The organism is Ekhidna sp., assembly GCF_039940915.1.
Lineage (GTDB): Bacteria > Bacteroidota > Bacteroidia > Cytophagales > Cyclobacteriaceae > Ekhidna.
In genome coordinates, this window is record NZ_JBDVFO010000001.1 from 57,672 (window position 1) to 980,417 (window position 922,746).

Genomic DNA, 922,746 nt, shown 5'->3' on the forward strand with positions numbered 1-922,746 from the left:
GATCCTTCTGAATACACAGACCGATTTAAAGCAAAGCCCGTAGAAGTTGGATTCAACTATAATTCTGGCACAAATGAAGAATTTCTTAACGCTAATGAATTACGAAAACTTATCATTGAACATGTTGATCAAACCTTAGTATTACCCGAATGAAGCAGATACCTTATGGTCGGCACCATATTTCGGAAGAAGACATAAAAAGTGTCAACGAAGTTCTTCGATCAGATTTCTTAACCCAAGGAGAAAAAGTAAATGAGTTTGAGAAAGAGTTTGCTAATTATGTAGGAAGCAAATATTCTGTTTCAGTTGCCAATGGAACTGCTGCCTTACATTTATGTGCGCTTGCCATGGATGTAGATAACAACTCCAGAGTAATCACATCACCAATTTCATTTGTCGCCACCGCCAATTGCGTTAGATACTGTGGCGGCGAAGTATTCTTTTCAGATATCAAATCCAATGATTATACTTTGGATGAAGAAAAAGTAGCTGAATTACTGTCCAAACATCCAAAAAGATACTTTCAAGGAATAATACCAATAGATTTTGCAGGAAGGCCAGCTAATATGCCAGCATTAAGGAAACTGGCTGAAGAATACGATTGCTGGATAATCGAAGATGCATGTCATGCTCCAGGTGGTTCTGGTGAATTTAATGGACAGACATGGAAATGTGGTGATGGACAATACGCTGAATTAGCTATTTTTTCTTTTCATCCAGTCAAACATATTGCATGTGGTGAAGGGGGTATGATTACAACCAATGATTCAGCATTGTACAAAAAGCTTTTAATGCTTCGATCGCATGGAATTACAAAAGATCCTAATAGTATCTGTTCTGATGATGGATGGTACTATGAAATGCAATTGCTAGGATACAATTACAGACTATCGGACATTCACGCAAGTTTGGGCCTGTCACAGCTTCGCAATGCGGATTGGGGATTGAGTAGACGAATTGAAATTGCCAGGATGTATGACAGAGCATTCAACTCAAACAAAAAAATAGTCAGTCATTCAGGTTATTATCCAGGACATGCTTATCACTTATATATCATTGAAATTGAAAATAGAAAGGGGTTATATGACTATCTAAGAGAAAACAATGTGTATGCCCAGATTCATTACATCCCTATTCACCTTCAGCCATACTACAGGCAGTTTGGCTGGCAAAAAAATGATTTCCCGGTATCTGAACAATATTATAAGCGTTGTTTAAGCATACCAATGTTTCCATCCCTCACGGATAAAGAAGTAAATTATATTATTGATCTAGTAGAGCACTTTTTAGAGAATGAAGTTTAAAGAATTGGAGATTCTTATGGAGGATCTCAAAAAACAAAACGTATTATATAGGCCTTCGAGCTTTTGGCATGAAGCATCTGAAAATATCAAATCAAGTTTAGAATTAAATGGCATTGAAAACTTCAGATCAATACAAGAAGCACTTTATTTTTTTGTGCCTACATACGGAAGTCCCGGCAATTCTTTCTCAAAGGAATTATCCCAAGAATTAATTGATTATTTATCTAAGAATTACTCAGAAAATATAAAAGCCAACCTTTCAGTAAATCAGTTTTTGAATGGGTACATGTCTGCTCATGCAGACTATCGTGTGCTTTGTGCAAGTAACGACCCCAATGTAAAGCCGAATCTTTCGAGGTTTAGTGAAAGTCAATTTGGTAACCCTGTTGAACAATTTGAATTTGATGGGAAACTATTTAGTAGGTCTTCTTTAAATTATTTGTTGGGTTTAAGTTTTTTAAAAAGAAATCTGGAAGGAGAGTTTCCTAAATGTACTTTAGAAGTTGGTGGGGGGTTTGGTACCCTAGGTGAAATCATAACTAAAACAGTAGAAGATTCAAAGTATATTAACATTGACATTCCACCAACCATTTTTATTGCCCATCAATACCTAAAATCCATATTCGGAAATGATGACATATTTTCCTATGAGGAAACAAGAAATCATGAAGAGATTGAGATTGATTTATTGCCTAAAATCTCTTGCTTACCATCTTGGCAAATTGAAAGGTTAACCGGTAAGGTAGATTTATTTGTCAATTTCATTTCATTTCAGGAAATGGAACCTAAAATAGTAAATAACTATATAAATCAGATTAAAAGGTTGGAAGCGAAGTGGGTTCTTCTACGGAATATGAAAGAAGGGAAACAGAAAAAAACTGAGGAAAATAAAATAGGCGTGGTGAATCCGATTTTGTCAGAAGATTATTTGTCAATGTTTGAAGGGTACCAGCTGGTGGATCGAAATATTCTTCCATTCGGCTTTAAGACTGTGGATAATTTTCATTCAGAGCTATTACTGCTAAAACTCGAACAATAAAGAGAAATGAAAATTGCAATAATACCAGCGAGAAGTGGCAGCAAAAGGATCCCAAACAAGAACATCAAAACATTTTGCGGAAAACCAATTATCGCTTACTCTATACATGCAGCAATTTCGACTGGTCTTTTCGATGAAGTAATTGTCTCTACTGATCATAGTGATATTGCAAATATTGCTGTACAATATGGTGCCAGCGTTCCATTTTTAAGAAGCAACGAAAATTCAAATGATCATGCTACCATATTAGATGTTATGCATGAGGTTGTAAGCTGGTATGATTCAAAAGGAATGAGTCTCGAAATTTGTTGTGGTATTTATGCTACAGCACCATTTATTCGCTCTGAAGATTTGGTGAAGTCATATCAAAAATTGGTTGATGAAAAAAGAGATTCTGTTTTAGCAATAGGTAAATTTCCCGTTCCAATTCAAAAGGCATTCAAAATGAATGACGGCAAGATTTCATGGTTTTTTGACAATTTTGATTTAGATCGAACTCAGGATCTCTCTTCTTCTTATCAAGATGCTGCACAATTTTTCTGGTTCAATACTGCAAAATTCAAAAGATCCGGCCTTATAATAGGTACTAATACAGGGGGTTATGAAATAGACCAGCTAGCTGTTCAGGATATCGACACTCAAGAAGATTGGGAGATGGCAGAGTTTAAATACCAATTTCTTAAGAGCAGAAATGAAAGAGGGAACTAAACTTCTGGTTATCAGGGCAGATGCTAACCGAGAAATTGGCATGGGACATTTAGTGCGTTCGGTGAGTATACAAAAAATTGCAACCAAAAATAAAATTCAATCAAAGCTCGTATTAGACAAATTGGATTCACATGCAAAATCTTGGTTGAGTAAAAAAAACATTCAGTATGAAGATTTAGGTGATTCCAGTGCGCTAAAAAGTGATGTAGAAAATTATTCAGAGTTGATGCTTCTCTACGACATTGATCACAAATTTTCCACTCAAAAAAACTACGAATTGCTAAAAGAGGAAGGTATCAAAAAGAATCTTACTACATATGCATTCGCTGATCTTGCCAGAAAGTGGAATAAAACTAATATCGACTATATCATCTATCCCTACATAGGGTATGAAAAGGGATTACACCTTAATAGTCAAAGAGCTATTTATGGTCCGGAATATTTCATATTGCGTGAAGAGATTAAATTATTAAACCCAGTTCAAACTATTAAGAAGTCTGTCGAAAAGATTACAGTATCTATGGGAGGATCAAACCCAAATAATACAATTGAAAATGCGCTAAGAGTTATTCTTGGCAGCCATTTCAGTGGTGAAATAAACATTTTGATGGGTCCCATAGCTTCTATCGATCTTCGTTTGGTGGATAGATACATACGCGAAAGCTCGTGTCATGTAACCTTGCATTGGAACGTCAAAAATTTTGAACTAAAATTGAAAGAATCAGACATTGTTATTACAAATGATGGCTTAACCAAGTACGAATCACTGTACTTAGGAATACCAACCATAATGATTACTTCTTTTGAAGAAAATACTCTCCTTATGCATAATTTTAGTTTGGCGACAGGTGCCGTAAGTCTTGGACAAGTAACGGAGGAAAACCTTCACGACCAATCAACTTGCCTTGATGCGGTATTAGATTCACTAGAAAGAAGGGAAACAATGTCTACCTCAGGGAAAAGAATTATCGATGGAAATGGGACTGATCGCTTAATTAAAATGTTGTTTCGATGAATAAAAAGTTAATCCTTTTTGGGACTGGAGAAATCGCCGAACTGGCGGATTATTATTTCACCGAGGATAGTGAATATGAGGTGGTCGCCTTCACATGTGATGAAGAATTTCGTAAGTCTGATACTTTCAGAAACAAGCCATTAGTAAGTTTTGAAAATATTGAAGACCAGTACCCTTCATCAGAATTTGAGATGCATGTAGCCTTGAGTTACGCTAAGCTCAATCAAATAAGAGAACAAAAATATTACGAAGCAAAGAAGAAGGGATTCAAACTGGCTAGCTACGTATGTAGTAAGAGCGTTTTTTGGGATGATTTGAATATCGGCGATAACTGCTTTATCCTAGAAAACCAAACGATACAGCCAACAGTTAAGATTGGTAATAATGTGATGATATGGAGTGGCAACCACTTAGGACATGGATGTGAAATAAAGGACCATGCATACTTGAGTAGCCACATTTGCATTAGTGGTCATACAACTATTGGAGAACGTTGCTTTATTGGTGTCAATTCTTGTTTCAAAGACTTTATCAAAATAGGAGATAGGGTTTTTGTAGCTATGGGAGCAGATGTGACCAAGGATGTAGAGTCAGATAGTGTTGTGCTTGGAAGCAAAACAACAGTTCTCGAAATAGAAAACGAAATGGCTCGTAAAATACGGAAAAACTATTTTGGGATTGAATAATATCGAGAATGATTGAATGGCAAAAAAAAGGTCTGCTAATTGAGCCTCAAAAGCATCTTTGGTGGATGCAAACTCATGCAATGCTTCCGACTGTTATACCATTATCAGGAAATGAATTTAGGGTATATTTTTCAGGTAGAGATGAATCCCAAAGGTCACAAATTGGATACGCTGACATTGAGGTATCTAATGGTCAGATTAGTGTACTAAACTATAGCAAGGACCCCGTGCTATCCCCAGGAGAAAGGGGCTGTTTCGATGATAATGGAGTAACTCCATCATGGGTGGTACAAACAGAAGATACGCTTAGGTTGTATTATATTGGTTGGAATTCTGGCACAACCACCACTCGAATGAGTCTCATTGCTGGTCTGGCTAATAGTGCCGACGGAAAATCATTTAAGAGATATTCAAGAGCACCTTTACTAGATCGAACTAACGCAGAACCATTTGGCATACTAACAGCACCATGTGTCTTGTTGGATTTAGATAATAAGCTGTGGGAAATGTGGTACGTTTCTGGTGAAGGTTGGAGAAATAAGGATTTACCTATTTATAATATTAAATACGCCCATTCTTCCGATGGAATAAATTGGATTCGAGAAGGTACCGTTTGTATTGATTTTAATTCAGCAAGAGAAACAGCACTTGCAAGACCCTGTGTACTCAAAAGTGAAGACGGCTATCGTATGTGGTTTTCTTATAAAGATCCGGCAATTGGCTATCGAATTGGTTTTGCAGCATCTAAAAATGGTAAAGACTGGAAAAGGCAAGATGCTCTTGGAGGACTTGATGTGGGGTCCAAAGGTGACTGGGATTCTGAAATGATCCAGTATTCCTATATTTTTTTTCATGAAGGTATTTATTACCTACTCTATAATGGAAATGGTTATGGCTTGACAGGAATAGGTTATGGTGTCTCTCATGAAATCCCTAGCATATGATAGCAGCAATTATGCAACCAACTTTCAACCCCTGGTTAGGATATTTTGACCTGATCGATCAAGTAGATTGTTTTGTTTTTTACGATGATGTACAGTTGGTAAAACGAAGTTGGCAAGTTCGAAACAAAATAAAAGTGCAGGGAAATGCGCATTTTTTATCAATTCCAATTGAAAAAACTTCCTCACGATCTCAAACGCTAATATCAAATGCGGTTATTTCAAATGCCATTGACTGGAAATCGAAACATTTAAAAACATTACAGAACACCTACAAAAAGTATCCCTATTTCGAGTTAATCTTTGAGTTTATTTCAAAACTATACTCTGCTGAGTACCAATTCCTTTCTGATTTTAATATTTCGATTATATCATCTATTTGTGAAGAGATAGGTATAAAAACACCACTTGTGAAATCCTCAAACTTGAAAAATATTTCTGGGTCAAAAGATTCCAGACTTGTAAGTGTTTGTAAAGAAATTCAGGCTGATAGTTATATCTCAGTACAGGGTTCTGCTGACTACATCGAAAGTCAAAATCCTGGAGGAGAGATTATCAAGAATGATATTAAATTGCATTATCAGGTTTATGAGCATCCGCTCTATGATCAGAGGAGCGATGAATTTGTACCTTATTTAGGGGTTTTTGATCTATTATTCAATCATGGCTTTTTGAATTCAAGAAGTATCATTATTTCTGGAAGAAGAAACAATTTAACGCATTTGGAATACAGAAAATCAAACGACTATGATCTTTAAAATAGGCGATAAATTGATCGGTGATAGCCACCCTGCCCTACTCGTAGCTGAGTTGTCAGCTAATCATAACGGAAGTTTGGAAACTGCCATAAAAACTATTCAGGCAGCAAAATTTGCTGGAGCAGATGCCATTAAATTACAAACCTACACTCCGGATACTATTACTATTGATGTCGACAATGACTACTTTAAGATAAACTACGGCACCATTTGGGATGGCAACAACTTATATGAGCTTTACAAGGAAACCTATACTCCGTGGGAATGGCATGAAAAGTTATTTGAGGTGGCCAGGGATGAAGGCCTTCTCTGTTTTTCTTCTCCATTTGACAACAGCTCTATAGACTTTCTCGAAACCCTGGATTGCCCAGCTTACAAAATAGCATCACCTGAAGTTGTTGATACAAACTTGATCACCTATGCGGCCAGCAAGGGAAAGCCGATGATCATTTCAACCGGAATTGCGGATAAAAATGATATATGTGAAGCTATTAATTCTTGTAAGAAAGCAGGTAACGATCAAATAGCATTGTTAAAATGTACAGCTCAATATCCAGCAAAGATTGAAGATGCAAATTTGAGTATGATACCTGAATACAAGAAGGAATTTAACGTTATCCCTGGATTATCAGATCATACGTTAGGGGATATTGTCCCCGTTTCCTCTACAATATTGGGAGCAAAGATCATTGAAAAGCATTTTATTCTTGACAAAAGTATAGGTGGAGCTGACGCTGCTTTTTCACTTGATACCGTCGGATTTAGTGAAATGGTAAAAAAAGTACGATCGGCTGAATCCTCTTTAGGCAAAATCGACTACTCACTTAGCAAAAAGACAAGAAAAGATAGAGAGTTTTCATCCAGATCATTATTCATCGTAGAAGATATAGAAAGAGGTGAAGTTCTTACTACAAAACATGTAAGATCAATCCGACCGGGATATGGGCTACACCCCAAATTTTTGAATAGTGTTATGGGAAAGGTGATGGTAGAATCTGTCAAAAAGGGCCAACCTCTTAAGTGGGAAATGCTGGATTAATATGCAAAGAATTCTTTTTGTTGGAATTAACCCAAACAGGGATGATCACTTGGCTATTATCGCTAAAATAATTGGCAAGGTCGAGGTTTACGTTATTAACGGTATTGGGAATAATTCAAAAAAAATAATAAATACACAAGTATTCTCTTGGAACGAGTTTATAAGTGTAAATCATATTGTAAAAAAGCTAAAACCACACAGCATTGTTTTTTTTGATATAGAATCTTATAACGAGGTTCTTCTTAATATTTATGCCAAAAATCAAAACATAAGCACATATATTCTGGATCATGGAGTTAGAAGCTTTAGGAATGCACTAGAGAGAGAAGAAAAGGAGACACCAAATATTCTACCTGGCAGTAAGGTTCCTCTACTTGAGAAAGTAAAGAATAGACTGTTTATCTTAATATCTCTCAAATTTATTTCAAAAGATGATCGTCTTTTTTTTAGAAAGTATATTTTCCTAAGAAAAAATCACTCTTCTTTTGGGGCAAGAAGAAGGCTTAAAGACTTAAGACGTCTTCCCTCCGAGTATATTGTATTTTCGCCCAGTAATCTAGCTTATTGGCAGGAATTAGATCAGTTCGATAAAGATCAACATAAAGTTTCAGTTATTGGGTTTCCAGCATTTGACAAAATATTCAAAAGTCAATCCACTATCTCAAAGAGAGTTAGCGCTTTATATGTAGATTCTCCGTTTCATGAATTCAATCTATTTGGCTGGACTTATGAGAGTAAAAAGGAGTTTGTTACGCAAATTATACTTCTATTTGAAGAACTTAATATTCCTCTCTGTATCAAATTGCATCCGAAAAGCGATGAAAAACTATATACTGAACTCAAAGAAGACCACACCTTTCAATTAGTAAATGGATCTTCCACTGAGTATCTATACTTGGCTGAGATCATAGTTGGTTTTGATTCTTCGCTACTTTATCCAATTATTTCTTTTTCAGGAACTATTTCTTTTTCAATAAATTTTCATCCCAAAGTGTTGAATCGAAATCTTAGCCAAGACTTCCTCGACCAGGGAGTAAGTATAGCAGTAAATAGTTTTGACGAGTTAAAACAGGGATTGCACAATAAAAATAGTATTTTGAAAAGTCAGGAAGAGAATAAAAAGGCATTTATTAAGAAATACCTTTATAAAGCTGATGGAAATTCCTCAAATAGATTAGTTGAAGTTTTAATTAAGTAGCTAGTGCAAATAGGTAGTTTATTAAAATCTTTTTCCTTATACACATTCTCAAATATTTTTGGAGCGGCCGCTGGTTTTTTACTACTACCTATTCTGACAGCATACCTAACTCCTGAAGAATACGGCACTCTCGGACTGTTTAATACGTATGCTCAGCTTCTACTACCATTAATTGGTTTGGCGGCTTCAGGCCTCATCTCCATTGAATACTTCAATTCTGATCTTAACAAAAGACAGTATAAATCTCTCTTTTCCTCTATTTCATTCATTCCATTCATTCCGTTCACTTTTTTCCTCCTTACCTCCTTGTTCTTTTCAGATAACCTTGAAAAGATATTGATAATTCCAAGTGAGGTTATTTGGGTTATTCCGTTTTTCACCGTTATCAACCTTTATTACCAACAATTCCTTGAGTACTTAATCATTCGAAAAGAAGCGAAATACTACGTTTTTCTAAACTTATCTAAAATTGTCATGGAATATGGCCTAGCTATTTTATTCGTAGTTATACTAGGTTATGGATGGATAGGCCGCATCAGTTCAACATTTGTCGTACTTTTTGGTGCTTTTCTAATATCTATATTCTTTTATAAGAAATGGGATTTAATTACGCTCGATATAAAGAGAATATATGTTAAACAAGGCGTTGTATATGGTCTTCCACTCATTGGTCATGTCATTGGAAAGTATGTGATTAACCAGTCCGACAAATTATTCATAGCCAATATGGTGTCTAAAAGTGAGCTTGGAATCTATAATTCGGGTTATATGGTTGGAACGACAATGCTAATTCTCTCGGGTGCATTTATAAAAGTGTACACTCCTTATGTATATGAAAGATTTCAAGCTTCGACTGAAAAAGGTAAAATCGAAATTGTCAGGCTTTCCTATGCTTTTTTTGGAATAATTTTCATCTTCTTAATCTTTCTCGGGCTAATTTCTAAGTTTCTATTTGCCGAAATTATAGACCCAAATTATTTTCAGGGTTACAAATTCGTGTTTTGGACTGGCTTGAGTTATGCTTTTTGGGGAGGATATCTGATTTTCTCATCTTCACTCCATTTCTTTAAAGAAACCAGAATTCTTTTTTATCTATCAATAGTAAACATATTGCTTAATTTGGTTTTGAATTATTTTCTGATAACCAAGTTTCACACCATAGGTGCATCTTATGCAACATGCATTTCTTTTTTAGTTTTGTTAGCCCTTGTGGCTATCATAGCGAACAAAAAGTATCCACTGCCATGGTTTTCTTTCAAAGATATTTTTCTTAAGCAGTGAAAATAAGGAGTCCAATACCATAATGGGAAGAGTCATCGCCAAATCAATTAGCCAAAAAAATCATTTAATCAATCATAAAACAAAGTAATTGACTAAAAAAATCCTTCACATAATTGACTCGCTTGAGACAGGTGGTGCAGAGATATTGTTGATTGGCTTAGTCAATGGAATGAAACAATATGATCATTTCATTTTGACTCTGACCCCAAAAAATGATTTTAATATTCAAATAAATGCTAAAATAGAATGTGTCAATTACAGAGGAAAAATTGACACTCTTAAGGCCATTTCCCATATTAATTCAATTATTAAATCCAATGGAATTGACCTTGTTCACACCCACCTCCTTACTTCCACTTTTTTAGGACGATTAGGCAAGCCCTCTAAGACAAAGCTTGTTTTTTCTGTTCATAACATTCTTTCAGAAAGCGCATTTAAAGTAAGTAAACTAAGTTGGTTACTTGAGAAAATAACCTATAGAGGTATTCATCATGTGATTTTCGTTTCTCAAGAAGCCAAGAAAGACTATGATAAATCAATTGGATTGAAAGGAAATTCCTCCGTTATCTATAATTATGTAGAAGATAATTTCTTTGACAATAATTTAGAAACGGGTGTAAGGCCAGGTTCTGATTCTCCTTTGAAGCTAGTTGCAGTAGGATCTTTAAAAAGCCAGAAAAACTATCACTTTCTTATTTCATCTTTGGTAGATTATGAAGGTGATGTCCAATTAGACATTTATGGTGACGGGCCGCTAAGAAAATCACTTCACGAGTACATTCATCTATTAGGAATACACCAAAAGGTAAGGTTGATGGGAAAGCATAAAAAAATTTCTACAATCCTTCCTGCCTATGATCTTTACGTGATGGCTTCTACATACGAAGGTTTTGGTATCGCTCCTTTGGAAGCCCTTGCCTCGTCCATTCCAGCTTTGCTATCTGAAATTCCCGTTTTTAAAGAGGTGATTGGTGATAACGCAATTTTTTTTGACCCGAAAAGTAAGGAAGATTTTAATTCAAAGCTTCTTCAATTGCAATCAAAACCTACGCTAAGACATAAATTATCAAAAACAGGAAGGGAAAGAGCTGAGGAAATCGGAAAAAAAGTAGATTATATTCGCAAAATTGATCAATTATATAACAGATACATTTGAGCCTTTTAAGCAAATTCAAAACCCTTTTTTGGTACCTATCAAAACCAAGTCTTTATTCACAACTAGTACGGCTGATTGGCCTTAAAATTAGACCTAACCGTAAAGAGCAAACTAGAGAAGCCGCAATGGAATGGTGTAATTCTGACTACATGGAAGTCATTGACTTCCTTACTCACTTAGGCCTAAGTGGTATTAGATCTGTTGACGAAATCTATGAGGCAGAATTTAAGAGAGGAAACAAAATAGTTAATGAATTACCTGTAACCATGGGAGGAGCTGGAGCTATAACACTACTTTATCACTCATGCGAATACTTAAAGGCCAATACAGTCGTTGAAACCGGAGTAGCGAATGGGTGGTCTTCTTTGGCTATACTTTTATCTTTAAGCAAACGTGACGGGCAATTAACAAGTACCGACATGCCATACGCTAAAATGGGCAATGAAGATTATGTTGGCTGTGTAGTTCCTGAGAATTTAAGAAAGAACTGGGAACTGATTAGAAATCCAGATATAAAAGCACTCCCGGTTGTTCTTAAATCACATGCAACTTATGATATGTGTCACTATGATAGTGATAAAACATATGCAGGAAGGATGTGGGCCTATCCCAAATTATGGAAAAACCTCCGATCAAAAGGTATTTTCGTTTCAGATGACATTGGAGATAACCTAGCATTTAAAGAGTTTTCAGAGTCTTTGAATGAAAAACCACACATCATCAAGTTCAATAACCAGTTTGTAGGTGTCCTAATTAAAGATTGATTGATGGCACGTATCCTATACATTACGTATGATGGTCTTACCGACCCGTTAGGTCAATCACAGATCATCCCTTATTTGCAAGGGCTAGCCAAGCTTGGGGATCAAATCACCATTCTAAGCACAGAGAAGAAAGAGAGATATAGACGCAAACATAAAATTATAAACTCCATACTCGCAGAAGCTCAAATCCAGTGGGAGCATATATTTTATCACAAGAAACCTCCAGTAATTTCTACGCTTCTAGATGTTAGAAAACTAAGTAATAAAGCATCAGTTTTGTCTAGAAAAAACCATTACGATATCGTCCATTGTAGAAGTTATTTAAGCTCTTTGATCGGTCTTCGGTTAAAGCGAAAAATTGGAATAAAATTCATCTTTGATATGCGTGGATTTTGGGCTGATGAGCGAGTAGATGGGAAATTATGGAATCTTAAAAATCCTATATTCAGAAGTATATACAACTATTTTAAAAGAAAAGAAAAGGCTTTCTTATTTGAGTCAGATGCCATCATAAGCTTAACAGAAGCAGGGAAAACTGAAATTGAAAGGTGGCAGGATAGTGACCGCTATAAAAATAAGATTAACGTTATTCCTTGCTGTGTTGATACAGTATTTTTTGATCCTGGCTCTATAAATGATTCTACTCAAAAAGAGAAATGGACTCAACTTGAATTAAGGGGCAATGAATTCATATTAACCTACCTTGGATCAATTGGAACATGGTATATGCTGGATGAGATGCTTGAGTTTTTTATCTCCTTGAAGAAGGTGAGAAAGAATGCTAAAATGCTATTCATTACCCCCGAAACGGATCATGAAAGAATATTTACAGGCACCAACCAACACAACTTATCAAAAGGAGATATCCGAATTATTGAAGCCGACAGAAAAGATGTTCCGGTCTATTTATCCATTTCGGATTTCTCTATATTCTTCATCAAGCCCAGCTATTCTAAAATTAGCTCCTCTCCCACAAAACAAGGAGAAATAATGGCATTAGGAATCCCTGTCATTTGCAACGAAGGAGTTGGAGATACCTCTGAAATAATCACCAGATATAAATCAGGCATATCCATCAAAGAGCTAGATACTTACCACTTTTCGAAAGCAATTAAACAAATGGGTTCAACATCCTTTGATAAGAAAGCCTTGAGGAAAGGAGCGATTGATTATTATTCACTTGACAAAGGAGTTGCGGAGTATTATCAAATTTACCAGACCTTAACTAGCTGATCGTGAAATTTATACCATATCAAATTCCAGGCAAAAACATCAATACTCCATGGGGAGATATTGCATCTTTTCTTACAGGTGACGAACAAAATCTAGATAAGTCTACCGTAGAATCTTTTGGTTCTGAGTGGTCAAAATTTGATTTTTTTTCAGAACAGGAAATCCAACATGTGGGAGACACATACTTCGATATTGTAACAGATAAACATTTGCAGAAAGAAACTACGCGAGCGCTGGATGTCGGTTGTGGATCTGGCAGGTGGAGTTATTACCTAGCAGATAAAGTGCATACACTCGACTGCATAGATCCTAGTGATGCAGTTTTTGTGGCTAAAAAAAATCTTTCCAAATTTAAGAATACTCGAGTAGCAAAAACCTCAGTAGAAGCTATGCCATTTCCGAATGGTTCTTTTGACTTTGTATTTAGCCTTGGGGTCCTACATCATATACCGGACACTCAGGCAGCCATGAAAAACTGTGTTAACAAGCTCAAAAAAGGTGGCTTTTTTCTGATATATCTCTATTACAACCTTGATAATAGAGGTTGGATGTTCAAATTGATGCTCAAGATTGTTACTATGGCTCGCCTCACCATATCAAAGCTTCCTGAAAAAATTAAACACATTGTCTGCGATCTGCTAGCCATTACCATCTACATGCCCTTCATTAGTTTGGCGAGATTGATAAAACTTGTATCTAAAAGAAGTACTGCCCATCAGAAGATACCTCTCTCCTATTATATCGATAAAAGTTTTAACGTGATAAGGAATGACGCTCTGGACAGGTTCGGAACTCCGTTAGAACAACGTTTCTCCAAAAAAGAGATTAAAAAGATGCTTGAAGAAGCCGGAATTTATAACATAACCTTTTCAAAATCAGAACCATATTGGCATGCGATCGGGGAAAAAAAGTAAAGCTAAGATTCTGTTTGTGTGCCCTCATCCTGAGAATACCGCTCCAGGCCAACGACTTAAGTATGAGCAATATTTTACATATTTCAGAGCCAATGGAGTAGATTTAACCATCGCTCCGTTCATGACGTTTCCTTTTTGGAAAATTGTATATAAGAAAGGTTTCTTGGTTCAAAAAGTCTACTGGACCATGTACGGTTACTTGAAAAGGATTCTTCTACTTTTTTCGCTTAAAAAATATGATTGTGTTTATGTATTTCTATGGGTTACACCATTTGGTAGCACTTTGTTTGAATGGCTCACAATTAAACTAAGTAAAAAGTTGATCTATGATATCGATGATCTGGTTTACCTAAAGCCAGCTAGTAAAGTCAACCCTTTCTTAAAACTGATTAAATCCGGAAGAAAGCCTATTATTCTGATGAAGCATGCTCATCATGTTATTACGTGCACTCCTCATTTGGATGCTTTTGTCAAAAAATACACCCCCAACACGACTGACATCTCATCGACTATTAATACAGATACTTATCAGCCGGCCAATGACTACTCTAACGAGCGTAAATTAACCCTCGGTTGGAGTGGGAGTTTTTCTACATCAAAGTACTTAAAACTACTCCAAAATGTACTCTTGAAGTTAAAGTCAAATTACGATTTCGACTTACTTGTTATAGGTGACGCCAGTTTTTCAATCAAAGGATTGTCAGTAGAAGCAATACCCTGGAGCGCTGAAACAGAGGTTAAGACACTCCAAAGAATTGACATTGGATTGTATCCACTACCAAATGAAGAGTGGGTAATGGGAAAAAGTGGTTTAAAAGCATTGCAGTATATGGCTCTTGGAATACCCACAGTAGCGACTAAAATTGGCGCGAATCATCGTGTAATCAAAGACGGCGAATCTGGCTTTCTCGTTGAATCTGATGAAGAATGGCTTGCTAAAATATCTCTATTGCTGAATAATGCGGATTTGAGAAAAAAGATCGGTGAGAAGGCAAGAAAAAGAGTTGATGAACACTATTCCATAAATGCGAATAAGAACACTTATCTTCAAATAATTAACCAAACTATCAATAATTAAAGATCGCCTGACATACAAAGATTTTGAAATTCTTGATTCCATTCGTGGAATAGCGTCGGCGTATGTGATGATTGCACACTGTAGAGGAATTCTCTGGATAGGTGGAAGTAAATTTCTTGAAGAAAACCCTGTAGAATCTTGGTCATTAACAGACTATCTCATCTTTTCTACGAGTCTGTCAACCAGACTAGCAGTTGAATTTGTCATTCTTTTCTTCGTTCTTTCGGGTTTCTCTATTGCTTACAGCTTAAAAAGGAACAGTCATTCAATTTCCTTTTATAAGAAAAGGCTTATTCGCATTTATCCTCCTTACTTACTTGCTCTGGTATGGGCTGGCATTGTATTTATTATTACGCAATCAATGCACCCAGACTTTTATTCAGGTACATACGCTACTCCCACATTCGAGCGATACAGGCAAATGCTCTCGTTTTTTGAACTGGAAACAATTTTAGGCAATCTTTTGTACCTACCCTCAAGTGGTTTCATTGTTCAGTTTTGGTCATTAAGCCATGAGGTAATTTTCTATGCCCTTGCACCTTTGCTTATACTTAACAAGTATTGGTATTATAGAGTCTCTCTCTTCCTATTTCTGCTTTACATAACATTTAAAAACGCAATTCCATTTGAAGACTCCATTCTTACTCAATTCATAGGAGTGTACAATTTCTATTTCTGTATTGGAATGTTATTATTTGATAATTTTTCCAAAGGATCAGATTTGATACGGAGAATAAGGAAAATCCCCGCACTTCTATTAACCGGGCTTGTTCTTTTGTGTACTTATGGAATAAACTTCATGATGGAGTCTGAAACTCTGTGGTCTTTCATACCAGCTGGAATAACGGGCTGTTTACTAATACTCATTTTCCTCACCTTCAAAATAAAAATCAAATGGCTGATAAATCTTGGTCGTCATAGCTATTCGCTTTACATCACACATTTTGCAAGTATCATCTTATTCCATTCAATCTATTATTCGATCGTACCAAAAGAAAGTTTACCTTATATAGACAGATTCTATGTTTTTTTCTTAGCAATCCCTTTTTGTCTAGTAGTATCTTATCTTTTTTATCATTTAATTGAGAAAAAAACTAAAGACCTGCTTTCAAAAATCCGTTTGAAGACTTAATTCTTGAAGATCTATTCGAGTATAGTATCAGTATCAGTGCTATAACGTAAAAAGGAATAATTGGTATTTTGTATCTGGTTAAGGTTCCAAAATTGCTTGAGGTAATACCAATTGCGAATGCAAAAGAGAAGCAATAAACAAGCATCGAGAATATAATCGGTGACCGAATGGTATTTGAAAAAAAATTAACTAGACCAACCTTATAGATGACATACAGTGTGAAAAAGAAAATCAATAAACTTTCTAATGCTGCTGCAAGCATTAAAGGATTTCTTACTTCCCAAAAATATGGGCGAAACAACGTTACATTTATTGCCGCAGGCATTTTACTAGCTAAGTTGGGAATTGTGAAGCTCTCTATTCCCAAGTTGTAAGAAGACCCGTCAGATTTTTCAGAAACATACCCTAGATATGAGGAAACAATTTCCGCCCTTTCAAGGATTTGATCCATAGAATAAATCCCTCTCTTGCTATTATCGCCAATATATTTGAATGAGAAGAAAAATCCTAAGACACCTAAGGTGATAAGCGCTGGAGCTGCTAATGTTTTTAACGCCACATTCCTGACCTTTTTAAGATTGCCAGCAATGAAGTAGCATGAAAATCCTAAAAGAAGTGTCATTAGAATATAAATTTTAATCACAAACAATAAGTAGATTAAAATTATAAATTTAACGAGAGTGAATGTATGCCCCGTTCTCTTGAGTTCAATAATAGAAATTAGAATAAAGTATATAAGTGCTAAGGATATGGTATCCTTAAAAATCCCTGAACCCCAAACATGAACTCCAGGAATAAAGAAAAATGGAATCGTAAGTATCTTAGCAAGATGCGGATAAAAGCGACAGGCAATTAGATAAAATTTCCAACTGGCATAAAATGACAAAAAACCAAAAAGCAATGCCGTCGGTAGTATTAGATTGAACGAAAAGAACTGGAGCACAAAACATATCTTTACTACCATAAATGTATCTGGTGAGGCTACAAAACGAAAAGAGTTATATATATATGGGTGATTTACTAGTAACGTTTTAGAGCTGCTAAAAAAGATATCCAAAGCTGTGACTGGATTGTTCCAAAAAACTTTATGAAGTAATCTAGCATCATTAAAGTAGGCGGTTGTATCTCCTCCTTTATAGTAATAGGAATAAATAAGTGTAATGAAAATTGAACCTAAACAGTGAAGTAGGAAGGCACTTAGAAAAACACTCGATCTTGCCCCATAAACTCCCTTCGATTTTTTCCGAATAGAATTAAAAATAACAAAACCTAAAATTAGAAACAGTATTAAAACAGGAAAGTCCCATAGCGTGATGAAACTTCTTCTAAAGTTAAAGTCCATGGATTCAAAACTCGGATAATCCATAAGTCTACCTTACTAGCTCTAAAGTGTTATTGTTATCAAGCTCTTCATGCAACTTATCTCCTGGCCTTAGTCCAATAAATTCAATCTTGCAATCTGGCGCTATCTTTCTTGCTAAATCTAAGATTCGGAAAATTTTCATTTCTGGCGTAAATAGCAATGGAGCATCTTTACTTGTCATTTCTAAAATGACTTTAACTGCTCTCTTTTGTGATATGAAATATCGGGTAGCCTCAGGATGAGTTACTTTTATAGTACCTGTTTTCTTTTGCTTCTCAAAGACTTCAAAAACTGAACCACGCGCATCTTCAATATTTCCAAACCTTACTGTTCTAAAGTTTAACTCAGAATTTTTATTGGCTGACTTCCATAGTTCTTCAGCTTCCAACTTCGACTTTCCATATACACCATAAGGATTTGTAGCTTTATCAGTTGAGATAAATATAGAAGTATCTACCTGATTTTTAAGGCAAGCCTCAATTACATTTTTAGTACCTTGAACATTAGTTTTCCAGCATTCTCTCGGATTCTTCTCGGCCATTACCACGTGTTTAATAGCTGCTGCATGGATCACAATATCTAAACCACTCAGCACTTCCGATAGGCGGTCAACATCTCTTACATCTCCTAATACATAATCTAGAAATGGATAATCTTTTGAAGGAAAATCATCCATCATTTCTAACTGTTTTATTTCGTCTCTTGAGAAAACTAAAACCTTGTCTACATCCGGGTAAGTCTTTGAAATTTCTTTCGTTAGAGCCTTTCCAAGTGTACCTGTACCACCTAAAATCGCAATTTTTTTTCCTTGTAAATGAGACATTTTGTCAAAGTATAAAAGCAAATAAACAAATAGATGTTAACATAGCATTTAAAATTCGATAGATTAATCAAATGTGTGGTATCACAGGATATAAAATACGTAAGCCATCTGTGAACGGATTAGAGAATCCACTCAAAGCAGCAATTCACACATTATCCAAAAGAGGACCCGATGCACACGGAACTTTCATTCACAATACCGTTGGGCTTGGTCAAACTCGTCTATCAATCTTAGATACATCCAAAGAAGCAAATCAGCCAATGATGGACGTTTCTGGTAGGTACATAATGGTATTCAATGGAGAAATTTACAATTATGAAGATTTAAAAAAGTCGATTAATCAGACTGAATTTAAATCTTCTGGAGATACTGAAGTACTTCTGTATTTGTTGATTGAACAAGGAATCAATTGCTTATCCAAACTCAATGGCTTTTTTTCTATAGCCTTTTATGACAAAGCTGAGGAATCTCTCCTAATCGCCCGTGATAGATACGGCATCAAACCTTTACATTATTATCAGGATGATGAACAACTGATATTTGGTTCAGAAATGAAAGCGGTATTGTCTTATCCTATTAAGAAAGAAATTGACAAAAATGCTTTGTACTGGTACTTAAAACTCAATTATCTCCCCGGAAATCTTAGCATGATTGACAATGTTCAAAAATTAGAGCCGGGACATTACCTGCAAGTAGAAAAAAAGAAGGTTACAAAAAAGTGTTATTTATCTTCAGCGCAAGAAAAAGTCAATTCTTCCTACAAAGACAGCAAAAAAGAGCTTGTTTCAATTCTTGATAAATCTGTTAGAAGTCGACTCATTTCTGATGTCCCCTTAGGATCATTTCTAAGCGGAGGAACTGATTCGTCAGCAATTGTTGCATTAGCTTCTAAGTATACATCCAATTTGCAGACCTTTTCAATAGGATATAGAGATCATCCATACTTTGATGAAACATCATATGCAGAGAGTGTCGCAAAAAAGTTCAATACCAATCACACAACTTTTAAACTTACAAATGATGATCTGTTGAGTGATCTAAATGCAATCATAGAATACATTGATGAGCCATTCGCTGATTCCTCAGCTATTCCAACATATATACTTTCTAAACACACCAGAAAACACGTAACTGTAGCCCTATCAGGTGACGGTGCGGATGAACTTTTTGGCGGTTATTATAAACACCTGGCGTTATCCAAGTCTTTGGAAAATTCATTTAGCAACCTTGCTATGAAGGTAGCACATCCGATTTTTAAATCCTTGCCCAAATCAAGGTCTGGCAAGCTTTCTAACATCTTTCGGCGACTTGACAGATACAGCATGATGTTAAAGCAAGATAAGAAGGAACGCTACTGGTTTCTTGCCTCTTTGACCAATAATCCTACTCATTTACTGAAAGAAGAGAGTGGTGAATCCATTTCTGAATTTAAAGCCAAGTACATTAGTCAAATACATGACGTTAATGATTATCTGATAGTTGATCAAGAAATCGTGTTACCTGGAGATATGTTGACTAAAGTTGATTTAATGTCCATGGCCAATAGCCTGGAAGTAAGAGTACCATTCTTGGACCGGGAGGTGGTTGAGTTTGCAAGATCTCTCCCCAGCCAATACAAAATTAAAGGCAATCATCGTAAGCGCATCTTGCAAGATGCATTCAAAGATATTCTTCCTAAAGATATCTTCAACCGTCCTAAAAAAGGATTTGAAGTACCGTTATTGGATTGGATGAAAAATGAATTGCTGGTTGACTTGGACAGTACTCTTTTTAACATTCCATTTTTAGAGAGTCAACACATTTTTCAGACTTCTGAAGTGATGTCTTTGAGAAAAAAAATGTTTTCTAAAAACCCGGAAGATGTTCATGGCATCATTTGGGCATTGTTCATATTTCAGAAATGGTATTCCAAATATTTCTAAATCTTCTTCAATCTTTTCCTTGCTGAAACACTTGCGGGATGCTTCCGCTTTGCCCCTTTTTTCACTCTTTTATAATATTCCTCCGCTAACTCCAGATCCTCTTCCTTTTCTGCAATCTGTCCCAGATGCAACAAGGAGTAAAAGTAATATCCCATCTTAGTGGCTCCAGCTTCTTCCGCATACACCAATCCTCTTTTGTAAAAATCCTTAGCAGGCACATATTTTTTTCGGATTTCATTGACATGTCCCAAAAAGAAGCAAGCGTATCTACCGCTGTTAGCCTCATACCCGATCTGCGCGCTATCAATTCTATTCAATATTTCCAATGAGACTTTCTCCACTTGAGCATATCTACCTGACTGATACAGCAAGCGTGCATGATACCTATGGAAATAGGCGTTATTGGGGAATTGACTGTTCAAGTATTGACCTACCTGCAAAGCTCCTACTATGTCATTTTCCTCTGTTGCCAGTATCCGCATTAAATAATACTGAGCTTCCGTTCTTGAATAGAATGCATTTCGCGCAACTTCCTTTAGCTGCTCAATACCTTTTTTCTTATCCCCGTTAGGAAAGAAAATCATGATTGGACGGAGCAGAGGATACTCTTCCCTAATCCACTCTGCGTAATAATTGAAAAGTGCATCCCCAAATAACAGCTCTGGACTATATGTTTCATGCCCCTGACATTCTCCCAAATATTTCAATGATTTACTTCCTGAGATAGCAGCCTTCCGATACTCTCTCCTTTCAGAATAGAGTCGACCTTCAAACGCATATGCAGCTGCAAGAAAAAATGATCCTTCGATCTCGTTATAATTTTCCTGAATATTTCTGGCTAAAAATTTGGTCGTATCCATGTAAGCCAAAAATTCTTCGTCCCATTCCTGATTATTATAGTTTGGTACAATTCTCCACCAATAATTCAATCCCTTTAGCAAGTATGGAAGGGGGTGCCAGGGATATTGCTTTTGCAGGTAGTTAAAATGGCTATGGGCTTTTTCAAATTCAAAATTGTACATGGAGTTGATAGCCTCTGTTGATTCTATTTGGATGAAAGGATTGATAAGTAAGCTATACTTCGTGCTATCACCATCCGACAAACTATCCTGCCGCTGAGCAGAAGCGTTTACCGAGAATAGGATAAGGATCCATATGGTAATATTTTTAACGTTCAAATTCACTTGTACTGCACTATTTCATTTATTCAATCGCAAATCTAAATGACCAATCGTTTAGCCAAGTATAGAAAACAATTTCTTGAAGACTGGTTCAGTTTTAACGGAGTTGGAATGTTCTTCATTATATGCCTCACATACATTGCCCTACTCTTCGTTAAACGAATCTTCATTATTGATTCAATCGCAGCCTTTGAAATTTTAAACGAACGCGGGGACATTTGGGTATTTGACATCTTATACGGTATTCAATATTTAAGCGTACCTATTTTTTTATTATGGAAATGGACCTGGACTACACTCACGTTGTGGATAGGCTGCTTCATGTTTGGTTACCGGCTACACTATAATCAACTGTGGAAAATGGTCATGCTAGCAGAAATTTTCTTTTTCCTTCCCGAAATAGTTAAAGTGATTTGGTACACCATGTTTTACAATGATCCCAACTACAATGACTACATGGCCTTCTATCCATTTTCTTTAATAAATCTTGTTGATTATACACAAATAGCTCAAAAGTGGCATTACCCCCTCAAGTCAATCAATATTTTCGAAATCTTGTACTGGCCCATTTTAGTTTTGGGAGTCTATTTCCTCAGTGGAAAACGATTCAAAACCTCAACGTATATTGTAGCAAGCACATATGTACTTTTCTTTTTTGTCTGGCTATTCTTTTATGTGGCTGTTTATTAAATGATGTTAAAAAAGCCATCTGAATAAGACAAAGGACGTTTAACCAACGTATTTAGTCAAAAACATTATTCAATACCTTGCAAACCAACGAGTTATTCTAAATCTAGTGACTGCATGACCGGTTATCTTCTGGTTAATTACTAATTTCGCCTCCACATAATTTCAACTATGGGATACCAAAAAATCAATATAATCACAGGCTGGGTAGCCTTTTTAATAGCATTAGTAACCTATTGCCTGACGGTAGAGCCAACAGCAAGTTTCTGGGATGCTGGCGAATTTATTGCCTGCTCTTACAAACTAGAAGTTCCGCACCCTCCCGGAGCACCTTTTTTCTTGCTTACCGGACGCATGTTTTCAATGCTTGCTGGAGATGATGTGACACAAGTGGCTTATTGGGTAAACATGCTCAGCGTGATGAGTAGTGCATTCTTCGTTCTGTTTATTTTTTGGTCAATCACACACCTTGCTAAGCGTGTGTTAAAACTTAAAAGTGGTGAAGAAACTAGCGCTGATACCATTGTGATTATGGGGACGGGACTTGTCGGTGCATTGGCTTGTACATTTTCTGATTCTTTTTGGTTCTCGGCTGTTGAAGCAGAGGTCTATGGCATGTCTGCCTTTTTTACCTCTTTTGTTTTTTGGGCCATCCTCAAATGGGAAAACATGTCTAAGGAGCAAGATCGAGCCAGGTGGCTCATTCTCATCGCATACATGATGGGGCTATCTATTGGTGTCCACCTGCTAAATTTGGTCGCCATCCCAGTGCTTGGACTGATCGTCTACTTTAAATATTACGAAAAGGTCACTCGAAAAGGCATTATTTACACCATGGCAATTTCAGCTGCCATCGTTCTTATTGTATTGGAAGGTGTAATTCCAGGACTACCATCCATCGCCGGGAAAATTGAAATTTTCTTTGTCAATAGTTTAGGTCTGCCATTTGGGTCAGGGGTTATCTTTTTTGGTGTCTTGGTTCTAAGCGGGCTTGTTTATGGTATTCACTACTCCATCAAGCATAATAAATATGTTCTCAATACTTCGCTACTAGCCTTGGCCTTCATTTTAATTGGATACTCCTCTTATGCTATCGCCGTAATCAGAAGTAATTACAATCCGCCAATTGATGAGAACAATCCAGAAGAAATTATCTCTTTTGTTTCCTATTTGAAGAGAGAGCAATACGGAAGTAGGCCATTATTTAAAGGGCCGTACTATACTGCCCAACTAATAGAAAATAAGCAAGCTGCTCCAGTATATATGCGAGGAGATGATGAGTATGTCATTAAAGATTATAAGGTCACTCAGGTCTATGATCCGCAGCATACAACTATTCTTCCGAGAATGTATAGCTCTTCTCCAAGTCACGTCCGTAAATACAGACAGGTGACTGGTTTAAGAGAGGGAGAAAAACCAAGCTGGGGAGATAATTTTTATTACCTAATAGTTCATCAACTTGGGCATCAATATTTCAGATATTTCATGTGGAATTTCTCTGGCCGTGAGCATGATATTCAGGGAGCAGGCTGGGTTGGAATTACCGATGCTTTTGATAAGCTACCAGACGTGCTTTCAAACAATAAAGGAAGGAATATCTATTTCGGACTGCCACTTCTTTTTGGACTCTTTGGCATGTTTGTGCAGTATAAAAAAGATGTGAAGCTATTTTCCGCTACAGCATTGCTTTTCTTCATGACGGGTATTGCGATAGTACTCTATCTCAACACACCACCTATTGAGCCTAGAGAGCGAGATTATATTTATGCAGGATCTTTTTACATTTTCACGATTTGGATAGGATTCGGTGTGCTAGCACTCTATGATCTCCTTAAGAATATTTCCAAGGAAAAGAAAGTAGCTGCAGCGCTTGCCAGCATTATTGGACTTACCATTCCGGTTTTAATGGCTAGTGAAAATTGGGATGATCACGATAGATCAGACAGATACTTTTCTGTGGATGCGGCAAAGAACTACTTATCATCGGTCGCTCCAAATGGGATCATCTATACAGGTGGAGACAATGATACATTCCCGCTGTGGTATGTTCAAGAGGTTGAAGGTTTCAGAACAGATACAAGAGTGCTTGTACTGAGCTACTACAATACGGATTGGTATATACAACAGTCTGCCCGTCAGGCTTATGAATCCGCCCCGTTACCTTATGGCTTGGATATCAAGCTTTATCAACAAGGAGGAATGAATGACTACCTGCCGGTATTTGAAAGAGATGAATTGAAAGGGAATGCAATCAATGCCGAGATTTTGATGAAATTTATTTCAGAGGAAAATCCTGGACTTCAGATTCAAGCCAATAGTTACACTACTTATAATTCTGTGCCTGCCTCAACACTCTTTCTGGATATCGACAAAGAAAAAGTGAGAGGCATAGTGCCTGAGGACATGCAAGATCGAATTGTTGATCGCATGATCTTAAGAATTAAAGGACGTGGACTTGAAAAGAAAGATTTAGCATTTCTAGACCTCTTAATCAACTCGAATTGGGAAAGACCGATCTATCTTAACAATACCTCAATCGCGCAAATGAATATTGACCTCAGTCAATATGTTGTGCAAGAAGGCATGGCCTATCGAGTGGTCCCAGTTAAAAATGAAAACGCTAGAGCGGGATCTTATCCTGTTAATACAGAGGTGATGTATGACAATGTGATGAATAAGTTCACATGGACAAACCTGAATGATCCAAGCGTTTATTATACAGAAGACTATAAAGGCTTTGTATTAAACTCGCGATCCACGTTTAACACACTTGCGGAAAACCTGATAGAAGAAGGTGATTATGCTCGAGCTGCAGAGGTACTGAAGAAGTGTCTTGAAGTAATGCCGAATGAGGCTGTTCCATATGATATTTTCAGTATGCAACAGGTAGATATGCTCTTGAAAGTCGGAGAACCTGAGCTTGCTGACCATATCGCACAGACAACCTCGAATTCCGCATCTCAATGGCTAGACTATTATTTTACGATAGATGGTGTAGATCCCAATGAGTTGCAGAGACAACTCCTATCACTAAATGAGGTTGCTCGCGCATACCGAGCTAGTGATGATAGGGAAAAAGCTGCATACTACGAAGAGCTATTCAATAGGTACTACTCTCAGCTGCAGGACAGGTAGCACTAACAAAGAACTCAATAACTAAGAAAACCTTCAACACATGTTGGAGGTTTTATATTTTATCAATTTGAAAGGGTTATAGAAAAGGAGATTAACGCTTTAAAAACTTATAGGCTTTCTTAAATCGCTTTGCTTCATTCTTCACTATTAAGAAATAATAGCCGGTGGCTAAATCTTTCACCTGGATTTTATACTTACCGTTCCCCACCTCTTCGGGCTTGATCTGAAGTTTGTTTCCGATCATTGAATTAAGCTCAAACTCCGTATTGTCAAAATCACCTTCAATCTGAATCATGATGAATTCAACTGCTGGGTTTGGATAAATGCTTATCCGAGCTTCTTGCGCTGTATTACCACCCTCTTGGGCGAGACCTGCTAGACTAAGAGCAAGAGCGAACGTCAGTATGGTAAGTTTATTGCGCATTGTTGTTATACAAATTACGCATTTTTTTTCTTATTGTTCGGAGTGACCTTGAAATATTAATCGTTAATTAACGTTAAGGAGGCTTGTTCGCATAGGATTTTTCATAGAAATAATTGATTTAACCCAATTCAGGGCAAATTTCAAAATTGATCGATTTTTTCTTACAATTGATCTAATAATAAAAATCCCGTCACATTTACGCTCAAAGCATAAGAATTTATTTCAGATAATAGTATCATTGAATACTCAATTAAAAGTAACCACCAATGAAACTCTCACTTGCCGCTTTCACCATTCTGATCTCTTTCCATATCTCATTCAGCCAAACAAAAATCCAATTTGGGGAAATTGATGAGAAATTTTTCTCGATGACGCATTGTCCTTTTGATTCTTCTGCAGGCGCATTTGTCATTGAAGATTATGGTTTTTCCAGTCTTAACGCTGCATACAACCTTGATTTTCAATATCACGGAGTAATAAAAATCCTTAGCAAGGATGAACTTGATCGGGCAAGTATCAAAATAAGACATTCCAATGACAGCCGTATTACAAAATTTAAGGCATCCACTTATAATTATGAAGATGGAAAAGTCGTAGAGTCAAGCATCAAAAAAAGTGATGCCATCATCGAAAAAATCAATGACAACACAAATAGCTTCAATTTCAACCTTCCAAATGTGAGAGAAGGTTCAATCATAGAATATACATATAGTGTAACAAGCGGAAGTTTAACAAGCCTCAAAACGTGGTATTTCCAATCTTCTATCCCGGCAATTAAAAGCCAGTATGAAGTGATGGTGCCCAACTATTTTCAATACGAAAGAATGCTGCAGGGATATCATCCACTCGCTAAGGGTGAAGTCACCCAAAAATACAGTGCCATAAATGGTCAGAGAGTTCCATTTCAGCATCACAATTACATAGCACTAAATGTTCCTGCGTTTAAAACAGAGCCTTACATAACTACTACATCAGATTATATTTCTAAAATAGATTTTGAGCTTAAAAAGTACCAGTTTCCGAATGAAACTGAAAAAGTGTATTTACCAAAAGACTATGCAGCACTTGCCAAAAAGATGTACGAATCAGAATACTGGCATGGGAATATTACAAAATCAAAATTCACTAAAGATGCCGTTGAAGTCCTCAAGGTCACATCTAATTCCAAAGCGGCCTTAGCTGAGAGCATATTTTACTATGTGAGAGATAATTTCACAGAGAATTATGATAATAAATACCCCTCGCTCAAAAAGGTATTTTCAGAAAAAAAAGGCACCGGCGGTGACATCAATATGGTCTTGGCAGCTATGCTCAATGAAGCTGGATTTGATGTAAACCTGGTAAGAATAAGTACAAGGAGTCATGGAAAAATCAATCCACATGTTCCAATTGCTCGTCAATTTAACTTTACAATCGTCAAAGTAATCGTCGACGAATCCGAACGACTTCTGGATGCTTCTGACAAGAATACTCCTTATGAAGCTTTGCCTAAATATTGCCTTAACGGAAAGGGACTAGTTATAGCCCCGACTGAACAATGGGTGGCATTAAAACCCTTCGCATCCAATGGCACTACTTACAGTGGGAATTTTGAAGTTACCGAAGAAGGTATTTTGAATGGCAATGTGACTATCAGAAGAATGGGGTATAGAGCATGGAGATTTAAGGATGATGTTGAAGATGATGGAATAGAAGATTATAAGAATTCTTTCTACTCCAATAATGAAACCTGGAACATCAATAATCATGAATTGGGCGAACTCAAGGAAGGCTATCAACTTGATGAAAAAATAGAAGCTGAAATAGAAGATAAAGTTGATGATCTAGGAGATGTCATGTATTTGAATCCAATCATTGTTGGACAAATAACTGATAACCCATTTAAGACAGAAAAAAGAAAATATCCAGTTGATTATGGAGCTCCCTTCACCAATACATACATTATGAAATTCAGATTAGCAAAGGGACTCGAAGTAGATGAACTTCCACAACCAAAAAGCATTAAACTTCCAAACAACTCCGGCAAACTGCTTTATAGTGCCTCCTTCATGAACGGGGAAATAACGATAACAAATCGAATTCAAATTAGTAAAAGTGAATTCTCCTCTTCTGAATATGCTTTCCTGAGAGAATTCTACGCACTGATTGTTGAAAAACATGGGGAACAAATTGTACTTAGAAGACCATGAAATTATTCATCATACCGCTTCTCTTGATATCTTTTTCTGTAAAGTCGCAGGATTACTCAATAAGTAAAATCCCAGAAGAACTTACCAAAAATGCTGATGCAGTCGTTCGTTTCAGTGAAGGTGAATTCGAGATACTTTCAATCGACAAGGCGAAGTATCGGACAAGAGCAGTTATTACAATCTTGAATAAGGATGGCAATCACAATGCATTAATCTCTGAAAACTATGACAAGCTTATTTCATTAAAAGATTTTCAAGTTTCCAAGTATGATGCAAACGGCAAAAAAGTATATAAAGCCAAAAATTCTGATTTCGTTGATCAAGCGATTACTTCTGAGGTAAATTCATATGATGATAGTAGGATCAGAGGAATTGATCTCCGCCAGGAGACTTTTCCGTACACCATTGAATATGAATATGAATTAATATTTAAGTACTTGTATTTCATTCCTAGATGGTATTTCCATTCAAGCAAGCGTGAGACTGTCGAGTATTCGAAATATAGAATCATTAGCCCCCCAGAATTAGAACCAAGGTACCTAAGCAAAAACACTTCAGAACCTGTTGAATCTAAGGAGGGAGAGAAAGTGGTCTGGACATGGGAGAGAAAGAATCTAGCATCAGTAAATCCTGAGCTATATGGACCCTCTTTCTATGATATTGCCCCACACATCATTGCCTCACCTTCAAAATTTGAATTTGATGGTTATCGAGGAGATCTTTCAACTTGGGATGGTTTCGCTAAATGGCAAAATGTATTAAATCAAGGTCGTGGTGAATTGCCCATTGAGACGATCAATCATATTAAAGAACTCACCGAAGGGTTGGGTGATCGTGAGAAAATCAAAACCGTGTATGAATACCTGCAATCAAAAACCAGGTATGTCAGTATTCAGCTGGGCATCGGTGGGTTTCAACCTTTCCCTGCAAAATTTGTAGATGAAGTAGGCTATGGAGACTGTAAGGCCTTAAGCTTTTATACCAAATCTTTATTGGAAGAAGTAGGAGTAACGTCTAATTACACCATTGTCTATGGTGGAAATAATCCCCCTAAAATCAATAAAGATTTCCCGAGTCCTTCTTATTTCAACCACGTGATCTTGAGTGTTCCAATGCAGGAAGATACCATTTGGCTAGAATGTACCAGTCAAACAAAACCATTTGGTTATCTGGGCACCTTCACAAGTGACCGTGATGTTTTTGTTGTAACCGATGAAGGAGGCAGCATAGTCCGCACACCGAAGTATGAGCTTGAGAGCAATAAGCGGATATCAAAGGTGCATGTAAAAATAGATGATGTAGGGAATGGCCTTGTGTCAATTGACAACAGGTATGAAGGTTTGGAGTATGAATACGGTAATCTGAATTTTTATGTCAACTCTAGCACAGACCGACAGAAAAAGTGGGTTGAAAACTCCATCGATATTCCTTCTTTTTCCATTGAATCTTTTGAGTTTGCTAACAACAAAGACTTGCTTCCGAGCATTGATTTCTCCGCTTCTTTGATTGTAAATAAGCTCGTAAGCAAATCAGGAACTCGCTTTTTTTTACAGCCCAACATTATCAATAAAAATAGATGGATCCCGAATAAAGATGAGAACCGTACGCAATCCATCTATGAAGATCATGGATATTGGGAAATTGACACTATCACTTATGAACTGCCCGAACAGCACGTAGTTGAGGCTTTTTTCGAACCCATTGAAATAATCTCTGAATTTGGTGAGTATACTGCTGCTATTAAAGCAACTGAGGATGGGGATATTTCCTACATCAGAACTTTTAAGCAATTTGATGGGATATTCCCTAATACCTCCTATCAGGACTATATTGACTTTCATAAGAAAATTGTTCGAGCAGATAAGAAAAGGATCTCCTTTAAAAAGAAGACCTAGCTACTTGTAAGCGATCTAGCCGCGTGCGGTATAAAGTCAATGATATCGGAGGCTTGTATCCATTGCGTTTGTAACACGCGAATTGCTTCATCTCCTGCTAAACCATGTAGGTATACGGCCAGCCTAAGTGCATCAAATGGTGCTAGCCCTTGAGCCAACATAGCTCCTACCATTCCTGTGAGTACATCACCACTGCCCGCAGTAGCCAGTCCAGGATTGCCTGTTGGATTGAAATGAATTTCACCTGCACTATTGCACATCGCTGAGTATGCCCCTTTTAAAACAACGTTAAAACCACGGTTTGAACAAAAAATTTTGAGTTTATCCAGTTTTTCAAAATCATGCCTCCACTCTCCGACCAACCGCTTGAACTCCCCTGGGTGCGGAGTTAGAATTGACTCCTTAGGCAGAGATTGAATTAAGTCATTATGCTGAGAAAGCATATTTATCCCATCCGCATCAATCACTACCGGTCTCTCATAGCTAGTTAAAAAATTCTTGATGGCAATGACAGTTTCCCTCTTCGTCTCCAACCCTGGGCCTATTGCTATTGAATCGGTCGTTTGAGGAAGGGAATGAACATAATTCTCACCCTTATCGGCGGAGACCATTGCTTCAGGGATGCTTACCTGTAAAATATCGACACCACATGCCGGGGCATGTACATTGACTAACCCAGCTCCTGCTTTAAACGCAGCTCTGGCACATAGAACAGCCGCTCCCATTTTTCCTTTACTCCCCGCGACTATCATTAACCTACCAACTTGACTTTTATGTGTAAAAGTTGATCTTTCGGGAACCAATGCGCGCATATGGCGACCCTCAGATACATGGAAAACAGTCGTCTGATTTTGAATGAAGTTCTGATCTAGTCCTATATCAACAACACGCCATCTACCAATGTATTTTTCACAGTCTGGCAGGAAAAAGCTCAGTTTTGGCGTCTGGAAAGAAATGGTAAAATCTGCCTCAAAAGCTAAAGCCTCCTCTGGCAACGGAGCATCCGCAAAAAGCCCTGAAGAAATATCAATAGCTATTCGTTGAGCATTTTGTTGGTTTAGAAACTCTATCAGTTCACTATGAATGCCATCCACTGGTCGAGAAAGTCCTGAACCAAAAAGTCCATCAATTATAATTGAACTGTCAGAAATTACAGGAAAATCTTCAGCATCATTGATCTTCTCAAAAAAAGACAACCTCCCTAAGTTGGTTTTAAAATCTGAACTCCCGTTTTCCGTATCGCCAATCACAAAAACAGCAACTTCCCAACTTTTTTCAATAAGAAGTCGAGCGATAGCTAGTCCATCGCCACCATTATTACCTGTTCCGCAAAAAATAGAAACCTTATTTTTCTCCGGATGTAGACTCAGGAATTTTGTTACAAAAGCCTGACAAGCACGTTCCATCAAATCAATGGATGTGATTGGCTCATGTTTAATTGTGAATTGATCTGCGTCTCGAATCTGTTTTGAGCTAAGTATTTTCATATCGGCTAGCGATCTACTTCTCCCATGTTAATATCCATGGAACCTAAAATGGCAAATAAATCTGCCAACATACAACCTTTGCTTATCTCAGCAATTACTGAAAGGTTACTCAAACTGGGAGACCTTGCCTTGCATCTCAATGGTTGATCTGCTCTGCCATCAGTTCTAAAAAAGAAACCCAGCTCTCCTTTTGGATTTTCGGCTCTCACATAGTAATCCTGTTCCTTAGGTCTTATTTTTTTGGGCACCATGGCTCTTGGATCGAATTCTTTAGTGCGCTTGTGTTCACCCAACAGTTTTTCCACACATTGTTCAATGATTTTCATAGACTCCCAGCACTCTTGATACCGTACCCAATTTCGATCCCAGCAATCTCCAACTGTGCCTACTTGACCGGTGCCTACGGGAATGTCAAAATCAATCTCTGGATAGACACTATATCCATCTACTTTCCTTAGGTCAAACTTTAGTCCAGAACCCCTTAGCATTGGCCCATTGATGCCGTAGTTGATTGCCAGATCAGCGGGAAGCACACCAATGTTTGCTGTACGTTCTATGAAAATTTTATTGTTGACAAGGAGTGTTTCTGTGTCTTTCAATTTTGGTTTGAGATAGTCCACAAATTCTTTGGCTCGTTCTTCGAAACCAACTGGCAAGTCATAATACAAGCCACCTACCCATATATAGTTATACAGCATCCGTGCTCCGCTTGCCCATTCCAACATGCGGAGGATATGCTCTCGATCACGCATCATCCACAAAAAAGGTGTAAACGCTCCGATATCCATGCCATATGTGCCAATAGCGATGAAGTGGGAAGCAATCCTATTCAACTCCGCAACCAGTACCCGAACATATTCCACGCGCTTAGGGATTTCTTTTTCAATCCCAAGCATTCGTTCAACACCCATCACAAATGCCCATTCATTGTTCATGGCTGCCACATAATCCATCCGATCGGTATAGGGGATCGTTTGATTAAAAGCCAAAGACTCAGCATGTTTTTCAAAGCATCTGTGCAAGTAACCCATGTGTGGAATCACATCTACCACTATCTCACCATTCGTCACCACTTCCAATCGCAGCACTCCATGAGTAGAAGGATGTTGCGGCCCCAAGTTGATGATCATTTCCTCGGTCTTGAGGTCTGCTTCTTTGTACTTGAGCGGTTCTGATCTCTGCAACGGAGAATCACCAATGTCCAATTGAGAGCTCATATCAATGGAAAATTGAAAGTGGATAATTTATAATACTGACCGTCATACTTTTCTCGATTTTGAACTCTTGATTATTGAAATAAGTAATCGCTTTCAATTCCTCTGATTTGGATATCAAGTCACCAACTTCATCAGAAATATTGGAATCCTGCATCAACCTTAGCCAATAATGCGTTTCATGAGCTTCTTTATTTGCAATGGAAAGTTTATGGATGAAATCAGCTTTTGATTCAGCTTGCTGAGCTTCCTCCGATAAAGCGCCAATTGCAGTCCCACTTCTCAAGACTTGCTTTGATAGAATAAATTCTTTTTGCTCAGATTGAATTTTTCTTGAAAACTTCACAATCAACAAAGCAAATTCATAGCTCTTATCTAGAAGAGGGTTGTGCTTTTTGCCTTCAATCAATTCCCCCATTATTCATTTTCACTTTTCCATTTAACAACTACATCATGATACTTTTCCTGCGCTACATAGTCTTTCCTTAATGGGTAACCTTCCCAATCGCTGGGCAGCAGAATTCTTCTAAGATCAGGGTGATTATTGAAATGAATCCCCAATAGGTCGTATGTCTCGCGTTCAAGCCAATCTGCCGTCTTCCAAATATCAGAAACAGAATCAATCTTAGGATTTTTTCTAGGCAACTCAACCTTCAGCATCAGGTGAAGATCAAAAGGAATGCTGTACAAACTATAGATAATCTCCATTGAGTCTTTTTCTTCCCCATTGTCCAGTCCGGTCAAGCAAGAAAGAGAATCAAAGTAGGTTGTATCATGCGTGTGCAGAAAGTCACAAACCTTGTGAATTGAATCCAAACCAATCATCAATGCCTTTGGAGTAGATGTCTCATCCTCTCCCATGACAGATCCAGGCAGGTTTTGTTCTATCAAAGATTTAATTTCTTCAAACTGCATTTTTCTTCATGATTTTTTCCAGGGCCTTTGGCCTCAAAACAGACTCAGTTCGTATCTTCTCTTGAAGCTTTAGAAAACCTCCAATTAGCGCTTCTGGTCTTGGTGGACAGCCTGGTACGTACACATCTACCGGAATCACCCGATCCACTCCTTTCACCACATGGTAGCCATGTTCCCAATAAGGCCCCCCACAATTGGAGCATGAACCCATGGAAATTACGTATCTCGGCTCAGCCATCTGTTCATAAAGTCTTTTTATGCGATCCGCCATTTTGAAGGTCACCGTTCCAGAAACGATCATCACATCTGCCTGTCTGGGGGAGTTTCTTGGAATCACCCCAAAGCGATCCAAATCATAGGCTGAAGATGCCGTGGACATAAATTCAATGGCACAACACGCCAAACCAAAACCAACCGGCCATAGACTACTCAGTCGTGCCCAGTTTAATAAATCATCAAGTTTTGAAACAATGACTCCTCCTTCACCTGTTTTTAACCCTGCTATTGTTTGTTCTTTTGAGCTCATCTATATCTACTGTATGCGCTGGATGGAATTCGTGATTTATAATCCGGTGCTTTTGGCTTTGGTCGTACCCACTCCAACATGCCTTTGGCCCACACATATGCCAGTCCAACCAATAAAATGCCAATGAAGATAAAGACCTCTATCATTGAAAATTTGCTCCACAGCCCATCAGTTTGTGCCACTAAGTTTTCATCGCCAAAAACGCTTGCCCACGGAAATAAGAATATGAGTTCCGCTTCGAAAAGTAAAAAGATTAATGCGACAATGTAAAACCGAACATTGAATTGTCCCCATGCTGAACCTGCTGGCTCCTCGCCAGATTCGTAGGTGGTTTGCTTCTCTGGAGTGGGATCATTAGGTCTAAGGATTCTCCCTATCAGAAGAGTCACTAATAAAAAGCTAATTCCTCCAATAAAAAAAAGCAGAACTGTTCCAAATCCACTAATTTCTAACATGATGGGAAATTACACGGAATCTGTGAGATATCTAACTTCGAGAGTTGAATTCAGCAATCAAAATTTCAGTGGATCAAGGTGCTTGAAGTGACCATTCTGCTTAATTCGCTCTTGTGCATTTTGTGCCCGCTCCAGAGCGGGAAGTAAATGTTCTAAGTGTTTGATTGAATAATCTAATCGCTCATTCTCTTCTGACATTTTTAATAATGCATACTCTTCTTCAGGTTTTAGTCCAATCTTATGCCCAATATCAAACACCGAAGAAATCGTGGAAATATCTGGAGCATCTGTTTCTCCAAGCCAAACGAACAATTTTGCCACCATTTCTTTAAACTCATAGAGCTTATTTAAATCTGTAGATTCATCACTCACTGGCAGATATTCGACCTTCCCCCCTGCGTAATCAAAATCACCCCACGGATTCCAGAATTCATCAACATTGAAAATACTCAACGCTTTAGTTTTAATATCCATTCGACCATCTTCGTAGGTCTTGGTCACCTCAACGATCTCTACCTCAGTGCCCAACTCGATCTTATTGAGAATGAAAGCTGGTATTCCAAAGGTAGACTTGCTGGATAGACAATCATTGATAAGCGATTTGTACCGCGGCTCAAAAATGTGAAGGTTCACCGCCTCGCCAGGAAACGCGACAATACTCAACGGAAAAAGAGCTAATTCTCTCATAATTGAAAAAAACTCTGATCTACGAAAATAGTTTGGTACTTTCGATCATTCATGAAGATCATTCGAATAAGCAAAGGTAAAGCAGTGAATCTACCGATTCGATTTTTGGGTGCACTTCTCATGGTAGTCATTACAGTAAAACTTGTAGACTGGCTCCCTGAGCCCTGGTCAATTGTCAGTGCAATCGCAATCGCTACTTTCCTACCCGCACTATGGTTTGCCACCAATGTTATCATCATCGATGCGGAAAAAAAAACCATTTATGATGGCATTTGGACAATGGGGCGCAAACTCAGCAAACCAGTAAAATACGAGGCGATTGAAAAGATTTTCATCAATAAAGTCAAAACCAAACAGACCATGTATTCGCTTTCCAACAAGCAGAACATAATCGCTAATCACGAGTATCGGGCTTATTTAAAACTGGTGAGTGGTGAGAAGTTTTTTTTACTTAGTCATCCGCTAGAAGAGCGCATTGAAGAAAAAGTGACAAAAATCAAGAAGAAGCTTGATATAAATTGAATAAAAAAATTCCTTTCGATGGTTAGCTTTGCTGCACCCAAAAATTCAACATGGCAAAATTTCATACCCTAAGCGTAAAAGAACTTACAAGACCAACGGAGGAATCTGTGGCAGTCACCTTCGAAATTCCGGAAGAACTCAGAGAAGAATTTTCTTTCATCCAAGGTCAGCACTTGACATTGAAAAAAGATATCAATGGTGAGGACACCAGACGCTCCTATTCTATTTGCTCATGTCCCATCGATGAAACTTTGACTGTGGCTATTAAGAAATTGGAAGGCGGCACTTTTTCAACTTATGCAAATGATGAAATGAAAGTAGGTGATGAGCTTGAAGTAATGCCTCCTCACGGCCACTTCTATGTCCCACTGGATCCTGCAAATGCCGAGTCTTATGTAGCTTTTGCTAGTGGAAGTGGGATTACTCCCATCCTTTCGATCATAGAAACCACATTAAGAACGGAACCAGAAAGTGAATTCAAGCTCTTTTATGGAAATAGTCGAGCCAGCACAATCATCTTCCAGGAAAAGTTAGAAGCACTAAAGAATAGATACATGGATCGATTTAGCTTGTATCACATCTTAAGCAAGGAGCGACAGGAATCAGATTTGTTCAATGGACGAATAGAAGCAGAAAAAATTCGGTCTTATGCCAAGTTATTCTTCGATCCGGAAAGTGTGGATCATTATTTCACTTGTGGGCCGGAAGAAATGATGCTGGCAGTACAAAATGAGCTCAAAAACCTAGGCGTACCAGAAGATCGAATTCACTTAGAACTTTTCACTTCGCCAGTGGGCAAGTTAGGAGGCAAAGCCAAAGAAGTAAAACATGTAAAAGCCACTGCTGAAATCACGGTAGTTTTAGACGGCAACAGCATGACCTTTCCGTACGACTCTGATAAGTCAATTTTGGATGTTGCCTTTGATAATGGTGCTGATCTTCCGTATGCATGCAAAGGAGGCGTTTGCAGTACGTGTGTGTGTAAGGTAGAAGAAGGTGAGGTAACAATGGATGTGAACTATGCGCTTGAACCAGACGAACTGGAAAGAGGTTTAGTACTTAGCTGTCAATCCTATCCGAAGACGGAAAAAGTGAAATTGAGTTTTGACGTTTGATTAAAAGAAAAAAGTGAATAGTTATAACGAAGTAATTCAAATCAATTCTACTAAATAACTGGTTTAGTAATCAACTAATTAACTTTAACCCATGGACATTAAGAGTTTAGAAGATCGATTTAATAGCAAGATAGATGAAGACATTCGCATCGAGCCGAAAGACTGGATGCCTGAAAACTATCGAAAGACATTGATTCGTCAGATTTCACAACACGCACACTCTGAAATAGTGGGCATGTTGCCTGAAGCAAATTGGATTACACGCGCCCCTTCTCTTAGAAGAAAAGCTGCACTTTTAGCCAAAGTTCAGGATGAAGCTGGACATGGTCTGTACCTTTATAGTGCTTGTGAGACTTTAGGTGTGGAACGAGACCAACTATTGCGGGATCTCCACTCTGGAAAAGCCAAATATTCATCCATTTTCAACTATCCAACCATTACCTGGGCAGACATGGGTGCAATAGGATGGCTAGTAGATGGCGCTGCTATCATGAATCAAGTCCCACTTTGCCGAGCTTCTTATGGGCCCTATGCGCGTGCTATGGTGAGGGTATGCAAAGAAGAATCATTTCACCAACGACAGGGGTTTGAAATACTGTTGACGCTATGCCGAGGCTCTGAAGAACAAAAGAAAATGGCACAAGATGCACTCAATAGATGGTGGTGGCCTTCACTAATGATGTTTGGCCCAACGGATGAAGCATCTACTCACACGGAGCAATCCATGCGATGGGGAATCAAGCGATTCACGAATGACGAATTGCGTCAAAAGTTTGTTGACGCCACAAAGCCACAAGCTGACCTTTTAGGAATTACCATACCGGATAAAGATCTCAAATGGAATGAAGAAAGAGGTCACCATGATTTTGGCGCGATCAATTGGGAAGAGTTTTTCAATGTGATCAAAGGAAACGGACCATGCAACAAAGAGCGATTAGATGCACGAAGAAATGCCTATGATAATGGTGCGTGGGTAAGAGAAGCAGCCGCTGCACATGCTGAGAAAAAATCGAAGCGTCAAGAAGCAGCATAAATTAAAGACAACACTAAATCTAAACTCATGAAAAATTGGCCACTATGGGAAATCTTCATTCGAAGCAAAGCGGGGTTGAACCACAAACATGTGGGGAGTCTGCATGCCTCTGATGAAGAGATGGCAATCCAAAACGCAAGGGACGTTTATACTCGAAGGAATGAAGGTGTCAGCATCTGGGTAGTGAAATCAGAACACATTGCTGCTTCTGATCCTGACGATTCCGATCCACTATATGAACCCGCAAAAGATAAAGTGTATCGTCACCCCACTTTTTACGATTTGCCAGACGAAGTAAAGCATATGTGATTAAAGTGATCAGTTGATTAGTAATACGTGATCAGGACTGATTGCGCAAGCTAGTTAACTTATCAAAACTGATTACGAATTAACGAATGACTGATTTAAATAAATACAACTATGTTCTGCAACATGCAGACAACTGTCTAATTCTAGGTCAACGCTTAGGTGAGTGGTGTGGTCACGGCCCTATTTTGGAGCAAGATATTGCAATGACCAACATCAGTCTCGACTTGATTGGACAGGCAAGGATGTGGTACCAATATGCTGCTGAGATTCAAGGCGAGGGCAAATCTGAAGACGACATTGCCTACTTGAGAGATGCGTGGGGATATCGCAACGCATTGCTGGTTGAACAACCAAACGGTGATTTCGCAAAAACAATTTTCCGTCAATTTCTATACGATACATACAGCTGCTTCTTCTACGAAGCGTTAATGAGTAGCTCGGATGAGCACTTGGCTGCTATAGCGGCAAAATCTCACAAAGAGGCTTTGTATCACATTAAGTGGAGTGGTGATTGGGTAATTAGGCTCGGAGATGGCATAGAAGAAAGTCACAATCGTATGAAGACAGCAATAGAAGAGTTGTGGTCTTATGCCGGTGAGCTAACCAAGCCCAACGAAACAGAAGCTAAGGCGCTTGAAGAAGGATATGGTGTCGATTTGATGGCATTGAAAGAGAAGCGAGACGCCAAGATCAAAGAAGTGCTGAACGAGGCTACTCTTGAATTTCCTGAAAGCACGTATGCACACGAAGGAGGGAAAGATGGACGTCATTCAGAACACCTGGGCTATATCCTGGCAGATCTTCAATTTTTGCAACGTACTTATCCAGGTTTAGAGTGGTAGCTTTTAGTTGATTAGTGAGTTAACGGTAAAATGCTATTTCACTAATTAACTATTTAACCAATCACTAAAAACGTGAAAGCCGAAATATCAAATAACTTTCTCCTGCACGCCACGAGAGTTCCATCCCTTCATCATGAGATGAAAACACTTGATTTGGGGCATCTTACCTATGTAGATAGCGGCCTATCCTGCGATACCTTCAACATCGTTTATATCAATCATCCAGACTTAAAAAAGGAGGAGTTGACCCAAGTGCTGAATCACTTCCAATCACATGACCTGAAATACTGCATTTGGATAAACAAAGAAAACCTGAGTTCAAACATTCAGATGCTGTTCAATGAACTCAACATTGAACAACAAGCGAGTGAAGTAGGCATGGCTATGCAGTTTGAACACTATCAATACGTAGAAAATATAAATCATCTAAACATCAGACAGGTCAATGATCGGGAATCCCTGGCAATCTACTCTCGTGTCATAGCAGAGAATTGGTCGCCTGCAGATCAGAATGTAGTTAACTACTACAACCGGACAGCAAAGTACTACCTTGATCCTAACAATAACATCGAGCTGTACATATACTATCACGAAGACAAGCCTGTCTCATGTGTGGAGTTGTTTCCAACCAATTCTGACACAGTCGGGTTTTATGGATTTGCTACACTGGAAGCTTACAGAGGAATGGGTATTGGAACTACACTGCTCACTTTCGCATTAAATAAGGCAAAGGAAATAGGATATAAAAACGGAATCCTACAGGGAACAGCAGACGGACTGAATATTTACAAAAAGTTCGGATTTAAGGACTATTCCACATATTATGAATTTGTGTGATGACAATAGATAAAGACCATATTCTCGAATTGCTACAAAACGTGACAGATCCTGAAATACCTGTGATTTCAGTGATGGACTTAGGAATCGTGCGTGATGTCATCGTTGAAGGGGATGCATTAGAGATAGTCATCACTCCTACTTATTCTGGTTGTCCCGCAATGATGGAAATTGAAAAAGAAATCAACAACGCATTGAAAAAAGATGGGATCACATCGTTCAAAATAACCACAGTGTTATCCCCGGCATGGACTACAGAATGGATGACGGATGAAGGTAAGCGCAAGCTGAAAGAATACGGTATCGCTCCTCCCAACCCGACTAATCCCGAGGATATTGAATGTCCACAATGTGGTTCTAAAAACACACAACTGGTAAGTGAATTTGGATCCACCGCTTGCAAATCACTCTTCAAATGCAATGACTGTCTGGAGCCCTTCGATTACTTCAAGTGCCATTGAGGAGTAGTTAATTAGTGATCAGTTAATTAGTAATTTTTGATTACCGCCAATCACTTACTAACTAGACATCCAACTATGACACTAACTGATCTCGAGATCTGGAAAAAGTCCAGAATCTTTCGGAATGAAATATCTACGCTATCAAAAAAAATTCCCAGCTCATGAAAAGTATAAACTTGTTGATCAAATAATTAGGTCATCGAGATCCGTAACCGCTAATATTGCAGAAGGTCATGGTAGGTTTCATTATCAAGAAAATATTCAGTTTTGCAGAATTGCCAGAGGAAGTCTTCTTGAAACATTTGATCATCTAACAGTCGCGCTTGATGAAAACTACATTCAACAAGATATCTTTGAGGAACTTGTTTCCAAGAATGAAGAGTTAAGTAAAATGATGAACGGATACATCAATTATTTAAAGAATCGAAAAAAAGAAAACTAAATCCTCATATCACTAATCAACTGATTAACTCAATGTCACTAATAACAACCAAAAAAGACAATCTCGGCATCCTCACCTTCAACCGTCCGGATGTCTTCAATAGCTTCAATAAGGAACTAGCATTGGCGGTTCAAGAAGCCCTTGATGCTTACGCAAACGACCCAGAGGTGAGAGCAATCATGCTTACCGGAAATGGCAAAGCATTTTGTGCAGGACAAGATTTGCAGGAAGCCATCGCTGATAATGGGCTGGAAATCGAGCAAATTGTTGATGAGCACTACAACCCAATTATTAAACAGCTTAGAAGTATTGAGAAACCGATAATCGCCGCAGTAAATGGCGTTGCAGCTGGAGCAGGTGCCAATATTGCCTTAGCGTGTGATGTGGTAGTAGCCACAGAATCAGCATCTTTCATCCAAGCATTCAGCAAAATAGGATTGGTTCCGGACAGTGGTGGCACTTTTACTCTTCCGCGTATCATCGGGTTTGGTAAAGCTTCAGCACTAATGATGTTAGGAGACAAGGTTTCGGCAACCGAAGCAGAGCGAATTGGCATGATCTACAAAGTAGTTAGTGATGAAGCTTTCATTAATGAGGCCGAAGGAATCGCCCAAAAACTGGCGAAAATGCCAACCAAAGGACTTGCTTATACCAAGCACTTGTTAAATCAGTCTTTTATTTCTAACCTGGATCAGCAACTGGAACTAGAGAAAGAATGGCAATTCAAAGCCACGGAAACACATGATTACAAGGAGGGTGTAAATGCTTTTATTGAAAAAAGAAAACCAGAATTTAAAGGAGAGTAATGCCAAAATTAAGTGTGATAGGAGCCGGTACCATGGGTACCGGAATAGCCCAAGTAGCTGCGACGGCAGGCTGGGAAGTAGTCATCAGCGATACCAACAGTGAGATTCTAGAGAAATCCTCTACAAGTCTTGTCAAAGTGATGATCCGCCTGGTTGAGAAAGGTAAAATCGATCAGGATACTGCAGATAAAATTCTTGGACGAATTGATTTCACCGGAGATCAGCAATATTTCGAAAATTCCGACTTGGTGATTGAAGCAATTGTCGAAAATCTGGATATCAAACAAAAAGTTTTCGCTACGGTTGAAAAAATTGTACGTGAAGATACCATCATCGCGTCCAATACAAGCTCGCTTTCACTCGCATCAATCGGAGCTTCTTTAGAAAACCCTTCACGTTTTGTTGGTATTCATTTTTTCAACCCTGCACCGTTGATGCCACTGGTTGAAATTATCCCAGCTGTGCAAACCGCAGTAGAAACTACCAAGCAAGCAAAAGACTGGGTGGATAGCTGGAAAAAATTGACTGTTTTGGCTAAAGACACTCCTGGATTTATTGTGAATCGAGTGGCTCGTCCATTCTACAGCGAATCTTTGCGGATGTATGAAGAAGGGATTGCTGACTTTGCTACCATCGATTGGGCCATGAAAGAGCTAGGTGGGTTCCGCATGGGACCGTTCGAATTGATGGACTTCATTGGCAATGACATTAACTATACGGTAACTGAGACGGTATTTCAATCCTTCTTTTATGATCCTAGGTATAAGCCTTCTTTCACCCAGAAACGAATGTCAGAAGCGGGTTTTCTTGGACGAAAATCAGGCAAGGGTTATTATGACTATGCTGAGGGGGCCATTAAGCCTGAGCCAATCAAAGATGAAAAACTAGGTAATGAAATATTGGATCGTGCGTTAGTCATGCTAATCAATGAAGCTGCAGATGCTTTATTCCTGAATATCGCTAGTAGAGAGGATATTGATACCGCCATGACTAAAGGAGTAAACTACCCGAAAGGTTTGTTGAAATGGGCTGATGAAAAAGGGATCGACTGGTGTGTGAAAAAACTTAATGCGCTGTACGAAGAATATGGAGAAGACAGATATAGATGCAGTCCACTGTTGAGAAGGATGAAAAAGGAAAATCAAAGATTTTATTGATGATTAGTAGCTTAGTTAAACAGTTGGTTGATTGGTGTAAGTCTCACAAACAAGCCTCAATTAACCAACGACTAGATGCTTCCTTCGTCAGCATGACAATCCAGAATTATATTTAGCATGTCATTCTGAGCCTGTCTGCTGACAAAGGCAGGCACGGCGAAGAATTTCATAAAAAAAGAAAATGGAATCAACCGCAAAAAAAATAGTATCTGAGATGATGGCCAAAGACACCTTTAGCCGATGGCTCGGTGTAGAGGTTTTGGAAGTAAAAGAAGGGTTTGCACAGATCAAAATGACAGTACGCAATGAAATGTTAAATGGTCACCTTGTGGCACACGGAGGGATCTCATTTTCGTTAGCAGATTCTGCTTTTGCTTTTGCTTCTAATTCTCACGGTCAAAAAGCAGTCTCCATTGAGACATCCATCAATCACATCAAACCCATTTTTGAAGGAGACGAACTCATCGCTACAGCGGAAAAAGAAAACATATCCAGAAGTCTCGGTCAATACATTGTGAGAGTTACGCGAAACAATGAATTGGTAGGATTGTTTAAAGGAGTGGTTTTTAGAAAAGAAGAGAATTGGGATATTATTTAAATAGAAAACAGTCAATTAGTGAACTAGTAAATCAGTAATAAAAAAACCAATCAACTGAATAACTAGTTACCAATTTACCAATCACTAAACATGAACATAAAGATACCTGATCACATTGCTGCAATCCGGAGTTACCAACCAGGAAAAACCATCCCTCAGCTAAAGGAAGAATACGGCTGGGAGAAGGTGGCCATCCTGTGGAACAATGAAAATACGCTTGGCTACTCACCTAAGTCCAGGCAAGCTGTGATTGAAGCTTACGAATCCATCAACTATTACCCTGATCCAGTAAGCAGAGATTTAAAAGAAATCCTGGCCAAAAAGTATGGTAAAAAGCCAGAAGAGATATTTGTAGGAAATGGGTCAGAGTCTGTACTGATGCAGACCATACGTGCAGTATGTGCCGGAGAAGACGAATTTCTTACTTCCGAAGGCGGCTTTGTTATCATTTACAACTGGGCACGCATCAACAATGTGCGCTGCGTAGCTATGCCGATGACCTCCACGTATGAATTCGATCTTGAAGCCATTAAAAGTAGGATCAATAGAAACACCAAGGTGATCTACCTCGCCAATGTGAACAATCCAACAGGCACGATGGTCTCACAGGCAGAGCTTGACAACTTTATGCAACATGTGCCCGATCATATTCTGGTGATTGTGGATGAAGCATACTTCGAATATTCAGAAGCCCTGCATCCGGACTTTCCGAACTCACTCAAGATGGATTACCCCAACATTCTGACGCTACGTACATTCAGCAAGGCCTATGGCATTGCAGGTGTGAGGCTAGGCTTTGGCATTGGACACGAGAAAATCATCGATGCCTTGAATAAAGTGAAGCTCACTTTTGAGCCTACGGCGATGGCGCAGGCAGCGGGCATTGGCGCGCTCAATGACACCGACTTTCTCAAAAAAACCATAGACAACAATACTAAGCAGTTAAAATACTACTACAAGGAGTTTGATCGCCTGGATGTCAAGTATGTTCGCTCATATGCCAACTTCATCATGACAGTCTGGAAAGACAAAGAAGAAGTGATGAAGGTGTTCGAAGCACTCATGCAACGAGGTGTCCTTGTCCGACCACTCTACGATCCCATCAGTCACTGCATACGCATCTCTGTAGGTAAGCCTGATGAGAATCAGCATTGTATCGAGGCTTTGGAAGAGATACTTTGATTCTGTCATACCGCACTTGATGCAGTATCTTTTTAAACTCTGGAGAGAAAACCCCTTTTCCACATCCACAGATATCCGCGCCTGCCTACCGCAGGCAGGCTGTACGCTTACTTCATGCCGCTCCCTTCTCGTCCTAAGTCGCAAAGTGATTCGCCTTGATTCCATTTGTGTTGTCATGCTGAGGAACGAAGCATCTCGCCAAATGAAGTAGATTCTTCACTGCACTCAGAATGTTTACAAATCTTATTACAGCTCTCCTCTGAAACTATTTTTTTTAGATTCCATCATTAGTTAAACAAAAGTTTATCATATTCGTATGTTAAACAAAAGTTAATGAAATGAATCTACAACTCGGTGTACTTGAAGAAATCATCCTCCTCATACTGTTGGCACAGGAAAATACCTATGCCGTAGAAGTAGCGAAAGCCTACGAAGAGCAGTTTGAACAGACCATCTCCCTGCCCGCCATCCATGTGGTCTTGAAGCGACTGGAAAAGAAGAAGTTAGTGAAATCCGAAATGGGCGAACCTACTGCTGAGCGCGGTGGAAGACGAAAGCGACTTTATAAAGCCACTCGGGAAGGATTCAGAATCGCACATGAACTAAAGGAAAAACGGAGCAATCTGTGGCAGGCTATTCCTGGATTTAATTTTCAAAGTATCTGATGACTCATGGCACATGATCCACCAAAATGGGCAGACAAGCTGCTCCGACGAATTTGCCGTGAAGACCTCCTTGAAGAGATTCAGGGAGATCTACACGAATCGTTTTACTGGCGCATGGACACCAAAGGGAAGCGATTTGCCAAGCGTCAATTCATTAAGGAAACACTTCTAAGTTTCAAAATCTCAAACCTCAAACCTTACGATAAAATGGACAGATTACTCACACTTTCAAAGAGTCACATTAAGACCGGCTGGCGATTTCTATGGAAAACCAAAGCTTACTCTTCCATCAATATACTTGGCCTCAGCATTGGCATAGTATTCAGTTGGTTTGCATACCTATACGCCTCTGACCAATTGGCGTACAATACCCACATTCCTGATTCTGAAAACATCTACAGAATGACCACTCAGGTGAGCCTTTTTGATAATTTGATCAACCTCCCTGGATGCTCACATGTTACCACGCAGCAGATTTTGGATGAGCTACCTGAGGTAGAGCAAGTCGCACGATTCACCGAAGACAATGCAGCAATGAAACTTCCCGAAGGCACCATCGATCAAGATTATTTGATCGCTGAAAAATCACTCATGGATTTTCTAGACCTGGATTTTCTAGAAGGAGATCCAGGAGCTTTCAATGCCCCTAATAAGGTAGTAATCTCGGAAAAATTGGCATTTAAGCTGGACATCAGAGGTGAGGCAGTCAATGCAAAAATACAACTACTTGATTCCGCTTCATACGTCACCTATCTGGTTGCAGGCGTATATAGGGATATTTCTAAAAATACCTCCATTCGGGCGGACCTCATCCTGCCCTATGTTCATTACTTAAATCAGTCACCAACAAATGCTACAAAATCAAGCAACTTTGACCTCAGCGTCTTGATGAAGGTGAATGCAGCTGCTGACATTGAGCAGCTAAAAGCGAATATCAAAGACTTGATTAACCCCAAGAAAACAGAAAATGAGTACCTCCCCAAGCTCACTTCACTAGCCTCACTTCATCTCTCTGATGAATATTTTGCTTCTAAAGGCTTTTTGCCTGGCGGTAATAGTGAGCTGATTTGGTTCATTGTTATCGCAGGCCTGATGTGCCTACTAATTTCCATCATCAACTATGCCAATTTCAGTATCTCCCTTTACATCAATCGAGCACGAGAAGTAGCAGTACGCAAGATCATTGGCTCAGCAAATTCAGGAGTATTTCAGCAGCTGATGACCGAATCTCTTCTTACCACACTGCTAGCTACAGTCTTAGCCATAGCTCTCTATGCACTCCTTGCGCCACAGTTCTCTCTTTTAGTAGAAAAGCAGTTTGATCTCAGTGACCTTCTCAGTCTTAAGAATTTAGTAGGACTATCTCTGATTATTATATCCATCGCCATCCTTAGTGGATTTTACCCTTCCATGCTTTTATCCAAATTGAAAATCCTTAAGTCTTTAAAAGGAGAGCAAAGAGTTGGAAAAAGTGTCTTAGTAACGAAAACATTACTGATTGTCCAGTTTTCGATCTCCATCATTATGATTGCATCTATGCTTGTATTCAAAGGACAGCTGAACTACTTGGTGAATTTTGATAGGGGATACAATGTCGAAAACGTTATCAAAATCAATGTTCCGACAGAATTGATTGGGAGTGGGAAAGAGAACGTATTGACAAATCACCTGGGCACTATTCCGGAAATTCAATCCCTAACATCTTCTGGCGGATATGGAATGACCGCATATGATGATGGAGAAAATCAATTCAGTCTCACCTTTAAAAACATAGACACCGCATACCTAGAGGTAATGGGCATCCAGCTATTGGAAGGGCAAACACTTCATGCTGCCAAGAAGAGCGGTATCGCAAACGGAGTACTTGTGAATCAATCCTTTGTTGAAAAAGCAGGGATTGGTGAAAATCCAATCGGTGAGCCTATTGATTTTTTTGATAACTCGGTAATCGTAGGTGTGATTAAAGACTACTATGCTTTTGGGCCGGTCTCTGAACTACGCCCAATGCTTTTTTTCGACTATGCGGAGGAGAGACAAGGTTTTCAGATTCTAGTCAAGTCAACAGCACCGCGAGCAGTTCTTAGCGAGAAAATGACAGCCGCCTGGAGTAAGGTGTTTGATCCAATCCCGCTCAATTATGACTACATGGAAACACTTTACCGAGATAAGTTTGAGCAAGAGGGTAAAATCTCTAAGATTGCGGGTTTGGGAAGCATCATAGCTATTTTCATTTCAGCTTTTGGCCTCTTAGGACTTGTAGGTCTGACCATACAAAGAAAGCTGAAAGAATTGAGTATCAGGCGCGTGATGGGTGCTGAAAATCGCCAGATTATCTGGATGATGATTAAAAAATTCATTGCCCCAATCATAACAAGTCTGGCCGTAGGAATTTCCTTAAGTTACTACCTGACTGAGCAATGGCTTGCGGATTACCATAACCGTATCAATTTTGGCTGGAAGCAAGGTACAGTTGCTGCTATGTCCGTAATAGTTGTACTTGTGCTGATCATAGTTGTGCAAACGCTGAAAGTCACGCGCACAAATCCTGTAGTGCATTTGAAGGATGAGTGAAAGGAGCTATAGGAAGATGCCGTCTCGAAGGACGGCATGACACTGCACCCCACTCTGTCATACCGCACTTGATGCGGTATCTTCAGCATGAGAAAATTGAAAATATAGCTAGTCATCCGTACATATCGATTTTGTGTTGTCATGCTGAGGAACGAAGCATCTCATCAAATGAAGTAGATCCTTCACTGCGCCTGCCTACCGCAGGCAGGTTCAGGATGACAAACTACAATTACTTACTTTCCTTTCGCCGCACGCCTCTCACCGCCTCAGCAGTCCAAGGATCCTCCGGCCAATGGTGCTTAGGGTAACGACCTTTGAGGTCTTTGCGCACTTCGAAGTAGGTTTCATTCCAGAAGTTTTTCAAGTCAGATGTCACCTGCACAGGCTTGTAGCCGGGAGATAGCAAATGAATGAGCATTGGAATTTTACCATCGTTTACCGTAGGCGTTTCCGCCATCCCAAATAGCTCCTGAATACGCGCTGCTAAGACGGGTGCTTCCCCATTATCACGGTACATGATTTTGATACTGGAACCACTAGGCACGTCCATTTTAGCTGGCGCCAGTCGATGCAGTTCCTGCTGCTTATCATATTCCATTGTATGGAGTAGAACCTCACCCAAGTTGATTTTCTTCAAGTCTCTCGGATTTTTGACATCTGTCAGATATGGTGAAAGCCACTCTTCATTCGTCATAAGCAAAGTATCGGTACTTAAATCCATCCAACTTTGAGTCGGTTGCCATTTTCTTAGGCTGGCTACTCTATTCTGTAGTTGCTCTACTTCCTCATTCCAGTCCAAAAGTGTGCGTCCCTCTTTCTTGATCGCCTGAACTATGGCATCTTTCAAATGAGAAGGATCGGGGTCCGGCAAAGGAACAGACTTCAATACGATACTGCCTATTCGTAGGTCTTTACTAGCATTGAGCCCACCATCTTCGGTATCCCACTCAACCACCTCTACTTCCTTTACTCGGGTAGCCAAATCCTTTGGGTTGAGGGGGGAAGCCATAAATATCTTACCCATACCATCACGTGCATCCAGATTTGCAATGGCCAGCCACGACTCGTGTGCCAGGTCATCTTTGTGTCCAGCCATGGCAATTCGTCCATTGGCCAGTTTAAACTGAGCATTGTTTCCCGGTCTCGCAAAGGCTATCCTTTCGGGAAATGCATGTGTGAGCAGTAAGCCCGTCTCATAGGGATCGAATGGCTCATTGTCTACCTCTGCATCAAATAATTGGCGATAGGATCCAGCGATCTTTTCGATCCGATCGAAGCGACCTCCTTTTCGACCCTCTCTTCGATGGGTACGTAACGCTTCGATTCTGCTGTTGATATCGATGCCTGCCTCCCTTCCCAGTGGATCGCGTTCTTCTAGCAAGGAAGCAACATCCGCTGCAAGGCTTTCCTGCCCTTCCTCTTCGGCCATCAGCATCATGTGTGCTAATCGCGGATGACAAGGCAATCGATGGACTTCTTTGCCATGCTCAGTGATACGACCATTTTCGAGTGCCTCTACTTCATGGAGTGTCCGTACGGCTGCTCGCCAGGCTCCTCTGGGCGGAGGCGCTAGCCATGTCAGACTCAAGGGATCGCTAATGCCCCAACTGGCCAAATCCAATGCAAGAGAAGCGAGATCAGATTCCAATATTTCAGGTGTGCGATGTTCTTGCAATCGACTATCGGTTGCTTTTGACCACATGCGATAGCAAACTCCGGCACTCAATCTACCCGCACGCCCAGCACGCTGATCTGCAGAATCCTTCGATATTTGGACAGTCTCCAGGCGTGAAAGTCCCGATTTTGGGTCCCATTTCATTGTTCGACCAAAGCCTGTATCCACAACTACCTTAACGCCTTCTATCGTCAAACTCGTCTCAGCAATGTTAGTTGACAACACCACTTTTCTTCGCCCTTCCCTGTCTGGAAGGATCGCTGCCTTCTGCTTATTATAGGGTAACTGACCATAGAGTGGATGGATAGAGAAGCCACGCAACTTAGATTTAAGAATGTCTGCGCATTTGGTGATCTCCCCTTGCCCAGGCATAAACACCAAAACATCTCCTTCATGCACCCTGGAAGCTTTGATCACCGTATTTGCAGTCATCTCTGGAATCATGAATTGATCCTGATCTCCAACATATTCGATATCCACCGGGTATTGTCGCCCTTCGCTTTCTACTACAGGAGCTTTCAGCGACTGAGTAAGTTGCGGCATATTCAATGTGGCAGACATCACCATGATCTTTAAATCTGGCCTCAGAACTTGTTGTGACTCTCGACAAAGTGCAAGCGCCACATCTGCATGGATGCTCCGCTCATGAAACTCATCAAAAATAACAAGACCAACACCCTCGAGCGTATTATCTCCGTGAAGCATGCGTGTAAGTATTCCCTCTGTGACCACTTCAATTTTGGTGGCTTCACTAACTCTGGTTTCAAATCGAATGCGGTAGCCTACGGTCTCTCCTACTTTTTCATCCAGCAGTTCTGACAGACGCATAGCAATGGATCGTGCAGCCAGTCTGCGTGGTTCCAGCATGATGATCTTTTGTCCTTTGAGCCAAGCTTCCTCAAAGAGCGCTATGGGGAGGAGCGTGCTTTTCCCAGCTCCAGGTGGTGCGTGCACAATGAGGGTATTTTCTTGCTGAAGTTGTGCTTTTACTTCATCAAGGATTTCAACTATGGGAAGGTCTATGGATTTCGGATCGAAGGACATATGGCGAAGTTAGTGTGACTCTTTTTGTCATACCTTACTTAGAACAGTATCTTCAATTAAGATTTTCAATACTCCAATCCCAAATGGATTGATTTATTGAAAGATCGGTTTGAATAAAACCTTTGCGTTGGAAGATGCCGTGTCTTACAAGGCATGACCCAAACGTAAACTCATATTCAGTAGTCATACCTGACTTGATCAGGTATCTTCAGCATCAAAATCATAGCATTGATGATAATGTCGGGGCAAGCTCGGCATGACTTAGAGATTCTAATTCTCTTCTGCACGGTGATGGAAGATGCCGTTTCGGAGAACGGCATGACTGAGTAATCCGATACTACATCCTTCAGGTTATACTTACTTGGTCAGGCATCTTCAGATAGTGAATTACACAAGGTAATTGGAGAGTAAGATGCCGTGTCTTACAAAGCATGACCCAAACGTAAAATCATACTCATAGTCATACCTGACTTGATCAGGTATCTTCCTCCTTGGACAATTTTTTCATCAAGCAAGCCACAGCAAAATCAGGTCGCCCCATTTTAGTCATATCAAGCTATCATGGCACTTATTCTTCTCTAATTTGGGGGCTTAAGGGGATCTGTTTTATACCCACATGCAACTCTTGCAGCTAAATCACAATCAGTAGGTATATGACCAAATCATTCACCTATGAAACCCACCTCGCATAAAGTCTCCATTTTTCTATTTCTCATCACACTATTCGTTGCTACTCAGTCAGTTCAATGTCAGAACAGAAATCCATATAACATTGAGCTAGTCACAGCTGATATTGACAATTTTTGGGTCGCGTATGACAAGTCTTTACCTGATTACGATCCAAACGCTTTTAAGGATCTTTATATAAAAAAAGGAACCAAAGGACTGAAGGGATTCATGAATGGACGAATAAAAAATGCTGAAAATCTGGTCTACTTCATAAAAAAGAGGCCCAAGTACTATGCATCATTACGAGAGATCACCCCAAAAATTTCTGAGCAAGAAGAAAAGATTAAATCTTATTTATCGAAGATGCAAGAATTGTATCCAGATGCCATTTTCCCAAATGTCTATTTTGTAATTGGTGCAATGAACTCTGGGGGTACTGCATCTAAGCATGGATTAATAATAGGTGCAGATATGTACGGCCTCACCCCAACTATGCCTAAAGATGAATTGAGCAAGTGGCATTTGAGTGTATTGAAAAAAGTAGATGAAATTCCACACATCGTGGTTCATGAGCTGGTTCATTTTCAGCAGAAATACGATGGAGGTAGTTTATTGAAAGCGTCCATAAAAGAAGGTTCTGCAGACTTCATAGCTGAGCTTGCTTCCGGCAAACACATCAATGATCAGGTACATGAATTTGCCAATCAAAGAGAGGAAGAATTATGGAATGAATTTAAAGGAAGGATGATGGAGAAAAACTACGATGGCTGGTTGTACAGTTCGCAAAAAGGGCGACCGAATGATCTTGGCTACTGGATGGGGTACAAAATTGTCAAATCTTATTATGACAATGCTGAAGACAAGAAACATGCAATTGCTGACATTATCAAGATCAAAGATTTTGAAGCGTTTCTTGAAGCAAGTAGGTATCCTGAAAAGTTCAATTAAAGTAACAAGCCTAATTTACCAAAGTGATAGAAACGATAGGGATGACTGTCTTGCACTTTTATATTTCAAAATACCTTGGGTCGTTACTCGCTCCTTAACGTTTCCACAGGATTTGTACTTGCTTTGCTTCTGGCACGGATTACAATTACTAACAAAACCAAAAAAGTTCCTCCAAGTCCCGCAATGAGGAAAGGAACGAGTCCTATATCAACTCGATAAGCAAACGAATTCAACCATTTGGAGGTGATGTACCACGACAGAGGAGCGCCAATCAAGAAAGAAATGATTACTAAACGACTGAATTCTAATGAGAACATCCCAAGGATTTGTCGGACGGATGCACCTAGCACCTTACGGATGCCAATTTCTTTTATTCTTCTATCTAACTGGAAGCTAATCAGGCCTGCAAAACCAAGAAAGGCAATAAAGACAGAAAGTGAGGTAAATATGCTTATGATCTGACTCAACGTCTTCTCCGATTCAAAGAGCTTATTGAACCTTTGATCAAAAAAGTAATAGTCGAATGGTTCTGTAGTAAAATCGCTCCAGACGTTTTCAATATCAGCTATTGCTTGATTGTTTGCAGTCGAGATTCTGATGCTGAGCTGATTCCCATTCGCACGAAAGAAAAAAGCAGCGGGCTCTATTTCCTTACTCATATCTTGGAAATGGAAATTTTTAACCACTCCAATTACCTCAATACTTTTTCCCAGATGTCCACTATTGAAGACTTTCCCAATCACATCTCCTCCTATCTCTTCTTTCATGCGTTCATTGATGACAATGGTATTTATATCCCCTTCTAAGTCCACATTAAAATTTCTACCTTCCAACATCTCGAAACCCATCGTTGGAATGAAACGATCATCAACAAATTTGTAATGAGTTCGTAGGTACTGTTCCTCATCCTCCTTATTTTGAAGTCCAATAAGTGCCAATCTATCGACCATACTATATCGACTAAAAGAGGCATTATCCACTACCGATAAACTCAATAATTTATCTCGGAATGCTTCTTCACTTTCTCCCAACTGATTTTTAGAATTATCCAAAATCAAGACCTGCTCCTTTTGAAAACCAAGGTCCTTATCAATTCCATAGTTTAGCTGTTGGTAAACGAAAATGGAAAAGATTGTGAGTGTCAGAGAGACGGTAAACTGGAAAATCACCAAAATATTACGTGATAGACTTTTACTCTTTTCGCTACTATAATTTCCTTTCAGAACTAGAGCAGGAGCAAATCTCGATAAGTAAAAAGCAGGGTACAAGCCAGCACCAATTCCGGTAAAAATACTAATGCCCGTTATTACCATTAGGATTTGTTTGAAATCGAAAATGCTGACCTCAAAGGCGGTGAAGCCTAGAGAAGACATAGCTTCTAGAAGTAGTGAGGCAATAAAAACACCAACAATGAGGCTAAACATAGACAGCACCAGAGATTCTGCAAGAAAGCCGAATATTAAGTGAGAACGAATTGATCCTAAAACCTTTCTTAGGCCAATTTCCTTAGCTCTCTTGGAAGCTTGTGCCGTAGCTAGGTTCACGTAGTTAATTGCTGCCAAAATGATGATAAAAAAAGCAATGCCCATAAAAATCAGCAGGTAAAGCGGCTTTCCTGCAGGGGAGGCTTCAAAAAGAAGACTCTTACTCAAGTGAACATCGGCAATGTTTAAAATTCTGGGTCTGCTACTTTTCGTCCTCTCATGGTAGTCTTGAAAGCTTTGCTCACCATTTGACATTTCATAGCTTCTCCTTGAGAATATTTTGTCTGACTCCTCTTGCAACAGTGGTAGAGCTAGAGGCACTTCCGTTCTAAAAAAGCAATGCGCAACTGTATTTGAGAAATTTGTAGGGTTCAATTCCCATTCAGTCTTGACTCTTGCCAGAATATTGTATTTCAAATATGAATTTAATGGCGGGTCTTTCATTACCCCCGTGATAGTGTAAGTCTCTGGTGAACTTTGCGAAGACAATTCGACTTGCAGTCCAACTGGATTTTCGGAACCAAATATTTTTCTTGCAACCGACTCAGTAATCACTAGAGAAGACGGGTTTTCAAATGCGCTTCTAGAATTTCCGAAAATCAATTCTTGGGGAAATACCTTAAAGTAATCTTCGCTAACATAAAATGTGTTTTCTTCTATAAAACCATCCTCATAAACTGTGAGTGTCCCGCTTGGAGTTGGCATCACCGTAACGAACGACTCTATGCCTGAAACACTTTGTTCTAAATATTCCAAATGCGCATGAGAAGAGAATGCAAAATTCGGCGCACTTAGTCGGTAGATCTTTTCATATCCTGCGTGATGCCTGTCGTAGTTATATTCTTGAAAGACGTAAATGGAGATTAGCAGGGCGGCAGCAAAGCCTACTGCAAGTCCTAAAATATTGATTGAGGCATAGCTTGTATTTCTCCTCAAATTTCTAATGAATGAGAGTAGGTGATTTTTGACCATTATTTTTGAGTTTTAACCTCTATCAAATTAGAGATATCTAACCTCTTTAACAAATCAGCTCTTAACCCGACTTACCTCCCACAAAAAAAGGGCACAAGTCATGCTATCTTGTACCCTCTATCATGACATGATTGTCATTTCTTCTTGTCAACCATCAGTCTCCTTTAGACTCTAGATTCCGTGTGATAAAAAATCCCACTACCAAGCCTAATCCGCCAAAGACAAAAAGCATGGATGGAATAGCTACTTCTTCTTTCATATTAAGCGAATCAGAGAGTAGATCACCAATAAAAATTCCTGCGCCAATACCCATGAAGAGAAGTGCGAGATTGAGAATGAATTTGGCAATGGAAAACTTAGATCCTTTGCTATTGAACAGAGATGCTTCTACTCCTTTTTCAATAAGTGAAAGACGCTCTTTGTTTCTGGTAGTTAAAAAGACGTAGGCTATGCCGAAAATGGTTCCGAAGAGTGCTAGAAATACTATTAATGGTTCCATGTATATAATTTAAATTGTTACTGTTTTGCCTCTTTGACTACCGTTTGTGAAATGAGGTTACAAAAAACGAAAATATTTCGTAACCTATAGTAGGCTTTGGTAGTCAAAGCTGAAAATGAACATGAAAACCGAAACTGAACTTATCGATCGTATCCTCAAGGGCGAATGGCGAAACTTTGCCATTCTGGTAGATAAGTATGAAGCCAAAGTTTTTAATTATGTCAATTATTTGATGAATAACCGCGAGGATGCAGAGGAAATGGTGCAGGATACCTTCATCAAAGCATATCGTTCATTGAGTCAATTTCGAGGCGAAGCGTCGTTCTCTACCTGGCTCATTCGTATAGCACATCGGAACTGTCTGACGCATTTTAGAAAAAAAGTGCCCATGAAAGTTTCATTGGACAGTGTCACCGATGAAAAGGCTGGAAGCAATGCAAGCTTACCGTCTAAGCATTTGGATGTCAATGATCGGCAGCAAGTATTAAGTCGAGCTTTAGTTAAATTGAAACCAGACGAGCGATCCGCTGTTACATTGTTTTATTATCAGGAGCTATCGCTTCAAGAGATTTGTGATGTGACAGACTTAACTCTTTCGAATGTGAAGATACTTTTGCATCGAAGTAGGAAGAAACTGCTTGATATTTTAAAGGAAATGGGCGTTAAACAATCAACACTATGAAGGAAATGAATACAGAAGATGAATTGTTAAAAAGATTGTTTGTAGAAGGGGAGGTTGAGCCCAGCTCTAATCTCACTGAAAAGGTGATGCATCGCATAGATGCAGATCAGAAGGCATTTGAATACGAGCCTGTGATTAGTAAAAAGGCGTGGGTTTTCATGGGCAGTATATTCTCTATGGTTATGATCTATTTGATGCTAAACTCAGGCGGTCATTCATTTCAAATACCCGAATTCGCACAAGTGCTCAAAGACAATCTGAATGGATTGCGATTCGATTTCTCATTTAAATACAATGGCCTGAGCCTTCCAAATATTCCATCCAGTCTTCTTACATCCTTGGCTGCAATAAACGTCATAGGCATTTACCTCATTGTCATTTATCGCTGGCGAAGATGGATGTTTAGATAAACAAAAAAAGCCACCTACTTTAAGTGGATGACTTTTCCATGCGTAGTAGAGTTGACTAATTTTCAAACTTGAATACACGTGTGGTAGCGTAGCTATCATATTTCGGGAAATAGTCATTGAAGATTTTCTTGTACTTGGGATACTTATCTCCAAGCACTTCTTTGCCGTTCAGTAAGTCTGAATATTGAAACATCAATCTCACTCGCTTGTTTTCTGCGCTTAGCAAGCCATCTCGCACAAGTTCTTTTTTGATGTGCTTCATCATTGTCTCACCTTTGTCAAGATTTTCTCCACTAATTATAGGAACCACTTTGCCATCAAGCATTATGACTGTTGATGCAATTTGCTCCTTACTTAAATTCTTGATTTTAAGCTTGAGGTCATTCTTGCTCTCGGCTCGAATGGTGTCTTGTTGAATTTCATTAGTTCTAAGTTGTTTTACTTTCTCAACTGGCTCAGCTTTGCTTACAAAAGCGCTCCCCATGATTGAAACTGCAAAAAACAAGCATATGATAAGTCCTGGTATCAATGTGCTCCTTCCGTTTGAATTGTCCGTGTTGTTCATCATTTTATTTATCCTTTTTATAAATTCTGAGTTATTCCCTTTGGCCGCCAGCCCCAGGGAGTTTGAAAGTCTTAGTTCCTGAAGTTTTAACAGCGCATACATGTAGGTCGTCTTGTTGTTGTGTCTAATCACACGATCATCACAGGCATATTCCATGTCGTTTCGCAACTCTTTGATGATCATCAATATGAATGGATTGAAGAAAAAAACAGTCTCCATACTAGCCAAAATCAAGTTGACCAGGTAATCCTGACGTTTAATGTGTACCATCTCATGAAACAGAATGGTGTCTATCTCAGAGGCTGAAAAGCCGGTAGTTAATCCAACAGGTAAATAGATGATGGGTTTGAGCCATCCGGTTGTTAGCGGTGAATTGACAAACGAAGTGACCCTGACCTCTACTTGAGATCGCAAGTTTAACTTCTGACTGATTTTTGAGATGGCTTCTATGATTTCATTCTCTGCACATGCATGTGAGAATTTTTTAGCCCTCCGCATTTGATTGAAGCCAAGATAGTATCGAGCAAAGCTCAAAATCAGCCCCAAGCACCAGACGAAGCTTATCAATTGGCTGTTTGACGATATCCATATTTCGAGTCTCTCAATCCACGAAAGAGCATCCGTTTGAAAAAATTGACCATCTGGCAGAAGCATCACAAATTCCTGCACTCGCTCACCGTCAAGGTCCACTTTCAAAACAAAAACAACCGCAGTAACAATGATGAAGATCAATAGCGATATCAATCTAATGCCACTTTTCTGATGAGACTTCTTCGTTAATGATGTACCAATTTTGGACAAGAGCAGTAGCGCTCCTGCGATCCAAATGGAATGAATCAATGTCCAAGTAAGTAAATGTGAAATCGAATTATGCATCTCCATCCTTCTCTAATTTGTCCAGCATTGCCCGAATCTCTTCCAACTCCGCTTGAGAGGGTTTTTGATTACCCAGTGTTTGCAAAATCAGATTCTTAGCTGAGCCATTGAATAGCTTATTTACAAAGCCACCCAGCATCACCTGCTGTATATCAGACTGCTTCACTGCTGGAAAGTACAGGTGCGTTTGCCCATGTGGCTCTCTAGAAAGCATCCCTTTTTCATGCATGTTCTGAATGGTCTTCAGCGTCGAGGTATAACCTATCGACTTATTTTGAGAGACTATGTCGTGAACTTCTCTGGTGGTAGCACTTCCCCGATCCCACAGTACGGTGAGAATTTCGAGTTCACTATTCGTTGGTTGATCCTTTTTCATATGACCTACGATTTTTTTCGTAACCAAATAAAAGAGGATAATTTTAAACAAGCAAGAAAACCTACGATTTTTTTCGTAGGTATATAAATTAATGATGTGGAGACGTAAAAAAACCATCTACCGAATTGATAGATGGTCCATATTTAACGGGTGCTAACTTAAATCTGGCTCAGTCCTCCATCCACTTCTAGTTCAACCCCATTGACATATGAAGCATCGTCAGAAGCTAAGAACAACACCGCCTTTGCCAGTTCGTCCGAAGATCCAAATCTGCCCAAGGGTACTTGTGCAGCAAATCCTTGCCCCATTTGGTTAACCTCCTCCTCAGACATGCCAATCTTACCATAAATCGGTGTCTCTATTGGGCCTGGCGCCACACTTACGGTTCGTATTTTTCGCTCCCTCAATTCACTCGCCAATACCCTGGATAGTGATCGGAAGGCCGCTTTCGTAGCGGAGTATACACTTGTTCCATCGAATCCTTTTTGACCTACAATGGATGTGTTCCCTATAATTACTGCTCCGTCATTTAACTGTGGTATCGCTTCCTTAATTAAAAAGAAGGGGCCTTTCACATTTGTATTGAATTGTGAATCAAAAAATTCTTCAGTGATTTCCGTATGAGGAGAAAAATAAGCAACTCCTGCATTCACAAACAGTACATCAATTTTTCCAAACGCATCAACTGTTTGCTGAATTACCTCTTTGGTCTTTGATATATCTGCTGCGTCTGCAAGAATGGTTTTCACATCGCCTCCTATTTCTTTCGCTGCTTGCTCCAGTGCTTCTTCTCTTCTTCCTGTGATTACCACTTTAGCTCCCTCGCTTATAAAAGTTTTCGCTGTTGCCAAGCCTATTCCGCTATTTCCGCCTGTAATCAAGGCAACTTTTCCATCTAGTTTTCCCATGTTTATTTTAAATTTTAGGTTTATTTGAAATGATCAGTCCAAATAACGAACATATTGAAACGAACGTTTCAAAAAAGATGAAAAAAATTATAAAACCCCAAGGATTTCCTCTGTAACCGCTTCTAGATTAGGCTCAATCATGGAAGTAAGTCGCAATCCTTGCAAACTGGAAAAAAGGAAAAGAGCGACTGTTCCGGCATCTTTTCGTGCATCAATCTCTCCTTGCTCCTGGGCTTTTCGAATAAGCATGGCAAATGATTCTACGACTTTATCTTTATTCTCAACCAAAAAATCACGCACCTGGGCGTTCTCCGCTCCAAGCTCTGCTGTGCAGCTGGTAAACATGCATCCCTTCTGGTTTCCAGAGCTGATATCGTCACTTATTCCTTTAAAAAGAGAGATTATCGCTTGTTTTGGAGTCTTTGCATGAGTAAACGACTCTTGCAATAATTCATTTTGCTGCTTTTGATAAGCCTTAAGTGCTTCTTCAAAGAGCGAGAACTTATCTCCAAACGAATTGTAGAAGCTGGAACGATTGAGACCAGTGACGTCAACCAAATCTTGCATAGAAGTACCGTTGTATCCTTTCCTCCAGAAAAGATTCATGACATTTTCCATGACGCTATCGCGATCAAATGTGACTGACTTTGGCATGAGCTTCGCTCAACTAATTACTGAGTATTTTTCATCAATTTTTGATAAAAAGTACCAAATAGCCGGTTGATTTGTTATTCATTGAAACAAACGTTTCAAACGCAAAGATAGTTTTCTGAAAGATTATCCCAAATGGTCGTCCAGACGATCCAGTGCATTGCCCCAGAACTTATCATAGAAGCCTAACCAATCATACACCATTTTGAGTGGCTTTGGATCGGCTAAGCAGTAACGTTCCCGTCCTTGTGTACTGATCGCTATGAGGCCTGCATCTTCCAAGGTCTTGATGTGCTTAGTCACTCCTTGCCTGCTAATATCAAATTGCTCGGCTATTTGTGTAATTGGCATAGCAACGCTCGCCACCACAAGGGCATGAAAGATTTCACGCCTCGTGGGGTCCGCTACTGCTTTGAAAATCTTACTAATGTGCTGGCTTGTTAATTTCATTGGTCAAGTATTCTGTAAGTCCTGATATGCACATGTCCCATCCTTTGTCGAAGTGACCCAGCATCTCAGTGGCTGCTTCTTCCGGAAAGTTAGAAATTCCAGAATGCTCCAACATTAGCTTGGTGCCATCAGCAGATTCTTCCAATTGCCAGGAAACTATCGTGTCAATCTCTGTATCGCCTACACGCCAAGAATATTCCAAAGTGTAGGGAGTAGCTGACAATACCTTGCCTTTAATTATTGTCCCACCGTGCTCTTCTGCTGCGGTAAATGTGTATTCGTATCCAACTTCTGCTTTGAAGTCAGCCTGAATGAACCACTTAGATATTTCCTCTCCTTCTGTTATAGCTTTCCATACTTTGTCAATGGAGTGGGCAAATGTCTTCTCTTTCGTCAGTGCGTCTTTCATGTTAAATTATTTTAATAATGCAATCATTTAGTTGCAAAACTACAACAATTATTATTTCATGCAACTATTTAGTTGCTCTTATTGCTGCTTTACTCAAGGTCCTTCTTAAGTGCCTTGATTAACTCATCTTTCAGCTCACTGTTTTTATTGGCCAAACGTTCAAAGAGTACCATCGCCTCGTCGATCAATTTGTTGCGCTTTTCTTCATTTTCTGCATCCTTTGCTTTTTGAAGCAGCTTGATCGCCCCGGCCTTACCGTACGCTTCTTCTGGTTCATTGGCGATTGTGGCCCCCACAGAATTAAAAAATGTCTCGAAGTTTAAATCGTTCATCTCTCGTGTTAAAAATTTACCTACGTTAAGATTGAATTGCTCCGAAAGCTTTTGGTGGAAGGCTGGTTTAGCCTGTGTTTCATAGAAATATCCTGCAACTTTTCCTCGTTTACTGCCAATGAGATCAGCAAGCCTCTGCTGACTTAATCCCATTTTTTTGCACATAAATCTCAGATTGTCGTTGAATATACTCAATTTGTAGTTAATTAGTAGACTATTCAATTAATTGTAGTTAAAAACTACATTTTGTATTAAAATCTTAGACAAATATGTCAAAATCAATTGTAAATGACCTTGTAGAATCAGATTTCAGAAAAATTCAACAATTGCTCCATGAAAAGAATGGAACGGAGTATACATTGGATTATATCAGAAAAGTCTGTAAGGGCAAACGGAACAATACTGACATAAAAGAAATGGCCACCAAATACGCTCAGCTAATTCTAGAAATGAAAACTAAAATTGATAAACTATCTAAATAGCATGAGCCCATTAGACCAATTTGAATCGGATCAGAAAATACTGAATGAACTAAAAGACATGTTTGAATTTGCTTCACCAGCAAGAATTCGAAGAAACCTGGAAGATTTGTTTTTTGCACACATCACCTCTCGAGATTCCAGTCTTCCATGCGAAAAGGAAGTGGCCAAAAGTGTGTACTATCTCGTCAACTTCTTCAATGAGATAGAATCTCAAAACAGGTTTTGACTACCCACTTTTATTCACTTTTAATGGCGTCCACGGGATTTGCTGCTGCTGCTTTCCAGGTTGTTCTACTTACGGTGATACTTGCAACCAGTAAAATCGCCAATGCGGTCATTAAATAAATCCAGATCGGTTGATCTATCCTGTAAGCAAAGTCTTTGAGCCATTTACCCATCAGGAAAAATGTAATGGGTGATGCAATAACAAAGGCCAGACATAACATACGGATGAAATTGCTATTTATCAACGCAATGATTTGCCATGCGCTTGCCCCTAGCACCTTGCGTAAGCCAATTTCTTTGGATTTACGCTCCGTTGTAAAAAGGACGAACCCAAATAAGCCGAGCCCTCCCAGCATAATCGACACCATACTGAAACTCGTAAAAAGCTTCATTTCGTTATCTTCTTTTTCATACATCGCAACGGCTTGCTGATCGAGGTAATTGAAAAAGAGAGGCACCCCTTCTCCAAATACTTTAATCCAAACCTCTTCCAGGTGGTTGATATTCTCTTGGAATTTTTCGGTAGCTAATCTCGCAGAGATATAGTCTAACCGGTCCCAGTTTACATACATCACAAAAGGTGATATTTCATGGTGAAGTGACCTGAAATGAAAATCTTTCACTACTCCAACCACCTTCCCTGTTTTCTCAAGGCTAAGATCTGTAATGGTTTTTCCAACGACTTCATCCGGTGAAAGACCCAATGCGCTTACGGCTCTCTCGTTTAGAATAAATGCAGTAGAGTCTGTTTGAATTTTACTGTCAAACCCTCTACCTGCCACTATTTCCAGGTCAAACGTGGCAATGTAGTTTTGCTCAACCGTATAGCGCTCCCACAACTGGCTCTCCTCAATACCATCTACTTCAAAGTCTGTGATATACGTATAGTCTGTCAGCATCTCGTGAGAGGCGGCTGTGACGTTGCTAATTCCTGAGAAAGAAGCTAGTTCATTTCTGAATGTATTTATTTTGGGGATCACCGCTTCATCATGATGAATAGGCATATTCACAATGACACTGTGGTCAAAGCCCAGCTTTTTGTCCTTGAGATACTGAAGCTGCAAATACACAACTCCTGTACTGATGATTAAGGAAGTAGAGATCACGAATTGAGCCGTTACCAATACATTTCTTAATCCTCCTCCGCCATCTGCTGAGGTTTTTTTCATCAACTGAATGGATTGAATCCGACTGATGTAAAGTGCAGGATAAGCCCCTGCCAAGACAATCACCGCTAACAAAATGAGTAGGAATGGAACGTAAAACGCCGGTACTGTGAGATCAGCAAGCTGATAAGTGTGGGAGGTAAGAGCTCCCAGTTTCGGTAGAAGCAGGTACACACACATTATCGCTAACACCCCAGCTGAAACTACAAAACTCATGGTTTCAAAAAAGGTCTGCTGGGCTATGTTTCTTTTGTGGCTTCCCAGCACCTTCCTTACTCCTACTTCCTTCGTTCTCTGACCGGCTTGCGCAGTGATCATGTTGGTGAAGTTGAAGCAGCCCAAGCAGAGGATGATTATCCCTATTACCCCCATCAAAAGAAGCGTCTCCGAATCATTGTGACTGCTCAACTCTCCAATATCCATGGCTTCACCCAAATGAATCTCCCTCAGTGGCTGGATGGACGATATCCAAGTAGAACTTGACTCAGGGTCAAAATACGTCGTAGTTGCATTTTGAACGATCTCCGCTGCATCCTTCTCATAACCTGGCTTTACCTGGATATATGCGCTCACAAACATGTTGCCCCATTCATTGAGGTGATTGGACGACCACATAATCCTTGCACACGTCTCCAAATTAGAAATCAAATCGAGTTGAAAGCTGGTATTCGAGGGGAAATCATTAAACACCCCTACTACTTCCAGTTTCGTGATGTCCGCTGACCCAAAGCCAATTATTTGTCCTATTGGATCCTTTGTTCCAAAATATTTCATCGCCAGGCTCTCACTAATAGCTACTGTATTGGGTCGTTCAAGAATCCCTTTGGCATTTCCTTTGACCACCGGAATGTTAAATAATTCAAAGAAATTTGGATCTGCCCAACCAAAGCGAGGCTCATTGAACGAGCGATTGGAAAATTCAACCGTAACCGGCGATGCTCGTCGATATTTAAATATCCGCACTCCATCCTCAATCGCATGCGAATGATCAATTAGATGTGGAGTCATAGCTAAAGGAGCGTAGGCATACGTCCTACCAGAAGTCTCACTTTTGTGATTTATCCGATACAATTGATCCGCTTGCGTATACATGCGATCGTAGCTGGTCTCCTTTTGCAGGTATAGGTAAATAAGACTGGCACAGGTAATCCCCAACATGAGACTGGTCAATGAGATGAGCGTATAGACCTTGTGTTTTCTAGCTGTCCTTAGCAACACCCTGGCGTACTGTTTCAGCATGCTCAATTTTCCTGCTAAAAATAGGTTCTGATACTTTTCCATGATTCCAATATTTCTAAACTTGAATGATTGCAAAACCTCTTTCCATAATTTAAATCTTGCAGATTTTGGACTAGAAGCAAACCTTTCACGATACGCTTCTATCAGATCTCCTTCTATTTCATCAATCACTTCTTTTTTGCAAAACCACCGCAAAAAATTGATGGGAGATTTGGGTAAATTATTCGCAGTGCTCATATAGACATCTTGGGAATTACTGACCATAGCTCTTCACGCTGATGGCGAAGTTCAGCCACCAACGAGTACCCTGAAGTGGTGATTTGGTACAGCCGCTTTTTTCTTCCTCCTCGTTCAGCGGTTGGTGCCGATTCGTAAGACCTCAGGAATCCTTTGGTCTCCAGTCGCTTCAGAACCGTGTGAATTGCCGGTATTGAAATTTCCTGATTTGTTCTGAGTGTATATTCTCTCGCAATAGAAACCGCATAGGCCTCTTCCTTGGCTGCAGCAGCAATCAAAATAACCATTTCTTCTAATGCTCCCATTTTTACATCTATTTATTAAACATTTGTATAAGTCATACGGAAGAAAAATTCAGAAGTTTTCCACATCAGTATTTTTTAATTCACTGCCTCTTCTATTTTTGGCATCCATTTGACTATTAAGATGAGACACGAAGAAAGAATTGCTCAAGAACTAAACGTTGGTACAAAACAAGTAATAGCTACAGTAGCGTTGTTGGATGAAGGTGCAACCGTGCCCTTTATTTCGAGGTATCGAAAAGAGGTTACCGGTAGTTTAGATGACCTTCAGGTGGCTGGAATTAGAGATCGAATCGATCAGCTTAGAGACTTGGACGCACGTAGAGAGGCGATTCTTAAGTCCATCAAAGAGCAGGAAAAACTTACTCCTGAGTTGGAAAAGAAGATCAATGCCGCGCTAACCATGACCGCATTGGAAGATCTTTACCTGCCATACAAGCCAAAACGTAAAACCAAAGCCAGTGTCGCAAAGGAAAAGGGGTTAGAGTCTCTTGCCATCAAAGTTTTAGATCAAGGAAATTTCGATCCACAGACAGAAGCTGGGCAGTATATCGATTCAGAGAAAGGTGTTGAATCAGCAGAAGAAGCATTGCAAGGTGCCAGAGACATCATAGCTGAAACGATCAATGAAGACGCAGAGACGAGGCAAAAGATCAGAGAGCTCTTCATGAAGAAAGGCATTATTTCTTCGAAAGTTTTAAAGAGTAAAGAAAAGGATGCTGATGCTCAGAAATACAAAGACTATTTCGAATGGGATGAGCCGGTAAACAAGATCCCATCCCACAGGCTTCTGGCCATTCGACGAGGAGAAAAGGAAGGCTTTCTATCGATGAACATGTCTCCAGATCAAGAAGAAGCTGTCGACATACTCGAAAGGCAATTTGTGAAGGGAAACAACGATGCAAGCGCGCATGTAAAAACTGCCATTAAGGATTGCTATAAGCGCCTGATGAGTGTAAGTATTGAGACAGAGGTAAGAATGGAAAGCAAAAAGAAGGCAGATGAAGAAGCTATTGTTGTTTTTGCTGAAAATTTGAAACAGCTTTTGATGGCTGCTCCGCTAGGACAAAAGGCTGTAATGGCGGTTGATCCTGGCTTTCGAACAGGCTGTAAAGTGGTGTGCTTAGATAAGCAAGGGAAGTTGCTTGAGTTTACAGCTATCTATCCTAACGAACCTCAAAAAGACATGGTAAAGGCAGGCGAAACCATCAAGCACCTGGTAGAAAAACATCAAATAGAGGCGATAGCTATTGGAAACGGTACGGCTAGTCGCGAAACTGAGTCTTTCGTGAAAAAGCTGGGATTCCCGGCCAGTATCATCGTGGCGATGGTCAATGAAAATGGAGCCTCGATCTACTCTGCCTCTGAAGTTGCAAGAGATGAGTTTCCCAATGAGGATGTAACAGTTCGAGGATCTGTATCCATTGGCAGAAGAATGATGGATCCCTTAGCCGAGCTGGTAAAACTTGACGCCAAATCCATCGGTGTAGGGCAATACCAACATGATGTTGATCAGATTGCGCTAAAAAAGTCGCTAGATGATGTCGTAATGGCCTGCGTGAACAACGTAGGCGTGGAATTGAATACGGCAAGTAAGCAATTGCTCACGTATGTATCCGGACTTGGTCCACAAATAGCGGACAACATCGTGAAGTATCGGAACGAAAATGGTCCTTTCGCCTCCCGAGAGGCTCTAAAAAAGGTGCCAAGACTTGGAGATAAAGCTTTTGAGCAAGCTGCGGGATTCCTTCGAATAGCCGAAGCAAAAAACCCGCTGGACAAAAGTGCCGTGCATCCGGAACGATACAAAACCGTGGAACAAATGGCAAAGGACGCTCAAGCTTCTGTGCGTGACCTGATGACGAAAGCTGAACTCCGGAAGCAGATCAATCTGAACCAGTATGTAAGTGAAGAAGTAGGGCTGCCAACACTCAAAGACATTATGGACGAGCTGGATCGGCCAGGGCGTGATCCCAGAGATCAATTTGAAGCTGTCCAGTTTCAGGAAGGGGTCAATGAAATTACAGACCTAAAAGAAGGCATGAGTCTTCCGGGAGTAGTGACAAACATCACAAAGTTTGGAGCTTTCGTCGATGTGGGAGTTCATCAGGATGGACTGGTTCATATCAGCCATCTTTCGAATTCATTTGTTTCTGACCCTACTCAGGTGGTCAAACTTGGTCAAAAAGTCTCCGTGAAAGTGCTGGAGGTGGATGTCCCTCGAAAACGCATTTCTTTATCCATGAAAAGTGATGCCCCACAAGTCAAGCGAAGTGAGAAAAAAACACATCCTAGGAGGCAGCAAGAGCACAAACCCAGGGAGGAAAAAGCACCAGATGGAGATCTTCAAGCCAAGCTAGCCATGCTCAAAGGAAAGTTTGGACAGTAGGGTATGAATTAATTCTACTACCTTTGTACTGTGCGAAAGGAGGTATGTTCAGAGGCGAGGGCTGATCGTACGGCAAAACCAGTCATCATAAATGACTCTTCGTTGCACTTGTGACCATTAATAAATAGGTCTGAAACGAAACTTTAAAAAAGAATAACCATGCCTTCATATCCTGTCAATCATAGCCTTTACGTACTTCTTTGGAATAAGTACAAACCAGTACTTGTCAAACTCATGAGAGACGCTTCTGAAGCTCCTCAAGAGTATCAATTCATTGCGCACGAATTTCGTGATCTCAATCCAAAAGAGCGTGGTGGTCATTCATTTACTCTTGAAGCATACAAGCGAAGAGCTCAGAACAACATCAAAATGTCTGTGGTAGCTCAGGATCTTTTAGAAATACTTCTAAAATCAAATACCGCTTATGAACTAATGGAAGAGGCGATGTTCGAGTTTAAGATGGACAAGCAGTTTAAACTAACCGTCACCCGACACCCAATTGAGGTTGAGGTTGTTGAAGAAGAAACTTCCGAAGAAGCTGTGGTTGAAAACCAAGCGGAAGAAGTTGAAACGAAAGAAGAAGAGAAAGAAAACGCTTAATCTCCTATCATTTCTTCCTTAGCTAGTGCTATCGGTATATTTCCAATGGCATTCAACGCATCAAAGAATTCAAGCAGGACAAACGAATTGTTCTGCTTTTCTTTTTTATGGGCATAGGCCATCATCGCATCTTCCAACAAATACTTGCCAGTGATGTAGCTGGTGCCATATCCTGGCTGCCTCAGATATAGGTGTTGCTCGAAAATGAGCAACTCTTTCTCCGTTTTCATCCATCCCCTTGGGGTATACTCAGAGTGAATCTGTCCGGCTTCCTCCATCGTCATCTCATTGGCATGTGCATACAAGGAGCCCAGACCTCTAGCTGCTCGTTGGGCGATCATGATGTAGACAATCTCGCGAACACGCGGGTTGCCATCGTACAGTCCGGCATCCATAAACATTTCCTCTACTGCAGTAGCCGTTCCTTCATTTCTGCTATCAAAAATATTGTAAAGCAGAGGACCTTTTCGTATCGGGCTGCTATTCGGTTCAATATCCATGCGTGCCAACTCAAACCAATGATAGAAGTGCGAAAACAACGGTCTCGGATCATGATGAGCTGTAATGGCAAAGAAGTTTCGTGTTTCCTTAGGCACGAATGACCCTAAGTGCTCGCGCAATGCCGGCTCGAAGTAGTCCTTCACTGTGACAATTTCCTGCTGATCAAGAAATTGAACCAAGCTGGAAGCCGCCTGATCAGCCAATGCGTCATAGGCCTCTACTGACTCTACAGATTCGAGTTGAGGTAAAGCCCTATTTCTGTGCTCTTCTAGCTTTAGTGCCGACCATGCACGCGCCAGCTCTCGCTTCAAAATCATCACTTCGTCTTCCCAAGTAAGCGGCACCAAATGTACATGCTGCAAGTACCAACTATAATTTTCTTTCCCAATTCCAGAGGGGCCGTTTTTGGAACCGACCTGCGCTTCCAGCCAACCTACGAATTCATCTGTAGAGGTTTTGGCTGATTCTATTGCTTCAATCAACTCTTGATCACCTCCAATTTCATCAGCATTTTTCAGCGCCTCCAAAGCCTCGCTTTGAAAGCTAATTGTTCGAATTCCGGTTATCCATAAGTCCCTGGCATTGCCGGTCAGGTTTGTTTTCGCTTGTTCATTCAACACCGGAATAATGGCTAAATCAGCTAGTAACTTATCCTTTGACGCTTCATCCAGAGGGAAGTCGTATTGCCAGATTTCTGTCGTGCCATGATGTGTCGGTCCTTCATGCGCTGGCACATCGCTTCGATAGGTCCAAAAAGATTTATAAAATGCCGGGTCGCGTTCCCACGGTTTCAGTATTCGTAGATTGAAATCATATCCATTCATCTCTGCCCATACAATTTTCCAGTCTATTTGCTGTGGAACTGTCCAGTCGGTAGTGTCCATGGTCAAAAGCCGCTTCTGAAGTGATTCGAATGCTGGCTGCCGTGATTCAAATGTTCCTTTGGTATAGTCAGGAGCACCATTCAACAGCGGCGGATTCTCAAATGCACGCCACTCTGAGAAAAGCGAGACAAGGTCTTCATATGAAGCAGCTACTTTTTCAATGGGATCTGTTTTGGAGTCAAGGTTGGAATTGCCTGAGGTACAAGCTGAGCAAAGGATGGAAATAGTCAGGAGGCTGTAGAGAACTCTCTTCATGGGTCAATCGTTAGGTTTTCCCTAAAGTTAGCACATGAGTTTTATTTGTAGCCCTCCCACCACTGGTCAAGGTTGCTGCTATCGGACAAAGAAATCATTTGTCCTACCTCCGGGGTGAATAGCGAAATGTTTTCTTCTGAAGCTTTACTGGCTAAGCGTCTAACAGACTCTTTCCAGGGATGTAAACTCAAGTCGAATTTCCCCCAGTGAATCGGCATCAAGAGTTTTCCTTTTACATCTAAATGAGCTTGTGCCGTTTCTTCCGGAAACATGTGAATCTCACTCCAGCCTTCGTTGTAGGCTCCGCATTCCATAAAAGTCAGGTCGAATGGTCCGTACTTTTCTCCGATCTCCGTAAATCCGGGAAAATATCCACTGTCGCCACTGAAATAAAGACGTTTATTGGTGCCAATGATCGCCCAAGAACCCCAAAGGGTACTGAATCGATCTCCAAATCCTCGGCCGGAAAAATGACGTGTCGGTGTAAATGCAAGCGTTAAATCTTTTAATTGGACTTCTTCCCACCAATTGAGTTCGGTTATGTGCTCTGTCGGAACTCCCCATGCCTCAAAGTGTGCTCCGACACCCAACGGCAAGAAAAAGCGATCAACCTTCTCATTCAACGCCTTAATGGTGGGATAATCCAGGTGGTCATAATGATCATGCGAAAGGATCACAGCATCTATTTCCGGAAGGTCATCAACACTCATCTGCTTTGAATATTCGAAACGCTTAGGTCCCAAGAATGAAAACATGGAAGCACGCGCTCCTTCAATGACCGGGTCGGCAAGAATGGTTACCCCATTGATACGCATGAGTATCGTAGAATGTCCAAACCAGGTGAAGGCAATGCTATCATCCGGAATGTGTGCAAAAGCTATCGCATCGAAAGGTTTAACTTGAATAGTTTCTTGTGGGTTCTTTTGCGTTTTGTCAGCAAAAAGGTAATGTGACAGGGTCTTACGAAGGGATTCTCCCGTCATTTCCATTTTTGTCTCCACTGTATTTTGAAATTTTCCTTCTGAAAAATTAGGAGCTTCCTGCATGCGAGCTAATCGTTGACCAGACGCCTTACCTCCAATTTGGGGAGCGGTTCTGAAAAACACAATGACGGATACAACGATCAAAAGGATAATGGTGAATACTACTAGCATAAATCGCTTGAAAATTTTCATAGTGCTTCGCAATTTAAAATATTAATCATCGCACTACTACTGACCTCAATGATATACTCACCCTAAGTCAGAAGTGATTCAGCCGTATGATTAACGCATTACTCCGACCTCAATTTTTTAATGGGATTAGCCAGGGCTGCTTTCACAGATTCCAGACTGATGGTTCCCAATGCAATAACAATTGCCATCGCTCCTGATACGGCGAAAGTGGTCCATGATAGTTCTATTCTATTCACCATGTCTTCCAGAAAAATATCCATTAAATACCAGGATATTGGAACAGCGATGGCAATAGAAATGATCACCAGCTTGACAAAATCAAAAGTTAGCAGCGTAAAAACTCTTCCCATACTCGCACCTAAAACTTTGCGAACGCTCATCTCCTTGCCTCTCTGATCAATCATGTAAATGGACAGGGCAAAGAGTCCTAGACATGCAACTAAAACAGACAAAACAGCGAATATGATGAAAATCATTTTTGCTCGATTCATGTCATCATACATTCTCTCAAACCGTTGGTCCATGAAAGAAAAACGCAAGGCTTGATGTTCATTGAAACTTTCCCAAACGGCACCAATTTCTTCCATCGCCGAGCTCATATCGTCCGCATTAATTCGTGCAGAAAGTGTTGAAACACCCTCCCCTTTCACCATCACCAAAGGTTCGATTACGTCTAAAATCGACTCAAAGTAAAAGTCTTTGACCACTCCAACTACGGTGTATGTTTCATCGAACATATCCACCATGACTGTCCCCAAAGGCTCCTCCAAGCCGAGCAGCTCTGCCATTTGCTCATTGATAATGATGGATTCAGCATCGATTGTCCCTTGACGAAACCCCCTTCCTTGGGTTATCTCCATCTCCATTGTCTGAAGGTAATCTTCGTCCACTACCCACCTTGCTGCCTCAAGGCCATTGTCTAGTTGCCTGCGACTTGCTATCCAATAGCCCCGATTTTGAATGGCACCTCCTTGTACAGGCAAATAATCGGACAAGGTCGCGTTTTCCACGACTGAGAGCTGCTTGAGTTCTTGCTTAAAGGACGCTCTTTCACTTTTGCTCATTGCTTCCAGCCCCATTACATTGATTACCTGATCTTTGCTGTATCCCAGCGATTTATTCATGATCAATTGAAATTGTTGATGGGTAACCAAAGCCCCTACTATCAGAATGACCGTAGCGGTAAATTGGAATACGACCATTGCACTGCGCAGGAAAGAAGCTCTGCTTCCTTTTACGGTCTGTCCTTTCAAAACCTCCACCGGCTTGAATTTTGAAAGATAGAATGCCGGATAAATGCCCGAAAGTATCCCGATCATCAACGCCATCAGGAGCAACAATGGAATAAACCAACTACTCAGCCAAGGCAGATTTGCGGAAATTCCTGCTAACTGGTTGAAAAAAGGCAAAGCAATCCATGCGAGCCCCAAACCCACAACTATGGCCATCAGGCAATAGACACAGGACTCGGCGAGGTATTGATAAATCAAGTTTGACCGAAAGGATCCTACTACCTTTCTAAGTCCAATTTCTTTGGCTCGTTTAGTGGATTTAGCCGTAGCAAGGTTTACAAAATTGATGCAACCGAGGAGCAAAATGATGCCGGCAATGCATCCAAAAATCCATACCAGATCTTGCGAGCCATGTGATAAATCATCATACACTTCTTCCGGATTGAGATAAATGTCTTCAACGGATTGTAAGTAATACGATTGATATTTAGCCATCTCCTCGATGCCTGATTCTCCTTGCTCCCTGAGTTGATCCAACACATAGGTGTTTCTGAGAGCAGCTGTTTTACTTTCCACTTCTTCCTTATTCACATGAGGCAGTAATCTTGTGTACATGTTGTAATTCGTACAGCACCAGCCACTTGTTCCCGGACCCGTTTTTCGTCCTTCCAGTGTTAAAATGAAATCTCCCTGAAGGTGTGAATTTGAAGAAAAATCTTCCATGACACCTCCAATCACATACGTGCTCTCCGGATTGTCATTGAGTACCATTAAACGTCCAACTGGATCTTCATTTGGATAGAACACGTCAGCTTTGCTTTTTGAGATGACCATGCTGTTTGGTTCAGAAAGTGCGGTTTCTCTTCTCCCATAGATCAGCGATATTTCCAGAATTTCCAATAGCTCAGGGTCTGCATAAAAGAATCCCTCTTCATAGTGATTGTATGGAGCTTCTGATTTTCGAATATTATTTGCTCCGCCATCTCCCCAACCCCAAAGGACTGTCCGTGCCACCAGTTCCATCTCTGGAATATTATCTTCCAACACCTCTTTCAAAGGACCATGCACGTTGCTCCAGCGTCCCACCTCACCTTCATCAGACCATTGATTCACCAGTCGATAAATTCTATCCTTATTTGTATAGTGCTTATCATATCCAACTTGATCGCTGACATACAGCGAAATCAGTATGCATGCTGCTATCCCCACAGCAAACCCACCAATTTCTATTGCCGAAAATGCCTTATTTCTTACGATTGTTCTCCACGATATTTTGATGTAATGTTTGAGCATGGTCAGTTGATTTAATCGCATCGCCTTTTTTAATGCGAATGGCCTGAGGTAATTGAATGTTTGATACCAATATGTTCGACGTGCTGCCCAATGGGATTTTTCATCAAGCACTCTGAAGAAATCTTCTTTCAGATCACCGAGTACCTCTTCTTTGAAAGAGGATCTTAAAAGCCTCCTCAAAAGCTTTTCAGCGAGCTTGGGTGGATTGTGTTTCTTCTTATTCAAAACTCAACTGATCTAAGGAAAGATTGGGAAGCTGGTTCCAAAGGGATATTCTGAAATCACGAGAGGTCTGCAGTGCTTGCTGGCCTTCAGCGGTAATGGAATAAATCCTCTTTCGTCGGCCTCCTCTTTCTGTGGTGGGTTCTCCCATTTCAGAAGAAAGAAATTTCTTTTCTACTAAACGTTCCAAAGTAGAGTGCACCGATCCTATGGATGACTTCCGGCCGGATTGGGCTTTAAATTCTTCCGTAATTCGGTACGCGTAGGCTTCTGTTTTTAGTATCCCTACTATGAGTAAGATTACTTCTTCAAACTCACCAAGCTTCGTTTCTATCATATTAGTTCCTAAATTTCAGAACTAATATACGGCGGAATTAAATATATGTTCTGGTATTTAGTAACTAATACTTTTTTATAAGCAAATGCTGATGATCAATGATCGACGAGCTTTCTTGTAACTATGCCCATTAGCAAAACTGATTTATGCATAAATTGGGAGTATGTATGTAAACAAAAATTTCGGTCTAACCAGCATCATAAGATTCTCTGGTAGCCACATTATCTGGCTTACAGTCTGGAGCATGGTCATGACGCTCATTTATGAATACACGCCTTTTTCCTGGTCTATCCCCTGGCTGCCCCTTTCAGTGATAGGCACTGCGGTAGCTTTCTATGTTGGATTTAAAAACAACAGTGCGTACGATCGGCTCTGGGAAGCTAGAAAAATCTGGGGCGCCATCGTAAACAGTAGCCGCTCCTGGGGTACCAATGTGCGTGGATACATCTCTGACGTATTTAAGGATGCACCAGAAACTGAGATTAAAAAATGGAGAGAAAAACTCATTTATCGTCACATTGCCTGGTTGTATACCTTACGAAATCAACTACTCATACCCACACAGTGGGAACATGTGAATGTTGGCAAACACGTAAGTAGAACCGCCAAGCAACGCATGAAACGTTGGGGCATTGGTCTTCACGAAGATGGAGGAATCACCCAAAAGGAGCTGGAGAAATACTTGCCAAAAGATGAATATGATCGTCTCATTCAGTTTCAGAATACAGCAACTCAAATCATTGATGAGCAAAGTCAAGACTTGCTCGAACTTCGCAAAAAAGATTTAATAGATGATTTCAGACACATGGAGCTGCAGCAAGTACTCAACAGCTTTTATGATCATCAAGGGAAATGTGAGCGTATCAAGAAATTTCCGCTCCCACGTCAGTATGGAAGTATGAGTTTAATTTTTGTTGGCATTTTCATTTTTCTATTGCCTTTTGGGATGGTTTCTGAATTTGCCAAATTGGGAGAATTTGGTGCCTGGCTGTCGGTGCCATTTACTGTTTTGATCGGCTGGGTATACTTGATGATGGAACTCGTGGGTGACTACTCCGAAAACCCATTTGAAGGGCTGGGAAACGACATACCCATGCTATCGCTTTGTCGAACGATTGAAATTGACTTATTGGAGATGATCGGAGAAAAAGAAATACCTAAGCCGATAGAAGTGAAGAATGGGGTGTTGATGTGAGCTTATTCTAAGGATGTCCCTAATCACTGACCAAATAATTGTCAAATCCTTTAATTTTCCATTTAAACATCATGCCGTGCTCAGAAATAAAGATTTGCACGGGTTTGTAGTGTTTGTATAGATAGTTAGATGTAATGAACTTCATGATCGAAACACTTGAGTGAATGGCAGTAGAGGAATATTTTTTGGCGTTTGAATCCATTCTTTACGGACTGATCATTAGTAGAATTTTGATCAAGTGGTCCGAAATGGCAAATATCAAAACCACTGCCATTTATTGGGAGTATATCATAGTAACAATAAATGTGTTCTTACTCATAGTAAATGTGTACTGGGCAAACAGACACTCAGAGCATTATGAAGATGTTACAAACCCTTTAATGTTTCTTTTGGTTGTTGTAGTTCCTCCTTCGCTGTTTACTTTCATGACCTACCAAATGTTCCCCAATGAACATAACAGAAAAAATCTGAAAGAATACCTAATTGAACATAGGAAAAAAATATTCATTCCCTGGACTGTGTTTATGGTTTATGAAATATCTGTCTTATCCGATGTAAAGATGAGTCCATATACTATTGGAGCATTTGTTCTGCTGATTAACACTTTGTTAATTATCAAGTCTCCTAAAATGATTTGGATTCATCTCTTTCTAATAATTCATTCTGCTTTGATTACGCTTGGATATTTACGAACCTATATGTTCTAGGATAACCAGAACTTCTTAAAATACATCTAACAGACGATATAATATAGTGCAAGCCTCTAAGGAGTTACTTGAAAGTGCAGTGCAAATCCGCTAGCTTAGAAGATATAAACAAAGTCCGGAGGCACACATTAAACTAAATTTTAGCTTCCCACACTACATATCCCACCTTATAGTTTAATATATTTACACATATCATTATTCGAAGAAATTATATGAATTTTAAAATATCATCACTACTACTTCCAATCGCCATTCTTTTTCTTGCCTCATGCTCAGCAGATGACTCAGCCTCTAATACAAACGGAGTTGCGTTCAGTTTGCAGTCTATTGCAAGCAGGTCGTCTGGAAGAATATCTCAAAATACGCTTGAAAATGCTGAAGCCATCCTTGTAACCATTGAAAACCTAGATGGAACACCAACAGATTACACCTTAGAAAAACTTGAGCTCTACAATGTAAATGATGAGTTTATAAGTGAAAAAATAACGATGAACCTAGGGGAATATCAAGTGGCGGAGTTCTTCGTGTTGGATGATGATGATAACATCACACACATTGCGCCTCTAGAAGGATCTGAACAAGCTCAAAATGTTACCCATCCACTACCCATCCAGTTTACGGTTGTCGCAAACGAAATCACGGCCATATCTGTAGAAGTGATTTCCAGTGAGTTTTTATCCCTGGAAGATTTCGGATTGGCGGGATTTATTTTATCGGAAGTGAACCTGTTTCAGTTTTTACTTGCTGTTTCAGAACAAGGGGATTTACAAAAATTGCTTAGCGGGGCTTTGACAGTAACAGCGGATGATTACAGTTTCACTAAAGAAATTTCAGCCATAGCAAATAATTCTATAGTCATCAAAGATGGCTATACTGATTATCAAATAACAATTGAAAGTGACGGATATAACACATTTAACTACCTGTTTAGTCGTGACAGTTTATCTCATTACAAATCAATTCCTATGAATATTGAATTGACGCCCAGTGATGGAAATGTATTGGTTGACGCAAGAGATGGCCAATCATACCAAATCGTTCAGATCGGCACTCAAACCTGGATGGCAGAGAACCTCCGAGCCACTAAATATCAAAATGGTGATGAGATTGGGACAACAGACCCAATTGACCTTGATATTTCAATGGAAGACTCACCTCAATATCAGTGGTCTTATAATGGAGACGACAATAGCGTTGCGACTTATGGTAAGTTATACACCCATTATGTAGCCTTGGATGAGCGAAATATATGCCCGAAAGGATGGCATGTTCCAAGTATGAATGAATTTGCTACTCTAATATCATACTTAATTGAAAATGGGCATAATTATGATGGAAGTACAAGTGGGAATAAGCTCGGTAAAGCAATTGCTTCAAAGTCCTACTGGGATTCTTATCCACACATAGAAGGAGTTCCAGGAAATGACCCAGAAACGAATAACTCAAGTGGATTCAATGGCTTAGGTAGTGGGATAAGAACGATCACAGAACCATACTTCGATTTCAAAAAAGTAACTACTTTTTGGTGGTCGTCTGATACAACTGATACAGGTCTTAGCCGGACGTTCAGAATACAAAACTTCATGGTAGAAGCTGATCTAGGTACACAAGGCAACTTAAATCTTGGAGCACCATGCAGGTGCATAAAGGATTAACCTCCCCAAATAGCGCAAGCATCCGCTTGTGCTTTGTGAAAAACTCAGCACTCACTTTTTCTTCACAAAACTTTCAGGGCATCTGGCATTGAATGTCGGCTTTTCTTATTTCGTCATCCGTATATTAGTATATGGCTTCACAGGCATATCATGTAGGGGAATGGTTGGTCGAACCTTCGCTCAATCGAATATCTAAAAAAGATGAGGTGAAAAAGGTTGAACCTCAACTCATGGAAGTGCTCAATCTACTGGCGAAGAAATCGGGCGAAATTGTTACTAAAAAAGAACTGAAAGATGCGATATGGTCAGATGTTGTGGTGACCGAAAATGTCTTTACCCGTGCCATATCGTCCTTGCGGAAAGTGCTTGCAGATGACCCTTCTAACCCCACTTACATTGAGACCATAAGTAAAACCGGTTATCGGTTACTCACCCCAACAAAAAGAGTATCCAAGCAGACGCCCATTGCATTTTTTACGCTCCAACTACCTCGAAAGCCCACTGTTTTGATTTTGGGGATTTTGCTCATTTTCAGTTTTGGCGCCTTTGTTTTGCTTGAAGCATTTAGCCCCGAGCCACCGCTGCTTACTTACGAGCCAGTACCTATTGCCAACTCCAACGCAACAGAATACTGGCCATCCATTTCCCCTGATGGAAGACTCGTAGCTTTTTCATCCAATAGAGAAGAGGGCAACTGGGACATTTACATACAGCCCATTGGCTCTCAGACAGCATTGAGAATGACTCAGAGCACAGCCGCCGAACTAAGGCCCGTGTGGTCGAAAGATGGAAACTTCCTGTATTTCATTCGCTATGAAGAAGGTGGCGCCAGTATTTATAAACAAGCGATCGTCGGTGGGAATGAGGTTCGAATAGCAAGTGCCCCTGTGCATAGTCGCGGGGACTTTGACATTTCGGATGATGGAGAATGGATGCTATTCAATCAAAGAGATGACAAACACCTCGCTTTGAGTATCAGCAGAGTTTCCCTGAAAACCGGAGCTATGGAAATGCTATCAGCATGTGAAACAGGCTATACCGGTGACCTCAATCCGCGATTCTCGCCAGACAACAAGCAGATCGCTTTTATCAGAGAAAAGAATCCTTCAAGCATGTACTTGTACCTAAAAGATTTAGCAACAGGCATGCTTACACAACTCACCACAACCCCTCAATCAATCAATGGATTTGACTGGTCTAAGGATGGCACTCATCTTGTCTATGGAAGTGATCAGTCTGGATTGTATAAGTTGTGGAATGTAAACGTCACTACCCAAAAATCGACTGTCATACGTGCCGGTGACTATCAGATGGTCATGCCAAGAGTTGCCAAGACGGGACGGCACATTTATGCGAAAATGAAAGACAATGTCAATATTTGGCAATTTGACATCAGTAGTCAGACCGCCAGTATGTGGTACGGCAGCAGTGAGCTCAACCTCAACCCCGTCTTTTCACCGGATGGATCAAAGGTGTGCTTTACGATGAAAAAAGGGACAACTTATGAAGTTTGGGTAGCCAATGCTGATGGTAATAATCAGGTTCCAATCACTCAATTTATTGGCTCCTACCTGACCTCACCATCCTGGTCTAGCGATGGTAAATCCATTTTTTTTCAAGGATTTATCGATGGACAAAGCGATGTTTTCATGGTGAATTCAAAAGGAGGTATTCCGGTCAACCTCACATCCTCTGCTATCGATGAGCATACGCCTTTCGCAAGTGAAAATGGCGCAGTTTATTTTAGCTCGAATGATGACCGCCAGTGGAAAATCGAACAATTAAATCTTGATACCAAACGCAGAAGTACAATTATTGAATCTGGTTATGCTCCGCAGTATCATCGGAAGAAAATCTATTATGTAAAAAAAGAAGAGCAGGGACTTTGGCAATTTGACCTTGCCGATTCTACTGAAAAACTACTGATAGCATCTTTTCACCCAATGCATTGGGGAGCTTATGCTGTTGCAGATGCTGGTGTTTATTACCTAAACTCAAACACCAAAAGATTCGAAATCCATGATTTTACTTCTGGTAAGTCCGCTGTTGTCTATCAGCCACTCAAGAGAATTCCGCGCATGGGAATTACATTGAGCCTATCGCCTGATCAACAACACCTGCTCTTCGCTCAAATTGATGTTCACGATGCAGACATCATGTTGCTGGAGGAGCAGGTGAATTGATGCTAGTCATTTTCTCGCATCCACAGCCAGGCCATCTTACCCATATCTTGTCCGAGCTGCTGCTGTTTGAGTGCCAGATCGGAACCTACTCGCCAGTTGAAGGTGGTCACAAGCACCATCTTTACATCTGGAGCAACGATGATGGTTTGCCCGCCATATCCACTTGCCATGAAAATGCGGTCGTCACCTATGCTGGCGGTCCACCAGCCATATCCATATCCAGCTTTGGTTCCCACAGTATCTTCAAAGACCGTATGCACACCTGTGAGTAAGTCCTGCATCTCTAAGGAATGAACTTGCTGACCATTGTATTCCCCTTGATCTGCCATGAGTTTTCCAAGTTTCAATAAATCTCTTGGTTTCATCTGTAGTCTGGAACCGCCAGAATAATAGCCGTCTCCAAATTTTTGCCACTCCCAATTCGTTATTGCTAACGGATCAAACAAATTTTTCTTAGCAAAAGTCTCTGTACTCATACCTGTCGCTTCCGTGAGAATCGCTGACAATAAATGAATGTCCCCTGTACTGTAATTCCATTGAACTCCGGGCTCATTCGTCATCGGCAGGTCCATCATAAACTGGAAAGGATTGCCAGATTTTACCATTCTGTTGTTATCGTTGTAGCCAGCACCTTCGTCCCATCTAAAACCACTCGTCATCCCCAGCAGGTGCTTAATTAGTACCCCTTTTTTATCTGCTGGCACTTGGATGTAGTCTGCAATGGGATCATCCACACTTCCAATGAATTGCTGATCGATAGCAATTCCAATCAGGTTTGCCATCACACTTTTGGTGGCCGACCGGAGGTGGTCGAGACTGTCTCGTTTATACGAAGCGTAATATTTTTCTTTCAATATTTCACCTTCTCTCATGAGGATAAAGCTGCGAATATTGTCTGCTTCATCCGCGATTTCAAATACCTCCTCCAGGCTGGATGGAGCGGTCAATTCTGACCGCTCCTGCCCACATCCCTGAAAAAAACCAAGTCCAATAACTAGCAAAAAAACCACTTTGGTATTTTGCGCTCCATGCATCCGCTTGATCTCCATCGTTGGACACTTATTTCATGTCTTTTAATTGAAAATCGTCTCCCAGCACCATAATCATGTGGGGAATGTGCGTGAATTTACCGCGCTCAGGAAGCGACCTTTCTTTCTTGAAATGCGCCAGGGCTTTTTCGTATTCACCGGCTATTGTATATGCATCGCCCAGCCTTAAGAGAGAAACCATATGCTTCGGATCATACTCCAATGCCTTTTCATAAAAAGGTAAAGCTTCCTTGCCATAGCCATCTACCATCAAAATCCATCCGATATTGGCCAGGTGACTCAACCAATTGTCCTGCTTGTATTCCTTTTGCTTAGTTAGAGATTCCATGAGCTTCATGCCTTTTTTCACTCCATTTTCTTTTACCTCATTGTAAACCAGTCCTACTGGGTTTTCTCGTCCTTCAAATACCCCAACGTAGCTTGCTTGTAAGTAATCGATGGTGTAGCTAAATCCGGTAAAGGTGAATTCAATCTGGATCTCATCTCCAAACATTGGGTTGGCTGCAAATGGCCCGGTGGTGCCCAGCTCAAAATCTTTCCGGCTAAGGCTGAGGCTGCCTTTTACAATCATGAGATCAAGGTTATTCATCGCTTTTCTCATAATTGTTGGCTTCTCAAGGTGTACGGTAACCGGCTTTACTACCTCCTTGATAATAACATTTCCACTGAGGTCAAATCCATTTTCAGTAAGTGCAACCTCCGATCCTTGAAACCAAATGGCTGGAAAATTCGCTGCATCAAGAAAGGCCTCACCAGCTAGAAACTCATCTCTTTTATCGTGAGCAGTGGCAAACCCATCTGATGCTATGCGAATCGTGGCGGATGAATTCATGACGTTTTCAGGATCGTAATACATGGTAGCCTGATACGATTTTGCACTTCCTCGAATCACCGGATGCCCAGCTATGGTCGCGCTGAAATTCAAATAGGAAAAGTCCTTGTTGATCTGAAATTGGTTAGACAGGTCGATTTCCTGTGCTTGATTTCCACCAATAAAAAACAGGAATAACACCAGGGTTAGTCCCAATGAGAAATTGTTTGCTTTCTTTTTCATAAGTCAAATTCATTTTTTAGTTTCCTGAATTGACGAAAAAGACTACTTGATAACTGAGGATTGTCTACATGCTTTTGTGAAGCTTTTCTGAATTTCGCATTCAGGCAAAACAGGCGTTTGTTGGAAACACAATGTTAAAATGGTAATTCTTTTTAGAATCCAACAAAAACGAAATAGATATTTCTTGCTTAGAGGATGGGATATACATAATAAAGGCCATTGTGAATAATGAAGAGCTATTATCATTAAGAGTCATACGATAGAAAACAGTGCACAACAAACACTAAAATGAATATGCGTACTGAGCCTTTTTGATAGGAAAATACTATCCCTATATTTCAATGCTTCCAGGAACTGGGGCGCATACTCATTTTAGCTGGTTAGTTACAATCCGAACAGAATGAAATACCCCTTTCTCATTGTATTCCTATCCTTTTGGGTTGCTCTAGCTTAACGTATATTTTCAGCTCATATCGTATCAAACTTATCATATCATTATCGTATATTTACGAATCATATCGTATCATTTCCAAATGAGAGTATACAATTTTGAATTAGATTTTGACTGGGGGTTAGTCAACAACATTAGCAAACTTGATCGATTTGATGCTTCATGGAATTCAATAGAAAAAAAGGAAGGACAAAGTCTCAAACAGCTAAAGTCTATAGCGACAGTCAGAAGTGTCGGCGCATCCACCCGTATTGAAGGATCCAAGATGAGTGATGAAGAAGTTGATATTTTATTACGCAACCTTTCAATAGATAAATTGACCGAAAGAGATAAGCAGGAGGTAGCCGGATATTTTGATGCTTTAGATATTATTTCAGAATCTTACAACGATATAAGAATAACCGAAAATCAAATAAAGAACCTTCACAATATTCTATTAAAATACAGCGAAAAAGATCAATGGCATAAAGGTGATTACAAACAGCAAAGTAATAATGTAGAAGCAACTTTACCTGACGGAACCAAACAATTGATTTTTGAGACAACTCCTCCCGGTTTTGAAACAAATGATGCTATGAGATCTCTATTTGAATGGTACAACGAAGATACTCACACACACCAACTTGTCAAAAGCGCACTGTTCTCTTACGAATTTGTTTCCATTCACCCTTTCCAAGATGGTAATGGAAGACTGAGTAGATTACTCGTGAGTCTACTCCTTCTAAAAGGTGGGTATAAATGGATTCAATATGTCAGCCTCGAACACGAAATTGAAAGTCGAAAACCCGAATATTACCGAGAGCTAAGAAGCTGTCAAGCACAAAGACCAAATGAGAATATAACAACATGGATTAATTTCTTCTTCAGCGCTTTAATGAATATTCAAGAACAGTTAATAGCTAAACTGGAACAAACTGGAACAACTTCAAAATTGTCACCTCGAGAAAAGTCGATATTGGCATTTGTATCAGGCCATGCGGGATGCAAATCGGGAGATATTGCCAAAAATCTTGGCATACCCAATCCAACTGTTAAACGCGCCCTCAGTGAGTTAGTAAGTTTGAATTTAATCGAACGTCATGGAACAGGCCCTGGAACGAATTATTCTATACTGTAAAACGATATGTAACAAACGATATCGCACCTGCTTCTAAGTAGTCACTTGAAAGTACAATGCAAATCCACTAGCTTAGAAGCGCTGTAAACAAAACCCAGAGGCACGCGCCGTATCTGGGGTGTTAGCTTTACTCACCACGAAAATGAAAGCAACCTCGGAAAATATTTTTTTCTCAGCAAGCGCCATTTGGTTTCTTCTTATCGTCTTTGCAGGGTTTGCTCCTTCTTTTTATTTATTGAATCTCTACGAAGATCCTGAACCCGTTCCGACTCACCTGGTCATACACGGAGTTGTATATTCGATTTGGGTACTTTTATATGCCGTTCAAGTATTTCTTATCCGATGTAAAAACTATCGATTACATAAAATATTAGGCGTCTTTGGCTTGTTAGTTATGATTTTAATGGTTCCCACAGGTATGTTCCCAGTGGTATTCAAAGCATACAGCGGTGGCACCACCATTGATGCGGCAGGTCATAATGTATCCCGATTTCTCTTTTGCTATCTATTTTTTGCAATTGCATTCTACCAACGAAAACAGCCATTTCTCCACAAAAGATACATGTTGGCATGCATGAATATGCTTATGGGAGCAGCAATTTTCAGGGTTTCCATGGATCTTGGATTAGTAGAAAGTCAGCTATTTAATAAGGGGCTTCAGGTATTACCGGCAGTTGCACTTTTTGTTTTTGATCTCATCAAATACAAAAAGGTTGTTCTTGTTGATCTTACTTCAGTAGCGGCAATACTTTCAATTTTTTTATGGCAGATTATTTCTGGCTATCTCCTACCGGCGAAGTATTTATGAATTTGTTGATTTCCATTTTTGTGCATCCCTTCCTTTAAAAACGTTAAAGGCTAAACCTAATTTCCACTAAACTTCGCAATCATCTTTTCGAATTGCTTGTTTAACATTTTCGGAAACCACTTCTTGAAAAAGAATGCGCGTCGAGCTTCCTTTGGGTGGATGATATGAAATTTGCCTTTAGCGGATGCTGTTAGCACCACTTGTGCCATTTCTTCGGCGTTCGTGGTTGAATACTTCATCTGCTTTTGAGCGAAATGGACGAACTTTTCAGAGCCACTTGCATCACTCATGATGTTCGTTTGAAAGAACGTAGGCGTCACCACACTTACATGTACACCTTTTGACTTCAGCTCGTGATGCAAGGTCTCCGCTAGTGAATAGACACCTGCCTTTGCCACATTATAGGCAGACATTCCGGGAGCATTCATGAAACCAGCCGCACTGCCTACATTGACAATCATGCCTCTTTGTCGTTCAATGAGTGGGAGGAAGTAATGCGATCCATAGTAAGTACCTAAAAGGTTAATTCGAATCATGCGTTCCCATTGATCAAGTTTATAATCCTGAAACAGCTCAGCATCTCCAATTCCGGCATTATTTATCAGCAAGTCAAGTTTGGAAGTATTCTTTCCTAGTTCTTCCACGACCTTTTCATACGCCAGCTTATTGCCCACGTCCAGTTGGTATAAAAAAATTGCTGACTCCCCAGTCAACTTTGACTTGACTTCTTCAAGCGAATCAAAATTGATATCAGAAAGGTGTAGCGTCCATCCATTTTTGGCTAACAAGGTTGCGAAAGCTGCACCAAGACCTGAGCCTGCACCAGTTATGAATGCCGTCTTATTTGGATATTTTGAATTTAATTCTTTCATCAACGATAGGTTATGAAATTAGGGTTGTGATCTAAGTGGCCGTAATCATTGTAGGAGCTTAGCGACAATCTATTCTTACCAACCAGTATTTTAGTAATGCTACTATTGACTAAACGAGCTTGTAAGTCAACAAACTGCTCATCTTTCAAAGCCAACAGTTCAATCAACGCTACCGAAATAGGTCCTCCAGATGTAAACACCCAGGCAGATTGCCCTTTGTCAAGCTTAGAAGCTACGTCGTTTAGGGCATCAAGCACTCCTTTTTTAAAATCTTCCCAGCTTGTATGATAATCATACGCACCTTTGATCCAGTCACCAATTGATTTATTCAAGACTTGCTGCAATGCTTTCATGGGGTTTTCCTGATTCATTAAGTACTCACCAATCGCTGCATAATCAGTAAACGCAGGATTGTGTTTTGATAACAGTTCCATGTGATCATATTCATTCCAACGATCATCTTCAGATACATCTTTATCTATTCCAAATGCATTCAGGCAATGCCTAGCTGTTTGCTCATGTCGATTCAATGAACCTCTAGAAATAAATGAAGCCTCCTGATTTCGATCCTTCAATGCGTTGCCCAAGACTTCAGATTGCTGTTGACCCAACTCAGACAGCTGATCATAATCGCTTTTCAAGAAGCTGGCCTGGCCGTGTCGTATGAGGTAAATCATCGCCATATCCTAGTTCTTTTGTTTCATGACATTTTCGCAAGTCTTTACGAGATAGATGGAGATCATCCAAAAATTCTTAAAGGACTTGTTCTTGGTGAATCCTTTTGAGTATCGATAGTAGATCTGTTGAGCAATGCCTGCCAACCGAAACAATCCATACACCCGATAGAATCTGAAATCTTCAATTGCTCTACCTGTTCTTTGCGCATAGTAATCAATGACCTCTTGCCTTTTCATCATCCCTATCGCATTACTGGGTTGCCTCCGCATCGATTTGATGAAGAAGTTGTCATCCTCGTGTACCCAATAAGCCAGACTACTTCCCAAGTCCATCAGAGGATCACCAACCGCTGCAAGTTCCCAATCCAGCACCCCAATGATATGAGTGGGATCATTTGGATCAAGTACGACATTGTCCAGCCTAAAGTCATTGTGGATGATGCACAATTTTTCTTCGTTGGGCATGTTTCCTTCCAGCCATTTCATCACTTTTTTACCACCGGGTACATTCCAGGTTTTCGCATCCGAATATCGTTTGTTCCACCCCGCGATTTGACGCTCAACATAGCCTTCCCCTTTGCCCAGGGTATCCAACCCTTGTTTTTGATAGTCTACCTGATGCAGCTCTATCATCTTGTCCCAAAAAGAGCGGCAGAGAGAATCCGTTAACTCGTTGTTCCAAGATACCTCCCGGGGAAGGTTCTTCCTTGGGATCATGCCTTCCAATCGATCCATGAGATAAAAGGTAGAGCCCAACACCTCTTCATCCTCACAAACTGCAATCATCTCCGGAACATATGCATAGTGAGGTTTCAATTTTTCCTGAAGGTGAAATTCCCTCGGCATATTATGCGCCCCTCCTGCTTTTTTTCCTAAGGGCGCACGGCGTAAAATGACATCTCTATTTTCAAACTTCAATCGATACGTCCAATTGGAAGCTCCACCCGAAAACTGGGTAATGGTCGGGTTGCCTTTCAGGTCAAGTCGTTGTGATTCAATCCAGGGAAGAAGTTTGGCTACATCAAGCTCTTCTCCTTCTCGTTGTTGCTTCTCTAGATCTTTAATTTCGACTTTTCCCATACTCAGGTCAGGTACTTTTTGAATTCCAACCTGGAGATCATGCGCAGGTGTACTTCGTCCGGACCATCTGCCAACCTCAGTGCTCTGGCCTGTATGAAGAAAGCTGTCAGCGGGAAGTCATCAGAAAGACCTCCACCACCGTGGATTTGCATGGCCATATCTGTCACATCTTGGAGTACCCGAGGAGCTACTACTTTTATGGCTGATATCTCTGTCATACTTTCACGCACTCCAACTTGATCTATTTTCCATGCTGCATAGTGGGTGAGCAGCCTTGCCTGGTCAATGTCAATTCTTGCTTTCGCAAAACGCTCAGAATTTCCTCCAAGCTGTGCCAATAGTTTACCAAATGCTTGCCTTGTCCCACTTCGAATAATGGCCAATTCCAGTGCACGCTCTGCTGCGCCTACGCATCGCATGCAATGATGGATTCTCCCTGGGCCGAGGCGGCCTTGAGCTATCGCGAACCCTGACCCAAAATCCATGATGAGGTTTTCTTTAGGCACACGTACATTATTGAAATGTACTTCCCCGTGACCCGATGGGGGATCATATGCACCAAACGTATTCAGCATCCGCTTAACTTCAACACCTGGAGTATCCAGGGGAACAAGTACCATACTGTGTTGTTCGTGCCTTCCTTTTCCTTCATCTTTCGTTTGCCCCATCACGACCGCAATCTTGGCATCTGGATGTCCCAATCCTGTGGACCACCATTTCTTCCCGTTGATGACAATTTCGTCTCCATCTGCTGCAATGGAAGTTTGAATGTTCGTTGCATCTGAACTTGCCACATCCGGCTCGGTCATGCAAAAAACAGATTTCATCTCTCCCGCCAACAATGGCTTCAACCACCGCTCTTTTTGCTGATCATTTCCAAAATGGTAGAGCACCTCCATGTTTCCTGTATCAGGTGCATTGCAATTAAATATCTCAGCAGAATTATAAACTCTGCCCATTTCCTCTGCTAGCGGTGCATATTCTAACACACTTAGACCTTCTCCAAGATTCTCGTTGGGTAGAAATAAATTCCAGAGACCCTCCTGCCTGGCCTTTGCCTTAAGCTCTTCCAACTTGGGGTGTTCGGTCCAGTTTTGCCAGTTGCCGTCTGCGTTGTGTTTTTTGTGATACTCGATGTAGTCTCGCTCAAAAGGAAAGACATACTCTTGCATGAAAGACTTAAGCTTATTAAGGTATTCTTCGGAGCGCTTGGAAGGTTCAAAATTCATAGTAGTATCAAAATTTTCTAAGCATTTTAGCTGTCATAAATGGCATCAGCAACTTGATGAAATACCATGGCCAGAATGGTACATATGCGTTCGCTTTTTCTTTGTTTATTGCTTTTGCCAACAGTTTAGACCCCTTATCAAGTGAGATCATAAAAGGAGGTGGTTTGCCAATGGAATCAGTCATTTCTGATTGGATGTATCCCGGGAAAATTGAGGAGACCATGATTGGCTTTTTCAGGACGTCAATCCTCAGGCCTTCGGTGAGGCTTTTCAATCCAGCTTTAGTTGCAGCATAAACAGTCATTGCAAATGGATATCCTCTAAATGCAGACATTGATGAGATAGCCACCAAATGCCCGTGATTTTGCTCTCGAAAAATTTCCATGGCAGCTTCCATCTGGCTGATAGCACCACAGAAGTTAGTCACCGCCGTTTGCATGTTTGCACCTGCATGACCTTTGCCCAAAGAAGCTCCTTTGCCCATTCCCGCATTCACCACCACCCTGTCTAGCTGCTCTCCAATGTCTTGAAAGTCCCGATTGAAGGCCTTAAATACTTCAAAAACCTGATCGTTGCTGGTTACATCTAAGGATCGGAGGAAAATTTTACTCTCTGGATTGATCTCATGAAGCTGTTTTTTTAGCTCTTGCAGATTCTCGACTCTGCGTGCGCAAAGTGCCAGGTTGCACCCTTGCTTCACAAATTCAATGGCCATGCCTTTTCCCAGACCGGAACTGGCACCTGTAATCAATATATTTTTTCTCTTCACTAGTTACATTTTAGTCTCTAGCGTAAGATAATGATGTTAGTGAAATGCTGGACTTACCGTCTACTTAGCAGAAGTCTCTTCTTCGATTGCACGAATGAGCTCATCAACGCCCATGGAACCGGCGTAATCAACAGCCACACGAAGTGCGCGTAATCCATGCACTCCTTGTAAATCTTCCAGGGCCACATCTTCGATCTTGTGCTTGAGGTGCCCTTTAGAAGCAAGGAACTGCAAATAGGTTCGGTATTCGTTGGCATCCTGCTCCTGAGAATATACAATGACTATATGTCCGGGCTGGGTAATGCGCTCTTTGGTGCCTTTGATATGCGCTTTATCCACCCGCTTTTTGATGATCTCATAGCGCGCATTGTAAGCGCCTTCTACATCAAACTTTTTCTCATCCATTCGGAAATGAACAGACAGAGGAGTGCTATAAACCAAAATCAAAGAGGCGATCTCAACGGGAGCAGTCAGTTCTTTGCGCAAAGAATGGAATTCATTTTCCATCTCACACATCACCAGCAGTTGCCACAATCGAAGATTGCGAAGGAAGATCTCATTGAAGACCTTTCCATTGGTGATCGACTGTCCGATGTACATGTTGAATTCGACACCATCGGTCTTGTATCGTTCAAAATAATGCGGGAACATCTCCTGAGCTTCGATCTGCTTTTTGTCTATATAAGAAGCCAGTCGTTGATTGATCAAGTTGACACTGGTATCGTATTTTTTTCGCTCCTCATAAACGGTATGAAGCTCTGGATCTAACAAATCCTCATACCCTTCTACGAGTGCTTTTAACTCTTCGCTTTCGCTCTTCAAGTGCTCAAATACTGGATAAACATCGTCTCTCAAAAAAGACAAAATTCTATGCTCGCTGCCTGCTGCCAAGTTCTTCTTCAACTCGTCAGTGAAGCTATTGAGGCGATACAGTAGCTCATCCAATACCGGCAATTGCTTTTGCTTATTTGCCGCCTTGATAATTTTAGTAACTGCGTTTAGCTGCTTAATCAAATCTTTGCTCACAGCTTTGTTTCTTCTTTCAGATGAGCCTTTGATGTCCAACTGTCCATAAAGTGGGTAGAGGTGATCAAAAACAATGTCTGTAAACATGGCTTCCTCGCCTTCCTCTTGCTTCTGGATAAACTTCAATGCTTCTTCTTCAAACCTCCATTTTACTGAAGAATGAATGGTAGTGCACTCTTGCTGGATCACTGCTTCTACCAAATTTTGCGATTCTGTCTGGAAGCGCTTCTTAGCCATTGAAAGAATGGGGAGTATCTGATCAAGCATCGCCAATGAGCCCTTATTTAGCTCATACTTCCTTTTAGATGCCAATTCCATGAACCCAAGCAATTCGCCTTCATGTACGAGAGGTGCAATGATGTAGCTTTTATATCCTGAATCTTTCAGCTTTTGTGCCATACCTGTTCCAGATGCCTCATGAAAGTAATCCGAATCTGTAACGACAAAAGGTTGTTTGTTTACAAATAACTCCTGACAGCTAAATGGGCATAGGTCTTTATCGCAGCTTAACCAATCTCCTTCTTGCAAAAGGATACTATTCACATCTTTATGATCTATCGGCACAAGCATGTCGTTCTCGTAACTGACAATACCAATGGATAGGTCCTTATTATTGAGCATTCTTCGAACGCTCTGCTGGATATTGGTGAATGCATTGTCTGACTTAACCAGCAGATTCGAAGTAATATTTCCGATGGACTGATCTGCTGTGACATCTACTAAATTGACAATGTTGATACCACGCATGATCCAACTATTCGGTGGGAATTTCTTTTTCCATAGTTGGATGTCATCGAAATTATCGACCAACTCTTCAAAGTCTTTCTCAGTAAGCTTCACCGCCTTATCTGTAGGAATAAATTCGGATAAATCCGCATTGATGAGCAACTTGTAAACTCTTTTGAAGCCTTGCGCTTTGTTCTCTATCTCTAAGAATTGAGGTGTGGATCCTCCAACTGGATAACCGAAGTAGCTGCCAAGAATGAAATAGCAGCAATATTTATAGAAAAGATCCTCATCTACATCTTTCATTCGAAATTCGAATGGCTCACCTGATGCTTTGACAATATTATCAAAACGTGCTGAGGTATAAATCGGCTCGAAATAAAATGGAGGAGTTAATATTTTGATTTCATTGGTTGAAAGAATGGATGGAAAAAGTGGCTTACTGAGCTTATCAAAGGATTTTTGGTACTTCTTCAGCTTTGTAACGTCTGAAATGCCTTCACGTAGCTCCGGGTACTTCTCAACCTCTTTCAGCAAATCTTTTGCATAGCTGGACTGCCCAGCATCCTTGCTTTTTTCCATTTCTTCCAGCTGCTCTATGAGTTTGAAAAAACTCACATGCATGATTGCGGGAAATTCTACCTCTTTACCATTGTAAACCATAACTTCTGTATTTTGCTCAAAATCACGCGCTAAAGATACCTTATGTACCGCTAGAGGCTGATAAACGTAAAAAAATCCATTAAGATTCCATGAGCCCCGATGTTTATGGAAGTCTCAGCAGGATGACTTCAAAATGATCTACCCAGTCTTGTGGAAGGCTCGGTGAATCAATGGCTTTTCTCAATAGTTCTTTATCTGATTTTCTGGTGGTATAAAGCTGAATAACTTCCTTGACACTGAGTTGGTGACCATCTTGCTTAATTTTTCTAATCTCATCTCCAGCTTCGATGGTCCCTTCTTGCAAGACTTTGAAGTAAAATCCATTTTTCTCGGCTTTCATAAAATCTTTAACAAATCTGGAATCTCCCATGCGGATCCCAAGCTTGAAGCATGGCATCCGCGGGCTAGTCACCTGAAGGATAATTGAACCCATCTCAAAAACATCACCTATAAAAGTGTTGGTTTCATCAAGACCATAAGTAGCAAGGTTTTCTCCAAAATAGCCTAGCTCAAAGTGCAGGTCTGTTCGTTCACTTTCCCAGAACTTGTAATGCTCTGCCGGGTACGCATACACCGCTTTGTCTACACCACCATGGACCGTTAGATCTGCTTGCTTATCTCCCTCGATATTGATAGAAGTAACTTTCACTGGCCCATCCACTTTTTTTTTGAAGATACCTGTAGAAATTTTATTTCCATTGTAATCTGCCTTTACCGGCTTGCCAACGAATATCGATGCTAACTGCATGTGCTTATATTTTTATTCCATACCCATGAAAGAGCAACAACCGCAACCCTACATATAAAACCAACGCGGCGGTTAATAGCCCAATCAAACGAGTGTTGAACTTGCGATTCGATAAGTATGAACCAATCATTCCACCTATAAACACCGCTACGACTAAACGAATGGTCAGCTGACCGTCAAATGTGAATGTATTCACCGCCAGCAAGCCTAGCAATCCTGACAGAGAGTTGGCAAGGATGAATACCGAAGCTAGTGATGCGATTTTCCGTGAATCTTTCCAATTGACCATGTTGAGAACAGGTGACAGGTAAATACCTCCTCCAATGCCAGATAAACCTGCAAAAAAGCCCACAATCCCTCCCAATCCCAGTCGTTTCCATAGCCCAAACTCACGTGAAGAAGTGTTATTCTTCAAAAACTTAGAAAGCATCGAAAAAGAAGATAAAATCAACAAACCTCCTAAGATTAAAAAGAACGTTTGTTCAGATAAACGCATTTGAGCTCCGAGGTAGGCCAATGGAATGCTGGGCAAAAGAAAGGGCCAAAACAGCTTCCAATCGAATACTCTGTTGCGAACATACATGATGGTTCCGATAGTAACTACGATGATATTTAGGAGTAAAGCTGTGGACCTAATTTCGTAGAAATCAGTGAGGAATATACTCATGATGGCCAGGTAGCTGGAGCCGCCACCAAACCCCACTGAAGAATAAAACAGCGCAATAAATAGAAAAATCAATGGAAGGAGTATCTCAATCTCCATACGATCAAATTAATAAACATTCAATCGGATCCCCTTCAGTTATTTGAATGGGTCCTTTCACAAAGGCCAATGCATTGCCTTGTGCCATCGAATGGATCATGGATGAGCCCTGACCATCCAAAATGGAAACTTTCTTTTCTTCTATTTGGGCTTTCAAGAATACCGGGCGATCAAACTTAATCTCATAATCATGAGCCATTGGAAGATTAACTCGCATCAGCCCGTTACCTGCACCTCCTGACAGCTTCTGCAACAAAGGCAGCACATACACATAGAAGCATGTCAAAGAAGAAGCTGGATTCCCCGGAAGTGCGAAAACAAATTGATTTTCTCTTCTTCCAAAATAGAGTGGCTTTCCTGGCTTTTGAAAGACCTTATAAAAAATCTCTTCTACGTCATTTTCTTCAAGCGCCTCCTTCACATAATCATAGTCTCCGACTGAAATACCTCCGGTAATCAAGAGCACGTCGCATTGTTCCAGGTTTTCGTCAATTCCTTCTGCAATGACATCCAGGTCATCTGCTATCTTTTGCCTTGATCCACAATAAAAGCCTTGATCTTGGAGTGCTGTTGCTAGCGTCTGGCTATTAGATTCATAAATCTGACCACTCTCCTTTTCTTCTCCCGGCTCTACCAATTCATTCCCTGTGGCAATTACATGGATGACCGGCTGCTGATATGCAGTTACTGAACCAAAACCAAGTGAGCTCAACACCCCAACTGTCGCAGGAGTCACACGATGGCCTTCTTCGAAAACGACTTGTCCTTCCGCTATTTCTGTCCCTCTTTTCCTGACATTCTTTCCTTCAACCACTTTTTCTTCCAAAATCAATGCAGTGCCTTCCACCCTGACTTTTTCCTGCATGATCACAGCGGTCGTATTTTCCGGCACCTTGCCACCTGTGAAAATTCGCATGGCCTGACCTTCAGAGAGTTCATTTTTCGAGGTATTCCCTGCGGCTACTTCTCCGACTATTTCAAATTGACTTGTTAATCCACATACAGCATAACCGTCCATTGCAGAGTTATCAAAAGAGGGTAGGTCGAAAGGAGATTGAATTTGTTTGGATAAGCAACAACCTAATGACTGGGCTAGTGGAAGTTCGTCAGGAGTACCCTTTACTTCTTGTTGATTTACGAGTGCTAATGCTTCTTCTATTGATACCATCAGCCTCCGATTGAAATCATTGAACGATTGTTTTCATACTGATCAGCGTCCATTTTCAAATCCATCCCATCTCGCGAATGTTTCTTATGTCGGATCGTATCCATGATCAATTGGTCGATTGACTCCCCTTTACGGTGGGGACTGAGTATGTCTGTTTCAGAATTGGCAAACAGGCAGTTTTTCATCTTCCCATCTGCAGTCAATCGAATGCGGTTGCAATCCGAACAGAACGGATTTGTAATGGTGCTGATGATGCCGAAACTGCCTTGATGTCCTTCCACCTGAAAGTTATTTGAAGTGCTGTGCTTTGGATTAGGCAAAGCCTCAACCTGACCAAATGCAGAACGAGCAATTTTCAATATTTCTTCTTCACTCACACCTTTACTCCAATCCCATTTATTTCCTTTGAACGGCATGAACTCAATGAACTTCACATCCACATGCTGATCTTTCGTCAAAGCGATAAAATCGTTGATTTCCTTATCATTTACCCCTTTAATCAGCACCACATTGAGTTTAATATGAAATCCTCGTGATATCCCATCCTGGATATTTTTCATGATGCGATCGTAGTAATCGCGCTTGGTTACGAAGGCATTCTTTGCCTTGTCAAGTGTATCAAGGCTCACATTGATTTTCATCAAACCAATTTCTTCGAAGAGGTCGAAGTATTTGTCCAGAAGAATGCCATTGGTTGTGAGTTTCAATGTAATGCTTAGCTTGGAGAGTTCACGAACCAGGTATTCGAAATTTTTTCTTACCAATGGCTCCCCTCCTGTCAATCGGATAGTATCTACGCCCAAATTGACATAGGTTTTCGATATCTCAATGATCTCTTCCAACGTCATGATGCTGGGCTTCTCCATCAGCTCTATGCCTTCTTCCGGCATGCAATAAAAACAGCGGAGATTGCATCTATCTGTCAGTGAAATACGCAGATAGGTATGTGGTCTTCCAAACGTATCGATGATCTTCGGTTCCATCAGTGCCCTCCTCCTTTCAAGACATGAAACACATGGAATAAATGCGGAAAAATTGCATTTATGCAATCAGAAACTCCTCCCGTAGAGCCCGGTACTCCTAAAATTACCTTGCCGTTTTTAATCCCTGCTACTGATCGTGAGAGCATCGCATATGGCATGCGCTCTTGCCCATATCGCCGCATCTCTTCTTCTACACCTTGCAGTGTGGTATCCAGCAGTGGCCTTACCGTATCAGGAGTGATATCGTGCGGTCCTACTCCCGTTCCTCCCGTAAAAATCAATAAGTCGGCAAGTTGGCTTTCCACTTGTTTTTGAATGAGATCTGCCTGATCAGGAATAACTTCATAAGAAGTTTCCAAACCAAATTCTTCCATTGCAAACAACAAAAGTTTTCCTCCTCGATCTTCTTTATCTCCGCTGGATACAGAGTCTGAGCAGACCACTACTTTACAGCTTAAGCCCTTCGAAGGTTTGTGATAGGTAGACTTTCCTCCAGTCTTTTTCAATAATTTAATTGTGCTGATTTCTACCTGTTTATCTACCGGCTTCAACATGTCATACATATTCAATGCAACAATGCTTGCTCCATGCATGGCTTCCACCTCAACTCCAGTTTTATAGATGGTTTTCACCGTCATCAAAATGGTGATTTCCAATCCGTCAATTTGATATTCTACTCCTGTATATTCAATGGGTAGCGGATGACAATCAGGCAATAGATCTGGCGTCTTCTTCACACCCAATAACCCGGCAGCTCTGGACATTTCAAAAACATCTCCCTTCGGAACCTTCCCATCATTGATCAGGTCAATGGTTTGTTCGCTCCCTACTTTCACAATTGCTTGTGCAGTAGCTTCTCTGAGTGTATTCGATTTGTTTGTGATATCTACCATATCTCGGTAATCAGTATATACGTTGTAAGTAATCAGTTTCTTTTCCCACAGAAACTAGTATACTTATTTATCATAGAACCAATCATTTTACCCAATTGAGTATACTTTTCTATTAAGGTCACAGCATCTTCATCCGCAAGATAACTACAATCACGTGCTGTTTCAATCCAGTGCTGAGTTTCTTGCTGTTCACCATCTGCATCTGTCAATTTGCTTATGAAGTGCTTTTCGTATCTTCTTTTCCCCCAAGCTTCAGCGATTTGTGCGCCAACAGATCTGGAAGATCTCCTCACCTGATCTGTAAGTGAATAAGTCTCCTCTTTCGGAAATCTCTTTGTCAACTCAAAAATATTAGCGGAAAGTGTTTTGGCTAGTTTATAGACATCCAAGTCTCTATAACTCTGAACGTACCCCATCTCTGAATACTAATTACCGATTACAAAAAAATTCTGATCACTGATTCACTTTCCACTGATGGGTTTCATCTTCAAATATCTCTTTACCAAAGACCGGGACTTTGGCTTTGATCTCTTCCACTAGATAATTGCAGGCTTCGATGGCAATTTTCCTGTGTGCTGAGGAAGTAAAAACAAACAGACACAATTCTCCAGCCTTCACGGCTCCCAAACTGTGATAAATGTGGCAGCAGGTCATATCAAATTGATCGAAAGCGGATTCTCTGATATCATGAAATGTCTTTTCCGCCATTTCTTCATAGGCTGTATACTCAATGGCCTGAACAATCTTCCCATCAATTTCATCCGCTCGCACTTGACCTAAGAAAATGCTATGAGCCCCAATGTTCGTCTTCGACTGGTGATTCGCTATTGATTTTGCAATTTTCTCCGGAGGAATCGCACCCTCCATAAATACTTTTTTTGGCTTCTTTTCGCTCATTATATTATTTCTTCTATTCCTCCTGCGTCTACCAAGTTATTAAAACCAAATTCTTTCTCAAGGAGTGCTTTGGCTTTTTTGCTTCGAATGCCAGACTGACAAAAGACGTGCACCTCATCACCCCGAGGAATCTCTTCATGCCGATCTTTCAGTTGATTGAGTGGAATCACAAGCAAATTTTTGTTAGATGGTCTGGGTTGCTCAAATGGCTCTCTGACATCCAGGTAAAGATGATTTTGATCCGAAATAGAGCAGATGGCTTCTTCCAGGCTTAATGGTTCTTTTTTAATGCGATCAATCTCTTGATCGTTTCGCAGAAATTTGATCAGTTGATCTTGCATGGTTAGTGTATCAACAATCTTTAGCTGACCAGAAAGTGGAGTACCAATTTCCAGAATGATTTTCAAAGCCTCGGTGGCTTGCATCGTACCCATGATGCCGGGCAAAACCCCCAGTACTCCCGTTTCTTCACAATTGCTGTTGTCCTTGTAATGATGGGTTGGATACAAGCAACGATAACTGGGTCCTTCGTGATAATTGAAAACCGAAAGTTGTCCCTGATACTTATAAATAGATGCGCCAACAAATGGTTTATCTGCCTTCATGCACGCATCATTGATCAGGTATTTTGTCTGAAAGTTATCGGTACCATCGAGAATAAGATCATAGTCAGCAACAAGACTTGAGGCATTTTGAATATCAAAGGGCTTTGAATAGGCTTTTATGGCTATGGAAGAGTTTCGTTTCTGCAATGCAGATTTTGCAGCCTCCGCTTTGTTTCGACCAATATCTTCTTCCGTAAACAGTATTTGTCGATGGAGATTGGTTGCATCCACGATATCATGATCGACTAGCCCAAGGGTACCTACTCCAGCAGCCGCCAGATACATTGCTGACGGGCATCCCAATCCACCTGCTCCAACAATGAGTACACGAGCTTTTTGAATCTTTTTTTGGCCTGCCTCACCAATCTCAGGAAGCTTGATTTGACGATCATATCGTGAAAAATCCGTCATCAGCCTCCAGCAAATGGTGGTAAAAAGGCAACTTCGTCTCCTTCGCTCAATGAATCTGAAGTAAACAAGGACTGATTGACTGCCAACTGAAATGACAGATCTCCAATTGATTCATACTTGGAAAGGCAGTTGGATTTTAGAATCTCCAAACTGTTTTTAACCTCACTCAATTCAACTTTCTCTTCTGTGACACCTGTTACTTCAGCAATCGCCCCAAAATATTTAATCGTTACTGGCATGTCCGTTTTCTAATGCGTTTAATCTCTTCAAATCCTCAGGAGTATCAATATCAAAACTACCCTGATCAAACGTGATGGTCTTCACATGATCTAGATGATTCTTAATTATTTTCTTTGCCCCTTGATCACCTTCAAGTGCAAGAATCTCATTGAAATACTCATTTCCCAGCAATGCAGGCACTCCGTTTACACCTTCATACTGACAAATCACAATGCACGATTCTGAGGTATGTAATTTGATCATCTCATTCAAAAGATCGGTTCTCACAAACGGTTGGTCTGAAACTAAAATCATGAGCGCTTTTAGATTCGGGTTTAATTCCAGAGACTTTTCAAGTCCTAGCTTTAAGCTCCCTGCCATTCCTTCTTTCCACCGTTCATTGATACAAACATCGAAAGATCCGCAATTAGTTTCACTCAAGATCTCATCTGCATTGGCTCCTACCACCAAAACCTTAGATTGGAACTTATCCTCACCTCCACAATCCATTGTTCGCTGAAGTAGCGTTTTCCCTTCAAAAGTCACCAGTTGTTTCGGTCGACCTAGTCGTATTGAGGTTCCAGCGGCGAGCACCACCAATCCGATATTTACCTGCTCACTCAATGATTACCTGTTTGAATTCATTGTTCTTCTTTCGATGAATTGGACCATCTTTTTCCTTGAGGCGGCCCCCTTCCGTGTCGGTCAAAACAGATTGGATTTCTGAAAGAATAGACAATCCAATTTCTGCTGGAGTTTCCGCTCCGATTTCCAATCCGACCGGAGCATGAATGGTGGCTAGTTGCTCATCTGTCAAAGCGATCCCTTTTTCTTTCATATCGTTGAGCATACGCTCATACTTCTTCTTTGGACCCAAAATTCCGATGTATGGGATCTCTTTTTTTTCTATCAAAACCTTGAGTACAGCCAGGTCATATCGATAGTTGTGCGTCATGAGTACAAAAACTGTACGATTTGTCACTTGTACCTCATCAAGAATTTCTTCGGGTTTTGAAACGATGACTTGGCAAGAGCTGGCAAAACGACTACCATTTGCATGCGTTGGTCGACCATCGCTGACTACAATACTCCATCCCAAGACCTGCGCCATTTGTGCTAACAATTGAGCATCATTTCCTGCTCCAACAAGCACCAAAGTTGGAGGCGGGGTAAATACTTCCAGAAAAAGGTATTGCTTTTGATCCTTGAAGAGGTACTCTCTAAAAAGCGAGGTTTGATCATTGAAAGCTGTTTGACAATCATCCAATACATGGTTGTGAAAATCAAACCCCTTTCCTCGTCCGCTTATATTCAAAGACTGATCAATCAGAAACGTTGTACCTCCCTGTTCTTTGGTTTTATCCAAATGAAAATAGGTTCCGATCACCATCGATTCATTTTCGGTATTGGCTTTCTTCAAAAGCTCGATGGGATTGTCATTTTGCTGGAAATCAATGGGCTCAAAGAGTACCTGAATTACTCCATTACATCCAAGTTGTGCACCGATAGCTGCGTCACTTTCGTCGCTCGTATCATACGTCACCAGTTTGTTTTTATGCTGATGCAACGCATGCAAAGCCTTTCGCAAGGCGTCTCCTTCCAGGCACCCACCACTTATTGCCCCAGTCATCAAACCGTCTTCATCGACCAGCATGCGTGCTCCAGCTCTCCGATAAGATGAGCCTTCCACATGAACAACTGTTGCCAATACACAGCCTAAATTCTCTGCCCTGGCTTTTTCATACGCTGTTATGATAGCTTCTACTTCTCTCATAGCAGTTGCATCCTTTGCTGCTCAATTACTGAACGTATGGTTTGAACCGCCTTCCGAACATCTTCCTCTGTCGAATATCTACCCAATGAAATGCGGAGTGATGCGTAAGCCAATCGATCACTGAGTCCCATTGCTTTCAGTACGTGTGAAGGCTCAATAACCGCAGAATTGCATGCCGAACCTTGAGATACAGCCAGACCTTTGAGTGATCGCATCAGGCGACTGCCATCAATATCTTCAAATGAGATGTTCGAAACGTGAGGAAGACGATTGGCTTTTTCTCCATTGACAATAAGGTCACCTAATTGTAAGAGTTCCGATTCAATGTAATCTCTCAACTTTGCTAAACGATCACCTTCAGCATCCATCTGGTCAGAAGCAACTTCACAGGCGTGACCAAACCCTACAATCCCTGGAACATTCAATGTGCCCGACCTGAGACCTTTTTCATGACCACCTCCAAAAATTTGTGGAGCAATAAGCTTCATATCCCTCACATAAAGAGCTCCCACTCCCTTTGGTCCATAAAGTTTATGAGATGATAAGGCAGCAAAATCTGCATTTAAATCGTGGAGATTGGTGGCAATTTTTCCCGCTGACTGTGTGATATCTGATAAGAAATGAACGCCCTTTTCCTGACATAGATTTCCAACTTCCTGAAGGTCTTGCAAAACACCTGTTTCATTGTTGGCTGACATCACACATACCATGAGCGTACTTTCTTTGATCGCATCTAAAATATCCGTGATACTTATCCTTCCATCAGTGTCAACATTTAACAAGGAGACTTCACCCCCTTTAGATTTCAGGTGTTCACAAGTATCGAGCACCGCTTTATGCTCCGTGCTGCAAGTAATGATGTGGTTTTTCTTTCCACTTAAATCGAAAGTCCCTTGAATCGCTAAATTGATTGCCTCAGTTGCACTGGATGTAAAAACAATGTTTTGTCCTTTTACGCCAAGCAAACTAGCTATTTGATCCCTTGAGGTACTTACCGCCTCTTCAGCATCCCATCCGAATGAATGTTGTATACTCGCCGCGTTCCCAAACTTCTGCGTGAAGTAGGGCAGCATAGCCTCAAGTACGCGTTCATCAACCGGTGTTGTCGCATTGTAGTCCAGATAGATCGGTTGGTTACTCATCAGCCATCAACTTTACCTCATCTTCAATCCTGATTTCCCCTCCTCTAATAACATGAGCAGTGATTCCTCCATGTCCTCGCATGGCATTGTATCCGCCTGGCCCCAGATTTTCTTCCATTCTGGAACAAGGGTGGCAATATCCTGTGCCTTCCAGAATAACTTCTCCAATGCTAAACTTTTGATCACGCAGTGCAAACAGGTTGATTCCTTTAATCACCAAATTTCTTCTGATCAAACCAGGATCAAATTTCTTGATGCCCATCATCGAGCATACCCCTTCCAAATGCTCCTGCTGTATCAGTGTTACTTGCCGCTTTTTACTGAATTTTCCCGCAAAGTGATCACCTTCCAGCCCTCCTTCTTTTGTTACATTCACATAGCTTATATTCTCTAATGGCAACTTTCTCTTCGGACGAACGCCAATCCACACTAATCTACCTACTTGCGGCAAGGTGCTTATTAGCGATTTAATTGGTGAATCAACTTCTGCTTTCATTCCTGGTTCAATCTCAAATGAACCATGAATTTATCAATATTAGTGGGTTAGTTTCCCTACCGTTTGCATAAAATCTTTGTATTTGATCAGATATGTCAAACGATTGTCTATTGATTTTAGTAATTTGATAGGACTAACTCAATCAACAATCTTATGGCAGCATATACAATCAAGGTGAACGGGAAAAAACATCAGCTAGATGTTGATTCAGACACGCCTATTCTCTGGGTTCTCAGGGATCACTTGAAATTAGTTGGAACCAAATATGGATGCGGCATTGCGATGTGCGGAGCCTGTACCATCCATCTTGATGGAAACTCCATTCGATCCTGTTCTCTGCCTATCTCAGCAGTGGGTGATAAAGAAGTAACAACTATAGAAGGCCTTTCCAAGGATGGAGATCATCCAGTGCAAAAAGCCTGGATTGAGCATGATGTTCCGCAATGTGGCTACTGCCAAGCAGGACAAATAATGAATGCAGCAGCATTTTTAGATAAAAATCCAAGTCCATCCAGTGAGGAAATTGCTACAGCTATGAATGGAAATATCTGTCGATGCGGAACGTATACACGAATCAATAAGGCCATCCAGACGGCTGCCAAAAACGCATAACCTAACTATTATGACAGTTGTAAAAACAGAAATTAACCGAAGGTCTTTTTTAAAAGTATCTGCTGCTGGTAGTGCCGGAATCATGATTGGTTTCAACTGGCTTGCTTCATGCACATCACCAGGTGAGACCTTAAGTATCCCTGAGGAGTGGTTTAACATCAACGCCTTCATCACCATTGCTGACAATGGCGAAGTGACTATCCTATCACCAAATCCGGAGATTGGCCAAAATGTGAAAACATCCATGCCGATGATCATTGCCGAAGAGCTCGATGTGGATTGGGACATGGTGAAAGTAGAGCAAGCAGGCCTGGATACAGATAACTTCAGGAGACAACTAGCCGGAGGCAGTCAATCCATCCGACAGGGTTGGCAAAGTCTGCGAATGGCAGGTGCGGCTGCCAGAAGATTGCTTATGGAGGCCGCTGCTAAGAAGTGGCAAGTATCTATTGCGGACCTTTCTACTGACAAAGGTCAAATAAAGAATAACAAAACTGGAGACACTATTGGGTATGGTGAGATTGCTACAGAAGCCGTTTCCATACCTGTTCCTGAAGAGATTGAGTTAAAAGATCCGAAAGATTTTAAGCTGATTGGTCAAAGCGTAAAAAACGTAGATGCTCCAAAAATCATCACCGGACAGCCATTGTTTGGATTGGATTACATGGAAGAAGGTGCAACCATCGCTATGATTGAACACCCTCCAGCTTTTGGGATGAAGCTAAAATCACTAAATGCGGAAGAGGCTAAGGCAATGCCCGGCATCAAAGATGTTTTCACAATCGATACCACGGTAGGCGAGCCTCAATGGTCGGATGTAAATGCTTTTAAGGAATTGGTAGTAATCACTGGGGAGAGCACGTGGCAAGTAATGAAAGCTAAGAAGGTACTCAAGGTAGAATGGGAACAAGACTCTCCTGCTGAAAGCAGCGCCGATCATGCGAAAAAGCTTGTGGACGCAATGACTCAAAAAGGAGAAATCGCTCGGGAAGATGGCAATCCTGCTAAAGCCTCGCAGTCTGCTGCTCAAGTAGTGGATCGCACATTCAGCGCCCCGTTTCTTGCCCACAACACACTGGAGCCGATGAATTTCTTTGCCAATGTTACCGCTGATAAAGCAGTACTTGTTGGCCCAATTCAAACCCCCGAATATTTGCGGAAGTCAGTCTCTTCTTTGCTAGGCATGCCTGAAGAGAACATAAGCATCGACATGACTCGCATGGGTGGTGGATTCGGTAGACGACTATATGGCCATTTTGGCGTTGAGGCGGTGGCTATTTCTAAGAAAATAGGCGGCCCTGTGAAATTGATATACAAAAGAGAAGATGATCTCACACAAGGAACGTATCGTCCAGCCTATCGTGTAAACTATAAAGCAGCATTGGATGATAGCGGTAAGCTTATCGCCTTCCAGGCAAAGGGAGCAGGCATACCCGGAAGTCCTTTGTTTCAAGATCGCTTCCCAGCCGGAACGGTTGATAATTATAAAGTAGAAAACATCAACATTGATACTAATATCTCCACAGGCGCTTGGCGAGCTCCTCGGTCTAACTTTGTTGCTGGAGCTGAGCAAGCCTTTCTTGATGAAGTGGCAGAAGCGGCCGGAAAAGATCCCATAGATTTTAGACTCGAGCTTTTTGATCGTGCCATTAACGATCCGGTTGGAGATCGAAACGATTATGATCCATCTCGTTATGCTGGCGTATTAAAATTGGTTCGTGAAAAGGCTGGATGGGACAACAAATCTGCAGGTGTCTATCGAGGCGTTTCAGTTTACTATTGTCACAATTCTTATGTCGCGCAAGTGGTGGATGTCGTCAAGAATGGAAATGATTTGAAACTGCAAAAGGTCTGGTGTGCTGTAGATTGTGGGATTGTTGTGAACAAGGAAGGTGCGATTAATCAAATTGAAGGAGGCATCATAGATGGTATTGGACATACGATGTATAGTCAAGTCAACTTTGACAAGGGCGCTCCTTTACAGAACAATTTTGATCAATATCGACTGATCAGACACACTGAGGCTCCACCTGAGATTGAAGTATTCTTTGTTGAAAATGGAATTGCCCCTACAGGACTGGGCGAACCATCGCTACCTCCGATTGCCGCAGCTGTTGCCAATGCTATGTATCAGGCTACAGGTAAGCGTTGGTATCACCAACCTTTCATGATCGCAGAGCAGGAAGAGTCGATCGAACTCGGATGATATAGTTAACCCAAAGCAAAGGAAGTCGGCGCAAGCTGGCTTCCTTTCATTAACCAAAGACTTCTTAATACAGTTATTGGATAAAACTTAGAAAGAAATGAAGCAGCTAATATCAACACTCATACTCTTTAGTACTATCATATGCTATGGACAAGGAAACACGAACTCGTCTTTCCTTACTAGAAATCAGCCAGTCAATTTATTGCACTCTTTCAAAGCAATGGAAGGGACAGAAAAAGCCTTTGAATTGCAATTACCTTCATTTGACCTTACCGTTAAACCCTACCAGTCAGATTTTCAAAATTTCATGTCCAATGATGTACGCCTTCTCAACTATCCTTCCGGGGATTTAAGCGATGCGAATGAGGTCATTTTCGGAAACTATATGAATACATCTTTCAATCTTGGCAGTGGTACTTTAAATACCTTTTACGTTTTTGATCATACTGGAAGACTGACAGATACCACGACAAGTTTTTCTTTCGGGAAAAAGAAATAAATCGGAAGTGGCAACTAAACCACTAAGAGGTCAGCCAGTTTTTCGCCTCCATTCTATTATCGAATAGCTTCACATTTTTAATGCGCGTTATCACCATTGTTCCATTAACCACAACGCGTTTCAGGGGACTATCAATTCCTAGAATAGCGACTTTTACTGCGACACCTCCTTGATGAAATTCCTTACCATACCCTTTCAATAGCTTATTAAACTCAGGGCATCGAGGTGTGCTGCTGAAGTCCGTAAGGATATTTAAATTATCACCTACGGTTTTACCAAGCTCTACAGCTTTTCTTAATAGCTGAATCATTTCTCGCTCGCCAGACTTACTGTAATCGCACCATAGAATTTTCTTATCATTATAATCAATGAAATAGAGGCGCTCTTCTTTGGTCAGAGTTATGTTAACCATTCTCCTAAATTATCAAATGATAATTTATTATGGAGATTTATTTCGACAATATGTACAATATATCGGTTAGATGATTAATATATTATCATATGATAACAGATTGAAATCATTCGGTTAAGCATGTCAAGAAAAAAGAATAATGCTACTCTATCGAATCAATGATTTGGTTCAATGTAGCACTCGCTCTCATTGCCTCGGTAGCCTTGCTTTCATCTGGCTGATAGTAGCCGCCAATATTCACGGCTGCTCCTTGTGCTCCGATCAACTCGTCGTTAATTTTTGATTCGTTGGCTGCCAGTTCTTTCGCCACAGTCTCAAACGTAGATTTCAATTCAGCGTCCTCATCCTGATTTGCCAACATCTCAGCCCAATACATCGCCAGGTAGAAGTGACTACCGCGGTTATCTATCTCATTCACTTTTCTTGAAGGAGATTTATTTTCTTCAAGCAATCTGGAGGTAGCATTATCCAAAGCTTCTCCCAAAACTTTGGCTTGTGGGTTGTCATATTTTTCTCCAAGATGTTCAAGCGATACAGCTAATGCAAGAAACTCACCCAAGGAATCCCAACGCAAGTGACCTTCCTCAACAAACTGTTGAACATGCTTTGGAGCTGACCCTCCTGCTCCCGTCTCAAACAATCCTCCACCATTCATCAGCGGAACAATTGAAAGCATTTTAGCACTTGTCCCCACTTCTAGAATCGGGAACAAATCCGTCAGGTAATCTCTAAGTACATTTCCTGTAACAGAGATGGTATCTTCTCCTTTTCGAATTCTATCAACAGAGAATTGCGTTGCTTCTACTGGAGACATGATGTGGATTTCCAATCCTGAAGTATCATGATCTTTCAGGTATTTTTCTACTTTTTTGATCAATTCAGTATCATGCGCCCTGTTTTTATCTAGCCAAAACACTGCGGGAACTCCGGTTGCCTTGGCGCGATTCACAGCAAGTTTCACCCAATCTTGAACCGGTGCATCCTTCACTTGGCACATTCTAAAAATGTCCCCCTTATCAACCTCTTGTTCGAGTAGAACATTTCCGTCAGCAGCAACCACTTGGACTCTTCCTGCTTCCTCAAATTGGAATGTTTTATCATGAGATCCGTACTCTTCTGCCTTCTGAGCCATCAAACCTACATTAGGAACACTTCCCATGGTTGTTGGATCATAAGCGCCATTCTTCTTACAGTCTTCAATTACTGTTTGGTATACTCCCGAATAAGATCTGTCGGGAATCACCGCTTTTGTATCCTCTGTTTTGTTGTCTTTGTTCCACATTTGCCCGGAAGTCCGGATCATTGCTGGCATGGAGGCATCGATGATCACATCGCTAGGAACATGCAGATTGGTAATCCCTTTGTCTGAATTTACCATCGCCAGCGATGGACGTGAGTCATAAACCTTCTCAATATCGGCCTCTACCTCGCTTCGTTTTGCCTCATCCAACGCTTGTATTTTACTATACACATCTCCTATTCCACTCGTAGCATCTACTCCTATTTCATTGAATAGGTCCCTGTGTTTTTCAAAAACATCCTTGTAGTAAACCTCAACCGCTGCTCCAAAGATGATAGGATCTGAAACCTTCATCATAGTTGCTTTCATGTGTAAGGAGAAAAGCACATTATTTGCTTTTGCATCCGCTATCTCCGCCGCTATAAAAGACTTAAGCTGCCCCATGCTCATAACAGATGCGTCGATAACTTCTGCTGCTTGAATCGGGAAGCTATCCTTCAGCATCTTTTGGCCTCCATCAGCTCCTACGAAATTAATTTTCACCTCTGTTGCAGATTCAAGCGTAACAGACTTCTCACCGCCATAAAAATCACCTCCATTCATGCTTGCCACATGTGTTTTAGAGTCTGCTGACCACTTGCCCATGCTATGTGGGAATTTTCTCGCAAAGTTTTTCACCGCTCTTGGTGCTCTTCGATCCGAGTTACCTTCTCTCAAAACAGGATTTACAGCACTTCCCTTTACCTTATCATACCTGGCTTTAATGTCTTTTTCCTTGTCATCCTTCGGGTCAACCGGATAATCTGGTAATGCATATCCTTGAGACTGAAGTTCTTTGATGGCATCCATCAACTGAGGAATCGATGCACTGATATTCGGCAACTTGATGATGTTTGCATCTGGTGTCTTAGCAATACCCCCCAACTCTGAAAGCGCATCGGCAATGCGCTGGTTTTCTGAAAGAAATTCAGGAAATAGGGCAATAATCCTTCCCGCAAGCGATATATCCCTTGTTTCTACATTTACCCCTGCTTTCCCTGCAAAGGCTTTTACGATTGGGAGGAGTGATTTGGTTGCTAAAGCAGGTGCTTCATCTGTATGTGTATAAATGATCTTCGCCATTGATTTTTCTTCTCTCTTTTAAGGATTAGTAACTTTCTTTTTCGTTGGGGAATTTTTGGGATTTAATGTCTGAAACGTAGTTTTCGAACGCCTCTTTCATGATTTTATTCAAATCAGCATATTGACGTAGAAAACGGGGTTTAAAATCTTGTGTGATGCCTAGCATGTCATGGACTACCAGCACCTGGCCATCAGTATCTGGTCCTGCGCCAATGCCTATCGTTGGAATTGCAATCGCCTCGGACACTCTTTTTGCAAGCTGCGAAGGAATCTTCTCAAGAACGATCCCAAAACACCCAAGCTCCTCTAAAAGCTTAGCATCCTCGATCAGCTTTTGAGCTTCCGCCTCTTCTTTAGCTCGCACGGTATAGGTTCCAAACTTATAAATAGACTGAGGGGTTAACCCGAGATGACCCATTACAGGAATTCCGGCAGATAACACACGAGAAACACTTTCTTTTATTTCCAGTCCGCCTTCCATCTTCACCGCATGACCTCCTGATTCTTTCATGATTCTTATGCATGACCTCAGTGCTTCAGACGAGCTCCCTTGATAGCTTCCAAAAGGAACATCTACCACTACCAGCGCACGATTTACCGCTTTTACCACAGATGTAGCATGCCAAATCATGTGATCCAATGTGATGGGTAATGTCGTTTCATTTCCGGCCATGACATTCGAGGCACTATCCCCAACCAGAATGACATCTACCCCTGCCTGATCGATGATCTTTGCCATCGAATAGTCATAGGCAGTAAGCATGGAGATTTTCTGGCCCTTAGACTTCATTTCCTGAAGCTGATGGGTGGTTACGATTTTAATATTTCCTTGTATACTCATGGCAAAAATGGATGCGCAATTTACATAATTGAAGCCTGACGATAAAATGAGCCGCGATAGCTTCTTGTATTTGATATGATCGTAAATTGACGAACTAATTGTTTGTAAGATATGAAACTGATTTCGCTATCATCTGTACTAATCTCTAACCTAGTTGCTAACCGCAAAGAGGAAGTACAAAGTTCAGATTTTAACAAAATTGAATATGGAACGGGCTTTAGCTAAGCTGCATTTGAGTATATCTCAAGAATTAGTTTGTATCATTGTCAGATCACAATTTTTTTCAAAAAGCATATGAAAGCTTCATTTATTTCGGACTTATCCTTACCTGCAGTTGCAGCACCAATGTTTCTCATCTCAGGGCCAAAAATGGTCATTGAATGCTGTAAAAATGGAATAGTGGGAACATTCCCAGCCCTGAATAACAGATCTACGGAAGGTTTCGAAGAATGGGTGATAGAGATTAAAGAAACGCTGGCAAAATGGGAACAAGAAACTGGAAAAAAAGCTGCTCCTTTTGGCGTCAACCTCATTGTTCACAAAACAAATCCTCGTTTGGAAGCAGATTTGGAAATTGTAGTGAAGCATAAAGTTCCACTAATAATCACCTCTCTAGGTGCTGTTTCGCAATTAGTAGATGCTGTGCACAGCTACGGTGGTTTGGTATTTCATGATGTAATTATGAAGCGGCATGCAGAAAAGGCTGCAGAAGCTGGTGTGGATGGTCTGATACTGGTGTGTGCAGGAGCTGGCGGACATGCCGGAACTCTGAACCCTATGCCATTTGTAGGAGAGGTACGTAAGTTTTTCAACAAGACCGTTCTATTGTCAGGTTGCATATCAACAGGCCGGGATATCGCTTCAGCTATGCAAATGGGTGCTGATCTGGCCTATATGGGCACACGATTCATCAATGCAAAAGAAAGCGAGGCACCAGAAGAATACCGCAAGATGATCATTGATGCGGGAGCTTCAGACATTGTCTATACGGCAGCAGTCTCCGGCGTACATGCCAACTTCCTAAAACCTAGCCTTGAGGCCATGGGAATAACAGAAGAAATGTGGAAACAATCTGCAAAAGTCGACTTTGGAGAAGAGCTGTCTGCAAATGATGAAGCAAAAGCATGGAAGACCATATGGTCTGCAGGGCAAGGTGTTACAAAAATTGAAGATACTCCCTCTGTCAATGAATTGATTGACAGACTAAAAGGAGAATTCAAGGGCGCTATACAAGAACAAGCCGACCTGCTAAAAAAGTACTAATTTTTCCACTTAATGCTACAGCCGATGCTCGGCTTTTGATCTGCAGCCTGCGGTTCATCTTCAAGATGCGTTTCTAGTGCATTGATCAGATCATCTCCGGTAACTGGCTCTGGGTTCCCGGGGGTACTGGCATCAAACCTTCCACGATAGATGCATTTTAAATCTTCGTCGAATAGAAAGAAATCCGGGGTACATGCTGCCTGATAGGCCTTTGCTACTTCTTGAGATTCATCAAATAGGTAAGGAAAGTTAAACTCAAATTCTTCTGCCTGCTCTTTTAACCCTTCCGGTGCATCTTCCGGGTAATCACCTGGATCATTTGAGCTGATAGCTACAAATCCAATTTTCTGTTCTGTGTATTGTCTTGCTACCACTGCAATCTCCTCCTCAATGTTTTTAACAAAAGGGCAATGAGCGCATATAAACATCACGACAACACCGTATTCTAATCGTACGTCCTCTAATGTTTTGTTTTCTCCCGATATAACATCTGGCAAATTGAAGTCAGGAGCTGTCGTACCAAGGGGCATCATGTTAGATTCTATTGCTGCCATACTGTTGAATTGACTATTTTTAAATCTGAGCTAAAAGTTAATACATCGCAAACCATGAAAAAATTCCTGTCCGCTCTTTTCTCTCTTTTAATTTTACATGTTTCAATAGCACAAATAGATCCCGCACCCTCAAGAACTGCAGGTGAAGGCCCTTATGATATGACAATCATACGAGGAGCCACGCTCATCAATGGAAACGGAGCCCCACCCATCGGACCTGTTGATATTGTTATTGAAAAAAATAAGATTACGAAAGTTCAGGTGGTAGGTTATCCTGGAGTAGAAATAAATCCGGATAGACGTCCAAAGCTTGTAGGCAATGGGATGGAAATAGCTGCCGAAGGCATGTATGTGCTACCAGGTTTTGTAGATATGCATGGTCACATTGGCGGCACAAGCCAGGGTACTTCTGCAGAATACGTATTCAAGCTTTGGCTAGCTCATGGAATCACTACGATTAGGGATCCTTCCGCTGGAAACGGCCTGGATTGGGTGCTTAGGCATAAAAATAGAAGTGCAAACAACGAAATAACCGCTCCCCGAATCCTCGCTTATACCTCGTTTGGTCAAAACCTGGAAGATGTCAAGGTGGTAAGGAATCTGCCTGGTGAACGGTCGGTGTCAGGTGAAATTCTCAAAGGTCCGATTACGAATGCTGAAGAAGCTATTTCATGGGTAAGAGCCAATTATCGTCGAGGTGCTGACGGTATCAAATTTTTTGGAGCCTCACCTGAAGTTATGGATGCTGCGCTAAAAGAAAATAAGCGATTGGGCTTACGATCGGCCTGCCATCATGCCCAGTTGAATGTGGGCTGGTGGAACGTGCTCAACTCAGCTGAAGCTGGGCTTACCTCCATGGAGCATTGGTATGGATTGCCGGAGGCGATGTTTGATGATCGAGTAGTACAGGACTATCCTGTAAATTATAATTATCAGAATGAGCAAGATCGCTTTGGAGAAGCTGGGAGACTTTGGCAACAGGCGGCAAAGCCATACTCAAAAAAATGGAATGAAGTCATGAACCGATTGCTGGAATTAGATTTCACACTCGACCCAACCTTCAATATCTATGAAGCTAGCAGAGATTTGATGCGCTCCCGAAACGCCGATTGGCATCAAGATTATACACTTCCTTCTTTATGGAAATTTTATCAACCAAGTAAAGTTTCTCATGGATCATACTGGCACTTTTGGGGAACAGAGGAAGAAGTAGCCTGGAAAGAGAATTATAAGCTTTGGATGACATTTGTCAATGAATACAAAAATCGAGGTGGACGAGTGACTACCGGTTCTGACTCAGGCTTCATCTTCCAGCTATACGGGTTCGCATATATTCGAGAGCTGGAGCTTTTAAGAGAAGCTGGATTTCATCCCCTGGAAGTAATAAGGTCTGCGACCCTTATGGGAGCGCAGGCGCTAGGCATGGAAAAAGAAATCGGCACGATAGAGGTAGGGAAAATGGCTGATTTGGTCGTTGTAGAAGAGAATCCATTGGCCAATTTGAAGGTCTTGTACGGCACTGGTGCCATCAAGCTTACAGCGGATAACGAGATCACTCGAGTAGGCGGAGTGAGGTATACAATCAAAGATGGCGTGATTTATGATGCAAAGGAACTTTTAAAAGAAGTGCGACGCATGGTGAACGAAGCGAAGAACGGTGAAGAACTGAAGCAGCCAGGCTATCCGAATTGGAAAGAATAAAATTCATGAAAAAAATCACCCCGCTAATTATACTTTCTTTGACCTTCAGCCAATGCCAGCAAGGAGGTAGCTCAGCGAGCGTTGAATCAGGCACTACTTCTACACTCCCTGAAAAAGATCCGCTCAAAATCTACAACCTGATGGGTGAGGAGCTTCCGCCTAAGAGCTTGACACCTGAGGCAAAACTGAAATTGGAAGCGAACCTACAAGTGGCGAAGAGCAATCTGGAAGCAAATCCTGATAGTTTAGAGTTGATCATATGGCACGGTAGGCGTCTGGCGTACTTAGGTAGGTACCTGGACGCTATTGAAGTCTATTCCGCGGGCTTGGAAAAGTTCCCAACTTCATTCAAACTGAGAAGACATAGGGGTCATCGTTATATTTCTACACGTCAGCTCAACAAAGCCATTGAGGATTTTGAAATGGCCGCTTTTTATAGTGTTAACGCGCCAAATAAAATAGAACCAGATGGTATTCCAAACAAACTTGATCAGCCTTTAGGTAATGATAAGTTTAATATCTGGTACCACTATGGACTGGCGCATTATCTAAGTGGACGATATGATAAAGCCATTTCTGCTTATAAAAAATGCATGGAGTATAGCAACAATGATGACTTACTTGCTGCCACTTCTTATTGGTTGTATATGACGTACAAAAAAATCGGAAACTTAGAACTGGCCGAATCAGTTCTTGAACCCATCAGCAAAAGGATGGCAATGGTTGAAAACGATGCTTATCTCGATTTGCTTCTCCTGTTTAAAGGCGAAAAAAATGCTCTGGAGTTAGCAGAAAAAGCATTCCCTGTGGACAGTGAAATTGATCCAACCCGGGGGTATGGCTTGGGCAATTGGTATCAGCAGCAAGGCAATACCGAAAAAGCCAATGAGACCTTTCTAAAGGTACTGGAGAGCCCAAGCTGGGATGCGTTCGGATATATTTCTGCAGAAGCAGAGCTTACTGCTGCTTTTCCTGTCCCAATCTCATGATTTCGTTACGTAGCTGAATAGCGACATTGGGGAAATCAGTAATGATTCCATCCACACCTGCATTCAGCATCTTCACCATATCATCACGTGTATTAATCGGGTATGCATGCACTTCGTAGCCTTTGGCATGCATTTGAAAAACTCTTCTTGGCGATAAGGTTTCCCATTGTGGATTGATCGCCTTCATTCGATTGCTTTCTTTAGCGCGTCCCATATGAATTCTGGTTTCAACATAGAAAGCAATTAATGGTGCCGAATCTTCTCCAATGATCAAGGCTTTGGTTTGAATAAGCGGATCAAGTTCATGCACTTCATCCAGGTACTTTGGCTCGTACGACTGAAGAATGATCCAATCTTCTCCATTTTCCTCACTTAACACAACTTCTACTAGCTTCTCAGCAAAATCATGATAGTGCGGATGATCCATATGCTTGATCTCAATAAGCACAGTCACTCTTCCATCGATGAAATCCAACACTTCCTGAAGCGTCGGGATCTTCTCATTTATGAATTGAGAGTCAAACCATGAGCCTACTTCAAATTGTTTAATCTCCTCTAATGTGTAATCATGGACATCACCAGTCACTTGGTTTCCCAATGAATCACGTGTAACCCGATCTAGTCTCTGGTCATGAAAGACAATGATTTCTTCATCTTTCGTATGTCTTACATCAAGCTCGATTTGATCAACCCCAAGCTCTAGCGCTTTCTTAAATGAGGCCATCGTATTCTCAGGCGCAAGTCCTGAAGCGCCCTTGTGGGCTATGACTTGAAACTCCTTTCCTGCCAATCTATCGATATCTGTACTTGCAAACAGGTGTCTATACAGATACGGCTCAAATAGGGACAATGCTCCGAACAATACAAAAAACGGGGCAGAGTAAAGTAAAAACTTCTTAGTCATTCGGGTGATTTTAGACCTGAAAAGTTAGTGAAAAAGTACCAAAAACTACGATTTTGTTGGCTCTACTAGTTTTATACCTAGCTCATCGAGCTGTTCATTCGAAATGTTTGAGGGTGAATCGATCATCACATCTCTTCCTGCATTGTTCTTAGGGAAAGCAATGAAATCTCGAATGCTTTGCTCTCCTGCCATTATCGCACACAAACGATCAAAGCCAAAAGCCACGCCTCCATGCGGGGGTGCTCCATATTCAAACGCTCCCATCAGAAAACCAAACTGTGCTTCTGCTTCCTCTTTACTGAATCCTAATACTTCAAACATTCTGGCCTGCATCTCACGATCATGGATACGGATGGAGCCTCCTCCTGCTTCTACGCCATTTATTACCATGTCATAAGCGTTGGCTCGAACTGCTCCCGGATCGGAGGCTAGCTTTTCAACATCCTCAGGTTTTGGCGCAGTGAACGGGTGGTGCATTGCATGGTACCTTTCCGTTTCCTCATCCCATTCCAGCAGCGGGAAATCAAGCACCCAGGCAGCTGCCACTTTATCTTTATCTCTCAGCCCTAACCGTTCACCCATCTCTAACCGAAGTTCGTTGAGCGCTTTTCTTGTTTGATTTTGTTCCCCTGCCAGAATCAGCAATAAATCCCCCGGCTTGGCTCCACACTTATCTGCCCAAACTTTAAGCGCATCCTGATCAAAAAACTTATCTACTGATGACTTGAACGTGCCGTCTTCATTGCACTTCACATACACCAATCCTTTGGCTCCAATTTGTGGTTTTTTCACAAAATCTGTCAATCCGTCCAATTGTTTTCTAGTGTATTCAGCACATCCTGAAGCATTGATTCCTACCACTAATTCAGCGCTATCGAATACCACAAAACCCTTGCCTTGAGCCAAATCATTCAGTTCGCAAAATTCCATACCAAATCGTAAGTCAGGCTTATCAGAGCCATACTTAGCCATCGCTTCATCATAGCTGATTCGTTGGAAGTCTTGCAATTCAATTCCTTTGATCTCCTTGTATAAAAACTTAGTCATCCCTTCGAATGTCCTTAGTACATCTTCTTGCTCAACAAAGGTCATCTCACAATCTATCTGCGTAAATTCCGGCTGACGATCTGCTCGCAAATCTTCATCGCGAAAGCATTTTACGATCTGAAAATACCGATCCATTCCAGCTACCATCAACAGTTGCTTGAATGTCTGAGGAGATTGAGGAAGCGCGTAAAACTGATTTTCATTCATTCGCGAAGGCACTACAAAATCACGCGCACCTTCTGGAGTTGACTTGATTAAATAGGGCGTTTCTACTTCAAAGAATGATTCGCCATCCAAGTACTCCCGAACCTTCTGCATCATTGTATGACGAAGCTGCAACTTTTCTCTAACCGGATTTCTTCTAATATCAAGGTATCGATACTTCATTCGAAGATCTTCTCCGCCATCTGTTTCATCTTCGATGGTAAATGGCGGCACTTTGGATGCATTCAACAATTCCAGTCTATTGACCCGAATCTCTACGTCCCCTGTCGGCATTTTATCATTTTTCGAGTAGCGCTCCACTACTTCACCGGTAGCTTTCACCACAAATTCTCTCCCTGTCTTCTTTGCCTGATCAATAATAGCCTGCTCAGTGATACCCTCCTCAAAAATCAACTGCGTGACCCCATACCGGTCTCGAAGATCTATCCACACAACACCCCCTTTATCTCTTTGCTTCTGTACCCATCCGCATAATGTTACCGTTTCCCCGGCATGGTTCGAACGTAATTCCCCACAAGTGTGTGTGCGTAGCATATCTATTTAATTGATGAAATTGAAAATAAAAGCGCAAAGGTAGGATCATCACCTGAAAATACCTTTCAAGTTTTTAGCTTTGAGCTATGAAAAAATTCGCAGTGCTCTTCATTTGCCTTTTGCCACTCATTTCGAAGGCTCAAGAAAAGATGGTCAAACATAAGATTAATGAAGAAATCTCCTACTTGGTACCATCATCATTTACATTGATGAGTACCAATGATCGCCTTCAAAAATTCGTTTCCGCACGCGAGCCCCTTGCAATGCATTCAACGCTCGATAGAGAGGTGGATTTGGGTATCAACTGGAATCCAATGCGTTGGACTTCCGATGACAATGAAACCGTGTATGGCTTTTATAAAGCAAGTATTCAATCCCTTTTTGATAATGTTGAATTTATACAGGATGGAATAAAAGAAATAAACGGGAAAAAATTCGTCGTTTTTGAGTTTGTCTCAGCTCTCAAAAGTGACAATGCTTTCTCTGGATCAAAATCCTCGAGATACTATACATATATCCAGTACACCTCTTACAACAACCAAGTGCTGCTTTTCAATTTTGGCTGCAAAGCCAGACTGATGAAGACCTACCAGTCTGTTGCAAAAGACATTATGAGCAGTGTAATAATTGACGAAAAGTAATGGCTCTCAGCATACACAGCGATGAGCACTTCATGAAACAAGCACTCAATGAGGCGCAAGTTGCTTTTGAAGAAGGCGAAATACCCATTGGTGCAGTGGTGGTGTGCGAGCAAAAAATCATTGCTAAGGATCATAACAGAGTAGAACGGCTCAATGATGCTACCGCTCATGCGGAGATGCTTGCCATTACTGCCGCTCAAAATCATTTAGCATCCAAATACCTCAATGAGTGTACGCTTTATGTTACGCTCGAACCTTGCAGCATGTGCGCTGGCGGTCTTTTTTGGACACAAATAGGAAAAGTAGTTGTGGGTGCGCTTGACAAAGAACGTGGCTTTTCAAAGTACAGTAGTGACATACTTCATCCAAAGACGGATCTAAAATTGGGCGTGATGGCAAACGACTGTGAAGTTTTGATTAAAGATTTTTTTAAAAAACTTCGAGGCAACTAAACATACCTAACTCTTGTTATCTTCACAAATCATTTATTAGGAACTATTAAAATCACATAATTATGGCTTTTGAATTACCGAACCTACCCTATGCACACGACGCATTGGAACCACATATAGATGCTAAAACCATGGAAATTCATCATGGCAAGCATCATGCTGCATATGTTTCCAAAGTCAATGCAGCAATAGATGGTACGGACATGGATGGAAAATCCATAGAAGATCTTTGCAAGAATCATTCTGATAATGGTGCAGTACGAAATAATGGCGGTGGTCACTTCAATCACACACTGTTTTGGTCAGTGATGAGTCCAAATGGTGGTGGGGAGCCATCAGGTGCTCTTGCTGATGCAATCAATAGCGCTTTTGGTTCTTTCGAGAAGTTCAAAGAAGAATTTAGCAACGCTGCGGCAACTCGGTTTGGCAGTGGATGGGCTTGGCTCTGCAAGAATAGCGACGGATCTGTTTCCGTATGCTCTACACCAAACCAGGATAATCCATTGATGCCTGAAGCAGGATGCTCAGGAACACCCATTCTAGGACTGGATGTGTGGGAACACGCATACTATTTGAATTACCAAAACAGAAGACCTGATTACATCAATGCATTTTTTAATGTAGTGGACTGGAATGCTGTGAGCGAAAAATACGCTGGATAATGTCAATTAAATTTTCGGTATATATTTGCAACCAGAAATGAGAACAAGTACACTACATCATCATATACATCATTACAACTTCACTCGGAAGAGGTAGGAAGATGATGCTGTAGTATATCAAAATATACCAAGGCCTGTCGGATTACCGACAGGCCTTTTTTTTGTCACTACGTGACAAGAAATTATTGAGCAGAGTTAGCATTTTAAAAATGAACGAGAAGCCAAAACAAATTAATCAAAACAACCTCCACTTGGGGAGGTTAGTGAAAAGCAAAAAACGATCAAATAAATGGGTCAAGTAATAAAAATAGCTGTACAGAAAAGCGGACGCCTGAATGAAAAAAGTATGGGCTTGCTGAAGGAGTGCGGTATCAAAATAAATAACGGCGGCAAACTCATGTCTACCGCTTCAAATTTTCCATTGGAAGTCTTCTACCTGCGGGATGATGATATCCCTCAATATGTAGCGGAAGGAGTTGCCGATATCGGGATTGTTGGTGAAAACGAATACCTGGAAAAACAACAAGCAGTAGAAGTAATCAATCGTACCGGGTTTTCAAAATGTCGTCTATCGCTTGCAATAAAACGAGAAGAAGACTATGCAGGGTTGGAATGGTTTTCTGGTAAGCGCATAGCCACTAGCTACCCAGTAATCCTGAAGAACTTTCTGGAAGCCAATTCTATTGACGCTACAGTGGAAGTAATCAGTGGTAGTGTAGAAATAGCACCAGGAATTGGTCTCGCAGAGGCCGTCTTCGACATTGTGAGTACGGGAAGTACCTTATTAGCTAACGGATTGAAAGAGGTGGAAGTCGCACTCAAAAGTGAAGCTTTATTGGTAGCCAATACGATGCTATCTTCAGAAAAGAAACAGATTCTGGACAAGCTACTTTTTAGGATAGAGGCGGCAAAAGCTGCTAAGCAGAATAAGTATATTTTGCTAAATGCTCCCAATAAAAATCTCAGCTCTATCATCGAACTTTTACCTGGGATGAGAAGTCCCACTGTTCTTCCGCTTGCGGATGAAGGATGGAGCAGTGTTCATAGCGTGATTAAAGAAGATGATTTCTGGGAAGTCATTGATCAACTAAAGGAGAAAGGTGCAGAAGGAATCCTCGTATGTCCAATTGAAAAAATGATTGTTTAGTTGTGAAAAATTATAAGTATCCCAGCAAATTAGATTGGCCGGAATTGTGTCAACGACCGACCTTCGATCTTTCAGAAATGGAGGAACGGGTTGAACCTATAATGGATAGCGTAAGAGCTAAAGGGGACAAAGCACTGCTTCGATACAACAAGCAATTCGATGGTGTCGAAATGGATGATTTGGTTGCTGATTTATCTAATCAGAAATATGAGATTGATCCATCACTTGCAGAAGCCATTATCATTGCTAAATCCAACATTGAAGACTTTCATTTTGCTCAAAAGGAAGAAAAGCACATCATCGAGACCATGCCTGGGGTGAATTGCTGGCGGAAGAGTGTGGGTATACAAAAAGTAGGGCTATACATACCGGGAGGCTCTGCTCCGCTTTTTTCAACTCTTCTAATGTTGGCAATTCCTGCAAAAATTGCTGGCTGCAAAGAGATCGTTGTGTGCACCCCTCCTACCAAATCAGGTGAGTTGAACAAGGTGATTGGATGGACTTGTAAGTTGTTGGGAATAGATAAAATCTTTCTGACCGGAGGTGCGCAAGCCATAGCAGCCATGACTTTTGGAACTGAATCCATCCCAAAAGTGGATAAGATTTTTGGACCTGGAAACCAGTACGTTACCGCTGCGAAGCAAATGGCCCAAAACTTTGGAGTAGCCATTGACATGCCAGCAGGGCCAAGTGAGGTATTGGTTATTGCCGATGATACTGCTTATCCGGCATTTGTCGCAGCAGATTTGCTCTCTCAAGCAGAACATGGAGGAGACAGTCAGGTAATATTAGTAAGCAACTCTGAAAAGCTTATTTCTGAGGTAGCAGTTGAGGTGAAGAACCAAGTGGAGAAATTACCAAGAGTAAAAATTGCTAAGAAGGCTTTGATCAACAGCCAATCAATTCTGGTAAGCAGCCTTGATGATGCAGTCAACTTCAGCAACGAGTATGCGCCTGAGCACCTGATTATCGCTACTGAAGATGCAGAGATTTTGGCTGAAAAAGTTACGATTGCTGGAAGTGTATTTCTTGGCAACTGGAGTTGTGAAAGTGCAGGAGATTATGCTAGTGGCACCAACCATACGCTACCAACCAATGGCTATGCACGGAACTATAGCGGCGTTTCTTTGGACAGTTTTGTGAAAAAAATCACCTTCCAAAAACTAACGAAAAATGGCATTCAGCAGCTTGGCCCTCACATAGAAAAAATGGCTGAAGCTGAGCAATTGCAAGGTCATAAAAATGCAGTGAGTTTAAGGTTAGAAAAGATTAATTCTAACCTCCCCCAGCCCCCCTCGAAGAGGGGAAATAATACGCCTTCAACTCCCCCTTTGGAGGGGGAAGCAACCCTCTGGAAATACGTTTTAAGAGCTAGCGGACTAGGGTACCCGTTTAAAAGACAAAGGCCAATTGATAATTACATTGTGGACTTTGTATCCCTTCCACTGAAGTTAATTATTGAAGTAGACGGAATAACGCATTCTTATGAAGATGTTGCCACGAAAGATGAAATACGCCAAAAGGCATTAGAAAACTTGGGTTTTACAATTATTAGAATTCCTGATGATGCAATACTTAGCAATATTGACAGAGTCAAAAATTATCTTTTAGAAGAAATTAAAAACCTCCCCCCAACCCCCTCCAAAGGGGGAAGTAAAGACGAAAAAAATGTTTGATATTAATAAAATAACAAGACCAAATGTATTGGCGATGAAGCCCTATAGTAGCGCCAGAAATGAATTTGATGGCTTAGCTGAAGTCTCGCTGGACGCCAATGAAAACCCATTTGGATTTGGCCTCAACCGTTATCCAGATGCTTCGCTTTCGGAATTGAAAAAGGCTTTTTCCTCTTTCAGAGGTGTCGGTACAGATCAATTGATTTTTGGAAATGGCAGTGACGAACTTATTGACCTACTGATTCGTGCATTTTGCGAACCCGGAGAAGATAAGATCCTCACATTCACTCCCTCCTTTAGCATGTATGCTGTATGTGCCCAAATTAACAATGTAGAGGAGATACAGAGGCCGCTCAATCAGGATTTTCAAATTGATCCATCTACCATAAAAAATGACCTGGCAGACCCAAATTTGAAATTGATTTTCATTTGCTCCCCAAACAACCCCACAGGAAATAAAATTGACAAGCAGGCGGTTCTTTCCATTGCTGAAAACTTCAACGGATTAGTGGTAGTGGATGAAGCTTATGTTGATTTCAGTGATGAAACATTCGTTGGCAAAAACGTTCCCAACCTATTCATCCTTCAAACCTTTAGCAAAGCGATTGGACTAGCAGGCGTGCGATTGGGTGCTGGGATTGGCAATAGGGACGTAATAGACATTTTGAATAAGATTAAACCACCATATAATGTAAACTCACTCACACAGAAGCAGGGAATTGATGCCTTGCAACGACCCGAAGAGATTAAGAAGCAAGTAGAGATTCTTAACAACGAACGAACAAAGTTAATTTCCTCACTAGAAGCGATTTCTACGGTACAAAAGGTCTATCCTTCAGATGCCAATTTCCTGCTGGTTGAATTTGATGAACCACAAAAAGTCTATCAAAATCTTTTATCTAAAGGTATTGTCGTTCGTGATCGATCCAAATTAGTGGAAGGATGCCTTCGCATTACTGTTGGCACCCCCGAAGAAAACACAAAGTTACTTACGGCATTGGGAGACCAGGTTTATCAGCCCACAGGAAGAATCGGGCAATGCATCCGATCAACCTCTGAGACGAAGATCAAAATAGTTGTAAACCTGGACGATCCAAAAAACAGCTCTATTTCTACAGGGGTAGCATTCTTTGACCACATGCTGGATCAAATCGCCAGGCATGGATCTATTGGGTTGAATATTCAGGTGAAGGGGGATCTTAACATCGATGCCCATCACACCATTGAAGATACCGCTCTGGCTTTGGGAGCAGCGTTTAATGATGCTCTCAAAGAGCGCAAAGGAATCGAACGTTATGGATTTTTGCTGCCCATGGACGACTGTCTTGCACAAGTAGCCATTGATTTTGGTGGTCGCCCTTGGTTGGAGTGGGATGCTGACTTTAAAGCCACACATCTGGGTGAACTCCCCACGGAAATGGTTTCTCACTTTTTCAAATCCTTTTCAGACACAGCAAGATGTAATCTGAACATAAAAGCAGAAGGTGAGAATGATCACCACAAGGTAGAATCCATTTTTAAGGCCTTTGCAAGAGCAGTGAAGATGGCAGTGAGGAAGGATAACAGTGGCGTGTTACCATCAACTAAAGGAGTCTTATAAATTAAGAATTAAGAATTTAGAATTGGGAATTAATAATTGAAAAATTGATCGCAATAGTAAAATACAATGCTGGCAACATCCGCTCCTTGAAAAATGCACTGGATCGAATTGGTGTAGAATCAAAGCTCACAGATGATCCTGATGAATTAGCAGCCGCTGAAAAAGTGATTTTTCCGGGTGTAGGCGAAGCTAAGTCTGCCATGAATTATTTGAGAGAGCGAAAACTTGATGAGGTGCTCATTTCACTTAAGCAACCTTTTCTCGGGATTTGCCTTGGCATGCAATTAATGTGTTCATATTCTGAAGAGCGAGGCACCGATTGTCTTGGAATTTTCGATGAGAAAGTGAAAAAATTTCCACCCAAAGGGCTGGTCCCACACATGGGATGGAATGACTTTATTTCTGTGAAAGGGCCCTTGTTTAAGGGGATTGAGTCTTCAGAAAACATGTACTTCGTGCATAGCTATTATGTAGAAGTGGGTGAAGATACGGTGGGCGAAACTCAGTATTTGGTGCCATTTACTTCTGCCATGAACAAGGACAACTTTTATGGAGTACAGTTTCATCCAGAAAAATCAGCAAGTGGTGGAAGGAAATTGATTGAAAACTTTTTAAATCTTTAAGAAGACAGAATTTAGAATAATTGAATCTAGAATGGGAAAGAGTAAAACGTTTACAGAATTGATTGTTTGGCAAAAAGCTCATGCGCTAACGCTTGATGTATACAGAATAACACAAAATTTTCCTAAAAAGGAGGTTTATGGTATTACTTCGCAAATTAGGAGAGCTTCGGTTTCTGTAGCTGCAAATATTGCTGAAGGATTCAAGCGAAGATCCCCTAATGATAAAGCTAGATTTTTTAATATCTCTGAAGGCACCCTAGATGAAACCAAATACTTTCTAATTCTAGTCAAAGACTTGAATTTTATCAAGGCCAATGATTCTCTTATGGAACAAGTAGATGAGGTTTCCAAACTACTTTATTCTTATAAGAAAGCCATTCTAAATTCTAACTCCTAAATTCTGATCTTATGAGAATAATACCTGCCATTGACATCATAGAAGGAAAGTGTGTCCGACTTTCCAAAGGGGATTATAACACCAAAAAAATATACAATGAAGACCCTCTAGAAGTAGCTAAATCCTTTGAAGATGCCGGTTTGCAATATTTGCATCTGGTCGATCTGGATGGTGCCAAAGAGAAGCACATCGTTAATTGGAAGGTTTTGGAAAAACTAGCAAACAAGACCGGATTGAAAATTGATTTTGGTGGTGGAGTAAAATCCGACGAGGATTTACGCATTGCCTTCGATAGTGGTGCAAGTCAAATTACAGGCGGTAGTATAGCTGTAAAAGAACCTATTCTTTTTACATCATGGATTACTGCATACGGGTCAGAAAAGATCATTCTTGGTGCAGATGCTTTAGATGGAAAAATCGCGGTTTCGGGATGGCAGGAAGGTACCGATCAAGAGATAGACACTTTCATATCAGCATATGCTGAAAAAGGAATTGAGTATGTAATCTCAACTGACATCTCGAAAGATGGAATGCTGGAGGGGCCTTCATTTGATCTCTATGATTCAATACTCAAGAAACTTCCCGAGGTGAAGCTGATAGCAAGTGGCGGGGTTAGCTCAATGGACGATCTTATCAAATTAAAAGAGAATGGGTTAGAGGGAGCAATTGTTGGTAAAGCCATCTATGAGAATAGAATTACACTGAAGGAGCTATCTGAAGTCAATGCTTAAAAAAAGAATTATACCATGTTTGGACATCAAGGATGGGCAAACTGTCAAGGGGGTCAACTTTGTCGATATTCGAAACGCGGGTGATCCGATTGAGCTTGCGAAGAGATATGTAAAGGAAGGAGCCGATGAGCTAGTCTTCCTAGACATCACCGCCACAGTGGATGGGCGAAAAACCTTTGCCGCCCTCGTGGAGCAGATTGCTCATGAAATCAATATCCCTTTCACCGTGGGTGGCGGGATTTCTTCCATTGAGGATGTGAATATTTTGCTCAATGCAGGTGCTGATAAAGTCAGCATCAACTCTGCAGCCGTAAGAACCCCATCCTTGGTAAAAGAGATAGCCGATGAATTTGGGAGTCAGTTCGTTGTAGTCGCTATCGATGCTGGATTGGTTGACAATGAGTGGAAAGTATTTATCAAAGGAGGACGAGAAGCCACTGAATTGGACGTATTTGAATGGGCCAAAAAAGTGGAAGAATTGGGAGCTGGAGAAATCCTATTGACCTCCATGCAAAATGATGGAACCAAAGCCGGATTTGCCATTGATTTGACAAACAAATTATCTGCTGACTTGCGCATCCCTGTTATCGCTTCCGGAGGAGCAGGATCAAGTGAACACTTCAAAGAGGTGTTTGAACAAACGGAAGCTACCGGTGCTTTAGCAGCAAGTGTTTTCCACTTCGGGGAAATTCCTATACCAAAACTCAAAGCATTTCTTAGCAATCAGAATATTGACATTAGGCTTTAAATTATGACCAACTCGAAACTTGAATCTCAGAACCTGGAACTAATACCCGCCATCATTCAACACGCTCAAACTAACCAGGTTTTGATGCTAGGCTATATGAATGATGAATCACTTGCCAAAACCCAAGCTGAGGGCAAGGTAACTTTCTATAGTCGCAGCAAGCAACGACTTTGGACAAAGGGTGAAACTTCGGGCAACTTTCTGAATGTCATTGATATCGAAGAAGACTGTGACAATGACACGTACCTCATCAAGGTTTTACCAGAAGGGGAAACTTGTCACAAGGGAACCTACACCTGTTTTGGAGAAAAAGAATCATTGGGCTTTTTACACGAGCTTCAAGGTGTGATTCAATCCCGAAAAAACAATCCTTCTGAGAAGTCCTACACGACTGAGCTTCTCAATAAAGGCACAAAAAAGATTGCCCAAAAAGTAGGTGAAGAAGCAACAGAGGTAATTCTGGAAGCAATGGATGGAAAAAAAGATTTGCTAATCGAAGAATCTTCAGATCTGCTTTATCACTTCCTTGTGCTGTTGGCAGATCAAGATTTAAAACTGGAGGATGTTGAGCTTAAGTTGATGGAGAGGCATTTGAAGAATGGTTAGCAGTATTGGTGAATCCAATAAGGTTTGCCCTCCATAAATGTTAATACACCAATGATTATTAAGCCATCCTCTTCTTTCATCAGAAAAATTCCATCGTTCTGCATCACTATTGATCTTACTTCTAAATCACCATTAGAGTTTAAAATGCCTTCCTCTGTCTTTTGTTTTGGGAAAATGCCCCAATAATCAACCCATTCGAGTTGACTAGGGAACTCAAAATACGTCTTACTCCCACACCCAAAAAGGTACTCTGAATCTCCTTGTATCATAATTTGAGCACATTCTCCCTTAGTAAAGGATATGTTTTCATCGCTACCATCACCATTAACATCTATACTGATACTAGTGCTCAAATCTATTTTTTCATAGGTCTGACTTGAAGCCATAAGAAATGAAGAGAGTAATGATATGAATATAAATAACCTCATTGTTAATCTATAGGATAAGGCACGAATACAAAATTGGTGAACTGCTCATCTATCACGAATAAACAGCAAAACTCATCAGGATCTTTGTAATTATCTTTGAAGATTTTCTCATCTGCAATCAACCCACGCTGTGTAAACTCCTCTATGAAAGAGGCATAATAATGCCAATTATTCTCAGTTTGAAACGCCTCAACAAGTACCTGACCTATTGGCTGATTGATCTGACACATAGGGAATATGGGATACTTGGAAAATTCCTGCTTCCGAATAGCATAGGAAGCTTCTTTGAGAGGCTCAGCTACTTTCACAAAATCCGAGGAGACTCTGCCCAACTGTTTTGGATCTAATTCGGGATCATTTTGCATAATGCAAAAAGAAGGTCTATTTATCATTTTTTCTAATTTTTCAATGAATAGATCATAATACTTCCTCGATTTTTTTAAGTAAAACCACTACAGGTGGATTTTTTGCTTGTCAGAGGATGTCAGCAAGAAGCAGAATTTTCATAGTTAAAACACTTCTTTTAAAAGACATTATTTGCTTTCCGGGCAATTGAAAGGTATATTTAGAGTAGACCTAGACCAACTTATGACCGCCAAAGAACTAACCACTCTTGCTCATAAAAATCAATTTGAGGAGATTTTCGAGCATTCTCCCTATGCGATTTTCATTCATGATTATGAACGGATACTAGATGTCAATGTCGCTTTTCTTGAACTCTATGGATATGAAAGCAAAGATGAAATTATAGGTAAGGCTCCAATCAGCACCTTGGTTGCACCGGAAGATATTGAGTCGTTTAAAAACGCCACGGAAACGGCTCATTCAACAAGTGCAACCTTGATTCCAAGCGTACGGCTAAAGAAGAAAAATCAGGATTTTTTTTCTGCTGAAGCTCATATTTCAGCCATTTCATCCGATGACGGGGCATTATTCCAAGTGTATTCGGTCGATGTAACTAAATCGATCGAAGCGCAAAAGGAGACACTGGAGAAAGGCAGGGAATATCGAAGGCTATTTAACAATTCGCTGGATGGAATCTATAAAAGTACACCGGCAGGAAGATTTGTAGATGTAAACTCTGCACTTGTACAGATGCTTGGATACGATTCTGAAGAAGAATTGCTAGCCATAGACATCAAAACAGAGCTCTATTTTAAGATCGAAGATCGCAGAATAATGGCAGCTCATGAAGAAGATCAGTATCCGCTGAAAAGAAAAGATGGCTCTGCGATTTGGGTCGAGGATCATAGCTATTACGAACGTGATGAAAAAGGTAACATCCTTTTTCATCACGGCATATTGCGGGACGTGACCAGCAAATTAGAAAAGAAGAATGAACTTGAAGAGCTGCTTTCAGTAATGGAAAGTCAAAATAAAAAACTTCAGAATTTTGCGCACATAATTTCTCATAACATAAGGTCTCATAGCTCCAATCTAACTGCACTTGTCCAATTCATGGAAGACGAAGCTAGTCCTGATGCCAAAGAACGATTCTTTGACATGATCAAGACAAGCACCATGAAATTGGAAGAAACCATTCGAAACCTGAACGAAATCATCACGATACAAAACTCGAATAAGCCAAAGGAGCTTAGAAACTTAAGGGAAGAAGTAGACAATACATTTAAGATATTGAGCGGAAATATCATAGCGAGTAAAATTGCTGTAAAAATTGATATTCCTAAGGATCTTCAAGTAAAAGTCATACCTGCCTATCTGGACAGTATTCTTCTGAACATTGTTAGTAACTCGATCAAATACCGATCCAATGAACGGGATTCTTTCATCGAGATTCGAGCCAGAATCGATGAAGAATGCACCCTAATTACGGTATCCGACAATGGCATAGGCATTGATCTATGCAAGCACAGAAAGAAGCTATTCGGAATGTATGAGACCTTTCACACGAATGACGATTCCAGGGGATTTGGGCTGTACATCACAAAAAATCAAATCGAGTCCATGGGCGGTAAGATCGAAGTGGAGAGCACCTTGGATGTAGGCACGTCAGTCAGCATTTACCTGAAAAACTAAACGCTACAACCACAATGTTTTAAGTTAAGAAGCAACTAACTAATTCTTCAATTCCAACAAAATCACGCATTCCACATGATATGTTTGTATGGTCAAAAACCAATCAAAGATGGAAAATTGAGCTGCCTCACAAAATCAGGATTATTGTTTATACACATCTCTCTGCACAGTTTTGGTTTTGAATATCTCTGAAATATTATAATAGTCATTAAAAAATTGAAAAGTTCGTGAACTTTTATCTTCTTTACACCGTACTATACGAACGTTCTAATTTATGAAAGAAGAAAATATACACCGAGTCCTTGAAATTGGAATAAAGACCATCTGCAGGAAGGGGTATCATAACCTTGGACTGAGAGAACTACTGGAGAGTGCCGACATTCCCAGTGGATCATTTTATTATTATTTTAAAAGTAAGGAAGATTTTGCCTTGAAAGCAGCTGAATATTATGCGGACATGGTGGAAGAATTTTTCAGGACCAGACTACTCCATAGTGATCTTCCATACGCTGAGCGTTTGGAGTTTATTTTCGATGACGAGATGGAACGTGTGAAAGCAAATGATTTCAAAGAAGGCTGTATACTAGGTGACTTAAGTAGCGAAGTGGCTGGGGAAATGGAAGAAATTAGGGTATTAGTAGAGTCTAAACTGAAAGCATGGCAGGACGTGATCGAGCGTTATCTAATTGAAGGACAAAATGCAGGTTACTTCAAAAAAGAAGTTGATCCTTTGCATATGGCTATTTTCTTTTTGAGCAGTAGACAAGGGACGCTAGCTCGCGTTAAATCCATGAGAAGTATTAAACCATATCAGGTATTTAAGGCTTCCATGATGATGGCAATAGTGAAATAAAATTTTTATTAAATTAATATACGAACGTTCTAATATAACAAAAACTATGATAACTCAAACAACAGAAGCAGAAAGCTTCAGCGATTACCAGGAAGTACTAAAAGCGCTGGCACCTTATATAAATGGTGCACGAAAAGGGGATGGAAAACTAAGTAGAACTGCATTTTTTGATCATGCACACATTGTAGGCTCTATAGCCGGCGAATTTGAAAACAATACAGCTGATGAATTTAGTGATGCAGTTACTTCTTTAGGCGAAGCGCCAAACATTCAACATCATGTTGCCTGGATAGACATTTCGGGACCGGCAGCAGCGGCAAAAGTAGAATTTCTTGATTGGAAAGGATTTCGATTCACTGACTTCTTTGTGCTGTATAAAAAGGATGGGCAATGGAAAATCAGTGGAAAAACCTATGATTCTCATTCACAGAACTGAAATAAAATTTAAAAACAAAAAAACAAAAGACACATGAAATTTATTTACACAATCCTAGCACTGGCATTAGCCCTTAGTGCTTCTGCACAGCAGGCTAAGACAAAACAGGACGAAACTCAAAGCTTTAGCGAATATCAGCAAGTGGCGGCCGCTCTGAAACCGTATATAGAAAGCGCAAAAAGCGGAGATGGAAAACTGAGTAGGACAGCTTTTTATGATCATGCTGATATTGTAGGATCCATAGGTGGACAATTTTCAGCTTTAACAGCAGATGAATTTGCCGCTGAAATCAACAAAACGGGAAAATCAGAAAACATCCAACATCATATCGCGTGGATCGATATCTCCGGGCCTGCTGCTGCCGCTAAGGTAGAGTTTATCGATTGGGCTGGACTGAGATTTACTGACTTCTTCGTGCTATACAAGAAGGATGGGCAATGGAAGATCAGTGGCAAGACATATGATTCTCATTCAAACAATTAAGATATCAAATGAAAATATTAGTAATAGGGTCAACTGGAAGAGTTGGCCTTTTTTTGACTCAAAAACTACTTCAAGAGAATCATACGGTGGTGGGGACTTCAAGACATGGAGACAGATTATTTGAATCCTCAAACTACAGCCAAATCAATTTGGATCTCTTAAGAAGTCTGGAAGAAATCAAGAATGAAATTCCAAATGATATTGAGGCTATTTATTTTGTGTCTGGTTCTCGCGGTAAAAATCTTCTTCAAGTAGATCTTGATGGAGCTATTAAAACGATGAGAGTTGCTGAAGAGCTAGGAATCAAACGATACATCATGCTAAGTACCATTTTTTCCCTTGCACCCGAAAAGTGGAACGAAATTCCGAATTTGAGAGACTATTACCTTGCCAAATTCTATGCTGATCAGTGGCTAATGGAAAATACCGAATTGGACTACACAATCTTGCAACCTGGGCATTTGAAAGAAGTGAAAGCCACAGGCAAGATCAGTGTAAATGTGAGTGATCTCGGTGATAATGCTATTGAAGATGTAGCCGAAACGCTAATGGAATTGCTGGATAAAGAATCAACATTTCAAAAAGTGATTCCAATCCACGACGGAGAAACACCAATCAAAGAGGCCATTTCATTTTTATAAAAAATCCGGTTTTCCTCCAGTTATTTCAACATCCCTCTGATTGCTATAAATCTGATATCATTTGATCTCAGCATTAATTGTCTTTACTTGATGTTTAAAAAGCATTAAGTTAGACAGGCCAAAAAAACTATTAGGTCAGGGAATAATATGTTGGGATTATTGGAATTTTTTGTTCTTATGCATTAGTGTTACTTACAAGAGTACAAACAAGCCGATGGATAAATACAAAGGAATACTGGATAACATAGCCAGATATGTTAAGCTATCAGATGATGAAATAGAACAGTTTATTTCAAAATTAAAAACCACTAGAATAAAAAAAAGGCAATTTGTTATTCAACCAGGGTTTATATCTGACTATCGAAACTATATTGTGGAGGGTGCAGTCAGGGTTTTTTATTTAGATGAGCTTGGAAAAGAGCATACAGTAAGTATTGGAATCGAAGATTGGTACTTCACAGATTTTTACAGTTATTTAAATAGATCTCCTGCTGAATATTTTGCTGAAGCTCTTGAGGACTCCCTAATCCTACAAATGAGATACGATGATGTTGAAGAGCTTTGTGCTCGCATACATCCCTTATGTCAATATTTTAGGTTGTACTCAGAACGAGCTTTGTCCTATTCACTTAAAAGAACCATTTCCAACATCAGTAAAACCTCAGAAGAGCGATATTGGGAGTACGTTAATAAATATCCTCAAATCGCAAATAGAGTGCCGCAGTATGTCCTCGCATCCTATTTAGGAATTTCCCCAGAATCACTGAGCAGAATCCGTTCACGACCATAAGTAAAAATTGATTTAGATCAATTTTTCCCCTTGATAGAGGTCAAGCTCTTTTCTTAACACACGTCATTTTAATCCCCTCATATACTACTCAATTTTGTAATGTCAATATTGATACATTTTAAAATTTAAAGTATATGAAAGCAGTTGTTTATAAGGAACGATCAAAAATTGAGGTTGTGGACATACCAAAGCCACAACTATTAAAAGATGATGATGTAATTGTCCGTATCACCCTTGCAGGTGTTTGCGGAGCGGATCTAGAATTTACCCAAAACGGACCTGAAATGGGTTTGTTCGAAGGGATGCGAATAGGTCATGAATTTGTTGGTGTCGTAGACCAAGTAGGCAAAGACATTCATTCATTAAAAGTCGGAGACCGTGTCGTAGCTTCAGCTATGTTCGTTGACGGAGAATGTTACTATTGTAAACGTGATTTACCTTCAGCATGTGAACATGGAGGTTTATTTGGAACACCCCTTTTTGCGGAGCATGGAGGTGATGATATCCAGGGAGGACAGGCAGAGTTTATACGTGTTCCTTATGGTAATACTTCACTATTTAAGCTTCCAGAAGGTTTGACCGGAGATGAGCACGACACAAAAGTTCTTCCATTGGGAGATAATTTCGCAACCGGTTATCACGGAGCATTAAATGCCAATATCAAGACAGGAGAAACTGTAGCGGTTATTGGTGATGGCGCAGTAGGTCTGAGCGCTGTAATGGCCGCAACATTGTTTGGTCCATCTACTATTATTCTTGTTGGACGTCACGATAGTCGATTAGAATTAGCAAAAACTATTGGCGCAACGCATGTAGTGAATTCAAAAAACGAAGATCCAGTAGAATTTGTAAAGTCGCTTACAGAGGGACGAGGTGCAAATTCTGTTATTGATTCTGTTGGTAATAAAGCAGCGATTGATCAAGGTATGGGAATGACTCAGGCTGGTGCTTCGATAAGTGTGCTTGGGTTTGGTCACCTTTATGAACCTGTTGATCAGCCTTATTCATCCGCGTTGTTTAGAAATATAACTATTCATACGGGTGTAGTAAATGTGGCCGCTTATATGAAAAAATTATTGCCGATCGTAGAAAGAGGTGTTATAGATCCTAGTGTGATTTTCACTGATATTTTACCACTATCAGAAGCAGAAAAAGGGTATGATTTGATGCGCGATCGTACATCAGGAACGCTAAAAGTGGCATTGCGTCCTTAATACTTTTCCCAGAGTTTTAAAATCGATGTGTCGAAAAAGGGGTATCAGAACCTTTTTTTGACACATTTCCTATCTCATAAAATCAATACTTCTGACAAGAATACTTAAAAAGATAGAACAAAACAGTTGTTTAGGGTAAACGCATAAGCTCTTCTTTGATTACTAAATAATATCATATGATTAAATACTTACTCCCCGTTATTGCCATTGTTGGCGGTGTTACCATTGCCTTTTTCACTAAAAATCAAAAATCTATTGGTACTAAACTTCTATTATCATTTAGTGGAGCCTTTCTATTGGCGTTGGCTCTTTTTGATTTATTACCAGAAGTGTATCATCATTTAGATGCCAAGCAAACCGGTCTTTTTATCATGTGCGGCATCTTGTTACAAGTTGTTTTAGAACTTTTCTCTAAGGGTGTAGAGCATGGCCATGACCATATACCTAAAGAAGGTAAAGCGTTTCAATGGACATTATTTATAAGTCTATGTATACATAGCTTTTTAGAAGGGTTTCCTATTCACCAACACAATGATATGGTGTATGGTGTATTGATTCATAAAATTCCAATTGCAGCTTTAATAACTACATTTCTATTTCAATCCAGCTATAGTAAAATTCAAATCATTGGTTTCCTAGTAGTATTCGCCGCAATGACCCCTTTAGGCACTTACATCTCTAACAATACGGCCCTAGCTACTGAATATATAGACATTGTAAATGCTATAGTGATTGGTATCTTTTTGCATATTGCTACTACCATTCTATTTGAAACTGGTGAAGGTCATACCTTTAATTTATCCAAGCTGATAATGATATGTTTAGGTATTTCAATGGCTCATTTTATCTGATTTTTTCAAAAGGAAAGAAAACATAAGGAGGATTATCTAAAGCGAGATTTTCGATTTTATGTGGAACATGTCTCATCTACTTCTTCAACTCCAGTAAAATCACATTTTCCACGTGCTGGGTCTGTGGGAACATATCAACGGGTTGGATCTTTTTCACCTCATAGACCTGACCCAAGATTTCCAGATCACGCGCTTGAGTTGCTGGATTACAACTTACATAAACCATGCGTTCCGCTTTGAGATCTGCTAACATTTGTGTCACTCTTGGGTGCATACCTGCGCGTGGTGGGTCAGTGATAATTACATCAGGTTTTCCATGCTCATTGATGAATTCATTGCCCAACAAATCCTTCATATCGCCCGCATAAAAATCGGTGTTATCAATGCCATTGAGCTCACTGTTGACTTTAGCATCGGCAATGGCCTCTTCCACATATTCAATGCCGATAACTTTCTTTGCTGATCGCGCCACAAAATTGGCAATAGTTCCCGTTCCAGTGTATAAATCATACACCAACTCCTCCCCCTTGAGTCCGGCAAAATCAGCCGCCACTTTGTATAATTCATGTGCCTGCTCAGAGTTTGTTTGGTAGAAAGACTTAGGACCAATCTTAAACTTCAAGTCGTCCATTTGCTCCATGATGTGATCTTTGCCAGCAAACAATTCCACTTCAAGGTCACCAAAAGAATCGTTTCCTTTTTCATTTACTACAAACATCAGTGAGGTGATTGCCGGGAATTCTTTTTGGATGAAGTTCATGACCAAATCAAGCATTTCCTGATCTCGATAATGGACCTGAAGGATCACCATTACATCGCCCGTCGAAGCTGTGCGAATTACCAGATTTCTTAAAAACCCTTCCTGATTTTTTACATCGTAAAATGAAACATCATGTTTATCCGCAAAGTCTTTCACCTTTAATCGAATCTCATTCGAAGGGTCTGCCTGGAGATGACATTTATTTACATTGATGATTTTATTGTACTGTTTGGGGATATGAAAGCCCAAACCCGTCCTTACATACTCTTCATCAGAGTTGATTTCTTCTCTTGTGAGCCATCTGAAATTGGAAAAAGTGAATTCAAGTTTATTTCGATAGAAACTCGTTTTACTTGATCCCAATATTGGATTTATTTCGGGTAATTTCAGTCCGCTTAGCTTTCGGAGGTTTTCTTCCACATGCCCTTGCTTGTACTTAAGTTGTGCATCGTATTCCATGTGCTGCCATTTACATCCCCCGCACAATCCAAAGTGCTCACAAAATGGTGCGGTTCTTTCGCTAGATCTGGAAAGAATTTCTTCGGCATAAGCCTCCAAAAATTTCTTCTTTTTTCCCACCACTCTGGCTTTCACAATATCACCAGGCACTGTTTCTTTCACAAAAACCACTTTTCCATCTACTCTTCCTACGCCTTTACCTTCTGAGGAAATTCCAGTTATTTCCAGCGAATCAATCGTTGCTCCTTTTTTCATCGCGGCAAAATTACTACTCACTCCTTTGGTTTACAGGGTTTTTAGTACTTTCATTGTTGTAGTATTTAGCCAGATGAAGAAGTTTTTAATCACCTGTTGTCTCATCCTTACCATTGGGATATCCAATGCTTTCCATATTGTGGGGGGTGAAATTGAATTTATCTACGTGAGAGACGGGGTTTATCGCATCAACCTGGTGCAATATTTTGACCAGGCACAAAACCAAAATCCAGGCCCTGATCCTTTTGTTACCGTCTCTATTTTTAGAAATGGAGACAATGTGCTAATGTCATCACATACGCTACAATTAGGACTGCAAGAAATTGTGGAGTACACCAACATTGAGTGTGCAATAGACGAGCTACGTACATTGCGCGTACAGTATACTGCAGAGATTAATTTAAGTCCTGAATTTTATGCGAGCGAAGAGGGCTACTACATTCAATGGGAACGCTGCTGCAGAAATGCTGCAATTGACAATATTGTAAATCCGGCGGGGACAGGCATGAATTACGTGCTGGAAATTCCTCCGCTGATGAAAGATGGAAAGGTATTTGTCAACTCTTCACCTATTCTTTTCAAACCACTGAGCGACTATGCTTGCGTGAATCAACTGTACTATGTTGAATTTACCGGTGTAGATCCAGATGGAGATTCGCTTGTGTATTCGTTAACTACACCTTTGAATAGTTCTTCTGCTGTGGCATTGCCCATACCACAGGCCAAACCACACTTTGGAGTCAATTTTCTCAATGGGTTTTCAGAGGCTAATATGGTTGGAGGGTCATCTCCTCTAAAAATCAGTAACCAAGGATTATTAACCGTCAATCCTGACCAGACCGGATTATTTGTATTCGCTGTTAAAGTAGAAGAATACCGCGATGGTGAAAAAATTGGCGAGGTGCGAAGAGATTTCCAAATATTGGTTGTAGATGGATGTGCTCCGCCCGCTCCTCCGGTGGTAGATATTGCCATCCCCGGCAATCCCACATTCAACCCTGACACAGATGTACTCACCTATACCGCAAGTGACACTGAAAAGTGTTTTGATTTCCTCGTATCCAATGTGACCGTCGGGGAAAACATAACACTGCGTGCAAAGGGCGTTAATTTCAATGAAGAGCTCAATGAAATTTTCACTTTAAACCGAATCCCAGTGGGAGATGGCACGAGTGAACTTCAAATAGAAGTTTGCATTCCCGAATGCCCACCGATTCTTGACGCACCCTTCATCTTAGATCTCATAGCGGCAGATGACGCCTGTCCGCTTCCTCAGCTAGATACACTTAGGCTGACCATCCAGGTGGAGCCGCCTCCGAATGCGAAACCAATCGCCTCCAGCAGTCCCAACACCATTACGCTTGCCGAAGATAGCCCTCCTTATTCGCAGGTGATTAATGGGATAGATGCCGATGGGGATGAACTAGAAATGTCTTTATTCATAGAAGGTATCGAAGACCCGGCATCTGCAGGTTTCGAATTGATTGATGTCAGTGGAGCTCCTGGAAACATCCAAGGCACAGTGGTCTGGAATACAGACTGTGAAACATTTGATTTTTCTGAAATTCAAAACTTCAACATAGGAATCATTGTCAATGACGGAGACATTTGTGATGTCCCGGGAGACACATTATACATCGATGCAACCGTCGTTCTTCCGTCAAACACCAATCCCGTTGTAGCTCTTAGCTCCAACATACCTTCACAAATTGAGTTAGGATCAACCATTGATGTCGATGTTTTGGTCACAGATGCTGATGGAGATGATCTTTCGCTCTCTTTTGTAGCTGGCAATTTTGATGCTGATTTCTATGGTGCATCTTTTTCACCAGCCTCCGGCAGTTCTTCTATAAGTTCTAATTTCAGTTGGAATCTGGCCTGCGATGAAAGCCGTTTTGCAGATGGTCAGGAATTTGAACTTCTTTTTATCGCGGATGATGATGACAAGTGTAAGGTGAAGAATTTCGATACACTTCGGCACGTAATACAAGTAAATTACCCAGTAAACAGCAGCCCTCAGTTTGATGCGATTGATCGAGTACAGTCTTTGAGAGTAAATGAATATGTCGAGCTGGCGGTTGGTGCATTTGATGTTAACCCTGGTGATGAAATCACCATTCAATTTGCTCAAGGCGTTCGACAACCGCCTTCAGCTTCCTTGGATTTTACTCCTGTTACCGGAAGAGGCAGAGTACAGTCAACTTTGAAATGGCAGCCTGAATGCAATTTGCTTCGCTTTGGCGAGACTTCTTCTTTCCAGGATGTGGTCATTCAGGTCTCAGACAATGCATGCCCTGTTGCCAAGGTGGATACAATTAAACTTACGTTCCAGATATTCGATGATGGTGAGCGTCAAAAAGAGTTTTCGCCACCGAATATTTTCACTCCCAATGGAGACGGCAAAAATGACACCTTCAGCCTTTCCGGAAATCCTGATCGAAATCAAAACTTGCCTCCTGATAACTGCGACAACACCTTTGAATTCATTGTCATTTCAAACCGGGCAGGCGCTCCTGTATTTAAATCAGAATCCAGGGATTTCGTTTGGACAGGAGGTCAGTTTCCCAGCGGGATATACTATTATGTCATCAAGTATACTAACACCGAATTTAAGGGGTACGTCCACTTGATGAAGTAGGTTAAAGCTTCAACTGCAACCCGCAGGAAACACCGAGTCTTTTATAGAAGGGATGTCTGAACCCATTACGTATTGGACCATCTAAAAATGAATAGCTCACTCGTGAGTTAAAAAATAGCTTGCCGATTAGTTTTTGATTGGACTCAATAAATGGATCAAGTACATAGATGCTCAAGTCATCTTTTTGATAGGATCGATCCGTAACTGTGTTATCCAAAGTTCTGATGTAGGAATACTTACTGAATTGCGTGTTCCTGACTCGAAAACCGAAACTCAATTTTGTGTCTTCATTTTTTGAATCAAGGTTATAATTAGCTTGAAAACTACGCGTTCGATAGCGTGCATCTATCTCGAAAGTTTCTGCATTAAAAAGGGAGTGATTCACAAAAGAAATATCCCCATTGACTTGACCTTCTCCCGCACTAAGTAGAAATTCAATCGTGGCACCATTTGAAAGCGGTCGATAGTAAATCAAGGAGCCACTATAAAAATACAATTCGTCATGCGACATGTCATCCAACCTCAAATGGCCAGAGTACTCGATCGCTAAGCCAAAATGTTGAACAGGCGACCATGCCATTCCTAACTGAAAATTCTTATCTCGTGCGCGAGCATCCGATCCAACATTGGCATTCAGTAGTACATCCCCTTTTTCTTCTAAACCGGATGATCTTGGGATGTTGTTTACATAGGAAACCGGCACAGCACAAGAGGTGAATGCTATAAGGATGATCAGGGCGGCACTTTTCATTGAGTTAGGGTTCAAACCTTGGTTTACTCTATGGAAATATTGAACCTGCAGACCCCTAAAAATGATCACAATGTTAAGCCGGCCGTTTTTGCGGCCTAAGACCCTTCAGACTAAAATCCTACGCCAACTCTGAAGCCGCTGGCCACAAAATCACTATTTTGGAACGCCCAATAGTAGTCTACCCGCATAAACTTAAAAATATGCTCAATGCCTGCTCCAATCTCCACATAATTACCTACTGTCTCGGTTGTCAGGTAGTTGGCTGAGGCTACAGCTTGAAGGTTCAGCTTTTTTACAAGTGGGATTTTGTTGAAGATGAATTCGTTGAAATGATGTTCATAATGTGCTTCTAAGTACGGCTTAGTTGTACTGAATTGATAAAATGGCAGCAATTCAAATTTGAAAGATTTGCCTACTTGACTCAATGAAGTCTGATTACCGGCAAAGTGTTTGAAATCCACGAATGTGAGTGCATCATCATTCAGAAATGCACCTGCTCCTATTGCATAATTACTTGTTCCTACCAACCCAAGCTTCATGGCATCTGTTACTCTGACTTGAACAAAATCGAAATTCACATCGCTACCCAATCCTTTTATTCCTTTTTTATACGTCAGGAAAATTTCCGGATACTTTGAACTATAGATGAATTTTCGGTCTGGGCGGGTAGCGTAGGTCTGTTTAAACCTGAACCTAAAAGTGGCTTGAAAAATCAATGCCTGATGCGACGGGAAGCCGGTTTCTGCTAACTCCAAACTTGTCGGTTGATTGCTTGTGAAATCTGTACCATCACTGGCATCCCAGGTAAAATCTGTCGTGTTGGTAAGTGTATCTCTGGAGGCATACTCAAGCCTTGTATTCATCAAAATTCCGTTCTTTACTTCTTGTTGAAACCTGACGTATCCGAATGATTTCTGAAAAATCTTCATGTAGTTTTCTCCATTTACTAACGTTACGTAGCTGTTAATGAATGGGGTAATGGCTTCATTTTCATCAAATTGAGATACATATCTACCTCCTCCTGCATAAAATCGAGTGAATTTATTGTCCAGCTTGCGGTAGCTTCCTTCTATTTTCGCATTAAATTTTTCATTGGAAAAACCATAGCGAAGCGAAGGTCGAATCCAATACTTTGTCCGCTCATCTATTTGTTTCCAAAACGTAGGTTGAATCTCTGGCACAAAACCTTCCACAGTATTGAATTGAAAAATACTGATCACTGCTGGCAATGTCCAATACCTTTCTTCCACGCTATTCGAATGGGAATACCCGCTTAAGAATATATTTCCGAGAGTGAGCTTATTTGTTTCATTGTCAACGGAGTCCTTATATGGCACACTCTCCTTTACCAGGCGAATGCTATCCTTCACATGATAGTCAGTTACTTCAATTCCGGTGAGCGGAACAGGACGAATATTTTTCCAGTAGGTAGAATCTCGCTCATTAGAACCCTCTTCTACCACGAGCACTTCAGCGGTAAAATCTTCTTCCTGAAAAAGGTCTGCCTCCTCTTTGGTACCAAATTTAGCTTCGTACAGATTTGCTGTTCTGTATGCTTCATAATTTGGCTCAACGGTGTAATTAGAATACACACCAATGTAATATCCGCTTCCTTTAAAGCCGAACGCTCCAAACCTGAAAGAATATTTCTGAGAAATCGGCATCCAAATATCAAATTCTGCTGGTGCAAAAACCTGATTGATTTTTAATGAATCGATAAACTCTAACCCTCTGGCTTTGGTAACAAGTAAGTCGATGGTATGAAATCGCCATTCGTCTTCAACAATGTAGACGATTCCTTCAAAAACAGGATCCGTCTGTCTTTTGGGGATAACTTTTACTTTATTGATAAGCTTTCCTCCTTCTTCGAAAAAACCTAACCACTCAAAATCATAGAATAAAAATGCCTGAGGTGATATAGGAGAAACATATTCTCTCTCCATATCCAAATCGATGAACTTACTGTAAGCATTAATATTGAAATCGGAGGCTTTATTAAAACTAAACCCCTGCTCATTCCCACTGACCTTGGAACTAATCATTCGCTCAGAAACTTTATCAGGTAGCTCAAAAGAAAATTCTGATACGGACTCTGATAGGTAAAGTATTCCCGTATCAATGGTTATTTTCTGTCCCAGGATCTTATCTGGTCGATCATCCAGTCTGAATAAGCCTTTTAAATATGCATCCGTTTTAAAGGCGCTCACTTCATTTTCATAAAATTTCCTTCGCTTTATTGCCTCACGAATGACTCTATCGGCCGGATCTTCATCGCCTGCAGTTACGACTACTTCCTGCAACCTCAACGCCTGCTCTTGCAGCTCAAAGTCAAATCGTACAGACTGTCCCTCTGCAATCGTAATTTGCTTCTCAAGCACTTTGTATCCTACATACTGAGCAACGATGGTATGCGTTCCTGCCGGTGTTTTTAGAAAAAAGGATCCTTCACTGTTGGAAGTGGTTCCGTTGGTCGTCCCCTTAATGTAAACTGTTGAGAACGGGAGTATTTCGCCTGAGGTACTTTTCGTGATTCCTCGGATTCCAGTTTGACTGAACGCTGAAAAAAATATCAGGAAGTTGAGTGTGAAGGTGATTATTCTCATTAGTAAACGATAGGTTTTAAGGTTAATGCTTGAACGAATGATTAGGTTGCATGCATTCATTTTTTATCAAAAGTTTTTTAATGTGAACTATCTTGGCAAAGATTATACCACAGGGTTCAAATGAGTATACAAAAAGTCGCAATAATAACAGGGGGTTCATCCGGAATAGGCAAATCTTTGGTACTAAAATACGCCAATGAGGGGTATGCTGTAGTCTTTACCGGGCGAAATGAAAATCGCATGGCTCAAGTGGTGTCAGAGCTTGGTGAACGGCCTCATTTATCACTAGAGCTCAACGCTGGTGACAAGGATGACAATAAAAAAATGGTTGACGAGACCATCAAAAAATTCGGCCGTATCGATGTTCTGGTCTGCAATGCCGGAATATCTATGCGGGCTTTGTTCGAAGAAGTGGAACTTGACGTATTCAAACAATTGATGGACATCAATTTCTATGGCGCCATTTATGCCACCAAGTTTGCACTGCCTCACCTACTCGAATCAAAAGGAACAATCATTGCGATTTCTTCAATAAATGGATGGAGATCTACGCCCGCTCGTACAGCCTATTCTTCTTCAAAATTTGCCATGCAAGGTTTTTTTGAGGCTTTGCGCACAGAGGTCATGACGCGAGATGTCAATGTGCTGGTGGTTTGTCCAGGATTCACCAGTTCCAATATCAGAAATGCGGCACTTAATGCCGATGGGCAGGCACAAGGTGAATCGCCAAGAGATGAGAAAAAAATGATGACCCCAGATGAGGTTGCTCAGCGCACCTACACTGCGGCCAAGAAAAAGAAACGTGACCTAATTCTCACCTTCGAGGGTAAAATGGCGGTCATGCTCAACAAGATTATTCCTTCCCGATTAGATAAGATGATCTATAAAATGATGAAGAAGGAGCCTGACAATCCGCTTAAATAACCCGCAAATTTCCGTTTCGGATGTAAACTTCGCGTCCATCCCACACAATCAACGTCCAGATTTCATTTTGAGAAAGGATTTTCACTTTATGCCCTTTGTTCAAAAAATCAATAGGCTCTGCACCGGCCGAAGGGCCAGACCTGAGAAGAGCATCGTTTACAGAAACAATGCCCATGGAGGAAGTTTTGAAATTGATTACTCCAAAAAGGCATGCAATTACAACCATTTGTATGATACTGGCCGCTATGGGTTTCTCGCCTTTTGATGATTTTTTAAAAGTATAGGCAAGGAGCATAAGCATTATGCTCCCTAACAAAAACGTAATATGCGTCTGATATTTACTAAGGAGAGCTCCGAAGTAATCTATGTCATCGTACCGATATCCATCCAAATCATTTGACTGGGCCAATTCTTCAATTTTACCAATGACAGTTCTGTCTGCTGAACTTTGATAATACTTATTCAGGTAAAACAGCGCATCAGCATAATTGCCAAGTCCATCCTGAATAAAGGCCATCTTTAGTAACATGGCTGAAGAAGCCTTACCATCGTCAAACAAAAGAGTATATTCTTCAAATGCTTCTGTATATTTCTGATTGGCAAACAATGAATCTCCCTTCTCAAGGTGTCCATTTTGAGCCATTAGCATGCTAAAAAAGCAGCTGAATAAAATTCCTAGAAATAATCTCACCTTTATTCTGTCAATCATGTGGTAAAATTGATTAAGATTTCTATTTTTGCCTCCGCAATTTAAGACAGAGGTCTTGAATTGCACTTCTTTTTATACGAAAGGAAAATTTAAATGACTGGCTAGCTCAGTTGGTAGAGCAACGCCCTTTTAAGGCGTGGGTCCTGGGTTCGAGCCCCAGGCCAGTCACTTTCAAGCCACAGTAAAAATTGTGGCTTTTTTATTGGATCAAATTCAGGCGAGAAACTTACCCCCAACTTGACTGAGAAAATCCTAAAGTCTCATTCAAAAAATTTTCAAAACCTAGGCATGAGGCTTTCTATATAGTACTCCTACTGAATGCTTGTTGATTTGAACAATACTCTTTAGAAAGGAGAGAACGTTATCAGTAGAGGATAGTGTCTATTGTTTTAGCGCATTCAGGCATTTATGAATGGCATTGACCAATTGATCTGAATTTCTCAATGGCTTTTGGATAAAAGCTACATACTCAACCTCATAATTCTCCATGACTTCTTCCGGGTGACTGGAAATCATGACTGTTTTTGGCTTGTGATCGCTTAGTTCCAAAACTTCGGGTCCTTCCAGACCTGAGATGTTTATATCTAACAATAAAACGTCGGGCTTGTCAAGGTCAATACGTTTAGCAGCGTCCAGGGTATTGTCGCATGTTCCTAAAAGCTCTACTTCTGCAACTTTACTCACTACAACTTTCAGAATTTCTACGAAAGCAGGATCATCTTCAATGATTAAACAGCTAAACTTTTTACTACTCAAATTGTCAGGTTTTTTTTGATGTAATAGGAGAGTTAAAAATAGGGCTTTTTATGTCATGAAAAAATTCCATAGAAACTTAAAAACAGTTTTATCAAAATGAGACATTCATTTACAGGAGTCTGGCAATCCAGATAATTGTCATTCAATCTCAACCAGTGATTTTGAAATATTAAGCATAAAAAAACCTCTCATAGTAGAGAGGTTTTTTGTACCTGAGGCCGGAATCGAACCGGCACTCCTTGCGGAACACGAGTTTGAGTCGTGCGCGTCTACCAGTTCCGCCACTCAGGCAGTCGTTTTAGCAAACGGTGGGCAAAAGTATCCAAACAATTATAAGATTCCAATACGCATTCAGTTGTTTCAGGATTTAAAAGGCATAAAAAAAGCCTTCGGTCACGGAGGCTTTAATAATCTAATGATCGGAAATTATTTCACCGGATAATAAACCTCCGTCACCCACTTAGTTGTATCCATTTCTTTGCTCGGATCTGAAACATATATCTCCCATGGATATCCTGTGATCTCATACCCATAGTAAGAAGCATACTCACTGATTTGATTGTGAGTCTCTTCAAGTAGTGCATAGTCTCCAAAATGTATCGCTCTCACAGCAGTCCCCTCAGGAGATTTCATCACACGTACTTCGCCATTTTCAATGTTTGATTCATCCGCCACCGGAATACCGCAAATCATGGAAATACTTGTTTCATCATAACTGGTGGTAACAGCGAGTGGGTAGCCCTCATCCATAGATACGTCATTCTGAGTCATTGCAAGCATAACAGCTCCATAGGCAGCACTCATCTTTTCAGACATATCTTCTACACTGTTGGCTGCAGTGATCTCAATGCCTGCAAAGGTTATTGCCTCCGCTTCTTCAACCGAAATCATGGCCGTTAAATTGGGTCTTGATTCTACTCTGGACTTGAGCTTCTCAAGTGTACGCTCGTACATGGGGGATAACATACCTTCGGTGCCCAAAGCAAACAATTTCCATATACCAGAAATATTTTCTTGATCGTATGTGTAGGTAACGTTTGTTTTTCCATCCACCTCATCCAAAAGCCAAGAAGCGGTTGGCTCTCCCGGAAATCCTTCGAAGCTCATTTTCGACTTCACTTTCATGTTTCTATCCACTTCAATTATTTCTATTGTCCCTTTTCCGAGATCAGGATTTTCGCTATCCCAACTATAGCTGGCTCCAACCCCTGTTGCAGGGCCATTGAAGATGATTTCAGCGGTTGTATCTATCTCAGACCAGGCTGAAAACTTATCAAAGCTTCTAAAGCCTTGAATTTCCGCAAAAACCATATCTGCTGGGGCATCAATTGTAGCCTGCCGCTCCATGTGGACTTCTGTAGGTCCAAATACGATCGCTCCGGCACCTAGAAGAATGATCACCAAAATGATGATTCCAATGATTTTAAGAATTTTCATAATAGTTGTTGATTTTTGTGATTCAATAAAGTTAAGGGATTGATTAAGATAAATAATAAGTATGCCGGATTCTGGCCTAGGCTATTGGCCCATAACATTGATCTGCTACCGATATTGATGCTGTACTATCTCGCATCTTTTATCATTCCCAAATCTGATTATGACTATGTATTCATTATCGGTATTTACTTCTTGTACCACATTCTATTTGAGGTGAGCCCTATGCAGGGTACCCCTGGTAAAAAATGGACAAAAATAAAGGTGACCAATAGTGAAGAAGATCGGATAACGCTAATACAAGCTATTGTTCGAAACGTGACGAAAGTATTTTCACTTCTCCTGCTATTTGGGGGTTTTGTGGCTATTCTTTTCAATTCGAAGAGAAGAGCGCTACATGACTATATAGGTGGTACTTTGGTATTATTTGATGAAGATTAGCTTAATTTCGATTTTTAGAAAGATTACCTTTGAATAATCTTTTATATTTCCGTAAAATTTTAACTGGTTAGGACGACATGGATAACAACAATTCACTAATGAACCGATTTGAAAGCTTTTTCGAAGGTTTTATATTTTGGAGTAGGTGGGTACAAGCTCCTCTTTACACAGGTCTGATCGTCGCTTCATTCCTTTATCTATATAAGTTTTTTCAGGAACTTCTATATATGGTGAAGTACATAAGCATTTGGGATGAGACAGAAGTGATGATTAAGGTGCTAGGTCTCGTAGATGTTTCCATGGTAATGAACCTTGTGGTTATGGTGACTATTGGTGGATATTCCATTTTCACCAGTAGAATTGATGTTGACATGCACGATGATAAGCCATTGTGGCTCGAGGGTCTCGATGCAGGACAGCTAAAAATCAAACTAGCTACCTCCCTTGCTTCAATCTCTGGGGTTTACCTGCTTAAAACATTCATGAACTACAGAAACGAGGTTCAAAAAACAAGTACTGAAGGTGTGATCATTGAAATTGTCATCCACATGGTATTTATCGTTTCAGCTCTATTACTCTCTCAGACAGAGAAAATCACACATAGTTATCATCACACAAGTCACGCCAGTGATGAAGATGAAGATGCCAACAATGAGCACTAACTAGCAAAGACATTAAAATTAAAAGCCGAAGGATCATCTTTCGGCTTTTTTATTGCAAGGCGATCAACTCTTGTTCTGAAATATTAATTGTGAATTGGTCTGGAAAAACTATTTTTGCAGCTCACCTCGCATGTGGTGTTTTCCATTAATAGGTAAGCTTCAAATGCAATTAGCCCAGGTGCTGAAACTGGTAGACAGGCATGGTTGAGGGCCATGTGTTCGTATGGACGTGCGGGTTCGACTCCCGCTCTGGGCACTCCTAAAATATTCTCAACATCAAACTTCTTGTGGTGGCTTAAGACGCTACTTACTATTCATACCTACTTCTTTGCTAAGAGGTATCTAATATCATCCATCATTCGCCTCATCTCGAGCTTTAAGGTACCGTTGTAAATTCCCCTTATCCTTCTTTTCTGATCGATTAGCACCATGTTTTCCGTGTGCAGAAAATCATCCAGATTGGTAACTCCTTTTCCAAAACCTTCGTCTACAAAATAAGCCAACCTCCCCATCCTATATAGATCCTCTTGCTTTCCTGTAACTAAATGCCACTGATCGGAATTGATGTCATTTTGTAGCGCATACTCTTTCAGTCGCTCTACACTGTCAGCCCATGGCATGACGGTATGAGATAAAATTTTGACTTGATCATTGTCTTTAAATTCGTCCTGCACCAAAGAGAGGTTCGCTTCCATTTTTGGACAAACTGTAGGACATAGCGTAAAGAAAAAGTTTGCTACATACACCTTTCCATCAAAAGTTTCATTGGTAATTGCTTGCCCATCTTGATCGACAAACTGAAAATCCGCAATGGTATGGATCTTCTCATAGTTTTCATTATCCTCTTCGATCCATTCAGCAGTAAATGTTTCCTCATTATAAAAGGGCAGTTCAATTTTTTCAGTTTGTTTCTCCGATTTACAACCGATCAAAAGAGCGACGAATAGCGTCCAAAATATTTTTTTCATGATTCCTTTCCTTTATACGGATCAACAGTTTGCGTGACCCCATCCAACTTTGTGCACCGTTTGATTCCTTGCAATCCATACATACGTCCATTTTCTCTTACGATGTAGTTTGATCTTAGCTTTCCATCTGGCCTCCAAGCCTGCTGCTTCCCAAATTCTTTCCCATTGGCATAGTTCATATCAGCAGATTTTTGACCATCCTTATACCAGGTCAAGTGATTGCCCTCACTGAAACCGTATTCGAAGTAATACTTAAATTTTTTATTGCCATCGGGATAATACCCAAGATGCACTCCATGTTTTTCTCCAGCTAAATAAGGTCTCTCATACTTAACCAATCCATTTGGATAGTACGCGGTTGTAATGCCCTGTTGTTTACCATTCACATAGCCCTTTTTCAAACTGATGGAGTCATTGCGATGCCTTGAAATAATGTATCCGGAAAATAGACTTTCATTCAAGTAGACATCCCCATTCGGCTTTACGGAGATTTCCTCAGCTCTTGATTCAAGATAGACCTCAGGAACTTCAACTGTCTGCTGATGATCTTGGCTAGACATCTGAGCCACATCACAGCTGAAAACAGTCAGACACACCAGCAATATGATTTGAATTTTTTTCATGATTGAAAAGTCAGCTCCTTTTGGAGCTGACTTTAAATGATACTTTTTATTGTGTTAGCGTACCTGCTTCGCCATAGAATCCATCGCCGTTAATCCACGGAAGATCCGCAGTAATGTGGTAATGGTAAATTCCGTCAGGAAACTCTGCTGTAGCAGAAGTATGCCCATGATAATCGTCTAAATCATCATTTGTTAACGTTTGACCATTTTCCACGGGCCCGTATACGGGAAATCCGTCCAACAGCAATCCCATGAAGGCATCTGATCCTTGAGTCTCTGTCAGCCATACAGGTTCAATGTGGTAATGGTAAGCATCTCCGGCAGGGTGACCTTCATACTGATCGAAGGTATTAAGCTCCTCCAATATATCATCGCCAGGAGCTGCCTCTTGATTAAAGAAGACAACGCTATTAATTGATACACCCATTGGTCCCATTGGAGTAGATTCCTTATTGGCAGCTTCTGTTGGGTATCTGGGTATTTTAAACACGTAGCTTTGAGCGCCTATCTCCCCAGGATTCTTTTTGAAATCCGGGTTGTTGGGTTCCTCATACGCTTCGTATAATTGATTGTCTATTGAATAATACATGCTTTTGTGGTCAGGTAAATCTGACGAGGTAATGGTTACCCATGTATCATCAAAAGTGAAAGTAACAGCGTTAGTGTTATAAAACTTAGACGCTAATACGCTAATGTCCACCTTATCTGAGCCGGTCGAGCCGTCATCCATTTCGGTGGTGTCGTCATCACCACAAGCTGTAAATGCCATCATGCAAATTCCTAGCATGGTTAATTTCCAAATTGATTTCATCATTGTTTTTTTTAATTACCCCTATGACGAGGTATTTCAAAAAAACCCTACGATGATCAACCTATTTTTTAACCCATAGTAAATCTGCAAACCATCTTTCGGTATCATGAAATGCATCTATCGAAGAAAAACCTGATTTATCAGCTAGCTCAGCTAGCTGCACTTCATCGTACTTCTTTGATATTTCCATAAAAATGGCTTCCCATGCCCTGAAATGAATATTCTCTCCACCAACTACTACGTCTTGCTCAGACGTACTTATTAAGTAACTTCTACATTCACCGGTATGTGGATTGTAGTAGGGATAGTGCTGAAATTCTTCTCTGTCAAAGTCCGCTCCCAGCTCAGCATTAATGCGATCAAGCAAGTTGATATTAAACTCTCGTGTAACGCCCTGCGAATCGTTATAAGCATTTAAAATGATTGCCGGATCTTTCTTTAGGTCTACGCCCATGAATAGGAGATCTCCGGGTTTTAGAAAATTCTGGAGCTTGGTCAAAAACCCTTCAGCTTCCCCCTGAGAAAAATTACCTATTGTAGAACCCAGAAAGAACACTATGTCTTTTTCAGGGCTTTCAGATATCTCAGCAAGTGCATCAAAATAATCACCTACGTAAGACTCAATTCTCAGCCCAGGCATTTCAGCTTGCAGATTCTGTTCCAGAATCTCAAGCACATTGCCTGAGATATCCACTGGTGTATAGGTGAATTCTACGCCTTTCTCCAAAAAATACTTGAGCAGTACTGTTGTTTTCAGTCCATCTCCTGCTCCCAATTCAATTATTCTAAATGCTTCTCCGTCATCGATCGCATGCAGTATTGCATCTTTATGCGTATTGAAAATTTCAAGTTCTTTTCTCGTCAGGTAGTACTCATCCAAATGCATGATCTGCTGGAAAAGCTCATCTCCTCGCGCATCATAAAAGTATTTAGACGACAGAAATTTATTTCTGGCTTTTAGTCCATTCAAGATATCTTCTTCGAAAATCGTGGTTGCTTCTGCTTGTGTCATCAAATTTTAAATATGCTTTGCCAGACGAATTCCCGAAAACATCCATCTTAAATGTGGGTGAAAAAAATTGCGATAGGTCGTACGTATATGATTTCGAGGAGTTGCAAATGAGCCCCCTCTTAAGACCATCTGGTTCACCATAAACTTTCCGTTGTATTCTCCCAACGCTCCTGCTGGAGGATTATAATAGGGATACGAAACGTAAGGGCTTGAAGTCCATTCCCATACGTTTCCTAAAAAATCGTAATCTTCTGTCCGCACCGTCCTGAAATTTCTTTCTTCCACAAAATTCATCTCTTTAGATCGCGGGGATGAAAAAGTGTTACAAGCTATTTCCCATTCTTGTTCTGTGGGCAATCGGCACCCTTTCCATCTGGCGAAAGCCTCAGCCTCATAATAAGAAATGTGACACAAAGGATCATTCATGTTCACTTTTTCAAAACCATGAAGGGTATAATTCCACCAATCACCTCCATCTGCTTGACTCCAATAGCGAGGTGCATTGATATTGTTTTCATTGACCCAATCCCACGCTTCGGCAAGCCATAGCATATGATTGGCATATCCCCCATCTCTCATGAATTCAAGGTATTCTCCATTTGTAACTAACCCGGAAGCTATTTGATATGCATGTAAGAAAACCTTATGTCTCCCCTCTTCATTATCAAAATGAAATCCTTCCCCCTCAAATCCCACATCGTAGGTGCCCTCCTGAACCTCTAACCATTCTGTTTGAATGACTTTATTTTCAGAGGCCTTGCCGTCTTTACGGTAGACCGGATGCAAAGGATTATCACCAAGTATGCGTTTGATATCGTAGAGAAACAGCTCTTGATGCTGTTGTTCATGATTCAGTCCAAGCACAACCACATTTTCAACCTCATCTGACACATCCTGCTGTAGAAATGCTTCCATTTGTTGATTTACGTAGCTGCGATACTCGAATACCTCCTTCACTGTAGGTCGTGTAAGCTGGCCTCTATTTTCTCTGGTCCACCGGTCACCAGCTGAGATGTAATAGCTATTGAAAAGCAAAGGATATTTTGGATTGAACTCTTTATAATTATCCACATTGGGCTTGAGCACAAATGTTTCAAAAAACCAGGTGGTATGTCCCAAGTGCCATTTTAGCGGACTCACATCCACTACAGGCTGTACTACAAAATCTTCGATTTCCAAAGGATCGCAAAGAAATTGGGTTTGCGCCCTAACACTCCTATAATTTTCCAGTAGACTAACCTGTGTAATTGCCGATTCCAAAACGAATGTTGGTTTTTTTCCAATTTATAAATCTTGACGACAGAATCCACAAAAAATGGACGTTTAATTGAAAAAATAAACCCCATCCGCCAGCTGGCGGACAGGGCTCTCAACTAACCAAAAAGACTAGAACAATTGCTGTCCTAAGCTATGTTATTAGCTAAATCAAAATCCCTGCCAGTTAGTTATACGTATTGTTAAAAGATTTAAAAAAGTAGATTATGCAAACACTCCTGCCGCTGGATGGTGGGCCCATTTACGCCGAAACCGACCTTACCGCCTTTATTTCAGAACCTTGGAATGCCTTCTCTTCGCTTGCCATTGCTTTGCCTTCAATCTATTGGGCATTCAAACTCAAGTGGGATGTGAAGAACTTCTCATTTCTCTATTTTCTAATGCCTCTCCTTTTTCTGGGCGGTGTAGGCAGCCTGCTCTACCATGCATTTAGAACCTCCCGTTTTCTTCTTTGGATGGATGTGCTCCCCACAGCAATCGTCACCTTATCGGTGAGTGTTTATTTCTGGGACAGAATTCTACCGCGTAGATGGCAAGTAGCCAGTGTTATCCTTCCTTTTGCCTTCATTCGTTATGCTATTTTCGATAGCTACAGTGGACAGCTTGCGCTGAATCTCAACTATCTCGCTACTGGGTTTCTGATTTTCTTTCCCATCTTTTTCTATCTTCTAAAGACCCGATTAAAATATTATAAAGTGATCCTGTTTTCGATGATCTATTTATCGCTGAGTCTGGTATTCCGCAGAATAGATTTTACAGCAGCCGAGTTTTTGCCGATGGGCTCACATTTTTTGTGGCACATTATTAGTGGTTTTGGGGCGTTCTATTTAGCGAAATATCTTTACCTTATTCGCAAAGACGAATTGACACACAATCTCTAAACACCCAATCTCTTATCCATGAAAATTGCCATTTATTTTTTGAGTCTGATCTGGCTGATGCCAATCGCATCAGACACTCAAACATCGCTTAGCGATGAGGAAATCAAAGTTATTTTGGAACGACACAACTACTGGCGAGCTGACGTAGGTGTCACAGAAAAACTCGAGTGGTCTGAAGAGATGGCAGAACTCGCCGCAGATTGGGCGCTACAGCTCAAACAAAAAAATTGTGGTTGGGAACATCGACCCGACAATAAGTTTGGAGAAAACCTCTTCAAGGGTACTGCAGGTGCTTTTGATGCTGCATATGTAGTGGATGCATGGGCCAGCGAAAAGGCCGACTACAACTATAACAGAAACAAGTGTAAGCCTGGTAAAATGTGCGGCCACTACACTCAGATGGTCTGGAAAACCACCAAGAAGGTAGGCTGTGCCAAAATCGAATGCGATGGCATGGACATCTGGGTGTGCAACTATGACCCGCCAGGCAATTGGGTGGGTGAGAAACCTTATTGAGGGGGAAAATTCAAGGTTGACTGATTACTGATTTATTAGATGCTAGATGCATGCAGATGCTTAGCATGCCTAAGATCGCTTCAAAGTACACGAATTGTATACTCGTATCTTTTGCCAATCAAAGGGGTGAGTGACACTTTTGAAGTAATGACATACATGAGCAAGCGAAAGCCAGCTCACCTGTGAGCAGGCCCCATTCCGAACGTATCAAATGGGGCTTTTTAGTTTTTACCCTCCCACATAAAAAACAGTAATTCTTCTTCATCCGAAGCATCCTTAGCCGGAAGACTTTTCATAAAAAATGGTGCATATGCAACCTTCTACAGACTATATTGTCTCTAATAAAAAAACACGCAAAGAAATGAAGACTTTTATAACCTTACTACTCTCAGTTGCTTTGTCTCTTCCGGTACTCAGCCAGAAAAGAACAGTGGATGTTGGAAGCTTTTCTGAATTGTCGCTAGGCATCTCAGGTACTGTATACCTAAGACAAGGATCCAGCGATAAAGTAGAGATTGAATGTGACGATGACATATTCGATGAAATTGAATTTGAAAAAAGAGGCGACAGACTTGTGATCAAGAAAGAAGGCAACTGGAGCTGGGGCAATGGATGGAGACGATCTGAAGTGGACATCTACGTGACCATGCAAAACATAGAAGGGCTTTCAGTGAGCGGAAGTGGGCTGATCGAAGGCAAAGGACAACTGCAAACCGAAGATATTGAGCTTTCTGTGAGCGGATCAGGGAGCATGGAATTGGACGTAGCAAGTGATGAAATGGAATTGCGCATATCAGGGTCGGGAAGTATCCGACTGAATGGTACCGCCGAAGAAGCTGAAGCCAGAATAAGCGGATCAGGTAGAGTAAAAGCTGAAGATTTAACGGTGAAAGTATTCTCTGCAAGAATCAGCGGATCTGGCAGCTGCTACATTACTGCCACAGAAGAGGTAGACGCTAGCATCTCTGGTAGCGGCAGTGTATACTACGCTGGCAATCCTAATAGAATAAATAGCAATTCTTCCGGGAGTGGCAAAATAAGAAAGCTGTGATTTAAAATAAGAAACAAAACTTTCAAACGCTGAATGTTAGAATTAAGCCCGAGAAATCGGGCTTTTTTTTATTTCAAGTCCCGATTGATTCTATCTGAAACAATGAGGCTAAGGCATACGAACGCAAAGAACATGAAGAACCCCGTATTTAATTCGGATCTATTAGTGGTCAATATCTGCAAAGAATCCGAGATTTTTTCAAGTTGGTTCAATTGCTCTGATAGTATGCTTGAAAACCCGATGTAAGCCATGAAGATCGCAACGACTAAGACATCTGCCATGGACCATTTTCCAGACTTGAATACAAAAAATCGTATGACCCTGGAATGATTTTCACGCTTATTTATCAGAAAACTAAAGCACGCAATGATCTTGGCCATTGGGAACAACACGCTGAAAGACAGGACTAAAAAACCTACCGCTACAACATCAATCTGTCCTTGAGAAAGCATCAAACCAACAACTTCCAGTATGCTCTTACTTTTGAAGTAAAGTATCTGATTTTGAAACCCAATATGCTCATCTAACACAACCAAATCAAACTCGGTTATTCGAGCGTCGATATCTATCATGGGTAGAAATAACCCCAAAGACAATAAAGCAACACAAGCGATCAAGGCAGTCATCAGCTCCGCTTTTAAGCGCTCTCCTTTGCTAACTAAGATGATCAGCATCAGGCTCAATACACTGATGTATATGCCGACCTTATATGCCCACGCACTCTCTGAGGAGGTCTGCAACTGTACCGATAGTTGCTCTGCGGCTTCTGTGACTGAGTTTTGTTCGTATTTGAGTAATATTCGATTACGTTCAGTGTAGTCTACCTGCGCAAAAGTTTCATCAGCATATTGATCTATTTTAAGTTTGATGAACGCTTTTATTTTAGCTCTCGTCTCGGGCTTCTCTAGATCATTGACAATACTTTTCGCAAGCGCAGGTACATTCCCTCTGATATCATCAAAGACATTGAGGCCGGATGCAAAAGCATTTTTGAAAAAACCACGGACGGAAGAATACTGTTGACTTTTAATGGTTATCTCCAGGTAATCCACTCCCTGGTACAAAAAGGATTCAATCTTTTCAATCAGCTCCTTCTTATTCTTTGGATCAAACTGAAACTCATCAATCTTATTGGCTACTATCTCAGCTATTTTTTCTTTCCAAACATCTATATTGAAAATGCCATACTTCGCTTTAGAAACTTCAATAAAATCTGCTTTGAGAACACGCCTGGATTGCTCGCTTCGAACCAGAAATACAGAAGCAGTCAATATGGCCAGTGTAAAAAAAATGGATAAGACTTTTGACTTCATGACAATGTGCGGGTTCCTTCAAAAGTATTTATTGGAACGGTATAATAAAAAAGCCAGACCTAGGCCTGGCTCATCATACATAATTAATTATGCTTATTTCTTATAAATCTTTCCTTCTTTCATCACAAATCGCACATCCCTCATCACTTCTATGTCGTTCAGAGGATTACCAGCGACTCATTTCTTTCAATCGATTTCAAACGCATAAAGCAGTAGACAAAACGTGCACACTGTAGAATCTGTCGTATCACGCCAATGATATTATCATGCGTTCAATGATACATTTGGACATTATCAAATGATAATACCCAAATAGCTCCATCATATTTCCATTCCGCTTTTAATAAAGGTGCGGCAATTAGGCTAGCATCAAATAACTGAAATATGATACAGAAGATTCTATTCATCATTTACTCCGCCGCTGCGTTCTTAATAAACGCCCAAACCCCCTTAAAGATCGAATACGAGACCTTAACCATTGAGGAGGAGTCTAGATTAAACTTTTTGCCCTATGAAGATGGAGCTTTTACCATGCCAATGCATGCCAAAGTATTGGAAATACCTGGCTACCGTTCCGTTGAATCATCATTCAGAGGTGGTGACTTTATCAACACTAATTTCGGGGCGCGAATTAAGAGTTCTGGCCGCAACGATAATCATGGAGGGGTAGACATCAACTCAACTCAGGTGGTAGTACAAGATGATGGGAGTCTGGTGCACCACGGGAGAGGTGGTGACGATGGTTCGCTTCCCAACCTTTACTGCATGTGCGATGGCACTGTAGAGTTCGTAGATAATGATACTGGTGCCAGTAATGGTTTAAAAAAAGTATTGATCAAATGTGATCGAACATTTCAGGGTCAAGGTGAGGGATGGGGAAATATATATATTGAATATCTGCACATTTCTTCAACGCCATGGGCCAATGAAGGTGATGAAGATGATATCGAAGAAACTATTTCAGAAGGCGATCTTGTGGCCGTCATGGGAAGCACTGGAGCTGGCAGCTATGTTCACTTGCATCTGGATGTTGCCTACTGCCCTGAAGATAAAGATTGCAGCGCTGGTTCTAACCTCATTGAAGTGCATCCCATGCGCCTGTTTAGTCCTGAAATGGCTCCACACGTCATCACCCACCTTCAGCAAGGAGGTGTCTTTGTGGAAAGGCTTGATTTTTCTACCACTGCCGGTACCGCACTTTTCCGTGTATCTACTTTGCCCAATCAAACAGGCATACTGGCCTTCAAAGCAAACTACAACGGTTCGCAGCACGCGACACATGATTTTGAAGAGACAGTCAATTTAGATGAAGGTGTAGGGGCTGGCGAAAGAGATAATCCGTGCGCTGTAGACAATATATGCGTTTGGTCAAATCCTTACAATCTATATAAAAGTGCCTATTTAAGATTCATAGAGGATTTTGAAGAAGATATGTATGATGATGGTAATTATCATGATCACGCAAAATTTCCAATCTTTGATTATTCAATGGAAGATGACTTCCCCTACAATCTACCAGTCAGATCTTTTGATGTAGAGGTTTCAGGACTGCTTTCTGGCTTTGATATCAATTTATTGGAACTGGAAATACATGACGTTTATGGTCATGTTGCAAAAGTAAATGCTGGAGGTGCAATAATAGAATCGATCAGCAATGGTAACTGGTCATCGGGAAGCAATTGGTCTGGTGGCTCTGTTCCGGAAGCGAGTGATCATGTCATCATTAATCATGAGATTGAATTAACTGGATCTGTAAATGCAGAGTCACTAACAGTTTCCTCTGGCTTAAATACAGATGCTACTCTTGCAATCAACGGTTCTGGAAACTCTCTTAACGTTGATTATCTGACTTTGATTGGTGAAAATGATGGTCAAAGTTCAATAGTTACAGTTTCGAATGGAGGAACAATTTCAGTAGCAAAAGATCTTACGATTAAAAGATTTAAAGAACCTACCTTGGTTTCCCTTGATGTTCAAGGCAATGAAAGTGTGTTGAATGTAACTGAGGATTTGATCTTTGAGGGTGACATTTACACAGGCATTGAAGGAGGCGGCTCTTCTGAATCCTTTATCAATATTGGTACTTCTATGGGTGGGGGTAATGCAGCAGTCACTATTGGCGGAGACCTCATTTTGAATAGAGGTGCGATGGCTTCAAGTGCAATGGGATTAAAAATGGGCATACCCTCTGGATCAAATGCTCCATCATTAAATATTGGCGGAAATTTAGAGATGACCTCAAATCGAAGAATATCTAACAGTTCCCTTCTCCTTGAAATGTATGCGAATAGTACGCTATCTATAGAAAACAAGCTAGTCCTAAACTTTGACCCAAGCATAGCCTCGGACAATCATGATGTACGCGTAGAATTACATGATTATGCCGAAATGACGGTAACCGATGAAACCAAATTATATTCAAGATTAGCTCCTGCTACCCACACATCAGGAACCGGAGATAATGAAATCCGCATATTTGATAAAAGTAAAGCAACGCTTGAAGGTGAAGTTTCGATTGAAATTCAAGATGCTTCCCTAGCAAAAAATATTATCAGTGTGCAGGATGAAAGTTGCCTCGAATTCAAAAATTCAATTGCATCATCAGGTGGGAATATTTCAAATACTTCTTTCTATGCCGGAGATGATCCAGATGACCAAACGATTGTGAAGTTTACGGGTAATGCGCCACAAATTATACCTGCACTCACGAACCCCTCCCCCGATGTTACAAGTGATTATGATGTATTAGAGATTAACAACACGAGCGGAGAAGAAATTTCTTTAATGAGTTCGATAGCTGTAAAAAACAAATTGCAAATTACAGATGGTGTTTTAGTAAACAATGCTATTACCATTGGCCCATCTGGTACGATAGATATTTCTGAAGAAAACTACATAGGTTCTTCAGTTGCAAAAGACATAAGCTTAAGTCATGATCCCTTCGTCTTGCCAATTGGAGCCGATGGAGTAAGAGCAGCAATTACTATAGATCCGTCCACCACTGGAAATTACCCAGTTCAAGCGAGCTACATAAGGGGCGTGCCAGCATCAGAAAAAGAAGAACCAATTGTAAATCTTGGATTTGGTTATTGGGTATTACTCAATTTTAATTCAGCTTCATTGCAGGCAAATTTTCATTGGGAATCTGCGTGTGAAGAGAACATTGAAGACCTGACTGAAGGTATAGGTCAAACGTTATTTATGACCAAACTAAGTAATCCTCCAAACCCGACTTGGCAACAGATAGCGGAAACTGAAATCGTGGATGGAAGCGAAGCTTGCAATGAAGAGGATATGGATACAGAGCAAGGGAGTCTTCGATTGACTATGCCCGCATCTGAGTATGGAGGGAGTTATAGTTTTGGCACAACCGATATAAATGCTAATCCTTTACCAGTCACACTTACCTATTTAAATGCGTCTAAGACAAAGAGGGGTGTACTCATATCCTGGGAAACGTTGAATGAACTTAATAGTTATTCTTTCATTATTCAACGTTCAACTAACGGACTTGACTATCAGTTAGTGGCAGAAATTCCTGCTGCCGGGAGGTCGAGTTCTCCCATATCTTATCTACATCTGGATAAGGAACCTAAAATAGGAGTATCCTTTTACCGACTGATGCAAATAGATGTGAATGGAGTATCAGAAATATATGGACCAAGGAGGGTTGAATTTGACAGAAAAGCTGATTTCACAAAAGTCTTTCCAACGGTGATATTTGCAAACGATCCATTGAGAATTACGCTTCAAGAATCTCCAAAAGAAAACATCCACATCAATATTCTTAATATCAATGGACAATTGGTCTATGAAAGATCATTCCTCATTGAAGAAGATGCTTCATTCCATGAAATAGAGGTGAGACCATCATTGAATGAAAAAGGAATATACATTGTCCAGATCAGGTTCAACCATCAAGAAATTTCAAAAAAAATTATTGTGAAGTAACTTCCAAATGAGGAGAAAGATCAACTCAACTCCAGAACGTTTTCTACTATTAGCTCTCCAACAATCGGAATATCAATTCTTATAAATCTTTCCTTCTTTCATCACAAATCGCACATCCTTCATTACTTCTATGTCGTCTAGAGGATTTCCCGGAACCGCTACAATATCCGCTAAAAAGCCTGCTTTTAAAGTACCCACTTCTTCACCTATGCCCAGCAAAGCAGCATTGTTTGAAGTAGCACATATGATGGTTTCTATAGCAGGCATACCTCCTTCTACCATGTAGGTAAACTCACGGGCGTTTTCGCCATGCTTAAATACACCAGCATCAGTACCAAAAGCAATTGGCACACCTTTTTTGTACGCTCTCGAAAAAGTTCCCTGAATTTTCGGGCCAATTACTCGTGCTTTCTCAGCAACTACTTTCGGGTAATAACCTGGCTTCTTAGCATTTTCAGCCACTTCCATTCCTGCGGTGATCGTTGGTACCAGGTAGGAATTTTTTTGAATCATGAGTTCCATCGTTGCATCACTCATGTAAGTCCCATGCTCAATGGTTTTCACACCATTGGCTACAGCACGTTGCATACCTTCATCTCCATGAGCATGTGCCGCCACATGAAACCCCAGGTCAGCAGCCGTTTCCACGATGGCTTTAATTTCATCTTCCTGAAAGTGTGCGCCTTTGCCGTCTTTCGCTACACTAAGCACTCCTCCTGTAGCAGTGATTTTTATTAAATCCGCTCCATTTTTATAGCGCTGACGCACCGCCTTCCTGGCATCATCAACTCCATTTACAACCCCATCCATTGGGCCAGGGTTGCCCATCAGGTCGCCCCGATATCCGTTGGTAGGGTCTGCATGACCTCCAGTAATGGCGAGACTCTTTTCTGCAGTAAAAATGCGTGGACCATCGATTATTCCTTTGGCAATGGCATCACGTAGTGAAACGTTTACACCACTTCCTCCTACATCTCTTACGGTAGTGAAACCAGCCATCAATGTACGCTTAGCAATATCAACAGAAGCGAATGCTTTGTCTGCTGGGTTGTCAGTAAATACTCGTATGTATCGGTCGGGGCTTGTTTCTCCTTCCATGTGCACATGCATATCTATCCAGCCAGGCATCACTGTATGACTTTTTAAATTCACGACTACATCACCCTCTTTGGGAGAAGTATATCCATTCTCTATAGAAGAGATTTGCTTTCCTTCTACGATGATCGACTGCTCTTTCTTCACCTTTTTAGATACTCCATCTATCAAAGTTCCTGCATGAATGATTGTTCGTTGTGCACAAAGTGACGTTACAACTGCCAGAGCAAATAAGGTTAGGGTTAGTTTTTTCATATTAATAGTAGCTTTTAGGTTATCACATGGAATTCATATGAGGGAGATTTACATTAATTTTTTGTATTTGATTCGCTTAGGCTCTTCATCACCCAGACGTTTCTTCCTATTTTCTTCATAGTCACTGAAGTTTCCTTCAAACCAGTAGGCTTGGGAGTCTCCTTCGAAAGCTAGTATATGGGTAGATATACGGTCAAGAAACCAACGATCGTGACTGATGACTACAGCACATCCCCCAAAGTTGTCGAGAGCCTCCTCAAGTGCTCGTAGCGTGTTTACATCCAAATCATTCGTGGGCTCATCGAGAAGAATAAGGTTTGCACCTCGTTTAAGTGTAAGCGCTAAATGCACACGGTTTCTTTCACCTCCAGAGAGCGCTCCTACTTTCTTCCCCTGGTCGTTTCCTGAGAAATTAAATTTACTCACGTAGGCGCGAGCGTTCATCTCACGTCCTCCCAAATCTATTATTTCATTGCCCTCAGAAATAACTTCGAACACTGTCTTGTCTGGGTCTAACTGGTCATGTTCCTGATCTACGTAGCTCATCACTACAGTCTCTCCCACTTCAAAACTTCCCTTATCAGGAGTCTCATTTCCCGTTATCATTTTAAAAAGTGTAGACTTACCCGCACCATTTGGGCCTATCACTCCGACAATCCCTCCTTGCGGTAAACTAAAGGACAAATCTTCATACAATAACTTATCTCCGTACCCTTTAGCCACGCCTGAAACCTCGATGACTTTAGCTCCCAATCGTGGGCCAGGAGGAATGTATAATTCAAGTTGTGTTTCTTTCTCTTTTGCCTCTTCACCAAGAAGTTTGTCATAAGCACTTAGACGAGCCTTGGCTTTGGCCTGTCGCCCCTTAGGACTCATGCGCACCCATTCCAGCTCTCTTTGCAAGGTCTTTTGTCTTTTCGATTCCTGCTTATCTTCTTTAGCCAACCTTTTTTCCTTCTGCTCCAACCAGCTACTGTAATTGCCCTTCCATGGGATCCCTTCTCCCCGGTCAAGCTCCAAAATCCAACCAGCAACATTGTCAAGGAAGTACCTGTCGTGAGTTACTGCTATCACCGTGCCCTCATATTGCTGTAAGTGTTGCTCCAGCCACAGCACCGACTCAGCATCCAGGTGGTTAGTAGGCTCATCCAATAGCAACACATCAGGCTGCTCCAATAGCAACCGGCACAGTGCAACTCTTCTTTTCTCCCCTCCTGATAGGTTTTTTATCAATGCATCTTCCGGAGGGGTACGCAACGCATCCATCGCTCGTTCAAGCTTATGATCAATTTCCCAAGCACCTGTAGCATCTAGCCTTTCCTGAATTTCCCCTTGCTTTTCAATGAGCTTGTTCATCTTATCAGGGTCTTCTAGTATCTCCGGTTCTGTGAATTTGGCATTCACTTCTTCGTACTCCTTAAGCAGGTCATTAATTTCCTTCACTCCTTCCCTCACAATTTCTATGACTGTCTTTTCAGGATCGAGTTCCGGCTCTTGCTCCAGCATTCCCACAGAAAATCCGGGGGAAAACACAACCTCACCCTGATAATCTGTATCTTTTCCTGCGATTATGCGAAGTAAAGAGGACTTACCAGCCCCATTGAGGCCCAATACTCCTATTTTTGCACCATAGAAAAATGATAAATAAATATTCTTAAGTACTTGTTTTTGCGGTGGGTGAATCTTGTTGACCCCCGACATGGAGAAGATGATCTTTTCGTCTGACATGCTTAAGTTTGATTAAGAAATCGAAGATACTACGCATTTAAGAATTACACTCACCTTGGATAGTATACAGGTACCATTTGGATTTATAAAAGACGGAAAGGTTTTTCAAAGCGGCTGGGGAGAATGCCCAGATAGAGAGATTGGAGAAGTCCGTGATGATAACGCAGAAAAGTCAGCTCTTTTTTTTCAAGAACGCTTTTCGGATATGGAAAAGAAAATCAATGAAGTCATTGAAAAGATCGATTCCACAGAAAACAAAGGATCATTTCTAATGAAGCTGGTGCATCTTAGAGAACACCTCCCTCAGCATGACGGATTGGGTGATTATCAAGAACTCCACGATAAGATCATGAAGTATGAATCTCTGGTGAGAGATATCATTCAAAAGAACAGGGTTCGCAATACGGAAATAAAAAATGCGCTATTAGAAGAAGCAAATGAAGCCGTTGAAATTATCAACTGGAAAGAAGCAACAGAAAAAGTAAATGACATTAAAGGTCGTTGGATTAAAACTGGAAGTGCCGAGGAAGACAAAAACACATCTCTGGAAGAAACTTTCTGGGAAAAAATTCAAGGTTTTTTTGACCGAAAGAAGCAATTCTTTGAAGATAAAGTAAAGCTAACAGAGCATCGAAAGCGCCAATACGATGAATTGGTAGAGGAAGCAAAAAAGCTAGCAGACATTCATGGTAAGGAACGGTTCACAAAAGTGAAAGAGCTGAAAGAGCAATGGAAGGAAATTGGGGGAATTCCAGCAGAATTGTATCTACCTTTAAATAGTGAGTTTAATCAACTGCTCAAGGGGAAAAAATTTGATCCTCAGGTAGACTATTCAGAGACAATTGGTGTCCTAGAGGCAATCAAAGGGGGTAAAGAGCCCTACAATAAAGAAGAGCTCACCAAGACCAAAAAAGAAATTTTCCGTGATCGAACAAAAAATCCGGATAAGTTTAAGTGCTTGGAACTCATCCAATTGTTAAATGAAAGAGAATTCGTCATTAAACTCTCTCATAAGAGGTTTCCGGACTTTGCAAAGTTAACCGGTGACAAAAAGAAAAGTATTCGAATTGGAATCATCCGAGATTTAGTATCCAGAGATGAGGAAGATTTAAAGACATACGAAGAGAATTCAGCTAATTTTTCTTCCAACGATGGAAAAATGAACAAGCTGGTTGAAAGTAAAATTAAAAGTCAAAAAAGGAAGATTGATGTGAAGCTCAAACTACTGGAATGGGTTGATTCTGGAGAATTTTGAAATTTATAGAAACTTTTTCTTGCGTTTTGGTGTAAGAAAATTACCTTTCGATGATTGAAAAAAATTGACTATGCGTGCATAAAGTATAATAATATATATTTGCGCGCATTATTAAAACAGGACTTATAAACTGAGGCTAGAATATGTATTGGACACTAGAACTTGCATCTTATTTAGAAGACGCCCCTTGGCCTGCCACCAAAGATGAATTGATAGATTTTTCTATCCGATCAGGAGCTCCGTTGGAAGTTGTAGAAAACTTGCAGGAACTTGAGGATGATGGACAGCCATTTGAAAATATTGAAGAAATTTGGCCAGATTACCCCACCAAAGAAGACTTCTTCTTTAATGAAGACGAATACTAGGTAATTTGACTTTAACACAAAGCATTGAAGCTTCAACCGAAAGGTTGAAGCTTTTTTTATGCTCAAGATTTAAGTCAAAGTTTATCTTTTGATAAAATACCCCGAAGAAGGTATTGCAACAATTTCTCCCAATCATTATGTTAGAAAATGATTTTCACTAGTCAATTAACCAAACTTAATAATGAAGAGATTTTACTTAACTATTCTTTTTGCACTTATCCTATCAACCATTGGTTTTGCCCAACAGATACCTTTCCAAGGTCGCCTATTGGATAATGATCGGCCTTTTAACGGAACCGCAACCATAGACTTTAGCATTGCAAGCCCCGTGTGGTCAGAAACAAAAAGTAATGTACCAGTTGTTGATGGCTACTACTCAGTTGTTTTAGGATCCACCACCCCCCTTCCCGACACCTTATTTGGAGACAGCAGAGAAATCCTTTTGAACATTACAGTAAATGGAGAGGATTTAGGATCGGTGATACTACACTCACCGCTCTTGCCTTACACTTCAGATGGTCCGATTGGTATTGACAGCATTGAAACCCAAAGCATCTCAATGAATAATACGCTTGGATTCGAAGCAGTATCTCTCATTGGAAGGGCACAAGGTGGATATTTTCAACTTACAGATCCCGATCCAACGAATAACTTCCTAAGATCATTTGTAGCAACAGGTACATCCGCAAATGTTGGCACTTCATTCCTGACCCTTGGTGGGTTTAATGCTGCCGAAGATGACGTCACTGCTATGGTCAACCTGTACATCACCGGAACAGATGTATTTGGGAATCCATTTTCCGATAGCTTCAGAAGAGGTGGAATTGATCTTTCCGACAATGATGGGAGGCTCCTTTCTGCCCTCGGGATAAACAGGGATGAATCTGGTGGTGATCCAACTGGAAAAAGTGGTCTTATGCTTATCAATGGACCTACAACCAGAAATGTATATGTTTCAGGTCAATGGTGGGCAAACAGTGAGTTAGGTATTGTTCAAGTGTTTGGACAAAATGATAATGGAGCCGGAGATTTTAGTTCTAACGTTGAAATTGTTGCTGATGACCAAGCTGGAGAAACCTCGGGACGCATTTCCATCATGAACACCGCAAATGGAGGCACTGTCAATGAAACCATTCTTATATCTTCCAATAGTGGATCAGGTGGTGGATTCATAGACATTAGAGATAATGGCGGAGCTAACACGATTGGCTTAGATGGGCAAAATGGTAACATCTCCGTAACCGGCGATGTGGCAGGAAATACGCTGACCTCCTCAGACGGCATGGTTCAAACCTCCGATAGAAGATTAAAGAAAAACATCATAAATCTTGAAGATCCGCTGCAAAAAACCCTCAAAATGAGAGGCGTGTCATACCAATGGAAAGATGAAGCTAAATCTCAGAGGAACCAGATTGGTGTGATCGCGCAAGAGGTGGAAGAAATATATCCCGAATTTGTAATCACCAATAGCGAAGGAATGAAAGCGGTGAATTATGCACAAATGACTGCCGTACTGATTGAGGCGGTCAAGGTGCTAAATGCCAAGGTGGAGCAATTGGAATCCGAAAACGCTGATCTAAGAGCTTCATTGGAAGAAGTAAAAACACTTAAATCTCAGGTGGACAACCTCATGAAAGTGTTGGGGAGCAGCAAAGCATCAGGCAAATGAAATTTTCAGCAACAATGAAATCCTTCTTACTTGTTACACTTCTGCTGTGTAATCTTACAATGCAGGCGCAGCTAAGTAGTCAGGGGCATACTACGAATTATGCAGGAGGAACCTTGTCCAGCACCAACTACTCGACAGAATTTGCAACAGGTCAGACTTCTGGTATACCGGCGAGCGAAAACTTTAGCATTTACCTTGATCTTGCTGCATTTAACATGGAAAGCGCGACTGTTTCAGTTAATACGGTTTCTGGAGGAAGTACGCTTACCGAAGAAACTCAAGCGCTTTTACTAAGGATCAGAGATTCTGGCAACTACGATACACTTGATAATACTACCAATAGTGGCGGAAGTTTTGATTTCAATCCAGTATTTGTGGGGAGCTATCTTATAAATGTGGATTCAGATCCTGACCAATATGTAGCTACCTATTATGGAAATGCATTTCTATGGGAAGAAGCAGATGTTTTGGAATTGAGTAGCGATACACTTACCGAAATCATCATTGAGGCGGTACCTCCTACTTTGACTGAAGCAGATGGGGATGGAAATGTATCAGGAGTGGTGGAAGAAAATTTTGAAGATTCTAACGGGCGCATCAACGCGCGTCGAAGGGCTGCAAAAAGGAAATGTGGACTTAGAAGAAAAAGAACAGGCGGGCGCACAGGTCAGGCGAGTGATGAATTTGAGTTAATCGCATATGGAGAAACCAACGAGAATGGAGAATTTGAATATGGATTCTTGCCCCAAGGAACCTATCGTTTCTTTGTAGAATATCCGGGAATTCCGATCGATGAATCATCATTCGTTCAGTTTGAGGTTGGTGAAGCAGGCGTAACTGATAATTCACTGGTGCTCGCCGCTGTGGTAACTGAAACTGGCATCAGCATTGAGTTAATCTTGGGTTTGACCAGCGAATTTTTCACCGACTTCAGTATATATCCAAACCCAGCCGCTCATGTTGTCAATGTATCCTATGACAAGATGAACGCTGAAAGCATAAGCATGCAACTCATAGATATGCATGGGAAGGTTTTGTTGACTCGTGAAATGCCTAAAAGTAAGGGAGGTCAGACTCAAGTAGATCTACAACCATTTGTAAAAGGTCAATACTTACTGAAATTCATTGATAATGAGAAAAAGAAAACTGCTCTGACATTCAGGATTATAAAGAACTAGATTCCTCATACGCTAGCCTAGTAGAGAGTCCATCCTTTAATTAGGGTGGACTTTTTCATTATTTCAAGATTCCATCTCAACCTTTTTAGGCTTAGAAAGCTCTAAGCATCAAAATACCTCAAACAGGGTATTGCGATTAGTGGATAGTATCCATAATTTGACAATCTATACTACCCAGCATGAAAACTACCAGCAAGATTCTCTTTCTTGTCCTTCTAATATCTATTGGTGATCGCGTATACTCACAAACGACTGATATTGTTTGGATGGACAATGACACACGGTCTATTAATATTTTCGATATCAACAGACTCACAAACATACAGCTACTTCAAGGATCCATTTCAAACCCCAGACACATTGAAGTTGACAAAAAAAATCAAAAAGTTTACTGGGCAGACCCTTCACTGAAGAAAATCTCACGCTCCAATCTCGATGGTAGTGTGCTCGAAGATGTTATCACATTTAGTGGAAATACTCAATTCGAGGGACTGGCAATAGATACGTTGAATAATAAGATTTATTGGAGAACATTCAATAATGGTATCGAACGAGCTGATCTCGATGGACTCAATCAAGAGCCTGTTATTGGAATTGTAGGCAATGGAGATATAGCCATAGACCCTGTAAACAACTCTGTTTTTTGGACCAGTCAAATTGAATTAAAAAAAGCAGATCTCGATGGAGCAAATGAGACGCTTTTAGCCACCCTAGAAAACGACTTTAGGTCAGATTTAGAAATTGATATAACAAACCAAGATTTATACTTTGGGGATAACAATGGAAATGCCATATTCAGGATTAATACAGACGGCACTGGACTGGAAACGGTGTTTTCTCAGCAAGGATTTATTCCAAAGGGGATCGCGTTGGATGTTCCTAATAATGTACTTTATTCCTTTAATAATTTAACCAATTCTATTTTAAGAATAAATTTTGATGGTTCTAATGCCACTGTTGTTTCAAATGAATTAAGCGAGGTTTCCTTAATTGATTCAGATGTAGAATTCTACAATGATCTTTTATACACCTCTCGACCTACCCAACTATTGAGCGTTGATCCGGCTACCACCAACGAGGTGGTATTGATATCCAGCGAGATTGGAGCTCCTAGAGAGGTTGCCATGAACTTAAATCAAATCCTAATTACAGATTTTGACGGTGGTAGTATTTTGAGTCACGATCTATCATCAGGGGAGACTAGTACATTAATCCCAACGCTAAATACCCCAATCAATATTGTCACCACAGAAGACCACATCTACTGGACAGGGTCTGGTGGGACCGCTCCTGGAATAATATTTCAATCAGCCATCGATGGGACGAATCAAGTTCAAATTTTCAGTGATGGCAACAATCAGCGATTCAATGACATTGATGTAGATGAAACTAATGGCTACATCTATTTTTCAGTAGGAAACTGGATTGCCAATATTGGACAAATCAGGAGAGTACCCATCGAAGGAGGTGCAGACGAGCTGGTGGTGAATTCTTCTGCCGCAGATCAGATTGCCATCAATCATGTCACTCAAGAAATCTTCTGGAATGAGAATAGTCAGCTATTCAAGGCGGGTCTGGACGGATCCAATGTCCAGGAAATAATTGTCCCTGACTTTTTCCCAAATGACATAAAGATTGATCAAGACAGCCAGCGACTATACTGGTCAGATGGATTCTTCCGAAGAGTAAATGTGGATGGCTCTAACCCAGAGGTTGTTGGAAGCAGCAGCGGTGACATTCAAGCTTTTGTACTTTACGACTCCATACAAACAGCATATATTCTTCAACCCACACTTGAAGCAGACTCGCTGGCACTGGTTGATTTCTACAATGCTACGGACGGACCCACCTGGGCTAGTGACACAGATTGGCTTCAGGAAGGCAGGAATGTGACCAGATGGCAAGGCGTCTCAGTAGAAAATGGTCGTATCGTATCATTGAATTTCCAATCAATTTCAAATCTCATAAGAGGTGAGATTCCACCTTCAATTGGAGACCTGACTGAGTTGACCACACTCAATCTCTCTGGACACAGGCTTTCTGGAACAATTCCCGCCGAAATAGTAAATCTAACGAAGCTTAGGAATCTCAACCTAAATGTCAACTTTGAGCTAATTGGGGCATTCCCATCATTAAATGGGCTTGATTCTCTCATTACCCTTGACATTTCAGCTTGCTCATTTGAGGATTTACCTGATTTATCCGGCCTGGCATCACTTGCTGAGGTATACGCTGCTTCTAACCTCTTGGAGTTTGACGACATAGAACCCAATATATCCATTCCAATCTTTGATTATCAGCAACAGCGAACATTCAGCAGTGACACAGTCATTTATGATCTTTCTCTTCCCTACAACATTACCCCTTCTACTCCTGGGACATCCAACATATATCAATGGTTTCTGAACGGTGACACTATTCCCGGTCAAACTACGAATGTATTAACTGTGAATCCTGGAGAAAATGGTGACTATAAATTACTAATAGAAAACACGCTAGTTCCAAATCTCACTCTTAATTCCGGCGCACATAGATTCACTGACACTCCCCCATTTATTGTAAATTCAGATGTTGAAATATTCACCCATCAGATCAAAACCGGTGTCGACCAATCCTTAAAAAACACAGTAGAAGTCATAGATGCTAACGGGGATGGAATAATTGACCTAGCCATAGGGTTGAGTCAAACAATGAACTATTACAATGGAGGAAATAGAATATCATCTATCCCAACGGTGACCTACCAAATAACCGATCCATTAAGAATCACAAACATTGCGTCAGGTCAGTTTACAGAAGACAGCTTTCATGACGTGGCAATATCTGTACATGATCCGAATGATTATGATGGTGCCAACTCAATAGTTCTAATGGAAGGTGGCTCCAGTCTTTCTGAAAGCACAGTTCAGTATCAGGAAATTTCACTATCAGGATTGGGTGCAGATTTTAACTTAGGTTCTTTCACGGGGCCAATTAATATTGCCTCATTGGGAGATATCAACAATGATGGTTTTGAAGATCTCGGGCTATCGACGGCAGGTAACGCCTCTGCCATTCAAATCTACTTTGGTGGACAATCTGTATTTGGAAACCTCACTGATAAAGTAGAGATCAGTGCAGCTTCCTTTGCCCATCGCCTTTTCAAGTTAGAAGATATCAATAATGACGGAATTGATGATTTCGGCGTGTCAAACCCAAATAGCAGTGAATACTTCATTTATTTTGGGGGCAATGGCAAAACAGATTATGTTGACCCGGACTTAACGATATCACTGAGTGGGTCAGCCTTTGAAAACAATCAACAATTCTTCGGTTGGACTACCACAATTTCGGATGTTAACAATAACTCCCAACCCGACATTCTTATTCGCCCGGTCTTTGCCAGGGATCCAGTAATCAGTTCAATAGGGACTAATTCCGTTTTTGTTTTATATGGAGGATCTGAATTGGACAACATCATTGATGATGCAATCCGTTTACCTTCTAGTTCGTCAGATCCTACTTTTGTTTCCTCTAATGGTTTGCATGATTTTCAAAACCTAGGAGACTATGATGAAGATGGCGTAGACGATATTCTGGTAAGCCAATACGGTGAAAGTTTTGATGCTTACATCTTTCCAGCACAAAACATTTCAGAAGCTTCAATTCCAGCAAGTACACTCAAAGCTCCCGTTCAAGATTTTTTAGGTAGCAGAAACAACTTCCTCAATTATCAAGCAAGCAATGCCGTAGGAGATTTTAATGACAATGGGCTCCTTGAGGTGGTGCTCGGACAAAGTACAGAAGATGGATACAACCTCTACTTTTTTGAAAACTTTGAGCCTCCGGGTGACAGATATTACGATTCGTTGGCGTTGGTAAATCTTTACCAAACTACTAATGGTGAAATTTGGTCGTCATCTGAAAACTGGCTCGAAACTGACATGGATACCTGGGAGGGTGTATCTCTCAATTCAGGTCGAGTTATTGAAATAAATCTCCCAAACAGAAACTTAACAGGGACCATTCCTGATCAAATTGGCAATCTCCTATTTCTGGAAAACATTGACATGTCTGGTAATCAGTTAGAAGGGGCTCTTACCGAAACATTAGTCAATCTTACATCACTTGAAGGACTCGATCTTAGCAACAATGAATTTTCAGAAGTTCCAGATTTAAACCTACTTAGCTCCAACCCAATCACTTCCTTGGATCTATCCGCCAATCGCCTGGATTTTGAAGATTTAGAGCCGGTCTTTTCTTTGGGATTTTTAAACTACGCAGATCAAAAAAATATTTCACTGTATCAACCAGATACCGTTCTGGTTCCGGTTACCAAGGATACCACCATAAGTGTTGCAATCGAAGGCAGCAGTCTTTCCTATCAATGGAAATATGATGGAGGCAATTTAGCAGGAGCCACGGACTCTACATACTCCATAAATTCAATTGATCGTTTAAACATGGGCTCCTACTCTGTTGAGGTTGAAAGTGGGTTAATCACTGATCTAACGCTTACTTCTGATCCTATTGATGTGTTGGCCACAGCAATTGTCAGTGTCAACGTTACAGACTTTGACTCGGAAATGATTGACGAAAATGTTTCTGGAGCAATAATGGAAACGATCAGGAAAGAAAGAGGATATGACACCTTGGGAAGAAAGAATGCAGTGACTTCATCCTTTTCCTTCGACCCTATCATATTGAAAGACTTTCTTATTGGAATTAATTCAGACCCTGAGAAATACGTCGACACCTATTATCAAGATGTCTTTTTATGGGAAGAAGCTGAAGTACTATCCTTACTCGGTGACACCACTATACAGATTAAAATCACAGCCATTCCTGCAGAACTAACTATAGATGATGGAGAGGGATTGGTGAGTGGAAGTATAGAAGAAGACTTTACGGAAGAAGGCGGACGGATAAATGCAAGAAGAAGAGCTGCACGTAGAAAATGTGGCTTGCGTAGAAAAAGATCAGGTGGACGCCTGGGACAGAGTAATGATGAATTTGAGCTTATCGCCTATGGTGAAACAGATGACAATGGTGAATTCCAATTCGGCTTCCTTCCGGAAGGAACGTATCGATTCTTTGTGGAATATCCGGGAATCCCTATTGACGAATCTTCCTTTGTCCAATTTGATGTGGGCGAAGCAGGGGTTACTGATGACTCGTTCGTTCTTGCTGCGGTCGTAACCGAAGAAGGGATATCTGTTGAGTTGGTACTTGGAGTTACTAAAAACTTTTTTACAGATTTCAGCATATATCCTAATCCCACCATAGATATCATTCACATTGATTACAACAAGATTTTATCAGAAAAAATAACGATGGAGCTTATTGATATGAAAGGAAAAGTTCTGATAACCAGAGACCTAAAAAAAGGAACAGAAGGAAACCTTGAAATGAATCTCAAAGGCTATCGAAAAGGACAATACCTATTGAGGTTTTTTGACACGCAAAAAGATCGAACTGCATTAACCTTCCGAATTATCAAACAATAGACCCGTTATTCATGGCATAATTTGAACCGTATTACTAGTGATAAATATTCAGGATTTTTTAACTTGTAGTGTTTGACTACCACGTATATGACGCCAGCTCCTCCATTTAGCTATACCTATACACCTAACATTCCCGAGTTATTGCAAGGGTTAAACTGCTCCATTGCGATAAGTACCTATCAAACAGGTAAAGTGGTGATTTTCTCAGCCAAGGATGCAAACCAGTTGATTCAACTGCCGCGAACTTTTGCTAAGCCAATGGGAATGGCCAAGCAAGGTGACAAGTGGGCAATTGCAACCAATGACTCTGTGGTAGTCACTGGAAATGCGCCAGGACTAGCTGCCAATTACGCTCCAAATCCCAACGTCTACGACAGTCTATACATCCCAAGAGCAAGCTATTACACAGGTCCGCTTGACATGCACGACATCCATTTTACAAACGAGGGGCTTGTGGGCGTTAATACGGCTTTTTCAACACTTTGCAAGATTGATGAAGACTTTAGTTTCAAACCCATTTGGACACCAAAATTCATTTCAGCCCTCAAACCCGAGGACAGATGTCATCTCAATGGGCTGGCTTTAGAGACTGAATCAAATAAACCCAAATATATCTCTGCACTTGGTCAAGGCGACTCACATAGATCCTGGAAAGAAGGAATGCTCGATGGTGGTGTTTTGATCGATATAGAGACGGATGAAATCATCCTATCCAGACTACCTGTGCCGCACACACCTAGAATTTATGGTAAGGAGCTCTATATGCTTTTGTCAGCCACAGGTGAGCTTGTGAAAGTTAACGTCCAGGCTGGAACCTATGACATCATCACTAAGATCAATGGTTTTGCAAGAGGCATGGATCGAATAGGTGACTATTTATTCATTGCTACATCAAAACTTCGGCCGAATAGCTCCCTATTCAAGGAAGCGCCGGTGGCCAAACGATCAGTAAACTGTGGGATCACAGTTGTCTACATCCCCACTGGTCAACCTTGTGGGTATATAAATTATCAAACCAGTGTTGAAGAGTTGTATGACCTCATCCTACTGGAAGGGAATACCAGACCCAACATTCTTAACCTGGAAAAGGGAATGCACAGAACATCCGTTGTTACATCGGATGAAGTATTCTGGCATAATCCTGAACCAGAAACTCAACCAGAAACTACCACTACTGCTATATGAAAAATTCACTATACGCGTCGCTGCTCAGTCGACTCAAAAACAAACATGCAAAACTTGCATCAAGGTTTCACAAAAGTGTGAAAGAAGGAGAATTCCAAAAGCAGCGCTTTAGAAAACAAAGAGATGCAGTAGAAAGACTCAAAAACATTGAGAAGCGAATCGCAGTTTTAGGAGCACAAACAGGATTTAACTATCGACTCAACTATAAACACTGGGCAGTAGCATTGGCTATGGGTGTTGTGGTATCAGCAAGCGCTCAACAAAAACCAAAAGAAGATTTTAAAACTCGATTGAAACAACATGCCAATCAGGTAATAAACGATATACAACCTCTTGCACAGAGTGTGTTTTTCGAGCCTAAAGTTGGTTTGGGGGTGCCGCTCTTCAATCAATTTCATACAGGTGATCTGGATGGCGATGGGGACTTGGATGCTTTGTATGTCCCCTATTTAGAGAGCCCTTTGATTCTAACGAATGAGGGATCGTTCAATTTTAGTATCTCAGCATTAACAAATACACCTTTAGAAATAGTAGAGCAAACCATTCTTGCAGATTTTGATGGAGATGGTGATTTGGATTTATTTATGCGAAATGGAACCTACGGTGCAATTGGAGTACAAATGTGGGTCAATGATGGTGCTGGGAGTTTTACTTCACAAGCAGTCACTTTCCCAAATGTGAATTTTGACGATGATCGTTTGACTGTTGCCGATATTGATGGTGATGGTGATCTAGATTTTGTAGGAGAAACTCGCCAAGACTCTCCATCATATGATTTTGTAACAGTTTTCAATAACGTAAGTTTTGATTTCAGTGATACTACGGCCTACAAAGGTTCGTATATGTTCTCTCAAAGCTCACATCTAATATCTCCAATGGATGTTGATGGAGACTTAGATATTGACATTGTTTACCATTCCTATTTGCCTTCATTCAGCAGCTATGGTGTTCAAATCCTGGAAAATGATGGCTCAGGGAATTTCTCTCAAGCCAACTCTAGCTTAGCTCCCACCAATAATTTTAACGATGGATCCGTACCTATTGATTTTGACAATGATGGTGATCTTGATTTCCTCACTTTCCCTTCTGGCATATCCGGTGTCAGGGTAAGGCCATTCACTAGCAATGGCACTATCCCTACAGACGGCTCCAGTCCATTCACGGAAGGAACTGACGTTGTACTTTCTGCATCGGTAAATGATAATGGAGAAGATATTTTTCCAATGCGCGTAGATACGGATGCCTTTGAGGATTTTGTCGCAAATACCGAAGATTCGACGTTCGTTTTCATCAGCAATGGGGCCGGTTTGTTCTCTGAACAAATCAGACTGGCTGGCCAGTCTAAACCAGGAGATCTTGATGCGGATGGTGACGCTGATTTGTTCTTTTTCGATGGTAATTTATCGATTAGGGACAATCAAGGAGCAGGGGCATTTGCGCAAAGAGCAGATATACTTACAATCTCCTCTACCTATGATACCAAATTGGTGGATCTTGATGGGGATGGGGATTTAGATTTAGCACAAGGAGGTGGTTCAGTTTCAAGAAGCTGGATTAATGACGGTAGCGGCAACTTCACCATTGGCCAGGAATTTCCCGGAAACGCCTATCAGCTAGCGTTTGGTGACCTTGACGGTGATAGTGACATGGATATGGTGGTTGCCCTTGAAGGCGACAGTCAATACCCTGGCTTTATCATCTACACCAATGATGGAGCAGGGAATCTTACCTACAATTCAAACTTAGGAACCGGCTATGAAACAGATCAAGTATTCCTTGCTGACATGGACGAAGATGGTGATATGGATATAGTGGCTAGGCAAGATGGTGTCAGTAATGATTACATCAGAATATATGACAATCAAGGTTCATTGACTTTTTCACTTTCATCTTCCATTGCCAATGCAGGCAACTCCAAAATGAATGTTGAAAATATAGATGGAGATTCAGATAAGGACATTGTGCTCGCCGCAGAAGAACTAGGAATAACAACAATTATTAATAATACCGGGACCCTCGCTGCAGGTTCCACATTTACACCTTTAGGATCCAATTTTAGCATTTCCGATGTTGATCTTGCCGATTTAGACGGGGATGGTGACATGGACATTTTCGCTTCGAATGGTTACGATTCTCCTACAGCAGAAAGCTATGTTTTCATAAACAATGGCAGTGGAACCTTTACTGATAATGGTCAAAATGTAGCCACTGGAAGCAATTATGCGAGTTTCCTTGGAGATATTGATAGTGATGGCGATGTGGATGTCGTTTCCGGAGGATATATCTCATATCCTAAACTGTGGGTCAACGATGGATCAGCAAATTTTGCCTTCGACCATGACATCCCGACAATTGCAACAGAATACAGCAGTGTCAATATAGGAGATTTAGATGGGGATGGTGATCAAGACATTGTCATTGGCGATTATTATGGAGGCACAAACATCTTCTTCAACAGCTCCTTGATACCAAACCCATTGGAGCCAGATTCGCTTGCATTAGTTGATATTTTCGATACAATGGATGGAGCAAACTGGACGGATGCTACCAACTGGAAATCCGGAGATGTGAGTACTTGGTTTGGTGTAACATTAAACACGGATGGAGATCGGGTAGAAAGATTGGAACTCCCTAATAATGGTCTAAGCGGGACGCTACCTGCAGCGGTTGATCAATTGGCTGCATTAGAAATATTGGATGTATCGGACAATGACATTGATGCTCTTGGAGCACGGTTTAGCACCTTAACAAGTGCTTTGGACATCAATTTAAATGGAAATCGATTAGACTTTGGTGATCTTGAAGCAGTAGGCGGAGTTGCCGTCCTAAGCTACACAAACCAACAAGAGCTGGTAGAAGGCATCATTGAAAATGGCCCAATAGAAATCCCTGTAGGGTCAACGCAAGCATTAACCTCTAATGTAAATGGGTCTGCCAATACCTATCAATGGACGTATGATGGGGATGATATTCTTGGTGCTACAACAGCAAATTATAGCATAACGAACATTGATCGATCCAATATGGGGCTTTACGGGTTGGACATAAATAATTCCATCGCTACGGGTCTTACATTATCTTCTACCCCCATTGAAGTACTCGCTACTTCTATAATTACCGTCAATGTCACTGATGATAGCGATGTACTGCTTACCGAAAATGTAAATGGATATCTGCTTGAGATAGAAGAAGGCGAGGTTGGATTTGACACCCTGAGCATAGCCACTCAAGAAAATGTATCCAGCAGTTTTTCATTCCCAGCTGTCGTGCTTGGAGATTTTTTAGTTAATGTGAGTTCAGATGAAGCGCTTTATGTTCCCACCTATTATTCAGATGCATTTCTATGGGACGAAGCAGATACATTGAAGCTGAACAGTGACTCGATTATTCAAGTGACGATAACTGAGGTGCCTCCAGTTTTGACTCCTGCAGATGGAGAAGGACTTGTAAATGGCTCCATAGAAGAAGATTTTGAAGATGATGCAAGCAGGATAGATGCAAGAAGACGCGCCGCTAAAAGAAAATGTGGGCTAAGAAGGAAAAGAAGCGGAGGACGTACCGGACAAAGTACAGATGAATTCGAATTGATTGCATACGGCGAGACCAATGATAATGGAGAATTTGAATACGGGTTCCTGCCGGAGGGCACCTACAGGTTCTTTGTCGAATATCCTGGAGTTCCATTGGACGAATCCGCATTTGTTCAATTTGATGTTGGTGAAGCTGGCGTAGGAGACAACAGCTTTAGGCTTGCAGTATTTGCTTCCGAGGATGGCATCTTCATTGAATTAGTACTTGGGTTAACCTCGCCTCATTTTTCAGATTTTAAAATATTCCCTAACCCAACTGCTGACTTAATCAACATTGATTATACCAAAACGGGATCAGCAAATCTTTCGCTCGAAGTTTACGACCTCAATGGCAGAGAGATGCTTAGAAAGTCGTTAAAAGGAGATCAAAAAAATGTAACGATCGATATTTCCAATTTCGAAAAAGGTCAATACATCTTCCGTGTGATCGATGAAAATCGAAAAGATCTTGTGGTGTACAAAATCATCAAAAATTAATGTCAATCGCCTGAGGGTTACTTCAAATCCTCGGGCGTTGTAATCTTGATGTTATCGTAACTTCCTTCTATAAGTTGAACATTATTTCCAGCAGCCTCGAAGACACTGGCATCATCTGTAAAATGCTTTGAACCTATTTTTTTGTATGCCTCCTTCAGCTTTGTCACATTGAAAGTTTGAGGCGTCTGCACCAAAACATAGTTGGATCGATCCTTAGCATTGGATTGAGTCCCAGTAATTTCGCGAATAGAATCTTTGAGATTCACTACTGCCACGCCAGAACCATCTTTCTCAGCAGACTCAAAAGAAGCTGTAATGGTTTCTTTTGTCACATAAGGACGGACAGCATCGTGAATTGCCACCAAGCCTCCCTCCTCAATCAAGTCTAGTCCTGATAAAACTGAGGCCGTACGAGTAGCTCCACCTACGGCTAGCTTAAAATCATCGTCTGGGAAGTGCTGTGACTTCATGCTCTCCCATTGCAGCATATGAGCCTTAGGTAGCACGACAACTATTGAGATGCTTTTGTCGCTCTCAAGAAATTTTTTAATCGATTGGACAATGATCGGCACACCATCTAGTAGAAGAAACTGCTTTGGCACATCGCTTTTCATACGTGTGCCAATGCCGCCTGCAACTATTATGGCGCTTTTTTTCAAGCCTGATCAGGTTAGATTATTAGCATCGCATCTCCATAGCTGAAGAATCGATACTTCTCTTTTATGGCCAGCTGATAAGCTTCTTGCATCAACTCATATCCTCCAAAAGCAGAAGCCATCATTAATAAGGTAGATTCTGGTAGATGGAAGTTTGTAATGAGCGCATCACAAATCTTGAATTCGTAAGGAGGAAAAATGAATTTATCAGTCCAGCCAGAATTGTCTTTCAACAAACCATTTGCAGATACTGACGACTCCAATGTCTTCATTGCAGTAGTCCCTACTGCACATATTTTAGACTTGTCAGCCAGTGCTTTGTTCACTCGGTCAGCTGTGGGCTTTTCTACCCAGTAGTTTTCAGAGTCCATTTTATGCTTGGTCAAATCCTCAACATCCACTGGACGGAAGGTTCCAAGACCCACATGCAATGTAATAGGCGCTATATCAATGCCGATAAGTTCCATTCGCTTGATCAGCTGTGGAGTAAAGTGCATACCTGCTGTCGGTGCAGCTACCGCTCCAATATTTTTGGCAAAAATGGTTTGAAAACGCTCTCTGTCTTCAGGCTCTGCTGATCGTTTGATTTCTTTTGGAAGTGGTGTTTCGCCCAAAGCATCAATCATCTTATAGAATTGCTCTTGATCTCCGTCAAACAGGAAACGAATAGTTCTACCTCTGCTTGTGGTGTTGTCAATCACTTCAGCAACCAACTCACCTTCTCCGAAGTAGAGCTTGTTCCCTACTCGAATCTTACGCGCTGGATCAACAAGGACATCCCACAACTTCATTTCAGTGTTTAATTCTCTAAGTAAGAACACTTCAATCTTAGCACCAGTCTTCTCTTTATTACCATACAGTCTTGCAGGAAATACGCGTGTATCATTCGTAACAAACACATCATTTTCTCCAAAATAGGAGACGACATCTTTGAAAACTTTATGTTCAATTTCACCTGTGTCTTTGTGAATGACCATCAGACGAGAGTCATCACGGTTTTCAGCTGGATGTAAGGCGATAAGGCTTGATGGTAGTTCGAATTTGAATTCGGATAATTTCATTCCCATAGGAAAAAGGATCTATTTTAATGATCAAAGGACCGCAAAATTAGCAAATATGTTTCACGTTTGTAACGTATACAACTTTAAACTCGTCAACTAATGGAAATTACCGTTTGAAAACAACATAGACCGATCCCTATTTTATTGAAAAACGTGCAATCTGTTTAGCTACATTTGTTTTATTAAAAATCACTAGTGAAGGTATTTAAGTTAATTATCGAAAGTTTTCGTTTCGCGTGGAGTGCCTTGCGGACAAATTTGCTCCGCACGACTTTGTCGCTACTCGGTGTAACAGTTGGAATTTTTTCCATTATCGCTGTATTTACGGCCGTAGATTCCCTCGAAAGAAGCATAAAGGATAGCCTTAACTTTTTAGGAACAAACAATATCAATGTTGAGAAATGGCCCTACGGCTTTGGAGGTCCATACCCCTGGTGGACGTACCTCAGAAGGCCGTATGTGACATTTGACGAGTATAGATTCATCAAAGAAAACGTTGACAATGCTAAGGCAGTGGCAATTTTCACTGTTCGCGGAGGCATCATTGCTAAATATGAAAGCAGTAGTGCGGCAGACCTATCGTTACTTGGCGTGGTTTATGATCACAAGGATGTTTATGAAATTCCTATTGAGGAGGGCAGATACTTTACAAGAGAAGAAGCCAACGGAGGCTCCAATGTTGCCATAATTGGATATCGTACCGCCAAAGAGCTGTTTCCTAATGACACCCCGATAGGCAAGAAAATAAAGATTAAAGGATTGAAATATTATGTCATTGGGCTAATTAAAGAAGAAGGTGACAGCTTCTTAGGAGCGCCCAGTAATGACGATAATGTTTATTTGCCTTATAAATCCTTTCAAAAAATATACTATTCCGGCAGGCGCAGAGGTGTAGAACCCAGGATTACAGTCAAGGGATTGACAGAAGATGTAGGTCTGGTAGAATTAGAAGCTGAGCTCAGAGGACTCATGCGCAAGAAACGATCATTAAAACCAAAGGAAGGGGATAATTTCGCATTAAATAGACCGGAAGCAATTACCAATTTCATCGGATCAACTTTCGATGCAATAAGCGTTGCTGGCGCGATTATAGGAGGGTTTGCCATACTCGTTGGTGGGTTCGGCATTGCCAACATCATGTTCGTCTCAGTAAGAGAGCGCACGAATATTATAGGCATTCAAAAATCCCTTGGCGCCAAAAATTACTTTATCCTTTTCCAATTCTTATTTGAAGCAGTTTTCTTAAGCTTGATTGGAGGTGGAGTTGGTGTATTACTTGTATATCTCATATCATTCGCCAGCTTAGGAAGTTTGGATTTAGTTCTCACCTCTGGCAATGTGATATTGGGTCTTGGAGTATCGGCAATCATTGGTGTCCTTTCAGGGATTGTACCCGCTCTGATGGCAGCACGCTTAGATCCTGTAATCGCTATTCGAACGACTGGGTAATTAACCATTAAATAGACCTGATTGTGAAAGTATTTAAGCTAGTTATCGAAAGTTTCCGCTTTGCATGGAGCGCATTACGCATGAACCTTCTTCGCACAACCCTTTCGCTATTGGGTGTCACGATTGGAATCTTTGCGATTATTGCGGTTTTCACATTAGTCGACTCTCTTGAGAGGAGCATAAAAAGTAGTTTAAGCTTTCTCGATGCGAACAACCTCGATATCAGAAGATTCCCGTATGAATTTGGTCCCAACATTCCTTGGTGGGAATACATCAAACGTCCATATACAAACTATGAGGAATATGAATTCCTTAAGAAGAACCTTAAGAACGCAGAAGGGATTACCATTTTTGCAGTGACAGGGGTAAATGCTGTGAAGCATGAAAGCAATAGCTACAGTGGAATCTCCCTTTTTGGCATTTCACATACACATCAGGATGTATATGACATGGCTAGCGATGTGGAAAAAGGCAGGTATTTCACCGCCTCAGAATCCTATACCGGCAAGAACGTTGCAATGATTGGGCACCTCATTGCGAAAAAACTTTTCCCCAGAGGTGAGCCAATAGGAAAAGAAATAAAAATTAAAGGCCTCAAATACACAGTAATTGCGCTTTTCAAAGAGGAAGGAGAAGGTATTTTCGGAGACACCGGCAATGATGAAAGTATCATGATCCCGTATCAGTCTTTCAAAAAGATTTTTTACTCCGGACGGAATAGAGGTGTGGAGACACTCGTGAGTGTAAAAGGCAGAACTGATGATATTGGACTTGTAGAGTTACAAGCAGAAATTACCGGACTTCTAAGAAGCAAAAGGGGCTTGCGTCCAAAAGAGAAAAACAACTTCTCTGTCAATCGACAAGATGCCATCATGAATATCATTGGCTCTACGTTTGATGTCATAGGAGTTGCTGGATGGGCCATTGGAGGGTTCTCCATTTTGGTTGGAGGTTTTGGAATAGCCAACATCATGTTTGTTTCAGTACGTGAGCGAACCAATATTATCGGTATTCAAAAGTCTCTTGGTGCCAAAAACTTCTTTATTCTTTTTCAATTCCTATTCGAAGCGATCTTCTTAAGCTTGATTGGAGGTGGAGTAGGACTATTCCTCGTATGGCTGCTTTCCCTCGCAAGTCTTGGCAACCTGGATTTAGTGCTTACATTCAGCAACATTGTACTAGGGTTGGGCGTAGCGGGAATCATCGGAGTGATCTCAGGAATTGTACCTGCACTGATGGCTGCACGATTAGATCCTGTGATAGCAATCCGAACAACAGGGTAGGTTTTCTATCTTAAAATACTCTCATTGGTCGAATCGTAATGAATCAAAACATCCATTATGCTTCTCAGCGGTAACCTATGGCTGTAATTTTCAATGTATGCAGGGTTAAAAAAAGCACCAAACTGTGTGAATTTTTGATAATCTGAGAAGTAGTTTGCTACTTCTCCTTCCATTTCGCTAAATATCAAATAATGCCTCTCGCCTTCTACATGATTTAATAAATTGTTGACCGACCCACACAGCGGTGACTTAATCGACAATCTTCCCAGATTCCCAATAGGATTAAAATCCCTATCTGCCAAAATTGCATTGAACGAACCAGTTCCAAAACTAAACCCGACAATTTGGTAGTCATCACCAAGCGATCCTTTCAAAAAGGTACCCATTCGCCCCTGATTAAATGGCGTACCGTCTAAAACGTGATTATTATGTGCCCAAATGGCAACCTTATCATTGAGTATCCTATGCCACCATTCCGAATATTCAGCCATCAATTCATCGCGTCTTTCTCCAAAATCAGACGTGCGATAAATTGACTCGCGCTCCTTTACCACATGTGCCGCCATTAGCGTCACTTCATAGTCATAACTTGTACTGCTCAATAGCAACTCTTCTTTATGGTCTACCAATAGATCATGGGCCATTTGAACACCTGCTATATTGTTTTGATGAAATTCAGTTTGAGTCGAATAATTGAAGAGGTCAGACTGTGGTAGTTGAGAGTAGTATGAAGTCACATCAGAAACCGCACTCGGCATATGAGTATTCAAATAATCTAATATGATATCGGTTTCTTCTTTAAATGAATTGCCTTGTGGATCGCAACCGACAAAATGAATTTTTTCGGATTCAACCAAGCCAAGGTTATAGTCACGCATCCACTGAACCAATTCCCTGACTTCTTCCGTGTCATAGGTCCAATAATAACTTTGATCAACTACCTGATCTGCAGTTCCGATACCTTTAGTCACAAAGTCATCTATTACCAACGCATTCCCCCACGGTATCTCGAAGACAATGGCTTTGAAAGCCAAATTCTCAACTAACTTTCGAAATAAGTAATTCTTGAAATCATAAAATTCAGCCGTCCCATGTGTGCCTTCTCCCAGCCCAACTATTTGGCTATTCGAAAGGTAATCAAGCAGTGATTCTATTTCCGGATATTCACCTTCCAAAGAAATTTCGCCAAAAGGTTTGGCATACTTCATATCCAATTCGGAAATGAGCACGTCCTCCGCTTCTGTTAGAATGCAATCTTCGACGTGCAGATCTTTTTTAGAACATCCGGAAATTATCGAAAGGAATATCAGGAAGAATAAATAAAACTTACTGCGAACCATACCTATAAAGGTAAATGATCTAAAGTGTTTAAGAGCCGTTCAATTTCTCCTTAATTCTCTTCTCCAATTCCTCCATCAATTCAGGATTATCCTCAATCAGTGCTTTCACAGCATCTCTACCTTGACCTAGCTTATTCCCGTCGTAAGAAAACCATGAACCCGACTTCTGAACAACGTCAAGCTCCACTCCTATGTCGACGATCTCACCACTCTTGCTGATTCCACGGCCATACATGATATCAAACTCCACTACCTTAAATGGAGGAGCTACTTTATTCTTCACCACCTTCACTCGAGTTCTGTTACCCATTACATTATCTGCAGACTCTTTGATCTGACCAATCCTTCGGATATCCAATCGAATGGAAGCATAAAATTTCAATGCATTACCGCCCGTGGTTGTTTCTGGGTTTCCAAACATCACACCGATCTTCTCACGAAGCTGGTTGATAAAAATGCATGAGCACCCTGTCTTATTGATGGTACCTGTCAACTTTCGCAATGCCTGAGACATCAATCGAGCCTGAAGCCCCATCTTGCTATCTCCCATCTCTCCTTCCAGCTCACCTCTAGGCACAAGTGCCGCCACAGAGTCAATCACAATGATATCTAGCGCACCCGAACGAATCAGATGTTCAGCAATTTCCAAAGCCTGTTCCCCATTATCCGGCTGTGAGATCAAAAGATTTTCTGTATCAATGCCAAGTTTCTCTGCATATGACTTGTCAAATGCATGCTCAGCATCAATAATGGCCGCCATACCTCCGGCTTTTTGTGCTTCTGCAATGCAATGCATTGCAAGGGTGGTTTTACCTGAAGACTCCGGACCGTATACTTCAATAACTCTCCCTCGTGGAATTCCCCCAACTCCCAGAGCAATATCCAGGCTTAGGGATCCAGTAGAAATGGTAGGTACATCCATCACTTTCTCATCGCTGAGTTTCATGACGGCTCCCTTGCCATAGGTTTTTTCCAGTTTATCGATGGTAATCTGGAGGGCTTTCATTTTATCTTCCGTATCGGCCATATTTCTTTTAGTCTTATTTTTAAAATCAGACAAAAATAGTTCTTTCAATCCTAAGAAAAATGAATTTAGCTAAAAATATTAGTAAAATATCTTCGCTATATTGTACACCTCCAATCTCAACCAACTAAACAGATGGAAAACTCAGGATACGAACAAGTTTATCAGCAACTCAGGCACATGAAAACGGTCATCGCTTTTAAAAAAGCAATGACCAAATCAAATCTCAATGTCGTTTATCTAGGCAATGTGACACAATCAACAGTGGAGAGTATCACAGATATGATCTCAGAAGATTTGAATACACGTCACGAAAATCGACGCGTGACTAAGCGTGTGTACCATGTAATGATGGAGTCGCTGCAAAACATTTGCAAGCATGCAGATAGTCAGTCCGAAGAAGAGTCAAACTCTCTTGAACAGGGCCTGGTAAAACAAGGCATATTTCTAATTGGGCATGATGAAAAAGAATACTTCATTACCACGGGTAATAACATTGACATGAAAAGTGCAATGGCACTTCGTGATGTCTTAGATAAGATCAATGCATTGGACTCGGATGGTATTAAGCAGATGTACAGGGAAGCTATGGAAACTTCAGAAATTGGCGATACCGGTGGTGCCGGGCTTGGCTTTATAGATATGGCAAAAAAAACAGGAACTCAATATGAATATTACTTCGAGCCTGATAGCGAAAAATCCTGTTTTTTTATTCTTACTATGCGTGTGCCAAAAGAAGTCGAGGCAAAGCCTTAGATGGCGAGATAGCCAGCATAAGCCAATCCAAAGACTCCCAAAGGGAGTGACTTCTAACTATTATTCAACCCCGTTTACCACCTCCTCTTCCTTAGGAACGTAATGGATAGCATAAATCATGTATCCACCAAGTACGGTTCCAATCGGAAATTTGAAAAGTAAAATTACTGCAGGAACGATCGCAAACTTCTTTCCCCAGTCTTTCATCGCGGCTAGTCCATATCCAGAAACCAGGAAAATCAATGAGGACACCGTCTGAATAACCGGAAGTGCATAAAGTAAACCCCTCGGAGGACGAATCTCTAAAAACAGAATATCAAAATCTTTAACATCCATCCAAAATTCGCTGTGACTAACCATATCTGCAAAAAAGAAGGTGGAAATAGAAATTGGCACCAAAATGAGCCCAATGACAATAAATATTTTACCAATAATCCGGAGGTTATTATCGTGATCTTTCAAATCCATAAGTGAAAAAGGTTGATTTTATTACTATGCATTACAAGGTATCTTACGATAAACTATAAATAAAGTTGTAGCATGATTAAAAAAGCAGCCTGGCTCATTCTTTCACTTATTCTTGTCCTGATTATCATTAATTGGGATGTGATGATCTATGGATTGAAGCAGGCAAAAGGTCAATTGAGTATTACATTCAACACGCGTCCTGTTGAGTTAATACTCGAAGACAGCCTAATAGCTGATAGTCTGAAACAAAAAATACAGCTGGTTCACGAGGCTCGGGAATTTGCTTTTAATGAGTTGGGCTTAAAGCAATCCGACAACTACACCACATTTTATGATCAAAAAGGAGAAGTAGCATTGTGGAATCTTTCCGCCTCTAAACAATTTGCACTTGAACCCAAGCTTTGGTCGTTCCCACTGCTGGGTTCATTTCCATATAAAGGATTTTTTGATCTGGCAAACGCAAAAGAAGAGATGCAGGATTTAAAGCTAGCTGGATACGATGCCCGTATTCGCTCTGTCGGAGGATGGTCTACGCTTGGGTGGACCACCGATCCTATTCTCTCCAATATGCTGGATCGACAAGAGGGCGCCCTGGCGGAATTGATTATTCATGAGCTGACACACTCCACTCTTTTTGTTAAAGACAATATTGAGTTTAATGAAAACCTGGCCTCCTTCATTGGAGAAGAAGGAACAATCATGTTTCTTAACGAGAAATATGGTAAAAACTCCTATCCCTATTTTGACTATGTGCTGGCCGAAGAAGACAGTCGCACTTTCAGAAATCAAATGTTAAGTGCCACGCTAAAGTTAGATTCACTCTATGCATCAATTCTTGAGTTTCCCGATTCAATAAAGACCATTCAAAAGCATATCATGATTGATGAGATCGTAAGTTCAATTGATACACTTCACTTCCACGATGCTCGGTATTCAAACATTTTCAGATCTGGTCGTCCCAATAATGCCTACTTCATGTCATATCTAAGATATTACTCTGCGAAAGATTCATTGCAAAGTCTATTGAAAAATGAATACCAGAACAACCTTGCACTATTCATTCGCGGAATGAAAGAATTTCACAATTAGGCCTCCTTCCATTCGCTTTACCAAATTGTTACCTTTTTAACATACAGTTGATTTCTGAGTAATTTTGAATAACGTTGATACCGATCAACAAAAACGCGATTATCGGCAGATAAAATCGCAGGAAGTTTATCAAATTGTAAAGAACGATTTAAGAGAAAGTTATTCAAAACAACCACCCGGGCATGGCTAAACAAAATCAAAAAATTCTAGTCGTTGATGACGAAGCAGATATTCTCGAATTGCTTAAGTACAATTTAACCAAAGAAGGTTATGATGTAAAGACCGCAAATGATGGTATTAAGGGCGTCGAAGTAGCAAAATCATTTCTTCCGGATCTTATTCTTCTTGATATCATGATGCCGAAACAAGATGGAGTCGAGACGTGTAGACAAATCCGAGAAATTCCTGAGATGGTGAATGCCTTTGTTATTTTCCTAACCGCACGTTCGGAAGAATACTCTGAAGTAGCCGCATTTGACATGGGCGCTGATGATTACATCACAAAACCCATTAAGCCACGCGCCCTGGTAAGTCGCATCAATGCCCTGTTTCGCAGAGAATCTAAAAAGAAAAAAGAGTCCAATACTATTACCATTGGTGATTTGGTAGTGGACAGAACCAGTTACACAGTAAAAAATGGTGAAGAAAGGATTTCACTCCCTAAAAAAGAATTTGAGCTGCTTTACTTCTTAGCGCAAAATCCAGGCAAGGTATTTAGCAGAGACGAGCTTCTTCAAAACATCTGGGGTACCGATGTTTATGTGCTCGCTCGAACGGTCGACGTACATATCAGAAAAGTTCGTGAGAAGATAGGAACCGATCATATTACCACCGTAAAAGGTGTAGGATATAAGTTTGACGCTAATTAAATTAATATTAGCTCCTCATGCAGTTTAATTCACGGGCGATAGCACTCCTTTTGGCACTATGTGTTGCAGCAATCACAACGGCATTTTTATACTTGGTGCCCAACATTACAGCCACTGCAATTGTCATTGCGTTCCTCCTTGCCTTTTCATCTTCTTACATTCTTGTCAGACTTGTCCTCGAGTTTCTGTTCTTTAGGCAAATAGAGAATATCTATGACTCGCTTAAAAAAATAAAAGACAGTGAACTTGCACTTAGAGGTCGAGCTTCTTCGGTCAACCCTTTGAAACGAATCGATCGAGAAATTTCCTCTTTTGCCAAGAGCAAGGAAAAAGAAATTGAGGAATTAAAGGAGAGGGAAAATTTCAGAAGAGAATTTATTGCAGATGTATCACACGAACTAAAGACTCCAATCTTTGCCGCCCAGGGATTCGTTCATACGTTATTGGACGGAGCAATCTACGATAAGGAAGTAAGAAAAAAATTCCTCAAAAAGGCAGCTAAAAGCTTAGATGCGCTCGATCTATTGGTGCAAGACATTCTCACTATCTCTCAGATTGAGTCTGGAGAAATCAAAATGCATTTCGAAAACTTTGATATGCGTAGCATGTGTCGTGAGATTCTGGAACAACTTGATGGGAAAGCTGAAAAGAAGGGCGTTGAGTTAAAAATGTCGAAGAAATACAAGGAGCCAATCATCGTCAGAGGCGATTACCGCCGGATTTATCAGGTCATGCTCAACCTAACTTCGAACGCCATCAAATACACCAAAAACGGTGGGCTTGCTAAAATTAAGTTTGATGAAGTCTCAAATGGTAAGATTAGAATTTCAGTAAATGACAATGGTCGAGGCATTCCCGAATCCGATATTTCGCGTATTTTCGAGCGATTTTACCGAGTCGATAAAAGTCGATCTCGTGAAAAAGGTGGTACAGGTTTAGGCCTTTCTATTGTGAAACACATCCTTGAGAGTCATGATTCTGAAATTTTTGTAGAGAGTGAATTTAGAGTTGGCTCTACTTTCTACTTTGACTTGAATAAGGCTAGCTATATCGATAAGGTAGAAGAAGGGTGGGAAGAGGAAGAAGATTATGCATAAAAACATTAAAAATATTTCGTTTGGAGATCTCATCATCTCTGAAAACAACAACTACACATTAGTAAACAAGCCTCCATTCATCGCAAGTCTTGATGATCGGGCCGACTCCAAAAATCTATTAAGTTTGGCCAAAGAAGTAAATGAAGAGTACCAGATCTGCCATCGACTTGATAAAGAAACTTCAGGAATCGTTGTTTTCGCTAAAAATGCAGACGCATACAGAAACTTTGCCATTCAGCTAGAAAATCGTGAAGTAAAGAAGATATATCATGCAGTAATCCATGGTCTGCATAAGTTTGAAGACTTTGAGGCAGATGAACCACTACTTACCACATCTACTAAGTCGAGAGTAGACTTCAGAGCGGGCAAACCATCATTTACGCTGATAGGCACCTTAGCGCATTTCAAAAAGCACACCCTTGTAAAATGTTTTCCAGTAACTGGACGGATGCATCAAATTCGAGCTCACCTTGCGCATCATGAAGCCCCATTGGTAAATGACCCTGGATATGGAGGGAAACCATCATTTCTTTCGGAGTTAAAAAGAAATTACAATCATAAAAAGTGGGAAGAAGAAAATCCCATGATAAATCGAGTAGCTTTGCATTCCTCTCAGGTAGCTTTTAAAGACCTTGATGGGAAGGTCATCGAAGGGGAAGCCGAGTATCCAAAAGATTTCTCGGTGTTACTCAAGCTCTTAAGGAAATTTAATTAGCAGCTTGCTGTTTGATTTCTCAAATGAAAATTCTATTTTTGTGTCCCTTTTTCAACGGGATAGATTTTGACATTATAAAATCAATATAAAATTGGATACTAACAGCTTTAAAACTGTATCATTAAACAGCGCAACTGCAGAGAAGAATTGGGTCATAGTAGACGCTGATTCTCAGGTACTTGGAAGAATGGCAAGTGAGGTTGCTAAAATGATACGTGGCAAACACAAGCCAGGATATACACCACACATGGATTGTGGTGATAACGTAATTGTGATCAATTGTGATAAAATCAGATTGACAGGGAGTAAGTGGACCGACAAGCAATATGTGAGACACACGGGGCATCCTGGTGGTCAGCGTTTTGAAACGCCAAACAGCATTAAAGCTAAGTCTTCTACTATTCTAATCGAAAAAGCAGTAAGAGGTATGCTTCCGATCAATAGGTTGGGAAGACAGCTCTTCAAAAATTTACATGTATATGAGGGTGCTGAGCATCCACATGCAGCTCAAAAACCAAAAGAAGTAAAACTATAAACCTGAATGGACAGAATTAATACCATAGGAAGGAGAAAGACCTCAGTAGCTCGTATTTACGTTACGAGTGGGAAAGGTGTAATAACCGTAAACGATAAAGAACTTAACGTTTACTTCCCATCCGAAATTCTTCAAACCATCGTAAAGCAACCGCTAGTAAAAGTGGAGCAAGATGGAAATTTCGACATTAGTGTGAATGTAACTGGCGGCGGACCTGCTGGACAAGCTGAAGCAACAAGATTGGCAATTTCTCGTGCGCTCACGGAAGTAGACGCAGAGTTTAGAGGCCCACTTAAATCAGAAGGTTTCTTAACAAGAGATCCAAGAATGGTGGAACGCAAGAAGCCAGGTCGAAGAAAAGCAAGAAGAAGATTCCAGTTCAGTAAACGATAATATTGAGATGCAAAAATTAGAACATAAAGATCTATTGGATGCAGGTGTGCACTTCGGACACCTAACCAGAAAATGGAATCCAGCGATGGCTCCATACATTTTCATGGAGAAGAATGGCATCCACATTATCGACCTCCACAAAACACTTACGTGTCTTGAAGATGCTACTGAAGCTATGAAAGCTGTAGTGAGGTCAGGAAGAAAGGTAATGTTTGTAGCTACTAAAAAGCAAGCCAAAGAAGTTGTGGAGCAAGAAGCTCAGCGACTAAACATGCCATACGTAACCGAAAGATGGCAAGGTGGTATGCTTACCAACTTTGCAACTATCCGAAAGTCATTGAAGAAGATGTCTGGTATGGAAAAGTTGATGAAAGAAGAAGCATATCTAAACTTAGCAAAGAGAGAGCGATTGATGATCAGTCGTGCGAAAGATAAGTTAGAGAAAGTTTTAGGCGGTATTTCTGACCTAAACAGACTTCCTGCTGCCTTATTCGTAGTAGATATCAAACGTGAGCACATTGCTATTGCAGAAGCTCAGAAGTTGAACATACCAGTATTCGGTATCGTTGACACAAACTCTGACCCTTCTAAAATTGATTATCCAATTCCTGGAAATGATGACGCATTCAAGTCAATCAAGTTAATCACTAGCTTCATTGGTAAGGCGCTAGAAGATGGATTGGCTGAGCGTAAGAAGGATAAAGAAGAGCAATCTCAGGCTGAAGAGCACGCAGCGAAAAAAGCAGCTGACGAAAAGCCAGAAGTAGCAGAATAAATCAAAAGACCATAAAATCTTAACATAAGATTGAACATTGATGTATTTCGGTGTTCAATTTTTGTTTGTAGAATATTAAATCAAGAACTAAAATGGCTATAACAGCACAAGACGTAAACAAACTAAGGCAAATGACTGGTGCCGGCATGATGGATTGCAAAAAGGCGCTAACCGAAGCAGAAGGCGATTTCGATAAAGCAGTAGAGCTTTTGAGAAAGAAAGGCCAGAAAGTATCTGCATCCAGAGCGGACAGAGAAACTTCTGAAGGTGTAGTTTTTGCTAAAACAAATGATTCTAACACAGAGGGTGCATTGATTGCATTTACTTGTGAGACTGACTTTGTTGCCAAAAATGACGAATTCATGCAGCTAGGAAATCAAATCGCCGAGCTTGCATTTGCAGAGAAGCCTGCTAACATTGAAGCTTTGTATGGAATGAGCCTTGGTGATCTTACTGTAGGAGATAAAATCATCGAACTCACAGGAAAGATTGGTGAAAAGTTGGAAGTAAAAGCCTTCGAAGTAGTAACTGGCGAAGCTGTTTTACCATACATCCACTCAAATGGAAAACTTGGCGTGATGGTGTCACTATCCAATACAAATGGAGCTGATGTAGAAGATGCTGGTAAAGACGTTGCTATGCAGATTGCAGCAATGAACCCAGTAGCTGTAGATAAAGATGGGGTGGATCCTGCTGTTGTTGAAAAAGAAATCGAGATTGGAAAAGATCAGGCACGTGCTGAAGGCAAACCAGAAAACATTATCGAGAAAATCGCAATGGGTAAGCTTAACAAATTCTACAAGGAGAACACGTTACTCAGTCAGTCTTTCGTTAAAGACAGCTCTCAGTCAATTTCTCAATACCTTGATTCAGTCTCAAAAGGGATGACTGTAGCAGAATTTAAGCGAGTTTCTATCGGTTAAAATCACAGACCAAAAAATAGACTAAGCCATTCATTGATAAGATGAATGGCTTTTTTTATGTTCTTTTTTTTAAAAAAATATAAGCATAATGACTACAAACATCTAAGAGAATCTCCGAAACCAAATAAATGCTGGATATTCTGATTTTTACAATAAAAAAGATGGAAAAACGAGCAAACTATATCGATTCAGCAATCCTTACTAGAAGATTTGTTAAAACCGGAACAATGGTAAGAATCGCGTCATTAGCACTTGCTTACCTTGCCATCTTTGCTATGTCATAAAATCAAGGGTCTTTTCAACCAGCAAGACCTGACAAAGCCGAGGATTTAATGCCTTGGCTTTTTTTATGCCCCTTTGCTAACCTTTTTATTCCTGATGACTTCCTCCACCGGCTTGTCGTAGATTTTGCTTTCCAACCATGACACAATATCAAGATAAAGCATGGGGCGTCTTTCAAATTTGTCTTTGATCACTTTTACCAATTCTTCATGCAACTCCTTAAAATAAGGTATCAGTGATTTTCGATCCATATAAATCGACTTTCGTAAAAATTTAAATATCGCTGCATGCACTTGCTGAAAGTCTTTCAACTTAAGCATGAAGCGATAGGTCGACTTAATCTGAAAATAAATTAAATCATCATTTCCAAGCTCATAGTGTACAATTAAGCTTAGAAAACGAGCATACGACTGAATGTCTTCTTTTAAAGTAGTGATTGGATTATTTACAATGATGTTAAGGTGCTTGAGCGATTCATGAAAATCACCACTTCCAAATTTCAAACTCGCCATCTTATACTGAAAAACCATTTTTCTATGAATATCAATTCTTGATTCATATATCTGGAGCTTTTCCTCAAAAACCCTACAATACTTGGCTCCTTCTGTAAATTTTCCTTCTAAAAAATAAAGGTTGAGCTTGCCCGTCTCTAAATAAGTAAACGCTTGAATGCGTTGATTTTCATTGAAGGAATACTGCCTGGAATCCACAAAAGCCTCCAGCTTATTTAATTCCTCACGAAACCGAATTACATCATCACAAAAGAATAGTGAAGAAAGCACATTATGATACCCTCTTATATACATCTCTGGCTCCTCCTCTATCATCACACTATTCTGATCAAACAGCTCACACCAAAGCTTGGCGTACTTGTAGCACAGTGGAAAGTTCTGAATAATGTGATAGTACCAGACATGACTCTGGCAATAAAAAATTGTATCTGCCCCCAAAGCATTTTCGTGCTGCTGCGGTGCATTGCGATTGAAAAAAGTAGTCACTTGATCTAGCTGCTCTTTTCCTTTTACAGGACCGAATTTCAAATAGTAATCGTATAACTGAAGCGCCAAATCAGACCATGATCCATTGAAATAAAATTGACGTCTAAGTTCCTGTGATTCCTTTGTTAATTCAAGCGCACGATCTGGGGTACTCCCTGTGACATATCTGGTTTCAATCTTTTTTTCCAGTTCAATAATTTCCAGCTTCAGGATATCCATCTGATTCTTACTAGCAAGCTGCTTCGCCCTTAGAAGCTGTGTCAAACTTTGTTCATACAAACCTTTATTGTGCAACACGTCTGCATAACTGATGAGCTCCTTTATCCGGATGCGTGGATCATCATTATTTAACAATCGAATGCTCGATAAAAGCTGCTCATATAGGTGTGCACGATGATTGGAAAGAGTACTTGATTTTAACTGCGAAAAAAAACTATTTATTTTCTCTTCATCCAGCTCATTTTGCCTGTCAAAAACATCAAACATTTTCACAATTATGGGTTCTTTCTCAGAACTATTTCGTTTGACATAAAGCTTAAAGTGTCTCTTCTCCGCTTTAGTTAACCTCTTAATGAGGTGATGAAGTTGATATGAAAGCTGTTTGGACAAGTGTTTTTAATTATTTTTAATGTACTGATAATCAAATACTTAAAGCTTAAAAGGTGGAATTGAACAGATGAACAAAAAAAAATATTGATTTCGAGCTCTTACATCTGCCCTTCACCTTTGTCAAGACACAAATAAAAATGTGATTGACGAATATGGACAAACTTTTTGTATTTGATACTACACTGAGAGATGGAGAACAGGTCCCAGGATGTCAATTAAAAAGTGAAGAAAAACTTGAAATTGCATTCGGGCTGGAGAGCCTTGGAGTAGATATAATTGAGGGAGGTTTTCCGGTTTCAAGCCCCGAAGATTTCAAGTCTGTATCGTTGATTTCCGAGCAAATTAGGAATACCACAATCTGTGGTTTAACCAGAGCTGTTGAAGAAGATATTGATGTGGCTGCCGAAGCACTCAAACATGCGGCGAATGGAAGAATACATACAGGTATTGGCACGTCAGACTCCCACATCAAATTCAAACTAAAATCAACACAGGAGGAAATCCTTGCACGTGCCACGCATGCAGTTAAATATGCACGAAATAAGGTTGCGGAAGTAGAATTCTACGCAGAAGATGCTGGGAGGACAGGTAATGAATTTCTTGCACGGATAGTGGAAGCTGCAATTGCAGCTGGAGCTAAAATTATTAATATCCCTGATACAACCGGATATTGCCTCCCTGAGCAATTCGGAGAAAAAATAAGTTACCTGGTAAATAATGTACCAAACATAGACCAGGCAATACTATCTACTCATTGCCACAATGATCTAGGCTTAGCTACTGCTAATTCGATTGCAGGTGTGCTGGCTGGGGCTCGGCAAGTGGAATGTACGATCAATGGTATAGGAGAGCGCGCGGGCAATACTTCATTGGAAGAGGTGGTGATGATTATCAATCAGCACTCACAAATCCCTGTATCTCATAACATCAATACAAAGAAAATCATACCAATGAGCGCTACAGTGTCAGAAATGATGCACATGCCCGTTCAACCAAATAAAGCAATAGTAGGCTCGAACGCTTTTGCTCATTCATCTGGAATTCATCAGGATGGAGTGATAAAAAATCGAGAAACTTATGAAATAATTGATCCTGAAGAAGTTGGAGCAACAGGGTCAGAGATTATTCTGACAGCTAGAAGTGGAAAGGCAGCCCTTAACTTCCATGCAAAAAAACTTGGATACACACTGGATCAGGATGCCTTGAAAGCAGCATACAAAGATTTCCTTAAAGTGGCTGATAATGTCCGATGCATAGAGCCATCGCACTTGCATGATATTTTCAAAAACATAAAAGTATACGCCTGATGGGAAAGACGTTGTTTGATAAAGTATGGGGCAGTCATGCCGTCAAAAATATTTCTCAAGGATTAGATGTACTCTTCATTGATCAGCACTATCTGCATGAAGTGACCAGTCCACAAGCATTTGATGGATTGAGAAATCGGGGGGTAAATGTGCTAATGCCTCATCGATGTGTCGCTACCGCAGATCATAACGTACCCACCATAAATCAATCTCAGCCGATAAAAGATCCTCTTTCTGCAACACAGGTAGCTTCTTTGAAGACAAACTGTGACGAGTTTGGGATAGAACTCTTTGGAATCGGCCATGAAAATCAAGGCATTGTTCACATCATCGGGCCAGATTTGGGTATTACACAACCAGGAATGACCATCGTGTGTGGCGACAGTCATACGTCAACGCACGGAGCTTTTGGAACCATTGCTTTCGGAATAGGTACATCTCAGGTAGAGCAGGTTTTAGCTTCACAAAGTCTCGTACTAGGCAAGCCAAAAACAATGAAGGTAGAAGTGAATGGTACGCTTCCATTTGGCGCTACTTCCAAAGATGTAATCCTCTACATCATTTCAATACTTGGAACGGAGGGGGCAACAGGGCATTTTGTGGAATACTGCGGTGATGTTTTTGAAAGCATGTCGATGGAAGAACGCATGACTGTATGCAACATGAGCATAGAAATGGGTGCACGAGGCGGGCTTATCGGCATTGACCAGACCACCATTGATTACGTCACCAAACGAAAAGAAATAAGCCAGGAAAAAATAGCGTGGTGGAAGTCATTGAATACAGATTCTGATGCAGTATTTGATAAATCTGTGACCTACAACGCGGAAGATATATATCCGATGGTGACTACAGGAACGGCCCCCGATACGGGTATTAGGTTAAACGCACGAATTGGGGCCGCTCCTCACCTGTCGGAAAAATCACTTAAATACATGCAATTCAACTCGGATGACAATGTATCCGATCAGGAAGTTGACTATGTATTTATCGGTAGCTGCACGAATGGAAGGATTGAAGACCTAAGGGCTGTCGCTAACCTTATCAGAGGTAAGAAAAAAGCGACTACCGTAAATGCGTGGGTAGTTCCTGGGTCCATGAAGGTACGCGCCCAAGCTATTGAAGAAAACCTCGATCAAATCTTTAGAGACAGTGGATTCGAGTTTCGTGAACCTGGGTGCTCAGCTTGCTTGGCCATGAATGATGATAAAATTCCTTCAGGTTCGCTTTGCGTTTCAACCTCAAACAGAAACTTTGAAGGGAGGCAAGGGGACGGTGCACGCACAGTCTTAGCAAGTCCGCTTACGGCAGCAGCTTCCGCATTAACTGGAAAGATCACAGACCCAACTTTATTCCTCGATGCAAATTAACGCAACAGCAATACCGCTACCGATCGATAATATCGATACTGATCAGATTATTCCAGCCAAGTTTCTGAAGCAAGTAGACAAATTGGGCTATGGGAAAAACCTTTTCTACAGCTGGAGATATTTAGCCAATGGAGATGCTAATCCCGACTTTGTACTTAATCAGCCGGAAAGATCCTCGGCTGAAATTTTAATCGCTGGCAACAATTTTGGTTGCGGATCAAGTCGGGAGCATGCTGCATGGGCTGTGGCAGATTACGGTATTAAGGCTATCATATCAACTCAGTTTGCCGATATTTTTAAAGGAAATGCATATAACAATGGCATTCTTCCAATCGAGTTAGATAAAACACATGTAGATCAGCTCATTCAAAAGTCATTGGATACTGCTGGCTTAGTAATAGACATTGATCTCAAAAGTCAAACGATTTCATGCGATGTATTAGGCATGAAAGAAAACTTTGATATTCATCCATTCAAAAAACAATGCTTGATGCAAGGAATGGATGAAACTGAATTCTTATTAAATCTAAGGTCAGAAATACAGGCCTACGAAACCCAACGAAGCATTCCTATTTGAAGGCTATGAAGAAGAGAATAACCATATTACCTGGAGACGGCATAGGTCCTGAAGTAGTAGATCAGGGACTAAAAATCATTGACGCAATCAATCAATTGTTTGACCATGAATTCGAATTAAAGAAAGCAGATTTTGGTGCCGTAAGTATTGATAAACATGGAACTCCTTTGACAGACGAGACTTTGGACGGATGTCTTGCCAGTGATGCCATATTTCTTGGAGCGATTGGAGACCCGAAATACGACAACAATCCCAACCTTCCCGTGAGGCCAGAACAAGGATTGCTCAAACTAAGAAAATCATTGGAGTTGTTCTCGAACATCCGCCCAATAAGCACTTACGATCTTCTCTTCGATGTATCTCCCTTAAAAAACACTTTACTGAAGGGTGTGGATTTTGTCATATACCGAGAGCTTACCGGAGGGATATATTTCGGAGAAAAGAAGCTTTCAGATGATAAAACACTCGCATCAGACCTTTGCGAATATACAGATAAAGAAATCACGAGAATCGCATATCAGGCTTTCGAAGCAGCTTCTGCAAGACGGAAAAAACTCACACTTGTTGACAAAGCAAACGTGCTTGAAACTTCGAGGCTTTGGAGAAGAGTTGTCCAGGAGATTAGTTTGGAATACCCTGATGTTGAAGTTGACTACCTGTTTGTAGACAATGCGGCAATGCAAATTGTACTAAATCCCGGCCAGTTTGATGTCATCCTTACTGAAAATATGTTTGGGGATATCATTTCAGATTTAGCAAGCGTAATCACCGGATCGCTGGGAATGTTACCATCTGCTTCCGTAGGAAAGAAGGTAGCCCTGTTTGAACCTATTCATGGTTCATACCCACAGGCTCAAGGTTTGGACATAGCAAATCCAATGGCTGCCATTCTTTCTGTCGCCATGATGTACGAGCACTTTGGTCTTTTTCAGGAAGCCGAAATGATAAAAAATGGTGTGAAGTGGGCGTTGGATAATGATATCATCACCCAGGATTTAAGCGGAAAAAAAGAAGCAAGCGCATGTTCAAAAATTGGAGATGTGGTGGCTTGGTTCATTGAAGAAGAAGGAGAATTGAAGATTAAGAGTGATCCCACAAAAATCTCATTAAATTGCATCATCTAAATCAAAATAAACGCAAGCCACATGGCACAAACTATATTCAATATTGTCTTCATTAATGTCATTATCATTCAGATATGAGTTGAGAAGCGTATTGATATATCAAAAAATCAGAACCCTTCTCAACTAAGAGAAGGGTTTTTTTATGCTTATACTTTTATGCAAGAACTAAATAAATACAGCAAAGTAGTAACACAAAACCCCTCACAACCGGCAGCACAAGCGATGTTGCATGCGATTGGCTTGTCTAAAGAAGATCTTAAGAAGCCATTGGTTGGTATTGGAAGTACTGGATTTGAAGGAAATCCATGCAACATGCATTTGAATGATCTTGCGCTGCATGTCAAGGAAGGTGTGAATGCATATGGAGGAAATGGCCTGATCTTCAATACCATAGGTGTTAGTGATGGCATTTCTATGGGCACTCCTGGCATGCGCTACTCTCTTCCCTCTCGCGATCTGATCGCTGATTCCATGGAAACAGTGATGAGAGGTATGAGCTACGATGGGCTTATCACCGTAGTGGGATGCGATAAAAACATGCCTGGCGCCCTCATGGCGATGCTAAGACTGGATCGCCCTTCCATTTTAGTTTATGGAGGAACGATTGCCTCCGGTTGCATCAATGACAAGAAACTGGATGTAGTTTCTGCTTTTGAAGCATGGGGAGAGAAAGTCTCAGGAAAGATTGAAGAAGACGAATATCAGCAAGTAATAGAAAATGCTTGTCCCGGTGCAGGCGCTTGCGGAGGTATGTATACGGCAAACACGATGGCCTCCGCAATAGAAGCGCTTGGCATGGCCTTACCATATAATTCTTCCAACCCGGCAATAGGCCAAGAAAAGGTAGCTGAAAGTAAAATGGCGGGAGAATGCCTCATGACTCTTCTGGAGAAAGATTTAAAACCTTCCGATATAGTAACAAAGACCTCCATTGAAAATGCGGTGACTTTGCTCACCGTGCTCGGTGGTTCCACCAACGCAGTATTGCATTTTCTTGCCATAGCTGATGCTGCAGGAGTCGATTTCAGTCTTGCTGATTTTCAAAGAATCAGCAATCAAACCCCATTTCTCGCAGACCTTAAGCCAAGCGGTAAGCATTTGATGGAAGACATTCATCACATGGGCGGAATGCCTGTCATCCTAAAATACTTGATCAAACTAGGCATGATCGACGGTGATTGCATGACCGTCACAGGCAAAACACTTAAAGAAAATGTATCGACTGCACCTGACCTTACTACCCATCAGCAGATTATTCATCCAGCAGACAAACCCATAAAGCCCTCAGGACACATCCAAATTCTTTACGGAAATCTCGCTGAAGAAGGAGCTGTTGCCAAAATCACCGGAAAAGAAGGTTTGAAATTCAGTGGAAAAGCTAAGGTATACGATGGAGAGTATGCTGCGAATGAGGGCATACAGAATGGAGAAATAGAAAAAGGCGATGTAATTGTCATTCGATACGAAGGTCCAAAAGGCGGGCCGGGAATGCCCGAAATGCTGAAGCCAACTGCAGCAATCATGGGCGCAGGATTGGGCAAAGAAGTAGCCCTCATTACCGATGGTAGATTTTCGGGAGGCACACATGGATTCGTCGTAGGACACATATCACCAGAAGCTCAAGAGGGAGGAACTCTTGCATTGGTGAAAACCGGAGATTTAATCACAATAGATGCGGAAAAAAACAGCATTCTGCTAGAAATAAATGCACATGAACTCGCCCAACGAAAAGCAAATTGGACAGCTCCTCCACTAAAAGTTAGACGAGGCTCATTGTACAAATACGCCAAAATGGTTTCATCTGCATCCCAAGGATGCATAACTGATAATTGAAATGGAAGTACTGGTAAAAAATCCTGAAAAAAAGATACAAACTGAAAGACTCACTGGCTCTGAAGCCATTTTGAAATGTTTAATCAGTGAGGGAGTTGAAACTATTTTTGGTTATCCAGGAGGAGCAATCATGCCTGTCTATGATGCCTTGTACGACTATGAAGATAAACTCCGCCATATCCTAGCAAGACACGAGCAAGGTGCCATCCATGCGGCTCAGGGTTTTGCCAGGTGCTCTGGAAAAGTGGGGGTTTGCTTTGCAACCTCCGGGCCTGGCGCCACAAATCTCATCACAGGCATCACTGATGCGCAGATTGACTCCACACCTATTGTTTGCATCACGGGTCAGGTAACAAGTCATCTGCTAGGCAGTGATGCATTTCAAGAGACTGACATCATTGGTATTTCCATGCCCGTAACCAAGTGGAACTTTCAGGTAACAAGGCCTGAGGAAATCCCGATGGCGTTGGCAAAAGCTTTCTACATTGCTCAATCTGGTCGTCCAGGACCGGTTCTTATAGACATCACCAAAGATGCACAGCAGCAATCGTTCGATTTTGCTTATGAGCCTTGCGAAAGAATTCGGAGCTATCAACCTTATCCAGAGCTTAAAGAAAAACCACTGCGGATGGCCGCTGAGCTAATAAATCAAGCAAAAAAACCCTACTTGCTTTTTGGTCAGGGAGTTGCTCTATCTGGTGCGGAAAAGGAGCTTGAAGCATTCATAGAAAAAACCGGAATCCCGACTGCTTCTACCCTACTCGGACTCTCTTCCTTTTCGACCAAGCATCCGCTATACGTTGGCTATACGGGCATGCATGGAAATTACGGCCCTAATGTGAAAACCAATGAATGTGATGTCTTCATTGCCATTGGTATGCGATTTGACGATAGAGTTACGGGCGATGTAGCTACTTATGCCAAACAAGCCAAGGTGATACACATTGAATTGGATCCTGCCGAAATCAACAAGAATATTCAGACAGAGGTAGCTATCAATGGGGATGCCAAACAAGCACTCAAAGCCTTGCTGCAGCTAGTGAATGAAAATAGTCACAGCGAATGGCTTCAGGAATTTCATGCATGCGCTGAAATAGAAATGGAAAAAGCCATTAAAAAATCCATTCAGCCAAACACTGAACTGATGACTATGGCAGAGGTCGTTCGTAAGCTATCAGATAAAACACAAGGCAAGTCTGTGATTGTGACTGATGTGGGGCAACATCAGATGATGGCTGGAAGGTACTATCAGTTTGATCAAATAAAGAGTCATATCACCTCTGGAGGATTGGGAACAATGGGGTTTGGCCTACCTGCAGCTATCGGAGCAAAGCTTGGTGAACCCAATCGTGAAGTGATCGCCATCATTGGAGATGGCGGATTCCAAATGACCATTCAAGAGCTGGGTGTGATCATGCAATATCAAATAGGAGTCAAAATTTTAATCTTAAATAACAACTTCCTTGGCATGGTAAGGCAGTGGCAACAACTCTTTTTTGACAAGAGATATTCATTTACTGAGCTGGACAATCCTGACTTTATCAAAATAGCAGAAGGATATCGCATTCCTGCACAACGAGTGGAGGCAAGAGCAGATTTAGAGGCTGCCTTGGACCAATGGCTTAATGGCAATGGATCAAGCCTTCTTGAGGTTGTGGTAGAAAAAGAAGAAAATGTATTTCCTATGGTGCCATCCGGAAGCTGTGTTTCCAAAATAAGACTTGAGTGATGGAGGAGAAAGAATATACAATATCAGTCCTTACAGAGGACAAACCTGGTCTTTTAAATAAGCTCACAATTATTATGAGCCGAAGAAAGATCAACATCAACAGCCTCAATGTCTCTACCACCGAGGTAGACGGTGTGAGTCGCTACTCGATTGTAGCTACTGCAACCAAACAAGACTTAGAAAAGGTTGTGAAGCAGATTCGAAAGCTTGTTGATGTACTTGGATCTTTTCTGTATGATGAAAATGAAATCTACTATCAAGAAATAGCGCTTTACAAGCTCTCACTTGAAGTATTTCAGAGAAACGGACTTCTGGAGAAGCTCATCAGGCATCATGGAGCTAAAATAATGGCGATTGAAGATAATCAAATCGTGATCGAAAAGACTGGCACCAAGCAAGAGACTCATGAATTGTATGAAGCACTTGGGCCTTACGATATTTTAGAATTTGCGCGCTCTGGAAGGGTGGCGATTTCTAAGTCTAACAGACGCACAGAGGCTTTCATTCGAGAGTTGGAAACCTCACAATCAAACACTTTAAGTATCAAAGAATTTTAAAAACGAACAAACACAGAAATGGCAAAAATTGATTTTGGTGGGACTTTAGAAGAAGTGGTCACCCGGGAAGAATTTCCTTTAGAAAAAGCAAGAGAAGTATTGAAAGATGAAACCATCGCTATCATTGGTTACGGCGTGCAGGGTCCAGGTCAAGCACTCAACCTTAAAGACAATGGCTTCAATGTCATCATCGGCCAACGCAAAGGAGGCCAGTCGTGGGAAAAAGCGAAACGTGATGGTTTCCAGGAAGGTGTAGATCTTTTTGAGATTGAAGAAGCGTGTGAAAAAGGCAGCATACTTCAATACTTACTCTCAGATGCTGGACAAATCGCGCAATGGGAGACCGTGAAAAAACACCTGACACCGGGAAAAGCACTTTACTTCTCGCACGGGTTTGGTATCACCTATAAAGATCAGACAGGTATTATCCCTCCTGAGGATGTAGATGTTATCCTAGTAGCTCCGAAAGGATCGGGGACTTCTCTCAGAAGGCTTTTCGTAGCTGGGAAGGGGTTAAACTCTTCATTTGCTATCCACCAAGATGCTACAGGAAAAGCCAGAGATCGAGTAATCGCATTAGGGATTGGGGTTGGATCCGGATACTTGTTTGAGACCGATTTCAAACGAGAGGTTTACAGCGACTTGACTGGAGAAAGAGGTAGCCTCATGGGAGCTATCCAGGGATTGTTTGCCGCTCAATATGACCTGTTAAGAAAAAAGGGACATTCCCCGTCTGAGGCTTTCAATGAAACTGTAGAAGAAGCGACACAATCTCTTTATCCTTTGATCGCAGAGAATGGCATGGACTGGATGTATGCCAATTGCTCCACCACCGCCCAAAGAGGTGCGCTTGATTGGTGGAAAAAGTTTCGTGATGCGGTATATCCTGTTTTTGATGACTTATATGAAAGTGTTTCCAGTGCCAATGAAGCGAGAATCACCATCCAAGCAAATGAAAAAACTGATTATCGAACAGGACTGGAGAAAGAGTTGAAAGAACTGAGCGAATCAGAAATGTGGATGGCTGGAGCTGCAGTACGCAAGCTCAGGCCCGAGAATAAATAATTGTGAACACACTCAATCAAAATATTCCTCTGAGTAGTATACAAAGGGCGGCTGGCTATGTTAAAGAAGTAGCCAGCCTTAGCCCTTTGTTACCCAACCTCAACTACTCGGAAAAGTACGAGGCTAACATTTTACTGAAGCGTGAGGATTTACAACCTGTAAGGTCTTACAAGATTAGAGGCGCATATAACAAAATGCGCTCTTTGTCATCAAAAGAAGTAACCAATGGAGTGGTCTGTGCAAGTGCTGGAAACCATGCACAGGGAGTTGCGTTATCCTGTCAAAAACTTGGGATAAAGGGAGTCATATTTATGCCTTCTACCACTCCTATGCAAAAGGTGCAGCAAGTACGAATGTTTGGAAAAGAGTTTGTTGAAATCCAACTTGAGGGCGACACCTTTGATCAATCCAAAGAGTGTGCGCTCCTCTTTTGTCAGTCAAAGAATTCGACATTTATTCACCCATTTGATGATGAAAAAGTAATTGAAGGCCAGGGCACCATTGGCCTGGAATTGATGGAGCAGTCGAGGGAGCCAATTGACTATTTGATACTTCCTGTAGGCGGTGGAGGATTAGCAGCTGGCGTGGGTACGGTCATTAAAACGTTATCCCCAGCCACAAAAATTATTGGCGTAGAGCCATTGGGAGCCCCATCAATGAAAACTTCCATTGAGCGCGGTGAAAATACAGCCTTGGATCACATCGAAAAGTTTGTAGATGGAGCAGCTGTACAACAGGTAGGAAATCTGACATTTGAAATTTGCAAGGAGGTGATTGATGAAATGCTCACCGTGCATGAAGGCAAAATCTGTGAAACAATGCTGGAATTATACAACAGAGATGCAATAGTAGTAGAGCCTGCGGGTGCGCTTACACTATCAGCATTGGATCAACTTTCTCATGAAATTAAGGGAAAGAATGTCGTATGCCTGATTAGTGGTAGTAATAATGACATCACGCGAATGGAAGAGATCAAAGAAAGAGCTCTTCTGTACAAAGAGTTGAAACATTACTTTGTTGTTCGATTTCCTCAGCGCGCGGGCGCACTGAAAGAATTTGTGGTTGAAATTCTCGGACCCACCGATGACATCACCTATTTCGAGTATACCAAAAAGAATTCAAGAGAAACAGGAGCTGCTGTCGTTGGTATTGAGATAAAAAACAGAAAAGACCTTTCTCCATTAGTCGAGCGAATGAAGCGGAGGAGTTTTTTTGGAGAGTATCTCAATGATCAACCTGACTTACTGAATTTGATTGTTTGATCAGTTATTTCCAATCCCTGACTCGTGATTTCGGACTTTCACCTTCGTGTCTACGACAAAAGTCGAGTCTTGAATTTCGGCATCAATCAGTAATTCACCAAGATCGGGCTGGCCTGCTTTTACCCAGCAGCTAAACCAAAAGTCACCGATCATCTTTACAGAAGCACGCATACGTCGCTCAACCATCCCATTGAGCTTGCGATGATAGTCGCTTGAAAAATCATAAGTATAGGTTCTAATCGTAGAATTTCCACGTTCCTCGTATCCATATTTTTTTGACTCAGGGTACTTCTTGGTTATTTGCTTTTCGAATAGCAATACAGAATCAAGCGCTGCGTGTGCATTTACAACGGCACTCCAGGCGTACAGCTGAAGGTTTTCAACGTATTCAGCTTTTCCACTTAAGAGGTCATAATTATCTGAGAAAAGTTCAGGTAGCCGCGACTCCCAAAACCCATGAATACCATATTGACCAGACAGCTGCCCGTTGTAATTTTCTGTGGTATGCAGCGGAACATTTGCATCCGCGATGTAATGCCCCATATCGGATGAAAGGCGTAATATCTGCTCTGCATTCTTGTCTTGAAATGCCTTGATCAACCAAAAAGACATGCGATTGATGTGATAAGGCACAATACCATAAGCCTGCAAAGTATCTTCCGTATATTTCTCTACAGCATCTTTCCAATAGCGAGGCATTTTATACACTGCCGAATCACCATAAATATCAACATCTATGTAGTGTCTTGCCGCCTCAGCTTTTACCGCATACCTTCTCATATCCGGCTTTATGGCATTCTCAGTGATGTATTGGATATTCTGCTTGTAAAACACCATCATCTCAGGTGGTAGCGTAAAAACCGCCAGTCTATTGATCTTCTGATGCGCGAAGAACCCCCAGCTTTGGGATAAAACCGGACTGATCAATATCAAACATAGAATAAGAAAACGCATAGGTGTTAAGATTTAACTTCTACAAGTTACTGGATCAATGGATTAAAGTATCCAGCATTTAATAGTTTTATAGGTACAACCGGCCTCCTGTCAGGGATGCATTATTTTAGTGACTATGCTCAATGAAAGATTTCATTTTCTAAACTCTACAATTGGTAGAAAAATCAAATTCAGCTTCATATTTATCATAACAATCAACGTCATTTATGGAGCCTATACATTTATTACACTTTCGAACAGTATAGATGTACTAGATAAAGTGACTAATGACATCAATCGATCTATAGAAAGTATCAATGAATTTAGAAATGCCGTTGAAAATTCACGGTCATATGCTACCAATTGGGTCTACGTTTCCAAATACAAGAAAGACAAAGAAAAACTGGAAGATATACATTCAAATATTTATCCGCTTCTTAAGAAGGATTTGATATCACACATAGCTTCACCGACAGAAATAGGTTCCAGCGATCAAATAATTACCAGTGCTATCGAATCATTTGACAGCATACTAGTGAGTCAAAAGACAATTGTGGAAATCCTTCATTCAGAAAATGAATATGAGGATATCATTAACGTACTAATCTGTGAGGAGCTTTTGGAAAGGAATGTCATACCAAAATCCGGCGTGCTTGTAGAGAAGGTTGATCAGGTGTTGGCTGAAAAAAAACAAGAGCTATCAAGTCTCACTATGGATATGGAAAATTCTTTCAGTTCCCTAAATTCGATGATTCTAATCCTGAGTGTAATTGGAACCATCATTGCGATCATCATTGCAAACTGGCTTTCTAGCAATATCACTAATCCCTTGAATGCCCTCCAAGAAAAGATTTCGCTAATGAGTCAGGGGGTAATTGCAGAACCCATTTCAATAAAAAGTAACGACGAAATTGGGAAAATGAGCCAGGGTATAAACTCATTAATAGAAAGCTTCAAACTCTTGTCAACATTCGCAAGCGAGATAGGAAAAGGAAATCTTGAGACGGATTTCAACACGAGAAGTGCTCAAGATGTTTTAGGAAATTCATTGATTTTAATGCGCAACAACCTAAAAAGAGTAATCGATGACACAAAAGAGGTGGTTCGAATCGCCGGCGAGGAAGGGATGTTGAGTGCTAAGATTGAATCTTCTGACAAGCGAGGGGCCTGGAGGGAGCTAAGTATCGCAATAAATGACCTGTTGGTATCAATCTCAAGTCCAATGCTTATGCTGAACAACATCACACTTGCCATGTCGAAAGGGGATTTGACTAAAAAATACGATCGTCCAGAAAAAGGCGAAATTTTCAATCTGACTGATTCATTAAATAAAGCTATTATTGGATTGAATGAGCTATTGAATAAGATCTCTGAAAATTCAGACATTGTCGATCAATCCTCTGATGAAATGCTCACTGTGAGTGAGGAAATGAATTCCAATACAAAAGAGATCGCATCTGCGATCTCAGAAATTAGCACTGGAGCTCAAAATCAAGTGACACAAGTAGACGAAGTATCATCATTAATTGAGGGGATTCTTAATTCATCCAACGACATGAAAGAGCGTGCCGCTGCTATAAATACTGCGGCTAAGATCGGATTTGAAAGTGGTGAGAAAGGCCGCATAATGATTGAGAATCTTTTAAATAGCATGAATCAAATAGCCTCTTTTTCGCAAAAAACGAATACATCTATGGATGTATTAACCAATAGATCGAAGGAAATAACACGTGTAATTGACGTTATATCAGAGATAGCCAGTCAGACCAACTTATTGGCACTTAATGCGGCCATAGAAGCTGCACAGGCAGGAGATGCAGGTAGAGGTTTTGCGGTGGTCGCAGAGGAAATACGCAAGCTTGCGGAAGACTCAAAAAAGTCGGCTTCCCAAATTGAGCAGCTTATTCTTGATGTGCAAAAAGATACGGAAGAAGCTTCAAACACAATTGAAGCTATGAATAAAACAGTGGCGAACGGGAAGAAAACCTCAGAGGATGCAGCCATGGTGTTCAACGAAATAGAGCAATCAAGTACTCGAACTCTTAGTCATTCTGAGGATATTCTTAAAGCCACTACAACACAAAAAGAAAATGTTACTAAGGTGGTTTCTATTTCAGAGTCTGTAGTAGTAATAGCCGAGGAGACGGCCGCTGGAACTGAAGAAACTGCATCTGCCGTAACTCAACTTTCCTCCGGAATGAAAAGCTTTTTTGAGAAAGCTCAGCAAATGGGAGGAGTGGCCTCATCACTCAAAGAGGAGATTGAAAAATTGAATTTAATAAAAAAATAGCCTCGCTAACTTGAAAGCAGTGGTTAGTCTTTTTGAGCTAGTGCATCCGTAAGTCTAAGAATCTTTTCTCCTAGATTATCTTTCAAAGATTTGCGATATCGATCACTCAGTGTATATCCTCCATTTGATTGAAAGAAGGATCGCATAACGCCAGACCAGTCACTATTTTTGGGCATAAGAATTCCGAATTTTTCGCCAGCATCGTCACCCTCGCCATGCCGTTTAATATTTACACCATCCAAAATACTTTCAAGATAATTGGGAAAATCTATGTACGTGAAGTAACGAGAAGAAGATAAAACCGTGGTGATTTTTTCAGCAGAATTATCCACATAAGTAATATCGAACCCTCCGTATAACTTTTGAAGTTTCTGAACCCTTTTATCATGAGATGAACCTCGTTGCACAACTGCTGTCATGCCAGAAAACTCAGAGGAAATATGCTCAATCGAGGAAAGACTTGACACGTCTTTATTAGTAACCAGTATTGCAACATTCGCAAGATACGGTGGACTAAATTTGTATTGCAATTGTCTATCCTCTGTAATAGAAACATCTCCAAGCCCAAAAACACCTCCCGAACTTGATCTAACCGACTCCATGAAAGCCCCCCAATTGGTGGGGTCGTTGATAGATCTATTCTGGATATTTACTTGAATGCCATAAGTAGATTCTACAAATTCCTTAAAATGATCCATGATCTCAAAACAAATCCCTGATGGTTGACCATCGATCATTTCTGAATACTTCGGAACTTCAGCGTATGTAACCACAATATCGGCTTTGCCTGATTTTCTGGCATTTTCCCATGTATCGCCATTAAAACTTTGGGTGTATAGTTGAAAACTAAGGGATAACAAAAAGAAAACAACCAAATTCCTCTTCATGGCTGATAAGATTTAGGTAAAAAATAGGACTACTAAGTTAGGTATTGGGAATGGATTTAGGAACCTCTCTTATATTAAAAACTCAACCAATATGGCCAGCAAAGCACCGGCTAGACTTATCAATATTTTGTTTAATCCGAAGTGATGTTCTGGGCTCGCTTCAACAAAAATGGTCGTTGAGATGTGAAGAAAACTACCACAGACCACTGCAAAAACAATCAGTACAGAATCCTCTGAGAGAAGGATAAAATCACCTAAAATCAATCCCATTGGAGAGGCCAGGCTAAAAAGGATCAGTAGGTAAATAGCTCTTTTGCCGAGCCCTTGCATGGTCGCCATCAGAGCGAAAGCAGCTGGCATTTTATGCAGGACAATACCCAAAAGCAATGAGTAGGACTCATGTTTTTCGTGAAATGGAGAATCATGCGTCAGCAATGTTCCTTCAAGCAAACTGTGAATCATCAAAGCCGCTATTATGGAAAACCTACCATTAAATGATACCGCTTTGTTTGTATGAACATGCCCATGCTCTACTCCGGAAGAGAAGTATTCTAAAAATTGCTGGAGGAAGAAACCGATGAGTACGTAAAGACCCACTTTTGATGGGTTAGGGCTTACGGAGAAGAGTTCCGGAATGATATGAATAATCGTAATCGCAAAGAGGTAAGAACCTGCAAAAATCAAGGATAACCTCATGTTTTGCTTCATCCCTGGTATCAGCTTGAGACTAAGCCCACCAACAATGGTACATGCAATAAGTATGAAAATAGTCAGGATCATTCTAAAGGTAAGTTGTCAGTGATTTCGATTAAGAAATATAAACCATACATGCGGTTATTTAATTCCCTCCAGCATTATTCATTTCTAAAAATGGGCGTATTCCAGCCGTCACAAAACTCTCGATCTCGCCATCTTCAGACTGATATATGAGTATTGCATCTAAATCAAATGCAAAAATGAGCTCCATGGAATATTCAAATCCAATGACCATAAAAGCGGTAGCATACGCATCTGCAGTCATGCAATCACTCGCAAAAACTGAAGCGCTGAGCAAATTATGTTTAGCCGTGTATCCTGTACGTGGATCTATGATGTGCGCAAATAACTTCCCATCTTTTTCGTAATAATTACGGTAATTTCCAGAGGTGGCTAACGAGCGATCCTTTAATCTCACAATGGCCATCAATGCTCGCTCTCCTTGCGAAACGGTTGGGTCTTCAATACCCAATGACCAGGCTTTGTCTTCATTGTTTACACCTCTGCATCTGACTTCTCCTCCTATTTCTACCAAATAATTAGCTATCCCCCTCGACTCCAAAACTTCGCTCACCACATCCACGGCATAGCCTTTAGCTATTGCGCTAAAATCGATCTGAAAATTAGGAGGCATTGAAACAATTTCATTGTCGAATTGGACTTTATCAAAACCTACAATCGACATTAATGAATCCACCATGGAGCTATCCACTTCAGGTAAACTTTTATTTGGGCCAAAACCCCAAGCCTGAACGAGTGGGCCTATACTGGGGTCAAATGTGCCGTTCGTATTTTTATATATTTCACGGCTTTTTTCTAGAACCGGAAGAAAGAAATCAGATTGAAACTTAAAGCTTCCTGTCCTATTGAGGGTCGAGATTTCTGAGGAAGGAATATAGGTTGATAGCGACTGATTGAAAGCCACGAGGTTATCAGAAATCTCCTTATCGAGTCCTTCAATCTCCTGACCAACAAACTTGACATTATAGACAATAGTGCCCATTGTTTGCCCTGTGATATGAATCAACCGAGGAGCATCACTTCTAAAATAAGAAACTAAGGCAAAGGCAGTGGCGAGTCCAATTCCGAAGATGATCAGTCGTTTTTTATTCATGGCATAAATGTGCGGGTAAAAGTAAATCAATCAGGCTTCAATTGCTTTGTGAGTTATATTTGAGGCAATGAGAGAAGACTACCTGCAAGCAGATGGTGAGGACATGGAATCCTCAGAGAAAGAAATTGAAAAAGCGCTCCGGCCACTTTCATTTTCGGACTTTACGGGACAGCAAAAGGTGGTGGACAATCTCAAAATATTTGTGGAGGCCGCTAAGCAGCGTACCGAGCCACTTGATCACGTTTTACTTCACGGTCCTCCAGGATTGGGCAAGACCACCTTATCTTTCATAATAGCCAACGAATTAGAGTCAAGCATCAAGGTAACTTCAGGGCCAGTATTAGACAAAGCAAGTGAGCTTGCAGGACTACTTACCAACCTGGAACCACACGATGTACTCTTCATTGATGAAATCCATCGCCTCAATCCTGTAGTAGAGGAATATCTCTACTCCGCAATGGAAGACTATAGAATAGATATCATGCTGGATTCGGGACCCAATGCAAGATCGGTCCAAATAGAATTGAATCCATTTACGCTCATAGGCGCTACTACGCGATCTGGGTTGTTGACTTCCCCACTTCGTGCCCGATTTGGTATCAATGCCAGACTGGAATACTATGATTCTAAGTTGCTGACAACAATTGTTGGTCGATCTGCCGATATTCTTAACTCCATCATCGATCAAGAAGCTGCATTCGAAATTGCACGTAGAAGTAGAGGCACCCCGCGTATCGCCAATAATCTACTTAGAAGAACAAGGGATTTTGCACAGATTAAAGGCGATGGATCCATTACACTGGATATCTCAAAGATGGCCTTAAAGGCACTGGATGTTGATGACCATGGTCTGGATGAAATGGACAATCGCATCTTGTCTACCATCATTAATAAGTTTAAAGGTGGACCGGTAGGACTTGGAACAATCGCCACCGCTTGCAGTGAAGAATCTGAGACCATTGAAGAGGTTTACGAACCGTTTCTCATTCAAGAAGGTTATATAAAACGTACTTCCAGGGGAAGAGAAGCTACAGAACTGGCTTATAAGCATTTGGGCATTCTTCCTCCATCACAATCGGGCACACTGTTTTAGTGGTTTGATTTTTGCATATTGTTTTAACAAAAAACGCACATGAGAGCACTGACATTACTTCTGATCATTCCTCTTTTCATCAGCTGCGGTGATGACAAAGCGCCTGGACCAAAAACTTTTGCGACAGCAGACATCTATTTGGTGAGCTCTTCAGATGGTGAAACTTTTGAACAAGGAACATGGATTGGCAATGCCGCTTTTATATACCAAGATGGCGTTACCAGCCTGAAAGTCAGCCTGGCAGGATTGGAACCAAACAGCCAACATGCCATGCATCTCCACCAAGGCACACTGGAAAATCCGGGGCGACACTGGAATCAGAACAGGCTTGATAGAGGTTTTTGTAACATTAGAAGTTTAGGTGAAGTTTGGGCTAAAACTTTTGCTGGAGATATTGGAAACATCGATATTGATGGTGAGGGCAACGGAACATTTGCACTTAAAACAGATTTGTGGGCTCTTGGAACCGATGATGAAAAAGATGTCGCTGGAACAGTTCTCTTTGTACACGAGAATTTTGAAGATTTTGCCAATGAATGTGATCCGGGTCACGGCCATCAGCACGGACATACCAATGCAAAAATTGCAGGAGGCACGGTCGTTTTAGATGCGCAATTGCTTCAGTAAGTTTTTAATCTTTTCTTTGGGAGAAGAATGAAATCCCACACAGCCTCCCACGCTCAACAAATAAAACAGATCGCCACTAATCTGGGGTTTTCTTTCTGCGGTATTTCTAAGGCAGAATTTCTCGAAGAAGAAGCCCCACGCATCGAAGCATGGCTCAATCGAGGTTATCAAGGAAAAATGGGTTACCTGGAAAATCACTTTGATAAGCGGCTAGACCCTACCCTGTTAGTGCCTGGAGCAAAATCAGTCGTTTCGCTCATTTACAATTATTATCCAGAGAAAAGTCATTCCGGCCACACTCCTAAAATTGCGAAGTATGCATATGGTCAGGACTATCACTTCATCGTAAAAGAAAAGTTGAAGGAGTTCTTAAGCTTAATTCAAGAAAAAATCGGTGACGTGGACGGGCGTGTTTTTGTAGATTCAGCCCCTGTGCATGAGCGTGCCTGGGCCGCCAAAAGCGGACTAGGATGGATTGGTAAAAATTCGCTTTTATTGAACAGAGACATGGGCAGTTTTTTCTTTCTAGCTGAGCTCATTATCGATCTTGATCTAGCGCCCGATGGTCCCATGAAAGACTATTGCGGTACATGTACCGCGTGTCAGGATGCCTGCCCCACAGATGCTATTCCTGCTCCATATGTGGTAGATGGTAGCCGATGTATTTCGTATCTCACCATTGAGCTGAAGGATGAAATCCCCAATGAATTCCAAAGCAAAATGGAAGGCTGGGCGTTCGGCTGTGACATCTGTCAGGATGTATGTCCCTGGAATCGTTTTTCAAAACCACATCAAGAATCAAATTTCAACCCACAAGGGTGGGAAAAATTCGATGAGCAGGATTGGAAAGAACTTACCAAAGAGGTCTTTCAGAAGGTGTTCAAAAAATCCGCAGTAAAACGAACAAAGTATGAAGGACTGAAAAGGAATTTGCAATTTATTGAGACTGGCTCGTCTGACTCTTAAGGTATTCTCTAGGGTTCATCCCTAGCTTATTTTTGAAAAATTTATAAAAAGTAGTCTTCGATTTAAACCCTGCACGCTGTGCAATTGCTTCCAAAGTCAATGTACTGCTTAGCCCCTGGTTTAATAATAGTTTAGCTTCTCTCACACGCATCTCATTGACCAATTCATAAAATGTGGTATCCAATTGATTCCCGATAATATTGGATATTTTCACATCAGACAGCTGAAGTCTATCCCCCAAATGCTTCCTACTAAACTCGGGATTTAAGTAAAGCTTCTCATCCTCCAATACGGCAATCAATTCCTGAGCTTCCTGCGACATGTCAGAATTCTTCTCAATTGGAATCTGTGAAACGTACTTCGCTGGAGCAACCAAACTCCGATAGCCAAGAAAAAGGAAAAACAAGAGATCCACTGACCAAAAAGTAAATTGCAATTCAAAAGTCAGAATGGCAGGATTGAAATAATCTATGAGGTACATAATCATCCACCTGATCAATACGAACAGTAAAAAGAAAAAAGCATAACGATAGAATTTGAATGCATCGTTTCTCTTTAGCGATGCTTTTTTGATCAGACGAGTAATCTTATAAATACAGAAGCTGGCGAACAACAAACCGATGCCTTCGTAAATGAAAAACTCTGTACGATCATCCATCGGGAAATAGTACCCTTCATGATTCTGCAAATACCAAACCCACTTGCCCAGCTGGAAAACACTGTCTAATATTCCCGGTACAAGAAAAAAAATATCCGACCTTATAAATGGGCTTGAACTCGTAATGGATTTGCTAAAAAGGTAGGTTAAGCCGGGTAAAAAAAAGAGGGAGGGAATCCACAATGGCGTAACGTGATAATGGTAGCCCAGCGAAGCAAAAATTGTCCAATTAGATACATACGCGGTGTATCCTAGAATAAACCATCCTAAAATTTTGGCAGGTCTTTTAAACTTTTTCGGCAGAGAACTCAACGAAAACAACAAGATCAAGCCATTGACAAGTCCCAGGATGATGATCAGCTGAAAGGCATTAAATTCAGGCATTCACAAATTTGTTCATTTGAATTTAGATAAACGATTTCTTCAAGAAAATCTCAGTCCATTGGTCGACATTCGAGTTTAAATACATCAAAAGATCTAAACATGAATATCAAAATATTCTCAATTAACATCCTCATGCTAGCTGGCTTCTTTCAGCTTCACGGTCAAAAGGTGCTGACATCTGAAATGATGGAAGCTTCTGCAATGAGATTTTCTCTTTCGGAAGGACATGGGATAAATGGGAACGCAAGGGAGCAATGGTTGAAGTGGATCGATGAAAATCAATTTGTGGGAATAGCCGAAGTACACAATTCGGCTCAACTGTCTTTTTTCACCACAGGAATCCTAGGGGTTTTAAAGGAAAAAGGATTTAAGAATATGGCATTGGAACTTGGCCCGCATTCTGCGTCAGTGCTTCAAGAAATCACATTTGATCCCAGCGATACCCGAGAAAACATAAAAGCATACAGTAGAAAATATGCAAAACCTCGAAAACCGCTTTTCGTCTTTGCTTCAAAAATAGAAGATGCCATTTTTATGGAAGAAGCATCACGGCTTGGTTTTACCTTTTGGGGTTTAGATCAGGAGTATCTCTTCTCCTATGAAATGCACTTAGATAACATCCATAAACTTGCCAAGCAACCTACTCCTGAACTTCAGGCTGCATACGAGAAAGCAAAAACGCTCATTCACAAAAATATCCTTAAGAGTAAGGTCAGCGGACAAAGTGTCTACTGCTGGTATCTGTCTAATGAAATCATCAACGACTACTTGAAAATGATGGAAAACGACGATGAGGCAAAAGCCATAATTGATGACATGCGCAAAAGCTGGGATATCTATTGTCGCTACGATTCAGGACGAGGCAGCAACCAGCAGCGAGCGGACTATATGAAAAGCAATTTTGCAAAGTACTACGTAAACTCTGATGAGGAGAGTCCAAAAGTCTTTCTAAAATTGGGTGGCGTTCATCTTACTCACGGCCTATCTCAATTTAAAGTAGACGATATGGGGAAGTTTCTTACAGAAAAAACAGCCTCAGATCAGTCGGGATTCTTGTCCATCCGTCATTTAATTGCCTATCGTAATGGAAAGAGTAATGTTGGAAAACGTGGATGGAAGTCAACATCCTTATTTCTTGAACTTGGCAGAAAAGATCAATGGACAGCACTTGACCTTAGGCCTTTTAGAAAGATGATGGAAAACGATGAAATAGAAGTTTCGAAAGGTATTGCATTTGAGCTTCGCAGTTATGATATCCTACTCTTGTCCCCGGATGATCAATACCCTAAACCAAACTACTAGACTAAGTAGATCTTATCTCAGCATTGAGATAAGATCTGTCAACTCTCCTACTTATTCCAGAATGTCTTTTAACTCCACAATCTCCCAGTTCGGGTTATAGGAGATCAAATTAGCAATTACAGCAATGTGACCTGCTCCCAACAAAATCATGAGCTTATCATCCTCAGCCTCCACATATTTTTGAATAATCCCATACATGTAAACATTTCTACTGATCCATTCGGAAGCGAGATACGAACCAATATTGTTGTCAAGGTCGCCAGCCACGTTGGCTCCATCCAGATACCACCCAAAGTTTTCTCTTCTTGATTCCGGCGAGTTCTCTATGGTGAAAATTTCTTTCAAAGAGGCTCCGCTAGAAACGATATCGCGACTCTCCTTCTCCATATTCATCTGTATTTTCCTAAACTGATCCATCATTTCAAACTGCTCTGCCGCTACCATGGCCTGAACGAGGCTATCGAAAGGGAAATCGGTACCTAAGAAGTCCACACCAAAGACTTGCTCATGGTTCATTTTATCTGCAACTCTAAATCCTAATTGAAAAATCTCATTGCGCCTCTGCTCTCCCCAATCAGTAGATCGATACACTTTGTACAATGAGTCGAGTTTGGGTTGATAGTCTACCGGACGTTCCACAAAAATCTTGTTGGGACCAAATTGGGTAATTTTTTTTGCGATTTGTTTAAGCTCTTTCTGATACTCGTCCTTTAGAATATCTATGACAGAAGATTGTGTAACGTCAGTACCCTCGCGTCCATAGTCCGCCCAATGGGACGTTCCGATGAGAAGCGCTTTTACTTTTTTGTCTTGCGCTTCAGAAACCAGCCCAACAAAAAGAAGTGAACAATAAAGCAGATATTTCATATATAATTACATTGTTAAAATCCAATGCAAATTATTTTTCATATCGTTAAAAAGATTGGATAAAACAGACACACATGAAGTTAATTGAACTTTCGCCCATACAAGAAGAGGTAAAACACTACATAGAAAGATATCAGCTTTATGTTATCGATGAGCCCTCATTCTTCAAGACCATTCCAAATTTTAGATTGGAATGTTGGCTACTGATAGATGGTGGTTTTCAGATTTTGGATACTGAAAACAACACCTTCATTGAGGCCAAAAAACTGGGAGGATATCCGGCCACAAATCACTCTTTGCTCTTTAGAATGAATTCTATGAAAGCATTGAATATAAAATTCAAACCCAGTGTTCTTGCGTATGATGCATTCGGCAAGCTATACCCCCCACGCATAGATTTTGATCTTGCAGAGCTTCTTCCCCAGAAGGTATTAGAAACATTTAAAAGCTTGAGTTTTGATAACGAAAAGCTGGATGTAGGCAAACTAGATCAATGGATTTATCCGCTATTTCAGATCTTAAAAAAAAACGATGAAGTTGAGACTTTTCTAGATGCCATCATGCGAAGCGGCGCTAATATTTATGAAGTAACCGAGCAACTGGGTATCTCCTCAAAGACATTGGAAAGGAGAATCAAAAAGCATTTTGGTTTAACACCTAAGAAGCTCCTGAATATTATCCGCTTCAATGATTCCACAGCGCATATGAAGAGTAAATCGACCAACAAATTGATGGACGTACTTGCTTTTGGATACTATGACCAATCACATTTTATTCGGGAATGCAAGCGAATTACAGGGCTAACACCGACTCAGTTATTTAATAAATTGGAGTTTTCCACAAACGATTTGATTGTTTTTAATGAGGAGAATCAAGTTTAGACGCTCAAAAAATGTCCACCTCAAGCAGATAGTAGTGAAAACTTGTCTTTGATTTTGTTTAGCCGCTCTCTACTCATCACAAATTCTTTAGTTGAATCTTTGATGCGTACGATGTACTTATCATTTTCCCAAAAGGAGTAGTTGAGGATAAATTCCAGGTTTACGATCGTACTTCTGTTGATTCGGATAAATGAATTGGGATCGAGCTTTTCTTCGAGTTCCGTAATGTTTTCTTTCAAGCGGTACTTCTCAGTATCTGCATATGCATAGGTCTTGCGGCTTTCACGTTCTACCCATTGCACTTTGTTCGTATCCAAAAACAGCTCTCCAAAAGCATCTGATGCCCAGAGGCGATTCTTTACTTTCACTTTCCTGGCTTCCCTGAGATCAAGCTTAGTCTCCCCCAATTGAAGGTTGTACTGATAGATAAGGTTAACATTGATAATGATATATCCAATCAATAAAACAGGTGTGAGGTAATTGAAATATAGCGTGGTACTGTAGAAGTAGTCATTGAAGTAGACATCCCAATCAATAGCTGAACTATGGTGATATAAAAACCGAATCGTAAGCGTAAAAGGCGCAAACACAAAAAATGAGGTCAAGAGAATGGGCAAAAACCTGAGCTCATACAGGAAGATTTCACGAATATTCAATTTCAAATCGACAAGCCTAAGCCTTTCTCCATACAGTCGTATGAGTTGGAAAATAATCGCAACAGAAACGCATTCGATTAAAAACTGATCAATAAAAATAAATCTCAGCATGTTGCCAAGCGAAAAGTCATCGCTTCCAACCCAATCCAGATTTTCCGGATGGAGGTAGATGATTGCCTGATATACCAGCTCAATGATAAGCGTGGTAATAATGATAGGTTTCCACCTTTTCAATAAATCATAATTCAGTGACAGCCACATTTTCTTATCAGATTTCAGACATCAATATAGGAATTCAGACAATGATCCGGCAACTATTGATTTCAAAATACCCTGATTTCAGACATTCAAATCAAGAGTAGAGACATCATTTGCATAAATGATTCTTTTCATGTGTGTGCTTTGAAGAAAACAAATCGAACACATCATGAAAACAATTATCACAATTAGCCTCCTTGCCATCAGTGCACTCTGCTATAGTCAGGGGAGATTAGATATCACGATTATAGGCACCACACACTATTTCGATGACGATCACAAATCACTTCAAGACTTCCAAGCTGTTCAAGACTTCATTATAAGTCTAAATCCCGACATGATTTGCATTGAAGCCATTCCTGTAAATGACACCTTGAGTCTAAGTGAAATCTGGCCCAATACCATGAAGCGTGCAGACCGGCTAAGAGATTCATTGAAATACCACAATGCTTTTCCGGTCGATTCTGCATTGAGCGTCAGCTCCATCAAAAAAGGTGATCCTTTCTGGGGAAAATACCGCAATAAGCGCGCGCTACTCGAAGGAGCAAACCATTATGCCTCCTATGATCTATGGAATGCTTACTACCAATGGTTTCAAATACAGCAAGCTGGGGATTCATTGTACTACTTCTCCAAATTCCAGAGGAAACTGAACAACTCTGAATACGGCTTGATGGTTTTTCCTGCCGCCCAAAAACTCGGGGTAAAAAAATTACATGGAATTGACTATCGGTACGGCGAGGATTCCTTTTTACAGAACAACAAAAAAGTGTTGAAGAAGCTATTCTTCAGCTTGAAATGGAAACCCCTCAAAGTCTACCTTAAAACTCAAAAAAAATACCGCAAAGCCAATAAAGAAGGCAAGCTCATGGAGTTCATCAATGGTCCGGAATTTCAAAATTCTTTTTCTGAGCTAATCGATGAGTTGCCTAAAAAACTTCCCAAATCAACAGAAGCCAAAGCTATCAAAACCTACTGGCTCAAGCGTAACCAAATCATGGCTGACCGCCTAATTCAGGAAGCAAATGCGCAATCAGCAAATACCATTTTACTCACAGTTGGTGGCGCACATGTCACGCACATCAAGCGATTTCTTGAAGCACAAGGGCATACAGTGACTACCTACGGACAAATCATAAACAGACTAAACAAATAAAATCATGGAAGAAATAATGCAATCAAACTCCTACTTTATCATACCACTTACTGTTGCATATCTCAGCATTTGCGGTAGTTGGTTTTTACTTAACCGGATGAACCGGTCATGGGACATTGAGCCAATCAAATCATCTGACAAACCTCGGATGGATTTCATCCTTGGGATGGCAGCTGCCATTGCTATTTTGGCCATAGGTCAGCTATTTTCGGCTGGTTATTTAATACCTACTTCTCAAAACGAGCTCGTCAATTTGCTCATATGGCCACTGAATAATGTCATCATCTTTTCGCCCATTGCTGCAGCTCTTATTCTTCGGTCACAGTCAGCGCAAACTGTCTTTTTAAGCACTAAAAACATGGGCTTAAAGCTGCTATTCGGATTGGCTTCATCTGTACTGGGCATCTTCATCTTCTTAGTCATCAGAGGAGAATTGCAAAGGATTGGTGAGATAGCTACACATGCTATAGAACTTGAAACACTATCAAATTTCCCTGCCATCTTTTTCGAGAACGTAGCAGTCGCTTTTCTGTTCGTTAGACTGAAATGGGCAGTAGGAATTAAATGGGCCATAGGAATACCTGCGGTTTTATTCGCATTGGCTCATGTGCCGGGATCAATTGCCGAAGGAGATCCAATTGGTCATATCATAACCTTCTTTGTACTGACTGGTAGTTTAACCACCGTCATTTTATACACGGCCTATCGAAGCAGAGATATATTTTGGCTTGGAATAGTTCATTATTTAATGGACGTAGCTATCAAGGCATTTTGACAAGAAAAATGAGAATAGTCACTACTTTCGCTCCGTGACTGTTCTCTATTTCATCGACATACTTGGCACAATGGTTTTTGCCATTAGTGGAGCCCTGGCCGGCAGAGATAAAAAATTAGATTTCTTTGGCATTGCCGCTGTGGGCTTAATCACCGCTATCGGAGGGGGCACCGTAAGGGATGTTTTGCTTGGCAGCACACCTGTAGGGTGGATGAATGATCTCATTTATCTAAGCATGATAGGGGCAGGCGTTCTGATCTCACTTTTATTTGGCAAGGCCGTACTAAAACTGCGAAGAACGTTCTTCATGTTCGATACTGTAGGAATTGCAGTCTTTACTGTTTTGGGGTTGCAAAAAGCATTGACATTGGGAGTTCATCCAATCATCGCCATAATGATGGGCATGGTGTCCGCTGTATTTGGGGGCGTGCTCCGAGATATCGTTTGCAACGAAATCCCCCTGATTTTCAGGAAGGAGATTTATGCACTTACGTGTCTTTTCGGAGGCATACTGTATGTTATACTTCAGCGATTGGGATTGGAGCAAGAGTGGAACATTCTCATCACTGTTTCTTTCATTGCGTCGTTTCGCGTACTGGCAGTGAAGTTCAAATGGAAGTTGCCTGATATTTCGTGATCATCAATCAATTGAATTGCTATGGATTATCAGACGCTCATCTTTGAAGAAAGTAAAAAGAAGGTGGTCAAGGAATGGCTGATCGTTGGTGGAATACTAATTATCATCATAGCTATCCTTCTACTAAAAGCATTGTACCTCTCAGGTATAGGGGTGATCTCTATTGGTTACTTAGGCTATTGGCTTTTTAAAGTAAAAAATGAGAGCTATAAAGAAATGGGAATCAAGTCCTACGGCAAAAAGCGAGATCAAATAATAATCTATGAAGATTCTATTAAAATTCGAGACCAATTAATCCCATACTCTGACTTAAAAAAGCTTACCATCTATGTTGATGAATATTCAGGTATGCCGAAACAATTTTTTGGAAGCTATCATGGAGGCAATAATGAAATTAGGTTTGTTTACAACGGAGACTTATTTTCATTTAATTATTGGATTAAATCCAAAGCAGATTTCACGTATGTTGAAAAACTAGTCCTTGAGATCGAAAAAAAGTATCCTCCTCCGAAAGACCACTAAACCCTCTTGTACCTAAAAGTCCTCTATTTGTCAAAACTCATTGCTACTTTTACCTAGCAACCAAGAAACCGAAACATGAAAAAATTGCTTTACCTGCTGACTGCTGGAGTCTTATTCAGCTGTCAGACACCATCAGAAAATAAAGAAATGGAAACAGATAATCCATTCTATCAGGAATACGACACTCCTTATGGAGTCCCTCCCTTTGATCAAATAAAAGACGAGCACTACATGCAAGCCTTTGAAGATGGCATGAGTCAGCAGCTCGAAGAAGTTGAGGCCATCGCCAACAATGAAGAGCCTCCAACTTTTGAAAATACTATTGCAGATTTCGAAAAGTCGGGAAGTTTACTCAATAAGGTGAGTAATGTTTTTTTCAACCTTACTTCAGCAAATACCAATGACTCGCTGCAAGGAATTTCGAGAGTGATCAGTCCGAAGCTCTCTGCACATGGGGATAACATCTTCCTGAATGGAAATTTTTATACACGTGTAAAAACCCTATACGATCAGCGAGAAGAGCTGGACCTTTCAGTTGAGCAGAAAAAACTACTCGAAAATTATCACACAGGCTTTGTCCGTGCGGGAGCTGCCCTCACTGATGAAGAGCAAACAAAAATGCGTGAGCTAAACGGCCAGCTTTCATCGCTATCTGTTGCTTTTGGCGAAAATGTGCTTGCCGAAACCAACAAATTTGAGTTGGTCCTTTCCGAAGAAGATTTGGATGGACTACCTGAAAGCGTGATCAATGCTGGCGCAGATGCCGCCCAGGAAAGAGGCTATGAAGGTAAGTACGTGTTTACCACCCATCGCCCGAGCTTATACCCATTCATCACCTACTCTACCAGAAGAGATTTGAGAGAGCAATTGAAAAAGGGATACATCAATAGGGGAGACAATGATGATGAAAATGACAATAAGGAACTTGCGGTACAACTTGCCAATGTAAGATTGCAAAAAGCCAACCTGCTGGGTTACGAAAGTTGGGCAGATTATGTGCTTGCACAACGCATGCTTGATGCTTCTGATAAGGTGTACAACCTGCTAGACAAAGTATGGCCTGCTGCTATCCAAGCAGCAAAAAACGAACGAGATATGATGAAGGAGATGGCCGTCAAAGAAGGCAATAACATCGATATCATGCCTTGGGACTGGTGGCACTATGCTGAAAAAATCAAGATGGAAAAATACAACCTGGATGAAAATGAAATCCGTCCATACTTGAAGGTAGACAATGTCATCAACGGCACTTTCACGCTTGCTAACAAGCTGTTTGGAATGACCTTCGAAGAGCAAACTGACATTCCAAAATATCATCCGGACGTTCGCACCTATACCGTGAAAAATGAAAAAGGTGAACTGATAGGCATTTACTTATCTGACTGGTTTTACCGAAGCAGCAAAAGAGGTGGTGCGTGGATGAACACTTACAGAAGTCAAAGCAAGATGGATGGAAATAACATCATTCCGATTGTTACGAATGTAGGGAACTTCACTAAACCAACGGGGGATACTCCATCGCTGCTTTCTCAAGGTGAAGCCACAACCCTATTTCATGAATTTGGACATGCTTTGCATGGCTTGCTTTCAGAGTGTGTTTACCCTTCCATCTCCGGAACATCTACACCAAGAGATTTCGTAGAGTTTCCTTCTCAAGTAATGGAAAACTGGGTATTTGAACCTGAAATGTTAGCGCTTTATGCATTCCACTACGAAACAGGAGAAGTGATGCCTTCTGAATTGGTAGCAAAAATTAAAAATGCGGGACAGTTTAACCAAGGATTTGGAACAGTAGAATATATGGCAGCCTCTTACCTGGATATGGCATATCATACCGTGACTGAGCCAATTACCATGAATGCTGATGATTTTGAAAAGGCAGCAATGGATAAAATCGGAATGATCGATGCAATTGTGCCACGATACAGAACCGGCTATTTCCAACACGCATTCTCAAATCCTGAAGGATATTCCGCGGGATACTATAGCTATCTAAATTCTGAAGTGATGGATGCAGATGCATTTGGTGCTTTCAAAGAGAATGGACTTTTTGACACAGAAACGGCGAGTGCTTATAGGGAGCATATCTTATCCAAAGGTGGCACCAGAGACGCGATGGAGATGTATGTCAACTTCCGAGGGAGGGAGCCAAAATTTGAAGCAATTCTGGAAAGACGTGGATTCAACTAAATTGTCATAAATAAAATGTCAGGAGGCCAGCATTTAGCTGGCCTTTTTTGTTTCAGACTACCGCTCAAATAAAACTAAATCCTTTTCATATGTTGCATGGTTAAGTTGCCAATCGAAAAACTAAACCAAAAGCAGTATGAAAAGAGTACTTGTATTGATGCTGGCGATGATCTTTGTAGGGTTCACTACAGACATCCAGGCTCAGAAAAAGAAAAATAAGAAAGGTGATGATGCTGGGCAAGCAGCACCTAAGAAGAAAAAGAATGGCCTCAAGAGCTATTCAGAGGTAATTACAGATGAAGCTGTCACCGATGATGGACTCATCATTTCTCATCAGGTCGGTGATGATTATTATTTTGAGCTTCCAGCAGACCTGTTGGAACGAGAAATACTGATTGTGTCACGAATAGCCGGGCATGTCAAAGGGCTCAACTTTGGAGGAGCTGGAATGAAATCCCGTCCACAGCAGGTGATCCGATTTCAAAAAATGGGAAGCAAAATCTTGATGCGATCTGTTTCCTTCAACAATGTGGCCAATGAAGACGAACCCATTTATACGTCAGTAAAGAACAACAATTTTGAGCCGATCATCGAGTCCTTTTCATTGGAAACCATGAAAGATGACTCTTCAGCCTTCGTCATCAAAGTTTCTGATTTTTTCTCAAGCGACATCCCGATGATTGGGGGACTGAGAGATTCGGAAAGAAGGCGATTCAAAGTCAAAGGGATTGACAAGTCAAGGTCGTTAATTACTTCTGTGAAGTCTTTTCCTGAAAATGTAGAAGTGCGTCACATTCTTACGTACAGGGGCGATGAGCTTCCAGACAATGGACTGACACAGACGCTTTCGATTTCAATGAATCAGTCAATGATTCTTTTGCCTGAAGACCCGATGGTACCCAGGTATCACGATGAGCGAGTTGGGTTCTTTTCTCTTCGACAAATCGATTATAGTTCAGATGAGCAAAAAGCGGCGCAAAGAAGACTCATTACCAGATGGAGGTTGGAACCCAGCGACTGGGATGCCTACAATCGAGGCGAAGCAGTAGAGCCGGTAAAACCGATTGTGTATTACATCGATCCTGCCACCCCGGAGAAATGGAGAAAGTACATCAAACAAGGAGTGGAAGACTGGCAAGTAGCGTTTGAAGCTGCAGGGCTTAAAAATGCCATTCTTGCAAAAGACCCTCCAAGCAAAGAAGAAGATCCTGATTGGAGCCCGGAAGATGTTCGATACTCTGTCATACGCTATATAGCGACGGATATTCAGAATGCACAAGGCCCACATGTACATGATCCACGTACGGGAGAGATATTAGAAAGTGATATCCTTTGGTATCACAACGTGATGAACCTTTTGAGAAATTGGTACTTCGTACAAACAGCTGCAGTCAATCCAGAAGCACAACGAATAAAATTTGATGATGAGCTAATGGGAGAGCTGATTCGATTTGTTGCTGCGCATGAAGTGGGACATACGCTGGGATTCCCTCACAACATGGGATCTTCTCCATCTTACACCGTTGATCAACTTCGAAACAAGGAATTTACGGATACACACGGTGTAGCCCCTTCCATCATGGATTATGCACGATTCAATTATGTGGCTCAGCCAGAAGATGGCATTACAAATTTTTTCCCTAAAGTGGGTGAATATGACTTTTGGGTGACTGAATATGGCTACAAGCCAATTGCTAATATCAATTCTCCGGATGATGAAGAGGACATCCTCAATGCCTGGATTAAAGAAAAAGCAAGCAATCCACTTTACAGATTTGGTCAGGCGAATGGTGTTGATCCTACTTCTCAAACGGAGGATATCGGTCACGATGCAATGATTGCCAGCGAATTAGGTATTAGAAACCTTAAGCGCATAGTAGATAAGCTCATGGAATGGACTACAGAAGACGGCAAAAATTATGATAACCTGAGTGAACTATACAGAAACGTAGTAAACCAATTCAACAGGTATAACGGACATGTAGTGACTAATGTGGGCGGTATTTATCAATACTTCAAAACGGCCGATCAGGATGGGGCAGTCTATACCCATGTGGAGAAAGAAAAGCAGCAAAGAGCTGTCAAGTTTCTCAATGAACAATTGTTTGCCACTCCAAACTGGCTGGTTGATGCAGAGATTCTAAGCAGAATACAGCAAGATGGGTTGGTGGATCGCATGCGAGGCATTCAGGTAAGAATCCTGAATCGTCTTACCAGAGAAGAAGCACTTATGCGTTTGGTGGAAAATGAAGCATTGAACGGAAGCGATGCCTATACACTAACTAACCTTTTCACAGGAATGCGACAAGGTATTTGGGGAGAGCTCTATAACGGTAGAAAAATCGATACTTACCGAAGGAACCTTCAGAAGGAGCATATAGCACGTCTTGGAGAACTGATGAATCTGGAAGACGATGAGTTTGCAAACTCTGACATTCCCTCTGTTGCCATGGCAACTCTGAATCGATTGGAAAGAGACGTGAGAAGTGGACTGGCACGACAAAACGATGCTACCTCACGCTTCCACCTTCAGGATATCCAAAAGCGTATTGATGCGATTTTGAATCCTAAGTAGACCGTAAAACAAATAACTTAGTGTCATTCTGAGTGCAACGAAGAATCTACATAATTAAGATGCAGATTCTCCACTTTCGTTCAGGATGACACTTTTTTAATTAAATTTCAGCATGAAAAAACTACTACTTACTACACTCTCACTCATTTTCGCAATCTCTATTTTTGCGCAAACCCAAACTACTTTCATCCTTGTACGTCATGCAGAGAAAGGCGATGATGGCACACGAAATCCTCCACTCAATGAGGATGGTACAGCCAGGTCTGCTAACCTAGCGGAGATGTTGGCCAACCAAGAAGTGAGCGCCCTCTACTCTACCCCATTCAAACGTACGCAGGAAACGCTCCAGCCTATTGCTGACATGAAAGGCATGGAAGTCATGAATTACGATCCGTATGCAAAAGGTGAATGGTTAGCTACACTCATTGATAAGCACTCAGGAGGCACAGTAGTGATTTCCGGTCACTCAAACACCATTCCTGCTTTGGCCAATGCATTGGTAGGAAATGAAACCTTTAGTCAGTTTGATGAGAAAGACTATTCTAACCTGATCATCATTGTCACCAATGAGGTAGGCAAAGGAAAACTGGTGAGATTGAAGTTTTAAGGAATCCGCAAAAACAATAAACATAGTCTCTGTCATTAACGAGAGAAGAATGACTATGAGATTGCTTCACTGCGCCTGCCTACAGCAGGCAGTTTCGCAATGACGTATTGAAGAACGAGTCAATACAACTCATACTTACAGAAGTCACACTCAAGCTTCCCATTGTATAGCTTGATGCGCTCAGAATCTTTCAGTCCAATTTGCCTCAGCGCCTCCTTATTGGAGCTGATCAACCAGGCATCATACCCATTGAAATTTTGCTTAAAGGCATCTCCCAGGGTTTTGTAGAATTCAAGGATGTCATCTCCTATTCGCTCACCATAAGGTGGATTGGTGATGATTATCCCTTTATCATTGATCGGTTTGAAGTCCCTGAAGTCCATCGTTTTGATACGTACCTCTCTCCGTAAACCGATCTTGCCCAAAGCTTTTCTCGCCAGCGTAATCGCGCTATCATCAATGTCTATTCCCGTCAAATCCATGCTTGGTTTTCGCATTTTATTCAACTCTTCGGTCTTCACATTGTTGAACAAGATCGGACTATACTCTGGCCAGGTTCGGAAGCCAAACTCTTTGCGCTTCAGATTTGGCCCCATGTTCATCGCAATCATGGCGGCCTCTGTTAAAATCGTCCCACTTCCGCACATGGGATCAACAAGTGGTGTTTTTTTATCCCATCCCGATAAGATCACCATACCTGCGGCCAGCACCTCATTCATCGGTGCACGGTGGCCTTCTTCTCTGTAGCCTCGCTGATTCAGTGCTGCTCCAGAGCTGTCCATAGAGATCGTGAAAAAATCATTGGCACAATGAACATTGAAAAGCACATCTGGCTTATCTGTATCAATGGAAGGGCGTCTGCGATACTTGTTTCGATATTGATCGACCATCGCATCTTTGGTTTTCAACCCCACATATTTGGAGTGGGTAAAAACTTCTGAGAATATCACCGGATCAATGGCAAAAGTTTGATCTACATCCAGAAAATTGGACCAATCAAATTCCATCACTTTATTGTATAACTGCTTTTCGTCACGTGCGTGAAACGTGTAGATCGGGACAAGTATTTTTAGTGCAGTTCTCAAACAGAGATTTGCGCGATATAGGAAAGCAGGGTTGCCCTCGCACTTTACACCCCTGGTGATTTTCTCCACTTTCTCTCCGCCGAGTGCTTTTACCTCCTCTGCCAGAATGTCCTCAAATCCGAAAAGTGTCTTGATGGTTAATTTCATTGACTGTACTTATTTTTTTTCTATCTGCAACTTATCAATGTTAAAATGATTTAATTTCAACCCTAAATTTTTCTTATGGACTTCAGTTTTTCAGAATGGTGGGAATCAATGTCGCTGATTCAGCAAATTTACTGGGCTTTCGCTATTCCATCTACACTTATTTTCATAATACAAACAATTCTCACTTTTATTGGAGGAGACTTTGATTCAGATGGAGGGGCTGATTTTGATGTGGAGATGGATGACGGTGTAGGTTTCCAGTTCTTCACCTTAAAAAACTTTGTGGCATTCTTCACCATTTTCTCATGGACTGGGATTGCCTGCCTAGACTCAGATTTCACTTTAGGGCTTACTCTTATTGTTTCTATTTCGGCAGGTGCGGTTATGATGATCATCATGGGGAGTATCTTTTATTATTTCAGCAGGCTCACTGATAGCGGAACCATGTCGTTCAAAAATGCCATTGGGAAAGTTGGTGAAGTATATATTCCTGTTATGGCCAAGCGAGGAAATATTGGTAGAGTTTCTGTAAAGGTTCAGGGTTCTCTACGCGAGCTTGAGGCTATAACCGATGATGAAGATGATCTTTCAGTCGGGACTGTTATTGAAGTTACGGATATTATCGGTGACAATGTTTTACTTATTACTAAATCAAAATAAATGTCAGGTTCTTTTATTATCATCATTGGAGTAGTAGTTGTCTTCATCTTTGTCATCTTAATTGGGCTTTTCCAGCGCTACAAAAGATGTCCATCCGATCGTATTCTGGTCGTATATGGAAAGGTTGGTAGAGGTGCTGACAACTCTGGGCTTTCTGCCAAATGTATCCATGGCGGAGCAGCATTTATCTGGCCAATCATTCAGGATTATGAATTTCTTGATCTTACTCCTATCTCCATTGAAGTAATGCTAACAAATGCTTTAAGTAGGCAAAATATTCGTGTGGATGTTCCTTCCAGATTTACTGTGGGTATTTCAACTGAAGAAGGGATCATGACAAACGCTGCTGAGCGCTTACTTGGATTGGATCAACCCAGCATTCACGATTTGGCAAAAGACATCATCTTCGGTCAACTCCGTTTAGTGGTAGCTACCATGGACATTGAGGAAATCAATAACAACAGAGATAAATTCCTTGCAAATGTTGCCAACAATGTAGAAGCTGAATTAAAGAAAATTGGTCTGAAACTTATTAATGTCAATGTAACAGATATAAAGGATGAGTCAGGTTACATAGAGGCGCTGGGTAAGGAAGCAGCAGCAAAAGCGATTAACGATGCAAGAAAAAGTGTAGCAGAAAAAGACAGAGATGGATCAATTGGCGAAGCTAATGCGGTACAAGAGCAGCGTGTGAAAGTAGCATCCGCAGATGCGTCCGCGGTTGAAGGAGAAAACCTGGCAAAAATTACAATTGCTCAATCGGATGCGATTCGTAGAGAACGTGAAGCAGAGGCACAAAGACAGGCAACAGCTGCGGAAAAAGTGCAAACTGCGAAAGCGTTGGAAGAAGCATATGCCGCAGAACAGGAAGCGGAGAATGCAAGAGCAGAAAGAGATCAGGCAAGTCAAACTGCAGATGTAGTAGTACCAGCCAGAATCGATAAAGAAAAAGTAGAGATTGATGCAGAAGCACGAGCCGAAAACATAAGAAGAATTGCAAAAGGAGAAGCGGATGCTATACTTTTTAAAAAGCAGGCTGAGGCGAAAGGTATTTTCGAAGTATTAACTAAGCAAGCGGAAGGATTTAAGCAAATCGTAGACGCTGCTGGTAAAAACTCCAAAGATGCGGTGCTTCTAATCATTGCTGATAAGATGGATGAGCTTGTAAGGTTACAAACAGAAGCTATCAAAAACATTAAGATTGACAAAGTAACCGTATGGGACAGTGGCAATGGTGAAGGCGAAAGAACCTCTACTGCTAATTTCATCTCGGGACTATACAAGTCTGTTCCTCCATTGCAAGAAATGTTTGATATGGCAGGGATGCAATTGCCAGAATACCTGAAGGGAAAGTCGACAGAAGAAATCAAGCAAATGGCAAAAGAAGTGAAAACGAAAAAGCCGTTAGCAAAACCAAAGCCACCAAAGACTGAAGAATAAGTTACCCTAAGCCCTCTATATCGAGGGCTTTTTTGTGCTTTGCCCACATCCTTCTCAAACAAAGTCATCAAATCAAAACCACGGCAGCCAAAACCTCATTCATTGGAGTGCGGTGGCCTTTTTCTCTGTAGCCTCCTTGATTCAGGACGACCCCAGAGCTATCCATAGAAATTGTAAAAAATCATTCGCACTGTGAACATTGAAAAGCACATCTAGCTTATCCGTGTCAATAGAAGGGCGTCTGCGATACTTGTTTCGATATTGATCGGCCATCGCATCTTTGGTTTTCAACCCAACATACTTAGAGTGAGTGAAAACATCAGCGAATATCACCGGGTCAATGGCAAAAGCTTGATCCACATCCAGGAAATTGGACCAATCAAACTTGATGGCTAATTTCATAGAAGCACAAAAATACAACCTTCATTTGTCCAATGTGATAAAACATCAGTGACTAATCCTTTTTTGCACCCTACCTCCTTTATATATAGTGTTAATGACACTTACATTCGCAATGTCCTCCAAAGGATTTGCATCCAACAAAATCATATCAGCAAGCTTGCCTGTCTCAATACTACCTAGGCTGTCCTGACCGTGAACCATAATTGAAGCATTCATTGTTCCCATTTTTATTATGTCTATAGGTTGGATTCCGCCTGATTGAAGAATTCGCATTTCTTCATGAAGACTATAGCCATGAAAATTATAATCATTTCCTGTGTCTGTCCCCAGCACCATATTTATATTCATTTCAAGTAATCGAATGATATCATCTATTTTAGGCTGATAAATAGCATCAAGTGTAGCTTGATCTAGATTGTACTCCAGCAGAGTGAGTTCTTCCATCCGTTCTGCTTTGGCTATTGCTTGTGGTGTGAAAAGTTGCAATATTTCTTCTTTGGGATAAACTTCATTTAGCAAAGGTTCATTTACCCACTCAGGATGCAATGGGTATAGAAATGATTTATCTATCATTAGTGTAGTCACAATTGATGCATCGTTTCTCATCAAGGTTTCGACGGCCTCCAGATGTTCCGGATTTTCCCAGTCTATATCTGTTCCAACAAAGTGAACTAAGTTTTGAGCTCCGGCTTTTGCGGCCATTAAAAACTCTTCATTATCACTGGTGTGGGCAAATACTTCCAATCCGTATTTTGCGGCTTCTACCACCGTCTTGTCAACAAATTCTTGTGGTATTCGCTGTACAAATGGTGGCGAAGGGCCATCCTCAATGGTCAACTTAATTCCCAATATCGGATATCGTGCCATCTGCTTTACGAGTCGCGAAATTTGCGCAGTATCCTTTAGGAAAAAGACCGTTTCGTTTTCTCTCCAATTACTACTCGCATACGTTCTTACCGGGTGCCGTCCCTCCATTGTAAGATGCTGACTTGTATGAAAAACTCGGGGCGCCGGTATGGAATCCTGATTGCCGACTGCTCGCATTTCGGCATAAAATTTATTGGTGCATGTGCTCCCACCAGGAGTGAAAATTGATGTAATTCCGTAATGCATAAGCTTAGGGAAATCCCTCGAGTAGTCGGAGGTATGAGCATGGCCATCAAACAGTCCCGGAATTAGAAATTTTCCTGTCCCATCCACTATGTTCACAGTTTGACTGATTTCACCAATGTCAATCTTAGCAATCAAACGATCCTTCACATGTACATTTACTCCTGGCTGAATAGGCGCCCCAGTTCCGTCTATGAGATTGACATTGGTGATGATGAGGTCATATTTTTCCTTGGTACTACCACAAGAAAATAGGATCATAAAGCTTAGAAAATAGATTGTTTTCATAAGATTATTTTGCTTTTTTTCGTTTATGCTAATACTTCATAAATTCCTGAATCCATTCCACATACCATGCTTGTTGTCCAATCCAATACACAAAAAAAGTAGGTATATTCACAGCAATTCCTAATAGAATAGCAGGATGGGTGATTTTTTTAAATCGCCAACCTATTATCAGTAAGGTGACAATGATCATTACGGAGCAAATGGATAGCGCGAGCAATGCATAAGGACCATAAAATGTAAACATCAGGAATTCTAGTCCTCTTCCTAACCCAGGCATCATGATGTAGAAAATCGTAGAAATAAGCCATAAAGCATGATCATCAGTGCGTTTTCGATGGACAATTGCCATTATCACAGCTACAGCAAAAGCTGTCATCATCATTAATTCTACCAAGACAATACCATAGAAAAAATCAGCAGTAAATGGTTCACCAAAGCCTCCAATATCTCCAAAATGAACATCCTGCCATAGAAAAGATATAGCGCTGAAGACCGCAGCTCCCGCCACGAAAAATCCAATCATTCCCCAAGTTCGATGAGCTTGAATATTACCGTGAGTAGCCAAGTATGGCTGAATCATCAATAAAATATACCAAAACATCGCACTGAAAGCATGAATATGAGTTGACCAGTCTTCGCTTGTCCAGGTCATCCAGTAACTATCAATGAAACCACTCTGCATCAAGACAAAAGGGATGATCATCCACAAATGAAGATTCTTGAATTTGTCCATTTTAGGTCTATTGAATAATTAAAGTAGTAGAAACCATTGTCACTTGATCACATATGTCCTGCCAATACGCTTTTATACAAAAAATAGTGATAAGTAGTGATGAGGCGAAGAGTACTTTGAATGCCGCCATGTCAACTTTAATTTGGTGAATGTTAGCCAACAAAGCTCGATGATCGACACCGCTAAGACTAAAAGAAATGTATCAAAGATTAGCTCTAATGTAACTCGGGCTATGAAGAGTTGCAGAAATCTTAATCATGCGAAGCTCAAAATGCTTCTGCTCCATGATGGATTAAAAAAACCCTCACCGACTTTTCGGAGAGGGCTATCACTACCCAAATATTGGAACTTAAGTATTACCTGATCTTATTCAGATTCCAGGCAATTTTTTTTGTAGCAGAAAAATCTTCAGGATCACACGCATATAATGCCTCTTCAATAGGGAATCGAAGCTCCTCGTATCTTCCAATTACATATTTTTTTTTGACCTCATCGTACCACAAATAGATTTTCATAGCTGTGTATTAAGTGATTACACTATTAAAACGCTGAAGTCATTTTTTACCCTACCCCCAATAAAAAACCCTCCCCGATTGCTCGAGAAGGGTATAATCTATATCTAGGGTAGACTTGAAACTTGCTACTTATTGCTTAAAGCTTGCAGCTTATCACTTCTTATCCTCTTCTACCTCTTCGAATTCTACGTCAGACACATCGTCTGCAGAACCATTTTCTGAAGCACCCGCACCTGGATCAGCACCTGGCGCGCCAGCATCCGCACCTCCGGCTTCCTGCTGAGCAGCATACATCTCTTGAGAGGCCGCTTGCCAAGCATTGTTCATCGCTTCAAGGGCTGCATCAATCTCAGCAAGGTCTTGCTTAGTATGTGCCTCTTTCAGCTTTGTCAATGCACCTTCGATTGCCGTCTTATTGCCCTCAGAAAGCTTCTCGCCAAATTCCTTCAGTTGCTTCTCAGTCTGGAAGATCATGGAGTCCGCCTGATTCACTTTCTCCACTTTTTCTTTTGCTTCCTTATCCGCTTCAGCATTTGCTTCAGCCTCTTGCTTCATTTTCTCGATTTCCTCATCGGTCAATCCTGAAGATGCCTCGATTCTGATTTTTTGCTCCTTGCCAGTGCCTTTGTCTTTTGCACTCACATTCAAGATTCCGTTTGCATCAATATCGAAGATCACTTCCACTTGAGGCACTCCTCTTGGTGCAGGTGGGATACCATCCAAATGGAATTTTCCAAGTGACTTATTGTCTTTCGCCATTGGTCGTTCACCCTGAAGTACATGTATCTCCACGGAAGGCTGATTGTCCGCTGCGGTAGAAAACGTCTCTGACTTCTTCGTAGGGATTGTCGTGTTAGACTCGATCAATTTGGTAGACACACCACCCATGGTTTCGATACCTAGAGATAGTGGAGTTACGTCAAGAAGGAGTACATCCTTCACTTCACCAGTCAATACACCGCCTTGAATTGCCGCTCCAATCGCAACAACCTCATCCGGATTCACACCTTTCGAAGGCTTCTTACCGAAGAACTTCTCCACTTCTTCCTGGATTTTAGGGATTCGAGTAGAACCACCTACCAAGATTACTTCATCTATTTCTGAAGTAGAAAGACCTGCATCTTTCAATGCCGCCTCTACTGGCTTCATAGATCTTCTCACCAAGTCATCGGCAAGCTGCTCAAACTTCGCACGCGTCAGTTTTCTTACCAAGTGTTTTGGCACACCGTCTACGGGCATGATGTATGGCAAGTTGATTTCTGTTTCAGAAGAGCTTGAAAGCTCGATCTTAGCTTTTTCAGCAGCCTCTTTCAATCGCTGAAGTGCCATCGGGTCTTTTCTTAGATCAATGTTCTCATCACTCAAAAACTCCTCTGCCAACCAGTTCATGATCACACCGTCAAAGTCGTCACCACCAAGGTGTACATCTCCGTTAGTAGATTTCACCTCAAATACACCTTCACCTAGCTCCAAAATTGAGATGTCGAACGTACCACCACCAAGGTCATACACTGCGATCTTCATGTCTTGATCCTTCTTGTCAAGCCCGTATGCCAAAGCTGCAGCAGTCGGTTCGTTGATGATTCGTTTCACATCCAATCCTGCGATCTGTCCAGCTTCTTTGGTAGCCTGACGCTCTGCATCATTGAAGTATGCAGGCACAGTAACTACAGCCTCTTTCACTTCCTGTCCAAGAAAGTCTTCAGCTGTTGATTTCATTTTCTGGAGGATCATTGCAGAAATCTCCTGTGGCGTATATGCTCGGTCACCGATCTTCACTCGCACCGTGTCGTTACTACCAGACTCCAGTCCGTACGACACATTCTTCATCTCCGCTTTCACCTCAGAATATTTCTTACCCATGAATCGCTTCACCGAGCTTACCGTATTCTGCGGATTAGTGATCGCCTGTCTTTTGGCAGAATCACCTACTTTTCTTTCTCCTTTTCCATCATCGAGAAACGCTACGATAGATGGAGTTGTCCTTCTTCCCTCACTATTCTGAATCACTACCGGCTCATTACCCTCCATTACTGAGACGCAAGAGTTGGTAGTACCCAAGTCGATACCTATGATTTTTCCCATTTCTATGATTTATCTATTGTTCGTTAATTCAAGTTTCACCTTTCATTTATCAATGGATGTGCCAAAGGAAAAATTGTGACACATTGACATGACCATCAGGTAGCCTTCTATTATTTATTGACAAAATGGACGGATACCAATCTTTTTCGGAGAGAAATGGCAGTTTTTCATCGCTCAAGATATTCCTGTTTTAGCTTTTTCTGTCCGCCTTCACAGGGTAGGATACTGCCTCTATCAGGTCTAAGTGTCTAGGGATTCGCTTCGTCCCATCTGTTAGCGTTGTTAATATCATACCTGAGACTGACGAAGGAAGGGTCCAGGAATCCCATTTCTTTTTAACGTCATTCCTGATGAAGCATAGCGGAATTCAGGAATCTCATAATCATTCACCATTTCCATCATCATACCTGTTCTTGATCACACGAATAACTAAGAGCAGAATAAAGACCACAAGAATGGCTACAATCAGAGTATTTCTTGCATCCTGATGAGTAAGTCCGGTTTCACCTGAATCAATGATCTGATAGATGATGAATCCAAGCACAAGGTAGAGGATGTATCGGGAGGATTTTCTCATGTCTTACTTTAAGTAGTTGATGCTTACTGTAGCCAATTCAGAGTTTGGAAATTTTGATCTATGTTTTTCATCAATGGCAAGTCCAACCTCTGCTACCACTTTGTCAAAGCTATCGATTTCTAAAATGTATTGATCAGAAAATCCATGGGTAGCCTCATAGGCAGTATTTGCAGTTTTCCCCAAGTTTGCAGCAGTCAACGCAGGATCTAATCCATGCAGTTCAATGATGACCAATCCGAATTTATTAATATAAGGCTTCCATTTGCTTAGGTGGCTTTTCAGATTTGCCTCGACTTCATTATTACTGAGAAATCTACCTTTTGATGAAAATGCCCCAGATGAAATACTCGTTTGGCTAATTGATTCATCAACATCTTCCCACATTCTATTGTGATCCAGGAATGTGCGCACATTGAGCAAGTCCCCAAGCCCCATCTCATAGTTCTCCTTTAGGTCGTCATCCAATCGTTTCGGATCTCCAATGTCTCCCCAAACTACTTTTGCCCATACATCTGCATTGATCAAGTTGCCTCGTGTCACTTTCAAAGCCGCTTCATTGTAGTCTGCACCCACTAAAAAGAGCGGATGCTCTTCCAATATCTTACCGCGCTTCGTCTGATGAAAGACAACATCGAAGATGTGAATCAGGAATGCACCATTCCCACAGCCCATATCTAAGATGCCCTTTGGTTGTTCACTAATTGGCCTGTTAAACAAATCGATAATAATGTCATCCACCTTTTCAAAATAAGCCACATGAGCTCCACCACTTCCCCAAACATTCATTTCACGATCTACTCCTTTTTCTTTTTCTCCCTCTTCGACTTTCAATATTTCTGGATTTCCAAAAATCAGTTCGTCAAGGTTTCTAAAGGTTGGAATGTAGGAAACCGTCACTCCGTAGGCGGAAGATCGCTTCGCAAAAAACAAGCCCTTTTCTGTGAACTTGTATGTACTGGTCTTTTTCTCAAACCATCCCAAATGCGTGAAGAAATCAAGTATGTGTTCAAAACTCTCAGGGTCTTGATGATATTCTGAGGGGCTGAATGACATTTCCATGAAGTACTTATGAAACATCCCACCCATGCCTAGCTGTACGGTGCTTGGTCCTACCAGTACCCCTTCAATGTGCTTTAAAATTTGTTCCTGAATTTGCAGCTCGACTTTATTTGTTGAAAGCTCGAAATACCCACTGCAGAATTTTTTAGCAATGCGATTCCAAAACTCAAATGGCTCTTTTTCAAATTTTCTAGGATGAAAGTCCGCTGAAAATTTCATTAAATCGACAACCGCCTTGTAATGAATTGCATTAGCAAAAGCTATCTCACTAACTGAATTAACACTTACTGTCACTTTTCTCTCAGAATTATCAACATGATAATCAATCCATCCTTGAGCTGCCAATAAACGAAGCGCTACATTCAGATATCCTGGATTTGCTTGGATTGACTCAGCCAACTCCGTAAGCAAGGTGGACTTTTTGGCTAAAAGAATCTCGAAAACACCTTTGGCGTATAAAGCATAAGCTACAGGAGCGATCGCTATCCCATCAAGGTGACGAAAAAGCTCACTTCTATAGGCTGCATTTCTTTGTTTAATTGCTTTCATGAATGAAGTTTCAGTCTTGAAATTTATCTTAATTATTACTCATATGAGTCAATATTATTGGATGTGATGCGATGCTCCATCCTATTGGCTAATTTTGCGGATTAATTTGATCGATCATGACACTGGAGCAGGAAATAGGTAGACGCAGGACTTTTGGAATCATCGCCCACCCCGATGCGGGAAAGACGACCCTCACAGAGAAACTTCTTTTGTTTGGAGGCGCTATCCAAACAGCTGGAGCGGTGAAGTCCAATAAGATAGATATGGGCACACGCTCAGATTGGATGGACATTGAAAAACAAAGAGGTATCTCGGTAGCTACATCTGTAATGGGGTTTGAATACAAAGACCTTAAGATCAACATTTTGGATACTCCAGGTCACAAAGACTTTGCTGAAGACACGTACCGAACGCTTACCGCTGTGGATAGTGTAATCATGGTGATTGACTGTGTGAAAGGTGTGGAAGAGCAAACAGAAAAGCTTATGGAAGTTTGTCGGATGCGGAATACCCCTGTAATCTGCTTCATCAATAAGCTGGATCGTGAGGGACAAGACGCATTTACACTGCTGGATGAAATTGAAGAAAAACTGAACATCAAGGTCCGCCCCATGAGTTGGCCAATAGGCATGGGAAAAACGCTTCGTGGTGTTTATAACATTTATGAAAATAACGTCAACTTGTACGAGCCCAATAAGCAAAAGCGGGTGGACGATGTGGTAGAAATTAAAGGTGTAGATGACCCTGAGCTAGATAAACGGCTACCTGAATCTTTAGTCAAAGAATTGCGCGAAGAAATCGAATTAGTAAATGGGGTTTATGATGAACTAAACGAAGAAACCTATTTGAATGGCGAAGTTGCTCCGGTATTCTTTGGGAGTGCTGTAAACAACTTTGGTGTTCGCGAGCTGCTTGACTGCTTTACACAAATAGCACCACCACCTAAACCACGTGAAACAGAGGAGCGTGAAATCACACCCAATGAAAAGAAATTCTCGGGGTTCATCTTTAAGATTCATGCAAACATGGATCCGAAGCACCGAAACAGAATTGCGTTTGTTCGGGTATGCTCAGGGAAGTTTGAAAGAGGCAGCAACTACTATCACGTGAGGGATGACAAGAAGATCCGTTTCTCAAACGCAACTGCTTTTATGGCTCAGCAAAAGGAAACGGTAGAAGAAGCATTTCCTGGAGATATCGTTGGCTTGTACGATACAGGCAATCTCAAAATCGGTGACACGCTCAGTGAAGGTGAAAAAGGCCTTTATAAAGGCATTCCGTCATTCTCTCCTGAGATGTTCCGTGAAGTAATCAATATGGATGCCATGAAATCGAAGCAACTGGACAAAGGGTTGAACCAGCTGATGGATGAAGGTTTAGCACAGCTCTTCACGTTTGAGTTGGGTTCCAGGAAAGTAGTAGGGACTGTAGGAGCACTTCAGTTTGAAGTCTTACAACATCGACTCTTGAATGAATACAGCGCCAATGCCAAATTTGAGCCTGTAGGCATCTACAAGGCCTGCTGGATCAGCTCCGCTGATAATTCAAAGCTGGACGCATTTATCAAAGACAAACAAAGACACATTGCCAAAGACAAGGAAGGCAAGCTGGTGTTCATGGCAGAATCCAAAGCCTGGTTACAGATGGTTCAGGACAATTTCCCAGACATAGAATTTCACTTCATCAGTGAATTCTAATTAGCTGATCAATACCGGTAAGGCAGAATTAGCACATATTATCCTGGCTTTTTCCGTACGACTGCATCGTTACCATGCGATTTTTCATCTTCTATTGTTATTTCATCCACAGAAGAAGTGGTTTCGCAAGAATACAAAGCTGTTGAAAGCAAGGCAATTGCGAATGCGCATTTGATCAATTTTTTCATAGTGAGATTCTCTTTTATACGCTAGTAATATACTTTTTTAACCTGAGGATGTTCAGTAGATTACTACCTAAATCAATCCACCAAAATGAAGAGACTTCTTGTTTTGAGTTGCCTGCTGGCAGTTTTTATCAAAACTTCTCATGCCCAGAATTACCAAGACAGCTTATTGTCAGTATTGGCTGATGTGACCGATGTAGCAATTCAAAAGGAGGTGAAGTTACAACTCGGCGAATATCTCGTTCAGCTAAACCCTGAACAAGCGGAGCTTTATGCTGATGAAGTAGCCGGCATGGCAGGCACTCCGGAAGATAGTTTGGAATGGGCAAGATTAAACTACATCTATGCTGCCAGTCACCGATGGCAAGGCAACTACGCTACATCGCTCGAATACTACCAAAGGAATTATGACTTCTTTGTTAGGACAGAAAGTAGAGAAGAAATTGCCAGATCGGGCACAAAAATTGGCACCATAAATACCTTCTTGGGCAACAATGTTTTAGCGCAAAAATATTTATTAGAGAGCGCTGCACTCTACGGCGAAATAGGTACACCTAAAGAAAAAGCAAGCATAAATAGCCGATTGGCTGGCCTTTATCTGAATCTCGATCAAATAGACAAGGGAAAAGAAAGATACATGCTTACACTTCAGGAATTTACCATCATCAATGACAGTATGGGTATGGCCGGTGCAAATGCTAATCTTGGTTATGTGTATATAGTATTAGGTAACTATGAGATGGCTGAGAAGCACCTTCAAGCACAAAAGGGCCTGAACAAGGTTTTTCCCACGCTCAGAGAAATGGGATTTCACTATGATTTCATGGGACTGTTGAGGCAAGAGCAAGGAAGATTGGAAGAAGCATACGAAAGTCATTTGATGGCTTTGGAAATTCGGAAAGACTTAAGCAGCACCTACAACCTCTGCGAGTCCAGGCTTAGCACTGGAGAAGTCTTGATTAAGCTTGGCAGGTTTACAGAAGCTATTGGCCATCTTGAAGATGTGTTAAGTTATGAAGAACACAATTCATTAAATCAGGAAAGTGAAGCACACAGATTGTTATCACTTGCTTATGAAAGGCAGCATAATTTTTCAAAATCACTGGCTAACTATAAAGCCTACAAAACAATCAGCGATAGCATTTACAATGAGTCATCTATTCAAGTTATCGCTGAAAAAGATGCTCAATTCAAAAAGAAAGAACAAGACGCAGAAATTAAAATACTAAGCCAGGAAAATGAGATAGCCACTCAGCGAGCTAAAAGATCAAGAATCATTATTTACGGAAGTCTTGTTGGTCTCTTCACCTTCACTGTTTTGTCATTCTTCATTTTCAGGCTTTATAAAAAAGTTAAAGGACAAAAGGATGTGATATCGAAATCGCTTGCCGAGAAAGAAACACTGCTCAAGGAGATTCATCATCGCGTAAAAAATAATCTTCAAGTGGTATCAAGTCTGCTCAGCATGCAATCACGTTTTATTACGGATGAGAAAGCACTCGGTGCGGTAAATGAGGGTCAAACCCGAGTGGAATCCATGGCTTTAATACATCAAAAACTCTATCAGGAAAACAACCTATCCGGGGTTCATGCCAAAGAATACATCGAAGACTTATCCGAAATACTAAAACAATCATATACAACAGGACCTAATATCGATTTTGAATATGAAATTGATGATCTACTCATTGATGTGGACACAATAATTCCTATAGGACTCATACTTAATGAACTCATATGCAATTCCTTAAAACATGCATTTCCTGACGCAGAAGAAGGGTTGATTAAAGTTGGTTTAAAGGAGGAAGCAAATGAATTGAAACTTGAAATCAGTGATAATGGGGTCGGATCCGAACTCCACGCTTCAGACAAATCTTTTGGGATGGTACTGATTGAATCGCTAGCGATGAAACTAAAAGCAACTTTACAAGTTGATTCTACTAATGGCACCACAGTTACACTCAACATCAGTAAGTATAAATTGGTCTAATGAATAAAAGGGTACTTATAGTCGAAGACGAGCCTTTGATTGCTAAGGACCTCAGTTTCATCTTGGGAGACTTAGGAATTCAATCTGTCGAGCTTGCCATGAACTACGAGGATGGACTCAGCCTAATTGAATCCAATTCATATGACCTGATCCTGTTGGATGTGAATCTATCAAGTGAAAAAGATGGCATAGATCTAGCACAAGAGATCAACAGAATTAACCATGCCCCGTTTATTTTCATTACATCTTATTACAACGCTGAAACAGTCGATCGTGCCAAGGTCACAAACCCGTTAGCCTATCTATTGAAACCTTTCAACGAGTTTGATATCAAAATCAATGTAGAAATGGCTCTCTACAAATCTGATCAGCAAAAAGAAGAATCAACCATATACATTCGAGAAAAAAATGGTACTACTCAGTTGGTACTTACAGATATCAAATTTCTTGAAGCTCAAGACAATTATACTAAAATTGTTTGCTCAAATAAAGAGGTTATTATGAGCCAAACACTTAAATCTATCTTGTCAAAATTGCCCGAATCCAGTTTTGTGAGAACTCATAAATCATTTGCAGCTCGTATAGACCAGATATCTATGATCAAGGGTGGCTATATTTTTTTGGGAGAAGACAAAATTCCAATTGGAAGATCCTATAAATCTGAATTTCAAGCTCGAATTTCAATCCTTTAGCGTCGTTCACTCACAATTTTGGTTGTTCACTCATAATATTATTTATCCAATTTTTAATTGGATAATTTGGTTATATATTCTCTAACAAGTTCTTAGAAATGAAACACCAAATCATCCGATTTTCAGCAATAGCATTGCTATTGCTGTCCGTCACCACGTTTGCTCAGTCAGTTGGAATTGGGACTGAAACACCTAACGCAAATGCCATCCTTGAGCTCGTCGCTCCCAATGGTGACCAAGGGTTGCTAGTCCCGCGCATGAATACTTCTGCACGAACAGCTTCCACATTTACCAACAATCTGTCTCCTACTGATAATGGGTTGCTAGTGTTTGACGAGGAAGAAAATAAATTCTACTTCTGGATGACGGATCAGTGGGTAGAAATGGCTTCCGGTAATCTGGAGTCTTTACCAGATCAAACCGGACAAAGCAATAAATATCTAACCACAGATGGTACAAATGCGCTTTGGGCAAATATTGACTTTACGAGTCTTTCAAACATCCCAACCGGCTTATCTGATGGTGATAATGATACGCAACTATCAGATACTGACATTGAAGCATTGGGTTATATCAAGAGCGCAGATGATGCAGATGCTGACTCTTCCAATGAGATTCAAGACCTTACTCTTTCTGGAAACACACTATCTCTTACAAGTAGTACTGTTGGGGTTGATCTCTCTCCTTTTTCCGGCACTAATACAGATAACCAAACGATGAGTTTAACTGGTAGCAATCTTACGATTTCGGGAGGAAACACAATTGATATCTCTGGTGTCAACACAGTCCTCACAGAAGCAGAAGTTGACGTTTTTGCCAATAACAATGGTTACTTATTGGTTGAAGTTGACGGCAGCACTACCAACGAAGTAAATACGGGAATGAGTCTTTCCGGTACAACTATCCAGGTAACGGACGCAAACAGCACACAAGGTGTCAACATCGACGGAACGTTTGCTACAGATTCAGAACTAGCCGCGAGCGATGCTGCAGATGATGATAAAGATGCTTCAAACGAAATACAAGATATTAGTACAAACGGAAGTGCTGGGAACATTTCATTATCAAGTGGGGCCACATTGAACCTTAACGTGGATGATGCAGATGCAGACGATACTAACGAATTTCAGACCATCTCTAAAACAGGAAATACGGTAACCCTTTCCAATAGCGGTGGTTCATTTAGCGTTGACGATGATGATAGCAGTACATCAAACGAAATACAAGACATTAGCACAAACGGAAGTGCAGGGAACATCTCATTATCAAGTGGAGCCACATTGAATCTTAACGTGGATGATACAGATGCAGACAATACCAATGAGTTCCAGGATTTATCCTTGTCAGGAAGTACGCTTTCTCTCTCGAATAGCTCAGAGACGATCGATCTATCTCCATTTTCTGGCACCAATACCGACAATCAAACACTTGGTCTTTCCGGATCCAACCTTTCAATTACTGGGGGAAACACCATCGATATTTCAAGCATTGACACTCAACTTTCAGAGGCCGTTGTAGATGGTTATGCCAACAATAATGGGTACTTGCTTGCCGAAGTTGATGGCAGCACTACGAATGAAGTAAATACCGGAATGAGTCTATCTGGCACGACTATTAGTGTGTCAGATGCGAACAGTACGCAAAGCGTAAACATTGGAGGAACATTTGCTACAGATGCTGAATTAGCATCAAGTGATGCTGCAGACGGAGATAAAAGCGCTTCAAACGAAATCCAGGACATTAGCACCAATGGAACATCTGGAAACATCACATTATCTAGTGGGTCTACACTCAATCTGAATGTGAATGATGCAGATGCAGATGATTCAAATGAATTTCAGACTGTTTCTAAAACCGGAACAACAGTAACACTCTCCGACGGTGGTGGGTCTTTCAGTGTAGCAGATAATGACAACAGCACCTCCAACGAAATTCAGAATATCAGCACCAATGGAACAGCCGGAAACATCACATTATCTAGTGGATCTACACTCAATCTCAATGTGAATGATGGAGACGCAGATGATTCAAATGAATTTCAGACTGTTTCTAAAACCGGAACAACTGTAACGCTCTCCGACGGTGGTGGGTCTTTCAGTGTGGCTGATAATGACAACAGCACCTCCAACGAAATTCAGAATATCAGCACCAATGGAACAGCCGGAAACATCACATTATCTAGTGGATCTACACTTAATCTGAATGTGAATGATGGAGATGCAGATGATTCAAATGAATTTCAGACTGTTTCTAAAACCGGGACAACAGTAACGCTATCTAACGGTGGTGGATCTTTCAGTGTAGCAGATAATGACAACAGCTCCTCTAATGAATACAATTCAGGAATGAGCTTGTCGGGTACATCTATCCGAGTTACCGATGGAGGGGGAACTAGAAGCGTTAATATAGGAGGAACCTTCGCCACAGACGCTGAATTAGATAGCAGAACGTTCTCGCCTTCAGCCTTTAAAGCAACCATGAAAGCAGGCAATATCCCTGTGGGAGTTACCAATCTCACCTTTGAGACAGAGGCATATGATATTGATGGATCTTACGACGCATCATCAGGGGTTTTTACAGTGCCTGAAGATGGGCTCTATAACTTCGGAGGGTTAATGATTTTCTCGAATGTTCCTTCGGGATTGGTGCAAATTGTCATACGGGATGCCGGTTCCAATATTTTACTTTCAAAAGTTTACGCTCCTAACACCATTCAAAGCTCGATTTCCTTTTCTGTGGACTTGCAGTTAAAAGCGGGTGACGAGATCGGCATTGCCCTATCCAATACTACTCTTGGCGGAAATGAAGCTCAACCTATCCAAACAATAGCGGCTCCTGATGTATCTAATTTTTTCTTCTGTGCCAAGCGATTCAATTAAGCAAAAGATATGAAAAAAATCAGTTTGATCTTTCTTCTTTGCGAAATTGGCTCGCAAGCAATCGCTCAAAATCTCGTTACCAACTCCGGTGAAACCATCACAATGACAGATGGAGTCTCCATGACTGTTCAAGGTGACTTACTCAACAGTGGAACGATCCTCAACGAAGGTGGTTTAAGACTATCCGGAAACTGGAGCAACGACGGTGACTACCACTCGGTCTCCGGCACCTTCACGCTTTCTGGCGCTAATCAAATTTTCGATCCTGGAGCTTCTACATATGGCAATTTGTCCATCAACTCTACTGGAATTGCCATTATTAACGATTTGATTATATCTAATTCATTGGATTTGGTCAATGGTATCGTTTCCCTAACTCCAGATACTAAAATTCTTCTATTGGAAAATGCGATCATTAATGGAGGAAATGAAAACTCATATATCGAAGGAGCTCTGTTTGCCACCACTTCCGGGGACTTTACTTTTCCTATAGGAACCGAGAGCGAATACCTGCCCGTTTCGCTTTCTAATATCCAAGCATCTGATTCTGTTGGAGTGAAAGCATACAGTTCACCTTTAACTGCTAGCATTTCTTCGGGATTGGACGCAATCTCTCAAAATAGGCACTGGGAGGTGATTGGCGGTGCGTCTTTCATGGCTGAGTCAATACGTCTACCACTATCGGGTCAAAACTTCATAGACAATGCTGAAGAAGCAACTATTGGATTCACCAATGACCTGGAAAATCCACTGAGTATCATAGGAACTCCTGCTATTGATGGATCACTGGAATCGGGATTCATCTCTACTTCCGCCTCCATCCTGCCCGGTTACTATGTATTAGGCAAGGAAAGCTTAGTTGCCCCGCCAATTACAGTTATCAATGTTGTTACATCTCTTCAGGACGGCAAACATGATTTCCTGCGCATTGAAAACATCGAGTCGTATAAAAATAATCTAGTAGAAATTTTTGATCGACAAGGAGTGAAAATCTTTGAAATGCAAGGATACAATAACACCGATCGAGTGTTTCGAGGTAGCTCAAACGTCGGTTCCAGAGGAGTGCTGCAAACAGGTAGCTACTACTACACGGTCAAACTTACAGAGAGCAAACGAGAGGCCGGATTTATTTACGTTAAAAACTGATGGCATGAAAAAAGGATTACTTATGCTATTTACTTGCATTTCATTGGCATCATCTGGTCAGCAAGATCCACTTTACAGTCAATACCAATTCAATCAATTGATGATCAATCCTGCTTATGCAGGCATTTACAATCGGTTGTCTGTAGGGGTCATAAGCAGATTTCAATGGGCTGGTATTGAGGGATCACCCAGAACAAATACCATCACGGCTCAATCTGCACTTGCAGATGGTAAAATCGGATTGGGTGCATTGATCTTAAATGATCGTTTTGGAGTTAGTAACAATTACGAAGTGCAATTCGCCTCATCTTACAACATCAAGTTTAACCGGTCAACGCAACTTGCCATGGGAATTCAAGGCGGGTTTGTGCAATTTGGATATGACTTCAACAAAGTCAACCTTGATTTTTTTGATGATCCGGAACTACTCAATGGTCATGACAACATTCTAAAACCAAATTTTGGTGTTGGCTTCATGCTATTAAATCCGAATTTTTTCATTGGGGCTTCGGTACCGCGAATTCTGAACGTGTCAGTCACGGATGGATCTACTCAATCCGAGCGATACAAAAGGCATTATTACTTTTCTGCCGGTGTAGCCGCTGAAATTCAGAAAACACCGGTGAAAGCTACTACGCTAATTCGCTCGATGGCTGGAGAGACATATTCCTTCGATATTACTTTAAGTGCTTTTCTTGACGATGTTATGTGGGCGGGGATTTCTGTTAGAGACTTAAAACATTTTGGAGTCTTGGGGATTTTTGAAATTAATGAAACCATAAAGCTGGGATATTCTTTTGAGCTACCGGCTAACAATTTGATTCATGGCAACTACGGCACACACGAAGTATCCCTAAGCTATAATGTCCGCTACGGTTATGATAAGCAGGAACCAACATTCTTTTAAGCTTTTTCAATAAGCTATGCATGGCATGATTCAATCCCTTAATTTTGCGGCCGCATGGCAAAGCCTAATATTATATATGAAGACAATCATTTGTTGATTGTAGAGAAACCAACTGGATGGTTGGTGCAGGGAGATGAGACCGGTGACGGCACTTTGACAGGCTGGGCTACCGAATACATCCGCAGAAAATACAATAAGCCAGGCAATGTTTTTTGCCAGCCGTGCCACCGACTTGATCGGCCGGTAGGTGGGCTCGTAATCTTCGCCAGAACTTCAAAGGCGCTGGAGCGAATGAACAAACTCTTCCGTGAGCGTACAATCAAGAAAAGCTATCTCGCCATCGTGGAAGGTGTACCTGAAGATTCAGAAAAAGTATTGAAACACTGGCTTGACAAGGATTTTCAAAAGAATAAAGCGCACGTTTATACCAAACAAAAAGGCAATGCGAAAGAGGCTATTCTTTCCTATCGTATGATTGCCACTCATAGCAAAATCTCGCTGTTGGAAGTGATGCCGGAAACCGGCAGACCTCATCAAATTCGCATACAGATGCGAGAGAACAAAACCTCAATCCGCGGTGATTTAAAGTATGGCAATTCCAAAGCAAATCTGGATAAAAGCATTGACCTATACGCCTATAAATTGGAGTTTGAACACCCGGTAAAAAAGGAACCAGTAAAAGTAATTTCTAAACCAAATTGGCCTGACTTCCAGGCATTCATCAATGAGTTGGATTGAGCGACTAAAAACAAAGTGGAATCTTGAGAGTAACTGGCAATTTGCAATCATCATGTTGGTTTTTGCTTGCACGGGAACCACTGTGGTATTCATAAAGAAGCCCTTAATCAATCTACTCTTTGAAGACGGTGTCCGACCGTTATGGTTTCAAATAGCGTATTGGGTATTGATCCTTCCATTTTACAATATCATTCTTCTTTTCTATGGATTTATGTTTCGGCAGTTTGCTTTCTTTTGGAGATACGAACAAAAAATGCTGAGGCGTTTTGGGATAAAAATCAATGCTGACGAAGAATCAAGCAATAGCGAAGCTTAATACCCTTGGAGCATCGGGCAGCCCATTTTCATTTTACTGTGATTTTTTGGGGGAGAAATGGTGCATTGAAGAAAATAGATCTGAAACTTCGAGGCAATCGTTTCAATTAACGATAAACGAAGAGGATCAAGCTTTCAGCTTCAAACCAAAAAAAGTAAGCTTCAAGAAAAATCCAACATCCTTTCAAGATTTCAAATCTGCGTTCGATAAGGTTATCCATCAGATCAATATTGGTAATTCATTCCTAACGAACTTGACCTTCGAAACTCCGATTGAAACCAATCTCTCGCTCGAAGAAATTTTTCACTACTCATCTGCAAAATATAAGGTATTCGTACCCGGGCAGTTTGTGGTTTTCTCACCAGAAACATTTGTCAAGATCAAGGGTAATTATATCTATTCCTACCCTATGAAAGGAACGATTGATGGGAAATTTCCGAACGCAGAAGCTACTATTCTTGAAGATGCCAAAGAGAGAGCGGAGCATGTCACGATCGTGGATTTGATCCGAAATGACTTGAGTCAAATTGCGGAACAGGTAGCCGTGACAAGGTTTAGATACATAGATGTGCTGGAAACGAATGATAAGAAACTCTTGCAGGTGAGCTCAGAAGTAAAGGGCGCATTGCATCAGGATTGGAAAAAGCGCCTGGGTACCATTCTTTCTAAACTACTGCCCGCTGGTTCTATTTCAGGGGCTCCAAAACCCGAAACCGTCAAGATCATTCAGCAAGTTGAAAACTATGATCGAGGTTTTTACACCGGTGTTTGCGGACATTTTGATGGTGAATCACTCGACACGGGGGTCATGATTCGATTCATCAAGAATGAATCTGATCGGCTATTCTACTGTAGCGGTGGTGGTATTACCTCCTTCAGTAAAGCCGAAAAAGAATACCAGGAGATGGTAGATAAGGTTTATTTAGCTATCTGAAAAGAATCAGCATTGGCATTTAGAAGTGTCTATTCTTCCACAATTGAAAACCAATGAATTAAAAGTGCGTATCTTAAATTCATTACGAATATGGAGCTTAGTTTAATTCAGGTTTTTATTATCATAGGTGCTGCTCAAGGTCTCATCTTAGCTTTTAGCTCGCTCTATCATTCAAAGAATAGAAATACTGACCTTTTATTTTTCTTCGCCTTTTTGGCTCTATCAATTAGGCTTTTCATCTATCCATTCCGTCCTCTTTTAAAGTCTAATGATTTAAACATCTTCAACAACCTGAGTCTTATTCTACTCCTTTTAGTCGGTCCTTCGCTTTTATTGTATAGCCTTCGGAAAATAAAGAAAGACTTCAAATTAAATCCGCTCCACTTACTACACGTAATTCCGTTTGCAGCTTACCTAGCTCACGTTCTCTATCCACATTTCAAACTACCAATTTGCTACTCGTATGCTACTCTTTACTCTGGCATTGGATATGGAATTTCTCTTTTAACGATCGTATTTGTGACCAAAAGATCATTAATTGAAAGCAATAGTTCTTCAATACATACCTATTCATTCGCGCTTCCGTTACTGCTAATACCTTCATTTATTTACGGCTTTTCCTACCTGCAACACCAAATACTAGGATTGCACCCAGCCACTCTACCATATCTTGTGTTGACTGGCCTATTGTATCGAATGAGCTTCATAAGAATAAAAGATTCCAAAAAAAAACATGAATCATTCACAAGGCGAATAAGCGATACAATGAAGGTTGATCAAAAAGATTTGAGTTTGCTGAAAGAAAAAATAGAAAACCTCGAACTCTACCTTAATCCCGAGGTATCAATCATAGACCTTGTAAATACAACAGGTATAAGTCGTCATAAAATATCTTCGCTTATTAAGTATGGACTGAATACCACATTTCATGATTTGATAAATAAGTATCGCGTTGAGGAAGTCAAGAGAAAGATTGATGACCCTAAATTCAGTCATTTTAGCTTGCTTGGAATCGCTCAAGAATCTGGCTTTCGATCGAAGGCTACTTTCTATCAGGCCTTTAAGAAAATGGCTGGGGTCACTCCGGCAAAGTATAAGCAATCAAGTTCTTTGCGGCCATTCTGAACTCGTTTTCATAAGAGATTTCATCTGTCACGTCAGTGCTCAACGTACATTAGATGAAAACATAATAAATTATGAAAAGACTATTTCTACCCTGCGTATTTTGTATTTTCATCTTCACGGCTACTGCTCAGATTCTAGTCAAATTACCAGAACCAAGTAAGTATGCTAAGGTTGAGCAACATATTGGTTTTACCGAAATCTCAATTGAGTATTCAAGACCCAATATAGGGGGAAGAAATCTATTTGGTGAGATGATTCCCTATGGAAAAATCTGGAGAACTGGAGCAAACGCCAATACCAAAATCCAGTTTTCGAAGGATGTCTTTCTTGAAGGTAACTTGCTGAAAAAAGGTAAGTATGCACTGTATACAATACCGGATAAAGACAGCTGGACAATTGTCATTAATAGTGACACAACACTGTGGGGACATTATGGATATAAAGATAGCTTGGATGTTGTCAGGTTTAAGGTAACGCCGACAACTTCCTCCAACAATATTGAAAGCATGCTGTTCTCCTTTAGGGATCTCACACAGTTAGGAGGCTTTATTGATTTAGAATGGGGGAATTTTCAAGTTCCAATTAAACTTGAGATTGATTGGGAATCTCAGGATCAAGAGATAATTTCCCAGATTGATAGTGTCCTAGCCCTACCCTTAGACAGGGATCGGCCAACAATCGTTGCCTACGATTATCTGCGTTCAGCTATGTATTACCTAGAAAATGATTACGACCTAGAAAAAGCATTGACTTGGATCAATAAGGCAATTGAACTCGAATTGGTGAGCTATTTCCCTCTCTATAAAGCGGAGATCTTAGCTAAGCTTAAAAGGTATAGCGAGGCATTGGAGGCCTCCAAACAAGGTTTAGCTATATTCATGAAGACGGGAAAAAACAAAGAATGGATCTGGAGGTATGAAAAACAAATCGAAGAATACAGTAAAAAGCTGTGAACCATTTAAATCAAGTCATTGCAAGAAAAGGAAGAAACTAATCATTTTGGAATACTTCACATTCTCTTCTTGCAATGACTTCTTAATTATTGTCCTTCAACCCATGAACCTCCGGCAGTTTTGACTCTATCCGCCAGATTAGACACTTTCGTTTGCTGTGCCTGAAGCTTAGTATTTATTGCTCCAAGTTGATCTGTGATGATCTGCATAGTTGCCTTGTGTGTTTCCGTTGGTCCATAAGTAGACATTGAAATGCCTCGATTCAAAGCAAACAAGCGACCTCCAATGTTGGGCTTGCTTCGCTCACCAATCTGATTTTTGGCCGGGTGTCCGTTCAATTCTGTATCAAGCTTATCAAGCTCCATTTTTGCTGCAACAATTTCACTCAACACATCATTTCCAACATTCGCTTTTCTAGCTGCTACCAATAGTTTATCCGCTGTTTTGCGCGCATTCGATAGTTGAATTGCTGTGGCGCCAACATCTCGTCCCAGGTCTTCATATGATCTCCAAAAAGTAACGACTTCATTCATCGGACTGCCTGCTAATGTTCCTTCGCGCAACGGTGCTACTTCCACATCTACCGGGCCAGCCATCTGTGAGAATGCCCCTCGCTCGTACTTATTAAGCGTAGCAGTGTACATGCCAGGCCCGCACAATAGACCGTTGAGTTCCTGCGTGCTTCCATTCAATGTAAGCGCCTCAGTGCCTCCTACTCTCAGGTTCCAGGCTACCCGGTTAAACCCTTTCTTATTGGAAGCTTGCACACGATTCACCACATTACCTTGCTGATCTTTGATTTCCACATAAACAAATGGGGCTATTTCGCGGGTCTCATTTTCCAGTGCATCCCATCCAGGAAAAGGAATATTTCCACTTTTGCCTTTTTCACTGGCTTGGCGTTGATCTTCCAGACTTACCAGTTTTTCCTTCAAGTAATAGGTAAATACCGCACCAAAGTCCGGATTGGGAGCTAGATACAATTGCGAGCCTTGCGAGCCTCGGGCATCATCAAAATCCATTGTCGAACGCTCGATGTACCACCATGCTTTTCTTGGCTTAAACAGAGATGCTGCTTCGCCGATTTGATTTTTGTTGACATTCCGCAGCGCCGAGTAATCGTCTAATACATAGAAGCCCCTACCAAAAGAAGCAGCAACCAGATCATTTTCTCTCCGCTGGATGGCAAGATCTCTAAAGGAAATGGTAGGAATGCCTGCTGACAGTTTCGTCCAGCTCTTAGCGCCATCCACAGTTAAGTAAACTCCAAACTCAGTTGCTGCAAACATCAGATCTTTGTTCACGTGATCTTGCACGATTCGCCACACCAAGTTCTTTGCTCCAAATCCGTTTTCAATACGGGTCCAGCTTGCTCCCTTATCTGTACTTTTTACCAGGTAAGGTCGGTAGTCTCCTTCTTTGTGATTATCCAGCGCTACATAGAGTGTATTCTCATCGAACAGGTCAGCTTTTACATCATTCACATAGCATTTGGAGGGTACTCCCATGGCACTAACTTCAATCTTCTTCCATGATTGACCTTCGTTTTCGGTGACCTGAATCAGCCCATCATCTGTTCCAATAAAGATGACTTGCTCATTTTGAGGTGAGACGGCAATAGATGTGATCGTATTGAAGTTGGACATGGCGCCAACGTCCCAAGGTGAATCCCAACTTTGCGTGCGTCCCATGATGGGAAGTGCCACGCGCTCCTGATCTCTGGTTAAATCACCAGACAACGCTGTCCAGCTATCTCCTCTGTTGGTTGACTTCCACAACCTTTGCGAACCATGATAAATGGTGGCAGGATCGTGAGGAGAAACTAAAATAGGAGCATCCCAATTGTATCGCTCATAGTCTTCGTCGGCACCTGGTTGTGGCATTACATCTGTCACTTCACCAGTGGCAAGGTCTATTCTTGAGAGAGTCCCTTGTTGGCGTTGGCCATACATGATGTCAGGGTTTCCTGGCTCAGTAGCTGGTTGATGTCCATCCCAATTAAGTACCACCTTCCAATCTGCATTTCTAATGCCATGATGGTTGTCGGTTCTCGATGGCCCGCCTTCTGTGCTATTGTCCTGAGTTCCACCATACACATTGTAAAATGGTTCAGCGTCATCCACGGCTACTTTGTAAAACTGCGTAAGCGGTAAATTCTCCATAAACCTCCAGCTGGCACCTAAATCAAAACTCTCATAGACTCCACCATCTGTTCCAACTAACACATAGTTAGGGTCAGAATTTTTGAATGCAATTGCATGGTTATCTCCATGCTTTGCTGTCTCGTCCATATTTTCGAAGGTCTTTCCACCGTCCTCCGATTTCATCAACCTGTTGTTCATCATATAGAGCCGATCAAATTTGTGAGGAGAGGCGTATATTTCCTGATAGTAGTGAGGGCCTGTGGCACCTGATACAGCATCAGACATCTTTTTCCAGCTACCTCCACGATTATCGGATCGCCACACTCCACCTGAAGTTCGATTCAGTTCAATCGCCGCATACAATACATCTGGATTGATGGGTGAAATCGCGAGACCAGTTTTACCCCATTTTCCTTCAGGAAGGCCTGTCTTTAATTGCGTCCAGGTATCTCCTGCATCGTCACTTACATACAGCCGAGACTTCTCGCCTCCACCCATCCAGGCAGCGATGGTTCTGTGATGCTCCCAAGTCACTGCGTAAACTCTATCTGGGTTTCTTGGATCGGAAACCATATCAGTCACTCCTGTGAACTGATCATCACCCAAGGTCTTCTTCCATGACTTACCACCATCCGTAGATTTAAAGAAACCTCTTTCTCCACCAGGGCTCCAAAGTGGGCCCTGCGAGGCTACCATGATTATGTTCGAATCATCTGGGTGTACAATGATTTTGGATATATGTTCAGAATTTTTCAACCCCATATTTGTCCAGCTAGCACCTCCATCTGTGCTTCGGTAAACACCATCTCCAAAACCAGCATGTCTGCCTCCTACATTTTCCCCTGTGCCAACCCAAACGACATATGGATTATTGGGATCCAGGGTGACACATCCGATCGAATACACTGATTGATCGTCAAAGATGGGCTCAAAGGTGGTTCCTGCGTTTTTTGTCTTCCACACCCCTCCTGAGCCTACTGCCACATACCACACATTTTCATTTGTTGGATCAATCGCAAGATCTGCGATACGTCCTGACATGAATGCTGGCCCTATATTTCTGAACTTGAAATTGGAAAACAGCTCGCCATCAAGCGGCTTCACTGTGCTATTGGAATTTCTTCGTTGTGCATCTACATGCACAGCAATGAGCATTAGGCATATGCTTAAATGAGTGAGAAAAGAGCGTTTCATACGTAATTACGGTTAAGGTTTTTTCTAAGTTAATGAAAGAAATGTATGCGTCAATTCATAATGAAAGACAATGTGACAGGCGGTTTTAGTACTAAACGTCATTTATCGTTTAAATCCGGCTTTCTCGAGACGTAGCTCATTGACTATCAGTCTTTTCTTGGTAAATTTGCGCCTGTATTTTAAATAAATATCTTCCTTTTGAGGGTGTTAGATTAAAAACGAAACATTAGAGGCATGATCAGATACAAATTTGAAAATACACTTGATAGAGAGTTTGCTGCTGCAATGCGAAAGCGTGTGAATGAATATTTTCAGGATAATGAGATTCAGCGAAATGCAAACGCCAAGATGATTGTGAAAACCATCGCGATCTTATCCATGTATTTGGTTCCCTATTTTCTATTGATTACAGCAGGGTTTACCAATCTTTTTCTGCTGATGGGTCTTTGGATGGTCATGGGAATAGGTAAAGCATTTATTGGTACCACTATCATGCACGATTCCATTCATGGATCATATTTCAAAAAGAAATCCATGAATGCCATTATGGAGTTTTCTGCTGCCATTGTTGGTGTGGATCGTTTGATCTGGCATATTCAACATAATGTACTTCATCATACATATACCAACATTGAGGAAACGGATGAAGACATCCTGCCAAGGTTCGTTTTTAGATACTCCAAAAATCAACCTCATATGTGGTTCCACAGGTTTCAACATATTTATGCACCCCTTTTTTACTGTGTGCCTTTGCTTGAATGGATCACTACCAAAGACTTCATCAAAGCTTTCGATTATAGAAGAGAGGGCTTGATCAAGAAAGCTGACTTCCCGAAAGAGTTTGCTTTGATTGTCCTTCGGAAAGTATTTTACTGGGTCGTTTTCTTGGCGATTCCTGTTTTGTTGATTCCAATCCCAATCTGGATCACTATCATTATGATCTTTGTCTCTCATTGCATTACAGGTATTATGTTAGCGATGATTTTCCAAACAGCACACGTTGTGGAGCCTGCAGAGTTTTTCAAAGGCGAATCTGAGCACATAAAGCACAGCTGGGTGGTTCATCAATTACGAACCACGTGCAATTATGGGATGGACAATAAAGTGCTTTCCTGGTTTTTGGGTGGATTGAATTATCAGGTTGAACATCATTTATTCCCAGATGTTTGCCATGTGCATTATCCGGCCATTTCTAAGTTTGTTCAGCAGACTGTTAAAGAGTTCGACCTGCCGTATCGTGCGTTTCCCACTTTTGGTGCGGCTGTTTCCAGCCACTTCAAGCACATGAAAGAAATGGGCAGTGCTAAAGATTTGAAAGTAGGGGCTGTTCAGGCTGCTTAATTCAGCATCACAAAAGCTCCCCAGTAATACGGCTCAGGAAAAGATTGACGAAGCGTTCTTTGAGCAGAAAAGAATGCCTCTTCTTTTGGTTTTCCACCCATCCATTCGGTGTAAAAATTAGTCATTAGCTGCATGGTCGCTTCATCGCTCACTTTCCACAAACTCATGATTACGGATTCTGCACCAGCTACTTGGAAAGCCCTTTGTAATCCGTAAACCCCCTCACCTGATTTGATCTCTCCCAAGCCTGTTTCACAAGCGCTTAGCACGACCAGGTCGGTATTTTTCAAGTCCAGCGTAATAACCTCATATGCCGTCAAAACACCATTATTGGCCGTATTTACTTCAGTCCCTTGGGTAGCTACTCCCATCGTTTGTTCAGCATTGGCTAACATCAATCCAGATCGCAACAAAGGATTGTCTTTCGCCTGATTGACTTCTACACCAAACACTTTTTCTCCGGAAGCTTTACTTTCTGGTAGGAAAAATCCATGGGTAGCTATGTGCAAGAGCGACGGTGACTTGATTTCCTTAAACCTTGCTTCTGTGGCTTGACTTTGCATGTAAGTATTGGTAGCAAATCCTTTAGCTCGGGTAATCTGGCTTGCTGCATCTATTTCTGCTTTTGTTCCAGGCAGAGCTGCCAATAGCCCTTTACTTCCAAAATCAGGATATCCGAAAAAATCCGCCTTTTTAGATGCAAATCCTGTGCTCGGAGGTTTTACTAAATCCCGCGTACTTGTATATAAATGCAAATCAAACGCGTCTGACACGAAAGATCCGTCCGGTCGCTGAAGTGCTCCAATATTGACCTGGAAATAGACGCCATCTAGACTTAAAAAAACATTTTTCTTTCCGTTCAACTCTTCATCTACACTCCTCCAGAATTTGTCGTAAGTTATTTTATCTGGCGCCTTCAATCTTACCATATTGAGATATGCCTTTGCGTATTTTGTATCTAAATCCTGTCCTCCTTCTACCAGCACCAGTTTGGGATGAACAGCGGCTAAGTCAGCGATCAAAAAAGCGTAATTCTTTTGGTTGGTAAAACTTCTATCGAAAACCGGATAGCCAATGATTTCAACAGCAGCATCATTCGTTCCTAATTTAGATTTAACATCTGCCAAAGATGTTGTAGGAAGCTTGTTAGATTGAGCAAAAGCAGCGGATAGAAGGTTCAACTGTTTCTCAAGCTTATTTGCTTCAGCTTCCAATTCCACCAGGTTTATTTTCTGCTGCTTTAACTGTTCCTTCGAAAAGGAATAGTAGTGAATCAGGTTTTCCTTAGCATCAACCCATTTTTGATACGTGGACTTCAATTGCTCATCGGTGCTGCTCAAAATCTGCTCACGTACCTTGGTAGACGCACTGAGTAAAATTCCTTTCGTCTTTAAATGAATGTTGTACATCTCTGTCAGCAGCTCCGGGGTTTCTTTCCCATTTTCAACGGCAAACGCAAAGTACTTGAGAATGGAAGGTCTCACCTTGGCCCAATATTGTCCCTTTTCATACTCACTCATCGCACCAAAATAATCTTCAACCAATTGCAGGTTAGAAGAAATAACTTGATTAAATCTGCTAGTAGCAAGTGTGTTGTCTCCTTGCTTCCAGGCAACCACTGCAAGGTCTTCAACAGAGCTTAAAAAGTCTGGGTGCTTTTCACCAAAGAGTTGTTTATACTTTGCATTCACTTCCTGAAATATGCGCTCCGCTTCTGGAAGGTTTCCAGTTGTCAAATGGTACCTTCCCAAGTTGTGATGGGTTTTGATATATGCCAGATGTGATTCGGAATATTTCTTCCGGAAGATTCTCAATGACTGATCCAATAGCATCGGTACCTCACTTGAATTCCCCAACTCCATGAGCGTTGAAGCCAGGTAGTTTTTTACATTACCTACGTCTGTCTGATTTTTAGCAAATCGCTTTTCTTTTAAGGCAATGACCTCTCTAAAAATAGCTTCAGCCGTTTTGTACTCGCCGGTGCTGTAATGTATCAGCCCCTTATTTATTTTGAACCCTACATTATCTCTTCCTTTATCTCTAAGCGCACCATCAGCATAGGCAGCAGCCACATCAATGGTTGACAAGGCTTCCGCATATTGCCCTATTTCGTTATAGAGCAAGGCTTTATTGTTCAGGATTAGCGCATGAGCCAGTGATCCTACCCGATCGTTTTTTCTGATTACTTCTTCAGCTTTATTGAAATATTCTTCAGCTTCCGTATACCTGCCTTGAGATTGAGAAATGGTTGCATGATTTGCATACAAAGAAGCAAGAGCTACCGTATTCTCGCCAATGATTTCCTTAAAGTAGGATATGCTTTCTTGCATGAAATCTTCAGACAGCTTGTACTTGCCTTCCGCATGCATAAGAATAGAAATATTGGCCACCGTCTTACCCAAAGCGTACCTATCAGCAATGTTCATGGTGTCCATATTTACCAAATCTGCAATCTTAAATGCCGATTCAAACGATGGCGTCTGTTCCATCATCAAAGCAAGTGCTTCTTCGAAGTTAGAGGTTGCGATGAACGGGTTAATGTACATGGTCATCTCAGCGGCTCGATTCAGATCAAATACTTGTTCATATATCTCCAGTTGCACCGGTTCGGTGTCTTCATCTTCGTACGTCTTTGCAAAGGATACAAGCAAATTTTCTTTACTATCTCGATTGGCAAAAAATGAAGATCTATTCCCTTGCGAGAAGATATAGTTGTAAAATGAAGTGTCCTTTTTAAGCTGATCATTTCGAATGTCAGCCATGCGATCATCCGTATTGACCAATGCTGCAGGTTCTACCTTCTCATCTTCTACTACTTTCTTGACACGATCTTTAAGCTTATTGAAATTAATTTGCGAAAACGATACCGTGGTTATGGCAAATGCGGTTAGGAAGGCAATTAGTCTCATCATACGATTTAAATATTTCAATATAAAGTTAGAGTTTTGCAAGGACACAGAAAACTATGAGGTTCATCGAGAGTATTCTTTTCAGAGATGGTAGCTACCATAATTTATCGCTACATCAAGAACGTATCGATCGTACCTTCTCCAGATACGCACCCCATACCGACGTTCACCATTTGATGCGCATTCTACCCGATTTAAAGATGAGCGGCGTTTACAAAGTGAGAATGATTTACGAAGCAAGTGCTGAGGATGCCAAATTTGACTTGGAGTTTGCTGAATATTTTCCACGGAAAATCAAGACGCTTGAAATCGTAAAATCTAAACCAATTGATTACGCATTAAAGTATGAGGACAGAGGTGAGATTAACAACCTGCTTGAAACTTCGCGAGCCGATGACATCATCATATCCGTCAATGATGGCCTTACGGATGGCTCATATTTTAACCTGGCTTTTTGGGACGGGTCAGCGTGGTTTACTCCTAAAAATCCACTTCTCAAGGGTGTCCGTCGGACTCAACTAATTCAAGAAGGGAAACTCAAGGAAAGGGAAATTCTGGTTTCTGATTTACGCTTATTTGAAAAGGTCAGCCTCATAAATGCGATGCTTGATCTGGGTGAATTGGAAATCCCTTCTTCTGCTATTTTGCTTCCCAAAAACGACGGTTGATTTTGAAAAGATCTTTTCGCCGCTCTTTGGAGAACAAGTTTTTTATCACTCCATGGTATACTTCTAACGAATCTCCTGAGAGAGCAATCACAATGATGGCCAACGTGAAATCTGCCTTATAGTCATAAGAAAGTAGTAATTGAACCATTAGATAGGAAAGAAGTAAAACTTCAAATAGTTGAAAGATTTTTGTGATCCCATCATACCATTTTGGCATAGCTGCATAAACAATTTTGAAAAGAAACACATTGAAAAGGCAAAAGAGAACTGCCAGCATAATTTCTGTTTTATGAGACATGTGATCAATGGGGTCGTCATCCAAAATCTGAGAAACAATATTGGCATGTATGACGCCTCCAAACATGTCGTTTTTCGCTTTACCTACATACTTTTCGTTCATTGGGGTGAAGTAAAAATCCTCGGTGGTTTCGGTGTCTCCTAGGTATTTCCCCATAAAGCACATGATCACTATTTTATCTTTAAATAGGTCGGCCGTGAAGTTTTCATCAAAAATGTCATATACATCCAAAGCAAAGTATTTCATTCCATACTGTGCAGCGGAAAAGCTCATGATATTGCCTTTAAAATTTATGGTCTCTATATCATTGTTACGATCTAAGAATTTTTGAGTCATCGCTGAATCATATGCATATGCAAGCCTAACAGGGAAGGCATACCGTGTATTTCCACCTACAATTTCAGAAGGCGTAAACTCTCGACACATTTTTAAATCTTCTTGGGTGCGAGCATTGGTAATGAGATTCACATAGCCCAGCATGGCCTCTTTTGTGATATGTTCTTCTGGCTTGATAGTGGTCTCAAACTCTGCGCTTTCTTCATTATAATTTATGAGCTTCTCTCCAACAACGATATTGGGGGTTTCGGAGAGTACTCGCGTCAAAGCGCTGTCTTCTTCCCACTTCATGGGGATGTCCAGCATCACGTCCAGTCCGATAACTGCCGGCTCATATTGACTTATAATTTCGATTTGTCTTGCTATACCTTCTCTCGGAAGATTCCCAATATTCACAACCACAATTCTATCATCTGCAATGGGGTCTTCATTCAGCTGAGAAAATACAATATCTGTCAGCTCAAAGTCGGAGAACATATCTCCGATAGGGTCAAACAAATCAAATACCTTAAACAAGGTGACAGAGGCAAAAAGCCCCATGATGCCGAATATGAAAAGAGAACAGAGGATGGTGTCCAAGGTGAATTTTTTCATAGCTTAAAGAAAAATAATTTTCTCTACGAATACCTTATGAAACCATCCTCTGTCGACTTTTTGTCTATTGGTTAGAATGACAGTCCGAATCGCAATGCAGGAAAAGCTTGTTTGAAATCGTTCGTGTAAACTAGCTCTGGAGTGAAATTGAATTTAGATTCACTTCTTTGTGAAAACAAGGACAACTTGAACGTTCTACCCGAATAGAAGTCTCCTTCACTATGAATCAAATAACCCAACCCTACGCCAACCTCATTTCCATTTCCATATTTAAGATTAAAAAACCCTGTTAAAAAACCATTCAGATCAGGTTCTGAAGTAGAGATTTCACTGCTCCCTGTGAATAGATATTGCTGAGTATATATTAATCCTGTTTGAACCTTTATGTTGCCATACCTATCAGGTAGATTAAAACCCAGCTTAAAACCTAAGTCAGGAACAAAACGATCTCGATAAAAACCTAATCCTACTCCAGCTGAAATCTCAATGGAATCTGTTCCTCCGCTTTCGCCACTGATATTTGACACGTTTGCTTTGCCATATTTAAAAAACCCTTCTCCCTTGTAAACATTGCGCTTACCATAATCCTTGTACTTGAGGTTTATTTGATCCCAAACAGATTCTACGCTTAAGTCTTTGATCATTTCTAAATCATTGAGATCGTTGAGAGAAAAACTAATAGTTACCTTATGCAAGATTATATGGAATTCAATTCTTTCAGATCGGACCTCAGTGACACCTTCTGAACCGATAAAAAATACATCCGAATTATTTTCAATGCTTTTCACCTCAACCTTTGCTCCAGGATTTTCACCACCCGATTTTTTTATATAGGTAACTTTCGCGCCCTCATCTGAAGCAGAAGATTCCACGGCAGTGTTCATGACATTCAAAATTGATCTCCAAAGGTCATCCTTTAAATAAACTTCCTTTTTACTCATTTGATAAAACCGAAACTTTACATCGATTTGGAAGTCAGTTTTCAGCACCAGCTCGTCAGGGTATAATTCAGAGACTTTTTGTGCATTGATATCGATACTACTTGAGAGCAGAATTAATAAAAATATTATTTGTTTAATGCTTTTCATAGAGCTTAATTTTTAAAACTTTTTGATTTGACTTTACTTGATCTGGAAAAGATTGCAATTGAGCTCTAACTGTTATACTCTTCCTTTTTTCAATCGACGGCCCCTCGAGACTGGCCTGAATAACTGAAATATCTTCTGCGGCAAAGGCCGGCTTATATTTTTTCTTTGGCTTAGACACTGCTATGGGTTCCAATAACAACTTCTGGCTTGAGATTTCAATAGTTTCTGGTGGCTCAAGGCCTTTTTTCCTTAAACCCGGGAAGTTAATAGCAACCGTCTTCTCCTTCTGAATGCTGTTTGCGTCAGCAATCTTTACCTCTTCATTCCCAGGTAAGCTTTTTTCTGTCTTTTCTACTTGAGTTATTGTTGTTGATTTCTCAAGCGTGGTTTCTTTGAGAATGCTTAGTGGCAAAAAGATGAATCCAACGAGCAAGCAAGCAGCAGCCACCCACCAGAAAGTGTATGCTTTGCGGTTGTCTAACCGGTGCTCCAGCTTTGTCCATACCTCAGCATCATCGAACTCAAACCCAAGTTCTTGTTCTGATACTTGATCTAATTTTTCAGCTAATTGATTATGAGCCATAGTCTTCCTTTTTTTCGTCTAACATTTCGCGAAGCAACTTTTTTGCCTTGAACAATTGGGATTTTGAAGTTCCAACTGAAACACCTAGCTGTTCGCTGATTTCCTGATGTGAGTATCCCTCCACCTCATAGAGGTTGAACACTGTTCGATAGCCTACTGGAATAGATCGAATCAATTTGAGCAGGTCATTTGTCTGCAGTTGAGATAAAGGCGACACATCTATTTCTTTATCCAAATCCTCATTTATCGATAAAATTTGAATTTCCTTATTCCTCCTAAGCTTCATCAGCGCCTCATTTACCATGATTCGCTTCACCCAGCCGAAAAACGCATTATCATTTTCGTAGGTGAACCTGTTCAAGTTCTTGAATACCTTATAAAAGGCTTCTAAAAGCACGTCCTCTGCATCTTGCTGGGATTTCATGTATCGTAAACACACGCCCATCATTGGAGCACTCAACCGCTTATACAGTTGCTGTTGAGCCTTTCGATCTCCGGATTTACTTTTTTCTATTAGGTCCTTGGTATTCAAGAGAAGCATTTGGTTGTAGAATGCCATTTGAAGTTGGATGGTTGTCTGACACAAAAAAGAAGCTAGACAATTTTTACAAAGTAACAGCGTGGTGCCATTGGATGCTGAGCTCCTGAGTTAAAGCTTGTTAAAACAAAAAAGCCATCTACATTTCTGTAGATGGCTTTTTATCAATTTTCTGTTTTATCTATTCGTTATCATCAAAAATTTTCTCAACGAGTACGTTTACTTTATTATTCAGCACTTCTACTACTCCTCCTTCTACCAGAATGTGTATTTCATCCTTTTTTTCTTCCTGATAACGAATGTCACCTTTTCCCAAGGTAGTAACCATGGGTGCGTGGTTATTCAGTATTTGAAATGACCCATCACTTCCAGGAAACGAAGCACTTAATACTTCTCCTTCAAATACTTTCTCGTCTGGTGTTACTATCTCTAAAAACATCTTTGTCTATTTAATCGCTTTGGTTTTTGAGATGATCTTAGGCTGAAATACCTGATTATCTCAATAAATGCCAGTCGCGCCGCGACTAGGCGTTCGTTTCAGCCATTAGTTTTTCACCCTTCTCTATTGCTTGTTCTATCGTTCCCACAAGGTTAAATGCCGCTTCTGGTAGATGATCAAGCTCACCATCCATAATCATATTAAATCCTTTGATTGTGTCTTTGATATCTACAAGCACCCCTTGAAGACCAGTAAACTGCTCTGCCACATGGAATGGCTGAGAAAGGAATCGTTGTACCCTTCTTGCTCTGTGTACCACTTCTTTATCCTCATCCGAAAGCTCATCCATACCGAGGATAGCAATGATGTCCTGAAGTTCCTTATATCGCTGTAGAATCTCTTTAACTCGCTGCGCACAGTCGTAATGTTCATCACCAAGTATGTCTGCGCTCAAAATTCTCGAAGTAGAATCAAGTGGATCTACCGCAGGGTAAATACCAAGTTCTGCAATTTTTCTTGAAAGTACTGTTGTTGCATCCAAGTGAGAGAATGTTGTTGCTGGAGCCGGGTCAGTCAAATCATCCGCCGGTACATATACCGCTTGAACAGAAGTAATCGATCCTCGTTTCGTTGAAGTAATACGCTCTTGCATAAGTCCCATCTCGGTAGCAAGTGTCGGCTGATATCCCACCGCAGATGGCATACGTCCTAGCAATGCTGACACCTCAGAACCCGCTTGTGTGAATCGGAAGATATTGTCAACGAAGAAAAGGATATCTTTTCCTTTACCCTCTCCGTCACCATCTCTGTAGTGTTCAGCCACTGTCAGCCCTGAAAGAGCCACTCGAGCACGTGCCCCAGGAGGCTCATTCATCTGTCCAAATACAAATGTTGCTTTAGAATCTTTAAGTTTTTTCTTATCTACCTTAGACAGGTCCCATCCACCTGCTTCCATTGATTCTTTGAATTCTTCACCGTAATCAACGATTCCAGCTTCGATCATCTCTCTTAGAAGATCATTTCCTTCTCTTGTTCTTTCTCCAACACCTGCAAATACAGACAAACCACCGTGCCCTTTTGCAATGTTATTGATCAACTCCTGGATCAATACCGTCTTACCAACTCCTGCTCCACCAAACAATCCAATTTTACCTCCTTTTGCATAAGGCTCAATGAGGTCAATTACCTTGATACCTGTAAAAAGTACTTCGGTAGATGTAGATAAATCTTCAAATTTAGGTGCATCCCTGTGGATCGGAAGTCCGTTTGAATTGTCCACCTGCTCCAGGCCATCAATCGCTTCTCCAACTACATTGAACAGACGCCCTTTGATCGCCTCGCCAGTAGGCATCTTAATAGGTGATCCTGAATCCGTTACTTCAGTACCTCTGCTTACGCCATCAGTACTATCCATTGCAATGGTCCTCACCGCTTCTTCGCCTAAATGTTGCTGAACTTCCAAAACCACTTCAACACCGTCTGGACGAGTCACTTTTAGTGCGTCCATAATGTTTGGGAGTTTTGATCCTTCAGCACTAAAGCTTACGTCTACTACCGGGCCAATAATCTGGGTTACCTTACCTTTATTTGCCATTATTTCTTGTGGTTATATTAATGGGGTTGTTTGAAATTTGGTGCGAAATTAAGGGAAAAAAAGATAAGGAAAAAGGGTTTTTGCTCCTCATCTGTTCAGGTAAATACGGAAAGTTGTCCCTTTATTGATTTCTGATTGTTTTACAAAAATCTTTCCTTGATGATATTGCTCGATTATGCGATTAGCCAGGGTTAATCCCAATCCCCAACCACGTTTCTTTGTGGTATACCCAGGCCTAAATACATTCTTAATCTTGGCTTTAGGAATGCCTTTTCCTGTATCCGTTATATCAATGGCTACCTGCCCTTCACTGACACGCAGGATATTTATGTTAATTGACCCTTTACCCTCCATTGCGTCGGCAGCATTTTTGCATAAGTTTTCTATCACCCAGGCAAATAGCGATTCATTAATTCGTGCTTCAATTTCCCTGTTGGGAAATGTTGTTACCGTCATAGCTATTTTCGTAGAAAGCCTCTTTTGGAGGTAGACAACAATTTCATCCACTAAATCTGCGATATTGAATAAAACCAATTGAGGTTCGCTTCCAATGCTGGAAAATCGGTCGGTTATTACTTTAAGTCGATCCACATCTTTATCAAATTCAACAAGCACTTCTTGTTGATCCTTGTAAAGACCTTTGAAATACTCAGACCAAGCCATCAATGAAGACAAAGGAGTTCCTAGCTGATGAGCTGTTTCCTTTGCAAGTCCTACCCAAACATGATCCTGCTCAACCCTCCGCATGTAATTGAGTATCAGAAAGGTGATAATGCTAAAGAGCCCAATAATCGACAACTGAACATAAGGATAATACCTGAGCTGGCTTAGCAGAAAGGAGTTCTTGTGAAAAATGTACTTGTACCCATAGATATTGTCCTGATCATCCTTAAGTGTCACCTCGATTGGCGGATGTGCTTCTTTCATCGCTTCAATCTCTTTTCGTAGAAATGCTTCTCGTTCTTTTTTTTCTGAAATTTTATCTGCCTTACTCAGATTTCGATAATCTTCAGGCTTTTCATTTTCATCGGTTAGGATTACGGGAATCGAATGATTGGCTGAAACGATCTGATCTAAGATCAAAAAGAAGTTTACATTCTCACTTTCATTGGCCAAAAACTCCAAGGAGCTCGCATATATCTCAATTTGTCTTTCTTCCCTGTCTCGTATTTTAGCAACCAGGCTATTCGTATACAAAATGGATCCAAAGCTTATCAAAATAGCAAACCCCACCACGATCCACTTTAAATGTGGTCGTAGTGGGGCTAGTGTATTGCCTGTAGCTTCTCTAAACTTTTTCTTCAATGGATGATCGTTTGGTTAAAAATAACCACGATCTACCTAATTCTTTTGCATGAGCCACTTAGCAAGGATTTTATAGTTCACTTTTGCGCCATGCATGAGTATTCCTATTCGATAGATTCTTCCTGCCAACCAAAGTGTGAAGATAAATCCGCCAATCAGAAGAACCATGCTTAGTGCTAATTCCCATACTGGCACTCCAAACCCTATCCTACCCATCATTACAATCGGTGAGGTAAACGGAATGATAGAAAGCCAGAAACTGATGTTTCCATGGGGATCCGGAAATACAAACATCATTAGACCCATTAGTGCAATGATGATAGGCAACATAATTGGCATCATAAACTGTTGTGCATCTGCAGGCGTATCAACAGCAGATCCAACTGCAGCAAACAAAGCACCATACAGCAAGTATCCTCCCAGAAAATAAAAAACAAATAGCAGGACAATCTTAGTTATCGGAATGTCGCTTACAATGGCCATCATTTCCTGAACCTTTTCATTGTTTTGAATGGAAGAAGCTCCGTCGGCACCCTGTACCATTTGCGCTGTTTCTAACGGATCCATGCTTAAACCAAATGCCGCCATTCCTGCAAACGAGATCACACTAATCAGAACCATCCAAATAACAAACTGAACAACTCCAACAGACGCCACTCCTACAACCTTTCCGATCATCATGTGGAATGGTCGTACGGTGGATACAATTACCTCAACTATTTTGCTATTCTTTTCTTCGATCACCCCTTGCATCACCTGTGCTCCGTATACGAATAGGAAAAAGTAAATTAAAAAGCCCATCACATATCCAATTCCAAAAGTGACTCCAGAGTCACTTTTGGACTCATCTCCTGCTTCACTTAGGTTAAAAGACTCGATTTGCACATACGTCTTAAGCTCCTCCAATTGCTCCTCGTTTAACCCAGACCTTGTCAGTTTAATTTCTCTGATTTGCGCTTCAATTTTGTTTTCAAAGCCACCAACCAAATTAACCCCAGGAGAAGTGTGTGCATAAAATCTTATTCCTTCGGGCTTATCCAATTCGAATTTTGGTATGTATATCAAAGCAAAGTCCTCCGATTTGCTGAACCTCGCTTTCGCAGAATCCAGTGGGCCGTCAACTATCTGATAGTCATAGTTCTCGGTATCTTCAAAATTTAAGATCGAGCTTTCGTCCAAAACATGAACCACTTCAAGCTCTTTATTCTTCTCATTCTGAATGGCCAGATATACCATCCCTCCAATTATCGCTGGAAATAATAGGGGTACTAGAATTGTCACGAGCAAGAAGGATTTCTTCTTTACCCGACTCATGAATTCACGTTGAATTACTAAAAATATCTTGTTCATTTTTTTAAGGTCTTTTTGGTGATTTTAGGCATCTGCCAATTCTGGATTCTCTCCCTTTACCAAGGATATAAAAATGTCATTCATGCTTGGAATACGTTCAACAAATGAGTGAATTTCTGCTTGATTTATCAGTTCTTTAAGCAAGTCATTGGGGTTTCCATCAGAGGAATATTGAACCAGTGTTCGCGTCAAGTTTCTACCTATTTCCTCTGCGTTTAATACCTCGAAACCTGTGCCTGACTTGAGTTCTCCACCTTTATGCTCAACCAGGTATGTTCCGTCACGGAATTTTTCCTTGATGTCGGCTTTTGACCCATCTAAAATCTTTTCCGATTTATTGATCATGGCAACATGATCGCATAACTGCTCCACAGACTCCATTCGATGTGTGGAAAAAATGATGGTAGCACCTTTATCTCTTAGTTCTAGTATTTCATCTTTGATCAAATTTGCATTGACGGGATCAAAACCAGAAAAAGGCTCATCAAGAATGATCAATTTTGGCTCATGCATTACGGTAGCTATGAATTGAATCTTTTGAGCCATTCCCTTGGAAAGATCTTCTATCTTCTTCCCCCACCAGTCAATGATATCCAATTTCTGACACCATGCCTTCCCTCTTTTAGAGGACTCTTTCATGGACAATCCTCTCAGCTGACCTAAGTAAACAAGCTGCTCGCCCACCTTCATCTTCTTATATAATCCCCTTTCCTCAGGCAGGTAGCCAATATTTTTAATGTGCTCTAGATTCAGTGGTGCACCATCGAATAGGATTGACCCTTGATCTCCTTCGATGATTTGGTTAATGATGCGAATGAGGGTGGTCTTTCCAGCACCGTTTGGACCCAATAGGCCAAAAATGGTTTTTTCTGGAATTTCCATACTCACCCCAGACAATGCCTGATGCGCGCTATAGGACTTGCTTATGCTTTCTACTTTTAATAGGCTCACAATGATTTCGGTTTTTTGGACATTAGTTTACGAAACTAGGAAAATATTACACAGTCAAGTATTTTTTTCTATCGACTGGATTTTGCGACTAATTTAGTGGCTTAATTGCATACCTGACCGGCAATATGATTTTAAGGCGTTTGTATTCTTTCTGGGCTGTTTTTTCAATGGTCTTTTTCTTCCTCTTGCTCATCCTCCCATTACTCATAATGGTGCCATTTAAGTCCTTACACAAGCAAGCGCTCAGAATCAACTGCATGTGGGCCTGGTGCTTCCTAAAAATGGCCGGTATTCCGGTCCAAATGGAATGGCAGTTTACACCAGATGTGAAAGCACAATACATCCTTTGCGCAAATCATTTTTCGTACCTGGATATTCCAATTTTAGGTCTATTCCCCATTGCATTCAAGTTTGTAGGCAAAAGCTCATTGGCAAAAATTCCGGTGTTTGGCTACATGTATAAAACGTTGCATATTACAGTGAATAGATCAAGCTACAGGAGTCGGGCACAGAGCCTGATTGAAGCAAGAAATTCCGTAAAAGAAGGATTTAATCTGGGCTTTTTTCCTGAGGGTGGTATTCGATTGAAAAGTTATCCAAACATGGTCGACTTCAAGGATGGGGCTTTCAAGCTTGCTGCAGAGAATAATTTACCTATTGTACCCGTTACCATGCCAGATAATTATCGAATTTTAAGAGATAATGACCTTTTAAACATTCGCCGGAAGACATGTAGAATCATCTATCATTCGCCCATATGGCCAAATGGAAGTACCGATGAAGATGTAAAGAAACTTAGAGAGGAAGTTTTTCGTGTCATTCAAGCGGAGTTAGATAAGCACTCCCAAGCGATGGTGTAATTTTGTTGCCTCATGAAAATCACAAAGGAAATTGTACGAAAAACAGCTCATCTGGCTAGACTCTCTTTTAATGATGCGAAGGAACAACAAATGATCGAGGATTTGCAAAAGATGGTAGACTGGGTGGATAAGCTGCGAGAGGTGAATACAGAAGGTGTGGAACCTCTCACAGGAATGTCAACAGAGATGAATGCATTTCGTGAAGACACCATCTCAAATCAGATTTCCAGAGAGTCAGCGTTAAAGAATGCACCAAAACATGATTCTGAATATTTCAGAGTCCCTAAAGTGATCAATTAATTGTGAATAAATCTTTATTGAAGCCTCTGAAAGGGCTGTTCCTCATTTGCCTGCTGGTAATGCTATGGTCTTACCAATCGGGGTTCAACAATTCCATCCAGTGGGAAGTAACTACTCTAGGGGAAGTCATCGAATTTCCCGCCTGGGCACTCGAAACCGAATTGATGTCGCATGAGATAAAAGGCGAAAAGTATCTTTTAAGTGAACAATATTCGGGAGGAGATATTGCCCGCACTCTTTGGGTTGATATTCTTTTTCTTGGATTGATATGGTTTGGATTATGCATAGCCCTTGTCGCATCCACTTACTTAAAGAGATATGCTTTTTTTATAATTGTAGCATTATTCATTCTCCTTCTTAATAGACTCAATTTATTCGAAGTAGGACTATTTGGCATTCAAACCAAGCTCGTGGTTTTTATTCCTTCGATTATCCTGATAGCTCCGCTAGTCTTCTTTCATGAGTATAAAAAAACCACTCCCCTGCTCATTCGCCTTCTCGTTTTAGTCAGCTTAAGCGGACTGCTCCTGCTCGGTGTCAATGATGTGACCCTATTCACAGATCATGTTATCGCCAACTCACTTTTTAGCCTCACCATCTGTTCGCTCTTTTTTCTTTTCATCATCTCTGAAGAAATAGTCTTCAGTATTCTTTATGTCATTACATCTGGGAAAGGTGGGAAAAGCAACCACATACACTTTCTCCTCCTTTCACTCATTTACCTTGGGAATCTGACTTTGTATTACCTCAATAAATCCGGGTTGTATGAAAATAGCTTCTTCTTTTTTGACCCGTTTATTCTTTTGGCTATTTCCTGCCTTGTGAGTCTTTGGAGTCTACAGTTTAAGTCAGCCTTTTTGACTCAATACTTAAGTAAGTCCACATTATACCTGCTAACCTTCAGCCTGGGAATCGTAACTCTTGCATTTCTCGCACAGCAGATGTTTCGTGGTAATGACGCTGTGTATCAGTCCTTTCATTACTTTGTCCTTTACTTTCATATAGGATTCGGCGTTCTGTTCTTCTTGTACAGCATCGGCAACTTTATTGATCCTCTGATTAAAGGTTTTGAGGTACACAAGATTGTTTATAAAGAACGAAATTTTCCATATGCAAGTGCTCGTCTTGGCGGCTTCTTCGCTGTTCTCGCTTTTTATTTCTTAGCAGGTCAAGAACCATACAACTTGCTGAAAGCAGGCTACTACAACTACCTAGCTCAAGAAGCCCAAACAGAAGGAAACCCCTTATTAGCGAAAGAATATCTACTTCAGGCTAGCTACCTTGGATATAATACGCATTACGCAAATTATACGCTTGGCATGGAGGAGGCGAAAAAGAATGCCGAATATCCGGCAAAAACCTACTTCTATAGTGCTTCCCAACGTTTTGGATCACCTTATGCTCTGATCAATTACGGAAATATTGATCAAGAAATCAATGCGAATAAGGTCCAAGCTATCTATGAAGAGTCTTTAAGAAATGAAACCAGCGGAGAAGTGGAGAATAATCTCGGCGTTTTGCATATGCAAAAAGAAGAGTTTGGTAGAGCCTTGGATTATTTTGAAAAAGCGACCCCCATCGATGAATGGAATCATGCCCCCTTGGTTAACAAATGGAATGTGTTTAAGAAAATGGAATTGATTGACTCGAGCACCATCTTCAATGACTATACCAGTGGGAATTACGGAGTTAAAAGCAATATTTTAACCACGATGGTCTCGAAAGAGAACTTGCTTTTCGAGTATAATGAAATAGAAAAGTCAGCATACCTTCATCGCCATGCTTATTTATTAAACAGCTGCTACCTATTCGATCACGATTCTGTTGAGAGTCTCGTGAGGAAGGAGTTGAAAAAATCTTCTGATGGAATCTATAATGACAGGCTAAGAAAAGCGCTGGCAATCCACCTATATAACAAAGGTGAAGTAAACGAAGCTTTTATGATGTTTGACTATCTCCAAGCTAATACACATCAATATTACAAAGGGGAATACCTGGATGCGCTTGGTAAGCTGGCTCTGGACCAGCAAGCTTATTCGCTCGCACTTGAATTTTTTGATAAAGCACTGGAAGTAAAATACGCAAAATCCTTACTCAGTAGATTGGAGGTTTTTGCGAGAATGGATAAAAAAAGTGAAATTCCCAATGAGCTTCTTGATGCGCTGAGAAAAAATCCAGAATACACCGCAATATCAAATGACTTGCTAGAGAGGCTTAAGAATTACAAGATTCCAAAAACAAAAATTCTACCTGTGCCTGCCTTGGATAGTTTGTCAAATGAGGATTTGATAAAACTTGGAAGAATGAGCGCATTTCACACGGCACAGGTGCTCGCTGTTGTAGATGAGCTCAAAGAACGTGAAGCTTCAGGAGGATACGAGTTGCTTGTAGACGCCACAGAGATCAACCCATACAGTGCCACGTTGCTGAAGAAATATGCTTTGGTAGCTCTGGAATGGAATTTGGTAGACTATGCTGATCAGACGCTTATTCGATTAGCAAATCTCCTCTCGGAAGAAAGCTATCATTCGTTTGCTTCCGAGTACGCTATCCGCAAAAAGGAGTTAGAAAATACCTCCTGGTGAGTCATAAAAAAAGCCCCTTGATTGCTCAAGAGGCTTTTGATTTTATAAAACTATTCTTAGTTGGCAAACTTGAATAGAATGTTTTGAATCATCTTCTGGCGGACTGGCTTACCTCTCTGCTTACCTGGCTTCCATTTCGGAGATTCCTTTAACACTCTTACTGCTTCCTCATCACATCCTGCGCCTATTCCTTTCACCATTTTGATGTCAGTCAAAGTTCCATCTCTCTCCACAACAAACTGCACGAATACTCTACCCTCAATTCCCATACGCTGCGCTTGCCTAGGATACTTAAGTTCTTTTTTAAGGTATTCATAAAAAGCTGTTATTCCTCCAGGGAATGTAGCAGACTCTTCCACAATGGTGAAAATCTCATCTACATTTTCTTCTTCAGGCGCTTCTTCAAAAACTATTTCTTCTACAACAGTCTCCTCAGTAACCTCCACATCTAATTCAACTTCAATCTCCTCCTCAATTTCTTCCTCATCTGGAATTTCAATAATTTCCGGGATCTGAACTTTTGGAGGTGGGGGAGGTGGTTGCTCTGTCGGTGGAATGTCAATGATATCTTCGAAATCATCATCTACGTTGCCCAGATCCATCAGACCTGAATCATCATAAGTTCTCCATTCGAAAGCCAGAATAATAAGTAATAAACTAGCTGCCATTCCGATATTCAGGAACATTCCTGATTGTCTGGAAAGGTCTATTTTCGGATTTTTTTTAGGTTCCATATTCCTTCTTTTGTGAAGTTGAACATCAAATATATGTCCTTCATTTTTTATATACCAAAAGGACGAAGGTATTTACCGAATGAATGCAAAAAACATTCCAAAATTTCTTATCCTCCTACTTCAGCCTTATAATCTTCGGCAGAAATCAAGTGATCTCCCTGATCTGAAATTTTGATCTTAATCATCCAGCCATCACCATAAGGGTCAGAATTAACAATTTCTGGATTTGATTCTAATTCACCATTTACCTCGATCACCTCTCCGGATACCGGCATGAAAAGATCGGAAACAGTCTTCACAGCTTCAACGGTACCGAAAACTTCACCCACGTCAAGTGATTCGCCTTCTGTTTCCACTTCTACATAAACAATGTCTCCAAGCTCACCTTGAGCGAAATCGGTCACGCCAACGGTAGCTACATCACCTTCGATTTTAACCCATTCGTGATCTTTAGTATAATGTAAGTCTGATGGAATATTCATAAGTGTCTTTTTGTCTTAGATTTTATACGGGCGTCAAAAATAAAACTTCCATGCGAACTGATCCTACTGTGCTAGATCAAATCTTAGTTGAATTCCAAAAGTTGTGGTTGCTTGCTTATAGGAACTTAAAACTTTGGGGTCTGTAACATTTCTTTCCATGTAGAAAGTAAAGTTCAGCTGGTTATTGATCTTATATTCGACTGAAGGACGTATCTGCCATTGCAGATTACCATTCGTGATCGTGCTTTTGTCATTGATTTTGCGTTGCACAGTTTTACTATCTCTGACGGATGCGGCCACTCGCAATGTAAGATCATTTTCCAAAGTGAGGGTTCTCCCCTGCCAACGCCACGGTAGTTTAAAGCCAACTTTAGAATACCCCAGATCCATCGTAACATCGTTATTGGTAGTTTCTGTTACTTGTGCATTGGACATATTTAGTGCTAAGCTTCGGCTCTTTCTGAAATCCATTCGAGTCGAAATATTATTTTTTGTCCTAATATTGAAGCCAATTAAGGGGACAAACTGTTCGGAAATCATTACTTGATTGATGATATAGACTGGAACAAGTCTTCCCGTGCTATCATCCCGGGCAAGCGGATAATCCAGAATGTCATTTTGTAAGCCGATAAAATCTTCACCGTAGTTCAATGAATTGGTAAAGCTTGAAACGCTATAGGTTGAATTGTATCCGTGTGAAATGGTAATTGAAGAGAAAATTTCGGCCAATGCTGGAATATTTATTAGTCCGGTGTAATCAACGCGCCAGTTTGGCAATGGCATTTTGGGGAAAGGCGTCAAATCAGTGTTCTCTACACTCTTGCCAGAATACGCAGCAATGAATGCAGGTATCAAAACATCTTGAGAAAGAGTATCATAGTCTCCATTTGGATTGATTCTACTCAGCCGCTCTCTTACATCAATCAAATTTTGCTCAAACTGAGAGAATGCTTCTGATGAATTGTCAGCTGCATCTTTTTGAAAGGCTGTCTTAATGGATAGAAATGAAATTGCATAACTGCCGCTTCTAGAAGGAGTGAGTGTCTCAAATCCTCCTGTATTAGAATCAAAACGAAAAATCTCCTGATATTGATTGTTGAGTCCACGATTCCAGTTTAATTGAATCCTAAGGTCTTTTGCAGGTTGCAAATCGGCCTGAATATCAATGTCCGTACCAAATGTTTGTTGAAAAGGAGAATTCAGGTTTTCATTCCTCACAATCCATCCATTATCAGCAGCCTTCTGTTTGATTCCCGGATCTTGACTTCCCAAGATAAATCCTATCCCTGGCGCATTAAATCCACTATCCAATCCAAACAAAAAAGCATTGGGCTTAAATCCGGAAAGGGAGGTACTTTCATTGATATTATAAGTTCCATTTACGGATTTTAGCATCATTAAAAACCGCAGCGCTTGGTTGCCAGGACCTACAGATTCATCTTTCGCCGGAGGTGTATTCGCGTTTTTTAAGAAGGTGACTTTATCATAAATTTTGTTCATGTCTACCTTCGCCGTTAATCCAATGGTGCGTTGGTTGTCAATAAAATTTCCAAAAAACAGTTCATCATTTTCAAGGCTAACCGTATCGCTACGCGTTCGATTAATGGCTCCAGCAATCCAGCCATACCCTACGGAATATCTCGCATCAGATGAGAGCCAATCTGTAAAAGGGATTTTACTGAGTGGAAGCTTATAATTCAGCGCAATATTCTGATTGAAGTTCTTCATTCTTCCCAAAGAAAATATTTGATCCCATATGTACTTTCTCTCGAATCGGGTATCAATATCACCTTCAATTATTCCTTCCGGTTCGTCGATAACAGCATTGGCTGTTGCCTGGTAAGTCAAACCCAGACTTTGCGTAATATCCCATCTGAAATTATAATTTCTTGCAAAAGTGAACGTCTTTTCAAAGAGCGGATCTACGCCTTCCGTAGTTAGGTCATTGTTGTAGTATTGAGTCAATCGAAAATCCCTTCTCAGTGTGGTAGAGAATGAGAAATTGCTAGGTACGGGTGAAAAATTGAAGTCCTTTAATAAGGCTAAATAGGGCGAAGAGAGCTTCTCAGACTCACTAAATGGTTCAAAACTCCATGGTGCAGGCGTAAAATCATAGTCAACCCCACCACTGACTGTTTTTATGAAATAAAGAGCTCTGGTAGGCCCACTCGTTCGAGTATCGCTATAGGAATATCTAAACGAGAAATTTTCAATGTCATAAATCTTACTCCTGGACTCCTTATTTATTTTCTCTTTCCTGACTCCTAGGAAACTGATGTCTCTGGTAACTGATCTATCCTCTACTATTCGTCGATACCTTGCTCTTTCTGCGCTATTGTCAAGAGCCTCTAAAGAAGCTTCCAATGGTACGTCTGGGTCAAAAGGATCGAATTGTGGCGTACTTGTATTCTTAGAATAGCTCACATACATTGGGACGATAAGTCCCGTCTTATCTGGCCTCATGAATGTTTGCAAATTTAAATTGGCCGACACATCCCAAAATTTCACTTCCTCCCTACTTCTTTCTGAAATTCTATTTTGTATTCCTCCAAACCCGATAGACGTATACCCTGTCGAAGCTCGAATGGTACCTAAGTCTGCAAGTTTTGTGCTGAAAAAAGCTTTGGCAGCCCAACCTGCATTGCTATCAAAATCTGTAACTCTGAGTTCATTTGCCCAGATACACACAGATTTAGGAGAACTTGATTGGTCTCCCGGATTCTTTACTCCGATCATTAAAACTCTTACATCACTTATATCTGGTCTTCCTTTAATCGTAAATGTGTACTTACCATCATTGGACGGGACCGAGTACAGAATGCTTTCATCCAAATTGGCCCGATTCCTTTCAGACTTTATCCCCAATAGTTCCTTGATAGAAATATCAATTTCATTTTCAAGCGGCCACACTTGCCGTCTTACTTCATCTATACTCCCGGTGACATCTGGTGGAGTGATGGTGAGTGGCACCTCTACCTCATAGTAATTCTCATCAAAATCAGTTCCCAACCTCATGAAAGCCGTGACTTCATTGTCCAGCACCATATCGTTATTGAATGCCTCAGCATGAAAAAACATCTTCATTCTTCCATAATTGATCAGATCGTAGGATACGTTTTTAAATACAGCTCGCGCATCTTTATCATCCAGATCTTCTACACATATCTGGAGTGACTGCTCGTTTATTCTTCTATTCTGAGTTGTGGTATTGTCAATATCTCTATCCAAACCTGGTGGCAACACATACCTGACACCTCCAGTAGTACTTGTGCTATTTTCTTCAATATTTACTACAGACACTGAAAAATCAGAAGTTTCAATGTTTGGAATGGCATCTAGCCCCGGTTCATTCAACGCTCGATCAAACTTTCTCCATTGACTCCCAACCATCCTCATCTGAGCAAATCGTAAAACAACCGGCCTCCTCCAACCTGTTAAATACATCCGCACATATTTAATATTCTCGAAAGAAGGGTTTCCTTCCGGTCTCCCAGAATTCCGAATTGGAATTCGAAATAAATACCAGTTAGATTCTCCATTACCACTTTCAATCTGATCTACAATGTATTCATTAAGCTCAAGGTTTCCACCTTCAGGATTAACCGTCTGACTTTTAGGAGTTAGATCTATCCTATATTCAAAATATTCTTCAACGTCAGAGATGGTATTATCCTGATTTATATCTTCATTGTCTGGAAGGGTGGTTGACGCTGGAATGAAATTTCCTCCCCCTCCTCCAACGGGAGAGTTTCGCTCCATTCCATTCCAATTTTTATATCGTTCCACAATCTTCGCATCTGCTATATCGTATTCTCCATCCAAAATATAGCGAAAATTGTCTGCTGAAATATCTTCCTGAACATCAAGCACAATGCCATTTTCCTGCAATATCCGACTCTCTTCAGCATCCTTTAATCCATCAATTCCAACATCTTGATTCTCTCGAGCTCCTGGCGAATTTTCAAAGAAATTAGTTAAGTACTGATCAGTTGTAATTTGGCCCCAGGTACTGATTGGGCCAATTTCTCCATTGGCTGGCAATCCATTTTCAAACGCATGCCGATCATCAGGAGCAATATCCTCCGATACGCTTCCCAGATTGAGGTATAGTTGTCCTCCATCATTATCCGCACTGGCATTGCCATTTACTACACCATCTTTTACCACTCCATTGGGGCCGTTGATAAATGGATCCATCAACCAAAATTCTATATACTCAATGTTGGTTTTATTAAAATTTACTTCATTGGTTATGGCCCGAGTGACTCCTCCCCAATTCTGTTCTGGGTTTGGTAATCTGTTGTCAGAGTCTGTTGAGGGATTATAGTTGTATTGTCCCCTTTCCTCCGGGAAATACGCTACATCAAAGATCGGCTCATTAAAATTGACCAACGTCTGATCCCTCTGCCGGAAAATTTCTTGAGGAAGAACAGCTCTTTCGTAATGATTTTGCAGGTCTGTATCGGAAATATTTCCAGGCCTATTGTTTCCTCCCGCTCGATAAAAAATACTATTATCAACGGTATACCAAGCAATTTTGGCCTTGCGATAGTTATAGCTCAATCCAGAATTTCCACTTTGTGCCTCCGGAAAAACGATTGGCGTAGCAGCAAGCTTCCATGCCTGCCACCCCATGATATTGATTGGGGTAATTGCATTCTCGAAATCATCTATGTACGATGTACCCTCACCATTCACAATGTTGCTGGTGCCCGGAATAAGCTGTGCGAATTCAGCACTGAAGGTAACCGTAGATGTCGCCTTTGTATTTACCAATGGTAGCTTATCTACCATTTTTGTTAAGAACCTGGAATCATTTTGATAGTTTATATCAAATCCATACTTGGTGTTGCTTGTCGGCTCATTCCCGACAGCATATCTTGAAATTCCGCCAGGGCGCTCGTTCAGGTGAAGGATTGTAGCTCCAATGTTGAAATTGTCATTGAATCTATAATCTAGCCTAGCTCCTGTTAGGGTTCGGGTTTGAAAATTGAACAGATCTGCTTTTTCGTATGAAACCTGAAGGGTTTTACCAGAACTTAGTATCCCCTCGTTCAAGATTCTAACAGTCCCCAAGGTGTAGTCAACCGTATAATCAAGGCCTTCAGTTAGCGGTGTATTCCCCGCAGTTACAATAACAGATCCTTCAGCAATGTTAATCCCCGGTAGCGTAATCTCATTGGAAGCTCCCGAAGTGAGTTTACCGGAAATAACAAACTTATTCTTTGATGCATCTTGCTCAGCCGTCGCTTTTAAATCATCATATAATGCATCAAAAACATACTTGTCAATAAGCCTTCCTTCATCTGAATCGAATTGATCCCTTAATGTTTGTCCAAACGGTTCCAAAATTGGGAAGATTATGTTTCCATTTTGCGTATCTATCGTGATGCCCTGTATAAAATCAAAATTTCCATCCGGAGATCTATCCCCTGTGGGATTTAATCGATCTAAATTGAAAACCTGAATGAGCGGTCTATCCTTAAGCCTTCTTCCTTCATGAAGTGATGGATTATCCTGACCGGTGTTATCATCCCGATATATAACTCTTAGTTCAAATCCATCTTGTCCAACTTGAGCAGCATTGAGGTTATAGATGTTTTTCATCATTAAATCCCAGCTTGGAACGTCAGGGTTATTCCGGTTGGGGCGGAGCATTTTTAAGTAAATCACCTGATCATCAGATCGGCTTTGATAGTCCTCTGTTAACTCCCCAACTTTATAAGCAGCACCGTTGAACGTGTACTCATATGCGATCGCCAGTACCTCATCTCCCGCCAAACTTCTAGTAAGCGTGATATAGCCAAGCTCCCGATTGATTCGATACTCGGTTTCATCAAGTTTTCTGGCAGTTGTCACTTTCACAAAGTCTGTGGAACTCTCGAATGTTGGGAACGTGGATCGTAGATAGCTATCAACCGCATCTGCTGATTGCAATGTTAGGTTAGCAAATAAATCATTTGCAGGATTCCTTGTAGGGCCACCTCTACCACTTCCAACATTGGGCTCATCTGGCCGGTATATCACTGTTCCTTCACCCAAATCCATAAAGCCTACTATGTTTCGGGTGGTCTGGGTGTCATTATTCCTGTTTAGGACATACACTTCTGCCCTGGTTACATTTACCCCAGAAGTAATCTGAGGAAGTGCCGTAAGCCACTGCTCGTAATTATCTCTAAAGAAATGTCCTAAAAAGAAATGACGATTCTCTTCGTACTCTGAAGCTCGTACTTCAAATTCACGTCCTTGAAAACCGCTCTCAATTGTTAGCGTCTCGTTTCGGCCCCTCTGCTGAGAGAGTACTGTACTTACGTAAAGCTTCCCGAACTGCAGTTCGGTTTTAATACCAAAAAGTGACTGAGCACCATTCATGAGAGAATTTGTGACTGGCATACTTACATTACCAATTTCTATCTTTTTAATGATGTCTTCCTCATACCCAGTGTAAACCACCTTGAGGTTGTTTTGAAAATCGAAAGTGTTGTTATTGTCAAAATTTGCAGTGATTTCGAGTTTCTCTCCTACTTTCCCGACAACATTCATGCTTATCTGTTGATTGAAGTTGAACGCTCCATTTTTCTGTTGCCTCAAAGGGATTGCCGGATTATCTATCCGTTGAAACCGAGCACCAAAGTCTAGGTTTACAAATCCATTGGGCTGGATATCAACATAGCTTCCTCCAAAGATTCTATCAAAAACCGGACTGATAAACAATCGTGGAATTAAGCTACGCCCGCTTACTGCACTTTCACCATCTAGTCCAGCAGATCTTTCTTTAAAATATTCTCTATTGAGTTGGGAGTTATTGTATCTATTAAACTCATTGAATGTCATGAAAGACGCCGGTCTAAAATCCAACGATCCGATATTTTCATATACGGAGTAGGTGACACCAGCATCTTGAGCCGTGGTGTCTGGGTTGAACTGAACCTGCATGTCTAGTTGAGAGGGGTCCCTTAGAAAAAGAGGTGACCTGGAACTTCTAAATGAAAAAGGATTTCCAAATCTATAGCTCGGCTGAAATGTGGGTTTATTGCTTGGTTCATATGGCCCCACAGTATCGCTCTTAACTGTATCCTGTTCTTGCATGTACACAGCATTCGCAGGTAGCCAGCAGCTCAAAATAAGAATCGCAAAAAGGAATCGTATATGAAAATTTACTTTCAAAAAGAAGCTCTTAAGTTGTAGTTAGTAGTGTCGGTTTGGTTATGACCGCTTCAGCGCCTGTTTGATCAATTGTTCAAGTTTAATCTCATCACCATACTCTTTCAAAATCTTATCTACAGTTTTTTCTGCTGCTGATTTATTTATCCCCAAAGTTGTCAATGCTGATAACGCCTCAAAACGCAGTGTATTATCAAATCTAGGCTTAATTTCTACTGATTTATCGAGTAGTCCTTCTTTTTTCATTTTATCCTTCAACTCCAGGATAATACGCTGTGCAGTTTTACCTCCAATTCCTTTTACAGACTGAATGGTTTTTACATCCTCTTGCACAATTGCTGCCTGCAGTTCTTTTGCATCTAGAGAAGACAAAATCATAAGAGCTGTACTAGGTCCCACACCATTTATGGATAGTAAGTCTAGAAATCTCTTTTTCTCAGATTGCTCAAAAAAACCAAAAAGCGTGTGCGAATCTTCTTTTACATGAAGATAGGTTTGGATAAGAATATCTTCTTTATCCTTGACTTGTGCGTAAGTGATGAGGCTTATTTTCACTTCATATCCGACACCACCAACATCAATGACAAGATGGGTTGGATCTTTGAAGGCCAATCGACCTTTTAGGTAGGTAATCATAGCGGCAAAAATAGTTAGAATATTAAGCCTAACTGCTCTCACATAAAATGAGTCATTTTTGGTGCTCTTTTATGCAATAGATGCTCATATTCAAATGTATTGCCCCGTCTCCATACAGCTTGACAGGCATTTTTGACCTGATACCTTTGGAAATAGAGCATCAAGTAATTACAATCCTTCTCTATCGGCTACTCCTGCATCTACAACAGCAATTGCCACCATATTGTAAATTTCTTTTACCGAACTCCCCAGCTGCAAGACCTGCACAGACTTCTTCATTCCCATTAAGATCGGTCCAATCACTTCTGTCCCTCCTATTTCCATGAGTGTTTTATAGGCGATGTTGCCCGATTGTAAATCAGGGAATATCAAGGTGTTTACATTATGTCCTTTGAGGTCACTGAAGGGATACAGCTCTTCTAACAAATGCTTGTTCAAAGCTACATTGGCCTGTATTTCTCCATCGATAATCATCTCCGGCCATCGCTTCTTTGCAAGTTTCACTGCCTTTGACATTTTTTCAGGCACTTCTCCTTTCGCAGAGCCAAAGTTTGAAAATGAAAGTCCTGCCATTTTTGGTTCGTAATCGAAGAACCTGACCGCTCTATGTGTCAGTCCAATGATTTCCACCAACTCCTCAGCAGTTGGATTCATATTCACAGTAGTATCGGCAAAGAAATAATTCCCTCTTGGTGTATTCATAATATACATGCCTGCGACCTTGCTTACACCTTCTTCCATCCCTACAATTTGAAGTGCTGGAAGGACTGTTTTAGGGTAGTCATTTGATAGTCCGGAGATCAAAACATCAGCTTCTCCTTTCTCCACCATCATCATCCCAAAGTAGGTTCTGCTCGTCATGGCTTTTCTAGCCAAGTGCATGGTCATGCCTTTCCGTTGACGCTTACGCGTATATTCTTCGGCAAAGGCTTCCACTTTGTCCATGTGTTCACGAGGATCAATGATGTCGCAGTCTTTGATAGCTTCAAGCTCATGTTCTTCAATAAGTGCTTTTATCACTTCTTGTTTCCCCATCAAAATAGGTGTTCCAATTCCAGCATCCTTCGTCATCTGTGCTGCTTTCAGAATATTCACATGATCCGCTTCGGCGAAGACAACTTTTTTAGGGTTTTGACGTGCTCTATAAACAAAGCGAGAAATTAATCGCTGATCTATCCCAACTCGCTCCAGCAGGTCATTTTCATACTTTTTCCAATCCTTTATTTGAATTCGTGCAACTCCTGAATCCATCGCCGCTTTTGCCACAGCCGGAGAAATGGTAGTAATCAATCGAGGATCCATTGGCTTTGGAATCAAATATTCGCTACCGAATCTCATGCTCGACTTTCCATAGGCTTTCAATACAATATCAGGAACCTGTTCTTTTGCCAGCTCTGCAATTGCCTTCACGGCCGCTAGCTTCATTTCTTCATTTATTGCTGTGGATCTTACATCTAAAGCGCCTCTAAAGATGTAAGGAAAGCCAAGCACATTATTGACTTGATTGGGATGATCTGAGCGACCGGTTGCCATCAATACATCCTTTCTGGTCTTCATGGCTAAATCATATGCTATTTCCGGATCGGGATTTGCCAATGCAAATACAATTGGATTGTCCGCCATGGATTTAAGCATAGCAGGGGTCACAACGTCGGCGATCGAAAGACCAAGAAACATATCTGCTCCTTTTAGTGCTTGCTCCAGCGTATCAATTTTTTGACTTGTGGCGTACTTAGACTTTATCTCATCTAATCCTTTTCTACTTTCATTCAATATCCCTTTACTATCGGCCATCAGAATGTTTTCCTTTTTGGCACCTAAGGATACATACAAGTCAGTGCAGGCGATTGCTGCAGCACCTGCGCCACTGACCACAATTTTTAAGTCCTCAATTTTTTTCCCTAAAACCTCTAATGCATTAAGAAGTGCTGCACTTGATATAATGGCCGTCCCATGCTGATCATCATGCATGATTGGAATATTCATTTGCTTGCGCAACGTTTGCTCTATTTTGAAACTTTCAGGAGCTTTGATATCCTCGAGGTTAATACCCCCGAAAGTAGGCTCAAGGGACCTTACAATTTCAATGAACTTATCAGGATCCTCTTCATTTATCTCAATATCAAATACGTCGATTCCAGCGAATTTCTTAAAAAGGACACCCTTGCCTTCCATTACTGGCTTTGACGCTTCAGGCCCAATATTTCCCAATCCGAGTACAGCCGTCCCATTAGATATTACTCCTACAAGATTTCCCTTAGCGGTATATTTATAAACGTCTTCAGGGTTGTTGGCAATTTCTTTGCAAGGCTCTGCTACTCCAGGCGAGTAGGCCAAGGCCAAATCGTGCTGCGAACTCACCGATTTAGTCGAGTTCACCTCAATCTTCCCCGCCGGGTGGTTTGAGTGATATTCTAACGCCTCCTTAGGCCTAACTTTGGTTGTACTCATTCTCTAATGTTATCGTTGATGAACGGATTGCTCCGGCTTCAAAGGTCACCAACTAAAAAGGAATAAGCAATTATTCGAATGGATTAAGATGCATCTTTTGACGCCTCTATATCATTTTTAGTTTTGAAGGTTGAAAGGATAGCTTCTACTTCTCGAATCAGGTTCTTTTTGCGAGTTCCTGGCGAATCAACATAACCTTCGATGTAGTAAATCAGTCCCGACTCTTCATCTACAATGGTGTAGCTTAGGAATGGCCCACCACGTGAGTTATCGCTTATTTTCCAAAGTCCTCGTGCCTCTACGGCAAAATGTCCATTGAAATTGACACGCTCAGTAAATACTGGAATAATTTCTTGCCGCTTGATATATACTTCTCTGTTTTCTCCATCGTACAAATTAGCGCGCGTAATCTTGTCCCTAAATTTGCCGATTTCATTGAAAACTCCTTGATCTCGATACGGCTCATAGTGGATAAAAATGCTTTGCTCGGTCTGGGCATCCATCTTTCTAAACCATACAAAATCCTTCAAGTCCCTTGCCTTCTCCCAGCCAAAGGGAATGGTCAAACCGACACTATGATTTTCTTTCATCCGAGCTTCCAGTTGTTTCTGAGTACTGTTAAACAGCTGCCCTTTTATTGTTTCACGTGTGGAAGTTTCAAAAAACTCTCTAATTGCTGATCGATTGTAGTTGATTTTTTGCGCAAGCAGGTCTTCGCTAGATGAGAACAAAAAAAGTACTGTTTGTCCTTTGGCAAAAAGATCCTTTTGCGGCCTCATAAAAATCGAAGTATCACGTTTTATTTGATTGAGCGACTGATCGGTAAAGAATTGTTGAAGTACCCGACTGTCTGGCGTCTTGCTGTCCAGGGTCATCACAAAAACCATATTTTTTGCTGATTTAAGGACAGAGTTTAACCTCCTTGGATTGACCTTACTCACATTGAAGAGTGATTCATCCTGAGGCAGTCCTAGCATAGGCGCCATGAACGTTTTTCGCAGTTCTACTCCTAAACCAAGTGTATCTGCCCATTGAGTTGAGTCAACAACCAAGATAATCTCATCCGCCTCTCCCCTAGCAGTTGGTAGCAAATCTTTCCTTCGATTCTCTTTTGCAGCGTCGCTGCATCCAACAGCTATAAAAATTAAAAGAAGTATGTTTTTGAACATAAAATCCTATTTCGATGTGTAAGTTGATTAGCAAAAACTGTTCCGACCTCTCAAACTTAGGGGTTTTATTGAATAAGGACTGAACTAGTTAGGTATAACCAGCGACTGTCCAGGCTTGATCTTGTTGGAGGTGAGCTTATTTGCTTGTTTTAGTTTCTCAATACTTGTGTTATTGTTCTTGCTGATACTCCACAATGAATCTCCGGATTTTACCGTATAGGTCTTACCCAACCCAGTAATCGAAGATGGAGGTGTTGGAGTTTGTTTGGGTTTTGGCTTAGCAGCAGAAGCTGTATAGAGTTTTTTCGTACTTGAACTGTACGTTGGCAAAACCCAAATACTCAAGCGTTGGCCTACACGAATCAGATTTCCTCTAATTCTATTCCACGATCGTATGTCTGAAACACGGACTCCATACTGCCTGGCTATTGTACCCAGCACATCTCCACTTCGTACGCGATAATACAGCCTTTCTCTTCCGTAGGTACTACCTGGCGTATTTCTTGCCAAATAGTCCAAATGCTTTTTCCCAACTTTTGAAGCCGTGTCATAGAGCGCAATTCTATTTGCAACAATTTCTTCTTTCCACTCTATTGGCACATTCAATGCAAAGTTCTTCGTTCCTTCCGGTAGTGCGCCTCTTTTTATCTGGGGATTCCACATAAGCATGTCGTCAAGGCAAATTCCAAGCTGACTACAAAAAGTTTCCACATGGAAATATTGTGAAATCATGATTGTATCCATCTCCGGATAGAAAACTTCTGGACTCTCATCAAATCCATGCTCTTCTAGATGGTTGAATAGATACGTAATTGCCACAAACTGCGGAACATATGATCGTGTCTCCCTTGGTAGGTAGCGATAGATCTCCCAAAACTCTCTTTTATAGCCACTCCTTCTTATCGCCTTTCTTACATTTCCCGGGCCGCAGTTATAAGCAGCCAAAGCCAGTTCCCAGCTATCAAACATGCGATACAAATCTCTCAAATGCCTTGCAGCTGCATCTGTTGCTTCTATCGGATCCATTCTGTCATCTACATACCAATTGCTATGGAGTCCGTACATTTTACCTGTAGACGAAATAAACTGCCATAACCCAACTGCGTTTGCTCGTGAAATGGCATTAGGCCTTAGGCCAGACTCAACAATGGCCAAATACTTAAGCTCGTCAGGCATATTATGCTTGGCCAGCGTCTCGGAAAACAACGGAAAATAGAGCTCTTTCTTACGAATGATGTCTCGCGTGTACGCTCGATCTTTGATTGCGAAATAATCAACAAAAGCCATCACACGCTCATTGAAGACCAGTGGAACCTCTTTTTCAATGCAGCTCATGCGATCTGCAATCTCATCATAAGTATTGTCAGGAATGATTTCAGCAAGTTGAAAATCCTGGCCTTTCCCCACTAATGAAATGAATATAATCCCAATTAGGAACCATTTTCGTGTCATATGCTATCCGTTTTGATCTTTGAAAGTAATGATTTGATTTGAAATATCAATTAATTCGAGCTCATTAAAGCTTTTTGACATCAATTGCATACCAATAGGTAACCCTTGATTGTCAGCTCCAATTGGAATTGAAATTGCTGGAATACCTGCCACATTTGCTTGAACAGTATAAAGGTCTTCCAGATACATTTGAATTGGGTCACTTTTAAATTCTCCAATTTTGAATGCTGTGGTTGGGGTCGTTGGAGATACGATGAAATCATACTCATCCAACAAGTTGTTCGTTTCCTGAGATATCAATCTGCGGACTTTTTGTGCTTTGGTGTAGTATGCATCGTGATAGCTTGCACTCAAAACAAAAGTTCCCGTCATGATCCTTTTCTTAACTTCCTCTCCAAAGCCTTCTGACCTGCTTTCTTTATACATTCCCTCAAGATCAACGCTCTTTGCTCGTTTCCCGTATCGCACACCGTCATATCGGGATAAATTCGAACTTGCTTCTGCAGCTGTCAATACATAGTAGGTAGGAAGCACATAATCAAGCTGTGACATACTTACCTCTCTCACTTCATGCCCGTTCGATTTCAATTGTTCAATGGTCTGCAATGTCGCCTCTTTCACTTCAGGATTGAGGCCTTCATGACTCAACGTCTCACTGAGATAAGCAACTCGATATTTATTTTTTGATTTGAAGTCAGAAAACCGGGGCACTTTTTTATTTGATACTGTGCTATCAAATTCATCAGCACCGGACATTATTTCTAAAACAATGGCTGCATCCGACAGGCTCTTGGTAAGAATGCCCACAGTATCAAAGGAACTGGCATAGGCTGCTAATCCATATCTTGAAATACGTGAGTAGGTTGGTTTTAATCCAATAACCCCACAGAATGCTGCTGGCTGTCGTACTGACCCTCCTGTATCTGACCCTATGGAAACCTGGCACATATCAGACGCTACTGCTGCTGCAGAACCACCTGATGAGCCTCCTGGTACGCGGGATTCATCGACCGGGTTTTTACATACACCGAAAGCGGAATTCTCATTGGACGATCCCATCGCAAATTCGTCACAATTTTGGTGGCCAATGATGATTGCGTCCTCATCAATGAGTCTTTGAATGCAAGTGGCTGTGAATTGCGATTCAAATTTTTCAAGAATACTACTTGCACATTGAAGCCGGTGATTTTCATAGGCAAAGACGTCTTTGATTCCTATGACCATGCCTGCAAGTCTTCCAGCTATGTTTTTATGAATTTTTTCATCAATTAGCTTGGCCTGCTTTATGGCGTCTTCGCCATAAATAGAAAGGAAGGCATTAAGCCTTCCATTTTTTTCATCGATGTTTTTCAAATAGTGCTCAACTAACTCTGAAACAGAAAGTTTACCTGCACTAACCTCTGATTGAATATCAGAGAGTGATTGGAAGTTTTTCAAGGTTTAAGCCTTAGTTTCTTCTTTCGAACCCTCGTTTATTTCGTTCTTGATTTCTTTGGTCGCATCTTTAAACTCTCTGATGCCTTTTCCCATGCCTCGTGCGATCTCAGGTATTTTTTTCGCTCCGAAAAAAATGATAATGAAAAGAGCGATAATAATCATCTCAGTCCACCCTGGCATTGCAAATAATAATGATGTATGCATTGCTTTTAAATTTATTAGTTACAAAGATAGGTATTTAGAAACGGAGCTTTGTCCAATAAGTTGACAAATTATCATTTCATAGCTAACCAATTTTCTGGATTTAGCTTTGTCATGCCCTTATAAACCTGAAATTCTAACTCAGATACACCATCTCTATCAGTATAGACTTCACCGATAATTTCATCTGATCTTACTTTCTGGCCTTTTTTAACGTTTACATTTTTTAGTTGAGCATACACCGTCAAGTAGGCTCCATGCCTGATTACCACGACATTATTTTTACCAGGAATTGTACCTATCAACGTCACTTCTCCATCAAAAACAGCTTTTACTTGAGAATTTTTTTCTGTTTGTATTCCTACTCCGTCGTTAACTACCGTTATCCTTTTAAGGACGGGGTGTGGCTGCTTTCCAAATTTAGTGGCTATAAAGCCAGACCCTACTGGCCATGTAAGACTGTTTTTCTTTGATTCGAACAAGCGAGTCAACTCTGCCGCACTTGCAGATTCCGCAGTGGAAGCGGTCGAGGTTTTTCTCGCCTCGTCTTCAATGATTTTCGCAATTAAGGTATTTAATCGAGCGTTTGCTGCTTTGCGATCTTCCACTTCTTTTCGAAGTTGTCTTTCTTTCTTAGTAAGCTGAGCTACCAATTTGGATTGCTTCTTCTTTGAATTGGCAAGCTTATTTTTTTCACGGAGCTGCTGATTTAAAAGTCTCTGCTGCTCTGCTCTTTTTGCTTCTACTCTACTGCGTTGATCGTTTAGTTCTTTGGTCACTACTTCAATCTGCTCTGCCTGAAGCCTTCTCGCATCTGAGTATTGTTCTAGATATTTTAGCCTTTGCAAAAGTTGATTGAAATCACTGGCTGAAAATAAAAACATGAGTCTGCTATTTCCTTTGTTCGCCTTATAGGAGGAATAAATCTGCTCTGCATATTCTTCCTTCAAATGCTTAAGATCCTCTTGAAGGGAGGATACCACAATTCGTAAATCTGTTATCTCATTATCTAGAATAGTAATTTCTGAGCCGATTGAACGAATCAAAGACGCTCTGGCATTGATCTGTTGATTTAGCGCCCTGAGTTGTCCTAATGTTACCTTTTTTTCATCTGCAGTCTCATTAAGAATGCGTTCTGCTTCAGCAATTTTCCTGAGGTTTTCCTTCTTTTCGAGTTCTAGCTGGCTTTTCGTTTTTTGACTAAACGCATCAAAATCCAACAGTAAAAAAGCAAAAAAGAATAGAATTATGTGAAGACTATTTCTTCTCATACTTACTTGGGACTGAATAGGGGAAGCTAATGGGGCCGTCTTCGATGACCATCTTATTATAGGATATGTTAACCTCTGTATTCGGTTTGTTTTTAGCTTCATAGTCAATGACTGCCGAAATTTCATTGGGGAAAATCTGACTGTTCACCAATATAAAATCACCGTAATTTACTGAAATCGTATTTCCTGTCCCCTCATCGAACACCTGAACTTTCTCAAGTTTCATTGTTGAGGCGCCAATAAAATTCTGATATAGATACAATCCTTTTGAAGCAGTGTATGTAAAAAAGTTATCCATCTTTTCAACGCGTTGCTTTTTGTAGGGCTCCACTAGATTTCCCAATACCACGGACTGAATCATTTTGAAATTAAAATCAAAGTCAAAATTTTTGGACAATTCTTCATATGAATATTCATAATATTCTTTCTTTAATTTGTCCAGAATAAACACATTTTCGGTTGTAATCAGCACACGAGCAACTTCAATTCCCAATGCTGGTGAAAAAGAAATCCAGATGAGACTATCTTTTTTTATTCTAAAATTAGCGGATGTTGAATAGCTTTTTTCACCGTCATCAAAATTAAATTTTGCTTTTGCAGAGAGGTAATCGAATTCTGGATCGACCACCTCAAGCTTATCCTTTTTTTTGCCAAAAATCGCTCCCACCTTTCGGTTGCATGAGCTCAACCCAATCATTGCGACAAGACAAAGTAGTAAGAGCTTATTCATAAAGCTTTCGATCTGAAATTTTCTTCCCAATTAATTCTGAAGCACTCCCTAAATCACGAGCCCTTTCCCACTGCTTGATTGCTTCCTCGACTTCTCCCAACTGGAAGAGGACATCACCATAGTGTTCAATGACTGTGCCATCATTGTCCAATGAAACTGCTTTTTCTAGGAATTTTTTAGATTCCTTGTATTTGCCACTCGCATACAGAACCCATCCATGAGTATCTAAGTAGGTTGGGTTATTTGGATGCTGTTCGACTAGCCTGGTCGACATTTCTAAGGCTTTTTCAAGGTTCTTGTTGTCCAGCGATAGATAATAACTATAATTATTCAGCACATGATCATTATTCGGACCATTCTCCAATGCTTTATCATAGGCGTTATATGATTTCTCGCTTTCTTTTAGCCCATTGTAAGCATCTCCTAGTTGTCCATAAAAAACAGTGAGCAAATTGGGATCTACTGTGTATTTTTTTCCTTGCTCGAGAACCCGTACAGCCTTCTTCAGATCTTGATTAATCAAATGCCCGGTACCTGCAAAATAGTACAACAAGGCCTGATTAGGGAAATACTCCAGCGCTCTTTCTGCATGTACTACTACACTATCATATGCATTCAGGTCAGCCTCTACGTTTATGATATTCTGCCAAACAGAATAATTGGATGGGTTCAATTCCACTGCCTTTAGGTAATAGGCTACCGCATCTCTGCTTTTACCGTCTTGATACAGTAGGTCACCAACAAAAGCTTGTGCTTTAAATTCATCAGGAAATTGTTCGGCTAGCTGCACTGCAATTTGGGTAAGCTTACTTTTCGTCTCTGGCTTGGTATTCATTACCAGGTAGTTCGATATGATTTGAAATTTTGAATCAAAATCGATGACGTTGGTCTCAAAAGCCTCACTGAGTAGCACCAAAGATTCTTCATGATTGCCTCGCATCCATGCCAATTCACTTTTCATCATGGTAATCCGAGAGGATGAGGTTTCGGTTTTTTCGTAATCGACAATGGCCTTTTCAGCTCGTTCAAGTCTCTTATTCTGAATAAGGAAGTTTATCAACTCAGCTTTGTATGAGGATTCGTTTGGATAAGCATCGATTAATTTGTCATACTCAGCAATGACCGCATCGAGCTTTCCTTCTTTCATATATATCCGCTGCTTTTCCCTAGTAATTTCTTCCTTCACACCCAGCTTTGCTTCAATCAAATCAAAGACTCGAAACATATCATCCTTTCGTCCTGTCAGCTGATATAATTCTGCTAATTCATATAAGGCATTTTCTTCTGACGGAAACAGCTCAACAAGACCTTCGTAAGTTTTAGCCGCATCCACGTAAAACCCTATGGATTGATAAATACGTGCCAGTCCCAGCCTGTAATACTTGTTTCTCGGATCTAGTTCGATGGCTTTGAGGCCAAAGGGAAGAGCTTTTTGTCCTTCATTGCTTTTAGCAAGCACCTCCGCAATTTTAAAGTTGGTAGCTGAACTCTCCGTGTTCATTTCTAGCGCTACATGGAAATTTTCTAGTGCCTTAGCATAATTTTCTAGTATCAGCTGCTTTTCTGCCTCTATTAAAACCCCTTCCAGCTTCAATGAATCTTCCTGCGTCAGAGGCACGGCAACATCTTTCTTCTTCCTTTGGGAAAAGGAAAGAAAAGTTGAGATCAGAAGTACTGAAAATAAAAATATCCGCATCAATTTACCATTCGCTGTAATCACCTAAACTTACCGATTTGGGTTGGCCTTCCAACTTAACGAAGTTTCCAATCATTGAGTTGGTTAAATCAACGTCTACAAGTGACGTGTTATTTTGAATGAGTGATTCAGATAGCTTAGAGTTACTGATCATGCAATTCTTGCCTATAGAGACATTTGGCCCAATTGTAGAGTCTACGATTTTCGATCCCTCCCCTACAAATACCGGTTCTATTATTTCACAATTTTCAATTTCCACATTTTCTGCAATGAGATTCTCCCCTTCTAAAAAGCCAAGGTATCTCGAGTTTGACTCTACTGTGATTGCCTTATTTCCACAATCTAACCACTCATTTACTGTGCCAATTGTGAAGTTGGTGCCTTTCTCTTTTAGATTCTCCAGTGCCATCGTCAACTGAAATTCACCTCCCCCACGTATATCATTTCTTATCAAATAATCGATTTCAGCCCTTAAATCCTCGCCTTTTTTGAAATAATAAATGCCAATGATGGCTTGATCAGAAATAAATTCCTTTGGCTTTTCTATAAAATCAGTGATAATGCCGTCCTCATTTGATTTAACAACACCAAAAGCACTGGGATCCTCTATTTGCTTCGTCCAAATAATGCCATCATCTTCCGAGTTCAGTTTAAAATCTGCTCTGAAAAGCGTATCTGAAAATGCAACCGTCACTTTTCCTTCTAAAATTTCATTTGCACACGCAATGGCATGGGCTGTTCCTTCCGCAATTTCTTGAGTGAAAAAGTAAGCCTCAGCTCCAACTTCTTTTGCGATTTCTCTAAGTTTTTCTTTTATCTCTTCATCAAAATCTCCAATAATGAATCCAATTTTCTCGATTTTCTCCGGCGTTACTTCAGCGATATCTTCAACTAACCGCTGGACAATCGGCTTACCAGCCACAGGAATCAAAGGTTTTGGTGTTGTGAGTGTGTGTGGTCGCAGACGCTTCCCTTTGCCGGCCATCGGAATGATCAAATTCATAGAAAAGTATTGATTTTTAGCTATTTAGCTTTGATTTTTTGTAAAGACTTTCTTTCTAAAATGATGCACAAAGTTAGAAAGATTAACACGACCAGAACAGCCTTTACGACTGATTGTTGCGTTAGCTCGTTCACAAGTATGCCTAAACCGGCTAAACTTATGTACCCAATCACCTTCACTACTTGATATGGAACCGGATAATGTTTAGCTCCCCACACGTAAGAAACTATTACCATGAGTAAGTATGAAGTGAAGGTGGCAACTGCTGAACCCATATATCCAATTAGCGGAATGAGTAACCAGTTGAGAATGAAGGTGGCAAGTGCCCCTATTGCACTAATGTATGCACCATAAAGTGTTTTGTCTGTCAACTTGTACCAAAGAGAAAGATTGTAGAAAACTCCAAGAAACAATCCTCCACCAAGGAGCCAGGGCACCGCATTCAGCGCCAACAAGTAGCTTTCTTGCCTTAGGAAGATAGGCGCATAATATGGCATGAATACGCTGAGCACCAACCAACTAAAAGCAGTAAAAAGAACAAACCATGTCATTATTTGACTAAAAACTTGAGGTGAGTTGTTCTCTTTTGACTGTGCGAAAAAAAACGGCTCGAATGCATACCTAAATGCCTGCACAGCCAGTGTCATGAAAACAGAAAGTTTGTAACACGCTCCGAAAATCCCCAGAATCTCAAGATTTGTAAAACCTTCATAAAACCCTTCGGGCAGCCGGTATTTTAAGATTGCACGACTCAACATTTCATTGATGACACCTGCAAAGCCAATAATCAAAACGGGCCATGCGTACTTTATCATCCTTTTCCATTCTGTTGCATTGAAACTGAGTTTCAATTTCATCCAGTCAGGAATGAAACATATCAAGTAAAGTCCATTTGCAATTAGGTTAGACAAGAACACATAACCAACACCTAACTGTGGGTCAAAAATGCTTTTTACAAAACTCTCAGGGTTCTGCTCAAGAATCATTGGACACCATAAGATGAAGAAAAGGTTGAGCAAAATATTAACTCCAATATTGGAAAGCTTGAATAGCGCAAAACGCTTCGCTTTTCCGTCCTGTCTAAGTCTCGCAAAAGGGATTGCTACAATGGCGTCAATCGCTAGAATTGCGGCGAGCCATTGAATGTAATGGGCTTTGTCAGGATATTGTAGCAGATCGGCGATTCTTTCTGAAAGAACCCAAATGAGTCCTGAGAAAAGCAGAGAGGTAACTAGAATACTTGTAAACGCAAGGTTAAAATAGTCGCTACCTGTTTTGTTAGAAGAATACCGAAAATAGGCTGTTTCTAAACCATAGATATAAAGAATATTGAGAAAGGCCACATACGCATACAGCTCGGTAACAATGCCATATTCTGCCGGAAGAAAAACGGAAGTATATAGTGGGACTAATAGGTAATTGAGCATTCGCCCAAGCACACTACTTAAGCCATAAACTGCTGTCTGGCTGGCTAGCTTTCTGAGAATTGACAAGGGTTATTCGCCTTTAAAATCTGCTTTTCTTTTTTCTAAGAATGCGGTAACACCCTCTTTGAAATCTTCTGTTCCAAAACAACCGGCAAATGCATTGGCTTCTGTTTGATAGCCGTTTACGCCCGTCTCAAAGCAAGCATTTACTGAATCAATTACCAAGCCTATGGCTACTGGTGCTTTGGATGCTATTTTCTTTAAGAGTTCCACGGCTTTGGCGTGAGCGGCAGCTTTATCAGCCTCCACATAATTTGCCAAACCCAATTGCTCTGCCTTTTCTGCTGAGATCATATCCGCACTCATCAAAAACTCAAAAGCTCTGCCTTTCCCTATAAGTTGTGTTAAGCGTTGTGTCCCGCCGTATCCGGGGATCAATCCTAGGTTGACTTCCGGTTGTCCAAATTTTGCGGTACTTACGGCTATTCTCATATGAGCGGACATGGCTAACTCACAGCCTCCACCTAGCGCAAACCCATTCACTACCGCAATGACAGGCGTATGACTATTTTCTATCGACTGGAATATTTCTTGTCCCTCTTCAGCAAATTTCCTTGCATGCATTTCGCTCAAACCGGAAAACTCACTAATATCAGCGCCAGCAACGAATGCTTTTTCCCCAGCACCTGTCAAAATCACTCCTCTAATGTCCTTTGGATTGTCTTGAACATACTGAAATGCATCTCTGATATCCAGCATTGTCGCTCGATTGAGCGCATTCATTTTACTTTCCCGGTTGATTGTAATAGTTAGAATACTGTCAGCTAAATCAAGAGCAAGATTTTCGTAAGATTCCATGGTTGCTTGGTTTTTCGAAATGGAAAGAAAGGGGAAAAAATACCCTAATCAAAAACAATTGTGCTTTTCAAATTGGTAATCATCACCTCTACAAGTTCTTTGAGTCCATAGGAATGTTGCCATCCCCAATTGTTTCTTGCAGCACTGTCATCAATACTTCCAGGCCAGCTATCGGCTATTTTTTGCCTAAAATCCGTATTATAAGTAATCTCAAAATCAGGGTAATGTTTTTTAATTTCTTCGGCAATTTCTTTTGGTGTAAAGCTCATGGCCGCCAAATTATATGAGCTATGCACTTTCAAGTTTTCAGCTGCCGTTTCCATTAAGTCAATGGTTGCCTTCACTGCATCATCCATGTACATCATGGGCAGCATGCTGTTTTCTGACAAAAAACTCTCATAGTTTTCTCCCGCAATAGCTTTGTGAAAGATATCAACAGCATAGTCAGTTGTGCCTCCACCAGGTAAGGCTTTATACCCGATCAATCCAGGGTATCTCAAACTTCTTACATCCACTCCATGCTTCTCGAAATAATATTCGCACCATCGTTCGCCAGCTAATTTTGAAATACCATAGACTGTGTTGGGGCTCATCACAGTATTCTGAGGTGTATTTTCCTTTGGAGTATCAGGGCCAAATACTGCAATGGAACTCGGCCAATAGATTTTTTCAAGTTTATCTTTTCCTGCTTCAAGCACGGTAAGCAAGCTCTCCATATTTAGCTGCCAGGCAAAAAGTGGATTTTGCTCGCCTTTCGCAGAAAGAACAGCTGCCAGGTGATATACCTGTGTAATGTTATGTTCTTCCAAAATGATATGAAAGGACTCTTTATTTAGGATGTTGAGTTTTTCATATGGCCCATCGTTGAGCAGCTCTACAGGTTCATCTAGCAAATCTGAAGCAATGACATTTTCTGTTCCCTTTAGTTCTCTTAGCTTCAGGGTCAGCTCTGTTCCAAGTTGTCCACAAGCACCTATAATCAGGATTTTATCCATGGGTAAATGGTTGTTTATTGGGTTTAAGGATCGCAAATTTACATCGAGCTAGAAAACTTGCATCCATTAAATTTGCCACAATGCTGTTTGATGAATATTTAACTGGTAAAAAAATAGATCCTGAAAAATACAAGAAAGCTGAACCGACTCAATACGCTGAGTTCAGACAACTCTTTGATCAATTGCACCCGGATAGTTTTACACAGCAAAAACTTTTTTTAATTAACAAGATACGAAGGGCTCATAAGCTTGAGGGTGTGACAGAAGTGAAGACAACTACTCCTTCCAAAGCGATGCGACCAAAAATAAAACCCTTAAAACCGAAAACAAGCTGACATGTATAAATCACTAAAGCCAAGACTAGAGAAGGAAATAACGGAAATTAAAGAGGCCGGTCTTTACAAACAAGAGCGTGTTATTGCCTCTCCTCAATCAGCAGACATTAAACTAACCGACGGATCTGATGTTGTCAATTTTTGCGCGAATAATTATCTCGGACTTTCATCACATCCTAAAGTAGTGGAGGCTGCAAAAAAATCCATTGACTCACACGGTTTTGGTATGTCATCGGTGCGATTCATTTGTGGTACTCAGGATATTCACAAAGAGTTGGAACAGAAAATTTCAACGTTTCTTGGCATGGAAGATACTATTCTGTATGCTGCTGCCTTTGATGCCAATGGTGGGGTATTCGAACCTCTGCTAGGCCCAGAAGATGCTATTATCTCAGATTCCCTGAATCATGCCTCCATCATTGATGGAGTTCGCCTCTGCAAGGCAAAACGTTACAGATACAAAAACAATGACATGGCAGATTTAGAGGAGCAGCTAAAAACAGCCTCTGAAGCAAAGGTTAAAATCATAGTTACTGATGGGGTATTTTCAATGGACGGCACCATCGCTCAGTTGGATAAAATTTGTGATCTGGCTGATAAATATGATGCCTTGGTGATGACTGATGAATGTCATTCAACTGGATTTATTGGTAAAACGGGACGTGGGGTTCACGAATATCGAAACTGTATGGATCGAGTTGATATCATAACCGGCACGCTTGGTAAGGCGTTAGGCGGGGCTTCAGGAGGGTTTACTGCGGCTAAAAAAGAAATTGTTGACATTCTGCGCCAACGATCAAGGCCGTATTTGTTCTCAAATACACTAGCTCCTTCAATTACTGGAGCATCGATTGCGGTGATTGACATGCTCAGTGAGACGACAGAGCTCAGAGATACGTTGGAAGAAAACACCAAATACTTCAGAGAGCAGATGACTTCAGCAGGATTCGACATCAAACCGGGTGAACATCCAATTGTTCCAATTATGCTTTACGATGCTAAGCTCTCTCAAGAGATGGCAGCTAAGCTACTTGAAAAAGGTATTTATGTGATTGGTTTCTATTTTCCAGTGGTCCCAAAAGGTGAGGCTAGGATACGTGTGCAAATTTCTGCCGTTCATGAGCGCGAACATCTTGATAAGGCGATCCAAGCCTTTACTGAAGTAGGTAAAGATCTGGGTGTGATACAATAGCATATTTTAATAGACTGAATCCTCGCGAAAGTGGGGATTCTTATGCAACCTCCTCCTTAATCTCAACATCCGATTCTTTCTTCTCTTTCTCTTTTTTCAACTCCTTGGGCTCATGGAGGTATTTGTTGATTTGTTTTCTGAGCTCTTGAGCCGAGATATTATGCATAATCTCACCATTCTGCATGGCAGAAATCTGACCGGTCTCTTCTGAAACTACGATGATAAACGTCTCCGTATTCTCTGACATTCCCAGACCTGCTCTATGCCGCAAACCATATTGTGCTGAAACATCTCTTTCGGTCACAGGTAAAATACATCTTGCAGCTACGATGCGATCTTTATGAACGATTACAGCTCCGTCATGCAATGGACTGTACTTATTAAAGATGGCGAGTAAGAGTCTTTTTGAAAGCAAGGAATCCAAGGCATCGCCTGATTCGGCGTAAAACTTCAACGGTGAATCCTCCGAGAGAACTATCAATGCTCCTGTATTGGATCCAGCCAAAGATTTAACCGCTTCGACTATCGGAGTGATATTGGCTCTCCGTACATTCCCATTTTGGGACCAAAACCTAACATTTTTGAAAAATTTACCTTCTTCAAAAATGTTTGTTCTACCCACAAGCAATAGAAATTTTCTGATTTCCTGTTGGAAGAGAATAATGACAGCCAATACTCCCACGCCCATGAATTGACCAAGTATTGTACTCAAAAGCTCCATCTGCAGCGCACTCACCACAAGGTAGATCAGGTATATAGCAAGGAATCCAACGAAGACTTTGATCGCCACACTTCCTTTCATCAGTTTGTAGATCTGACTCAATAGGATCGTCACCAAAAGAATGTCCAAAGCATCCTTCCAGCTTATGTCTAAAAATCCTATTTGAAAAGCTAAAATCAATTCAGTTGATTTATAAGTTTTACGGCTTCCACAGCCTCCTTAACATCATGTACACGAAGAATGGCGGCACCCTTAAACAAAGCTACGGTATTTAATACCGAAGTGCCATTCAAAGATTCTTCAGCGGTCAATTTAAGTGTTCGGTAGATCATGGACTTACGCGAGACGCCTACAAGAAGTGGCTGATTTAGGTGGTGAAAATGATCCAGTTTATTTAACAGATCAAAACTCTGCTCAGCCGTTTTCGCAAATCCAAACCCCGGGTCTATTATGACATCTTTTATCCCCAAGTGGTTGGAACGCTCAAGTACTGCTGAGAAATATTTCATTACATCCAAGACTAAATCATTGTAATCTGTGAGATTCTTCATGGTTTGAGGCGTGCCCCGCATATGCATTGCAATGTATGGAACTCCCATTTCCGCGACTGATGTCAACATTTCATCATCTAAATGACCTGCTGATATATCGTTTACAATAGCAGCTCCGGATTCGATGGCTATTCTGGCCACCTTGGATCTAAATGTATCTATGGAAATGATGGCGTCAGGAAATCTTTTTGCAATCTGCTCAATCGGTTCAGCCACGCGAACTATCTCTTCTTCTACAGAAATATCCTCCGCTCCTGGCCTTGATGAATATCCTCCAACATCTAGGAAGGTTGCTCCGTCATTAAGCATCTTTTCTGCTCTCATCAAAATCTCACTGTTGACCATTTTTCTACTCTCTGCAAAAAATGAATCGGGAGTAACATTGATAATGCCCATCACTTTTGGAGATGATAGATCCACAATTTCTCCTCTTATATTGATGCTATCTTTGATACTCAATGGATTAGTTTTGCTTGGTTAGTAAAATGACGTAGAGAGCTCTTACGCATTGAACTAAAAAATTATTTATTTCGTGAAGCATTGAAATATTTAACGCTCACTTCGTGAGTAAATTTACATGAGACAGGAAACTGAGCAGCAATACAAGGAGATCATTTCTGAATGCAAAGAGATTTTTGCTAAAAAGACAAAAGATTACGGTACCGCCTGGAGAATTTTGAGGTTGCCTTCCATTACCGATCAGATTTTCATCAAAGCCCAACGCATAAGATCCATTCAAGAAAAGGGTGAAAACAAAGTTGGTGAAGACATAGGTAACGAGTTCATTGGTATCATCAACTATTGCATCATCGCTATTATTCAAATGCAATTGAATGGAACCGAGGAGATGGAGATTCCATTTGATGAATTGGAACCAAAGTATGATCAGGTTGCTGACGATACGATGAACTTACTTACTGCAAAAAATCACGACTATGGAGAAGCATGGAGAGAAATGCGCGTAAGTTCAATGACGGACATTATTCTCATGAAGCTCATGCGTGTAAAGCAAATTGAGGACAATGCTGGCAAAACCCTAATCTCAGAAGGTATTGATGCTAACTATCAAGACATGATCAACTATTCCGTATTCTGTCTCATAAAGATGAAGGAATGATGAAATGGTCCACAATTGAAATAAACTAAATACACATGAAAATCATAAAGGAATTTGCACGATATGCTGTCGGATGCTTATTTATTTTCTCCGGCATCATTAAAGTGAATGACCCAGTAGGAACGGCGATTAAACTGGAAGAATACTTTCAGGTGTTTGCAACCGATATAGCCCCATTCTTTGATTGGTTTGTTCCGGCTGCCCTTTTCCTTAGTGTAGTCCTCAGCGTGTTAGAGGTTGTCCTTGGCATAGCCTTAATCATTGGCTATCGTATGAAATCCACATCCTGGATTCTCTTAGCCATGATCGTGTTCTTTACCTTCCTCACTTTTTATTCCGCCTACTTCAATAAAGTAACCGATTGTGGATGTTTTGGAGATGCCATTAAGCTTACCCCCTGGCAGTCATTTTATAAGGACATCATCCTCCTGGTTCTCATCGGAGTAATCTTTTGGAAAAGAGATAGTTACAAACCAATGCTCAGCGTGAAGTTGAGTGAAATTAAAGTTGTGGGCAGCACTTTTTTCTTTGTTCTGATCGCGATCTATTCCATACAGCATTTACCCTTTATCGACTTCAGAGCGTACAAAGTAGGCAATCATTTGCCGACTTTGATGCAAAATTCAGCCCCTTTAAAATATGTATATGTCATGGAAAAAGATGGTGAGACATCTGAGTTCGAAACATACCCTTCTGAAGGAGGATATGAATATATTGAAGCTAGACTGACCAACCCAGAAGCTGCTGCTAAAATTACGGATCTCAACGTATGGCAGGGCGACGATGACTATACAGATGAACTACTAACAGGCACAAAATTGATTATCATCATTCATCAGGTTGAAAAGACTTCCCTTGATGAAATAGATCGCTTAAGAAATTTGACATATGACAATCCAAGGTATAAAACCTGGGTACTGACCTCTTCTGGTTATGAAAAATTCGAAGCCTTTCGGCACGCAAACCAGCTAGCTGTTCCATATTATTTTGCAGATGCCACTGTATTGAAAACCATGGTTCGATCGAATCCAGGTGTGGTCCTACTGAAAGATGGGGTAGTCATTGCCAAGTGGCATTACAATGACACGCCATTGGCTGATGATGTAATCGAAATCCTTAATCAGCAGTGAATCAAAAGATTTTTCTCATTGGATTGCCTGGGGCCGGCAAGACCACAATGGGTCTGGATTTGGCTGTACATCTAGGCATTCAATTTATTGATCTAGATCAGGATATAGAGAAGAGCACAAAGCTATCTGTTTCGCAGATATTTGAGGAAAAAGGAGAAGCCCACTTTCGGCAGTTAGAAAAAAGTCACCTAGAGAAGATCATCGCTGAGATTGATTCATTTGTCTTGGCAACTGGCGGTGGCACACCGTGTTTCTTCAATAATTTGGAAACCATGCAGCATGCTGGCGCAACTATCTTCTTGAATACCCCAGTTGCAGAAATTGAAGACCGCTTGAAGTTGGACACCTCTCGTCCATTAATGAAAACGAATACTTTGTCAGAGCTTTTGGAAAAAAGGAAAGGATGGTACAATCAAGCTGATCATACCATCCAGGTGTACAAAGAGATTCTTAAACTTTTCTAACTAGAAATTCAGACCAAAAGTCACAGAAACGGTAGTTCTTTGAATATCCGACCTACTAAATGGCTGATTCAGTTCAGAAAAATAGGGTACTGACTCTAGTTGTGTTTTACTTGAAACAACTGCAAAGTCAAGGAAATAATCAAATGTGCGGTAGCCAAATCCAAAAGTGATATCCGTACGATCCAGCAAGTTGGAATCTTTTATTGGATCAGGAAGAAAGGCATACCCTGCTCTTAGTCGGAAATTATCAAATCGGTATTCGCCACCAAACCGGACATTTACTACGGACTCATAAAGTCCGTCGATAATCGCATTGTCATCTTTTGTAGCTATATCATCTGAATTGAGATTGGCGCTGCTGTAATCTATGTACTCAACATCACCGCTGATGAAGCCACTCTTACCTATGAAGGCTGCTACGCCTACACCTACTTTTGATGGAGTTCTCAGCTTATAATTATTTACAAAAAGGTCGCTCTGGTAGGGGTCGATATTTCCTAGATCATAGGTTACCGTTTCGCCATCTACGGTTTCTGTGTAGCTAGTGCCTGCATCCCAATCTGCTTCAAGGTCTATAAAACTCTCTTCATCGAGTGACATGAAAGATGGAGAGGTGTAGGTTGCTCCGATGGTTAAAAAATCTGCCGGTCGAAAGATGGCACCAAAATTAAAGTTGATCCCGCGTCCTCTTACTTCTAATTGATCATCGATGATTATCGAATTAAGTGAATCCAAATCTGTTCCTCCTTGCAGAAAATCAAATTCTTCATAGGTTCTTTCTTGCTTATAATTGATGAACTGTAGTCCCATTCCACCTCCGAAGTATAGTTTATCATCGTAATTTCCTCCCCAAGCTATATTCATCTGGTAGTGTGATCCTCGTTCTTTAATGGATTCCCTTTGAATCGGGAATCCCCCAACAAAAGCATCATAACCTCCACCTGCCGGAGTAATTAAAAATTGATCAAATGCTGCAAATCCTAACTCATTCAACTGACTAACATCCTGAAAACCTGCCTCCGCTAATATGTTGTCGACAATGGAATTGAATTCATTCTCCCCTTCATACTTCCTACTCAGGTGATACGTATTGCTTCTATTCAATGTGATAGCCAGAGAACCTCCCTTAAACTTATCATCTGTAAATCGTCCCTTTGTGAAATTGATCACGGCCCCAATGTTGGCGAAATTGAAATTGTTTCTAAACGTTTCTTCTGCTCCTTGAAAATCAGCACTCCCCCCATTGAATATCCCATACTTGGAATCCGCATTGACAAAATCCATCGAGGGGGTAAATACAAATACTCCTTTGTTGAAAAATCCTAATCCCGCCGGATTTGATACGGCAGAACTGATGTCTCCACCAAGCGCTATTTGGGCTCCACCAATGGCCTGCATTCTAGCAGTACTTCCTAGCCCGTAATTACTTCGACTAAACCTATAAGCATCTTCAAAATATTGAGCATTGGATATAACTGAACAGCCAAACACAAAAAACAAAAGTGTAAGTAGCTTTTTTCTCATTGATCTTAAAAATTAAGTTTAGTTTCTTCCTCTTTTGCTAGAGCTGGATCTACCCGACGAGGATCTTGAACCAGAAGACCTACTTGATGAAGAACTTCTTGATCTATTCACCGAGCCTGAACTTCTAGACGATCCGGATGATCTTACTGAAGAGCTCCTGCTACTTCGAGATGCAGGGGGAGTATAGCTTCTGTTGTTAGGCCTGGAACTAGACCGATTTACATTACTATTTGAATTGGTTCTTCCTCCCATATTCACCCTGGAAGAACCGTTCGTATTCGTAGACCTTGAATTAATTGAACTTGATCCTCGTGAATTGCTTGTATTGTATCTGCTACTTCTGGAGCGATTCAGATAATCGGCTTGTTGTCGGCTATGATCAGCGCGACTACTTCTGGATTCTCTTGAAACTGAAGCACTTCTTCCTGAAGAAGAACGACTGCTTCTATTCGAAACAGATCCTCTCGAATTCCTTGAGCCTCGCACTCTATTTCTTCCACTTCTAGCGTTGTTATCTACTACGTACACAGGCCTGCCATAAAAATTTCCATATACTGGAGGGCACCAAAATGAATTGAGTCCTCCTCCCCAGCCCCAAGGGTTGTAAGCCCAACTATTCCATCCCCATGAAGGACCCCAGTTGTTATACCACGGATTCCAGAATGGATCATTGAACGGTCCTCCCCATGCGTTTCCGTAAGACATAGACCAAAAATTTCCACCCCAGCTATTAAAACCAAAACCAAACCTTAAGCGCGGACGATTCCATCCATTGAAGCTATTCCAATTGTCATTATAGTAGTTATTTACTACCACCTGTTGAGGTATAGTGTTGCCGTAATAAGTTTCTTGAGGATTGCTAAAGTTTGTGTTTTGATACTGATTATCAACACTGTAATCATTTTCTGCGAGGTAATCCTCCTGGGTTTTTTCTGGCTTATAATAGTCTAGCGATTCTTCGCTAACAAATCCTTCCTCTGGCGCAGGATTGCTATTTTTAAACTGTCGGCCTAAGAAGCTCAGCTCCTCATCGCTTTTGACGGGCTCTTGCTGGTACTGATCTGCCACTTCTGTGAATTTCTTCTTTTGCTTCACTCGATCTTTTTTAGTGAAGTATAAATCATCGTACTCCTGACCGATAGCTCCTATCGCAGAAGTTCCTAAGATCATAACTAGAAAAATTTTCAAATAATGCTTCATGACGAACCTCCTTTTTTTATTTATAACGATCACTAGGGTCAGTCTGTTCAGCGCCTCCGCTATATTTGCGATCCTTAGAAATCTAGGACTATAAAAGCAAACTCCATACCAAAAGATATAAAGATACATGGCTAAAGCTATTCCTTCACGTTCAGAAGATTATTCATTGTGGTACAACGAGCTGGTGAAAAAAGCTGGATTGGCAGAAAATTCACCTGTTAGAGGCTGTATGATCATAAAACCTTATGGTTTTGCCATCTGGGAAAAGATGCAACAAACACTTGATCAAATGTTCAAGGATACAGGACACGAGAATGCATATTTTCCGCTTTTGATACCTAAATCCTTCTTGAGCAAGGAGGCAGATCATGTAGAAGGCTTTGCCAAAGAATGCGCGGTAGTCACGCATTACCGATTAAAAAATGATGAGGAAGGGAACGGAATTGTCGTTGACCCTGAGGCCAGATTGGAAGAGGAACTGATCATACGACCAACATCTGAAACAGTAATATGGGATTCTTACAAGAACTGGATCCAATCCTATCGTGACCTTCCAATTCTTGTCAACCAATGGGCCAATGTAATGCGCTGGGAAATGCGCACACGCTTGTTTTTGCGTACAGCTGAGTTTCTATGGCAAGAGGGGCACACTGCTCATGCAACCAAACAAGAAGCTATTGATGAGACCAATCAAATGCTCAATGTGTACGCGACATTCGCCGAGGAGTTTATGGCTATGCCCGTGATAAAAGGCGTCAAAACGGAGAGCGAGCGATTTGCCGGAGCAGTAGACACGTATTGTATTGAAGCGATGATGCAAGATGGTAAAGCGCTACAGGCGGGTACTTCTCACTTTTTAGGTCAAAATTTTGCTAAAGCTTTCGATGTGAAGTTTGCAACAAAGGAGGGCAAAGAAGAATTAGTATGGGGAACATCATGGGGAGTGAGTACTCGACTTATGGGAGCGCTGGTTATGGCACATTCTGATGATGACGGGCTGGTGCTTCCTCCTAAGCTTGCACCTATACAGGTAGTCATTGTTCCCATTTATTTTAAAGAGGAACAACTCGCACAAATTGAGGAAGTAGTAGCTCCGATAGTTTCGCAACTAAAAGAAAAAGGAGTTTCTGTGAAATTTGACTCGCGAGATACGCACAAGCCCGGATGGAAGTTTGCTGAATACGAGCTTAAAGGTGTTCCGGTAAGGTTAGCTATTGGACCCAAAGACCTTGAAAAAGGGACGATCGAAATTGCGCGCAGGGATACCAAGGAAAAAGCTTTTCATCCAATAGATGGGGTGGTGGATCATGTGACACAATTGCTTGAGGACATTCAAGCTAGCATTTACAATAAGGCCAAAACCTACAGAGAAGGAAATACCAAGAAGGCTGATACGTATGATCAATTCAAAGAGCTAGTGGAGCATGGTTTTGTACTTGCCCATTGGGATGGGACTGCTGAGACAGAAGAAAGAATCAAGGATGAAACAAAAGCGACCATTCGTTGTATTCCACTGGATCAGAAAAAAGAAGAAGGAAAATGTATCTTTACAGGTAAGCCATCAGAAGGGCGTGTACTCTTCGCAAAAGCTTACTAACCAATATGGATTGGATTACTATCATAGGACTTATATTATTGGGCACGTTCCTGATCATTGCTGAGGTTATTTTTGTACCCGGCACTACCATTGTAGGAATTCTCGGGTTCATTTTTTCCATCTATGGCATTTATCTGGGCTATGATTATTACGGCGCATCAACAGGCACCATCATCCTCCTTGTGGCGCTCATTATTAATGTGGTAGTGTTGGTTATCGCTTTTAAAGGCAAATCTTGGGAGCGATTTTCGTTGAAGGGGTCAGTTGCCGGGAAACACAATGACAATTTTAAGTTTGATGTAAAAATTGGAGATAAAGGCACCACAATTTCATCGCTAAAGCCAGTTGGCAAAGCAATGTTTGACGAGCAAGAAATAGAAGTGCGATCCAATGGTGGATTTGTCGCTGAAAATGTGGAAATTGAAGTCTTAAGAATTGAGTCTTCAAAAATTTTTGTACAACCTGTAAAAAACTAAAATCATGGGTGGCAGTGTAATGCTAGTCTTAATTATTGTTGGAGGAATTATCCTCTTTTTCATCTTTCTCTACTTTGTTCCTGTCAATCTCTGGATCACCGCCATTTTCTCTGGTGTGCGTGTTGGCCTTTTAGAGTTGGTATTCATGCGGATAAGAAAAGTTCCTCCATCCATCGTGGTGAATTCTCTTATCACTGCTACCAAAGCTGGATTGATGACCCAAGACGAAGAAGGTGGAACCAAAAGACAACTAAAAACGCAAGAATTGGAAGCACACTATCTGGCTGGCGGGAATGTGCCGCAGGTAATTCGCGCACTCATTTCGGCTGATAAAGCTAACATCGACCTGGCATTTAAACAGGCTACTGCGATTGACCTTGCAGGAAGAGACGTTTTTGAAGCTGTTCAAGTATCTGTAAATCCGAAAGTGATCAACACGCCTTCTGTTGCGGCTGTAGCAGCTGATGGAATTCAGTTAGTGGCAAAAGCCAGAGTAACCATTCGAGCAAACATCAAGCAGTTAGTAGGAGGTGCTGGTGAAGAAACAATCTTGGCGAGAGTAGGCGAAGGAATTGTGACATCAGTTGGTTCTGCAGCTACCCATAAAGAAGTTCTTGAAAATCCTGATAAAATCTCAAAACTCGTACTGCAAAGAGGCCTGGATGCTGGAACAGCATTTGAGATTCTTTCCATTGACATTGCGGATGTAGACGTAGGAGCGAACATTGGAGCTAAGCTTCAAACGGATCAAGCTTCGGCTGATTTGAAGGTGGCAGAAGCAAAGGCGGAAGAAAGACGCGCAATGGCCGTGGCTGAAGAGCAAGAGATGTTAGCAAAGGCACAAGAGGCAAGAGCTAAGGTAATCTTAGCTGAAGCTGAAGTACCTAAAGCACTAGCAGAAGCATTTCGAAGTGGAAACTTAGGTGTAATGGATTATTATAAGTTCCAAAACATTGAAGCTGACACAGATATGCGAAGCTCTATTGCGGGATCTGGAAGTAAGAGATCTGGCAAGAAGAAAAGCTAAACCTGAACTAACCTAAAAAAAAGGCCTGAGAGATCAGGCCTTTTTTTATTCGTTTATTTTTTCTGGTGTAAACTCCCCATCCAACGCTATGGCTTGCTTGATATGCGCCAGATGGTGTCGCGAATGCCAGGCATATAACCCAATCATCCACTCCAAAGTGAATTCCTTTCCATACTCCGGATGGATAAACGTGCGCTTCAATTGATCCGGTCTTAACTCCTTTAAAAGCATGATCAAGCGACTGTGCAAACCTTCCAAAATATGCGTTGATTCCTTGATTTCTTCATTGGTAGCATCTATCGTCTTTGCCCATTCTTCTTCATTATACGTTTTTACGGTCGGCTTATCTTCCGTGAGAATCCACTTAAATCTTATAAAGCTGTTCATATGACTATCAGCCAAGTGATGAACGATCTGCTTAATATTCCAGCTGCCAGGGCGATATTGCATTTCGAGTTCATCGTAAGAAAGGTTGCCTACCAGCTTCTTCAAATTATCTGGCAATGTCTCTAATGACGCTATCCACTCCGAGAGTATTTCGCTGGTAATCTCCTGAGGAGAATCGTATTTCCCCAGCGGGTATTTCAATACTTCTATATCCACAATTAGGTTATTTTCTTTGCTTAAAGATAGGCACAGTACTGCAGGGCTCTCCATACATGAGGCTGCTTACTATAGGGAATAATTTTTCCGTCAAGGCCGAATAGGCATATTCAATGCTCTTAACATCCCCACATCCTTTGACAACTACCTTCTTACCTTTCAAATCATTCTCTTCTAAACATTTTCCGATGGCCGCATCAATGAGGGATCTTTCAATGGCTTCTTTGTCACCAAAGGTGACAGAATTGGCATAGACTCGAATTTTTGTAGTAAGGAGCATGTATGCCCATGTTGGCACGATCGCATCTGCACTACAGATCAGCCCCACATTCTTGTCTTTATACACAGACCAGTCGTTTTCCTTGAGGAAGTCTCGAAAGTTCTTTTCCCTCAGAATTAATCCTTCGAATAGGGTTTCTTTCAAGTCAAAGATCGCATATTCACCTGAGTGTAAGTAATCTTCTAAATCGAGCGAAACCAAAGGACTCTTCGCTACCCTATTGACAATCTCATCCATAGCCTACAGCAACTGTTTTTTCGGTGTAGTAGTTCGCCACTCCTTCAGATAATTTGGCTCAAAATAAGCTATATCTTCAAATTCTTCCTTGCGGAATTTATCTTCTGCCATTCGTCCCATGTTCTTAGCGTCAGGAAAAATATCTTCAATAAATATTAAATTTTCCTGACTGGCTATCTCCTTGAATTTTGGCATTCCATCTCCAAATAGATAAAGTGGTTGCTCAAATTCCTTAAAAGTATCCTCGTCGAGAATTTTGGGGGCGAGCTCCCACACTTTTTTGCCATTTTGATCTTCAATCTGGGTATACACCTCCATCCTTCTGGCATCCATCATGGGACAAAGAAGATGCTCCCCAGGAAACTTGTTTCTAACAGCTTCAGCCATTACCTCCAACGAAGGAATAGAAATGATTTTTTTACTCAGTGTATAGCAAATGCCTTTTGTCGTAGATACACCAATACGTAGGCCTGTGTATGAACCTGGACCAGACGAAACAGCTACCGCGTCCAAATCGGAAAAACCTAAGCTGGCTTCATTGCATACTTCTAAGCCAATTCCCGGAAGCAGTGATGAATGCGACTTCTCCACCTGATGGATCTGACTCGAAAGCAATTCCCCATTACGGTGCACTGCAACCGAGCACACCATTGTAGATGTCTCTATACTCAGTATTACAGCCAATTAGTTTGAATTAAGAATGGACTGATATCTTTCAGGATCATTCAAGACTGATACAGCAGCCTGAACATCCGGATCTTTGCCAAAAGTTGATTCTATGATCCCTTTCTCATAAAAGTACCGGCCCGCAATTTCTTGTTCAAGCAGCATTTTTATTTCTTCTTTGAAGGTTATCAGATCTTCGTCTTGGTTATGCTGAGCCGCTTTTTCCAGGTTATCGAAGTAAGATTTCAGCTTGTCATATTTTTTCTCTTCTTTGGCAATTTTGATTAAATCTCTGGTCTCTCTCTCCATTCTGGTCTCATAGTCAAAATCCCTACCTGACAACCATTTCACAAACTCACCATATTCTGCATTGCTTAATCTAAGTTCACTTGGAGACTCAGGATTCATGCTTTCATTCTTATAGAAATATTCTGTCGCATAGTAAAAGATGTGATCATTTCTAAGTAAGCTTTTCGTCACTGGGGCAAACTCGATCTTTGCAACTTCAATATCTGGATCAATACCACCTCCATCAAAAACTTTTCTACCATTCAGTGTAAAGAACTCATTCTTCAACGAATCAGGTATTTTACCTACACTTCCGTCTTCATTTCTATTGCTGTAGTCAATTGCTTGAATACATCGTCCTGTTGGCGTGTAGTATTTAGCTGTTGTAATCTTCACAACTGCATCATAGGATAGTGGTCGTTCAATTTGAACGAGTCCTTTTCCAAATGTTTTTCTACCTATCAAAACTCCCCTATCGTAATCCTGCATAACTCCTGATACAATTTCAGAAGCAGAAGCACTACCATTGTCGGTTAAAACAACTACCGGGATATTCGCATCTACAGGCTCATTAAGTGTGTTGTAGGTCCAATCATTGGCTCTCACTTTTCCCTTTTGCGATACGATTTTTCTTCCTTTTTCAATGAATACGTTGGAGACGTTTACCGCTTCATGAAGAAGTCCACCAGGGTTGCCTCTGAGGTCTAAAATGATTTTATCTGCACCTTGCTCCATTAAGTCTAACACCTTAATGCCAATGGATCTTCCCACATTTTGGGTAAAGCTGGTTAACCTAACATAGCCAACATCATCGGTGACCATTCCTGCATAGGGTACGCTATCCACCGCAATTTTTTCACGCTTGACAGTAACCTCAAACATTTCACTTTGCCCAAACCGCTTGACAGTCAATGCAATTTCTGAATTGGACTGTCCTTTCATTAGGTATCTCACCTCCTCTTGCGACTTCCCATCCAGTGATATGCCATTGATTGCATGAATTTCATCACCAGCTCTAAGCCCAGCCTCATATGCTGCAAATCCCTCGTAGGGCATAATCACTGTACTCACTCCATTTTTACGCTCAACCACGGCTCCTATTCCAGAATACTCCCCAGTTGTCATCATGCGATAAGTTTCAATATCATCAGCCGCTATGTAGTTGGTATAAGGATCCAATGTTTCCAACATTTGATCGATTCCTGATTTCACCAATGTTGTCGGGTTGATTTCATCTACGTAGTGTGCATTTACCTCTTTGAAGAGGGTCGCGAAAATGTCTAAGTTCTTTAGTATCTCAAAATACCGGTCTGTAGGCGGCTTGATAGCAGCCGTTAGAAATACCAAAATCGCAACAAAAGGAAGGATTACTTTAATTTTTCTACTCATATCGTTCAGGGCTAAGCCTACTTAATCTGGACTAAGATATTGATGCCACTAATTTAACTCTCTTCGGTTTAGTTAGTGTTGATAGTATCCAAACGTTCCAAGCACTTGATTAGTTGGGTCTGAATGTTATCAAAGGTTAAAATCTGTTTTGAAAGATAAATGAAACCGATGCAAAGGTTTTTCGATTCGTTGGAATTGATCAACAAGTGCTTATTTAAGCGATAAGCTTCTCGTATCCTTCTCTTCAGCAGATTGCGATCCACTGCTCTTTTAAAGTTTCGTTTGGGTACAGATATCAGAATTTGGTGAGGCCCAATTTTCTCAGACTTAATGTGTCGTGTTTGAAAATCGCCCAAATAAAAAGAGGAACCTTTTTTGAATAGTCCCTCGATTCTTTTCTTACCTGTAAGTTTCTCTGGTTTAGAGAAACTGTATTTGGATAGGCCCATAGGCCGTGGTTTTTACTTCTTATGAATATCGTCAGAAACAGTCAGTCTCTTACGACCTTTTGCTCTTCTCCTAGCAATCACGGATTGTCCATTCACACTTTCCATTCTTTTTCTGAATCCGTGCTTGTTTTTCTTCTTTCTTACTGAAGGTTGAAACGTCCTTTTCATGTGTCTTATATTTTTTCAGCTATCACATGGAATTCGACCGTAAAGGCCTCATTTCATAATAGTTCTATTTCGCTCTTAAAAACGGAGGGCAAAGATAGATAAATCCTTGCCCTCTGCAAATAATTGATTATTATTTTAATTAATTGACTTTGAAGGTTCCATCAGGGAGGTTCTGATTGGCCGAAAGTTCGTCTACAGTAAGTGTTATCACCTGAGGCCCAACACTTTGAATCATTTTGTATGGAAATTGAACTCCGTTCACCTCTCTGAAATCAGAATAACTAATTGATTGTGTAAACTGCCCCTGCGGAGTATCCAACACTTTAGAATATTTCACCTTCAATCCAGTTTCTGAATCAAAATAAACCGTATACTTATTTCCTTTTGGAAGCGTGACACCCACGCCATAAGCGTCCTTACCTTCTATTTTTTCTACACTTTCTAATTTTAACATTGCTCCCAACTCTAGTAAGCCAAGCTCACTAAAAAGCGCATTGGATATAATTTGCTCTTCCTTGGTCTTCTCGTCCATTGGTGTCTTATTACCCATTTGCATTACGATAGCGTCCAGACCATCTGATACATTCGACATAGCTACCATGCCCCCCATACTAATTTCCATTTTAGATTTCATCCCTTTTGCCTGAACCTGTACTCCGCTGAGGTTTTGTCCCATAGCTTGTACTGTCATTTTCATGGAAACATTTTCAATTTTGCTTATGGCATCATTACCACCTAGCGCTTTGCTGTAGTTTGCGATTACTTTCTCTGCCGTTAATCCTTCTGGCAATTTCATCAATGATGGATCTACCTCGTTACCATAAGTGTCGTAGTAAGTAACTTTTCCAAACTGCTTAAGGCTCTCTGAAACTTCTCCAGCCTTTCCTACCACATTGATGTAGGCATTCTCGGTTTTCAAATACTTCTGCGCCATCGCTTGAATGTCTTCTTTCGATACGGCCTGTACTTTTTGTAAGTAAGTAGCATAGTAGTCTTCAGGGAGATTATAACGAGCAGTATTTAACGCAAAGTTGGCTACCGTTTGAGGTTGCTCTAGTGAACGGGAAAATCTACCAGAGATCGAGTTTTTCGCAAGATTCATTTCTTCTTCCGTGATGTTTCCGTTTTTCACTTGATCCATCTCGTAGAAAATCTGAACCACAGAGCTATCAGTTACTTCATTTCTCACCTCAGCACTTGCATTGAATCTTCCAACCAATTCATCTGCTGAAAGCGATGAATAACTGCCGTAGGTAAATCCCTTATCTTCTCTCAAGTTCATGAATAGTTTCGCAGAACCAGATCCCCCCAGGATTTGATTCATGACTCGCGCTTTGATCTGATCTTCTGATCCGATTTCAAGCATCACTGGATAGGTAATGTTAATGCTCGACTGTACTGCGTTAGATCTATTTACAATACCCACCATATTTTTTTCTGGAGACGCTGGCATTTGGTAAGTCGGCACATCAATCTCGCCTTCCTCCCAGCTTCCAAAATAGGTTTTAACCAACTTCTTCATCGCTTTTGGATTTACATCCCCGACAATTGCTAAGTATGCAATATTCGGTCTGAAGTACTTTTCATGATACGCTTTCAAATCATCTACCGTGATGTTGTTTGTTGTTTCCTCGGTTTGAATTTCACCGTATGGATGATCTTTTCCATAAACCAAAACTGAATTTAGGTTTGCGGCAATTGCACCTGGGCTTTCCTTATTGGACGCTAGATTGGAGATTGTCTGCTTTCTTATTTTCTCAAGCTCTTCCTCTGGAAAAACAGGATTGAAAGCTACATCGGTCATCAGTTCAAGGATTTTCTCATTGTACTTAGACAAACCTGATGCAAATACGCTACTTGATCCAGCACCCAAAGACGCGCCGATAAAATCAACCTCTTCATCTATTTGCTCCTTTGTACGTGTCTCCGTTCCTCTTCTCATCATCTGGCCAACTATTGACAGGTAACCAACTTTATCGCCTTCCTGGATTGGCTCTCTATCCAAAACAAGGTTATAGCTTACTCGTGGAAGCTTATGATTTTCAATGATGAAAACCTTAAGGCCATTTTTGAGCTCAAACGACTCATAATCTCCGATGTTTATAGGTCTTGGGGCTGCTGGCTCAGGCAATTTGCTTCGATCCACCTGTGCAAAAGCGCCCATCATTCCGATGGTCAGAACGAGAGTTAATATATTTCTTAGTTTCATAATTGTTGCTTTTATAGGTTATTGATCTTCCAACTTCTCATCCTCTGGCTTTTGCTGTGAAGACTTTGGTAAGTAAACTAGCTGTACACGATTGGTTGGATCCAAGTACTTCTTTGCTACTCTTTGTAAATCTTCTTTGGTCACTGCCATGTATCGATCAATTTCACTGTTTATGAGGTTTGCATCACCAAAATATACATGGTAGTTAGCCAAGCTTTCAGCAATGCCTCTCACTGAACTATTTGAAGACACGAATGAGTTCTCAATTTGATTTCTTAGTTTCTGAAATTCTTTATCATCGATTGGTTCATTCTTTGCTTTTTCAATTTCTTTATCCATAGCTGCTTGAAGGTCTTCCGGGGTATTGCCCATATTCAAGATTCCGAATGAAATAAACACACCCGCATCTTCCAATGCAAAAGGAAACGATCCTGCCGCTACGGCAAGTTGTTGATTATCTACAAGTTCTTTCTGAAATCGTGAACTCTGTCCACCAGAAAGCAGTGTAGTCAGCATCTGCATTGCATAGTAATCATCCGATCCTTGCTCCGCCATTTGGTATGCCTGGATTACGGCAGGGAGTTGAATGTTATCGAACACTTCTGCCTGTACGTCTCCGAGCTTTTTCATTTTAACAACCGGTCGAGGGATGTCTTTCGTGCCTTTCTTAATTTCTCCGAAATATTTCTCAACTAATTTTTTGGTTTGGTCAATGTCTATGTCTCCAGCAATTGATAAAGTTGCATTGTTTGGCACATAAAATGTTTCAAAAAAATCTTTGAAGTCTTGATTTGTTGCTGCATCAATGTCTTCAAAAGATCCTATTGGTGTCCACTCATACGCAGTACCTTCAAAAACTCTTGAGAAAGTCTCATGTAGAATGGATCCGTAAGGTTGATTGTCTACTCTCAATCTCTTTTCCTCTTTGACCACTTCTTTTTGAGTAGCCACTCCTGTCGAATCAATCGTGGCATGAAGCATTCTTTCAGACTCCATGTAAAGACCTAATTCTAATTGATGTGAAGGCAGCGTCTCAAAGTAGAATGTTCTGTCATTTGAGGTGTTGGCGTTTAACTGGCCTCCCGCACTTTCAATTATTTTGAAAAACTCTCCACGTGGAATATTTGGAGATCCTTCGAACATTAAGTGCTCAAAGAAATGTGCAAATCCTGTTCTTCCTTCTGGCTCATTTTTAGAACCTACATGATAAAGAACTGAGACATTTACAATGGGTGTAGAGTTGTCTTGGTGTAGGATCACATGTAATCCATTGTCCAAGTCATACTCTTCAAAATCAATTCGCTTGTCCTGAGCAAATGCTCCAAGAACAGCGAATATGCAGATTAAGGATAGGGTATTTCGCATATTATATAGGGTTTAAGATCTGATTAGTATCTGTTTAAACAGTTTTATTACTTATCTATTTGAGATAAAATCTCTTTAATGTGATTTTGGCTAAGCCTGGGGCCATACTTAGAAACCACAGCTGAACTTGCCGCACTCGCCAGCTTTCCAGCTTCTGCATGCGTCTGGCCATGGTTTATGCCATACAAAAAAGCACCCGCAAACATATCTCCAGCTCCAGTTGCATCTACTGCCTTTGTAGGGAACGGCTGAATTTCATGATAAGCTGTTCCATCAAAAGCTAGTGCTCCTTCCTTGCCTTTTGTAATCACAAATTCTTTGGCAACCTTGTTGATTGCCTCTTTTGCAGCTTCCATCCCTTCAACTCCTGCAAACAATTCTGCTTCTTCAATGTTGCAAAACAATAGATCAACTCCATCTCCTACAATTTCTTTCATTTGATCGCCAAAGTACTTCACCATGGAAGGGTCAGAAAAAGTGAGACTCACTTTTACACCGTTTTCATTGGCTATTTTCTTTGCTTTTTTCATTGCTTCCAGCCCTGTTGGAGATGAAACTAAAAATCCTTCCATGAATAGGTAGTTGGAGTTTTTAATTGCCTCTTCGTTTATCTCATTCACTGAAAAATCCGTAGTGATTCCCAAGAATGTATTCATCGTTCGCTCTGCATCCGGCGTGATCATCACCAGACATTTGCCAGTTGTTCCTTTGTAAAGGTTGCTTGGATCCAGGTTTGAATCAATCCCGGCATTAATTAGATCACTTGTGTAAAGTGTCCCATCTGAATCATCAGCCACCTTGCAAGTGTAAAATCCTTTCCCTCCAAATTCAGCAAGTCCGAAAATGGTATTGGCGGCTGAACCTCCCCCTTGCTTTTTCTTTACCTTGCCTGCCACTTCTGCCAAAAGAGTGCCTTGTCGTTCTTCATCAACCAATGTCATTAGCCCCTTCTCTACTTCATTGTCAGCGAAAAATTGGTCTTCCACTTCAATTTCATAATCCACCAAAGCATTGCCAATGGCGCATACGTCGTATTTTTTGCTCATTTTTTGTTCATTAGGCTCAAAGCTCGGTCAGGATAATCTGTAATCATTCCATCTACGCCCTAGCTCATCATTTTTTTTCAAATCTGAAATTTCTGTCCATGGAATGATGTCCATCCCCAGCTCTTTAAATTTCTTTTACATTTTTCTGCGAAAGTAATTGATAATGGCATGAATCCACTCTTGGTGCGAAGCTCCATGAAAATAACATTACAAGGGCGATAAGAGATATTGAGGCATCAAGACAAAAATTTAATCCGTGTAAAAACATACTCAAGTGATTCTTCATTGATAACCATCCGATAAAAATCTGATATACCTAGGCGTTCGGCGTGATAGCCCTTTTTCAAATATTTCTTGCTGATGTTTTTATCAAACCAATGAACGAGTCGTATGTTATTATCTTCAATCTCCAAGCATGTCATTCCACGTTTTCCTACAACACACCCAGAGTTAAAAACACATGGAATGTGAAACAGTGTGTTGTATACATAGTTCTGAAAACTATGATCTTTATGCTCTCTATAGTGTTTTTTAAGCTCTTTCTTATGAGACTTAATTTCATCCTTGATAGAAGCCAACCCAGCTTCTTTTGCATTTACATAATCCCGACAAAGCTGCTCTATCTTATACTTCAGCCGATCTACTTTGTGTAAGGACTCAAAAAGAGGCCTGTGAGTATGGCCAATAATGGAAACAACCTTCTGGAAAGCTGAGAATCCATAAACCTGCTTTTCTATTTTGTATTGTTTTTGGCTACTGTGGGAGACTGAATAGCTTTTTATTCCAAGTGGATTAGCAAAATACTTGAGCGTAAATCCAATGAGCTCATTATGCTCCTGATACTTTTTGCTAGCCTGATGGCCGTGAAAGACAAACAAGTGGTCTTCCCCGAATTTCAACTTCAGGGATTCATAGTGCTTATAATCAAAGGGTAGGTCTTTCATGAGTTGCAACTCTAAATCATGATTTCCTATCGTCTTATAGAAATTTCCCTTGCTATTGAAGGCATCAAAAAGATCATAAACCCCTTTCCACTTATTAATAATTTTCTTCAGCTGAAACCTTTGCAACTCTTCGACATCACCGTTCAAAATGAGGGCGTAATCATCTTTGAGATAATGGTTTTTCAGGACAGTTTCAAAAAGCTGAGAATTGCGCTTAAAGTCGTCAGTTGCCCCTCCATCTCCCATGTGTAAGTCTGAAAAGATCACCCACTTCTTCTTGGAAGAAAGCTCAATGGTCGTGCTTGCCTCAAATAGCTTGTTGAGTTTCCTATATATCGCCTTGGTCTTTGCTTGATTCTTCCTTGCCATTTTATGAATGCTCAGAAATCAAGCTGCCAAGTTAGAAATACAAGCAACAAACAAATAGCTTTTTCTCAATGAGAAGAAAAAATAATATTGCTCTTCAAAGCCTAATTGTTCATCGTATCCCAATTGTTATCTGCCTTCGTTTCGTAACTTTCAGGATCTTCATTCCATTCATCCTTTAGGCTGCCAGTCAATTTCGTCATCCAACTGGAGGTAAAAAGCATTAGTTCTCCATCTTGTATTTGCCACTGTGTAGGGTCTGGCTGCATTTTGGTGGAGGTTTCGGCTACAGCATAAGCGCACCACCCACCATACTCAGGCAGGTATTTTTCCGCATTTTCCTGAAACAACAATCTGTTTTTAGTACTGGAGAAATAATAAACTAAGCCTTGGTGATTTACTGATTCATCTTCCACACCTTTCTTCGCTTCACCTTGCTCAAAGTACGCTACTGGATCATAGCCGTCTAAAGCAACACCTTCCACATTGAACACCTCATCTTTGGGAGCATCCGACCCTGATGAGCAAGAGGCAACTATTGCTGCCATAATTAATAAAATACTGATTCTCTTCATGGTTATTTTAAAGTTTCGATAGCTATACGAGGTGGGCTACTTCATGGCCATCAAAAAATATTCTTTGATCGTCTCAAGTCTTAAAGAAGACAATTAGTTTTTTTCTTATTCTGGTTATTTTAGTGATTCACGCATAACCAGATAATATGCCCGGAATTCAAAAAATCGAATATAAAGGAAAAGAAATCGTCTACGTAGACTATCGCGGACAATCAGAGACCAAGATGCTAGAGACAGCTGCTTCCTTAAGAGAATTTTTGATCTCTGATCCAGGGTATCACTTAAGACTTGTGAACATCTCAAACACACCTGCTACTCGAAAATTCACAGCCTATATTCGGGAGTTGGGAAAAGAATCCAAGGACGTCCCTGTGAAAGGTGCAGTGGTTGGTATTACGGGGGCTAAGAAAGTTTTACTCTCCGGATATAATCGGTTACTTGGAGGTGCCATGCGACCATTCGATGATGAAGAGACCGCTAAAGAGTATTTAGTTAGTTAATTTTCCTGAATCGGGGTTTGTAAGTCTCATACCCACTGGCATACGCTATCCTCCCCTCGTTTCGAACTCTGTGTTATCATCCCCCAATATTTTGAGAATCATAAAACAAAAAACCCTGACTCATTGCTGAACCAGGGCCTCTCAAAATAGATTAGATTGTACTTAACCTTCAATTTTAAACTTGATTGACTCTGTGGTAACATTCTCCACTAAGTCTGTGGTTGTGATTTTCACCTCGAAAACTTGCCCTTTCTTGAATGCTTTCTTCTCACTGATATCGATTGTTTTAGGGCTACTATAAAACACTTCTTTCTGATCGTTCACTTGATATGCGATACTGTTGGTTCCTGACTGATCATCGGTAGCGCCAAGAAATAATCGCGTCCCCATAGGGTAAACCTTCACACCATCCTCATCTCCGATTGGCTGATTACTGAAGTTAAACACAATTTCAGGCCCTTTCTTATCCAGATAGAGATCAATGCTTTTGGAGTACTCAGTGTTTTCTACATTGTCAATTGAGCGATACATGATCCCATTATATCCTTCATTGGTAAGCCTGAAAGGGTTACCATAGTTTTTGAAATCACTGCCTATAGCGGCATATTCTGTGTACGCTATACCTGAATTCAAATCAGTAGCTGACAATTTCAATTCCGTAGACTCGTTGATGTAAAACCGATTGGCAACTTCGAAATAATCTCCAATAAACTCAATTTTTGTAGCTGGACGAAGGCTATCTACAAATATCTCCTGATACTTTCTTGCTTCATTATTCCCTACAACATCTGACGCATTGTAGCTCACAGATGTTTTTCCATGATAATTTTCTAGAGAAAATGATTCCTGGAACACTTTATTGGAAATTCCACGGGTAGTAAATATGATTTCTTTTACTCCCGCTTTGTTGTCCGTCGCTGACAAGCTAATCTCTGAACTCGGTGACACATAAAGTCTGTTTCCATCTGCGAATGATGAAGTGGCTTCTAAAGAAGTTTCAGGAGCAATCTTATCTAAGTATACATTTTCAACTATCAGTTCTTCTCCATTTACGACATTATCTACACTGTAATATGAAAGTTCATATTCTCCATCTTCTAAAGTTGATGGCATTACCTGACCAGTTTTAACTTTTCTATAATCATCATCTGATAACCGAAAATAAGTGGCTTTCACGCCCGAATGTTCTTCAATAACTTCAAATTGAACTGGTGTCATTGGCCCAAAAACGAACGTGCCATCTTCCGTTTGCATCAATTTCGTCTGAGGTGCTGTTTTGTCAAAGACAAAGGATACAGATTCAGTTTCTGTGTAGTTGTTGACATTATCCACAGCATAATAGGAAAATGAATATTCATCCGTATTTGCGTTTGCAAAGTTTACACCACCTGTTTCCCACTCGCTGTTGTTCAGGCTCCAAAAACTATTTTTTACTCCTGATTGTTCATCCCATTCTGCAAACTCAATGGCAAGATCATGTCCATAATACACTACATTATCCTTTCTGAAAGAAGCACTTGAATTAAAGATGGGTCGAACTACCGGCGCCTTGCTGTCTGCGTACAATTCCATTTGGATTTCTCTTAATGGATACGTGTATTCTTTTGTTTCAGGATCTATTGCCCATTTTGTTCTTATATAGTTAGGGCCTTCAGTGTCCAGGTATAATGGTTCTGTATCTTCAGGATGACTTAGACTTTTTAAGTCATGAGTTTCTCCGTCTGGCGTTGTTGAAAATTTGAGATAAATGGGAAGGTTTTTATTGACATAGGTCTTGCTATTCTCATCTGTATAGACAGTTTCACTTTCCTTAATAACTTGGGGTAACACATCCTTTTTTAAAGATTTATTAGCTGGTTTAAGTGAATTCGATTTTAATGGCTTCACTTTACTATCAGTCATTGCGACTTCTTGTGCATTAAGGCCTAAGGAGACACCTATTAATACAGTAGAAAAAACTAACTTGAAGGTTTTCATGGTGGTGTTGATTTTGATTTTTATAATGATAACCAAATATCATTCTGAAAAAACTCTCATTATATAGGTGAAATCTACCTAATTAAATAAGCTATTTACTTAGCAAAATATCCGAATATCCTATGTGTGAAAAAGATGAAGATTAATGGATATTAGATTAATCAAGATTTAATAAGGATAAGAAAATTAGAATTTCAAATTTGAGCGATTACTCATACGCACTGGCATGCGCTATTTCCTCTCGTGAATCTCACTTCGCTCGATTTCGAACCCAGGGTTCTCATCCCTCAATATTTTGAGAATCATAAAAACAAAAAACCCTGACTCATTCCTGAACCAGGGTTTATAATGTGGGCGCTGAGGGATTCGAACCCCCGACCCTCTGGGTGTAAACCAGATGCTCTGAACCAACTGAGCTAAGCGCCCTTTCAATAAAAAATCACCGCTACAAACGCTTTGGTGATTAAAAGGAGTGCAAATTTAGTCCGCTTTACTTTCCGTGCAAGTCTCTACCCGAAATATTTTTCAATCCAGTGCTTTCTCTAGAAACAAGTTGAAGGGATGCAAGGTTTTATAGACCTTAGCGACCTCATTCGAGAAGTTTTTTGCTGTGACTTGCTTGTCCGTCATTTTACTCATGAAAACATAATGTTTTAGCTGAAGCAGTTCAATATGTTCATGATCTTTTGGATATCCTTTGGGAGCTCTCTTTAGTTTGTCATCCCCGTACGGCTCATCAAACACTTTTCGGAAATCTTCCTTATCTATTATTGATCTGACTTCTTTTCCATTGTAGTCAATTTCCTGACGGACTTTTTGAAGCATCTCCGGAGAAGGTTGATATACCCCTCCCCCAACGAAATTATTCCCTGGCATTATGTGAAGATAATAGCCTGGGTTTCCTGATTTTCGACCTCCCTCAACAATAGCTGCACCAAAATTGGTCTTATAGGGGTCTTTGTTTTTACTGAACCTAATATCTCGATTTATTCGAAACAAAGTTTTGCGAGGGTCTATGCCAGTGAGTGATGGGTCAAAAGCTGAAGATTTTTGTATAACGTCAGCAACCAACTCTATGACGTTACCTTTCGCCTGTTGATATCTTTTTTTGTTGTCATCCATCCACTCCTTATTGTTGTGCTTGGCAAGGTCAGATAGAAAATCAAGGGTAAATTGTAAATCCATTACGAAATGCTTTTTAAAATACTTTCTAATTTGATCGATCGAGATGCTTTTAAAAGGACAGTTGAATTGGCGAAATTCATTTTTTTAAGCTCTTCTTCTAAATCTTCTTTGGAATGAAAATGATGTTTTGGATTCGCCACTCTCCCGATTTTTTCACCCACGGTTAGTACATGAGACAATCCTAATTTCCTGGCATGTTCTAGTATTTCAGCATGCTGATCATCAGAATCCTGCACTTCATTCATATCGCCAAGTATGGCAAGCTTGTCTCCTTTTTGCTCCGCCAGGTTTTCCAGGGCTACAATCATTGAATCTGGGTTTGCATTGTAAGCATCCATTACAATTGTCGTGGAACCTTTTTTTATCACCTGTGACCGTGCGTTGTCCGCCTCATATGATGCGAGCGCCTTGAGTATCTTTTCATCAGGGATGTCAAAGTGCTTACCTAAGGCTACTGCTGCGGCTATATTGTTGTAGTTATATCTACCTACTGTTCTGGTTTCCTTTTCGACACCATTTAGCGAAATTGTCAAGTATGGAATGGATGCCACCAATTTTAATTCTTTTGGTGGGTAAAGAACTGGTGATGGAAATCTCTTTGCCATATTGGAAAGAATCGAATCGTTCATATTGATGAATACCGTTCCCTCTGTTTTTCGCATAAAATCAAATAGCTCACTTTTTCCTCGTATTACCCCTTCAATTCCTCCGAAAGTCTCGGTGTGCGCTCGTCCAATATTTGTGATCAAGCCGTGTGAGGGTTTAGCAATCTCACAATAGGCTGCTATTTCGCCAACATGATTGGCCCCCATCTCAATGATAGCTATCTCAACTTGAGGGTGTATATGCAATAGCGTGAGGGGAACACCAATGTGATTGTTGTAGTTGCCCTTAGTGGCATACACGACGTATTTTTCTGAAAGAACACAGTTGATTAGCTCTTTTGTGGTTGTTTTCCCATTGGATCCTGTAATTGCAAGAACGGGGCGTTTAAATCTTGCGCGATGAAATGCTGCCAAATCCTGAAGGGATTTCAAAGCGTCATCAGCTAGAATCATGCGATCATCAGTGACGTAACTTTCATCATCGACCACCGCATAGGCAGCGCCTTTTGCAAGTGCCTCTTTTGCAAACTGATTAGCATTAAAATTTGGACCGCTGATAGCGAAAAATAAATTATTAGGCTCGATGGTTCGCGTATCGATAGACACACCATCACTAAGCAAAAACCGAGAGTAAAGAAATTCAATGAAATCACCCATTGCAGCAAAAATATCTTTTACCAGCCAAATATGACCACATATATTTACAGGATGAATCCCAGACTAATCAGACCGCTGGCTTTTGCGGGGATCGTCCTTGCGATGGTGCTCAGTATGTGGTATTTATTAAAAACTTACGAAGAAGGGAATCCACGATGGATATTCTTAATAATGGCCTTCGGCATTGCGGCACTGCTTTCTCAATATTTAAGACCTAAAGGGAGGAGAAAGGACTAGTCTTGATTAAAAAGAGTACGTGTTGCTATACTTCGACCAAGCGTTACCTCATCAGCGAATTCCAGCTCACTGCCCACAGGAATACCTCTTGCAATAGTGGTCACTTTAAGCCCGAGCCCTTTTAAAAGTTTAGTGATATAAAATGAGGTTGTATCACCTTCCATGGTGGCACTCAAGGCAAGTATCACTTCTTTTACCTCATCATTTGACTTGATTCTATTGATCAGTGAATCAATTTTAACATTCTCAGGGCCAATACCATCCATTGGGGAAATTCGTCCTCCAAGTACATGAAACAAGCCATTATATTGTCCAGTATTTCTTATTGCCAAAACATCCGGTGTGTCCTCTACCACACAGATCACTGACACGTCTCTGTAGGCATTTTGGCAGGTGCATTCTTCGGTGTCTGCTATGATGTGGCAGGTCTTGCAATATTTGATATTTTCCCGAAGTTCTTTGAGTGCGGAAGACAATTCCAACGTGGAGTTCTCAGGCTGCTTCAAAAGATGCAAAGCCAACCGAAGTGCCGTTTTCTTTCCAATTCCCGGAAGTCTGGATATTTCCTCAACAGCACGTGCTACTAACTCTGATGGATACTCCATTAGACGATTGAGGCTTTTATACCTGCAGAGGTGATTTCTTCTCTCATAGGTTTAAGATCCTCATACGAGCCTTTTTTGACCGAGCACTTCCCCTTATAATGAATCAAAAAAGTGCACTGCTCTGCCTGGTGGATATCATGTTTACAAACTTTCACAAGCGTGTCTATGACGTGATCAAACGTATTGAAGTCGTCATTGTAGACCATCAAATCACGCACACTTTCACTGCCGATGTTTTCATCGGTCAGTATTTCTTCCTCTATGTCAAATTCAGTACTCATCTCTCTTGAATTACTGCAAAATTAATAATTGCAACAGAACCAACTTGATTTGTAATTTGCAGACTCAATATTTATTCAACACCATGAATCCAATTTTCGTTGGTACAATCGTTTTAGGCTATTTCTTTTTGCTCATCGCAATCTCCTGGCTGACCTCTAAAAATGCAAAGTCTACCGACTTTTATACTGCGAGTAGAGAGTCTAAATGGTATTTGGTCGCTTTTGGCATGATTGGCGCATCCCTTTCTGGTGTTACGTTCATTTCTGTTCCAGGCGAGGTAGCAAATTCTAATTTCTATTATTTCCAAGTAGTCCTTGGATATCTGGTGGGTTATTTTGTGATAGCCAAAGTTCTTCTGCCGCTCTACTATCGGCTCAATTTAGTTTCTATCTACACTTATTTGGAACAACGTTTTGGGTTTTGGTCATATAAATCTGGAGCATTCTTTTTCCTGATTAGTCGAATCATTGGGGCAAGCTTCAGGCTTTTCTTAGTAGCAGGAGTGCTTCAGATTGCCTTTTTCGATGCTTTTGATCTGCCTTTTTGGACATCAGTACTTACAACGATAGTGCTTATATGGCTTTACACATTTAGAGGTGGTATTAAAACCATCGTTTGGACAGACACACTTCAGACAACTTTCATGCTGATAGCGGTGATTGTCAGCATCGTATTTATTAAAAACGAACTTTCATGGACATGGACGGAACTCACATCCAACCTTTTTCAAGATGAGCGCTCCACCATTTTCAATTGGGAATGGCAAAGTGGGAGAAATTTTTTCAAGCAATTCTTTAGCGGGGCATTCATCGCCATCGTCATGACTGGGCTAGATCAAGACATGATGCAGAAAAACCTCACATGCAAGAACATTGGTGAAGCTCAAAAAAATGTCTTCTGGTTTTGTGTGATATTAGTTGTTGTCAATTTCCTATTCCTCAGTCTTGGCGTCCTTCTTTACCAGTATGCAGAAATTGGAGGTATCGCTATGCCAGATCGCACAGACAATTTATTTCCCATGTTGGCCGTAAACAACTTTTCCACTTTTGGGACAATTACCTTCTTACTTGGCATTACCGCAGCTGCATATTCTAGTGCTGACTCAGCTCTAACAGCCCTTACTACTTCGTTTTGCGTGGATTTTTTAGGCTTCAGAAAGGAAAATTATGAAGAAAAAAAGAAACTTAGAATTGGCGTTCATTTTGCTTTTTCAATCGTTTTGTTCTTCGTCATACTTATTTTCCAAGCCATCAATGATCAGAGTGTTATCAATTCCATATTTATAGCGGCAGGTTATACGTATGGCCCTCTGCTGGGGCTTTTTACTTTTGGCATTCTCACCAAATGGGAAGTGAAAGATCATTTAGTCCCCTTAATATCCATTGCCTCCCCTATTTTGAGTTACATCATTAATCTCAATTCTGAGATGCTTTTTGGTGGATATAAATTTGGGTTTGAAATTTTAATCCTCAATGGACTTATTATGCTGTTGGGTTTGTTTCTAATTAGACGTAGAAAGTAACACACATGCGAGATATAGAAACATCGGAAGATTTACATGAATTAGTCAGCTCCTTTTACAGCCAAGCCAAAACCGATGAAATGCTTGGGCCAATATTTCATCAGTTTGTTGACGACTGGGAGCCGCACATACAAAAAGTAGCCAGCTTCTGGGAAGCCACTTTATTTTCTTCCGGATCTTATAAAGGGAACCCACTTGCACTCCATCTGGAAGTTGATAAGACCGTACATCATTCACTGGAACAAGAACACTTCAATAAGTGGGTAGACATCTGGCATCAAACGACTGACACCTTGTTTTCCGGGGAAAATGCAGAGAAAGCCAAGCAGCGTGCAAGTAACATTGCCAACATCATGTTTATAAAAATATATCAGGCAAGAATGTAGGTTGAGCTATAAACCCAGCTCCTGTAAAGGATCCCAGAAAAACTTTTCAAAATTTTCAACTTGATCATTTTTCACTCGAATACCCTCAGCTTCTAGTAGCTCCTGCATTCGGTTGGGTGATTGAAAATGATTTTTACCTGTAAGGACCCCGATTCGATTGACCACTCTATGTGCTGGCACATCATGCTGTGCAACCGCACCATTCATGGCCCAGCCTACTACTCTAGCCGAACGTTTTACTCCAAGATATGCGGCTATTGCACCATAACTCGTAACCCTCCCTTTAGGGATTAATTTAGCTACCTCGTATACATCTTTGAAAAAACTATCCTTATCCATCAATCCATTTTTTTAACCTCACAGTTTTCCAAAATATAGAACAGATGTAAGGGGTTGTCATCATTTAACTTCAGGGTTCCTGTTACCCTCACCCTTTCGTCTGTAAAGCGAAATTCTGCATCAGAATAGACTTCTACGACTGTTTCTGGACCTGCTGCTCCACAGAAAAAACACGATTGATATGGAAAGCGAGAAAGTACAAAATAGTCTTGATCGCTCTCCTGCTGAAGTGGTATTATGAACCCTTCAAGTGTCAGCTCCTTCCCTTCCCGTAATTTTAGTTGCTTAGAAAATTTAGGTTGCTCAACTTCGGCTCCCATAAAGTCATCATAACCCATTACTATCTCTACAGAGGATAATAATTCCCAACCGGATAGTTGAGGTTGAAACAAAAAGGCAAGAAAAATAGTCATCATAGTAGTGTAACATTATTAGAACCAAAACTATCTAAAAAACGTGTTAGAGTCTTACGAAGGCCTTAGCATAATTTTTTACTTTAGCCGAACATAAAAACATCATATGAGCAGTATCATCTCAACCTCCGAAGTTTCTAAGAAATATGTAATGGGCAGTGAAATCATCATGGCCCTTAAATCGATCTCTATCAATATTGATAAAGGTGAGTATGTCGCCTTTATGGGGCCTTCCGGATCAGGTAAATCCACTCTCATGAATATCATAGGATGCCTGGATACTCCAACGGACGGAACTTATGTGTTAAATAATCATGACGTGAGTGATCTTACTGAAAATGAATTAGCTGAGATCAGAAACAAAGAAATTGGATTCGTATTCCAGACGTTTAATCTATTACCCAGAGCCTCCGCATTAGAAAACGTAGCATTGCCGCTTGTATATGCTGGCTATAACTCGTCGGAAAGAGAGGAAAAAGCATTAGCCGCCTTAGCGGGTGTAGGCTTGGATGATCGTGCCTATCATAAGCCAAATGAACTTTCAGGGGGACAAAGACAGCGGGTTGCTATCGCAAGAGCCTTAGTAAACAACCCTAGTATCATTCTTGCAGATGAGCCTACAGGAAATCTAGACTCCAAAACCTCTTACGACATTATGGATCTTTTTCAAGAGCTTCATGATAAAGGCAATACGATCATCATGGTGACACATGAAGAAGATATTGCGGAGTATTCGCATAGAATTGTCAGACTTAGAGATGGGCTTATCGAAAAAGATGATGTCAACCAAAATGTGAGATCAGCCAGGACTCCAGCATGAGTGCTAAACTCTATACCAAAACCGGTGATAAAGGCAAAACTTCGCTTTTAGGAGGGAGAAAAGTTTCCAAAGATGATTTAAGAATTGAAGCTTACGGTAATGTAGATGAGCTCAACTCTTTCATAGGTCATTTAAAAGATCATGAAGGAGTAGAAAATCGACTAAAGCAGCAGCTCTACTGGATTCAAGAGCATCTATTTTCAATTGGGAGTATTCTTGCAACAGAAGCCGACTTCAAGGGATTTGAGTTGCCTCAGGTGAATCAAACTGAGGTACAACAACTGGAAGTATGGATCGATAAGTTTGATGGAGAAGTGCCTCCATTAAAAAACTTCATTCTGCCTGGAGGTCACCCAGCTGTTTCACTAGCACACATTTGTAGAACGGTGTGTAGAAGAACTGAAAGGAGCATCATTTCGTTAAGTACTCATGAGCCAGTAGATGAGTCAATATTACAATTCATGAATAGATTGTCTGATTATTTGTTCATCTTTGCGCGCGCAATCGGCCACATTTTAGGTGTGAAGGAGATTCCTTGGGCACCAGGGTCAGATTGAAATAAATCCCATTTCAACCCAAAGATTGTAGAAAATGACAGAGACGTTGGATATTCAAATCACAGAGACACAAGAATCCAGACTGCCCGAAATCGATTTCGATAACCTGGCATTTGGTAAAACATTTTCTGATCACATGTTTATCGCCGACTATAAAAATGGCGAATGGACAGACCTAAGAATCACACCCTATCAGAATCTTTCTGTGAGTCCCGCCAACGCAACACTCCATTACGCGCAAAGCATATTCGAAGGGCTAAAAGCTCATAAGGCAGATAATGGAGATATCATGATATTTAGGCCTGAGGCCAATGCTCAAAGGTTAATCCGAAGTGCTGAACGCATGTGTATGCCTCCTGTGCCTGAAGAGCTTTTCATGGAAGCAATTGAGTCACTAATCTCGGTGGACAAAAACTGGGTACCCAATAGTCCTGGCACATCACTATACATCCGACCATTTCAGTTTGCCGATGATCCATTTATTGGCGTCCGTCCATCGGAGACTTACAAATTCATGGTCATAACGGGGCCTGTGGGTGTCTATTATTCTGAGCCAGTACGCGTTAAAATTGAAAAGCATTTTACACGGGCTGTAAGAGGTGGTGTTGGAGCAGCCAAAACGGCTGGCAATTATGCCGCTTCTTTGTACCCTGCCCAGCAAGCTCAGGCTCAGGGATATCATCAGCTTGTCTGGACTGACGGTCAAAACCATGAATTCATTGAAGAATCGGGGACAATGAACATCATGTTTGTGATCAACGACACACTCATCACTCCTCCTACAAGTGATTCTATACTACCAGGCATTACCAGAGAAAGCGCACTACTTCTAGCTAAGAGCTGGGGTGTCACCGTTGAAGAAAGACCTATTAAAGTAGATGAAGTAATGGAGTCAATAAAAAATGGCTCCCTGACAGAGGCTTTCGGTATTGGAACAGCTGCTACGGTCTCTCATATTGCTGTTATCGGGTATGAAGGGACAGATCATGAATTACCTGCTGTTGAATCCCGCACCATCTCCAATAGAATTCTTGACTCTTTGACAAAAATCAAGCTAGGTCAAGAGGAAGATCGATTTGGCTGGATGCATAAAGTGGGTTAATCCCAGTTATTTTCTGTAATAAAAAAGTATTGATTCACAGAAGAGATTAATCTGTGATTATCTTCGCCACTTCAATTTTAACATTCCATGACAAACGAAGAATTGAAAGATTTAAAGGCTCGTGTTAATGCCTTGAGGGGGTACCTTTGACTATGATGGTCGTAAGAAAAACCTCGAAGAATTAGAACTAGTCACCGCTCAGCCAGACTTCTGGAACAATCCTGAAGAAGCTGAAAAGACCATGAAAAAAATTCGTGGCCTCAAAGGCTGGACGGATAGTTATGAAGAAGTTGAAACTTCACTGGGTGACGTAGAAACGCTATACGAATTTAATCAAGAGGGTGAGGCTTCAGAAGCAGAAGTGCAGGAGTCGTATGATGTTGCATTCAAGCAACTAGAAGAGCTGGAGTTAAAAAAGATGCTCGGAGAAGAAGAGGATCAACTTTCAGCTATGCTTCAAATAACACCTGGAGCAGGTGGAACTGAAAGCAATGACTGGGCCGGTATTCTGATGCGCATGTACATCATGTGGGGTGAAGCGAATGGGTATAAAGTCCGTGAAGTGGATTACCAAGCTGGAGATGTTGCAGGCGTAAAATCTGTTACTCTTGAATTTGATGGACCATTAGCTTATGGGTATTTAAAGTCCGAAAACGGTGTGCACAGACTTGTGCGAATTTCTCCGTTTGATAGCGGGGGCCGAAGACACACTTCTTTTGCTTCCGTGTATGTATATCCTGTTGCCGATGATACGATTAAGATCGACATAAACCCTGCAGACATTGAACTCCATACCTCTCGATCAGGAGGTGCCGGCGGGCAAAATGTGAATAAAGTAGAAACCAAAGTCCAACTTACACACAAGCCAACAGGCATTGTAGTGGTTTGCCAAGTAGAACGTTCTCAGCTGGCAAACAGAGAGAGAGCCATGCAAATGCTAAAATCCCAGCTCTACCAAATGGAGATTGAGAAGAGGAACAAGGAACGTGCAAATATTGAAGCTGGAAAAAAAGCCATTGATTTTGGATCACAAATACGAAATTATGTGTTGCATCCATACAAACTCATAAAAGACGCTCGAACAGGCTTTGAACGAACGGATGTGCAGAACGTACTTGATGGGGATTTGAATGATTACATCAAAGCTTTTCTCCTTCATGAAGAATAGCTAAACGCTTCAACCGGCATAAATGAAAAAATACTCACTGAACTTTTGGTTACTCTCCTTAAGTTCTTTCTTGTTTTTTGGTTCGTTCAACATGGTTCTTCCAGAGTTGCCCGATTTCATGCGGACACTTGGAGGTGAGAGCTATATTGGTCTACACATTACGTTTTTCACTATTACGGCACTTATTTCACGGCCCTTTAGTGGTAAACTCACGGATACCTGGGGTCGCATTCCTGTGATGGTATTTGGGGCAGCAGTCACTGCGGTTGTATCACTGTTCTATCCATTTTTTTTAAACATCTATGCGTTTCTTTTCATTCGATTCCTGCATGGCTTTTCCACTGGATTTAAGCCTACTGGAACGGCAGCATATGTAGCCGATATCGTGCCCGTGAATAGAAGAGGTGAAGGCATGGGCATCCTCAGTTTCTTTGGCATGACTGGCATGGGCATTGGAAATTATGTAGGAGGAGTCATCGCCATCAATAACGACATCAATGTATTATTCTACTGCAGTGCAGGAGTTGCTTTACTTTCCGTGATTGTAATTGCCGGCATGAAGGAGACCGTGCAAAACAAACAAAAATTTTCTGGCAGCTTGTTGAAAATAAAGGCCGTAGATATTTATGAGCCTACGGTAATCGTGCCCTCTGTCGTAATGATGCTGGTCACATTCTCCTTTGGTGCTGCTTTGACCCTCGCTCCGGATCTTAGCGTTTCTCTGGGCATTGCGAATAAGGGGCTGTTTTTCTCCTATTTTACGATGACCTCTCTCGTTTCTCGTGTGGTAGGAGGGCGTCTCTCAGATGAATTTGGAAGACGCAAAGTATTGATAGCTGCCATGCTAATTGTCTCCACGGGATCTGTGTATATAGGGTTCTCTCAATCGGCATTTCAGTTGTTTACCGGAGCCTTAATATTTGGCGCTGGCTATGGCCTTTCTTCACCAGCTCTATTTGCCTGGGCTGCTGATTTGGCACCAGACGAATTTAGGGGTCGCGGGTTCTCTACGCTTTTCATGGCATTGGAAATCGGTATCGGCATGGGAGCATTGCTAGCTGGTCAGATTTACAATGGCAATCCGGCTAATTTCCCAATCGTTTTTACGGGATGTGGAAGCCTCGCATTTTTAGCTTTTATTTACCTCCTGTTTAAAGGAAAGTAGATGACTAAATACATTTTATGGATATACATTATTGTATCCATTGCCAACCTGATTGCAAAAGTTATTCCGTCAGAAGAACTGAATCAGTACACTAAGCCTCTTTTGATGCCTTTACTGATGATCTATGTTTATAAGTTGAGTGTTGGTAAAACAACTGCGCGAATTCTTTTGCTGTGCATTGCACTCTTGTTCTCATGGTTAGGAGACTTGGCATTGATGTACCAAACCAACAAGCTTTATTTCATGGCAGGCATTGGCCTTTTTCTGATCGCACAAATCACCTATGTCATAGTGTTGAAGAAATCCATGTATCAAAAGCCTAGCTTTAGTTTAATGAAGATTCTACCTTTTCTTCTCTACGCTGCTCTTCTTTTCTATGTGCTACTACCCGCTGGAGATTTCACCGTTCCGATTATCATTTATGGCCTGGTGATTATGATTATGGCGATAATGGCTCGATTGAGAGAGGGTAACACCGCTCATGAAAGCTATCAACTAGCATTCCTTGGAAGCTTGTTATTTCTAGTCTCTGATTCCATTCTAGCTTTCAATTCATTTCACACGCCGATTCCCTATGCAGGCCTACTTGTGATGTCGACCTATTGTGCTGCTCAACTTCTACTTGTGTTAGGTCTACTAAAACATGCAGAGTAGCATTGTCTTTAAAATCACTTCTCCCTTCTCGAAAAGTAGGGATCAAAGACCGACTGAAACTTGAGTTAAATTATTTGAAACGAACCATTCCAAGAGCAACATCAACGTCAAATGTGAGTAGGTTTTCTGCACTTGCTGAGTAGCTCATATTCACGAAAACATTTTTTTCGACTTCTTCAAATCCATCCGCAATTTTCACGGCGCAGAGAGGAGAGTCTCGAATACGGATTATCACAGGAGTGCCGTCTTTCGGCAAAAGTATCTCCAAGTTACCTGCTCCAACAGAAGCGTTAACATTACACTTTTCAGACATCTCTCGATCGAAATCCAATAGTACATTACCAAAGCCAATCTTGGTGATGACATTCTCTGCTCTGGAGAGATCCATTCGTTTGGCAACTATGGATCCAAAATCTGCTTTTACATAGAAAGTATCCATTTTGATTGGATTGCTACTTCCCTCGTCATAACCAACAACGATATCCGCGCTTCCAGACTTAATCTTCAGATGTTGCACGGATGAGCCTGTAAGGTTTACATCAGCATTTCCCAATCCATAGATGAGATTCAGCTTATAAATTTTATGCTCGCTGAGGTTAACTTTCCAGAAGTCGTTGTCCTTATCGCTTCTAGACACTGCCATGGTGAAGCTATCACCAAATCCAGAGGAGTTGTATTCATCCAATACAAGTTTTGAATAGCAAGTATTGTTCTTAACCTTACTTGCAAAAGTTGGATTAATCTTTTCAAGATCAGGGTTACCGTAAATTGTCAATGGATTATTGTCTACCTCAGACTGCTTTAATAGACAATTGGTAGCCGTCGCTTTAAGATAGAAGTCAACGGTATCGAAATCCGGAGAATCCTTTATCGTATAAAATTTTGAAAGCTGTGCAACCGCACTTATGCCTGTCAGCAGGGACACCCCTGCGATCAATACCAACCGCAACATGGAGTGTATTACGAATTGAATCAAGGGATGTTACGTTTCTCCTAACGAATTAGTCAAATAATTCAGATTTTATTTATCAATGCATCCATGATGCTATTTTAACTTCATGGATGCGACCGAATTCCTTCTTGAAATGGCTAAAAGAATTCTTTCATTCGTTCGAAGAAACTCTTGTCAGATTTTCCTGGATCAGGCTGAAAATTGGGAGAATTCCTCAAGGATTCCAATACCTCTTTTTCTTCTAAAGACAGCTTTTTTGGTGTCCAAACATTTACATGTACTAATTGATCACCCTGTCCGTATCCCTCAATTGATTTTATTCCTTTTCCTCTCAATCGAAGGATCTTACCACTTTGAGTACCCGGATCAATTTTAATCTTCGCTTTGGCTCCGATTGTTGGTACCTCAATGGAGGTACCCAGCGCGGCATCTATGAAATTCACATACAGATCATAGATTACGTTATTTCCATCTCTTTTGAGCGTATCGTCCTCTACTTCTTCTATAAGAATCAAAAGGTCTCCAGGAATTCCTCCAGCTACTTCGTTTCCTTTACCAGACATGGATAGCTGCATTCCGTCGGTTACTCCAGCGGGTATCTTTATGGGAATAACTTCCTCTTGTCTTTTCAGGCCTGAGCTATCCACACCTGCAGCTCTGCTCTCCACGGTTTGACCGCTTCCACCACATGAGGGGCAAGTTGATGTACTCATCATTTGACCCAGCATCGTATTCATCACCTTGCGTACTTGCCCGGAACCGCTACAGCTTGAACAGGTCTGAAATTTCGTATCTGGATCTACTGTGAGCCGATTGACTTTTATCTTTTTCTCAACACCATGTGCTACTTCTTCCAGGTTCAATTTGAGTTTGATCCTGAGGTTGGTTCCTTTCCTTGTGCGACGACCTCCTCTACCTCCGCCACCAAAAAAGCTTTCGAATGGGCTACCACCTCCACCGAAGATATCTCCGAACTGAGAGAAAATATCATCCATGTTCATATTTCCTCCGCCAAATCCACCTCCGGCGCCACCTACTCCCTGATGACCGAATTGATCATAGCGCTGGCGCTTTTCGTCATTGCTTAAAACCTCATACGCTTCAGCTGCTTCTTTGAATTTATCTTCAGCAGATTTATCATCGGGGTTTTTATCAGGATGGTATTTGATAGCAATCTTTCGATATGCTTTCTTCATCTCATCCTTGCTCGCCGAACGATCGACTCCTAAAATTTCATAATAGTCTCTCTTCGCCATGCTACTGTTTTGCTCCTACAACTACTTTCGCAAATCTTACTACGGATTCTCCGAGGGTATATCCAGGCTCTACGACATCAACTACCTTTCCTTCAAGTTTCTTCTCAGCAGGTATCTGCGTAATCGCTTCGTGCTTTTCATCGTCAAAGGCATCTCCTTTCTTCACTTCCATTTTCTTTAGCCCTCTATTGTCTAGCGACTTATTCAGTTTATTTTGAATAAGCTCCATTCCTTCTCTCAAGGCTTTTATGTCTTCACTCGACTCAGAAGCCGCCATCGCGCGCTCAAAATCATCTAATACTGGAATCAAATCACTCATTAAATCTTTGTTCGCTGTACTTATCAGACCTAATTTTTCTTTAGATGTTCTTCGCCTAAAGTTTTCAAACTCCGAATACAGTCGCAAGTATTTGTCCTTAGCTTCACCTAATTGCTCTTCAAGAGTGGGCTCTGAAGATTCCTCAGAAGTCTCACTCTCAGCAACTGCTTCGTTCTCAACATTAGTCTCTTGCTCTTCAGCAATTTCCTGATCTTTATTCACTTTTTCTTTCGTTTCTTTCATTCTTCAATCTGCTTAAAGATGTTTGGTGAGTGACAATTTCTTTGCCAATGGCTTTTGATGTGCCAATATGTCAGTTTAGTTTAATTGCTTCCAGATTTTATCTTTCAGCTCCTGAATACCATCGCCTGTTACGCTTGAGATGAATAACGTTTCTATGTCCGGCAATTCATTTTTCATTTCTGCCATGAGCTCCTCATCTAACAGGTCTGATTTAGAAATGGCTAGCAGCCTTTCTTTATCCATGAGCTCCGGGTTATGCTTTGCAAGTTCACCCATTAGAATGCTGAATTCTTTCTTGATATCGTCGGCATCTGAAGGGATCATGAAAAGCAAAATAGAGTTTCTTTCTATGTGGCGAAGAAATCTATTCCCCAGCCCCTTGCCTTCCGCTGCGCCTTCAATGATGCCTGGAATATCTGCCATCACAAACGACTTGTAATCTCTGTATGAAACTACTCCTAAATTTGGAACGAGCGTGGTAAATGGATAATCTGCAATTTCTGGTTTAGCCTCGGAAACGGCTGATAGTAAAGTGGATTTGCCTGCATTGGGAAAACCTACCAATCCTACGTCCGCGAGGATTTTTAGCTCAAGAATGACCCATTTTTCAATCCCTTCAAGTCCGGGCTGAGCATATCTTGGAGTTTGATTGGTGGATGTTTTATAATGGACGTTCCCTCTACCACCTATTCCTCCTGCTAGAAGTATTTTCTCCTCGCCGTCTTCCATTATCTCCACCAACTTCTCATTGGTTTCTGAATCGCGTGCTATCGTGCCTATAGGAACCTCAAGAATTATGTTTTCGCCATCTTTTCCAAAAGACCGACTACCTGCCCCAGGGCCTCCATTATCGGCCATGATGTGTTTTTTGTATTTCAAATGAAGGAGTGTCCACAGCTGACTGTTACCACGAAGGATTATGTTTCCTCCTTTGCCACCATCACCACCATCAGGCCCTCCTTTTGGTACGTGTTTTTCCCTACGGAAATGTACCGAACCTGCTCCACCATCCCCTGAGCGGGCGTAGAATTTGACGTAATCTATAAAGTTGGAATCCATAGGTCTTTAGACCTCCAATGAGGTAATCGTTGAATTGATGGCATCATAAATACCGTCAATACTGCCTACCCCATTGATCGCTGTGAATTTTTCTTGATTTCGATAATACTCAGCCACAGGTGAAGTCTCCCGATTGTATACCTGAATTCGATTGTTGATTTTTTCATCATCCTGATCATCAACTCGGCCTGAGGTCTTTGCACGTTCTTTGATTCGCGCTTTCAATTCATCTTCAGGAACTTCTAAAGCCACCATACCGGAGATCGACAATCCATGCTTTTCCAGCATCTTATCCAAAGCATCTGCCTGATTGACTGTTCTTGGAAATCCATCAAAAATGAATCCGTTTGCATCCAGGTTTTCCTGAATCTTATCTTCAACCATTCCAATCACGACTTGATCCGGAACCAGGTTACCAGCATCCATGTAGCTTTTCGCAAGCTGACCTAGCTCAGTATTTTCTCCCATGTGCTTGCGAAACAGATCTCCTGTTGCAATATGAATAAGTGAGTGAGATTCAATAATCTTCGCACTCTGCGTTCCCTTCCCCGCTCCTGGAGGACCAAACAAAACAATATTCAGCATAGCTTCAATTTGTAAAAAGCGGTAAAGATAAGGGCTAAAAATATATCTAGCAGTCTGTTTTTAAACTAGTCTCTGTAAGTTAGCCAACTATTATGGCTACAGCACTGAAATACTTCACAGTCTACTTCTTGAGTGGTCTTAAATTCATCTTTGGACCCACCTTTGGTGTTGCTTATGACCTACCTGTGATTGCCATCATAATTCTTACGACTTTAGGAATGATGACCACCATCTACCTTTTTACTTTTTTCGGTGATGAGCTTCGAAAATTCTTTGGGCGGTTTAGAAAAGACAAACGCATTTTCAATAAAAAAAGTAGGCGTTTTGTTAAAATATGGCGAAAATTTGGACTTAAAGGAATGTGCCTTTTAACGCCACTGGTCCTCACTCCTCCTGGCGGAGGACTACTTGTTAATCTTTTGGGCTCTAATAAGAGACTAATCTTAAAATGGATGTGGATCAGTGCTTTTTTATGGAGTACTGTAATCACATTAATAGTGAAGTACGCTTTTTGGTTGATTGATGACTTTGTTACGCTTTAGCCTTCTTCATTTTCGTCATCCAGCACTTCTATATCCTGAATCAGCACTCTTTTGGAGATAGCTCTCCCTGTAGGGGTCGCTGCTAGTCCACCTTGTGCTGTTTCCTTATATCTGGCTTCCATGCTTTGCCCAACTTCTCCCATGGCATCCACACATTCATCAACGGGTATGACTGGGCTTACATCTGCTAATGCAATCTGCGCAGATGAATTTGCAATGGCCGCTGCACTGGCATTTCTGACAACACATGGTATTTCAACCAATCCAGCTACAGGATCACATACAAGCCCAAGCATGCACTGAATGGTAATGGCAACAGCGTTGAAGATTTGATCATTTGTGCCGCCAAGACAGTATACAATGCCTGCTGAGGCCATGGCTGCTGCTGCGCCAGTCTCTGCCTGACATCCTCCAACGGCTCCTGCGATTGATGCTCTTTTTTCAAGTATCAAAGCCACTCCTGCTCCTATCAGTAGTGCTTCGTATATTTTTTGATCTGGTATATCATGGATTTCCTGCAAGGTAAATAGTGTTCCTGGTAGAATTCCGCTAGCACCTGCTGTAGGAGCTGCTACCACCCTTCCCATACAAGAATTTACTTCTTTAGCTGCCAGCGCCCTTGCAATAAGCTTTTGAAAGTCTGATGACAATACACTTACTGGGAAATTCATCACCTTTTTTGCTCCATTATTTATCATTCCTGAATAGGAGCTCATATCATCCTCAAGGCCCGACTTGACAGCCTCTTTCATTACGCTGTAGGCCTGTCCTATGCCCGTCCAAATATCAGCTTCACTTTTCCCTTTTTGATTGATCTCAAAATCTAGCACCAGCTTGTATAGCGGAAGATCTTTTTCTTCACATTCCTTTTTCCAAGCTTCGAAATTGTTAAATAGAACACTCATACTCAAAGATACCATTTGTTTAAGCCAATAACTTAGGCTTTTGACTGGGAGTTTCATGAAGCTGGCTATTTTTGCGGCCATGCTGAAAAATGATCTTATTCTACGAGCAGCCCGAGGCGAAAAAACAGAGCGTACTCCCGTATGGCTGATGAGACAAGCGGGGAGAATATTACCTGAGTACCGAGCCATTCGCAATAGCCTTTCCGGCTTTAAAGAGCTCGTCGAAACACCCGAGCTCGCAGCTGAGGTGACAATTCAACCGGTAGATATTCTGGGTGTAGATGCTGCCATTATTTTTTCTGATATCCTGGTTATCCCTGAAGCTATGGGTCTGACCTATGAGATGGTAGAAAAGAAAGGTCCGCACTTCCCCAAAACGGTTGAAAGTATCAAAGATATCGATGCATTGAAGGTGGCTGATCCTTCGGATCTCAGCTATGTCTATGATGCAATTAAAATCACCAAGAAGGAACTCAATGGCAGAGTTCCACTGATTGGGTTTGCAGGCGCTCCTTGGACAATCTTTTCCTATATGATAGAAGGTGGTGGCAGTAAAACATTCTCGAAAGCCAGGCGCCTTTTGTATGCCGAGCCAGAAATGGCTCATCGTCTTTTAGACATGATCACTGAATCAACCATCGGGTATTTAAAAAAACAAATTGAGGCTGGAGCAGATATGGTTCAGGTTTTTGATTCGTGGGCTGGCGTTCTACCGCCTGAACACTATTCTCAATTTTCATTGCAATACATCTCAAAGATCTGTGATGCCATAGATGGGGTTCCTATTACCATTTTTGCCAAGGGTGCATGGTGGGCACTACCTGAAATGGCCAATATTAACTGCCGAACCATCGGATTGGACTGGACAATGAATCCGCAAGAAGCAAGGAAAGTCCTTTCAAATAAAACGCTTCAAGGGAATTTGGATCCGTGCGCACTTTATGGAACTAATGATACCATAAAGCAAGAAACAGGGAAAATGTTAAACGCTTTCGGGGATCATCCATATATCGCCAATCTTGGACACGGAGTTTATCCTGATACTGACCCCAAAAAAGTGAAGTATTTTGTCGATTGTGTGAAAGAGCTATCTGCTCATTGATATTTGATATAGGCTGCAATTTTTCGTCTTAGCTCATTGGGATCAAACGGCTTTGTGATATAGTCATTCATTCCTGCAGCAATTACATCTTGCCTCACCTTGAGTAGTGCCGAAGCTGTTAACGCAATTATTGGGGTTTTCTCATCGAAAGTCCTGATTTTACGAGTGGCTTTGTATCCATCCATTATAGGCATTTGCAAATCCATCAACACAAGATCATAGGTGCTTTCTTTCATCATATCCACAGCTTCTTGCCCATTGTAGGCTACTTCTACATCCAGTTCCCATTTTTTTAAGAACTTCTCGGCAACCATGATATTCATCTGATTGTCTTCCACCAATAAAATATGCTTTCCTGCAATGATATTGGTATCTGCTTCTTCTTGATCAGCCTGATCTACTTCTTCGTGCAAGACTTTTTTGAAGGTGAGGTCGAACCAAAAAATTGTACCGGATCCTGGCTCACTTTTAACATAGATTTCTGATCCGACCAAGTTTAGAATTTTCCGAATGATGGCTAAGCCCAACCCTGTTCCTCCGTATTCCCTCGTGGTGGAAGACCCTGCCTGTGTAAATCGTTCAAAAATGAGTTTCTGCTTATTGTATGGAATTCCTATTCCTGAATCCAATACTTCTGTCCTTATGGTTTGGATGGTTTCAGTCTCTCCTAAAAGCGTGGTTTTCAACTTCACATAACCCTTTCCTGTAAATTTCAATGCATTGTTTATGAGGTTGTTGAGCACCTGATAAATTCTTGTTTGATCTGCAATCACAAGTGGGTGCATTTTTTCATCCAATTCCAATACCAAGCTGATGCCCTTTTCCTTGGCTAAAGCGCTATGCGCCTTGATGATCTTGGCGGAAAGTGTTTCCAGATTTACTTCGGTAAACTCAAATTCAATTGAGCCCGCTTCCAGCTTATTGTAGTCTAAAATATCATTGATCAAGGCGGTAAGATGCTCGGCTGAAAACTGAAGCGATTCGAGGCTTTCTTTTTGATCCTGCCTAGGTTCTTCATTTATGAGAAAATGTGAAATTCCAACTACGGCGTTGAGCGGTGTTCTAATTTCATGTGATATGGTACTTAAGAAATCTGTCTTTGCCTTTGAGGCAGTTTCTGCTGCATCTTTTGCCTTTCTTAAGGAGTGGGCAAAACGGTAGGAAAGAATCAACGATTGGAAGAAAAAGAAAAGTATAAAGCCAATAAAAGTCAGGAATGTATTCTCCTGGACTGGCGTGAGGTAAACTGATATTAAATACACAGCCACCATGAATACGATTCCAGTACTTGCAAATGCATATTGCGCGCCCGTTCTGTTCCGCTTATACGCAATCCAGTACACATATATCAGATAGAAAATGGCCACAATAACCAAAACAAAAAATGGCTCCACAAGCTTGGTGAAGAAGGTAGTGGGTGCAAACAAGGATAACAGAGAAAATACCGTGGAGATTGCCGAAAAGCCAAGCAAAATGAATTTCTTGCTGTCCTCGGGGTAAAGCAGGTAGCTGTATATTGTGAATATGCCACATGGAATAAAAAGCGCTAGGTATTCTGCTCGAATGATCAATTCCCAAGACATGTTTGGATAAAGAGCATGGATGGCATACTCGCCACTTCCGATCATTCTATAGCTAAAAGTCAAACAGAAGAGAGCAAAGAAAAGTACGGATCTTTCATGCTGGCCGAACATAAAAAGGCCGAGAAAAAAAAGACCTCCCATTACCAAGCTTCCACTTAGCAGGAAGTCATAACTAAAATCGAAATCTCTTTTGGCGTTCAAGACCTTACGGTCTCCCAACAAAATAGGCTCTCTTACTCCACCCTTTGTGTGCCTGAAATTTGACACTTGCAAAACAAATGTTAGGGTATTTTGATATCGAGCGATGGATACAACTTGCGGCATCCAGTCTGGAACTGTGCTCTCTTTGTTCTTCCCTACTTTTCCATTCTTAACTATCTCAAAACCATCGTAATACAATAGGTATGCATTGTATGACTCGCCTAGTGAGATTGCTAGTTGGGGGGTTTTCGGTGGTAACAATACCCTAATACGATAAGTAGCATACCCTTGAGCTGACAGTTCTTGTCCATTGCGTGTTACGCCTCCATTCCACAATTTAGGGAACTGGTAGTAGTCAGTCTCCTTAAAAGAAATTGAGTCAGGCTTTAAAAGTTCTTCCCAATAAAACTCCCACTCACCGTTCAGAGCCACGGCGTTATCATTCAGATCTACTTTAGACAGATCAATTACACCGTCAACGACTTCTTGTGCTTTTCCAATTAATGAACAAGCAAAGAATAAGGATACGATTAATACGAGTTTATTCATGGCTGACATCAGCCAAATTAAAGATATTTTTTGAGTATCGGATTTTCCTTTGCTTCCTTAAACAATATTTCCTTATCGATTGGTACTGCTCCTGGCATTTCGCAAACAATGCCTCCTCCTAGATTTGCCAATTCTGATGTGAATTCAAGGGGTAATCCAAGCGTCAAACATAGGCCCGCAATACTGATCACTGTATCACCAGCACCAAGCACTTCCACAATTTGTCTTGGATGAGAAGCTAATTTCCCGGAATCAGTCTTTGAATTAAAGAAAATGCCTCTTTTGGATAAGGTGATAAGGTAGTTTTCTGCTTCTACATTACTTCTTAGCTGCTTGGCCGCATCCTCAAGTTGGGATTCCTCTAGCGCGTCGAACTCGATACCCAGGCCATCTTTCATGTCTGCGATATTTACCTTAAATATTGAGACACCTTGATATTTTGTGAAATTTCGCCTCTTAGGATCCACAGCAATGGGAATGTTTTTTTCTCTTGCCAGCTTAATCGTTTCTTCAATCACTTCAGGATTGATTGTCCCTTTATCGTAATCTTCAAATATGACCAAGTCACATTCTTCTAGTAGATTTTTTATGTGATGAAGAAGGGATTTCTGATCTAAATCCACCAACGGATGAACGTCTTCATTGTCCACTCTTACCAAATGTTGCAATCCGGACATCACTCGGAGCTTCGTTGTAGTTACCCTATTTTGACTCCTAATGATTCCCTTGTTGGGCATTTTTTCATATTCGAGCAACTGCTCGAAGGCAGCCCCGTCGGTATCATCACCAACCACCGAACAGAGTATAGGTGTTGCACCAAGTGCTCTGATATTCATTGCAACATTTGCTGCTCCTCCTAGTCTTTTTTCTTGCTTGTCAAGCTTAAGAACAGGGACAGGTGCTTCAGGAGAAATCCGACTAACCTGACCGTGCATGTAATAGTCGATCATGACATCTCCTACTACAAGGACTGTTTTGTCTTTAAATCCTTCAAAAACCTCTTCAATAGATTTCATTCTACGATAGTTTAGCAAGGGACACTTTCACTCGGGCAATAGCTGATCTTAAATCATTCTCAGATGCTGCGTAAGAAAGCCTAAGGCATTCAGGATCTCCGAAAGCTTCACCCGTTACTAAAGAAACGCGAGCATCTTCCAACAAATACATGCAGAGATCATTTACAGTATTGATTTTAACATCACCATTCCCTTTCCCAAGGTAGTATTTCACATTCGGAAAAAAGTAAAATGCGCCTTGCGGCATGTTCACTTCAAAACCTGGAATCTCCTTCAACAAATCATAAACCAATGCTCTTCTATCTTCATACGCTTTAGCCATCTCCTGAGTAGGTTCCATCGGCCCTGTCAATGCTGTAAGAGCCGCTCGTTGCGCAATGGAGCAGTTTCCTGAAGTGTACTGACCCTGCATCTTATTGGCTGCCTTCGCTATCCAAGAAGGAGCACCTATGTATCCAACACGCCAGCCAGTCATTGCAAACCCTTTAGAGAATCCATTTACAGTAACCGTACGTTCAATCATATCACCAATTGCTCCAATGCTTTCGTGCTTTGTTCCAAAATTGATCAGCTCGTAAATTTCGTCTGAAATGACAGTAATGTCTTTTCTTTCTTTTAGAACATCGGCCATTGCTTCCAATTCTTGTCGCGAAAAAACAGATCCGGTCGGATTGCAAGGAGATGAGAATATAACTGCCTTGGTTTTATCCGTGATGGCTGCTTTCATCTGATCGGCAGTAGCCTTAAAATCGTTTTCAATTGTGCCTCCGACAAAAACTGGAGTGCCTTCTGCTAAAAGAATCATTGCAGAGTAGCTCACCCAGTATGGAGTCAATACAATCACCTCATCACCAGGATTCAAGATTGCCATAAATACATTGGCAATGGATTGCTTAGCTCCGTTTGAAACTACTATCTGATCTGGAGCATATGTGAGGCCATTGTCTCTCTGAAACTTTTGAGAAATTGCCTTCCTCAAATCCAAATATCCGTTAACAGGAGGGTAAGCGAAATAGTTTTCGGTGTTTATGGCTTCAATAGCACCTTCCTGAATATGCTTAGGAGTCTTAAAGTCAGGCTCTCCAAGGCTGAGACTTATGACTTCAATACCTTTTTCTTTCATCTCACGCGCTTTGGCAGCCATAGCTAAGGTCGCGGATTCCGGAATGCTTTTGATTCTTTTGGAGAGTGTACTCATCTGGTGTTTTTTGGCAAAAATAGAAAGAAGAGCTAACTATAATCAGCTAACTCTTCTCAAATATATCTCTTACAAAAGTATGTTACTGAGTGGACTCTTCACCGTTTTTATCCAGGTTGAAGAGCAATGATATTCGCAATGTATCTGCAAGTGGGTGATTCTGTCCTCCTTGAGGCAATAGATAGGAGAAATCAAAACCAAAAATTTGATATCGGAATCCTGCTCCTATTGTAAAATACTTACGATCTCCCTTGTTCTTATGCTCGGAAAAATAACCTGCTCGGGCTGCAAAAAGATCTCGATACCAATATTCCACTCCTACAGAGTAGGTAAGTTCTTGTATTTCCTCACTAAAACCCCGAGGTGCATCTCCAAACGAGCCAAAGGTGCCTGACAACAGTGATCTATCTGGGTCTTTACCTTTGGCTATAATCTTGTCTCCGTTGCTATCGGTTTCAATATTTCCATCGCTATCGGTTTGATAGAGCGGAGGGCTTGGAACCATCAATTTATTTATATCAAATGCAAAGGTTATTGTATTATAAAGGTCTAAATCTGTTTTGAAAGCAGATCCTAACCTAAAATTGGCAGGGATGAAATTTTCATTGCTCTCTGCACTATATGTGATTTTTTGACCAATGTTGGATAAATGTGCACCCAGTGATAGTTCTGAATTTTTACCCGAAAGGATGAATGGTTTTGTATAAAAAAAGCCAAAATCCACTGCGACAGATGTTCCTGCTTTAGCATCTGGAGCACCCTGAAGGTCTCCGGCTAAATTGGACCAGATAAATCTTGCGGTAACTCCAACGCTCATGTTTTCAGACAACTTTCGTGAGTATGTTCCGTCAAAAGCTAATTCGTTGGGGTTCTCCACTCCCTGAAATGTAGCATTGCCATCATATTTTTGAATTTCCCCTAAGTCAAAGTATCTAAAACTGAGTCCAAAAGCCTGATTCTGATCTATTTTCTTATAAAATGAAAGATAGTTCAATGACATATCATCGATAATATTTCCTAGCCATGGTGAGTAGGAAAAAGAAAAACCCATATCTGTTTCAATGAAAGCCAGTTTCGCATTGTTCCAGTGTACGCTATTTGCATCAGCAGAAGTTGCTGCTCCAACATCGCCCATTGCAGATGCCCGACTATCTGGAGCAAAGCTCAGAAATGGCACAGCTACGGTAATTGGGTTTCTTAAGCTGTCTTGTCCTGAAATAAATGACGACTGCCCAAAAGACTGAAATGTAATTAAGACTAGAAGAATAGCGAATATCTTCTTCTCAAGATGATTCATTCGAATGATTTTATAAAAGGATGCCAAACTTAACATTATCAAGTGAATACCAAATTAAATTTTAATAAAAAGTGCTGATTTTCAATAACTAAGGCATTAATCAATTTACTATAACGAGCTTTTGCGTGATTTCTTTCACTGCTCCATCTAATCTACTCTGAATAATCAATCTGGAGAAATAAATGCCACGCTTCAGCGCTTCTCCAGAGTTAGTTTCGGCTGTCCACGGTATTTCTACAGTGCGCTGACTATTCTCTAGTAACACTTGACGTTTGCTCACAACCTCTCCTTTAGGACTGTACACTAACAATGAAACATACAAGTCCTCATCCTCCCTATCATGTTCAAAGGAAAAAGTAGTAGCTCCTGCTACTGGATTTGGATAAGCAATTGGATTGTACACAAAAAGAATTGGTTCGTCGGTAACTGTGAATTTAACAGTCGAAGTGGACGCGATATTGTGTGCATCCCATACTTTTATTGAAGCGCTGTAGTTACCTGGCTCAAGTTCCTGTAATGGATAGACTACCGTGCCTTTCTTAAAATCATTTTCTTCTGCAGTATAGAAATCATTGAGATTGAAAATCTGTCCGTTCAGGGTCAACGTTATACCCTGAACCACCCCAGACCTTGTTGTTGTGATACCACTTTCGTCTTCAATTTTTGCAATTAATATTGGAGAAGCACCTACTGCGCTCCCATTTACAAATGATGAATCGTTTACGTAAACACTTAATACCGGAGGTTCATTGTCTTCCGTTGGATTTGGGCTTGTCCCTCCTATGACAAAATCTCTCGAAGAACCTCCTGCATCGATATTGTTATTAATGTCCCAGGCGTACAGGCTCATTTTTCCTTTCTGATACTGATAGGAAATATTTTTGGGAACAATGAAGGAAAAAGTAAACACTCCATTTTCTACAGTTGCCTCACCTCTAAAGAGCGCATTGCTTCTAAGTGAATATGAATATGGGGCGCTCTCTTGTCCGTTTGTTTCAAATGATTGCTTCACATCAAAGATCCCCACAACTAACTGCCCATTGAAGTCACTCTGTAGCATTCCTCCAGCCTGTATTTGACCCGTAAAAGTAACTTCTTCCAACGCGCTGAGAGTATCCAAATTATTGCCAACATCATCGAGGACTACATCCAGTTTTGGATATGCTGGCATCATCATTGGATCTCCGAGCAAGGTAAAATTGCGATTAACCGGCCCCTCAAGTCCCTCATTTTTTGTCAATCTAATTACATCTCCGAGTCTTAGGTTTTGATTTCCTTCTTTCCTAAAGATGTTTTCGTGAAATGCTTGATTTAAGGTGAAGTTGGTGCTCGCAAAAACTGGTCTGGAGGTGGTTAGAAGTGCAATACCTCCTCCCTGTTCAAGTAGCAATAAGTCCTCAGCCCCTGAAATCCGTATGGGGTCATCATATCTTCCAAATTCGCATGTGGCAGTCACAAAAATTGGCAGCCTGTTTCTATTGGTGAGTTGTTCTATATCTTGTCTGGTCAGAATTTCCTCTTCCATCCAAAGCCGCTCATTCCCATGCCCAATGTAGTTTACCACAAAAGTCCCGTTTTTGATACGTGTTTTCAACGCAGAACTTGCTTGAGGTGATTTTTCAGAAGAACCTGAGGCCTCTTGAACGAAGGCATCTAAAAGCACTTTGTTGATATTGTAAAGCGCAAACGTGGTATCTATAAGTTCTGATAAGTCTTCCACATGGCGGGCATGAATATTTCCATCACCATCATCCGCAACGTACGTCATTTCACCTCTCCATTTACCTAATGTATTGGGGCTGGTATTGTAGTAGATGATTTTATCTACGATAGCCTGAGCTTCCGTTTTAGTCTTAACCGGCAGCCTTCCTACTCCTATTTCCAACGTATGATCGCCGGATTTCGACTCGACCCATTCGCCCTCGTCTTCGTCCATAAATCCAAAATAGTCATCGGAAGAATGACTGAAAATTGGGTGAAAGCTCTCTCTGGATTCATAGGTTGGAACAAAATTGGAATTGTTAGGGATGTGATCTTTGTAATCATAAGAACAATCGCCGAATAAAAGTAAGTATTTAAGGCTTCCTCCGGTTTCGTAAACGTGCTTCGCATAATCTCTAATGGCAGAAATATCCTGACGCCCAGAAGAAAATTCATTGTAAACTTCTATGGTGGTCACTACAGTCACACTCAGTCCGTCATAGTCCCTGTGAAATTGTGCCAACTGCTCAGCCTCTGCTTCAAATTCAGGGCTGGTTATGATAATTCCATCGAGGCTGACGTCTCCTCTGAGGTTTTGATTGGATACGTTTCCAAAGATGAATGGTGCCGGAAATTCAGATCCTGAAAAAACTACATACTCTTCAACCCCGTCAGATTGACTTTGATAAATTGCCTTAGTCGCGTTTACACTGAAGCTTTGGGAAGCTACATTCGTAGGATCAGACACATCCCAAATTGTTGCGTTTTCAGCATTGGAAATTTCGTACTGGATAAGTTCCCCCGGATTGCCGATCCATCGGTAGTCAGTTTCATTCGCGTAAAGCTCCAAGTTTCGTTGAAAAGTCAAAAAGTAGTAATCTATAAATCCTCTTTTACCTGAGGTATTCGCATCAAAGGCTATTTCTAATGAGAAATTGGATGTATTGGGAAGGGTAAATACATCCTCCGCCTGCCTGGCCTTGATTGCATAAGTGGTTCCTGGCCCATCTGGCACAGCACCAATGGGGAGTGAGCCTATCGAAGTAGTTCCAACTGACACATCAAATGTAGACGCTGCAGATGATTGACTTACTGCTTTTAACTGAAGGTTTATGGCCGAGTTCAATCCATCTATCTGATAGTTTGCAGTATGCACCCCACCGTCGTTGAGCGTTTCTCCATACCACCCTCTTCCTGAAGAAATCAGATTAATGTCATCTACTTCATAATCAATGAAATCATCAAAGGAAGTCACGATTTGAGTCGCTGCTCCTGCAAGGTTCTCTTTTACATTTACTCTCTTCCCATCTGCCCCACTAATATTTAAGAAATAATAGGCAGTGTCTGAATAAATGTTCTTTTCGTATTCAAATCCTGTTTCAGTCCAAGTTTCATTGTCTGGGCCAACACCATAAAAAAGAATGTAATCACCTTGATCAAACGATCCATCCGATTCTCCAAAAATATAAATGGCATTCTCTACCAGATCAACAGGTCGTGCTTCTGCATTGCTTTGCGGTAGAATCCCTTTTATCCCATTTCCATATAGCTGAATTTCTCTTGGATCCAATGAGCCGGAAACGCCAAGCGCAGCTAGTGTATTTGCATCTATTTTATAGATTCCAGATTCAGCAATGCCCACCTTCACCCATGAGCCTGTAGAAAGCACAGACGACTGAGCAAACACAAAATGAATGCTCAACATACAGCTTAGCAAGAGAATTCTTCTCATCGATATAGTAAACGCATCTTTCACTCCAAAAATTCTATCCTTCTTTTTTCAACAAAAAAGAAACAATTGAAACTACGATATAAAACGGAATTAAGAATGGAATAAATGTCCATTGGAAGACAGCTATGAGAACAATTACCCCCACAATTAAGATCCAACGATCCTCATTTCCTTTCCAACTTGCAGAACTAAACTTTAATGCAATCAGTCTGAGCGGAGAAACCAATAAGATAGCGGAGAATACACAGATACTTATTAATGTGTATTCATAAAGCTCGAAAGGCACAAAAATAAGTGAGGTTAGCATGATTGCATTGGCTGGCGTGGGCACCCCTTTAAAACTGTCCGATTGCGACTCGTCAATGTTGAATTTTGCAAGCCTGATTGCAGAGAACACCGCAACTATAATTGCAATCCAAAAATAGTCTGAAGTCTCTTGCAACCATTGCAGCATAAAAAAAGCTGGCAATAAACCAAATGAGACCAGATCTGAAAGCGAATCAAGTTGCTTTCCAATTTCCGACTGCACTTTCAACATTCTTGCGGCAAAACCATCCAAAAAATCAAAAATACCAGCAGCCGCCACGAAGTAGAATGCTTCGGGCTTTTGATTTGTAATGGCATAATAAATACCTAAGCAACCAATGACTAGGTTTAAACACGTCAAAAAATTCGGAATGTATTTTTTCATGTGTATAGTTATCGTTTTTTTTGGTTCATGGAATTCGCAAGGTAAATATTCAGCTGCATCATTTTGACCTACAAAATGCTTACTTCATGCCTTAATAAAAGGATTATTCATCTTTTCATGTCCAATAGTAGTGGAAGGGCCATGACCAGGCAGTACTTCCACATCTTCGGGCAGTGTATACACCTTTTGCTGAATATTGTTCAAAAGATCTTCATGATTACCCCCAGGCAAATCTGTGCGCCCAATGCTCTCTCTAAAAAGAACATCCCCGCCTATTATGATTTTTTCTTCTTCAATATGAAAGATTAAATGCCCTGGAGAGTGACCTGGCACCTCAATCATTTTAAATACAATTTCATCAAGGACTAAATCTTCACCCTCCTTCAAGTACTCATCGACCTCCGCATGCCTATAGCCAGCCATTCCCCATTGTGGTGCATAGGCTGGTACAGACCTATATACTTCCTGCTCGTTTTGTGGAATTTTAAGAGGTACTTTGTATGCTACCTTGAGCAGTTCATTTCCAAGCACATGGTCAATGTGACAATGCGTATTGATGATAGCTATGACTTTCAGGTCATTCATATGAATGTATTCCTTTAGTTCTGCTACTTCATAATCTTCGTAACATCCAGGGTCAAAAATGAAGCAGTTGCCTTTTTCTGAGGATACGACATATGTATTCTCATAGAACGGATTGAATACGAAAGATTTTATCTTCATCTGATTAGTTTTATGGCTTTGAGATCACAAAAGTAAAGTGCGGAAGACAAAGGTAGATTATATCATTATTGGACAGGGGTTGGCCGGATCGTGGCTGGCGCGCGAAATGATTGAGCGTGATCTTACCATTGCCGTAATCAATAATGATAAATCTGAGACCTCATCGAAGAAAGCAGCTGGTATATACAACCCTATCACCGGACGGAAAATGATAAAAACCTGGCGCGCTGATCAGTTATTTCCTTCGCTGGAAAGAGACTATGCGTCGCTTGAAAAACTTACCAGCAGTAAATTTCTTCATCCACTACCAATTTATCGTCCATTCAAATCAATTGAAGATCAAAATGATTGGGAAGGCAAGTTTACTGATGCTTCATATGAATCCTTCGTTGAGGAAATGAAGGTTAAGTCTTTAGGACTAAAAAACATTCAAGATGATTTGGGGGGTATTATCATCAATCAGTCGGGGTACATCGATTTACCTGTGATGCTTCAGTCGGTGCAGAATTTTTTAATAAGTAAGGGAGTTTATCATAGTGAGGTGTTTGATCATAGAAGAATGACACTAGGACCCAACTCGGTTATTTATAAAGATTTTGAAGCTGAAAAAGTGATTTTCTGCGAAGGGTCAATGCCTGACAATCCATACTGGGAATTGCCATTTAAACCTGTGCGCGGAGAAATAATCGATATCGCATGTGATCTTGAGTCAACTTATATCATCAATCAAGGTGTATTTATGATCCCAAAAGAGGGTCGATTTACGGTGGGTTCTACTTATGATCACAACAACTTATCGTATGTTCCGCAAGCGTCAGGAATCAAGTCATTAGAGAATCGTTTAAAGAAATTATTTTTGGGTCAATACCGAATTATTGGACAAAGGGCAGGTGTCAGGCCAGCTACTCATGATAGAAAACCTTATATTGGATTGCATCATAAGTATAAAACATTAGGTATTTTTAACGGTTTTGGCACGAAAGGTGTTTCTTTAACGCCGTATTTCGCAAAACACTTTGTTGATGTTTTGCAAGGCAAAAGTGAGATAGAAGAAGAAGTAAATGTTCAAAGGGTTAATTAAATACATTGTTCCGTTCTTTATGGTTGCTGGTATGGCTTATGGCCAGCACTACACTACCCCTTTTGGTCAAAATAGAATCCAGTATAAAAATTTTGATTGGTACTACTACAGTACTACCAATTTTGATATCTACTACTACCCTGGAGGCCAAGAATATGCTTTGGAAGCCATCGACTTCCTTGAGGATGAATTTGTGGAACTTACCGATAAGCTCGGATATGCGCCATATAGCAAAACAAAGATTTTCATTTACAACTCTATTCACGACTTACAGCAAAGCAATGTCGGGATTGATGGAGCAGTTTATACCATTGGAGGACGCACAGAATTTGTAAAGCTCCAGTTGGAGGTGGCCTATCCTGGGCAAGCAAACAAGTTCAAAGAAGATTTAATTTATAAGCTAGCCAGCACCCTCATTAATGACATGATGTATGGTGGAAGTCTGGCAGAGATATTTCAAAATAGTTATCTCCTGAGTTTACCCAAGTGGTTTGTAGATGGAGCTGCCAGATACATCGCCTATGGTTGGTCTAGAGAAATGGATGACTACCTCCGGGACTACATGTCTCGAAAGAAAATCAAAAAATTGAAGAGAATAGATGGCAAATCTGCTTCTATGGTAGGGCAAAGTATCTGGAACTACATAGCAGTCAAATATGGAGAAGGGAATATTTCCAACATCCTTAATTTGACACGAATCATTCGTAAGGAAGAAAACAGCATCGCCAATACACTAGGAGTTTCTTTTAAGACCTTTCTTGACGAATGGCAGAATTATTACGTACTTCAGCGACTCGAAGTAGAAGAGAGCTACTCGTCTGTTGGGGAGGAGCGGCTACTGAAGGATATTAAGAACTCCAAAGAATTAATTACTAGTTCTGTTAGCTTCAATAATGATGCGGACAAAGTAGCATATGCACTTCTTAGAAATGGGAAATACCAAGTATTCGTTACCGATTTAGCAACTGGGCAGACCAGTAAAATCACCAGTGGTGGTTATCGAATCAATGGCCAGGATGTAGATGATCATTTACCGTTATTGAACTGGCAGGATAACTTCACCTTAGGGGTAGTGCTTTTCAAAAGAGGTTTTCTTTATTTAAATACCTACAATCTCGAAGACAATACCAAAGGTCAAAAGCCACTTAATCGATTTAGACAGATTGAAAGCTTTTCATTTAACGCCAATGGAAGACTCGCGGTAATTTCTGGAGATATTGACGGACAGAATGACATATTTCTAATCGCAATGAATAGAAATGCCCTACGCAGGATCACTAGGGATGTTTATGACGATCTTGATCCTGTTTTTGTACCAGGGACAGCCGCTATTCTCTTTAGTTCCAACAGAATAAGCGACTCAGTTAATGTCATCGATCCCCCTCTGGAAACAATAGACGATAATTTCAACCTATTTGTCTATGACTTGGACACCACTACTTCGGTATTTCATCGTGTAACAAATACTTTGGGTGAAGATCGAAAGCCTTATGCTAAGAACATAAACGAAATCTATTATTTAAGTGATCAGCAAGGAATAGCCAATTTATACCGATATAATTTCTTCGATTCTTTGACGACACAGATCACAAATTTTGACAAAAGCATCATAAGTTATGATCTACATTTTGATCCAGATCGGCTCACTTACACCATGCTGGGAGAAGGTGAAAAGCGATTATTTCTTGATACGCTTACTGATTTGAATACAAGCAAGTTTACAACCCAGACACCAAGAAAGCGAAGAAATAATGCCATGCGCATTGTCACTAGGGTTTTAAATAATTCGGAAAAGAAGCCAGAACCAATTGAAGAAAAAGATGTGATTGATACGGATGATTTTGCTTTTGAAGAGGAATCCGAGTTAGACAGCACAGAAGTTGATAATCCTGACTGGATAGATACCGACAATTATGTGTTTGAAGACGATTCCGAATCTTCTTTTCAGACAGAGTCATTTTTCAGTAAGTACCAGAGTTTCGAACAAGAAAATGAGCGTATTGGCCCTATTCCTTATAATCCTAGATTCACTTTCAACAATGTGATTACCTCCTTCTTGTGGGACCCCTACAGGGATTTCATGATGTTTATGGAGACTGAAATCAATGACGTGCTCGAAAATTATAAAATCAAGGGTGGCGCACTCATCAAAACTAATTTCAAACAAGGTGATTTGTTTGCGGAGTTTCAATACTTGAAATACTGGATGGATTTTAAAGCTCGACTTGACCGCAAGACCTATTTGCTGGAAAGTCAGGACAGGTTCTTTCGACATAAATACAAGCTCAACAGGTTTAAGTTAACTGCTGCACTCCCATTGACGCATACATTCAGAATTGAAGCATCTCCCTTTTTCACGGAGACTTCTTTTACCAACCTTAACTTCTTAAGTGTAACCGGGCAGGCTTCAGATCAGGCAAAAAATAGTCGTCAAAAATATGTGGGTGGAAGCGTTTCATTGATTTTTGACAACACCATTGAAAGGTCATTCAATCTTTATCAAGGCACTAGAGCTTTAATCGAATACACTACGCACTTCCATTCCGAAAACTCAAATTTAAATTTCAGCAACCTGAGAGTGGACCTGCGGCACTATCAAAAGATTCATAGAGAAATCACTTGGGCTAATCGCCTGCTTTATGGAAAGCAAATGGGTCCCGCCAGAAAGGATTACATGTTAGGAGGTATGGATAACTGGCTGTTTGCATCCTCAGATATTCAAGGCGAGCAGGATCCATTAGCCATTACCAATGAAAAAGACAATAGTGACATCCTTTTCAATGAGTTTGTCACCAATCTGAGGGGACTTGATTACAATGAAGCATATGGATCAGATGTTCTGGTCTTTAATAGTGAATTGCGCGTCCCCTTGTTTCTCTATCTCACTAATGGTCCCATAAAGTCTAATTTTCTCCGAAACTTCCAATTGACCAGTTTTTTTGATATTGGATCTGTTTGGACTGGCTCGCCTCCATTCAAGGATGGGCGCTCAATTACACGCACATTTGAAGGGAATCCATTCAGTGCTGAGATAGTGAAATTCCAAAACCCTTGGCTTGGAGGATTCGGCTTTGGTATGCGAACCGTTTTACTTGGATACTACATCAAGTTTGATGCAGCCAGGCCATATTTGGATGGAGAGGTGAAAGATTACAGGTTTTATTTTACCCTCGGCTTAGACTTTTAGCCCAAAGATTACCTTTGTACATATGCAGCAATCTATGACCGGCTTTGGACGTGATGAACGAACAAGTCAAAATCTGTTGATAAAGACAGAAATTAAAGCTTTAAATAGCAAATTTTTAGATTTTTCCCCACGCTATCCCAAAGAGCTCAACGCCAGAGAAGGTGAGATCAGAAGTATGATTACAGACCTCTTGAAGCGAGGTAAAGTAATGCTGAATATCGAGTTAGAATTCGCAGATGATAGTGCCCTAGAAGTGCACGTTGATGAAGTGAGATTCAAGGCTTTCTTCAATAAATTTCAAGAGCTAACAGAACAAGTAAATAGCCAAAGTGCTGATCTGATCAAATTGGCCCTTCAGGCACCCGATGTGATCAAGCAGCAAGAAATAGATCCTGAAAAATTACCATGGGAAGACATTAAGGCCAGCTTGCAGGCTGCTATTGATCACTGTATCGATTTTAGAAAAAATGAAGGCACTACACTCGCCAATAAGTTGGCAGAGTACATAACCAACATCCGCGGTGGTTTGCAAAGCGTGATAGCAAACGATGATAGCAGATCCGAGAATATAAGGTCTCGCATTCAAAAAAATCTGGATGAAATAAGAGATAAAGTTCAGGTGGATGAAAACAGATTCGAGCAAGAATTAATTTTCTACATGGAGCGACTGGATATCTCTGAAGAGAAAGTTCGATTGAAACAACACCTCGATTACTTTGATCAAGTCATCGGACAGGAGGAATGTGCCGGGAAAAAATTGGGTTTTATTTCTCAGGAAATCGGAAGAGAGATAAACACTATTGGCTCAAAGGCCAATCATGCTGAAATTCAGCGTACGGTAGTGATGATGAAGGATGAGCTGGAGAAAATAAAAGAACAGAATTTGAATATTCTATAAAAAAAGTCGTCTTAAGAATATCCAACCTTAAGACGACTTCTGTTAGATTATTTTACCGAAAATTCCACTTTTGTCTGATCCCAAGCAAAAGAAACATTTCCATTTTTTGACAACTCAAAAGTGAGCTGCTCCACAACCTCATCAACGCTTGATGGTTTTACTTTTACTCTCAATACATCGTCTGCTTCTTTGTACTCATAAGCACCCCAACCATCCCATTTTTTATTAAAAATGATGGTCCACTCATCTTCACCTGGTATGGTGAACAATCCATACTTTCCAGCTGCCAATTTTTTACCTTCAACCTTGACATCTTTGGATACCTCAATCCAGGTAGATTCATTCGCGCCAGTTCTCCATACTTTTCCGTACGCTTCCAGTCCGCCGAAGATATCCCTTCCTCTTTTAGAAGGTTGACTATAATCTACTGTGACCCTCGTTCCTCTAACGTCCTCCGTTACTTGTGCTGGAGGGCTTTTTCTCTTGCTTTTGTCCTTCTGCGCAGTAGCCGAGAAAACCAGCATGAGGCTTAAAGCTAAGAGGGAAACAACTTTCAATGACTTCATAATGTGTATTAGTTTTTATTGATTTTTCGGGATGAGACAATCTCATCCTTATTTGATTTTTGTTTTTCTATGCACGGAATTGCCATTTTTTTGTTCGACCTTCTTCCTGCGTTTTTAAAAAAAAACGTAAGATTGTCATAGTCAATACATCGATAAAAATGCTGAATCGGTGGAAGTGCATAAAGGGCATAACTTGGAATTTATTACCTTTTCATAAAAACCAACTTAAACCATGAGAAATCTAGCCTTATTATTTGTAACCTGTTTATTATGGTCCTGCGGTTCTGAGGTAAAGAAAGAGAATAGGAAATTAGTGGAAGCGATAGACTATAAGGTTAAGAACATTGACCATAATCATCGCATTAGCATTATTGAGGATGATTTTGTGCGTGCTGACTCGGCTTATAAGGTACGTGGATATTTCAATGAGGGTCGTTTAATGAAGCTTGTCGGCATCATCAAAACTTCACATTTTGAACGTGACGACTATTTCTACTTTGAAAACGAAAAACCCATATTTTCAGGGCATATGATAAATTTCATGGATGATAGGCTTGCAGAAGAATTCAAGTACTACTATCACAATGGAGGTATTGTTGAAAGCTTGTTTTGGAAAGACTATTATGAGCCAGGCAAGCGCTTTCCTCATGAAACTTTCAGGGAATTTGAGCCCAATATGGATAGCCTAATGCAGGAGGAAAGGGATCGCATGAGCTTTTTCCTATCACAGCTAGAAAAGGAAGGATTCGAACTGAAGCATATAAATGAGAACCTGGAAGCGAACAGCACTCGATGACCATTGAAGATGCTCAGCAATTAGTGGACGAGTGGATACGTACTAAGGGAGTACGCTACTTCAATGAACTCACCAACATGGCGATGCTTACGGAAGAGGTTGGTGAGCTTGCCAGAATTATTGCCAGAACATACGGCGAACAATCATTTAAAGAATCTGACAAAAATCGAGATCTGGGTGATGAGATGGCAGATGTACTGTGGGTGCTTATCTGTCTTGCCAACCAAACAGGTATAGATTTGACAGAGGCATTGAAGAAAAATCTGGATAAGAAAAACAGTCGTGATGCTACACGTCATCTTGAGAATGATAAATTGAAGAGGTAATCATCTCAATGAATCGCATATTAAAAATCTTTCTTCTCATTTTGCTGATTTTCAGTCTGGTGGTCTTCTTTACATTGAAGGTGATGAGTCCAGGCACCGCCAGACCTATTCAAGATGAAGCTGGCAATTTGTTTCCAAACAGCATTTCTGAAGTCAGGAAAATACCAATAGGGGGCGTAGATCAATATGTGATTATCAGAGGAGTTGATCGATCGAAGCCTGTTTTGCTTTTCCTACACGGTGGGCCTGGCTCTCCGGAATTCCCTATAATGACCGACGATGAACTAATTCTTGAGAAGAAATTTATCGTTGTTCACTGGGAGCAACGCGGTTCTGGAAAATCACTACACAAAAATATTTCTGATTCGAGTATGAATCTCGATCAACTTATATCAGACGCGCTTGAAGTGAGCAAGTATCTGCAACAAACATTTAAGCAGGACAAGATTTATTTGATGGGACATTCCTGGGGTTCTTTTCTGGGCATGTTGCTGATTGACAAACATCCTTCACCTTTTCACTCATATGTCGGGATTGGCCAGGTTGCTCATCAGTACCGAGCTGAAAAAATCTCATTGGATTGGATCAAAAATGAGGTCGAACAAATGAATGAAGTTAATGATCTTTCTGAACTGGCAGATTTAACTTTCCCTGATTCATTGGCGGATAGCCATACCTGGCTAGATTATCTTGGAGTTCAGCGCAACTATGTAAATAAATATGGAGGTGGACTCACTCGTCAACCAATAAATGTTTGGGTTGATATTGGGCAAACAATTTTGAACACCAAAGAATATACTATCACAGATAAAATCAATTTCTTAAGAGGTAACTATTACTCGATGAATCATTTGTGGGAAAGTGTTATTCAAACTAATCTCTTTTCAGCAATAGATAGTGTAGAAGTCCCGGTTCATATTATCCATGGGATTCATGATTATCAGACACCTCACATAGTAGCTTTAGAATTTTACCAGCAGCTAAAGGCTCCGAAAAAAACTTTTCATTCGTTCGCAAACTCAGCCCATTCGCCCTTCTTAGATGAACCTGAAATATTTAACGCGATAATCTTAGAAACTGTGCTTGAAAAAACGCCCTAGTAATCTAGAAATCAGGTGATGTTGGGATGCCGGTGAAAAGCTACTCCGCATCGTAGTATGCCTGAATCTTCTCTTTGTCTTCTTTCGGAATAGATGGGTCTGCTAAAAGCTGCCAAGCTCTTTGACGAGTGTTTATCTTGTATTTAAGCAGTACGTTATTCGCCCTTTCTCGCTTCCGCATACGGCGGGTCATAATGAAAATGCCAATCTGTATAAGAATAACTACGGCTATGAGAATGTAGATGGAGTTCATTTTTGAGTTATTTTTTCTAGTGTAACCAGACCAGAAGTTGCCACATTGCTTTCATTTAGCGTCTGATCAATCACTTGAAATTCAAGTTCAAATTGATTCTGACCTATAGCCGGTTTCCAGCCACTACTCAACATCATATAACTGACCTGATATGAAAATTTACTCAGTTTTTTGATCTTATATGGGTTGACTTCAATTGGTCGAAACACATCCACATTTGCAAAATCGATCAAACGCGCATTGAAATTCCCCAAATTGCAATCACTGGAATTGAATATTTCTTGAAAATTATAGTTCTCATTATTTACGTTTTTAAAGTCAATCAAAAGGTCATAATAACCTTTGATTCTCCTTATGAATAAAGTATCGTCCTTAATAATTTGATACTCATCACATGAAAATGGCGGCCTTTCTGGAATGGTGAAATCAACCCGACATCCGTCCGCTTCATAGTTAACATCAATATCTTGTAGCTTTCTGGATGTAATGGGAAGGTAGCAACTGGGTTGTTGGTCGCCTGAGATGGTTACCGGACGACCTAATTCATCTAGTATCAGTTCAAATTCATTTACCTCATTTAAGTCAGATCCAATATCCCCTTCTATATCCCATATAGTGAATGTTAGTAGTAAAGTGTCTAAAGAACTAGAGTCATGAAATTCTAAATCATCAAACTCTGCATAGGGAGATTGTTCGAAAGGATACCTCTTTTCTTCTTCAGAACAAGAAACAAACAAGGTTGATAAAAAGAATAATACGCATAACCCTTTCATATCTCTAAGATACGATTTCTCCATCTACCAGTTTTGGCACTACCTGATATTCGTTCTCCGTCATACAAAACTCCAGGTCTTCTTCTATACCAAACCCACTGAGTCGCTCTGCGTGACTAGACTGCTTGGCAATGCCAAACAGATTTTCATGATTTGCTATGTACAGTTGATGAGCAACCAGTGCTGAATCTCCGGCGGTCTCCATTTCTTCTGCGCATTCATCAATCAGTGCTCCCGCAAACAGCGTATCTTCCAGGTTCGGTGTGCCCTTCCATCCTGCGCAGTGTATCACCACATTTGCCTTTGATTGCAAGAGGTAGTTAGCTACACTTTCAATGTTTAGAAAAGCGCCTATAATAATTTCCTTGGCATTTTCAGACTTGATGATGGCCTGTGATCCGTTGGTTGTTGAAATGGCAATTTTCTTCCCTTTCACCGAATCTTTCTGGTATTCAAAGGGAGAATTCCCCATGTCGAATTCCGGCAATTTTATACCTCCACGTTCACCCGCCATTAGATAACCTGCCTTTCCCAATGCCTTGGCTTCATCAACTTCACCAACAGGCTTGATGGCCACAACACCATTTGCCAGTCCTGTCACGATGCAAGACGTAGCTCTGAAAATATCCACAACAACAACAATCTTTCCGTCCAGTTCGTGCTGATGGATGAGATCTGGTGTTAAGCAAACTTCAATGGTTCTCATTCTTCAAATGATTTTATAATGCATACTGATTAATCTCTCTCAGGAGGATGAAGATCCTTCACTGCGTTTAGGATGACACGCTGGTCATTTCAAAAATGGAGGTCTTACCACTTTTGCCTTCACCTGCTTATCTCGAATGATCACGTTGATTTCTGTGTCAGGCTTGCTATTTTCGATGGTTACATATCCCATACCAATGCCCATATTCAGTGACGGTGACATGGTTCCTGAAGTCACTTTTCCGATGATGTTCCCTTCAAGATCGGCCAGTTCGTAATCGTGACGGGGGATGCCTCTCTCTACCATTTCGAATCCTACCAATTTTCGTGTAACTCCAGCTTCTTTTTGAGCTTTTAGGCTTTCCGCATTTACAAAGGCCTTGGTAAACTTGGTCACCCAGCCCAGCCCTGCTTCCAATGGCGAAGTTTCATCAGTGATGTCATTTCCATATAAGCAAAAGCCTTTTTCTAATCTGAGTGTATCACGCGCTCCCAGGCCTATGGGTTTAATGCCAAATTCTGCTCCTGCTTCAAAGATCTGATTCCAAACATCTTCTGCGTCCTCCTTATTGATGTATAATTCAAATCCACCTGAACCGGTATAGCCGGTAGCAGAAATAATCATTTCGTACCCGGCAAGAAAGGCTGCCTTGAAATGATAAAACTTTACTTCGGAAAGGTTGACTTCTGTCAATTTCTGGAGTGTCTCAACTGCTTTAGGGCCCTGAACAGCAAGCAATACCAAGTCGTCAGAAACATCCTCCATTTCAACATCCCACTTATCCTGACTTTTGATCCAATTCCAGTCTTTTTCAATGTTAGATGCATTGACTACCAACATATATTTCTCTTCGGAGAAGCGATAGACAAGCAGGTCATCTACGATGCCTCCGTTATCATTCGGAAGGCAGGAATATTGGGCCTGTCCATTGATTATTTTTGAAGCATCATTGCTAGTCACCCACTGTATCAAATCCAATGCGTGTGGTCCTCTCAGCATAAACTCTCCCATGTGGGACACATCAAATACGCCCACGCCTTCGCGCACCGTCATGTGCTCTTCTTTATCGGAAGAATACCTAACGGGCATATTAAATCCAGCGAAAGGCATCATTTTGCCTCCTAATTTTTCATGCAGGTCATTCAAAGGGATTTGTTTCGTTTCCATACGAGTTAGTTATTTAGTTTTATTGCGACCGGACAGTGATCCGACCCCATGTATTCATTGTAAATGTGAGCTTCTGCCACTTGATCTATGAGCTTTTCACTCACCAGGAAGTAATCGATTCTCCAACCCACGTTTCGCTCACGTGCCCGATACTTGTAGTTCCACCAAGAGTATTTCACCTCCTCGGGGTATTTTGATCTAAAGGTATCAATGTAGCCTTCACTTAGCAAAGCGTCCAATCCATCGATTTCAGTCTGTGTGTATCCTGACTGTTTATTGTAGTTTTCCTTTGCTCTAGCAATATCGATTTCTGTGTGAGCCACATTCAAATCTCCGCAGATAATCACAGGCTTTTTCTCTTCAAGACTAATAATGTACTCTCTGAATGCATCGTCCCAAGTGCCTCTGTAATTCAACCGCTTCATTCCTTCACCTGAGTTAGGTGTATAGACAGTTACTACAAAAAAATCAGTGAACTCTGCCGCTATCACTCTACCCTCTTGATCGTGCTCTTCAATCCCCATATCGTAGAATACTTCCAATGGCTTCTCTTTTGAAAGAATGGCGGTTCCGGAGTAGCCTTTTCTGGCTTTCGATGAATTCACAGCCACATCGTATTCAGGCAGAAGCTGTAAAGCTGTTTTAACATCTTCCGGCTGACCCTTCGTCTCTTGTAGACAGATGACGTCTGGGTTCATTTCCTTTACGTCTTTGATGAAGTCTTTTTTGATCATGGCTCTGATCCCGTTTACGTTCCAGGAAACCAGGTGAAGTTGGGGCATTTTTGGCTTGATTTATGATTAAATTTGAATGATGTATCAACTCAAGGATAAGGCACAAAAAAAAGCAAAAGAATTGACTCCACCAGAACGGATTCAATGGCTTTTGGATTTTATAGAAATTCAAGCCAAAATTAATCCTAAACCGAAGACTAGTTCAGGTTTTAAATTGAAGAAGAAATGAATTTGTATGAAGAAACATGCAAAGTATTTATTCAACATGAGGTTCGCTTTGTTATAATTGGAGGGTTTGCTGTAAACTTTTGGGGCTATAACCGTTCAACCGGTGACTTGGATTTTTTAATTAATCCTGAACCACAAAATCTTGAGAAATTGTATTCTTCTCTGGATGAACTAGGTTTTCTAATGGATGATGAAGCTAGAAAGGCAATTGAAAAAGAAGAATTAATCCAATTTCAAACGCTCATCATGTCATTGAGCTATTATTCAAAATCAATATTGACAAGAAATTTGACCTAATCTATAAAGATGCCAAACATGCTGGATTTGGAGAGGTGAGTGTTCCATTCATAGATTTTGATGATTTAATTCTCGAAAAAAAAAAGCAAAAGGCAAAAGGACTTGAATGATGTTTATGAACTCAAGAAAGCTAACAACCTTCTTTAGCCAACTTTGCACCCGTTCATGGTCTCTCTTTGTGGCCGTAGCAGCACTACTTCTTCGTTTTCATTGTAGACCCCCAGCACTAGGCATTCACTCATAAACGGACCAATCTGCTTTGGAGGGAAGTTGACCACCGCAATGATCTGCTCACCTTTGAGGTACTTGTTTTTGTAGAGTTCAGTGATCTGAGCAGAGCTCTTTTTAATTCCAATTTCCGGCCCAAAATCAATGGTGAGAATATATGCAGGTTTCCTTGCCTCCGGGAATTCCTCCGCTTTAATGATTGTGCCAACACGCATATCTATTTTCTCAAAATCACTCCAATTAATCATCGTCTCTTATATAGTTTTTTAAGGTTCTTGTTCAATCTCTTAACGTGATGCTCATTCGTAACATCATCTACTCGCTCCTCCAGGGTCTCAATAAGTGCATCGAGATGTGAATTATTCAACACATCAATCAATCGCTCAGCATATTGACCCAATTGGTTTGATGGTGCTTTCATCAATTGCTCTTGAATAAGCGGTAACATATCTTCTTGGAAGCGATTATCCTGATACAAAGTGATCATGATTCTGTAGCCATGATCTCGCGTCACAACAGTGCCGGTATCCATCGCATCTATGATTTGAGGAAGTGCATCAAAGAGCTCTTCTTGCTTCAAATGTGCTATGTGTGCGAGGGCAATCATGCTTCCGAAAATCACACGATTGATTGAACTCTTCAATTCACCAACTAAAAAATCAGCTTGTGCATCAAGTAGCTTAGGTGCGAGTTCGCCTACGTAGGCTAAAGCCAGAATGGCATCTGCCTGCGCCCTTTGTTTAGGTCTGCTTTCAATAAAGGAAACCAATGCTTCAATCTGCTTTTGCCCTCCTGCATTCACAATTTGCTTTGCTACCAGTTTATTGGGCTCTTGATCGTTTCGATCGCTAGCATATGCAAGGTTGTCTTGAATGGGCATTCGTAAAATTTTAGGCAAAAAAAATCCTGACACCAAGGTCAGGATTAAATTTATGCTTTTCCCAAGTTATTAGCTCGCGCAGAATTCTTTTAGTCTTCTGTTTTTTCCAGGCTCTCTTAATTTTTGAAGCGCCTTTTCACGAATTTGCCTCACACGCTCACGGGTCAGCCCCATGGCGTCACCAATTTCTTCCAATGTGAATGGATTGTCACATCCTATTCCAAAGCTCATCATCACTACTTCTCTCTCACGAGCAGTGAGTGTAGATAGGGCTCTCATGGTTTCTACTTTCAAGGAATCATTAAAAACGAGATTGCCATCGGTAGGACCTGTGGTTACGTTTTCAAGTACATCGAGCAATGATCCACTTTCATCTTCACCGAAAGGAGCATCCATTGACATCTGCTTCACTTCAGCACCAAGTGTGTTTCTTACTTCGCTTGGCTTCATGTCCAGAATATCAGCAAGTTCTTCTTCTGTCGGCTCACGCTCAAACTGCTGCTCCAGCTCTGCGTATGCTCTTCTGATCTGATTAATCGCACCAGACTTGTTCATTGGCAGACGAACAATACGAGACTGCTCAGCCAACGCTTGCATAATGGACTGGCGAATCCACCATACGGCGTAAGAGATAAATTTAAATCCTTTTGTTTCGTCAAATTTCTTGGCTGCTTTGATCAACCCAAGGTTTCCCTCATTGATCAAGTCATTGAGTGGTAAACTTCTGTTCTGATACTGCTTGGCAACAGATACTACGAACCTGAGGTTTGCTTTCACGAGTTTTTCCAATGCCAGATCATCGCCCTCTTTGATTCGCTTCGCAAGCGTCACCTCCTCATCCGGGGTAATCATTGGAACATTACTTACCTCAGTAAAATATTTCTCCAGGGTGTGACTTTCTCTCCTGTTGGTAATAGACTGGGTAATCTTTAACTGTCGCATATTATCTTATTAAAAACTAATTTGTTATGGGTATAAAAAAGCAATCTGCAAAGATAGGCGTTTGATCGTTGCATTTGCAATAGACTGCCTTATAATATACGATTAATGAACCATAAATTGTACGTTCTGGTTTCAGATTTCTTCAATTCAGGTAAAAATTCGTCGAATTTTAACTATTTAATTGAAATAATGTCCATTTCCCTTCTACAAATTCGTATAACAATCAATCAAACCTTAAAAAGCAAAATATAATGAGCGCACTGGAAAACGAACAACAATTACAATCAATGATGGGGCAAGGGCAAATGATGGAAGCATTTGAGAAGTTTTATCATGAGGACGTAGTAATGATTGAGGGGGATGGAACGGTGCATGAAAGCAAAGCTGCGAATCGCAAAAGAGAAGAAGAATGGTTAGGTATGGTATCAGAAATGCATGGAGGAGGTATCGGTGCTATGTCTTCCAACGAAGAGACGGGTCACACCATGACGGAATCTTGGGTAGATGTTTCATTTAAGGATGGCAACCGGATGAAAATTGAAGAGGTTTCAGTGAAAAAATGGGAAGGCGATCAGATCGTTAACGAGCGATTTTATTATAACATGCCTGGATAAAAAATATCAATCAGGCGCTAGTATTCTGGAGCCTGATTGCTTCTGCTTTTGAAATAGGCAGCATCCCATCAAAATTGCTGCTAAATTATTCGTGTGAACTGCACTAAAGATTGAAGGAAGAAAAATATGGATTAAAATGGTTCCCTTCATCTATTCGTATCGAATGGCTTGTATGGGATTTGACTTGATTGTTTTATTGCTCACCATCAATATTACACCACAAGTAACAATCATTACAAACACAATGACTACTAGAAAAACAATCGGTGATATCGTCACACGATATTCAAAGTCTACGAGCCATTGAGTAGCCAGCCACCAGCACAATGGAACTGATATCATTGACGCAATTAGCAAGTATTTAACAAATTCCCTTGCGTGTTGATTTAGTAAACTCAGAAAGCTTGCTCCCAATATTTTGCGGATGGCGATCTCTTTTCTTTTGGCCATTACATTGTATGAAGACAATCCAATCATTCCAAGAATGGCAATGCAAAAGGAAATGATAGAAGCTCCTACAAAGACATTTCTGAAAACCGCTTCTTTCTCATACTCTCTCTGCACCATATCATCCATGAATTCCCATGTCATTACCTTATTGGTATCAAAAGAATTGTGAATGGATTCGATTTTCTCAAGTGTTGCAATCGTATTAAAGCCGCTGAGCTGAATCACAACATCATCAAGGCTGACGAATGGATTATTATAATGACCTATTACTACCGGACCGATAGATTTTCTTAGCGATCGGTAATGGAAATCGCTAACAACTCCAATGACTCTGGCATTTAGCACATCATCGCCCATCTCCTGAATGGTAATGAATTTGCCAATGGCGTCATTTCCGCCATACATTGCAGCGGCTGTTTCATTGAGTATTACGGAGATACTATCCTGACCTCTAATACCCGAAAAATCTTGCCCTGCGATCAATGAGAGTTCTAAAGTTGACAGGCCATCTTCATCCGTCCCATAATATTTCATAGCTGTTTTCTTATCTGGTTTGTCCATTTCATTCACCTCTACAGCAGTACCCGACCTGTATCCACTAATCATCCGAGTAAGACCAGTCACTTTTTGAACATCTGGTAGTTTAAGTAATTCATCTTTTATCTGGATATAGTTGTTTCGAACCGCGCCACTATTGATTTCAAAAACTAACAATTGGTCCGTATTGAAACCTAAAGATTTGTTACTCATGTAAGTATACTGTCGATTAACAATGATCAATCCTGCCAGTATCATCATCACAAACAAGTATTGGACAATGACCAAGCCTTTTCGAAGTGAATCATTGCCAGTAGCAGAAATTGTGATGTTCTTCAGCACATTCACTACTGCATATCTACTTAAGTGAAAGGCGGGATAGAATCCAGCAAATAGTGTCACCAAGACCACAGTAGCAATAAAATAAGGTATGGATTCCACTAAAAATGAGGCACTTAAGACTAGTTCAATTCCTGTTAACCTATTGAAATAGGGTAACAACAAATTTGTCAGAGCCATTCCTAACATGAAGGAAACAAAGACCATCAAAAAAGACTCTATCAAAAACTGAGTGGCTACCTGCTGGCTATGTGCACCCATCGCTTTTCTTACACCGACCTCTCTGGTTCGCTTTATATAGCGAGCAGTAGAGATGCTGATGTAGTTGAAGCATGCCATAAGCAAGATGATTGAACCCACGATTATCAAAAACTTCACTTTAGCATAGTCTCCTTTCACATACTCATTGATGCGTCCATCTATGCCATGAGAATTGAAATGAAGGTCAAGCAGTCCTAGCAAATAATGTCGATTGATATCCTCAGCGGCTAGGTGTTTTTCGAGCATAGTTGCCACCTTATCCTCAAAGTTTTCCTTGTCCTTCGCATCCTTCAAAACCACATAAGTAGCTACTGGATCCCCTTCCCATGCATAAAAATACTTTCTGAAATTTTCAGATACATTCTCGAGGAATACATCATAATCTTGCGATAGGATAAAGTCAAATTGAATATATGAATTGGCAGGAATGTCTTCCAACACTCCAGCTATTGTAAACCTGCCATAAAATTCCAGCTCTACTTCCTGGCCAATGGGATTCTCAAACTGGAAGTATTTTCTAGCTAAGGATTCTGTCAGAACAATGGATCTTTTTTGCCTCAGCACTTCGCTCGCGCTGCCATCTTTCAGTTGAAAATCAAAAATCTCAAAGAATTGAGAACCTGCGACTATCCCATCTTCCTCAAAGAAACGTTTGCCACCAGCTTCTGCCCAGGTAGATGCCGCAGCATGGATTGTCACTGCATTATCTACTATGTCAAGATCATTCCGCAATGCATTGGCTAGTTGCCATGACGTCCAGATTTCAGGATCAATACCATCCGCATTTCTGAATTCTTGAATAACCTGAAATGTCCTATCAGCTTTCGAATGAAATTGATCAAAGCTTAGCTCGTGCTTCACAAGTAGTACAATGGTTATGAAAACCGATAGCCCCAACGACAGTCCAAAAAGGTTAATTGCCGTAAACTGACGATCTTTAATCAATGCTCTCAGTCCCACCTTAAAGTAGTTCCTCACCAATCCAGATTTCGCCATTTGCGCATCTTTAATGTTTACCCACCTAAGTGATCGAAAGACATTCCAAAAGAGGAAAACATTGGCCATCCCCTTGGATTGTTTTGCCCTTGTATGGTAGAGTTCCAGAAGGTCTCCTTCGATCTCATCCAGGTATTCTTCCTTGCAAAACCATCGCAAGAATTTTAAGATCCACTTTGATGGATGAGGCTTCATTATTCGTATCTAATTGATTGGACAGGGTTGGCTTTTGCAATTTTGAAGATTCTCGTCAGCACGGTAGTGAAAGAGATTAGCAAAACGACAACAAAAGCAATTATGAATAAATCCGCACTTAGATTGATTCTGTAGGCAAAATCTGCCAGCCAATCACCAAACAACCACCAGGATACAGGTGCTGCTACCACCAGTGAGATGAGTAGTAGAATAATGTAATCCTTCAATATCAGTGTGGTGATGTTTTGAACATTCGCGCCCATCACCTTCCGAATGCCTATTTCTTTCGTCTTGCGCTCTACTGTGAAATTAATTAGGCCGAAGAGCCCAAACGCTGAAATAACAATTGAAACAATTGATGCAATAAGGATAATGGTACTTCTGCTTTCTTCTGCCTCATAAAACCGCTCCCATTGCTGATCAAGAAAGTGAATTTCAGCTGGCGTATCTGGATCAAATTGCGCATTTACTTCTTCAATATGTGCAATCGTTTCTTTGGGATTTTGATGGTATTTGATGGTGAAGTAGTCAATGGATCTTACATGATTATTCCAATGGGTGATTATTACAGGCCCAATGGGCTCGTACAGCGATTGGAAATGGAAATCTTCTACTATTCCTTTGATTCGCATTTTTACCGAATCTCCATCAGACATCACCCAAATACTCTCCCCAATTGGCTGCTCAAAGTTTAACGATGAAGCGGCCTTTTCATTAATCAACACATACAAACTGTCTGACTGATCTGCCCCAGTAAAATTCTCCCCATCTAATAGGCGGATGTTGTACGTATCTAACCAGTATTTGTCTATCGCATAGTGGCTAAATTCAGCAGGTTCATCCGTCAGGTTTTTACTAACACTTGCTACTGGAATGTCTTTCCACTCACCCGGAACCCTGGAGGATGTGGAAGCATTGGCTACATTGGGGCTCTTCTTAATCCCTTCTACAATATTCTTGAAGTTGCTTCTAGCAGTACCGGAATTGATATCCAAGACGATGAGGTTCTGATTTTTAAATCCAAGGTCTTTAGACTGAACATAATTGAGCTGTCTGAATATGACAATTGATCCGATGATCAGGAAAATTGATAGTGCATATTGCACACCTACCAGCCCTTTTCTCAGCAAATCTCCTCTTCCCGAAAATGCATTTTTCATAATCAGCAGTGAACGTTTAAGCTTGGAATAGTAAAGAGCTGGAAGCATGGCCGATACTATCCAAATCAGGAAAATTGTGATGAGGTGATATGGAATGAAATCCATGGAAAACAGCTGTGAGAAGCTGAAATCTTTATTGGCTATCTCAAGGAAAAACGGAAATAATATAGCTATCAGTAGGATTGAGATGATATATGCCAGAGCCACCGTTAAAAATGTTTCGAAAAAAAGTTGGCCGATCAGCTGTCGATTATTAGCGCCATTTATTTTTCGCATACTGGCCTCAAGAGTTCTCTTAAGTGCTTGAACAGAGGAAAGGTTTACATAATTAAGTGCAGCAATAAAGATCACCAGAAATCCCATCATCAAAATCATGGAAACAAATGATCGGTTGCTGTACGGAATAGCTAATAGTGGAGCAGGACCGCCATCTTCTATGTGCGTAGAGCCTAAATGCACCTCGCTCAGTGGATGCAAGTAGAAATCATAGTTCTCACGAGCCTCACCTTCGAGGTATTTGTCAATGAAGTCATCTTTAGATGCATATATGTCTTCAGGCTTGGCTCCTTCTGCCAGCAATACCCAAGTTTGCATAAATTGAGTATCCCAATCGCTGAGGAAGCCTTGCCAATTTTCAGGCATTTGCGTAGGCTCCATTACATATATTGATGTGAATTTATAGGTGGAGTTACGCGGCATGTCCTTCAAAACCGCCAGCACCTCCACGGTTTCAAATCTGGACTCATCAACCACTTCTCCAACAACATCGGTACGTCCAAATAAGCTCAAGGCCAATTCTTCTGTAATGACTATTCCGGTGGGGCCCTCAAACGCTTTTCGTGGGTCTCCATCCAAAATTTCAAAATCAAGAATATCAAACATCCCTTTAGTAAATATGGCCCAACTTCTATCGGCTAATCTTTTGTCGCCTTTCACCAGAACGTGTGATCCAAAATAGGTTGTCCAACCTACCTCATCCACTGCTGGAAAATCCGTTTTCAGCGCGTTTGCAAGCGGATTGGCTGTGGCCAGGTAATGATGCACACCATCCTCTTCGGTAATTTGCTGAACCACCCGATAGATTCGATCCTTTTTAGTGTGATATTGATCAATATTCTGCTCGTCATGGACAAACATGAGGATGAAGAAAAGAATCGATAAGCCTAGCGACAGTCCCAGTATATTCACCAGGTAGTGCAGTGTTTCTTTCCGAAATCTTCGGAAGTATATCTTAGCATAGTTTTGATATAAGTTCATAGTCCAATTATTTAGTTGAGTTTTTTTAAGATTTATCCACCTGAAAGCTCTGATTACATTCCATACAAAAAACAGCCTTGCTGACCTCAAAGAATCAGTGGATCGCAAATGAAAGAGCTCCATCATGTCTCCCTCTATCTCGTCCAGGTATTCCTCGCGGCAATACCATCTCAGAAATCTGAGCGCCCATTTTGGAGGTTCTAATTCACGCATATCAGATCTTCGCAAATCGTAACTGTGGAATCTTTTGATAAATACTGGTGCGCAAATCATGAGAGGCATCAAGCACCTTTTTGCCGAGAGCCGTTACGATGTAGAATTTTTTCCTGCGACCTCCTCGCTCCTCAGTGATTCCTCCAAATCGAGAGTTCACAAAACCTTTTTTCTCAAGTCGTTTTAGCGCGACATGTATTGCACTAATGTTGATTTTCTTCTTCGTTTCCGCTGTGAGGAACTCATGTATTGAAACACCGTATGCCGCATCGTGCTGAGCGGCAACAGTAAGTAAAACAAGCTCTTCAAACTCACCTAGTTGATATTCCATTTTAATATTTTAATCTTCTGATGAAATTAATTTTTGTCTTGGCCCTATATGTATGTACAGTTTATCTTGATAGACTATATCCCCCATTTTAATACTAAATATTAGGTGCTTTTCATCGTCATCCGCCAGCTGAAGCCCTCCCTCACTTTGTACGTACCCATCTTCATCAAGCCTGTCACGCGCCACCAAATTTTGACAATAAAATGACCTTAACTTCTTTTTGGCAAGTCGTTCGACGCTCTTCCTTTCAGCATATCTTCGATTGATATCATTGTCCCAGTCAATGAAAACTTCATCCTTTTCGTAGTTGCAATCTTCCAGATCCTCGGTATAGTCCTGAGCAAGCAGGCCACTTACTATACATAAGAGAGCCGCGGCGATTACCATTTTTTTCATCGTCCTGAGTTTTTTATTTACTTAACAAACGTGAATATAATATATAAGTTTCACATTTGTTAAGTAAATGATCTGAACAAAATATTTGGAAGGAGACTTATTCGGACTTTACTAATATATCAGTCCCTAAATATTTCATTTCTGGTAAAGTATACCAGCTTCTTTTTTTAGGAATGTTAATTCCCTGGATGACAATTTCTTCTTCAAGGGTAATCAACTCTCCTTTACCAGCCTCCTCATCCTTATAGAATTTGTATTGGAGCATTCTTCCAGTGGCTTCATCAAAAAAGAAATACCAGGTGTCTTTTTCATAGGCAATACGGAGTACGTTGCAATTGATATCATTGACCTTTGCATCTTTTGCTGCAGTTATGTTAGGTGTGCTTTCATCGTACAACTTCATTGGCAAGCCCCACAGATACAGGTAATAGTTTCGAAGCACTAGAGCTCTTTTCTGATCTTTATCTCCTTTCAAAACTTGTCCATCATCTCCATTTACTTGATAAATCTCTTCGTCATTTCGATTGATCTTCATATAACTCTTGGCATTGTTAATGGCGATTACTGTTGAGCGATCTGGCCCTTCAGGTCGGGTTTCTTTAAACGTGAATATGGCCGAAAGTGAAGACCAGTTACTTTCTGGATCATGATAGCTTATCGCTTTTGCTAATACTTTTTCAGGTGTAATTTGAGCGTCACAAAAAAATGGGCATACAATGAGTGCTAAGAAAATCTTTCGCATAGTTTGGCTAGATTGAATGGTAATCTGTGGAAGTTATTAAAAATGAATAAATCTGCGAAGACCGTCTGGCTATTTGGTATTTACTTGATCATTGAAGGACTTTTCCTGATGCTGGCTCCTTCATGGATACTGAGTGCTATTGGTATTCCCGACCCTGAAAGCGTCTGGCGTATTGTTTTAGGTTTTGTTGTGGCTGTTTTGGGGTACTACTACATCCGAAATGCAAAGGAAAACCTCACTCCTTTTTTCGGGTTCACTGTTCAGGTCAGAATCGTCCAACTCGTTTTCTTTGTCTGGCTCTACACCTTTGAGCGTGGCACCTTTGCCCTCATTGTTTTTTCATTCATTGAGTTTGCAGCTGGCATGTGGACGTGGCACGTACTTAAGGGTTCATCTCCTAAATAATTTATTATTTAAACAAAAATTAATTTTATCCGTATCAATATTTTAAACAAAAATTAATTTAATGAAATAAGTCTGTTCTCAGGCGAATTTCATATCACTTAAGAATAGCCAATACATATGAATCTTCAACTTGGAACGCTTGAGGAAATGATCTTGATCATTCTCTTGATGAAGGATGAAACTTACGGAGTTGAAATTGCCAAAGAGTACAAAAATCAATTGGGCCAATCTATCTCCCTACCTGCCATACATGTGGTTTTCAAAAGACTGGAAAAGAAAGGTTTTGTCAATTCCAGACTGGGAGATCCCACACCTGAACGAGGTGGAAAGGGGAAACGACTATATCGAGCAACAAATAAGGGCTATGAAACGGCACAAGAACTGCAACATCGAAGAAACGAAATTTGGAAAACCATCCCCAAGTTCAACTTTAGTCGTGCATGAAATCTACTCACCAGCCACCGCGATGGGCCTTGAAGCTTCTGGAATTTTTCCTTCGACCCGATTATTCTGACGAAATCCAGGGAGACATTACTGAAGCATTCTACTGGCGAGTAGAAGAGGAAGGCCTTTTAAAAGCCAGATTCCTCTTTGTATTCGAAATACTTAGATCGCTTAAACCAGTCAATCTTAAATCTTTTCACCTCTTATCTCTTAATACTATGATCTTTCGCAACTACATCAAAATTGCTTTTCGCACACTTCTCAAGAGAAAGTCAACCTCTTTCATCAACATCTTTGGACTTTCAATAGGTGTGGCCGCTTTCATATTTATATTCCTTTATACCTATCAGGTATTTACATTTGATGGTCACCATGTAAAAAAGGATAGAACCTTTCTAGCCTTCAAAGAACGCATTACCCCAGATGGTACCCAGGCCACCTATGATACATGGCTCCCGCTAAAGGATCGGTTGTTAACGGACTATCAACAGATAGAAAGTGCTGCCAGATACTATTCTGCAGACGCCAGTATTGTGAAAAACAATCGCTACCTGGAGGAGTCTGTTGTGTATACAGATGCATCTCTTTTTGACATTTTCACCTTTCCAGTAGTGCACGGGAATAAGGAAAACGTCTTTCCTACTAAGAACTCTGTAGTACTCAATGAGGTGATCGCAATCAAGTACTTTGACACCAGTGATGCTGTAGGCAAAAGTCTTGAAATCTTTCTCCAAGAGGAAGACACCACACTCAGGTATGAGGTTTCTGCAGTGATCAAAAAAAATCCAGAGAATGCTTCTTTGACTCCAACGATTATGATACCCATGGAAAGCATACCCATATATCCGGAGTTGGCGAATCGCTGGCGTGGATCTTTTATTACAACATACGTCCTGTTGAAAGACGAAAGTGATGCATCAGTACTGGAGGCTGATTTTCCTAATCTCGTTGAATCGATATGGGATGCAGAAACCCGGGACAATACAAACTTCAAACTGCTTTCATTCAATGAAGTTTATGATACCTTTTTTGGGGATTCATCCAATGCGCGCACCTTGCTAGGAATTGGAATCGGCATTTTGCTCATTGCGATTATCAATTTCATGAACCTTTCTACGGCGCAAGCAACTCAGCGAGCGAAAGAAATTGGTTTGAGAAAAGTTTTGGGCGCCTTTCAAGGACAACTGCGAACCCAATTTATGACTGAGTCTTTCGTAATGTCACTCATCGCCACACTCTTTGGGGTGATCATTGTCGCTTTGACACTCAACCAGTTTAATGACTTTTTTGAGGTAACACTATCGATTAGTCAGTTTTCACCTGTGCAACTGATCAGCGCCTTTGTGATTTTAATACTCTGCCTTGGCATGCTCAGCGGAAGTTATCCTGCACTTTACCTTTCATCGATCAATGCCATCGAAGTACTCGGTAAAAAATTGGGTGTCGGGGGATCCGTTTTCAGAAATACACTGGTGATTGTACAATTTGCAATTGCACTATTCCTGATCGCCAGCACCATCATTGTCAGTCGACAAATCAACTACATGACAAGCAAAAACATGGGCTTTGAATCTGAAGGAATGATGGTCATCTCAGCGTCAGCAAGAAGCTTCACAGATCGCGAAATTGGCCAGACCCGACTCAATTCATTCAAGGATGAACTCATAAACAGGTCATACGTATCTGACATTTCTTCCAGCAGATCCGTGCCTACCTCCTGGACATCCGGCTTTACATTCGTCACGCCAGATAATTGGGAGGGAGATCGATTGCGCATGCGCTATACCTATGTAGACGCCAACTTTTTTGATCAATATGGTATTCCTATTAAATATGGGAGAAACTTTCTCGCAGATTCCGAGGGTGATCAACGAAGTTCGGTGATCATCAATGAAGCTGCGATGAAGGCATTTCAATTTTCACCCGAAGACGAAAACATCATTTTATTAGGGAGCAACAGAATAAATGTGGTAGGAGTAGTCGAGGATTTTCATTTCGAAACTCTTCAAAACGAGGTGGCTCCTTCACTGATCTTTCACCGTGTCGCAGGAAATCCTGCTGCACACAGACTCATCACGATCAAGATGGAAATGAGTAATCTTGCGGAACGAATCGCTGAGATTGAAGCCCTATGGAATGAGCTTGGCTCTACACAAGAGTTCACCTATTCATTCATGGAAGATCGTGTGACAAACCTCTATGAAGCAGAGACCAGATACCTGGGCATGGTTGGCTTATTTTCTGCTATTTCGATCTGCATTGCATGTTTAGGACTCTATGGCTTAACCCTCTTCATCATCGAAAAGCGAAGAAAGGAAATCAGTATTCGGAAGGTTCTCGGTGCTGAAATTAATACGATTTTAAAGCTGATTTTTTCAGACTTCACCAAATGGGTCATCATAGCTTTTGTTATCAGCGTCCCGTTTGTGATTTTCTTTCTCAGCGAATGGTTAGAATCCTACTATTATCGAATTGATATTTCATGGATAACGTTTGCGGTGGCACTCCTTATAGTACTTGGTCTGGTGATTTTAACCGTAGGTTATCAGTCGCTAAGGGCTGCTTCATCAAATCCCGTAAAGTATCTTAAGGATGAGTAACTAACCCTTGATCTTGATGAGGGACCTCCTTGCAATAAAAATACTTAGGATGGCAATAGCCGTACCCACCATAAACGGCGCTCCCGGAAAATAAACCTCATTTTCCGGGTTGGTATAATATCTAAACACACCTGTCATCAGTAAGGGGCCTACTATGGCCGTCAGTGTCATGATACTGGCAATTCCTCCCTGCAGCTCTCCCTGAGAGTTTTTGGGAACTTCACTTGTCATAATGGATTGGAGAGAAGGTCCTGCAAGTCCGCCAAATGCATAGGGAACGATTACCAGATAGACCATCCATCCATAAGGAACAAGACCCATCATGAAAAGACCAAAAGCATTGAAAATAAACCCCGTATAGATGGCTTTCATTTCTCCAATTTTTTTAACAATTGGTCCTACTAGCCCTCCTTGAACGATTGCTACCATTATTCCAACAAAACTCAATGACAGCCCTATGTCTTGGGGTGACCACCCAAATTTTTCGGAAGTGAAATATGACCAATTGGTATGTGTTGCATTGGCCGCTACATAGATGAAAAACATGCTAACCAGCAATCCGATGATTTTCTTATAATTCAAAATTTGTTTGAATGTTCCAAAGGGATTTGCGCGCTTCCAGCTAAATTCTCTTCTGTCTTCTCTTGCCAGAGATTCTGGAATTACAAAAAAGCCATAGATCATATTCAGGAACGCCAAGGCAGCGGCAATCATGAATGGAATCCTTGTACCTATTTCTCCTAAAAATCCACCAATGACCGGGCCCACAATAAATCCCAAACCAAATGCTGCTCCAATCATTCCAAAATTTTTCGCCTTGTTTTCGGGCTCACTGATGTCCGCAATGTATGCGTTGGCTACCGTAATGCTGCTTCCGCATATTCCAGCAATGACCCTTGCCACAAAGAACCATTCCAGCGTTGGCGCAAATACAATAATGAGATAGTCAATACCCAGTCCAAAAAGCGCGATGAGTAGCAAGGGTCTCCTACCGTATTTATCACTCAAGCCACCAAGAATGGGTGCGAAAAAAAACTGCATCACGCCGTAAGTAGCGATGAGGGCTCCCCCGATGAACGAACTCTCACTTGAGTTCAGTCCGGCTACTTCTTCAAATAGTTTGGGTAAAATTGGAATGATCAAGCCAATGCCAATAATATCTATGAGCACTGTAGCAAAAATGAAGATTAGGGCAGCTTGTTTCTTTTTCATGACTTGAAAATGATCGGCATAGTTAATCCATACAGATTAAAAATGGCTATACTCAAAAAACAACCTTTTTGGACAGCCTGTTGAAGCGCCACATGTTGAAAACACCAGCAATCGTCAGCCCCAGAGAAAGGGCATACCATACCCCATTCACTCCCCAGTCAAATACAAAAGCGAAGACGTACCCTGTAGGTATTGCGATGAGCCAATAAGAAACAAATGTGATGATTGTTGGAACCCTCACATCTTGCAACCCTCGCAGGACTCCAAGACCCACGGCTTGAATTCCGTCAGATATTTGAAACGCCGCAGCAATTACAAGTAGCGTTGAAGCCATTGCTTGCACCACCTCATTATCTATGTAGAGAGCAGGTAGGAGATTTCTAAAGGCGATGAATATTAAACTACAGCCGCCCATAAATATGGTAACCAATCCAAATGATGAGAACCCAGCCATTCTAAGATTTTTTCGGTCTTTCAATGCCATTTGATTGCCAATTCGAATCGTTGATGCAGCAGCCAACCCTGTTGCAGCCATGTAGCTTATCGCAGCAAGGTTCAAGGCTATATTGTGTGCTGCTAGCGCTTCTGCGCTTATCCAACCAACCATGATTGCAGCGAAAGCAAAAGCGCCTACTTCAAAAACATATTGCAATCCGGAAGGCACACCTATTCTTAAAAGGTCCTTGATCCCCTCCCATTGAAACTTCCACGCAAAGCCAACACACTTCTTTCTAATCCACCAAATCATAAGGGCAAACATGATTACGCGCGCAATCAAGGTGGCAATCCCTGCGCCATTCAAACCCAGCGCAGGTGCTCCAAGTTTTCCATAAATCAACATGTAGTTGAAGAAGACATTCAATAAGTTGGCGAAAACTGAAACCATCATCGGGCTGAAGGTATCCGAGAGACCTTCAGCATATTGACGAAAGGTCTGAAATATCATTAGTGGGATCAAGGATCCGCACATGATAATGAGGTATGGAGCGGCAGCCTTTGCTACTGGCACTTCTTGTCCAAAAAGATGAAGCAAGTGACTTGCTCCATAACCCAATACAAACAAGATCAATCCAAGGCCCAGGTTCATGAAAAATCCATTCTCCAGATACTTCAGAAGTTTGCCTTGATCCTTAGCATCAGTTGAGGCCACCTTAGGAGTGATGGCGTAACTCACGCCTATTCCAAAAAGCATAAGGACATGATAGATCGTGCCTGCAAAAGTTGCGGCTGCCAAAGGGATAACCCCAAGGCGTCCTACCATAATGCTGTCAGAAACACCAACCATGATATGGCCCAACTGACCAATAATTACTGGCAGTGAAAGTACAATATTTTTCCGCAGATGTTCCTTGAGCGTCATGGTTTTAAGAATCAAGCCGCAAGGTAATCTCTTCGATCATTTAAGGCCAATCTGATGCATCAACGGTTCTCATTTATTTCAGAAATGAAGAAAAATACTTTCCTCTAACGTCAACAGCATTCCATCGTTCATTTCATTTAGTTCATCTAATGAAGCCGGGAAAAGCATTATCATTTGATAATAAAATAATAATTTGTCTCTTCATTATTTAAACCACCGTCAATGAAAACCTTAAGGATTAAGCAGTTAGCATTCATTTTTGTCCTCTCTCTCATCGCCTGTCAAGAGGACCCATTAATAGAAAAGATAGACCCGATCGATGAAGATCTCGAAGAAGCAACCTTGCTGGCAGACGAGTACTTCAATGACATAGGTGGTAGAGCAAACACGGATGAACGATCCATTACCATTCTGAAATACATAGATGGTCAGATATTATTCAACACGAACACTGACACCATCAGTGGCTATCAAGTAGTTACTGAGACTACCATCACAGCATGCGTAGTACCAGGCGAATATGTATTCTGGTATCGTGGAGGAGGATTGGACGATCTAGAAGGTGTTGACTTTGACGAAGACGCTGAAGCCTACCTAAATCAATTGCCGGATGAGTATAAGGAGGATAAAATGTGGGTCTTGAAAGTCCCTGACGAATTTGACCCTGAGCATGATGAGTTAAAGTACGACATTGTATATGAATCAAAAGACAACGAGGGTGTAGTCATCCGATTAGATCCTAAAATTCAAGTCAACAACGATGAAGAATCCGGTGGAGAAGGAGAGGGAGGCGGAGATGGCTCTGCTGGTTCCACAGGTAACGAAGGATAATATCAAGATGATTAGCCCTAAACATCTTATATCTCTTGCGCTTAGCCTATTGATTTGTGTGTCTTCTTTTGCACAAAATCAAGCCAAGGCCGATAGCATCAAGAAGGAAGTCGAGAAAGGAATCTTGTCTCCAAGTCAGGAAATGGCCGCTTACTATTCGTTGTCTACGAACGCAAGTGATCCAGCAGAAAAGCTTGAATATGGAGAATATCTGCTTGAGTTGGCAGAAGAGTTTGACAACCAGGAGTATCGCATAAAAGCGAATTCCAAAATTGGAATTGCGCATCGCTTCATGGGCAATTTAAGCCGAGCGCTTGAATACCTATTTAAAAGCGCAGATGAAGCTGCAGGTAAGCAGCAATTCAAGGCATTTCTTGCGGAGGTTTACGCAGAAATTTCTACCTGCTACACGCAAAATGGTGATTCAGAAAACGCATTATTTTACAATGCAAAGACGATAGAAATGCTCAGAGGCACAAGTAGAAGGCAAGCGTTGGCGCTTACCTTGCTCAATACAGGTTATGATTACTATCTCATTGGTAATTATGACTCAGCAATGGCCTACTACAACGAGTCTGAACCTATATTGGAAGCGATTCGCATGGATTTAGGCATTACCTATATCATTGGCAATCGTGCGCTTGTCTACTGGAAAAAGGGGAATGTCAAAAAAGCGAAGGAGGATCTCTTCAAGGCTATTGAAATGCTGAAACCAATGGGGGATAAGTATGGGATGGCAGATTACTACAATCAACTTGGAAGTATCTACCTTGAAGAAGGGGAAGAAGAGGAAGCTATCAAGTATACCATGATGGGTCTTGAAATGGCCAAAGGTGCTGGTTTGAAAGAACAAGTTCGTGATGCCTCATATCTCCTATATCAATTGTATCTGAAACGAGGAAATCTTGAGGAGGCCATTAAGTTTCAAACACAGTACTATGACTACAAAGACAGCATTCAAAACCTGGAAACTACACAAAGGCTGGGCGACATGCGAACTGAGTATGAAGTAGGCAGAAAGCAAGCAGAGGTTGATTTATTGCTGGAGCAGCAACGAAACACGCGTATCATTTTAATTACTGGTGGGTTTCTTCTGGTGGCATTTATATGCCTTATCATTATCGTATACTCCTACTTCAAATCGAAGAACAGGCTAAGCAAGCAACTGGAGAAGCAAAAAGATGATCTGGTCGTATTGAATCACACCAAGGATAAGTTTTTCTCCATCATCTCTCATGACCTAAGAGGGCCTGTCAATACGCTCAATGGGTTGGTTACTGTATCTCAACTCTACTTGAATGAAGGCAGAGGTGAACAAGTAAAAGGCATGGTGGACAAAATGGGAGAATCTGTTGACCGTCTCACTAAGCTGCTGGATACACTTCTGAACTGGGCACTCCAACAAAGAGGTCATTTCCCTTACGTTCCTGAGCAACAAGATTTGGGAACCATGGCAAAGGATGTCATTGATATGTTTAAGGATACGGCCATGTCTAAAAGCATTGAATTGGAGTACGAGTCAAATGAGGCCTATGACCTCATGGTCGATAAGAATACAACTTCTACCATACTCAGAAACCTGGTTAACAATGCCATCAAGTTTACCAATACGGGAGGAAATGTTAAGATCAGCGCTAGCGCTGATGAAAACAATGAATTTTGTGTTATCAAGGTTACCGATAATGGAGTAGGTATGCCAAAAGAAAAACTGGATGTCCTGTTCGATCTGAATGAAAAAATCTCTACAAAAGGAACATTGGGTGAAACAGGCCTAGGTTTAGGTTTGCAGTTGGTATGTGAGTTTGTAGACCTGAATAAAGGAAAAATCGAAGTAGAAAGCGAGGAAGGAAAAGGCACCACGTTTACAATTTCCCTTCCGCTTGTCACTGAGAGTTAAATACCAAGAATTCTGGAAAGACGATAGATAGCTGCAACACTTAGGCTATCAGTAATCTCTCCACGATCACACATCATTAAAGCTTCCTGAAAAGGAAGCTTTTTTATTTTTAGGTCTTCACTCTCTTCAAACGCGGTATCGCCATGGGTAAGCCCCTCAGCCAGGTAGGCAAATCCTGTTTCATCCGTGACAGAGTTGGATGTATGGATTGAGCAGATTTCCGTCCATCTTTCCGCAGTGAGTCCTGTTTCTTCCTTGAGTTCACGCTTCGCTGATTCCAGTTTTGGTACTTCAAGCAGCCCTCCTCCCATTGGAATTTCCCATGAGTACTCTTCAAGCGTGTATCTATATTGACCCACCAGCCAGGTGTTCTGATCTTCATCCAACGGGATAATACCCAATGCCCAGTTTTTGTAGTGAACTTTACCGTAAATCCCTTTCCCTCCGCCTGGATTGGTCACATCATGTTCAGTTAATTTGATCCAGGGGTTGGCGTATATTTCTTTCGAGGAATGGGTTATCCAGGGGTTTTCGACTTTCATTTTCTAAAAATACAAGACCCTGAAACAAGTTGAGAGCGACATCTATGATAAATACACTAAACCGGCTGATTTATTTTCAGCATGCATCTACTGTGTGGATAATCCCAACTCTTTCCTGATCTCCCTATCCTTATTGTTATTCTTACCCCAATAAGCTGATTTTATTGTATTGATTCGTTTGGCTTTGGTGGTTAGCATCTCTGGATTTCCAAAACCACTCATGTAGCTTTCCTCCCATCCTAAGATCGTATGTGGAAATGTCGATTCAAAATAGATAGAAAGCGAGCGATCATCGTACGTTATCTCATACATTTTATGTGCATCATCCGCATATTCTGAAGAAGTTAATGCCACCAGTTTTGCGTCCGCCTTCCTCACTTCGTGAGGTCTATGACGCAACCTCAGATAGAATGTGGAGGGAAATAAATCTACCTTACCCACTGGAAGATTCTCAGGATTCATCCGGATTCTTGTCCACAACTCATCCTCTAGGATTGCATTTGGAACGAGCACATCCAAATCCCCTTCTGACTCGAAATAAGAAAATCCTCGTATACGATATTCTTCATCCTGCAAGTTCATCTGCATCCAGGTATGTCCACACCATTCTTGTGAAGAAGTGGTCACCTTAAACGGGTCAGGGTAAATATTCGCAGAGACGGGAGTAAATGTGCTCATCATCATCGAATAGGGATAGATACCAGTGAGAAATTTCTTGGTCATGTTTAGTTTCATCACGCTCACGTTATCTGAGCTCTGATCTCTCCAATCATCCAACTTCACTTGTTTGTCTTTTGAAAAAGGTTCGGTGACAAACACCAAAACTGACTCACCTGCATGTATCTCGCCGTAACGTGCCTGCTCTAGCCTGTAGCTTGAAATTTCAGCTTCCCCTGCATACCAGTAGCCATTAAAATCTTTAGGTTTTTCAGTTGATACTTCCTGCGAACTGGACGGAGCACATGCGATCAATGATATCAGGAGAAAGGAGTAAATGAAATTTTTCATAACAATTGGATTTATAGATATAAAACTAAAACCGAATGATTTGTTCCAATTGTCGAACAGCTACTTTTGCGGCTATGAATTATTTATCCATTGAGGGCCTTAGCAAAAGCTATGACGAGAAGAAATTGTTCGAAAATATCACCTTCGGGTTAGATCAAGGACAAAAGGCCGCTCTTGTAGGCGTGAACGGCACTGGAAAGTCCACGCTGATGAAAGTAATTGCTGGTATGGAAGTACCAGATAGAGGAATTGTTTCTTTTCGAAAAGGACTCACCGTCTCCATGCTTCCTCAGCACCCCGAATTCAATCCGGAAGAAAAAATCATCGAAGCTGTATTTGCTGAGGATAAGGAAGAGCTCAATGTGATTAGAGATTACGAACGTGCCATGTATAAGACAGAGCACGATCCTGAAAATGCTCCCGATTTGAGTCCAATCCTTGAACGCATGGATGCCTTGAATGCATGGGAGTATGAGCACCAAATCAAGGCAATCCTAGGTCAGCTTGGTATTCATGACTTGGAGAAAAAGATGGGCGATCTATCTGGTGGTCAAAAGAAACGAGTGGCAATCGCACAGGCGTTGGTAGTAAATCCTGACTTCCTTATTTTGGATGAGCCTACCAATCACCTGGACTTAGCATTGATCGAGTGGCTTGAAAATTATTTAGCAACGGCTAACCTCACACTCTTGATGGTAACTCACGATCGCTATTTTTTAGATCGTGTAACCAACGAAATTTTAGAAATTGAGCATGGTGAAATCTTCCGATATAAAGGAAACTATAGTCAGTTTTTAGAGAAAAAAGCTGAGCGAATGGAGATGGAAGCTGCCTCAATTGACAAAGCCAAAAACCTCTTCAAAACAGAGCTTGAATGGATGAGGAGACAACCCAAAGCTCGGGGAACCAAGGCTAAGTATCGAGTTGATGCTTTTCAAGATGTGAAAACCAAAGCGCACAGTGCGGTTCAAACCCAAAAGATGGAAGTGAATCTAAGAGGTGAGCGTCAAGGCAAGAAGATTCTGGAATTGGATCATGTAAGTAAATCCTATGAAGGCTTGAATTTGGTGAAAGATTTCAGCTACGTATTTAAGAGAAGGGAAAAAATTGGAATTATTGGCCCGAATGGAGTAGGGAAATCCACATTTCTTAACATCCTCTCGCAGCAGGTAAAACAAGACTCAGGGCAAATTGAAACTGGACAAACCACCAAGTTTGGATACTATACGCAAGATGAAACCATCTTCGATCCCAATAAGAAAGTACTGGATATCGTAAAAGAAGTTGCCGAATACATTGAGTTGGACAATGGCAGTCAGGTTTCCGCCTCGCAACTACTCAACCAGTTTATGTTCCCACCAAAAATGCAGCACAACTTTGTAGGTAAGCTCAGTGGTGGAGAAAAACGAAGATTACAACTTCTGAGGGTACTCATGGCTAATCCAAACTTTCTCATTCTGGATGAGCCTACCAATGATTTGGATATCACTACATTGAATGTCCTGGAAGATTACTTGCAAAACTTTGCTGGTTGTCTCATGATTGTATCTCACGACAGGTATTTCATGGATCGACTTGTCGATCATCTATTTGTCTTTGAAGGCAATGGCAAGATTAGAGACTTCCCTGGTAACTATACAGACTACAGAGATAAAGAAGGGGTGCCAGTTGCTGAGCTCCCCCAACAAGAAAAACCTAAACCTGCTGAACTCGTTGCTGAAAAAACGCCGACAAAAAAACTCAGCTACAACGAGCAACGCGAACTAGATCAACTAGACAAGGACATTCCCAAATTGGAATCTAAGAAAGCAGAACTTCAGGAATCCCTCAATTCTGAAACCGAATACGAGAAATTGCAAGAAATCAGCGCACAGATAAAATCCATCGAAGATGAGCTGGAGGAAAAAGAGATGCGGTGGTTGGAGCTGAGTGAGGTATAATTTAAACTCATTATGGAAAACATTATTGAAGCAATTAACAAAAATTGGTCATGGTCAAAAGTAGAGGCTAAACGGATTGTTCAGGTCAATCAATTTGGCAATATCATTTTTGAAAACAGTAAAAATGAATACTATCGAATTTGTCCTGAAGAGTTAAAGGTTGAATTAATCGCAAATTCAAACGAATCTTTTGCAACACTATTGAATAACCCAGTTTTTCTAGCCGATTGGGAAATGAAAGTTTTGGTTTCTGACTCAATAAGTAAGTTGGGAGCTCTTGATGAGAATGAAGTGTTTTGTCTAAAACTACCGGGAGTTCTTGGCGGGGAGTATAGCCTTGACAATGTCGGCAAAATCATCCTATGGGAATTAATCTCCCTTAGTGGCCAAATAGCCTTTCAAACCAAAGATTTACCCGATGGCACTGAATTTAAAATTTCAGTCAAATAGGAAGTTAAAATAACTAGACTACATACATTTGCACTCAATACAGGGGTGCCGATAAGCGGCTGAGATCATACCCATACACCTGATCCGGATAATGCCGGCGTAGGAAAAAATCACGATAAAGATCGAGATCAAGTATGATAACCAATTATGAAGAGTCCCCGCTTTTCGATGGTTAAATGTTAATGTTTTAAACACAATGAGAACTTTATTTCTATCAGCAACTATGCTGATATCAGGCCTTGCCTATGCGCAAGACAGCTTGAAAACCCTGCAACTCGAGGAAGTTGCCATTACCGCGGTGCGTGCTTCGGAGCAAGCACCCATTCCGCAGACCAACATTTCTAAGAAGCAAATTGAAGAAGTCTATGTAGGTCAGCATCCCATTTTTATGCTGGAAAAACTTACGCCGGGTTTCTTCTCCTATTCAGAGTCTGGTAGTTCGTTTGCAAATTATGGGTCGTTTAGGCTGCGAGGTATTAACCAAGAGCGAATCAATATTACCCTAAACGGTGTACCCTTAAACGATATGATTGATCAAGGTGTATTCTTTTCCAACTTCACAGATGTTGCCAATAATTTTGAAAGCATTCAGGTACAAAGAGGTGTAGGGACTTCCTCCAATGGAGTGAGCAGCTATGGAGGCTCAATCAATTTTGAATCTATCAATCTGCGTGGAAAAGAATCATTTTCTGAAGCACAATTAGGTGTGGGATCTTTTGATACTTACAGAGGGAACTTTCAGCATTTCACCGGTATCAATGAAAAAGGTTGGGGCTTCTTAACCAGCTTTAGTAAGCTGACGACAGATGGCTACCGGGACAATACCGAAACGGATGCGACCTCCTTTTTCCTTACAGGCGGTTATTATGGAGATAGAGATATTTTCAAAATGACACTCTTTTCTGCTCGCTCCGAAAATGGGTTGGGATATTACACGATCGATAAATCTATTCTTGATCAGAATCCAAGATTCAATAACCTGACAACAAACGACAAGGACGACTTTCGACAGCATATGATCCAATTGCAATACAACCGCTTTATAAATGAAAATTGGACGGTTGGTGCTACTGCCTATTATGGTGGAGCAGGTGGTGATTATATAGAGGGAACACCGGATGTGGACAGTGTCTTTGTTGAAAACTATTTCGCACAGTATCAAACAACTTTCTTTGCGATCAACTATCCGTTGAGCAATGACCACTTTGGCGGGATTTTAAATGCCGACTATTCACAGGGTAAGCTAAACTTAAATACTGGACTCCACGCCTATACTTTTAGAAGGGAAAACAGAGAAGAGGTTTTGCCCGATATCGCAAACCCTTACTACCTGGAGCAGTCACAAAAAGATGAGATCAGTTGGTATGGAAAGGCCACCTACAACTTTGGAAAACTTGTAGCATATGCCGATGTGCAGGTCCGAACTGCCAAGCTGACAATCTCCCCTGATTACAATTGGATTGGTATTGCTTCTGAAGGAGACATCACCAACGACTGGACCTTTATTAACCCAAAAATTGGCGTTACATATGATATGACCAATGCACTATCTCTATACAGCTCATTTGGAAGAAGTGGTCGAGAACCTGCTAAGATTGATTTGTTAGGAGGCTTTCAATTGAATGCTTCCAATTATCCTTTAGTAAGAGCAGGCAACAATTTCAAAGAAGAGTATGTCAATGACCTGGAAATCGGTGCGCGTTTGAATAAGTCGAACCTTGTCATAGATGGTAACTTCTATTACATGAGCTTCGAGGATGAAATAGCGCCAATCGGAGATGTCATTGCTTTTGGGCTGCAGGCAAGGGAAAACATTGCGAAAAGTACCCGTGCCGGATTTGAGTTGCTTTGGGTGTATTCACCTTCCAAACTGATAGAACTCAATGGAAATCTCGCGTATCTTAAATCAAACATTGAGAACGCTAATGTGGCCGGAACTGAAATCTCAGATAAAGAGCAAATTTTGAGTCCTGATTGGATTGTTAACACGCAAATAAAAGTCAACCCCACGGAGAAGTTGTCTCTGGGACTATCTGGGAGATATTTAGGTGAGCAGTTCATGGAGCTGTCAAATAATCCAACGTTTACTGTCCCATCTTCCTTCATTGCAGATTTTGTGATTGAAGCTCAAGTCTCACCTTCAATCAAAGTAACAGGCTATGTAAACAACTTGCTTGACAAAACATACTATACTTATGGAGTGCCAGGTGATGTGGATTTCAGCGGTACCACGGAGCCTGGATTTTTGGCTCAGCCCGATCGAAACTTCTTCTTAAACTTGAATATCAAGTTTTAATTAGTAATAACAAGGAGAAGCCACCTTGCTTTGTGGGGTGGCTTTTTGCTCTGTTTTGCTATACTTAAAAATCAAATGGTTAACTTCAACAACCATTACTTAGCATTTAATGATTTCGAACAGATCTATCTTAGGAACAGGATTTCTCCTCATTTCATTTTTTTTATTTGGACAACCCCAACACTCCTTCTCCAATATTGAGAAGCACATTGGCGAGTACTCCAATTATAAAAAACCACACCTTTTAGCATTCGACTTCTCTGATGAGGATCCTTCCTATAGAGAAATGCCATTCAAGATTATTCAGATTGTTGATAGTACGGAGACCAATCAAATTTATGGATTTGTTTACAAGGGATATCAAAACACCAAAAGACCAATCAAGTTTAAAAACGGAATGGAGTTTCAGTTCCAAAAATTTGTGAACAACTACAGCTTTCATAATCCTTTGGGTAAAAGCATTGTAATGGTTGTGACCGACTTTTGGATCGACAAAAAGAAAGAATTGAGCAAAAAATTTGGAGTTATTTCAATGAAAATAAACTACTATGAAAGTGGGCGCCTGATCTTTTCTGACATTCAGGTAGAAAGTCTTCAGAAAAGCAGCACCAAGCTAAAATTTCATGTTGCTTTAATTTCAAAGATGCTGAGTTCAAGCATGGAGAGACTGTCTGCCGAAATCACAAGTCAATAATTCTAATCCTCTATGACAACCTTCTCCAACTCTGCATTGATCGTTGCAACCTCCTCAGCGGACAGGCTAACATTCATGCTCTTCGCATTTTCGCTTGCTTGTTCCGCATTCCGAGCACCTACAAGTGCCGCTGTTATACCGGGTCGCTGAATCGTCCAACTGATCACAAGCTGGGCCAATGGAATGTTATGCGCGTCGGCAATCGGTTTAATTTTTTGTAAAAAATTATTGGTTCTGGTTCGATTCGGTTCCTTAAACCACTTGGTATTCGGTCGGTGATCGTCCCCTCTAAATTCATAATCTGAAGTAATCTTACCGGTGAGCAATCCCCTCTGCAAAGGACTATAGGCAAGAATGCCCACATTGTCTTCTAAGCAATAGGGAACAATATCTTTTTCAATCTTACGGTACACCATGCTATAGGGAGATTGAGTTGAAGTCAGTTCAACGATTTGATCAGCTCGCTTCATCATCTCCACCGTATGATTGGACATCCCAATAGCGCGTATTTTTCCTTGCTGCTGGAGTTCTCTCAAAACTTCCATCGTCTCTTCGATGGGCGTTGTGGCGTCCGGGCGATGTATCTGATAGAGGTCTATATAGTCAGTTCCCAGTCGTCGCAGACTGTCTTCCACTTCTTGCATAATACCGTCCCTGCCAGCATAGGCATACGTTTTACCCCCATCACTTGTCGGGAATTGATACTCCCCTTTTTCAGTCTTCCAGTTGAACCCAAACTTGGTGAGAATCTCGACATTCTCACGTCCCAATTCTTTGATAGCCTTTCCTACTAAGGACTCACTATGCCCAAATCCATAGACAGGAGCGGTATCAATTGAGGTCACTCCCAGATCATGGCTTTTCTTCATCGCCTTCATCGCATCTTGATCGTCATTGCCTCCCCAGGCTTGCCCTCCGATAGCCCATGCTCCGAATACGATTGGTGAAATACTCAAACCTGATTTTCCTAATTGTACTTTGTCCATGCTATTCTTGTGAATTGTTAAGATAATATCTGACTCCTAAGCTTAAACTTCTCAAACCAAGGTCTGCTCGGAAATCATTTTCTTTAAGCGGATTGGGGCCTCTTGTGGTTCCTTCTTCAAATGTTGTTTTTCTATTAAAATACTGAACCATTCCGTAACTGATCATAATAGACCAATTCTTAATTATATACTGAACCCGTGGAGTCAAGGTGAAATCGTACTCCAAAATATCTCCATGAGATGCTACGTCTAGGATCTCTCTAGAAAATGAGCCCATTCCAACTGAAGCAGAAATGAAAGAAGATATGAAAATTTTATTTGTAAACTGAAAATAGTATTCATAGCCCATTCTAATACCAAAAAGCGTTTCCTTTTTTTCTTCTTTCAGAAAAGCATTTTGCGCATCAGCCCAAATTGGGCTTCCGTGCAGAGATGTATTTTTTTCAGAGCGGGCAACAAAGTCAAGCGACAACAAATGATTTTGCCTGATGGCATATCCTGCACCCACAAAGAGTTTATAATACCTTCTTCTAAATTTTGAGTCGTTAAAGAGGGCTGTCTCAATCACGCTTTTATCCAAGTCATAAGTAACTCCTGACTCGACAAATCTCACACCTTTTTTAATCTGAGATAAAACGCTAATGGAAATGGCCATCCAAAGAATAAACAAACCTAACCTCATAGAATTTTCCTACAAGAATAATAAAAAAGACGATCCCTTTGGAATCGCCTTAAGACTCACTCAAAACACTACTTCTTATTGTGGGCTCATACTTTGAGCTAAATCCACTAACTCAATAAATTCGCTGCGATAGCCAAATTCGTCCTCTCCTTTTGCGGACTTAGCTATCTTCAATACATCAGCATAGGTTATATCTCCCTTGTATTCCGATTCACGCAATAGCATTCCAAATCCTGCAACAGCCATCGACCAATCGAGATTAGCGCTTGATTTTCTGATCTGATTTTTCACCACTTGAGTAATCAATTTACTTTGATCGCCATCCGGTTCTTTGTATCGAAATTTTACCGTCAATAACTCATCAGCATCGGCAGTCACCTGATCCTTATTCGCTTGATACTTCAATGGATCAATGTCTTTCACAAATTCACTTTCCACTCCTACCGGAATGATTTCGTACAATGCAGTCACTGTGTGACCACTTCCAAGCTCGCCCGCATCTTTCTTATCGTCATTGAAATCTTCATTGTTTAACATTCGATTCTCATATCCGATGAGTCGATAGGCTTGAACAACAGCTGGGTTAAATTCAACCTGAATCTTTACATCTTTTGCAATGGTGAACATGGTTCCCCCAAATTCATTTACTAACACTTTCTTTGCCTCCTTCATGTTGTCGATGTACGCATAGTTTCCGTTGCCTTTGTCCGCCAGAATTTCCATTTTCGAATCCTTGTAATTACCCATTCCAAACCCAAGTACCGTGAGAAATACGCCTTGGCTTCTTTTGTCCTCAATCAATCGCTCCATGGAAGCATTGCTTGAAGCTCCTACATTAAAATCACCATCGGTAGCTAGTACCACACGATTGTTTCCACCTTCTACGAATTGCTCCTTCGCGATTTTATATGCCAGTTCAATACCGGCTCCTCCAGCCGTAGACCCACCAGCCTGAAGTTGATCCAGCGCATCCATTATTTTCTTTTTGTCATTACCATCAGTAGGTTCAAGCACGACACCTGCAGCACCTGCATATACAACAATTGACACCTTATCTTGTGGGCGTAACTCATTGATCAAAAGCTTGAAAGCAGATTTCAGTAAGGGAAGTTTGTTGGGTGCACTCATGGAACCAGACACATCCAGTAAAAACACAATGTTTGACGCTGGAAGATTTTCCAGTTCAATCTTTTTTCCCTGTAGTCCTATCTGCGCAATCAAATGCTTTTCGTTCCAAGGCGCTTTTGCCACTTCTGTATTGATTGAAAATGGAGCCTTTCCTGTTGGGTTTTTATATGCGTAGTTGAAGTAATTGATCATTTCCTCTATCCGAACCACATCCTTTTGGGGAAGCTGACCATTGTTGATGAACCTTCGCATGTTGCTATAAGAAGCAGCGTCTACATCAATCGAAAAAGTAGAAAGCGCCTCATCCAATGCTTTTCTAAATCCATTTTCATGGATAGTTGCATAATCTTCGGTATTATGCTGTGGCCCTTGATCCTGAAAAAATGCCGGAGCATAGCTCATTGATCTTTTTTCGGCTTTGCTCATCTTACCTCCCATCATTACTGGTCTCGATACAACTATTTCGGCTAAATCCTCTGCAACGACTATTTCATCATATTCAAATTCAGCCATGGCTAGTGTGACATCAATTAGCTTTCTATTCCCCACTTTGATTTCTTTCGTATCAAATCCCATGGCAGAGAAAACCAAAATGGATTTTTCGTTTGCTACTTCAATGGAATAGAACCCATTGATATCAGAGGTTACGCCGTTATTCGTTCCTTTGACTGTTACATTCACTCTTGATATCGGTTGTCCTTCCTCATCATAGACAGTGCCATTCACATACTTGGCATCAACATTGAGTGCCAGTAAAACGGATAGTAAGATTATTAACTGTTTCATCTCTTTTTTCATTTGATTTGACATTGAGATGCCGGGATGAAATAGATTCCATAAAAAAATTTTATTTTTTATGGATATGGAAACGAAATAGCTTTTATCATTCTGGATTTTTGTGCAACCTCTACGTGTCATCTCGACTGAAAGGAGAGAAATTTACTTGATATGAAAGTCACAACTATTTTGTTTACATAACCACCAATCCAGCTCGATCAGTTATTTATGTAGGTGTGACAAACGATCTTGCGATTCGAATAAAGCAGCACTATGAGAATAGAGGGAATTTAAAAAATTGGGCTGGAAAATATTATTGCTATAATCTCATTTGGTGGGAAAGACATCAATATGTTAGTCACGCTATCGATAGAGAAAAAGAGATAAAAAAATGGAGAAGAGAAAAAAAGAATGAGCTAATTGAATTATCGAATCCAAACTGGGAATTCTTGAATAAGAAAATTGGTGTTTGGGTTTATTGAAATCACAATCCTCATCATGGCATCAACCAAAGCATGAGATATTCACAAATAGCAAACATCAGGTGTTTTTTAAATATTTCTCCTTCGTCGAAATGACATTTAAGAAAAAAAATCAGAGCACTCCTACCAGGTCGTTATATTCATAACTTGTCAGAAGTTAAATCCATATCACCCACAGATGAAGAAATCCTTTCCCAATACAGGGAAACAGGAGATCAAACGCTATTCGGCAATCTTTTCAATACGTATATGCATTTGGTTTATGGCTTGTGCTTGAAGTATTTCAAAAACAGAGATGATAGCCAGGACGCAACCATGGCCATCTATGAACGGATCAGCAAAAAGCTGCTTGATACGGAAGTGCAACACTTTAAAAGTTGGCTGTACATGGTGAGTAAAAATCATTGTTTGATGGAGCTGCGTAAAAAGAATCCTGAAGTTCACGCAGATGTTTTTATGGAATCTGTGGAAGCCGTGCATCTCAATGAAGATAAAGTGGAGTTGGAAAAAGACATTGAAGCACTTGAAAGCTGCATCGATGAGCTAAAATTGGAACAAAAGGAATGCGTGAAGCTCTTCTTTCTTGAGAAGAAAAGCTATCAAGAAGTGAATGAACAAACAGGAATTGATTTAAAGAAAGTGAAGAGTTACATTCAGAATGGTAAGCGAAATTTGAAAATGTGCCTCGAAAGCAAGAATGTCAGAAGATAAAAACCATAGTGAGCAATTTGAGCGGTATCTGAAAGGCCAGATGAGCCCGAAGGAAGCTAACGCATTTGAGCGAGAGGTTTTAGATGATCCTTTTGTTCAAGAAGCGCTGGAAGGTTTTGAGTCATCAGGAACAGGCGCGTTGAATGATATAGAGAAGCTAAAAGGAAAAATTTCTATTCAGAAGAAAAAATCATTCCCGATTATGAAAGTAGCTGCAACTGTCGCGCTACTCATGGTCGCTTTTTTCTCGGTTTATCTTTTTACAGGTCAACTGAATGGCGAGCAGTTAGCCATGGATGAAGAACCAATGGGAAAAATCATTCAAAACACACCCGCACCTGACACGCTTTTATTGATGGACAAGATGGATGAGCAAATTGCCGAAGAAAAAGAAGCTAGAGACATTCAAACTCAAGAGATAGATCCAGCACCAGTGGCGTCTATTAAAAGCGAAAGTGAAAAAGAATTAATGCTAACCGAAGAGGCTGATGTTGCTATTGATGTTGCGATCGCCGAAGAAGCCGCCATCGTAACACAGGAGTCTGAGATAGTCGATGTAGTGGATAACTTCATGATCGAAAACGACAGCTTTGATGATGACTTGCCAAGTCGTGTTGCAAACGTTCAGGTAGCACAAACTGAGAAGCCCGCTTTACACTTTTTCCCAGATACAGTCAACTTAGAAGAAGTAGTTATCACTGCTCAACCTCTAGTGGCTCAAAAAGAAGCATTAGGTAACGCCCCAGAAGATGCAGGTGTTGGAAAAAGAGCAAAGAAGTCTGTAGCAGGAGCCTCTTACAGAAGTACCTCTGCCGATGAAATCATTTCAGAAATGGCAGAAACTACTGAATTGGAAGAAGTGATCGAAACACCTTACGACAGTAACACAGCTGAAGGGTCTGGCTACAAGTCCGCACAGCCAGCTGAAGGGAAACGGGCATTCAAAACATATCTGGAAGAAAACTTAAAATATTCAGAAGCAGCCAAGACTAATGAAATTGAGGGGACGGTGGTATTGGAACTGGTGATTAGCTCAAGCGGTGAAATTTCAGACATCATCATCAAAAGGAGTTTAGGATACGGATGCGATGAAGAAGCTATTCGGCTCGTAAGGGAAGGGCCAGATTGGAATGCCGCAGAAAAAGACGGCCTGGCAGTTGAAGACAAGGTGAACGTACGTGTGAAGTTTAAACTTGATCTTTGAGCGCTCTCATCACTTCTGACTTATAGCTTCTCCCGATTGGGACCTCCGTCCCCCCTACCTCAATCGAAGAGCCTGAATAGGCAGCAATTTTTTTAAGCGAAATGATATACGATTTGTGGATTCTGACAAAGCAATCAGAAGGCAGTTTCTTTTCCAAATAGCTGATCTTTTGGAGCGAAACGAGCTCTTTGCCATCTTCTGTCTTTACCCGCACATAATCTTTCAAACTCTCAATATATGTAATGTCTTTGAGATAAACCTTCACCATTTTCCGATCTACCTTAAGAAAAAGAAAGGGGTCATTGGTAGGTGCAGGGGTTCCAGTAGCTTGTACCACTTCGATGGTTGATTCTCTACTCTCAACAACTTTATTGATGGACATTAAGAAGCGATCAAAGGCAATTGGCTTGAGTAGGTAATCAACTACATTTAATTCATAGCTTTCTACTGCATACTCGCGATATGCTGTTGTGAAAATTACTTTTGGAGTCGGATTTAATGCTTTTAAAAACTCTATTCCAGTGAGTTTTGGCATTTGAATATCTAAGAAAAGTAGATCTACTTTTTCTTTTTTCAACACATCAAATGCCTGAACTGCGTTACTACAAGTGCCCACCAACTCCAGCGAATCTACGCGCTGCACATACGAATGTAGTATCTCAATTGCGAGTGGTTCATCGTCAACTATCAGGCATCTTATTGGCATCAATTCTACAAGTCTAGTGTGAGTATTATAAGAAACGAATCGTCTGAGTCGTGCATTTCCAGCTTGTGCTTTTCAGGATAGAGGAGTTCAAGTCTTCTCCTTACATTTTTAATTCCTATCCCTTGCTTATAGTTAAACTGATCTTCCCTTTCCTCATGCTTACTTTTACTGTTTTCTACCTTCAAGGTTAGTTTTTCTTCTTTGAATTCAAGGTCAATGCTCACCCAAGCCTCATCCATTTCTTCACTTACACCATGCTTGAAGCTATTCTCCACAAATGGAAGTAGCATAAGAGGTGAAACGCTCCTACCTCCTGTATTACCGATCATGTTGAATGAAATATTCAATCGATCTCCGTACCTTATTTTTTCTAACGAAATGTAATCTTTGAGAAGTTTTACTTCTTTTTCTATTAGAACTTCATCAGCTGCGCATTCATACAGCATGTAATTGAGCAAATCTGAGAGTTTAAGGACTACCTCCGGTGCATCTTTGGAGTTCTTCAGCGTGAGTGCATATAAGTTGTTTAGGGTATTAAAAAGAAAGTGTGGGTGTACTTGTGCTTTAAGGAAATTCAGTTCAGCTTTCAATTTTTCCTCAATCAAAAGTTGATTTGTTTTCTGCTCGCGGAACCAATATTTAAACCACTTTATAACGATAGCCAAAATCAAAACAGGATAGACTTTGGTCGTATTCTTAAGCATCTTTCCATAATTTATAAGATGAGGTGAATAGTCGTCATCAGGCCAAAAAATTGGATCTTGGATGAGTACGTAATTGAACCAATGTAGTCCGCTAAAACCGAGAATCAGAATCGTTAGATAAATCGCAAATTCAATGTAACGTTCCTTGAAAAGAAACCTGGGCATCAAGAAATAGAGCGTGAAATAAACTGCAGGAATTTGTAAAACCGCATCGGTGAGCTGAATCAGGTATTGCCTTCCATATTGCTCTTCAAAACTGCCATATACCAGAGAAAAGAAGCTGATAAAGACAATCCAAAACACCAAATGCCACAGTATTCGGGGTGGTTTAAATAAAATATCTTCTAGCTGTACGCGACTCATGATTCATTCCTAAACGTCCAAACTTATGAATTCCGTTTCAAAATTGGACCTACATCGACAAACAACCATCCAATGCTGACAAATACCACCTCAATACTCCTGACATGCAATAGTAGCTTCAAACATGCACTTCAGGCGGTTATCTCGGTCATCCAGCTAAAAAACTAAGCATATAGCAACTAAGCATGCCTGAGTGGGTATACCCCTTCAAACCCAACTTCCATGTTTAAGCATTTATGTTCCATTTTGTTGATTTCAATTGTCTTTGAAATGCTTGGGCAAGAGACTCGACAAAACTTTCGATACTCCATTTCTAAAACACAAGAGACTGTCAATATTGATGGAGATGAAAATGATCTCGCATGGTCAATAGTCAATGATATTCCCAATTTCATTAATCATTGGCCAGTTGATTCAGGACATGCCGATGCATTAACTAAAGTGAAAGTGACTTACGATGATGAATTCCTCTATGTATTGGCTTTATGCTTTGACAATGGAAGTCGAGTGGTACAGTCACTGCGTAGAGATGATGATGAGGGGCACTGGAATAGCGACAATTTCACCTTTGTCATCGACCCGATGAACAACAAACAAAATGGCTTCATGTTTGGAGTCAATGCAGGGGGCTCTCAAATCGAAGCACAGCTTAATGTTCAGGGACCACGAACGGAATACGATCAAAACTGGGACAACAAATGGTACTCCACGGTAAGGAATTATGGAGATCATTGGACAGTGGAAATGGCAATCCCTTTCAAGACGTTGAGGTATACGCCCAACCAATCAGAATGGGGAATCAACTTCATACGTGGAGATATGGAGCGCAATGTGTACTCTACCTGGACACAATTTCCACTGAACTATGGGGGTATAGACCTAAATTTCATGGGAACCCTTGACTGGGATCAAAGCCCAAAAAAGGCAAATGGGAAAGTAGTTTTAATACCCTATTTGTCGGGAGGCACTCAACGAGATTTTGAAGAAGAAGAACAAAGAAGCTACGACAAGAGCTCTGATGTCGGATTAGATGCTAAAGTAGCAATTACAGGCTCTCTCAACTTAGACCTTACGGTAAACCCTGATTTTTCAAATGTCGATGTAGATCAACAAGTCACGAACTTATCCAGATTCAGCATCTTCTTCCCGGAACGAAGGAATTTCTTTCTAGAAAATGGAGACATCTTTTCCAACTTTGGGAGCTGGCAGATCTCACCTTTCTTCAGTCGACGGATTGGTCTAATTGATGGTGAGCAAGTGCCTATTCTATACGGTGCCAGGCTGACCGGTAATGCATCTAGGAAAACAAGAATTGGGGTGCTCAATGTGCAAACCAGAGAGTTTGATTCCTTAGCTGCACAAAACTATTCAGTAGCTGCGATTCATCAGCAGGTGTTGGATAGGTCTGTCATCAAAGCTATTTTCATTAATCGAGAGGCAAGTGGTTCATTCGTAGAAAATCAATATGCCAGAAATGGTGGAATAGAATTTGCCTACCTATCTAACAATGGAAAGTTTGGAAATACGGTTCGCTTCCATACCGCATATACCCCTGAAAAGCTTAGTGATAATCACTTTTATGGCTTCAATGGCAATTACATGAGTCGTAACCTTCGAATGGGTTGGTCACTGGATATTGTTGGAGAAAATTACATCACCGAACTTGGATTTAACCCAAGATTAGAAAACTACAATGCTGAGACCGAGGAAACCAAGCGAAAAGGATTCACCCGGATAAATCCATGGGTTAACTACCGATTTTTCCCAAGGACAGGAAAAATAAACTCACATGGGCCTGTCTCCTGGTTTAATATGTGGTTAAATCAAGATGGCACTGGGGTCAATGAACGAGTGAATGGATTAGGCTATAATGTGAATTTCAAAAACACTTCTTGGTTACGGCCAAATATTGTGTATCGAGAAGTTAACCTTCCTGTTCCCACCTCCTTAATTGGTGATGATTTTGAACCTCTACCCGTAGCAAATTATCGATTTACCCGCGCGGATATTAGGTACAATACCGATCGAAGAAAAGTGGTAAGCGCTAACCTAATTTTCGGTTTTGGGAATTTTTTCAACGGCACTCGCATCAATACCTCCACTGGTTTGAATTTCAGAGCTCAGCCATGGGGAAACTTTGGAATATCCTATGACTACAATAAGGTAGAATTGCCAAGAGCCTACGGAGAATCAGATTTTCACCTATTGCGGACAAATGCGCAAATCAGCTTCTCGAATACCATGTTTTTGACGTCAGCCATTCAGTTCAATTCGCAAAGCGAGAACTACAATTTCTTCACCAGATTTCAATGGCGTTATCGTCCTATGTCGGATTTGTTTCTGGTTTACACAGACAACTATGAGATGGATGGACTGGGTTTAAAAAACAGGCAGGTAGTATTTAAAGCTACCTACTGGCTGAATTTGTAGCCGATATCATTCGATCCTTTCCTTGCATATCCTTATGGAGGATAACATCTGTGTAGCCTACTTTTTGAAGATGATTTTTTACTTCGTTTCCAAAATTCTCATGAATCTCAAAATAGAGCTTACCTCCTTTTTTTAAATGATCCAATCCCTTCTTAGCTATTCGCTTATAAAATAGAATCGGATCCTCATCCGGGACGAAAAGTGCCTGCGATGGCTCAAAATCGAGTACATTTTCACGCATTTCCTTCTGATCGCTAAGAGGAATATAGGGCGGATTACTCACAAGAATATCCAAATTACTTTCTGGCAAATCTTCTTTCAAAATATCGCTCACCGAAAAGGCGACATCAGCTTCGAGCTTACGCGCATTTTTGGAAGCTATCGCTATGGCTTCTCTCGATACATCTGTCCCAAATACCTCTCCCTTAAGCTCGTTCGCCAAAGTAATTGCTATGCAGCCAGAACCAACACCAACATCCATTACTTTCGGCTTGATAAGATCATTTTCCTGAATTATTGCCTCGCAAAGTTCCTCTGTTTCAGGTCTTGGTATCAATGCCCCACGTGCAATGTGAAACTTCCTTCCGTAGAAATCTGCCACCCCTGTTACATACTGTATCGGCTCTCCATTCAATAGTCTATCAATGTATTCATCAATTCCTGTCAGGTGCTTCTGTATTTTCACCTCGGCGAGAATATCTGAGCGTGAGATATCAAACACATCCTCCAGAAGGAGATAGGTTATATTTTCAGCTTCGCGCCTATCATAAATTTTTTCGAGACGTTTCGCTGTTTCTTTCCAGATTTGTTTCACATTTTGCATTGCAAAGCGAAACTACACATTCAATGGATGATCGTCGATACATGAAACGAGCGCTGGAGCTTGCCGAAAAAGGAAGAGGCAGCGTTTCTCCAAACCCAATGGTTGGATGTGTTGTCGTTCATGGAAATACAATAATTGGAGAAGGTTTCACCAGTCCATATGGAGGACCCCATGCCGAGGTAAATGCCATTAGCTCCGTAAAAGATCACAGCATGCTTACCGAAAGCACAGCCTATGTGACATTGGAGCCTTGTGCACATCATGGAAAAACTCCTCCCTGTGCAGACCTTTTGGTTGAAAAAAAACTGAAACGTGTAGTAGTAGCCATTAGAGATCCATTTGAGCAAGTTGATGGGAGAGGAATTGAAAAGCTAAAAGCTGCTGGCATTGAAGTCGAAGTAGGACTACTGGAAAAAGAAGCAGAAGTTTCCAACATCAGATTCTTCACTTCAGTTATTAAAAGTAGACCCTTCGTTATTCTCAAATGGGCGCAAACTGCCGATGGATTGGTTGCCAGAGAAAATTACGACTCTAAATGGATCAGCAATTCATACTCAAGGCAGTTGGTGCACAAATGGAGGGCAGAAGAAGATGCCATTCTGGTTGGGAAAAATACTGCGATCTATGACAACCCATCGCTTACAGCCAGGGAATGGTCTGGAAAAAATCCAACTCGCGTTTTGTTGGACAGTAACCTTGAAGTAAAAAAAGATTGCAGCCTATTTGATGGTGCGGCTCCTACAATCGTTTTCAATTCCTTAATGGAAGAAAAAAGGAAAAATATTACTTGGCTTAAGACTGAGATGAACAATCCATGGAGCGTACTGCGAAAGCTCCATGAGCACAATATCCAGTCGGTAATTGTTGAGGGAGGAGCTCAAGTTTTGAACTCTTTCATCAATGAAAATTGTTGGGATGAGGCAAGAGTGTTTATATCGGAAAATAAGTTTACAAAAGGCATTCCAGCACCATCATTAGATGGAATCATAGTAAAAGAAGAAGCAGTTTTCAATGACCAACTATTAACCTATAGAAATAATGGCTGAAGATTTAACCCTTTTAAAAGAGGCAAGCAAAGAAGAAAAGTATCAATCACTCATACCTCAGATTGAAGGATTGATGTATGGAGAAAAAAATTTGGTTGCGAACCTAGCCAATATCTCTGCCGCGCTTAAAGAAGGCATGGATTTCTTTTGGGTTGGTTTCTATTTGGTTGACTCTGAAGATGAATTGGTTTTGGGCCCCTTTCAGGGACCTGTGGCATGCACTCGCATACGAAAAGGTAAAGGAGTTTGCGGTACAACCTGGGAAAAAGAGGAAGTACTGATTGTTCCAAATGTGGATGAATTTCCCGGCCATATAGCCTGCGCATCAGCATCAAAGTCAGAGATCGTTTTGCCCCTACGAAAAGATGGGGAGGTAATCGGTGTGCTGGATGTTGACAGTGATCAGCTAAATGATTTTGATCACACCGATCAGCAATACCTCCAACAAATCCTTGATTTACTTCCTTAACATACTTTAACCACAACACCTCAGGTAGTAGTCATTATATAGGTCAAGCACTGTATTTTTGCGGGGTGACAGATAAGGTGAAAATACGACTGAGTTTTCTCGGAGCAATTATTTGCTGGCTGTTATTTACAGGTGCAAGTATTTACTTGCTACTGGTAGAGAGCTATGAGATGAAAGTGGATTTTTCCAACTTCTTTCCTCAATTGTGCTTCACCGGTTTTGTACTTTTTACTTTTGCCTACTACCGATACATTATCACAAAGGCAGACAGCCTCAACTTCACCGATCTCCTTTGGAAAGTATTTATTACCGGCCTCATTACGACGCTTATATCGCTAGCCATTCAGCTTTTTTTCTCCGTATTTGCCTCTACTTCGTTGATCGAGAGTCCTCTCACGATCAATTTTTTTTACAACGTGCTCATTGCATTAGTTGTGATTTTCATGGTCTCCACCATGGTAGTTTGGAAACGTCTAATCTTATATCAGAAGTCTAAAAATTTACTTCAGCTATGGGGCTTTTTCGAAATCGCGCTAGTTGCTTCCATGCTTTTCGATTTTTGGGGCATTGACTTTGGAGAACCCAAATTCAGACTCACCCTTGTAATCCTGGGTTGCTTCTCTCTCATATTGGTATTCAATCTGAAATGGGTTGCATATCTAAATTTCCGACAAAAATGGAAAGGGATTTTATTTATCGTTCTTTCAGGCATATACCTATATCATTTTTTATTGAATCTGTTAAGGTTTTCCTACACGGAGGTTCTTGTCATAGACTTGCTTGACCGAACTTTTATAGTTGGTCTATTTGGCTTCCTCTTTTTCTATGCTACCATCTCCGTATTGGTTACTCTTTTCAATTTACCCACCTCTTCTGTATTCGAACAAAAGCTGAAAGAAGCGCTGGATTTTCAGAAATTGAGCCAATCCATTCCTCGTGGCGAAACTAAAGATCAGACGTATGAAATTCTTCTTGAAAGCTCAATGAGTGCTGTTTTTGCAGACGCGGCATGGTTGGAAATAAAAGATGAAGCCGAAACAACCCAAGTCATTAGAGGTTTAAAAGATGAAGAAGTCGCTGAAATTAAAACGGTCATCAAAGGTGAAACAATAAAATCAATCCTGAGGTTTGCACTTAAAAACGATGTGAATCCCGGAAAACTAACGGATGACCTAAAGCATTCTCGCTACAAATCAATCATCGCCTTGCCCATAATGATTCAGAACAAACAGGTGGGCTTCATTGTATTATTAAATGAAGTGTCTGAAGCATTTAACCGAGAGATGGTGAATATCATTACCACTTTTGTCAATCAAGCGAGTGTCTCTTTGGAAAACCTGACATTGATACAAGAGTCGATTGAAAACGAGAGATACAAAGAGCAGCTTAAAATTGCTAAGAATGTACAAAAAAGTCTTCTACCCACATCATTGGTAAACAATGATCATTTAACGATGGAAGCATACTCTATGGCTGCAGATGAGGTAGGTGGTGACTACTATGACATTTTGGAGTATCAAAAAAATAGATTTGGATTAATCATTGGTGATGTATCAGGAAAGGGCACAAGTGCTGCTTTTCAAATGGCCCAAATGAAAGGTATTTTTCACAGCCTGGCCAATCAGGGTATTTCGCCTGAAGACTTCAACAAAAAAGCCAATGCAGCACTTAGTCAATGCCTCGAAAAAACCTCCTTCATTACTTCTACCTATTTTGACATCAATACCGAAGCGGGTATTCTTACGTTTTCAAGAGCCGGCCATTGCCCCAGCCTATTCTATTGTAAAAATGAGAACACAGTTGATTATTTGAAATGTGATGGCATGGGATTGGGGATGGTAAGAAACTCAAGCTATGCAGATTACGTTCATAGCAATACTGTTAGCTATCATGCTGGTGATACGCTTTTGCTTTATACCGATGGCATCACCGAGGCAAAAAATCAAGATGGTGAGCAATTTGGGGACGTTCGTCTAAAAGAATCTTTTACCACCCATGCCTCAAAAGCACCCGACCAAGTAAAGGAAGGAATTAAAAATGATCTCTCTGAATTTATAGGAGACATGATTATTGATGATGATTATACATTGGTAGTAGTCCAATTTAAAGACAACAAGAATGGCTGATATAAGCACAGAAAATAAGGATGGAATACACTTCATTACAGTGAATGGTGAAATTGACGCAGGATCAAGCATATACCTTGACGATGCGTTAAAAGCAGCGCTTGAAAATGATGAGAAAAAAATTGTCGCTGATTTGTCGGGACTACACTATATCTCTTCAGCCGGTTTAGGCGTATTTATCTCTCACTTAGATGAATTCAAACTAAAGAATATCCAACTGGCTCTTTTCGGAATAAACGAAACAGTGAAACAAGTATTTGATATTCTCGGTTTAGAAAAGTTATTGACAATAGAAAAAACAAAAGAAGAGGCGATAAACTCGTTTGATGAATAGCAAATTGACCATAGGGTGTGATAAGAATGAATTGGTACGCGTACGCCAATTCACTTCTGATATGCTTGAGGAGCACAAAGTACCTGATCTCCAGGCGCACAAACTTGTGTTGGCTGTGGATGAAGTATGTGCCAACCTCATTATACATGCAAATGATTGCAATCCAGATAGCAGGATTGAGTACAACATCATTTTTAAACCGAAGCAAATTGTTTTCACATTCAAGGATCGAGGAGTAGGGTTTGACATCAACGAATATGAATCGCCCTCTATGGAAGAGCTGGTTTCATCGAGAAGACAAGGTGGTCTAGGCTTAATGTTGGTCAAAAGAATAATGGACAAAATTGAGTTCTCTACTGAAAAGAATCACAATATTTGCAGGCTCATAAAAATGTATCCTTAAGTGAGAAATATCCTCATTTTCAGTCTACTCTCGCTGGCGAGTTGTCAGTATTTTCAACCAAAGGAAGAAACTTCTGAGCCAGTAATCGCTCGAGTGGGTGAAAAGACGTTGGTAGAATCGAACCTTCTTGGTCTGATACCCGCCAATCTTTCTCCAACAGACAGTACCATTTTTGTAGAGAAGTTCGTTTTGGATTGGGTGAAAAAGCAGCTGATGATTGGTCAAGCTGAAGAAGCTATCGATTTCAATGAGGCCCGGATTCAGCAAAAAGTGTTGGATTATCAATATGCATTGATGGTGCACGAACTAGAAAAAAAATACATCGATTCCCATCTGAATGAAGATGTAAGTGAGGATGAAATCGCAGATTACTACCAACAAAAAGCAGAAAACTTTGTGCTCAGACAAAACCTTGCCAAGTGCATTTATTTTAAAATCCCAAACTCAGCTCCAAATGTTTGGAGACTTAGGAGAAGTTTGAAAAACTACCCGAAAGACACAACACAGATATGGGAATACGCAAACGAGCATGCTGTAAAAACATTCACAGAAGATTCTGTTTGGATTAAGTTTGATGAAGTTCTTTTAGAGACTCCATTAAAAGATGTAAATGATAAATCTGCTTTCCTGAAAACCAACAGTTCCGTTGAAGTATCCGATGAAGACTACATTTATTTTTTAAAAATATTTGAATATAAAATTGTCGGGGAAATAGCTCCGCTTGAATTCATTAAAGAAAGCGTTGCAGATATCATCATCAACAAACGAAAAATTGCTCTGAAAAAAGAGCTGGAAAAGAAAATTTATGACGAAGCACAACAAACAAATGCGTTTGAGATTTATAGCAATTAGTATCACTATTTTATCCTCCATTACTTCCATTGCCCAAAACAATGAAGTAGTCATTGACAAGATCATTGCCAAGGTAGATGACTATATCATTTTGAAATCGGAATTGGAACGTTCCTATCTTGATTTTCTTTCCAGAGGAGAAATGAGAGGAAGCAATGCCAAATGTGAAATTCTCCAGCAGCTTGTAGTGAATAAGATGTTGATGGCTCAGTCTGAAATAGACTCCATTTTTGTTGATGATGGTGAAGTCAATCAAAACCTTGATAGAAGAATGTCTGTCATGGCCCAGCAATTTGGTGGTGAAGCTGAAATAGAAAGAGCCTACGGGAAGAGTATAGAACAAATTAGGTCTGAAATTTTTGACAACATCAAAGAGCAGCTGACCATACAGAGAATGCAATCAGAGCTCACTTCAAGCATGAAGATCACACCTTCAGAAGTGAAAAAATTCTTCCGAAACATCCCTCAAGATTCATTGCCCTATTTCTCTACTGAAGTTTCCATTGCTCAGATTGTAAAAGAACCAGAGCCAGGAAAGATTCAGAAAGACAAGGTTAGGAATCTCCTAACGGATATCCGAAACAGGATTGAAAGAGGTGAATCGTTCGAAGCATTGGCCAAACAATATTCACAAGATCCCGGATCTGCAGCTAGAGGCGGACAGCTTGGTTTCTATGGCAGAGGAGAACTTGCACCCGAATATGAAGCTGCGGCACTGTCCATGACTCCTGGAGGTATTTCAAAGCCAGTAGAGACACAGTTTGGCTTTCATTTAATACAACTCCAAGAAAAGCGTGGCAATACCTACAAAACACGTCACATTCTAATTTCCCCTCAACCGAATCAAGCGGATTACCAACAAGCTGAAAACTTTCTTGATAGCATGAGGAATTTAATTTTGAATGATAGCATCACCTTTCAGGCAGCAGCAAAAGAGCATTCAGACGATCAGCTTACTTCCTCAGCTGGTGGCTTCTTTCAAGATGAGAGCGGAGCGTTGAGAATACCAGCAGAAACCTTAGACCCAAATATATTTTTCACTATTGACACAATGAAAATTGGGAATATTACCAAACCCATTCGATTTCAAAAAGAAGATGGTAGTTATGCCTATCGCATGATCTACTACAAAAACAAAGTAGCCCCCCATCAAGCAAATCTCGACGATGACTATCAGAAAATTGCCACGGCAGCTTTAGCTCAAAAAAAGAATGGCAGAATCTCCAGGTGGTTTGATAAAGCCAGGAGTAATGTATTTATCGAAGTAGATCCAGAATACAATAATTGTAACCTCACGAACTAAAATTCGATTAACCAAAAGGCAATCGAATGAAAACTAATTAGTATGGCAGAAACAAAGGATGTGAAACTCGCAGATGAGTTAGCAAAGGATTTTATAAATCTGGAAACCGAGATCTCTAAAAAGATCATAGGCCAATCAGATGTAGTTCGGTTACTCATCACTTCACTTTTCTGCAATGGTCATTCGCTGCTAGTTGGAGTTCCTGGACTAGCGAAGACCTTACTCGTTCAGACAGTATCCAAGTGTCTGGGCCTTGATTTTAACCGCATTCAATTTACGCCAGATTTAATGCCTTCTGACATTCTGGGTGCTGAGACATTGGACAAAGAGCGTAATCTCAGGTTTATTCAAGGACCGGTGTTCTCGAATGTTATTCTTGCCGATGAAATTAACAGAACCCCTCCAAAAACACAGTCAGCACTACTTGAAGCGATGCAAGAAGGAGCTGTGACTATCGCTGGTGCTAATTACGTATTGGACAAGCCATTTTTTGTGTTAGCTACTCAAAATCCGATTGAACAAGAAGGAACATACCCGTTGCCAGAGGCGCAGTTAGATAGATTCATGTTTATGATAAAGCTTGACTATCCTAAATATGAAGATGAAGTCACTGTCATAAAAAACACCACATCTGAGCAAACAGATGAGATTTCTGAAATAATCAGCAAGGAGCAAATCATCAACTATCAGCAATTGATACGTAAAGTTCCTGTAGCAGATAATGTATTCGAATACGCTGTGAATCTTGTTTCTAAAACACGCCCAAATGGCGAAAAAGCAGATAAAATCTCACAAGAATATTTGGAATGGGGAGCCGGACCGAGGGCGGGTCAATTTTTAATACTTGCCGCCAAGTGTAACTCTTTGATCAACGGGAAATATTCGCCGGATATTGAAGATGTAAAATCCATAGCAGCCCCAGTGCTCCGTCACCGAATAGTTAGAAACTTCAAAGCAGAGGCTGAAGGAATGACAGAGGAGAAGATCATTTCAGATCTCCTTTAGAACTGTTTTAAAAATCTGACATCATTTTCTGAAAACAACCTCAAATCATCCAATTGATATTTGAGCATAGTCACTCGCTCTATTCCCATACCAAAGGCAAAACCACTGTACTTGGTTGAGTCTATGCCACAATTTTCTAAAACATTTGGATCGACCATTCCTGAGCCTGCTATCTCTACCCACCCGGTTTGTTTACATATTTTGCATCCACTTCCTCCGCATATGAAGCAACTAATGTCTATCTCGGCACTTGGTTCCGTAAAAGGGAAATATGAAGGTCGTAAACGTATTTTAGTCTGCTTTCCAAACATCTCTTTAGAGAAATGATAGAGCGTGTTCTTAAGGTCTTTGAAGCTGATATTTTCTCCCACCACGAGCCCCTCCACCTGATGGAAAAAACAGTGAGCTCTAGCTGAAATCGCCTCGTTACGAAAAACTCTTCCAGGCATGATTGCTCGAATAGGTGGTTTCTTTTTATTCATCAGACGAATCTGCACATTGGAAGTGTGCGTCCTCAAAAGCATGTCAGGATTCTTTTCAATGAAATAGGTATCCTGCATCTCCCTGGCTGGATGATTCTCTGGGAAGTTGAGCGCTGTGAAATTATTCCAATCATTATCTATTTCCGGGCCATCCTCAACATTGAAGCCCTGCCGTTCAAAAATTTCAATTATGCGGCTTCTTGTTTGAGAAATGGGATGAATAGAACCTTCTGAGCCAAAAGCTCCAGGGAGTGTGACATCTACTTCAGCAGAAGAGGTAGAAGAGAAGCCTACAGATTCTGACAGCTCTTTCAGCTTAGTTTGAGCAAGGTTTTTAAGCTTGTTTAAAGCTGGGCCAAGCTCTCTCTTTTGCTCTGAGGGCACTTGCTTAAATTGCTCAAAAAGTTCATTTACAACATTGTTCCTCCCAACAAACTTCAGTCGAAAACTTTCGATTTCTTCCTCCGTATTGGCAGTTGCATTCTCAACCTCTGAAATAAATGATTTAACCTTGTCCAGCATACTTCTTGCGATTCAAATTGAATTGCAAAAATAGCAATTATACTGAGGTATGTTCTTTGCTTAATTTGATTTCTGGAGGGACAATTTTAGAAAGCCTATTGGCCTCACGTTTGATTACCTTCCTGTCCAACAGTACCCCTATGGTCACAGTCACCAAAGTCATTGCTAGCATAACCCAAAGCTCTCCAATCTCCTGAAAAGTGACAACCAGCATGATAATCAAAATATTGTAGCCGATCAGGCAAATTGTGGCTTGGGCATGGTTCAAACCCAACTTTAGAAGCACATGATGAATGTGGTTTCTGTCTGGAGAGAGTGGATGCCTGCCAGTAAAAAAGCGAATAAGGAAAACGCGAAGTGTATCGTAAACTGGAAGCACAAACAGCGCTAAGCTAGTGGCTACAGGTGATAGAATAACAGAAGGTGGAGATGGCGTTGTTAAAAATTTAATCATCAGCGCAGTAAGCATGAATCCAAAAACCATGGAGCCTGTATCTCCCATGAAAACTTTTGACGGATACCAGTTATAGAGAAGAAAAGCTAATGATGCGCCTGCAATCGAACATGCGATTGCAGAATCTACCAGATACCCGCTTTGATAAGCAGCCCATCCCAAAAATGAAGCTATTATCAATGCTATGCAGCCTGCCAGGCCATCAATCCCATCAATAAGGTTGAACGCGTTTGTCATTACAACAATCACGAATACAGTGAACAATTCATCAAAAACCCATGGAAAAGTCTCCACTCCAAACAAGCCGTTCAAACCAGAAATCTTAATGCCTCCAAAAAAAACTATCAAAGTAGCGGAGAAAATTTGTACAACTAGCTTATGATTTGCTTGAAGACTTGAAAGATCATCTCTAACACCAAGCAGAAATATGAGGATGGTTCCACCTAGGAAGTACTTTTGAGAAGCTAAATCTGCAAACGTGATGGAAATCAACAGCGCAAGCAAAATTCCCATAAAAATTCCGATTCCGCCTAAACTTGGTGTGCTGATGCTGTGGATTTTCCTTTTATCCGGACGATCAAGTAAATCTATTGACCTAAATAGTCGAATGATCACTGGCATCAATGTCAGTGTTACTAAAAAGGAGGTTGCTATGGCGAGCGGTAATATCATAGTCTATTTTAAAATAAAGGCATCACACCTAAATCCGAACTCAAAAATGTGAATTTTTACAGGGATTTTATAACTATTTCGCCAAAAGGATGAATTTCATAGGTGAATTACTGTCTTATTCCTTCGATAAAGTCTTCTGCCACTCCCAGGCTGATTCCATCATCGCATCCAGGTCATGCTCCGCTTTCCAACCAAGCATTTTGTTGACCTTGGTTGTATCTGCAAAAATCTTCTCAATATCTCCTGGCCTTCTAGCAACAATTTCATAATTCAACTTTAAACCTGAAACTTTCTCAAATGATTTGATGACCTCCAATACAGAGTTGCCATTTCCAGTTCCCACATTGAAAAACTCATAATTCCCTTCCATTTTTTCTGAAAACTCCAAAGCAGCGATATGAGCTTTTGCTAAATCTACCACATGGATATAGTCTCTGATGCATGTACCATCAGGCGTATCATAATCACCTCCAAAAACGCTAAGTTTTTCCCTTATCCCAGCCGCAGTTTGCGTTATGAAGGGAACCAAGTTACTCGGAACACCTAGGGGGAGTTCGCCAATTAAGGCACTTTCATGCGCACCGGTTGGGTTGAAATAGCGAAGAGAAATCGCATTAAATGCCTCTTGAGAATTACAAAAATCTTCAATGATCTCCTCTCCTACTTGCTTTGTATTACCATAGGGTGATTCTGCTTGCTGCTTGGAAAATTCTTCTGTAACCGGTAAGGCATCTGGCTGTCCGTACACTGTACATGAGGAGGAGAACACGAATCGATTCACTCTAAACTCTTGGCACATCTCAAGCAAGTTCATCAAGGAAATGAGGTTATTCTTATAGTATAAGAGTGGCTCTTTCACAGACTCTCCTACTGCTTTGTATGCAGCAAAATGGATGACAGAATCTATTTCATTTTCCTGAAAAACAGTTTTCACTTTCGCTAATTCTGTTAAATCAATATGAATAAACTTGACCTCTTTACCAGCAATCTTTTCTACTTGATCCTTAACATCAGCGCGTGAATTGGATAAATTATCTACGATGATAACATTACATCCTCTATTCAATAACTCAACAGATGTGTGCGAGCCTATGAACCCCAGTCCTCCTGTCACCAGCACATTCTTCATTTCTCAATAAGCGTTTTGATCACCCTTCATGATAGCAAGAGCGGTTAGAAAAATTATCTTAAAATCCAGAATAAGTGACCAGTTCTTTACATAAAATCGATCCAGTTTCACACGCCCACTCATATCACTGAGTTTGGCTGTCTCACCTCGAAAGCCTTTGGCCTGCGCAAGACCAGTTATACCTGGTTTTACTGCATGTCGTTGCCAGAATTTATCGATCTTCGGCTGGTATTCAATATTGTGCTGAACCGCTTGTGGTCTAGGACCAACTACCGACATATCACCTTTAAAAACGTTAATAAACTGTGGCAGTTCATCGATACTCGTTTTCCTGAGTATTTCTCCTATTCTAGTAATTCTCGAATCTCCTTTTTTGGCTTGGACTACTCTATCTCCTTCGTGGAGGAACATGGATCGAAACTTGTATATTTTGAAAAATTTATTATTCCTTCCATGCCGATCTTGTTTAAAGAAAATAGGTCCTTTAGATTCCAATTTAATTAACAGAGCAATAATTGGCATTAGCCAACTCAAAATAGTGATAAAGACAATGATAGAGAATACTACATCAAAAGATCTTTTAACGAATCTATTGAAAATTTGATCTAGAGGAGTTGTTCTTATACTTATAATAGGTATGCTCCCTAACTGCTGAATGGCCATGTTGTAAGACATCAGTTTACTAAACTGGGAAAAGAGATTAACCTTAAGCAGGTTACTTTCAGCAAAATGAATGATATCTCTGACTTGTTCATCATTCAAATTGGGCAGACAACAATAGAGAATATCGACTTCAAGATCAGAAACTTTAACTGGTAATTTATCCGTCTTGTCAGAATCTAGTATCCCTACTACTCGATAGCCGAGATATGGGTTTTCCTTTATGTAATCAATTAGCGAGGATGAAAGTTTATCATTCCCAATTATCAATACATTTCTATAATTATACCCCTTTGATCTATAGTACCGAATAAAATAGTGCCAGATAGTCCTCCACAATAAAACAGAAACAGTAAATATGAGGTAGGTGAAGAACAAAAATTTTCTGGAATAGTCTATGGGTTGGATTGCGAACCAGAAAGCAAAAACAACCGAAAGGTTAACTACAAGCCCCGAAAGTACTTTATTCAAGTGATCGAGTAGTCTTGAATTTCGATTAATCTCATGGAGTTTAGTTCCCCAGAAAACAAGGATCCAAATAATGTTTAACAGTATTTGAAGCACTGTATACGCTTCATTTAAGGAGAGTTCCTCAAACCGAATAAAGAAAGCGGCATATATTCCAATATTTAAGCAGATTAAATCTGCAAAAAGAAAAAAGACAGGAAAAAGTTTTGAATAACGATGATTGGATTTTGCCATTACTCGTCGGAATAAATTTTTCTCAATAGTTCTTTCTCTTTCGACCACAGAAATCTATTCCTTACTTCAATTAACAATTTTGATTGATTTTTTAACAAACTTTTATTATTTATTAAGGACATGACTTTCTCAGCAAAATCTTTTGCATTCTTCTTTTCGTACAAAAAAAGTTCATTTTTACCAAAATAGTATTCAATGACATGATTATTTGTAGTAATCACTGGAATAGCCATACCCACATATTCTAATAGTTTTACAGATAGTCCATCTTCCAGCCCATCCAATGATGCGATACCTAAATGAGAATTGCCAATTTTACTAGGAATCATATCTAGTGGAACCAGACCATGAAAAATGACTTTTTCAGAAAGGTCTAGCTGCTGAACAAGTTCCTCCAGAAATGTTCGATCATCACCTTTACCATATACGTTGAAACGGAAATTTAGACCCGCATCAGATACAATTTTCAAACCAGATATTACTGTCCGAAGACCGTATCTCTCTGCTATTGTTCCATGAAAAACCAGCTGCAAAATATCATCTTCTTCTAATTTGTATTGAATTGGTTGGAAGACTCGTTCGTCTGGCAAATTTTTTATTACTGCGATTTTATCTAAAGGAATACCATTTTGAGATATAACTTCTTGTTTGTATGGCTCATGAACGGTAATCACACTGTCAGCAAATGCGGCTGACATTCGTTCCTGAAACTTCAGAACTGATTTGGTGAAAGATGACACCAAGCCTTTTTTAAACTTTTCAACAAATACTTTAGGCATAGAGTCATGAATATCTAAAATAATCTTAGCTCCTCTAATCTTGGGGATAATACTGCAAAAGACCAAAAAATCCGGCATGTTGTGTACATGAATGATTTTATAATTGTTTCTTAAACCACTAATACTCAGCCTCACTAAAACACTTAAGAAAAAAGCGATATAAGATACTAAGTATTTCACCTTCGAATCTCCTCTGTATTGATTGACACCTGTATTGACATATTTTATCTCTTCACCTTTATATCTTCTTCCTTGTTCCTTTAACGAAAAACAGTGAACCCGACATCCCTCTTCAAGCGCAACATCAATTGCTTTTCTTACTCTGGCATCTCTTGAAAGTTCAGAGTATACTACTACTGCCATTCGCTCGCTTCGCTTCATAGAATTTTGATATTGTAATTCCTGATAATGTCATTAGAATAAACATAGGAAAAGGTTGTTCATAGGATTGATCCATCCACCCCATAACCATTAATGAGCTTATCGTCAAAAAAGTTGCGGTTGTCAATGCCTTATAATTAGGTGAAAACAATTCCAATTTTAAGGCAAGAATAAGTGCTTTAAAATGAAATATCATGAAAAATAGAAAGCCAACGAGTCCAAATTCTATAAAAATTGCCGTGAATGAATTAAATGGATTACCCAATAAAGCACTTCTCCACCTTGAATTAACAGCGTAATCATATTGATACAAATCAACCAAGATTTTTTCTGCAAAAGGGGAGGTCTTAGCCGGAAGAAATGAAAGTGTCATACTGCCCTCCTTTTTATACATAGAATCATATGCTCTGGAATTGGCAGCTCGTGAGCCACAAGTGCCTGGACCAGTACCTATCAAATATTGAAGCCAATTTCTTCCTTGACCTTCAAAAGTTCTCTTCATGTACAAATATTTGTGATTATTCTCCCCATCAACGTAGGTCATCAAAACTGGTACTATTGGCTTTAGTGCCCTTTCTAAAAAACTCATTGAAGCTAGTGAAAAAGTAAACACTATAACAATCAGGAATACTCGCCTTAAAGTATTTGACTTTATATAAACACGAATTAAAGTTAGTAGAGTGAGTCCGCCCACTAATCCAATCAAAATACTTTTAACATCTGCCAAGAATGAAAATGCCATAAAAAGAATAAAAAGAGCCAAATAGATTGAACCTACTTTAGCATTTAGTATTTTAAAATACGTCATACATGCACTGACTAGACATAAAAATCCAAAGCTATTTGCGCTATAAAATGTCCCTTTGACTTGATCTGGAGTTGCATCCCTTCTAAAAATTATGTTACTGAATCCAGTGGGTAAAACATAAGAAAAATAAGCAATCAAAACCTGTATCAAACAAATAATAATTATGTAGTGAACAAACTTATTCAAGTCAACTTTAACATTCCTGAAAAGAAAAAAATACACAAAACCAGAGGTGAATGTTATGAAGCTTAAAAAAAATGATAGATAATTGGGATCAACAATTTGAGTAAAGAGAAAAGATATCAGTCCAATTGAAATAACCGAAATAAGTAAAATTTCAGACTGATAAAATTTGTAGTTCCTATTGAATAGTATAATAAAAAAATAATAGACAGAAAGGGCAATTGAATTAAGGTAAAATACTAGAGTATTTGGTACGCAAATGATTAAAAGAGAAAGTAATAAAAGTGCGTTAAACTTTTCTTTTTTTAACAGATAGATACTCAATAAACAAACTGGGGCTAGAATTAAAGTCGATATTAATTCATTGACTATGTAAATGAATAGCAGTGAAAACAGAATAAAAATGAAATCCTTAGTGCTTTCTTTATTTATTCTCATCGATAATATGCTCATAAAGACTTACTAGCTTTTCGGATATAGTAGCATTTGAAAGATAATTAATAATATACTCTCTTCCTTTTGAATCACTATGGGAGAGGGCTGATTTAATACATACCATTAGGCTATCTGCTGTATGGCTAGCTATATAAACACCTTCAATATCTTCGAAATTTTCTCTGACATCTCCAACATCTGTGCAGGCTACCGGCCTATTGCATGCCAATGCTTCTTTAACTACATTCGGACTCCCCTCGTATTTACTTGAGAGAACAACTACATCGGCACCACCCATATAAATCGGCATTTCATCATGCGCTACGTTTACTAAAGTCTTTAATTCGACATCATTTCTACTTAGTAACGCCAAAGCGTCTGTCGTTAATTTAAAGTTCTTTTCTGGTCTCTTTGCATTGGCCGCAAACAACAGTTGTTTTTTTGTAATGTCCCAACCTAATTGGCTCTTCGCCTCAATCTTATTAATTGGTTTAAATTTTGATACATCAACCCCATTGGGGATGATTTGACATGGTCTATTCAATAAGTCTTTCATCTCATTTGACTTAACTATAGAAGCATTCGCCATGTATGAAATGAGTTTGCTAAAAATCAGATTGAGTTTGGATCTTTTTAGGTCACTCCCCATAAAAGAGACAATCCATGGCTTTTTTCTTAAGAATAAATAAGGAATGGCTGAGTATGAAAAATGTATGTGAACTATATCATACTTCTTAGACCTTAGTTTTCTTGAAAGTGAAGGAATCGATTTAAAATATGAATTCAAACCTTTTCCATTAATGAGGAAATGATCTACCTTAATATTAGATTCTAGTAGTGAATTCAGCTGGGATCTAATGATTGGGGATAATGCACTCCTATTTGTGCCTTTACTGATAAAAAGAACCCGTGGACCCATTAACTATTTTTAAACTATTTCAGCAAAGTTAAAGATCTTCGCTCCACTTTTTTAATACAGCTACAGTCCAAATAAAATTCCCTGCATCTAATTTACCTGATTGGTTACTTTCTAAAATTTCTCTCCACTTCTTACCATCTATAAAATTTTCAAGCTCTCCTAAATTTCTAATGGATTTCAATAGGCTTTCTTTTTTAAACCATTCTCTGACGGGTACTCTAAATCCTTTTTTTCCAGATTTGAGTAGTTGAGCTGGAAGATTTTTCGCGATGGTATGTCTTAAAACACTCTTTCTCTCATATCCTTCCATTTTAATTGAATGATCTACGTTTATCATCATTGATATTAGTCGATGATCAAGAAATGGAATTCTAGTCTCTAATGAGTGAGACATACTCATTCTATCGACTTTTCTCAACATATCATCCGGTAATGATACTTTAAGATGCCAATACATTAATCGATAGAAATTATTCAATTCAGCATCTAAATATTTAAAACGCTGTTGATAGAAATCATGAAAAGTGATATTTCCAGACTTAGGTAATACCAATTTATCTATTAAAACAGGGTCGATTTGTCCCGCTTTATTTTTCAATCTATCCGCAAAAGGAAGAGATGATGAATGCAATACATTGGTCGCTCTATTCGCTTTATACTTGAATCCCCCCTTCAAAAACGAAGACCCTTTTGACAGGATTCTTGGAAGATTTTTACCAACTAGTGATGGGACTCTTTGATATGCTGATGCAAATTTTTCACCCTGATAAGTAGTATAGCCTGATAGAACTTCATCTCCTCCATCCCCAGTTAATACCATCTTAACTTTTTCAGCGGCAAAACTAGATACTATGCCTGTTGGGATCGCAGACGAATCACCAAAGGGATCACCGTAATGTTTTACCACATTTGCCAGAGAAGTGTCATAAGAATCTGGATGGACGACCTTTTCATAGTGCTCCGTGTTGTATTTCTTTGATACCAATTTAGCTAGGTCGCGTTCATCAAATTCTTTCTCATCAAAACCGATAGAAAAAGTCTTAACCCTATGATCGCTGAACTGATCCATTATGGATACGATGCTTGATGAATCCAAGCCTCCGCTCAAAAATGCTCCGAAAGGAACATCACTTCTCATTCTGAGTTTCACTGAATCTTTAAAGAGGAAGTCAAATTGTTCATAAACTTCATCTTTATTTCTCAGAGTAGATTCATTGTCTATTTCTGGTAAGTCCCAGTATTTTTTTATTTCTATCTTTCCATTTTTAACTAGAATATTGTGACCAGCTTCTAATATGGAAATGTTTTTGTAAAAAGTATATGGAGCTGGCACGTAACAGAGAAGTAAATACAAATTAAGTATTTCAAAATTTGGTGTGACACTGATGCCTGACTTGAGTAGTGAAGGTAGTTCGGATGAAAAGTGAATTCCATCAGAATCTGAGAAGTAATATAGGGGCTTTTCGCCCATTCTATCTCTCGATAAGAACAAAGAGTTGTCACTCTTCTTCCATATAGCAAACGCCCACATCCCGTTAAAGTGCTCCACGCATTGCTCACCCCATTCAAGGTAGCTGTTCAGAATAACCTCTGTATCAGAATTAGTTCTGAATTTATAGCCTAGTTTGATAAGCTCTTCTCGTATCTCTATATAATTATATATTTCGCCATTATAGGTGATTACAAGCTCTTCATCACCCCTACTAATTCGCATAGGTTGTTGCCCTTCGGATAGGTCTATAATGGAAAGCCTTTTATGGCCAAACCCAACATTTCCATTGACGAAAAAACCTTCTTCATCAGGCCCTCTATGAACGAGTTCATCATTCATCCTTTTTAAAGCTGATTGATGAACTTCGAAAGCAGAATCAAGAAAGTAAGAACCACAAATCCCACACATTCAGTTTTCCTGTTTATTGAGATAAAACATATTAATTATAGAAGTACTACTTTAGTTCTTTAGTTAAATTTTAGTTCATTCAGGCTTATTCTAATCCCCGAAAAAGTTGCATTTAGTATCTTTAGGTACATATCCGCTAGTCCCTCAGACATATATTTCTCGAACCAGATTTGAGATTCATTTCCCATCTGATGAAATCGTATTTTATTTTCTTGAAATTCCCATAGAAAATTTAGAATTTGATTGCTGCTATTAACATTCAACACCGGCGGAAACTGTCTTCCGCTATTCATGAATTCATCTTCTTTTACATCTAAAAAAACAAAAACAGGTTTACCGAAAACCATTCCTTCCCATGTACTATTCCCTGCATCACCAAGTATAAACTGATCAGCAGTGAAATCCGCTTTACTTAAAACATAGTACATCTCTTTGCGAGGAATTATTGGAAACCATTCTACATGATCAGATATATCTAAATCATCTATTAGCAACTTAGAACTGTCAACATCGTTTCCATATTCAAAAAGTACCAATTTACTCTTGATCGTTGATCGTGTAATGAAGTCAGCATATCCTTTAATAAGGATATCATTCCCTTTTGAAGAACTGCTATCAATATATGTTTTCCAAACCTGTCGAGAATTTGAGACAATAATCAAATCGTTTTCCCTTCTTATTCTGTCAATTCTGTTGACAATACCTGAATCTCCTATATCAATATTAAGAGCTTCTTTCACATAGATGTGCATCATTCTTAGTGGAAAGTAATCTACCTTCATAGATTTGTAGGCATTCTTTTGAAATTTGGTGAAATTTGTAAGAATTCTATATTCGGCGTTAATTATACCTTTTCGCTGGAACCTCGCTAATATATTGTGGGCAAGAGATTTTAAGGATATTGAGTGTTTCGCAAAAGGAAAACTGTATAAATCGGAACCATAAGGTATGAATAAATCAATTTTACATCCAGCAGCTTGAAAAAATGCTGGGACATAACCGCATGCTACTACAACATCAAATTGTTTTCTAATGTATTTAATCTCCTTCTTGTAGTCAAGATTAAAAAAAGACTTCTTGGATCCCCAGTTAACCTTATTCCATTTATCTGCGTAATTCGAAGGGACGCTCGTATCAGCAGTTGGCAAAAAATGACTGGGTTCTGTTTCAAGTATAAATAAATGGGAATCAACATCTCTATCTAATAGATAGCGCTGCAAAACGAACATACTATTATTCATATTACACAACAGGGCTACTTTCATTTTGATGAATTCAACTTTTGCTATTCATTTTATCAATCTCACTTTTCAATTGAGTTGTCCAAATAAAAATCATATAAAAAACAATAATTAATACTTTCAAAATAGGGAATTCTTGAAAAAGAATGATGTTTTGAAATTGCATAATAAAGCCAATGATCATAACAATAATCATCAAATAAAAGCTTTTCCAGTAGTTAAAATCTATTTTATGTACTCTGTGAGATAGGATAGATGTTAAAACTGTGTTTATCAAAAGACCTATCATAAAACCAACAGAAATAACCCAAAATCCACTATTATTAGCTGTTTGATTAACAAAGAGAACTGAAAAAAGTATTCCAATAATGTATCCATAGATTTTTAAATAGCTCTTTTTAGATATGTCAATGCCAATAGAAAAAACTGATCCAATACTTTTGAAAGCCAATCCAAGAACTATTGGAAGGATAATAATTTCTGCACTAGCATATTTCGATGATGCAAGAATTGTAAGAAAATCATTACCAAAAAGGATAATTGTAAGAACTGCAACCGTCAATATACATGTAAAGAATATTGCAACGGATCTATATGTTTCGGATGAATCTCTAGCCTTTATCATTGATGTATAGAAAGGCACCCAGGCTGCTTGAAATGCTTGAATTGGTAATTGAATTAATAGAGCGACCTTATAACCAGCAGCGTATAATCCTAGGTGATGAGGTGTAAAAAATACCCCAATAAAATACCTATCAAGTGTCGGTAGGAAACTATCTGCAGTACAGATAATACCATACGGAATGGCATATACAAGCAACTGTTTTAGATACTTAAATTTAAAAGAAATATCAAGCCAATTTTTGATAAGAATGATCCCTACAATTGCAAATACTCCTCGGGAAAATAGCATTATCTGTAATACGTTGTAGACTGTTGGAGCAAAAAGAGTAATAGCTATTAGTAGTCCTATTATATAGGACATTGTAGACCCAAGAGTAACGATAAGAAATTGTTTTTTCTTAAACTGAAGTCTCAGTACATTGGCTACAAAATTTATTACAATTCCCAGCGGGACTTGATATAAGACCAATTTTACAAGCTCTGAATAATTAGAATCTGACCTAAAATAGTAGTCTGAAAGTTGCGATGAAAAAAGTAATAGCACCGGAATAAAGGTTGCAACTCCGATAGCTAAAATTGTAAAAGATTCCGATATAGTTTGCTTTTTTTCTTCGTCCTTTTCGTGATCATAAAAAAAACGAATAACCGCACTATCTTGACCAAATGTCAATGTGTTTATTAAAAAGAAACTTAATACGGTTAAAGTATCAATTAAGCCAAACTCTTCAACACTAAAAAATCTTGTTAAGAGAGGGAAAACAAGAAGAAATGCAAGTTTTGTAAACGCATTTGCAAATCCATATACGAATGAATCTTTAAGCAGAAACTTTAACTTTCCTTTTAGATTTAATTGGGTTGGATTTAACAATTTTCTATTTCAGGGTTCATTTCTTATAATTGAATGAGATTTGCTCTTTATCTATAATCACTTTTCCTATTATTACTGCTGGCTGACCAGCAACAATTGAATAATCAGGCACATCTGATTTGAGAAAAGACTGGGATCCTACTACACAATAGTCCCCAATACTTACTCCCTTCGAAATAATAGTATTTGGACCTATATAAGTATTTTTTCCTACAATGACTTTCTCCCTATCTATAGGCAAGTTTCCAGAGCTTAATGTTTGTTTCACATTATCATGTGAGTAAATATGCGTTCCTGATGATATGGTACAAAAGTCACCAATAACCAGTCCACCGCTTCCATCTAAAATCGTAAAAGGACCAACCCAACAGTTTTTACCTACTGATACTTTTCCAAAAACAAGGGAATTATCATAAATGGAAGATCCTTCTCCGAATCCAAGTTTTTTAGCTCTCTCCCATCTATCGAACATAAGTTCAGTAAATGGCAAAGACCTATCATACTTTTCATGAAAAGCAGAATCTAACGAATTATTAAGAGCTGAAAGCGCCTCAAATAATTCCTGTTGATTTAAATCCTTTTCTAATTCTTTTCTTCTATTCAAATTAAATATCTAGATTTTTTCTTATCCATTCAGCAGTTTTTAAGATACCTTCCTCTAGGTCTACTTGGGCTTTAAAACCTAGCAATTCATGTGTCTTATCAACACTTGGGATTCTTATTGCAATATCTGCAGACAAAGGTGGTTCAAATTCAATTTTAGAATCGGATTTGAGAACCCTACAGACAGTTTCGGCCAAACCAAGAATGGTAATAACTGCTCGTGCGTTTCCAAGATTAAAACTCTCACCAATAGCCCTAGGATCTTCAATGCATCGAATTAAACAGTCAACAAAATCGTCGACATAACACCATGCGCGAATTTGATTCCCATCACCATGAATTTTTATAGTCTCATTTTTTAGTGCCTTCTTAATAAATATTTGAATTGCACCTTCTCCTGTCTGTCCGGGACCATACACGTTGAATGGACGAACGGTTACAGCTGGCAGATTATACTGACGATGGTAAGCATGCGCCAAGTGCTCGCCAGCGAGCTTAGATACTGCATAGGTCCAGCGAGCTTCACCCGCGGATCCGGCCACTGTCGAATCGGTCTCGGATGATCGAAAAGCCATTGATCCAAATACCTCAGAGGTAGAAAAGTCAATGAATCTATCACCAACTTCATTCACCCGTGCAGCCTCTAACGCATTGGAGGTTCCTATCATATTTACTCTCATTGTTCTTACCGGATCTTTAATTACGGTATCAATACCAGCAATACCAGCGGCGTGAATAACGATATCAGCGCCCTTCATAGATTGAGTAAGCAATTCAAGATCTAATACATCGCCTTTTACAATGGACACATTTTCATGGTCAGACAAACCACTCCCACTAAGTGTATCTCTGTGAAAGTTATCATAGACAACAATCTTGTTGTTATCTACATAGTTCTTAATGAGGGTATTTGCTATGAATCCAGCTCCTCCCGTTATGAATATTGTTTTATTCTCCATTTTTTTAAAAAATCGTTAATACAATCCGATATATAGTTAATATTTTCAACAGTCAATTTTTCATACAAAGGTATCGCTAGTCCTTGTATATAAGCCTCATATGAATTAGGAAATTTGGAAGCACTGTCCAAATCATATTTATTTTTATAAAAAGTCATTTCAGGAATACATTGTGCTCCATAATTGGACTGAATTCGATTAGTCATTAGATAATCTCTTAATTCATTCCGTTGTTCTTCAGATTGAAGTACAATATGAAATGTTTGCCAATTTGTCTGAGCATATTCCGGAACTATTGGCAATCGACAATTATTTGTATCGATCTTATTAAAATAAATTTTAGCTAATTCATTTCTGGTTTCGATTAAACCTGATAATAATTCAAGTTGAGCATTAACTAAAGCAGCTTGAAACTCCGTCATTCGGTAATTGAATCCAGCCTCAACAAAATTCATAGGATACGAATCTGGTTGAATTCCATGGTTCCTTAGTGTTCTTATTTTTCTATCTAATTCTTGACTACTTGTTGTAATAAGTCCGCCTTCACCAGAAGTAATTGCCTTTCTGGGATGTAAAGAAAAAGATCCAAAATCTCCTATTGTACCGCAAAGTTTGTCTTTGTAAGTAGATCCAAGAGCACATGCAGCATCCTCAATTACGAAAAAGTTGTGCTTTTTAGCAAGATCAATAATTGGATCCATATCCACGCTTAGACCAAACTCATGAACTGGAATTATGGCTTTGGTTTTTTCAGTAATTTGCTCCTCAATTAGTTTTGGGTCAATTGTAAAGTCTTTCTTTACATCTACAAATATTGGCTTGGCGCCAATAAGTTCAACAACATTGGCAGTTGCTACATAGGATAAAGCTGGGATAATTACCTCATCTCCTACACCAACACCTAAGGCGAGTAGCGAAAGATGAAGGCTAGATGTTCCACTTGAAACGGCACTACAATGTGAAATATTCAGATATTGAGAGATGTTCTTTTCCAATTCTTTAACCACGGTACCCTGCACTAGCATTCCCGTTCTCAAAACAGAAACAACTGAATCGATAGCCGCATCGCTTATATTAGGACTAGCTAATGGTATCATCTTATCACTCATAATTTACTTTAAAAGAAATGGGTGCTTAGTGAGTTGATTTTTTGCATATGGGTGGTAATCACCTTTCAATCCAACAGGATCTTCATGTCTAATATTGTGCACTATTTCAATTGCTTGCAATGTCTCTTTTATACCATAGCCGTTACCTTTTAAAATCTCTTCATAGGATTTTGTATGTAAATCTGTAAAACCACTGCTAAATTCTAATTCTTCTCCTTCGATAATAATAGACCTGAAGGTTCTTTGTCCTTTTTCCTTAATAGGCTCAGGAATAACATCGTAATTAATTGAAAGGAACCAGCGAACTCTCGCTTTTTCAAACTCTAAATACCCTGCGGCTCTATCATGTGTATGGACATGAACTACATTCTTTTTGACAGTTCCAAAGACCCATGAAAGCATATCGTAAAAGTGAACGCCAATGTTGGTGGCAATACCACCAGATTTCGACACATCACCCTTCCATGATGTGTAATACCAATGACCTCTACTTGTAAGATATGTTAAATCTACATCGTAAATCTTATCCTTAGGTCCGTCTTCAATTTTTTTCTTTAAGGCTATAATACTAGGATGAACCCTCAACTGAAGAATGTTCCAAATCCTTTTCTCGGTTTCCTCTTCTACTTTTGATAGTTTATCAATATTCCATGGATTTAAGACTAAAGGTTTTTCACAAATAGCATCAGAATCCCTTCTCAAAGCCATTCGTATATGGGCATCATGCAAATAGTTTGGTGTACATATTGACGTATAGTCAATATGCTTGTTTTGTTCGTATTTCAATTTTTCTATGTGCCTGTCGAATCTTTCAAACTCTACAAAGAAATCAGCATTCGGAAAGTATGAATCTATAATCCCAACACTATCAAAAGTATCTAGAGCCGCAATCAATTGATTATTGGTATCCTTAATTGCTTTCATATGCCTTGGTGCAATGTATCCTGCAGCACCAATTAATGTAAAATTTTTCATCGGCTAATTATCTTTTCTACCTGCTCGTCTTTTAATTTATATTGGTCGTCGGATTGAGTGCAAAAGGCAAGACCTTCTTCATTAAATACTAATCTCTGACCGTGCTCACTCATCCAACCTACCTGCCTTGAAGGATTCCCAACGACTAAAGCATAAGCTTTTACCTCTTTTGTAACTACTGCACCAGCACCAATGAATGCGTATTTACCTATATTATTTCCACATACTATTGTCGCATTGGCTCCTATCGAAGCCCCTTTCCCTACATGTGTTTTTGCATATTCATTCTTCCTATTTACTGCACTTCTCGGATTTATCACATTAGTAAATACCATTGAAGGTCCAAGAAATACGTCATCGTCACATATTACACCTGTATAGATAGATACATTATTTTGCACTTTACAGTTTTTACCAAGAATGACTTCTGGTGAAATGACCACATTTTGTCCAATATTACAGTTTTCTCCTATTTGGCAATCATGCATTACATGGGAGAAATGCCAAATTTTCACTCCCTTATCTATTTGACAAGGCTCATCAACGTAAGAAGACTCATGCACGAAAACGTCATTACTCATGAGTAAAATGATTTGATTGTTTCGCAAATAAAACTCTGCTCTTCACTTTTAAGGTGCGTATGCATTGGAATTGAAAGGACTTGCTTAGATAGCAAATCTGAATTCTTAAACGCTAAATCTGTATAATGACAATACGCTTTTTGCTTCGGTATAGGCAAGGGGTAATAAATCATACTTGGTATTCCTGCGTCAGCTAAGAATTGTTTTAGCTTATCTCTATCATTTATGACTTTGAGTGTATATTGATGATATACATGCGATGAATATTCAGTTCTAGCTGGTATTCTTATTTGATCAGATATCACCTTTAAGTTTTCATCATATACTTGTGCGGCTGCTTGCCTTTTGGCTAAATAATTATCTAGTTTTTTCAATTTTTCAATTAAAATGGCAGCCTGAAGAGTATCTAAGCGCGAATTAACACCAATGGAATCGTGATAATATTTTTTTGATTGCCCGTGATTGGCAATCATCTTAATCTTATCTGCCAAACTTTCATCATTTGTAATAAGAGCTCCACCGTCACCATAACAACCCAAGTTCTTAGATGGGAAGAAAGACGTAACTCCAACGTGTCCGAGATTACCAGCCTTTTTTCCTTTGTATCTGCTCCCAATAGCCTGTGCCAGATCTTCAATGATAAAAAGATCATACTCATTTGCAAGCTGTATTATTGGATCCATATCGACACACTGTCCATATAAGTGAACCGGCACTATAGCTTTTGTCTTATCTGTTATGGCGGCACGCACTTCATCAGCTTCTATATTAAATGTATTGGGATTTACATCAACAAATACAGGCTTAATGCCAAGCAAAGCAATTACTTCAACCGTTGCTATGTAAGTAAATGCTGGAACAATAACTTCATCTCCGGGTTTGATCCCTAGTGCCATCATCGCAATTTGAAGCCCATCAGTTCCATTGGCACATGGAATCACAAAGTTAGATTCATTCCATGCTGAAAGATTTGAAGCAAATTCTTTAACAGATGGGCCATTAATGAACGATGAAGTTTCTATCACAGAATTAATAGCTCTATCAATATCTTCTTTGATATCCAAATACTGTCCTTTAAGATCAACCATTTGAATCTTTGTCATATAGTTAGTTCTTTATACCATTTGAATGTTGCTTTTAATCCGTCTTCTATTGAATATTTTGGATCATATCCTAAAAATTTGCGGGCCTTACTTATATCTGCTAGACTGTGCTTTACATCTCCTTTCCTTTCCTCACCAAAATTCACTTCCAAGTTTGAATTCGCTTCTTTTCTTATAAACTCAAACAGCTCAACAAGAGTGGTACTCTTCCCATATGCAACATTATACACTGCATTGTAGCTTTCCAGAGGTGCTTCCAATGCCTTAATGTTTGCTTCAACCGCATTTTCCACAAAAGTAAAATCTCTACTTGTCAATCCGTCACCATATATGATTGGGCTTGATTCTTCCAAAATAGCTTTAATAAATAAAGGTATTACCGCTGCATAGGGTCCCTGTGGATTTTGTTTCGGCCCAAAAACGTTAAAATATCTAAGACCTATGATGTTTAAACCGTAAACTTTGTGGAATACATCCGCATACAATTCATTAACATACTTAGTTACTGCATAAGGTGATAACGGTTTACCTATTCTTTCTTCTTGTTTAGGCAATTCAGCTGAGTCGCCATACGTAGATGAAGATGCCGCATATACCACCTTTTGTACACCGTTATCTACGCATGCTTTAAAAACGTTAAGAGTACCTTCTATATTGACACGGTTGGTTAGTAATGGATCATTTATCGATCTTGGGACTGAGCCAAGGGCAGCCTGATGGCTTACCAAATTTACTTCACGAGTTAATTTCAAAAGAAGATCAAAATCTAATATGTCTCCATTTATAAAAGTAAAATTTGTATGATTCTCAAACTCACTAATATTCTCTTCGGATCCTGTCGATAAATTATCTAAACAGGTAACAGCAAAGTCATGCTCTAGTAATGACGCAATTAAATTGGATCCAATAAATCCAGCACCTCCGGTTACCAAGATTTTCCTCATAACCTTTTATCGACCTCATTCTTATCCAGAATACCTTTTACATCATAAACAACACAATTTGTGTTTTTTAGGTTATCTAAATTCATGGCCAGAAATTCTTTGTGGGATACTGCCAGAACAATACAATCATATGTATCCTCCGGACTGCTGATCAAATCAACATCATACTCCTCTTTTACTTCAACTTTATCTGCCTGAGGATCAAATACGTCAACCTCCAACCCAAAAGAAGAAAGTTCATTAATTACATCTATAACTCTAGAGTTTCTAATGTCAGGGCAGTCCTCCTTAAAGGTAATTCCCATTACTAAAGCTTTTGCTCGCTTAATGGCAAGCCCCTTATCTACCATCAGTTTTATGATTTGATTGCAGATATAAACTCCCATATTGTCGTTGATTCTCCTTCCTGCTAAAATAACTTCTGGATGGTAACCTACTGATTCAGCCTTATACGTTAAATAGTATGGATCTACACCAATGCAATGGCCGCCTACTAATCCCGGTTTGAATGGAAGGAAGTTCCATTTAGTTCCAGCAGCTTCGAGAACTTCACTCGTATCTATTCCTAATCGGTCAAAAATCACAGAAAGTTCATTGACGAATGCTATGTTCAGATCTCTTTGTGAATTCTCAATCACCTTTGCCGCTTCTGCAACCTTGATTGAAGCAGCTTTGTGAGTTCCAGCAGTTATTATGGTGTTATATAAATCATCAATCTCATTGGCTACCTCCTCTGTGCTTCCTGATGTCACTTTTTTTATGCTTGGTAAGCGATGTACCTTATCACCGGGATTAATCCGTTCTGGCGAATAACCGCAGAAAAAATCAACGTTGAATTTTAATCCACTTTCTTTTTCTAAAATCGGCACACAATCCTCCTCCGTACAGCCAGGGTAAACTGTTGATTCGTAAATCACAACATCCCCTTTCTTTAATATACTACCAACTGTCTTCGAAGCAGAGAGTAATGGTGTCAAATCTGGTGATTTGGCTCGGTTGATAGGCGTAGGTACTGTTACGATATGTATATCTGCCCTTTGGAGGTCTTTCACATCACATGTAAAAGATAGTTTTTTTGCTTCTTTTAGCTCATGGCTTTCAACCTCTAATGTTCTATCTAAACCACTATTAAGTTCAGAAATTCGCTGTTTACTAATGTCAAATCCAACTACGGTCCTATTTTTTCCAAATTCTACAGCTAACGGCAAACCAACATAGCCAAGTCCTATTACAGATATACTTTTCATTTTTTTATTATACTCTTAATTGCAATGTAAAGCGTCGAAACAATCACCCCTAAAAAGGTTATCGATAAAATAAGAAGCTTTCGGTTCGGCGAAGATCTTTCAACGGGAATTTTAACAGGTTCAAGAATGGTAAACACAGGTGTTTTTTCTTTAACCTTAATTCTTGCCTGTTCTAGTTGTGTTGCCAAACCTTTATATACCTCAAATGAAATATTCATTTCATTTTGGAGTCGCTCATATTCAGTTTTAACTATTGAATTTGAAATATTTCTATTTCTATCAATAAATCTAGCTAAATCGCGTTGCTTCACTTGATAATTCTCTTTTGAATCGGCAAATCTTTCTGAGATAAACAATAAGTTATTTTCTTCTTTTTCTACTCTGTATTTAGTGATATCATTTGTCAAATTCAGAACTAAAATATTAGCTAACTGAGCAGCAGCGACTGGGTCAGGCATTTGAGTAGATACGCGAATAATAGTTGTTTTAGGGTCTACTGAAACATTTAACCGATCCGCATATCCTTGTATAATATTCCATTCTTCTTTGGAAAATCTCATCATACTATACGAGTCTTGCGCTTCCATTTTAGCTGACGAGAAAACATTTTTTAATTTACCAGGAAGGCCAATTGTATATTCAGAAAGTAAACCAAGAAATGATGGTCTTTCATTTTTAAAATAGTCGAAGCTTGTAATAGTCGTATCAATTCTTTCAAAATATAAGGAAGTGTTGATCAGGTTTTGTAGAAAAGGTGAGCTTTTTACAATTTCCGGATATAGCTCTGGGGGTAAAGATCCGCTTTTTGCCATATTCAGATTAATTCCTGCCAGTCCAGCTAAACCTCCCAAACCTCCCAAATCTGAACTGACACCTTCCTGATTCTCAGGCATAAGCTTACAAGAAGCGATGTATTCAATTTTTGCGGTAAAGGCAATAACCAGTCCAAATACAAAGAAAAAAGCAGATATTTTAACAATAAATAATCGATTGAGCCAAATGTCTCGTGCTAGATCCTTGAGATCTATTTCATACTCAGTATTAGTTTTTCCTGTTTCCTCCATCACTGACTCAATCTATCAATTATCAATGCAATGGTTGCCAAGGATGAACTTATTCCAAGAATTTCCTGAACGCTCAACTTTCTCCTAGGTTCCTTTTGTGGGACAATAATATCAGCCCCTGGCTTAACTTTTGGAAAAGTTTTGAAAAACAAAAAGTTCTTAGTCCGTTCTGCTGAACCATTTGCGTAAACAATGTATGATTTTCCAACCTTGGCCTTTGAAGAAAAACCTCCAGATGCAGAAACATAGTTTTTGAAAGAAATTCCTTCTTGAAATCTCACCGTATTGGGGTATAGTACCTCACCTTGTATCCCTACTGTCTCTAATTTCTTAGGAATACTGATTAAATCTCCATCCTTTAAGATTAAATCATATTCAGAGTTTGGTTTTTCTAAGATTTTCTCTAGTTCTATGCCAATCGCTTGTTGTTCTATAAGATCTTCGGATCCGCTTACCGAATCCCTCAGCAGCAATTTCCTCAGCTGTTGTGCTCTAAAAATTCGTGCCTCAAGTTCATCCGTTGACTCTTCAATCTTAAAGGCTTCAGTCAATTCCTTTTCATACTCAACCAGCTGCTTCTCCACAAGGTTATAGTTTTCAATTGTTGATTGGCCTCCCGTGAACTTCTTTTCCAGTTCCTTTCTCTTTATTTCAAGTAACGCTTGTAATTCTTTTTTCTCAAACTGAGTTCGGTAATATTCTGTTCTTCTGATCAGTGAAGCGCCTTCCGCATAACCGTATTGTGTTATTCCACCTGCTCGTTTTATGACGTCTGAAATTTGATCTTCATTGGTTTCGAGTGCATAATAGCCAGGAAAATTAACCTCTCCTTCGATCCTTACTACCTTATGTTTTCGTATGAAGGGTGTCGATTTTATCAATACTAAATCAAAGGGTTTAAGCACAAACTCTGAGGCTTGAGCGTTGATCGAAAGGTCTTTATTGATTTGGAAGGTGAAGATTTTGGAAGATTTTGACAAATCTTCATCTGTCACCAACCGTCTGGCAACTTCAATGGTACTTGTGCTGGCGTCTTCTTTCAATCCCCCAGAAATATTTATTAAATCCTCAACGGTCATGCTATCAATGAAAGGAAAGGCCCCAGGGTTTCGAACTTGTCCATCTATGGTTACCAATTGCTCTTCTTGTAGATCGAAAATGGAAGGGATAATCACCAAATCATTCGGACTCAGAATGAAGTCTTGGCTGCCTGCCATAACGCTCTTCACATCGAAAGCAATATTTTGTAATGATAAATCATCAGACAATCGAATGATGTTACCGCGAACCAAATATGCGTCTTCTCTTACACCATCCGCAAGTGCCAGCAGTCCTGAAAGCGTTAGCTCGTTTGTCAATTCGTAGTACCCCGACCTTTTAACGGCTCCATCAATTTTCACTCTATTACTGTAAGTATTTAGCACCTTGGAAACAAAAATAGAGTCCCCATTGTGCATTAACTCTGAGCCAAACTGCTCTTGCCTGATGGTGGAAACCATTTTTTGGGAATCTCCAATCCTATCAATCGTAATACGATCTTTAAACGCTTTCTCATCAAAGCCACCAGAAATGGCAAGCAAATAATCAAAAGTTTCGTCATCTTTCAATTCATAAATGGCCGGATTTTTAACAGATCCTGCAATTTTCACCCGCTTAGCATATGGTTTGACAACTACCACATCTCCGTCTTGCAATTGCAGGTTTTGATCTTCTTCTCCTTCAAATAGATATTTATAAACATCAAAAACAGCTATTTCGCTACCATTTCTAACCAGCGTTATGTTTCTCATTGAGCCATTTTTAGATGGGCCTGCTGCTTGATATAAAGCATTAAACACCGTCGAAAAAGAGGATAGCGTGTACGTCCCTGGTTGCGTCACATTACCAACCACATTTACCTTAATCGACCGAACTTGACCTAATGACACCTGAACAAAGGTGTTAGGGTTATTCCCCTTCAATCCAGAATAAATGCTGGAAAGTTTGTTGAAGATTCTTTTTCGAGCTGATTGCACAGAAATTCCCACCAGTGAAATCGGGCCTACTCCGCTTATCAGTATCCTACCATCTGGGCTAATGACCTGCTGATAGGTGATCTCTGAAGCCCCGTAAATATCAATAACCACTTCGTCACCAGCACCAAGAATGTAATTCTCGGGCGTAGGCAAGTTCTGTGAAGGTTCAAATGAAGGTTTTACAGATTCAAAAATTTCCTTTCCAAAAACTTGCAATCCCTCAGGCGTGGCAACCTCATCGTTTTTAGTGTTGAGTGAATTAAAGAAATCGTCCTGCTGGTAATCTTTTCGTACCCTGGATGTGGGACTATCTATTTGTGTGTCTGTGCCTTTCAATTGAAGTTGGCGAATTCTGTTTCTTAGCTTGGTAATTTGTGTGCTTGACATGCCCCGCTGTTTAGCCACCAGCTCAAGTTGGTCAAGCGTAAGACCATTTTCTTTGGCTCGATCTAAAAAGCTTTGAACCTGTGCATCGGAAAGTTCATCTACGTTTACAGAATTTAGCTGGCTTGGTGATAAGTTGTTTGGGTCCTGTGCTTGGATTTGACCTCCAACAACAAGTGAAATAAATATCAAGCAGTACTTCAAGAATTTCATGTAATAGATTGATTCCTAATTAAGAGGGCAAAACTATAAAGGATGGATTTAATAAGTCCTCTTTATTGTAAGATAATGGAGTGATTTCGTTTTCGAAAACAACTCGTCCTCCAGCTTCTGAAACAATTGCGTGAGCTGCGGCGGTGTCCCACTCCATCGTAGGTGCAAATCGAGGGTAAACATCAGCTTCTCCTGATGCCACTAATAAAAATTTCATGGAACTCCCCTTGGATACAACATCCGGATTTTCAAATTGTGCCACATACTTTGAAGTTTCTTCACTCATGTGTGATCTTGAAGCTACAACCTTAACCCCAGACTCCTTTAAATCTCTTTTGGTTGTATTCAGTTTTTCAACCGTCCCGTTTGATTCTCTATAAGCCCCACTTCCCCTGCTCGCCCAGTATATATCACCAATCACCGGAGGATAGACAACTCCTAAAATCGATTCATCTTTATGAATAAGGGCAATATTAACGGTGAATTCGCCATTCTTTTTGATGAACTCTTTTGTGCCGTCCAGCGGGTCAACCATCCAGAAATATTCCCAGCTAGCCCTTTCACTGTAAGGGATAGCTATTCCTTCTTCGCTGAGAATGGGTATGCCTGTTTTTTCAAGGTAAGAAACGATGGTGTTATGTGCTGCTTTGTCAGCTATGGTCAATGGTGAGTCATCCGATTTTGCTTCAATCGCAAAATCTCCAGATTCATAAATATTCATTATCTCCGTTCCGGCAGCAAAGGCTGCTTTTTTTGCTATTTCTAAGAGTGACTCTAATTCAACAGAACCCACCCCAAACCCCTCCAAGGAGGGGAATAAGTTATGATTGGAAATGTTAGGCCGCTTATCAGGTAATGATTTTCCTTCTATGGCCGACCCCAATCCCCTCTTGGGAGGGGTGGGGGTGGGTTTGTCATTACCTTCCTCATGTTCTTCAATCCAATACTCAATGGTTCGGATAACATTATCCATTCTTTTCTTGACCTCTAAATCATCGAATCTTAAAAAAACAACTCCTAATTTCTCGAGAATTGACTGGCGTTTTCGATCTGCTTTGTAGACATCCTCATTATCATGACTATTCCCGTCAATTTCTATTGCAAGTTTCAGATCCTTGCAATAGAAATCGACAATAAACTCATCTAATGGCTTTTGACGGTCAAAATCATACCCTTTAATTTTCTTTTGCTTTAGCTGATCCCATAAAAGCACTTCAGAAAAGGTCATATTTTGTCGCAGTTTTTTTGCTAGGTTCTTGAGCTTCGGGTTATAAGGAATAATTTTTCTCATAATAGCCTATATTTTCATTCACAACTTCCCCCCCCTCATCCCTCAAAGAAGGGGATTGGGTGTTATATGATCATTCCGGCAGCCACTGTTTCGTTTGTGCCTTCATCTACTAAAATTATGCTACCTGTATTTCTGTTTTTCTTGTATGAGTCAATCAACAGTGGCCTTGTCGTGCGAATTTGTGCTCGACAAATATCATTTGCTGTAATGCTCTTTTCTTTCTCATTTCTATGTAGCGTGTTGATGTCCAGTTTGTAGCGAATGTCTTTAATCATCGCCTTCGCTTCTGCAGTGGTATGGCGAATGGTGTATTTTGTTCGCGGCTGTGGTCCTTTATTATTTAACCAGCAAAGCATCACATCAATGTCCTGTTGTGGTTCAGGCTGATTATGTTGCCTAACTATCATGTCTCCACGACTGATATCTATGTCGTCTTCCAGCGTAATGGTAACTGACATTGGCGCAAAGGCTTCTTCAATTGATCCATCAAACGTATCGATCGATTTAATTTTGGAGGTAAATCCAGACGGCAGCACTGTAACTTCATCACCTGGCTTAAACACCCCGCCAGAAATCCTTCCTGCATACCCTCTGTAATCGTGGTGTTCGTCTGTCTGCGGCCTGATAACTGTCTGTACCGGGAAGCGACAGTCTATGTGATTGTGATCGCTTCCAATGTGGATGTTTTCCAACGTATACAATAAAGTGGATCCTTCATACCATTTCATGTTGTCACTTCTATTGACCACATTATCGCCTTTCAATGCACTGATAGGAATAAACTGAACATCCTTCACATCAAGTTTTGAAGCGAAATTCTCAAAATCACTCTTTATTTCATCAAACTTCTCTTGCTCATAGTCGACCAGGTCCATCTTATTTACGCAAACAATGATGTGGGGTATTTGGAGCAGACTGGCAATGATTGAATGTCTACAGGTTTGCTCAATCACTCCTTTACGTGCATCAATCAGAATCAAAGCTACATTAGCTGTTGATGCTCCTGTAACCATATTTCTCGTGTACTGAATATGACCTGGGGTATCGGCAATGATGAATTTTCGTTTGGGTGTTGCAAAGTATCTGTATGCCACGTCTATTGTAATTCCTTGTTCCCTTTCGTCTTTAAGACCATCCGTCAATAAAGCCAGATCAACATCGGTAGCTCCTCGCCTTTCGCTTGTTTGTTTTACTTGATCTAATTGATCTTCAAAAATTGATTTTGAATCGAACAACAATCGACCAATCAAGGTGCTTTTACCATCATCTACGCTTCCCGCCGTGGTAAAACGTAGCAATTCCATATCTAGGTAGCTATTGGCTTTAGCTATTGGTTGTTGGCTGTTAGCTGTTGGCTTATCCATTTATTTTAGTTTATTTCTTAATGAATTCATTTGCTTGGAACATTTGTCAATCAGCTCCATAAGTGTAGCTAAATTATCTTTTGATATATATCCCAAATTATCGGATATGATTAGTTGTGTTTTGAGTTCGAAAGCAGAGCCTAAGCTAAATTCGGTAAACCTCTTGAACTCTTTTTCAGAAAGTCGACTACAGCCCTCTGCAAAATTTGATGCAATAGAAACCGAAGCCTTTCTCAATTGAGAGATAATTCCAAATTTCTCTTCCTCAGGAAAGAGCTTTGTCAATTCATAAATATCTACGAAAATCTTAATTCCATCTTTCCAAATATCATACTTTGTATAATCTCTCATAGCTAAAGGCCAGTAGTAAAAGCCAATGGCCAACTAAAAGTATCCTTCCTTTTTTCTGTCTTCCATTGCGGTTTCAGATCGCTTGTCGTCAGCTCTGTTTCCTCGCTCAGTATGCCTGGCAGCCGCCACCTCCTCGACTATCTTTTCAAGTGAGTCTGCATCAGACTCGATCCCGCCTGTAATTGTGATGTCTCCCAATGTTCTAAATCTTAATTTCTTATTTAGAACTTCTTCGGAATCCTCAATTTGAATGAAATCAGAAACGGGCAACCATGTATTATTTCTCCAGATTACGTCTCTTTGATGAGCAAAATACAAGGATGGAATGGCTATGTTTTCTGCCAAAATATACTGCCAAACATCCATCTCAGTCCAATTGCTGAGCGGGAAAACCCTGAAGTGCTCTCCAAAATTTTGTCGTCCATTGAAGATATTCCAAAGCTCTGGTCTTTGATTTTTAGGGTCCCACTGACCAAATTCATCTCTATGTGAGAAGAACCGTTCCTTGGCTCTGGCCTTCTCTTCATCTCTTCTCGCCCCTCCGATACAGGCATCAAAGCCCTGATCTTCTATTGTATCCAAAAGTGTTACGGTCTGAATCGCGTTTCTGCTGGCATTTTTTCCTTTTTCTTCTGCTGCACGACCATCATCGATTGACTGCTGAACAGATCCAACGATAAGCTTAGCTCCCAGTTCGCTCACCAACTCGTCTCTGAATTGCATGGTTTCAGGGAAGTTGTGCCCTGTATCTATATGAACCAATGGAAAGGGGAACTTGGCTGGGTGAAAAGCTTTCCTGGCCAAATGTGTTATGCAGATGGAATCTTTTCCTCCAGAGAAAAGTATGGCTGGATTTTGAAATTGAGCAGCCACCTCTCGCAAGATGTAGATGGATTCTGCTTCCAACTCTTTTAGGTGAGTCAGATTGTAATTTTTCATGATGTGATTTTCTGTTCTATTTCTTCAATCAATTTTCTGAGGCAATCTTGCAGAGAATTATCTGCTGTATTGAGAACGACATCCGGATTTTCAGGGATCTCAAATGGAGAACTTATACCTGTGAAATTTTCGAGCTTACCTTCGCGAGCTTTTTTGTATAAACCCTTTACATCTCTCTCCTCACAAACTTCCAATGGACAATCCACATATACCTCAATGAAATTTTTTGCCCCTACCAACGCCCTGGCAGTAGTCCTATCTTGTTTAAATGGTGAGATGAACGCCGTAAACACCAGCAAGCCAGCATCAAGAAATAAGTTCGAAACTTCGGATATTCTTCGGATATTCTCACGTCTGCTTGCATCCGTAAAATCCAAATCACTATTTAACCCCCCTCTTACATTGTCCCCATCCAGGATGTATGTATTTATTCCGTTTTCAAAGAAATGAGCTTCAGCTGCGCTAGCCAAGGTAGATTTACCCGAACCTGAAAGACCTGTAAACCAAATTAATTTCGGTTCATACTTGTTTTTACGTATTCGATCCGCAAGCTTGATTGCATGGGAATGTGGGATGATATTTTCCTTATAATCTGCCATCCACTAAGGCTTTAGGTAGAATGCTCTTAACATCAAATATCACGGGTGTAGATTTTCTTAGTGCTTCCCAGTTCAACGCAAGAAACTCTTTGTGAGCTACAGCAAGAATTATAGCTTCATATGATCCCTCTGGCGAACTTTCCAAGATAATTCCGTATTCTTCACTTACTTGATTGGTGTCTGCTTGTGGATCGAAAACAGACGCCTGTATGCCATAATCATCGAATTCTTTATATATATCAATGACTCTTGTATTACGTGTATCCGGACAATTTTCTTTGAAAGTAAAACCCAGAATTAAAACCTTAGATTCATTGCTAAGTTTTTCTTTTCTCCCAAGTAGTTTAATAACCTTCTGAGCAACGTATTGCCCCATTTGATCATTGATTTTCCTGCCTGACAAAATCACTTGAGGGTTATAACCGACAGACTCTGCTTTTTGTGTAAGGTAAAAGGGATCCACGCCAATGCAGTGACCTCCAACCAGTCCGGGCCTGAATGGTAAAAAATTCCACTTGGTGCCAGCAGCCTCTAACACTTCACTTGTATCAATATCTAGTCTATCAAAAATGAGTGCTAGCTCGTTTACAAATGCAATATTGATATCTCGCTGAGAATTTTCGATAACCTTTGCTGCTTCTGCAACTTTAATTGAGGAAGCTTTAAAAGTTCCAGCTTCAATGAATGATCGGTAAAAAGTGTCTACTTTTTCGGCAGACTCATCATCACTTCCACTGGTTACTTTTAGTATGCTTGATATCCTGTGCTCTTTGTCTCCCGGATTGATTCTTTCAGGTGAATACCCGCAATAAAAATCTTTGTTGAAAACCAGCCCGCTTCCTTCTTCCAAGATGGGTACACAGACTTCTTCCGTACATCCTGGAAACACTGTAGACTCATAAACAACTATATCATCAGGCTTGATCAAAAGTGCAATCATTTCAGTAGCTGAGATGATTGGTCTTAGGTCTGGATTTTTTAATTCATCTATTGGCGTTGGGACTGTGACAATGTAAAAATTGCACTCAGACAAATCTTCTTTATCGGTGGTGTACTCAAGCAATTCAGAAGCTTTCAGTTCGTTCTCGTTCACCTCCAAAGTTCTGTCTACACCGGACTTTAGCTCATCAACTCGCTTAATGTCGATATCGAACCCTATCGTTGAATATAGTTTACCACTTTCAACCGCAAGTGGCAAGCCTACATACCCAAGCCCAATAATTCCTACTTTATAATCCATGGATTCAAAAATTAGTGGGCAAAAATAGGATAAAACTTATCCTAATACCTTTTTTTGGAAATATTCAAGTGTTGGTTTTAATCCTTCGGATCTTGTGAAACTTGGTGTCCAATCCAGAACCTTTTTAGCAAGACTGATATCTGGTTTTCTTTGTTTGGGATCGTCTTTTGGCAAATCCTTATATATGATTTTTGATTGGCTTCCAGTGAGACGAATGATCTCCTCACCAAATTCGTTGATCGTAATTTCTTCCGGATTGCCAATATTAACGGGTTGGGCATAATCACTTTTAAGCAAACGATAGATACCTTCAACCAAATCATCAACGTAGGTAAATGAACGGGTTTGTGAGCCATCTCCAAAAGCAGTTAGGTTTTCTCCCTTCAACGCTTGCGAAATGAACGCTGGCAAAACTCTACCATCATCGAGACGCATTCTTGGCCCGAACGTATTGAATATCCTGACAATTCGTGTTTCTAAGCCATGGAAGGTGTGGTAAGCCATTGTTAATGCTTCCTGAAACCTCTTGGCTTCATCGTACACACCCCTTGGCCCAACTGGATTTACATTTCCCCAATACTCCTCCGTTTGCGGGTGAACCAAGGGATCGCCGTATACTTCTGAAGTAGAGGCTATCAACATTCTGGCTCCCTTATCTTTTGCCAGTCCTAAACAGTTAAGTGTTCCTAATGATCCCACTTTCATTGTCTGAATTGGCATTTTCAAGTAGTCAATGGGACTCGCGGGTGAGGCAAAATGGAGAATGTACTCCAAGTCACCCGACACATGAACATATTTTGAAACATCGTGATGCTGAAATTCAAAATCCTCATGCCCCATCAAATGCTCAATATTGGAAATGTCACCTGTAAGCAGGTTATCCATAGCAACTACATGGTAGCCTTCTTTGATGAATCTATCACATAAATGGGATCCTAAGAACCCCGCCCCGCCAGTTATTAATACTTTCTTTTTTGACATTAAAAATCGAGTTTTGATTGTTTGAGTAATGGTAAGTTTTGATCCTTCTCTGATAAAATAATTTCTTCCTCAGGAACACCCCAACTTATATTGATATCTGGATCGTTGTACATAATTCCGGAATCATGTTCTCTAGAATAAAGCTCATCCGTTTGATACATGAGCTTGGCATGATCCGTGAGAACCAAAAAACCATGTGCCATGCCTTTGGGGATATATAAGTGCTTCTTATTGTGAGCTGAAAGCCTGACAATGGAATACTTACAATACGTAAGAGAATCGCTCCTTAAGTCTACTGCAACATCTAAAACTTCACCCTCAAGGCATGAAACAAGTTTTGCCTGGGCGTTTTCACCATGCTGAAAATGCAACCCCCTCAAAACACCCCTGGATGATCTGGATTGATTGATTTGCTTGACTTCAAAATCAAAACCTGTGGCTTCTTTGAAATTTCTAGTATTAAATCCTTCATAGAAATACCCTCTTTCATCCTCAAAAACATCGGGCTCAATAATCCAGCAATCTTGCAAGTTGGTTTGCTCTGCCTTCATTTCTTAATAGCATTAAGTAAATAAGTTCCATAACCACTTTTTTCAAGCGACTTAGCCAATTTTTCCAATTCTTCTGCTGAAATAAAATTCATATAATATGCTACCTCCTCTATGCAGCCCACTTTAAGTCCTTGACGCTCTTCTATTACCTGCACAAAGTTTCCTGCTTGCATTAAAGAGCCAAAGGTTCCGGTATCCAGCCAAGCTGTCCCCCTATTAAAAACCTGAACATTTAGTTTATTTCTTTCCAAATAATAATTGTTAACATCTGTTATTTCCAGTTCTCCTCGCTTACTTGGTTTTACATTTTTCGCTATCTCTACCACCTGGTTGTCGTAATAGTAAAGTCCAGGCACAGCGTAGTTAGATTTTGGAGTAGCTGGTTTTTCTTCTATAGAAATTGCTTTTTTATTTTCATCAAATTCCACCACACCATATCTCTCGGGGTCGTTTACATGATACGCAAAAACAATTCCTCCATCGGGGTCATTGCATGCCTGAAGTTTTTTTGGTAGTCCAGAGGCGTAGAAAATGTTATCGCCGAGAATCAGTGCTACGCAATCGCTCCCTATAAAGTCTTCACCAATAATGAAAGCTTCTGCCAAACCTTTTGGTTCTTCCTGAACGGCATACGAAAAAGAACATCCTAAGGCAGATCCGTCACCTAATAGATCTCTGAATGTAGGCAAATCTCTGGGCGTACTGATAATCATGATCTCATTGATACCCGATAGCATTAGCGTAGAAAGCGGATAATAAATCATTGGTTTATCATAAACCGGTAAGATTTGCTTACTCACTGCCTGTGTAAGTGGGTGAAGTCTTGTTCCAGATCCTCCTGCTAGTATTATTCCTTTCATTTTCTATCTGTTTTGATAGTGCTCATCATAGTACTTCAGATAATCTCCTGAAGTAACATCATTGAGCCACTGTTCATTTTCAAAATACCAGTCTACCGTCTTTTCTAATCCTTCTTTGAATTGCAAGGAAGGCTCCCAGCCTAACTCTTCATTCAGTTTCGTAGCATCAATGGCATAACGCATATCGTGCCCCGCCCGATCTTTCACATAGGTAATTAGTTCCCGCGATTTCCCTTGCTGATTTCCTAACTTTCGATCCATTGTATCGCAAAGGAGATTCACCAAATCAATATTCTTCCATTCATTGAACCCACCGATGTTGTAAGTTTCGCCATCGGTTCCTTTCTCAAAAATCAACTCGATAGCTCTTGCATGATCTTCAACATAAAGCCAATCTCTAATATTCTCCCCTTTCCCATATACTGGTAATGGTTTTCCATTTCGAATATTGTGAATCATCAAAGGAATAAGTTTTTCCGGAAAATGGTTCGGGCCGTAGTTATTGGAGCAATTAGATATTACGTAGGGTAGCTTGTATGTATTTCCGTAGGCTCGAACGAAATGATCAGAAGAGGCTTTTGATGCTGAGTAGGGAGACTTAGGATCATATGAGGTGGTTTCAGTAAAAAAGCCTTCTTCCCCTAATGACCCATACACTTCATCTGTTGAAACGTGGTAGAATCGACAACCTTCTTTCTCTTGCCATGCTTCTTTTGCCGCATTTAAGAGATTAACTGTGCCCACTACATTTGTTTTTATAAATTCCATTGGGTTGGAAATGGAACGATCAACATGTGACTCTGCTGCAAGGTGAATCACTCCAGCAAAATCATAATTAACAAAAAGCTGCTTGACAAATTCAAAATCACAAATGTCTCCTTTGATAAACTCATAATTTGAGTCTTCCTCAATATCTCTTAAATTTTCAAGGTTGCCTGCATAGGTTAGTTTGTCAAGGTTGACAATCTTATACTTACCGCTTTTAACAAACTTACGAACGACATGTGATCCAATAAAACCTGCGCCTCCTGTTATTAATATTGTTGCGTCTTGTGCCACTTATTTAGTACTTTTTTCGATTCTATTATACCATTCGATCGTCGAATGCAATCCTTCTTTCACGCTCTGCTCAGGTGAATATCCCAAAGCATGGGTTGCTTTAGAAATATCAGCCAAGCTATGTTCAATATCTCCATCTCGTTCACTTCCGTGTACAGGGTCTAGCTGTGATCCATTGATGTCATTGATAAATCCAACCAACTCATTCAATGTGGTTCTTTCACCGCAAGCGATATTATATACCGTATTGTAACAATTAATGGGTGCTTCTATGGACTTAATATTTGCTTGAACGGCATTGGCCACAAAGGTAAAGTCTCTGCTGTGATTTCCATCACCATTAACCGTTGGGCGATTCCCTGAAAGAATGGCCTTCATAAATAAGGGAATTACTGCTGCATAGGCTCCATTGGGATCTTGCTTGGGTCCAAAAACATTGAAATATCTTAGCCCGATTGTGTTGAGACCGTAGACTTTTTGAAAAACATCGGCATACAACTCATTTACCAGTTTTGTAACTGCATATGGAGATAACGGATTTCCTATTTCATGCTCTTTCTTTGGCAATTTTGGAGAGTCTCCATATGTTGAAGAAGAAGCCGCATAAATCACTCGTTGGACTTTATTATCTACACAAGCTTTGAGAACATTTAAGGTACCTTCAATATTTACTCGATTGGTAGTTAGTGGATCCTTAATAGATCTAGGAACTGACCCTAGTGCCGCCTGATGAGAAACAGCAAAAACGTCCTTCGTTAGATTCTTTAAAAGTTTAAAGTCTAATATATCCCCCTCTACAAACTCGAAATTGTTATTGTCAAAAAACTCTTCAATATTATGAGTAAATCCAGTTGACAGATTGTCTAGACAAACCACCTGATACTTTCTATCTAATAAGGATTCAATCAAGTTAGAACCTATGAACCCCGCACCCCCAGTTACAAGAATTTTTTTCATCTGATTTATCCAGGAAATGATAAATTTTGTTCGCTAAGCGTATTATCCCCTAATTTTTTATGCAATGCTAAAGGGAATGTTAAGTATATGCAAGGTATAACGTGCTTTGAATTTACCTTTGCTGATAGTGAATAAGGTATTCCAACTCATTAAAAAAGACCTGATTGTAGACTGGCGGCAACAAAATCCCATTACAGGGATCTTGCTGTATCTCGCGTCCACCATTTTTGCAACCTATATGGCATTCAAAGGCTTTGTTTCCGTAGAGGTTTGGAATGCGCTTTTCTGGATCATTCTGCTTTTTACTTCAATAAATGCAATTTCGAAAAGCTTTATTCAAGAAGAAAGACGATCTCACTACTACTTCTTTCTATGTAAGCCAACCAAGATCATCTTGGCAAAGCTTATTTACTCATTTGTCTACTTGTTTTGTATTGCAATTATCTCATTGATCATCTATTCAGTACTGCTCGGCAATCCGATTGTAAACTTTCCTCTCTTCCTACTTAATCTAACATTGGGATGTATTGGCTTGAGTGCCGCCTTTACAATGGTATCATCTATAGCCTTTAGATCAAGCAATCGTTCCATTATGATGGCTGTTTTAGGATTTCCGATCATTATCCCTGTGCTAATACTCTCGATCAGCAATAGTTATAAAATCCTTGATGGTTACGTGTTCATACAGATTCAAGGCAACCTAACAGCACTCTTCTCAGTCGATGTGATTATCATTGCGCTCACGTTCGTTTTATTCCCTTTTACCTGGAAATCGTGATGGGTTATTTACTGAAAACAGATTGGTGGAAATGGCTATGCGTAGTGCTTTTAGTATACACTGTTATTGCAGGGTTATTGCTTCCGGTACCAGAGCTTCCAATTCTTAATGAAACTATTCGGGTGCTGCACTTCCATGTGCCGATGTGGTTTGGAATGATCTTGCTATTCCTAGGCTCAGTGGTTCATGCTGTGAAATACCTCCGGAATGGTGACAATAAATTCGATACATACAGTGTCCAATTAGCAACTATGGGAATTGGTTTTGGGGTGCTTGGAATTATCACAGGAATGATTTGGGCCAACTATACTTGGGGAGAACCTTGGAGCAACGATCCAAAGCAAAATGCTTCTGCAGTTTCATTACTTATCTACCTTGCCTACTTCGTATTGAGAAGTTCGATTCAGGATGAGCAGCAACGAAATCGAATTTCAGCTGTTTTTAACATTTTCGCTTTCTTTCTAATGGTTCCACTGTTATTTATTCTGCCAAGAATGTCAGATAGTCTTCACCCGGGAAACGGCGGCAATCCAGGATTCAATGCTTACGACTTAGATAGCAACCTCAGAAAAGTATTTTATATCGCTGTAATTGGATGGACGCTACTCGGATACTGGATAGCAACTATAGCCATCAGGCTCTCTCTTACAAAACAAAAACTAGATGATGCTTAAATATATTTTAGGAATATTGATGCTCCTCGGAACTCAACTTGCTCTTGCACAGGTTGAAATGGCAGATGACTTTAGAGGTGAAGGAAAAATCTATGTTGTGGTTGCAATCATTCTTGTAATCCTAGCCGGATTTTTCTTTCTAATGTTCAAACTGGACAAGCGAGCAAAGCGTTTAGAAAAAGAAATAGAGGAACAATGAAAAAGAAATACATAGCTGCAATTGTAATTATTGCGATAGCCATCACCATGATTGTATCCATGACTGGAGATGCAAGTACTTATGTGAGTTTCTCTGAAGCAAAAGTTCTTTCCGAAAAAGGCTTCAAGAAAAGCATCCATGTAGTAGGCGAGCTCCCTAAAACTGCTTCTGGTGAGGTGGTCGGAATACAAGAAAGCCCTGATAAGCTATCGTTTAAATTCGAAATGGTTGACGAAAATGGATTGAAGCAGCAAGTGCTTTTTGCCGAACCCATCCCGACTGATTTTACGCGATCGGAACAAGTTGTAATTGTCGGTGCTTATAAGGGTGAAAAATTCGTTGCGGAAAAAATATTACTAAAGTGTCCTTCTAAATATCAAGAAGAGCCTGAGTTTACTAGTTAAAATCTTGGGCTAAATCAAAGCCAGCATATGATACATTATTTTGAGGGACAGCTCGGTCACGCGCTCGTAATCATCGCATTTATCACAAGTTTACTGTCTGCCTATGCCTTCTTCAAGGGAAGAAATCAGGATAAGGAATGGACCTCTTTTGGTACAAAGGTTTTCTATGCGCATACCCTCGCTGTGGTCGGAATCATAGGTACACTGTTCTACCTTATCACCAACCACTATTTCGAGTACCATTATGTGTTTAGTCACAGCTCTAAAATACTACCGGTTTATTATCAAATCTCGTGCTTTTGGGAAGGTCAAGAAGGATCATTTCTATTGTGGATATTTTGGAATGCCATTCTAGGAGTAGTCTTAATTAATACCAATAAGTTTTGGAAAGCACCCGTCATGTTTGTCATGGCACTCACTCAGGTATTCCTAGTCTCTATGATTCTTGGAATAGTTGTTTTCGATGTTAAAATCGGAAGTTCCCCTTTCATGCTTCTAAGAGAAGTTATCGATGCTCCCATCTTCAAAACCAACCCAAATTTTATTCCTGAAGATGGTAATGGGCTAAACCCTTTACTTCAAAACTATTGGATGGTTATTCACCCACCAACGCTATTCTTAGGGTTTGCCACGACTATCATACCATTTGCTTATTGCATTGGAGGATTGATCATTAGAAAAAACAAGGAGTGGATTCGTCCGGCTCTGCCATGGGCACAGTTCTCAGCCATGATTCTGGGTGTTGGAATTCTGATGGGAGCCTACTGGGCCTATGAAACACTCAACTTTGGTGGATACTGGAATTGGGATCCTGTTGAAAACGCCATTTATGTTCCCTGGTTGGTTCTGATAGCGGCAATTCATGTGATGATTGCGTACAAGAAAAGTGGTTCGGCATTGAAGCTTTCGATGATCTTGGTCGTAGCTTCATTCATCCTGGTGCTTTACGCCACATTTTTGACCAGAAGCGGAATCCTTGGCAATTCATCCGTCCATTCATTTACAGATTTAGGGCTTTCCGGTCAGCTGCTAATTTATCTGCTGGCGTTCTTTGCACTTTCAGTTTTCTACATTGCAAAAAGATGGAGAGATGTTCCTGATACAAAAGAAGAAACCTCAACCTATTCCCGAGAATTCTGGATTTTCATGGGCTCGGCTGTTCTTTGTCTCATGGCTTTTCAGGTATTGTTATATACCTCCATGCCTGTGTACAACCAAATCGCAGGTTCTTTAGGAATTGACTTAAACCTTGCTCCTCCAACCGACATCTATGATGCTTATTCGTTGCCTCAGCTTATCCTCTCTGTTTTTCTTGCCATTCTTTCTGGAACAGGTCAGTTTTTCTGGTGGAAAAAAATGGACGGCAAAAAACTAAAAGAAGAGCTAAGAACACCCTTCTTAATTTCACTAGTAGTCTCCGGTGTGATCATAGTTATTGGTAAAATAACAGATCCTTTCTATGTGATACTTCTCATAGCCTGCATGTATTCCATAAGCGCAAATGCGAAGATTTTTGTTGGCGTAGCTAAATCAAATATCAGACTCTCAGGAGGCTCAATTACACACATTGGAATAGCGATGATGCTCGTTGGAATTCTTTTTTCAAGCGGATATTCTACCATCCTCTCCACGAACTATACGTCGATGGTTTGGAGCAAGGAATTTCCTGAAGAAGTTAACAGAGACAATCTGCTACTCTTCATCAATGAGCCTCGGCAGATGAGCGAGTATTCCATGATCTATCGCGGTATTCGAAAAGAAACCCGGGAGGAAGGGTTCGTTGATCAAAATGACCTAGTGCTTACAGTAGATCCGTTGAAAGTGATACGAAAAGGCGATAACCAAGATACGCTCACATTGATCAGTCCAGAAAACAGCTACTTCGAGGTGGAGTACCACACAGAGGCCGGAAAGCAATTTACGCTCTTCCCTCGTGTGCAAATAAATAAAGCAATGGACATGATTGTGTATTCGCCTGATATCAAGCGAAAGCTAAGCGCGGACATGTACACCCATGTTCGTACTTTTCCTGATCCTGATCAAGAGCCTGACTGGAGTGAGCCTAAGGAAGTTAAAGTGGAAATAGGGGATCGATTTTTCATCAATGATTATGTTGCTACACTTGAGCGTATGGAACCCATCTCAAGCATTGATGGCACCCCACTTTCCTCTGGAGATGTGGCTGTCAAAGCGGTTATTAATGTACAGGGAGAATTTGGGGATTATCAAACTGAGCCTGTTTTCGTAATCCGTGATCAAGAATATGTTGGAAGAATTGATGATCAGGTCAATGATCTGGCATTTAGAATTTCCATTCAAAACATTATCCCGCAAGAAAACGCTGTAATACTGGCCTATCAAACTACTCAGAAGGATTGGATCATTATGGAGGCAGTGAAAAAACCATGGATCAACCTATTGTGGATTGGCACTTTTTTGCTTGTCATTGGATTCATTGTAGCAATTCGTCGCAGATATCTCGAATTTGTAAAAATGCGAGACAAAGGAGTGGAAGCATAAATTCACTTTTGCGGTTTTATCTTCTATTTTTACTAAATGAGCAAGGTAGCAATCATTGGGTATGGAAATGTTGGCTATCATTTAGCCAAACGAATATCCTCCAGGCGTCATGAGGTAACTATTTTCTCCCGTGAACCAAATGAAGAGTTCATTCTTTCTCTGGATCAGTTAAGTCCAGATTCATTTGATCTCATTGTATTGAGCGTTCCCGACGATATAATAAAGGAAGTCTCTGATCAAATCCCCGTATCAGAAGCTGTCGTACTTCATACATCAGGATCAAACCCAATTGCTGATCTGGCAAAACATGCCAAACATGGTGTCATGTATCCATTGCAAACTTTTAGCAAGACTAAAGAGATTGACTTTACTGCATTTCCGATTTTTATAGAAGGGTCGGATGAGGGAGAGCGTGATATTTTCACATTCGTGAGAAGCTTTAGTAATGATGTAAGGCTTCTGACATCTACCAACAGATCTAAGCTGCATTTGGCAGCAGTTTTCGCTTGCAATTTCAGCAATCACATGTTCCATTTGTCAGAAAAGTTGTTGTCAAGTTTGGATATGACTTTTCAAGACATTCAGCCATTGGTAGAGGAAACCTTAAAAAAGGCCATTGAACTAAACCCATCAAAGTCTCAGACTGGCCCTGCAATTAGAGAAGACGACGAGACGATTAACACGCATCTGGAGATGTTGAAAGATGAAGCAATGAAGAACCTATACCAGGTGGTTACTGATAGCATTCAAAAGAACAGGTGAATTTTCTTACGAGGAATACCGTTGGTTTTTTGACAGCAAGTAGGATTCCTAACTTAGTTATCATTGGGCTTACTCAGTTTATCACTGCCTACTATCTTTTAAGTAAGTCGCTCTCCACTTTACTTGAACCTAATTTTTTGCTTTTCATCTTTAGCACAGGAATGATTGGAGCTGCTGGTTATATCATAAACGATTACTTCGATCAAAAAATAGACATGGTTAATCGCCCAACCAAGGTGATTGTTGGTACCTCCTTTAGAAGAAGACTGGCACTTTTCTCTCACGTTTTTTTGACATTCTCAGGTATAGGCATTGGCTTCTTAATTGATCCTGCTATCGGTGCTATTCATGTTTTTTCCGCTGGGGCACTTTGGACGTACAGCATTGTGATTCGAAGGTGGCTAATTCTTGGTACGCTAACGATCGCCTTTTTGGCCTGTCTCACTTTGCTTTTGGTCATGGTATACTTCCGGGAGTTTAGCCTACTTGTAGTGGCTTACGCAATGTTCGCATGCGTTACGGTTTTTATAAGGGAGAGCATAAAAGACATCATTAGTGCCCAAGGCGAAGTGCAATTTGGCATTCAATCTATACCGATCGTTTGGGGGATTAGAGGTGCTAAACTGACAATTTACCTTGCTGGGGTTGCTGGGGTTGGTATTCTAACTTTCTATTTATTGTCAATACCAAATTGGCATGTGAGGTACTTCTTCTTTGCTGTACTCATCTTCATATTCTGGATGGCTTATCGGCTAAGCAAAGCCGACAAAATGAGTGACTTCAAGTCTATAAGAATATACATTGATGTTTTGATTGCTGCCGGACTTATCAGCATGCTTTTGATCTAAAACATCTCCATTATTGCATTAGCCGTAAACCCACCAACTTTCCAAGCTATTGCAGCTCCTAGAATGACGGAGTAGAGCAATTTCAATGAGGTCGCCAGCAAAAAGCCCAAGAAAGAGCCAAATCCAGACTTGAAAGCAGACCTGATTCGGTTGCCTCCATAAAGGTCCCCGATAATAGCTCCAAGTAAAGGACCAAGAATAATTCCAAAAGGAATTGGAAGCAATACACCTGCTACCATGCCGATCATTCCTCCGATGACCCCCGCTTTGGTGCCCCCAAATTTTTTGGTGGCAGCCACAGGCAATACATAATCAGCAATTGTGATAATGATCCCGATGATGCCCCAAACAACAAATGAAGTGGTACTGAATTCGGTATCGTTGGAAACTGTATGTGTGCAAATCATGGCTCCATATGTAAGCACAGGGCCAGGCAACGGAGGTAAAATGGAAAAAACGATTCCGCCGGCTATTAGCAATACTGAAAGAAGAATGAGAGCTACTTCCATTAGAAATCTTTGAAAATTGTGCCTTTTATTTCAATCCATTCCGATTTAAGAATGCTATAAACTACCGTATCCCTTCTTCGATTACCTTGGGTAGAGCGATGATTCCTTAGTGTGCCATCATAAGTTGCTCCAATTTTTTCCATTGCCTTTCTTGAACGGACATTTCTTTCATCTGTTCGCAATTCAAGTCGCTCAATATTCATTTTTTCAAAGGCATGTTGCAACATCAAAAATTTCATGTGCTTGTTTATCCCCGCGCCAATGTACTGCTTACTCAGCCATGTCCAACCAATTTCAATGCATTTCTCTTCCCAGTCGATATGTCCATAGCTTGTGGCGCCAATAATATCCTCGGTTTCCTTTAGCTGTACTGTATAGGTCATCATTTTACCACGCTCAGTCTCCTCCAACCTATTGGTCATCCAACGCTCCAAAGCATCAGGATTCGTTAAGTCTTCCGTGTACCATGTCCATACGTCAGCATCTGAACTCAGCTTCCGCATTTCTTTGATGTGGGCACCTGTAATAGGGAGCAGACTGATTTTATGATCAGCCAGCACACCATACCATTCTTTCATACATTAATTTTTGTATCAAAAGAAAACATAAAAACTGAAAAATATGATACGTATTGATTAGCAGAATTAATCCTGCAGATGAAAGTGAATCATTGTGATAAATCACTAAGCTTGATTTGAGTAGCTGAATTGACATACCACGTACTGCTAGCTTGGGCGTAAATGATTAGACTAGCATTTGCTATCACCAGGTCTTCCGGCAAAGACAATTGAAATTTGTTCTCTTTCCCATCAAAACTCCTCGTATCAAAAGCACGAACAACATTGTCGTGGGTGAGTGTTCTACCCCGGTTTTCCCCTCTTTTTACATCTTGTGAAAGGTTTTTTTCGATGATCGCAACGTTGATCTGAGAATTAGCAGTATTGTTTGATTTAACAGAGAAGGCAATCGAAGTTTTGGTTTTAGATAGAATGGAAACTTCAAAACCCTCTTTAGAAGTAGCTTTTGCTTCCAAGACAAGCGCCTTATTCAACTCAGATCGACTGGAGCCAACAAATTCATGTTTCCCATTGACTATCATCTGTGGGGTATATATCGAATTCAATCCAAATCTACGGGCATAAGCTCTTTGACGTACCGTGTACAACTTTTCTGCATACGGATCTTTCCAGCCTATGTAATCCCAATAGTCCACATGAAATGACAACCCCAACACGTCTATGTGCTCATTGTCATTATTTACGATATTTGAAAGTAGACGATCAGCTGGAGGACAACTTGAGCAGCCTTCGGAGGTAAACAACTCAACGATAACGACGGATTTTTTTTCCTGCCCTTGCGTGTGGAAAGCAGCAACCATTAGAAGCATTAAAGTAATAATCGATCTCATAACCATAAGATCGTAATTGTTCATCTGGAAGTTGCATGTTGCCATTAATTAAGAAATCAATTGTTCAGCCCCTGACAATGGGTTAGCTGTTGGCCTATCAGGAAGGTATTCAACTATTATCTGCAAGTATCACATCGTCTACATACCTCGAACTTTCTATTCCCTGCGGTTAGGTTGTCGTGGGCATCCAAAAAACGAGGAGAGTTCAGTAATTCTGATAAGCTATTTTCCTTCAGACTGCCAAAAGTCACCTCGTTATTCCAATCAAAACAACACAAAGCAAGCTGTCCATGACAGTTAATGGTAATGTCTCTAATGGTTGTGTAGCATGGCATCTTGAGATCCAATGGCTCTTTTTCATATACGCTTAATCGAGCATCTAATACAGAATAGAAAATGGAGTACTTAATTTTATTAGTAGTGAGCTTTTTGAGCCTGATATACTCTTTTTTCGAATAGGCGGATACACTCACACTCCAAACGTTGAACTTATCCAAAGTATCTACTTCCTCCTGATTTAAATAAGAGCCATTCGTCAATATGGCCATCTTTGCATTGGGAAGTGCATTATTTATATATTCAAGATATGCATACAGCCTTTCCTTATTTATCATGGGTTCATTGTAGCGATGGAAGGCAATATATCCTGAGTAATTCAACTCTTTCAATTCATCAATGACTTTGAATACGATTTTTTTATCCAAAATATTTGCGCTCTTATAGCAAGAAACGGGACATTCTGGATGAATGCTTGTGTAATTACATGTATTTGAAATTTCGAAAGAAATGCGTTGAATTTTCTTTTCCAGCCCTCCCTCCGTACTGATGTCGATATCACTCAACGGAACCAGGGATGTCTCTTTCAGTTTTATTCGGTGCTTCAAAGATTGAATAAAGAAAGCAACTCGAATAGGAACAAGTAAAACCACCAAGTCTTTTAAAAACCGCATATTAAGTCAAATAAGGTTTACTATGAGAGGTGGACTTAATAGCTAAATATACCGTGTTCGGACTGTATAATCAATTCTTTCGTGTCGGATGCTTCTACGCGACCTACTACCTGCGCTTCTACGTTGAATGATCGAGCGATTTCTACTATTTCATCCGCTGATTCCTCATCAGCGTAAATTTCCATTCGATGACCCATGTTGAAAACCTTATACATTTCTTTCCAGTCCGTTCCGCTTTCCTCATGAATCATTTGGAACAACGGAGGTATTGGAAGCATGTTATCCTTTACTACACGAACCTGGTCTACAAAATGTAAGACCTTGGTTTGGGCACCTCCACTGCAGTGGATCATTCCATGAATTTCAGAGCGTAGTTCTTTCAGGATTGATTTAATGATGGGGCCGTAAGTTCTCGTTGGTGATAGCACAAGCTTACCTGCATCGAGGGGAGAATTCTGCACGGAATCTGTGAGCCGCTTTGAGCCGCTGTATATCAAATCTCGCGGCACTCCCTGATCGAATGATTCGGGATACTTATCGGCATATATTTTATCGAATACATCATGGCGAGCAGAAGTCAACCCATTGCTCCCCATTCCTCCATTGTATTCTTTTTCATAAGTAGCCTGACCATATGAGGCAATGCCCACAATCAGATCTCCCGCACGGATATTTTCATTGTTAATAACCTCTGCTCGCTTCATGCGAGCGGTCACTGTGCTATCTACAATGATGGTTTTAACCAAATCACCAACATCGGCAGTTTCACCACCTGTAGAAGTAATGTTTATCCCATTATCACGGAGCATTTGCAACACTTCCTCCGTCCCATTGATGATCTCAGAAATAACTTCACCTGAAATCAGATTCTTATTCCTTCCAATGGTCGAGGAGAGGAGAATATTATCCGTAGAGCCTACGCACAAAAGGTCATCTACATTCATGATGATCGCGTCTTGAGCAATTCCTTTCCAGACACTAACATCACCTGTTTCCTTCCAGTACAGATATGCCAGAGAAGACTTGGTTCCTGCACCGTCCGCATGCATGATCGTACAATATTCAGGGTCTCCTGATATATCCTCTACAATCTTGCAAAAAGCCTTGGGATATAAGCCTTTATCAATATTTTTGATTGCTGAGTGTACATCCTCTTTGTCGGCTGAAACTCCCCGCTGGGCATACCTGTCCGTCATGCTGTTTTTTTTATTTGCAAAGAAAAGGCTTTATCACTTTCCATCGCCAGAATCCTTGAAGAATCGGTCATACTCGTCTACAGATTCGTCTGGGGGAAGGTCGTCATTTCTATCACGTGGATTGTAGCGAAGTACCTTAAACTCTGTTCTCCGATTTCGCTGATGCTCTTCTTCTGTCCGCGCCTTTTTGATAATTAACTGAGACTCTCCGTAACCTTTGGCCACTATGCGTTCTGCTAAAACTCCTTCATTTATGATATACCTAACAGCAGATTGAGCTCTTTGAAGTGAAAGCCTAAGGTTATAGTTATCGTCAGCTCGATCATCTGTATGTGACCCTAGCTCAATGTAAATCTCAGGGTTGTCATTCATTATTTGAACCAGACTATCGAGAACCAATGCCGCATCCGCACGGATATCATATTTATCTAAATCATAGTAAATATTTTCGAGGACAATGGCTTTTTCTAGCACGATCGGATCCATCCTGATCTTCGTTTCAAAGTTCACGTTTGTGATAAACTCTGTCAATGTCGACTTATCAACGGTCTTGCCAATAGTCGTGAAATCTTTTCTCACGGTGAAATAGTCTGTTTTTTCACTTATCAGATCATAGTGTTCTTCAGGGTATACTCGGAATTTGAATGAACCGTCTGCATTTGTAAATGCTTCATCCAATACTTCTCCATTGTCTGTGGTTAGCGAAATCTTCGTATTTGGTAGGATGATTTCATCGCCCGCATCATCTGTAGTTACTGTAGTCCCGGTAAGAAAATAGTTTACCACTTTGAGATCCGGGTCATCATTGATGAACGTGTATATATCATCATCCCCTTTTCCTCCTTTTCTATTCGAGGTAAAAAACCCTTTTTGTAGATTAAATTGATAGAGACCAAAGTCATCTGCAGAAGAGTTCATCGGCTTACCTAAGTTTTCAATGCTCACGTGTCCTCCTTCTCTGACCGCACGGAATATATCCAATTTGCCAAATCCAGCATGACCATCTGAAGAAAAATATAGACTACCATCTTGACTTACATAAGGAAACACATCATCTCCAGCACTATTTATCTCAGGGCCAAGATTTCTTACATCTACCCATCTGCCTCTTCGATTCACTTTTGCTTGGTAAAGGTCTGCTCCTCCATATCCTCCGGGTCGGGTAGATGAAAAATAAAGTGTGGTACCATCGGGAGAAAAAGTGGGTGTTGAATCCCATGCCTCCGCTACATTGATTGAGAGCGGCACTGGCTCTGACCATTTCCCGTTTCGATATCGTGTGAAGAAAAGATTAACCTCACTATATCCTTTTGCTTTTCCATCGTTGCCCTTGGCAAAAATCATGGAGCCACCATCGGGAGAAATCGCGACAGAGCCTTCATTGGTATCAACATGATTTATGACCGGATCAAGAGGCCCGAGCGTGCTTATATTAACATTTGCTCCTTTGGATGCTACTCGATAAATATCCGTAAAGGGTGTCCCTGTTGTTCTGTAAATCTTCGCCACATCCCTGTTTGATGTGAAATACAAAGAATTACCGCTAAATACTGGAGAATACTCAGCCCTCTCGGTATTTATATCACCCAGATTTTTTACTCTATAATAGCTTTCGTTGTCTTTGAGGTCATCAATCTTGCGCAAGTTTTGAATTTCTCTTTCCGCAAGTGATTTTATTTTCTGATCTCTTGCCCTGGGCACATAATTGTCCAATACTCTTTGTGCCTCATCATATCGTTGCTCCACCTTTAAGCCTTGTGCCAGATAAAGATTAGCAGCTTCATCAGATGTTCCTTCATTGATGGCAGCCTGATAGAAGGGAATTGACTCTACCAATCGATTGGATTTGCGAAAAGCATCTCCTACCATCATATTTTCCTCTGGTGAATTCTTTTCAGGTGAGCCACCTAGCTTGGAAATCACCGCATCAAATTCGGCGTTGTTCATACTCTTTTCAAGCGAACAGCTGAATATGAAAAAAACTAAAAACAGATATTGAATTAATCGCATACAGAAATAACGAAAATTTGGTACCGGATGATTTATCGAAATTAGTTAAAGATGAAACAAGAATAGACATTCTTTCCCTTGTTCTAATTCTCGAAATTAATTTTGCCTGATGAAACTACTGCCAGTTTCTTGCAGCAAAATTCCATCTCTGGGCTTTATTTTCAAGAATTGCTGAAAAATCTCTTTACCCAAGTTGCACCACTTTCTTTGAGCCACCGGGATTTAAATTCAGCAATATTCTCAACTGTGTTATCAAAAACCAAGGTTTCGGAAGTAATCACTTTTTCCTTTGCTTGAGTTTTCAACTCATTAAACGGATAAAGCTTAATTTCTTCGTTTTGAAGAAATGCAACTTTACTGGTGGTCATGAATGAAACATTCAATGCAGACTCGAGGCCCTTTATTAAGTGCACAGATGCATCTATACTACAGCCACTGGCCTGACTAAAGGACTCATCCACTGTGATTACTAGAAATTGATCGTACTCTACGGTAAACGACGATTTCAAATCCTGACCGTGTGCCCTCCATTGTGAAAGAAAGGCTTCTGTATTGGTTTTAACCAATTGTACTTCTTCCAATGATAATTTTCGCTCTGCTTGGTATATCCACAAGCGAGCATTGTTTGGCATTTCTTGAAATGGAATCAACATGTCACTACAAACCTTCTGATTCAGCTATGAGTTCCGCCAGGTCTTTCACTTTTACAGAATCCTCCTTCTCTTTGCTTTTCACTCCATCTGCCATCATGGTCATACAAAATGGGCAGGCAACCGCTATGGTGTCTGCTTTTGTCTCGAGTGCCTCCTCTGTACGCTCGATGTTAATTTCTTTGTTCCCTGTCTCCGCATCTTTAAACATCTGTGCTCCACCAGCTCCACAGCAGAGTCCTTTTGTCTTGCATCGCTTCATCTCTACAAGTTCTGCATCTAACGCCTCCAATACCGCTCTTGGTGCTGAGTAGACATTATTAGCTCTTCCTAAAAAACATGAATCATGATAAGTGATTTTCCGGCCTTTGAACTCACCACCTCCTTTGAGTGCTACCTTCCCTTCATTAATTAATTCCTGTAAAAACTGTGAATGATGAATCACATCGTAGTTTCCTCCAAGTTCAGGATATTCATTCTTCAGCGTGTTGAAACAATGTGGGCATGCGGTTACAATCTTTTGAATCTCATATCCATTCAAGACTTGAATGTTAGCCATTGCCTGCATCTGAAAAAGAAATTCATTTCCTGCTCTTCTTGCCGGGTCTCCTGTGCAGGTTTCTTCTGGACCAAGCACAGCAAATTTCACCCCAACTTTATTTAATATTTTAACAAATGCTTTTGTCACGTTCTTGTAGCGGTCATCATAGGATCCTGCACATCCAACCCAAAAGAGGACATCTGGTTTTTCGCCTTTAGCTACTAAATCTGCTACTGTAGGTATTTGTATTTCACTCATTTTCCTTCTTTTAATTCGTTAGACCAGTTGAATCTGTCTTGCACACCAAACTTCCAAGGTGCGAAGTTGGTCTCTACGTTCTGAAACATTGCATTCCAAGAGTCTGGTGCTGCTGATTCTTCCATGGCAACATACCTCCTGGTTTGCATAATGATATCCAGTGGGTTAATGTTTACAGGGCAAGCTTCTACGCACGCATTGCAATTGGTGCATGCATTTATTTCTTCCTTTGTGATATAGTCGCCGAGAAGCGATTTCCCATCATCTAATCCGTTCTTTCCTACATCCTCTAATCGGTCCCTTGTATCCATCATGATCTTTCTTGGAGAAAGCTTCTTACCAGTGAGATTGGCAGGGCACTCGGAAGTGCATCTACCACATTCTGTGCAAGAATACGCATCCATCAGATTTTTCCAGGTGAGATCATTCACATCCTTTGCGCCAAATTTCATTCCTTCGGGAGGTGGTGTACCATCACCCTCCACAGGCATGCCGAGCATGATTTTTACTTCATTGGTAATCTCTTCCATATTGTTCATTTTCCCTTTTGGATCTAGTCTACTGTAGTATGTGTTTGGGAAAGCAAGGAAAATATGAAGATGTTTCGAGTAGGTCACATAGAGCGCAAAGGCAAAAATTCCAACGATGTGAAACCACCAGGCTACTCGTTCAATGATCATGAGTGTTCCTACACTAAATTGATCCATCCATCCAAACATGGTTGAACTAAAAAAGAATGAACCTGTAACTGTGTAATGTTCAGCTCCTCGTTGTTGCAAGATTTGATCCGCCCCATTCATACCAAGGATTGCTATCATCAAGAGGGTCTCAATAATTAAGATGAGATTGGCATCTAGCGAAGGCCAGCCCACCATTTCAATTTTTTTGAAACGATTAACACGTAAAATGTTTCTTCGAATTAGAAATACCAAACAGGAGAATATTACTCCCATGGCCAGAAACTCGAAAAAATTTATCAAGCCTGAATAGAATCCTCCCAAAATGGGTGCAGCAACTCTATGTGTTCCAAATAGCCCATCAATGATGATTTCAAGAACCTCTATGTTGATGAGTACAAACCCAACATAAATCAAAAGGTGAAGCAAGGCTGGAATTGGACGCTTAAACATCTTCTTTTGACCAAATGCAACAAGAATCATGTTCTTTATTCGCTCACTTTTATTTCCGGAAAGATCTATATCTCGTCCTAGCTTAATGTTCTTAGAAATCTGCGAAATTCTACGATAAATGAGGAATCCGAAGAATCCAGCGATGAGTGCAAAGACGATTTGAGGGATATATTCCATAATGCTTTAAAAAAATCTTTCTACGAACTTCAATTTAAATTTTGCCTTTTCAAAGAAATACCTAGTTTTGCCAACCCAAAATTTGGTGCTGTAGCTCAGTTGGTAGAGCATCGGACTGAAAATCCGTGAGTCGGTGGTTCGAATCCACTCAGCACCACTTTTTTGTAAGCCACTCTCTTCAGGGTGGCTTTTTTTGTGCCCTCCAATCACCAACTCCGTGAGTCGGTGGGTGGAACGCCACTCCGATGGAACGCCAGCCGGTCCAATCCACTCAGCACCACTCAATTCAGCACCATGGAATAAAGATAAGCCTATACACCGATTGGAATAGTACTCTCCTTCAATTAAGTATTGTTTTAGGGTTTGCCTCACTCGTAACAATTCTTTGATCCTCGAAGATAAATCAATTCCTCAATTTAGTATGCATGCATACTATTTTTAGAAACTTTTTAAATTAACTTTCGTATTAATATACCGATCGGTATATTTGCATCATGGCTCGTAACTCAGAACTCACAAAACAGTTAATAATAGATAAAGCTCTTCCCATTTTCAATACAAAGGGCTATGCTGCTGCATCCATTTCAGATATCACATCTGCTACTGGAATCACGAAAGGAGCCATTTATGGAAATTTCAAGAATAAGGATGAAGTAGCCACTGCCGCATTTGAAAAAGGCGTTGAAATTGTTGCGACTGAAATAGGGAAAAGAGTTCGCAGCGCACAAACCGCCCCTGATAAATTGAGAGCAATTGTTGAATTCTATAAGGAGTACATAGACAAACCGCCGATTCCAGGAGGATGTCCAGTGCTAAATTCTTCCATAGAAGCTGATGATAGTTTGCCTTTCCTGAGATCCAAGGTTATTCGTTCCATTGCGCTATTGAAAGATTCCATTATTAAAATGGTCAATAGGGGAATTCTTGAGGGACAGATTAAGCGAGATGTAGATGCGGAAGAATTTGCTAATTTCTTTTATTCAGTCATTGAAGGTGTCACCTCATTGTCAAGAATTGAAGGAGATGGAAGATCCTTTTCTTTCGTTAAAAAATTTGTTCTTAAGCAAATTGATGAAATTTCAGTATAAAAAAATTTAATCACTAAAATACCAATCGGTATATTGATATGGTAACACACATAGAAGTTAAAGGAGAGGACATCAGCAGACCGACTGAGCGTCCTCCAAAAACAAATTGGAAAGTAGAATTGATTAAGAAAGGGCTGGGTTTACTGCAGCATGCTTCTCCTAAAAAATCTGCTGAAATCATTTGGCATTACTTTACACTTCCAGGACGTGTAGGGTTCTCTGAGCCTCAGAAAAAAATCCTTAAAAGCGCCGAATCGTTTCAATACAACTACAAAGGAGACATTATTAAGTCATACCGTTGGGGAAATCATGGCCCTAAAGTTCTTCTCTGTCATGGTTGGAGATCAAAGGCAGCCGACTTCAGGAAAATGATCAACACATTCAATGAACAGGGTTACCAGGTTGAGGCCATTGACATGCGTGCGCATGGACACTCGCAGGGCAAGCAAACAGCTCTTCCGGAGTTCAGGGATATCATTAAGCAACACATCGCTAAGAATGGCCCCTATGAAGCAATCGCTGCTCACTCTATAGGCGCACTTGCTGTTGGTATTGTTTTGAGTGAATTGGGACCTGCGCTTCATCCAAAAAATTATTTTGCCATATCAGCCCCTCCATATGTACGGTACTTTTTTGGAGACATTGTAAGTGAAGTTGGATGCAATGAAGCGGTATATAATGCAATGTGTGGGTTGGTGAAAGAGAAATACCATCAACCAATTGACTACTTCGACCTTAGATTAAAGTCGAATCAGCTAAAGAAAATAAATACACATCTCTTTTACTGTGAAGATGATCAAATTGTACCCTTCTCTAAAGGGGAGGAATTGGAAAAAGCATGGTCTCACGCTTCTTTCGTACATGTGAAAGGCTTAGGTCACTACAAAATCATGGCCAATGATTCAATCATCAGCTATATGCTCAATGCTATGAATAAGTAATTATTTAACTCCCTTAATTCCCATTACTTCTTTTGGGCTGAGGTGACGGTATTTACCTCTGGGTAGGTTTTTTTTGGTCAAAGCTGCAAACATCACCCGATCCAATTTTTTAACATTGTAGCCAAGGTGTTCAAAAATTCTGCGCACAATCCGATTGCGTCCGATATGAATTTCTACGCCAAGCATTTTTCCATCATCTCCAAGCAATGCTAACTCATTAACAGAGGCTGGACCATCATCCAATGTTACTCCATTCAAGATCGTGTCAAAATGATCTTTCGTGATTGCTTTGTCCAATTCGACCTGATAGATCTTTTTTACTTTATGGGAAGGATGTGTCAGTTTCTTTGCAGTTTCTCCGTCATTTGTGAACAGTAACAACCCTGTAGTTTCTTTGTCTAACCGACCGACAGGGTAGATTCGCTCATCGCAAGCTTTGTCAACAAGCTCCATTACCGTACGCTTGGCATGCGGATCCTTTGTGGTAGTCACAAAGCCTCGTGGCTTGTTCAGGAGTACATATTGATGAGTTTCGGACTTAAGCTTCCTTCCTTTATACTCTACAGTATCCGTCTTCTTTACCTTATATCCCATCTCTGTGATGACCTTGTCATTCACTTTTACTTGTCCGGCAGCTATGAGATTATCAGCTTCGCGACGAGAACAGATTCCCGCATTGGCGATGAATCGATTGAGACGAATTTCTACGGGCTTTGCCGTTTCCTTTTTATTGGGTCGCTTCATGTGTATGGAGTTTATTATCAAGGGCACACATGGAATTCGTTTTAGTCATATTCATTTTTAAGGATAGCTCTATCAGACTAAGTCTCAATCTCCTGAAGCAGTCAGGGCTTTCGCTGCCTGTTATTCTTTCTCATCACCGATCGTATTCTCTTCGGTGGTGAAGTCTTTTGGGGTTGGGAGCTCCTTTAGGTCGTTAATTCCAAAGTAGTCCATAAACTTTTGGCTCGTGCCATATAAAATAGGCCTACCTACGCCTTCTGATTTGCCTTTGATTTCAACAAGCTCTTTTTCAAGCAGCTTTTGTATCGAATAATCGCAACTCACTCCTCGAATCTGCTCTGCTTCACTTTTTGTAATTGGCTGCTTGTATGCAATGATCGAAAGCGTCTCCAAGGCAGAATTCGATAGCCTCTTTTTGGATTGCTGCTTAAGAAGAATCCCAATGCTCGCTTGATATGCTGGCTTGGTTAAAAACTGGTAGCCACCACCGGACTTGACCAATTCCATGGCAAAATCATCGTCCTTGAATTTTTCATCGATGGTATTTAGTCCTGCGACAATATCATCGCCTGGAACGTCTGCATCAAACATCTCCTTCAGACAATCTTGAATCTCTTCTTCTGTAATGGGTTTCGGAGAACAAAAAACCAAGGCTTGTATATGATTAGCCAGGTAATCCATTATGACTGTCTGTTCAGCTTTGCATCAATGCTTTGTGTGGTATGTGGCACCGCTTTCAATCTTTCCTTGGAAATCAATTTTCCGGTATCCACACATATTCCGTAGGTGCCATTTTTTATCCTTACCAGTGCATTTTCTAGGTTGTTGATAAACTTCTGCTGGCGCCCTGCTAGTTGGCTCAAATGTTCTTTTTCTGCGGTATCCGCACCATCTTCCAGCGTCTTGACGGAAGAAAAACTATCGCCACTATCATCGGATTCTCTTGTCAAGGAGCCTTTGAGAGTATTGAGTTCTTCTTTTGCTTTTTCTAGTTTTTGAAGAATCAAGTCTTCAAACTCTTTTAGCTCTTCATCAGAATATCTAGTCTTTTCGCTCATAGTAAGTGAATTTTAATAACTCTAATAAGTAAAAAACAAGCGAAAATACTCAGGAAGGAGCACAAAAAATAATTGGATAAATCCAAATGGCTTAGCTGAACTAGAAATCTCTCCCCACTACAACTGTTTCTTTAATTATTTCAGAATTTCCGCTGCTGTCATATATTTCAAATATGATCAGATGGTAACCCATCCTAGCCGTTTTCCCATCGTTGGTATCACCATCCCATCTTAAAAACCCTGCTGTTGATAGCAAAACACCTTGTGCAAGATTCTTTACGAGTCTTCCTGTCTGATCATAAATGTTAACGTTGGCAAACTGGCCAGGTTGGTCAAATTGATAATTGATCGTAGTGAAATCTCTCCCCGAACCTACATTTCCAGGAATGAATACTTCAGGACTTGCCGTGACCGTGCCCACTGCTCTATCATTTACAAACGATTGGGAGTTGGCATAACCCGGGGTTGCAAAACCTTCTTCACTACTGGCAGAACGCCAATTGTCTCCATTATTGACAGATTCTTCAAAGGAAACGCGCTCCAATGAAACGCCATCTACACTTTCCAAAAGGTTGTAGTGAAAGTCTTCGTTATAGGAAAATGATTCCACAATTGTCTCATCCTGATCGATCAGCAGCACCGTCCCTTCATCGTTTGGATAGGATGGTAAAGCCCCCATCTCGAAAAAATTCGAAGACTGCCCCTTGGGATAGTTGGTAAGAAGAGCATTGGCACCTATTGTAAACGCCATGAATTGACCAGGTGCAATCACTAATTCATTGGTTGTAATTACATCCACATCATCAATTTCACCTTCATCATCCAGGTTCCCCAATCCCCAATTCTTTAGGCTAATGTACTTTTCCGAATCGTTATAGATTTCAACAAAATCAACGCCATTTGATCGTGGGTTGAATAGTACTTCACTCAATTTTATGTCTTCATTGGTTGCTAGGACTGGCAATGCAAAATCAGCAGTACCTTGTTGGATTTCGTTGCCTGAGCAGTCTGTGACATTATCAATGGATAGCGCGTAAGGAACACTTTCCTGAAGTGATGTACCCAGTGTCATTGTCACATTCGCAGGGTAGTTAATGTTAAAAAATACTTGATCTACATCAATGGCCGGGCTCAATGACGCACTAACTGAATTTACGCTGGATGGATCAATCTTTTCACTAAAACTTATCCTTATCGAATCCGCCGTAACCGCCGTAACTGATACTATTTCCGGGCCGAAGTTGTCTGGAATTGTTTGGGTAACGGAGTTCACAGTGCCTGGTGTACCCCCTAAGTTATTCTGCGAGCTACCCCAATTGTTTGCATCTTCTAAGCACGGATTAGAGATATCTCTCATCTCCAATGAGTAACCACCGCTACGCTTGTCTTCGTCATGCCAATCAGGGTCGTACATTAGTGAGAAAATCAATTCATCACCACGGGAAAGAATTAGTTGCTCACCTCCATTATTTAATGAAGGGAAGCTTGACACGCCAATGGCGTTACTTGAAAATTCTGCGGCCGCAGAAGTAGTGGCAAGCACATAATACGCTCCGGGATTCAGCATGCGAGCAGGAAGGCCAATGGTAGCACTTGCATCAGTGAAACTCATTCCTTCTATAGATAGAATCTCAGAGGTAGCATTATAGACCTCCACAAACTCCTGATTTGGTAACTCTATCTGAGGATCAGGATCAAACATGATCTCTGTAATAATCAATTCATTAAAGGTTGGAAATCTACCTACACCAAAACTTATGGTGGTCTCTTCCATCGGATTTCCTGCACAGTCTTGGGGACCTGATATCGTTAAATCATAGAGAACACCTCCTTCTATCGGTTCGTTAAAAGAGATTTCTACCGCGGTTGGAAATTCATCGGTAACGCTTGCCTGATTAACCGTAATTCCTCCCGACATGCTGTAGTTTCCTGTGAGCAAACTGACTGCCTCCATAACCTCAGAGAAAATAATGGTGAGGTTTGTATCAAAATTATAGGATAGAACGGTTGGCAATTCAGTATCTGGCGTTGTATCAAAAACTGAGTTTTGTCTTCCTGGTGTACTTCCAAAAGCGTCGATGGAAGGAGCATAGCTATCAAGAGATAAACATGGATCATCTGGGTTTATGAGCTCCAGCGAAACACCATCCTCTTGGCTTTCTTCGTATATCAAAAAGTCAATTTGTAAATCCGAGCCATCGACTATCCCAATTTGATCGTCCGAGTTGTTCAATGTGAGACTTGCTATTGTCAGCGCATTGCCAAAAGTTGAATAGTCAACAGTGGCGTCCTCATCATAAATGATCAGGTACTCACCTGGCTTAAATATGAATGATGATAAACCTTCAGATGTAGAGGATTCATCGCTGATTTTCCAGCCACCCATATCAATAAACTTTGTAGAATTATTATACAGCTCAATAAAATCATCATTGTTGTTTACGGGGTTTGCCAAGAACTCATTGATTAGCACGTCTCCTGGTGCAGCTTCTTCAATTTCCAAATATTCAAATTGGACAGTTGCTCCAGCCACTGGATTTCCACATAAATCCTCCACCCCGTTGATGGTCAGTGTTCTAACATCTTCGGAAGTCAGCGGATCAACTACAAGGTGCACAAGCTGATCGTTCGAGTCATCTAGCGCTGCTGAAATTATGGATATTCCTCCATCGATTGAATAATTCCCAACCGTCTCAGCTGCAAGCTTGTTTAATGCTTCGCTAAAGGACAGATCAAGTTCAGTACTGGAAATCGCTTTTATCGTCATCACTCCTGGAGGAGTGGTATCAATCACATCATCAAACACAGAATTCTGTTGGCCAGGTGTACTACCTGATGGATCTACCGATGGGATGTAGTTTTTGAGCGAGCGACATGGGTCGTTAGGGTTAACTAGTTCAAGTGAAACTCCATCTTCTTGACTGTCCTCATATGCCAAAAAATCTATCTGAATATCTGTTCCGCTTACGATTTCAATTTGATCGTTTGAATTGTTGAGTGTGAGGCTTGCAATGGTCAGCGCATTGCCAAATCCTGAATAATCTGTTGCGGCATCTTCGTCGTAAATAATCAGGTACTCTCCCGGACGTAAAATGAACGAGGGCAAGTCTTCTGAGGTAGCAGATTTGTCACTTACCTTCCAAGCGGCCATATCGATGAACTTATCAGAATTATTGAAGAGCTCAATGAAATCGTCATTATCGTCAATGGGGTTGGATAAAAATTCGTTGATGATTACGTCTCCTACTTCCGCCTCTGCTGTCTCTATGTATTCAAACTGGGCGGTTCCATTAGCAATGGCATTTCCGGATAAGTCTGTTACATTGTTGATTGTCAACGTTCTCAAATCAGCAGAAACCAAGGGATCAACAGTTAAATGCACCAACTGATTGTTGGAAGCATCGCGCATGGCAGAAATGACCGATATGCCACCATCAATTGAATAATTCGTACTGGTTTCTGCTGATGCCTCCGCAAGCACTTCATCAAAAGCTACATCAAGTGCTGTATTTGAAATCACGGTGACAGACAAGATTGTTGGCGGAGTGGTGTCAGGCGTGTCGTCAAAGATTGAATTTTGAGCACCAGGCGTTCCCCCATCAGGATCCGTACTCAATCCGTAGTTGTTTTCCGAGTAGTCCGGACCATTCGGATTGATGAGTTCCGTTGAAATGCCATCAGTAGAACTTGTATAGGATACTTGGTAGATATCCACAGCAAGTGCTGAGGTGAGGGTTATTTCGTCTGCATTGTCATTTAAACTTCTGAAGCTGGGGATCTCAATTGCGTCTCCAAAAGAATCAAACAAGGATCCGTTGCCCGTACCTGTTAAAATCACATATTCATTGGGTCGTAAAATAAAGGAAGGGAAGGTACCGGAAGCGCTAGAATTATCACTAAAAGTCCAGTTGGCTAAGTCAATAAACTTATCGGATATATTGAGAAGTTCGATGAATTCTGCATCGGGAATTGTGCTGGCCACATCGGGAGATGCTAGGAATTCATTGACAATCACATCTCCAACCGCTGCTTCTGCTGTCTCTATGTATTCAAACTGGGCGGTTCCATTAGCAATGGCATTTCCGGATAAGTCTGTTACATTGTTGATTGTCAACGTTCTCAAATCACCTGAAACCAAGGGATCAACAGTTAAATGCACCAACTGATTGTTGGAAGCATCGCGCATGGCAGAAATGACCGATATGCCACCATCAATGGAATAATTCGTGCTGGTTTCTGCTGATGCCTCCGCAAGCACTTCATCAAAAGCTACATCAAGTGCTGTATTGGAAATCACGGTGACAGACAAGATTGTTGGCGGAATAGTGTCAGGCGTGTCGTCAAAGATTGAATTTTGAGCACCAGGCGTACCCCCATCAGGATCCGTACTCAATCCGTAGTTGTTTTCCGAGTAGTCCGGACCGTTCGGATTGATGAGTTCCGTTGAAGTTCCTCCAGTGGAACCTTCAAAAGCAATGGAATGAATGGGAGTTGCATTATCATCGGCAAGAACTATGTCATCGGCAGAGGAATTGTTTAAGCTTAATGTTCCGATTTCGATGACTTCAGAAAATGCGCCAAACAACGCTAAGTCATCATCTTCCACAATAACCACATAAGAATCAGGAGCCAATGTGAAAGCAGGCAGCGTTTGCCCATCCAATGTCCAGTTTGCTAAATTGAAATACTTCCCCGATCGATTGTAAAGCTCTACATATTCTGCATCGGGAAGTGAGGTTACCACAGGGTTGGGATCGGGCATGAATTCATTGATCACCACATCAAACGCTACTGCCTCCTCAAAAACCAAGTACTCAAATGTGTCCTGACTATCCATCGCAATGGCATTACTGTTTTCGTCTTCTACAGTGTTGATAGTAACGGTATAAGTCGTCCCATTTGAGAGCGAAGTGGTCGTTAAATGAACCAGAGAATTGTCTGATCCATCACGCACTGCATTGCTGACCGTGATTGATCCATCAATGGCATAATTACCTGTATTTTGCGAGGTTGTTGCATCTACATTTTCATTGAATTTAACATCTACTTCTGTCGCTGAGATCGCGGTAATTGATTGGATAGTGGGTGCATCCGTATCAGCTATCGGTGTGACTGTGCTCGCAAAATCATCAAAGTAAAATCCATTGTCTCTTGAGTTGGCAGTGTACCTGACCTGTACACCAAAATGCGTCGAAGCATTGTATGTATTGTCAGTCGCCGTGCCTTGGCTCGTTGCATTGACCATAACTTCCCATAAACCAACTTCCGATCGGGTAATTGACACATCAGCAAAAGACTGAGAAGTAAGCGCTTGAACTGTCCCTGATAATGCAAGCTCGGTGGTAGTTCCTGCATCCTGACGATACAACCTAACCTCATTAATATCAGAAGATGGATATCTTAATTCCACATAGTACCCGTTAAGATCTCCGTTGAGATCGGAAGAGTTACTCATCAAATAAACTCTTGATGTATTGTTTGAGTTAGTTGAAGCTGAGCCTGGCTGAGCAAATGCTAGTCTGAATCTAAAATTCCATGCTGCAGTTGCTGAGGAAAGGTCAATTGCATCTGATGCGCTCAAGTAAGCACGTCTTGTGCCAGACCCCATGTCTAGATTCTGACTTCTTAGTTGATTGTCTGCTTCAACTATTTCAAAAGGATCATCAACTCCAAAAGTACTCGTACCACTCCAAGTTGGATTGACACTAAAATCACCATCGGTGAAATCGTCGGTGATTTGCCCCATCAGCAGTAAGCTGAAAAGTGAAAAAAATGTAAATAAATGGCTTCTCATCATTCTACTAATTGCCAGAAGCTAAATGTAGTTGTTTTGCCGTAGAAAATGGACCCCTTTGGATCATGGAAGTGTGAAGACTACCTTTTGGTCAGTCACCTTTCAGCTTCGTAAACATGTCTCTTAACTCTCGAATGGTCAAATATTGATGAACCAAATTGTCAGATAAACCTACGCACTCCGTGTGCATAACCAGTAGGAGGAGCACATCATCTAAAACCCGAATTGTCTCTTCTATGGTCTGATTGCCTAAAAAGTCATTTAAGAGTTTATCACAATTTCCATAAGGACTCATTTTATGTCTTTTAGGACTCATATTTAAACCAATAGTAAATAATTATTGACTAAAAACAAAAGCATGTGACTCAAATAAAGTTCATGAGCGCTTATTTCCTAACTTAATGCACCTAAATCAAGGTTTTTCAATGACACGACTGGGCGAATATTTAGCTAGAAAATCGGTGAATAAAGCGGATGTAGCCAGAAAAACGGGACTGCATAAAACTCGTGTTATCCAGCTGACAAACAGTGATACAGCACGCCTCTCAGTTGAAGAACTTTACCTAATCTCCTTGGCCATTGATGTTGATCCTTCCGAAGTAATGCGATATGTGTGCGAGGGTGTGGAGTTGCCTGGAGCTAACTAGAACTCGCCTGATTCTAAAGCTTAGTAGCAGCCGAAGTACCCGACACTTTCAGGCCACCATCCAAAATCAGCTTTCTTAAAGCAAACTCCAGCGGGAATACCATAACCGCAATGCCTACATCGAATAAGAACTCCATGACTGGGGTGCTCTGAAAAGTTAAAAAGGTACTGATCACTGCTTGCATGAATTGAATAATGATCACCAATGTCAAAATACTCAAGCCATGTTTGATCAACCGATTGACTGCCTTAGATTCATTCAATCGTGTCGATATGCCTATCATCATGGCAAGTATCAACACCTGCACTGCGTAGAACCAGGGCTTTTGCCAATAGGGTGTTTCTACCGTAAACTCCAGTAAAGTGGCTTCATCGATTTGATCCAATGCATCACGTACCCTAACCTTCAACTTGTAATCTCCGGGAGGCAAGTAACTGTAATCAATCAAATTGGCATGCGTCCATTTAGACCATTCAGGGTTTAGCCCCTCCAATTTGTACTGGTACTCAGGATTCAGGAGTCCAACATAATCAGGTTTCAAGAGCTCAACACTGAGTGTGTTTTGATCATGCGAGAGTTGAAATTTTTTACTGACTTTCATCTCGCCATTTATGCTGACCAGCCTTTTTACAAAAATCGAATACGACCTATTCATTTCCGGGATCTTACCCGCGGAATAAGCCAGAAGTTGATTGTCATCTGTGATCAGCCAATACCGATCCAGTTTCTCATCGTAGTTGATGTATTTTAAGTTGGGAAATACACCCAGGTACTGAAACTCGTTAACGCTACCATCCGGTAGCAAGAGGTGCCAAATTTTTCCATTGTAGAGCCACACTCTACTTTTTTCATTGTGCAAATGATGATGCGGGCTTCCCAACTCTTCTTCTAGCTCACGATCTTTCACGATGCGATCTTTCTCCCGATCGAGCTTAAAGTACCCCTGAGAATTAATGAAATACAATACATTGGAATGTTCCCAAATGCTCAGCTCATCGTAGAATTTGTTGTTGATTTCGTAGCTATGCAAGATTTCGAACCCTTCGTCGACTATGGCTCCTTGATAGATGTGCGACGTACCCGCTAGCCATATATCTCCCTTATGATCCATGTAAACGTTCAGGATAACGTCATCAAATGCCTGTTGAGATATTTCTGTCCAGATGTCATTGATCAATTCATAATACTTGAGCACACCCCGTTCTGTACTAATTATCAACTGATTACTTTCTGGAATCAAGTAGGCATATCGTATTGCTTCGTTTATGACCAACTCTGCCGAGTTTCTTGTGATTTCATAGATCCCTGTATGACTTGTGGCAAGAATATGATCTTTCGCTTCTAGCAATTGTCGAAATTTCCCGTCTGTACCTGGCACGTGGTGGAACTGGTAACTTATCCCCGTTACTACTTTTTCTACTCTCCTGATGTATTGCGACCTGTCAACCTGACTCCTGGCTTTAGTGACCGTTTGTGCTCCATTCGTGTCAAACTTCTTCTTGAATGACCCTTCGTTATCTTCTGTTTTTTCAGAATCGCTGGCTCGATCTTTCTTCTTGAACAACCCATTTAAAAATCCTTTCTTCTTTCTTTTCCGCTTCTTCTTTCCGTCTTCCTCTTCAGTTGTATCCGGCACTTCCTCAGGTTCAGGTTCTGGTGCTGCAGTCTGCACCTTTGGTTTTTGGGCGGGCGCTTTTCTTGGTTGTTTGCTATCTACCTTTTCAATGTATACCCGACTTCTATAGGAAGTATCCTGCGAAAAGTAGTAGACGCCCAAGCTGGTGTTTATCCACAGGTCGTCATGAATGCGTTGAACCTCAATCAAATTACCTTCCAAGCCTGGGAAATTTGTATAACTATATGCAGGAAAGAGCGGAGCAATACGCGTCAATCCAAATTCATGAGCTACCCATACTCCTTGGTTATTGTCAGCGTATACATCGTGAATTTCATTATCTGGGAGGCCGGAATGATAATCTGTCACTTCAAAATAGGATGAGTCATTCACGTGCAAAAAGAAAACACCAGATTCAATGGTTGAGCATGCTACCAATGAGTCATTGACCCATTCCAAATCGGTAATGACAACATCTGCCTCTTGCAAACGATCGTAGTGATGATGCCGCTGCATCTGCCCTTGCTTCCTTTGATACAATCCTCCGTCCAGATCTACTGCAAATTCATTTTCTCCACCTGGTGATGCACTTATCAGTCCCCATTGATTATCAAATTTTGTAAGTGTATCAATACTTCCGTTTATCGCTGTTATCACCAGGTCATCATACGTATTGATAAATAGCGTATCAGCATATAGATATCCATTCAGGAAATCCCCCTCAGCTATCCGGGTGGATTCGGTAGTGGCAATTGAGTACTGGTATAAACTATAGTCACTGAGGAAATAGATGTGCTCCGGAGTTGCAAAGGTTTGCAGGAAGTGATCGGACAAGGTATCACTTTCCAAAATAGGGATATACTCATAAGAATTATTTAAATAGTCCAATTTTCCGAAACCACCCAAACATCCAACATATACAATGTTGTCGTCAGAAATAGCGAGTGATAGTGCTGAGGAGCTAGTTCTGTAAAAGTCCCACTCCATTCCATCGTACTTTAATACGCCAAATCGGTTTGCAATGCATATAAGTCCGTTTTTGTCGGCTTTGATTTCGAAATTGATGTTATCGATTTCAGAATGCTTGGGTGAGTGGTGGGTAAGAATAAAATCCCCTGTTTGACCAAAACTCAGCATACTGGCTAATAAACCAACACAAAGAATAGATGCTTTTTTCAACTGGTGGGTAGCTCTGCTCATGATACTTGAATTAATTTGTGTCTTAGCCGATTCGCTAGATCTCGCATATGTACAATGATTTTTTTTGCACATTTTATATCTTGGTGAATGTCCCAATTCAACAGTTAGAAGACTTTTTAACCGCCTTGAAACTGCTTTGACACTACATAAAATTAGTAGTTTTGCGGTAGATAAATCAGAATCTTACTTTAGTACAATATGAAGGTAGCAGTAGTGGGAGCAAGCGGGCTGGTTGGCCAAAAGATGCTCCAAATCATGTCTGAGCGAAATTTTCCGGTAGATGAGCTATTGCCGGTGGCATCCGAGCGATCTGTAGGAAAGACCATTTCATACAATGGCAGTGACTATACCATCATCTCCATGGATGATGCTATAGCAGCGAAACCAGACATCGCATTGTTTTCAGCTGGTGGGTCTGTTTCCAAGGAGTATGCTCCAAAATTTGCTGAAGTTGGCACGGTGGTAATCGATAACTCATCTGCCTGGAGAATGGATGCTGGTAAAAAGCTGATTGTACCTGAGGTGAATGGCAATGCGCTTCGAATCGATGATCGCATCATCGCCAATCCCAATTGCTCTACGATTCAAATGGTGGTAGCATTAAAGCCGCTCCATGATGCATTCAAAATCAAGCGCATTGTGGTCTCTACCTATCAATCTGTAACTGGATCCGGAAAAGGCGCGGTAGATCAGCTGGAAGGGGAAAGAAGCGGGAAGGATATTAAAAAGGTATATCCTCATAAAATCGACATGAATGCACTGCCTCATATAGATGTATTTCAAGAAAATGGATATACCAAAGAGGAGATGAAGATGGTAAATGAAACCATTAAAATCATGGGCGACGATTCCATCAAGGTGACTTCAACATGTGTTCGAATCCCTACGGTAGGCGGGCATTCAGAAGCCATCAATGTTGAGTTCCAAAACGAATACACTTTGGAGCAGGTACACGCCATTCTCAGCAAAGCTCCTGGAGTAACCGTTGTAGACGAACCTGCAAACAATGAATACCCCATGCCACTAAATGCGCATGATAAGGACGATGTGTTTGTTGGAAGATTACGCAGAGATGAAACGCAAGCAAAAACGCTAAACATGTGGGTAGTATCTGACAACCTGCGGAAAGGTGCTGCAACAAACACCATACAGATAGCTGAATATATGCTCGAGCATAGCCTCGTTTATTAAGCAAGATGGATACGCTTATTGATTTTCTTCAAAGAGAAGATGTTAAGCAATACATTCAAGAAAATATAACCTCAGACATCAATCGACTTGTCTTAAATCCTCCTGCTGTTTTCAAGGAGGAGATTAAGCACATCGCTGCTCAAATCTTAGCACGACAAAAAGTCAAAGGGAAGTTGGACGGTTGGGCAACAAACTTCGATTTGATAATGCCTCCCCCACTTTCTATCGAACAAGCCTCTTCTGAGGTTACTTGCGGGTACAAAAAGCAATTAATCACAGGGGATCACCTTGTTGACCTGACAGGCGGCATGGGTATTGATTTCCTTGCGTTGAGCGAATCATTTGAACACGCTACGTACGTAGAAAAAGAGCTACAGCTCTGCAATGTTTTTCAACACAATATGACCGTGCTTGACAGGCAATTAGAGGTTGTAAATGCGGATGCTTCTTGGTTTTTAGCAAATCATAAATCCAACCCAAAAGGTACGGTGATCTATGTGGATCCAGCGCGCAGAAATCAGCAAAAAAGCAGGGTCTTTAAAATGGAAGATTGCTCACCCAATCTGATAGATCTTTTACCGGTATTGAAACAAAAAGCAAACAAAGTACTCATCAAATACTCCCCACTATTAGACATTCAAGTGATTCTCAAATCGCTCCCACACGTTAAAGAGGTTCATGTTGTATCTGTAAAAAATGACTGCAAGGAGTTGTTGATTCTAGTAGATTTTGAATTTAATGGCATTCCTCAAATACACTGTATAAATCTGGGGAGCGAGCAGCCTGACTATACCTTTCAAATAGAGGGTGAAAAGAAGTCAATCGCCAGATTCGAAGAGTTGGGACCGTATCTTTTTGAACCCAACAGCTCCATCATGAAGGCCGGAGCATTTAAGAAGATTGCTTTGGATTTTAACCTTGGAAAACTTTCTGAAAACACGCATCTCTATACTTTGGATGTACCTATTAATGCATTGCCTGGTAGAGTCTTTAAGGTAGTGGCAAACGCTGATAAGCAAGCGATCAAAGAGTTTGCTCCAGAAGGTAAAATCAATGTAATCACCAGAAATTATCCACTAACAGCGAATGAACTGAAAAAGAAATGGAAGCTTCGGGATGGAGGAGGTTATTATCTAGTTGCCTTTAGAGACATGAATGACAAAGCGAGAATGGTTATAGTGGGGCGTCTTTGATACCTTAAAAATTGACGTTAGCAAGCTTTAGCTAAGCAGTGGTTCCGATCCTTTCCGTCTGAAGAAATAAATGAGAGGTTTTGTTTAGCATTGATGTCCACCTAAAATATCGTAAGTCTTTTTCTGATTAGAAAAACTTACGATATTTCTAGTTCATCCAATAAAGAAGAATTTTTTAACCCAATAACTGCTGTTGTCAGCCTTCAAAATCATTCACATATTTTCTAGTTCAGCAAAAACTCACTTTATAGTCTGCTTTAATAAGAATCCATCATATCCACCTTTATTGTCTTCATTCCCGCCAAAAAATCCGCTAATTACCACTTCATCATCTAACGTATGAATACCATAAGCCACTCCAACATTGCTGTGATTGTATTCTTTTTTAAATATCCCATTAGCATCGTACACACCAAACCATTTTCCATGTGATGGGAGTCCGGCTAATATTACATAATCATCCCCCATTTTCGCAATACGAGAGATTTTGTTCACAGCCGGAATATCTAAATATGATAGAATTTCATCATCTCCACTCATTAAAAAAACTTCATACTCACGCTCACCTGACTTGTATCCTGAGATGAGATACGTGTCGTTTTCTCCTCCTGGCAAAACATTCAGAGCTCCTGTAATAACATCATCGTCTCTACCCTCATCCTTATGCACGCTTTCAAATTCCTTTGTAATATATCCATCAGAATCAGTTCTCACAATCCACGGAGAAACATTTGGATACCCTCCAGTATGACCCACTATCATTAGCTTCTGATCGGTTAGTTCTACAACATCTTTAATGGTTATATTTCGATAATCTCTTATCCACAATACTTCACCACCAGATGTGATTTTTAATAGTTTACCATCATAATTCGCAACAATAAAATTTCCATCAGTGGTTTCAATAACCCGTGTTGGAAAGTATACATCCACTGATTTTTCCCATAACAGGTTTCCTTCTGCATCTGACATGACTACCCATGTGTCATTGTTGGATATTTTGGAAGTAACATCACCAGTACCCGCATTAGACGCAGTGGTGCCAACTTGAATTATGTTACCATTTTTTGTCACCAACATATCCCTCATAACTTCATTCCTATCCCCGCCAAAATTTCTCCGCCAAACAATGCTGCCGCATTCGTCTACTTTCATTATTAAATAATCGTAGCCCCCATTATTTTCCGAGAAATCACCATCTGTTGATCGTGAACGACCTCCCAAAATATACCCATCATTGGTATGTGCAACCGCACAAAAAACATCGTTCTCGGAACCTCCATAGTACTTCAAGAGCTCATCACATTGTGCCTGCTCAGGACGATGCAGGATGATCTCCAGTACTATTTGGTTTAATGTATCAAAGGAAATTTGTTGCTCCGATGGCTCATAACCCTCTTTTGCTACCACAATCGTGTGGTTATATGCACTTCTCAATTCCAACTGATTGGGTTCAGCTCCTAATTCTGTTGCATAATTCCAAACGGACTCACCGCTTTCATTTAACCCTTCAATGGAAATGGATGCATCTGTCAACTCAAAATTCGCCTCTCCCTTTACAAACACTGAAACGACTAAGTCTACCGTTTCTACTACCTCAAAGCCAAATTGTCCATAACCATATTCGGCGGCATTTGCATCCTCACCAATGGCAAGTACTTCTGGAGCTAGCGTAGTGATCTCATCCGCTACGACCTCAAATTCAATCGATAATGGATCATCAACCAAATAGGCCTTGTCGCTACCTTCTATCGGAGAAACATAAATCACAGTTTCTTCTTCCAAAATCAAAAAATCATCCAATGAGTAGCTGCCAACAGTCAGGGTCACAGGCTCTGATAGAAATGAATCACCAAATTGATGGAGAGCCAATTCACGTCTATTTAAAATTACATCTCCATCCGAATTGGCAACAGTGACAATCGCGGAGGATGGAGTACCTAAATCTTCATTCGTCCGCCCTCCTTTATCTGACTCAATTACTTCTTGAGAAAAGCTGAATTGAACAAGTTGCGTTTGCTCTTCGATAGCGAAATCATCCTTACTGCAGGCAAAAAATATGAAGATCGCTGTAATTACGATAGCTAACTTTAAAAATACGTGCTTTGATGTTGGCGTTTCCATATGAAAGATTTTAAAATTTGGAACATTCGAGAATCACGCTCTCGAGAGCGAGGAATTCAAATGTGCATTCATATGTCAATTATCCCCAATTATATAGGTGGACAATGTGTGTACATAACCAGAAAGTCTGAAAGTGGAGGAATCAAAAATTAAGTGATTTGGAGATGACCAGTCATCTGTAAGTTTGAATTCTTAAAGGTGGAAACTGAAGATGGAGGGAATTACTATCTAATTGCTTTTAGAGACATGAATGACAAAGCGAGAATGGTTATAGCGAAGCGTTTTGATCCGTTAAAATAATCCTGAAAACAGATCCTTCTCCCAGTTTACTTTCTACTTCCATTTGGCCTCCCAGACTTTTCGCGAAATCATAACATAAAGCAAGACCAAGACCGTTTCCTTTCTCTCCTGCCGTTCCTTGAGAACTTACCAGCTTGCCTCCAAAGATGTTTTCTTTCATCTCATCTGTCAGACCGATCCCATTATCTATTACCTCAATGATTTTCACTTTCTCTCCTTCTAAAGTATTGACTTCAATCATTGAGTCTTCGTTTGAGAATTTAATGGCATTTACAATCAAATTCCTGAGAAGAATTCGAATGATTCCGGGGTTTGAGTGAATTTGAAAGTCTTCTGCTGTCGGAAGTTTTAACGTAATTTTTTTTAACTCAAAACGCTCACTCAGTTCCATTTTTAAATCCTCGAGAAGCGGGTGGAGCAAGAACACTTCTTTGCTTTGATTCTCGCCTTCCATTTGTCCTTCTGCCCATAGAAATACGTTATTTAATAGGCTCATTAGATTGGATGTTTTTTCCTTGACCTCCGGGAGTAGTGGCTCAATTTCTTCCTTGCTGATAAGTTTCTGATTAAACATTTCCACTACTGATGAAACTGATTGGATAGGAGATTTTAAATCGTGTGATACAATCGCAAAAATCTTTGACCTAAAGGCACTGAGTTTTTCCAGTTCTCGTTTCCGAATACCTAGCTCTCTTACCACCAAGAAAATAATCGCTATCAATATCGCTGCAATGAGTAAGGCTATCACCAATCCTTGAATAATCAATTGACGTTGATCCGCCAGCTCTTTGTTTACTGTATTTTTCGATTCCAGTACGCGCATCTGGAATAGCCGTTGATAATAGGCCAGAAGCTCCAGTTCATTAATAGTCGTCACACTTTGGACACTATCGAGGTAGTGTTCGTGCACCAATTGCTTCTCGTAGGCATCTTTGTACCTCTTTAAGTTTCCATAGCATTTTGAAAGGGTCTTGCTTGTGATATAGATCAACTCTTTTATTCCACTTTGCATGGCAAGGTCAAATGCCAGTTCGGCATGGCTAACGGCTTTTATATCCTCACGCATTGAAAGGTTCCACTCAGCTCTGAGCTGATTTGCCCGAATAACCCCTCGTCTACTGTTAAACTGACGAGCGTTTGCCATGGTAAGCTTGATCAATGAATCAGCTACCTGACTCTTTCCCTCTTGAAAGTAGAGTTCTGCTTGATTGAAATAGTAGATGGAATGGAGATGCTCAAATTCGGAGCTCAAGTAAAGTGACGCTGCTTCTAAATAATGATGTGCAGAATCGTAGTTGCTTAAATTTAAAAAGGCTTTGCCTATGTTATTATTGATCGTGAAGAGCCTAAGTGTATCTTGCTCATTTTGCTGAATCGCCAGCTCTGATCGAAAGTAACCAATCGCATCTAAATCGAGTCCAGAAGATGCATATACATCTCCTATGTTACCCAGATTTTTGGCCATTATTTTTTCGTATCTATTTAGCTCGGAAATTTGAAGCGATGCTTGAATCTTTTCCAGCGCTTGCATCTGATTCCCCAATGACCACTGAGCTGCTCCAACGCGATTAAGTGTTATTGCCAATAGTGAATCGTTTTCCATTGGCTCAGCTATTTTGTGGGCTTCTAAAGCCAGCTCTAAACTTCTCTGTGGTTGGTCATAGAGAAGTGAATCAGAATCATGTATCAGCAAGGATATTCTCTGAAAATCGCCGCCTTGAGCCATGACATCAGACCATGTGCTGAAAACAATTAAGATTAAAGTGATTCTGGTGAGGTTCACTGGATAGGGGTTGTCTTTTAGAACTCACCAAAGATAGTACAAATCAAAACCTTCCAAACCGGAAACTGATCATTGCTGTAGTTCCGGTAATATCTTCGTCTTTTACATTTTCGAGTTCCGTCCCTGAAACATACCGATAGGTCATTCCAGCACCGAGTCTGAAATATTCGGTGATATTAAATTCGATTTCTATTCCAGGTTCAGCAACAAAAAAAACAGAATTCTCAACGGTGAATTCGGAATCTGCAGGATTATTGGTGAAGAAGTCTTTGTCGACCACCTCTAGCGATCCAGCACCTAGTACAATGGGAATACTTATGTGTATTAGCTCGCGAGGTGCAATGGTCCCTCCAATTACAATTCCCCCATATCCTCCTTGAAGACTCAGCTGCTTTGGTGTGGCCTGTCCGGGTACCAGACCCTCAAATTCCACATTCGTCACCAGGCCGTATCCTGCTACACCAAAAAGGTACCTTCTATTGATAATGAATCCTCCGTAAGCCCCAACAAGCAATGCTCGCTCATCCATAAGGTCACCTACTTTTATATCAAGTGCTCCAAAAGCATTTAAGTCGTTGTTTTTACTGAGCAACGATTTCACCTCTTCGTCTTTTGGATTGTTGGTATCCACATACTTCTGACCAAAAGATGTCAGGGTGCAAAGAACAAATACCGAATAAAGTAGCTTCTTCATGGAATCAGAAAACATATTTAAAAGAAATAGCTGCGTCCCAAAAGGTCGCTTTTGTATGCCTCATCCCGATGAAGTTGAAATAGGGTTTAATATCAAAGCCAAAGGTAGCCGGGACCTCCAACCATCGATACTCGATACCAAGGCTAGCATCTACTCCCATGGTGAAAAAACTCTTTTCCTCATATATGAATGCGTCCCCTGTTGCATTGGAAAGTGTCTTGGCTAAATCGTCAAATTTTTCATAGCCTACATGTCCCCCGATTCCATAGTGTAGATAAAATCGATCATTGAAGGAAAATTCCATCGGCTGATGAAAAAGATATTGGGCGGTGAATTGCATCCCTTCGTTTCTCCCACTTAGGATCATCTCCACAGCTTCATCTTCTGTCACAAACTTTTTGAAAGTTAGTCCGGAGGTGTGCCCAAGTCTGATGCCACCAGACTTCTCATAAAGCTGCTGGCCTGCTGATGTGAATGCTATCAGCATAAGTAACAAGGGTATGATTTTTTTCATGGGCTTCCGGTGGTGACGGTGCATTAGTCTTTGTCTACGAAAATTGGGGTTTCTTTTATTGCGACAATCAACTCACCACCATCTGCTTCTAAAATAAGTTGACTGTGACGAGTGTTGGTGTTTCCAACAAAACCAGAAAGGGAAATTCTACCATCATCAGAAAATGTCTCTTTTTGCATGGTCAGCATGCTATTGGGTAGAATCATCTGATCTTCGGGTCCTTTTATATATGTTTTAATGTAAGATGCCTGATTAAGAATCAGGTTAATGTCTGTTGATTTACCTGTAATGTCAATGCTGTTAAAATCCTTAACAATGCGGCTCAAATAAATATCTCCATAGCTAAAGTCTAGTCGTGCTGATCCCCGTAAAAGGTCAGACGTGAGATTGGTGAAGGAACCTTCACACATGATCTCATTGGCATCCAATAGGTGAATTTTATCATTTCGGGAGTTCAATTGTATTCGGTCAATTTTATCTACGCGAATCTCCGAACTACCACTCTCTATGTTCAAGTCTGTTGCTTCATCAATCGTCATATCAGAACCTCTTAAAACGAACATTCCATTGTTCAATTTTCCAAAAGAAGACTTCCCAAAGCTGTGCTTAAGATTTAAAGTTGAAGAAATGCTGTTGGCTTTGATGTCTCCATGAGAGACTTCAATGTTGACTCTTCCATCTAAATCAGCCATATATAAATCTCCATATTTATTTTCAACGCTAAGCATGACTCCTTTTGGCATCCAAACCTGATAGTCAACTTTAAGTTTGTTACTTCCGAGTGCTCCTCCTACCTCATTGATAACATTACCAAAAATCCCACCGCTACTACCTATCTCTGTTACAGCAGATATCACGCTACCTACCTTCCTGAATTTTACATCCACGCGGGACATGGATTTTGAAACAGTCGATGTGTTTTTACCTTCTGCACGAACGACCACTTCAAATCGTACAGAATCCAAATCCCAAGTCCTAATGATTACCTCGCCATATTTACTTATCACCTCAACTTTTGCGTTTTCAGGAACGGCAAAAGAACGCTTGAAGTCACGCTCTTGTCGTACCTGCGCAAGCAGCGGGCTGACAACTATCAGGGTCAATAATATGTTAAAGCACTTCTTCACTCTTTTCCTTTTCTAGCTCTTTTATAATTTCTTCTAAGATCTGGAGTTTGAGCTGATAGTTCTCCATCATTGCTGCGATTACCTCCTGATTGTCAACATTGTCTTTCAGATCAGATTTTAGCTCAGCGAACGCCTGATCCATAGTGGTCAAATCTTCAAGAATACGGTCGTCCTTAAGCTGACTTTTTACTAAGGTGATCTTTTGGTTTATTTCTCCGTTGTAATACCTTTCCAACTCTGCGATTTCATCATTTGGCTGGGGTGCTGGATTCATGAAAAGAATGGTTCCTCCCAGGATAAATGCAAAGCACGCCGCAATTCCAGCCATCTTCCAGGGATCCTTCTGCTGCTTTGGGGCTACCTTCTGTTTGATTTCTTCCCAGCCTGAATTGGCATCAAAAGGATAAATTTCAAATTCGTCCCTTTGATCTTTTACATGATCTTTCAAATTATCCAACATTCTGACTCCTTTCTTCTTCTAATATCTTTCGTATTCGTGCTTTTGCTTTGCAGTATTGAGCTTTGGATGCGGACTCTGTAACACCTAAAATCTCACCAATCTCTTTATGATCGTATCCCTCAAACAAATACAAGTTCAATACCGCTTTGCAGCCTTCTGGTAGCAAGTCTATTGACTGCATTACCTGTGAAGCCTGAAATTGTGCATATTCAAAATCATCTTCCTCTTCTTCGATAAAATCAGCACCTTCTTCCAGTTGCGAAGTATCAAGCTTTTTCTTTCTAATTGCATTTATGCAGTTATTCACCACTATCCGCTTAATCCAAGAGCTAAAAGTATTTACTTCCCGCAAAGACGGCAGCTTTTGAAAAGCATCAATAAACGATTCCTGAAGTAGATCCTTTGCTTCTTCTTCATCACCCATCATTCTTCGGCAGATGTTGTACATAGCCTTAGCGTAAAGGCCATAAAGCGACGACATGGCCGACTGGTCTCCTTGCTGACTCTGAATAATCAGGTGCTTATGAATGGTGTGTGTGGTGCTCACGTTGATATTAATGACAGAACCATTTGTCAAAGGTTTCTATAAAGACGTGAAAAAAGTTGATTTCGATGCGAAATTTTCTCTTTTACTAGTCGAAAACCAGAGGAAGACACTTTTTCATGAATATCGAGGAGTGATTTCGATTGCAATTTTGCTAGAAGTCTAAAAAATAGATGCATTGACTTCAACAAAAGTCTGTTCGTGTCTGTTCTTTGAAAATCTGCAACTAACAGATGCCCTTCCGTTTTCAATACCGACCTAATTTTCTCTATGACAATCTCTAGGGTCGATTCGTCAAAACAATCCAGAAAAAAAGGACATATGACTAAATCATATTTCATTGTGTTGTTCAAAATCAGAAAGTCTTCATTTATGAACTCAACTTTCGTTTTTAGCGGATGCTTTGAAGCTGCCTTCATCATTCGACTAGACTTTTCAACAAAATGAATCACATCGCACCCTGGCATATGCTTCAGCAACTCTCCAGTGCCTCCACCTATGATTAAAACTTTGTCTTCTGCTTGCACTTGTTCTAAGAAAAAAATCTGCGCGTTTAACAATTGATTACCAAAAATCAATCTGGCCATTGTGTCGTAAAATGGAGCTATCAGATCAAATTCATTCATAACCATCCGAACAGGATTGGTAATAGAAAAACACCGTCTCCTACGGTACGGTATCTGTTATTTTTTTTGAAAAAAACAGGAAAAAGAACCACCAATGAATAGGTGATAAAACCTATGAAGAAATAAGCATTAACAAGGCTGAAGGATAACACCGAAATGGCCAGTCCGATAGCTAGAGAAGTAAAAATCAATCCTTCCAGTATTTGATATTCCATTCTGGTGGCTATTGATTGAAATCCATCCCTCACATCCTCATCTTTTTCATACCAGCTGAAGATGACCAAATTGACAAATGCCAAAAGAATTAGCAGCACAATGGATTTCCATTCGAAGGTTTGACCGACCAACATCGGAACCATCAATATTCCGAGTGCATAAATAATTGAAACATAGAGTTCCTTGGAAAGAAAGATCGATAGGCGATGTTGAATGAGTAGGTAAATAAGTGAAAAGGTGGCAAGTGTTAATCCTCCTAAAAAAATGACAACCGGAATGAAAAAAATAAGAGGAAACGCCAGAATAAATACGGTGAAGAAAGCAAACGTGAGCGCTTTTCTATACTTCTGATGGAACATATATCGCTCACGCGAAGTGTTTTTTGATATTTCCGCATCTCGTAGATGATCTGCTGTATAAATCAGCCAGACAGCAGCTCCAAGCAGAGCATAGACTTCCCACCCTATGCTAATTACGGATTGATCACAAAAAAATCGGAGCAGTACAACTACTCCGATTACAATATCTAGTGATAAGATTTGAGCAAACTTATATGCTCGCTTAATCATTAAGCCTGAGCCAATGCCTCAGCACCACCTACGATCTCAAGTATTTCCTTGGTAATGGCTGCCTGACGCGTACGATTGTAAGTCAATCTTAAATCTTTCAGCAGGTCATCTGCATTTTCAGTTGCTTTATCCATTGCTGTCATTCTAGCACCATGCTCAGAAGCATTGGATTCTAGCAATGTCTTATAAAACTGAATCTTAAGAGATTTTGGAACCAGTTCATCAAAAATAAATTCTTTTGAAGGTTCATAAATGTAATCAACACCTCCAAAGTTTTCTTCACTTTCTTCTACCTCTACTTCTTTGATTGGGAGAAACTGCTCTTTATTAATAAGCTGTGTAGCGACGTTTTTAAACTCATTGTAGACAATGTCTACCCGATCATAATCCCCATTGATGAATTTAGCCATGATCATTTCCGCAACCTCTTTCACATCAGCAAAGTTCAACTTCTCAATCAAGTGCGAGTACTCACTTATTACATTGTACTTTCTCTTTGCGAAATGTTCCAATGCTTTTTTTCCTATCGGAAGGACTTCTAAATTCCCAGTCGCCTCAGACTCACTGTACTTTTCAGCAATTAGTGCCTTTACTCCTTTAAAGACACTACTGTTAAAAGCTCCACATAACCCACGATCAGAAGACACAACTACAATCAAAACTCGATCAATTGTGCGCTCTTGAGCATACGGGTTGTCTCCAGAATCTACATTTCCTGCTGAAACATTCTGTATGATTTCAGAGAGTTTCTGAGAATATGGCCTCATTTGAATGATACGATCCTGTGCTCTTCTCAACTTGGCAGCCGCCACCATCTTCATGGCTTTGGTGATCTGCTGCGTTGAAACAACCGACTGAATCCTACCTTTTACTTCTTTAAGATTGGCCATCTGTTCTTATTTTTTGTATCTAGATGCTATATCCTTAGCGATTTCTTCTGTCTTGGCAACAGCGTCATCACTCAACTTACCAGCTTTAAAGTCAGCTAAAGCATCCTTTCCAGTAGTTCTCATTGCATTAATAAACTCAACCTGAAATTCTCTTGCTTTATTCACTGGAACTGGATCTAAGAATCCTTTTGTAGAAGCATAAATAATAGCAACCTGCTCTTCTACCGGAACCGGAGAAAACTGTGGTTGTTTCAAAATCTCCTGATTCTTTTGTCCTCTATCGATCGTACGCTGAGTCGCTGCATCAAGATCAGATCCAAACTTAGCAAATGCTTCAAGTTCTCGGAATTGAGCTTGGTCAAGCTTCAAAGTTCCTGATACTTTTTTCATCGATTTGATCTGCGCATTTCCCCCTACCCTCGATACAGAGATACCAACGTTAATCGCAGGTCTGATACCGGAGTTAAACAAGTTAGTTTCAAGGAAAATTTGACCATCTGTAATCGAAATTACATTGGTAGGTATGTAAGCTGATACGTCTCCAGCTTGTGTTTCAATAATCGGTAGTGCAGTCAATGATCCGCCGCCTTTTACTTTCCCCTTCAATGAAGGAGGAAGGTCATTCATTTGGCTAGCAATCTCGTCGTCATTGATCACTTTTGCTGCACGCTCTAAAAGTCTTGAGTGAAGATAGAATACATCCCCAGGATATGCTTCACGTCCCGGAGGCCTTCTCAGTAGTAGGGAAACCTCGCGGTAAGAAACTGCCTGCTTAGAAAGGTCATCATAAACCACAAGAGCAGGGCGTCCCGTATCTCTGAAAAATTCACCAATTGCAGCACCTGTAAATGGAGCAAAGAATTGCATTGGAGCAGGGTCAGCAGCAGACGCATTTACAATCACTGTATAAGCCATTGCTCCAGCCTTTTCCAATTGCGCTACGATACCCGCCACTGTAGAAGCTTTCTGTCCAATAGCAACGTAGATACAAAATACTGGCTCTCCCTTATCGTAAAATTCTTTTTGGTTGATGATGGTGTCAATTACCACAGCGGTCTTACCCGTCTGACGATCACCAATCACTAATTCTCTCTGACCTCTTCCTACAGGAATCATTGAATCGATCGCAGTAATACCTGTCTGAAGCGGCTCACTTACTGGCTCTCTGTAGATTACTCCTGGCGCCTTTCTTTCGAGGGGCATTTCGAAAGTCTCTCCAGAAATTTCTCCTTTACCATCAATAGGCATACCAAGTGTATCCACTACACGACCACACATGCCGTCTCCTACTTGGATCGAAGCAATCTTACCCGTTCTTTTTACAGTATCTCCCTCGTTTACATTACTTGAATCGCCAAGTAACACAGCTCCTACGTTGTCCTCTTCGAGGTTTAGCACGAGTGCATTCAGGCCGTTTTCAAACTCTAAAAGCTCTCCTGCCTGGGCATTTGATAGTCCATAAATTCTAGCTACACCATCACCTACTTGGAGTACGGTACCTACTTCTTCGAGTTCAGCTTCTGTCTTATGACCAGAAAGCTGCTCTCTTAAAATTGCTGAAACCTCATCAGGTCTTACTTGTGCCATAATATTATTTGTTTAGCCTATTGGCTTAGTGTTATTTATTTTTCGAAAACTTCAGTTTTAATTCTTTCAATTGGCCGCTTACGCTATCATCCAATTGACGATCGCCAACTTTAAGTATATATCCTCCTACTATGTCTGGATTCACTTTTCCTGTCAAAAGTGGTTCTTTACCAGTGATTTCTTTTGCAAGCGTCTCGAATGCCTTCCTCATGTCAGCGTCCAATTCAATACTTGTAGTCACTGATACCTCTGCCAATCCTTTCTTGGCATTGTATAGATGTAAAAATTCTTCCGCGATATTCTCAAGCAAATTCTCCCGACTTTTTCTTGTAATGATATCAAAAGCCTTAAGCGTCAGTTCGTTCACTTTACCTGTGAAAACCTTCTTAAGAATATCCGCTTTTCTCAAATGCGAAATAATCGGGCTCTTAAGCATGAGCGAAAAATCCCTACTCTCTTCGCACACTGTCAAGAAAGATTCCATGTCTGCTTTAACCGCATCCAGGACTTTATTCTCTTCCGCCAATTCTAAGATTGGTGTAGCATAACGAATCGCTATTCTGCCTGCAGACATTCTTAATTAACTTTTACGTCTTTGATGAATTTATCAACCAATGCTTTCTGAGATTTATCATCAGAAAGTTTTTCTCGAAGTACTTTTTCTGCGATTTCAAGTGACAATGCTGCCACCAAGTCTTTCACTTCCGTAAGAGCCGCCTTTTTCTCAACTTCAATTGCCTCTCTCGCATCCTGAATCATTTTAGATGTGATGTCAGATGTTTCTGCCTTAGCATGCTCAATAATATGCACTGATTCTTCTTTCGCTTCCTTTAGAATTGCATCTCGCTCTATGCGCGCCTCTTGAAGAAGGTACTCATTGTCAGCTTTGATTTGCTCCATCTCCTCTTTTGCATTGTCTGCAGCTCTAAGAGAGTCTTCAATTTGATGCTCACGTGCTTTAAGCGCACTCAAGATCGGCCTCCACACGAATCCTCGCAGGATGAATAGTACTATTAGGAAAATAATCAGTTGCCAAATGATCAGTCCAATGTCGGGGGTAACTAGTGCCACGATATATATTGTTTAATAGTAAATGTCTTTTTTAAAAACCTGGCCATGCCACCTAATGTGGTCATAGCCAAGTTTGATAAGGATTAATTTCCTGATCCTGCCAATAGTCCAACTACAACGCCGAAAAGAGCCGCTCCCTCAATAAGGGCTGCTGCAATAATCATTGCTGTCTGGATTTTACCAGCTGCTTCTGGTTGTCTTGCAATACTTTCAGTTGCGCCTTTACCGATCAAACCGATACCAAGACCTGCTCCTAATACTGCCAAACCTGCTCCAATTGCTCCCATGATTTATTATTTATAGTTTAAAAATTGGTTTCTAAAAATTAATGATGCTCTTCAACTGCTTGTCCAAAATAAAGTGCCGACAAAAGCGTAAATACATACGCCTGAAGTACGGCTACAAATAGTTCTAACATGTTCATCACCGTGGCAAAGACTGCTCCAACTACACCTATTGTCAAACTTTCGAAAATGAAAGCCAAACTGATGATGCTTAGGATGAGTATGTGACCTGCTGTGATGTTCGCAAACAGTCGAATCATCAATGAAAATGGCTTAGTAAAGATTCCAATGATCTCTACTGGCCAAAGAATAAGATAAAGTAGAAGTTTACCAGCCCATGGCATTGATTTCCCCAATGGGTCAACAATGTGTAGCCAATAGGTTTTTCTACCTGAAAATGTCGTTATCAAAAGTGTAATTACTGCAAGGGTCAAAGTCACAGAGATATTCCCCGTAAGGTTGGCTGCTCCTGGCAATAAACCTAGCAAGTTTCCAAACCATATGAAGAAAAATACGGTTAGGAGAAATGGCATGAACTTACCATACTTCGGCCCAATGTTTTCTTTCGCTATATCATCTCTGATAAACATGATGATTGGCTCAAAAAAGGATTGGATACCGCGCGGCGCTCTTCCCGCATTTTTCTTATATCCTCTGGCTACCGCGGAAAAAACAAGAAGTAAAAGTGCCGCATCAATTAAGAGGAATAAAACATTTTTCGTTATTGAGATATCGAAAACATGAGCTCCACTTTCTAAAGTGATGTGGTCATGATCCATTATGTAGCCATTGTAAGGGACTACTTCTTCGTGATTATAGAAATTGGCAGATGAGAAAATATCCAGCCCTTTTTCCTCAGAATAGACAATTACAGGAAGGTGAACGGTGAGTCCGTGATAAATTTCCCATACGTGGGAATCCGAAATGTGATGGTTTATCATCTCATTTGGATTGAATTGTTCCTCACCGTCCTTTTTAGAGCCACCTCCAGCCAAAACAAGGCCTGGCATAATGAGTAGCAATAGTGCTAAAAACTTGTTGATTTTCAGAAAGTTAGATTGCTTCAAAATAGCGCCTATTCTCATCGGATTTTCGTTCGTTCCTCAATTTCGGCGCAAGTTAGTCAATGCCCCAACTATTTCAAAGATCATGTATATCAAATAGAGGATAATAAATTGAACAACTAGATTGAACTGATCTGGCTGTGAATAAATCATCACAAGTATGAAGACCAAAGAGGATAATAATCTAATCACAATCTTCACCATAGACATCTGAACCTTCCACTCCTCGGATGCCCAGTGATCGAGTCTGAACAAGACAAAAGCTTGCGCTGTAAAGAAAAAAACCATCAGCTGAAATGACGAATGCAAAGCAAGAGAGGTGGAAAAGTAATATTCTACCAATAATAGTACGCTTGTAATTGCTATTAAAAATAGCCACTTCTTCTTCATCTCAAAGACCTTAATAGTAACCAAATAGTCCCTGCCATTGCGAGGAACGTGGCAACTAAAATAATAACGGGACTAGATTTCAGATAGTCGTCCAAATAATAGCCCCCCAGAATTAAACTTAAGTTCAAGACTACAAGCTCGAACGCTAAGGCATAGTGCCTCATAAAAGATTTATCCTCTTTTTGGGATTGAATGTCAGGCTTTGAGTGCGTGCGGCTGCTCTGCTTCTTCGGGCTTTCCAATTTTAATTTCTTTGCTTTTTACGCCCATTTTACATTTTCCATTGAAGGTAGCTCCGGATTCAACTAGCAATTTATTGGTGATAATGTCCCCATCTATGGTTGCGGTAGCTTTCAGCACCAATTGCTCGGTTACCTCAATGGTACCTGTAATGTGTCCGGCTACTTCTGCATTTTGCGCAAGCACACTACCATCTACTTGAGATGAGTGGCCAAAAGCAGCTTTCGATTTGGTTTTGATATCTCCTACAACTTTTCCTTCTACCCGAATGTTGCCAAAGGTTTCTATGCTACCGTTTACAATAGTGCCTTTCCCAATGATGTTACTCGAGTTGCTTAACTCTTCTACTTCTTTCTGATTCTTGTTCAACATAGCGTGATTTTATAGTGCAATATACTCTTCAGGGTTAACAGGGTTGCCATTATGCCATAATTCTAAATGCAAATGAAGTCCTGACGTTAGCTCTCCTGTATTTCCGATAATAGCCACCACTTCACCTGCGGCCACAAAATTACCAACGTTTTTAAATAATTCCGAATTGTGTTTATATACCGAAATTAAATTGCCAGGATGCTGAATCGCGAGAATATAACCCCCATCCAATGTCCAGGACGACATGACCACCACACCATCCGCAACAGATCGGACAGGCTCATTTTCTTGAGCTACCATGTCGATTCCGTAATGATCTTTTTTGGGATTAAATCCGTCGGTAATTATCCCATCCAATGGACTAATGAGGTATATATCCCGTAATTCGTAAATATTTGATGATACTGCTATTGGAAGAGCTGTAATGCCCGCTAAATCAGATCCTTCAAATTCAGCTCTGAACTGAGAGTCCACTGGCTGTATTGTTTCGCTCAATTCTGCGGGTTGTAAATTGGATTCAAGGCTTAATTCTACACTTTGGTCAATTTCTTCTCCTGCAATAATTCTTCTTACATTTTCAATATAGACGTCCTTGTTGTTCACTTCTTGCTCAAGTGAATCTATTGTCATTGACAACTCCAAAACCTGTCGATTAGCCTCCATTTGAGCATGCCTTGGATCAAGCCATTGTTCTAATGCTACTGTAACCAAGTACACGGCCAATGACAGCAAAAGAAGCCCTACCCCCGTCAAAAGCAGAAACAAGCGCGCATAATTAAAACTAAATGTGGTTTTTTCCGCAAAATTCTCCTCATTGCGAATAATCAGCAGATATTTATTGGTTAGCCAGTTACTTAATGTCTTTCTTGCAGCCATAGATTGCAATTTAAGCGGGCAAAGGTATGCAATCAGCTCATGTTTTATCTTTACACCAATTTGAAATTGAGAACGTTATTAATTGAACCAGGCTAAAACCATTTTGAAGAAAATAATTTCAATAAGTTTAATTGCATTTGTAGCGGGGTGTTCTCCTTACAAAAATAATCCATTGAGTGGTTCATTTCATGATCTTACAGCTCATTACAATGCATATTTCATTGCTAACGAACGTGTAAAGGAAATAGAGAAAGACATCTTTGAGAGCCAGCAATGGAATTATAACAAAGTTCTTCCTATATACGCCCAGTTCGATACTACTAAGTCTAATTCTTTGAAAACTCAGATAGAAGACTGCATCCAGAAAGCTTCAATTTCAATTCAAAGGCATCCAAATAGCAAATGGGAAGATGATAGCTACATATTGGTGGGGTTGGCAAGGCATTACGCTTCTGAATTTCCAGATGCAATTGAAACATTTAAGTACGTGAACACCCACAGCGAAAATGACAATGCAAGGCACTACGCACTCACAGAATTAATTAGAAGTTTTACTGAATTTAATGAGTATAAAAATGCCCTCGCTGTGACCGATTACTTGTTAAAAGAAAAATTAAATAAAGAAAACACGCGGCGGTTGCATCTCAATACAGCATACCTCTACCAAAAAAAGGGAGATAAAAGCAAGATGGTAGGAAATCTTGTGAAAGCAGAAGAACTATTAAGCTCTCACGACAAGGCTCGAATCAACTTCATCATAGGCCAAACCTATCATGAATTAGGTTTCGAGAGCGAAGCCTTTCGGTTTTACAAAAAGACGCTTAAAAACAGCCCGAGCTATGAACTTGAGTTCTACACAAAACTGTATATGGCTCAAGTGACGGAACTAGCCGACGCTAGTGACTTAAAAAAAATTCAAAAGTATTTCAAAAGCCTTCTTAGAGATCCTAAAAACGTTGAGTATCGAGACAAGATTTACTACGAGCTAGCCGGTTTTGAAATGAAAAATGGCAATATGAATAATGCCATTGACAATTATAAATTATCTGTGAAATACAGTGAAAATAATAACCGGCAGAAAGCCTATTCATATTTAAGCCTCGGCGAGATTTATTATGATTCTTTAAAAAACTTTGTTCTAGCTAAAAGTTACTATGATAGTACAGTAAGTGCTATGCCTCAAGACGAGGAAAACTTCGCGGCGATTAAAGAGCGGCAGGAAATCCTAGTCGATTTTGTAGAACAAATTGTAGTAATCCAACAAAACGATAGCCTTTTACATCTTTCCACGCTCTCAGAAGATTCGCTCTTATCGATGTTTACGGCAAAAATTGAAAAAGAACGAACCAAAGAAAAGGAGCGAAAGAAAAAGGAAAAGCAAGCTGCCATTAATCGAGCTAGAAATATTTCGCAAAGCAACGGGGAAAACTTGATCACCACAGCAGCTATTGGGTCTGTTTGGTATTTCGACAACCCAAATGCACTCAGTAAAGGTAGAAATGAGTTTATAAGAAAATGGGGGGATAGAGAGCGAGAGGATAATTGGAGACGCAAAAACAAAGCTGCGGTAAGCGTTAGTGGAGAAGAAGAGTTCCTAGCCACTGACGTTTCTGAATCTACAGGTGAAAACGCTGCAGAAGAATCTCCTGAAGATGAAGCTCGCAAAATCATGTCATCCATACCCGAAACAGATGAAGAGAAACAAATTCTTCTGACCGAAATAGAAGTTGCTTTATATAACCTGGGAAATATTTACAATCTGCGTCTCGAAGAAGACGCCAACGCTGCAGATTCTTTTGAAGAGTTATTGTCGAGGTTTCCAGATACTGAATACGAGGCTGAGGTTCTTTATCAACTCTACTTGCTATATCAGGATATAGACACTAACAAGTCGCAAGAAAAAGGCAACATATTAAAACGCAAGTACCCTGAAACAATTTATGCTAAGCTTGTTGATAACCCCAACTACAGAGAAGAAAGCTTTGCAATAAGCGAGCAACTTAAAAAATTATATAAAAGCTTATACGCTAAATATAAAGGAGGTTCTTATCAAGAAGTTCTAACAACCGCTGACAGTGTGCTAAGCATGCACTCTGACAATGAATTTAGCGACAACATTGCTCTCTTAAAAGTTCTTTCTGTGGGACAAACTGAGGAAGATCACAAATATCAATTTGAACTTGGGGAGTTTATGAAAAAATATCCGGAAAGTGAACTGAACCCATATGCTAATTCACTTCTGTTAGCATCAGAAAACTTCCAACAAAAAAGATACAATAGTGCGAAAGCCAGGTTTATTGAGGATTTTACACAAAAACATTTTTTCATCGTTGTCTACAATATTGACTCAGACATTGCGGATCAACTCACACCATTGGTAGACAATTACCTTTCAGATAAAAATCTATCCAACCTAAAGACTGGGAACCTCATTTTGAGCGATGAGAAATCCATGCTTCTGGTCAACGTTTTTCCAGGTAAAGGAACAGCTTCGAACTTTTTAAAGTCTTTTAATCAGGAGGTTGACCTAAAAGAGACATTTAAAGGTTCAAAATTTGATGTTTTTGTTATAACTGAAGATAATTTTGATATTTTGTATCGGACGAAGGATGTGTCTGCATACTTGACATTTTTTGAAAAGAATTATCAATGAAACAAAAGCTGTTTAAATACATTTTAAGAATCCTTTGGGCATCTTTTTTTTTAGGTGTCCTTGGTATTTCAATCATGTTTTTAATGGTCAGAAATGATGCATTTGGCTGGTTTGGCGGTTTACCAAGCTTGCAAGCATTGGAACGGCCTGATCCTGATTTATCCTCTGAATTGATCAGTGCAGATGGTGTTTCGCTCGGTAAATATTTCAGGAAAAATAGAACCCCAGTGACCTACGAGGAGCTTTCTCCTGAATTAGTAAATACCTTATTGGTTACTGAAGATATTCGATTCAAAGATCATTCGGGAATTGACTTAAAAGGTTTGGCCAGAGCTGTTTTTGGAAAACTAACGTTCTCATTTCAAGGGGGGGGAAGTACACTAACAATGCAACTTGCTGAAAATCTATACAGCACGAATGATAGCCGCAAAGGGTCACTTTATAAATATCCGTCAATTGGTCAACTCATAACTAAGATTAAGGAGTGGATTATTGCTGTTCAATTGGAACAATCATACACCAAGGAGGAAATCCTTGCCATGTATCTAAATACGATTGAATATGGAAGCAATTCTTACGGAATTAAAGTAGCTGCAAAAACTTTTTTCAATAAACTCCCCTCACAACTTGACTATCAAGAATCAGCCAGTCTTGTGGGCTCAATAAACAAGCCTACAGCATTTAATCCTGCTTTGAACCCAGAAAGAGCAAAAAGAAAACGAACAGAGGTGCTCTGGAATGTTCACAAATATGGACTTATAGAAAGATCTGTTTATGATTCATTGAACAATAAAGAACTTACCCTGAACTACCTTGTGGAAAGTCAGAATGAGGGTCTAGCTACCTATTTCAGAACGGTCGCCAAAAATTACCTGATGAGATGGGCCAATGAAAACAACTACGATCTATTTGAGGATGGGCTGAAAATATACACTACGATTGACAGCAGAATGCAGCAGTATGCCGAAGAAGCCGTGTCAGAAAGCATGGATACACTTCAGCAGATATTTACTGAGCACTGGCAAGGTGAAAATCCTTGGATTGATGATGAAAATAATGAGATTCCTGAATTTCTAGAGTTTGCGGTCAAAAGAACAAAGGCGTATAGAAATCTTAGCACAAGATATGCTGATGAGCCTGATTCCATAGAATTTTATTTGAATCTAAAGAAACCTATGAAGGTTTTCTCTTGGGAAGGGGAAATAGATACAACCTTCAGCTCCTACGATTCATTAAATTACTACAAGCGCTTTCTTCAAGGAGGTTTCATGTCAATGGATCCTCGAACTGGATACATTAAGGCATGGGTTGGTGGCATCAACCATAAGTATTTCAAATTTGATCATGTCAAACAAGGGAAAAGGCAGCCTGGATCAATATTTAAACCCATTGTTTATGCCAAGGCAATACAAAACAACTACTCCCCTTGTCAAACTTATGTTGACGCACCTGTTACCATCCCACTGCCTGGACAAGATCCCCCCTATTGGAAACCAGACAATGCCGAAAACTCCTGGAGCGGCGAGGTAATGACTATCAGAGAAGCAATGTCCAAATCAGTCAACTCAATTACTGCTCATTTGATGCACGAAATAGGTCCGCAAAACGTAATAGAGCTTGCCAGAAATCTAGGCATAGAAGGTGATTTACCTCCAGTATACTCTCTCGCACTAGGTGTCGCCGATGTGTCCTTGTACGAAATGCTGGGAGCATTTTCAACATTTGTAAATAAAGGAACCTATATAAAACCATTCTTCATTTCAAGAATTGAAGACAAAAACGGCAATGTCATTCAACAGTTTATCCCTAAAGAACGTGAAGTGCTCAATGAAGAAACTGCTTACTTGATGCTACATATGCTAAAAGGTACTGTAGAGTTAGGGACTGGAAGATCCCTGGATTATTCCCTAAAGGTAGACAATGAAATAGGTGCCAAAACTGGTACAACTCAAAATGCTTCAGACGGTTGGTTTATTGGGATCACGAAAGATTTAGTATCGGGTGCTTGGGTTGGAGGAGATGACAGAAGCATACGTTTTAAGTATTGGGCCATGGGTCAAGGTGGTCGTACCGCTCTTCCTATTTGGGAAAAGTACATGTTGAAAGTATATGCTGATGAAACACTAGGCTACCAAAAAGGATATTTTGAAAAACCGACAAAACCGTTGAGAACGGTCATAGACTGTGAGCTTTATGAAGAGAACTCAAATCCATCAGACACTGTTGAATATGATGTGGTAGATGAAGATGACTTCATGTAATGCAATTTCAGAGATTTTCTAGAGAAGAGTATCTTAAGTTACCTGAGAAGCCAGGAATCTATAAGTTTTTAGATGGTACGGATAAAATCATCTATGTTGGCAAAGCCAAGAGTCTTAAGAAAAGAGTCAGCAGCTACTTCACAAAGACTAATTTAGATAATCGCAAAACGTATCGTCTTGTATCGGAGATTCGTCAAATCGAATTTGTAATCGTATCCTCTGAATTTGATGCGCTTCTACTTGAAAACAATCTCATTAAGGAGAATCAACCACGCTATAATATATTGCTCAAGGACGATAAGAGCTTTCCGAGTATTTGCATTACAAATGAGCGTTTTCCCAGAATTTACTCCACCAGGAGAGTTGATCATTCCAAAGGAGAATATTTTGGACCCTACACGAGTGTAAAGGCTATGAATGGTGTGCTCGATTTAATACGCAAACTGCATAAAATCCGAACATGCAAATTCAATCTTTCCGAAGAAAACATAAAGAAAAAGAAGTTTAAGGTATGTTTAGAATATCACATTGGTAATTGTCTTGGCCCGTGCGAGGGCTTGCAAAGCGAGCAAGATTACCAAAAAGATATAGATGAAGCTCATAAAATCTTAAAGGGTAAACTTGGGGTTGTGAGTAGGTCATATAGAGAAAAAATGCAAAAGGCTGCAGAGGCGCTCCAATATGAAATTGCTCAGTCATACAAAGAAAGACTTGAGCGACTAGAAATGTTCCAATCGCGCTCGCTGATAGTAAATCAGAAAATCACGAACACCGATGTTTTCACAATGACTCTATCTGAAAATGAAAAGTCCATTTTCATTAATTATATGAGAATAGAAAATGGAGCAATTATTAATTCAGAAACGCTGGAGGTTCAGAAAAAAATTGAAGAGGACAATAGCGAGGTATTCAGGTTTGCAATTTTTGACTTAAGGAAAAAGTACGGAAGTAGTAATCCATTCATCCTTACAAATGAAGAAATAGAACCTTGGGAAAACGTTGAGATTATTACCCCAAAAATTGGAGATAAGAAAAAACTAATAGAGTTATCCTACAGAAATGCCCTATACTTTAAGAAAGAAAAATTTTCGCATAAGAGTGTTAAACCTAATGAAAGCATTCTAAAAAAGCTTCAAGAAGACTTAAAACTCACAGATTTACCAGAGCATATCGAATGTTTTGATAACTCTAATATTCAGGGTACAAATCCAGTGGCATCTATGGTCTGCTTTAAGAATGGCAAGCCATCCAAATCAAATTATCGTAAATTCAATATAAAGACAGTAGTTGGGCCGGATGATTTTGCCTCTATGAAAGAGGTAGTCGGTAGGCGCTACGCTCACTTAAAAAAAGAAAAGCTACCATACCCCCATCTCATTGTAATAGACGGTGGCAAAGGTCAACTGAGTTCAGCGTGTGAAGCATTAAAGGAGTTAGACATTTATGGGAAAATCCCGATCATTGGGATTGCCAAAAGATTAGAAGAGATCTATTTTCCTGGAGATAACATACCGATCTATATAAGTAAGAAATCACCTTCTCTTAAGCTTATTCAACAATTGAGAGATGAAGCGCACAGATTTGCCATTACATTCCACAGACAAAAAAGAAGCAAAGCATCCATCGAATCTGGTTTGGATAACATCAATGGAATAGGGGAAAATACACGAGAAAAGCTTATGAGAGAATTCGGGAGTATTAAGCGGCTCAAAGAATCGTCAGATAAAGACCTCATCAATTTAGTTGGTCAATCCAAAGCAGAAAGAATAATCGAGGCAATAAAAAAGGGAGACCTTTAAAGCCTCCCTCACTATTGTTTTTCAAAATATCTTAGTTGTCTTTCACACACCTACAGCTATTTCGGTGCCAATCACCGATTACGCTATGGTAAATTTCTTTAGACCCTTTCTGTATGGAAATCAATCCAGAAGTATTGTCAGACTTTTTCTCGGCATCCCAGTAGTTTCCACTGATTCCAATGTTCTTAAAAACTCTTCCAGGATCACCAAAACCACCCAATTCTAAATCTATGCCACTTTCACCACCTTTCTGCAACGCAATTCCAGCCTGATGTATTCCACCATAGGTTTGAAATAATAAATTCCACTCTGCAATGGTAGGTACGTGCCAACCGTCAGGGCATGCCTGCTCCGCAGCCTGAAATGTATAAAGACGTCCAAAAGCTTCGCAATAAGCATCTTCGTTCTTATAGCAAAAGGAATCTGGAACCTCATACGCTAAGTTTTGAGCCATCCAAGTTCTTTTCACAGAGACACCGCCTTCCAGCTCAATATCTATTGTGACAATTTTATACGTTTTTCCATCTCTAGGATCTTTCAACTCTCCATACTCCTGTGCAGATATTGTTAGGATAGCTGTAACAAATAACAAAGAGAGTAAATTTCTAATATTCATCGTACGGTGGATTAGGTTAGGTTTCAAATCTAATTATTAATATTCCCAAAGTTCTGATTCGTACTCCATCAAATCATATTCATATTTCTGTTGGATCACTATTACACTCATCGGATCAATTGCCGCTTGGTCCGCATACAATTGTCTAATGTCAAGGTCTTGTGGGTTCGAAATCTTAATAATGGGTGCATTGAACAATCGTAATTCAAAAGCATCACTCATATTCATGTGCTTTCCAGAATTATTTGCGTTATAATACTTAGCCCTATCTGCATATGGCCCTCTAAACAATTCGATAACATCATCATACCTAAAGTGAGCGACAACTCTTTCAAATCCTGCTTCATTGTATAGCGAACCAGCATCCCTTGGTAAGGCTATCGATAAAGAACGGATGTAGTTATACATTCTGGATCTGTTCCTATCAAAGATTACATCTTCTCTTATATAAAGGACTGAAAAAAGATCTTCAGGAATTGCCTCTTGCCTTGCCTGATCTCCATCTTCTGCAACTTCATCCGTGCTGGAATCATCTCCAAAAGAATCAAATCCTCCAGAATTAAATCCTCCACCCACAAACGGATTCTGATCTCTCTCAACCGATATATTGGACACGAAAATAATATCTGGCATGAAATTAATGCAAGAGTCAGATCTATATGGGGTAAGAAGTCCTTCGTCAACCGCTTCTATAAGCAGTCTAGAAATCTCACCGTTCAACGAAAAGAAAGGCCTATTTTGCTTTTCCCCCATATCCATGCGTCTCCACACTGTTTTCTTAAACATCACTTGAGTTTCATCAACTTCTGGCTTAACCAGAGGAGCTAACTCTTCTTGCGCGTAACCAAAGGAAACGGCAAGAGCAAAAACAACTACATAACCTATTTTTTTCATAACACTGTTTTTATAACAAGTTTATTTCAACGAGATGTTGATAAAGCGTTGGAACTTTTGGAAGTCCTCTGTTTGCTTTCTAAAGTTTTGTCTTTGAACCTTTTTAATCTCAATTACCAATTGATCTCCTTTTCTTCCATTCATGCCTCTAAGGTTAATCTTTTCAGCAGCTCTTATAGAGCCCCGTCCCAAACCGCCACTTACTAAGGTGATTTCAGCTTCAGCTACTCTAAACTTAGCGTCATTCGGAAGAAACTGAGCAAAGCTCTCATCCGGTATTGCTCTTAAAAATAATTCTGGAGTTCTTGACGAGATACCTTCTTTCTGGTTCACCTCTCCTGCACCTGTAAATACCTTAATAGTAGGAGCTGGAATGGCTCTAACACCAAACTCTCTCGATCCTATTACATTACCGTTTGATGATACTGTCAATGTGACTTTTTGCTGCCTAGGAACGACCGTAACTTGACCGGTCACAGATCCTTTAATGGCATCTCCACCTTTCGCGGAAAATGAAGGATTGTAAGCTGTTCCCAATGCAGGAACCTGCACATCCAATGCATTACCACAATTGAAATAAAGCGCATTTACCGATTGCGATTGAATTTGAATTACCGGTCTTACTACGTAATAATCAATCGTGTCCGTAAAAGTGGTGTCGGCTCCTCCTCCTTGAGGTACTGTAATCGAAGCAATGATTTGCTTTTTAGCATTTCCATTTTTATCGTACTTTCCTGGAGTTGCAGTAAATTCAACCTTACCTACACCACCAACAACTGGAGCACTTTCTCCATTGTACGTCATTTTCATTTTATCATTTAACCCAGAAGCAGATGCTGCGATGAACATATCCGCTTTGTATTTTGTACCAGCAGCTACGTATTGAGATTCCGGCATTACAACAGGTCTGATATCATCAAATGTTAAATCTTTCAATCCAACTCTCTTGACCAAAAAGTCTAATGCTGAAGTTTCAAAAGAAAGTACATTCGCTTGAAATTCACTTACGGTAGCCAGTCCAGCATGAGTGGGAGAGTTTTCAAAAGCAAGTTGCGACCATTTTTTACCTTTCTGATTTTCATCTTTTTGATAAATGGGGTCTTCTTCAGCATCCAAAGCGATCTTATGGTATTGCTTTACTCCAGATTCGTCTGCTCCGTTTTTCTTTAAGAGCTCCTGAATATAATTAGCATATCCATTAAGTAATTCTTTCATTCTAGCTCCATTTCCATCTCCACCTTCTTCAACTGGCATCATGTAATTACCAACCTTATCATAATCAGTCTTGCCGTTGATAAACCTTCTATCACCATCATGGCCTTCCATATAGTCTCCAGTGATCTTAACGAAAGTCTCTTTATACTCCTCCATCTCCTCCATGATCCTTTGGGTTTCAGCTCGCAAAGCTTCTGCATCTGAAACAACTTTCAAGTCATCAGCTCTGTCACCCTTCTCTTTTGCAGCAGATTTCATACCCGTAATGGTCCGACTATTTCTTGACGATGTTTCAGCATTTGCACGCTCCAAACTTTCATTGATAAAGGCGAATTTGTCCAAGACTGTGGAGCTAACATTCAATGCTAACAATGCAGTCAGCACCAAATACATCATCCCGATCATTTTCTGCCGTGGGGTTTCTTTTCCTCCTGCCATAATTTAATTCGTTTTAGGGGTTTATTGTTGATTACCTCTCATTGCGGTAAGCATATTACCGTATACTTTATTAAGAGCAGAAATGTTCGAAGTAAGCTTGTTAAGCTCAGCTTGAAATGCAGAAGTTTCTTTTCCTGCTTCAGCCATGCTTTCAAGTGCACCACTCACATTGGAATAAAATTTATTTAATGCTTTTGTATGACTCTGAGCATCTTTCAACTCCATTTCATATACTGCATTCAAAGCACCTAAACTCTTGGTTACATTTTGAACCTGGCTATGGTACTCCTTAGTATCTTTTGTAGCGTCAGCCATTCCAGACATTGCTTGCATTGCTGAAGCGTAAGATTTATTCATCTCTGTAAGCGAGTTGGAAGCTGACTTTACATTTTTCGCATAGTCATTGGTAGCAGACGCCGCATCACTAAGGTTAGCCATGTTTTTTGCAGAGGAAGCCATGCTTCTCATTCCGTCACCAAGACTTTTGATAAGCTCAGGTCCAACTTTTGCATCCGCAAGCATTTTATCCATTTGAGCAGAAGCTCCAGTGGCTTGTGGAACAGCTTTTCTTGGAGCTGCTGCAGGGCCATCATAATCATCTGCAAGTTCTGGATACACTTTAGCCCAATCAGGCTCTGCGTGCTTTGGTTCAAATGCACTTAAAAAGAAAATAACTGCTTCGGTGGTGAGACCAACCCCAAGCATAAGGGCTGCACCCGGCATGTGAAGAATCTTAAACATCGCTCCCACGATTACAACTGCAGCTCCTATTCCATAAATTTTTGGCATTATAGTGGAATAGAGTAGCTCCTGAAATCCGCCTTTTTTGCTCATTGTAATAATATTTAGGTTAGTAATTTATTCGTTATTGGTTTTATTAAAATTCGTATCCTGATGATCTACCAAGATAAGTCATAGCACATCTAAATCCTACAGAGGCTCTGGTGGTATCCTGATGTTCGTATGAACGAGTACCTGTTTCCAGATAATATGCAATATCCTTCCAAGATCCCCCTCTGATAACTTTAAAAGGAACGTTATCATCAAAATATGTTGGATTTAAATCCCATGTTAAAGGCATAGCTGAAGGATTGTATGCATCTTCACACCATTCAGCTACATTACCTGCCATGTCGTACAATCCGTACTCATTGGCAAAATATGTTGCTATTGGAGATGTGTAAGCATATCCATCATCAAAGTAATTTCCTCTACCAGGCTTGAAATTTGCCAGTAAGCAACCTTTAGCATTTCTTATGTATGGATTACCCCAAGGATATTTTGCCATATCTCTGCCTCCTCTAGACGCATATTCCCATTCAGCCTCTGATGGTAATCTGAAGTTTGGCATCACCGGCAGACCTACACTTGATCGATAATCGTTCAAGTATTGAGTTCTCCATTCTGTGAAATATTTAGCCGCATTCCAATCAACACCCACTACTGGATAATCATCAAATGCAGGATGCGACCAATAATATACGACCAATGGATCTCCCATGTGATGTGTATAGTCTCTGGTCCACACCGTAGTATCAGGCATTAGGTCAGCAATGGAATAGCCTGTTGGCAAATCAATTTCTGAACTCTCCTGAAGGTTTTGTGTAAACTGTCGGTATTCATTGTTGGTGATTTCTGTATCATCCATAAAGAACGCACCGATGGTAACCTGTTTATTAAAATTTATCTGAGTAGCGGCCACATCTTCATCCGCCTGCCCCATATGGAAGGTACCGGATGGAACTGAAACCATTCCGTATGGTCTGGTCATTTCCCAGCCCAGACGATCTTGAGCTCCTATTAGCTCACCTTTGTCTCCTTGATCTCCGCCAAATAGACCACAACCCGAAAGAATTATGGCACAGCAAAGAACAGTACAATTTGAGATTGTAAAAACACGCATTTTATTCATAACACCTTTATTGAACATGCAAGTATGTAAAATAAACAAACTTTAACAAGAATTATTGCACGATATTCTGCCTAAATATATAATCATAAATCGATTTAGGACAAGTTTCGCTTCATTTTTGGATGAAGACGTTTACTTATCTGACTAAAAAGTGAATCTCGGGGTTTTCACAGCTTTACGTCCACCGAACACCAAGTCGGGTAAATCGTAGCGAATAAAAACCTCGTGAGAGGTCGGCTGTTTAGCTTCTCTATCCTTAATCACATAATCAAACGAATAACCTGCCTTTAACTTGTTCTCTTCTAAAAAAGAATATCCAAGTAATAGACTTAAAGACTCTGCTCTTCGAAAAGCAAGGCCACCCCACATTCGTTCTTGATACACCAAAATAGCACTTAAATCGAATGTGTAAGTGTTTAAATCAGAACGTATCATTATTGTAGGATTTAAAACTAAATCTCTAACCAAGCCGAGTGAGGTTCCTCCCATTAGTATATAATTTATTGGGACTTTGTTACTTGCGAGTGTTCCAAAGTCAAAACTCGGTTGCAAAATATTTTCAACGGAGGCTCCTATGAAATAGTCTTTCCTGGATTGATAATATATGCCTGCATGAAGGTTGGGCTTCAATTGAGATTCACTTCCATCTGGAATAAAATCATCACCTTGATCTACAAATCGATAGTTGGTATTTATTGAAGCTGTATTAATAGCTGGCATTAATCCGATGGAAATATCTCCAAAACCAAATTGCTTTTTAGCAGAAATAGCAATACGCGCTTGAACTGAATTTAATGGTCCGGTCTTATCGTTGGAAATAGACATACCGAAACCTGAGAAAGTAGACTTTACTGGGACTACTAATGAAATCAGCTGGGTAGTAGGCGCTCCACCAGGATCTAGTGTCGCATTGTATCCAGCCCACTGACTCCTATGATGTGCTGCAGCAAATGCTTGATTTTCTGTTCCTACCCATGCTGGATTGTAATATGATGGATTGAACATATAATGATTAAAAAAGAAATCATTCTGAGCACATCCAACATAGGAAGCGAAAAACATGAGCGCAAATGAAGCAACCTTAACGCTACATTTCATATATCTAGTCTTATTTAATAAGAATTATCAAAACAGCACATCTAAAATCACTTAAGATGACAAGTCATGCTTATTTCACATTGTAAGTATAACCCTTACAAATTATATACCCTTATTTCTAAGAAATGTTATTCGCTTCTTTAATATAAACCTCCAAGGCTCCAGTCATTGATGGTGCGTTGGGAAGAGGCGCCTGAATATCTAAGATGAAACTTGCATCCCTCACTGCTTTTGAAGTAGTTGGTCCAAAAGCTGCAATTCGAGTTTTGTTTTGCTTGAATTCCGGGAAATTCTGAAGTAGCGACTCTATTCCCGAAGGACTGAAAAACGCAATGATATCATATGTGACATCATCCAAATCAGATAAATTAGCTGCTACTGTTCTGTAAATAGTAGCCTCTGACCATTCATACCCATTTTCATTGAGGAAGTCTGGAATGTGGTCTGTTCGAATATCCGAGCATGGGAAAATGAATTTTTCACTTTTGTGCTTCTTGATCACATTGAGCAAATCCTGAGCGGTTCGCTCGCCAGTGAAAATTTTTCTTTTTCTGATTACAATATATTTCTGAAGATAATTGGCTGTGGTTTCCGAGATACAGAAATACTTCATATCCGTTGGTATCTCAATCTTGTTTTCAGTAGCAAGTCTAAAGAAATGATCGACAGCATTTCTACTTGTGAAAATAACCGCTGAGTGATCTAGAATATTCACTTTCTGTTTTCTGAACTCCTTAATGTCTACAGGATCGATTTCAATAAATTTCCTAAAGTCTATTTTCAAATTGTACTTTTCTGCCAATTTGTGATACGGGGAATTTGGATCGGAAGGTTCTGGTTGAGATACTAAAATACTCTTTACACTTTTCAAACGCTCTTTATCCGTTACTAAAAGATCTTCAGTCGCACTCATTTAAGTCTCTACTTTATGTGATTATTTTAAGAACCAACCCAGCAAAATAATGACAGGGATGATTTCTGTGGCACAAAGGTAGGAAATAATACTAAGTTTTTTACGAGGAGAATTATTAACAAATTTTAAAGTAAACCAGATAACAAACAGAATAAGCATTGATGGGAACAGCATCATGTAGCCAGATGGAATCCAAGTATTAGAGGAATCATTCATGATGAAGTCAAGAATTAGAAAAAGCAAAGCGGGTATGAGTAATACAAGGTTGAAGTTAAGGAAATCGAAAAGCTGCAAATTACTGAGATCGCGAAAGCGGAACAGGCCTGAGACCACTGAAACCACTAACCATTTAGCCAAGAAAAGTAAAAAAATGCCGATGGAGATTTGACCCCAATTAAGCAAAAATTCAATGAGAGAGTCAGGCACAGCAAATAATCCATATTCAAGAAGTGAATCCAAATACATACCAACAAAGGCAAGAGATAGTGCGTAAAAAACCAGCACATACATACTCGCTCCGTTGAAGAAACTCGTATTTACAAACTCGTAAGCGCTTGCTTTTAAAGTGAAGGATCTCTCCAGCAGATAAGACATGCGAGATGGGTAGGAAGAAACAATAATCCCAAACAGTGCAAGAAGCAACAGAAGAGCAATAATTGTAAACTCTTCGAGCTCCTTTCTTATTTTGCGGGATACCGGTACCTGATCTTTTATAACCTGTAGTTCTTTAAATAGTACCAGCTCACACCTTAAATCAGCCAACGAGTTTTCAGAACTAAAGGAAACAAAAATTGTGTCGGATTTAACGATGGTAAAAAATTCTTCAGGGTCGTAAAACTTACACTGATCAATAACATCCAATAGTTTTCCATTGACCCAAATAAATAGTTCTTCAGGTGAGCAAATCTTTATTGTTCCGTTGGGTCTTCCATTAATGAAAAATCCTGCTTGTGCTGTTTCTTCTAATGAAGTAACCGGGAATAACTCCCCTTTTCCATCCATCCCGACCATCACTTTTGTGAAGTCAGTGACAACAATTGTATCCTGCTGAGAAAACAAGCTGAAGAAGCAACTAAAACTAAGTATGAAAAAGAAACCCCTCATTTAAAATCTTGAGATATATCCAAAGTGTGCTTTCATTGCTGAAAAAGAAATATTCTGATCGGCTGAATTGCCTACCGCCAGCGCAAAACTAAATTGACCAGTTGAGGTAGCAAGGGCAAATCCCAAACCTACACCATAAGGTTGATCTGTTCGTAATTCTCTACTAAAAAATAAATGATCATAGAATACATAAGCATAACTTCTGTTTTCAAAGAAGGATCGAAATTCTACTCTACTCAACACATAACTTTTACCAAAGAATTGTTTTTCATTAAAACCCCTAAGCGAGTTTAACCCTCCAAGTCGATAGAGTTCATTGCTTAATAATTCCTCGCTTTGCAAAGTGCCCGCACGGATATGATGAAAAAAAGACTGCCTTTTCAGAATTTTTATTTGATAGGCAATGTCTGCTTCAAAGCGATAAAAATTTGTTTCTAGTCGGATCGAATCATAGTATGAATCAGGAAGACTAATATTTTCTTGAATCTTTTTTGTACCTCCAGATGAAGAGAACCTCCATATAATGTCATTTTTCAATTTTCCTAATGAAGAAAAGTGCCCTTTTGACAACTGAACGTTATAGGTTTTCCTTTTGAAATCCGCCAATCCAGTATTCGCAATAACAGACACATCACTTGATATCAGGGTTCCGTTGGTGGTTTCGAATTCAAAGGAAAGTTCAATTTTAGGAGCTACGTAAGTATTAAGCCCGACCGAAGTTCTTCTGGTTAAAAATGTAGTATCCTGCTTCAAGATGCCGAAGCTAAATGAGGGGGATAATTTAGAATTAAGAAAGAATGGGTGTTTATAGAAAATGTTGAGGCTTTGTGACTCTTCTGCAAATCTTTCCCAAGCGAATTTAAATTGCTTCCCAGAACGGAATAAATTTTGAACGTCAAGCTCCAATGCTCCAACAGCGGTCGTTTTTCCATTTTGGATTTGCTGCAAACCTATTACTCCTTGAAAAGTACTCGAGGCATGTTCTTTAATATCTAAATATGTTTTGGCTTTGTTATTCTTGAATGAAAGGTCTGTGGGTCTTTGAATGGTTAGAAAGGAGGATCTTTCAATTTTTTGTTCGATGGTTCGATAATCCCTTTCGCTAAACGGGTTGCCAGGCTCAATGTCCAGCAATTGATAAACATAAGATTCATTGGTTTTGAGCACAGTGAAGAAGTAGGCTGAATCATAGTTAATGCTTGGGCCTGGATCAATCACTAAGCTGCTTTTTAGAATTGAATTTTCGAGAATTCCTGAGTCTAACTTAATAGACGCGAAAGGATACCCCCCATTCACATATGACTTAAGTTGCCTAGTAAGGTATGAAGTGAGCTGACTTCCTTTAAAATTTTTTAATTCAGCTTTCCATTTTTCGCCTTTGTGCAGAAAAACAGACACTGCATTTGGAACTTGTTTGACCGAATCAACTCCTGAAAAAAAGAATCCGTTTTTTACCCAAGCAACTTGAAGTTTATTTACATGCTCCACAAGCTTCATAGAGTCACTTATCTGTAATTCATCAAATACTTTACCATCCACATATAATTGTGATTGAATCTGCGCTTTCGAATAAAGTGCAAGCACAAAAAACAATGGAATCAAGATTCTTTGCATCGGTCTTTGCAATTTAGCTTCAAATAATGGCAGGCATTTACATACATATTCCTTTTTGTCGGCAGGCATGTCACTATTGTGATTTCCACTTCAGCACCAATTTGAGCACACAAAACGAAATGGTGAAGGCCATAGTGAAAGAAATCGAAGACCGCAAGGACTATTTGAATGAAGAAGTAAATACCATTTACCTGGGCGGTGGCACTCCTTCCCTTCTTACGAGCGATCAGGTCGTTCATTTATTGAATACTGTTTTTGCAAACTATGATGTATGTAGCCATGCAGAGATTACGCTTGAGGCCAATCCGGAGGATCTCTCGCTAAATAAATCAAAAGAGCTGGCGGAAGCAGGCATCAATCGGCTGAGCATCGGAGTGCAAACATTTGACGAATCTAAGTTAGCGTGGATGAACCGTGCCCATGATGCAAATGATTCCTTTGGTGCTTTCGAAAAAGCAAGGCAAGCTGGATTCAAAAATATTTCTTTGGATCTCATTTATGCAATACCTGACCACAGTAGGGAACGGTGGGAGTCGGACTTGAAAGCAATTACAGATTTGCAGCCTGATCATATTTCGTTCTACGGCTTAACGATTGAAGAGCAAACTGTTTTTGGAAGATGGGAGCAACAAAACAGGCTCGTACAGGTACCCGAGGATGAAGCTGCCAAGCAATATCTGTTTGCGATTGAATACTTGGAAGATCGGGGGTATCAACAATATGAAGTTTCCAACTTCGGCAAAGATGGATTTCATTCGAGACACAATCATGGGTATTGGTCTGGCATCTGGTATCTAGGAGTTGGTCCAGGCGCACATTCTTTTGATGGAGAATCTCGCAGGTTTAATGTTCGAAACAATCCGAATTACATCAAGGCAATCAAAGAGGGCTTACCTTTTTATGAGACGGAATTATTGTCCAGGATTCAAAGAATAAACGAGCAAATACTTACCCAACTTCGAACTGTAAAAGGCCTTAATCTTAGCATGTTGCAAAAGGACATGGATGTAGACTTCCAGGAGTTGCATGCGGATTTCATTGACGAGATAAGCCATCAAGAATTAATTGAAATAGCGGATGGTTTTTTAAGGTTAAAGTCGAAAGGTTTCTTGGTTGCTGATGAAATTGCGGTAAGACTCTTTTTTTCTGAATAAGTGCCAAAACACTGATCTGCAAAAAAAACAATTCAACTTGACTTCCTTCTAGGGATAATGCCGGTTAAGCGGTACTTTTGTATACGCATGGATGCTACTACTAAAAAAGCACTTCTCTTACTAAAATCGCTCATCTTTCACTATCATGGTCTGGATGATGATGAAAAGGAAATGCTGCAACAAACCGCCTCAAGAATTCAGGCAAAGGAAGAGATGGAATGGGCAAACAGGTTCATTTCTGAAGACTATCTTTCTGCTTTTGAACGATCAAGGGAATTTCTATCTAAGATTTTCACAAAGATGCCTACACCTGATCGCATCAAGCACCTGATGGAGGTTTGGGAAGAAACTCATAAAAAAGGCTACGTGACTGAGATGGAGACCACCGCTATTCTCACGCTATCCAAAGACTGGCATGTAGAGAAGGAATTTCTGGAAGAGGTGAAAGTTTAAAGACTCATCATTTCTCTAAAACGCGCCGACTGCCTCCGACTTACTTCGATTTTTTCCCCTCCTTTTAGCTGAACAAGCAAGCCTCCATTGAACCAGGTATCGATCGATTCTACCCAGCCTAAATTAATGATGTGCTTTCTGCTAGCACGGAAGAAATGACGATCGTCCAGGCGCTCATCTAGTGCATTTAGCGACTTATGAATCATCGGTTTGAACTTGTCAAAATAGACTTTGATGTAGTTTCCGTCAGATTCGAAAAGGCGCACATCTTCCAGCTTGACAAACCAACATTTATCTCCATCTTTTACGAAGACCTGATCCTTGCTACTCAGTTTTTGATCTTTTGCAGGCTTCTTTGAAGCTTTGATTGAAACTTTGTTGAGGCTTTCTGAAAGTCGCTCTGGTTGGATGGGCTTCAGTAGATAATCGAGGGCGTTGTATTCGAATGCTTTAAGCGCAAATTCATCGTAGGCCGTTGTGAAGATTACCTGAGGCACGCGCTCCATTCCTTCCAGCATCTCAAATCCAGTTTTACCTGGCATTTGGATATCCAGAAACACAACATCAGGATCATGTTTTTCGATCTTTTCTACTGCTTCATCCGGATTAGCAGCTTCATCGACTATTTCTATTTCTGGGTGATTGGCTAAAAGAGACATTAGTTCTTTTCGTGCTAATCGCTCATCATCTACTATTATAGCTTTCATCGGTTTTCGTTTGCTTATTTTTTATTCGTCCAGCTCTATCTTAGATCCAACCTTTATGGGGAGGATTATCGAAGTAAGAACTGTACTTTTATCTTCATTCTTAATTTCAAATTTGGCCAAATCTCCAAAAATCAACCTCAATCGTTTTTGAGTATTCGCCAAACCAAATCCATCCGTCACATCTCTGTCTTTCGATAACTGACCCGTATTACGGATTTGCAGATGCAGTTGTTTTCTACGAACTGTGGTAGTGATACTAATCTCACCTCCGTGCTTCAAGTTAGATATACCATGTTTAATTCCATTCTCTACTAATGTTTGAAGCATCAAGGGGGGAATGTGGAACTTTCCTGAGTTATCATCAATGGCGAAACTTGTCGTTAATCGCTCTTCATACCTGATGGATTCGAGTGCTAGATAATCCATCACTGTTTTCAGTTCTTCCATGAATGGAATGAGCTTTTTTCGGTCGCTGATTAAAGAATTTCTAAGGATATGCGAAAGCTGGGTAATCGCTTCTTTTGATTTTCTTGGATTTTCGTCTACCAAGGCTCGAATGCTGTTGAGGGCGTTAAAAATAAAGTGTGGGTTAAGTTGAGCCTTGAGATTGCTGAGCTCCACTTCGCGTGCTGCTGTTTCTGCTTTAAGGGACTTGTTGTATCGCTGCACGTAGTGAAAGGCAAAATAAAACAGGCACCAGATAAAATAGATCACCCAGTAGATCACAGTATTGATCATTGCTGTGAATAACATGAGATCAGTACTTGATACCGTATTGGTAAAGAAATCGATTATCAAAAGGTAGACATAGTTCAGCCCACTCAAGGCCAACGTTGCAAGCAGCAACCTAGGAATTAGATAAGGCAGTCGGAGGTTGAGCCATTCTAACTTTACAACGAGCCCACGCAGCAAGTGAGTAGTAGCTATGAAGTAAATGACCTGATAAAGAATGCCGATGGCTTGAATAAAATCAAACCGCTCTGCCATCGCATAAAAAAATATTTGAATGAAGCCGTAAAAGCCCCATCCCAACATTTGACATAGCCAGTATATCCTTGCCTTGGTCATAAGTAGCTAAATCTACACAAGCTGGCTTGAAAATAATGGTAGAATTTCACAGGTGAGACCAATTACTGATGAGTGGTTAACAAAACATTAACCATACCATTCACTATAATTAATGATAATTAACAAACCTGCGAGGTTATTCGTCGTATGGAAGAATAGGACTAAACTCAAAATTTTAAAAAGCACTTAAATGAAATCATTACTATTATTATTGGCGCTTGCAGTTTCCACCATTGCTGGATCTGCTGAGGCTTCTGAACAATCGGATCAAGGATTGAGTATGCAATTGGACACTGATCTTGTCTTTGAAAAAATGGTCAAAGTTTATAATTATGAAGGTTCGTTGGTACGGGAAATTCCTTTAACCAAGGTGACTAACAATGAGGTTTCTGTTGTCGATAATATGATCCTTGAAGAAAGTGATTTTGCATTCGACTATCAAGGAGATTATTACTACTTCGGAGATTCAGAGTATATAGAGGCCTTCGTTAATTAAGCTCTTCTTTTAGAAACTTGGCTGTATAACTTTCTTTCACTTTGGCGATCTCTTCCGGAGTGCCTTGAGCAATGATTTGCCCACCGGCATAACCACCCTCCGGACCTAGGTCGATGATATGATCTGCTACTTTGATCACATCCATGTTATGTTCAATGATGAGGACGGTATTGCCCTTATCTACTAACTTTTGAAGCACGTCAAGCAAATGCTCAATGTCCTGGAAATGTAATCCGGTGGTTGGCTCATCAAGGATATAGAACGTCTTACCAGTGTCTTTCTTTGAAAGCTCGGTTGCGAGCTTTACTCGCTGTGCTTCTCCTCCTGAAAGTGTGGTTGCGTGCTGTCCCAATGATATATAGCCTAAGCCTACTTCATCCAATGTTCTCAATTTACGTACGATACGCGGCTGGTGGTCAAAGAAATCAACCGACTGAGATACAGTCATATCCAGCACATCTGAGATGGACTTCCCTTTGAATCTAACTTCCAGCGTTTCTCTATTGTATCGCTTTCCCTTGCATGTCTCACATGGAACATGAACGTCTGGTAAGAAATCCATTTCTATTAAACGCATTCCTCCTCCTCCGCAAGTTTCACACCTCCCCCCCTTCACATTGAATGAAAAACGTCCGGGTTTATAGCCTCTGATTTTTGCCTCAGGCAGCTGTGCAAAAAGGCTTCTTATTTCAGAAAAAACTCCTGTATAAGTTGCTGGATTGGATCGTGGTGTTCTACCTATAGGGGATTGATCTACTTCAATGACTTTGTCGAACTCATCTACTCCATTCACTTTCTTGAAAGGAAGTGGCTCCTGTCTACTCTTATACAAATGCTTTCTGACGAGCGGATAGAGCGTTTCATGAATAAGGGTTGATTTTCCACTACCTGAGACGCCAGTAACTAAGATCAGATTTCCAAGTGGCAATTTCAAGTCTACATTTTTTAGATTATGTCCTGTAGCGCCGTATAATTCAAGCCACTTACCGTTTGTTGCTCTTCGCTTTGTTGGAATTTCAATCTTCCTTTTCCCATTAAGGTAATCTGCTGTCGAGCTACCTAGTTTCAAAAATTCTTGAGGTGTCCCTTTTGCCACAATTTGACCTCCATGCCTTCCTGCTCCAGGGCCAATATCCACAACCTCATCGGCTTCCATCATCATGTCTTTGTCATGCTCTACTACAATGACGGTATTTCCAAGGTCTCTTAAGTCTTTTAGCGCCTGAATCAGCTTGACATTGTCCCTTTGATGCAACCCGATGCTTGGCTCATCCAATATGTAAAGCACATTGACCAGCTGTGTCCCTATCTGGGTTGCTAGTCTAATTCGTTGCGCTTCCCCACCGGAGAGCGTCCTAAGTGAGCGATTCAAACTTAGATAATTCAAACCCACATCTAAAAGGAAACCTATCCGTTTTCTTAGCTCCTTTAAAATCTCAGTACCAATTATAAGTTGTCTTTCGCTTAAGCGCTCTTCTAAATTTTCAATCCATCCTCCTAACGAATCAATGTCCATCTCGGCTAATTCGCCAATGTGCTTATCTGCGATTTTATAATGAAGGGCTTCCTTCTTCAGTCGAAAACCATCGCATGTTGGACATGTCCTGGTATCTGTGAATTCTTTTACCCAAGCTTGAATCTTCTCCGAGCCACCATCTTTTTGCTTTTCAAGAAAATTGATAATTCCCTCAAACTTGGTGTGCCAATCAGTGCCTGGATACTTCACAGAGCTAACTGCTATGGGAACACTATCTCCATACAGCAACACACTAATTATTTCTTTCGGTATCTTACCAATTGGTGTCGAGAGGTTGACCTTGTTACGCTTAAGGATTGCTTCGATTTTTTTAAATATCCAAATGTCTCGATACTCGCCAAGGGGTGCTATCCCTCCTCTGCTGATGCTCAAAGATTCATCTGGGATCACTGATTCTTTGGAGATTTCCTCTATAATACCCAGTCCGTTGCACTCTGGACAAGCTCCATAGGGTGAGTTAAATGAAAAGGTATTTGGAGCTGGCTCATCATAGGCCAGACCTGTTTCCGGATCCATCAGGTTTTTGGAGAAATGTGCTATTTCTCCATCCTCTTTCTGAATCATCATGACGCCATCTCCATGACGCAATGAAGTATTCACAGATTCCCTGATCCGCTTTCTGTCCTTGTTGGATACTTTGATTCGATCAGTGACAATTTCGATATCATGCGTCTTATAGCGATCTACCTGCATTTTGGGAACCAAATCCCGTACCTCTCCATTGACTCGTACTTTGGTAAATCCAAGTTTCCGCACTTGCACAAAAAGCTCTCGGTAGTGTCCCTTCCTTCCTTTCACAACTGGCGCCAGCAGAATTAGCTTTTGCCCATCGTAATTCTTGAGGATCATATCTATGATCTGATCCTCTGACTGACGGGTCATTTTTTTTCCAGAAAGATAGGAATAGGCTTCTCCAGCTCGGGCGTAAAGCAACCGGAAGAAGTCATAAATTTCCGTGACTGTTCCTACGGTGGATCTTGGGTTTCGAGAAGTTGTTTTTTGCTCGATGGAAATGACTGGACTAAGTCCATCAATTTTATCTACATCCGGGCGTTCCATATCACCGATAAACGCTCTTGCATAGGCGCTAAAGCTCTCCATGTAACGCCGCTGGCCTTCAGCGTAGATTGTATCAAAAGCAAGAGATGATTTACCACTGCCGCTGATACCTGTAATAACGATCAGTTTGTTGCGTGGCAGGGTCACATCTATATTTTTAAGGTTGTGCTCTCGCGCACCCACAATCTCAATGACTTCCTCTCGCTTCTTCAATGTTTCTGAAATAATTAGAAGTTAGGGCTTAAGTTGTATTTGCTATAGAAGTCATCAATGACATCCACAGCTTCAGTTGCAGTGTCTACAACGTTGAAAAGGTCGAGATCGGCAGGGCTAATATTACCCTCCATCTCTAACATCACTTTCTTAAGCCAGTCTACCAGTCCAGTCCAATATTCTCTGCCTACTAAAACTATCGGGAATTGCCCTATTTTCTTGGTCTGAATCAAGGTGAGAGCTTCGAACAGCTCATCCATTGTCCCGAATCCTCCAGGCAGAACAATGAACCCTTGTGAGTACTTTACAAACATCACTTTTCGAACAAAGAAATAATCAAAATCAATGTTCTTATCAATGTCTATGTAAATGTTATTGCTTTGTTCAAAGGGAAGGTCAATGTTTAAGCCAACGGACTTTCCTCCTTGAGCATTTGCTCCCTTATTCCCTGCCTCCATTATCCCTGGTCCTCCACCGGTAATTACACCGTATCCGTGGCGAACCACTTTAGCTGCAATCTCCTCGGCCATTTTATAGTATTTATTGTCCGGTTGAGTTCGTGCAGACCCAAAAATGGATACGCAAGGTCCTATCTTGGCCATCTTTTCAAAACCCTGAACAAATTCACCCATCACCTTGAAGATCACCCACGAGTCTGCACTCTTGATTTCGTTCCAATTCTTTTCTTTGAAAGCTTCTAGTATTCGTGCTTCTTCTTCCTTGCTTATATTCTTATTTTCTTCCATTGTCAGTGTAGTAAATCTTGTAGCGCATCATCTAACGTAGCAAATTGAAAATTAAATCCCGTCCTTTCTACTTTTCTACTGGACACTCGATTGCCCCCCACTAATATATCTGCCATTTCTCCAACAATCAATCGAAGTACAAATTTAGGAACATTCGGCAGCCAAAGTGGCTTTTTTAACTGAGATGCAACCTGTTCTGTAAATTCTTTATTTGTATGTGGGTTTGGAGCTACACCATTAAAAATACCGCTGTTGGAGTTTTCAAGTGTATGTACAAAAATTCCACATAAATCCTTCATGTGAATCCAACTCATGAATTGATCCCCTGGTGATAATGGCGCACCGACATATCGTTTAATCGGCTTCATCAATTCAACCAATGCTCCTCCTTTTTCACTGAGCACAATTCCAATCCGAATCTTGGATACAGGAATACTTAATTCTTCAAATGTGTCCACTTCTTTCTCCCAATCAACTACCACATCGGCCAGAAATCCGTCTCCTCTCTGCGAGGTTTCGTCCACCAGCCTATCGCCTGTATCCCATCCATAATATCCTATGGCGGAGGCAGATATAAAATGTCTCAGGTTAGGATTGAGTTTCGCTACTTTGTTTTTCAGTAGTCGGGTAGAGTCAATTCGGCTATTGTATATTTCCTTCTTCCAATCTTCTGACCACCTTTTATCCGAAACACCAGCGCCAGCCAAGTGAATGATTGCATCGGCTGAAGTAATTGCTTCATCCTCAATTTCACCTTTTTTTGGGTCCCAATAGAATGTATGGTAGTGTTTTTGCGTTGGGTTCCTTGACAGATGTGTGACTTTATAGCTCTTTAAGGAAAGCAGCTCACTGAGTTTTTCCCCAACAAGGCCTGTTCCACCTGTGATAAGTACCGTTTTGATTGGGTCGTTTAGATTTGTTGAAGACATGAGAAAAATCGTTTATAAACATACTCTTGGATACGTTCTTTTGTTCGTATTCACAGCCACTTTTGCACAAAAAAAGTATTCCTCAAAGGCTACTTCCTCTCAATTATCTCTGGAAGGTAAGTCATTAACTGGTTACGTCACAAGTTTTGATTTTGCATGGGAAGATGTGCGCAAGGGTTGGTGGAAATATGCACGCGAGTTTGGCAATCCACTAAACATGAAAACCTATTATAAGGTGACCATTCCTTCGGAAAGAACGGACGGAAATGTCGATCTGGTGGTTTATACTCAAACGAGTGACGGCAAAGGCGGAGCTGATTTTTTTCTGGGTCTATCAAACGAAACTTACAAGGAGCAAGCCCATTCGATGCTACTTGATTTTAAGAAGAAATTCTACATAGAGGCTTTGTTAAATCAGATTGAGAAGAATCAAGAAAAATCGGAAAAAATTGGAGGTGAGTATAGAGATGCTGTAACTGACAGCAGAAAACAAGAATTAATAAAAGAAATTGCTGCTCTGGAGCGTACCAATCGAAAACTCAAAGACCGGATTAAGAAAATTGAAAAAAGTTAAGATAAAAAATAAGCCTCTCTCGAGGCTTATTTTGATTTACGACAACCTTCTGGTTAAAAGTTATATGTGTATTTCATTGTAAATAATCTTCCAGGATTTCGCATTGAAAATAATTCCTCATCTCCATCTGATTTGTATACAAGCTCGTTTGAGTCGTTCAATATGTTTGTCACACGTAAACTCAGAATAGACTTATCTGTGAGGTTTTTAGAGACTTTGAAGTTTAGTGAGTGGAAAGGTTTCGTGTAAACATCTGGCACTCTGGCACCGCTCACATATGTCAGCGTTTCTCCTTGTACGTTGTAAGACAAGTTTGCTGACAAATTTTGATTCGGCATCTCATAGTTTAAGAAGGTGTTGATAGCAAATGGAGCTTGTAAGCTCAAATTCCTATATCTATCCACTCCTTCTGCTGATCCTCTGAAATTAATCTCGCTTTCAAATTCATTTGCGCCAGTTTCACTAACTGTTACTGTGGTTCGATCCACCTTTGAAATCGTGTATGAATAGTTTCCTCCAATCGTCAGGTTATCAAACCTTTCTCCAATGAAATCTAATCGCTTTCTAAATTCGAACTCAGTACCGTAAGCAACTGCTGATCCTACATTTCTTGGTGTTACCTGGTTTGTCGCAACGTCAAAAGCTACCAATGCAATGTGATCGGTAAAATCTTTGTAATAAAACGACAATGAAGCCATCTCACCTGGTGTGAAGAAATACTCCCATCTCAAATCATAGTTTAAAATTTCCGCTTGCTTGGTGTTTATGTTTCCAATAAAAATTATCTCAGTTATTGGATCAGCAATCAAAGCTTCCGATTTTTCTTTGAATGAAGGTCTGGCCAGTGTTTTATTGAATGACGCCCTCAAGTTCATGTCTTTATTTACGTTGTAGATCAAGCTTAAAGAGGGCAATAAATTAGTCTCGCTCAGTATTTTTTGATCTTCTACTAGCGCACTGGATCCATCATCTTGCTTCACAACTCCAGTATAAAACATATTGACCGACTCCAGTCTAACTCCATAGATTGATTTTAACTTATCCGTAATCTCCATTTCATTCATTATGTAACCAGCACTTAGGTTAAGTGTCCCATCGTACGCGTCGTTGGCGTTGGTGGAGTTCTGAATGAACAAGCCATTTGGTCGCTCTGGGCTAATCACATTGTTAGGCAATAAATCATTTGGATTTGAACTATCTACATTGCTTGAAAGTAGGTTTCCGTACGAATAGGTGAACACATCGAATTCCCTGTCTCGATAGGTATAGGCGCCACCAAATTTGATTTTAATCTTCTTGTTCAGTTCATAATTGAGGTCAACTCTGAAGCTTTCATTTACTTCAGATAGGTTTCTCCAAAAGCGGTTGATCAAGCCTCCATTTCGGAAACCTAGCTGCCCATCATCTTCGTTGATTGATGTCACTCGATAATCAGGCTCATATTGTTTTGAGAAAATCAATGAATTGGCCCAAGAAAGCTTGAGTCTATCGCTTAATTGGTGCTTACCGAAGAGGATATTATTGAACATTTGTCGCTCCGTATAGGTAAGAATGTCATTGTAAAGAAACGTTGGGTTATTCAGTGAGCTGTTGTTTCTGGTTCGGTCAAGTGCTGAACTAGTTCCGCTTTGAATATGAATAAAGCTTGTCCCGATAGTCGATTTTGCTGTTTTAGCTGCTACTGAAACCAAGCCGCTCCAAAGTACCTCATTTGATGACAAGTCACCTTTTGCAGTGAAGTCCCTTATGAGCTCAACATTGTCACCTGTTGCATCTCTTTCGTATCCTTTTCTCTCAAAGCCTTGAAAGTAATTGATCCTGTTTCTATAGGTGAATAAGGCATTGTAACCCCAAGTATATTTTTTTCCAACAATTTGATTTCTGTGGCTAAATGAAAAGCTTGTATTCATGAAGCTTGTATTTCGTGTTCCTGCCAGGGTCGGATCGAAAAGATTAGTGGTTTCATTGTTCTGTGGTATTTCGGCATTTTCAGCGACAGGCAATTCTCTTTGTCCATTGTCAAAACCGAACTTATCCGTTGAAGAGCCACCATAGCTTAAATAATCCGAATTGAAATGCATGTCTGGATTGAATCCAAAACCGAATGTAACAGAAGTGCTTTTCTCATCTGGAAAACTCTTGGTTTGAATGTCGATAAGCCCTCCGGTAAAAGATCCTGTTAGATCCGGAGTAAACGTTTTATAAACAAGAACATTTTCAAGAATTCCGGTTGGGAATATATCGATCTGGACATCATTTCTGTCGGGATCCAATCCTGGAATGATCATCCCATTGATGGAAGTCTTTGTATATCGATCGCCTAGTCCTCGAACATAAACATACTTGTCTCCTTGTATGGATACCCCAGTTACTCTTTTCATTGCACCCGAAAGGTCACTATCCCCAATTTTTCTAAACGTTGCAGATGAAATACCGTCCAGAGTATTGATTGATTTTTTCTGAACGAGTAACACGCCTACCTCATTGTCTCGGACCACTTCGGCAGTCACGACTACTTCTCCCAGCTGTTGAACATCTTCCTTCATCACCATGTCCACAACGGTGGCCTCACCAGCTTCTATCTTAACATCCTGAATCACCACATTAGAAAATCCCACGGACTGAAAAACAATGGTATGCGTCCCTCCAGGCAGTGACAAGTTATAATTCCCGTCAAAGTCGGCCACAGCTCCAAGAGTGGTACCCTGCTTCAGGACTGTTGCACCAAATAATGCCTCTCCTGTTGTTTCATCTAATACTTTTCCCCTCAAGAATCCATCTTGAGCGAATGATGATAGTCCTACAAATAGTAGTAGACAAGTAAAAAGTGTAATGTTTTTCATTTCAAAAAAAATTAAATCCCTTATATGTAATATTTTTTGTTAAAAGGGAAAAAGCACCTTGAATAAATCAAGGTGCTCATTGGTCTAAATGTGTTTATATCAATACTATTGATCAAAATCGTCTGTGTAGATTGAGAAAGTAGCATTCACTGATGTGAACACAAGATTTCCGTCGATCACATTCTGAGCGGCATCTTCTTTTGATTCAAGTGTTTCTGTATCGAAAGAAGCTGACAACTTTATTAGGCCACCGTTCGCATTTAAGTTGCTTACCGTTCCTCTAGCTTTTGATTTGAAGTCACAGGTGATATTGGCATCACCAGAGGCCTGGATGGTTCCATTTGTAAGTGTGAAGTTATCATCCGTACCTCCAAGTAGATCGCCTTCTCTTCCGTCGATTTCAAGACCTTCATCAGAATCGTTATCTACTGTAACCAAGAAATTGGAAACTTTGCCAGAGTATGATTGATCGATATCAATTGCATCATCTCCTACTTGAGTAACCACCACGTAATCCATATCTACATTACCTCCGAAAAATTCTACTCCATCATCACTGTTAGCATATACTTCGATGTGATGGATTGTTGTACCGGAGCCTACACCGCCTAGGGTGAAACCATTGATCTCATCACCGGCAGCCGCATCGATTACTGCTCCACCATGTCTGATAGATACATACTGGATTGTTCCTGAGTTGTCGGCAGCATCTGAGCCTCCATAAAGTCCATTGGTATCATTGGCAGGTACACCTTCAATTTGCGCTGGCACTGTTTCTTCAGAAATAGGAGCATTTCCAAGAACAACCAATCCTCCCCATAGTCCTTTGTTTGCGGCAGTGAGTTCACCATTGTCTGCAGTAGATGTCATGATGATCGGATTTGCTGCTGTTCCCATGGCCATTAGTTTACCTCCTCTGGCAATCATAAGTACAGCTGCATTTACCCCTTGGAGGTTTTCATTACCTACAACTACGGTTCCAGCTTCAATGGTTAGTGTTGCTCCATCCAGCACAGTGATTCTTCCGTCCAACTGGTGTACAACATCTGCAGACCAAGTAACATCCTGAGAAATATTAGCCGTGTATTTCATCGTATCAGACACAGCATCTACTCGAGCTGCATTATTGGTAAGAGTCCAATCGAAATTGGGATTATCTGCAGCTATTCCACTTGCAGTAGCGTCTGTTGATACTTTTTCTCCAACTGCATCTGCAACTGCTTTTATTGCAGCATCCTGTAGCTCTTTATCAGACAAGGTAGGACCATCATCATCTCCACAAGAAACCATCATTAGGGTTCCTGAGATCAACATTGCGATAGCAAATAATTTTTTCATTTCGTTTTTGCGATTTAAATATTCTTGATAGATCAATTTGTATCGCAAATGTGAAATTTAGATATTACCTGATGTCGGTTTGACTGTTATGAATGCGTTAAAGAATGCGCTTTTCTATTAAACTCATATTAGGAATATTACCGCAGTGTTAACAGAGCGGAAGGTTGTAAACAAAAAAAGCCTATCAGAGCAATTCTGATAGGCTTTTTTGCTTTATGGTATCAGTCAGTTGCTGATGCTGACCTTTGATAAGATCGATTTGATGATGTCGTGCGTATTCACTTCATCAGCTTCAGCTTCATAGTTTAGTAGTATTCTGTGATTAAGTACATCATCAGCAATTTCTTTTATGTCTTCCGGCAATACATAATCACGTTGATTGAAGAAAGCCATCGCTTTGGCTGCAAGATTTAAATTAATAGATGCCCTCGGTGACGCTCCAAACTGGATGTACTGTGCCTCATCATTGAGCTTATAGTCAAGTGGATTTCTTGTGGCAAACACCAACTCAATAATGTATTTTTCGATTGATTCTGAAATTGCTACCTGATTAATTTCATTTCTAATGGAGAAGATATCCTCTTTGGTAAGAACCGTCTCTAACTGCGGGTTAAAGCCCATATTCGAGATTCTTCGCATCACTTCCATTTCATCTTCCTTGCTCAAGTAATCGATATGTACTTTTAGCATGAATCTATCCACTTGTGCTTCCGGTAGTGGATACGTTCCTTCCTGATCGATTGGGTTTTGCGTAGCTAGTACCAAAAATGGGCGATCCAATTTGTAGGTAGTCTCTCCAATAGATACCGTCTTTTCCTGCATGGCCTCCAATAGGGCAGATTGCACCTTAGCTGGAGATCTGTTTATCTCATCCGCCAAAATTAAATTGGCGAAAATTGGGCCTTTTTTTACTTCGAACTCAGCCTTTTGCTGATTGTAGATCATGGTACCTACTAAATCTGCTGGAAGTAGGTCTGGCGTAAACTGAATTCGTTGAAAGTCAAGTTTCAGAACATCTGCGAGTGCATTGACCGTCAGCGTTTTTGCCAGTCCCGGTACTCCTTCTAAAAGGATATGCCCCTGAGTGAAAAGACCAACCAATAGTCGATTGACCATGTACTCTTGACCAATCACTACTTTACCCACTTCAGAAATTACCTTTTGGATTTTCTGCTGGTGCTCCTTTTGAAGATCTTTATCTAGTACTTGCTCTTCCATTTTTTTCGTTTGTGTTTGCGCTTGCAAAAATATGATTTGAGTTCAAATATTAAAGAACCATTTGAAGTAAGGAAAAAACGAAGGATTTTCGGTGTTAAATCTTGTTAACAGCCGTCGGCCTCCTCAGAAATTTACGATTGAATGTACGGATGATCAACCTTGTTCCCTTGTCGTAGGTGAAATAACTCCATATCCAGTTATTGACTGTGATGAGTTTATTCCTGAAACCAATCAGGTACATGATGTGTACAAACATCCAAATTAACCAAGCCAAGAATCCTTTGAAGTGCATGCCATTTGGCATATCCACTACTGCCTTATTCTTCCCAATGGTTGCCATTGACCCCTTATCAAAATACTTAAATGCTTGTGATTCCTTGCCCTGAACAACATTTTTCAGGTTTTTTGCCAGGTGCCGTCCTTGCTGCATCGCTACAGGGGCTACCATCGGGTGGCCATTCGGGAAATCCTCACATTGCATCATTGCAACGTCACCAATGGCAAACACATTTTTCGTTCCTTTGACTTTGCTAAACTCATCAACCAAAATTCGACTCTTTTCTACTGAAGTAGCGTCAAGACCTTCCACCACATTTCCTCTAACGCCGGCTGACCATACTACTGTTGCTGTTTCGATGGTTCCGCTATTAAGTGTTACCGTATCTCCATCATAATCTTCAACGAATGTATTCAACTGCACATCGATACCCATTTTTTTGATGTAGTTCAGTGCTTCTATCCCTGCAAAGTCACTCATTCCATTGAGTAGTCGTCCTGATCCTTCTATTAAATGAATCTTCATTTTGGAGAAATCCAGATCAGGGTAATCCTTTGGAAGGATGAACCTCCTGAGTTCTGCTAATGCCCCGCTTACTTCCACACCGGTTGGTCCACCACCTACTACAACGATGTTCATCATTTTCTCGAACTCATTTTGATCCTGCGTCATCACAGCTTGCTCAAAGTTTTGAAGAATGTGACTTCTCACATCCAGTGCATGAACAATCCGCTTAAGAGGTAAAACTTTCGGACGAAAATCTTTCTTGTTGAAATAATTCGTAACAGACCCGTTGGCAAGTACGAGGTAGTCATAAGACAAACTGCCAATACTGGTCACCACTTCATTTTTTTCGGCATCAACGCCAGTGACCTTTACCATCCGAAAAAAGTAGTTGGGATTCCCTTCGAAAGACTTTCTGAGTGGGCCAGCTATTGAATCTGGCTCCAAACCTGCGGTAGCGACTTGGTAAAGAAGCGGCTGAAACGTATGAAAATTATTCTTGTCTAAGAGAACAATTTGTGCCTTAGCTTTTCTTAAGGATTTAGCCAAATTAAGGCCTGCAAAGCCTCCTCCAACAATCACAATTCGTGGAAGATCAACGTCTGGAATGGCAAGCGAAAGATAAGCTGGAATTGGCATGATCGTATTGTTTTAATGTTAAACACTAACCACGCCAAAAGGATTCTTTTTTTACGATTTAATTGATGAAAAAATGTACCGCATTTCATTGGCTATCTGAGCACATCTAGCATCATATGTTTGCCGCTCTTCTGGCGTACCATCTGATATCTTTGGATCCTTATAAAAAAGCTTAATGCGGGTATCCGCACCAGGTACATACGGACAATCCGCATCCGCTTCAGAACACGTCATAATTGCGGCAAAATCAGTCTTGGGATTTACCAGATCATCAAATGTCTTGGAGAAGCAGATCATTGGTTCTAATTGGTCATCAAATGACACTTGATACTTTGGGTTGTCTCCTGCGGCTTCTGAAATGGCTAAGCCTGCTCTCCTTAATGCTGATACCGCGTTGGGATTAAAAGCTGTCGCCTCTGTTCCTCCGGAGAATGTTGACACTTGAATACCTTCTTGATGAGCAAAGACTTGAGCCCAGACTTGACTTAAATGGCTCCTTCTGGAATTATGTGTACAAATGAAATTCAGTTGGGGGTACGTATTGCCTCGAATATATTCAGCCAACTGCTGAAGCACTGGCTTACGTGATTCTTCAACCTCCAAGTCAAGGGATGAAATGTAATTTTGGATTTTCTGATTCATAATTAAAAAAGGGGCCAAGGCCCCTCGAAATTAACAACATCCTACCAGATCTTTCTTTTCATCGGTGATCTCCTGGCGACCCCCCATTTTATCATCATCTTTTAAAAAATGATAGACTTCCCACTCATAACCGTCGGGATCTTTTACCCAAAACTTATCCTGAACTGCAAAGCAACATGACGTATTGGTCTCTTCCAGTTCGATTTTCATCAACGCTTCAAGTTCTTGCCTTTTCTCTGCTAGCTCTTCCTTGGAATTGACGCGAATACCCATATGTCCAAACTGCGGACTCGGCGATTCCGATTCAATGAATGAAATGACTAATCCGGGATTTTCAAGCTCAAACTTGCTGTATCCTTTTTCTACTTTGACTGGCTCTTGGCCAAATAGTCGCTGGTAGAAATTTGTGGTTTGCTCGACATCTGAGACGTTGAGCCCTACGTGAAATTTAAATTGTTCCATAATAATTGTTTTTAGTGTGTTACATAGCATTTCTCGAATTGTACCTCCGTATTCGGATCTCCAACCCTCCAGTGATTTCCATCAGGATCTATTAATCCGATAGCCTCCTGAATTACCTCACAGTCTTCTTTTAGTCGCTCCTTAGACAGGAATCTGCTCATCCTATTGTGGATTGCTTTCAGGTCATTCCCATCATTGATCTCCATGAGCAGTGTTTGATTCGTATTGCTAATACCTTCAGTTATTTCAAGCTGAAATTGATCTGTATTGAATCGTAAATAATCCAAACTCAGCAGATCTGGCATCTTGTTGAACAAGGCTCTGTAAAAAACCAGGCTATCATTTAGGTTGCGACTTTTTATGTCATATTTTATCATCGTTATATCGTATTATTACGATTGAATTGTTCAAATTTTTTTAACAGCAATCTGCCGGATTGTAACTGTCTAAGAGTCCTTGCAGTCTTTGCTTGACACCATTCCAAACATCCGAGTTTATGCAATAGCACATGGATGTTCCTTCCACAGTTCCTTTGATAAGACCGACATTTTTTAATTCTTTCAAGTGTTGAGAAATCGTTGCTTGCGCCAGACCCAGTTCTTCAACCAAATCACTGTTTATGCATTGATTAGCCTTAATCAGATGTTCCAAAATTGCTACCCTTGCAGGATGAGCAAATGCCTTAGCTACCAATGCCAATTCATTTTGTTGTTCTGTGAATAAATCTGTTTTGCTAACTCCCATATCGTAATATTACGATGAATAATTTATTTGGTTCTGGTTTTCTTAAAAAGTTTAAAAAAAGGTACCGCCATAATTGCTCCAATTACAGGAGCGAGAAAATATATCCACAGCACTCCAAGTGTGTCTGATACGATTGCCGGTCCAAACGATCTGGCAGGATTCATTGAAGCACCGGTGAATGGCCCTGCAAAAAAAGCTGCAAGAAATACTACAAAACCAACTACCAGAGCAATGATTCTAAGTGCATTGGTCTGAATCACCACCAAAATGGAAATCATTAAAACGAATGTGATGAAGATTTCAATGAGCATCGTCAGCCAAACTCCACTCACGGGCATTGTCTCTCCATATGTCGGATTTGAAGGAAGCAGAACCAATAGCAAAAGACCTGCAAGCACTCCTCCTGCCAACTGGAAAGGAATGTACAGCAACACCTCTTTATTCTTTTGAAAAAAGTAAAAACCTATACTCACAGCTGGATTAATGTGTGCACCTGAAGTACCTCCAAAACATAGGATCATTGCTGTGACTATTGCTCCGAAAGCAATGGATATCCATAAGTGAGGTAAATCTATCGCGATAGACCCTGCTCCCACCAGAACCAAGCAAAAAGTGCCAATCAATTCTGCTATATATTTTTTCACTATCGCAATATTACGATATAACATTGAAGAGATAAAATTTCTTATCTTAAACCAATGATCAATCTTGCTAAACTGGTTTTGAAGATACTTCCCTGGCTACTCACGGTGGGATTGCTCTCCTGGATGCTCATTCAAGAGAAAATGAATTTCTCCAGAGAAAGAATTACACAGGTTGAAACAAACACCATCTTAACCCGCGTAGAGCAAATGGGTAAGATGGAACTTGTAAAATACAATTTTCAGGAGGTGACAGAAGTAAAGAAAATTGCTGGCGAGATTGATTTGAAAATCTTCAAATATAAGCCTGTGCCAGATTCAAAGGGCGTGCTGATCAGTCAGGGCAGTGCTGTTGGTTGCATAGATTTTCAGAAAATAAATGCTGCCGACATTAATTTTTCCAAAACTGGTGATACTCTTTTTCTCCAACTGCCTGCTCCGGAAATTTGCTACTTTAAAATTGATCTTGAAAAGTCTCGCCTTTATGATTTGCAAATTGATTACATGCGAGCCGATGAGCAAAAAAACTTCATTCAGGAATTGTATAAGGTTGCTGAGCAAGAAATAAAAGATGCATCGCTAGCGTCAGGCATACTGGAGCAAGCTAGGGATAATGCACATGGAGTCTTGCGACCGATGCTTCAGGCACTGACTGGAAAAGTAGTGATACTGAATTTTGATCTGGAGGCTCCAATTTTAACGAAGGATTAATACGCCTTTTGCCTAAACCCTTTTATCATTGCTTTTGGCCATGAAAAAGTTTGTTGAAGTTCGAAAGTTAATTGCTGATAAAAATCCGACGCTGCTAAAGTGGCTACCAGGTTTTCTGATACGATGGGTTGAACGGATCATTCATCAGAAGCGGGTAAATAGGTTTATGTGGGAAAACAGAGATGCAGATGCTTTTGAATTTTGTGAGGCTGCTGTAAAAGAGCTAAATCAAAAACTCAGCATTACCGGTGTTGAGCGAATACCTCCCTTCCCTCAAAGTTGCATTTTTGTTGCGAATCATCCTTTCGGTGGGATGGACGCCATTACCATTATGCATTTGCTCAAAGAGGTGCGACCTGACATTACCTTTATCGTCAATGATTTGCTCATGGCTTTAACAAACCTCAGAGAAAAATTTGTAGGGGTAAATAAAGTGGGACGCAATGCTGCACAGTCTCTGCAAAAAGTGGAGGAACAGTTCGCCACAGGTACTGCTACCTTTCTTTTCCCGGCTGGATTGGTAAGCAGGAAGATCGATGGAGAAATCATGGATCTGGAGTGGAAAAAGACGTTTGTCACGAAAGCCAAAAAGTATGGGAAGCCGATGATCCCAGTGCACATAGATGGGCAGCTGACCAAGCGTTTCTATCGTTTGGCCAGGATTCGCAAATTTTTAGGCATTAAATTGAATGTCGAAATGTTCTTTCTTGTAGACGAGCTTTTCAAACAGGAAAATAAAGAGGTAAACATTGTCATAGGCGATCCTGTTTTACCTGAAACGTTTACCCCAGACAAGTCAGATGTTAAATGGGCGCAATGGATGAAGGAAGAAGTTTATAAATTAAAAAGAAGTCAAAAAGCATAAATGAGCCACCCAGTTGATATTATACAGCCTGTAGAGAGAGAACTGATAGAACAGGAACTGAATAGTGATCGGTTTGTGCGAGACACCAATAAAGGGAACAACAAAATATACATTATCAACCATCACAACGCTCCCAATACCATGCGAGAGATTGGACGTTTGCGTGAGGTTTCGTTTCGTTATGCCGGTGGTGGCACAGGTGAAGAAGTAGACATTGATGACGCAGACATGAGCGAAAGATGCTATGAGCAGTTGGTTGTCTACAGTCCAGAAGAACGTGAAATCATCGGTGGCTATCGATTCATAACAGGAGAACGCGCGCTAAATCCAGAATCCGGTGAATTCGAATTGTCAACCGCACACTATTTTGATTTTTCAGACCAGATGAAAAAGGAGTTTCTCCCTTCATCCATTGAGTTGGGTAGGTCATGGGTACAGCCTAACTATCAACCATCCATTAATCCCAGAAAAGGTCTTTTCGCCTTGATGAACATCTGGGATGGGCTTGGTTGCTTGACCATTCAATATCCAGATATTAAATACTTCTTTGGGAAAGTGACCATGTATACCAGCTACAATACTGAAGCGCGTGACATCTTACTTTCTTTCATGGAACACTATTTTCCAAACAAACTCAACTTATGCCGGCCCAAGGAAGAGCTTCTAGCAGACTTCAATGACACGCTTTTTAAAGCGCATTTTGCGGAAGGAATGAGCTACCAGGATGGCTTCAAACTCCTGAATAAACTCTTGAAAGAACGTGGTGAATTTGTTCCTCCATTGATCAATATCTACATGAGCTTATCTTCAACCATGATGACCTTCGGTACCGCTCAAAACCCGGATTTTGGAGATGTGGAAGAAACGGCTATTCTCGTCACGATTGATGATATTCATCCAGAAGTCATTGACAGGCATGTGAATTATTGATCCCAGTCATTCACGATCAATGCTCCCATACATTCTCTAATTCTTCGAGGGACTTACCTTTTGTTTCTGGTATGAATTTCATCGTTAGGAAAATGGTGAATGCAATGAATCCCATAAAAATGAAATAAGGCAAAGACCCATTCCATGGTGCGCTGTTATTCAACTCGCTACCCATCACACGTGGGAATGTCTGAGCAACTATTCCATTGAATAGCCATTGTGCGGCAACCGCAATCGACATACCGATCCCGCGAATTCTGTTTGGAAACATTTCTGAGAGTAAAACCCAAACAACTGGCCCCATAGACATGGCAAAAGACCCAATGAAGATTAGGATGCCTAACAATGAAAGCAGACCGACTGTCTCAGTCATTAGCGTAAAGCTCAACATACCAAAACCAACAATCATCCCCACCGACCCTGCTATTATGAGTGGCTTTCTCCCCCACTTATCCACTGTAAACATGGCCAAAAAAGTAAACCCAAAATTCACTCCCGCAAGTAGTATTTGCTGCACCAAAATATCTTCCTCACCAAAGCCCAATGCTTTTTCAAAAATATCGGCACCATAGTATAGCACTGCATTAATTCCTGTAAACTGCTGCAATACCGACAAGGAAGTACCGACAAGCACGATAAACAAGAATGGCTTCTTTATCAAACTGCTCAATGATGATGTTTCGCTTTTTTCAACCGACTCGGTTATCTGATTAAATTCTTTAGCGGCCACATCTGCATCATGCATTTTTTCAAGTAGCTCCTTAGCTTCTTCGTTTCGTCCTTTTAAGACTAGCCATCTAGGGCTTTTGGGCACAAAAAAGAGAAGAATTAGAAATAGGCCACAGGGGATTAATTCTGACCAAAACATGACCCTCCAGCCGTAAGCGATTCGATAGGCGATATCTCCAGAGTTTCCTATTAAATAGGTAGCTAGGAATACAACGAAGAACCCTGTAACAATCGCCATTTGATAAAACGTCACCATTTTACCTCTTTTAGCACTCGGCGAGATTTCAGCTATGTACATTGGCGCATTCATTGAAGCAACTCCAATTCCTACACCGCCAATAAATCGGAAAAATATGAGAAGGTTTAAACTTTCTGGGAGGAAAGAAGGCAGTCCTGACCCCCAAGCTGAAATCGTGAATAATAATGCAGATATAATTAGGGACTTTTTTCTGCCAATCCACCCACTGACAAAACCTGAAAATACTGCTCCGAAAACACATCCATAGAGTGCGCTACTCACAATGTTTCCCTTCATTCCATCGGTAAGCTCAAAATACTTGCTAAAATAAAATTGAGTACCATTGATTACTCCCGTATCGTAACCAAACAATAGTCCTCCAAGAGAGGCAATCACTGTAATTAAGAGTAGGTTGTTCTTTTTCATCGGTTGAGATTTAGGCTTGCTTCTTTAGTGTTAAATGATGTTTACCAAACAAGGATAGTTATCATAAATATAACAAGGTGCCTACTTCTGCTCTTTAGATCATATACCCTTCTATTTTGAAACCATTGTCCAGCCATTCCGCAGGGCACATTTAGTACCAACTAAGCATATCCTAGCCATTAAAAACAATGATTATCCTCAGTTGATTAAAATTCACTAATTCGTATTTAAAATTTGGCCGCTAAGTGGCTACATGCGGGGAGGATTATTATCTCCTCAAAACAAAAAAACCCTTAGAATAATCTAAGGGCTTTAAGAAGTACCTCGGGCGGGACTTGAACCCGCACGACCGCAATGGTCACAGGATTTTAAGTCCTGCGTGTCTACCAATTCCACCACCGAGGCATCAAAGACTTTTCAAAAAGTCCTTTCCAATACCAGATTTGAGATACTTCTCTCGATTTCTGGCTTCCATTCTTGTTTCGAACTTCTCTAAATGAATCAACACAAAAGGCCGGTATGGCTTTGTTGTTCTGTTTCTTCCTTCATTATGTTCAGATAATCTTCTTTCAAGATTATTTGTAAGACCAACATAAATGTAGTTCCTACTTGTACTTTTTATAGCGCAAACAAAAAACACTCTTTCTGTTTTAAGCTTTTCCCTTCTACCAACCTGCCTGCCGCAGGCAGGTTCCACCACCGAGGCAGGTAGTTCTCCAAAACAAAGATGCCGCATCTAGTGCGGCATACTGAGCGGGAGACGGGATTCGAACCCGCGACCCCGACCTTGGCAAGGTCGTGCTCTACCAGCTGAGCTACTCTCGCTTTTAAAAGTCAAGCTTTTGCTTGCTTCTCCTTTGAAAAGGAATGCAAATTTATATGAAGCTCATATAATTACAACTATATCACACACAAAATTGAGCTGCCGAATGTTTTCTTCCTAACTGGACAGGTTGCTGCTTTAGAAAACAACCAAGCCGCAACTATTCTAACAAAAAATTAAAAACCTTCAATATCAAATAAAAAGGCTTTGTTTCGATTAATCCCCGCCAAACGATGGACGAAATACAGCTCCTTATCGAGGTGCAAAAAAGCTCCAAAATTGACTAGTAATTTGACCTAGTTTAAATAGGTGATTTACCGAGGAATCAGGCCGTACCTTTTTTCTCACATTTGTATTGTTCAATGGAACAGGAAAATAAATACCTCACAAAAACGAAAAGAAAATGTTCAGAGAAGAAATAGAAATGACCCTAGAATGTGCCGTGAAAGTAAGAAAGCACTTGGTAAGAATTCTTGATGGAAACAATGATGCTGAACTACAGGCTCAACTGCAATACGTAAATAGCCTGATCATGGAAGCTGACTCAATGCAAAACGAAGTATTGGCCGCTTAAGATCCCTTAAGTACTTCCTTCAATTCGTTCAACTTTAACAATGCCTCAACAGGTGATGTTGTATTAACATCAATGTTGCGAAGTACATCCAGCATGCGTTCCATGCGAGGATCGGCCTCAAACAAATTCATTTGAAACTGCTGCGTAGGTAGCTCTTCTAGTTTCTGACGATCTGAATCGGTCAACTTTTCCTTTTCCAGGTGCTTCAATATCTCATTTGCCCGAATCACAATCTCATTCGGCATTCCCGCCATCTGAGCCACGTGAATTCCAAAGCTGTGCTCACTTCCCCCTTCCACAAGCTTGCGCATGAAGATCACTTTGTTTTCCAACTCCTTCACAGAAACGTTGAAATTCTTCACTCTCGGTAAATCTTTCGCCAGTTCATTCAGCTCGTGATAGTGGGTAGCAAACAGGGTTTTGGCTTTCGCTTTCGGGTGATTGTGTAAATGCTCTACTATGGACCAGGCAATGGAAATACCATCATAAGTACTTGTGCCCCGTCCGATCTCATCCATCAGCACGAGCGAGCGATCGCTTAGGTTGTTCAGAATGCTAGCCGTTTCAGTCATTTCTACCATGAACGTCGATTCTCCTCGCGATAAGTTATCCGAAGCACCTACCCGGGTAAATACTTTGTCTACCAATCCTATCTTGGCATAACCTGCAGGAACAAAGGATCCCATCTGAGCCATCAGAGTGATCAGAGCCGTCTGACGGAGCAACGCCGACTTACCAGCCATGTTAGGTCCGGTTATGATCATGACCTGCTGGGATTCATTATCCAGGTACAGGTCATTGGCAATGAAGTCTTCGCCTTGTGCAAGATTTCGCTCGATCACTGGATGTCTCCCTGCCTTGATGTCCAGAATTTTATCCTCCGAAATATTTGGCCGACAATATTGATACGATTGAGCTTGTTGTGCAAAGCATGCGAGGCAATCCAGTTGTGCAATTACTTTCGCATTTTGCTGTATGGCATCTATGTAGGTGTGTGCAAAGACCACCAATTCACTGTAAAGCTTTTGCTCTAAAACGGCAATCTTAGACTCGGCACCCAGAATCTTTTCTTCGTATTGCTTTAGCTCTTCGGTAATGTATCGTTCTGCATTCACAAGCGTTTGCTTTCGGATCCATTCTTCCGGCACTTTGTCTTTGTGCGCGTTGGAAACTTCCAGATAGTAACCAAATACTTTGTTGTAAGCAATCTTCAAAGAACTGATGCCTGTATGCTCTATTTCTCGATCTCGAATCCCGGAAAGAAAGTCTTTCCCAGAGGTGGAGATTGCTCTCAGCTCATCCAATTCTGCATTGATTCCCGTTTCAATTACCCCTCCTTGGTGGAGTTGAAGTGGGGCATCTTCTTTCAATTCATTCGTGAGTTTTTCAATCAGCTTCTCGCACGGATTTAGCAAATCATGAAATGCATTGAAAGACTCTTTTCCTTTCAGCAGCTCTCTTATTGGTTGGACTTGCGATAAGCTCTTTTTGAGCTGAAGGAGCTCCCTTGGATTGACGCGACTAGTCGCAACCTTTCCTACCAATCTTTCGAGATCCCCTATTTTCTCTAAAAATTCTCGAAGGGTAGACTGTAGCTCATCTTCAACAGTCAATGTCTCTACTATGTCTAACCGTTGATCAATCTCCGGTTTACTTTTGAGTGGCAACACCATCCACTTTCTGAGCAACCTTCCTCCCATGGGTGTGAGCGTGTGATTGATGGTGTCAATCAGTGAAATACCATCAGGCTGGGCCGATTGAATCAACTCCAGGTTTCGTATCGTAAAGCGATCAAGCCACACATATTTGTTCTCATCAATCCGTGAAATAGACTTGATGTGATTGGTTTCTTTGTGCTCAGTCTCGTCGAGGTAGTAGAGGATAGCGCCCGCAGCTAAAACTCCCTCCGATAGCTCTTCTATTCCGTACCCTTTCAGATTCGGAACACCGAAATGTCCTGTGAGTTTTTCATAGCCATAGTCCCTACTGAAAATCCATTCCTCCAGTGGAAATGAGGAGAAGTTTTCACCATATCTGCTTCCGTATAAATCCCTGCTTGGTTTTGGGTAAATAATCTCAGCTGGCTGAAAACTTCGAATAAGTTTGTCTACATAATCTTCTGTACCGGAAGAAACCATAAACTCCCCCGTGGATAGGTCGAGAAAGGCAACTCCACATTTCTCCTTATGGAAATAAATGGACGCTAAAAAATTGTTTTTTCGCTGTTCCAGCACATTGTCATTCAGAGATAGTCCTGGTGTCACCAGCTCTGTAACCCCGCGCTTTACGATTCCTTTGACGGACTTGGGATCTTCCAACTGATCACAAATGGCTACTCTATAGCCGGCACGAACCAGTTTAGGCAAATAGGTGTCCATTGCATGGTGCGGAAAGCCCGCCAGCTCCATTTCTTTTTGAGACCCGTTGGCGCGTTTCGTCAGTACAATATCCAGTGTTTTGCTCGCCTTCACGGCATCTTCACCGAACGTCTCATAGAAGTCACCTACCCGAAACAAAAGCAATGCACCCGGGTACCTGCTTTTGATGGCATTGTACTGCTTCATGAGGGGTGTTTCTTTCGTTTTAGTCTTAGGTGCTGCCATGCAGGTCGTTCAGTTTAATTTTGGCAATTAGATTGCAATATTAATAGTCACAAGAGACAATAATTAGTTTATTATGTCTTTTGCAGATTCATTCTGAATTTATTCCGTCGTGGAACAGTCAGAATCTAAATACAATTATTATCGAAAGATCCTGTGACAAGTTCAGGATGACCCAGTGATATGAAGAAATTAAAAAACGAAGAGCTGAATCGGCTATCGCCTGAAGCATTTAAAAATGCAAAGAAGAACCCCCTGGTACTTGTGCTTGATGATGTGCGTAGTGCGATGAATGTAGGTTCTGCTTTTCGTACTTCAGATGCTTTTTCATTGGAGAAAATATATTTATGTGGCATAACTGCACAACCTCCACATCGTGAAATCAACAAAACAGCTTTGGGAGCACAGGATACCGTAACATGGGAGCATAAGGAGACCATCACTCATTGCATCGATCAATTAAAAACGGATGGCTACCAGATTGTAGCTGTGGAACAAGCAGATGAAAGTACTTCCTTGCTGGACTTTGAGGTTAAGAAAGACCTTAAATATGCTTTCGTGTTTGGTAATGAGGTGTTTGGAGTAAACGATCAAGTGGTAGAGCATGCAGATACTGTCCTGGAAATACCCCAATACGGAACCAAGCATTCGCTGAATATCTCTGTTAGCATTGGGGTAGTTCTTTGGGATTTTATAAGCAAGCTTAAGCCCTAACTAATGTTCATTTTCACGATCTAATGAGTCTATTTTTCTTCGAGCATCTTGGACTTTCTTGTTTCTCAATCGCTCTCTTCTAATCTCAGTATCCAGCACCTTCAACAAGCTATCATAGCGTATGTTGTACGCATACTGCTTTGCAAATGCGTCTCTTATCTTAAAATAATGCTGAGACACTAAGTCAATAGAATCTGACTTCTCCTCCAGAAGCGCCTTATAATACACCTTTACCTCCTTCAATGCCTTCACATATTGTTCAATCGTGGCATTTTGATCTGAAACATCTTCTATGACGGACAGATCTGTCTCTACACCAAAATCCATTGATAGGGAGTCAATTACACTATTTGCCTTTACAATAGAGTCTTCCAGCATCTTCTTTTCTCGAACCAACGTTGAAATTGTATTTCTCATGACCTTTGGCCTCAGCCATGGGTTAGGATCTAAACCAAGAAAAGCAGCATCCTGAACATATCCAGATTCATCCACATTCATGGAAGAATAACCTGACTGAAGGCCATGAGAACTGGACAGAACCAAAATGATATTCAGTACCATGATGAACTTTCTTATCATTTTATCTTCAATGGGTGGGAAAAAGCGAGAAATGATTCTGGGCGTCAGAATTATTGCCAACAGCAATGGAATGACAACACAATAGAACGTACGATCTATGGCATATGAACCTGGCTCTATCCGGTTGTAGATGAAATTGTAAAAATAGTTTACCAGACCGTAAGAGTAGTTGGTAACTAACCAGATTCCAGCAGATAGGCCGCTTACGGACCCAATTGTAGAAAGGGAAATCCAGTCGGGTGATTGTTTCTCATTTGACATAGTGGTGAGCGTTATGAACTATATAAAGTTATAACAAAACCCTCAGACATCAATTTTCTGATATGTCCGCAGGATGCGCAAATGCTTGTATAAAAAAACGGCTCCCTAAAAAGAGAGCCGTAAGTATATTTTCTAAAGCAGCCTACCCATTAGCCTGGCTCATAAGTAATGCCTAGAATGCGCTCTTCGAACATTCCCAAAGCAATCTTATCCTCACCAAGTACATCGAACAACTCGAGTGCTCTTCGAGCAATGTATTCTTCTTCGATCTGCTCTTGTACAAACCAGCGCATGAATTCTTCCGTGGCTATGTCGTTGTACTTTCTGCACTCGCCTACTATTTCATGAATGGAATCAGAAACAGCGATTTCGTGCTCCAATGCCTTTTCAAAAACTTCTCGTAATGAACCAAAGTCATGCTGGCTTTCTCCTACAATCGGAGAAACTGCATCACACTCCATATCGCACAGATAGTGGAACAGTTTCAGTTGATGCTTGCGCTCTTCATCTGACTGTTGAAAGAAAAAGTCTGCGCTATTGTCGTATCCTCTTACATCGCACCAAGCAGCCATGGCCAGGTATGCAGCAGAAGAATGCGCCTCCATTTTTATTTGACGATTGATGATGTCAACAATCTCATCCTTAAGTACATGGTGTCTTCTTAAAATATCTTTCATATCAAGTTCTGTTCTAAATGGCTTCTAAAATCTCCAATCAAAAGTTGAATACGTTCTTACGTAAAATCTTTTGAATGGCACTGTTAAGTGCTAAGGTATCGAACGTTCCGTTTAGAAGCTCTCTAAATTCCAGTATCTCTCGAAGGTTTAATAGCAGGAAACGATCGCAATGCGGAAGGTGTACGACCTCAACGTCAGGAGCTGTACTCTCTAAAAGTTCAAGGATGTCAAAAGCCATAATTTTCTTTCTAAACACAAAAAGATCACAAAGCTTGAACAGAATCTCCTCCTGATCGAATGTCAGCAGAAAACTATCTGTAAGCTCACATTGCGCGATTGACGCACTTTTCGTTTTATATATCTCTTCCTGCATTTTGGCACATTGCGTGTAGTGTTGGACATGATTTACAGTATTTCCCCTTTTTCTTCATGTACTTGAAGCAACATTCATCCTTCAATTTTTTTCCTTTCTTTTTCTTCTTTTGAAGGTGCTCTTCATAAAGTTTAGAAACCGGAAGTTGTACAGGGGCTCTACTCATCAATTCTCCTTATTTAGATAGATTCTAAATAGAATGCAAACGTAAGGCTCAGAGGCGACTTGAGCAAGCTTATTTAGATTAATTCTAAATGGTTGTCAGTGACGACCCACATTTATTTTTTCTTTCAGTCATTAATGATCAAAATTGACCTATTCTTTGGTGTCTAGAATTTCTGGTTCCAAGCGGCGGAATCATTGGGTATTGTGATCTTGATGAAATTATGCTTGGTTGTGTTGTGGCATAGGTTACAAGAGCTTATCATGAGCTCATAATTTTCAAGGAAAAGCACCTCATCTTGTTTCCTGATTGCCTCCTCTACCTGCTCAATCTTAGGAAGTAGCATAGCCTCCGAAAGGTTGCTCAAATTGTAGTCATCATGAATGACATCTCCTTCAATGAGATGCTCTGTCACCTCTTCCAATTCATGGGTATAAAAGTTTGCCAATTCCCAATTTTGGTTTCTACCTGCCAGCCAAAGTTTGTGAGAAAATCGCTGATAGTAGCCCATGGTCTCGAGCACAGGGTATTCCTCAACTTCTTTCTTCTCCTCTTTTGGAGCACATGAAGCAATAAGTGTTAAGATTAGCAGAAGGTATCTCATTATATTTTGAACTGTAAGGTTAAATAATAGTTTCTGGGCTCCGATGGAATGATCCCTGGTCCAGGATATCCGGTGGCTCTACGAGTAAAATACTGTTCGTCAAGCAAATTGTTCACTCCGGTTTCTACTTTGAGGTTTTTGTGAGTGTAGGAAAGTGAAAAATCCATGATTGAGTAGGCTGGAATTTTACCAATGATGCCATTTCGATTGTCTCCATCAGCCGGTGCGGAAGAGTTTTCTACATCTGTAAACTGCTCAGACAGGTGAGTGAATTGAAAGCTTCCCAAAAGGTTTTTATATCCAAAACGTAGGCCAGTTTTGAGATTGATCAAGGGAATGAACTCCACTTGCTTTCCCTTCACGTTATTTTCATCGGACCGTAAATAGTTGGATTCCGTAATCGCTGTATTGATAAACCAGTTGAGTTTGTATGAGGTTAGTGGTAATTGAAGGGATTTTGCCAGATTCCAGTCTGCGAAAAACTCAAAACCAAAGATCAATGCTGTGCCAATGTTTCCACGTACCCTATTGGCACGATCATCTAAAATGATTCCAATTCGATCATCATACAATATTCCGTATCCCCCAATATCGTAAGAGATCAATTCTTTCCACTTGCCCCTAGTACCAAAATCGAAAGTGAAACCTCGCTCATCTGAAATCTCTGGATCGATGACAAATGTCGGGCTTATCACCCGAATGTCGCTGAAAGTGACAGAGCGGTAATTCTGCGAAAGGTTGGCATAGATTTCCAAATTTTCTGATGGCTCGTAACTGACACCTATTCCGAACAGCAAGAAAGAACGCTCAAAAACACGATTGTCTTCAAATTCATTATTCGAAATAGGATTTCCAGCATTATCAAATCCAACTTGCCGATAGGTTCCTCGGCTTTCCGTCTTTATGAATTCATACCTAAATCCGGGTGTAATGGAAAATCGATCATTCATGAAGAAGATTTGCTCTCCAAAAAAGGCCAAATTGACGTTCGGGAATTTGAAGTCTGAAACGAAAGGATAATCTGCAAACTCATTGGTTCGTAAATTGAAGTCCGCATCAACGCCTGTACTGCCAGGACCTTGAATGCCTGCATTAGCTGCTTTATAAACCTTCGATCCTAACAGCAGAATAGCGTCTCTTTCTTTTAGCTTATATCGTGTAAGCAATCTAAATTCGGCACCCACATTTCTGAATTGACCGCTGATGATATCTCTTGCATATTGGTAAGATCCATCCGTGTTTTGAATGTCTTCTTCTGTAATCGGATTTTTGTTCGGATCGAAAGCGAAGAATTGATTCTCAGCGGGATCAAAGGTACCCCCCCTAAAACCGACTGCATTCCTTTCAGCATGTAAGCCAAATACAGAAAGACTTAAATCGGTTCTTTCTGTGAGTTTGTGCGCTAGCTTCAAGGCATATAACTTCCAGTCTACTTCAAACCAGTTTCGTGTTCGGTTGCTAAAAGTTGGATCCGCATTGAACTGGGTATCAGTTAATCCCCCTGGCTGCTGTGCCAAGTAGTACAGCGAAGTGAATTCCAACTGGGCAGATGTCCGCTCAGAAAACTCATAGCCAATACTGCCAAAATAGTTGGTAGATTCAAAACCAGCGTTGGGTCTGAAGCCATCGCCTTTCTTATAGTTCAAGTAAGTGTTGTATGAGAATTTGCCGACCGTCCCACTCAGTGAATTGAAAGTATTGAACAAACCAAAAGAACCGATGGATTGCCGCGCAGTAAGCTCTATCGGCTTGCTAGCCGGCGACTTCATCTTGAAATTTATCAAGCCCCCAAACTGTGTTCCATACTGAAGCGATGCTGCTCCCCTGATTACCTGAATCTGACTGAGCGCTTCTGAAGGTGGCGTGTAGTAGCTCTCTGGATATCCAAGCACATCCGCGCTGATGTCATAGCCATTTTGTCGTGTATTGAAATTGGAAGTACGATTTGGATCTAAGCCACGACCACCTACATTGAGCTGCAAACCAGCATCTATGCTTTCGTAGATATTGAGCCCTACAACCTGTGAATAGATTTGCCTAGCATTATTGGTTGCCGCATTCCCCACCATTTGATCCAAGAGGATCACCTCTGTTTTCTTTCCTGCATAAATAGCCGTTCCCTCTACTGGCTGAAGCCTTGTCAAGGCAAATATTTCTTCTCTTTTCTGACTGATCACTACCTCCGAAAGTTCCTGTTGAAATTCCACCATCGGGATCGTAATATTTCTATTGCCTGTCATTTCAACTTCTTCTTCCATCGTCTGATATTCCAATGACATGATCACCACCTGATGCTTACCTGCTTTGAGATTGTTCAGCTCAAAGTAGCCTTTCCCATTTGTGGCAGTTAGCTGACTCGTATTGCGATCGTAGATTTCGGCATTCGTAATGGGCTGCTTAGTTTCGGCATCAATGACGGTACCTGAAAGGGTATACTGCGCCATCAATGGTCCGGCCAGCAGGAAAAGAATTGTTGCTGTGTTATATCCCTTTAATCTCATCAGTAAATGGCAGTATCCAACGCTTATGTTTAAATGATTCTGTGTGCTGGGTCAGGTCAACTGACGGGTCGATGTACGGCTGGCTTTTTCTTCCATTCAGTGCCACATAGCTCTCAACATACACTTCCACTTCTTTGCCTTGCTTAGAAAAATGATCGCGAAGGTAAAGTGCATAAGTCAAAATAAAGTCTGGTTGAGTTGCCATTTGGTTCTCCTGAAATGACGTTAGAAAATCGCTGTTATCTATATAGAAAGTTTCGTCATTGGTACGATCCACTATCTTGAAGTTCGCATATCCGGCTTTCTCCATGAGCATTACTCTCCAGGAAAACCGAAAGCCTTCCTCTGTCCAGAATAGTTCATCCGGGTATGCCAGGTGTCGCCATGGAAGTAGAAGCTGAATGACAAAGAAAAAGGCCAGCAATCGAAGCTTTCCTTTCGAAGCTGGTTTCAGAACACCTGTGTCTGCATGTAAAGCTTTTTTGAGTTTCAAAATCTTTGACATAAGGGTGATGATCCGTTCATGCAGCTTGGCATCAAAAAAGATCAATGCGCTTACAATCATGATGTAGGGGAACATTCCAATGGGAAACAAGATTCTTGTGAGAACATGGAAAACCACGACCAAAACAAAAGCCATTCCCCGTGTGCGATTCCAAAGGAGCAGGAACGGAATACAAAGATCGTATAATGCTCCACTCCAGCTAAAGGCATAAATGACCCATTCCTGATGAAGAAAACTTCCTACCAGTGGCACATCGTATTTGCCCGGCAGCCATATTTTCAATGGCATGGCTTTTACCAGCCAATCCGAATTTAGCTTGGCAAGACCGGCATAGAAATAGACAATCCCAAGCATGAGTTTAACACTGTCAATTGTCCGCCTCGCCACAAATCTCGAAGATTCCTTCCTAGCATCCCACGAAAAGCATTTCTCTGCTGGCAAGAATATCATCAAGAAGCTTAGCACACTGATGAAGTAGTAATGATTGAGATACGTAGTTTTGTCCATCAGCTCTATATAGGTGAAACTGAAAAAGAAAAGAGTGATGGCAATTCGGTAACGAAAACCAATGGCAACAGCAAGTGCCGATAGACCACAAATGACAAATAACAAGTACGTGAAGTTGCCCAAGGGGCGCACCCACTCAAAACCATAGTAAGGGAAAAAGAATTTAGGTTCGATATATAATTTACTGATCCAACCATACGCCCAAAAGCGGATAATGCTCGCCAACATCATCAAACCAAAGAAAACACGAAAGACTGCCAATGGAGCAGCCTCAGTCATCTTTGAAAAATATGGCGAATCGAATAGCTTCATCAGTCCCCGTCTGCATCAAAAAAATCAACACGGATATTCAATGCCTGAAGCATATCCACCTTAAGATTGATCACATTTTTCTGAAGCTCATCATATGTCTCTAACATGGAGCCATTGTTGTTTTCTACTTGCAAGCTGAAGGCATCCGAAAGTGTTTCTGCCTTAGCTCGGGCCGCGACAAACTGTGCATTGATCAGTGCTCCCAGGCTTTCACCTCCGCGTATCGTATTCACGAAATCAAGGTATGACTGGAGACCCTCACCCTCGACTGTCAGGTTTGAGTTCGGAGATTTTCCGTTGAAAAAATCCTGCAACGCATCAAGTCCAGCGATAAATAGCTCTTTCGATTTTCCGCTATACAAGCCCTCTACCTTTTCCGGCAATCTTTCACTTGAAAAAACTCCCGCAGGAATACCAATTTTTCCTGCTCGTAAATGCTTCTCATAGTAGAAGATGTAGTCATTGGCCAACTTATTCACAGACGAAGTAGATTCAGAACCAATGCTATTGACAAATGTATCACGGTAGCCATTTCTCCAATCATCCAGCACTGTTTGTGCCATCGTTTCTAGTCTTTCAGCAAGATCAATCAAGTACGTTTTGTATGGCTGACTTGTCGTCTCTTGCAAATAAAGGTCGACGATCTCCTGATCTGTATTTTTCACTCCGTATATCAGATACTCCATTGCAGGAAACCCTTGCTCGTCTTGCTTATTTACAGAAGTCAAGTCATAGCTCCCAGATTCGATGGTTTGGACTAAATCCTCTGTACTTGTAGGGTAGACATTTGTATAGTTGATCAGGGTGAGCTCTTCTGCTTTCCCGATCTCAAACATACCTACATGCTGCCATGCAATGTTGGCTGAAAGCCAAGCCGCTCGAAGGTCATCCAATGATTCAACGGAGGGTGAATTTGTAAAAGATTCGACCGAAGTATTTAAGGCAGCTAGCTCGGATACATAAGTAGTGTAGCCAGGCACGATGATGTTATCGGCCCAGTTTACAAGCATCCGCTCGCGATCAAAGCCATCTCCTGCATTACCAGTGTCATCGTCGGAACAACCTGTTAAAAAGGTGCACATACTAAGTGCAATTGACATAAAAACTAAACTTTGCTTCCTTATCATCTTTATCTTCATCCTGTATAAAACATGTAAAGGAGACATTGCTGCCTTCTTCATTTTGCTCAATCAACCTTAGCTCCCAGCCTGCTCCACCGTGAAGGAGAATTTTGTTGCAATCTCATTTGAGATATCATCTAAAGTCGTAGCATTTACCTCCCATAATCCGTTTGTACTACCCATCAAATCATTGATCATTTCATCTACTTCCGCATCCGAGAAGTACGGGGATTCACTATTGGGCATTCGGGTAAACTGAAGGCTGTAAACGAATCCATATCCTTCCGAAAGGTCGTGGAACACCGATGCGTAATCCACCGAGCTAGCTTCAAGTCCCGCCTTTCCTTGCTGCAAATAGTACACTGCTCGCACCGCAATTACCATTGATATCTTCTCTCGAATAATCTCTGCTTGTGCGTCTCTGATAGTATAGTCCCCAGCAACAATCGCAGCTCTACCCAGCTTAAAGGCATTGTAAATGTCCGCTGCAATTCCAGCAAAATCATCGTCACTTTCTACTCTTCCGATATACTTATTCAAAAAGCTGTCGTCGGCACCAATCGTGGCATTGGGAGTAGCTGTATTTGCTGCATTCCCGTATGCATAACCATATGCTTCATCCCACTTGTGCTCCATGCTCGTATAGCTCTTGCCTTCGGCTAACGTCAAAGCGTCATTGTCTTCTACGTTTGTACCTGCATCCAGTACAGCGATACTCACATAGTTGTTGAGGATTTGATCTACCATCAAAGCACCAATCAGTGATTTGCTGAAAGCCTGATTGTATTCCAACCCTTTTCCATTGACATATCTGGTAGAGCCACCACCAGCCTCTTGTATAAATCCAGCCTGACCTGCGGAAGCTTCAGTGGTCCAGTTTGGGAAAATCTCTGAAGCCTGTGAAGCTATCCATCCATCAAAGTCAGCTTTAATAGCTGCGGACCCCGTAGCATTGGATGAGAAGAAATCCGAAGAAGCAGCAGTTTTACTTCTTACACTCTTATCAGAAGCATTCAGTCCAAAATTGGTAGCATCTTCAAAATCGTTAGCGCCTTCTATGTGCGCATACATCGCGTCGATAGTCGCTTCATCAAGGGTGTTGTCCTTAAGTGCGTCGATGATTTCCTCCGCCATGAGGATGCGTGTTGTCTGACCGCTGAATGAAACGGTGGATACTCCATCTCGCTCAAAAACGTATGTTTCAGGTTCATTGATGGAGATGCTTCCACCGTCATCATCTCCACAGCTGACAAGAGATATGGTCATCCCTACAAAAAGGGCAAGTATTAATTTGTTCTTATTCATTATTGTAATGGTTTGCAAAAGTATGTTTTGACACTCTGTTTAGAATGATTCTAAACAATGCAAAATTGATTTTGCTGGACATATCTCGCAATCGCTATGCGTGGGGAAATTTTACATCACTACTACTCGCTAGTCGCATCACTAGAAGTAGTGATTCAGTAGCTAACACTGGTGAGTTTTAATCAGAAAAGAACCTAATGAGTCATTCATTAGTTAATCTCTGAAATCACAAAATCATGACACTAGACCATCGCATAGAAAAATCTGAAACCCGCATTTTCAAAGCGGTCTTCCCCAACACCACCAATCATTATGACACCTTGTTTGGAGGCACCGCCATGCATGCCATGGATGAAGTAGCTTTCATAACCGCTACTCGGTTTAGTCGCCAGCGAATGGTAACGGTGAGCAGCAGCAAGATCGATTTCAAAAAACCTATCCCCGCAGGGACCATCGTCGAATTAATTGGACGCGTAATCCATGTTGGAAATACAAGTCTTAAAGTTTCCGTGCAAATCTTCATTGAGGAGATGTATTCTGAAAAACGAGAACAAGCTATTGAGGGGGAATTTTCTTTCGTTGCAATTGATGAAAATAGACAACCAACAGCAATACCAAAGTAGGCTAATTTTTCACCAGGCCTGTCTCAAGCGTATAAACGATCAGTTCTGCCGGAGAACTAAGATTGAGTTTCTTCAGAATATTCTTTCGGTGTGAATTTATCGTATGAACGCTCAAATGTAATTCTTCAGCGATCTGAGCAGTCGTCATGCTTTTGGTGATCAGTTCCAATACCTCATACTCTCTGGGTGATAAATTGGTAGGTTCACAGTCATCATTATCTTTTGGACTTTCTACCACCATGTCCAGAATGTTATTGCAAAAAAAACGATTTCCTTGAGCTACCGCTCTAAGTCCATTGATGATCTCTTCTTCGCTACAATTTTTTGTCAAAATACCTTTAATGCCCATCGCCAACATTTGTTGAATGGAGTTTTTGGTCTGACTATTTGAAATAACAAGGAAGCTTGAATCAAGTGTTTCTTTCATCTGACGGAGTTTGGGCACCAGTTCTTTGTCTTTGTCAGAGATGTCAATTACAATCAGTTCCGGATGCACCTCAGTTGCAACTTCAATCAACCTCTCAGGCGAGTCAATCTGTTTGACCAAATTAAATCCGGGCATGGCTTTTATGAGTGTGGCTATCCCTTGTCGGGTCAGGTATTGAAAATCAGCTAAAAGAACTGAGGTGGCCAATTGGTTTATTATTTAGAATGATTCTAAACAAATGTAGGTCTAGAAATTGATTACACAAAAAACAAATGATAATTGAAATCTAAAAGCGGCTTCCATTGTTAGATTTGCAGCAATTAAACATGACCCCAAATGGAATACCGAATAGAACATGATACGATGGGCGAGGTGAAAGTACCTGCTGAAAAATACTGGGGAGCTCAAACCCAACGATCCAGAGACAACTTCAAAATAGGAGGAGAAAAGAATCAGATGCCGCTCGAAATCATTCAAGCGTTCGCCATCCTAAAAAAGTCTGCCGCTGAGACCAATATGGATCTTGGAGTGCTTCCAAAGGAGAAGTCCGATCTAATCGGCAAAGTATGCGATGAAATTCTTGCTGGAAAATTAGATGACCAATTCCCTTTAGTAGTTTGGCAGACAGGATCTGGCACTCAGTCCAACATGAACTCGAATGAGGTGATTGCCAATCGGGCGCATGTGCTAAACGGTGGTTCACTGTCCGACGACAATAAAATCATTCATCCCAACGATGATGTAAACAAGAGCCAAAGCTCCAACGATACATTCCCTACGGCGATGCACATCGCCGGCTACAAGATGGTTGCAGAAAATACCATCCCTAAAGTGAAAAAGCTCCGGGATACGCTTCATAAGAAGTCTGAATCTTTCACAGATGTAGTGAAAATCGGACGCACGCATTTCATGGATGCAACACCATTGAGTCTGGGTCAGGAGTTTTCCGGATATGTATCTCAACTTGATCATGGATTGAAAGCGCTAAACAATACGCTTGATCACTTATCTGAACTTGCACTTGGAGGAACTGCTGTAGGAACAGGGCTCAATACACCTGAAGGATACGCTGAACTGGTAGCTGAAAAAATCGCTAAGCATTCAGGTATGCCAATGCGAACTGCTGAAAACAAATTTGAAGCACTCGCAGCACACGATGCAATTGTCGAAACACATGGCGCATTGAAACAACTGGCCGTAAGCCTCATGAAAATTGGAAATGACATCCGGATGCTTTGTTCAGGCCCAAGAAGTGGAATTGGAGAAATCACCATTCCAGAGAATGAACCTGGCTCTTCCATTATGCCTGGAAAAGTAAATCCTACACAATGTGAAGCCCTTACCATGGTATGTGCTCAGGTACTTGGAAATGATGTGGCAATTTCAGCAGGAGGCATGACTGGTCATTTTGAGCTCAATGTATTTAAGCCCATGATGGTCTTCAATTTGCTCAACTCAGCCCGATTAATCGGTGACGCATGCGAATCATTCAACGATAACTGCGCCATTGGAATTGAACCAAATCATGCGGTAATCAAAGAAAAATTAGAGAATTCGTTGATGCTCGTCACAGCATTGAACACACACATCGGTTATGAAAATGCTGCTAAAATTGCCAAAAAGGCACATAAAGAAGGAACAACCTTGCGAAAAGCAGCAATCGAACTGGGGCTTGTTACGGATGACCAATTCACCGAATGGGTGAAACCTGAAGATATGATCGGATCGCTAAAAAGTTGATTGATTATCCATTATCAAGAGATTTTTGTACTTTAGTAACATTAAAAATTGTGTAAAAAACCAATTTCATAGGATGATGAAAAAAACAATATCACTTATCGCGCTGGCACTCTGCTGTGTTTTTGCATTTGAGGCAAACGCTCAAATGGACAAAAAAGAGCAAAAAGAGTGGAAAAAGAGAATTAAAAAACTTGAGCCAGAGCAATACAAACAGCTATTGGATGAGAACAAATCCCTGAAGGGACAAGTGACCAGCCTAAAAACAGAACTTGGCAATATCGATGATAGAATTGCTGAAAAAGATCAACAAATTCTTACGTATCAATCTCAGGTTGGTGATTTGAGGGAAGAGCTTTCTAGACTTCAAAATGCTCAACCAGCTGATAACGTAGCAACCAAAAACACTGGGAGCGGAATTGACGAAAACAAGGGGATCGTATTTAAAGTACAACTCGGAGCTTTCAGCAAGAAAGAAGATCTTTCAAAATATGATAACTCAACAAATTTCAGTGCAGAAAACAAAGATGGACTACAGAAGTTCACTATTGGTGTTTTCAGGGAATACCGAACAGCAGATACTTTTAAAAAGTACTTGCGAGAAATGGGCGTAAAAGACGCTTGGGTTGTTTCCTACAAGGATGGCTCAAGAGTGCCAATGAAAGATGTACTTGAAGGAATTGTCAACTAAGGAGTTATAAGACTATCAAAAAAGGGTCGGCATATGTCGACCCTTTTTTTTGTGCTCTGCTTTGGTCATCCAAACAATTATACGTTCTGAATCGCTTCTAGCTCTCGGATCTAAAAATCTAAATCCCATTCTTTTCAAGTAAATATCAACCGGCATTTGTTTGTATTTTTGCGTTCGCATGATAAAGTACAAAACACCGGCAGAAATAGAAATCATGAGGGAAAGTGCTCTCATTGTTTCAAAGACTTTGGGTCTCATGGCAGAAAAAATTGAGCCGGGAGTTACTCCTTTAGCGTTAGATAAAATCGCTGACGAGTTCATTCGAGATCACGGAGGGGTTCCTGCATTTCTCGGCCTATATGATTATCCCAAGTCAATTATCACCTCCGTAAATGAACAGGTCGTCCATGGTATTCCTACCGATCGGCCGCTACAAGAAGGTGATGTAGTTGGCGTAGACATTGGCGTTTTAAAAAATGAATACTACGGCGATCATGCCTATACTTTTCCTGTCGGCGAGATCGATGAAGATGTCAAAAAATTATTGCGTGTGACCAAAGAGTGCCTGGATAAGGGCATTGAACAATTGGTCGCTGGAAACAGAATTGGAGATTTGAGTTTTGCCATCCAGCAGCATGCTGAAAATCATGGATATGGAGTGGTGAGAGAATTGGTAGGTCACGGCCTGGGCAAGAAAATGCACGAATCTCCCGAAGTACCAAACTTTGGAAAAAGAGGAAGAGGTAGCAAAATTCAAGAAGGACTTGTGGTCGCAATAGAGCCGATGATAAACATGGGCACCAGAAGGGTCATTCAACTCAATGATGGCTGGACAATTGTAACGGCTGATAAGAAACCATCGGCGCACTTTGAACACGATGTAGCAGTTGTGAACGGTCAGCCTGAAGTTTTATCTACATTTCAATATGTAGAAGAAGCACTAGAGAAGAAAAACGCTGTGATCATTTAGCCCTTTTGCAGGCTAAAACAATGACCTACCTTTGCCTGACTCAAGGAGATGGCAAACCAAGACAAAAGCAAGTTTAGTTCTGTAATGATGAAGTTTCTGGTGTGGCGCATTAGGCACATTGGCGACAATAATTTCCTGCTCATTACAGCCGGGCTCATTGGCCTTCTTGCTGGGCTTGCAGCGGTTGTACTTAAAAGTACGGTTCATGTCATAATCAAATACCTGGAGCTAAATCACGATATTTTTAGCTTCAACTATTTCTACCTTATATATCCGCTTGCAGGCATCTTACTGACTGTTCTCGTCTCCAAGTACTTCTTTAGAGAGAACCTTGGGCATGGGATTACGCAAATACTTTATTCCATTTCTAAAAACTCCAGCGTCATTCGAAAAACACGGATGTACTCAAGGATGGTTACCAGCGCCATCACTGTAGGGTTTGGTGGTTCCGTTGGACTGGAGGCACCCATAGTTGTGACAGGATCAGCCATAGGCTCTAACCTGGGCAGGCTTTTTCATCTTGGCTATAAAAAAAGAACCGTGCTATTGGGATGTGGTGCAGCTGGTGCTATTTCAGCCATCTTCAATTCGCCAGTTACAGGTGTGATCTTCGCAATGGAGGTGATTTTAACGGAGGTAAAAATCAGTCGATTCATCCCCTTGCTTATCGCATCTGTCTGCGGTCAATTGGTCGCCTTGGTTTTACTTGGAGAAGATATCCTGTTTTCATTCAGGTTAACCGAGAGCTTTATCGCAGGCGAAACCGGATACTATCTACTTTTCGGAGCAGTATGTGGGTTGATTTCCTTGTATTTCACCAGAGTCATGTACGTATTCGAAGGTGGAATACAGAAGATTAAAAATGATTTTGGCAGAGCCACTGTAGGGGGCATCTCCATTGCACTTATAATTCTCACATTTCCTCCCATTTATGGAGAAGGCTATGAAACCATTAAAAGCTTACTGCAAGGCAATTCTTTAGATACCTTTCAAAGCAGCCTACTCAGCGAATTGACGCAAAATCAAGCCTCACTGATTGTCTACTTTTTCTTAATTCTATTAGTCAAGCCAATAGCTACTGCTTTGACGATAGGTGCTGGAGGTAGCGGTGGAATTTTCGCTCCCTCCCTCTTCATGGGTGGTCTTTCAGGATTCGTGTTTAGCTCAACCTCAAATTCACTGCTCAATACATCATTAAGTACAAGTAATTTCACTTTGGTAGGAATGTGTGGTGTGATGAGTGGCGTACTTCATGCACCTCTTACAGCCATCTTTCTCATCGCAGAAATCACCAGTGGCTATGATTTGTTTGTCCCGCTCATGTTGGTTTCCGCCATTTCTTTCAGCACCATTTCCTATTTCGAAAAGCATAGCATTTATACCAAACGGTTGATAGAAACTGGTGACCTTATTCAGTATGACAAAGATCAAATTGTTTTAAGTCTAATCGACTTAAAGAAAATCATTGAAAAAGATCTATTGATCATCAACCCAGAAGCTACCTTGGAAGATCTGGTGAAACTCGTAATGAAAAGTAAGAGGAACATCTTTCCTGTAGTGGACGATGCGAAAGAGTTGCAAGGAATTGTCACATTGGACGACATCCGAGAAATGATGTTCGATGATGAGTCAAGGCAGAAAGTAATCATAAAGACCATTATGCAAAAACCACCTGCCAGCGTCTCACCTCAAGAAAAAATGCAATCGGTGATGAATAAATTTGAGGTAACACAAGCATGGAATCTGCCGGTAATTGAAAATGGAGAATATATTGGATTCATATCTAAGTCCAGGATATTCAATGCGTATCGCAAGAAACTCATTCGTCAAACCGCTGAGTGATTATCATTTGATAAATACCTGACTTACAGCGATTTAGAGGCAGCTATTTATAGTTATCAACAAAATATTTTCTTCAACAAAATACTTTAATCCTCTGATATTCAGCAGGATATGACTAATTTTAGCAACGCTGTGGATAACTTACTGTTTTTGTGGATAAATAATGATTGATCAGTTTGGATTGAACTATCCCAATAAGTAGGCACTCATCTGGATAAAGTTTATCATTTTTTCTGCATAGCAAAGTCACAAGCAATTTCTAGGGATGAATGTTATGGAAATATTAACAGTATCAGACGCTTTAGGAAATGGTTTCATCGAACTATCTATGATTTGTGCAAAAATCAGTTAGGGCCGTAAAACATGAATCATGTAATTTCGTATCTCATATGATGAAAAAAGTAGCTGTTGTAATATGTGTTTTAATCTCTGCTCACCTTTCCGCTCAAGAAGTGGAGGTCGTGAAGTTTTCAGAGCTTCAGAAGAAAATACTCTATACAGACGCGCAGTTAACAGTATTTAATTTTTGGGCTACTTGGTGCGGCCCTTGTATAAAGGAGCTTCCGCACTTTGATGCACTGGAGTCCCAGAATGAGAACATAAAAGTTTATCTCGTGAGTATCGACTTTCAAAGTGAATTGGAGCGAGTAAAAAAATTTGTGATAAAAAGATCACTTACTTCTGATGTTCTTTTTCTGGACGAAAAAGATCCTGATGATTATATGGGGAAAGTAAGCAATGATTGGTCAGGAGCAATTCCCGCAACGTTATTTGTCACAGATCTTGGCAAAACGTATTTCCATGAGAAAGCGTTTACTAAGGAGGAACTAGAGAAAACCATCGAAAAATATTTAAACTAAAATGTCTAAGACCATGAAACGAACATTTATTCTTATTGTAGGTATGATGGCTGTTGTGGCCGTTCTATTCATGAATGCAACAGAACCTGTTGCCGGGTACGGTGTAGGCGATTATGCGAAAGACTTCAATCTTGAAAACATTGATGGCAAAAGCTTGTCACTTGCTGATTATAGTGATGCCAAAGGTTTTATTGTGGTGTTTACATGTAACACATGTCCCTATGCAAATGCATATGAATCCAGAATTATGGATTTGGACAAAAATTACTCCAGCAAAGGGTTTCCAGTTGTCGCTATTAACCCAAACGATATTACTCAACAACCAGATGATTCCATGAGTAAGATGAAGCAGAGAGCTAAGGATAAGGGCTATACTTTCGCATACCTAAGGGATGATAGTCAAGAAGTAGCCAAGGCTTTTGGAGCCACGAAAACTCCGCATGTTTATGTGCTTAATAAGGAGGCTGCAAATAAGTATAAGGTTGAATTCATTGGTGCAATAGACGACAGTCCAAACGATGCATCAGATGTTTCAGAAACATATGTAGAAGATGCTATCAACGCAATACTGACAGGTAGAAAGCCAGCAGTGACTGAAAAACGAGCGATAGGCTGCACCATTAAATGGAAAAGTTGAATAAATGAAAAAGTTGAAAGGAAAGTAGTTCTACAAAAAAAGCCCCATACTCTAAAGAGCATGGGGCTTTTTATTGTTAAACAACTTCATCAATGTGCAAGCGCTTTCTCTTTATGTTTCTTTAGTTGCCTTCTCAGTGCCTCTACCGCAGCATCTGCACCAGCTTCAAATGATCTTGCTTTCTCTTTAGAGAAAAACTGATTTTTTGGACCATTCAACTTAATTTCTACAATCTTATTTTCATTATTTCCGTCTTTCTCTACGCGTAGGAATACTTCACCATCGATGATTCGATCATAAAAAGTTTCAAGCTTGTCAACTTTCTTTTGAATGAAATCGAGCAGCTTACCGTCTGCGTCGAAGTGAATGGAATGCATCTGTAACTTCATGTTTGCACGTTTAAAGGTTATACATTAAGCTTTGGGGTGTGCCTGATCAAAGGCAGCCTTAAGCTTTTCTATCGAGTTATGGGTATAGACCTGCGTTGCAGCCAGGCTGGTGTGCCCTAGTAGATCTTTTACTGCATTTAGGTCTGCCCCTTTGTTTAATAAATGAGTTGCAAAAGTATGTCTCAGCACATGCGGACTTTTTTTGCTTAAAGTAGTTACCGCAGCTAAATACGTTTTTACTTTTCGGTAGATGAACATCGGATATAAAGATTCTCCGTTATCCGTCAAAAGTAAATTCGTCCCTGCCATACCCGCTTCATTTTTTAATTTTTGATAGGTAGCTATCAATTGTATTAACGAATTTCCAATTGGGATGATTCGCTCTTTGTTCCTTTTTCCAAGTACTCGTATCGTATTTTCAAAAGAATTAACATCTACCTCCTTTAAGCCCTGGAGCTCCGCTAACCGAATGCCGGTAGAATAAAAGAGCTCTAACAATAATCGATCTCTTTGACCAGAAAAATCTGATGAGAATTCAACCCTATCAAGCAAGTCTGTAATCTCATCTTCTTTAACAAAAGAGGGTAACTCTTTCTCCGTTTTCAACGGTTTGATTTGAGCGGTCGGGTTCGTTTCTATATACTCTCGTCCAAGCAGGAATTTATAGAAAGATTTTAGTGTGGCAATTTTTCGATTCACCGATCGGGGTGAAAGGCCCACATCCATCAATGAAACCACCCACCCTCTTATTTGAGGATGACGTACTTCTTTAGCATCATCGATTTCAAAATCGATCTTTAGAAAGTCGGTAAATTGTTGGAGGTCTTTCCTGTACGCTTCTACGGTGTGCTTGCTATAGCGCTTTTCAAAGGAAAGATATTTAAGAAAGGTCTCCACCATAAGTAGCTTCACCTCTGGAAATGAGATGAATACTAACTTATTAAAATCTTAGGTGAAGAAGAAGAAGAAGAAGTTATTTATTTTCTTCGTCTCGTATGTGCTGGATATATCGCGCTTTAATGATCTCTTCTCTTCTAGCTACTGAAGGCTTTTTGAAGTGAGTTCGCGATCTTAGCTCTCTAAGTACACCAGTTTTTTCGAATTTCTTCTTAAATCTTTTAAGCGCTCTGTCTATTGACTCGTTCTCTTTAACGTTGATTATTAACATTTCAGAATTTTTAATGGGCCGCAAATATAGCAGCTATTTTATTTCATTACAATTATTGATTCAATAAGGTTCTAGAAATTACAACCTTCTGAATTTCAGATGTTCCTTCTCCAATTGTACAAAGCTTGGCATCTCTATAGTACTTTTCTGCTGGATAGTCTTTAATATATCCATATCCTCCAAAAATTTGTACACCATCATTAGCTACTTCAACTGCAATTTCAGAAGAATACAACTTGGCCATCGCAGACTCTCTATTCACGCTCTTTCCTTGATTCTTCAATTCAGCAGCTTGATAGGTAAGTAGCTTAGCAGCTTCCACCTTTACTGCCATATCTGCAAGTTTGAAGGAGATTCCCTGAAAATTAACAATTGCCTTTCCAAACTGTTCCCGTTCTTGAGCGTAAGCCAAAGCAGCATTAAGGGCTCCTTCAGCAATACCGCATCCTAAGGCAGCAATAGAGATTCGGCCTCCATCCAGTACTTTTAGCGCCTGGACAAATCCATCACCTATTTCTCCTATCAGGTTTTCTGCGGGTATTCTGCACTCTTCAAAAATCATCTCAGAAGTCTCGGATGCGCGCATTCCCAACTTATCTTCTTTCCTCCCTTGCTTAAAGCCAGGATTAGTTCTTTCTACAATAAACGCACTGCCATTTCTTGATTTCCCCGGCTCTCCGGTTCTCGCAATGACAACAGCTACATTTCCAGAATTTCCGTGAGTAATGAAGTTTTTTGCTCCGTTTAGCACCCATTCATCTCCATCTTTTTCAGCTACCGTCTTCATATTGCCAGCGTCAGAGCCTGTATTTGGTTCGGTAAGACCCCAAGCTCCAATCCATTCACCAGATGCAAGTTTTGGTAAATACTTTTTCTTTTGCTCCTCGCTACCATGCTGCAGAATATGACCGGTACATAAAGAATTATGAGCTGCCATTGACAGCCCGATCGATCCATCTACCTTAGACAGTTCGATGATAGCTGTCGCATATTCATGGTAGCCAAAACCAGCGCCTCCATACTCCTGAGGTACAAGCACCCCCATAAGCCCAAGTTCTCCCATTTTATGAAAAAGATCTTTGGGGAACTCTTGAGATTCGTCCCATTTCATTTTATGTGGTTCAATTTCTTTCGTGCAAAAATCGCGAACCATCTGAGCGATCATCTCTTTATTTTCTTCGACTTCCTTGGGTGAGGTTAATGTTCCTGTTGACATACTTAATATTTTTGAACCGTTAAGGAAACGCAAAAATACTAATCTTGTTGGCTAAAAAATAGTCTAGTCGTGAATTGAATTCACGAACAAGCTATACTTTTGCGCGTCCTTTTAAATTAATCATTACTTATGAAAATAGCTGTTGTTGGAACTGGGTATGTAGGCCTAGTTACTGGAACTTGCTTTGCTGAAACGGGCAATCATGTTACCTGCATTGATATTGACGAGGAAAAAGTCAAAAAACTTAGCAATAGGCAGATAACAATATACGAGCCTGGACTAGAAGCTCTATTTGAAAGAAACATTCGAGAAGGTAGGCTTAAGTTCACCACCAATTTAAAGGAGGGAGTAAAAGGTGCCCAAATCATTTTTCTTGCTTTGCCAACTCCTCCCGGAGAGGATGGGTCTGCCGATCTTCAATACGTATTGAAAGTTGCGGAAGATCTCGGTCCTATGCTCGAAGAATTCACAGTAATTGTTGACAAGAGCACGGTTCCGGTGGGAACAGCCGAAAAAGTAACCGCAAAAGTGAAGGAGGGTGCTAAAGTTGATTTTGAAGTCGTTTCTAATCCGGAATTTTTAAGAGAAGGAGTGGCTGTTGACGATTTCATGAAGCCGGACAGGGTTGTAATTGGAGCAGAAGAGCCTCGCTCTATCAAACTCATGCAGAAGCTTTATACTCCGTTTGTTCGCCAAGGAAATCCAATAATTTTCATGGATGTACGATCTGCTGAGCTTACCAAATATGCCGCAAACTCATTCCTCGCCACTAAAATCACTTTCATGAATGAGATCGCAAACCTCTGTGAACTTATGGGTGCGGATGTAGACAAAGTGAGAAAAGGAATAGGAACAGACTCTAGAATTGGAAACCGGTTTTTATTCGCCGGCATTGGCTATGGTGGGAGCTGCTTTCCAAAAGATGTTCAAGCTTTAGCTAAATCATCCAATGAAGTCAATTACGATTTCAGAATTCTCAATTCAGTAATGGATGTCAATCAACATCAAAAACAAAAGCTGGTTGCCCCGCTTAATGCATACTTTGATGGAGATATTAAAGGAAAAACAATCGCTGTTTGGGGACTGGCATTTAAACCATACACGGATGATATCCGAGAAGCTCCTGCTTTAGAGAATATTCGAATACTCCTTGACAAAGGTGCCAATGTAAAGGCTTATGACCCTGAGGCCATGGAAAATGTGAAAGATGTTTTTGGGGATGCCATCTACTATGCAAATGATCAGTACGATGCGCTTACAGATGCCGATGCATTGATGGTGATGACCGAATGGCCAATTTTCCGCACACCAGAATTTGACAAGATGGCAGCTGCTTTGAAAAATAAAGTAATTTTTGATGGTCGAAACTTGTATGACCTTGAGCAGATACAAGAACTAGGGTTTGAGTATCATAGCGTTGGAAGAAGAATTGTAAAATAATTGCACTCACATTTAAAAAAGGCCCGGCTGAATCCGGGCCTTTTTTATTTCTGCTCGTTTAAGTTCCAATTGTAATCCATCCAATCAATATTGGCGTTCTTACTCAGCTGAGTAGGAGCATATTTATTTATATACTCAACGAGCGTCCCCTTCTTCTTGAAGTCTCCTCCGTACCAGTTGAACAGCTTAGATAGCGTTGCCTTATTGGAACTTTTAAAGTTGTTTTTATCAGGATTCCCCAAAAAGTCTTTTGCTGCTTTTGTAAGTTGTTCATCTAACTTTTCCGGAACGTATGCACGATTCTGAAGCTTGGGGCACGAAACTGCAGCACATACCAAGGCAAAGTGAATTCTTGGCTCCTCAAATTCTTTTCGAATAATTCCGTGTTCGATATTGTTGAGGTCATACTCTTTACCTCCAATATTGATGAATTTAATGTCCCAGGCAGTGCTTACGAAAGGTATTTTAATGGTTGACCCAATGTCTTTTATACTCTTCACTGGATAATGCTCTAAGATTAAATCAAGTGTATAAGCATTATACGCATTGATCCAATAAGCAAGCTTTTGATCTCTTGTCCATGACTTTTGAGGCGCATTGCTTTCCAACATAGATAGGTAAGATTTAAGGGAGGATCTATCCGCTTGCAAGCCTTTATAGTTGACCATGCCTTGTTCATCGACATATTCTTGTAGCAGTTGATCAAACTGGGTGTGAGACACACGGGACTGGCCGAAAAGCGATACTGATAGTAGAATTGATGTAAAAAAAATTGTGAACTTATTCATATGATTTAAATTGTCGGATTAACACTAACCAGAACGTACAACTTGGCTGATTGATTCGAGCTCGATTAAATATAGTGTAACAACCATTACAAGATGTACGCCAAAAGACAAACATTTGGATTCAATTAGACCAACAAAAAGTCAATAATGGCTGTTGCAGTCTTTTTGGGATGAGAATAGCAGGCCAAGATATAACGTCAGCATGCCAGAACAGAATTGTTAGGATGTTTGCGCATCTAGGAGAGTAGCCAATTCTTTACCATACCCTATAAACGCAAGTGTTTCATCAGTCCGTGCCAGTTTAATTTTGTTAAAAATGAGTAGTGCCTCACCATTGCTTTCTAAATGATGAATTTGATGATTTTCGAAAAAACGAATGATTTCATCTGTGAAAAATGATCGAATCTCAGATTCATTATTCCCCTTAAGAAGGAATTTCTTAGAAAAATCCGGATATATGTCAAAATCAATGTCTTTATACCCTGAAAAAGCCATTACTCGATCAAATATTCTTTCAAATACTCCTTCTTTTTCCATGGTGAAAACCGGTATGTTTTTATTCAATTTTAAAACCATGAGTGTTGTATTGAACGTCTCCGCTGTAAAAGCATGGCCCTCATTAAAGGTTACATCGGCAATTTCCCAGGATACATCCAAATCATCATAGGTTCCTTTGAGCGTATTGGTTTTTCCTTCAATAGGCCTAATTTCAAAAAAGTGGAATTTCTGTAGATAAATCGTATTCCAATCCATTTGGCTACTGAATTGATAATCTTTCTTAGTTGCTAGATTTCGTAATCGTTTTTGCCTTTGCGATAATTTAGCAGAACTGGTCAAGCTAAGTTTTAACGCCCTATTATATCCGGAGGATGAAACATGCGAATCCAATCCTGTGATAAAGACTTTGCCTCCCGTTTCTCTTTGCATCTTTAAGAATTCCACCAGGTAATCCATATAGGTCATGCCCACCAATCTTGTTTCTGATAAATCAATATTGACGTCTGCACCTGAAGGAATTTGAGCAGCTAATTTGTCGATATTCAATATGCCTAAGAAATTTGCAATCCCCCTAATTTTCAAATCAAAACCGCCATCTGGTCGCTTTATCAATTTTGTGCGTGATTGATAAATCATTCTAAAAAATTGAGCAATGGACATCCTCGCCAATAACATATGGGTAACGAGTGCCAATAATGATCCACCAAGCAAACCAATTAATAAGTTGGTATATAAGGTCATGATCATCGTGCCAATAAAGAAGATGAGTTGTTCAGTTCCCTGATCATACGCTTGTTTGAAGACTGCAGGGGATGCTAGTTTAAATCCAGTATAAACGAGTAGAATAGCAAAAGCACATAATGGGACCTGGCTCATGATTGGGCTCAATAGCACAATAAAAAGCAGCAGTAATAGCCCCTGATACAAATTAGACCACTTGGTCTTCGCCCCATTATGGATATTGACCGTACTTCGAATAATCACAGCAATGATTGGCAAACCTCCAATGAAACCAGCTGCCATTGTACTCAATCCAATGCCTGTCAGATCTTTATTCAAATCCGTCTTTCGCTTATAAGGGTCAATTTTGTCAACGGCTTTCGCAATGGCTAAGGATTCAATACTTGTGATTATCAAAATGGAAAAGACGGTTGTCCAGAATTCCAGCGTGTCAACTTTACTGAAGTTGGGATGCATAATTGAATCCTTGAAGGAGTCGGGAATGTCCAGCAACAGATGAGGGCCAACCTCATAAGCTTTACCGAGGAATGAAAGTGTGTGTGGGTCAAAGAAATTGAAAGCATAAGCAAATGGAATGGATAGAGCGATAACCCACATCGGGGCAGGCAAAAAATGAAAAAACCGGTTACTAATTTTGGAATGAAACAATAATAGAAATAAGCCCACCAAAGAAATAATCAACACAAAAGGATTGACTTGAGGTAAGTATACAATGGCATCAATGAGGTTTTGGATAATGCTTGGGCTATCAGATTGAGTACCCATCGCCACATGGATCTGTTTTGCAACTATGATGATCCCAATGGCCGCCAAAATGCCGTGAATGACAGAAGTATGGAAGATATCTGCCAGTCGGCCCAATTTCAATAGTCCCAAAACAGCTTGAATGGCACCTGAAACAACCACTGCTGCCAATATATAATTAAAGGCCTGGCCCGAACCATCATCCATCAATACAATACCCAAAAGGATCACCCCAATCACTCCCTTTGCCGGTCCGTTAACGGATACATGCCCCCCCCGATAAAAGGTAGTGACCACACCACCAACAATTGCTGAAATGATCCCCGCCATGGCAGGCGCCCCTGCGGCCAAAGCAATACCCAATGAAAGAGGCAAAGCAATAAGCGCTACACTCACCGCAGCGATCAAATCGCTTTGCCAATTTTCAATTAATCCTTGAAAGCCTTTTTTAGGTACAGTTTCCATTTATTCAGTATCCTATGGTTTGTAAAATAATAACCGATTCACATAAAGTAGCGAATATTCGCAACTATTAGAAAAGAGCGGAAAACTGATTTGAATCAGAAGAATGAACTCAGAAACCCCTAATACCAATCCTGATTAAGGAGCAATCAAAGTTTTGAACAAACTTCAGTTGAAATGGATGCGTGACAAAATTAGAAGTAGGTAGGCAAAAGAAAATAGCTAAACCTATCTTTGCGGGCTATGAGCAATACACCTGACGGAGGATCACTTAAAAACATTGTTTCTCACTGCAAAGAGTATGGATTTATCTATCCATCGAGTGACATTTATGATGGCTTAGGAGCTACCTATGATTATGGCCCAAACGGATCGGAGCTTAAGAACAACATCAAAGAATACTGGTGGCAGGCAATGGTGCGAATGCATGAAAATATTGTAGGTATAGATGCTGCAATCTTTATGCACCCCACTACCTGGAAAGCTTCCGGCCATGTTGATGCTTTCAATGATCCATTAATTGACAATAAAGACTCTAAGAAACGCTATCGAGCCGATGTATTAGTCGAAGATTATATCGCCAAGGTGGAAGGTAAGATTGCCAAAGAAGTCACAAAAGCTGCCAAGCGTTTTGGTGATTCGTTTGATGAAGGTCAGTTCGTCTCCACAAACCCACGAGTGGTTGGTTACAAAGAAAAAATTAAGGCAATTGAGGAACGTCTTGGCACTGCGCTTGGGTCAGGGGACTTAACAGATGTAAAGGCACTGATCGAGGAACTTGAAATAGCCGATCCCGTATCTGGTTCGAAAAACTGGACAGATGTACGTCAATTCAATTTGATGTTTTCTACGGAAATGGGATCGTTGGCTGAGGGTGCAGATAAAATCTACCTGAGACCTGAAACTGCCCAGGGTATTTTCGTGAATTATCTCAATGTTCAAAAGACGGCTCGGATGAAGCCCCCATTCGGAATCGCACAAATAGGGAAAGCTTTCCGGAATGAAATCATTGCACGTCAATTCATTTTTAGAATGCGTGAATTTGAGCAAATGGAAATGCAATTCTTTGTAAAGCCCGGCACTGAGATGGAATGGTACGAGCACTGGAAGCAGAAAAGAATCAACTGGCATAAGGCTTTAGGACTGGGAGAAGACAATTACCGCTTTCATGATCACATAAGTCTTGCTCACTATGCCAATGCTGCCTCTGATATAGAATTCAACTTCCCGATGGGCTTTAAGGAGTTGGAGGGCATTCACTCCCGAACTGACTTTGATCTGAAGTCTCATGAAGAACATTCTGGTAAGAAACTTCAATTTTTTGATCAGAATACTAATGAAAGCTATGTCCCATACGTGGTTGAAACGTCCATTGGTTTGGATAGGATGTTTCTTGCGGTGATGTCCGCAGCATATGTAGAAGAAAAACTGGAAGATGGAAGCGAACGTACCGTGCTTCGAATTCCACCAGCTCTGGCGCCCAACAAAGTCGCAATACTTCCATTGGTGAATAAGGATGGTCTCCCAGAAAAGGCTGAGGATATTCTTAACGAAATCCGGTTTGACTTCTCATTCCAGTATGACGTGAAAGATGCCATTGGAAGAAGGTATCGAAGGCAAGATGCCATTGGCACACCTTACTGTGTGACCATTGACCATCAAACCTTGGAAGACAACACCGTCACCATACGTGAGCGTGATAGCATGAGCCAAGAGCGAGTATCTGTTGCTGAGCTGATTCAGAAGCTACACGATAAGGTTGACATGAAGAACTTGCTAAAAATGCAATGATCATCTTCATTCTCTTTATTGGATTCTTGGCATTCATGATTTTGAGTATTTTCAAAGATTTATTCATGTATTTTCTGCTTGAAGCCAAGTCGCACTTTTCACCCTATTTTTTTGATGAAAAGCATGTCGCCTATTTAGAGAAACATTTCGTGTACTATCAAAAACTCCCTCCTAAATCAAAGGAAATTTTCGTCAAAAAAGTAGCCAGATTTATGTCAAGCAAGGAGTTTATAGCTAGACAAATGCAGTCGGTTTCAGACGAAATGAAAGTCTTGATTTCTGCTTCTGCAGCACAACTTACTTTTGGCTTTAAAGGGATCACTTTCCCTTATTTCTACAAAATCTTTGTCTTCCCAGAAAGCTTTTATAATCACACCAATCAAGCGTATCATAAAGGTGAGGTAAACCCGCGACTGAAAGCAATTGCTTTATCATGGAAAGACTTTGTGGAAGGCTATTTGGAAGAAGATGGCCGAAATCTTGGCTTGCATGAAATGGCTCATGCGTTGAGGTTGGAAAACAGAATCATCAATGAAGAGCATGGGTTCTTAGAAGAGTGGGTGCTTAAGGAATGGGAAGTCCATGCTCGGCAAACCATGAAGGAAATCATCGATGGGCAAGAAACTTTCTTTAGAAAGTATGGAGGCGTGAACAACGAAGAGTTTTTTGCAGTAGCTGTTGAAAATTTCTTTGAGCGTCCCGAAGAATTCCTACAAAAGCATCCTAAGACATTTCATACGATGTGTCGCTTGCTTCGTCAAAATCCACTATTGCTAGAAAACACCTAATTTTTCAACATGAATTGGCTTCAACTTCTTTCGCATAAACGTCCCGGAGAAATAAAAAATGTTGCTCACGATCAAACCAGAAGTCGATTTGAGCAAGATTTCGATCGCATCATTTTTTCGCATCCATTCAGAAAACTGCAAGACAAAACACAGGTTTTCCCTTTACCGGAGGATGATTTCGTTCATACACGTCTGACGCACAGTTTGGAAGTATCGGTGGTGGGACGTTCGCTGGCAAAAAACGCTGGGACCTTTCTACTGGAAAAGTACCCAGAACTCATAAAGGCGGGCTACACCACGCATGATTTTGGAGGCATCGTTGGAGCAGCATGTCTGGCACATGATCTAGGCAATCCACCATTTGGACACTCTGGAGAAGATAGTATTTCGTCATTCTTTTTGACGAACAATAAAGGTCAGTTTTTCAAGAACAAAGTATCTGATCAGGAGTGGAAAGACTTGACCACTTTTGAGGGCAACGCTCAGGGTCTCCGGATTTTGAACAGCCAAGGTATTGGGGGGTTGAAGTTGACTTATGCCACACTTGGTGCGTTTACGAAGTATCCGCTTTCCTCCTCTTGCGAGAAAGAGAAAAAAAGGAAAAGTCAAAGGAAATTTGGCTACTATCAGTGCAATTCAAACTTGTTCAATGAAATGGCCAATGAAATGGCACTTGTTTCTTTGGGCGGTTCCAAATGGTGCAGGCATCCTTTGGCATTTCTTGTAGAAGCGGCAGACGATATCTGCTATCACATCATTGACCTTGAAGATGGATGCAGGTTAGGGTTGGTGCCATTCGATCAAGTTAAAGATTTGCTAGCTGAGATTATCGGCGACTCATATTCTGAAGAGAAAGTTCAAAAAATCGAATCGCAAAACGAGAAGTTGGGAACTCTTAGAGCTTTGGCTATCGGTAAATTAATTCAAGAATGTTCTGACGCATTCATCGCAAATGAAGAAGCGATGCTTGCGGGATCTTTTGATACAGACCTGACCGGCCTCATTCCTTCTGCTCCTGCAATGAAAAAGATCATAAAGCTTTCTATTGATAAAATCTATCGCTCCAAACTTGTACTGGAAAAGGAAGCTGGAGGCTATGAAGTCATTGATAATTTGATTGAGGCCTTTGCTACATCAGTCTACGCAAATAAGTTTGATCAGCCTCTCCCAAAACATAAATCAATATTGCGATTGCTCCCGGAAGAGTACGAAGTTCAGTTAAAAGGCATCGATTCAGTATATGAGGCCTTACAAATCGTCATAGATTTCATCAGCGGACTAACCGACTCTCATGCTGTAAGACTTTATAAAACTATTAAGGGGTATCGCCTACCTGTTTAGTCATCTACAGACTTTCCATCCTCATCCAGAATCTCCCAAAACAAAAGATAGCTGGCGGTACTGTCTCTTTCCAGTAATGTCATGGATGTTGAATACTTGCCTATGGTATCATCTACCTTAAACTTAAAAACACCCAACTTATCGTTTAAGCTCACAAAATCATAATCCCAAACTTCGATCTCATTCCATCCTTCAGCTACTTCCAATATCAGGTTTACTTCTTCCACATCTCCGGTATCTACTCGATGGTATTTTTCGCCTTCCGGCCAAATCTTGTGTCCATCCATTTTCAGATACATTTCATCTTTGTCTATCTCATCTGGAGTGGTGCATTGCACGGATTTGATTCGAATTTTAGGCATAGCTTTTAATTTTATAAAATTAAAAGTACTCACATATCATAAAAAAAACGACCCTTACGGGTCGTCTCTTTGCAAAAGCCATAGCTTCTGCTGCCTTAGTTTACCTTAATCATGCGATGAATTTCTTTGTCATCTTTTACTGTTATTTCCACTAGATAGCTGCCAGCTGCCAAGTCTGATACATCCATCTTTTTATTTACTTTTTTTGATATTTTTCTTATTCTTCCATCCATGGAAAAAATTCTAACTGAAAAGATTTCGGGAATATCAAAATAGAGGTAGTCAGCAGTTGGGTTAGGATATAGCTTTATGCTATTTTCTTCATCTCCGATGGCCAGTGGAGTGGCTACATTAAAGGTTATCGATGACGATGCTGAATTCCTGTTTATGTCTCCCAATTGGGATACTGTTACGGTCACCAGGCCCTCTGTTCCATCCAAAGTTATTGTGGTACCAACTATGGTGGCAGGTCCGCTCACTTCATAGCTAAGATCCAAGCCAGAATTTACACTCGCTATCACATCAAAAGGATTGGCACTTGGTTCTTTATCCTCGATTGCTTCTATGCTAATTATTTGGTCAGCCTTCTCTATCAGCAAAGTTCCGTTAATCAATGAAAGTACATAGTTGTTCGCCATTCCACCAGATAAAACAATATCGTAGGTTCCTGCATCACTGGTACTGGTAGCCACTGTACTTATGACGGGTTCTTCTATTAAAACAGAAGCATCTTCTCCATTGCCAAAACCACTGTAACTGAATTCTAAAGATGGTATGGCATCCCCGTAAGTGATGGTTTGATCGGTGGCTGAAATGGTAAGCGTCGCTGGGTTTACGGTAAAGGTTTGCTGCGCGGACGCTTCATGATACGTTGCGTCACCCGATTGAAAAGCCTCTATCATGATCGTTCCCACTCCTGTGATTGTCAGAGTGTTTCCAGATAAAGATGCCGGGCCATCCAGCAAGTTGAAACTTACAGGCAATCCAGCATCGGATGTGGCCAAAAGTGTAAATGGTGCATCTCCATACTGCTTATCTGAAACTGTAAATGATATGACTTGTGGAGTCTTATCAACAATAGTGACTGTCGCTTGCCCAATCCCGACATTACCATTAGCATCTTCTACAGACAATGTGACTGTATTGGCTCCAACATCAGATTGATTGAATGAAGAGATATCTAAAGACATAACCAAACCCAACTGGGAGGTACAGTTATCGTTTGAGCCGTTATCTATCTCGGATGCTGAAATTGCGGCGCTTCCACTATCATCCAAAAAAACGGAAATATCTCGCGTTACTACCATTGGAACAAGTAGATCGACAACTGTTATGGTGGCGCTTTCGGTTGTCTGATTCCCAGATTCATCCGTCACTGTAATGTTTACCGTATTGGCTCCAAGATCAGAGCAATTGAATGTGGACACATCAAGGCCTAAAGTAAGATTTGCTGCTGCCCTGCAATTATCATTTGACCCATTATTAACTTGAGTTGCATCGATTGTTGCGTTGCCAGTTGCGTCGAGCTCCAGTGTAATATCTTGTGTAATTGCGATGGGTGATAGGTTATCAACCACAGTCACCTGAGCTGTTTCTGTACTTTGGTTTCCAGATTCATCCTCTACAGTAAATGAAATGGCATTAGCTCCAAGATCCGCGCATGTAAAAGTGTGTTTATCCAAACTAAAAATCAGGTTAGCTTCCGAAGTACACAGATCAGAAGAGCCATCATTGATGTCACCAGCATTAATGGATGCATTGCCAGAAGCGTCAAGAGGAACAGTGATATTCTGAGTTGACACGGTCGGTCTTAGATTGTCTTCTACTGTTACGGTCGCTGAGGTTGATGATTGGTTTCCTGCTTCATCCTCTACGGTAAGCATAACGGTATTCGCACCAAGGTCAGCACATGAAAATGAGGTTTTGTCTAGACTTAGCTGAAGGTTTTGAGTGATCGAGCAATTGTCTGAAGATCCATTGTCAACACTTGAGGCAGCAAGCGTCGCATTCCCTGCGGCATCAAGCTGAATGGTCAAGTCTTGAGCTACGGCGGTTGGATCTATGTTGTCTTCTAATGCCACACTGACTTCCATGCTCATTTCCATCTGGCAGCCAGGGGTGTTATCGCTCCGCCAATCTGTAGCGGGATCCATATTTGTAAGTGTGCCGTTCAGGGACAGGGTAGATGCGTCAGTCAAGACACTTCCTGCCGCATCTCCAAATTGATAATGCCCAACAACATTCGGTTCTGTTCCAGCCATGCTGCTACCCATACTCGTCTGTATCGCTGATTGATCCAGGGCGCTATTCCAAATGGACAATTCATCGATCGATCCATCAAAATAAAGTCCGTTGTAGAAGCCAATGATGAGGTCTGTAGTAGAAGCTAATGTTGTTCCGGTAGCGTTGGTCGTCGAGTTTTCAAGCTCTCCGTCAACATAGATTTCCCATACACCCGTACTGACATCTATTACCCCAGCAACATAATGCCATTCATTGTCATTGATTGATGTTGTGGAAAAACCGGAGGATTTGTATCCAGCTCCATCGGCACCATCAATAGCAACATTACCCCCATTTAAGTATAAGATGACTCCACTAGTCCCACTAAAGTTTGAAGCAATGATTTGGGTTCCCGTGCCAGAGGATTTAATCCAGGTTGCCACCGTAATTTCTGTGACTATGCCCCTGTTACCATTTCCTGTATTCACAAAATCATCTGAACCATCAAAATCCAGCACGGTTCTCGTGATTCCTTCTGATTCCGCTAAGACATTGAAAGTTGTTGTTGAGCTCAGAACGCCAGAACTAAAATTTAATGCTGATCCTGTCCCTGGAATTGGGCCATCCAAGATCGCATCATCGCTACTATTTCTAAGAAAATAGTTGACCCCTACGACTGAGCTGGCAATAGAAACGGTTGTGGAAGGAGTACCTGAAGCGCATAAGCTTGCATCAGCAATTGTCACAGTTTCGTCGTTGATAGAAGAAGTAACGGTAACTGTAGCGGTTGCGGTTGTTGTGTTTCCTGCTTCGTCCTCAACGGTGAGAACGACACTATTTGACCCAATGTCATCACATGTAAAAACTGTTTTGTCCAATGACAAAATCAAGTTGGGAGCCGATGTACAATTGTCTGACGATCCGTTATTAATGTCAGCAATTGTCAGGGTTGCATCCGGAAGATTATTTAAAGGAAGTGTGAAATCTTGAGCCACGGCTATAGGAGGTGTTTGATCACCTATTGTTACTTCTGTTGACATTTGATATTCACATACTTTTTCCGCACAAGATGGACTGATTACCTGAATCCAATCGGTGGCTCCATCCATATTTGTCAATGCTCCATCAATTGCGGATACTGATTGATCTGTTAGGGTCGTTCCAGAGCCATCTTCGAAAATATAATGTCCCACGATTCCGGTCTCAGATCCGGTTAGACATGCATTGTAATTGGAAAGAATTGTGGATGCATCAAGTTCCGTATTCCAAATGGTTGCCTGATCTATCGAACCTGCAAAATAAATAGCAGACTGTGCTCCAAAGTAAAGATTTGCTGTGGATGCAAGTGTAGTAGCCGCAGCATGTGTAGCTCCGTTTTCTTGAACTCCATCTACATAGATTCTCCAATTACCTGTTGTCACATTAATCGTTCCAACGACATAATGCCATTCATTGTCGTTTATTGCAGTGGTTGAAACTCCAGAAGAGCGATAGCTTCCGCTCCCATCTCTGCCATCTAGCTTCACATTTCCATTCGCATCCATGAATAGCAAGAATCCATTGGTGCCATCATACTTGGCGATCAAGAAACCAGCGGCTGTGGCAGTCGTCTTCACCCAGCTCGCTAAAGTAATTTGCGCTGCAATCCCCCTGTTATCCGTTCCAAAATTCACATAGTCGTCAATTCCGTCAAATTCAAGCGCCGATTGCGTAGCTGTCCGCACTTTTTCTGTGAGTACGTTAAATGTGGTGGTCTCACTCAAATTGCCTGTAGCGAAATCTATTGCATTTCCTGTTCCAGCATAGGGTCCATCAACGATGGTGTTTGTAGCACTGTTTCTAAGAGAATAGTTAAATCCAAGTTGCGAACTTCCTGTTGATATCGTGGTGCCGGTGCTTCCATCCGTACAAAAATCAGCCACCAATGGTGTAACAGATTCATCGACCACCACAGATGTAACCGTCACAGTAACGTCCGTTGACGAAACGTTTCCACTTGCATCTTCCACTGACAAGGTCACAATGTTGTCTCCCGTATCTTCACACCTGAACGTGGTTTTTGAAAGCGTCTTAACCAAGGATCCGCTGCAATTGTCTGACGATCCATTATCTATCATTGACGCGTTGATTATTCCCAGACCTGTATTCGCATCAACATTCACGGCAATATTTTGTCCTGTTGCTATAGGTGCTATATTATCTTCAACTGTTATCGGCACTGAAAGAACTCCTATCGTATTTCCGAGATAAGTTGCCGTTAGGTTTACATTATTCACCCCTATATCTGCACAGGTAAAAGCGGAGGCGTCTAAGCTCAGGCTCGTTATCGGATTACCACAAGTTGTCACTGAACTCAAGTTGATATCTGCAACAGTAATGTTAGCATTTCCAGCCGCATCGAGAGCCACTGATATGTCCTCGTTTACATTGAAAACAGCAAATTCATTGATTGGGCAACCACTCGTGTAGGTAAGGTCCTCAATCGCAACATTTGCATTGGCGTAAACACCTTTTGTAACCAAAATCGCAACATATTGATAATCCCCTTGATAGGAGGAAAAATCGATTGTTCGACTACTGTAAACACTGCTGTTTATTACGCCATTGGCTATTTCTATGAATGAGCCTCCATCTGACGGACTTGACATAACGCCCACTTGCCAAGTTCCTAAACCCGTAATATCGAAAGAGAGCATCCCGTTCCCATTATATACTCTTGGAAGCACCGCAAGAGAGCCGATGTGTTTCGGAATCATTCGTAAAACTCCACCGGAGACCCCAGTAAAGTTTGCTGCTAAATTATTTGTTGCAGTAAAGCTCCAGCAGCTAACAGGAGCATTGAAATCTTCAGTAATGCTTTGACTTGCAATGTTACACTGGCTGAAAGCGGAAAAAGAACAGATAAATGAGATGATTGCGAATAGTCGTATTTTTTTCATGACGGTGCTGTTTGGTAGATTAAAATCAGCACCAAAAATGGAATTAGGGGTATGCAGTTTCTTATATCAACTTCCGAACTGCCACTCTTAATTTCCGAAATGAAAACCCATTAAACATTTTGCATTACCTGAAAGAACTCATCGCGACGATCTCTGGAGATACTTACATTTTTCTGGTTGTCCATGATGATATAGCCGCCATCCTGATTTACGTACTGCTTCATGTGCTTGAGATTGATCAAAAAGGATCGATGAGGCTGGTAAAATTCATTTGAATCACTCAGCAAATCTGAAAAATACTTCAAGGGCTTAGAAACAAGTATTTCTCCATCGCTAAGCGTGAACACTTGGGTATACATCCTATCAGCTTCTAACAGAATGATGTCATCAAACTTCACAAATAGGATACCATTTGAAACCGGCAGCCCAATTTTTCTTACACTAGATGTCTTTAAGGTATTCTTCAATTCTTCAAACCGCTCGTTGACATTGGAGTTTCCGCGTTGGTGGATCGCTTTGCTCACTGCACTTTCTACCTGCTCGTCTCTTAAAGGCTTGAGTAAATAATCAACAGCATTAAGCTCAAATGCTTTGATTGCATATTCGCTATAGGCTGTTGTAAAGATAATTTCAAAATCTATTTGATCTGGAGAGAAGAAATCCAGCAACTCTATTCCAGAATACCCAGGCATTTCTATATCTAGAAAGATAATTTCTGGTTTGATTTCATTGATGAGTCGGACGCCTTCAGGAAGACCTTCCGCTTCATGAATATCCTTAATTTGAGGACAATTTTCCTTCAATAATATCCGAAGCAAGTTTCTTGCTTTCTGCTCGTCATCTATAATAATTGCCTTCATGTCAGATCTTTTCGAGTTCAAGATAGCTTGTATGGAAAAAAAGACACATCCCAGACTTCCAAAACAGCCTTTTGAGTTTCCTAATTGTCAAACAGGGGAATGATTAACTCCACCTTTGTCCCTGCCGGCTCCCCATCTGGATAATATAAATCTTCTGTTGTCACACCGATGCTTTTTTTCAATCCATTGTTGATCAAATTGAGTCTGCTCTGTGTCGCAGTAGTTGCGAAAGATTTGTGATTTGGATTCCTTTTCTTATTTATTTCCATAGACCTTTTTCTCCCTATTCCATTATCCATAATAGAGCAAACTAGAAAGTCATCAGATTCCTTAACCATCTTCACAATCAACACTCTATTGTCCTTCTTATGAAGGAGTCCATGTTTCAAGGCATTCTCCACATACGGTTGAATAAGAAGTGATGGAATTTGATCATTCATCTCAATGCTATCATCTAACTCTATCTCATATGAAAGTAATTCTTCAAATCGCAGTTTCTCCAATTCCATATACAAATTGAGCGCTTCGATCTCTTGCTGAAGTGAAATGAACTTTGCCTGGCTGTAGTTCAAATATATCCTCATGAGGTCTGCGAATTTGCCAAGGTATTTTCCCGCCAGCTTTCTTTCATTTAAGATGATATACTCTTGAATTGAGTTCAAAGCATTGAAAATAAAATGAGGATTCATTTGGGACTGAAGTGCAGAAAGTTTAGACTCATTTAATTGGTTGATTTCATCGGCTCTCCTCTTTTGATCAATTAACCTCTTTCTGAAAAACAGGTAAGTAACGAAAACCAATGCAAAAGCATTTAAGACATAAAACCACCACGTCTGCCAAAATGGGGCTCGAATTGTGAATGCATAAGATGCCTCATCAACGGGCTGTTTTTTGTAATTCAGTCGTACTTTAAAAGTATAATCACCCGGAGGCAGCGACTGATATTCAATTTTGTTATCGACATACTCGTTTGTTTCCCATCGAGCAGAAATCGGGTCCAAAAAATAGGAGTAGGTGAGATCATTTCTATTTCTTAAAGATTGCGCATCTATTTTGAACTTCAAGTTGTTTTCAAAATGTTCGAAAACAATACCATCAGAAATGATTTCATCTGCCGCATTAATGGCATCTATGTCCCGAATGGAGGGAAGATTTTTCGAATGAAGCAACTCCTGGAGTTTCATCTTCTGAATACCCTTTTGATGTAAGAACCATATAGACTCCTCATCTACGACAAAATCCTGAATCTTCTTTATCGATAGACCGTCAGATTCGCTAATACTGAATACTTCATTAGTGAGCCTATTAAACATTTGAAACCCTCCTTCTGTTGAAAGAAAAATATAGGGTTCCCGAACCTGAACCTGCCTCACATTCTTATCGAGTAGTTTGTCATTTACCTCTACAAATGATTGCAAGCCATCTGTACCAAGCTGTAATAATCCGTGCTTTTGAGTTGCAATAAGCACCAATTCTTGAGTCGCCTCCAGGTCGTTAACAAGAATCGAATTTTCATTGAATAACACATTGCTCACCTGAGCGCTATCTACTTTTTTTAACCCTTGACTTGATGCAACGATCAATGATGAGGTTCCTGGAATATTTTCCACGGCATATGTTCTTCCAATATTCGACACATACTGTGTGTCAAATTGCTTGCCGTCCCATGCTAAAACCGCTAATCTATTATTTGTGGCAAAGGCGAATTGGCTGCCTGATAATTTTGATACATCTTTTACTGCGCCTATCGATAGCTTGGCCAATTGTTTGCGCGACATCCTGCTGTACACATAAAAGTTCGTTTGATCTACAAACAACAAGTCGTCAGTAGGCATGTATTCCAATACCTGGACATATTTATCCCCTTGTTCTTTAATCAAAAAGAGCTCCTGTTTCGTCCAATCATACACCTCACCTTTGGTGGTGCCAATAAGTATTCCTCCATCATAATTTGAGCAAATACTGGAGGCGTTGAGGTGATCCAATGAAGTCAAATTAGTCGTGCTTGTATTTGGAATCACGATGATTCCGGTACCAAATGTGCCCAGTAGAATATTCCCCTCATGGTCTTCATGAACATACGAAATGAAATAATCTCCAAATAATGTTTCTCCACTTAGGTCGATTCTTTTTCCATACTTTTCGGTGAGTGGAATCCTTCTGCATCCGTTACGATCACTTGCCACCCAAACAGCATTTTCGGTTAGGTAAATTCTACTTAACCGCTCACTCGATTGAAAGATTGATTCGAGTACTATCGTATGATTTACTGTATCGCTTACTGCAAATAGCTCTAAGCCTTTATTGCCAAATAGTGGGCCTCTTTTATGATCAAAAAATGAAAACAGGTCAAAATCTGTTTGGGAAGAGGTCTCCAGTTCGATTTCTTCAACTTGACTCGTATCTATGCTAAACAGACGATTTTCCTTCGCATGCAAACTAAGCGAACCATCCCTGTGACGCATAAGGCTTGCTGAAATAAACCCCCTTTCTACTTTATCAATCAACTTAAAGATGGAATCATTTGAAAATCGATAACAGCTTTTGGAATTCACTACCAAGCTGTTATCCAACAAAAAATCAAAACTTAGATATGAGCCAAGCAAAGAATCTGGCACCTGATGGAATAAGCTCATCTGCCCATCCGACACTTTAAATATTTGGCCAGATAAATTGCTGCAATAGACATTACCTTGATAATCAATTGTCGGATTAAAAAAAGAACTATTCTTTATTTCTGGGTGGTCATAGTTTTGAAAAACGTATCCATCATAACTATAAAGTCCCTTATTTGTCGTGAACCAATAATCTTGATTGGCATCCTGGGCAATCCCATAGATATCAATCCCAGAAAATACTTCTCCTCCAATAATTTGATGATGAGGAGTCTGTGAGAACACAGCTCCGATTAAAAGAAAGTGAAATAGTATGCTTACAAATGATCTTTTGAACATCGATAGTTAAGATATCGTCTTCAATTTAGCTACAATCTGAAGTTTGGAAAAAATGTGCGCCCGGTGAACTCGTATGGTATTTTAGCTGTCTTAGCTAGCTTACTCACAGCAATCTCAATTGATCGCAAATCAATCACGTGATGTTTGATGCTCGCGCATTTATTTGTCATTCACAGGTAAGTGCACAACTCCGATTGGTAAGAATGGACATAAAATTCCTATAAACCCTTGAAAATCTTGCCTCTAAGCCTGATCTCATTACCTTTGCGCACTATTTTATTATGTGGTCAAAACTCGCTCATTACATCCTTCGATTTCGCGTAACCCTAATGGTCATCCTAGCAGCCATTACTGTGTTTATGGGATATCAATCTCAAAACATTAAATGGTCTTATGACCTTGCGAATATCGTTCCTGAGCAGGATGCTGATATGATCTATTTCAGGCAGTTCAGGAAGACATTTGGCGAGGATGGAAATATCATGGCTATAGGCATACAAGATAGTAGCGTATACCAATTAGAAAATTTTGAAAAGTTCAGCAAACTCACCTATACCCTTGAAAAGAAGGAAGGAATAAGAAACGTACTCGGTTTGCCTAATCTTCAAAAGCTTGAAAGGAATAATCAAAAAATGGCTTTTGAATTAAAGCCTGTTTTTGAAGAAGTTCCTGAAGATCAGAAAACACTGGATAGTTTACTCGAAGAAGCAAAAAGTTTAAAGTTTTATAGTGGTCAGCTAATCAATGACACCAATGGAGCCACCCTCCTCTTAATCACAATAAAGAAAGACATACTAAATTCTAAAAATCGTGATCAGCTGGTCGATTGCATCATCGATGAAGGGAAAAAGTTCGAAGAAAATTCTGGAATTGATGTCCATTTTGCAGGTCTCCCCTATTCCCGATCCATCACCACCAGCAAAGTAAAGGCAGAACTCAACATGTTTCTGGTGCTCTCATTGATTGTGACAGGAATCATATTGTTTTTATTCTTTCGGTCGTTTAAGGCGGTTGTCTTTCCATTAATCATCATTGGTGTGGTCGTGGTTTGGGTCATGGGAACGCTGGCGCTTCTTGGCTATAAGATTACCCTGCTTACAGGGCTTATCCCTCCAATAATCGTTGTAATTGGTATTCCAAATAGTGTATACATGCTCAACAGGTATCACCATGAGTTCAACGAACACGGTGATCAAATGAAAGCTTTGAGTAGAATCATTCGGAAAATTGGTGTGGTTACTTTCATTACCAACCTTACTACCGCTGTTGGGTTTTTCGTGCTCGCTACCACACAGATCAATGTTTTGGTAGAATTTGGTATCGTAGCTGGGATCAATATAATGGCGACCTTCATCGTTAGCATCATACTGATTCCTGGCGTTTTTTCGCTCTATAAACCGCCCTCTCAGAAGCACCTAAAGCATTTAAAATTTAAAATGCTGGACTGGGTTATTAAGAAAATAGATGTCGCTGTCCATAAAATGAGACCGGCAATATTCATTCTCACAATCGCTGTTGTGGCCGTGTCTGCGGTTGGTCTATACAAGATCAAGGCAGTTTCATTCATGGTAGATGATATACCTGAGAAGAGCCCTCTGAAAAAAGATCTTCGATTTTTTGAGAAGAACTTTAGTGGTATCATGCCTCTGGAAATAATCATTGATACAGGGACAAAAAAGGGAGTTCAAAACTTAAGAAACCTCAGAAAAATTAATGAGTTTGAAAACTTCATATCATCAATTGACGGTATTTCGCAACCAATTTCTGTTGTGAGCTTTGCCAAAGCCGCGCGTCAAGCATTCTTCAATCAAGACGAATCCTTTTACTCTCTTCCATCCAATCGGGAGATGGCATTCATCATGCGTTATTTAAGGGAGGGGGAGACGGAGGATTTATCTCAATCATTCATTGACTCTACCGGCCAATATGTGAGGGTATCATTAAAGATTGCGGATATTGGTTCAAATAAGCTGGATTCGCTTGTCAACCAAGTAATCGCTCCACAGATAGATTCCATTTTCATGGATTCTAAGATGATAGTAAATGTAACCGGCACTACTTTGATGTTTATCAAAGGAAACAAATTCCTCATTGAGAACTTACTCACCTCGATGCTGATCGCTTTTGTCATCATTGCCTTCATCATGGCATTGCTATTTAGAAACTTGAAAATGATCATCATTTCTATCATACCTAATATCATTCCATTGCTAATCACAGCGGGAATCATGGGGTATTTCGGCATCCCTTTGAAGCCAAGCACTGCACTCATATTCAGCATTGTTTTCGGAATTTCTGTGGACGATTCCATCCACTTTCTGGCTAAATATCGCCAAGAGCTTTTCGCAAAGAAATTTGATGTATCGAAAGCTATTAGTAAGAGTATCCGGGAAACAGGTTCCAGTATGATATATACGTCCATCATTCTCTTTTTTGGATTCATCATATTTGTGCTTTCTGAATTTGGAGGCACTATCGCTCTTGGTAAGCTCACCTCGATCACCCTGTTTTTTGCCATGATTACAAACGTGGTAGTATTGCCAGCACTCATCCTTCAATTTGACAGTGGCAAACGTGACAGATCCAAGCATCCGCTCATTGAAGAAATACCCGAACTAGCAGAGGGCATCGATGACGATGACAAATCCCAAAAAAAGAAAAAAACAACTAATTAGAACTTTTACGGACAAGTGAAATATCCTGAATATAAGAAAGTTAGCTATTCGGAAATTGCTAAAAGCATCCTCAAATTTTGGGAGGATAATGGCATTTTTGATCAATCAGTAATCACACGTGAAGGGAAGGATACCTTTACTTTTTATGAAGGGCCACCGTCAGCAAACGGTACTCCTGGCATTCATCACGTGATGGCCAGAACGGTTAAAGACATTTTTTGTCGATATAAAACACTGCAAGGGTATCAGGTAAAAAGGAAAGGTGGCTGGGACACCCACGGTCTACCTGTGGAGCTTCAGGTTGAAAAAGAACTGGGGATCACAAAAGATGACATTGGTAAAAAAATCTCTGTTGAGGAGTATAACGCCAAGTGCCGAGAAGCCGTAATGAAATTTAAAAGTCAGTGGGATGAACTCACCCGTCAGATGGGATATTGGGTAGATCTCGACAATCCGTATGTGACTTTTGAAAAAGAATACATCGAGTCTGTCTGGAACCTCCTGAAAAGGCTGTTTGATAAAGACCTCCTTTACAAAGGTTATACTGTCCAGCCTTACTCACCCGCTGCGGGTACAGGACTTAGTTCTCATGAATTAAATCAGCCTGGAACTTATCGTGACGTAAAAGACACTTCCATTATAGCCCAGTTTAAGGTAAAAAAAGATGATCGTTCATCTTTTCTATTCGAGCATGACACGGAGGACGTGCGAATCATTGCATGGACCACCACACCATGGACGCTTCCTTCTAATTGTGCACTGGCCGTCGGCGAAAAGATCACTTATGTCAAAGTAAAAACATACAATCAGTATTCACATGAGCCTGTATCTGTGATACTCGCAAAGGATTTGGTTGGTAAATTTTTCCCTGAAAAAGCCAAAAACATTTCTCTTGCTGATTATACGCCGGGGGATAAATTGATTCCATTTGAGATCATTCAGGACTTTAAAGGTGTCGATATTCTCGAAGTGAAGTATGAACAGTTGATGCCCTATGTGACCAACGATGAGTTGGAAGAAAAGGCTTTTAAAGTTATTCCTGGTGATTTTGTTTCCACTGAAGATGGCACAGGAGTAGTACATACGGCTTCCGTATTTGGTGCAGATGACTTTAGAATAACTCAGCAAGCAGGTGTCCCTTCTGTGATGATTAAGGATGAAAAAGGACAAGATATTCCCTTGGTGGATAAGCAGGGACGCTTCGTTGAAGAGGTAACAGATTTTGCGGGAAAATTTGTCAAAGAAGAATATTACAGCGACGAAGAAAGAAGCGATCAAGACTTCAAGCCTACAGACGTTCTGATTGCTATTAAGCTGAAAGAAGACAATAAGGCGTTCAAGGTGGAGAAATATGAGCACTCCTATCCGCACTGTTGGAGAACGGACAAGCCGGTACTTTACTATCCTTTAGATTCCTGGTTTATCAAAACCACAGCATTGAAAGATCGCTTGGTTGATCTGAACAAGACGATCAACTGGAAACCTGAATCTACAGGAACAGGACGCTTTGGGAACTGGCTCGAAAATTTGGTTGATTGGAACCTGAGTAGATCCAGATTCTGGGGAACCCCTCTGCCCATTTGGGTGACGGAAGATCGCACCGAAATGAAGTGCATCGGAAGCATCGAGGAGCTGGAGCGGGAGGTTCACAAATCTGCTGAAGCCGGATTTATGTCGGCTGATTTACCGAAAGATTTTGACCTTCATCGCCCATATGTAGATGATGTGATTCTTGTCAGTGACACTGGACAAAAGATGATGCGAGAATCTGACCTTATCGATGTTTGGTTCGATTCTGGTGCCATGCCTTACGCTCAATGGCACTATCCATTTGAAAATGATGAAACCTATAAAGCTAACTATCCAGCTGATTTTATTGCTGAAGGGGTAGATCAAACGCGGGGTTGGTTTTTTACATTGCATGCCATCGCAGTGTTACTCAACGACAGTGTCGCTTATAAAAATGTGATTGCCAATGGCCTTGTGCTTGATAAGAATGGCAACAAAATGTCTAAGCGATTAGGTAATGCAATCAATCCGTTTGAAACGTTGGATCAATACGGAGCAGACCCAACACGTTGGTATATGATCGCCAATGCCAATCCATGGGACAACCTGAAGTTTGACCTAGAAGGCGTGGCAGAGGTGCAACGTAAGTTTTTTGGAACGTTAACGAATACCTATTCATTCTTTGCACTCTATGCAAATTTGGATGGCTTTGAGATGGATGAGATGAATGTGACGCCTGTCATGGATCGTCCAAGATTTGACCGATGGATCTTATCGGAGCTTCAGATTCTCATCAGAGATGTGACCTCCTTTTATGAAGATTATGAGCCAACCAAGGCCGCACGTGCGATTCAGGATTTTGTGAACGATCAGCTATCCAATTGGTATGTACGCTTATCAAGAAAACGGTTCTGGAGAAGTGAACTAAATGCTGATAAGAAAGCCGCATATGAAACATTGTACGAATGCTTAATGGTGGCTGGCCAACTCATGAGCCCAATTGCTCCATTCTACTCCGAGTGGCTATATAAAAATTTGACTGACGGGATACGAGAGGCTGCAAAAAGGAACAATACTCCCCTGCGACATGATTCCGTGCACCTCAGCCAGCTAACCCAAGCAGAACCAGATAAAATTGATCAAGCATTGACTGAAAGCATGCATTATGCACAAAACATTTCTTCGCTGGTTCACTCATTGAGAAAGAAAGAAAAGATTAAAGTGCGGCAACCTCTTCAAAAAGTATTGATTCCTATTCTCAAAGCGGAGGTAAAGGAACGAATAGAAGCTGTTGAAGAGCTGATTAAAACGGAAATCAATGTAAAAGAAGTTGAGTATGTGGATGATGCTTCTGGTATTTTAGTGAAAAGCATTAAACCTAACTTCCGAAAGCTGGGACAAGCTCACGGGCCAAAGATGAAAGCTATCTCAGCGGTTATCAACGGATTTGGCAAGGAAGAAATAGCCGCAATTGAAAGAGATGCCTCTTTTGAAATAGAAGTAGAGGGTGAAAAGATCATCCTTACACTTGAAGATGTAGAGATTTCTTCACAAGACATTCCCGGATGGTTGGTAGCTTCAGAAAGCGGACTTACCGTTGCTCTGGACATTACACTTACGGATGACCTGAAAAAAGAAGGATTAAGCAGAGATATGGTGAATCGAATTCAGAATCTGAGAAAAGACAAAGGGCTCGAGGTACAGGACAAAATAGCCGTAAGCTATGCGACGGCAGATGCAATGATGAGTGCTGCGCTAACTGACTTTGCAGAATATATCAAAACAGAAACTCAGGCCGTTTCATTAGAAGCCAAACAGGCAGATGGAGGCGATAAGTTTGACATAGACGGAATTGAAATCAACGTACAAATAGAAGTAGCAAATTGATGAAAAATCAAGTCCTCAAATATTTCCTAATAAGCTTTGCTGTAATCCTTTTGGATCAAATTGTTAAGTTGATTGTATACTACAACATGGACATGGGAAGTCAAGGCCAGATTCTGATCTTCGGCACATGGTTTAAGCTACATTACCTCACAAATCCAGGGATGGCCTTCGGGATGAAGCTGGATTTCGAGTATGGCAAGCTGGTTCTTACCGTATTTAGAATAGGAGCTATGATTGCCATTGGTTCCTACCTGTATTCACTGATAAAGAAGGAAACAAACACCGGCCTGCTTTTGTGTATTGCATTGATTTTGGGAGGTGCAATAGGAAATCTGATTGATTCTGTTTTCTATGGGGTTTGGTTTGACAATGCTCCCTATGATGCTCCCACTGCATGGTTTCACGGGCAGGTAATCGACATGTTTTACATAGATATTTGGGAGGGATATCTTCCAAGCTGGATTCCTTTGATCGGTGGTGATTACATGGCATTATGGCCAGTTTTCAATATTGCGGATGCATCAATTTTTGTCGCGATATGCTTTATTATCGTTTTTCAAAAACGGTATTTCAAAAAGGAAGAAGAAGAGACTGAAGAGATAACCAATGCTAATGTAGAACAATCCATAAATGAGTAAGTATTGAAGCAAATTCACATTCTCAACGGTGACTCATTAAAAGAGCAGTTTCCAACGGTTCAAATCCACGGGGAAATGCTAGTCGCCAGAGAATGTCTTATTGAAGGCCCTTCAAATGCTAAGTCTCTGGATGCGTTTCTTCAAATTAGATCAGATTTTATTAAAAAAAGTTATGGCGGCTCATATGCTGGAACTGCTGAGGAAATACGAAAAATCAATTCACTTACTGATGCCGAAGTAAACCTATGGTTTGAGGAAGACCTTTTTTGTCAGGCTAACCTGTGGTTCGTCTGTAGCCTTCTGTATCTCAAACGAGTAAACGTATTTCTTGTGATGCCAAAGGATTCACTCCGCTATGGATTTGGCGGATTAAATGAGCAGCAATTGATTGAGGCATTTCAAAACAAGAAAGCGCTAACTCCAGTCAATGTGAATCAATTTGCATTGCTTTGGTTTGCTTATCAAAAAAATCACATTGAGCGCCTGCTGAAGTTGGGTGTTCAGATGCATAGTGACTTCCCCTTTGTTATGCGAGCCATCGAAGCGCATTTTGATCGACTTCCTAAAGGAGATAAACCTGGACTGCCTGAACAATTGATCCTGGATATCATGGAAGAGAAATCCACCAATGATTTTGGCACTATCTTCCGCGAGTTTATTGAAAGAGCTCCTATCTATGGGTTTGGTGACTTGCAAATCAAAAGGATTTTTGATGAGATTCAGAAAAATCAAGAGCAGTAGCAATCTTTAAAATTTCGGGCTACGTCAGTCGCATCTCCATTTCAACTTTGCATTTTGTGCTTAGTGAAATAATTTAGATGATGGCCAAACCCAAACTGAATTATATGGCGCTAACACCGAAGCTATCCTAATTGTAAAATCCCAAATCGACCAAATCATGGCAAAATCAAAAATCGACTACCGGCACATTTTTATTGAAGCACTACTGATCGTATTCACCGTATTGCTGGCTCTAGGATTAAGCGAATGGAGGAGTTCCATCAAAGAAGATCAAACACGTGAGGCGGTATTGAATAACATTCTGAAAGAACTTCAGGCGAATAAAAACGATTTAGACAGAAAGATGGATTACCACCTTGCCATGTCACAAAAGCTTGGGAGGTATTTATCGAATGATAGCCTGTGGAATAGCCTAACCTATAATTCAGGTATGGAGGCTATGATTCAAATACTGGAAAGAGGAATATGGAATCCAATACTCCAGAACAGCGCCTGGAGGAGTGCAGAACTTAGTGGTGTCGTAAATACGTTCGACTATGAAACGACCTATATTCTTTCGGGTGTATATCGCGTGCAAGAAGAAGGACCTGATTCCAGTTGGAAAAAAATTGCCGGATTATTCGCAGATCCTACATCCTACGATGCTGGCAGTGCTCGAAGACTTGCGCTCATGCTCAATCTGGGTTTTGCTGAACTCCATTCACAGGAGAAGAGCCTGACGAAATCGTATGACAAAGCAATCAATCACTTGAGTAAAGAATAAAATATTTAAGTGACTTTGTGATTTTTCGAAATTCAATTTTACATTAGTCCTTATAAATGCTAAACCAAGGGTTCTAAAGGCTTTTGAAGCACTGGATCAAGAGATTCAAGAGCAGATCAAGTTGGCGTATCCAGAGGGTTTCGAGGAGTACTTAATCAAGTACGTAAACAAAGATGGACTGTACCAAAGCGGACTCCCATTTGAAACAGAAGACAAGTACTTTTTGGTGAAGATGACACGTGAAGAAGCAAACAGCCTTATCGCTGAAGATGACGACTATGATGATGATGGTAATCTACGGGATGAGGTAAAAGAAGAATATGAAGATCGTCATGCAGAAGAGGACGATCTGGAAGAATAAAAAGGCCACTCTAGCTAAGCGGCCTTTTTTTATGCTTTAGTTACAAACATTCTCTTCAAGGAAAATCATGACCTCCGTAAGCTCCTTAATCCCATTTGTAACTCCAGGGATTTTATCATCTACGCCACAACCTTCCAGTAAGGAATATAACACCTCATCTACATTCTTTTTATAGACAATGCTTCTTGTGAGTTTTTCATTGTCAACAATGTAATACTCTTCAAAATAGATTGCTCCATCTTCATCGGGTGTAAAGAGCTCATTTACTTCATTTGCGGTATTCATAGCAGCTACTGTGGCATTCCCAATAGACTGACCAAAATCTTCACCTCGCTTTTGACTCTCCTCCAAGCTTCGCTTAGCCGCAGCTTCTGCAGCTTCCTCGGCTATCGCCTCACCTACTTCCTGAATGGCTACCTTAGTCAAATTTGTAGTTCCTTCTCTTGCATGCGTAGGGTTTGGATTTTTGAAATAGCTAAACCTCCCTGTAGGATTGCCAACCGAGATGAATTGCCTCCCAACTCTGATGTAATGGTAGTCGGTACCATTGATTGTTTGAATTAAATAAACAACACGATTGCTGGCAGCCATGTGAGTAGTGACTTCATCGTTTTCATTGGCATACTTGACACCAATAGGTCCGTAAATTTTTGTTCCATCGTGTTCGTCTGCCTCTCGCACTCGCATCGCGATCTTACCTGTTTTTTCATCACCATTTTCTAAAAACAGTTTACCAGGGTGAAAATTTTTAAACGGTTTCTTAAAATCATTTTTAACGTCTTTCAAAAGAATTACTCCGTAGAATTTGGCTACCTGGTCTCGCGGATATTTTTCCTTCTTTCCTCCGGTAGGTTTTACCCGAATCTCAACAGTATCTCCATTCAATACTTTTAGTTGAATCTCCCCATCTTTTCGGGTTCCGTTGGTTAACTCTACATACCCTCGAATAAAATTGGTAACAATTGTTTCTCCTTTTCCAGAAGACATCCGTGAGGCAGCTGTCCACTGCGCGCTAGCAAATAGGGGCAGCAACAATAAAATGGTGGCTAGTTTTTTCATAATTTTTCTCTAATTATTCATTGGTTATTAAAACAAAGGCAGCCCAATAGTAGGGATCCTCGTATTTCTTTTTCATCTCCTGCTGTGCTTGTCTGAAGGCATCTTTCAAGCTAACTCCAGATTGCCAAAAGCGATAAAGCGAAATCATTAATTCTTTGGTGGCCTGGTCATCCACTTTCCAAAGACTCATGATCAGGTTTCTAGCGCCAGCTATGGTGAAAGCTCTTGATAAGCCATAGACCCCCTCACCATTGATCACTTCTCCTTTCCCTGTCTCACACGCACTGAGTACCACTAAATCCGTATTTTGAAGATCAAGGTTCATTGCATCATATGAAGTGAATAAGCCATCCCCCTTGTTCATGCCATCAGTGTTTTTAGGTTTTGACAACAACAAGCCAGACCTGAACAGGGGATTATCTAGCGTCAAACTTCTCTGCCCGCTTTTGGATTTCGTGTCTTCTTCAAAAAAACCATGTGTCGCAATATGCAAAATTATTGGTTGTTTGATTTTCTTAAGAGCGCTTTCGCTGGCTGCTTCATCCATCAAAACCTGCGTCTCCATTTGTAGAATCTTATTTATCGCTTCTATTTCTTCTCTAGTACCTGGCAGTGGCACGGCGCTACCGTCAAAATTAGGGTTGCCAATAAGTACAGCATTGGGGTTCCTTTCCAAATTGGGATTTCCCACAATCGATGACGTATTTGGAACAAGAACAATATCCAATAGATCGATGATGTACTCCCCTTCCGATTGAAGCGCATTGAGATTGATTAGATTGTAAGCACCATCTAAAGACAAATATATTCTAGCATAGCCCGCTAGCTGATCAGCAAAGGGTATCCAAAACTTTTTGTAAGACAAGGACTCTTTGGTTTTCGTCCGAATGACATTGTGATAGTAAGGGGTCATTTTCTTTTCCAGCTCTTCCGCATTACCAATAGGAACAAAACTGACTTCTTCTTTTTTGGTTACTAGTGCCATATATGTCGAACTTTCATTGTCTGATACTCTGATGATTTCGACGGCTGCTTCTTCATCACCGAGTTTGTCTTGAATAGCTGACAAATTTGCGGATACATTGATTGTAGACGACAGTGTCACAGACCTGTTTATCTCTTTTTCAAGCGTATTGGCTTTCTGCTCCAAGTCTTTGATACCTACTCCCAACTCTTTGACATCTTCCATGGTAAGTCCATAGTAGCTTGCCAGAGTTTCTTTCAAAACAATCCACTCTTGATACTTTTTCTTCAGGTCTTCATCGAGTGATGATTGCAAGCTTCTACGTATTTGATTGGTATTATGTAGCAACAATCCCTTTGTTTGAAGGCGTAGATTGTAAGCTTCATCAAGAATCTCTGGAAATTGATTGTGGTTAGCGGAAATAAATGCATAATAGGCATTGAGATCCGGGTTTAGCACACTCCAAAACCTGGCTTTCTCATGCTCGGTCATCGAATAGAAATAACTCTCGACCACCTTCAAGTATCGATTCATAGTGGCTGAAAGCTGCTGACGAGCCAAAACGTTTTGCCCATTTTTCCAATGAGCCATGGCGAGTTTCGTACTAACTGATAAATAATTTTTATGCAGAACTCCCAAACGAGACTTCCTTCCTTCGACCACTTTCTGATATTCCAATACTGACTGTGCATGATCTTTTAGAGCCATCAGATAGTCCGCCTTGAGCTCCAGTGCATCCAGGTAAGTGAGACTAGACGCTCCAAGGTCCTTTTCCAACTCTTCCAGATTTTTTTCTATGTACTCATCTAAAAAGGCAGTGTTATTCAAGCGCAAGTTCACTCGTGCCAGATCAAGTTGAATCTTCCAGTAATCAGGATGCTTACTTGCACCTTTGAGCTCATAAATATCTATCGCCTTTTTTAGCTGACCTGTAGCTTCTTCAAGCCGACCTGACTCCAGATACAATAGCCCAGAGTTGACAAGTATTCGTGCATAATCCAGGGAATGGTCAGGGAAAACTTCTGGCTGCGCTTCAATCATTTGTAGTAGGGCTAACGCTTCCTTTGCCTGGCCTAGCGAGGACAAAAGCATGGCATGATTATTAGCTGATATTACATACAATAGGCTATTTTTTGAATACCTTTTTTCAATGAAACGAAGGACATATGAAAGCATATCGGAAGCAGCATCGTACCTTCCTTGATCCTTCCTCAACACTGCCAAGTTATGGAGTGTTGTAACATACGCCAACGATGTTTTTCCAAAAACCTCGCCTCTGATACTGAGCGCCTTTAGAAACAACTTTTCCGCAACCGGGTAATTCCCAATATGATGATGATAGATTCCTAAGTTATTGATTGCATGTGTGAGGTCATCATATGCATCTTCTGGAATTGGCTTCTTACCTACTTGTCGAAGGAACTTCTCAGATTTTGTGAATCGCTTGTCTTGCCATTTCGATAGCTTGAATACATCAATGGGGCCAGTGTCTTCCAGTTTGACCATATCTTCCAATATCTCATGATAATATCCAACGCTCCGTCGATAATGCCCCCTATAAAACTGCAAGTCACCGTTAGACAGTTTCGCATCAATCTCGGTATTGAAGTTGTGTTGTCGATCCACAGGATCGAAAGCCATCTGTAGCCCGTCACCCAACGTGATGGACAGTTTAAGAAGCTGGTCATTTGGTTGGGCAACGGCTTTGATGGAAAAACATATACTTAGAAAAAGTATAGTTCTCACTTTCTACTTGGTGTAAAGCTTTGCGTTCAAAAACTGCATAGTAGCTCTTGGATCTCCCATCTTACGAAGGACATTTTTGCTATCCTTGTCCATACTCAGATACTCAGCACTTCCCATTAACTCCCCTTTGATTTGTCGATAGTTCTTGCCTGGTATGTACATGGCATATCTCCCGTTTTCTTCATTGAGTAGGATGTATTCCTTTGCATATAGTTTGATTATTTCTTCTGATGTCCAGTCTGTATCACCTTCAGTGCCCGTTTTAGTAACACTACCACCAGCCTCTCTTAGCTCACGATCAGCGCTTTCCATGGCAGCCCCTGTCAAGGCATCAGCCAAGTCCCCACCCATAGAAGAAGTTGTTGGATGTGGATTTCTAAAATGGATCAACTTGCCTTCTCTGTGCAGAATCTCAACATATTCATTTTCGTAATTGACAAATTCTTTTTCTTGACCATTGACGGTAAATACTACTTTCTGCAAGGAACCATCATTCGCATAATTCTTGACAACACCAGAGGGTGTAGTCAAGGTAACGTCTGTAGCGAACCAAATTTTGGGTGGCGCGGTAACTGATACAGCGCCTTCGATTTTCTCGCCTGCTGATGTAATGACATAGCCATTGGTGGAAACGGATTCGTCAGTCGTCTTTGTAGCAAGGAAGCTTGCATCTATTGGATCATACGCGTCGGCATCATCTATAGGTTCTTCCTCATTTTCAATTGCAGAAGTCACCGAGGTTGACTCTTCTGCCACAGCAGCATTCGTAACTGTGCCATACTCACCTACTCCAAAATTGGAAAGCTCGGAGGCTTCAAACTTTAGCTTTTGCTTGTCCTTTGTTTTAAGAGAAAAACTCTCGACTTTTTTCTTAACCTCTATCACTGTCATCTTACCTTGATATACAGCTCCAGACTTAGTGACCACATATCCATTGTTAGTCACAGCTTTTCTTTTATTGCTTGGCTTAGCTGGTGCATTTGGGTCGCCCATAAGTTTCACCTTATCCATGGTAAACCAATCAAATGCATCAGGTGTATCGTTAATCAAATTGTCTGAGAGTCCGAATTCCTTAAGACTTCTCATATAAAAATCGTAGGTCAACTCTCCTGTTTTGATTTTGACACTGGATAGGCTTCTGTAGGAAGATCCAAAAAGTGATATCTGCCCGTCAAATCGTGTTCCATCTTTAATGACCACATAGCCATTCTGAAATTGTGTGAAATATCGATCTGCAGAAGCTCTTACTTTGTAATTGCCTTCTTGAGTGGTATTGACTTGTGCGGAGCAAATGGTAGACGTTGCGATGCTGAAAAGCAAAAGCCCATTTTTAATCATTTTCATACGTTATTAGGTTTTAAGCGGTTCGTTAAATTAGTAATTAATTACTTGAGTACGACAGGAAGGTACTACCACTGGTGCATAGCTCGAATATACGTATCCTGAATTGATCCCCTTAACGTGTCTTTATTAAAGCCTATTCAAACAAAAATCTCACCGCCAATTAGACTACTTAACACTGAATGTGAAAGACTCGCTAAACAACTCCCCGGATGCGCTAATCCCTTCAATAACACCCTTATAGGTGCCAGGCACGTCTGAGGTATAGAACTCCACATCTTGGGTTTCTTCCAGCGCCAAATCTCCATTCCAATAAAGCAGTGTCCTAAAGTCAGGCTTTGGGCTACTTTGAGCTAGATCGGTTTCATATTTAGGGAACAATGGTGTCAACAACCCCTGATTGCTGGGCAGGGAATACTCACTGGCGTTTTGAAATCTAAGAGTAACACCTGATTTGGTGAAAATTCCAATTACCCCATAAAAAGTGACTTCTCCTATTAAGTATAATTCTACGCCAACCTGAATTCTATCGATCTTACTTGGGTGAATCTGCTTGACCATGTTTGGATCTGCGATTACTGCCCCGTCAATAAGGATGAGCGGATCTGCACGGTTAAAAACCCGATCTTCGTTTTTGATTCTGAATGATAAATCTCCCTTTTTATTGCTCACCGCTACTTCTGAGATATACTCTTTGAAAGTCGTTTCAAGCGAACTAAATCTCGTGTAGTCGTCCAGTCGATAAGTCGTATACTCACTTTCAAAAAAGTTTATGTAGTTGAGTGAGTCTATTTGTGTGAATTCATCTTTGGACGTATTATTTACCTGCATGTAAACGCTCCTTTTGGAGATGGCATTTAAGTCCCCCTCGGTTAGTGTGAATGAAGGTATTTCGTTTGTGGAAAATTCATCAGAAAATGCCGGATCAATAAGAATCTTAAAGCAATCGTCGGCTTTTTCAGGCTTGATTTGAACATTCGGTCTCGGAATAAATTCTGAAGTGATAAACAAAAACTTTCCTTCATCATCAGTTCTGGCCGTATAAATAATTGTATTTTCTCCCTTATTATATAGGTATATAATCTTACCCGGAACAACATTACCATCGCATGCTGTCACAACTCCAGTAATCATTTGTCCTTCATATTCGGCTACAAATTTTTCTTCTTTTTTTGTGGTGGCCGACTCTGAATTCTCAAAGTATCCAACAATTCCTAAGCTAGCGAACTTATCCAGTGCATCTATCTTATAAACAGATACAGAAAGACTAGCAGCATCTTTCTTATCTGCCAAGTTTTTCAACTTAAGACTCACCTTTTCTCTTGTTGAAAAATTTCTTCTTTCCTGAACCACCTCAAGGTTTCTAGACTTGTTTGCCAATGGCTTATAAATCTCCGCGTCAGGTATCGAAACTGAGTCTGTTGATTGAGTGTTTGATACAATTCTTACACTTTTATCACTCACCGATACGAGTGGGTTTATAATGGAAACGAATTTCTCAAAATACTTTTCCGGAGAATCGTTTCTCATCCAGCGTGTATAGCACCTCAGCCGATACCCTGCTGTATTCACAGAAAAAGGAACGTAAAGTGACCCCTGGCCCATTCCATCTTCTAATTTGATGCTTTGCTGTAGAATAGCTTCATTCTTACTATTCAAAACCTCAACATACGCTACTTTGCTTACTCGAGAAGGTGAATTTGTCTCCCTAAATTGTTGACCATCCCATGAGCGTTCATAGCTTTTCGCATAGACCTTGAACCAAATAGTCTCTCCAACCACGTAGCTATGTCTATCCGTGTGTACATAAACACTCTCTCTCACGTTTTCGGAATTGACTTGTGCTTGAGAAATGTAAGGATTCACAAATGAGTTAAGAATCGTTATCAGAAATAGCAAATGCTTCATATTTATTTTATTTAAAACCAGAAACTTGGTTTGACATTGGTTCCCCCTTGTTCTCTACAGTCTGCACAAAATTTAGTTGTATAAGCCACCGAATTAGTCTCAGGAACATACACAGTGGGAATGAAATTATCTTTGGAAAGAATCCTTATTATTTCATCTGGCTGACTAAGTGAAATCGTAAATTGGTTACAAAATACTTTTTTGCTCGGATTTCTTACCAAATCTCTTCCATCTACAAAGACCCGCTTCTGCGACCTAGTAGATGATCCTATGAACCCTATTACGCTCTTTGACGGATCACTTGTGCACTGCAGGTTTGAGCTAATTTGCGAGGGCTGAGGATCAAAAAGAGTACCGAGTGATTCGCTATTCTTCTCCAAAAGGGTCCAAAATTCATACTCATCGGCTGACACGGCGTATTGGTTTACCAGAATACTGTATGCAATAACGAATTTTTCTGTCTGTCTTAGTACATAACGTATAATGCGCTTATTCGAAATCAGATCTTCCTCAAATTGAATGGTTGATTGAGATAATATATCTGTCGAATGCTCGGTTTTCCAACACCATGTAATTTGATTTTCGTCACTTCGTCTAAAGAGTTTTTCTCCATCAAAATCTAAGCGAGATGTATACCGTGCCCTATACTGATGAGTTTCGCTGTAATCCCATAAATAATACCTTGTGTTATTATCTACATCTCTTGTAGAAAGCAAAATCTCAAGGGTACCCGCTAAGGTGTCTACTTTCACAACTAAATCTGAAATAGGTGGTGTCAAAAGGAGCGTTCTATAGTCAGAATGATAAACTTCCTGATTATTTGTCTGAATGCTGATCCGATACTTTCCATTAATGGTCAAATCCATCTCTAAGAAATAAGTGCCTGCTTCCACTTCATTCAACTGTCCTACGACGTTTCCAAGTTCATTCTCAATTTGAACAACTGCATTCACTTCGGGTTTTATGCTGAATGAATCCAAATTGGCCGTTCTACTCAACTGAATGAGCGTTTCTTCGTCTCCAATTCTACCCTCTACCACCAAGATTCCCACATTGGAATTGGCAGACGGCACATCGAATGGGTCCTCGCATGCAAGCAAAAACGCACAGAAAATGTATAGATATGATATACTTTTTCTTCTTGACATTAACCTTTTAAACTATTGGTACTTTTCATATCACATATCCTTAAAACCAGTAATCTGGTTTAACGTTTGTTCCTCCTTGTACTCGACAATCCGCACAAAAATTTGCTGCGTAAAAAAGTCCTTCTGAATCCCCTATTGGGGCATATCTTGTAGGAACGTACCTCCCACTTGACAGAATTTCTATCAATTCTTCCTGTTCAGAAAGCAATACGGATCTTTCCGTGCAATAGAGTATGAGATTTGTGGGGTCTCTTGGAAGATCCCGACCATCAACAAAAAGTCTTTTCTGAGTCTTTGAAGAGCATCCTATGTATCCGATTACCCTCTTTTGAGGATGACTTGTGCACTGAAGATTCGAAGTTATCTGTGCAGGTTGCGGGTCGAAGAGGGTTCCCAGCGATTCGCTATTCGTTTCCAATAAGGACCAGAATTCAAATTCTTCAGCTGAAACGGCATATTGGTTTACCAAAATGCTGTAAGCAATGACGAATTTTCTTGTTTCAGTTAATGTATAGCGTACAATAGGTTTCTTTGAAACAACATCTTCTTCAAGCTGAATGCTGGATTGCAATAAAATATCTGAAGAGTAATCTGTTTTCCAACAGAACTTTATTTGATTCTCCTTATTTCTTTTGGTCAAATTCACGCCATCAAACTCTAATAGCGATTTAAACTTCGTGAAGTATTCATAAGTTTCGTTATAATCCCATAAGTAGTATCCTGTATCATTGTTGGGGTCTTCAGTGGAGAGAAGGATTTCTACACCAAATTCCGCAGTGTCAACTTCATATTCTAAAGCTGTAATGGGTGGGGTCTCCAGAAGCGTGGCATAGTCAGAATGGTAAACCTCTTGACTAGCTGTCTCAATTCTAATCCGATACTTTTCACCAAAATTCAGATCGGTATCAAGGAAATAAGTACCTGCTTCTCTTTCGTTTAATTGTCCGATACTTCCAACTTCATTCTCAATGTGTAAAATGGCATTCACTTCCGGCTTTATGCTGAATGAATCCAAATTTGCTGTCCTACTTAAACTGATGATGGTTTCATCATTCCCCATTCTGCCTTCCACCACCAAGATCCCATCATTGGAAATGGAGGGCGGCACTTCAAATGCATCCACGCAACCAAGCAAAAACACACAGCAAATGCTTAGATGCGATATGTTTTTCAATCTTTTCATTCAAACCAGAAACTGGGTCTCACATTGGTTCCTCCTTGTTCTCTGCAATCTCCACAAAACCTCGTTGTATAAAAGAGGGCTTCCAGCTCTCCCAAAGGGCCAATTGCAAGAGGAACATTATTTTGGTTGGACACAACCCTCGCGACGGCATCTACTTGCCAAAGTGGCACCGCTCTTTCCTCGCAAAATGATACGACTTGTGCTGGATTTCTCGGAAGATCTTTACTGTTCACAAAAACCCTTCTTTGTGCTTTTGAGGATGCTCCTATGTATCCAACCACCCCCTTTTCTGGATCGCTTGTACATTGGATGTTCGAACTCAATTGAGAGGGCTGAGGATCAAAAAGTGTACCTGGTGATTCACTGTTCTTCTCCAGCAAGGACCAAAAATCATACTCATCGGATGATAAGGCGTATTGATTTACCAAAAGACTGTAGACTCTATCAAACTTGTCCGTTTCATTCAGCTTGTAACTTACGATAGGCTTATTTGCAATAATGTCTTTCTCCAACTGGATGCTTGTCTGCAACAAAATATCTGAGGAATAATCTGTTTCCCAGCACACAAATATTTGATTCTCGTCTCTTCTTCTCACTAAATTGCCGCCATCACGCTCCAATAGTGATTTATACCTTGAATTGTATTCATACGTTTCTTCGTAATCCCATAAATAATATCTTGTATCATTTGCAGGATCTTCCGTAGAAAGTTCAATGTCTATGCTTCCTGCCAAAGAATCGATCTTTACTCCTAACGCCGAAATGGGAGGCGTTGAAATAAGGGTTGCATAGTCTGAGTGATAAACCTCTCGATCAGTCGTCTCAATCCTGACCCGATACTTTTCGTTAATGACTAAATCAACTTCTAAGAAATAAGTGCCCGATTCAATTTCGTTTAATTGCCCGATAACACTCCCAAGTTCGTCCTCAATTTGAACAAAAGCAAACCCTTCCGGGCCTATACCAAATCCATCCAAATTAGTTGTTCTGCTTAGTCTGATGAATGTTTCTTCGTCTCCAATCCTACCCTCCACAACTAAGAGATTGGTGTTGGATTTAGAGGAAGGTACTTCGAAAGGATCCACACACCCAAGCAAAGCCATGCAGATAATATCCAGGTATAATATGTTTTTTATTCTTGTCATTAGAACCAGAAGCTGGGTTTAATATTGGTTCCTTGCGGAGGTTGCTCTCTACAATCGACGCAAAATTTGGTTGAATACGAAATGTTAGGAATGGAGCCATCAGCAGGGATCAACTCTATTGGAACATATTCTTCGTCAGCCATTAGCCTCATTATTTCCTCTTCCCGCGCTAACGATATCACACCTACCTCGCAAAACAATTCTACAACTTCAAGGTTTCTTAGCTTTTTTGGAATATCCTCATTGCTTACCAAAAGTCTCATTTGAGTCTTTGAAGAAGATCCTACATATCCAATGACACGTTTTTGAGGATCACTTGTACATTGCAGATTTGAACTTATCTGGGAAGGTTGAGGGTCGAAAAGCGTGCCAAGTGATTCACTGTTCTTCTCTAATAATGTCCAAAAATCATATTCATCTGATGATAAAGCATATTGGTTGACCAAAATACTGTAGGCTCGATTAAACTTAAGCGTTTCACTTAATGAATAACTCACAATTGGTTTCTTTGAAATAACATCTGCTTCAAATTGAATACTTGATTGCAGTAAAATGTCTGTAGAAAAATTGGTCTTCCAACATCGCGTAATTTGCCTATCTCCGTTTCGATCTCGTGCGATAATAGTATCACCATCATATTCAAATAGTGAAATGAAAGGGGAGCTATATTCATACGTTTCTTCGTAATCCCACAAATAATATCTTGTGTTGTTCGTGGGGTCTTCAGTAGAAAGTTGAATTTCAAGGCTACCCAAAGAATCCACCTTCAGGCTTAAATCCGAAATGGATGGTGTCGAAAGGAGTGTCGCAAAATCAGAAAGATAAATGTCTTGACTATTTGTCTCTATTCTTACCCTATACTTTTCATTGATTGTCAAATTAGTGCTCAAGAGATAAGTACCAGCTTCAACCTCATTCAATTGACCAACAACATTTCCAAGCTCATTCTCAATTTGAACATTGGCATTCAGCTCAGGTTTTATGCTGAATGAATCCAAATTGGCCGTTCTACTCAATTGGATGAGTGTCTCCTGATCACCAATTCTACCTTCAACCACCAAGATCCCCGCGTTGGAACTAGAGGACGGCACTTCAAATGGGTCTTCACATCCAAGTAAAAACACCCAGAAAATGTATAGGTATGATATGTTTTTTCTTCTCATCATTAAAACCAGAAATTTGGTCTTACATTAGTTCCCCCCTCATTCACTCCTCTCTGCTCTCGGCAGTCTGCACAAAAGATCGTTGCGTACAAAATATCTGGTATGTCTCCATCCGGGGTGGGAGGTACAATTTCTATGGGAACATACATCCCGTCGGATAGAATCCTAACGACTTCATCTTCATCTCCCATCCATACCAGACCTTCTTCACAAAACAATTCGACAACTTCAAGATTTCTAAAGCTTTCAGGGATATCGGCATTTCTAACAAAAATCCTTTTCTGTGTTTTCGAAGACGCTCCAACGTATCCGATTACCCCCTTTTGAGGATCACTTTTGCATTCAAGATTTGTGCTTATCTGAGAAGGTTGAGGATCAAAAAGAGTCCCTAGTGACTCACTGTTCTTCTCAAGTAAGGACCAAAATTCAAATTCATTCGATGACAAAGCATATTGGTTTACCAAAATGCTATAAGTTCTATTAAACTTAAAGGTTTCACTTAACGAATAACTTACAAGACGCTTATTTGAAACAACATCTTCATCAAATTGAATGCTTGATTCCAATAAAATGTCACTCGAATTATTCGACTTCCAGCACAATGTAATTTGCCTATCGCCATTTCGATCTCTCGGAATTACTTTTTCTCCATCAAATTCTAATATTGAAGAGTATGGCGCGCTGTACTCATACGTCTCTTCGTAGTTCCATTGATAATACCTCGTATTGTTATCCAGGTCTTGCGTGGAAACTAAAATTTCAATGTTTCCTGACACAGGATCGACCCTCGCTTTCAAATCAGAAATGGGGGGCGTTGCAATGAGTGTTGCATAATCAGAGTGATAAACTTCTTGATTATTTGTCTCAATCCTTATTCGATACTTTTCATTAACAATTAAGTCAGTATCTAAGAAATAGCTGCCGGCCTCTGTTTCGGCTAATAGCCCGACCACATTTCCAAGCTCATTCTCTATTTGAACCAAAGCATTCACTTCAGGCTTTATGCTGAATGAATCCAAATTGGCCGTTCTACTCAATAGGATGAGTGTTTCTTCATCTCCAATTCTACCCTCAACCACTAAGATCCCTATGTTAGATTCAGAGGATGGCACTCTGAATGGATCCTCACATCCGAATAAAAACACGCAGAAAACACATATATATAATATGTTCTTAGCTGTGAGCATTAAAACTTGAAATTATAGGTGATCGTAGGAATAGGATTCCCGAATATGGAAAGTTGGTATCCCTGAATTCCACCTCCTTCTGAGAGAAAATAAATCGAATTGGCGTTTCTTCTACCGGTTAAATTGTAAATAGCGATCGTCCATGAACCGTGCAGTGGTTTATTCAATTTATGATTGCCATCGATGTTAAATGCAATATCAGTTCTGAAATAATCTGGCACTCTAAATTCATTTCGATCAGAATACAATAGCCTTCTGGATCTTGCATATGTGAACTGTTCTAAAGGGACAGTTACAGGTCTTCCAGTGCTATAAGTCATATTTAAAGAAATGCTATATCTCTTCGATAACTTATAATTCATCACCGCTGTGAAATCATGTGGTTTATCAAAATTCGATGGATACCAATTCCCATCGTTGATCAACTCACCTGCAAGTGCATCGTCTTGCCTTAGTTCTGATCGCGAATAGGAGTATCCAAGCCAACCATTCAGCCTGCCGCTGGTTTTCTTGATTAATAATTCTACGCCATAGGCTCTTCCTCTTGTATTCAGCAAGTCTGCCTCCAAGTTGGGGTTCATGGTGAGTACAGCCCCACTTTTATAGTCTAACACATTTCGAATGCGTTTATAGTACGTTTCAACTGATGTTTCAATAAGTCCTGATTTGAAGTTTCTGAAATACCCGATAGATACTTGATTGCCTGATTGTGGCTTAATATTAAAATCACTCAATTTCCATACATCGGTAGGAGAAACGGCCACTGTATTGGACATTCTATGGATAAATTGATTCATTGAATTAAATCCAATCTTAACCGAAGACTCGTCCGTTAAGGTATATCGTGCGGACACCCTAAATTCTGGTCTAGGATAAGCCTTTATTAGCTGACCTCCTGCCGCAGATACCGTGTCAATTATTGTCTGATCACTCTTAGGCACACCCTCGGCATAGACGAAATAATCTCTAGGACCTTTGCTTCTAAATAAAGTACCTCGAACTCCAACGCTGACATTTAGTTTCGTTGAGACCTCATAACTGTCTGACAAGTAAAGTGAAGTCTCTGACGCTCGTTCGTCTTGCAATACAGATGGCGTAATTAATGACTCCTCACCCTGCGGTAAAAGACTGCCAGATTCCAAATAATACTGAATCGTATTTAGCCCAAAATTCAAGGAGTGCCCATCAAATCCAAAATAATTCAAGTCTGCTTTTGCATCAACTTGCGATATTCCATAACCTAGCTCAAACGCATTTACCGGATTGGAGGCACTGGATATATCGTACGTGTAGTTGCTAAATCCAACAGAAACATCCGTATAAAAATCCTCAAAATCTCTTCTCCACAATACATTCGCTGCGTTGTTACTGTAGCTATATAAGGTGTCACTTCTTAATTTAAAGCTGTCATTGCTTCTGTAAGCGTAAAACTTTAAAGTGTTTTTATCATCTACTCGGTGATTAATATCAACATTCATGTCATAAAACGACCCGCTACTATTTCGGTAATCTTCATTTTTGATTGTTTTCAAAATCCAATTGGAATATGTGGCTCTGCCCCCAATTAGGAAGGTCGTTTTGTCACCAATGGGTCCGTCAACTGTTATTCTTCCAGTCACAAGTCCTATCCCACCTGAACCAGAAATTTTTGTGGAGTCTCCTACTCTTGAATTAACCTGAAGAATGGAAGACAACCGGCCCCCAAACTCAGCAGGTATGCTGCTTTTATATAGCTCCACGTTTTGAATTACATCCGGATTAAACGCTGAGAAAAAACCAAAAAGGTGTGACTGATTGTAGATGGTGGAATTGTTGAACAAGATCAAATTTTGATCTGATGAACCACCTCTTACATTAAATCCGTTGCTTGCTTCTCCTACTGATTTTACACCCGGCAAAGTCATTAAAACTCTTACAATATCCGCTTCTCCAAGTGCCGTGGGTACAAGTTTTACAGTTTTGATGTTGAGTTTCTCAACTCCCATTTGAGGCTCAAGCAGGTTATCATCCCGTTCTGCCTCCACCACGACTTCATCCAATGCAGTTGTTATCTCCTCAAGTTGAATTTCTATTGATCCATCAGAATAAACAATAATCATACGTTCCTCTGGCTCCATTCCCACACTTGATAGGAGTAGTTTTTGTCTTCCCCTTGGTAGACTTAAGCTAAACCTTCCGTCAAGGTCGGAAAAAGTACCAATGAGGGGCTCTTCGATGTAGACGGATGCTCCTAAAATTGGCTCTCCGGAAGATTTGTCGACTACTCGGCCACTTACTGTAGCGTTTCCTGGTAAAATACGGCTTGTCCGCGTTCCAATGATCAACGGTGGTCGGTTGTCATCCGAGCCCGATGAGTTATCAATGTCAACCAATATTTCATCAGTAACGGCAGAATCACTCGCATCTCTGGAAAGAAAATCGTCTGGTAACTCCGTCTGAATAATCAGATCATTAAAGACAAAAATTGCATTCTCGAAATAATTAGCCTTAAGTTTCGTGCCTCTGAAAACCACCTCAAGTGCAGTCGTCACACGCTGATTGGTAAATGATGCCGTTACCGTCAGGGTATCTAACAGTTCAGGATCATAGAAGACCCGCCACCCGGTCTGCTGTTCGATCTGACTTGCAAAGTCTTTGAAATTGGTATTGTTAAATTGCCCGCTAATGTTTTGCGACTGTGCAAATGAAGCGTATAACAAAAAGAATGTGAATATCCACTTTTGTCTTCTCATTGATTTTCCATCATGGAATTGTAGTATGCAGTAACTTTTGAAAAGAAGTTATCCTTCCCTTCGCTAGCGTATAGATTTTCTTCTTTTATGAAAGTTTTTAAAGCTTTCTTTTGATCTTCAAGAAGCTTCAAAATTGATTTTCTTCCGCCAAGTTTGTGGAACTCGCCATCCTTGTATAGCAGGTATGTCTCTTCTCTTTCGTAGACTATTCTGACGCTTGGAGGCTCTATGAGTTCCTTGTATGCTTTATTCGATTGAAGGAACAACGACACTTGTCCGCAGTTTTTTACTTCTAAGAGTCGTGAATCTCCCTCTTTTCCATAATTGTGATTAATGAATATCCGATCGAAAAGCTTAAAATTCTTGACTTTATCACTCCTCAAACTATAAATGATCCCAAGACTATTTCTGGTGATAAGCACCTCCTTGGTAATGTCATATTTCAAAGGAACCTCAGGGTAAAATATGTCGTCATATGTTAAGCTACCGCTGATCCATTCATTTTTCACAAAATATGGATGCTCATCTTTAGCATAATTTTTAATCTCAAGCGTTCCTCGGTTGAGCGTCGAAGCTACATTTACCTCTTCCAAATAGCTGTTGGCTATCCGTCCAGATTGAGTGCTTAAGTCTTTGGTAAGGTCGCTCAAATCGCACTGACAAAATACGAGTGCAGGCAACGACACTGATAGAATAAAAAAGATCAGGCTTTTCATAAAGTAATTCCGGGGGTAGTTTTATTCTAATGTGTATTTTATATATACAGTTAAAAAAGGGTTTCCCCTATTTATTAGATGAAATTAAGTCGGATTGTCAGTATTTATCCGTTTTTCATAGAGAATGAGGTAAAGGATTAATCAAATACTACATGAATGGCAAAAATTCAGGAATATCGGAGTTTCACTTTTGCTCTTCCGTTACGATTTCCGGATTCCCTTCCAAAGTTTTATGCACCGGACATCTATCGGCAATCTCAATGAGACGATTTCTTTGTTCATCGCTAAGAGTACCGGTAAGTGTAATTTTGCGTTTTATTTGATCTATTTTCCCTTTTGCACTCTCACTGTTTTCTCCATCCTGCTTGTGAATTTTATCGTGGGTCAACTTTACTTGTACCTCTTGCAAGTCTATTTTCTTATGATCTGCATACATCCTTAATGTCATGGCTGTGCATGCTCCTAACCCTGCCAACAAATAGCCATAAGGCGTAGGTCCCTGATCATCTCCACCAACACTCGGCGGCTCATCGGCAATCATCTGGTGCCTGCCCGCGATTACTTCTGTGGTATATCCATCTGATCCAATTCTGGTCCACACCTCTCCCTCTGGAGCTGCATCTTGCTCACCGATTGCAATGTATCGTGTAGCCCAATTAGCGATAATTGATCCTGCATATCTTGCATCACCTTCCATGGTCATTAAATGATCTGCTCCATCCATTGAAATAAAGCTTTTGGGGTGCATAGCCTGTGCATAAATCTCTTGCGCATTGTTGATGCCAACTATGGTGTCCTGCGGAGAATGAATAACCAGGAGTGCTCTGTTCAAATTCCTGATCACATTACTTCCTTTTTTTGCTTCCAAATCGTCCAAGAATTGCTTCTTCATTTTGAACGTTCTGCCTCCGATATTGACATCAGCTACCCCTTTTTCTTCCAAATCCTTTCTTCCACTATCGAGCAAATGACTCACATGATCCGGGGTTGAAGGCGCACCTATCGTTGCTACGGCTTTGACCTTCTCCAGATCTCCGGAAACGTGCAGCACCGCAGCTCCTCCAAGTGAATGGCCTACCATTATTTGCGGGGCTTCATAGTTTCTGTCAAGAAAATCATAGGCGTCCTTTAAATCTGAAAGATTGGAAGAGAAGTTTGTGTCTGCAAAATCTCCTTTGCTCTGTCCCAATCCAGTAAAATCAAATCTCAAAATAGCCATTTCTTGCTTGGTAAATGCTTGGCTAATGTGTTCTACAGACTTGAGATTTTTAGAGCATGTAAAGCAATGGGCAAAGAGGACAAAAGCTCTAGGTCTACCTATCAGTGGAAAATCCAAACGACCAGAAAGTTCGTGTCCTTCAGCATTTTTAAAACTAACTTTTTTAAATCTCATGGGTTGATTTTTTTTGATCTATCTTGACGCGGAAACATTGTGAAATATTTCGTGTCATTAAGCTAACAGAATTCTCTAAGTGATAAGAGCTTTAACCATACTATTCTTAACTTTTGTCTTCCAGGCAGCTCTTGGGCAGACCTTGCACTACGATGTGGTTAAGGGAAGCAAGAAGTTAGGTGACATGACAGTAAAAAGAATACAGTCTGAAGGTCAGCTAAAGTATGAGATCAATAGCAAGGTTACCTTCAGAATTCTCTTTTCTTTTACTGTTGATTATGAATCCACAAGTGAGTACAAGTATGGTCAGCTCATAAAAGAATACACTCATAATCAGCTTAACGGATCCACTCAAAAGAAATCTACTATTTGGTTTGATGGAGAAAAATATACTTTGGATCTTGACGGGACCAGAACAACCAGAAAAGAAAAAATTGACTATTCTGTTGCTACCATATATTTCGAAGAACCTATCGACGGCCAAAAAGTGTTTTCTCCGCAGTTTGGTGAGTACTTAAAATTCACTAAAATAGGTGAGCATCGATATGAGATGGAATCTCCTGATGGAATGAACGTATACACATATACCAATGGCATTTGCTCCGAAGTAAAAGTTAATCGTGATTTTGCAAAGTTTTATTTTCGAATGACTCAAGAATCATTACGGGAAGTGCAATCTAATAAGATTGTAGGAGGCGCCCCTGTGGTGGATTAAAATCGCTATTTTTCCAAAAAAATCCAGCTTATGATCACATGCATCGCCATTGATGATGACCCTTTATTTCTACAATTGATAAGTTCCTATTTTGACGAATATGAAAACATGGAATTGATCAGTACACACCCTAATCCTGTAAATGGCATAATGCAAGTGGTAAAAAAGAAGCCTGACGTACTGCTTATCGACCTTGAAATGCCCTACCTAAATGGGTTCGAGACCCTGGATACTTTAGAAAAAAAGCCTAAGATTGTCATGATTTCTGCACATGTAAATCAGCCCACCAAAGAAAAGAAACTGAAGATCGACAAGTACATTAGAAAAGTCAGCTTGACTAAAGAGATACTCCAGAAGACAATCAATGAAGTGATTATTGAATCGGACTAGCTATCGATTTATCAGCAACCTCATTTTTATCAAAAAGAGGGACCCTCACCAAAAAAGTTGTTCCACCTCCTTCTTTGCTTAGTGCAGAAATTGTTCCGTTGTTCATGCTCATAAATTCTTTGACAAGCTGTAATCCCAAGCCAAGTCCTTTTTCCCCTGCGGTTCCATAGGTTGCTCCTTCTCCATTCAAATTGAAAAGCCTATCAAGTTTCGACTGTGGCATGCCAATTCCAGAATCTGCAATCGAAATTTCCACAAAATCCACTTCTGTTTTAGCGCTTGCGCTTATGCTTCCCTTTTCTGGTGTGAATTTTATGGCGTTGTTAATTAGATTTCGAAAAATGGTATGAACGCTATTTTTATCCACCCAAAGGAAAACTGGTTGTGAAATGGTTGATCTTAGATCTATCTGTTTGCCATTGGCCATGTTGGAAAACATCTCCATTATTTCAGAAATCATTTCCGATACATCTACTTTTTCTGGCACGTTCGGAAAATGTCCTTGCTGCTGCATCGCCCAGTTAAGCAGATTATCTAGCAGATTTGACAAGCGCTCAACGGAGGTCTCCATGTGGTTGGCCATTTCCAGCAACTGCTCAGTGTTATGCTCTTTTACAAAATGCCTTATTAATCCACTAACTCCGAAAAGTGAACTTACAGGACCCCTTAGATCATGAGATATGATTGAGAAAAACTTATCCTTGGTCTCGTTAAGTCGCTCCAAAGAAACTTTTTGCCGCTTCAGGACGCGATTCACACGGATTTTGGATCGGTAGTATATGAAAATGACAATGACTAAAATCGCAAATGCAAATACAACTGCGGTCGCTGTGACAATTACTGCTTGCTGGTTTTTTTGCTGGGCTTTCAACAAATCTACCTCGGCCTGCTTTTGAGAAAGCTCATAAGCGCTTTCGAGATTTTCAATTCTAGAAAAAACCTCTTCATTGGAGATGCTGTCCTTGATAGCTAGATAAAGCTTGTGAAACTTAAACGCCTCCTCGTAGGTACCTTTTTCAGCATGAATGTTAGCTAGTCGAAGAAGGTTATCTCTCATTTCTGTTTTTAAACCAAACCTTCTAGAAATTGAGAGGGAAGAATCCGCAAAACTAAGGGCACCGTCCGGGTATCCTTTGTCGAGGTATATATCCGACATGAAACCTAGAAAAATACAGCTCCCGTAATGATCTCCTAAGGATTCAAGATCTTTAATAGATGTTGCTAAGTTCGTTTCAGCTTTCTTCAGCTCTCCTAATTCAGCATATACTAAGCCAATATTTCCCAGGTTGTATGCCAACCCAGACGGATCATTTCCCAAACGCTCATAAATATATTTGGACTGCTCAAAGCAAAATAATGCTGAATCATAAGATTCAATAACATAATAAGTATCTCCAAGGTTAAGTAGAGTAACAGCCAGAAGTGAACTATCGCCTGCACTCATTAAAGCAATACTCTCATTATAGTATTCAATAGCTTCATCATACCTTCCATAAGTTGAATAGGCATCGGCCAGAGCAGTGTATGAAGCGATTATTCCTCTGGAATAATCGCTTCGTTCAGCATGTTCAAGGGCAGTTAATAGTGCGTCAATTGCTACATCAAAATTTCCCAACATTCTGTTTGCCTGACCGATTTGAATGTAGGCATGGTGCAGGTATTTTGCTAATCCATGCTCTTCCGCTGACTTTTTGATCTCCTCGGCAATAGCCAACTTTTTCCCCGGAACATTCTCATTCTGCGAAATCCAGATAAGAATCTTTAATCTGGATGTATCTCTCTCATCCATTCCTTCAAGCACTTGATAAAGACTATCAGCAATGGCTTGATCCTGACTATGGACAGATAGGCTGAGAAATAAAAAAGCGAAAAAGAAAGCAAGCTTTTTCATCACCAACAAGGTAGTTCTTAATTTTTGAAAAAAGAATCGACAAATTCAGTCTTATTGAAGACTTGTAAGTCCTCTACTTTTTCTCCAACGCCTATGTATTTAACAGGAATTTTAAATTGATCCGAAATCCCAATCACTACCCCACCTTTTGCCGTGCCATCTAGTTTAGTGATCGCAAGGGAGGTAACATCTGTTGCTTTGGTGAATTCCTTCGCTTGTATAAAAGCGTTTTGGCCTGTGCTTCCATCGAGTACAAGCATTACATCATGTGGTGCTTCTGGGATGAATTTTTGCACCACATTTTTAATCTTCGACAGTTCATTCATCAGGTTTACTTTGGTATGCAGACGACCCGCAGTATCAATAATTACTACGTCAGCATTTTCCTCTTTTCCTCTCTTAGCTGCTTCAAAAGCAACTGCTGCTGGATCTGTATTCATCCCTTTTGAAACGACAGGAACACCTACTCGATCCCCCCACATGATTAGTTGATCCACGGCAGCCGCTCTAAACGTATCTGCTGCCCCCAGAATCACATTTTTCCCTAGTGCTTTAAACTGAGAAGCTAACTTACCAATGGTAGTAGTTTTTCCTACACCATTCACACCTACCACCAGTATCACATAGGGCCCTTCAGTTTGAGGAATATCAAAATCAACAAGGTCTTTGGTATTATTCTCCGAAAGTAAGCCAGCAATTTCTTCACGAAGTATTCGATTCAATTCTGAAGTATTCAAATATTTGTCCTTGGCTACCCTTTCTTCAATTCGATCAATAACCTTAACGGTGGTCTCTACACCCACATCTGAGGTGATAAGCACCTCCTCCAACTCATCCAAAACACTGGCATCTACAGTTGATTTGCCTACTACCGCTTTGTTTAGCTTAGTGAAAAAGTTCTGTTTCGACTTTTCAAGTCCTTTATCTAGTGACTCTTTTTTGTCTTTGGAGAAAAAGCTTTTTATTCCCATTGGTCTACAGAGTTAGGTGATGTTGGTGAATATAAAAAAAGCCACCCTGACGTATTCGTCGGAGCGGCTTCCTTCTTTTAGGATTTAATTTCTTATTTCGCTAGCGTATCCTTCACGTCACCTTCGAGAACCATCTCCTCCCGGTACGTGTATGATCCGTTATCGCCTTTGATCGCTTTGATCACTTTGGCATACTTCGCTCCACCTGGTTGCTTAAGAGTTGCTACTACTTTCTTTGCCATGGTTACTTAATTTCTTTGTGTACGGTATACTTTCTCATGATCGAGTTGTATTTTCTCAACTCAATTCGATCAGGAGTGTTTTTTCTGTTCTTAGTAGTGATGTACCGACTTGTGCCAGCAAGACCACTATTTTTGTGCTCTGTGCACTCAAGAATTACTTGGATTCTATTTCCTTTCTTAGCCATTTTATTTTCTTCTTTTCCAAAAGGAGTGCAAATGTAGGATTTTTTATTCAATAATTTAAATACTCTCCTATCTTTTAATGATCAGAAAGTGAGATTTAAGCAGAAAAGATTTCTGGCATTGATGTAGAAGTTTAGTTTTCAAATTTATCTTAGTATAAGCAACAATAAATTTATCAAAATGCAAAAATCATTGAGAATACCAGCGCTAATTCTTGCTTTACTAATCGTTGTGTGGATCACATCTTGTGGAAAAGATGATGGTGGAAAGATTATCAACGATTTCATATTTAATGGCACAGATTACACAATCGATGGAGGTGTTATTTACGATTATGGGGCCGTTAATTATGTAGATATAGGAGATGCCACACATTACAACTACGACTTTATCATCTATGATGGTGAAGCAGATTTTCAAGCAGAGGTCTTCAATGGAAGTTTTGTCGCGTACGCAGAACTTCTATCATTCGGGGCCGATGCTTTTAAGAGTGGAGTTTTTACTTTCATTCGGGAACCCAGTCTTTCTAATGTTGATGGTCAGAACTACTTCCAATCAGTGACCATAAGTGTCGATGGGAATGGCAATCAGTCCATCTTCCAAACAACCGAAGACATGCAAAATGACCTGATATATGTAGTTGTTGGCGGAACCATTACGGTGATAGACAATGGCGGAAATAATTTTACTTTAAACTACAATGCGGAAGTCCAACAAGTAGATAGGGAAAACGAGGAACTCATCCCAGACACTAACCAATCCATTGCGTTTGGTGTCACTCTTGACTTTCCAATTGAGGACCAACAAGTTAGTGGTGGAAGAGTGAGAAATTCGAAATTATTCAGCCGACACAAATAGTGTTAAAAAAGAGGATGCTTTTTCATCCTCTTTTTTTCAGTCCTTACCAAGTTCTGGTAGCACGAAAGAATCCAAGGGACTTGGCTCCTGCATTAACTTCTCTATTTCGTCACTTTTACGTGGTGCCAAATCAGACAAAAGTTCATTTCCATCCTCTGTAATAAGAATGCAGTCTTCAATGCGAACAGCAATTCCCCACCATTTTTCATCGCAATCTGCACCTTCTGGAATGTAAATACCCGGCTCAATTGTAATCGCCATTCCGGCCTCCAGGTATTCATAGTTCCCTTTGTCATGAACATCCAACCCAATATGGTGGCCTAATCCATGTGGGTAATAAAGATGTCTTTGATCTACACTTTCAATAATACCTAGCTCTGCCAGCCCTTCATTGATGATCCTTCGAGCGATCGCTGCGTCAAGATCTCTTCCTATGTTTACTCCTGGTTTAGCTGCCTTGATAGCCTCATCCTGAGCTTTATATACTAAATCGTAAATCGCCTTCTCTTCCTTTGAAAATTTTCCATCAACGGGGATGGTTCTTGTAACATCAGCAGTATAGCCGTGATACTCCGCTCCCAAATCCATCAAAATCATTTTATCACTCGTAATCTCTGGCTTGTAATTTTCTATGTAGTGAAGGATGCACCCATTATTTCCTTCCCCCACAATGGAAGGGTACCCTTCATACTCAGCTTGATATTTTTTGAAAACAAACTCATGAATGCCTTGAACCTCACGCTCACTTAGTCCCGGCTTCATGGCTTTCATCACCTCCGCTTGTCCGATGCATGAAATATCTACCGCTTTTCTCAAAAGCTCTATTTCATCTTTCGTTTTTATGCCCCTCAAGTCTTTCATGATTTGATCAAGTGTTTCCATATCCAGGTTGTTGGCAGCAGATTCTATCGTTAGATCTCCTTCTGTAGGATATCCAGATTTACTTTTGAATGAAGCGATGAGATCATATAAATCTCCTTCCGTTCGAGTATCTCTCACATCATTAAAGAAGTCGTAGAAAAGCACTTTGTCAAAGGTTGAAAAATCAATATTATAGTCTTCAAAATCTGTGTTGTTGAAGACTTGATTAAACGCCAACTTTTCTTTCACTCCGGTGGTTCCAAGTCTTCTTCCTGTCCACATTTCTGCGCGCGCATTTCGCGGTTGAATGAAAATGATCTCATTGAAGCGTTCCTCAGGACCCTCTTGCTCTTCTTTGAAAATCATCAAAACCGCATGTGGCTCACGGTAGCCTGTTAGGTAATAGAAGTTAGGATCTTGATGATATATAAAGTCAACATCATTCGCGCGATTTCTTACGGGGTTCGTGAAAAAAACTGCTACAGAATTTTCAGGCATCTTTTCCCGAACAAGTGTTCTTCTTTCCATATGGAATTCGCTCGTTAAGAAATCACCTGGTTCGTTTTGAGCAAAACCACCCATTGAGGCGGACAATAGAGCTAACGCAATAAGCTTCTTCATGATCATAGTTTATTTGGGTCGCTAAATATAATACCGAAGGAAGCTGTAAACTTCAATTAGTATCCAATACCGGTTTAAATATTTGATGAAAGGATTCTACGGTCTGGTAAAGTACTTAGGGATATCCCAAGCAGGAGCAGATCAAATAGGTTTTAGGTTCAGGTACTTTCTTCTTAAAGTCTCTACAACAATGGTGTATGGAATTACAAAAATTCCCGCTTTGTTCATGAATGAATCAGCTAAAATCCAAGTAATATAAAGGGTATGATCAGTGATATATAGAAGAGAATTCGAGTCATACAACTAAATCTAGCACAAAAAAACCCTGACATGATGCCAGGGTTTAAATTTCTTAATTGCTTATCAATATTATTTGATCACCATCCCGTTGGCTCTTGCTTTCTTAAGAACAGCCGTGATGCCATTTTTATTGATTGTTCTAAGTGCCGAGGTAGACACTTTTAAAGTGATCCACTTATCCTCTTCAGGAATGTAGAATCGCTTCTTCTGAAGATTCGGATTGAATCTTCTTTTGGTTTTATTATTAGCGTGAGAAACATTGTTTCCTACCTGTGGTCTTTTACCAGTTATATCGCAAACTTTTGACATCTTTCTATCCCGTTTTCAAAAATGGAGTGCAAATATCGGGATTTCAATTCAATATGCAAACTATTGTTTGACATTTTGATGATTATATGGACAGTGTAAACATCCATTGCCGCAACAGTAGCCTCTTTTTAAATGATATTTCTCAGTAAATACCATCAGACCTTGCTCATTTATGTAATAATCCTCCGATTCAGAATCCTTTTTCAATTGCGCCTCCGCTGTTAAATCATTAATCTTGCAATTCGATATTAAACGGCAAAACTATGTTAGAAAACAAGACAATGACGAGTGAAGATTTAATAAAGCTGGAAGATGAGCATGGAGCCCACAATTACCATCCCCTTCCGGTAGTACTGGCCAAAGGTAACGGTGTACATGTTTGGGATGTGGAAGGCAAACAGTATTATGATTTCCTATCTGCATATTCTGCTGTGAATCAAGGACACTGTCACCCTGCCATTGTTGGTGCGATGACAAAACAAGCTGAAACACTCACATTGACTTCACGTGCATTCTACAATGACGTGCTTGGAAAGTATGAGAAGTTCATTACCGAATACTTTGGTTTTGACAAAGTGCTTCCAATGAATACCGGTGCGGAAGCCGTTGAGACAGCTATCAAGCTTTGCAGAAAATGGGCCTATGAAAAAAAGGGGATTGATGAGAACAAAGCTCAGATAATCGTTTGCGACAATAATTTTCACGGTCGCACAACAACCATAGTTTCATTCTCTAATGATCCTGTAGCAAATAAAAACTTTGGCCCGTATACTCCTGGGTTTATTCGAATCCCGTACAATGACCTTAGCGAGCTTGAACGAGTAATACAAAATGAAAATATTGCAGGATTCCTTGTTGAACCCATTCAGGGAGAAGCTGGCGTGATGGTGCCTGATGAAGGGTATCTTCAAAAAGCAAAAGAAGTATGTAAAAAGCATGGAGTGCTCTTTATCGCTGATGAGGTTCAGACAGGCATTGCCCGAACGGGAAGAATGCTTGCAGTGGATCATGAAAACGTAAAACCAGATATCCTCATTTTAGGCAAAGCTATTTCGGGAGGAGCTTATCCGGTTTCTGCCGTTTTGGCTGATGATCAGGTAATGGAGGTTATTCAGCCGGGACAGCACGGTTCTACATTCGGCGGTAATCCAGTGGGAGCCCAAGTAGCAATGGCTGCCCTTACAGTGGTCAAAGATGAAAAACTTGAAGAAAATGCTGAAAATTTGGGTGTACTTTTCAGAGACCGAATGAACCAAATGATTGAAAAATCCGATTTGGTGAAGTTGGTAAGAGGAAAAGGGTTGCTCAATGCAATTGTAATCAATGACTCAGAAGATAGCTCCACCGCATGGGATATCTGCGTAAAGCTCAAAGAGAATGGATTACTTGCTAAACCCACTCATGGAAACATCATCCGGTTTGCTCCTCCTCTAGTAATGACTGAAGAACAACTTCACGATTGCTGTGATATTATCGAGCGAACCATTGCTGAATTTGAGCAGTAACCATTCATAAAGTTCTCTTTGTGATGCATTTACGAATGGCTATCTTGATAGTCAAACCTAATAGTATCATGAAGAGAATTTTTTTTACATCCCTGTTTATTGCTACAGCCCTGCTTTCTTTTTCGCAAGGCACTATGCTGCTGCGGCAGCCCTCTGTAAGTCAAGATAAAATAGTTTTTGTTTATGCAAATGACCTTTGGGTTGTTGATCGCACTGGCGGAGATGCCACTCGATTGACTACATCAGAAGGTGCTGAGTCCTTTCCACACTTTTCCAATGATGGGAAGTGGATCGCTTTTAGCGGCCAATATGATGGGAACACAGATGCATTCGTGATCCCTACAGCTGGTGGGGCACCGAAACGCCTCACCTATCACCCCGGTGCTGATAGAGTACAGGGCTGGTCACCAGATGGAAAGGTGATTTTTGCCTCCACACGAAAAGGACATCCAACAAAGCTCAATAAATTTTACGCCATCGGGGTAGATGGAGGTTTCCCTGAGGAACTTCAGATTCCTCGAATAGCCTATGGAGAAATTTCTCCAGATGGGAAGTACGCAGCGTACACACCAATCACTTCATGGGATCCTGAATGGAGAAACTATCGAGGAGGTCAGGCCATGCCAATATGGATACTCGATCTAAAAACCAAGGAGTTGCAAACCACGCCTCAACCTGATAAAGAAAGACATCTAGAACCCGTTTGGCTCAATGGTGAAGTCTATTTCCTCTCCGAAAGAGATTACACTAGCAATATTTGGAAATACAATCTAGAAACCAAGGCGTATACTCAAATCACCTTTCATACCCAGTTCGATGTGAAAAGTTTGGATGCTTCCGCAGACCTTATCGTATATGAGCAAGGGGGGTATCTTCACTCGATCAACCCTGAAACAGAGGACAGAAAGCACCTGGAAATAAATGTAAGAGGAGATTTAAACTGGGCACGTGATCGCTGGGAAGATGTTTCAGGCAGAAATCTGCAAAATGCATCTCTTTCACCAACCGGCCAACGAGCATTATTTGAATATCGTGGTGAGATTTTTACCGTCCCAAAAGAGAATGGTTCATGGAGAAACATTTCTAAGTCCTCCTTTGCAGATAGATCTCCCGTTTGGTCACCAGATGGGAATGAAATTGCCTGGTTTTCTGATCGAAGTGGCGAATATCAATTGGTGATCAGCGATCAATTTGGCACATCTATCAAGAAAAGTTATCCTCTGCCAAATCCCACTTTCTACTTCAGACCCACTTGGTCACCTGACGGGAAGTACATCAGCTACACAGATACTGATTTTAACATTTGGGTACTAAATCTAACCTCTGGTGATGCCAGAAAAGCCGACACTGAGCGCTATGCTCACCCAAACAGATCCATGAACCCAATATGGTCTCCAGACAGCAAATGGATCGCTTACGTGAAGTTGACGGATGCGCAGTATAAAGTTGTGAAAGCCTATAACATTGAATCCGGTAAAATCATTGATATCTCCGATCAAATGGCTGACGCACTTGAACCAGTGTGGGATGCCAATGGAAAGTATCTCTACTTTTTGGCTAGCACCAATTGGGGATTAAATACCGGATGGCTGGACATGAGCTCATACAACATCCCAGTGACAAGAGGACTCTATGCTGCAGTACTATCAGCAAGTGATCAATCACCTATTCTCCCACAAAGTGACGAGGAAACTTCGAATGATGAAAAAGACGAAGATGAAGAGATAACGGTTACCATAGACAATGGTGTAATCAATAGAATTGTCTCGCTGGATGTTCCACAAAGGAGCTATGCAAGTTTAGTCTCAGGACCAGAGAACACCGTCTTCTACGCCGAAAACATTCCAAATCAGCAAGGAATAACGCTGAATAAGTATGATCTGGACACTCGTGAGTCAACTGAATTTATGACTGGACTTCAATCCGTCCAGGTATCGCATGACCGAAAACAACTCCTATATCGATCGGGCGGAAATTGGGGAATTGTGCCTTCTTCCGGTAAGAGTCAAAAATCTTCCGAAGGGAGATTAAGCATAGACATTAAGATGAAAGTAAGCCCTAGCGAAGAGTGGCAGCAGATATACCGCGAAGCTTGGAGGTATCAACGCGATTTTCTTTACGTAAACAATCAGCATGGAGCTCCATGGAATAAAATCTATGAATGGTACAAGCCATGGGTTAGTCATGTCAAACACAGAGAAGACATGAATTACATTATTGATATACTGGGTGGTGAAATCGCTGTTGGACATTCCTACACAAGGGGTGGTGATTACCCAAATATTAATCGAGTCCCTGTTGGGTTGCTTGGAGCAGATTATGCAATTAAAAATGGTAGGTATCAGTTCATTAAAATATTTACTGGAGAAAACTGGAATCCCAATCTAAGAGCTCCGTTGGCTGCTCCAGGAATGAAAGTCAGTGAAGGAGATTATTTATTAGAAGTCAATGGTGTAACGATAGATGGAAACGAAAATATCTTCAAGTACTTTGAGCAAACATCTGGCACTACTCTTCGAATCAAGGTTGGCAAGACCGCTGATATTTCAAAAGCTGAAACACTATATGTGGAGCCCATCAGTAATGAGTATGCTTTGCGCTCTCGTGCATGGATAGAAAGCAACCGCCAGTACGTCAGCCAAAAAACAGAAGGAAAAATTGGATACACCTATGTGCCCAATACTGGTGGCGGAGGCTATGAATCTTTTAATCGCTACTATTTTGCACAGCAAGACAAGCAAGGAATGATTGTGGACGAACGGAACAATGGTGGTGGGTCAGCTGCTGACTATATGGCTGATGTTATGAATCGCAAACTTTATGGCTACTTCAATAGCAAAGTGGGGGACCATAAACCCTGGACCACTCCAATGGCCGCTGTTTGGGGACCAAAAGTCATGATAATCAATGAACGAGCTGGATCCGGAGGTGATTTGCTCCCCTACCTTTTCCGGGCAATGAACATCGGCACTTTGGTTGGTACTCGCACTTGGGGTGGCTTGGTAGGTACGTGGGACACGCCACTATTCATTGATGGCGGAAGAATGGTTGCCCCTCGGGGAGGATTCTTTGACATAAATGGTGAATGGGCAGTAGAAGGTGAGGGCGTAGCACCTGATGTAGAAGTAATCCAGGAACCAAAACTTGTCCTTCAGGGTAAGGATCCTCAACTTGACAAAGCGATAGAAATAGCTCTAGAAAAGCTTAAAACTGAGGCAATAGAACTGAAGGAAGAGCCAGCTCCCCCTATTCGATCCAAGCGAGCTATAAAGAAAGAATAACAGACTTTGTCAAAGGTTAAGAAGCGAATGAGAAGAACTCATTCGCTTCTTTTATTTTAATGAATCTCAAACCAGACTCATACAACCCCTTGATTGAACCAATCAATCGAAAAAGAATCTTCTGGAGGCAGAAATTCAATATTTTAGCCTCGGACTCTACTCCTATGCTATCACGATTACCTCTTATTATAGCTCTATTACTTGTATTGGGTAAGAGCATGGCTCAGCACTTTACACCAAAAGCTACTGAAGCTGCCCTATCCAAGCTTTCGGAAAGAGAGCAAATTGAATACGTCAATAAAAATTTCTACTCAATCTATAGTGCTGATTTTTCCAATTCCTCCAAACTAACCGAAATGGCAGTGGAATTAAGCAAAGCACTAAAGCTACCCGCGCAAGAGGCTTTGGCACAAAAAAATTATGGGATCATATTATATCTGACTGGTGACTATGAAAACGCTCTGCCCGCCTACCTCAGATCATATGACCTCTATGACTCTTTAGATGATTTGAGTGGGTTAGCACAACTCAGTAATGAAATGGCAAATTACTATCAGAAGCAGCGTGCTTTTGACAAATCATTACAATTATGGGCGCAATCTGCGAAACTCTCAATTGAGGTAAATGATTTGCGAACCTTAGGTACAAGCTATGGAATGCTGGCAGCCTTTCATTGGTTGAGAAAAAACTACAAGGTTTCGGACTCCCTATACCTTCTGTGTCACAGGATAAGGCTTGAGCAAAACGATAGTGTCGGCCTTGGGTACACCTTTCTTGACCTGGCAGATATTGAAAGAAGAAATGGGAATTTTAATCAAGCGCTTCAGTTTTTCACTGAATCAACAAAAATCAGAAAAGCAATCGCGGATAATCAAGGAGTTCTTGAAAACTATAAAGCAATTGCCGATTTCTATTTTCAAACAAAAAAATTTGAAGACGCTGGTCAATACTATGAGAAAGCAATAAATGGTAGCGTTCAGTTTGGATATCCAGACTTAGCTCGAAAGTCAATGGACTCGCTTTCATCATTATACGCTGCTTCTGGAAATTACAAGAAATCACTTAGTCTAAAGATAAAAGCCGAAAACCTGGAAGATAGCCTATTCAATCTGGACAGGTCCAAAGTGATTTCGGAGCTTCAAACTAAGTATGATACTGAAAAGAAAGAAAAGCAAATCGCCCTTCAAAATGCTGAAATTTCAGAGCAACAAGCAGAAATCCAACGGAATCAAATGCTGCTGTTCGCTTCGATATTCACTATTCTTCTTTCCATTGTGCTTGCCGGTTTACAAAGAAGTAGACTCAAGAAAGAACAGCTTTTGAAGCTTCAGGCGGCGCAACTCCAGAAGCAAGAAGCAGAAATCAATGCCACGATTACTTCTCAGGAAAAAGAACGATCCAGATATGCCCGTGACCTCCATGATGGGTTCGGTCAAATGATTTCGATTCTGAATTTGAATTTGAAAAACCTCAGCAATGGCGCAAAGCCCGACGAAAGACAAAAAGTATTTGACGCGTCTTCAGAAGTTATTGATGAGATGTATAATGAATTGAAGAACATCTGTTTTGACATGATGCCGCAAACCTTAATTAAGAATGGAATTGAAAGTGCGCTGAGCGAATTCGTAGATAGGATAAATAATGCAGGAAAAATAACAGTAGAACTAAACACTTTCGGACTTGAAGGTCGACTTTCCGAAACTCAAGAGATATCGCTCTATCGTATTTCGCAAGAATGGATCAACAATGTCTTGAAGTATTCAGATGCCAACAAAGTGACGCTTCAGATTACAAAAGATGAAAGGGAGATCACTCTGCTCATCGAAGATAATGGTATTGGTTTCGATAAATCACTACTTCAATTAGGAAAAGGTAATGGCTGGAAAAACCTGAACATCCGTACAAATATTATCCAAGGAACGCTTGAACTAGAAACAACACCTAATCGCAAGGGAACAACCCTGATAGTCAACGCACCATCAGTTGTCCATAACGCCACAACTGATACTGAAAATACCGTCAAAACGGTATAGTTATCTACGCTATTCTAGGCCTTATTTGATGTTTAATTGACAAGGCTATATCAAGACAAATGAATTTGCTATCTTTCATTGGAAGAGAGAAATCCTCCAAAATGAAAATATTTCTTACGGACGACCATGCCATATTACTGGGTGGCTTAATTAAAATTCTTTCCTCAGAGGATGATTTTGAAGTGGTCGGCTCTTCTGGTTCCGTACAGGATACACTTGACCAGCTCACACAAAAGAATGTTGACCTACTCATCACAGATTATAACCTTCCTGATGACGATGGATTGACACTCGTGCGAAGAGTCAAACGAAAATATCCTGCAATCAAAATAATCGTGCTTAGCATGCATGACGAAGCTCATTTGATTAAAGAAATACTGAAAGAAGATGTTGAAGGTTATATCCTGAAAAAAGACTCGCACGAGGAGTTAGTGAATGCTGTCAGAGCGGTAAAAAATGGGAAAGTTTATTTAAGCTCAGATGTAAATGCCATGTTAATGAAAGGGCTCAATGGCACGGAAGAACAAAAACTACTTACCGACCGTGAGCGGGAAATCCTTCAACTCATCTCTAAAGAATATACCAACAGACAAATGGCCGAAGAGCTGTTCATCAGCGAACGTACAGTGGAGACACATCGCAAAAATATTTTCAGAAAGACCGGCACCAACAACCTTGTTGGGTTAATCAAATTCGCCTACGCCAACAACCTGATATAGGTCTTCAAAATTCCTTATTCAGTTTTATATTCCTTCATCAAAACATCATGATTCAGATTGGCAACTCTGGTCGTAGGCTGCTGTTTTCCGTCCGTTGCCTCATAGACTTTTTCGGATAGATACTTTTGTAATTCACTTGCGTAGATTTTGCCATCTGCGTTTAAATCGGCGCCATTATTGATCATCCCTTCTTTCAAATAATAAGTGAACACTCCATTTTTCCAATCTGCACTTTCCAAGGCGTATTCAGCTCCTCCTGCGCTGGAGATAACAATTGTTCCCGTATTTTCTCTTAGATCTGCAAATTGCGAGCGCATAAACTTGAATAGATTTCCATACCCCAGTATGCGACTGAGGCCCGTTTTCTCACGTACATTGGAGAATCCACGAGATACTAGTTTCCCATTTGGGACATTTCCAGATTCTCCCTCCAATACTACATTGTCCTTCTCTACTTCACCTGAATGGCAAGCATCAATAAGGATCAGCTTGTTTCTTGACGGTATATAGGAAAGCAATTTTTCCACATCTTCATACACCATACCCCCTTCACCGGGGTTATTGAAGTTTATGTGATGCATAGCAAGAAAATAATCCAGCTCACGGCTCAGGAGTCCATGACCTGCAAAAAAGAAAATGACATGGTCATCAATTTTTGTCTGTTCTAGCCGCTCCCTGGTTGCCTTAACATTTTCAGGGGTTGCTTCCTCATTCAGATAATTTAAATGATGGATATTCTCAAACTGATCTGATTGATTTGAAAAAAGTTGTGCCAAATCCATTGCATCCTTTGAAGCATAGGTGAGGTTAAAATCCGTGTTTTCATAATCAGAAACTCCTATAGTTACCAGATAAAGATCCTTTTTCACCTTAACTTCCGGAACATACTTAACTTCAAAGTATTGACTAAGTGAGGATACTCCCTTGGCATTTAGTAGTCTCACCTCCAAAGTATTATCTCCCTCACTTAGATCAATTTCTATTTGCTTTTCTATTTCACTCCCGCTCACCTCCACAGGTGGTATTGGAACTCCGTTTATTTTTATTTGAATCGAACTCAATGCTTCCAACGCATCCTTGCCGGATACTTTAAATGCCAAAGACTTTGAATTCGTGGATCGAGGTAGCTCCGCCAGATTGAGCGCTATATCTGGTGTGTTAAAATTAAGTTCGACTCCTTCTAGTATTCCCAACTGGACTCTTCTCTTTTTAAAAGCCACTTTATAGGCTTTAACTAAACGCGAATTGGCATACCCTATGCGTTCCAATACAATATCTGGTCGGTTGAATTGAAAATCAAATTGCTCATATGGATACATCTTACCCTGGTACTTAAATGCAATAGACTTGAGTGCATCTTTTGATGCCATGAAGTAGAAGTCATTGGTTAAAGCAATCACCTCCTTGTCTTTGGTAATCATGATACGAGCCACATTGTCCCCACTGACAGGATTCCAAAGGGAAAGAGCTCCATCCATGCTTGCCGTGAAGACAAATTTCTCATCTGGAGTGTACCCAAAAGATGTGACCTTGTTTTGATGAATCAGATCGTACTTTCCCAAAGTAGAAGTCAGAATTGTTCGTGTTCCATCTTTCTTTAGACTGCTTTCATTGGTTGCACTTTCGGAAGGTTTAGTGGATGAAAGTTCGTTGTTCAAAATCTCTCCCGTTTCCAGATCCCAAGTGATTTGCTTACCCTCTGTTGCAGTAGAAATTGCTTGCGTTTCATCTCCTGAGAACAGCACTGAAGTAATTTCTCCCAGGTGTCCCTTGAATGTTCTGAGGATAGACTTATTTGCCATATCCAAGAGGTGAAAAAAGGAACTGTTATAATAAGCTACCAGTGCTTTGGAACGGTCTTTTGAGTAAGCAAATCTTTCGATGGCATACTCATTTTCGAAGTGCTCTAAAACCTCCATGGTAGCCAAATCAACAATGTATCTGTCCTTGATTCCAGTAGAAATCACCACGGTTTTGCTATCCTGACCAAAGGCCACCGCATACATTGGATAGACTTCACCATTGGTAAATGTCTGGATGTTTCTTTCAAGGTTTACATCCCACAATTTCATTTCCCCATTCTTTGCAGAAGAGAATAGATACTTCCCATCCTTGGATGGGAGCAGGTCTAGTATTGGTGATTTGTGTGCCTCGATGATCTTATATGGAGTGGCGTACATGTTGTCCATTTTTTCGCTGAGCTTCGCATATGGATTTGCCGTTCTAGGATAAAACTTAATCGCGTCATATTTCCAGAAAAGAATCTCCCCGAACTTATTCGCAGCGATGATATCATCATTGCCGTCCTTCGAGAAGAACGCACTCAAATCTGAATCTTTAGAAATAGCCCCTACAGATTCAGATTCAACTTTATTTATGTCATAATTGTCTTGATTTTTAAAAGAAAATATTTTGTAGTTACCAGTAGTGTCTTGAAAGTTGTAAGGAAAAAAACTCTTCCAAAGTGGTTCTTTGCTTTTTTTCCAATCAGTTATTTTATTCCAATCTTTAATTATGGATACCGAGGGAGTCCCATAGTTTACCCTTCCGACAAGAAATTTTTTATCTGCAGCATCAAAACTGATGGAGGTGGCTCCTCCTCCCGGAACCCACGTCACCATTTTACCCTGCGGGATAGTAAAAAAGGCATTTTTACTTAAAAGTTTATCTGTCTCAGTATAGAGGTAGTCTCCGCTATTTAAAAACTTGATCCTATTCACCTCGCTTTTAAACTCATACAGCTCTTTGATTTTTCCTGTAAACACATTGTGAAGAAGCACAACTTTATCTTTTCCAGCTGTAGCAAAATAGTCTCCCTTGGGGGAGTAATCCACGCTCAAAACCTTGTTCTTGTGCTCGGCTATGGTTTTTATTTTCTCGCCAGTATCAACATTCCAAATGATTACTTTTCGATCATCTCCTACTGAAATTAAGGTTCTAGAATCCGGGGAAAATACAATGTCATTGACTGCTTTTGAGTGGCCAGACAATGTCTGCATTTCTTTCCCGGTTGCTATTTCCCAAAGCTTAACCGTATTATCTTCACTGCATGAGGCGACTATCCGTCCGTCTGGCGAATACTCCATGTCATTTATGGCCAACTGATGACCTGTTTGAATGATTAATTCAGGTGACTGGGCGTGTACGAAAAAAATTAAAAAATAGAAAAAAAGATAGAAAAGGCGTGTCATAAGAATGCTGTTTAAAATAGAAAGGAGCCGTCTCGCTTTGAGCAGACGACTCCCGTTGAATCAAAGCTACTCTGCTTGATATTTTATGATTTTAGTACCATCAAAAACGAAGATGAACTTGCCGTCTTCTGTTAAATCAGCACCTCCGCTCAGCTCTCTAATTCGAGCATATTGTTCATCATTTCCTTGTCCACCAACGGCAGCTTGAGCCAGCGTTTTCTTCTCAGAGTTATGCTTTGGAATTTTTACTGTTCCCAATGTGGCTCCAGTTTCAAGATCAAGAAGTGTTAAGTCATCTTTTTCATTCTGAACATAGAGTTTCCCTCCTCTTTCATAAGTTCTCGAAATGTTCTTAATCTTATCAGAAGAATACAAGGACTCACCATTGCTCTTTCTAAAAGCTGTAACACCCTTTGTCCCCATAATGGTTACTGCTTCTCCTATGTCATAGGAGAACTTAGGTTTTCCAACTTTAGTGGCTTTGAAATCCACCTGATAGTTTTCAACACCATTTTTGGCTTTTATGGAATAGAAGAATTTGTTGCTTGCCGCATAAACATTCTGCCCATCTGTCGCCATTTTTGTAATAGAGCCTTTGAATTTTTCAGAGTCCCATTTTTCAACACCTGTTTTTTCATCAAAACCCCTTAGTCCAAATTTTCCAACCCAAACCCACTCATTGACATGAGCCCAATAGGTGGATTTAGAAATGGGATCTTTAAGCATCGCCACATATTGTTGATTGACCAATCCGCCAATCTGGGCTACAACAACACCATCAACAAGTGCTATGCGTGGTAATGCTTTCGCGTCATTTATCTTCTCAGAAGTCCACAATAATTTACCAGAGGTCAGGTCAAACTTCTGCAAGTATTTCCTTCTCACTTTCTTGTCTTTCTCCTGCAGAACAACGTATACCGCATCATCTGTAATTAAAGGGTCAGCAATGGCATCATAGGTAGCTCCCCTCAGTTTCTTGCCTGCCCCGCCTTCAAGACCAGAAGCCATACCAGACGGCTTTTTCAAAATCTTAATGTCTTGATTATAATATGCGCTCCAAACATTGGATCCTGTATTAAAATCGAATACTTGAATTCCATTATAGATGACAAAGATTCGATCGCCTTCAATCTTAAGTTCACCTTGACGCTCTTTAGTTATGTACTTTTTTCCACCAAATCCCTGGTGACTTGTTTTCCAAATTACATCCCCAGTTCTAACATCCAGTTTAGCAATCGCATTCAAATTTTCCATGCCAGCAGCAAATGCATCAAATGCATTTCTCATAAAGTTGATCATTACAATCTCACCTTCTTCTTCGAGATAGATATGGCGACCAATAGCTCCTCTAAATTCTTCTGTCTCCCAAATTACTTCTCCTTCTTTCACGTCTATCATCACCGTTTTTGCTGGTAGACTAAATGCGAAAGCCTTCATTTCAGGTATATAGGCAATGGCATCTTCAATAGTTTTCTTTGGTATTTGATAGCCATCCAATGTCCACATTAAGCTTCCGTCTGCAAGGTTGATTCCTGCTATTCGGTCATTCTTTCCAGCCTTAGAATCAAACAATAAAAGAGTATTAGCTTCCCACAACACATATTGATAGTTGCTATTGGTAATAACCTCACCAGTCGCTTCCTTGAATTTGGCATACCAGAGTTCTTTTCCGGTAGAACCATCTATCAAAGACATATCCGTCTTAGAGGTGGTAATGGCATAGTTCCCGTTCGGGCTTGCACAAGAATAGATGTTAGCCTTACTACTGGTTTTACCAGTCCATACTGAAGGAAAAGCATCCCTGTCGTTTCCTCCAACTTTGCTAGCTACTTTATCTTTAAGTTTCTTCAGGCCACCTAATTGGGCATGAGTGGTTAATGCTAGTGGCATCAAAAACACCAAAAACATTAATTTCAGAGTAGATTTTTTCATGATTTTCGATTTTAGTTTAATCAGTGGCTGAGCACATTCAGTCACATCTTCAAAGTAAGAATCTCAAATCACGAGATAGAATACCCGAGATCACGGGATTTATCTACGGGTTTCATGGTATATAGAAGCTGGTTCAAAGAGCATATCTCAAGAGATCACCCCTTGTCTTTACGTTTAGTTTCTTGTAGATATTTTTCATATGGCTTTTAATGGTCTCATATGAGATATCCAGCTTTGATGCGACTTCATGATAGGTAAATCCATTCATGATCAACGGCAGAACTTGCTGCTCTCTATCTGTCAATTCGCTAGTGTCCAACGTAGATTTGATATGCTGGAAAAGATGACCAACTTCGTTATTGGATAGGTAAATCTCATCCCTTTTAGCACCGTTAATGATGTTGGCGATGTTTGTATAAAAATTATCAAGTGAAGTAAGTCCTTTTACGCCTGCTTTCAGGTAGTGATAAACTTCTTCATTCTTATATAGGTTTTTCACTATCACCACCGAGTTATTCAATGCTAGTTGAAGGATGTTTTCTATTTCTATACCGTTATTTATTATAATTCCATCAACGATAAGTATTGCATCTGGATTTTCATGTATAATTGTAAACTCCTTAGTTGATAGTTGGTTGAAAGTCTTAACCGAACTCACAAGGTTTTGAAAATCCTGCGCTCTTTTTTTAAGCAAAAAATTGAATCGTTCTGTCTTACTGAAAATGTATAAATCACTCACGCCTTTCATATTGAAACTACATTTTTTAATTAAAACTTAAATCTGCTTTTTGCACGCCATAGATGTTCAAAGCGACACCTTTAGGATTGTTAGTATTGATATTAAGAAAAAGCAAAGCAGTAATGCGACTGCTATTTCTCCAGCAGCGATTCTCTTAAATACTTTGCCATACAATACATTTAGTTTTTCTTTCTCTCTACCCATAGCTTTTCAAAACATTGGTTCATAGCAATATTATCCTGACAGGTATCCTCTTCGCAATAGCTGGAAGTACCTATTTAATTTTGGCTTGCTAGTAATACTTAGGCTCCTTAATTGAACTATTTTGTGCTTATTCTTTAATTATTTTAATAATTGGGTGATATTAACTAGGTATATCTCCTTAACTAATGGGTTATGCTATCAACACTTTTCTTAGGAGAGAATCATCCATACTCTCGCCTTATGAACCGCCTCCGTTTTATTTCTCGCTCCTAGTTTTCTATAAATATTGTATGTATGCGTTTTAGTGGTGTCATATGAAATATGAAGTTTTAGGCTGACTTGTTGATATGTTAACCCACGAGAGAGGAGATTTAAAACTTCCAATTCTCTCCTACTTAAAATTTTTTCTTCCCTTACAGTAGACACCTTTCCAAGAATCATTTTTAAGGTATCCTGACAAATGAAATATCCATTATTACCTAACTCAGTTAGCGCATTGGGCAACTCTGCCAGTGCGTTGGTGCTAATAATTCCTTTCACATTTGAGTGAATGATTTTGCGAATGTTAAGTGCTGTACCACCATCATAAATCACTAGACAAGTATTGAAATCTGATCTACTTCTCAAAACACACTCTACCTGGTCATTAATTTCAGATACCCAAAATATGAGTAGGAAATCATCCTCAATATCAGATAGGTATAATGCATTCGGCGTTAGTTTTCTAAGCAACACTCGGTCACTCCCATGAATAAGATCTATTAACATAGTCGTTTCCAATAGGGCTTCATCATTAACGTCATTAAGAACCAGTATCAGTATTCTCTTCTCCCCTTGCATTGTTTTACACTCACTTTCAAGTATGCAAATTCGCAAGACACAGAGCCAAATCATCATAAAATGGGTCAACAGTTAGTGGACTCTTCCTTATTTAGGGTAGACAATAAGTGAAAACTCGAAGAGCGTTCATGTAGAAACTTTTTTGAAAATCATTATCATAAATCGAAAGCGATTTCTAACGTTCTGGTTAGTCATATCACAAGAAATAGTCCATTCTCCTACGTCAACACTTCATAGCTGACATTGAATAAACTATACTTGCAAACAGGATTTTAATGATACAACATGACCGAAGTAAGACACGATTGGACCCTCGACGATATTGCAGACATATACAATAGACCTTTAATGGAGTTGGTATTTCAGGCCGCTACGGTTCATCGACAATATCACGATCCCAGCGAGGTTCAAGTTAGCAGCCTGATATCAATCAAAACGGGAGGCTGTCCTGAAGATTGCGCCTATTGTCCACAAGCAGCGCGCTATCATACAGATATCAAAGTGCATAAATTAATGGAGGTTGATGAAGTGCGGGCGCAGGCTGAATCAGCAAAAGCAAATGGTGCATCCCGGATGTGCTTGGGTGCTGCATGGAGAGAGGTGAGAGATAATCGGGATTTTGACAAAGTGCTTGACATGGTTAAAACCGTCAACAGCATGGACATGGAGGTGTGCTGTACATTGGGAATGGTTTCTGAAAATCAAGCAAAGAAACTGGCCGATGCTGGGTTGTATGCCTACAATCATAACATTGACACATCGGAAGCTTTTTATGATGACATTATTAGCACGCGAGAATACGACGATCGATTAAAAACAATCGACAATGTTCGCAAAGCTAAAATTACCGTTTGCTCTGGTGGAATTATTGGGATGGGAGAATCTTCAAAAGATCGTATGGGCATGTTGCGTACATTATCAAACATGGAAGTTCACCCTGAATCGGTTCCTATTAATGCGCTTGTTCCTGTCGAAGGAACACCCTTAGCAGAACAGCCAAGAGTTCCAGCCCATGAATTGATCCGGATGATTGCCACTACCCGTTTAGTTATGCCTGCTTCAGTCGTAAGGCTTTCTGCAGGACGTGAAGGAATGAGCCTATCAGAACAAGCGCTGTGCTTTATGGCTGGCGCCAATTCAATCTTTGCCGGAGATAAACTATTGACTACTCCAAATCCAGATTTCAATGATGATAAGGAAATGTTTGATTTGCTTGGATTAGTGCCAAGGGAGGCATTTAAATATGATAAAAAAGAGCCTGAGGTGGAGGTATAGAAAAAAGGTCTTGGTATTTCATGAATAATTATCAGAAAGTACTCGAAACACGAAAAAAGCAACACCTGCTGCGTTCACTTCCCCTCCCTCCAGAGGGGATTGATTTTTATTCGAACGACTACTTAGGTCTTGCCCAATCTTCTGAATTAAGTTCAGCAACCAGCACACTTTCAGAAAATACGAAATCTCAAAATGGAGCGACTGGCTCCCGTCTACTAAGTGGTAATTCTGAATATGCGGAGCACGTTGAACAACTAGTTGCCAACTTCCACGAAAATGAAAGTGCCCTAATTTATTCTTCAGGATATGCAGCAAATCTTGGACTTATTTCATGCTTGGCTACAAGGGATACCACCCTGTTTTGCGACGAATTGATCCACGCAAGTCTAATTGATGGTACTCGTTTGGGCTATTCAAAAAAAATAAAATTTCAACACAATAATGCCCATGACCTAGAGCAGAAACTTGAGAAACAATCTGGTCAAAAAATTGTAATCGTAGAGTCTGTATACTCTATGGATGGAGATGTCTGTCCGCTAGAAAAAATGGTGGACGTCTGTGAAAACAATAATGCCTATCTAATTGTAGATGAAGCTCACTCTATGGCTGTTTATGGCACAAACGGAGCTGGCTTGGTACAGATGCACGGACTACAAAACAAAGTTTTGGCTAGAATAATGACCTTTGGCAAAGGCTTGGGCATACATGGCGCCTCTGTAGTAGGACCCAAATGGCTCAAAGATTATCAGGTCAATTTCTCTAGGCCCATGATTTTTTCCACTGCTCCTTCCGCACATCATTTCCGCTCAATAGAGGCTGCATATGGTCTTCTTCCAAAGATCGGCCTAGCGCGAGAGAACCTCCAATCTATGGTTAAATACTTCATAGAAAAACGCATTAAGACTAAATCAAACTGGCTCGAATCCAACACCCAAATACAGTCGCTGATTGTACCTGGAAATGAACAAGTAGTTAAGTTGGGGCAAAGATTGAGTGAGACCGGCATCAATGCCTTGCCTATTCGAAGGCCCAGCGTCTTAGAAGGTGCAGAACGAATTCGGATATGTCTACATTCTTACAACACGAAAGAAGAAATTGATTTGCTTTTTAGAACGCTAGACAATGAATAAAAGAATTATAGTCGCCGGTATAGGTACAGACACAGGTAAGACTGTCGTCTCAGCGATCCTTTGTAAAGCTTTAAAAGCCGACTATTGGAAGCCAGTTCAGGCTGGAGACCTCAATAATACCGATTCTCACAAAATTGCAAAATGGGTACCCATAACCACCATCCATCCTGAGGCCTACAGGCTATCTGAGCCAATGTCTCCTCACGCCGCTGCGGAGATCGACAACATAAGAATAGAAGAACTTAAGCTTCAACCGCCCAAAACCAACGGCACACTAATTATTGAACTTGCGGGAGGGTTAATGGTTCCTTTGAGAGACGACTTGGTAAACATAGATTGGGTGCAAAAAATCCATATCCCCTTGATCCTTGTGGCCAACTACTACTTAGGTAGCATCAATCATACACTGTTAACACTAAACTTATTGAAGGAGCGTAACATTCCGGTTGTGGGTATTATCTTCAATGGTGAAAAGAATTTGAAGACCTTCGAAGTGATACAAAAAAGATCCGGGCTGAATTGCTTGCTGGAAATTGACAAGGAAGAATCAATCACATCCGAAATCATTGACAAATATGCCGAAAGACTCAAGATTTGATACCAATCTCCTGGATTTTGACACGGAGCATATCTGGCATCCATATACTTCTCTAACAAATCCATTGCCTTCTTATCCTGTCGTTGCTGCTGATGGAGTTCGATTGAAACTTGCCAATGGTACAGAGCTTATAGACGGAATGGCTAGTTGGTGGACAGCCATACACGGTTACAATGTACCTGAACTAAACGAGGCAGCTAATGAGCAACTTGATAAAATGGCTCATGTTATGTTTGGTGGGATTACACATGAACCTGCCATCAAACTCTGCCAAAGACTTGTTGAGATTACCCCAGAAGGGTTGGACAAAGTGTTTCTCGCTGACAGTGGATCTGTAGCTGTAGAAGTCGCTATGAAAATGGCCATTCAGTACCAGCACTCCAAAGGCAATAAAAGTAAAAGGAAGTTTATGACACTCCGAAATGGCTATCATGGCGACACTACAGGAGCCATGTCTGTTTGCGATCCAAAGGGGGGGATGCATCATCTTTTTTCGGATTTTCTACCCAAGCACATTTTTATCGACAGGCCATCGAAAAGATTTCAAGAATCTTATGGGCAAGAGGAATTAGCAAAGCTAGAACAGTCATTTCGCCTAAATGCAGACAAATGTGTAGCATTTATCCTAGAGCCGATTGTTCAAGGAGCCGGAGGTATGTGGTTCTATTCTCCAGAATATCTTAAAAAGATACGCCAGCTATGTGATGAAAACGAAATGCTTCTGATTGCTGATGAGATAGCCACAGGCTTTGGCAGAACAGGCAAACTATTTGCTTGTGAGCATGCACAAATAAGCCCAGACATCATGTGCGTTGGAAAAGCATTAACAGGTGGCTATTTGACCCTAGCTGCCACCTTATGTACGGCTGATGTGGCCAAAGTGATTTCTGATGGAGAAGCAGGAGTATTTATGCATGGCCCTACTTTCATGGGAAACCCCTTGGCATGCGCAATAGCAAATAGAAGTCTGGACCTCTTATTGTCGTCTGACTGGAAAGTCAGAGTGTCAACTATTGAGAAGCAATTGAAAAAGGAATTACTCCCGCTAGAAGTAGCGCTATCGGTCAAAGATGTACGTGTTTTGGGAGCCATTGGGGTTATAGAATTAGAAGACTCAATAAATGTATCACGAGCACAAAAATTTTTCGTTGAAAAAAAGGTATGGATACGACCTTTCAGAAATTTAATCTACGTAATGCCTCCATACATAATTGAATCAGAAGACCTAAGTACACTCACTTCCGCAATGGCAGATTATATTAGTTGACAATCATGAAAAGAATCCCGTCCACACTTGCCAATAAATGGCCAGAACTACTCTTAGAACTAATTGTGATTACAGTAGGTATTGTAGGAGCATTTGGACTTAATAATTGGAACGAGAATAGAAAGTCGAGAAATGTAGAAGTAAAAATTCTTTCAGAAATTTTGGACAACCTCAAAGAAGATGGTGCAAATATTCTGCAAGCAGAAAGGCAATTGGCTAACTCCGTCAAGAGTATCAGCAGTTTGCTCAATAGCAATCTGAGAACGATGAATGATGATTCTCTAGCAAAAAATCTTGCACTGTTTATCAATTTTTATAAATATCATCCCATCGACAATGCATATGAAACCTTAAAATCATCTTCCGCCAGTATTTCCAGCATCGAATTAAAAAACGCCATCAGTAGGTATTACGAGTACGAACAAAACAGGGCGCTATCAGGTCTAATGGATGTCGAGGATCAATTTCACAAGTATCTTGTCCCTTTTGCGAGAGAGTATATCGAAGACTTCAATTGGTTGAAAAGTGCCACACCGCGAAACAAGACATCTGAATTTTTTTCAGACTTGGAAAAAGAACTTATTGGCGCAAAAGACAACAATGGACAAACGCTCATAGTTATCCGGAAGTTTATCAATAGCAATCGCAATCTTCAAAAAGAAATCAATACTAACTTGAACTTGAGAAGAGAAAGGACTGAATAATAAAATTTGGTCAATAACAAACTCGGCTTTTGTCTAAAAAAACAAGAACGAATTTGCAAGGCAAGAAGACTATTCATTTTTTTGTCAGACCTAATCACTAAATCACACTAACCCATGGAAGTAAGAGGTTCTGTTGTCAGTAACATCAATGCATACGTCAAGGAAATTCATCCAAATGGATATGATCAATGGATTGATTCGCTCTCAGAGACAGCCCAACAATTAATGCAGCGAACTTCGAGTTCAAAGTGGTATCCTATTCAAGAAGGGATTTTGGAACCAACTAAAATCATGTGCGAACAATTCTATGACAGTGCCAAAGATGGAGCCTGGAAATCTGGAAGATACAGTGCAGAAGTAGGGTTAACGGGGCTATATAAAGTTTTTGTGGTCATAAGTACCCCCACTTTTCTGATTAAAAGAGCTTCACGCGTACTTGCTACGTTCTACAATCCATCAGAGGTATCCGTGATAGATAGTTCAGATCACTCTATGCTTATACATTTCACAAAACTTCCAATTGGAAACGAGTATTTGGAATATCGTATAGCTGGATGGATGGAAAAAGCCCTAGAGATGTGTGGCTGTAAAGATCTGTCTGTTCGAATAACACAATCAATAGCCAAGGGAGACGATTTGTTTGAAGTACAAATCTCGTGGCGGTAGTCTCCTAAAATTCGACGTTATTTTAATTCTAAAATCGTTTGACCAGAGTCATTGCTCTTCATTCTGCCTCAAAGAATCAGTAAAATTTGAAGTATATTATAGGTTCAAAGCCTAACCTATGAAATCCTTCATCTCAGTAGCAGCAATTCTATGCGGCATTGCATGCCAACCTATAAGCTCAAACATCAGTTTTGATGTCAGTTTTGATTCCAGTGTCTCAATGAAAGTCTTAGACGGTCGTCTATTGCTTCTTATCTCAACTGACGATTCCAATGAACCCCGTTTTCAAATAAATGATGGGCCAAATACTCAATTGATATTCGGTCAAAATGTTGATGCTCTTGGTGCTAACGAACAAGTCAGTTTTGGTTCAGAGCATTTCGGATACCCTATCCAAAACATTAATGATTTGAAGCCTGGCGATTATTGGGTTCAGGCGTTGCTTCACACTTATGAGACTTTCAATTTATCGACCGGTCATGAAGTAAAACTTCCAATGGATAATGGGGAGGGACAACAATGGAATCGTTCACCAGGTAACCTTTTCAGCACTCCTATAAAAATCACTATTGAAGCTGGTCAGTCAGCCAACTTTTCTATTGTAATGGATCAAGTTATTCCTCCCATTGAAGAAGCAAAAGACACCGAGTGGATCAAACATATAAAAATGAAAAGCGACTTGCTCAGTGAATTTTGGGGACGAGATATGTACTTAGGTGCTCATGTACTTTTACCAAAAGGATTTGAAGATCATCCAGAAGCTAGTTACCCCTTGATGATTTTTCATGGTCACTATCCTTCTGACTTTGGTGGGTTCAGAACAACCCCGCCAGATCCAAATATGGAACCAGACTATTCAGCAAGGTTCAATGTTTCTGGCTACAACATCATCCAACAGCAGGAAGCATATAATCAATACCTGCAATGGATCAGCGAAGATTTTCCTCGCTTCATCATCATTGAGATTCAGCATCCTACTCCTTACTACGACGACTCTTATGCGGTCAATTCTGCCAATCAAGGTCCTTACGGAGACGCGATTACTTATGAGTTAATTCCATACATAGAAGAACAATTTCGTGGAATTGGTGAGGGCTGGGCTCGGTTCTTATATGGAGGGTCCACCGGTGGATGGGAAGCGCTGGCCGTACAAGTGATGTATCCGGATGAATACAATGGATGCTTTGCAGCTTGTCCTGATCCAATTGATTTTCGTGCCTATTGCCTGGTTGATCTCTATGATAATGATAATGCATACTATTATGACAGTGAGCATAAACAGAAAAATGTGCCAATACCTGCTCATCGAGATTATTTAGGGGCTGTCAACTCTTATATGCAAGATTCCAATTTCAAAGAACTCGCTCTTGGAGACAAATCACGTTCAGGACAACAATTCGATATATGGGAAGCCACGTATTCTCCACAAGGGGAAGATGGATATCCACAAAGAATTTGGGACAAAAAGACAGGTGAAATCAATAAGGAAGTAGCTGAATACTGGAAAGAAAACTATGACTTAAGATATATTCTAGAAAGAGACTGGGACAAGCTTGGCCCCAAACTCCAAGGTAAAATCAACATCTATTGTGGTGATATGGACAATTACTACCTCAATAACGCAGTGTACATGATGGAAGAATTTCTTGAGAGCACTACAGACCCATACTATGGTGGAGAAGTAGATTATGGTGATCGCGCTGAACATTGTTGGAATGGGGATCAGGAAAACCCAAATCACATTTCCAGACTGAGATACAATACGATGTATGTCGACAAAATTTTGAAACGCATAAAAGAAAGCGCTCCGAAAGGTGCTGATCTTACAAGTTGGAGGTATAAATAGAATCCCACTCAAGCTTAATCATCAGTAAGTTGTCTCAGATCTTAAAACATCAGGTTCATTTTAGATTTAGCTTCAATAGAAGCAATCATGCCTGTACGAATGCTATCAATAGTCATATTTAATTTCCCTGATACAGAAAAGCTTCTTTAGCTTCGCATAATGGAATTCCGACAAGTAATTGAAAAGATTGTTTCCTCTCCTGAGCTACACGCTAAATGGCTCAACTCACTTTCGATGATGGAAAATACTGGCGCCAGGAAAATCTCGGCATCAGAACATGACTTACTAGTAGATGAGATTGTGCTTAAGCATGCGGCAGAAGAAGCCAGGCACGCCTATTACCTAAAAAGTCAAATCAAAAAAACAGGTTTTTCCGGATGTAAAACCTATCAAATGAATGAGTTGCTTGCTCCCATTCAAAGTTTTCAATACCTACACGCACTGGATACCTCCATTAGTCGGTACCTGAAAAAAAATCTCAATTATTCTGGGAGTAGACTCAAATACGCGGCTTACCTGCTAGTTACATATGCGATTGAAGTTCGTGCTGATGAACTTTATCCAATCTATGAAGAGGTGCTCAGAGCCGTTGATAGCAACATAAGTGTACGAATGATAGTTGTAGAAGAGCAAGGGCATTTAGAAGAGATGATTCAGCAAATGAATGACTTTTTTGAAGACTGGAGTGGACACGGTGAATTTGCACTATCTATCGAAAACAAACTATTTCAGCGATGGGTCGCAGCAATCGAACGATCTATTGAGAATCAACCAATAGCTATATGAAAAACTTAATTTTAGCCCTTATTGTATTCTCCTTACTCAAATGTACCAGTCCACAATTGGTCGAACCCAAAATTGAGGTAATCAATAGCCCTACATCCTCCTTGCTCCAGGCTATCAGCATTGTTGACGAAAGTACCGTTTGGATCAGTGGTCATGACGGCTCATTTGTTAGATCACAAAATAAGGGAGAGAGTTGGGAGCTTTTCAAACACCCTACTGGTGATTCATTACAATTTCGCGATATATATGCACTTGATGAAAACAAAGTCATCCTCATGAGCGCGGGGCCAGGGCCACTTTCCCGCATATTCAGTTTCGAAGCACCAGATCTCTGGGAGGAAAACTTTGTCATGCTAGATTCACTAGGCTTTCTCGATTGCATTGATTTTTGGGATGATCGCAGAGGAATAGCCTACGGAGATGCTATTGACAGTTTCCCCTACATATTGTTGACCAATGACGGGGGTGATTCCTGGTCTCGAGCTGACACCACGAAAATGCCAAATGCGGGTTTAGGTGAGGGTGGATTTGCAGCAAGTGGAACCTGTGTGACTACCGCAGAAAATGGCAAAGCATGGATCGCTACAGGCGCAGGTGGCAACTGTCGATTCTTGGTAACCACTGACTATGGGCAGTCATGGAAAGAAATCGGTTCCCCCCTTGTGACAGGTGATGCTGCTGGGAATACGTCCGTTTCTTTTACCGGAGAAATCGGAGTTGTTACGGGTGGTGACCTTATGAAACCACAGGAATACACTAAGAACGTTGCTTTTTCACAAGACGGTGGGTCTTCTTGGTCTTTAGCTAATCAGCCAAAAACAATCGGCGCATTTTATGGTAGTGCGATTACTCGAGTTGATGCGCAGACATTCGCTTTTGCATGTGGCCCCAATGGGTTAGACTACACACAAGATTTTGGTCAAACATGGAGTACCCTTGATACATTAAACTATTGGGCTATTGATATGAAAGCAGACTTTGGATATGCATCAGGAACAGATGGGAAAATTTTGAGAATATCTTTGCATCCATGAGGCGACCAAGAAGAAACAGAGCGTCTGCTGCCATCAGGGATTTGGCACAAGAGACAACTTTGACTACCGGTGATTTTGTTTTCCCTTTATTCTTATTGGAGGGTCAAAATAAAAAATCAGAAGTTGAAAGTATGCCTGGCATATTTCGTCTAAGTGAAGATTTAATTTTAAAAGAGATAGAAGCCTGTTTAAAACTAGGCATCAAAGGTTTTGATGTATTCCCGGTAGTAGAAGAAAGACACAAGGATAAAACAGCAACCAAAAGCTATGACGTTGACTTCTTTTATTTGCGAACCCTGACAAAAATCAAAAAAGAATTTCCAGAAGCGCTCATTATAACTGATGTAGCAATGGATCCATACAGCAGCGACGGCCATGATGGAATTCTAGAAGATGGAAAAATTCTGAATGACGAAACGCTTGACATTCTTGGTCAGATGGCTCTCGCGCAAGCTGATACTGGAGTGGACATGATAGGACCTTCAGATATGATGGATTTTCGCGTGGGTTATCTTAGAAATATCTTAGATGAGCAAGGCTTTACAGATACAGGAATCATGAGCTATACCGCAAAGTATGCAAGTGCTTTCTATGGTCCTTTTCGAGATGCTTTGGATTCCGCACCGAAATTTGGAGATAAGAAAACCTATCAAATGAATCCGGCCAATATCAAAGAAGCAATAATGGAAGCAGAATTGGATTTCAATGAAGGAGCTGATGTGCTCATGGTTAAGCCCGCACTCGCCTATCTTGATGTTATCCAAAAACTTAAAACCAACTTCAACATCCCAATTGCCGCCTACAATGTATCCGGTGAGTATGCGATGATTAAGGCTGCAGGTGAAAAAGGATGGCTAGACTCCAACAAAGCTATGATGGAATCTTTGCTCTCCATTAAGCGGGCAGGCGCGGATATAATTCTTACTTATTTTGCGAAAGAAGCAGCTGCACATCTTGACCAGCAGCGGTAAGAGTAGACCGATTTCTGATAAGAAATTTTTGAAATAGTTCCTTATAAAAAACTCCATTTTCCATTTGCAAAGCCTCCTGCCATATTTGCAATGCAAATACTGGACTAAGCTCAAGATCAAGTGCTTGAATAATTAAATCTGTTGCCTTTTTTTCATAAATCGATCCAGGTTCCAACTGAACCGAGTACGTTTTTGACTCCAATGTTTTTCCCGCAAAAGTGCTGCTAATTTTAAAGTTGAAAATCCCATCTGCCAATCCATATGTGTCCGGCTTCAACTTGTATTTATGATGACGTGTACGAAAATCCTGTATTTTATTCTCATCCCCGTCGCTAACTGTAAGTATGTAGTTTAAAACTGGCTCGTCATGAAGATGCCAGTATACTTCGAAAGGTTCATTTTCATTCCACACCAAATATCCAGATCGATCAAAAGGAGGGTGAAGAACGGTAATAAGCTTACTCTTATCTAAAATAAGGGAATCTTCATACAGGAGTTCTAACCTAGGTCGTTCCTGTCTTTCTTTAAATTCCTGTGGCTTTAGGTAAAATGTAAAAATTTTCTCCGTGTGTTCATAAGTAGATCCTCCCTTATGTACCAAGCTTATAAAACCGCCCTCGGCTACTTCGATTGAAGTTACATCATCAATGAATTGGAGCGGCATTACGGGAATGCCATAGACACTGGCGCCTTTAGTAACCAACGCCTGAAAAGGAAGATCACTGGTTTCTTGTGCCGAAATATGAAAAATCAGTAAAGGAAATAGAAGGCTTAATAAATTACGCATCTTTCTATTAGGTTAATCTTCTTTAAAAGTAAGGATTAACAGAATATTATCGTAGTTAATGACAAAAAAGTGAATTCCTACCCAAACAAATCTTCTTCTCTTTCGAGCATGAGAATAGAGGACTGAGGAACGATGAAATATTTCTCACTATCGTATTGAACCTCAAAGGCTCCTTTTTGAAGAAAAATGGCTAAATCTCCTTCTTTAACTTGCAAAGGAATGTATTTAATTTTTTCATCTTCAGCTTTCCATTCCTCTTCTTCAACTGAGTGTGGAATGGGGTAACCTGGACCAGCCTTTACAATGTAACCACTCTGTACTTTTTCTTTTTCCTGAACTCCAGGCGGGAGGTAAATGCCCGTGGCTGTTTTTTGGGCTTCTTTTACTGGTTTTATCAAAATCCGATCACCCACTACTATGATCTTTTTTAGCTTATTGTCTGAGGTCAATTCCATCTAAGTCCATTAATCGAAGACGAACAAATTGAATCAAAAAAGTTTAGGAGTCTCATCTTCATCATTTGCTCCTGCCCTGTCAAGGAGCTTTTCATCCATCGATTTTGTGGTCTTCGAGCCCAATTCTTTCAATCGTTCAGTTTTTCTAACTAGGTTATCCTTCCCCTCCACTAATTTATTCATGGCTTGACTGTATTGATGCTTTGATTTATCCAATGATTTTCCAACCTCAATTAAATCGTCTACAAAGGCTTTAAACTTATCATAAAGTGCACCCCCTTGCCTCGCAATCTCCAACGCGTTTCGATTTTGGTATTCATGCTTCCAAATACTAGAAACAGTCCTAAGTGTGGCTACTAGTGTAGCAGGACTCACAATGATGATACTTTTTTCATGAGCTTCATTGTAAAGCTCCCCACCATGCTGAACAACAAGAGCAAAAGCTGACTCAATCGGTACAAACATCAATACATAATCTAAAGAACCTCCATCAAACAATTGATGATAATTTTTTCCTGCTAGTCCTTTCACATGTGCTTTTACGGATAAGATATGATCCTTTAAATGCTGTCCCCTTTCGGTTTCATCTTCAGCATTCATATACTTCTCATACGCAATAAGAGACATCTTAGCATCTATCACCAGATTCTTGTTATCAGGTAACTTAATTATTACATCCGGTCGCAACCTTCTACCTTCTTCGGAGTGCAATGTTTCTTGAATAATGTATTCACGATCTTTCTCAAGTCCCGATTTTTCAAGAATACGCTCCAAAATTACCTCACCCCAATTCCCTTGCATTTTCACATCACCTTTCAGTGCTTTGGTAAGGTTTTCAGCTTCTTTGGTCATTCGATCATTAAGCTCGCGCAAGCCAATAATTTGCTCACGCAGCGCTGTGCTTCTTTCCAGACTTTCCTTGTTGGTCTGTTCCACTTTCTTTTCGAAATCTGTCAATTTTTGCCCCAGTGGATTTAGAAGCTCATGGAGGTTAGTCTTATTCTGATCGGTGAATTTTTTACTCTTTTCTTCAAAAATATCATTCGCAAGATTCTTAAACTCAGTGGCGAATTTTTCCTGAAGTTGGCTCAGCTCCCCTTTCTGTTCTTCTAGTCTAGTCTGAAGATTTTGATAGTTGGCCTTAAGCGTAGAATTCTGATTGTTTAAATGTAAAACTTCCTCTCGCTCATTCCTTAGCTCTTCGTTCATGGCCTGAAGTTCCTTTCCAAGCTTTTTGGATCGCTCCAGCTCGAGCTTTAATTGAATTTTCAATTCTCCATTTTCCGGAACTTCTGCGTTGCTCCTCACTTTGAAAATCAACCAACCTACTGGTAAGCCAATTGCCAATCCTGCAACTAAAAAAATCAAACTTGAAAACTCCATTAATCAAAAGTAATCATTTTGCTAAAATGTTTAGCAAAAATCATTTCTCCAATTCTCTTAAATACATCTGGATTGTATTTTCCAATCCATAATAGAGTGCATCACAAACCAATGCATGTCCAATGGAGACCTCCGCTAAGAATGGAATACGTTCTTTTAAATATCGCAAGTTCTTCAAGTCCAGGTCATGCCCCGCATTAATTCCTAGTCCAATCCCATAAGCATGCTTTGCAGAATCCACATATGCCAGGATAGCTTCTTCTCTATTTTTATTGAATGCAGATGCATACATCTCAGTGTAGAGCTCCACACGGTCCGCTCCACATTTTTTTGCACCATCCATGAGCGAATTCTCGGGTTCAATAAAAATAGAGGTTCGCACCCCCCAACTCTTTAGTTGACTGATAATTTCGGTAAGTCGCTTCTCATTTTTGATCGTATCCCAACCGGCGTTAGATGTTAGAACATCTGGAGGATCAGGAACAAGCGTTGCTTGAGTTGGACGAATGTCTTCGATTATCTTCATAAATCGGTCATCCGGATACCCCTCTATATTAAACTCAGTAGACACGACCTCATTTAGATCATAAACATCTCTGCCTGTAATGTGCCTTTCATCAGGCCTTGGATGCACCGTGATTCCTTGCGCTCCAAAACTCTCACAATCTTTGGCCACTTGTATCACATTTGGGTTGCGGCCTCCTCTTGCATTTCGAAGCGTGGCGATCTTGTTGATATTTACACTTAGTTGGGTCATAACACAAGAATGTTTTTCTTCGCAAAGTTGTTCAATAAAAAACAATGAATATGAGCTTAAAATCAACTATTGAATCAGAAATTAAACAAGCGATGCTCAATAAAGAGAAAGATCGCTTACGAGCCCTTAGAGCTATCAAGTCTCAAATCTTGCTCGCTGAAACTGAAAAGGGAAGCGGAGGAAAGCTTTCAGAGGATACGGAAATGAAACTTCTCACCAAAGCTGCGAAGCAACGAAAAGATTCCATTGAAGTCTTTGAACAGCAAGGAAGGGACGATCTGGCTGCTACAGAAAAATCAGAATTAACTGTGATTGAAAGCTTTCTACCTAAACAACTCTCTGAGGCAGAAGTTGAAGCAGAAGTGAAAAAAGTCATTGAAGAAATTGGTGCTGCTGGTCCCCAAGATATGGGAAAGGTCATGGGTACCGCTACCAAAAAATTAGCTGGTAAAGCAGACGGAAAGATGATTTCTTCGTTGGCCAAAAAATTATTGAGTTAATTGGGGACTTTCGACATTATCTTATTGATCGTTTTAGGCTTTGGAGCAGTCAAAGGATATTCACGTGGCTTCATTGTTGAGCTTTTCTCCTTTGTTGCATTTTTTGTTGGCTTATTACTTTCATTAGAATTAACAATTCCAGTAACTACAAATTTTTTCGGAGATAGTGGTTACTTCGAAGTGATCGCTGTTGTCGTCTTTATTGCACTATTTATTCTTTTGAGTTTGGCAATAAAAATGGGAGCAAAAGCTTTGAAAAGCGCCATTGACATGACCATTTTTGGTACTTTTGATAATGTAGTAGGAGCTTTTGCCGGACTGCTTAAATGGGCTTTTATTTTAAGTATTATTTTTTGGGTTTTTGAATCAGTAGGCTTCGATTTGATCGAAAAGTATGCGGACAATACATTGCTTTTTCCGTATATTGTAGGTATTGGGCCTACAGTCTTCGAATGGTTAGGATATGTGATCCCCTTCATTCAAGACCTCATTGATTCGATGGAAAAAATACCCAAAAACAGAGATACATACGTTACTCTGTTGACAACAAAGATTATTACATGATAGCAGAACAGCTTATAAACTACATGGTACCACCATTAAAGCCTGGTGATGACATTGCTCGTGCTAAACAGTGGATGGACGAGTTTAGAGTCAAGGAGCTTCCGGTAGTTAAGGAAAATAAACTCATGGGTTTTATATCAGAAGATCTACTCTATGATTCTGAAATCTTGCGTCCGGAAGTTGGTGCCTATCCACTCATCGGTCAATCATGCATCATACCGGGTGGTAGTCATTATTATGATATCCTTAGGGTTCTCAATGAACACCAATTGGAAATGGTAGCCGTAGTTTATAATGAGGAATTTAAGGGCGTGGTGCTTATTTCCGATATATTGAAAGAATTTGCCAAAACTGCAATGGTAAACTCGCAAGGGGCCATAGTAACCATTGAGACAAGCTTAAGCGATTATTCTCTTTCAGAGATATCCCGTATTGTTGAAATGAACGGATCTACAGTTTTAGGTGCAAATGTAAGACCACACAACAATGACGCTTCTCTGATCGAAATTGTTTTGAGAATCAACCATCAAGATGTGAATCAAATTGCCACTGGTCTTTCAAATAGTGGATACAAGGTCACTTCTTCATTCAATACCGAAGATGACTCCTTTGATGAAAAGGATCGCTATGGATTACTTATGAAATTCCTGGATCCATGAGATTGATGAAGAAAATAGCCCTCCACGGCTTAGCCGTTGAAAGCAATTCAGAAAAGTATCTCACTCAAATAATAGATCGGTTAAATAAAGAAGGAGTAGAAATCTGGTTTACCTCACTATTTCAATCCAGAAATACTTCTTTATTAAAATCCCAAAAGAACATAACTAATAGCATTACTGCTGATTTTGATTGTGTGTTTAGTTTAGGTGGCGACGGTACATTTCTTGAGTCTCTTCTTTGGGTGGGTGAAAACGAAGTGCCAATACTGGGTATAAACATGGGGCGTCTTGGCTTCCTTGCATCTATTGCCAAGGAAAGCATCAAAGAATCGTTGTATCTTTTTTTTAAAGGGAAATATGATATTGAAAGCCGGTCTCTCCTGTCGCTAAAAACCAACATGGGGCTTTTTGAGAATAAGACATATGCGCTCAATGAATGTGCCATTCTGAGAAAAGATTCTTCTGCCATGATCATGGTGAAATGTTACATCAACAACCAGTACCTGAATACCTATTGGGCAGATGGATTGATGGTAGCTACACCAACGGGATCAACGGGCTATTCTCTCAGCTGTGGAGGTCCATTAATGATGCCGGACTCCAAAGATTTTGTGATTACCCCGGTAAGCCCTCACAACTTAAATGTCCGACCGCTCATCGTTTCCGATAACTCAGAATTAAGATTCGAAATTGAGACTCGCAATAGAAGTTTTCTTATTTCGCTTGACTCAAGATCCGAAACCATAGAAAATGATGTAAATATTGTCGTTAAGAAGGCGCCTTTTGAAGCTAAACTGATTCGAATCGAAGGAAATAATTTTCCAGATACCATTAGAAATAAGCTTGGATGGGGCTTTGATAAACGTAACTAATCGCTTCTACGTGACTTTTTTGATGAAAACTGGTTCTTTTCAGATGAAAAAGAGTATTCTTTTACTAGTTTTAAACGTTAAGAATTAGCTATTTATCTAGAATTCAACGCCTAAGAAAAATCAAAAACATATTTTTGTGTTTTAAAGAGTGAATTATGAAATTCAAGAGTCTTTTAGTAATTGTTCTTTCTGTGGTCATGCTGGGACTAGCAGATCATGCCGAAGCACAAAGAAGAAATAAGTATAAAGCAAGAAGAAAAACCAACAAGAAAGTTTCTCACTATAAAGGTGGGTCAAGAGGTTATGGCAGATTTGAGCCATACTATTTTGTAGGTGCGAACATCAATGCTGGAAATTATTTTGGAGACTTGGCTCCTGTAAACAAGGCAGCAAGTACAGATATCTCATTCACACGTCCCGGATTTGGGTTTCATGCTGGTTACAAATTCCACCATTCCATGGCCATATCAGCGGGGTTAAATTGGGTTCGTGTTTTTGGTGACGATTTTGCTTCCGATCCAAACGGTGAAGAAAGCTACCCTAGATATGTTAGGAACCTCAGCTTTAGGAATGACATCAAGGAATTTCGCGTTGCTCTTCAAATTTTCTTGTTACCAAACTACGGTGGTCCAGGTCAACGACTTCCCCTGAATGCGTATTTATCTATTGGTGCTGCAGTTTTTCATCATGAACCAATGGGTAAAGTTCCTGATGCAGATTATCAACGTGCTGCTGATGGGTCAATAGCTGCTCCACAAGCTGGAGAGTGGGTGAAACTACGTCCATTAGGTACTGAAGGACAAAATATAGGGCTTGTTGAACCATACAAATCCATTGGATTTTCAATACCTGTTGCTCTCGGAGCGCAAATGCGAATCCCTGCTACGCAGCTTACTGCTGGACTTGAAGTAGGTTTTAGGTATTTATTCACCGACTATATTGATGATGTAAGCTCCTCTTATGCTGATTTAGGAGCGCTTGAAGCAAACGATGGTGTACTCGCTAGAATTCTGTCTGATAGATCAGCTGAACTTGTAGCGGTCAATGGCGGCGCTAGGGATCTTTCAAATGCATTCATAAATAATAGTGCTGCACATGGATACAATGCTTCATCATACCTTGGAAGTGGTCGAGACGGAAGTGTAAGAGGTAATCCAGACAATAATGATATGATCTTCGTTACTCAGATAAAAGTTTCTTATGTCTTGGGTGGAACAACTCGTAAACGCGCGAAGTATCGTTAAAATCTTGCGAAAACATCTGTACATCTTACTGCTAACTGCAGCAACGACTTCTTATTCACAATTTATTGAATTTGGGGGGGGTGTTGGAACGATGAATTATTCAGGTGACCTGGTCAGAGGATATGATTTCGGCACATCTTCACTTGCAGGTACCGCCTTTTACCGAATGAACTTTTCCGAAATTCTTACAGTCAAGCTGGCACTTACCGTTGGTAAAGTAAAAGGCTCTGAAACACCCATAGATGCCTTCGCTGTTGAGAGAAATCACTCATTTAATTCCACAGTCTTAGAAGCCTCTGCAGTATTTGAGTATCACTTTTTGGACTTCAAGACAGAAGGGTCTCTCGTCAATTACTCGCCATACATTTTTGGAGGAATTGGATTCATCAATTTCAATGATGTGCCTGAAAACGAGGGGGTTGGGAAAATTCAACCGGTCATCCCTTTGGGAGTAGGGTTTAAGTACCGAATCCAAAAAAAGTATACAATTGGATTTGAAGCAGGTGCCAGAAAGACATTTTTCGACTACCTCGATGGGATTTCAGATGGCGATCAGACCATAAAAGATTATCAATATGGCAACCCCAAAGACGATGATTGGTACTTCTTTACTGGTTTTTCCTTTAGCATTACACTATTCAATGTCCCTTGTCCGTTTCCCTACCGACCCAATCAATCCATTCTTTCTCGTTAATAGAAGTTAAATCGTTGATTTACATTCCCTTTAAGTAAAAAAAAGCCCATTTTTGTAGCCTTTTTCAAAATAGAATTGGAGGAACTTAGAAATCAGATAACGAAAGTCAACATACCTAATCATATCGCTGTGATTATGGATGGCAATGGCAGGTGGGCAAAGAAGCAAGGAGTCAAGCGCATTTTTGGACATCAGAATGCGATTGAAGCTGTCAGGAATGTGACTGAAGGGTCGGCTGAACTAGGTGTTGAATTCCTCACGCTTTACGCGTTTTCTACTGAAAATTGGGATAGACCTAAATATGAAGTGGATGGATTGATGAGCCTATTGGTAAATACCATTGGAGATGAGCTTCCTACACTTCAAAAGAATAATATAAAGCTCGCTACGATAGGAGATTCAAAGGGACTTCCAGGTAGTGCACAAAAAAAGTTGAAAGAGGCGATTGACGTGACAAGGACAAATTCTGGTATGGTGCTGATTTTAGCGCTTAATTATAGTGGGAAATGGGATTTGGTTCAAGCAATAAATGCGCTAATAGAAAAAGGCAAGACGGGCATCGAACCTTCTGATGTAGATGAGCATCTATCAACCATAGGTGTTCCGAATCCAGACTTGTTAATTAGAACAAGTGGTGAAATGAGGATCAGTAATTTTCTCTTATGGCAAATGGCCTATACAGAATTATACTTTACCGATGTACTTTGGCCCGATTTTAGAAAAAAGGATTTATTTGAAGCAATCATCTCCTACCAGCAAAGGGAAAGAAGATTTGGAAAAACAAGCGATCAAGTGAAGGCATGACCATGAGTGATACGATGAATAAAGCAGTTTGCAGGCTAGGATTGGAAAGATTGACAATACAAATGAAAAAAATAGTACTCGTACTAATCGTTTTTACAGCGTTTTTTGAAATAAACGCGCAGGTAGTTTTTGGTAGAGACCAAAACAACCCCAGCGGTGGGGTTTCAATTAATTATTCGAGCCCAAAAGAATATGAAATTGCAGACATTGAAGTAAGAGGAGTCCAATACCTTGACAATAATGCACTTATCTCACTATCAGGCCTTCGAGTAGGTGATAAGATCAAAGTGCCGGGAGATGAGATTACAACAGCTATCAAAAAACTGTGGAATCAAGGGATTATTGGTAATATATCAATTTTCGCAACCAAGGTAGAAGGAGATAAAATTTGGCTCGTCATCGAATTGACCGAGCGCCCCAGATTGACCAAGTATGTAATTGAAGGAGTCAATAAAACTAAGCAAGGTGAGATTGAGGATAAGATTGGATTAATTAGAGGAAAGACACTTACGGACGTACTTATCAAGAACACTGAGCTTGCAGTAGGTAAATACATGGAAAGCAAAGGGTTTTTAAATGCGAAAGTAAATGTGGTTCAGCAAAATGACACGATTCTTAGAAATAGTGCCTACCTGAAAATAATGATTGATGCTGGTCAGAAAGTTAAGATCAGGAATATTCGTTTTGACGGAAACGAAGAGTTCACATCTGCAAAACTTAGATCAAAATTCAAAAGTACTGGGATGACACCAAAATTCTCTCTTCCATCAGAAATCCTTAAAACGACAGCAAAGCTAGTGTGGCCACCAAACTTCATCGACTTTGTCAAAAATTCCAAAAAAGTATCAAAAGAAGAAGTTAGAGAGTATATGGCGACACACGTCAATCTCAACTTCTTTAAAAACTCCAAGTTTGTGAAAGAGGATTATGAAGCAGATAAAGAACTTCTTTTAGGTTATTATAACGCCAAAGGCTTCAGAGATGCTGAGATCGTATCGGATACAACATATGACATCTCAAATAAATACATGAATATCGATTTATCTGTGAGTGAAGGCACGAAATATTACTTTCGAGACATTTCCTGGACCGGTAATTACATCTACACTGATGAGCAATTAGAACTAATACTAGGTATTGAAAAAGGAGATGTTTATGACCTTGATTTAGTAAATAAAAAATTGAACTTTAACCCTACCGGTGCTGACATCAGCTCACTTTACATGGATGACGGGTATTTGTTCTTTAGCATAAATCCAGTAGAAGTCGGAGTAGATCAAGATTCCATTGACCTTGAAATGAGAATTTACGAGGGTGCTCAGGCCACAATTGATAAAGTGGTTATCAGCGGGAATGATAAGACCAACGACCATGTAATCTTAAGAGAGCTGAGAACCCGACCAGGAGATAAATTTAGCCGAGCAGAACTCATTAGAACTCAACGAGAACTGTCACAGCTGGGATATTTTGATCCTGAGCAGGTAAATCCAGTACCTATTCCAGATCCAATTAATGAAACTGTAGATATTGAATGGCAACTGGTGGAACGATCAAACGATCAAATCGAACTATCCGGTGGTTGGGGTGGAGCCTTTGGATTTGTAGGAACTTTTGGAGTGACTTTCAACAACTTCTCTGTACGGAATATAACTAAGCCTGAGCATTGGAGAGGTCTTCCTGTAGGAGACGGTCAGAGTTTATCCTTAAGGTTCCAGGCCAATGGACGTACTTTCCAAAGCTATTCTTTCAGCTTTGTAGAACCTTGGCTGGGAGGGCGTAATCCAAATTCATTTGGATTAAGTTTTAGCAAATCAATTCAACGATCTATCAATAGATTTACCAATGAAACTCTGGGCTGGTTAAAGGTAACGGGCATTTCTGCCTCATTAGGCAGAAGAGTAAAATGGCCAGACGATTACTTCACGTTAAGCACAGGCATTTCGTATCAGCGATATGATCTATTCCAGTTTCAAAGTCGGGCGCTTGGCTTTAGTACCGGAGATGCAAATAGCTTTACTTTCAACGCTACTCTAGCTAGAAACTCCATTAATCAGCCGATGTATCCTCAAAATGGATCTAGTATTTCCTTGAGTGCTTCATTCACTCCTCCATATTCTTTGTGGAGAAATCTGGACTATGAAACTGCAAGTGCCAGCGATCGGTACAAGTGGCTGGAATACCATAAGTGGAATTTCGATAGTAAGTACTTTGTAACACTCACAGGAAAACTTGTTCTCTCAGCCAGAGCACACTTTGGGTATTTAGGAACTTACACAAGCAAGACCGGCGTAGGACCTTTTGAAAGATTCCAGGTTGGTGGATCCGGTTTGACGGGACAAAATTTCTTGTTAGGAACAGATGTCGTGGGCTTGCGAGGCTATCCGGACAATTCCATCACTCCATTTGATCAGGAAAATAATATTGAAGGAGGTACACTGTTTAACAAATACGTCATGGAAATAAGGTACCCTATTTCATTGGCACAGTCAGCCACCATATATGCCCTTACCTTTGTAGAAGGAGGCAATAACTGGGACAGATTTGCAGAGTTCAATCCTTACAACATAAAAAAATCCGCAGGTTTTGGCCTTAGAATCTTCATGCCAGCGTTTGGACTTATGGGGATTGATTGGGCATATGGATTTGATCAGGTCCCAGGATCATTCGAAAACGCAGGCCCACAATTCCACTTCTCCATTGGACAGCAAATTCGCTAATGGACGTATCTTAAATGAAGACGCTATGAAAAAGATAACTCTACTGCTTTTTGGACTGTTTTTAAGTGCTATTACATTTGCGCAAAAATTTGGCTATGTAGACACACAATATATTTTGGAGAAAATGCCGGAATATAAAGAAGCTCAAGCTGAAATAGAGAAGTTGGCAAAAGGGTGGGAACAAGAAATTCAGGAGCTATATCAGCAAGTAGAAGCCATGGAAGTGGAGTTGAAAGCCGAAGAAGTGCTGCTTACGAAGGAGATGTGGGAAGAACGCAACACAGAAATTGAACGTAAGTGGACCGAGGTAAAAGAATATCAACAATCCATTTTTGGATTTGATGGTCTTTATTTTTTGAAGAAAAAAGAACTGGTGAAGCCCGTTCAAGATCAGGTTTTCGAAGCTGTAGAGCGTGTTGCTAAAAATAGCCGACTTCAAATTGTATTTGATAAGTCCGGAGATTTGGTGATGATCTACACAGATCCAATCCATGATTATACAGATTTCGTGCTCGAAGATCTTGGATTGGTAGAAAATCAGAGCGTAAGTAATAATTGAGCACAAAAATTGAATCTTAACCAAACCAATGGGTGTAGGCCCTACCTTAAAAACGAAAAAAGTTAATTGATATGAAAGTTAGAATTTTACTAAGTACTGCACTTGCTGTGATCGGATTCGGAGTGATGGCGCAGTTAAAAATAGGCTATACAAACGTAGAGTACGTCTTGAGCCTTATGCCAGAAGCAAAGCAAATTGAAAGTGAACTAGCCAGTTATGACAAGCAATTGTCGACACAGCTTGAAGCAAAATATGCTGATTATCAGGCGAAAGTTGCTGATTATCAGCAAAACGCTGAGGGCTATACAGACGTGGTTAGAGCTGACAAGGAGAGCGAAATTGTGAGTTTACAAACATCCATCCAGGAGTTTGAGCAAAATGCACAAAACTCAATGGTTCAGAAAAGAAATCAATTGCTCCAACCAGCTTTCGAAAAAATCGGAACAGCTATTGAGCAGATTTCTAAAGAGAATGGGTATTCTCATGTGTTTAATATGACTGCTGGTGGGCAAAGCATTTTGCTCTATGCTCGTGAAGAAGATAACGTTACTAACCTTGTTTTGAAGAAGCTGGGTGTTAACCCTCCTAGCGGAGAATAAGAGTTTAGAGGATTAGATTCAAGCCCTGTCGATTATTCGATGGGGTTTTTTTATGCGATTACAATTCCGAAAATAAGACCCGCTAAAACAATTAATGGTGTAGGCACTTTGGTAAAGTGCATCATCCCGACAGTGCTAAGCAACAGAATGTAATTGATGGGTCGCTGATCCATCGGCATAAATAGCAGAAAAGCTGCCGCTATCACCATTCCTGCACTTACCGCAGTTATTCCCTCCAAAGAAGCTTTGACTATTCGATACTTCTTCAGCTGTTCCCAAAATCGGATAATGAAGAAAATCAAAAAGGTTCCTGGCAGGAAAATTCCTGCTACAGCCATGCTGGAACCAAGAAGCTGCCCTCCAATACCAAACTCTTTCGCCATGACAGCTCCTACATATCCGCTAAAGGAAAACACCGGACCTGGAATTGCCTGAACAAAACCATAACCCGATATAAACTCCTGGGAGGTTAGGTATTCTTTAAACTCTACAAACTCTGTATAGAGCAACGGAACCAACACTTGACCCCCACCAAAAATCAGGCTTCCATTCCGATAAAAATTTTCAAAAATCTTGATCGGCTGATACTGTGTAACTCCACCCAAAACTGCGGCAAACACCAAAACCGATATCCAAAGGATGAGGTTGGACCAATTGATGCTAATCTTCTCTTTTTCCTCAATTGGCTGTCTTTTATACTTCCAAGTTGTTGCCAAACCGCCTAAAATGATAAGTGCTGGAAACGCATACGGTGATTTTAAAGCATATGAAGCAATAGCTGAAATCACCATTAAGCCAAATCCAACTTTGGTGTTCACTACTTTCACAGAAATCTTGTATGAGGAATATGCCACTATACCAACAGCTATTGGCTCAATAAAACGCAAGAAGTCTAGTGAAACATCCATTGCTTCCGCCGAAGTGACGAAAATAGCGAAAGCAGTCATGATAGAAACCGCAGGAAGAGCCCAGACCAATAAAGTCAAATATGCTAAGTTGGGGCCACCTATTTTATATCCTAATGCAGTGATCGTTTGGGTAGATGTCGGGCCTGGCAGAATTTGACAGAGTGCGAATAGCTCAATCAGATCCTCCTCCGTCAAGTAGCCTCTTTTAGAAACAAACAAGTCCATAAACATTCCAAAATGTCCCTGAGGGCCTCCAAAAGCCGTCAGTGAAAGCATAGCAACATCTTTGAGGAAAATAATATTTCTGACTCTTCTAAACGACATTCCTCTTAAGCTTTCAATCCAATTTCTTTTAAACGTTCGTCCAGAAAGTCACCGGCTGTAATATCTTCAAAAGCTTTAGGATGTTCGGCGTCAATACATCCTTCCAGGCAGGTTAAGTCCATCTCAGAAACTGGGTGCATAAAAAATGGAATAGAAAAACGAGAAGTGTGCATAAGTTCACGTGGCGGATTTACTACTCTATGGATCGTAGACTTGAGTTTTCCATTCGTATGCCTTTCAAGCATGTCTCCAACATTGACCACAATTTGATCAGGCAATGCCGTAATCGGAATCCATTCCCCATCTCTTCTTAGCACTTGCAAACCATCTGCACTGGCACCCATCAATAGGGTGATTAAATTAATATCTCCGTGCTCAGCTGCGCGTACCGCATCTGGTGGGAGTTCATCCGGATTTTCGATTGGGAAATAGTGAATAGGACGTAAGATGCTATTTCCCTCTTTCACTTTCTCATCAAAGTAATCTTCTGGAAGGTTGAGATAAAGAGCTATTGCCTTAAGCATGCTTACTCCTGTTTGCAGTAGCGTTAGATACGCTTCTGAGGTGTATTTTTCTAATGCAGAAACCTCGCTGGGCCAAATGTTGTCAGGATAATCTTCGCGTTGATTTTCTTTTGGCTGACCTACATGAAAAAACTCCTTCAAATCTCCCGTATTCCTCCCTTTTGCCTTTTCACGGCCTTTGCTGATGTATCCCCTCTGACCTGCCAGTTCCTTCTTTTCATAGCGTTCTTTTACTTCATCAGGCAGTCTAAAAAACTCTTCAACAGTTTCGTATAGATTCTTAGTCAGCTCATCAGAGAGGCCGTGGTTCTTAATTGAAACAAAACCAATATTCGTGTACGCTTCGCCAAGTGACTTTACAAAATTCTCTCTTTGCTCCTGAGTACCGTTCGTAAAATCTGCCAGGTCAAGTGACGGCACTTTGTCATAAAGTATATCAGCCATGTCTAGATAGTTAGGACTACAATTTAGTGCAGAATAAAGAGGAAATCAATTCAAAACACTTCGAAGTACTTCGAGCGATTTTGGTTTGCTGATATGAGCATGATGCTGATAATACAATAGGATACTATCCAGCATCAAGCTTCTAGAATCTCTTGTCATCTTTACTTCGTATCCGTAAGATTCTTTCATGAGCGCGTCCATAATTTCATGGTTCTCATTGGTTGGCGGCAGGCGGTCTGTAGAACTGAATAGGTTATCTATATCATCTATGGCATAGCCAAGAAATGGGCCTAATTTCAAAAGAAATTGCAAATGGAAGTTGCCGACACCCTCTGTCAATTGGTCAAAAGATTTGATTGCATCTTCCGCAAAAACGAACAGCTCTGGATTTGGTGACTGCTCAGATTGAAGCAATTTTGAAAAAACCTCTGTAAGAAATAGCGTGATCGAACCCTTGACCAGATCCTGATGAATATGATGTAAGGGGTAATGACTTTTAAATTCAGAAATTCGTTGTAAATCGCGCGTCTCTTTTACATACAGCACAAGATCAAGAATGGTAAAGGGCTGAAAGTGCCCAATGCTTTTTTTGGATTTTTGGCTTCTAATTGAATTGACAATATAAGAGCCATAACCCCCTTCTTCCGTGAAGATTCTTGCAATGATCGAAGTATCTCCGTACTTCATGTAGCCAAGAACGATCCCTTTTGACTTGACGATCATCTGACCACCGCAATTTTACCGACATAAGTTTCCTCACCGTCAGAGCTTGAACTAAAGAAAAGATAAATCCCTGTACTTATTGATCTCCCATTTGCGTCGGTCAAGTTCCACGAAGCTGATCCACCGTTTGCATTTATTTCCTTGACAAGATTTCCATTTACATCGGTTACTTTCACATTTACATTTCTTGCCAAGCCAGTCAATGCGACAAGCCCTTGATATGTTGGACGAACGGGGTTGGGGAAAATGTTTACGTCTCGGTGCACACTGCCTGCGACAGAAGAAGAACTCCGAAAAGAAACCATCCCCTCTGCCGTCAGGATAAATACTTCACCATTGTTCCCATTATAGTCTAGCTGAATGATCTGATCGGAAGGAAGAGGACTGTTTGATTCATCAAACATGGTCACTAACTCTGAGGTATTTTCATCATAAACCCAAAGTCCTTTGTTGGTTCCAAACCAAATTCGATTACCTCCATCGGTCATCACAGCATTGATTCGTTCCCCTTCAAACAACGCCCTGTTTTCGAAGGTGGGTCTAATGCCTTCGGTATCGAAAAAGATGAATGATGCATCTGGGAACAAAGCCGGCCCTCTGGCAGTGGCTACCCATGCATTATCCTCCACACCTATGTCTATGTCAATAAAGAAAGATGGCAGTCCATCTGACGTGCTAATTTCATCTCTTTGATTTTCGTCCTGATCTAGAATGGTGATTGTTCCGGAGGATTCTCCAAGCCATCCAATGCCTGTCTGAGAAAGGTCAATGGTTAAAAATTCATCTCCGCCTAAAAAACCATCCGAATATGAAGTCCATTCCAAATTCTCATTCATCGTATGAATGGGCTGCTGATTTTTGAACGAAGAAACCCACAAATTACTTCCACTCGCCAGAGCCAGAATCATGGTATCTAACTCTGCTGAGCTTCCAGGAATATCTTTTAGAATCGAGGCATTCGTTTCATCATATAAACCATCACCAATGGAGGAAAAATAGAGGTTCCCATTGAATCGTTCGGCATCCGATACATTGGTGAAATCTTGAATGGTTACCGATTCCCACTCCCCTTGCGAGAATCTTGAAAAATTTTCAACCTGAGCTGCTCCATCATAGGAGAACGGAGACGGAGCATGAAATCCATAAAGGTCATTTCCGATGACGCGGAAATTTGAAAATGAATCAGAGACGGGGCCACTCGGAGAAAGCTTATCTCCCGATGTATTTAATAGTCCTTGCTCGCCATCAGCAAAATAAAGCGCATCATTCACCGACGCGATATCATTGATGGATACGGCTGTTGCTGTCACTGTGGCTTCAAACCCACCGACACCAAGTTGGTAGATCGTTCCTTCGGATGCAGTCAACAGTTCTCCATTTGCGTCAAAAAGTCTCGTTGCTCCTGTTGGGAGATTAAATCCTGTATCTGACCAAGACCCAGATGAAAAGCTCATCAATGCAGAGCCTGAAACAGCATATACTCTATCTTCCACAAGTGTGAGGTTGTTAAATGAAGAAGTCAACGGATACCTTTCCCAGTTGGCAAAATCCAGTAGGTTGGAGCTCAATCTACCCGACTGTATCCCCTCATTTGTTCGGATAAAAAGTGAATCATTTTTTGAAACGATTTCGAATACTTCAATCGCCATACCTCCTGTGCCGATTTGAACGTAGTTTTCTACAATCTCTGCGCTGGCAGTATTTACAACAATCACCCCCAGGTCTGTACCAAGAAAAGTTTCAGATGCTCCAAAAGCTATTTCGTTGATTGTCTTATCCCCTACGAGATTGCTCTGCGCAAGGTCTGAAATATTCAACAGCTCGTTTTCGAAAACAAAGTCAATGTTGCCAGATCGATAGCCAATCACTAAAACATTCAAAGCGGCATTGTATGCCAGTGCAGAGACGCCCACATCCGAAAGGCCATCGATTTTTGAAAGCCTTCGTATGGATCCATTCAGAATCTCCCTGGAAAAAAGACCGTTCGCCGTAGAGCAGAATATTTTGTCCGCCGTGACCTCCAGGTGCCGTGCATCATTGTAGCTAAAATGAGTCCGCCATGTTCCCACAGCGATGTTCTGAGAAAAAGCGAACCATCCGCAGATGAGTACTAAACTACTTAGACTCCACCGCCTCAAAGAAGCATGATCTACAAAGCGCTTCATAAATATCCTTTTCACCTAAAACTATGGTTTTCTTCGATTTAGTACGTCGATGCGAATAAGATGCTACATTTCCACATTGCATACATACTGCGTGCACTTTCGTGATGTATTCTGCAACAGACATCAATGCGTCCATTGGTTTGAATGGCACGCCCTTAAAATCCATATCCAGGCCTGCCACGATCACACGCTTTCCCTGATTGGCCAGCTCATTTGCAACGTTCACTATTTCTTCATCAAAAAATTGTGCCTCATCGATGCCTACTACTTCGCAATCACCCGCTCTCAGCAAGATATCATTTGCAAAGTTTACCGGTGCAGATGGTATGGAAGAATCTTTGTGAGAGACGATTTTCACCTTATCATAACGCTTATCCACTGCGGGCTTGAAAATTTCCACATGTTGATTTGCCAACATTGCACGATTCAGTCTACGGATCAATTCCTCCGTCTTACCCGAAAACATAGATCCGCATACCACTTCTATCCAGCCGCCTCTTCTCAGGGTTCCCTTTCCAATATGTGGTTCTACAAACATTTAATCTGTGTAATTCAAATGTGGCAATTGGGTTTCTTTTGGAACCTCAACAGTCAAATCTCCTTTCAGAAATGTCTGACATGCGAGGCGTTCATCTTTTCGTAATTTATTCAATTTCAAATATTGCTCCTCTGGTTTTGACACCGGAGATAGTTGCTCCATCCCTTTTATGATTCTCGCCTTGCAAGATGTGCATCTTCCTTTGCCACCACACGCATGCATCCAGTCAGTAGCTGTTAGCAAAATATTGAGCAAACTTTCCCTTTTATCGTCACAATGAATAGATTTACTCTTTAGGTTAGCAATATTTACAGTCGGCATACCATCAATTTTCAAGAATGCAAAAGAAACTAAACGAAGACTTTATAGACGGCTATTGTGAGAAATTTGCATCGAAAGTGACCGCTAATTTTTTCAAAGACGGAAAAGACGTCATTACGGGCAAGGAAATATTGAAAGTTACACCTTCAAAACAGGTCAATTTTTTTGTAATCAAGCTACTCTTTAGGTACTGGCAAGAAGAAACAAAAAAACTGGAAAGTCCTTTCTTCAATTACAAGCATGAAGAAGTTCGTCAAGCAATGATTCAATTCATGAATGTGCTTTCTCAGCACATAGAGATCAACAAAGAAAAGTTTGAAACCCTACTGAACCATGCGGTAAAAGACACGCTATACCTGGCAGCTATGCCACAAGCCTATGTAGAAATTGATCTGGACAGCCGTGGAGTAGAGACAATCCGCGACAAGTCCGTCGAAGGCACTGTGAAATACCTGAAAATTCACAAAAAAGAAATTCAAAACTTCCTTTCTGACATGAAAGGACTGACCATCGATGACGTAGTTGATGAGCTACCTGAAGAGTTTGACGATTTTGACACAACAGAAGCAGTGACAGCAGAGTGTGCTCTGCTTACAGATATATTAGAAATTAGTGCAGAAAAAATCTTCTCAGACGATCCTGAAATGGATGAATTTGATGAGGATGATCTTTTTGAGCCCGGGGAAGAGGACTTGGTAGAGTCACGTCCTAGACCCAAAAAGACCGCTCCTGATGCCAATGAAGAAAGCGCCAACATTGAAGTAAATGTTGAGGACGAAGCGATGGCTGATGAAGACATTGAAGACCTGAATGAGAGAAAAGCGCCAGAGGTTAAAAAAGAAGAACCGGAACCCGAAGTAGAGGAAAAAACAGAAGAACCCGCAGTTGAGGCAAAACCTGAAGAAAATGAGGAGTCTGAAGAAATCGATGATGTTCTGGAAGATTCGGACGTAACAGAAGAACAGGAAGAAGAGGAGCCTAAAAAGGAAATGCGCACACCTGTGATGCTTGAAGATGAAGACAAGGAGGATGATTTTCCTGAAGAGACGATTAATAAACAGTTTGAAAGTCAGGAGGAGACTGTAGCTGATCACTTGGATAGCAACAATAAGGAGAACGGTATTTTACAACTGATCTCTTTGAATCATCGATACATGTTTATCAAAGAATTATTCAGAAACGATAAACATGAGTTTGAAAACGCGCTCGTAGAATTAGAAGATTATGGTTCTTTTGATGAATCTGTCGAATTCCTTGTGCAGGGGTATGCCAAACACAACGAGTGGGACATGCAATCTGATGAGGTGAAAGAGTTTTTGAAGGTGCTTTTCAGAAGGTTTAGATAAAAACCAAGCACCATCATTGCGAACCTATCCGCAACAGACAGCCTAAAACTTAATCGTCAATCCTGCCTTTAAAAAAAAGGGTGTGCCGGGCGTAAAGTGTATCTCGGAAACGGGCTCATTTTCATCATCTAACCTTGATTCGGTATCAAATTGCGCTTCTCTCCACAGCACGTCAAACAGGTTTTCAATGGACAATGATGCAGTCAACCTTGGGCGGTTGTAAGTTAAACTTGCATCGGTCAAGAAGTAACCCTGCGCCATTGTAGAATTATCCTCGTTAGCAGCTCTGTCTTGAATGTATCGATATCGAATCGATCCGCTCAATTTTTTGCCTTTATAAGTTATCCCTCCATTGCTTGTCAATGTTGGAGCTAGTGGTATGTGGTCAGATCCTTCCTGCTCATCGATGGATCGCGGGTTGGCGTAATTCACATTTGAATAGACAAACAATTGATTGGTCATTTGATAGTTAATGCCAATATCAACTCCCGTACGTTTGGTTCTTCCACTTGGCTCTACAATACCCGCATCACCTACGTAGACAAACTCCTGCTCCAGATGCAATTGCCAATAGGTCACATCAATAAATAATTGATCGATTGGGCGATAAACGGTTCCTAAGTCAATTCCCCAGGCGGAAGGAAGTGTCTCTTCATTCTCTGCTCGCAATGCAACTCTTGCGTCATTGCTGTGAAAGCCTTTACCCGACTTTGCGTAGAGTTGCCATCTGGTATTGGGACTGTAGATCAAATTCAGCTTCGGTGAGACTTGCGCCTGCACAGTAGAGGTGCGACTATCTTCCAGTGAAAGAAAATCTACTTCTTCAAAATGAAATTGATCCAGTCGTACCCCAGCGTTTATCAACCACTTATCCCATTCCCATGTGGCACTCGCAAAAGAATAGCCGTTGAACTCATCGATGGAGGAAAAAGCCATTGAATCCAGTATCTCATTTCTTTCCCGGGTATGTGAAAGCTCTAGGTCATCAATATCATCGTATCGAAAGCCTATGCCTCCTTCAAGTGTAAAGTCTGTAGACAACCATGAAGTTCCATAATTATAGATGGATTGCAAGCCGTAGATCATTCTAGCTTCCTTCTGACGTATTTGATCTCCATTGATTGGGTCGGTCAAAAAAAACGTAAAGTTGGAATAGAGCTCAAAATCGTACCTGGAAACAAAGGCTTTGGTTTGCATGAAATTTCCGTTGGCGAATGAAGCGGTATAGTCAATGAGAAAATTTTGTCTGGAGGTTTCTCCTCCTTCCGTATCGTCGATCGCTCCGAAGCGATTTATTTCGCCTGATTCGATGGCTCTGATCGGAATCTGCCCTGACGCATCCCATTTGCTTTGAAAGCTTGAAGCCTGAATCGTCAAGAAATTCTTTCCAATCTGTGCGTGATACTTTCCAAACAGGTTCAGTCGGTTAAAATTTTGCGATGACTCAAACGGCCCGTCTGAGATCATGTATTCGGTTGCTAGGTACGCATCTTTTCTCTTCCCCTCTTTTATTAAGTCCACCAGGCTCACCATACGTAGCGTATTAAACTTTCCTGCTTCCACTTTCACCTTGCTCTCCGTTATCCGATCCCAGGTTTGAAAATCTACAAAACCAGCCGTGGCAAAATTTCCCTTCTCCACAGCATACGGACCTTTGCCAAAATTCACCCCTTGCACAGTTTCAGGTATCAGAAAATGTAAATCTGCATAGCCCTGTCCGTGAGCATGGGAAACCATATTGACTGGAATTCCATCTGCAGTAATTTGAATGTCTGTTCCATGATCGATATCAAACCCTCGCAAAAAAATTTGTTCCGCTTTACCTCCACCCGCATGCTGCGCAATGAAGAGTCCAGGCACTTTTTGCAAAATTTCCTGTGAGGAGTTTACCGGATTGACTTTCAAGTCTACCTGCTTTATTTTGTTAAGTGTGTTTATTTGTGGCGTTATTATTACCTGCGATAAAGCTACGGGTGCAGGAATCAAGCGAATGTTCCAATCGGTTTCAGCAGTCACAGCAAACTGTCTGTGTTCATAGCCCACTATGGAAATGAAAATGGAGTCTCCAGGTACTGTATTCGTCAACGAGAAGTTCCCCACAACATTGGTATGGGAATATACTTCCTTAGAAAGATTGTAAACTGTGACATACTCCATCGCTTCGCCGGTATTGGCGTCTTTGATGCTACCAGTGATCGTTTGAGTGAACCCCACGACTGACAGAAGTGTAAAGGATAGGGAAAACGTATTCCTCAGAAAATTCATAAGATGTTAGCTGCTGATTCTTAAATAATTGGTCTACATACGGAAAGAGTGGACTGATTGGATTCGTGATGGAAAGTGGTTCCTCTTTCTATCCCGTCATCGCAAGCCATAGCAAAGCGACCTACTCCCGTCATCGCGAGAGCAACGAAGCGATCTCATTCATTTGAGCATCATTAAGATTGCTTCGTCATGCTTCCTCGCAATGACGGTTCCGTGTTTTATCTCACAATGACGATAAGAAACTATTATGCAATAAAAATCCAAATAGGACATACATTACGTAAGTCAGAATAGACCATCGAAATGGTCTATTCACTGCCAACCAGCTCTCATTAGGATACATGTCCATTGAGTGTTGAGGCAAGAACGCAACAAGAGAACAGCAAATAATTCATAATTTTGCCCTGCAACAGCAAATAGTGAGCATATCTAATCACCAAATCGATCAAGACCAGCTTGTCGCTCAAATAAAAGCGAGACAAGCAGATGCATTCAGCTATTTGTATGACAATTATTCTGCAGCGATATATGGATCAATATCCCGCATTATCAATGATGAGGACATAGCTAAAGAAGTGCAGCAAGACGCCTTCATGAAGTTTTGGGACAAAATCGATCAGTATGATGCAGCAAAGGGCAGATTCTTCACCTGGATGGTGAACATCAGTCGCAATCTGGCGATCGATAAGCTTCGATCCAAGGAGATGAAGAAGGTAGGAAAAACCGATAACATAGAATCTTACGTATCTGGTATAGAACGTGATAACTTAGACCACCTGAACATTGATGGCATAGGTCTGAAAGAAACGTTGACCTCCCTCCGTGATGAAGAAAGATTCATCCTTGAGATGGTTTACTTTAAAGGCTATACCCAATCAGAAATTTCGGAGGAATTTGATATTCCACTCGGGACGGTAAAAACGCGTCTGAGGATGGGGTTGAAAAACATGAGAAACGTATTGCAAGTAGAGTGAACATAGAAGAATACATATCGTCCGGCATCTTAGAAGCCTATGTGATGGATCAGCTTTCATCAGCTGAACGTGCAGAGGTTGAAGCTGCGGCTGCAGAACATTCCCAAATCAAGGATGAGCTGGAGAAGATTGAGCTTTCTATGGAGTCTCTTGCCTTTGCCACGGCTGTCACCCCTCCATCCGACATAAAAGAGAAACTGATGGGCCAGATAGGCTCTGAACCTGAGAAGGAAGCTCCGGTGGTAGAAATGAAGCCTGAAGGATCATTTAATGTGCTAAAGTTTGCTGCCGCTGCGTCCATCATTGCAGCGCTGGGATCAGCAATCATGGCAATGAACTATTGGAATAAATGGCAATCAGCAGAAGACCGTCTTTCTACGCTCATCGCACAAAATGAGCAGTTTGCGGAAAACTACAATCAGGTAAACCAGCAGCTGGGCGACATCCAAAATGCAGTGGCGATCATGAACAATTCTGCCTATAAGCGAGTAACCATGAACGGCACGGACAACGCTCCTGAATCCCTTGCCACCGTGTACTGGAATGAAGCCACCTCTGATGTGTACCTCAGCATACAAAGTCTGAAAGAGCTTTCCCAGGATCAGCAGTACCAGCTGTGGGCAATCATTGATGGCAAACCCGTGGACGTAGGAGTCTTTGATCCGGGTAACGACAACCTTCTCGTGCAAATGAAAAACATTGGAGCTAATGCTGCGGTCTTTGCGGTAACCATAGAGCCACGTGGCGGTAGTGAAAATCCTTCGCTAGAGACCATGCAGGTGGTTGGAAATGTTTGATGCGAGTAGCAAGGTGCAAGTGACAAGCAGTTAGTTGATCCCTTGGCTAGACGCTAGCTTTTAGTTGTCATGCCGTGCTCCGACACGGTATCTTCGGTGGACTCTAAATGCCTACCAGTTACTACTTTACCAGATTCTCCACCAATTAACCAACTCACTAATTCACTTTGTTCTAATTTCAATTTAGTATTGCAAGCTTCAATCAACTGCCGATAGATGTTCGGAATATTTAAAAAGAAACCCAAAGAAAAGCTTCCTCCAGAAATCCTTGACGAGGAAGGTGTGCAAATCCTAGCAGGAGACGAAGTAATTGCTCACCGATACGAGCTGGGTAAGTGCATTGTAGAGCTAGAAGGCCTGCAGTATTTCTACGTTTCTCAGCACTCAGGCAAAAAAGTAAGCTACGTGAAGATGATCGATGCGATCACGGGACATCAGAAGGTGAAGAAGGTGGGGTGAAAGAGTAAGATTATCCTAACCAGTTACCAATAAATCATCTAGTCCCATCTCAAGCGCCTCTGCAACCAATTTGAATATGAGAAGCGTCTGCTCAATGAGCTGAGGGACCTCTTCGAGTTTGTGCCTCCAGCAAAGCTCCGCCGCAGCATTGAAGACCTCTTTTTTAATAGACTCATCAGCGAAGAAGAATCGCTTAAACAAGCAGCTCGCTGAGCACATTTATCAGCTCATCAATTTTTTAAACGAGGCAGAGCCGCAAAGGAAGTAAAACATGTTACCATCATTACGAGGAAGCATGACGAAGTAATCTTAATGAATGATAGTGCGGAACGGGCTTGAGATCGCGTCACCACGTTCGCGATGATGGGAAGATTACCATCTAAAATTCAAAACATTTATCTTGTGCTCTCACAATTCTACCCTTGTAAATGAACAGAAAAAAGTTTCTACATTCCCTAGCGGCAGCCTCTACTTTTCTGGGCCTCCCCTTCACCTCTCTAGGAAAAGGGAACGGTGAACGAATTCGTCAGGCATTGATCGATCAGCAGCAAGATATTACTGGCAGTATGGTAGGCTTTTCTACCAGCCCTATCGCCAAAGTGCGCATAGGCATGCTCGGTCTTGGAAACCGAGGAAAGACTTTGACTCAAATGCTCTATTGGCTGTTGGACAATGATAAAGCTGAGATTGTGGCTGTGTCAGATCTGCTTGAAAAAAATGTAGATCAGGTATTGGAAGGACTGAAGGCGCACCAACAAAAACGACCTAAAGTATATGCAAAAGGTGAAGACGACTGGAAAAAGTTGGTGGAGCGCGACGATATCGACCTATTGATCATTGCCACCCCATGGCGACTGCACACACCCATGGCTCTATATGGTATGGAACAAGGCAAGCATGTGGCCAGTGAAGTGCCCATCGCCTATACACTCGAAGACTGCTACAAACTGATCCGTACCGCAGAAGCAACGAAGAGGCACTGCATGATGATCGAAAATTGCTGCTACAACGATGAGGAACTCTTTGTCCTAAATATGATACAAGAAGGTGTATTTGGAGATGTGTCACATGCGGAGGGTGCTTACATCCATGACCTTCGCAAGCACATGTTGAGTGACGACTATTATCAGGGTCAATGGCGCATCCAACATCATCGTAACCGAGATGGAAACTTCTATACCACCCACGGGATTGGACCTATCAGCAACTATTTAAACATTGGTCACGGGGACAATTTCACTACGCTCACTTCCATGAGTTCTAGAGAGAAAAGCTTGAGTGATGCTGCCAAACGAGTCGGCTCACCTTATACCGACATCAAGTGCGGCGACATGAATACCACGCTCATCAAAACCTCCCTTGGCAAGACGGTCATGTTACAGTTTGATGTGCATACTGGCAGTCCGTATTCCCGAATCAACAAGGTAGTGGGTACGGGAGCGATCCATGCTGGATATCCCGGCCGGCTGTATATCGATGATCCGGATGAGCTGAAGTACTGGGGACATAATTGGTTGCCTGATGAAAGATATCAGGAGTATCGCCAGGAATATCGTCATCCGATGATCAAGAAGCTGAAGAAAATCAGCGAGAACTATAAGCACGGGCATGGCGGAATGGACTTTATTATGATCTACCGACTTATTACCTGTTTGAACCAGGGTGTTGCACTAGATCAGACAGTCTATGATAGCATCATATGGAGTGCAATAACCCCTCTTTCGGAAATATCTGTGGCAGACAATAGCCAGTCAGTTGATTTCCCAGATTTCACCGGTGGTACCTGGAAAAAAGCGCGTGATTTGGAAATTATGAGAATCCTTTCCTAGCAACATTGATACAGGACTCTATATCCTGTTTCCTCTGGTTTATTTCTGTAATCAATTTCAGTTGATTGCGGCACCTGATCAAATTATGGGCTGAATAGTCCGTGTGATAATAGAGGTCTCCTTGTAAGTAGTCAGTAAGAAATCGTACCGCCATGATGAATGGCATTAATAAAATAGAAACTGGCAAGACATCCCATTCCTCATCGGTAAGCCCTCTGCCGTTGGCCAGTGTATAGCCACTAAGGAAAGCTTCAAACAGTTCAAAATGAAAAACCACACAGTTGAGGTCGGCCTCATCCTCTGCGCTTGTATTGCACAGTGTACGTATGGCATCCCCGAAATCGTGCATGATATAACCTGGCATGATGGTGTCCAGATCTATGAGACAAAGTCCCAGCCCTGATCGCTTGTCAAAGAGAATGTTGCTGAGTTTGGTGTCATTGTGAGTGACTCGAAGGGGTTGTTCCTTGAAGGATACCCCTTTTAACTGTTCAGCAAAAATCAGTTCAATCTGTTTGATACTATCAACCGCATTTTTTAACCTGGTTGGCATTGCATCATTTAGTGATTGTTGGAAAGACTCCATCCGTAGATTTAGGTTATGAAAATTCGGTAGTGTTACCTGCAGTCTGGTTGTGTCGCATTCCCTTGTTCCGCTATGAAATCTTCCAATGATCTTGCCTGCCTCAGTACCTATCTTAATATCTGAAGTTGTTTTAAATGACTCACTGTTTTCTACATATCTCATCAGTCGCCAAGGTTGATTGCTTGTATCTCGCGAGATCCAACTCCCTTCTTTAGTTGACACAAACTCAGGCACATGATAGCGTTCCTGATTGTGCAACGAGTCGTGCACCATTGAAATATTGTGCATTATGCTTTCCGGATCTGGAAAGATTGTCGCATTGACACATTGAAGCACATATATCGCATCATTGGTATCTACCCGATAGCTTTTATTAATCAGCCCTTCGGTAATGGATTTGATGGAAATCGCCTTCTCTATGCCAAAGGTTTTCAGAATGTGAAGTGTCCTTAACTCCATAAAGGTGATGGATATCGTCCCGAATGTGTGTATTTCTCCAACTGTTTCACCACCTGTTCCCGATCTTCTTGAAAGGTCAAGCCCATCCACTTACTATTGGAAGTGCAAACTTGAACTTCTTTATTGTTTTGGTCAATCAAGTGCTGAACAGCAGCTGGCAGGTATAGCTCTCCCTCCATCTGCTGTGCTTCCATTTCTAAAAACGTTCGGAATTGATTTTCTATAACGCTAAAAATAGAATCATTGAGGAGCCACATATTCATGGAAACCAACTCTTTTCCCGTAAACTTCCTCCCCGAAATTTCATCAATAATCACATCCTTTTTTTTACCAATGGTCTTATACTCTGTCACGGATCGTAACAATGCATTTTCTATCTCGCAGATGCCTCTAGAAACATTCCCAGCTCGTGATAATGTTTTTGACAGCTCAAATGCAATCATTGCCATACTTGGCGATGTAGATAGCTGTTTTGCGGCTTCTTGAAATGCTGTGTACCCATAATAGTCATCTGCATTGATGGTAACAAATGGCTCAGTCAGGTGATTTCTTGCACTCCAAACCGCGTGAGCTGTGCCCCATGGTTTATCCCTTGATTCGGAGGTTTGGCACCCTTCTGGCAGATCTTCCAAGGATTGATCTACTCCTATGACTTTTACATGTGGTGGTACTCGATCCATCAGATAAGAAACCATATCTTCTGATTCTCTCGGACCGCATACAATTGTTAGGTGGGAAAAACCCGCCACTATCGCATCGTACAGATTGTATTCAAGTAAATACTCTTGATGGACTCCTACTCCATCGTATTGTTTTTTTTCACCGTACCTGCTACCTCTGCCAGCAGCTAAAATCAATAACCTCATAAGTTGCGGCTTATTTGTTGTGGGAAGTTAGTTTTCTTCATTCAAAGTCATCTACATAAAGCAATGACTATTTCCCATAACTCTACTACTCAGCTACATAATCCCCTCCCCATCTTGCACAATGCACTTACATCTGTGCTTGAAGCATTTACATTCATGCACAAGAAACTTAAATGGCTGCACGAAACTCTCGTATCACCGCATAGGTGAGTTACCTCGTTGCACAAGCAACTGACGGTCACGCATTGGATGCTTACATCGATACAGAAACCACTTGCACACATGCAATGACTGCTCTCATCGCTGCACAAAGTCAAATAAATCTTCTCTTGTACACCTTAAGTCAACAGGCATCTTGCACATTTTATCTCTCCTCCCCATACTATTGAGGTTGCTAATTTTTTAAAAAAATAAACTCTTGAACCATGAATAAGCGACAGATCAACAAACTGGAAATGATGCGCGCGACGAACGCCTATCTAGATTCAAACTCTTCGATCTGGAATGCCATCCCAATTGCGAGTTCGTACAAAACAGGATTGGCAAAAGCGATCGATCAAATACGCACGTCAGCAAAAGATCAGGAGGCAGCCAAGGTATTTATTGGCACACATTAAACATCGGGTAGCTGAGCGTATGGATATACTGGATGATGTGCTGGAGGCGTATGCAGACGATACAGAAAACCACGAGTTGTTGGTAAAAGCAAGCAACTCTAAGTCAGATTATTTGCGCCTACCTAATGAGGAATTCGAAAACAAGACACGCAGTGTGATAGAACTGTTAGAAGCGAATGTGTCTTTGATGGGAGACCATGGGCTTACCCAAGACCAAATAGAGGATGTAAAGTTGATGTTTGGTACTTATCAGGATAAACGAGGTAAGCCCCGATCGTATCGGATTGCTTCACGATCAGCTACTAAAAACATTGCGGAATTATTGGATGTAGCCGACGATGCGCTGGAAAGACTGGATCGAGTGATGAAGCGTTTTAAGCGATCAAATGCCTCGTTTTACATTGGTTATTTGACGGCTCGCACAATTGTCGATGATTAATGAATTTGTTTTGTTTCTCTTAAGGGGGCCGAAAGGCCCTTTTTTTTGTCCTGATAAAGGTATTGATGATAATATGTTACCGTCATTGCAAGGAAGCATGACGAAGCAATCTTATGAATGATAGGCTGAACGAGTTTGAGATCGCTTCACTACGTTCGCGATGACGGTAATGGGGTTGAGATCGCTTCGTTGCTCTCGCGATGACAGGAGTAAGAAGATTGCAAAGACGGCTAGGAAAGACGCCCATGCCAATTCAAACCACCAACTTGTAACCATATCCCCTGACATTGATGATCTGGATGGACTCATCCTGAGCGAGCTTCTTCCGTAGCTTGCTGATAAATACATCCATGCTACGTGCGTTAAAAAAGTCGTCATTACCCCACAGGGAGTTGAGGATTTGCTGGCGATCCGTCAACTCATTCAGATTTTTGATGAGCGCATCAAGCAAGTGTGCTTCACGATGTGTAAGTCGCTCTTCGTTTCCGCTAGGGCGATGGTTGAGTGTTTGTTTTTGACAGTCAAACGTATAATCTCCAATTTCTTGCGACCCATTGGTCGTGTGCGCAGTCTTGCGATTGAGCAGCGCATGAATTCTTACAATCAGCTCTTCTATGCTGAAGGGTTTCTTCAGGTAGTCGTTGGCGCCATAACCAAACCCCTCCACAACATCCTCGGTGCGCGACTTGGCTGTAAGAAAAATAATGGGAATGAATTGATCTTTTTTCCTTACCTGCTTCACCAGGGAGAAGCCATCCAATCTTGGCATCATCACATCAAGCACAAGTATGTCTGGTCGATCAGCTTCATATGCCTGCCTGGCTTCTTCTCCATCCTTGCAAAAAATCACATGAAACCCACGCGACTCCAGGCTTTCCCGGATGATCATACCGAGTGCAGCTTCGTCTTCTGCGAGCAATATTTTGGGAGATTCCGAGCTCATAGGGTCAATCTAAACAGTGTTCGCTCATTCATAACATCAAGGGTCAGCTGGCCTCCGTGCAATTCTGCAATGGTACGCGCATAGTAGAGTCCAATACCAAATCCTTTTACATCGTGTTGGTTTCCGGTTGGGATGCGGTAGAGTTTATCAAATACTTTGTGTTTTTGCGCAGCAGGAATATGACCTCCATTGTCTTCTACCTCCCAAACCAAGGATTCACCGGTTTGCAAAAGGCGTATGATGATCTGATTGCCACCGTATTTTATAGCATTATCGATCAAATTGGAAAGCGCATTTTCAATGTGAAATCGATCCAAAGTGCTCACAATGGATGGCACTTTGCTTTCAAAGTCAACCTGCTTCCTGGTTTCTATCATTTGAAATCGCTTCACAATTGCTTCTGTCCATTCCGCAACTTCCACCTGTTCTTTATTCAAGGTCAGTTTTCCCTGATCTATGGTAGCCGTCTCAAGCATCTTTTCCACCATGTCATTGAGTTTTTCTAGCTGATGATTGGATAGTGCCAGGTAGCGACGGGTCTTTTCCTGATCATTGGTTTCGTTGAAGCTGGTAACTCCCTCCAATGCAGAAAAAATGGTCGCAATTGGGGTTTTGAACTCATGCGTAATGTTGCTGATCAGGTCATCTTTAATTGCTGCCAGCTGTTTTTGCTTGTTGATGGTACTGTACAGGTGAATCAAGGTTCCAATAACCAGTCCTATAAGCAACATGGAGAGTATTAGCTCGCCTATGCCATTCTTCAGAATGATTAATGTGGCATTTTCAAAGTCTGCTGATATGGCATTAAACTCATCCACAAAAACAGAGGTAGCTGACACTGACAAGTAGTTAGCGTCATCGATGAGTCCAACAGTGGTTTTTCTTCCGAGGTTGTCTTGCGTCAATGCAAAATCAATATTCAGATTTCTTTCATTCAATTCCTTTTCCAACTCTGTATAAAGCGCACCGAGATCTAATAACTCCTCACTAATTGAGAACATCACTTTCTGTGTAAGAAACTGTAGCTCTTTTACTCGTGAGGAATCTGAGTGAGCAGTGACTTTCAGTCGCCTAAATGAGCGCTCGTTGTTGATGCGAAAAACCGAGTCCAGATGCATAGAATCCGGGTGCTGTCCTCCAGTCCAAACTTGTGTAAAAGCAGAGCTATGGGTAGATTGGCTATCCCCTGCAATCCGAAGAATACTGTCGATATTCGTGACAGCAGAAGCGTAGGCAATCGATTTTTTTCCATTTACGAGCGTATCAAATCCTTCACCCATGATATAGATGCTATTTTTTGCTTTACCTGCGAAGTAATTTTCAATGCTCGCATCCAGCGATTGCTGCACATCTATGATGAATCGTTGCTTATTGACCTCATAGTTTTTAATCGTAAAATACACCTGCGCAGCTGTAAGCACAGCAGCAGTCACCACGATTAAGACCAAACTTTTACGGTACAATTTCTTTATCACGATGCAAATATAGGTGTCACCGTCTGGCTATTTTCTATGAGTTAACACACGTTAACACTGCTTAACCGTGCGTTAGCACTGATTCTCATTGGTTTGCTGGAAACATACATGAACATGAGAAAAACGATACTACTCATCTCACTGGTACCAGGCTTACTAGTGGGAATTGCATTCAAAGCTGTCAGTCAGCAGAAATTTGAAGGAATTGCCAGCTACAAATCATCGATGAGCATGGGAACCATCAATGTAGCTGGAAGAGAAATGAGCCCTGATATGCAGGAGTCCCTTCGCAAGCAGCTGATGCAGCAATCACAACGCGACTACACATTGACTTTTAACCTGGAAGAAGCAACCTGGAAAGAGGACGCAGAGCTAGAATCGTCTGCCGGTGCACCTAGCACAGGTGGCATGCAAATTCGGTTTTCGATGGGTAACTCGATAAGCTACCTCAACCCTAGCAAAAATCAATTTCTAGAGGAGACCGAGATCTTCGGCAAGAAATTTCTCATTGAAGATGAGCTCCCCACATTCAATTGGAAGATCACTGGAGAAACCAAAAAAATCGGTGAATATACGGTCATCAAAGCGGAATATGAGAACATCAGTGAGCAGACTACCATGTCGCTTAGCGATTCCGAACAAACAACCGAAACCGTCATGGACACAACCATGATCACTGCCTGGTATACTCCCGACATCCCAGTATCTCAAGGTCCTTCCAACACCTGGGGACTGCCTGGACTTATTCTGGAACTCAAGAATGGGAACTTCACCTTTTTGTGCACAAAAGTAGAGTTGAACCCTGCAACACCCGTGCAAATTGAAGTGCCAAGTAAGGGTAAGCGCGTAACCAGAGAGGAGGCTGACGCTATCCGAGATGAGAAACTACAGGAAATGATGAAGAAATACGATACTGGAGAGGGAGGAGAAAGACGCGTGATAAGAATCGGAGGATAATCAAAATGAAAGGACTAATTGTTATCTGCTTGATGAGTGTGCTGGGAGTTTTCTCAACACAGGCTCAGGATCATGTTTTGCTAAAGGGGCAAACACGAGATTCTACATTTACACCTATTGCTTTTGCCAATGTTATGGCAATAGATACCGCTACTAAGGAGATGAAAGCTTTCGCCGTGACGGATGTCAAGGGCGGCTTCCAACTCCGCCTAAAGAAGCATACAGTATATGAACTTAAAGTGACTTTCGTTGGGTTTGTCCCCATCAGTGAGTATTTGGTGCTTGAAGAGGCATCTGATGATCCGTTTTTGATTGTTATGAAAGAAGCTGTCAACTCGCTGGACGAAGTGACGGTGGTCGCCGAAATGCCCGTACTTGTGCAAGGTGATACTATTTCTTATAAAGCTGAAGCATTTACCAAAGGGGATGAGCGTAAACTGGAGGATGTGCTGGAAGAGCTTCCTGGTTTTGCTATTAGAGACAATGGGGATATTGAAGTTCAGGGGAAGAAAGTAGACAAGGTACTAGTAGATGGCAAGGAGTTTTTTGAAGGTGATACCAAATTGGCGACCAAAAATATCCCTGCTGATGTGGTGGATCGGGTACAGGTTCTTCAAAACTTCAATGATATTCAGCCAATGCAAGGGCTTAATAATGATGATAGGTTGGCGCTGAACATTGAATTGAAATCTGACAAAAAAAGAATTGTGTTCGGAGATATTGAAGCCGGCGGAGGCCCTGAAAAAAGGTATTTTGGTCATGCCAATACTTTTTACTACGCGCCCAAAACCAGTGTGAATTTTATCGGAGATGGCAACAATGTAGGTGAGCTTGCCCTCACACTCAACGACTACTTCCGCATGTCTGGAGGCATGGCTTCACTTGCTTCACGCAATGGAACTTCCTTTCGCTTCAATGCAGGAGATGCCGGCATACCACTCACCGACAGAAACTCAGCTAGTAGCATTACCAATAAATTGGGTGCTATTAATTTCACTACGCGTCCGACAAATAAGCTACAATTCACAGGTTTTCTGATTGGCTTTGACAATGACGCCACACTTGGTTCTAATTCCTTGCGGACCTATCCACAGCTGAATGATCAGACGCAGGAACAGTTGATTACAGCTACATCCATTGGCAATAAATCAGGTTTGGGACGCTTCTCTGTGAAGTACACACCTAGTTACAACTTGCAGTTGGACTATACCTTTTTTGGTAAACGTAGCTCCATAGATCAGGGAAGGATCAGGAACTCAGAACAGATGGCTGGAAGTAACCTCCTACAAGAAAACAATGAGCGAACGCCGAAAAGTCAGCGTCACCAACTTCGCATGTTCAATGCTCTCAATGAGAAGAACATCATTTCTGCCGAGGTGAATTACAACAAAGAAGAAACTCCGACTTCTCAGTTACTATCCAGTCAACTTCCTTTGTTTAGCACATTCATTGCTGGTGATGCCCTCCAACTAACACAGGATCAGATCGTCGATTCTAAGCGACTAGATGGAGCATTTAACTATTACTACATCCTAAATAAAACCACACATATCAATGCGGCATTTGGAATGAACCTGTCTCGCCAGAATCTGATTTCTAACCTCAATGATGAATCAAATGAAGTGGTGAATTTGAACGAAGGACTTGACATTACTAATCGTTACGTAAGGTTAACGTATAGAAAAAAGTGGGAAAAACTGACCATTAGCCCAGGTGTAAGTCTAAACAGCTACACCGTGAAAGCAGGGGCTGAATCCCCCAATCATGCACAGTACATTTTCCCTCGGATTCGAGCGGAGTACGATTTTGGAAGTTCACACGGACTTACATTTAACTACAACCAATCGCTGGAGTACAATGGAGTAAGCTCATACGCAGAAGGTTATGTTCTCAATTCATACAATACCCTGATGTTTGGTAATACCGGGCTTAAGCCTTCATTATTCCACACGGTATCTTTGAGCTATCGAAACTTCAATATGTACAGTTTCTTCAACATCAGCGGTGGAGTGAACTTTCAGTACATCGAGGATGGATTTACCAATAATCAAGAGTTGAGTGGTGTAGAGAATGTGCTCACCTCCATCAACGCGGGGCAAGCGAATAAAATTACTAGCGGATATCTCAATTTAGAGAAGCGCTTCGATCATTTCAGGATCAGCGGGATGGTTACATTGTCCCAAACTATACTAAACAACCAGTTCGGAGGCCAGGGGATTGAAAACAACAATTTCACTCAGTCCTATCGATTGAACATGTCTGCTCGCTTATTCAAAAAACTTTCCGTAAGGACTGGCTATACGGTATCCGTGAATAGGTATACGTCAGGGCCACTTACAAACCAGTTTGTAAATCATAGGCCCAATGTAGGTACTACGCTGACATTTAAAGGCTTCCGTTTTGAAACGGAATACGCTTACAACAAGTATGTGAATCAAAGTCAAAATCAGGATACTGCATTTGATATTCTGGACACATCTCTGAGCTATCGGAAAAAGAAGAGTCCGTGGGAGTTTAAGATTCAAGGTTTGAATCTATTGGACACGCGTTCTGTACGCCGAGACAGCTTTAGCGATAACCTGATCAGCACCTATTCTTATGACATCCAACAGCGGTATGGATTGTTTACGGTGATGTATGATTTATAAATACTAGCCATCATCCCGGCCAGCTTTCAGTTTCATGGATGTCGGGATGATGGTTTTTATTCGTTCAGTCTTTTATAAAAACATGTTACCTCCGTTTCAAGGAAGGATGCAATCTTATGATTGCAGCACCGTGCTTATGATGAGATCGCTTCGTTGCACCTGCCTGCGGCAGGCAGGCTCGCAATGACTTGAGGAGTTCGCTTTGATATAGTTTAGATGATTGTGTAAATTCTCAAAATGAAAAACTTACAAATCGTTCTTGTTTTCATTCTTGTCTCTTGTACTAAAGAGCAAACTGAATATCATACAATCAATGGAGACCTATATTATACTTGGTTTGATTTTGGAAGTTTTTACAATTACCCAGACTCAGTTTTAGAAAATGTTCTTCTCATACAATTAGAGAATGAAGAAGCCGAATTAATTGCAGAGGATTCCTTAGGATACATATATTTCAAACTTCTTCAAGAGAATGATCTACTAACCAGTCCATGGATAAATCTTAGAGTCAATGATGACAGTACTGTAAAACTTTTTATGGATAAATCCGAATATGAAGTATTTACAAAGGTGTCGCATGAACAACTACTCTCTGATAATGAAAAAATAAATGTGACTGCTAGAGTTCAACATTTAACAGACAATTTATTTAAGTGTATTGAAGTAATGGATGTTAAAAGATTGGAGGGGCGAACCTTTATACTAAACGGCAATAGAAAGTTTACGGTGAGCGATTATAAGTAAATGCAAGGTAGATCGCTTCGTTGCACCTGCCTGCGGCAGGCAGGCTCGCGATGACGGAGAATAAACATGAACTTTTTCAGGTGCCCGCGATTACGTGGTACTAATTTCCCGCATCAGCTTACGGATGTCTTGGATGTAGATCTGCTCCAGTACTTCTACATATGGACGTTGATGATAATAGCCTTCCAGATGGTACTTCTCGGCAAGCTTTAGCTGCTCAAGCGCCAAGTCAAACTGTCCTCTGGATACGTAGATTCGTGCTTTATGATAAAAGCAGTCTGACAGGTTTTTGTAATACTTAAGTGCTTGTTCAAAGGTTAGAAGGGCATCATCCAATCGCTCCATTTTCATGAGTGCCAGTCCTTTGTATAACAGGGCATAAACATCTACCCATTCTTCTCCTTCTTCTTTTGTCACCTTGCTAATGTATTTGTCTAACGATTCGTAAGCTGCCTGGTAATCTCCCAGTCCATAGTGACAAATGCCGCGCATGTAGTCATGGCTTTGTCCTTGCGAAAAATCCACTTCTCCCCTCAGCTCATCGGCGTAATCAAAATCGGATATTGCGCGATAGTAGTCACGATAAAAATAGAGGTAAATGTATCCTCTAAATCCAGCCCACTTTTCTGCTTTCCGCCTCACCGCTTCCCCATAGTAGTGGTGCATCTCGTCGGCAATGCCACGTTTCAATCGCGCAGTTGCTATTTCACGCCACAGATCAGCATCTGTGGAATCCAACTTCAGTGACTCTTCGAGCTGAAACTGTTCGGGCACAGACCCTTGGTAGTAGTATCCTCCTCCCAACCTCAATTGTGGGCCATACTGCTTCTTTTCTGTATCGGTCAACTCCTTCTTGTACCACTGCCGTTCAGAACATGATGAAAGAGTAAACAATGCTAAGCTTATGCTAAGGAAGTATATCGGTGATTTCTCCATTGTCAATTTTAAATGTCAGGTAGAAATAGGCATCCCTCGCTTCTTCGGCAATCACAACGGGTCGCCAATCATCCAGCTTTTGGATTATACTATACAAGTGATCGATGGTCTCTTTCTCAAATTTCAATGGCTGGTACATGAAATCATATCCATCCACGGTAAACCTACCGGCTTTTCCTTCACAGTTGACTACAAAGCGGAAAATGATCATTCCGTTCTGTTCGTACATTTTGGATACTTCCAGGTTGTTGTAAATGGTGTCCAGCAAAGCTCTTTTCCCATAGATGTATCTTCCATCGGGCGTAGAATTATAATAATCTGCGATGAATCGTTCATGCCCACAAATGTTGAATTCTTCCTCTGAATCAAGGGTGTTCCCAGGGTCGATCCAAGCAATTCGATGCTTGTCATGATTCGCTCTTCGCTCGAACTCATCCACAGACATTTGTTCCATTAGTTCTGTTTCGATTCGATAGTTTTCATAGTCACTCTTTGATGCTAAGAACCCTAAGCCCGAACGGTAAGTCGTTGTGTCCGTGAACTTGTTCGCAATTTCTCCACTCTCTTCTTCACGGTACATTCCCTCGGTTACAAATATTTTGGCCGGCTGTCCGTCTATTAATGTATCAGAAACACTCAACTGGGTCTCTGTGAAGATGTAACCCTTATCATTGAATAGATATTTAAGCCTAAATGGCTCTCCATTGCTACGGTCCCAACTTGAGCTTACAGCATTGACAATTTCTATTTCCAAAGTATCTCTGCGAAGAATGTCAATCATCTTTTTGGTATTGATTTCCGCATCGGTCACTTCCATTTCTGAAATCCCTGCCAAGTCAAATCCTGCATTATATCTTTCTATGATTATGCGATGGCCATCTTTTCGAAATTTAGAATATGTGATCTCTGTAGCGGATTTGGAATCCTCATTTTTTGGGTAATAATGGCGATAGTATTTGCTCACATACCCATCTTCAAATACCTCGTTTGGAGGGTAGTACTTGAAAACCGGATGATCGGATGATTGCGACTTACATGCGGCGAGTACAATTAACAGCAAAAAAAGTAGTCTAAACACTAATGGTTTTTTGACTAAAATAAAGGGGAGATGCTTCTTCCTGCGCTTTTTTACAACCGTTAACATTTCATTAATAAAAAAACCCTGATCAATTACATGACCAGGGCATCTATCACCAACCAGCTATAATCGCATCACTGCGATATATAATCTTCAGATTCAACATACGAAATGTGACTCCTGTTTGGATCTCATCGTCAAAAAATCATCCTTTTAGTTTCCTCTTGATTTCCATAGAGACTAATGGCCCCAACTCATAAGAAGCCTCCAAAGATTCGATCAGGTACTCTTTTCCATCAGCTTCTCCAGTTTCATGAAACACCATGCCCATATGGTAGATGGCTTCTGGCTCGTAGGTTTCTCCTTCTACTTTTTCCCGATAAATTTGAATGGCCTCATCAGCTCTGCCTTGGTTAAAAAGCGTCCATGCAAGCCAATCGTATGTTTGCGCGGTGGGTCGTTTGCTTACTTCTGCTCTGGCAAGCTCAAGTGCACTATCAAAGTCTTCTTGTTCATTAAAAATCTCGATCAAGTACTTATTGTACATTCCCACATACTCAGACTTACTAGCTTCGGCAAGAAACCTGTTTTTATACTTTTCTGCTTCTCGTTTTTTGCCTTCATACTCACTGATCTCTGCAAGTAGCAAATAGTAATCTGGCATAGCTGTTTTCTGTTGCAAGACACGCAAAATTTCGAGCGCTTCTTCTGTCTTTCCTTCGTAAGAATATACGAGCCAGGCGATACCTTTCAAGGCATAATCATAGGTAGAATCAAGTGACAAGGACTTTAAATAACTTGTGTACGAATCTTTGATGCGTCCTGCGTGACCGTACATATCAGCTAGATTGGAAGTGGCCCAAAGCTTTCGATCCTTTTGGTAGAAGAGCACGTCTTTTTCTGCTTGTTCCATGTAGTAAATTGCAGAGTCAAGGTCTCCTTGATAATCTTTGTACTTTGATAATCTTACGAGGTAATCAAAGGAATTCATTTGCTTATTGCGATCGAGGATTGCGCCAGCCATTTGATAGTTGCCCAGCTCCATTTCGGCATCAAATTGCGTCAGGAGTGGTCCCAATTTTTCATCCGTCAGCTCTCTGGCACTCACTGCATACGACGCTGCTTTTTTAAAGTCATGTCTTTTGATTGCTAACCCACTTAGGCTCAATAGACTCGGAACTTTCCATTTGCCCACGCTAATTTTTTCAGCAATGGTAAAAACACTATCTGCCTTATAGAGATAATCTATTTCTCCTGTTTTTTCAAACAATTGGTTAAAGGTTCTTCCTAGCTTTTCGTAAAAGATGAAGCCTTTTGGTTCGGTTTTTATTTTGCGTATCCACACAGCCTCCTCCTTTTTAAGCGGTGCTAAATCTATGCGCAAGGTGTTGAGGTATCTGGCGTAATCCGTTCGATTGCTTATCGATTTTGTTTTTGTTATTTCAGAACAGCCAGCAACGATTGCCAATAAGAATACGGCTTTTAATATGTTATTCATAGCTATTGGTTTTAAAAAGAAAGGCTATTGACATTAACTCGAGATAGCGTCGATAGCCTTTCATTCAATGATTTAATGTGGGATTGCGAGGTACGGAAAGCTTGTGCTGAATGTCTTATCATTCGCATTCACATTGTCCGATACCAATCCACCTTTTACTTGATTATCCGCGCCTGCGGCTGACTGATCCGAAAATGCCAGTGTCAATGTTACATCAATTACATCGTCACCAAGTGCACGCCCATTAAGTGATCCGTACGCTGTTGCTGCATTTTTATCTGATTGCAAAACGTCTACTGCTAGCACACCAGCAAGTGCATCGTTCCCAATCCCCAGAATATTTTCAAACTGCTCAGGATCAAGGAATATGTAGGTTTGAAGCGCGTCTAAAATTCCTGCAAAGGCCGTTGCATTTGCTGCCCCACTTGCTGGTAGCGTGGAATTGTATGCGTTCTTCACGTCTGATGTTCCAAAAAAGTTGAAAACTGTGTTGATGGCCGGACGACCCATTTGATCAGAAGTTGCATAGGTGTCCGCCTCCATTTGTACACCATCGTCATCGCCACAGCTTGCAAATACAAGAAGGGCCATTACCGACAGGACCGCATATATATTATTTCTCTTTTTCATTGTTCTATCATTTAAAAGTTTATGAATTATTGCTTCACCTTGGATTCTACCCATGAAGTGAATTTTCCGTCCGTGTCGTTGATTGCACTTTTTGGTACTTCTACTACAACTGAGAGTACGTTGGTTCCCGCAAAGGCATCGACAGCTTCACTTCCGGCTCTGAAAGCTGCTGGGTATGGCTGCACGCCATCCATATTAGGATCAGAGTCTCTGTTTGCGTCATAAACTCCTGTATTGGTATTGTCGCTCAAAGAAGCGCCTACACCATTGACTATATCTACAAACTGGAAGAAGTCCATGAAGAACGGATCATCTCTGAGGCCAGCAAACAGCTGTACTCCTCCAGCAGATACAGAAGCTGACACGTCTGTTGCTACTCTGTTGCTTCCTGTTACGATCTGACTATTCAAACCTGTCTGTCCATCAGCGGAAACCACACCATAGGTAATGGCTTGTCCGTTTTCGAAATAAACTTGAATTAGTTGATCTTCAACATTGTCTCCGTTACCGTCAATGTTAAATTCATACATCACATCATCACTGAATGATGTTTCAGAACTGAGGCCTGCTACATTGCAAACAAAAACGTAATTGCTTGCATTTGAAGGGCTCTCAAAAGCATAATAATCGGTGATGTCTTCCACAGTGCTACCGCTCGATAGTGTACCTACAGCAGGCGCATCAATGTGGTCAGCAGCCACCAACACAATCACCAGGGCAGCTGAAATAACAAGGCCTAGTGATAAAACTAATTTTCTCATAGTGCTTAAATTTTTAATTTTTAAAATCTAAGCTACCTACGAGGCTATATGGTCAGGTGGATTTTACAAAGTTGAATTTGTCCTCTTTATTCTTGAAAATCACTCCTCAACTTCTCTGATGGCATCTTCGGTAAATTTTCTTCCTAGTCCATTGACTGCAGAAACACAAAAGAACCCAACTACTTGTTCGTCATCCTCTGCTACAATGTTTGACTCCACATTAGCAAGGCTTGAAGCGAAGAGCTCTCCAAATCCTCCAGGTCTATCTGTTTGAATAATGACCTGATTCCAAAAAAACCATGCTTCAGGAGTGATGGAATTTATTTCAACATAAATACTGTCCTCCCCTGGACCTTCAAACGGAGGGATAAATTCATCATCTTCATCCTGATCAAACGGATTGATTGCATCTCGGATTGGTTGTATAAATGTGAGTCCATCTGCATTCCCTCCTGGGGAGAAAGCTCCGTCAAAAGAGACGTTTATTTCTTGCGGCTTGTTGAGTCTGAGTCCATTTTTCCAACTTTTGATCCAATAGGCATCTCCTTCACCGACAAAGTCCCGAGACCAGAATTCGGCAAAATAGGAGTCATCCGCTCCAAAAGAGCCTTCCTGAAATCTCCAGGTGATGCTATCAATTTCAGGTACGCGTCCCATTTTACTTGTAGATCCGTATTGTTTACCATCGATCTGTACATCGAGTAAATACGTTTCCCCTACTGTACCAAATGAGTCTGCAGCGTTCGCTGGAATCCAGCTATATTCTCCCGGGCTTTCTTCTATGAATGGATAGATAGTGCCTGCGCCATCAACCACTAAGACTGATGCTCCGGATACCCCTCCCGGGGCTGAACTGTCGAAATATGAATTGGTTCTGGTAATGCGTATCGTCTGTTTCTCGGCTTTCCGATAAATCCATGCATCAAATGCTAATATGGGCTCTGCATTTGGTAATTCTACCGAGATATCATCCTCGCAAGCAAGGATCATTATCGCAAAAAGAAGTATAAATAGCTTTTTCATTAAAACTTAAAGTTGTAGGTGATAGATGGAATAAATGATGCGAAAATAGAAACCTGAGTGGCCCGAGTATCTGCCAAGGTGCCAGGATCAACCCTGTCTCCCCCTTGCCAGAAGTAAATCGAAAATGGATTAGCTCGATTGTAAATATTGTACACCGTGAATACCAATTCATCTCTGTTTTTTCTCGGCGCGCCATTTTTCTTCACCGCTTTTCCTTTTCGTGTAGCTGAGAAATCTAACCTATGATAATTCGGAAGCCTCACATTATTCCTCGAGTCGTTGGCATTGTGTGGAATCGTAATTCCCTGTACTTCGTAGCGACTGGTAGGAAATGTAGTCGGTGTACCACTCAAGTATGAAAATGTTGAGGAGAGTGACCAGCGATCGTTCAACTCATAAAAGGCCGTGAGCTTCAGATTGTGGGTCTGATCATACCTTGTTGGATACCATTCTCCATTGTTGATTCCATCTGTCTGCAATTCTGTTCGACCCAGTGTGTAGCTTACCCAGCCATTTAATCTGCCAGCATTTTTCTTCACATAAATCTCCATCCCGTAGGCTCTGCCATCGCCAGACAGTAGATCAGCTTCGAGTGCTTCATTGATCAACAAATCAGCACCATTGATGTATTCCAGCTGGCGCGCTGTTTTCCGATAGTAAAATTCTACAGAGGTTTCGTAATCGTTGTTTTTCAGATTTTTGAATAATCCGACCGCCCACTGTTGTCCGACTTGAGGCTCCAAATTGTTTGAGCTTGGCGTCCATACATCCAATGGATTGGAGGCAGTGGTGTTTGAAATCAAGTGAATATACTGAAGCATGCGATTATAGCTCGCCTTCACAGAGGTTGTCTTATTCAGCTGATATCGGAAAGAAACTCGAGGTTCCCATCCACTGTGTTTTGCTATCGATTCTCCACTTCCCACCTCTTCGATACGTTCTATCGGTCTTCTTCTTCCCAAAATGGTGTCACCCAAAATAAATTTATTCCCTGCTCCAATTAGATTGAAGTAGGAAAACCTAAGCCCATACTGAACTGAAAGTTTATCGCTAAGTTTTTGTTCATTGTTGATATACGCTGCAGCTTCGATGGCACGCTTGTCTGGTACGCTGATGTTAATTTCTTCACCATCACTGATGCCAATGGCGCGCGCAGGTTCGAAATCATACTTGAAGAATTCACCACCGAATGTGAGTTCGTTTTTTTGATCGATAAAATAGGTGAATGAAGGTTTGACAGCCAGTGTATTGATGTCTGAGTTCCATTCGAAGCGGTCTCTTGGGTTATCCCCAAATGCTAGCTCATATTCGTAATCACTAAAGAAGGTGGTGAAGTTGGCAAATAATCGATCGTTGAAAAGATGGTTCCAGCGGAAGGTAGTTGTTCTGTTGCCCCAACTGAAGCCTTGATCCGCATCGAATTTAAAGTTGTCTTTTCCGAAATAACCGGACAGGAATATTTGATCCCTATCAGAAAACTGATAGTTAGTTTTGAGTGTCAGGTCATAAAAGTTGAGCGCTGATCCATTGCGGAGCTCTTCAACAAATGGCCTGGCAAGTATATCTGCGTAGGATCGTCTACCCGCGATAATGAATGAGGACTTTTCCTTTTTAAGTGGAGCCTCTACGGCCACCCGACTGAAGATTGTGCCTATTCCCCCGTTCACTTCGAGCTCTTTGCTGTTCCCTTCTTTCATCCGGATATCAAGAATGGATGCTAATCGGCCACCAAACTGAGCAGGGATAGCTCCTTTATATAGCTTCATGTCTTTCACAGCATCCGGATTAAAGACTGAGAAAAATCCTAGGAGGTGAGAAGAGTTGTAGACTGGGGCTTCATCCAGCAATATCAGATTTTGTCCAACACTACCTCCTCTCACATTGAACCCTGAGGCTCCTTCTCCGACAGTGGAAACGCCGGGTAGAAGCTGTAAGCTTTTAATGATATCCACTTCTCCAAGAATGGCAGGCATCTTTCGAATGGTTTGAATGTCAATTTCGGCAACACTCATCTCGGTCGAGGTAACATTTTCGTCTTCAGGCCGAGCTGTTACCACGACTTCCTGCAAGGCAGTTTGTTCGACTGATAATTCTACATCTATGCGTGTGTTCTCAGACAAGCTGATAGATCTCTTCTCGGTTACAAACCCCAGGTACCTGAACGCTATTGCGTAATCTCCAGCAGGCACCGTGATGGAATAAAATCCATACACATTGGTGATGTTGCCTGTATTTAATTCAGTAATGAGTACCGTGGCACCAATCAGAGCCTCTCCATTGGAGGCATCTTTTACGTATCCATTAATGGTATACTTATCCTGTGCTGCAAGAACAAAAGGGAGGCATAATGCCAGTATTAGTAATTTTTTCAATTTGGGTGATTATTGGTTTTTGCTTAATGACCTAACGAAAGACGTGCCAAATGTCAATTAGTTTCAATCTTAACAGAAGCTTAATGCAAAAAAAGGGTGAATGGTTGCTTCCCAATGCCAAGCGGGGGATGGTCAAAAGAAAAAAAGGGAGACTAAATCTCCCAAATTGTGAACGTCTACAAAGCCGCTAACGCCCTCTCATAGTTTGGCTCCTGACCTACTTCAGGAACGAGCTCCGTATAGGATACTTTTCCTTCTTCGTCTACTACTACAATAGCGCGAGCATTTAGCCCTGCAAAGGCTCCATCAACAATCTCCACTCCATAGTTTTTACCAAAGTCACCACCGTCGCGGAAATTGGTAAGGTTGTCCAGGTTATCAATTCCTTCTGCCTCACAGTAACGGTTGAGTGCAAAAGGTAAATCCTTGGACACACATATGATTCTGGTATTGCTAAGCTTAGAAGCCTCCTGATTGAATTTCGAAGTAGACATGGCGCAAATCCCTGTATCAATACTTGGATAGATATTCATGATTACTTTTTGTCCATGATAATTGGCAAGTGTCACGTCTTTCATGTCTTTCCGAACTAAATGAAAATCCGGCGCCTGAGTGCCTACTTCTGGTAAGTTTCCGACAGTATTCGTTTTTGTTCCTCCGAGTGTAATTTTAGCCATATTGATAGGTTTTGTAAGGTGTTATTAAATAATCCAAGGGTATATCCCATTCCTCCCTCTGCAATATTTCATCAACTGGAGGAGACAATGATAACCCAACTTTAAGTGTATTTGTTTCCGTTAAGAGGCGATCGTAATATCCACCGCCATAACCAATTCTGAAACCTTGTTTATCCGAAAGAAGTAAAGGGACGAAAATTACATCCACATCATTGAGTACTGCTTCTTCCGCATCTATGGGTTCGGGAATTCCTTTTTTATTGATTACCAGATTAGTTTTAGCATCTAGCAAGTAGTGTCTCATTTGCTTAAACATGAAATCCGTTTTGGAAACCACGACTTTCGTTCCATCCTTCCACCACTGTTCAAAAAGTGGCGAGATGTCTGGTTCATTGTTCTTTTGGATTGCAAGGAATGTGTGAATCATCTTTATCTCTCTTCGTTCGATAAAATTGATAGTCGCCTGACACAATTGTTCATTGCGCTGAGCATACATAAGGCCATCTGCAAGCATGCGATAGTGAAGGATGACTTTTCGGAAGTAGGATTTGGTGATCATAGCTAGTCTGGTAATTCTTCACAATAAATCCCATGTTTCCCTACCAAATTGATTAACTCTGATTGCTCCGCATCAACTTTGGTTTCCACCTTCAGCACTCGATCAATATCATCCAAATCTACTGTCCATCGAGCGATGTGAGTGTATTTGTCAAATTCATGCTTCAACTTATTCACCTGCAACTGAGATTTGATGTTTGTTTTTAGGATAAATAGTTTCATGGCTTATCACTTTCTGGTTTAAAGGAAAAGACTTCTTCGAGTGGCGATTTAAATACACGTGCAATCTTGAAGGCCAGTTCCAATGATGGCGAGTATTTACCTTTTTCAATAGCCACAATGGTTTGCCTGGTGACTTTTACCTGATCTGCTAGCTGCTGCTGGGTCATCTCATCGCTATCAAATCTCAGCTTCCGGATATTATTGGTAACGCTATGATTGCTCTTCTTCATACGCCTTTTCTGTGGTAATAAAGCTTGGAAAGGTTATCAAAGATTTCGGAGCCTATGCCCGCGAGTATCAAAGCGATAAACATGAATTTTGGTGGGTAACCAAATGCAAGTACAACCAATGAAATAAAGAATCCAAACCCAAAAAAGAAGTAGGAATTACGCGTAGATTTCAATTCTATCAGCTTGTCACGTTCGTCCTCAAAGCACGGCAAATCTTCACGAGTGATTATATAGTTGCTAATTGCAAAAATGATCATCACCACAATTTTGGCAACAATTGATATCGGAATAGCAATTAAAATAGCCTTGGCCCAAAACTGCAGCTGCTCGTCTGTGGTTAATGTCAGGCTGTCGAAACGCTCGAATACCGACCAATAATAAATGCCCAACACAATAACTGTACTGAGCATGTTTACAATACTTTTTCTTTCGTTGTAGTCCATTTTTAACGTTTGGTAGTGTCTGTTTTTATTTACTCGATGTAAAGTATTACGAACACAAAGTTAAAAATGTTTTACTATATGTAAAATATATTTTACATCATTCGTATCTAAGGCTATGAATCGGGTTAATTCGAGCAATCTTGGTGGTATGCCAAACAATGGCAATTGCGGCCCATATCACAACCACAAAGCCAACAAACAGATACATCCACAGTTCTTGACTAATTCTGTTTGAGAAATTGCTCAACCATTGTTCCATCAAGTACCAGCCAAGTGGTATTGATAAGATTAAAGCCGCTAAAATTGATTTCAAAAATGACAGGCTAAAGAGCTTGAATATGTCTGCTGGGGAGGCTCCATTCACTTTTCGAACTCCAACTTCCTTAGTACGCCTATTGGTTTCGTGATAAGCAAACGAGAACAACGTAACTGAGGACAGCAATATGGCAATGAGACCAAAAATTGCGTAGAGCCTTCCTACCTTTTCTTCCTTATCATATTGACTTGAGACCTTGTCATCAAAGAAACTTGCGGTGAAAATCCCCTTTGGATTGACTTCTCTATACAATTCTTCCACAAATTCAAGCGTCTGCTTATCTGTTCCTTTTCGGTACCGAATGATGATTTCATTATCCAAACGAGTGAAGTAGGTTAGAATTAGGGGTTGAATTTCTTGAGAAAGATGTTCGTAATAAAAATCCTCTACTACGCCAATAATCTGATAAGATTCATTGGTGACTCTTGAGGTCAATCTTGCATCTCCAATATCCTTGATTTTAAAGAATTTTTTTGCTGATTCATTGATAACTACCTTGATCGCGTAGTTTTCATCTGTCTCATCGAAGAAGCGACCTTCGCTTATTGATGCTTCAAATATTTTGAAAAAACCTGGGTCAGTATTCAGAGTTTTTACAGGGATAAAGTCGTCCGGAGATGAAGAAAGCTTAAAAGGTAAATCGTAAGCAAAACCTAACGGCTCTCTGGCTTGTGATACTGCAATAATATCTGCGTGCTTACTTAGCCGATCAATTACATATCGATGATCACTTTCTACTTCGACTCTTTTGGCGCTATCCTGCCGTGCGTCTGGTATTACATCAAAAAAACTGGTTGAAACGATTTCAGTCTGATGAATTCCTAAATCCTTGCTTTGCATAAATCGCAACTGTAAAGCCACAATCATGGAACCGATGAGAAGTACAACAGTGATAGCGTACTGAAAAACGGCCATAAACCGCCTTGAGAGGCCGATTGTAAAGGTTGCTTTTTCTCTTTGTAGATCAAGATCGATCAGTCGCTTGAATACATTAGCGGATGCGATCAAGGAAGAAAGTAAGACCGCAATAAGAATTACTCCAGCAATAACTAAGCTATCGGAAAGGGGCTGCTTATCTAACTCCAAGCCAATGAAGTCTGCAAGTCCATTAAAAAGTAGGTGGTAAAGTATCAAGCTTGTGACTGTTGCAATGAGGAAGTAGATAAAACCCCGAACCATCCACTCAACTACCAAGTGTCGTTTAGACGCACCAATTAAATGCTTGAGTTTGACCTTGTTCATTTCTGCCAGTTGTACTGATGTCTGCAAATTGGTATAGCAAACAATTGTGATGAACAGTAAGCCCCAGGCGATCAACGTCACACTCTTTAGGTTTCCTGCATTTCCATATTTAGAAAACAATGTTATGTTGAAGGGTTTATCTTCATACACATCTTGAAACGGGTATAAGAATGCCTCACTATTTGGAAAGCGTTCACTAGCATTTGCAATCTCTATTAGTTTGGTGTTGATCTGAGGAAGGCTTACTCCTTCTTTCAGCATAATGAAATCTTGCGGTGCTCTTCTCCAAAAGCTTTTGGAATGCCTGGGGATCAAAAAGTCGAAGGTGATTGAACTATTGGAAGGAATCCTGTCAAGAACGCCAGCAACTTGATATGTTCCTTTCTGATCACATGTGATTTCAATGATGCGACCCATAGGGTCTTTATCACCGAATACTTTGCGAGCAAATTCTTTGGTGACGACTACATTAGTAGGGCCCGAAAGTACATCTTCCACCCCGACTTGGAGTTTGAAATCGAAAAAGTCGAAAAAAGTGCTGTCTGCGACCAGTCCTTTTCCTCCATAAGCAACATCCTCAGAAAAGAATTTGATTTCATCTGGCATATATGTGTGGATAAGCATTGACTTTTCAATCTCCGGGTATTCTGAATAATCAATCTGATAGAGACCTGATATTGAAAAAGCGATCAGATTGCTTTCCGGGCTTAGCCGAGCCACCCCTACAGTTATTCTGTCTCGTTTAGAATGAAAATCGTCCATGGAGATCTCATTCTTAAGCCAGCTATAAATTAGTTGAAAACTCAAGACTCCTGTTATCAGTGTAATCAGACTAATTGCGGTAATCAGCATCTTTTTTCTCATGTGCCTAAAGCTGAGCTTAAACAGCAGTTGGATCATTCCCATATTGTTGAGTTTCATTTGACCTAAGATTTTTTTGACCAATTCGGGGCGAATAAAATTTAAAACATGAAACCAATAGAATACAGATCGTTTCCAGGAGGGTGTATCCAAGAGCTCGGTATGATACTCGTAAAGATCTCCTAGTACTTCTTCAAGTAGTTCTCCTTTGATAAAGAAGCCAAGCAATCGGTCTGCGAATTTTGGAGGTTGCTGCTTTTCCATGATCAGGTGTTTTTGATGGATAACTCTGGAATCTGCTGCCAAAGGTTGACCTTGACATCACGGCTTTTTTGAAGCACGTTCTTTCCAGCAGCGGTAATGGAAAAAATTCGTTTACGCCGACCTCCACGCTCTTCGGTGGCTCCTCCCATGCTTGACTCAATGAAACCTTTACTCTCCAGCCGATTGACTGTTCCATGTACGGCTCCAATCGTGACATTGCGATTTGCCTGTTCTTTAAGCGCTTTTCTGATTGCCAGGCCGTAAGCCTCTTCCTTCAACATTACGATGAGGAGTAAAATCAATTCTTCCAGTTCGCCAATATGATCTTTCGACATGATTTATTCTATTTTATAGAACAAATATACGGAAGCTGAATTAATTTGTTATACTTTATAGAATAAATAATGGAGTCATTCGACTTTTAGTCCTTCTACAGGGTTTGACTTTGTCACTCTTTTTACTTGCATTAGCATAACGCCAAGAAGTACTAAAGCCAGAATGGTTACTGCTATCAATACGCTATCGACTCCAAACGGTCTTGGGTCAGGATACATGAGGTCAATATTAGCTTTTGCTAAAAAATAAGAGATGGGTGCTCCAAAAGACAAGGCAATTGCTGAGAGTAAGATGTATTGTTTAACTATCCCATATGCAATATGCTTCGTACTCGCGCCGAGGGTTTTTCTAATGCTAAATTCTCTAATTCTGCCAGCTACATTTAAAGTAACCAGGCCATACAAACCGAGTGCGGTAAGGATCACAAAAATGTATGCGATGTTTCGCATGAATACTTTCTGAATATCCAATTCTTTATAAAAACTACCCCAAATATCCTCTTGATATCCGCCTCTAAATGGGGTTTCAGGAAAATAGCTTGCCCATTGTTGACGGACGTTTTTATAGACCTCCTCTTCTGCTCCTTCTCTAGATCTGACGGTTAGAAATCGATAATTTTCCGATTGAGCCTTTGTGAAAATTGAAGGCTCATTTTCATAGTAGAAATTATTGAAGTGGAAATTTTTCACCACTCCTTTTATCGTATAGTTTGCACTGTCAATCTTCAATTGATGTCCAATAGGTTCATCTATTTCCATGCTTTGAACTAGCAATTCATTTACAACTATTGCAAACTGATCCGTCAGTGTTCCATCATCGAAAACACTCCCATCCACGATTTCAAGTCCCAGTGTTTCAAAGTAGTTGGCGTCCACTGATAGCCCCACCACTTCAAACTCTCTTTTTTCATTCCTTACTACCTGAAGTTCTCTTGAATTTCCAAGGTGATGACTTGAACCTGAAAGGTGTGTGATGTTTGGGTCTTTGGACAGTTCAGCATAAAGCTGCCTGAAGCCAGACGCATTTGGAACGAACAGATATATCGCACCTTGCTGATCATACCCCCAGCTTCTCTGATATAAATAGTTGCTGTTTTGTGCAAACATGACGGCAACAGTGATGCCCACACACGAAAGAATTATTTGAAAGGAGAGGAATATTTTGGTCAGTAAATTCTTCTTACCAATTCTTATGGTGCCTTTGAAAATGGCAACCACGGGAAATTTAGAGATGTATAATGCTGGGTAAATTCCTGAAACTATGCCCGTGAAAACAAGTAGGCCTGAAAGGAAAAACCACAAGTTGTAGTCGCTCACTGAAAGAGATAGCTCCATACCTGAAATACTTTTGAACCACGGTAACATCACAATGACGGAAAGGAGTATGCCAACCACTAAAGCAAAAAGGGTGAGCATCAGGTTTTCTATCAAAAACTGCTTAATGACGCTAACTCGATTTGCACCTATTACTTTTCTTATTCCGATTTCCTTTAACCGTTTTGCCGCTGATACCACAGCAATATTGATGTAATTGAAGCATGCCAGAATGACCAGAAATACAGCAATTATTGGGAGTAGTAAGCGTCCTTCATAAAAATTGTCATGAGAAATATCTTTTTGAATCTGTCTTGATCTGAAGTGCAAGTCCTTGAACTTTACAAGTTCTGTTGAACTAATCGCCCAATCAGGTACTTTCTTATTTTGGATCGCTATGTACTTCTTCATCCCATCGGCGATTGCTTGAACGTCATTTTCATTTGGAACAAAAATGAGTGTGGCGCCAATTATTTCTCTCCAATCATTGAAATCGAAAGAGCTGTGGAAGTAATCATAGTTCTTAAGATTGATGAGGAAATCAAAACTTACAGCTCTCGCTTGAGGAAGTTTCTCGGCTACACCTGAGACTGTGAATGTTTTACTCTTATTTTCGGTTATTTTTACTAAAAGCTGCTGCCCCATCGGGTTTGCATCTCCAAAGTATTTTTTAGCCATCACTTCAGTGATGATGATGCTGTTCACATCATTTAAAGAGCCTGGATCTCCAACCTTTAAAGGGAAAGTGAAAAACTCTAAAAAACTTGGGTCTACCAGCCTGATGCTTTCGTTGAAGACATTGTCTTCATACTTGATAACGGCATTTCCATCTTTAATTCTGCATATGCTTTTTATGGTTGAAAAGTCTTGTTCGAGTATTTTTCCCAGCGGTGCCGGGCTTAGTCCATATTGTTCTTCCTTCCCGTCTCGATCAATGAAAAAGGTAGCTAAGTAAATTTCATTTTCCTTTTTATGATGCCTATCAATGCGGTAATCGAACTCAATGAACGCATAAACAACCGTACAAACACCAATAGCGACAGCCAGGCCAAAGACATTGATGAATGAAGTAAGTGGATTCTTCATCATGGTTCGGAGTGTCGTCTTAAAATAATTGTTGAGCATCGTTGCAAACAAAATGGTACGCAGAGACGTCTTTCTCTTAATGTTTGAGTACTCTTCGCTTGCCACTGTAGGAACTTCTCCAAACGCTTCTACTGCCTTTTCAAACGCTTCTTTTTCATCTACTCCATTGGCCATTAAGTCCTCTACATGGTCTCGGAGATGTAATTCCATCTCTCGAATGCTTCCTTCATCAAAAGCTCTTTGCTTTCTAAAGGATTTTAACCATCCTGCTATTTCTTTTTCTAGATCGAACATTTCTTAGGTGATTGAAGGTTTAACATCCCATAGTGTATTGAGTACTGCATTCACCTGCTGCCATTGTACTTGCTCATCTACAAGCTCTTGCTTACCAGACGCTGTAATTTCGTAGTACTTCCTTGGCCTGGTACCTCCATCCATCGTCCAGTTGGATTTGATCAGTCCTTCCTTTTCCAATCGATGGAGCACTGGATAGAGCATGCCGTCTGAATATTCCATTTTTCCACCAGACAGCTCTTTAATTTTTTTAATGATCAGATAGCCATAGCTATTCCCTTTCTTGAGTATGCCAAGAATGATGGGTTTAGTAGATGCCGCAGTTAAATTTTTAGAAATCATAACCTGTGTTTGTGCTTTATAAATGCAAGTATACAAATTAATTCTGTATACATAGAATGTCAAAGTATAACGAATGATCAAGTAAAGGGTTGCAATAACCCATATCAATCTAATCAATGCATTATGTCTTCATTTGTGAAACAAATAATGTTTTCTTACGTTTGGTCTTCAAAACTGAAACAAATAAGCGTAACGCTTAACCTATTCAAATTAATTGACTAAACTATTGAACCATGAAGGGCACCAACCTGGGCGAATTTCAAGAGATTGTATTACTCTCCGTTCTCATACTCGATGAGCAAGCATACGGGCTAAATATTCAAAAAGAAATAAGCAAACGGCTCGACCGGACGCTTAGCAGAGGCGCCTTACATGCAGCTCTAACCCGTCTTGAAGAAAAAGGGTATCTCGAATCTCATGTAGGTGGTGCTACAGCAGAGAGGGGTGGCAGGAGGAAACGCTTCTATGCTTTGACAGCCAGTGGAAAGTCTGCACTAAGGCATGCCAGAGAGCTTCGAGAAGAAATGTGGAGTCTGGCCCCAAAATTTAGCATCTGATGAAACAAAGCCTACCAAAATTGCCTCTTAGGTTCTTTCGCTGGTTTTGCGATCCACACTTATTTGAAGAACTCCAGGGAGATCTTGAGGAAGCCTACTTTGAAAATGTTGAGGCTCTCGGAGCTAGAAAAGCAAGAAGCATTTACACAAAGGAGGTGCTTAAAATGATCCGACCATCCGTCATTCAGTCGATTAACCCAATCCCTTCCAACACCATGAGACTTTCTAAAAATTATCTCAAGACCTCTATCAGGTCAATTAAGCTCAATCCATTTTATGTTTTTGCTAACATTTTTGGGCTTGCTCTGGCAATATCCATTTGCACCATTGGTTATTTCAACTATCGGTTCAATTCCACATTCAATGAATCCTATGACGAAGCACAGAATATTTATAAAGTTCATGGACTCCGAACAGGGGAATCCACTGTTGGCACCAGTTCAATTGCACTAGCTCCCGGTCTTAAAAGTGCTGCAATAGAAGCCTTTAGATACACAGCTAAAAGTATTGCCATACGTGAGCAAAATCATCTTTTTTCATCAAGGGTCGCTTTTGCAGATACTGAGTTTTTCAATCGACTTCCAATGACGAGTCTGAATGGATCATCTATCAAAGTCCCGGGCATTAATGAAGTGGCTATTTCAGAAAAGCTGGCCATGAAGTTATTCAATGAGGCCTATCCAATTGGGAAATTTGTCAAGATGGTTTTTCCTGATCAACACGAGGAGTCTTTCCTCATCAAAGATGTGTTTGAAACTCCTCCAACCAATGTGAGTTTTACGCATGAGGCTATCACCTCTTTCGACAATTACCCCGCTCATTATGAGGTCAATCAGCAAGATTGGTCGTATAGTGTAGATGGTACTTTCGTGTATTCAAATCTTAGCCAGCTTAGCCAGATCAATTCAGAACTTGAGCTCTTAAGGCAAACCCGAAACGAGGGAAATTCCCGTTTTCAAATAGATGCCTACAGGCTAGACAATATTTTGGACTGGCCTGCTTTCGAGAGTAAGCTTTTGCATAGCAGATTTCGTCAGCATTTGCATATATCTTCCGTCTATGGGATCGCCGGCACTGCTTTATCTATCTTACTCTTGGCGTGTTTCAACTTCATAAACACCAGCATTGCGTTGTCTGGTAAAAGGTTAAAGGAAATTGCTGTAAGAAAAGTTATGGGTGGTAACAGAAAAAGTACGATCACCCAGTTTATGATTGAAAACACATTCATGATCTCTATAGCAGTGATTGCATCCATCGGCATTTCTTCCTTGTTAATTCCCACATACAATGCACTCTTTCAGCGAGAACTTATTCAGCTTGATCGAGTGCCTGTAATGACCCTCGTCCAGTTTGCAATCATCCTGATTTGTGTAGTGACCTTACTATCTGCTGCTTATCCCTCTTTGTATGTATCTAAGTTTTCTTCTCTTAAAATTTTTAGAGATCAAGTGACTCTTTCGGGTAAAAACAGACTCATGGTTGTGTTGCTTACTTTTCAGTTTGCCCTATGCTTTTACAACATCTTTGGGCTATTTCTTAACGTGGACAACTCTTACTATCAGGATGCACTTGATCGGGGATATGAAATTGACCAAATCGTAAATATTCCATTGGATCGTCCTGATCAATATCAGTTGCTGGCCGATCGTCTAAATCAACATCCAGATATTCAGGCAGTGTCTGGCTCGTTTCACTTGATCGGGTTCTCTACCGAATCTCAGTACGTAGATCAGCAAGGAACGGATACCCCTGTTACCATGCTTCGTGTAGGCACAAATTACGCAAACGTGATGGGACTCCGATTAGGCAAAGGCTCTTTCCATACAGACCTTGGAGACAACTCTGATAAAGTGATCATTAATCGCATGCTGGAGAGTCAATTCGGTAGGGATATGCTAAATCAGACGATAAAGGTCGGTGATAATAGATACACGGTTATTGGAATAGTAGATGATTTCAATGTGAAGAATATTATGATGGACAATAGGATTACTCCAACCATGATTCGACATATCCCAGAAGAAAACTATCACTATGCGGTAGCAAGACTTTCAGGAAATCAGGAGTCTATCAATAGCACGGTAGAGCAAGTATGGTATGAAGCCTTTCCGCAGGAACTTTACAAAGGGTTTCTTCAGGAGGATGTATTGCAAAATTCGAGGGGAACAAATGGCATCTTTGTGAAGATCAATCTTTTCATGGCAATCATTTCCATACTCATTTCAATACTGGGATTGTACACGCTTGTTTCACTTAAAGTCCAAAAGAGAAGCAAAGAGTTTGGTGTGAGAAAAGTGTTGGGTGCCTCACACAAAACAATCATTCATTTGCTTGGAAAAGATTTGTACTGGATATTGGGAATTGCCGCTGTAGTTGGTTTATCCGCAAGTAGTTTTATCCTCATCACTGTGTTTGACATTATCTACGCTTATCACGTAACTCCCGAAGCAATCCATTTTGTAAAAGCCTTAACTGTTGTTTTACTAATTGTTGTTTTAGCGATCGGATACAAGGTATATCAAACAAGTAAAATAAATCCTGCAGAGCAGTTGAGATCGGAGTAATACACGTACTGTTTTACGTTGATCGGATACCCCTTGGAAAAGCTTTCTAATTCTTCCTTAAGTAAAACCCCACGGCTAGTATCCATGCTACATTGGCAAAAACAAATATTCTAAAACCTGCAAGGTGCAGCAACTCAAAACCTGAAACAAAAAGAATTATTCCGGCTATTGACACCAGGATTCCGAAGTAGCCCACCCAGGTTGCCATTGCCTTGGTTTTGATAATAGCCACCGACCACATGGTCATCGAAAGGCAGATTGCACCCATAAATATGTAGTCAAAGGCGTGATTGAAGCTGCGCATAAATACAAAAATGGGTTTGATGGAAGCAATTGTTTCTGCCGATGCACCCTCATAGGATTTCACAAAATCCGTGAGTATAAGTCCATTAGTAGCTGCGGCAAGCATCACCGCGATCAAACCAAAAAATATTATCGAAAAGCCTGTGTAGCTGAGAAATGAAGTAGACCTAAGACGCATGGTCAATCCAAAAAAACCATATGCCACAAACGGCACAGAGAGGATCGCTAGTGAATGTGAAACGATTCCAATGGTTACAATTTTGAGTAGTTGATTAAAGTCCCCGCCCACCGGATGTAAAATCATCGTTGCAATCATTAGCAATGAGCCAATGATGAGCGACAGTCCTGCTCCTTTTTGCTCGTTCGATTCCATCTTTTTTTAACAAACATAGATGCAGTCGTCTGGAAACGCACTTGATCGAAATCAAGAAATGATCATTGGATTTTTCTTCTCACCCTACTCAAGGTTTCAGGTGTCATGCCTAGATATGAGGCTATGTATTTCAGCGGAAACTTCTGAACAATGACAGAGTTTTGTGCTAGCAGGGCCAGGTATTTTTCTTCTGGATTGGCTGATGATTTTGGCTTTTTAGAATCCACTTCCAGAATCTTGCCTAAAGCAAAAAATGCTGGAGATTCACCAATTAGGTGATGCAAATCATGCACTGAAAGTTGAAATACTTCACTGTCCTCGAAAGCCTCAATTTTACCTTTAGAGGGTAATTGGCCGGTGAAACTACTGTGATTGAGTGTCCAGGCATTTTCCGTGAAAAGGTTAGTAGTCACTTCATTGAGCTCTTGATCGGTGTGGTATTCTCTGAAACTCCCTTTTATTACAAATGACCAGCTCACACATACTTCACCGGCTTCCAATAAAAGCTCTCCCTTGTCGAATTGTCTTAATTCCAACCGAGCAGTAAAGTTTTCGATTTCCTGCTCAGAAAGGCTAGCATAAGAAGTGATAGACTGAATGACGGACTCAAACATGCCGTAATATTACCCTGCCCAACCTTCACGATCCAAACTTCGATATTGAATAGCTTCTGCCAGCCTTTGATCGGACGAAGTTCTCCATCAAGTGCCAGCTCCCCCATGATTACATACTCCTCGAGCTTTTCAGCCAATATCTGTTCGGAAGCCTTCAAAATTCCAAGTGCAATGGGAAGATCATACGCTGAACCTTCTTTTCTGATATCTGCAGGCGCCAGGTTTACAACTACCTTTTGTCTCGGCATACGATATCCCAAGTTTTTAATCGCAGACTCCACGCGTTGTTCACTTTCCTTTACCGCGGAATCAGGCAATCCTACCATGAAAAATTTGGTGCCTTGACCAACGTTGACTTCAACGGTGATTTTGTAAGCGTCTACGCCGTATACGGCACTACCATAAGTTTTAGCGAGCATAAGTATCTTAAAATGATCTTAATAAATATCTAAAAAATGGTGGTGTATTAAGGACTGTTATTTAATCCTCATCTTCCTCTTCCGTATCCTCCTCGTCTTCCTCATCTGGTAGTTCTGATTCTTCCTGAGACTTATCATAAAGTTTTGCCTTCAATTCTACAATCTCATTCTCTAAATCATCAATCCCATTTTTAATACTTCGAATCCGTATTTGTTGCAAAGTGAACTCGATCATCATCATAATGGAAATGAATAAGAAAAGACCCATTACATACCGAGGAAACTTTATGTAAGAAGACAGTTTAATCTTCGATAAATACTGCTCCGTATTGAGCAAAATATCCACAGAAAAGTACATAATCACTAAAGCGATGATTACATAAACGATGTGGAAAATGAGTTTGAACCTTTGCATATAGTCGTTGTAGTGCGAGCTGAAAGTTATGAAACTTTTGAAGTTTTGATGGAGATAATTTTCTTAAAGGTCTTTAATCAATATAACTACTTTCATTTTCAATCACCTTATTGCTTTAGAAGAGGTACCTTCTTGAAGGTACATTCCAGCGCAGCGAAAACCCAAGCACCGAAGTTGAAGTGTCTATCTGCCCATTTGCATCCGTCTCCTTTCTAAAAGTCGCATCCAGATCCAGGAATAAATTATGTTTTGCCATATAGCTAGCTCTGAAAAAAAACATGGTCAAGTCTGTTTTGTTTCCCTGCAAATGTGCATTTCCGAAATCCAAATTTCCTCCATTTCCATCCGGTCTTCTTATGGTATAGTCTTTAAGAATATCCCTCCCAAAATTCACATCACCAATATCATTTCCATAGCTCGCTCGCATCACCATGCCTTCGAAGCTCCATTGACCGCTAAGCCGATAGTTGGCACGACCGATGTACTCGGTAAAATTCGCTCCCAATGGATGAGCTAATGACAGGTTGTAATGACTGTAGCTTGTGAATCCGTCTTCATGAGCGTACATGTAAGGTCTTACTCTGTTTACTTCTGTCTGAATCAAGAGATCATCTACACCAAAAGGGTCTGCGTACTTGGCGCCGAGCTGAAAGCCTTGCTTATTTCCCCACCAGCCATCCCCTGCCAGCACTTCACCAATAATCATCTCATCTATTACCAACTGTCCATACACCGAAATCCTATTTTTTATGTTCCATTTGAAATCCATGCCAAGTATGGCATTGTCTTCACTCCCGTTCTGCTGTTCTACAGCTCTGTAGAAGATTATCGGATTGAGGTACTCTAGTTTGAGTCCCCCGGTGGAATCACCATACATTACCGATTCAAAAAGTCCGATGTGCAGGTTTGGCTTTAGCTTGATATTCAAGTGATGAAAAGCCATGTACTTCTTTCCAAAGCCACCCGTCCCCAACAGTCCAAATGTGCCTCCCCTGGCTTCTGATATTAGTTCTGCAAAAACATTGGTATAGTCAAACACTTTCGTTTTTGTGTCGATGCGTAGGTATGGATAATTATTTGAGTAATCCGAGAGGATTAGAGAGCGAACACCATTCCCAACAAAGTGTTTTCCAAAACCCAGCTGGGCTGAAATACTTTTTGAAAGTCCAAAATCAATGTATCCCTGAGCTCTAAAAAAATCCACTCCTGTCGTAGCGAATTGTTTCCAAAAACCCTCATAAGGCACCACGAGCGTGCTATCTCTCACATCATTGATGTAAACAGGATAACGCGCCTGATTTTCAGTCAACATGGTATAAAAGGCAATCTTATTATCAATCCTTCCCCTTATCTCAGCGCCACGGCTGAGCACGTAGGCAGAGCCCAAAGCATCATTGGTCTTGCTGTATGACAACTGCAATACAGGATTTACGTGCAATTCCAGGTTTCTATCCTCATAGTAATATGCGTCTGCAGGGTATTGATAGAATTTTTTTAGTATTGGGTTACTTGATTTGGCTGAATCCCTTGAGTAGGTACGAAGCTCTTTACTCATGTAAGGACTGATATTGTCCTGAATCAAGGAGTAGACCGAATGGCGAGAAAGGGGCTTAAATGTTGAGCTAAAGCTATTTGATGTACGTATTTCTGCCAGTTCAACCACCTGATAGGCCGGATGCCCGAGCGTGAAATCAGTAGATTGAGCTGACAACATACTGGTCACGAGAAGACTAAGTATCCAAATTGCATTTCTCATGAATCAAACATATTCGATTTTAGTTGAATGAATGGGTTTGAAGAAGATAAAATAATGTCTATCTTTGCCATCCTTTTTGAAAAGAGCACAGAAGAAGATGAAAAAAGATACACATCCAGAGTACAATGAAGTTGTTTTTCTTGATACAACAAGTGAATTCAAATTCCTTACAAAATCAACGATGACTTCAAAAGAGACTATCAAGTGGGAAGACGGTAAAGAGTATCCGTTGATTAAAGTAGAGGTTAGCTCTGCTTCTCACCCGTTCTACACCGGAAAGAAAATTTTCTTGGATACTGCAGGTCGAGTGGAAAAATTCAACAGAAAGTACAAGAAGAAGTAATTCCGTTCGAAGAAGAAATTCAAAGTCTTCAGGCTATCCTGAAGACTTTTTTTGTGCCCTTTTTGTCAAAACAAGCTAAGTTTGATTCATGCAAGTAACCTTCATAGACACGGAAGAAAGTTGGAAGCAAATGCTGCCCATGAGTTATACACGCCCGGTTGCGGATATGCGTGTGGGGATATTGAAAGTACATGAGAAGTGGGTAAGCTATCTGAATGCTGCTGAATCATTTTTCCGGTCCGAGAATTACCTGGGTCCCCTTTTTAACACTCCAAAACAAAAGACACTAACAATACTGGGTAACGTTTTACCAACAACCTCTTTGGTAAGTGCTGTTAAAGATCTAAAAGATGACGAAGTTTTGACCTGCAACGATGAGGTTATCGCTGGTTTCTATGATCACGATGAATCCTTTGAACTTGGGAATCGAAGTAAAATCTCACTTTCAGAGGCAGTGCAAATACACCATCCATGGGACATCTTTAAGCTCAATGGTGAAGAAATACGGCAAGATTACACACTATTAACCACTGGAAGAAAATCTGAACCACTTGATGATCCTCATACAAAAACCTATGGAGACCACATCTTCATAGAAAAGGGAGCGCAGGTAAAAGCAGCAATTTTAAATGCCGAAAACGGCCCTATCTACATTGGCAAAGATGCAGAAGTACAGGAGGGCTCACTCATTCGGGGTCCATTTGCCCTTTGCGAGCATTCTGTTGTCAACATGGGAGCAAAAATAAAAGGTGATAGTACGGTGGGGCCTCACTCAAAAGTAGGTGGAGAGATCTCAAACTCAATGATTTTCGGATACTCGAATAAAGGTCATGATGGCTTTCTTGGCAACTCCGTGATTGGAGAATGGTGCAATCTAGGGGCAGACACAAACAATTCGAACTTGAAAAACAACTATGCCAATGTAAAAATGTGGGATTTTGCATCGGGGCGTTTTAAGGATACAGGCTTACAATTTTGCGGACTGATCATGGGTGATCATTCAAAGTGTGGAATCAATACAATGTTCAATACAGGCACCACCGTTGGCGTATCAGCCAATATTTTCGGGGATGGTTTTCCCAGAAACATTATTCCTTCATTTGCTTGGGGTGGTTCCTCTGGCTTTACGACCTACCAAACACGTAAAGCATTTGAAACTGCGGCGCTTGTCATGAAACGCAGAAACATAGACCTCACCGAAAATGACAAAGCCATGCTTTCTCATATCTTTGAAATCACAGCCGAAAATCGGGTGTGGGATAAAAAATAAACATGCAGTTTTCAGAAATACCGGGACTTGAAGAACTAAAGGGGCAGCTTGTTTCTACTCATCAGAGGGGGAAAGTGGCACATGCACAACTCTTTTCCGGAAGACCTGGAACAGCCGTTCTGCCCATGGCGCTTGCTTACATCAGCTATTTGATGTGTGAAAACAGAACTGCTGAGGACAGCTGTGGAACTTGCGCCAATTGTACACGCATAAAAAAATTGGTCCACCCTGACATACACCTTCACTTCCCCAAAGTGTCGGCCGCCGAAAATAAGTACGAAAAAGTTCTCGCAGAAGCCATCCCTCGCTTTAGAGAATTTGTAGCCGAGTCACCTTTCGGGGACATGGAGGTATGGACAAGAAAGTATGGACAGGAAAATAAAAACCTGTTGATTAGTCGTCAAGACAGCAGGCAAATGCTAAAAAATGTAAGCATGCGATCAGTGGAGGGTGGCTACAAAATTTTACTCATCTGGGTACCGGAAATGATGAATTCCAGTTCAGCCAACGCCATCTTAAAAATTCTGGAAGAACCTCCTGAGAAGACGTTATATCTACTGGTTTCTTACAATTATGATAGCTTACTTGCTACCATTACTTCAAGAACTCAACTGGTAAATGTCCCCCCCAATAGTTCGGGTGAAATTCAAAATTACCTTGAAGGCATGGGTGTGGATGCTGCCAAGGCTACTCAAGCTGCTGAACTTTCGGAGGGTAAACTCGGGCTGGCACTCCATGTTTCAGCAATCGGCGAATCACATGAGTGCGAAGATTTTCAAAAGTGGATGCTCGAGTGCTGGAACAGAAATCTAACAAACCTTGTGCGTAGAAGTGAGGATTTTTCTAAGTCTGGAAAAGCCGCTCAAAAGACAACACTAAACTTTGCTATTTCTCTTATAAGAAATGCGGTAGTCCATGCTTCAGGTCAGCAACTATCTACTCAGAATGAAGCTGAATCATCTTTCATTGGCAAATTTGCAGATAAGCTTGGAATAGAAAAACTTGAAAAAGTATACGCGCTGAATAACGAAGCGCTTATCCATCTTGAACGAAATTCAAACCCGCGGATAACACACCTAAATTTATCGCTTGACGTAACCAGAACTTTAAATAGCTAAGCAGTAACCGCATACCGAATGGAGCGAAAGATCATTAAGATAGGAACCAGAAAAAGTAAGCTTGCTATGTGGCAAGCCAACTATGTAGCAGACATGCTGGATGCAAGCGGCTTTCAGCCTCAATTGGTTCCGATTGAAACCAAGGGAGATAAAATTCAAAACGTTGCACTCTCAAAGATTGGTAGCAAAGGTGTATTTACAGAAGAGCTAGAGTCAATGCTGCGTAGAAAGCAAATAGATATTGCTGTGCATAGTGCCAAAGACCTTCAGTCTAAGCTTCCTGAGGGTTTTCAAGTATTATCTTTTTGTGAACGAGAATCTCCGGATGATGTCATCGTCTCAGACAATGAAATTGATTTAAATAATCCGAAACTTATTTTGGGTACATCCAGTACTCGTAGAATTGCCATGCTCAAGCATTATTACCCACACATTACCACAGTGGATGTCAGAGGGAACCTGCAAACACGCCTGGAAAAAATGCAGACTGGCACCATGGATGGACTTGTATTGGCCTACGCTGGTGTTCGCAGGATGAATTTCGATCATATGATTCGCTATTGGTTCGATACTGAAAGATTTATCCCGCCCGTTGGTCAAGGCTCGGTTGCCATTGAGATACATGAAAACATGAATGGCGAAATCGCCGAAAAAATCAAGAAGGCCACGAATCATCCCTTATCAGAAAAAATGCTACGCACGGAACGTGCCTTCTTGCGAAGAATGGATGGTGGCTGTAGTATTCCGGTATTTGGCCATGCTGAAATGGAAATGGATGGTCAAATTACACTCAAAGGAGGTATAGCAAGTCTCGATGGGAAACAGCTCATTCAGCGAACCATGCATGGTTCAATTCCCGAAGAGTTAGGCACCTCTCTTGCAGAAGAAATTCTTCAAAGTGGAGGAAAGAAGGTACTTGACGATATAAAATCAATTATTTCGAAATAATTTTGAACTAGAAATCTATATTATGAAAAAACTAATATTCTCACTTTTTATCATTGGAATGATCACTGCCTGCGGTGATAAAAACAAAGACTATCTCGTCAAAATCAAGACTGAATATGGAGACATGACCGTGGTGCTGTATGACCAAACTCCCTTGCACAAAAAGAACTTTTTGGAGCTTGCCCGATCGGGCAGATATGACAGCACAAACTTCCACCGCGTGATGGAAGATTTTATGATACAAGGAGGAAATGTGGCAGAGAGAGAAAAAGTGAGCGAAAAAGTTGAGGATCGCGTACCGGCAGAGATAGTAGAAGGCCTATATCACACTAAAGGCTCTTTGGCTGCCGCTCGCCAGCCAGACAATATGAACCCTGAAAAAATGTCTTCTTCAACTCAATTTTACATCGTTGATGGAACACCATGGGAGGTCATGTCTACAAACGTGAGGCTTCTCAATCAAAAAATGGGAGAGCTGCTTCAAGACACCGCCCATAGCGATCTGCTAAAACAGTTTCAGGATTTGGCCAGACAGAGAGATTCCAAAGGAATGAATGATCTGGCAATGCAAAACAAAAGCTTGGTTGAAGAAAAGTATGGGGTCGATCTCACCGCTGATACCTCAGAATATCCTGAAGCATATCAAGGAGTAGGTGGCGCATCATTTCTGGATGGAGAATATACCGTCTTTGGCAAAGTAATAGAAGGGCTTGACGTCATTGATAAAATTGCGGCAGTCAATACAAGTAGAAACCCTGCCACTGGCGAAAAATCTGTGCCGGTGAGTCCCATTTATATGACAATGGAAGTTTTGGAAATGAAGAAAAAGAAAATCACCGAAACTTACGGATATCAGTATCCCGAATCAGAAGAATGACCAAAATATTAGTTACGGGCGCGAATGGTCTCCTCGGTCAAAAATTGATCAAGCTATACAGTGATCGAGCCAACGTAGATGTAATAGCCACAGGCAAAGGCGAAGACAGAAACCCTTCTGGCACCCATACTTATAAAGAATTGGACATTACTTCAAAAGATGAGGTACTGAAAGTACTTGGTGATCTAGTACCTGATGTTGTGATTAACACTGCTGCCATGACTCATGTAGATCAATGTGAGCTAGATCCGGTAAGCTGCCATCAACTCAATGTAGCTGCCGTCTCCCATTTAATTGTTGCCTGCGAAAAGGCAGGAGCCTTTCTTATACACCTGTCGACTGATTTCATTTTTGATGGGAAGGATGGACCGTACAGAGAAGAAGATTTGCCTAACCCCTTAAGCAAATATGCAGAAAGCAAACTCGAGTCTGAGCAGCTGTTAAAAGATAGTGGATTGAAATACGCTATCGTTCGAACCATGCTTGTCTATGGTGTAGTACATGATATGAGTAGGTCTAATATCGTATTGTGGGTGAAGAAAAGCCTGGAAGAAAAAAAGCAAATCAAAGTAGTAAACGATCAGTGGCGCACGCCCACATTGGCGGAAGATCTGGCCAAAGGATGTGCCTTAATCGCACAGAAAAGAGCGGAAGGTGTCTTTCATATTTCGGGGAAGGACATGCTATCTCCTTACGATATGGCAACCGCAACCGCTGATTTCTTCGGATTGGATCGGTCGCTAATAGAAGAGGTTGATGGGTCTATTTTCACACAACCAGCCAAACGCCCAGCCAGAACTGGATTTATTTTAGACAAAGCAAAGAAGGAATTGGGATATGAACCTGTTACATTTAATGAAGGTTTAGCTATTTTAAAATCGCAATTAGATCATGTTTGATGTTGTAATCCTTACCGATGAACGCTTCATCAATCCAAAGAAGCGTAGTGAACACATAGAAAACGTGTTTAAAGAGGATGGTTTGGTCATGGACGAACTAGAAAAACTTGGGCTGAAAACCAAAAAAGTAGCTTGGTCAGATGCCTCCTTCGACTGGTCGCAAACAAGAATAGCGCTCTTTAGAACTACCTGGGATTACGCTGAAAAATTCATGGAATTCAGTGAGTGGTTGATGGATGTATCCATGAGAACCAAATTGGTAAACGACTATGAGACGATCATTTGGAACCTCGATAAACACTACTTGGAAGACCTTCAGCGTGAAGGAGTGAACATTGTAGAAACACATTTCATAGAGCCAGGAGATCAACGCTCACTTCAAGAGATTCACAATGAACTCGGGTGGGAGCATACCGTTCTAAAGCCAGCTATCTCTGCCGCCGCAAAAGATACCTATAAGCTAAACCCTGATGAATGGGCAAAAGTTGAGCAACGATACGCTGCGATCGTAAGCGATGAATCTATGCTCATTCAGCCTTTCCAGGACGATGTAGTGAAAAGAGGAGAAATCTCCTTGATGCTTATTGGAGGCGTATATACCCACGCCGTGCTGAAAGTAGCCAAGCCTGGCGATTTCCGTGTACAAGACGACTTTGGTGGTACCGTTCAAAATTATACTCCTACACAAGAAGAGATTGATCTCGCCATTGCTGCAGTTAACGCGTGTGAAATCCAACCACTTTATGCTCGTGTGGACCTTGTGAATGACAATAATGGTAACCCAGCGGTATCAGAGCTTGAGCTTGTGGAACCAGAAATGTGGTTTCGAAACAATGAAAACTCTGCTCATATGCTTGCTCAGGAGATACAGAAACTGTTTTCGTAAACAGCAAATTCTTTTCAGTCCCAATCTTTTAGTCATTAATTTTATTGTGTGTCTGACCATAAAAAAAGTCAAATAGGAATCATCGGTATGGGATGGGTTGGCTCCAGCGTCGCTTCATCCATACTGCACCAAGGTATTTGCAATGAGCTGTTGCTGAATGACCTCAGAGATGGTTTGGCAGAAGGCGAAGCGATGGATTTCAATCATGGCTCTTCTTTCTACCCCACTGCTAACGTACGATCCGCGAAAATCAAGGAAATGCACAATTGCAAGGCAATTGTAGTGACTGCCGGTCGGGGTGGAAAACCTGGCGAAACCCGCCTCGAACTTCTCCAAGATAACATCGGCATTGCCAAGGATATTGCCACCCAGCTGAAAGGATATCAAGGTATACTAATCATTGTGTCAAACCCAGTCGATGTGTTGACGTACTTCTATCAAAAATTTTCTGGAATCCCTTCTGGAAAAGTCATAGGTACAGGAACCATGCTTGACACTGCCCGATTAAGATCCATCGCTGGGAAAAGGTTAAATCTGAACCCTCGCAGCATTCATGCACAGGTTATTGGTGAGCACGGAGATTCTGAAGTGGTGCTTTGGTCGAGTGCAACAATCGGTGGGGAATCATTGAGGAATTGGGACGGATGGAACGGAAAAGGTGAAGCCGAAATAGCTGAAGAAGTTAGAAAAGCGGCTCAAGAAATCATTAAAAGAAAAGGGGCAACAAATCATGCCATTGGTTTAGTGACGGCTACCTTGATTAAATGGATATTGAGAGGAGAAAGAAGGATCGTCACACTTTCAACTTCACTGGAAGCAGCTTTCGGGTTAACGAATGTTGCACTATCCCTTCCGTGCATATTGAGTGGAAATGGGGTAGAAAAAGTATTAGAGATTACCATGACTGAAGAGGAAAAATCAAATTTTTTTAATTCGGCTGAAGTAATAAAAAAGGCCATTGCTGAAGTAGAAAATTCATGATGAAATGAAGGAGATTTTAGCACCACTCTTCAATTGTGCCAACTTTCCCAAATCTTCATCTAACACCTTGCCGATTCGAGGGTATCCTCCAGTAGTTTGACAATCGTTCATCAGAACAATGGGTTCGCCATTCGCGGGCAATTGGATGGTGCCAGGAACCACCGCTGAAGAAGCAATCTCTCTGAAATCGCATGCTAACTTTCCATTTAATCGGATCCCCATTCGATTACTTGAAGCATCCACCTCAAATACCAGAGCGTCCGGAAGCTCTTTGAGTAAGCCCCACTCCGGCCCTTTCATTATTCGGATGGCTGCAATGCCTTGGGTATCTCTGGGGGGTATCTTCCTTTCTTTCGTTTCCATTCCTGCACCATCAGATTCAATAATGTCTCCCGCTCGCACCGCCCTTCCATCTAGTCCTCCAAATCCTGCCATTAGGTATGTAGAAACACTTCCAAAATCTTCTTTGGCACGTATCCGTCCAGAAATTCCCAAATATCCGTATACATGCTTTGGTGACGAAACTTCTACTTGATCCCCCATCTTTAGTGAAAAGGCCTTCTCATTCAAGCTTTTTCCATTTACGCAAATCGACGCACCCACCACCGAAATCTTTACTTCTTCGAGCACTTCAAACTTCAAACCTCTCATTGCAAACTCCAGCACTGGCCAATCCATTGGGTTTCCGACCAAAGTATTCGCCACAATCATCCATTCCTTATCCATAGCTCCTGACTGGGGAATCCCAAAACGTCTGTACCCAAAACGTCCAAAATCCTGCAGTGTCGTCAACGGACCTAACTTGATCATCTTTAGTTTTCCCATGACTCAAATTTTGCTTTTGTAATCCTGAAAAAACGATATTTCATCCCTACACCAATGAGCATTGGCTCCCGTCTATTGGGGTCAAAAATTTTTGCAGGTGTTCGCCCAATGATGTTCCAACCTCCAGGACTCTCTAGCGAGTAAATGCCGGTCTGACTACCTGCAATGCCAACCGAACCCGATGGCACGTTCTTCCGTGGGTTGTCTAAGCGAGGGCATGTCAACTTTTCATCCAAGCCATCCGCATAAATAAACCCTGGTGTGAAGCCAATAAAGAGCGAACGATATACACTCTTTAGATGCATGGAGATCACCTCTTCGGCTGAAAGGTTTGACTCATTCGCTACACGATCCAAATCCATTCCTGTTTCATAGCAAATAGGTAGTTCAATTACCTTTTTGTCAATTCCAGACTCCTTATCAGAATCAGCATTTTTCCTTAGGAGCTGAAAAATTTGAGGCATCGATAAGGTTGTAAATATGGCTATTGAATGATAAGCTGGAACAATATCTATCAGCTGATCACCTATTATTTTCTCAATTGAATGGCTGCTTTCATGTATTTTCTCAATGGAGGTTTCCTTGCTGCACTCCAAAAGCATTACTTCTTCTCCAAGCTTGAAACAACTCCAGCGTATTTGATTAAACAGCAATGATTTGAATTCCTTTTGCGCCAAGGTGGTGTTTGATTTCTTTAGCTAAAGTTACTGCTCCAGCTGTATCTCCATGTAAACAAATGGACTGAATCTCTAATTGTATCCAATCTTCAGCAAACACGCGCTGATTGATGACCAGTTCTTCAACTTGTTGAACGATCTCATTTGGATTCAACACAGCTCCTTCTTTCGTTCGAGATCTGAGCGATCCGTTGGACTCATATTTTCTATCAGCAAAACCCTCGGATATGAATGGGTAACCTTCTTTTTGTGCAACCTGAGCAGATTCCGATTGAGCAAGTCCCATCCAATAAGCTCCCGGGGCAGCCTCTATAATCACATTTAAAATGAGTTCGGAGATGAATTGCTCTGATGCAGCATGATTGTAAAGTGCGCCATGTGGCTTTACATGATGAAGATCCACACCTTCTTCGCTGCACAGACGTTTGACCAGTGCTATTTGCTCTGAGATACTCTCTGCTAGCTGCTGCGGTTGTATTTGCATGATTTTTCTGCCAAAATGCGCTCTATCGGGATATGAAGGATGCGCTCCTACAGCAATACCATACTTTTTGGCAAGTAAAATCGTCTGCCGCACAGAAGTTTCGTCGCCTATGTGTCCTCCACAAGCGACGTTGCAAGAGGAAATATACGGCATGATGTGCTGATCCAGATCAGCATTGGGATGCTCCCCAAGGTCTGCATTGAGATCGATTCTTTGTGACATCAGATAAAGTTAAATACACTATTCAGGCTTCTAAAGCTAACGATAAGGCTTACGAGTATTACCAGTACAGCCAGACCGTTTTGCCACGACTTATTCACGAACCTATCCAAGAGTGCTTTTTTATTGCACAGATAAATCAAAAAGAAAACAATGATTGGAAGCAAAACGCCATTGGCAATTTGTGCAACCTGAATCACTTGAATCGGTTTGTATCCAATCATTGAAAACAAGGTGCCCACTACCAAAATGAAGATCCAAACCGCTCGAAACTTTACATCTGTTACTTCTCCCTTCCATCCAAAAATTCCACGTGCAGTGTAGGCGGCCGCCAAAGGTGCTGTGATTGAGGATGAGATACCAGCTGCAAACAATCCAACAGCTAAAAAATACTTTGCCCAGTTTCCCATTAGTGGCTCCAACTGTGCAGCCATTTCGCCTAATCCCGACACCCCGCTACCATAGATCGTAGCAGCACTGGTGACCACAATGGCCATTGAGATTAACCCACCGAGTCCTATCGCCGTTGCATTCTCCCTTCGTAAATCCTTCAGATCATCTTGATGTTTCCATTTTTGTTTGACGGATGCTGCATGCAAAAAAAGATTATACGGAACGATTGTCGTGCCAATCAATCCCAAAATGGCCAATTGATTGTGATCCGTAATTGACGGGAGAAATAGGCCTGAGAAAATGGAAGAGATATCTGGTCGTACAATGAGCGCAGTTGCCAAAAAAACAACACTCATGAGAAGCACAAGCACGATTAGGATGCGCTCGATGTGTTTGAACTGACCGACGAAAAGAATGCTGAAAGAAAGAACTCCGATAATTAAGGGCCATGGCAGTGTACTTCCAAGTATTCCTTCAATACCCAATACCGCGCCGGAAATGTTCCCAGCTTCATAGGCAGCATTCCCTACAATAATGGCTGTAAAAATCAGAATTATGGCACTACCTTTTGCTATGGGATTTTCTATTTGCTCGCGTATGGCTTCTCCTAATCCTTGCTGAGTAATCAATCCCAATCGAGCTGTCATTTCTTGTAAAATGATGGTAGCTAATGTGGCGAAAAGCAGTACCCATAAAAGTGTGTAGCCAAAACTTGCTCCACTAATGGTGCAAGCCGTCAGTGTGCCCGGGCCGATGAATGCTGCAGTAACCAATGTGCTTGGTCCAAAGTATTTTCTTAGCCGCTTCATCGATATCCTATTTCGGGGGTTAGTTCTACTTTACTTTTTACAAATTCTCCTGAACCGTGAGCTACTACCTTCCCATATTCATTCTGTAATTCGGCTACTCCCACATAGGATGTATCGAAGGATTCTTTGAACGTCCCCACTGCCGTTAACACCCCTCCATTGACTGGTCGTCTAAAGTGAATGTCGAAAGACTTAGTTAACACAAATGCATCTGTGACCACTGAATTGACTGCAAAGAAAGCTGCGTCATCCAGGAGCTTGAAGTAAACCGACCCATGTATTGCTCCAAGCGCGTGAAAGTACTTTTCATGTATGGTCAATCCAATCTCTGCTTTTCCTTCCGTAATTTTCACCGTAGTAGTATCGAATATCTCCGTGTTGATATTCGCCGAGAGGTACATGCGCTCCAGTTTGTGAAAGTGATTTTCAAGCATCAATGGTGAAGTTAATTGAGACTGTGCCTTCTTTCCTTGCTCCGACGGCATAGCTTTTCTCCATGAAAGCTACATTTCCATCGTAATCAATGGTAATAGCAGTAGAGCAACAGGTGCCATACGCTGGCGTACGAATGCACATTGCTGATAGCGCCTTTTCACGTTCATAGTCTAAACCAGTCTGGGGCAATTGATCGTCTGGAGCTGTTGTTTCATCCTGCATCATGCCAATAAGGTTCTCTGGTGTAAATGCTGTTTGTATCAAGTCACTAAAAGCATTTTTTGCTCTTGTTACTTTGGGCCATGGTGTATCCAACAAGGCATTGCTAAGACCGTAGATACCTGAATCCAAAGCCTGCACCGAGTCGTCATAGTTGCTCACATGAACCAGCTCCTCGTCCAGTACGATCAGGTTAAAACCATTGTATTTTTTTCCTAATTCATGTACTTCTGAAGCATACTGATTAGGTTTAGCACCCTCCAGTAAAAAATTCACCGGAAGATCCCCGCGAGATTGCGCATCTGCTTTTATGTTTTTTATATCCCTGAAGTTGGTGACAGCAGCAAAACGTCCATTGCTATTCATAGCCATCCAGGTGCCCATCGCTTGTAAATCTCTCCCACCAATAATGTCCGTGTGATCCTTCCACCAACCTACCGGTGAGGTAGGGCGTGCATAAAACTCATCCCGGTTTGCTGCTAGGATAAATTTATATTTGGGATGCACATTGTATGCGAAAGTGATTAGACACATGGGCGAAAGCTTTCAAATGAATGGTCTAATTTAGGTTTTTCATATCCATTAACCTGACCAATGAGGAAAGTTCTTCAGTACTTAAAAACCTATCAGCAAGCGCACTTTGACGTGAGGCTGTACGGCACCATCTTAATATTTACAGCGATATGCATTGCTTTAAACTATCGATACGATTTCGAGGACAGTGTCATCGATTCTTATCATGGTGAGCCTATCAAATGGTTGTGGATGTTTTTGTTTCATGGAACGCCTTTCTTCGTTGTGTGCCTCATCCTGTTTGCATTTGGTAAGAAACGAGATTGGCTTAAGAGCAAAAGTTATTGGGTAAAATTCATAGCCGGATTCGGATTGCTGGCCTTGGACCGATCCTTTTATGGTTTCACTGAGTGGCTTCAGTACTTACCAAGAATGGAGTATCACTTCATCATTCGTTGCGCCAACTGGGCATCTAGTTTAATCCTTGTTGTCATTCCATTGATGATCTTGTATCCTTTCCTGGAGAGGGATGAAACAAAGAATTATTATGGGCTCAGTTTGAAAAAATTCAATGCCTGGCCATACCTGATCATGTTGGGGATAGCTGGGGTTTTTATAGGTATAGGCTCATTTTTAGGGGAGATTCAGGAATTTTATCCCAGGTATCGAGGGTCTGGAGCAAATCTCTACTTGACAGCTAATCCGGACGTACCTGAATCGTGGCTGGTTACGATCTATGAATTGTGCTATGGAAGCAATTTCATCTCTGTTGAACTCATCTTTAGAGGTTTTTTAGTCTTTGCCTTTACACGCACGCTTGGAGGGTATGCGGTGCTTCCAATGGTCGTAACTTATGCATTTCTCCATTTTGGTAAGCCGCTTGGAGAAACCATCAGCTCCATTTTTGGTGGCTATCTATTGGGCATCATTTCCTACTATAGTCGCAACATTTGGGGGGGCATTTTCATTCACCTGGGAGTGGCCTGGCTGATGGAGCTATTTGGATGGTTGCAAAGCAACTAATGATGGAAGAGATTATAAAGGTTCTTTGGAGTGCTTCGGACAGTCGGAAAGAATGCCGTGTAAATCTTCAAGGAGAACCATTCCCCAGAATCATTCACCCATATGGTGTCTGCCAAACTTCGAATGGAAAAATTGTTGTGGTTTGCAAGCAAGTAGGTGGCTATACCAAAGGAGGGGGTTTTGAAGGTTACAGGAATTTGATTTTAGAAAAAGTGAAAGAAGTAGAGTTGCTTGAAAAGTCTTTTACGATTGCGCTGGACTTTGATCCCAAAAATTCACTCTACGGAGAGTGGGTTTACTTCATTACCAATTAAGATTATTCTAATTTTACCACTTCGGGATGTGGCTCAGTCCGGTTAGAGTACCCGCTTAGGGTGCGGGAGGTCGCTAGTTCGAATCTAGTCATCCCGACGAAATAGCCACCTAGCGTGGCTATTTTTTGTTAAGCACAATATCCACTATATCGTTTACTGTTCGATTTTCACCAATTAACTGTCTCAAATTCGGACAACTTTAAAACCCCCGGCAATCAATAAATGCCCTTTGCGTACTATCAGTGTGCTTTTTTACGGTCGGCACAAAAGTTGATTGATCTATTGAAGAAATAATACCTAAATCATGAAATCTATACTTTTTAGCCTCACAATAATTCTCTCCACCGGCCTGTTTGCTCAATCAGTTACGTTGGATAATATCGACTTAGATGAAGTATCTGCAGTGGCCTTCAACCTTCCAAATGATGCAACGGTTAAGATCGAGGGCATTGGAGCAGCATTAGATCATGATTGGCAAATCGCTGTTTACTATGGATGGATTGTCGATTCTGAAACACAGAAGGTGGTTTGGCATCTTTTTGACTTTATGGATGACAATGACGTTGAAGTAGATGGTGAATTCGACTTTGCAGATAAGGTAAATCTAAGCAAGGGCCATTATGAATTGTATTATGCATCTGGTAAGACCAACTATGACCGATATAACAACAACCACGCCTGGAGTGTCAACAGTTTCGACGATGTGGTGAAAAAAGTTTTTAACTCCAGGTCTAACAGAAAATTCCGTCACAGCGTGGCTGAAGAGGCATTCATTCGGGTGTCCTCTCAAAGCCTTTCGCGTACGAATATCTACGACTTAATTGATGAAAAAATTGAAGGGTCAATCTTTTCTTTCACCCGAACAGAAGACGATGATTCTATGAAAAAAGGATTTAGCTTAAAGGCAGACACCGATCTTAAAATTTACTCAATTGGTGAAGGAGACCGAGATGAGTCGTACGATTATCTTGTGATTTATGATGCCGCTTCCCGCGAGCCTGTTTTCGAGATGAATTACAGGGATGCTGAGTTTGCAGGTGGAGCTAAGAAGAATATTCTAATTGATGAAGTTATCAGCTTTAAAAAAGGTGATTATATCGCCCAATATGTTTCTGATGACTCCCACTCCTTTGAAAAATGGAATGCATTACCTCCGGACAATCCTTTCTTCTGGGGAGCAACCGCATGGCCAGCAAGTCCTGAAGATGCTAAAAATGTAATTCCTTTTCGTGAGCCTAAAATTGCTACACCCATACTCGACCTGATAAAAGTTCGGGATGATGAACTTGTGTCGCGTGGGCTTTCTGTAAAAGCAGACATGGATGTGAGAGTGATTTGCCTGGGTGAAGGAAATGATGACTTGGTTGATTATGGATGGATTGTGAATGCGAACACCAGAGAAAAAGTCTGGGAAATGAAGGAATACAAGACTGAACATGCTGGAGGAGCAGAAAAAAACAGAAGGGTTTCTGAGATTATCTCATTAGAGAAGGGAGAATACATTGTGTATTACTCAACAGATGGATCTCATTCCTATGAAGAATGGAACAGCACGCCTCCTCGTGAGGCTAGCCAGTGGGGCATTACGTTACTAGCTACAAATGAAGCTGACTTCAGTAAAGTAGAAACGTTTGATCCGCGAGATTTTGTCAGCAAAAATACCATCGCCGAGATTTTGATGGTCGGGGATGATGAACGCATCAGCGAGACTTTTTCGCTAAATCAAACAACTCGCGTACGCATCATCGCCCTGGGTGAGGGAGACAACGATGATATGTATGACTATGCCTACTTAAGGGATGAAGATGGTCAAAGAATTTGGAAAATGGAATATAGAGATTCTGATCATGCGGGAGGTGCTCGTAAAAATCGCTACGTCAGTGAGACGCTTACCTTAGAAAAAGGGGAATACCGTCTGACCTATCGCTCGGATGGATCTCATTCTTACAAGCGATGGAACTCGTCTCCACCTTCCGATCAGGAAATGTGGGGCGTATCTATACGCAAAGAGGAATAATCCTTCCTATTTTTTCCCATCACATTTAAAGGCGAGTTTGTTTTCTTCAGAGGCGGACTCGTCAAAGTAATAGCCTTCATAATCAAAAGCACGTAGGTCGCCGGGGTTGGTAATTTGATTTTCGATCATGAATCGTGACATGAGGCCTCTGGCCTTTTTGGCATAGAAGGAAATAATCTTATACTTCCCATTTTTCAAATCTTTGAACTCCACGTTGAGAATACGTGCTGGAACGTTTTTCTTATCTACGGACTTAAAGTACTCATTGGAGGCCAAATTCAGGATGATATCATCTCCTTGTGCTTTCAAGTCATCCAGCAAAAGGCCGAGAATTTTTTCTCCCCAGTAATCATAGAGCGTCTGATAATCATCAAATGCCAACTTAGTGCCCATTTCTAATCGATAAGGTTGAATGAGATCTAGTGGACGCAGCAGTCCATAGAGTCCGGATAAAATACGGAAGTGCTTTTGTGCAAAGTCCATTTTTTTATCATCAAACGTCTCTGCTTTCAAGCCTTGGTACACGTCTCCATTAAATGCCAGCGCCGCGGGCTTTGCATTTTGCTCATTTTGCTCAAAATCAAATGCTTTGTATCGATGTACATTTAACCCGGCTAGCTGTTTGCTGATACTCATAAGGTCCTTTACCTCATCTGCGGATTTCTTCCTCAAGACATGTATCAGCTCCTGCGTGCATTCCATCAAGCGAGGTTGAGTAGGAGTCGTTTGGTGAGGTGTCTTGAAATCAAGGTTTTTAGCGGGGGATACTACTGCAATCATATATCTTTCCTTTATTTGAGTAACACATATGTAAAATATAAGTTCTTGAGCAAGAAGAAGAAAATCTTATGCAATCTGGTGATTTTAAGGCCTTAGTTCAATCGGTTGTTGATGGAGATCAACCATCCGTCCAATACTACCTTTCCAGTGGTGTCGACCCAAATTTTATTCATCCTGAAATAATGACAACACCGCTAATCGAGGCTGTCAGAATCAATCATCTACCCATAACTAAATTGCTCATAGAAAATGGAGCGGATCCCAGGTTAGTTTCTTCCATCGGAGAATCGGCGTTCAAATTGGCTAAACTCCAAAATAATGAACGTTTGATCGCACTATTTAAAAGGAAAAAGAGATCACTTTTCTCTCTTCATCAAATTTTCAAAAAAATCAACTAACGCTTGCTTACCTTCAGCACGCGCATCCAAAGTTTCTAACAGCGCAAAAGCCTCATCATAATATTCATTCATCTTTTGCTGCGTAAGCTCAAAGATGCCAAGCTCTCCATAAATATTTTTTATAGCATCCACTTTTTCATTTATATCAAAGTCAGTAGCAGATAGCCATCTATCCATTTCTTTCCTCTGAGAGTCATTGGATAGTTCCAGGGCTTTGATCAACAAGTAGGTCTTTTTGTTTGACACAATGTCTCCTCCTACTTGCTTACCAAACTTTGCCTTATCTCCATATACATCCAGCAGGTCATCCATCAATTGGAATCCAATACCTGCTTTTTCTCCGATCGCATTGAGTTGGCTCAATTGAGAATCATCCATACCGGCTAGTAATCCTCCGTACTCCAAACTAAAGCCTAAGAGTACAGCGGTTTTCAATCGAATCATCTCAATGTATTGAGCTTCAGTCACAGTATCAAAGTCTTCGAAATTCATATCCAGCTGCTGTCCTTCACACACTTCAACAGCGCATTTGTTGAATTTCCGAATCGCATCAGGTAAGGACTGTTCCGGACCCTCGAGTAGCTGATCGTAGGCTTTCACCATCATCGTATCGCCGCTGAGAATGGCAACTGTATTATTCCATTTTTCATGAACAGTAGGCTGCCCTCTGCGAATGGGCGCCTCATCCATGATGTCGTCATGCATCAATGTGAAGTTGTGAAAAACCTCCACAGCTAAAGCAGGTGATACGATGACTTCATAGTCTTCCTTTTTCAATCCATAGCCTAGCAAGACAAGCATGGGACGCAATCGCTTTCCTCCTAAAGAAAGGAGGTATCGGATTGGATCATACAAGTTTTCGGGTTGGTCTCCCAATGATAATTGGGTCAGACCAGCTTCGATCTTTTGAAGTTGTTCTTTCATTCCGGCTGCAAGATAAAACCCCTGATTGATTCAGTTGTTTTAATTGTCTTCTACCTCCGAAGCATTCATGATATCATTTTGATGATCAATGGACTCCTGGTGAATGGCATTGAGGTAACGGATCATAAATTTTTTGGACAATCCTTGCAGTGCTCCATTTGCAGAAGCTTTTTCAATGATTTCTTCCCATCTGTTCGTCTGAAGAATGGTTACTCCTTTTTCCTTCTTCACCAATCCAATTTCTTCTGCAACTTTCATTCGGTCACCTAAAAGCTTGAGAAGATCATCATCTATTAAGTCAATTTGATTTCTCAGCAAAGACAACTTATTGGAGAGTTCTTCATCCGGAATATCAGGTCTTCTTACGACAAGGTTGTCTAACAAAACTTCCAGGTTTTCAGGGGTGACTTGCTGTCCTTTATCGCTCAGTGCTTCTGCTGGATTGATGTGAGATTCAATCATCAATCCATCAAAATCCATATCCAATGCTTGTTGTGAAACGCTTTGCAGCAAATCTCTATTTCCGCAAATGTGACTCGGATCACAAACCAGCGGGAGATCAGGAAATCTTCTTTTCATCTCTACCGCAAGTTGCCATTTGGGTTCGTTACGATAGATGCTGTTTCCATGCTGCGCAAATCCTCGATGGATCATACCTAGCTTCGTTATTCCGGCCTGATTGAGGCGCTCGAGTGCACCGGTCCATAGCTCTACATCTGCATTGATTGGATTTTTTACCAGTACCGTGGCATCTGTCCCTTTGAGTGCGTCGGCTATCTCCTGCACCGAGAAAGGGTTTACCGTGGTCCTTGCACCTATCCAAAGGATGTCCACTCCATGCTTGAGAGACTCAAAAACATGATTGAAATTGGCTACTTCAACGGCAATCGGCAGCCCTGTTTGCTCTTTGGCTTTTTTTAGCCAAGGAAGTGCTGTTGCCCCAATTCCTTCGAAACTGTTTGGGCGAGTACGCGGCTTCCAAATGCCCGCACGCAGCACATCTACCTTACCTGTTTGTGCTATATCGGTGCAGGTGGCAAGTACTTGCTCTTCTGTCTCAGCACTGCACGGACCGGAAATAACTACTGGTCGCTTTTGCGTAAATAATTGAATTGGGACGGTTTTCATTTTCTTTTTTTAATTCTGTTCATGACTTCTTTCCAAACATGCTCTGGACTGCAAAGAGAAAAGCGAACATGCGCTTGCCCTTCACTTCCAAAAACACTTCCTGGTGGTATGAAGATTCGATAAGTTTTTAATAAGTAATCAGTAAATGCCTTGCCTTCGCTGAATTCGCCTGGAATCTTGGCCCAAACAAACATCCCTACCTGATTTTCATTGCAGCTACATCCGATCATCTGAGCAATTTCAAAGACGAGTTTTCTTCTTTTCTTGTACACTTGGTTGAGTGAATCGTACCATGCGTCAGGCACTTCGAGTGCCGCAATCGCAGCACGCATTACTGGTTTAAACTGACCTGAATCCATGTTGCTTTTGAATGTAAGCACCGTTTGTATTAAATCCTTTTGTCCTGCAAGCACACCGACTCTCCATCCTGCCATGTTGTGTGATTTGGACAAACTGTTGAGCTCCAAAATCAAATCTGCAGGTTGCCTTTCCTGCAGAATACTTCGGCGTTCGTTTGTCAAAATGAACCCATACGGGTTATCATTTACAATGACAATCTGATGCTTTCTCGAAAACTCAATCAGTTTTTCAAAAAGCTTAGGTGAGCCATCAGCACCAGTGGGCATGTGCGGATAGTTTACCCACATGATTTTCACCTTGCGCAGGTCTCCTTTTTCAAGCTCATCAAAATCTGGATGGTATTGGCCACTTTCCTTTAGTGAATACCCCACCGGCTCTCCACCAGCCAGGGTGGTCGCTGCAGCATATGCAGGATAACCAGGATTTGGTACCAATGCCAAGTCTCCTTCATTTAAAAGTGACATGCTTATGTGCATGATCCCTTCTTTGGAGCCAATCATCGGCAGGACTTCAGATTCAGGATCGAGTTTCACCTCAAAATGTCTTACGTACCAATTAGCGAAAGCTTCTCGCAAGTCGGGCAGCCCTTTATAGCCCTGATATTGATGATAGTTTGATTCCTCAAATCCTTGCATCAATGCATTTTTCACCTTTTCTGGTGGCAGTTGATCCGGACTGCCAATGCCCAGGTTGAGGACATCATGACCCTGTTTATTTAGTTGGTCGATTTCCCTAAGTTTAGCGGAAAAGTAATATTCTCCTATCCCTGCCAGCCTGCTTGATTTCAAATGCTCAACCATAAGTTTCCCCCTTTCTGTAAATGCCCAAAGTTTCGAATTGTATTGTCATCCTGTTCATTAGCAGATTCAAATCTTCGAGTTGTGATGCTTCCTCGATTTCCAATGTGGCGTAGAAGCCATACAATGAGTTTTTGCTTGGGACTGGATGAGACTGCAGCTTACCTAAATTTATCCCTATTCCGCTAATTACCGTCAATACGTTGGCAAGTGATCCCGGGTCATTCGGTGTTTGAAAGTAAACTGATACTTTATTGGCATTTTCCACAACAGATTTTCCATTCGGTCGAATCACCAGAAATCTTGTGTAGTTCAGCAGATGATCTTCTATGCCAGCTTCAATGATTTCCAACCCATATTCTTTTGCCGCTTGCTGGCTTGCGATAGCCGCTACATGCTGGAGTTTATTGTCTTTTATATACTTGGCGCTTCCGGCGGTATCAAAAGCCTCTACCACCTTCAAGTGCTGATGCTTTTCTAAAAACTCTCCACACTGACGGATCGCCATTTGGTGCGAGTGTGCTTCTGAAATGTTTGAAATATCAGTACCTGGAAGTGACATGAGGTTCATCTTTACTCTCAAACCAACCTCGCCACACACCTCTACCGGATTCGATCTAAGCAGCCCATAATTGGGGATAATGCATCCGGCCAATGAGTTTTCGATGGCCATCAATGCAGCGTCTGCTGTTTCTGAGACCACCGAATCCACCACATCAGCAAATGTTTCGCACTCACAAAGCTCAATATCGTCACCAAAAAAATGATGAGAAGCTTCGTGATGAAAACTGCCTCTTAGACCTTGTATGGCGACATGTTGTTTTTTCATGGCAAAAAAAAAGCCTCCCGATGGGGAGGCTTATGTTTTATATTTTTTAGCACATACTATAGCCACCCCGATTTATCCATCAGATAAAAAAAGTAATAGCTAAAATATGTTCTGTTGTTTTTCATTGTCGTGGTAAACAAAACTGATTAATTCTTAAAAAACAAAATTTCCATTCTTTTTTTAATTGTCGCTCGTCTACAGCTGAGTTAATTAAAAATCACAACTTCCAATGGGTGATCCATCAGGAGCATTGATTGTGTTCGGAATTTTAAACGCTTCAGGTTCCTCCAAAAAACGATCAATGCGGGACATCACATAGGTATAGTAGCTGCCATCGTCATTCGTTTTTCGCCCTTTTTTACCATTGGCATAGGCTCTAATTTCTTTGATCTTGGCCGTCGCTTTGGCTCTCACTTCATCATACGCACGATCATTAACTGCTAGGTCCATGAGGTGTTTCAGCATTTCGGTCTCCACTACTTTCTGCAAGGTTCGATCCAAACTATTGGTAGCTGGGTTCATCCATACGTCCTTCACCGTACGATTCAAAACAGCATCAACACCGGGTTGATCATTGTTTCTTGCTTTGTATGTCAGTAATCTATTGAACCGATCTGCATTGAAGATGAAGCTAAACGGAACGCTAGCAGCTGTCTCTACTGCTGCTAGGTAATCAAAGGCCGGGCCGGTCTTTGACTGGAAGGTTTCTCGAGACCGAGGATATCCGAAAGCCCGTGGTGGCACTTGCTTAAGCAGACGCTCGGGGAGTTTTAAATGCTCGACTTTGACGGTGTTCAAAAGTGCAGCCAAAGCCTCCATCTGCTCATCAGAGGAAAGCATTTCCGTAATTACCTCACTTCCTCCACGGAGGGCATAGCTGTAATTTAGTCCTCCTATAAGCTTTGAAGTACCATCTACCTGATAGCGATGAAACAGATACATCGGTACCAGCACTTCTTCAATTGAGCTCATGGGCATGTTGTTGCGAATGGCTTTTTCTGAAAACTTATCCAGGATTGATCTTCGGATTTTCATCATTCGATTTAACTCCTCTGCCGCGCTGGTTCCATTGTCCCAAAGATGTGATTCCGGATGTAACCCACTGGATGGCCTTGCATCCTGATCTGTGATGTATTTAAGGTTTTTGCTGAATGCCTCATCCAAAATTTGACTGAGATTTTCTTCATTTTCTTGGTCACCAAAATCGCTATACCCATAGGTGATTGTCACCTTATCCCAATCACCAATTTTATCATCATAGGCTTCACTCAAGTCGATATTCCCTTGGTCATCCATTTTAACGTATGGATGAGGGTAATCCATAACAGAAGCTCTGTTGTTAATACTCGCAGCAAAGTTGTGCGCCAGGCCAAGCGTATGACCTACTTCGTGCGCTGATAGTTGTCGTAAACGTGCCAACGCCATTTCTGTCATCGCATTGGGCTGCTCGTCTCCATTTTCGTACGGTTGCAATAGCCCGGTCGCTATTAGGAAATCCTGCCGTACACGGAGTGACCCCAAGCTTACATGCCCCTTGATCATTTCACCTGTTCGTGGATCTGTAATGCCGCTACCATAGCTCCAACCCCTTGTGGATCTATGCACCCATTGGATGACATTGTACCGAACGTCCAGTGGGTGCGCTCCCTCAGGTAGCACTTTTACCTGAAAAGCATCTTTGTAGCCGGCTGCTTCAAACGCTTGATTCCACCAACTTGCTCCTTCGATCAGTGCAGAACGAACAGGCTCAGGAGCTCCGCGATCGACGTAATAGATGATCGGCTCTACGGCTTCACTTATCGCAGCATTCGGGTCTTTCTTTTCTAACCTGTGACGAACAATGAATCGCTTCACCAAAGGATCTTCGATTGGTGTTGCATAGTCTTGATATGAAATGTTAAAGAATCCTGATCGAGGGTCAAATACTCGAGGAGTATAGTTACTATCCGGCAGCTCAATGAAGCTATGATGCGTTCGCACAGTCACTGCATCGGGCGTAGGTGTCACGGATCTGAGCCACCAGCCGCGCGCATCACCACTAAAGGTTAAGATGGATTCAAACTCTGTGTTTTTAGGGAAATTGAATGTGGCATCCATGTAAATAGCAGATCGGGATTTATCCACTGAAAAATTACCTTGATTCGACCCTCTTAAGCGTCCACTCACCCCGTGAGAATCTCGGAGCAAAAAATCAGTGATATCTATGAGGAAAGACGATTCATTCTTGGTCGTGATCTCGAACCCTCCAATTACAGAACTCGCAAAAGCCTCCGCTACAGACTTCACCTCATCCTGATTTTGGCTAATGGCCCGATAATCATAGTTTGGTTGAATCAGTAGCAATTTGTTTCCATGCTTTTCAAACCGTACCACTCTTTCACCTCCTAGCTGTCCTCTATCCAGCCCAATGTCATTGGATCCTATCCCAGCTGCAAGTGAGTTTACATATAAGAACTCCTGACCTACTTTGTCCACCTCAAGAAACATCCTTCCTGCTTCGCCATCGTAGTAGAAATTGAAATACCCCTCTTGCTTCTCCATGCTGCTTGTAAAGTCAGCTAAAGCATCCTCTGATGAAGGAGGAGCTGTTGTGTTTGAGTTGTTTGTCGCTTGGCAACTTACCAAGATGAGTATGAGTGATACTATTTTCAAGTGTTTCATGTGCATAAGTCTATTTTCAAGGTGATACAGAAATGTCCCGTACTATTTCCAGATCAAATTCGTGTTTTACATCTTATCATTTCAATCCCGGTTGGTATTGCATTCCCCATACCAACATTTCATTTCATATATTTAATGGGAGAACTTCCCAAAAGAGACATAATTTACAGCATTGGTCTGGACAATCATCATAGTGATTTTATCAATCTACATTATTACTAATGTGGCGGCATATTTCTTACAAGAAAGGTTTTTGTTTAAACCAGAGAAACTCCCACCAGACTTTCAATTTAAATATCCAAATCAAAAAAGTGTTGAACATAATCTCTATGTGGGTGATGATATTCGGATTAACGGAGTGCATTTTAGTATTCCTGAACCAAAGGGTGTGGTGCTCTATTTGAAAGGAAATTCGCGCTCCATCAAAGGTTGGGGCAAGTTTGCCGTTGACTTCACCCGGCTGGGTTTCGATGTGGTCATGGTAGACTACAGAGGGTTTGGAAAGAGTATTGGGCTGAGAAGATCAGAAAAGGACATTAAACACGACATGCAAAAAGTCTATGATGTCCTTAGAAGTAAGGTTGATGAAAAGTACATCACCATTTATGGCAGATCCATGGGTTCTGGTTTTGCTACCAAGCTGGCCAGCAACAATAACCCGCGCATGCTCATTCTGGAATCCCCCTACTACAGCATGACCAAGATGGCCAAGCGGTACATCCCTTTTATGCCTGCTTCGCTGATATTAAAATATCCGCTTCGCACCTACAAGTGGATCAAATATGTGACTTGCCCTATCAAAATTATCCATGGCACAAAGGACAAACTGATTCCTTTTGGAAGTAGCCTGGCACTATCGAATATCAACCCAAAAGTCACGCGACTATACTCTGTGATTGGAGGAGGGCATAATGATCTTTATACGCATGAAGAGTATCATCGAATGCTTGAGGAAGTTGTTAAATCTGAAGAATTAGCATCCATTAACCCAGATGAAACGAGCCTTTCTTTCAAACGGAAAGCCGCAAAAAATTGACACCCTGCTCATGCTAAATACTTTCAAAATTCTTGCCGTTACGCTGTTAGGCTTATACCTAGCCTTGGGACTGCTCATCTACTTACTTCAAGAACGCCTGATTTTCCTCCCTGAAGACTTGTCATCAGACTTTGCCTATTCTTTTGACGCTGACTTTGACGAACATTTCATCACCATGGATGATGGTGCAATAATCAACGCGCTTCATTTTACTCAATCACAATCGAAAGGATTGATTGTATACTTTCATGGAAACGCTGGCAACCTGGCACGTTGGGGGGAGGTGGTGTATCCTTTTGTGGAGTTAGGGTATGAGGTTTTCATTGTGGACTATCGCGGATATGGAAAAAGCAGTGGCAAGAGAACCCAAAAGCGAATGCTATCTGACGCAGACGCGATATACAATTATGCTGGTCAGTTGGAATCTGAGGAGAATATTATCCTATTCGGCAGATCACTAGGTTCTGCTTTTGCAAGCCACCTCGCAGGCAAAAACAATCCTAAAAAACTCATTCTGGAAACCCCATTCTATAGCTTGAAAGATGTGGCTAAGGATGTCATTCCCATCTACCCTACCCGTTATCTATTGAAGTATAATTTCAAAAATTATGTGTCTTTGAAAACATGTCAGGTTCCCATTTCTATTTTTCATGGAACCGATGATGAAGTGGTTGATTATTCTTCGGGAAAGCGCTTATTCGAGAGCGTTTCCGACAAAGAGGCTCAGTTTTTTACGATTGAGGGAGGACATCACAATGACTTATCGAGTTTTCCTTCTTACTGGGAATCTATGAGAACAGTACTGGAATATGAGTGAAGCCCTGTACTTTATTGCCATTGTCCCACCACAGGAAATTCAAGAAGAAATCACTCAGCTTAAAATGGAGGTGGCGGAAAAATATGAGAGCAATCACGCGTTGAAATCGCCTCCGCACATTACACTGCATATGCCTTTCAAATGGAAGGATAGAAAATATGAAGCATTGCAAGAGGTAATCCAGTCAAACAATGCTCAACTCAAACCATTCACGATTCAACTCCAAAATTTTAACTTCTTTGAACCTCGTGTCGTGTTTGTTGATGTCCGTGCAAACGAGGAGCTCGATAAACTGCAAAAGGGAGTGGTGGATAGTTGCAGAAAGCAATTGAAATTAGACAATGCCAATTACCAGAATCGTCCGTTTCATCCACATGTGACAATCGGATTTCGTGACTTGAAGAAGCCGATGTTTTATGAAGCACGCAAAGAATTTGAGCAACGTCGGATCAATTTTGATTTCGAAGTGAGAAGAATTGACCTTTTGAAACACGATGGCTCAAAATGGAACATCATTGGATTGTGATTAACTTACTGATATGAAAAAGATACTTATACCCCTTCTGACTTTACTTGCTGTTTCATTTTCATTCGGACAGGAACTCGCCATGCATTCCTCACCAGATATTGATAAAGTCTATACCGAAGTGGATGAGTCTTGTAAGTATCCTGGAGGGATTGTCAAGCTATATGAGGATATAGTTGAAGAGATTAATTATCCTGAAGAAGCTGCTAAAAAAAACATCAAAGGAAGAGTCTTTATTCAGTTTATTGTTGAAAAAGATGGAAGCTTATCCAATATACAAGTCGCTAAGAGTCTTGGATTTGGTTGCGATGAAGAAGCTCTTCGTATCTTTAAAGAAATGCCAAAATGGAGTCCGGGGAGGATAGATGGACAGCCCGTGAGGCAAAAGTTTATTTCACCAATTTATTTTCACCCAAAGTTGGCTAAGTGATTCAATCATTCCCACTCAAAAACTTCAGTATCCTCTCCTCTATAGAGCCTTGCGCTCTGTACTTCGTCAAAGGCTCTGAAATGAACCAGGTTTTCCTGATCGCCCCACACTTCGTGTAAGATGCTGTTCCAGACTTTTACACGCTTGAGTTTCTTCACTTTCTCAATTTCCAAATAACACCACATCACATCTTCTTCCTTCTCGGCGCCTATATAGTTAAGCTTGTACTCTTTACCTTTCTCATCCCATAGCTTCATTCTTTCTAAAATGTATGGTTTCAGATTTTCTTTTACGAAATCCCAGTTTTCTTCCTTCGTGATATCGAGTTTTTTATTCCCTGTATAAGACTGAAGCGCAAGTTCCAGATCATCTAAAAAGATTCGGGTACTTATCTGTATTGCTTTTTTTTCCTGCTTATACTTAATGTCTGATACACTCACGTGAAATGGGTGAACCAAAGATTGAAATAAAATGAGTGCCACTGTAATCATAGCTCAAATCTACGCAAATGGCATGCCCAAGATCAAGACCGTTCATCAAATCATTGATCAGTGAAATCTCCAGAACAGTTCCATGTCTTATATTCGCTACCCGATGAGTGAGTTTAGATTGTATTACGGGCTCGGATTAGATCATATCTTAGATATCAATGGCTATGATCATATTCTTTTTGTGATTGTACTATGTGCTCTTTACCAGTCTACGGACTGGAAAAAAGTGTTGATACTCATTACCGCTTTTACCATTGGCCACTCCATTACATTGGCGATGGCTACTATGCGAGTGATTGATGTCAATGCTGACTTAATTGAGTTTCTCATACCTGTCACCATTATCATTACAGCCATATCAAATCTTTTTACCAAAGAAGATCGAATTGCAGAAGGTAAAATCTGGAGGAACTATTTGTACGCTGGATTTTTTGGACTTATCCACGGACTTGGATTTTCCAACTACCTAAGAGCTTTACTAGGAAAAGATGAAACGATCATCCTTCAGCTATTTGCCTTTAATGTAGGATTAGAGGTCGGTCAAATAATAATCGTTGCATTATTCATGGTAATTAGCTTGATTTTCGTCGGGTTAGGAGGTGTCAGCAGGAGGGATTGGAAAATGATTATTTCATCGGCCGTGGGCGGAATTGCTCTTATGCTCATGCTAGACACGAATTACTTAAACTAAAAACATTATTAATTAAACGTAACTATGAAGAATAGCATTCTACTTATCGTAGCGTTTTTGGTCGGATCTATTGCCATGGCGCAAGATCAAAAACAAAAAGACACCGAGTGGGAACAAAAGTTTGAGCAGCTGGGTACCATACTGCCAACTCCCAATGTGTATCGAACAGCTTCTGGAGCTCCAGGTCATCAGTACTGGCAGCAAAAAGCTGACTACAAAATGAAGATTGTATTGGACGACAGTAACCAGTCAATCACCGGCAGTGAAACAATCACCTACTACAACAACTCTCCTGATAACCTTGAGTACCTATGGGTACAGCTGGATCAGAACATGAGAGCCTCTGATTCTGATTCTCCACTTGTTGGGAGAGGCACAATGAGAGATACTTTAAGTGCGATCGCAGTTTTCAGATTAGCTGGTGGTAACGAGTACGATGGCGGCTTTAAAATCAAATCCGTGAAAAGTGGTGGGAAGGGTATGAGCTACACCATCAACAAAACAATGATGCGTATAGACCTGGACCAACCGCTGAAGTCTGGCGGGAATATGTCTTTCAGCATCGACTGGATGTACAATATCAACAATAGAATGACTGACGGTGGTCGGTCTGGGCTTGAGTACTTCGAAAAAGAAGACAACTATCTGTATACAATTGCTCAGTTCTTCCCAAGAATGGCGGTATACATCGACAATGAAGGATGGCAAAACAAGCAATTCCTTGGAAGCGGAGAGTTTGCACTCACCTTTGGTGACTATGAAGTAGACCTGACAGTGCCTTCGGACTTTATTGTAGGAGCTACGGGGACATTAGAAAATGCGAATGAGGTGCTTACCACTGATCAAATGGATCGCTTCGAACAAGCCAAGAAAAGCTATGATAAACCTGTGATTATCGTAACAGAAAAAGAAGCTAAGAAGAACGAAAAATCAAAAGCTACAGGAACTAAAACCTGGAGATTCAAAGCTAAAAATGTAAGAGATTACGCATTTTGTGCCTCCAGAAAATTCATTTGGGATGCCATGGCGGTGAAGCTGAGTGATGGCAATGAGCCACTGGCAATGTCTTATTACCCAAAGGAGGGAAATCCACTTTGGGAAGAGTTTTCTACACTCGCAGTTAAGCAAACGCTTGAGACTTATTCAAAATTCACCGTTGAATACACCTATCCAGTAGCCATTTCAGTGCATACTGCATCCATTGGAATGGAGTACCCAATGATCTGCTTCAACTACGGTAGGCCAAACGAAGATGGTTCGTATTCAGACAGGTTGAAGCATGGCATGATTTCCGTAATCATCCATGAAGTAGGTCATAACTTTTTCCCGATGATTATCAACTCTGATGAGCGTCAGTGGACGTGGATGGACGAAGGCTTGAACACATTTGTACAGTATTTGACTGAACAAGAATTTGACGATAATTACTTGGATTACGAATATCCTTCTCGAAGAGGACCTGCTGCTAATATTGTTCCCTACATGAGTGGAGAAAATGGGTTAGTTAGGCCAATCATGACAAACTCTGAGCAAATCAGACAGTTTGGAAGCAATGCTTACGCTAAGCCCGCAACAGCCTTGAACCTATTGAGAACCACCATTATGGGGCCTGAGCTTTTTGACAAGGCATTCAAAACATATGCTGAAAGATGGGCATTCAAACATCCAACGCCTGCGGACTTGTTTCGCACCATGGAAGATGCTTCTGCTGTAGATCTCGATTGGTTTTGGAGAGGCTGGTTCTATGGTACTGACTATGTAGATGTATCGCTAGACAATGTTCGATGGTTTCAAATGCAGACCGAAGAAAATGGCTTAGAAACGCGAAACATTAAAGGAGCAGGACAAGGCATTGATGCCAATGACAAGGGCAAAAAAGACTTGGCGAGCACACCAGAGCCATTTGTATTTAAAGAATGGGAAGGTAAATACCGAGAATACAATCAGGGGGTAGACAACAATCGGATCAAGCAGGCAGCGGACGGAAAGAACTTTTATGAGCTTACACTAAAGAATAAAGGAGGTCTTGTTTCTCCTATATTGATTCAGTGGACATACGTAGATGGATCTGTTGAATTAGAGAAAATACCTGCAGAAATCTGGAAGATCAATGAAAAAGAAGTCACTAAAGTTTTCATGAAAGACAAAGAAGTTGCTAAAATTGTGATTGATCCAGACAAAATGACTGCCGATGCATACACAGATAACAATGTGTATCCTAGATCAAATGAAGGTGACAGGTTCGAACAGTTCAAAGAAGGGAAGGATTAAAGAAACACAACCAACCTAAACTAAAGGGAGATCATCATGGTCTCCTTTTTTTATTTCATATATTTATTGACATTAAGAAGTTAGCTATGAAAAATACATTGACCATTCTTGCACTACTCACACTTTTCGCATCTTGTAGTTCCAGTACTTCCACCGCAGATAGCTCAGATGCGACTGACGAAGGTTCCGAGTTTATTGCATACAACAACCCCCCCGCCGAGGGTTTTAATCAGGAAGATTCAGATCTGCTGGCAACAATTTTAGCAGACAAAGCCATGCTGGCCATGGGAGGGCGCAAAGCCTGGGATGACACAAGATACCTGGCATGGAATTTTTTCGGAAGAAGAAATCATATATGGGATAAATGGACGGGCGATGTTCGCATCGAAATACCAGAGAATGACGTCACGATTCTCATGAATATCAATACAAAAGAAGGTAAAGTAATACGCGGGGAGACTCAAATGACGGATTCACTCGACTTCTACCTGCAACGGGGATATGGTCTTTGGGTCAATGATTCCTATTGGTTGGTGATGCCTTTTAAGCTCAAAGACTCAGGTGTGACGCTCAAGTATTTGCGTGAAGACACCACACTAAATGGCATAAGTGCTGATGTAGTGAGCCTATCTTTCGAAGATGTAGGCGTAACACCACAAAACGTCTATGAGGTATGGGTAGATGCAGATTCTAAACTGATCACCCAGTGGGCGTACTATTCAGATTCTACTACACTAGAGCCTGGTTTTGTCACACCATGGACAGACTATAAAAAGTACGGTGAAATACTCCTTGCAGGAAACAGAGGAAAATATGAGCTCACGGATATTCAAGTGCTTGACGAAGTACCCGAAGGAACATTTACTGAATTTCAACTGAGCCAGTAAGGATGATCCCTGAGCCGGTCAAAGTCGTATTTGTCCAATACGCTGTTCAAGGATTACTTGCCCTGGTAGTCATGCTGATCCTGCGAAAATTTTTTCGCCAGTATCGCAATGACTTCTTTGACTACTGGTCCTGGAGTTGGTTAGCCTTATTTGTAAATATGATTGGGTCTTGCGTCGCGCTGGCCAATGCATTTTTGCTCCCGCTCGATCATCCAGTAAGGCTATTTGTTTCTTTCATTACTGTGGTAGCGGGTTTTCTCCAAATCTTGTGGCTTTATGCGGGCACGAGAGAAATTTCCAGAACCAAAGAAATAAACCGAAAGTATTTACGGGCAATTACCATTCTCATCATCCCCATTTCTTTATTGCTGGTCGCATTGAATTACAATGATCCCGATGCAGGGGAATTCAGGATATTTTATCGCGTAGGCATTCGCTCTTTGGTTGCTGGTCTCCTATTCATCGTATGCTCAAAAATGTTGTGGAAAATTGCTAAGACAGGGATTGGCATCCGATTCATTTTGTTTTCCTTCATCGCTTACGGACTGCTTCAGATCAACTATTTCGTAGTGGTCCTGTCACCTGTATCGCTCCTTCCCTACAATGGCGAAATCCCATACTATATGGGGGCCGTAGATATACTGCTTCAAGCACTGATGGGATTGGGGATGATCATCAGTGTCCTGGAAATTGAGCAGCATAACTTAAAAAAGGCAAATACTGAGCTGGATACATTTCTTTATCGCTCTTCGCACGACCTCCGCTCACCACTCACAACCATCTCAGGTATTATTTCTGCCATTAGACATGCTGATGACGATGAAAAAGTGAAAGAGTATTTAGTCGCTATCGAAGATCGGGTACTTCAAGCTGACAATGTAATCCGTGATATCATTACGTTACGCAAAGCTCAAAAAGAGGATTTAGCGATTTCGGAAGTAACCTTGGAAAAAGAAATTAAAGCTGAGTTCAGCACACTGTTAGATCCAAATATCGCACAGCCCAAACTTACCATCTATGGGGATGAAAATTTAACACTTCATACAGATCCGACAAGATTACATACCATCCTAACCAATATTCTAGGCAACTCTATCCGATACCACGATGGCAAATCAGATGCCGAAATAAACGTGAAGATAACACCTGCGGAAGATGGTCTCAAGTTGGAAATCTCTGACAATGGTGCTGGTATTGATAAAAAACACTTGCCCAAAATATTTGATATGTTTTATCGAGCCAGCAAATCATCCAATGGAACAGGTCTAGGTCTCTACCTTGTGAAGGATGCCATTGATCACATGGAGGGAAGTATCGAAGTTTCTTCACAAAAAGGCAAAGGGACGACATTCTCCATTTATTTGCCCAACCTCAAGTGAAACCATTGACAAGCTTTTTATCTTAGATAAATAAAGCAAATAATATGAAAGCAATTTGGAATGGCGAAGTGATCGCCGAAAGCGATGATACAGTTGTAGTAGAAGGCAATCACTATTTCCCCCCATCATCAATCAAAAAGGAATACTTCAAAGAGACGAGCACCCATACGGTTTGTCCATGGAAGGGCACTGCTAGCTATTATTCTGTAGATGTAAATGGAGAAGAAAACAAAGATGCTGCCTGGTACTATCCTGAGACTAGTGAACTTGCCAAAAACATCAAAGGCTACGTTGCCTTCTGGAATGGTGTGAAAGTCGAGAATTAAGGTTCAGTTTCTGGTCTGTATTCAATAGGTAACATCTCAGCAATCTTCAAAGACCAGCCCATGTAGCCTTCGAAAAATACTTTTTCTACATCGTAGTACCCATTTTCATAGATGGTCAGAAAATCCAAAAAATAGACAATGGACGTTTGTTTGTTGTCTATTCCACCACCTCTGCGGTATTGCTCATAGTTCGGGTCTTCTCGCTCCTTTGAGTAGATAATCTTGAGGTGTCCCTTGTACTCAAAGGATTCCCCATTGAAAAGGCTATTGTCGACCAGTTTTTTTCCCAGACTGTCCACCAGCACTGGTAGTCTTCTCATCCTCATCCAATATTGCAAGCTGTCAGAGTCAGATGAGGCTCCCAGCACAATAGAAGAAGGTGATGAGCGAGCGCGCACGCCCAAAGCAGCAAGCTTCTTCTGGATGATATCCACTGGTGGTCTCTTTGGGTTTGGAACTCTGAATAGTTCTTGAACAATAAATCCTTCCTCGATAAAAGTGTTCTCCTTAAATGATCTGATGAAATGGTTGAATGATCCTCTGTAAGCCTTGTCTCTGGCTTTGTTCCACTTTTTCGCCTGCCTTTTGCCCTTGGGAATCATTTCTTCAAATCTTGGCACACCGAAAGAGTAAAAGCGGTGAGTTTTATATTCCATTCTGAACTCGTGCATCTTATAGCCCATCCGTAAGCCTAAGGCATTATTCTCAACTTGAATTTCTTTCCTGGCGTGGGCAAACAGTCCATTCTCTATTCGATCAAAGAACAGAAAAATATCCCGCGGGTTGATGATCTCTACGCTAGTAGCATTTTGAGTTTCACCAAGAAAAAGGCGCTTAAAAACCGGGTAATTGTTATGCCATCCTGTTGTATCGGCTTCAACTTGAATGTCCTTCAACTCTATTACTTCTGGAGCCAGCTCAATGCGAAAGAACGGTAACTCATCGGTACTTAGGATCTGTTTCGAATATCCCTGATAGCCCACATATGATGCTGTCAACTCATACTTACCCTCAACAGGTATCTCAAAGGAAAAATTACCTTCCAGATCGGTGATTGCTCCAATGAGTGTCCCGGCAAAGAAAACATTGGCAAAAGGGATCGGCTCTTTTGTATCCTTATCCACCACATTTCCCTCAATCAATTGAGCTTGAGAAAGTCGGCAAACAAAAAAAACTACGAGCAATACTATCCGATGGTCAGGTTTCATAATCAACCAAACGAATAACTATAAAAATAGTTATAGCTTTTTATTCCCAAGATAATAACTGATGTAAAAGCTGCGCAATACCAAAGTGAGTACAAGTGGGACGAGTGATTGGTGGAGAGGCTGAGGCAAGAGCGCCCAAATCAGCAGGACTCCACAATACCAGTAGGCGGTCACTTTGAAGTAGAGCCTAAAAAATTTCCTAAATCTTTCTTTTCCGGTAAAGAATATGAGTGGTAGATGAAAAGGTATTGCCCACAGGATATTTAAATTTCGCTGAGAAAGATGTTCGGTGCCAAACCAAAGGAACGCAACCCACCAACCGACAAATCCGACAAACGAAAACAAGAGCACGTCAATCCATTTCGTTCGCTTTCCATATTTCATGTTTCGGTGAGTTATCAAACCCACTATGAAGAACACCAAAACGAACGTGTTGAATGGTGTCCAAAGCCCATTCTCATTGTTTTGATCCTTTGGCATAAAAGCGATTTCCGTGCTGCTTACCAATGGGGCTGACGTATTTCCACGCGTTATTTCAGCTTCGGCAAAAGCCTTAAATATGTATTCAGGGAGAAACATGTATTCTTCCGCAGTGGCTTCACGATCTACCTGTGTTCCTAATCCCACATCGATACCCAGATCTCCCCATGGTTGATAGTCAAGATAATCTTCCATCAAGTCCCTAATTGTTTTTCCTTCAACCTTATAGCTTAAGTCAAATTGAACCCTGCCAGGAAACAGTTCATTTATTACATCCCTGATTTTTGTTGCACAATTATCATAGACATAATTGTATAGATATTCAGCATTTTCAGGCTTCACATTGTTTTGCAGGTAATCAAAGATTGCCTGCTTTTCTTCTTGCGTCAAATTCAGGTATTGCACTTTAATGTAGCGATTGAGGCTTTTTTGAAAAGCAAAAGAATGCTCCCATTTTCGTATTCCCACACGGTATTTTAACAACCCTTTGGCAAAATTCAAGAAGAAGTTTTCTTGATTGAAATCGTACAATCCATAATCGTAGAACCAGTCTATTCCATACTTGGGGTCACGCACACGAATGCCATTGTGCCCAAAGGCAGACCACACTTCGCCCTGGTACGGACCAAGCGTTACTACGGCAATTTCTGCATCTTCAGACAATTGATATTGGGCCTGAGAAAAAGAGGCCAGAAAAAATAGAAGGCTTAGGCATGCGAATCTCATGATTCTAATGTTTACTTTGTTTTTTAATGTTGATCAATCTGCACGATAGCATCTCGTTCGCTTCAAAACTAACGCCAAAAAGAATATCCAATGCTTGGAAAATCTGGAGAAGCTACAAGCGCTCAATCAATTCCAAAGAATCCACCATTTCCGGATTGCCCATTAGTCTGGCGATCGAACCCACAACAGCCTGTAACCTGAGGTGCCCTGAATGCCCCAGTGGACTAAAATCTTTCACGCGTCCTACTGGAAAACTTAGCACCAAGTTATTTGAAAAGATCATGAATGATGTGAGTGATCATTTGCTCTATCTCACCTTCTATTTTCAAGGAGAGCCCTATCTCAATCCTCAATTTTTGGATATGGTTGCAATTGCCTCCTCCCATAATATCTACACCACTACATCCACCAACGCCCATTTTCTGGATGATGCTAACTCGAAAAAGACTGTACAATCCGGCTTGGACCGGTTAATCATCTCCATTGACGGAGCCTCACAGGAAACTTATGAATCTTACAGAAAGGAAGGTGACCTTTCAAAAGTGCTTGCAGGCACTAAAAATATCCTGAAATGGCGAAAAAAATTAAAATCAAAGAGTCCCAAGATCATGTGGCAATTTTTGGTTGTAAAACCCAATGAACATGAGATTCCAAAAATAAAACGGCTGGCAAAGGAATATGGGGTAGATAAAATGGCATTTAAAACCGCTCAGATATACGATTATGCAAATGGAAGCGACCTTATGCCTACCATTGATAAATATTCCCGATATAAAGAAAATGGTGCAGGTACCTATTCGATAAAAAACAAATTAGAAAACAAGTGCTGGAAGATGTGGCAGTCTTGCGTGATTACCTGGGATGGACAGGTGATTCCTTGTTGCTTTGACAAAGATGCTACGCATAGCATGGGAAATGTAATCGAAGATAGTTTCAAAGAGATCTGGAATTCTAAACCTTATGAAAAATTCAGGAATGCCTTACTTAACTCACGTTCAGAAATAGAAATTTGTAAAAACTGCACAGAAGGGCTGACTGTTTGGGCCTGATGCACTTATTTCGCAGTTCATATCACACGACTTATGAAATTTGACCGTAAAGACCGGACCAATGAAGAGCTTCTTGCCATCCACGAAGCTTTAGTTACTCCCCGATTGATTGAAGACAAGATGCTTATTCTGCTTCGTCAGGGTAAAATCAGCAAGTGGTTTTCTGGAATCGGTCAGGAGGCCATCTCTGTTGGCGCTGCTTTGGCACTTGAAAAGGAAGAATACATTCTTCCAATGCATCGAAATCTAGGTGTATTTACAACTCGCGGTGTCCCGTTTCAGCGATTGTTCTCACAGTTTCAGGGAAAAATCAATGGGTTCACAAAAGGAAGAGATCGCAGCTTTCATTTTGGTACTCAAGACTACAATATCGTAGGTATGATTTCCCATTTAGGTCCTCAACTGGGGATTGCTGACGGAATTGCGCTCTCACATCTATTAAAAAAAGAAGAAAAGGTAAGTCTTGTTTTTACAGGGGATGGCGGAACGAGTGAAGGTGACTTTCACGAAGCAGTTAACGTCGCTTCTGTTTGGAACCTCCCCGTAATTTTTGTCATCGAAAATAATGGGTACGGGCTTTCTACTCCAAGTCGTGAGCAGTTCAATTTCGATTCCTTTGTTGTGAAAGGCCCTGCTTATGGCATGGAAGCATACAGTGTCGAAGGCAATTCCATATTAGAGGTTTTGAATGAACTAGAACCTTTGGTGGAAGACCTTCGCAAAAACCCCAGGCCCATCATATTTGAAGCGAAGACCTTCAGGATGAGAGGTCATGAAGAAGCCTCAGGTACTAAGTACGTACCAAAAGAGCTCATGGAACAATGGGGCAAAAAAGATCCGGTTAAATCTTTCGAAAGCTTCCTCATAAAAGAAAAAATCTGCACCAACGATGATATCACTAAGATCCGCAAATCCATACAGAAAGAAATAAGTGATGCTGTAAAAGAGGCTTTTGCTGAAGACACAATTGAGTCAAATACAGCAAAAGAAATTGCGGACGTTTACTTTCCATACGAACAACATGTGGTTGCCCCCAATGGAAGTGAGTCGGAAAAACGACTGGTGGATGCCATCTCGGACGGGCTTAGACAGTCTTTGGAAAAGCACGATGAGTTGGTAGTTATGGGACAAGATATTGCCGATTATGGAGGCGTCTTCAAGATCACTGAAGGTTTCATGGAGCAATTTGGCAAAGAGCGCATTCGTAACACCCCACTTTGCGAAGCTGCAATTGTAGGTACTGCGCTTGGCTTAAGCATTGCTGGCATGAAAGCGGTAGTGGAAATGCAATTCGCAGATTTCGTTACGGAAGGTTTTAATCAAATTGTAAATAATCTGGCTAAGATTCACTACCGATGGGGTCAGAATGCAGATGTGGTGGTCAGAATGCCAACGGGTGCTGGTGTAGGTGCTGGTCCATTCCATTCTCAGTCTAACGAAGCATGGTTTTTCCATACACCTGGGCTAAAGATTGTATATCCATCCAATCCACATGATGCCAAGGGCTTATTGGCGGCTGCCATCGAAGATCCCAACCCATACTTGTACTTTGAGCACAAAGCACTTTATCGCTCATTGAGTGGAAATGTTCCAGATGCATACTATACTACGGAGGTTGGCAAAGCTGTGGTAAATAGAGAAGGATCTGATATGTCGATCATAACCTACGGCATGGGTGTGCATTGGGCAAATCAGTTGGCTGACGAACTCGGTGCCTCTATCGAAATCATCGATTTAAGAACACTGCTTCCATGGGATAAAGATGCCGTTCGCATCACAGCGCAGAAAACAGGTCGAGTGGTAGTGCTTCATGAAGATTGCATGACCGGCGGTATCGGTGGCGAAATCGCGGCATGGATCTCAGAACATTGCTTTGAAAGCCTGGATGCTCCTGTGATGAGGGAAGCGAGTCTCGATACACCAGTACCATTCGCTGCTGATCTTGAAAGGAATTTCCTTCCAAATTCAAGGTTGAGGGATACCATCAAAAAAATGCTTGACTACTAGTCCTTCACTACGATTCGGTAAGAGACAACAGTTCCATCAGGATCTTCAGTATCATAGATGTGAAGTAGGTAAATGCCTTCTGCATAATCAGATACGTCTATTTCTTGATAGCCTTCAAATCCATTTCGCATGTTGAATGTGGTTAAGACATTGCCTGAGATATCGACTATTTGGCCTTTTACATTGTCAGCCTTTAGGTGTCTATATTTTATTTTAACAGTCTCACTTGTTGGGTTTGGATAAACCTTCAAATCTTTGAAGTAACTCAGTATCAATCCAAGCACTCGATCAATTGAAATTTCAATGCCCTCCTCTGTTGCAAAGGCTGCTAGCTTGAAGTCAGTGTCACTTATTCCTGCTTCTCCTACTTCAAACTCCACTTCTGAAGACTCGTCCAACGGAATCCCCGGATACTCTACGAAAAACCGGTAGGTACCTTGTGGGAGGAATCCAAACTGGAATTCTCCATTTTCATCTGTTTCACCGTAAGCAATTAATTCAAACTCGTCATCTTGTCCTGTACGACCACCTGATCTCTTTCTTCTCAATCCGCATTTTCTTTTGGCCGCTCTTCTTCTGGCATCTATTCGCGCTCCATCTTCAGGAAAATCTTCTTCGATAATAACATCAAGAACCCCATCTCCGTCCAATGGATCGGTCGGTACTCCGGTTAACCTTATTTGAACGTTTGACGCAGTTCTAAAAAAGACCGTATCTGCTCTTACCCACTCAAAATCATCACCAAAATACGTAGGGATGTAGGTCTGAAGGTCTGATGGATTTATGCCACACAGGTAATTCCCTAAAACAACATTTGGGAATATGAATGTGCTACTTACATCATCCGCACGTTCCAGCGTGTCAAACCCTTGCTGTCTTCTGAATGCCTCCAGCAAGTATCCGGAAACCGTACTGGTAACAGGATTGTCATTTGCATCTGTAATGACCATGGAAAGATCTGCTACTGCTAAAACCTCCTGAGCCACTACACTAAGGGTGAGATCAGGGAATGTAGGGTTCGTGACAGAAGCCGTGAACACGCCCATGTTATCAAAGTCAATCTCAATAATTTCAAGTGTCGCCCCTGAAATATTGAAATCTGCACCCTGACTTATCGCCGCACCATCTCTGGCAAAGCTGTAAACATTGGCTGCTCCCCCGGTGGTAATGGAAAGAACAGGACTGGACAAGTGTGGTCGTTCGATGGTATCTCCGCTGTTGTATTCTACAAAAAAGATGGCTGTCTGATTTGCATACGTCAGGGTTGAAATACCTGACAAAGGCTCCAAATCGTCGAACTCCAGCGCATTGTCAGACACATCTAAATTTGTAATGGAAATACCTCCAAAATCCATGAGTGCATCAATTTGATTGCTACTCAAGTTCATGAGGGTCATCATATCTAATCCCCCGACTGCCGCACCAGTAAAAGGATTTGGCATACTACCAACCGCTCCTCTGCTGGCTATATTCACCTCCATTACTCGCGTACGCGTAGCATCTAATGTAATACCATCCCAATTCCTTAGCCTTTCTGATTCCCAATTGACAGCAGCACTCCAATTTGGCCCATCTAATGCATTGAATATCTGCACAAGAGCTGTAGAATCAGCAATAGTGGTTGCATCAATAGTGGTTTTCAAGGAAATTGTGTTTGAATTGGCTGATAGCACATCTGAATTATCTCTTACTCTTACCCGATAAAAATAATCCGTAGAGAAATCGAGCCCTGTGACTGTAGATGTGGTGCCTGTCAGCACCAGGGGATCGTATCCAGGCAGCAAAGTTGAAAAATCATTCACTGTTGACACCTCTAATTCGTAATTCTGCACGTCCACTCCTAAACTCCAATTTGCATCGAAGGAAGTGGAAGTAATGGCGGTAGCAGGTAGGCCTTGAAAGGCGCTACCACTGATTTCCAATTCATTGGTCGTGGCGTCTACGCCCACATTTCCTGCGGTGTCGGTCGCCGTTACCATCACATCGTATATGCCATCTACCAATGCGGTGATGTTACCTGCGGCAAGTGTCCATATCCCGCCCGCAACTGTCGTTGCGCCGTAGGAAGCACCATCCACGGTTATGGAAACAGCAGTGCTATCATCATCCACCGTTCCGGTTAGTTCGGGACTGTTGATGGATGTGGTCAACGGATCTACTGTCACAACAGGAACCGTGATGTCATAATTAATAACAAATGTATTGGCCGCTGGTGTTGGGCTGCTGTCATCTTGCGTAAATGCCGCACTATCTGCAATATCAATGGTGATTTCTCCTTCCGTTAGCAAGTCTAAAATCAACGTAAAGGTGGAGTCATTCACTGTTGTAAATGAGCTTGCCTGTATAGCTCCTCCGGCGGAAACGATTACATCAGATTCAACAAACGTGTTGATAGCTTCTTCAAAAGTGATCGTGATATCTAAAGGTCCAGCGTTGGTCGGAAGGGTTTGGGCACTGGTGATTATTGGTCCAGCCACATTTACGACTGCCAGTGGCCTAGATTCGATCAAACCCCAGTCACCGTTCTGATTTTGAGCTCTAACATTTACTGAATGAGCTCCCAGTGGCAGTAAATTGGTTGTCAACATCGGCTCTTCATTGATGCTTGCACCAGGTGTCGTCACTGTAATAGGCGTTGCACTTCCCAATCCAGGGTCTGCGTCAATAAAGTATTCTAGTGCAACGATATCCTTGAGGGTTCCGGCTTGATCCACATAGATCATTCGCGTTTCGGTAGTCCCCCAACTTCCCCCTTCAGCTCGCCCTCTCATCCCTAACGTATGAAAGCCCGTGGCAAGTCCATTCGAGGAAAGTGTCTCCACAATTGAAATTGTAGGGTTTGCGGAAAACGAATTGATCAGCGTTCCAGAACCTACACCCGGATCATCATCAAAGAAATATTCCATCTGATCAATATTGGTAATCCCCCCGCCTGCAGATGGATCCACAAATATTACACGTGTCTCTGTCAATCCCCATGCTCCTCCTACAGCCTTGCCCCTGATTCCAAGTAAGTGGAATCCCAATGCTAACCCTGAAGCATTTAGTGTTTCTACTAAAGAAACTGTATTGCTTGCCGCAAATCCGTCGATGATTGTGCCGTTCCCTATTCCGGGATCTACATCAAAGAAGTACTCTAAAGAATCGACATTTACGATCGAGCCACCATCGGATTGATCAACAAACATCACCCGTGTCTCAGTTACCCCCCAGCTACCACCTTCGGCGCGGGCTCGCATTCCTAGCAAATGAAAGCCTGTTGGCAGACTGTTGGCAGAAAGTGTCTCCACAATGGATACCGCAGGGTTTGCGGAAAAGGAATTAATCACGGTTGCTGATCCTACACCCGGATCTGTATCAAAGAAGTATTCAATTTGATCCACATTCACAATGGCTGCACCATCGGAAACATCCACGAATACGAGTCTGGTCTCCGTAATTCCCCACTCACCTGCTGTTCGCAAAGCGGGGTTAATGTAATTATTCGGAGCTATCGTTTCAGAACCCGTAAAGATTTTTGGGTTTGTAGAAATATTTCTTGCCCGCATACCAAGCGTATGAAAACCGGTCGTCAAACCAGATGCAGCAAGTGTTTCCACCAAATTTACCGTCGTGTCGGGCGTGCCAATTGTAATCGTTGTGGCGCTTCCAACTCCAGGATCCAAATCAAAGAAATACTCGATCTCGAATATCTCAAGCGTGTCCTGGGCAACAGAAGTATTGCACATGATGAGTGCAATACATACGACTAATGCTTTCGCAAGTTTTTTAAGCAGACTCATTCGAGCTTTTGGTTTAGTTTCCTTCAGCCTCTATGGTCGCATCTACATTATCACCTTGTTTTATTATTTCAGGCAATCTCAAAACTTTAATTGTTGGCAATGGTGTGCCAGTCAAGCTGAATGGGATGGTTCCTCCAGTCGGTCCAATATCTGTTCCATCGTTTCCACCGTTGACGCCTGCCCCGCCAATAAGTGTAGGGTCATTAACAAAATCCCAATCATCCGCTAATGGGACTCCAGTAAATTGTGGATCAGTAGCCTCAAAATTTCCTGTGCCTGTATTTCCATCTGCTCCAATGGGGAAATTATCATTCCCTGTGCTGAAAGATATGTTGTTAGTAAATGTTGAATTATTTACCGTCCCGGCCAATGCATCAGTGATGGGAGCTCTTCCAAAAAAAATATTATTGGTAACCGTAGTTGTTGTCACACTGTTGAATGCGAAATCACTGACTCCATTACCTAAGAACAAATTATTTTTTATGATTGCATCTGCAACACTTACCGAGCCATAGCCCCCAGATGCGGTACTTGAGGCACCCATGATGACATTGTTGGTAATAACCACAGACGTAGGGTTTGTTTCCTGTGTGAGGAATATGACATTTTGCCCGCCTGTTTCTCTTAATCCAATGACGCAGTTACGAATGACGATGTTACTCAAAGCCTTTCCTGGGCTGCCTGCAGTAGTTGTCACAATCCGATCAATATCGCCATTCTCGATAAAAATGTTGCCGGTGGAGCCATCGCCATTGCCAATGGTCAAGTCTTGATTAACATTCAATCCAGAAATTCGTGTACCAAATACTCCTGTGGCTATGGTCACAAAGTCAACCCATGATTTGTTGGGTTGATCTTTATCTGGGTTGAACCCAATGCCGAAAAAAGTCAGGCTATCCTTTGTAATGGTGAAGCTTGGATAAAAGGTTTGACTCGGAATGATGTGAATGATGTCTCCGGGACTGGCGGCCGTGATGGCACTCGTAACGTCAGCGAAAATATGAGACCCTGTTGGAGCAGTGGGACGGTTGTCTGCAATCCAAACAGTTTGTGCAGTTACTTGTAATGTCAGAATGACTGCACAGCAAATTGTGAGTAGTGATTTCATAAGTGTGGTGTGTTTATATCATTATAAGGTAGAAATAAAGTATCACTAACTCCACAAAAACTATAACAATTTGCCTATTTCAGAAGTATATTTCAATATTTAAGTGAATACTGAAAACTTATTTTGCTTATAAACGGCACTTCCGCAAGAATGGCACGAGTTTAGGCGTACAATTTTTTAGAACTTCACTCCAAGGTCAATCGAGAAAACAGTGCTTCTGAGTTGTAAGTCTTCAAATGCCGCGGAAGCTTCGTTCACGGTGTTCAGCAATCCTCTTTGATAAGAAAATCCTCCAAAAAGTGTGGTATTTATGCCTGCGCGATATTCGATTCCAGCGCCAAGAATGACAGGAATGTCTATAGGTGCAAACTTCTCAACGTTTACAAATGATGGATCTTCAGCTTCATCAAAAACCTTAATTTCCAAAGCTGCACCTACTTGCAGGTAAGCTTTCATATCGGGTGCCAGTTCATTGGTGAAGAGCTTAAGCGTAGCAGGAATTTGCAAATATTGAAGCTTGTATTCCTCTTCTACGGTACCATCAGCATTTCGAAATGCTGCTCTTTTTGGCAGGTATATTAGACCCGTGCTTAAATAGTAAGTGTCAGAAAGCGTTTTGTCGGCCACTAAACCAACAGAAAATTTCATTTTCGAACCATCATTTTCTACTGTTTGAGCATCATTTTTTGCTCTATTGGATGAGATTACAGGCGCCAGTTTTAGTCCAAGCTTTACCTGAGCCATGGATCCTGCGGACAAAAGGATGAGGAGTAAGAAAAGAAACTTCTTCATAAGTCGTTGTTACTTCTAAATTTGCACCCAAAAATAGATAGTATGCGAGTAGTCCTCCTAATGATTTGTGTTGTTTTCTTGGCATCATGTTCCAATGAGGTATGTCGGGATTCAGTAGCGCCCGAAACCGTTGTGCTAAGGGTGGAGCGATTGGAACAAGAACTTTTTGAAAGTAAGTCCTCAAAAGAGGTGGAATCTTTTCTTGCAAGTCATCCAGACTTTGCTCAGTTTTTTCTTCACTCAGATCAGTATCCTGCGGACTCTATTTTAGCAAACCGCATGTTTGGTTTGATTCAGAATCCGTCCATCGATACGCTTTACCAAGAATCAATAAATGCGTTCAAAAACTTTGATGATGTGATCCGAACACTTGAATCGGGATTGGGAAGACTTAAAGTTTATTACCCTAAAACACCCTCTCCTACGGTACAAACAGCGGTTACTGGCTTGTACAATGACCTCTTCATTTCCAATGACCATATCATGATCGGCATGGATTTTTTCATTGGTCAGAATGCAAGCTACAAGCCCCAACAAATTCCCAATTATATCCTCAGTCGCTACACCACAGATCATCTGGCGGCCAGCATTTTACAGTTCGTATCGAGTCAATATATCTCCACAAGTGTGGGTGATGAAATGTTGACAGAAATGATCAACTATGGAAAGTCATACTATTTGCTGAGTCAAATCCTGCCTTGCACACCGGAGCGAATTTTGATCGGCTATACGGAAGAGGAATGGAGGGACGTATTTGAAAACGATAAAATCATATGGGCCAACTTCGTGCAAAATGAGTGGCTCTATGAAACTGATCACAACGTCAAACAAAAGTTTCTTGGTGAAAGACCCAATGTGTTTGAGATTGGGGATAAGTGTCCTGGAAGAATCGGAAGGTGGCTGGGTTGGCAAATTGTAAATGCATACGCCGAGAAGACTGGAGCTTCAGTAACTGAGATCATGGCTGAAACAAATTTGAATAAGCTGTTTACTCAGTCAGGCTACAAACCTTCTGGCGGATAGGTTAAGCAAGTATAAATAGGGACACGATGCTTACGATAATCCATAACGTAAGTCCAAAAAGCAGACTCTTGCTTCCCATTTTCTTTATTTTATCCAAGCTAAAATTGGTTCCTACAAAAAATAGGGAGACAACTAAGGTCTTGGTACCCAACCAACTTAAAATTCCAAATTCCAAGGATCGTTGAGGAAAGGAATTAGCTACGCAAATAGCCAATATGAACAGTAGAATGAACCATGGCAATTTTCGATAATTGAATGCCTGTGCTTTCGTATCAAATATGTTGAGTCCTATTACCAATGGGATAATCCAAAGGGCTCTCGTCAATTTCATTGTTGTAGCTACTTCCAATGCTTCGTTTCCATACATCGCTGCGGCTCCCACTACTGACGAGGTGTCGTGAATTGAAATCGCCACCCATGAACCAAAGGTTGTTTGGTCGAGATTTAGAAGTTGCCCTGCGAAAGGAAAAATCAACAGAGATAAAGCGTTTAAAAAGAAAACGACGAGCAGTGATATCGCAAACTGATCATTGCTAGGACGAATGGCTGGCGCTACGGCAGCTATTGCGCTTCCTCCGCAGATGGCTGTACCAATGGAGATAAGCAAATTCGTCTTATGCTCCAATTTCATCATTTTGCCTATGGCTACTCCAATAAGCAGTGTACAAACAACTGTGCCTGCTGTGAGGAATAGTCCTGATTTGGAGGTGGAAAGCGCATCCGACCAATTCAATCCAAAACCTAAAAGCACAATTGATGATTTCAACAATAAACCATTGATTTCATTAAATACCAATGGTTTTTTGAATATTATGGCTCCTGCAATTCCTAAAAGTAGGGCATGTGCAGAATTGATAAATGGTAGAAAACACAGGAATATACAAAAGGAAACAAAGAGCGCGTATCTCAACTTCATCTAAACTGAGCTATGCAAGGATGTTTTTCATATACTTAGTCGCACTTCCGGTGTTTATCAACAAAATCTTCTCCTCCTTTAAAACTTTTCCAAGGTCAACCAAAACCTGAAGGCCTGCCCATGTAGCTCCTCCTTCTGGAGAAAACGAAATTCCCTCCGACTTTGACAGCTCTAGTGCGCTCTCAATGATGGCTTCTTCCGATACCGCTACCACTTCACCCTTGGATTCCTTTACTACGTCTTTTATCAAATCTTGCCCAAATGCCTTTGGAACCGCCAGCCCGTTTGCCTTCGACTCGCCATAAGGTTCATTATGGTTGTTTCCGTTGACAAAATCAACCATTGGGGCGCAGCTTGTTGATTGGACAACAATCATTCTTGGCAATTTGGAACTGCTAATCCACCCAAGAGCGATCATTTCTTTGAAGGCTTTCCAAATACCTATTAACCCGGTACCTCCACCTGTTGGATAAACAATTACATCTGGCAATGTCCAATTCATCTGCTCGGCAATTTCAAAGCCCATCGTTTTCTTTCCTTCAAGTCGATAGGGTTCCTTCAATGTGCTCACATTGAAAGCTCCGGTCTCCTCTTGAATAAAGTTTGCCAGCTGACCGCACTTATCAATTAGGCCATCTACCAATATCAACTCACTTCCATAAAATCTACACTCGTCTTGAAAGGCCATCGGAGTATGTCTTGGCATGATAACCCTGGCCTTCATTCCTGCCGCTGCGCAATAGGCGCTCAGTGCTCCACCGGCATTTCCAGCGGTTGGCGCCACACATTCTTTTACACCCAGTTCTTTCGCTTTAGAAATAGCTGCACTCATCCCCCTTGCCTTAAACGAGCCGGTTGGGTTTTGTCCTTCATCTTTTACCCACAGATCGTCATAGCCACACTTGGCGGCCATACGAGACATGGGTAAGATGGGAGTCATTCCTTCACCCAATGAAACTCTGTTGGATTTGTCAAACACAGGGAGCATTTCTGAGTATCTCCACATGCTATTTTCTCTGCCAATAAGATCACTCTTTTCATGAGAAACTGCAGCTTCATAATCGACAAGCAAAGGTTTGTGGCAGCATTCTGAAAAAGAACGCAACTCTTTGATGGAATAGTGCTTGCCGCACCTCGAACAAAGTAGGCTGGTCGCGAGAGACTCAGTATCAAAAATTAAATTCATTTGGCAAAAGTGATCTTTGTCAAATAACTAATCAAATGATTTTATCTCATAAGCTATAACTATTGGTTATAAGTACTTTTTGCTTCTTTCACAAAAAACTTGGTAACACCCGCCCCCTCTTCACCTTTACGCATTACGAACTCAAATTTTCTGTCTATTCGTAATGATTTCACTTTTACTTCGCGAAGAGTCCCACTTTGCAATTCTTTTACAACTGCAAGTCTGGAAAGGAATCCGATGCATTTGTCTTCAATCAAAAAGTTTTTCAATGCTTCGGTTCCTCCTAATCTGGCAATCACATTTAAATCGCCCATTCTGATACTCTTGGATTCTAAACATTTTTGAACGACCGAGTGAGTCCCCGATCCCCTTTCTCTAAATGCAATAGGCACATCTTTTATTTCACTGAGTGAAATCTCTTTTTTGCAATATGGACTTGAAGCTGAGCAGACCGGAATGATTTCATCATTCATGAAGGGCTGAAAGTGAACCGCGTTTATCTTATAATGTGCTTCAATAATGGCGATATCAATCTCTCGATCAATCAAAGATTTAAGAATATTCTCACTGTTCCGATTGATCAAGAGAAGTTTTACATCTGGAAACTTTCTATGAAAGGCCGATAGGATTTTCGGCATGACATACAAGGAGATAGTCGTGCTTGCCCCAATCTTCAAAGTGCCCCGTGCCGTTCGCTGATTTTTGATAATGGCCATATCTGATTCTATATGGCTTTGAATAGATTTTGCCTTGTGCAGGTAGTTGAAAAGTCTCTCCCCGGAGGAGGTCAGCTCTATGGTGTTTCCTTTTCTTTCAATGAGTTGAATTTCAAGATTGGACTCTAACTTTTTGATCTGCTTACTTACTGCAGGTTGAGATATATACAATGCTTCCGCTGCCTTGGAAAAGCTTTTATAAGAAGCAACCTCAAAGAAAACTTCGTATGTTATGGAGAGCATATTTGCCGTGCAAAATTAATTAAGCCGTCAAGATATAGACCTCAGAGTCGGTTACCTCAAATTTGTACTCGTTATTCAGAATTTTGAGGAGCTTCTTTACCTGAATGTCTTTGTCGTAGTATAGTTCTGCCAATTTACGTCCATTTCGTTGGTACTTTGACAATAGTTCCGGAGACTTCAGAAAGGTCTTAAGTTTTCGAACAAACTCTGTGTTGGAATATGGATTGTGATGAAATCCACATTTATTCTTTCGAATCAAGGTTTTTATCCAGCCGTCAAAATTGATAATGGTGAGTTTGCCGGCAGCCAGTGAGTCAAAGAACTTGTTTGGACTACCGGTGCCCAACACCTTGACATCTTTGAAGGAGACGTAAACTGCATCGCTTTTGTCTAGCAAATTTTTCACGCATTGCTTGCTGGAATGTGGATAGAATGACACATTTTTTAGTCGCTTAGCAACTGAGCGTAATCGCTTTAATTCTGATCCATACCCAATGATATTGAATTGGACGGGAAGTTGTGCTTCATTAGATTCTTTGGCTGCCTGAATAAAGTATTCGAGCTGGTTGGCTTGTCCAATTGCTCCGCAGTAGGTGATTTGAAATTGATTGTTTTCACTGAAATCGCCCACACTATACTCCGCTTCGAAAAAATTACAGTCTGCCATGTTGGGAATCACGTAGACGCGCGTATTGGGGCTGACCTTTTCTATGTAATTTCTGATGGCAGGCGAAAGAGCAATCACTTTTTCTGCTTCGAAGTAGAACCTCTTTTCTAACGAATACAGCCACTTCTTCAGCCATTTGTTTCTAATTACACCCATTTGCACGGGAGCTTCTGGCCACAAGTCTCCAACTTCAAAGTAATACGGAAGATTCATCTCATTCTTGAGATGCGTTGCAATGAAACCTGTTGTTAACGGGGTAGTCATTACATAGGCCAGGTCATGTTTCGAAAGCTTTTTAGCTTCTCTCTTTGCAAGTTTTACAAACTTCCAAAAGGACCACAATCGCTGAAAAAACCCAAAGCTATTGTCATAAGGCACTGGCAAGTAGTGAACTTCAATCCCCGCTATTTTTTTCACTTCATAGGCTGAATCATGAGCGGTAATCATCGTCACATCATGTCCGGCATCCACCAGTCCTTTGGCCAGATAATACGACCTTATTGATCCTCCTTCTTCAGGCGTTTTGAAATATTGATGGATGTATAGAATTTTCACCAGCTTAAAGATGTGTCGTTCTAAGAAAAAAGCAAACTTGTTTTCGAAGAAAACAACGACATCATCGGTAACACTGATTTTAAATCCTATTTAATCTGTCAGGATTGCAAATCAACCAATAAAAGCTAGGGGTTAACTAGAGCGGTTGTGAAATAATTTGACGCTGAATTTCTTGTGCCTCCAGCTGTTTTTGCTGGCTCATCTCTGGATTGGATTTTGAAAGGTCATACGCTTCTTTCATCAGCTTATCATATTTCTTTTGGAGTGAGGTTACCTTGGAGGCTTTAAATAGTTTTATCATAATCTGTAGCTAGTGAGTGGTTGAAAAAATTCGTTGCGAAGATTCATTACTCACTCAAATCCTGCAATAGCTGATCTTCGAAACCGGTATTTTATTCGATGAAAATGACCCGTAATAACCCATGTCCACCTTTTGTCTATCAAAAGCAGGTATTTCCTGTGATTCTTCGCATTTAGTTCGTCTCAATTTGTGCTGCATTACTTATCATTATCTGGTACGAAGCACCTGGATTGGACAATTCCTCAATGGAAGAAGGTATAAGTGATGACTATCTGCTAAAAACCTTCTGATAGATTGGTTTACGATATAGAAATTGTAAAAGCAAGAAAGGATACATAATGGCATCACCTAAAATCCAGCCGGTAGAAAAGGTTATTTGGTCACTAATTACCGCCCTTTGTCCTGCTTGCTTTACATCATGGATGTGCTTCCAGGATTTAAGAAAGAACGGTAGTTTTATTCCCACATCTATGAACCACCAATGATTATCCGATTCATAATCTTCTATGATATGACTCACCCAAAGCTGCTTAAACAAGATGAAATTAAGCTCCAAAGCTACCTTGTCTCCAGCCCTGCAGCCATCAAATTGCATGAGCTTCACGGGCGGGAATGGGGGATTCAGGGATAGAAAAAGGTCTTCCGTAAAACCAATTTTAATGTCCGGCACAGAGGCTCCCACCTCTGTTTGTATCTTAACTTTCACAGGAATAGAACTTCTCAGTTAAGAGAAAGTTCATCGGAAGCATCTTCTTTAGTCACGGCATAATTCACGAACAGGAGTGTTACCACAGGGATCACAATTAATGGCATTAAAAAAATCAGAAGTGATGCCCAGTCTCCCATCATACTGCCTCCTTGTTTTAGCAGTAATTGATCTCCAAGCGGTCCTTTTGAAAAAAACGTATTCAAAACTACGTTCCAGCCAAGATGCAAGCCAAAACCCATCATGATGGACTTAGTCTTGTGGTAACTTAATGCCCAGGCGTACCCCATCAAACCTGTCCCCAGAAAAACAAGAATCATCGGTATCAAGTTTCCAAAAATCCCAAAAGAGAACCAATGATATATGCCAAATGCGGACGCTGACAGGAGTATCGCTTTCTTACTTCCCAGATAGTTTATTAACAAATACAGAAGTGCTCCACGATAAATCAACTCCTCCGTGAGCACCGATTTAGCATCCCACCATAAGGCATCGAATACATTAAGCACAGTTGCCTGATCATTCAGTATCCAATTTGAAGACTCCATCCAAGATTCAACAAACTGTACAATTGTACAAAGGAGTGCGGCTACCCAGAATCCACCTGCAAATTGAAATATTCGTTTTGACATTGGCTGAAAACCCAATACACCTAGATTTTTTCCGGAGATGAAATGCAGCAGGATCCACGAAACAACCAGAATAACAAACAAGCCAATCATAGCTGCCCCTCTCGTGCAAGCTGGTCTGCTTTTGACAAAAGCACTACTTCTACAATAAGCATAGCTGGAAGCAATACCAACCCTATTGGAGTAAAGATTAACGTCATGTATGAAATGCCAAAAGCAATTTCCAGCCTCCCCGCAACCTTTGCAATCCGTCCCATTCCATCTTGAAGCCTAAGTAGTCCGATTCCAAAAATGATGGAGATTGCTCCAAATGGAACAACTGAAAAAGCTCCCATCGCATCAATTGCATCCAGGTAATTTGGAGAAGTGAGGGTGATCATTATTTCAATACTATAAATCACAGTCATGGCGGCAATGGAAATGTATGAGGCCATTTTAAGTAGCTGATTTTCAAACAAAATACTTAGTGCAACAAAACCTCTTGTGAATAGAAAAAAGGAAACAATGGTAATGACCTTGACTAAAACCGATACTGCCAGTAGTGGCGTTGAGTTTCCCTGAGCACTTATGTGCACATTCACGCCGATTTCTATGATACCGATTAGCAAATAAATAATTCCAGAAATCCAGGCAGGCGTTAAGGTGTTTTTTTGTTTGAGTTCAGATGCGTTTACAAGTAGCATGTCTTTGATTGTTTTTATTGAAAACTTATTTTCAACAATCACATTAGAGGAACCAAACCAATCATTGGTATCTTCTCCCAATGCTTCCAACAATATTTTGATAGTGGAAGCTCTAGGTGTCACAGCCCCAGACTCTATGCGCTGGATGGTTCGCACACTCACATGGCACTTTTCTCTTAGCTCATGTTGTGTCATTCCTTTCGCTGTTCGTAAGGTCAGTAGTTTGCTACCAAGGGTTGGTTGTTCCATCATAGAATTTGTCATTGTTTGTCGCAATGCTACTTGAGCCACAAATGTGCTTCAAATTATTGACGTGACGTTAATGCGACATTTCAAGAAAAGGTGGTTTGAGGAACATAAGGTCACTATTATTCTAAAACAGTTCTTATCTTCATGTAACAAAGTTGATGATATGATCCGCTCAGCAGAACTAAAAGATTTCGCCGATATTGTAAAAATCTACAACCACTACGTTCTCAACTCGCACGCCACATTCGAGATTGATCCAATTTCGGTGGACGATATGATGAACAGGGTTCAAAAAATTCAACATGCATTCAACTTACCATGGATCGTTTTAGTGATTGAAAACCAAATCGTTGGTTATGCATATGCTACTCAGTGGAAGCCCAGGGAAGCGTACTTGCAAACGGCCGAGGTGAGTGTATATCTTGAAAAAAACGCTACAGGGAACGGTTATGGACGCTTACTTTATCAAGAATTAATTGAGCGTCTCAAGCATCTGCGCTTACATGCTATTCTTGCTGGCATTTCTCTCCCAAACGACGCTAGTGTTAAACTCCATGAAAGTCTTGGGTTTAAAAAAGTCGGACAGTTGAAGGAAGTGGGCAAAAAGTTTGATCGCTGGATTGACGTTGGTTACTGGGAGTTGATTTTTGAATAGCAGTATCTTACAAGATGTCTCTTGACCTTCAGGTACACGAACTTATCTATCTCTTTGCCGCATTTCATGGAGCATTTCTTGCTTCTCTTATCATTTTCAAAAGGTATTCTCAAGAGAATATATTCTTGTTTCTTTTGGTTTTGCTTTTCTCTTTCTATCTACTTGAAAGCGTCATCTATTCATCGGGGTACATCAGGTATGTCCCGCACCTTTTTTTTACCACTCTTCCATTAATCTTTCTGATTGGGCCGCTATTTTTTCTATACATCCGATCCTCTCTGAATCAGACCCCATTGCTATGGAAGGATCTTATTCATTTGCTGCCATTTTTGTTTGAGTTTATCATATTGCTTCCCTTCTACTCTTTGGATGCTGAAACTAAAATCAAAGTGTATGAAATGATGCTGCAGTCCTCAGGAAGCTCCGGCGATTTCAGCATTTATTTCATTGGTTATCTTATCTATTTGATTAGCACATTTTTCTATTTTTTAAAAGCGCTAAAGCTTATTCAATCGGCCTCTGAAAATCGGATGAAGGCTAAAGAGAAGAAAAAATTCAGTGCCTTACGGATCGTTTCTGTTGGCTTCTTTATTTATGTTTTTGTCAGCCTGCTTTTATCTGGTCTATCCTGGTCAAATCTTGATGTCAGCATGCTGTCGTTTCACATTAATCTGATAAGCCTCACGCTGCTCATTCATACCATTGGATACATCGCCTTTGCAAATCCGGCTCTACTGGAGTCTCTCGCCACACCTTCTGACTATCAGTTTTCTTCGCTTTCGTCTGAAAAGAAAAAAAGACTCGCCGAACAGCTCATAGCGTCCATGCAATCCAAAAGACTTTATTTGAAATCTGGTATCTCTGCAGGTGAGGTGAGTGAAGAGCTTGGCATTACCAATCATGAGTTGTCTCAACTCTTGAGTGTAGAACTAAACACCAGTTTTTACGACTTCATTAATCGTTACAGGATCGACCATGCAAAAGAAATATTGATGTCTAAGAAATATCGAGATGCCAAGATTTTACACATCGCGCTGGATAGTGGATTTTCTAATAAGTCATCCTTCCTCAGGAATTTCAAGAAATCGACCGGCCTGACTCCTACGGCTTATAAAAAACTTCATAAAAATCAGGTTCCAATCAATTGAGTGATACTTTTTCATGTGTAAGAGGCCGTAGAATACTGCCAAAAACTTACACTTATGAAAAGATTTTTATGGACATTCATTCTGATATATTCAATCGCTTTTTCAGGCATTGGTCAGGAAATAAACAATCTGATACACTCTAAGGATTATGCAAGCGAATCATGGGGAGAACTTGGGGAGATTAAAGAATTTGGCTCGGGTGATCAAACCATGATTCTATTGCCGGGGTGGGGGTTTGATTGGACCATCTTTAAGGATTTCATTTCAAACTACGAGGATCAGTACAAGATATATGCCGTCACTTTTCCTGGTTTTGGATCAACCGCTGCACCGGCGATGCCAGAAAAGACTGAAAGCTACGCAGATACCTACTGGACGAATGGGATTATAAAAGGTCTGACCGATCTGATGGATGAGAAGGAAATTGAGAAGGCTACGCTAGTGAGCTACTTCACGTATAGCAACATCATAGCTACACGAATTGCCTTGGATAACCCTGATCGGATTAATAAGGTGGTCATCATTAGTGGGATGGCAAAGTTTACCAGCAATCTGGTTCCCTATGAACCTGCTTCATTGTCGCAAAGGATTTACTATGTAGAAAAATCATTAGCCCCTCAATGGTTTAAAACTGTCTCCAAGGAAACCTGGGATACTGGAAATTTTCATGCAAAAGCTTTTACTAAAGACTCTGTAGCTGCTAAAAAGTATTGGGATCAAATGTCGGCAGTCCCCATTCCAATCATGGTAAGATATCTCTGTGAATTATACAGTACGGATTTGAGTCTGGAATATGAAAACCTGACCATGCCTGTTATGGTGGTCTTGCCATCGTTTACGGATGAGGTGTTATACACTAAGGAGACATCATACATTGCTCCATTTTTTCATTACAGTTGGTTGGGAGCAAAGCCAGCAAGCGACAAGATTGCCATTGTTTCTATCTCGGATAGCAACGCCTTCATCGTAGATGATCAGCCAGAGAAGCTTTTCCAGCTAATCGATGAGTTCATGGATGATAAATTGAATCGCTATCAGGTAGTGAGGTAAGATTTCAGGAGGGTTCTAAGCTTGAACCCTCCTGCTATTTAATTGGTAAGAGATTTAGTAAACTCAGGTGTAATCGCCTCTCATTTAAAGAAATCATCATTCACTGACTTAACCCTGATTCAATTGGCTATTCAGATCTTAAAGCATCCACAGGATTACCCAATGAAGCCTTTAGCGAGTGATAGCTAACTGTGAACAAAGCAATGAAAAGTCCTCCCACTGCTGCACTTACATACATCCACCAGGTAATTTCAATGCGGTATTCATAGTTTTCCAGCCAACCATTCAGGAGAGCGGTGGATACAGGTATGGCTATTAGGCAGGCTATTAATACCAGAAGTGTAAAGTCTTTCGAAAGAAGTCGCCATAGAGTCGGCAAGGAAGCACCCAACACTTTTCGGATTCCTATTTCTTTGGTTCTTTGTTCTACAACAAACGCTGAAAGACCAAACAAACCAAGGCAGCTAATTAAGATAGCTAAAACACTAAAAAATGTGGCCAGACTCCCAATCTTTTCCTCATCTCTGAATTTCCTAGCGTATTGATCATCTACAAACTCATAATTGAACGGATGTCCTGGTAGAATCTCCTGAAAAGCCTCTTGGATAGCTGGAATAGCTTCTACATAGGAAGCTTCCTTTTTCATTCGTATAAATGCATATCCTTCTGACTCAGAAGAGAATAACATCAAGGGTCTCGGAGATTCATATGGAGAACCTTTGATCATATCTTTCACCACACCTATGATGTTATATGTTCTGCCGCGGCTTTCCCAGCCAAAACCCTCTCTAGCAACCAATCTTTTTCCTACAGGATTTTCCAAGCCCATCTGCTCCGCGGCAGATTCGCTGATAATAACATTCTGACTCTCATCACCATCTACTCTGGTGAAATCCCTTCCTGCTGTGAGTTCCCACTTCGTGGTTTTACCATATTCTGGAGTGACATAGATTGTGTTAAACGAAATAGGATAAGATTTCTCTTGACCCTCCAATCGGAAACCATCATTATTCCCCAATGTATTCATCAATGGGTAATTTGCTGAAGCCATCTCTTCCACATAGCCGGTGCGTAAAATTTCGTCACGAAGCAGGTCAAATTTCTTATAATACTCCCCAGATCTCCCTCTCACAGTGATCAAATCTGACTGATCGTAACCCACAGGACGTGCCTTCGAATACTGTATTTGCTGATGTACTGTGAGGGTTCCAATCATTAATAAAATGGAGATTGCGAACTGAAAAACTACAAGCGACTGTCTCAGCCTAATATTAGACTTGCCCTGCTTTATAGATCCAATCAGTGCCTTTAGCGGGCTAAACGAGGACAGGAAAAAAGCAGGGTAACTACCGGCTATCAATGCAGAAAATAGGGTAAAGAATATCCCGGCGAGCCAGAAGAGAGGGTCACCCCAAGGCATGCTTAGGTCCTTATCAGAAATACCATTAAACCATGGAAGTATCACCCAAACGATCAGGATCGTCAAAACAAAAGAGACTGAAGCATACAAAATCGATTCAACTAAGAACTGAGAAATCAATTGACGTCTTCTGGAGCCAACCGTCTTTCGAATACCTACTTCTTTTCCCCGCAGCTGGTAGCGAGCCGTATTCAGGTTCATGAAATTGATGCAGGCGAGTAACAATACAAATACTCCTATTACGACATAAAGTTTTACAAAAATCATTCGACTACTTGCAACTTGAGCGCCATCTTCAAATTCACCATGTAGATGCCATTCTTTCATTGGCAGTAGCAAAAGATCAATGGGTTCATCATAATCAACGTTCTTGTTAAGTTCATTTTTAATCAGCGCAGAAGCCTCCTGATAATTGATCCCCTCATTTAGCTTGGCATATATTTTTGTGTTGTAATTATCCCAAGTGGGTGGACTTTCTTCATTATAGATTAGCTCCATTGATAACATATATTCCATATCACCAAACGTTGAATTGAGTGGAAGGTCTTTATAAACACCATTGACAATCAACTCAACACTTGTATTTATTTGTACAAATTCTCCAATCGGATTTTTGTCTTGAAAAAGTGTTTTTGCCAATGATTCAGACAATAGCAGCCCGTCCTTATTCTTTAGTGAAGCTTGCCCAGCAACCATCTCCAGTGAGAGCATTTCGGGAGCATCTTGCGAGAAAAAGTATCCTAAGCGTTCCAGCGATTGTTTTCCAACCGTTAAAACCAATGTTCGATTTCGATAGAACGTGATTACCACGTTCTCAAACAATGTAGGGAAAGACTGTTCGAGGTGCTGACCGAGTTTACTGACCAGGGAACTGTTGACCTTTATTTCACCATCATCGACATCTTTTCGGAGTACTTGAACAATTTTATCGTAGTTCTCATGGTATTGATTGAAAGTAAGTTCATCATGCGTCCAAAGTCCAATGAGAATTGCTAGTGACATCCCCATGGCAAGACCACCAATGTTGATTGCTGAAAATACTTTGTTTTTTATCAGTACTCGATAACTGATTTTGAAGTTCTGCTTGATCATAGTCGGAATAATTGAGTTTGACTTAAAAAATTTGAAAGCAAAGGGGCGGAGATAGTTGAAGACCTGATACCAGTAGTTGAGTTTGGCTCGTCTCAATGATTTTTTTTCTATAGTCCAGTAGAATTTTTCATCGAGATCGCCGAGTACTTCTTCCGCCAATTCCCTCTTCAGGAAAAGGAGCAAAAATTTCTCAGCGAGTTTCGGTGGTTTTGAATTTTTCACCCAAGAACAAAATTGAGTTTACCTTCGGCAAAGGCTGGAAATTGATTCCACAGTGTCATTTTCAGCTCTCTGGAAATCTCCAATGCTCGCTGGCCTGCTGCCGTAATGGTGTAGATTCTTTTTCGTCTTCCGCCTCGTTCTGCTGAGCCAGCCTCCATTTCTGACGTAAGAAATCCTTTATCCTCAATCCTGCTCAATGTGGAGTGAACGGCTCCTATCGAGACCGGACGTTTCGTTTGTGTTTCGAACTCTTCAGCGATTTTAAAGGCATAAGCCTCATTATTTAAGATTCCAACAAGTAGCAGGATGGTTTCTTCAAAGTCTCCTAGTTTACTTTCTTTCATGTCTATTGTTTTTAAAACTTAGCAACATGAGTTACTAAATTGTAGAACAAATATACGGAGCATATTTTAATTTGTTCTACAATTTAGTAGTAAAATGAATTTTATTCGCTTCTGAGCGATTCAGTAGGGTTTGAGCGCATAACTTTAATGGAATGAAGAGCGACAACCAACATTGAAATAACGATGAGACCTAGGCTCGGTAGAGCGAATTCCCAGGCACTAAGGGATATCCGGTAGCTGTAATCTGCCAGCCAGCTTTTGGAGGATAAATAACTTGCCGGGACTCCAATCAAAATAGCAATGGCCAGCATGAGCGAAAATTGCTTACATAGCAATAGCAATATTTCAGAAGCAGAAGCACCAAGTACTTTTCGGATACCTACTTCTTTGGTGCGCCTTTGAACCTCAATAGCTGCTATGCCTAATAGCCCCAGACCTGAAATAATAAGTGCCAGTACAGAAAAGGCCTTGAACACCAAAAACATATCGTTTTCGCTTGCATACAATTGTTGCAGCTTATCATTCACAAAACTGAACTGTGTAATCGCGTTAGGGGATTTTCCCTTAAGCCTGGATTCGATGTATTCCATGGTCTCGACAGCATTTTCACCATCGATCTTAAAAAGTAGATTTCCGGCCCAGGATGGTTTAAGGCAGATGGCAAGTGGTTCTACTTCGCTATGCAGTGAATAGTAATTCACATTTTTAAAGACTCCAACAATAGGCCCCTGTTCATCTCTGTACTGCGCGATCGTTCCTACTGCATCCCGATCCCAGTTTTTAGCGATCTGCTCACTCACCAAAAAAACAACTGATGATGTATCTACTTTGGTTCTGAAATTTCGTCCTTGGACCAATTCTATACCCATCACATCCAGATAGCCCTCATCGGCCCACAACATATTTGTGGCTCCATAATCTATCTCAGGATCTGCGTCCGCAGGACGGAAGTATTCTCTACTCAAAGGCTCCCCGACAACATTTGATGCAAGGGATACACCTCGAATGTTTGGGTTTTGCTTGAGTGATGCAACAAAAGAGCGATGGCTTTTACGAATCTCTCTGCCAAGATTTCCATGGGTCTTGAGCGTCACAACCTGATCAGCATCGAATCCCAAATCCTTCTTTTTGATGAAATCCATCTGGCGATTGACCACCACAGTGGAGATTAAAATGAAAAGAGAGAGTGCAAATTGAAAGACAATTAATCCCTTTCTGAACAATGAAATGCTGGCCTTCGGATTGGCGTTTTTGACAATCAACTCAGCAAGCTTTTGCCGGGTAACGAGCAATGCGGGATACATGCCTGAAAGTAAACCGAGCAGAATCGCTAGCGCAGCAATGAGCATCACATGTGCCGGAGCAAGAAGGTCAGTCCATGTAATGGTCAAATCCACCAATGCATTATAATAAGGCAAGAAAGCAATGCATAGTGCGAGCCCTAGCGCACTGGCAAGCACCGCGGTAACACTGGCTTCTATCAGCAACTGAAAAATCAGCTGCTTTCTCTGCGCACCGACTATCTTCCGCAAGCCAATTTCTTTCACTCTTTTAAAAGCAAGTGTTGTGAAAATGTTGATGAAATTGACACTGGCAATGATGATGATGAAAATAGCAAGTGTCCCAAAAATGTAGATATACAAGATGCTGCTATTTGGCCCCATTTCACCTGTCCTTTTGGACTTTAAATGAATATCAGTCAAAGGCATTATCTCGAAAAACTGATCGTTCAAAGCCATCTCTTCCGCTGCCTCTTCATTGAAATAGTGAACTGTGAAATCTGGCATTCTCTCACGAAACTTCACGACACTTTGTTGGTCATCCAACTGCGCATAGGTATACATAACCATCCATCCGCGAGAACCTGTCCAGTCTTCGGGAATCTGCTCATAGAACGTGGGCATTGAAACCAAGGCTTCTGCCTTCAGATGAGACTTTTCCGGAAGGTCAGCAATCACTCCTGTCACTTCAAATTTCCTTTTCTCCTCGTTGATTTCAACAAATTCTCCAACAGGATTTTGATCTCCAAAAATCTTAGAAGCGATGCTTTCAGTAATCAAAACAGTATACGGTTTGTCTAATGATCCTTTTTTCAATCCCTCGATGAACTTCAGGTCAAAAACCTCCACCACCGATTGATCGGCCTGAAAAATGGCTTCTGAAATGAATTGCTTTTCGTTTGTCCCAATCACCGAAGCGTTTCCACCATACTTGGCAAATCGGGTGACGTCTTCTACTTCTGGAAAGAAATTCTTTAGTTCGCCTGCAAATGATGGTGGTGATTGTGCCCAGTCTTTGCTGGAGGACACTCTGAAAATCCGCTCATGTTTGGGATATGCTTTTTCAAAACTCAATTCATGGGTGATGTGAATGTAAATGAAGAGGCTGATGGATATTCCAATCCCTAAGCCCAGCATATTCCCCAGGCTATACACTTTGTGTTTTCTGATATTTCTGAGCGAGAGTTTTATTGAATGCTTGATCATGCTTAGTTGGTTAAATTTTGTCGACTGATTTGAGAGTCGACTGTTGTAGGCACGCATGAAAAGAATGGCATTCCACACGTAAAACACTCTTGCCCGGAAGGTTCCCTTCTCTTGTTTCCAGATAGTAAACATTTCTTCCAGGTCTCCCATTATTTCCTGAACATAGTCCGGATGGCTGTACCATTTAATTAATCGGATGGCCCATCTAGGTGGGTTTTGCTTGCTCATGATTGTCCTCCTTCCCAGAGTATCTGCGGCACATGCTTCCACATGCGCTCGCGAAGTTGCCTTGCTTCGTTTACTGCTTTTTTTCCAAAGGCGGTAATTTCGAAAAGGCGTTTGGTTCTACCTCCTCTACTCTCAGTAGCTCCACCCATCTTTGATGCTAAAAAGCCCTTCTTTTCCAGTCTTATAAGCGTGGAATGTATGGTGCTTAGTGTTGATTTTCTCGAAGAAAATTTTTCAACTTCCTCTTTGACTGATACGCCATATGCATCTTCCTGCAGTATTCCAACCGCCAATAGACAGAGCTCCTCAAATTCACCAAGAGATGTTCCTTTCATAATTTTATATTAGTTTCGGTTTTGCCGATGTAATATACGAGGAAATATTAGTTTCGGTTTTGCCGATCTTATAAGAAGTTTCTAAATACTCATCAGAAACTCCATTTCAAGCGTAGGAAGATAAGACGTGCCTGTGATTCATATTCTTCAAAGAACTTATCGAAATAGATTTGGGAAATCAGGTCTAAGTCCAGGTCCTGCTTCAAAGAAAAAGTGACGGATGGATTAATGAAAAGTGCATCCCTTTTACTTGGATAGTAAATAGTAGCAACTCCTCCATTTATGAGCGGATGAAAGCTGTAGCTTGTCTGCAAAAAAGTAGCATAGCGAAAGGGGGATAGCTCTTTGGCTGTAATTCGATCGGACGCTACAAGGTTGATGCTTTCCTGAAAGTTCGGAGTAATAGACGCGGCACTATTCACAAGCAATGATCCGTTAATGTATAATGAACTTTCGAATGAATAGTCAATAGCAATTGTGGCAAGCAATGCCTCATTTCCAGCTCCTTCATAGGGTGTGAAATAGGTAATCTCTCCCTTGAATCCTGCATCTTTTATACTTCCTGCCCACCCAAAGCCGATCGTAAGATCTTTCCTTGCCTTTCCAGCCAGTACCTGAAAATCGTAGTTCCATTTATTCCATCCCCATTTACCGGCAATAACCATCTCATCAAACTCATCTGCTAGATTACTAGCCAGTTCCAAACTCGATGCAACACCTGTATATTTCTTAATGCTTATAGCGTCACTTCCTGGTCGTTCTTCATAGTCAAAATCAAAAAAGGAATAAGCATTGAAAAGGTCGTTTGGATTCCAAACTACGTTGATCCCCCAATTGATGCGCTGGCGTCCTACACGAATTTCCCAATCATTTTCATACCATTCCACAAAAGCCCTATCGATCATGGTGTGACCCAACACGCTATTTTCACCAGCCATCGCCGATAGGTCAAAATAGTCATTATTGGCATCTACTAAATCACCATAATTCGGAACGGACTTCACTGTCTCTCCCCAAAAAAATCGATTCCTTAGCTCAACCTTTACATTGATTTGATCAGTGGGAAACCACTTGAAATTGAGCCTGTTATGAATGAGATTATCAAAGGTGGTGGAGTCATTGGCAATGTTGACATTAATCAAGTCTTTCACATACCCTCGTATCCACCATTTCTTTTCTTTCTCTTCCTCCTGAGCCCAACAAGAGCCAAACTCCAAAAAAATGAACACTATAATGAATGCCTTTTTCACACAGCTTCCAACACTTCTTTCTTTTCATCCGATGCAATGGCTCCATCTACTAACGTTATCACTCTCCTTGCCTGATCAATCACCCGCTGATCATGCGTTGAAAAAATAAAAGTGACACCTTCATCACGATTCAACTTGGCCATAATGTCTAAAAGCTTGGCTGCAGTTTTGGAGTCCAGATTGGCTGTAGGCTCATCAGCCAATACGAACTGTGGCTTAGAGGCTAGCGCTCGAGCAACGGCTACTCGCTGTTGTTGGCCGCCAGAGAGTTTACTCGGCTTCTTGTTCATTTGATCGAGCAGACCCACTTCTTCTAAAAGTTGATGCACACGCTGATTTCTAACTTCAGCAGGTACTTTTTGTAGTAGCATCACAAATTCTACATTTTCTTTGGCCGTAAGGACCGGAATGAGATTATAAGCCTGAAAAACAAAGCCAATATTCTTTAAACGGAAATCAATCAATTCATTTTTAGATAACTGAGTGATGTCCTGATTATGAATCCAAACCTTCCCAGATGTTGGATTATCAAGCCCGCCAATAAGGTTTAGCAAAGTGGTCTTACCTGAACCGGAAGGTCCTACCAATGCCGTAAACTCTCCTTTCTCAATGTGCAGATGTACATCATCTACGGCCTTTACGGGAACAACACCTTCATAAACTTTGGTTAGGTCTTCGGTATGAATGACACAGTTTTCGTGATTATCGTGTTCTTTCTTCATAGCATTTAGATTTTTCTAATGGCTGTAATAGGGTTTAGTCGCAAGGCAGTAATGGCTGGATAAATAGACGATAGTATAGCGGTAATTAGCACTAGTACCATAATCCTGATGTAGTATTCAAAGGCCAAATCGGGATAAATCATCGATTTGAATCCATATTGAGCATAGCCTTCCCCGTATATGCTGGAGAGATCTAATCCGTACTTTCCTAAATACTCGATAGTGACATAAGCAAGCAGCAGCCCAAAGGGCGCCGCTATCATTACCATAAAAATGGTCTCCAAAGAGATCATTCCAAACAGGCGTATTTGATTCATCCCTATAGCCATCAGCATCCCGATCTCTCGCACGCGCTCAAGAACCGCCATCAGCATTGTGTTGACGATTCCAAAAGAAAGTGCGACGAGTATAATCGCAAGAAAAATGATCATGGATTGGTCCATTGTTTCAATCATAAGTCTCAATTCCGGTGAAATATCTTTCCATGATTCGACCGTCAATTCCTGGAAAGTTTGATGTATCTCATTTTGAAAAACATCCAGTTCTTCTGCATTGTTGAGTAGCAAAGCGATCTCATGATATTCAGAGCCATTCCCTAACAACTTTGACAGGTCCCTGCCCAAAGTATAAATATTAAGCTCTTCTATTGCGGAGTTGTGACTCTTGTAAATGCCTTTGACTCTAAAGGCACCTGCAACTATGTCTTTATTCACATCTTGAAATGTAAGAACTACTTTCGATCTCAACTTTACCTTCAGCTTCTTAGCTAACTTCTCGCCTATGATGATCTTATTTCGATCATCGTCAGTCAGGTACTGCCCTTCTGAGATTTGATCTTGCAGCTGTGTGAGTTGATGCTCCATTTCCGGGTCAATGCCAATCAGCTTTCCCCCTGCCGTTGATGACGGTGAGTTGATCATTCCGAAAATCAAAACTCTTCCAGCTACTGATTTTACCGAAGGATGACTGGATAACATTTGTACTTTTTGTGCACTATTTGGAATGGCAAACAAGGCATCATTGTCCTCCTGATATTCAGGATGATGAATTTGCAAATGACTGATTTCTGTTTCGATTGCATCCTTCAATCGTTGGTCGATCATCCCAAATGCGTAGGCCATAATGAATGACCCTGCCCAAAGTCCTAAAGCCACCGCAGTAATCACTATCAGGCTTCTCGCCTTATTTCTCCAAATGTTTTTCCAAGCCAATTGTGCTAACATCATTCCTTTGATTTACAACCTAATCTCTCATCGCTTCAACTGCATCGAGTCTTCCTATTTTAAACATAGGGTACACTGAAAGCACCAAGGCAATGATCAGTACCACTATCGTTTGAGAATAGAAAATCTTTGGTTCGATGGAGAAATAAAAAACTGGATCAAATCCGTACCGCTCATACGCTTCTTTCAGCTCTCCTGTGATTTTGATGGGGTATGCATTGAAATAAGCGATTAAGGGAATGCTGATAAGTGTCCCAACCAATGCCCCCAGCATGGAAACGAAAATATTTTCCAATACCACCACCGACGAAAGTTTGAACTTCTTCATCCCTATTGCTACCAGCACCCCAAACTCAAACTTGCGCTCCATGGTCATCATCAATATGGTTCCGAAAATACCGAAGGAAATAAGCAGGTAGAGTACAAAAAGAAAAATTACGTTTTCCGCACGCTCACCCTCAATCACCTGATCCAGCTCTGGAAGTAAAATACTCCAATCCATAACCTCATATTCCGAACTGACAAGCATACCAAGCTCCATTGCGGTATCTTCAGACACGTTAATATTATTCACTTGAAGTACCAGCGCTGATAATCTATTATCTGCACCAAATAGCCATTGACCTTCTTTCAAAGGCAGATACACCATGCTTTTATTGAGTTGAGGAGAGGAAAAGTCTATGATTCCTTTGATAGGGTACTTGCCAGCAGCACTCACACCATGGTACCCCTGACCAATAATTACCAGCGTGTCCCCAACGGAAAGCTCAAGGTAGTTCGCTAGTCCCAGTGTAATCAGTGCCGCTTGATCCTCTGCATTGATAAATTCGCCTTCCACAATTTTTTGGTCAATCTTGGTGATCAGGCGCTCTTTCTCCGGATCGATTGATATGATTAGACTTCCCCGAGAATTGTCCTTAGACGCAGTGAGCGCAAATGATTCTAGCCTCGGTATCACACTCTCCACATTCTGATGAGACATCATTGCGGATGAGAGTTCCTCTGATGCTTCGAAAGTATTGTTAATGGATTGATCGTCCCAGTGTCCGTTTTGATGAAGTTGAATGGCCCCTGAATAAAAGCTAACTACATTTTCCTGCATTTTTATGAGTATACCTTCTTTCAAAGAATTGAGAAAAATGGCAAGCAAAACGGCGAACACAACCGAGGCTGATGTGATCATCGTTCGTTTTCTATTTCGCCATAGATTTCGCCAAGCCAATTTCAATATCATCACCTTACTCTTTTCATGTTTTGTAGTGAAAAGAAATTCTCACTTATCTGCGCATCATAGTCCACCTGGTGATAGCGAATCACCGTTTTATGTCCTTCCTTTTCGGCAGGGATGAACTCCATTATTGACGGCAGCATTCTTCCCCCTAGGTTTTTGATTTCTAAGAAGTTCACTTCATTAACTAGGTATCCGTCTTCATCGTACATTTCACTTCTCAGCTCAATGTATTCGTCTTTATCAATCCAATTCAGCACCTTTCCCCAGACCACAGCCACATCCGGTTTTGGGATCAACTCGATCGCCCAGCAATCACGGCCCAGTATCACGGAATCACCAAGTATCTTATGGGTGTAATCTTCTACTACCGAAGATTCCTTTATCAGATCATCGTTTGTGAAATCTGAGCCCATCCATGATTGCATCATCATAGAGGGAGGTAGCTTTACATTGCGCTCTATGGAAGGAAGCCAGTTCCAAATTTCCTTATCTCGCTTCAAAAAGACCGATCCTTTATCCCTGGCCGGAGCAGTGATCAATATTAGAGAATAGTCCGTTCCTATAGACCAACTTTTTACATCCATGTCCCTAGACCAGGTCGGCCTTATAATGCTTATTGTCATTTCTGCAATGGCTGCATCTCCTCTACGCTTTTGATCCGCCTTCCGTATAATCTCCTTCGCGTCCTGCGAGAATACCTGCATCGATCCTGTTGCAAAAAGGATAAATAAAAAAGTTCCCAGTGAGTAATTCATAAGGACAGCAAGCTAAAAAAATCAAATCGCCAAGTAAATGATATAGCTCAATAGAATCTGTGAGTTTGCTCACAGAAACACCTATCAGTTAAATAAGTAAGCGTGCCGGCAACTAAGATCACACATTAGAAAATTTCATGAATTTTACATTTTACTTACAAAAGTGAAACTTTATTATCTTCACCAAAGTATAATACTGACAATTGTGTAAAATATGCGAGATATTAAGCTAGGAAACTTTGAAGAATTAGTTCTACTACTGGTTGGTGTACTCTATGATCAGGCCTATTCGGTCAATATTGTATTGGAGTATGAAAACCAGACTGGAAAAAAAATCAATGTAAGTGCGATACATACAGTTCTGTATCGATTGGAAGACAAGGGATTTTTAGAATCTAAAATGAGCGATGCAACCTCAGAGAGAGGCGGAAAGCGGAAAAGGCTTTTCTACTTAACTCCCTATGCACAAACAGCACTAGATGAACTATCCTCTCTACGGGAAAGATTGCGCTACCAAATTCCTGAGAAAGCACTTAACTGGTCCAAAGGCTGATGACAAAAAAAGGACTACATCGGCCTCCAACCTCAGCTCTCAAGTTCTTTCGCTGGTACTGTAGATCGGAACGGCAAGAAGAGCTCGAAGGAGACTTAGTAGAATTCTTCATGTTGAGAATTCAAAATGGTGCTCCTATTTGGAAAGCACGTCTCTTCTTCTGGTGGAATGTGCTTCGTTGCTATCGCAGCTACGCAAAAAAGAAAACTCAAACGACTAATACAATGTACCCATTATTCAAATCGTACTTCAAGCTGGCCATGCGGCATTCATGGAAAAACAAGTGGTCAGTAATGATCAACGTGATAGGCCTAGGTCTTGCACTCAGTATGTGCATATTCGTCTATACCATGTATGCTTACAATTTTGAATTTGATTCATTTTATGAGGATTCAGAAAATATCTATCGAGTGCATTCGATGACCTACGAAAATGGAAGTGAACGAAGGAATGAAATCACTCCAATTGCAATGGATAATGTGCTTAGAACTGAACTAAGTCAAGTTCAGGGTGTAAGCGCCATGTTTGACGAGTACTTCACCGTAAAAAAAGGCACGGATTATTTCACACATGAGGTAGGCATTGTTTCTTCAGATTTTTTTGAGATGTTCAAGTTACCCCTTTGGTATGGCTCGTACAGCGATTTTGGAAACAAGCCACTCATCTATCTGACAAAACCAGCAGCTAAAAAATTCTTTGGAGATCAAATGGCATTGGGCGAAAAGCTTACACTTTATATCTCATCAAACAAGAAAATTGATGTGACCGTAGGTGGTGTATTTGACCGTATTCCATTAAACACCAGCTTTACGATGAGTATGATCATCAGCTTGGATGATTATGTAAGAGAGACTGGATATACACTCAACGATTGGTCAAATAAGTTCTATGTTACTCACTTTATTAAGACATCTCCGAAAGCTATTCCTGATATTGTTGAAGGAATGTCTGCATACATACCTCAGCAAAACGAAGGGCATAAGGAACTCAAAATGAACTCCTTTGAACTTACCCCATTTCGCAGTGCTATTCACAATGACCGGGATATGTATCGGACAAACTCCAATGCCAGATTGGGTTATGCGGTTCACATTATTTTTACCTCTCTCGCTTCCATGGTATTTCTGATTGCTTGCTTTAACCTGGCCAATTCTTCTATAGCGATGATAGCCAATCGCCTGAAAGAAATTGGGATCAGAAAGACTTTAGGCTCAGAAAACAAGCAAATCATGGTTCAATTCCTCATGGAAATGGGGATTGTATGTGCACTGGCGTTCATCATAGGCTTGTCGATGATTAATTTCACTTCTAGCTCCATTATGGGATTGTTCGGGGAAACTTTTCTTATCAAGGATATTGACCTAACAGGTGTTATCTTTTTCGTTTTCATATTTTTACTCTTTACAACATTGGTGGCCGGAATTATGCCGGCGCTTTACGCGTGGAAATTCCAACCGATAGCAATCATGCGAAAGTCAGCAAAGCTGCGTGGGGTGGGGTGGATCAATAAAACGCTGACGGTAGCACAATACAGTTTTTCCATTGCCGTATTATCTGCTGCGGTTACTTTCTCAAACAATTCAAAATTCCTGGATAATCTGGACTTGGGCTATGCCAATGAAAGCATATATACATTGGAGTTTGCTGATCAAGCAAATTATGCTGCAGTCAAACAAAAGATTGATCAGTTACCAGACATTCAAACAGTGGGGACATTTAACCACATTCAAAGGTTTGGTAGTTCGAGTCGCAGAAGATTACTGCAAATCGACACATCCGTTCATGAGCTTCAAACTTACACCGTAGGTTCAGAGTATCTCGAATTGATGGAAGTCCCAATCACGCTGGGCCGGTCCTTCATCTCTGGAAGTGAAGCTGATGAGAAAAACGCCATCATTGTAAATCAGGAATTTGTACGCCAATATTTTGAAAATGAGAATCCATTGAACAAAGTGGTTAAGGTTGGCGAAGAGCGCAAAACGATTATTGGGGTTAGCGCAAACCTTATCCAAGATGTGTACATGGATGCTGAAGACAAACCAGCTGCCTATCTGTTTTCTGAGGAAAACCAATATCGTTTCCTCATTGCTAAAGTAGGCAGCGGTGACCTTCAAGAATTGGAAGACAGATTTAAAACAATTTGGAGCGAAGAAGTTGACGGACCGTATGAGGGCAGTTGGCAAAAAGATTTGGCTTACGGGTCAGCGGTAAGGGATACAGAAAACCTCCGGATCATTTTTTTGGCCATGGCCATTCTGGGTGGATTTCTAAGTGTAGCTGGGATATTCTCACTTTCTAAGCTAAATGTGAGCAAGAGAATAAAAGAAATTAGCATTCGAAAAGTATTGGGCTCTTCCTTAAAACAGCTGCTGGTTAAGATAAATAAGTCCTTTTTGTATGTGCTCACGATAGCCATAGTGGTAGGTTCCGCACTGGGCTACCTCATCTCAGAGATGGTTTTGAGCATGATCTATCGTTACTATGTGGCTATTTCTCCATTCACAAGTATCGTCAGTGGTTTGTTTATTTCTATTGTGGCTATCACGATTGTCACACTTTCAGTATTGGCTCCAGCGAAAGCAAACCCTGTAGTAGGATTGAGAGATGACTAAAATAAATTCATACGAATTATTTCGTAACAACTAGCGAAATAATTCGTATATTTGGTTGTGGAAAACATACTAAACGATCCTGCAGCCAGATATAGAAAAGCCTCAGAAGGCATTTCAAAGTCTGATTTCTTAGTTATCGTATCCAATACGGGGCTAAACCTTACGGAGTTTTCGGCACTACTTCCAGTATCAAAAAGAACCATAGAAAAGGCCAAGGATAAGGACTTGCTTAGCCCCGCCGTAAGCGACCGTGTGTTACAAATTGCTTCACTTTACCAGCATGGGAATTTGGTTTTGGGCTCGCCTGCAGCTTTCAAGGAATGGCTTCATTCGTCTTTGATAGCTCTCGGAGGTCAGAAGCCCGTTCAATTCATGAACAATGATACGGGCATTTCCATGATTAATGATCTCTTGGGAAGAATTGAACACGGCGTATATTCTTAATGAATCTTTTCCGAATTACTTCCAAAGTATACGCACGAGATTTATCTGGCACTGGAGCCATGCTGCACGGTGGACGATGGAACCCCAAAGGAATTAGAATGCTTTACACTTCTCAAAGTCTATCCTTAGCTGCACTCGAGACAATTGTTAACTTATCCGGGGATAAACTTACAAGCAATCTCTATTGCGTAGAACTCGAATTTCCAGATGAGTTAGTAGTTGAAACAGTAAATAAAATTCCGAAAGATTGGAACAAATTTCCATTCAGTTCAGCCACAGTCGATATTGGAAGGGAGTTCATACAATCTGAAAAGCTCTGTTTAAAAGTTCCAAGCGCAATTATTTCAAGCGAGTATAACTATTTGCTAAATCCGCTGCACGATGATTACATGCAGGTCAAGCTCCTCGATGCGCGTCCCATGATTCTGGACAAACGCCTTTTTCAAAACTGAATAGGTCTTTGCATTCCATCACCCTATTTTTGCCTTCTAATTTCAAACCATGGATGAGGCTAAAAAATCATTGAATTTCATTGAGCAGATGATCGAAAAAGATCTAAAGGAAGGCAAACATGACACCATTGCCACCCGATTTCCACCCGAGCCAAATGGATACCTTCATATCGGTCACGCAAAATCCATATGCTTAAACTTTGGACTGGCAGAAAAATACAATGGGAAGTGTAATCTTCGTTTTGATGATACCAATCCGGAGAAGGAAGAAACCGAATACGTTGAGTCGATAAAGGACAACATCAAATGGCTAGGCTTTGATTGGGAAGATCGCGAGTACTTCACTTCTGATTACTTTGAGGAGCTCTACGGAATGGCCATGTCTCTTATCAAAAAAGGATCAGCCTACGTGGATGATCTATCACAGGAAGAATTCAACAAGCTAAAAGGGACACCCACTCAGCCAGGTAAGCCAAGTCCATTTCGAGATAGATCAGTGGAAGAAAATCTTGATCTGTTTAGTCGAATGAGGTCGGGTGAGTTTGGCAATGGAGAGAAAGTGCTTAGAGCTAAAATTGACTTAAACTCACCCAACATGCACATGCGTGATCCGATTTTGTATCGCATCAAACAGATTCCTCATCACCGTACGGGTTATCAGTGGTGCATCTATCCAACTTACGATTTCGCACATGGGCAGTCTGATTCCATGGAAGAAATCACACATTCGTTGTGCACATTAGAATTTGAAGTACACCGTCCCTTGTATGATTGGTTGATCAACGAGTTGGGAATCTACCCATCGAAGCAAACAGAATTTGCCAGACTAAATCTGGGGTACACTATTGTAAGTAAGCGAAGCCTTCGGGAGCTCGTGGAGCTCGGTCATGTCAATGGTTGGGACGACCCAAGGATGCCTACCATCTCGGGAATTAAGCGAAGAGGATTTACACCAGCATCTATCCGCAAGTTTGCCGATACTATTGGGGTAGCGAGACGAAATGGAGTCACGGATATTGCTCTACTTGAACATGCAGTAAGAGAAGATCTGAATGCAACTACCAATCGAGTGTTTGGCATCATGAATCCATTGAAGGTCATCATCACCAATTGGCCGGAAGACAAGACAGAAATGATGACGGCCGTCAACAACCCCGGAGATGAATCTGCCGGAACAAGAGAGATGCCTTTTACAAGAGAGGTTTATGTAGACCAGGCAGATTTTATGGAAGACCCCCCCAGCCCTAAGAAATGGTATCGTTTAGGTCCAGATCGTGAGGTCAGATTAAAGTTTGGTTACATCATCAAGTGTACGGGATACAAAAAAGCCGACGATGGCACCTTCGAAGAATTGTATGCGGAGTACGACCCACAAACCAGAAGTGGCCAAGACACCAGTGGCAAAAAAGTGAAAGGGACGTTGGGTTGGGTTTCTGTACCGCATGCTGTGACTGCTGAGATCCGGGAGTATGATCGTTTGTTCAAGACAGAAAACTTGAATGCCATCGACGATGATTTCAAGAATCATCTCAATCCTGATTCTTTGACAATCAACAAAAGTGCGGTTCTTGAACCATCCTTAAAAGAGGCAAAGGTTGGGGATCAAATGCAGTTTGAGCGCATTGGATATTTCCGAGTAGATGAGGATTCTACTGCAGAAAACCTGGTCTTCAACCGAACAATCACCTTGAGAGACAACTGGGCTAAGTAATTGAAGGTTTCAGCTTTATATATCTATCCCATTAAATCACTGCAGGGAATTTCATTGCAAGAAGCTGAAGTTTTGGAGAGAGGCTTCAAGCATGACCGTCGGTGGATGCTTGTGAACCAAGAAAATGTGTTGATCACCCAACGCACACATCCTCAATTTTCGCAGGTTGGAATAACTTTAACCGATACGGGTATTCTTGCGAAGTATGGAAATCTGTCAGATCTGGAAATTCCCCTGATACTTACAGACCAGGCAGTCATTGATGTGATGGTTTGGAATGATCAGGTTCAAGCGCTAGAAGCCCCTGAGCGTATCAGTGAATGGTTTTCTGCTATTGCAATGGAGCCGTGCAAACTGGTGTTTATGCCAGAAGATAGCTCTCGCCCAGTAAATCCTTTGCGTGCTGTAAACGGTGAAAATGTCAGTTTTGCTGATGGGTATCCTTACCTGATTCTTGGGCAATCATCATTGGATGATCTCAATTCCAGAATGGATGTGGACCTTCCAATGAACAGGTTTAGACCCAATATAGTGGTAGAAGGGGGTGAGGCATACGAAGAAGATCGGTGGACTGATGTTCAGATCGGAGGTGTGAAATTCCATGTTACCCATCCTTGCAAACGTTGTGTATTCACAACAATTGATCAAGAAACTGGGAGTAAAGGAGTTGAGCCTATGAAGACATTAGCTACCTATCGCAGAGTTGGAAAAGAAGTGATTTTCGGAGTGAATACGTTGGCTCTCTCAAAGGGAAGAATTAAGGTTGGAGATGAGATTCTTCTTAGCCCTTCACCGAACTTGTAAGTGAATATGATCATCATGTCTTACTGCCTGGCATCCATGAAAACGGACTTTGGCATTCTTTGAAAAGCCCCACCGTTCCTTGAGATGTGGTTCAATAAAAATTTTAGAGACTGAGGGTTCATCTGAAAATTTCCTGATCACCAAGCGTGTACGCTCTGCATCTATAGTATAATCACTAGCATTCCATTTAGGGACGAACCTACCAATGAAACCGTATTGCCAATAACCCTGCCTTCTGCATTCTTCAGGATAATTGACTTCACCGTTTCTTGGATTTTCATAGGCACCATAGCCTATAAAGGATGGTGTCAAATTTGATCTTTCATCACCATCAAAATAACAAAAAGCAAGATCGAGTTTTTTACCGTCATTATGACTGAGATGTGGTGGCAATGGAAAGCCATCAAAGAATGGAAAATTAGCATCCAAATAATTCATCTTTGACCCTGGGAATTTATCTGACACTTGCTTAGCTACATTAAGTGCAGTGATCTTTAGATCAGAATTTACATAGTGTCTATTCAAAACGATCGTCCACAAGGTGAGAGGCCTAAGGTGGCCTGAAATAGGCAGCGGACTTCTATTTCCCAGTTTTGATAGTAGAGGAACGATGAAAAACGTTGAAGCGAGATAGATGACAATAAAAGCTAAAAGAAATTTTGCCATTGACCATTTCTTCCTTCTTTTTAGCACGAGAGAGATCAAATAGATAACACCTCCTATTTGACTGAGGACAGTAAGAATACAAACAACAATGAAATGAATTAGAAATCTAATTATCAAATCTGATTCTTATTAATCATTCCCTCAACGTCCACACTTCAAACATCGGTTCACCACGACTGTTGTTGCCTGAGTGGTTCCAGCCTCCGTCTTTGAGTTCATAGTTGAATGCTAAACTCGCACCTACACGATTATTATCACGCGAAAAGAATTCAATGTTCTCCGTGTACTTTCCATCGACGGTAGTGTAGGTCCCTCCCCCAGTTCCTTTAAACTCCTTTGTTTCCGTATCATAAGCAATCCATTGAAAACGTTTGCCCGAAAGTATTTTCATGGTCTTTCTTGAACGCAGGGTATTGATCGACTGAAGATTTCCGTTTCTCATTCTTCCAGATATCAGCCAGGCTCCTGCTAATTTTCCTGGATCTCCGTCATCGACTCGAGTGGCCCAGGTGTCCATCCCGACGATGCGCATTTTATCAGGACCGTTCCATTCAATGTCAAATGTGGACTCCCGCCCTATTTTATCTTGGTCCTCGGAGTTGAACTCAGCCACCTCTGTCATGGTATTGTCTACCAGGTTCCAGGTACCGCCATTCGTTTTAATGAATGCCCCGGTTTCCGCATCGTACCATGCTGCAGCTTGATAACTTTTGGTAAAAGTGACCACTGCTTTAATCTTCCGACCTTCTTCTCCGGTCTCTGTCCATTCCCATGCACCGATCAGGTCTTGTCCTATTGAAACATTGGTCATCACAGATAAAAGCGTTATTACTAAATATTTCATCGTTTTCCTGGTTTATAGGTCTCTTCGGCACGCGCATCCACATCTTCTCGATAGTAGGCCACCTCCTTGAATTCCTGGTTTGAATACATCTCGGCCTGATCATAAAAATGTGGAGATTTAGGATCACCACTCTGACCTCCAGCCAGAATGGTCTTGGCTTTCACTTTATCCCCAAATTCAACAACAGCTACGAAACTGTTGCCACGCGTTCCATAAATTTTATCTGTATCCTGCGATGATCGCATGCCATAAGCTGCTAATGCTCCCCAGCGTCCGGTTGTCAATCCTACGGGTATGCTTGGGGCGTCATCATCAAACTGCAAGTTGATGGAGCCATCCACACGTTGGAATCGATTCACTTCTCCCCAAGGTGTGTTCCAGCTGCCCATCCGATCTTCAAGCTCGGTGAGTGCCTTGCTGAATACATCCAGTCGTGTATCTTCTGGCAGGATCGTTCCAAAGTAGTGAAACCTTTCCATTCCTACTAAACCCTCTGGTATCTCAGCGTGGCGGTACAAATTCATGCCATAGAAATGGGCAAGGGTCATGCCTACAGACTCAACGCCCGTGCGCATGTCCCAATTTCTCAGCACTTCAATCGGCCCGGAGAGGCTCGCATCAGGTGATTTATCATAGGCGGCAATCAGTCCGGGGATCACTTTTTCAAAAGCAGGCAAGTACGGATCATAGGCAAGCTCAATCATTTCATCAATCGTGAGTTCTTTAGCATCAGCCAGCAATCCAATAGCATGAACCGCTCGGAAGTTCTCCGGGATTCGCGACATGTAGCCAGGGTAGTCTTCTTTTTTGGGACTGTATTCAGCGGCAGAAGTAAATGGTGTTGAGTTACAATTTTGAATCCAGCCATTGGGTGGGTTTTTCACGGTAATGGCTTCTTCTACCGAATGAAGTCCCTGCCAATCGGTTGCTGGATTACTCCCATCTATTGGTTGTGTGTAATCGAATTGCTCATCTCGAATGGGGATGAAATTGCCATGGTAGTAGGCGATGTTTCCTTCGGAATCGGCGAAAACGGTATTGTTGGATGAGTTGGTTCGGATATTCATCATCTCATTAAACTCCTCAAGGTTCTTCTTCTTCGACCGAATGTACGATTGCTCCAATGCTTTCACCGGCTCCCACATCAATGCTGTTGCTGTCCATTGACCGTCTACTTCATGCGTGATGGGTCCATGATGAGTCCGGTAGATTGGAAAGGTTTTTTCTTTAATAGTCCCATCCTCCGCATATTTCAATGTTACTTCCTTCACCTCCACGGGTCTCTCTTCTTCTCCATACTTGTAATACAGTTCATCTTCCTTCTCCACGATCGTTTCCTTAAATTCATCAATTACATCTGTGTAGGTAGATGTATGCATCCAACCGGTATTTTCATTGAACCCTTGATAAACAAAAAACTGACCCCAGGTGACAGCCCCGTAGGCATTAAGTCCCTCCTCACTTACCACATGTACTTCACCACGGAAATAGAAAGAGGTATGTGGGTTGATCAATAGCATTGCATCGCCTGAGGCTGTTAGATCTCCTGAAATGGCAAATCCATTCGAACCCTTAGGCTCTTCAAGAAAATAATCCTCCTTCATCGAGGGATCATCTAGCTGTGATAATTCCTTGTCGTTTCCTTCATAGAAAGCTTTGATTCTATTCTTCGATACACGCTCAATGTCTCCTCCGATAGAGCCTTCCGTGAAATACATGGTCATCCACGGTTCGTATTTTTTAATGGCTTTAGGCACTACATCCGGATGGGTGTGCAAGTAATAGTTGATGCCATCAGCCCAAGCCACACACAGTTTTTTCAACCAGTCCGGTGCAGATTGGTAGTTCGCTTTAGCTTCATCTTCGGTCATGAAAAGCCGCGCGCGTAAATCGCTGTACAGCGCGTCTTCCCCTTCAACCTCAGCCAATCGGCCAATGGCCCAGGTAAAATTTCGTTCCACCCTTCTAAAATCATCTTCGCATTGAGCGAATAGTAAACCAAAGACGGCATCAGCATCCGTTTTTCCATAGACATGAGGGACACCGTAGTTGTCACGTATGATTGTGATGTTGTCTGCCTGCTCGACCCACCTGGATATTTCCGGATTAGATGTCTCAGGTGAACAGCCAACAAAAATGAGGAGTAAAAGGGTGAGGTATCGGTACATGGGTTTGGGGTTGAATTTGTTACTTATCAAATATATCCAATCAGAACGATAACTTATTTTGGATGTCATCTTGAACTCTTTCGGAATCTAGTTCATATCTTTCTAATAGATTCTGAAATAAACTCAGAAATGATCTTACCTTAAGTTATATGAATCTAGCAACCCTTTGGCTCATGGCATTTCTTTACATCATCGCTGGTGTGAATCATTTCATTATGCCTCGCTTCTACGAAAAGATCATACCTCCATTCTTTTCAAATCCAAAGCTGATTAACTGGTTAAGTGGAATCGCTGAAATCATTCTTGGAGTGATGCTTCTTATTCCAGCATATGCTTCAATGGCTGCCTGGGGCATCATCGCCTTGCTCATTGCCGTATTTCCCGCCAATATCTATCATTTCATGAAGGGATGGCAGAAAAAAAAGATGGTGTGGGTACTTGCTTTGAGACTGCCTTTCCAGTTTCTGCTTATCTGGTGGGCACATTCTTATACCTGAATGCAACCTTTACCTGAAAATTGAATCAATTGTAGTAGAAATCACTAACTGCTACTACCATGCTCAAGAACTTCTTCAAGATTACCCTTCGCAATTTTCTTAGAAACAAATCCTACGTTTTAATAAACGTTTTAGGCCTGGGCTTATCTCTGGCTTGCTGTATTGTTGGATACCTTAATTGGAAATTTGCAGCAGAATATGATCAGAATCATGCAAACCATGAGGACATTTATAAAGTGCATATTTATAAATCGGTACAAAACCGAAATGTGCCATACGGAATCACTCCTCTTCCGCTCGGGGAGTCTATCAAAGGAAACATAACAGGAATCACGCACAGTTCTCGATATACCACTACGGGACTGGTTATGAAGAAAGACCTAAAAGTATTCAATCAGGGGATCGCATTTGGCGAGGATGATTTTCTGGAGATGTTCACCTTCCCCTTCAAGTATGGAAATAAAGAAGCGCTTCTGGACAGAAGTAAAATCATTCTGAGTGCTTATACCGCTGAAACCTACTTTGGCGAAAAAGACCCTACCGGTGAGATCATAACATTGATACTGGAAGACGGAAGTCAGCTTCCCATGACCGTTGGCGGAGTGCTGGAGCCTATTCCTCAAAACTCTTCAGTTAAGTTCAGGGCACTTACGCACTTTGACAATTACCTCAAAATTCGTGAGCTCGAAAATGGCGATTGGGGATCCTTCGTTGGTGCCACGTTCGTTATGTCGGAGAATGGATATCCTCAAAATCTGGTGGAAGACATCAATGCCAACTACGTTGAGGTACAGAATCAGGCACGTGACGATTTCCAAATAGGAAGCTACTATATCGTTCAGCTTACCAACCTTGGAAGTATTGCTGACTCTATCCGATCAAACTGGCTAAGCCAGCCCCCTCCTCCACCAGCAATTCTAGTCCCCCTCATTATGGCATTCCTTATGCTTTTGATCGCTTGTTTCAACTTTACGAACACCAGCATTGCAATATCGAGCAAAAGACTAAAAGAAATTGGCATTAGAAAAGTCATGGGCAGTGATCGAAAACAACTCATCTTCCAGTTCATGGGTGAAAATCTCATTCTATCATTCTTTGCGATGATCGTGGCCCTGGGCCTGGCTTATTTCCTCGTTCCAGCATACAGCGCCATGTGGGACTTTATCAACTTGGAGCTCAACCTCACCTCCGATGGAGAAATTTACCTTTTCCTTGCTGGATTATTGGTTCTCACTTCTGTAATAGCCGGCGGCTATCCATCGCTCTACATCAGTGCTTACCAACCGGTAAACATCCTCAGAGGGAGCGTGACACTTGGAGGTACCAACTGGTTTTCAAAGATTCTATTGGGTCTACAGTACATGCTCACCATCATTGCATTGATTTCTGCATTGGCATTTTCTAATAATGCTGAATATCAGTCCAACATGGATTTGGGGTTTGAAAAAGACAATATCCTCGGCGTACGTGTGGAGAATAAATCTGAATTTGACAGGTTTCATAACCTGGTAAAGCAAATGCCAGAAGTAGTTCAATCGACAGGCACCACCCATCACATTGGCTGGTGGACATACGGCCGAACACTCAAGTCAGGAGAATCAGAGGTAGAAGCCGACATGATGAATTTCAGTGTAGACTACAAGGATATCATGAACCTACAGCTAGTAGATGGTCGATATTTTGATGGAGATGCATATGATTCTGAACGAGAAAACTCCATCATCCTTAATGAAACTCTGGTGAAAGAATTTGGATGGACAGAGCCGCTAGGGAAAATAATCCAAATAGACGATAGCACTCGACTGACTGTTATTGGCGTGATTGAGGATTTCTATATGTACGGCTTCTTTGATCCGGTAAAACCATATGCCTTTAGATTGGCGAATAAGGAAGCGATGAATTTTGTGGTAATTAAAAGTGAAATGAGTCCAACTGAATTTTATGATAAGATGGAAGAAAAGTGGTACGAAGCAGCTCCAAACACTCCTTTCAATGCAGATTTTATGGATGAAGCAATGGCTAGTACTGATCTGGTAAACAAAAACATCATGGTCATGTTCCGCTTTCTTGGTCTACTTGCACTCATTTTATCTTCCATCGGACTCTATACGCTCGTATCACTCAATATCATTAAGCGTGTAAAAGAAATTGGTGTTCGTAAAGTTCTGGGTGCCTCGCTTAAGCAAATCCTGGTTCTCATGAATAAACAATTTTTCTGGCTACTTCTCATTTTTGCGATAGTAGGCTCAGCATTATCCTACCTGGCAATTGATGCGCTGATGGCTTCCATCTTTGCTGTGTATCAAGCGATAAGTCTCTTTACAGTTCTGGCTCCATTTATTCTATTGATGTCTGTCGCATTGACTATTGCCTCCAGTAGAATCCTGAGAACAGCCACTAAAAATCCAGTAGACTCGCTGAGGTACGAGTAGTCTAAGACGAAACACGATATTTTAATGGAGTAGTATTTAATCGAGACCTGAAAACCCGAATGAATGCTGCCTCTGATTGATACCCGATTTTAAATGCAATCTCCTTCACTTGGAGGTTGCTTTCTTTTAACATTTGTTTAGCTAAACTGACTCGCCAATTTGTTAAATAGTTCATGGGCGTTTCTCCAACTATCTCTCGAAATCTATTCGCGAGACTCGTTCGGGACATTCCAGCTTTGCGCGCCAGATCCCCAAGCTTCCATTCCTTCTCTGGTGATTCATGGAGTAATTTCAATGCGGCAGAAATGCGTTCATCCTGAATAGCCGCTAAGAATCCCACTTGATCTTTATGTAATTCAGAATACGTTCGAATGAGGTGTATAAACAGAGCTTCGCCCAAACGAGAGACTAGTACGTCACCACCCGGAAGATACGAAGATGATTCGATAACTATGAGTTCCAGAATGCTACGCAACAATTCATTTCTCTTGATTTCCTCACTTCTTAAGAGAAGGACATCAGGCAATGAGCGATTAAAGGCATCTGACATGCTCGAGTCAAACTCAAAGTGACCACATATTAAGCGAACTGCAACTTCGTCTCCTACGAATGGGTTGGCACTAGCTTTGATTTTCTGAACCACCTCAGAACCTATCACGGATTGATTATTCATCCCATCTGATAACAGATGCCTTTTCCCTGAAGTGAACATTACAACATCTCCGCCAAATAATTTCAAATCCTTGTTATCAACTTTTAGCACACAGCTTCCTTTTGTAATTAAATGAAATTGTGCGTGAGGGCCGTCGGGGACACTCATCCCCCATGGAGAAGAAAAGTTTGAGTGAAAGTAGAAAACACTCCTTAGTCTAATTCTTTTTAAAATATCATCTAAAGCATCAAACATGTACCATCAGCATATTTAAGTGAACTAATTGACACTATTAATACAAATATAGCAAAGAGATTTGAGTCAAAATAAAATTTATCAACATGAAAAAAATTCTAACTATTATGGCAGTTTCCACTTTGCTAAACTCAGCCGTCTGTCAGGCTTACTCCAATGATCAAAATGTTGCGAATAATGGATATGATATAGTCAACTATTTTGTAGCTAATGAAGCCGCAAGAGGATCAAAACAGTTTTCCACGGATCATAAAGGAAGTACTTACTACTTCGTAGATGCTGACAACCTTGAAGCATTCAAGCAAAATGAAGAGAAATACTTGCCACAATTCGATGGGTATTGTGCATTTGCTGTGGCAAAAATGAAGAAAAAAGTGCCGGTCAATCCTGAAACCTTTCGTATAGACGATGGGAAGCTATATTTGTTTTTCAATGATTATTATGACGGCAGTCCGTTCAATACCATTGTTCCATGGCTTCAAAATGAGTCAGAAATGGAAAAAATGGCCTTCCAAAATTGGAAAGAAATCAAATAAGATCGATTTAACAGAAAGCATAATTGGCAGCATCAACTAATGCTGCCTTTTTTGTGTTTGCATCGAACTGTTGGAATCATAATTTGGCCGAACAGCCCTTTTTAATGCAACAGACGATGATGCTATCGCCAATGCAGACGAGAAGTTGGAGCCGTCATCTCTCACTTTGCAATGGATAAGGATATTAAGTACGGCTTTAAAAAACCCTGTAGACTCGCTTCGATACGAGTAAATACACTAGATAAAATCGAACTTAAGGGCAGAATCATCGATTACTGCCCTTTTTTGTGTCTGCTAAACAGTAATCTGGCTATTTTTAACTTAGTAACTCAACTACCACTCTATGAAACCTATACTAACCTGCCTGGTATCCATGCTACTGGCTTTTTCCATTTCAGCCCAGGTCACACTCCGCGGCTCCATCACAGATGAAAATGGTAACGGCTTATCCGGAGCTATTGTACAAATCGAAGGCACAACTACCTCTACTACCACCGACCAAAACGGAAATTTTACCATCCAGCTGACGGACGGTTACGAGACTTTGGTAATAAGTGCTGAAGGATTTCGAACACAAAAGATTTACCTAACCGGTCAAAACGTCGTTTCCATCAACATGAAGTCGGGCAGTAGCTCAGACAATGTCGTGAACATGGGAATAGGCTCTCAAAACAAAGATGAGCTAACGAGTAGTGTCTCAAGCGTATCTGCGGAAGACGTAAGTCCTGCTCCACTTATCAATCTTGAACAAGCCAATCAAGGAGTAACCGCTGGACTATTTGTTCAAAACTCCAGTGGAAAGCTTGGTCAGGGCACGAACGTAAGAATCCGTGGTGGATCTTCCCTTTCAGCCTCCAATCAGCCTTTGTACGTTGTAGACGGAGTGCCACTTACTTCTGGCAACCAATCGAATATCAACCCAAGCAACATCGAGTCCATAGAGATTTTGAAAGATGCTGCGGCCACTGCCATCTATGGAACCAGAGCCGCCAATGGGGTTATCATCATCACGACCAAAAGCGGCACCACCGGAGGCATGCAAGTGAACGTAGATTATCAGTTTGCCATCAGTCAGACTCCTAAAAAACTCGACATTCAGTCGGGTGACGATCACAGACTTCAGACATTTGAAAGTATCATCCGTGGTTTCCGATTTGGAATAGACCCATTCCTTGTAGATCAGAATCCGGCAATCACGGTAGATAATAACGGGGCTACTTACCGATTGGATAAGGCCTTCTTAGACGAAGTATATAATAGCGGAGTGAGTCAGGTGACCTTCACTGATGCCACTACGAATCAGACGTTCACATTTCCGATTCCTGGTTTCTACAATAACCTTACCTACAACACCGATTGGCAGGATCTCATCTTTAGAAATGCGCCTTCTCACCGCGCCAATGTAGATGTACAAGGCGGAACGGGGCAGCTAGGCTATTTTGCCTCTGTGGGATACACCACCCAAGAAGGCATTCTAATCGGAAACAAATTCGATCGCTTCAACGGTTCGGTTTCCCTTGATAGTAAAATCACTTCAAAATTATCAGCCAACCTAAATTTCAATTTCATTCGTACACAGGATGATCGATTGAGTGAAGATCAGGATTTGGGAGCACCGCTTCAGGCAATCGTCTTACCTGCTTCGGATAGTTTCGATCCTGCAAATAACTATCGCCTGATCGTTAGGAGTCTGGAATACAATCCGCTCACCGAAATCAATTTTGCGGATAATCAGGCAACTAACAATAGCATCATCGGAAGCCTTGGTTTAAAGTATCAATTCTCTGAAAAAATTTCGCTTGATGTAAATGGCGGGATAGACAGAGGGGATGTTCGAGCAGAAAGAAGGCAAGGACCAGAAACGTTGGATGGGTCACCAAATGGTCGATCTCAACTTAGCGAGCAACTCACAAACAACTACGTGTTCAATGGATGGGCTACTTACAACCCGGAAATGTCCGGTGATAACAAACTCTCCATCATTTTAGGCGGTTCGTATCAGAAATCCACCACCAATTTTGATTTCCGGCAAGCCAATGTGAACAGTATTGCTTCTCTGGAGGCCCTCACAGAAACAGATCCTTCGCTTTTCAATGAGCCAATTCAAGGTGATGCAAATGTGTTTCTATCCTCCTATGCACGAGTGAGCTACTCCATCGGTAACCTGTATGACTTTCAGGTGACTGGTAGAATGGACGGCAGTTCTAAGTTTAGCGAAGACAATCGGTTTGGATATTTCCCAGCGGTCTCGGCAGGGTGGAACATCAACAACGCAGATTTCTTCAGCTCCGGCACAGTCAATCAGCTCAGGTTGCGGGCAAGTTATGGGCTGGTAGGTAACGCACCAACAGATGACTTCCTTTACCGGAGAAACTACATTCGCACCAGGTACAACGACGAGGATGCTTTTGAGCTGGCGAACCTCTCCAATGAAAAGCTTAAATGGGAGACTACATCCCAATTCAACATAGGTGTTGATTTCGGCATTCTTGAAGATCGCATCAGTGGATCATTCGACTATTATCTGAAAACAACCACTGACTTGCTCTTCCCTGTGCCGGTTTCACAAACCTCCGGTTTTAGCACCATTTTCGATAATATCGGAACCATGGAAAACAAGGGTTTAGAGGTTAACATCAGCTCTGTGAATGTTTCCACTTCTGATCTCTCCTGGACAACAGACTTCAACATCTCATTTAATAAAAACACGATCACAGACCTCAATGGCGAACAAGCCATCGTGGGAGTGAATGCCTTCTTAGAAGGTCAGTCAGCAGGAATCTTTTACATGCGTAAATATGTGGGCGTAGATCCCGCTACCGGAAGTGCGCTTTATGATGATGGCAATGGAGGAACCACTGATAACTGGGAAGAAGCCCCAAGGCAGGTAGTGGGCGACCCTAACCCTGACTTCTTTGGTGGTTTGACCAACTCAGTTTCCTATAAGAACTGGACACTCTCTGCCATGTTTCAATATGTGGGAGGTGTAGATCTTTATTTCGCGACAGGCGAGTTTCTGGCAAACAGTGGTATCCTCAACCTTGGACAGCTAACCAGAGAAGCTAACCGCTGGTATGAAGCAGGCGATGACGCTCCATACCCGGTATTGAATCCATTCCAGGATGAACCTAACGCCTCTACCCGCTGGCTGGAAGATGGCAGCTACGTCAGACTTAAAAACATCACCATCACGTACAATTTCCCTGAAGAAAAACTTTCAGGAATGGGTCTTCGAAACTTAAGTGTATATGTGGGAGCGACCAATCTTCTCACGTTCACTGATTATGTCGGGTACGACCCTGATGTCAGTTATTTTGACCCCCTCGATGGGATCATCGGTCAAAATATCAGTCGTGGCATTGACAACTTTACAGCGCCACAACCAAGAATCTTTATGTCGGGCATCAAAATTGGATTTTAATCATGAAAGCATTTAAGAAAACATATACGACCATGAGACAATCAATCGCTTTCCTATTTGTGTTGATGTACTCGATTGCTTGCAACGATATACTTGATATTGATGCAGAGAATTCACTAAGCGGCGATATACTTACCGATCAAGCGTCTATTGAAAAAGCACTGAATGGTGCCTATTACAATTTATTTGGAATCAACGATGGATCGGATGGAGGTGAGCTGCTGGGAGGTGATTTTAAATTGATTGCCACCTTGCTGACCAGGCAGGTCAATCTTGAAATCTCCTGGGATGAAACCAACGCGCCTGGCTATGAGGATTTTGTCCGCAAGAGTGTCTTACAGACAAACACTCGGGTAGAGGCGAATTGGAGAAGAGGGTATGAGACAATCAATATCGTAAATGATATTCTTGCCAATCTGGACAAGATCGATGATACATCCGCGAGAAGTCGCATAGAAGGTGAATCACTGGCCATCAGAGGAATCTTGTATTTTGAAATGGTAAGATTGTGGGGACCACAATATGCAGGGAGTGCTGGCACGCCGGCCATTCCATTGCTCTTAAGCCCTATTGTATCCGTGGATGAGATCGGAACACCTACAAAAGCCACAGTGAACGCGATCTATACTCAAGTAGAATTGGATCTTAACGCCGCTTCGACAAACCTTCAATCGCTAGGTACCAATCAAGATCGGATATCCTATTTTGCCTGCCAGGCTTACCTGGCCAAAGTATCGATGCAGAAAAATCAATATGCGACTGCTGAGGGATTTTTAAACACGGTCATCTCAGGGCCTTATTCCTTATTGGATCGCCCTTTCGCACGATTCAATAACGCAACAAACAGCTCTGAAGATATTCTTGCTGTGCAGCAAACAGCAGCTAGCAATACCGGAGCAAACACCACGGGTCTTGCTGCCTATTTTTCTTCATTCAATGATTTCGGAAGTACGTTCAGAATCCAACCTTCTTCTTTGAATTCTGATTTTTTAGCCAACAATCCAAGATTTAGTGATGCTGATCATAGAGCCAATATTGACTCCACTGCTACACTCGCCGCGGCAGTAGATAGCTTATACTATCTCGATGCAGTGAACACCAACTCAATAAGCTCAAGCAAATACTTGAGAAATACAGATGTCATTCCATTAGTAAGACTTTCTGAATTGCACCTGGATCGCGCAGAATCCATCTTTGAGCAAGATCCATTCACCATTGATCCCATTGCATTGAGTGACTTGAATGCTGTCAGAACACGAGCTGGTTTAGCAGAGCTGTTTTTGGCCGATTTTGCGGGGGATGCTAACCGGTTTTACGATAGTATCATAGTGGAAAGAAATCGAGAACTGCTCTACGAAGGTGTGATTTTTCATGACCTGAAAAGACAAGCTGCTAATGGACTAACAGTGCGGATTACCAATTCAAACCTCGACCCACTTGCTGATAGGTTCATTTTGCCAATTCCGCAATCCGAGTGCGATGCCAGTCCTGGATTGTGTGACTAGAAAATTTAAGGCCTCCCTTGGAGGCCTTTTTACTATCCCTCTATTCTCAGGTTGTGCTTTAGAAGCAACCCTGGCAATTGCGCCATCGAAAACTTTGCTTTTGCTAGCCTGGTGAGTTCAGGATCTATTTGGAGTCTTACCGACATTCTAAAATCTGCCCCCTCCAGATTAGCGCGATCAAAACTTGTATTGAATAAGTCGCAACCCGTAATCTTGATGTCCTTCATGTCCGCGGCAGTAAAGTCCGCGCCTTCCAAATTAGAATTCGTAAACGTTGCCTGTCGTAGTTTCATCTCATAAAAAGTGCAATCGTTCAATTGGCAGTTTTCAAAGGTGGCTGAAAATAACAATTGATTGCTTCTATCGAATTGCACACCCAACATCTTGCAGTTTTTAAAGCTTACGTCCAAAATCGACGTTTCATTGAGCTTGGCATTACTTAGGTTGCAGTCCAAAAACTCCGATTCGATAAACTTGGTGGCAGAGAGATTCCCTTCTGAAAAATCGCAATTTATGAATGTACAGCATTCATATTCGTTTCGATTATCCAGTGTGGATACTTTCTCAAACGTTTCGTTGGCAATGAGCATTTCCGTCTATCCTTGCTTCTTTTTCCAATACCGAACTAAACCAGCAACACTCATCCATGAGGGATTAGCGGCTTCATAGAGCTTGACTCCATGATCTGATACTCCGCGATCCTTCAACTGCTGCGCAGTGTACTTCATAAATAAAGGAGTGATTTCATCTTTGCTAAGTCCTTCCTCCCATTTGGCTTTTATCCACTGCGCCCAGTCATTCAAAACTCCTTTCAATTCCTTCATGTGAATGTTGGGGTTTATCTCCTCTCCGAAATGTGTCAACACCAATCGATTGGGGTTTTTGGAAAGTACCAGATCAATGGAATGCATCCAGTCCTCCAGGTTAATATCCGGAGGTGGACACGGAGGCACTACTGGCCCTCCCTCAATCTTAACCCCAGCGGTATCCCCTGTAAAAATAGTGTCTTTCCATTGCCATGCTACATGATGTTTGGCGTGCCCCGGGGTATGAAGTGCTCGAAAACTTTGGCCCCCAATTTCCACAAGCTCTTCATGCTGCACCACCTGCAAATTTTTCTTCGCTATTGCTTCCATCCTTCCCCAAAGCGTATCCATCTGATCGCCGTAGATCATCGTGGCAGAAGCCACTAGTTTTGTTGGATCATGCATGTGATCAAAGCCGAAAGGATGGAGATAAACCTTCGCTCCTTTTTCAGCAAAAGCCCAAGCTGCACCAGCATGATCGAAATGAATATGCGATAAAAGTACATGCTGAATGTCCTTTGTCTTGTATCCTATCTGGTCCAATCCCTTTTCCAGACTAGGAAAAGTGCTGTAAGGCCCGGACTCAATTAAGACAGGCCCTTCCTCTGTCTCGATGACAAATGCAGCAATCGCATGCTCGTAATTCTGAAAATGCAGATCTAGGGTGTGATACATATTCGGTTAATTTTGGATCTCAATAATTGGTGTAAAGCCTCTTTGTAAAGTTACAAAAATGAGTGAGTCGAAATATTTCCAAGATCACATGCCGGAAAATGTCTGTTTTGGATGTGGACATAATCACGAAGGTCTTCAGATCAAAAGCTATTGGGAAGGTGAAGAATCCATTTGCAAATGGTCTTCAGAAGAGAAATATCATGGGTGGAGCAACCTGATGAATGGCGGAATCATGGCAACACTCATTGATTGTCACTGCATGGGCACTGCAATGGCAGATGCCTATAAAAGAGAAGGGCGATCGCTCGATACGGATCCCGAGTATCGTTATGCTACCGGCACACTTACAGTGAAATACCTAAAACCTACCCCGAATGCCACCGTGGAATTGAGAGCTCGTGTGGTGGAAGTAAAGGGACGAAAAACCGTCTTAAAATGTGACTTTTTATCGGAAAACGGTGAGAAAACGGCTGAAGCTGATGTGGTGGCTATCCGTGTATTTGATAGCAGTGAAAATAAAGCGAATGTTTTTAAAAGCTAGTCAAACTGAAGCTTGATTTTGGTTGTGCTGGCCGTTTCAGTATCTATCGCCTCAGCAAATGTGATGTTCGTATCGTCAATCATAATCGAGTTTTTGACTGCAGGCTCTTCACCGAACGTACGCAAATCACCTAGACCTAACATTGCTGATGCTCCATTAACTTGTAGCACTACGATAAACCTCCCCTGCCATACACAAACCACTCCCTCCGGACAAAATGAATTTTCTTCAATGCTAGAAAAGGTAACGACCCAATCTTGCCCGTTGATATGCTTTGAAACTGTCTGATCTATTCCAACAAGTATTTCATTGTCTGCTGTTTGAATTTGAGATTCCTCACATGCAAGTAACAGTAACCCAACGATGACAAGCTTAAAAATATCCATGACTCAAAGTTTTGCTGATTGCCTCAAATCTTGTGCCATAGACAAAAAAAAGAACGCACCTATTCAAGTGCTTTTTTACAGTATTCGTTTCTTGAATTGCGCTAATTCCATTCAAAATGTACTTCAATAAAAGCTACTTCTCCTTTTGGAGTAGGTAGATATGTAAGTTTTCATCTAATTTTCTGTGTACATATTCAGCTAACAGATGCATCCAGAACTTTTTACCATCGGTGACTTCACCATACACACGTATGGCTTTATGATAATGCTGGGTGCTACACTTGGCTTCTTCTACATGTCGCATGTTGCGAAGAAAGACTTGGGCATCGAGCGAGATCAAATTCAGAACCTTGCCATCCTCATCATTCTTTCTGCTTTCATCGGAGGTAAATTGTTTTTCTTTCTGGAAAACCCGTCCTTCTATTTTGGTTCGTGGGAGAACATGAGTCGCAATTTCAGAACGGGTTTTGTTTTCTATGGTTCCTTGCTGTTTGCCATCCCGGTGATCATCTGGTTTTTCCGAAAAGAAAAATGGCCGTTTTGGCCCATGATGGATCGCATAGCTATCACAGCATGTATCATTCATGGTCTCGGAAGGCTTGGATGCTTTTTTGCCGGATGTTGCCATGGAATACAGACGGACGTGCCATGGGGTGTTACTTTCACAGATCCGTTATCTCAAGCTGAGCCACTACATACTCCTTTGCATCCCACTCAGCTCTATTCGGCTACACTTATTTTGGGTATCATGGTTGTCCTACTGATGCTTAAACGACACAATCGCTTTGAAGGTCAGCTATTCTTTATCTACATTATTCTATATGCATTTGGGCGTGGGATAATCGAGTTTTTTAGAGGTGATGAGGAACGTGGATACATCATTGAGGACGTGCTCTCGCATTCTCAGTTTATCAGCATTGGTGTAATTGCCGTGACCATTTGGGCTTATCTGAGATTCAAAAAGAAGGCACGATTTAAAAAGTAAGTTATTATGAGTCCTGATAACATTAACCCCGAAGTAGATGAATTTTTGGAAAAGAAAAAGCATCCACTCACGAGTGAAATTCAATTGGTCAGATCAATTATTCTATCTGCTGATGAGCGAGTTGAAGAAACCATAAAATGGAGTAGCCCGACATTTATGTATAAAGGAAATATTGCCTCTTTCTTTTTGAATGCTAAAAAGATGGTGAGTCTGATGTTTCACAAAGGAGCACTCATAAATGATGATCACAACTTGCTGGAAGGAGATGGCAAAGAAGCACGAACAGCTAGATTTTATGGCGTTAATGACATCAATGAAAAGAAAGGGGCCTTAGAATCAGTGATTAAAGAATGGATCAGGATGATGGATGAGTCCTGACTCTCAGTGCTTTCGGCAAGACCTTGATTTCAAAGGGTGGCTGGCCCATACGTTCTCCATCAATATGAGCAAAGAGTCGGTTATTTCCTTCAATTGAAATCTCTTTTGTCTTATGAAAGCAAACCTCTTTTAAGTTCCCGTGAGTTCCTCCTGATAGCTTATTGATATTCAAGAAACGTCGTAACCCTGAGATTTTTCCAATCTCACATATCTCCAGCAGGCCATCGTCTATCTTGGCTTCTGGCATCAATTTAAAACCGCCTCCAAACGTGGTTCCATTGCCTATGGTCAGCAGGATCAATTCCTTTTCAAGCGGTTGGCTTCCGTCCATTGAAAATTTGAAATTTCGCTCTCGATAGCCTCCGAGAATTCTCAAAACATGGTAATAATATGCGGCATGTCCTTTCAAAAGTGGCACTCGCTTAGATACCATGTCTTCCACGATTTGTCCGTCAAAGCCGATGCCTACACCATTGACAAACTTGCGTGTGTTACACTGTCCCAGATCAATTCGGATAATTTCCCCATTGATTGCAGTTTGGATACGCTCTTCCTGTGTCTTTCCAATGTTGAGGTTCTTGATGAAGTCATCACCCGTTCCTGCAGGCACAATCGATACGGGAATGTCCAAATTCAATCCATTGATTGATTCATTGATGGTGCCATCCCCTCCAATAATAATCAGATCGGTGAACGCTTTATCCAAGTATTTGGAGACCGTCTTAGTGGCACTTTTTGTCTCATTCGTATCAAAGACCTTGTATTCGAGGTTTTGATCCTTCAGTTTTTCAGTTAAGCGTTTGCGTATCTTTCCTGCTTTACCTCCGGCAAAAGCATTCCAGATTACAAAAACCTTCCTCTGATCCATTTTAAAATGGTAGTTTGGTCAGGTCGACGTTCCCTCCTGTAAGAATTACACCTACTCTTTTGTCTTTAAAGGTGTCCTTATTCTTCAATATGGCGGCAAATGGCACGGCGCATGAAGGCTCAATGACTATTTTCATGCGCTCCCAAATGAGCTTCATGGCATCTATGATTTCTTTTTCTGAAACTGTAAATACTTCTTTCACATGTTCTTTCAGTATCTCAAAGTTCCTTACACCAACGGTCGTCTTCAGCCCATCTGCGATGGTCTCTGCCGTTTTATTCGGAATGATTTTACCTGCTTTCAAAGACTGATAGGTATCATCAACAGCTTCAGGTTCTCCCAAGTATACTTCCATGTTTGGGTCAAGGTGATGGGCAATGAGCGCTGTGCCTGCTGCCAGCCCACCTCCTCCTACCGGCGAAATGATGCAATCCAGATCATCAACTTCCTCCACCAGCTCCTTAGCGGCGGTAGCTTGTCCTGCAATGATGTTGTAGTCATCAAAGGGATGAACCAAAATGGCTCCTGTTTTCTTCACAATGTCTGCGCATGTCTGCGTCCTGGAGGCATCATTTGGTTCGCAAAAAACAACTTCAGCATTGTACCCCTTTACCGCATCTACTTTGACTTGGGAAGCATTCTTTGGCATAACCACGTATGCCTTAGCACCGGCAAGCTTTGCAGCTAAGGCTACGGCCTGACCGTGGTTGCCGGAAGAGTGACACGCAAATCCATTGACCCGATCTTCGGGACGATAACTAAAAATGGCATTGGCTGCACCTCGCATCTTAAATGCTCCAACTTTTTGAAAGTTTTCACACTTAAAAAAAATGTGACACCCTGCAATCTCATCAATGTTTTTTGAGGTCATCACCGGCGTCTGAATGATGTATTGAGAGATGCGCTGATGTGACCGCTTGATGTCTGAAAAGGAGGGTGTTTTAGTTAGCATGTGGTAAATCTCTCAATTTTTCATTTATTATCTGGCTGATCTCATCGGCTTTGTCAACAATCATAAAATGACCTCCAGAATCAATTACTGTGGTATTTGAAGAATCTTTTGGTGGAAGTAATTTATCGTCCAACCCACCAACCTTAAGAACATAAGGTATTTTAAAATTGCTTTCCCATACCAACAATCTTGATAATGCCCATTTTGTGAACTTAGGATCAGAATCAAATAGAATATCATCCAACAGCTTAGTATTGATGGATCCAAACAAAAAATGCGCTACTCTTTTAGGAATTCTAAAAAATTTTGATGGAAGTAATTTGATAATTTTAATTCTTCCAATGATCCTGTAGAGAACTGGTAATTCCTTACTTTTTTCAACAGTTGAAATGAGTATTGTAATTTCCGGCATTAGAAATTTACAAATCTCCACACAAATAAGGCCGCCAAAACTGACGCCAATTAATCCAAACGGTTCGCTCGTGTCAATTATTTGTGCCATTCTTTTGGCATATGAATCTATACCTTCACTTCTATCAGGTTGGAGCCATTTGATAGGAACAATCTCTGCTTTAAGTGATAAATATTGGAAGACTCTTTCATCAGCTCCTAACCCGCTAATAGCATATAAGTTCATTTCTAATGTGCTTGTAGCCAGTTTTCTCCTGCACCCATCCCAATTTCCATTGGCACCTCCAGGGGATGTGCGTTCTTCATAAATTCTTCTACCTTTTTCATCAAAAGCTCTTGCTCATCTTTGTGCATGTCAAATACCAATTCATCATGTACCTGCATGATCATCTTTGACTCTAATTTTTCTTCTTGCATCCATCGGTGAATATCGATCATCGCAATCTTGATGATGTCTGCAGCACTTCCCTGGATGGGGGCATTGATGGCATTTCGTTCGTCAAAGCCTCGCATAGTGAAGTTCTTGGAATTGATGTTTCTCAGGTAGCGCCTGCGTCCCAGGATCGTTTCCACATATTCGTCCTTCTTAGCTTTCTCAATGGTCGCGTCCATGTAGCTTTTGACATTGGGGAATTCTTTGAAATATGAATCAATGATCTCCTGTGCTTCACCTCGAGCAATGTTCAGGTTCTGTGACAAACCATATGCTGAGATGCCATAAATGATTCCAAAGTTTACTTCTTTGGCTTTTCGCCTCATGTTTGGCTCTACATTATCTACATCTACTCCAAATACTTTTGCTGCCGTAGTGGCATGAATATCCCTTCCATCTTTGAACGCTTGCATCATGCTTACATCTTTTGAGAAGGCAGCCATGATTCTTAATTCTATCTGTGAATAATCAGCCGCCATGAGCAGGTGATTATCGTCTTTGGCCACAAATGCCTTTCTGATCTCACGTCCCTTTTCTGTTCGGATCGGTATGTTTTGCAAGTTGGGATTGTTCGAGCTTAATCGTCCGGTAGCAGCTACGGTCTGCCTGTAATCCGTATGGATGCGATGGTCTGTTTCGCTGATCAGTTTTGGAAGCGCATCTACATACGTGGATTTCAGCTTTTGGTACTCACGAAACTCTAAAATTTGAGCGGCAATGGTGTGTTCATCGGCCAGTTTGGAAAGAATGTCTTCCCCTGTAGCATATTGACCTGTCTTGGTTTTCTTAGGTTTTTCAACCAGCTTAAGTCTTTCAAAAAGAATTTCTCCGAGCTGCTTCGGTGACCCAATGTTGAACTCTACGCCAGCTGTGTCAAAGATTTCTTTTTGAACTCTGCGCGTTTCTTCATCTAGCTCCTTCGACATTTTTTCCAAGGTTGCAGTATCTACTTTCACTCCCTGGTATTCCATGTCTGCCAGCACGAAAGACAAGGGCTCTTCTACGTCGTGCAAGAGCTTTTCAAGCTTGTGCTCCACAATGTCTTTTTCCAACAATTCCTTAAGCTGCAGGGTAATGTCCGCATCCTCACATGCATAGTCTTTCACCTTCTCTACGTCAACCTGATCGATGGTTTTTTGATTTTTCCCTTTGGGTCCAACGATGCTTTCAAATGAGACGGTCTTGTAATTGAGGAACTTATCTGCCAGCCAATCCATACTGTTGTTTGACTCAGAATCCAGAAGGAAATGTGCCAGCATGGTATCAAATATGGAGCCCTTCACATGCACGTTGTAGTTTCGCATGATCTGAATGTCATACTTCAGGTTCTGCCCAATTTTCTGGATTTGCTCGTTTTCTAAAACATCTTTGAAAGCGTCTGCAATTGCTTGAGCATTTTCAAAGCATGGCACATACCAGGCTTCTCCTTTTTCTATCGCAAAGGCAATACCCACCAACCTGGCCTCTCTGGTTTCCAGACTGGTAGTTTCGGTATCAAAACAGAATGAATTTTGTCCGCTAAGCTTTTCCACTAGTGAGGCAATGGCCTCTGCTCCCTGAACCAAATGGTAGGTGTGCTTGGCGGTAGTGATTGACTCTTTTTCATCTACCGGCTCAGGCGCTGCTTCTCCACCGTCAAACAACCCGAGCTGCTGCGTAGCTCCTTTTTTAATGTCATTCTCTTCTTGAAAAACTCTTCTGGCAATCGTCTTGAACTCTAACTCGTCAAAGATTGGTTTCAAAATTTCCGCATTCGGGTCTCCGTACTTTAAAGCATCTTCATCGAAATCGATCGGTGAGTCTATTTTAATTGTCGCCAGGTCCTTGGACATGACGCCTTGCTGTCCATGCTCTTGCACTCGTTTTTGCAAGGCTCCCTTTAGCTCATCTACGTGATCAATGATCCCTTGTACTGAGCCGTACTCCTTCAAGAGTTTGGAGGCTGTTTTATCCCCAATGCCTGGGATTCCTGGAATATTATCTACTGCGTCACCCTTCAATCCAAGTACATCGCGCACCTGATCCACTTTGTCAATATCAAACTTAGCAAGCACTTCTGGTATGCCCATGATGTCGACACCATTCCCCATACGTCTCGGTTTGAACAGTGAAATATTTTCATCCACCAGCTGTGCAAAATCCTTGTCTGGGGTCATCATGTACACCTTGAATCCCTCTGCTCCTGCTTTCTTTGCGATGGTGCCAATCAGATCATCCGCTTCATAACCATCTTTCATGAGGATGGGGATATTGAAGCCTTCTACAATCTTCAGGCAGTAGGGAATTGCGACTTTAATTTCCTCCGGTTGCTCCTGCCGAGTTGCCTTGTATTCTTTGTAAGATTCGTGACGAAATGTGGGAGCATGCGTATCAAAGGCTACGCCAATATGCGACGGCTTTTCTTTTGTAATAATCTCAAGGAGCGAATTGGTAAACCCGAGGATTGCACCGGTATTGATGCCATTGGTGGTGAGTCTTGGATTTTGGCTCATGGCAAAGTGCGCACGGTAAATCAGCGCAAATGCATCGAGCAGGAAGAGTTTCTTTTCAGACATGGGGTAAATTTAGTGATTGGTGGATTAGTGGATTGGGTAATGTTTGAATATAAAACCCGGCGGCTAAATAAAAACAATTAACTTACAGACCGAACAGTCGGTTTATGAACAAAAAGCAACAAGTAATCAATGCTGCCACCACACTTTTTAGTGAAAAAGGATTTGAAAAAACCTCTATGAGTGAGATCTGTAGTGCTGCAAATGTTTCCAAAGGATTGGTATACCATCATTTTCAATCAAAGAATGAGATTTTGGAGAAAATCTTTAGTGACACTACTGAACAAATGAAGAATATCAGTTCAGCTTCGGGTGATGGGAGTCCCCTTAACCAACTACTGAAAATCATTGAAAATTTCTTTGCCCAACTAGAAAAAGATGTAGTGACTTTAAGGCTTAATCTGAATGCTATGTTTCAGCCTTCAACGAGGGAGTTTCTGCAAACCCATATCAACGAGCGTTCTTCCATTCTTTTTGAGTCTGTAAAGAAGATCTTTGATCAAATCGACTTACCTAGAAGTAGCACCTTAAGTTTCATGTTTATCGCAGAATTAGATGGGATAGCTCTCAGCTATTTGTCTGTTTTTGATGACTATCCTCTTCAAGATATCAAGGAACAACTATTATCGAAATATCAAAATCTTTAAGTATGATCAGAAAATATGACGAAAACGAGATACCTGCACTTCTAGCCATTTGGGAAGAAGCTGCTGCAATTGCTCACCCATTCTTAAGTAATGAGTTTCACACCATGGTGAAAGAAATGATGTCGGAAAAATACCTGCCTGATTCAGACACTTGGGTGTATGAAGAGTCTGGAAAAGTAGTTGGTTTCATATCAATGATTGGAAACGAAATTGGCGGCCTATTCATAGATCCAAAATCCCAATCAAAAGGAATTGGAACCTCACTTGTTAATCATATAGCACAATTTCATTCAGAAATAGAGGTTGAAGTATTTCAAGAAAATAGAATCGGAAGGCCTTTTTATGAAAAATCTGGTTTCAAGTTTCTGAAAGAATATTTCATGGATGGGGCAGACCAGATTGTGATGAGGATGAAAAAGGTAATTCCTAATAGTTGAGTGATGTTACCGTCTCTCCAAAACCAGCTTATTTTGCAGGTATAAATACCTCGCATAGTTTGCCCAGTTGCTCTCTTGCTCTACAGTCATATCATACGCTTTTTTGAAGTGTTCGGTAGCTTTTTCCTGATTGCCTTCCTTGAGGTAATACTCTCCAAAAGCAAAATGATTTTGAAAATTATCAGGCTGCGCTTTTACCTGTTTTTTGAGGATTTTGAAGGCTCCTTCTTTGTCTCCCTTTTCCGCATATGTGTTCAGGGCGTAGTAGTAAATATTGAATCCACTCGCATTTGCTAGTGCTTCTTTCATCATTTTGTCAGCCTCCTTTTTCTTGCCTTCCGCTAAAAGCATTTCAGACTTGAGCACTTTATAATTGAATGAGTATGCATCTCTCAAATATTCGTTTTCGATGGCTGGTAACTTCGCAAAGGATTGCTCCAGGTATTCCATCGCCTCAACTTTATTTCCAGCATCTTTTTCAAGTGTGCGGATGAATAGTTCTTGATAGTCTGCGGTACCTTTATCTTCTTTCTTTTGAAGGTCTGCCAAGACATTATCTAATGCGTTAGTTTTCACTTGGAAACTGACAGATGTTTGTTCCCATCTCAGCAGTACATCAACCGTTTCGGTGCCTGGGTTTGCAAATTCGTAGCTCAGCCATTCCTGAAAGGGAGCACGTTGTACTTTGACGGGTACCCGCAGCACATCATTCGCCTTATCATAGTTAAAAGCTCCCCAACTTTTACCCGAAGAAAAGATAAGGGTCCACTCTTTTTCCGAAACAAGCACTAAAAATCCATAAGTACCTGAATCGAGTTTTTGACCTTCAATTTCTACCTGTCTACTAAACTCAATTGTTGTGCGTTGATTAGATCCCGCTCTCCATGGGTATTCTACTCCCTCTACCACAAAATCAAATGGAACGATTCCTCCGAAAATTTTTCTTCCGTTGACCGACGGACTGTGATACTTTATGGTAATGTCACAATTTCCAATGTTGGCAGTGGTGCTCCTGGACTGGCTTACGAGTGTCTTCCCACCCACATCCTGAGAAAACACAACGGATGATACGGTCAGGAGTATTGCAGATAATAAGATTGAATAGTACTTCATTAGATTGAGTTTTTATTTTCTTCAATCTACGTTCTTCCACTGCTCGAAAAAGCGTTATTCGAATTCAAGCTCATTCAATGTCATTCATTTAAAAGAATTGGATTTTAAGCCAAACTATTGGGGTTGCTCGCAAATTCCTGATTGTCCAATAGGAATCCCAAATCCCAATGAATCCACATTTTCAATCACTCTTCTTTCGACGTAAAGGATTGGTTATTATCCACAGCAATTACCCTAAACCTAGACTCAATCAGGGTATGAAGCCTGTTTTCTAAGATTTTTAATATTTAAATCTTTCAATGGAATGAAAAACATATTTTCAATTCGTCTATTTTCTAGAACCTCAGTCCTTGAAAAAAGAAATCGTTTGTTCTTCAAGTCAATGCTTGGACAAAACTCATTTAGGCTGCTATTGACGGGTTTGCCAAGGTTTATTGGATTGCTCCATTTATTACGTTTTTTGAAACTGATGAATAGGTCAACTCCTTGTGTATTGTCTGTCTTTGATGTAAAAATCACAAACTTTTCTTGAGGATGAATATACGGGTTTGATTCACTATTATCTGTATTGAAACTTAGTGGAATAGCTTTCAAATATTTTGTGCCATCCCATTGACTCATGTAAATATCATTGCTGTTGTTTCTCCTCGTGAAATAGACATTTCCATTTTTAGACATCGTTGCATAAAATTCATGTGCTTCGGTATTTACTGAAGCGGATAAATCGCGCAAGTCTCCCAAACCTGATTTTGTTCTCTCCATTACATACACATCATAGCCATTCTCTTCTTCTTTTATCATATTGATCAGAATTAGTCGCCCATCTGGAGAATAAGAAGGATCAATTTGGTTTATACCGTCAATGGAAAATGAGGCTTTTTTTGGGTCGCTCCAATCATCCCCTTCTTTTACAGACTGAAAGATTTGAAGCGAATCTCTTCCTCCATACGCCCTTACAAATAGCATTTCTTCCCCATCTGGAGAAATAGACATGCCGAATACTTCATCATTCGAGATGTTTTTCTCAAAAACTTGTACCTGACTAAAACATATAAACCTTCCAAATAGGGTCGCTAAAAAGAGTATTTTATTCAAATCCGTGCTGCGTTTAAAGTTCACTTAGACGTAGATACGTATCTTATCGGAATAGGATATTTCTCACTTTCCATCATCCAAAACATGGATAGAATCCAATAGCGATCACCATCGAAGAAATACTGATAACTTGTAAGGCCACGTCCTTCTGCCGTCTTGTCTTCCATCCAAAATTTATACGTACTGATGGATTGTGTAATGGAACCGTATGACTCATTCGATACATATAGTTCTTCTTCAAAGAAGCCTTTCTTATCGAGATAGTCCAGTTTTCCAATGTAGCCTTCGATATCCATTGGCATGAGCAAGTTTTTTTGTTGTTCTGCAGACCAGTAGCTGTAGGTAAGTGTTGCTTGTGGGTGAAATAGATTTCTCAACCTATCAAAGTCACGGGTTTCCCCAATGGGTCCGGATACAATTTCATAGTAGGCTTTTCCAATGCTCTGAATTGACTTTACATCTTCATCATAGTTCTTCTGCTGAGCAGTTGCCGACAAGAATAGCAGCAATAAAAGTGTAGCAAGTGTCTGTCTCATTTGAGTGTATTTATGGAGCAAGGAGCTCGATTCGATTATTATTTAGGTCTGTTATTTCATGATCCAGTACTTCGCCAAGCCCTTTAAACTTAAACCTCAGCCCCACAAGCTTTCCCATCGTGTCATTGTAGGTTTCGCTGTATACCTCCTTGCTGTTAATGCTAACTGTAAGCCTTTTATTCTCTACTTTGATGGCTAGGTCCACCGGGTCTGTGAAATCGGCACTCAGGGCAGAAAGATCATTCTTTTTCCCTCTTAAGTAGACATCATTGAGCATGAGGTTATTGTCAGAGGCACAACCAATTTTTGAAAACGGAATAATCATCGCACCAGAAGTTCCAATGAAATAAATGCGAACCAACTGGCAGACAGCCCATCGGTCACCAAACGTGTTTTGAATCGTACATGAAAAGTTGAAGTTGTCACCAGAGATATCCCCAAAGTCATCAATCAGATGAAACGACGACTCAATCGGATCATCCGAATTTTCCACTTCGCTTATAATTTCTTGCGGAAAAGCTATTGCCGATGGCCCACTCAGCAGTGGCTCAAAGTACTTGGGCACAGGATCATATTCTACCAATCCCAGCCATCCATTGCTCTTCAAGAAGAGATCGTGAGATAGCGCTAGTTGTCCATCAGCCAGAAGCTTTGCTTTGAAGTATCCCGGAAAATAATAGATGCCGGTCGCCTGTGTTTGTTCTTTTGATATATGGATTGTCTTTGTTGGGTCCCAATACTGCTGGATAGTTAAACTATCCACTCTCAGGGTACTAGGAACGGTGAAGTCAAAGACGACAGAGTTGGGATATTCGGTGCTAAGTACTCTGCTTTTAAAGGTAAATTCAGAAGCATTGATAACCACCTCTGGTCTTCTGTTGCCTATCAAACTTATCATTATCAGCGCGAGAACAAAACCTGCAGTAACATAAATGGATTTTCTTGGCTTTTTCCTGGCTTGCGGCTTTTGAGTGATACCGGCAAGCTTAAACTCTCGCCAATTCACCTTCTCAACGAATCTGGATAAAGCATCCAAGGTGGTAATGCTAGGGGTTCCTGAGTGCTTCACCACCCCAAAAAAGCGCTTAAGTGTTGGCACACTGAGCATCACCTGAGTAGATGCAAATACTTTTTCTGACAGCTCATCAAACATGGAGCTATGCCACGATGAAGCTTCTCCCCATCCAAGTTTGTTCTCAATCTCTACCTGAAGGCGATGCAGGTCTTGTTCTGAAAATTTATCTGCCATGATCAAATGTCTATAACATCTATGACCTGAACAACTCTGAATGAGTTTGAACGAAGATGACGTCCAAATGGATGGGTCAAGCTGCCCGAACCTCGTAAGGTTGTAACATGAAAACACGAATCAATCTACTGGCATTGATGCTCTGGATGGTCTTCAATGCGCTTTCGCAAGAGTACGTACCCATTGACACTAACACATGGAAAATACAAGCACGAGCTTACATATTGGAAAAGCATCTGGGTGTGGACGCTATATATCTACAAGCAGGTGCGATGACACTAAGGAACAAAACATTCCTAAACGGCACAATCGAATTCGATATTCACCTGAAGGAAGAACCTGCATTTCCGGGGGTTTATTTTCGGGCCAATAACGAAAGCGGAGATTCTGAACAGTTTTATGTTCGCCCTCATCAATCTGGAAATCCGGATGCTAATCAGGCAGCTCCCACTACAAAAAACATATCCCCATGGCAGTTGTATTTTGGACCAAAATATTCATTTCCATATGCCTATAACTATGACACCTGGACGCACGTAAAAATTCTTGTAAATGATGATAAGGCTCAAGTTTTTCTGGATCATAGTGTCACCCCGCACCTTTCCTGGAAGCTCTTTCATGAACCGAAAGCTGGTAAGGTCATTCTTAGGGGAGGTAATACTTCCGGCTTTCACATTGCCAACATTAGGATATCGGAAGAGACACCAGTGCTCGAAAATTTCAATCCGATCGAAAAAGAGCCAATTGAAGGTTTGGTACAATCATGGGAGATTTCAGACATGTTTAGTGAGGAGATGCTAAGTGATCCCAATAACCTGGAGCCAATTATCAGAGAACGAAGATGGCAAGGAAAGATAGAGGTAGAAGAAGGAACGGCTGCCAACATCTCACGTATTCAAAATCTCCGCGATGGCACAAATGGAAATACCGTCCTGGCTAAGATCACCATCACTTCAGATAAAGACCAATTCAAGCTGTTTGAGTTCGGATACAGTGATCGGGTGGTGGCTATACTCAATGGTGAACCGATCTATTGGGGGACAAACAAATGGCGATCCAGAGATTATAGATATCTGGGCACTGTGGGGTTATTCGATGGAGTTTATCTTAATCTCAAGAAGGGGAAGAATGAGTTGATGATGGCGGTTTCAGAAGACTTTGGTGGGTGGTTGATTACCGGAAGATTCAAAGATGACAGTGGAATAAAGGTTAAATAGTTTAGCATAGGTATGAGGCTGACAAAATCATTAGAGTAAGTCAGCCTCTTTTTTCTACTCATATCTCAATGCTTTCACCGGGTTCGTCTTGGCAATTGAGAGCGTTTTATTTCCAATGGCTACCAGGGCAATGAGCACCACCAGAACTCCAGAAGCAATAAACACCGAAATACCTATGCTGATGCGGCTGGTGAAATTATCCAGCCATCCGTCCATCAGCAGATAGACTAAAGGCCACGAAATGACATTGGCGATTACTACCAGAATTAAAAACTCCTTTGACAGAATCATCACTATTTGAGAGACATCTGCCCCTAACACTTTTCTAATACCTATTTCTTTGGTTCGTTGCAGCGCCGTAAATGAGGTCAATCCGAAAAGTCCCAGGCATGCGACAATGATGGCAAAGAATGCAAATAAGGTAAACGCACGGCTGAAGTTTTGTTCGTTGGCATACTGCTTATTGTAAAACTCATCCAGGAAGAACGTATCAAAAGGATTCCCTGGAAAAAAACTGTCAAAAGTGGCCTTACTTTCCTCGTATGCTATCTGATAGTCTGTTGTTCTGAGCTTCACAGTAATGTAATTGGACGCATATTCTTCCAGAGGAAATATGAGGGGGTTGATGTTGTTTTTAACGGACTGTTGACGATAATTATCCACCACGCCTATGATCGTTCTTTTGTTTCCTCCATAAATCACTTTCTGTCCGATAGCCTCTTCTGGGGACAGAATTTTGAGTGATTCCATTGTCGCCTTGTTAATGATCAAATTGGCTGTATCTGTGGTAAAGCTTCGGTCGTAATTTCTTCCTGCCAATAGCTCTATGTCATACGTTGGGAAGTAGTCATGATCTATCCCCACGAGGTATACAACAAAGTTTTTATCCTGCGTGTCTTCTTGTTTTCTAAGCCCCCTGGTCCAAAATATTTCGTCACCAGGCACATTGGAGCTGTTGGTTACCTGTTCGATGTTCGGGTTACTTTTTAGCTCATTTTCCAGCGCCGTGAGCGTGGAACCAAAAAGTGAATCAACAGCAAAGACTTCCGGTCCACGCATCACCATCGTGTCCGTCATATCGAAACCGACATCCAGCTTTTTCATGTGGCTGAGTTGTTGGTAAACGATGATTGTACCAGCTATCAATGTAACTGAAGCCGTAAATTGAAAAATCACTAGTGCCCGTCTGAGCAATATGCCAGACCTATTGGTGGTCATCTTTCCTTTCAAGACCTGAATGGGTCGGAATGAAGAAAGGATAAACGCTGGATACAATCCGGAAAGGAAAGATCCTAAAATGTAAATACCAACGACTCCCATCCAAAATTTTGGTTGTAAGAAAAAAGCTCTGCTCAACTGAGAGTCTATCAGCTGATTAAAGAAAGGCGTAGTGATTATCACCACAATAAGAGCAAGCGCGAGTGCGATAAGGTTCAATACGAAAGATTCCGTCAAAAATTGATTCACTAGTTGCTTCTTGTAAGCACCCATCGACTTTCGAACGCCTACCTCTTTGGCTCTTTCCAGTGACTTTGCAGTGGATAAGTTGATGTAATTGATCCATGCAATGATGAGAATAAATGCAGCTATAATTCCAAGGAAAAACACCGTATCTCCGTCCCCCTGCTCCGCCGGTTCCGATTCTTGAAGCAGGTTTGAATAAAGGTGAATATCGGTGATTGGTTGCAATGGAAAGTCTGATCTGAAATCATATTTCTCAAAAACTTCTCCTCTCTCGGCATACAATACTTCCGCAAACTTCTCATCAAACACCGCAGGGTCTGTGCCTTCTTTTAGCAGGACGTAAGTGTTGAAATCATACCATCCCCAGGCCGTCTCCGAAGATGCTGTCCCATCATCATTTCTGGTCTCCTGATTCAGGGTCTCATACGAGATAAGAAAGTTGTACTTGAGGTGAGAATTTTCGGGTACATCTGCTGTCACACCGGTCACTTCCAGCGTCTTTTCAATCCAGGTGTAAAGTTGAAGCCGTTCGCCAATCACATCGGTCTTTCCAAAATACTTATTGGCAACCGATTCGGTTATTACCACCTTGTTTGGCCCTTCTAAGGCAGTTTCAGCATCTCCATGTATCAAGGGATAGTCAAAAATCTTCAAGAATGCCGGGTCAGCAATTTGAATGCGTTCCTCACGGTATTGAATATTGTCACTTTCGAATACGCCTGACATGGGATATGCTCTTGCAAAGTCTACAACTTCCGGCATATTTTCTTTCATGAAAGGCCCTACGCGTGGAACCGCCGCAGCACAGTCAATGTCTAGTTCTCCTCCTCGATAGACCATGTACTTGACACGGTAGAGGTTTTCCGCATTTGTGTGAAACTTGTCATAGCTGTATTCAAAGCTGACATACTGCGCAATGAACAGGCATGCCGCTATTCCCAGGGCTAAACCGAAAATATTAAGTGCCGAATACACGCGGTTTTTCGCCAGTGTTCGAAATGTCGTTTTTATGTAATTTTTTAACATGGGGATTGCGTTATTGTGAATGACCTTCCTTTTTCTTTTTAAATCGTAATTACGGATGGAAAGAAATGCATCTTTGAAGTAGTGGATGCGTGCTTTATATAGTCCTTTGCTTTCTACCCGATCCTGAAACATTTCTTGCAAGTCTCCAAGAATATCATCAAGCATTTCGTCATCATAAATGAATCGAAGCAGCTTTTCTGCCAGTTTTGGAGGAGCAATATGGTGTTGATCTTTAGACAACCTATATCCTGATTATGGCCAATTGAGGGATCGTCCTGTAAAAATCTTCTTTTAGCTTTTTGGCTTCTTTCAAAACTGCGAATCCCGCATTCGTTACTTGAAAGTAGCGTTTCTTCTTTCCTCCTCTTTTTTGTGTGGCTCCTCCAAATTCGGAGCTGAGGTAGCCCTTGTCTTCTAGCCTGTAGAGAGACGAATGAATCGCGCTGATATTCGTCACACGACTGGCCCTTTTTTCAAGCTCTTCTTTTACGGAAACGGCATAAGCATCCTTTTCCAATGATGCCACAGTGAGCAATATCAGCTCCTCAAATTCTCCAAGGTTATTTCCTTTCATACTTTTTCCTTTATACATGAGCGATACAGTGCTTATTATTCCTCATAAATGTAAATATTATAAATCAATAATACTTATGTTTGTAAATAAAATTGACGTAAATAACTGAAAATGAGTATTTTAAATAGTTTTTTGTTGATGTTTCTTACCATCAGTTCTATGTTTGCATCAGCTCAGGATAACCGTATACTTCAACTAGAAAGCATGATAGGCTCCTAGAATCACAAAGCGATTCAATACAGCCTTGATGGGAGCACAACTGTTGCGTTTGGCTCAATGGACTTCTGACGAAGGAATCAACTCTAGTCTAAATTTTCAGTACTTTTAGTAGATTGTATTCTTACACAAATGAAGAAACTTGTATCTACGTTTAAACAGAAATGGGCCGAATATTTTCTAGAGATTCTAGTAATCACTGTGGGTATTTTGGGCGCATTCGTACTAAACAACTGGAATGAAAACCGCATTGCAGCTAATACGCAAAAATTAACCATCGACCGGTTGATTGAAGACGTAAAAAGTGACCTAAGGCGATATGAATTCCTAAATTATCGACTGGAGGAACGTGTGATTAAATGCGACTCTGTGTTGGAATTATTCAGCGACATGCAAAAAAAGGAACATCGACTTTCGATGATCTCTGTTCATTTGATCAACTTCTTTCTGGTTGAAGCCAACTTGACGACCTATGAAGAGATGTTGAATACTGGACGCATTTACTCGATGGATGACCAGGCCCTGAGAACGCAAATAATCGACTATTATCGGGATGTGAAAAAATGGAGCACATACATCGAGAGGGACAATCAGCAGCTACGAACCATGATGGTCAATCCTGAGTACAATGATTACTGGGTTATTTCAAGTGCGCTTAGAAACGACCTGCCCATCTCTAGTGAGAAATATCCGTGGATCGTGGAAAAAAATTCGAAGAGGATAAGAGATATTGAGTCCTTAGTTCTTTCAACACGGAATTTATTTGATTCCAATCGAGACAAAATCGGTTATTTAAACCGTCAGGCAAACAACCTTTTGCAGACTTTAGAACAGTGACTGAGCAAACTACTTTCCACTACTGAATATCTTTGACGTATTGAAATGGATGAATAGCATTCATTAGTACTTCGCATCCTTTTCATTCATTTTTATTTTTTGCGCCACGCTTATTGCAGATTTTTGGCTACTATAAAAACCTCGAAGATATTATGATTACCTGCTACGTAAACTACAAAATTGATCCCGACAAGCTCGAAGAGTTTGAAACTTATGCGAAGCTGTGGATTCCTCTTGTAAACAAATTTGGGGGGACACATAACGGATATTTTCTTCCCCATGAAGGAGCTAATAACGTCGCATTAGCATTATTCAGCTTCCATTCACTGGCCGCTTATGAGGTCTACAGAAAAGAAAGCATGAAGGATGCTGACTGCATAGCAGCCTATGCGTATGCAAGAGAAACCAAATGCATTGTGAGCTACGAAAGGAACTTCATGCGACCGGTTTTATCCTAAGGATTACTCAAAAATCACTCGTTCTTCACTTTCGAACCAGATCTTATACATGTCCTGGTGAATGGCTTCAACTCTTGGCCTTCGAACTTTAAGTGATGGTGTCATGAGTCCATTGTCCACTGTCCATTGTTCTTTCATGACGACTGCTTTTGCAATCTTCTCATGACTCATGAGTGTTGGGTTTACTTCATCAATGGTTAATAAAAAGGACGCTTCCAATGCCTGCTTTTCTTTTGCATTGGCTCCTTCAGAAGGAACAATCAGCGCGATTGGTTGGGCGATTCCCATACCCACCACACATATTTGTTCAATATCTGTATTCTTGGAAAGTTGGAGCTCGATGAGGGATGGAGTCACATACTTTCCTTTATCTGTTTTGAATTGATCTTTGATTCTTCCAGTAATTGTGAGATATCCATCGTGATCATATTCACCTATGTCTCCCGTCTTTATGTAGCCATCTTTCGTAAACACTTCAGCCGTTTTTGCCGGTTCTTTGTAATATCCGACCATGAGTGCATCACTTTTCACTTGTATTTCTCCTTCGGGAGAAAGTCTTGCCGTAGCTCCGGGAAGAGCCTTCCCGACAGTTCCAAATCGATTGGATCCGATGATGCTGAAATGCGACAGGATACAGTCCTCAGTCATTCCATATCCCTGCAAAATGTTAATCCCTAGTTTGTCATACCATTCCAATAAACTAACCGCAATCGGAGCGGCACCCGTATAACATAATTTGGCTTGATTGAGCCCCAGTTTTTGGCGGATCTTCTTCTTGATAATGCCCCCAAGGAGTGGCAACGAAATGAGTGTATCAAGTTTCTTCTGTGGAAACTTTTCCAGAATTTTTTCCTGGAATTTTTGCCAGATTCTTGGAACCGCCACGAAGAACATGGGATTTACATTCGCCAGGTCTTCCGCAAACGTATCTAACGATTCCGGAAAACTTACTTGACCTCCACAGTAAAAGGAAACCATTTCTATTCCTATCCGCTCTGCAATGTGTGATAAAGGCAAGTAAGAGAAATACGTACAGTTCAAAGGCACTTGTAGGGTGGGGATGGTGAGGTTACCCATCAGGTTGAACGAGCTCACTTTGTGCATTACTCCTTTGGGATCTCCGGTTGTGCCGGAGGTATACATGAGCGTAATCAAGTCATCTGGGTTGAGTCCTGGCGAGTTGAAACTGGAATAATCTTCCTTGATTAAATCTTCCCAACTATGTGCTTCTTGCACCCCATATAGTTGCATTCCAATTCGTTTGAGGTCTTGGGGTATACCTTTCTTTTGTTTCGAAAAGTTGTCAAGTTTTCCAACAATAATTGCCTTGGACTCACTGTGTACCAAAATTTCATTGATGGATTTTTCATCAAGGGTTGGATACAGGGGGACCGAGACAAAGCCTCCCAGCATAATGGCTAAATCAGCCATAAACCAGTGTGCACAGTTCTTCGATAATAGAGCGACATGATCCCCTTGCTTGAGTCCCATTTTATAAAGAGAAGCAGCAATGGCCATCGCTTGATCGTAGGCATCCTTGCGAGAGTATGCGATGAACTTTCTATCGATTGGTTGTCGCAGAAAAATGAAATCAGGGTCTTTTTCAAGCCAATATTGATAGGCTTCTAGGGGCGTTTCGTGTGTGATCATCGAGAAAAACAGGTTAGTGAATCCTATTAAGATAGTTTATTTCCCTGATTTTAATGCCAGTCGCTTTTTTTCCGAGCTATTTAACTCCCCTTACCATTTCCTTCTTTCCCATTGCTCCTTGAAGTGTCTCCACATCAAATCCTACTTCAGTCAAATTTCGCTTAAACTGACCCTGTGCACAGTAGGTAGTCAGTACCCCTCCTTTTTCAAGCAGGTCATGGCACCTCTTCAGATTGTCAAGAGACCAGACTTCCGGTTGCTTGCTTGGAGCAAAAGCATCAAAGTAAATGATGTCAAACAATTCATCGCTTTCGTATTTTTCCAACGTTGATTGGGTCTTATACAGACTGAAATCCTGAGATAAATGGATTACCTCTTCCCAATCTGAGGCATGTATCTTCATTAGCAAATCCTTCTCCTCCTCTGACTGATAAAAGTTGAGGTGCTGATAAATCTCTCGAGCAATGGGAAAGGGCTCCAGAGAGGTAAAGTGAATTTTCTTCTTTTTGGCCGTCGCAAATTGTGCGGTGAGAAAGGCATTCAAGCCAGTCCCAAGACCTACCTCCAGAATCTTTATTGCTTCTTTCGCTGCATTTTTAGTGACCCAATGCTCCAGCCCTTCTTTGACAAACACATGCAACGATTCTCCTTTTGCCCCTCGTGTGGAGTGGTAGGTTTCGTTGAGATTTTCATCAAACAGACTGTGAGATCCGTCTTCAGTGGTTATGATCTTGATTGGCATTAGTCTTTATAAATAAGCACAGTGGCATGAGCAGCCACACCTTCTTCTTTACCAACGAAACCTAATTTTTCTGTCGTGGTAGCTTTGATTGAAATATCCTCTTCAGCAATATTCATTACCTCAGCCAGGCATTCTTTCATTGCAGGAATATGTGGATTCAGTTTGGGCATCTCCAGGCACACTGTGGAGTCTATATTTCCAACTTTGTACCCCTTTTCACTAATAATTTCCAGCACCTCCTTCAAAAGAATTTTGCTATCAATTCCCTTGTATTGTGGGTCTTTATCTGAGAAGTGATAGCCAATGTCGCGCATATTAGCTGCTCCTAATAGCGCGTCGCAAATCACATGAATGAGTACATCGGCGTCCGAATGACCATAAGCTCCATGGGTATGCGGCACTTTGATACCTCCGATCCAAAAGTCAACACCCTCGGCTAGCGCATGTACATCGTATCCGTATCCTACACGTATGTTGGGTTTACTCATGCCATCAAAGATCGTTTTTTTTCCGTTTGGATCGAATCTTTTTCACAATTCTCACCACAACGAATGTAAGAATGCCAAAGGGCCAAAGCGCAAGTACGTATACCATAAACGTGAGAAAGCCTTGCCATCCTGCGGAGATGGAATTTAGCAATCGGGTGCCAAAACCAGGGCGAGGTTCCTGATCCAGTTCGTAAGGTACCAACTCATAAAAGGAAACATCTACCGTGCTGAAATTGACACGGTGGCTAAGAAGCTTGAATTGCCCTTGTAGAGATTCGATCTCTGTGCGTACCTGATTGAGATTTCTTTCCACCTCCAGTATATCCCTCACACTGTTGGCTTTCTTCAAAATCTCCTGATAGCGTTCTTCCAGTTTTTTCTTGTTGGTAATGCGAGATTGAAGGTCGTAATATCGCTCCGTCACATCATCGGTATTCACCCAACGATTATCCAATTTTTTATCCTTGGTCAGGTCATTGATTAATGAGTCGAAATGCTGAGGTGGTACTTTTATACTTACATTGTAGTTGATACGATCATAGCCTTTGTTCTCATTTTCCGAGCTAATGTATGCCTCATACTTCTCGAGCAAGGAGTTAATACGGAGGTATTCTTCTTCTGTGCTTTCCACCTTGTAAGAAAGGCCACCGGTTTTCACGACCTTCTTTTGATACGCACGATCAGGTTGCTGAGGCGCGTTCGATACCTTTCTGAGTGAGCTTGCATCTGCTTCCACCACATCCTCTGCCATGAGGCCGGTTTCATACGCAGGGGCGCCTTCTTCCGAATTGCCTCCTCCGCAGGCAGCCATTAAGAACACGATAAGAATAGTGAGTGTTTTCATAGTACTAAATTTAGGGATTCAATTACAAGAATCTTACCAGATTAGCGCTCGACTTCTTGAAAGTCTTCGCAATCCAATCGAAGCTCACTGGTTAAAAGGTCTTCTTTGATGAATTGGCAGAAATGCCCTTCGTTTCTTTTTTCATAGAATGAGCATCCAAAGCACGTTCGCTGCACCTGGATGATTCCCGTCTGATTCAACCCAAAAATTATCCTCACCAGTCCATCATAAAGCTTTCCTTGATTCTCGTCACTCAAGCTATCGATGCTTTCTTTTAACGGCTTATCAAATGATTGGAGTGTCTCGGTCAACTTTTCTCCCGACCTGGAAAGTAGAATGGTATAACCTCTGGCATCTTCTCCTGTCTCTTTCTGGACTAATTTTTTCTCAAAGAGTGTTTTAATTGCATCACTAATGGTAGGTTTCTTGAGGTTAAACTCTCGCGAAAGGTGACTAACATTAGCCAGTGAGCGATCATGGTATTTGATGAACATCAGAAGTTGGATTTGAATTGGACTTAAGCCCGTCTCTTTCGACTTCTCCCATAAGAGTACTCGAAATACCTCAGATAATCGCTCAATCCCAACAACCACCTTGCTGGTTAAATCCGTTTCTTGAATTTTCGGGTCGAAGGAACTTGCCATTGCTCAAAGTTAGCAATCCTAATTACTTTGTGAAAGCCGTGTTTCCAGCTCATGCTTCATCTCATGAAGCATGAGATGACCAAAGTTGTGAGCCAGTATTTCCATCTCCTGATTAAATACCATAAATGTAGGAGTCCCTCGCAGCTGATTAAGCGTGAAAGTCAATGATATTTTCTCTTGTTTTTCTAAGTAATCCCTCACATTCCTTTGTAGCTGCTTTTGCTCAAAGATTGGCCAAAAATCGAAATTGGGATTTGTCTTACAAATAGTGTGTACAAGGTCTTCCACATTTAATTGTTCGTCGGCAGTTGAATCCATGGCTACCGGAAAATCCAAGGATAATGGATTGATATGGTATCCTTGTTTGGCAAAATAGCTCTTTGTTTCCCCGACGATCTCCGAAGACTTTAGCAGGGCTGTTGTGTTCTTCTCATTGTTAAATTCAAAGTCTTCGAATGCTGTGGATAGTCCCAGGAATGCTACTTTGTCTTTAAACTCTTCATACAAGCTATTGACAGCTGGAATGCCATAAGCGAAACAGCCAGGGCAATTGACCTGAAAGGCAAAAAGGAAGTTCAACTCTTTCAAGCTGAACTCCCCTTGCAACATTTCATCATAGTGTAGCGCTAATTTCTGCATTATTTCTGCACGGTATATGGCAAAGACAAGTCGCCTGAAGCAACACTGTATACCGCGTAGACCCCAAGCATAGGTAGATCTGGTTTTGATGCATTCACTTGCATATAAGCAGCGACACCATCAAAATTGAAATCTGTCTTTCCGCCTACACGATACGTTGGGACAACCACTTTGATTTGTTTACCTTGGGTAACTACGTGAAATCCAGGCGAATCCATATACATAGGCATTCCTGGATTCGTTGGTGGTAAAGTCACCTTGTCCTTTTCAGGATCAAATTGCTTTACAGCAAGTCCTCCGGATACTCGCTTATCTTCTACAAGTACCACCCAGTGGGGATGCCAGATGATGCCATCGTTCGCATAGTTCTTATCAAAATTTTCATCCCAAAGTGGGGTGTCATCAAAGTCCGGATGAGATGTAAGCGCAAGCGCCACAATGCCATCGGTCTCTTCAAAACCCACATCTGTAGATTGCAGATTGGTAGGGAATACATACCCCAACACTGGAGCTCCGTCCAGCTGTCCAACAGCGGTAGGCAGAGACTGGCCAGCCGTCCCTTTTACTGTAATTGAGAATACCAGATGCTCCAGCGAACCATCGTGGATGATTTCTGCTTTCGTGATTTTTAAATCCGCTGAGTTCTTAAACGCAGTACTTTCATTTTCTCCTTGAGAAAATGACTTGCAGCTAATCACAGAGATCAGCATGAGTATTAATAGGTTTTTCATGTTATATAATTAGGATTCCTAACTTTTAAATGCAAACGTACTATTTTTAGTTAGGTTTCCTAACTAATTAAGCAATAATTTGCCAAAATCGTTGAATCACCTTTAGGAGCTGGGAATGGGTTGTTTGTCTGGCTATAATTTCCTTTTAAAGTTTTTTGATATCTCCCAAAATTTTGAATAGTCACCTTTTGTAAACCTAGCATCCTCCTGCATCAAACAAGGCGTAACTATCTTTCCGTCATGTTTAACCAAAAAACTATGAACATGAAAAAGTCAATTTTTGTATTTGCATTTGTTGTTTTAGGAAGTCTATTCTGTGCCTGTGAGCAAGAAGATATTTCCCCTTCTGATGAGCTGGAGATTCAAGATTTGAATATGACAGACGGAGGAGAAGATGAAGAAGTCGGAGATCGACCCAAGGCTTCATCAGCTAGCTAATTCATTAAGAGCCTGGCAAATACCTCATTTATGGTATTTGTCAGGATATGTTTATATTCGCTAGCCTGCCACCCGATCAAAGCCGGCTAAAGAACTAAAAACAGTGAAAAAACTACTATTTGTTATTGGGGTGGTAAGTGGCATATCCTTGCAAGCGACAGAAAAGCTTGGCCAATACTACACCGGAAAAATCGACCTTAGCGAAGAAGAAATTCTTGGCGAAATTGATCAAACGATACATCAATATACGTCACATCACCTGGTTGCATACGCCTATTATCTTAAAGCTGTAAGGCTCAGAAGAGCTCATAAAAACTTTCGGGCGTATGAGTATTATGACAAAGCAATCGCTATCCTTTTTAAGTCTGATACTACCGATCACTTTCTTCATCATGCGATTCTCACGAATCAAGGAGTTATTCTCAAACATCATGGACTGGCCTCATTTGCCATCAATAAATATCGGGAAGCCCTAGCGCCTGCTTTCAAATACAGTATCAAACAAGGCTTAAGCGTCAAGTACAACCTGGGTAGAGCCATGATGTACGAAGACCCGGAGGAAGCGCTAAAAATTTTCATGGAGGAGCTAGAAATAGCAAAAAAAGAAGGACTCCCGGATAGAATGGCCAAAGCTTATTACGAAATAGGTCAGCTTTTTCTTCACGCTGAACAATTCGAAGAATCCATCGAATACTTTGAAAAAGCTGTAAACACTGCAGAAAGCGATAAAGTAAAATTCAGAGCTATTCACAATCTTTCACGACCATATGATCACACAGAGCAATTTTTAAAGCAAAAAGAAATATTAATTCGTGCGCTCAGACTTCAAAAAGAAGGCGCCATTCGTTTTACATCTCTAATGGATCTTGGGGAGTGTTTGCTAGAATTAGGTCAAAAGGATTCTGCTATAACTGTCTTGACGGAAGCAGAAGCTTATTACAACTCTCAGCCACTCAATGATGACAATGTAAAATTGTATAAATGGTTGGCTCTCGCTTCGGGAAGAAATTTTGATCATGCATGGAAGAGGGGAGACGAACTTCAAAAAATAGTAGAGACTAAAGAAAAACTAGAAGTGCTTCTTAAACGCCAAGCGATGCTTCAGTTGATCAATAGGCTTGAATTAGAAAAAACATCAGATAAAATCATCGGCGCATATCAAATTCTCGCCATTGTCGGTGGGGTTGTGGCACTTATCATTCTCTTTACCTGGCGCATCTGGTGGTACCGGGTAAGAAAAAGAGTGGGCAGAAAAATCTCAGAAGTGGTGCGTAAATGGGAGGAGGTATGACACAATTATGTGCTCCTTCGCCGTGCAAAGACTTATACCAGAGCAATCAATAGGTTTACCAAAATCGTTGAATGACGTTCAGGAGCTGCGAGTGAATAGCTCCGCCAGCTACAATTTCCCTTCCGAAAATGTAGTCATTGCCTCCTTTAAAATCGGTCACTCTACCCCCAGCTTCTTGCACAAGAATCACACCCGCGGCAATGTCATAGGAGTTGAGGTTGTATTCAAAGTAACCTCCGTAGCGACCACACGCCACGTATGCCATGTCTGCTGCTGCACTCCCCATTCTCCTGAGGCCTTGGGTATCTTTCATGAGCTGATGAAGAATTTTAAGGTATTCGTCCAACCGCTCAAATTCATAGTAGGGAAAGCCAGTGGCCAACACACAGTCAGAGAATGAAGGAGCTCCCGACACCTGTATCCGATTGCCATTCAAATAAGCGCCTCCTTGATTCCAGGCATAGAAGCATTCATCGTTGGCTACTTCATAAACCACCCCAGCAATGATTTTACCTTCATTCATGAGGCCGATGCTTACGCAGTAGTTCGGTATGCCGTGAACAAAATTTGTGGTCCCATCTAAAGGGTCAATGATCCAGGTAAATTCCTTTTGCCCTTGCGCAGTGGTTTCTTCCTCGGTGATGAAGCCTGCTTCTGGTAAGATTTTTTTCAACCCATCGATTATGCGCTTTTCGGATTCCTTATCTACATAGGATACCAAATCACTTTCTCCTTTGAATTCCACCGAGTCGTAGGAGAATCTTTTACGTTCCTCACGAATAAATGCCCCGGTCTCGCGGGCAATTGTGGATACTTTCTGAGTGACGTTTTCTAAATTCATTTGGCTCCTTCCAAAACGATTACAAATTCTCCTTTGATACTTTTCGATTCGAAGTAGGCCTGCACCTCATCGATTGTGCCGGTGACGGTCTCTTCAAACTTCTTTGTTAACTCTCTGGAAACTGAAACGTTTCGATCCCCCAAAATTTCTTTGAATTGTTGCAGCGTTTTGAGCAGCCGGTGTGGCGATTCATAGTAGACAGCCGTCCGGCTCTCATCTTTCATTGATTCTATCCGAGTCTGCCTTCCTTTTTTATGCGGCAAGAATCCTTCAAACACAAACCGTTCGCATGGGAATCCGGATTTTATGAGTGCCGGGACAAACGCTGTAGCACCCGGAAGTGAATCTACGGGGATATCGTTAGCCAGTGCAGCACGTACCAGCAGAAAGCCGGGATCGGAAATGCCTGGTGTGCCAGCATCTGAGATCTGTGCAATGGAAACACCGCTCTTTAATTTTTCGATGGCCTCTTCAACTTTCTTATGTTCATTGTGGGCGTGAAAGCTTTGCGAAGGTGTTCCAATTTCGTAATGTTTCAACAAGAACCCGGAGGTGCGCGTATCTTCCGCCAAGATGAGATCCACATTTTTGAGAACCTCTACCGCCCGGTAAGTCATATCCGCAAGGTTGCCAATGGGTGTGGGTACGAGGTACAGTTTTCCGGGCTCGATGGTCATCGCTTGAAGTTAATTATCTATTCTTGAAAAGTAATTGTGTAGTTAAACCTGTCGAGTTTATAAACACCGTTTAGTTCATGTTCCGAAGGAACGGAAAATCTCTTATAACCAAGCAAATCTTCATCTCCTAAATATTTCTCAATACACAGGTAATCTCTATTATCAAAGCACTCAATTATACTCTCAGAATGAATTCGCAAAACAGGATCGACTTGTAATTCGCTTTTATCAGAATCTCTTTCTATGAGAAAAAAAAGGTAGTTCTCTTTTTTTGACTTTAGAATCGTCCAGTCAAAAATTGCATTCATTCTATCCTCTCTGAAATCAAAACTCTTAATGAAAACGGGTTCACCCAACTTATCTACCTTTTCTGAAAATTCATAAATAAGTAGTAATAATTCATCATTCTTTGAAGATGCCACACTCAAATCCTCACTTAAATTGGTTGATGCGACCATTATCTTGACAGATGAAGTATCTGATTGAGCCAAAAGGCATATGTTGGAAAGTGATGCTATGATGAATATGAAAAATCTCATACTTTGTAAGATATAACTGTCACCTCTTTCCATAGCATGGGATTGCTTCGTCCTTCCTCCTCGCCATGACGGTTAACTTGATATTTTATCTATCGCTTGTGCCAGATTGTGATCATTCTCCGTGACTACATCTCCGGCATCATGGGTACATAACTCGATGCTCACGGTGTTATATAAATTGCTCCAGTTGGGGTGGTGATCCATCTTTTCTGCTATAATCGCCACTTGGCTCATAAATCCAAATGCGGATACAAAGTCCTTGAATTCAAAGGTTTTTTTCAGCCTGTTATCTTCTTCTTTCCAACTCATAGTTATTGATTTTAAAGTGCAATGATACCTTCAATGGTGTTGGCTTGTTTGTATACATCGACCACCTCCTGACTTGAACTCATTAGTCGGCTCAAAGTAATACTGACATATTTGTTGCCTGAGCTCGGTTTCAGCTTCACGTCGGCTCCCGGAACCAACGACTCTACTTGTGCCTGATGCTCCGGTTTAACGATAAACTTAAAGGTGTAGTGATCCGGAAACTGGTGTGTCCCTTCTAACTTTTCCAAAAATGATTTTTCGTCCCAGCTCATAGGTATAAATTAATCTATTCTACAGACTATATAAAAAAAGCCATCCCGAGAAAGTTCGGAATGGCTTTCGTAAATGTTATTTCTTATTTAGAAGAACTTGTATCTCATGTCTTCAATCTCAGCAAATTCTTTTACCGCGATATCGATATTTCTTGGAACGAACAGTCTGAAATATGAAAGTGGAAAATCTGCAATCATCGCATTTTGTCCCAACCGCTGGCGAGACACCTGAAGTGCAAATGATGAATAATCATCCAAATCAGCAGGAATGTCTTTAGCGGAAAGCTTCACGACGATGACACCATCCTGAAGACCAAAAGCTTGTGTCATTTCTTCCTCGTCCAAAGCAAACGAAAGTCCAATTGCTTCCGGTGCATATCCAATACCTGTGATGCTGCTAGAGAAGCGTTGAAAATCTGCAGTCCCTGTTTTAGCTCCATCTCCATAGGCGATGGCCAATGATTCTACATCAGAAGCATCCAGACCACTTAGTTTATTGAGAATGCTGGCTGCTTTTTTCTCGTTTCTCACTTTCAGCTCTACCTGGTACCTTACTTCGCTAAGGTTTGCAGGGCCTTTTTCTTGTTCTTCAGTCATGGCTGCTACTACATATCTTTCGCCTACTTCTTTTACTTCAGAAACTGCTCCTGTTGTGGCGTCATTGTAGAGCCAAAGCACCAAGCTTCTGGCTTCAACCATGGGACCCACACGTTGTGCATTCTTTCCAATCCTGTTTGCTTCTCTCACTGGCAGGCCTTGTTCCTCAGCCAGTCTGTTGAATTCTTCAAGGTTACCTGCTGATGCAGCGAAAAGATCCGCCTGACGGTAAGATTCATTGATGGTTTCGTCTGAGACGAAGAAATCCTTCTTCATTTTAGCCACTCTGAAAAGCACACTATCCGAAGTGATTTCGTCACGTCTAGAAAGCTTATAAAATTCGTACGATCCATTCACAATGGAAGGAGTAGAAACATATCCTACGTCTTGTCCTTTGAGCGAATCTGGAAGGTTATCTGCTGTGTAAGTAATGAATGGATAGGGATCATCTGAATTGATAATCACAAAGCTAGAATCATTTGTAGCGCTTGTCAATGACATCTGAAGATCTGCAACTTCATCCATCACAATTGCAGAATCTGCACTTGATGGCTTGATGTCAAATATCACGTATGAAAGATTTCTAGATTCTTCACGCTGAAATTCTGATTCGTGTGCATCTAGGTATGCTTGCAGTTCACTATCACTTGCGCTTATGCTAGAGTCTGACACACTCAAGAAAGGAATGTACATGTAGTCAATGGTAGCTGTAGCATTCTGATTCTCATGCTCATCTTTTGCCTCATACTTGGTTACGTAGTTGGTCTTTGTGAACAGATTGGCATACTTCTCAATTTTTCTACTTGGGATGAGCGACTGCTCAAACGAAATCCAAGAATTTCTTTGCTGTGGGGCTGCTTGCTGCAGGCTCCCAAGGAAAGCGGTGATACTTTCTTTACTGAATTGGCCTGTTTGCGGGTCTGCAAAAAATTGCATGATCTGCGGGCTAATGTTGCTCCCCTGAACCATATCCACCAACTCTGCATTGGTCACCTCAATACCCAATTCTTCAAACTGGCTGCCGTATGCTTTTTCAAGTATCAATGCATTCCAAGCTTGATTTCTAATCTGATCGGTTTCTTGTTGCAGAGGGTTTCTACCCGTGTTAAGCGCAAAGTTGTATGATAGCTCATCTACTTTGTTTTGAAATGCAACATTGGAAATGCCGTCTCCAGCAATCTCTCCTATATCCAGGTCATCTCCACCACCCAATAATGTTGAACTTCCAATGAGATCTGTTCCAATGAAAGAAACCATTGTGACCATGATTGCTCCCACCACGATCTTACCCATCTTATTTCTCAGTATTCCTATTAGTGCCATGTTATTTCTCGTCTGCTCTTTTAATAAGGTCGGCAAAAATAAAGAAATAATTTGCTATTGACCCACAGAGTGGGTTTTTAAAAAAGTATAGTAATCACCAGACTATCATAAGGTTAGTCTCAGTACCTTCTACTTCTTTGTAAGAGTCGTGCGATCGGTGGATTACCCTTAAACATTTGATATCTCCGATTGAGTGACAAGTGAGTTTTTATTCCAAAAAAAGGCCAGACTCAAGCCGGAAATGATGTGCCAGATTCCCCACCATGCTGCCACAATTGCCATCCCGCCAAGGCCGTTGAAAAAACTGAAAATTAAGATCAAACCCAAACCTGAATTTTGAATGCCTGTTTCTATGGCGATAGATCTTCGTTCTGCCTGCTTCAACCGAAACATTTTTCCTATTTGGTAGCCTGCTGTAAGTGCAATTGCATTGTGGGCAAGTACCAATAACAGTACCAGGTGGATATATTCTAAAAACAAGTTGAAGTTGGCGCTAAAGGCAATGCAAACGATCGCTACAAAAATGAAAATGGAGCTATAGTGCATGATTGGGTGCAACTTCTCAGCCACCTTTGGTTTCCAGGTTCTGAGTAACATGCCTAATACAATAGGCACCAGCAGCAGCAGCGAAATGGTTTTTAGTAATTGCCAAAAATTCAAGTGTACTTCTGTAAGAATGCTAGCTGTTGGTGCATACAGACTTGCCCAAAGTGTGAGATTGATGGGCGTCATCAAGATGGCGAGGGTACTGGATACGGCTGTGAGGCTTACCGATAGTGCTGTGTTTCCGCGGGCCATGGCTACCATAAAATTTGAAATGTTGCCTCCTGGACACGCAGCTACCAACATCATTCCCAGCGCGAAACTAGGTCTGGGCTGCACAATGAGTATCAATAGAAAGGTGAGTGCGGGAAGAACAAAGAACTGCGAGAGCATTCCAACCAGTGCCGCTTTTGGATTGCGAATGACGCGAAGAAAATCTGCTAATCGAAGATTGATCGCTACACCAAACATGATGAAACCAAGGCTCAAATTGAGGTAAAAGAGATTGGCCTCACTGAAGTTGAGTCTGACTTGATCTATGACTTCCACCGTAGCAATATAATAATTGACCGTCATAGCGAGCGACAAAGGAGCAGAGCAATCTCAAATCAAAGAGATCCTTCTTCCCTCAGCATGACAGTATTCATTGTGTCATCCTGACGAAGGAAGGATCTCCTTGATTGATTTTCTAATCCATTCTATTCTTTCCGAATAATGATATCGCCGTGCATATTTTTGAAGGTAAACTCAGGGCCACCACCATTAATATCTCCAAATACCCAGGAATTGATAGAAACTTTGTATGCTCCACCATCTGTCTTCACTTCTGGCTTAGAACGATCCACTGTCATTTCAAAATCCGTGAAGATCTCTCCTCTGTCTGATTTCATTTTTGCTCTCGCCTTTACATTTGCAGGGAAGGTCACGTCAACATCGCCATTTAAGGTTACAAATGACATAGGCTCGTTTGCTTTTATTGATTTGAAATTCACCAGAATGGTTCCATTTACTGTGTTGGAAATAATCGACCCACTCATGTCCTTCAAGGTAAGGGGTCCATTTACGGAAGAGATTTCATGTGTGCCATTGATCCCGGCAACTTCTACCTTGCCATGAACTGTTGATACTTCCAGGTCAAAATTCGCTGGAATCTTGATGTTCAAGTCGATCGGCTTCTTCCATGAATTGGTTTCTACTTCCACTACATTGTTGCTTTCTGAAGCTTCAAGTTCCACCGGACTACTGGAAATTCGCTTCATACCCGATGGGATATCTCTCTTTCTGTCTTCACCATGATCATGATCATCACAACTATCGCAACCTTCTTCTGTTCCGGCAATTGCTTCGATGATCACTTCTTTCCCGTTGTAAGCTTCAATGATGATATTGCCTCTTACCTGGCTTACTTCCAGTTTTCCTCTTTTATCTGGTGAGCTCAATGGCACGGCTATTTGTTCTTGCGCCCAGGTACTTCCTGCCGCAATGAGTAATAATATGGTTAATAATTTTTTCATTTCTTTATGTGTTTTAGTTTTTGCCAAGCTTGTCGTTTGGCTTAATTTTTTTGTCCGCTTATCGCGTAGATCTTTTTAGGTATACATTTCCATTGATGCTCCTGAAGGATAATTCTGGTCCATTCGCCCCAATCTCTACACCCGTTTTAGTCCCAATTTTAAACTTGCCATTTTCATTGCTTTTCTCCACTTTCGGACTCATCTCCTGATAGTCGAAAGCCGTGTACATATCACCATTCATGGTATCGAAATACACCTTAGCGCTGAAGTCATTCGGTAGTTCAAAATTGAAATCGCCATTGACCGTATTGAAGTCTATTGCCTCTTTAGGGCTCTCCAGAAAGCTGATTGTAACATCACCGTTCACTGTAGAAGCTTGCAGGACTTGCCTTGCGTTTTTGATTTCTACTTTACCGTTCACATTGCATGCCTTTACTGGCCCCTCTACATTTTTCACCAGCACATCTCCTCGGTTTATCGTCTTGGCTTCTAGTTTTACACCCTTGGGAACCTTCAGGCTGTACTGATACTTAAAATCATACTTCGGACTATCTCTCATGTCGTATCCTGAATAATTTCCCCATTTGCACTTCTTAATGAATGGCGCTTTGGTATAAAACATGAGTGAGTCTTTCGTCTGCATTTCTCCCAATTCCAGTTCTTCTTTTGCCTTGGCAAGAAGTGCCTCCGTACTCGCGGACATCACAATAGTCAGGGAGAGATACACCTTGTTATCATTGGAGGTTTCCACCACTATATCTCCGTTGATGTTGTCAATTACAACAGCCATTTGGCTGGGGTTATCGAGAGTGTATGTTTTGTTGATTTCCACCTTGTCCTCCTTGAGGTCGGGGTTAATCAGTGCTATTAAAATGAGTAATAAGTTCATGGTCCTTTTTTGAGTTTATGTGTTTTTGAGTGTCTTTATGCTTTCATTCAGCTTTTCTTTTACAAATTCATCCTTCGTGCTTTTCTGCAATTGCTCCAGTTCATCTACCGAAGATTTCTCTTGAATAGCTACCAGGACATCTGCTATTGCTATCAACACCAATGGTGACTCTTGCTTGGTTAGCGCATCCACCAGTGCTTGTCGTACATTGGGTTCATCCACATACCTTACCAATGACTCAAGGCTGGCAAGTCGCACGTTTACATTTTCGTCCATGTTGAGTGTTGCGATCAACGCATTGACCACTTTCTCATCGGCATTGGGAAGGTCAGCAGCCATATTCACGGCTCGGATCCGTTCATTTGCTTTTGGTTGTTCAATCAGCGTCAGCATCATCATCTCCTTCATGCTTTGAATCTCATTGCTCAGCTGTATGATGTCCTGTTTTTGATTTTGTGATGGAGGCATCCACCACCCGATAAACAAGCCCATAACCAAGGCTGCTAACCCCACCTGCCAGCTACTGGTCATGCGTTCTACTATCCAGTCTAGCACATTCGGACGAGCCGTTTGTTGTTTTTCAGCATAGGCAGTCAGCATCCCTGCAAACCTTGCGTCCATCGCTTCTGATGGTTCCGGCCTTTCTATCGCTGCAAAGAGGTTCCAGGTCTGCTCTAACTCCTTTAGTTCGGAAGCCACATCAGGATTGGCTTCCAGAAATTGTGCAAGTGCTTTTTCTTCATTTTCACTGATGTCTCCCGTCAACTTATCTTGCCACAGCTCCGCTGCTTTTTTCTTATTTATTTCCATCTTATGCGTCCAGTTTTATGTAGGACTCCCGTAGTTCTTTCAATATTCTATGCACGCGCACTTTGATTGCGCTCTCTGTTACGCCTAGCATCTCTGCCACCTTTGCGTATTTCACCTTTTGGAATCGAACCAGCTCGATCAGCTCCCTCTTTTCTTCCGAAAGGCTTGCTAACGCTTTCTTCAGGTAATTCAATTCATCTGATCGTTCCATTTCTACCTCCTTATTTTTGTTTTCGCTGAGACGCTCTTCGTAGGGGTTCATATCCTCTTTGAAAGCGTATCGTTTATTCTTTCGATAATGATCGTGATGCACATTGCGCGCCATTTGAAACGCCCACACTTCAAAATCACCTGTGTCTTTATATGAATGCTTATACTTCAAAATCCGCATAAACACATTTTGCACCAGGTCTTCACTCGTGGCTCCATCGTTGGTCATTCCGTAGAAGAATCCAAAGAATCGGCGGCTGTATCGCTTATAAAGAAGGTCGAGTTTTTCTACCTCTCCTTCTTTTACTTTCAACATTAGGCTGTGATCTTCCAGTAGGTTCATTCGGTGCATTCTGACAGGGAAACTGAAGTAATTTCGGAAGGTTACATGGGGATTGGAAATTTTCTCAAATTCATGCGTAGGTTTGAAGCATGAACTTCACTGACCTTCAAAAGGAGCTAAAAGGAGAACTCCATACCGATGAAGCCATCAAGCGCATTTACGCGACAGATGCTTCTGCTTACCGTGAGGTTCCGCTGGCAGTAGCCATTCCTAAGGTCGAAGAGGACATTCAGAAACTCATCCATTTTGCTCAAGAAAATCAAACATCGCTTATTCCGCGTACTGCCGGAACATCACTGGCGGGCCAAGTTGTTGGTGGTGGGATAGTTGTAGATGTCTCGAAGTATTTTACCAACATTCTTGAAATCAATACTGAAGAAGAATACGTTTGGGTGCAGCCAGGTCTTGTACGTGATGAGCTCAATCGAGCGCTTGCCGAGCACGGTTACTTCTTCGCCCCTGAAACCTCCACAGCCAATCGTGCCATGGTGGGTGGAATGATTGGAAACAACAGCTGTGGGTCAAACTCGGTAGTGTATGGAAGCACACGGGAGCACTTAGAAGAAGTCAAGGCTTTCCTTTCGGATGGATCATATGTGCATTTCAAAGAAACCGAGGATTTACGAGGATCGTCAGATCTGGAAACTCAGCTCTATGAAAGTATCTCAGAGATTCTATTGGATGAAGGCAACGTAGAACGGATCAAGCAAGAGTTTCCTAAACCAAATATCCCCAGAAGAAACACAGGCTACGCATTGGATCTGCTGGCCGGCATGCAACCATTTAATGCCAAAGGAAAACCATTCAATTTTTGCTCTCTGATTGCTGGATCGGAGGGAACGCTTGCTTTTGTTACCGCTGCAAAACTCAAGATCACCAAGATTCCGGAAGGCTTCAAGCGCCTGGTTTGTATTCATTGCAAAAGCATAGATGACGCGCTCAAAACCAATCTCATTGCACTCAATTATCAGCCATACGCCTGTGAACTAATGGATCACTACATTCTAGAAGCAACGGCAAGGAATAAGGAGCAAGCAGCCAACCGATTCTTTGTGGAAGGTGAACCAAAGGCCATTTTGGTTGTAGAGTTGATCGGTGAGACGGAGAAAGAAGTAGACATTCGCATTCTCCATTTTCTCACAGAGCTAGGCAAACAGCGATTGGGCTATGCCTTCCCCATTATCCGAGGAGAAGACATTGCTAAAGTGTGGAACCTCCGCAAGGCTGGACTGGGCTTGCTCTCCAATATTCCTGGCGACACTAAGCCTGCACCTGTTATTGAAGACACTGCTGTAGATGTCCAGGACCTTCCCAATTACATTGGCGATTTTAACAAAGTCCTTCAAAAGCATGACCTCTACAGCGTGCACTATGCGCACGCCGGATCTGGTGAATTGCACCTTCGTCCATACTTGAATCTGAAGACTGATGAAGGAGTTAGGCTCTTCCGAACCATCGCCGAGGAGATTGCCACATTGGTGAAAAAATATGAGGGGTCATTGTCCGGCGAACATGGAGACGGCCGTTTGCGAGGAGAGTTTATTCCCAAAATGATCGGTGAAGAAAACTATCAGCTCCTCAAGAAGGTGAAGAAAGCCTGGGATCCAGCCAATATTTTCAATCCGGGCAAGATTGTAGATACTGCGCCGATGGATACGTCTCTTCGTTATGAAAAAAATCAGGAGACTCCGGCTTATGAAACGATGTTGGACTTTTCCAAAGATGAGGGCATTGTCCGCTCGGCTGAATTATGCAATGGCTCAGGAGACTGTCGCAAATCTGAGCTGACTGGAAGCACCATGTGCCCGAGCTATCAGGCTACTCGGGACGAAAAGGATACTACGCGAGCAAGAGCCAACATCCTTCGCGAAATGCTTACCTGTTCTAAAGAAGCTAATCCCTTTGCTCAGCCGGAAATCAAAGAAGTAATGGACTTATGCCTTTCGTGTAAAGGCTGTAAAAGTGAATGCCCGTCAAATGTGGACATGGGCAAACTAAAGGCGGAGTGGCAATATCAGTCCATGAAAGACACGGGAACCCCCTTTCGAACAAAGATGATTGCCAACTATGCGAAAAGCATGAAGCGATTCGAAAAGATCCCCTGGGCATATAACCTGACCCGTAATGCCTCTAAGCCCATGTTAGGTTTTGCCGCCAAGCGATCGATTCCTAAAATGGCGAATCAGACACTTCGATCATGGTTTGATAAAAAATTCCATTCCCTTCAGCGTGAATCCAAAAAGACCGTTTACTTTTTCTTTGATGAGTTTACCAACTACCTGGATGTAGAAATAGGTAAGAAGGCGATTATGCTTCTGGACCGCATGGGCTATGAAGTGCGAGCTGCCAATCATGCAATCAGCGGAAGAGCCTATCTATCCAAAGGGATGCTGGAAGAAGCACAGAAGCTAGCAAAGGAAAATGTGTCTCTTTTCCATTCCCTTCTCAAAAAAGATGTATGTCTGGTAGGAATCGAACCTTCTGCAATCCTCACATTTCGTGATGAATACCCTGATTTACTGCGAGGTAAAGAAAAAGAGCACGCACTGAAAGTGGCTGATCAAACCTTCACAATCGAAGAATTTTTAGCAAAGGAAATCGATGCTGGAACCCTCACATCTTCAGATTTCCCCAGAGCTAAACAAAAAGTATGGGTTCATGGCCATTGTCATCAAAAGGCGCTTTCGTCAATGACACCCACAATGAAGGTGTTGAAGACGGCCGAGAATTTCAAGGTGCAAATGATCCCGAGTGGCTGCTGCGGAATGGCCGGCTCGTTTGGTTATGAAAAAGAGCACTTCGATGTATCTATGAAAATCGGTGAACTCGTATTGTTTCCTAAAGTGAGAGCGGCAGATGAAGACACCATTATTCTTGCTTCCGGCACTTCATGTCGCCATCAAATCTGGGACGGTACAGGGAAGGTAGCCCGGCACATCGTGGAGATTTTATAGCTTTAATTCTCTTATCAGGAATTCCTCAATTCTCCGGACATACCACCGTTTTCCATCCTTCTTTTTGCTAAATCCCATGTGTCCTCCATATTTAGGTGTTTCCAGGTAGACAAATTCATGCTGCTCGCATGCATCATAAGGGAAACAGTTTTTCGATAGGAGCGGATCATTCTTTGCATTCACAATGAGCACGGGAACTTTAATGCAGGAAAGAAACTGCTTGCTTGACCATCTCGAATAGTATTCGCTTATGTCAGAAAAACCCTGATTTTGAGACAATACATAGGTGCTGATCAGCTCTTCTAAGGAGTTGATTGTTTTGAGCTTATCCAAATCAAATCTCTCTGGAAAAACGCTGGCCTTTCGCTCAATCTTTCTTTTAAATTTTTTGATAAAGCTTCTCTCGACCCAACGATTCATGCCCTTGCTCAATTTCCGTGAAGCTTCTGACAAGTCCATCGGTGTGGAAAATACGATCCCACATTTGATTGAATCACCACAGATTTCACTGCCCAGATAGTTTAACACAAAGTTGCCCCCCATGGAGAATCCAAGCAAAACGACCTGATCATAGCTTCCTTTTGCCATGGCATGGGTAATGACCTCATGCAAATCATGAATATCCCCATAATCATAGAAGCGGGACTTGCTATTCAAATCTTTGCTGCAGCTTCGGTAATGCCAGACCAGTACATCAAAGCTGTTGCTTGCAAAATAGGTCGCTGACTCTTGAATGAAATGATCTTGCGAGTTTCCTTCGAAACCATGGGATACGATAATCAATGCATTAGCATCGTTTCTTATCCAATCCAGGTCTATAAAATCACCATCTTTCAGTTCAAAGCGCTCACGCTCGTAGGATACCTTGTTGTTTTTTGAGAGAAAGTATGGTGCAAGTGTTTCCTGCCATGCATTAAAGTAGTATGCCGGCCTTTTTAAATAACTTGATTCCTTTATTATTGGCATTTGTAACGCATTGTACTTCTGTGCTCCAATATACTTTCAAAATTTTCAAAGCAACTCTTTACACGATCAGGCCATCAGCTACCATCGGTGCATGCTTGCTAGCACTTGCCGCTTTTAATCCTCAGATAGGTGATATCTCCTTGGTGATTCCGCTCTTAACTGCCGCCTTCTTTGGTGGCTCCTTTTGCTTTCTGGTCAATGACATTTATGACAAGGAAAAGGATCTTTTGAACAACAAAAAAAGACCCATTGCGACGGGGGTAATTCCAATGAAAACGGCCATTGGCATCTCTACGGCCTTTATGCTTTTATTCTTAATTTCAACTTGGTTTCTGGGGATTTACACCTTTGCATTGTCATTCGGGTTTCTGGCCATGGCCATTACTTATTCCTTTATCAATGCAAAAACAGGACTCTTTGCCAATGTTGTGGTGGCACTGATCGTATCAGGTACACAATGGGGTGTGGCTGTTATTAAACCAGACCACTACCTCTTTGCAACCGCTTTCTTCTTGTTCTTTTTCACCATCCCGCGAGAAGTGTTGCTGGATTGGCTGGACCTCTCTGGAGATGAAAAATCAGGTAAGCAATCGTTCCCTATGAACCATTCTTCAGCAAAAGTGAACCAACTCATAGTAGCGAGTTTGGTTTTGGGTTCCGCCTCCATCCATTTCATCGCCGAACAAACCACAAATACCTTATCGCTAACGTTCTACATTTTAGCATTAATTACTTCGTGGGTTTCATTTGTCCCATTTTTTAGAAGCGCCAACGATCAAGGAGCTTTGCTGAGCGTAAGATTATCCCATGTTACGTTTGCATTTCTTATCCTTGCTTTATTCAGCCGATGACTAAAACTATCGTTTCTTTCAAGCTTCTATGCAGTGGAATACTCATTCTGCTCTATCTGCCTTGCTATTCCCAGCAATCAGAAGTTGAAATGGTGCGCAAAATTCAATCCTTTCAGATAGTAGAGGATCAATTTTATGATTCTGGACTGTTTCCTTCCAAGCGAACCTGGAGCTTTTCCAGTAAGCCAGTAGAAGACAACACCATTTTTTTCACAGCATCCATTGTTTCAACGCTCCAAATGGTGCATGCTAAGCTTGATAGCAAAAGTCGGAAAATGGTGGATTCCATGATCTCAAATGCAGATCAATTGTATCCTAAATACAAGAATCGAGGCGGTGGGGTCACGTACAGCTTTTGGCAAACGGTCGCTCCTGATCTGCCATTTCCCAACGGAAGCAAGCTTATTTCCAATGAAAGGCTACGTCTGCCTGACGATTTTGATACCTCCATTTTAATCGCCCTTGCCCAAGAGAAGAATGACAGTGCAGACCTGCTGTTAAGAAATCGCATGGTTGGTTATTCCAGTAGAGAAAACAGGGAAGATGTCAAGCTATTCACTCCCCAAGAATATCAAGATGTGAAAGCGTATGAAACATGGTTTGGGAAGGATATGCCTCAAGCCTTTGACTTGAGTGTTATGTCAAATGTGCTTCTCTATGTGATGCGACAAGGTTTTGTGTGGAATGCATACGACAGTGCCACTGCTTCCTTGATTAACACGATGATCTTGAATGATGATCATCGTTTACGAACATCCGATGTTTCGTTTCATAGCACCTCTCCTGCTTTGATACTGTATCATGTTGCTCGGTTAATTGCTGTTGATAACATTGGCCATTTCGATGAGGCCAAAGCCAAAGTGCTTGGAGACTTAGTGAGCCTCTTGGACGTGGTAGAAAATGAGGTAGAAAAAGTGATGATACTTTCTTCGCTTCATCGCTTAGGCTATGAACCCTCTGCCTCAATCGATTTTGATAAGCTCAAAGCAGATGTCAAAACTTTCAGTTTCTTTTCTGTAAACCCTTTCAACATGAGCAAGGGAGAAAGCAGATACCTTCCATCGGTAAGGTGGGTGTCTGAAGCATACAACTGGACACTTATGCTGGAACTGCTCCTCTTAGAAAAAGAATAGAGCCATCTGGTCTAGACAACCGTAATCTCCCCAATAAGGTACGTGACGGCATTTCCTGCGATCAGCACGCGCTCTCCCAGATCGGTACAATTGAGGTACCCTTTTCGTTCAGAAAGCTGGTAGGCAATCATTTCCTTTTTACCCAACTTCTCTGACCAATACGGAATAAGTGAGCAGTGAGAAGAACCCGTCACCGGATCTTCAAATATGGAGCCTCCTGGAAAGAAAAAACGAGAGACAAAATCTACTCCATCGCCTTTTGCAGTACAAACAATGCCTCCTTTATCGAATTGCTCCGGCCTCAGTAAGCTTTCGTTAACCTTAAGCGCTCGTACTTCCGATTCGTTATCGTAAACCAATACCCAGTCCCTTGATTTTAATATTGCCTTCGGCGCAATTGAAAATGCCTTGAGCAGCGTTTGATCCATATCCGCTATTTCGGGCTTTCGAGATGGGAAGTCCAGTTGTAGCAAGGGCCCTTTTCGCTTCACGATCAGTGGGCCACTCATTGTTTCAAAGACGATCTGATCTTTCTCATAACCCATGTGATTGTAAATGACATATGCTGAAGCAAGCGTGGCATGTCCACATAAGTCTATTTCAAACTCTGCTGTGAACCATCGAAGCTCGAAAATATCTCCCTGATTCTGAAAAAAGGCCGTCTCCGACAGGTTGTTTTCAATAGCAATTTTTTGTAATACATCATCCATCGGCCATTCGTTTGCAATGGGAACAACTGCGGCTGGATTGCCCGCAAACAAATGATCTGTAAATGCATCAACTTGGTAGATTGGTAATCTCATGAGGTTTTCGCTTGTAATAAAACTGCAAACTTGACTACTAATAAGTTAAATCAATAATTGGACTTATGGGAGCATTTATTTCAGAATATTGGTACATAATCGTTTTGTCAGTGCTCGTCTTCCCTACGATTAGATTTATAAAATCAGGAAAAGATAATGACGAGGAAGCGGTTTGATTCCCAGTTTGAGTGGGAGCTGTCATTTATAAAATAAAACAGGGGCCCTTTAAACTTTTTCTACGTAAGCTTGTCTAAATACCATGCGATACCTGATAGCTGTCTTCATACCTATTTTGCTAATAGGCTGTGGTTCCTCAGCAGAACCCCTTCCTGAGGAAAAAGAACCTACGGTCTACTTTCCTCCTACTAATTCGGATGCTTGGGAAACCATAGATATAGCATCTCTCGGCTGGGATGCTTCCGTTGTCCCAACATTGGATGATTTTGTAGAGACCACCAATACACGAGCACTGCTTATTCTTAAAAGCGGGCGAATTGTCTATGAAAAATACGACGGGCAAACCCTGCTGCAAACCGCTGATTTCACGGAAGATAGCTATTGGTATTGGGCTTCCGCAGCTAAAACCTTGACTTCCTTTCTCATCGGACGTGCCGAGTCTCAGAACCTGCTTTCCTTAGACGATCCTTCTAATTTGTATTTAGGTAGTGGATGGACCAGCCTGACTAGCGAGCAAGAAGGTCTAATTACTATCAGAAATCAGTTGACAATGACCACTGGTTTAGATTACACTGTTACTAACCCTGATTGCTTCGACTCAGACTGTCTTCAATTTCTAGACGTACCTGGAAATCGGTGGTTTTACCATAACGGACCATACACCCTTTTGGGTGATGTAATTGAAGGAGCTTCAGGTAGCACATTTAATGCTTACTTCGCAGCCCAACTGGCTAACAAAATCGGAATGGACGGTTTTTGGGAGTATAATGGATATAACCATGCTTTCTACAGTCCCGCACGTAGCATGGCACGATTTGGACTGCTCATACTTGCTGAGGGTAAGTGGGATGGGACGGACGTTTTAGCAAATGATTCTTTTTATCGTGAAATGAGTAATACATCTCAAAATCTCAATCCTTCTTATGGCTATTTGTGGTGGCTCAATGGAAAGGGATCTTTTATCCCACCTGGATTAACAGCCTCAATTCCAGGTGATATCACTCCGACGGCACCTGACGAAATGTTTGCTGCAATGGGAAAAAATGGACAACTCATCAACATTGTACCTAGCCAACAGCTAGTGATTATTCGTATGGGTGACGATCCTGACGAGGGTTTGGTGCCCTTCACTTTTCAGGATGCTTTGTGGGATTTGCTTGGTGATTTAATCACGGAATAATGCGCATAACTGGACGTTTGGATGTCCAAAACCGATCAGATAACTCTGTCCTTTTTACCTCCGTTTACATAGGTATGAAATTACTCCTTTGGTTCATTCTTCTCGTGATTTGCTGGCCGCTGGCTCTTGCTATATTGTTATTTTATCCAATCATATGGCTGGTGTTGCTGCCATTCAGGATTTTGGGTTTTGCCGTGGAAGGAGTGTTTGGTTTTATCCGAGCGCTATTCATGTTACCGGCGAAGATTTTGAGCTGATATCCTAAAGAAATGCATAATAAAGATTCCAATTTATCAAGTGATTCTTCACCCACGTTCAGGAGAACACTTAGATTTTAAGTCAATGAATTCTGGATCAGAAGTCGCTCAAGGTTTAATTCCATACTGTCATGCTGAGGAACAAAGCATCTCAGGCTTAATAACTTCTAAGAATAATGAGATCCTTCGCTATGGCTCAGGATGACACTTCGATTTAAGTCAGTAATTGTTGATCAGAAGTAGTTCAAGATTTCGTGCTGTGCTTTCATGCTGAGATACGAAGCATCTATACTAGAGAAATAAGCTGGGCGTAAACTATCTTGATCGCGACATTAACATTGAGACAAGAATCCTTTGATCTTCGAATTCGTGATACTGCATATGAAAACATTAACATCTACACTAATCATCCTTCTTACCTTTTCTTCTTTCGCACAGAAAAGCAAAATCTACACGACCACTGATGGTGCCATAAAAGGGTACGATCCGGTAGCCTATTTCGTACAAGGTGAGCCCGTAAAAGGGGAAGACAAATTCACGTTTGAATGGAAAGACACTGATTGGTATTTCGGTTCGCAGGAGAATCTGGATGCCTTCAAAGAAAATCCTGAAAAATATGCACCTCAGTTTGGTGGCTATTGCGCTTATGGTGTTTCTAAAGGAGCTCTGTATAAGATTGATCCCGAAGCGTGGAAAATTGTGGAAGGCAAACTTTACCTCAACTACAGCAAAGGCATTCAAAAAAAATGGGAAGCTAACCAGACAGAATTCATCAAAGAGGCTGAGACTAATTGGCCAAAAGTGATTGAGTAAGTACTCTTTTTAGCTGCCTTGCTGAGAAACGAGGCATCTATGCTACAATGAATAAGTACGATTCTGATTCATAATGAGATCCTTCACTGAGTTCAGGATGACACTTCGATTAAGTCAGTATCAAGATTTCATACTGTGTCATGCTGAAGCATGAAGCATCTCGATCTCATACTGAATGATTGGCAATTGGTGCAACCAACTAACGTTTCCTGGCAAAAGAAGTCACAATCCCAAACTTGAAGCCTGAGACATTGGTTTCATTCACGCGATAGAAAGGAAGAGATACAGTGGTGAATATTCTTAAGTTCACCGTTGAGTTTCTATTGATCAGCAATCCCCCTCCAAAATAAGCACCAATCCCAGAGCGGGTATCATGATAATCCTGATCATATATGCTGTCTTTGATTTGCGTGTAACCATATTCCATTCCACCGTTGATGAATAGTGTCGTTCGTTTTCTGGAAATCGGGTAGGTCACACCCAAATTGATGTTTCCACTTGAAAGCTTACGATCTGGCGAACTGTGATTGATCGAGAGGTTTGAGGAGGGAAACAGCTCAAAATCGAGGTTAAAAAGTACAGTTGAAGCATCATAGGTATAGACAATTCCAAAGCCTGATAGCGTGCTCTCATTGGGGATGACTTTCCCACCTAGCATCACACCAACAAAGTGATTTACCTTGATCTGCGCCAGTTCTACACCCTGTTGATCGTATTTCGTTACTTCATCAATTTCAATGTCGGTTTTAGCCGTGCGATTGGTAAAAAACGATCTACCCAATCGGGACAGCAACGGATCCAGGTCTTGCTCAGCTGCTCCTTTGGCCATGTCGTGCCATACCTGCTCTTTACTCGTTGTTTCATAAACGCCTAGTGAAATGATGTATGTTCCTTGCAGGAAGTGAATTTCCCCGGTCATGAAATAACGCGCATTAATCTCAGTCGCTTTTGTGATGGAAGTAGCAAGGGGTTCGCGATCCAAATAGCCATTTGCACCGATTCCTTCATCGAGAATGACTGTATAATCATGGTTGTTTTCAATGTACGATTTGATCAATTTGGAAGCTGAGTATTGAAGTCCGTTCGTAGGCTCCATATTGATCAGTTCAAAGCCAGGAAAGTAAACTACTTTTTGGGCAATGCTTATTTGAATGATCAGCAAAGCAATGAGGGATAGAAACGTTTTCATCTTGGGTCAGTAATCTTTGGTTGATGCTAAGTACTAACCTGATTTAAGCTCCCCTAAGGGTTTAAAGTAAAAGTGAAAATAAAGTCGAGGCGATTAGGGGCAATCGTTTTTTGGACTGCCTAAAGCGCTTTTAGAGAATTATCCGTTCGCAAGTTCTTCTATCGTTTTTGAAATCTGGTCCTTCATTTGATCGAACGTAGCATATCCATGTGCCACCATAAACAGTTGATCTTGATGCAACAGAACAATGGTTGGATACCCCTGAACACCCCACTGGCGGTTAAGTACAAATTCATTCTGCGTATCATACCGCACCTCTTCACTTTCGAATCGAACCTTGAACTTCGTGAAATCAATGTCATGTTTTTCGCAAATGCTATGATAAAATGCAGTCTCAGCCGGATCCTCAGATTCTACATAAAACTTACGCTGAACCTCCTCAAAGAATTCCATTTCATCGTCTCCTACCAAAGGTCTTGCCGCAACTATCGAACGACAGGCAGGTTCAGTATCATAGTTGAAATCTTCGAGCTCCATCAACTTATAGCCAAAGGGTTGCCCACTCTTTTCATTTACATGTCCCCAATGTTCTTTAAGAAAGTCCTTCATCTTATCGTCCCAGGCATCTCCACCTCCTGGACGTAATCCGCCTACTACTACTCGATAACCAACTTCTTTATCCCGGTAATAATCTCTGAGTTTGATGAGGTCAGGGGAGATTCCCCAGCACCATGAGCACATGGGATCTCCGACATAAATAATTTCCGTCTTCTCCGTCAACTTATTTTGACCAATGGACTGAAGGTCGTCAAAGGAGGAAGGTGTACAAATGCCGGTTTCAGGATCGCAATATGGGTTCATTTCTCGTTCGTTCGAATATCAACAAATGGTCATCCGTTTAGGTTCTTATTTATTTTTTCTCCATTTACGAAACAAATGATTTGTAATTACGTCTCCATTTAAGAATCTAATAAAAAACGTTCATGAAAGGAACACATTTAGGGGAATTCCAAGAGATCGTAATGTTAAGTATCCTCATACTGGATGAAAATGCCTATGGTGTCACAATCCAAGAGGAAATCGATCTACGCATGAAACGCTCCATCAGTCGTGGAGCCTTGCATACCGCACTTACTCGCCTGGAAGAAAAAGGATTTATCCATTCGGACTATGGTGAGCCCACCGCAGAGCGAGGAGGAAGACGCAAGCGTTTTTACGAAGTGACCAACAAAGGACTGGACACTTTGCAAGAAGCAAAAGAACTGAGGGAAGGCATGTGGGGCCTAATTCCAAAACTCACCTAGATGATTACAAAGGACTAAACTCAAAAAAATGAAACATCCGGATTTACCGTCATTTGCTTATCGGCTCTTCAAATGGTTTTGTAAAAAACCGATTTTCGAGGAACTAGAGGGAGACCTGGAGGAGACCTTTCTCCTCAACAAAGAGAAATATGGGTTGAAAAAGGCTCGACGTATCTACACTAAAGAGGTCTTGAAAATGATTAGGCCTACGGTCATCAGCAAGCCTACGTCTGGACCGGGGTATCAGGCTGCTCTGCTGGGGAGCTATGTTACCATTTCGCTGCGAAACCTGATTCGACACAAGCTGTTCTCCTTCATCAACATTTTCAGCCTTTCAATTGCTATGTCAACGGGCTTATTGGTTATCGGTATGATCACAGATCTACTCAAGTTTGACGAGTTCCATGAACATAAGGAAGAGGTTTATCGCGTCACCTCCTCGCCCATATACCAAGGCAGAGATTTTGACGAGCGGGCAACTTCACCACTTCTTCTTGCACAGGAGATGGCTGCACAGGTTCCTGGCATTCAAATCACACAGCTGGGAAGAAAGCTTAGCGGATTATCTGAAGCAAACGATAAAAAACTTCAGGCATCTGGCATTTATGCAGACGAGCACTTTTTCGATTTCCTTACTTTCAATCTACTCAGAGGCAATGCTGCCGACGCTCTTAAAGACCCGTTTTCTGTGGTCATCAGCACCAGTTTTGCACAGAAGGTCTTTGAAGGTCTTGAACCAATAGGTGAGACCCTAACCATAGAAGGAGTAGGTACTTTCATAATCACTGGTATAGTGGCGGACCCGCCCAAATTCTCCCACATTCAATTTGAGATTATCGGTTCGTTGAGTACCGTGCATATGCTCGCCAAGCAAGGCTTGATTCATGAGTCACACGATGATTGGACCACCATGGACAACTATTACAATTACATTTACATCCCCGGCAACCTCGAAAAAGCCAGCGTTCTCAATTGGCTCAATGTAAGTGCTCCTAGTTACTATAAGAACCCAGATGAGTTCACGTCATCCTTCGCCTTGCAGCGACTGAATCAAATCCTACCGGGAAAAGATTTGAGCGATCAGATTGGGCCAAAGATGATGTTTCTGCCCATCATCATTCTGTCAGGTGTTGCCATCGCTATCTTGCTTTCTGCCATCTTCAACTACACCAATCTTTCGATGGCGCGTGCGTTAAGGAGAGCAAGAGAAGTGGGTGTGAGGAAACTCAATGGAGCCAATAGCTGGGCTGTATACCTTCAATTCACTGTGGAAGCTATTGTCTTGTCTATGTTTTCTCTGGGCTTGGGTATCCTACTTTTCCTTTTCTTGAGACCTGGATTTCTAGATGTTATTCCAAGGGCAAGCGAAGTGCTGAAACTTGAATTGACAGGTTCGCTGGTTTTTTGGTTTGGATGCTTTGCATTAGTCACGGGCCTGATCGCAGGTATGGCTCCATCGGTGTTTTTTTCAAAACTTAGTTCACTCAAAGCTCTCCGAGGTGGTGGCTCTCTCAAAGCACTTTCGAGAATCAACTTCCGAAAGGGTCTTATCATAGCACAATTCACCCTCAGCATCATTTTCATTTTGGCTTTGGTCATTACCAATAAGCAGTATTCATTCTCCATCAACCATCAGATGGGATTTGATAAAGAAAACATCCTCAACATCAGTCTCGAGGGAAATGACCCACAGCTATTAAAAACGGAGTTGATCAAATTGCCTGAAGTTTCAGCTGTCTCCTTCTCCTCTTTAATTCCAGGAGCAGGTTCCCGACACAACTTACTAATGGTCGACAGTAGAAATCAAGATTCTGTCTATGTCAGTACCATGTCGGTGGATCATACCTACATCTCCACATTGGGTATTGAGCTTGTAGCTGGAAGGCCGTTTAGACCAGAAGAAAACAAATCAAAAGAAACCTCCATCATTATTAATGAGACGTTCGTAAAAAATTTCGGTCTTGAAAGTCCTTCTGACGCTCTGGGCAAAGTTTTCACCGTTGGTGGCAACACAGTTGAAATCATCGGGGTAGTAAAAGATTTCCACTATTCTAATCTTGAAGATCCGATTTTAAGTTTTGTTTTCCGAAATAATGCGTATTTCAATCACGCAGTGGTCAAGCTCTCTACCTCAGACATATTAGCCACCATAGATCGAATCGAAGATGCATGGACTGCTGTAGACCCTTCAACCACACTGAATGCAAATTTCTTTGATGAGTACATAAAGGATTACTATCAGTTCTTGATCGATATCATGAAGATGTTTGGCTTCATCGGTTTTTTAGCTATTTCAATCAGTAGCCTAGGTTTGTTTGGGATGGCCATTTATTCTACAGAAATACGAATGAAGGAAATCGGTGTTAGAAAAACATTTGGCGCTTCGGAAAAAGCGCTGATTGTGCTTCTTTCGAAAGGATTTCTAAAATTGGTTTTTTGGGGAGCCCTCATTGGAACCCCGATCTGTTACCTCCTTTTTGACAAGGTGATACTTGCACAGGGTTACTATCGAACAGATATTACTTTTTTTGAGATTTCCATAAGCATTCTGTTTCTTCTGATCATCTGTTTCCTGGCTATCATCTCTCAAACGTGGAATGCCGCAAGGACAAACCCTGCCACTGTGCTCAAAGATGAATGACACTATGCCTCCCCACAGGCATTAGCAAATCTCTCAGTAGATTGATTGAAAATCATTGAACCTTTTTCGGTTCTGTCCGACTAAGGGTTAGTAAATGAAAACTTCAGATCAAATAATTGAGGAATGGTTGGTGATCAATTGTCAGGCTGGCGATCGCAAGGCTTTTGAACTGCTGGTAAAACGCTGGAATCCCAAAATGTTGGGTCGCGTATACCATGCAACAAAAGATGTTGCCGCTTCCAAGGATATTGTCCAAGAGGCCTGGATTGTCATCATCAAAAAAATCAAAACACTACGTGATCCTGGAGCATTTCAAGGTTGGTCCTTGAGAATTGCTACCCGCATGGCCATTGATTGGATCAGGTCCAATCAAGTCAACCGTAAAAGGGAAGAAATTCGAAAACAAGTCCAAGTCGAATTTGCTGAGAAAAGTCGTCACCCAAATGAAGAAATCTTGAATGACTTAAAAGTGGCCATCAAGCAACTTCCAGAAGAGCAACAAACGGTCATTCAACTGTTCTATCAAGAAAGCCTCTCCATAATCACAATTGGAGGTTTATTGAATTTACCAGTTGGAACCATCAAGTCCAGGCTATTCAGGGGACGGGAATATTTAAAGAGCATTTTAGAAAATAAACTGTATGAAAATGAAAAAGAATGATGAAATAGATCAGTTGATCAAGGAGGCTTTGTCAGAAGATGAGAGGGCTTTGTTTAACACGTATGATGAACAAAACATACTTCAGAAGTTTGGCGGTCTCTTTGAAGGTAAAATGAAGTGGCTCAATGGAATGAGCCTGGCGGTTCAATTTATCATGTTCGGAATTGCCGTGTACTGCGTATATCGGTTCTTCAATGCTCCGGACACAGCTGAAATGATTCAATATGGGGTTGGTGCGTTTCTTTTGATGATGGCGGTAACAGCGATTAAGTTCTTCCATTTCATGGAAATGAACAAGAATACGGTCATTCGAGAAATCAAGCGCGTAGAACTACAAGTATCCATGTTGGCAAGTAAAATGAATGCTAAATAGGCGGCAGCTCAGGATATGGAATGATTGCCTCAATCAATAGCATTACACCATCCTTCGTCAGAAGGGTGAGTGTGATTAAAATACTGCTAATAATGAGCGAAACGCCGACGTTGTTTTTTCTAATCTCTTCAAACTCATCGATGGGGGTAAGTTTGCTATACAGGAAAGTACTTATCAAACCAATTAAGACCGTTGCTGTATATGCTATGGCAATATAAATCGCTCCGGTAGCGATATATTCAAAAGCGAGGTTAAAGCTACTGGCACTCCGGTTTAGTAATCTGAAGGATGAAATCAAGGGCTGAACAATCCCGCTTATCATGATGCCTACGGAAAGGATAATGGCGGAGACGAAGATGCTATATGACAAGTTGTAGTCCTGAATTTTGTAGTACTTCCTTCCCACCCATTGCACAATTTTGTAAGTGAGCGCAAGTATGAATATGCCAATCGTAATGGCAGAAATAATTTCGACGATGGCTAGGAGTGCGATATTAGTGTTCATTGACTAGTGCGATTTTCCAGTAGTTAACATTATTTGAATTTGGAGGAAGCATCCCTATGGGCCAGCCTTTTCCAGTGGTTTCCCAAAAGTAATAGTTCTTTCCTCTGTGCTTCAGGTGATCGCCTGCCGCAGGGATATTTAGCGCAAGCATGGCATGCGCATATTCGTTGCTCACTACAATCATTGGGTCAAAACCCAACTTATCGAGCAAAGCATAAATAAGCACTGCACGCGTGTCGCAATCTCCATACAAGGAGTGCAAAAATTCATAGGGTGATAGCAAACCCAGTGCGATATTTCCAATACACGGCTTCCCGTTGTTGCTTGATTCAGCGCAATCTTTTGTACGCACGTAGCTATACGGTATGTCCTGCACGAAGGTGACGATAAGCTCTGCCAGCTCTGCACGAGAGAAGCTTTTTCTGGCTGAAATATCCTGTAAGGAATCTACTATAAAATCAATTTGCGATTTACTCTCCTCCACTAATTTCAGGTATATGCTACCCCACAAGTTTTCATATGAGTCAAGGTTGAGGATGATGTCATTTCTTTTCTTTCCAGCAGATAAGCTCGTCGCCTCCACGGATTGATAAGAAGTACAAAAGGAATGAGATTGATCTACCAGGGCCCAATCTCTTTCGTGCAAGCGATCGTTGCTCGCATTAAGTACCAGGTAATTATCCTCGCAGGTCGCTAAAGGTTCCCTCTTTTTATTCAAAAGCTCCAGGAATGTGGAGATAACCAGGAAAACCAACAACACATAAAAAACAAACTGAAAGAAGTTTTTCATTGACTAAATATCAGCAATTAGACGCACTGAAGGTAACAATTTATTAAATTCCACAAGACGACCTAACTAACCCAATGACCTACTACACAATTTATACAAGCACACCGAAAGATCAAGTGACGATGGAGACGTTGAGAGACATCACAAAGTCGGCTCAAAAAAACAATCCTGAAAAAGAAATCACAGGAATCTTGCTATGCATAGAAAATAAATTTCTTCAGTATCTGGAAGGTTCCGAAGAAAATGTAAATGAGCTTTTTGGTAAAATTTGGAAAGACTCAAGGCACCACCATGTGACACAGTGGATTAAAGGATTTTCTGACGGTCGTGTCTTTGAAGACTGGTCCATGGGATCATGGATGCTTACGAACGATGAGCTCAAAAATTTACCTGCACTCTCTGATCTTAAAAGATTTCTGGAAGACCCATTAACGAGCGAGTTAAAATCAGCCAAATTCATTACAATGATGAATGACCTATTAAAAACCTGGATCGCACATGAACCAGAAAGACTGAAAAAAATGCGTGATGAATTGTCCAATTAACTCATCACAATCGTCATAAGATAAAAAACATGAAGAAGTTACACCTAGCCCTAATTGCATTTACACTTACATGTCTCTCCTCCTTTGGTCAACAATCCACACCCTATAGCTGGCTAGCCGGTACCTGGACTGGAGATGGTTTTGGAGGTACTTCCGAAGAAATTTGGTCTGAGCCATCCGAAGATGGAACAATGATGGGGGTTTACCGTCATCACAAAGGAGATGGAAACCTCAATTTTTATGAATTCATGGTCATGGATAGCACTGGACTGAAGCTCAAGCATTTCACCCCTGAGATTGTCTCCTGGGAAACCAAGGAAGACTTTGTTCACTTTGAGTTAATCGAGTTTACAGAAAACAAAATAATCCTCAAAGGCTTGGTTTTCGAGTTGAAATCTGATAATGAGCTTGAGATAAAACTGGATCTAAAAAATGGGGACAAGCAATGGACAGAGGTTTTTACAATGACCCGCCTGAACTAAAAACAAGAAGCTTTTTCGCTGTTATAATCTTGAGATTTTCAGAGAAACGTCATAGGTCAATTTTAATCTGTTTTTCATTTGGGTTTTTATCTTCTTTGCTTAATGCGTACAAGCCCAATGCCGGACCAATTGCCAAAATGACCCACACGTACTCCAAGGGTATATAGTTTAGTACCGTGCTAATTAGCTGAATACTCAAAATGGTAATGATGAATCCAATGCTGTTGGTAATGGTCAAGGCCGAGCCTCGTATTTCTGGGTCTACATGAAATGCTACTAAAGCAGAAAGCAAAGGAGAATCTATGATCACCGCCCATCCCCAAAAAATCAAGAAACCAATGAAGAGATACGTTGGTGCGTGAAACATCAGTGGCGAAAAAAGACAGCAAAGCCCTGAAGCGGCGAGCGCTACAACGATCAATTTTTTTTCACCAAACCTGATGCTAAGAAACCCTCCAATGATACATGCCAGGCTTCCCATCCCTATGATCAGAAAAGCCAGAAAAGGGACATTAATGTCTACATCCTGTGCTTTTCCATAGGTTAAGAGCATTAAAGGGACAAAGGCCCAAAATGTATAGAGCTCCCACATATGTCCAAAGTAGCCGAGTGACGCTGCTTTAAAATTGGAATTTCCATACGCTTTTACAATGTTCCTAAAGTCGCCTTTCTTTCCGGGTCTTCTGTAGGGTCCCGGTTTTACGAAAAGGAAAATCATACTCCCTCCAACGACGGCAAGTGTAGAGGTGGCATAAAGTACCGATTTCCAAGAAAAAGCAGATAAGAACCCACTTATCAAATGGGGGAAAGCCGTTCCAAGTACCAAAGCTCCTACTAAGAGGCTCAAAGCTTTCCCAAGTCCTCTTGCAAAGTAGTCGGAAGCGATTTTCATACCTACAGGATAGATCCCAGCCAGAAAGAAGCCAGTAAAGAACCGAAAGGTTAAAAGCATGGAAAAGCTTATGCCATCGATCACAATGAGCACATTGAATACCGATCCGAAAAGAGCGCTTATGAAAAATACCGCCGAGGGGTTGTAGCGATCTGAGATGGTGAAGAAGGCATATGAAAGCGTCCCTACGATAAACCCTAGCTGCACCGAAGAAGTAATGGAGCCCAGATCTGAGTTTTCTAGCCCCCAGGATTGCATTAAGTCCGGCATCACCGCATTTCCAGCAAACCACAGAGTGGTACATAAAAATTGAGCTATGACAATGATAGGGAGCGTATACTTCGCAGGAACATTCATGCAAAAAACCAAAAATCTTCAGCCGGTTTTTTACCCCAAGTCAGCAATAGCTTGCGAATGATTTTTTTGTCTTCGGGAGAAGCAACAACAACTAAAATCTGCGGATTCTCAATATATGGCATCTCTTTAAAGTGTTGCATTTTTATACCATAAATATCTTTTCCTACTTTTCGTTCATTGTCACAAACCCAATGAAACGTATCTTCTTCATCTAATAAAAGTTTAGCTAAATCCTTTCCATTTTTCCCTGCTCCCCAAAGCACTAGCGGACGGTCACGATTTCTGTCTATCTGATAGAAGTAGCGTAGCTTCATATCAAAATATCGATTGTCCTTATACTCTTCCCATGTGCGAGAAATTCGATCCGCACGATCACGCCAATAGTGCAGTACTTTATCAATTCCATGAACCTCCAAACCTTTCTGATAAAAGCGAAAACATAAATCATAATCCTCAGGGTACACTTCCGGATTGAACCCATCCACCGAATCAAAGTCGTCCTTATGGATGATCCAGCAATGCGAAGGAATTACACATTCCTGATAAATCTCCTGATAATGATATCCATGCTTAGCTACAGCATTCAACCATCTTTCATATCTGCGAAAGCCATCCCCCACCTCGCCTTTGTCTACAAAGTGTTCCGTGCCTCCGGCTATTATGTGTCCCTTCCCGTATTTCAACCATTCCTGCACCAAGACTTCCAGCTTATCATCAGGCATGTAATCATCAGAGTCCATGCGGTTGATCAGCTCTCCCTTGGCTTGGGCATAGCCTTCTTTCAGTGATGGAATAAGCTTAGGCCTTCTGCTGTGTACAACTTTTATTCTGTCGTCTTTGTCAGCATACCAATTGAGAATGTCTGGCGTGCGATCGGAAGAATGGTCATTTATCGCAATCAACTCCCAGTTTTTGTAGGTCTGCCGAATAATGGAATCGATGCACTTGGGTAAGTATGGGGCAGTATCCTTAGCTGCCATTATGATAGATACGAGTGGCTGGTTCATCTATTGTTTAGGTTTTTGCTCCAGTATTTATTGGCATAGCCGGAGACAGGTAGTCCTAAATTAAAACGAATAAACATATTGAAGTCAAACCAGACCACTTTAAAAAACCCATGTTCATTAAATCTGCGTGGCGATGTTCTGATTCCCGGCTTTATTAACGCCAACTTTCCTTGCTTTCGAAGCGCTTTGCATAAGTATGCCGCCTCCATCAAAGCTTCTGCAGGCACTCCGCTTATGAGATTAAGCGTCGCCTTTCTGGCAAAAATGGCCTGATCACCATAGTACGCTTTATCCAATCGATAGCGAATGCGGTTGACCAATGTAAGTATCGAAAGCTTGACGTCTGGTTTGCGAAAGGCAAATTCAAAGGCTCCTCCTACTACCTCCTCATTTTCCAGAGCTTTCACAATGGACAAGTCAAAATGCTTCGGTAGCAGCGTGTCGGCATCCAGAAACAAGACTAAGTCACCAGAAGCTTTCTCCAGGCCGTAGTTCAAGCTTTGATACTTTTTAAGTACAAACTCCGGTTTGCTAAAAACCAGAATCTCAGTGTCCTGAATGCTCTCCATTGTCCCATCATCACTCCCAGAATCGACGACTATAAATTCCATCCGCTCAGGGTGAGCCGATTGGCTATTCGTATATTCAATCGTCTGATTAAGGTTTGCAACCTCATTGAGGGTAGGAATTACAATAGAGATCAAACTGTCGCCTTTCTTATAGGTTGCCAAGATGCGTGTGTTTGAAGTTATCATTAAACTTCAAGCCATACCCCAAGATTCGATCCATGCTGGCGTGTCCGAAGAGAATAACCCCAGCTAGCTGCAACTCTGGAATTCTCCACCAAAAGCCTAAGAAGCCGACGATCAGCGCTATGCCTTTGTGATGGAATAGATTATATGTAGTCGCTCCCAAACCAGGGTTTACGAGGTAGCCGAGCATCCCAATATCCGGAGTAAGTATGAATATCAAATAAACCCACCATGAATAATCAAGGAAACTGAAGAGATAAATGGACAGTAGAAACATGGCGAGTTCTTCCAGTTTGATAAGGTTTTTCATGTCATGAGTTGGTTAAACAATGGATTTAATTCCGTCCAATAAAATATCTAGTTCGCTTGTCAGATTATACAGGCTAGGTGTCACACGAACCACTTCATCTTCCTCCAGATAGCGAATGACGGTAAACACTTTTGCTTTATCGTAAAGCTTGGCAATTACTTCCTTCGTTTCCATTCCATCTACCTTGAAACTGGCAATTGCACAGCTTCTGGCCGGATCCGATGGTGTGGTGATCTTCACTCTCGGAATCTCCCTGGCCCGAGTTGTCCAATAGTTTTGAAGGTATCGGAGGCGTTTCTCTTTAGCAGGTATGGTAATCGTTTCATTAAATGCCAAAGCCTCTGGAATGGTAAGGACTGTTGGTACAGCCAATGTTCCAAAATGCCCCAGCTTACGAATATCATTTTCATCTTCTCCACTGTCCCCAAAGAGTGGGTTTAAATCCTTCACTCGATTCTTGTTGACATAGAGTAGACCCACACCCAGCGGATTGCCAAACCACTTGTGCAGGTTTACGCCTACAAAATCAGCACCCAATTCCTTTAGCTTAAAATCTATCTGCGCAAAGCTGTGCGCTGCATCCACTATTATTTCTATGCCTTTTGGCTTCAAGCGGTCCGCAATCTTTTTGACTGGCATGATCTGACCGGTTAGATGAATCATGTGCGTGAGTAAAATGCCTTTCGTTTTTGGCGTAACTGCCTGCTCATAGCATGCCAAAATCTCTTCATCATTTTCTGGTAGCACCGGGGTTTTTATCCGCTTGATTTTGATGCCTTTCTGTTTTTCCAGCATCTCAAAGGTCTCAATCATGCTGAAGTAGTCTTGGCCGGAAAGGATGACTTCATCCCCTTGCTGCCAATCCAACCCCTGAATGGCTATGTTCAAAGCTTCGGTCGCATTGCGTGTGATCAAAGCTTCTTCTGGGAGGATTCCGGCAAAGTTCGAAAGATCCCCAACTATGGTCCTAATCTCACTGCTATATTTTGTCCTCAAGTATCGCGAGGAGTTAACGTTGACACGTTCAATGTTTTGGATATAAGCTTTGTAAACTGGTAAGGGCTGCACACCAAAGTAGCCATTCTCCAGATTCACAAAATCCTTTGGAACATCATAAAAGTCCCGCCTAAACTTCTTCCAAAATTTCTCCTCCGTTGTAAAATCTTGCTTAAAGAGATCGTGGTACTCAGAAATGCCAGGGCTAGCAGGTTTGGCAGAGATGAATGGAAGGCTAGCCATTCCCATACCAAGGCCTTTTAATACTTTTCGACGATCCATTTCTTTGCGTTTAGGTCACAACCATCAATAAAGATAAGCTACTCGCCAAACATTCTTTTCAATGCTTCCACTCGATATTCAAAAATTCCCTTAAGCTGCTTCTCCACAAACATGAATTGAGCTAGATGTCCCAAAAAACCGAAAGGGATTTTATAGGAAACCTTATCCGTCATTAAAACGCCTTTTTCATTCTCCACAAAGTGGTGCTCATGATGCCACATGCTGTAGGGTCCAAATCGTTGCTCATCCACAAAGAACTTGCCATCATCTACATGGGTAATTTCTGTTACCCAGTTAGTTTTTACCCCAGGAACCGGTGATAGTTTATAGGTGATGATCTGTCCAGCGCACATCTTCGCTGACGCCTCAGAAGTTATCCTAAATCCCATATGTTCAGGAGTGATTTTTGCCAGGTTTTCCGGTGATGAAAAAAAATCCCATGCTTCAGACAACCCAATTGGCAATTGCTGCATTACTGTTAATGTATAGATGCCGGAATGCTTTTTGATTTCAATCATACTCTGTAAAACACGCTTTTTAAGTGAAATGTTAAATAATCCTAAATGAAAAAATCACGTTGAATTAAACCAGATATTTGACTTCTTGAAAAAGCTCATTTTCATAGTGATTATGGCATGTTCTTTTGGAGCTGCCGCTCAGCGAACGTATGTTTATGGGGTCGTGCGTGATAGTACCACAAGTAGCGACCTCATGGGTGCTCATATCCAAAACATCGATGCTGGAAGCTTGACATCTTCCAATACGGAAGGCAAATTCAAATTGCCTGCCCAAGTTGGAGATACACTTGTTTTTTCAAGCATCGGTCACAAAACATTGGCTTGGGTTGCTGATTCTACATGGTTTACGTCAGATGAGATTGAGTTTCTCCTTCCCGTAAATACCATCTACCTGGATGAAGTGGTTGTTGGTGAGTTCCCTGAATATGAGCGGTTCAAGGATATGATTTTAGAAGCTCAACCCCAGGACACAACCTTAAAAATTTTCGGCGTACCTCAGGTAGTCATGGATCCCTATCCACAGTTGGAAAAAAGTGAATACCTCAACCCCGTTTTTGTCTTCTTTCATCCTGTCTCCGCTATACATCACTCCATAAGCAAAAAGGAAAAGGAGAAACGAAAAATGCAACACATCAGGAAGACAAAATTCATCACTGAAAAAGCGCGTTTGAAATTCACTCGTGAGTGGGTGCAAGAAAACACCAAACTTGAAGGAGACAAACTGACAAGCTTCATTGCGTACTGCAATTTTTCAGATGCTTACCTGGCCACTTCTTCAGAGTTTGCCATCTATGAACTTATGATGGACTTGCTGCCAAAGTTTTTGGAACAATACGAAGAAGGTTAGTCTTTATTCTCCTCAAGGTAAACAGCTACTCGCTCAGCTACATTGTCTCTGATATTCATGTAAAAGAGGTTATAATCTACAATGTGGTAACGGTCCCAATTCAAGAGAAATCCCCAAAAAAACCTTGGTTTATTGACCCACAACATTCCATCCATGTTCTGAGCATCCGTTAGTCCAGGCCTGATTTTCTTGTAGTTCTTCAAAATACCGCCTCTGTTTTTACCCCAGGAAACATAGGCAGTGTCTGTTTCCCAGCTAAGTGGATTTACATTTAGTGCATCCGCATACCAGAAGTCATGGTCTGGGGGATAGTAGCCCTGACCATACGTATTCCAGGTAAGCCAGCATCCAATATCTTCAGCATTGTTACAAGAAGGGACGTAAGAAAAAGTCGTTCGATCCAAAGGCATACCTATGATGTATGCAGCCACCAGTTGATTCATCAAAGGCTTACTTTCAAAAAAATCTCGTATAAGGCTCACCGCATGGTTTGTCCCTTGACTATGAGAGGCTATAATGATTGGGCGACCATCGTTCCAGTTTTCAAGGTAATACTCAAAGGCTTTCTTCACATCTCTATATGCAAAATCCAACGCCTCCACTTTTAAGGGTAAGTTATCGGCATAGTATACACCAATGTGTGCCTGTCTGTACAATGGAGCGTAAACCTTCCCCGAAGCATTAAAGACTGAGGCCTGATATTTAATGGCGGAAGTGGCTATTTTCTTATTTAGTTTTTCATCATCTACATCCGCAAACCACGGATGATCTTTCTGCTGCTTCTTTGTATAAATCGTAGGGTAAATAAAAAAGACATCTACTTCGGCTGTGGATTGATACTCTTTCAGTTCGCCTTTACCTGGCACCAGGTCAGCCATGTCTTCCTGATCCGGGTGGGCTACCCAGTACTTCATCTGTGAATAGTCTGGTGCAGCTGGCACCAAGGCTAAATCTTGGCGACCATACTTCGATTTAAATTTTTTAGGCGTTTGAGAAAATCCCCCTAGGCAAAGCATAAAAAGGAGCATACCACACAAACTTTTTACATAAGTAGAGCTTATAGCCATATAAAATATATAAATTATAGTAATACTAGATTTACTCCAGTTAAAGTATTAAACCCTTACCAATATGACTAATCATACATCCAATAATAACAGTGATGCAAGCCAATGTCCGTACCTGGGCGGAATGTTAAACCAAAGCGCCGGTGGCGGTACATCCAATCGAGATTGGTGGCCCAACCAGCTAAAGTTGAACATCTTAAGACAACATTCGTCCAAATCGGACCCAATGGAAGATGGGTTTAGCTATGCGGAGGAATTCAAAAAATTGGATTTAAAAGCTGTAAAAAAAGAGCTTTATGATCTAATGACCGATTCTCAGGAATGGTGGCCAGCAGATTATGGACACTATGGTCCACTCTTTATCCGAATGGCGTGGCACAGTGCCGGAACGTATAGAATACAGGATGGACGTGGCGGTGCAGGAACGGGTACCCAACGATTTGCACCACTGAACAGCTGGCCAGACAATGGAAACCTCGACAAAGCCAGGCTATTATTATGGCCGATCAAAAAGAAATATGGACGTAAAATCTCTTGGGCAGATTTGATGATTTTGGCCGGAAACTGCGCGCTGGAATCGATGGGATTTGAAACCTTTGGTTTTGCCGGTGGAAGAGCTGATGTATGGGAACCCGAAGAAGACGTTTATTGGGGAGCAGAGACGGAATGGTTAGGGGACAAACGTTACACGGGTGAGCGTGACCTTGAAAACCCGCTTGGTGCTGTGCAAATGGGATTGATTTACGTCAATCCTGAAGGACCAAATGGCAACCCTGACCCACTCAAGTCAGCAATAGATATCCGCGAGACCTTTGGCCGTATGGCAATGAACGATGAAGAAACAGTAGCACTAGTGGCTGGTGGACATACGTTTGGTAAGGCGCATGGTGCAGCAGACCCTGACAAATATGTAGGTAGAGAGCCTGCAGGAGCGGGCATAGAAGAACAAAGCATGGGGTGGAAAAACACCTACGGTAGTGGCCATGGTGACGACACCATTACCAGTGGGATTGAAGGTGCATGGACACCCAACCCAACGCAATGGGATAACGAATACTTTGAAGTGCTTTTTGGGTATGATTGGGAACTAACAAAGAGTCCTGCTGGTGCCAATCAGTGGACACCTACTGCAGCTTCCAATGCTAAAATGGCCCCTGCTGCAGGTGATGCATCAAAGTCTCAGGCACTCATGATGACCACCGCTGACATGGCATTAAAAATAGATCCTACCTATGAGAAAATCTCCAGACGTTTTCATGAAAATCCAGCAGAATTTGCTGACGCTTTTGCACGTGCCTGGTACAAATTGACGCACAGAGATATGGGACCAGTTGCAAGGTATTTAGGGTCTGAAGTCCCTGCCGAAGAATTGATCTGGCAAGATCCCATTCCTGCGGCCACTCATTCATTGAGTGACGCTGATATCTCAGATTTGAAAAACAAAATCTTGTCTTCAGGTCTATCTGTTTCAGAGTTAGTTTCCACAGCTTGGGCATCTGCTTCTACTTTTAGAGGTTCAGATATGCGCGGCGGAGCAAATGGAGCCAGAATCAGGCTGGCACCTCAAAAAGACTGGGAAGCTAACAATCCTACACAATTGTCTAAAGTGCTTGAGGCGCTGGAAGGAGTTAAAAAGGCTTTTGGTAAAGATGTATCGCTCGCAGACCTCATCGTATTGGGAGGATGTGCCGCCATAGAAAAAGCAGCAAAGGATGCAGGTGAAAACGTGACCGTACCGTTTACTCCAGGCCGAGCTGATGCGACCGCCCAGCAAACAGATGTGGATTCTTTTGAAGCGCTTCAGCCTCGTGCAGATGGGTTCAGAAACTATCAACATGCAAAGGTGACTGTATCAGCAGAAGAGCTGTTGGTGGACAAAGCACAGCTTCTAACCCTTACAGCTCCGGAAATGACTGCTTTGGTAGGTGGTATGCGAGTGCTCAACGCCAACTATGATCAATCCAATCATGGGGTATTTACGAACAACCCTGGTACTCTGACAAATGATTTTTTCGTAAACCTCCTTGATTTTGGAATTACCTGGAAAGCAACGTCAGATGACGACACCATATTCGAAGGAAGTGACCGCAAAACGGGAGCCGTAAAATGGACCGGCACCCGAGCAGACTTGATTTTTGGATCCAACACTGAACTACGTGCCATTGCAGAGGTTTATGCCTGTGAAGATGCGAAAGACAAGTTTGTAAATGACTTTGTAGCTGCCTGGGGTAAGGTTATGAATCTTGACCGGTTTGACCAGGCGTAAGCTCAAGACCTAAAGAGAGGGTTCACTTCAAATTAAGTGAACCCTCATTTTCAATCGCTTAATAATCTACATGGAACTCTTAAATTATATCCGGTCCGGCCAAATAGCTCCTATCAAACAATTGCTAGCAAAACATCCCGAACTTGCTGACACCCCTGATGAGCGCGGTTTTACACCATTAGTATTGGCTACATACCTTGGGCAAAAGGAAATAGCCGAATTACTCATAGATCACGGTGCCAAGATTGATGCACAAGACGCCCTTGGAAATACGGCGCTGATGGGCGTTTGCTTTAAGGGCTCCTACGATCTTGCGGAGATGCTAGTCTCTAAGGGAGCCAACATACACTTGATCAATAAGGAAGGCATGAATGCTTTCTCTTTCGCACAGAAGCATGGTCAAGAAGCGATCGCAAATTTGTTGAAAGATGCATCTTTGAAAACCCCAGAGGCAAATATGAGTTAATCTATCACAGATACATGCTTCGCTACATCCATATCCAGGGAAAAGAAGCGCCGCGGTTTCATTTCAGAGATCAAACCTCCAGGAGCTTCAAGTCAGTCATTCAATCACTGACAGAAGGATCTCCTTTGATCATTTCGTCCCTGTATCGTACAGATGTAATCTATTCCGGAAGTGTAGATAAATCAGCAGATATTCTCAAACTCTGGGAACTGTATACCAAGCGAATTGAAAATAGAAAACAGCTCACCTTTATAGAAGGTCGCGAAAAGACCTTGGAGACTTTTTTTACCTCGCTTGTGACATTGAGTAGCGTGAGTCTTTGGTACAATAGCTACCTGGAAGAATTCAGGCACACCTGCTCGCTCGATTATTCCAACCCCATTCTGAAGGATCTGAAGAGCTGTGAAAAATACCTTCAGGAGTCTCAAAAAACAGTCTACCGCCCCCTCACAGAAATTGATTCTGCTGACCTTCTTCCTCGAAAAGAAGTTTACGCTAACCTCTCCAAACACATAAACGATTTTCTCAATTAAAAACTAAGGCATGATTCCTGCTTTTATTTCGATCTAACGATTGAAAACCATATAAAAGCTTGAATTATGGAACTTAAGAAAAATGAAAAATATGACTTAGAGTCAAAAAGACCTCTATTCTTTGGTATCGGAATGATAATCTCTCTTTGCTTGACTTTACTCGCTTTTGAGTGGAAATCCCCAATTGATCCAGTAGTGAAACATGAAGATCCGATAGATGATCCGTGGTACGTCATTGACGAGATTCAAATCACAAAGCAGAAGTTGCCGGAAATACCTAAGCCTAAGGTTAAAAAACAAATTGTTTCTGAACTAAACCAAATAAAAGAGGTGGAAAAGCTTACCGAGACTCTACAAAATGACCCAGTCATTGAAATAGATAGTGAACCTGTAGAAATCGACTTTGGTGAGCCTGTCCTATCTGATGAGATCACTGACGATCCTTTTCTCATCGTAGAAAATATGCCCATGTTTCCAGGAGGCAATGCCGCCTTGCTTGGGTTCATCACTAAGAACATCAAATACCCGAGAGCTGCACAGCAGATAGGGATCGAAGGTCGGGTGTATCTCAAATTTGTCATTGACACTGATGGTTCCATAACAGATATTGAGCTGGTCAAAGGAATTGGCGCAGGGTGCGATGAAGAAGCTATAAGAGTATTGAAGCTAATGCCAAAATTCACTCCTGGAAAACAGCGAGGGGTACCCGTAAAAGTGCAAATGCAACTCCCCGTGACTTTTCGGTTAAAATGAGACCCTTAGTAGTAACTCTATTCTTGATATTCCTTCTTTCATGTAAGGAAGACCATTTTGAATGTTTGGAGTCAGATGAAGAGGAAATCGTCTGCCTAATAAATCCTGTCATTTCACCTCAATTCCCGGCTGGGATAAAAGCAATGACTGAGTTTATAGGTAAGAATATACAGCATCCAGCAGGGTGTGCAGAAGGCAAGGTGTTTGTTCAATTTGTCGTAGAAAAGGATGGCTCTCTCACAGACCTTAAAGTAGTGAAAGGAATTGGCGCTGGATGCGATGAAGAAGCACTACGTGTTATGAAGCTAGTCCCAAAATTTCTCCCAGGCAAACAAGGTGATGTGAGGGTAAGGGTTCAAATGGTCGTACCTATCAATTTTATATTGCATTGAAATCCAAAACCGGGACTCTGTGCCCGGTTTATATTGCCATTGTTAGTCCACCATGCCTGCTACCCTGCCTTGTTAAAAAACGAAGTACCCCCAAATTATTTCTTTTTACAAATACCGGTATCTTCTAGAAAAAGTACAAATTCCGTTATTAGTAAGATTCGCTATTTTGACACGTTTAATTCATTTAAAGCAGGCTTTTCAAGAGCAGGCTCAATCAAACAACCTGATTTTCAGTCATTTCGTAGGTAAGTATGGGTCACCCATAGAATAAACTATCCAAGTTTTCAGTTTTCGCCACATATTTGTATAGTCCTATTAACCATCATTTTTTAACCTAAATAAAAGTTCGTTCAGAATAACCAGCTGATCAAACTTTTGTGTGAAGAGTATTGACCCATGTCCACCTCCTTTTACCCGCTTTCATTGAGACAGAAAATGTTACTCCTCATTCTAGGAGTAACGGTAGTTATTTACGTCGGCACGCTTGGATACATTGCCTATTCGCTCCGAGCAAACGCCATAGCTGATGCAAAAAAATTGGCAGACACTTCAGCAGTTCAGAAGGCCAACTTCATCAATTCTAAATTCGAAAGGTTTCTGAGTATATCACGTACCATAGAAGCTTTGGTGAAAACGAAGCAAAACTTATCGCTTAATGAGCGATTGGACTATCAGACCAATCTGCTACAAAATACCCTAAGATATACGCCAGAATTAGAGACCATCTGGATCAGCTGGGATATGAAATCACTCGACCCTGCATGGCCACTCGATCACGGTCGTGAACGTCACGTCTATGTAAATACACCTAGTGGTGAAAAAATGGTCCATGATACAACGGACGTTGACAATTACAATCCCAACAATTTTTATAATGTAATTAAAAAAAGCGGTAAAGAAGGACTTGCAGAGCCCTATGATTTTGATGCAAACAATGTACTCTCAGACAAAATTGTTTTAGGAACATCGGCGGTCGTGCCGATCACACTCAATGGAGAATACCTCGGCCAGGTTGGTGTCGACCTTGGGCTCAATGACTATGCATCGATGACAACCTATGACGCTTTCGCAAATAGTTATGCTTTTGTCGTCTCTGCAAGGGGAATGCTCGTCGCTCATCCCGACTCAGAATTGATTTTTAAACCAATCGATCAGGTATCATTTATGGAAACTGAAAAGATTGCAATGGCGAAATCCAATGTAGAATCTGGGAAGTCATTTTCATTTGAAGCATTTGATAGCAACGTCACTAATGAACGTGTATACATCACATTTGCTCCCGTCAAAGCGGGCAATTCAGATACTTATTGGGCCGTGGGTACCGTCGTTCCTTTTTCAGAGATCGTTCAGTCTTTCAATGCCATTTTCATAAAAACCATCATCGCAGGCCTAATAGGTCTTCTGCTTCTGACTTTTTTGATCCTCAAAATGTCCGCTAACATTTCAGATGCCTTGGGTAACTTCAACAAGGTTCTTAAACGGCTGGCAAGGGGTGAATCCATTTCAAGCAAAGATGCGAATAGCAAGGGAACAAAAGAGCTTGTGCAGATGTCTTCATCCATCAACGTTCTGGCTACCGAATTGGAAAAGAAAGCCAGTTTCTCCGAGCAAATTGGTGTCGGTAATCTTGATTCAGATTTTGTTGCTGCAAGTGAAGACGATCTACTAGGCAACTCCCTTTTAAAAATGCGAGCAAATCTCATCCGGATCGTTGATGACCTGAAGGAGGTTGTCCATGAAGCAGGTGTCAAAGGCAATTTTTCCAATCGCATATCCACGGAAGAAGCCTTTGGTCAGTGGAGTGAATTGAGCTCTACCATCAATGACTTACTAAACTCAGTGGCTGTTCCAATGAGGAAAATCAATGAGGTTATTGACGCCATGGCCAACGGAGACCTAACCCTTCGTTTCGAAGAACAAGTTCAGGGAGAAATGAAGGAGCTAACTGACAACCTCAACAAAGCACTAGGTAACCTTTGCTTGCTCCTCAATAAGACGTCTGCTGAAACCAATGTCGTGGGCGACTCTTCAGAGGAAATGTTGGCAGTGAGTAGAGAAATGAAAGCGACTACCATGGAAATCGCATCTGCAATCGCACAAATGAGCAGCGGTAGCAGTGAGCAAGTACACAAGGTAGACGAATCTTCATCGCTTGTAGAAAACATTCTTGAGGCGTCTTCTACCATTCGAAACCAGGTTGAAGCGATTAATCAGGCTGCTGGAAACGGAAAGGATAATAGCACGATAGGGTTAAAGATAGTTAACGAAGTAGGCGAGAGCATGGGTGAAATTCAACATGTTGCCAATGAAACCGGAGAATCTATCCACGTACTTTCCGAAAGGTCTAAAGAGATCGGCCGTGTATTGAATATTATCACAGATATCGCTTCCCAAACGAATCTTCTGGCTTTGAATGCGGCCATTGAAGCTGCCCAGGCCGGGGACGCTGGCAGAGGTTTCGCAGTAGTTGCGGAAGAAATTCGGAAACTTGCTGAAGACTCAAGATCTTCTGCCAAAGACATTGAGAAGCTGGTACTCGGCGTTCAAAACGACACGCAAAATGCTGTCGCGAAAATCAAAAGCATGAGTGAGCGTATAGATGGGGGTATTAGCGCTTCTAGTAATGCCTCAAAAGCCTTTCAAGAAATAGCAGAAGGCTCAGGACACACGTTAGAATTGTCAAAAGAGATTCTCGTATCAACACAAGATCAAACGGAAAGCATCCAAAATGTCGTTTCAATTATGGAGAGTGTCGTCGTTATAGCTGAGCAAACGGCCGCTGGTGCCGAAGAGGTTGCTGCCTCCGCTTCGGAGCTCTCTTCAGGCATGGTCAGCTATTCTGAAAAATCAGAGCAGGTAACCAAGATCGTTGGTGAGCTTAAAGAAGGTATGGCAGTGTTTCGCCTCACCAAAAGAGAATCTGACACTGAGTAGAAATCATCTCAAAGCAAACCAATTCTATCTTTCCTTCCTACCTTTATACAGAACTAAAAACCTGATATGATGAGATTAAAACTATTTTATGCATTCCTTATTGGAATATTTGTGGTGGCCTGCTCCTCTACGGAAGGGGAAAAAGCTTCTGATAATGAATCAGAAACTACAGAAGAAGTAGCAGCACCTTCGGGAGAATTTGAATACTCTGCCGACTCAACGATGCTTAAGGGATATTTCGCAGTAGGCGAAAATAGCGAAGGCAAAAGGCCTGGCATCCTTGTGGTACATGAATGGTGGGGCCACAACGAATACTCAAGGTCTCGTGCAGACATGCTTGCTGACTTGGGATATGTTGCACTGGCAGTTGACATGTACGGTGATGGGAAGCAAGCTGCACACCCAGATGAAGCAGGTGAATTTGCTAGTATGGTTATGGGCGATTTCGATGTAGCAAAGGCCCGCTTTGAAGCGGCTTTGGAGGCTTTGAAAAATCACCCCAATGTTGATCCTGAGAAAATCGGCGCTATTGGCTATTGCTTCGGTGGTAGCACAGTTCTAAGCATGGCCAACTCCGGATATGAGTTAGATGCTGTCGCTGCATTTCATGCCGGACTTCAATTACCTGTAATGCCGGAGGTGGGATCGGTGAAGGGTAAGGTTTTAGTAGCCAACGGAGCAGACGATAAGTTTATACCCGAACAGCAAATCTTGGATTTCAAAGCTGCTATGGACGCTGCGGGAGCCGATTACAAATTCATCAACTATGAAGGTGCCTTGCATTCGTTTACAAGCAAGGAAGCCGATGCATTAGCTGAAAAATTCAATATGCCAATCGCTTACAATGCTGCGGCAGATAGTGCGAGCTGGGAAGAGATGAAAGTTTTGTTTAGCGAAGCTTTCTAAATGCTCTCAAAATTTAGATTCAAAGCCTCCTGAATTAGGGGGCTTTTTTGTAAAAAGCTCTGCCAAAAAAGAGGCATCATAGATGCCTCCTTCTGAAAACCAAAAAACTATTCTTCAACAAACTCCCAGGTTCCAAAACTCCCCTTTGTCTTCATTTTGATGGCATAAGGAACATCTGTAGATACCCAAATTGTCTTCTCCTTGATCCCCGTGGACTTCACCTTCCATGTTTCATGCTTCTTTCCATCAACCTTCACGGTCTCTCTTCCAAGTACTTCAATGTTGGACCAAAACATCTGCGATCCTTTATTGAGGTCAAACACTGGAATTGATGCTTTATACCCTTCCTTCAATGGAAGAGCTGCGATAAAGTAATTGATTACTGCAGGTTCAAAGGCATTGTGCGGATACTCTTTTTCATAATTAACCTCATTGTAATCTGAGCCTGCTATTGGCTCAAGTTTACCTGTGAATCGATTATCTGCAAACTGGACGTCAATGATATAATCTTTCATCTCGAGTCTTCTTCCCAAATAACCTAAAGTGCTTTTATCGATATAGATTAAGTCCGGAGTGCCTGATTCATCCTGATTAAAATATATGGCTAATTGGTACGCGGCTCTTCCATTCTTTTCTACTTCTTTCATTACATAAGTCATATTCCCTCCGGATTTTTCGTACATGACTTTATGTGGGGCAATCCGATCTGTCACCAGTGACGGGTCGCCAGGTAGTACCGGATCAAAAGCGGGTTCGATCGGTGGTTGCGCTTTTGAGCACCCATAAATTGATATTGTTATTATTAGTATTATGAGATTTTTCATGTGTCTTAGTTAAAATTTCCAACTTCCAGATTGTGATGGCTGAACGCCTTTTGCCCTTAAGTACATCATTGTCTTCCCGTGCTCTCGTTGAAGGTGACTCATTACAATAAGTATTGCTTTTAGACGCGTGATCTGCTTAGGGTTGCTTGGGTGTCCCCATGCAACTTTTTCTTCCAGATCTGCTTGAGATAGTTTTTCCAATCCTCCTCGGAAATAGCTAAATGAATTCTTTAAAATTTCAATTACCGCGTCCTTTTCTTGTGGTGGATTGGATCTGTCAGGAATTCTAAAACTTGGAGGCCCTGCATTTACTGATTTTGCAAATCCAATATTGGAGGCTGTGGTATGGTTTAATTGATTGGCAAAGTTTCTTAAAGGATCTCCTGGTGTATAGGTAAAGTGTTCTGCTGGCATCAAGTTGGCAGATTCAACGACCATGCTGGTCATTATATCCCAAGAATCCAGCAAATCCTCATGTGTGATGGCCTGAGCTCTTGACATATATCCTGCTCCCAGCATCATGACGATTAAATATAGTTTGAAAGAAGAGTTGAAGTACTTCATATTGATTCAGTTTGTTTCCCCACTCTAACTTTCGCCACTTTCTCTGAGTTGTTTCAAAGGAATGAACAGGCTGATTTTCATTAGAACAAGGATGAATCGATGAATGAAGTGGTGAGCTCAATTTTACATCTCTGGCAATAGAAATAGATATACACAACAGCGCTTTGTCCTCCTTAAAAGACGGCTTAATAACAAATAAAGCCAGCTTAGAGAAAAGAGGTTACTTCATGGGGATCGCCAACGTATCTTAATGGTAAAAATGGTAAGGTTCCTTCCCATAATATTCATTATTACTTTTTTACTGATGTCTTGCAGCAGCACAAGACCTCCACATCCAGGGCCCATCTATCATAAGGTTTATCCTGGTAGCTCTGAACTTGACATCAACAAAATCAAACCGCAAAAGATTACCTACAGAAAATTCCGCGGAGAAATGATCTATAATCTAATAAAGGAAGATGCTAAGTCAGAATCGAATTATAAGCTATTTATTGACTTTGAAGTCAACGGCAAAAAAGCCCCAGATTCGGTTTATTTTTCAGCCAAAACTTTGGGTGTTACCAAAAGATGGTTTTACAATGCATTTTCAGACTATACTGGTAAACTAGAATTTATAAACAACCGTCTCGTAGGACACATCACACCTGGGGAAGACTCCAATATCAAGTCTGAACTTGTTTATGACAAAGTCTATGAACATGAACTATTTGAACCCGCAACCCTGCACTACGTCTTAAGTGCCCTACCACTAAAAGTAGGATATACCGTGTCGCTACCAATGCTAGACCTCAATGATGGTTCGAAATTGGTTTGGGCTAATATCGAGGTAGTTAGTGAGGAAAATCATCGCTTGGATGGTCAGCAAATAAAAGTATGGAAGGTTATTTCAGATGGAAGTAGGTTAAAAACGTTTTGGCTTCACCAAACAAGGCCTTTGTTCATCAAAATGAAAAATTCCGGTGTTAGTTTCAAATGGAAGTATTATAACGGCTAGTTCCTTTAAATGAGAGAGTACCAGAAACAGAAGCCGTTTTGCATTTCTATCTTCGTAGATTTATTCTAAGTTGAGTTTAAAAAACACATATCAGAAACTCGGTATTAAGCATTGGCTGATACTTCTAGGGTTTTGGTTATTTATCGCAATAATCATCACCAATCAGGTATATTTCACCAGCATCAAAAATGGCTTGGAACCAGACTGGATAACCCTATTTCTTGACCAGCTCCCTATTTGGCTTGGATGGATGTTGCTGACACCCGTCTTAATCTATGTTGCCAACCGATGGTCTTTTGAATCAAACAACTGGATAAAGCCTCTTTTGATCCACTCGATCACTGGCCTACTTATTCTCCTGCTAATAAGTAATCTAACATTGGTGTATATGTTTACCATCCACGGATATTTAGATTTAACACAAGCGACTTTAGGCGAATACTTACCTTACTTTATATCCAGATTCACCAATGATCTATTAATCTTTGCGTTGGTGATGATGATCATTGTGATTGCTAGAAGCTATTCATTACGAAAAAACAATCAGCTTAACATGGCGCTCATCAAGATGAAAAACGATCAACTACAAAGCCAACTAACTCAGGCCCAGCTGCAGGCGCTTAAGCTTCAATTAAATCCACACTTTCTTTTTAACACCTTGAATACAATCACCTCTCTGACACTGATCGGTGAAAATTTGATTTCGATCAACATGACCAGCAAGCTTGGAGAATTCTTGAGAAGGACCTTGGATTTTGAGGAACATCAAATGGTCTCACTATCAAAAGAGCTCGAGTTTTTTGATCTGTACCTCGAAATAGAATCCGTGCGCTTCAAAGATCGCCTTACCCTAAAAAGAGATGTGGATCCTCAATGTCTTGATCAAAAGGTACCTAACCTAATTCTACAGCCTTTGATTGAAAATGCCATGAAATATGGAATTGCCAAAAGTAAAGACGCGTGCTTGATAGAATTGAAAATTTCACAGTCAGGAAATTTCATGGAGGTCGAGCTTTTCAATGAGGGGCCACTCTTACCTGAAAAAGGTCAATTGACCAAAGGAGTTGGCTTATCCAACATTGAGACCAGACTGGAAAAGCTTTATGAGAGAAACCATTTCTTTGAAGTAAAGAACGATATCTTAAGGCAAGGGGTAACGTCTGTTATCAAAATTCCAGTAAGTCAAAACTGATATGAGAGAAAGTGACATCCTGCAAGTTGTAGTCGTTGATGACGAGTCACTAGCTAGAGAGGCTATCCTACACTACCTTAATGAAGATGATCGCTTCTGCGTTGTGGAGGACTGCTCGGATGGCCAGAGTGCCCTTAAAGCAATCCATCAACATCAGCCCCAACTTGTGCTGTTGGATATAGAGATGCCCGAACTAAACGGAATTGAAGTAGCAAAGCAGTTGAAATACCCTTTTCCTTACCTGGTGTTTATCACCGCTTTTGAAGAATATGCCATTACCGCTTTTGAGGAAAATGCCATTGATTACCTATTGAAACCATTGAACAAGGAACGTTTCGCTAAAATGCTGGATCGCGTATATGAACAATGGACCCTTAAACAATCGATATGGGATGAAAGTAAGACCACTCTTTTGGCACAACTAAATACTCACAAGTCAACGCAGTATCTAAAGAAAATAACCAGCAAGCACAAAGGTATGATTACCCTAATACCGGTTGAATCTATCTACTGGATTGAGAGTCAAGGCTCCTTTTCCAAAGTGCATCTGGAAGGCAAGACAGAGTTAACTAACCTATCTGTAAAGCAATTGGAAGAAGTGCTTGACCCGGGCATATTTGTACGGGTGCACAAATCATTTATGGTGAACATAGATCACATTGAATCACTGGAATCTTATTTTCATGGTGAGTACATTCTGCATCTTACCAACCGATCCCAGGTCAAACTCAGCAGGGGATATAAATCCAATCTGGATAGGATTCTTAATCAGTATAATTAATCGAATTGACATTCCAGGATTTGTAGCTGAAATAAGGAGAATATGCATACTTCTTACGTTCATCAATTGCCACACGTAGAGGTGACTATTAGCGATTAATCCATCCTCCAAAAGACCAATAATGGTTTCTTATCATTTCGAATAACCCCAGCCAACTGCCATTTCCTTCTTTTTCCCCTAGGCGAACTATTATTAAGCTTTTCGATGGGCTGATAAACAAATACTGACCCAAAATTCCTCGAGCCATAAAATCTCCATTGGGGTAGGGTGTATACCATTGATATTGATAGTTTCTGGAGCTCCCATTAGAATGATCTCTTTTGACTGAACGTGACACCCAATCAGCAGAAATTATTTGATTTCCATTCCAATTTCCTTTGTTGAGAACAAGCCTACCTATTTTGGCATAGTCAATTGCTCTCGCATTAACACAGCAAAATGTTTTTTCAAGACCATTTTCCTTTCTATCAATGCTCCAGCTAGCATCATATTCCATACCCAAATTTTTCCATAGTTTCTCCTCTAAATATTGAGAAACGCTTTTCCCATTTAAAGCCCTCTCCAACACTAATCCCAATAACTGAGTATTACCACTTACATAATTGTAGCTCTCTCCCGGATCTGACTTTGTACGCAGTTTTGATATGAATTTTCGTAAATCTTTCCCATAATACAGCTGAGCAGCATCGCCGAATGGATTGTAATAGCTCTCTTTAGATTTTAATCCAGAGGTCATTTGCAGCAAATGCTCAATGGTTACATTTTCGAAGTTACGATCGCTGAGTTCAGGGATGTATTTAACTACATACTCTTCTGTGCTTTTAATCAAACCGTCATCAATAGCACATCCGATTAATAGTGATGTCAGCGACTTTGCTATCGAAAACGATGATACTATAGAAGATCGATTGTAGTTATTGAAATACTGCTCATACTTTACCGTGTCATTTTGAATGATTATGAATGCAACTGTGCCATGATTTGATAAATAGTCTTCAAAGTTATTTTTGATACTATTTAATTCAGTCAGCGTCTTTTGCTTATACGCATTTTCATAAAATTTGAATATCGAAGTATCATTATCGATCGTTCTTTGAGGGAATTTTTTATAGTCATTAATACCGGCTGCATTGTAAGCGACAAAACGGCCAACGTGGCACGAGGTAATCAAAAAAGAAATCGAAATGCACACGATTCTTAGTTTTAAGTTTCTCTGAAAGCTCTTAACCATGTTTATTGAATTAATGTGTCACTTTACTATGTACTTTTAATAAAGACCGCATAATTCCTTTTAAGTCAATCAAAGGAGTTGATCTGGCTTATTCTTAGATGGAAAGGGATAAAAGGAACGATGAAAAGGAACAACTCTGGTCTACAGAACGTGGAAATGAAAGTTTATCAACTATGAAGGGGGCGTTTGCGCTCAGTCACAACTAAAGAAGCAGATACTTTAGTAAGAAATTTGGAATGACTGTATTGTCAGCGAAGTTTTTAGCAAACCACTTATGACATGAAGGTTCTTGCTCGCAAAGGGGCTTTTCTATTTTATCACCAATCTTCTTTTTTGACTGAAAGTGCCATTATTGGATTCCAGAAAGTAGATTCCAGGTTTAAAATTTAGAGTTAAATCAACTGCGTTTGTTCCTACCCATATCTCCTCTTCGAAAACGGTCTCACCTGAAATGGTGTATAACCTGACTTTGGCTGCTGTGCTTAAAAATTGATTTCCAAAAAGTATCGTTACCCGCTCTGATGCTGGATTAGGGTAGACTGTAAATAAATCTGTTGCATTGGAAAATGCTCGTATGGTTCCCAAGTCTTCTGTTTGTCCATCAAAATCTTTTTGAATCAAACGATAATAATTCGCCCCTGAAACTGGTTTTAGATCTTCAAATTTGTAGTTCAACATTTGACTGCTATTGCCAGCACCCTCAATAAATGTGACATAATTAAAATCCTCACCATTGGTGGATTTAAAAAGATCAAAGCCTTCGTTGTTCAATTCACTTGCGGTAGACCATTGAATGGTAATCGATGAAATCTCGTCTTTCCAGTCAAAAGAAATAAGCTCTACAGGTAGTACCTCAGGTGCAGTAGCCGAACCATCACCAGGCGAAATTTCACCATCTCCTGCTCCTGCTCCTGCATCAATATCTGTATCACATTCTCCGCCACAACAGTTGCCATCTTCGCATACCACAGTGGTGTTTGAGCATATCTGATCAACCGTTGTATTATCAGTTGAATTGAAATGACGCACAGAGTTGTTGCGCGTTCCCGGAGGATAATATACCCCATCCAGGTCAAGTGTTCCATCTCCACAGACAAAGGCATTATCTCCATCAATATAAAGATCATCCCCTACTCCTGCAGTTGCTGTACTTTCAATGTTAATTACCGCATCTCCTGATATCGTTAAGTTCTGATTTGTAATCAAAGAACCTCCGTCACGAACGTCTACCCTTCCTATGAGGAATAATGTAGAACTGGCATTTAGTCTATAAGAACCTCCACTTTGTATTTCAACGTCCCCTTCAAAAACTGTTGCTACTGTGCTCGTAAAAGCTCCTCCGTTGGTAACGGTAATCGTCCCTTTCTGGTAGAAGGCATCGGTATTGCATATTGTGGGCGTATCGACACACCCTGTTGCTCCCACACCTGTGCATCCGCAAACTCCTGCTATTGCCTCATCGTTGGGCTGTGTATTCGTAGCTGAATTGTCCAGCGTATTATTCACGGTAACCGCATGTCCTATGGATACATTGTCTGTCCTCCCTGGGTAGTCTGTGCCGATAACGGTCCCAGGACAGGTTCCCCATGTGGCACAATCATCCCAATCACCGTTCTGAACAGAAGTAAATTGGGAGAATAAAGCGTTAGAAGCGAATAAAAACAAAAGGGTGATTACTAAAGTTTTCATATACCAAAGATGTGTTAATCCCTGATATTCAGCAAATTATGTGCTTATTTAACGACAAAGCAACGGTATTTACTGCCAAACATGGATGCTGCCTCGTTCATCCACCAGTATCTTTTTATGCTCGACGGGTACAATCACCTCAAAGTCTCGATCGATTACCCCTAGTTGCCGTGTTTTTTTGCTCTTTATTAAAGCGTATTTTCCTACAAAATCACTCACCCAATATTTCTTAACAGCGCCAATACTTCCAAGGTGGACACCACGCGAGCTGAAGTGATCACTTAGCTCATGAAAGCTTCTACTCAAATCCGCCATCGCAACAGGCACGACTACTTTCCCACTTTTATCAATAAACCCAAACCTGCCTTGTCTCTCCACCAATGCCCAATTCGAATTTTCACGATCAAAGTACCCGATTTTATGGTAGATGGCAGGAACTACTTCCCGGCCTGATTTATCAATGAACCCGAAAAGCCCCGCTTTTCTCACCATCGCTAAATGGGAGGCTCCCTTGCCTCCAAAATCGTAAATCCGCTCGTACTTTGGTGGAATGATCTCCTTGCCGGTCCGGTCGATCACTCCATATAGTCCATTTTGTTCAACTCTAGCCCAGTGACTTGCAATCGTGCCAAATGAAGAGACTGAAGTATACTTTGGAGGTACTACTTCTTTGCCTGAACGATCGATAAACCCTGCCAGTCCATTCTGTTCTACCTTAGCCCAGGCTGTTCCTACAGAACCAAAACTTCCAATTCTCTGGTAAACAGTAGGCACAACTTCTTTGCCAGCACGATCAATGAAGCCATACATGCCATCGCGCTGTACTTTAGCCCATGCTCCTGCAGCATTGCTCGAACCAAACGAATGGATGCTGCTATAAACGGGAGTCACAATTTCAGCCCCTGTGCGGTCAATGAATCCGTAAAGGCCATTTTTCAAAACCATCGCCCAGTTGGCATTCTTATCTCCAAAAGAATAGATTCGGTCGTACTCAACTTTTACAACGATGCTTCCCGCTCGGTCTACGAATCCATATCGGCCATCTTTCTGAATCTTCGCCCAGTTTGTAGTTGACTCACCATACCTGTAGATTTTATCGAATTCAGGAGGCAATATTTCTTTGCCTTGCCGATCAATCAGACCGTAACGATTTTCTTTCCGCACGAGCGCAAAACTGCTATGCCCATGCTCTCCATAGCTAGAGGTGTAGTCGTATGTTGACTCCTCTTGCGAGTAGGAAGGGGCTAAGAAAATGATGCTAAGAAAAAAAGCTGCCTGAATACCTTTCATGTTTTATTGTCTTTCAGGCTAATGACAGTATTTAACCAGAATGGTTTCTAAAATCAGCTGCCACAACCAACACACTCTATTTCCGAGTTCATTGGACGAGTACCATTTTGCTTCATCTTTAGGTTGTGAATCTTGTCCTTGATTTCCATGTCGCTAAACATATCACCAGTTAATTTAGATTCTAAATCTGTGATTTGAGATTGGATTTCTTCTGCAGTCATGACGTATTTGTTACGGGTAATAGTAGAATAAATGTAAGATGATTTACTCACATTTCGTTCCAAATTCTCAAACAAATTTTGTAATTCTTTGACCCAACTCTCTCAGAATGGATACAATGCTGACGATTCAAAGCGTGACCCATTTTCATCCAAGAGCTCAAATGAACGAATTTCAGATGACCCCTGGAAGATGAACTTGATCACCTTTAATGGACCAACCCTATTCGCATAGCTTATGGTTAATGCCGGATTGTTTGCCACATTGATTCGCATTTCATTTCCCTTGAGTTGGACATTAAATTGATGTTCTTTGCTTAGTTCTGTGGACAAAGCTGAAAGATCATTTTGCTTTCCTGAGAAAACCTCACCGACACACTTTAAATCTGTCAGTCCGTAGCATCCCGTCTGGCTGACAGGTACTCTGATATTTCCATTTTCACCTTTGATTAGTACCTCATAGAATAAGCAAGTTTGTTCTTTTGAAAAGGCTTGACTGCTCACCAATGCTTTCAGCGTGAAAGCATCTCCGGAAAGGCTTGAAAGGTCTGTATGTGAAAGAGTGAAAACCGGCAGTGCGATTCCTGATTGTTCTCCTGCTTGTGCCATACTTTCTTTCTTTACAAAGAGCTTCTCCCCAGATAAAAACTCAATGCTATCCAGATAACTTGGCTTGGTATCGTAACCGGCGTCCATGATCAGACCATGCCAACCAGAGGTTGTAACATGTATGGGTGATGCTACTAAAACCTGCTCTCCATGTAACAGTTTTGCCTGGTGATAGTCAGGATATAAATAGGTCCCGGTGTAAAAGTTTTGATCCATATCTAACCGTGTTCGTTCGTATGGATTCCACGACAATTCAATGTCGATATTTGGATTCTTGATGCTATAATGAAAACCAATGGTGGCCGGAACTCCTTCGTACACCAGGACCTCAGGAATTAAAATTGCCTCCCCCACGACTTCCTCTGTGGATGTTAGCAGAAAGATAGAAGACAACAAAAGTACCAGTCCAATAATGTAAGCAAGGGATCGCGCATTCATGTGAATGGATTTCTTACCCACGGCCTGATGCGCTCGTTTGAATTCATGCCAACCCGGATGTTCCAGAAGCTGAGCAAGTGCATCGAGCGTTTTGGTTTGTGGGATTGACTGATTCTTATCCGACCATATGCGACGCAAGGTAGAAGTGCTCAGATCTGTCTGAGTTTCTTCCAATATCACATCATGTAGGTATTCAAAGTCTCGCTCAATCAAATCTGAATTGAGATTAAACTTTGCTTGAATCTGCTTTTTGCATAGTGATATGTAGTCTTTTTCTGTCAAAATCTCTTCAAGTTAATACTGACAAGGATTTAATAAGGTTTTGCTAAGCTTCAAATACCAAGCAAGAAACAAATTGAAATAGCTTGAGATTAAATCAAAATAATAGGACTTATGAAACATACCTTTTTATGCCTGCTGCTATGCATCGTCACGATTAGTGTCTCGTCTCAAACTCTTGAGTTGGATTGGAAGTTTGAAGCTACAGATTCTGTCTTAGCCAGCCCTCTATTACATGAAGAAACTGTATTTATCGGAGATCAAAGCGGTGTGTTTTTTGCGCTTGACATAAAATCGGGAAAGGAAAAGTGGAGAATTGAAACGGAAGGAAACATTCAGGCGAAAGCAACACTTGTTGGAGACAACATCTTTTTCGAATCCGCTAATGTCTTCTACCTGGTTGACATTAAAAATGGCAAAACACAATGGACGTTCGATCTTGAAATGGAACCTTTTGTTTTCAAATACAAGGAATACGAGTGGCCATACAAGATTGATCCATACGATGATAAAAGATCTATCGCATTTTTCCACGACGGAATAATCTATGTGGGCAGTGGTAATGGTAATGTCTATGGGCTCAATGCAGGGAATGGTAAAGTAGAATTTTCTTATCAGACAGAAGGTAATTCTCCAATCAGGTCTTCTCCCTTGGTCAGCGAAGATGTTCTCTATTTCGGTGACTGGGAAGGAAACGTTTACGCGTATTCTTTGAACAGTAATACGCTGCTTTGGAAAAAGAAAACCTATCGGCAGGCTAAGCCATACGGCACCTTTGGCGGGGTTGTCTCCGAATTTCTCATTTATGATGAGCTACTTTTTTTCGGAGCTCGGAACTTCATGCTCAATGTGCTCGATATTTCTTCTGGCGAAAAGGTTTGGACATACACAGATGCTCAGCAGGGGTGGGTAATTGGTGACCCGGTCATTTACAAGGATACGCTCTACATTGGCGGATCGGATAACCATTCCATGTTGGCGTTTGACCCAAAAATAGGTCGGCCTGTTTGGTCTCAGAATGGTGGAAAGAATATTTATACCAAGCCGGCTGTTACAGAAAAATGGGTTATATACACCTCTGGAAATGGGTATAATCCAAAAGATAGCGGAATCGTTTTTCTACTGGATCGTAAAACTGGAGAAGAAATTAGCACATACGCACTTCCAAATGGATCATTCTCCTCACCAAAGATCTCAGGAGATCTGATCATTTTTGGCTGCTACGATAAGCATGTTTACGGCCTACGCATCAAATAAAAAAAGGATCATCCTGATCTCTATTCTTCTTCGTCTTCTGCAATTGCTTCCTGCTGCGGCTCTTCAAGGGATTTGAACTCTTGATTGTACGTATTGTGGAAGGCGATCATAAGACCAATGATCGCCACCCAACAAAATCGCCTCCAGAGCTTACTCAATCTCTACCGCATCAAGATTCAAAAATTCCACCTGATCGTTATCTGAGAGTGTCACGCCAATCACTGAATCCTTTGCGATGTTACCTGCAAGAATCTCCTTAGATAATTCATTGAGGATTTCTCTCTGAAGAACTCTTTTTAGCGGTCGTGCTCCAAATTGTGGATCAAATCCAATCTTGCCTAGATGCTTCAGCACTTTATCATCAGCCTCGATCTTAATTCCATTCTCTTCCAATCGTTGCTGGATCAACCTGAACTGGATACCTACTATTTTTTGTAAGTCTTCCTTGCTGAGTGGTCTAAACATGATGGTTTCATCCACACGATTTAAGAACTCTGGTCTCACTGATTTTTTCAGTAACTCGAACACTTGATTTTTTGTCTCCTCGATAACTGGCTCTGGGTTGGCTTCATCCAGTTTTTCAAATTTTTCCTGAATAAGCCCCGAACCAATGTTGGTCGTCATGATAATGATGGTATTCTTGAAATTGGCAACTCTTCCTTTGTTATCCGTCAAGTGACCATCATCCAATACCTGAAGGAGAATGTTGAAAACATCAGGATGAGCCTTTTCAATCTCGTCGAGTAATATCACGCTATAAGGTTTTCTCCTCACAGCTTCTGTCAATTGACCTCCCTCATCATAGCCCACATATCCCGGAGGCGCTCCTATCAATCTACTTACCGCGTGACGTTCCTGATACTCAGACATGTCTATTCTCACCATGGAATTTTCATCATTGAAGAGGTATTCTGCCAATGCTTTTGCAAGCTCTGTTTTTCCTACGCCCGTGGTACCTAAAAATATAAAAGAGCCAATTGGTCGCTTAGGATCATGCAAACCAGCACGACTTCTTCTTACCGCATCAGACACTGCTTCGATTGCTTCTGATTGCCCGGCCAAACGTCTTCCCAGTTCGTCTTCCAGATGAATCAACTTTTCTCTGTCACTCTGAAGCATTTTGGAAACCGGAATGCCTGTCCACTTAGCTACCACCTCTGCGATATCTTCAGGGTCTACTTCTTCTTTCAGAAGGCTTTGATCTCCTTGCATTTCCACTAGTTGCTTTTGGTAAGCTTCCAACTTCTGTTCGGCATCTACAATCTTTCCATATCTGATCTCCGCTACCTTCTCATACTCACCACTTCTCTCTGCTTGCTCAGCTTCTGTTTTATACTTTTCAATGTTTTCTTTTTCTTCCCTTAAGCCTTGTATAACAGATTTCTCATTGTCCCATTTTGCCTTTAACTCCTTTCTATCCTCATCCAAGTCTGCAATTTCCTTATTGAGCTGCTTCTCTTTGTCCTTGTTTTTTTCTCTTCGGATCGCTTCACGTTCTATTTCCAACTGCATGATTTTCCTGTTTAGCTCATCAAGCTCTTCAGGAAGAGAATCAATCTCGATTCTCAATTTAGAGGCTGCTTCGTCCATCAGGTCAATGGCCTTGTCCGGAAGAAAACGATCAGAGATGTAGCGATTAGAAAGCTCCACAGCTGCTATAACAGCATCATCTTTCACGCGCACTCCGTGATGAATCTCATATTTATCCTTAATCCCTCTAAGAATTGAAATCGCATCAGACACATTTGGCTCGTCCACTACTATCGATTGAAATCTTCGTTCGAGCGCCTTATCCTTTTCAATGTACTTCTGATATTCCTGAAGAGTGGTAGCACCTATTGCATGAAGTTCTCCTCGTGCCAATGCTGGCTTCAATAAGTTGGCAGCATCCATAGCTCCCTCACCACCGCCACCGGCTCCAATGAGTGTGTGAATTTCATCTATGAATAAAATGATCTCTCCATCACTATCCGTTACTTCTTTGATCACCGCTTTGAGGCGCTCTTCAAACTCTCCTTTAAATTTCGCGCCCGCTACCAAAAGCCCCATATCCAATGAAATGATCGTTTTGGATTTTAAGTTTTCCGGCACATCTCCATCCACAATTCGTTGAGCCATTCCTTCAACAATGGCTGTCTTACCAACCCCAGGTTCTCCCAACAGAATCGGATTGTTTTTAGTCCGCCTTGCCAATATTTGAAGCACTCTCCTAATTTCCTCATCACGGCCTATCACAGGGTCAATCTTTCCGTTCTTAGCCAGCTCATTGAGATTCTTCGAGTAGCGCTCAAGCGATCGATACTTAGACTCTGCGTTCTGATCTGTTACCTTCTCACCGCCACGCAATTCCTTGATCGCCGTAATCAGTTGCTTTTCCTGAAAGCCTGCATCTTTAAGAACTTGACTTGGCTTATCACTCCCCGCCAAAATTCCAAGTATGATATGCTCTACCGCTACATACTCATCTCCAAAGTCTTTCAGGTACTTCTCTGCTTTCTGCAACGCTTTTGCTGCGTCATTCGAAAGGTACGGTTGACCTCCTGTGACTTGTGGATAGGAGCTGATTATTTCATCCAGTGGAGTTTCCACCATCTGTTTGTTCGCCCCAAGCTTCTTCAATAGGAATGAAACAAGGTTCTCATCCGACATTAAAATCGCTTTTAAAAGATGTCCTGTTTCTATTACTTGATGACCGCTACTTCCGGCAATATCTGTTGCTTTCTGAAGTGCTTCCTGTGCCTTAATTGTATAATTATTGAAATTCATCTGCCTTTTAATCTTGTACGATTGGGAGAATACAAATGGTATTCCAAAGGAATTTTTGCACTATTTCAAGACAACTTGGCAGATAAATGTTGAGACTTCTACTAAAAAGAAGACAAGTCGTCAGATAGAAATTTTTTTAAAATGATTTCAAAAAACGTAAACTTTTATTTTGTGATTTTTGATTAAAAGGGATTTATCGTTTGTATATCGCTATTAACCTTCTAATTTTAAGGTTATAATTTAAACCTGACCAAAAATGAAAAAAGTATTATTACTATTAGCGATGGTAGCATTCCTAGGGGCTTGCACATCATCGGCATCATCAGAATCTGAATCAGAGGAGGCTGTAGAAGAAGCAAGTGAGGCTACAGAGGAGTCAATGGAAGAGGTAGCTGGTGACGCTATGGATTCTCTTGAAGTCGCAGTTGATTCTCTTGCTGCAGAAGCTGCAGCTGCAGCTGATGAGATGGCTGAAGAAGCTGATCAATAAGAAGTTGATTGATATGAAATCAAAAGGGAGCAAATGCTCCCTTTTTTTATGTCAATTAAAATCCGCCATTTTCGCATCCCTGTTGTATATCCAAATCATCATAATGAATCCGACCAGTGTTAGTGGTATGCTGAGAATTTGCCCCATATTCAAAACCATTCCCTCCTCAAACGCTTCCTGATTCATTTTGAAAAATTCATCTACAAATCGGAGTGACCACATCACGATCATGAAAAGCGCAAAGTTGAAGCCCTGGGGAAGAACGTCGCGGCGCTTTACCCAGAGCCAGTAAAGAACCATCATCAACAGTAAGGCATAGGCTGCCTCATAAAGCTGAGCAGCATGCCTTACTTTACCTAAGGCCGAAATTTCAATTATTTCCCTTCCATCCTTTTGATAATTCTTATACATGAGTGGGCCTTCTCCGAAATCTACATGTTCCGTGACCTCCCGATACCTATTTAGTGCTCCTTTGAGGTTGTTTTCTACAAAATTTTTATCCTGAAGCTCAAACGCAACTCCTCTTCTGTAGGCTATGATTGCTTTTATCGGAACAATCCCTTCTGCTGGGCTTTCCATTTCTCCGCCTTTTTCAAAGCTCACACTTTCAATATCCGGTGAATACGCTAGTGTTTCCATAGCGGCTCTTGCATATACGATTCCTGTGTCTGAATTGGTCAAAGTCCCCTCCATCTCGGAATTGAAAAGATTGCCAATTCGGATCAAGGCTGCTGTTAAAGCTCCGACAATCACTAAGCGATCCAATATCCAGAGGTATCTATACTTGTATTTCTTACAGAAAAAATAGACGGCAACAAGGATTCCAAGGACTCCTCCATGACTGGCTAGTCCTCCTTCCCAAACCATCAAAATTTTAAGAGGATTCGATAAATAATATCCAGGGTTGTAGAAAAGACAATGACCTAATCTCGCACCAACAATTGTGGCCAATATCATGTAGCCCGTAATGCGCTCCACATCTTTTTCGGGTCTACCCTCAGTTTTAAATATTCTAAAAAAAATCTGCTGAGAGACAAGAAACCCAGTAGCAAAGAGTACCCCATACCATCGTGGTGCATAGTCCGTGAATGGAATGGTGAAAATGGATGGATCTACAGTCCAAATGATAAAGCTCAGCATATTCATTTAATCATGTGTTGTATGAGTGGTTCAAAGATGAGCCAATCTGTTGAAAGGCTTTAGACTTTTCTCCAGAAAAATGGTGTGAAAAGGATGAGCACAGTGAAAAGCTCCAATCGACCCAATAGCATCATAAAGGATAATATCCATTTCACACCCATGGGAAGGTGGGCAAAATTATCTACGGGTCCTACATCTCCAATGCCAGGACCAATATTCCCAAGTGTGGTAGCTACTGCTCCAAGTGAGGTATTAAAGTCAATTCCAAAGGACGATACGGCAATTGCTCCAAAGCACACAATTAGTATATAAATCATGATGAATGCCAACACATTAAACGTAATGTCCCGACTCACGGATTTTCCATTGAACCGCACCGGGATGATTGCAGAGGGGTGAAGGATTCGCTTGAGCTCCAATAAACTATTCTTGATCAGCAAAATGTGCCGCACAAGTTTTACTCCTCCGGCAGTGGAGCCAGCCGAACCTCCGGCAAACATGAGCAAGAAAAAGATCACCGTAAGGAAAGATGTCCAGGCAGTGTAATCATGTGTAACATATCCGGTTGTGGTAACGATGGATACTATTTGGAAAAGTGCATCTCTGATCGATTTTTCAAATGTGTCATGCCCAAGGTTATAGATAATTAAGCCGACCAGTAATGAGACGGAAACGCAGAAAATCAAGTAAAACCTAAATTCTTCGTTGTTTAGTACTTTTTTAAATCTACCGTGCAGACCAAAATACGTCATCGTAAAATTGGTTCCTGCCATAAACATGAAAACTATGATCACATACTGAATGAATGGATCACTGAAGTGAGCGATACTTGCATTTTTTGTTGAGAAACCTCCGGTTGCCATCGTGGTTAGGCTATGATTGATGGCATCATAAAAAGACATACCACCAACCCACAGTAGCACCATCTCAGTGAGCGTGAGTCCACAGTATATCATCCAAAGCCGTTTGGCTGTTTCCTTAATTCTTGGCTGAAGCTTATCTGGAGAAATCCCCGGTGCTTCAGCAACAAATAGCTGCATTCCGCCAATGCCCAGGAGAGGGAGGATCGCGACGGTCAAAACAATGATCCCCATTCCGCCAATCCATTGTGTCAAGCTCCGCCAAAAAAGAATCCCTTTATGAACAGATTCAATATCGGTTAATACGGTAGCCCCTGTGGTAGAAAAGCCGGATAGGGTTTCAAAAAAAGCATTGGTGATGTCTGGAATGGATCCACTGAGAATATAGGGCAGCGATCCAAAAAAAGACATGGAAAGCCAACCCATGGTTACGATGAGGTATCCGTCTTTCTTTCTTACATCGTTGCTTTGAAGATTTCTTGTTAGAAAGACAAACAGGGCGCCAAAACCAATGGTAATTAATGCTGATTGAATCAAAGCCAAGTGGTCTCCTTCGCCATAGTAAAAGCTAAAAGGCAGGCATATCAGCATAAATGCCCCATTGATGAGGAGCAAAAACCCGATGACTTTAAAAATTACCTTATAGTTAAATTGCATCGCTTACTTGAAGAAGCTCTCTACTTTTTTGATACATTCCGGCTTAGACAACACAACTACGCGATCTTTTGGGTGAAATTCAAAATTGCCTCTTACAGCAATTCCTTTTCCATCTCTGATAACACCCCCAACAATAGCGGTTCTTGGAAAGTCCAGATCTTTTAACTGACCATCCATTATCTTGGATTTCTCGCTCAGTTCAAATTCTAATATCTCCGCATCCACACCGTGGATCCCTGCGATATTTAGCACTTCGCCTTTTCTAATGTATCGGAAAATAAAGCTGGCAGCTATCAATTTCTTATTGATGAGTGTATCAATCCCGATACTCTGCGATAGGTGAATGTAATCCACATTTTCTACAAGAGCGATTGTCTTTCTTACGCCTTGATTTTTTGCTACCAAAGAGGCCATGATATTTGTCTCAGAGTTTTCTGTAAGAGCAACAAAGGCATCCATTCGGTCAATACTTTCTTCTTTCAAGAGATTAATATCGCGTCCATCTCCATTGATTATCATAGTATCCGGAAGTTCGTCCACCAGGTGAAGGCACTTTTCTTTATCAGCCTCGATGAGTTTGATGTTGTATTTTTTACTCAAGAGTTTAGCTGTATTGATTCCGACTTTACTCGCTCCCAAAATCATTACATTCTTAATTTCAAAACTCTCTTTCCCTGCCAGTGACGTCACCCGATCAATCCCATCAGGCTGTGCTATGAAGTAAGCATGGTCACCTTCCTGAAACTTATTCTCACCATACGGAATGATGGTTTTCTGATCTCGCAGAATGGCTACAGTGGTAAAATTATGGTCTGGATTGAGGTAGGCTGTTTCCGTGAGGGTCTTACCAAATAATTGAGATCCTTCGTCCACGGTGATCCCAACTAAGGAGAGCATGCCTTTTTCAAACTCAAACGTATCTGTGAGTGCCGACTGCTTCAGTAATCTTTTGATTTCTCGTGCCGCCAGTGATGCCGGAGAAATAATCTCATCAATGCCCACATTGCTAAGGTTCAGCTCTTCACGGGAGTGCAGTAGTTCAATGTTCGATATTCTGGCTATCGTTTTTTTAGCTCCCAGGCTTTTTCCAAGAATACAGGTGGTAATGTTTGTTTCCTGAATGGACGTCACCGCAATAAGCAGGTCTGTTTTTCCAATGTTAGCTTCTTTGAGTGTACGAGGTGAAGTCGAACTCCCTCGCACGGTGCTCACATCTAAATGCTGCGAGACATATTCCAGAACATTTGGATTTGAATCTATGATTACAATATCCTGCTCTTCTGCTGTTAAAAGCTTTGCAAGATGAAAGCCCATCTCACCTGCTCCTGCTATTACAATTCTCATTCTATCTTAAATGATATGACTGCAAAGATATTGCATCTAAGTACCAGCATTCCAAACATTTACTCCGATACTTGGTCGAAATAGCTTTTAGCTGCCTGCATTACCTTAGGTGCTAGTGATATTGCTGATATCATTGTAGGTATTGCCATCAATCCATAGCCAACAAATACAAGGTTGATCACAATATCTAAACTAGAGACCGCTCCAAAAATGACAAGCGCGATATAATAATAGTGGAAGTATTTGGTATACTTAGCTCCTATCATGAACGAAAAACACTTTTGTCCATAGTATGCCAGACCAAAGATTGTCGTGATCGCAAAAATCATAACACAGACGACTAAAATGTAAGGCCCAACGCCTGGCAAACTGGCCTCAAACGCTTTTGATGTAAGGACAATACCGTCCGCCTCACCACTGTCCCAAACTCCTGTAATCAGGATGCATAGCCCTGTCATTGTACATACCACGATCGTATCAATCGCTGGGCCGAGCATGGCCACTAGGCCTTCGCGTACAGGCTCTTTTGTTTTAGCAGCTCCATGCATCATAGGAGCTGTTCCTATCCCCGCTTCATTCGAAAAAGCAGCTCTTTTTGCTCCTTCAATAACAATGGCACCAACAGCACCTCCAAGTACTGCCTTGGCAGAAAAAGCATCTTCCAAAATGAACAGAAATGATGGGATTATTTCTCCGAGGTTCATTAGTAAAATAAGAACCACACTTCCTACAAATAATAGAACCATGGAAGGAACCAATTTTGAGGCTACATTTCCTATTCGCTTAATTCCTCCTAAAATCACCAACGCTACGATTGCCGCAAGGATAATTCCGATGGTCAAATCAACACCAAATGAATCTGGAACTCCCGCTGGGATAAGCACAACGTCTTTAAACACCGCAACCATCTGGTTTGCCTGAAAAACTGGTGTCGCTCCAATAAAGCAAGACACACAAAAGAATATGGCCAAAAACATCCACTTTTTGCCCATCCCTTCACGTATCACGTACATAGGCCCACCCTGCAAATCACCTTCTGAATCTTTTCCTCTATAAAGCACCGCTAGTGTGCACGTGAAAAATTTGGTTGCCATTCCAAAAAAAGCGCTAATCCACATCCAAAATAAAGCTCCGGGACCTCCTGCTGCTATTGCTAAGGCTACCCCACTTACATTTCCCATTCCTATGGTTGCAGCTAGTGCCCCTGATAATGCTTGAAAGTGATTTATATCCCCTGGATCGTCCGGGTCATCGTACTTACCTCTCAAAACATTTATGGCATGACCAAGGAATCGGAAAGGAAGAAATCTCGAGTAAATAAGGAAAAAGAAACCCCCACCGAGAAGTAAAATGAGCAATGGCGGCCCCCATAAAAAGTTTACCGCATCAGATAAAAAGCTGCTTATTGAGTTCATAAAGGCCGTGAAGGTAATATGTATCTTTGAGTCAAATCAATTTTATTGGCATTGAAATGAACAAAAAGAAGGTTTTGATCATTAGTAGTGCCATACTTGGAAGTCAAAATTCATGAAGTTAAACTTTAGAACACTCGGATCCGGTAGCCCCCTCATCATTATGCATGGGGTATTTGGGTCGTCTGATAACTGGCAGACATTAGGAAAGGTTTTCGCGGAGAATTTCAAGGTTTACCTGGTAGACCTTAGAAATCATGGCAATTCGCCCCACAGTGATGAGTTTGATTATGATGTCATGGTTGAGGATGTGGTTGAGCTAATGGAAGATGAAGGAATAAGTCAAGCGCATATCCTTGGGCACTCGATGGGAGGAAAGGTCGCCATGCATCTAGCTACTCAACACGCTGATTTAGTTGATAAACTCATGGTTGTGGATATTGCTCCTAAATACTATGCGCCTCACCATCAGCAGATTTTTGAAGGGTTTCATTCGGTGGATTTGGAGAAGTTACAAAATCGAAAGGAAGCAGATGATCAAATGGCTCAGGTGATTGCAAATTTTGGTGTACGTCAGTTTATTTTGAAAAATTTGAATCGAAAACAGGACGGGACTTTTAACTGGAAACTGAATCTTGAAGTAATTGAAGCGGCCATTGAGAAGGTAGGGGAAGGAATCGAAGGGGCAGTCGGTTTTGACGGGACAGCACTTTTTATTGCTGGCGGAAAATCTGACTACCTTGTTTCCCAGGATCATGAACTTATTAGGAGTCTTTTCCCAAATGCAGAAATTGTAACGGTTGATGGAGCTGGGCATTGGGTACATGCTGAAAAGCCACGTGAGCTTGGCGAATTAGTCATTGAATTTTTATCCAAATGAGTCAAGGAAAACTATTTCTTATCCCCACATACTTATCTTCGGATAACGACGCATCATTCATGTCGCCGATGGTAACAGAGGTACTGAAAAACACCACGCACTACTTCGTAGAGAACGTTCGAACTGCCCGACGATTCATCAGTAGTCTTAAAGCAGGGATTACCATTGAAGAGTTGGAATTCGAAATACTGGACAAAAAGTCAAACTGGGATCAGATGTATGCCCTTTTTGACCCAATCCGAAACGGTCAGGACATGGCAGTAATCTCAGAAGCGGGGGTGCCTTGCCTGGCAGACCCAGGCAACCTTGCCGTCAGCTTTGCACATCAGACTCATGTTCAAGTGGTGCCCATGCCCGGTTCCTCATCCATCCAAATGGCACTCATTGCTTCTGGTTTCAATGGTCAACGCTTCACATTTCATGGCTATTTACCTATCGACAAGAGTCCAAGGCAGCAAAAAATAAGAGAACTGGAAAAGCTAAGTCAATCTGGATACACCCAGCTGTTCATGGAAACTCCATATCGCAATCAGCAGTTGATCAAAGACATTCTGAAAATCTGTCGTCCGGACACCTTGCTTAGTATCGCAGCAGATATCTCAGGCTCTCAGGAAAAAATACTGACTCAACCTGTTTCAAAGTGGCAGAAAACTGACATTCAAATACATAAAATCCCGGCAATATTTAGTTTTGGACAATTCCCCTAAAGGAGTTCACCGAATCTTCTAAATTTGCCCGCCTAAAGAAAAGAAATATAGATGCCTTATTTATTTACATCAGAGTCCGTAAGCGAAGGACACCCAGATAAAATTGCTGATCAGATTTCTGATGCACTCGTTGATCACTTTCTAGCATTTGATCCCGACAGCAAGGTGGCATGCGAAACCATGGTAACAACTGGTCTGGTTGCACTTGCTGGAGAAGTAAAAACCACGGCATACATAGATGTTCAAAACATTGCTCGTGAAGTCATTAACAAGATCGGCTATACCAAAGGTGAGTACATGTTTGATGGCAACTCCTGCGGTGTAATTTCTGCGATCCATGAACAATCACCTGATATCAATCAAGGTGTAGAAAGAGCATCGGAAGATGAACAAGGTGCAGGAGATCAGGGAATGATGTTTGGCTATGCCACCAAGGAGACCGACAATTATATGCCTTTGGCACTCAATCTTTCGCATAAAATATTGATGGAGCTGTCCGAAATACGCAAGGAAGGGAAGCAAATGACTTACCTACGCCCGGATGCAAAATCACAGGTCACCATCGAGTATGACGACAATAATCAGCCCATTAGAATAGACGCCATTGTCGTGTCAACTCAACATGATGATTTTGATAATGAAGACAGCATGTTGAAAAAAATCAAGGAAGATATCATTAAGATTCTAATTCCCCGAGTTAAGAACAAGCTCAAGGAACAGAATCAAGCGTTGTTTAATGAGCAAATCAAATATCACATTAACCCTACTGGGAAATTTGTGATTGGCGGCCCGCATGGAGATGCTGGTCTTACTGGAAGAAAGATCATCGTAGATACCTATGGTGGCAAAGGCGCACACGGTGGTGGAGCGTTCTCAGGAAAAGATCCTTCAAAAGTGGATAGATCTGCTGCTTATGCTACAAGGCACATCGCGAAAAACCTGGTAGCCGCAGGAGTAGCGGATGAAATTCTCGTTCAGGTTTCGTATGCAATTGGAGTAGCGGAGCCAATGGGTATTTATGTAAACACGTATGGTACTGCCAATGTGGACATGAACGATGGAGAGATCGCCAAGATTGTAGAAAAGATTTTCGATATGCGCCCGGCATATATCATCAAAAGACTGAAGCTAAAAGAACCTATCTACTCAGAGTCTGCAGCTTACGGTCATATGGGAAGAGTTCCTGAGGTAAAGCAAGTAAACTTCATAGGGAATGGTGGTGAAGAAGTGAAGAAAGTGGTAGAAACCTTTACATGGGAAAAGCTCGATTACGTAGATCAGGTAAAAGAGGCTTTTAATCTGTAAGTCATGAAGGAGCCCTTAAGCAGCTGGCATGAGGTTGTGAAAAACAACGACGCAAAGCTGCTTAAATCCATCTTAGCTAAAGAAGCTGTTTTCTATTCTCCAATTTTATTCAAACCGCAAAAAGGTCGGAAAACCGTCATGACCTATTTGCTCTCTGCTGCAAAAATGTTTGAAGACACTGGTTTTCATTACGTAAAGGAATTGGTCACAGAAAAAGAAGCTGTCCTGGAATTCAATGCGATAATCGATGGAATCCAGATTGATGGTGTGGATATCATTTCATGGAATAAAGAGGGGAAAATCACTGAATTTAAGGTCATGCTGCGTCCATCTAAAGCTATTGAAACAGTGGGTAAAAAAATGAAGGCATACCTTGAAAGTATGAGCCTCTTGGACAAACTAAAATTGAAGCTATGAAAAACCTCAACCTATTTTTCTGTCTTGCATTGGTCGCTTTGGCTTGTCAGCCACCGACTGAAAATGACGCAATCCAGATTGATCCTGTTGCAGAAGGAGAATTTTTTAATGCGGCATTTTTAATGATTGACGGTGTTTACAACTCTGAGTTGATGGCGCCATATGACATCTTCCAGCACACTATTTTCCATACTGAAGGTGGCATCAGGGTGTTCACGGTCAATGAAACCATGGACACAGTAACCACTTTTGAGGGGCTTAAGCTCATCCCTCATTATTCTTTTGATAGCCCCGATCTTCCTGAAATCGACATCTTGGTTGTCCCGAGTGCGGAACACAACATGGACTCAGACCTTGAAAACGAAAAGCTCATCAACTGGGTGGCGGATATTGGAGCAAAAGCAGATTATGTCATGTCGCTTTGCGATGGAGCTTTCGTGCTTGCCAAAGCAGGGCTTGTTGCAGGCAAAGAGTCCACCACGTTTCCCACAGATATTGACAAATACAGAGAAACTTTTCCAGCCTTAAAAGTGCACGAAGACGTCTCCTTTGTACATCATAACAAGCTCCTCACCTCAGCCGGTGGTGCCAAATCCTACGATGTGTCCTTATATCTTGTTCATCATTTGTATGGAGATCAAGTAGCCAAAGGAGTTGGCAGAGGTCTCGTCATTGATTGGGAGCTAAGTGATTATAAATTTGTACGAGTAGAATAATTTCCAAAATGCAAATAATTGAAGTCAACGATAAGAAAACAGCCCGTGAGTTTTTGCAGTTGCCCATCAGGCTTTACAAAAATGAACCGAATTGGATACGTCCATTAGACAAAGACCTTAATGGCGTCTTTGATCCGAAGGTGAATAAGTTTTTTCGGAATGGAGAGTGTTCGCGCTGGATTCTCAAGGATCATAGCGGAAATACTACAGGTCGTATTGCAGCTTTCATTAATCAGAAAACAGTAAATAAAGATAATGATCAGCCGACGGGTGGGGTTGGCTTCTTTGAATGCATAGATGATCAGGAATCGGCAAACCTCCTTTTTGATACCGGTAAAAAATGGCTTGAAGAGCGAGGCATGGAGGCCATGGATGGCCCCATTAATTTCGGTGATCGTGACAATTGGTGGGGGTTATTGATAGATGGATTTGATAGACCTGCCAATTATCAATGCAATTACAACTACCCTTATTACAAGCTGCTGTTTGAAAATTATGGGTTTGAGGTTTACTTCAAGCAATTTACATTTGGACGACCTGTAATGGATCCTCTCAGCGATCGACTGTATGTAAAAGCTGAACTAGCGAAAAAGGATGCAGACTATACTTTCAGACATATTGAGAAGAAGCATTTAAAAAAATATGCTGAAGATTTTAGGACCGTATATAATGACGCCTGGGCTCGACATCCGGGCGTAGCTAAAATGTCTTCCTTACAATCCAATGCGATCATCAAAAAAATGAAGCCCATCATGGATGAGAAAATCATGTGGTTTGGCTATCATAAGGATCAACCTGTTGGCTTTTACATCAATATCCCTGAACTGAATCAGGTTTTCAAACACGTAAACGGTAAGCTAGATCTAATCGGAAAACTTAAGTTTGTTTACCACAAGTTTCGTAAGACCAATAAAAAGATGATCGGGTTGGTCTTTGGTATTTCACCAGATCATCAGGGAAAAGGAGTAGATGGCGCACTAATCATGGCAATCAGAGATGTAATTCAAGAAACCTACACCCGATATGAGCAGCTGGAAATGAACTGGATCGGGGATTTTAACCCTAAAATGATAAAGGTCGTGGAACAGGTTGGCGGTGATGTTGTAAAAACACACCATACGTATCGGTACCTGTTTGACCGCTCAAAGGAGTTTAAGCGAATGCCTATCAAGTGAGTTTAAGCTGCCGCCTCCGATTACGTATTCACAAAAATAAAGCGACCACTGAGGTCGTCCTTTAAAATTCCGCTTTGCCTTTTTGGTTATTCTTAGGATCTAAAACCTACTCATTCCTAATCATTCGGTACGTTTCCAACGTTTTCCCTTCCGCATTTTTTAGTACCAACAAATAAGTCCCTGGCTTAAGACTTGATACATCAATGGTCTCCGTATTATTTAATTTTCGGAGCAGTTTACCATTCAAATCACTGATTTCTATCTGACTTACATTCTGTGATTCAATGTGGATATCCCCTTGTGTCGGGTTTGGATAGAAAATGATGTCTGCATCGGTCAATCCAAGAATTTTTTCGATGATTAAGGTGCCGTTTTCCAAGCTAAAGGAGTAATTGTTGTCTTTCCCGCCGGATACTGTGATTGCATAAGATCCTGGTGTCGCGGTATTTGTGATTAAGGTACTAACCGCCGGAACTTCATCCAGCACACTGGGGGTTTCATCATTGACAAATCCCGCATACGATAACGCTAATTCCGGGACTGATTCTCCTTGTAAAATGGTTTGATCGTTAGCAGTGACCGTGAGTGGTGTTTTTTCGACCGTCAGCGTCCCAGACTCATAACTGATAAAAGTATAATTTGGAGAACTTCCCCCAGAAACATCGATGGGATAAACCCCTGTTTCGCTTGTCGGTGTTGCTGTAGTAATAGCCGCAGCAGTGGTTGTGAGGTCGCTTTCACTTTCTCCCGGCGCAAAGCCCTCATAGCTAATACCGAGGACAGGGTTGGACGCCCCATATTTGCGTGATGTATCATCCGCTCGTACGGTCAGTGGCGCTTGATTGACCGTGATGGTTGCCTCGTCATCTGCAGAATTGTAGTGCTCATCTCCAGGCTGGGATGCCGTGATTTGAGTTGCGCCTACACCTATTATGCTTAATGTACTTCCGGATATGGTAGCCACAGTATTATCTACTGGTACAGAATACGTGATGGGTAGATTGGAAGATGCTGTTGCTGAGAGTTCCAACGTACCCATTGAGTAGCTTGCATCCTCCAGATTTTCAAAGGTTATCGTTTGTGCGCAATCTATGCCATCGTCATTGATCGTCCATGGAATCACAGCGATGGCATCAGCTGCTGAACAATAGGTAAGCCCATCGGCTCCAAGTATCAATCCATCGGTTAGCGTTTGTGTAGACCAACCCGTCAGTATCCTGTCATAATTGACTGTGGTGATTCCTGTTTTATCTAACATGCTTGACACATCGGTGACTGAAGACATGTCCCAACTGCTAATGTCTTGATTGAAACTGCTCGCATTCAAAAACATACCACTCATATTTTCTACATTACTTACGTTCCAGTTTCCAATGTACTGATTGAAGCTTTTTGCTTGGAAAAACATGGATTCCATATCCTTTACCAATCGAAGATCGGGGCTATCTGAAGCTTGCAGCGTCACTTGCTCACAGCCATAAAAACTATAAGCCATCGATTCCCAGAAAATATCTCCCCATTGCTCTACTGTTAAAAGTTTTGATGCAAACCCGCTTCCGAAAATATAAAAGCTAGGATAAGCACCTGTAATGGCTACCTCATAGACTCCCTCTTCTTCAAAGGTCAGATAAACATTTTCTGATTTCCCTTGAATAGTCCCTTCATTTGATGAAGATCCAACTTTTTTCCATGAGACATCATAGTGGTAATTTCCTGAGAAAATGGATCCGTCTGTGGTTGGTATGATAATCCCATCTCCTGGTCGGTCGCTTTGCCAGGTGGTCACGAATGGTTGCTGATCGACATCTGAGGGCAGGACGTGGATAAAAATGAACGCATCTTCGGCGGCAGGAATACTGCCCCCATCTCCTGGTTGGCTTGCAATTACTTTTACACTTCCCGGGCTAACAATATGTACAGTACTTCCGCTAATGGTTGCTATTGATTCATCGGAAGTGCTGAGAGTAACGGGTAAGCCGAAGGAAGAGGTAGCAATCACCTCAAAATCGGGATCGCCAGCGTGTTTTATCGGAATACTATTAAATGTAATTGTCTGTGAACAATCCATTGCATCTCCATCAATCGTCCAATTTTTTTCAGAGAGTAATATATTTCGAGCTGCTCCTGATGCACAATATCCTAATCTCTGGGCACCCAGCCTGAGATTTGTAGGTAATGAAGGTTGATTCGCCCAAGCATGAAGGATCTTATCATAGGTTACATTGGAGATTCCACTAAAATTTAACATCTCTGCCATATCCGTTACTGCTCCAAGGTTCCAGCTACCAATGTCCTGATTAAAACCAAAAGCACTGCGGAACATGCCAGACATATCAGTAACAGCACTTACATTCCAACCAGAGATGTTCTGGTCAAAATTGACAGCAAACCGGAACATGTTATCCATCCTTGATGACTTACTCACATTCCATTCGGATATATTTTGATTAAATGAGTGAGCTCCATCAAACATCGAAATCATGGAACACACATTACCCACATTCCAACCACCAATATTCTGGTTAAATGAAGTAGCTCCATTGAACATTTCATCCATAAACAGGACGCTAGATACATCCCAGCTACCAATGCTTTGATTAAAAATAGTCGCACCCTTAAACATACTTCCTGTGTTCAAAACCTTGCTCACGTCCCAGTCCGCAATGTATTGGTTGAAGCTTTTAGCTCCCTCGAACAACCGGAACATATGAGTAATGTTACGCGTGTCCCAATTTCCAATGTTCGCATCAAAGTTCACGGCATCTATAAACATGCCGGACATGCTTGAAACGCCAAGTAAAATGGGGGAATCTTGCGCCGTTACATTCATGTTGGAGCAACCATAAAATGCATGGTTCATATCCTTCCACAGAATGTCTCCCCACTGACTGACCGTCAACAGCTTATCACTGTTTGCCGCATTGTTGAAATACAAATGCGGAAAATCTCCTGTGATGGAAACTTCATATGTCACTTCATCCATGAAGGTGATGGTATGGTTTGCTGTTATCCCCGAAGCTGAATCCTCAATATCACCTTCTCCTATTTTTTTCCAGGATACATCATAATTATAAGAATAGTTTACTGAATTGGTTGGGATCGTAATTGCATCGCCACTTGCATTACTTTGCCAGGTCGTAACGAAGGGTCTTTGATCGTCCAGCGTCTCCAGTACGAGCAAATAAGCAACCGCTTCTGCCTCAGAGTAATTACCATCACTCACATTGCTGGCCGTAATAATTGCATTTCCTGCACTTTCTATGTGGATGATATTTCCTGCACTGATGGTTGCAACACTTGGATCGGAAGAAAAGAGCATTACCGGAAGCCCTGATTCGGCAGTTGTGCTAACGGTAAAATCCTCATCGCCCACTAACTTCACTGGGATTGCTTCTATGGTGACAGCATCATTACAGTTTTGCTCCCCATCTGTAATGGTCCATCCATGGGTGTCGATCAGATTCTGCCTGGCAGTTTCTCCATCACAAAATTGGAGGTTTGATGCCCCCAGTGATAGTCCGGTATTCAGATTTTGAGAAGCCCAGCCTTGTAAAATCTTGTCGTAGTTGGGTCGGTTGATGCCAGAATTATTAAGCATCCCTGTTACATTATTTACACTTTCCATATTCCAACTGCTGATGTCTTGATTGAAATTGGTAGCTCCATTGAACATTTGTCGCATATCTGTTACGTTACTCACAACCCAGCCGGAAATATTCTGATTAAAGTTAGAGGCTAGCCGAAACATGTTACTCATGCTAGCAACACCTCTCACGTCCCAATCGCTAATGTCATGATTGAAGTTTGCATTCTCGCGAAACATGTGAGCCATGCTTGACACACCTGATAAATCAGGATTATCCTCAGCATTGATAACTAAATTCGAACAACCCCAGAATGAACCTGCCATTGAAGTCCATGCAATGTCTCCCCATTGCTCGACGGAAAGTAGTTGGAGTCGATCCTCATGGTTTTGGTTGAAGTAGATCCGCGGAAAGTCTCCAGAAATAGATACTTCGTATATTCCGTCTCCTAGAAATGTAATCGAATAATCTCCTGTTATATTGATGGCGGATCCTTCATCGGTTAGGTTTCCCTGAACCTTCCATGAGATATCGTAATCGTAGCCAGTCCCAGTTGTGGGAATGGTTATTGTTTGGTCAATATCTGTACTTGCCCAAGTGGTGATGAAAGGAGCCTGGGTGTAAGCCGCGGCAAAGGAAAAAACTGTACTTACCAGAACCAGTATTCTTTTGATTGAACCTTGCATTTACTTCTTTTTTAAAGATGAGAAAATTTCAAGTTTATTCAATCGGAGATTGACTTGTCCAAATCAGAAACGACTTTCCATCAAAGTATACCTTAAGTCCACCTCCTTCTGAAGATTCCTGCTGAATTACAATGCTGATGCACTAGTATCCCTTTCGGAATTGGAGGAAAAGTGGCAAGGGCAAGGGTTAATGATTAATTCAACGTAGTAGTAAAACACACGATAGCAATTTGGAACTTCTTTTTCAGATCATCGGCATTTTAGTCAATTGATCAAACGACCGGTTTCGTGACAGTTGATGTCACCAATAGGCTTTTCATTAACTCGCAAACGGAAGGGAAGACAACAGGATCAGAAATTTCTTGTTGCGTAAGTATTAATATCTGCTTGTTTGCGTCAAATGTAATTGACTTTGCTTCCTCTACGGCAAGGAGTTCAAAGTCAAGTCCGGCGTTTTTAATATGTGAAGAAGCTGTGATTTTAGTGCTTCTCGCAGTGGCGTACGACGCAAGAAAAATAGGTTTTCCAGGGAAAAGAGCTACAGACCTTTTGATGACTTCCCCATATTTTTCCTTGACCGTGGAAGACAAAGCAGTCGAAATAACAATTCCTGCTACGTCCTTGTGATTCATTCGAGTCAATTCCTTGATCTCTCCAATTGGCTGGGCCTCAAAACCTGTGGCGGAAACCAGCTTCTTCATGTCCGTGACAATCAAGGAGCTTGGTCTGGCTAAAATTACTTTTTTCATAACTTTTTCCTTTCTTCTTTTTTGATGTGCATAGAGCGAGAGATACTAGCCACGCAAAAAGGAACCAGGTAGTTAAGGAAAATGCGTAAAACATCTTTATTGGAAAGATTCCATGCCATGAGCGAATCATACTGATTGATTAGGCTCAGTAAGGTTCCCACAACGATTGCGATTTTGATGGAATCAAAAACCTGTTCTAAAGTCATTTTGATGGCTGGTTAGGCTCCTCAATATTATCAATTGATAATGTGAATCTCAAATGAAATCGACCAGATGGCACTTTGAATGGTCGTACCGTCACAAAAAAGACTTTAGCCGTAATTCATTTGCTGTCGGCCTTTTTTTTTCTCTTTTCCTTGTAGTATGCTTTGTCGGCAACATAGATTGTCTTTTCGATTTCGCAGAAAAGTTTGCCTTCTTTGCTCGTTAGCCGTACCATTTTTACAAGGTCTACTTCTTTCTTTTCTCGAATCTCCTGCTTCAATTTGATCACTTCCTCTTCCGTGAATTCAAAAACTGAATACGCGTCTGTCCCAGCCGGGCGCTTAAATCTTACAGTGGAAGACTTATCCCAAACGACAAAGTCTGTTCCTAACAGCTGTATGAGTTGCACCATATAAATAGGGTCAGTAGCCGAAAAAAGGCTTCCTCCAAAAATGGTTCCTACATAGTTCTTGTTTTTGTAAGAGATTGGAATCTTTATTTCTATCCTACTCAAGTCTTGTGTGACCGAAGTAATTCGGCCCGTAGACCTTCGATACATGGGAGATAGGTTAAAAAACACTTTGAAGAGTCTGTGTGAGTGTTTTTTAAAGTATTTGTTGGAAATCCGGGTAAGCAGCTGGTACATATTTACGCTTTAATCACTCGAACTTAATGATTTTATCTTTCGAAAACCGATAGCAAATGCCCCTCAAGAATCTCCACTTTGTTCCTGACGCTTAGGTCAAGAATTTCCAATGAAAACAGTTAGCGCAGTTCTAACCAATTTCTGAAATCCGGAGTTCTGCTATTTGAGGTATAGAGCGTTATTGCGGGTCTTTCAAGTGTGATCGCCAGTCGGTTTTTTGTGTAAGGTTCATACTTTACTATGTGATCGAAACTGATGATTTCACTTCTATTGATCATGAAAAAAATGGAAGGATCAACGAACTCGTACATCTGACTTAACGAGTGATTAAGAATGTGCTTTTCTCCTAAAGAGTCAATTGCCGTTACAAAATCTCCCTGCGCTTGAAAATAGGCAATATCCGCAACTTTGAGCAAAAAAACGCCATTCCTTCTTTTTACAGGAAAGGTAGACCTATAGGTTTTCCGATGAGAAATGAGCGATTGAATACTTGCTATCAAATCGCTCGACATTGCTCCATCATTTTGTGTACTGAAGAGCGAAGCATACTTATCCCAGGCCTTAGCGAAATCTTCATCACTATACGGCTTTAGCAAATATGCGATTCCATTGGTTTGAAAAGCATCCACATAAAAAGTATCATAGGATGTGCAAAAAATAATTGGGCATTTGGGTCGTATCAAATCGAAAAGTTTGAAAACGTTTCCATCAAGCAATTCAATGTCAGAAAAAATGAGGTCAACCTTCTGCTCTTTCAGGTACACAACACCATCAACTATGCTTCGCTTCCAATCTATCTCTGCTTCTGCAGCTACTGATCTCACCAGGTGCATGAGTTTCTCGCCAGCGGGTTGTTCGTCTTCTAAAATCAGTATTTTCATGGCTAGGTTTGCTGATGTATGAGTGGCAGTTTAACTGTGAATTCTTCTTCAGAGGTAACCTCTATTTCCTTATCTACCAGCAATAAATATCTGTTCCGAAGATTATCCAACCCAATCCCTGAAGTCGGAGTGGCCGTGGCTTTTGGTCTTATTCGATTGGTAATTGCTATGTCCTGAGAAGTACATTCAACACGTATTGTCAATGGATCACTTATATCTCCTTGATTGTGCTTTATCGCATTTTCTACCAAGCCTTGTATCGCGGACGGAGGAATCAAGTACTTGGTCAAATCTTTCAGATTATTGACCAATGTGAACTCATATGCCCCTCCAAAGCGCTCGTTTATTAGCCCGATGTAATTATTGACAAATTCCCACTCCTCCATGAGTGTAATCACATCCTTATCTGCATTTGCGGATGAGAATCGATATACTTTTGATAGGGTCATTAGGTATTGTCTCGCCTTTTTGGAATCTTTTTCTATCAACCCATCTAGCGTGTTGAGGCTATTGAAAATGAAGTGCGGGCTAATTTGAGACTTCAACAAACTCAACTCCATTTTTACTTTTTCTTTTTCCAATTGCTCGACTTTTTTACTGTTATTGATCCACTCCTTCATGAGGAAATAGGCACAGGACAATAAAAAAGCAAACCACACCGGGCTTGGCGCACCGAAAAGCAGACTGTCTCTACTCCAGATTTCCCTATTTAATGTGAAAACAGTAATCGCTTTGCCCGTCTCGTTGAGTGCTAGCATGCTCCTTATCAGCTCCGGAACAGACGTGACAATGATGCTCATCAAAATATACTTCCAGATACTTTTGAGTTTGAAAAACCTGGGGAGTAGCCAAAGCAAATTGGCATAAAAAAAGATCGGGAAAGTAACGAAGGTCAAAGGAGACAACGTTCGTTCACTTCTGTCCAGCCAATTGGCATCCCATTCTATGTTGGCCATACTGAAAAACAGCAACCATAAAATGCCATGGATGGCTAGTTCATACCGACCTAAAGACAAAAGCTTCTTCACGCTATTCAAATTAATGTCACAACAATAGAAGAAAAAAACAGGAATGCAATGTTCGGATCAGGTCGAGCGGGCGGATAACTCTTCCAACTGGGTAAATGCTCCTTTGAGTGAAACTGTGCATGAGTAACCTGATTTCTTCCCAATTGAAAGGAGAATCTACCTCGCCGAATGAAAAGTCATTTCGATCCAAAATGGACGCACGTACTTTCACTAAATCTTCCAACAACAAAAACAAAAACCCATGGAGTTAACTATTGAATCACTTACTAAAACATACACCAACAAGGTCAAAGCATTGGACAACCTTTCCCTTGAACTTGGTAAAGGAATGTTTGGACTTCTCGGCCCAAATGGCGCAGGGAAGTCTTCCTTGATGCGAACCATAGCAACATTGCAGCTTCCGGATGACGGAAACCTCCACTTTGATGGTATTGATATTCTGAAAAACCCTATGCATTTGAGGAGAGTCCTCGGCTACCTACCCCAAAACTTTGGTGTATACCCTGGGGTGTCTGGAGAAAAGCTTCTGGACTACATGGCTGTTTTGAAGGGTATTCACTCAAAGAAAGACAGAAAGGCAATTGTTCAACATGTATTGGAACTGACCAACCTCTATGATTCAAAAAAGAAAAATGTGAGCGGCTATTCCGGGGGAATGAAGCAGCGTTTCGGAATTGCTCAGCTTCTTTTGAACAACCCAAAGCTTTTAATTGTAGATGAGCCAACTGCTGGGCTTGATCCGGCTGAGCGTAACCGTTTCCTCAATGTTTTGCGCTTAGTGGGTGCAGATAATGTGGTTATTTTCTCTACCCATATCGTCGAAGATGTGAAAGACCTGTGCTCAGATATGGCAATCATTAACAAAGGAAAGGTGCTGAAGCATCAGACCCCAAAAGATGCCGTTGATTCTTTAAAAGGGAAGATCTGGGCCAAACAAATCTTGCCCATGGAGCTAAGCATCCATGAAGACACTTACCGGGTTATCTCTTCGGGCTACAAAGACAATAACAGCGTCGAGATCCGAGTCTTTGCTGAGACCGAAACACTGAAAGATTTTGACCCTGCCGCTCCCACACTTGAGGACGTCTATTTTCTTACCATCAATCACTAATCCATAGGTATCATGACTTATCAAATATTCATACGAGAATTCAACTCCTGGCTAAGAAAACCTATTTTCTATTGCTACCTATTTGTCTTTTGTACCATTGGGTTTCTGGCTTTTGCAGGAAGTGCCGGACTGTTCGATCCTCCGTCAAAAGACACCACATTGCACTTCCTTAACTCTCCTTTTGAAATCAATTTTATCTTTCAATACTTCAATAAGTTTTTGCTTTTTCTTGTCCCTGCAATTTGCGGTTCAGCTATTTATCGAGACTTTAGAAGCAATGCTCATAGCATTCTCTACTCGTATCCCGTATCTAAATATCAGTACCTGGCTGGAAAATTTCTAGGTTCATTTTTGGCATTAAACCTCATCGCCTTGGGTCTTGCCGTTTCAATTGGAATCGCTGAACAAATTCCCGGATTACACGCCCATAAAGTTGGGCCTTTTCAGCTTGCAGGGTATCTGCAGGTATACTTCCTTTATACATTGCCCAACCTGTTCTATATAAGCATTGCTGTCTTCCTATTGGTGGCCTATACCCGAAACATCTTTGTTGGCTTTGGCACCATAATTATCCTTTTCTTCGTTCAAATCATTGCAGAAAATGCCTTTTCTGGTAACGGTGTACTCATTGCATTGTTCGATCCTTTCGGTCAAAATACCATTGGTTACGAGACACAATTATGGTCATTGGGTCAGCGAAACACAGACGCCTTACCCGTCACAACTACCATCATCTTCAATCGGCTGATTTGGTGCGCAACAGGAATATTTCTCGGCTATCTTCTTCTTCGCCGCTTTGATCTTCAAGAGCACGCTAAGCTGCCTTCGTGGAACACGTTTATCCGAAAGGAAAAAGAAAATGGCAGAATCAATTATGACAGTGAGCCTTCTCTGATTATTCCATCATACAACAGAAAGAGAGTTCTTTATGCTGCCAAAAGAATGCTGCTCTTTGATCTGAAGTTTATCATTAAGCACTGGATGTTTGTGATTTTCGTTTTGCTTGGGTTATTGGCCGTGCTTTTTGCCATTGGGCGGGTCACCAATGGCGATGGATTCACACTACTTCCAACAACGCGTTTGGTTCTTTCCGTACCTGCTTATTTTTTCAGCGGCGTTGCTACAATGATAACGTTCATCTATTCCGGAATGATCATTCATAGAAATCGAAGCACCGGAATAGACCCGTTAATTGATGTTACGCCATTGCCTAACTCTACGTTTCTCCTTAGCAAAGTGCTGACCGTTGTTCTAATGCAGGGCATCCTACTGGGAATTTTGATCGTCTCCGGGGTGGTCATTCAACTTTACAATGGGTACTATAGGTTTGAATTGGATATCTACTTCTTTCAATTGCTTCTGTTGGTCTATCCCATTCTTATGCTATGGGCGTTTCTCTCCGTCTTCGTACACAATCTGTTTTCTAATCTGTATGTTGGCTTCTTCATCCTCCTGCTCGGCTGGATTGGCATGCCTGGGCTTGGCCAGATAGGTCTTGATACACGTCTTTTGAACTTTTACACCGATGAAATAATTGTCGGTTCCGATTTCTCCGGCTACCTGTTTGATGTCAACGCATACATAATAACTAAAGGGTATTGGCTAAATATTGGAGTCCTACTGGTAATCGTTACTTTTCTTTTGTGGGTCAGAGGATCGGATAACGTTTTCAAACAACGACTTAAAAATGCGGCTAGTCTCATCACTCTCCCCGTTCTTTCTGGTATTGGGTTAGTTGTGATCAGTGCTTCCATCTTTGGATTCAAAATTTATCAGGGAGAGCAAGAAGGTTCAGATTTTGCCAATAAATCACGAGGTAAAATGGCCGCCTTTCAGGAGAAGTTTTCTAAATACGAAAATGAACCACAACCAAAAATTACCGATATCCAGCTCGAAATTGACCTCTATCCACAATCCCAGTCATTCGCTGCGTATGGAAAATACGTTCTGATAAATAAGAGCCATCAGCAGGTAGACAAATTGCTTATCAAAACAGGTTTTGATGAGCAAACGATCATCCTGAATGACAATCTGTTGACGCTCATCGAAGAGGATTCGTTCATGAAATTTAAGGCTTTTCGACTTGCCAAAGTGCTCGCACCAGGAGATAGCATCGAACTTAAATTCAAAGTAGAGAGTATCCCAAATTCCTTGTTTGAAAGAAATTCAGGAGTGCTTAAAAATGGGACATTCCTCCGAGATGACATTCTTCCTAGAATAGGCTATACCGGTGGTAAGGAAAAACAACTTCCTGGTGATTCCATTTCTCGTGTATTCAATTACCAATCAAGAGATACAGACTATGTCAATTTTAATTGTACCATCTCTACCTCGAAAGACCAATTAGCTGTTACTCCTGGCGATCTGGTAAGTGAATGGTCGATGGATGATCGAAACTACTTTCGATACAAAACCTCCACTCCTGTAAAATTTGGATTTGGGTTTCAATCCGGTAAATGGGTTTCTACAAAAGAGATTTACAACGGTATCAATTTGGAAGTATTGAGCCATCCGGATCATCAGCAAAATGCTGACAATATGATCTCAGGCTTGCGCGAAGCAATCGCTTACAATGCAAAATACTTCTCTCCGTACCAACATTCCGAAGCGAAGATCATCGAATTTCCAAACTCAGAAGGATCATATGCTACCACTTTTTCTAACACCATGCCTACCTCGGAGCAGCGCTTCATAGCAAAGGTTGACACCAGTACCAGCATTGACATTGCCTTTTATGTTTCTGCACATGAGCTTACGCATCAGTGGTGGGCCAATCAGCTGATTCCTGCGAATGCAAAGGGGGCACTGATGCTTACAGAAAGCATTACTGAATACATCTCCCTTGACATCTACAGAAAAACCTATGGAGAAGAAAAGGCTTTTGACTTTCTCAAACAGCAACGAATGCGGTATTTAAGGGGAAGAACCAGCGAAGCAGGTGTTGAACCACCTCTTAGTCTGGTGGAAGATCAGCAGTACATCGCTTATGGAAAAGGTGCGATGGTTTTCAATGCACTCCAACATTACTTGGGAAAGGAAACACTCAATGGAGTACTTAGAGACTTTTTAAGAGAAAATGCTTTCAAGGGTAGCCCATATCCAACTTCCAAAGATTTGGTAGGAAAGCTGCAAGATGCTGTCCCAGATTCACTTAAATCTTACATATCCAACCTTTTCAATTCTGTAACCCTTCAAACCAATGTGCTGAAGAAGGCGAGCATCTTCAGAACGAGTGATCAGCTCTATAAACTCGAACTTTCAATAGATCATTCCACGGAAACGCTCAAACCAAAAGGAAAATCAAAAACGGGCTACGACTACCTAGAAGTCGGATTGTATAATCAGGATGAGCAGCTCATTGCTACAAAAAATGTACGCCTTCGGGAAGGGTTAAATACCCTTTCACTTTCATCCAAAGAAATGATCTCCAGTGTAGCACTGGATCCCAATTTGCTCACCATTGAGAAAAACCTGGATGATAACACGCTAAAGGTTCAAGAGAAATGACAGTTCATCGCATGAAATCAACAGCTCGGCAAGTCTGTTTTAATTATGGTTAAAAAACAGGCTTGTATTGCTACTCAAATAGCAATACAATCATGGAAAAGTTCTTCATCGTTTCTCATATCATATGTGGCGGCACCGTTCTCCTCCTTGGCCTCATTCAGATGTTTAACCGGAAGGGAGGCAAGAATCATGTAATTCTCGGAAAAGTATATGTCGGTGCTATGTGGTGGATATGTCTCAGCGCGCTTTCCATCATCACATTCTATCGATTCAGTGCATTTCTGCTGGTTATTGCCGTACTCACCTTCCATACTTCGTTTGTGGGTATTCGGGTGGTCAAGCGGAAAAAGCCAGGAAGCGAAAAATGGTATGACTGGGTAGTGGCCATTGCTACCTCTTTGTTTGGTGCGGGTTTGATTGGTTATGGTGGATTCGTCTACTTCTCTCATAGCCAAACAATACTAGCCTTTTTGTGCGCTGCTTTCGGAATACTCACCATGAAAAATGGCCTGGAAGACCTTCGACTATTCACCAAGCCAAACATTTCTGAAAAGCACTGGTGGCTGTACCAGCACATTGGGGCAATGGGAGGCTCATACATTGCCGCACTTACCGCTTTTGCCGTGCAGAATCCAAACATTTTTATGCCCAACAGTTCCAACCAGTGGTTACTTTGGGTCCTTCCTGGTGTCATTGGTACACCAGTCATATCAATTGCGATCAAGCACTGGAGGAAAAAACTTACCGTGGGTCGTGCAACTGTTTAAACCGATTGCTCATCTATTAGGTGGTTTTAAAAGGTCGGAATTCGAAAAATAAAAATGAGTAGGTGTCGTTTGTTCGATAACCTATTCTAAAACAATCACCAGGCATGAAATACACCCTAATCGTAGCTGCAATACTTCTTTGCACCGCAGGATTTTCTCAGGTTAAAACAATAGAGGGAACCGTTTATTATGAAGAAACAAAAGAGCCCGTTCCATTTGCCTACGTAAAGCTCAAAGGTGTAGCGTATGGAACGGTCACAGAATATGACGGGACGTTTTCCTTAAAAATACCTTCCAAGTACTTCGATAGCATTCTGGAGTTTTCCTATGTCGGTCTAAAAACACATGAGCTTTCGCTCAATACTTACAAACAGCCAGTAAAAATCTACATGAAAACAGATATCACTGAACTGTACACCGTAGTGATCAGTGCCAAACGAGACCTCAATCCCAAAAGTGTTCTTAAAAAAGCGCTCAAAGAAATTCCTGATAACTATGTAAACGAGTCTTTTAATCTGGAAGGATATTATCGAGAGTATGTAAAGGAAAACGACAATCCTATCAAGTATGCTGATGCTGCTTTTGTACTCGACCTGAAGCCTTACAGTGGGAAAGAAGAAAAGAGAAAGAAATTCGAAAACCCAGTTGATCTCTCTGGCGTCACCACCATCGGCAGCTGGGTATCAAGATCCTCTTCATTGCACCGATGGCACTTCCATCAAAGAATTTTGAAGGGGGAGAAGGCCAAAATTGTAGAAGCAAAATCCAGTGATGATCTTAATACAACGAGAATGTTTTCGAGCATCCAAGGAGGGCCAATGAGCGCACTCACCAAAGATCGCCTAAAGTATCCGGCCAACTTTCTAAGCAAGTTTGGCAAGTATGAGTACACCCTGCTAGAGGTAGAAAAAAATGATGAGGGCTATTATCTTATCAATTTTTCTCCAAAAATGACTCCTGAGCAAATGGGTAAGAAAAAACGCCCGAATGATTATGAGTTCAAGCTTGGCGGGAGCATACTCATTAAGAAAGAAGATCTAGCCATAACGGAGATCAACTATTCGGTACCTCCAGAATACAAACAGTATATCTGTGGCTACAGAGGCTGGTCCGTTCGTCACTTTGATTTTTCTGTGGAGTCAAAATATGCCAAAAAAGGAGATAAGTATGTTCTCGAGTACCTTAAACATGCTGACGAGTTTATTGTAGAGGATACCGCTACGGATCGGCGAATTCCTTATGCCGCCATTTCAGAATTAATTACGCATCGTGTTTCTGTAAAAGACAAGATTTCTGTTAGCAAAGATGAAAACTTCAGTAATTCAGATTACAACTATTTGTTTGATTTACCGGAGGGGTACAATACGGAATTTTGGGCAAAATACACCTTGCAGTATTCTGAAACTAAGGTGCCTGAAGCCATACATGTGGCCATGAGCAAAGAAGTTAATCTGGAAAAACAATTTGCAGATAAGCTCACCCGTGACACCACATTATTGCCCCCAGTAGCTATGAAAGACCCTTTCATTACTGAAATACATGGGCAAAAAATTCAGGATGACTATGCCTGGCTTAAGGACACCAAAAACCCCATGGGAAATGAGGAGGTCATGAAATACCTCAGCCAGGAAAATGGCTACACAAACAACTATTTCAAACCACTCAAACCACTCCAGCGAGAACTTTTCAAGGAAGTAAGATCTTACGTTCAGGACAAGTATGTATCACTGGCGAGAGAAGAAGGTGGATACAAGTATTACTATAAGTATGCCCCTGAAGAGGAATATGCCAGACATTATCGCAAAGCAAAAGAGAAGGATAGCAAAGAAGAGCTTCTTTTTGATGTGAACAAAATGGCAGAGGACAAGCAATATTATGCGTTTGGTGGCTATTCTGTAAGTCCTGGCAACAAAATAATCGCCTACTCTGAGAACACTACAGGCAATGATAAGTGGACCCTAAAGTTCAAATACTTCGATAAAGAAAAAGCTCTCCCCTTCAGCATTGATTACATTGGTGGTTTGGTCTGGCTGACCGATTCTACTTTGCTGTATGTGAAAGTAGAAGAAAAAACCTTTCGCTCTTCTAAGGTCTTCAAGTTCGATTTATCCACTGGTGAAAAGCGCATTCTCTATGAAGAGACCGATGTAAAATTCTCTGTTGGCGTTTCAAAATCGAGAAGTAAGCAATTTGCCTTTATCAGCAGCTATGGCAGCAACCAAAACGAGATTCAACTATTGAACCTAAACAATCCAAATGGCACATTCAGAATGGTGGCTCCTCGCAGAGATGAACATAAGTATAGTCTCTCTCATTATGAAGATAAATTTTACATCCTTACCAACCACAAGGCGCTGAACAATAAGCTGATGGTTGCAGATACGGCAAAGTTCGAAGAGAAGTATTGGGTAGAGGAAATTGCGGAAAATCCGGAGGTTGAAATTTCTGGCATTTTACCCTTTAAAAACTGGATGGTCTTCCAGGAGCGCCATGGACTTGAACATAAAATCAAAGTGGTAAACAAGCTAGATGGCAAAGAGCACTACATCAAACAAGGAAATGATCGAGCTGTCTATTTGGGACAAAACAACGATTTTGATACGGACACGCTGCGCATCAGCAAAGCAAACTACCATCGCCCGTTAAGGATTCAGGACTATGACATGAACGAAAAGAAGTTCAAGAACCTGAAGTCAGTGGGTGGGATTTCTCCGGCCTTCTTTGCCAAAGTAGAGACTGTTTATGCGAAAGCCAAGGACGGCACTCAGATTCCTATCACCCTTATTTACAATAAATACCGGGTAAAAAACCTGATCAAAGACGGCAAGAAACCTCCTCTTTTCATCACGGGGTATGGTTCCTATGGTTCTAGCTACTCTGCAAACTACAATCCCAATATGGCTCCACTCATCCAAAAAGGATTTGTCTATGCCATCGCCCATGTAAGAGGTGGGGGTGACCTTGGCGAGAAATGGTATTTAGAGGGCAAAATGCTCAAGAAGAAAAACACGTTTACTGACTTTATTTCCTGCACGGAATTCCTGATTTCTGAGGGATACGGAGAAGAAGGGATGGTAATAGCGCAAGGTGGAAGTGCTGGCGGATTGCTAATGGGAGCTATTGCTAATATGCGACCCGAGCTTTTCAAACTTTTGATTTTGGATGTGCCTTTTGTTGATGTCATCAATACCATGATGGATGATAAACTCCCGCTTACCAGCTTGGAGTATGACGAGTGGGGAAATCCAAACGAGAAGAAATATTTCAAATACATCAAGTCCTATTCACCCTATGAAAACGTAGAAGCTAAAGATTATCCCAATATGCTTTTCCTCACAGCAATCAATGATTCACGTGTGGGCTATTGGGAGCCAGCAAAAATGGTCGCGAAACTTCGTGAAATGAAGACCGATGATAATGAGATCTTGATGAGAACCGATTTCTCCTCAGGGCATGGAGGAGCCTCAGGAAGATATGCCTCTCTGGCTCAAACAGCATTTAAGTATGCTTTGATCTTGGAGATGATTCAGGAATAGTGAAAAGCGAATTCTATTCAAATTTGAAATTGTCGAACAGAACAACCATACAATCAAATTCAATGTCAATATTAATAATTACTCTAACTTTTCTGCCTGCAAATTCTTGAATATTGGCTGAGAAAGCTGTTATGTCAAGATCATAATGCGTGTCTTTATCTGTTTCAAAAGCTGTCTGCAGAACTTCATTTGTTTCAGGTTCAAGAAGACTGATTTTGATTGATTGGCGGTCTGGAACAAATTCAAAAGCGTAGTTATGGTAAGCTAAATCCCATTTTAAAGCCGTTGCATTATTTGGTATTACAACTTCCTGATAGATAGTAGATTTAACAGACTCCATTACACCATAGCCTCCAACATAATCACCATCCGTGGGCTTAAATTCTACAGGGCCGAAAAAATCTCGAACGCATATGGTGGTATCTACCTGATCCAAATGGTCGAAAACCCAAATTAAATCGTCCCTTAAATCAGTAAACACCACCTTCGGTTCAATAAACCATGACCCGACATATATTCCCAAATTAGGTCTATCTTCTCTAATAACTCGTTCCTCTGTAAGCTCCCATCCACTAAAATCTCCGGTCTCAAAACTTCCATTTGTGAAGCCAAAAGTAACATCGCTTTCCGGTATAACTTGGTTATCGGCGCTATCAGAATTGCAGGAGACTACTACCAAGGTAATCGCGAGGAGTTTTATAACATTATTCATGAAGGTCAAACTAAAAAAGACCGTCAGAATAAAGAGCAGACTGAAACCAATTAGGGTAGAAGTTCACCTTTTGTAGACCTATTCTGGGGCTTCCAGACTTTTTGATCTTGGAGATGATTCGGGAAGGAATAGCATCTATTCAATTCTGAAGTTGTCAAATTGAATGTCCATACAGCTCCATTCAATATGTATGTCTATTGTGACACTTATTTTTTGACCTCTAAATTTTTCAATATTTGCAGAGAAAGGAGTCACAGGAATTCTAGATCTGCTTCCATCCACCCTTTGATAGATTGGCTGAAGTACTTCATTTGTTTCAGGATCTTTTACGTTGATGTTAATCGATTGATATATTGGGTGAAGTGGAAGCGTACCTGAGTAGGTCATCTCCCATTTCAGAAAGGTTGCATTATTCGGTATTAGAATATCTGATGCATAGATGATTCAGCGCAATACAGCACGCCATAACCACCTATATAGTCTCCATCTGTTGGCTCAATAATTAATGCTTCCTGCTTACATATAGTAGTGGCCACCTGATCCAGATGGTCAAAGACAGGAATCATAAATGTTCCTTCTAGCAGAGGATATTCACCAGCAGTCAACGTATACCATGAACCCGCATATGGTCCAAATACAAATGTATCCGAGCATAACTCTCGCTCGGTTAGTGTCCACCCACAAAAATCTCCTGTTTCAAAACTTCCATTTGTGAAGCCGTATATAATTGGGCTTTCAAATATGCCCACGACTTGATTGCTTTCATCCGCTTGCACAATCAACGTGTCATTATCAAAGCCAGGACTGCTAAAAACAAACACATAATTTTCTGCATGCTTTAGTCGCATCAAATTATCTCCCTTGGCCACTGTAAAGACTTCTTCCCAGTTCTCCCTACTGCTATAATCGAGTCCTTTTACCTGAAGTTCTGCTCGGGTCGGATTCAATACCCCATTTGCTCTTTCAAACGCGGTTACCATAAATTCTTCTTTCGACTTATTGGTATAAGAAACGTCCTCATATCCAAAATCTGAAAGGTCACTCTCTTCACCTATGCGCAACGCTGTTAATTTAATATTGGAAATGTTTTCATTCAACTTTACTAAGAATGGAAGCGGCTGATCAAACCTTTGTCCATAAAAACTATCTTCCAGAGGCGCTGCATACAATAGTTCATTTTGGTCATTTAGCACAATGAGTTTGGTCAGTGAGTAGTACGCTTGTGGAAGTACAAGTGAATCGGTAATGTAGCTATCTCGGTATCTATGTAGGGCAAGTTCGAGATCTGTTGTGACTTCATCTCCTCTTTTTACCAACGTCAGTATCGCTTTGCTAGGTCGTGATGTATTCGATAGACGTTCGACTTTGGTGTTGTGTACAAAATCAATGTTGAAAACGAAAGACCTTAGTACAACCGGTCTTTCATAATCACATGAGCAAATGAATATGATCAGAATAATACAATTACGCGCTTTCTCAACCATGCCCAAATTAAAGGTCATCGAAGCTTGAAAGTGTGCGGCTATTGCTGTGATGTTTTAGAAGTACACCTTTTGTATACGCAGCTGGAATAACTACTGTCTGCTGCACGAAAATCAATCTTAAGCAAACAAAAAAAGCAGTTACATTTCTGCAACTGCTTTTGTTTTTTAAAAGGGTGGAAGATGGGGCTCGAACCCACGACCCTCGGTACCACAAACCGATGCTCTAACCAACTGAGCTACAACCACCGTGTACTTTCAGGAATCCTGAAAAGGACTGCAAAGGTAATACCCCTTTCGAAATCTGCAAACGATTATTTTCGATCAAAGTAAAGTCGTTGACCCAGCTGACTGTCATTTAGTTTTCCATCAGAGTATGCTAGATGTCCGGACACAAATGTTTTCTCTACAGCAGACTTAAACTCGTGACCCTCAAAAGGAGACCAGCCACATTTTGCTAAAATATTCTCCTTCCCTACAGACCATGGTTTATTTAAATCCACCAACACCAAGTCTGCCTTGTAGCCTTCTCGAATGTAGCCGCGCTCTTTTACGTCAAAGCACTCGGCCACCGCATGACACATTTTTTCGGCGATGCGCTCAAGAGATATTCTTCCTTGATGGTAAAAATCCAACATCGCTACCAACGTATGTTGAATCAGCGGCCCTCCTGATGGGGCTTTCAAATATGGGTTTTGCTTTTCTTCCAAGGTATGGGGAGCATGATCTGTGGCGATCACATCGATGCGATCATCCAATAGGGCTTTCCAAATTTCATCCCTGTCTGCTGCTGATTTTACCGCTGGATTCCATTTGATGAATGCTCCCTTCTCGTCGTAATCTTCATCACTAAACCATAAATGGTGAATGCATGCTTCAGAGGTAATGCGCTTCTTGCCCAAAGGCTGCTCATTTGAAAAGAGATGTGTTTCCTTCCCGGTAGAAATATGGAGGATATGTAAACGTGCATCACTTTTCTTTGCCAATTCCACTGCTTTGGATGAGGAAAGGTAGCAAGCCTCCTCGTTCCGAATGATTGGGTGATATTTAAATGGGATGTCTTCTCCGAATTGTGCAACATACTTTTCAGTATTCGCTCTCACAGTAGCCTCATCCTCGCAATGTGTCGCTATCAGGATTGGCGCATTTCGAAATATGTTTTCAAGCGTTTCTGGATCATCAACCAGCATATTTCCTGTGGAAGAGCCCATGAAGATCTTGATCCCACATACAGATGCAGGATCAGTTTTGAGCACCTCATCCAGGTTCTCATTGGTACTGCCCATGTAAAAAGAGTAGTTGGCGAGAGAGTTTTCAGCACCTATTTGATACTTAGCGGTAAGTAGCTCTTGGGTAACTGTCTGAGGATTTACATTTGGCATTTCCATGTAGGAAGTAACGCCTCCAGCTACCGCGGCTCTTGATTCTGTAAAAATATTTCCTTTGTGTGTAAGTCCTGGCTCACGAAAGTGTACCTGATCATCGATTATTCCCGGAAATAGGTGCAGTCCACTTCCATCAATTACTTCATGATTTGAATCAATAGACAAGTCTGAACCTATCTTTTCTATACGATCACCCTTTATAAGTACATCTGAGACGAATACTTTTCCTTCATTGACTACACTGACTTCTTTGATTAAAAACATATAATTATATCCATTTTAAATATTATTATTCAGGAAACTCTTCGCACAAATTAGTTATAAACAACGTTCATTTCAATGCAAAAGGGGGCAAAAGAAATAAGTATAAAGAAAATAAAAAAGAGCTTTAAAAAGCTCTCTATCATCTAGTTATTAAAACAAACCCCCGTTCATAACGTCCTTTAACATTTTTTTTAAAGTGAATTTTTCTTGGAAACCGTATTTAATAATTATACTTGTAAGAGAAAGATGGATTTTATGTCTTTCTTTCCATAGCTGGTTGAAAAGATCTTGTGGGGCGAATGCCCCACAATGATCCATTTCTCTTCAACTACTTCCCTTCACCAGGTACTTTCTCCTCCTTTATTTTATCTACCTTAATTCTTTCCGCTCTGTTAGCAATTTCCCATCCTGTGTGGAACACCAATCGAGCTCTTTTCTCCATGGTTTCAAAATCTATCTTTTCAACCGTGTCCGTCGGCTTATGATAGTCTGCATGCGTTCCATTGAAATAGAAAATGATCGGAACATTGTTTTTTGCAAAATTGTAGTGATCAGATCTGTAATAGAATCTGTTCGGATCATTCTCATCGTTGTAAGTGTAGTCCAATTCAATATTGGTATAGGTCTTGTTCATATTCTCTGAGAGATCATGAAGCTCTTTTGAGAGTTTATCTGAGCCAATCAAGTAGATGTAATCAGAATTATCTGCATGTGCATCGTCTACTCTACCCACCATATCAATGTTAAGATTTGCAACGGTGTTTTCCAGAGGGAATACCGGATCAACATCTGTGTAATACCTTGATCCCAGCAATCCTTTCTCTTCTCCGGTCACCGTCATAAACAGAATACTTCTTTTAGGGCCTTTGTTTTTCTTAGCCGCATTGGAAAATGCTTCTGCAATTTCTAGAACTGTTACCGTTCCTGATCCATCATCATCTGCACCATTGTGAATCTCTCCATTTATAATCCCTACATGATCATAATGAGACGTAATTACCAAAACTTCGTCTGGCTTCTCAGTTCCTTTCAAAAAGCCTAAAACATTTTCTGTGCCTACCGGTCTATCTAAATAATCCGCATTGAAAATTACTTGAGACTCATCTCCAACAGCTATCGCATCGTACTCCTTATCAAACATCCATGAAGCCATAGACATATCGCCAATGATCAACTTTGTAGATTCATTGTCCCTTTTTTCCATTTTTAAGGATGGTCGCTTCAGGTATGGAGAATAACGTGTGATAAAAGACTCGAATTCCTGATCATCTTCAAGAATGACAATCACACCTACAGCTCCCGCTTCTTTGGCTTTTTCTGCTTTCTCTTGCAGTCCCCCCAGCTTTTCCGCTGTAAAAACGACATATTTTCCTGAATAATCTTTCGCATCATCTTCATCGGCTACCACCGCTTTGATGTATTCTTCACCACTTGTTTCCGAGCTGGAGTAGTAAACAAAATCTTCGAATCCTACTTTTTTATCATCCCCCTTACGGAAATAAACATTTCCGATAAGAGATTCGGTTAAATCAAATTGCTGGAAGTAAGAACCATCTACCGGTGCTTCAAACCCTAAAGATTTAAAATGCTTAGCGATATAATCAGCGGCCATTTTCTGACCCTTCTTTCCTGTTTCTCTCCCCTCATACTCATCAGACGCTATTATGGACAGGTGAGCCTTTAAGTCCTCTGCGGTAATCGTTTTTGCATACTTCATGGCCGTTTTATCCTGTGCCAGCAGTCCAAAGGCCACTAAAAGGCCTACTAAATAAGTTATCTTTCTCATTGTGATATCACGTGTTAAAAATCAGGAGTAAAGCTAAATAATTTTAATTCTCGTAAACCAAACAATTACACTAGTGGTTAGGGGTAAAAAGCTTTTTGTAGTGAGAGTCGTGACGTAAATTTGCGACCTCTAAAACGGTACCCCTAGATGAAATTAAATCTGAACGAGCGAGTTGAGTTTGAAAGAAGACACAATGGTCCTTCTGAAAGTGAAGTCTCAGCAATGTTAAAAACCATAGGCCTCAAGTCAGTTGATGACCTAATCGAAGAAGCCATTCCTGCACCCATACGTAAGAAAAAACCGTTGAATCTGCCTCCATCTCTCAATGAGTTTGAATACCTCAACCGCATGCAGAAGATGGCCGATAAAAACAGGGTTTTTAACTCATTCATTGGTCAGGGTTACTATAACTGTGTCGTCCCAACGGTGATTCAGCGAAATATCATGGAAAATCCGGGATGGTACACTGCCTATACGCCTTATCAAGCTGAGATTGCGCAAGGAAGGCTGGAAGCATTGATCAATTTCCAGACGATGGTCATAGACCTGACCGGTATGGAACTAGCAAACGCTTCGCTACTTGATGAGGGGACAGCTGCTGCTGAGGCCATGAGTATGCTCTTTGGATCAAGAAAAGGAGATAAAAAATCTGCCACCAAGTTTTTAGTAGATTCAGAAGTATTTCCACAAACACTGGATGTGCTAAATACCCGGGCACTTCCTTTCGGTATTGATCTGGAGGTTGTAGACCTTGCCAATGCCGATGTTTCCGCTTCAGACGTTTTTGGCATTTTCTTTCAGTATCCAAACAACTCAGGCGCTATTCGGGATTGGTCAGCAATCGTTGCTGCCGCCCAAGAAAACAATGTGTTCACTGCTTGCGCAGCAGACTTACTTTCACTTACACTCCTCACAGCACCTGGAGAGTGGGGTACTGATGTAGTGGTTGGAACAAGTCAGCGTTTTGGGGTACCCATGGGATATGGTGGTCCTCATGCTGCATTCTTTGCCACCAAAGAAACTTTTAAGAGAGCGATCCCGGGAAGAATTATTGGCGCCTCAAAAGATGCACATGGCAATGATGCGTATCGCATGGCACTGCAGACACGTGAACAACACATCAAACGGGAAAGAGCTACTTCCAACATCTGCACCGCACAGGTATTACTAGCTGTAATGGCCGGCATGTATGCCGTATATCATGGTGCTGATGGGTTGAGGAAGATAGGTGCCCGTACTCATGGATTGGCCAAAGAAACGGCCAATGTGATCTCTCAATTTGGGTTCGAAAATCAAAACACTCACTTCTTTGACACGCTAAGAATTCGACTCTCTGCTGAGCAGCTGGTAATGATTAAGCAGCTGAGTGAAGAAAGCCAAATCAATTTCCGGTATTTTGAAGATGGTGTTGGCCTCTCATTCGATGAGTCACACACAGTTGATGATGCTAATCAGGTAGTCAAGCTCTTCGCGAGGCTTGGGAATGCTTTTGAAACACCAATAAATGAAGATTTCGAAGTGGAATATCCTACTTCCTTAGTACGAACTACCCCTTTTCTAGAACACCCGGTTTTCAACCTTTACCATTCGGAACATGAGCTTCTTCGCTACATGAAGCGCTTAGAAAACAAGGACCTTTCATTGGTACATTCCATGATCTCGCTAGGCTCGTGTACCATGAAATTGAATGCTACATCAGAAATGATCCCGGTTACCTGGCCTGAATTTGCTCACATTCATCCATTTGCGCCCAAAGATCAGGCCGAAGGATATGGAGAGCTGATCGCCGAACTTCACGACTGGCTCGTTGAGATTACAGGCTTTCACTCGCTTTCTTTTCAGCCCAACTCTGGCGCACAAGGTGAGTACGCCGGACTCATGGTGATAAAATCGTATTTGGAAGGAACAGGACAACCAAACAGAAATGTAGCGTTAATTCCTTCTTCAGCTCACGGAACAAATCCGGCAAGTGCTGTAATGGCAGGTATGCGAGTGATCATTGTCAAATGCGATGAAAAGGGAAACATCGACGTAGCTGATTTAAGGGAAAAAGCTGAAGCAAATAGCGATGCCCTTGCTGCTTTGATGGTCACCTATCCTTCCACTCATGGAGTATTTGAAGAGTCCATTATTGAAATTTGTAATATCATCCATGAAAATGGAGGCCAGGTATACATGGATGGGGCCAACATGAATGCCCAGGTAGGATTGACTTCTCCTGGCATTATTGGAGCAGATGTTTGTCACCTAAACCTTCACAAAACGTTTTGTATTCCTCATGGTGGGGGTGGTCCTGGAATGGGCCCAATTGGAGTTGCCGAGCATTTATCTCCATTTCTTCCAGGTCATGTAACTGAGCATAGCAGCAACCCTCCAGTATCTGCAGCAGCCTATGGAAGTGCAAGTATCTTGCCCATATCTCACGGATATATCGCGATGATGGGAGCAAATGGCTTGACAAATGCAACGAAAACGGCGATACTCAATGCAAACTACATAGCTGCCAGATTGAAAGATCATTATCCCGTGCTTTATGCAAATGATAAAGGAAGAAATGCGCATGAATTGATCATCGATTGTCGTGAGTTTAAAAAGTCCGGTATCGAGGTAGAAGACATTGCTAAGCGGCTAATTGACTATGGCTTCCATGCTCCTACCGTTTCATTCCCAGTACCCGGCACCATGATGATTGAGCCGACAGAAAGTGAGGTGCAAGCAGAATTGGATCGTTTCTGCGATGCGATGGTTGCCATCCGGCAGGAGGTACAAGAGGTGATTGATGGCAAGTCCGATTCGAATAACAATCCATTAAAAAACGCACCGCATTCATATAAAACCCTGGTTGCCAACGATTGGGCATACCCGTATTCTAGAGAAACGGCTGCATTTCCAGCTGACTATGTAAGGGAAAACAAGTTTTGGCCAGCTGTGAGTCGAGTGGATAGTGCGTACGGAGACCGTAATCTTGTTTGCAGCTGTCTGCCATTGGATGTATACGAAGAAACTGAAGCGGTATGAAAAGGCTGGTCTTTGGCTTGATGGTGTTTTTGGCTTGCATTACGCACGTTCATAGCCAGGTCAAGTTTCACGGTCAGATCGGTATGACCTTTTCTACTTTTGATCGAGATTTGATGGAGGAGTATGGATTCCTAGACTACCGTCAATCGTTGATTGATCAAGGAGTAGGCGCCTCCACATCTGCCAGAAATTCCTTGCGCCCCGGAGCGGTGATTGGCATTGAAATAGATGTCTATCTAAATGAAAACACTTTTCTTAAAACGGGTGTGAAGTATACAAACGGAGGAGATAGCTACTTTTTTAAAACACCAGATATTCAATTTCAAAGGTATTATGGACTGATAACTTCAGACGCTCGCTTTAAGATCAGACCGAGGTTAGACTACATAGCTATTCCCGTTAATTATGGTAAGTCCGTTGGTGATTTTACTATTTATGGTGGAATTACTCCTCACATAAATGTCGCAAGTGCGCTACGAACAAATTCCTTTGACATACGCAACCCCGGTAGGGTACGAGAAGAGTGGGACAGACAGGACGACTTAGTGAAGGCTACTAAAACGGTATTCTTTCTTAACCTTGGTGCCAACTACTTCATCCCGGCATTTGATGTCGATAATGTTGTCAGTCTAAATTTCGGCTATTCATTGAATCCGGTGTACGATCAGCCAAATGCCGCAGGCAAAATAAATGATGCACATCTATGGATGATTGAGCTTGCATTCGGTATCACGCTTTCTGCAGGAGGGTAGAGTTCAGGTGAGTTGTACGCGAGGTTGACTTACTTATTTCAATTGCAAAGCCGAATTTCAAAGGTACCTTCAACGGTATTGTCATCATCAAGTACCGCTTGCAAGAATCCGATGACGACCTGATTGTCGATGACATAAATTTCCATGAAGCCACTAGATGCTACCAACCTCTGTGATGGGCTGATATCAAAAGTGACTTGTACCTGATTATTATCCAGTGCTTGCGGTGCTACAAAAAAAGGGCCTGTTGCTGGTCTAAAGATCGCCCTGACGTTTCTCAAAGAAGGAGAAGGTAATGCGCAAGGGTCGCTAACAGCTTCTTCGTCTGACAAAAACCTCGCTTGATATTGAAAATCAGATGAGACCAAATAGGCATTTGCAGAACTATAGTTCCAATCCAATCCATTGATCTTGCCTTCTAGTGTTTGATCTGGAAGTTGTATATTATTGTCAACACAACTACTCATAAGTACTGAGCATAGTGCCACCCAGAGCAGTACAAAAGTTTTTTTTCTTTTATACACTAAGTCTTGAAATACTATGAAAAAATTATTGCTCACTCTACTCGTTCTCGTTATTCTACTATTTTCATTCATCCTCTACACGTTTGCCTCAACGGGTTACTTCCGTGAAGTTAATAACAACGAAGACTATGAAATTATTGCCAAAATTCCCATGAAGGGGGCTGAAGATTTCACAATCAGCTATTCGGATGATTTCATGATCATTTCGCAAGACGATCGTGCCGGACGCAGAAATGGAAAGCCTTCTCAAGGAGCCTTGTACTATCTAGACTTGAAGTCTGACAGTTTTATGCCCAAAAAAATATCTGGTGATTATTCCATGTCGTTCTATCCACACGGCATAAGCCTGCTGAAGCTGGATTCGGCTCACTATCAAATTCTTGTCGTAAACCATGCAAGACGTCACACCATAGAAAAATTTGAGCTATTTGGCGACAGCCTAGTCTACCTCGCTACTTATCGGGACCCTACTATGATCAGCCCCAATGATGTAGTGGCTCTGGATAAAGACTCTTTTTACTTCACCAATGATCACGGTTACAAAAATAAATGGGGAAGGTTAGCTGAAGATTACCTTGGCATAGCTGCATCAAATGTGGTCTACTACGATGGAGCATACAAGGAGGTGGCAAGCGGAATCAACTATGCCAATGGCATCAATATATCTAAAGACAGAGGTCAGCTCTTGGTGGCTTCACCTCGAGGGTTCAAATTGATCTTTTATGATATTGAAAAAAATGGCGACCTAACTTTCGAGCGTGATGTAAATGTCCATTCGGGTATTGACAACATAGAACTGGATGAAAATGGCGATCTATGGATGGGTTCACACCCCAGTCTGCTGGATTTTGCTGGCTATGCTGCCGGTAAAAAGAAAATAGCCCCTTCTGAAGTTATCAAAGTAACAGATGGTGAGGTCGTTGAAAGCCTTTATGAAAATGATGGGAACGTCATGTCAGCAAGCAGTGTGGCTGCTCCGTATGAGGACTTGCTTTTTGTGGGGACGGTGATGGATGATGAGTTGATCGTGTTGAAGAAAAAGTGACTCTTTTTGGTACTCCCTACTTTGTCGATAAAAAATGCCGAGTCAAGCACTGCATGACACGGCATTTTAGTTGATGTGGTTTCACCTTAGCTCACGATGATGTTTCTATCCCTTTCTGAGGTAGATATTTCCACTGATTGTTTCGAAGGAAGACTCTTTGCCTCCATCGCTTACCCGGCCTCTTACATCCTGACCTACAATCTGGCGTAGACCTTTTTTACCATACGGGTATGAGATTTCAATATCAGAGTAGACCTCTCCAGAAATGGTTTTTGCTTTAAAATCCATTCCTTGTTTTGATGGAATCAAAACGTCTATTGCTCCCGAAATGGTTTTCAACTTCATTTCAGAACCAAAATACTCAAACTCATAGTCTCCAGAAATTGTGTTAGATCTAACATTCAGTTTTTTCGGAAGGTAGACTACATAATTAATGGTGGATGTATAATTGCAATTTTTCCATTTTCTATCTTTCTCTTTGCTAATTTTCTTCCACATATCTTCATCCATTTCTATGTATATGGTGGAGCTTGATTTCTCGGTGGTTAAAGTGAAAATATCGTTGTCTTTTCCGTCATTTATTTCCACCATAACCTCCACAAAAACTTCATTTTTATCCCAAGTCTTGAAGATGATATCATCCGCAAAAGCAAATTCAAGATCCAAGACTTCCTCGCCTGTGACAGCAACTGAGGCTGTTACTTTTTTAGGTTGTGCTGACAACCCAAAAGTTGCCAGACACATGATAATGATTAACGCTCTCATCTTATTCAGCTTTTCTTACGTAGATGTCACCACTCACTGTCTTAAGAGAAATCTCTACTCCTCCTCCATTCAGCTTGCCTGTAGCATTCTGACCACCAACTCTGCTCATCTTTGCATCTTCACCAAACTCAAAATCAAATGCGGTATATACTCCTCCTGAAACTGTTGCCATTTTGAATGTGCCTTTTGTCGATTCAGGTAAGGTCACGTCTATGTCTCCGCTTGTAGAACTCAATGAGCTTGGTGATGTTGCTGAGAGTGTTGTGAAGGTTACTTCAAGGTCGGAACTTAACGTATGTGCCACAATCGGTCCTGACACATCAATAAATTCTAAATCTCCCACCTGACTTTTCGCCTCTACCTCTCCAGTCATTCCTTTTATTAGTACATCACCTGCCTGCCACGAGTTGTAGTTGATCTTCAATTTCAGATTTTTCGGCAAGTAGAGAATATAATCTGCATTATCTGCTTCTCTGTGAGCTCCGGAAAGTGAAATAGTGTTTCCTTCTTGTTTCATGCTCAAGCCTATTCCGGTATTTTCCGGCCCAGTAGCTGAAAGTGGCTTAAGTCCTTTGGCTTTGTCTGGAAGCCCCCGGTAGTTTCTACTTTCGATTTTAATGTCTGACCCTGAAGTTCCTTCTATTTTCAAGTCAGAGCTTAGGTTATCAATCACCAGCCATGTTTCTGCTGCGTTCCCCTTCACCTGGTAGGTAAATGAGGCCTGCCTCCTGGAACTCCCAGAACCCCAAGGGTCTCCACTTTCTCCCGCTAGTGCCGTACGAGCTTTGCTATCGTTATCCTGCGCTATACTACTGCTGCACGTCAATAGTATTAGTCCTGCTATAATCGTTTTCATTGTATTGTTATTTGAATTTTTAGTCATTTTGAATTAGTACCGGTATGTTTTTATGTCAACACCTGAATTGCAACTTCTGCTTGTTGCTTCACTTCAGGAGATGTTTCTTCTTTTTCTATGATGTCTTTCAATGGAGCAATTGCGCTACGTTCTTCAGCCTCTACCAAAATGGTGATGAGAGATATCTGCAAGAGTGGATCCTTCTGTGCCTCCAAAGACTTCACCAGCTCTGCTCTTACATCTGTATTGCCAATGAATTTTTCCACTGCTTTTAGTGCTGCATATCTCACGTTAGGGCTTTCGTCCGAATTCAACGTGGTAATGAGGGTGGCTATCAGCTCATAGTTGAGCGTAGACCGCTCTTCAATCTGATTGACTGCCATGATTCGCTCACTGGCAGAGTGACGTTGCAATGCGCTTGTTAATGTTACTTCTCGTAAAGATTGTATCTCATTTTTAAGCAATGCCAACTCTTGTGATGGGTCGCTTGAGGAAAACTTCCCCATACCAAAACCAACCACAATCAGAGCAACTGCTGCTGCAATTTGCATCCAAGGCCAATGGCCGTTTTTGGAATTTATCTTCTCAGAAATTAATGCTTGCTGAAAACCTGCCTGAACATATTCAGGCACCTCGACTTCAGGCGAGCTTTCGATTGCATCTAACAGTTCCTTCAACTCAGTAAACCGTTTCGCGAGATCAGCATTAGCGTTAATCTTGGATGCTAACGCTGCATTCTTCTCTCCCTCAAGGAGCGCAATCATTTGTTCATCTGTGATTTTTTCTTTCATCACTTTGTATTTTTAATCTTCTGATAGTTCAAAATAAATGTCTCTCAGCTCTTTTATTGTCCGGTGCACTTGCACCTTTATGTTGCTCACAGACGTCTCTCGCATGGTTGCTATTTGCTCATATTTCATTCCCTGAAACTTGCTGAGCACTAATAGTTCCCTTTTTTCATCCGGTAGTGAATTCATCGCCATGTGGAGTTTTTTTTCTTTCTCAAACTCCACATCTCCGCTCACCTCTTGTACCTCCGGCATTACTTCCACAGGGTTGAATTTATCCTTGTGCACCTTCATCTTTCGAAAGTGGTCTTTCACCATGTTTCTGGCAATCTGAAAAATCCAGAATTGAACAGAGTGGCCTTCTTTGTAAGAGTTTCGATACTTCATTACCCGAATGAAGAGGTCTTGCGTAAGGTCATCGCTATCGGCTCGCTCAAGCGTAGACTTAAGAAAGTAGTTATATATGCGCTTGCTGTAGCGATTAAAAACTTCGTTCAAATAGTCCAGCTGCCCTGCCTTAACTAGCGACATCAACTGTTCGTCTGTCATTTCCAAATTCTAACCAGGTTAGTCCCAAATAAATGGGTGGTGATTGTTAAGTCAGATAAGTTACAAGAAAAGGAAGCGAAGGTTACAAGAGGGAATTAAAATTTATTGGATGCCGATCTTACTCAGCAAAGACCGGAATCTGTCAAGGTCCTTGAGTGGTTTCCAAATGGGGCTGACATGAATCAAAAGAACGGCACCAATGCGTTGATCAACTACTTTTTCCAGATATTCTATGGCGAGATCATAATTTCCAAGTCCGGTGTAAAGGGTAGCAAAGTTTAAATCGTGTGATCCATCACGACTCTCCTTTGCTTCTTCCTTCAGCTGCTCTAAGTACATTTCGGCTTGATCTTTTTCCCCTTTGAGTGCATGTGCATACCCAAGCTGCACAAAAGGCTTCATTGAGTGAGCTCCTTCTCCATCCAAAAAGGACTCGAAAATAGCTATTGCTTTATCATACTCTTCCATCATTAAGTATGCCCAAGCCTTAAACTCAAGAGCAGCCTTGAAATCCGGATCCTGCTCATGCAACCAATCGTAAACTTCAATGGCCATTTTATAATCTCCTTGCAGGTAGTAGATATCTGCAAGCATTCGATTGGTTGTCAGCGATAATGGATCTATCTCTCTTGCTTTTTCGATGGCCAATAGGCTGTTTTCAAAATCACCGGTAATGAGGTAGTAAAAGGATAACGCTTGATTCGCCTCCGGTGAACGAGGATTAATTGTCAACGCTTTCTCTAATTGTTCCTTGCCTTTTTCGAAATTCCAGCGCAGAAAGAATTCTACAAAGCCCAGGGACACATAGCCATTTTCTATTTCCGGATCCAATTCTATGGTCTTAAAGGCTGCCTCTTCTGTAAGTCTATAGCCTTCGGATGACTCAATAAATCCTGTAAAAGACATGAGTGAATAGGCCAATGCAAGGCCCGAATAGGCCTGCGCATAGCTGGGTTGCAAGTCAACTGCCTTTTGAAAAGCATCTACCGCTTTTTGAGCGTTTGCTGGCGTCCATTTATTGTAGTAAAAAAGTCCCTGAAGATAAGCGTTGTAAGCTTCTGTATCAATGGACTTGGTCTCATTCGTTTCTTCTATGGATTCTTTAGAGAGTCTTTCCTTCAACTGTTGAGCTATTTTTAAGGAGATTTCATCCTGCACCTCAAAAATGTCTTCTAATAGTCTGTCATAATTTTCCGTCCAAAGTTGATAACCATCGAAGGTGCTACTTAGCTGTACGGCAATTCTGACCCTATTGCCAGATTTCCTGACACTACCATCTAAAATGGACTGCACTTCCAATTGCTTTCCGATGGTTCTCGCATCAACACTCTTCCCTTTGAAAGAAAAAGATGATGTTCTGGAAATAACCCGCAATCCATCCACCTTAGCGAGGGCGGTTATAATCTCTTCCGTAATCCCATCACTGAAGTATTCATTTTCTGGATCGGAACTGCGATTTACGAAAGGAAGTACCGCAATACTTTTAATTCTTTCTTTCACCTTACCCTTCAAATCTGTCCGCTCGGGCACGACCAATCCTTTATTAGTCAAGGCATATACTTCAACCGGTCGTTTGACATTTTTAAGCTCAAACTCTCCCATCAGCACAGGCTGAAAGGTTTGATGATTCTTTATATCATCGAAGACTTTATCCGAAACCATTACTGATCCCGGAATAGAAAATGATTCAATACGCGAAGCAATATTTACCCCATCGCCATAAACTCCTTCTTCTTCCACCACCACATCTCCTGTATGAATCCCCACTCGCAAGGGTATCTTGTTTTGAATAGATGCCAGCTGGATAGACAGCGCAGAATTGGTTGCAGAAATGGTGCTGTTGAAAATCGACAAAGCTCCATCTCCATAGTACTGCAAAATTTGCCCGTCATGATTCTTTATTTCTTGTTCTAATATCCTGCGATGATGGTCTCTTAGTCCTTTGGCATTGAATTCATCTTCTTGCATCATGGCCGTATATCCTGCCAGATCTGTAAACATGATTGCGCTTAGTTGTCTACGAGCCATCTTAGACTTTCTTTTCTTCCACCATGAAAAAAGCAATAGCAGCGGATAGTAAGGCCAGAGCAGCACTTATCCAGCATACCATCTTGTAAACGGATATGAAACTATGATCAAAAATGGTGTTAATCGTTGATTGCAGCTTCGGATCATATTCCAAGGATGCTGTCGCTTCGCCAAGTTTGGATGCTTCAAGCATGACCTGATTTTTGATTGAATCTGAAACAGTGAATGTTTCCATCGATTCTAATACGTAATTTCCAAAAACAAGTATAGCCACCGCTCCAAGTATAGCATTCATAAATGTTCCCGAGATACGCGTAACGCTGTTATTTATGCCTGAAGCTATTCCACTTTTGCTATCGTCTACACAGGCCATGACCGCTGTGGTAAGTGGAACTACAGTAATGGCGATACCCAGAGCAAACAACAAAAATGGTGGAAAATATGTACTCCAATAAGCTGAAGGACCATCGGTCATTCCAATGAAAGAAAACCAAACCATTCCAGCGCCGGTGATGGAGGGGCCCATTATTAAAAACCGCCTTGCTCCATACTTGCTTGCAAGTGCACCCATCTTTCGGGCCGCAAAAACCATGATGAAGGAAAAAGGAAGAAACGTCAGCCCTGCCTGAAATTGTGAATAGCCCTGAATTTGAATGATATTCAGCGAAAGAAAGAGCATCATTGCTCCCATGCCCGCATACAAAAAGAAGCTCAGCAGGTTGACACCGGAAAATGTTTTGTTCCTAAACATGGTAAGAGGCACCATTGGGTCTTGCGTTTTTCTCTCAATCATGACGAAGAAAACCAGGAAAAATGTACCTATCACCAGACTTAAAATAACTATTGGATGTTGATAGCCCCATTCCGGTACTTCAAGAAATCCAAAAGTAAGAGCGGCCAAACTCAAAACCAGTGTTGATGCTCCCTTCCAATCGACTTTAGAAACTTCTGGTTGCTTACTCTCAGGCACCTTGAAGTGAAGTGCCACAATTGACAACAATCCAAATGGTAGATTGATAAAAAAAATCAGTCTCCAAAGTCCCGCATCTGCTAACGCTCCGCCCAATACGGGTCCACAAATGGTGACAATTGTTGTTATTGCAGACCAGGTGCCAATGGCCTTTCCTTTTTCTTCATTGGTAAATACCGCTGAAATAATGGATAAGCTTCCGGGTATCATGAAGGCTCCGCCGATACCCTGGATGGTCCGAAAAACAATGAGTTGTGTAATGTCTTGAGATAGTCCACACAGTGCTGAACCTATGGTAAAAACGATAATTCCGAACTTAAAGACCTTCACTCTACCCAGCTTATCGCCAAGGCTACCGCCAACAATGATTAATGCCGCCAACATCAATAAATAGCTATTAAGTACCCAGAAAAGATCTACTCCATTTGCTGACAAATCCTGTTGGAGAGAAGGTAAAATTACATTTAGCGCCGACCCATCTATAAAAGCCATGCTGGTGGCCAAAATGGTGGAAAACATCGTCCACTTTCCTGTTGAAGAATCCAGAGAATAATGATGCTGCGTTCCGCCATTCATAATACAAGATACCTAATTTCTGATACGGCAAAATGATCTATCTGAAACTTTAATTACTCATATATAAAAGTTTTGTAATGTTGCTTAAATACAATTTTTTATTAAAAAACTGATATTTATCTAAAATGGATATAATTTCGCCCTAATTATTACTACCCATAAAAACAAAAATCACTTTAAAAATGAAAAAATCGATTATTGCAAGTTTGTTTATGATAGTATTACTATCCGCTTGTAAGGAAACAGAAACTACAACTGTAGATATTACAGGTAGTGCTACAATCAAAGGAACCGTTCTTGCTGACTTTGAGAAAGTAAATACTCCTTTTGAGTCTGAGCCAATCAGTGGTGTCCTTGTAAGAATTCTATGGAATTCTGAAGACCTTGCTGTTATCTCAGATGGAGACAATATCAGAAGATCAGCTATTGATACGACTGACGCCAATGGCGAGTTTTCCATTGAAGTGCCTACCATTGACAATGGGGTTTCTTTTACTATTGAAATTGATGACTTCCAAAGAGAAGTCACATTCAATGATGGATCCACGACCGCTACCAAAACAGTTACATTCAGTTCTACATCTACCACTGCTACCGCGAGATCGGGTGAGCAGCTAATATTAGAATTCGATTTAGCGGATAATTTTAAAAATGACTCTGATGACTTAGAAAAATTTGGAACAATAGCTGGAATCGTTGAAGCTGATCTAGAGCAAGTAAATACAAAAGGTATTTCTGAAGTTGCAGCTGGTGCTAATGTTACTGTCAAGTGGGAAAATAATAACGGAGATGCCCTTTCTATTGCCACAACAACTGACGCTAATGGTGCATATACTGTTCAAGTACCCACCAATGATGTAGATGGTGACTTTGAAGTTGTCTTTGAAGAATACAGCGCTGCTGTCACTTATTTCAACGGAATAGAAAACGTTACTGAAACATTAACTTTTTCTGAAGCGAGTGAAGATGTTGGCGTTCAATATGGTGAAACTGTTGAAGTTAATAATGACTTTTTAAGCAATCTAACAGAGAATCTAAATCAGATTGTAATCATCACAGGTACTGTAGAAGCAAACAGTGAAAGAATCAATACTCCAGACCTACTAGAGGTGGCTGTTGGAGCTACTGTTATCATCAAATGGGAAGATTCCGAAACAGGTGCTGATGTCGAGTTTGTTACAACAACTGATGCAAGCGGCGTTTACAGAGTGGAAGTTCCTTACAACGAAATTGATGGCAACCAAGTTGACATTGAATTCCTAGAGTTTACTACTGGCGTAGACTACAATGATGGCTTCAGAGATGTCACTGGTTTCAGTGCAACATTCAACTCTGACGCTAGTAATACTAACCAGGGCTTAAGTGTTGGTACAATACTGGAGGTTAATCACAACTATGGCAGTAATTTCACTGATGAGCTTCCAACCTTTGCTACAATTGATGGGACATTTGTTGTTAGAACAAATGCAATAGCTGGCAGCGAGGTAAACACTCCTGTTTCAAACGCTAGTGTACGAATCTCATGGTTTGATGATGATGGAATCAGACGAGGTACTTTTATTACAACGGATGCTAACGGAGAATATAGCATAGAGGTGAATCTATCAGTGACTCCAACAGATCAATTCTTTGTACAGTTTCCAGAGGTTATCATTGACACGTATCAATTTACAAACGCAACACCTGAGGACGTTACCGGGACTGCTACTTACAATCAGTTTGAAACTTCTTTTTTCCTATCTGCGGGTCAGGAAAGAACAGAAGACCGAACAGATGAAACACCTGATAACGTAGTAGAAAACTAATCAAAGACTTACGAAAGAATATGAAAAATATATTATCAATAGTCTTTGTATTGATTGCCATTGTTGGGTTTGCTCAAGATCAAACTCAGACAGGTACTCAGGTTACGAAGCTAAAAATATTCAGTTCCTCAGGAGAGGAAAATGAATTGCTATCTAAAAACGGATATCAGATTCTTCCAAAGAAAGGTGATTGGTCTTTAGGTATAAACGCAACGTCGCTTCTCCAATACATAGGAAACGCTGCGAATGGAGAAAACTTTAATAGTTCTCCTGGATTTAATCAAGTAAACAAGAATCTCCCTTCTGCAACTATATGGGGTAAGTACTTCATTGCTGATGATTTAGCATGGAGGGGTGGTGTCGATATTTTCGCTGATGCTGACAGAGATCGGTTTAGAGTAGATGACGATGCAAGTTCAAATCCAGACGATGCGGTTTTTGATGTTAGAGATATTAACAGATACGGAGCTACATTAAGTCTTGGTTTGGAAAAACGAAAAGGTAAATCCAGAGTGCAAGGAGTTTATGGTGCAGATGCTTATGTACACTACACGACGAACAACACGACCAAGGTAGATTATGGTAATGCCATTACAGCGAGTAATCAATCTCCTACAAGCGCAGGATTTGGTAACCCAACAGGTGTACCAACTCCCGCACTAGGGTTCAGACTTAAAGAGGCCGATTTTGGCAATGATTTAGAGTTTGGCTTAAGAGGCTTTGTAGGGGTAGAGTATTTCTTCGCTCCAAAGATGTCTTTAGGTGGTGAATTTTATTGGGGTGTAAGCTATCGAACTACAGGTGAAACTTCCGTTACTTATGAGGGTTACGAAGGGTCTACTAATTCTGTACTAGAAACTAGCACTTTTACAGAAGGAAATAGAGATTTAGAAATTGGTTTCAGAAACACTTCTGCTACGATCAATTTGTTTTTCTATTTCTAAGAATTTCTGGCAGACTACAGGGCTGTTGATTCACAACAAGTCCTGTAGTCTGCTCTTCTTCAAATTTCTATGAATCGAAGAAAAACCTGAATAATGAAAATCCATCTGAAGAAAGCCATTAGAAAATCTAAACGGCTTTTGTTTCAATCTGTAAAAGCCAGTTTGATAACGCTGTTATTCACCTCTTGTGGAGGAGAAAATACAAATAGCGGACTATTAATTGCAGAAGAATTTAGCATAACGGTTGAGGAGGGGTTGTTTAATGGGGCTGTTTTTGGGAATGTAGACGTAACAAACCTTACGGGTCAAGATCTCACGTTTGTCCTTGAAAGCCAAACCCCATCTGGAGCAATTTCAATTGATGCAAGTACCGGTGCATTGGCTGTAGCGGATGCGCAATTATTAGCTGAAAGTCAAAGCCCTATTCATGCAATCTATTCTGTCATTGCGGAAGGTGGCGAAAGAGATGCATCAAGTATTACTATTACAGTAATACCATTAGATCCTACCAAAGACAGAACTTCTTTTATAACTACATGGCGTACGTTTGTAGCCAATGAAACTATTACAATCCCTACATTTCCTGGACTAACCTATAACTATAGTGTAGATTGGGGTGACGGAAATACTTCAAGAAATCAAACCGGAAATGCTACACATGCTTACAGCACAGCAGGCATTTATGAGGTTGCGATTAGCGGTGATTTTCCGGCGATATATTTCAATTTTGGTAGCGAGAGAAATAAGATATTAACCATAGAACAATGGGGAAATATCGAATGGACAACCATGCAAGAAGCTTTTGAAGGTTGTGGAAATCTAACCTATAATGCGATAGATATTCCAGACCTCAGTGGCGTTACCAATATGGCTAGAGTGTTTTCGAGCGCAGGCCGATTTAATGGATTTATTGGCAACTGGGATGTCAGTAATGTTACGGACATGAGTAACACTTTTCGATCTGCGAGCTCATTTAATCAAGACATCAATGCTTGGGATGTGCGGAATGTGACAAACATGCAAAGTATGTTTGAGCGAGCCAGTAGTTTCAACAAGCCCCTTGATTCATGGAATGTGGGTAAGGTGATTACCATGAGTGATATGTTTGAAAACACAAATGCTTTCAACCAGCCTATAGGGGCTTGGGACGTGAGCAAGGTGATAAACATGGCCAATATGTTCGAAAGTGCACGTGTGTTTAATCAGCCTATTGGTGAATGGGACGTAAGGAGTGTTACCAGCATGGGGGACATGTTTGAAGATGCTATTTCTTTTAATCAGCCATTGAATAACTGGAAGGTCGGTAACGTTACGTCAATGCGTGAAATGTTTGATAATGCTGCTGCTTTCAATCAGCCCCTAGATCGTTGGGATGTAAGGAAGGTTAGAGATATGGGTAGGATGTTCGAAAGAGCATCTTCTTTTAATCAAGCCTTGGCAACATGGGATGTATCAGCCGTCACGAGTATGTGGAGAATGTTTATAAATGCCCCGGCGTTTAATCAAGACCTTTCAGGATGGTCTGTAGGTAGTGTGACTAATTGTTCAACTTTCAATACAAATTCCGGATTGTCAGCAGGCAACTTGCCAAACTTTACGAGCTGTACGCCTTAGTGTATTTCTAGATATTTATTTGAAAAAGGCTCTCAGCAATGAGGGCTTTTTTTATACATAAAAGATCAATGCTGCAGCCACACTAAATATGATCATCGCGGATATCACGTACATGATATTTAAAACAAAGAGCTTAAATATTGTCGTGATCCATTTTTGTTCATATACTTTTCTCAGAGATATCAGAAGGTAAAGCTGCAGTACGAAAATGGTAATCATCAAGGACCACTGACTGAGAAATACGCTTGTAGGAAAAATATAGTCAATCAAGACTACCATGACCGTTAGCAACACAAAAATGAATGCGTGCAAGTGCACAGAAAAAATGAAGTGGGTGAGGTAAAACCGTCCTGGCTTTCTAAAAAGTACAAAAAGGTATAATGCGAACAGCGGGAGAAGTAAAAAGAAAAGACGTGGCACCCAGATACTAAAAAAATCATCTAAAAACTCTGCCTCTTCGTTGCCTTCCACAGCGATGGTTTTTTCTACCGGACCTAAAACCAAAAAGAAAATGATGCTAATGAAAATAAACATGCGTAGCGGAGGGATATACCGAACCCTGCGTCCGGCAATAAACTCATTGGTTAAATACCCAGGACTAAATAGCAAAGGCCTGACGCTCCGAATAATCAGTGAGTCAAAGGTGAAATAGTCTCCAAGAAAATCTAGAATAAACTGCTTGAAATGGACGACTTTTTCCTTGTGCTCTTGTCCACAGCTTGGACAATATTTAAACTCTTTCTCAAGTTTTTTCTCACAGTTTTTGCAAATCCTTTCCAATATTCCTTGTTTACACTAATATTGATGAACCCCGAAAATAATTCGTTGCATTGAGTTATAAACTATTCACGCTTGGACTTTTTCTTTTCTGCCTGGCTTTTACCGCTAGTGGACAGAAAATAGTTGTGGATAGTACATCTACAAACAAATATTTAATTAAGCCCAAGGAAAAAGAAGCTAGTCCGCCGACCCCCCAAGAAGAACTTACATTCAGTGATCGTGCTTTATCAATCGGAAAAGGAATCATTAATCGATTGAAGGCGAGACTAAACCTGGAAGAAGCTGCTGAAAGCATCAAGGAGAAAAAGGAGAAAATCTTAGGTAAGGAAGAGGAGAAAAAGGAGAAGGAAGAAGAAAGCAAGAAGGAGGGCGATGGCTAAATGCTATTTGGGTTTTTCAAGTGTGTTTCTATTTCATCTCGATCAAACGGTTTAGTAAAAAATTTTTGAATCGTCTTCTGTTTGAGTGCCTGGTCTATTTCTGTGTTGAATGCATACCCGCTTAGTATGTAATACGGAATGTCATTGATGGTTTCTTGTGCCTTTTCAATGAACTCAACACCGTTCATTACAGGCATGTGCATATCACTGATTACCGCCCGAATTCTTCCTCTATTTTCAGCCAACTTTTGTAATCCCTCCTCAGGAGAGTTCGCCACCAAAACTTCTCTCTCTCCTTCGAAAGAAACCCGAAACAAAAGCAGGTTTGCTTCTTCATCGTCAACATATAATATGGCTGGTTTGCTATTCATCCTTTATAATGGAAGGGTTATAATAAACTTCGTTCCTTCATCAATGTTTGATTTTACTTCAATATTACCATCATGCTCCTCAATGATGGATGAGGTAATAAACAAGCCAAGACCCGTTCCTTCACCTGGCGCTTTAGTGGTAAAAAACGGATCATTAATCTTTGTCAGGTTCTCCTCTGGAATTCCAACACCATCATCTTCAATCCAGATTTCCATGTGCTTCTTTCTCCTCAGCGTAGTTATTTCTATTGTTCCTTTGTCATCGATTGCCTGCTCTGCATTAGCCACAATGTTCATTATGGCTTGGTGCAACCTCCCTTCATTTCCCTTAAGTTGTGCTTCCAGCTTGGTGAAATTCGTGATTATCCTCACCTTATTCCTAATTTTATTATGAAGGATTAATAGACAGTTTTCAATGATTTCGTGAATGTTACACTTTTCATCTGTGCTGGGTCCTCTCCTACTGAAATGACTCAGGCTCTTCACAATGTTGGTTGCCCGATCTACCCCTTCATTCACAATTTTGAAATAGGACTTCAACTCTTCGTCCTTATTGCCTTCAAGCTTCTTAGATAGTGCCCCTATTCCATTTTTAATAAAGTTGAGTGGGTTGTTTATTTCATGACCCACACCTGCAGCAAGGACGCCCAATGAGGCCATTTTTTCCGAAGTAATTAGCAGCTTCTGGGTATGTTTCAGCTCCTCGTTATTGCGCTGCAGCGCTTTATTCTTCCTATCATTTTTACGTAAAAGGATCAACATAAGAATCAACAAAGGAGCAATGATGATGATGATGAATGTAAAAAGTTGATTCCTTATTTGTTGGTTTTTAATTTCTAGTTGCTGGCTGGACAGCTTATATCGGTCAGCCTCTTCTTTGATTTTAATCGGTATCAGGCTAAGGTTTCTGGTAACCACATCCTGAAAAAGTGAGTCACGCATTTTAATGTACCGATTCAGGTACGCTATCTCTTTTTCTCTATCACCAAGCTTAGAATAAATGGCGGAATAGAGTTTTAAATTATCAAGTTGTTGTTGACGGATTTGAATTTGCTTTGCCCAATCATCACATTGGTGTAAGTATTCCAATGCCTTACTGAAATTTCCATTCGCAAGTTCGTTTTGTGCAAAAAGGTAGTAGACTTCTGCCATTCCATTTTTATCGTCAATGGATTGACTTGCCTGAAGTGACTTATGCAAATAGTAAAGGACTGAATCGGACCTCCCGTCAAGCATGTATACTTCTCCAATTCCTCGTGCCGCAACCGCTCCCCAATTGAAATTTCTCAATTCTTTTCCCATTTGTAATCCTCTCCTGAAATATTTGAGCGCCTCATCAAGATTACCTTCTTTCATGTATGTGATCGCAATATTGTTGATGGAATAAAGCTCATGATCAAAGTCGTCGATGTCTACTGCCACCGTGTATGCCTGCTCAAAATATTCACGCGCTTGTTTGTGCTCTTCTACACGCTCAAAGATCAATCCGATATTATTAAGTGTAGTGGAAAGTCCGTAAGTCTCACCAAGTTGATCCTTAATCGCCTTTGCCCTCAATAGATGCTCCAAAGCGGTCTGATAACTCCCCAGATGGTAGTACAATAATCCAATGTTATTGTATCCATTATTGATAAGCGTAGAATCTTTTAAGGCCACGCCAATGACGAAAGCTGCTTGATTAAACTCCAGGGATTTATCATATTCACCCTTGTAATAGTGTACTCCTGCGATAAGTCTCAATGACTTTGAGATTAAAGCTGAGTCGGGCAGTTTTTGTGAAAGCTCCAAAGCCTCAACACCGTAACGCATGGCCCTTTCCGGATAATTTAGCCACAAATCAACGACTATTTTATGCAGTGCTGCTATTTTATCAGCACCCTCTTTGTTTTCAACATCACGCATCAAACTGTCTGCTTGACACATTCCAGAAGATAGCGAAAGTAGGAAGATAAATATATATATAACGGCTCTTGACAATCCCATTCAAGAATAAGATAGTAAGAAAAGTGAATAGTACGTGCGAGAATTAGATAAGTATGCTACTGTTTTTCGATGCGTTCAAACACGCCAATGTCAGGCATGGCATCCCTGATATTGCCCTGCAAATCTCTTAGTACACCGGCATTCGTTCCTTTATCTTTTGCAAAGGCTAAGGTATCCAGCTCATAGTTATTCCCAAAAGCATCCTTAAATCCGGGAAAATTGAATTCTTGCGAAGTGAAGTTGTTAGAAACTTCCTGACCAGATCTAATAATGTTGGAGGTCAATTCAACTGAAATGTTTGCTCCACCTCCATTATTGATATCAAGTTCTTCTTCTGCAGTACCCCAAATTATATTGTTGGTTAACTCCAAATTTAGATCACCAATAAGCAGTCCATTTGCTGTAACAATATTGTCTGAAAACTGAACCGTAGCTTCATCCTGAATAAAAAGTGCTGGTTCATTTGAAAAAGTACAATGTGTTACTGTGTAATTTCCTCCGATAAACCCCCCCATGAGATATGTTCCGCAGCTGTAAATAAGTGTATTGGTGACATCTACATCTGAAGTGAAAGCCAAAATCCCCGCATTGCTCATGTTATAGATCTCCGTATTTGACACCACCAGATCGGGCTCGTCATCATCGTCGGGTGTTCCTACCCTTAGTCCAACCTGACCATTGAAAATTTCTGCAAAGGACACTTCGTTATCTACACTTCCCTCCAAAAAATAAATGCCGTTCCATTGCCCGGGCACTCGATCGTAAACACCGTCAAACCGTGCATTTCTAAACGTTATGTGATTCGCTGAATCTCCTATTGCCTTCAGCGATCCCTGGATAAAAATTGCCGCATCATTTTCAAAAAAGATTTCTGCACCTTCTTCAATGATCAGTTGACATCCTGCAGAAACAATTACCGTATCAGAAACAATGTAAGGACGATCATTCGTCCATGTTTCATTGCAAATACTTACCCGATTAATTGTGTTTCCATCCTGACCATAGCTGACAAGCTTCACATGTTCCTCATTGGTATTCCACCGGAAGATAATGGAGTCTTTTACCAAATATGGAAGGTTTTCATTGCGAGAAGCTACATTCACCTCCACAAGGATCATCATGCTGTCTCCTCCTAACAACCGTTCATTCGCTACGACATTCGCTTCTCTACCATTGATTATTACGTTATAATCGGAATTCTCTCCTTTTCCCAAAACTATTTCAGAAAACTGGATGGCCTCCTGATTGGGGTTGTAGACGGTGAGTCGTCTTGTACTACTCCTCCGCTCAGAGAGTAGTGTATCAAATGCTACAGAGTCATTACTAAATAGAATGGAAAGTCCGGGATCGAAGGAGATAGTTTCGTCCTGAGTGGAACATCCAGCCCAGCAAAGTAATGCAAGTATGATAAGAAAGGTATTTCTCATTGGAGTTTAAAACGGCTCATTCCGCCTCTTCTTTCATTATCTCTGCATTTTCTGCAATTCGCAGCTGCTCTATAAACTCTTCGATATCTCCATTCATCACATTAGGAAGGTTAAAAACAGATAAGCCAATGCGATGGTCTGTCACTCTTCCTTGCGGGTAATTATACGTTCGTATCTTGTCGGACCTGTCTCCAGAACCAACCATGCTTTTTCTCTGACTACTAATTTCCGCGTTGTGTTTTTGAAGTTCAATTTCATATAGCCTTGATCGAAGTACTTTAAGCGCTTTGTCATAATTAGCATGCTGAGATCTTCCATCCTGGCACTCAACTACCAGACCGGAAGGCGCATGTGTTAATCTCACCGCCGATTCCGTCTTGTTGATATGCTGACCACCGGCACCTGATGCTCGAAAGGTATCTTTTCGTATATCTCCCATGTTGAGTTCTACATCTACTTCTTCTGCTTCAGGCAATACGGCAACTGTCGCCGCAGAAGTATGTACTCTTCCCTGCGATTCGGTCGCAGGTACTCGTTGAACTCTGTGTACACCAGATTCAAATTTTAATTTTGCATAAACATCCTCCCCTTCGACAGATGCTACTATTTCTTTATAGCCCCCTGCACTACCATCATTGAAGTTAAGCACAGCAAAATTCCATTTTTGATCTTCCGCATAAGACTTATACATTCTAAATAGATCGCCCGCGAAAATAGACGCTTCGTCTCCACCCGTTCCCGCTCGTATTTCCAAAATCACATTTTTGCTGTCGTTGGGATCTTTAGGAATTAACAGTACCTTCAATTCCTCTTCAAGCAATCCAAGTTGAGGCTCCAGCTCATCTATCTCTGCCTTAGCCATCTCCCTAAACTCTGGGTCTTTTTCGGTGCCAAGCACCTCTTTTGCATTATTCAGGTTGCTCTTCGTTTGTGTAAACTCTTTGTACTTAACAACTATTTTTTCAAGGTCTTTATACTCTTTGTTTAGCTTGCCATATTTCTCCATGTCCGTGACAATGTCTGGCTGTACAATCAGCTGACCCACTTCTTCAAATCGGTGTTTTATTTCCTCCAGTTTCTCAATCATCCCTGAAAATTTAAAAGGTAAAGTTACGCTTAATCGGATTTCTATCTGCTTTTTAAATCAATATTGAAGAAGCCCCTATCGCGGGATACGTGAGAGACAATTCTTCATGCTAGATCTCAGCTTATCCTAAAGCAACGCTTTATACCTAAAACAATCCACAGTATGATCGTTTACCATGCCGATGGCTTGCATGTGTGCATATACAGTGGTAGAGCCCAAGAACTTAAAGCCCCTTTTCTTTAAATCTTTCGCAAAAGCATCTGATTCATTGGTTGTCACGGGTACTTCCTCTTTTGTCTTCCAGGTATTTACAATGGGTTTGCCTCCAACAAACTGCCATGAGTACTTATCAAAAGAGCCAAATTCTTTCTGTACTTCAAGAAACCTCTTCGCGTTATTAATGGTCGCTTCAATCTTCATCTTGTTGCGAATGATGGAAGCATCTTGCAAGAGCGTCTCCACCATTCCAGCTCCGTAATCAGCCACAATCGTGTAATCAAAGTCTGCAAATGCATTGCGATAACCATCCCGTTTCTTCAAAATAGTCGCCCAGCTCAAACCAGCTTGCGCACTTTCAAGCACAAGAAATTCAAAGTGCTTTTGATCATCATGAACGGGAACTCCCCATTCTTCATCGTGATATCTGACATATTCTTCAAAAGAGTTGGCGCACCAAGCACATCGTGTATCCATAGTTATACTAAATTGGGTCAATATTGAGTTGAGATTTATAAAATTAGCGTTTTAGTAATCAATAATATGCGAGCAACTGTATCTGCTATCCTCTTTGGCATTGCCTCATACATAATTGGTCAAACTCCAATCTATGATTTTGTTTCCTTTAACAAAACGTTGAACGTTCCGGCCAACTTGAATAGTGAGAGAAGTGCCGTTATTTTTTCTGTCCCGGAAAAAGAAGCTGATTTCATCGAGGTGGGAGATCATGAAAAATTATTGACCCAGGTTCATAAGGCCTTTGTAACTATGGGCATTGATGCCCTCTTTTATTTAAACGAACAAAACTTCACCGCAAGCAATAACTCCCGCTTTTCGTACTCGGCCCTCTTCAATAAGCGAAAGATTAAAACCATTATATTTTTGACACAAACAGCCGGCGGGTTCAAAATATTGATGGCTCCTTTTGACGGCACTTCTCGACTCATGAGTGATGGGGCTGATGTCTTTTACATGGAAAGTGATCAGCTTTATAGCTTATTATTAAATGTTGGGAGAGAGATCAGGCGAGCAGATCAAGAGTTATATAATTTTCTCATTCCAGAAAAGCCCAACTATTTACATGGCCTTTCCATAGTCGAAAACACATTGCTCAAAAATTATCCTGGCATTCTGAGAAGAAGCAAGCTCGCAGTTGAGCGCTTTGCTCCCTTAGACTCCACGAATATTTCTGACCCATCTGTACTCAGCAGAATAAAAAAATATAATCTGGAAGTTGCTGACAAAAACAAGGAGCTTGCGCAGATTATGTCGTTGTATCCTTATGAGTACATACTTGTGGATAAAATGCCTGATGATGAACTAAAAAGAAATCGTTATCAATTCATACTTCGTTCAGTCAAATCATCTGCGGGTATAGTAAAACAAATGCTGGATTATGAAGTGATGGCAAGCGAAACGGGCTTTGTCTCTGTCATACCCGTAATGCCTGATCAAACCCGTGTGAAGACCATTCCAAGAAATGCAATCGTGCATAAATTTTACATCCGTCAAAACATTTCGAAAAATGTACATGTAGGCGAATGGGATGCTGACGTTAGTTGGCAGGAGGCATTAAAAAACATGATTGGGAATCTAAGTCAAGAGTTGAATATCAAAAATTGAAAAAGCTCAATTTCTTTCAGAACCGACCAAAAGCGTCAAAAATTGATGTCGCTTCATATCTAAAAAGAATCGACCTTAAACAAGCAGAGCCAAGCTTCAAGTATCTCAAAGCTCTTCAAAAAGCACACCTTACTAGTATCCCCTTTGAGAACCTTGACATTCATTACGGAAGCAAAATCATTCTCGATTATAAAAGGATTTATGAAAAAATCGTTTTTCAAAAAAGGGGAGGGTTTTGCTATGAATTGAATGGGTTATTCTACCATTTGCTATATCACCTGGGGTTCGATTGCTATATCATTTCAGCACAAGTAATGAACGAGCGAACCGAAAAATTTGGAAAGCCTTTCGATCATATGGCCATTGTTGTTGCACTAGATGAAGAACTATGGATTGTAGATGTCGGATTTGGTGATGGCCCAATTTCTCCGCTAAAAATCCAAGTTGGTGTTGTACAGATGGACTACACCCGATACTGGCGAATTGATACAGATCCCGATGAAAATCTCATTTTAAGGGTTTCCAACGATACAAGTTATTTTAAGTCTAAATATCTTTTTACTACGGAAGAGAAACAGCTTATTCAATTCATGGAAATGTGTGAATACCACCAAACTTCTGTTGACTCACCATTCACTCAAAAAAAACTAATTAGTCAACATACCAATAATGGTCGTGTAACTCTTTCCGACAGAACGTTGAAGATCACATCGCTGGGTGAAACACATGAAGAGGATATCATGCATGAAGACGAGTTTCTTTCAAAGCTCGATCATCATTTTGGTATTTCATATAAGCAGCTCCTACCAAAGAAGACATAAAAAAACCCGCATAACGCGGGTAATTTTTTATTGTTTGTATTTCTTCACCTCTCTTTTGAGGGATGCCACATCCGAGGCAATGGCCGGATCACTGTAAATTCTCGACGAAAGTTGAGATATAACATTTCGCTTAAACCCAATTTTTTCCGCCAGCTCCTCGCAGAATTTTATTTCCGATAAATACACCTGGCTATCAATCTTCATTAACTGCACCAGATGAAACAAATATTCAAATTTGTCTTCTTCTGTCATGGTGCTAAGAGGAGGTAATGGCTCGGGATTATCCACCATGCTGTCTATCTCGCTCTCACTTACACCATTGGCCTTGCCAATCATATATATTAGGTCTCTTTCTTCACCAGCAAAATCCCCATCGATATTTGCCAACTGAACCAGCACGCTAAGTTTAGCCTTAATACTCATATTCCTTTAGGTTAATTATTTAAATATTTATTGGCCTCTTTCATGATGGCCTCTCTATTTCCAGTGATCGATGGATCTCCATAAATTCTGGAAGACATTTTCTTTACTACTTTCTTATCGTACCCCAATTTCTCAGCTACTTCTTCACAGTATTTAATTTCCGTCAAGAAAACCTCCCCGTCAATTTTCATCAATTGAATCACATCGTAGAGATAGTCAAATCTTTCTTCAGATAAAAGTCCATCAAAATTAACATCACTGTTTTCCTTGGAGCTAAGCACTTCTTCTACCAACTCATTTATTTCTACCTCAGGAACTCGGTTTGCTTTCCCAATCGTGTATACATAAGATTTTTCTGGTTGCCCAAAATCTCTATCAATTATAGAAAGCTGAATCAGAGCTTTAAGATGGTTTTTAATGTTATTTTCCATTTTGGTTGGTTGTTTTTCGGCCTTCTAATTTAGGAATTAATCCCCAAATCGAAATTAGTTAGTGTAAATAGCTCCCTGCGTTAATATCAAAGGTCGCTCCGGTTGCATGATCTGCCATGCCGCTGGCTATAAAAGTAACCAGTGGAGCTATATCTTTTGGTTCAGTCAGGCGCTCCAAAGCTAAATCTCCAGTGGCATGATCCTCTCCATATTGCTGCATAAATTCCTGAGACATATCGGTCCGCACAAAGCCCGGAGCTATTACAAAAGCTTTTACGCCTTCTTTTCCATATGATCTGGCAATCGATCGAGTGAGTGAGACCAAGCCCGCCTTCGAAGCAGCATAGGCAATGTATTCAGCTTCCTCCCCTTGAAATGCTGCTCGCGAAGCAATGTTTATGATACGACCGGCTGCTTTTCTACTAATAAAATGCTGTACAGCCTTTTTACAAATAATTGCCGCCGAGTTGAGATTTACCATCATGGTCTCGTTCCATGACTTCATCCAGTCATCATCCTTCGCATCAATACTTGCTGTCTTTGCAAGTCCGGCATTGTTTATAACTATCTCAACGCTGCCCATTTCCAAACTCACTCGCTCAAATAACTTAGCTGCTTCATCCGGTTTGGAAAAATCGGCTTGAAATGCTTTCGACTCATTCCCTAGTATGTGAGCCAGATTCTCTGCTTCACGTACATTCTTGTTGTAGTGAACCGCAATCGTTGCTCCTGCTTCCGCTAGTTTGGTGGCTAGTGCCTTACCAATACCCCGGCTAGCTCCTGTGACGAGAATGTTTAGTCCTGAAAGGTTTATGTACATGTATTCAAATTTTGCACGAAAAATTAGACAAAACCACTTTTATGTTGAATTATCTTTTGACAAAAGATGCCTCAACTTGTTTTGCACTGGAAAAACTTTGTTAATTTAGGCCATTCCAGCTTAGAGGTCACCGCTTTAAACACACTTCAACGTAATAAACTATTCATGGGCATTGTAATACCCCTTCTCCTAATCACGTTTTGTTGTATAATAATCTGGAGAGCTGGTGATGGTTTTATGACCGCATCAGAATACATTGGAAGAAACCTTTCTGAAGGCGTCCGTGGTGCTACTATCAATGCGATAGCCAGTTCAATGCCTGAAGTTTTCACCTCACTTTTTTTTCTATTTGTTCTTACAGATGCAGAAGGATTTTCAGGTGGAATCGGTACTACCGCAGGCAGCGCTATCTTCAATGGAATGGTGATTCCCGCCGTAGCTGTGCTCGCTGTAATTGGTATGAAAATGACCAAAAAAGTACATGTTTCCAGAAAAGTGCTTTTAAGAGATGGCATTGCCCTAATCATAGCTGAATTAATCTTCTTGATTTTGATCAGTGGATCTACCTTGGATTGGTACCATGGTATGATGCTCATGGGTGTTTACGTGGTGTACATCTTGTACATGTTTGGTACCATGAAAAAATCCGAACGTGATGAGCTTCTGGAAGATGGTGAACCGGAAGGTGATGACATATTTGAAAGCTCAGAAGAGCCCCAAGGTCCATTTTTAAAAGGATTATTAACTTTTGATCTGGAGCGTGTTTTCATTGGAAATAATAGAATCAGTGGAAGAAGAGCATGGTCTCTACTTGTTTTCTCAACTCTTTCAATTGCTGCTGTTTGTTACTTTTTAGTACTTGCCTGCGAATGGATTGGAGCAGATACTTATTCTGTCGCTGGGCTGGGTCAGTTTAATGGTCTCAATATTCCAGTAATGTTTGTGGCACTTATCCTTGCTTCTGCCGCTTCCAGCTTTCCAGATACCATCATTTCAATCAAAGATGCTAAAAGAGGACAGTACGATGATGCCATTTCCAATGCACTGGGTAGCAATATTTTTGATATCTGCTTTGCTTTAGGATTCCCGCTTTTCATTTTCACGATAATAAACGGGCCTATACACATGCCTCCCGAGCTTGTTGATCTAAGCAGCGAGCTGCGATTCTTGCTGTGGCTACTGACCGTTTTGGCGGTTGTTATATTCACAAGTGGAAATTATTTCGGAAAAAGAAAATCTTATCTACTTCTTAGCATCTACGTGCTTTTCGTTCTTTACATCGTTGGGCGAGGCTCAGGAAACGAATTTGCTCAATCCATCGCAGATTGGCTTGTTTCAGTTGTTAAGTTCTTTAGGATAGGCTAACACTCGACAAAGATTCCTTCCGAAGATGCTGTAATGGGATATGTTTTCAATGCTCCACATCGCTGCTGTGCTTCTTCTCCTGTTTTAATATTAAATCTATAGGTATGTAGTGGGCACACAATCTCGTTCAGGTAGTTGACCTTGCCGGTGTGCAGGTTCTCTCCCATATGCGAACAAGCATTTTGAAATGCAAATAACGATTCTCCGGATCGCAGAAGACATATTTCTTTATCTCCCGCTCGTACCAATCTTGGTTGATTATGTTCCAGGATTTCTTTTGCTTTAGCTTGCGAATCGAATAGCTTGAATCTCATTACAGTAAGTATAACAATGAAATGCCAACGGCAAAAATTTAACCTTCAGCGTAAGCACGCATATTTCAATTGTGCCTATATGTCTCCCCTGATGAAAAAAGTAGAGAATGCAGGCATTAACGGAATTAAGCAAAAGAGAAAACCTTTTCATATTTCTCCTGATGACTTTTTTGATGAAACGGAGGTACTCCGCAAAAACTACTCTGAATTAATTGACAATCCAGAGCCGAGCAGAATTGTCGTAATCCCTTCCGTCTCTTACGGCATTGCCAACGTCGTGAACAACATTCCATTTAAAGATGGAGAGATTCTTTTGTGCGATGAGCAATTCCCCAGCAATGTATATCCGTGGTGGCGACTTAAGGAGAAAGGCTTTGAGCTCAAAACAATCGCTCCACCAAACAGCGAAAAAAGAGGTGAAAGCTGGAATGAAAAAATACTTGAATCAATTACTGATAGGACAAGAGTGATCTCAATGGGTCATATTCATTGGTCAGATGGCACCCTGTTTCAACTAGAAAGGATAAGAGCAGCATTGGACAAGGTTGGCGGCCTTCTTGTCATTGATGGAACCCAGTCTGTTGGAGCTCTTCCATTCAGTATAAAAAAAATTCGCCCGGACGCGCTCATCTGCGCTGGGTACAAATGGCTCATGGGACCATATTCCATTGGACTTGCCTACTACGGTCCAGCTTTTGATCATGGAGTTCCCTTAGAAGAAAACTGGATTAACCGACTTGATAGCGACAACTTCTCAGAACTGGTTAATTATCAGGAAAGCTATCGTGAAATGTCTCTTCGATACGAAGTAGGTGAGCATAGCAACTTTATACTCGTGCCAATGCTGCACAAGGCAATCAAGCAATTGATAAAATGGAACCCAGATAGCATTCAGGCATACACGAAGGATCTAATGAAAGATGCTATTAATCAGTTATCTGAATGGGGATACCGAATTGAAAATGAAAACTACAGAGCGCATCACATGTTTGGCGCCCGCCTTCCCGAAAAAATAGCTATCGAAAAGTTGGGGCATGCTTTTCACACCAATAGAGTAAGCGTAAGTGTGCGAGGGAATGCTGTCCGGATATCTCCAAATGTATATAACGATGAAATGGATGTCAGAAAATTGCTGAAAGCAATGAAAGAGCCTATCTTCGCCTCAAAAACACTAGAACAATGAATTTAACGAATCCAGCAGTAACCGACGGTGTAAACCTCTTTGTTAATATCGTGATTTTCTTAATCGCATTTGTGCACGCATTAGCGTTCGTCAATGCGAGAAAAGAGAAGCAGAAGAAAAGCTAGTCTGCCTCGTGATCTCTTGTGTGAGAGCTAACTGATTTGTTGGGCAGTATATATGGGCAAATAATTGCCAAAACAAACAGTCCGATAATTATTCCTAGCATTGCCATTTTTCGATCACTTTTAAGTGTGGAGGGCAAATATAATTGCTTCTCCATGTTTGATCTAATTTCCTGTCGTCCGTTTTACTTTTTCGACGAATTCTCTACCCACTTTTGGGTATTTTCCCTGCGATATCTCTTTCCAGGCTTTGATTAAAAGCCAGGTAACGCTACCATTGCCTTCAAACCAACTAAACCTTATTGAGATGATAGAAAAAAATGAGAAAAGACCTCAGAAGAGGGATGTGAAACACATTGGCAAAAAGATGAAGAAATCCACTGCCAAAGATTGGGTGACAAAGTACCAAAAAAAGAACCCTAAAGCAGAGCTGAATGGGTACTTGTTTGGGAAAGACATCTTGGAAAAACTTTGTAACTATCCCGGGTCAGAAGGACTTTGGATATTCAAAGGGATCAATGATGACAATAAAGAATGTTTTGTTCTTTTTCCGGCAGACGAAAACGGCAATATTCTAAACAAAAGAATAAAGTCTTTGGGTGCTGCTGCTGCCAAAAATAATGGCGATGATGATGATGATGAACCGGCAAATGATGGGCAAGGGTGCCCTCCATATTGTCCAGATGGAATGTAAGATTTGAATTTTACTGACTTTATAGAAACACTAATCGAGTTTAATAGATACTCGGCCTTACCCGGCATTATTTTTTCCTTGTTTTTTCTTAAAAACTGGAAAAGTAGTGCCGGAATAGTATTCTATGTGTTGCTAGCAAGTTTCTCCGCTGACATTATTAGCTTCTTGTATGCAAAACACGTTACCCCAAATAGTTACCCAATAGCAAACCTTTGGTATTGCGCAAATTACTTTCTTGTTATTTGGCTTTTTTATAGGCTTCTTCCGTCTAGAAACAAATTGTGGATATATATTCTTGGAGTCCTATTCTTGATATTATCACCAATATCATTCTGGTTCTACTCCCTTTATGATTCCAATACGGTTATTCGATTGATATCAAATGTGGCATTTATCATTCTCTCATTACTGACTTTTTATGAGCTACTTAGAAAACCCGAGATTAAGCTAAAAAAATCTCCGGTATTTTGGATAGTTACTGCCATTTTCATTCACAGCTGCTTAACGCTACTTAGGAATGTTTTTCTTCAATATTTGGTATTTGACCTTGAAGCATCCAAAGAGATTGTCAGCTGGATTTGGCTAATTAACTTAATTGCCAATATTTCAAAAAACTTCATTCTATTCTATGCCATCGTCTTGATTGACAAAGGGTATCCTGATACAACTCAGACGCTCACCACTGAATGATAGAAACCATTGTAAATATCGTGGTGTATGGGTCTGCTGCAATTTTTGTTGGAGCCATATGGTTTCTTATTGTCTTCTCGAAGGCGTATCAAGCAAAAAAGTCTTGATTCACTGTTAATATTTTAATTTGCCTTCTGTGGAAGGAAAAGTAATCTTGCTCGTCATCATTGGAACCATTGGCGTCATGCTCATGGCTTTCTCTGTCGTATTCTTTGTGCTTCTTTATCGGAGAAAGATGCTGGAAAATCAACTAAAAATGCATGAGGTTGAAAGCAGGCATCAGCAAGAAATGCTAAATGCTACACTCAGATCACAGGAAGAAGAAAGAAACCGGCTTGGGACTGAGCTCCACGATGGTGTGGGTGCCATGCTTTCGTCTATCAAGCTAAACCTTCAGGTAGCCAAGAGGAAAGAGGGCGTGGATTCTCTGAATCCTGTACTCGGTCATTTGGATGAGACCATTTCACAGGTCAGAAGCATTTCCCATCAAATGATGCCCATTATTTTGAAAAAGTACGGTTTGAAGCATGCCATTTCGGATCTCTTCGAAAAAGTCTCTTCTAATCTTCTCGATTCTTCAATCGTTCATTGGGATGATCCCAATCTGAAGGAAGAGGATGCTCTCATGCTTTACAGAATAGTACAGGAATTGCTAAATAACTCCATTAAGCATGCCGAAGCATCTGTAATCACTTTTAGCATTCAAAGAACTCCGACTGAATTAATCTTTGAATATGCCGATAATGGCAAAGGATATCCTCATGAAATTCTCAAAAACAGCGATGGCATGGGGCTTCTGAATATCAAAAACCGATCTCAGGCAATTGGCGCCATCCCGACTTTTTCAAATGGAGAAGACCGTGGATCTAAAGTAAATTTGGCAATAGCCCTCCCTATTGGTTAATTTGAACGTGGAAGTGAGTGTATAATGAGTCAACCTAGCAAGCTAAACATATTGGTCACCGATGACCATACCCTATTTCGTCGTGGTACGATGATGCTACTTGAGTCTTTTGATGAGATCGGCAGGGTTGATGATGCCGAAAATGGTAAAGTGGCACTCGAAAAACTTGAGGAAAGCAATTTTGACCTCATGCTCCTGGATTTAGAGATGCCCGTGTTGGACGGCTGGGAGACGGCTAAAAAGGTGGTTGCCAAATTTCCAGAAATGAAGATCATTATGATCTCAATGCATGATTCGCTTCAAATTATCTCTGATCTCATTGAAATTGGTGTTCATAGCTACCTCCTCAAAAATGCAGATCCTGATGAAGTTCATAAAGCAATTGTCTCTGTAACCAACAACGACTTTTACTATAATCAGTTGGTTTCAAAGGCCCTGCATAAGAAAGTACAAAAGGATGGTCACAACAAAGGAGTAGCCCGTCGTGCGGACATCAGTCCAAGGGAAATAGAAATCCTCCAACTCATCTGTCAGGAGCTTACCATGAAGGAAATTGGTGAAAAGCTCTTCGTAAGTGAGCAGACCGTTCACACCCATCGCAAGAACCTGATGAGAAAAACCAAAGCAAAAAATGCGGTTGGGCTCGTCAAGTTTGCATTTCAGAACGGAATTGCCGCTTTTTAAGCGCTACCCATTTTTGGGTATTGTGATACCCCTTTTAGGGTAAAAATTCATCTCTTATTTTAGGAAATCGTCCCTCATTCAGTTTAATCACACTTTTCGGATTTTTACTCGGTTTAGCGCTCAAAAAAAATCTAACAGCCTGCTTAATTTCATATTGTCATTTATTGATAACGCAATAGATGATAAGCTCTTAGGTTGATGGTTAATCTAGAAGATACCGGGAGTCCAAGGTTTTCGCTTAATCCTTTGGTTTGCCAACTATCTCACTCACATAGTGGACTCCCTGGTATTTTCAACTAAGAAATTGCAAGAAACATCACACTACTAATCCCAATTAAAAAAGGTCCTGATTCCAGGGCCTTTTTTTGTTAGTCAAGATTGAATGCAATATTTAGTTCTTTTCTAGCGCCTGAGTTGTTTTTATTCATATCCTGTGTATACGACAATAGAAGTTTATAATTAATGCGAACGCCCAGATGTACCGCTATGGATTCGATATCATTTAAATACATGCCAAAATTTAGACGCTCATTGTATTCAACAGCACCCCCAATTTCAAGTTTGGTGGATTCATCTTTTCTTTTCGTTAGAGAGAAAAATGTTTCTGCAGCAAAAGGATGGCTTAAATAGTGACGAAGACCTAGGAACCATCTTTGCTCACTCTGGATCCTATAGTTTATGGAGCGAGGTTTTTTCTCGATGGGGCTAAAGGCAACATTTCTTAGCGAATAACCAATTAAAAATCGCTTGCCATAAATAGCCAAACCAGCATCGAAAAAGGAGTTAAGTTGTGTTTCTTCATCATTCTCTTCTGAAACATCTGCCAAGCCTAGCGCTCCGCCAGAACTTAAACTCATTGTTTCTCCAATCCTTAAATGTCGGGAATAACTTGATCTAACGATCTTCAGCTCATGTCCACTGACCGAACGACTTGCTCCTCCTAATCCAAAAGCATGTCTATTTCCTTTTCTTTCTGTAAACGCTTTATCGCTCTCGTACCTATTGAATTCATAATCGTCACATAGTTTAAGGGACCTTAGTACATGCGATTCCCGTTTTCTTTTAAATGCGTATTCAATAAGAGTGAGAAAATCTCCTGACGAGCGCGATTGCTGAAAGTGGTTGAAAGAAAATTTGTTTACTCCAGTCATGGCTGGATTTAACAATGATATCATTTTATTAGGGGCAGTTACGAAAGACTCCTCCTGAGAAAAAGCTTGAGAGCAAGCAAGACTACATAATATCAGAACAATCGCTTTTCGCATCATCCATTCGGTGAAGTGAATGTGCAATTTTACGCTGCTGTAGGTGCCTTAAGTCATTCCAGAGGCGGTAAAAGACCTTGTAAACCAATGGTATACCTAAGACCGGGGCAATAAAAAAAAGGCCCCGGAATCAGGGCCTTTTTTGTGTCTTACTTTTTATAGAGCGTTGTTCCCGAGTCGTAATATTTATCTCCCTTAACCCAAAATGGTGCTTTCTTCGAGTTACCAATCAAGCGACAAGCGTATACGTAACTTTTGAAGAATTTTTCAAGGTACACATAATCCAATGTGTTGGGATTGTCCCCAGCCTGATGATAGTACTTTGTGATTTCATCATCGAATGCAGTGAAGCCCATGCTAAATGTCGGCGCCGGAATTCCTTTTGATGCAAATCGGACGTTATCTGATCGATCAAACAAGCCCTGATCTGGTGCAGGGTCATCTATCGCTTCCAAGCCAAATGCTTTGCATGCCTCAATGATCATTTCCTCAGCCGTAGTTCTTCCTAAACCAATGATAGTTGCCTTCGATGTGTCGTTGTATCCACCATTATCGGAGTTGAAGCAGTATACCATTTTTTTCAAATCAATTGGTGTATTGTCAACAAATGCTTTGCTTCCTAAAAGGCCTTTTTCTTCTCCAGTAAATAATACAAAAAGCCCTGACCTCTTTGTTGGATTTTGTGCCAGGTTTTGTGCTGCACTAAGCACTGTCACCGCTCCAACGGCATTGTCTCGCGAGCCATTGTAGATACTGTCTCCATTGGCATCTGCTTTTCCTATCCCTACGTGATCGTAATGTGCAGAATACACGACAAATTCATCTTTCAATTTATTGTCAGAACCCTCCACATAGCCAACGATGTTTTGAGACATGAATCGTTCAACATCTGGTTCCGCTATCACAATTGATGCCGAGCTATTGCTATCTAAAAATGATACATCATCAGCAGATCGGTTAAGCCATGCATGAGGCATTGATCCTCCATCTTCTTCTCCCTCATCTAAAACGGTTTGCTCCTGGCTCAAGTATCTTACCAGGAAGTTCCAGGGAAGCTGAGCAGAATTATAAAGTTCAATCAGACCCAGCCCGCCCAATTCTTTTACTTTTTTTCTTTTCTCTTCAGCAAGTGCAAACCACTGCTGGGGACTTTGACTTTCTCCATCACCGCAAATTGCAATGACTAGTTTCCCTTTCACATCTTCCTCCTTCAAACCATCCGGTAATCCATATTCAGCGTAGAAGAATGGTTGATCAAAAACGGAAGTGCTTCCATCTATCAACACAAAGTCATCATTGAGCTTTAGTTCTGTACTGCCAATTTTGATTGCTCCTGTAGATGCGGGGCTTACTTTCTTCATTGCCACAGGCTGAAAATAGCTATCCATACCCGGTGCCATTTTTACTCCGTACTCAACAAAGCGGCTTTCAATATACTTGGCTGCAATTTTCAATCCTTCTGAAGGTGTGTCTCTTCCTTTCAATTCATCAGAGGCTAAAAAGCCAATATGACTTTTAATGATTCCTTGATTCACGGATTGATCCGCGAGCTCTTGATCTGTTTGGCCGAAAGCGAATAACGACCCTGACAGTAGCGTTAATAATAATGTCTTCTTCATTTCTTAAAATTTGCGACAAGATAAATCATCGACTTTTATGATGCTTCATAAAACAAAAAAAGGCCATCGGCTAATGCCAACGGCCTTTCCATTACTAACCAATAATTTCTAATTCAGGAACTCATAAATCCCGGCAACACCCTGGCCTCCACCTACGCAGGCGGTTACCATGCCATATTTTCCATTTCTCCTTCTCATTTCGTTGAAAAGTGATATGGATAGCTTTGCTCCGGTGCATCCTAGCGGGTGACCCAATGCAATTGCTCCTCCGTTTACATTCAATTTGCTCGTATCCAAATCCAATCCTCTAATGACTCCTAGCGACTGAGCAGCAAATGCTTCGTTCAGTTCAATTAAATCGAGATCGCTTTGTTTTAGACCCGCCTGCTTCAATGCTTTTGGCACTGCTTCCACGGGTCCTATTCCCATGATACGAGGATCAACACCCGCCGCTGTATAGCTAATCATTTGTGCAATAGGCTCCAGGTTATATTCTTTGACCATTTTCTCGCTCATCACCATAACAAATGCCGCTCCATCTGAAGTAGGAGAAGAGTTTCCTGCTGTCACTTGTCCTCCTTGCTTGAATGCAGGGCGTAGTTTTGCCAGCGTGTCCATATTTGTCTCTGATCTCACACACTCGTCTGTATCTACAACAAACTCTTTCTTATGCCTCTTTCCATCTTCTCCTACATATGTTTCTTCCACCGTTACAGGTACAATTTCATCTTTAAACTTCCCCTCTTTGATGGCTTTCGCCGCTTTTTGGTGTGATTCCATCGCGAACTTATTCGCATCTTCTGCTGATATGTTGAAATCCTTGGCAACTTCCTCCGCTGTAAGACCCATGTTTAGGTAATACTCTGGATGCTTTTCTGCAATTTTCCAGTTAAGAGCAGCCTTATATCCCATCATTGGAACCAAAGACATGGATTCTGTTCCTCCGGCTATGATACAGTCTGCGGTTCCTGAGTGAACTCGCGCACATGCAAGATGTATGGCTTCCAAACCAGACCCACAGTATCTGTTAATGATCATCCCTGGAACTGAAATTGGTAAGGACAACAAGGAGATGTATCTACCCATTTGCAATCCTTGCTCTGCTTCCGGAATCGCATTTCCCACAATCAAGTCATCTACTCGAGTGGCATCAAAATCTTTAATGGATCCAACCAGGTGCTTAATTACATCGGCTGCCAAGTCATCGGGACGATAAAAGCGGAAGCCTCCTTTTTTGGCTCTCCCCACCGCTGATCTGTATCCTGCTACTATATATGCATTCATAGTTTTTAATGTTTTAGTCTTTTAACAAATCTTAGTTCCTTAATGGTTTACCCTTGAAAAGTATACTTTGAATTCTTTCCAAAGTCTTCGGTTCTCCACATAGACTCAAGAACGCTTCACGTTCAAGGTCCAACAGGTATTGCTCTGAAACCATAGCTGGAGCAGAAAGATCACCTCCGGACATTATCCAAGCTAGCTTCTGCGCAATTTTTTGGTCATGCTCTGAGATATAACTTCCATAGCGCATACCACTAATTCCCGCATGAAACATCGCAAGCGCCGCCTTTCCTTGCACTTTGATATTCTTCCGCTCTACTGGCTGTGTATAGCCTGCATCAGAAAGAGCGATTGCTTTTTCTTTTGCATCAGCCAAGAGCCTTGTTCTGTTCAAGGTGATTTCATCTCCTCCTCGCAAAATGTGCATCTTTCTTGCCTCAGAAGCTGAAGTGGCGACTTTCGCGGTAGCAATATTCATGAAGTATTCCTGGAGCGTATTAAACTCAGGGTCTCCTGGTGTAAAATCATCCGCTGCTCGCATGGTCAGCTCTTTTGTGCCTCCTCCACCGGGGATTAGACCAACTCCTACCTCTACCAGTCCAACATAGGATTCGGCGTGTGCTTGAATAGCATCGCAATGGAGCGACAATTCGCAGCCTCCTCCTAAAACAAGTCCTGAAGTTGCTGCCACCACTGGCACACTAGAGAACCTCGCTTTGGTCATGGTATTTTGAAATGTACGAATCATCAGGTCTATTTCATCAAATTCTTGATCGACCGCATACATAAACAGCATTGCCAAGTTGGCTCCCGCAGAGAAGTTCTGGCCTTCGTTTCCAATAACAACTCCTCTGTAATCTTTTTCAGCAATCGTGATGGCCGTATTTATTCCTTCGATCACATCGGCATCCACTGAATTCATCTTCGTATGAAATTCAAGATTCAAGACTCCATCTCCAATATCATAGATAGTAGCTCCTGGCTTCTCCCAAACAATATTGTTTTCCTTGAAAGCATCCAAGAATATGAGGCCTTCGGTTCCAGGAATAACTTTATAGGTCTTTGATGAGATGTCGTAATACATTTTCTTTCCTTTTTCATAAGAATAGAAACTCTCAAACCCTCCATCAATCATTTCTTGTACCCAAGGTGCTGGCTCGAAACCTGCTTCTTTCATTTGCGAAAGAATGTCTTTCAAGCCCATTGCTTCCCATGTTTCGAAAGGTCCAAGCTCCCATGCAAAACCCGCCGAAACTGCCTGGTCAATTCTAAAAAGCTCGTCCGCTATTTCCGGGATTCGGTATGTACAGTATTTGAAAAGATCAAAGAATGTCTTTCGATAGAAATCACCTTCTTCGCCTTTCAATGAAATAGCAATTTGCAATCGCTTTTTCAAGTCTTCCTCGTTCTTGGTTTTATCCAGAACATCCAGCTTTGATTTCTTTTTTTCCTCGTACTCGTAGGTCTTAAGATTTAGCTCCAATATCTGCTTCTTTCCACCTTCAACTACTTTTTTATAAAACCCCTGCTTCGTCTTGTCTCCAAGCCACTTTCTATCATGTAGTTCTTTTACTATGCTGGGTAATTGAAAACGATCTTTAGATTCGTCACTTGCCAAAGCAGCGTGCAAGTTGTTGGCAACATTGACGGTAGTATCTAATCCTACCAAATCAGAGGTTCGGAATGTTGCAGATTTTGCCCGACCAATAACTGGTCCCGTTAGCTTATCAATTTCACCTACCGAAAAATTTGTTTCGGATATTGCATGCATACCAGACATCATAGAGTAGACTCCTATTCTGTTGGCGATAAATGCTGGCGTATCCTTACACAGTACCGTTTCTTTTCCAAGGTATAGATCTCCGTAATTCATCAAAAAGTCTACTATTTCCGGATCCGTTTTTGGAGTAGGAATTATTTCAAGTAGTCTCAAATATCTTGGCGGGTTGAAAAAGTGGGTGCCACAGAAGTTTTTCTGAAAGTCTTCGCTTCTTCCATCCAGCATTAAATGGATTGGAATTCCCGATGTATTAGAGGTAATCAAGGTTCCCTCTTTACGCTCTTTTTCCACTTTTTCAAAAAGTGATTTTTTGATCTCCAGATTTTCTACAACTACTTCAATGATCCAATCAACATCTTTAATTTTGGTTAAATCATCATCAAAGTTTCCGGTCTCAATTAGTCTGGCTTTGGATTTATCATAAAGCGGTGAAGGGTTGGTCTTTATTGCTGTTTGCAATGCATCATTCACCAGTTTATTGCGGGCTGCTGGATTAGTTTTTTGCTTTTCATCTAAATCTCTTGGCACAATATCAAGCAATAGCACTTCTACTCCAATGTTGGCGAAGTGGCATGCTATTCTCGATCCCATAATTCCAGATCCCAAAACCGCTGCTTTCTTAATGGTTCGTTTCATGTTTCTAAACTGATTGATTATTTAAAATTATTGACTGTGTACTAATCCGTTGCTGGCAAATTCTTCTGAAATTTGCTCTGCTATTTTATCAAACAATGCCGGATCGTCTACGATTTCGTTTATCTGTTTTAAGACAGAAAAGAAGTCGTCAAGCTTTTCTTGCGGAATAAGCGTTTTAACTTTTGAATTGAATTCTCTTACTGCTCGTCTGGAAAGTTCTCTTTTTTCCTTTCCAATATCGCTCAGAAATATGCGAACGGAACGTCCATCTGTTGGGTCTTTCTCACGATATACCCAGTTTTTCTCCTCCATTGCTTTTAACATTCTCGTTAAACTGCGAGATTCCATTCCCAAAAGAGGTGCGATTTTAGTTGCTGGAGTTCCATGTTCAACATCTATATTTAAGAGGACAAACCCCGTAGAGGCTGTGATGTCATACTTCGCTCCGTACTGGTTGTACATTCGAGAAATACTGTGCCACAAGCCTTTTATGTTATAGTCGACCGTTTCTTCTCTTTTCATAGGCTTTGAAATACTGCGTCTTCAAATATAGTAAATGTTATGCATGCATACTATTTTTTCCTTCGTATGCTTTTAATCCTAGATTTGAAGTATGAACCATCACGATATTCCTGAAGACTTTTATTCCTTCGAAACCAATACGCTATTCGAACGATGCATCGAATGTG

General features: G+C 40.9%; 843 protein-coding genes, 9 tRNA genes, 2 pseudogenes and 1 riboswitch (2 of these 855 running past the window's edge). Of the genes and pseudogenes, 373 read left to right on the forward strand and 481 right to left on the reverse strand.

Features of this window, described 5'->3' with window-relative positions; all coding sequences use genetic code 11:
• From pseB to ABJF57_RS00325, 17 genes are all read left to right on the forward strand, one after another.
• Positions 1 to 153 carry the 3' portion of a UDP-N-acetylglucosamine 4,6-dehydratase (inverting) gene (gene pseB / locus ABJF57_RS00245; protein WP_462235629.1) on the forward strand. 873 nt of this gene lie to the left of the window's left edge, so the window shows 153 of its 1,026 coding nt (coding positions 874-1,026); the start codon falls outside the window, past its left edge; the stop codon is at positions 151 to 153.
• Complete coding sequence (gene pseC / locus ABJF57_RS00250; RefSeq protein WP_462235627.1) at positions 150 to 1,304, forward strand: UDP-4-amino-4,6-dideoxy-N-acetyl-beta-L-altrosamine transaminase; 1,155 nt, start codon at positions 150 to 152, stop codon at positions 1,302 to 1,304. The genes pseB and pseC overlap by 4 nt, the downstream gene beginning before the upstream one ends.
• The gene (locus ABJF57_RS00255) at positions 1,294 to 2,343 is read left to right on the forward strand and encodes a putative sugar O-methyltransferase (RefSeq protein ID WP_462235625.1); all 1,050 of its coding nucleotides are present in this window, start codon (positions 1,294 to 1,296) and stop codon (positions 2,341 to 2,343) included. Before pseC ends, ABJF57_RS00255 begins: the two co-directional genes overlap by 11 nt.
• Positions 2,344 to 2,349: 6 nt before the next feature.
• Positions 2,350 to 3,051, forward strand: a complete 702-nt coding sequence (pseF, locus tag ABJF57_RS00260; protein ID WP_462235623.1) for a pseudaminic acid cytidylyltransferase — start codon at positions 2,350 to 2,352, stop codon at positions 3,049 to 3,051.
• On the forward strand, positions 3,035 to 4,066 hold the full coding sequence (locus ABJF57_RS00265; protein ID WP_462235621.1) for a hypothetical protein: 1,032 nt from the start codon (positions 3,035 to 3,037) through the stop codon (positions 4,064 to 4,066). Before pseF ends, ABJF57_RS00265 begins: the two co-directional genes overlap by 17 nt.
• Positions 4,063 to 4,752 (forward strand): acetyltransferase, encoded by a 690-nt coding sequence (locus tag ABJF57_RS00270; RefSeq protein WP_462235619.1) that lies wholly within the window; start codon positions 4,063 to 4,065, stop codon positions 4,750 to 4,752. The genes ABJF57_RS00265 and ABJF57_RS00270 overlap by 4 nt, the downstream gene beginning before the upstream one ends.
• A gap of 8 nt (positions 4,753 to 4,760) precedes the next feature.
• Complete coding sequence (locus tag ABJF57_RS00275; protein ID WP_462235617.1) at positions 4,761 to 5,696, forward strand: glycoside hydrolase family protein; 936 nt, start codon at positions 4,761 to 4,763, stop codon at positions 5,694 to 5,696.
• Positions 5,693 to 6,451, forward strand: a complete 759-nt coding sequence (locus tag ABJF57_RS00280; RefSeq protein WP_462235615.1) for a WbqC family protein — start codon at positions 5,693 to 5,695, stop codon at positions 6,449 to 6,451. The genes ABJF57_RS00275 and ABJF57_RS00280 overlap by 4 nt, the downstream gene beginning before the upstream one ends.
• Positions 6,441 to 7,490: a pseudaminic acid synthase gene (gene pseI, locus ABJF57_RS00285; protein WP_462235613.1), complete on the forward strand. Its 1,050-nt coding sequence runs from the start codon at positions 6,441 to 6,443 to the stop codon at positions 7,488 to 7,490. The genes ABJF57_RS00280 and pseI overlap by 11 nt, the downstream gene beginning before the upstream one ends.
• Position 7,491: 1 nt before the next feature.
• The gene (locus tag ABJF57_RS00290) at positions 7,492 to 8,688 is read left to right on the forward strand and encodes a polysialyltransferase family glycosyltransferase (protein ID WP_462235611.1); all 1,197 of its coding nucleotides are present in this window, start codon (positions 7,492 to 7,494) and stop codon (positions 8,686 to 8,688) included.
• Positions 8,689 to 8,691: 3 nt separating this feature from the next.
• Positions 8,692 to 9,969: a lipopolysaccharide biosynthesis protein gene (locus ABJF57_RS00295; RefSeq protein ID WP_462235609.1), complete on the forward strand. Its 1,278-nt coding sequence runs from the start codon at positions 8,692 to 8,694 to the stop codon at positions 9,967 to 9,969.
• Between the two features lie 88 nt (positions 9,970 to 10,057).
• On the forward strand, positions 10,058 to 11,125 hold the full coding sequence (locus ABJF57_RS00300; protein WP_462235607.1) for a glycosyltransferase: 1,068 nt from the start codon (positions 10,058 to 10,060) through the stop codon (positions 11,123 to 11,125).
• A 125-nt stretch (positions 11,126 to 11,250) separates the two neighbouring features.
• Positions 11,251 to 11,889, forward strand: a complete 639-nt coding sequence (locus ABJF57_RS00305) for a class I SAM-dependent methyltransferase (protein WP_462235605.1) — start codon at positions 11,251 to 11,253, stop codon at positions 11,887 to 11,889.
• 3 nt (positions 11,890 to 11,892) lie between these two features.
• Entirely contained in the window at positions 11,893 to 13,122 is a 1,230-nt protein-coding gene (locus tag ABJF57_RS00310) for a glycosyltransferase (RefSeq protein WP_462235603.1), read from the forward strand.
• Between the two features lie 2 nt (positions 13,123 to 13,124).
• Positions 13,125 to 14,036: a class I SAM-dependent methyltransferase gene (locus ABJF57_RS00315; RefSeq protein ID WP_462235601.1), complete on the forward strand. Its 912-nt coding sequence runs from the start codon at positions 13,125 to 13,127 to the stop codon at positions 14,034 to 14,036.
• Entirely contained in the window at positions 14,014 to 15,114 is a 1,101-nt protein-coding gene (locus ABJF57_RS00320) for a glycosyltransferase family 4 protein (RefSeq protein WP_462235599.1), read from the forward strand. Before ABJF57_RS00315 ends, ABJF57_RS00320 begins: the two co-directional genes overlap by 23 nt.
• A gap of 40 nt (positions 15,115 to 15,154) precedes the next feature.
• Positions 15,155 to 16,246 (forward strand): acyltransferase family protein, encoded by a 1,092-nt coding sequence (locus ABJF57_RS00325; RefSeq protein ID WP_462236035.1) that lies wholly within the window; start codon positions 15,155 to 15,157, stop codon positions 16,244 to 16,246.
• On the opposite strand, the gene ABJF57_RS00330 is transcribed toward ABJF57_RS00325, so the two are convergent.
• Positions 16,209 to 17,612: a hypothetical protein gene (locus tag ABJF57_RS00330; protein WP_462235597.1), complete on the reverse strand. Its 1,404-nt coding sequence runs from the start codon at positions 17,610 to 17,612 to the stop codon at positions 16,209 to 16,211. The genes ABJF57_RS00325 and ABJF57_RS00330 overlap by 38 nt on opposite strands.
• A gap of 4 nt (positions 17,613 to 17,616) precedes the next feature.
• The gene (locus tag ABJF57_RS00335) at positions 17,617 to 18,432 is read right to left on the reverse strand and encodes a polysaccharide biosynthesis protein (RefSeq protein WP_462235595.1); all 816 of its coding nucleotides are present in this window, start codon (positions 18,430 to 18,432) and stop codon (positions 17,617 to 17,619) included.
• A 71-nt stretch (positions 18,433 to 18,503) separates the two neighbouring features.
• Between ABJF57_RS00335 and asnB (ABJF57_RS00340) the strand changes: the two genes are divergently transcribed.
• Complete coding sequence (gene asnB, locus ABJF57_RS00340) at positions 18,504 to 20,354, forward strand: asparagine synthase (glutamine-hydrolyzing) (protein ID WP_462235594.1); 1,851 nt, start codon at positions 18,504 to 18,506, stop codon at positions 20,352 to 20,354.
• On the opposite strand, the gene ABJF57_RS00345 is transcribed toward asnB (ABJF57_RS00340), so the two are convergent.
• On the reverse strand, positions 20,351 to 21,538 hold the full coding sequence (locus tag ABJF57_RS00345; RefSeq protein WP_462235593.1) for a tetratricopeptide repeat protein: 1,188 nt from the start codon (positions 21,536 to 21,538) through the stop codon (positions 20,351 to 20,353). The genes asnB (ABJF57_RS00340) and ABJF57_RS00345 overlap by 4 nt on opposite strands.
• 39 nt (positions 21,539 to 21,577) lie before the next feature.
• On the opposite strand from ABJF57_RS00345, the gene ABJF57_RS00350 reads away from it, so the two are divergent.
• Both ABJF57_RS00350 and ABJF57_RS00355 read left to right on the forward strand, forming a co-directional pair.
• Entirely contained in the window at positions 21,578 to 22,225 is a 648-nt protein-coding gene (locus ABJF57_RS00350) for a hypothetical protein (protein WP_462235591.1), read from the forward strand.
• Between the two features lie 168 nt (positions 22,226 to 22,393).
• The gene (locus tag ABJF57_RS00355; protein WP_462235589.1) at positions 22,394 to 25,357 is read left to right on the forward strand and encodes a protein O-mannosyl-transferase family; all 2,964 of its coding nucleotides are present in this window, start codon (positions 22,394 to 22,396) and stop codon (positions 25,355 to 25,357) included.
• A gap of 91 nt (positions 25,358 to 25,448) precedes the next feature.
• Here the strand turns inward: ABJF57_RS00355 and ABJF57_RS00360 are convergent, their stop codons facing one another.
• Complete coding sequence (locus ABJF57_RS00360) at positions 25,449 to 25,781, reverse strand: T9SS type A sorting domain-containing protein (RefSeq protein ID WP_462235587.1); 333 nt, start codon at positions 25,779 to 25,781, stop codon at positions 25,449 to 25,451.
• Between the two features lie 266 nt (positions 25,782 to 26,047).
• Between ABJF57_RS00360 and ABJF57_RS00365 the strand changes: the two genes are divergently transcribed.
• Both ABJF57_RS00365 and ABJF57_RS00370 read left to right on the forward strand, forming a co-directional pair.
• Positions 26,048 to 27,970, forward strand: a complete 1,923-nt coding sequence (locus ABJF57_RS00365) for a DUF3857 domain-containing protein (protein WP_462235586.1) — start codon at positions 26,048 to 26,050, stop codon at positions 27,968 to 27,970.
• The gene (locus ABJF57_RS00370; RefSeq protein WP_462235584.1) at positions 27,967 to 29,865 is read left to right on the forward strand and encodes a DUF3857 domain-containing protein; all 1,899 of its coding nucleotides are present in this window, start codon (positions 27,967 to 27,969) and stop codon (positions 29,863 to 29,865) included. The genes ABJF57_RS00365 and ABJF57_RS00370 overlap by 4 nt, the downstream gene beginning before the upstream one ends.
• Here the strand turns inward: ABJF57_RS00370 and ABJF57_RS00375 are convergent.
• Genes ABJF57_RS00375 through ABJF57_RS00405 form a run of 7 tightly spaced genes read right to left on the reverse strand, consistent with a single transcriptional unit; the run spans position 29,862 to position 35,149 of the window.
• The gene (locus tag ABJF57_RS00375; RefSeq protein WP_462235582.1) at positions 29,862 to 31,352 is read right to left on the reverse strand and encodes an NAD(P)H-hydrate dehydratase; all 1,491 of its coding nucleotides are present in this window, start codon (positions 31,350 to 31,352) and stop codon (positions 29,862 to 29,864) included. The genes ABJF57_RS00370 and ABJF57_RS00375 overlap by 4 nt on opposite strands.
• A gap of 5 nt (positions 31,353 to 31,357) precedes the next feature.
• Positions 31,358 to 32,569, reverse strand: a complete 1,212-nt coding sequence (locus tag ABJF57_RS00380; protein WP_462235580.1) for an NADH-quinone oxidoreductase subunit D — start codon at positions 32,567 to 32,569, stop codon at positions 31,358 to 31,360.
• Between the two features lies 1 nt (position 32,570).
• Positions 32,571 to 32,984 (reverse strand): four helix bundle protein, encoded by a 414-nt coding sequence (locus ABJF57_RS00385; protein WP_462235578.1) that lies wholly within the window; start codon positions 32,982 to 32,984, stop codon positions 32,571 to 32,573.
• Positions 32,984 to 33,481: an NADH-quinone oxidoreductase subunit C gene (locus ABJF57_RS00390; RefSeq protein ID WP_462235576.1), complete on the reverse strand. Its 498-nt coding sequence runs from the start codon at positions 33,479 to 33,481 to the stop codon at positions 32,984 to 32,986. Before ABJF57_RS00390 ends, ABJF57_RS00385 begins: the two co-directional genes overlap by 1 nt.
• Entirely contained in the window at positions 33,471 to 34,007 is a 537-nt protein-coding gene (locus ABJF57_RS00395; protein ID WP_462235574.1) for an NADH-quinone oxidoreductase subunit B, read from the reverse strand. The genes ABJF57_RS00390 and ABJF57_RS00395 overlap by 11 nt, the downstream gene beginning before the upstream one ends.
• Positions 34,004 to 34,462, reverse strand: a complete 459-nt coding sequence (locus tag ABJF57_RS00400) for an NADH-quinone oxidoreductase subunit A (RefSeq protein WP_462235572.1) — start codon at positions 34,460 to 34,462, stop codon at positions 34,004 to 34,006. Before ABJF57_RS00400 ends, ABJF57_RS00395 begins: the two co-directional genes overlap by 4 nt.
• 57 nt (positions 34,463 to 34,519) lie before the next feature.
• Entirely contained in the window at positions 34,520 to 35,149 is a 630-nt protein-coding gene (locus ABJF57_RS00405) for an LON peptidase substrate-binding domain-containing protein (RefSeq protein WP_462235571.1), read from the reverse strand.
• A 51-nt stretch (positions 35,150 to 35,200) separates the two neighbouring features.
• Between ABJF57_RS00405 and ABJF57_RS00410 the strand changes: the two genes are divergently transcribed.
• The 14 genes from ABJF57_RS00410 (at position 35,201) to ABJF57_RS00475 (ending at position 47,689) form a co-directional block, all read left to right on the forward strand.
• Positions 35,201 to 35,671 carry a hypothetical protein gene (locus ABJF57_RS00410; protein WP_462235568.1) on the forward strand — a complete coding sequence of 157 codons (471 nt, stop codon included), beginning with the start codon at positions 35,201 to 35,203 and terminating at the stop codon, positions 35,669 to 35,671.
• Positions 35,672 to 35,721: 50 nt separating this feature from the next.
• A complete protein-coding gene (gene paaE, locus ABJF57_RS00415) occupies positions 35,722 to 36,786 on the forward strand; it encodes a 1,2-phenylacetyl-CoA epoxidase subunit PaaE (protein ID WP_462235566.1) in 1,065 nt (354 codons plus the stop codon).
• Between the two features lie 91 nt (positions 36,787 to 36,877).
• Positions 36,878 to 37,819, forward strand: a complete 942-nt coding sequence (gene paaA / locus ABJF57_RS00420; RefSeq protein WP_462235564.1) for a 1,2-phenylacetyl-CoA epoxidase subunit PaaA — start codon at positions 36,878 to 36,880, stop codon at positions 37,817 to 37,819.
• Between the two features lie 27 nt (positions 37,820 to 37,846).
• A complete protein-coding gene (paaB, locus tag ABJF57_RS00425) occupies positions 37,847 to 38,128 on the forward strand; it encodes a 1,2-phenylacetyl-CoA epoxidase subunit PaaB (RefSeq protein WP_462235562.1) in 282 nt (93 codons plus the stop codon).
• A gap of 86 nt (positions 38,129 to 38,214) precedes the next feature.
• Positions 38,215 to 38,970 carry a 1,2-phenylacetyl-CoA epoxidase subunit PaaC gene (gene paaC / locus ABJF57_RS00430; RefSeq protein ID WP_462235560.1) on the forward strand — a complete coding sequence of 252 codons (756 nt, stop codon included), beginning with the start codon at positions 38,215 to 38,217 and terminating at the stop codon, positions 38,968 to 38,970.
• A gap of 72 nt (positions 38,971 to 39,042) precedes the next feature.
• Entirely contained in the window at positions 39,043 to 39,807 is a 765-nt protein-coding gene (locus ABJF57_RS00435; protein ID WP_462235558.1) for a GNAT family N-acetyltransferase, read from the forward strand.
• Positions 39,807 to 40,268: a 1,2-phenylacetyl-CoA epoxidase subunit PaaD gene (gene paaD / locus ABJF57_RS00440; RefSeq protein ID WP_462235556.1), complete on the forward strand. Its 462-nt coding sequence runs from the start codon at positions 39,807 to 39,809 to the stop codon at positions 40,266 to 40,268. Before ABJF57_RS00435 ends, paaD begins: the two co-directional genes overlap by 1 nt.
• A gap of 124 nt (positions 40,269 to 40,392) precedes the next feature.
• On the forward strand, positions 40,393 to 40,710 hold the full coding sequence (locus ABJF57_RS00445; RefSeq protein WP_462235554.1) for a four helix bundle protein: 318 nt from the start codon (positions 40,393 to 40,395) through the stop codon (positions 40,708 to 40,710).
• A 32-nt stretch (positions 40,711 to 40,742) separates the two neighbouring features.
• Positions 40,743 to 41,516, forward strand: a complete 774-nt coding sequence (locus ABJF57_RS00450) for an enoyl-CoA hydratase-related protein (protein ID WP_462235553.1) — start codon at positions 40,743 to 40,745, stop codon at positions 41,514 to 41,516.
• Positions 41,516 to 42,673 carry a 3-hydroxyacyl-CoA dehydrogenase NAD-binding domain-containing protein gene (locus tag ABJF57_RS00455; RefSeq protein WP_462235551.1) on the forward strand — a complete coding sequence of 386 codons (1,158 nt, stop codon included), beginning with the start codon at positions 41,516 to 41,518 and terminating at the stop codon, positions 42,671 to 42,673. Before ABJF57_RS00450 ends, ABJF57_RS00455 begins: the two co-directional genes overlap by 1 nt.
• Before the next feature lie 181 nt (positions 42,674 to 42,854).
• The gene (locus tag ABJF57_RS00460) at positions 42,855 to 43,271 is read left to right on the forward strand and encodes a hotdog fold thioesterase (protein ID WP_462235549.1); all 417 of its coding nucleotides are present in this window, start codon (positions 42,855 to 42,857) and stop codon (positions 43,269 to 43,271) included.
• Between the two features lie 90 nt (positions 43,272 to 43,361).
• Positions 43,362 to 44,453 (forward strand): histidinol-phosphate transaminase, encoded by a 1,092-nt coding sequence (hisC, locus tag ABJF57_RS00465; RefSeq protein ID WP_462235547.1) that lies wholly within the window; start codon positions 43,362 to 43,364, stop codon positions 44,451 to 44,453.
• Between the two features lie 338 nt (positions 44,454 to 44,791).
• Complete coding sequence (locus ABJF57_RS00470) at positions 44,792 to 45,118, forward strand: PadR family transcriptional regulator (protein ID WP_462235545.1); 327 nt, start codon at positions 44,792 to 44,794, stop codon at positions 45,116 to 45,118.
• Between the two features lie 6 nt (positions 45,119 to 45,124).
• On the forward strand, positions 45,125 to 47,689 hold the full coding sequence (locus ABJF57_RS00475; protein ID WP_462235543.1) for an FtsX-like permease family protein: 2,565 nt from the start codon (positions 45,125 to 45,127) through the stop codon (positions 47,687 to 47,689).
• A gap of 229 nt (positions 47,690 to 47,918) precedes the next feature.
• Here the strand turns inward: ABJF57_RS00475 and hrpB are convergent, their stop codons facing one another.
• Complete coding sequence (gene hrpB, locus ABJF57_RS00480) at positions 47,919 to 50,408, reverse strand: ATP-dependent helicase HrpB (RefSeq protein ID WP_462235541.1); 2,490 nt, start codon at positions 50,406 to 50,408, stop codon at positions 47,919 to 47,921.
• Positions 50,409 to 51,080: 672 nt separating this feature from the next.
• Here hrpB and ABJF57_RS00485 point away from each other — a divergent pair.
• The gene (locus ABJF57_RS00485; protein WP_462235539.1) at positions 51,081 to 52,025 is read left to right on the forward strand and encodes a gliding motility protein GldB-related protein; all 945 of its coding nucleotides are present in this window, start codon (positions 51,081 to 51,083) and stop codon (positions 52,023 to 52,025) included.
• Positions 52,026 to 52,108: 83 nt separating this feature from the next.
• On the opposite strand, the gene ABJF57_RS00490 is transcribed toward ABJF57_RS00485, so the two are convergent.
• Together ABJF57_RS00490 and ABJF57_RS00495 are read right to left on the reverse strand one after the other, a co-directional pair.
• The gene (locus tag ABJF57_RS00490; protein WP_462235537.1) at positions 52,109 to 54,481 is read right to left on the reverse strand and encodes an FtsX-like permease family protein; all 2,373 of its coding nucleotides are present in this window, start codon (positions 54,479 to 54,481) and stop codon (positions 52,109 to 52,111) included.
• 154 nt (positions 54,482 to 54,635) lie between these two features.
• Entirely contained in the window at positions 54,636 to 54,980 is a 345-nt protein-coding gene (locus ABJF57_RS00495) for a DUF6249 domain-containing protein (RefSeq protein ID WP_462235535.1), read from the reverse strand.
• A gap of 121 nt (positions 54,981 to 55,101) precedes the next feature.
• Between ABJF57_RS00495 and ABJF57_RS00500 the strand changes: the two genes are divergently transcribed.
• Entirely contained in the window at positions 55,102 to 55,662 is a 561-nt protein-coding gene (locus ABJF57_RS00500) for an RNA polymerase sigma factor (protein ID WP_462235533.1), read from the forward strand.
• On the forward strand, positions 55,659 to 56,072 hold the full coding sequence (locus ABJF57_RS00505) for a hypothetical protein (RefSeq protein WP_462235532.1): 414 nt from the start codon (positions 55,659 to 55,661) through the stop codon (positions 56,070 to 56,072). Before ABJF57_RS00500 ends, ABJF57_RS00505 begins: the two co-directional genes overlap by 4 nt.
• Before the next feature lie 55 nt (positions 56,073 to 56,127).
• Here the strand turns inward: ABJF57_RS00505 and ABJF57_RS00510 are convergent, their stop codons facing one another.
• The 7 genes from ABJF57_RS00510 to ABJF57_RS00540 all read right to left on the reverse strand — a co-directional run bounded on the left by ABJF57_RS00510 (position 56,128) and on the right by ABJF57_RS00540 (position 60,792).
• Positions 56,128 to 57,513 carry a M56 family metallopeptidase gene (locus ABJF57_RS00510; RefSeq protein WP_462235530.1) on the reverse strand — a complete coding sequence of 462 codons (1,386 nt, stop codon included), beginning with the start codon at positions 57,511 to 57,513 and terminating at the stop codon, positions 56,128 to 56,130.
• On the reverse strand, positions 57,506 to 57,889 hold the full coding sequence (locus ABJF57_RS00515) for a BlaI/MecI/CopY family transcriptional regulator (protein WP_462235528.1): 384 nt from the start codon (positions 57,887 to 57,889) through the stop codon (positions 57,506 to 57,508). The genes ABJF57_RS00510 and ABJF57_RS00515 overlap by 8 nt, the downstream gene beginning before the upstream one ends.
• A gap of 158 nt (positions 57,890 to 58,047) precedes the next feature.
• Positions 58,048 to 58,797, reverse strand: a complete 750-nt coding sequence (locus ABJF57_RS00520) for a glucose 1-dehydrogenase (RefSeq protein ID WP_462235526.1) — start codon at positions 58,795 to 58,797, stop codon at positions 58,048 to 58,050.
• Positions 58,798 to 58,884: 87 nt separating this feature from the next.
• Entirely contained in the window at positions 58,885 to 59,451 is a 567-nt protein-coding gene (locus tag ABJF57_RS00525) for a TetR/AcrR family transcriptional regulator (protein WP_462235524.1), read from the reverse strand.
• A 123-nt stretch (positions 59,452 to 59,574) separates the two neighbouring features.
• The gene (locus ABJF57_RS00530; RefSeq protein WP_462235522.1) at positions 59,575 to 59,898 is read right to left on the reverse strand and encodes an ArsR/SmtB family transcription factor; all 324 of its coding nucleotides are present in this window, start codon (positions 59,896 to 59,898) and stop codon (positions 59,575 to 59,577) included.
• The gene (locus ABJF57_RS00535) at positions 59,873 to 60,307 is read right to left on the reverse strand and encodes an SRPBCC family protein (RefSeq protein ID WP_462235520.1); all 435 of its coding nucleotides are present in this window, start codon (positions 60,305 to 60,307) and stop codon (positions 59,873 to 59,875) included. The genes ABJF57_RS00530 and ABJF57_RS00535 overlap by 26 nt, the downstream gene beginning before the upstream one ends.
• A gap of 89 nt (positions 60,308 to 60,396) precedes the next feature.
• On the reverse strand, positions 60,397 to 60,792 hold the full coding sequence (locus tag ABJF57_RS00540) for a hypothetical protein (RefSeq protein WP_462235518.1): 396 nt from the start codon (positions 60,790 to 60,792) through the stop codon (positions 60,397 to 60,399).
• Positions 60,793 to 60,908: 116 nt separating this feature from the next.
• Here ABJF57_RS00540 and ABJF57_RS00545 point away from each other — a divergent pair, with 116 nt between their 5' ends.
• Positions 60,909 to 61,121: a hypothetical protein gene (locus ABJF57_RS00545; protein ID WP_462235516.1), complete on the forward strand. Its 213-nt coding sequence runs from the start codon at positions 60,909 to 60,911 to the stop codon at positions 61,119 to 61,121.
• 1 nt (position 61,122) lies between these two features.
• Positions 61,123 to 61,347: a hypothetical protein gene (locus ABJF57_RS00550; protein ID WP_462235514.1), complete on the forward strand. Its 225-nt coding sequence runs from the start codon at positions 61,123 to 61,125 to the stop codon at positions 61,345 to 61,347.
• A 10-nt stretch (positions 61,348 to 61,357) separates the two neighbouring features.
• On the opposite strand, the gene ABJF57_RS00555 is transcribed toward ABJF57_RS00550, so the two are convergent.
• On the reverse strand, positions 61,358 to 63,988 hold the full coding sequence (locus tag ABJF57_RS00555; RefSeq protein WP_462235513.1) for an ABC transporter permease: 2,631 nt from the start codon (positions 63,986 to 63,988) through the stop codon (positions 61,358 to 61,360).
• Positions 63,985 to 64,293: a PadR family transcriptional regulator gene (locus ABJF57_RS00560; protein WP_462235511.1), complete on the reverse strand. Its 309-nt coding sequence runs from the start codon at positions 64,291 to 64,293 to the stop codon at positions 63,985 to 63,987. Before ABJF57_RS00560 ends, ABJF57_RS00555 begins: the two co-directional genes overlap by 4 nt.
• Positions 64,294 to 64,414: 121 nt before the next feature.
• Here ABJF57_RS00560 and ABJF57_RS00565 point away from each other — a divergent pair, with 121 nt between their 5' ends.
• Both ABJF57_RS00565 and ABJF57_RS00570 read left to right on the forward strand, forming a co-directional pair.
• Complete coding sequence (locus ABJF57_RS00565) at positions 64,415 to 66,679, forward strand: Tex family protein (RefSeq protein ID WP_462235509.1); 2,265 nt, start codon at positions 64,415 to 64,417, stop codon at positions 66,677 to 66,679.
• Positions 66,680 to 66,838: 159 nt separating this feature from the next.
• The gene (locus tag ABJF57_RS00570) at positions 66,839 to 67,279 is read left to right on the forward strand and encodes a hypothetical protein (protein ID WP_462235507.1); all 441 of its coding nucleotides are present in this window, start codon (positions 66,839 to 66,841) and stop codon (positions 67,277 to 67,279) included.
• On the opposite strand, the gene ABJF57_RS00575 is transcribed toward ABJF57_RS00570, so the two are convergent.
• From ABJF57_RS00575 to ABJF57_RS00590, 4 genes are all read right to left on the reverse strand, one after another.
• The gene (locus tag ABJF57_RS00575; protein ID WP_462235505.1) at positions 67,276 to 68,919 is read right to left on the reverse strand and encodes a hypothetical protein; all 1,644 of its coding nucleotides are present in this window, start codon (positions 68,917 to 68,919) and stop codon (positions 67,276 to 67,278) included. The genes ABJF57_RS00570 and ABJF57_RS00575 overlap by 4 nt on opposite strands.
• 41 nt (positions 68,920 to 68,960) lie before the next feature.
• Entirely contained in the window at positions 68,961 to 70,094 is a 1,134-nt protein-coding gene (locus ABJF57_RS00580) for an MBL fold metallo-hydrolase (RefSeq protein WP_462235503.1), read from the reverse strand.
• 98 nt (positions 70,095 to 70,192) lie between these two features.
• Positions 70,193 to 72,844: an FtsX-like permease family protein gene (locus ABJF57_RS00585; protein WP_462235501.1), complete on the reverse strand. Its 2,652-nt coding sequence runs from the start codon at positions 72,842 to 72,844 to the stop codon at positions 70,193 to 70,195.
• A complete protein-coding gene (locus ABJF57_RS00590; RefSeq protein ID WP_462235499.1) occupies positions 72,837 to 73,178 on the reverse strand; it encodes a PadR family transcriptional regulator in 342 nt (113 codons plus the stop codon). Before ABJF57_RS00590 ends, ABJF57_RS00585 begins: the two co-directional genes overlap by 8 nt.
• 163 nt (positions 73,179 to 73,341) lie before the next feature.
• Between ABJF57_RS00590 and ABJF57_RS00595 the strand changes: the two genes are divergently transcribed.
• From ABJF57_RS00595 to ABJF57_RS00610, 4 genes are all read left to right on the forward strand, one after another.
• Positions 73,342 to 74,373, forward strand: a complete 1,032-nt coding sequence (locus ABJF57_RS00595) for a bestrophin family protein (protein WP_462235498.1) — start codon at positions 73,342 to 73,344, stop codon at positions 74,371 to 74,373.
• A 164-nt stretch (positions 74,374 to 74,537) separates the two neighbouring features.
• Positions 74,538 to 75,080: a hypothetical protein gene (locus ABJF57_RS00600; RefSeq protein WP_462235496.1), complete on the forward strand. Its 543-nt coding sequence runs from the start codon at positions 74,538 to 74,540 to the stop codon at positions 75,078 to 75,080.
• Positions 75,081 to 75,292: 212 nt separating this feature from the next.
• The gene (locus ABJF57_RS00605; RefSeq protein WP_462235494.1) at positions 75,293 to 76,735 is read left to right on the forward strand and encodes an FISUMP domain-containing protein; all 1,443 of its coding nucleotides are present in this window, start codon (positions 75,293 to 75,295) and stop codon (positions 76,733 to 76,735) included.
• Positions 76,736 to 76,866: 131 nt separating this feature from the next.
• The gene (locus ABJF57_RS00610; RefSeq protein ID WP_462235492.1) at positions 76,867 to 78,918 is read left to right on the forward strand and encodes a DUF5050 domain-containing protein; all 2,052 of its coding nucleotides are present in this window, start codon (positions 76,867 to 76,869) and stop codon (positions 78,916 to 78,918) included.
• Positions 78,919 to 78,920: 2 nt separating this feature from the next.
• Here the strand turns inward: ABJF57_RS00610 and ABJF57_RS00615 are convergent, their stop codons facing one another.
• Together ABJF57_RS00615 and ABJF57_RS00620 are read right to left on the reverse strand one after the other, a co-directional pair.
• Complete coding sequence (locus ABJF57_RS00615; protein ID WP_462235491.1) at positions 78,921 to 79,967, reverse strand: serine hydrolase domain-containing protein; 1,047 nt, start codon at positions 79,965 to 79,967, stop codon at positions 78,921 to 78,923.
• A 10-nt stretch (positions 79,968 to 79,977) separates the two neighbouring features.
• Complete coding sequence (locus ABJF57_RS00620) at positions 79,978 to 81,021, reverse strand: YceI family protein (RefSeq protein ID WP_462235489.1); 1,044 nt, start codon at positions 81,019 to 81,021, stop codon at positions 79,978 to 79,980.
• A 716-nt stretch (positions 81,022 to 81,737) separates the two neighbouring features.
• Between ABJF57_RS00620 and ABJF57_RS00625 the strand changes: the two genes are divergently transcribed.
• Complete coding sequence (locus ABJF57_RS00625) at positions 81,738 to 82,589, forward strand: Fic family protein (protein WP_462235996.1); 852 nt, start codon at positions 81,738 to 81,740, stop codon at positions 82,587 to 82,589.
• Between the two features lie 142 nt (positions 82,590 to 82,731).
• On the forward strand, positions 82,732 to 83,397 hold the full coding sequence (locus ABJF57_RS00630) for a hypothetical protein (RefSeq protein ID WP_462235485.1): 666 nt from the start codon (positions 82,732 to 82,734) through the stop codon (positions 83,395 to 83,397).
• A 56-nt stretch (positions 83,398 to 83,453) separates the two neighbouring features.
• Here the strand turns inward: ABJF57_RS00630 and ABJF57_RS00635 are convergent, their stop codons facing one another.
• From ABJF57_RS00635 to ABJF57_RS00725, 19 genes are all read right to left on the reverse strand, one after another.
• Positions 83,454 to 84,269 (reverse strand): SDR family NAD(P)-dependent oxidoreductase, encoded by an 816-nt coding sequence (locus ABJF57_RS00635; RefSeq protein WP_462235484.1) that lies wholly within the window; start codon positions 84,267 to 84,269, stop codon positions 83,454 to 83,456.
• On the reverse strand, positions 84,269 to 84,952 hold the full coding sequence (locus ABJF57_RS00640) for a histidine phosphatase family protein (protein WP_462235482.1): 684 nt from the start codon (positions 84,950 to 84,952) through the stop codon (positions 84,269 to 84,271). Before ABJF57_RS00640 ends, ABJF57_RS00635 begins: the two co-directional genes overlap by 1 nt.
• Positions 84,953 to 84,955: 3 nt before the next feature.
• Positions 84,956 to 86,026 (reverse strand): phosphotransferase family protein, encoded by a 1,071-nt coding sequence (locus ABJF57_RS00645; protein ID WP_462235480.1) that lies wholly within the window; start codon positions 86,024 to 86,026, stop codon positions 84,956 to 84,958.
• Positions 86,027 to 86,028: 2 nt separating this feature from the next.
• The gene (locus ABJF57_RS00650) at positions 86,029 to 87,255 is read right to left on the reverse strand and encodes an acyl-CoA dehydrogenase family protein (RefSeq protein WP_462235478.1); all 1,227 of its coding nucleotides are present in this window, start codon (positions 87,253 to 87,255) and stop codon (positions 86,029 to 86,031) included.
• Between the two features lie 7 nt (positions 87,256 to 87,262).
• Positions 87,263 to 88,024 (reverse strand): SDR family oxidoreductase, encoded by a 762-nt coding sequence (locus tag ABJF57_RS00655; protein WP_462235476.1) that lies wholly within the window; start codon positions 88,022 to 88,024, stop codon positions 87,263 to 87,265.
• A 60-nt stretch (positions 88,025 to 88,084) separates the two neighbouring features.
• Positions 88,085 to 90,439, reverse strand: a complete 2,355-nt coding sequence (locus ABJF57_RS00660; RefSeq protein ID WP_462235474.1) for a GAF domain-containing protein — start codon at positions 90,437 to 90,439, stop codon at positions 88,085 to 88,087.
• 103 nt (positions 90,440 to 90,542) lie between these two features.
• Positions 90,543 to 91,187 carry an MOSC domain-containing protein gene (locus ABJF57_RS00665; RefSeq protein ID WP_462235473.1) on the reverse strand — a complete coding sequence of 215 codons (645 nt, stop codon included), beginning with the start codon at positions 91,185 to 91,187 and terminating at the stop codon, positions 90,543 to 90,545.
• Positions 91,188 to 91,191: 4 nt separating this feature from the next.
• Positions 91,192 to 91,950, reverse strand: coding sequence for a sulfite exporter TauE/SafE family protein (locus ABJF57_RS00670; protein WP_462235471.1), 759 nt, complete (start codon positions 91,948 to 91,950; stop codon positions 91,192 to 91,194).
• A 4-nt stretch (positions 91,951 to 91,954) separates the two neighbouring features.
• A complete protein-coding gene (locus ABJF57_RS00675; RefSeq protein ID WP_462235469.1) occupies positions 91,955 to 93,118 on the reverse strand; it encodes a molybdopterin molybdotransferase MoeA in 1,164 nt (387 codons plus the stop codon).
• A complete protein-coding gene (gene moaA / locus ABJF57_RS00680; RefSeq protein WP_462235467.1) occupies positions 93,118 to 94,101 on the reverse strand; it encodes a GTP 3',8-cyclase MoaA in 984 nt (327 codons plus the stop codon). The genes ABJF57_RS00675 and moaA overlap by 1 nt, the downstream gene beginning before the upstream one ends.
• Positions 94,101 to 94,994, reverse strand: coding sequence for a bifunctional molybdenum cofactor biosynthesis protein MoaC/MoaB (gene moaCB / locus ABJF57_RS00685; RefSeq protein ID WP_462235465.1), 894 nt, complete (start codon positions 94,992 to 94,994; stop codon positions 94,101 to 94,103). The genes moaA and moaCB overlap by 1 nt, the downstream gene beginning before the upstream one ends.
• A gap of 32 nt (positions 94,995 to 95,026) precedes the next feature.
• Positions 95,027 to 95,410, reverse strand: coding sequence for a four helix bundle protein (locus tag ABJF57_RS00690; protein WP_462235463.1), 384 nt, complete (start codon positions 95,408 to 95,410; stop codon positions 95,027 to 95,029).
• 37 nt (positions 95,411 to 95,447) lie between these two features.
• The gene (locus ABJF57_RS00695) at positions 95,448 to 95,891 is read right to left on the reverse strand and encodes a molybdenum cofactor biosynthesis protein MoaE (protein ID WP_462235461.1); all 444 of its coding nucleotides are present in this window, start codon (positions 95,889 to 95,891) and stop codon (positions 95,448 to 95,450) included.
• The gene (gene moeB / locus ABJF57_RS00700; RefSeq protein WP_462235459.1) at positions 95,891 to 96,907 is read right to left on the reverse strand and encodes a molybdopterin-synthase adenylyltransferase MoeB; all 1,017 of its coding nucleotides are present in this window, start codon (positions 96,905 to 96,907) and stop codon (positions 95,891 to 95,893) included. The genes ABJF57_RS00695 and moeB overlap by 1 nt, the downstream gene beginning before the upstream one ends.
• A complete protein-coding gene (locus tag ABJF57_RS00705) occupies positions 96,907 to 97,146 on the reverse strand; it encodes a MoaD/ThiS family protein (protein ID WP_462235457.1) in 240 nt (79 codons plus the stop codon). Before ABJF57_RS00705 ends, moeB begins: the two co-directional genes overlap by 1 nt.
• Positions 97,130 to 97,750 (reverse strand): nucleotidyltransferase family protein, encoded by a 621-nt coding sequence (locus tag ABJF57_RS00710; protein ID WP_462235455.1) that lies wholly within the window; start codon positions 97,748 to 97,750, stop codon positions 97,130 to 97,132. The genes ABJF57_RS00705 and ABJF57_RS00710 overlap by 17 nt, the downstream gene beginning before the upstream one ends.
• Positions 97,743 to 98,900, reverse strand: coding sequence for an XdhC family protein (locus tag ABJF57_RS00715; RefSeq protein WP_462235454.1), 1,158 nt, complete (start codon positions 98,898 to 98,900; stop codon positions 97,743 to 97,745). Before ABJF57_RS00715 ends, ABJF57_RS00710 begins: the two co-directional genes overlap by 8 nt.
• Entirely contained in the window at positions 98,897 to 100,042 is a 1,146-nt protein-coding gene (locus tag ABJF57_RS00720) for a cysteine desulfurase family protein (RefSeq protein ID WP_462235452.1), read from the reverse strand. Before ABJF57_RS00720 ends, ABJF57_RS00715 begins: the two co-directional genes overlap by 4 nt.
• On the reverse strand, positions 100,035 to 100,538 hold the full coding sequence (locus tag ABJF57_RS00725) for an MOSC domain-containing protein (RefSeq protein WP_462235450.1): 504 nt from the start codon (positions 100,536 to 100,538) through the stop codon (positions 100,035 to 100,037). The genes ABJF57_RS00720 and ABJF57_RS00725 overlap by 8 nt, the downstream gene beginning before the upstream one ends.
• A 153-nt stretch (positions 100,539 to 100,691) precedes the next feature.
• Here ABJF57_RS00725 and ABJF57_RS00730 point away from each other — a divergent pair, with 153 nt between their 5' ends.
• The 3 genes from ABJF57_RS00730 to ABJF57_RS00740 all read left to right on the forward strand — a co-directional run bounded on the left by ABJF57_RS00730 (position 100,692) and on the right by ABJF57_RS00740 (position 103,855).
• Entirely contained in the window at positions 100,692 to 101,150 is a 459-nt protein-coding gene (locus ABJF57_RS00730; RefSeq protein ID WP_462235448.1) for a (2Fe-2S)-binding protein, read from the forward strand.
• 10 nt (positions 101,151 to 101,160) lie between these two features.
• Positions 101,161 to 103,356 carry a molybdopterin cofactor-binding domain-containing protein gene (locus tag ABJF57_RS00735; protein ID WP_462235447.1) on the forward strand — a complete coding sequence of 732 codons (2,196 nt, stop codon included), beginning with the start codon at positions 101,161 to 101,163 and terminating at the stop codon, positions 103,354 to 103,356.
• A gap of 97 nt (positions 103,357 to 103,453) precedes the next feature.
• Positions 103,454 to 103,855, forward strand: a complete 402-nt coding sequence (locus tag ABJF57_RS00740) for a hypothetical protein (protein WP_462235445.1) — start codon at positions 103,454 to 103,456, stop codon at positions 103,853 to 103,855.
• A 22-nt stretch (positions 103,856 to 103,877) separates the two neighbouring features.
• On the opposite strand, the gene ABJF57_RS00745 is transcribed toward ABJF57_RS00740, so the two are convergent.
• The 3 genes from ABJF57_RS00745 to panB all read right to left on the reverse strand — a co-directional run bounded on the left by ABJF57_RS00745 (position 103,878) and on the right by panB (position 107,470).
• Positions 103,878 to 104,267 (reverse strand): hypothetical protein, encoded by a 390-nt coding sequence (locus ABJF57_RS00745; RefSeq protein WP_462235443.1) that lies wholly within the window; start codon positions 104,265 to 104,267, stop codon positions 103,878 to 103,880.
• Positions 104,268 to 104,409: 142 nt separating this feature from the next.
• Positions 104,410 to 106,629, reverse strand: coding sequence for an NADP-dependent isocitrate dehydrogenase (locus ABJF57_RS00750; protein ID WP_462235441.1), 2,220 nt, complete (start codon positions 106,627 to 106,629; stop codon positions 104,410 to 104,412).
• A 25-nt stretch (positions 106,630 to 106,654) separates the two neighbouring features.
• Entirely contained in the window at positions 106,655 to 107,470 is an 816-nt protein-coding gene (panB, locus tag ABJF57_RS00755) for a 3-methyl-2-oxobutanoate hydroxymethyltransferase (RefSeq protein ID WP_462235439.1), read from the reverse strand.
• Between the two features lie 294 nt (positions 107,471 to 107,764).
• Between panB and ABJF57_RS00760 the strand changes: the two genes are divergently transcribed.
• On the forward strand, positions 107,765 to 108,733 hold the full coding sequence (locus tag ABJF57_RS00760; protein ID WP_462235437.1) for an NAD(P)H-dependent flavin oxidoreductase: 969 nt from the start codon (positions 107,765 to 107,767) through the stop codon (positions 108,731 to 108,733).
• Here ABJF57_RS00760 and ABJF57_RS00765 read toward each other — a convergent pair.
• On the reverse strand, positions 108,730 to 109,287 hold the full coding sequence (locus ABJF57_RS00765; protein ID WP_462235435.1) for a thioredoxin family protein: 558 nt from the start codon (positions 109,285 to 109,287) through the stop codon (positions 108,730 to 108,732). The genes ABJF57_RS00760 and ABJF57_RS00765 overlap by 4 nt on opposite strands.
• Positions 109,288 to 109,341: 54 nt before the next feature.
• Between ABJF57_RS00765 and ABJF57_RS00770 the strand changes: the two genes are divergently transcribed.
• Both ABJF57_RS00770 and ABJF57_RS00775 read left to right on the forward strand, forming a co-directional pair.
• Positions 109,342 to 110,988, forward strand: coding sequence for an amidohydrolase family protein (locus ABJF57_RS00770; RefSeq protein WP_462235434.1), 1,647 nt, complete (start codon positions 109,342 to 109,344; stop codon positions 110,986 to 110,988).
• 5 nt (positions 110,989 to 110,993) lie between these two features.
• Positions 110,994 to 111,977: a tetratricopeptide repeat protein gene (locus tag ABJF57_RS00775; RefSeq protein WP_462235433.1), complete on the forward strand. Its 984-nt coding sequence runs from the start codon at positions 110,994 to 110,996 to the stop codon at positions 111,975 to 111,977.
• On the opposite strand, the gene ABJF57_RS00780 is transcribed toward ABJF57_RS00775, so the two are convergent.
• Both ABJF57_RS00780 and aspS read right to left on the reverse strand, forming a co-directional pair.
• Positions 111,946 to 112,881, reverse strand: a complete 936-nt coding sequence (locus ABJF57_RS00780; protein ID WP_462235431.1) for a glycerophosphodiester phosphodiesterase — start codon at positions 112,879 to 112,881, stop codon at positions 111,946 to 111,948. The genes ABJF57_RS00775 and ABJF57_RS00780 overlap by 32 nt on opposite strands.
• A 45-nt stretch (positions 112,882 to 112,926) precedes the next feature.
• A complete protein-coding gene (aspS, locus tag ABJF57_RS00785) occupies positions 112,927 to 114,687 on the reverse strand; it encodes an aspartate--tRNA ligase (RefSeq protein ID WP_462235429.1) in 1,761 nt (586 codons plus the stop codon).
• A gap of 86 nt (positions 114,688 to 114,773) precedes the next feature.
• Here aspS and ABJF57_RS00790 point away from each other — a divergent pair, with 86 nt between their 5' ends.
• From ABJF57_RS00790 to hisIE, 11 genes are all read left to right on the forward strand, one after another.
• The gene (locus ABJF57_RS00790; RefSeq protein WP_462235427.1) at positions 114,774 to 115,328 is read left to right on the forward strand and encodes a hypothetical protein; all 555 of its coding nucleotides are present in this window, start codon (positions 114,774 to 114,776) and stop codon (positions 115,326 to 115,328) included.
• The gene (locus tag ABJF57_RS00795) at positions 115,328 to 115,780 is read left to right on the forward strand and encodes a nucleoside deaminase (protein ID WP_462235425.1); all 453 of its coding nucleotides are present in this window, start codon (positions 115,328 to 115,330) and stop codon (positions 115,778 to 115,780) included. Before ABJF57_RS00790 ends, ABJF57_RS00795 begins: the two co-directional genes overlap by 1 nt.
• 62 nt (positions 115,781 to 115,842) lie before the next feature.
• Positions 115,843 to 116,442, forward strand: coding sequence for a superoxide dismutase (locus ABJF57_RS00800; protein ID WP_462235423.1), 600 nt, complete (start codon positions 115,843 to 115,845; stop codon positions 116,440 to 116,442).
• Between the two features lie 289 nt (positions 116,443 to 116,731).
• Positions 116,732 to 117,589 carry an ATP phosphoribosyltransferase gene (gene hisG, locus ABJF57_RS00805; RefSeq protein ID WP_462235421.1) on the forward strand — a complete coding sequence of 286 codons (858 nt, stop codon included), beginning with the start codon at positions 116,732 to 116,734 and terminating at the stop codon, positions 117,587 to 117,589.
• Between the two features lie 2 nt (positions 117,590 to 117,591).
• On the forward strand, positions 117,592 to 119,265 hold the full coding sequence (hisD, locus tag ABJF57_RS00810; protein WP_462235419.1) for a histidinol dehydrogenase: 1,674 nt from the start codon (positions 117,592 to 117,594) through the stop codon (positions 119,263 to 119,265).
• Positions 119,258 to 120,865: a histidinol-phosphate transaminase gene (gene hisC / locus ABJF57_RS00815; RefSeq protein ID WP_462235417.1), complete on the forward strand. Its 1,608-nt coding sequence runs from the start codon at positions 119,258 to 119,260 to the stop codon at positions 120,863 to 120,865. The genes hisD and hisC (ABJF57_RS00815) overlap by 8 nt, the downstream gene beginning before the upstream one ends.
• A gap of 44 nt (positions 120,866 to 120,909) precedes the next feature.
• Complete coding sequence (gene hisH / locus ABJF57_RS00820) at positions 120,910 to 121,488, forward strand: imidazole glycerol phosphate synthase subunit HisH (RefSeq protein WP_462235416.1); 579 nt, start codon at positions 120,910 to 120,912, stop codon at positions 121,486 to 121,488.
• A 31-nt stretch (positions 121,489 to 121,519) separates the two neighbouring features.
• Complete coding sequence (locus ABJF57_RS00825) at positions 121,520 to 121,885, forward strand: four helix bundle protein (protein WP_462235414.1); 366 nt, start codon at positions 121,520 to 121,522, stop codon at positions 121,883 to 121,885.
• Between the two features lie 11 nt (positions 121,886 to 121,896).
• Positions 121,897 to 122,616 (forward strand): 1-(5-phosphoribosyl)-5-[(5-phosphoribosylamino)methylideneamino]imidazole-4-carboxamide isomerase, encoded by a 720-nt coding sequence (gene hisA / locus ABJF57_RS00830; protein ID WP_462235412.1) that lies wholly within the window; start codon positions 121,897 to 121,899, stop codon positions 122,614 to 122,616.
• Positions 122,609 to 123,364 carry an imidazole glycerol phosphate synthase subunit HisF gene (gene hisF / locus ABJF57_RS00835; protein ID WP_462235410.1) on the forward strand — a complete coding sequence of 252 codons (756 nt, stop codon included), beginning with the start codon at positions 122,609 to 122,611 and terminating at the stop codon, positions 123,362 to 123,364. Before hisA ends, hisF begins: the two co-directional genes overlap by 8 nt.
• A 3-nt stretch (positions 123,365 to 123,367) precedes the next feature.
• Positions 123,368 to 123,970 (forward strand): bifunctional phosphoribosyl-AMP cyclohydrolase/phosphoribosyl-ATP diphosphatase HisIE, encoded by a 603-nt coding sequence (gene hisIE / locus ABJF57_RS00840; RefSeq protein ID WP_462235408.1) that lies wholly within the window; start codon positions 123,368 to 123,370, stop codon positions 123,968 to 123,970.
• Here hisIE and ABJF57_RS00845 read toward each other — a convergent pair.
• Together ABJF57_RS00845 and ABJF57_RS00850 are read right to left on the reverse strand one after the other, a co-directional pair.
• The gene (locus ABJF57_RS00845; protein ID WP_462235406.1) at positions 123,967 to 124,398 is read right to left on the reverse strand and encodes a hypothetical protein; all 432 of its coding nucleotides are present in this window, start codon (positions 124,396 to 124,398) and stop codon (positions 123,967 to 123,969) included. The genes hisIE and ABJF57_RS00845 overlap by 4 nt on opposite strands.
• A 2-nt stretch (positions 124,399 to 124,400) precedes the next feature.
• On the reverse strand, positions 124,401 to 124,790 hold the full coding sequence (locus tag ABJF57_RS00850; RefSeq protein WP_462235404.1) for a hypothetical protein: 390 nt from the start codon (positions 124,788 to 124,790) through the stop codon (positions 124,401 to 124,403).
• Between the two features lie 196 nt (positions 124,791 to 124,986).
• On the opposite strand from ABJF57_RS00850, the gene ABJF57_RS00855 reads away from it, so the two are divergent.
• From ABJF57_RS00855 to ABJF57_RS00890, 8 genes are all read left to right on the forward strand, one after another.
• Positions 124,987 to 126,435, forward strand: a complete 1,449-nt coding sequence (locus ABJF57_RS00855) for a PAS domain-containing sensor histidine kinase (protein WP_462235402.1) — start codon at positions 124,987 to 124,989, stop codon at positions 126,433 to 126,435.
• Between the two features lie 274 nt (positions 126,436 to 126,709).
• The gene (locus tag ABJF57_RS00860; RefSeq protein WP_462235401.1) at positions 126,710 to 127,288 is read left to right on the forward strand and encodes a TetR/AcrR family transcriptional regulator; all 579 of its coding nucleotides are present in this window, start codon (positions 126,710 to 126,712) and stop codon (positions 127,286 to 127,288) included.
• Positions 127,289 to 127,334: 46 nt separating this feature from the next.
• Entirely contained in the window at positions 127,335 to 127,724 is a 390-nt protein-coding gene (locus ABJF57_RS00865) for a nuclear transport factor 2 family protein (protein WP_462235399.1), read from the forward strand.
• Positions 127,725 to 127,757: 33 nt separating this feature from the next.
• Positions 127,758 to 128,207: a nuclear transport factor 2 family protein gene (locus ABJF57_RS00870; protein ID WP_462235398.1), complete on the forward strand. Its 450-nt coding sequence runs from the start codon at positions 127,758 to 127,760 to the stop codon at positions 128,205 to 128,207.
• A gap of 8 nt (positions 128,208 to 128,215) precedes the next feature.
• The gene (locus ABJF57_RS00875; protein ID WP_462235396.1) at positions 128,216 to 128,848 is read left to right on the forward strand and encodes an NAD(P)H-binding protein; all 633 of its coding nucleotides are present in this window, start codon (positions 128,216 to 128,218) and stop codon (positions 128,846 to 128,848) included.
• A 214-nt stretch (positions 128,849 to 129,062) separates the two neighbouring features.
• On the forward strand, positions 129,063 to 129,638 hold the full coding sequence (locus ABJF57_RS00880) for a Crp/Fnr family transcriptional regulator (RefSeq protein ID WP_462235394.1): 576 nt from the start codon (positions 129,063 to 129,065) through the stop codon (positions 129,636 to 129,638).
• Between the two features lie 134 nt (positions 129,639 to 129,772).
• The gene (locus tag ABJF57_RS00885; protein ID WP_462235392.1) at positions 129,773 to 130,852 is read left to right on the forward strand and encodes a zinc-dependent alcohol dehydrogenase; all 1,080 of its coding nucleotides are present in this window, start codon (positions 129,773 to 129,775) and stop codon (positions 130,850 to 130,852) included.
• A gap of 176 nt (positions 130,853 to 131,028) precedes the next feature.
• Complete coding sequence (locus ABJF57_RS00890) at positions 131,029 to 131,703, forward strand: ZIP family metal transporter (RefSeq protein ID WP_462235390.1); 675 nt, start codon at positions 131,029 to 131,031, stop codon at positions 131,701 to 131,703.
• A gap of 76 nt (positions 131,704 to 131,779) precedes the next feature.
• Here ABJF57_RS00890 and rlmD read toward each other — a convergent pair whose 3' ends face one another.
• Positions 131,780 to 133,177 (reverse strand): 23S rRNA (uracil(1939)-C(5))-methyltransferase RlmD, encoded by a 1,398-nt coding sequence (gene rlmD, locus ABJF57_RS00895; RefSeq protein WP_462235388.1) that lies wholly within the window; start codon positions 133,175 to 133,177, stop codon positions 131,780 to 131,782.
• Positions 133,178 to 133,250: 73 nt separating this feature from the next.
• Between rlmD and ABJF57_RS00900 the strand changes: the two genes are divergently transcribed.
• On the forward strand, positions 133,251 to 135,815 hold the full coding sequence (locus ABJF57_RS00900) for a T9SS type B sorting domain-containing protein (RefSeq protein WP_462235386.1): 2,565 nt from the start codon (positions 133,251 to 133,253) through the stop codon (positions 135,813 to 135,815).
• A 1-nt stretch (position 135,816) separates the two neighbouring features.
• On the opposite strand, the gene ABJF57_RS00905 is transcribed toward ABJF57_RS00900, so the two are convergent.
• Together ABJF57_RS00905 and ABJF57_RS00910 are read right to left on the reverse strand one after the other, a co-directional pair.
• On the reverse strand, positions 135,817 to 136,566 hold the full coding sequence (locus tag ABJF57_RS00905; RefSeq protein ID WP_462235384.1) for a hypothetical protein: 750 nt from the start codon (positions 136,564 to 136,566) through the stop codon (positions 135,817 to 135,819).
• A gap of 110 nt (positions 136,567 to 136,676) precedes the next feature.
• Positions 136,677 to 139,169, reverse strand: a complete 2,493-nt coding sequence (locus ABJF57_RS00910; RefSeq protein WP_462235383.1) for a DUF5686 and carboxypeptidase regulatory-like domain-containing protein — start codon at positions 139,167 to 139,169, stop codon at positions 136,677 to 136,679.
• Positions 139,170 to 139,289: 120 nt separating this feature from the next.
• Between ABJF57_RS00910 and ABJF57_RS00915 the strand changes: the two genes are divergently transcribed.
• Positions 139,290 to 140,093, forward strand: a complete 804-nt coding sequence (locus ABJF57_RS00915; RefSeq protein ID WP_462235381.1) for an SDR family oxidoreductase — start codon at positions 139,290 to 139,292, stop codon at positions 140,091 to 140,093.
• Here the strand turns inward: ABJF57_RS00915 and ABJF57_RS00920 are convergent.
• Positions 140,086 to 140,802: an SH3 domain-containing protein gene (locus tag ABJF57_RS00920; RefSeq protein WP_462235379.1), complete on the reverse strand. Its 717-nt coding sequence runs from the start codon at positions 140,800 to 140,802 to the stop codon at positions 140,086 to 140,088. The genes ABJF57_RS00915 and ABJF57_RS00920 overlap by 8 nt on opposite strands.
• Positions 140,803 to 140,897: 95 nt before the next feature.
• Between ABJF57_RS00920 and ABJF57_RS00925 the strand changes: the two genes are divergently transcribed.
• Positions 140,898 to 140,970: transfer RNA gene (locus tag ABJF57_RS00925), tRNA-Lys, on the forward strand.
• A gap of 213 nt (positions 140,971 to 141,183) precedes the next feature.
• Here the strand turns inward: ABJF57_RS00925 and ABJF57_RS00930 are convergent.
• The 3 genes from ABJF57_RS00930 to ABJF57_RS00940 all read right to left on the reverse strand — a co-directional run bounded on the left by ABJF57_RS00930 (position 141,184) and on the right by ABJF57_RS00940 (position 142,995).
• Positions 141,184 to 141,558 (reverse strand): LytR/AlgR family response regulator transcription factor, encoded by a 375-nt coding sequence (locus ABJF57_RS00930; protein ID WP_462235378.1) that lies wholly within the window; start codon positions 141,556 to 141,558, stop codon positions 141,184 to 141,186.
• Between the two features lie 209 nt (positions 141,559 to 141,767).
• Positions 141,768 to 141,849: transfer RNA gene (locus tag ABJF57_RS00935), tRNA-Leu, on the reverse strand.
• A gap of 135 nt (positions 141,850 to 141,984) precedes the next feature.
• Entirely contained in the window at positions 141,985 to 142,995 is a 1,011-nt protein-coding gene (locus ABJF57_RS00940; protein ID WP_462235376.1) for an SRPBCC family protein, read from the reverse strand.
• A gap of 39 nt (positions 142,996 to 143,034) precedes the next feature.
• On the opposite strand from ABJF57_RS00940, the gene ABJF57_RS00945 reads away from it, so the two are divergent.
• The 3 genes from ABJF57_RS00945 (at position 143,035) to ABJF57_RS00955 (ending at position 144,351) form a co-directional block, all read left to right on the forward strand.
• A complete protein-coding gene (locus ABJF57_RS00945; RefSeq protein WP_462235374.1) occupies positions 143,035 to 143,433 on the forward strand; it encodes an RDD family protein in 399 nt (132 codons plus the stop codon).
• Between the two features lie 98 nt (positions 143,434 to 143,531).
• Positions 143,532 to 144,095, forward strand: coding sequence for a TIGR00645 family protein (locus tag ABJF57_RS00950; RefSeq protein ID WP_462235372.1), 564 nt, complete (start codon positions 143,532 to 143,534; stop codon positions 144,093 to 144,095).
• Positions 144,096 to 144,267: 172 nt separating this feature from the next.
• Positions 144,268 to 144,351: transfer RNA gene (locus tag ABJF57_RS00955), tRNA-Leu, on the forward strand.
• Positions 144,352 to 144,415: 64 nt separating this feature from the next.
• Here ABJF57_RS00955 and ABJF57_RS00960 read toward each other — a convergent pair.
• From ABJF57_RS00960 to egtB, 5 genes are read right to left on the reverse strand one after another with little or no spacing between them, the layout of a single operon-like run.
• Entirely contained in the window at positions 144,416 to 145,063 is a 648-nt protein-coding gene (locus ABJF57_RS00960; RefSeq protein ID WP_462235370.1) for an SCO family protein, read from the reverse strand.
• The gene (locus ABJF57_RS00965) at positions 145,060 to 145,686 is read right to left on the reverse strand and encodes a toxin-antitoxin system YwqK family antitoxin (protein WP_462235368.1); all 627 of its coding nucleotides are present in this window, start codon (positions 145,684 to 145,686) and stop codon (positions 145,060 to 145,062) included. Before ABJF57_RS00965 ends, ABJF57_RS00960 begins: the two co-directional genes overlap by 4 nt.
• 46 nt (positions 145,687 to 145,732) lie before the next feature.
• Positions 145,733 to 146,500 (reverse strand): YHYH protein, encoded by a 768-nt coding sequence (locus ABJF57_RS00970; RefSeq protein WP_462235366.1) that lies wholly within the window; start codon positions 146,498 to 146,500, stop codon positions 145,733 to 145,735.
• Between the two features lie 58 nt (positions 146,501 to 146,558).
• Positions 146,559 to 147,509, reverse strand: a complete 951-nt coding sequence (gene egtD / locus ABJF57_RS00975) for an L-histidine N(alpha)-methyltransferase (protein ID WP_462235364.1) — start codon at positions 147,507 to 147,509, stop codon at positions 146,559 to 146,561.
• 6 nt (positions 147,510 to 147,515) lie between these two features.
• A complete protein-coding gene (gene egtB / locus ABJF57_RS00980; protein ID WP_462235362.1) occupies positions 147,516 to 148,769 on the reverse strand; it encodes an ergothioneine biosynthesis protein EgtB in 1,254 nt (417 codons plus the stop codon).
• A 221-nt stretch (positions 148,770 to 148,990) separates the two neighbouring features.
• Here egtB and ABJF57_RS00985 point away from each other — a divergent pair, with 221 nt between their 5' ends.
• The 3 genes from ABJF57_RS00985 (at position 148,991) to ABJF57_RS00995 (ending at position 151,232) form a co-directional block, all read left to right on the forward strand.
• Entirely contained in the window at positions 148,991 to 149,665 is a 675-nt protein-coding gene (locus ABJF57_RS00985; RefSeq protein ID WP_462235360.1) for a hypothetical protein, read from the forward strand.
• A gap of 18 nt (positions 149,666 to 149,683) precedes the next feature.
• Positions 149,684 to 150,181 (forward strand): CAP domain-containing protein, encoded by a 498-nt coding sequence (locus ABJF57_RS00990; RefSeq protein WP_462235358.1) that lies wholly within the window; start codon positions 149,684 to 149,686, stop codon positions 150,179 to 150,181.
• 361 nt (positions 150,182 to 150,542) lie between these two features.
• Positions 150,543 to 151,232, forward strand: a complete 690-nt coding sequence (locus ABJF57_RS00995) for a head GIN domain-containing protein (RefSeq protein ID WP_462235356.1) — start codon at positions 150,543 to 150,545, stop codon at positions 151,230 to 151,232.
• 68 nt (positions 151,233 to 151,300) lie between these two features.
• Here ABJF57_RS00995 and ABJF57_RS01000 read toward each other — a convergent pair whose 3' ends face one another.
• Entirely contained in the window at positions 151,301 to 152,545 is a 1,245-nt protein-coding gene (locus ABJF57_RS01000; RefSeq protein ID WP_462235354.1) for a paraquat-inducible protein A, read from the reverse strand.
• A 384-nt stretch (positions 152,546 to 152,929) separates the two neighbouring features.
• Here ABJF57_RS01000 and ABJF57_RS01005 point away from each other — a divergent pair, with 384 nt between their 5' ends.
• Positions 152,930 to 156,496: a M23 family metallopeptidase gene (locus ABJF57_RS01005; RefSeq protein WP_462235352.1), complete on the forward strand. Its 3,567-nt coding sequence runs from the start codon at positions 152,930 to 152,932 to the stop codon at positions 156,494 to 156,496.
• Between the two features lie 72 nt (positions 156,497 to 156,568).
• Here the strand turns inward: ABJF57_RS01005 and ABJF57_RS01010 are convergent, their stop codons facing one another.
• Positions 156,569 to 157,846 (reverse strand): metal-dependent hydrolase family protein, encoded by a 1,278-nt coding sequence (locus tag ABJF57_RS01010; RefSeq protein WP_462235350.1) that lies wholly within the window; start codon positions 157,844 to 157,846, stop codon positions 156,569 to 156,571.
• Positions 157,847 to 157,894: 48 nt separating this feature from the next.
• Positions 157,895 to 159,574: an energy-dependent translational throttle protein EttA gene (gene ettA / locus ABJF57_RS01015; protein ID WP_462235348.1), complete on the reverse strand. Its 1,680-nt coding sequence runs from the start codon at positions 159,572 to 159,574 to the stop codon at positions 157,895 to 157,897.
• Positions 159,575 to 159,629: 55 nt separating this feature from the next.
• On the opposite strand from ettA, the gene ABJF57_RS01020 reads away from it, so the two are divergent.
• The 7 genes from ABJF57_RS01020 to ABJF57_RS01050 all read left to right on the forward strand — a co-directional run bounded on the left by ABJF57_RS01020 (position 159,630) and on the right by ABJF57_RS01050 (position 174,779).
• Positions 159,630 to 160,829 carry a DUF349 domain-containing protein gene (locus ABJF57_RS01020; protein WP_462235346.1) on the forward strand — a complete coding sequence of 400 codons (1,200 nt, stop codon included), beginning with the start codon at positions 159,630 to 159,632 and terminating at the stop codon, positions 160,827 to 160,829.
• Positions 160,830 to 160,972: 143 nt separating this feature from the next.
• A complete protein-coding gene (locus tag ABJF57_RS01025; protein ID WP_462235344.1) occupies positions 160,973 to 161,194 on the forward strand; it encodes a DUF2795 domain-containing protein in 222 nt (73 codons plus the stop codon).
• Positions 161,195 to 161,375: 181 nt separating this feature from the next.
• Positions 161,376 to 162,863, forward strand: coding sequence for a tail fiber domain-containing protein (locus ABJF57_RS01030; protein ID WP_462235342.1), 1,488 nt, complete (start codon positions 161,376 to 161,378; stop codon positions 162,861 to 162,863).
• The gene (locus ABJF57_RS01035) at positions 162,860 to 164,041 is read left to right on the forward strand and encodes a T9SS type A sorting domain-containing protein (RefSeq protein WP_462236266.1); all 1,182 of its coding nucleotides are present in this window, start codon (positions 162,860 to 162,862) and stop codon (positions 164,039 to 164,041) included. Before ABJF57_RS01030 ends, ABJF57_RS01035 begins: the two co-directional genes overlap by 4 nt.
• 179 nt (positions 164,042 to 164,220) lie before the next feature.
• Positions 164,221 to 169,527, forward strand: a complete 5,307-nt coding sequence (locus ABJF57_RS01040) for a DUF5050 domain-containing protein (RefSeq protein WP_462235338.1) — start codon at positions 164,221 to 164,223, stop codon at positions 169,525 to 169,527.
• Positions 169,528 to 169,599: 72 nt separating this feature from the next.
• Positions 169,600 to 170,712 carry a TIGR03032 family protein gene (locus ABJF57_RS01045; protein ID WP_462235336.1) on the forward strand — a complete coding sequence of 371 codons (1,113 nt, stop codon included), beginning with the start codon at positions 169,600 to 169,602 and terminating at the stop codon, positions 170,710 to 170,712.
• A complete protein-coding gene (locus tag ABJF57_RS01050; protein WP_462235334.1) occupies positions 170,709 to 174,779 on the forward strand; it encodes an FG-GAP-like repeat-containing protein in 4,071 nt (1,356 codons plus the stop codon). Before ABJF57_RS01045 ends, ABJF57_RS01050 begins: the two co-directional genes overlap by 4 nt.
• A 17-nt stretch (positions 174,780 to 174,796) precedes the next feature.
• On the opposite strand, the gene ABJF57_RS01055 is transcribed toward ABJF57_RS01050, so the two are convergent.
• Together ABJF57_RS01055 and queA are read right to left on the reverse strand one after the other, a co-directional pair.
• Entirely contained in the window at positions 174,797 to 175,438 is a 642-nt protein-coding gene (locus ABJF57_RS01055) for a 2-C-methyl-D-erythritol 4-phosphate cytidylyltransferase (RefSeq protein WP_462235332.1), read from the reverse strand.
• 11 nt (positions 175,439 to 175,449) lie between these two features.
• On the reverse strand, positions 175,450 to 176,496 hold the full coding sequence (queA, locus tag ABJF57_RS01060) for a tRNA preQ1(34) S-adenosylmethionine ribosyltransferase-isomerase QueA (RefSeq protein ID WP_462235703.1): 1,047 nt from the start codon (positions 176,494 to 176,496) through the stop codon (positions 175,450 to 175,452).
• Positions 176,497 to 176,691: 195 nt separating this feature from the next.
• Here queA and ABJF57_RS01065 point away from each other — a divergent pair, with 195 nt between their 5' ends.
• Together ABJF57_RS01065 and ABJF57_RS01070 are read left to right on the forward strand one after the other, a co-directional pair.
• The gene (locus ABJF57_RS01065) at positions 176,692 to 177,945 is read left to right on the forward strand and encodes an ABC transporter permease (protein WP_462235330.1); all 1,254 of its coding nucleotides are present in this window, start codon (positions 176,692 to 176,694) and stop codon (positions 177,943 to 177,945) included.
• Between the two features lie 23 nt (positions 177,946 to 177,968).
• Positions 177,969 to 179,228: an ABC transporter permease gene (locus ABJF57_RS01070; RefSeq protein WP_462235329.1), complete on the forward strand. Its 1,260-nt coding sequence runs from the start codon at positions 177,969 to 177,971 to the stop codon at positions 179,226 to 179,228.
• Positions 179,229 to 179,233: 5 nt separating this feature from the next.
• Here ABJF57_RS01070 and ABJF57_RS01075 read toward each other — a convergent pair whose 3' ends face one another.
• Together ABJF57_RS01075 and recA are read right to left on the reverse strand one after the other, a co-directional pair.
• A complete protein-coding gene (locus ABJF57_RS01075) occupies positions 179,234 to 180,568 on the reverse strand; it encodes an erythromycin esterase family protein (protein WP_462235327.1) in 1,335 nt (444 codons plus the stop codon).
• Between the two features lie 28 nt (positions 180,569 to 180,596).
• Complete coding sequence (gene recA / locus ABJF57_RS01080) at positions 180,597 to 181,595, reverse strand: recombinase RecA (protein ID WP_462235325.1); 999 nt, start codon at positions 181,593 to 181,595, stop codon at positions 180,597 to 180,599.
• Positions 181,596 to 181,727: 132 nt separating this feature from the next.
• On the opposite strand from recA, the gene ABJF57_RS01085 reads away from it, so the two are divergent.
• Positions 181,728 to 182,348 carry a SiaB family protein kinase gene (locus ABJF57_RS01085; RefSeq protein ID WP_462235323.1) on the forward strand — a complete coding sequence of 207 codons (621 nt, stop codon included), beginning with the start codon at positions 181,728 to 181,730 and terminating at the stop codon, positions 182,346 to 182,348.
• Positions 182,349 to 182,408: 60 nt separating this feature from the next.
• Here ABJF57_RS01085 and ABJF57_RS01090 read toward each other — a convergent pair whose 3' ends face one another.
• The gene (locus ABJF57_RS01090; RefSeq protein ID WP_462235321.1) at positions 182,409 to 182,816 is read right to left on the reverse strand and encodes a hypothetical protein; all 408 of its coding nucleotides are present in this window, start codon (positions 182,814 to 182,816) and stop codon (positions 182,409 to 182,411) included.
• 72 nt (positions 182,817 to 182,888) lie between these two features.
• Between ABJF57_RS01090 and ABJF57_RS01095 the strand changes: the two genes are divergently transcribed.
• The 8 genes from ABJF57_RS01095 (at position 182,889) to tsf (ending at position 189,212) form a co-directional block, all read left to right on the forward strand.
• Positions 182,889 to 183,905 carry an aminopeptidase gene (locus ABJF57_RS01095; protein ID WP_462235319.1) on the forward strand — a complete coding sequence of 339 codons (1,017 nt, stop codon included), beginning with the start codon at positions 182,889 to 182,891 and terminating at the stop codon, positions 183,903 to 183,905.
• A 182-nt stretch (positions 183,906 to 184,087) separates the two neighbouring features.
• Positions 184,088 to 184,774 carry a response regulator transcription factor gene (locus ABJF57_RS01100; protein WP_462235318.1) on the forward strand — a complete coding sequence of 229 codons (687 nt, stop codon included), beginning with the start codon at positions 184,088 to 184,090 and terminating at the stop codon, positions 184,772 to 184,774.
• A gap of 17 nt (positions 184,775 to 184,791) precedes the next feature.
• On the forward strand, positions 184,792 to 185,871 hold the full coding sequence (locus tag ABJF57_RS01105) for a sensor histidine kinase (RefSeq protein WP_462235316.1): 1,080 nt from the start codon (positions 184,792 to 184,794) through the stop codon (positions 185,869 to 185,871).
• Positions 185,864 to 186,586, forward strand: coding sequence for an RluA family pseudouridine synthase (locus tag ABJF57_RS01110; protein ID WP_462235315.1), 723 nt, complete (start codon positions 185,864 to 185,866; stop codon positions 186,584 to 186,586). The genes ABJF57_RS01105 and ABJF57_RS01110 overlap by 8 nt, the downstream gene beginning before the upstream one ends.
• 91 nt (positions 186,587 to 186,677) lie before the next feature.
• Entirely contained in the window at positions 186,678 to 187,121 is a 444-nt protein-coding gene (gene rplM, locus ABJF57_RS01115) for a 50S ribosomal protein L13 (RefSeq protein WP_462235313.1), read from the forward strand.
• A gap of 6 nt (positions 187,122 to 187,127) precedes the next feature.
• Positions 187,128 to 187,514, forward strand: a complete 387-nt coding sequence (rpsI, locus tag ABJF57_RS01120; protein ID WP_462235311.1) for a 30S ribosomal protein S9 — start codon at positions 187,128 to 187,130, stop codon at positions 187,512 to 187,514.
• A gap of 7 nt (positions 187,515 to 187,521) precedes the next feature.
• Entirely contained in the window at positions 187,522 to 188,289 is a 768-nt protein-coding gene (gene rpsB, locus ABJF57_RS01125) for a 30S ribosomal protein S2 (RefSeq protein WP_462235310.1), read from the forward strand.
• A gap of 92 nt (positions 188,290 to 188,381) precedes the next feature.
• Complete coding sequence (tsf, locus tag ABJF57_RS01130; RefSeq protein WP_462235309.1) at positions 188,382 to 189,212, forward strand: translation elongation factor Ts; 831 nt, start codon at positions 188,382 to 188,384, stop codon at positions 189,210 to 189,212.
• Positions 189,213 to 189,559: 347 nt separating this feature from the next.
• Here the strand turns inward: tsf and ABJF57_RS01135 are convergent, their stop codons facing one another.
• Positions 189,560 to 191,101: a hypothetical protein gene (locus ABJF57_RS01135; protein ID WP_462235307.1), complete on the reverse strand. Its 1,542-nt coding sequence runs from the start codon at positions 191,099 to 191,101 to the stop codon at positions 189,560 to 189,562.
• A 152-nt stretch (positions 191,102 to 191,253) separates the two neighbouring features.
• On the opposite strand from ABJF57_RS01135, the gene ABJF57_RS01140 reads away from it, so the two are divergent.
• The 9 genes from ABJF57_RS01140 to ilvA all read left to right on the forward strand — a co-directional run bounded on the left by ABJF57_RS01140 (position 191,254) and on the right by ilvA (position 201,925).
• A complete protein-coding gene (locus tag ABJF57_RS01140) occupies positions 191,254 to 192,408 on the forward strand; it encodes a 2-isopropylmalate synthase (RefSeq protein WP_462235306.1) in 1,155 nt (384 codons plus the stop codon).
• Complete coding sequence (gene leuC, locus ABJF57_RS01145) at positions 192,405 to 193,778, forward strand: 3-isopropylmalate dehydratase large subunit (protein WP_462235702.1); 1,374 nt, start codon at positions 192,405 to 192,407, stop codon at positions 193,776 to 193,778. The genes ABJF57_RS01140 and leuC overlap by 4 nt, the downstream gene beginning before the upstream one ends.
• Positions 193,768 to 194,355: a 3-isopropylmalate dehydratase small subunit gene (leuD, locus tag ABJF57_RS01150; protein ID WP_462235304.1), complete on the forward strand. Its 588-nt coding sequence runs from the start codon at positions 193,768 to 193,770 to the stop codon at positions 194,353 to 194,355. The genes leuC and leuD overlap by 11 nt, the downstream gene beginning before the upstream one ends.
• Positions 194,356 to 194,360: 5 nt before the next feature.
• On the forward strand, positions 194,361 to 195,479 hold the full coding sequence (leuB, locus tag ABJF57_RS01155) for a 3-isopropylmalate dehydrogenase (RefSeq protein WP_462235302.1): 1,119 nt from the start codon (positions 194,361 to 194,363) through the stop codon (positions 195,477 to 195,479).
• 156 nt (positions 195,480 to 195,635) lie between these two features.
• Positions 195,636 to 197,312 (forward strand): dihydroxy-acid dehydratase, encoded by a 1,677-nt coding sequence (ilvD, locus tag ABJF57_RS01160; protein ID WP_462235300.1) that lies wholly within the window; start codon positions 195,636 to 195,638, stop codon positions 197,310 to 197,312.
• A gap of 1 nt (position 197,313) precedes the next feature.
• On the forward strand, positions 197,314 to 199,041 hold the full coding sequence (gene ilvB / locus ABJF57_RS01165; protein ID WP_462235298.1) for a biosynthetic-type acetolactate synthase large subunit: 1,728 nt from the start codon (positions 197,314 to 197,316) through the stop codon (positions 199,039 to 199,041).
• The gene (gene ilvN, locus ABJF57_RS01170) at positions 199,041 to 199,598 is read left to right on the forward strand and encodes an acetolactate synthase small subunit (RefSeq protein WP_462235296.1); all 558 of its coding nucleotides are present in this window, start codon (positions 199,041 to 199,043) and stop codon (positions 199,596 to 199,598) included. Before ilvB ends, ilvN begins: the two co-directional genes overlap by 1 nt.
• An 18-nt stretch (positions 199,599 to 199,616) precedes the next feature.
• Complete coding sequence (ilvC, locus tag ABJF57_RS01175; RefSeq protein WP_462235294.1) at positions 199,617 to 200,663, forward strand: ketol-acid reductoisomerase; 1,047 nt, start codon at positions 199,617 to 199,619, stop codon at positions 200,661 to 200,663.
• On the forward strand, positions 200,663 to 201,925 hold the full coding sequence (gene ilvA / locus ABJF57_RS01180) for a threonine ammonia-lyase IlvA (protein ID WP_462235700.1): 1,263 nt from the start codon (positions 200,663 to 200,665) through the stop codon (positions 201,923 to 201,925). Before ilvC ends, ilvA begins: the two co-directional genes overlap by 1 nt.
• On the opposite strand, the gene ABJF57_RS01185 is transcribed toward ilvA, so the two are convergent.
• Positions 201,926 to 202,879: a zinc dependent phospholipase C family protein gene (locus ABJF57_RS01185; protein ID WP_462235293.1), complete on the reverse strand. Its 954-nt coding sequence runs from the start codon at positions 202,877 to 202,879 to the stop codon at positions 201,926 to 201,928.
• A gap of 115 nt (positions 202,880 to 202,994) precedes the next feature.
• Here ABJF57_RS01185 and ABJF57_RS01190 point away from each other — a divergent pair, with 115 nt between their 5' ends.
• On the forward strand, positions 202,995 to 205,148 hold the full coding sequence (locus tag ABJF57_RS01190; protein ID WP_462235291.1) for a methyl-accepting chemotaxis protein: 2,154 nt from the start codon (positions 202,995 to 202,997) through the stop codon (positions 205,146 to 205,148).
• Positions 205,149 to 205,171: 23 nt separating this feature from the next.
• Here ABJF57_RS01190 and ABJF57_RS01195 read toward each other — a convergent pair whose 3' ends face one another.
• The 3 genes from ABJF57_RS01195 to ABJF57_RS01205 all read right to left on the reverse strand — a co-directional run bounded on the left by ABJF57_RS01195 (position 205,172) and on the right by ABJF57_RS01205 (position 207,905).
• Positions 205,172 to 206,035 carry a substrate-binding periplasmic protein gene (locus ABJF57_RS01195; protein WP_462235289.1) on the reverse strand — a complete coding sequence of 288 codons (864 nt, stop codon included), beginning with the start codon at positions 206,033 to 206,035 and terminating at the stop codon, positions 205,172 to 205,174.
• A 69-nt stretch (positions 206,036 to 206,104) separates the two neighbouring features.
• Positions 206,105 to 206,815 (reverse strand): ZIP family metal transporter, encoded by a 711-nt coding sequence (locus tag ABJF57_RS01200; RefSeq protein ID WP_462235287.1) that lies wholly within the window; start codon positions 206,813 to 206,815, stop codon positions 206,105 to 206,107.
• Positions 206,816 to 206,873: 58 nt separating this feature from the next.
• On the reverse strand, positions 206,874 to 207,905 hold the full coding sequence (locus ABJF57_RS01205) for an FAD:protein FMN transferase (RefSeq protein ID WP_462235285.1): 1,032 nt from the start codon (positions 207,903 to 207,905) through the stop codon (positions 206,874 to 206,876).
• A 67-nt stretch (positions 207,906 to 207,972) separates the two neighbouring features.
• On the opposite strand from ABJF57_RS01205, the gene ruvB reads away from it, so the two are divergent.
• From ruvB to queG, 3 genes are read left to right on the forward strand one after another with little or no spacing between them, the layout of a single operon-like run.
• Entirely contained in the window at positions 207,973 to 208,998 is a 1,026-nt protein-coding gene (gene ruvB / locus ABJF57_RS01210; protein ID WP_462235283.1) for a Holliday junction branch migration DNA helicase RuvB, read from the forward strand.
• 39 nt (positions 208,999 to 209,037) lie between these two features.
• The gene (locus ABJF57_RS01215) at positions 209,038 to 209,625 is read left to right on the forward strand and encodes a superoxide dismutase family protein (protein WP_462235281.1); all 588 of its coding nucleotides are present in this window, start codon (positions 209,038 to 209,040) and stop codon (positions 209,623 to 209,625) included.
• Between the two features lie 27 nt (positions 209,626 to 209,652).
• Positions 209,653 to 210,591 (forward strand): tRNA epoxyqueuosine(34) reductase QueG, encoded by a 939-nt coding sequence (gene queG / locus ABJF57_RS01220; protein WP_462235279.1) that lies wholly within the window; start codon positions 209,653 to 209,655, stop codon positions 210,589 to 210,591.
• On the opposite strand, the gene ABJF57_RS01225 is transcribed toward queG, so the two are convergent.
• The gene (locus tag ABJF57_RS01225; protein WP_462235277.1) at positions 210,563 to 211,633 is read right to left on the reverse strand and encodes a helix-turn-helix domain-containing protein; all 1,071 of its coding nucleotides are present in this window, start codon (positions 211,631 to 211,633) and stop codon (positions 210,563 to 210,565) included. The genes queG and ABJF57_RS01225 overlap by 29 nt on opposite strands.
• A 99-nt stretch (positions 211,634 to 211,732) precedes the next feature.
• Between ABJF57_RS01225 and ABJF57_RS01230 the strand changes: the two genes are divergently transcribed.
• A complete protein-coding gene (locus tag ABJF57_RS01230; RefSeq protein WP_462235275.1) occupies positions 211,733 to 212,935 on the forward strand; it encodes a hypothetical protein in 1,203 nt (400 codons plus the stop codon).
• 51 nt (positions 212,936 to 212,986) lie between these two features.
• Here the strand turns inward: ABJF57_RS01230 and ABJF57_RS01235 are convergent, their stop codons facing one another.
• Entirely contained in the window at positions 212,987 to 213,802 is an 816-nt protein-coding gene (locus ABJF57_RS01235; RefSeq protein ID WP_462235274.1) for a DUF5694 domain-containing protein, read from the reverse strand.
• A gap of 74 nt (positions 213,803 to 213,876) precedes the next feature.
• Here ABJF57_RS01235 and ABJF57_RS01240 point away from each other — a divergent pair, with 74 nt between their 5' ends.
• Positions 213,877 to 214,683, forward strand: coding sequence for a helix-turn-helix domain-containing protein (locus ABJF57_RS01240; protein ID WP_462235272.1), 807 nt, complete (start codon positions 213,877 to 213,879; stop codon positions 214,681 to 214,683).
• Between the two features lie 20 nt (positions 214,684 to 214,703).
• Here the strand turns inward: ABJF57_RS01240 and ABJF57_RS01245 are convergent, their stop codons facing one another.
• Entirely contained in the window at positions 214,704 to 215,573 is an 870-nt protein-coding gene (locus ABJF57_RS01245) for a LytTR family DNA-binding domain-containing protein (RefSeq protein WP_462235270.1), read from the reverse strand.
• 193 nt (positions 215,574 to 215,766) lie between these two features.
• Between ABJF57_RS01245 and ABJF57_RS01250 the strand changes: the two genes are divergently transcribed.
• The 7 genes from ABJF57_RS01250 (at position 215,767) to ABJF57_RS01280 (ending at position 224,059) form a co-directional block, all read left to right on the forward strand.
• The gene (locus ABJF57_RS01250; RefSeq protein WP_462235269.1) at positions 215,767 to 216,753 is read left to right on the forward strand and encodes a DUF5694 domain-containing protein; all 987 of its coding nucleotides are present in this window, start codon (positions 215,767 to 215,769) and stop codon (positions 216,751 to 216,753) included.
• Between the two features lie 4 nt (positions 216,754 to 216,757).
• Positions 216,758 to 217,528, forward strand: coding sequence for a CPBP family glutamic-type intramembrane protease (locus ABJF57_RS01255; protein WP_462235267.1), 771 nt, complete (start codon positions 216,758 to 216,760; stop codon positions 217,526 to 217,528).
• Between the two features lie 34 nt (positions 217,529 to 217,562).
• On the forward strand, positions 217,563 to 218,165 hold the full coding sequence (locus tag ABJF57_RS01260; RefSeq protein WP_462235265.1) for a trimeric intracellular cation channel family protein: 603 nt from the start codon (positions 217,563 to 217,565) through the stop codon (positions 218,163 to 218,165).
• A gap of 21 nt (positions 218,166 to 218,186) precedes the next feature.
• Positions 218,187 to 218,687, forward strand: coding sequence for a hypothetical protein (locus ABJF57_RS01265; protein WP_462235263.1), 501 nt, complete (start codon positions 218,187 to 218,189; stop codon positions 218,685 to 218,687).
• A 75-nt stretch (positions 218,688 to 218,762) separates the two neighbouring features.
• The gene (locus ABJF57_RS01270; protein ID WP_462235261.1) at positions 218,763 to 220,877 is read left to right on the forward strand and encodes a M3 family metallopeptidase; all 2,115 of its coding nucleotides are present in this window, start codon (positions 218,763 to 218,765) and stop codon (positions 220,875 to 220,877) included.
• A gap of 136 nt (positions 220,878 to 221,013) precedes the next feature.
• Positions 221,014 to 223,452 carry a zinc-dependent metalloprotease gene (locus tag ABJF57_RS01275; RefSeq protein ID WP_462235259.1) on the forward strand — a complete coding sequence of 813 codons (2,439 nt, stop codon included), beginning with the start codon at positions 221,014 to 221,016 and terminating at the stop codon, positions 223,450 to 223,452.
• Positions 223,453 to 223,564: 112 nt separating this feature from the next.
• Positions 223,565 to 224,059, forward strand: coding sequence for a SixA phosphatase family protein (locus ABJF57_RS01280; protein ID WP_462235257.1), 495 nt, complete (start codon positions 223,565 to 223,567; stop codon positions 224,057 to 224,059).
• A gap of 119 nt (positions 224,060 to 224,178) precedes the next feature.
• Here ABJF57_RS01280 and ABJF57_RS01285 read toward each other — a convergent pair whose 3' ends face one another.
• On the reverse strand, positions 224,179 to 225,291 hold the full coding sequence (locus ABJF57_RS01285) for a THUMP domain-containing class I SAM-dependent RNA methyltransferase (RefSeq protein WP_462235255.1): 1,113 nt from the start codon (positions 225,289 to 225,291) through the stop codon (positions 224,179 to 224,181).
• A 75-nt stretch (positions 225,292 to 225,366) separates the two neighbouring features.
• On the opposite strand from ABJF57_RS01285, the gene ABJF57_RS01290 reads away from it, so the two are divergent.
• Together ABJF57_RS01290 and ABJF57_RS01295 are read left to right on the forward strand one after the other, a co-directional pair.
• A complete protein-coding gene (locus tag ABJF57_RS01290) occupies positions 225,367 to 225,951 on the forward strand; it encodes a hypothetical protein (RefSeq protein ID WP_462235253.1) in 585 nt (194 codons plus the stop codon).
• Positions 225,952 to 227,391: a flotillin family protein gene (locus ABJF57_RS01295; RefSeq protein ID WP_462235251.1), complete on the forward strand. Its 1,440-nt coding sequence runs from the start codon at positions 225,952 to 225,954 to the stop codon at positions 227,389 to 227,391.
• Between the two features lie 141 nt (positions 227,392 to 227,532).
• On the opposite strand, the gene ABJF57_RS01300 is transcribed toward ABJF57_RS01295, so the two are convergent.
• The 7 genes from ABJF57_RS01300 to ABJF57_RS01330 all read right to left on the reverse strand — a co-directional run bounded on the left by ABJF57_RS01300 (position 227,533) and on the right by ABJF57_RS01330 (position 234,709).
• On the reverse strand, positions 227,533 to 227,793 hold the full coding sequence (locus tag ABJF57_RS01300) for a THUMP domain-containing protein (RefSeq protein WP_462235249.1): 261 nt from the start codon (positions 227,791 to 227,793) through the stop codon (positions 227,533 to 227,535).
• Between the two features lie 45 nt (positions 227,794 to 227,838).
• Positions 227,839 to 229,191 (reverse strand): amidohydrolase family protein, encoded by a 1,353-nt coding sequence (locus tag ABJF57_RS01305; protein WP_462235248.1) that lies wholly within the window; start codon positions 229,189 to 229,191, stop codon positions 227,839 to 227,841.
• A gap of 28 nt (positions 229,192 to 229,219) precedes the next feature.
• Entirely contained in the window at positions 229,220 to 229,924 is a 705-nt protein-coding gene (locus ABJF57_RS01310; protein ID WP_462235246.1) for a hypothetical protein, read from the reverse strand.
• Positions 229,925 to 230,280: 356 nt separating this feature from the next.
• Entirely contained in the window at positions 230,281 to 230,439 is a 159-nt protein-coding gene (locus ABJF57_RS01315; protein WP_462235244.1) for a hypothetical protein, read from the reverse strand.
• Between the two features lie 153 nt (positions 230,440 to 230,592).
• A complete protein-coding gene (gene dnaK / locus ABJF57_RS01320; RefSeq protein ID WP_462235242.1) occupies positions 230,593 to 232,524 on the reverse strand; it encodes a molecular chaperone DnaK in 1,932 nt (643 codons plus the stop codon).
• Positions 232,525 to 232,906: 382 nt separating this feature from the next.
• Entirely contained in the window at positions 232,907 to 233,101 is a 195-nt protein-coding gene (locus tag ABJF57_RS01325) for a hypothetical protein (protein WP_462235240.1), read from the reverse strand.
• Between the two features lie 3 nt (positions 233,102 to 233,104).
• Positions 233,105 to 234,709, reverse strand: coding sequence for a class I SAM-dependent methyltransferase (locus ABJF57_RS01330; RefSeq protein WP_462235238.1), 1,605 nt, complete (start codon positions 234,707 to 234,709; stop codon positions 233,105 to 233,107).
• Positions 234,710 to 234,825: 116 nt separating this feature from the next.
• On the opposite strand from ABJF57_RS01330, the gene ABJF57_RS01335 reads away from it, so the two are divergent.
• Complete coding sequence (locus tag ABJF57_RS01335) at positions 234,826 to 236,406, forward strand: peptide chain release factor 3 (protein ID WP_462235237.1); 1,581 nt, start codon at positions 234,826 to 234,828, stop codon at positions 236,404 to 236,406.
• A 38-nt stretch (positions 236,407 to 236,444) separates the two neighbouring features.
• Here ABJF57_RS01335 and ABJF57_RS01340 read toward each other — a convergent pair whose 3' ends face one another.
• Positions 236,445 to 236,594, reverse strand: a complete 150-nt coding sequence (locus tag ABJF57_RS01340) for a hypothetical protein (RefSeq protein ID WP_462235235.1) — start codon at positions 236,592 to 236,594, stop codon at positions 236,445 to 236,447.
• An 85-nt stretch (positions 236,595 to 236,679) separates the two neighbouring features.
• On the opposite strand from ABJF57_RS01340, the gene ABJF57_RS01345 reads away from it, so the two are divergent.
• The 10 genes from ABJF57_RS01345 (at position 236,680) to ABJF57_RS01390 (ending at position 248,271) form a co-directional block, all read left to right on the forward strand.
• Complete coding sequence (locus ABJF57_RS01345) at positions 236,680 to 238,581, forward strand: sensor histidine kinase (RefSeq protein WP_462235234.1); 1,902 nt, start codon at positions 236,680 to 236,682, stop codon at positions 238,579 to 238,581.
• Positions 238,581 to 239,273 carry a LytR/AlgR family response regulator transcription factor gene (locus ABJF57_RS01350; RefSeq protein ID WP_462235232.1) on the forward strand — a complete coding sequence of 231 codons (693 nt, stop codon included), beginning with the start codon at positions 238,581 to 238,583 and terminating at the stop codon, positions 239,271 to 239,273. The genes ABJF57_RS01345 and ABJF57_RS01350 overlap by 1 nt, the downstream gene beginning before the upstream one ends.
• 98 nt (positions 239,274 to 239,371) lie before the next feature.
• Positions 239,372 to 242,152: a beta strand repeat-containing protein gene (locus ABJF57_RS01355; protein WP_462235999.1), complete on the forward strand. Its 2,781-nt coding sequence runs from the start codon at positions 239,372 to 239,374 to the stop codon at positions 242,150 to 242,152.
• 9 nt (positions 242,153 to 242,161) lie between these two features.
• Entirely contained in the window at positions 242,162 to 243,298 is a 1,137-nt protein-coding gene (locus ABJF57_RS01360; protein ID WP_462232016.1) for a gliding motility-associated C-terminal domain-containing protein, read from the forward strand.
• A 4-nt stretch (positions 243,299 to 243,302) separates the two neighbouring features.
• On the forward strand, positions 243,303 to 244,205 hold the full coding sequence (locus tag ABJF57_RS01365) for a PorP/SprF family type IX secretion system membrane protein (RefSeq protein ID WP_462232014.1): 903 nt from the start codon (positions 243,303 to 243,305) through the stop codon (positions 244,203 to 244,205).
• A gap of 54 nt (positions 244,206 to 244,259) precedes the next feature.
• On the forward strand, positions 244,260 to 244,943 hold the full coding sequence (locus tag ABJF57_RS01370) for an RluA family pseudouridine synthase (protein WP_462232012.1): 684 nt from the start codon (positions 244,260 to 244,262) through the stop codon (positions 244,941 to 244,943).
• A complete protein-coding gene (locus ABJF57_RS01375; RefSeq protein ID WP_462232009.1) occupies positions 244,930 to 245,259 on the forward strand; it encodes a DUF6787 family protein in 330 nt (109 codons plus the stop codon). The genes ABJF57_RS01370 and ABJF57_RS01375 overlap by 14 nt, the downstream gene beginning before the upstream one ends.
• Positions 245,225 to 246,193, forward strand: coding sequence for an aminodeoxychorismate synthase component I (locus ABJF57_RS01380; RefSeq protein ID WP_462232007.1), 969 nt, complete (start codon positions 245,225 to 245,227; stop codon positions 246,191 to 246,193). The genes ABJF57_RS01375 and ABJF57_RS01380 overlap by 35 nt, the downstream gene beginning before the upstream one ends.
• A gap of 90 nt (positions 246,194 to 246,283) precedes the next feature.
• Entirely contained in the window at positions 246,284 to 247,318 is a 1,035-nt protein-coding gene (locus ABJF57_RS01385) for a helix-turn-helix domain-containing protein (RefSeq protein ID WP_462232005.1), read from the forward strand.
• A 71-nt stretch (positions 247,319 to 247,389) separates the two neighbouring features.
• Positions 247,390 to 248,271: a DUF2911 domain-containing protein gene (locus tag ABJF57_RS01390; RefSeq protein ID WP_462232003.1), complete on the forward strand. Its 882-nt coding sequence runs from the start codon at positions 247,390 to 247,392 to the stop codon at positions 248,269 to 248,271.
• Between the two features lie 86 nt (positions 248,272 to 248,357).
• On the opposite strand, the gene ABJF57_RS01395 is transcribed toward ABJF57_RS01390, so the two are convergent.
• Complete coding sequence (locus tag ABJF57_RS01395; RefSeq protein ID WP_462232001.1) at positions 248,358 to 251,609, reverse strand: WD40/YVTN/BNR-like repeat-containing protein; 3,252 nt, start codon at positions 251,607 to 251,609, stop codon at positions 248,358 to 248,360.
• A gap of 234 nt (positions 251,610 to 251,843) precedes the next feature.
• Here ABJF57_RS01395 and ABJF57_RS01400 point away from each other — a divergent pair, with 234 nt between their 5' ends.
• Positions 251,844 to 252,950: a fatty acid desaturase family protein gene (locus ABJF57_RS01400; RefSeq protein WP_462231999.1), complete on the forward strand. Its 1,107-nt coding sequence runs from the start codon at positions 251,844 to 251,846 to the stop codon at positions 252,948 to 252,950.
• On the opposite strand, the gene ABJF57_RS01405 is transcribed toward ABJF57_RS01400, so the two are convergent.
• Positions 252,947 to 255,862, reverse strand: a complete 2,916-nt coding sequence (locus ABJF57_RS01405; RefSeq protein ID WP_462231997.1) for a CHAT domain-containing protein — start codon at positions 255,860 to 255,862, stop codon at positions 252,947 to 252,949. The genes ABJF57_RS01400 and ABJF57_RS01405 overlap by 4 nt on opposite strands.
• Positions 255,863 to 255,915: 53 nt before the next feature.
• On the opposite strand from ABJF57_RS01405, the gene ABJF57_RS01410 reads away from it, so the two are divergent.
• Positions 255,916 to 256,527: an aminotransferase class IV gene (locus ABJF57_RS01410; protein ID WP_462231995.1), complete on the forward strand. Its 612-nt coding sequence runs from the start codon at positions 255,916 to 255,918 to the stop codon at positions 256,525 to 256,527.
• Here ABJF57_RS01410 and ABJF57_RS01415 read toward each other — a convergent pair.
• The 9 genes from ABJF57_RS01415 to ABJF57_RS01455 form a co-directional block, all read right to left on the reverse strand.
• Positions 256,499 to 257,755, reverse strand: a complete 1,257-nt coding sequence (locus ABJF57_RS01415) for a CHASE2 domain-containing protein (RefSeq protein WP_462231993.1) — start codon at positions 257,753 to 257,755, stop codon at positions 256,499 to 256,501. The genes ABJF57_RS01410 and ABJF57_RS01415 overlap by 29 nt on opposite strands.
• Before the next feature lie 71 nt (positions 257,756 to 257,826).
• The gene (locus ABJF57_RS01420) at positions 257,827 to 258,843 is read right to left on the reverse strand and encodes a hypothetical protein (RefSeq protein WP_462231991.1); all 1,017 of its coding nucleotides are present in this window, start codon (positions 258,841 to 258,843) and stop codon (positions 257,827 to 257,829) included.
• Positions 258,830 to 259,426: a hypothetical protein gene (locus ABJF57_RS01425; protein WP_462231989.1), complete on the reverse strand. Its 597-nt coding sequence runs from the start codon at positions 259,424 to 259,426 to the stop codon at positions 258,830 to 258,832. The genes ABJF57_RS01420 and ABJF57_RS01425 overlap by 14 nt, the downstream gene beginning before the upstream one ends.
• Positions 259,416 to 259,958 (reverse strand): RNA polymerase sigma factor, encoded by a 543-nt coding sequence (locus tag ABJF57_RS01430; protein ID WP_462231987.1) that lies wholly within the window; start codon positions 259,956 to 259,958, stop codon positions 259,416 to 259,418. Before ABJF57_RS01430 ends, ABJF57_RS01425 begins: the two co-directional genes overlap by 11 nt.
• A gap of 187 nt (positions 259,959 to 260,145) precedes the next feature.
• Positions 260,146 to 260,403, reverse strand: coding sequence for an ATP synthase F1 subunit epsilon (gene atpC / locus ABJF57_RS01435; protein ID WP_462231985.1), 258 nt, complete (start codon positions 260,401 to 260,403; stop codon positions 260,146 to 260,148).
• Between the two features lie 85 nt (positions 260,404 to 260,488).
• Positions 260,489 to 261,997: a F0F1 ATP synthase subunit beta gene (gene atpD / locus ABJF57_RS01440; protein ID WP_462231983.1), complete on the reverse strand. Its 1,509-nt coding sequence runs from the start codon at positions 261,995 to 261,997 to the stop codon at positions 260,489 to 260,491.
• Positions 261,998 to 262,084: 87 nt separating this feature from the next.
• Positions 262,085 to 263,302 carry a sensor histidine kinase gene (locus ABJF57_RS01445; protein WP_462231981.1) on the reverse strand — a complete coding sequence of 406 codons (1,218 nt, stop codon included), beginning with the start codon at positions 263,300 to 263,302 and terminating at the stop codon, positions 262,085 to 262,087.
• A 36-nt stretch (positions 263,303 to 263,338) separates the two neighbouring features.
• Complete coding sequence (locus ABJF57_RS01450) at positions 263,339 to 264,652, reverse strand: ABC transporter permease (protein ID WP_462231979.1); 1,314 nt, start codon at positions 264,650 to 264,652, stop codon at positions 263,339 to 263,341.
• Positions 264,653 to 264,676: 24 nt separating this feature from the next.
• Complete coding sequence (locus ABJF57_RS01455; RefSeq protein WP_462231977.1) at positions 264,677 to 265,603, reverse strand: ABC transporter ATP-binding protein; 927 nt, start codon at positions 265,601 to 265,603, stop codon at positions 264,677 to 264,679.
• Positions 265,604 to 265,884: 281 nt separating this feature from the next.
• Here ABJF57_RS01455 and ABJF57_RS01460 point away from each other — a divergent pair, with 281 nt between their 5' ends.
• From ABJF57_RS01460 to ABJF57_RS01470, 3 genes are read left to right on the forward strand one after another with little or no spacing between them, the layout of a single operon-like run.
• Positions 265,885 to 266,463: a lysophospholipid acyltransferase family protein gene (locus ABJF57_RS01460; RefSeq protein WP_462231975.1), complete on the forward strand. Its 579-nt coding sequence runs from the start codon at positions 265,885 to 265,887 to the stop codon at positions 266,461 to 266,463.
• 12 nt (positions 266,464 to 266,475) lie between these two features.
• Positions 266,476 to 266,763, forward strand: a complete 288-nt coding sequence (gene gatC, locus ABJF57_RS01465; protein ID WP_462231973.1) for an Asp-tRNA(Asn)/Glu-tRNA(Gln) amidotransferase subunit GatC — start codon at positions 266,476 to 266,478, stop codon at positions 266,761 to 266,763.
• A 2-nt stretch (positions 266,764 to 266,765) separates the two neighbouring features.
• Complete coding sequence (locus tag ABJF57_RS01470; protein WP_462231971.1) at positions 266,766 to 269,348, forward strand: tetratricopeptide repeat protein; 2,583 nt, start codon at positions 266,766 to 266,768, stop codon at positions 269,346 to 269,348.
• Positions 269,349 to 269,404: 56 nt separating this feature from the next.
• On the opposite strand, the gene ABJF57_RS01475 is transcribed toward ABJF57_RS01470, so the two are convergent.
• From ABJF57_RS01475 to ABJF57_RS01550, 16 genes are all read right to left on the reverse strand, one after another.
• The gene (locus tag ABJF57_RS01475; RefSeq protein WP_462231969.1) at positions 269,405 to 270,082 is read right to left on the reverse strand and encodes an energy transducer TonB; all 678 of its coding nucleotides are present in this window, start codon (positions 270,080 to 270,082) and stop codon (positions 269,405 to 269,407) included.
• Between the two features lie 107 nt (positions 270,083 to 270,189).
• On the reverse strand, positions 270,190 to 270,564 hold the full coding sequence (gene gcvH / locus ABJF57_RS01480) for a glycine cleavage system protein GcvH (RefSeq protein ID WP_462231967.1): 375 nt from the start codon (positions 270,562 to 270,564) through the stop codon (positions 270,190 to 270,192).
• A 63-nt stretch (positions 270,565 to 270,627) separates the two neighbouring features.
• The gene (gene sov, locus ABJF57_RS01485; protein ID WP_462231965.1) at positions 270,628 to 277,653 is read right to left on the reverse strand and encodes a T9SS outer membrane translocon Sov/SprA; all 7,026 of its coding nucleotides are present in this window, start codon (positions 277,651 to 277,653) and stop codon (positions 270,628 to 270,630) included.
• Between the two features lie 117 nt (positions 277,654 to 277,770).
• Positions 277,771 to 278,364: a Holliday junction branch migration protein RuvA gene (gene ruvA, locus ABJF57_RS01490; protein WP_462231963.1), complete on the reverse strand. Its 594-nt coding sequence runs from the start codon at positions 278,362 to 278,364 to the stop codon at positions 277,771 to 277,773.
• A 168-nt stretch (positions 278,365 to 278,532) separates the two neighbouring features.
• Entirely contained in the window at positions 278,533 to 280,815 is a 2,283-nt protein-coding gene (locus ABJF57_RS01495; protein WP_462231961.1) for an NADP-dependent malic enzyme, read from the reverse strand.
• A gap of 83 nt (positions 280,816 to 280,898) precedes the next feature.
• The gene (locus tag ABJF57_RS01500; RefSeq protein WP_462231959.1) at positions 280,899 to 281,984 is read right to left on the reverse strand and encodes a DUF4837 family protein; all 1,086 of its coding nucleotides are present in this window, start codon (positions 281,982 to 281,984) and stop codon (positions 280,899 to 280,901) included.
• An 84-nt stretch (positions 281,985 to 282,068) separates the two neighbouring features.
• Complete coding sequence (locus ABJF57_RS01505) at positions 282,069 to 283,436, reverse strand: lytic transglycosylase domain-containing protein (protein WP_462231957.1); 1,368 nt, start codon at positions 283,434 to 283,436, stop codon at positions 282,069 to 282,071.
• A 3-nt stretch (positions 283,437 to 283,439) separates the two neighbouring features.
• A complete protein-coding gene (gatA, locus tag ABJF57_RS01510; RefSeq protein WP_462231955.1) occupies positions 283,440 to 284,873 on the reverse strand; it encodes an Asp-tRNA(Asn)/Glu-tRNA(Gln) amidotransferase subunit GatA in 1,434 nt (477 codons plus the stop codon).
• 3 nt (positions 284,874 to 284,876) lie between these two features.
• The gene (locus ABJF57_RS01515; protein ID WP_462231953.1) at positions 284,877 to 285,077 is read right to left on the reverse strand and encodes a Sec-independent protein translocase subunit TatA/TatB; all 201 of its coding nucleotides are present in this window, start codon (positions 285,075 to 285,077) and stop codon (positions 284,877 to 284,879) included.
• 71 nt (positions 285,078 to 285,148) lie between these two features.
• Complete coding sequence (locus tag ABJF57_RS01520; RefSeq protein ID WP_462231951.1) at positions 285,149 to 286,345, reverse strand: murein hydrolase activator EnvC family protein; 1,197 nt, start codon at positions 286,343 to 286,345, stop codon at positions 285,149 to 285,151.
• Entirely contained in the window at positions 286,332 to 287,075 is a 744-nt protein-coding gene (locus ABJF57_RS01525) for a DUF4292 domain-containing protein (RefSeq protein WP_462231949.1), read from the reverse strand. The genes ABJF57_RS01520 and ABJF57_RS01525 overlap by 14 nt, the downstream gene beginning before the upstream one ends.
• Positions 287,068 to 288,771, reverse strand: coding sequence for a tetratricopeptide repeat protein (locus ABJF57_RS01530; RefSeq protein ID WP_462231947.1), 1,704 nt, complete (start codon positions 288,769 to 288,771; stop codon positions 287,068 to 287,070). The genes ABJF57_RS01525 and ABJF57_RS01530 overlap by 8 nt, the downstream gene beginning before the upstream one ends.
• Before the next feature lie 4 nt (positions 288,772 to 288,775).
• Positions 288,776 to 289,774: a sugar phosphate nucleotidyltransferase gene (locus ABJF57_RS01535; RefSeq protein WP_462231945.1), complete on the reverse strand. Its 999-nt coding sequence runs from the start codon at positions 289,772 to 289,774 to the stop codon at positions 288,776 to 288,778.
• A gap of 20 nt (positions 289,775 to 289,794) precedes the next feature.
• Positions 289,795 to 291,267, reverse strand: a complete 1,473-nt coding sequence (locus ABJF57_RS01540) for a lipopolysaccharide biosynthesis protein (RefSeq protein ID WP_462231943.1) — start codon at positions 291,265 to 291,267, stop codon at positions 289,795 to 289,797.
• Positions 291,268 to 291,270: 3 nt separating this feature from the next.
• Complete coding sequence (locus ABJF57_RS01545) at positions 291,271 to 292,059, reverse strand: enoyl-CoA hydratase/isomerase family protein (protein WP_462231941.1); 789 nt, start codon at positions 292,057 to 292,059, stop codon at positions 291,271 to 291,273.
• A 44-nt stretch (positions 292,060 to 292,103) separates the two neighbouring features.
• On the reverse strand, positions 292,104 to 293,054 hold the full coding sequence (locus ABJF57_RS01550; protein WP_462231940.1) for an NAD-dependent epimerase/dehydratase family protein: 951 nt from the start codon (positions 293,052 to 293,054) through the stop codon (positions 292,104 to 292,106).
• Between the two features lie 80 nt (positions 293,055 to 293,134).
• Between ABJF57_RS01550 and ABJF57_RS01555 the strand changes: the two genes are divergently transcribed.
• Both ABJF57_RS01555 and kbl read left to right on the forward strand, forming a co-directional pair.
• Entirely contained in the window at positions 293,135 to 293,389 is a 255-nt protein-coding gene (locus ABJF57_RS01555) for a hypothetical protein (RefSeq protein WP_462231937.1), read from the forward strand.
• A 1-nt stretch (position 293,390) separates the two neighbouring features.
• Positions 293,391 to 294,581: a glycine C-acetyltransferase gene (kbl, locus tag ABJF57_RS01560; RefSeq protein ID WP_462231936.1), complete on the forward strand. Its 1,191-nt coding sequence runs from the start codon at positions 293,391 to 293,393 to the stop codon at positions 294,579 to 294,581.
• Positions 294,582 to 294,621: 40 nt separating this feature from the next.
• On the opposite strand, the gene cdaA is transcribed toward kbl, so the two are convergent.
• Both cdaA and folP read right to left on the reverse strand, forming a co-directional pair.
• Positions 294,622 to 295,482, reverse strand: coding sequence for a diadenylate cyclase CdaA (gene cdaA / locus ABJF57_RS01565; RefSeq protein WP_462231934.1), 861 nt, complete (start codon positions 295,480 to 295,482; stop codon positions 294,622 to 294,624).
• Positions 295,479 to 296,312, reverse strand: a complete 834-nt coding sequence (folP, locus tag ABJF57_RS01570) for a dihydropteroate synthase (protein WP_462231932.1) — start codon at positions 296,310 to 296,312, stop codon at positions 295,479 to 295,481. The genes cdaA and folP overlap by 4 nt, the downstream gene beginning before the upstream one ends.
• Positions 296,313 to 296,430: 118 nt before the next feature.
• Between folP and ABJF57_RS01575 the strand changes: the two genes are divergently transcribed.
• From ABJF57_RS01575 to ABJF57_RS01585, 3 genes are read left to right on the forward strand one after another with little or no spacing between them, the layout of a single operon-like run.
• A complete protein-coding gene (locus ABJF57_RS01575) occupies positions 296,431 to 296,970 on the forward strand; it encodes a DUF1599 domain-containing protein (RefSeq protein WP_462231930.1) in 540 nt (179 codons plus the stop codon).
• 35 nt (positions 296,971 to 297,005) lie between these two features.
• The gene (locus tag ABJF57_RS01580) at positions 297,006 to 298,100 is read left to right on the forward strand and encodes a BT_3928 family protein (RefSeq protein WP_462231928.1); all 1,095 of its coding nucleotides are present in this window, start codon (positions 297,006 to 297,008) and stop codon (positions 298,098 to 298,100) included.
• Positions 298,097 to 298,564 carry a shikimate kinase gene (locus tag ABJF57_RS01585; RefSeq protein ID WP_462231926.1) on the forward strand — a complete coding sequence of 156 codons (468 nt, stop codon included), beginning with the start codon at positions 298,097 to 298,099 and terminating at the stop codon, positions 298,562 to 298,564. Before ABJF57_RS01580 ends, ABJF57_RS01585 begins: the two co-directional genes overlap by 4 nt.
• Here the strand turns inward: ABJF57_RS01585 and ABJF57_RS01590 are convergent, their stop codons facing one another.
• Together ABJF57_RS01590 and ABJF57_RS01595 are read right to left on the reverse strand one after the other, a co-directional pair.
• On the reverse strand, positions 298,565 to 300,088 hold the full coding sequence (locus tag ABJF57_RS01590) for an OmpP1/FadL family transporter (RefSeq protein WP_462231924.1): 1,524 nt from the start codon (positions 300,086 to 300,088) through the stop codon (positions 298,565 to 298,567).
• Between the two features lie 18 nt (positions 300,089 to 300,106).
• On the reverse strand, positions 300,107 to 301,288 hold the full coding sequence (locus ABJF57_RS01595; RefSeq protein WP_462231922.1) for a hypothetical protein: 1,182 nt from the start codon (positions 301,286 to 301,288) through the stop codon (positions 300,107 to 300,109).
• A 127-nt stretch (positions 301,289 to 301,415) separates the two neighbouring features.
• Here ABJF57_RS01595 and proS point away from each other — a divergent pair, with 127 nt between their 5' ends.
• From proS to floA, 3 genes are read left to right on the forward strand one after another with little or no spacing between them, the layout of a single operon-like run.
• Positions 301,416 to 302,885: a proline--tRNA ligase gene (gene proS, locus ABJF57_RS01600; RefSeq protein ID WP_462231920.1), complete on the forward strand. Its 1,470-nt coding sequence runs from the start codon at positions 301,416 to 301,418 to the stop codon at positions 302,883 to 302,885.
• Between the two features lie 5 nt (positions 302,886 to 302,890).
• Entirely contained in the window at positions 302,891 to 303,361 is a 471-nt protein-coding gene (locus tag ABJF57_RS01605) for an NfeD family protein (protein WP_462231918.1), read from the forward strand.
• A gap of 4 nt (positions 303,362 to 303,365) precedes the next feature.
• Positions 303,366 to 304,388 carry a flotillin-like protein FloA gene (floA, locus tag ABJF57_RS01610; protein ID WP_462231916.1) on the forward strand — a complete coding sequence of 341 codons (1,023 nt, stop codon included), beginning with the start codon at positions 303,366 to 303,368 and terminating at the stop codon, positions 304,386 to 304,388.
• Positions 304,389 to 304,433: 45 nt separating this feature from the next.
• Here floA and ABJF57_RS01615 read toward each other — a convergent pair whose 3' ends face one another.
• The 11 genes from ABJF57_RS01615 to ABJF57_RS01665 form a co-directional block, all read right to left on the reverse strand.
• Positions 304,434 to 304,991, reverse strand: coding sequence for a YfiT family bacillithiol transferase (locus ABJF57_RS01615; protein ID WP_462231914.1), 558 nt, complete (start codon positions 304,989 to 304,991; stop codon positions 304,434 to 304,436).
• A 7-nt stretch (positions 304,992 to 304,998) separates the two neighbouring features.
• A complete protein-coding gene (locus tag ABJF57_RS01620; RefSeq protein WP_462231912.1) occupies positions 304,999 to 305,508 on the reverse strand; it encodes a DUF2480 family protein in 510 nt (169 codons plus the stop codon).
• Between the two features lie 3 nt (positions 305,509 to 305,511).
• Entirely contained in the window at positions 305,512 to 306,192 is a 681-nt protein-coding gene (gene tsaB, locus ABJF57_RS01625) for a tRNA (adenosine(37)-N6)-threonylcarbamoyltransferase complex dimerization subunit type 1 TsaB (protein ID WP_462231910.1), read from the reverse strand.
• A complete protein-coding gene (locus ABJF57_RS01630; RefSeq protein WP_462231908.1) occupies positions 306,193 to 307,851 on the reverse strand; it encodes a S41 family peptidase in 1,659 nt (552 codons plus the stop codon).
• A 68-nt stretch (positions 307,852 to 307,919) separates the two neighbouring features.
• Complete coding sequence (rnpA, locus tag ABJF57_RS01635; protein ID WP_462231906.1) at positions 307,920 to 308,300, reverse strand: ribonuclease P protein component; 381 nt, start codon at positions 308,298 to 308,300, stop codon at positions 307,920 to 307,922.
• A gap of 12 nt (positions 308,301 to 308,312) precedes the next feature.
• Positions 308,313 to 308,468 carry a 50S ribosomal protein L34 gene (gene rpmH, locus ABJF57_RS01640; RefSeq protein WP_089356556.1) on the reverse strand — a complete coding sequence of 52 codons (156 nt, stop codon included), beginning with the start codon at positions 308,466 to 308,468 and terminating at the stop codon, positions 308,313 to 308,315.
• Positions 308,469 to 308,607: 139 nt separating this feature from the next.
• Entirely contained in the window at positions 308,608 to 310,677 is a 2,070-nt protein-coding gene (locus ABJF57_RS01645; protein WP_462231903.1) for a M16 family metallopeptidase, read from the reverse strand.
• Positions 310,678 to 310,695: 18 nt separating this feature from the next.
• Positions 310,696 to 312,042, reverse strand: a complete 1,347-nt coding sequence (locus ABJF57_RS01650) for a M16 family metallopeptidase (protein WP_462231902.1) — start codon at positions 312,040 to 312,042, stop codon at positions 310,696 to 310,698.
• Positions 312,043 to 312,089: 47 nt separating this feature from the next.
• Positions 312,090 to 313,088, reverse strand: a complete 999-nt coding sequence (locus ABJF57_RS01655; RefSeq protein ID WP_462231901.1) for an adenosine kinase — start codon at positions 313,086 to 313,088, stop codon at positions 312,090 to 312,092.
• 236 nt (positions 313,089 to 313,324) lie between these two features.
• Positions 313,325 to 314,401 carry a metallophosphoesterase gene (locus ABJF57_RS01660; protein ID WP_462231900.1) on the reverse strand — a complete coding sequence of 359 codons (1,077 nt, stop codon included), beginning with the start codon at positions 314,399 to 314,401 and terminating at the stop codon, positions 313,325 to 313,327.
• A gap of 101 nt (positions 314,402 to 314,502) precedes the next feature.
• Positions 314,503 to 314,973 carry a YHS domain-containing (seleno)protein gene (locus ABJF57_RS01665; RefSeq protein WP_462231898.1) on the reverse strand — a complete coding sequence of 157 codons (471 nt, stop codon included), beginning with the start codon at positions 314,971 to 314,973 and terminating at the stop codon, positions 314,503 to 314,505.
• 146 nt (positions 314,974 to 315,119) lie between these two features.
• Here ABJF57_RS01665 and ABJF57_RS01670 point away from each other — a divergent pair, with 146 nt between their 5' ends.
• Entirely contained in the window at positions 315,120 to 315,473 is a 354-nt protein-coding gene (locus tag ABJF57_RS01670) for a hypothetical protein (protein WP_462231896.1), read from the forward strand.
• Between the two features lie 162 nt (positions 315,474 to 315,635).
• On the opposite strand, the gene ABJF57_RS01675 is transcribed toward ABJF57_RS01670, so the two are convergent.
• From ABJF57_RS01675 to ABJF57_RS01690, 4 genes are all read right to left on the reverse strand, one after another.
• Positions 315,636 to 317,450, reverse strand: a complete 1,815-nt coding sequence (locus tag ABJF57_RS01675; RefSeq protein WP_462231894.1) for an OmpL47-type beta-barrel domain-containing protein — start codon at positions 317,448 to 317,450, stop codon at positions 315,636 to 315,638.
• 351 nt (positions 317,451 to 317,801) lie between these two features.
• Positions 317,802 to 317,876, reverse strand: a tRNA-Val gene (locus ABJF57_RS01680).
• A 99-nt stretch (positions 317,877 to 317,975) separates the two neighbouring features.
• Positions 317,976 to 318,635 (reverse strand): DUF2461 domain-containing protein, encoded by a 660-nt coding sequence (locus ABJF57_RS01685; RefSeq protein ID WP_462231892.1) that lies wholly within the window; start codon positions 318,633 to 318,635, stop codon positions 317,976 to 317,978.
• A complete protein-coding gene (locus ABJF57_RS01690; protein ID WP_462231890.1) occupies positions 318,635 to 319,897 on the reverse strand; it encodes a UDP-N-acetylmuramoyl-tripeptide--D-alanyl-D-alanine ligase in 1,263 nt (420 codons plus the stop codon). The genes ABJF57_RS01685 and ABJF57_RS01690 overlap by 1 nt, the downstream gene beginning before the upstream one ends.
• A 30-nt stretch (positions 319,898 to 319,927) precedes the next feature.
• Between ABJF57_RS01690 and ABJF57_RS01695 the strand changes: the two genes are divergently transcribed.
• Positions 319,928 to 320,134 carry a hypothetical protein gene (locus ABJF57_RS01695; protein WP_462231888.1) on the forward strand — a complete coding sequence of 69 codons (207 nt, stop codon included), beginning with the start codon at positions 319,928 to 319,930 and terminating at the stop codon, positions 320,132 to 320,134.
• On the opposite strand, the gene recR is transcribed toward ABJF57_RS01695, so the two are convergent.
• Complete coding sequence (gene recR / locus ABJF57_RS01700; protein ID WP_462231886.1) at positions 320,131 to 320,739, reverse strand: recombination mediator RecR; 609 nt, start codon at positions 320,737 to 320,739, stop codon at positions 320,131 to 320,133. The two genes, ABJF57_RS01695 and recR, sit on opposite strands and share 4 nt — an antisense overlap.
• Positions 320,739 to 321,020, reverse strand: coding sequence for an ATP-dependent Clp protease adaptor ClpS (locus ABJF57_RS01705; protein WP_462231884.1), 282 nt, complete (start codon positions 321,018 to 321,020; stop codon positions 320,739 to 320,741). The genes recR and ABJF57_RS01705 overlap by 1 nt, the downstream gene beginning before the upstream one ends.
• An 83-nt stretch (positions 321,021 to 321,103) precedes the next feature.
• Here ABJF57_RS01705 and ABJF57_RS01710 point away from each other — a divergent pair, with 83 nt between their 5' ends.
• The gene (locus ABJF57_RS01710; protein ID WP_462231882.1) at positions 321,104 to 322,543 is read left to right on the forward strand and encodes a sodium:solute symporter; all 1,440 of its coding nucleotides are present in this window, start codon (positions 321,104 to 321,106) and stop codon (positions 322,541 to 322,543) included.
• Positions 322,544 to 322,548: 5 nt separating this feature from the next.
• The gene (locus ABJF57_RS01715; RefSeq protein WP_462231880.1) at positions 322,549 to 322,929 is read left to right on the forward strand and encodes a group III truncated hemoglobin; all 381 of its coding nucleotides are present in this window, start codon (positions 322,549 to 322,551) and stop codon (positions 322,927 to 322,929) included.
• Positions 322,930 to 322,935: 6 nt separating this feature from the next.
• Here the strand turns inward: ABJF57_RS01715 and ABJF57_RS01720 are convergent, their stop codons facing one another.
• Together ABJF57_RS01720 and ABJF57_RS01725 are read right to left on the reverse strand one after the other, a co-directional pair.
• Positions 322,936 to 323,268, reverse strand: coding sequence for an MGMT family protein (locus ABJF57_RS01720; RefSeq protein ID WP_462231878.1), 333 nt, complete (start codon positions 323,266 to 323,268; stop codon positions 322,936 to 322,938).
• Positions 323,268 to 323,684, reverse strand: a complete 417-nt coding sequence (locus ABJF57_RS01725; RefSeq protein WP_462231876.1) for a hypothetical protein — start codon at positions 323,682 to 323,684, stop codon at positions 323,268 to 323,270. The genes ABJF57_RS01720 and ABJF57_RS01725 overlap by 1 nt, the downstream gene beginning before the upstream one ends.
• 103 nt (positions 323,685 to 323,787) lie before the next feature.
• On the opposite strand from ABJF57_RS01725, the gene ABJF57_RS01730 reads away from it, so the two are divergent.
• The 6 genes from ABJF57_RS01730 to ABJF57_RS01755 all read left to right on the forward strand — a co-directional run bounded on the left by ABJF57_RS01730 (position 323,788) and on the right by ABJF57_RS01755 (position 329,147).
• Positions 323,788 to 324,501, forward strand: coding sequence for an ABC transporter ATP-binding protein (locus ABJF57_RS01730; RefSeq protein WP_462231874.1), 714 nt, complete (start codon positions 323,788 to 323,790; stop codon positions 324,499 to 324,501).
• A complete protein-coding gene (locus ABJF57_RS01735; RefSeq protein WP_462231872.1) occupies positions 324,498 to 325,058 on the forward strand; it encodes a cob(I)yrinic acid a,c-diamide adenosyltransferase in 561 nt (186 codons plus the stop codon). The genes ABJF57_RS01730 and ABJF57_RS01735 overlap by 4 nt, the downstream gene beginning before the upstream one ends.
• A 34-nt stretch (positions 325,059 to 325,092) precedes the next feature.
• Positions 325,093 to 326,160, forward strand: a complete 1,068-nt coding sequence (locus ABJF57_RS01740; RefSeq protein ID WP_462231870.1) for a branched-chain amino acid aminotransferase — start codon at positions 325,093 to 325,095, stop codon at positions 326,158 to 326,160.
• Positions 326,161 to 326,247: 87 nt separating this feature from the next.
• Positions 326,248 to 327,328, forward strand: a protein-coding gene (gene prfB / locus ABJF57_RS01745) for a peptide chain release factor 2 (RefSeq protein WP_462231868.1) whose coding sequence is annotated in 2 segments (ribosomal slippage) — positions 326,248 to 326,307 and positions 326,309 to 327,328 — 1,080 coding nt in all. Because the reading frame shifts where the segments join, the coding sequence is not laid out codon by codon here.
• Positions 327,329 to 327,350: 22 nt separating this feature from the next.
• Positions 327,351 to 328,493 carry an MFS transporter gene (locus ABJF57_RS01750; protein ID WP_462231866.1) on the forward strand — a complete coding sequence of 381 codons (1,143 nt, stop codon included), beginning with the start codon at positions 327,351 to 327,353 and terminating at the stop codon, positions 328,491 to 328,493.
• Positions 328,494 to 329,147, forward strand: coding sequence for a lysoplasmalogenase (locus ABJF57_RS01755; protein ID WP_462231864.1), 654 nt, complete (start codon positions 328,494 to 328,496; stop codon positions 329,145 to 329,147).
• A 70-nt stretch (positions 329,148 to 329,217) separates the two neighbouring features.
• Here ABJF57_RS01755 and ABJF57_RS01760 read toward each other — a convergent pair whose 3' ends face one another.
• From ABJF57_RS01760 to ABJF57_RS01780, 5 genes are all read right to left on the reverse strand, one after another.
• On the reverse strand, positions 329,218 to 330,123 hold the full coding sequence (locus ABJF57_RS01760; RefSeq protein ID WP_462231862.1) for a hypothetical protein: 906 nt from the start codon (positions 330,121 to 330,123) through the stop codon (positions 329,218 to 329,220).
• A 113-nt stretch (positions 330,124 to 330,236) separates the two neighbouring features.
• Entirely contained in the window at positions 330,237 to 331,355 is a 1,119-nt protein-coding gene (gene dnaJ, locus ABJF57_RS01765) for a molecular chaperone DnaJ (protein ID WP_462231860.1), read from the reverse strand.
• 1 nt (position 331,356) lies between these two features.
• A complete protein-coding gene (locus tag ABJF57_RS01770; protein ID WP_462231858.1) occupies positions 331,357 to 331,917 on the reverse strand; it encodes a nucleotide exchange factor GrpE in 561 nt (186 codons plus the stop codon).
• A gap of 75 nt (positions 331,918 to 331,992) precedes the next feature.
• Complete coding sequence (obgE, locus tag ABJF57_RS01775) at positions 331,993 to 332,976, reverse strand: GTPase ObgE (RefSeq protein ID WP_462231856.1); 984 nt, start codon at positions 332,974 to 332,976, stop codon at positions 331,993 to 331,995.
• Positions 332,977 to 332,982: 6 nt separating this feature from the next.
• Positions 332,983 to 333,561: an adenylate kinase gene (locus tag ABJF57_RS01780; RefSeq protein ID WP_462231854.1), complete on the reverse strand. Its 579-nt coding sequence runs from the start codon at positions 333,559 to 333,561 to the stop codon at positions 332,983 to 332,985.
• A 92-nt stretch (positions 333,562 to 333,653) separates the two neighbouring features.
• Here ABJF57_RS01780 and ABJF57_RS01785 point away from each other — a divergent pair, with 92 nt between their 5' ends.
• Positions 333,654 to 334,103 carry a hypothetical protein gene (locus tag ABJF57_RS01785; RefSeq protein ID WP_462231852.1) on the forward strand — a complete coding sequence of 150 codons (450 nt, stop codon included), beginning with the start codon at positions 333,654 to 333,656 and terminating at the stop codon, positions 334,101 to 334,103.
• Here the strand turns inward: ABJF57_RS01785 and sdaAA are convergent.
• Positions 334,100 to 335,008: an L-serine ammonia-lyase, iron-sulfur-dependent, subunit alpha gene (sdaAA, locus tag ABJF57_RS01790; RefSeq protein ID WP_462231850.1), complete on the reverse strand. Its 909-nt coding sequence runs from the start codon at positions 335,006 to 335,008 to the stop codon at positions 334,100 to 334,102. The genes ABJF57_RS01785 and sdaAA overlap by 4 nt on opposite strands.
• Before the next feature lie 55 nt (positions 335,009 to 335,063).
• On the opposite strand from sdaAA, the gene hemE reads away from it, so the two are divergent.
• The gene (hemE, locus tag ABJF57_RS01795; RefSeq protein ID WP_462231848.1) at positions 335,064 to 336,110 is read left to right on the forward strand and encodes a uroporphyrinogen decarboxylase; all 1,047 of its coding nucleotides are present in this window, start codon (positions 335,064 to 335,066) and stop codon (positions 336,108 to 336,110) included.
• Here the strand turns inward: hemE and ABJF57_RS01800 are convergent.
• From ABJF57_RS01800 to ABJF57_RS01830, 7 genes are all read right to left on the reverse strand, one after another.
• Positions 336,104 to 338,443 (reverse strand): response regulator, encoded by a 2,340-nt coding sequence (locus tag ABJF57_RS01800; protein WP_462231846.1) that lies wholly within the window; start codon positions 338,441 to 338,443, stop codon positions 336,104 to 336,106. The genes hemE and ABJF57_RS01800 overlap by 7 nt on opposite strands.
• 17 nt (positions 338,444 to 338,460) lie before the next feature.
• Positions 338,461 to 339,459 carry a bifunctional heptose 7-phosphate kinase/heptose 1-phosphate adenyltransferase gene (locus ABJF57_RS01805; RefSeq protein ID WP_462231844.1) on the reverse strand — a complete coding sequence of 333 codons (999 nt, stop codon included), beginning with the start codon at positions 339,457 to 339,459 and terminating at the stop codon, positions 338,461 to 338,463.
• A 1-nt stretch (position 339,460) separates the two neighbouring features.
• Positions 339,461 to 340,657 (reverse strand): pyridoxal phosphate-dependent aminotransferase, encoded by a 1,197-nt coding sequence (locus ABJF57_RS01810; RefSeq protein WP_462231842.1) that lies wholly within the window; start codon positions 340,655 to 340,657, stop codon positions 339,461 to 339,463.
• Between the two features lie 82 nt (positions 340,658 to 340,739).
• Complete coding sequence (gene porV / locus ABJF57_RS01815) at positions 340,740 to 341,954, reverse strand: type IX secretion system outer membrane channel protein PorV (RefSeq protein ID WP_462231840.1); 1,215 nt, start codon at positions 341,952 to 341,954, stop codon at positions 340,740 to 340,742.
• Positions 341,955 to 342,054: 100 nt separating this feature from the next.
• Complete coding sequence (gene porU, locus ABJF57_RS01820; RefSeq protein ID WP_462231838.1) at positions 342,055 to 345,387, reverse strand: type IX secretion system sortase PorU; 3,333 nt, start codon at positions 345,385 to 345,387, stop codon at positions 342,055 to 342,057.
• Positions 345,388 to 345,421: 34 nt separating this feature from the next.
• Entirely contained in the window at positions 345,422 to 346,078 is a 657-nt protein-coding gene (gene pssA, locus ABJF57_RS01825) for a CDP-diacylglycerol--serine O-phosphatidyltransferase (protein ID WP_462231836.1), read from the reverse strand.
• Positions 346,079 to 346,162: 84 nt separating this feature from the next.
• Positions 346,163 to 346,801, reverse strand: a complete 639-nt coding sequence (locus ABJF57_RS01830; protein ID WP_462231834.1) for an MBL fold metallo-hydrolase — start codon at positions 346,799 to 346,801, stop codon at positions 346,163 to 346,165.
• Between the two features lie 37 nt (positions 346,802 to 346,838).
• Between ABJF57_RS01830 and ABJF57_RS01835 the strand changes: the two genes are divergently transcribed.
• The 3 genes from ABJF57_RS01835 to ABJF57_RS01845 are packed head-to-tail and all read left to right on the forward strand — an operon-like array spanning position 346,839 to position 351,967.
• A complete protein-coding gene (locus ABJF57_RS01835; protein WP_462231832.1) occupies positions 346,839 to 347,882 on the forward strand; it encodes an NAD(P)/FAD-dependent oxidoreductase in 1,044 nt (347 codons plus the stop codon).
• A complete protein-coding gene (locus ABJF57_RS01840) occupies positions 347,863 to 351,069 on the forward strand; it encodes a TolB family protein (RefSeq protein WP_462231830.1) in 3,207 nt (1,068 codons plus the stop codon). Before ABJF57_RS01835 ends, ABJF57_RS01840 begins: the two co-directional genes overlap by 20 nt.
• A 22-nt stretch (positions 351,070 to 351,091) precedes the next feature.
• Positions 351,092 to 351,967 carry a YicC/YloC family endoribonuclease gene (locus tag ABJF57_RS01845; protein ID WP_462231828.1) on the forward strand — a complete coding sequence of 292 codons (876 nt, stop codon included), beginning with the start codon at positions 351,092 to 351,094 and terminating at the stop codon, positions 351,965 to 351,967.
• A 47-nt stretch (positions 351,968 to 352,014) separates the two neighbouring features.
• On the opposite strand, the gene ABJF57_RS01850 is transcribed toward ABJF57_RS01845, so the two are convergent.
• Positions 352,015 to 352,533 (reverse strand): DUF2911 domain-containing protein, encoded by a 519-nt coding sequence (locus tag ABJF57_RS01850; protein ID WP_462231826.1) that lies wholly within the window; start codon positions 352,531 to 352,533, stop codon positions 352,015 to 352,017.
• Positions 352,534 to 352,765: 232 nt separating this feature from the next.
• Between ABJF57_RS01850 and ABJF57_RS01855 the strand changes: the two genes are divergently transcribed.
• From ABJF57_RS01855 to ABJF57_RS01865, 3 genes are read left to right on the forward strand one after another with little or no spacing between them, the layout of a single operon-like run.
• Complete coding sequence (locus ABJF57_RS01855; RefSeq protein ID WP_462231824.1) at positions 352,766 to 353,329, forward strand: hypothetical protein; 564 nt, start codon at positions 352,766 to 352,768, stop codon at positions 353,327 to 353,329.
• A complete protein-coding gene (locus ABJF57_RS01860; protein ID WP_462231822.1) occupies positions 353,326 to 353,655 on the forward strand; it encodes a nucleotide pyrophosphohydrolase in 330 nt (109 codons plus the stop codon). Before ABJF57_RS01855 ends, ABJF57_RS01860 begins: the two co-directional genes overlap by 4 nt.
• Positions 353,656 to 353,663: 8 nt before the next feature.
• The gene (locus ABJF57_RS01865; protein ID WP_462231820.1) at positions 353,664 to 354,755 is read left to right on the forward strand and encodes an alpha/beta fold hydrolase; all 1,092 of its coding nucleotides are present in this window, start codon (positions 353,664 to 353,666) and stop codon (positions 354,753 to 354,755) included.
• A gap of 40 nt (positions 354,756 to 354,795) precedes the next feature.
• Here ABJF57_RS01865 and ABJF57_RS01870 read toward each other — a convergent pair whose 3' ends face one another.
• From ABJF57_RS01870 to ABJF57_RS01890, 5 genes are all read right to left on the reverse strand, one after another.
• Positions 354,796 to 355,008: a hypothetical protein gene (locus ABJF57_RS01870; RefSeq protein WP_462231818.1), complete on the reverse strand. Its 213-nt coding sequence runs from the start codon at positions 355,006 to 355,008 to the stop codon at positions 354,796 to 354,798.
• Positions 355,005 to 355,805, reverse strand: a complete 801-nt coding sequence (locus ABJF57_RS01875; RefSeq protein ID WP_462231815.1) for a hypothetical protein — start codon at positions 355,803 to 355,805, stop codon at positions 355,005 to 355,007. The genes ABJF57_RS01870 and ABJF57_RS01875 overlap by 4 nt, the downstream gene beginning before the upstream one ends.
• A complete protein-coding gene (locus ABJF57_RS01880; RefSeq protein ID WP_462231813.1) occupies positions 355,786 to 356,487 on the reverse strand; it encodes a 2-phosphosulfolactate phosphatase in 702 nt (233 codons plus the stop codon). The genes ABJF57_RS01875 and ABJF57_RS01880 overlap by 20 nt, the downstream gene beginning before the upstream one ends.
• A gap of 84 nt (positions 356,488 to 356,571) precedes the next feature.
• Entirely contained in the window at positions 356,572 to 357,654 is a 1,083-nt protein-coding gene (gcvT, locus tag ABJF57_RS01885; RefSeq protein WP_462231811.1) for a glycine cleavage system aminomethyltransferase GcvT, read from the reverse strand.
• Positions 357,655 to 357,659: 5 nt separating this feature from the next.
• On the reverse strand, positions 357,660 to 358,436 hold the full coding sequence (locus ABJF57_RS01890) for an exodeoxyribonuclease III (protein WP_462231809.1): 777 nt from the start codon (positions 358,434 to 358,436) through the stop codon (positions 357,660 to 357,662).
• A gap of 177 nt (positions 358,437 to 358,613) precedes the next feature.
• On the opposite strand from ABJF57_RS01890, the gene ABJF57_RS01895 reads away from it, so the two are divergent.
• Positions 358,614 to 358,913: a hypothetical protein gene (locus ABJF57_RS01895; protein ID WP_462231805.1), complete on the forward strand. Its 300-nt coding sequence runs from the start codon at positions 358,614 to 358,616 to the stop codon at positions 358,911 to 358,913.
• A 143-nt stretch (positions 358,914 to 359,056) separates the two neighbouring features.
• Here ABJF57_RS01895 and ABJF57_RS01900 read toward each other — a convergent pair whose 3' ends face one another.
• The 3 genes from ABJF57_RS01900 to ABJF57_RS01910 all read right to left on the reverse strand — a co-directional run bounded on the left by ABJF57_RS01900 (position 359,057) and on the right by ABJF57_RS01910 (position 360,963).
• The gene (locus tag ABJF57_RS01900) at positions 359,057 to 359,389 is read right to left on the reverse strand and encodes a tRNA-binding protein (RefSeq protein WP_462231803.1); all 333 of its coding nucleotides are present in this window, start codon (positions 359,387 to 359,389) and stop codon (positions 359,057 to 359,059) included.
• On the reverse strand, positions 359,386 to 360,021 hold the full coding sequence (locus ABJF57_RS01905; RefSeq protein WP_462231801.1) for a hypothetical protein: 636 nt from the start codon (positions 360,019 to 360,021) through the stop codon (positions 359,386 to 359,388). The genes ABJF57_RS01900 and ABJF57_RS01905 overlap by 4 nt, the downstream gene beginning before the upstream one ends.
• Positions 360,022 to 360,090: 69 nt before the next feature.
• Positions 360,091 to 360,963 (reverse strand): sigma-70 family RNA polymerase sigma factor, encoded by an 873-nt coding sequence (locus tag ABJF57_RS01910; protein WP_348280047.1) that lies wholly within the window; start codon positions 360,961 to 360,963, stop codon positions 360,091 to 360,093.
• Positions 360,964 to 361,214: 251 nt separating this feature from the next.
• Between ABJF57_RS01910 and ABJF57_RS01915 the strand changes: the two genes are divergently transcribed.
• Positions 361,215 to 361,577, forward strand: coding sequence for a SnoaL-like domain-containing protein (locus ABJF57_RS01915; protein ID WP_462231798.1), 363 nt, complete (start codon positions 361,215 to 361,217; stop codon positions 361,575 to 361,577).
• Between the two features lie 150 nt (positions 361,578 to 361,727).
• Here the strand turns inward: ABJF57_RS01915 and ABJF57_RS01920 are convergent, their stop codons facing one another.
• The 5 genes from ABJF57_RS01920 to ABJF57_RS01940 form a co-directional block, all read right to left on the reverse strand.
• Positions 361,728 to 364,355, reverse strand: a complete 2,628-nt coding sequence (locus ABJF57_RS01920) for an ABC transporter permease (protein WP_462231796.1) — start codon at positions 364,353 to 364,355, stop codon at positions 361,728 to 361,730.
• Positions 364,355 to 366,985 carry an FtsX-like permease family protein gene (locus ABJF57_RS01925; protein ID WP_462231794.1) on the reverse strand — a complete coding sequence of 877 codons (2,631 nt, stop codon included), beginning with the start codon at positions 366,983 to 366,985 and terminating at the stop codon, positions 364,355 to 364,357. Before ABJF57_RS01925 ends, ABJF57_RS01920 begins: the two co-directional genes overlap by 1 nt.
• A 1-nt stretch (position 366,986) precedes the next feature.
• Positions 366,987 to 367,316 carry a PadR family transcriptional regulator gene (locus ABJF57_RS01930; RefSeq protein ID WP_462231792.1) on the reverse strand — a complete coding sequence of 110 codons (330 nt, stop codon included), beginning with the start codon at positions 367,314 to 367,316 and terminating at the stop codon, positions 366,987 to 366,989.
• Between the two features lie 9 nt (positions 367,317 to 367,325).
• A complete protein-coding gene (locus ABJF57_RS01935; protein WP_462231790.1) occupies positions 367,326 to 367,712 on the reverse strand; it encodes a hypothetical protein in 387 nt (128 codons plus the stop codon).
• Positions 367,713 to 367,809: 97 nt separating this feature from the next.
• Positions 367,810 to 368,454: a DUF6503 family protein gene (locus ABJF57_RS01940; RefSeq protein ID WP_462231788.1), complete on the reverse strand. Its 645-nt coding sequence runs from the start codon at positions 368,452 to 368,454 to the stop codon at positions 367,810 to 367,812.
• 42 nt (positions 368,455 to 368,496) lie between these two features.
• Between ABJF57_RS01940 and ABJF57_RS01945 the strand changes: the two genes are divergently transcribed.
• The 3 genes from ABJF57_RS01945 to ABJF57_RS01955 all read left to right on the forward strand — a co-directional run bounded on the left by ABJF57_RS01945 (position 368,497) and on the right by ABJF57_RS01955 (position 371,903).
• Positions 368,497 to 368,859 carry a hypothetical protein gene (locus ABJF57_RS01945; RefSeq protein WP_462231786.1) on the forward strand — a complete coding sequence of 121 codons (363 nt, stop codon included), beginning with the start codon at positions 368,497 to 368,499 and terminating at the stop codon, positions 368,857 to 368,859.
• A 117-nt stretch (positions 368,860 to 368,976) separates the two neighbouring features.
• Entirely contained in the window at positions 368,977 to 369,303 is a 327-nt protein-coding gene (locus tag ABJF57_RS01950; RefSeq protein WP_462231784.1) for a PadR family transcriptional regulator, read from the forward strand.
• Positions 369,300 to 371,903 carry an ABC transporter permease gene (locus ABJF57_RS01955; RefSeq protein ID WP_462231782.1) on the forward strand — a complete coding sequence of 868 codons (2,604 nt, stop codon included), beginning with the start codon at positions 369,300 to 369,302 and terminating at the stop codon, positions 371,901 to 371,903. The genes ABJF57_RS01950 and ABJF57_RS01955 overlap by 4 nt, the downstream gene beginning before the upstream one ends.
• Here the strand turns inward: ABJF57_RS01955 and ABJF57_RS01960 are convergent, their stop codons facing one another.
• Positions 371,904 to 373,115, reverse strand: a complete 1,212-nt coding sequence (locus ABJF57_RS01960; RefSeq protein ID WP_462231780.1) for a TCR/Tet family MFS transporter — start codon at positions 373,113 to 373,115, stop codon at positions 371,904 to 371,906.
• Positions 373,116 to 373,167: 52 nt separating this feature from the next.
• On the reverse strand, positions 373,168 to 374,475 hold the full coding sequence (locus ABJF57_RS01965) for an MATE family efflux transporter (protein ID WP_462231778.1): 1,308 nt from the start codon (positions 374,473 to 374,475) through the stop codon (positions 373,168 to 373,170).
• 222 nt (positions 374,476 to 374,697) lie between these two features.
• On the opposite strand from ABJF57_RS01965, the gene ABJF57_RS01970 reads away from it, so the two are divergent.
• Positions 374,698 to 375,306: a hypothetical protein gene (locus ABJF57_RS01970; RefSeq protein ID WP_462231776.1), complete on the forward strand. Its 609-nt coding sequence runs from the start codon at positions 374,698 to 374,700 to the stop codon at positions 375,304 to 375,306.
• Entirely contained in the window at positions 375,236 to 377,203 is a 1,968-nt protein-coding gene (locus tag ABJF57_RS01975) for an ATP-binding protein (RefSeq protein ID WP_462231774.1), read from the forward strand. Before ABJF57_RS01970 ends, ABJF57_RS01975 begins: the two co-directional genes overlap by 71 nt.
• Here the strand turns inward: ABJF57_RS01975 and ABJF57_RS01980 are convergent.
• Both ABJF57_RS01980 and ABJF57_RS01985 read right to left on the reverse strand, forming a co-directional pair.
• Positions 377,200 to 377,745 carry an NUDIX domain-containing protein gene (locus tag ABJF57_RS01980; protein ID WP_462231772.1) on the reverse strand — a complete coding sequence of 182 codons (546 nt, stop codon included), beginning with the start codon at positions 377,743 to 377,745 and terminating at the stop codon, positions 377,200 to 377,202. The genes ABJF57_RS01975 and ABJF57_RS01980 overlap by 4 nt on opposite strands.
• 87 nt (positions 377,746 to 377,832) lie before the next feature.
• On the reverse strand, positions 377,833 to 378,753 hold the full coding sequence (locus ABJF57_RS01985; protein WP_462231770.1) for a hypothetical protein: 921 nt from the start codon (positions 378,751 to 378,753) through the stop codon (positions 377,833 to 377,835).
• Between the two features lie 35 nt (positions 378,754 to 378,788).
• Between ABJF57_RS01985 and ABJF57_RS01990 the strand changes: the two genes are divergently transcribed.
• The 4 genes from ABJF57_RS01990 to ABJF57_RS02005 all read left to right on the forward strand — a co-directional run bounded on the left by ABJF57_RS01990 (position 378,789) and on the right by ABJF57_RS02005 (position 384,133).
• Complete coding sequence (locus ABJF57_RS01990) at positions 378,789 to 380,693, forward strand: ABC-F family ATP-binding cassette domain-containing protein (RefSeq protein WP_462231768.1); 1,905 nt, start codon at positions 378,789 to 378,791, stop codon at positions 380,691 to 380,693.
• Positions 380,694 to 380,705: 12 nt separating this feature from the next.
• Positions 380,706 to 381,143 carry a T6SS immunity protein Tdi1 domain-containing protein gene (locus tag ABJF57_RS01995; protein WP_462231766.1) on the forward strand — a complete coding sequence of 146 codons (438 nt, stop codon included), beginning with the start codon at positions 380,706 to 380,708 and terminating at the stop codon, positions 381,141 to 381,143.
• Positions 381,144 to 381,174: 31 nt separating this feature from the next.
• Positions 381,175 to 381,266, forward strand: a riboswitch (TPP riboswitch).
• Positions 381,267 to 381,339: 73 nt separating this feature from the next.
• Positions 381,340 to 383,439 carry a TonB-dependent receptor gene (locus tag ABJF57_RS02000; RefSeq protein ID WP_462231764.1) on the forward strand — a complete coding sequence of 700 codons (2,100 nt, stop codon included), beginning with the start codon at positions 381,340 to 381,342 and terminating at the stop codon, positions 383,437 to 383,439.
• 109 nt (positions 383,440 to 383,548) lie between these two features.
• Positions 383,549 to 384,133, forward strand: a complete 585-nt coding sequence (locus ABJF57_RS02005; RefSeq protein ID WP_462231762.1) for a hypothetical protein — start codon at positions 383,549 to 383,551, stop codon at positions 384,131 to 384,133.
• Between the two features lie 2 nt (positions 384,134 to 384,135).
• Here ABJF57_RS02005 and ABJF57_RS02010 read toward each other — a convergent pair whose 3' ends face one another.
• From ABJF57_RS02010 to ABJF57_RS02020, 3 genes are all read right to left on the reverse strand, one after another.
• A complete protein-coding gene (locus ABJF57_RS02010) occupies positions 384,136 to 385,119 on the reverse strand; it encodes an aldo/keto reductase (RefSeq protein WP_462231760.1) in 984 nt (327 codons plus the stop codon).
• Between the two features lies 1 nt (position 385,120).
• A complete protein-coding gene (locus tag ABJF57_RS02015; RefSeq protein ID WP_462231758.1) occupies positions 385,121 to 385,801 on the reverse strand; it encodes a hypothetical protein in 681 nt (226 codons plus the stop codon).
• A 75-nt stretch (positions 385,802 to 385,876) separates the two neighbouring features.
• Entirely contained in the window at positions 385,877 to 387,715 is a 1,839-nt protein-coding gene (locus tag ABJF57_RS02020; protein ID WP_462231756.1) for a YfbK domain-containing protein, read from the reverse strand.
• Positions 387,716 to 387,900: 185 nt separating this feature from the next.
• Between ABJF57_RS02020 and ABJF57_RS02025 the strand changes: the two are divergent.
• From ABJF57_RS02025 to ABJF57_RS02035, 3 genes and pseudogenes are all read left to right on the forward strand, one after another.
• Positions 387,901 to 388,188: pseudogene (locus ABJF57_RS02025) on the forward strand (GIY-YIG nuclease family protein); the annotation flags it as partial.
• A gap of 147 nt (positions 388,189 to 388,335) precedes the next feature.
• Entirely contained in the window at positions 388,336 to 388,899 is a 564-nt protein-coding gene (locus ABJF57_RS02030; RefSeq protein ID WP_462231754.1) for an RNA polymerase sigma factor, read from the forward strand.
• Positions 388,886 to 390,103 carry an energy transducer TonB gene (locus ABJF57_RS02035; protein ID WP_462231752.1) on the forward strand — a complete coding sequence of 406 codons (1,218 nt, stop codon included), beginning with the start codon at positions 388,886 to 388,888 and terminating at the stop codon, positions 390,101 to 390,103. Before ABJF57_RS02030 ends, ABJF57_RS02035 begins: the two co-directional genes overlap by 14 nt.
• Here the strand turns inward: ABJF57_RS02035 and ABJF57_RS02040 are convergent.
• Entirely contained in the window at positions 390,087 to 390,809 is a 723-nt protein-coding gene (locus ABJF57_RS02040) for a LytR/AlgR family response regulator transcription factor (RefSeq protein ID WP_462231750.1), read from the reverse strand. The genes ABJF57_RS02035 and ABJF57_RS02040 overlap by 17 nt on opposite strands.
• A 5-nt stretch (positions 390,810 to 390,814) precedes the next feature.
• Entirely contained in the window at positions 390,815 to 391,876 is a 1,062-nt protein-coding gene (locus ABJF57_RS02045; RefSeq protein WP_462231748.1) for a sensor histidine kinase, read from the reverse strand.
• Positions 391,877 to 392,098: 222 nt separating this feature from the next.
• On the opposite strand from ABJF57_RS02045, the gene ABJF57_RS02050 reads away from it, so the two are divergent.
• Positions 392,099 to 394,306 carry a DUF5916 domain-containing protein gene (locus ABJF57_RS02050; RefSeq protein ID WP_462231746.1) on the forward strand — a complete coding sequence of 736 codons (2,208 nt, stop codon included), beginning with the start codon at positions 392,099 to 392,101 and terminating at the stop codon, positions 394,304 to 394,306.
• Here the strand turns inward: ABJF57_RS02050 and prmC are convergent.
• Complete coding sequence (prmC, locus tag ABJF57_RS02055) at positions 394,284 to 395,120, reverse strand: peptide chain release factor N(5)-glutamine methyltransferase (RefSeq protein WP_462231743.1); 837 nt, start codon at positions 395,118 to 395,120, stop codon at positions 394,284 to 394,286. The genes ABJF57_RS02050 and prmC overlap by 23 nt on opposite strands.
• 32 nt (positions 395,121 to 395,152) lie before the next feature.
• Here prmC and ribD point away from each other — a divergent pair, with 32 nt between their 5' ends.
• The 8 genes from ribD to ABJF57_RS02095 all read left to right on the forward strand — a co-directional run bounded on the left by ribD (position 395,153) and on the right by ABJF57_RS02095 (position 402,667).
• On the forward strand, positions 395,153 to 396,175 hold the full coding sequence (gene ribD, locus ABJF57_RS02060) for a bifunctional diaminohydroxyphosphoribosylaminopyrimidine deaminase/5-amino-6-(5-phosphoribosylamino)uracil reductase RibD (protein ID WP_462231741.1): 1,023 nt from the start codon (positions 395,153 to 395,155) through the stop codon (positions 396,173 to 396,175).
• Positions 396,168 to 396,644 (forward strand): GAF domain-containing protein, encoded by a 477-nt coding sequence (locus ABJF57_RS02065; RefSeq protein WP_462231739.1) that lies wholly within the window; start codon positions 396,168 to 396,170, stop codon positions 396,642 to 396,644. The genes ribD and ABJF57_RS02065 overlap by 8 nt, the downstream gene beginning before the upstream one ends.
• 77 nt (positions 396,645 to 396,721) lie before the next feature.
• The gene (locus ABJF57_RS02070; protein ID WP_462231737.1) at positions 396,722 to 398,770 is read left to right on the forward strand and encodes a GAF domain-containing SpoIIE family protein phosphatase; all 2,049 of its coding nucleotides are present in this window, start codon (positions 396,722 to 396,724) and stop codon (positions 398,768 to 398,770) included.
• Positions 398,763 to 399,104, forward strand: a complete 342-nt coding sequence (locus tag ABJF57_RS02075) for an STAS domain-containing protein (protein WP_462231735.1) — start codon at positions 398,763 to 398,765, stop codon at positions 399,102 to 399,104. The genes ABJF57_RS02070 and ABJF57_RS02075 overlap by 8 nt, the downstream gene beginning before the upstream one ends.
• On the forward strand, positions 399,097 to 399,507 hold the full coding sequence (locus ABJF57_RS02080) for an ATP-binding protein (protein ID WP_462231733.1): 411 nt from the start codon (positions 399,097 to 399,099) through the stop codon (positions 399,505 to 399,507). Before ABJF57_RS02075 ends, ABJF57_RS02080 begins: the two co-directional genes overlap by 8 nt.
• Positions 399,508 to 400,359: a peptidyl-prolyl cis-trans isomerase gene (locus ABJF57_RS02085; protein WP_462231731.1), complete on the forward strand. Its 852-nt coding sequence runs from the start codon at positions 399,508 to 399,510 to the stop codon at positions 400,357 to 400,359.
• The gene (locus tag ABJF57_RS02090; protein ID WP_462231729.1) at positions 400,334 to 401,662 is read left to right on the forward strand and encodes a peptidylprolyl isomerase; all 1,329 of its coding nucleotides are present in this window, start codon (positions 400,334 to 400,336) and stop codon (positions 401,660 to 401,662) included. The genes ABJF57_RS02085 and ABJF57_RS02090 overlap by 26 nt, the downstream gene beginning before the upstream one ends.
• A 42-nt stretch (positions 401,663 to 401,704) precedes the next feature.
• Positions 401,705 to 402,667: an AAA family ATPase gene (locus tag ABJF57_RS02095; protein ID WP_462231727.1), complete on the forward strand. Its 963-nt coding sequence runs from the start codon at positions 401,705 to 401,707 to the stop codon at positions 402,665 to 402,667.
• Here ABJF57_RS02095 and pheS read toward each other — a convergent pair.
• From pheS to ABJF57_RS02250, 31 genes are all read right to left on the reverse strand, one after another.
• On the reverse strand, positions 402,664 to 403,671 hold the full coding sequence (pheS, locus tag ABJF57_RS02100) for a phenylalanine--tRNA ligase subunit alpha (protein WP_462231725.1): 1,008 nt from the start codon (positions 403,669 to 403,671) through the stop codon (positions 402,664 to 402,666). The two genes, ABJF57_RS02095 and pheS, sit on opposite strands and share 4 nt — an antisense overlap.
• A 37-nt stretch (positions 403,672 to 403,708) precedes the next feature.
• Positions 403,709 to 404,797, reverse strand: coding sequence for a glycosyltransferase family 4 protein (locus tag ABJF57_RS02105; protein WP_462231723.1), 1,089 nt, complete (start codon positions 404,795 to 404,797; stop codon positions 403,709 to 403,711).
• Positions 404,798 to 404,912: 115 nt separating this feature from the next.
• A complete protein-coding gene (gene galE, locus ABJF57_RS02110; protein ID WP_462231721.1) occupies positions 404,913 to 405,926 on the reverse strand; it encodes a UDP-glucose 4-epimerase GalE in 1,014 nt (337 codons plus the stop codon).
• A 3-nt stretch (positions 405,927 to 405,929) separates the two neighbouring features.
• Positions 405,930 to 407,288, reverse strand: coding sequence for an undecaprenyl-phosphate glucose phosphotransferase (locus ABJF57_RS02115; protein WP_462231719.1), 1,359 nt, complete (start codon positions 407,286 to 407,288; stop codon positions 405,930 to 405,932).
• Positions 407,288 to 408,430 (reverse strand): glycosyltransferase family 4 protein, encoded by a 1,143-nt coding sequence (locus ABJF57_RS02120; RefSeq protein ID WP_462231717.1) that lies wholly within the window; start codon positions 408,428 to 408,430, stop codon positions 407,288 to 407,290. The genes ABJF57_RS02115 and ABJF57_RS02120 overlap by 1 nt, the downstream gene beginning before the upstream one ends.
• Complete coding sequence (locus ABJF57_RS02125; protein WP_462231715.1) at positions 408,408 to 409,877, reverse strand: hypothetical protein; 1,470 nt, start codon at positions 409,875 to 409,877, stop codon at positions 408,408 to 408,410. The genes ABJF57_RS02120 and ABJF57_RS02125 overlap by 23 nt, the downstream gene beginning before the upstream one ends.
• Positions 409,864 to 410,793: a glycosyltransferase family 4 protein gene (locus ABJF57_RS02130; protein ID WP_462231713.1), complete on the reverse strand. Its 930-nt coding sequence runs from the start codon at positions 410,791 to 410,793 to the stop codon at positions 409,864 to 409,866. The genes ABJF57_RS02125 and ABJF57_RS02130 overlap by 14 nt, the downstream gene beginning before the upstream one ends.
• 28 nt (positions 410,794 to 410,821) lie before the next feature.
• A complete protein-coding gene (gene asnB / locus ABJF57_RS02135) occupies positions 410,822 to 412,693 on the reverse strand; it encodes an asparagine synthase (glutamine-hydrolyzing) (RefSeq protein ID WP_462231711.1) in 1,872 nt (623 codons plus the stop codon).
• A gap of 59 nt (positions 412,694 to 412,752) precedes the next feature.
• On the reverse strand, positions 412,753 to 413,475 hold the full coding sequence (locus tag ABJF57_RS02140) for a glycosyltransferase family protein (RefSeq protein ID WP_462260544.1): 723 nt from the start codon (positions 413,473 to 413,475) through the stop codon (positions 412,753 to 412,755).
• 493 nt (positions 413,476 to 413,968) lie between these two features.
• The gene (locus ABJF57_RS02145) at positions 413,969 to 415,426 is read right to left on the reverse strand and encodes a lipopolysaccharide biosynthesis protein (protein WP_462231707.1); all 1,458 of its coding nucleotides are present in this window, start codon (positions 415,424 to 415,426) and stop codon (positions 413,969 to 413,971) included.
• A 16-nt stretch (positions 415,427 to 415,442) separates the two neighbouring features.
• On the reverse strand, positions 415,443 to 416,030 hold the full coding sequence (locus ABJF57_RS02150) for an acyltransferase (protein ID WP_462231704.1): 588 nt from the start codon (positions 416,028 to 416,030) through the stop codon (positions 415,443 to 415,445).
• A 1-nt stretch (position 416,031) separates the two neighbouring features.
• Positions 416,032 to 416,988, reverse strand: coding sequence for an NAD-dependent epimerase/dehydratase family protein (locus ABJF57_RS02155; RefSeq protein ID WP_462231702.1), 957 nt, complete (start codon positions 416,986 to 416,988; stop codon positions 416,032 to 416,034).
• A complete protein-coding gene (locus ABJF57_RS02160; protein WP_462231700.1) occupies positions 416,964 to 418,097 on the reverse strand; it encodes a DegT/DnrJ/EryC1/StrS family aminotransferase in 1,134 nt (377 codons plus the stop codon). Before ABJF57_RS02160 ends, ABJF57_RS02155 begins: the two co-directional genes overlap by 25 nt.
• Before the next feature lie 3 nt (positions 418,098 to 418,100).
• Entirely contained in the window at positions 418,101 to 419,072 is a 972-nt protein-coding gene (locus ABJF57_RS02165; RefSeq protein WP_462231698.1) for a Gfo/Idh/MocA family protein, read from the reverse strand.
• A complete protein-coding gene (locus tag ABJF57_RS02170) occupies positions 419,069 to 419,653 on the reverse strand; it encodes an acyltransferase (RefSeq protein ID WP_462231696.1) in 585 nt (194 codons plus the stop codon). The genes ABJF57_RS02165 and ABJF57_RS02170 overlap by 4 nt, the downstream gene beginning before the upstream one ends.
• Positions 419,650 to 420,756, reverse strand: a complete 1,107-nt coding sequence (locus tag ABJF57_RS02175; protein ID WP_462231694.1) for a DegT/DnrJ/EryC1/StrS family aminotransferase — start codon at positions 420,754 to 420,756, stop codon at positions 419,650 to 419,652. The genes ABJF57_RS02170 and ABJF57_RS02175 overlap by 4 nt, the downstream gene beginning before the upstream one ends.
• Complete coding sequence (locus ABJF57_RS02180) at positions 420,753 to 421,700, reverse strand: SDR family oxidoreductase (RefSeq protein WP_462231692.1); 948 nt, start codon at positions 421,698 to 421,700, stop codon at positions 420,753 to 420,755. The genes ABJF57_RS02175 and ABJF57_RS02180 overlap by 4 nt, the downstream gene beginning before the upstream one ends.
• Positions 421,697 to 422,947, reverse strand: coding sequence for a nucleotide sugar dehydrogenase (locus ABJF57_RS02185; RefSeq protein ID WP_462231690.1), 1,251 nt, complete (start codon positions 422,945 to 422,947; stop codon positions 421,697 to 421,699). The genes ABJF57_RS02180 and ABJF57_RS02185 overlap by 4 nt, the downstream gene beginning before the upstream one ends.
• Positions 422,944 to 424,011 (reverse strand): Wzz/FepE/Etk N-terminal domain-containing protein, encoded by a 1,068-nt coding sequence (locus ABJF57_RS02190; RefSeq protein ID WP_462231688.1) that lies wholly within the window; start codon positions 424,009 to 424,011, stop codon positions 422,944 to 422,946. The genes ABJF57_RS02185 and ABJF57_RS02190 overlap by 4 nt, the downstream gene beginning before the upstream one ends.
• Positions 424,011 to 426,623: an SLBB domain-containing protein gene (locus ABJF57_RS02195; RefSeq protein WP_462231686.1), complete on the reverse strand. Its 2,613-nt coding sequence runs from the start codon at positions 426,621 to 426,623 to the stop codon at positions 424,011 to 424,013. Before ABJF57_RS02195 ends, ABJF57_RS02190 begins: the two co-directional genes overlap by 1 nt.
• Before the next feature lie 19 nt (positions 426,624 to 426,642).
• Positions 426,643 to 427,914, reverse strand: coding sequence for a 3'(2'),5'-bisphosphate nucleotidase CysQ (gene cysQ / locus ABJF57_RS02200; RefSeq protein WP_462231684.1), 1,272 nt, complete (start codon positions 427,912 to 427,914; stop codon positions 426,643 to 426,645).
• Positions 427,915 to 427,976: 62 nt separating this feature from the next.
• Positions 427,977 to 429,278: a sulfate adenylyltransferase subunit CysN gene (gene cysN, locus ABJF57_RS02205; protein ID WP_462231682.1), complete on the reverse strand. Its 1,302-nt coding sequence runs from the start codon at positions 429,276 to 429,278 to the stop codon at positions 427,977 to 427,979.
• Positions 429,279 to 429,629, reverse strand: coding sequence for a four helix bundle protein (locus tag ABJF57_RS02210; RefSeq protein ID WP_462231680.1), 351 nt, complete (start codon positions 429,627 to 429,629; stop codon positions 429,279 to 429,281).
• Between the two features lie 33 nt (positions 429,630 to 429,662).
• Positions 429,663 to 430,568: a sulfate adenylyltransferase subunit CysD gene (cysD, locus tag ABJF57_RS02215; protein WP_462231678.1), complete on the reverse strand. Its 906-nt coding sequence runs from the start codon at positions 430,566 to 430,568 to the stop codon at positions 429,663 to 429,665.
• Complete coding sequence (gene cysC, locus ABJF57_RS02220) at positions 430,565 to 431,167, reverse strand: adenylyl-sulfate kinase (protein ID WP_462231676.1); 603 nt, start codon at positions 431,165 to 431,167, stop codon at positions 430,565 to 430,567. Before cysC ends, cysD begins: the two co-directional genes overlap by 4 nt.
• The gene (locus ABJF57_RS02225) at positions 431,154 to 432,407 is read right to left on the reverse strand and encodes a nucleotide sugar dehydrogenase (protein ID WP_462231674.1); all 1,254 of its coding nucleotides are present in this window, start codon (positions 432,405 to 432,407) and stop codon (positions 431,154 to 431,156) included. Before ABJF57_RS02225 ends, cysC begins: the two co-directional genes overlap by 14 nt.
• A gap of 36 nt (positions 432,408 to 432,443) precedes the next feature.
• Positions 432,444 to 433,388, reverse strand: coding sequence for a UDP-glucuronic acid decarboxylase family protein (locus ABJF57_RS02230; protein WP_462231672.1), 945 nt, complete (start codon positions 433,386 to 433,388; stop codon positions 432,444 to 432,446).
• Entirely contained in the window at positions 433,388 to 433,939 is a 552-nt protein-coding gene (rfbC, locus tag ABJF57_RS02235; RefSeq protein WP_462231670.1) for a dTDP-4-dehydrorhamnose 3,5-epimerase, read from the reverse strand. Before rfbC ends, ABJF57_RS02230 begins: the two co-directional genes overlap by 1 nt.
• Entirely contained in the window at positions 433,936 to 434,799 is an 864-nt protein-coding gene (gene rfbA / locus ABJF57_RS02240) for a glucose-1-phosphate thymidylyltransferase RfbA (RefSeq protein ID WP_462231668.1), read from the reverse strand. Before rfbA ends, rfbC begins: the two co-directional genes overlap by 4 nt.
• A gap of 3 nt (positions 434,800 to 434,802) precedes the next feature.
• On the reverse strand, positions 434,803 to 435,858 hold the full coding sequence (gene rfbB, locus ABJF57_RS02245; RefSeq protein WP_462231666.1) for a dTDP-glucose 4,6-dehydratase: 1,056 nt from the start codon (positions 435,856 to 435,858) through the stop codon (positions 434,803 to 434,805).
• Entirely contained in the window at positions 435,859 to 436,815 is a 957-nt protein-coding gene (locus ABJF57_RS02250; protein ID WP_462231664.1) for an SDR family oxidoreductase, read from the reverse strand.
• Positions 436,816 to 436,942: 127 nt separating this feature from the next.
• On the opposite strand from ABJF57_RS02250, the gene ABJF57_RS02255 reads away from it, so the two are divergent.
• Genes ABJF57_RS02255 through ABJF57_RS02285 form a run of 7 tightly spaced genes read left to right on the forward strand, consistent with a single transcriptional unit; the run spans position 436,943 to position 443,000 of the window.
• On the forward strand, positions 436,943 to 437,593 hold the full coding sequence (locus ABJF57_RS02255; protein WP_462231662.1) for a heme exporter protein CcmB: 651 nt from the start codon (positions 436,943 to 436,945) through the stop codon (positions 437,591 to 437,593).
• Positions 437,594 to 437,604: 11 nt separating this feature from the next.
• Positions 437,605 to 438,267: a cytochrome c biogenesis protein CcsA gene (gene ccsA, locus ABJF57_RS02260; protein WP_462232030.1), complete on the forward strand. Its 663-nt coding sequence runs from the start codon at positions 437,605 to 437,607 to the stop codon at positions 438,265 to 438,267.
• Entirely contained in the window at positions 438,257 to 438,466 is a 210-nt protein-coding gene (locus tag ABJF57_RS02265; protein WP_462231660.1) for a CcmD family protein, read from the forward strand. Before ccsA ends, ABJF57_RS02265 begins: the two co-directional genes overlap by 11 nt.
• Positions 438,463 to 438,870 (forward strand): cytochrome c maturation protein CcmE domain-containing protein, encoded by a 408-nt coding sequence (locus ABJF57_RS02270; RefSeq protein WP_462231658.1) that lies wholly within the window; start codon positions 438,463 to 438,465, stop codon positions 438,868 to 438,870. The genes ABJF57_RS02265 and ABJF57_RS02270 overlap by 4 nt, the downstream gene beginning before the upstream one ends.
• Positions 438,871 to 438,897: 27 nt before the next feature.
• Positions 438,898 to 441,390: a heme lyase CcmF/NrfE family subunit gene (locus ABJF57_RS02275; protein ID WP_462231656.1), complete on the forward strand. Its 2,493-nt coding sequence runs from the start codon at positions 438,898 to 438,900 to the stop codon at positions 441,388 to 441,390.
• Between the two features lie 36 nt (positions 441,391 to 441,426).
• Positions 441,427 to 442,152, forward strand: a complete 726-nt coding sequence (locus ABJF57_RS02280; RefSeq protein ID WP_462231654.1) for a Rossmann-like and DUF2520 domain-containing protein — start codon at positions 441,427 to 441,429, stop codon at positions 442,150 to 442,152.
• Entirely contained in the window at positions 442,149 to 443,000 is an 852-nt protein-coding gene (locus ABJF57_RS02285; protein WP_462231651.1) for a geranylgeranylglycerol-phosphate geranylgeranyltransferase, read from the forward strand. The genes ABJF57_RS02280 and ABJF57_RS02285 overlap by 4 nt, the downstream gene beginning before the upstream one ends.
• Here ABJF57_RS02285 and ABJF57_RS02290 read toward each other — a convergent pair.
• From ABJF57_RS02290 to ABJF57_RS02330, 9 genes are all read right to left on the reverse strand, one after another.
• A complete protein-coding gene (locus ABJF57_RS02290) occupies positions 442,997 to 443,509 on the reverse strand; it encodes a DUF456 domain-containing protein (protein WP_462231649.1) in 513 nt (170 codons plus the stop codon). The genes ABJF57_RS02285 and ABJF57_RS02290 overlap by 4 nt on opposite strands.
• Positions 443,509 to 444,087: a GNAT family N-acetyltransferase gene (locus tag ABJF57_RS02295; protein WP_462231647.1), complete on the reverse strand. Its 579-nt coding sequence runs from the start codon at positions 444,085 to 444,087 to the stop codon at positions 443,509 to 443,511. Before ABJF57_RS02295 ends, ABJF57_RS02290 begins: the two co-directional genes overlap by 1 nt.
• Before the next feature lie 89 nt (positions 444,088 to 444,176).
• Entirely contained in the window at positions 444,177 to 444,917 is a 741-nt protein-coding gene (locus ABJF57_RS02300; RefSeq protein ID WP_462231645.1) for a DUF1223 domain-containing protein, read from the reverse strand.
• Between the two features lie 116 nt (positions 444,918 to 445,033).
• Positions 445,034 to 445,867 carry an SPASM domain-containing protein gene (locus tag ABJF57_RS02305; protein ID WP_462231643.1) on the reverse strand — a complete coding sequence of 278 codons (834 nt, stop codon included), beginning with the start codon at positions 445,865 to 445,867 and terminating at the stop codon, positions 445,034 to 445,036.
• A gap of 35 nt (positions 445,868 to 445,902) precedes the next feature.
• Complete coding sequence (locus tag ABJF57_RS02310; RefSeq protein ID WP_462231641.1) at positions 445,903 to 447,063, reverse strand: AIR synthase related protein; 1,161 nt, start codon at positions 447,061 to 447,063, stop codon at positions 445,903 to 445,905.
• A gap of 33 nt (positions 447,064 to 447,096) precedes the next feature.
• A complete protein-coding gene (locus ABJF57_RS02315) occupies positions 447,097 to 449,010 on the reverse strand; it encodes an OmpA family protein (RefSeq protein WP_462231639.1) in 1,914 nt (637 codons plus the stop codon).
• A gap of 224 nt (positions 449,011 to 449,234) precedes the next feature.
• Complete coding sequence (locus ABJF57_RS02320; RefSeq protein WP_462236004.1) at positions 449,235 to 449,687, reverse strand: hypothetical protein; 453 nt, start codon at positions 449,685 to 449,687, stop codon at positions 449,235 to 449,237.
• A 43-nt stretch (positions 449,688 to 449,730) separates the two neighbouring features.
• Positions 449,731 to 450,522 carry a (Fe-S)-binding protein gene (locus tag ABJF57_RS02325; protein ID WP_462231635.1) on the reverse strand — a complete coding sequence of 264 codons (792 nt, stop codon included), beginning with the start codon at positions 450,520 to 450,522 and terminating at the stop codon, positions 449,731 to 449,733.
• Positions 450,519 to 451,829 carry a 4Fe-4S dicluster domain-containing protein gene (locus ABJF57_RS02330; protein WP_462231633.1) on the reverse strand — a complete coding sequence of 437 codons (1,311 nt, stop codon included), beginning with the start codon at positions 451,827 to 451,829 and terminating at the stop codon, positions 450,519 to 450,521. The genes ABJF57_RS02325 and ABJF57_RS02330 overlap by 4 nt, the downstream gene beginning before the upstream one ends.
• An 84-nt stretch (positions 451,830 to 451,913) precedes the next feature.
• On the opposite strand from ABJF57_RS02330, the gene ABJF57_RS02335 reads away from it, so the two are divergent.
• The 3 genes from ABJF57_RS02335 to ABJF57_RS02345 all read left to right on the forward strand — a co-directional run bounded on the left by ABJF57_RS02335 (position 451,914) and on the right by ABJF57_RS02345 (position 453,858).
• A tRNA-Phe gene (locus ABJF57_RS02335) sits at positions 451,914 to 451,986 on the forward strand.
• 337 nt (positions 451,987 to 452,323) lie between these two features.
• Positions 452,324 to 452,917, forward strand: a complete 594-nt coding sequence (locus ABJF57_RS02340) for a TetR/AcrR family transcriptional regulator (RefSeq protein WP_462231631.1) — start codon at positions 452,324 to 452,326, stop codon at positions 452,915 to 452,917.
• Positions 452,918 to 452,955: 38 nt separating this feature from the next.
• Complete coding sequence (locus tag ABJF57_RS02345; RefSeq protein WP_462231629.1) at positions 452,956 to 453,858, forward strand: alpha/beta hydrolase; 903 nt, start codon at positions 452,956 to 452,958, stop codon at positions 453,856 to 453,858.
• Here the strand turns inward: ABJF57_RS02345 and ABJF57_RS02350 are convergent, their stop codons facing one another.
• From ABJF57_RS02350 to ABJF57_RS02370, 5 genes are all read right to left on the reverse strand, one after another.
• Positions 453,859 to 454,602 carry a pseudouridine synthase gene (locus ABJF57_RS02350; RefSeq protein ID WP_462231626.1) on the reverse strand — a complete coding sequence of 248 codons (744 nt, stop codon included), beginning with the start codon at positions 454,600 to 454,602 and terminating at the stop codon, positions 453,859 to 453,861.
• Positions 454,603 to 454,722: 120 nt separating this feature from the next.
• Entirely contained in the window at positions 454,723 to 455,283 is a 561-nt protein-coding gene (gene scpB, locus ABJF57_RS02355) for an SMC-Scp complex subunit ScpB (protein WP_462231624.1), read from the reverse strand.
• Positions 455,283 to 455,660 (reverse strand): TraR/DksA family transcriptional regulator, encoded by a 378-nt coding sequence (locus tag ABJF57_RS02360; protein WP_462231622.1) that lies wholly within the window; start codon positions 455,658 to 455,660, stop codon positions 455,283 to 455,285. The genes scpB and ABJF57_RS02360 overlap by 1 nt, the downstream gene beginning before the upstream one ends.
• Before the next feature lie 100 nt (positions 455,661 to 455,760).
• Positions 455,761 to 461,406 carry a lamin tail domain-containing protein gene (locus tag ABJF57_RS02365; RefSeq protein WP_462231621.1) on the reverse strand — a complete coding sequence of 1,882 codons (5,646 nt, stop codon included), beginning with the start codon at positions 461,404 to 461,406 and terminating at the stop codon, positions 455,761 to 455,763.
• Between the two features lie 139 nt (positions 461,407 to 461,545).
• Positions 461,546 to 461,749, reverse strand: a complete 204-nt coding sequence (locus tag ABJF57_RS02370) for a hypothetical protein (protein WP_462231619.1) — start codon at positions 461,747 to 461,749, stop codon at positions 461,546 to 461,548.
• A 106-nt stretch (positions 461,750 to 461,855) separates the two neighbouring features.
• On the opposite strand from ABJF57_RS02370, the gene ABJF57_RS02375 reads away from it, so the two are divergent.
• Complete coding sequence (locus ABJF57_RS02375; RefSeq protein ID WP_462231617.1) at positions 461,856 to 462,101, forward strand: helix-turn-helix domain-containing protein; 246 nt, start codon at positions 461,856 to 461,858, stop codon at positions 462,099 to 462,101.
• Positions 462,102 to 462,114: 13 nt separating this feature from the next.
• On the opposite strand, the gene ABJF57_RS02380 is transcribed toward ABJF57_RS02375, so the two are convergent.
• Positions 462,115 to 464,916, reverse strand: a complete 2,802-nt coding sequence (locus ABJF57_RS02380; RefSeq protein ID WP_462231615.1) for a triple tyrosine motif-containing protein — start codon at positions 464,914 to 464,916, stop codon at positions 462,115 to 462,117.
• Positions 464,917 to 465,114: 198 nt separating this feature from the next.
• On the opposite strand from ABJF57_RS02380, the gene ABJF57_RS02385 reads away from it, so the two are divergent.
• Complete coding sequence (locus ABJF57_RS02385; RefSeq protein WP_462231613.1) at positions 465,115 to 466,107, forward strand: aspartate-semialdehyde dehydrogenase; 993 nt, start codon at positions 465,115 to 465,117, stop codon at positions 466,105 to 466,107.
• A 5-nt stretch (positions 466,108 to 466,112) separates the two neighbouring features.
• A complete protein-coding gene (locus ABJF57_RS02390; RefSeq protein ID WP_462231611.1) occupies positions 466,113 to 467,300 on the forward strand; it encodes a class I SAM-dependent methyltransferase in 1,188 nt (395 codons plus the stop codon).
• Positions 467,301 to 467,540: 240 nt separating this feature from the next.
• Here ABJF57_RS02390 and ABJF57_RS02395 read toward each other — a convergent pair whose 3' ends face one another.
• The 18 genes from ABJF57_RS02395 to ABJF57_RS02480 all read right to left on the reverse strand — a co-directional run bounded on the left by ABJF57_RS02395 (position 467,541) and on the right by ABJF57_RS02480 (position 483,031).
• A complete protein-coding gene (locus ABJF57_RS02395) occupies positions 467,541 to 469,424 on the reverse strand; it encodes a hypothetical protein (RefSeq protein WP_462231609.1) in 1,884 nt (627 codons plus the stop codon).
• Positions 469,425 to 469,692: 268 nt separating this feature from the next.
• On the reverse strand, positions 469,693 to 471,507 hold the full coding sequence (locus tag ABJF57_RS02400) for a tetratricopeptide repeat-containing sensor histidine kinase (RefSeq protein WP_462231607.1): 1,815 nt from the start codon (positions 471,505 to 471,507) through the stop codon (positions 469,693 to 469,695).
• Positions 471,508 to 471,550: 43 nt separating this feature from the next.
• Positions 471,551 to 472,201 (reverse strand): hypothetical protein, encoded by a 651-nt coding sequence (locus ABJF57_RS02405; protein ID WP_462231605.1) that lies wholly within the window; start codon positions 472,199 to 472,201, stop codon positions 471,551 to 471,553.
• A gap of 4 nt (positions 472,202 to 472,205) precedes the next feature.
• The gene (locus ABJF57_RS02410) at positions 472,206 to 472,715 is read right to left on the reverse strand and encodes a hypothetical protein (protein ID WP_462231603.1); all 510 of its coding nucleotides are present in this window, start codon (positions 472,713 to 472,715) and stop codon (positions 472,206 to 472,208) included.
• A 23-nt stretch (positions 472,716 to 472,738) separates the two neighbouring features.
• Complete coding sequence (locus ABJF57_RS02415; RefSeq protein WP_462231601.1) at positions 472,739 to 473,842, reverse strand: hypothetical protein; 1,104 nt, start codon at positions 473,840 to 473,842, stop codon at positions 472,739 to 472,741.
• A complete protein-coding gene (locus tag ABJF57_RS02420) occupies positions 473,826 to 474,302 on the reverse strand; it encodes a hypothetical protein (RefSeq protein ID WP_462236006.1) in 477 nt (158 codons plus the stop codon). The genes ABJF57_RS02415 and ABJF57_RS02420 overlap by 17 nt, the downstream gene beginning before the upstream one ends.
• Positions 474,292 to 474,849 carry an RNA polymerase sigma factor gene (locus ABJF57_RS02425; protein ID WP_462231597.1) on the reverse strand — a complete coding sequence of 186 codons (558 nt, stop codon included), beginning with the start codon at positions 474,847 to 474,849 and terminating at the stop codon, positions 474,292 to 474,294. Before ABJF57_RS02425 ends, ABJF57_RS02420 begins: the two co-directional genes overlap by 11 nt.
• A gap of 26 nt (positions 474,850 to 474,875) precedes the next feature.
• Positions 474,876 to 475,472, reverse strand: a complete 597-nt coding sequence (locus tag ABJF57_RS02430) for a class I SAM-dependent methyltransferase (RefSeq protein ID WP_462231595.1) — start codon at positions 475,470 to 475,472, stop codon at positions 474,876 to 474,878.
• Positions 475,469 to 476,257 carry a UbiA prenyltransferase family protein gene (locus tag ABJF57_RS02435; protein WP_462231593.1) on the reverse strand — a complete coding sequence of 263 codons (789 nt, stop codon included), beginning with the start codon at positions 476,255 to 476,257 and terminating at the stop codon, positions 475,469 to 475,471. The genes ABJF57_RS02430 and ABJF57_RS02435 overlap by 4 nt, the downstream gene beginning before the upstream one ends.
• On the reverse strand, positions 476,257 to 477,147 hold the full coding sequence (gene atpG / locus ABJF57_RS02440; RefSeq protein ID WP_462231591.1) for an ATP synthase F1 subunit gamma: 891 nt from the start codon (positions 477,145 to 477,147) through the stop codon (positions 476,257 to 476,259). Before atpG ends, ABJF57_RS02435 begins: the two co-directional genes overlap by 1 nt.
• 6 nt (positions 477,148 to 477,153) lie before the next feature.
• Complete coding sequence (gene atpA / locus ABJF57_RS02445; RefSeq protein WP_462231589.1) at positions 477,154 to 478,734, reverse strand: F0F1 ATP synthase subunit alpha; 1,581 nt, start codon at positions 478,732 to 478,734, stop codon at positions 477,154 to 477,156.
• A 31-nt stretch (positions 478,735 to 478,765) separates the two neighbouring features.
• On the reverse strand, positions 478,766 to 479,308 hold the full coding sequence (atpH, locus tag ABJF57_RS02450; RefSeq protein WP_462231587.1) for an ATP synthase F1 subunit delta: 543 nt from the start codon (positions 479,306 to 479,308) through the stop codon (positions 478,766 to 478,768).
• A 2-nt stretch (positions 479,309 to 479,310) separates the two neighbouring features.
• Entirely contained in the window at positions 479,311 to 479,805 is a 495-nt protein-coding gene (locus ABJF57_RS02455; protein ID WP_462231585.1) for a F0F1 ATP synthase subunit B, read from the reverse strand.
• 83 nt (positions 479,806 to 479,888) lie between these two features.
• Positions 479,889 to 480,092: an ATP synthase F0 subunit C gene (gene atpE / locus ABJF57_RS02460; RefSeq protein WP_370088894.1), complete on the reverse strand. Its 204-nt coding sequence runs from the start codon at positions 480,090 to 480,092 to the stop codon at positions 479,889 to 479,891.
• A gap of 38 nt (positions 480,093 to 480,130) precedes the next feature.
• Positions 480,131 to 481,174: a F0F1 ATP synthase subunit A gene (gene atpB / locus ABJF57_RS02465; RefSeq protein WP_462231582.1), complete on the reverse strand. Its 1,044-nt coding sequence runs from the start codon at positions 481,172 to 481,174 to the stop codon at positions 480,131 to 480,133.
• Positions 481,175 to 481,192: 18 nt separating this feature from the next.
• Positions 481,193 to 481,543 carry a hypothetical protein gene (locus ABJF57_RS02470; protein WP_462231580.1) on the reverse strand — a complete coding sequence of 117 codons (351 nt, stop codon included), beginning with the start codon at positions 481,541 to 481,543 and terminating at the stop codon, positions 481,193 to 481,195.
• 195 nt (positions 481,544 to 481,738) lie between these two features.
• Positions 481,739 to 482,155, reverse strand: a complete 417-nt coding sequence (locus ABJF57_RS02475; protein WP_462231578.1) for a bactofilin family protein — start codon at positions 482,153 to 482,155, stop codon at positions 481,739 to 481,741.
• Positions 482,156 to 482,164: 9 nt separating this feature from the next.
• Complete coding sequence (locus ABJF57_RS02480) at positions 482,165 to 483,031, reverse strand: M23 family metallopeptidase (RefSeq protein ID WP_462231575.1); 867 nt, start codon at positions 483,029 to 483,031, stop codon at positions 482,165 to 482,167.
• 103 nt (positions 483,032 to 483,134) lie between these two features.
• Between ABJF57_RS02480 and porW the strand changes: the two genes are divergently transcribed.
• The 3 genes from porW to uvrC are packed head-to-tail and all read left to right on the forward strand — an operon-like array spanning position 483,135 to position 489,744.
• Positions 483,135 to 485,684, forward strand: a complete 2,550-nt coding sequence (gene porW / locus ABJF57_RS02485; protein WP_462231573.1) for a type IX secretion system periplasmic lipoprotein PorW/SprE — start codon at positions 483,135 to 483,137, stop codon at positions 485,682 to 485,684.
• Positions 485,681 to 487,945 carry a penicillin-binding protein 1A gene (locus ABJF57_RS02490; RefSeq protein ID WP_462231571.1) on the forward strand — a complete coding sequence of 755 codons (2,265 nt, stop codon included), beginning with the start codon at positions 485,681 to 485,683 and terminating at the stop codon, positions 487,943 to 487,945. Before porW ends, ABJF57_RS02490 begins: the two co-directional genes overlap by 4 nt.
• Positions 487,945 to 489,744: an excinuclease ABC subunit UvrC gene (gene uvrC, locus ABJF57_RS02495; protein WP_462231569.1), complete on the forward strand. Its 1,800-nt coding sequence runs from the start codon at positions 487,945 to 487,947 to the stop codon at positions 489,742 to 489,744. Before ABJF57_RS02490 ends, uvrC begins: the two co-directional genes overlap by 1 nt.
• A 31-nt stretch (positions 489,745 to 489,775) precedes the next feature.
• Here uvrC and ABJF57_RS02500 read toward each other — a convergent pair whose 3' ends face one another.
• The 9 genes from ABJF57_RS02500 to ABJF57_RS02540 all read right to left on the reverse strand — a co-directional run bounded on the left by ABJF57_RS02500 (position 489,776) and on the right by ABJF57_RS02540 (position 499,548).
• Positions 489,776 to 490,360 (reverse strand): FISUMP domain-containing protein, encoded by a 585-nt coding sequence (locus ABJF57_RS02500; protein WP_462231567.1) that lies wholly within the window; start codon positions 490,358 to 490,360, stop codon positions 489,776 to 489,778.
• A 36-nt stretch (positions 490,361 to 490,396) separates the two neighbouring features.
• Positions 490,397 to 491,254, reverse strand: a complete 858-nt coding sequence (gene porN / locus ABJF57_RS02505; protein WP_462231565.1) for a type IX secretion system ring subunit PorN/GldN — start codon at positions 491,252 to 491,254, stop codon at positions 490,397 to 490,399.
• Between the two features lie 21 nt (positions 491,255 to 491,275).
• Positions 491,276 to 492,907, reverse strand: a complete 1,632-nt coding sequence (porM, locus tag ABJF57_RS02510; protein ID WP_462231563.1) for a type IX secretion system motor protein PorM/GldM — start codon at positions 492,905 to 492,907, stop codon at positions 491,276 to 491,278.
• Between the two features lie 21 nt (positions 492,908 to 492,928).
• Positions 492,929 to 493,741: a type IX secretion system motor protein PorL/GldL gene (gene porL / locus ABJF57_RS02515; protein WP_462231561.1), complete on the reverse strand. Its 813-nt coding sequence runs from the start codon at positions 493,739 to 493,741 to the stop codon at positions 492,929 to 492,931.
• Between the two features lie 43 nt (positions 493,742 to 493,784).
• Positions 493,785 to 494,819 (reverse strand): T9SS ring complex lipoprotein PorK/GldK, encoded by a 1,035-nt coding sequence (gene porK / locus ABJF57_RS02520; protein WP_462231559.1) that lies wholly within the window; start codon positions 494,817 to 494,819, stop codon positions 493,785 to 493,787.
• A gap of 144 nt (positions 494,820 to 494,963) precedes the next feature.
• A complete protein-coding gene (locus ABJF57_RS02525; protein ID WP_462231557.1) occupies positions 494,964 to 495,917 on the reverse strand; it encodes a PorP/SprF family type IX secretion system membrane protein in 954 nt (317 codons plus the stop codon).
• A gap of 118 nt (positions 495,918 to 496,035) precedes the next feature.
• Complete coding sequence (locus ABJF57_RS02530; protein ID WP_462231555.1) at positions 496,036 to 496,830, reverse strand: uroporphyrinogen-III synthase; 795 nt, start codon at positions 496,828 to 496,830, stop codon at positions 496,036 to 496,038.
• 21 nt (positions 496,831 to 496,851) lie between these two features.
• The gene (locus ABJF57_RS02535) at positions 496,852 to 497,934 is read right to left on the reverse strand and encodes a DUF4271 domain-containing protein (protein WP_462231553.1); all 1,083 of its coding nucleotides are present in this window, start codon (positions 497,932 to 497,934) and stop codon (positions 496,852 to 496,854) included.
• On the reverse strand, positions 497,935 to 499,548 hold the full coding sequence (locus ABJF57_RS02540; protein WP_462231551.1) for a BamA/TamA family outer membrane protein: 1,614 nt from the start codon (positions 499,546 to 499,548) through the stop codon (positions 497,935 to 497,937).
• A 26-nt stretch (positions 499,549 to 499,574) separates the two neighbouring features.
• Between ABJF57_RS02540 and hemW the strand changes: the two genes are divergently transcribed.
• The gene (hemW, locus tag ABJF57_RS02545) at positions 499,575 to 500,702 is read left to right on the forward strand and encodes a radical SAM family heme chaperone HemW (protein WP_462231549.1); all 1,128 of its coding nucleotides are present in this window, start codon (positions 499,575 to 499,577) and stop codon (positions 500,700 to 500,702) included.
• A gap of 87 nt (positions 500,703 to 500,789) precedes the next feature.
• Positions 500,790 to 501,155 carry a hypothetical protein gene (locus ABJF57_RS02550; RefSeq protein ID WP_462231547.1) on the forward strand — a complete coding sequence of 122 codons (366 nt, stop codon included), beginning with the start codon at positions 500,790 to 500,792 and terminating at the stop codon, positions 501,153 to 501,155.
• Here ABJF57_RS02550 and ABJF57_RS02555 read toward each other — a convergent pair.
• Positions 501,152 to 501,862: a LytR/AlgR family response regulator transcription factor gene (locus ABJF57_RS02555; protein WP_462231546.1), complete on the reverse strand. Its 711-nt coding sequence runs from the start codon at positions 501,860 to 501,862 to the stop codon at positions 501,152 to 501,154. The genes ABJF57_RS02550 and ABJF57_RS02555 overlap by 4 nt on opposite strands.
• A 21-nt stretch (positions 501,863 to 501,883) precedes the next feature.
• Positions 501,884 to 502,930, reverse strand: a complete 1,047-nt coding sequence (locus ABJF57_RS02560; RefSeq protein WP_462231544.1) for a sensor histidine kinase — start codon at positions 502,928 to 502,930, stop codon at positions 501,884 to 501,886.
• 190 nt (positions 502,931 to 503,120) lie between these two features.
• Between ABJF57_RS02560 and ABJF57_RS02565 the strand changes: the two genes are divergently transcribed.
• On the forward strand, positions 503,121 to 503,426 hold the full coding sequence (locus ABJF57_RS02565; RefSeq protein WP_462231542.1) for a hypothetical protein: 306 nt from the start codon (positions 503,121 to 503,123) through the stop codon (positions 503,424 to 503,426).
• Here ABJF57_RS02565 and uvrA read toward each other — a convergent pair.
• From uvrA to ABJF57_RS02580, 3 genes are read right to left on the reverse strand one after another with little or no spacing between them, the layout of a single operon-like run.
• Positions 503,419 to 506,235: an excinuclease ABC subunit UvrA gene (gene uvrA / locus ABJF57_RS02570; protein WP_462231540.1), complete on the reverse strand. Its 2,817-nt coding sequence runs from the start codon at positions 506,233 to 506,235 to the stop codon at positions 503,419 to 503,421. The genes ABJF57_RS02565 and uvrA overlap by 8 nt on opposite strands.
• Positions 506,236 to 506,249: 14 nt before the next feature.
• A complete protein-coding gene (locus ABJF57_RS02575; protein ID WP_462231538.1) occupies positions 506,250 to 506,981 on the reverse strand; it encodes an LOG family protein in 732 nt (243 codons plus the stop codon).
• A 2-nt stretch (positions 506,982 to 506,983) separates the two neighbouring features.
• Positions 506,984 to 507,910, reverse strand: coding sequence for a TIGR01777 family oxidoreductase (locus ABJF57_RS02580; RefSeq protein ID WP_462231536.1), 927 nt, complete (start codon positions 507,908 to 507,910; stop codon positions 506,984 to 506,986).
• Here ABJF57_RS02580 and ABJF57_RS02585 point away from each other — a divergent pair.
• Complete coding sequence (locus ABJF57_RS02585; protein WP_462231534.1) at positions 507,909 to 508,484, forward strand: hypothetical protein; 576 nt, start codon at positions 507,909 to 507,911, stop codon at positions 508,482 to 508,484. The genes ABJF57_RS02580 and ABJF57_RS02585 overlap by 2 nt on opposite strands.
• Positions 508,485 to 508,537: 53 nt before the next feature.
• On the opposite strand, the gene ABJF57_RS02590 is transcribed toward ABJF57_RS02585, so the two are convergent.
• The 9 genes from ABJF57_RS02590 to ABJF57_RS02630 all read right to left on the reverse strand — a co-directional run bounded on the left by ABJF57_RS02590 (position 508,538) and on the right by ABJF57_RS02630 (position 517,795).
• Positions 508,538 to 511,327 carry a TonB-dependent receptor gene (locus ABJF57_RS02590; protein WP_462231532.1) on the reverse strand — a complete coding sequence of 930 codons (2,790 nt, stop codon included), beginning with the start codon at positions 511,325 to 511,327 and terminating at the stop codon, positions 508,538 to 508,540.
• Between the two features lie 105 nt (positions 511,328 to 511,432).
• Positions 511,433 to 512,665 carry a hypothetical protein gene (locus tag ABJF57_RS02595; protein ID WP_462231530.1) on the reverse strand — a complete coding sequence of 411 codons (1,233 nt, stop codon included), beginning with the start codon at positions 512,663 to 512,665 and terminating at the stop codon, positions 511,433 to 511,435.
• 225 nt (positions 512,666 to 512,890) lie between these two features.
• Positions 512,891 to 513,883: an AAA family ATPase gene (locus tag ABJF57_RS02600; RefSeq protein WP_462231528.1), complete on the reverse strand. Its 993-nt coding sequence runs from the start codon at positions 513,881 to 513,883 to the stop codon at positions 512,891 to 512,893.
• A gap of 94 nt (positions 513,884 to 513,977) precedes the next feature.
• Positions 513,978 to 515,303, reverse strand: a complete 1,326-nt coding sequence (locus ABJF57_RS02605; RefSeq protein ID WP_462231526.1) for an NAD(P)/FAD-dependent oxidoreductase — start codon at positions 515,301 to 515,303, stop codon at positions 513,978 to 513,980.
• 51 nt (positions 515,304 to 515,354) lie between these two features.
• A complete protein-coding gene (locus ABJF57_RS02610) occupies positions 515,355 to 515,945 on the reverse strand; it encodes an arsenate-mycothiol transferase ArsC (RefSeq protein WP_462231524.1) in 591 nt (196 codons plus the stop codon).
• Between the two features lie 30 nt (positions 515,946 to 515,975).
• On the reverse strand, positions 515,976 to 516,407 hold the full coding sequence (locus ABJF57_RS02615; RefSeq protein WP_462231522.1) for an ArsI/CadI family heavy metal resistance metalloenzyme: 432 nt from the start codon (positions 516,405 to 516,407) through the stop codon (positions 515,976 to 515,978).
• Positions 516,408 to 516,418: 11 nt separating this feature from the next.
• Positions 516,419 to 516,784: a VOC family protein gene (locus ABJF57_RS02620; RefSeq protein WP_462231520.1), complete on the reverse strand. Its 366-nt coding sequence runs from the start codon at positions 516,782 to 516,784 to the stop codon at positions 516,419 to 516,421.
• A 40-nt stretch (positions 516,785 to 516,824) separates the two neighbouring features.
• Positions 516,825 to 517,151, reverse strand: coding sequence for an ArsR/SmtB family transcription factor (locus tag ABJF57_RS02625; RefSeq protein ID WP_462231518.1), 327 nt, complete (start codon positions 517,149 to 517,151; stop codon positions 516,825 to 516,827).
• Between the two features lie 23 nt (positions 517,152 to 517,174).
• On the reverse strand, positions 517,175 to 517,795 hold the full coding sequence (locus ABJF57_RS02630; protein ID WP_462231516.1) for an MIP/aquaporin family protein: 621 nt from the start codon (positions 517,793 to 517,795) through the stop codon (positions 517,175 to 517,177).
• Positions 517,796 to 517,849: 54 nt separating this feature from the next.
• On the opposite strand from ABJF57_RS02630, the gene ABJF57_RS02635 reads away from it, so the two are divergent.
• The 3 genes from ABJF57_RS02635 to ABJF57_RS02645 are packed head-to-tail and all read left to right on the forward strand — an operon-like array spanning position 517,850 to position 520,298.
• Positions 517,850 to 518,503: a DUF4230 domain-containing protein gene (locus ABJF57_RS02635; protein ID WP_462231514.1), complete on the forward strand. Its 654-nt coding sequence runs from the start codon at positions 517,850 to 517,852 to the stop codon at positions 518,501 to 518,503.
• 40 nt (positions 518,504 to 518,543) lie between these two features.
• Complete coding sequence (locus ABJF57_RS02640) at positions 518,544 to 519,368, forward strand: 1-acyl-sn-glycerol-3-phosphate acyltransferase (RefSeq protein ID WP_462231512.1); 825 nt, start codon at positions 518,544 to 518,546, stop codon at positions 519,366 to 519,368.
• Positions 519,369 to 520,298, forward strand: coding sequence for a GNAT family N-acetyltransferase (locus ABJF57_RS02645; RefSeq protein ID WP_462231510.1), 930 nt, complete (start codon positions 519,369 to 519,371; stop codon positions 520,296 to 520,298).
• Between the two features lie 16 nt (positions 520,299 to 520,314).
• Here ABJF57_RS02645 and ABJF57_RS02650 read toward each other — a convergent pair whose 3' ends face one another.
• From ABJF57_RS02650 to ABJF57_RS02665, 4 genes are all read right to left on the reverse strand, one after another.
• Positions 520,315 to 521,691, reverse strand: a complete 1,377-nt coding sequence (locus tag ABJF57_RS02650) for a sugar porter family MFS transporter (protein ID WP_462231508.1) — start codon at positions 521,689 to 521,691, stop codon at positions 520,315 to 520,317.
• A 320-nt stretch (positions 521,692 to 522,011) separates the two neighbouring features.
• Positions 522,012 to 522,096: transfer RNA gene (locus ABJF57_RS02655), tRNA-Leu, on the reverse strand.
• A gap of 1 nt (position 522,097) precedes the next feature.
• The gene (locus ABJF57_RS02660) at positions 522,098 to 522,427 is read right to left on the reverse strand and encodes a GIY-YIG nuclease family protein (RefSeq protein WP_462236272.1); all 330 of its coding nucleotides are present in this window, start codon (positions 522,425 to 522,427) and stop codon (positions 522,098 to 522,100) included.
• Between the two features lie 16 nt (positions 522,428 to 522,443).
• Positions 522,444 to 522,516 (reverse strand) — tRNA-Gly (locus ABJF57_RS02665).
• A gap of 401 nt (positions 522,517 to 522,917) precedes the next feature.
• Here ABJF57_RS02665 and ABJF57_RS02670 point away from each other — a divergent pair.
• Complete coding sequence (locus ABJF57_RS02670; protein WP_462231504.1) at positions 522,918 to 523,088, forward strand: hypothetical protein; 171 nt, start codon at positions 522,918 to 522,920, stop codon at positions 523,086 to 523,088.
• Here the strand turns inward: ABJF57_RS02670 and mutS are convergent.
• Complete coding sequence (mutS, locus tag ABJF57_RS02675) at positions 523,085 to 525,691, reverse strand: DNA mismatch repair protein MutS (protein ID WP_462231502.1); 2,607 nt, start codon at positions 525,689 to 525,691, stop codon at positions 523,085 to 523,087. The two genes, ABJF57_RS02670 and mutS, sit on opposite strands and share 4 nt — an antisense overlap.
• A gap of 180 nt (positions 525,692 to 525,871) precedes the next feature.
• Between mutS and ABJF57_RS02680 the strand changes: the two genes are divergently transcribed.
• Positions 525,872 to 526,402, forward strand: coding sequence for an RNA methyltransferase (locus ABJF57_RS02680; RefSeq protein WP_462231500.1), 531 nt, complete (start codon positions 525,872 to 525,874; stop codon positions 526,400 to 526,402).
• On the opposite strand, the gene ABJF57_RS02685 is transcribed toward ABJF57_RS02680, so the two are convergent.
• The 8 genes from ABJF57_RS02685 to ABJF57_RS02720 form a co-directional block, all read right to left on the reverse strand.
• Positions 526,403 to 527,242, reverse strand: coding sequence for a hypothetical protein (locus ABJF57_RS02685; RefSeq protein ID WP_462231498.1), 840 nt, complete (start codon positions 527,240 to 527,242; stop codon positions 526,403 to 526,405).
• 149 nt (positions 527,243 to 527,391) lie between these two features.
• Positions 527,392 to 527,919, reverse strand: coding sequence for a ferritin (locus ABJF57_RS02690; RefSeq protein WP_462231496.1), 528 nt, complete (start codon positions 527,917 to 527,919; stop codon positions 527,392 to 527,394).
• A gap of 37 nt (positions 527,920 to 527,956) precedes the next feature.
• Positions 527,957 to 528,292, reverse strand: coding sequence for a hypothetical protein (locus ABJF57_RS02695; RefSeq protein WP_462231494.1), 336 nt, complete (start codon positions 528,290 to 528,292; stop codon positions 527,957 to 527,959).
• A gap of 329 nt (positions 528,293 to 528,621) precedes the next feature.
• A complete protein-coding gene (locus tag ABJF57_RS02700) occupies positions 528,622 to 529,059 on the reverse strand; it encodes a hypothetical protein (RefSeq protein WP_462231492.1) in 438 nt (145 codons plus the stop codon).
• Positions 529,059 to 531,560, reverse strand: coding sequence for a carboxypeptidase-like regulatory domain-containing protein (locus ABJF57_RS02705; RefSeq protein ID WP_462231490.1), 2,502 nt, complete (start codon positions 531,558 to 531,560; stop codon positions 529,059 to 529,061). Before ABJF57_RS02705 ends, ABJF57_RS02700 begins: the two co-directional genes overlap by 1 nt.
• Positions 531,541 to 532,884, reverse strand: a complete 1,344-nt coding sequence (locus tag ABJF57_RS02710; RefSeq protein WP_462231488.1) for an HTTM domain-containing protein — start codon at positions 532,882 to 532,884, stop codon at positions 531,541 to 531,543. The genes ABJF57_RS02705 and ABJF57_RS02710 overlap by 20 nt, the downstream gene beginning before the upstream one ends.
• Complete coding sequence (locus ABJF57_RS02715; protein ID WP_462231486.1) at positions 532,884 to 533,984, reverse strand: imelysin family protein; 1,101 nt, start codon at positions 533,982 to 533,984, stop codon at positions 532,884 to 532,886. The genes ABJF57_RS02710 and ABJF57_RS02715 overlap by 1 nt, the downstream gene beginning before the upstream one ends.
• A 96-nt stretch (positions 533,985 to 534,080) precedes the next feature.
• The gene (locus ABJF57_RS02720; RefSeq protein WP_462231484.1) at positions 534,081 to 535,310 is read right to left on the reverse strand and encodes a DUF4856 domain-containing protein; all 1,230 of its coding nucleotides are present in this window, start codon (positions 535,308 to 535,310) and stop codon (positions 534,081 to 534,083) included.
• A gap of 236 nt (positions 535,311 to 535,546) precedes the next feature.
• On the opposite strand from ABJF57_RS02720, the gene ABJF57_RS02725 reads away from it, so the two are divergent.
• On the forward strand, positions 535,547 to 535,933 hold the full coding sequence (locus ABJF57_RS02725; protein ID WP_462231482.1) for an acyl-CoA thioesterase: 387 nt from the start codon (positions 535,547 to 535,549) through the stop codon (positions 535,931 to 535,933).
• Between the two features lies 1 nt (position 535,934).
• Here ABJF57_RS02725 and ABJF57_RS02730 read toward each other — a convergent pair whose 3' ends face one another.
• The gene (locus tag ABJF57_RS02730; RefSeq protein ID WP_462231481.1) at positions 535,935 to 536,567 is read right to left on the reverse strand and encodes a response regulator transcription factor; all 633 of its coding nucleotides are present in this window, start codon (positions 536,565 to 536,567) and stop codon (positions 535,935 to 535,937) included.
• 129 nt (positions 536,568 to 536,696) lie between these two features.
• On the opposite strand from ABJF57_RS02730, the gene fumC reads away from it, so the two are divergent.
• From fumC to ABJF57_RS02760, 6 genes are all read left to right on the forward strand, one after another.
• On the forward strand, positions 536,697 to 538,100 hold the full coding sequence (fumC, locus tag ABJF57_RS02735; protein ID WP_462231479.1) for a class II fumarate hydratase: 1,404 nt from the start codon (positions 536,697 to 536,699) through the stop codon (positions 538,098 to 538,100).
• 73 nt (positions 538,101 to 538,173) lie between these two features.
• Positions 538,174 to 538,788 carry an Ezrin/radixin/moesin family protein gene (locus ABJF57_RS02740; RefSeq protein WP_462231477.1) on the forward strand — a complete coding sequence of 205 codons (615 nt, stop codon included), beginning with the start codon at positions 538,174 to 538,176 and terminating at the stop codon, positions 538,786 to 538,788.
• A gap of 178 nt (positions 538,789 to 538,966) precedes the next feature.
• Positions 538,967 to 539,758, forward strand: a complete 792-nt coding sequence (gene map, locus ABJF57_RS02745; RefSeq protein WP_462231475.1) for a type I methionyl aminopeptidase — start codon at positions 538,967 to 538,969, stop codon at positions 539,756 to 539,758.
• Between the two features lie 48 nt (positions 539,759 to 539,806).
• Positions 539,807 to 541,600 carry a chloride channel protein gene (locus tag ABJF57_RS02750; RefSeq protein ID WP_462231473.1) on the forward strand — a complete coding sequence of 598 codons (1,794 nt, stop codon included), beginning with the start codon at positions 539,807 to 539,809 and terminating at the stop codon, positions 541,598 to 541,600.
• A gap of 389 nt (positions 541,601 to 541,989) precedes the next feature.
• On the forward strand, positions 541,990 to 542,460 hold the full coding sequence (locus tag ABJF57_RS02755; RefSeq protein ID WP_462231471.1) for a TlpA family protein disulfide reductase: 471 nt from the start codon (positions 541,990 to 541,992) through the stop codon (positions 542,458 to 542,460).
• 13 nt (positions 542,461 to 542,473) lie between these two features.
• Positions 542,474 to 543,097, forward strand: coding sequence for a thioredoxin family protein (locus ABJF57_RS02760; protein ID WP_462231469.1), 624 nt, complete (start codon positions 542,474 to 542,476; stop codon positions 543,095 to 543,097).
• Positions 543,098 to 543,186: 89 nt separating this feature from the next.
• Here the strand turns inward: ABJF57_RS02760 and hpf are convergent, their stop codons facing one another.
• From hpf to ABJF57_RS02780, 4 genes are all read right to left on the reverse strand, one after another.
• Positions 543,187 to 543,486 (reverse strand): ribosome hibernation-promoting factor, HPF/YfiA family, encoded by a 300-nt coding sequence (gene hpf, locus ABJF57_RS02765; protein ID WP_462231467.1) that lies wholly within the window; start codon positions 543,484 to 543,486, stop codon positions 543,187 to 543,189.
• 24 nt (positions 543,487 to 543,510) lie between these two features.
• Complete coding sequence (locus ABJF57_RS02770; protein WP_462231465.1) at positions 543,511 to 544,398, reverse strand: tyrosine-type recombinase/integrase; 888 nt, start codon at positions 544,396 to 544,398, stop codon at positions 543,511 to 543,513.
• Positions 544,399 to 544,459: 61 nt separating this feature from the next.
• Positions 544,460 to 544,654 carry a 30S ribosomal protein S21 gene (gene rpsU, locus ABJF57_RS02775; RefSeq protein ID WP_462231463.1) on the reverse strand — a complete coding sequence of 65 codons (195 nt, stop codon included), beginning with the start codon at positions 544,652 to 544,654 and terminating at the stop codon, positions 544,460 to 544,462.
• Positions 544,655 to 544,706: 52 nt separating this feature from the next.
• Positions 544,707 to 545,870 (reverse strand): acyl-CoA dehydrogenase family protein, encoded by a 1,164-nt coding sequence (locus tag ABJF57_RS02780; RefSeq protein ID WP_462231461.1) that lies wholly within the window; start codon positions 545,868 to 545,870, stop codon positions 544,707 to 544,709.
• Positions 545,871 to 545,999: 129 nt separating this feature from the next.
• On the opposite strand from ABJF57_RS02780, the gene ABJF57_RS02785 reads away from it, so the two are divergent.
• Positions 546,000 to 547,310, forward strand: a complete 1,311-nt coding sequence (locus ABJF57_RS02785; protein WP_462231459.1) for a UDP-glucose dehydrogenase family protein — start codon at positions 546,000 to 546,002, stop codon at positions 547,308 to 547,310.
• A gap of 44 nt (positions 547,311 to 547,354) precedes the next feature.
• Here ABJF57_RS02785 and ABJF57_RS02790 read toward each other — a convergent pair whose 3' ends face one another.
• Positions 547,355 to 548,098 carry a DUF547 domain-containing protein gene (locus ABJF57_RS02790; RefSeq protein ID WP_462231457.1) on the reverse strand — a complete coding sequence of 248 codons (744 nt, stop codon included), beginning with the start codon at positions 548,096 to 548,098 and terminating at the stop codon, positions 547,355 to 547,357.
• Positions 548,099 to 548,317: 219 nt separating this feature from the next.
• A complete protein-coding gene (locus ABJF57_RS02795; protein ID WP_462231455.1) occupies positions 548,318 to 550,546 on the reverse strand; it encodes a SulP family inorganic anion transporter in 2,229 nt (742 codons plus the stop codon).
• 240 nt (positions 550,547 to 550,786) lie between these two features.
• Here ABJF57_RS02795 and ABJF57_RS02800 point away from each other — a divergent pair, with 240 nt between their 5' ends.
• Genes ABJF57_RS02800 through ABJF57_RS02810 form a run of 3 tightly spaced genes read left to right on the forward strand, consistent with a single transcriptional unit; the run spans position 550,787 to position 554,463 of the window.
• On the forward strand, positions 550,787 to 552,334 hold the full coding sequence (locus tag ABJF57_RS02800; protein ID WP_462231453.1) for a glycine--tRNA ligase: 1,548 nt from the start codon (positions 550,787 to 550,789) through the stop codon (positions 552,332 to 552,334).
• Entirely contained in the window at positions 552,331 to 553,122 is a 792-nt protein-coding gene (locus ABJF57_RS02805) for a zinc-dependent peptidase (RefSeq protein ID WP_462231451.1), read from the forward strand. Before ABJF57_RS02800 ends, ABJF57_RS02805 begins: the two co-directional genes overlap by 4 nt.
• Positions 553,123 to 553,131: 9 nt before the next feature.
• Positions 553,132 to 554,463, forward strand: a complete 1,332-nt coding sequence (locus ABJF57_RS02810; protein WP_462231449.1) for a deoxyguanosinetriphosphate triphosphohydrolase — start codon at positions 553,132 to 553,134, stop codon at positions 554,461 to 554,463.
• On the opposite strand, the gene ABJF57_RS02815 is transcribed toward ABJF57_RS02810, so the two are convergent.
• The 4 genes from ABJF57_RS02815 to ABJF57_RS02830 all read right to left on the reverse strand — a co-directional run bounded on the left by ABJF57_RS02815 (position 554,460) and on the right by ABJF57_RS02830 (position 563,801).
• Positions 554,460 to 554,825, reverse strand: a complete 366-nt coding sequence (locus tag ABJF57_RS02815) for a hypothetical protein (protein ID WP_462231447.1) — start codon at positions 554,823 to 554,825, stop codon at positions 554,460 to 554,462. The two genes, ABJF57_RS02810 and ABJF57_RS02815, sit on opposite strands and share 4 nt — an antisense overlap.
• A gap of 95 nt (positions 554,826 to 554,920) precedes the next feature.
• Positions 554,921 to 559,987, reverse strand: coding sequence for a LamG-like jellyroll fold domain-containing protein (locus ABJF57_RS02820; RefSeq protein WP_462231445.1), 5,067 nt, complete (start codon positions 559,985 to 559,987; stop codon positions 554,921 to 554,923).
• Between the two features lie 110 nt (positions 559,988 to 560,097).
• Positions 560,098 to 560,847, reverse strand: coding sequence for a LytR/AlgR family response regulator transcription factor (locus tag ABJF57_RS02825; protein WP_462231443.1), 750 nt, complete (start codon positions 560,845 to 560,847; stop codon positions 560,098 to 560,100).
• Between the two features lie 80 nt (positions 560,848 to 560,927).
• The gene (locus ABJF57_RS02830) at positions 560,928 to 563,801 is read right to left on the reverse strand and encodes a sensor histidine kinase (RefSeq protein ID WP_462231441.1); all 2,874 of its coding nucleotides are present in this window, start codon (positions 563,799 to 563,801) and stop codon (positions 560,928 to 560,930) included.
• Positions 563,802 to 564,082: 281 nt separating this feature from the next.
• Here ABJF57_RS02830 and ABJF57_RS02835 point away from each other — a divergent pair, with 281 nt between their 5' ends.
• The 6 genes from ABJF57_RS02835 to ABJF57_RS02860 all read left to right on the forward strand — a co-directional run bounded on the left by ABJF57_RS02835 (position 564,083) and on the right by ABJF57_RS02860 (position 572,375).
• Positions 564,083 to 566,476: an efflux RND transporter permease subunit gene (locus tag ABJF57_RS02835; protein ID WP_462231439.1), complete on the forward strand. Its 2,394-nt coding sequence runs from the start codon at positions 564,083 to 564,085 to the stop codon at positions 566,474 to 566,476.
• Positions 566,477 to 566,491: 15 nt separating this feature from the next.
• Positions 566,492 to 569,872, forward strand: coding sequence for an isoleucine--tRNA ligase (gene ileS / locus ABJF57_RS02840; RefSeq protein ID WP_462231437.1), 3,381 nt, complete (start codon positions 566,492 to 566,494; stop codon positions 569,870 to 569,872).
• Complete coding sequence (locus ABJF57_RS02845) at positions 569,872 to 570,510, forward strand: lipoprotein signal peptidase (RefSeq protein WP_462231435.1); 639 nt, start codon at positions 569,872 to 569,874, stop codon at positions 570,508 to 570,510. The genes ileS and ABJF57_RS02845 overlap by 1 nt, the downstream gene beginning before the upstream one ends.
• 3 nt (positions 570,511 to 570,513) lie before the next feature.
• Complete coding sequence (locus tag ABJF57_RS02850; protein ID WP_462231433.1) at positions 570,514 to 571,251, forward strand: DUF1835 domain-containing protein; 738 nt, start codon at positions 570,514 to 570,516, stop codon at positions 571,249 to 571,251.
• Between the two features lie 157 nt (positions 571,252 to 571,408).
• Positions 571,409 to 572,014: a hypothetical protein gene (locus tag ABJF57_RS02855; protein WP_462231431.1), complete on the forward strand. Its 606-nt coding sequence runs from the start codon at positions 571,409 to 571,411 to the stop codon at positions 572,012 to 572,014.
• Between the two features lie 121 nt (positions 572,015 to 572,135).
• A complete protein-coding gene (locus tag ABJF57_RS02860; protein ID WP_462231429.1) occupies positions 572,136 to 572,375 on the forward strand; it encodes a hypothetical protein in 240 nt (79 codons plus the stop codon).
• Positions 572,376 to 572,411: 36 nt separating this feature from the next.
• Here the strand turns inward: ABJF57_RS02860 and ABJF57_RS02865 are convergent, their stop codons facing one another.
• From ABJF57_RS02865 to ABJF57_RS02920, 12 genes are all read right to left on the reverse strand, one after another.
• Positions 572,412 to 573,434, reverse strand: a complete 1,023-nt coding sequence (locus ABJF57_RS02865) for a hypothetical protein (protein WP_462231427.1) — start codon at positions 573,432 to 573,434, stop codon at positions 572,412 to 572,414.
• 13 nt (positions 573,435 to 573,447) lie between these two features.
• Complete coding sequence (locus ABJF57_RS02870; protein WP_462231425.1) at positions 573,448 to 576,144, reverse strand: CHAT domain-containing protein; 2,697 nt, start codon at positions 576,142 to 576,144, stop codon at positions 573,448 to 573,450.
• Positions 576,145 to 576,147: 3 nt separating this feature from the next.
• A complete protein-coding gene (locus ABJF57_RS02875) occupies positions 576,148 to 577,488 on the reverse strand; it encodes a hypothetical protein (RefSeq protein ID WP_462231423.1) in 1,341 nt (446 codons plus the stop codon).
• Positions 577,489 to 577,653: 165 nt separating this feature from the next.
• Entirely contained in the window at positions 577,654 to 579,393 is a 1,740-nt protein-coding gene (locus ABJF57_RS02880; RefSeq protein ID WP_462231421.1) for a carboxypeptidase-like regulatory domain-containing protein, read from the reverse strand.
• 11 nt (positions 579,394 to 579,404) lie between these two features.
• Entirely contained in the window at positions 579,405 to 580,541 is a 1,137-nt protein-coding gene (locus ABJF57_RS02885) for a DUF4249 domain-containing protein (protein ID WP_462231419.1), read from the reverse strand.
• Positions 580,542 to 580,581: 40 nt separating this feature from the next.
• Positions 580,582 to 581,724 carry a DUF4249 domain-containing protein gene (locus ABJF57_RS02890; RefSeq protein ID WP_462231417.1) on the reverse strand — a complete coding sequence of 381 codons (1,143 nt, stop codon included), beginning with the start codon at positions 581,722 to 581,724 and terminating at the stop codon, positions 580,582 to 580,584.
• Positions 581,721 to 582,869: a DUF4249 domain-containing protein gene (locus ABJF57_RS02895; RefSeq protein WP_462231415.1), complete on the reverse strand. Its 1,149-nt coding sequence runs from the start codon at positions 582,867 to 582,869 to the stop codon at positions 581,721 to 581,723. Before ABJF57_RS02895 ends, ABJF57_RS02890 begins: the two co-directional genes overlap by 4 nt.
• The gene (locus ABJF57_RS02900) at positions 582,869 to 584,035 is read right to left on the reverse strand and encodes a DUF4249 domain-containing protein (RefSeq protein WP_462231413.1); all 1,167 of its coding nucleotides are present in this window, start codon (positions 584,033 to 584,035) and stop codon (positions 582,869 to 582,871) included. Before ABJF57_RS02900 ends, ABJF57_RS02895 begins: the two co-directional genes overlap by 1 nt.
• Entirely contained in the window at positions 584,035 to 585,219 is a 1,185-nt protein-coding gene (locus tag ABJF57_RS02905; protein ID WP_462231412.1) for a DUF4249 domain-containing protein, read from the reverse strand. The genes ABJF57_RS02900 and ABJF57_RS02905 overlap by 1 nt, the downstream gene beginning before the upstream one ends.
• Positions 585,219 to 587,951, reverse strand: a complete 2,733-nt coding sequence (locus ABJF57_RS02910; RefSeq protein ID WP_462231410.1) for a carboxypeptidase-like regulatory domain-containing protein — start codon at positions 587,949 to 587,951, stop codon at positions 585,219 to 585,221. The genes ABJF57_RS02905 and ABJF57_RS02910 overlap by 1 nt, the downstream gene beginning before the upstream one ends.
• On the reverse strand, positions 587,948 to 588,667 hold the full coding sequence (locus ABJF57_RS02915) for a hypothetical protein (RefSeq protein WP_462231408.1): 720 nt from the start codon (positions 588,665 to 588,667) through the stop codon (positions 587,948 to 587,950). Before ABJF57_RS02915 ends, ABJF57_RS02910 begins: the two co-directional genes overlap by 4 nt.
• Positions 588,668 to 588,851: 184 nt before the next feature.
• A complete protein-coding gene (locus ABJF57_RS02920; protein ID WP_462231406.1) occupies positions 588,852 to 590,060 on the reverse strand; it encodes a bifunctional alpha/beta hydrolase/OsmC family protein in 1,209 nt (402 codons plus the stop codon).
• Between the two features lie 79 nt (positions 590,061 to 590,139).
• On the opposite strand from ABJF57_RS02920, the gene ABJF57_RS02925 reads away from it, so the two are divergent.
• Positions 590,140 to 590,775 carry a DUF6134 family protein gene (locus tag ABJF57_RS02925; RefSeq protein WP_462231404.1) on the forward strand — a complete coding sequence of 212 codons (636 nt, stop codon included), beginning with the start codon at positions 590,140 to 590,142 and terminating at the stop codon, positions 590,773 to 590,775.
• Between the two features lie 30 nt (positions 590,776 to 590,805).
• The gene (locus ABJF57_RS02930) at positions 590,806 to 591,165 is read left to right on the forward strand and encodes a LytR/AlgR family response regulator transcription factor (protein WP_462231402.1); all 360 of its coding nucleotides are present in this window, start codon (positions 590,806 to 590,808) and stop codon (positions 591,163 to 591,165) included.
• Here the strand turns inward: ABJF57_RS02930 and ABJF57_RS02935 are convergent.
• The 4 genes from ABJF57_RS02935 to rpmG all read right to left on the reverse strand — a co-directional run bounded on the left by ABJF57_RS02935 (position 591,149) and on the right by rpmG (position 594,454).
• Positions 591,149 to 593,056, reverse strand: a complete 1,908-nt coding sequence (locus ABJF57_RS02935; RefSeq protein WP_462231400.1) for a tetratricopeptide repeat-containing sensor histidine kinase — start codon at positions 593,054 to 593,056, stop codon at positions 591,149 to 591,151. The genes ABJF57_RS02930 and ABJF57_RS02935 overlap by 17 nt on opposite strands.
• 17 nt (positions 593,057 to 593,073) lie before the next feature.
• Entirely contained in the window at positions 593,074 to 594,027 is a 954-nt protein-coding gene (ftsY, locus tag ABJF57_RS02940; RefSeq protein ID WP_462231398.1) for a signal recognition particle-docking protein FtsY, read from the reverse strand.
• Between the two features lie 92 nt (positions 594,028 to 594,119).
• The gene (locus tag ABJF57_RS02945) at positions 594,120 to 594,269 is read right to left on the reverse strand and encodes a DUF4295 family protein (RefSeq protein WP_089355257.1); all 150 of its coding nucleotides are present in this window, start codon (positions 594,267 to 594,269) and stop codon (positions 594,120 to 594,122) included.
• A gap of 2 nt (positions 594,270 to 594,271) precedes the next feature.
• Complete coding sequence (gene rpmG, locus ABJF57_RS02950) at positions 594,272 to 594,454, reverse strand: 50S ribosomal protein L33 (RefSeq protein WP_462231395.1); 183 nt, start codon at positions 594,452 to 594,454, stop codon at positions 594,272 to 594,274.
• A gap of 178 nt (positions 594,455 to 594,632) precedes the next feature.
• Here rpmG and ABJF57_RS02955 point away from each other — a divergent pair, with 178 nt between their 5' ends.
• Positions 594,633 to 595,310, forward strand: coding sequence for a hypothetical protein (locus ABJF57_RS02955; protein WP_462231393.1), 678 nt, complete (start codon positions 594,633 to 594,635; stop codon positions 595,308 to 595,310).
• 36 nt (positions 595,311 to 595,346) lie between these two features.
• Here the strand turns inward: ABJF57_RS02955 and ABJF57_RS02960 are convergent, their stop codons facing one another.
• The 3 genes from ABJF57_RS02960 to ABJF57_RS02970 all read right to left on the reverse strand — a co-directional run bounded on the left by ABJF57_RS02960 (position 595,347) and on the right by ABJF57_RS02970 (position 597,608).
• The gene (locus ABJF57_RS02960; RefSeq protein WP_462231391.1) at positions 595,347 to 596,792 is read right to left on the reverse strand and encodes an aminopeptidase P family protein; all 1,446 of its coding nucleotides are present in this window, start codon (positions 596,790 to 596,792) and stop codon (positions 595,347 to 595,349) included.
• A 369-nt stretch (positions 596,793 to 597,161) separates the two neighbouring features.
• Complete coding sequence (rpmB, locus tag ABJF57_RS02965; protein WP_462231389.1) at positions 597,162 to 597,401, reverse strand: 50S ribosomal protein L28; 240 nt, start codon at positions 597,399 to 597,401, stop codon at positions 597,162 to 597,164.
• A 60-nt stretch (positions 597,402 to 597,461) separates the two neighbouring features.
• Entirely contained in the window at positions 597,462 to 597,608 is a 147-nt protein-coding gene (locus ABJF57_RS02970) for a DUF5522 domain-containing protein (protein ID WP_462231387.1), read from the reverse strand.
• A gap of 56 nt (positions 597,609 to 597,664) precedes the next feature.
• Between ABJF57_RS02970 and rocD the strand changes: the two genes are divergently transcribed.
• The 4 genes from rocD (at position 597,665) to ABJF57_RS02990 (ending at position 604,939) form a co-directional block, all read left to right on the forward strand.
• Complete coding sequence (rocD, locus tag ABJF57_RS02975; RefSeq protein ID WP_462231385.1) at positions 597,665 to 598,906, forward strand: ornithine--oxo-acid transaminase; 1,242 nt, start codon at positions 597,665 to 597,667, stop codon at positions 598,904 to 598,906.
• A gap of 68 nt (positions 598,907 to 598,974) precedes the next feature.
• On the forward strand, positions 598,975 to 602,187 hold the full coding sequence (locus ABJF57_RS02980; RefSeq protein ID WP_462231383.1) for a S41 family peptidase: 3,213 nt from the start codon (positions 598,975 to 598,977) through the stop codon (positions 602,185 to 602,187).
• A 59-nt stretch (positions 602,188 to 602,246) separates the two neighbouring features.
• Positions 602,247 to 604,220 (forward strand): tetratricopeptide repeat-containing sensor histidine kinase, encoded by a 1,974-nt coding sequence (locus tag ABJF57_RS02985; RefSeq protein ID WP_462231381.1) that lies wholly within the window; start codon positions 602,247 to 602,249, stop codon positions 604,218 to 604,220.
• Positions 604,221 to 604,321: 101 nt separating this feature from the next.
• The gene (locus tag ABJF57_RS02990; RefSeq protein WP_462231379.1) at positions 604,322 to 604,939 is read left to right on the forward strand and encodes a response regulator; all 618 of its coding nucleotides are present in this window, start codon (positions 604,322 to 604,324) and stop codon (positions 604,937 to 604,939) included.
• Positions 604,940 to 604,953: 14 nt separating this feature from the next.
• Here ABJF57_RS02990 and ABJF57_RS02995 read toward each other — a convergent pair whose 3' ends face one another.
• The 4 genes from ABJF57_RS02995 to ABJF57_RS03010 form a co-directional block, all read right to left on the reverse strand.
• Complete coding sequence (locus tag ABJF57_RS02995) at positions 604,954 to 608,130, reverse strand: caspase family protein (protein WP_462231377.1); 3,177 nt, start codon at positions 608,128 to 608,130, stop codon at positions 604,954 to 604,956.
• A gap of 66 nt (positions 608,131 to 608,196) precedes the next feature.
• Complete coding sequence (locus ABJF57_RS03000) at positions 608,197 to 610,062, reverse strand: outer membrane protein assembly factor BamB family protein (RefSeq protein WP_462231375.1); 1,866 nt, start codon at positions 610,060 to 610,062, stop codon at positions 608,197 to 608,199.
• A gap of 133 nt (positions 610,063 to 610,195) precedes the next feature.
• On the reverse strand, positions 610,196 to 610,801 hold the full coding sequence (locus ABJF57_RS03005; RefSeq protein ID WP_462231373.1) for a helix-turn-helix transcriptional regulator: 606 nt from the start codon (positions 610,799 to 610,801) through the stop codon (positions 610,196 to 610,198).
• 414 nt (positions 610,802 to 611,215) lie between these two features.
• Positions 611,216 to 611,845, reverse strand: coding sequence for a response regulator transcription factor (locus tag ABJF57_RS03010; RefSeq protein ID WP_462231371.1), 630 nt, complete (start codon positions 611,843 to 611,845; stop codon positions 611,216 to 611,218).
• Between the two features lie 285 nt (positions 611,846 to 612,130).
• Between ABJF57_RS03010 and bioB the strand changes: the two genes are divergently transcribed.
• The 10 genes from bioB to hemB all read left to right on the forward strand — a co-directional run bounded on the left by bioB (position 612,131) and on the right by hemB (position 622,122).
• Complete coding sequence (gene bioB / locus ABJF57_RS03015; RefSeq protein WP_462231369.1) at positions 612,131 to 613,120, forward strand: biotin synthase BioB; 990 nt, start codon at positions 612,131 to 612,133, stop codon at positions 613,118 to 613,120.
• A 20-nt stretch (positions 613,121 to 613,140) separates the two neighbouring features.
• Positions 613,141 to 614,250 (forward strand): aminotransferase class I/II-fold pyridoxal phosphate-dependent enzyme, encoded by a 1,110-nt coding sequence (locus ABJF57_RS03020; RefSeq protein ID WP_462231367.1) that lies wholly within the window; start codon positions 613,141 to 613,143, stop codon positions 614,248 to 614,250.
• Positions 614,243 to 614,848, forward strand: a complete 606-nt coding sequence (gene bioD, locus ABJF57_RS03025) for a dethiobiotin synthase (RefSeq protein WP_462231365.1) — start codon at positions 614,243 to 614,245, stop codon at positions 614,846 to 614,848. Before ABJF57_RS03020 ends, bioD begins: the two co-directional genes overlap by 8 nt.
• Positions 614,826 to 616,115, forward strand: coding sequence for an adenosylmethionine--8-amino-7-oxononanoate transaminase (gene bioA, locus ABJF57_RS03030; RefSeq protein WP_462231363.1), 1,290 nt, complete (start codon positions 614,826 to 614,828; stop codon positions 616,113 to 616,115). The genes bioD and bioA overlap by 23 nt, the downstream gene beginning before the upstream one ends.
• Positions 616,116 to 616,120: 5 nt before the next feature.
• Positions 616,121 to 616,819 carry a DUF6090 family protein gene (locus tag ABJF57_RS03035; protein WP_462231361.1) on the forward strand — a complete coding sequence of 233 codons (699 nt, stop codon included), beginning with the start codon at positions 616,121 to 616,123 and terminating at the stop codon, positions 616,817 to 616,819.
• Positions 616,820 to 616,933: 114 nt separating this feature from the next.
• A complete protein-coding gene (locus tag ABJF57_RS03040) occupies positions 616,934 to 617,485 on the forward strand; it encodes a hypothetical protein (protein WP_462231359.1) in 552 nt (183 codons plus the stop codon).
• 118 nt (positions 617,486 to 617,603) lie between these two features.
• Positions 617,604 to 619,331 carry an alpha/beta hydrolase-fold protein gene (locus ABJF57_RS03045; RefSeq protein WP_462231357.1) on the forward strand — a complete coding sequence of 576 codons (1,728 nt, stop codon included), beginning with the start codon at positions 617,604 to 617,606 and terminating at the stop codon, positions 619,329 to 619,331.
• Between the two features lie 159 nt (positions 619,332 to 619,490).
• Positions 619,491 to 620,117 (forward strand): hypothetical protein, encoded by a 627-nt coding sequence (locus ABJF57_RS03050; RefSeq protein ID WP_462231355.1) that lies wholly within the window; start codon positions 619,491 to 619,493, stop codon positions 620,115 to 620,117.
• Positions 620,114 to 621,151 (forward strand): WD40/YVTN/BNR-like repeat-containing protein, encoded by a 1,038-nt coding sequence (locus ABJF57_RS03055; RefSeq protein WP_462231353.1) that lies wholly within the window; start codon positions 620,114 to 620,116, stop codon positions 621,149 to 621,151. Before ABJF57_RS03050 ends, ABJF57_RS03055 begins: the two co-directional genes overlap by 4 nt.
• On the forward strand, positions 621,148 to 622,122 hold the full coding sequence (gene hemB, locus ABJF57_RS03060; RefSeq protein ID WP_462231351.1) for a porphobilinogen synthase: 975 nt from the start codon (positions 621,148 to 621,150) through the stop codon (positions 622,120 to 622,122). The genes ABJF57_RS03055 and hemB overlap by 4 nt, the downstream gene beginning before the upstream one ends.
• Here hemB and ABJF57_RS03065 read toward each other — a convergent pair.
• From ABJF57_RS03065 to ABJF57_RS03080, 4 genes are all read right to left on the reverse strand, one after another.
• Positions 622,073 to 622,909, reverse strand: a complete 837-nt coding sequence (locus ABJF57_RS03065; RefSeq protein WP_462231349.1) for a hypothetical protein — start codon at positions 622,907 to 622,909, stop codon at positions 622,073 to 622,075. The genes hemB and ABJF57_RS03065 overlap by 50 nt on opposite strands.
• A 77-nt stretch (positions 622,910 to 622,986) precedes the next feature.
• On the reverse strand, positions 622,987 to 623,364 hold the full coding sequence (locus tag ABJF57_RS03070; protein ID WP_462231347.1) for a co-chaperone GroES: 378 nt from the start codon (positions 623,362 to 623,364) through the stop codon (positions 622,987 to 622,989).
• Between the two features lie 33 nt (positions 623,365 to 623,397).
• Positions 623,398 to 624,747, reverse strand: coding sequence for a DNA recombination protein RmuC (locus ABJF57_RS03075; RefSeq protein ID WP_462231345.1), 1,350 nt, complete (start codon positions 624,745 to 624,747; stop codon positions 623,398 to 623,400).
• Between the two features lie 40 nt (positions 624,748 to 624,787).
• Complete coding sequence (locus ABJF57_RS03080) at positions 624,788 to 625,504, reverse strand: pyridoxine 5'-phosphate synthase (protein WP_462231343.1); 717 nt, start codon at positions 625,502 to 625,504, stop codon at positions 624,788 to 624,790.
• A 50-nt stretch (positions 625,505 to 625,554) separates the two neighbouring features.
• Here ABJF57_RS03080 and ABJF57_RS03085 point away from each other — a divergent pair, with 50 nt between their 5' ends.
• The 10 genes from ABJF57_RS03085 (at position 625,555) to ABJF57_RS03130 (ending at position 634,716) form a co-directional block, all read left to right on the forward strand.
• Positions 625,555 to 626,004 carry a GatB/YqeY domain-containing protein gene (locus ABJF57_RS03085; protein WP_462231341.1) on the forward strand — a complete coding sequence of 150 codons (450 nt, stop codon included), beginning with the start codon at positions 625,555 to 625,557 and terminating at the stop codon, positions 626,002 to 626,004.
• Positions 626,005 to 626,568, forward strand: a complete 564-nt coding sequence (locus ABJF57_RS03090) for a CvpA family protein (protein WP_462231339.1) — start codon at positions 626,005 to 626,007, stop codon at positions 626,566 to 626,568.
• Entirely contained in the window at positions 626,565 to 627,227 is a 663-nt protein-coding gene (locus tag ABJF57_RS03095; protein ID WP_462231337.1) for a CBS domain-containing protein, read from the forward strand. Before ABJF57_RS03090 ends, ABJF57_RS03095 begins: the two co-directional genes overlap by 4 nt.
• A gap of 5 nt (positions 627,228 to 627,232) precedes the next feature.
• Positions 627,233 to 628,099: an NAD kinase gene (locus tag ABJF57_RS03100; RefSeq protein ID WP_462231335.1), complete on the forward strand. Its 867-nt coding sequence runs from the start codon at positions 627,233 to 627,235 to the stop codon at positions 628,097 to 628,099.
• Between the two features lie 155 nt (positions 628,100 to 628,254).
• A complete protein-coding gene (locus ABJF57_RS03105) occupies positions 628,255 to 629,343 on the forward strand; it encodes a hypothetical protein (RefSeq protein WP_462231333.1) in 1,089 nt (362 codons plus the stop codon).
• 4 nt (positions 629,344 to 629,347) lie between these two features.
• Positions 629,348 to 630,037, forward strand: coding sequence for a type IX secretion system protein PorG (porG, locus tag ABJF57_RS03110; protein WP_462231331.1), 690 nt, complete (start codon positions 629,348 to 629,350; stop codon positions 630,035 to 630,037).
• Positions 630,038 to 630,172: 135 nt separating this feature from the next.
• Positions 630,173 to 630,841 carry a polyprenyl diphosphate synthase gene (gene uppS, locus ABJF57_RS03115; RefSeq protein ID WP_462232028.1) on the forward strand — a complete coding sequence of 223 codons (669 nt, stop codon included), beginning with the start codon at positions 630,173 to 630,175 and terminating at the stop codon, positions 630,839 to 630,841.
• 62 nt (positions 630,842 to 630,903) lie between these two features.
• Positions 630,904 to 633,558, forward strand: coding sequence for a BamA/OMP85 family outer membrane protein (locus tag ABJF57_RS03120; RefSeq protein ID WP_462231329.1), 2,655 nt, complete (start codon positions 630,904 to 630,906; stop codon positions 633,556 to 633,558).
• 25 nt (positions 633,559 to 633,583) lie between these two features.
• Positions 633,584 to 634,117: an OmpH/Skp family outer membrane protein gene (locus ABJF57_RS03125; RefSeq protein ID WP_462231327.1), complete on the forward strand. Its 534-nt coding sequence runs from the start codon at positions 633,584 to 633,586 to the stop codon at positions 634,115 to 634,117.
• 71 nt (positions 634,118 to 634,188) lie between these two features.
• The gene (locus ABJF57_RS03130; RefSeq protein WP_462231325.1) at positions 634,189 to 634,716 is read left to right on the forward strand and encodes an OmpH/Skp family outer membrane protein; all 528 of its coding nucleotides are present in this window, start codon (positions 634,189 to 634,191) and stop codon (positions 634,714 to 634,716) included.
• A 50-nt stretch (positions 634,717 to 634,766) separates the two neighbouring features.
• Here the strand turns inward: ABJF57_RS03130 and chrA are convergent, their stop codons facing one another.
• From chrA to ABJF57_RS03160, 6 genes are read right to left on the reverse strand one after another with little or no spacing between them, the layout of a single operon-like run.
• Positions 634,767 to 635,948, reverse strand: a complete 1,182-nt coding sequence (chrA, locus tag ABJF57_RS03135; RefSeq protein WP_462231323.1) for a chromate efflux transporter — start codon at positions 635,946 to 635,948, stop codon at positions 634,767 to 634,769.
• A 5-nt stretch (positions 635,949 to 635,953) separates the two neighbouring features.
• On the reverse strand, positions 635,954 to 636,916 hold the full coding sequence (locus ABJF57_RS03140; RefSeq protein WP_462231321.1) for an isopenicillin N synthase family dioxygenase: 963 nt from the start codon (positions 636,914 to 636,916) through the stop codon (positions 635,954 to 635,956).
• 45 nt (positions 636,917 to 636,961) lie between these two features.
• A complete protein-coding gene (gene recO / locus ABJF57_RS03145) occupies positions 636,962 to 637,639 on the reverse strand; it encodes a DNA repair protein RecO (RefSeq protein ID WP_462231319.1) in 678 nt (225 codons plus the stop codon).
• On the reverse strand, positions 637,636 to 639,804 hold the full coding sequence (gene porZ / locus ABJF57_RS03150) for a type IX secretion system anionic LPS delivery protein PorZ (protein ID WP_462231317.1): 2,169 nt from the start codon (positions 639,802 to 639,804) through the stop codon (positions 637,636 to 637,638). The genes recO and porZ overlap by 4 nt, the downstream gene beginning before the upstream one ends.
• On the reverse strand, positions 639,755 to 640,342 hold the full coding sequence (locus tag ABJF57_RS03155) for a thymidine kinase (protein ID WP_462231315.1): 588 nt from the start codon (positions 640,340 to 640,342) through the stop codon (positions 639,755 to 639,757). The genes porZ and ABJF57_RS03155 overlap by 50 nt, the downstream gene beginning before the upstream one ends.
• Positions 640,343 to 640,663 (reverse strand): 2Fe-2S iron-sulfur cluster-binding protein, encoded by a 321-nt coding sequence (locus ABJF57_RS03160; protein ID WP_462231313.1) that lies wholly within the window; start codon positions 640,661 to 640,663, stop codon positions 640,343 to 640,345.
• Between the two features lie 17 nt (positions 640,664 to 640,680).
• Here ABJF57_RS03160 and ABJF57_RS03165 point away from each other — a divergent pair, with 17 nt between their 5' ends.
• Positions 640,681 to 642,009, forward strand: coding sequence for a hypothetical protein (locus tag ABJF57_RS03165; protein WP_462231311.1), 1,329 nt, complete (start codon positions 640,681 to 640,683; stop codon positions 642,007 to 642,009).
• Between the two features lie 42 nt (positions 642,010 to 642,051).
• Here the strand turns inward: ABJF57_RS03165 and ABJF57_RS03170 are convergent, their stop codons facing one another.
• Positions 642,052 to 644,274 carry a TonB-dependent receptor gene (locus ABJF57_RS03170; RefSeq protein WP_462231309.1) on the reverse strand — a complete coding sequence of 741 codons (2,223 nt, stop codon included), beginning with the start codon at positions 644,272 to 644,274 and terminating at the stop codon, positions 642,052 to 642,054.
• Positions 644,275 to 644,693: 419 nt separating this feature from the next.
• Here ABJF57_RS03170 and ABJF57_RS03175 point away from each other — a divergent pair, with 419 nt between their 5' ends.
• The 3 genes from ABJF57_RS03175 to ABJF57_RS03185 all read left to right on the forward strand — a co-directional run bounded on the left by ABJF57_RS03175 (position 644,694) and on the right by ABJF57_RS03185 (position 646,504).
• Positions 644,694 to 645,248, forward strand: coding sequence for an RNA polymerase sigma factor (locus ABJF57_RS03175; RefSeq protein ID WP_462231307.1), 555 nt, complete (start codon positions 644,694 to 644,696; stop codon positions 645,246 to 645,248).
• Entirely contained in the window at positions 645,245 to 646,045 is an 801-nt protein-coding gene (locus ABJF57_RS03180; protein ID WP_462231305.1) for an anti-sigma factor, read from the forward strand. Before ABJF57_RS03175 ends, ABJF57_RS03180 begins: the two co-directional genes overlap by 4 nt.
• Positions 646,046 to 646,261: 216 nt before the next feature.
• Positions 646,262 to 646,504 carry a hypothetical protein gene (locus ABJF57_RS03185; protein ID WP_462231303.1) on the forward strand — a complete coding sequence of 81 codons (243 nt, stop codon included), beginning with the start codon at positions 646,262 to 646,264 and terminating at the stop codon, positions 646,502 to 646,504.
• A 15-nt stretch (positions 646,505 to 646,519) separates the two neighbouring features.
• On the opposite strand, the gene ABJF57_RS03190 is transcribed toward ABJF57_RS03185, so the two are convergent.
• Positions 646,520 to 646,723, reverse strand: coding sequence for a hypothetical protein (locus tag ABJF57_RS03190; RefSeq protein WP_462231301.1), 204 nt, complete (start codon positions 646,721 to 646,723; stop codon positions 646,520 to 646,522).
• 209 nt (positions 646,724 to 646,932) lie between these two features.
• On the opposite strand from ABJF57_RS03190, the gene ABJF57_RS03195 reads away from it, so the two are divergent.
• The gene (locus tag ABJF57_RS03195) at positions 646,933 to 648,333 is read left to right on the forward strand and encodes a Gfo/Idh/MocA family protein (RefSeq protein ID WP_462231299.1); all 1,401 of its coding nucleotides are present in this window, start codon (positions 646,933 to 646,935) and stop codon (positions 648,331 to 648,333) included.
• Here ABJF57_RS03195 and ABJF57_RS03200 read toward each other — a convergent pair.
• Positions 648,314 to 649,468: a phosphotransferase enzyme family protein gene (locus tag ABJF57_RS03200; RefSeq protein WP_462231297.1), complete on the reverse strand. Its 1,155-nt coding sequence runs from the start codon at positions 649,466 to 649,468 to the stop codon at positions 648,314 to 648,316. The genes ABJF57_RS03195 and ABJF57_RS03200 overlap by 20 nt on opposite strands.
• The gene (locus ABJF57_RS03205; protein WP_462231295.1) at positions 649,369 to 650,244 is read right to left on the reverse strand and encodes a nucleotidyltransferase family protein; all 876 of its coding nucleotides are present in this window, start codon (positions 650,242 to 650,244) and stop codon (positions 649,369 to 649,371) included. The genes ABJF57_RS03200 and ABJF57_RS03205 overlap by 100 nt, the downstream gene beginning before the upstream one ends.
• A 425-nt stretch (positions 650,245 to 650,669) precedes the next feature.
• Here ABJF57_RS03205 and ABJF57_RS03210 point away from each other — a divergent pair, with 425 nt between their 5' ends.
• The gene (locus tag ABJF57_RS03210; RefSeq protein ID WP_462231293.1) at positions 650,670 to 650,861 is read left to right on the forward strand and encodes a hypothetical protein; all 192 of its coding nucleotides are present in this window, start codon (positions 650,670 to 650,672) and stop codon (positions 650,859 to 650,861) included.
• Positions 650,848 to 651,300 carry a hypothetical protein gene (locus tag ABJF57_RS03215; protein WP_462231291.1) on the forward strand — a complete coding sequence of 151 codons (453 nt, stop codon included), beginning with the start codon at positions 650,848 to 650,850 and terminating at the stop codon, positions 651,298 to 651,300. The genes ABJF57_RS03210 and ABJF57_RS03215 overlap by 14 nt, the downstream gene beginning before the upstream one ends.
• Before the next feature lie 253 nt (positions 651,301 to 651,553).
• On the opposite strand, the gene ABJF57_RS03220 is transcribed toward ABJF57_RS03215, so the two are convergent.
• Positions 651,554 to 652,243 (reverse strand): response regulator transcription factor, encoded by a 690-nt coding sequence (locus tag ABJF57_RS03220; RefSeq protein WP_462231289.1) that lies wholly within the window; start codon positions 652,241 to 652,243, stop codon positions 651,554 to 651,556.
• Positions 652,240 to 652,974, reverse strand: coding sequence for a sensor histidine kinase (locus tag ABJF57_RS03225; protein ID WP_462232026.1), 735 nt, complete (start codon positions 652,972 to 652,974; stop codon positions 652,240 to 652,242). The genes ABJF57_RS03220 and ABJF57_RS03225 overlap by 4 nt, the downstream gene beginning before the upstream one ends.
• A gap of 858 nt (positions 652,975 to 653,832) precedes the next feature.
• Here ABJF57_RS03225 and ABJF57_RS03230 point away from each other — a divergent pair.
• The 3 genes from ABJF57_RS03230 (at position 653,833) to ABJF57_RS03240 (ending at position 658,067) form a co-directional block, all read left to right on the forward strand.
• Positions 653,833 to 654,675, forward strand: a complete 843-nt coding sequence (locus ABJF57_RS03230) for a GLPGLI family protein (RefSeq protein ID WP_462231287.1) — start codon at positions 653,833 to 653,835, stop codon at positions 654,673 to 654,675.
• Between the two features lie 5 nt (positions 654,676 to 654,680).
• The gene (locus ABJF57_RS03235; RefSeq protein WP_462231285.1) at positions 654,681 to 657,323 is read left to right on the forward strand and encodes a carboxypeptidase-like regulatory domain-containing protein; all 2,643 of its coding nucleotides are present in this window, start codon (positions 654,681 to 654,683) and stop codon (positions 657,321 to 657,323) included.
• A gap of 237 nt (positions 657,324 to 657,560) precedes the next feature.
• Positions 657,561 to 658,067 carry a hypothetical protein gene (locus ABJF57_RS03240; RefSeq protein WP_462231283.1) on the forward strand — a complete coding sequence of 169 codons (507 nt, stop codon included), beginning with the start codon at positions 657,561 to 657,563 and terminating at the stop codon, positions 658,065 to 658,067.
• Between the two features lie 90 nt (positions 658,068 to 658,157).
• Here ABJF57_RS03240 and ABJF57_RS03245 read toward each other — a convergent pair whose 3' ends face one another.
• From ABJF57_RS03245 to ABJF57_RS03320, 16 genes are all read right to left on the reverse strand, one after another.
• The gene (locus ABJF57_RS03245) at positions 658,158 to 659,003 is read right to left on the reverse strand and encodes a tetratricopeptide repeat protein (RefSeq protein WP_462231281.1); all 846 of its coding nucleotides are present in this window, start codon (positions 659,001 to 659,003) and stop codon (positions 658,158 to 658,160) included.
• Complete coding sequence (locus ABJF57_RS03250) at positions 658,975 to 660,081, reverse strand: hypothetical protein (RefSeq protein WP_462231279.1); 1,107 nt, start codon at positions 660,079 to 660,081, stop codon at positions 658,975 to 658,977. The genes ABJF57_RS03245 and ABJF57_RS03250 overlap by 29 nt, the downstream gene beginning before the upstream one ends.
• 205 nt (positions 660,082 to 660,286) lie before the next feature.
• Entirely contained in the window at positions 660,287 to 661,579 is a 1,293-nt protein-coding gene (locus ABJF57_RS03255; protein WP_462231277.1) for a tetratricopeptide repeat protein, read from the reverse strand.
• Between the two features lie 72 nt (positions 661,580 to 661,651).
• Positions 661,652 to 662,209: a DUF4331 family protein gene (locus ABJF57_RS03260; RefSeq protein WP_462231275.1), complete on the reverse strand. Its 558-nt coding sequence runs from the start codon at positions 662,207 to 662,209 to the stop codon at positions 661,652 to 661,654.
• A gap of 26 nt (positions 662,210 to 662,235) precedes the next feature.
• Positions 662,236 to 662,970: a DUF4331 family protein gene (locus ABJF57_RS03265; RefSeq protein ID WP_462231273.1), complete on the reverse strand. Its 735-nt coding sequence runs from the start codon at positions 662,968 to 662,970 to the stop codon at positions 662,236 to 662,238.
• A gap of 99 nt (positions 662,971 to 663,069) precedes the next feature.
• Positions 663,070 to 663,993: a DUF4249 domain-containing protein gene (locus ABJF57_RS03270; protein WP_462231272.1), complete on the reverse strand. Its 924-nt coding sequence runs from the start codon at positions 663,991 to 663,993 to the stop codon at positions 663,070 to 663,072.
• Positions 663,993 to 666,365: a TonB-dependent receptor gene (locus tag ABJF57_RS03275; protein ID WP_462231270.1), complete on the reverse strand. Its 2,373-nt coding sequence runs from the start codon at positions 666,363 to 666,365 to the stop codon at positions 663,993 to 663,995. The genes ABJF57_RS03270 and ABJF57_RS03275 overlap by 1 nt, the downstream gene beginning before the upstream one ends.
• 176 nt (positions 666,366 to 666,541) lie before the next feature.
• Positions 666,542 to 667,042: a thiol peroxidase gene (gene tpx / locus ABJF57_RS03280; protein WP_462231268.1), complete on the reverse strand. Its 501-nt coding sequence runs from the start codon at positions 667,040 to 667,042 to the stop codon at positions 666,542 to 666,544.
• Positions 667,035 to 667,601: a 5-formyltetrahydrofolate cyclo-ligase gene (locus ABJF57_RS03285; protein ID WP_462231267.1), complete on the reverse strand. Its 567-nt coding sequence runs from the start codon at positions 667,599 to 667,601 to the stop codon at positions 667,035 to 667,037. Before ABJF57_RS03285 ends, tpx begins: the two co-directional genes overlap by 8 nt.
• A gap of 2 nt (positions 667,602 to 667,603) precedes the next feature.
• Positions 667,604 to 667,822, reverse strand: a complete 219-nt coding sequence (locus ABJF57_RS03290; RefSeq protein WP_462231265.1) for a hypothetical protein — start codon at positions 667,820 to 667,822, stop codon at positions 667,604 to 667,606.
• The gene (locus ABJF57_RS03295) at positions 667,819 to 668,052 is read right to left on the reverse strand and encodes a helix-turn-helix transcriptional regulator (RefSeq protein WP_462231263.1); all 234 of its coding nucleotides are present in this window, start codon (positions 668,050 to 668,052) and stop codon (positions 667,819 to 667,821) included. The genes ABJF57_RS03290 and ABJF57_RS03295 overlap by 4 nt, the downstream gene beginning before the upstream one ends.
• Entirely contained in the window at positions 668,049 to 668,495 is a 447-nt protein-coding gene (locus tag ABJF57_RS03300; protein WP_462231261.1) for a hypothetical protein, read from the reverse strand. Before ABJF57_RS03300 ends, ABJF57_RS03295 begins: the two co-directional genes overlap by 4 nt.
• Positions 668,496 to 668,592: 97 nt before the next feature.
• Complete coding sequence (locus ABJF57_RS03305) at positions 668,593 to 671,178, reverse strand: ABC transporter permease (protein WP_462231259.1); 2,586 nt, start codon at positions 671,176 to 671,178, stop codon at positions 668,593 to 668,595.
• A 2-nt stretch (positions 671,179 to 671,180) separates the two neighbouring features.
• Complete coding sequence (locus ABJF57_RS03310; protein ID WP_462231257.1) at positions 671,181 to 671,513, reverse strand: PadR family transcriptional regulator; 333 nt, start codon at positions 671,511 to 671,513, stop codon at positions 671,181 to 671,183.
• Between the two features lie 75 nt (positions 671,514 to 671,588).
• The gene (locus ABJF57_RS03315) at positions 671,589 to 674,207 is read right to left on the reverse strand and encodes an ABC transporter permease (protein ID WP_462231255.1); all 2,619 of its coding nucleotides are present in this window, start codon (positions 674,205 to 674,207) and stop codon (positions 671,589 to 671,591) included.
• A 3-nt stretch (positions 674,208 to 674,210) separates the two neighbouring features.
• Entirely contained in the window at positions 674,211 to 674,549 is a 339-nt protein-coding gene (locus ABJF57_RS03320) for a PadR family transcriptional regulator (RefSeq protein ID WP_462231253.1), read from the reverse strand.
• A 233-nt stretch (positions 674,550 to 674,782) separates the two neighbouring features.
• Between ABJF57_RS03320 and ABJF57_RS03325 the strand changes: the two genes are divergently transcribed.
• Positions 674,783 to 675,106: a PadR family transcriptional regulator gene (locus ABJF57_RS03325; protein ID WP_462231251.1), complete on the forward strand. Its 324-nt coding sequence runs from the start codon at positions 674,783 to 674,785 to the stop codon at positions 675,104 to 675,106.
• A complete protein-coding gene (locus tag ABJF57_RS03330; protein ID WP_462231249.1) occupies positions 675,106 to 677,670 on the forward strand; it encodes an FtsX-like permease family protein in 2,565 nt (854 codons plus the stop codon). The genes ABJF57_RS03325 and ABJF57_RS03330 overlap by 1 nt, the downstream gene beginning before the upstream one ends.
• Positions 677,671 to 677,716: 46 nt before the next feature.
• Here the strand turns inward: ABJF57_RS03330 and ABJF57_RS03335 are convergent, their stop codons facing one another.
• From ABJF57_RS03335 to ABJF57_RS03355, 5 genes and pseudogenes are all read right to left on the reverse strand, one after another.
• A complete protein-coding gene (locus ABJF57_RS03335; protein WP_462231247.1) occupies positions 677,717 to 678,346 on the reverse strand; it encodes a hypothetical protein in 630 nt (209 codons plus the stop codon).
• Positions 678,347 to 678,408: 62 nt separating this feature from the next.
• Entirely contained in the window at positions 678,409 to 678,960 is a 552-nt protein-coding gene (locus ABJF57_RS03340) for a Crp/Fnr family transcriptional regulator (RefSeq protein WP_462231245.1), read from the reverse strand.
• A 62-nt stretch (positions 678,961 to 679,022) separates the two neighbouring features.
• Positions 679,023 to 679,379, reverse strand: a pseudogene (locus ABJF57_RS03345) (magnesium chelatase domain-containing protein); the annotation flags it as partial.
• A 61-nt stretch (positions 679,380 to 679,440) separates the two neighbouring features.
• Complete coding sequence (locus ABJF57_RS03350; RefSeq protein ID WP_462231243.1) at positions 679,441 to 679,794, reverse strand: hypothetical protein; 354 nt, start codon at positions 679,792 to 679,794, stop codon at positions 679,441 to 679,443.
• A 115-nt stretch (positions 679,795 to 679,909) separates the two neighbouring features.
• Positions 679,910 to 681,550 (reverse strand): hypothetical protein, encoded by a 1,641-nt coding sequence (locus tag ABJF57_RS03355; RefSeq protein WP_462231241.1) that lies wholly within the window; start codon positions 681,548 to 681,550, stop codon positions 679,910 to 679,912.
• A 97-nt stretch (positions 681,551 to 681,647) separates the two neighbouring features.
• On the opposite strand from ABJF57_RS03355, the gene ABJF57_RS03360 reads away from it, so the two are divergent.
• The 8 genes from ABJF57_RS03360 to ABJF57_RS03395 all read left to right on the forward strand — a co-directional run bounded on the left by ABJF57_RS03360 (position 681,648) and on the right by ABJF57_RS03395 (position 688,872).
• Positions 681,648 to 681,893: a type B 50S ribosomal protein L31 gene (locus ABJF57_RS03360; RefSeq protein WP_462231239.1), complete on the forward strand. Its 246-nt coding sequence runs from the start codon at positions 681,648 to 681,650 to the stop codon at positions 681,891 to 681,893.
• An 88-nt stretch (positions 681,894 to 681,981) separates the two neighbouring features.
• On the forward strand, positions 681,982 to 683,163 hold the full coding sequence (locus ABJF57_RS03365) for a GlmU family protein (RefSeq protein ID WP_462231237.1): 1,182 nt from the start codon (positions 681,982 to 681,984) through the stop codon (positions 683,161 to 683,163).
• Positions 683,164 to 683,165: 2 nt separating this feature from the next.
• Positions 683,166 to 684,281 carry a DNA polymerase III subunit gene (locus tag ABJF57_RS03370; RefSeq protein ID WP_462231235.1) on the forward strand — a complete coding sequence of 372 codons (1,116 nt, stop codon included), beginning with the start codon at positions 683,166 to 683,168 and terminating at the stop codon, positions 684,279 to 684,281.
• Between the two features lie 18 nt (positions 684,282 to 684,299).
• Positions 684,300 to 685,229: a hydroxymethylbilane synthase gene (gene hemC / locus ABJF57_RS03375; RefSeq protein ID WP_462231233.1), complete on the forward strand. Its 930-nt coding sequence runs from the start codon at positions 684,300 to 684,302 to the stop codon at positions 685,227 to 685,229.
• 22 nt (positions 685,230 to 685,251) lie between these two features.
• Complete coding sequence (locus tag ABJF57_RS03380) at positions 685,252 to 686,106, forward strand: peptidylprolyl isomerase (protein ID WP_462231231.1); 855 nt, start codon at positions 685,252 to 685,254, stop codon at positions 686,104 to 686,106.
• On the forward strand, positions 686,103 to 687,005 hold the full coding sequence (locus ABJF57_RS03385; protein ID WP_462231229.1) for an SDR family oxidoreductase: 903 nt from the start codon (positions 686,103 to 686,105) through the stop codon (positions 687,003 to 687,005). Before ABJF57_RS03380 ends, ABJF57_RS03385 begins: the two co-directional genes overlap by 4 nt.
• Positions 686,998 to 687,891: an ATP-grasp domain-containing protein gene (locus ABJF57_RS03390; protein WP_462231227.1), complete on the forward strand. Its 894-nt coding sequence runs from the start codon at positions 686,998 to 687,000 to the stop codon at positions 687,889 to 687,891. The genes ABJF57_RS03385 and ABJF57_RS03390 overlap by 8 nt, the downstream gene beginning before the upstream one ends.
• Before the next feature lie 48 nt (positions 687,892 to 687,939).
• The gene (locus ABJF57_RS03395) at positions 687,940 to 688,872 is read left to right on the forward strand and encodes an L-lactate dehydrogenase (protein ID WP_462231225.1); all 933 of its coding nucleotides are present in this window, start codon (positions 687,940 to 687,942) and stop codon (positions 688,870 to 688,872) included.
• Here ABJF57_RS03395 and ABJF57_RS03400 read toward each other — a convergent pair.
• Genes ABJF57_RS03400 through ABJF57_RS03425 form a run of 6 tightly spaced genes read right to left on the reverse strand, consistent with a single transcriptional unit; the run spans position 688,867 to position 693,467 of the window.
• Complete coding sequence (locus ABJF57_RS03400; RefSeq protein WP_462231223.1) at positions 688,867 to 689,697, reverse strand: 5-oxoprolinase subunit C family protein; 831 nt, start codon at positions 689,695 to 689,697, stop codon at positions 688,867 to 688,869. The two genes, ABJF57_RS03395 and ABJF57_RS03400, sit on opposite strands and share 6 nt — an antisense overlap.
• A complete protein-coding gene (gene pxpB, locus ABJF57_RS03405) occupies positions 689,685 to 690,350 on the reverse strand; it encodes a 5-oxoprolinase subunit PxpB (RefSeq protein ID WP_462260548.1) in 666 nt (221 codons plus the stop codon). Before pxpB ends, ABJF57_RS03400 begins: the two co-directional genes overlap by 13 nt.
• Positions 690,340 to 691,080 carry a 5-oxoprolinase subunit PxpA gene (pxpA, locus tag ABJF57_RS03410; protein WP_462231219.1) on the reverse strand — a complete coding sequence of 247 codons (741 nt, stop codon included), beginning with the start codon at positions 691,078 to 691,080 and terminating at the stop codon, positions 690,340 to 690,342. The genes pxpB and pxpA overlap by 11 nt, the downstream gene beginning before the upstream one ends.
• Positions 691,080 to 692,279 (reverse strand): Nramp family divalent metal transporter, encoded by a 1,200-nt coding sequence (locus ABJF57_RS03415; RefSeq protein WP_462231217.1) that lies wholly within the window; start codon positions 692,277 to 692,279, stop codon positions 691,080 to 691,082. Before ABJF57_RS03415 ends, pxpA begins: the two co-directional genes overlap by 1 nt.
• Positions 692,276 to 692,713: a PaaI family thioesterase gene (locus ABJF57_RS03420; RefSeq protein ID WP_462231215.1), complete on the reverse strand. Its 438-nt coding sequence runs from the start codon at positions 692,711 to 692,713 to the stop codon at positions 692,276 to 692,278. The genes ABJF57_RS03415 and ABJF57_RS03420 overlap by 4 nt, the downstream gene beginning before the upstream one ends.
• Positions 692,706 to 693,467, reverse strand: coding sequence for an NRDE family protein (locus ABJF57_RS03425; RefSeq protein ID WP_462231213.1), 762 nt, complete (start codon positions 693,465 to 693,467; stop codon positions 692,706 to 692,708). The genes ABJF57_RS03420 and ABJF57_RS03425 overlap by 8 nt, the downstream gene beginning before the upstream one ends.
• A gap of 60 nt (positions 693,468 to 693,527) precedes the next feature.
• Between ABJF57_RS03425 and ABJF57_RS03430 the strand changes: the two genes are divergently transcribed.
• From ABJF57_RS03430 to ABJF57_RS03445, 4 genes are all read left to right on the forward strand, one after another.
• Positions 693,528 to 694,469, forward strand: coding sequence for a CPBP family intramembrane glutamic endopeptidase (locus ABJF57_RS03430; protein WP_462231211.1), 942 nt, complete (start codon positions 693,528 to 693,530; stop codon positions 694,467 to 694,469).
• A complete protein-coding gene (locus ABJF57_RS03435) occupies positions 694,469 to 694,783 on the forward strand; it encodes a hypothetical protein (protein ID WP_462231209.1) in 315 nt (104 codons plus the stop codon). Before ABJF57_RS03430 ends, ABJF57_RS03435 begins: the two co-directional genes overlap by 1 nt.
• Positions 694,784 to 694,805: 22 nt before the next feature.
• Positions 694,806 to 694,880, forward strand: a tRNA-Pro gene (locus tag ABJF57_RS03440).
• Between the two features lie 207 nt (positions 694,881 to 695,087).
• Complete coding sequence (locus ABJF57_RS03445) at positions 695,088 to 696,800, forward strand: hypothetical protein (protein ID WP_462231208.1); 1,713 nt, start codon at positions 695,088 to 695,090, stop codon at positions 696,798 to 696,800.
• A gap of 6 nt (positions 696,801 to 696,806) precedes the next feature.
• On the opposite strand, the gene yaaA is transcribed toward ABJF57_RS03445, so the two are convergent.
• On the reverse strand, positions 696,807 to 697,580 hold the full coding sequence (yaaA, locus tag ABJF57_RS03450; protein ID WP_462231206.1) for a peroxide stress protein YaaA: 774 nt from the start codon (positions 697,578 to 697,580) through the stop codon (positions 696,807 to 696,809).
• A gap of 182 nt (positions 697,581 to 697,762) precedes the next feature.
• Here yaaA and ABJF57_RS03455 point away from each other — a divergent pair, with 182 nt between their 5' ends.
• A complete protein-coding gene (locus tag ABJF57_RS03455; protein ID WP_462236037.1) occupies positions 697,763 to 697,978 on the forward strand; it encodes a hypothetical protein in 216 nt (71 codons plus the stop codon).
• On the opposite strand, the gene ABJF57_RS03460 is transcribed toward ABJF57_RS03455, so the two are convergent.
• The 5 genes from ABJF57_RS03460 to ABJF57_RS03480 form a co-directional block, all read right to left on the reverse strand.
• On the reverse strand, positions 697,937 to 698,902 hold the full coding sequence (locus ABJF57_RS03460; RefSeq protein ID WP_462231202.1) for a polyprenyl synthetase family protein: 966 nt from the start codon (positions 698,900 to 698,902) through the stop codon (positions 697,937 to 697,939). The genes ABJF57_RS03455 and ABJF57_RS03460 overlap by 42 nt on opposite strands.
• Positions 698,903 to 698,941: 39 nt before the next feature.
• Positions 698,942 to 700,030, reverse strand: coding sequence for a chorismate mutase (locus ABJF57_RS03465; RefSeq protein ID WP_462231200.1), 1,089 nt, complete (start codon positions 700,028 to 700,030; stop codon positions 698,942 to 698,944).
• Positions 700,027 to 701,190 carry a pyridoxal phosphate-dependent aminotransferase gene (locus tag ABJF57_RS03470; protein WP_462231198.1) on the reverse strand — a complete coding sequence of 388 codons (1,164 nt, stop codon included), beginning with the start codon at positions 701,188 to 701,190 and terminating at the stop codon, positions 700,027 to 700,029. Before ABJF57_RS03470 ends, ABJF57_RS03465 begins: the two co-directional genes overlap by 4 nt.
• The gene (locus ABJF57_RS03475) at positions 701,183 to 702,016 is read right to left on the reverse strand and encodes a prephenate dehydratase (protein ID WP_462231196.1); all 834 of its coding nucleotides are present in this window, start codon (positions 702,014 to 702,016) and stop codon (positions 701,183 to 701,185) included. Before ABJF57_RS03475 ends, ABJF57_RS03470 begins: the two co-directional genes overlap by 8 nt.
• A gap of 210 nt (positions 702,017 to 702,226) precedes the next feature.
• Positions 702,227 to 704,677 carry a zinc-dependent metalloprotease gene (locus ABJF57_RS03480; RefSeq protein ID WP_462231194.1) on the reverse strand — a complete coding sequence of 817 codons (2,451 nt, stop codon included), beginning with the start codon at positions 704,675 to 704,677 and terminating at the stop codon, positions 702,227 to 702,229.
• A gap of 193 nt (positions 704,678 to 704,870) precedes the next feature.
• On the opposite strand from ABJF57_RS03480, the gene ABJF57_RS03485 reads away from it, so the two are divergent.
• Genes ABJF57_RS03485 through ABJF57_RS03500 form a run of 4 tightly spaced genes read left to right on the forward strand, consistent with a single transcriptional unit; the run spans position 704,871 to position 707,486 of the window.
• Complete coding sequence (locus tag ABJF57_RS03485) at positions 704,871 to 705,713, forward strand: alpha/beta hydrolase (protein WP_462231192.1); 843 nt, start codon at positions 704,871 to 704,873, stop codon at positions 705,711 to 705,713.
• Entirely contained in the window at positions 705,670 to 706,530 is an 861-nt protein-coding gene (locus ABJF57_RS03490; protein WP_462231190.1) for an alpha/beta hydrolase, read from the forward strand. The genes ABJF57_RS03485 and ABJF57_RS03490 overlap by 44 nt, the downstream gene beginning before the upstream one ends.
• Positions 706,523 to 707,056 carry an RNA 2',3'-cyclic phosphodiesterase gene (thpR, locus tag ABJF57_RS03495; RefSeq protein WP_462231188.1) on the forward strand — a complete coding sequence of 178 codons (534 nt, stop codon included), beginning with the start codon at positions 706,523 to 706,525 and terminating at the stop codon, positions 707,054 to 707,056. Before ABJF57_RS03490 ends, thpR begins: the two co-directional genes overlap by 8 nt.
• 13 nt (positions 707,057 to 707,069) lie before the next feature.
• Positions 707,070 to 707,486: an energy transducer TonB gene (locus ABJF57_RS03500; protein ID WP_462231186.1), complete on the forward strand. Its 417-nt coding sequence runs from the start codon at positions 707,070 to 707,072 to the stop codon at positions 707,484 to 707,486.
• Positions 707,487 to 707,491: 5 nt separating this feature from the next.
• On the opposite strand, the gene ABJF57_RS03505 is transcribed toward ABJF57_RS03500, so the two are convergent.
• A complete protein-coding gene (locus ABJF57_RS03505; RefSeq protein WP_462231184.1) occupies positions 707,492 to 707,977 on the reverse strand; it encodes a DUF6702 family protein in 486 nt (161 codons plus the stop codon).
• Between the two features lie 103 nt (positions 707,978 to 708,080).
• Between ABJF57_RS03505 and ABJF57_RS03510 the strand changes: the two genes are divergently transcribed.
• The 5 genes from ABJF57_RS03510 to ABJF57_RS03530 all read left to right on the forward strand — a co-directional run bounded on the left by ABJF57_RS03510 (position 708,081) and on the right by ABJF57_RS03530 (position 713,531).
• On the forward strand, positions 708,081 to 708,668 hold the full coding sequence (locus ABJF57_RS03510; protein WP_462232024.1) for a HupE/UreJ family protein: 588 nt from the start codon (positions 708,081 to 708,083) through the stop codon (positions 708,666 to 708,668).
• A gap of 24 nt (positions 708,669 to 708,692) precedes the next feature.
• Positions 708,693 to 710,939, forward strand: a complete 2,247-nt coding sequence (locus ABJF57_RS03515; protein WP_462231183.1) for a M1 family metallopeptidase — start codon at positions 708,693 to 708,695, stop codon at positions 710,937 to 710,939.
• 86 nt (positions 710,940 to 711,025) lie between these two features.
• Complete coding sequence (locus ABJF57_RS03520) at positions 711,026 to 711,826, forward strand: hypothetical protein (protein ID WP_462231181.1); 801 nt, start codon at positions 711,026 to 711,028, stop codon at positions 711,824 to 711,826.
• A gap of 2 nt (positions 711,827 to 711,828) precedes the next feature.
• The gene (locus tag ABJF57_RS03525) at positions 711,829 to 713,205 is read left to right on the forward strand and encodes a sensor histidine kinase (protein WP_462231179.1); all 1,377 of its coding nucleotides are present in this window, start codon (positions 711,829 to 711,831) and stop codon (positions 713,203 to 713,205) included.
• Positions 713,206 to 713,249: 44 nt separating this feature from the next.
• Positions 713,250 to 713,531 carry a DUF427 domain-containing protein gene (locus ABJF57_RS03530; RefSeq protein WP_462231177.1) on the forward strand — a complete coding sequence of 94 codons (282 nt, stop codon included), beginning with the start codon at positions 713,250 to 713,252 and terminating at the stop codon, positions 713,529 to 713,531.
• Here the strand turns inward: ABJF57_RS03530 and ABJF57_RS03535 are convergent.
• Together ABJF57_RS03535 and ABJF57_RS03540 are read right to left on the reverse strand one after the other, a co-directional pair.
• A complete protein-coding gene (locus ABJF57_RS03535; protein WP_462231175.1) occupies positions 713,528 to 714,739 on the reverse strand; it encodes a carboxypeptidase-like regulatory domain-containing protein in 1,212 nt (403 codons plus the stop codon). The genes ABJF57_RS03530 and ABJF57_RS03535 overlap by 4 nt on opposite strands.
• 30 nt (positions 714,740 to 714,769) lie before the next feature.
• Complete coding sequence (locus ABJF57_RS03540; RefSeq protein WP_462231173.1) at positions 714,770 to 715,945, reverse strand: lipoprotein N-acyltransferase Lnb domain-containing protein; 1,176 nt, start codon at positions 715,943 to 715,945, stop codon at positions 714,770 to 714,772.
• Positions 715,946 to 715,971: 26 nt separating this feature from the next.
• Here ABJF57_RS03540 and ABJF57_RS03545 point away from each other — a divergent pair, with 26 nt between their 5' ends.
• Both ABJF57_RS03545 and ABJF57_RS03550 read left to right on the forward strand, forming a co-directional pair.
• Complete coding sequence (locus tag ABJF57_RS03545) at positions 715,972 to 716,994, forward strand: SPASM domain-containing protein (protein ID WP_462231171.1); 1,023 nt, start codon at positions 715,972 to 715,974, stop codon at positions 716,992 to 716,994.
• Between the two features lie 33 nt (positions 716,995 to 717,027).
• Entirely contained in the window at positions 717,028 to 719,001 is a 1,974-nt protein-coding gene (locus ABJF57_RS03550) for an alpha-ketoacid dehydrogenase subunit alpha/beta (RefSeq protein ID WP_462231169.1), read from the forward strand.
• On the opposite strand, the gene ABJF57_RS03555 is transcribed toward ABJF57_RS03550, so the two are convergent.
• The 3 genes from ABJF57_RS03555 to ABJF57_RS03565 all read right to left on the reverse strand — a co-directional run bounded on the left by ABJF57_RS03555 (position 718,998) and on the right by ABJF57_RS03565 (position 724,683).
• On the reverse strand, positions 718,998 to 722,783 hold the full coding sequence (locus tag ABJF57_RS03555) for a T9SS type A sorting domain-containing protein (RefSeq protein ID WP_462231167.1): 3,786 nt from the start codon (positions 722,781 to 722,783) through the stop codon (positions 718,998 to 719,000). The two genes, ABJF57_RS03550 and ABJF57_RS03555, sit on opposite strands and share 4 nt — an antisense overlap.
• A 13-nt stretch (positions 722,784 to 722,796) precedes the next feature.
• Positions 722,797 to 723,891, reverse strand: a complete 1,095-nt coding sequence (locus ABJF57_RS03560) for a hypothetical protein (RefSeq protein ID WP_462231165.1) — start codon at positions 723,889 to 723,891, stop codon at positions 722,797 to 722,799.
• Positions 723,892 to 724,068: 177 nt separating this feature from the next.
• Positions 724,069 to 724,683 carry a porin family protein gene (locus ABJF57_RS03565; RefSeq protein ID WP_462231163.1) on the reverse strand — a complete coding sequence of 205 codons (615 nt, stop codon included), beginning with the start codon at positions 724,681 to 724,683 and terminating at the stop codon, positions 724,069 to 724,071.
• A gap of 42 nt (positions 724,684 to 724,725) precedes the next feature.
• Between ABJF57_RS03565 and gldB the strand changes: the two genes are divergently transcribed.
• On the forward strand, positions 724,726 to 725,706 hold the full coding sequence (gene gldB, locus ABJF57_RS03570) for a gliding motility lipoprotein GldB (RefSeq protein ID WP_462231161.1): 981 nt from the start codon (positions 724,726 to 724,728) through the stop codon (positions 725,704 to 725,706).
• Position 725,707: 1 nt separating this feature from the next.
• On the opposite strand, the gene ABJF57_RS03575 is transcribed toward gldB, so the two are convergent.
• The 8 genes from ABJF57_RS03575 to ABJF57_RS03610 form a co-directional block, all read right to left on the reverse strand.
• Positions 725,708 to 726,622, reverse strand: a complete 915-nt coding sequence (locus tag ABJF57_RS03575) for a YeiH family protein (protein ID WP_462231159.1) — start codon at positions 726,620 to 726,622, stop codon at positions 725,708 to 725,710.
• A gap of 10 nt (positions 726,623 to 726,632) precedes the next feature.
• Positions 726,633 to 727,808, reverse strand: a complete 1,176-nt coding sequence (locus tag ABJF57_RS03580) for a threonine synthase (RefSeq protein ID WP_462231157.1) — start codon at positions 727,806 to 727,808, stop codon at positions 726,633 to 726,635.
• A gap of 59 nt (positions 727,809 to 727,867) precedes the next feature.
• A complete protein-coding gene (locus ABJF57_RS03585; RefSeq protein ID WP_462231155.1) occupies positions 727,868 to 728,767 on the reverse strand; it encodes a LysR substrate-binding domain-containing protein in 900 nt (299 codons plus the stop codon).
• A gap of 19 nt (positions 728,768 to 728,786) precedes the next feature.
• Entirely contained in the window at positions 728,787 to 729,989 is a 1,203-nt protein-coding gene (locus ABJF57_RS03590; protein ID WP_462231153.1) for a glycosyltransferase family 4 protein, read from the reverse strand.
• Positions 729,990 to 730,125: 136 nt separating this feature from the next.
• Entirely contained in the window at positions 730,126 to 730,290 is a 165-nt protein-coding gene (locus ABJF57_RS03595; protein ID WP_462231151.1) for a Lacal_2735 family protein, read from the reverse strand.
• Positions 730,291 to 730,558: 268 nt separating this feature from the next.
• Positions 730,559 to 730,996, reverse strand: coding sequence for an SRPBCC family protein (locus tag ABJF57_RS03600; RefSeq protein WP_462231149.1), 438 nt, complete (start codon positions 730,994 to 730,996; stop codon positions 730,559 to 730,561).
• A gap of 14 nt (positions 730,997 to 731,010) precedes the next feature.
• On the reverse strand, positions 731,011 to 731,628 hold the full coding sequence (locus tag ABJF57_RS03605) for a CPBP family intramembrane glutamic endopeptidase (protein WP_462231147.1): 618 nt from the start codon (positions 731,626 to 731,628) through the stop codon (positions 731,011 to 731,013).
• 86 nt (positions 731,629 to 731,714) lie between these two features.
• Positions 731,715 to 732,560, reverse strand: a complete 846-nt coding sequence (locus ABJF57_RS03610) for a helix-turn-helix domain-containing protein (RefSeq protein ID WP_462231145.1) — start codon at positions 732,558 to 732,560, stop codon at positions 731,715 to 731,717.
• A gap of 160 nt (positions 732,561 to 732,720) precedes the next feature.
• Here ABJF57_RS03610 and ABJF57_RS03615 point away from each other — a divergent pair, with 160 nt between their 5' ends.
• Genes ABJF57_RS03615 through ABJF57_RS03625 form a run of 3 tightly spaced genes read left to right on the forward strand, consistent with a single transcriptional unit; the run spans position 732,721 to position 735,410 of the window.
• Positions 732,721 to 733,212 carry an N-acetyltransferase family protein gene (locus tag ABJF57_RS03615; RefSeq protein WP_462231143.1) on the forward strand — a complete coding sequence of 164 codons (492 nt, stop codon included), beginning with the start codon at positions 732,721 to 732,723 and terminating at the stop codon, positions 733,210 to 733,212.
• Between the two features lie 14 nt (positions 733,213 to 733,226).
• Entirely contained in the window at positions 733,227 to 734,360 is a 1,134-nt protein-coding gene (locus ABJF57_RS03620; RefSeq protein ID WP_462231141.1) for an AraC family transcriptional regulator, read from the forward strand.
• Positions 734,361 to 734,414: 54 nt separating this feature from the next.
• Positions 734,415 to 735,410, forward strand: a complete 996-nt coding sequence (locus ABJF57_RS03625; RefSeq protein WP_462231139.1) for an alpha/beta fold hydrolase — start codon at positions 734,415 to 734,417, stop codon at positions 735,408 to 735,410.
• 127 nt (positions 735,411 to 735,537) lie between these two features.
• On the opposite strand, the gene ABJF57_RS03630 is transcribed toward ABJF57_RS03625, so the two are convergent.
• The 9 genes from ABJF57_RS03630 to ABJF57_RS03670 all read right to left on the reverse strand — a co-directional run bounded on the left by ABJF57_RS03630 (position 735,538) and on the right by ABJF57_RS03670 (position 746,718).
• Positions 735,538 to 738,144, reverse strand: coding sequence for an ABC transporter permease (locus ABJF57_RS03630; protein WP_462231137.1), 2,607 nt, complete (start codon positions 738,142 to 738,144; stop codon positions 735,538 to 735,540).
• Complete coding sequence (locus ABJF57_RS03635) at positions 738,141 to 738,488, reverse strand: PadR family transcriptional regulator (RefSeq protein WP_462231135.1); 348 nt, start codon at positions 738,486 to 738,488, stop codon at positions 738,141 to 738,143. The genes ABJF57_RS03630 and ABJF57_RS03635 overlap by 4 nt, the downstream gene beginning before the upstream one ends.
• A gap of 101 nt (positions 738,489 to 738,589) precedes the next feature.
• On the reverse strand, positions 738,590 to 741,202 hold the full coding sequence (locus ABJF57_RS03640; RefSeq protein ID WP_462231133.1) for an FtsX-like permease family protein: 2,613 nt from the start codon (positions 741,200 to 741,202) through the stop codon (positions 738,590 to 738,592).
• Positions 741,199 to 741,537 carry a PadR family transcriptional regulator gene (locus ABJF57_RS03645; RefSeq protein WP_462231131.1) on the reverse strand — a complete coding sequence of 113 codons (339 nt, stop codon included), beginning with the start codon at positions 741,535 to 741,537 and terminating at the stop codon, positions 741,199 to 741,201. The genes ABJF57_RS03640 and ABJF57_RS03645 overlap by 4 nt, the downstream gene beginning before the upstream one ends.
• Before the next feature lie 92 nt (positions 741,538 to 741,629).
• The gene (locus ABJF57_RS03650) at positions 741,630 to 742,766 is read right to left on the reverse strand and encodes a hypothetical protein (RefSeq protein ID WP_462231129.1); all 1,137 of its coding nucleotides are present in this window, start codon (positions 742,764 to 742,766) and stop codon (positions 741,630 to 741,632) included.
• Between the two features lie 17 nt (positions 742,767 to 742,783).
• A complete protein-coding gene (locus ABJF57_RS03655) occupies positions 742,784 to 743,509 on the reverse strand; it encodes an ABC transporter ATP-binding protein (protein WP_462231127.1) in 726 nt (241 codons plus the stop codon).
• A gap of 5 nt (positions 743,510 to 743,514) precedes the next feature.
• Positions 743,515 to 744,735, reverse strand: coding sequence for an ABC transporter permease (locus ABJF57_RS03660; protein ID WP_462231125.1), 1,221 nt, complete (start codon positions 744,733 to 744,735; stop codon positions 743,515 to 743,517).
• 16 nt (positions 744,736 to 744,751) lie between these two features.
• Positions 744,752 to 745,915 (reverse strand): ABC transporter permease, encoded by a 1,164-nt coding sequence (locus ABJF57_RS03665; RefSeq protein ID WP_462231123.1) that lies wholly within the window; start codon positions 745,913 to 745,915, stop codon positions 744,752 to 744,754.
• A gap of 50 nt (positions 745,916 to 745,965) precedes the next feature.
• Complete coding sequence (locus tag ABJF57_RS03670) at positions 745,966 to 746,718, reverse strand: outer membrane lipoprotein-sorting protein (RefSeq protein ID WP_462231121.1); 753 nt, start codon at positions 746,716 to 746,718, stop codon at positions 745,966 to 745,968.
• 214 nt (positions 746,719 to 746,932) lie between these two features.
• On the opposite strand from ABJF57_RS03670, the gene ABJF57_RS03675 reads away from it, so the two are divergent.
• From ABJF57_RS03675 to ABJF57_RS03700, 6 genes are read left to right on the forward strand one after another with little or no spacing between them, the layout of a single operon-like run.
• Positions 746,933 to 747,271, forward strand: a complete 339-nt coding sequence (locus ABJF57_RS03675; RefSeq protein WP_462231119.1) for a PadR family transcriptional regulator — start codon at positions 746,933 to 746,935, stop codon at positions 747,269 to 747,271.
• The gene (locus tag ABJF57_RS03680; RefSeq protein WP_462231117.1) at positions 747,271 to 749,883 is read left to right on the forward strand and encodes an FtsX-like permease family protein; all 2,613 of its coding nucleotides are present in this window, start codon (positions 747,271 to 747,273) and stop codon (positions 749,881 to 749,883) included. Before ABJF57_RS03675 ends, ABJF57_RS03680 begins: the two co-directional genes overlap by 1 nt.
• A 57-nt stretch (positions 749,884 to 749,940) precedes the next feature.
• Positions 749,941 to 750,327, forward strand: a complete 387-nt coding sequence (gene parS / locus ABJF57_RS03685) for a type II RES/Xre toxin-antitoxin system antitoxin (protein WP_462231115.1) — start codon at positions 749,941 to 749,943, stop codon at positions 750,325 to 750,327.
• Positions 750,327 to 750,779 carry an RES family NAD+ phosphorylase gene (locus ABJF57_RS03690; protein WP_462231113.1) on the forward strand — a complete coding sequence of 151 codons (453 nt, stop codon included), beginning with the start codon at positions 750,327 to 750,329 and terminating at the stop codon, positions 750,777 to 750,779. Before parS ends, ABJF57_RS03690 begins: the two co-directional genes overlap by 1 nt.
• Positions 750,780 to 750,828: 49 nt before the next feature.
• Positions 750,829 to 752,490, forward strand: a complete 1,662-nt coding sequence (locus tag ABJF57_RS03695) for a glutamine--tRNA ligase/YqeY domain fusion protein (RefSeq protein ID WP_462231112.1) — start codon at positions 750,829 to 750,831, stop codon at positions 752,488 to 752,490.
• On the forward strand, positions 752,491 to 753,294 hold the full coding sequence (locus tag ABJF57_RS03700) for an MOSC domain-containing protein (protein WP_462231110.1): 804 nt from the start codon (positions 752,491 to 752,493) through the stop codon (positions 753,292 to 753,294).
• On the opposite strand, the gene ABJF57_RS03705 is transcribed toward ABJF57_RS03700, so the two are convergent.
• From ABJF57_RS03705 to ABJF57_RS03715, 3 genes are all read right to left on the reverse strand, one after another.
• Entirely contained in the window at positions 753,280 to 753,960 is a 681-nt protein-coding gene (locus ABJF57_RS03705; RefSeq protein ID WP_462231108.1) for a hypothetical protein, read from the reverse strand. The genes ABJF57_RS03700 and ABJF57_RS03705 overlap by 15 nt on opposite strands.
• Positions 753,961 to 754,093: 133 nt before the next feature.
• Positions 754,094 to 754,804 carry a membrane or secreted protein gene (locus tag ABJF57_RS03710; protein WP_462231106.1) on the reverse strand — a complete coding sequence of 237 codons (711 nt, stop codon included), beginning with the start codon at positions 754,802 to 754,804 and terminating at the stop codon, positions 754,094 to 754,096.
• Positions 754,801 to 756,972 (reverse strand): acylase, encoded by a 2,172-nt coding sequence (locus ABJF57_RS03715; protein WP_462231104.1) that lies wholly within the window; start codon positions 756,970 to 756,972, stop codon positions 754,801 to 754,803. The genes ABJF57_RS03710 and ABJF57_RS03715 overlap by 4 nt, the downstream gene beginning before the upstream one ends.
• Positions 756,973 to 757,121: 149 nt before the next feature.
• On the opposite strand from ABJF57_RS03715, the gene ABJF57_RS03720 reads away from it, so the two are divergent.
• Together ABJF57_RS03720 and ABJF57_RS03725 are read left to right on the forward strand one after the other, a co-directional pair.
• Positions 757,122 to 757,469: a DoxX family protein gene (locus ABJF57_RS03720; RefSeq protein ID WP_462231102.1), complete on the forward strand. Its 348-nt coding sequence runs from the start codon at positions 757,122 to 757,124 to the stop codon at positions 757,467 to 757,469.
• 59 nt (positions 757,470 to 757,528) lie between these two features.
• Positions 757,529 to 759,901, forward strand: a complete 2,373-nt coding sequence (locus ABJF57_RS03725; protein WP_462231100.1) for an ABC transporter permease — start codon at positions 757,529 to 757,531, stop codon at positions 759,899 to 759,901.
• 1 nt (position 759,902) lies between these two features.
• Here ABJF57_RS03725 and ABJF57_RS03730 read toward each other — a convergent pair whose 3' ends face one another.
• Complete coding sequence (locus tag ABJF57_RS03730) at positions 759,903 to 760,808, reverse strand: AraC family transcriptional regulator (RefSeq protein ID WP_462231098.1); 906 nt, start codon at positions 760,806 to 760,808, stop codon at positions 759,903 to 759,905.
• Between the two features lie 86 nt (positions 760,809 to 760,894).
• Between ABJF57_RS03730 and ABJF57_RS03735 the strand changes: the two genes are divergently transcribed.
• From ABJF57_RS03735 to ABJF57_RS03745, 3 genes are all read left to right on the forward strand, one after another.
• Positions 760,895 to 761,344, forward strand: a complete 450-nt coding sequence (locus ABJF57_RS03735; protein ID WP_462231096.1) for a YHS domain-containing (seleno)protein — start codon at positions 760,895 to 760,897, stop codon at positions 761,342 to 761,344.
• Between the two features lie 343 nt (positions 761,345 to 761,687).
• The gene (locus ABJF57_RS03740) at positions 761,688 to 764,765 is read left to right on the forward strand and encodes a SusC/RagA family TonB-linked outer membrane protein (protein ID WP_462231094.1); all 3,078 of its coding nucleotides are present in this window, start codon (positions 761,688 to 761,690) and stop codon (positions 764,763 to 764,765) included.
• 2 nt (positions 764,766 to 764,767) lie between these two features.
• Positions 764,768 to 766,270, forward strand: a complete 1,503-nt coding sequence (locus ABJF57_RS03745; protein WP_462231092.1) for a RagB/SusD family nutrient uptake outer membrane protein — start codon at positions 764,768 to 764,770, stop codon at positions 766,268 to 766,270.
• 32 nt (positions 766,271 to 766,302) lie between these two features.
• On the opposite strand, the gene ABJF57_RS03750 is transcribed toward ABJF57_RS03745, so the two are convergent.
• Positions 766,303 to 766,860, reverse strand: a complete 558-nt coding sequence (locus ABJF57_RS03750; protein WP_462231090.1) for a pentapeptide repeat-containing protein — start codon at positions 766,858 to 766,860, stop codon at positions 766,303 to 766,305.
• A 6-nt stretch (positions 766,861 to 766,866) separates the two neighbouring features.
• Positions 766,867 to 767,751 (reverse strand): MBL fold metallo-hydrolase, encoded by an 885-nt coding sequence (locus ABJF57_RS03755; RefSeq protein ID WP_462231088.1) that lies wholly within the window; start codon positions 767,749 to 767,751, stop codon positions 766,867 to 766,869.
• A gap of 58 nt (positions 767,752 to 767,809) precedes the next feature.
• Here ABJF57_RS03755 and ABJF57_RS03760 point away from each other — a divergent pair, with 58 nt between their 5' ends.
• A complete protein-coding gene (locus ABJF57_RS03760) occupies positions 767,810 to 768,292 on the forward strand; it encodes a PaaI family thioesterase (protein ID WP_462231086.1) in 483 nt (160 codons plus the stop codon).
• Here the strand turns inward: ABJF57_RS03760 and ABJF57_RS03765 are convergent.
• A complete protein-coding gene (locus ABJF57_RS03765; protein ID WP_462231084.1) occupies positions 768,289 to 768,678 on the reverse strand; it encodes a hypothetical protein in 390 nt (129 codons plus the stop codon). The two genes, ABJF57_RS03760 and ABJF57_RS03765, sit on opposite strands and share 4 nt — an antisense overlap.
• A gap of 205 nt (positions 768,679 to 768,883) precedes the next feature.
• Between ABJF57_RS03765 and lgt the strand changes: the two genes are divergently transcribed.
• Both lgt and ABJF57_RS03775 read left to right on the forward strand, forming a co-directional pair.
• Complete coding sequence (gene lgt / locus ABJF57_RS03770) at positions 768,884 to 769,663, forward strand: prolipoprotein diacylglyceryl transferase (RefSeq protein WP_462231082.1); 780 nt, start codon at positions 768,884 to 768,886, stop codon at positions 769,661 to 769,663.
• Positions 769,664 to 769,669: 6 nt separating this feature from the next.
• The gene (locus ABJF57_RS03775) at positions 769,670 to 770,041 is read left to right on the forward strand and encodes a DUF1801 domain-containing protein (protein WP_462231080.1); all 372 of its coding nucleotides are present in this window, start codon (positions 769,670 to 769,672) and stop codon (positions 770,039 to 770,041) included.
• On the opposite strand, the gene ABJF57_RS03780 is transcribed toward ABJF57_RS03775, so the two are convergent.
• From ABJF57_RS03780 to polA, 4 genes are read right to left on the reverse strand one after another with little or no spacing between them, the layout of a single operon-like run.
• Positions 770,019 to 770,909: a diacylglycerol/lipid kinase family protein gene (locus ABJF57_RS03780; RefSeq protein ID WP_462231078.1), complete on the reverse strand. Its 891-nt coding sequence runs from the start codon at positions 770,907 to 770,909 to the stop codon at positions 770,019 to 770,021. The genes ABJF57_RS03775 and ABJF57_RS03780 overlap by 23 nt on opposite strands.
• A 1-nt stretch (position 770,910) precedes the next feature.
• Positions 770,911 to 771,861, reverse strand: coding sequence for a threonine ammonia-lyase (locus ABJF57_RS03785; RefSeq protein ID WP_462231076.1), 951 nt, complete (start codon positions 771,859 to 771,861; stop codon positions 770,911 to 770,913).
• Positions 771,851 to 772,498, reverse strand: a complete 648-nt coding sequence (locus ABJF57_RS03790; protein ID WP_462231074.1) for an alpha/beta hydrolase — start codon at positions 772,496 to 772,498, stop codon at positions 771,851 to 771,853. The genes ABJF57_RS03785 and ABJF57_RS03790 overlap by 11 nt, the downstream gene beginning before the upstream one ends.
• Positions 772,499 to 772,500: 2 nt before the next feature.
• Positions 772,501 to 775,260 (reverse strand): DNA polymerase I, encoded by a 2,760-nt coding sequence (gene polA, locus ABJF57_RS03795; protein ID WP_462231072.1) that lies wholly within the window; start codon positions 775,258 to 775,260, stop codon positions 772,501 to 772,503.
• A gap of 104 nt (positions 775,261 to 775,364) precedes the next feature.
• Between polA and ABJF57_RS03800 the strand changes: the two genes are divergently transcribed.
• The gene (locus ABJF57_RS03800; protein WP_462231070.1) at positions 775,365 to 775,904 is read left to right on the forward strand and encodes a TetR/AcrR family transcriptional regulator; all 540 of its coding nucleotides are present in this window, start codon (positions 775,365 to 775,367) and stop codon (positions 775,902 to 775,904) included.
• 2 nt (positions 775,905 to 775,906) lie between these two features.
• Complete coding sequence (locus ABJF57_RS03805) at positions 775,907 to 776,341, forward strand: GNAT family N-acetyltransferase (protein ID WP_462231068.1); 435 nt, start codon at positions 775,907 to 775,909, stop codon at positions 776,339 to 776,341.
• A gap of 6 nt (positions 776,342 to 776,347) precedes the next feature.
• On the opposite strand, the gene ABJF57_RS03810 is transcribed toward ABJF57_RS03805, so the two are convergent.
• From ABJF57_RS03810 to ABJF57_RS03825, 4 genes are all read right to left on the reverse strand, one after another.
• Entirely contained in the window at positions 776,348 to 777,454 is a 1,107-nt protein-coding gene (locus tag ABJF57_RS03810; protein WP_462231066.1) for a DUF2911 domain-containing protein, read from the reverse strand.
• A gap of 246 nt (positions 777,455 to 777,700) precedes the next feature.
• Positions 777,701 to 778,549, reverse strand: coding sequence for a TolB family protein (locus ABJF57_RS03815; protein WP_462231064.1), 849 nt, complete (start codon positions 778,547 to 778,549; stop codon positions 777,701 to 777,703).
• A gap of 20 nt (positions 778,550 to 778,569) precedes the next feature.
• The gene (locus tag ABJF57_RS03820) at positions 778,570 to 779,085 is read right to left on the reverse strand and encodes a hypothetical protein (RefSeq protein WP_462231062.1); all 516 of its coding nucleotides are present in this window, start codon (positions 779,083 to 779,085) and stop codon (positions 778,570 to 778,572) included.
• Between the two features lie 10 nt (positions 779,086 to 779,095).
• On the reverse strand, positions 779,096 to 780,334 hold the full coding sequence (locus ABJF57_RS03825; protein WP_462231060.1) for a hypothetical protein: 1,239 nt from the start codon (positions 780,332 to 780,334) through the stop codon (positions 779,096 to 779,098).
• 107 nt (positions 780,335 to 780,441) lie between these two features.
• Between ABJF57_RS03825 and ABJF57_RS03830 the strand changes: the two genes are divergently transcribed.
• On the forward strand, positions 780,442 to 781,551 hold the full coding sequence (locus ABJF57_RS03830; protein ID WP_462231058.1) for a hypothetical protein: 1,110 nt from the start codon (positions 780,442 to 780,444) through the stop codon (positions 781,549 to 781,551).
• 54 nt (positions 781,552 to 781,605) lie between these two features.
• Here ABJF57_RS03830 and ABJF57_RS03835 read toward each other — a convergent pair whose 3' ends face one another.
• Complete coding sequence (locus ABJF57_RS03835; RefSeq protein WP_462231056.1) at positions 781,606 to 784,281, reverse strand: ABC transporter permease; 2,676 nt, start codon at positions 784,279 to 784,281, stop codon at positions 781,606 to 781,608.
• Between the two features lies 1 nt (position 784,282).
• Positions 784,283 to 784,615: a PadR family transcriptional regulator gene (locus tag ABJF57_RS03840; RefSeq protein WP_462231054.1), complete on the reverse strand. Its 333-nt coding sequence runs from the start codon at positions 784,613 to 784,615 to the stop codon at positions 784,283 to 784,285.
• Positions 784,616 to 784,963: 348 nt separating this feature from the next.
• Here ABJF57_RS03840 and ABJF57_RS03845 point away from each other — a divergent pair, with 348 nt between their 5' ends.
• Both ABJF57_RS03845 and ABJF57_RS03850 read left to right on the forward strand, forming a co-directional pair.
• Positions 784,964 to 785,668 carry a DUF6090 family protein gene (locus ABJF57_RS03845; protein ID WP_462231052.1) on the forward strand — a complete coding sequence of 235 codons (705 nt, stop codon included), beginning with the start codon at positions 784,964 to 784,966 and terminating at the stop codon, positions 785,666 to 785,668.
• A gap of 152 nt (positions 785,669 to 785,820) precedes the next feature.
• Positions 785,821 to 786,126 (forward strand): NIPSNAP family protein, encoded by a 306-nt coding sequence (locus ABJF57_RS03850; protein ID WP_462231050.1) that lies wholly within the window; start codon positions 785,821 to 785,823, stop codon positions 786,124 to 786,126.
• A 3-nt stretch (positions 786,127 to 786,129) separates the two neighbouring features.
• On the opposite strand, the gene ABJF57_RS03855 is transcribed toward ABJF57_RS03850, so the two are convergent.
• The 7 genes from ABJF57_RS03855 to ABJF57_RS03885 all read right to left on the reverse strand — a co-directional run bounded on the left by ABJF57_RS03855 (position 786,130) and on the right by ABJF57_RS03885 (position 791,864).
• Positions 786,130 to 787,776, reverse strand: coding sequence for an AMP-binding protein (locus ABJF57_RS03855; protein WP_462231048.1), 1,647 nt, complete (start codon positions 787,774 to 787,776; stop codon positions 786,130 to 786,132).
• A gap of 76 nt (positions 787,777 to 787,852) precedes the next feature.
• Positions 787,853 to 788,518 (reverse strand): tRNA (5-methylaminomethyl-2-thiouridine)(34)-methyltransferase MnmC2, encoded by a 666-nt coding sequence (gene mnmC2, locus ABJF57_RS03860; protein WP_462231046.1) that lies wholly within the window; start codon positions 788,516 to 788,518, stop codon positions 787,853 to 787,855.
• Positions 788,518 to 789,006, reverse strand: a complete 489-nt coding sequence (gene ispF, locus ABJF57_RS03865; RefSeq protein WP_462231044.1) for a 2-C-methyl-D-erythritol 2,4-cyclodiphosphate synthase — start codon at positions 789,004 to 789,006, stop codon at positions 788,518 to 788,520. The genes mnmC2 and ispF overlap by 1 nt, the downstream gene beginning before the upstream one ends.
• Positions 789,007 to 789,010: 4 nt before the next feature.
• Positions 789,011 to 789,850, reverse strand: a complete 840-nt coding sequence (locus ABJF57_RS03870; protein WP_462231042.1) for a DUF4349 domain-containing protein — start codon at positions 789,848 to 789,850, stop codon at positions 789,011 to 789,013.
• Between the two features lie 41 nt (positions 789,851 to 789,891).
• Positions 789,892 to 790,494 (reverse strand): MarR family winged helix-turn-helix transcriptional regulator, encoded by a 603-nt coding sequence (locus ABJF57_RS03875; protein ID WP_462231040.1) that lies wholly within the window; start codon positions 790,492 to 790,494, stop codon positions 789,892 to 789,894.
• An 18-nt stretch (positions 790,495 to 790,512) separates the two neighbouring features.
• Positions 790,513 to 791,133: a hypothetical protein gene (locus tag ABJF57_RS03880; RefSeq protein WP_462231038.1), complete on the reverse strand. Its 621-nt coding sequence runs from the start codon at positions 791,131 to 791,133 to the stop codon at positions 790,513 to 790,515.
• Positions 791,133 to 791,864 (reverse strand): hypothetical protein, encoded by a 732-nt coding sequence (locus ABJF57_RS03885; RefSeq protein ID WP_462231036.1) that lies wholly within the window; start codon positions 791,862 to 791,864, stop codon positions 791,133 to 791,135. The genes ABJF57_RS03880 and ABJF57_RS03885 overlap by 1 nt, the downstream gene beginning before the upstream one ends.
• Before the next feature lie 264 nt (positions 791,865 to 792,128).
• Between ABJF57_RS03885 and ABJF57_RS03890 the strand changes: the two genes are divergently transcribed.
• On the forward strand, positions 792,129 to 792,302 hold the full coding sequence (locus tag ABJF57_RS03890) for a hypothetical protein (RefSeq protein WP_462231034.1): 174 nt from the start codon (positions 792,129 to 792,131) through the stop codon (positions 792,300 to 792,302).
• Positions 792,303 to 792,405: 103 nt separating this feature from the next.
• On the forward strand, positions 792,406 to 793,593 hold the full coding sequence (locus ABJF57_RS03895) for a tetratricopeptide repeat protein (protein WP_462231032.1): 1,188 nt from the start codon (positions 792,406 to 792,408) through the stop codon (positions 793,591 to 793,593).
• 55 nt (positions 793,594 to 793,648) lie between these two features.
• Here the strand turns inward: ABJF57_RS03895 and ABJF57_RS03900 are convergent, their stop codons facing one another.
• The 11 genes from ABJF57_RS03900 to ABJF57_RS03950 form a co-directional block, all read right to left on the reverse strand.
• Positions 793,649 to 794,434, reverse strand: a complete 786-nt coding sequence (locus tag ABJF57_RS03900) for an inositol monophosphatase family protein (RefSeq protein WP_462231030.1) — start codon at positions 794,432 to 794,434, stop codon at positions 793,649 to 793,651.
• Positions 794,431 to 795,111 (reverse strand): 16S rRNA (cytidine(1402)-2'-O)-methyltransferase, encoded by a 681-nt coding sequence (gene rsmI / locus ABJF57_RS03905; protein WP_462231028.1) that lies wholly within the window; start codon positions 795,109 to 795,111, stop codon positions 794,431 to 794,433. The genes ABJF57_RS03900 and rsmI overlap by 4 nt, the downstream gene beginning before the upstream one ends.
• Before the next feature lie 17 nt (positions 795,112 to 795,128).
• Positions 795,129 to 795,650, reverse strand: a complete 522-nt coding sequence (locus ABJF57_RS03910; protein WP_462231026.1) for a hypothetical protein — start codon at positions 795,648 to 795,650, stop codon at positions 795,129 to 795,131.
• Between the two features lie 72 nt (positions 795,651 to 795,722).
• On the reverse strand, positions 795,723 to 795,959 hold the full coding sequence (locus ABJF57_RS03915; protein WP_462231024.1) for a 4a-hydroxytetrahydrobiopterin dehydratase: 237 nt from the start codon (positions 795,957 to 795,959) through the stop codon (positions 795,723 to 795,725).
• 11 nt (positions 795,960 to 795,970) lie between these two features.
• Positions 795,971 to 796,231, reverse strand: coding sequence for a DUF493 family protein (locus tag ABJF57_RS03920; RefSeq protein ID WP_462231022.1), 261 nt, complete (start codon positions 796,229 to 796,231; stop codon positions 795,971 to 795,973).
• Between the two features lie 87 nt (positions 796,232 to 796,318).
• The gene (locus ABJF57_RS03925) at positions 796,319 to 798,151 is read right to left on the reverse strand and encodes a SurA N-terminal domain-containing protein (RefSeq protein ID WP_462231020.1); all 1,833 of its coding nucleotides are present in this window, start codon (positions 798,149 to 798,151) and stop codon (positions 796,319 to 796,321) included.
• Between the two features lie 168 nt (positions 798,152 to 798,319).
• Positions 798,320 to 799,270: a bile acid:sodium symporter family protein gene (locus tag ABJF57_RS03930; RefSeq protein WP_462231018.1), complete on the reverse strand. Its 951-nt coding sequence runs from the start codon at positions 799,268 to 799,270 to the stop codon at positions 798,320 to 798,322.
• Positions 799,271 to 799,392: 122 nt separating this feature from the next.
• The gene (locus ABJF57_RS03935) at positions 799,393 to 800,208 is read right to left on the reverse strand and encodes a DUF4097 family beta strand repeat-containing protein (protein WP_462231016.1); all 816 of its coding nucleotides are present in this window, start codon (positions 800,206 to 800,208) and stop codon (positions 799,393 to 799,395) included.
• A gap of 58 nt (positions 800,209 to 800,266) precedes the next feature.
• Complete coding sequence (locus ABJF57_RS03940) at positions 800,267 to 801,097, reverse strand: DUF4097 family beta strand repeat-containing protein (RefSeq protein ID WP_462231014.1); 831 nt, start codon at positions 801,095 to 801,097, stop codon at positions 800,267 to 800,269.
• A 15-nt stretch (positions 801,098 to 801,112) separates the two neighbouring features.
• The gene (locus ABJF57_RS03945) at positions 801,113 to 801,907 is read right to left on the reverse strand and encodes a HEAT repeat domain-containing protein (RefSeq protein ID WP_462231012.1); all 795 of its coding nucleotides are present in this window, start codon (positions 801,905 to 801,907) and stop codon (positions 801,113 to 801,115) included.
• A gap of 1 nt (position 801,908) precedes the next feature.
• The gene (locus tag ABJF57_RS03950; RefSeq protein WP_462231010.1) at positions 801,909 to 802,460 is read right to left on the reverse strand and encodes an RNA polymerase sigma factor; all 552 of its coding nucleotides are present in this window, start codon (positions 802,458 to 802,460) and stop codon (positions 801,909 to 801,911) included.
• An 89-nt stretch (positions 802,461 to 802,549) separates the two neighbouring features.
• Here ABJF57_RS03950 and ABJF57_RS03955 point away from each other — a divergent pair, with 89 nt between their 5' ends.
• Positions 802,550 to 805,414: an FAD-binding and (Fe-S)-binding domain-containing protein gene (locus ABJF57_RS03955; protein ID WP_462231008.1), complete on the forward strand. Its 2,865-nt coding sequence runs from the start codon at positions 802,550 to 802,552 to the stop codon at positions 805,412 to 805,414.
• Here ABJF57_RS03955 and ABJF57_RS03960 read toward each other — a convergent pair.
• On the reverse strand, positions 805,409 to 806,380 hold the full coding sequence (locus tag ABJF57_RS03960) for a YheT family hydrolase (protein ID WP_462231006.1): 972 nt from the start codon (positions 806,378 to 806,380) through the stop codon (positions 805,409 to 805,411). The genes ABJF57_RS03955 and ABJF57_RS03960 overlap by 6 nt on opposite strands.
• Here ABJF57_RS03960 and ABJF57_RS03965 point away from each other — a divergent pair.
• Together ABJF57_RS03965 and ABJF57_RS03970 are read left to right on the forward strand one after the other, a co-directional pair.
• Complete coding sequence (locus ABJF57_RS03965) at positions 806,374 to 807,231, forward strand: UbiA family prenyltransferase (protein ID WP_462236277.1); 858 nt, start codon at positions 806,374 to 806,376, stop codon at positions 807,229 to 807,231. The two genes, ABJF57_RS03960 and ABJF57_RS03965, sit on opposite strands and share 7 nt — an antisense overlap.
• On the forward strand, positions 807,228 to 808,364 hold the full coding sequence (locus ABJF57_RS03970; RefSeq protein WP_462231003.1) for a hypothetical protein: 1,137 nt from the start codon (positions 807,228 to 807,230) through the stop codon (positions 808,362 to 808,364). The genes ABJF57_RS03965 and ABJF57_RS03970 overlap by 4 nt, the downstream gene beginning before the upstream one ends.
• A gap of 11 nt (positions 808,365 to 808,375) precedes the next feature.
• On the opposite strand, the gene ABJF57_RS03975 is transcribed toward ABJF57_RS03970, so the two are convergent.
• A complete protein-coding gene (locus ABJF57_RS03975; protein ID WP_462231001.1) occupies positions 808,376 to 809,167 on the reverse strand; it encodes a PhzF family phenazine biosynthesis protein in 792 nt (263 codons plus the stop codon).
• A 259-nt stretch (positions 809,168 to 809,426) separates the two neighbouring features.
• On the opposite strand from ABJF57_RS03975, the gene ABJF57_RS03980 reads away from it, so the two are divergent.
• The 3 genes from ABJF57_RS03980 (at position 809,427) to ABJF57_RS03990 (ending at position 811,594) form a co-directional block, all read left to right on the forward strand.
• Positions 809,427 to 810,524 (forward strand): serine hydrolase domain-containing protein, encoded by a 1,098-nt coding sequence (locus ABJF57_RS03980; protein WP_462230999.1) that lies wholly within the window; start codon positions 809,427 to 809,429, stop codon positions 810,522 to 810,524.
• Positions 810,524 to 810,781: a hypothetical protein gene (locus ABJF57_RS03985; RefSeq protein ID WP_462230997.1), complete on the forward strand. Its 258-nt coding sequence runs from the start codon at positions 810,524 to 810,526 to the stop codon at positions 810,779 to 810,781. The genes ABJF57_RS03980 and ABJF57_RS03985 overlap by 1 nt, the downstream gene beginning before the upstream one ends.
• Positions 810,782 to 811,162: 381 nt before the next feature.
• Positions 811,163 to 811,594 carry a YHS domain-containing (seleno)protein gene (locus ABJF57_RS03990; protein WP_462230995.1) on the forward strand — a complete coding sequence of 144 codons (432 nt, stop codon included), beginning with the start codon at positions 811,163 to 811,165 and terminating at the stop codon, positions 811,592 to 811,594.
• Positions 811,595 to 811,793: 199 nt separating this feature from the next.
• On the opposite strand, the gene ABJF57_RS03995 is transcribed toward ABJF57_RS03990, so the two are convergent.
• Both ABJF57_RS03995 and ABJF57_RS04000 read right to left on the reverse strand, forming a co-directional pair.
• Entirely contained in the window at positions 811,794 to 812,783 is a 990-nt protein-coding gene (locus ABJF57_RS03995; protein ID WP_462230994.1) for a hypothetical protein, read from the reverse strand.
• Positions 812,784 to 812,921: 138 nt separating this feature from the next.
• The gene (locus tag ABJF57_RS04000) at positions 812,922 to 813,644 is read right to left on the reverse strand and encodes a DsbA family protein (protein ID WP_462230992.1); all 723 of its coding nucleotides are present in this window, start codon (positions 813,642 to 813,644) and stop codon (positions 812,922 to 812,924) included.
• A 122-nt stretch (positions 813,645 to 813,766) separates the two neighbouring features.
• On the opposite strand from ABJF57_RS04000, the gene ABJF57_RS04005 reads away from it, so the two are divergent.
• The 4 genes from ABJF57_RS04005 (at position 813,767) to ABJF57_RS04020 (ending at position 817,762) form a co-directional block, all read left to right on the forward strand.
• Entirely contained in the window at positions 813,767 to 814,087 is a 321-nt protein-coding gene (locus ABJF57_RS04005) for a PadR family transcriptional regulator (protein ID WP_462230990.1), read from the forward strand.
• A 28-nt stretch (positions 814,088 to 814,115) separates the two neighbouring features.
• Positions 814,116 to 816,728, forward strand: a complete 2,613-nt coding sequence (locus tag ABJF57_RS04010; RefSeq protein ID WP_462230988.1) for an ABC transporter permease — start codon at positions 814,116 to 814,118, stop codon at positions 816,726 to 816,728.
• 94 nt (positions 816,729 to 816,822) lie between these two features.
• Positions 816,823 to 817,389: an RNA polymerase sigma factor gene (locus tag ABJF57_RS04015; protein ID WP_462230986.1), complete on the forward strand. Its 567-nt coding sequence runs from the start codon at positions 816,823 to 816,825 to the stop codon at positions 817,387 to 817,389.
• A complete protein-coding gene (locus ABJF57_RS04020; RefSeq protein ID WP_462230984.1) occupies positions 817,376 to 817,762 on the forward strand; it encodes a DUF6768 family protein in 387 nt (128 codons plus the stop codon). The genes ABJF57_RS04015 and ABJF57_RS04020 overlap by 14 nt, the downstream gene beginning before the upstream one ends.
• Here the strand turns inward: ABJF57_RS04020 and ABJF57_RS04025 are convergent.
• Both ABJF57_RS04025 and ABJF57_RS04030 read right to left on the reverse strand, forming a co-directional pair.
• Positions 817,755 to 818,267 carry a DUF350 domain-containing protein gene (locus tag ABJF57_RS04025; RefSeq protein ID WP_462230982.1) on the reverse strand — a complete coding sequence of 171 codons (513 nt, stop codon included), beginning with the start codon at positions 818,265 to 818,267 and terminating at the stop codon, positions 817,755 to 817,757. The genes ABJF57_RS04020 and ABJF57_RS04025 overlap by 8 nt on opposite strands.
• Complete coding sequence (locus tag ABJF57_RS04030; RefSeq protein WP_462230980.1) at positions 818,257 to 819,057, reverse strand: hypothetical protein; 801 nt, start codon at positions 819,055 to 819,057, stop codon at positions 818,257 to 818,259. Before ABJF57_RS04030 ends, ABJF57_RS04025 begins: the two co-directional genes overlap by 11 nt.
• Before the next feature lie 74 nt (positions 819,058 to 819,131).
• Here ABJF57_RS04030 and ABJF57_RS04035 point away from each other — a divergent pair, with 74 nt between their 5' ends.
• Together ABJF57_RS04035 and ABJF57_RS04040 are read left to right on the forward strand one after the other, a co-directional pair.
• Complete coding sequence (locus tag ABJF57_RS04035) at positions 819,132 to 819,602, forward strand: BLUF domain-containing protein (RefSeq protein ID WP_462230978.1); 471 nt, start codon at positions 819,132 to 819,134, stop codon at positions 819,600 to 819,602.
• 29 nt (positions 819,603 to 819,631) lie between these two features.
• Positions 819,632 to 820,084 (forward strand): DUF6265 family protein, encoded by a 453-nt coding sequence (locus ABJF57_RS04040; RefSeq protein ID WP_462230976.1) that lies wholly within the window; start codon positions 819,632 to 819,634, stop codon positions 820,082 to 820,084.
• Positions 820,085 to 820,133: 49 nt separating this feature from the next.
• On the opposite strand, the gene ABJF57_RS04045 is transcribed toward ABJF57_RS04040, so the two are convergent.
• From ABJF57_RS04045 to ABJF57_RS04070, 6 genes are read right to left on the reverse strand one after another with little or no spacing between them, the layout of a single operon-like run.
• Positions 820,134 to 821,333: an MFS transporter gene (locus ABJF57_RS04045; protein WP_462230974.1), complete on the reverse strand. Its 1,200-nt coding sequence runs from the start codon at positions 821,331 to 821,333 to the stop codon at positions 820,134 to 820,136.
• A complete protein-coding gene (locus tag ABJF57_RS04050) occupies positions 821,330 to 822,340 on the reverse strand; it encodes a glycosyltransferase (RefSeq protein WP_462230972.1) in 1,011 nt (336 codons plus the stop codon). The genes ABJF57_RS04045 and ABJF57_RS04050 overlap by 4 nt, the downstream gene beginning before the upstream one ends.
• On the reverse strand, positions 822,337 to 823,071 hold the full coding sequence (locus tag ABJF57_RS04055) for a glycosyltransferase (RefSeq protein ID WP_462230970.1): 735 nt from the start codon (positions 823,069 to 823,071) through the stop codon (positions 822,337 to 822,339). Before ABJF57_RS04055 ends, ABJF57_RS04050 begins: the two co-directional genes overlap by 4 nt.
• The gene (locus tag ABJF57_RS04060) at positions 823,058 to 823,402 is read right to left on the reverse strand and encodes a DUF4260 domain-containing protein (RefSeq protein WP_462230968.1); all 345 of its coding nucleotides are present in this window, start codon (positions 823,400 to 823,402) and stop codon (positions 823,058 to 823,060) included. Before ABJF57_RS04060 ends, ABJF57_RS04055 begins: the two co-directional genes overlap by 14 nt.
• A gap of 12 nt (positions 823,403 to 823,414) precedes the next feature.
• Positions 823,415 to 824,680 (reverse strand): aminotransferase class V-fold PLP-dependent enzyme, encoded by a 1,266-nt coding sequence (locus tag ABJF57_RS04065; protein ID WP_462230966.1) that lies wholly within the window; start codon positions 824,678 to 824,680, stop codon positions 823,415 to 823,417.
• A gap of 38 nt (positions 824,681 to 824,718) precedes the next feature.
• Positions 824,719 to 825,198 (reverse strand): SRPBCC family protein, encoded by a 480-nt coding sequence (locus ABJF57_RS04070; protein WP_462230964.1) that lies wholly within the window; start codon positions 825,196 to 825,198, stop codon positions 824,719 to 824,721.
• Between the two features lie 85 nt (positions 825,199 to 825,283).
• On the opposite strand from ABJF57_RS04070, the gene ABJF57_RS04075 reads away from it, so the two are divergent.
• Complete coding sequence (locus ABJF57_RS04075) at positions 825,284 to 826,045, forward strand: carboxypeptidase-like regulatory domain-containing protein (protein WP_462230962.1); 762 nt, start codon at positions 825,284 to 825,286, stop codon at positions 826,043 to 826,045.
• Here the strand turns inward: ABJF57_RS04075 and ABJF57_RS04080 are convergent.
• Entirely contained in the window at positions 826,042 to 826,959 is a 918-nt protein-coding gene (locus tag ABJF57_RS04080; RefSeq protein ID WP_462230960.1) for a DUF3089 domain-containing protein, read from the reverse strand. The two genes, ABJF57_RS04075 and ABJF57_RS04080, sit on opposite strands and share 4 nt — an antisense overlap.
• A 217-nt stretch (positions 826,960 to 827,176) precedes the next feature.
• On the opposite strand from ABJF57_RS04080, the gene katG reads away from it, so the two are divergent.
• The 7 genes from katG to ABJF57_RS04115 all read left to right on the forward strand — a co-directional run bounded on the left by katG (position 827,177) and on the right by ABJF57_RS04115 (position 835,362).
• Positions 827,177 to 829,378, forward strand: coding sequence for a catalase/peroxidase HPI (gene katG / locus ABJF57_RS04085; protein WP_462230958.1), 2,202 nt, complete (start codon positions 827,177 to 827,179; stop codon positions 829,376 to 829,378).
• A gap of 70 nt (positions 829,379 to 829,448) precedes the next feature.
• Complete coding sequence (locus ABJF57_RS04090; RefSeq protein ID WP_462230956.1) at positions 829,449 to 829,844, forward strand: ankyrin repeat domain-containing protein; 396 nt, start codon at positions 829,449 to 829,451, stop codon at positions 829,842 to 829,844.
• 14 nt (positions 829,845 to 829,858) lie between these two features.
• Positions 829,859 to 830,377, forward strand: coding sequence for a hypothetical protein (locus ABJF57_RS04095; protein ID WP_462230954.1), 519 nt, complete (start codon positions 829,859 to 829,861; stop codon positions 830,375 to 830,377).
• Between the two features lie 66 nt (positions 830,378 to 830,443).
• The gene (locus ABJF57_RS04100) at positions 830,444 to 831,130 is read left to right on the forward strand and encodes an energy transducer TonB (protein WP_462230952.1); all 687 of its coding nucleotides are present in this window, start codon (positions 830,444 to 830,446) and stop codon (positions 831,128 to 831,130) included.
• Positions 831,127 to 831,522 (forward strand): energy transducer TonB, encoded by a 396-nt coding sequence (locus ABJF57_RS04105; RefSeq protein ID WP_462230950.1) that lies wholly within the window; start codon positions 831,127 to 831,129, stop codon positions 831,520 to 831,522. Before ABJF57_RS04100 ends, ABJF57_RS04105 begins: the two co-directional genes overlap by 4 nt.
• A 396-nt stretch (positions 831,523 to 831,918) precedes the next feature.
• A complete protein-coding gene (locus ABJF57_RS04110) occupies positions 831,919 to 834,456 on the forward strand; it encodes a methyl-accepting chemotaxis protein (RefSeq protein ID WP_462230948.1) in 2,538 nt (845 codons plus the stop codon).
• Between the two features lie 66 nt (positions 834,457 to 834,522).
• Positions 834,523 to 835,362, forward strand: a complete 840-nt coding sequence (locus ABJF57_RS04115; protein WP_462230946.1) for a dienelactone hydrolase family protein — start codon at positions 834,523 to 834,525, stop codon at positions 835,360 to 835,362.
• 107 nt (positions 835,363 to 835,469) lie between these two features.
• Here the strand turns inward: ABJF57_RS04115 and ABJF57_RS04120 are convergent, their stop codons facing one another.
• Both ABJF57_RS04120 and ABJF57_RS04125 read right to left on the reverse strand, forming a co-directional pair.
• On the reverse strand, positions 835,470 to 836,186 hold the full coding sequence (locus ABJF57_RS04120) for a DUF3108 domain-containing protein (RefSeq protein ID WP_462230944.1): 717 nt from the start codon (positions 836,184 to 836,186) through the stop codon (positions 835,470 to 835,472).
• 9 nt (positions 836,187 to 836,195) lie between these two features.
• Positions 836,196 to 836,750, reverse strand: coding sequence for a DinB family protein (locus ABJF57_RS04125; protein ID WP_462230942.1), 555 nt, complete (start codon positions 836,748 to 836,750; stop codon positions 836,196 to 836,198).
• 304 nt (positions 836,751 to 837,054) lie between these two features.
• On the opposite strand from ABJF57_RS04125, the gene ABJF57_RS04130 reads away from it, so the two are divergent.
• From ABJF57_RS04130 to ABJF57_RS04140, 3 genes are all read left to right on the forward strand, one after another.
• Complete coding sequence (locus ABJF57_RS04130; RefSeq protein ID WP_462236012.1) at positions 837,055 to 837,744, forward strand: DUF3108 domain-containing protein; 690 nt, start codon at positions 837,055 to 837,057, stop codon at positions 837,742 to 837,744.
• Between the two features lie 70 nt (positions 837,745 to 837,814).
• A complete protein-coding gene (locus ABJF57_RS04135) occupies positions 837,815 to 838,936 on the forward strand; it encodes a sensor histidine kinase (RefSeq protein ID WP_462230938.1) in 1,122 nt (373 codons plus the stop codon).
• Position 838,937: 1 nt separating this feature from the next.
• Positions 838,938 to 839,717 (forward strand): LytR/AlgR family response regulator transcription factor, encoded by a 780-nt coding sequence (locus ABJF57_RS04140; protein WP_462230936.1) that lies wholly within the window; start codon positions 838,938 to 838,940, stop codon positions 839,715 to 839,717.
• A gap of 88 nt (positions 839,718 to 839,805) precedes the next feature.
• Here ABJF57_RS04140 and ABJF57_RS04145 read toward each other — a convergent pair whose 3' ends face one another.
• From ABJF57_RS04145 to ABJF57_RS04165, 5 genes are all read right to left on the reverse strand, one after another.
• Positions 839,806 to 840,948: a serine hydrolase domain-containing protein gene (locus tag ABJF57_RS04145; RefSeq protein WP_462230934.1), complete on the reverse strand. Its 1,143-nt coding sequence runs from the start codon at positions 840,946 to 840,948 to the stop codon at positions 839,806 to 839,808.
• Between the two features lie 309 nt (positions 840,949 to 841,257).
• On the reverse strand, positions 841,258 to 842,637 hold the full coding sequence (locus tag ABJF57_RS04150; protein ID WP_462230932.1) for a T9SS type A sorting domain-containing protein: 1,380 nt from the start codon (positions 842,635 to 842,637) through the stop codon (positions 841,258 to 841,260).
• 69 nt (positions 842,638 to 842,706) lie between these two features.
• Positions 842,707 to 843,927, reverse strand: coding sequence for a WG repeat-containing protein (locus ABJF57_RS04155; protein WP_462230930.1), 1,221 nt, complete (start codon positions 843,925 to 843,927; stop codon positions 842,707 to 842,709).
• A gap of 53 nt (positions 843,928 to 843,980) precedes the next feature.
• Complete coding sequence (locus tag ABJF57_RS04160) at positions 843,981 to 844,148, reverse strand: hypothetical protein (RefSeq protein ID WP_462230928.1); 168 nt, start codon at positions 844,146 to 844,148, stop codon at positions 843,981 to 843,983.
• 102 nt (positions 844,149 to 844,250) lie between these two features.
• On the reverse strand, positions 844,251 to 845,474 hold the full coding sequence (locus ABJF57_RS04165) for a hypothetical protein (RefSeq protein WP_462230926.1): 1,224 nt from the start codon (positions 845,472 to 845,474) through the stop codon (positions 844,251 to 844,253).
• 111 nt (positions 845,475 to 845,585) lie between these two features.
• Between ABJF57_RS04165 and ABJF57_RS04170 the strand changes: the two genes are divergently transcribed.
• Complete coding sequence (locus ABJF57_RS04170; RefSeq protein WP_462230924.1) at positions 845,586 to 846,728, forward strand: outer membrane protein assembly factor BamB family protein; 1,143 nt, start codon at positions 845,586 to 845,588, stop codon at positions 846,726 to 846,728.
• Positions 846,729 to 846,748: 20 nt separating this feature from the next.
• Here the strand turns inward: ABJF57_RS04170 and ABJF57_RS04175 are convergent, their stop codons facing one another.
• Together ABJF57_RS04175 and clpB are read right to left on the reverse strand one after the other, a co-directional pair.
• Complete coding sequence (locus tag ABJF57_RS04175; protein ID WP_462230922.1) at positions 846,749 to 846,886, reverse strand: hypothetical protein; 138 nt, start codon at positions 846,884 to 846,886, stop codon at positions 846,749 to 846,751.
• Positions 846,879 to 849,494 carry an ATP-dependent chaperone ClpB gene (gene clpB / locus ABJF57_RS04180; protein WP_462230920.1) on the reverse strand — a complete coding sequence of 872 codons (2,616 nt, stop codon included), beginning with the start codon at positions 849,492 to 849,494 and terminating at the stop codon, positions 846,879 to 846,881. The genes ABJF57_RS04175 and clpB overlap by 8 nt, the downstream gene beginning before the upstream one ends.
• 256 nt (positions 849,495 to 849,750) lie before the next feature.
• On the opposite strand from clpB, the gene ABJF57_RS04185 reads away from it, so the two are divergent.
• On the forward strand, positions 849,751 to 849,984 hold the full coding sequence (locus tag ABJF57_RS04185) for a hypothetical protein (RefSeq protein ID WP_462230918.1): 234 nt from the start codon (positions 849,751 to 849,753) through the stop codon (positions 849,982 to 849,984).
• A gap of 51 nt (positions 849,985 to 850,035) precedes the next feature.
• Here the strand turns inward: ABJF57_RS04185 and ABJF57_RS04190 are convergent, their stop codons facing one another.
• Genes ABJF57_RS04190 through ABJF57_RS04205 form a run of 4 tightly spaced genes read right to left on the reverse strand, consistent with a single transcriptional unit; the run spans position 850,036 to position 855,400 of the window.
• Positions 850,036 to 851,130 (reverse strand): prolipoprotein diacylglyceryl transferase, encoded by a 1,095-nt coding sequence (locus ABJF57_RS04190; protein WP_462236014.1) that lies wholly within the window; start codon positions 851,128 to 851,130, stop codon positions 850,036 to 850,038.
• A 53-nt stretch (positions 851,131 to 851,183) separates the two neighbouring features.
• Positions 851,184 to 852,641: a TrkH family potassium uptake protein gene (locus tag ABJF57_RS04195; RefSeq protein WP_462230914.1), complete on the reverse strand. Its 1,458-nt coding sequence runs from the start codon at positions 852,639 to 852,641 to the stop codon at positions 851,184 to 851,186.
• Positions 852,642 to 852,644: 3 nt separating this feature from the next.
• A complete protein-coding gene (gene trkA / locus ABJF57_RS04200; RefSeq protein WP_462230912.1) occupies positions 852,645 to 853,985 on the reverse strand; it encodes a Trk system potassium transporter TrkA in 1,341 nt (446 codons plus the stop codon).
• A 59-nt stretch (positions 853,986 to 854,044) separates the two neighbouring features.
• The gene (locus ABJF57_RS04205; RefSeq protein ID WP_462230910.1) at positions 854,045 to 855,400 is read right to left on the reverse strand and encodes an alanine/glycine:cation symporter family protein; all 1,356 of its coding nucleotides are present in this window, start codon (positions 855,398 to 855,400) and stop codon (positions 854,045 to 854,047) included.
• 112 nt (positions 855,401 to 855,512) lie between these two features.
• On the opposite strand from ABJF57_RS04205, the gene ABJF57_RS04210 reads away from it, so the two are divergent.
• Genes ABJF57_RS04210 through ABJF57_RS04235 form a run of 6 tightly spaced genes read left to right on the forward strand, consistent with a single transcriptional unit; the run spans position 855,513 to position 860,597 of the window.
• Positions 855,513 to 856,277, forward strand: a complete 765-nt coding sequence (locus tag ABJF57_RS04210; protein ID WP_462230908.1) for an alpha/beta fold hydrolase — start codon at positions 855,513 to 855,515, stop codon at positions 856,275 to 856,277.
• Positions 856,274 to 856,984 (forward strand): SAM-dependent methyltransferase, encoded by a 711-nt coding sequence (locus ABJF57_RS04215; RefSeq protein ID WP_462230905.1) that lies wholly within the window; start codon positions 856,274 to 856,276, stop codon positions 856,982 to 856,984. Before ABJF57_RS04210 ends, ABJF57_RS04215 begins: the two co-directional genes overlap by 4 nt.
• 51 nt (positions 856,985 to 857,035) lie before the next feature.
• A complete protein-coding gene (gene metK, locus ABJF57_RS04220) occupies positions 857,036 to 858,289 on the forward strand; it encodes a methionine adenosyltransferase (protein ID WP_462230903.1) in 1,254 nt (417 codons plus the stop codon).
• A 3-nt stretch (positions 858,290 to 858,292) separates the two neighbouring features.
• Entirely contained in the window at positions 858,293 to 858,706 is a 414-nt protein-coding gene (locus ABJF57_RS04225) for a nuclear transport factor 2 family protein (protein ID WP_462230901.1), read from the forward strand.
• A complete protein-coding gene (locus ABJF57_RS04230) occupies positions 858,703 to 859,422 on the forward strand; it encodes a DJ-1/PfpI family protein (RefSeq protein ID WP_462230899.1) in 720 nt (239 codons plus the stop codon). Before ABJF57_RS04225 ends, ABJF57_RS04230 begins: the two co-directional genes overlap by 4 nt.
• 8 nt (positions 859,423 to 859,430) lie before the next feature.
• On the forward strand, positions 859,431 to 860,597 hold the full coding sequence (locus tag ABJF57_RS04235; protein ID WP_462230897.1) for a hypothetical protein: 1,167 nt from the start codon (positions 859,431 to 859,433) through the stop codon (positions 860,595 to 860,597).
• Positions 860,598 to 860,703: 106 nt separating this feature from the next.
• Here the strand turns inward: ABJF57_RS04235 and ABJF57_RS04240 are convergent, their stop codons facing one another.
• The 6 genes from ABJF57_RS04240 to ABJF57_RS04265 form a co-directional block, all read right to left on the reverse strand.
• Complete coding sequence (locus ABJF57_RS04240) at positions 860,704 to 864,867, reverse strand: BspA family leucine-rich repeat surface protein (RefSeq protein ID WP_462230895.1); 4,164 nt, start codon at positions 864,865 to 864,867, stop codon at positions 860,704 to 860,706.
• Positions 864,868 to 865,139: 272 nt separating this feature from the next.
• Entirely contained in the window at positions 865,140 to 865,616 is a 477-nt protein-coding gene (locus tag ABJF57_RS04245) for a hypothetical protein (RefSeq protein ID WP_462230893.1), read from the reverse strand.
• The gene (gene nrtS / locus ABJF57_RS04250) at positions 865,613 to 865,822 is read right to left on the reverse strand and encodes a nitrate/nitrite transporter NrtS (protein ID WP_462230891.1); all 210 of its coding nucleotides are present in this window, start codon (positions 865,820 to 865,822) and stop codon (positions 865,613 to 865,615) included. Before nrtS ends, ABJF57_RS04245 begins: the two co-directional genes overlap by 4 nt.
• Positions 865,823 to 865,938: 116 nt before the next feature.
• Positions 865,939 to 866,466, reverse strand: a complete 528-nt coding sequence (locus ABJF57_RS04255) for a DUF4442 domain-containing protein (protein ID WP_462230889.1) — start codon at positions 866,464 to 866,466, stop codon at positions 865,939 to 865,941.
• 119 nt (positions 866,467 to 866,585) lie between these two features.
• Positions 866,586 to 867,347 carry a LytR/AlgR family response regulator transcription factor gene (locus tag ABJF57_RS04260; protein WP_462230887.1) on the reverse strand — a complete coding sequence of 254 codons (762 nt, stop codon included), beginning with the start codon at positions 867,345 to 867,347 and terminating at the stop codon, positions 866,586 to 866,588.
• Between the two features lie 2 nt (positions 867,348 to 867,349).
• Positions 867,350 to 868,375 carry a sensor histidine kinase gene (locus ABJF57_RS04265; protein WP_462230885.1) on the reverse strand — a complete coding sequence of 342 codons (1,026 nt, stop codon included), beginning with the start codon at positions 868,373 to 868,375 and terminating at the stop codon, positions 867,350 to 867,352.
• Between the two features lie 241 nt (positions 868,376 to 868,616).
• On the opposite strand from ABJF57_RS04265, the gene ABJF57_RS04270 reads away from it, so the two are divergent.
• The 4 genes from ABJF57_RS04270 (at position 868,617) to ABJF57_RS04285 (ending at position 877,296) form a co-directional block, all read left to right on the forward strand.
• The gene (locus ABJF57_RS04270; RefSeq protein WP_462230883.1) at positions 868,617 to 869,486 is read left to right on the forward strand and encodes an ABC transporter ATP-binding protein; all 870 of its coding nucleotides are present in this window, start codon (positions 868,617 to 868,619) and stop codon (positions 869,484 to 869,486) included.
• A 12-nt stretch (positions 869,487 to 869,498) separates the two neighbouring features.
• Positions 869,499 to 872,993 (forward strand): M1 family aminopeptidase, encoded by a 3,495-nt coding sequence (locus tag ABJF57_RS04275; protein ID WP_462230881.1) that lies wholly within the window; start codon positions 869,499 to 869,501, stop codon positions 872,991 to 872,993.
• A 92-nt stretch (positions 872,994 to 873,085) separates the two neighbouring features.
• On the forward strand, positions 873,086 to 873,760 hold the full coding sequence (locus ABJF57_RS04280) for a DUF2306 domain-containing protein (protein ID WP_462230879.1): 675 nt from the start codon (positions 873,086 to 873,088) through the stop codon (positions 873,758 to 873,760).
• Positions 873,761 to 873,864: 104 nt separating this feature from the next.
• The gene (locus ABJF57_RS04285; protein WP_462230877.1) at positions 873,865 to 877,296 is read left to right on the forward strand and encodes a prolyl oligopeptidase family serine peptidase; all 3,432 of its coding nucleotides are present in this window, start codon (positions 873,865 to 873,867) and stop codon (positions 877,294 to 877,296) included.
• 13 nt (positions 877,297 to 877,309) lie between these two features.
• On the opposite strand, the gene ABJF57_RS04290 is transcribed toward ABJF57_RS04285, so the two are convergent.
• The 6 genes from ABJF57_RS04290 to ABJF57_RS04315 form a co-directional block, all read right to left on the reverse strand.
• The gene (locus tag ABJF57_RS04290) at positions 877,310 to 878,008 is read right to left on the reverse strand and encodes a hypothetical protein (RefSeq protein ID WP_462230875.1); all 699 of its coding nucleotides are present in this window, start codon (positions 878,006 to 878,008) and stop codon (positions 877,310 to 877,312) included.
• A 135-nt stretch (positions 878,009 to 878,143) separates the two neighbouring features.
• Complete coding sequence (locus tag ABJF57_RS04295) at positions 878,144 to 878,395, reverse strand: hypothetical protein (protein ID WP_462230873.1); 252 nt, start codon at positions 878,393 to 878,395, stop codon at positions 878,144 to 878,146.
• A 32-nt stretch (positions 878,396 to 878,427) separates the two neighbouring features.
• Positions 878,428 to 879,492 (reverse strand): hypothetical protein, encoded by a 1,065-nt coding sequence (locus ABJF57_RS04300; RefSeq protein ID WP_462245099.1) that lies wholly within the window; start codon positions 879,490 to 879,492, stop codon positions 878,428 to 878,430.
• A gap of 171 nt (positions 879,493 to 879,663) precedes the next feature.
• A tRNA-His gene (locus tag ABJF57_RS04305) sits at positions 879,664 to 879,739 on the reverse strand.
• 64 nt (positions 879,740 to 879,803) lie between these two features.
• Positions 879,804 to 881,138, reverse strand: coding sequence for a dihydroorotase (locus ABJF57_RS04310; protein ID WP_462230869.1), 1,335 nt, complete (start codon positions 881,136 to 881,138; stop codon positions 879,804 to 879,806).
• A 328-nt stretch (positions 881,139 to 881,466) separates the two neighbouring features.
• A complete protein-coding gene (locus ABJF57_RS04315; protein WP_462230867.1) occupies positions 881,467 to 882,924 on the reverse strand; it encodes a M28 family peptidase in 1,458 nt (485 codons plus the stop codon).
• Positions 882,925 to 883,071: 147 nt separating this feature from the next.
• Between ABJF57_RS04315 and gcvP the strand changes: the two genes are divergently transcribed.
• Positions 883,072 to 885,942, forward strand: coding sequence for an aminomethyl-transferring glycine dehydrogenase (gene gcvP, locus ABJF57_RS04320; RefSeq protein ID WP_462230865.1), 2,871 nt, complete (start codon positions 883,072 to 883,074; stop codon positions 885,940 to 885,942).
• On the forward strand, positions 885,939 to 886,694 hold the full coding sequence (locus ABJF57_RS04325) for a hypothetical protein (RefSeq protein ID WP_462230863.1): 756 nt from the start codon (positions 885,939 to 885,941) through the stop codon (positions 886,692 to 886,694). Before gcvP ends, ABJF57_RS04325 begins: the two co-directional genes overlap by 4 nt.
• Positions 886,695 to 886,732: 38 nt before the next feature.
• Here the strand turns inward: ABJF57_RS04325 and ABJF57_RS04330 are convergent, their stop codons facing one another.
• Positions 886,733 to 887,161, reverse strand: coding sequence for a hypothetical protein (locus tag ABJF57_RS04330; RefSeq protein WP_462230861.1), 429 nt, complete (start codon positions 887,159 to 887,161; stop codon positions 886,733 to 886,735).
• A gap of 73 nt (positions 887,162 to 887,234) precedes the next feature.
• Between ABJF57_RS04330 and ABJF57_RS04335 the strand changes: the two genes are divergently transcribed.
• A complete protein-coding gene (locus ABJF57_RS04335) occupies positions 887,235 to 888,263 on the forward strand; it encodes an SMP-30/gluconolactonase/LRE family protein (RefSeq protein ID WP_462230859.1) in 1,029 nt (342 codons plus the stop codon).
• A gap of 105 nt (positions 888,264 to 888,368) precedes the next feature.
• Here ABJF57_RS04335 and ABJF57_RS04340 read toward each other — a convergent pair whose 3' ends face one another.
• The 6 genes from ABJF57_RS04340 to ABJF57_RS04365 form a co-directional block, all read right to left on the reverse strand.
• A complete protein-coding gene (locus tag ABJF57_RS04340; RefSeq protein WP_462230857.1) occupies positions 888,369 to 889,028 on the reverse strand; it encodes a DUF4097 family beta strand repeat-containing protein in 660 nt (219 codons plus the stop codon).
• Position 889,029: 1 nt separating this feature from the next.
• Positions 889,030 to 889,884 carry a DUF4097 family beta strand repeat-containing protein gene (locus ABJF57_RS04345; protein WP_462230855.1) on the reverse strand — a complete coding sequence of 285 codons (855 nt, stop codon included), beginning with the start codon at positions 889,882 to 889,884 and terminating at the stop codon, positions 889,030 to 889,032.
• A gap of 50 nt (positions 889,885 to 889,934) precedes the next feature.
• Positions 889,935 to 890,675 carry a HEAT repeat domain-containing protein gene (locus tag ABJF57_RS04350; protein WP_462230853.1) on the reverse strand — a complete coding sequence of 247 codons (741 nt, stop codon included), beginning with the start codon at positions 890,673 to 890,675 and terminating at the stop codon, positions 889,935 to 889,937.
• Positions 890,676 to 890,687: 12 nt separating this feature from the next.
• Positions 890,688 to 891,221 carry an RNA polymerase sigma factor gene (locus ABJF57_RS04355; RefSeq protein WP_462230851.1) on the reverse strand — a complete coding sequence of 178 codons (534 nt, stop codon included), beginning with the start codon at positions 891,219 to 891,221 and terminating at the stop codon, positions 890,688 to 890,690.
• Between the two features lie 102 nt (positions 891,222 to 891,323).
• Positions 891,324 to 893,249, reverse strand: coding sequence for an adenylate/guanylate cyclase domain-containing protein (locus ABJF57_RS04360; RefSeq protein ID WP_462230849.1), 1,926 nt, complete (start codon positions 893,247 to 893,249; stop codon positions 891,324 to 891,326).
• Position 893,250: 1 nt separating this feature from the next.
• Positions 893,251 to 894,795 carry an MFS transporter gene (locus ABJF57_RS04365; RefSeq protein ID WP_462230847.1) on the reverse strand — a complete coding sequence of 515 codons (1,545 nt, stop codon included), beginning with the start codon at positions 894,793 to 894,795 and terminating at the stop codon, positions 893,251 to 893,253.
• A 182-nt stretch (positions 894,796 to 894,977) separates the two neighbouring features.
• Between ABJF57_RS04365 and ABJF57_RS04370 the strand changes: the two genes are divergently transcribed.
• The 3 genes from ABJF57_RS04370 to ABJF57_RS04380 all read left to right on the forward strand — a co-directional run bounded on the left by ABJF57_RS04370 (position 894,978) and on the right by ABJF57_RS04380 (position 899,158).
• The gene (locus ABJF57_RS04370; protein ID WP_462230845.1) at positions 894,978 to 896,600 is read left to right on the forward strand and encodes a hypothetical protein; all 1,623 of its coding nucleotides are present in this window, start codon (positions 894,978 to 894,980) and stop codon (positions 896,598 to 896,600) included.
• Positions 896,601 to 896,620: 20 nt separating this feature from the next.
• Positions 896,621 to 897,544 carry a hypothetical protein gene (locus ABJF57_RS04375; RefSeq protein ID WP_462230843.1) on the forward strand — a complete coding sequence of 308 codons (924 nt, stop codon included), beginning with the start codon at positions 896,621 to 896,623 and terminating at the stop codon, positions 897,542 to 897,544.
• Positions 897,545 to 897,637: 93 nt separating this feature from the next.
• Positions 897,638 to 899,158 carry a BspA family leucine-rich repeat surface protein gene (locus ABJF57_RS04380; protein WP_462230841.1) on the forward strand — a complete coding sequence of 507 codons (1,521 nt, stop codon included), beginning with the start codon at positions 897,638 to 897,640 and terminating at the stop codon, positions 899,156 to 899,158.
• A 51-nt stretch (positions 899,159 to 899,209) separates the two neighbouring features.
• Here ABJF57_RS04380 and ABJF57_RS04385 read toward each other — a convergent pair whose 3' ends face one another.
• Entirely contained in the window at positions 899,210 to 899,938 is a 729-nt protein-coding gene (locus tag ABJF57_RS04385; RefSeq protein WP_462230839.1) for a DUF3667 domain-containing protein, read from the reverse strand.
• 50 nt (positions 899,939 to 899,988) lie between these two features.
• Here ABJF57_RS04385 and ABJF57_RS04390 point away from each other — a divergent pair, with 50 nt between their 5' ends.
• Complete coding sequence (locus ABJF57_RS04390; RefSeq protein ID WP_462230837.1) at positions 899,989 to 900,318, forward strand: hypothetical protein; 330 nt, start codon at positions 899,989 to 899,991, stop codon at positions 900,316 to 900,318.
• On the opposite strand, the gene ABJF57_RS04395 is transcribed toward ABJF57_RS04390, so the two are convergent.
• From ABJF57_RS04395 to ABJF57_RS04415, 5 genes are all read right to left on the reverse strand, one after another.
• The gene (locus tag ABJF57_RS04395; RefSeq protein WP_462230835.1) at positions 900,315 to 900,689 is read right to left on the reverse strand and encodes a response regulator; all 375 of its coding nucleotides are present in this window, start codon (positions 900,687 to 900,689) and stop codon (positions 900,315 to 900,317) included. The two genes, ABJF57_RS04390 and ABJF57_RS04395, sit on opposite strands and share 4 nt — an antisense overlap.
• Positions 900,690 to 900,692: 3 nt before the next feature.
• Positions 900,693 to 902,672: a sensor histidine kinase gene (locus ABJF57_RS04400; RefSeq protein WP_462230833.1), complete on the reverse strand. Its 1,980-nt coding sequence runs from the start codon at positions 902,670 to 902,672 to the stop codon at positions 900,693 to 900,695.
• A 56-nt stretch (positions 902,673 to 902,728) separates the two neighbouring features.
• Positions 902,729 to 904,099: a right-handed parallel beta-helix repeat-containing protein gene (locus tag ABJF57_RS04405; RefSeq protein ID WP_462230831.1), complete on the reverse strand. Its 1,371-nt coding sequence runs from the start codon at positions 904,097 to 904,099 to the stop codon at positions 902,729 to 902,731.
• A gap of 16 nt (positions 904,100 to 904,115) precedes the next feature.
• The gene (gene prfA / locus ABJF57_RS04410) at positions 904,116 to 905,186 is read right to left on the reverse strand and encodes a peptide chain release factor 1 (RefSeq protein ID WP_462230829.1); all 1,071 of its coding nucleotides are present in this window, start codon (positions 905,184 to 905,186) and stop codon (positions 904,116 to 904,118) included.
• A 126-nt stretch (positions 905,187 to 905,312) separates the two neighbouring features.
• Positions 905,313 to 905,879: a DNA-3-methyladenine glycosylase I gene (locus ABJF57_RS04415; RefSeq protein ID WP_462230827.1), complete on the reverse strand. Its 567-nt coding sequence runs from the start codon at positions 905,877 to 905,879 to the stop codon at positions 905,313 to 905,315.
• 66 nt (positions 905,880 to 905,945) lie between these two features.
• Here ABJF57_RS04415 and ABJF57_RS04420 point away from each other — a divergent pair, with 66 nt between their 5' ends.
• Entirely contained in the window at positions 905,946 to 907,025 is a 1,080-nt protein-coding gene (locus ABJF57_RS04420; protein WP_462230825.1) for a hypothetical protein, read from the forward strand.
• Positions 907,022 to 907,846 (forward strand): arylamine N-acetyltransferase family protein, encoded by an 825-nt coding sequence (locus tag ABJF57_RS04425; RefSeq protein ID WP_462230823.1) that lies wholly within the window; start codon positions 907,022 to 907,024, stop codon positions 907,844 to 907,846. The genes ABJF57_RS04420 and ABJF57_RS04425 overlap by 4 nt, the downstream gene beginning before the upstream one ends.
• 27 nt (positions 907,847 to 907,873) lie before the next feature.
• Here the strand turns inward: ABJF57_RS04425 and ABJF57_RS04430 are convergent, their stop codons facing one another.
• The 3 genes from ABJF57_RS04430 to ABJF57_RS04440 are packed head-to-tail and all read right to left on the reverse strand — an operon-like array spanning position 907,874 to position 909,520.
• The gene (locus ABJF57_RS04430) at positions 907,874 to 908,269 is read right to left on the reverse strand and encodes a TerB family tellurite resistance protein (RefSeq protein ID WP_462230821.1); all 396 of its coding nucleotides are present in this window, start codon (positions 908,267 to 908,269) and stop codon (positions 907,874 to 907,876) included.
• 11 nt (positions 908,270 to 908,280) lie between these two features.
• Positions 908,281 to 908,700: a TerB family tellurite resistance protein gene (locus ABJF57_RS04435; RefSeq protein ID WP_462230819.1), complete on the reverse strand. Its 420-nt coding sequence runs from the start codon at positions 908,698 to 908,700 to the stop codon at positions 908,281 to 908,283.
• 58 nt (positions 908,701 to 908,758) lie between these two features.
• Positions 908,759 to 909,520: an SDR family NAD(P)-dependent oxidoreductase gene (locus tag ABJF57_RS04440; RefSeq protein ID WP_462230817.1), complete on the reverse strand. Its 762-nt coding sequence runs from the start codon at positions 909,518 to 909,520 to the stop codon at positions 908,759 to 908,761.
• Positions 909,521 to 909,685: 165 nt separating this feature from the next.
• Here ABJF57_RS04440 and ABJF57_RS04445 point away from each other — a divergent pair, with 165 nt between their 5' ends.
• Positions 909,686 to 910,885: a sodium:calcium antiporter gene (locus ABJF57_RS04445; protein ID WP_462236018.1), complete on the forward strand. Its 1,200-nt coding sequence runs from the start codon at positions 909,686 to 909,688 to the stop codon at positions 910,883 to 910,885.
• Here ABJF57_RS04445 and ABJF57_RS04450 read toward each other — a convergent pair.
• Positions 910,882 to 911,199 (reverse strand): Rieske (2Fe-2S) protein, encoded by a 318-nt coding sequence (locus ABJF57_RS04450; protein ID WP_462230813.1) that lies wholly within the window; start codon positions 911,197 to 911,199, stop codon positions 910,882 to 910,884. The genes ABJF57_RS04445 and ABJF57_RS04450 overlap by 4 nt on opposite strands.
• Before the next feature lie 91 nt (positions 911,200 to 911,290).
• On the opposite strand from ABJF57_RS04450, the gene ABJF57_RS04455 reads away from it, so the two are divergent.
• From ABJF57_RS04455 to ABJF57_RS04480, 6 genes are all read left to right on the forward strand, one after another.
• The gene (locus ABJF57_RS04455) at positions 911,291 to 912,382 is read left to right on the forward strand and encodes an aminotransferase class V-fold PLP-dependent enzyme (protein WP_462230811.1); all 1,092 of its coding nucleotides are present in this window, start codon (positions 911,291 to 911,293) and stop codon (positions 912,380 to 912,382) included.
• The gene (locus ABJF57_RS04460) at positions 912,379 to 912,507 is read left to right on the forward strand and encodes a hypothetical protein (protein ID WP_462230809.1); all 129 of its coding nucleotides are present in this window, start codon (positions 912,379 to 912,381) and stop codon (positions 912,505 to 912,507) included. Before ABJF57_RS04455 ends, ABJF57_RS04460 begins: the two co-directional genes overlap by 4 nt.
• Before the next feature lie 304 nt (positions 912,508 to 912,811).
• Positions 912,812 to 913,198 (forward strand): hypothetical protein, encoded by a 387-nt coding sequence (locus ABJF57_RS04465; protein ID WP_462230807.1) that lies wholly within the window; start codon positions 912,812 to 912,814, stop codon positions 913,196 to 913,198.
• Between the two features lie 309 nt (positions 913,199 to 913,507).
• Entirely contained in the window at positions 913,508 to 913,888 is a 381-nt protein-coding gene (locus ABJF57_RS04470; RefSeq protein WP_462230805.1) for a hypothetical protein, read from the forward strand.
• A gap of 136 nt (positions 913,889 to 914,024) precedes the next feature.
• Positions 914,025 to 914,792, forward strand: a complete 768-nt coding sequence (locus ABJF57_RS04475; protein ID WP_462230803.1) for a sensor histidine kinase — start codon at positions 914,025 to 914,027, stop codon at positions 914,790 to 914,792.
• A 24-nt stretch (positions 914,793 to 914,816) separates the two neighbouring features.
• On the forward strand, positions 914,817 to 915,476 hold the full coding sequence (locus ABJF57_RS04480) for a response regulator transcription factor (protein ID WP_462230801.1): 660 nt from the start codon (positions 914,817 to 914,819) through the stop codon (positions 915,474 to 915,476).
• 368 nt (positions 915,477 to 915,844) lie between these two features.
• On the opposite strand, the gene ABJF57_RS04485 is transcribed toward ABJF57_RS04480, so the two are convergent.
• From ABJF57_RS04485 to ABJF57_RS04505, 5 genes are all read right to left on the reverse strand, one after another.
• Positions 915,845 to 916,651 carry a type IX secretion system membrane protein PorP/SprF gene (locus tag ABJF57_RS04485; protein WP_462230799.1) on the reverse strand — a complete coding sequence of 269 codons (807 nt, stop codon included), beginning with the start codon at positions 916,649 to 916,651 and terminating at the stop codon, positions 915,845 to 915,847.
• Between the two features lie 239 nt (positions 916,652 to 916,890).
• Positions 916,891 to 918,360, reverse strand: coding sequence for a M28 family metallopeptidase (locus ABJF57_RS04490; protein WP_462230796.1), 1,470 nt, complete (start codon positions 918,358 to 918,360; stop codon positions 916,891 to 916,893).
• A 108-nt stretch (positions 918,361 to 918,468) separates the two neighbouring features.
• Positions 918,469 to 919,644: an acetyl-CoA C-acyltransferase gene (locus ABJF57_RS04495; protein WP_462230794.1), complete on the reverse strand. Its 1,176-nt coding sequence runs from the start codon at positions 919,642 to 919,644 to the stop codon at positions 918,469 to 918,471.
• A 31-nt stretch (positions 919,645 to 919,675) separates the two neighbouring features.
• Positions 919,676 to 922,057 (reverse strand): 3-hydroxyacyl-CoA dehydrogenase/enoyl-CoA hydratase family protein, encoded by a 2,382-nt coding sequence (locus ABJF57_RS04500; RefSeq protein WP_462230792.1) that lies wholly within the window; start codon positions 922,055 to 922,057, stop codon positions 919,676 to 919,678.
• Positions 922,058 to 922,084: 27 nt separating this feature from the next.
• Entirely contained in the window at positions 922,085 to 922,579 is a 495-nt protein-coding gene (locus tag ABJF57_RS04505) for a MarR family winged helix-turn-helix transcriptional regulator (RefSeq protein ID WP_462230790.1), read from the reverse strand.
• A 91-nt stretch (positions 922,580 to 922,670) separates the two neighbouring features.
• Here ABJF57_RS04505 and ABJF57_RS04510 point away from each other — a divergent pair, with 91 nt between their 5' ends.
• Positions 922,671 to 922,746, forward strand: the 5' end (the start) of a protein-coding gene (locus tag ABJF57_RS04510; protein WP_462230788.1) for a hypothetical protein. Its footprint extends 482 nt past the window's final position; 76 of the gene's 558 nt are visible here — the first part of the coding sequence; the start codon lies at positions 922,671 to 922,673; its stop codon lies off the right edge, out of view.

Bases quoted from the DNA above. Each gene is read 5' to 3' on its own strand.
- pseC (WP_462235627.1), top strand. From the start codon at position 150: ATGAAGCAGATACCTTATGGTCGGCACCATATTTCGGAAGAAGACATA.
- ABJF57_RS00255 (WP_462235625.1), top strand. From the start codon at position 1,294: ATGAAGTTTAAAGAATTGGAGATTCTTATGGAGGATCTCAAAAAACAA.
- pseF (WP_462235623.1), top strand. From the start codon at position 2,350: ATGAAAATTGCAATAATACCAGCGAGAAGTGGCAGCAAAAGGATCCCA.
- ABJF57_RS00265 (WP_462235621.1), top strand. From the start codon at position 3,035: ATGAAAGAGGGAACTAAACTTCTGGTTATCAGGGCAGATGCTAACCGA.
- ABJF57_RS00270 (WP_462235619.1), top strand. From the start codon at position 4,063: ATGAATAAAAAGTTAATCCTTTTTGGGACTGGAGAAATCGCCGAACTG.
- ABJF57_RS00275 (WP_462235617.1), top strand. From the start codon at position 4,761: ATGATTGAATGGCAAAAAAAAGGTCTGCTAATTGAGCCTCAAAAGCAT.
- ABJF57_RS00280 (WP_462235615.1), top strand. From the start codon at position 5,693: ATGATAGCAGCAATTATGCAACCAACTTTCAACCCCTGGTTAGGATAT.
- pseI (WP_462235613.1), top strand. From the start codon at position 6,441: ATGATCTTTAAAATAGGCGATAAATTGATCGGTGATAGCCACCCTGCC.
- ABJF57_RS00290 (WP_462235611.1), top strand. From the start codon at position 7,492: ATGCAAAGAATTCTTTTTGTTGGAATTAACCCAAACAGGGATGATCAC.
- ABJF57_RS00305 (WP_462235605.1), top strand. From the start codon at position 11,251: ATGGAATGGTGTAATTCTGACTACATGGAAGTCATTGACTTCCTTACT.
- ABJF57_RS00310 (WP_462235603.1), top strand. From the start codon at position 11,893: ATGGCACGTATCCTATACATTACGTATGATGGTCTTACCGACCCGTTA.
- ABJF57_RS00320 (WP_462235599.1), top strand. From the start codon at position 14,014: ATGCGATCGGGGAAAAAAAGTAAAGCTAAGATTCTGTTTGTGTGCCCT.
- ABJF57_RS00330 (WP_462235597.1), bottom strand. From the start codon at position 17,612: ATGGATTATCCGAGTTTTGAATCCATGGACTTTAACTTTAGAAGAAGT.
- ABJF57_RS00335 (WP_462235595.1), bottom strand. From the start codon at position 18,432: ATGTCTCATTTACAAGGAAAAAAAATTGCGATTTTAGGTGGTACAGGT.
- asnB (WP_462235594.1), top strand. From the start codon at position 18,504: ATGTGTGGTATCACAGGATATAAAATACGTAAGCCATCTGTGAACGGA.
- ABJF57_RS00350 (WP_462235591.1), top strand. From the start codon at position 21,578: ATGACCAATCGTTTAGCCAAGTATAGAAAACAATTTCTTGAAGACTGG.
- ABJF57_RS00355 (WP_462235589.1), top strand. From the start codon at position 22,394: ATGGGATACCAAAAAATCAATATAATCACAGGCTGGGTAGCCTTTTTA.
- ABJF57_RS00360 (WP_462235587.1), bottom strand. From the start codon at position 25,781: ATGCGCAATAAACTTACCATACTGACGTTCGCTCTTGCTCTTAGTCTA.
- ABJF57_RS00365 (WP_462235586.1), top strand. From the start codon at position 26,048: ATGAAACTCTCACTTGCCGCTTTCACCATTCTGATCTCTTTCCATATC.
- ABJF57_RS00370 (WP_462235584.1), top strand. From the start codon at position 27,967: ATGAAATTATTCATCATACCGCTTCTCTTGATATCTTTTTCTGTAAAG.
- ABJF57_RS00375 (WP_462235582.1), bottom strand. From the start codon at position 31,352: ATGAAAATACTTAGCTCAAAACAGATTCGAGACGCAGATCAATTCACA.
- ABJF57_RS00380 (WP_462235580.1), bottom strand. From the start codon at position 32,569: ATGAGCTCTCAATTGGACATTGGTGATTCTCCGTTGCAGAGATCAGAA.
- ABJF57_RS00385 (WP_462235578.1), bottom strand. From the start codon at position 32,984: ATGGGGGAATTGATTGAAGGCAAAAAGCACAACCCTCTTCTAGATAAG.
- ABJF57_RS00390 (WP_462235576.1), bottom strand. From the start codon at position 33,481: ATGCAGTTTGAAGAAATTAAATCTTTGATAGAACAAAACCTGCCTGGA.
- ABJF57_RS00395 (WP_462235574.1), bottom strand. From the start codon at position 34,007: ATGAGCTCAAAAGAACAAACAATAGCAGGGTTAAAAACAGGTGAAGGA.
- ABJF57_RS00400 (WP_462235572.1), bottom strand. From the start codon at position 34,462: ATGTTAGAAATTAGTGGATTTGGAACAGTTCTGCTTTTTTTTATTGGA.
- ABJF57_RS00405 (WP_462235571.1), bottom strand. From the start codon at position 35,149: ATGAGAGAATTAGCTCTTTTTCCGTTGAGTATTGTCGCGTTTCCTGGC.
- ABJF57_RS00410 (WP_462235568.1), top strand. From the start codon at position 35,201: ATGAAGATCATTCGAATAAGCAAAGGTAAAGCAGTGAATCTACCGATT.
- paaE (WP_462235566.1), top strand. From the start codon at position 35,722: ATGGCAAAATTTCATACCCTAAGCGTAAAAGAACTTACAAGACCAACG.
- paaA (WP_462235564.1), top strand. From the start codon at position 36,878: ATGGACATTAAGAGTTTAGAAGATCGATTTAATAGCAAGATAGATGAA.
- paaB (WP_462235562.1), top strand. From the start codon at position 37,847: ATGAAAAATTGGCCACTATGGGAAATCTTCATTCGAAGCAAAGCGGGG.
- paaC (WP_462235560.1), top strand. From the start codon at position 38,215: ATGACTGATTTAAATAAATACAACTATGTTCTGCAACATGCAGACAAC.
- paaD (WP_462235556.1), top strand. From the start codon at position 39,807: ATGACAATAGATAAAGACCATATTCTCGAATTGCTACAAAACGTGACA.
- ABJF57_RS00445 (WP_462235554.1), top strand. From the start codon at position 40,393: ATGAAATATCTACGCTATCAAAAAAAATTCCCAGCTCATGAAAAGTAT.
- ABJF57_RS00450 (WP_462235553.1), top strand. From the start codon at position 40,743: ATGTCACTAATAACAACCAAAAAAGACAATCTCGGCATCCTCACCTTC.
- ABJF57_RS00455 (WP_462235551.1), top strand. From the start codon at position 41,516: ATGCCAAAATTAAGTGTGATAGGAGCCGGTACCATGGGTACCGGAATA.
- ABJF57_RS00460 (WP_462235549.1), top strand. From the start codon at position 42,855: ATGGAATCAACCGCAAAAAAAATAGTATCTGAGATGATGGCCAAAGAC.
- hisC (WP_462235547.1), top strand. From the start codon at position 43,362: ATGAACATAAAGATACCTGATCACATTGCTGCAATCCGGAGTTACCAA.
- ABJF57_RS00470 (WP_462235545.1), top strand. From the start codon at position 44,792: ATGAATCTACAACTCGGTGTACTTGAAGAAATCATCCTCCTCATACTG.
- ABJF57_RS00475 (WP_462235543.1), top strand. From the start codon at position 45,125: ATGGCACATGATCCACCAAAATGGGCAGACAAGCTGCTCCGACGAATT.
- hrpB (WP_462235541.1), bottom strand. From the start codon at position 50,408: ATGTCCTTCGATCCGAAATCCATAGACCTTCCCATAGTTGAAATCCTT.
- ABJF57_RS00485 (WP_462235539.1), top strand. From the start codon at position 51,081: ATGAAACCCACCTCGCATAAAGTCTCCATTTTTCTATTTCTCATCACA.
- ABJF57_RS00490 (WP_462235537.1), bottom strand. From the start codon at position 54,481: ATGGTCAAAAATCACCTACTCTCATTCATTAGAAATTTGAGGAGAAAT.
- ABJF57_RS00495 (WP_462235535.1), bottom strand. From the start codon at position 54,980: ATGGAACCATTAATAGTATTTCTAGCACTCTTCGGAACCATTTTCGGC.
- ABJF57_RS00500 (WP_462235533.1), top strand. From the start codon at position 55,102: ATGAAAACCGAAACTGAACTTATCGATCGTATCCTCAAGGGCGAATGG.
- ABJF57_RS00505 (WP_462235532.1), top strand. From the start codon at position 55,659: ATGAAGGAAATGAATACAGAAGATGAATTGTTAAAAAGATTGTTTGTA.
- ABJF57_RS00510 (WP_462235530.1), bottom strand. From the start codon at position 57,513: ATGCATAATTCGATTTCACATTTACTTACTTGGACATTGATTCATTCC.
- ABJF57_RS00515 (WP_462235528.1), bottom strand. From the start codon at position 57,889: ATGAAAAAGGATCAACCAACGAATAGTGAACTCGAAATTCTCACCGTA.
- ABJF57_RS00520 (WP_462235526.1), bottom strand. From the start codon at position 58,797: ATGGGAAAACTAGATGGAAAAGTTGCCTTGATTACAGGCGGAAATAGC.
- ABJF57_RS00525 (WP_462235524.1), bottom strand. From the start codon at position 59,451: ATGCCAAAGTCAGTCACATTTGATCGCGATAGCGTCATGGAAAATGTC.
- ABJF57_RS00530 (WP_462235522.1), bottom strand. From the start codon at position 59,898: ATGAAATTAACAAGCCAGCACATTAGTAAGATTTTCAAAGCAGTAGCG.
- ABJF57_RS00535 (WP_462235520.1), bottom strand. From the start codon at position 60,307: ATGAAAGACGCACTGACGAAAGAGAAGACATTTGCCCACTCCATTGAC.
- ABJF57_RS00540 (WP_462235518.1), bottom strand. From the start codon at position 60,792: ATGGGATTAAGTCAGCAGAGGCTTGCTGATCTCATTGGCAGTAAACGA.
- ABJF57_RS00545 (WP_462235516.1), top strand. From the start codon at position 60,909: ATGTCAAAATCAATTGTAAATGACCTTGTAGAATCAGATTTCAGAAAA.
- ABJF57_RS00550 (WP_462235514.1), top strand. From the start codon at position 61,123: ATGAGCCCATTAGACCAATTTGAATCGGATCAGAAAATACTGAATGAA.
- ABJF57_RS00555 (WP_462235513.1), bottom strand. From the start codon at position 63,988: ATGAGCACTGCGAATAATTTACCCAAATCTCCCATCAATTTTTTGCGG.
- ABJF57_RS00560 (WP_462235511.1), bottom strand. From the start codon at position 64,293: ATGGGAGCATTAGAAGAAATGGTTATTTTGATTGCTGCTGCAGCCAAG.
- ABJF57_RS00565 (WP_462235509.1), top strand. From the start codon at position 64,415: ATGAGACACGAAGAAAGAATTGCTCAAGAACTAAACGTTGGTACAAAA.
- ABJF57_RS00570 (WP_462235507.1), top strand. From the start codon at position 66,839: ATGCCTTCATATCCTGTCAATCATAGCCTTTACGTACTTCTTTGGAAT.
- ABJF57_RS00575 (WP_462235505.1), bottom strand. From the start codon at position 68,919: ATGAAGAGAGTTCTCTACAGCCTCCTGACTATTTCCATCCTTTGCTCA.
- ABJF57_RS00580 (WP_462235503.1), bottom strand. From the start codon at position 70,094: ATGAAAATTTTCAAGCGATTTATGCTAGTAGTATTCACCATTATCCTT.
- ABJF57_RS00590 (WP_462235499.1), bottom strand. From the start codon at position 73,178: ATGATAGAAACGAAGCTTGGTGAGTTTGAAGAAGTAATCTTACTCATA.
- ABJF57_RS00595 (WP_462235498.1), top strand. From the start codon at position 73,342: ATGTATGTAAACAAAAATTTCGGTCTAACCAGCATCATAAGATTCTCT.
- ABJF57_RS00600 (WP_462235496.1), top strand. From the start codon at position 74,538: ATGGCAGTAGAGGAATATTTTTTGGCGTTTGAATCCATTCTTTACGGA.
- ABJF57_RS00605 (WP_462235494.1), top strand. From the start codon at position 75,293: ATGAATTTTAAAATATCATCACTACTACTTCCAATCGCCATTCTTTTT.
- ABJF57_RS00610 (WP_462235492.1), top strand. From the start codon at position 76,867: ATGGCTTCACAGGCATATCATGTAGGGGAATGGTTGGTCGAACCTTCG.
- ABJF57_RS00615 (WP_462235491.1), bottom strand. From the start codon at position 79,967: ATGGAGATCAAGCGGATGCATGGAGCGCAAAATACCAAAGTGGTTTTT.
- ABJF57_RS00620 (WP_462235489.1), bottom strand. From the start codon at position 81,021: ATGAAAAAGAAAGCAAACAATTTCTCATTGGGACTAACCCTGGTGTTA.
- ABJF57_RS00625 (WP_462235996.1), top strand. From the start codon at position 81,738: ATGAGTGATGAAGAAGTTGATATTTTATTACGCAACCTTTCAATAGAT.
- ABJF57_RS00630 (WP_462235485.1), top strand. From the start codon at position 82,732: ATGAAAGCAACCTCGGAAAATATTTTTTTCTCAGCAAGCGCCATTTGG.
- ABJF57_RS00635 (WP_462235484.1), bottom strand. From the start codon at position 84,269: ATGAAAGAATTAAATTCAAAATATCCAAATAAGACGGCATTCATAACT.
- ABJF57_RS00640 (WP_462235482.1), bottom strand. From the start codon at position 84,952: ATGGCGATGATTTACCTCATACGACACGGCCAGGCCAGCTTCTTGAAA.
- ABJF57_RS00645 (WP_462235480.1), bottom strand. From the start codon at position 86,026: ATGGGAAAAGTCGAAATTAAAGATCTAGAGAAGCAACAACGAGAAGGA.
- ABJF57_RS00650 (WP_462235478.1), bottom strand. From the start codon at position 87,255: ATGAATTTTGAACCTTCCAAGCGCTCCGAAGAATACCTTAATAAGCTT.
- ABJF57_RS00660 (WP_462235474.1), bottom strand. From the start codon at position 90,439: ATGGTTTACAATGGTAAAGAGGTAGAATTTCCCGCAATCATGCATGTG.
- ABJF57_RS00665 (WP_462235473.1), bottom strand. From the start codon at position 91,187: ATGCAGTTAGCATCGATATTCGTTGGCAAGCCGGTAAAGGCAGATTAC.
- ABJF57_RS00670 (WP_462235471.1), bottom strand. From the start codon at position 91,950: ATGGAGATTGAGATACTCCTTCCATTGATTTTTCTATTTATTGCGCTG.
- ABJF57_RS00675 (WP_462235469.1), bottom strand. From the start codon at position 93,118: ATGGTATCAATAGAAGAAGCATTAGCACTCGTAAATCAACAAGAAGTA.
- moaA (WP_462235467.1), bottom strand. From the start codon at position 94,101: ATGGAACCGAAGATCATCGATACGTTTGGAAGACCACATACCTATCTG.
- moaCB (WP_462235465.1), bottom strand. From the start codon at position 94,994: ATGGTAGATATCACAAACAAATCGAATACACTCAGAGAAGCTACTGCA.
- ABJF57_RS00690 (WP_462235463.1), bottom strand. From the start codon at position 95,410: ATGGGGTACGTTCAGAGTTATAGAGACTTGGATGTCTATAAACTAGCC.
- ABJF57_RS00695 (WP_462235461.1), bottom strand. From the start codon at position 95,891: ATGAGCGAAAAGAAGCCAAAAAAAGTATTTATGGAGGGTGCGATTCCT.
- moeB (WP_462235459.1), bottom strand. From the start codon at position 96,907: ATGACGGATTTTTCACGATATGATCGTCAAATCAAGCTTCCTGAGATT.
- ABJF57_RS00705 (WP_462235457.1), bottom strand. From the start codon at position 97,146: ATGCCAGTAACGATTAAATATTTTGGGGCGATTGCTGAAGTAACAGGT.
- ABJF57_RS00715 (WP_462235454.1), bottom strand. From the start codon at position 98,900: ATGAGAGAAGTAGAAGCTATCATAACAGCGTATGAAAAAGCCAGGGCA.
- ABJF57_RS00720 (WP_462235452.1), bottom strand. From the start codon at position 100,042: ATGAGTAACCAACCGATCTATCTGGACTACAATGCGACAACACCGGTT.
- ABJF57_RS00725 (WP_462235450.1), bottom strand. From the start codon at position 100,538: ATGAAAGCAGAAGTTGATTCACCAATTAAATCGCTAATAAGCACCTTG.
- ABJF57_RS00730 (WP_462235448.1), top strand. From the start codon at position 100,692: ATGGCAGCATATACAATCAAGGTGAACGGGAAAAAACATCAGCTAGAT.
- ABJF57_RS00735 (WP_462235447.1), top strand. From the start codon at position 101,161: ATGACAGTTGTAAAAACAGAAATTAACCGAAGGTCTTTTTTAAAAGTA.
- ABJF57_RS00740 (WP_462235445.1), top strand. From the start codon at position 103,454: ATGAAGCAGCTAATATCAACACTCATACTCTTTAGTACTATCATATGC.
- ABJF57_RS00745 (WP_462235443.1), bottom strand. From the start codon at position 104,267: ATGGTTAACATAACTCTGACCAAAGAAGAGCGCCTCTATTTCATTGAT.
- ABJF57_RS00750 (WP_462235441.1), bottom strand. From the start codon at position 106,629: ATGGCGAAGATCATTTATACACATACAGATGAAGCACCTGCTTTAGCA.
- panB (WP_462235439.1), bottom strand. From the start codon at position 107,470: ATGAGTATACAAGGAAATATTAAAATCGTAACCACCCATCAGCTTCAG.
- ABJF57_RS00760 (WP_462235437.1), top strand. From the start codon at position 107,765: ATGAAAGCTTCATTTATTTCGGACTTATCCTTACCTGCAGTTGCAGCA.
- ABJF57_RS00765 (WP_462235435.1), bottom strand. From the start codon at position 109,287: ATGGCAGCAATAGAATCTAACATGATGCCCCTTGGTACGACAGCTCCT.
- ABJF57_RS00770 (WP_462235434.1), top strand. From the start codon at position 109,342: ATGAAAAAATTCCTGTCCGCTCTTTTCTCTCTTTTAATTTTACATGTT.
- ABJF57_RS00775 (WP_462235433.1), top strand. From the start codon at position 110,994: ATGAAAAAAATCACCCCGCTAATTATACTTTCTTTGACCTTCAGCCAA.
- ABJF57_RS00780 (WP_462235431.1), bottom strand. From the start codon at position 112,881: ATGACTAAGAAGTTTTTACTTTACTCTGCCCCGTTTTTTGTATTGTTC.
- aspS (WP_462235429.1), bottom strand. From the start codon at position 114,687: ATGCTACGCACACACACTTGTGGGGAATTACGTTCGAACCATGCCGGG.
- ABJF57_RS00790 (WP_462235427.1), top strand. From the start codon at position 114,774: ATGAAAAAATTCGCAGTGCTCTTCATTTGCCTTTTGCCACTCATTTCG.
- ABJF57_RS00795 (WP_462235425.1), top strand. From the start codon at position 115,328: ATGGCTCTCAGCATACACAGCGATGAGCACTTCATGAAACAAGCACTC.
- ABJF57_RS00800 (WP_462235423.1), top strand. From the start codon at position 115,843: ATGGCTTTTGAATTACCGAACCTACCCTATGCACACGACGCATTGGAA.
- hisG (WP_462235421.1), top strand. From the start codon at position 116,732: ATGGGTCAAGTAATAAAAATAGCTGTACAGAAAAGCGGACGCCTGAAT.
- hisC (WP_462235417.1), top strand. From the start codon at position 119,258: ATGTTTGATATTAATAAAATAACAAGACCAAATGTATTGGCGATGAAG.
- ABJF57_RS00825 (WP_462235414.1), top strand. From the start codon at position 121,520: ATGGGAAAGAGTAAAACGTTTACAGAATTGATTGTTTGGCAAAAAGCT.
- hisA (WP_462235412.1), top strand. From the start codon at position 121,897: ATGAGAATAATACCTGCCATTGACATCATAGAAGGAAAGTGTGTCCGA.
- hisF (WP_462235410.1), top strand. From the start codon at position 122,609: ATGCTTAAAAAAAGAATTATACCATGTTTGGACATCAAGGATGGGCAA.
- hisIE (WP_462235408.1), top strand. From the start codon at position 123,368: ATGACCAACTCGAAACTTGAATCTCAGAACCTGGAACTAATACCCGCC.
- ABJF57_RS00845 (WP_462235406.1), bottom strand. From the start codon at position 124,398: ATGAGGTTATTTATATTCATATCATTACTCTCTTCATTTCTTATGGCT.
- ABJF57_RS00850 (WP_462235404.1), bottom strand. From the start codon at position 124,790: ATGATAAATAGACCTTCTTTTTGCATTATGCAAAATGATCCCGAATTA.
- ABJF57_RS00855 (WP_462235402.1), top strand. From the start codon at position 124,987: ATGACCGCCAAAGAACTAACCACTCTTGCTCATAAAAATCAATTTGAG.
- ABJF57_RS00860 (WP_462235401.1), top strand. From the start codon at position 126,710: ATGAAAGAAGAAAATATACACCGAGTCCTTGAAATTGGAATAAAGACC.
- ABJF57_RS00865 (WP_462235399.1), top strand. From the start codon at position 127,335: ATGATAACTCAAACAACAGAAGCAGAAAGCTTCAGCGATTACCAGGAA.
- ABJF57_RS00870 (WP_462235398.1), top strand. From the start codon at position 127,758: ATGAAATTTATTTACACAATCCTAGCACTGGCATTAGCCCTTAGTGCT.
- ABJF57_RS00875 (WP_462235396.1), top strand. From the start codon at position 128,216: ATGAAAATATTAGTAATAGGGTCAACTGGAAGAGTTGGCCTTTTTTTG.
- ABJF57_RS00880 (WP_462235394.1), top strand. From the start codon at position 129,063: ATGGATAAATACAAAGGAATACTGGATAACATAGCCAGATATGTTAAG.
- ABJF57_RS00885 (WP_462235392.1), top strand. From the start codon at position 129,773: ATGAAAGCAGTTGTTTATAAGGAACGATCAAAAATTGAGGTTGTGGAC.
- ABJF57_RS00890 (WP_462235390.1), top strand. From the start codon at position 131,029: ATGATTAAATACTTACTCCCCGTTATTGCCATTGTTGGCGGTGTTACC.
- rlmD (WP_462235388.1), bottom strand. From the start codon at position 133,177: ATGAAAAAAGGAGCAACGATTGATTCGCTGGAAATAACTGGAATTTCC.
- ABJF57_RS00900 (WP_462235386.1), top strand. From the start codon at position 133,251: ATGAAGAAGTTTTTAATCACCTGTTGTCTCATCCTTACCATTGGGATA.
- ABJF57_RS00905 (WP_462235384.1), bottom strand. From the start codon at position 136,566: ATGAAAAGTGCCGCCCTGATCATCCTTATAGCATTCACCTCTTGTGCT.
- ABJF57_RS00910 (WP_462235383.1), bottom strand. From the start codon at position 139,169: ATGAGAATAATCACCTTCACACTCAACTTCCTGATATTTTTTTCAGCG.
- ABJF57_RS00915 (WP_462235381.1), top strand. From the start codon at position 139,290: ATGAGTATACAAAAAGTCGCAATAATAACAGGGGGTTCATCCGGAATA.
- ABJF57_RS00920 (WP_462235379.1), bottom strand. From the start codon at position 140,802: ATGATTGACAGAATAAAGGTGAGATTATTTCTAGGAATTTTATTCAGC.
- ABJF57_RS00940 (WP_462235376.1), bottom strand. From the start codon at position 142,995: ATGAAAATTCTTAAAATCATTGGAATCATCATTTTGGTGATCATTCTT.
- ABJF57_RS00950 (WP_462235372.1), top strand. From the start codon at position 143,532: ATGAACCGATTTGAAAGCTTTTTCGAAGGTTTTATATTTTGGAGTAGG.
- ABJF57_RS00960 (WP_462235370.1), bottom strand. From the start codon at position 145,063: ATGAAAAAAATATTTTGGACGCTATTCGTCGCTCTTTTGATCGGTTGT.
- ABJF57_RS00965 (WP_462235368.1), bottom strand. From the start codon at position 145,686: ATGAAAAAAATTCAAATCATATTGCTGGTGTGTCTGACTGTTTTCAGC.
- ABJF57_RS00970 (WP_462235366.1), bottom strand. From the start codon at position 146,500: ATGATGAAATCAATTTGGAAATTAACCATGCTAGGAATTTGCATGATG.
- egtD (WP_462235364.1), bottom strand. From the start codon at position 147,509: ATGACACAAGCAGAAGCAACCACGATTTTCGAAGAAGATATCTTGAAT.
- ABJF57_RS00985 (WP_462235360.1), top strand. From the start codon at position 148,991: ATGCAAACACTCCTGCCGCTGGATGGTGGGCCCATTTACGCCGAAACC.
- ABJF57_RS00990 (WP_462235358.1), top strand. From the start codon at position 149,684: ATGAAAATTGCCATTTATTTTTTGAGTCTGATCTGGCTGATGCCAATC.
- ABJF57_RS00995 (WP_462235356.1), top strand. From the start codon at position 150,543: ATGAAGACTTTTATAACCTTACTACTCTCAGTTGCTTTGTCTCTTCCG.
- ABJF57_RS01000 (WP_462235354.1), bottom strand. From the start codon at position 152,545: ATGAAGTCAAAAGTCTTATCCATTTTTTTTACACTGGCCATATTGACT.
- ABJF57_RS01005 (WP_462235352.1), top strand. From the start codon at position 152,930: ATGATACAGAAGATTCTATTCATCATTTACTCCGCCGCTGCGTTCTTA.
- ABJF57_RS01010 (WP_462235350.1), bottom strand. From the start codon at position 157,846: ATGAAAAAACTAACCCTAACCTTATTTGCTCTGGCAGTTGTAACGTCA.
- ettA (WP_462235348.1), bottom strand. From the start codon at position 159,574: ATGTCAGACGAAAAGATCATCTTCTCCATGTCGGGGGTCAACAAGATT.
- ABJF57_RS01025 (WP_462235344.1), top strand. From the start codon at position 160,973: ATGTATTGGACACTAGAACTTGCATCTTATTTAGAAGACGCCCCTTGG.
- ABJF57_RS01030 (WP_462235342.1), top strand. From the start codon at position 161,376: ATGAAGAGATTTTACTTAACTATTCTTTTTGCACTTATCCTATCAACC.
- ABJF57_RS01035 (WP_462236266.1), top strand. From the start codon at position 162,860: ATGAAATTTTCAGCAACAATGAAATCCTTCTTACTTGTTACACTTCTG.
- ABJF57_RS01040 (WP_462235338.1), top strand. From the start codon at position 164,221: ATGAAAACTACCAGCAAGATTCTCTTTCTTGTCCTTCTAATATCTATT.
- ABJF57_RS01050 (WP_462235334.1), top strand. From the start codon at position 170,709: ATGAAAAATTCACTATACGCGTCGCTGCTCAGTCGACTCAAAAACAAA.
- queA (WP_462235703.1), bottom strand. From the start codon at position 176,496: ATGAAATTATCCGAATTCAAATTCGAACTACCATCAAGCCTTATCGCC.
- ABJF57_RS01075 (WP_462235327.1), bottom strand. From the start codon at position 180,568: ATGGTTCGCAGTAAGTTTTATTTATTCTTCCTGATATTCCTTTCGATA.
- recA (WP_462235325.1), bottom strand. From the start codon at position 181,595: ATGGCCGATACGGAAGATAAAATGAAAGCCCTCCAGATTACCATCGAT.
- ABJF57_RS01085 (WP_462235323.1), top strand. From the start codon at position 181,728: ATGGAAAACTCAGGATACGAACAAGTTTATCAGCAACTCAGGCACATG.
- ABJF57_RS01090 (WP_462235321.1), bottom strand. From the start codon at position 182,816: ATGGATTTGAAAGATCACGATAATAACCTCCGGATTATTGGTAAAATA.
- ABJF57_RS01095 (WP_462235319.1), top strand. From the start codon at position 182,889: ATGATTAAAAAAGCAGCCTGGCTCATTCTTTCACTTATTCTTGTCCTG.
- ABJF57_RS01100 (WP_462235318.1), top strand. From the start codon at position 184,088: ATGGCTAAACAAAATCAAAAAATTCTAGTCGTTGATGACGAAGCAGAT.
- ABJF57_RS01105 (WP_462235316.1), top strand. From the start codon at position 184,792: ATGCAGTTTAATTCACGGGCGATAGCACTCCTTTTGGCACTATGTGTT.
- ABJF57_RS01110 (WP_462235315.1), top strand. From the start codon at position 185,864: ATGCATAAAAACATTAAAAATATTTCGTTTGGAGATCTCATCATCTCT.
- rpsI (WP_462235311.1), top strand. From the start codon at position 187,128: ATGGACAGAATTAATACCATAGGAAGGAGAAAGACCTCAGTAGCTCGT.
- rpsB (WP_462235310.1), top strand. From the start codon at position 187,522: ATGCAAAAATTAGAACATAAAGATCTATTGGATGCAGGTGTGCACTTC.
- tsf (WP_462235309.1), top strand. From the start codon at position 188,382: ATGGCTATAACAGCACAAGACGTAAACAAACTAAGGCAAATGACTGGT.
- ABJF57_RS01140 (WP_462235306.1), top strand. From the start codon at position 191,254: ATGGACAAACTTTTTGTATTTGATACTACACTGAGAGATGGAGAACAG.
- leuD (WP_462235304.1), top strand. From the start codon at position 193,768: ATGCAAATTAACGCAACAGCAATACCGCTACCGATCGATAATATCGAT.
- leuB (WP_462235302.1), top strand. From the start codon at position 194,361: ATGAAGAAGAGAATAACCATATTACCTGGAGACGGCATAGGTCCTGAA.
- ilvD (WP_462235300.1), top strand. From the start codon at position 195,636: ATGCAAGAACTAAATAAATACAGCAAAGTAGTAACACAAAACCCCTCA.
- ilvB (WP_462235298.1), top strand. From the start codon at position 197,314: ATGGAAGTACTGGTAAAAAATCCTGAAAAAAAGATACAAACTGAAAGA.
- ilvN (WP_462235296.1), top strand. From the start codon at position 199,041: ATGGAGGAGAAAGAATATACAATATCAGTCCTTACAGAGGACAAACCT.
- ilvC (WP_462235294.1), top strand. From the start codon at position 199,617: ATGGCAAAAATTGATTTTGGTGGGACTTTAGAAGAAGTGGTCACCCGG.
- ABJF57_RS01185 (WP_462235293.1), bottom strand. From the start codon at position 202,879: ATGCGTTTTCTTATTCTATGTTTGATATTGATCAGTCCGGTTTTATCC.
- ABJF57_RS01190 (WP_462235291.1), top strand. From the start codon at position 202,995: ATGCTCAATGAAAGATTTCATTTTCTAAACTCTACAATTGGTAGAAAA.
- ABJF57_RS01195 (WP_462235289.1), bottom strand. From the start codon at position 206,035: ATGAAGAGGAATTTGGTTGTTTTCTTTTTGTTATCCCTTAGTTTTCAA.
- ABJF57_RS01200 (WP_462235287.1), bottom strand. From the start codon at position 206,815: ATGATCCTGACTATTTTCATACTTATTGCATGTACCATTGTTGGTGGG.
- ABJF57_RS01205 (WP_462235285.1), bottom strand. From the start codon at position 207,905: ATGAATAAAAAACGACTGATCATCTTCGGAATTGGACTCGCCACTGCC.
- ruvB (WP_462235283.1), top strand. From the start codon at position 207,973: ATGAGAGAAGACTACCTGCAAGCAGATGGTGAGGACATGGAATCCTCA.
- ABJF57_RS01215 (WP_462235281.1), top strand. From the start codon at position 209,038: ATGAGAGCACTGACATTACTTCTGATCATTCCTCTTTTCATCAGCTGC.
- queG (WP_462235279.1), top strand. From the start codon at position 209,653: ATGAAATCCCACACAGCCTCCCACGCTCAACAAATAAAACAGATCGCC.
- ABJF57_RS01225 (WP_462235277.1), bottom strand. From the start codon at position 211,633: ATGCCTGAATTTAATGCCTTTCAGCTGATCATCATCCTGGGACTTGTC.
- ABJF57_RS01230 (WP_462235275.1), top strand. From the start codon at position 211,733: ATGAATATCAAAATATTCTCAATTAACATCCTCATGCTAGCTGGCTTC.
- ABJF57_RS01235 (WP_462235274.1), bottom strand. From the start codon at position 213,802: ATGAAATATCTGCTTTATTGTTCACTTCTTTTTGTTGGGCTGGTTTCT.
- ABJF57_RS01240 (WP_462235272.1), top strand. From the start codon at position 213,877: ATGAAGTTAATTGAACTTTCGCCCATACAAGAAGAGGTAAAACACTAC.
- ABJF57_RS01250 (WP_462235269.1), top strand. From the start codon at position 215,767: ATGAAAACAATTATCACAATTAGCCTCCTTGCCATCAGTGCACTCTGC.
- ABJF57_RS01255 (WP_462235267.1), top strand. From the start codon at position 216,758: ATGGAAGAAATAATGCAATCAAACTCCTACTTTATCATACCACTTACT.
- ABJF57_RS01265 (WP_462235263.1), top strand. From the start codon at position 218,187: ATGGATTATCAGACGCTCATCTTTGAAGAAAGTAAAAAGAAGGTGGTC.
- ABJF57_RS01270 (WP_462235261.1), top strand. From the start codon at position 218,763: ATGAAAAAATTGCTTTACCTGCTGACTGCTGGAGTCTTATTCAGCTGT.
- ABJF57_RS01275 (WP_462235259.1), top strand. From the start codon at position 221,014: ATGAAAAGAGTACTTGTATTGATGCTGGCGATGATCTTTGTAGGGTTC.
- ABJF57_RS01280 (WP_462235257.1), top strand. From the start codon at position 223,565: ATGAAAAAACTACTACTTACTACACTCTCACTCATTTTCGCAATCTCT.
- ABJF57_RS01285 (WP_462235255.1), bottom strand. From the start codon at position 225,291: ATGAAATTAACCATCAAGACACTTTTCGGATTTGAGGACATTCTGGCA.
- ABJF57_RS01290 (WP_462235253.1), top strand. From the start codon at position 225,367: ATGGACTTCAGTTTTTCAGAATGGTGGGAATCAATGTCGCTGATTCAG.
- ABJF57_RS01295 (WP_462235251.1), top strand. From the start codon at position 225,952: ATGTCAGGTTCTTTTATTATCATCATTGGAGTAGTAGTTGTCTTCATC.
- ABJF57_RS01300 (WP_462235249.1), bottom strand. From the start codon at position 227,793: ATGAAATTAGCCATCAAGTTTGATTGGTCCAATTTCCTGGATGTGGAT.
- ABJF57_RS01305 (WP_462235248.1), bottom strand. From the start codon at position 229,191: ATGAAAACAATCTATTTTCTAAGCTTTATGATCCTATTTTCTTGTGGT.
- ABJF57_RS01310 (WP_462235246.1), bottom strand. From the start codon at position 229,924: ATGGACAAATTCAAGAATCTTCATTTGTGGATGATCATCCCTTTTGTC.
- ABJF57_RS01315 (WP_462235244.1), bottom strand. From the start codon at position 230,439: ATGAAAATCTATTTGTGGTACGATGAGGTCAAAAAAAAATATGTAATT.
- dnaK (WP_462235242.1), bottom strand. From the start codon at position 232,524: ATGGGAAAAATCATAGGTATCGACTTGGGTACTACCAACTCTTGCGTC.
- ABJF57_RS01325 (WP_462235240.1), bottom strand. From the start codon at position 233,101: ATGAGAAAATCCTCCCGATACATCCTCTACCTTGTGCTTGGATTCATC.
- ABJF57_RS01330 (WP_462235238.1), bottom strand. From the start codon at position 234,709: ATGAAAGCAATTAAACAAAGAAATGCAGCCTATAGAAGTGAGCTTTTT.
- ABJF57_RS01335 (WP_462235237.1), top strand. From the start codon at position 234,826: ATGACACTGGAGCAGGAAATAGGTAGACGCAGGACTTTTGGAATCATC.
- ABJF57_RS01340 (WP_462235235.1), bottom strand. From the start codon at position 236,594: ATGAAAAAATTGATCAAATGCGCATTCGCAATTGCCTTGCTTTCAACA.
- ABJF57_RS01345 (WP_462235234.1), top strand. From the start codon at position 236,680: ATGAAGAGACTTCTTGTTTTGAGTTGCCTGCTGGCAGTTTTTATCAAA.
- ABJF57_RS01350 (WP_462235232.1), top strand. From the start codon at position 238,581: ATGAATAAAAGGGTACTTATAGTCGAAGACGAGCCTTTGATTGCTAAG.
- ABJF57_RS01355 (WP_462235999.1), top strand. From the start codon at position 239,372: ATGAAACACCAAATCATCCGATTTTCAGCAATAGCATTGCTATTGCTG.
- ABJF57_RS01360 (WP_462232016.1), top strand. From the start codon at position 242,162: ATGAAAAAAATCAGTTTGATCTTTCTTCTTTGCGAAATTGGCTCGCAA.
- ABJF57_RS01365 (WP_462232014.1), top strand. From the start codon at position 243,303: ATGAAAAAAGGATTACTTATGCTATTTACTTGCATTTCATTGGCATCA.
- ABJF57_RS01370 (WP_462232012.1), top strand. From the start codon at position 244,260: ATGGCAAAGCCTAATATTATATATGAAGACAATCATTTGTTGATTGTA.
- ABJF57_RS01375 (WP_462232009.1), top strand. From the start codon at position 244,930: ATGAGTTGGATTGAGCGACTAAAAACAAAGTGGAATCTTGAGAGTAAC.
- ABJF57_RS01380 (WP_462232007.1), top strand. From the start codon at position 245,225: ATGCTGACGAAGAATCAAGCAATAGCGAAGCTTAATACCCTTGGAGCA.
- ABJF57_RS01385 (WP_462232005.1), top strand. From the start codon at position 246,284: ATGGAGCTTAGTTTAATTCAGGTTTTTATTATCATAGGTGCTGCTCAA.
- ABJF57_RS01390 (WP_462232003.1), top strand. From the start codon at position 247,390: ATGAAAAGACTATTTCTACCCTGCGTATTTTGTATTTTCATCTTCACG.
- ABJF57_RS01395 (WP_462232001.1), bottom strand. From the start codon at position 251,609: ATGAAACGCTCTTTTCTCACTCATTTAAGCATATGCCTAATGCTCATT.
- ABJF57_RS01400 (WP_462231999.1), top strand. From the start codon at position 251,844: ATGATCAGATACAAATTTGAAAATACACTTGATAGAGAGTTTGCTGCT.
- ABJF57_RS01405 (WP_462231997.1), bottom strand. From the start codon at position 255,862: ATGATGAGACTAATTGCCTTCCTAACCGCATTTGCCATAACCACGGTA.
- ABJF57_RS01410 (WP_462231995.1), top strand. From the start codon at position 255,916: ATGAGGTTCATCGAGAGTATTCTTTTCAGAGATGGTAGCTACCATAAT.
- ABJF57_RS01415 (WP_462231993.1), bottom strand. From the start codon at position 257,755: ATGAAAAAATTCACCTTGGACACCATCCTCTGTTCTCTTTTCATATTC.
- ABJF57_RS01420 (WP_462231991.1), bottom strand. From the start codon at position 258,843: ATGAAAAGCATTAAACAAATAATATTTTTATTAATTCTGCTCTCAAGT.
- ABJF57_RS01425 (WP_462231989.1), bottom strand. From the start codon at position 259,426: ATGGCTCATAATCAATTAGCTGAAAAATTAGATCAAGTATCAGAACAA.
- atpC (WP_462231985.1), bottom strand. From the start codon at position 260,403: ATGTTTTTAGAGATAGTAACACCAGACGAGAAAGTATTTGAAGGAGAA.
- atpD (WP_462231983.1), bottom strand. From the start codon at position 261,997: ATGGCAAATAAAGGTAAGGTAACCCAGATTATTGGCCCGGTAGTAGAC.
- ABJF57_RS01450 (WP_462231979.1), bottom strand. From the start codon at position 264,652: ATGAACAAGATATTTTTAGTAATTCAACGTGAATTCATGAGTCGGGTA.
- ABJF57_RS01460 (WP_462231975.1), top strand. From the start codon at position 265,885: ATGGCCGGTATTCCGGTCCAAATGGAATGGCAGTTTACACCAGATGTG.
- gatC (WP_462231973.1), top strand. From the start codon at position 266,476: ATGAAAATCACAAAGGAAATTGTACGAAAAACAGCTCATCTGGCTAGA.
- ABJF57_RS01475 (WP_462231969.1), bottom strand. From the start codon at position 270,082: ATGGAACCTAAAAAAAATCCGAAAATAGACCTTTCCAGACAATCAGGA.
- gcvH (WP_462231967.1), bottom strand. From the start codon at position 270,564: ATGAATATTCCATCAGACTTACATTATACTAAAGATCACGAATGGGTT.
- sov (WP_462231965.1), bottom strand. From the start codon at position 277,653: ATGCAAGAACAGGATACAGTTAAGAGCGATACTGTGGGGCCATATGAA.
- ruvA (WP_462231963.1), bottom strand. From the start codon at position 278,364: ATGATTACCTACCTAAAAGGTCGATTGGCCTTCAAAGATCCAACCCAT.
- ABJF57_RS01495 (WP_462231961.1), bottom strand. From the start codon at position 280,815: ATGAGTACAACCAAAGTTAGGCCTAAGGAGGCGTTAGAATATCACTCA.
- ABJF57_RS01500 (WP_462231959.1), bottom strand. From the start codon at position 281,984: ATGTTCAAAAACATACTTCTTTTAATTTTTATAGCTGTTGGATGCAGC.
- ABJF57_RS01505 (WP_462231957.1), bottom strand. From the start codon at position 283,436: ATGACACGAAAATGGTTCCTAATTGGGATTATATTCATTTCATTAGTG.
- ABJF57_RS01515 (WP_462231953.1), bottom strand. From the start codon at position 285,077: ATGCATACATCATTATTATTTGCAATGCCAGGGTGGACTGAGATGATT.
- ABJF57_RS01520 (WP_462231951.1), bottom strand. From the start codon at position 286,345: ATGAGAAGAAATAGTCTTCACATAATTCTATTCTTTTTTGCTTTTTTA.
- ABJF57_RS01525 (WP_462231949.1), bottom strand. From the start codon at position 287,075: ATGAATAAGCTCTTACTACTTTGTCTTGTCGCAATGATTGGGTTGAGC.
- ABJF57_RS01530 (WP_462231947.1), bottom strand. From the start codon at position 288,771: ATGCGGATATTTTTATTTTCAGTACTTCTGATCTCAACTTTTCTTTCC.
- ABJF57_RS01535 (WP_462231945.1), bottom strand. From the start codon at position 289,774: ATGAATTTGATCATTCCGATGGCCGGCAAAGGGAAGCGTCTGCGACCA.
- ABJF57_RS01545 (WP_462231941.1), bottom strand. From the start codon at position 292,059: ATGGAATCTTACGAAAATCTTGCTCTTGATTTAGCTGACAGTATTCTA.
- ABJF57_RS01550 (WP_462231940.1), bottom strand. From the start codon at position 293,054: ATGGATAAAATCCTGATTATAGGTGCTTGTGGACAACTTGGAACAGAG.
- ABJF57_RS01555 (WP_462231937.1), top strand. From the start codon at position 293,135: ATGCTGTTTGATGAATATTTAACTGGTAAAAAAATAGATCCTGAAAAA.
- kbl (WP_462231936.1), top strand. From the start codon at position 293,391: ATGTATAAATCACTAAAGCCAAGACTAGAGAAGGAAATAACGGAAATT.
- ABJF57_RS01575 (WP_462231930.1), top strand. From the start codon at position 296,431: ATGAGACAGGAAACTGAGCAGCAATACAAGGAGATCATTTCTGAATGC.
- ABJF57_RS01580 (WP_462231928.1), top strand. From the start codon at position 297,006: ATGAAAATCATAAAGGAATTTGCACGATATGCTGTCGGATGCTTATTT.
- ABJF57_RS01590 (WP_462231924.1), bottom strand. From the start codon at position 300,088: ATGAGAAAAAAGCTACTTACACTTTTGTTTTTTGTGTTTGGCTGTTCA.
- ABJF57_RS01595 (WP_462231922.1), bottom strand. From the start codon at position 301,288: ATGAAGCATTATTTGAAAATTTTTCTAGTTATGATCTTAGGAACTTCT.
- proS (WP_462231920.1), top strand. From the start codon at position 301,416: ATGGCTAAAGCTATTCCTTCACGTTCAGAAGATTATTCATTGTGGTAC.
- ABJF57_RS01605 (WP_462231918.1), top strand. From the start codon at position 302,891: ATGGATTGGATTACTATCATAGGACTTATATTATTGGGCACGTTCCTG.
- floA (WP_462231916.1), top strand. From the start codon at position 303,366: ATGGGTGGCAGTGTAATGCTAGTCTTAATTATTGTTGGAGGAATTATC.
- ABJF57_RS01620 (WP_462231912.1), bottom strand. From the start codon at position 305,508: ATGGATGAGATTGTCAATAGGGTAGCGAAGAGTCCTTTGGTTTCGCTC.
- ABJF57_RS01630 (WP_462231908.1), bottom strand. From the start codon at position 307,851: ATGAGTAGAAAAATTAAAGTAATCCTTCCTTTTGTTGCGATTTTGGTA.
- rnpA (WP_462231906.1), bottom strand. From the start codon at position 308,300: ATGGGCCTATCCAAATACAGTTTCTCTAAACCAGAGAAACTTACAGGT.
- rpmH (WP_089356556.1), bottom strand. From the start codon at position 308,468: ATGAAAAGGACGTTTCAACCTTCAGTAAGAAAGAAGAAAAACAAGCAC.
- ABJF57_RS01645 (WP_462231903.1), bottom strand. From the start codon at position 310,677: ATGAAACTAAGAAATATATTAACTCTCGTTCTGACCATCGGAATGATG.
- ABJF57_RS01650 (WP_462231902.1), bottom strand. From the start codon at position 312,042: ATGCGAAATACCCTATCCTTAATCTGCATATTCGCTGTTCTTGGAGCA.
- ABJF57_RS01655 (WP_462231901.1), bottom strand. From the start codon at position 313,088: ATGAGCAAAAAATACGACGTATGCGCCATTGGCAATGCTTTGGTGGAT.
- ABJF57_RS01660 (WP_462231900.1), bottom strand. From the start codon at position 314,401: ATGGCAAGGAAGAATCAAGCAAAGACCAAGGCGATATATAGGAAACTC.
- ABJF57_RS01665 (WP_462231898.1), bottom strand. From the start codon at position 314,973: ATGAAGAGAATCAGTATTTTATTAATTATGGCAGCAATAGTTGCCTCT.
- ABJF57_RS01670 (WP_462231896.1), top strand. From the start codon at position 315,120: ATGCCCGGAATTCAAAAAATCGAATATAAAGGAAAAGAAATCGTCTAC.
- ABJF57_RS01675 (WP_462231894.1), bottom strand. From the start codon at position 317,450: ATGAAAACCTTCAAGTTAGTTTTTTCTACTGTATTAATAGGTGTCTCC.
- ABJF57_RS01685 (WP_462231892.1), bottom strand. From the start codon at position 318,635: ATGGATTTACAATTTACCCTTGATTTTCTATCTGACCTTGCCAAGCAC.
- ABJF57_RS01690 (WP_462231890.1), bottom strand. From the start codon at position 319,897: ATGGGTGATTTCATTGAATTTCTTTACTCTCGGTTTTTGCTTAGTGAT.
- ABJF57_RS01695 (WP_462231888.1), top strand. From the start codon at position 319,928: ATGACCACATATATTTACAGGATGAATCCCAGACTAATCAGACCGCTG.
- recR (WP_462231886.1), bottom strand. From the start codon at position 320,739: ATGGAGTATCCATCAGAGTTAGTAGCACGTGCTGTTGAGGAAATATCC.
- ABJF57_RS01705 (WP_462231884.1), bottom strand. From the start codon at position 321,020: ATGAGTACTGAATTTGACATAGAGGAAGAAATACTGACCGATGAAAAC.
- ABJF57_RS01710 (WP_462231882.1), top strand. From the start codon at position 321,104: ATGAATCCAATTTTCGTTGGTACAATCGTTTTAGGCTATTTCTTTTTG.
- ABJF57_RS01715 (WP_462231880.1), top strand. From the start codon at position 322,549: ATGCGAGATATAGAAACATCGGAAGATTTACATGAATTAGTCAGCTCC.
- ABJF57_RS01720 (WP_462231878.1), bottom strand. From the start codon at position 323,268: ATGGATAAGGATAGTTTTTTCAAAGATGTATACGAGGTAGCTAAATTA.
- ABJF57_RS01725 (WP_462231876.1), bottom strand. From the start codon at position 323,684: ATGATGACTATTTTTCTTGCCTTTTTGTTTCAACCTCAACTATCCGGT.
- ABJF57_RS01730 (WP_462231874.1), top strand. From the start codon at position 323,788: ATGAGCAGTATCATCTCAACCTCCGAAGTTTCTAAGAAATATGTAATG.
- ABJF57_RS01735 (WP_462231872.1), top strand. From the start codon at position 324,498: ATGAGTGCTAAACTCTATACCAAAACCGGTGATAAAGGCAAAACTTCG.
- ABJF57_RS01740 (WP_462231870.1), top strand. From the start codon at position 325,093: ATGACAGAGACGTTGGATATTCAAATCACAGAGACACAAGAATCCAGA.
- ABJF57_RS01750 (WP_462231866.1), top strand. From the start codon at position 327,351: ATGAAAAAATACTCACTGAACTTTTGGTTACTCTCCTTAAGTTCTTTC.
- ABJF57_RS01755 (WP_462231864.1), top strand. From the start codon at position 328,494: ATGACTAAATACATTTTATGGATATACATTATTGTATCCATTGCCAAC.
- dnaJ (WP_462231860.1), bottom strand. From the start codon at position 331,355: ATGGCGAAGAGAGACTATTATGAAATTTTAGGAGTCGATCGTTCGGCG.
- ABJF57_RS01770 (WP_462231858.1), bottom strand. From the start codon at position 331,917: ATGAAAGAAACGAAAGAAAAAGTGAATAAAGATCAGGAAATTGCTGAA.
- obgE (WP_462231856.1), bottom strand. From the start codon at position 332,976: ATGGATTCCAACTTTATAGATTACGTCAAATTCTACGCCCGCTCAGGG.
- ABJF57_RS01780 (WP_462231854.1), bottom strand. From the start codon at position 333,561: ATGCTGAATATTGTTTTGTTTGGTCCTCCAGGAGCGGGGAAGGGAACG.
- ABJF57_RS01785 (WP_462231852.1), top strand. From the start codon at position 333,654: ATGGCTACAGCACTGAAATACTTCACAGTCTACTTCTTGAGTGGTCTT.
- sdaAA (WP_462231850.1), bottom strand. From the start codon at position 335,008: ATGAGTGTTCTATTTAACAATTTCGAAGCTTGGAAAAAGGAATGTGAA.
- hemE (WP_462231848.1), top strand. From the start codon at position 335,064: ATGAAGCTGGCTATTTTTGCGGCCATGCTGAAAAATGATCTTATTCTA.
- ABJF57_RS01800 (WP_462231846.1), bottom strand. From the start codon at position 338,443: ATGAATAAACTCGTATTAATCGTATCCTTATTCTTTGCTTGTTCATTA.
- ABJF57_RS01805 (WP_462231844.1), bottom strand. From the start codon at position 339,459: ATGAAATCTATTGAAGAGGTTTTTGAAGGATTTAAAGACAAAACAGTC.
- ABJF57_RS01810 (WP_462231842.1), bottom strand. From the start codon at position 340,657: ATGAGTACACTCTCCAAAAGAATCAAAAGCATTCCGGAATCCGCGACC.
- porV (WP_462231840.1), bottom strand. From the start codon at position 341,954: ATGAATCATCTTGAGAAGAAGATATTCGCTATTCTTCTAGTCTTAATT.
- porU (WP_462231838.1), bottom strand. From the start codon at position 345,387: ATGAGAAGAATTCTCTTGCTAAGCTGTATGTTGAGCATTCATTTTGTG.
- pssA (WP_462231836.1), bottom strand. From the start codon at position 346,078: ATGAAAAAATACATTCCGAATTTTTTGACGTGTTTAAACCTAGTCATT.
- ABJF57_RS01830 (WP_462231834.1), bottom strand. From the start codon at position 346,801: ATGAAGATAAAATCTTTCGTATTCAATCCGTTCTATGAGAATACATAT.
- ABJF57_RS01840 (WP_462231830.1), top strand. From the start codon at position 347,863: ATGTTCAAAGGGTTAATTAAATACATTGTTCCGTTCTTTATGGTTGCT.
- ABJF57_RS01845 (WP_462231828.1), top strand. From the start codon at position 351,092: ATGCAGCAATCTATGACCGGCTTTGGACGTGATGAACGAACAAGTCAA.
- ABJF57_RS01850 (WP_462231826.1), bottom strand. From the start codon at position 352,533: ATGAAGTCATTGAAAGTTGTTTCCCTCTTAGCTTTAAGCCTCATGCTG.
- ABJF57_RS01855 (WP_462231824.1), top strand. From the start codon at position 352,766: ATGAGAAATCTAGCCTTATTATTTGTAACCTGTTTATTATGGTCCTGC.
- ABJF57_RS01860 (WP_462231822.1), top strand. From the start codon at position 353,326: ATGACCATTGAAGATGCTCAGCAATTAGTGGACGAGTGGATACGTACT.
- ABJF57_RS01865 (WP_462231820.1), top strand. From the start codon at position 353,664: ATGAATCGCATATTAAAAATCTTTCTTCTCATTTTGCTGATTTTCAGT.
- ABJF57_RS01870 (WP_462231818.1), bottom strand. From the start codon at position 355,008: ATGAACTCCATCTACATTCTCATAGCCGTAGTTATTCTTATACAGATT.
- ABJF57_RS01875 (WP_462231815.1), bottom strand. From the start codon at position 355,805: ATGGAGAAATCGTATCTTAGAGATATGAAAGGGTTATGCGTATTATTC.
- ABJF57_RS01880 (WP_462231813.1), bottom strand. From the start codon at position 356,487: ATGAGAACCATTGAAGTTTGCTTAACACCAGATCTCATCCATCAGCAC.
- gcvT (WP_462231811.1), bottom strand. From the start codon at position 357,654: ATGGAAACGAAACAAATCCCTTTGAATGACCTGCATGAAAAATTAGGA.
- ABJF57_RS01890 (WP_462231809.1), bottom strand. From the start codon at position 358,436: ATGCCCCAACTTCACCTGGTTTCCTGGAACGTAAACGGGATCAGAGCC.
- ABJF57_RS01895 (WP_462231805.1), top strand. From the start codon at position 358,614: ATGAATTTGTATGAAGAAACATGCAAAGTATTTATTCAACATGAGGTT.
- ABJF57_RS01900 (WP_462231803.1), bottom strand. From the start codon at position 359,389: ATGATTAATTGGAGTGATTTTGAGAAAATAGATATGCGTGTTGGCACA.
- ABJF57_RS01905 (WP_462231801.1), bottom strand. From the start codon at position 360,021: ATGCCCATTCAAGACAACCTTGCATATGCTAGCGATCGAAACGATCAA.
- ABJF57_RS01910 (WP_348280047.1), bottom strand. From the start codon at position 360,963: ATGCGACAGTTAAAGATTACCCAGTCTATTACCAACAGGAGAGAAAGT.
- ABJF57_RS01915 (WP_462231798.1), top strand. From the start codon at position 361,215: ATGAGCGCACTGGAAAACGAACAACAATTACAATCAATGATGGGGCAA.
- ABJF57_RS01920 (WP_462231796.1), bottom strand. From the start codon at position 364,355: ATGAAGCCTCATCCATCAAAGTGGATCTTAAAATTCTTGCGATGGTTT.
- ABJF57_RS01925 (WP_462231794.1), bottom strand. From the start codon at position 366,985: ATGCGTGAATTAGAACCTCCAAAATGGGCGCTCAGATTTCTGAGATGG.
- ABJF57_RS01930 (WP_462231792.1), bottom strand. From the start codon at position 367,316: ATGGAATATCAACTAGGTGAGTTTGAAGAGCTTGTTTTACTTACTGTT.
- ABJF57_RS01935 (WP_462231790.1), bottom strand. From the start codon at position 367,712: ATGAAAAAAATGGTAATCGCCGCGGCTCTCTTATGTATAGTAAGTGGC.
- ABJF57_RS01940 (WP_462231788.1), bottom strand. From the start codon at position 368,454: ATGCGAAAGATTTTCTTAGCACTCATTGTATGCCCATTTTTTTGTGAC.
- ABJF57_RS01945 (WP_462231786.1), top strand. From the start codon at position 368,497: ATGAATAAATCTGCGAAGACCGTCTGGCTATTTGGTATTTACTTGATC.
- ABJF57_RS01950 (WP_462231784.1), top strand. From the start codon at position 368,977: ATGAATCTTCAACTTGGAACGCTTGAGGAAATGATCTTGATCATTCTC.
- ABJF57_RS01955 (WP_462231782.1), top strand. From the start codon at position 369,300: ATGAAATCTACTCACCAGCCACCGCGATGGGCCTTGAAGCTTCTGGAA.
- ABJF57_RS01960 (WP_462231780.1), bottom strand. From the start codon at position 373,115: ATGAAAAAGAAACAAGCTGCCCTAATCTTCATTTTTGCTACAGTGCTC.
- ABJF57_RS01965 (WP_462231778.1), bottom strand. From the start codon at position 374,475: ATGACGCTCAAGGAACATCTGCGGAAAAATATTGTACTTTCACTGCCA.
- ABJF57_RS01970 (WP_462231776.1), top strand. From the start codon at position 374,698: ATGAAAACCTTAAGGATTAAGCAGTTAGCATTCATTTTTGTCCTCTCT.
- ABJF57_RS01975 (WP_462231774.1), top strand. From the start codon at position 375,236: ATGAAGAATCCGGTGGAGAAGGAGAGGGAGGCGGAGATGGCTCTGCTG.
- ABJF57_RS01980 (WP_462231772.1), bottom strand. From the start codon at position 377,745: ATGAAAGTCGAAAACCCCTGGATAACCCATTCCTCGAAAGAAATATAC.
- ABJF57_RS01985 (WP_462231770.1), bottom strand. From the start codon at position 378,753: ATGAAAAATTTCATTTACTCCTTTCTCCTGATATCATTGATCGCATGT.
- ABJF57_RS01990 (WP_462231768.1), top strand. From the start codon at position 378,789: ATGATTTGTTCCAATTGTCGAACAGCTACTTTTGCGGCTATGAATTAT.
- ABJF57_RS01995 (WP_462231766.1), top strand. From the start codon at position 380,706: ATGGAAAACATTATTGAAGCAATTAACAAAAATTGGTCATGGTCAAAA.
- ABJF57_RS02000 (WP_462231764.1), top strand. From the start codon at position 381,340: ATGAGAACTTTATTTCTATCAGCAACTATGCTGATATCAGGCCTTGCC.
- ABJF57_RS02005 (WP_462231762.1), top strand. From the start codon at position 383,549: ATGATTTCGAACAGATCTATCTTAGGAACAGGATTTCTCCTCATTTCA.
- ABJF57_RS02010 (WP_462231760.1), bottom strand. From the start codon at position 385,119: ATGGACAAAGTACAATTAGGAAAATCAGGTTTGAGTATTTCACCAATC.
- ABJF57_RS02015 (WP_462231758.1), bottom strand. From the start codon at position 385,801: ATGAGGTTAGGTTTGTTTATTCTTTGGATGGCCATTTCCATTAGCGTT.
- ABJF57_RS02020 (WP_462231756.1), bottom strand. From the start codon at position 387,715: ATGAAACAGTTAATAATCTTACTATCCGTTTTACTGGCACTCAATGTT.
- ABJF57_RS02035 (WP_462231752.1), top strand. From the start codon at position 388,886: ATGTCAGAAGATAAAAACCATAGTGAGCAATTTGAGCGGTATCTGAAA.
- ABJF57_RS02040 (WP_462231750.1), bottom strand. From the start codon at position 390,809: ATGCCAATAAGATGCCTGATAGTTGACGATGAACCACTCGCAATTGAG.
- ABJF57_RS02045 (WP_462231748.1), bottom strand. From the start codon at position 391,876: ATGAGTCGCGTACAGCTAGAAGATATTTTATTTAAACCACCCCGAATA.
- ABJF57_RS02050 (WP_462231746.1), top strand. From the start codon at position 392,099: ATGTTTAAGCATTTATGTTCCATTTTGTTGATTTCAATTGTCTTTGAA.
- ribD (WP_462231741.1), top strand. From the start codon at position 395,153: ATGGATGATCGTCGATACATGAAACGAGCGCTGGAGCTTGCCGAAAAA.
- ABJF57_RS02065 (WP_462231739.1), top strand. From the start codon at position 396,168: ATGGCTGAAGATTTAACCCTTTTAAAAGAGGCAAGCAAAGAAGAAAAG.
- ABJF57_RS02075 (WP_462231735.1), top strand. From the start codon at position 398,763: ATGGCTGATATAAGCACAGAAAATAAGGATGGAATACACTTCATTACA.
- ABJF57_RS02080 (WP_462231733.1), top strand. From the start codon at position 399,097: ATGAATAGCAAATTGACCATAGGGTGTGATAAGAATGAATTGGTACGC.
- ABJF57_RS02090 (WP_462231729.1), top strand. From the start codon at position 400,334: ATGCGTTTGAGATTTATAGCAATTAGTATCACTATTTTATCCTCCATT.
- ABJF57_RS02095 (WP_462231727.1), top strand. From the start codon at position 401,705: ATGGCAGAAACAAAGGATGTGAAACTCGCAGATGAGTTAGCAAAGGAT.
- pheS (WP_462231725.1), bottom strand. From the start codon at position 403,671: ATGCTGGACAAGGTTAAATCATTTATTTCAGAGGTTGAGAATGCAACT.
- ABJF57_RS02105 (WP_462231723.1), bottom strand. From the start codon at position 404,797: ATGATATTACCGCTCGCCATAGCAACCTCCTTTTTAGTAACACTGACA.
- galE (WP_462231721.1), bottom strand. From the start codon at position 405,926: ATGAAGAATGTGCTGGTGACAGGAGGACTGGGGTTCATAGGCTCGCAC.
- ABJF57_RS02115 (WP_462231719.1), bottom strand. From the start codon at position 407,288: ATGGCAAAATCCAATCATCGTTATTCAAAACTTTTTCCTGTCTTTTTT.
- ABJF57_RS02120 (WP_462231717.1), bottom strand. From the start codon at position 408,430: ATGGCAGTAGTAGTATACTCTGAACTTTCAAGAGATGCCAGAGTAAGA.
- ABJF57_RS02125 (WP_462231715.1), bottom strand. From the start codon at position 409,877: ATGAGAATAAATAAAGAAAGCACTAAGGATTTCATTTTTATTCTGTTT.
- ABJF57_RS02130 (WP_462231713.1), bottom strand. From the start codon at position 410,793: ATGGGTCCACGGGTTCTTTTTATCAGTAAAGGCACAAATAGGAGTGCA.
- asnB (WP_462231711.1), bottom strand. From the start codon at position 412,693: ATGTGTGGGATTTGTGGTTCTTACTTTCTTGATTCTGCTTTCGAAGTT.
- ABJF57_RS02140 (WP_462260544.1), bottom strand. From the start codon at position 413,475: ATGAAGGTAGATTACTTTCCACTAAGAATGATGCACATCTATGTGAAA.
- ABJF57_RS02155 (WP_462231702.1), bottom strand. From the start codon at position 416,988: ATGGAGAATAAAACAATATTCATAACGGGAGGAGCTGGATTCATAGCA.
- ABJF57_RS02160 (WP_462231700.1), bottom strand. From the start codon at position 418,097: ATGAGTGATAAGATGATACCATTAGCTAGTCCTAATATAAGCGATGCG.
- ABJF57_RS02165 (WP_462231698.1), bottom strand. From the start codon at position 419,072: ATGAAAAATTTTACATTAATTGGTGCTGCAGGATACATTGCACCAAGG.
- ABJF57_RS02170 (WP_462231696.1), bottom strand. From the start codon at position 419,653: ATGAGTAATGACGTTTTCGTGCATGAGTCTTCTTACGTTGATGAGCCT.
- ABJF57_RS02175 (WP_462231694.1), bottom strand. From the start codon at position 420,756: ATGACAAAGATTCAAATGGTTGATCTTAAAGGACAGTATTTGGATATC.
- ABJF57_RS02180 (WP_462231692.1), bottom strand. From the start codon at position 421,700: ATGAGGAAAATCTTGGTAACCGGAGGTGCTGGATTTATTGGATCCAAT.
- ABJF57_RS02185 (WP_462231690.1), bottom strand. From the start codon at position 422,947: ATGAAAAGTATATCTGTAATAGGACTTGGCTATGTTGGTTTGCCGTTA.
- ABJF57_RS02190 (WP_462231688.1), bottom strand. From the start codon at position 424,011: ATGGAGGAAACAGGAAAAACTAATACTGAGTATGAAATAGATCTCAAG.
- ABJF57_RS02195 (WP_462231686.1), bottom strand. From the start codon at position 426,623: ATGAAATTCTTGAAGTACTGCTTGATATTTATTTCACTTGTTGTTGGA.
- cysQ (WP_462231684.1), bottom strand. From the start codon at position 427,914: ATGAGAAAAATTATTCCTTATAACCCGAAGCTCAAGAACCTAGCAAAA.
- cysN (WP_462231682.1), bottom strand. From the start codon at position 429,278: ATGGATAAGCCAACAGCTAACAGCCAACAACCAATAGCTAAAGCCAAT.
- ABJF57_RS02210 (WP_462231680.1), bottom strand. From the start codon at position 429,629: ATGAGAGATTATACAAAGTATGATATTTGGAAAGATGGAATTAAGATT.
- cysD (WP_462231678.1), bottom strand. From the start codon at position 430,568: ATGAAAAATTACAATCTGACTCACCTAAAAGAGTTGGAAGCAGAATCC.
- cysC (WP_462231676.1), bottom strand. From the start codon at position 431,167: ATGGCAGATTATAAGGAAAATATCATCCCACATTCCCATGCAATCAAG.
- ABJF57_RS02225 (WP_462231674.1), bottom strand. From the start codon at position 432,407: ATGGATTATAAAGTAGGAATTATTGGGCTTGGGTATGTAGGCTTGCCA.
- ABJF57_RS02230 (WP_462231672.1), bottom strand. From the start codon at position 433,388: ATGTCAAAAAAGAAAGTATTAATAACTGGCGGGGCGGGGTTCTTAGGA.
- rfbC (WP_462231670.1), bottom strand. From the start codon at position 433,939: ATGAAGGCAGAGCAAACCAACTTGCAAGATTGCTGGATTATTGAGCCC.
- rfbA (WP_462231668.1), bottom strand. From the start codon at position 434,799: ATGAAAGGAATAATACTAGCAGGAGGATCTGGAACAAGACTTCACCCA.
- ABJF57_RS02250 (WP_462231664.1), bottom strand. From the start codon at position 436,815: ATGAAAAAAATTCTTGTAACTGGGGGTGCGGGGTTCATAGGTTCTAAC.
- ABJF57_RS02265 (WP_462231660.1), top strand. From the start codon at position 438,257: ATGATGCTTAAATATATTTTAGGAATATTGATGCTCCTCGGAACTCAA.
- ABJF57_RS02270 (WP_462231658.1), top strand. From the start codon at position 438,463: ATGAAAAAGAAATACATAGCTGCAATTGTAATTATTGCGATAGCCATC.
- ABJF57_RS02275 (WP_462231656.1), top strand. From the start codon at position 438,898: ATGATACATTATTTTGAGGGACAGCTCGGTCACGCGCTCGTAATCATC.
- ABJF57_RS02280 (WP_462231654.1), top strand. From the start codon at position 441,427: ATGAGCAAGGTAGCAATCATTGGGTATGGAAATGTTGGCTATCATTTA.
- ABJF57_RS02290 (WP_462231649.1), bottom strand. From the start codon at position 443,509: ATGGAAGTAGCTCTCATTCTTCTTTCAGTATTGCTAATAGCCGGCGGA.
- ABJF57_RS02295 (WP_462231647.1), bottom strand. From the start codon at position 444,087: ATGAAAGAATGGTATGGTGTGCTGGCTGATCATAAAATCAGTCTGCTC.
- ABJF57_RS02300 (WP_462231645.1), bottom strand. From the start codon at position 444,917: ATGAGATCGATTATTACTTTAATGCTTCTAATGGTTGCTGCTTTCCAC.
- ABJF57_RS02305 (WP_462231643.1), bottom strand. From the start codon at position 445,867: ATGCGGTTTTTAAAAGACTTGGTGGTTTTACTTGTTCCTATTCGAGTT.
- ABJF57_RS02310 (WP_462231641.1), bottom strand. From the start codon at position 447,063: ATGACGGACAGGTATGCCCAGCGGGGAGTTTCAGCCGACAAAGAGGAT.
- ABJF57_RS02315 (WP_462231639.1), bottom strand. From the start codon at position 449,010: ATGAACAACGCCGAATTTGATGCGGTGATTTCCAAGCTAGGTGGCTCA.
- ABJF57_RS02325 (WP_462231635.1), bottom strand. From the start codon at position 450,522: ATGAGTGAAATACAAATACCTACAGTAGCAGATTTAGTAGCTAAAGGC.
- ABJF57_RS02330 (WP_462231633.1), bottom strand. From the start codon at position 451,829: ATGGAATATATCCCTCAAATCGTCTTTGCACTCATCGCTGGATTCTTC.
- ABJF57_RS02340 (WP_462231631.1), top strand. From the start codon at position 452,324: ATGGCTCGTAACTCAGAACTCACAAAACAGTTAATAATAGATAAAGCT.
- ABJF57_RS02345 (WP_462231629.1), top strand. From the start codon at position 452,956: ATGGTAACACACATAGAAGTTAAAGGAGAGGACATCAGCAGACCGACT.
- ABJF57_RS02350 (WP_462231626.1), bottom strand. From the start codon at position 454,602: ATGAAGCGACCCAATAAAAAGGAAACGGCAAAGCCCGTAGAAATTCGT.
- scpB (WP_462231624.1), bottom strand. From the start codon at position 455,283: ATGGATTACCTGGCTAATCATATACAAGCCTTGGTTTTTTGTTCTCCG.
- ABJF57_RS02360 (WP_462231622.1), bottom strand. From the start codon at position 455,660: ATGAGCGAAAAGACTAGATATTCTGATGAAGAGCTAAAAGAGTTTGAA.
- ABJF57_RS02365 (WP_462231621.1), bottom strand. From the start codon at position 461,406: ATGGGGCAAATCACCGACGATTTCACCGATGGTGATTTTAGTGTCAAT.
- ABJF57_RS02370 (WP_462231619.1), bottom strand. From the start codon at position 461,749: ATGAGTCCTTATGGAAATTGTGATAAACTCTTAAATGACTTTTTAGGC.
- ABJF57_RS02375 (WP_462231617.1), top strand. From the start codon at position 461,856: ATGCACCTAAATCAAGGTTTTTCAATGACACGACTGGGCGAATATTTA.
- ABJF57_RS02380 (WP_462231615.1), bottom strand. From the start codon at position 464,916: ATGAGCAGAGCTACCCACCAGTTGAAAAAAGCATCTATTCTTTGTGTT.
- ABJF57_RS02385 (WP_462231613.1), top strand. From the start codon at position 465,115: ATGAAGGTAGCAGTAGTGGGAGCAAGCGGGCTGGTTGGCCAAAAGATG.
- ABJF57_RS02390 (WP_462231611.1), top strand. From the start codon at position 466,113: ATGGATACGCTTATTGATTTTCTTCAAAGAGAAGATGTTAAGCAATAC.
- ABJF57_RS02395 (WP_462231609.1), bottom strand. From the start codon at position 469,424: ATGGAAACGCCAACATCAAAGCACGTATTTTTAAAGTTAGCTATCGTA.
- ABJF57_RS02405 (WP_462231605.1), bottom strand. From the start codon at position 472,201: ATGAAGAAGCTACTTTATTCGGTATTTGTTCTTTGCACCCTGACATCT.
- ABJF57_RS02410 (WP_462231603.1), bottom strand. From the start codon at position 472,715: ATGAAAAAAATCATACCCTTGTTACTTATGCTGATAGCATTCACATCA.
- ABJF57_RS02420 (WP_462236006.1), bottom strand. From the start codon at position 474,302: ATGTTGGATAATTTGAAAGATCATGTAAAAGATCAAAGGGACGAATTT.
- ABJF57_RS02430 (WP_462231595.1), bottom strand. From the start codon at position 475,472: ATGAATGAATTTGATCTGATAGCTCCATTTTACGACACAATGGCCAGA.
- ABJF57_RS02435 (WP_462231593.1), bottom strand. From the start codon at position 476,257: ATGATTAAGCGAGCATATAAGTTTGCTCAAATCTTATCACTAGATATT.
- atpG (WP_462231591.1), bottom strand. From the start codon at position 477,147: ATGGCCAATCTTAAAGAAGTAAAAGGTAGGATTCAGTCGGTTGTTTCA.
- atpA (WP_462231589.1), bottom strand. From the start codon at position 478,734: ATGGCACAAGTAAGACCTGATGAGGTTTCAGCAATTTTAAGAGAGCAG.
- atpH (WP_462231587.1), bottom strand. From the start codon at position 479,308: ATGTCTGCAGGCAGAATAGCGATTCGTTATGCTACACCAATCTTAGAA.
- atpE (WP_370088894.1), bottom strand. From the start codon at position 480,092: ATGGGAGCAATTGGAGCAGGTTTGGCAGTATTAGGAGCAGGTCTTGGT.
- atpB (WP_462231582.1), bottom strand. From the start codon at position 481,174: ATGAGAATAGGCGCTATTTTGAAGCAATCTAACTTTCTGAAAATCAAC.
- ABJF57_RS02470 (WP_462231580.1), bottom strand. From the start codon at position 481,543: ATGAAGAAGAAGTGGCTATTTTTAATAGCAATTACAAGCGTACTATTA.
- ABJF57_RS02475 (WP_462231578.1), bottom strand. From the start codon at position 482,155: ATGTTGAACAAGAATCAGAAAGAAGTAGAAGAGTTAAGCAACTCGAGT.
- ABJF57_RS02480 (WP_462231575.1), bottom strand. From the start codon at position 483,031: ATGGCTGCAAGAAAGACATTAAGTAACTGGCTAACCAATAAATATCTG.
- ABJF57_RS02490 (WP_462231571.1), top strand. From the start codon at position 485,681: ATGAAACAAAAGCTGTTTAAATACATTTTAAGAATCCTTTGGGCATCT.
- uvrC (WP_462231569.1), top strand. From the start codon at position 487,945: ATGCAATTTCAGAGATTTTCTAGAGAAGAGTATCTTAAGTTACCTGAG.
- ABJF57_RS02500 (WP_462231567.1), bottom strand. From the start codon at position 490,360: ATGAATATTAGAAATTTACTCTCTTTGTTATTTGTTACAGCTATCCTA.
- porN (WP_462231565.1), bottom strand. From the start codon at position 491,254: ATGAAAAAAATAGGTTATGTAGTTGTTTTTGCTCTTGCCGTTTCCTTT.
- porM (WP_462231563.1), bottom strand. From the start codon at position 492,907: ATGGCAGGAGGAAAAGAAACCCCACGGCAGAAAATGATCGGGATGATG.
- porL (WP_462231561.1), bottom strand. From the start codon at position 493,741: ATGAGCAAAAAAGGCGGATTTCAGGAGCTACTCTATTCCACTATAATG.
- porK (WP_462231559.1), bottom strand. From the start codon at position 494,819: ATGAATAAAATGCGTGTTTTTACAATCTCAAATTGTACTGTTCTTTGC.
- ABJF57_RS02525 (WP_462231557.1), bottom strand. From the start codon at position 495,917: ATGAAATGTAGCGTTAAGGTTGCTTCATTTGCGCTCATGTTTTTCGCT.
- ABJF57_RS02530 (WP_462231555.1), bottom strand. From the start codon at position 496,830: ATGAGTGCGACTGAAGATCTTTTAGTAACGGATAAAGAGCGTTTGAAA.
- ABJF57_RS02535 (WP_462231553.1), bottom strand. From the start codon at position 497,934: ATGAGGGGTTTCTTTTTCATACTTAGTTTTAGTTGCTTCTTCAGCTTG.
- ABJF57_RS02540 (WP_462231551.1), bottom strand. From the start codon at position 499,548: ATGCAAAGAATCTTGATTCCATTGTTTTTTGTGCTTGCACTTTATTCG.
- hemW (WP_462231549.1), top strand. From the start codon at position 499,575: ATGGCAGGCATTTACATACATATTCCTTTTTGTCGGCAGGCATGTCAC.
- ABJF57_RS02550 (WP_462231547.1), top strand. From the start codon at position 500,790: ATGGATGCTACTACTAAAAAAGCACTTCTCTTACTAAAATCGCTCATC.
- ABJF57_RS02555 (WP_462231546.1), bottom strand. From the start codon at position 501,862: ATGAAAGCTATAATAGTAGATGATGAGCGATTAGCACGAAAAGAACTA.
- ABJF57_RS02560 (WP_462231544.1), bottom strand. From the start codon at position 502,930: ATGACCAAGGCAAGGATATACTGGCTATGTCAAATGTTGGGATGGGGC.
- ABJF57_RS02565 (WP_462231542.1), top strand. From the start codon at position 503,121: ATGAAATCATTACTATTATTATTGGCGCTTGCAGTTTCCACCATTGCT.
- ABJF57_RS02575 (WP_462231538.1), bottom strand. From the start codon at position 506,981: ATGGAAGAAAATAAGAATATAAGCAAGGAAGAAGAAGCACGAATACTA.
- ABJF57_RS02585 (WP_462231534.1), top strand. From the start codon at position 507,909: ATGAGAAAAATCGTTTATAAACATACTCTTGGATACGTTCTTTTGTTC.
- ABJF57_RS02580 (WP_462231536.1), bottom strand. From the start codon at position 507,910: ATGTCTTCAACAAATCTAAACGACCCAATCAAAACGGTACTTATCACA.
- ABJF57_RS02590 (WP_462231532.1), bottom strand. From the start codon at position 511,327: ATGAAAAACATTACACTTTTTACTTGTCTACTACTATTTGTAGGACTA.
- ABJF57_RS02595 (WP_462231530.1), bottom strand. From the start codon at position 512,665: ATGAAAAAATTATTTGCTATCGCAATGTTGATCTCAGGAACCCTAATG.
- ABJF57_RS02600 (WP_462231528.1), bottom strand. From the start codon at position 513,883: ATGGAAGAGCAAGTACTAGATAAAGATCTTCAAAAGGAGCACCAGCAG.
- ABJF57_RS02605 (WP_462231526.1), bottom strand. From the start codon at position 515,303: ATGCCAATTCCAGCTTATCTTTCGCTTGCCATTCCAGACGTTGATCTT.
- ABJF57_RS02610 (WP_462231524.1), bottom strand. From the start codon at position 515,945: ATGAATCAGAAAATCCAAAATTACATTTCATCCCTTGACTTGGAGGTT.
- ABJF57_RS02615 (WP_462231522.1), bottom strand. From the start codon at position 516,407: ATGGAACAATTTAAATTTCACGTAGGGCTCAACGTCTCAGATGTCGAG.
- ABJF57_RS02620 (WP_462231520.1), bottom strand. From the start codon at position 516,784: ATGATAAAATATGACATAAAAAGTCGCAACCTAAATGATAGCCTGGTT.
- ABJF57_RS02625 (WP_462231518.1), bottom strand. From the start codon at position 517,151: ATGGGAGTTAGCAAAACAGATTTATTCACAGAACAACAAAATGAATTG.
- ABJF57_RS02635 (WP_462231514.1), top strand. From the start codon at position 517,850: ATGATCAATCTTGCTAAACTGGTTTTGAAGATACTTCCCTGGCTACTC.
- ABJF57_RS02640 (WP_462231512.1), top strand. From the start codon at position 518,544: ATGAAAAAGTTTGTTGAAGTTCGAAAGTTAATTGCTGATAAAAATCCG.
- ABJF57_RS02645 (WP_462231510.1), top strand. From the start codon at position 519,369: ATGAGCCACCCAGTTGATATTATACAGCCTGTAGAGAGAGAACTGATA.
- ABJF57_RS02650 (WP_462231508.1), bottom strand. From the start codon at position 521,691: ATGAAAAAGAACAACCTACTCTTAATTACAGTGATTGCCTCTCTTGGA.
- ABJF57_RS02660 (WP_462236272.1), bottom strand. From the start codon at position 522,427: ATGCGGCATCTTTGTTTTGGAGAACTACCTGCCTCGGTGGTGGAACCT.
- ABJF57_RS02670 (WP_462231504.1), top strand. From the start codon at position 522,918: ATGTTCAGAGAAGAAATAGAAATGACCCTAGAATGTGCCGTGAAAGTA.
- mutS (WP_462231502.1), bottom strand. From the start codon at position 525,691: ATGGCAGCACCTAAGACTAAAACGAAAGAAACACCCCTCATGAAGCAG.
- ABJF57_RS02680 (WP_462231500.1), top strand. From the start codon at position 525,872: ATGAAGAAATTAAAAAACGAAGAGCTGAATCGGCTATCGCCTGAAGCA.
- ABJF57_RS02685 (WP_462231498.1), bottom strand. From the start codon at position 527,242: ATGTCAAATGAGAAACAATCACCCGACTGGATTTCCCTTTCTACAATT.
- ABJF57_RS02690 (WP_462231496.1), bottom strand. From the start codon at position 527,919: ATGAAAGATATTTTAAGAAGACACCATGTACTTAAGGATGAGATTGTT.
- ABJF57_RS02695 (WP_462231494.1), bottom strand. From the start codon at position 528,292: ATGCAGGAAGAGATATATAAAACGAAAAGTGCGTCAATCGCGCAATGT.
- ABJF57_RS02700 (WP_462231492.1), bottom strand. From the start codon at position 529,059: ATGAGATACCTTCTGCTAATCTTAACACTTATTGCTTCATGTGCTCCA.
- ABJF57_RS02705 (WP_462231490.1), bottom strand. From the start codon at position 531,560: ATGAGATTAAAGGGATATAACACAGCAACAATTCTTTTCCTGCTGGCC.
- ABJF57_RS02710 (WP_462231488.1), bottom strand. From the start codon at position 532,884: ATGAAGCTATTCGATTCGCCATATTTTTCAAAGATGACTGAGGCTGCT.
- ABJF57_RS02715 (WP_462231486.1), bottom strand. From the start codon at position 533,984: ATGTCAATTGCACTTAGTATGTGCACCTTTTTAACAGGTTGTTCCGAC.
- ABJF57_RS02720 (WP_462231484.1), bottom strand. From the start codon at position 535,310: ATGAATAAGAACAAATTAATACTTGCCCTTTTTGTAGGGATGACCATA.
- ABJF57_RS02725 (WP_462231482.1), top strand. From the start codon at position 535,547: ATGACACTAGACCATCGCATAGAAAAATCTGAAACCCGCATTTTCAAA.
- fumC (WP_462231479.1), top strand. From the start codon at position 536,697: ATGGAATACCGAATAGAACATGATACGATGGGCGAGGTGAAAGTACCT.
- ABJF57_RS02740 (WP_462231477.1), top strand. From the start codon at position 538,174: ATGATGAAAAAAACAATATCACTTATCGCGCTGGCACTCTGCTGTGTT.
- map (WP_462231475.1), top strand. From the start codon at position 538,967: ATGATAAAGTACAAAACACCGGCAGAAATAGAAATCATGAGGGAAAGT.
- ABJF57_RS02750 (WP_462231473.1), top strand. From the start codon at position 539,807: ATGGCAAACCAAGACAAAAGCAAGTTTAGTTCTGTAATGATGAAGTTT.
- ABJF57_RS02755 (WP_462231471.1), top strand. From the start codon at position 541,990: ATGATGAAAAAAGTAGCTGTTGTAATATGTGTTTTAATCTCTGCTCAC.
- ABJF57_RS02760 (WP_462231469.1), top strand. From the start codon at position 542,474: ATGAAACGAACATTTATTCTTATTGTAGGTATGATGGCTGTTGTGGCC.
- hpf (WP_462231467.1), bottom strand. From the start codon at position 543,486: ATGAAGTTACAGATGCATTCCATTCACTTCGACGCAGACGGTAAGCTG.
- rpsU (WP_462231463.1), bottom strand. From the start codon at position 544,654: ATGTTAATAATCAACGTTAAAGAGAACGAGTCAATAGACAGAGCGCTT.
- ABJF57_RS02780 (WP_462231461.1), bottom strand. From the start codon at position 545,870: ATGTCAACAGGAACATTAACCTCACCCAAGGAAGTCGAAGAAAATAAA.
- ABJF57_RS02785 (WP_462231459.1), top strand. From the start codon at position 546,000: ATGAAAATAGCTGTTGTTGGAACTGGGTATGTAGGCCTAGTTACTGGA.
- ABJF57_RS02790 (WP_462231457.1), bottom strand. From the start codon at position 548,098: ATGAATAAGTTCACAATTTTTTTTACATCAATTCTACTATCAGTATCG.
- ABJF57_RS02795 (WP_462231455.1), bottom strand. From the start codon at position 550,546: ATGGAAACTGTACCTAAAAAAGGCTTTCAAGGATTAATTGAAAATTGG.
- ABJF57_RS02800 (WP_462231453.1), top strand. From the start codon at position 550,787: ATGAGCAATACACCTGACGGAGGATCACTTAAAAACATTGTTTCTCAC.
- ABJF57_RS02805 (WP_462231451.1), top strand. From the start codon at position 552,331: ATGATCATCTTCATTCTCTTTATTGGATTCTTGGCATTCATGATTTTG.
- ABJF57_RS02810 (WP_462231449.1), top strand. From the start codon at position 553,132: ATGAATTGGCTTCAACTTCTTTCGCATAAACGTCCCGGAGAAATAAAA.
- ABJF57_RS02815 (WP_462231447.1), bottom strand. From the start codon at position 554,825: ATGCCTAAAATTCGAATCAAATCCGTGCAATGCACCACTCCAGATGAG.
- ABJF57_RS02820 (WP_462231445.1), bottom strand. From the start codon at position 559,987: ATGAAAAAAATACGACTATTCGCAATCATCTCATTTATCTGTTCTTTT.
- ABJF57_RS02825 (WP_462231443.1), bottom strand. From the start codon at position 560,847: ATGAAGGCAATTATTATAGATGACGAGCAGAAAGCAAGAAACTTGCTT.
- ABJF57_RS02830 (WP_462231441.1), bottom strand. From the start codon at position 563,801: ATGTTCAAAAGATCATTTGTAAGCATACTATTTCACTTTCTTTTAATC.
- ABJF57_RS02835 (WP_462231439.1), top strand. From the start codon at position 564,083: ATGTGGTCAAAACTCGCTCATTACATCCTTCGATTTCGCGTAACCCTA.
- ABJF57_RS02845 (WP_462231435.1), top strand. From the start codon at position 569,872: ATGAAAAATCAAGTCCTCAAATATTTCCTAATAAGCTTTGCTGTAATC.
- ABJF57_RS02855 (WP_462231431.1), top strand. From the start codon at position 571,409: ATGGCAAAATCAAAAATCGACTACCGGCACATTTTTATTGAAGCACTA.
- ABJF57_RS02865 (WP_462231427.1), bottom strand. From the start codon at position 573,434: ATGAAAAAACTAGCCACCATTTTATTGTTGCTGCCCCTATTTGCTAGC.
- ABJF57_RS02875 (WP_462231423.1), bottom strand. From the start codon at position 577,488: ATGAAAATGATTAAAAATGGGCTTTTGCTTTTCAGCATCGCAACGTCT.
- ABJF57_RS02880 (WP_462231421.1), bottom strand. From the start codon at position 579,393: ATGAAGCATTTGCTATTTCTGATAACGATTCTTAACTCATTTGTGAAT.
- ABJF57_RS02885 (WP_462231419.1), bottom strand. From the start codon at position 580,541: ATGTCAAGAAGAAAAAGTATATCATATCTATACATTTTCTGTGCGTTT.
- ABJF57_RS02890 (WP_462231417.1), bottom strand. From the start codon at position 581,724: ATGAAAAGATTGAAAAACATATCGCATCTAAGCATTTGCTGTGTGTTT.
- ABJF57_RS02895 (WP_462231415.1), bottom strand. From the start codon at position 582,869: ATGACAAGAATAAAAAACATATTATACCTGGATATTATCTGCATGGCT.
- ABJF57_RS02900 (WP_462231413.1), bottom strand. From the start codon at position 584,035: ATGATGAGAAGAAAAAACATATCATACCTATACATTTTCTGGGTGTTT.
- ABJF57_RS02905 (WP_462231412.1), bottom strand. From the start codon at position 585,219: ATGCTCACAGCTAAGAACATATTATATATATGTGTTTTCTGCGTGTTT.
- ABJF57_RS02910 (WP_462231410.1), bottom strand. From the start codon at position 587,951: ATGAGAAGACAAAAGTGGATATTCACATTCTTTTTGTTATACGCTTCA.
- ABJF57_RS02915 (WP_462231408.1), bottom strand. From the start codon at position 588,667: ATGAAAAGCCTGATCTTTTTTATTCTATCAGTGTCGTTGCCTGCACTC.
- ABJF57_RS02920 (WP_462231406.1), bottom strand. From the start codon at position 590,060: ATGAGATTTAAAAAAGTTAGTTTTAAAAATGCTGAAGGACACGAACTT.
- ABJF57_RS02930 (WP_462231402.1), top strand. From the start codon at position 590,806: ATGATCACATGCATCGCCATTGATGATGACCCTTTATTTCTACAATTG.
- ABJF57_RS02935 (WP_462231400.1), bottom strand. From the start codon at position 593,056: ATGAAAAAGCTTGCTTTCTTTTTCGCTTTTTTATTTCTCAGCCTATCT.
- ftsY (WP_462231398.1), bottom strand. From the start codon at position 594,027: ATGGGAATAAAAAGCTTTTTCTCCAAAGACAAAAAAGAGTCACTAGAT.
- ABJF57_RS02945 (WP_089355257.1), bottom strand. From the start codon at position 594,269: ATGGCAAAGAAAGTAGTAGCAACTCTTAAGCAACCAGGTGGAGCGAAG.
- rpmG (WP_462231395.1), bottom strand. From the start codon at position 594,454: ATGGCTAAGAAAGGAAATAGAATCCAAGTAATTCTTGAGTGCACAGAG.
- ABJF57_RS02955 (WP_462231393.1), top strand. From the start codon at position 594,633: ATGCAAAAATCATTGAGAATACCAGCGCTAATTCTTGCTTTACTAATC.
- ABJF57_RS02960 (WP_462231391.1), bottom strand. From the start codon at position 596,792: ATGAAGAAGCTTATTGCGTTAGCTCTATTGTCCGCCTCAATGGGTGGT.
- rpmB (WP_462231389.1), bottom strand. From the start codon at position 597,401: ATGTCAAAAGTTTGCGATATAACTGGTAAAAGACCACAGGTAGGAAAC.
- rocD (WP_462231385.1), top strand. From the start codon at position 597,665: ATGTTAGAAAACAAGACAATGACGAGTGAAGATTTAATAAAGCTGGAA.
- ABJF57_RS02980 (WP_462231383.1), top strand. From the start codon at position 598,975: ATGAAGAGAATTTTTTTTACATCCCTGTTTATTGCTACAGCCCTGCTT.
- ABJF57_RS02985 (WP_462231381.1), top strand. From the start codon at position 602,247: ATGAATCTCAAACCAGACTCATACAACCCCTTGATTGAACCAATCAAT.
- ABJF57_RS02990 (WP_462231379.1), top strand. From the start codon at position 604,322: ATGAAAATATTTCTTACGGACGACCATGCCATATTACTGGGTGGCTTA.
- ABJF57_RS02995 (WP_462231377.1), bottom strand. From the start codon at position 608,130: ATGACACGCCTTTTCTATCTTTTTTTCTATTTTTTAATTTTTTTCGTA.
- ABJF57_RS03000 (WP_462231375.1), bottom strand. From the start codon at position 610,062: ATGAAAAAATCTACTCTGAAATTAATGTTTTTGGTGTTTTTGATGCCA.
- ABJF57_RS03010 (WP_462231371.1), bottom strand. From the start codon at position 611,845: ATGCAAGGGGAGAAGAGAATACTGATACTGGTTCTTAATGACGTTAAT.
- bioB (WP_462231369.1), top strand. From the start codon at position 612,131: ATGACCGAAGTAAGACACGATTGGACCCTCGACGATATTGCAGACATA.
- ABJF57_RS03020 (WP_462231367.1), top strand. From the start codon at position 613,141: ATGAATAATTATCAGAAAGTACTCGAAACACGAAAAAAGCAACACCTG.
- bioD (WP_462231365.1), top strand. From the start codon at position 614,243: ATGAATAAAAGAATTATAGTCGCCGGTATAGGTACAGACACAGGTAAG.
- bioA (WP_462231363.1), top strand. From the start codon at position 614,826: ATGCCGAAAGACTCAAGATTTGATACCAATCTCCTGGATTTTGACACG.
- ABJF57_RS03035 (WP_462231361.1), top strand. From the start codon at position 616,121: ATGAAAAGAATCCCGTCCACACTTGCCAATAAATGGCCAGAACTACTC.
- ABJF57_RS03040 (WP_462231359.1), top strand. From the start codon at position 616,934: ATGGAAGTAAGAGGTTCTGTTGTCAGTAACATCAATGCATACGTCAAG.
- ABJF57_RS03045 (WP_462231357.1), top strand. From the start codon at position 617,604: ATGAAATCCTTCATCTCAGTAGCAGCAATTCTATGCGGCATTGCATGC.
- ABJF57_RS03050 (WP_462231355.1), top strand. From the start codon at position 619,491: ATGGAATTCCGACAAGTAATTGAAAAGATTGTTTCCTCTCCTGAGCTA.
- ABJF57_RS03055 (WP_462231353.1), top strand. From the start codon at position 620,114: ATGAAAAACTTAATTTTAGCCCTTATTGTATTCTCCTTACTCAAATGT.
- hemB (WP_462231351.1), top strand. From the start codon at position 621,148: ATGAGGCGACCAAGAAGAAACAGAGCGTCTGCTGCCATCAGGGATTTG.
- ABJF57_RS03065 (WP_462231349.1), bottom strand. From the start codon at position 622,909: ATGCGTAATTTATTAAGCCTTCTATTTCCTTTACTGATTTTTCATATT.
- ABJF57_RS03070 (WP_462231347.1), bottom strand. From the start codon at position 623,364: ATGGAATTGACCTCAGACAATAAGCTAAAAAAGATCATAGTAGTGGGT.
- ABJF57_RS03075 (WP_462231345.1), bottom strand. From the start codon at position 624,747: ATGGAGTTTTCAAGTTTGATTTTTTTAGTTGCAGGATTGGCAATTGGC.
- ABJF57_RS03080 (WP_462231343.1), bottom strand. From the start codon at position 625,504: ATGACCCAACTAAGTGTAAATATCAACAAGATCGCCACGCTTCGAAAT.
- ABJF57_RS03085 (WP_462231341.1), top strand. From the start codon at position 625,555: ATGAGCTTAAAATCAACTATTGAATCAGAAATTAAACAAGCGATGCTC.
- ABJF57_RS03095 (WP_462231337.1), top strand. From the start codon at position 626,565: ATGATAGCAGAACAGCTTATAAACTACATGGTACCACCATTAAAGCCT.
- ABJF57_RS03100 (WP_462231335.1), top strand. From the start codon at position 627,233: ATGAAGAAAATAGCCCTCCACGGCTTAGCCGTTGAAAGCAATTCAGAA.
- ABJF57_RS03105 (WP_462231333.1), top strand. From the start codon at position 628,255: ATGAAATTCAAGAGTCTTTTAGTAATTGTTCTTTCTGTGGTCATGCTG.
- uppS (WP_462232028.1), top strand. From the start codon at position 630,173: ATGGATGGCAATGGCAGGTGGGCAAAGAAGCAAGGAGTCAAGCGCATT.
- ABJF57_RS03120 (WP_462231329.1), top strand. From the start codon at position 630,904: ATGAAAAAAATAGTACTCGTACTAATCGTTTTTACAGCGTTTTTTGAA.
- ABJF57_RS03125 (WP_462231327.1), top strand. From the start codon at position 633,584: ATGAAAAAGATAACTCTACTGCTTTTTGGACTGTTTTTAAGTGCTATT.
- ABJF57_RS03130 (WP_462231325.1), top strand. From the start codon at position 634,189: ATGAAAGTTAGAATTTTACTAAGTACTGCACTTGCTGTGATCGGATTC.
- chrA (WP_462231323.1), bottom strand. From the start codon at position 635,948: ATGTCGTTTAGAAGAGTCAGAAATATTATTTTCCTCAAAGATGTTGCT.
- ABJF57_RS03140 (WP_462231321.1), bottom strand. From the start codon at position 636,916: ATGGCTGATATACTTTATGACAAAGTGCCGTCACTTGACCTGGCAGAT.
- recO (WP_462231319.1), bottom strand. From the start codon at position 637,639: ATGATCGTCAAGTCAAAAGGGATCGTTCTTGGCTACATGAAGTACGGA.
- porZ (WP_462231317.1), bottom strand. From the start codon at position 639,804: ATGAAGCGCTTTGTAGATCATGCTTCTTTGAGGCGGTGGAGTCTAAGT.
- ABJF57_RS03155 (WP_462231315.1), bottom strand. From the start codon at position 640,342: ATGTTTGTAGAACCACATATTGGAAAGGGAACCCTGAGAAGAGGCGGC.
- ABJF57_RS03160 (WP_462231313.1), bottom strand. From the start codon at position 640,663: ATGCCGACTGTAAATATTGCTAACCTAAAGAGTAAATCTATTCATTGT.
- ABJF57_RS03165 (WP_462231311.1), top strand. From the start codon at position 640,681: ATGCAAAAGAAACTAAACGAAGACTTTATAGACGGCTATTGTGAGAAA.
- ABJF57_RS03170 (WP_462231309.1), bottom strand. From the start codon at position 644,274: ATGAATTTTCTGAGGAATACGTTTTCCCTATCCTTTACACTTCTGTCA.
- ABJF57_RS03185 (WP_462231303.1), top strand. From the start codon at position 646,262: ATGTTCGGAATATTTAAAAAGAAACCCAAAGAAAAGCTTCCTCCAGAA.
- ABJF57_RS03190 (WP_462231301.1), bottom strand. From the start codon at position 646,723: ATGTGCTCAGCGAGCTGCTTGTTTAAGCGATTCTTCTTCGCTGATGAG.
- ABJF57_RS03195 (WP_462231299.1), top strand. From the start codon at position 646,933: ATGAACAGAAAAAAGTTTCTACATTCCCTAGCGGCAGCCTCTACTTTT.
- ABJF57_RS03205 (WP_462231295.1), bottom strand. From the start codon at position 650,244: ATGAGGTTATTGATTTTAGCTGCTGGCAGAGGTAGCAGGTACGGTGAA.
- ABJF57_RS03210 (WP_462231293.1), top strand. From the start codon at position 650,670: ATGAATAAGCGACAGATCAACAAACTGGAAATGATGCGCGCGACGAAC.
- ABJF57_RS03220 (WP_462231289.1), bottom strand. From the start codon at position 652,243: ATGAGCTCGGAATCTCCCAAAATATTGCTCGCAGAAGACGAAGCTGCA.
- ABJF57_RS03225 (WP_462232026.1), bottom strand. From the start codon at position 652,974: ATGTTGCTTATAGGACTGGTTATTGGAACCTTGATTCACCTGTACAGT.
- ABJF57_RS03230 (WP_462231287.1), top strand. From the start codon at position 653,833: ATGAGAAAAACGATACTACTCATCTCACTGGTACCAGGCTTACTAGTG.
- ABJF57_RS03235 (WP_462231285.1), top strand. From the start codon at position 654,681: ATGAAAGGACTAATTGTTATCTGCTTGATGAGTGTGCTGGGAGTTTTC.
- ABJF57_RS03240 (WP_462231283.1), top strand. From the start codon at position 657,561: ATGAAAAACTTACAAATCGTTCTTGTTTTCATTCTTGTCTCTTGTACT.
- ABJF57_RS03245 (WP_462231281.1), bottom strand. From the start codon at position 659,003: ATGGAGAAATCACCGATATACTTCCTTAGCATAAGCTTAGCATTGTTT.
- ABJF57_RS03255 (WP_462231277.1), bottom strand. From the start codon at position 661,579: ATGAATAACATATTAAAAGCCGTATTCTTATTGGCAATCGTTGCTGGC.
- ABJF57_RS03260 (WP_462231275.1), bottom strand. From the start codon at position 662,209: ATGAAAAAGAGAAATAATATATATGCGGTCCTGTCGGTAATGGCCCTT.
- ABJF57_RS03265 (WP_462231273.1), bottom strand. From the start codon at position 662,970: ATGAGAAAATTAGTTTTATCACTAGGCCTTGTTATTTCAGCTGCCCTG.
- ABJF57_RS03270 (WP_462231272.1), bottom strand. From the start codon at position 663,993: ATGAAAAAGCTATTTATACTTCTTTTTGCGATAATGATCCTTGCTTGC.
- tpx (WP_462231268.1), bottom strand. From the start codon at position 667,042: ATGGCTAAAATTACACTCGGAGGAACAAAAACGAATACTGTCGGAAAC.
- ABJF57_RS03285 (WP_462231267.1), bottom strand. From the start codon at position 667,601: ATGATCACCAAATCCTACTTCCGAAAAGTCATCCTTCACTATCGCATG.
- ABJF57_RS03290 (WP_462231265.1), bottom strand. From the start codon at position 667,822: ATGAAACTATTTATCCTAAAAACAAACATCAAATCTCAGTTGCAGGTG.
- ABJF57_RS03295 (WP_462231263.1), bottom strand. From the start codon at position 668,052: ATGAAGAAGAGCAATCATAGCGTTACCAATAATATCCGGAAGCTGAGA.
- ABJF57_RS03300 (WP_462231261.1), bottom strand. From the start codon at position 668,495: ATGGACTACAACGAAAGAAAAAGTATTGTAAACATGCTCAGTACAGTT.
- ABJF57_RS03305 (WP_462231259.1), bottom strand. From the start codon at position 671,178: ATGGAAAAGCAGCAACCTCCAAAATTCGCAGACCGATTGCTTGGCTTC.
- ABJF57_RS03310 (WP_462231257.1), bottom strand. From the start codon at position 671,513: ATGTCGAAAGATCATATTGGCGAACTGGAAGAATTGATTTTACTCCTC.
- ABJF57_RS03315 (WP_462231255.1), bottom strand. From the start codon at position 674,207: ATGTTCGATCTAGAAAAAGAAATAGCAGGATGGTTAAAATCCTTTAGA.
- ABJF57_RS03320 (WP_462231253.1), bottom strand. From the start codon at position 674,549: ATGATTTCTAAAAATTTAACTGCGGCATCTACTAAACCCATCATTCTT.
- ABJF57_RS03325 (WP_462231251.1), top strand. From the start codon at position 674,783: ATGAAGGGCACCAACCTGGGCGAATTTCAAGAGATTGTATTACTCTCC.
- ABJF57_RS03330 (WP_462231249.1), top strand. From the start codon at position 675,106: ATGAAACAAAGCCTACCAAAATTGCCTCTTAGGTTCTTTCGCTGGTTT.
- ABJF57_RS03335 (WP_462231247.1), bottom strand. From the start codon at position 678,346: ATGGAATCGAACGAGCAAAAAGGAGCAGGACTGTCGCTCATCATTGGC.
- ABJF57_RS03340 (WP_462231245.1), bottom strand. From the start codon at position 678,960: ATGTTTGAGTCCGTCATTCAGTCTATCACTTCTTATGCTAGCCTTTCT.
- ABJF57_RS03350 (WP_462231243.1), bottom strand. From the start codon at position 679,794: ATGCAAAGGTTCAAACTCATTTTCCACATCGTTTATGTAATCATCGCT.
- ABJF57_RS03355 (WP_462231241.1), bottom strand. From the start codon at position 681,550: ATGAGAAATGCAATTTGGATACTTAGTCTTCTCGTGACCAGTATGTTG.
- ABJF57_RS03360 (WP_462231239.1), top strand. From the start codon at position 681,648: ATGAAAAAAGATACACATCCAGAGTACAATGAAGTTGTTTTTCTTGAT.
- ABJF57_RS03365 (WP_462231237.1), top strand. From the start codon at position 681,982: ATGCAAGTAACCTTCATAGACACGGAAGAAAGTTGGAAGCAAATGCTG.
- ABJF57_RS03370 (WP_462231235.1), top strand. From the start codon at position 683,166: ATGCAGTTTTCAGAAATACCGGGACTTGAAGAACTAAAGGGGCAGCTT.
- hemC (WP_462231233.1), top strand. From the start codon at position 684,300: ATGGAGCGAAAGATCATTAAGATAGGAACCAGAAAAAGTAAGCTTGCT.
- ABJF57_RS03380 (WP_462231231.1), top strand. From the start codon at position 685,252: ATGAAAAAACTAATATTCTCACTTTTTATCATTGGAATGATCACTGCC.
- ABJF57_RS03385 (WP_462231229.1), top strand. From the start codon at position 686,103: ATGACCAAAATATTAGTTACGGGCGCGAATGGTCTCCTCGGTCAAAAA.
- ABJF57_RS03390 (WP_462231227.1), top strand. From the start codon at position 686,998: ATGTTTGATGTTGTAATCCTTACCGATGAACGCTTCATCAATCCAAAG.
- ABJF57_RS03400 (WP_462231223.1), bottom strand. From the start codon at position 689,697: ATGGGAAAACTAAAGATGATCAAGTTAGGTCCGTTGACGACACTGCAG.
- pxpA (WP_462231219.1), bottom strand. From the start codon at position 691,080: ATGTCACAAAGAATCGATCTCAATGCAGACCTTGGGGAGCATCCCAAT.
- ABJF57_RS03415 (WP_462231217.1), bottom strand. From the start codon at position 692,279: ATGAAGCGGCTAAGAAAATACTTTGGACCAAGCACATTGGTTACTGCA.
- ABJF57_RS03420 (WP_462231215.1), bottom strand. From the start codon at position 692,713: ATGCTTGAAAATCACTTTCACAAACTGGAGCGCATGTACCTCTCGGCG.
- ABJF57_RS03425 (WP_462231213.1), bottom strand. From the start codon at position 693,467: ATGTGTCTAATCACTTTCGCATACAATGTGCATCCCAAATATAAATTT.
- ABJF57_RS03430 (WP_462231211.1), top strand. From the start codon at position 693,528: ATGAGGAAAGTTCTTCAGTACTTAAAAACCTATCAGCAAGCGCACTTT.
- ABJF57_RS03435 (WP_462231209.1), top strand. From the start codon at position 694,469: ATGATGGAAGAGATTATAAAGGTTCTTTGGAGTGCTTCGGACAGTCGG.
- ABJF57_RS03445 (WP_462231208.1), top strand. From the start codon at position 695,088: ATGAAATCTATACTTTTTAGCCTCACAATAATTCTCTCCACCGGCCTG.
- yaaA (WP_462231206.1), bottom strand. From the start codon at position 697,580: ATGATTGCAGTAGTATCCCCCGCTAAAAACCTTGATTTCAAGACACCT.
- ABJF57_RS03455 (WP_462236037.1), top strand. From the start codon at position 697,763: ATGACAACACCGCTAATCGAGGCTGTCAGAATCAATCATCTACCCATA.
- ABJF57_RS03460 (WP_462231202.1), bottom strand. From the start codon at position 698,902: ATGAAAGAACAACTTCAAAAGATCGAAGCTGGTCTGACCCAATTATCA.
- ABJF57_RS03465 (WP_462231200.1), bottom strand. From the start codon at position 700,030: ATGAAAACCGTCCCAATTCAATTATTTACGCAAAAGCGACCAGTAGTT.
- ABJF57_RS03470 (WP_462231198.1), bottom strand. From the start codon at position 701,190: ATGGTTGAGCATTTGAAATCAAGCAGGCTGGCAGGGATAGGAGAATAT.
- ABJF57_RS03475 (WP_462231196.1), bottom strand. From the start codon at position 702,016: ATGAAAAAACAACATGTCGCCATACAAGGTCTAAGAGGCAGTTTTCAT.
- ABJF57_RS03480 (WP_462231194.1), bottom strand. From the start codon at position 704,677: ATGAAACACTTGAAAATAGTATCACTCATACTCATCTTGGTAAGTTGC.
- ABJF57_RS03490 (WP_462231190.1), top strand. From the start codon at position 705,670: ATGAAACGAGCCTTTCTTTCAAACGGAAAGCCGCAAAAAATTGACACC.
- thpR (WP_462231188.1), top strand. From the start codon at position 706,523: ATGAGTGAAGCCCTGTACTTTATTGCCATTGTCCCACCACAGGAAATT.
- ABJF57_RS03500 (WP_462231186.1), top strand. From the start codon at position 707,070: ATGAAAAAGATACTTATACCCCTTCTGACTTTACTTGCTGTTTCATTT.
- ABJF57_RS03505 (WP_462231184.1), bottom strand. From the start codon at position 707,977: ATGATTACAGTGGCACTCATTTTATTTCAATCTTTGGTTCACCCATTT.
- ABJF57_RS03510 (WP_462232024.1), top strand. From the start codon at position 708,081: ATGAGTGAGTTTAGATTGTATTACGGGCTCGGATTAGATCATATCTTA.
- ABJF57_RS03515 (WP_462231183.1), top strand. From the start codon at position 708,693: ATGAAGAATAGCATTCTACTTATCGTAGCGTTTTTGGTCGGATCTATT.
- ABJF57_RS03520 (WP_462231181.1), top strand. From the start codon at position 711,026: ATGAAAAATACATTGACCATTCTTGCACTACTCACACTTTTCGCATCT.
- ABJF57_RS03525 (WP_462231179.1), top strand. From the start codon at position 711,829: ATGATCCCTGAGCCGGTCAAAGTCGTATTTGTCCAATACGCTGTTCAA.
- ABJF57_RS03530 (WP_462231177.1), top strand. From the start codon at position 713,250: ATGAAAGCAATTTGGAATGGCGAAGTGATCGCCGAAAGCGATGATACA.
- ABJF57_RS03535 (WP_462231175.1), bottom strand. From the start codon at position 714,739: ATGAAACCTGACCATCGGATAGTATTGCTCGTAGTTTTTTTTGTTTGC.
- ABJF57_RS03540 (WP_462231173.1), bottom strand. From the start codon at position 715,945: ATGAGATTCGCATGCCTAAGCCTTCTATTTTTTCTGGCCTCTTTTTCT.
- ABJF57_RS03545 (WP_462231171.1), top strand. From the start codon at position 715,972: ATGTTGATCAATCTGCACGATAGCATCTCGTTCGCTTCAAAACTAACG.
- ABJF57_RS03550 (WP_462231169.1), top strand. From the start codon at position 717,028: ATGAAATTTGACCGTAAAGACCGGACCAATGAAGAGCTTCTTGCCATC.
- ABJF57_RS03555 (WP_462231167.1), bottom strand. From the start codon at position 722,783: ATGAGTCTGCTTAAAAAACTTGCGAAAGCATTAGTCGTATGTATTGCA.
- ABJF57_RS03560 (WP_462231165.1), bottom strand. From the start codon at position 723,891: ATGAAATCACTACTCACAATTTGCTGTGCAGTCATTCTGACATTACAA.
- ABJF57_RS03565 (WP_462231163.1), bottom strand. From the start codon at position 724,683: ATGAAGAAGTTTCTTTTCTTACTCCTCATCCTTTTGTCCGCAGGATCC.
- gldB (WP_462231161.1), top strand. From the start codon at position 724,726: ATGCGAGTAGTCCTCCTAATGATTTGTGTTGTTTTCTTGGCATCATGT.
- ABJF57_RS03575 (WP_462231159.1), bottom strand. From the start codon at position 726,622: ATGAAGTTGAGATACGCGCTCTTTGTTTCCTTTTGTATATTCCTGTGT.
- ABJF57_RS03580 (WP_462231157.1), bottom strand. From the start codon at position 727,808: ATGAATTTAATTTTTGATACTGAGTCTCTCGCGACCAGCCTACTTTGT.
- ABJF57_RS03585 (WP_462231155.1), bottom strand. From the start codon at position 728,767: ATGCTCTCCATAACATACGAAGTTTTCTTTGAGGTTGCTTCTTATAAA.
- ABJF57_RS03595 (WP_462231151.1), bottom strand. From the start codon at position 730,290: ATGATAAAACTATTTAAAGCCTCCAAGGTAACCTCACTCCAAAAGAAA.
- ABJF57_RS03605 (WP_462231147.1), bottom strand. From the start codon at position 731,628: ATGTCAAAACGAATATTTCAATTTGCAGGTGGATTCTGGGTAGCCGCA.
- ABJF57_RS03610 (WP_462231145.1), bottom strand. From the start codon at position 732,560: ATGATGGAACAACCAACCCTTGGTAGCAAACTACTGACCTTACGAACA.
- ABJF57_RS03615 (WP_462231143.1), top strand. From the start codon at position 732,721: ATGATCCGCTCAGCAGAACTAAAAGATTTCGCCGATATTGTAAAAATC.
- ABJF57_RS03620 (WP_462231141.1), top strand. From the start codon at position 733,227: ATGTCTCTTGACCTTCAGGTACACGAACTTATCTATCTCTTTGCCGCA.
- ABJF57_RS03625 (WP_462231139.1), top strand. From the start codon at position 734,415: ATGAAAAGATTTTTATGGACATTCATTCTGATATATTCAATCGCTTTT.
- ABJF57_RS03635 (WP_462231135.1), bottom strand. From the start codon at position 738,488: ATGAAAGAAAGTAAACTAGGAGACTTTGAAGAAACCATCCTGCTACTT.
- ABJF57_RS03640 (WP_462231133.1), bottom strand. From the start codon at position 741,202: ATGAGCAAGCAAAACCCACCTAGATGGGCCATCCGATTAATTAAATGG.
- ABJF57_RS03645 (WP_462231131.1), bottom strand. From the start codon at position 741,537: ATGAAAGGAACATCTCTTGGTGAATTTGAGGAGCTCTGTCTATTGGCG.
- ABJF57_RS03655 (WP_462231127.1), bottom strand. From the start codon at position 743,509: ATGAAGAAAGAACACGATAATCACGAAAACTGTGTCATTCATACCGAA.
- ABJF57_RS03660 (WP_462231125.1), bottom strand. From the start codon at position 744,735: ATGATGTTAGCACAATTGGCTTGGAAAAACATTTGGAGAAATAAGGCG.
- ABJF57_RS03665 (WP_462231123.1), bottom strand. From the start codon at position 745,915: ATGATCACATCAGCCTCGGTTGTGTTCGCCGTTTTGCTTGCCATTTTT.
- ABJF57_RS03670 (WP_462231121.1), bottom strand. From the start codon at position 746,718: ATGAATTACTCACTGGGAACTTTTTTATTTATCCTTTTTGCAACAGGA.
- ABJF57_RS03675 (WP_462231119.1), top strand. From the start codon at position 746,933: ATGCGAGATATTAAGCTAGGAAACTTTGAAGAATTAGTTCTACTACTG.
- ABJF57_RS03680 (WP_462231117.1), top strand. From the start codon at position 747,271: ATGACAAAAAAAGGACTACATCGGCCTCCAACCTCAGCTCTCAAGTTC.
- ABJF57_RS03690 (WP_462231113.1), top strand. From the start codon at position 750,327: ATGAATCTTTTCCGAATTACTTCCAAAGTATACGCACGAGATTTATCT.
- ABJF57_RS03695 (WP_462231112.1), top strand. From the start codon at position 750,829: ATGGATGAGGCTAAAAAATCATTGAATTTCATTGAGCAGATGATCGAA.
- ABJF57_RS03705 (WP_462231108.1), bottom strand. From the start codon at position 753,960: ATGGCAAAATTTCTTTTAGCTTTTATTGTCATCTATCTCGCTTCAACG.
- ABJF57_RS03710 (WP_462231106.1), bottom strand. From the start codon at position 754,804: ATGAAATATTTAGTAATAACGCTTTTATCTGTGATGACCAATGTTTCA.
- ABJF57_RS03715 (WP_462231104.1), bottom strand. From the start codon at position 756,972: ATGTACCGATACCTCACCCTTTTACTCCTCATTTTTGTTGGCTGTTCA.
- ABJF57_RS03720 (WP_462231102.1), top strand. From the start codon at position 757,122: ATGAATCTAGCAACCCTTTGGCTCATGGCATTTCTTTACATCATCGCT.
- ABJF57_RS03725 (WP_462231100.1), top strand. From the start codon at position 757,529: ATGCTCAAGAACTTCTTCAAGATTACCCTTCGCAATTTTCTTAGAAAC.
- ABJF57_RS03730 (WP_462231098.1), bottom strand. From the start codon at position 760,808: ATGTTTGATGCTTTAGATGATATTTTAAAAAGAATTAGACTAAGGAGT.
- ABJF57_RS03735 (WP_462231096.1), top strand. From the start codon at position 760,895: ATGAAAAAAATTCTAACTATTATGGCAGTTTCCACTTTGCTAAACTCA.
- ABJF57_RS03740 (WP_462231094.1), top strand. From the start codon at position 761,688: ATGAAACCTATACTAACCTGCCTGGTATCCATGCTACTGGCTTTTTCC.
- ABJF57_RS03745 (WP_462231092.1), top strand. From the start codon at position 764,768: ATGAAAGCATTTAAGAAAACATATACGACCATGAGACAATCAATCGCT.
- ABJF57_RS03750 (WP_462231090.1), bottom strand. From the start codon at position 766,860: ATGCTCATTGCCAACGAAACGTTTGAGAAAGTATCCACACTGGATAAT.
- ABJF57_RS03755 (WP_462231088.1), bottom strand. From the start codon at position 767,751: ATGTATCACACCCTAGATCTGCATTTTCAGAATTACGAGCATGCGATT.
- ABJF57_RS03760 (WP_462231086.1), top strand. From the start codon at position 767,810: ATGAGTGAGTCGAAATATTTCCAAGATCACATGCCGGAAAATGTCTGT.
- ABJF57_RS03765 (WP_462231084.1), bottom strand. From the start codon at position 768,678: ATGGATATTTTTAAGCTTGTCATCGTTGGGTTACTGTTACTTGCATGT.
- lgt (WP_462231082.1), top strand. From the start codon at position 768,884: ATGCATCCAGAACTTTTTACCATCGGTGACTTCACCATACACACGTAT.
- ABJF57_RS03775 (WP_462231080.1), top strand. From the start codon at position 769,670: ATGAGTCCTGATAACATTAACCCCGAAGTAGATGAATTTTTGGAAAAG.
- ABJF57_RS03780 (WP_462231078.1), bottom strand. From the start codon at position 770,909: ATGGATCAGAGGAAGGTTTTTGTAATCTGGAATGCTTTTGCCGGAGGT.
- ABJF57_RS03785 (WP_462231076.1), bottom strand. From the start codon at position 771,861: ATGCTAACTAAAACACCCTCCTTTTCAGACATCAAGCGGTCACATCAG.
- ABJF57_RS03790 (WP_462231074.1), bottom strand. From the start codon at position 772,498: ATGAACTTATATGCTATTAGCGGGTTAGGAGCTGATGAAAGAGTCTTC.
- polA (WP_462231072.1), bottom strand. From the start codon at position 775,260: ATGTCTGAAAAGAAACTCTTCCTGCTCGATGCATTTGCGCTGATTTAC.
- ABJF57_RS03800 (WP_462231070.1), top strand. From the start codon at position 775,365: ATGAACAAAAAGCAACAAGTAATCAATGCTGCCACCACACTTTTTAGT.
- ABJF57_RS03805 (WP_462231068.1), top strand. From the start codon at position 775,907: ATGATCAGAAAATATGACGAAAACGAGATACCTGCACTTCTAGCCATT.
- ABJF57_RS03810 (WP_462231066.1), bottom strand. From the start codon at position 777,454: ATGAAGTACTATTCAATCTTATTATCTGCAATACTCCTGACCGTATCA.
- ABJF57_RS03820 (WP_462231062.1), bottom strand. From the start codon at position 779,085: ATGAGACAGACACTTGCTACACTTTTATTGCTGCTATTCTTGTCGGCA.
- ABJF57_RS03825 (WP_462231060.1), bottom strand. From the start codon at position 780,334: ATGGCAGATAAATTTTCAGAACAAGACCTGCATCGCCTTCAGGTAGAG.
- ABJF57_RS03830 (WP_462231058.1), top strand. From the start codon at position 780,442: ATGAAAACACGAATCAATCTACTGGCATTGATGCTCTGGATGGTCTTC.
- ABJF57_RS03840 (WP_462231054.1), bottom strand. From the start codon at position 784,615: ATGAAAGGAAATAACCTTGGAGAATTTGAGGAGCTGATATTGCTCACT.
- ABJF57_RS03845 (WP_462231052.1), top strand. From the start codon at position 784,964: ATGAAGAAACTTGTATCTACGTTTAAACAGAAATGGGCCGAATATTTT.
- ABJF57_RS03850 (WP_462231050.1), top strand. From the start codon at position 785,821: ATGATTACCTGCTACGTAAACTACAAAATTGATCCCGACAAGCTCGAA.
- ABJF57_RS03855 (WP_462231048.1), bottom strand. From the start codon at position 787,776: ATGATCACACACGAAACGCCCCTAGAAGCCTATCAATATTGGCTTGAA.
- mnmC2 (WP_462231046.1), bottom strand. From the start codon at position 788,518: ATGCCAATCAAGATCATAACCACTGAAGACGGATCTCACAGTCTGTTT.
- ispF (WP_462231044.1), bottom strand. From the start codon at position 789,006: ATGAGTAAACCCAACATACGTGTAGGATACGGATACGATGTACATGCG.
- ABJF57_RS03870 (WP_462231042.1), bottom strand. From the start codon at position 789,850: ATGAAAACACTCACTATTCTTATCGTGTTCTTAATGGCTGCCTGCGGA.
- ABJF57_RS03875 (WP_462231040.1), bottom strand. From the start codon at position 790,494: ATGGCAAGTTCCTTCGACCCGAAAATTCAAGAAACGGATTTAACCAGC.
- ABJF57_RS03880 (WP_462231038.1), bottom strand. From the start codon at position 791,133: ATGCAGAAATTAGCGCTACACTATGATGAAATGTTGCAAGGGGAGTTC.
- ABJF57_RS03885 (WP_462231036.1), bottom strand. From the start codon at position 791,864: ATGAAAAACCTATTAATACTCATGCTGATCTCTGTGATTAGCTGCAAG.
- ABJF57_RS03890 (WP_462231034.1), top strand. From the start codon at position 792,129: ATGAAAAAGTCAATTTTTGTATTTGCATTTGTTGTTTTAGGAAGTCTA.
- ABJF57_RS03900 (WP_462231030.1), bottom strand. From the start codon at position 794,434: ATGAATTTAGAAAACGTCACTCAGAAAGTATCCACAATTGCCCGCGAG.
- rsmI (WP_462231028.1), bottom strand. From the start codon at position 795,111: ATGACCATCGAGCCCGGAAAACTGTACCTCGTACCCACACCCATTGGC.
- ABJF57_RS03910 (WP_462231026.1), bottom strand. From the start codon at position 795,650: ATGAGATTTTTCATATTCATCATAGCATCACTTTCCAACATATGCCTT.
- ABJF57_RS03915 (WP_462231024.1), bottom strand. From the start codon at position 795,959: ATGAGTTGGAAAGAAGAAGATAACAGGCTGAAAAAAACCTTTGAATTC.
- ABJF57_RS03920 (WP_462231022.1), bottom strand. From the start codon at position 796,231: ATGAGCTGGGACGAAAAATCATTTTTGGAAAAGTTAGAAGGGACACAC.
- ABJF57_RS03925 (WP_462231020.1), bottom strand. From the start codon at position 798,151: ATGGCACTAATAGGAATACTGAGAAATAAGATGGGTAAGATCGTGGTG.
- ABJF57_RS03930 (WP_462231018.1), bottom strand. From the start codon at position 799,270: ATGACGGTCAATTATTATATTGCTACGGTGGAAGTCATAGATCAAGTC.
- ABJF57_RS03935 (WP_462231016.1), bottom strand. From the start codon at position 800,208: ATGAAAAAATTATTAACCATATTATTACTCATTGCGGCAGGAAGTACC.
- ABJF57_RS03940 (WP_462231014.1), bottom strand. From the start codon at position 801,097: ATGAACTTATTACTCATTTTAATAGCACTGATTAACCCCGACCTCAAG.
- ABJF57_RS03945 (WP_462231012.1), bottom strand. From the start codon at position 801,907: ATGGAAATAAATAAGAAAAAAGCAGCGGAGCTGTGGCAAGATAAGTTG.
- ABJF57_RS03950 (WP_462231010.1), bottom strand. From the start codon at position 802,460: ATGAACCTACTGGAAGATCACAGCCTAATGTTGAAAGTAAAAGAAGGA.
- ABJF57_RS03955 (WP_462231008.1), top strand. From the start codon at position 802,550: ATGAACTTCACTGACCTTCAAAAGGAGCTAAAAGGAGAACTCCATACC.
- ABJF57_RS03960 (WP_462231006.1), bottom strand. From the start codon at position 806,380: ATGCCAATAATAAAGGAATCAAGTTATTTAAAAAGGCCGGCATACTAC.
- ABJF57_RS03970 (WP_462231003.1), top strand. From the start codon at position 807,228: ATGACTAAAACTATCGTTTCTTTCAAGCTTCTATGCAGTGGAATACTC.
- ABJF57_RS03975 (WP_462231001.1), bottom strand. From the start codon at position 809,167: ATGAGATTACCAATCTACCAAGTTGATGCATTTACAGATCATTTGTTT.
- ABJF57_RS03980 (WP_462230999.1), top strand. From the start codon at position 809,427: ATGCGATACCTGATAGCTGTCTTCATACCTATTTTGCTAATAGGCTGT.
- ABJF57_RS03985 (WP_462230997.1), top strand. From the start codon at position 810,524: ATGCGCATAACTGGACGTTTGGATGTCCAAAACCGATCAGATAACTCT.
- ABJF57_RS03990 (WP_462230995.1), top strand. From the start codon at position 811,163: ATGAAAACATTAACATCTACACTAATCATCCTTCTTACCTTTTCTTCT.
- ABJF57_RS03995 (WP_462230994.1), bottom strand. From the start codon at position 812,783: ATGAAAACGTTTCTATCCCTCATTGCTTTGCTGATCATTCAAATAAGC.
- ABJF57_RS04000 (WP_462230992.1), bottom strand. From the start codon at position 813,644: ATGAACCCATATTGCGATCCTGAAACCGGCATTTGTACACCTTCCTCC.
- ABJF57_RS04005 (WP_462230990.1), top strand. From the start codon at position 813,767: ATGAAAGGAACACATTTAGGGGAATTCCAAGAGATCGTAATGTTAAGT.
- ABJF57_RS04010 (WP_462230988.1), top strand. From the start codon at position 814,116: ATGAAACATCCGGATTTACCGTCATTTGCTTATCGGCTCTTCAAATGG.
- ABJF57_RS04015 (WP_462230986.1), top strand. From the start codon at position 816,823: ATGAAAACTTCAGATCAAATAATTGAGGAATGGTTGGTGATCAATTGT.
- ABJF57_RS04020 (WP_462230984.1), top strand. From the start codon at position 817,376: ATGAAAAAGAATGATGAAATAGATCAGTTGATCAAGGAGGCTTTGTCA.
- ABJF57_RS04025 (WP_462230982.1), bottom strand. From the start codon at position 818,267: ATGAACACTAATATCGCACTCCTAGCCATCGTCGAAATTATTTCTGCC.
- ABJF57_RS04030 (WP_462230980.1), bottom strand. From the start codon at position 819,057: ATGAAAAACTTCTTTCAGTTTGTTTTTTATGTGTTGTTGGTTTTCCTG.
- ABJF57_RS04035 (WP_462230978.1), top strand. From the start codon at position 819,132: ATGACCTACTACACAATTTATACAAGCACACCGAAAGATCAAGTGACG.
- ABJF57_RS04040 (WP_462230976.1), top strand. From the start codon at position 819,632: ATGAAGAAGTTACACCTAGCCCTAATTGCATTTACACTTACATGTCTC.
- ABJF57_RS04045 (WP_462230974.1), bottom strand. From the start codon at position 821,333: ATGAATGTTCCTGCGAAGTATACGCTCCCTATCATTGTCATAGCTCAA.
- ABJF57_RS04050 (WP_462230972.1), bottom strand. From the start codon at position 822,340: ATGAACCAGCCACTCGTATCTATCATAATGGCAGCTAAGGATACTGCC.
- ABJF57_RS04060 (WP_462230968.1), bottom strand. From the start codon at position 823,402: ATGAAAAACCTTATCAAACTGGAAGAACTCGCCATGTTTCTACTGTCC.
- ABJF57_RS04065 (WP_462230966.1), bottom strand. From the start codon at position 824,680: ATGGATCGTCGAAAAGTATTAAAAGGCCTTGGTATGGGAATGGCTAGC.
- ABJF57_RS04070 (WP_462230964.1), bottom strand. From the start codon at position 825,198: ATGATTGAAATCAAAAAGCATTCCGGCATCTATACATTAACAGTAATG.
- ABJF57_RS04080 (WP_462230960.1), bottom strand. From the start codon at position 826,959: ATGAAGTACTGGGTAGCCCACCCGGATCAGGAAGACATGGCTGACCTG.
- katG (WP_462230958.1), top strand. From the start codon at position 827,177: ATGACTAATCATACATCCAATAATAACAGTGATGCAAGCCAATGTCCG.
- ABJF57_RS04090 (WP_462230956.1), top strand. From the start codon at position 829,449: ATGGAACTCTTAAATTATATCCGGTCCGGCCAAATAGCTCCTATCAAA.
- ABJF57_RS04095 (WP_462230954.1), top strand. From the start codon at position 829,859: ATGCTTCGCTACATCCATATCCAGGGAAAAGAAGCGCCGCGGTTTCAT.
- ABJF57_RS04100 (WP_462230952.1), top strand. From the start codon at position 830,444: ATGGAACTTAAGAAAAATGAAAAATATGACTTAGAGTCAAAAAGACCT.
- ABJF57_RS04105 (WP_462230950.1), top strand. From the start codon at position 831,127: ATGAGACCCTTAGTAGTAACTCTATTCTTGATATTCCTTCTTTCATGT.
- ABJF57_RS04110 (WP_462230948.1), top strand. From the start codon at position 831,919: ATGTCCACCTCCTTTTACCCGCTTTCATTGAGACAGAAAATGTTACTC.
- ABJF57_RS04115 (WP_462230946.1), top strand. From the start codon at position 834,523: ATGATGAGATTAAAACTATTTTATGCATTCCTTATTGGAATATTTGTG.
- ABJF57_RS04120 (WP_462230944.1), bottom strand. From the start codon at position 836,186: ATGAAAAATCTCATAATACTAATAATAACAATATCAATTTATGGGTGC.
- ABJF57_RS04125 (WP_462230942.1), bottom strand. From the start codon at position 836,750: ATGAAGTACTTCAACTCTTCTTTCAAACTATATTTAATCGTCATGATG.
- ABJF57_RS04130 (WP_462236012.1), top strand. From the start codon at position 837,055: ATGTCTTGCAGCAGCACAAGACCTCCACATCCAGGGCCCATCTATCAT.
- ABJF57_RS04140 (WP_462230936.1), top strand. From the start codon at position 838,938: ATGAGAGAAAGTGACATCCTGCAAGTTGTAGTCGTTGATGACGAGTCA.
- ABJF57_RS04145 (WP_462230934.1), bottom strand. From the start codon at position 840,948: ATGGTTAAGAGCTTTCAGAGAAACTTAAAACTAAGAATCGTGTGCATT.
- ABJF57_RS04150 (WP_462230932.1), bottom strand. From the start codon at position 842,637: ATGAAAACTTTAGTAATCACCCTTTTGTTTTTATTCGCTTCTAACGCT.
- ABJF57_RS04155 (WP_462230930.1), bottom strand. From the start codon at position 843,927: ATGAAAGGTATTCAGGCAGCTTTTTTTCTTAGCATCATTTTCTTAGCC.
- ABJF57_RS04160 (WP_462230928.1), bottom strand. From the start codon at position 844,148: ATGACTGCAGAAGAAATCCAATCTCAAATCACAGATTTAGAATCTAAA.
- ABJF57_RS04170 (WP_462230924.1), top strand. From the start codon at position 845,586: ATGAAACATACCTTTTTATGCCTGCTGCTATGCATCGTCACGATTAGT.
- clpB (WP_462230920.1), bottom strand. From the start codon at position 849,494: ATGAATTTCAATAATTATACAATTAAGGCACAGGAAGCACTTCAGAAA.
- ABJF57_RS04185 (WP_462230918.1), top strand. From the start codon at position 849,751: ATGAAAAAAGTATTATTACTATTAGCGATGGTAGCATTCCTAGGGGCT.
- ABJF57_RS04190 (WP_462236014.1), bottom strand. From the start codon at position 851,130: ATGAATATGCTGAGCTTTATCATTTGGACTGTAGATCCATCCATTTTC.
- ABJF57_RS04195 (WP_462230914.1), bottom strand. From the start codon at position 852,641: ATGCAATTTAACTATAAGGTAATTTTTAAAGTCATCGGGTTTTTGCTC.
- trkA (WP_462230912.1), bottom strand. From the start codon at position 853,985: ATGAGAATTGTAATAGCAGGAGCAGGTGAGATGGGCTTTCATCTTGCA.
- ABJF57_RS04205 (WP_462230910.1), bottom strand. From the start codon at position 855,400: ATGAACTCAATAAGCAGCTTTTTATCTGATGCGGTAAACTTTTTATGG.
- ABJF57_RS04210 (WP_462230908.1), top strand. From the start codon at position 855,513: ATGAAGTTAAACTTTAGAACACTCGGATCCGGTAGCCCCCTCATCATT.
- ABJF57_RS04215 (WP_462230905.1), top strand. From the start codon at position 856,274: ATGAGTCAAGGAAAACTATTTCTTATCCCCACATACTTATCTTCGGAT.
- metK (WP_462230903.1), top strand. From the start codon at position 857,036: ATGCCTTATTTATTTACATCAGAGTCCGTAAGCGAAGGACACCCAGAT.
- ABJF57_RS04225 (WP_462230901.1), top strand. From the start codon at position 858,293: ATGAAGGAGCCCTTAAGCAGCTGGCATGAGGTTGTGAAAAACAACGAC.
- ABJF57_RS04230 (WP_462230899.1), top strand. From the start codon at position 858,703: ATGAAAAACCTCAACCTATTTTTCTGTCTTGCATTGGTCGCTTTGGCT.
- ABJF57_RS04235 (WP_462230897.1), top strand. From the start codon at position 859,431: ATGCAAATAATTGAAGTCAACGATAAGAAAACAGCCCGTGAGTTTTTG.
- ABJF57_RS04240 (WP_462230895.1), bottom strand. From the start codon at position 864,867: ATGCAAGGTTCAATCAAAAGAATACTGGTTCTGGTAAGTACAGTTTTT.
- ABJF57_RS04245 (WP_462230893.1), bottom strand. From the start codon at position 865,616: ATGAAAAAAGTAATTTTAGCCAGACCAAGCTCCTTGATTGTCACGGAC.
- nrtS (WP_462230891.1), bottom strand. From the start codon at position 865,822: ATGACTTTAGAACAGGTTTTTGATTCCATCAAAATCGCAATCGTTGTG.
- ABJF57_RS04255 (WP_462230889.1), bottom strand. From the start codon at position 866,466: ATGTACCAGCTGCTTACCCGGATTTCCAACAAATACTTTAAAAAACAC.
- ABJF57_RS04260 (WP_462230887.1), bottom strand. From the start codon at position 867,347: ATGAAAATACTGATTTTAGAAGACGAACAACCCGCTGGCGAGAAACTC.
- ABJF57_RS04270 (WP_462230883.1), top strand. From the start codon at position 868,617: ATGGAGTTAACTATTGAATCACTTACTAAAACATACACCAACAAGGTC.
- ABJF57_RS04275 (WP_462230881.1), top strand. From the start codon at position 869,499: ATGACTTATCAAATATTCATACGAGAATTCAACTCCTGGCTAAGAAAA.
- ABJF57_RS04280 (WP_462230879.1), top strand. From the start codon at position 873,086: ATGGAAAAGTTCTTCATCGTTTCTCATATCATATGTGGCGGCACCGTT.
- ABJF57_RS04285 (WP_462230877.1), top strand. From the start codon at position 873,865: ATGAAATACACCCTAATCGTAGCTGCAATACTTCTTTGCACCGCAGGA.
- ABJF57_RS04290 (WP_462230875.1), bottom strand. From the start codon at position 878,008: ATGAATAATGTTATAAAACTCCTCGCGATTACCTTGGTAGTAGTCTCC.
- ABJF57_RS04295 (WP_462230873.1), bottom strand. From the start codon at position 878,395: ATGACCTACTCAGGTACGCTTCCACTTCACCCAATATATCAATCGATT.
- ABJF57_RS04300 (WP_462245099.1), bottom strand. From the start codon at position 879,492: ATGGTTGAGAAAGCGCGTAATTGTATTATTCTGATCATATTCATTTGC.
- ABJF57_RS04310 (WP_462230869.1), bottom strand. From the start codon at position 881,138: ATGTTTTTAATCAAAGAAGTCAGTGTAGTCAATGAAGGAAAAGTATTC.
- ABJF57_RS04315 (WP_462230867.1), bottom strand. From the start codon at position 882,924: ATGAGAAAGATAACTTATTTAGTAGGCCTTTTAGTGGCCTTTGGACTG.
- gcvP (WP_462230865.1), top strand. From the start codon at position 883,072: ATGAAATTAAATCTGAACGAGCGAGTTGAGTTTGAAAGAAGACACAAT.
- ABJF57_RS04325 (WP_462230863.1), top strand. From the start codon at position 885,939: ATGAAAAGGCTGGTCTTTGGCTTGATGGTGTTTTTGGCTTGCATTACG.
- ABJF57_RS04330 (WP_462230861.1), bottom strand. From the start codon at position 887,161: ATGAGTAGTTGTGTTGACAATAATATACAACTTCCAGATCAAACACTA.
- ABJF57_RS04335 (WP_462230859.1), top strand. From the start codon at position 887,235: ATGAAAAAATTATTGCTCACTCTACTCGTTCTCGTTATTCTACTATTT.
- ABJF57_RS04340 (WP_462230857.1), bottom strand. From the start codon at position 889,028: ATGAGAGCGTTAATCATTATCATGTGTCTGGCAACTTTTGGGTTGTCA.
- ABJF57_RS04345 (WP_462230855.1), bottom strand. From the start codon at position 889,884: ATGAAAACGATTATAGCAGGACTAATACTATTGACGTGCAGCAGTAGT.
- ABJF57_RS04350 (WP_462230853.1), bottom strand. From the start codon at position 890,675: ATGAAAGAAAAAATCACAGATGAACAAATGATTGCGCTCCTTGAGGGA.
- ABJF57_RS04355 (WP_462230851.1), bottom strand. From the start codon at position 891,221: ATGACAGACGAACAGTTGATGTCGCTAGTTAAGGCAGGGCAGCTGGAC.
- ABJF57_RS04360 (WP_462230849.1), bottom strand. From the start codon at position 893,249: ATGGCTCGTAGACAACTAAGCGCAATCATGTTTACAGATCTGGCAGGA.
- ABJF57_RS04365 (WP_462230847.1), bottom strand. From the start codon at position 894,795: ATGAATGGCGGAACGCAGCATCATTATTCTCTGGATTCTTCAACAGGA.
- ABJF57_RS04370 (WP_462230845.1), top strand. From the start codon at position 894,978: ATGAAAAAATCGATTATTGCAAGTTTGTTTATGATAGTATTACTATCC.
- ABJF57_RS04375 (WP_462230843.1), top strand. From the start codon at position 896,621: ATGAAAAATATATTATCAATAGTCTTTGTATTGATTGCCATTGTTGGG.
- ABJF57_RS04380 (WP_462230841.1), top strand. From the start codon at position 897,638: ATGAAAATCCATCTGAAGAAAGCCATTAGAAAATCTAAACGGCTTTTG.
- ABJF57_RS04395 (WP_462230835.1), bottom strand. From the start codon at position 900,689: ATGAATAGCAAACCAGCCATATTATATGTTGACGATGAAGAAGCAAAC.
- ABJF57_RS04400 (WP_462230833.1), bottom strand. From the start codon at position 902,672: ATGGGATTGTCAAGAGCCGTTATATATATATTTATCTTCCTACTTTCG.
- ABJF57_RS04405 (WP_462230831.1), bottom strand. From the start codon at position 904,099: ATGAGAAATACCTTTCTTATCATACTTGCATTACTTTGCTGGGCTGGA.
- prfA (WP_462230829.1), bottom strand. From the start codon at position 905,186: ATGATTGAGAAACTGGAGGAAATAAAACACCGATTTGAAGAAGTGGGT.
- ABJF57_RS04415 (WP_462230827.1), bottom strand. From the start codon at position 905,879: ATGGATACACGATGTGCTTGGTGCGCCAACTCTTTTGAAGAATATGTC.
- ABJF57_RS04420 (WP_462230825.1), top strand. From the start codon at position 905,946: ATGCGAGCAACTGTATCTGCTATCCTCTTTGGCATTGCCTCATACATA.
- ABJF57_RS04430 (WP_462230821.1), bottom strand. From the start codon at position 908,269: ATGAGTATTAAGGCTAAACTTAGCGTGCTGGTTCAGTTGGCAAATATC.
- ABJF57_RS04435 (WP_462230819.1), bottom strand. From the start codon at position 908,700: ATGGAAAATAACATTAAAAACCATCTTAAAGCTCTGATTCAGCTTTCT.
- ABJF57_RS04440 (WP_462230817.1), bottom strand. From the start codon at position 909,520: ATGTACATAAACCTTTCAGGACTAAACATTCTCGTCACAGGAGCTAGC.
- ABJF57_RS04445 (WP_462236018.1), top strand. From the start codon at position 909,686: ATGGGCATTGTAATACCCCTTCTCCTAATCACGTTTTGTTGTATAATA.
- ABJF57_RS04450 (WP_462230813.1), bottom strand. From the start codon at position 911,199: ATGAGATTCAAGCTATTCGATTCGCAAGCTAAAGCAAAAGAAATCCTG.
- ABJF57_RS04455 (WP_462230811.1), top strand. From the start codon at position 911,291: ATGAAAAAAGTAGAGAATGCAGGCATTAACGGAATTAAGCAAAAGAGA.
- ABJF57_RS04460 (WP_462230809.1), top strand. From the start codon at position 912,379: ATGAATTTAACGAATCCAGCAGTAACCGACGGTGTAAACCTCTTTGTT.
- ABJF57_RS04465 (WP_462230807.1), top strand. From the start codon at position 912,812: ATGATAGAAAAAAATGAGAAAAGACCTCAGAAGAGGGATGTGAAACAC.
- ABJF57_RS04480 (WP_462230801.1), top strand. From the start codon at position 914,817: ATGAGTCAACCTAGCAAGCTAAACATATTGGTCACCGATGACCATACC.
- ABJF57_RS04485 (WP_462230799.1), bottom strand. From the start codon at position 916,651: ATGATATCATTGTTAAATCCAGCCATGACTGGAGTAAACAAATTTTCT.
- ABJF57_RS04490 (WP_462230796.1), bottom strand. From the start codon at position 918,360: ATGAAGAAGACATTATTATTAACGCTACTGTCAGGGTCGTTATTCGCT.
- ABJF57_RS04495 (WP_462230794.1), bottom strand. From the start codon at position 919,644: ATGAATGCATATATAGTAGCAGGATACAGATCAGCGGTGGGGAGAGCC.
- ABJF57_RS04500 (WP_462230792.1), bottom strand. From the start codon at position 922,057: ATGAAACGAACCATTAAGAAAGCAGCGGTTTTGGGATCTGGAATTATG.
- ABJF57_RS04505 (WP_462230790.1), bottom strand. From the start codon at position 922,579: ATGAAAAGAGAAGAAACGGTCGACTATAACATAAAAGGCTTGTGGCAC.